The sequence below is a fragment of the Bacillus sp. RK1064 genome, from assembly GCF_051488405.1.
In the GTDB taxonomy this organism is placed as follows: domain Bacteria; phylum Bacillota; class Bacilli; order Bacillales; family Bacillaceae; genus Bacillus.
The window spans coordinates 2,407,818-3,330,563 of the sequence record NZ_JBPSCZ010000001.1 but is presented as its reverse complement, the minus strand read 5'-3'; the positions used below and the strand labels follow the sequence as shown (position 1 = coordinate 3,330,563).

General features: G+C 42.1%; 927 protein-coding genes, 23 tRNA genes, 3 rRNA genes, 1 other RNA gene, 9 pseudogenes, 7 riboswitches and 3 other annotated features (1 of these 973 cut by a window edge). Of the genes and pseudogenes, 259 read left to right on the top strand and 704 right to left on the bottom strand.

From position 1 onward, the window contains the following. Nucleotides 1-305: 305 nt before the first annotated feature. Complete coding sequence (gene tyrS / locus ACSSTM_RS17150) at nucleotides 306-1,574, bottom strand: tyrosine--tRNA ligase (protein ID WP_034665529.1); 1,269 nt, start codon at nucleotides 1,572-1,574, stop codon at nucleotides 306-308. 53 nt (nucleotides 1,575-1,627) lie between these two features. Then, nucleotides 1,628-1,866: a binding site (T-box leader), on the bottom strand. 59 nt (nucleotides 1,867-1,925) lie between these two features. Continuing rightward, nucleotides 1,926-3,650 (bottom strand): acetate--CoA ligase, encoded by a 1,725-nt coding sequence (gene acsA / locus ACSSTM_RS17145; protein ID WP_034665526.1) that lies wholly within the window; start codon nucleotides 3,648-3,650, stop codon nucleotides 1,926-1,928. 155 nt (nucleotides 3,651-3,805) lie between these two features. On the opposite strand from acsA, the gene ACSSTM_RS17140 reads away from it, so the two are divergent. Genes ACSSTM_RS17140 through ACSSTM_RS17130 form a run of 3 tightly spaced genes read left to right on the top strand, consistent with a single transcriptional unit; the run spans nucleotide 3,806 to nucleotide 6,276 of the window. Continuing rightward, the gene (locus ACSSTM_RS17140) at nucleotides 3,806-4,438 is read left to right on the top strand and encodes a GNAT family N-acetyltransferase (protein ID WP_034665523.1); all 633 of its coding nucleotides are present in this window, start codon (nucleotides 3,806-3,808) and stop codon (nucleotides 4,436-4,438) included. A 39-nt stretch (nucleotides 4,439-4,477) separates the two neighbouring features. Further along, nucleotides 4,478-5,119: a CBS and ACT domain-containing protein gene (locus tag ACSSTM_RS17135; RefSeq protein ID WP_034665520.1), complete on the top strand. Its 642-nt coding sequence runs from the start codon at nucleotides 4,478-4,480 to the stop codon at nucleotides 5,117-5,119. After that, nucleotides 5,116-6,276, top strand: coding sequence for an acetoin utilization protein AcuC (locus ACSSTM_RS17130; protein WP_066030541.1), 1,161 nt, complete (start codon nucleotides 5,116-5,118; stop codon nucleotides 6,274-6,276). Before ACSSTM_RS17135 ends, ACSSTM_RS17130 begins: the two co-directional genes overlap by 4 nt. A 42-nt stretch (nucleotides 6,277-6,318) precedes the next feature. Here ACSSTM_RS17130 and ccpA read toward each other — a convergent pair whose 3' ends face one another. From ccpA to ACSSTM_RS17075, 11 genes are all read right to left on the bottom strand, one after another. Continuing rightward, a complete protein-coding gene (ccpA, locus tag ACSSTM_RS17125) occupies nucleotides 6,319-7,320 on the bottom strand; it encodes a catabolite control protein A (RefSeq protein ID WP_034665514.1) in 1,002 nt (333 codons plus the stop codon). Between the two features lie 451 nt (nucleotides 7,321-7,771). Continuing rightward, a complete protein-coding gene (locus ACSSTM_RS17120) occupies nucleotides 7,772-8,848 on the bottom strand; it encodes a bifunctional 3-deoxy-7-phosphoheptulonate synthase/chorismate mutase (protein WP_003217626.1) in 1,077 nt (358 codons plus the stop codon). 217 nt (nucleotides 8,849-9,065) lie between these two features. Beyond that, nucleotides 9,066-9,389 carry a bacillithiol system redox-active protein YtxJ gene (ytxJ, locus tag ACSSTM_RS17115; RefSeq protein WP_034665511.1) on the bottom strand — a complete coding sequence of 108 codons (324 nt, stop codon included), beginning with the start codon at nucleotides 9,387-9,389 and terminating at the stop codon, nucleotides 9,066-9,068. Nucleotides 9,390-9,422: 33 nt separating this feature from the next. Beyond that, nucleotides 9,423-9,893 carry a YtxH domain-containing protein gene (locus tag ACSSTM_RS17110; protein WP_034665507.1) on the bottom strand — a complete coding sequence of 157 codons (471 nt, stop codon included), beginning with the start codon at nucleotides 9,891-9,893 and terminating at the stop codon, nucleotides 9,423-9,425. Nucleotides 9,894-9,919: 26 nt separating this feature from the next. Further along, a complete protein-coding gene (locus tag ACSSTM_RS17105) occupies nucleotides 9,920-10,339 on the bottom strand; it encodes a DUF948 domain-containing protein (protein ID WP_003217556.1) in 420 nt (139 codons plus the stop codon). 225 nt (nucleotides 10,340-10,564) lie between these two features. Beyond that, nucleotides 10,565-11,863 (bottom strand): UDP-N-acetylmuramate--L-alanine ligase, encoded by a 1,299-nt coding sequence (gene murC / locus ACSSTM_RS17100; RefSeq protein WP_437404256.1) that lies wholly within the window; start codon nucleotides 11,861-11,863, stop codon nucleotides 10,565-10,567. Between the two features lie 303 nt (nucleotides 11,864-12,166). Continuing rightward, nucleotides 12,167-14,917, bottom strand: a complete 2,751-nt coding sequence (locus ACSSTM_RS17095; protein ID WP_437404255.1) for a DNA translocase FtsK — start codon at nucleotides 14,915-14,917, stop codon at nucleotides 12,167-12,169. Between the two features lie 196 nt (nucleotides 14,918-15,113). Next, nucleotides 15,114-15,719, bottom strand: a complete 606-nt coding sequence (ytpR, locus tag ACSSTM_RS17090) for a YtpR family tRNA-binding protein (RefSeq protein ID WP_106036974.1) — start codon at nucleotides 15,717-15,719, stop codon at nucleotides 15,114-15,116. Between the two features lie 16 nt (nucleotides 15,720-15,735). Further along, nucleotides 15,736-16,548: a DUF1444 domain-containing protein gene (locus ACSSTM_RS17085; RefSeq protein ID WP_060597025.1), complete on the bottom strand. Its 813-nt coding sequence runs from the start codon at nucleotides 16,546-16,548 to the stop codon at nucleotides 15,736-15,738. Nucleotides 16,549-16,567: 19 nt separating this feature from the next. Further along, nucleotides 16,568-16,888 carry a thioredoxin family protein gene (locus ACSSTM_RS17080; protein ID WP_003217665.1) on the bottom strand — a complete coding sequence of 107 codons (321 nt, stop codon included), beginning with the start codon at nucleotides 16,886-16,888 and terminating at the stop codon, nucleotides 16,568-16,570. Next, entirely contained in the window at nucleotides 16,875-17,903 is a 1,029-nt protein-coding gene (locus ACSSTM_RS17075; RefSeq protein WP_060597026.1) for a PTS transporter subunit IIC, read from the bottom strand. The genes ACSSTM_RS17080 and ACSSTM_RS17075 overlap by 14 nt, the downstream gene beginning before the upstream one ends. 200 nt (nucleotides 17,904-18,103) lie before the next feature. On the opposite strand from ACSSTM_RS17075, the gene ACSSTM_RS17070 reads away from it, so the two are divergent. Further along, nucleotides 18,104-18,550 carry a YtoQ family protein gene (locus ACSSTM_RS17070; protein ID WP_060597027.1) on the top strand — a complete coding sequence of 149 codons (447 nt, stop codon included), beginning with the start codon at nucleotides 18,104-18,106 and terminating at the stop codon, nucleotides 18,548-18,550. Nucleotides 18,551-18,679: 129 nt separating this feature from the next. Here the strand turns inward: ACSSTM_RS17070 and ACSSTM_RS17065 are convergent, their stop codons facing one another. Next, the gene (locus tag ACSSTM_RS17065) at nucleotides 18,680-19,753 is read right to left on the bottom strand and encodes a M42 family metallopeptidase (protein WP_060597028.1); all 1,074 of its coding nucleotides are present in this window, start codon (nucleotides 19,751-19,753) and stop codon (nucleotides 18,680-18,682) included. Nucleotides 19,754-19,952: 199 nt separating this feature from the next. Here ACSSTM_RS17065 and ACSSTM_RS17060 point away from each other — a divergent pair, with 199 nt between their 5' ends. After that, nucleotides 19,953-20,267 carry a PepSY domain-containing protein gene (locus ACSSTM_RS17060; protein ID WP_003217759.1) on the top strand — a complete coding sequence of 105 codons (315 nt, stop codon included), beginning with the start codon at nucleotides 19,953-19,955 and terminating at the stop codon, nucleotides 20,265-20,267. Between the two features lie 43 nt (nucleotides 20,268-20,310). Here ACSSTM_RS17060 and ACSSTM_RS17055 read toward each other — a convergent pair whose 3' ends face one another. The 3 genes from ACSSTM_RS17055 to trmB all read right to left on the bottom strand — a co-directional run bounded on the left by ACSSTM_RS17055 (nucleotide 20,311) and on the right by trmB (nucleotide 23,688). After that, on the bottom strand, nucleotides 20,311-22,008 hold the full coding sequence (locus ACSSTM_RS17055) for an NAD-dependent malic enzyme (RefSeq protein ID WP_106036976.1): 1,698 nt from the start codon (nucleotides 22,006-22,008) through the stop codon (nucleotides 20,311-20,313). 73 nt (nucleotides 22,009-22,081) lie between these two features. Continuing rightward, nucleotides 22,082-22,930 carry a YtnP family quorum-quenching lactonase gene (locus ACSSTM_RS17050; RefSeq protein ID WP_034665483.1) on the bottom strand — a complete coding sequence of 283 codons (849 nt, stop codon included), beginning with the start codon at nucleotides 22,928-22,930 and terminating at the stop codon, nucleotides 22,082-22,084. Between the two features lie 116 nt (nucleotides 22,931-23,046). Then, the gene (gene trmB, locus ACSSTM_RS17045) at nucleotides 23,047-23,688 is read right to left on the bottom strand and encodes a tRNA (guanosine(46)-N7)-methyltransferase TrmB (protein ID WP_060597029.1); all 642 of its coding nucleotides are present in this window, start codon (nucleotides 23,686-23,688) and stop codon (nucleotides 23,047-23,049) included. Nucleotides 23,689-23,876: 188 nt separating this feature from the next. Between trmB and ACSSTM_RS17040 the strand changes: the two genes are divergently transcribed. Next, the gene (locus ACSSTM_RS17040) at nucleotides 23,877-24,152 is read left to right on the top strand and encodes a YtzH-like family protein (protein WP_034665477.1); all 276 of its coding nucleotides are present in this window, start codon (nucleotides 23,877-23,879) and stop codon (nucleotides 24,150-24,152) included. On the opposite strand, the gene ACSSTM_RS17035 is transcribed toward ACSSTM_RS17040, so the two are convergent. From ACSSTM_RS17035 to thpR, 4 genes are all read right to left on the bottom strand, one after another. Next, nucleotides 24,149-24,949 (bottom strand): phosphotransferase family protein, encoded by an 801-nt coding sequence (locus ACSSTM_RS17035; protein WP_268495134.1) that lies wholly within the window; start codon nucleotides 24,947-24,949, stop codon nucleotides 24,149-24,151. The two genes, ACSSTM_RS17040 and ACSSTM_RS17035, sit on opposite strands and share 4 nt — an antisense overlap. A 284-nt stretch (nucleotides 24,950-25,233) precedes the next feature. Continuing rightward, nucleotides 25,234-26,163 (bottom strand): YegS/Rv2252/BmrU family lipid kinase, encoded by a 930-nt coding sequence (locus tag ACSSTM_RS17030; protein ID WP_437404254.1) that lies wholly within the window; start codon nucleotides 26,161-26,163, stop codon nucleotides 25,234-25,236. 48 nt (nucleotides 26,164-26,211) lie between these two features. Continuing rightward, the gene (locus ACSSTM_RS17025) at nucleotides 26,212-27,147 is read right to left on the bottom strand and encodes a hypothetical protein (RefSeq protein ID WP_034665469.1); all 936 of its coding nucleotides are present in this window, start codon (nucleotides 27,145-27,147) and stop codon (nucleotides 26,212-26,214) included. A 25-nt stretch (nucleotides 27,148-27,172) separates the two neighbouring features. Beyond that, nucleotides 27,173-27,724: an RNA 2',3'-cyclic phosphodiesterase gene (thpR, locus tag ACSSTM_RS17020; RefSeq protein WP_437404253.1), complete on the bottom strand. Its 552-nt coding sequence runs from the start codon at nucleotides 27,722-27,724 to the stop codon at nucleotides 27,173-27,175. 94 nt (nucleotides 27,725-27,818) lie between these two features. Here thpR and cysK point away from each other — a divergent pair, with 94 nt between their 5' ends. Beyond that, the gene (gene cysK / locus ACSSTM_RS17015) at nucleotides 27,819-28,748 is read left to right on the top strand and encodes a cysteine synthase A (RefSeq protein WP_425389364.1); all 930 of its coding nucleotides are present in this window, start codon (nucleotides 27,819-27,821) and stop codon (nucleotides 28,746-28,748) included. A 48-nt stretch (nucleotides 28,749-28,796) separates the two neighbouring features. Here cysK and ACSSTM_RS17010 read toward each other — a convergent pair whose 3' ends face one another. Both ACSSTM_RS17010 and pepV read right to left on the bottom strand, forming a co-directional pair. Then, nucleotides 28,797-29,423: a Type 1 glutamine amidotransferase-like domain-containing protein gene (locus ACSSTM_RS17010; protein WP_034665461.1), complete on the bottom strand. Its 627-nt coding sequence runs from the start codon at nucleotides 29,421-29,423 to the stop codon at nucleotides 28,797-28,799. A gap of 23 nt (nucleotides 29,424-29,446) precedes the next feature. Further along, nucleotides 29,447-30,847, bottom strand: a complete 1,401-nt coding sequence (gene pepV / locus ACSSTM_RS17005) for a dipeptidase PepV (protein ID WP_034665458.1) — start codon at nucleotides 30,845-30,847, stop codon at nucleotides 29,447-29,449. Nucleotides 30,848-30,941: 94 nt separating this feature from the next. On the opposite strand from pepV, the gene ACSSTM_RS17000 reads away from it, so the two are divergent. Continuing rightward, nucleotides 30,942-32,240 (top strand): NCS2 family permease, encoded by a 1,299-nt coding sequence (locus tag ACSSTM_RS17000; RefSeq protein WP_034665455.1) that lies wholly within the window; start codon nucleotides 30,942-30,944, stop codon nucleotides 32,238-32,240. A gap of 371 nt (nucleotides 32,241-32,611) precedes the next feature. Further along, the gene (locus ACSSTM_RS16995) at nucleotides 32,612-32,833 is read left to right on the top strand and encodes a DeoR family transcriptional regulator (protein ID WP_008356419.1); all 222 of its coding nucleotides are present in this window, start codon (nucleotides 32,612-32,614) and stop codon (nucleotides 32,831-32,833) included. A gap of 270 nt (nucleotides 32,834-33,103) precedes the next feature. Here the strand turns inward: ACSSTM_RS16995 and ACSSTM_RS16990 are convergent, their stop codons facing one another. Together ACSSTM_RS16990 and ACSSTM_RS16985 are read right to left on the bottom strand one after the other, a co-directional pair. Further along, nucleotides 33,104-33,820, bottom strand: coding sequence for a pseudouridine synthase (locus tag ACSSTM_RS16990; RefSeq protein WP_309416379.1), 717 nt, complete (start codon nucleotides 33,818-33,820; stop codon nucleotides 33,104-33,106). A gap of 16 nt (nucleotides 33,821-33,836) precedes the next feature. Next, nucleotides 33,837-35,459, bottom strand: coding sequence for a putative polysaccharide biosynthesis protein (locus tag ACSSTM_RS16985; RefSeq protein WP_034665449.1), 1,623 nt, complete (start codon nucleotides 35,457-35,459; stop codon nucleotides 33,837-33,839). Nucleotides 35,460-35,634: 175 nt separating this feature from the next. Here ACSSTM_RS16985 and ACSSTM_RS16980 point away from each other — a divergent pair, with 175 nt between their 5' ends. The 4 genes from ACSSTM_RS16980 to ACSSTM_RS16965 all read left to right on the top strand — a co-directional run bounded on the left by ACSSTM_RS16980 (nucleotide 35,635) and on the right by ACSSTM_RS16965 (nucleotide 39,422). After that, on the top strand, nucleotides 35,635-36,906 hold the full coding sequence (locus ACSSTM_RS16980) for an NAD(P)/FAD-dependent oxidoreductase (protein ID WP_034665446.1): 1,272 nt from the start codon (nucleotides 35,635-35,637) through the stop codon (nucleotides 36,904-36,906). Next, a complete protein-coding gene (locus ACSSTM_RS16975; protein WP_034665444.1) occupies nucleotides 36,903-37,100 on the top strand; it encodes a hypothetical protein in 198 nt (65 codons plus the stop codon). Before ACSSTM_RS16980 ends, ACSSTM_RS16975 begins: the two co-directional genes overlap by 4 nt. A 140-nt stretch (nucleotides 37,101-37,240) precedes the next feature. Further along, nucleotides 37,241-38,773, top strand: coding sequence for a glycine betaine transporter OpuD (gene opuD / locus ACSSTM_RS16970; protein WP_034665441.1), 1,533 nt, complete (start codon nucleotides 37,241-37,243; stop codon nucleotides 38,771-38,773). A gap of 124 nt (nucleotides 38,774-38,897) precedes the next feature. Continuing rightward, the gene (locus ACSSTM_RS16965; RefSeq protein WP_106038078.1) at nucleotides 38,898-39,422 is read left to right on the top strand and encodes a CbrC family protein; all 525 of its coding nucleotides are present in this window, start codon (nucleotides 38,898-38,900) and stop codon (nucleotides 39,420-39,422) included. Nucleotides 39,423-39,466: 44 nt separating this feature from the next. On the opposite strand, the gene ACSSTM_RS16960 is transcribed toward ACSSTM_RS16965, so the two are convergent. From ACSSTM_RS16960 to ACSSTM_RS16930, 7 genes are all read right to left on the bottom strand, one after another. Further along, nucleotides 39,467-39,649: a sporulation protein Cse60 gene (locus ACSSTM_RS16960; protein ID WP_034665546.1), complete on the bottom strand. Its 183-nt coding sequence runs from the start codon at nucleotides 39,647-39,649 to the stop codon at nucleotides 39,467-39,469. Nucleotides 39,650-39,752: 103 nt separating this feature from the next. After that, complete coding sequence (locus ACSSTM_RS16955) at nucleotides 39,753-40,064, bottom strand: rhodanese-like domain-containing protein (RefSeq protein WP_003217560.1); 312 nt, start codon at nucleotides 40,062-40,064, stop codon at nucleotides 39,753-39,755. 54 nt (nucleotides 40,065-40,118) lie between these two features. Then, complete coding sequence (locus tag ACSSTM_RS16950; RefSeq protein WP_034665435.1) at nucleotides 40,119-40,802, bottom strand: YesL family protein; 684 nt, start codon at nucleotides 40,800-40,802, stop codon at nucleotides 40,119-40,121. A gap of 21 nt (nucleotides 40,803-40,823) precedes the next feature. Then, entirely contained in the window at nucleotides 40,824-42,116 is a 1,293-nt protein-coding gene (locus ACSSTM_RS16945; RefSeq protein WP_187704029.1) for a Gfo/Idh/MocA family protein, read from the bottom strand. A gap of 17 nt (nucleotides 42,117-42,133) precedes the next feature. Next, a complete protein-coding gene (locus ACSSTM_RS16940) occupies nucleotides 42,134-42,658 on the bottom strand; it encodes a hypothetical protein (RefSeq protein ID WP_034665428.1) in 525 nt (174 codons plus the stop codon). Next, complete coding sequence (locus ACSSTM_RS16935; protein WP_187704031.1) at nucleotides 42,655-43,767, bottom strand: glycoside hydrolase family 88/105 protein; 1,113 nt, start codon at nucleotides 43,765-43,767, stop codon at nucleotides 42,655-42,657. The genes ACSSTM_RS16940 and ACSSTM_RS16935 overlap by 4 nt, the downstream gene beginning before the upstream one ends. 18 nt (nucleotides 43,768-43,785) lie before the next feature. Continuing rightward, nucleotides 43,786-44,751, bottom strand: coding sequence for an ABC transporter permease (locus ACSSTM_RS16930; RefSeq protein ID WP_066030527.1), 966 nt, complete (start codon nucleotides 44,749-44,751; stop codon nucleotides 43,786-43,788). 235 nt (nucleotides 44,752-44,986) lie between these two features. Here ACSSTM_RS16930 and ACSSTM_RS16925 point away from each other — a divergent pair, with 235 nt between their 5' ends. Further along, a complete protein-coding gene (locus ACSSTM_RS16925; RefSeq protein ID WP_034665420.1) occupies nucleotides 44,987-47,287 on the top strand; it encodes a helix-turn-helix domain-containing protein in 2,301 nt (766 codons plus the stop codon). 37 nt (nucleotides 47,288-47,324) lie between these two features. Here the strand turns inward: ACSSTM_RS16925 and ACSSTM_RS16920 are convergent, their stop codons facing one another. Then, entirely contained in the window at nucleotides 47,325-47,696 is a 372-nt protein-coding gene (locus ACSSTM_RS16920) for a winged helix-turn-helix transcriptional regulator (protein WP_003217763.1), read from the bottom strand. 157 nt (nucleotides 47,697-47,853) lie between these two features. Between ACSSTM_RS16920 and ACSSTM_RS16915 the strand changes: the two genes are divergently transcribed. Both ACSSTM_RS16915 and ACSSTM_RS16910 read left to right on the top strand, forming a co-directional pair. Next, nucleotides 47,854-49,041 carry an MFS transporter gene (locus ACSSTM_RS16915; RefSeq protein ID WP_437404252.1) on the top strand — a complete coding sequence of 396 codons (1,188 nt, stop codon included), beginning with the start codon at nucleotides 47,854-47,856 and terminating at the stop codon, nucleotides 49,039-49,041. 13 nt (nucleotides 49,042-49,054) lie between these two features. Continuing rightward, nucleotides 49,055-49,894 (top strand): aldo/keto reductase, encoded by an 840-nt coding sequence (locus ACSSTM_RS16910; RefSeq protein WP_106038082.1) that lies wholly within the window; start codon nucleotides 49,055-49,057, stop codon nucleotides 49,892-49,894. A gap of 45 nt (nucleotides 49,895-49,939) precedes the next feature. Here the strand turns inward: ACSSTM_RS16910 and ACSSTM_RS16905 are convergent, their stop codons facing one another. From ACSSTM_RS16905 to ACSSTM_RS16880, 6 genes are all read right to left on the bottom strand, one after another. After that, nucleotides 49,940-51,439, bottom strand: a complete 1,500-nt coding sequence (locus tag ACSSTM_RS16905) for an extracellular solute-binding protein (protein WP_106031931.1) — start codon at nucleotides 51,437-51,439, stop codon at nucleotides 49,940-49,942. Nucleotides 51,440-51,464: 25 nt separating this feature from the next. Further along, nucleotides 51,465-52,325 (bottom strand): carbohydrate ABC transporter permease, encoded by an 861-nt coding sequence (locus ACSSTM_RS16900; protein WP_087976618.1) that lies wholly within the window; start codon nucleotides 52,323-52,325, stop codon nucleotides 51,465-51,467. A gap of 219 nt (nucleotides 52,326-52,544) precedes the next feature. Beyond that, nucleotides 52,545-53,297, bottom strand: a complete 753-nt coding sequence (locus ACSSTM_RS16895; RefSeq protein ID WP_034665411.1) for an NAD-dependent epimerase/dehydratase family protein — start codon at nucleotides 53,295-53,297, stop codon at nucleotides 52,545-52,547. A 46-nt stretch (nucleotides 53,298-53,343) separates the two neighbouring features. Beyond that, nucleotides 53,344-54,246 carry a dienelactone hydrolase family protein gene (locus ACSSTM_RS16890; protein ID WP_034665408.1) on the bottom strand — a complete coding sequence of 301 codons (903 nt, stop codon included), beginning with the start codon at nucleotides 54,244-54,246 and terminating at the stop codon, nucleotides 53,344-53,346. A gap of 130 nt (nucleotides 54,247-54,376) precedes the next feature. Further along, nucleotides 54,377-56,791: a leucine--tRNA ligase gene (gene leuS / locus ACSSTM_RS16885; protein ID WP_034665405.1), complete on the bottom strand. Its 2,415-nt coding sequence runs from the start codon at nucleotides 56,789-56,791 to the stop codon at nucleotides 54,377-54,379. A 97-nt stretch (nucleotides 56,792-56,888) separates the two neighbouring features. Continuing rightward, nucleotides 56,889-57,110: a binding site (T-box leader), on the bottom strand. A gap of 103 nt (nucleotides 57,111-57,213) precedes the next feature. Further along, the gene (locus tag ACSSTM_RS16880; RefSeq protein ID WP_223249904.1) at nucleotides 57,214-57,543 is read right to left on the bottom strand and encodes a DUF4257 domain-containing protein; all 330 of its coding nucleotides are present in this window, start codon (nucleotides 57,541-57,543) and stop codon (nucleotides 57,214-57,216) included. A 426-nt stretch (nucleotides 57,544-57,969) separates the two neighbouring features. Here ACSSTM_RS16880 and ACSSTM_RS16875 point away from each other — a divergent pair, with 426 nt between their 5' ends. Together ACSSTM_RS16875 and ACSSTM_RS16870 are read left to right on the top strand one after the other, a co-directional pair. Next, a complete protein-coding gene (locus tag ACSSTM_RS16875; RefSeq protein WP_034665400.1) occupies nucleotides 57,970-58,773 on the top strand; it encodes a PAS domain-containing protein in 804 nt (267 codons plus the stop codon). Between the two features lie 84 nt (nucleotides 58,774-58,857). Then, nucleotides 58,858-59,553: a coiled-coil domain-containing protein gene (locus ACSSTM_RS16870; RefSeq protein WP_437404251.1), complete on the top strand. Its 696-nt coding sequence runs from the start codon at nucleotides 58,858-58,860 to the stop codon at nucleotides 59,551-59,553. Nucleotides 59,554-59,614: 61 nt separating this feature from the next. On the opposite strand, the gene ACSSTM_RS16865 is transcribed toward ACSSTM_RS16870, so the two are convergent. The 7 genes from ACSSTM_RS16865 to ACSSTM_RS16835 all read right to left on the bottom strand — a co-directional run bounded on the left by ACSSTM_RS16865 (nucleotide 59,615) and on the right by ACSSTM_RS16835 (nucleotide 64,490). Then, nucleotides 59,615-60,925 (bottom strand): ABC transporter permease, encoded by a 1,311-nt coding sequence (locus ACSSTM_RS16865; RefSeq protein WP_034665395.1) that lies wholly within the window; start codon nucleotides 60,923-60,925, stop codon nucleotides 59,615-59,617. Beyond that, nucleotides 60,915-61,613 (bottom strand): ABC transporter ATP-binding protein, encoded by a 699-nt coding sequence (locus ACSSTM_RS16860; RefSeq protein ID WP_187704036.1) that lies wholly within the window; start codon nucleotides 61,611-61,613, stop codon nucleotides 60,915-60,917. The genes ACSSTM_RS16865 and ACSSTM_RS16860 overlap by 11 nt, the downstream gene beginning before the upstream one ends. Before the next feature lie 21 nt (nucleotides 61,614-61,634). Next, entirely contained in the window at nucleotides 61,635-62,618 is a 984-nt protein-coding gene (locus ACSSTM_RS16855) for an ABC transporter ATP-binding protein (RefSeq protein ID WP_342689166.1), read from the bottom strand. After that, nucleotides 62,612-63,490 (bottom strand): ATP-binding cassette domain-containing protein, encoded by an 879-nt coding sequence (locus ACSSTM_RS16850; protein ID WP_003217564.1) that lies wholly within the window; start codon nucleotides 63,488-63,490, stop codon nucleotides 62,612-62,614. Before ACSSTM_RS16850 ends, ACSSTM_RS16855 begins: the two co-directional genes overlap by 7 nt. Next, on the bottom strand, nucleotides 63,483-63,875 hold the full coding sequence (locus ACSSTM_RS16845; RefSeq protein ID WP_034665384.1) for a GntR family transcriptional regulator: 393 nt from the start codon (nucleotides 63,873-63,875) through the stop codon (nucleotides 63,483-63,485). Before ACSSTM_RS16845 ends, ACSSTM_RS16850 begins: the two co-directional genes overlap by 8 nt. 17 nt (nucleotides 63,876-63,892) lie before the next feature. Continuing rightward, a complete protein-coding gene (locus ACSSTM_RS16840) occupies nucleotides 63,893-64,072 on the bottom strand; it encodes a hypothetical protein (protein ID WP_034665379.1) in 180 nt (59 codons plus the stop codon). Between the two features lie 142 nt (nucleotides 64,073-64,214). After that, a complete protein-coding gene (locus ACSSTM_RS16835) occupies nucleotides 64,215-64,490 on the bottom strand; it encodes a YtzC family protein (protein ID WP_437404250.1) in 276 nt (91 codons plus the stop codon). 152 nt (nucleotides 64,491-64,642) lie between these two features. On the opposite strand from ACSSTM_RS16835, the gene ACSSTM_RS16830 reads away from it, so the two are divergent. Beyond that, nucleotides 64,643-65,608, top strand: coding sequence for a TIGR01212 family radical SAM protein (locus ACSSTM_RS16830; protein WP_003217704.1), 966 nt, complete (start codon nucleotides 64,643-64,645; stop codon nucleotides 65,606-65,608). Next, the gene (locus ACSSTM_RS16825; protein WP_106038085.1) at nucleotides 65,605-66,180 is read left to right on the top strand and encodes a tRNA (mnm(5)s(2)U34)-methyltransferase; all 576 of its coding nucleotides are present in this window, start codon (nucleotides 65,605-65,607) and stop codon (nucleotides 66,178-66,180) included. The genes ACSSTM_RS16830 and ACSSTM_RS16825 overlap by 4 nt, the downstream gene beginning before the upstream one ends. A gap of 215 nt (nucleotides 66,181-66,395) precedes the next feature. Here the strand turns inward: ACSSTM_RS16825 and ACSSTM_RS16820 are convergent, their stop codons facing one another. Both ACSSTM_RS16820 and ACSSTM_RS16815 read right to left on the bottom strand, forming a co-directional pair. Further along, nucleotides 66,396-67,475, bottom strand: coding sequence for a tetraprenyl-beta-curcumene synthase family protein (locus tag ACSSTM_RS16820; RefSeq protein WP_437394693.1), 1,080 nt, complete (start codon nucleotides 67,473-67,475; stop codon nucleotides 66,396-66,398). A gap of 30 nt (nucleotides 67,476-67,505) precedes the next feature. Next, a complete protein-coding gene (locus ACSSTM_RS16815) occupies nucleotides 67,506-68,285 on the bottom strand; it encodes an alpha/beta hydrolase (RefSeq protein ID WP_034665364.1) in 780 nt (259 codons plus the stop codon). A gap of 45 nt (nucleotides 68,286-68,330) precedes the next feature. Between ACSSTM_RS16815 and ACSSTM_RS16810 the strand changes: the two genes are divergently transcribed. Further along, on the top strand, nucleotides 68,331-68,846 hold the full coding sequence (locus tag ACSSTM_RS16810; RefSeq protein ID WP_034665361.1) for a gamma carbonic anhydrase: 516 nt from the start codon (nucleotides 68,331-68,333) through the stop codon (nucleotides 68,844-68,846). 142 nt (nucleotides 68,847-68,988) lie between these two features. On the opposite strand, the gene asnB is transcribed toward ACSSTM_RS16810, so the two are convergent. Then, nucleotides 68,989-70,887, bottom strand: coding sequence for an asparagine synthase (glutamine-hydrolyzing) (asnB, locus tag ACSSTM_RS16805; protein WP_066030514.1), 1,899 nt, complete (start codon nucleotides 70,885-70,887; stop codon nucleotides 68,989-68,991). A gap of 148 nt (nucleotides 70,888-71,035) precedes the next feature. Next, nucleotides 71,036-72,238: a methionine adenosyltransferase gene (gene metK / locus ACSSTM_RS16800; protein ID WP_034665356.1), complete on the bottom strand. Its 1,203-nt coding sequence runs from the start codon at nucleotides 72,236-72,238 to the stop codon at nucleotides 71,036-71,038. Nucleotides 72,239-72,433: 195 nt separating this feature from the next. Then, a riboswitch (SAM riboswitch) is annotated at nucleotides 72,434-72,568 on the bottom strand. 227 nt (nucleotides 72,569-72,795) lie between these two features. On the opposite strand from metK, the gene pckA reads away from it, so the two are divergent. Then, complete coding sequence (gene pckA / locus ACSSTM_RS16795) at nucleotides 72,796-74,382, top strand: phosphoenolpyruvate carboxykinase (ATP) (protein ID WP_437404249.1); 1,587 nt, start codon at nucleotides 72,796-72,798, stop codon at nucleotides 74,380-74,382. A 45-nt stretch (nucleotides 74,383-74,427) separates the two neighbouring features. On the opposite strand, the gene ACSSTM_RS16790 is transcribed toward pckA, so the two are convergent. The 6 genes from ACSSTM_RS16790 to ACSSTM_RS16765 are packed head-to-tail and all read right to left on the bottom strand — an operon-like array spanning nucleotide 74,428 to nucleotide 79,564. After that, nucleotides 74,428-74,670, bottom strand: a complete 243-nt coding sequence (locus tag ACSSTM_RS16790) for a DUF2584 domain-containing protein (protein WP_003217584.1) — start codon at nucleotides 74,668-74,670, stop codon at nucleotides 74,428-74,430. 39 nt (nucleotides 74,671-74,709) lie between these two features. Then, a complete protein-coding gene (locus ACSSTM_RS16785; RefSeq protein WP_034665354.1) occupies nucleotides 74,710-75,504 on the bottom strand; it encodes an alpha/beta hydrolase family protein in 795 nt (264 codons plus the stop codon). A gap of 26 nt (nucleotides 75,505-75,530) precedes the next feature. Continuing rightward, the gene (locus ACSSTM_RS16780; RefSeq protein ID WP_095286125.1) at nucleotides 75,531-77,012 is read right to left on the bottom strand and encodes a phytoene desaturase family protein; all 1,482 of its coding nucleotides are present in this window, start codon (nucleotides 77,010-77,012) and stop codon (nucleotides 75,531-75,533) included. Beyond that, nucleotides 77,009-78,136, bottom strand: coding sequence for a glycosyltransferase (locus tag ACSSTM_RS16775; protein WP_034665351.1), 1,128 nt, complete (start codon nucleotides 78,134-78,136; stop codon nucleotides 77,009-77,011). The genes ACSSTM_RS16780 and ACSSTM_RS16775 overlap by 4 nt, the downstream gene beginning before the upstream one ends. After that, nucleotides 78,121-78,867: a lysophospholipid acyltransferase family protein gene (locus ACSSTM_RS16770; RefSeq protein WP_106038087.1), complete on the bottom strand. Its 747-nt coding sequence runs from the start codon at nucleotides 78,865-78,867 to the stop codon at nucleotides 78,121-78,123. Before ACSSTM_RS16770 ends, ACSSTM_RS16775 begins: the two co-directional genes overlap by 16 nt. Continuing rightward, complete coding sequence (locus tag ACSSTM_RS16765; protein ID WP_095286122.1) at nucleotides 78,836-79,564, bottom strand: carotenoid biosynthesis protein; 729 nt, start codon at nucleotides 79,562-79,564, stop codon at nucleotides 78,836-78,838. Before ACSSTM_RS16765 ends, ACSSTM_RS16770 begins: the two co-directional genes overlap by 32 nt. A 170-nt stretch (nucleotides 79,565-79,734) precedes the next feature. On the opposite strand from ACSSTM_RS16765, the gene ACSSTM_RS16760 reads away from it, so the two are divergent. Genes ACSSTM_RS16760 through ACSSTM_RS16750 form a run of 3 tightly spaced genes read left to right on the top strand, consistent with a single transcriptional unit; the run spans nucleotide 79,735 to nucleotide 82,303 of the window. Further along, complete coding sequence (locus ACSSTM_RS16760; protein ID WP_095286121.1) at nucleotides 79,735-80,736, top strand: ABC transporter substrate-binding protein; 1,002 nt, start codon at nucleotides 79,735-79,737, stop codon at nucleotides 80,734-80,736. A gap of 15 nt (nucleotides 80,737-80,751) precedes the next feature. After that, nucleotides 80,752-81,522 carry an ABC transporter ATP-binding protein gene (locus tag ACSSTM_RS16755; protein WP_420735175.1) on the top strand — a complete coding sequence of 257 codons (771 nt, stop codon included), beginning with the start codon at nucleotides 80,752-80,754 and terminating at the stop codon, nucleotides 81,520-81,522. A 34-nt stretch (nucleotides 81,523-81,556) separates the two neighbouring features. Continuing rightward, a complete protein-coding gene (locus ACSSTM_RS16750; RefSeq protein ID WP_370876318.1) occupies nucleotides 81,557-82,303 on the top strand; it encodes an ABC transporter permease in 747 nt (248 codons plus the stop codon). 33 nt (nucleotides 82,304-82,336) lie between these two features. Here ACSSTM_RS16750 and ytkD read toward each other — a convergent pair whose 3' ends face one another. After that, nucleotides 82,337-82,813, bottom strand: a complete 477-nt coding sequence (gene ytkD / locus ACSSTM_RS16745; protein WP_034665337.1) for an RNA deprotection pyrophosphohydrolase — start codon at nucleotides 82,811-82,813, stop codon at nucleotides 82,337-82,339. A gap of 206 nt (nucleotides 82,814-83,019) precedes the next feature. Here ytkD and ACSSTM_RS16740 point away from each other — a divergent pair, with 206 nt between their 5' ends. Both ACSSTM_RS16740 and ACSSTM_RS16735 read left to right on the top strand, forming a co-directional pair. After that, nucleotides 83,020-83,673 (top strand): TerD family protein, encoded by a 654-nt coding sequence (locus ACSSTM_RS16740; RefSeq protein ID WP_437404248.1) that lies wholly within the window; start codon nucleotides 83,020-83,022, stop codon nucleotides 83,671-83,673. A gap of 22 nt (nucleotides 83,674-83,695) precedes the next feature. Further along, nucleotides 83,696-84,487 (top strand): AIM24 family protein, encoded by a 792-nt coding sequence (locus tag ACSSTM_RS16735; protein WP_034665541.1) that lies wholly within the window; start codon nucleotides 83,696-83,698, stop codon nucleotides 84,485-84,487. A gap of 29 nt (nucleotides 84,488-84,516) precedes the next feature. Here the strand turns inward: ACSSTM_RS16735 and ACSSTM_RS16730 are convergent, their stop codons facing one another. The 4 genes from ACSSTM_RS16730 to ACSSTM_RS16715 form a co-directional block, all read right to left on the bottom strand. Continuing rightward, complete coding sequence (locus ACSSTM_RS16730; RefSeq protein WP_034665329.1) at nucleotides 84,517-84,825, bottom strand: hypothetical protein; 309 nt, start codon at nucleotides 84,823-84,825, stop codon at nucleotides 84,517-84,519. Between the two features lie 43 nt (nucleotides 84,826-84,868). Continuing rightward, nucleotides 84,869-85,273 carry a phage holin family protein gene (locus ACSSTM_RS16725; protein WP_034665325.1) on the bottom strand — a complete coding sequence of 135 codons (405 nt, stop codon included), beginning with the start codon at nucleotides 85,271-85,273 and terminating at the stop codon, nucleotides 84,869-84,871. Nucleotides 85,274-85,429: 156 nt separating this feature from the next. Beyond that, the gene (locus ACSSTM_RS16720; protein WP_034665322.1) at nucleotides 85,430-85,621 is read right to left on the bottom strand and encodes a hypothetical protein; all 192 of its coding nucleotides are present in this window, start codon (nucleotides 85,619-85,621) and stop codon (nucleotides 85,430-85,432) included. A 121-nt stretch (nucleotides 85,622-85,742) separates the two neighbouring features. Continuing rightward, nucleotides 85,743-86,180, bottom strand: coding sequence for a Dps family protein (locus ACSSTM_RS16715; RefSeq protein WP_003217576.1), 438 nt, complete (start codon nucleotides 86,178-86,180; stop codon nucleotides 85,743-85,745). 131 nt (nucleotides 86,181-86,311) lie between these two features. Between ACSSTM_RS16715 and ytzI the strand changes: the two genes are divergently transcribed. Then, a complete protein-coding gene (ytzI, locus tag ACSSTM_RS16710) occupies nucleotides 86,312-86,458 on the top strand; it encodes a YtzI protein (RefSeq protein WP_034665318.1) in 147 nt (48 codons plus the stop codon). Nucleotides 86,459-86,465: 7 nt separating this feature from the next. On the opposite strand, the gene ACSSTM_RS16705 is transcribed toward ytzI, so the two are convergent. Both ACSSTM_RS16705 and ACSSTM_RS16700 read right to left on the bottom strand, forming a co-directional pair. Then, a complete protein-coding gene (locus ACSSTM_RS16705; protein WP_034665315.1) occupies nucleotides 86,466-86,900 on the bottom strand; it encodes a FixH family protein in 435 nt (144 codons plus the stop codon). 114 nt (nucleotides 86,901-87,014) lie between these two features. Continuing rightward, nucleotides 87,015-87,488 carry an S-ribosylhomocysteine lyase gene (locus ACSSTM_RS16700; RefSeq protein ID WP_003217624.1) on the bottom strand — a complete coding sequence of 158 codons (474 nt, stop codon included), beginning with the start codon at nucleotides 87,486-87,488 and terminating at the stop codon, nucleotides 87,015-87,017. Nucleotides 87,489-87,614: 126 nt separating this feature from the next. Here ACSSTM_RS16700 and yidD point away from each other — a divergent pair, with 126 nt between their 5' ends. Next, nucleotides 87,615-87,839 (top strand): membrane protein insertion efficiency factor YidD, encoded by a 225-nt coding sequence (yidD, locus tag ACSSTM_RS16695; protein ID WP_095286120.1) that lies wholly within the window; start codon nucleotides 87,615-87,617, stop codon nucleotides 87,837-87,839. 1 nt (nucleotide 87,840) lies between these two features. On the opposite strand, the gene ACSSTM_RS16690 is transcribed toward yidD, so the two are convergent. Next, complete coding sequence (locus tag ACSSTM_RS16690; RefSeq protein WP_034665310.1) at nucleotides 87,841-88,407, bottom strand: beta-class carbonic anhydrase; 567 nt, start codon at nucleotides 88,405-88,407, stop codon at nucleotides 87,841-87,843. Nucleotides 88,408-88,619: 212 nt separating this feature from the next. Here ACSSTM_RS16690 and ACSSTM_RS16685 point away from each other — a divergent pair, with 212 nt between their 5' ends. Continuing rightward, entirely contained in the window at nucleotides 88,620-89,609 is a 990-nt protein-coding gene (locus ACSSTM_RS16685; protein WP_095286119.1) for a metal ABC transporter solute-binding protein, Zn/Mn family, read from the top strand. A gap of 73 nt (nucleotides 89,610-89,682) precedes the next feature. Here the strand turns inward: ACSSTM_RS16685 and ACSSTM_RS16680 are convergent, their stop codons facing one another. Continuing rightward, nucleotides 89,683-89,925, bottom strand: coding sequence for a type B 50S ribosomal protein L31 (locus ACSSTM_RS16680; RefSeq protein WP_034665302.1), 243 nt, complete (start codon nucleotides 89,923-89,925; stop codon nucleotides 89,683-89,685). A gap of 175 nt (nucleotides 89,926-90,100) precedes the next feature. Between ACSSTM_RS16680 and ACSSTM_RS16675 the strand changes: the two genes are divergently transcribed. From ACSSTM_RS16675 to ACSSTM_RS16660, 4 genes are all read left to right on the top strand, one after another. Then, complete coding sequence (locus ACSSTM_RS16675) at nucleotides 90,101-91,432, top strand: cytochrome ubiquinol oxidase subunit I (RefSeq protein WP_034665295.1); 1,332 nt, start codon at nucleotides 90,101-90,103, stop codon at nucleotides 91,430-91,432. 21 nt (nucleotides 91,433-91,453) lie between these two features. After that, nucleotides 91,454-92,500, top strand: coding sequence for a cytochrome d ubiquinol oxidase subunit II (locus ACSSTM_RS16670; RefSeq protein WP_181185487.1), 1,047 nt, complete (start codon nucleotides 91,454-91,456; stop codon nucleotides 92,498-92,500). A gap of 68 nt (nucleotides 92,501-92,568) precedes the next feature. Then, a complete protein-coding gene (locus tag ACSSTM_RS16665; RefSeq protein WP_008360682.1) occupies nucleotides 92,569-92,727 on the top strand; it encodes a DUF1540 domain-containing protein in 159 nt (52 codons plus the stop codon). A gap of 25 nt (nucleotides 92,728-92,752) precedes the next feature. Beyond that, complete coding sequence (locus ACSSTM_RS16660; protein ID WP_034665287.1) at nucleotides 92,753-92,944, top strand: hypothetical protein; 192 nt, start codon at nucleotides 92,753-92,755, stop codon at nucleotides 92,942-92,944. A gap of 106 nt (nucleotides 92,945-93,050) precedes the next feature. Here the strand turns inward: ACSSTM_RS16660 and menC are convergent, their stop codons facing one another. From menC to ACSSTM_RS16630, 6 genes are all read right to left on the bottom strand, one after another. Beyond that, a complete protein-coding gene (menC, locus tag ACSSTM_RS16655; protein WP_060597104.1) occupies nucleotides 93,051-94,175 on the bottom strand; it encodes an o-succinylbenzoate synthase in 1,125 nt (374 codons plus the stop codon). Next, nucleotides 94,162-95,622, bottom strand: coding sequence for an o-succinylbenzoate--CoA ligase (locus tag ACSSTM_RS16650; protein ID WP_034665278.1), 1,461 nt, complete (start codon nucleotides 95,620-95,622; stop codon nucleotides 94,162-94,164). Before ACSSTM_RS16650 ends, menC begins: the two co-directional genes overlap by 14 nt. Before the next feature lie 71 nt (nucleotides 95,623-95,693). Then, nucleotides 95,694-96,512 carry a 1,4-dihydroxy-2-naphthoyl-CoA synthase gene (gene menB, locus ACSSTM_RS16645; protein ID WP_034665273.1) on the bottom strand — a complete coding sequence of 273 codons (819 nt, stop codon included), beginning with the start codon at nucleotides 96,510-96,512 and terminating at the stop codon, nucleotides 95,694-95,696. Continuing rightward, entirely contained in the window at nucleotides 96,502-97,353 is an 852-nt protein-coding gene (gene menH / locus ACSSTM_RS16640) for a 2-succinyl-6-hydroxy-2,4-cyclohexadiene-1-carboxylate synthase (RefSeq protein ID WP_034665270.1), read from the bottom strand. Before menH ends, menB begins: the two co-directional genes overlap by 11 nt. Beyond that, complete coding sequence (menD, locus tag ACSSTM_RS16635) at nucleotides 97,338-99,080, bottom strand: 2-succinyl-5-enolpyruvyl-6-hydroxy-3-cyclohexene-1-carboxylic-acid synthase (RefSeq protein ID WP_034665266.1); 1,743 nt, start codon at nucleotides 99,078-99,080, stop codon at nucleotides 97,338-97,340. The genes menH and menD overlap by 16 nt, the downstream gene beginning before the upstream one ends. Continuing rightward, nucleotides 99,073-100,491: an isochorismate synthase gene (locus ACSSTM_RS16630; RefSeq protein WP_034665263.1), complete on the bottom strand. Its 1,419-nt coding sequence runs from the start codon at nucleotides 100,489-100,491 to the stop codon at nucleotides 99,073-99,075. Before ACSSTM_RS16630 ends, menD begins: the two co-directional genes overlap by 8 nt. A gap of 383 nt (nucleotides 100,492-100,874) precedes the next feature. Here ACSSTM_RS16630 and ACSSTM_RS16625 point away from each other — a divergent pair, with 383 nt between their 5' ends. The 3 genes from ACSSTM_RS16625 to ACSSTM_RS16615 all read left to right on the top strand — a co-directional run bounded on the left by ACSSTM_RS16625 (nucleotide 100,875) and on the right by ACSSTM_RS16615 (nucleotide 103,228). Next, nucleotides 100,875-101,813, top strand: a complete 939-nt coding sequence (locus tag ACSSTM_RS16625; RefSeq protein WP_034665260.1) for a 1,4-dihydroxy-2-naphthoate polyprenyltransferase — start codon at nucleotides 100,875-100,877, stop codon at nucleotides 101,811-101,813. A gap of 117 nt (nucleotides 101,814-101,930) precedes the next feature. After that, entirely contained in the window at nucleotides 101,931-102,665 is a 735-nt protein-coding gene (locus tag ACSSTM_RS16620) for a TraR/DksA C4-type zinc finger protein (RefSeq protein ID WP_034665257.1), read from the top strand. A gap of 86 nt (nucleotides 102,666-102,751) precedes the next feature. Further along, nucleotides 102,752-103,228: a TspO/MBR family protein gene (locus ACSSTM_RS16615; RefSeq protein ID WP_034665254.1), complete on the top strand. Its 477-nt coding sequence runs from the start codon at nucleotides 102,752-102,754 to the stop codon at nucleotides 103,226-103,228. A 77-nt stretch (nucleotides 103,229-103,305) separates the two neighbouring features. Here ACSSTM_RS16615 and ACSSTM_RS16610 read toward each other — a convergent pair. The 24 genes from ACSSTM_RS16610 to ACSSTM_RS16495 form a co-directional block, all read right to left on the bottom strand. Next, nucleotides 103,306-103,377: transfer RNA gene (locus tag ACSSTM_RS16610), tRNA-Glu, on the bottom strand. A gap of 7 nt (nucleotides 103,378-103,384) precedes the next feature. Then, nucleotides 103,385-103,475 (bottom strand) — tRNA-Ser (locus tag ACSSTM_RS16605). 3 nt (nucleotides 103,476-103,478) lie between these two features. After that, a tRNA-Asn gene (locus ACSSTM_RS16600) sits at nucleotides 103,479-103,553 on the bottom strand. 6 nt (nucleotides 103,554-103,559) lie between these two features. After that, nucleotides 103,560-103,636: transfer RNA gene (locus ACSSTM_RS16595), tRNA-Ile, on the bottom strand. Nucleotides 103,637-103,653: 17 nt separating this feature from the next. Further along, a tRNA-Gly gene (locus tag ACSSTM_RS16590) sits at nucleotides 103,654-103,727 on the bottom strand. Nucleotides 103,728-103,738: 11 nt separating this feature from the next. Beyond that, nucleotides 103,739-103,814 (bottom strand) — tRNA-His (locus ACSSTM_RS16585). Nucleotides 103,815-103,841: 27 nt separating this feature from the next. Continuing rightward, nucleotides 103,842-103,914, bottom strand: a tRNA-Phe gene (locus tag ACSSTM_RS16580). 18 nt (nucleotides 103,915-103,932) lie between these two features. Beyond that, nucleotides 103,933-104,009, bottom strand: a tRNA-Asp gene (locus tag ACSSTM_RS16575). A gap of 4 nt (nucleotides 104,010-104,013) precedes the next feature. Further along, a tRNA-Met gene (locus ACSSTM_RS16570) sits at nucleotides 104,014-104,090 on the bottom strand. Between the two features lie 22 nt (nucleotides 104,091-104,112). Continuing rightward, nucleotides 104,113-104,205, bottom strand: a tRNA-Ser gene (locus ACSSTM_RS16565). 7 nt (nucleotides 104,206-104,212) lie between these two features. Continuing rightward, nucleotides 104,213-104,289: transfer RNA gene (locus ACSSTM_RS16560), tRNA-Ile, on the bottom strand. 4 nt (nucleotides 104,290-104,293) lie between these two features. Next, a tRNA-Met gene (locus tag ACSSTM_RS16555) sits at nucleotides 104,294-104,367 on the bottom strand. Nucleotides 104,368-104,392: 25 nt separating this feature from the next. Further along, nucleotides 104,393-104,465: transfer RNA gene (locus ACSSTM_RS16550), tRNA-Ala, on the bottom strand. 8 nt (nucleotides 104,466-104,473) lie between these two features. After that, a tRNA-Pro gene (locus ACSSTM_RS16545) sits at nucleotides 104,474-104,550 on the bottom strand. Between the two features lie 7 nt (nucleotides 104,551-104,557). Then, nucleotides 104,558-104,634, bottom strand: a tRNA-Arg gene (locus ACSSTM_RS16540). Between the two features lie 12 nt (nucleotides 104,635-104,646). Beyond that, nucleotides 104,647-104,732: transfer RNA gene (locus ACSSTM_RS16535), tRNA-Leu, on the bottom strand. A 12-nt stretch (nucleotides 104,733-104,744) separates the two neighbouring features. Continuing rightward, a tRNA-Gly gene (locus ACSSTM_RS16530) sits at nucleotides 104,745-104,816 on the bottom strand. 30 nt (nucleotides 104,817-104,846) lie between these two features. Beyond that, a tRNA-Leu gene (locus ACSSTM_RS16525) sits at nucleotides 104,847-104,929 on the bottom strand. Between the two features lie 8 nt (nucleotides 104,930-104,937). After that, nucleotides 104,938-105,013, bottom strand: a tRNA-Lys gene (locus tag ACSSTM_RS16520). A gap of 37 nt (nucleotides 105,014-105,050) precedes the next feature. Beyond that, nucleotides 105,051-105,126: transfer RNA gene (locus tag ACSSTM_RS16515), tRNA-Thr, on the bottom strand. A gap of 33 nt (nucleotides 105,127-105,159) precedes the next feature. Next, nucleotides 105,160-105,235: transfer RNA gene (locus ACSSTM_RS16510), tRNA-Val, on the bottom strand. A 542-nt stretch (nucleotides 105,236-105,777) separates the two neighbouring features. Then, a 5S ribosomal RNA gene (rrf, locus tag ACSSTM_RS16505) occupies nucleotides 105,778-105,893 on the bottom strand. Between the two features lie 61 nt (nucleotides 105,894-105,954). Beyond that, nucleotides 105,955-108,885, bottom strand: a 23S ribosomal RNA gene (locus tag ACSSTM_RS16500). Between the two features lie 182 nt (nucleotides 108,886-109,067). Further along, a 16S ribosomal RNA gene (locus ACSSTM_RS16495) occupies nucleotides 109,068-110,616 on the bottom strand. The 16S, 23S and 5S rRNA genes sit together here, the layout of an rRNA operon. Before the next feature lie 434 nt (nucleotides 110,617-111,050). Further along, nucleotides 111,051-111,152, top strand: a riboswitch (TPP riboswitch). A 98-nt stretch (nucleotides 111,153-111,250) separates the two neighbouring features. Here ACSSTM_RS16495 and thiT point away from each other — a divergent pair. Further along, nucleotides 111,251-111,826: an energy-coupled thiamine transporter ThiT gene (thiT, locus tag ACSSTM_RS16490; RefSeq protein ID WP_034659700.1), complete on the top strand. Its 576-nt coding sequence runs from the start codon at nucleotides 111,251-111,253 to the stop codon at nucleotides 111,824-111,826. A gap of 240 nt (nucleotides 111,827-112,066) precedes the next feature. Here the strand turns inward: thiT and ACSSTM_RS16485 are convergent, their stop codons facing one another. Beyond that, complete coding sequence (locus ACSSTM_RS16485) at nucleotides 112,067-112,621, bottom strand: GNAT family N-acetyltransferase (RefSeq protein ID WP_095285875.1); 555 nt, start codon at nucleotides 112,619-112,621, stop codon at nucleotides 112,067-112,069. Nucleotides 112,622-112,792: 171 nt separating this feature from the next. On the opposite strand from ACSSTM_RS16485, the gene ACSSTM_RS16480 reads away from it, so the two are divergent. Genes ACSSTM_RS16480 through ftsW form a run of 3 tightly spaced genes read left to right on the top strand, consistent with a single transcriptional unit; the run spans nucleotide 112,793 to nucleotide 115,736 of the window. Beyond that, nucleotides 112,793-113,428 (top strand): helix-turn-helix domain-containing protein, encoded by a 636-nt coding sequence (locus ACSSTM_RS16480; RefSeq protein ID WP_095285874.1) that lies wholly within the window; start codon nucleotides 112,793-112,795, stop codon nucleotides 113,426-113,428. Nucleotides 113,429-113,442: 14 nt separating this feature from the next. Next, nucleotides 113,443-114,597 (top strand): rod shape-determining protein RodA, encoded by a 1,155-nt coding sequence (rodA, locus tag ACSSTM_RS16475; RefSeq protein WP_187704042.1) that lies wholly within the window; start codon nucleotides 113,443-113,445, stop codon nucleotides 114,595-114,597. Between the two features lie 5 nt (nucleotides 114,598-114,602). Continuing rightward, the gene (gene ftsW / locus ACSSTM_RS16470; protein ID WP_095285876.1) at nucleotides 114,603-115,736 is read left to right on the top strand and encodes a putative lipid II flippase FtsW; all 1,134 of its coding nucleotides are present in this window, start codon (nucleotides 114,603-114,605) and stop codon (nucleotides 115,734-115,736) included. Nucleotides 115,737-115,966: 230 nt separating this feature from the next. Here ftsW and ACSSTM_RS16465 read toward each other — a convergent pair whose 3' ends face one another. Continuing rightward, nucleotides 115,967-117,514, bottom strand: a complete 1,548-nt coding sequence (locus ACSSTM_RS16465) for a flotillin family protein (RefSeq protein WP_034659707.1) — start codon at nucleotides 117,512-117,514, stop codon at nucleotides 115,967-115,969. Between the two features lie 11 nt (nucleotides 117,515-117,525). Next, nucleotides 117,526-118,056 (bottom strand): hypothetical protein, encoded by a 531-nt coding sequence (locus ACSSTM_RS16460; protein ID WP_060597128.1) that lies wholly within the window; start codon nucleotides 118,054-118,056, stop codon nucleotides 117,526-117,528. 204 nt (nucleotides 118,057-118,260) lie between these two features. Here ACSSTM_RS16460 and ACSSTM_RS16455 point away from each other — a divergent pair, with 204 nt between their 5' ends. Further along, nucleotides 118,261-118,740 carry a DinB family protein gene (locus tag ACSSTM_RS16455; protein WP_034660675.1) on the top strand — a complete coding sequence of 160 codons (480 nt, stop codon included), beginning with the start codon at nucleotides 118,261-118,263 and terminating at the stop codon, nucleotides 118,738-118,740. Between the two features lie 40 nt (nucleotides 118,741-118,780). Here the strand turns inward: ACSSTM_RS16455 and ACSSTM_RS16450 are convergent, their stop codons facing one another. Both ACSSTM_RS16450 and betB read right to left on the bottom strand, forming a co-directional pair. Then, nucleotides 118,781-119,989, bottom strand: a complete 1,209-nt coding sequence (locus ACSSTM_RS16450; RefSeq protein ID WP_095285870.1) for an iron-containing alcohol dehydrogenase — start codon at nucleotides 119,987-119,989, stop codon at nucleotides 118,781-118,783. Nucleotides 119,990-120,016: 27 nt separating this feature from the next. Further along, nucleotides 120,017-121,486, bottom strand: coding sequence for a betaine-aldehyde dehydrogenase (betB, locus tag ACSSTM_RS16445; RefSeq protein WP_420735008.1), 1,470 nt, complete (start codon nucleotides 121,484-121,486; stop codon nucleotides 120,017-120,019). Nucleotides 121,487-121,692: 206 nt separating this feature from the next. Between betB and cudC the strand changes: the two genes are divergently transcribed. Next, nucleotides 121,693-122,250, top strand: a complete 558-nt coding sequence (cudC, locus tag ACSSTM_RS16440; protein ID WP_034659712.1) for a choline uptake/conversion transcriptional regulator CudC — start codon at nucleotides 121,693-121,695, stop codon at nucleotides 122,248-122,250. A 288-nt stretch (nucleotides 122,251-122,538) separates the two neighbouring features. Here cudC and ACSSTM_RS16435 read toward each other — a convergent pair whose 3' ends face one another. The 4 genes and pseudogenes from ACSSTM_RS16435 to ACSSTM_RS16420 all read right to left on the bottom strand — a co-directional run bounded on the left by ACSSTM_RS16435 (nucleotide 122,539) and on the right by ACSSTM_RS16420 (nucleotide 124,672). Further along, nucleotides 122,539-122,709: a RapH phosphatase inhibitor gene (locus ACSSTM_RS16435; protein WP_095285867.1), complete on the bottom strand. Its 171-nt coding sequence runs from the start codon at nucleotides 122,707-122,709 to the stop codon at nucleotides 122,539-122,541. Next, nucleotides 122,699-123,815: pseudogene (locus ACSSTM_RS16430) on the bottom strand (tetratricopeptide repeat protein). The gene ACSSTM_RS16435 and the pseudogene ACSSTM_RS16430 overlap by 11 nt, the downstream one beginning before the upstream one ends. A 150-nt stretch (nucleotides 123,816-123,965) precedes the next feature. Further along, complete coding sequence (locus ACSSTM_RS16425) at nucleotides 123,966-124,391, bottom strand: MaoC family dehydratase (RefSeq protein ID WP_034659716.1); 426 nt, start codon at nucleotides 124,389-124,391, stop codon at nucleotides 123,966-123,968. Between the two features lie 17 nt (nucleotides 124,392-124,408). Then, nucleotides 124,409-124,672: a DUF3800 domain-containing protein gene (locus ACSSTM_RS16420; protein ID WP_034659718.1), complete on the bottom strand. Its 264-nt coding sequence runs from the start codon at nucleotides 124,670-124,672 to the stop codon at nucleotides 124,409-124,411. Nucleotides 124,673-125,034: 362 nt separating this feature from the next. Here ACSSTM_RS16420 and ACSSTM_RS16415 point away from each other — a divergent pair, with 362 nt between their 5' ends. Then, a complete protein-coding gene (locus tag ACSSTM_RS16415; RefSeq protein ID WP_034659719.1) occupies nucleotides 125,035-125,313 on the top strand; it encodes a hypothetical protein in 279 nt (92 codons plus the stop codon). Nucleotides 125,314-125,761: 448 nt separating this feature from the next. Here the strand turns inward: ACSSTM_RS16415 and ACSSTM_RS16410 are convergent, their stop codons facing one another. The 3 genes and pseudogenes from ACSSTM_RS16410 to ACSSTM_RS16400 form a co-directional block, all read right to left on the bottom strand. Continuing rightward, nucleotides 125,762-126,484 carry an NPP1 family protein gene (locus tag ACSSTM_RS16410; RefSeq protein WP_034659723.1) on the bottom strand — a complete coding sequence of 241 codons (723 nt, stop codon included), beginning with the start codon at nucleotides 126,482-126,484 and terminating at the stop codon, nucleotides 125,762-125,764. Nucleotides 126,485-127,312: 828 nt separating this feature from the next. Next, nucleotides 127,313-127,570, bottom strand: coding sequence for a hypothetical protein (locus tag ACSSTM_RS16405; RefSeq protein WP_437404247.1), 258 nt, complete (start codon nucleotides 127,568-127,570; stop codon nucleotides 127,313-127,315). Between the two features lie 480 nt (nucleotides 127,571-128,050). Further along, nucleotides 128,051-128,873 (bottom strand): annotated as a pseudogene (locus tag ACSSTM_RS16400) (peptidoglycan recognition protein family protein). A 25-nt stretch (nucleotides 128,874-128,898) separates the two neighbouring features. Here ACSSTM_RS16400 and ACSSTM_RS16395 point away from each other — a divergent pair. From ACSSTM_RS16395 to ACSSTM_RS16385, 3 genes are all read left to right on the top strand, one after another. Then, nucleotides 128,899-129,570 carry a hypothetical protein gene (locus tag ACSSTM_RS16395; protein ID WP_342689175.1) on the top strand — a complete coding sequence of 224 codons (672 nt, stop codon included), beginning with the start codon at nucleotides 128,899-128,901 and terminating at the stop codon, nucleotides 129,568-129,570. Next, nucleotides 129,555-129,797 carry a hypothetical protein gene (locus tag ACSSTM_RS16390; protein ID WP_437404246.1) on the top strand — a complete coding sequence of 81 codons (243 nt, stop codon included), beginning with the start codon at nucleotides 129,555-129,557 and terminating at the stop codon, nucleotides 129,795-129,797. The genes ACSSTM_RS16395 and ACSSTM_RS16390 overlap by 16 nt, the downstream gene beginning before the upstream one ends. Nucleotides 129,798-129,884: 87 nt before the next feature. Then, nucleotides 129,885-129,957 (top strand) — tRNA-Ala (locus ACSSTM_RS16385). A 53-nt stretch (nucleotides 129,958-130,010) separates the two neighbouring features. On the opposite strand, the gene ACSSTM_RS16380 is transcribed toward ACSSTM_RS16385, so the two are convergent. The 20 genes from ACSSTM_RS16380 to ACSSTM_RS16285 form a co-directional block, all read right to left on the bottom strand. Continuing rightward, nucleotides 130,011-130,199, bottom strand: a complete 189-nt coding sequence (locus ACSSTM_RS16380) for a hypothetical protein (protein ID WP_034659727.1) — start codon at nucleotides 130,197-130,199, stop codon at nucleotides 130,011-130,013. Between the two features lie 112 nt (nucleotides 130,200-130,311). Beyond that, entirely contained in the window at nucleotides 130,312-131,115 is an 804-nt protein-coding gene (locus tag ACSSTM_RS16375; RefSeq protein ID WP_437404245.1) for a peptidoglycan recognition protein family protein, read from the bottom strand. 19 nt (nucleotides 131,116-131,134) lie between these two features. After that, entirely contained in the window at nucleotides 131,135-131,398 is a 264-nt protein-coding gene (locus ACSSTM_RS16370) for a phage holin (RefSeq protein WP_034659731.1), read from the bottom strand. A gap of 12 nt (nucleotides 131,399-131,410) precedes the next feature. Beyond that, nucleotides 131,411-131,623, bottom strand: a complete 213-nt coding sequence (locus tag ACSSTM_RS16365; RefSeq protein ID WP_034317366.1) for a BhlA/UviB family holin-like peptide — start codon at nucleotides 131,621-131,623, stop codon at nucleotides 131,411-131,413. A 35-nt stretch (nucleotides 131,624-131,658) separates the two neighbouring features. Continuing rightward, a complete protein-coding gene (locus tag ACSSTM_RS16360; RefSeq protein ID WP_170938425.1) occupies nucleotides 131,659-131,802 on the bottom strand; it encodes an XkdX family protein in 144 nt (47 codons plus the stop codon). Next, nucleotides 131,799-132,119, bottom strand: coding sequence for a hypothetical protein (locus ACSSTM_RS16355; protein ID WP_095285866.1), 321 nt, complete (start codon nucleotides 132,117-132,119; stop codon nucleotides 131,799-131,801). The genes ACSSTM_RS16360 and ACSSTM_RS16355 overlap by 4 nt, the downstream gene beginning before the upstream one ends. 13 nt (nucleotides 132,120-132,132) lie before the next feature. Continuing rightward, nucleotides 132,133-133,518, bottom strand: coding sequence for a hypothetical protein (locus ACSSTM_RS16350; protein ID WP_095285865.1), 1,386 nt, complete (start codon nucleotides 133,516-133,518; stop codon nucleotides 132,133-132,135). 7 nt (nucleotides 133,519-133,525) lie between these two features. Then, on the bottom strand, nucleotides 133,526-133,699 hold the full coding sequence (locus ACSSTM_RS16345; RefSeq protein ID WP_095285864.1) for an XkdX family protein: 174 nt from the start codon (nucleotides 133,697-133,699) through the stop codon (nucleotides 133,526-133,528). Beyond that, nucleotides 133,696-134,025: an XkdW family protein gene (locus tag ACSSTM_RS16340; protein WP_342689179.1), complete on the bottom strand. Its 330-nt coding sequence runs from the start codon at nucleotides 134,023-134,025 to the stop codon at nucleotides 133,696-133,698. The genes ACSSTM_RS16345 and ACSSTM_RS16340 overlap by 4 nt, the downstream gene beginning before the upstream one ends. A 9-nt stretch (nucleotides 134,026-134,034) precedes the next feature. Beyond that, complete coding sequence (locus ACSSTM_RS16335) at nucleotides 134,035-134,913, bottom strand: hypothetical protein (protein ID WP_095285862.1); 879 nt, start codon at nucleotides 134,911-134,913, stop codon at nucleotides 134,035-134,037. Nucleotides 134,914-134,927: 14 nt separating this feature from the next. Next, the gene (locus tag ACSSTM_RS16330) at nucleotides 134,928-135,311 is read right to left on the bottom strand and encodes a phage tail-collar fiber domain-containing protein (RefSeq protein ID WP_289408319.1); all 384 of its coding nucleotides are present in this window, start codon (nucleotides 135,309-135,311) and stop codon (nucleotides 134,928-134,930) included. Nucleotides 135,312-135,322: 11 nt separating this feature from the next. Further along, entirely contained in the window at nucleotides 135,323-136,246 is a 924-nt protein-coding gene (locus ACSSTM_RS16325; protein ID WP_420735010.1) for a YmfQ family protein, read from the bottom strand. Next, nucleotides 136,230-137,279 carry a baseplate J/gp47 family protein gene (locus tag ACSSTM_RS16320; protein WP_187704109.1) on the bottom strand — a complete coding sequence of 350 codons (1,050 nt, stop codon included), beginning with the start codon at nucleotides 137,277-137,279 and terminating at the stop codon, nucleotides 136,230-136,232. The genes ACSSTM_RS16325 and ACSSTM_RS16320 overlap by 17 nt, the downstream gene beginning before the upstream one ends. Then, a complete protein-coding gene (locus ACSSTM_RS16315) occupies nucleotides 137,272-137,691 on the bottom strand; it encodes a DUF2634 domain-containing protein (RefSeq protein WP_420735011.1) in 420 nt (139 codons plus the stop codon). Before ACSSTM_RS16315 ends, ACSSTM_RS16320 begins: the two co-directional genes overlap by 8 nt. 14 nt (nucleotides 137,692-137,705) lie before the next feature. After that, nucleotides 137,706-137,972, bottom strand: coding sequence for a DUF2577 family protein (locus ACSSTM_RS16310; protein ID WP_034659738.1), 267 nt, complete (start codon nucleotides 137,970-137,972; stop codon nucleotides 137,706-137,708). Then, the gene (locus ACSSTM_RS16305; RefSeq protein WP_437404244.1) at nucleotides 137,969-138,979 is read right to left on the bottom strand and encodes an XkdQ/YqbQ family protein; all 1,011 of its coding nucleotides are present in this window, start codon (nucleotides 138,977-138,979) and stop codon (nucleotides 137,969-137,971) included. Before ACSSTM_RS16305 ends, ACSSTM_RS16310 begins: the two co-directional genes overlap by 4 nt. An 11-nt stretch (nucleotides 138,980-138,990) precedes the next feature. Beyond that, on the bottom strand, nucleotides 138,991-139,659 hold the full coding sequence (locus ACSSTM_RS16300) for a LysM peptidoglycan-binding domain-containing protein (RefSeq protein WP_095285860.1): 669 nt from the start codon (nucleotides 139,657-139,659) through the stop codon (nucleotides 138,991-138,993). Next, on the bottom strand, nucleotides 139,652-143,782 hold the full coding sequence (locus tag ACSSTM_RS16295) for a transglycosylase SLT domain-containing protein (protein WP_437404243.1): 4,131 nt from the start codon (nucleotides 143,780-143,782) through the stop codon (nucleotides 139,652-139,654). Before ACSSTM_RS16295 ends, ACSSTM_RS16300 begins: the two co-directional genes overlap by 8 nt. Further along, nucleotides 143,783-143,920, bottom strand: coding sequence for a hypothetical protein (locus ACSSTM_RS16290; RefSeq protein ID WP_095285871.1), 138 nt, complete (start codon nucleotides 143,918-143,920; stop codon nucleotides 143,783-143,785). Between the two features lie 41 nt (nucleotides 143,921-143,961). Beyond that, complete coding sequence (locus ACSSTM_RS16285) at nucleotides 143,962-144,402, bottom strand: phage tail assembly chaperone (protein WP_008344099.1); 441 nt, start codon at nucleotides 144,400-144,402, stop codon at nucleotides 143,962-143,964. A 152-nt stretch (nucleotides 144,403-144,554) separates the two neighbouring features. On the opposite strand from ACSSTM_RS16285, the gene ACSSTM_RS16280 reads away from it, so the two are divergent. Beyond that, nucleotides 144,555-144,644, top strand: coding sequence for a putative holin-like toxin (locus ACSSTM_RS16280; RefSeq protein ID WP_081311383.1), 90 nt, complete (start codon nucleotides 144,555-144,557; stop codon nucleotides 144,642-144,644). 286 nt (nucleotides 144,645-144,930) lie between these two features. On the opposite strand, the gene ACSSTM_RS16275 is transcribed toward ACSSTM_RS16280, so the two are convergent. From ACSSTM_RS16275 to ACSSTM_RS16190, 18 genes are all read right to left on the bottom strand, one after another. Further along, nucleotides 144,931-145,374 (bottom strand): phage tail tube protein, encoded by a 444-nt coding sequence (locus ACSSTM_RS16275; protein ID WP_003213309.1) that lies wholly within the window; start codon nucleotides 145,372-145,374, stop codon nucleotides 144,931-144,933. 1 nt (nucleotide 145,375) lies between these two features. Then, nucleotides 145,376-146,722, bottom strand: coding sequence for a phage tail sheath family protein (locus ACSSTM_RS16270; protein WP_106038240.1), 1,347 nt, complete (start codon nucleotides 146,720-146,722; stop codon nucleotides 145,376-145,378). Nucleotides 146,723-146,725: 3 nt separating this feature from the next. After that, on the bottom strand, nucleotides 146,726-146,938 hold the full coding sequence (locus tag ACSSTM_RS16265; protein ID WP_003212736.1) for a hypothetical protein: 213 nt from the start codon (nucleotides 146,936-146,938) through the stop codon (nucleotides 146,726-146,728). Continuing rightward, nucleotides 146,925-147,380 (bottom strand): phage tail terminator family protein, encoded by a 456-nt coding sequence (locus tag ACSSTM_RS16260; protein ID WP_106038239.1) that lies wholly within the window; start codon nucleotides 147,378-147,380, stop codon nucleotides 146,925-146,927. Before ACSSTM_RS16260 ends, ACSSTM_RS16265 begins: the two co-directional genes overlap by 14 nt. Before the next feature lie 4 nt (nucleotides 147,381-147,384). Beyond that, the gene (locus ACSSTM_RS16255; RefSeq protein WP_034659743.1) at nucleotides 147,385-147,882 is read right to left on the bottom strand and encodes an HK97 gp10 family phage protein; all 498 of its coding nucleotides are present in this window, start codon (nucleotides 147,880-147,882) and stop codon (nucleotides 147,385-147,387) included. Next, nucleotides 147,879-148,235, bottom strand: coding sequence for a YqbH/XkdH family protein (locus tag ACSSTM_RS16250; protein WP_106038238.1), 357 nt, complete (start codon nucleotides 148,233-148,235; stop codon nucleotides 147,879-147,881). Before ACSSTM_RS16250 ends, ACSSTM_RS16255 begins: the two co-directional genes overlap by 4 nt. After that, nucleotides 148,232-148,615, bottom strand: coding sequence for a protein YqbG (yqbG, locus tag ACSSTM_RS16245; RefSeq protein WP_106038237.1), 384 nt, complete (start codon nucleotides 148,613-148,615; stop codon nucleotides 148,232-148,234). Before yqbG ends, ACSSTM_RS16250 begins: the two co-directional genes overlap by 4 nt. A 13-nt stretch (nucleotides 148,616-148,628) precedes the next feature. Then, nucleotides 148,629-149,552, bottom strand: a complete 924-nt coding sequence (locus ACSSTM_RS16240; RefSeq protein WP_034659746.1) for a phage major capsid protein — start codon at nucleotides 149,550-149,552, stop codon at nucleotides 148,629-148,631. A gap of 22 nt (nucleotides 149,553-149,574) precedes the next feature. Next, entirely contained in the window at nucleotides 149,575-150,663 is a 1,089-nt protein-coding gene (locus tag ACSSTM_RS16235; RefSeq protein ID WP_034659747.1) for an XkdF-like putative serine protease domain-containing protein, read from the bottom strand. Between the two features lie 38 nt (nucleotides 150,664-150,701). Then, nucleotides 150,702-152,159, bottom strand: coding sequence for a phage portal protein (locus ACSSTM_RS16230; RefSeq protein ID WP_268496157.1), 1,458 nt, complete (start codon nucleotides 152,157-152,159; stop codon nucleotides 150,702-150,704). Beyond that, nucleotides 152,156-153,457 carry a PBSX family phage terminase large subunit gene (locus ACSSTM_RS16225; protein ID WP_268496162.1) on the bottom strand — a complete coding sequence of 434 codons (1,302 nt, stop codon included), beginning with the start codon at nucleotides 153,455-153,457 and terminating at the stop codon, nucleotides 152,156-152,158. The genes ACSSTM_RS16230 and ACSSTM_RS16225 overlap by 4 nt, the downstream gene beginning before the upstream one ends. Before the next feature lie 8 nt (nucleotides 153,458-153,465). After that, nucleotides 153,466-154,110: a phage terminase small subunit gene (terS, locus tag ACSSTM_RS16220; protein ID WP_420735014.1), complete on the bottom strand. Its 645-nt coding sequence runs from the start codon at nucleotides 154,108-154,110 to the stop codon at nucleotides 153,466-153,468. A 152-nt stretch (nucleotides 154,111-154,262) separates the two neighbouring features. Further along, nucleotides 154,263-154,781, bottom strand: a complete 519-nt coding sequence (locus tag ACSSTM_RS16215) for a sigma-70 family RNA polymerase sigma factor (protein ID WP_095285855.1) — start codon at nucleotides 154,779-154,781, stop codon at nucleotides 154,263-154,265. A 119-nt stretch (nucleotides 154,782-154,900) separates the two neighbouring features. Further along, entirely contained in the window at nucleotides 154,901-155,107 is a 207-nt protein-coding gene (locus ACSSTM_RS16210; RefSeq protein WP_034659753.1) for an XtrA/YqaO family protein, read from the bottom strand. Beyond that, entirely contained in the window at nucleotides 155,104-155,502 is a 399-nt protein-coding gene (locus ACSSTM_RS16205; protein ID WP_034659754.1) for a hypothetical protein, read from the bottom strand. Before ACSSTM_RS16205 ends, ACSSTM_RS16210 begins: the two co-directional genes overlap by 4 nt. Before the next feature lie 50 nt (nucleotides 155,503-155,552). Continuing rightward, nucleotides 155,553-155,795 (bottom strand): hypothetical protein, encoded by a 243-nt coding sequence (locus tag ACSSTM_RS16200; protein WP_309415698.1) that lies wholly within the window; start codon nucleotides 155,793-155,795, stop codon nucleotides 155,553-155,555. Continuing rightward, complete coding sequence (locus ACSSTM_RS16195) at nucleotides 155,773-155,925, bottom strand: hypothetical protein (RefSeq protein WP_164847178.1); 153 nt, start codon at nucleotides 155,923-155,925, stop codon at nucleotides 155,773-155,775. The genes ACSSTM_RS16200 and ACSSTM_RS16195 overlap by 23 nt, the downstream gene beginning before the upstream one ends. 49 nt (nucleotides 155,926-155,974) lie before the next feature. Continuing rightward, nucleotides 155,975-156,184: a helix-turn-helix transcriptional regulator gene (locus ACSSTM_RS16190; RefSeq protein ID WP_223251428.1), complete on the bottom strand. Its 210-nt coding sequence runs from the start codon at nucleotides 156,182-156,184 to the stop codon at nucleotides 155,975-155,977. Between the two features lie 158 nt (nucleotides 156,185-156,342). Between ACSSTM_RS16190 and ACSSTM_RS16185 the strand changes: the two genes are divergently transcribed. The 3 genes from ACSSTM_RS16185 (at nucleotide 156,343) to bioB (ending at nucleotide 158,428) form a co-directional block, all read left to right on the top strand. Next, nucleotides 156,343-156,720: a helix-turn-helix domain-containing protein gene (locus tag ACSSTM_RS16185; protein ID WP_034659756.1), complete on the top strand. Its 378-nt coding sequence runs from the start codon at nucleotides 156,343-156,345 to the stop codon at nucleotides 156,718-156,720. 199 nt (nucleotides 156,721-156,919) lie between these two features. Then, entirely contained in the window at nucleotides 156,920-157,270 is a 351-nt protein-coding gene (locus ACSSTM_RS16180) for a hypothetical protein (RefSeq protein ID WP_034659757.1), read from the top strand. Nucleotides 157,271-157,432: 162 nt separating this feature from the next. Continuing rightward, the gene (gene bioB / locus ACSSTM_RS16175; protein WP_268496156.1) at nucleotides 157,433-158,428 is read left to right on the top strand and encodes a biotin synthase BioB; all 996 of its coding nucleotides are present in this window, start codon (nucleotides 157,433-157,435) and stop codon (nucleotides 158,426-158,428) included. Between the two features lie 41 nt (nucleotides 158,429-158,469). Here bioB and ACSSTM_RS16170 read toward each other — a convergent pair whose 3' ends face one another. From ACSSTM_RS16170 to ACSSTM_RS16155, 4 genes are all read right to left on the bottom strand, one after another. After that, on the bottom strand, nucleotides 158,470-158,943 hold the full coding sequence (locus ACSSTM_RS16170) for a stress protein (protein WP_106030412.1): 474 nt from the start codon (nucleotides 158,941-158,943) through the stop codon (nucleotides 158,470-158,472). A 377-nt stretch (nucleotides 158,944-159,320) separates the two neighbouring features. Then, nucleotides 159,321-160,154: an undecaprenyl-diphosphate phosphatase gene (locus ACSSTM_RS16165; protein ID WP_034660680.1), complete on the bottom strand. Its 834-nt coding sequence runs from the start codon at nucleotides 160,152-160,154 to the stop codon at nucleotides 159,321-159,323. 127 nt (nucleotides 160,155-160,281) lie between these two features. Further along, entirely contained in the window at nucleotides 160,282-161,424 is a 1,143-nt protein-coding gene (locus ACSSTM_RS16160; RefSeq protein WP_034659761.1) for an AI-2E family transporter, read from the bottom strand. Nucleotides 161,425-161,489: 65 nt separating this feature from the next. Further along, nucleotides 161,490-161,882 (bottom strand): DoxX family protein, encoded by a 393-nt coding sequence (locus ACSSTM_RS16155; RefSeq protein ID WP_095285853.1) that lies wholly within the window; start codon nucleotides 161,880-161,882, stop codon nucleotides 161,490-161,492. A gap of 201 nt (nucleotides 161,883-162,083) precedes the next feature. Here ACSSTM_RS16155 and ACSSTM_RS16150 point away from each other — a divergent pair, with 201 nt between their 5' ends. After that, nucleotides 162,084-163,088, top strand: a complete 1,005-nt coding sequence (locus tag ACSSTM_RS16150; protein ID WP_066030481.1) for a Gfo/Idh/MocA family protein — start codon at nucleotides 162,084-162,086, stop codon at nucleotides 163,086-163,088. A gap of 61 nt (nucleotides 163,089-163,149) precedes the next feature. On the opposite strand, the gene ACSSTM_RS16145 is transcribed toward ACSSTM_RS16150, so the two are convergent. The 8 genes and pseudogenes from ACSSTM_RS16145 to ACSSTM_RS16110 all read right to left on the bottom strand — a co-directional run. Further along, on the bottom strand, nucleotides 163,150-163,674 hold the full coding sequence (locus ACSSTM_RS16145) for a type 1 glutamine amidotransferase domain-containing protein (protein WP_060597185.1): 525 nt from the start codon (nucleotides 163,672-163,674) through the stop codon (nucleotides 163,150-163,152). Nucleotides 163,675-163,764: 90 nt separating this feature from the next. Beyond that, nucleotides 163,765-165,753 (bottom strand): methyl-accepting chemotaxis protein TlpB, encoded by a 1,989-nt coding sequence (gene tlpB / locus ACSSTM_RS16140; protein ID WP_095285851.1) that lies wholly within the window; start codon nucleotides 165,751-165,753, stop codon nucleotides 163,765-163,767. 165 nt (nucleotides 165,754-165,918) lie between these two features. Next, on the bottom strand, nucleotides 165,919-166,866 hold the full coding sequence (locus tag ACSSTM_RS16135; RefSeq protein ID WP_411266055.1) for a methyl-accepting chemotaxis protein: 948 nt from the start codon (nucleotides 166,864-166,866) through the stop codon (nucleotides 165,919-165,921). Further along, a pseudogene (locus ACSSTM_RS16130) lies at nucleotides 166,861-167,754 on the bottom strand (HAMP domain-containing protein); the annotation flags it as partial. The gene ACSSTM_RS16135 and the pseudogene ACSSTM_RS16130, both read right to left, overlap by 6 nt. A gap of 317 nt (nucleotides 167,755-168,071) precedes the next feature. Beyond that, entirely contained in the window at nucleotides 168,072-169,022 is a 951-nt protein-coding gene (locus ACSSTM_RS16125) for a methyl-accepting chemotaxis protein (RefSeq protein ID WP_370876320.1), read from the bottom strand. Beyond that, a pseudogene (locus tag ACSSTM_RS16120) lies at nucleotides 169,017-169,907 on the bottom strand (HAMP domain-containing protein); the annotation flags it as partial. The pseudogene ACSSTM_RS16120 and the gene ACSSTM_RS16125, both read right to left, overlap by 6 nt. A 281-nt stretch (nucleotides 169,908-170,188) precedes the next feature. Then, nucleotides 170,189-171,016, bottom strand: coding sequence for a methyl-accepting chemotaxis protein (locus tag ACSSTM_RS16115; RefSeq protein ID WP_407060619.1), 828 nt, complete (start codon nucleotides 171,014-171,016; stop codon nucleotides 170,189-170,191). Nucleotides 171,017-171,130: 114 nt separating this feature from the next. Next, a pseudogene (locus ACSSTM_RS16110) lies at nucleotides 171,131-171,997 on the bottom strand (cache domain-containing protein); the annotation flags it as partial. Nucleotides 171,998-172,336: 339 nt separating this feature from the next. Here ACSSTM_RS16110 and ACSSTM_RS16105 point away from each other — a divergent pair. Continuing rightward, nucleotides 172,337-173,077, top strand: a complete 741-nt coding sequence (locus ACSSTM_RS16105) for a protein-glutamine gamma-glutamyltransferase (protein ID WP_034659769.1) — start codon at nucleotides 172,337-172,339, stop codon at nucleotides 173,075-173,077. A gap of 21 nt (nucleotides 173,078-173,098) precedes the next feature. Here ACSSTM_RS16105 and ACSSTM_RS16100 read toward each other — a convergent pair whose 3' ends face one another. The 6 genes from ACSSTM_RS16100 to ACSSTM_RS16075 all read right to left on the bottom strand — a co-directional run bounded on the left by ACSSTM_RS16100 (nucleotide 173,099) and on the right by ACSSTM_RS16075 (nucleotide 177,278). Further along, nucleotides 173,099-173,347 carry a hypothetical protein gene (locus ACSSTM_RS16100; RefSeq protein ID WP_420735015.1) on the bottom strand — a complete coding sequence of 83 codons (249 nt, stop codon included), beginning with the start codon at nucleotides 173,345-173,347 and terminating at the stop codon, nucleotides 173,099-173,101. A gap of 24 nt (nucleotides 173,348-173,371) precedes the next feature. Then, nucleotides 173,372-174,403 carry a nitronate monooxygenase gene (locus tag ACSSTM_RS16095; protein ID WP_420735016.1) on the bottom strand — a complete coding sequence of 344 codons (1,032 nt, stop codon included), beginning with the start codon at nucleotides 174,401-174,403 and terminating at the stop codon, nucleotides 173,372-173,374. A gap of 16 nt (nucleotides 174,404-174,419) precedes the next feature. Continuing rightward, entirely contained in the window at nucleotides 174,420-174,821 is a 402-nt protein-coding gene (locus ACSSTM_RS16090) for a secondary thiamine-phosphate synthase enzyme YjbQ (RefSeq protein WP_034659774.1), read from the bottom strand. Nucleotides 174,822-174,956: 135 nt separating this feature from the next. Further along, complete coding sequence (locus ACSSTM_RS16085; RefSeq protein ID WP_034659775.1) at nucleotides 174,957-176,249, bottom strand: hemolysin family protein; 1,293 nt, start codon at nucleotides 176,247-176,249, stop codon at nucleotides 174,957-174,959. 48 nt (nucleotides 176,250-176,297) lie between these two features. Further along, the gene (locus tag ACSSTM_RS16080) at nucleotides 176,298-176,972 is read right to left on the bottom strand and encodes a zinc metallopeptidase (protein WP_034660681.1); all 675 of its coding nucleotides are present in this window, start codon (nucleotides 176,970-176,972) and stop codon (nucleotides 176,298-176,300) included. Nucleotides 176,973-177,053: 81 nt separating this feature from the next. Continuing rightward, nucleotides 177,054-177,278, bottom strand: a complete 225-nt coding sequence (locus ACSSTM_RS16075) for a hypothetical protein (protein WP_095285849.1) — start codon at nucleotides 177,276-177,278, stop codon at nucleotides 177,054-177,056. Nucleotides 177,279-177,403: 125 nt separating this feature from the next. Between ACSSTM_RS16075 and ACSSTM_RS16070 the strand changes: the two genes are divergently transcribed. Next, the gene (locus tag ACSSTM_RS16070) at nucleotides 177,404-178,390 is read left to right on the top strand and encodes a potassium channel family protein (RefSeq protein ID WP_095285848.1); all 987 of its coding nucleotides are present in this window, start codon (nucleotides 177,404-177,406) and stop codon (nucleotides 178,388-178,390) included. On the opposite strand, the gene ACSSTM_RS16065 is transcribed toward ACSSTM_RS16070, so the two are convergent. The 5 genes from ACSSTM_RS16065 to ACSSTM_RS16045 all read right to left on the bottom strand — a co-directional run bounded on the left by ACSSTM_RS16065 (nucleotide 178,387) and on the right by ACSSTM_RS16045 (nucleotide 183,091). Further along, nucleotides 178,387-178,788, bottom strand: a complete 402-nt coding sequence (locus ACSSTM_RS16065; RefSeq protein WP_034659780.1) for a YugN-like family protein — start codon at nucleotides 178,786-178,788, stop codon at nucleotides 178,387-178,389. The two genes, ACSSTM_RS16070 and ACSSTM_RS16065, sit on opposite strands and share 4 nt — an antisense overlap. A gap of 46 nt (nucleotides 178,789-178,834) precedes the next feature. After that, nucleotides 178,835-179,038 carry a hypothetical protein gene (locus ACSSTM_RS16060; RefSeq protein WP_252067801.1) on the bottom strand — a complete coding sequence of 68 codons (204 nt, stop codon included), beginning with the start codon at nucleotides 179,036-179,038 and terminating at the stop codon, nucleotides 178,835-178,837. Nucleotides 179,039-179,151: 113 nt separating this feature from the next. Next, nucleotides 179,152-180,507: a glucose-6-phosphate isomerase gene (locus tag ACSSTM_RS16055; RefSeq protein ID WP_034659781.1), complete on the bottom strand. Its 1,356-nt coding sequence runs from the start codon at nucleotides 180,505-180,507 to the stop codon at nucleotides 179,152-179,154. Nucleotides 180,508-180,633: 126 nt separating this feature from the next. After that, entirely contained in the window at nucleotides 180,634-181,806 is a 1,173-nt protein-coding gene (locus tag ACSSTM_RS16050; protein ID WP_034659782.1) for an iron-containing alcohol dehydrogenase, read from the bottom strand. 121 nt (nucleotides 181,807-181,927) lie between these two features. Then, nucleotides 181,928-183,091 (bottom strand): iron-containing alcohol dehydrogenase, encoded by a 1,164-nt coding sequence (locus ACSSTM_RS16045; RefSeq protein WP_420735018.1) that lies wholly within the window; start codon nucleotides 183,089-183,091, stop codon nucleotides 181,928-181,930. 144 nt (nucleotides 183,092-183,235) lie between these two features. Here ACSSTM_RS16045 and ACSSTM_RS16040 point away from each other — a divergent pair, with 144 nt between their 5' ends. Next, nucleotides 183,236-183,472, top strand: coding sequence for a DUF378 domain-containing protein (locus tag ACSSTM_RS16040; protein ID WP_003212952.1), 237 nt, complete (start codon nucleotides 183,236-183,238; stop codon nucleotides 183,470-183,472). Nucleotides 183,473-183,539: 67 nt separating this feature from the next. Here the strand turns inward: ACSSTM_RS16040 and yugI are convergent, their stop codons facing one another. From yugI to ACSSTM_RS16025, 3 genes are all read right to left on the bottom strand, one after another. Next, complete coding sequence (yugI, locus tag ACSSTM_RS16035) at nucleotides 183,540-183,932, bottom strand: S1 domain-containing post-transcriptional regulator GSP13 (RefSeq protein ID WP_034659784.1); 393 nt, start codon at nucleotides 183,930-183,932, stop codon at nucleotides 183,540-183,542. A 198-nt stretch (nucleotides 183,933-184,130) separates the two neighbouring features. Beyond that, nucleotides 184,131-185,324, bottom strand: coding sequence for an aminotransferase (locus ACSSTM_RS16030; protein WP_420735019.1), 1,194 nt, complete (start codon nucleotides 185,322-185,324; stop codon nucleotides 184,131-184,133). Beyond that, entirely contained in the window at nucleotides 185,325-185,825 is a 501-nt protein-coding gene (locus ACSSTM_RS16025) for an Lrp/AsnC family transcriptional regulator (RefSeq protein ID WP_003213765.1), read from the bottom strand. A gap of 176 nt (nucleotides 185,826-186,001) precedes the next feature. Between ACSSTM_RS16025 and ACSSTM_RS16020 the strand changes: the two genes are divergently transcribed. After that, nucleotides 186,002-186,826: an alpha/beta fold hydrolase gene (locus ACSSTM_RS16020; RefSeq protein WP_034659788.1), complete on the top strand. Its 825-nt coding sequence runs from the start codon at nucleotides 186,002-186,004 to the stop codon at nucleotides 186,824-186,826. Here ACSSTM_RS16020 and ACSSTM_RS16015 read toward each other — a convergent pair. Next, nucleotides 186,823-187,083 carry a YugE family protein gene (locus ACSSTM_RS16015; RefSeq protein WP_268496142.1) on the bottom strand — a complete coding sequence of 87 codons (261 nt, stop codon included), beginning with the start codon at nucleotides 187,081-187,083 and terminating at the stop codon, nucleotides 186,823-186,825. The two genes, ACSSTM_RS16020 and ACSSTM_RS16015, sit on opposite strands and share 4 nt — an antisense overlap. A gap of 83 nt (nucleotides 187,084-187,166) precedes the next feature. On the opposite strand from ACSSTM_RS16015, the gene ACSSTM_RS16010 reads away from it, so the two are divergent. Then, a complete protein-coding gene (locus tag ACSSTM_RS16010; RefSeq protein ID WP_268496143.1) occupies nucleotides 187,167-188,342 on the top strand; it encodes a MalY/PatB family protein in 1,176 nt (391 codons plus the stop codon). A gap of 133 nt (nucleotides 188,343-188,475) precedes the next feature. Then, nucleotides 188,476-189,768 (top strand): ATP-binding protein, encoded by a 1,293-nt coding sequence (locus tag ACSSTM_RS16005; RefSeq protein WP_420735020.1) that lies wholly within the window; start codon nucleotides 188,476-188,478, stop codon nucleotides 189,766-189,768. Here ACSSTM_RS16005 and ACSSTM_RS16000 read toward each other — a convergent pair whose 3' ends face one another. Further along, nucleotides 189,769-189,948 carry a hypothetical protein gene (locus tag ACSSTM_RS16000; RefSeq protein ID WP_106038230.1) on the bottom strand — a complete coding sequence of 60 codons (180 nt, stop codon included), beginning with the start codon at nucleotides 189,946-189,948 and terminating at the stop codon, nucleotides 189,769-189,771. A gap of 90 nt (nucleotides 189,949-190,038) precedes the next feature. Between ACSSTM_RS16000 and ACSSTM_RS15995 the strand changes: the two genes are divergently transcribed. Continuing rightward, nucleotides 190,039-190,431, top strand: a complete 393-nt coding sequence (locus tag ACSSTM_RS15995; protein WP_034659797.1) for a kinase-associated lipoprotein B — start codon at nucleotides 190,039-190,041, stop codon at nucleotides 190,429-190,431. On the opposite strand, the gene kapD is transcribed toward ACSSTM_RS15995, so the two are convergent. Further along, complete coding sequence (gene kapD, locus ACSSTM_RS15990; protein ID WP_095285843.1) at nucleotides 190,428-191,045, bottom strand: 3'-5' exonuclease KapD; 618 nt, start codon at nucleotides 191,043-191,045, stop codon at nucleotides 190,428-190,430. The genes ACSSTM_RS15995 and kapD overlap by 4 nt on opposite strands. Before the next feature lie 217 nt (nucleotides 191,046-191,262). On the opposite strand from kapD, the gene ACSSTM_RS15985 reads away from it, so the two are divergent. The 3 genes from ACSSTM_RS15985 to ACSSTM_RS15975 all read left to right on the top strand — a co-directional run bounded on the left by ACSSTM_RS15985 (nucleotide 191,263) and on the right by ACSSTM_RS15975 (nucleotide 194,880). Next, nucleotides 191,263-192,441 carry an MFS transporter gene (locus ACSSTM_RS15985; protein ID WP_249114944.1) on the top strand — a complete coding sequence of 393 codons (1,179 nt, stop codon included), beginning with the start codon at nucleotides 191,263-191,265 and terminating at the stop codon, nucleotides 192,439-192,441. A 108-nt stretch (nucleotides 192,442-192,549) separates the two neighbouring features. Further along, complete coding sequence (locus tag ACSSTM_RS15980) at nucleotides 192,550-194,451, top strand: transglycosylase domain-containing protein (protein ID WP_095285842.1); 1,902 nt, start codon at nucleotides 192,550-192,552, stop codon at nucleotides 194,449-194,451. An 18-nt stretch (nucleotides 194,452-194,469) separates the two neighbouring features. Then, nucleotides 194,470-194,880: a thiol-disulfide oxidoreductase DCC family protein gene (locus ACSSTM_RS15975; protein WP_034659802.1), complete on the top strand. Its 411-nt coding sequence runs from the start codon at nucleotides 194,470-194,472 to the stop codon at nucleotides 194,878-194,880. Nucleotides 194,881-195,123: 243 nt separating this feature from the next. On the opposite strand, the gene ACSSTM_RS15970 is transcribed toward ACSSTM_RS15975, so the two are convergent. Beyond that, entirely contained in the window at nucleotides 195,124-195,681 is a 558-nt protein-coding gene (locus tag ACSSTM_RS15970; RefSeq protein WP_095285841.1) for a DUF5366 family protein, read from the bottom strand. A gap of 185 nt (nucleotides 195,682-195,866) precedes the next feature. Here ACSSTM_RS15970 and malK point away from each other — a divergent pair, with 185 nt between their 5' ends. The 7 genes from malK to ACSSTM_RS15935 all read left to right on the top strand — a co-directional run bounded on the left by malK (nucleotide 195,867) and on the right by ACSSTM_RS15935 (nucleotide 204,852). Further along, nucleotides 195,867-197,468 carry a malate sensor histidine kinase MalK gene (malK, locus tag ACSSTM_RS15965; protein WP_095285840.1) on the top strand — a complete coding sequence of 534 codons (1,602 nt, stop codon included), beginning with the start codon at nucleotides 195,867-195,869 and terminating at the stop codon, nucleotides 197,466-197,468. Beyond that, the gene (locus ACSSTM_RS15960; RefSeq protein WP_034659808.1) at nucleotides 197,461-198,168 is read left to right on the top strand and encodes a response regulator; all 708 of its coding nucleotides are present in this window, start codon (nucleotides 197,461-197,463) and stop codon (nucleotides 198,166-198,168) included. Before malK ends, ACSSTM_RS15960 begins: the two co-directional genes overlap by 8 nt. Nucleotides 198,169-198,562: 394 nt before the next feature. After that, nucleotides 198,563-199,645 (top strand): BMP family lipoprotein, encoded by a 1,083-nt coding sequence (locus tag ACSSTM_RS15955; RefSeq protein ID WP_034659810.1) that lies wholly within the window; start codon nucleotides 198,563-198,565, stop codon nucleotides 199,643-199,645. A 159-nt stretch (nucleotides 199,646-199,804) separates the two neighbouring features. Further along, complete coding sequence (locus ACSSTM_RS15950; RefSeq protein ID WP_437404242.1) at nucleotides 199,805-201,340, top strand: ABC transporter ATP-binding protein; 1,536 nt, start codon at nucleotides 199,805-199,807, stop codon at nucleotides 201,338-201,340. Next, nucleotides 201,333-202,379 (top strand): ABC transporter permease, encoded by a 1,047-nt coding sequence (locus ACSSTM_RS15945; RefSeq protein WP_003212654.1) that lies wholly within the window; start codon nucleotides 201,333-201,335, stop codon nucleotides 202,377-202,379. Before ACSSTM_RS15950 ends, ACSSTM_RS15945 begins: the two co-directional genes overlap by 8 nt. Continuing rightward, nucleotides 202,380-203,339, top strand: a complete 960-nt coding sequence (locus ACSSTM_RS15940; protein WP_060597207.1) for an ABC transporter permease — start codon at nucleotides 202,380-202,382, stop codon at nucleotides 203,337-203,339. A gap of 175 nt (nucleotides 203,340-203,514) precedes the next feature. Beyond that, on the top strand, nucleotides 203,515-204,852 hold the full coding sequence (locus ACSSTM_RS15935) for a 2-hydroxycarboxylate transporter family protein (protein ID WP_003213451.1): 1,338 nt from the start codon (nucleotides 203,515-203,517) through the stop codon (nucleotides 204,850-204,852). Nucleotides 204,853-204,924: 72 nt separating this feature from the next. Here ACSSTM_RS15935 and ACSSTM_RS15930 read toward each other — a convergent pair whose 3' ends face one another. Next, the gene (locus ACSSTM_RS15930) at nucleotides 204,925-205,134 is read right to left on the bottom strand and encodes a hypothetical protein (protein ID WP_012011099.1); all 210 of its coding nucleotides are present in this window, start codon (nucleotides 205,132-205,134) and stop codon (nucleotides 204,925-204,927) included. Nucleotides 205,135-205,353: 219 nt separating this feature from the next. On the opposite strand from ACSSTM_RS15930, the gene ACSSTM_RS15925 reads away from it, so the two are divergent. From ACSSTM_RS15925 to mnhG, 7 genes are read left to right on the top strand one after another with little or no spacing between them, the layout of a single operon-like run. Next, complete coding sequence (locus ACSSTM_RS15925; RefSeq protein ID WP_342689187.1) at nucleotides 205,354-207,759, top strand: Na+/H+ antiporter subunit A; 2,406 nt, start codon at nucleotides 205,354-205,356, stop codon at nucleotides 207,757-207,759. Beyond that, nucleotides 207,756-208,187, top strand: a complete 432-nt coding sequence (locus ACSSTM_RS15920) for a Na(+)/H(+) antiporter subunit B (RefSeq protein ID WP_034317176.1) — start codon at nucleotides 207,756-207,758, stop codon at nucleotides 208,185-208,187. Before ACSSTM_RS15925 ends, ACSSTM_RS15920 begins: the two co-directional genes overlap by 4 nt. Then, nucleotides 208,187-208,528, top strand: coding sequence for a Na(+)/H(+) antiporter subunit C (locus ACSSTM_RS15915; protein WP_003213576.1), 342 nt, complete (start codon nucleotides 208,187-208,189; stop codon nucleotides 208,526-208,528). The genes ACSSTM_RS15920 and ACSSTM_RS15915 overlap by 1 nt, the downstream gene beginning before the upstream one ends. Then, the gene (locus tag ACSSTM_RS15910; protein WP_034659818.1) at nucleotides 208,521-209,999 is read left to right on the top strand and encodes a Na+/H+ antiporter subunit D; all 1,479 of its coding nucleotides are present in this window, start codon (nucleotides 208,521-208,523) and stop codon (nucleotides 209,997-209,999) included. Before ACSSTM_RS15915 ends, ACSSTM_RS15910 begins: the two co-directional genes overlap by 8 nt. Before the next feature lie 6 nt (nucleotides 210,000-210,005). Next, the gene (locus ACSSTM_RS15905) at nucleotides 210,006-210,485 is read left to right on the top strand and encodes a Na+/H+ antiporter subunit E (RefSeq protein WP_034659819.1); all 480 of its coding nucleotides are present in this window, start codon (nucleotides 210,006-210,008) and stop codon (nucleotides 210,483-210,485) included. Next, on the top strand, nucleotides 210,485-210,766 hold the full coding sequence (locus ACSSTM_RS15900; RefSeq protein WP_008345849.1) for a Na(+)/H(+) antiporter subunit F1: 282 nt from the start codon (nucleotides 210,485-210,487) through the stop codon (nucleotides 210,764-210,766). Before ACSSTM_RS15905 ends, ACSSTM_RS15900 begins: the two co-directional genes overlap by 1 nt. Continuing rightward, a complete protein-coding gene (mnhG, locus tag ACSSTM_RS15895) occupies nucleotides 210,750-211,124 on the top strand; it encodes a monovalent cation/H(+) antiporter subunit G (RefSeq protein ID WP_003213369.1) in 375 nt (124 codons plus the stop codon). Before ACSSTM_RS15900 ends, mnhG begins: the two co-directional genes overlap by 17 nt. A gap of 107 nt (nucleotides 211,125-211,231) precedes the next feature. Here mnhG and ACSSTM_RS15890 read toward each other — a convergent pair whose 3' ends face one another. The 6 genes from ACSSTM_RS15890 to degQ all read right to left on the bottom strand — a co-directional run bounded on the left by ACSSTM_RS15890 (nucleotide 211,232) and on the right by degQ (nucleotide 216,106). Beyond that, nucleotides 211,232-211,621, bottom strand: a complete 390-nt coding sequence (locus ACSSTM_RS15890) for a hotdog fold thioesterase (protein ID WP_437404241.1) — start codon at nucleotides 211,619-211,621, stop codon at nucleotides 211,232-211,234. Nucleotides 211,622-211,644: 23 nt separating this feature from the next. Continuing rightward, nucleotides 211,645-212,286: a response regulator transcription factor gene (locus ACSSTM_RS15885; RefSeq protein ID WP_058013793.1), complete on the bottom strand. Its 642-nt coding sequence runs from the start codon at nucleotides 212,284-212,286 to the stop codon at nucleotides 211,645-211,647. Nucleotides 212,287-212,366: 80 nt separating this feature from the next. After that, complete coding sequence (locus ACSSTM_RS15880) at nucleotides 212,367-214,679, bottom strand: ATP-binding protein (RefSeq protein WP_095285837.1); 2,313 nt, start codon at nucleotides 214,677-214,679, stop codon at nucleotides 212,367-212,369. Nucleotides 214,680-214,735: 56 nt separating this feature from the next. Next, entirely contained in the window at nucleotides 214,736-214,903 is a 168-nt protein-coding gene (gene comX / locus ACSSTM_RS15875) for a competence pheromone ComX (protein ID WP_081311380.1), read from the bottom strand. Then, nucleotides 214,900-215,814, bottom strand: coding sequence for a polyprenyl synthetase family protein (locus ACSSTM_RS15870; RefSeq protein WP_034659828.1), 915 nt, complete (start codon nucleotides 215,812-215,814; stop codon nucleotides 214,900-214,902). The genes comX and ACSSTM_RS15870 overlap by 4 nt, the downstream gene beginning before the upstream one ends. A 151-nt stretch (nucleotides 215,815-215,965) precedes the next feature. After that, nucleotides 215,966-216,106, bottom strand: a complete 141-nt coding sequence (gene degQ, locus ACSSTM_RS15865) for a degradation enzyme regulation protein DegQ (protein WP_003213123.1) — start codon at nucleotides 216,104-216,106, stop codon at nucleotides 215,966-215,968. 505 nt (nucleotides 216,107-216,611) lie between these two features. On the opposite strand from degQ, the gene ACSSTM_RS15860 reads away from it, so the two are divergent. After that, a complete protein-coding gene (locus tag ACSSTM_RS15860) occupies nucleotides 216,612-216,965 on the top strand; it encodes an inner spore coat protein (RefSeq protein ID WP_095285836.1) in 354 nt (117 codons plus the stop codon). A gap of 33 nt (nucleotides 216,966-216,998) precedes the next feature. Here ACSSTM_RS15860 and ACSSTM_RS15855 read toward each other — a convergent pair whose 3' ends face one another. The 9 genes from ACSSTM_RS15855 to ACSSTM_RS15815 form a co-directional block, all read right to left on the bottom strand. Continuing rightward, entirely contained in the window at nucleotides 216,999-218,225 is a 1,227-nt protein-coding gene (locus tag ACSSTM_RS15855; protein ID WP_106036552.1) for an EAL and HDOD domain-containing protein, read from the bottom strand. Between the two features lie 138 nt (nucleotides 218,226-218,363). Next, nucleotides 218,364-219,833: a nicotinate phosphoribosyltransferase gene (locus ACSSTM_RS15850; RefSeq protein WP_034659831.1), complete on the bottom strand. Its 1,470-nt coding sequence runs from the start codon at nucleotides 219,831-219,833 to the stop codon at nucleotides 218,364-218,366. Between the two features lie 17 nt (nucleotides 219,834-219,850). After that, complete coding sequence (locus tag ACSSTM_RS15845) at nucleotides 219,851-220,402, bottom strand: cysteine hydrolase family protein (RefSeq protein ID WP_095285834.1); 552 nt, start codon at nucleotides 220,400-220,402, stop codon at nucleotides 219,851-219,853. Between the two features lie 60 nt (nucleotides 220,403-220,462). Continuing rightward, nucleotides 220,463-220,870 (bottom strand): YueI family protein, encoded by a 408-nt coding sequence (locus ACSSTM_RS15840; RefSeq protein ID WP_034659833.1) that lies wholly within the window; start codon nucleotides 220,868-220,870, stop codon nucleotides 220,463-220,465. A 27-nt stretch (nucleotides 220,871-220,897) separates the two neighbouring features. Then, on the bottom strand, nucleotides 220,898-221,146 hold the full coding sequence (locus ACSSTM_RS15835) for a YueH family protein (protein ID WP_034660684.1): 249 nt from the start codon (nucleotides 221,144-221,146) through the stop codon (nucleotides 220,898-220,900). A gap of 96 nt (nucleotides 221,147-221,242) precedes the next feature. Further along, nucleotides 221,243-221,464 carry a spore germination protein gene (locus tag ACSSTM_RS15830; RefSeq protein WP_095285833.1) on the bottom strand — a complete coding sequence of 74 codons (222 nt, stop codon included), beginning with the start codon at nucleotides 221,462-221,464 and terminating at the stop codon, nucleotides 221,243-221,245. 98 nt (nucleotides 221,465-221,562) lie between these two features. Then, nucleotides 221,563-221,784 (bottom strand): spore germination protein, encoded by a 222-nt coding sequence (locus ACSSTM_RS15825; protein WP_034659837.1) that lies wholly within the window; start codon nucleotides 221,782-221,784, stop codon nucleotides 221,563-221,565. Between the two features lie 66 nt (nucleotides 221,785-221,850). After that, nucleotides 221,851-222,954 (bottom strand): AI-2E family transporter, encoded by a 1,104-nt coding sequence (locus ACSSTM_RS15820; protein ID WP_034659839.1) that lies wholly within the window; start codon nucleotides 222,952-222,954, stop codon nucleotides 221,851-221,853. 185 nt (nucleotides 222,955-223,139) lie between these two features. After that, nucleotides 223,140-223,376, bottom strand: coding sequence for a YuzF family protein (locus ACSSTM_RS15815; protein ID WP_003213721.1), 237 nt, complete (start codon nucleotides 223,374-223,376; stop codon nucleotides 223,140-223,142). 182 nt (nucleotides 223,377-223,558) lie between these two features. On the opposite strand from ACSSTM_RS15815, the gene ACSSTM_RS15810 reads away from it, so the two are divergent. Beyond that, nucleotides 223,559-225,043 (top strand): esterase/lipase family protein, encoded by a 1,485-nt coding sequence (locus ACSSTM_RS15810; protein ID WP_066030464.1) that lies wholly within the window; start codon nucleotides 223,559-223,561, stop codon nucleotides 225,041-225,043. Here the strand turns inward: ACSSTM_RS15810 and ACSSTM_RS15805 are convergent. The 8 genes from ACSSTM_RS15805 to ACSSTM_RS15770 form a co-directional block, all read right to left on the bottom strand. Further along, a complete protein-coding gene (locus ACSSTM_RS15805) occupies nucleotides 225,040-225,573 on the bottom strand; it encodes an HD domain-containing protein (RefSeq protein ID WP_060597222.1) in 534 nt (177 codons plus the stop codon). The two genes, ACSSTM_RS15810 and ACSSTM_RS15805, sit on opposite strands and share 4 nt — an antisense overlap. A gap of 287 nt (nucleotides 225,574-225,860) precedes the next feature. Continuing rightward, entirely contained in the window at nucleotides 225,861-226,604 is a 744-nt protein-coding gene (locus tag ACSSTM_RS15800; protein WP_034660685.1) for a (S)-benzoin forming benzil reductase, read from the bottom strand. A 98-nt stretch (nucleotides 226,605-226,702) separates the two neighbouring features. Further along, a complete protein-coding gene (gene essA / locus ACSSTM_RS15795; RefSeq protein WP_106038222.1) occupies nucleotides 226,703-227,188 on the bottom strand; it encodes a type VII secretion protein EssA in 486 nt (161 codons plus the stop codon). Then, nucleotides 227,178-230,075, bottom strand: coding sequence for a type VII secretion protein EsaA (esaA, locus tag ACSSTM_RS15790; RefSeq protein ID WP_437404240.1), 2,898 nt, complete (start codon nucleotides 230,073-230,075; stop codon nucleotides 227,178-227,180). Before esaA ends, essA begins: the two co-directional genes overlap by 11 nt. Continuing rightward, complete coding sequence (gene essC, locus ACSSTM_RS15785; RefSeq protein WP_106038220.1) at nucleotides 230,072-234,547, bottom strand: type VII secretion protein EssC; 4,476 nt, start codon at nucleotides 234,545-234,547, stop codon at nucleotides 230,072-230,074. The genes esaA and essC overlap by 4 nt, the downstream gene beginning before the upstream one ends. Before the next feature lie 51 nt (nucleotides 234,548-234,598). Continuing rightward, on the bottom strand, nucleotides 234,599-235,912 hold the full coding sequence (gene essB / locus ACSSTM_RS15780) for a type VII secretion protein EssB (RefSeq protein WP_034659846.1): 1,314 nt from the start codon (nucleotides 235,910-235,912) through the stop codon (nucleotides 234,599-234,601). A 14-nt stretch (nucleotides 235,913-235,926) separates the two neighbouring features. Beyond that, on the bottom strand, nucleotides 235,927-236,166 hold the full coding sequence (locus tag ACSSTM_RS15775) for an EsaB/YukD family protein (protein WP_003213579.1): 240 nt from the start codon (nucleotides 236,164-236,166) through the stop codon (nucleotides 235,927-235,929). 95 nt (nucleotides 236,167-236,261) lie between these two features. After that, on the bottom strand, nucleotides 236,262-236,555 hold the full coding sequence (locus tag ACSSTM_RS15770) for a WXG100 family type VII secretion target (RefSeq protein ID WP_003213769.1): 294 nt from the start codon (nucleotides 236,553-236,555) through the stop codon (nucleotides 236,262-236,264). A 406-nt stretch (nucleotides 236,556-236,961) separates the two neighbouring features. Here ACSSTM_RS15770 and ACSSTM_RS15765 point away from each other — a divergent pair, with 406 nt between their 5' ends. From ACSSTM_RS15765 to ACSSTM_RS15755, 3 genes are all read left to right on the top strand, one after another. After that, a complete protein-coding gene (locus tag ACSSTM_RS15765; RefSeq protein ID WP_034659848.1) occupies nucleotides 236,962-238,191 on the top strand; it encodes a PucR family transcriptional regulator in 1,230 nt (409 codons plus the stop codon). 110 nt (nucleotides 238,192-238,301) lie between these two features. Then, a complete protein-coding gene (gene ald, locus ACSSTM_RS15760; protein ID WP_034659850.1) occupies nucleotides 238,302-239,438 on the top strand; it encodes an alanine dehydrogenase in 1,137 nt (378 codons plus the stop codon). A gap of 113 nt (nucleotides 239,439-239,551) precedes the next feature. Further along, nucleotides 239,552-240,148 (top strand): biotin transporter BioY, encoded by a 597-nt coding sequence (locus ACSSTM_RS15755; RefSeq protein WP_003212636.1) that lies wholly within the window; start codon nucleotides 239,552-239,554, stop codon nucleotides 240,146-240,148. 69 nt (nucleotides 240,149-240,217) lie between these two features. Here ACSSTM_RS15755 and ACSSTM_RS15750 read toward each other — a convergent pair whose 3' ends face one another. From ACSSTM_RS15750 to ACSSTM_RS15740, 3 genes are all read right to left on the bottom strand, one after another. Continuing rightward, nucleotides 240,218-240,994: a sporulation protein gene (locus tag ACSSTM_RS15750; protein WP_437404239.1), complete on the bottom strand. Its 777-nt coding sequence runs from the start codon at nucleotides 240,992-240,994 to the stop codon at nucleotides 240,218-240,220. Between the two features lie 177 nt (nucleotides 240,995-241,171). Further along, nucleotides 241,172-242,500 carry a Na+/H+ antiporter family protein gene (locus ACSSTM_RS15745; RefSeq protein ID WP_034659853.1) on the bottom strand — a complete coding sequence of 443 codons (1,329 nt, stop codon included), beginning with the start codon at nucleotides 242,498-242,500 and terminating at the stop codon, nucleotides 241,172-241,174. A gap of 141 nt (nucleotides 242,501-242,641) precedes the next feature. Further along, nucleotides 242,642-244,132 carry a leucyl aminopeptidase gene (locus ACSSTM_RS15740; RefSeq protein ID WP_095285826.1) on the bottom strand — a complete coding sequence of 497 codons (1,491 nt, stop codon included), beginning with the start codon at nucleotides 244,130-244,132 and terminating at the stop codon, nucleotides 242,642-242,644. Between the two features lie 327 nt (nucleotides 244,133-244,459). Here ACSSTM_RS15740 and ACSSTM_RS15735 point away from each other — a divergent pair, with 327 nt between their 5' ends. Beyond that, nucleotides 244,460-244,936, top strand: a complete 477-nt coding sequence (locus tag ACSSTM_RS15735) for a divergent PAP2 family protein (protein WP_095285825.1) — start codon at nucleotides 244,460-244,462, stop codon at nucleotides 244,934-244,936. A 42-nt stretch (nucleotides 244,937-244,978) separates the two neighbouring features. Here ACSSTM_RS15735 and ACSSTM_RS15730 read toward each other — a convergent pair whose 3' ends face one another. From ACSSTM_RS15730 to ACSSTM_RS15715, 4 genes are all read right to left on the bottom strand, one after another. Next, nucleotides 244,979-245,623, bottom strand: a complete 645-nt coding sequence (locus tag ACSSTM_RS15730; protein ID WP_034659858.1) for a 3D domain-containing protein — start codon at nucleotides 245,621-245,623, stop codon at nucleotides 244,979-244,981. 99 nt (nucleotides 245,624-245,722) lie between these two features. Beyond that, complete coding sequence (locus ACSSTM_RS15725) at nucleotides 245,723-246,043, bottom strand: YuiB family protein (protein ID WP_034659859.1); 321 nt, start codon at nucleotides 246,041-246,043, stop codon at nucleotides 245,723-245,725. 81 nt (nucleotides 246,044-246,124) lie between these two features. Then, complete coding sequence (locus ACSSTM_RS15720) at nucleotides 246,125-246,250, bottom strand: YuiA family protein (protein ID WP_159049984.1); 126 nt, start codon at nucleotides 246,248-246,250, stop codon at nucleotides 246,125-246,127. Between the two features lie 137 nt (nucleotides 246,251-246,387). After that, entirely contained in the window at nucleotides 246,388-247,605 is a 1,218-nt protein-coding gene (locus tag ACSSTM_RS15715) for an NAD(P)/FAD-dependent oxidoreductase (RefSeq protein ID WP_161937191.1), read from the bottom strand. A 391-nt stretch (nucleotides 247,606-247,996) separates the two neighbouring features. Between ACSSTM_RS15715 and yumC the strand changes: the two genes are divergently transcribed. After that, the gene (gene yumC / locus ACSSTM_RS15710) at nucleotides 247,997-248,995 is read left to right on the top strand and encodes a ferredoxin--NADP reductase 2 (protein WP_034659862.1); all 999 of its coding nucleotides are present in this window, start codon (nucleotides 247,997-247,999) and stop codon (nucleotides 248,993-248,995) included. Between the two features lie 47 nt (nucleotides 248,996-249,042). On the opposite strand, the gene ACSSTM_RS15705 is transcribed toward yumC, so the two are convergent. Next, nucleotides 249,043-249,249 carry a hypothetical protein gene (locus tag ACSSTM_RS15705; RefSeq protein ID WP_012011136.1) on the bottom strand — a complete coding sequence of 69 codons (207 nt, stop codon included), beginning with the start codon at nucleotides 249,247-249,249 and terminating at the stop codon, nucleotides 249,043-249,045. A 203-nt stretch (nucleotides 249,250-249,452) separates the two neighbouring features. Here ACSSTM_RS15705 and ACSSTM_RS15700 point away from each other — a divergent pair, with 203 nt between their 5' ends. Further along, entirely contained in the window at nucleotides 249,453-249,854 is a 402-nt protein-coding gene (locus ACSSTM_RS15700) for a hypothetical protein (protein WP_095285822.1), read from the top strand. Between the two features lie 121 nt (nucleotides 249,855-249,975). Here ACSSTM_RS15700 and erpA read toward each other — a convergent pair whose 3' ends face one another. The 3 genes from erpA to ACSSTM_RS15685 form a co-directional block, all read right to left on the bottom strand. Continuing rightward, a complete protein-coding gene (gene erpA, locus ACSSTM_RS15695) occupies nucleotides 249,976-250,338 on the bottom strand; it encodes an iron-sulfur cluster insertion protein ErpA (protein ID WP_012011138.1) in 363 nt (120 codons plus the stop codon). A 73-nt stretch (nucleotides 250,339-250,411) separates the two neighbouring features. Continuing rightward, a complete protein-coding gene (gene dapF / locus ACSSTM_RS15690) occupies nucleotides 250,412-251,266 on the bottom strand; it encodes a diaminopimelate epimerase (protein ID WP_095285821.1) in 855 nt (284 codons plus the stop codon). A 270-nt stretch (nucleotides 251,267-251,536) separates the two neighbouring features. Beyond that, the gene (locus ACSSTM_RS15685; RefSeq protein ID WP_003213414.1) at nucleotides 251,537-251,773 is read right to left on the bottom strand and encodes a YuzB family protein; all 237 of its coding nucleotides are present in this window, start codon (nucleotides 251,771-251,773) and stop codon (nucleotides 251,537-251,539) included. 255 nt (nucleotides 251,774-252,028) lie between these two features. Here ACSSTM_RS15685 and ACSSTM_RS15680 point away from each other — a divergent pair, with 255 nt between their 5' ends. Then, nucleotides 252,029-253,096: an NAD(P)/FAD-dependent oxidoreductase gene (locus tag ACSSTM_RS15680; protein WP_034659868.1), complete on the top strand. Its 1,068-nt coding sequence runs from the start codon at nucleotides 252,029-252,031 to the stop codon at nucleotides 253,094-253,096. A gap of 51 nt (nucleotides 253,097-253,147) precedes the next feature. On the opposite strand, the gene ACSSTM_RS15675 is transcribed toward ACSSTM_RS15680, so the two are convergent. Continuing rightward, a complete protein-coding gene (locus ACSSTM_RS15675) occupies nucleotides 253,148-253,378 on the bottom strand; it encodes a hypothetical protein (protein WP_034659869.1) in 231 nt (76 codons plus the stop codon). 100 nt (nucleotides 253,379-253,478) lie between these two features. Then, nucleotides 253,479-253,808, bottom strand: a complete 330-nt coding sequence (locus ACSSTM_RS15670; RefSeq protein ID WP_034659870.1) for a YuzD family protein — start codon at nucleotides 253,806-253,808, stop codon at nucleotides 253,479-253,481. A gap of 121 nt (nucleotides 253,809-253,929) precedes the next feature. Between ACSSTM_RS15670 and ACSSTM_RS15665 the strand changes: the two are divergent. Further along, a pseudogene (locus ACSSTM_RS15665) lies at nucleotides 253,930-254,229 on the top strand (NifU family protein). Between the two features lie 49 nt (nucleotides 254,230-254,278). Here ACSSTM_RS15665 and ACSSTM_RS15660 read toward each other — a convergent pair. The 6 genes from ACSSTM_RS15660 to yutH all read right to left on the bottom strand — a co-directional run bounded on the left by ACSSTM_RS15660 (nucleotide 254,279) and on the right by yutH (nucleotide 262,151). Continuing rightward, nucleotides 254,279-256,249, bottom strand: coding sequence for a S9 family peptidase (locus ACSSTM_RS15660; protein ID WP_437404238.1), 1,971 nt, complete (start codon nucleotides 256,247-256,249; stop codon nucleotides 254,279-254,281). 304 nt (nucleotides 256,250-256,553) lie between these two features. Continuing rightward, nucleotides 256,554-257,486 carry a homoserine kinase gene (gene thrB, locus ACSSTM_RS15655; RefSeq protein WP_034659872.1) on the bottom strand — a complete coding sequence of 311 codons (933 nt, stop codon included), beginning with the start codon at nucleotides 257,484-257,486 and terminating at the stop codon, nucleotides 256,554-256,556. Then, complete coding sequence (gene thrC, locus ACSSTM_RS15650; RefSeq protein WP_024423361.1) at nucleotides 257,483-258,544, bottom strand: threonine synthase; 1,062 nt, start codon at nucleotides 258,542-258,544, stop codon at nucleotides 257,483-257,485. The genes thrB and thrC overlap by 4 nt, the downstream gene beginning before the upstream one ends. After that, nucleotides 258,544-259,845 (bottom strand): homoserine dehydrogenase, encoded by a 1,302-nt coding sequence (locus ACSSTM_RS15645; protein WP_034659873.1) that lies wholly within the window; start codon nucleotides 259,843-259,845, stop codon nucleotides 258,544-258,546. The genes thrC and ACSSTM_RS15645 overlap by 1 nt, the downstream gene beginning before the upstream one ends. A gap of 208 nt (nucleotides 259,846-260,053) precedes the next feature. Then, nucleotides 260,054-261,037: a 2-hydroxyacid dehydrogenase gene (locus ACSSTM_RS15640; RefSeq protein WP_187704129.1), complete on the bottom strand. Its 984-nt coding sequence runs from the start codon at nucleotides 261,035-261,037 to the stop codon at nucleotides 260,054-260,056. 85 nt (nucleotides 261,038-261,122) lie between these two features. After that, nucleotides 261,123-262,151: a spore coat putative kinase YutH gene (gene yutH / locus ACSSTM_RS15635; protein WP_034659875.1), complete on the bottom strand. Its 1,029-nt coding sequence runs from the start codon at nucleotides 262,149-262,151 to the stop codon at nucleotides 261,123-261,125. 114 nt (nucleotides 262,152-262,265) lie between these two features. On the opposite strand from yutH, the gene ACSSTM_RS15630 reads away from it, so the two are divergent. Further along, on the top strand, nucleotides 262,266-262,766 hold the full coding sequence (locus ACSSTM_RS15630) for a phosphatidylglycerophosphatase A family protein (protein WP_034659876.1): 501 nt from the start codon (nucleotides 262,266-262,268) through the stop codon (nucleotides 262,764-262,766). A 42-nt stretch (nucleotides 262,767-262,808) separates the two neighbouring features. On the opposite strand, the gene ACSSTM_RS15625 is transcribed toward ACSSTM_RS15630, so the two are convergent. The 3 genes from ACSSTM_RS15625 to ACSSTM_RS15615 are packed head-to-tail and all read right to left on the bottom strand — an operon-like array spanning nucleotide 262,809 to nucleotide 264,330. After that, nucleotides 262,809-263,582 (bottom strand): TIGR01457 family HAD-type hydrolase, encoded by a 774-nt coding sequence (locus tag ACSSTM_RS15625; protein ID WP_095285818.1) that lies wholly within the window; start codon nucleotides 263,580-263,582, stop codon nucleotides 262,809-262,811. An 18-nt stretch (nucleotides 263,583-263,600) separates the two neighbouring features. Beyond that, a complete protein-coding gene (locus ACSSTM_RS15620) occupies nucleotides 263,601-264,035 on the bottom strand; it encodes a DUF86 domain-containing protein (RefSeq protein WP_034659878.1) in 435 nt (144 codons plus the stop codon). Nucleotides 264,036-264,054: 19 nt separating this feature from the next. Further along, complete coding sequence (locus ACSSTM_RS15615) at nucleotides 264,055-264,330, bottom strand: YutD family protein (protein ID WP_003213192.1); 276 nt, start codon at nucleotides 264,328-264,330, stop codon at nucleotides 264,055-264,057. A gap of 120 nt (nucleotides 264,331-264,450) precedes the next feature. Here ACSSTM_RS15615 and ACSSTM_RS15610 point away from each other — a divergent pair, with 120 nt between their 5' ends. Beyond that, nucleotides 264,451-265,086 carry a YhcN/YlaJ family sporulation lipoprotein gene (locus ACSSTM_RS15610; RefSeq protein ID WP_437404237.1) on the top strand — a complete coding sequence of 212 codons (636 nt, stop codon included), beginning with the start codon at nucleotides 264,451-264,453 and terminating at the stop codon, nucleotides 265,084-265,086. Between the two features lie 39 nt (nucleotides 265,087-265,125). On the opposite strand, the gene lipA is transcribed toward ACSSTM_RS15610, so the two are convergent. Further along, on the bottom strand, nucleotides 265,126-266,022 hold the full coding sequence (lipA, locus tag ACSSTM_RS15605) for a lipoyl synthase (RefSeq protein ID WP_034660686.1): 897 nt from the start codon (nucleotides 266,020-266,022) through the stop codon (nucleotides 265,126-265,128). Nucleotides 266,023-266,349: 327 nt separating this feature from the next. Here lipA and ACSSTM_RS15600 point away from each other — a divergent pair, with 327 nt between their 5' ends. Beyond that, complete coding sequence (locus ACSSTM_RS15600) at nucleotides 266,350-267,294, top strand: M23 family metallopeptidase (protein WP_223249920.1); 945 nt, start codon at nucleotides 266,350-266,352, stop codon at nucleotides 267,292-267,294. Between the two features lie 34 nt (nucleotides 267,295-267,328). On the opposite strand, the gene yunB is transcribed toward ACSSTM_RS15600, so the two are convergent. The 4 genes from yunB to ACSSTM_RS15580 form a co-directional block, all read right to left on the bottom strand. Further along, nucleotides 267,329-268,093, bottom strand: coding sequence for a sporulation protein YunB (gene yunB, locus ACSSTM_RS15595; protein ID WP_034282711.1), 765 nt, complete (start codon nucleotides 268,091-268,093; stop codon nucleotides 267,329-267,331). A gap of 75 nt (nucleotides 268,094-268,168) precedes the next feature. Further along, nucleotides 268,169-268,474: a YunC family protein gene (locus ACSSTM_RS15590; protein ID WP_034659881.1), complete on the bottom strand. Its 306-nt coding sequence runs from the start codon at nucleotides 268,472-268,474 to the stop codon at nucleotides 268,169-268,171. 67 nt (nucleotides 268,475-268,541) lie between these two features. Continuing rightward, complete coding sequence (locus ACSSTM_RS15585; RefSeq protein WP_095285813.1) at nucleotides 268,542-269,915, bottom strand: bifunctional metallophosphatase/5'-nucleotidase; 1,374 nt, start codon at nucleotides 269,913-269,915, stop codon at nucleotides 268,542-268,544. Between the two features lie 61 nt (nucleotides 269,916-269,976). After that, nucleotides 269,977-270,828, bottom strand: a complete 852-nt coding sequence (locus tag ACSSTM_RS15580; RefSeq protein WP_034659883.1) for a DUF72 domain-containing protein — start codon at nucleotides 270,826-270,828, stop codon at nucleotides 269,977-269,979. 321 nt (nucleotides 270,829-271,149) lie between these two features. Between ACSSTM_RS15580 and ACSSTM_RS15575 the strand changes: the two genes are divergently transcribed. Together ACSSTM_RS15575 and ACSSTM_RS15570 are read left to right on the top strand one after the other, a co-directional pair. After that, nucleotides 271,150-272,310, top strand: coding sequence for a PucR family transcriptional regulator (locus tag ACSSTM_RS15575; protein ID WP_095285812.1), 1,161 nt, complete (start codon nucleotides 271,150-271,152; stop codon nucleotides 272,308-272,310). Nucleotides 272,311-272,370: 60 nt separating this feature from the next. Beyond that, nucleotides 272,371-272,514: pseudogene (locus ACSSTM_RS15570) on the top strand (oxalate decarboxylase); the annotation flags it as partial. A 54-nt stretch (nucleotides 272,515-272,568) separates the two neighbouring features. Here ACSSTM_RS15570 and ACSSTM_RS15565 read toward each other — a convergent pair. Together ACSSTM_RS15565 and ACSSTM_RS15560 are read right to left on the bottom strand one after the other, a co-directional pair. Then, entirely contained in the window at nucleotides 272,569-273,759 is a 1,191-nt protein-coding gene (locus ACSSTM_RS15565) for an MFS transporter (protein WP_437404236.1), read from the bottom strand. A gap of 157 nt (nucleotides 273,760-273,916) precedes the next feature. Continuing rightward, nucleotides 273,917-275,152, bottom strand: coding sequence for a pyridoxal-phosphate-dependent aminotransferase family protein (locus tag ACSSTM_RS15560; RefSeq protein ID WP_095285817.1), 1,236 nt, complete (start codon nucleotides 275,150-275,152; stop codon nucleotides 273,917-273,919). A 169-nt stretch (nucleotides 275,153-275,321) separates the two neighbouring features. Here ACSSTM_RS15560 and ACSSTM_RS15555 point away from each other — a divergent pair, with 169 nt between their 5' ends. Continuing rightward, nucleotides 275,322-276,200, top strand: a complete 879-nt coding sequence (locus ACSSTM_RS15555; RefSeq protein WP_034659887.1) for an endonuclease I family protein — start codon at nucleotides 275,322-275,324, stop codon at nucleotides 276,198-276,200. A 15-nt stretch (nucleotides 276,201-276,215) separates the two neighbouring features. On the opposite strand, the gene ACSSTM_RS15550 is transcribed toward ACSSTM_RS15555, so the two are convergent. From ACSSTM_RS15550 to ACSSTM_RS15520, 7 genes are all read right to left on the bottom strand, one after another. Beyond that, nucleotides 276,216-276,959: an IucA/IucC family C-terminal-domain containing protein gene (locus ACSSTM_RS15550; RefSeq protein ID WP_437404235.1), complete on the bottom strand. Its 744-nt coding sequence runs from the start codon at nucleotides 276,957-276,959 to the stop codon at nucleotides 276,216-276,218. A gap of 21 nt (nucleotides 276,960-276,980) precedes the next feature. After that, nucleotides 276,981-278,018 (bottom strand): FecCD family ABC transporter permease, encoded by a 1,038-nt coding sequence (locus ACSSTM_RS15545; RefSeq protein WP_034659892.1) that lies wholly within the window; start codon nucleotides 278,016-278,018, stop codon nucleotides 276,981-276,983. Then, complete coding sequence (locus ACSSTM_RS15540) at nucleotides 278,011-279,027, bottom strand: FecCD family ABC transporter permease (protein ID WP_060597251.1); 1,017 nt, start codon at nucleotides 279,025-279,027, stop codon at nucleotides 278,011-278,013. The genes ACSSTM_RS15545 and ACSSTM_RS15540 overlap by 8 nt, the downstream gene beginning before the upstream one ends. A gap of 70 nt (nucleotides 279,028-279,097) precedes the next feature. Next, complete coding sequence (locus tag ACSSTM_RS15535; RefSeq protein WP_437404234.1) at nucleotides 279,098-280,051, bottom strand: ABC transporter substrate-binding protein; 954 nt, start codon at nucleotides 280,049-280,051, stop codon at nucleotides 279,098-279,100. Nucleotides 280,052-280,347: 296 nt separating this feature from the next. Next, the gene (gene psiE / locus ACSSTM_RS15530; protein ID WP_034659895.1) at nucleotides 280,348-280,776 is read right to left on the bottom strand and encodes a phosphate-starvation-inducible protein PsiE; all 429 of its coding nucleotides are present in this window, start codon (nucleotides 280,774-280,776) and stop codon (nucleotides 280,348-280,350) included. A 37-nt stretch (nucleotides 280,777-280,813) separates the two neighbouring features. Then, nucleotides 280,814-282,121 (bottom strand): HAMP domain-containing sensor histidine kinase, encoded by a 1,308-nt coding sequence (locus ACSSTM_RS15525; protein WP_095285809.1) that lies wholly within the window; start codon nucleotides 282,119-282,121, stop codon nucleotides 280,814-280,816. Then, nucleotides 282,108-282,803, bottom strand: a complete 696-nt coding sequence (locus tag ACSSTM_RS15520) for a response regulator transcription factor (RefSeq protein WP_034659899.1) — start codon at nucleotides 282,801-282,803, stop codon at nucleotides 282,108-282,110. Before ACSSTM_RS15520 ends, ACSSTM_RS15525 begins: the two co-directional genes overlap by 14 nt. 252 nt (nucleotides 282,804-283,055) lie before the next feature. Between ACSSTM_RS15520 and ACSSTM_RS15515 the strand changes: the two genes are divergently transcribed. Beyond that, entirely contained in the window at nucleotides 283,056-284,261 is a 1,206-nt protein-coding gene (locus ACSSTM_RS15515) for a DUF418 domain-containing protein (protein WP_309415737.1), read from the top strand. Between the two features lie 78 nt (nucleotides 284,262-284,339). On the opposite strand, the pseudogene ACSSTM_RS15510 reads toward ACSSTM_RS15515, so the two are convergent. Further along, nucleotides 284,340-285,273: pseudogene (locus ACSSTM_RS15510) on the bottom strand (helix-turn-helix transcriptional regulator). An 83-nt stretch (nucleotides 285,274-285,356) separates the two neighbouring features. On the opposite strand from ACSSTM_RS15510, the gene ACSSTM_RS15505 reads away from it, so the two are divergent. Beyond that, entirely contained in the window at nucleotides 285,357-286,007 is a 651-nt protein-coding gene (locus tag ACSSTM_RS15505; protein ID WP_420735027.1) for an FMN-dependent NADH-azoreductase, read from the top strand. Nucleotides 286,008-286,309: 302 nt separating this feature from the next. Here ACSSTM_RS15505 and ACSSTM_RS15500 read toward each other — a convergent pair whose 3' ends face one another. Genes ACSSTM_RS15500 through ACSSTM_RS15490 form a run of 3 tightly spaced genes read right to left on the bottom strand, consistent with a single transcriptional unit; the run spans nucleotide 286,310 to nucleotide 292,198 of the window. Beyond that, nucleotides 286,310-289,360 (bottom strand): type I restriction endonuclease subunit R, encoded by a 3,051-nt coding sequence (locus ACSSTM_RS15500; RefSeq protein ID WP_420735028.1) that lies wholly within the window; start codon nucleotides 289,358-289,360, stop codon nucleotides 286,310-286,312. Between the two features lie 29 nt (nucleotides 289,361-289,389). Then, nucleotides 289,390-290,592 (bottom strand): restriction endonuclease subunit S, encoded by a 1,203-nt coding sequence (locus ACSSTM_RS15495; RefSeq protein ID WP_420735029.1) that lies wholly within the window; start codon nucleotides 290,590-290,592, stop codon nucleotides 289,390-289,392. After that, nucleotides 290,585-292,198, bottom strand: coding sequence for a type I restriction-modification system subunit M (locus ACSSTM_RS15490; RefSeq protein ID WP_420735030.1), 1,614 nt, complete (start codon nucleotides 292,196-292,198; stop codon nucleotides 290,585-290,587). Before ACSSTM_RS15490 ends, ACSSTM_RS15495 begins: the two co-directional genes overlap by 8 nt. A gap of 188 nt (nucleotides 292,199-292,386) precedes the next feature. On the opposite strand from ACSSTM_RS15490, the gene ACSSTM_RS15485 reads away from it, so the two are divergent. Together ACSSTM_RS15485 and ACSSTM_RS15480 are read left to right on the top strand one after the other, a co-directional pair. Continuing rightward, nucleotides 292,387-292,749, top strand: a complete 363-nt coding sequence (locus ACSSTM_RS15485; protein WP_420735031.1) for a tyrosine-type recombinase/integrase — start codon at nucleotides 292,387-292,389, stop codon at nucleotides 292,747-292,749. Nucleotides 292,750-292,787: 38 nt separating this feature from the next. After that, the gene (locus ACSSTM_RS15480) at nucleotides 292,788-293,129 is read left to right on the top strand and encodes a tyrosine-type recombinase/integrase (RefSeq protein ID WP_437404295.1); all 342 of its coding nucleotides are present in this window, start codon (nucleotides 292,788-292,790) and stop codon (nucleotides 293,127-293,129) included. Between the two features lie 59 nt (nucleotides 293,130-293,188). Here ACSSTM_RS15480 and sufB read toward each other — a convergent pair whose 3' ends face one another. The 19 genes from sufB to ACSSTM_RS15385 all read right to left on the bottom strand — a co-directional run bounded on the left by sufB (nucleotide 293,189) and on the right by ACSSTM_RS15385 (nucleotide 310,121). Continuing rightward, entirely contained in the window at nucleotides 293,189-294,586 is a 1,398-nt protein-coding gene (gene sufB, locus ACSSTM_RS15475; protein WP_034659904.1) for a Fe-S cluster assembly protein SufB, read from the bottom strand. 17 nt (nucleotides 294,587-294,603) lie between these two features. Beyond that, nucleotides 294,604-295,050, bottom strand: coding sequence for a Fe-S cluster assembly sulfur transfer protein SufU (gene sufU / locus ACSSTM_RS15470; protein WP_008347017.1), 447 nt, complete (start codon nucleotides 295,048-295,050; stop codon nucleotides 294,604-294,606). Continuing rightward, complete coding sequence (locus ACSSTM_RS15465) at nucleotides 295,040-296,260, bottom strand: cysteine desulfurase (RefSeq protein WP_095285806.1); 1,221 nt, start codon at nucleotides 296,258-296,260, stop codon at nucleotides 295,040-295,042. The genes sufU and ACSSTM_RS15465 overlap by 11 nt, the downstream gene beginning before the upstream one ends. Further along, nucleotides 296,260-297,573, bottom strand: a complete 1,314-nt coding sequence (gene sufD / locus ACSSTM_RS15460; protein ID WP_268495240.1) for a Fe-S cluster assembly protein SufD — start codon at nucleotides 297,571-297,573, stop codon at nucleotides 296,260-296,262. Before sufD ends, ACSSTM_RS15465 begins: the two co-directional genes overlap by 1 nt. A gap of 18 nt (nucleotides 297,574-297,591) precedes the next feature. Then, nucleotides 297,592-298,377: a Fe-S cluster assembly ATPase SufC gene (gene sufC / locus ACSSTM_RS15455; protein WP_003213654.1), complete on the bottom strand. Its 786-nt coding sequence runs from the start codon at nucleotides 298,375-298,377 to the stop codon at nucleotides 297,592-297,594. A 211-nt stretch (nucleotides 298,378-298,588) separates the two neighbouring features. Continuing rightward, nucleotides 298,589-298,726, bottom strand: a complete 138-nt coding sequence (locus ACSSTM_RS15450; RefSeq protein ID WP_162839378.1) for a hypothetical protein — start codon at nucleotides 298,724-298,726, stop codon at nucleotides 298,589-298,591. Nucleotides 298,727-298,941: 215 nt separating this feature from the next. Further along, nucleotides 298,942-299,310 carry a carboxymuconolactone decarboxylase family protein gene (locus ACSSTM_RS15445; RefSeq protein ID WP_003212803.1) on the bottom strand — a complete coding sequence of 123 codons (369 nt, stop codon included), beginning with the start codon at nucleotides 299,308-299,310 and terminating at the stop codon, nucleotides 298,942-298,944. Nucleotides 299,311-299,413: 103 nt separating this feature from the next. Continuing rightward, nucleotides 299,414-300,235, bottom strand: a complete 822-nt coding sequence (gene metQ / locus ACSSTM_RS15440) for a methionine ABC transporter substrate-binding lipoprotein MetQ (RefSeq protein ID WP_106038201.1) — start codon at nucleotides 300,233-300,235, stop codon at nucleotides 299,414-299,416. Nucleotides 300,236-300,249: 14 nt separating this feature from the next. Then, nucleotides 300,250-300,918: a methionine ABC transporter permease gene (locus ACSSTM_RS15435; RefSeq protein ID WP_099727008.1), complete on the bottom strand. Its 669-nt coding sequence runs from the start codon at nucleotides 300,916-300,918 to the stop codon at nucleotides 300,250-300,252. Further along, nucleotides 300,911-301,936 (bottom strand): methionine ABC transporter ATP-binding protein, encoded by a 1,026-nt coding sequence (locus ACSSTM_RS15430; protein WP_268495244.1) that lies wholly within the window; start codon nucleotides 301,934-301,936, stop codon nucleotides 300,911-300,913. Before ACSSTM_RS15430 ends, ACSSTM_RS15435 begins: the two co-directional genes overlap by 8 nt. A gap of 154 nt (nucleotides 301,937-302,090) precedes the next feature. Further along, nucleotides 302,091-302,199, bottom strand: a riboswitch (SAM riboswitch). 102 nt (nucleotides 302,200-302,301) lie between these two features. Further along, a complete protein-coding gene (locus ACSSTM_RS15425) occupies nucleotides 302,302-302,643 on the bottom strand; it encodes an SCP2 sterol-binding domain-containing protein (RefSeq protein WP_034659911.1) in 342 nt (113 codons plus the stop codon). A 120-nt stretch (nucleotides 302,644-302,763) separates the two neighbouring features. Continuing rightward, nucleotides 302,764-303,066 carry a thioredoxin family protein gene (locus ACSSTM_RS15420; RefSeq protein ID WP_034659912.1) on the bottom strand — a complete coding sequence of 101 codons (303 nt, stop codon included), beginning with the start codon at nucleotides 303,064-303,066 and terminating at the stop codon, nucleotides 302,764-302,766. A gap of 12 nt (nucleotides 303,067-303,078) precedes the next feature. Beyond that, nucleotides 303,079-303,423, bottom strand: coding sequence for a toprim domain-containing protein (locus ACSSTM_RS15415; protein WP_034660691.1), 345 nt, complete (start codon nucleotides 303,421-303,423; stop codon nucleotides 303,079-303,081). A gap of 128 nt (nucleotides 303,424-303,551) precedes the next feature. Next, nucleotides 303,552-303,788: a YusG family protein gene (locus ACSSTM_RS15410; RefSeq protein WP_034659913.1), complete on the bottom strand. Its 237-nt coding sequence runs from the start codon at nucleotides 303,786-303,788 to the stop codon at nucleotides 303,552-303,554. Nucleotides 303,789-303,831: 43 nt separating this feature from the next. After that, on the bottom strand, nucleotides 303,832-304,215 hold the full coding sequence (gene gcvH, locus ACSSTM_RS15405) for a glycine cleavage system protein GcvH (protein ID WP_008347039.1): 384 nt from the start codon (nucleotides 304,213-304,215) through the stop codon (nucleotides 303,832-303,834). A 66-nt stretch (nucleotides 304,216-304,281) separates the two neighbouring features. Further along, nucleotides 304,282-304,638, bottom strand: a complete 357-nt coding sequence (locus tag ACSSTM_RS15400) for an arsenate reductase family protein (RefSeq protein WP_034317446.1) — start codon at nucleotides 304,636-304,638, stop codon at nucleotides 304,282-304,284. Nucleotides 304,639-304,749: 111 nt separating this feature from the next. Beyond that, complete coding sequence (locus ACSSTM_RS15395; protein WP_268495246.1) at nucleotides 304,750-306,531, bottom strand: acyl-CoA dehydrogenase family protein; 1,782 nt, start codon at nucleotides 306,529-306,531, stop codon at nucleotides 304,750-304,752. 14 nt (nucleotides 306,532-306,545) lie between these two features. After that, nucleotides 306,546-307,721 carry an acetyl-CoA C-acetyltransferase gene (locus ACSSTM_RS15390; protein ID WP_034659915.1) on the bottom strand — a complete coding sequence of 392 codons (1,176 nt, stop codon included), beginning with the start codon at nucleotides 307,719-307,721 and terminating at the stop codon, nucleotides 306,546-306,548. Between the two features lie 12 nt (nucleotides 307,722-307,733). Beyond that, a complete protein-coding gene (locus tag ACSSTM_RS15385) occupies nucleotides 307,734-310,121 on the bottom strand; it encodes a 3-hydroxyacyl-CoA dehydrogenase NAD-binding domain-containing protein (protein ID WP_437404233.1) in 2,388 nt (795 codons plus the stop codon). Between the two features lie 199 nt (nucleotides 310,122-310,320). Here ACSSTM_RS15385 and ACSSTM_RS15380 point away from each other — a divergent pair, with 199 nt between their 5' ends. From ACSSTM_RS15380 to ACSSTM_RS15370, 3 genes are read left to right on the top strand one after another with little or no spacing between them, the layout of a single operon-like run. Beyond that, the gene (locus ACSSTM_RS15380) at nucleotides 310,321-310,458 is read left to right on the top strand and encodes a YuzL family protein (protein WP_003212904.1); all 138 of its coding nucleotides are present in this window, start codon (nucleotides 310,321-310,323) and stop codon (nucleotides 310,456-310,458) included. 44 nt (nucleotides 310,459-310,502) lie between these two features. Beyond that, nucleotides 310,503-310,736 (top strand): hypothetical protein, encoded by a 234-nt coding sequence (locus ACSSTM_RS15375; protein ID WP_223250686.1) that lies wholly within the window; start codon nucleotides 310,503-310,505, stop codon nucleotides 310,734-310,736. A gap of 11 nt (nucleotides 310,737-310,747) precedes the next feature. Then, a complete protein-coding gene (locus ACSSTM_RS15370) occupies nucleotides 310,748-311,095 on the top strand; it encodes a spore coat protein (protein ID WP_034659918.1) in 348 nt (115 codons plus the stop codon). Between the two features lie 32 nt (nucleotides 311,096-311,127). On the opposite strand, the gene ACSSTM_RS15365 is transcribed toward ACSSTM_RS15370, so the two are convergent. The 3 genes from ACSSTM_RS15365 to ACSSTM_RS15355 form a co-directional block, all read right to left on the bottom strand. Beyond that, on the bottom strand, nucleotides 311,128-311,379 hold the full coding sequence (locus tag ACSSTM_RS15365; RefSeq protein WP_066030425.1) for a YusU family protein: 252 nt from the start codon (nucleotides 311,377-311,379) through the stop codon (nucleotides 311,128-311,130). 72 nt (nucleotides 311,380-311,451) lie between these two features. Further along, nucleotides 311,452-312,282, bottom strand: a complete 831-nt coding sequence (locus ACSSTM_RS15360) for an ABC transporter ATP-binding protein (protein WP_003213584.1) — start codon at nucleotides 312,280-312,282, stop codon at nucleotides 311,452-311,454. A 147-nt stretch (nucleotides 312,283-312,429) separates the two neighbouring features. Continuing rightward, nucleotides 312,430-312,876: a YusW family protein gene (locus ACSSTM_RS15355; RefSeq protein ID WP_170938423.1), complete on the bottom strand. Its 447-nt coding sequence runs from the start codon at nucleotides 312,874-312,876 to the stop codon at nucleotides 312,430-312,432. 113 nt (nucleotides 312,877-312,989) lie between these two features. Here ACSSTM_RS15355 and ACSSTM_RS15350 point away from each other — a divergent pair, with 113 nt between their 5' ends. Beyond that, the gene (locus ACSSTM_RS15350; protein WP_080869544.1) at nucleotides 312,990-313,832 is read left to right on the top strand and encodes an oxidoreductase; all 843 of its coding nucleotides are present in this window, start codon (nucleotides 312,990-312,992) and stop codon (nucleotides 313,830-313,832) included. Between the two features lie 45 nt (nucleotides 313,833-313,877). Here ACSSTM_RS15350 and ACSSTM_RS15345 read toward each other — a convergent pair whose 3' ends face one another. Further along, nucleotides 313,878-315,248: a S1C family serine protease gene (locus ACSSTM_RS15345; protein WP_095285803.1), complete on the bottom strand. Its 1,371-nt coding sequence runs from the start codon at nucleotides 315,246-315,248 to the stop codon at nucleotides 313,878-313,880. A gap of 336 nt (nucleotides 315,249-315,584) precedes the next feature. Here ACSSTM_RS15345 and ACSSTM_RS15340 point away from each other — a divergent pair, with 336 nt between their 5' ends. Continuing rightward, a complete protein-coding gene (locus tag ACSSTM_RS15340) occupies nucleotides 315,585-316,262 on the top strand; it encodes a response regulator transcription factor (protein WP_034659928.1) in 678 nt (225 codons plus the stop codon). Continuing rightward, entirely contained in the window at nucleotides 316,259-317,590 is a 1,332-nt protein-coding gene (locus ACSSTM_RS15335; RefSeq protein WP_034659929.1) for a sensor histidine kinase, read from the top strand. The genes ACSSTM_RS15340 and ACSSTM_RS15335 overlap by 4 nt, the downstream gene beginning before the upstream one ends. 20 nt (nucleotides 317,591-317,610) lie before the next feature. On the opposite strand, the gene spxO is transcribed toward ACSSTM_RS15335, so the two are convergent. Continuing rightward, complete coding sequence (spxO, locus tag ACSSTM_RS15330) at nucleotides 317,611-317,775, bottom strand: anti-adapter protein SpxO (protein WP_095285802.1); 165 nt, start codon at nucleotides 317,773-317,775, stop codon at nucleotides 317,611-317,613. A 192-nt stretch (nucleotides 317,776-317,967) separates the two neighbouring features. Between spxO and ACSSTM_RS15325 the strand changes: the two genes are divergently transcribed. Further along, the gene (locus tag ACSSTM_RS15325; protein WP_095285801.1) at nucleotides 317,968-318,846 is read left to right on the top strand and encodes a TetR/AcrR family transcriptional regulator; all 879 of its coding nucleotides are present in this window, start codon (nucleotides 317,968-317,970) and stop codon (nucleotides 318,844-318,846) included. Nucleotides 318,847-318,927: 81 nt separating this feature from the next. Here ACSSTM_RS15325 and fumC read toward each other — a convergent pair whose 3' ends face one another. After that, entirely contained in the window at nucleotides 318,928-320,322 is a 1,395-nt protein-coding gene (fumC, locus tag ACSSTM_RS15320) for a class II fumarate hydratase (protein WP_034659931.1), read from the bottom strand. A gap of 89 nt (nucleotides 320,323-320,411) precedes the next feature. Next, nucleotides 320,412-320,579 carry a YvzF family protein gene (locus ACSSTM_RS15315; protein ID WP_003213147.1) on the bottom strand — a complete coding sequence of 56 codons (168 nt, stop codon included), beginning with the start codon at nucleotides 320,577-320,579 and terminating at the stop codon, nucleotides 320,412-320,414. A gap of 113 nt (nucleotides 320,580-320,692) precedes the next feature. Here ACSSTM_RS15315 and ACSSTM_RS15310 point away from each other — a divergent pair, with 113 nt between their 5' ends. From ACSSTM_RS15310 to ACSSTM_RS15295, 4 genes are read left to right on the top strand one after another with little or no spacing between them, the layout of a single operon-like run. Next, nucleotides 320,693-322,117 carry a spore germination protein gene (locus ACSSTM_RS15310; RefSeq protein WP_066030421.1) on the top strand — a complete coding sequence of 475 codons (1,425 nt, stop codon included), beginning with the start codon at nucleotides 320,693-320,695 and terminating at the stop codon, nucleotides 322,115-322,117. Beyond that, a complete protein-coding gene (locus ACSSTM_RS15305) occupies nucleotides 322,104-323,198 on the top strand; it encodes a GerAB/ArcD/ProY family transporter (protein ID WP_060597275.1) in 1,095 nt (364 codons plus the stop codon). The genes ACSSTM_RS15310 and ACSSTM_RS15305 overlap by 14 nt, the downstream gene beginning before the upstream one ends. Beyond that, nucleotides 323,195-324,313 carry a Ger(x)C family spore germination protein gene (locus ACSSTM_RS15300; protein ID WP_437404232.1) on the top strand — a complete coding sequence of 373 codons (1,119 nt, stop codon included), beginning with the start codon at nucleotides 323,195-323,197 and terminating at the stop codon, nucleotides 324,311-324,313. The genes ACSSTM_RS15305 and ACSSTM_RS15300 overlap by 4 nt, the downstream gene beginning before the upstream one ends. A 40-nt stretch (nucleotides 324,314-324,353) precedes the next feature. After that, nucleotides 324,354-324,722 carry a hypothetical protein gene (locus tag ACSSTM_RS15295; RefSeq protein ID WP_034659936.1) on the top strand — a complete coding sequence of 123 codons (369 nt, stop codon included), beginning with the start codon at nucleotides 324,354-324,356 and terminating at the stop codon, nucleotides 324,720-324,722. Between the two features lie 47 nt (nucleotides 324,723-324,769). Here ACSSTM_RS15295 and ACSSTM_RS15290 read toward each other — a convergent pair whose 3' ends face one another. The 20 genes from ACSSTM_RS15290 to ACSSTM_RS15195 all read right to left on the bottom strand — a co-directional run bounded on the left by ACSSTM_RS15290 (nucleotide 324,770) and on the right by ACSSTM_RS15195 (nucleotide 346,293). Then, on the bottom strand, nucleotides 324,770-325,405 hold the full coding sequence (locus tag ACSSTM_RS15290) for a response regulator (protein WP_437404231.1): 636 nt from the start codon (nucleotides 325,403-325,405) through the stop codon (nucleotides 324,770-324,772). After that, complete coding sequence (gene liaS / locus ACSSTM_RS15285; RefSeq protein ID WP_437404230.1) at nucleotides 325,402-326,466, bottom strand: two-component system sensor histidine kinase LiaS; 1,065 nt, start codon at nucleotides 326,464-326,466, stop codon at nucleotides 325,402-325,404. Before liaS ends, ACSSTM_RS15290 begins: the two co-directional genes overlap by 4 nt. Further along, nucleotides 326,463-327,254: a cell wall-active antibiotics response protein LiaF gene (gene liaF / locus ACSSTM_RS15280; RefSeq protein ID WP_181185435.1), complete on the bottom strand. Its 792-nt coding sequence runs from the start codon at nucleotides 327,252-327,254 to the stop codon at nucleotides 326,463-326,465. The genes liaS and liaF overlap by 4 nt, the downstream gene beginning before the upstream one ends. 3 nt (nucleotides 327,255-327,257) lie before the next feature. Further along, nucleotides 327,258-328,127, bottom strand: coding sequence for a LiaG family protein (gene liaG, locus ACSSTM_RS15275; RefSeq protein WP_060597277.1), 870 nt, complete (start codon nucleotides 328,125-328,127; stop codon nucleotides 327,258-327,260). Nucleotides 328,128-328,238: 111 nt separating this feature from the next. Next, on the bottom strand, nucleotides 328,239-328,901 hold the full coding sequence (gene liaH, locus ACSSTM_RS15270; protein WP_106043594.1) for a stress responsive protein LiaH: 663 nt from the start codon (nucleotides 328,899-328,901) through the stop codon (nucleotides 328,239-328,241). Nucleotides 328,902-328,916: 15 nt separating this feature from the next. Then, the gene (locus ACSSTM_RS15265) at nucleotides 328,917-329,309 is read right to left on the bottom strand and encodes a hypothetical protein (RefSeq protein WP_106043593.1); all 393 of its coding nucleotides are present in this window, start codon (nucleotides 329,307-329,309) and stop codon (nucleotides 328,917-328,919) included. A gap of 216 nt (nucleotides 329,310-329,525) precedes the next feature. Continuing rightward, complete coding sequence (locus tag ACSSTM_RS15260; RefSeq protein WP_437404229.1) at nucleotides 329,526-330,098, bottom strand: cob(I)yrinic acid a,c-diamide adenosyltransferase; 573 nt, start codon at nucleotides 330,096-330,098, stop codon at nucleotides 329,526-329,528. Between the two features lie 124 nt (nucleotides 330,099-330,222). Then, on the bottom strand, nucleotides 330,223-331,509 hold the full coding sequence (locus ACSSTM_RS15255) for a heme ABC transporter ATP-binding protein (protein WP_187704149.1): 1,287 nt from the start codon (nucleotides 331,507-331,509) through the stop codon (nucleotides 330,223-330,225). Further along, nucleotides 331,506-332,564 carry a FecCD family ABC transporter permease gene (locus tag ACSSTM_RS15250; protein WP_034659946.1) on the bottom strand — a complete coding sequence of 353 codons (1,059 nt, stop codon included), beginning with the start codon at nucleotides 332,562-332,564 and terminating at the stop codon, nucleotides 331,506-331,508. Before ACSSTM_RS15250 ends, ACSSTM_RS15255 begins: the two co-directional genes overlap by 4 nt. Next, entirely contained in the window at nucleotides 332,530-333,480 is a 951-nt protein-coding gene (locus ACSSTM_RS15245; protein ID WP_034659948.1) for an ABC transporter substrate-binding protein, read from the bottom strand. The genes ACSSTM_RS15250 and ACSSTM_RS15245 overlap by 35 nt, the downstream gene beginning before the upstream one ends. Nucleotides 333,481-333,656: 176 nt before the next feature. Next, nucleotides 333,657-335,045, bottom strand: coding sequence for a glycoside hydrolase family 28 protein (locus ACSSTM_RS15240; protein ID WP_034660694.1), 1,389 nt, complete (start codon nucleotides 335,043-335,045; stop codon nucleotides 333,657-333,659). A 20-nt stretch (nucleotides 335,046-335,065) separates the two neighbouring features. Then, nucleotides 335,066-336,559 (bottom strand): UxaA family hydrolase, encoded by a 1,494-nt coding sequence (locus tag ACSSTM_RS15235; RefSeq protein ID WP_095285796.1) that lies wholly within the window; start codon nucleotides 336,557-336,559, stop codon nucleotides 335,066-335,068. Next, entirely contained in the window at nucleotides 336,556-338,013 is a 1,458-nt protein-coding gene (locus tag ACSSTM_RS15230) for a tagaturonate reductase (RefSeq protein WP_437404228.1), read from the bottom strand. The genes ACSSTM_RS15235 and ACSSTM_RS15230 overlap by 4 nt, the downstream gene beginning before the upstream one ends. Before the next feature lie 59 nt (nucleotides 338,014-338,072). Beyond that, complete coding sequence (locus ACSSTM_RS15225) at nucleotides 338,073-339,083, bottom strand: LacI family DNA-binding transcriptional regulator (protein ID WP_034659952.1); 1,011 nt, start codon at nucleotides 339,081-339,083, stop codon at nucleotides 338,073-338,075. Nucleotides 339,084-339,151: 68 nt separating this feature from the next. Then, nucleotides 339,152-340,588 (bottom strand): glucuronate isomerase, encoded by a 1,437-nt coding sequence (uxaC, locus tag ACSSTM_RS15220; protein ID WP_095285793.1) that lies wholly within the window; start codon nucleotides 340,586-340,588, stop codon nucleotides 339,152-339,154. 137 nt (nucleotides 340,589-340,725) lie between these two features. After that, the gene (locus ACSSTM_RS15215) at nucleotides 340,726-342,480 is read right to left on the bottom strand and encodes a HAMP domain-containing sensor histidine kinase (RefSeq protein ID WP_095285792.1); all 1,755 of its coding nucleotides are present in this window, start codon (nucleotides 342,478-342,480) and stop codon (nucleotides 340,726-340,728) included. A 3-nt stretch (nucleotides 342,481-342,483) separates the two neighbouring features. Continuing rightward, on the bottom strand, nucleotides 342,484-343,206 hold the full coding sequence (locus ACSSTM_RS15210; protein WP_034659958.1) for a response regulator transcription factor: 723 nt from the start codon (nucleotides 343,204-343,206) through the stop codon (nucleotides 342,484-342,486). Nucleotides 343,207-343,382: 176 nt separating this feature from the next. Continuing rightward, nucleotides 343,383-344,198, bottom strand: coding sequence for an ABC transporter ATP-binding protein (locus ACSSTM_RS15205; RefSeq protein WP_060597288.1), 816 nt, complete (start codon nucleotides 344,196-344,198; stop codon nucleotides 343,383-343,385). Between the two features lie 19 nt (nucleotides 344,199-344,217). After that, nucleotides 344,218-345,240, bottom strand: coding sequence for a FecCD family ABC transporter permease (locus ACSSTM_RS15200; protein WP_034659961.1), 1,023 nt, complete (start codon nucleotides 345,238-345,240; stop codon nucleotides 344,218-344,220). After that, nucleotides 345,241-346,293, bottom strand: a complete 1,053-nt coding sequence (locus tag ACSSTM_RS15195) for a FecCD family ABC transporter permease (protein WP_212040870.1) — start codon at nucleotides 346,291-346,293, stop codon at nucleotides 345,241-345,243. Between the two features lie 259 nt (nucleotides 346,294-346,552). Between ACSSTM_RS15195 and ACSSTM_RS15190 the strand changes: the two genes are divergently transcribed. Beyond that, nucleotides 346,553-347,491 carry an iron-hydroxamate ABC transporter substrate-binding protein gene (locus ACSSTM_RS15190; protein WP_060597290.1) on the top strand — a complete coding sequence of 313 codons (939 nt, stop codon included), beginning with the start codon at nucleotides 346,553-346,555 and terminating at the stop codon, nucleotides 347,489-347,491. Between the two features lie 35 nt (nucleotides 347,492-347,526). Here the strand turns inward: ACSSTM_RS15190 and ACSSTM_RS15185 are convergent, their stop codons facing one another. The 3 genes from ACSSTM_RS15185 to ACSSTM_RS15175 form a co-directional block, all read right to left on the bottom strand. Beyond that, the gene (locus tag ACSSTM_RS15185) at nucleotides 347,527-348,933 is read right to left on the bottom strand and encodes an amino acid permease (protein ID WP_060597291.1); all 1,407 of its coding nucleotides are present in this window, start codon (nucleotides 348,931-348,933) and stop codon (nucleotides 347,527-347,529) included. A 192-nt stretch (nucleotides 348,934-349,125) separates the two neighbouring features. Then, a riboswitch (Lysine riboswitch) is annotated at nucleotides 349,126-349,304 on the bottom strand. 121 nt (nucleotides 349,305-349,425) lie between these two features. Then, nucleotides 349,426-349,569: a small acid-soluble spore protein SspJ gene (gene sspJ, locus ACSSTM_RS15180; protein WP_034659969.1), complete on the bottom strand. Its 144-nt coding sequence runs from the start codon at nucleotides 349,567-349,569 to the stop codon at nucleotides 349,426-349,428. A gap of 82 nt (nucleotides 349,570-349,651) precedes the next feature. Beyond that, nucleotides 349,652-350,080, bottom strand: a complete 429-nt coding sequence (locus tag ACSSTM_RS15175; RefSeq protein ID WP_034659971.1) for a MarR family winged helix-turn-helix transcriptional regulator — start codon at nucleotides 350,078-350,080, stop codon at nucleotides 349,652-349,654. A 171-nt stretch (nucleotides 350,081-350,251) separates the two neighbouring features. Between ACSSTM_RS15175 and ACSSTM_RS15170 the strand changes: the two genes are divergently transcribed. From ACSSTM_RS15170 to modB, 4 genes are all read left to right on the top strand, one after another. Beyond that, nucleotides 350,252-350,743, top strand: coding sequence for a metal-dependent hydrolase (locus ACSSTM_RS15170; RefSeq protein ID WP_437404227.1), 492 nt, complete (start codon nucleotides 350,252-350,254; stop codon nucleotides 350,741-350,743). A gap of 125 nt (nucleotides 350,744-350,868) precedes the next feature. Beyond that, nucleotides 350,869-352,719: an LTA synthase family protein gene (locus tag ACSSTM_RS15165; RefSeq protein ID WP_066030417.1), complete on the top strand. Its 1,851-nt coding sequence runs from the start codon at nucleotides 350,869-350,871 to the stop codon at nucleotides 352,717-352,719. Between the two features lie 151 nt (nucleotides 352,720-352,870). Beyond that, nucleotides 352,871-353,647: a molybdate ABC transporter substrate-binding protein gene (gene modA, locus ACSSTM_RS15160; RefSeq protein ID WP_260336340.1), complete on the top strand. Its 777-nt coding sequence runs from the start codon at nucleotides 352,871-352,873 to the stop codon at nucleotides 353,645-353,647. Continuing rightward, nucleotides 353,647-354,312: a molybdate ABC transporter permease subunit gene (gene modB, locus ACSSTM_RS15155; protein ID WP_260336341.1), complete on the top strand. Its 666-nt coding sequence runs from the start codon at nucleotides 353,647-353,649 to the stop codon at nucleotides 354,310-354,312. The genes modA and modB overlap by 1 nt, the downstream gene beginning before the upstream one ends. Before the next feature lie 40 nt (nucleotides 354,313-354,352). On the opposite strand, the gene ACSSTM_RS15150 is transcribed toward modB, so the two are convergent. The 7 genes from ACSSTM_RS15150 to ACSSTM_RS15120 form a co-directional block, all read right to left on the bottom strand. Beyond that, nucleotides 354,353-355,198 carry an aldo/keto reductase gene (locus tag ACSSTM_RS15150; RefSeq protein ID WP_034659979.1) on the bottom strand — a complete coding sequence of 282 codons (846 nt, stop codon included), beginning with the start codon at nucleotides 355,196-355,198 and terminating at the stop codon, nucleotides 354,353-354,355. Nucleotides 355,199-355,267: 69 nt separating this feature from the next. After that, complete coding sequence (locus ACSSTM_RS15145; RefSeq protein WP_060597712.1) at nucleotides 355,268-356,137, bottom strand: ROK family protein; 870 nt, start codon at nucleotides 356,135-356,137, stop codon at nucleotides 355,268-355,270. Nucleotides 356,138-356,200: 63 nt separating this feature from the next. Then, nucleotides 356,201-358,216 carry a Na+/H+ antiporter gene (locus ACSSTM_RS15140; protein ID WP_034659982.1) on the bottom strand — a complete coding sequence of 672 codons (2,016 nt, stop codon included), beginning with the start codon at nucleotides 358,214-358,216 and terminating at the stop codon, nucleotides 356,201-356,203. A 321-nt stretch (nucleotides 358,217-358,537) separates the two neighbouring features. After that, nucleotides 358,538-359,149, bottom strand: a complete 612-nt coding sequence (locus ACSSTM_RS15135) for a trimeric intracellular cation channel family protein (protein WP_003212961.1) — start codon at nucleotides 359,147-359,149, stop codon at nucleotides 358,538-358,540. A gap of 146 nt (nucleotides 359,150-359,295) precedes the next feature. Then, a complete protein-coding gene (locus tag ACSSTM_RS15130) occupies nucleotides 359,296-359,709 on the bottom strand; it encodes a disulfide oxidoreductase (RefSeq protein WP_060597297.1) in 414 nt (137 codons plus the stop codon). Then, nucleotides 359,706-360,392 carry a DsbA family protein gene (locus ACSSTM_RS15125; protein WP_060597713.1) on the bottom strand — a complete coding sequence of 229 codons (687 nt, stop codon included), beginning with the start codon at nucleotides 360,390-360,392 and terminating at the stop codon, nucleotides 359,706-359,708. Before ACSSTM_RS15125 ends, ACSSTM_RS15130 begins: the two co-directional genes overlap by 4 nt. 142 nt (nucleotides 360,393-360,534) lie before the next feature. After that, nucleotides 360,535-362,634 (bottom strand): heavy metal translocating P-type ATPase, encoded by a 2,100-nt coding sequence (locus tag ACSSTM_RS15120; RefSeq protein ID WP_060597714.1) that lies wholly within the window; start codon nucleotides 362,632-362,634, stop codon nucleotides 360,535-360,537. 428 nt (nucleotides 362,635-363,062) lie between these two features. Between ACSSTM_RS15120 and ACSSTM_RS15115 the strand changes: the two genes are divergently transcribed. Genes ACSSTM_RS15115 through ACSSTM_RS15105 form a run of 3 tightly spaced genes read left to right on the top strand, consistent with a single transcriptional unit; the run spans nucleotide 363,063 to nucleotide 365,630 of the window. Continuing rightward, a complete protein-coding gene (locus ACSSTM_RS15115) occupies nucleotides 363,063-363,806 on the top strand; it encodes a metal ABC transporter ATP-binding protein (RefSeq protein ID WP_060597298.1) in 744 nt (247 codons plus the stop codon). Further along, nucleotides 363,806-364,678 carry a metal ABC transporter permease gene (locus tag ACSSTM_RS15110; protein ID WP_007500236.1) on the top strand — a complete coding sequence of 291 codons (873 nt, stop codon included), beginning with the start codon at nucleotides 363,806-363,808 and terminating at the stop codon, nucleotides 364,676-364,678. The genes ACSSTM_RS15115 and ACSSTM_RS15110 overlap by 1 nt, the downstream gene beginning before the upstream one ends. A gap of 13 nt (nucleotides 364,679-364,691) precedes the next feature. After that, a complete protein-coding gene (locus ACSSTM_RS15105) occupies nucleotides 364,692-365,630 on the top strand; it encodes a metal ABC transporter substrate-binding protein (protein WP_106048213.1) in 939 nt (312 codons plus the stop codon). 37 nt (nucleotides 365,631-365,667) lie between these two features. Here the strand turns inward: ACSSTM_RS15105 and ACSSTM_RS15100 are convergent, their stop codons facing one another. Then, nucleotides 365,668-366,216, bottom strand: a complete 549-nt coding sequence (locus tag ACSSTM_RS15100) for a hypothetical protein (protein WP_437404226.1) — start codon at nucleotides 366,214-366,216, stop codon at nucleotides 365,668-365,670. An 89-nt stretch (nucleotides 366,217-366,305) separates the two neighbouring features. Between ACSSTM_RS15100 and ACSSTM_RS15095 the strand changes: the two genes are divergently transcribed. Further along, nucleotides 366,306-366,914: a TetR/AcrR family transcriptional regulator gene (locus tag ACSSTM_RS15095; protein WP_060597301.1), complete on the top strand. Its 609-nt coding sequence runs from the start codon at nucleotides 366,306-366,308 to the stop codon at nucleotides 366,912-366,914. Nucleotides 366,915-366,930: 16 nt separating this feature from the next. Here the strand turns inward: ACSSTM_RS15095 and ACSSTM_RS15090 are convergent, their stop codons facing one another. From ACSSTM_RS15090 to ACSSTM_RS15000, 19 genes are all read right to left on the bottom strand, one after another. Continuing rightward, on the bottom strand, nucleotides 366,931-367,863 hold the full coding sequence (locus ACSSTM_RS15090; protein ID WP_437404225.1) for a response regulator: 933 nt from the start codon (nucleotides 367,861-367,863) through the stop codon (nucleotides 366,931-366,933). Further along, nucleotides 367,860-369,176: a sensor histidine kinase gene (locus ACSSTM_RS15085; RefSeq protein WP_437404224.1), complete on the bottom strand. Its 1,317-nt coding sequence runs from the start codon at nucleotides 369,174-369,176 to the stop codon at nucleotides 367,860-367,862. The genes ACSSTM_RS15090 and ACSSTM_RS15085 overlap by 4 nt, the downstream gene beginning before the upstream one ends. A gap of 116 nt (nucleotides 369,177-369,292) precedes the next feature. Next, nucleotides 369,293-370,738, bottom strand: coding sequence for an aspartate ammonia-lyase (aspA, locus tag ACSSTM_RS15080; RefSeq protein WP_060597304.1), 1,446 nt, complete (start codon nucleotides 370,736-370,738; stop codon nucleotides 369,293-369,295). 16 nt (nucleotides 370,739-370,754) lie between these two features. Then, the gene (locus tag ACSSTM_RS15075) at nucleotides 370,755-372,032 is read right to left on the bottom strand and encodes a cation:dicarboxylate symporter family transporter (protein ID WP_003213370.1); all 1,278 of its coding nucleotides are present in this window, start codon (nucleotides 372,030-372,032) and stop codon (nucleotides 370,755-370,757) included. 175 nt (nucleotides 372,033-372,207) lie between these two features. Next, nucleotides 372,208-372,342, bottom strand: a complete 135-nt coding sequence (locus ACSSTM_RS15070) for a hypothetical protein (protein WP_262417031.1) — start codon at nucleotides 372,340-372,342, stop codon at nucleotides 372,208-372,210. Further along, entirely contained in the window at nucleotides 372,339-374,774 is a 2,436-nt protein-coding gene (locus tag ACSSTM_RS15065; RefSeq protein WP_034659996.1) for a heavy metal translocating P-type ATPase, read from the bottom strand. The genes ACSSTM_RS15070 and ACSSTM_RS15065 overlap by 4 nt, the downstream gene beginning before the upstream one ends. An 81-nt stretch (nucleotides 374,775-374,855) precedes the next feature. Then, on the bottom strand, nucleotides 374,856-375,062 hold the full coding sequence (gene copZ, locus ACSSTM_RS15060; RefSeq protein WP_095285778.1) for a copper chaperone CopZ: 207 nt from the start codon (nucleotides 375,060-375,062) through the stop codon (nucleotides 374,856-374,858). An 84-nt stretch (nucleotides 375,063-375,146) separates the two neighbouring features. Further along, nucleotides 375,147-375,452, bottom strand: coding sequence for a metal-sensing transcriptional repressor (locus ACSSTM_RS15055; protein ID WP_034659999.1), 306 nt, complete (start codon nucleotides 375,450-375,452; stop codon nucleotides 375,147-375,149). A 101-nt stretch (nucleotides 375,453-375,553) separates the two neighbouring features. Beyond that, on the bottom strand, nucleotides 375,554-376,009 hold the full coding sequence (locus tag ACSSTM_RS15050; RefSeq protein ID WP_034660001.1) for a DUF6376 family protein: 456 nt from the start codon (nucleotides 376,007-376,009) through the stop codon (nucleotides 375,554-375,556). Between the two features lie 254 nt (nucleotides 376,010-376,263). Continuing rightward, complete coding sequence (locus tag ACSSTM_RS15045; RefSeq protein ID WP_437404223.1) at nucleotides 376,264-377,874, bottom strand: histidine kinase N-terminal 7TM domain-containing diguanylate cyclase; 1,611 nt, start codon at nucleotides 377,872-377,874, stop codon at nucleotides 376,264-376,266. Between the two features lie 1,113 nt (nucleotides 377,875-378,987). Continuing rightward, nucleotides 378,988-379,908 carry a terpene synthase family protein gene (locus ACSSTM_RS15040; RefSeq protein ID WP_034660005.1) on the bottom strand — a complete coding sequence of 307 codons (921 nt, stop codon included), beginning with the start codon at nucleotides 379,906-379,908 and terminating at the stop codon, nucleotides 378,988-378,990. Between the two features lie 257 nt (nucleotides 379,909-380,165). Beyond that, nucleotides 380,166-380,345 carry a tryptophan RNA-binding attenuation protein gene (locus ACSSTM_RS15035; protein WP_080869546.1) on the bottom strand — a complete coding sequence of 60 codons (180 nt, stop codon included), beginning with the start codon at nucleotides 380,343-380,345 and terminating at the stop codon, nucleotides 380,166-380,168. 519 nt (nucleotides 380,346-380,864) lie between these two features. Further along, nucleotides 380,865-381,227: a transfer-messenger RNA gene (gene ssrA / locus ACSSTM_RS15030) on the bottom strand. Between the two features lie 176 nt (nucleotides 381,228-381,403). Next, nucleotides 381,404-381,874 (bottom strand): SsrA-binding protein SmpB, encoded by a 471-nt coding sequence (smpB, locus tag ACSSTM_RS15025; protein WP_012011279.1) that lies wholly within the window; start codon nucleotides 381,872-381,874, stop codon nucleotides 381,404-381,406. A gap of 136 nt (nucleotides 381,875-382,010) precedes the next feature. Next, nucleotides 382,011-384,353 (bottom strand): ribonuclease R, encoded by a 2,343-nt coding sequence (gene rnr / locus ACSSTM_RS15020; RefSeq protein WP_034660007.1) that lies wholly within the window; start codon nucleotides 384,351-384,353, stop codon nucleotides 382,011-382,013. Between the two features lie 19 nt (nucleotides 384,354-384,372). Then, a complete protein-coding gene (locus tag ACSSTM_RS15015) occupies nucleotides 384,373-385,119 on the bottom strand; it encodes an alpha/beta hydrolase (protein WP_034660008.1) in 747 nt (248 codons plus the stop codon). 124 nt (nucleotides 385,120-385,243) lie between these two features. Next, on the bottom strand, nucleotides 385,244-385,477 hold the full coding sequence (secG, locus tag ACSSTM_RS15010) for a preprotein translocase subunit SecG (RefSeq protein ID WP_003212746.1): 234 nt from the start codon (nucleotides 385,475-385,477) through the stop codon (nucleotides 385,244-385,246). 186 nt (nucleotides 385,478-385,663) lie between these two features. Then, on the bottom strand, nucleotides 385,664-385,954 hold the full coding sequence (locus ACSSTM_RS15005; protein ID WP_003213714.1) for an AbrB/MazE/SpoVT family DNA-binding domain-containing protein: 291 nt from the start codon (nucleotides 385,952-385,954) through the stop codon (nucleotides 385,664-385,666). A gap of 26 nt (nucleotides 385,955-385,980) precedes the next feature. Then, nucleotides 385,981-386,214: a helix-turn-helix domain-containing protein gene (locus ACSSTM_RS15000; protein ID WP_024426059.1), complete on the bottom strand. Its 234-nt coding sequence runs from the start codon at nucleotides 386,212-386,214 to the stop codon at nucleotides 385,981-385,983. Nucleotides 386,215-386,366: 152 nt separating this feature from the next. Between ACSSTM_RS15000 and ACSSTM_RS14995 the strand changes: the two genes are divergently transcribed. From ACSSTM_RS14995 to ACSSTM_RS14985, 3 genes are all read left to right on the top strand, one after another. After that, nucleotides 386,367-386,771 carry a helix-turn-helix domain-containing protein gene (locus tag ACSSTM_RS14995; protein WP_034660010.1) on the top strand — a complete coding sequence of 135 codons (405 nt, stop codon included), beginning with the start codon at nucleotides 386,367-386,369 and terminating at the stop codon, nucleotides 386,769-386,771. 130 nt (nucleotides 386,772-386,901) lie between these two features. Continuing rightward, a complete protein-coding gene (locus ACSSTM_RS14990) occupies nucleotides 386,902-387,303 on the top strand; it encodes a helix-turn-helix domain-containing protein (RefSeq protein WP_034660012.1) in 402 nt (133 codons plus the stop codon). Between the two features lie 82 nt (nucleotides 387,304-387,385). Continuing rightward, a complete protein-coding gene (locus tag ACSSTM_RS14985) occupies nucleotides 387,386-387,706 on the top strand; it encodes a winged helix-turn-helix transcriptional regulator (protein WP_034660013.1) in 321 nt (106 codons plus the stop codon). An 81-nt stretch (nucleotides 387,707-387,787) separates the two neighbouring features. On the opposite strand, the gene ACSSTM_RS14980 is transcribed toward ACSSTM_RS14985, so the two are convergent. Genes ACSSTM_RS14980 through ACSSTM_RS14965 form a run of 4 tightly spaced genes read right to left on the bottom strand, consistent with a single transcriptional unit; the run spans nucleotide 387,788 to nucleotide 391,245 of the window. Continuing rightward, the gene (locus tag ACSSTM_RS14980; protein ID WP_034660014.1) at nucleotides 387,788-388,477 is read right to left on the bottom strand and encodes an ABC transporter permease; all 690 of its coding nucleotides are present in this window, start codon (nucleotides 388,475-388,477) and stop codon (nucleotides 387,788-387,790) included. 21 nt (nucleotides 388,478-388,498) lie between these two features. Further along, complete coding sequence (locus ACSSTM_RS14975; protein WP_034660015.1) at nucleotides 388,499-389,416, bottom strand: osmoprotectant ABC transporter substrate-binding protein; 918 nt, start codon at nucleotides 389,414-389,416, stop codon at nucleotides 388,499-388,501. Between the two features lie 13 nt (nucleotides 389,417-389,429). After that, nucleotides 389,430-390,083: an ABC transporter permease gene (locus ACSSTM_RS14970; RefSeq protein ID WP_003213477.1), complete on the bottom strand. Its 654-nt coding sequence runs from the start codon at nucleotides 390,081-390,083 to the stop codon at nucleotides 389,430-389,432. Between the two features lie 13 nt (nucleotides 390,084-390,096). Continuing rightward, a complete protein-coding gene (locus ACSSTM_RS14965) occupies nucleotides 390,097-391,245 on the bottom strand; it encodes a betaine/proline/choline family ABC transporter ATP-binding protein (protein ID WP_034660016.1) in 1,149 nt (382 codons plus the stop codon). A 269-nt stretch (nucleotides 391,246-391,514) separates the two neighbouring features. On the opposite strand from ACSSTM_RS14965, the gene ACSSTM_RS14960 reads away from it, so the two are divergent. Beyond that, entirely contained in the window at nucleotides 391,515-392,051 is a 537-nt protein-coding gene (locus tag ACSSTM_RS14960; protein WP_034660700.1) for a GbsR/MarR family transcriptional regulator, read from the top strand. A gap of 56 nt (nucleotides 392,052-392,107) precedes the next feature. On the opposite strand, the gene ACSSTM_RS14955 is transcribed toward ACSSTM_RS14960, so the two are convergent. Further along, nucleotides 392,108-392,740: a MarC family protein gene (locus tag ACSSTM_RS14955; RefSeq protein ID WP_106036509.1), complete on the bottom strand. Its 633-nt coding sequence runs from the start codon at nucleotides 392,738-392,740 to the stop codon at nucleotides 392,108-392,110. Between the two features lie 154 nt (nucleotides 392,741-392,894). On the opposite strand from ACSSTM_RS14955, the gene ACSSTM_RS14950 reads away from it, so the two are divergent. Together ACSSTM_RS14950 and ACSSTM_RS14945 are read left to right on the top strand one after the other, a co-directional pair. Further along, complete coding sequence (locus ACSSTM_RS14950; RefSeq protein ID WP_254637642.1) at nucleotides 392,895-393,284, top strand: hypothetical protein; 390 nt, start codon at nucleotides 392,895-392,897, stop codon at nucleotides 393,282-393,284. A gap of 49 nt (nucleotides 393,285-393,333) precedes the next feature. After that, the gene (locus tag ACSSTM_RS14945; protein WP_080869547.1) at nucleotides 393,334-393,798 is read left to right on the top strand and encodes a GNAT family N-acetyltransferase; all 465 of its coding nucleotides are present in this window, start codon (nucleotides 393,334-393,336) and stop codon (nucleotides 393,796-393,798) included. A 22-nt stretch (nucleotides 393,799-393,820) separates the two neighbouring features. Here ACSSTM_RS14945 and ACSSTM_RS14940 read toward each other — a convergent pair whose 3' ends face one another. The 13 genes from ACSSTM_RS14940 to ACSSTM_RS14880 all read right to left on the bottom strand — a co-directional run bounded on the left by ACSSTM_RS14940 (nucleotide 393,821) and on the right by ACSSTM_RS14880 (nucleotide 407,335). After that, on the bottom strand, nucleotides 393,821-394,102 hold the full coding sequence (locus tag ACSSTM_RS14940; protein ID WP_034660018.1) for a hypothetical protein: 282 nt from the start codon (nucleotides 394,100-394,102) through the stop codon (nucleotides 393,821-393,823). Further along, the gene (locus ACSSTM_RS14935) at nucleotides 394,099-394,467 is read right to left on the bottom strand and encodes a hypothetical protein (protein WP_309415762.1); all 369 of its coding nucleotides are present in this window, start codon (nucleotides 394,465-394,467) and stop codon (nucleotides 394,099-394,101) included. The genes ACSSTM_RS14940 and ACSSTM_RS14935 overlap by 4 nt, the downstream gene beginning before the upstream one ends. Next, nucleotides 394,464-395,861, bottom strand: a complete 1,398-nt coding sequence (locus ACSSTM_RS14930; RefSeq protein WP_034660020.1) for a hypothetical protein — start codon at nucleotides 395,859-395,861, stop codon at nucleotides 394,464-394,466. The genes ACSSTM_RS14935 and ACSSTM_RS14930 overlap by 4 nt, the downstream gene beginning before the upstream one ends. After that, nucleotides 395,833-396,600 (bottom strand): ATP-binding cassette domain-containing protein, encoded by a 768-nt coding sequence (locus tag ACSSTM_RS14925; protein WP_034660021.1) that lies wholly within the window; start codon nucleotides 396,598-396,600, stop codon nucleotides 395,833-395,835. Before ACSSTM_RS14925 ends, ACSSTM_RS14930 begins: the two co-directional genes overlap by 29 nt. A 58-nt stretch (nucleotides 396,601-396,658) precedes the next feature. Beyond that, nucleotides 396,659-396,928: a hypothetical protein gene (locus tag ACSSTM_RS14920; RefSeq protein ID WP_034660022.1), complete on the bottom strand. Its 270-nt coding sequence runs from the start codon at nucleotides 396,926-396,928 to the stop codon at nucleotides 396,659-396,661. A gap of 257 nt (nucleotides 396,929-397,185) precedes the next feature. After that, nucleotides 397,186-398,478 (bottom strand): phosphopyruvate hydratase, encoded by a 1,293-nt coding sequence (gene eno / locus ACSSTM_RS14915; RefSeq protein ID WP_003212752.1) that lies wholly within the window; start codon nucleotides 398,476-398,478, stop codon nucleotides 397,186-397,188. Nucleotides 398,479-398,507: 29 nt separating this feature from the next. Next, nucleotides 398,508-400,043 (bottom strand): 2,3-bisphosphoglycerate-independent phosphoglycerate mutase, encoded by a 1,536-nt coding sequence (gene gpmI, locus ACSSTM_RS14910; RefSeq protein ID WP_034660023.1) that lies wholly within the window; start codon nucleotides 400,041-400,043, stop codon nucleotides 398,508-398,510. Then, complete coding sequence (tpiA, locus tag ACSSTM_RS14905; RefSeq protein ID WP_034660024.1) at nucleotides 400,036-400,797, bottom strand: triose-phosphate isomerase; 762 nt, start codon at nucleotides 400,795-400,797, stop codon at nucleotides 400,036-400,038. The genes gpmI and tpiA overlap by 8 nt, the downstream gene beginning before the upstream one ends. A 30-nt stretch (nucleotides 400,798-400,827) precedes the next feature. After that, on the bottom strand, nucleotides 400,828-402,012 hold the full coding sequence (locus tag ACSSTM_RS14900; protein WP_034660025.1) for a phosphoglycerate kinase: 1,185 nt from the start codon (nucleotides 402,010-402,012) through the stop codon (nucleotides 400,828-400,830). Between the two features lie 213 nt (nucleotides 402,013-402,225). Further along, nucleotides 402,226-403,233: a type I glyceraldehyde-3-phosphate dehydrogenase gene (gene gap, locus ACSSTM_RS14895; protein ID WP_012011304.1), complete on the bottom strand. Its 1,008-nt coding sequence runs from the start codon at nucleotides 403,231-403,233 to the stop codon at nucleotides 402,226-402,228. A 31-nt stretch (nucleotides 403,234-403,264) separates the two neighbouring features. Then, entirely contained in the window at nucleotides 403,265-404,302 is a 1,038-nt protein-coding gene (locus tag ACSSTM_RS14890; protein ID WP_106036508.1) for a sugar-binding transcriptional regulator, read from the bottom strand. A gap of 314 nt (nucleotides 404,303-404,616) precedes the next feature. Then, the gene (locus ACSSTM_RS14885; protein WP_045210184.1) at nucleotides 404,617-406,002 is read right to left on the bottom strand and encodes an amino acid permease; all 1,386 of its coding nucleotides are present in this window, start codon (nucleotides 406,000-406,002) and stop codon (nucleotides 404,617-404,619) included. A gap of 139 nt (nucleotides 406,003-406,141) precedes the next feature. Next, nucleotides 406,142-407,335 (bottom strand): ornithine--oxo-acid transaminase, encoded by a 1,194-nt coding sequence (locus tag ACSSTM_RS14880; protein ID WP_066030356.1) that lies wholly within the window; start codon nucleotides 407,333-407,335, stop codon nucleotides 406,142-406,144. Between the two features lie 209 nt (nucleotides 407,336-407,544). Here ACSSTM_RS14880 and ACSSTM_RS14875 point away from each other — a divergent pair, with 209 nt between their 5' ends. Beyond that, complete coding sequence (locus ACSSTM_RS14875; RefSeq protein WP_095285772.1) at nucleotides 407,545-408,987, top strand: sigma-54 interaction domain-containing protein; 1,443 nt, start codon at nucleotides 407,545-407,547, stop codon at nucleotides 408,985-408,987. 27 nt (nucleotides 408,988-409,014) lie between these two features. Here ACSSTM_RS14875 and ACSSTM_RS14870 read toward each other — a convergent pair whose 3' ends face one another. Continuing rightward, nucleotides 409,015-409,752: a FadR/GntR family transcriptional regulator gene (locus tag ACSSTM_RS14870; RefSeq protein WP_095285771.1), complete on the bottom strand. Its 738-nt coding sequence runs from the start codon at nucleotides 409,750-409,752 to the stop codon at nucleotides 409,015-409,017. Nucleotides 409,753-409,924: 172 nt separating this feature from the next. After that, nucleotides 409,925-411,223, bottom strand: a complete 1,299-nt coding sequence (rpoN, locus tag ACSSTM_RS14865) for an RNA polymerase factor sigma-54 (protein ID WP_034660029.1) — start codon at nucleotides 411,221-411,223, stop codon at nucleotides 409,925-409,927. A gap of 70 nt (nucleotides 411,224-411,293) precedes the next feature. Here rpoN and yvfG point away from each other — a divergent pair, with 70 nt between their 5' ends. Then, complete coding sequence (gene yvfG, locus ACSSTM_RS14860) at nucleotides 411,294-411,509, top strand: protein YvfG (RefSeq protein WP_003213121.1); 216 nt, start codon at nucleotides 411,294-411,296, stop codon at nucleotides 411,507-411,509. 24 nt (nucleotides 411,510-411,533) lie between these two features. Here the strand turns inward: yvfG and ACSSTM_RS14855 are convergent, their stop codons facing one another. The 19 genes from ACSSTM_RS14855 to ACSSTM_RS14765 form a co-directional block, all read right to left on the bottom strand. After that, entirely contained in the window at nucleotides 411,534-412,859 is a 1,326-nt protein-coding gene (locus ACSSTM_RS14855) for an MATE family efflux transporter (RefSeq protein WP_034660030.1), read from the bottom strand. Between the two features lie 62 nt (nucleotides 412,860-412,921). Continuing rightward, complete coding sequence (gene nikE, locus ACSSTM_RS14850; protein WP_034660031.1) at nucleotides 412,922-413,737, bottom strand: nickel import ATP-binding protein NikE; 816 nt, start codon at nucleotides 413,735-413,737, stop codon at nucleotides 412,922-412,924. A gap of 13 nt (nucleotides 413,738-413,750) precedes the next feature. Beyond that, on the bottom strand, nucleotides 413,751-414,566 hold the full coding sequence (locus ACSSTM_RS14845; RefSeq protein ID WP_170938419.1) for an ABC transporter ATP-binding protein: 816 nt from the start codon (nucleotides 414,564-414,566) through the stop codon (nucleotides 413,751-413,753). Between the two features lie 4 nt (nucleotides 414,567-414,570). After that, nucleotides 414,571-415,404, bottom strand: coding sequence for a nickel ABC transporter permease subunit NikC (nikC, locus tag ACSSTM_RS14840; protein ID WP_034660032.1), 834 nt, complete (start codon nucleotides 415,402-415,404; stop codon nucleotides 414,571-414,573). Beyond that, entirely contained in the window at nucleotides 415,401-416,345 is a 945-nt protein-coding gene (gene nikB, locus ACSSTM_RS14835) for a nickel ABC transporter permease subunit NikB (RefSeq protein WP_095285770.1), read from the bottom strand. The genes nikC and nikB overlap by 4 nt, the downstream gene beginning before the upstream one ends. Nucleotides 416,346-416,363: 18 nt before the next feature. Beyond that, entirely contained in the window at nucleotides 416,364-417,986 is a 1,623-nt protein-coding gene (gene nikA, locus ACSSTM_RS14830) for a nickel ABC transporter substrate-binding protein (RefSeq protein ID WP_437404222.1), read from the bottom strand. Nucleotides 417,987-418,135: 149 nt separating this feature from the next. Further along, a complete protein-coding gene (locus ACSSTM_RS14825) occupies nucleotides 418,136-419,314 on the bottom strand; it encodes a DegT/DnrJ/EryC1/StrS family aminotransferase (RefSeq protein ID WP_095285768.1) in 1,179 nt (392 codons plus the stop codon). Then, nucleotides 419,314-420,000 carry an acetyltransferase gene (locus tag ACSSTM_RS14820; RefSeq protein ID WP_095285767.1) on the bottom strand — a complete coding sequence of 229 codons (687 nt, stop codon included), beginning with the start codon at nucleotides 419,998-420,000 and terminating at the stop codon, nucleotides 419,314-419,316. The genes ACSSTM_RS14825 and ACSSTM_RS14820 overlap by 1 nt, the downstream gene beginning before the upstream one ends. Further along, the gene (locus tag ACSSTM_RS14815) at nucleotides 419,963-420,556 is read right to left on the bottom strand and encodes a sugar transferase (protein WP_034660037.1); all 594 of its coding nucleotides are present in this window, start codon (nucleotides 420,554-420,556) and stop codon (nucleotides 419,963-419,965) included. The genes ACSSTM_RS14820 and ACSSTM_RS14815 overlap by 38 nt, the downstream gene beginning before the upstream one ends. A 20-nt stretch (nucleotides 420,557-420,576) precedes the next feature. After that, on the bottom strand, nucleotides 420,577-422,091 hold the full coding sequence (locus tag ACSSTM_RS14810) for an MATE family efflux transporter (RefSeq protein ID WP_095285766.1): 1,515 nt from the start codon (nucleotides 422,089-422,091) through the stop codon (nucleotides 420,577-420,579). 28 nt (nucleotides 422,092-422,119) lie between these two features. Then, nucleotides 422,120-423,148, bottom strand: a complete 1,029-nt coding sequence (locus ACSSTM_RS14805) for a polysaccharide pyruvyl transferase family protein (protein WP_080869549.1) — start codon at nucleotides 423,146-423,148, stop codon at nucleotides 422,120-422,122. Nucleotides 423,149-423,153: 5 nt separating this feature from the next. After that, entirely contained in the window at nucleotides 423,154-424,176 is a 1,023-nt protein-coding gene (locus ACSSTM_RS14800; RefSeq protein ID WP_095285765.1) for a glycosyltransferase family 2 protein, read from the bottom strand. 27 nt (nucleotides 424,177-424,203) lie between these two features. After that, entirely contained in the window at nucleotides 424,204-425,307 is a 1,104-nt protein-coding gene (locus ACSSTM_RS14795) for an EpsG family protein (protein ID WP_034660042.1), read from the bottom strand. A gap of 14 nt (nucleotides 425,308-425,321) precedes the next feature. Continuing rightward, nucleotides 425,322-426,452 (bottom strand): glycosyltransferase family 1 protein, encoded by a 1,131-nt coding sequence (locus tag ACSSTM_RS14790; protein ID WP_095285764.1) that lies wholly within the window; start codon nucleotides 426,450-426,452, stop codon nucleotides 425,322-425,324. Continuing rightward, nucleotides 426,445-427,284, bottom strand: coding sequence for a glycosyltransferase family 2 protein (locus tag ACSSTM_RS14785; RefSeq protein WP_095285763.1), 840 nt, complete (start codon nucleotides 427,282-427,284; stop codon nucleotides 426,445-426,447). Before ACSSTM_RS14785 ends, ACSSTM_RS14790 begins: the two co-directional genes overlap by 8 nt. Nucleotides 427,285-427,286: 2 nt before the next feature. After that, nucleotides 427,287-428,426, bottom strand: coding sequence for a glycosyltransferase family 4 protein (locus tag ACSSTM_RS14780; RefSeq protein WP_095285762.1), 1,140 nt, complete (start codon nucleotides 428,424-428,426; stop codon nucleotides 427,287-427,289). Continuing rightward, the gene (locus ACSSTM_RS14775) at nucleotides 428,392-430,266 is read right to left on the bottom strand and encodes a polysaccharide biosynthesis protein (protein ID WP_095285761.1); all 1,875 of its coding nucleotides are present in this window, start codon (nucleotides 430,264-430,266) and stop codon (nucleotides 428,392-428,394) included. Before ACSSTM_RS14775 ends, ACSSTM_RS14780 begins: the two co-directional genes overlap by 35 nt. A 164-nt stretch (nucleotides 430,267-430,430) precedes the next feature. Then, nucleotides 430,431-431,114: a CpsD/CapB family tyrosine-protein kinase gene (locus ACSSTM_RS14770; protein WP_034660048.1), complete on the bottom strand. Its 684-nt coding sequence runs from the start codon at nucleotides 431,112-431,114 to the stop codon at nucleotides 430,431-430,433. Beyond that, nucleotides 431,104-431,835 (bottom strand): YveK family protein, encoded by a 732-nt coding sequence (locus ACSSTM_RS14765; RefSeq protein ID WP_034660050.1) that lies wholly within the window; start codon nucleotides 431,833-431,835, stop codon nucleotides 431,104-431,106. The genes ACSSTM_RS14770 and ACSSTM_RS14765 overlap by 11 nt, the downstream gene beginning before the upstream one ends. 258 nt (nucleotides 431,836-432,093) lie before the next feature. On the opposite strand from ACSSTM_RS14765, the gene slrR reads away from it, so the two are divergent. After that, a complete protein-coding gene (gene slrR / locus ACSSTM_RS14760; protein ID WP_034660051.1) occupies nucleotides 432,094-432,564 on the top strand; it encodes an HTH-type transcriptional regulator SlrR in 471 nt (156 codons plus the stop codon). Nucleotides 432,565-432,652: 88 nt separating this feature from the next. Here slrR and ACSSTM_RS14755 read toward each other — a convergent pair whose 3' ends face one another. From ACSSTM_RS14755 to ACSSTM_RS14740, 4 genes are all read right to left on the bottom strand, one after another. Further along, the gene (locus ACSSTM_RS14755) at nucleotides 432,653-432,877 is read right to left on the bottom strand and encodes a phage holin (protein ID WP_034660052.1); all 225 of its coding nucleotides are present in this window, start codon (nucleotides 432,875-432,877) and stop codon (nucleotides 432,653-432,655) included. Between the two features lie 139 nt (nucleotides 432,878-433,016). Next, nucleotides 433,017-433,922, bottom strand: coding sequence for an iron-hydroxamate ABC transporter substrate-binding protein (locus ACSSTM_RS14750; RefSeq protein ID WP_170938421.1), 906 nt, complete (start codon nucleotides 433,920-433,922; stop codon nucleotides 433,017-433,019). Between the two features lie 17 nt (nucleotides 433,923-433,939). Next, complete coding sequence (locus ACSSTM_RS14745) at nucleotides 433,940-434,941, bottom strand: FecCD family ABC transporter permease (protein WP_034660053.1); 1,002 nt, start codon at nucleotides 434,939-434,941, stop codon at nucleotides 433,940-433,942. Beyond that, on the bottom strand, nucleotides 434,938-435,966 hold the full coding sequence (locus ACSSTM_RS14740; RefSeq protein ID WP_170938418.1) for a FecCD family ABC transporter permease: 1,029 nt from the start codon (nucleotides 435,964-435,966) through the stop codon (nucleotides 434,938-434,940). The genes ACSSTM_RS14745 and ACSSTM_RS14740 overlap by 4 nt, the downstream gene beginning before the upstream one ends. A gap of 322 nt (nucleotides 435,967-436,288) precedes the next feature. On the opposite strand from ACSSTM_RS14740, the gene ACSSTM_RS14735 reads away from it, so the two are divergent. Continuing rightward, complete coding sequence (locus ACSSTM_RS14735; protein WP_034660057.1) at nucleotides 436,289-437,698, top strand: polysaccharide deacetylase family protein; 1,410 nt, start codon at nucleotides 436,289-436,291, stop codon at nucleotides 437,696-437,698. 15 nt (nucleotides 437,699-437,713) lie between these two features. Here the strand turns inward: ACSSTM_RS14735 and abc-f are convergent, their stop codons facing one another. The 9 genes from abc-f to ACSSTM_RS14690 form a co-directional block, all read right to left on the bottom strand. Further along, nucleotides 437,714-439,273 carry a ribosomal protection-like ABC-F family protein gene (abc-f, locus tag ACSSTM_RS14730; protein ID WP_212590105.1) on the bottom strand — a complete coding sequence of 520 codons (1,560 nt, stop codon included), beginning with the start codon at nucleotides 439,271-439,273 and terminating at the stop codon, nucleotides 437,714-437,716. 334 nt (nucleotides 439,274-439,607) lie between these two features. Further along, nucleotides 439,608-440,378, bottom strand: a complete 771-nt coding sequence (locus tag ACSSTM_RS14725; RefSeq protein ID WP_034660059.1) for an ABC transporter ATP-binding protein — start codon at nucleotides 440,376-440,378, stop codon at nucleotides 439,608-439,610. Beyond that, on the bottom strand, nucleotides 440,372-441,190 hold the full coding sequence (locus ACSSTM_RS14720; protein WP_034660060.1) for an ABC transporter ATP-binding protein: 819 nt from the start codon (nucleotides 441,188-441,190) through the stop codon (nucleotides 440,372-440,374). Before ACSSTM_RS14720 ends, ACSSTM_RS14725 begins: the two co-directional genes overlap by 7 nt. Beyond that, entirely contained in the window at nucleotides 441,153-442,040 is an 888-nt protein-coding gene (gene opp1C / locus ACSSTM_RS14715; protein ID WP_095285780.1) for a nickel/cobalt ABC transporter permease, read from the bottom strand. Before opp1C ends, ACSSTM_RS14720 begins: the two co-directional genes overlap by 38 nt. A 5-nt stretch (nucleotides 442,041-442,045) precedes the next feature. Further along, complete coding sequence (gene opp1B, locus ACSSTM_RS14710) at nucleotides 442,046-442,975, bottom strand: nickel/cobalt ABC transporter permease (protein ID WP_034660061.1); 930 nt, start codon at nucleotides 442,973-442,975, stop codon at nucleotides 442,046-442,048. Nucleotides 442,976-442,990: 15 nt separating this feature from the next. Beyond that, complete coding sequence (nikA, locus tag ACSSTM_RS14705) at nucleotides 442,991-444,622, bottom strand: nickel ABC transporter substrate-binding protein (RefSeq protein WP_095285759.1); 1,632 nt, start codon at nucleotides 444,620-444,622, stop codon at nucleotides 442,991-442,993. Nucleotides 444,623-444,744: 122 nt separating this feature from the next. Further along, a complete protein-coding gene (locus ACSSTM_RS14700) occupies nucleotides 444,745-445,914 on the bottom strand; it encodes a macrolide family glycosyltransferase (RefSeq protein WP_095285758.1) in 1,170 nt (389 codons plus the stop codon). 168 nt (nucleotides 445,915-446,082) lie between these two features. Continuing rightward, nucleotides 446,083-446,973: an ABC transporter substrate-binding protein gene (locus tag ACSSTM_RS14695; RefSeq protein WP_223249916.1), complete on the bottom strand. Its 891-nt coding sequence runs from the start codon at nucleotides 446,971-446,973 to the stop codon at nucleotides 446,083-446,085. Nucleotides 446,974-447,345: 372 nt separating this feature from the next. After that, nucleotides 447,346-447,421 (bottom strand) — tRNA-Arg (locus ACSSTM_RS14690). A gap of 252 nt (nucleotides 447,422-447,673) precedes the next feature. On the opposite strand from ACSSTM_RS14690, the gene clpP reads away from it, so the two are divergent. After that, nucleotides 447,674-448,270, top strand: coding sequence for an ATP-dependent Clp endopeptidase proteolytic subunit ClpP (clpP, locus tag ACSSTM_RS14685; protein ID WP_034660066.1), 597 nt, complete (start codon nucleotides 447,674-447,676; stop codon nucleotides 448,268-448,270). Between the two features lie 59 nt (nucleotides 448,271-448,329). On the opposite strand, the gene ACSSTM_RS14680 is transcribed toward clpP, so the two are convergent. Beyond that, nucleotides 448,330-448,908, bottom strand: a complete 579-nt coding sequence (locus ACSSTM_RS14680; RefSeq protein WP_034660067.1) for a TIGR00730 family Rossman fold protein — start codon at nucleotides 448,906-448,908, stop codon at nucleotides 448,330-448,332. A 137-nt stretch (nucleotides 448,909-449,045) separates the two neighbouring features. On the opposite strand from ACSSTM_RS14680, the gene ACSSTM_RS14675 reads away from it, so the two are divergent. Further along, complete coding sequence (locus ACSSTM_RS14675; RefSeq protein ID WP_034660068.1) at nucleotides 449,046-449,387, top strand: MazG nucleotide pyrophosphohydrolase domain-containing protein; 342 nt, start codon at nucleotides 449,046-449,048, stop codon at nucleotides 449,385-449,387. A gap of 28 nt (nucleotides 449,388-449,415) precedes the next feature. On the opposite strand, the gene ACSSTM_RS14670 is transcribed toward ACSSTM_RS14675, so the two are convergent. Both ACSSTM_RS14670 and ACSSTM_RS14665 read right to left on the bottom strand, forming a co-directional pair. Next, nucleotides 449,416-451,038, bottom strand: a complete 1,623-nt coding sequence (locus ACSSTM_RS14670; RefSeq protein ID WP_034660070.1) for a SulP family inorganic anion transporter — start codon at nucleotides 451,036-451,038, stop codon at nucleotides 449,416-449,418. Between the two features lie 37 nt (nucleotides 451,039-451,075). Beyond that, the gene (locus ACSSTM_RS14665) at nucleotides 451,076-451,657 is read right to left on the bottom strand and encodes a beta-class carbonic anhydrase (RefSeq protein WP_034660712.1); all 582 of its coding nucleotides are present in this window, start codon (nucleotides 451,655-451,657) and stop codon (nucleotides 451,076-451,078) included. Nucleotides 451,658-452,210: 553 nt separating this feature from the next. Between ACSSTM_RS14665 and ACSSTM_RS14660 the strand changes: the two genes are divergently transcribed. Together ACSSTM_RS14660 and ACSSTM_RS14655 are read left to right on the top strand one after the other, a co-directional pair. Next, nucleotides 452,211-453,188 carry a 2-hydroxyacid dehydrogenase gene (locus tag ACSSTM_RS14660; protein WP_034660071.1) on the top strand — a complete coding sequence of 326 codons (978 nt, stop codon included), beginning with the start codon at nucleotides 452,211-452,213 and terminating at the stop codon, nucleotides 453,186-453,188. Between the two features lie 184 nt (nucleotides 453,189-453,372). Further along, the gene (locus tag ACSSTM_RS14655; RefSeq protein WP_095285756.1) at nucleotides 453,373-453,861 is read left to right on the top strand and encodes a ribonuclease; all 489 of its coding nucleotides are present in this window, start codon (nucleotides 453,373-453,375) and stop codon (nucleotides 453,859-453,861) included. 50 nt (nucleotides 453,862-453,911) lie between these two features. On the opposite strand, the gene ACSSTM_RS14650 is transcribed toward ACSSTM_RS14655, so the two are convergent. From ACSSTM_RS14650 to ACSSTM_RS14570, 17 genes are all read right to left on the bottom strand, one after another. Continuing rightward, nucleotides 453,912-454,655 carry an arylamine N-acetyltransferase family protein gene (locus ACSSTM_RS14650; protein ID WP_095285755.1) on the bottom strand — a complete coding sequence of 248 codons (744 nt, stop codon included), beginning with the start codon at nucleotides 454,653-454,655 and terminating at the stop codon, nucleotides 453,912-453,914. Between the two features lie 39 nt (nucleotides 454,656-454,694). Next, complete coding sequence (locus tag ACSSTM_RS14645) at nucleotides 454,695-454,952, bottom strand: HPr family phosphocarrier protein (protein ID WP_034660075.1); 258 nt, start codon at nucleotides 454,950-454,952, stop codon at nucleotides 454,695-454,697. Between the two features lie 26 nt (nucleotides 454,953-454,978). Next, on the bottom strand, nucleotides 454,979-455,929 hold the full coding sequence (gene whiA, locus ACSSTM_RS14640) for a DNA-binding protein WhiA (protein WP_034660076.1): 951 nt from the start codon (nucleotides 455,927-455,929) through the stop codon (nucleotides 454,979-454,981). A 17-nt stretch (nucleotides 455,930-455,946) separates the two neighbouring features. After that, a complete protein-coding gene (locus tag ACSSTM_RS14635) occupies nucleotides 455,947-456,906 on the bottom strand; it encodes a gluconeogenesis factor YvcK family protein (protein WP_034660077.1) in 960 nt (319 codons plus the stop codon). Beyond that, a complete protein-coding gene (gene rapZ / locus ACSSTM_RS14630; RefSeq protein ID WP_034660713.1) occupies nucleotides 456,907-457,794 on the bottom strand; it encodes an RNase adapter RapZ in 888 nt (295 codons plus the stop codon). It lies immediately after the preceding gene. 39 nt (nucleotides 457,795-457,833) lie between these two features. Beyond that, a complete protein-coding gene (locus tag ACSSTM_RS14625) occupies nucleotides 457,834-458,298 on the bottom strand; it encodes an 8-oxo-dGTP diphosphatase (RefSeq protein ID WP_003213484.1) in 465 nt (154 codons plus the stop codon). A gap of 357 nt (nucleotides 458,299-458,655) precedes the next feature. Then, entirely contained in the window at nucleotides 458,656-459,606 is a 951-nt protein-coding gene (trxB, locus tag ACSSTM_RS14620; RefSeq protein ID WP_034660715.1) for a thioredoxin-disulfide reductase, read from the bottom strand. Nucleotides 459,607-459,839: 233 nt separating this feature from the next. After that, nucleotides 459,840-461,222, bottom strand: coding sequence for an NlpC/P60 family protein (locus tag ACSSTM_RS14615; protein ID WP_034660078.1), 1,383 nt, complete (start codon nucleotides 461,220-461,222; stop codon nucleotides 459,840-459,842). A 363-nt stretch (nucleotides 461,223-461,585) separates the two neighbouring features. Next, a complete protein-coding gene (locus ACSSTM_RS14610; protein ID WP_309415906.1) occupies nucleotides 461,586-463,046 on the bottom strand; it encodes a tetratricopeptide repeat protein in 1,461 nt (486 codons plus the stop codon). A 130-nt stretch (nucleotides 463,047-463,176) separates the two neighbouring features. Next, on the bottom strand, nucleotides 463,177-463,806 hold the full coding sequence (hisIE, locus tag ACSSTM_RS14605; RefSeq protein WP_309415908.1) for a bifunctional phosphoribosyl-AMP cyclohydrolase/phosphoribosyl-ATP diphosphatase HisIE: 630 nt from the start codon (nucleotides 463,804-463,806) through the stop codon (nucleotides 463,177-463,179). Then, nucleotides 463,803-464,561 (bottom strand): imidazole glycerol phosphate synthase subunit HisF, encoded by a 759-nt coding sequence (hisF, locus tag ACSSTM_RS14600; protein WP_106038167.1) that lies wholly within the window; start codon nucleotides 464,559-464,561, stop codon nucleotides 463,803-463,805. The genes hisIE and hisF overlap by 4 nt, the downstream gene beginning before the upstream one ends. Continuing rightward, a complete protein-coding gene (gene hisA / locus ACSSTM_RS14595) occupies nucleotides 464,558-465,295 on the bottom strand; it encodes a 1-(5-phosphoribosyl)-5-[(5-phosphoribosylamino)methylideneamino]imidazole-4-carboxamide isomerase (protein ID WP_095285753.1) in 738 nt (245 codons plus the stop codon). Before hisA ends, hisF begins: the two co-directional genes overlap by 4 nt. Beyond that, entirely contained in the window at nucleotides 465,292-465,930 is a 639-nt protein-coding gene (gene hisH, locus ACSSTM_RS14590; RefSeq protein WP_437404221.1) for an imidazole glycerol phosphate synthase subunit HisH, read from the bottom strand. Before hisH ends, hisA begins: the two co-directional genes overlap by 4 nt. Beyond that, nucleotides 465,930-466,514 (bottom strand): imidazoleglycerol-phosphate dehydratase HisB, encoded by a 585-nt coding sequence (gene hisB, locus ACSSTM_RS14585; RefSeq protein WP_034660084.1) that lies wholly within the window; start codon nucleotides 466,512-466,514, stop codon nucleotides 465,930-465,932. The genes hisH and hisB overlap by 1 nt, the downstream gene beginning before the upstream one ends. Beyond that, nucleotides 466,511-467,800, bottom strand: coding sequence for a histidinol dehydrogenase (hisD, locus tag ACSSTM_RS14580; RefSeq protein ID WP_034660085.1), 1,290 nt, complete (start codon nucleotides 467,798-467,800; stop codon nucleotides 466,511-466,513). Before hisD ends, hisB begins: the two co-directional genes overlap by 4 nt. Then, a complete protein-coding gene (gene hisG / locus ACSSTM_RS14575; RefSeq protein WP_003213329.1) occupies nucleotides 467,797-468,438 on the bottom strand; it encodes an ATP phosphoribosyltransferase in 642 nt (213 codons plus the stop codon). The genes hisD and hisG overlap by 4 nt, the downstream gene beginning before the upstream one ends. Further along, nucleotides 468,431-469,606, bottom strand: a complete 1,176-nt coding sequence (locus ACSSTM_RS14570) for an ATP phosphoribosyltransferase regulatory subunit (protein WP_034660086.1) — start codon at nucleotides 469,604-469,606, stop codon at nucleotides 468,431-468,433. The genes hisG and ACSSTM_RS14570 overlap by 8 nt, the downstream gene beginning before the upstream one ends. A gap of 233 nt (nucleotides 469,607-469,839) precedes the next feature. Here ACSSTM_RS14570 and ACSSTM_RS14565 point away from each other — a divergent pair, with 233 nt between their 5' ends. Next, nucleotides 469,840-470,634 carry a C39 family peptidase gene (locus ACSSTM_RS14565; RefSeq protein WP_095285752.1) on the top strand — a complete coding sequence of 265 codons (795 nt, stop codon included), beginning with the start codon at nucleotides 469,840-469,842 and terminating at the stop codon, nucleotides 470,632-470,634. A gap of 218 nt (nucleotides 470,635-470,852) precedes the next feature. On the opposite strand, the gene ACSSTM_RS14560 is transcribed toward ACSSTM_RS14565, so the two are convergent. The 7 genes from ACSSTM_RS14560 to hprK all read right to left on the bottom strand — a co-directional run bounded on the left by ACSSTM_RS14560 (nucleotide 470,853) and on the right by hprK (nucleotide 475,977). Beyond that, a complete protein-coding gene (locus ACSSTM_RS14560) occupies nucleotides 470,853-471,494 on the bottom strand; it encodes an NAD(P)-dependent oxidoreductase (protein ID WP_095285751.1) in 642 nt (213 codons plus the stop codon). Nucleotides 471,495-471,579: 85 nt separating this feature from the next. Next, complete coding sequence (locus tag ACSSTM_RS14555) at nucleotides 471,580-472,008, bottom strand: Rrf2 family transcriptional regulator (protein WP_003213266.1); 429 nt, start codon at nucleotides 472,006-472,008, stop codon at nucleotides 471,580-471,582. A gap of 69 nt (nucleotides 472,009-472,077) precedes the next feature. Then, on the bottom strand, nucleotides 472,078-472,596 hold the full coding sequence (locus ACSSTM_RS14550) for an acyltransferase (RefSeq protein WP_060597361.1): 519 nt from the start codon (nucleotides 472,594-472,596) through the stop codon (nucleotides 472,078-472,080). Between the two features lies 1 nt (nucleotide 472,597). After that, complete coding sequence (ppaX, locus tag ACSSTM_RS14545) at nucleotides 472,598-473,248, bottom strand: pyrophosphatase PpaX (protein ID WP_437404220.1); 651 nt, start codon at nucleotides 473,246-473,248, stop codon at nucleotides 472,598-472,600. Then, on the bottom strand, nucleotides 473,245-474,189 hold the full coding sequence (locus tag ACSSTM_RS14540) for a nucleoside recognition domain-containing protein (protein WP_437404219.1): 945 nt from the start codon (nucleotides 474,187-474,189) through the stop codon (nucleotides 473,245-473,247). Before ACSSTM_RS14540 ends, ppaX begins: the two co-directional genes overlap by 4 nt. A 19-nt stretch (nucleotides 474,190-474,208) precedes the next feature. Continuing rightward, the gene (gene lgt, locus ACSSTM_RS14535) at nucleotides 474,209-475,033 is read right to left on the bottom strand and encodes a prolipoprotein diacylglyceryl transferase (protein ID WP_437404218.1); all 825 of its coding nucleotides are present in this window, start codon (nucleotides 475,031-475,033) and stop codon (nucleotides 474,209-474,211) included. Between the two features lie 11 nt (nucleotides 475,034-475,044). Then, nucleotides 475,045-475,977: an HPr(Ser) kinase/phosphatase gene (hprK, locus tag ACSSTM_RS14530; protein ID WP_003212943.1), complete on the bottom strand. Its 933-nt coding sequence runs from the start codon at nucleotides 475,975-475,977 to the stop codon at nucleotides 475,045-475,047. A 177-nt stretch (nucleotides 475,978-476,154) separates the two neighbouring features. On the opposite strand from hprK, the gene nagA reads away from it, so the two are divergent. Genes nagA through ACSSTM_RS14515 form a run of 3 tightly spaced genes read left to right on the top strand, consistent with a single transcriptional unit; the run spans nucleotide 476,155 to nucleotide 478,820 of the window. Further along, nucleotides 476,155-477,345: an N-acetylglucosamine-6-phosphate deacetylase gene (gene nagA / locus ACSSTM_RS14525; protein ID WP_034660095.1), complete on the top strand. Its 1,191-nt coding sequence runs from the start codon at nucleotides 476,155-476,157 to the stop codon at nucleotides 477,343-477,345. Further along, nucleotides 477,345-478,070, top strand: a complete 726-nt coding sequence (gene nagB / locus ACSSTM_RS14520; RefSeq protein ID WP_034660097.1) for a glucosamine-6-phosphate deaminase — start codon at nucleotides 477,345-477,347, stop codon at nucleotides 478,068-478,070. The genes nagA and nagB overlap by 1 nt, the downstream gene beginning before the upstream one ends. 24 nt (nucleotides 478,071-478,094) lie before the next feature. Beyond that, nucleotides 478,095-478,820, top strand: a complete 726-nt coding sequence (locus ACSSTM_RS14515) for a GntR family transcriptional regulator (protein WP_187704176.1) — start codon at nucleotides 478,095-478,097, stop codon at nucleotides 478,818-478,820. Nucleotides 478,821-478,853: 33 nt separating this feature from the next. On the opposite strand, the gene ACSSTM_RS14510 is transcribed toward ACSSTM_RS14515, so the two are convergent. From ACSSTM_RS14510 to ACSSTM_RS14490, 5 genes are all read right to left on the bottom strand, one after another. After that, nucleotides 478,854-482,711 carry a metallophosphoesterase gene (locus ACSSTM_RS14510; RefSeq protein ID WP_437404217.1) on the bottom strand — a complete coding sequence of 1,286 codons (3,858 nt, stop codon included), beginning with the start codon at nucleotides 482,709-482,711 and terminating at the stop codon, nucleotides 478,854-478,856. Nucleotides 482,712-482,804: 93 nt separating this feature from the next. Continuing rightward, complete coding sequence (locus ACSSTM_RS14505; protein WP_024423577.1) at nucleotides 482,805-483,191, bottom strand: phage holin family protein; 387 nt, start codon at nucleotides 483,189-483,191, stop codon at nucleotides 482,805-482,807. Next, entirely contained in the window at nucleotides 483,192-483,386 is a 195-nt protein-coding gene (locus ACSSTM_RS14500; protein WP_034660102.1) for a PspC domain-containing protein, read from the bottom strand. 6 nt (nucleotides 483,387-483,392) lie between these two features. Continuing rightward, complete coding sequence (locus tag ACSSTM_RS14495; RefSeq protein ID WP_095285747.1) at nucleotides 483,393-484,484, bottom strand: DUF4097 family beta strand repeat-containing protein; 1,092 nt, start codon at nucleotides 484,482-484,484, stop codon at nucleotides 483,393-483,395. A gap of 11 nt (nucleotides 484,485-484,495) precedes the next feature. Then, entirely contained in the window at nucleotides 484,496-484,831 is a 336-nt protein-coding gene (locus ACSSTM_RS14490) for a DUF4870 domain-containing protein (protein ID WP_034660105.1), read from the bottom strand. A 195-nt stretch (nucleotides 484,832-485,026) separates the two neighbouring features. On the opposite strand from ACSSTM_RS14490, the gene ACSSTM_RS14485 reads away from it, so the two are divergent. After that, nucleotides 485,027-485,257, top strand: coding sequence for a hypothetical protein (locus ACSSTM_RS14485; RefSeq protein ID WP_034660106.1), 231 nt, complete (start codon nucleotides 485,027-485,029; stop codon nucleotides 485,255-485,257). 225 nt (nucleotides 485,258-485,482) lie between these two features. Here the strand turns inward: ACSSTM_RS14485 and uvrA are convergent, their stop codons facing one another. The 3 genes from uvrA to ACSSTM_RS14470 all read right to left on the bottom strand — a co-directional run bounded on the left by uvrA (nucleotide 485,483) and on the right by ACSSTM_RS14470 (nucleotide 490,893). Continuing rightward, entirely contained in the window at nucleotides 485,483-488,359 is a 2,877-nt protein-coding gene (uvrA, locus tag ACSSTM_RS14480) for an excinuclease ABC subunit UvrA (RefSeq protein WP_437404216.1), read from the bottom strand. A 7-nt stretch (nucleotides 488,360-488,366) separates the two neighbouring features. Beyond that, a complete protein-coding gene (gene uvrB / locus ACSSTM_RS14475) occupies nucleotides 488,367-490,352 on the bottom strand; it encodes an excinuclease ABC subunit UvrB (protein WP_034660110.1) in 1,986 nt (661 codons plus the stop codon). A gap of 295 nt (nucleotides 490,353-490,647) precedes the next feature. Further along, entirely contained in the window at nucleotides 490,648-490,893 is a 246-nt protein-coding gene (locus ACSSTM_RS14470) for a CsbA family protein (RefSeq protein ID WP_012011392.1), read from the bottom strand. Nucleotides 490,894-491,177: 284 nt separating this feature from the next. On the opposite strand from ACSSTM_RS14470, the gene ACSSTM_RS14465 reads away from it, so the two are divergent. From ACSSTM_RS14465 to ACSSTM_RS14440, 6 genes are all read left to right on the top strand, one after another. Continuing rightward, nucleotides 491,178-493,709, top strand: a complete 2,532-nt coding sequence (locus ACSSTM_RS14465; protein WP_095285738.1) for a PEP/pyruvate-binding domain-containing protein — start codon at nucleotides 491,178-491,180, stop codon at nucleotides 493,707-493,709. Between the two features lie 90 nt (nucleotides 493,710-493,799). Further along, nucleotides 493,800-494,372 (top strand): TetR/AcrR family transcriptional regulator, encoded by a 573-nt coding sequence (locus ACSSTM_RS14460; RefSeq protein WP_034660115.1) that lies wholly within the window; start codon nucleotides 493,800-493,802, stop codon nucleotides 494,370-494,372. A gap of 40 nt (nucleotides 494,373-494,412) precedes the next feature. Beyond that, nucleotides 494,413-495,747: an MFS transporter gene (locus ACSSTM_RS14455; RefSeq protein ID WP_095285737.1), complete on the top strand. Its 1,335-nt coding sequence runs from the start codon at nucleotides 494,413-494,415 to the stop codon at nucleotides 495,745-495,747. A gap of 277 nt (nucleotides 495,748-496,024) precedes the next feature. After that, nucleotides 496,025-497,008, top strand: a complete 984-nt coding sequence (locus tag ACSSTM_RS14450; protein ID WP_034660118.1) for a YncE family protein — start codon at nucleotides 496,025-496,027, stop codon at nucleotides 497,006-497,008. After that, the gene (locus ACSSTM_RS14445) at nucleotides 497,005-497,691 is read left to right on the top strand and encodes a response regulator transcription factor (RefSeq protein ID WP_034660119.1); all 687 of its coding nucleotides are present in this window, start codon (nucleotides 497,005-497,007) and stop codon (nucleotides 497,689-497,691) included. The genes ACSSTM_RS14450 and ACSSTM_RS14445 overlap by 4 nt, the downstream gene beginning before the upstream one ends. Then, a complete protein-coding gene (locus ACSSTM_RS14440) occupies nucleotides 497,688-499,103 on the top strand; it encodes a HAMP domain-containing sensor histidine kinase (RefSeq protein WP_095285736.1) in 1,416 nt (471 codons plus the stop codon). Before ACSSTM_RS14445 ends, ACSSTM_RS14440 begins: the two co-directional genes overlap by 4 nt. 211 nt (nucleotides 499,104-499,314) lie before the next feature. Here ACSSTM_RS14440 and ACSSTM_RS14435 read toward each other — a convergent pair whose 3' ends face one another. Together ACSSTM_RS14435 and ACSSTM_RS14430 are read right to left on the bottom strand one after the other, a co-directional pair. Next, complete coding sequence (locus ACSSTM_RS14435; RefSeq protein WP_034660121.1) at nucleotides 499,315-500,664, bottom strand: amino acid permease; 1,350 nt, start codon at nucleotides 500,662-500,664, stop codon at nucleotides 499,315-499,317. Nucleotides 500,665-500,739: 75 nt separating this feature from the next. After that, nucleotides 500,740-500,964, bottom strand: a binding site (T-box leader). Between the two features lie 90 nt (nucleotides 500,965-501,054). Continuing rightward, nucleotides 501,055-501,729 (bottom strand): NAD(P)H-dependent oxidoreductase, encoded by a 675-nt coding sequence (locus tag ACSSTM_RS14430; protein ID WP_034660122.1) that lies wholly within the window; start codon nucleotides 501,727-501,729, stop codon nucleotides 501,055-501,057. Nucleotides 501,730-501,958: 229 nt separating this feature from the next. Here ACSSTM_RS14430 and ACSSTM_RS14425 point away from each other — a divergent pair, with 229 nt between their 5' ends. Continuing rightward, nucleotides 501,959-502,324 carry a winged helix-turn-helix transcriptional regulator gene (locus tag ACSSTM_RS14425; RefSeq protein WP_034660123.1) on the top strand — a complete coding sequence of 122 codons (366 nt, stop codon included), beginning with the start codon at nucleotides 501,959-501,961 and terminating at the stop codon, nucleotides 502,322-502,324. Nucleotides 502,325-502,334: 10 nt separating this feature from the next. Here the strand turns inward: ACSSTM_RS14425 and ACSSTM_RS14420 are convergent, their stop codons facing one another. From ACSSTM_RS14420 to ctpB, 3 genes are all read right to left on the bottom strand, one after another. Next, nucleotides 502,335-503,522: a PDZ domain-containing protein gene (locus ACSSTM_RS14420; protein ID WP_034660124.1), complete on the bottom strand. Its 1,188-nt coding sequence runs from the start codon at nucleotides 503,520-503,522 to the stop codon at nucleotides 502,335-502,337. A gap of 68 nt (nucleotides 503,523-503,590) precedes the next feature. Beyond that, nucleotides 503,591-503,944, bottom strand: coding sequence for a swarming motility protein SwrAA (locus ACSSTM_RS14415; RefSeq protein ID WP_007500014.1), 354 nt, complete (start codon nucleotides 503,942-503,944; stop codon nucleotides 503,591-503,593). A 344-nt stretch (nucleotides 503,945-504,288) separates the two neighbouring features. Beyond that, a complete protein-coding gene (gene ctpB / locus ACSSTM_RS14410; RefSeq protein WP_034660125.1) occupies nucleotides 504,289-505,737 on the bottom strand; it encodes a carboxy-terminal processing protease CtpB in 1,449 nt (482 codons plus the stop codon). A gap of 153 nt (nucleotides 505,738-505,890) precedes the next feature. Here ctpB and ACSSTM_RS14405 point away from each other — a divergent pair, with 153 nt between their 5' ends. Then, entirely contained in the window at nucleotides 505,891-506,631 is a 741-nt protein-coding gene (locus tag ACSSTM_RS14405) for a sulfite exporter TauE/SafE family protein (RefSeq protein ID WP_034660126.1), read from the top strand. 50 nt (nucleotides 506,632-506,681) lie between these two features. On the opposite strand, the gene ACSSTM_RS14400 is transcribed toward ACSSTM_RS14405, so the two are convergent. From ACSSTM_RS14400 to ACSSTM_RS14380, 5 genes are all read right to left on the bottom strand, one after another. Further along, nucleotides 506,682-507,947 carry a murein hydrolase activator EnvC family protein gene (locus ACSSTM_RS14400; protein WP_034660127.1) on the bottom strand — a complete coding sequence of 422 codons (1,266 nt, stop codon included), beginning with the start codon at nucleotides 507,945-507,947 and terminating at the stop codon, nucleotides 506,682-506,684. Between the two features lie 111 nt (nucleotides 507,948-508,058). Next, a complete protein-coding gene (gene ftsX, locus ACSSTM_RS14395) occupies nucleotides 508,059-508,949 on the bottom strand; it encodes a permease-like cell division protein FtsX (protein ID WP_034660128.1) in 891 nt (296 codons plus the stop codon). Beyond that, entirely contained in the window at nucleotides 508,942-509,628 is a 687-nt protein-coding gene (gene ftsE, locus ACSSTM_RS14390; protein ID WP_034660129.1) for a cell division ATP-binding protein FtsE, read from the bottom strand. Before ftsE ends, ftsX begins: the two co-directional genes overlap by 8 nt. A gap of 380 nt (nucleotides 509,629-510,008) precedes the next feature. Next, nucleotides 510,009-510,338, bottom strand: coding sequence for a cytochrome c551 (gene cccB, locus ACSSTM_RS14385; protein ID WP_034660130.1), 330 nt, complete (start codon nucleotides 510,336-510,338; stop codon nucleotides 510,009-510,011). 48 nt (nucleotides 510,339-510,386) lie between these two features. Then, nucleotides 510,387-511,235, bottom strand: a complete 849-nt coding sequence (locus tag ACSSTM_RS14380) for a YitT family protein (protein WP_034660131.1) — start codon at nucleotides 511,233-511,235, stop codon at nucleotides 510,387-510,389. Nucleotides 511,236-511,424: 189 nt separating this feature from the next. Here ACSSTM_RS14380 and ACSSTM_RS14375 point away from each other — a divergent pair, with 189 nt between their 5' ends. Further along, nucleotides 511,425-512,159 carry an alpha/beta family hydrolase gene (locus ACSSTM_RS14375; RefSeq protein ID WP_034660132.1) on the top strand — a complete coding sequence of 245 codons (735 nt, stop codon included), beginning with the start codon at nucleotides 511,425-511,427 and terminating at the stop codon, nucleotides 512,157-512,159. A gap of 16 nt (nucleotides 512,160-512,175) precedes the next feature. On the opposite strand, the gene ACSSTM_RS14370 is transcribed toward ACSSTM_RS14375, so the two are convergent. From ACSSTM_RS14370 to ACSSTM_RS14255, 24 genes are all read right to left on the bottom strand, one after another. After that, the gene (locus tag ACSSTM_RS14370) at nucleotides 512,176-513,969 is read right to left on the bottom strand and encodes a M3 family oligoendopeptidase (protein WP_437404215.1); all 1,794 of its coding nucleotides are present in this window, start codon (nucleotides 513,967-513,969) and stop codon (nucleotides 512,176-512,178) included. A gap of 124 nt (nucleotides 513,970-514,093) precedes the next feature. Beyond that, nucleotides 514,094-515,195, bottom strand: a protein-coding gene (gene prfB, locus ACSSTM_RS14365; protein ID WP_106030559.1) for a peptide chain release factor 2 whose coding sequence is annotated in 2 segments (ribosomal slippage) — nucleotides 514,094-515,122 and nucleotides 515,124-515,195 — 1,101 coding nt in all. Because the reading frame shifts where the segments join, the coding sequence is not laid out codon by codon here. Nucleotides 515,196-515,262: 67 nt separating this feature from the next. Beyond that, complete coding sequence (secA, locus tag ACSSTM_RS14360) at nucleotides 515,263-517,788, bottom strand: preprotein translocase subunit SecA (protein WP_034660134.1); 2,526 nt, start codon at nucleotides 517,786-517,788, stop codon at nucleotides 515,263-515,265. Nucleotides 517,789-517,974: 186 nt separating this feature from the next. Continuing rightward, nucleotides 517,975-518,538, bottom strand: a complete 564-nt coding sequence (hpf, locus tag ACSSTM_RS14355; protein ID WP_034660135.1) for a ribosome hibernation-promoting factor, HPF/YfiA family — start codon at nucleotides 518,536-518,538, stop codon at nucleotides 517,975-517,977. 189 nt (nucleotides 518,539-518,727) lie between these two features. Beyond that, nucleotides 518,728-520,413: a methyl-accepting chemotaxis protein gene (locus ACSSTM_RS14350; RefSeq protein WP_437404214.1), complete on the bottom strand. Its 1,686-nt coding sequence runs from the start codon at nucleotides 520,411-520,413 to the stop codon at nucleotides 518,728-518,730. Nucleotides 520,414-520,446: 33 nt separating this feature from the next. Continuing rightward, nucleotides 520,447-520,827, bottom strand: a complete 381-nt coding sequence (locus ACSSTM_RS14345) for a hypothetical protein (RefSeq protein WP_309415916.1) — start codon at nucleotides 520,825-520,827, stop codon at nucleotides 520,447-520,449. Between the two features lie 13 nt (nucleotides 520,828-520,840). Beyond that, nucleotides 520,841-521,182 carry a flagella biosynthesis regulatory protein FliT gene (gene fliT, locus ACSSTM_RS14340; protein WP_034660138.1) on the bottom strand — a complete coding sequence of 114 codons (342 nt, stop codon included), beginning with the start codon at nucleotides 521,180-521,182 and terminating at the stop codon, nucleotides 520,841-520,843. Then, complete coding sequence (fliS, locus tag ACSSTM_RS14335) at nucleotides 521,179-521,583, bottom strand: flagellar export chaperone FliS (RefSeq protein WP_034660139.1); 405 nt, start codon at nucleotides 521,581-521,583, stop codon at nucleotides 521,179-521,181. Before fliS ends, fliT begins: the two co-directional genes overlap by 4 nt. Before the next feature lie 17 nt (nucleotides 521,584-521,600). Then, complete coding sequence (locus ACSSTM_RS14330; RefSeq protein ID WP_034660140.1) at nucleotides 521,601-523,115, bottom strand: flagellar hook-associated protein 2; 1,515 nt, start codon at nucleotides 523,113-523,115, stop codon at nucleotides 521,601-521,603. 20 nt (nucleotides 523,116-523,135) lie between these two features. After that, the gene (flaG, locus tag ACSSTM_RS14325; RefSeq protein ID WP_034660141.1) at nucleotides 523,136-523,477 is read right to left on the bottom strand and encodes a flagellar protein FlaG; all 342 of its coding nucleotides are present in this window, start codon (nucleotides 523,475-523,477) and stop codon (nucleotides 523,136-523,138) included. A gap of 153 nt (nucleotides 523,478-523,630) precedes the next feature. Continuing rightward, the gene (gene csrA / locus ACSSTM_RS14320; protein WP_003212955.1) at nucleotides 523,631-523,855 is read right to left on the bottom strand and encodes a carbon storage regulator CsrA; all 225 of its coding nucleotides are present in this window, start codon (nucleotides 523,853-523,855) and stop codon (nucleotides 523,631-523,633) included. Beyond that, entirely contained in the window at nucleotides 523,849-524,283 is a 435-nt protein-coding gene (gene fliW / locus ACSSTM_RS14315; RefSeq protein WP_034660142.1) for a flagellar assembly protein FliW, read from the bottom strand. The genes csrA and fliW overlap by 7 nt, the downstream gene beginning before the upstream one ends. A gap of 28 nt (nucleotides 524,284-524,311) precedes the next feature. After that, a complete protein-coding gene (locus ACSSTM_RS14310; RefSeq protein WP_034660143.1) occupies nucleotides 524,312-524,890 on the bottom strand; it encodes a DUF6470 family protein in 579 nt (192 codons plus the stop codon). Between the two features lie 48 nt (nucleotides 524,891-524,938). Continuing rightward, nucleotides 524,939-525,850, bottom strand: coding sequence for a flagellar hook-associated protein FlgL (gene flgL, locus ACSSTM_RS14305; protein WP_034660144.1), 912 nt, complete (start codon nucleotides 525,848-525,850; stop codon nucleotides 524,939-524,941). Nucleotides 525,851-525,859: 9 nt separating this feature from the next. Beyond that, complete coding sequence (flgK, locus tag ACSSTM_RS14300) at nucleotides 525,860-527,380, bottom strand: flagellar hook-associated protein FlgK (protein ID WP_095285727.1); 1,521 nt, start codon at nucleotides 527,378-527,380, stop codon at nucleotides 525,860-525,862. Between the two features lie 15 nt (nucleotides 527,381-527,395). Further along, a complete protein-coding gene (locus ACSSTM_RS14295) occupies nucleotides 527,396-527,878 on the bottom strand; it encodes a flagellar protein FlgN (protein WP_034660146.1) in 483 nt (160 codons plus the stop codon). 18 nt (nucleotides 527,879-527,896) lie between these two features. Then, nucleotides 527,897-528,160, bottom strand: a complete 264-nt coding sequence (gene flgM, locus ACSSTM_RS14290) for a flagellar biosynthesis anti-sigma factor FlgM (RefSeq protein WP_003213252.1) — start codon at nucleotides 528,158-528,160, stop codon at nucleotides 527,897-527,899. A gap of 79 nt (nucleotides 528,161-528,239) precedes the next feature. Continuing rightward, nucleotides 528,240-528,659 carry a TIGR03826 family flagellar region protein gene (locus ACSSTM_RS14285; protein WP_034660147.1) on the bottom strand — a complete coding sequence of 140 codons (420 nt, stop codon included), beginning with the start codon at nucleotides 528,657-528,659 and terminating at the stop codon, nucleotides 528,240-528,242. Nucleotides 528,660-528,715: 56 nt separating this feature from the next. Further along, nucleotides 528,716-529,402, bottom strand: coding sequence for a ComF family protein (locus tag ACSSTM_RS14280; RefSeq protein ID WP_170938415.1), 687 nt, complete (start codon nucleotides 529,400-529,402; stop codon nucleotides 528,716-528,718). Continuing rightward, the gene (locus ACSSTM_RS14275; protein ID WP_034660149.1) at nucleotides 529,399-529,692 is read right to left on the bottom strand and encodes a late competence development ComFB family protein; all 294 of its coding nucleotides are present in this window, start codon (nucleotides 529,690-529,692) and stop codon (nucleotides 529,399-529,401) included. The genes ACSSTM_RS14280 and ACSSTM_RS14275 overlap by 4 nt, the downstream gene beginning before the upstream one ends. A gap of 66 nt (nucleotides 529,693-529,758) precedes the next feature. Further along, nucleotides 529,759-531,138 (bottom strand): DEAD/DEAH box helicase, encoded by a 1,380-nt coding sequence (locus ACSSTM_RS14270; RefSeq protein ID WP_141227726.1) that lies wholly within the window; start codon nucleotides 531,136-531,138, stop codon nucleotides 529,759-529,761. A gap of 120 nt (nucleotides 531,139-531,258) precedes the next feature. After that, a complete protein-coding gene (locus ACSSTM_RS14265; protein WP_095285726.1) occupies nucleotides 531,259-532,101 on the bottom strand; it encodes a DegV family protein in 843 nt (280 codons plus the stop codon). A 217-nt stretch (nucleotides 532,102-532,318) separates the two neighbouring features. Continuing rightward, complete coding sequence (gene degU, locus ACSSTM_RS14260) at nucleotides 532,319-533,008, bottom strand: two-component system response regulator DegU (protein ID WP_008348273.1); 690 nt, start codon at nucleotides 533,006-533,008, stop codon at nucleotides 532,319-532,321. Between the two features lie 64 nt (nucleotides 533,009-533,072). Further along, nucleotides 533,073-534,248, bottom strand: a complete 1,176-nt coding sequence (locus tag ACSSTM_RS14255) for a sensor histidine kinase (protein ID WP_003213166.1) — start codon at nucleotides 534,246-534,248, stop codon at nucleotides 533,073-533,075. Nucleotides 534,249-534,469: 221 nt separating this feature from the next. On the opposite strand from ACSSTM_RS14255, the gene ACSSTM_RS14250 reads away from it, so the two are divergent. Together ACSSTM_RS14250 and ACSSTM_RS14245 are read left to right on the top strand one after the other, a co-directional pair. After that, the gene (locus ACSSTM_RS14250; protein WP_012011434.1) at nucleotides 534,470-535,138 is read left to right on the top strand and encodes a YigZ family protein; all 669 of its coding nucleotides are present in this window, start codon (nucleotides 534,470-534,472) and stop codon (nucleotides 535,136-535,138) included. Then, on the top strand, nucleotides 535,123-536,214 hold the full coding sequence (locus ACSSTM_RS14245; protein ID WP_034660153.1) for an LCP family protein: 1,092 nt from the start codon (nucleotides 535,123-535,125) through the stop codon (nucleotides 536,212-536,214). The genes ACSSTM_RS14250 and ACSSTM_RS14245 overlap by 16 nt, the downstream gene beginning before the upstream one ends. A 35-nt stretch (nucleotides 536,215-536,249) precedes the next feature. Here ACSSTM_RS14245 and ACSSTM_RS14240 read toward each other — a convergent pair whose 3' ends face one another. From ACSSTM_RS14240 to ACSSTM_RS14175, 14 genes are all read right to left on the bottom strand, one after another. Continuing rightward, nucleotides 536,250-537,317, bottom strand: a complete 1,068-nt coding sequence (locus ACSSTM_RS14240) for a glycosyltransferase family 4 protein (RefSeq protein ID WP_034660156.1) — start codon at nucleotides 537,315-537,317, stop codon at nucleotides 536,250-536,252. Between the two features lie 134 nt (nucleotides 537,318-537,451). Further along, nucleotides 537,452-538,642, bottom strand: coding sequence for a teichuronic acid biosynthesis protein TuaH (tuaH, locus tag ACSSTM_RS14235; protein ID WP_034660717.1), 1,191 nt, complete (start codon nucleotides 538,640-538,642; stop codon nucleotides 537,452-537,454). Nucleotides 538,643-538,667: 25 nt separating this feature from the next. Further along, on the bottom strand, nucleotides 538,668-539,423 hold the full coding sequence (gene tuaG, locus ACSSTM_RS14230; protein WP_045210160.1) for a teichuronic acid biosynthesis protein TuaG: 756 nt from the start codon (nucleotides 539,421-539,423) through the stop codon (nucleotides 538,668-538,670). Between the two features lie 24 nt (nucleotides 539,424-539,447). Continuing rightward, on the bottom strand, nucleotides 539,448-540,125 hold the full coding sequence (tuaF, locus tag ACSSTM_RS14225) for a teichuronic acid biosynthesis protein TuaF (RefSeq protein WP_095285725.1): 678 nt from the start codon (nucleotides 540,123-540,125) through the stop codon (nucleotides 539,448-539,450). Nucleotides 540,126-540,197: 72 nt separating this feature from the next. After that, nucleotides 540,198-541,655, bottom strand: a complete 1,458-nt coding sequence (tuaE, locus tag ACSSTM_RS14220; protein ID WP_095285724.1) for a teichuronic acid biosynthesis protein TuaE — start codon at nucleotides 541,653-541,655, stop codon at nucleotides 540,198-540,200. A gap of 39 nt (nucleotides 541,656-541,694) precedes the next feature. Continuing rightward, complete coding sequence (locus ACSSTM_RS14215) at nucleotides 541,695-542,624, bottom strand: NAD-dependent epimerase/dehydratase family protein (protein WP_034660160.1); 930 nt, start codon at nucleotides 542,622-542,624, stop codon at nucleotides 541,695-541,697. A gap of 14 nt (nucleotides 542,625-542,638) precedes the next feature. Continuing rightward, a complete protein-coding gene (gene tuaD, locus ACSSTM_RS14210; RefSeq protein WP_034660163.1) occupies nucleotides 542,639-543,976 on the bottom strand; it encodes a UDP-glucose 6-dehydrogenase TuaD in 1,338 nt (445 codons plus the stop codon). Nucleotides 543,977-544,055: 79 nt separating this feature from the next. Further along, nucleotides 544,056-545,240 (bottom strand): teichuronic acid biosynthesis protein TuaC, encoded by a 1,185-nt coding sequence (gene tuaC, locus ACSSTM_RS14205; protein ID WP_437404213.1) that lies wholly within the window; start codon nucleotides 545,238-545,240, stop codon nucleotides 544,056-544,058. After that, complete coding sequence (tuaB, locus tag ACSSTM_RS14200; protein ID WP_034660166.1) at nucleotides 545,237-546,688, bottom strand: teichuronic acid biosynthesis protein TuaB; 1,452 nt, start codon at nucleotides 546,686-546,688, stop codon at nucleotides 545,237-545,239. Before tuaB ends, tuaC begins: the two co-directional genes overlap by 4 nt. An 18-nt stretch (nucleotides 546,689-546,706) precedes the next feature. Beyond that, the gene (locus ACSSTM_RS14195; RefSeq protein WP_034281119.1) at nucleotides 546,707-547,366 is read right to left on the bottom strand and encodes a sugar transferase; all 660 of its coding nucleotides are present in this window, start codon (nucleotides 547,364-547,366) and stop codon (nucleotides 546,707-546,709) included. A gap of 199 nt (nucleotides 547,367-547,565) precedes the next feature. Further along, nucleotides 547,566-548,138, bottom strand: coding sequence for a hypothetical protein (locus ACSSTM_RS14190; protein ID WP_034660168.1), 573 nt, complete (start codon nucleotides 548,136-548,138; stop codon nucleotides 547,566-547,568). Between the two features lie 233 nt (nucleotides 548,139-548,371). After that, nucleotides 548,372-549,862, bottom strand: a complete 1,491-nt coding sequence (locus ACSSTM_RS14185) for an N-acetylmuramoyl-L-alanine amidase (protein WP_034660719.1) — start codon at nucleotides 549,860-549,862, stop codon at nucleotides 548,372-548,374. 23 nt (nucleotides 549,863-549,885) lie between these two features. Beyond that, the gene (locus tag ACSSTM_RS14180) at nucleotides 549,886-551,994 is read right to left on the bottom strand and encodes a SpoIID/LytB domain-containing protein (RefSeq protein WP_106030569.1); all 2,109 of its coding nucleotides are present in this window, start codon (nucleotides 551,992-551,994) and stop codon (nucleotides 549,886-549,888) included. Between the two features lie 24 nt (nucleotides 551,995-552,018). Continuing rightward, nucleotides 552,019-552,342, bottom strand: a complete 324-nt coding sequence (locus ACSSTM_RS14175) for a hypothetical protein (protein WP_024423640.1) — start codon at nucleotides 552,340-552,342, stop codon at nucleotides 552,019-552,021. 182 nt (nucleotides 552,343-552,524) lie between these two features. On the opposite strand from ACSSTM_RS14175, the gene tagU reads away from it, so the two are divergent. Then, nucleotides 552,525-553,445, top strand: coding sequence for a polyisoprenyl-teichoic acid--peptidoglycan teichoic acid transferase TagU (gene tagU, locus ACSSTM_RS14170; RefSeq protein WP_034660171.1), 921 nt, complete (start codon nucleotides 552,525-552,527; stop codon nucleotides 553,443-553,445). Nucleotides 553,446-553,568: 123 nt separating this feature from the next. Here the strand turns inward: tagU and ACSSTM_RS14165 are convergent. Beyond that, nucleotides 553,569-554,920 (bottom strand): IS1182 family transposase gene (locus tag ACSSTM_RS14165; RefSeq protein ID WP_376745198.1). Its coding sequence is split into 2 segments (ribosomal slippage): nucleotides 553,569-554,383 and nucleotides 554,383-554,920, totalling 1,353 coding nucleotides; the frame shifts between segments, so codons are not numbered across the junction. Between the two features lie 131 nt (nucleotides 554,921-555,051). Then, entirely contained in the window at nucleotides 555,052-556,191 is a 1,140-nt protein-coding gene (gene wecB, locus ACSSTM_RS14160; protein ID WP_095285720.1) for a non-hydrolyzing UDP-N-acetylglucosamine 2-epimerase, read from the bottom strand. 269 nt (nucleotides 556,192-556,460) lie between these two features. Between wecB and galU the strand changes: the two genes are divergently transcribed. Next, nucleotides 556,461-557,342, top strand: coding sequence for a UTP--glucose-1-phosphate uridylyltransferase GalU (galU, locus tag ACSSTM_RS14155; protein ID WP_034660174.1), 882 nt, complete (start codon nucleotides 556,461-556,463; stop codon nucleotides 557,340-557,342). Nucleotides 557,343-557,368: 26 nt separating this feature from the next. Here the strand turns inward: galU and tagH are convergent, their stop codons facing one another. From tagH to tagD, 7 genes are all read right to left on the bottom strand, one after another. Then, nucleotides 557,369-558,973, bottom strand: a complete 1,605-nt coding sequence (gene tagH, locus ACSSTM_RS14150) for a teichoic acids export ABC transporter ATP-binding subunit TagH (RefSeq protein ID WP_106038248.1) — start codon at nucleotides 558,971-558,973, stop codon at nucleotides 557,369-557,371. Between the two features lie 19 nt (nucleotides 558,974-558,992). Next, entirely contained in the window at nucleotides 558,993-559,820 is an 828-nt protein-coding gene (locus ACSSTM_RS14145; protein ID WP_060597419.1) for an ABC transporter permease, read from the bottom strand. 172 nt (nucleotides 559,821-559,992) lie between these two features. Further along, entirely contained in the window at nucleotides 559,993-562,359 is a 2,367-nt protein-coding gene (locus ACSSTM_RS14140; RefSeq protein ID WP_095285718.1) for a CDP-glycerol glycerophosphotransferase family protein, read from the bottom strand. Nucleotides 562,360-562,541: 182 nt separating this feature from the next. Then, on the bottom strand, nucleotides 562,542-564,803 hold the full coding sequence (locus tag ACSSTM_RS14135; RefSeq protein ID WP_095285717.1) for a CDP-glycerol glycerophosphotransferase family protein: 2,262 nt from the start codon (nucleotides 564,801-564,803) through the stop codon (nucleotides 562,542-562,544). Nucleotides 564,804-564,851: 48 nt separating this feature from the next. Continuing rightward, nucleotides 564,852-565,583, bottom strand: coding sequence for a hypothetical protein (locus ACSSTM_RS14130; protein WP_437404212.1), 732 nt, complete (start codon nucleotides 565,581-565,583; stop codon nucleotides 564,852-564,854). 41 nt (nucleotides 565,584-565,624) lie between these two features. Further along, complete coding sequence (locus ACSSTM_RS14125) at nucleotides 565,625-566,314, bottom strand: alpha-glucosyltransferase N-terminal domain-containing protein (protein ID WP_437404211.1); 690 nt, start codon at nucleotides 566,312-566,314, stop codon at nucleotides 565,625-565,627. Between the two features lie 97 nt (nucleotides 566,315-566,411). Next, on the bottom strand, nucleotides 566,412-566,801 hold the full coding sequence (gene tagD, locus ACSSTM_RS14120) for a glycerol-3-phosphate cytidylyltransferase (protein ID WP_008343212.1): 390 nt from the start codon (nucleotides 566,799-566,801) through the stop codon (nucleotides 566,412-566,414). 371 nt (nucleotides 566,802-567,172) lie between these two features. On the opposite strand from tagD, the gene ACSSTM_RS14115 reads away from it, so the two are divergent. Further along, the gene (locus ACSSTM_RS14115) at nucleotides 567,173-567,943 is read left to right on the top strand and encodes a WecB/TagA/CpsF family glycosyltransferase (protein WP_095285715.1); all 771 of its coding nucleotides are present in this window, start codon (nucleotides 567,173-567,175) and stop codon (nucleotides 567,941-567,943) included. An 11-nt stretch (nucleotides 567,944-567,954) separates the two neighbouring features. After that, nucleotides 567,955-569,142 (top strand): CDP-glycerol glycerophosphotransferase family protein, encoded by a 1,188-nt coding sequence (locus ACSSTM_RS14110; RefSeq protein ID WP_095285714.1) that lies wholly within the window; start codon nucleotides 567,955-567,957, stop codon nucleotides 569,140-569,142. Between the two features lie 17 nt (nucleotides 569,143-569,159). Here the strand turns inward: ACSSTM_RS14110 and ACSSTM_RS14105 are convergent, their stop codons facing one another. The 12 genes from ACSSTM_RS14105 to ACSSTM_RS14050 form a co-directional block, all read right to left on the bottom strand. Beyond that, nucleotides 569,160-571,790 carry a glucosaminidase domain-containing protein gene (locus ACSSTM_RS14105; protein WP_309416111.1) on the bottom strand — a complete coding sequence of 877 codons (2,631 nt, stop codon included), beginning with the start codon at nucleotides 571,788-571,790 and terminating at the stop codon, nucleotides 569,160-569,162. A 125-nt stretch (nucleotides 571,791-571,915) separates the two neighbouring features. Next, nucleotides 571,916-572,866 (bottom strand): mannose-6-phosphate isomerase, class I, encoded by a 951-nt coding sequence (gene manA / locus ACSSTM_RS14100; protein ID WP_342689856.1) that lies wholly within the window; start codon nucleotides 572,864-572,866, stop codon nucleotides 571,916-571,918. Between the two features lie 146 nt (nucleotides 572,867-573,012). Continuing rightward, nucleotides 573,013-573,834 carry a carbohydrate ABC transporter permease gene (locus ACSSTM_RS14095; RefSeq protein ID WP_106038253.1) on the bottom strand — a complete coding sequence of 274 codons (822 nt, stop codon included), beginning with the start codon at nucleotides 573,832-573,834 and terminating at the stop codon, nucleotides 573,013-573,015. Beyond that, on the bottom strand, nucleotides 573,831-574,802 hold the full coding sequence (locus ACSSTM_RS14090) for a carbohydrate ABC transporter permease (RefSeq protein ID WP_437404210.1): 972 nt from the start codon (nucleotides 574,800-574,802) through the stop codon (nucleotides 573,831-573,833). Before ACSSTM_RS14090 ends, ACSSTM_RS14095 begins: the two co-directional genes overlap by 4 nt. A 55-nt stretch (nucleotides 574,803-574,857) precedes the next feature. Beyond that, nucleotides 574,858-576,123 carry an ABC transporter substrate-binding protein gene (locus ACSSTM_RS14085; RefSeq protein WP_034660188.1) on the bottom strand — a complete coding sequence of 422 codons (1,266 nt, stop codon included), beginning with the start codon at nucleotides 576,121-576,123 and terminating at the stop codon, nucleotides 574,858-574,860. Between the two features lie 101 nt (nucleotides 576,124-576,224). Continuing rightward, complete coding sequence (locus ACSSTM_RS14080; protein ID WP_095285710.1) at nucleotides 576,225-577,643, bottom strand: response regulator transcription factor; 1,419 nt, start codon at nucleotides 577,641-577,643, stop codon at nucleotides 576,225-576,227. Further along, the gene (locus ACSSTM_RS14075) at nucleotides 577,637-579,079 is read right to left on the bottom strand and encodes a sensor histidine kinase (RefSeq protein WP_095285709.1); all 1,443 of its coding nucleotides are present in this window, start codon (nucleotides 579,077-579,079) and stop codon (nucleotides 577,637-577,639) included. Before ACSSTM_RS14075 ends, ACSSTM_RS14080 begins: the two co-directional genes overlap by 7 nt. After that, nucleotides 579,076-580,053, bottom strand: a complete 978-nt coding sequence (locus ACSSTM_RS14070) for a sugar-binding protein (protein WP_095285745.1) — start codon at nucleotides 580,051-580,053, stop codon at nucleotides 579,076-579,078. The genes ACSSTM_RS14075 and ACSSTM_RS14070 overlap by 4 nt, the downstream gene beginning before the upstream one ends. A gap of 91 nt (nucleotides 580,054-580,144) precedes the next feature. After that, nucleotides 580,145-580,600 (bottom strand): GNAT family N-acetyltransferase, encoded by a 456-nt coding sequence (locus tag ACSSTM_RS14065; protein ID WP_034660191.1) that lies wholly within the window; start codon nucleotides 580,598-580,600, stop codon nucleotides 580,145-580,147. A 118-nt stretch (nucleotides 580,601-580,718) separates the two neighbouring features. Next, nucleotides 580,719-581,318 carry a bifunctional 4-hydroxy-2-oxoglutarate aldolase/2-dehydro-3-deoxy-phosphogluconate aldolase gene (locus ACSSTM_RS14060; protein WP_034660192.1) on the bottom strand — a complete coding sequence of 200 codons (600 nt, stop codon included), beginning with the start codon at nucleotides 581,316-581,318 and terminating at the stop codon, nucleotides 580,719-580,721. Further along, on the bottom strand, nucleotides 581,290-582,306 hold the full coding sequence (locus ACSSTM_RS14055) for a sugar kinase (protein ID WP_034660193.1): 1,017 nt from the start codon (nucleotides 582,304-582,306) through the stop codon (nucleotides 581,290-581,292). Before ACSSTM_RS14055 ends, ACSSTM_RS14060 begins: the two co-directional genes overlap by 29 nt. Nucleotides 582,307-582,391: 85 nt before the next feature. Beyond that, the gene (locus ACSSTM_RS14050; protein WP_095285707.1) at nucleotides 582,392-583,402 is read right to left on the bottom strand and encodes a LacI family DNA-binding transcriptional regulator; all 1,011 of its coding nucleotides are present in this window, start codon (nucleotides 583,400-583,402) and stop codon (nucleotides 582,392-582,394) included. Nucleotides 583,403-583,664: 262 nt separating this feature from the next. Here ACSSTM_RS14050 and kduI point away from each other — a divergent pair, with 262 nt between their 5' ends. The 5 genes from kduI to ACSSTM_RS14025 all read left to right on the top strand — a co-directional run bounded on the left by kduI (nucleotide 583,665) and on the right by ACSSTM_RS14025 (nucleotide 589,088). Continuing rightward, nucleotides 583,665-584,492, top strand: coding sequence for a 5-dehydro-4-deoxy-D-glucuronate isomerase (kduI, locus tag ACSSTM_RS14045; RefSeq protein ID WP_066031644.1), 828 nt, complete (start codon nucleotides 583,665-583,667; stop codon nucleotides 584,490-584,492). Between the two features lie 4 nt (nucleotides 584,493-584,496). After that, the gene (kduD, locus tag ACSSTM_RS14040) at nucleotides 584,497-585,270 is read left to right on the top strand and encodes a 2-dehydro-3-deoxy-D-gluconate 5-dehydrogenase KduD (protein ID WP_034660196.1); all 774 of its coding nucleotides are present in this window, start codon (nucleotides 584,497-584,499) and stop codon (nucleotides 585,268-585,270) included. A gap of 105 nt (nucleotides 585,271-585,375) precedes the next feature. Next, the gene (locus tag ACSSTM_RS14035) at nucleotides 585,376-586,842 is read left to right on the top strand and encodes a spore germination protein (protein WP_034660198.1); all 1,467 of its coding nucleotides are present in this window, start codon (nucleotides 585,376-585,378) and stop codon (nucleotides 586,840-586,842) included. Nucleotides 586,843-586,845: 3 nt separating this feature from the next. Beyond that, nucleotides 586,846-587,946 (top strand): GerAB/ArcD/ProY family transporter, encoded by a 1,101-nt coding sequence (locus ACSSTM_RS14030; protein ID WP_034660200.1) that lies wholly within the window; start codon nucleotides 586,846-586,848, stop codon nucleotides 587,944-587,946. Next, on the top strand, nucleotides 587,943-589,088 hold the full coding sequence (locus ACSSTM_RS14025; protein WP_034660201.1) for a Ger(x)C family spore germination protein: 1,146 nt from the start codon (nucleotides 587,943-587,945) through the stop codon (nucleotides 589,086-589,088). Before ACSSTM_RS14030 ends, ACSSTM_RS14025 begins: the two co-directional genes overlap by 4 nt. A 12-nt stretch (nucleotides 589,089-589,100) precedes the next feature. Here ACSSTM_RS14025 and ACSSTM_RS14020 read toward each other — a convergent pair whose 3' ends face one another. Both ACSSTM_RS14020 and ACSSTM_RS14015 read right to left on the bottom strand, forming a co-directional pair. Next, complete coding sequence (locus ACSSTM_RS14020) at nucleotides 589,101-590,498, bottom strand: bifunctional glycosyltransferase family 2 protein/class I SAM-dependent methyltransferase (RefSeq protein ID WP_309416106.1); 1,398 nt, start codon at nucleotides 590,496-590,498, stop codon at nucleotides 589,101-589,103. 137 nt (nucleotides 590,499-590,635) lie between these two features. Next, nucleotides 590,636-592,000, bottom strand: coding sequence for a sugar porter family MFS transporter (locus tag ACSSTM_RS14015; RefSeq protein ID WP_095285705.1), 1,365 nt, complete (start codon nucleotides 591,998-592,000; stop codon nucleotides 590,636-590,638). Between the two features lie 271 nt (nucleotides 592,001-592,271). Between ACSSTM_RS14015 and ACSSTM_RS14010 the strand changes: the two genes are divergently transcribed. Then, nucleotides 592,272-593,237 carry an LCP family protein gene (locus ACSSTM_RS14010; RefSeq protein WP_034660205.1) on the top strand — a complete coding sequence of 322 codons (966 nt, stop codon included), beginning with the start codon at nucleotides 592,272-592,274 and terminating at the stop codon, nucleotides 593,235-593,237. A gap of 256 nt (nucleotides 593,238-593,493) precedes the next feature. Beyond that, nucleotides 593,494-594,375, top strand: coding sequence for a Cof-type HAD-IIB family hydrolase (locus ACSSTM_RS14005; protein ID WP_420734957.1), 882 nt, complete (start codon nucleotides 593,494-593,496; stop codon nucleotides 594,373-594,375). 56 nt (nucleotides 594,376-594,431) lie between these two features. Here the strand turns inward: ACSSTM_RS14005 and ACSSTM_RS14000 are convergent, their stop codons facing one another. The 5 genes from ACSSTM_RS14000 to pgsB form a co-directional block, all read right to left on the bottom strand. Further along, a complete protein-coding gene (locus ACSSTM_RS14000) occupies nucleotides 594,432-595,655 on the bottom strand; it encodes a C40 family peptidase (RefSeq protein ID WP_095285704.1) in 1,224 nt (407 codons plus the stop codon). 106 nt (nucleotides 595,656-595,761) lie between these two features. Continuing rightward, complete coding sequence (locus ACSSTM_RS13995; protein WP_003213661.1) at nucleotides 595,762-595,932, bottom strand: hypothetical protein; 171 nt, start codon at nucleotides 595,930-595,932, stop codon at nucleotides 595,762-595,764. Further along, complete coding sequence (locus ACSSTM_RS13990) at nucleotides 595,929-597,095, bottom strand: CapA family protein (protein ID WP_034660209.1); 1,167 nt, start codon at nucleotides 597,093-597,095, stop codon at nucleotides 595,929-595,931. Before ACSSTM_RS13990 ends, ACSSTM_RS13995 begins: the two co-directional genes overlap by 4 nt. A gap of 18 nt (nucleotides 597,096-597,113) precedes the next feature. After that, entirely contained in the window at nucleotides 597,114-597,563 is a 450-nt protein-coding gene (gene pgsC, locus ACSSTM_RS13985; protein ID WP_012011488.1) for a poly-gamma-glutamate biosynthesis protein PgsC, read from the bottom strand. 15 nt (nucleotides 597,564-597,578) lie between these two features. Beyond that, nucleotides 597,579-598,760, bottom strand: a complete 1,182-nt coding sequence (pgsB, locus tag ACSSTM_RS13980) for a poly-gamma-glutamate synthase PgsB (protein ID WP_034660210.1) — start codon at nucleotides 598,758-598,760, stop codon at nucleotides 597,579-597,581. 747 nt (nucleotides 598,761-599,507) lie between these two features. Between pgsB and ACSSTM_RS13975 the strand changes: the two genes are divergently transcribed. The 9 genes from ACSSTM_RS13975 (at nucleotide 599,508) to rbsB (ending at nucleotide 608,967) form a co-directional block, all read left to right on the top strand. Continuing rightward, nucleotides 599,508-600,989: a spore germination protein gene (locus ACSSTM_RS13975; protein WP_106038259.1), complete on the top strand. Its 1,482-nt coding sequence runs from the start codon at nucleotides 599,508-599,510 to the stop codon at nucleotides 600,987-600,989. Continuing rightward, complete coding sequence (locus tag ACSSTM_RS13970; RefSeq protein ID WP_034660213.1) at nucleotides 600,979-602,076, top strand: GerAB/ArcD/ProY family transporter; 1,098 nt, start codon at nucleotides 600,979-600,981, stop codon at nucleotides 602,074-602,076. The genes ACSSTM_RS13975 and ACSSTM_RS13970 overlap by 11 nt, the downstream gene beginning before the upstream one ends. After that, nucleotides 602,066-603,208: a Ger(x)C family spore germination protein gene (locus ACSSTM_RS13965; protein WP_106038260.1), complete on the top strand. Its 1,143-nt coding sequence runs from the start codon at nucleotides 602,066-602,068 to the stop codon at nucleotides 603,206-603,208. Before ACSSTM_RS13970 ends, ACSSTM_RS13965 begins: the two co-directional genes overlap by 11 nt. 125 nt (nucleotides 603,209-603,333) lie before the next feature. Then, nucleotides 603,334-604,320: a LacI family DNA-binding transcriptional regulator gene (locus ACSSTM_RS13960; protein ID WP_034660215.1), complete on the top strand. Its 987-nt coding sequence runs from the start codon at nucleotides 603,334-603,336 to the stop codon at nucleotides 604,318-604,320. Further along, nucleotides 604,317-605,195, top strand: a complete 879-nt coding sequence (gene rbsK, locus ACSSTM_RS13955) for a ribokinase (protein WP_420734958.1) — start codon at nucleotides 604,317-604,319, stop codon at nucleotides 605,193-605,195. The genes ACSSTM_RS13960 and rbsK overlap by 4 nt, the downstream gene beginning before the upstream one ends. Continuing rightward, entirely contained in the window at nucleotides 605,192-605,584 is a 393-nt protein-coding gene (rbsD, locus tag ACSSTM_RS13950; protein ID WP_034660217.1) for a D-ribose pyranase, read from the top strand. The genes rbsK and rbsD overlap by 4 nt, the downstream gene beginning before the upstream one ends. Nucleotides 605,585-605,599: 15 nt before the next feature. Continuing rightward, nucleotides 605,600-607,081: a sugar ABC transporter ATP-binding protein gene (locus ACSSTM_RS13945; protein WP_187704197.1), complete on the top strand. Its 1,482-nt coding sequence runs from the start codon at nucleotides 605,600-605,602 to the stop codon at nucleotides 607,079-607,081. A gap of 1 nt (nucleotide 607,082) precedes the next feature. After that, nucleotides 607,083-608,036 (top strand): ribose ABC transporter permease RbsC, encoded by a 954-nt coding sequence (gene rbsC, locus ACSSTM_RS13940; protein WP_012011497.1) that lies wholly within the window; start codon nucleotides 607,083-607,085, stop codon nucleotides 608,034-608,036. A gap of 13 nt (nucleotides 608,037-608,049) precedes the next feature. Further along, nucleotides 608,050-608,967, top strand: a complete 918-nt coding sequence (gene rbsB / locus ACSSTM_RS13935; protein ID WP_066031634.1) for a ribose ABC transporter substrate-binding protein RbsB — start codon at nucleotides 608,050-608,052, stop codon at nucleotides 608,965-608,967. Between the two features lie 37 nt (nucleotides 608,968-609,004). On the opposite strand, the gene ACSSTM_RS13930 is transcribed toward rbsB, so the two are convergent. From ACSSTM_RS13930 to alsR, 4 genes are all read right to left on the bottom strand, one after another. Next, complete coding sequence (locus tag ACSSTM_RS13930) at nucleotides 609,005-609,625, bottom strand: VanZ family protein (RefSeq protein WP_307500372.1); 621 nt, start codon at nucleotides 609,623-609,625, stop codon at nucleotides 609,005-609,007. A 62-nt stretch (nucleotides 609,626-609,687) separates the two neighbouring features. Further along, nucleotides 609,688-610,110, bottom strand: a complete 423-nt coding sequence (locus tag ACSSTM_RS13925) for a hypothetical protein (protein ID WP_307500373.1) — start codon at nucleotides 610,108-610,110, stop codon at nucleotides 609,688-609,690. A gap of 421 nt (nucleotides 610,111-610,531) precedes the next feature. Next, complete coding sequence (locus tag ACSSTM_RS13920; RefSeq protein WP_095285699.1) at nucleotides 610,532-611,149, bottom strand: flavin reductase family protein; 618 nt, start codon at nucleotides 611,147-611,149, stop codon at nucleotides 610,532-610,534. A gap of 50 nt (nucleotides 611,150-611,199) precedes the next feature. After that, nucleotides 611,200-612,096 (bottom strand): acetoin biosynthesis transcriptional regulator AlsR, encoded by an 897-nt coding sequence (gene alsR / locus ACSSTM_RS13915; RefSeq protein ID WP_106043167.1) that lies wholly within the window; start codon nucleotides 612,094-612,096, stop codon nucleotides 611,200-611,202. A gap of 150 nt (nucleotides 612,097-612,246) precedes the next feature. On the opposite strand from alsR, the gene alsS reads away from it, so the two are divergent. The 5 genes from alsS (at nucleotide 612,247) to ACSSTM_RS13890 (ending at nucleotide 616,514) form a co-directional block, all read left to right on the top strand. After that, nucleotides 612,247-613,947, top strand: coding sequence for an acetolactate synthase AlsS (alsS, locus tag ACSSTM_RS13910; RefSeq protein WP_420734959.1), 1,701 nt, complete (start codon nucleotides 612,247-612,249; stop codon nucleotides 613,945-613,947). 35 nt (nucleotides 613,948-613,982) lie between these two features. Beyond that, nucleotides 613,983-614,753 (top strand): acetolactate decarboxylase, encoded by a 771-nt coding sequence (budA, locus tag ACSSTM_RS13905; RefSeq protein ID WP_034660225.1) that lies wholly within the window; start codon nucleotides 613,983-613,985, stop codon nucleotides 614,751-614,753. A 153-nt stretch (nucleotides 614,754-614,906) separates the two neighbouring features. Further along, nucleotides 614,907-615,383, top strand: a complete 477-nt coding sequence (locus ACSSTM_RS13900) for an Lrp/AsnC family transcriptional regulator (protein WP_106038264.1) — start codon at nucleotides 614,907-614,909, stop codon at nucleotides 615,381-615,383. 7 nt (nucleotides 615,384-615,390) lie between these two features. After that, nucleotides 615,391-615,981, top strand: a complete 591-nt coding sequence (locus tag ACSSTM_RS13895; RefSeq protein WP_034660228.1) for a chromate transporter — start codon at nucleotides 615,391-615,393, stop codon at nucleotides 615,979-615,981. Beyond that, nucleotides 615,981-616,514 (top strand): chromate transporter, encoded by a 534-nt coding sequence (locus ACSSTM_RS13890; protein WP_060597737.1) that lies wholly within the window; start codon nucleotides 615,981-615,983, stop codon nucleotides 616,512-616,514. Before ACSSTM_RS13895 ends, ACSSTM_RS13890 begins: the two co-directional genes overlap by 1 nt. Nucleotides 616,515-616,549: 35 nt before the next feature. On the opposite strand, the gene ACSSTM_RS13885 is transcribed toward ACSSTM_RS13890, so the two are convergent. Beyond that, on the bottom strand, nucleotides 616,550-617,869 hold the full coding sequence (locus ACSSTM_RS13885) for a UDP-glucose dehydrogenase family protein (RefSeq protein WP_034660229.1): 1,320 nt from the start codon (nucleotides 617,867-617,869) through the stop codon (nucleotides 616,550-616,552). Nucleotides 617,870-617,985: 116 nt separating this feature from the next. Beyond that, complete coding sequence (locus tag ACSSTM_RS13880; protein ID WP_003214884.1) at nucleotides 617,986-618,129, bottom strand: hypothetical protein; 144 nt, start codon at nucleotides 618,127-618,129, stop codon at nucleotides 617,986-617,988. A gap of 186 nt (nucleotides 618,130-618,315) precedes the next feature. Here ACSSTM_RS13880 and ACSSTM_RS13875 point away from each other — a divergent pair, with 186 nt between their 5' ends. Together ACSSTM_RS13875 and ACSSTM_RS13870 are read left to right on the top strand one after the other, a co-directional pair. Continuing rightward, on the top strand, nucleotides 618,316-619,923 hold the full coding sequence (locus ACSSTM_RS13875) for an SWIM zinc finger family protein (RefSeq protein ID WP_309416096.1): 1,608 nt from the start codon (nucleotides 618,316-618,318) through the stop codon (nucleotides 619,921-619,923). Then, nucleotides 619,910-622,687 (top strand): DEAD/DEAH box helicase, encoded by a 2,778-nt coding sequence (locus tag ACSSTM_RS13870; protein ID WP_187704201.1) that lies wholly within the window; start codon nucleotides 619,910-619,912, stop codon nucleotides 622,685-622,687. Before ACSSTM_RS13875 ends, ACSSTM_RS13870 begins: the two co-directional genes overlap by 14 nt. Before the next feature lie 70 nt (nucleotides 622,688-622,757). On the opposite strand, the gene ACSSTM_RS13865 is transcribed toward ACSSTM_RS13870, so the two are convergent. From ACSSTM_RS13865 to ACSSTM_RS13855, 3 genes are all read right to left on the bottom strand, one after another. Beyond that, nucleotides 622,758-623,546, bottom strand: coding sequence for a PAS domain-containing protein (locus tag ACSSTM_RS13865; RefSeq protein WP_034660232.1), 789 nt, complete (start codon nucleotides 623,544-623,546; stop codon nucleotides 622,758-622,760). Nucleotides 623,547-623,698: 152 nt separating this feature from the next. After that, nucleotides 623,699-624,559 carry a Cof-type HAD-IIB family hydrolase gene (locus tag ACSSTM_RS13860; protein ID WP_309416131.1) on the bottom strand — a complete coding sequence of 287 codons (861 nt, stop codon included), beginning with the start codon at nucleotides 624,557-624,559 and terminating at the stop codon, nucleotides 623,699-623,701. Nucleotides 624,560-624,960: 401 nt separating this feature from the next. Beyond that, nucleotides 624,961-625,317: a hypothetical protein gene (locus ACSSTM_RS13855; RefSeq protein ID WP_034660233.1), complete on the bottom strand. Its 357-nt coding sequence runs from the start codon at nucleotides 625,315-625,317 to the stop codon at nucleotides 624,961-624,963. 117 nt (nucleotides 625,318-625,434) lie between these two features. Here ACSSTM_RS13855 and ACSSTM_RS13850 point away from each other — a divergent pair, with 117 nt between their 5' ends. Further along, on the top strand, nucleotides 625,435-625,845 hold the full coding sequence (locus tag ACSSTM_RS13850) for a YwpF-like family protein (protein WP_003215215.1): 411 nt from the start codon (nucleotides 625,435-625,437) through the stop codon (nucleotides 625,843-625,845). 27 nt (nucleotides 625,846-625,872) lie between these two features. Here ACSSTM_RS13850 and mscL read toward each other — a convergent pair whose 3' ends face one another. Together mscL and fabZ are read right to left on the bottom strand one after the other, a co-directional pair. After that, on the bottom strand, nucleotides 625,873-626,268 hold the full coding sequence (gene mscL, locus ACSSTM_RS13845; RefSeq protein ID WP_034660234.1) for a large conductance mechanosensitive channel protein MscL: 396 nt from the start codon (nucleotides 626,266-626,268) through the stop codon (nucleotides 625,873-625,875). 126 nt (nucleotides 626,269-626,394) lie between these two features. Next, on the bottom strand, nucleotides 626,395-626,829 hold the full coding sequence (gene fabZ, locus ACSSTM_RS13840; protein WP_012011512.1) for a 3-hydroxyacyl-ACP dehydratase FabZ: 435 nt from the start codon (nucleotides 626,827-626,829) through the stop codon (nucleotides 626,395-626,397). A gap of 218 nt (nucleotides 626,830-627,047) precedes the next feature. Here fabZ and ACSSTM_RS13835 point away from each other — a divergent pair, with 218 nt between their 5' ends. Next, a complete protein-coding gene (locus ACSSTM_RS13835) occupies nucleotides 627,048-628,103 on the top strand; it encodes a tetratricopeptide repeat protein (protein WP_034660235.1) in 1,056 nt (351 codons plus the stop codon). A gap of 14 nt (nucleotides 628,104-628,117) precedes the next feature. On the opposite strand, the gene ACSSTM_RS13830 is transcribed toward ACSSTM_RS13835, so the two are convergent. The 4 genes from ACSSTM_RS13830 to spoIIID form a co-directional block, all read right to left on the bottom strand. Next, nucleotides 628,118-628,936 carry a flagellar hook-basal body protein gene (locus ACSSTM_RS13830; protein WP_034660236.1) on the bottom strand — a complete coding sequence of 273 codons (819 nt, stop codon included), beginning with the start codon at nucleotides 628,934-628,936 and terminating at the stop codon, nucleotides 628,118-628,120. 30 nt (nucleotides 628,937-628,966) lie between these two features. Further along, a complete protein-coding gene (locus ACSSTM_RS13825) occupies nucleotides 628,967-629,806 on the bottom strand; it encodes a flagellar hook-basal body protein (protein WP_034660237.1) in 840 nt (279 codons plus the stop codon). A gap of 124 nt (nucleotides 629,807-629,930) precedes the next feature. After that, nucleotides 629,931-630,932 carry a cell shape-determining protein Mbl gene (gene mbl, locus ACSSTM_RS13820; RefSeq protein ID WP_012011515.1) on the bottom strand — a complete coding sequence of 334 codons (1,002 nt, stop codon included), beginning with the start codon at nucleotides 630,930-630,932 and terminating at the stop codon, nucleotides 629,931-629,933. 184 nt (nucleotides 630,933-631,116) lie between these two features. After that, complete coding sequence (gene spoIIID, locus ACSSTM_RS13815) at nucleotides 631,117-631,395, bottom strand: sporulation transcriptional regulator SpoIIID (RefSeq protein WP_008343327.1); 279 nt, start codon at nucleotides 631,393-631,395, stop codon at nucleotides 631,117-631,119. A 338-nt stretch (nucleotides 631,396-631,733) separates the two neighbouring features. Between spoIIID and ACSSTM_RS13810 the strand changes: the two genes are divergently transcribed. The 3 genes from ACSSTM_RS13810 (at nucleotide 631,734) to ACSSTM_RS13800 (ending at nucleotide 634,054) form a co-directional block, all read left to right on the top strand. Beyond that, entirely contained in the window at nucleotides 631,734-632,147 is a 414-nt protein-coding gene (locus ACSSTM_RS13810; RefSeq protein WP_034660239.1) for a MarR family winged helix-turn-helix transcriptional regulator, read from the top strand. A gap of 15 nt (nucleotides 632,148-632,162) precedes the next feature. Next, nucleotides 632,163-633,350, top strand: coding sequence for an MFS transporter (locus tag ACSSTM_RS13805; protein WP_034660241.1), 1,188 nt, complete (start codon nucleotides 632,163-632,165; stop codon nucleotides 633,348-633,350). A gap of 104 nt (nucleotides 633,351-633,454) precedes the next feature. Next, nucleotides 633,455-634,054: an undecaprenyl-diphosphatase gene (locus tag ACSSTM_RS13800; RefSeq protein ID WP_034660243.1), complete on the top strand. Its 600-nt coding sequence runs from the start codon at nucleotides 633,455-633,457 to the stop codon at nucleotides 634,052-634,054. A 37-nt stretch (nucleotides 634,055-634,091) separates the two neighbouring features. On the opposite strand, the gene ACSSTM_RS13795 is transcribed toward ACSSTM_RS13800, so the two are convergent. Beyond that, entirely contained in the window at nucleotides 634,092-635,480 is a 1,389-nt protein-coding gene (locus ACSSTM_RS13795) for an MFS transporter (protein ID WP_420734960.1), read from the bottom strand. 177 nt (nucleotides 635,481-635,657) lie between these two features. Here ACSSTM_RS13795 and ACSSTM_RS13790 point away from each other — a divergent pair, with 177 nt between their 5' ends. From ACSSTM_RS13790 to ACSSTM_RS13770, 5 genes are all read left to right on the top strand, one after another. Next, complete coding sequence (locus ACSSTM_RS13790; protein ID WP_282067856.1) at nucleotides 635,658-636,545, top strand: transporter substrate-binding domain-containing protein; 888 nt, start codon at nucleotides 635,658-635,660, stop codon at nucleotides 636,543-636,545. Nucleotides 636,546-636,585: 40 nt separating this feature from the next. Next, nucleotides 636,586-637,263, top strand: a complete 678-nt coding sequence (locus ACSSTM_RS13785; RefSeq protein ID WP_078061638.1) for an amino acid ABC transporter permease — start codon at nucleotides 636,586-636,588, stop codon at nucleotides 637,261-637,263. Nucleotides 637,264-637,273: 10 nt separating this feature from the next. Continuing rightward, nucleotides 637,274-638,014, top strand: a complete 741-nt coding sequence (locus ACSSTM_RS13780; protein ID WP_095285692.1) for an amino acid ABC transporter ATP-binding protein — start codon at nucleotides 637,274-637,276, stop codon at nucleotides 638,012-638,014. A gap of 193 nt (nucleotides 638,015-638,207) precedes the next feature. Continuing rightward, on the top strand, nucleotides 638,208-639,416 hold the full coding sequence (locus tag ACSSTM_RS13775) for an ammonium transporter (RefSeq protein ID WP_060597474.1): 1,209 nt from the start codon (nucleotides 638,208-638,210) through the stop codon (nucleotides 639,414-639,416). An 18-nt stretch (nucleotides 639,417-639,434) separates the two neighbouring features. Further along, nucleotides 639,435-639,782 carry a P-II family nitrogen regulator gene (locus ACSSTM_RS13770; RefSeq protein WP_034660252.1) on the top strand — a complete coding sequence of 116 codons (348 nt, stop codon included), beginning with the start codon at nucleotides 639,435-639,437 and terminating at the stop codon, nucleotides 639,780-639,782. Nucleotides 639,783-639,863: 81 nt separating this feature from the next. Here ACSSTM_RS13770 and ACSSTM_RS13765 read toward each other — a convergent pair whose 3' ends face one another. Next, a complete protein-coding gene (locus ACSSTM_RS13765; protein WP_309416091.1) occupies nucleotides 639,864-640,760 on the bottom strand; it encodes a M23 family metallopeptidase in 897 nt (298 codons plus the stop codon). Nucleotides 640,761-640,876: 116 nt separating this feature from the next. Between ACSSTM_RS13765 and ACSSTM_RS13760 the strand changes: the two genes are divergently transcribed. Then, nucleotides 640,877-641,386, top strand: a complete 510-nt coding sequence (locus ACSSTM_RS13760; protein ID WP_186314900.1) for a GNAT family N-acetyltransferase — start codon at nucleotides 640,877-640,879, stop codon at nucleotides 641,384-641,386. A gap of 32 nt (nucleotides 641,387-641,418) precedes the next feature. On the opposite strand, the gene ACSSTM_RS13755 is transcribed toward ACSSTM_RS13760, so the two are convergent. The 3 genes from ACSSTM_RS13755 to ACSSTM_RS13745 are packed head-to-tail and all read right to left on the bottom strand — an operon-like array spanning nucleotide 641,419 to nucleotide 644,301. Next, a complete protein-coding gene (locus ACSSTM_RS13755; RefSeq protein WP_060597477.1) occupies nucleotides 641,419-641,949 on the bottom strand; it encodes a TlpA family protein disulfide reductase in 531 nt (176 codons plus the stop codon). After that, a complete protein-coding gene (locus ACSSTM_RS13750; RefSeq protein ID WP_106036447.1) occupies nucleotides 641,946-642,500 on the bottom strand; it encodes a MauE/DoxX family redox-associated membrane protein in 555 nt (184 codons plus the stop codon). The genes ACSSTM_RS13755 and ACSSTM_RS13750 overlap by 4 nt, the downstream gene beginning before the upstream one ends. Nucleotide 642,501: 1 nt before the next feature. After that, nucleotides 642,502-644,301, bottom strand: coding sequence for an ABC transporter ATP-binding protein (locus ACSSTM_RS13745; protein ID WP_095285689.1), 1,800 nt, complete (start codon nucleotides 644,299-644,301; stop codon nucleotides 642,502-642,504). Between the two features lie 97 nt (nucleotides 644,302-644,398). Between ACSSTM_RS13745 and ACSSTM_RS13740 the strand changes: the two genes are divergently transcribed. Further along, the gene (locus tag ACSSTM_RS13740; protein ID WP_437404209.1) at nucleotides 644,399-644,908 is read left to right on the top strand and encodes a thiol:disulfide interchange protein; all 510 of its coding nucleotides are present in this window, start codon (nucleotides 644,399-644,401) and stop codon (nucleotides 644,906-644,908) included. A gap of 45 nt (nucleotides 644,909-644,953) precedes the next feature. Here the strand turns inward: ACSSTM_RS13740 and ACSSTM_RS13735 are convergent, their stop codons facing one another. Further along, nucleotides 644,954-645,358, bottom strand: a complete 405-nt coding sequence (locus ACSSTM_RS13735) for a hypothetical protein (protein WP_034660263.1) — start codon at nucleotides 645,356-645,358, stop codon at nucleotides 644,954-644,956. A 527-nt stretch (nucleotides 645,359-645,885) separates the two neighbouring features. Between ACSSTM_RS13735 and ACSSTM_RS13730 the strand changes: the two genes are divergently transcribed. The 4 genes from ACSSTM_RS13730 to rpsN all read left to right on the top strand — a co-directional run bounded on the left by ACSSTM_RS13730 (nucleotide 645,886) and on the right by rpsN (nucleotide 648,165). Beyond that, complete coding sequence (locus ACSSTM_RS13730) at nucleotides 645,886-646,308, top strand: DUF5362 family protein (RefSeq protein WP_034660265.1); 423 nt, start codon at nucleotides 645,886-645,888, stop codon at nucleotides 646,306-646,308. A 143-nt stretch (nucleotides 646,309-646,451) separates the two neighbouring features. After that, nucleotides 646,452-646,601 (top strand): 50S ribosomal protein L33, encoded by a 150-nt coding sequence (gene rpmG, locus ACSSTM_RS13725; RefSeq protein ID WP_003214771.1) that lies wholly within the window; start codon nucleotides 646,452-646,454, stop codon nucleotides 646,599-646,601. 81 nt (nucleotides 646,602-646,682) lie between these two features. Then, nucleotides 646,683-647,879 (top strand): GTP-binding protein, encoded by a 1,197-nt coding sequence (locus tag ACSSTM_RS13720; RefSeq protein ID WP_060597482.1) that lies wholly within the window; start codon nucleotides 646,683-646,685, stop codon nucleotides 647,877-647,879. Between the two features lie 16 nt (nucleotides 647,880-647,895). After that, nucleotides 647,896-648,165, top strand: a complete 270-nt coding sequence (rpsN, locus tag ACSSTM_RS13715; protein ID WP_025093900.1) for a 30S ribosomal protein S14 — start codon at nucleotides 647,896-647,898, stop codon at nucleotides 648,163-648,165. A 253-nt stretch (nucleotides 648,166-648,418) separates the two neighbouring features. Here rpsN and moaA read toward each other — a convergent pair whose 3' ends face one another. Beyond that, a complete protein-coding gene (moaA, locus tag ACSSTM_RS13710; protein ID WP_309416084.1) occupies nucleotides 648,419-649,426 on the bottom strand; it encodes a GTP 3',8-cyclase MoaA in 1,008 nt (335 codons plus the stop codon). 10 nt (nucleotides 649,427-649,436) lie between these two features. Further along, nucleotides 649,437-650,225, bottom strand: a complete 789-nt coding sequence (gene fdhD / locus ACSSTM_RS13705; protein WP_034660270.1) for a formate dehydrogenase accessory sulfurtransferase FdhD — start codon at nucleotides 650,223-650,225, stop codon at nucleotides 649,437-649,439. A gap of 134 nt (nucleotides 650,226-650,359) precedes the next feature. Between fdhD and ACSSTM_RS13700 the strand changes: the two genes are divergently transcribed. Further along, a complete protein-coding gene (locus tag ACSSTM_RS13700; RefSeq protein ID WP_309416082.1) occupies nucleotides 650,360-651,625 on the top strand; it encodes an L-lactate MFS transporter in 1,266 nt (421 codons plus the stop codon). An 82-nt stretch (nucleotides 651,626-651,707) separates the two neighbouring features. Then, a complete protein-coding gene (locus ACSSTM_RS13695; protein ID WP_437404208.1) occupies nucleotides 651,708-654,056 on the top strand; it encodes an FdhF/YdeP family oxidoreductase in 2,349 nt (782 codons plus the stop codon). A gap of 52 nt (nucleotides 654,057-654,108) precedes the next feature. Here the strand turns inward: ACSSTM_RS13695 and ACSSTM_RS13690 are convergent, their stop codons facing one another. The 6 genes from ACSSTM_RS13690 to ACSSTM_RS13665 all read right to left on the bottom strand — a co-directional run bounded on the left by ACSSTM_RS13690 (nucleotide 654,109) and on the right by ACSSTM_RS13665 (nucleotide 659,601). Beyond that, nucleotides 654,109-654,783 (bottom strand): VWA domain-containing protein, encoded by a 675-nt coding sequence (locus tag ACSSTM_RS13690; RefSeq protein ID WP_187704208.1) that lies wholly within the window; start codon nucleotides 654,781-654,783, stop codon nucleotides 654,109-654,111. 82 nt (nucleotides 654,784-654,865) lie between these two features. Beyond that, entirely contained in the window at nucleotides 654,866-655,564 is a 699-nt protein-coding gene (locus ACSSTM_RS13685; protein WP_080869567.1) for a VWA domain-containing protein, read from the bottom strand. Between the two features lie 323 nt (nucleotides 655,565-655,887). Continuing rightward, nucleotides 655,888-656,913, bottom strand: a complete 1,026-nt coding sequence (gene spoIID, locus ACSSTM_RS13680; RefSeq protein ID WP_437404207.1) for a stage II sporulation protein D — start codon at nucleotides 656,911-656,913, stop codon at nucleotides 655,888-655,890. Nucleotides 656,914-657,167: 254 nt separating this feature from the next. After that, the gene (gene murA / locus ACSSTM_RS13675) at nucleotides 657,168-658,475 is read right to left on the bottom strand and encodes a UDP-N-acetylglucosamine 1-carboxyvinyltransferase (RefSeq protein WP_034660278.1); all 1,308 of its coding nucleotides are present in this window, start codon (nucleotides 658,473-658,475) and stop codon (nucleotides 657,168-657,170) included. A 32-nt stretch (nucleotides 658,476-658,507) separates the two neighbouring features. Next, entirely contained in the window at nucleotides 658,508-659,242 is a 735-nt protein-coding gene (locus tag ACSSTM_RS13670) for a YwmB family TATA-box binding protein (protein ID WP_095285682.1), read from the bottom strand. Between the two features lie 128 nt (nucleotides 659,243-659,370). Then, complete coding sequence (locus ACSSTM_RS13665) at nucleotides 659,371-659,601, bottom strand: DUF1146 family protein (RefSeq protein ID WP_034660280.1); 231 nt, start codon at nucleotides 659,599-659,601, stop codon at nucleotides 659,371-659,373. 137 nt (nucleotides 659,602-659,738) lie between these two features. Here ACSSTM_RS13665 and ACSSTM_RS13660 point away from each other — a divergent pair, with 137 nt between their 5' ends. Next, nucleotides 659,739-660,245, top strand: a complete 507-nt coding sequence (locus ACSSTM_RS13660) for a hypothetical protein (RefSeq protein ID WP_374955720.1) — start codon at nucleotides 659,739-659,741, stop codon at nucleotides 660,243-660,245. Between the two features lie 41 nt (nucleotides 660,246-660,286). Here ACSSTM_RS13660 and ACSSTM_RS13655 read toward each other — a convergent pair whose 3' ends face one another. The 21 genes from ACSSTM_RS13655 to prfA form a co-directional block, all read right to left on the bottom strand. Then, the gene (locus ACSSTM_RS13655) at nucleotides 660,287-660,682 is read right to left on the bottom strand and encodes a F0F1 ATP synthase subunit epsilon (RefSeq protein WP_034660282.1); all 396 of its coding nucleotides are present in this window, start codon (nucleotides 660,680-660,682) and stop codon (nucleotides 660,287-660,289) included. Between the two features lie 24 nt (nucleotides 660,683-660,706). After that, a complete protein-coding gene (gene atpD, locus ACSSTM_RS13650) occupies nucleotides 660,707-662,128 on the bottom strand; it encodes a F0F1 ATP synthase subunit beta (RefSeq protein WP_034660283.1) in 1,422 nt (473 codons plus the stop codon). Between the two features lie 24 nt (nucleotides 662,129-662,152). Further along, nucleotides 662,153-663,019: a F0F1 ATP synthase subunit gamma gene (locus ACSSTM_RS13645; protein ID WP_034660284.1), complete on the bottom strand. Its 867-nt coding sequence runs from the start codon at nucleotides 663,017-663,019 to the stop codon at nucleotides 662,153-662,155. Between the two features lie 88 nt (nucleotides 663,020-663,107). Further along, nucleotides 663,108-664,616 (bottom strand): F0F1 ATP synthase subunit alpha, encoded by a 1,509-nt coding sequence (gene atpA / locus ACSSTM_RS13640; protein WP_034660286.1) that lies wholly within the window; start codon nucleotides 664,614-664,616, stop codon nucleotides 663,108-663,110. Between the two features lie 16 nt (nucleotides 664,617-664,632). Further along, nucleotides 664,633-665,178, bottom strand: a complete 546-nt coding sequence (locus ACSSTM_RS13635) for a F0F1 ATP synthase subunit delta (protein WP_034660287.1) — start codon at nucleotides 665,176-665,178, stop codon at nucleotides 664,633-664,635. Beyond that, nucleotides 665,175-665,696: a F0F1 ATP synthase subunit B gene (gene atpF / locus ACSSTM_RS13630; RefSeq protein WP_034660288.1), complete on the bottom strand. Its 522-nt coding sequence runs from the start codon at nucleotides 665,694-665,696 to the stop codon at nucleotides 665,175-665,177. Before atpF ends, ACSSTM_RS13635 begins: the two co-directional genes overlap by 4 nt. A 120-nt stretch (nucleotides 665,697-665,816) precedes the next feature. Beyond that, nucleotides 665,817-666,029 (bottom strand): F0F1 ATP synthase subunit C, encoded by a 213-nt coding sequence (atpE, locus tag ACSSTM_RS13625; protein ID WP_003214968.1) that lies wholly within the window; start codon nucleotides 666,027-666,029, stop codon nucleotides 665,817-665,819. Between the two features lie 48 nt (nucleotides 666,030-666,077). Further along, complete coding sequence (gene atpB / locus ACSSTM_RS13620; RefSeq protein ID WP_003215198.1) at nucleotides 666,078-666,812, bottom strand: F0F1 ATP synthase subunit A; 735 nt, start codon at nucleotides 666,810-666,812, stop codon at nucleotides 666,078-666,080. A 7-nt stretch (nucleotides 666,813-666,819) separates the two neighbouring features. After that, on the bottom strand, nucleotides 666,820-667,203 hold the full coding sequence (locus ACSSTM_RS13615) for an ATP synthase subunit I (protein ID WP_024423731.1): 384 nt from the start codon (nucleotides 667,201-667,203) through the stop codon (nucleotides 666,820-666,822). A 496-nt stretch (nucleotides 667,204-667,699) separates the two neighbouring features. After that, complete coding sequence (gene upp / locus ACSSTM_RS13610) at nucleotides 667,700-668,329, bottom strand: uracil phosphoribosyltransferase (protein ID WP_003214553.1); 630 nt, start codon at nucleotides 668,327-668,329, stop codon at nucleotides 667,700-667,702. A 148-nt stretch (nucleotides 668,330-668,477) separates the two neighbouring features. Further along, on the bottom strand, nucleotides 668,478-669,725 hold the full coding sequence (gene glyA, locus ACSSTM_RS13605) for a serine hydroxymethyltransferase (RefSeq protein ID WP_034660289.1): 1,248 nt from the start codon (nucleotides 669,723-669,725) through the stop codon (nucleotides 668,478-668,480). A gap of 177 nt (nucleotides 669,726-669,902) precedes the next feature. Then, nucleotides 669,903-670,442, bottom strand: coding sequence for a TIGR01440 family protein (locus tag ACSSTM_RS13600; protein WP_034660290.1), 540 nt, complete (start codon nucleotides 670,440-670,442; stop codon nucleotides 669,903-669,905). 12 nt (nucleotides 670,443-670,454) lie between these two features. Then, nucleotides 670,455-670,904 carry a ribose 5-phosphate isomerase B gene (rpiB, locus tag ACSSTM_RS13595; RefSeq protein WP_003214714.1) on the bottom strand — a complete coding sequence of 150 codons (450 nt, stop codon included), beginning with the start codon at nucleotides 670,902-670,904 and terminating at the stop codon, nucleotides 670,455-670,457. Between the two features lie 140 nt (nucleotides 670,905-671,044). Then, nucleotides 671,045-671,503, bottom strand: coding sequence for a low molecular weight protein arginine phosphatase (locus ACSSTM_RS13590; RefSeq protein WP_095285681.1), 459 nt, complete (start codon nucleotides 671,501-671,503; stop codon nucleotides 671,045-671,047). A 63-nt stretch (nucleotides 671,504-671,566) separates the two neighbouring features. Beyond that, nucleotides 671,567-672,121, bottom strand: a complete 555-nt coding sequence (locus tag ACSSTM_RS13585; protein WP_034660292.1) for a manganese efflux pump MntP — start codon at nucleotides 672,119-672,121, stop codon at nucleotides 671,567-671,569. Between the two features lie 60 nt (nucleotides 672,122-672,181). Beyond that, nucleotides 672,182-673,234 (bottom strand): L-threonylcarbamoyladenylate synthase, encoded by a 1,053-nt coding sequence (locus ACSSTM_RS13580; RefSeq protein WP_095285680.1) that lies wholly within the window; start codon nucleotides 673,232-673,234, stop codon nucleotides 672,182-672,184. A gap of 161 nt (nucleotides 673,235-673,395) precedes the next feature. Beyond that, nucleotides 673,396-673,839: a GNAT family N-acetyltransferase gene (locus tag ACSSTM_RS13575; protein WP_034660294.1), complete on the bottom strand. Its 444-nt coding sequence runs from the start codon at nucleotides 673,837-673,839 to the stop codon at nucleotides 673,396-673,398. A 63-nt stretch (nucleotides 673,840-673,902) separates the two neighbouring features. Further along, nucleotides 673,903-674,559 carry a stage II sporulation protein R gene (gene spoIIR, locus ACSSTM_RS13570; protein WP_095285679.1) on the bottom strand — a complete coding sequence of 219 codons (657 nt, stop codon included), beginning with the start codon at nucleotides 674,557-674,559 and terminating at the stop codon, nucleotides 673,903-673,905. 118 nt (nucleotides 674,560-674,677) lie between these two features. Beyond that, a complete protein-coding gene (locus ACSSTM_RS13565; RefSeq protein WP_034660296.1) occupies nucleotides 674,678-675,157 on the bottom strand; it encodes a hypothetical protein in 480 nt (159 codons plus the stop codon). A 142-nt stretch (nucleotides 675,158-675,299) separates the two neighbouring features. Further along, nucleotides 675,300-676,184, bottom strand: coding sequence for a peptide chain release factor N(5)-glutamine methyltransferase (gene prmC / locus ACSSTM_RS13560; RefSeq protein WP_095285678.1), 885 nt, complete (start codon nucleotides 676,182-676,184; stop codon nucleotides 675,300-675,302). Further along, nucleotides 676,174-677,241: a peptide chain release factor 1 gene (gene prfA / locus ACSSTM_RS13555; protein ID WP_095285677.1), complete on the bottom strand. Its 1,068-nt coding sequence runs from the start codon at nucleotides 677,239-677,241 to the stop codon at nucleotides 676,174-676,176. Before prfA ends, prmC begins: the two co-directional genes overlap by 11 nt. Before the next feature lie 210 nt (nucleotides 677,242-677,451). Here prfA and racA point away from each other — a divergent pair, with 210 nt between their 5' ends. After that, nucleotides 677,452-678,000: a chromosome-anchoring protein RacA gene (racA, locus tag ACSSTM_RS13550; protein ID WP_034660299.1), complete on the top strand. Its 549-nt coding sequence runs from the start codon at nucleotides 677,452-677,454 to the stop codon at nucleotides 677,998-678,000. Between the two features lie 34 nt (nucleotides 678,001-678,034). Here racA and ACSSTM_RS13545 read toward each other — a convergent pair whose 3' ends face one another. The 10 genes from ACSSTM_RS13545 to ACSSTM_RS13500 form a co-directional block, all read right to left on the bottom strand. Continuing rightward, entirely contained in the window at nucleotides 678,035-678,991 is a 957-nt protein-coding gene (locus ACSSTM_RS13545; RefSeq protein ID WP_034666496.1) for an AEC family transporter, read from the bottom strand. A gap of 95 nt (nucleotides 678,992-679,086) precedes the next feature. After that, nucleotides 679,087-680,787, bottom strand: a complete 1,701-nt coding sequence (malS, locus tag ACSSTM_RS13540) for an oxaloacetate-decarboxylating malate dehydrogenase (protein WP_106030613.1) — start codon at nucleotides 680,785-680,787, stop codon at nucleotides 679,087-679,089. A 279-nt stretch (nucleotides 680,788-681,066) separates the two neighbouring features. Then, nucleotides 681,067-681,669: a thymidine kinase gene (locus tag ACSSTM_RS13535; RefSeq protein ID WP_003214626.1), complete on the bottom strand. Its 603-nt coding sequence runs from the start codon at nucleotides 681,667-681,669 to the stop codon at nucleotides 681,067-681,069. A gap of 87 nt (nucleotides 681,670-681,756) precedes the next feature. Next, the gene (rpmE, locus tag ACSSTM_RS13530; RefSeq protein ID WP_003215407.1) at nucleotides 681,757-681,957 is read right to left on the bottom strand and encodes a 50S ribosomal protein L31; all 201 of its coding nucleotides are present in this window, start codon (nucleotides 681,955-681,957) and stop codon (nucleotides 681,757-681,759) included. Nucleotides 681,958-682,087: 130 nt separating this feature from the next. After that, entirely contained in the window at nucleotides 682,088-683,371 is a 1,284-nt protein-coding gene (gene rho / locus ACSSTM_RS13525; protein WP_106030614.1) for a transcription termination factor Rho, read from the bottom strand. Between the two features lie 364 nt (nucleotides 683,372-683,735). After that, on the bottom strand, nucleotides 683,736-684,701 hold the full coding sequence (glpX, locus tag ACSSTM_RS13520) for a class II fructose-bisphosphatase (RefSeq protein WP_012011567.1): 966 nt from the start codon (nucleotides 684,699-684,701) through the stop codon (nucleotides 683,736-683,738). A 32-nt stretch (nucleotides 684,702-684,733) separates the two neighbouring features. After that, nucleotides 684,734-686,023 (bottom strand): UDP-N-acetylglucosamine 1-carboxyvinyltransferase, encoded by a 1,290-nt coding sequence (locus tag ACSSTM_RS13515; RefSeq protein ID WP_034660302.1) that lies wholly within the window; start codon nucleotides 686,021-686,023, stop codon nucleotides 684,734-684,736. Nucleotides 686,024-686,270: 247 nt separating this feature from the next. After that, nucleotides 686,271-686,909: a fructose-6-phosphate aldolase gene (gene fsa / locus ACSSTM_RS13510; protein ID WP_034660303.1), complete on the bottom strand. Its 639-nt coding sequence runs from the start codon at nucleotides 686,907-686,909 to the stop codon at nucleotides 686,271-686,273. Between the two features lie 112 nt (nucleotides 686,910-687,021). After that, nucleotides 687,022-687,879, bottom strand: coding sequence for a class II fructose-bisphosphate aldolase (locus ACSSTM_RS13505; protein ID WP_034660304.1), 858 nt, complete (start codon nucleotides 687,877-687,879; stop codon nucleotides 687,022-687,024). 178 nt (nucleotides 687,880-688,057) lie between these two features. Then, a complete protein-coding gene (locus ACSSTM_RS13500; protein ID WP_003214681.1) occupies nucleotides 688,058-688,432 on the bottom strand; it encodes a response regulator in 375 nt (124 codons plus the stop codon). A 180-nt stretch (nucleotides 688,433-688,612) separates the two neighbouring features. On the opposite strand from ACSSTM_RS13500, the gene ACSSTM_RS13495 reads away from it, so the two are divergent. Then, nucleotides 688,613-689,143, top strand: coding sequence for a DUF2529 domain-containing protein (locus ACSSTM_RS13495; RefSeq protein WP_034660305.1), 531 nt, complete (start codon nucleotides 688,613-688,615; stop codon nucleotides 689,141-689,143). Nucleotides 689,144-689,183: 40 nt separating this feature from the next. On the opposite strand, the gene pyrG is transcribed toward ACSSTM_RS13495, so the two are convergent. The 8 genes from pyrG to ACSSTM_RS13455 all read right to left on the bottom strand — a co-directional run bounded on the left by pyrG (nucleotide 689,184) and on the right by ACSSTM_RS13455 (nucleotide 698,708). Continuing rightward, on the bottom strand, nucleotides 689,184-690,791 hold the full coding sequence (gene pyrG / locus ACSSTM_RS13490; RefSeq protein ID WP_034660306.1) for a glutamine hydrolyzing CTP synthase: 1,608 nt from the start codon (nucleotides 690,789-690,791) through the stop codon (nucleotides 689,184-689,186). A 238-nt stretch (nucleotides 690,792-691,029) separates the two neighbouring features. Then, entirely contained in the window at nucleotides 691,030-691,572 is a 543-nt protein-coding gene (gene rpoE / locus ACSSTM_RS13485) for a DNA-directed RNA polymerase subunit delta (protein WP_034660308.1), read from the bottom strand. Nucleotides 691,573-691,809: 237 nt separating this feature from the next. After that, a complete protein-coding gene (locus tag ACSSTM_RS13480; RefSeq protein WP_034660309.1) occupies nucleotides 691,810-692,007 on the bottom strand; it encodes a hypothetical protein in 198 nt (65 codons plus the stop codon). A gap of 145 nt (nucleotides 692,008-692,152) precedes the next feature. Continuing rightward, nucleotides 692,153-693,295 carry an acyl-CoA dehydrogenase gene (locus ACSSTM_RS13475; protein ID WP_034660310.1) on the bottom strand — a complete coding sequence of 381 codons (1,143 nt, stop codon included), beginning with the start codon at nucleotides 693,293-693,295 and terminating at the stop codon, nucleotides 692,153-692,155. A 16-nt stretch (nucleotides 693,296-693,311) separates the two neighbouring features. Beyond that, complete coding sequence (locus ACSSTM_RS13470; RefSeq protein WP_342689274.1) at nucleotides 693,312-694,424, bottom strand: acyl-CoA dehydrogenase family protein; 1,113 nt, start codon at nucleotides 694,422-694,424, stop codon at nucleotides 693,312-693,314. A gap of 11 nt (nucleotides 694,425-694,435) precedes the next feature. Further along, nucleotides 694,436-695,299: a 3-hydroxybutyryl-CoA dehydrogenase gene (locus ACSSTM_RS13465; RefSeq protein ID WP_034660312.1), complete on the bottom strand. Its 864-nt coding sequence runs from the start codon at nucleotides 695,297-695,299 to the stop codon at nucleotides 694,436-694,438. A gap of 19 nt (nucleotides 695,300-695,318) precedes the next feature. Then, the gene (locus tag ACSSTM_RS13460) at nucleotides 695,319-696,494 is read right to left on the bottom strand and encodes an acetyl-CoA C-acetyltransferase (protein ID WP_034660314.1); all 1,176 of its coding nucleotides are present in this window, start codon (nucleotides 696,492-696,494) and stop codon (nucleotides 695,319-695,321) included. A gap of 102 nt (nucleotides 696,495-696,596) precedes the next feature. Continuing rightward, complete coding sequence (locus tag ACSSTM_RS13455) at nucleotides 696,597-698,708, bottom strand: heterodisulfide reductase-related iron-sulfur binding cluster (protein ID WP_034660316.1); 2,112 nt, start codon at nucleotides 698,706-698,708, stop codon at nucleotides 696,597-696,599. A gap of 143 nt (nucleotides 698,709-698,851) precedes the next feature. On the opposite strand from ACSSTM_RS13455, the gene cls (ACSSTM_RS13450) reads away from it, so the two are divergent. The 3 genes from cls (ACSSTM_RS13450) (at nucleotide 698,852) to ACSSTM_RS13440 (ending at nucleotide 701,351) form a co-directional block, all read left to right on the top strand. Further along, nucleotides 698,852-700,048, top strand: a complete 1,197-nt coding sequence (cls, locus tag ACSSTM_RS13450; protein WP_420734964.1) for a cardiolipin synthase — start codon at nucleotides 698,852-698,854, stop codon at nucleotides 700,046-700,048. Between the two features lie 12 nt (nucleotides 700,049-700,060). Then, entirely contained in the window at nucleotides 700,061-701,023 is a 963-nt protein-coding gene (gene uvsE / locus ACSSTM_RS13445; protein WP_095285674.1) for a UV DNA damage repair endonuclease UvsE, read from the top strand. A 73-nt stretch (nucleotides 701,024-701,096) separates the two neighbouring features. After that, nucleotides 701,097-701,351 carry a general stress protein gene (locus ACSSTM_RS13440; protein WP_095285673.1) on the top strand — a complete coding sequence of 85 codons (255 nt, stop codon included), beginning with the start codon at nucleotides 701,097-701,099 and terminating at the stop codon, nucleotides 701,349-701,351. Nucleotides 701,352-701,380: 29 nt separating this feature from the next. On the opposite strand, the gene ACSSTM_RS13435 is transcribed toward ACSSTM_RS13440, so the two are convergent. From ACSSTM_RS13435 to cls (ACSSTM_RS13425), 3 genes are all read right to left on the bottom strand, one after another. Continuing rightward, the gene (locus ACSSTM_RS13435; protein WP_420734965.1) at nucleotides 701,381-702,379 is read right to left on the bottom strand and encodes a S66 family peptidase; all 999 of its coding nucleotides are present in this window, start codon (nucleotides 702,377-702,379) and stop codon (nucleotides 701,381-701,383) included. 276 nt (nucleotides 702,380-702,655) lie between these two features. Next, nucleotides 702,656-704,371 (bottom strand): ABC transporter ATP-binding protein, encoded by a 1,716-nt coding sequence (locus tag ACSSTM_RS13430; RefSeq protein WP_437404206.1) that lies wholly within the window; start codon nucleotides 704,369-704,371, stop codon nucleotides 702,656-702,658. 105 nt (nucleotides 704,372-704,476) lie between these two features. Further along, nucleotides 704,477-705,979, bottom strand: a complete 1,503-nt coding sequence (gene cls / locus ACSSTM_RS13425; RefSeq protein WP_223249923.1) for a cardiolipin synthase — start codon at nucleotides 705,977-705,979, stop codon at nucleotides 704,477-704,479. Nucleotides 705,980-706,136: 157 nt separating this feature from the next. Here cls (ACSSTM_RS13425) and ACSSTM_RS13420 point away from each other — a divergent pair. After that, nucleotides 706,137-706,433, top strand: a pseudogene (locus ACSSTM_RS13420) (LD-carboxypeptidase); the annotation flags it as partial. A 281-nt stretch (nucleotides 706,434-706,714) separates the two neighbouring features. On the opposite strand, the gene argS reads toward ACSSTM_RS13420, so the two are convergent. The 3 genes from argS to ACSSTM_RS13405 form a co-directional block, all read right to left on the bottom strand. Further along, on the bottom strand, nucleotides 706,715-708,388 hold the full coding sequence (gene argS / locus ACSSTM_RS13415) for an arginine--tRNA ligase (protein WP_034660325.1): 1,674 nt from the start codon (nucleotides 708,386-708,388) through the stop codon (nucleotides 706,715-706,717). Continuing rightward, a complete protein-coding gene (locus ACSSTM_RS13410; RefSeq protein WP_034660326.1) occupies nucleotides 708,385-708,807 on the bottom strand; it encodes a DUF1934 domain-containing protein in 423 nt (140 codons plus the stop codon). Before ACSSTM_RS13410 ends, argS begins: the two co-directional genes overlap by 4 nt. A 135-nt stretch (nucleotides 708,808-708,942) precedes the next feature. Beyond that, the gene (locus ACSSTM_RS13405) at nucleotides 708,943-709,290 is read right to left on the bottom strand and encodes a hypothetical protein (protein ID WP_048001122.1); all 348 of its coding nucleotides are present in this window, start codon (nucleotides 709,288-709,290) and stop codon (nucleotides 708,943-708,945) included. An 81-nt stretch (nucleotides 709,291-709,371) separates the two neighbouring features. Between ACSSTM_RS13405 and ACSSTM_RS13400 the strand changes: the two genes are divergently transcribed. Next, entirely contained in the window at nucleotides 709,372-710,286 is a 915-nt protein-coding gene (locus tag ACSSTM_RS13400) for a hypothetical protein (protein WP_187704214.1), read from the top strand. A 47-nt stretch (nucleotides 710,287-710,333) separates the two neighbouring features. Here ACSSTM_RS13400 and speB read toward each other — a convergent pair whose 3' ends face one another. Beyond that, complete coding sequence (speB, locus tag ACSSTM_RS13395) at nucleotides 710,334-711,206, bottom strand: agmatinase (RefSeq protein WP_060597508.1); 873 nt, start codon at nucleotides 711,204-711,206, stop codon at nucleotides 710,334-710,336. A 69-nt stretch (nucleotides 711,207-711,275) separates the two neighbouring features. Beyond that, nucleotides 711,276-712,106: a spermidine synthase gene (gene speE, locus ACSSTM_RS13390; protein WP_012011597.1), complete on the bottom strand. Its 831-nt coding sequence runs from the start codon at nucleotides 712,104-712,106 to the stop codon at nucleotides 711,276-711,278. A 224-nt stretch (nucleotides 712,107-712,330) separates the two neighbouring features. On the opposite strand from speE, the gene ACSSTM_RS13385 reads away from it, so the two are divergent. Next, nucleotides 712,331-714,400: a transglycosylase domain-containing protein gene (locus ACSSTM_RS13385; protein WP_309416059.1), complete on the top strand. Its 2,070-nt coding sequence runs from the start codon at nucleotides 712,331-712,333 to the stop codon at nucleotides 714,398-714,400. Nucleotides 714,401-714,525: 125 nt separating this feature from the next. Here ACSSTM_RS13385 and ACSSTM_RS13380 read toward each other — a convergent pair whose 3' ends face one another. Together ACSSTM_RS13380 and ACSSTM_RS13375 are read right to left on the bottom strand one after the other, a co-directional pair. Continuing rightward, on the bottom strand, nucleotides 714,526-715,044 hold the full coding sequence (locus tag ACSSTM_RS13380) for a YwhD family protein (protein ID WP_034660332.1): 519 nt from the start codon (nucleotides 715,042-715,044) through the stop codon (nucleotides 714,526-714,528). 12 nt (nucleotides 715,045-715,056) lie between these two features. Then, nucleotides 715,057-715,713, bottom strand: a complete 657-nt coding sequence (locus tag ACSSTM_RS13375) for a site-2 protease family protein (protein WP_309416129.1) — start codon at nucleotides 715,711-715,713, stop codon at nucleotides 715,057-715,059. Nucleotides 715,714-715,827: 114 nt separating this feature from the next. Between ACSSTM_RS13375 and ACSSTM_RS13370 the strand changes: the two genes are divergently transcribed. Next, nucleotides 715,828-716,013 (top strand): 2-hydroxymuconate tautomerase, encoded by a 186-nt coding sequence (locus tag ACSSTM_RS13370; protein ID WP_012011601.1) that lies wholly within the window; start codon nucleotides 715,828-715,830, stop codon nucleotides 716,011-716,013. Nucleotides 716,014-716,061: 48 nt separating this feature from the next. Here ACSSTM_RS13370 and ACSSTM_RS13365 read toward each other — a convergent pair whose 3' ends face one another. The 4 genes from ACSSTM_RS13365 to ACSSTM_RS13350 all read right to left on the bottom strand — a co-directional run bounded on the left by ACSSTM_RS13365 (nucleotide 716,062) and on the right by ACSSTM_RS13350 (nucleotide 719,323). Further along, on the bottom strand, nucleotides 716,062-716,874 hold the full coding sequence (locus ACSSTM_RS13365) for a zinc-dependent metalloprotease (protein WP_034660335.1): 813 nt from the start codon (nucleotides 716,872-716,874) through the stop codon (nucleotides 716,062-716,064). A 224-nt stretch (nucleotides 716,875-717,098) separates the two neighbouring features. After that, nucleotides 717,099-717,599: a YwgA family protein gene (locus ACSSTM_RS13360; protein WP_034660337.1), complete on the bottom strand. Its 501-nt coding sequence runs from the start codon at nucleotides 717,597-717,599 to the stop codon at nucleotides 717,099-717,101. 30 nt (nucleotides 717,600-717,629) lie between these two features. Then, nucleotides 717,630-718,931 (bottom strand): HD domain-containing protein, encoded by a 1,302-nt coding sequence (locus tag ACSSTM_RS13355; RefSeq protein WP_007497716.1) that lies wholly within the window; start codon nucleotides 718,929-718,931, stop codon nucleotides 717,630-717,632. Nucleotides 718,932-719,101: 170 nt separating this feature from the next. Then, nucleotides 719,102-719,323 (bottom strand): DUF1450 domain-containing protein, encoded by a 222-nt coding sequence (locus ACSSTM_RS13350; RefSeq protein WP_003215259.1) that lies wholly within the window; start codon nucleotides 719,321-719,323, stop codon nucleotides 719,102-719,104. Between the two features lie 238 nt (nucleotides 719,324-719,561). Between ACSSTM_RS13350 and ACSSTM_RS13345 the strand changes: the two genes are divergently transcribed. Beyond that, nucleotides 719,562-720,362, top strand: a complete 801-nt coding sequence (locus ACSSTM_RS13345) for an RsfA family transcriptional regulator (protein WP_034660339.1) — start codon at nucleotides 719,562-719,564, stop codon at nucleotides 720,360-720,362. Between the two features lie 34 nt (nucleotides 720,363-720,396). Here ACSSTM_RS13345 and ACSSTM_RS13340 read toward each other — a convergent pair whose 3' ends face one another. From ACSSTM_RS13340 to pta, 8 genes are all read right to left on the bottom strand, one after another. After that, on the bottom strand, nucleotides 720,397-720,630 hold the full coding sequence (locus ACSSTM_RS13340) for a DUF5970 family protein (RefSeq protein WP_034660341.1): 234 nt from the start codon (nucleotides 720,628-720,630) through the stop codon (nucleotides 720,397-720,399). 19 nt (nucleotides 720,631-720,649) lie between these two features. Next, on the bottom strand, nucleotides 720,650-721,495 hold the full coding sequence (locus ACSSTM_RS13335) for a lipoate--protein ligase family protein (RefSeq protein WP_437404205.1): 846 nt from the start codon (nucleotides 721,493-721,495) through the stop codon (nucleotides 720,650-720,652). 236 nt (nucleotides 721,496-721,731) lie between these two features. Then, the gene (locus ACSSTM_RS13330; protein WP_095285668.1) at nucleotides 721,732-722,127 is read right to left on the bottom strand and encodes an SMI1/KNR4 family protein; all 396 of its coding nucleotides are present in this window, start codon (nucleotides 722,125-722,127) and stop codon (nucleotides 721,732-721,734) included. A gap of 544 nt (nucleotides 722,128-722,671) precedes the next feature. Next, nucleotides 722,672-723,109, bottom strand: coding sequence for an SMI1/KNR4 family protein (locus ACSSTM_RS13325; RefSeq protein WP_095285667.1), 438 nt, complete (start codon nucleotides 723,107-723,109; stop codon nucleotides 722,672-722,674). Between the two features lie 8 nt (nucleotides 723,110-723,117). Continuing rightward, nucleotides 723,118-724,905 carry a T7SS effector LXG polymorphic toxin gene (locus ACSSTM_RS13320; RefSeq protein ID WP_095285666.1) on the bottom strand — a complete coding sequence of 596 codons (1,788 nt, stop codon included), beginning with the start codon at nucleotides 724,903-724,905 and terminating at the stop codon, nucleotides 723,118-723,120. A gap of 11 nt (nucleotides 724,906-724,916) precedes the next feature. Next, entirely contained in the window at nucleotides 724,917-725,195 is a 279-nt protein-coding gene (locus ACSSTM_RS13315; protein WP_095285665.1) for a YwqI/YxiC family protein, read from the bottom strand. A gap of 1 nt (nucleotide 725,196) precedes the next feature. Beyond that, nucleotides 725,197-725,598: a YwqH-like family protein gene (locus ACSSTM_RS13310; protein ID WP_095285664.1), complete on the bottom strand. Its 402-nt coding sequence runs from the start codon at nucleotides 725,596-725,598 to the stop codon at nucleotides 725,197-725,199. A gap of 186 nt (nucleotides 725,599-725,784) precedes the next feature. Continuing rightward, nucleotides 725,785-726,756, bottom strand: coding sequence for a phosphate acetyltransferase (gene pta / locus ACSSTM_RS13305; protein ID WP_034660357.1), 972 nt, complete (start codon nucleotides 726,754-726,756; stop codon nucleotides 725,785-725,787). Nucleotides 726,757-726,996: 240 nt separating this feature from the next. Here pta and hemQ point away from each other — a divergent pair, with 240 nt between their 5' ends. Both hemQ and ACSSTM_RS13295 read left to right on the top strand, forming a co-directional pair. Further along, entirely contained in the window at nucleotides 726,997-727,767 is a 771-nt protein-coding gene (gene hemQ, locus ACSSTM_RS13300) for a hydrogen peroxide-dependent heme synthase (protein WP_034660358.1), read from the top strand. Nucleotides 727,768-727,836: 69 nt separating this feature from the next. After that, complete coding sequence (locus ACSSTM_RS13295; protein ID WP_309416055.1) at nucleotides 727,837-728,997, top strand: MFS transporter; 1,161 nt, start codon at nucleotides 727,837-727,839, stop codon at nucleotides 728,995-728,997. A 54-nt stretch (nucleotides 728,998-729,051) separates the two neighbouring features. Here ACSSTM_RS13295 and ACSSTM_RS13290 read toward each other — a convergent pair whose 3' ends face one another. Continuing rightward, nucleotides 729,052-729,531, bottom strand: coding sequence for an Lrp/AsnC family transcriptional regulator (locus ACSSTM_RS13290; RefSeq protein WP_034660361.1), 480 nt, complete (start codon nucleotides 729,529-729,531; stop codon nucleotides 729,052-729,054). A 145-nt stretch (nucleotides 729,532-729,676) separates the two neighbouring features. Here ACSSTM_RS13290 and ACSSTM_RS13285 point away from each other — a divergent pair, with 145 nt between their 5' ends. The 6 genes from ACSSTM_RS13285 to ACSSTM_RS13260 all read left to right on the top strand — a co-directional run bounded on the left by ACSSTM_RS13285 (nucleotide 729,677) and on the right by ACSSTM_RS13260 (nucleotide 735,776). Then, nucleotides 729,677-730,909 (top strand): MFS transporter, encoded by a 1,233-nt coding sequence (locus tag ACSSTM_RS13285; RefSeq protein WP_034660363.1) that lies wholly within the window; start codon nucleotides 729,677-729,679, stop codon nucleotides 730,907-730,909. Nucleotides 730,910-731,058: 149 nt separating this feature from the next. Further along, nucleotides 731,059-731,661: a bacilysin biosynthesis protein BacA gene (locus ACSSTM_RS13280; RefSeq protein ID WP_034660365.1), complete on the top strand. Its 603-nt coding sequence runs from the start codon at nucleotides 731,059-731,061 to the stop codon at nucleotides 731,659-731,661. Nucleotide 731,662: 1 nt separating this feature from the next. Beyond that, entirely contained in the window at nucleotides 731,663-732,370 is a 708-nt protein-coding gene (locus ACSSTM_RS13275; RefSeq protein ID WP_060597522.1) for a cupin domain-containing protein, read from the top strand. After that, entirely contained in the window at nucleotides 732,367-733,128 is a 762-nt protein-coding gene (locus ACSSTM_RS13270) for an SDR family NAD(P)-dependent oxidoreductase (protein ID WP_420734966.1), read from the top strand. The genes ACSSTM_RS13275 and ACSSTM_RS13270 overlap by 4 nt, the downstream gene beginning before the upstream one ends. Before the next feature lie 15 nt (nucleotides 733,129-733,143). After that, on the top strand, nucleotides 733,144-734,565 hold the full coding sequence (locus ACSSTM_RS13265; RefSeq protein ID WP_095285661.1) for an ATP-grasp domain-containing protein: 1,422 nt from the start codon (nucleotides 733,144-733,146) through the stop codon (nucleotides 734,563-734,565). A 17-nt stretch (nucleotides 734,566-734,582) separates the two neighbouring features. Continuing rightward, entirely contained in the window at nucleotides 734,583-735,776 is a 1,194-nt protein-coding gene (locus tag ACSSTM_RS13260) for an aminotransferase class I/II-fold pyridoxal phosphate-dependent enzyme (RefSeq protein WP_034660730.1), read from the top strand. Between the two features lie 14 nt (nucleotides 735,777-735,790). Here ACSSTM_RS13260 and ACSSTM_RS13255 read toward each other — a convergent pair whose 3' ends face one another. The 12 genes from ACSSTM_RS13255 to ACSSTM_RS13200 form a co-directional block, all read right to left on the bottom strand. Further along, entirely contained in the window at nucleotides 735,791-736,582 is a 792-nt protein-coding gene (locus ACSSTM_RS13255; protein ID WP_286203252.1) for an SDR family oxidoreductase, read from the bottom strand. Nucleotides 736,583-736,685: 103 nt separating this feature from the next. After that, on the bottom strand, nucleotides 736,686-737,141 hold the full coding sequence (locus ACSSTM_RS13250; protein WP_024423802.1) for a dTDP-4-dehydrorhamnose 3,5-epimerase family protein: 456 nt from the start codon (nucleotides 737,139-737,141) through the stop codon (nucleotides 736,686-736,688). Beyond that, on the bottom strand, nucleotides 737,134-737,988 hold the full coding sequence (gene rfbD, locus ACSSTM_RS13245; RefSeq protein WP_420734967.1) for a dTDP-4-dehydrorhamnose reductase: 855 nt from the start codon (nucleotides 737,986-737,988) through the stop codon (nucleotides 737,134-737,136). The genes ACSSTM_RS13250 and rfbD overlap by 8 nt, the downstream gene beginning before the upstream one ends. A 3-nt stretch (nucleotides 737,989-737,991) precedes the next feature. Next, on the bottom strand, nucleotides 737,992-738,957 hold the full coding sequence (gene rfbB, locus ACSSTM_RS13240) for a dTDP-glucose 4,6-dehydratase (RefSeq protein ID WP_420734968.1): 966 nt from the start codon (nucleotides 738,955-738,957) through the stop codon (nucleotides 737,992-737,994). Next, nucleotides 738,954-739,694 (bottom strand): sugar phosphate nucleotidyltransferase, encoded by a 741-nt coding sequence (locus ACSSTM_RS13235; RefSeq protein WP_309416048.1) that lies wholly within the window; start codon nucleotides 739,692-739,694, stop codon nucleotides 738,954-738,956. The genes rfbB and ACSSTM_RS13235 overlap by 4 nt, the downstream gene beginning before the upstream one ends. Before the next feature lie 2 nt (nucleotides 739,695-739,696). Next, complete coding sequence (locus tag ACSSTM_RS13230; protein ID WP_034660379.1) at nucleotides 739,697-740,725, bottom strand: PseG/SpsG family protein; 1,029 nt, start codon at nucleotides 740,723-740,725, stop codon at nucleotides 739,697-739,699. Beyond that, the gene (locus ACSSTM_RS13225) at nucleotides 740,722-741,462 is read right to left on the bottom strand and encodes a cytidylyltransferase domain-containing protein (RefSeq protein WP_034660381.1); all 741 of its coding nucleotides are present in this window, start codon (nucleotides 741,460-741,462) and stop codon (nucleotides 740,722-740,724) included. Before ACSSTM_RS13225 ends, ACSSTM_RS13230 begins: the two co-directional genes overlap by 4 nt. Continuing rightward, a complete protein-coding gene (locus ACSSTM_RS13220; RefSeq protein WP_034660383.1) occupies nucleotides 741,452-742,576 on the bottom strand; it encodes an N-acetylneuraminate synthase family protein in 1,125 nt (374 codons plus the stop codon). The genes ACSSTM_RS13225 and ACSSTM_RS13220 overlap by 11 nt, the downstream gene beginning before the upstream one ends. 1 nt (nucleotide 742,577) lies before the next feature. Further along, nucleotides 742,578-743,453: a GNAT family N-acetyltransferase gene (locus ACSSTM_RS13215; RefSeq protein ID WP_034660384.1), complete on the bottom strand. Its 876-nt coding sequence runs from the start codon at nucleotides 743,451-743,453 to the stop codon at nucleotides 742,578-742,580. Then, complete coding sequence (locus tag ACSSTM_RS13210; protein ID WP_034660385.1) at nucleotides 743,450-744,628, bottom strand: DegT/DnrJ/EryC1/StrS family aminotransferase; 1,179 nt, start codon at nucleotides 744,626-744,628, stop codon at nucleotides 743,450-743,452. The genes ACSSTM_RS13215 and ACSSTM_RS13210 overlap by 4 nt, the downstream gene beginning before the upstream one ends. A gap of 21 nt (nucleotides 744,629-744,649) precedes the next feature. Next, the gene (locus ACSSTM_RS13205) at nucleotides 744,650-746,062 is read right to left on the bottom strand and encodes a capsular polysaccharide export protein, LipB/KpsS family (RefSeq protein ID WP_034660386.1); all 1,413 of its coding nucleotides are present in this window, start codon (nucleotides 746,060-746,062) and stop codon (nucleotides 744,650-744,652) included. Nucleotides 746,063-746,068: 6 nt separating this feature from the next. Further along, the gene (locus ACSSTM_RS13200; protein ID WP_420734970.1) at nucleotides 746,069-746,839 is read right to left on the bottom strand and encodes a glycosyltransferase family 2 protein; all 771 of its coding nucleotides are present in this window, start codon (nucleotides 746,837-746,839) and stop codon (nucleotides 746,069-746,071) included. Between the two features lie 184 nt (nucleotides 746,840-747,023). On the opposite strand from ACSSTM_RS13200, the gene ACSSTM_RS13195 reads away from it, so the two are divergent. From ACSSTM_RS13195 to ACSSTM_RS13185, 3 genes are all read left to right on the top strand, one after another. Next, nucleotides 747,024-747,689 (top strand): YIP1 family protein, encoded by a 666-nt coding sequence (locus tag ACSSTM_RS13195; RefSeq protein ID WP_223249932.1) that lies wholly within the window; start codon nucleotides 747,024-747,026, stop codon nucleotides 747,687-747,689. Between the two features lie 223 nt (nucleotides 747,690-747,912). Continuing rightward, on the top strand, nucleotides 747,913-748,455 hold the full coding sequence (gene gerQ / locus ACSSTM_RS13190) for a spore coat protein GerQ (RefSeq protein WP_420734971.1): 543 nt from the start codon (nucleotides 747,913-747,915) through the stop codon (nucleotides 748,453-748,455). Nucleotides 748,456-748,585: 130 nt separating this feature from the next. Then, a complete protein-coding gene (locus tag ACSSTM_RS13185; RefSeq protein WP_034660389.1) occupies nucleotides 748,586-749,203 on the top strand; it encodes a cupin domain-containing protein in 618 nt (205 codons plus the stop codon). A 41-nt stretch (nucleotides 749,204-749,244) separates the two neighbouring features. Here the strand turns inward: ACSSTM_RS13185 and ACSSTM_RS13180 are convergent, their stop codons facing one another. The 3 genes from ACSSTM_RS13180 to ACSSTM_RS13170 form a co-directional block, all read right to left on the bottom strand. Then, nucleotides 749,245-749,616: a DUF423 domain-containing protein gene (locus ACSSTM_RS13180; RefSeq protein WP_003215282.1), complete on the bottom strand. Its 372-nt coding sequence runs from the start codon at nucleotides 749,614-749,616 to the stop codon at nucleotides 749,245-749,247. A gap of 70 nt (nucleotides 749,617-749,686) precedes the next feature. Continuing rightward, nucleotides 749,687-750,994, bottom strand: a complete 1,308-nt coding sequence (locus ACSSTM_RS13175; RefSeq protein WP_034660390.1) for a purine/pyrimidine permease — start codon at nucleotides 750,992-750,994, stop codon at nucleotides 749,687-749,689. Nucleotides 750,995-751,027: 33 nt separating this feature from the next. Then, nucleotides 751,028-751,360: a YwdI family protein gene (locus ACSSTM_RS13170; protein ID WP_034660391.1), complete on the bottom strand. Its 333-nt coding sequence runs from the start codon at nucleotides 751,358-751,360 to the stop codon at nucleotides 751,028-751,030. Nucleotides 751,361-751,530: 170 nt separating this feature from the next. Between ACSSTM_RS13170 and ACSSTM_RS13165 the strand changes: the two genes are divergently transcribed. Beyond that, the gene (locus ACSSTM_RS13165; protein WP_437404204.1) at nucleotides 751,531-752,889 is read left to right on the top strand and encodes an aldehyde dehydrogenase; all 1,359 of its coding nucleotides are present in this window, start codon (nucleotides 751,531-751,533) and stop codon (nucleotides 752,887-752,889) included. Between the two features lie 33 nt (nucleotides 752,890-752,922). Here the strand turns inward: ACSSTM_RS13165 and ACSSTM_RS13160 are convergent, their stop codons facing one another. Then, nucleotides 752,923-753,603, bottom strand: a complete 681-nt coding sequence (locus tag ACSSTM_RS13160; RefSeq protein ID WP_420734973.1) for a uracil-DNA glycosylase — start codon at nucleotides 753,601-753,603, stop codon at nucleotides 752,923-752,925. Beyond that, complete coding sequence (locus ACSSTM_RS13155) at nucleotides 753,600-754,427, bottom strand: glycosyltransferase family 2 protein (protein ID WP_034660394.1); 828 nt, start codon at nucleotides 754,425-754,427, stop codon at nucleotides 753,600-753,602. The genes ACSSTM_RS13160 and ACSSTM_RS13155 overlap by 4 nt, the downstream gene beginning before the upstream one ends. Before the next feature lie 128 nt (nucleotides 754,428-754,555). Here ACSSTM_RS13155 and ACSSTM_RS13150 point away from each other — a divergent pair, with 128 nt between their 5' ends. Together ACSSTM_RS13150 and ACSSTM_RS13145 are read left to right on the top strand one after the other, a co-directional pair. Further along, complete coding sequence (locus ACSSTM_RS13150; protein ID WP_034660395.1) at nucleotides 754,556-754,861, top strand: general stress protein; 306 nt, start codon at nucleotides 754,556-754,558, stop codon at nucleotides 754,859-754,861. Nucleotides 754,862-754,987: 126 nt separating this feature from the next. Continuing rightward, nucleotides 754,988-755,797, top strand: a complete 810-nt coding sequence (locus tag ACSSTM_RS13145) for a bifunctional hydroxymethylpyrimidine kinase/phosphomethylpyrimidine kinase (protein WP_034660396.1) — start codon at nucleotides 754,988-754,990, stop codon at nucleotides 755,795-755,797. Between the two features lie 53 nt (nucleotides 755,798-755,850). Here the strand turns inward: ACSSTM_RS13145 and ACSSTM_RS13140 are convergent, their stop codons facing one another. The 6 genes from ACSSTM_RS13140 to ACSSTM_RS13115 all read right to left on the bottom strand — a co-directional run bounded on the left by ACSSTM_RS13140 (nucleotide 755,851) and on the right by ACSSTM_RS13115 (nucleotide 761,143). After that, complete coding sequence (locus ACSSTM_RS13140; protein WP_034660397.1) at nucleotides 755,851-756,342, bottom strand: hypothetical protein; 492 nt, start codon at nucleotides 756,340-756,342, stop codon at nucleotides 755,851-755,853. A gap of 75 nt (nucleotides 756,343-756,417) precedes the next feature. Further along, nucleotides 756,418-756,672: a hypothetical protein gene (locus ACSSTM_RS13135; protein WP_008359596.1), complete on the bottom strand. Its 255-nt coding sequence runs from the start codon at nucleotides 756,670-756,672 to the stop codon at nucleotides 756,418-756,420. Between the two features lie 187 nt (nucleotides 756,673-756,859). Next, on the bottom strand, nucleotides 756,860-758,317 hold the full coding sequence (locus tag ACSSTM_RS13130) for a sucrose-6-phosphate hydrolase (protein ID WP_106038299.1): 1,458 nt from the start codon (nucleotides 758,315-758,317) through the stop codon (nucleotides 756,860-756,862). A gap of 19 nt (nucleotides 758,318-758,336) precedes the next feature. Beyond that, a complete protein-coding gene (locus tag ACSSTM_RS13125; protein WP_095285644.1) occupies nucleotides 758,337-759,725 on the bottom strand; it encodes a sucrose-specific PTS transporter subunit IIBC in 1,389 nt (462 codons plus the stop codon). A gap of 253 nt (nucleotides 759,726-759,978) precedes the next feature. Further along, on the bottom strand, nucleotides 759,979-760,812 hold the full coding sequence (locus tag ACSSTM_RS13120) for a PRD domain-containing protein (RefSeq protein WP_034660400.1): 834 nt from the start codon (nucleotides 760,810-760,812) through the stop codon (nucleotides 759,979-759,981). Between the two features lie 52 nt (nucleotides 760,813-760,864). Further along, on the bottom strand, nucleotides 760,865-761,143 hold the full coding sequence (locus ACSSTM_RS13115; protein WP_034660401.1) for a hypothetical protein: 279 nt from the start codon (nucleotides 761,141-761,143) through the stop codon (nucleotides 760,865-760,867). A 500-nt stretch (nucleotides 761,144-761,643) separates the two neighbouring features. Here ACSSTM_RS13115 and ACSSTM_RS13110 point away from each other — a divergent pair, with 500 nt between their 5' ends. Continuing rightward, the gene (locus tag ACSSTM_RS13110; protein WP_095285643.1) at nucleotides 761,644-764,070 is read left to right on the top strand and encodes a S8 family peptidase; all 2,427 of its coding nucleotides are present in this window, start codon (nucleotides 761,644-761,646) and stop codon (nucleotides 764,068-764,070) included. Nucleotides 764,071-764,380: 310 nt separating this feature from the next. Here ACSSTM_RS13110 and ACSSTM_RS13105 read toward each other — a convergent pair whose 3' ends face one another. The 3 genes from ACSSTM_RS13105 to ACSSTM_RS13095 all read right to left on the bottom strand — a co-directional run bounded on the left by ACSSTM_RS13105 (nucleotide 764,381) and on the right by ACSSTM_RS13095 (nucleotide 767,514). Continuing rightward, nucleotides 764,381-765,385 carry an LLM class flavin-dependent oxidoreductase gene (locus ACSSTM_RS13105; RefSeq protein WP_034660403.1) on the bottom strand — a complete coding sequence of 335 codons (1,005 nt, stop codon included), beginning with the start codon at nucleotides 765,383-765,385 and terminating at the stop codon, nucleotides 764,381-764,383. Between the two features lie 54 nt (nucleotides 765,386-765,439). Continuing rightward, on the bottom strand, nucleotides 765,440-766,189 hold the full coding sequence (nfsA, locus tag ACSSTM_RS13100) for an oxygen-insensitive NADPH nitroreductase (RefSeq protein ID WP_034660404.1): 750 nt from the start codon (nucleotides 766,187-766,189) through the stop codon (nucleotides 765,440-765,442). A gap of 110 nt (nucleotides 766,190-766,299) precedes the next feature. Continuing rightward, the gene (locus ACSSTM_RS13095; protein ID WP_095285642.1) at nucleotides 766,300-767,514 is read right to left on the bottom strand and encodes an FtsW/RodA/SpoVE family cell cycle protein; all 1,215 of its coding nucleotides are present in this window, start codon (nucleotides 767,512-767,514) and stop codon (nucleotides 766,300-766,302) included. A 475-nt stretch (nucleotides 767,515-767,989) separates the two neighbouring features. Here ACSSTM_RS13095 and ACSSTM_RS13090 point away from each other — a divergent pair, with 475 nt between their 5' ends. After that, the gene (locus ACSSTM_RS13090) at nucleotides 767,990-768,256 is read left to right on the top strand and encodes a spore morphogenesis/germination protein YwcE (protein ID WP_003215279.1); all 267 of its coding nucleotides are present in this window, start codon (nucleotides 767,990-767,992) and stop codon (nucleotides 768,254-768,256) included. 77 nt (nucleotides 768,257-768,333) lie between these two features. Here ACSSTM_RS13090 and qoxD read toward each other — a convergent pair whose 3' ends face one another. From qoxD to ACSSTM_RS13050, 8 genes are all read right to left on the bottom strand, one after another. Then, nucleotides 768,334-768,714 carry a cytochrome aa3 quinol oxidase subunit IV gene (qoxD, locus tag ACSSTM_RS13085; RefSeq protein WP_007497818.1) on the bottom strand — a complete coding sequence of 127 codons (381 nt, stop codon included), beginning with the start codon at nucleotides 768,712-768,714 and terminating at the stop codon, nucleotides 768,334-768,336. A 1-nt stretch (nucleotide 768,715) separates the two neighbouring features. Further along, on the bottom strand, nucleotides 768,716-769,333 hold the full coding sequence (gene qoxC / locus ACSSTM_RS13080; RefSeq protein WP_007497820.1) for a cytochrome aa3 quinol oxidase subunit III: 618 nt from the start codon (nucleotides 769,331-769,333) through the stop codon (nucleotides 768,716-768,718). After that, complete coding sequence (gene qoxB, locus ACSSTM_RS13075) at nucleotides 769,333-771,291, bottom strand: cytochrome aa3 quinol oxidase subunit I (RefSeq protein ID WP_034660406.1); 1,959 nt, start codon at nucleotides 771,289-771,291, stop codon at nucleotides 769,333-769,335. Before qoxB ends, qoxC begins: the two co-directional genes overlap by 1 nt. Before the next feature lie 27 nt (nucleotides 771,292-771,318). Beyond that, the gene (qoxA, locus tag ACSSTM_RS13070; RefSeq protein WP_095285740.1) at nucleotides 771,319-772,275 is read right to left on the bottom strand and encodes a cytochrome aa3 quinol oxidase subunit II; all 957 of its coding nucleotides are present in this window, start codon (nucleotides 772,273-772,275) and stop codon (nucleotides 771,319-771,321) included. Between the two features lie 516 nt (nucleotides 772,276-772,791). Continuing rightward, the gene (locus ACSSTM_RS13065; RefSeq protein ID WP_034660408.1) at nucleotides 772,792-773,874 is read right to left on the bottom strand and encodes a M24 family metallopeptidase; all 1,083 of its coding nucleotides are present in this window, start codon (nucleotides 773,872-773,874) and stop codon (nucleotides 772,792-772,794) included. A 4-nt stretch (nucleotides 773,875-773,878) separates the two neighbouring features. Beyond that, entirely contained in the window at nucleotides 773,879-775,399 is a 1,521-nt protein-coding gene (gene galT / locus ACSSTM_RS13060) for a UDP-glucose--hexose-1-phosphate uridylyltransferase (protein ID WP_437404203.1), read from the bottom strand. Nucleotides 775,400-775,430: 31 nt separating this feature from the next. Then, nucleotides 775,431-776,423, bottom strand: a complete 993-nt coding sequence (galE, locus tag ACSSTM_RS13055; protein ID WP_034660410.1) for a UDP-glucose 4-epimerase GalE — start codon at nucleotides 776,421-776,423, stop codon at nucleotides 775,431-775,433. Further along, nucleotides 776,423-777,601, bottom strand: a complete 1,179-nt coding sequence (locus tag ACSSTM_RS13050; protein ID WP_437404202.1) for a galactokinase — start codon at nucleotides 777,599-777,601, stop codon at nucleotides 776,423-776,425. Before ACSSTM_RS13050 ends, galE begins: the two co-directional genes overlap by 1 nt. A 181-nt stretch (nucleotides 777,602-777,782) precedes the next feature. Between ACSSTM_RS13050 and ACSSTM_RS13045 the strand changes: the two genes are divergently transcribed. Next, complete coding sequence (locus ACSSTM_RS13045; protein ID WP_095285638.1) at nucleotides 777,783-778,628, top strand: AraC family transcriptional regulator; 846 nt, start codon at nucleotides 777,783-777,785, stop codon at nucleotides 778,626-778,628. Between the two features lie 35 nt (nucleotides 778,629-778,663). On the opposite strand, the gene ACSSTM_RS13040 is transcribed toward ACSSTM_RS13045, so the two are convergent. Continuing rightward, nucleotides 778,664-778,921, bottom strand: coding sequence for a hypothetical protein (locus tag ACSSTM_RS13040; protein ID WP_003215318.1), 258 nt, complete (start codon nucleotides 778,919-778,921; stop codon nucleotides 778,664-778,666). 27 nt (nucleotides 778,922-778,948) lie between these two features. Next, nucleotides 778,949-779,332, bottom strand: coding sequence for a GtrA family protein (locus ACSSTM_RS13035; RefSeq protein ID WP_012011676.1), 384 nt, complete (start codon nucleotides 779,330-779,332; stop codon nucleotides 778,949-778,951). A gap of 456 nt (nucleotides 779,333-779,788) precedes the next feature. On the opposite strand from ACSSTM_RS13035, the gene ACSSTM_RS13030 reads away from it, so the two are divergent. From ACSSTM_RS13030 to ACSSTM_RS13010, 5 genes are all read left to right on the top strand, one after another. Then, the gene (locus tag ACSSTM_RS13030) at nucleotides 779,789-779,929 is read left to right on the top strand and encodes an anti-repressor SinI family protein (protein WP_008345506.1); all 141 of its coding nucleotides are present in this window, start codon (nucleotides 779,789-779,791) and stop codon (nucleotides 779,927-779,929) included. Nucleotides 779,930-780,230: 301 nt separating this feature from the next. Continuing rightward, nucleotides 780,231-780,920: a class I SAM-dependent methyltransferase gene (locus ACSSTM_RS13025; protein WP_437404201.1), complete on the top strand. Its 690-nt coding sequence runs from the start codon at nucleotides 780,231-780,233 to the stop codon at nucleotides 780,918-780,920. Then, nucleotides 780,913-781,584, top strand: a complete 672-nt coding sequence (locus tag ACSSTM_RS13020; protein WP_034660733.1) for a glycosyltransferase family protein — start codon at nucleotides 780,913-780,915, stop codon at nucleotides 781,582-781,584. Before ACSSTM_RS13025 ends, ACSSTM_RS13020 begins: the two co-directional genes overlap by 8 nt. A 107-nt stretch (nucleotides 781,585-781,691) precedes the next feature. Further along, nucleotides 781,692-782,006 (top strand): DUF485 domain-containing protein, encoded by a 315-nt coding sequence (locus ACSSTM_RS13015; RefSeq protein ID WP_034660734.1) that lies wholly within the window; start codon nucleotides 781,692-781,694, stop codon nucleotides 782,004-782,006. Beyond that, a complete protein-coding gene (locus ACSSTM_RS13010) occupies nucleotides 782,003-783,544 on the top strand; it encodes a solute symporter family protein (protein ID WP_034660414.1) in 1,542 nt (513 codons plus the stop codon). Before ACSSTM_RS13015 ends, ACSSTM_RS13010 begins: the two co-directional genes overlap by 4 nt. Before the next feature lie 27 nt (nucleotides 783,545-783,571). Here ACSSTM_RS13010 and ACSSTM_RS13005 read toward each other — a convergent pair whose 3' ends face one another. The 4 genes from ACSSTM_RS13005 to cidR all read right to left on the bottom strand — a co-directional run bounded on the left by ACSSTM_RS13005 (nucleotide 783,572) and on the right by cidR (nucleotide 786,465). Continuing rightward, nucleotides 783,572-783,946 (bottom strand): nuclear transport factor 2 family protein, encoded by a 375-nt coding sequence (locus ACSSTM_RS13005; protein WP_066031559.1) that lies wholly within the window; start codon nucleotides 783,944-783,946, stop codon nucleotides 783,572-783,574. Between the two features lie 134 nt (nucleotides 783,947-784,080). Beyond that, nucleotides 784,081-784,749 (bottom strand): thiamine phosphate synthase, encoded by a 669-nt coding sequence (gene thiE / locus ACSSTM_RS13000; protein ID WP_187704232.1) that lies wholly within the window; start codon nucleotides 784,747-784,749, stop codon nucleotides 784,081-784,083. Next, a complete protein-coding gene (gene thiM / locus ACSSTM_RS12995; RefSeq protein WP_309416025.1) occupies nucleotides 784,736-785,560 on the bottom strand; it encodes a hydroxyethylthiazole kinase in 825 nt (274 codons plus the stop codon). Before thiM ends, thiE begins: the two co-directional genes overlap by 14 nt. 17 nt (nucleotides 785,561-785,577) lie before the next feature. Then, nucleotides 785,578-786,465, bottom strand: coding sequence for a cidABC operon transcriptional activator CidR (cidR, locus tag ACSSTM_RS12990; RefSeq protein ID WP_309416023.1), 888 nt, complete (start codon nucleotides 786,463-786,465; stop codon nucleotides 785,578-785,580). Between the two features lie 164 nt (nucleotides 786,466-786,629). Between cidR and ACSSTM_RS12985 the strand changes: the two genes are divergently transcribed. Both ACSSTM_RS12985 and ACSSTM_RS12980 read left to right on the top strand, forming a co-directional pair. Further along, nucleotides 786,630-787,013, top strand: coding sequence for a CidA/LrgA family holin-like protein (locus tag ACSSTM_RS12985; RefSeq protein ID WP_268495961.1), 384 nt, complete (start codon nucleotides 786,630-786,632; stop codon nucleotides 787,011-787,013). Then, entirely contained in the window at nucleotides 787,007-787,687 is a 681-nt protein-coding gene (locus ACSSTM_RS12980) for a CidB/LrgB family autolysis modulator (protein ID WP_034660418.1), read from the top strand. The genes ACSSTM_RS12985 and ACSSTM_RS12980 overlap by 7 nt, the downstream gene beginning before the upstream one ends. Before the next feature lie 35 nt (nucleotides 787,688-787,722). Here ACSSTM_RS12980 and ACSSTM_RS12975 read toward each other — a convergent pair whose 3' ends face one another. Beyond that, a complete protein-coding gene (locus ACSSTM_RS12975; protein WP_437404200.1) occupies nucleotides 787,723-788,904 on the bottom strand; it encodes a class I SAM-dependent rRNA methyltransferase in 1,182 nt (393 codons plus the stop codon). A 118-nt stretch (nucleotides 788,905-789,022) separates the two neighbouring features. On the opposite strand from ACSSTM_RS12975, the gene ACSSTM_RS12970 reads away from it, so the two are divergent. Further along, nucleotides 789,023-789,406 (top strand): VOC family protein, encoded by a 384-nt coding sequence (locus ACSSTM_RS12970; RefSeq protein WP_034660421.1) that lies wholly within the window; start codon nucleotides 789,023-789,025, stop codon nucleotides 789,404-789,406. Between the two features lie 110 nt (nucleotides 789,407-789,516). Here the strand turns inward: ACSSTM_RS12970 and ACSSTM_RS12965 are convergent, their stop codons facing one another. From ACSSTM_RS12965 to ACSSTM_RS12955, 3 genes are all read right to left on the bottom strand, one after another. Continuing rightward, a complete protein-coding gene (locus tag ACSSTM_RS12965) occupies nucleotides 789,517-790,245 on the bottom strand; it encodes an amino acid ABC transporter ATP-binding protein (RefSeq protein ID WP_034660423.1) in 729 nt (242 codons plus the stop codon). After that, nucleotides 790,242-790,886: an amino acid ABC transporter permease gene (locus ACSSTM_RS12960; protein ID WP_003215015.1), complete on the bottom strand. Its 645-nt coding sequence runs from the start codon at nucleotides 790,884-790,886 to the stop codon at nucleotides 790,242-790,244. The genes ACSSTM_RS12965 and ACSSTM_RS12960 overlap by 4 nt, the downstream gene beginning before the upstream one ends. A gap of 69 nt (nucleotides 790,887-790,955) precedes the next feature. Continuing rightward, a complete protein-coding gene (locus ACSSTM_RS12955; RefSeq protein ID WP_187704233.1) occupies nucleotides 790,956-791,720 on the bottom strand; it encodes a transporter substrate-binding domain-containing protein in 765 nt (254 codons plus the stop codon). Nucleotides 791,721-792,248: 528 nt separating this feature from the next. Between ACSSTM_RS12955 and ACSSTM_RS12950 the strand changes: the two genes are divergently transcribed. Beyond that, entirely contained in the window at nucleotides 792,249-793,334 is a 1,086-nt protein-coding gene (locus tag ACSSTM_RS12950; RefSeq protein WP_309416021.1) for a Rap family tetratricopeptide repeat protein, read from the top strand. Nucleotides 793,335-793,353: 19 nt separating this feature from the next. Continuing rightward, nucleotides 793,354-793,494 carry a hypothetical protein gene (locus tag ACSSTM_RS12945; protein ID WP_162839379.1) on the top strand — a complete coding sequence of 47 codons (141 nt, stop codon included), beginning with the start codon at nucleotides 793,354-793,356 and terminating at the stop codon, nucleotides 793,492-793,494. A 48-nt stretch (nucleotides 793,495-793,542) separates the two neighbouring features. Here ACSSTM_RS12945 and ACSSTM_RS12940 read toward each other — a convergent pair whose 3' ends face one another. The 5 genes from ACSSTM_RS12940 to ACSSTM_RS12920 all read right to left on the bottom strand — a co-directional run bounded on the left by ACSSTM_RS12940 (nucleotide 793,543) and on the right by ACSSTM_RS12920 (nucleotide 799,787). Then, a complete protein-coding gene (locus ACSSTM_RS12940; RefSeq protein ID WP_003215004.1) occupies nucleotides 793,543-794,175 on the bottom strand; it encodes a GTP pyrophosphokinase in 633 nt (210 codons plus the stop codon). Nucleotides 794,176-794,269: 94 nt separating this feature from the next. Then, nucleotides 794,270-795,283 carry an ABC transporter permease gene (locus ACSSTM_RS12935; RefSeq protein ID WP_034660426.1) on the bottom strand — a complete coding sequence of 338 codons (1,014 nt, stop codon included), beginning with the start codon at nucleotides 795,281-795,283 and terminating at the stop codon, nucleotides 794,270-794,272. Further along, the gene (locus ACSSTM_RS12930) at nucleotides 795,280-796,776 is read right to left on the bottom strand and encodes a sugar ABC transporter ATP-binding protein (protein ID WP_095285634.1); all 1,497 of its coding nucleotides are present in this window, start codon (nucleotides 796,774-796,776) and stop codon (nucleotides 795,280-795,282) included. Before ACSSTM_RS12930 ends, ACSSTM_RS12935 begins: the two co-directional genes overlap by 4 nt. 69 nt (nucleotides 796,777-796,845) lie before the next feature. Beyond that, nucleotides 796,846-797,964, bottom strand: a complete 1,119-nt coding sequence (locus ACSSTM_RS12925) for a substrate-binding domain-containing protein (RefSeq protein ID WP_437404199.1) — start codon at nucleotides 797,962-797,964, stop codon at nucleotides 796,846-796,848. A gap of 169 nt (nucleotides 797,965-798,133) precedes the next feature. Next, a riboswitch (SAM riboswitch) is annotated at nucleotides 798,134-798,243 on the bottom strand. Between the two features lie 116 nt (nucleotides 798,244-798,359). Further along, a complete protein-coding gene (locus ACSSTM_RS12920; RefSeq protein ID WP_420734977.1) occupies nucleotides 798,360-799,787 on the bottom strand; it encodes a DUF1565 domain-containing protein in 1,428 nt (475 codons plus the stop codon). A gap of 368 nt (nucleotides 799,788-800,155) precedes the next feature. Between ACSSTM_RS12920 and ACSSTM_RS12915 the strand changes: the two genes are divergently transcribed. Beyond that, nucleotides 800,156-801,247, top strand: coding sequence for a branched-chain amino acid aminotransferase (locus ACSSTM_RS12915; protein WP_095285632.1), 1,092 nt, complete (start codon nucleotides 800,156-800,158; stop codon nucleotides 801,245-801,247). A 314-nt stretch (nucleotides 801,248-801,561) separates the two neighbouring features. Here ACSSTM_RS12915 and ACSSTM_RS12910 read toward each other — a convergent pair whose 3' ends face one another. The 13 genes from ACSSTM_RS12910 to sigY all read right to left on the bottom strand — a co-directional run bounded on the left by ACSSTM_RS12910 (nucleotide 801,562) and on the right by sigY (nucleotide 812,853). Further along, complete coding sequence (locus ACSSTM_RS12910) at nucleotides 801,562-801,960, bottom strand: hypothetical protein (RefSeq protein WP_034660737.1); 399 nt, start codon at nucleotides 801,958-801,960, stop codon at nucleotides 801,562-801,564. Nucleotides 801,961-802,078: 118 nt separating this feature from the next. Continuing rightward, on the bottom strand, nucleotides 802,079-803,407 hold the full coding sequence (locus ACSSTM_RS12905) for a 6-phospho-beta-glucosidase (protein ID WP_034660430.1): 1,329 nt from the start codon (nucleotides 803,405-803,407) through the stop codon (nucleotides 802,079-802,081). Next, entirely contained in the window at nucleotides 803,404-803,730 is a 327-nt protein-coding gene (locus tag ACSSTM_RS12900) for a PTS lactose/cellobiose transporter subunit IIA (RefSeq protein ID WP_095285631.1), read from the bottom strand. The genes ACSSTM_RS12905 and ACSSTM_RS12900 overlap by 4 nt, the downstream gene beginning before the upstream one ends. A gap of 26 nt (nucleotides 803,731-803,756) precedes the next feature. Further along, a complete protein-coding gene (gene celB, locus ACSSTM_RS12895; protein ID WP_060597567.1) occupies nucleotides 803,757-805,106 on the bottom strand; it encodes a PTS cellobiose transporter subunit IIC in 1,350 nt (449 codons plus the stop codon). 14 nt (nucleotides 805,107-805,120) lie between these two features. Beyond that, entirely contained in the window at nucleotides 805,121-805,426 is a 306-nt protein-coding gene (locus tag ACSSTM_RS12890; protein ID WP_034660433.1) for a PTS sugar transporter subunit IIB, read from the bottom strand. A 122-nt stretch (nucleotides 805,427-805,548) separates the two neighbouring features. Next, a complete protein-coding gene (locus ACSSTM_RS12885) occupies nucleotides 805,549-807,492 on the bottom strand; it encodes a BglG family transcription antiterminator (RefSeq protein WP_095285630.1) in 1,944 nt (647 codons plus the stop codon). A gap of 237 nt (nucleotides 807,493-807,729) precedes the next feature. Then, nucleotides 807,730-808,344, bottom strand: a complete 615-nt coding sequence (locus ACSSTM_RS12880) for a class F sortase (RefSeq protein ID WP_095285629.1) — start codon at nucleotides 808,342-808,344, stop codon at nucleotides 807,730-807,732. Nucleotides 808,345-808,414: 70 nt separating this feature from the next. Further along, entirely contained in the window at nucleotides 808,415-809,797 is a 1,383-nt protein-coding gene (locus ACSSTM_RS12875; RefSeq protein WP_095285628.1) for a copper amine oxidase, read from the bottom strand. A 123-nt stretch (nucleotides 809,798-809,920) separates the two neighbouring features. Then, a complete protein-coding gene (locus ACSSTM_RS12870; RefSeq protein ID WP_008345567.1) occupies nucleotides 809,921-810,034 on the bottom strand; it encodes a hypothetical protein in 114 nt (37 codons plus the stop codon). Between the two features lie 83 nt (nucleotides 810,035-810,117). Beyond that, a complete protein-coding gene (gene gdhA / locus ACSSTM_RS12865) occupies nucleotides 810,118-811,488 on the bottom strand; it encodes an NADP-specific glutamate dehydrogenase (protein ID WP_095285627.1) in 1,371 nt (456 codons plus the stop codon). Nucleotides 811,489-811,802: 314 nt separating this feature from the next. Next, entirely contained in the window at nucleotides 811,803-812,015 is a 213-nt protein-coding gene (locus ACSSTM_RS12860) for a hypothetical protein (protein ID WP_034660437.1), read from the bottom strand. Then, complete coding sequence (locus ACSSTM_RS12855; protein ID WP_034660438.1) at nucleotides 812,012-812,323, bottom strand: YxlC family protein; 312 nt, start codon at nucleotides 812,321-812,323, stop codon at nucleotides 812,012-812,014. The genes ACSSTM_RS12860 and ACSSTM_RS12855 overlap by 4 nt, the downstream gene beginning before the upstream one ends. Further along, nucleotides 812,320-812,853 (bottom strand): RNA polymerase sigma factor SigY, encoded by a 534-nt coding sequence (gene sigY / locus ACSSTM_RS12850; RefSeq protein WP_034660439.1) that lies wholly within the window; start codon nucleotides 812,851-812,853, stop codon nucleotides 812,320-812,322. Before sigY ends, ACSSTM_RS12855 begins: the two co-directional genes overlap by 4 nt. A 510-nt stretch (nucleotides 812,854-813,363) precedes the next feature. Between sigY and ACSSTM_RS12845 the strand changes: the two genes are divergently transcribed. Further along, nucleotides 813,364-814,374, top strand: coding sequence for a pectate lyase family protein (locus tag ACSSTM_RS12845; protein ID WP_429677460.1), 1,011 nt, complete (start codon nucleotides 813,364-813,366; stop codon nucleotides 814,372-814,374). A 57-nt stretch (nucleotides 814,375-814,431) separates the two neighbouring features. Here ACSSTM_RS12845 and cydC read toward each other — a convergent pair whose 3' ends face one another. The 15 genes from cydC to ACSSTM_RS12770 form a co-directional block, all read right to left on the bottom strand. Next, the gene (cydC, locus tag ACSSTM_RS12840; RefSeq protein ID WP_034660440.1) at nucleotides 814,432-816,165 is read right to left on the bottom strand and encodes a thiol reductant ABC exporter subunit CydC; all 1,734 of its coding nucleotides are present in this window, start codon (nucleotides 816,163-816,165) and stop codon (nucleotides 814,432-814,434) included. Further along, a complete protein-coding gene (cydD, locus tag ACSSTM_RS12835) occupies nucleotides 816,155-817,891 on the bottom strand; it encodes a thiol reductant ABC exporter subunit CydD (protein ID WP_034660441.1) in 1,737 nt (578 codons plus the stop codon). The genes cydC and cydD overlap by 11 nt, the downstream gene beginning before the upstream one ends. After that, on the bottom strand, nucleotides 817,891-818,907 hold the full coding sequence (gene cydB / locus ACSSTM_RS12830; RefSeq protein ID WP_012011719.1) for a cytochrome d ubiquinol oxidase subunit II: 1,017 nt from the start codon (nucleotides 818,905-818,907) through the stop codon (nucleotides 817,891-817,893). Before cydB ends, cydD begins: the two co-directional genes overlap by 1 nt. After that, nucleotides 818,894-820,309, bottom strand: coding sequence for a cytochrome ubiquinol oxidase subunit I (locus ACSSTM_RS12825; protein WP_034660442.1), 1,416 nt, complete (start codon nucleotides 820,307-820,309; stop codon nucleotides 818,894-818,896). Before ACSSTM_RS12825 ends, cydB begins: the two co-directional genes overlap by 14 nt. Nucleotides 820,310-820,639: 330 nt before the next feature. Continuing rightward, nucleotides 820,640-821,761, bottom strand: a complete 1,122-nt coding sequence (gene isdG / locus ACSSTM_RS12820) for a heme oxygenase (RefSeq protein ID WP_034660443.1) — start codon at nucleotides 821,759-821,761, stop codon at nucleotides 820,640-820,642. 1 nt (nucleotide 821,762) lies between these two features. Further along, nucleotides 821,763-822,776, bottom strand: coding sequence for a FecCD family ABC transporter permease (locus tag ACSSTM_RS12815; RefSeq protein ID WP_034660444.1), 1,014 nt, complete (start codon nucleotides 822,774-822,776; stop codon nucleotides 821,763-821,765). Continuing rightward, on the bottom strand, nucleotides 822,773-823,711 hold the full coding sequence (locus ACSSTM_RS12810; RefSeq protein WP_034660445.1) for an ABC transporter substrate-binding protein: 939 nt from the start codon (nucleotides 823,709-823,711) through the stop codon (nucleotides 822,773-822,775). Before ACSSTM_RS12810 ends, ACSSTM_RS12815 begins: the two co-directional genes overlap by 4 nt. 18 nt (nucleotides 823,712-823,729) lie before the next feature. Continuing rightward, nucleotides 823,730-824,482: a class B sortase gene (srtB, locus tag ACSSTM_RS12805; RefSeq protein ID WP_437404198.1), complete on the bottom strand. Its 753-nt coding sequence runs from the start codon at nucleotides 824,480-824,482 to the stop codon at nucleotides 823,730-823,732. Nucleotides 824,483-824,498: 16 nt separating this feature from the next. Beyond that, on the bottom strand, nucleotides 824,499-825,269 hold the full coding sequence (locus ACSSTM_RS12800; RefSeq protein WP_437404197.1) for an ABC transporter ATP-binding protein: 771 nt from the start codon (nucleotides 825,267-825,269) through the stop codon (nucleotides 824,499-824,501). Further along, nucleotides 825,256-826,242, bottom strand: coding sequence for a FecCD family ABC transporter permease (locus tag ACSSTM_RS12795; RefSeq protein ID WP_034660449.1), 987 nt, complete (start codon nucleotides 826,240-826,242; stop codon nucleotides 825,256-825,258). Before ACSSTM_RS12795 ends, ACSSTM_RS12800 begins: the two co-directional genes overlap by 14 nt. A gap of 33 nt (nucleotides 826,243-826,275) precedes the next feature. Then, entirely contained in the window at nucleotides 826,276-827,163 is an 888-nt protein-coding gene (gene isdE, locus ACSSTM_RS12790; protein WP_034660451.1) for a heme ABC transporter substrate-binding protein IsdE, read from the bottom strand. Between the two features lie 75 nt (nucleotides 827,164-827,238). Beyond that, on the bottom strand, nucleotides 827,239-829,047 hold the full coding sequence (locus ACSSTM_RS12785) for an NEAT domain-containing protein (RefSeq protein ID WP_034660452.1): 1,809 nt from the start codon (nucleotides 829,045-829,047) through the stop codon (nucleotides 827,239-827,241). Nucleotides 829,048-829,065: 18 nt separating this feature from the next. Beyond that, nucleotides 829,066-829,719 carry a heme uptake protein IsdC gene (isdC, locus tag ACSSTM_RS12780; RefSeq protein WP_437404196.1) on the bottom strand — a complete coding sequence of 218 codons (654 nt, stop codon included), beginning with the start codon at nucleotides 829,717-829,719 and terminating at the stop codon, nucleotides 829,066-829,068. A 20-nt stretch (nucleotides 829,720-829,739) separates the two neighbouring features. Continuing rightward, on the bottom strand, nucleotides 829,740-830,198 hold the full coding sequence (locus ACSSTM_RS12775; RefSeq protein WP_034660453.1) for an NEAT domain-containing protein: 459 nt from the start codon (nucleotides 830,196-830,198) through the stop codon (nucleotides 829,740-829,742). A gap of 370 nt (nucleotides 830,199-830,568) precedes the next feature. After that, nucleotides 830,569-830,901: a winged helix-turn-helix transcriptional regulator gene (locus tag ACSSTM_RS12770; RefSeq protein WP_106036390.1), complete on the bottom strand. Its 333-nt coding sequence runs from the start codon at nucleotides 830,899-830,901 to the stop codon at nucleotides 830,569-830,571. A 177-nt stretch (nucleotides 830,902-831,078) separates the two neighbouring features. Between ACSSTM_RS12770 and ACSSTM_RS12765 the strand changes: the two genes are divergently transcribed. From ACSSTM_RS12765 to fosM, 4 genes are read left to right on the top strand one after another with little or no spacing between them, the layout of a single operon-like run. Then, entirely contained in the window at nucleotides 831,079-831,972 is an 894-nt protein-coding gene (locus ACSSTM_RS12765) for a VOC family protein (RefSeq protein WP_437404195.1), read from the top strand. After that, complete coding sequence (locus tag ACSSTM_RS12760) at nucleotides 831,950-832,711, top strand: GTP cyclohydrolase II (protein WP_106036388.1); 762 nt, start codon at nucleotides 831,950-831,952, stop codon at nucleotides 832,709-832,711. The genes ACSSTM_RS12765 and ACSSTM_RS12760 overlap by 23 nt, the downstream gene beginning before the upstream one ends. Then, complete coding sequence (gene ribD / locus ACSSTM_RS12755) at nucleotides 832,698-833,789, top strand: bifunctional diaminohydroxyphosphoribosylaminopyrimidine deaminase/5-amino-6-(5-phosphoribosylamino)uracil reductase RibD (RefSeq protein ID WP_106036387.1); 1,092 nt, start codon at nucleotides 832,698-832,700, stop codon at nucleotides 833,787-833,789. The genes ACSSTM_RS12760 and ribD overlap by 14 nt, the downstream gene beginning before the upstream one ends. A gap of 58 nt (nucleotides 833,790-833,847) precedes the next feature. Next, the gene (fosM, locus tag ACSSTM_RS12750) at nucleotides 833,848-834,273 is read left to right on the top strand and encodes a FosM family fosfomycin resistance protein (protein WP_034660458.1); all 426 of its coding nucleotides are present in this window, start codon (nucleotides 833,848-833,850) and stop codon (nucleotides 834,271-834,273) included. Nucleotides 834,274-834,388: 115 nt separating this feature from the next. On the opposite strand, the gene ACSSTM_RS12745 is transcribed toward fosM, so the two are convergent. From ACSSTM_RS12745 to ACSSTM_RS12715, 7 genes are all read right to left on the bottom strand, one after another. Continuing rightward, nucleotides 834,389-835,249 carry a polysaccharide deacetylase family protein gene (locus tag ACSSTM_RS12745; RefSeq protein ID WP_437404194.1) on the bottom strand — a complete coding sequence of 287 codons (861 nt, stop codon included), beginning with the start codon at nucleotides 835,247-835,249 and terminating at the stop codon, nucleotides 834,389-834,391. A 65-nt stretch (nucleotides 835,250-835,314) separates the two neighbouring features. Further along, nucleotides 835,315-835,644, bottom strand: a complete 330-nt coding sequence (locus tag ACSSTM_RS12740) for a PTS lactose/cellobiose transporter subunit IIA (RefSeq protein ID WP_034660460.1) — start codon at nucleotides 835,642-835,644, stop codon at nucleotides 835,315-835,317. A 19-nt stretch (nucleotides 835,645-835,663) separates the two neighbouring features. Next, the gene (locus tag ACSSTM_RS12735; protein ID WP_034660461.1) at nucleotides 835,664-835,987 is read right to left on the bottom strand and encodes a PTS sugar transporter subunit IIB; all 324 of its coding nucleotides are present in this window, start codon (nucleotides 835,985-835,987) and stop codon (nucleotides 835,664-835,666) included. Nucleotides 835,988-835,999: 12 nt separating this feature from the next. Beyond that, a complete protein-coding gene (locus ACSSTM_RS12730; RefSeq protein WP_034660462.1) occupies nucleotides 836,000-837,433 on the bottom strand; it encodes a glycoside hydrolase family 1 protein in 1,434 nt (477 codons plus the stop codon). Beyond that, nucleotides 837,430-838,494, bottom strand: a complete 1,065-nt coding sequence (locus tag ACSSTM_RS12725) for a mannonate dehydratase (protein ID WP_187704243.1) — start codon at nucleotides 838,492-838,494, stop codon at nucleotides 837,430-837,432. Before ACSSTM_RS12725 ends, ACSSTM_RS12730 begins: the two co-directional genes overlap by 4 nt. 14 nt (nucleotides 838,495-838,508) lie before the next feature. Continuing rightward, entirely contained in the window at nucleotides 838,509-839,819 is a 1,311-nt protein-coding gene (locus ACSSTM_RS12720) for a PTS sugar transporter subunit IIC (protein WP_034660464.1), read from the bottom strand. A gap of 89 nt (nucleotides 839,820-839,908) precedes the next feature. Continuing rightward, the gene (locus ACSSTM_RS12715) at nucleotides 839,909-841,867 is read right to left on the bottom strand and encodes a BglG family transcription antiterminator (RefSeq protein WP_437404193.1); all 1,959 of its coding nucleotides are present in this window, start codon (nucleotides 841,865-841,867) and stop codon (nucleotides 839,909-839,911) included. Nucleotides 841,868-842,003: 136 nt separating this feature from the next. Between ACSSTM_RS12715 and ACSSTM_RS12710 the strand changes: the two genes are divergently transcribed. Further along, nucleotides 842,004-842,216 carry a hypothetical protein gene (locus ACSSTM_RS12710; RefSeq protein ID WP_223250412.1) on the top strand — a complete coding sequence of 71 codons (213 nt, stop codon included), beginning with the start codon at nucleotides 842,004-842,006 and terminating at the stop codon, nucleotides 842,214-842,216. A 48-nt stretch (nucleotides 842,217-842,264) separates the two neighbouring features. On the opposite strand, the gene ACSSTM_RS12705 is transcribed toward ACSSTM_RS12710, so the two are convergent. The 6 genes from ACSSTM_RS12705 to ACSSTM_RS12680 all read right to left on the bottom strand — a co-directional run bounded on the left by ACSSTM_RS12705 (nucleotide 842,265) and on the right by ACSSTM_RS12680 (nucleotide 847,992). Beyond that, nucleotides 842,265-842,690, bottom strand: coding sequence for a YwqH-like family protein (locus ACSSTM_RS12705; RefSeq protein ID WP_034660466.1), 426 nt, complete (start codon nucleotides 842,688-842,690; stop codon nucleotides 842,265-842,267). 287 nt (nucleotides 842,691-842,977) lie between these two features. Further along, nucleotides 842,978-843,241, bottom strand: a complete 264-nt coding sequence (locus ACSSTM_RS12700) for a YwqI/YxiC family protein (RefSeq protein ID WP_106036383.1) — start codon at nucleotides 843,239-843,241, stop codon at nucleotides 842,978-842,980. Between the two features lie 38 nt (nucleotides 843,242-843,279). After that, nucleotides 843,280-843,705, bottom strand: coding sequence for a YwqH-like family protein (locus ACSSTM_RS12695; RefSeq protein WP_437404192.1), 426 nt, complete (start codon nucleotides 843,703-843,705; stop codon nucleotides 843,280-843,282). A gap of 297 nt (nucleotides 843,706-844,002) precedes the next feature. After that, nucleotides 844,003-845,409 carry a Na+/H+ antiporter NhaC gene (nhaC, locus tag ACSSTM_RS12690; protein WP_095285615.1) on the bottom strand — a complete coding sequence of 469 codons (1,407 nt, stop codon included), beginning with the start codon at nucleotides 845,407-845,409 and terminating at the stop codon, nucleotides 844,003-844,005. Between the two features lie 143 nt (nucleotides 845,410-845,552). Further along, the gene (gene aspA / locus ACSSTM_RS12685; RefSeq protein ID WP_034660470.1) at nucleotides 845,553-846,974 is read right to left on the bottom strand and encodes an aspartate ammonia-lyase; all 1,422 of its coding nucleotides are present in this window, start codon (nucleotides 846,972-846,974) and stop codon (nucleotides 845,553-845,555) included. A gap of 28 nt (nucleotides 846,975-847,002) precedes the next feature. Further along, nucleotides 847,003-847,992: an asparaginase gene (locus ACSSTM_RS12680; protein ID WP_003215391.1), complete on the bottom strand. Its 990-nt coding sequence runs from the start codon at nucleotides 847,990-847,992 to the stop codon at nucleotides 847,003-847,005. A 207-nt stretch (nucleotides 847,993-848,199) separates the two neighbouring features. Between ACSSTM_RS12680 and ACSSTM_RS12675 the strand changes: the two genes are divergently transcribed. Then, a complete protein-coding gene (locus ACSSTM_RS12675) occupies nucleotides 848,200-848,547 on the top strand; it encodes a helix-turn-helix domain-containing protein (protein WP_003214932.1) in 348 nt (115 codons plus the stop codon). Nucleotides 848,548-848,608: 61 nt separating this feature from the next. Here the strand turns inward: ACSSTM_RS12675 and ACSSTM_RS12670 are convergent, their stop codons facing one another. The 5 genes from ACSSTM_RS12670 to ACSSTM_RS12650 all read right to left on the bottom strand — a co-directional run bounded on the left by ACSSTM_RS12670 (nucleotide 848,609) and on the right by ACSSTM_RS12650 (nucleotide 852,018). Further along, nucleotides 848,609-849,076 (bottom strand): helix-turn-helix domain-containing protein, encoded by a 468-nt coding sequence (locus tag ACSSTM_RS12670; protein ID WP_034660471.1) that lies wholly within the window; start codon nucleotides 849,074-849,076, stop codon nucleotides 848,609-848,611. Between the two features lie 97 nt (nucleotides 849,077-849,173). Then, nucleotides 849,174-849,701 carry a YfjD family protein gene (locus ACSSTM_RS12665; RefSeq protein ID WP_034660472.1) on the bottom strand — a complete coding sequence of 176 codons (528 nt, stop codon included), beginning with the start codon at nucleotides 849,699-849,701 and terminating at the stop codon, nucleotides 849,174-849,176. A gap of 21 nt (nucleotides 849,702-849,722) precedes the next feature. Continuing rightward, nucleotides 849,723-850,481, bottom strand: coding sequence for a hypothetical protein (locus ACSSTM_RS12660; protein WP_034660473.1), 759 nt, complete (start codon nucleotides 850,479-850,481; stop codon nucleotides 849,723-849,725). A 12-nt stretch (nucleotides 850,482-850,493) separates the two neighbouring features. Continuing rightward, the gene (locus ACSSTM_RS12655) at nucleotides 850,494-851,690 is read right to left on the bottom strand and encodes a DUF6861 domain-containing protein (RefSeq protein WP_034660741.1); all 1,197 of its coding nucleotides are present in this window, start codon (nucleotides 851,688-851,690) and stop codon (nucleotides 850,494-850,496) included. A 4-nt stretch (nucleotides 851,691-851,694) separates the two neighbouring features. Then, a complete protein-coding gene (locus ACSSTM_RS12650; protein WP_034660474.1) occupies nucleotides 851,695-852,018 on the bottom strand; it encodes a WXG100 family type VII secretion target in 324 nt (107 codons plus the stop codon). A gap of 226 nt (nucleotides 852,019-852,244) precedes the next feature. On the opposite strand from ACSSTM_RS12650, the gene pepT reads away from it, so the two are divergent. Both pepT and ACSSTM_RS12640 read left to right on the top strand, forming a co-directional pair. Then, complete coding sequence (pepT, locus tag ACSSTM_RS12645) at nucleotides 852,245-853,477, top strand: peptidase T (RefSeq protein ID WP_034660475.1); 1,233 nt, start codon at nucleotides 852,245-852,247, stop codon at nucleotides 853,475-853,477. 287 nt (nucleotides 853,478-853,764) lie between these two features. Beyond that, the gene (locus ACSSTM_RS12640; protein WP_003215411.1) at nucleotides 853,765-853,944 is read left to right on the top strand and encodes a hypothetical protein; all 180 of its coding nucleotides are present in this window, start codon (nucleotides 853,765-853,767) and stop codon (nucleotides 853,942-853,944) included. An 83-nt stretch (nucleotides 853,945-854,027) separates the two neighbouring features. On the opposite strand, the gene ACSSTM_RS12635 is transcribed toward ACSSTM_RS12640, so the two are convergent. Then, on the bottom strand, nucleotides 854,028-854,705 hold the full coding sequence (locus tag ACSSTM_RS12635; RefSeq protein WP_034660476.1) for a DUF3298 and DUF4163 domain-containing protein: 678 nt from the start codon (nucleotides 854,703-854,705) through the stop codon (nucleotides 854,028-854,030). 211 nt (nucleotides 854,706-854,916) lie between these two features. After that, nucleotides 854,917-855,029: riboswitch (SAM riboswitch) on the top strand. Nucleotides 855,030-855,116: 87 nt separating this feature from the next. Between ACSSTM_RS12635 and ACSSTM_RS12630 the strand changes: the two genes are divergently transcribed. After that, nucleotides 855,117-856,241 (top strand): 5-methyltetrahydropteroyltriglutamate--homocysteine S-methyltransferase, encoded by a 1,125-nt coding sequence (locus ACSSTM_RS12630; protein WP_034660478.1) that lies wholly within the window; start codon nucleotides 855,117-855,119, stop codon nucleotides 856,239-856,241. 53 nt (nucleotides 856,242-856,294) lie between these two features. Here the strand turns inward: ACSSTM_RS12630 and ACSSTM_RS12625 are convergent, their stop codons facing one another. From ACSSTM_RS12625 to ACSSTM_RS12575, 11 genes are all read right to left on the bottom strand, one after another. Continuing rightward, nucleotides 856,295-857,713: a glycoside hydrolase family 1 protein gene (locus ACSSTM_RS12625; RefSeq protein WP_437404191.1), complete on the bottom strand. Its 1,419-nt coding sequence runs from the start codon at nucleotides 857,711-857,713 to the stop codon at nucleotides 856,295-856,297. Continuing rightward, on the bottom strand, nucleotides 857,685-859,592 hold the full coding sequence (locus ACSSTM_RS12620; RefSeq protein WP_095285609.1) for a beta-glucoside-specific PTS transporter subunit IIABC: 1,908 nt from the start codon (nucleotides 859,590-859,592) through the stop codon (nucleotides 857,685-857,687). The genes ACSSTM_RS12625 and ACSSTM_RS12620 overlap by 29 nt, the downstream gene beginning before the upstream one ends. Before the next feature lie 327 nt (nucleotides 859,593-859,919). Then, nucleotides 859,920-860,753, bottom strand: coding sequence for a BglG family transcription antiterminator LicT (gene licT, locus ACSSTM_RS12615; protein ID WP_034660482.1), 834 nt, complete (start codon nucleotides 860,751-860,753; stop codon nucleotides 859,920-859,922). Between the two features lie 235 nt (nucleotides 860,754-860,988). Further along, nucleotides 860,989-861,804 (bottom strand): YwqG family protein, encoded by an 816-nt coding sequence (locus ACSSTM_RS12610; protein ID WP_034660483.1) that lies wholly within the window; start codon nucleotides 861,802-861,804, stop codon nucleotides 860,989-860,991. Between the two features lie 171 nt (nucleotides 861,805-861,975). After that, a complete protein-coding gene (locus tag ACSSTM_RS12605) occupies nucleotides 861,976-862,431 on the bottom strand; it encodes a methyl-accepting chemotaxis protein (protein WP_258395123.1) in 456 nt (151 codons plus the stop codon). 533 nt (nucleotides 862,432-862,964) lie between these two features. Next, nucleotides 862,965-863,699: an energy-coupling factor transporter transmembrane component T family protein gene (locus ACSSTM_RS12600; RefSeq protein WP_034660485.1), complete on the bottom strand. Its 735-nt coding sequence runs from the start codon at nucleotides 863,697-863,699 to the stop codon at nucleotides 862,965-862,967. Further along, on the bottom strand, nucleotides 863,689-865,287 hold the full coding sequence (locus tag ACSSTM_RS12595) for an ABC transporter ATP-binding protein (protein WP_106036380.1): 1,599 nt from the start codon (nucleotides 865,285-865,287) through the stop codon (nucleotides 863,689-863,691). The genes ACSSTM_RS12600 and ACSSTM_RS12595 overlap by 11 nt, the downstream gene beginning before the upstream one ends. Further along, nucleotides 865,262-865,861 carry an ECF transporter S component gene (locus ACSSTM_RS12590; RefSeq protein ID WP_034660488.1) on the bottom strand — a complete coding sequence of 200 codons (600 nt, stop codon included), beginning with the start codon at nucleotides 865,859-865,861 and terminating at the stop codon, nucleotides 865,262-865,264. The genes ACSSTM_RS12595 and ACSSTM_RS12590 overlap by 26 nt, the downstream gene beginning before the upstream one ends. Beyond that, nucleotides 865,858-866,544 carry a thiaminase II gene (gene tenA, locus ACSSTM_RS12585; RefSeq protein ID WP_034660490.1) on the bottom strand — a complete coding sequence of 229 codons (687 nt, stop codon included), beginning with the start codon at nucleotides 866,542-866,544 and terminating at the stop codon, nucleotides 865,858-865,860. The genes ACSSTM_RS12590 and tenA overlap by 4 nt, the downstream gene beginning before the upstream one ends. 86 nt (nucleotides 866,545-866,630) lie before the next feature. Continuing rightward, a riboswitch (TPP riboswitch) is annotated at nucleotides 866,631-866,734 on the bottom strand. Nucleotides 866,735-866,790: 56 nt separating this feature from the next. Then, nucleotides 866,791-867,918, bottom strand: coding sequence for a hypothetical protein (locus tag ACSSTM_RS12580; RefSeq protein ID WP_342689310.1), 1,128 nt, complete (start codon nucleotides 867,916-867,918; stop codon nucleotides 866,791-866,793). 141 nt (nucleotides 867,919-868,059) lie between these two features. Further along, entirely contained in the window at nucleotides 868,060-868,716 is a 657-nt protein-coding gene (locus ACSSTM_RS12575) for a type 1 glutamine amidotransferase domain-containing protein (RefSeq protein ID WP_034660493.1), read from the bottom strand. A gap of 254 nt (nucleotides 868,717-868,970) precedes the next feature. Between ACSSTM_RS12575 and ACSSTM_RS12570 the strand changes: the two genes are divergently transcribed. After that, a complete protein-coding gene (locus ACSSTM_RS12570; RefSeq protein WP_003214630.1) occupies nucleotides 868,971-869,135 on the top strand; it encodes a hypothetical protein in 165 nt (54 codons plus the stop codon). A 33-nt stretch (nucleotides 869,136-869,168) separates the two neighbouring features. Here ACSSTM_RS12570 and ACSSTM_RS12565 read toward each other — a convergent pair whose 3' ends face one another. The 11 genes from ACSSTM_RS12565 to ACSSTM_RS12515 form a co-directional block, all read right to left on the bottom strand. Then, nucleotides 869,169-869,540, bottom strand: coding sequence for a DUF1304 domain-containing protein (locus ACSSTM_RS12565; protein ID WP_034660494.1), 372 nt, complete (start codon nucleotides 869,538-869,540; stop codon nucleotides 869,169-869,171). 1 nt (nucleotide 869,541) lies between these two features. Further along, nucleotides 869,542-869,799, bottom strand: a complete 258-nt coding sequence (locus ACSSTM_RS12560) for an ORF6C domain-containing protein (protein WP_034660495.1) — start codon at nucleotides 869,797-869,799, stop codon at nucleotides 869,542-869,544. A gap of 208 nt (nucleotides 869,800-870,007) precedes the next feature. Beyond that, nucleotides 870,008-872,389 (bottom strand): immune inhibitor A domain-containing protein, encoded by a 2,382-nt coding sequence (locus ACSSTM_RS12555; protein ID WP_420734984.1) that lies wholly within the window; start codon nucleotides 872,387-872,389, stop codon nucleotides 870,008-870,010. A gap of 189 nt (nucleotides 872,390-872,578) precedes the next feature. Continuing rightward, nucleotides 872,579-872,872, bottom strand: coding sequence for a putative quinol monooxygenase (locus ACSSTM_RS12550; RefSeq protein ID WP_060597613.1), 294 nt, complete (start codon nucleotides 872,870-872,872; stop codon nucleotides 872,579-872,581). A gap of 25 nt (nucleotides 872,873-872,897) precedes the next feature. Further along, complete coding sequence (locus ACSSTM_RS12545) at nucleotides 872,898-873,536, bottom strand: nitroreductase family protein (RefSeq protein ID WP_034660498.1); 639 nt, start codon at nucleotides 873,534-873,536, stop codon at nucleotides 872,898-872,900. Between the two features lie 14 nt (nucleotides 873,537-873,550). Continuing rightward, nucleotides 873,551-873,994, bottom strand: a complete 444-nt coding sequence (locus ACSSTM_RS12540) for a MarR family transcriptional regulator (protein ID WP_106036377.1) — start codon at nucleotides 873,992-873,994, stop codon at nucleotides 873,551-873,553. A gap of 181 nt (nucleotides 873,995-874,175) precedes the next feature. Further along, complete coding sequence (locus tag ACSSTM_RS12535) at nucleotides 874,176-875,477, bottom strand: pyrimidine-nucleoside phosphorylase (protein ID WP_106036376.1); 1,302 nt, start codon at nucleotides 875,475-875,477, stop codon at nucleotides 874,176-874,178. A gap of 25 nt (nucleotides 875,478-875,502) precedes the next feature. After that, the gene (locus ACSSTM_RS12530) at nucleotides 875,503-876,684 is read right to left on the bottom strand and encodes a NupC/NupG family nucleoside CNT transporter (RefSeq protein ID WP_034660501.1); all 1,182 of its coding nucleotides are present in this window, start codon (nucleotides 876,682-876,684) and stop codon (nucleotides 875,503-875,505) included. A gap of 166 nt (nucleotides 876,685-876,850) precedes the next feature. Further along, entirely contained in the window at nucleotides 876,851-877,522 is a 672-nt protein-coding gene (gene deoC, locus ACSSTM_RS12525) for a deoxyribose-phosphate aldolase (protein ID WP_034660502.1), read from the bottom strand. A gap of 83 nt (nucleotides 877,523-877,605) precedes the next feature. Continuing rightward, nucleotides 877,606-878,550, bottom strand: a complete 945-nt coding sequence (locus tag ACSSTM_RS12520) for a sugar-binding transcriptional regulator (RefSeq protein ID WP_095285602.1) — start codon at nucleotides 878,548-878,550, stop codon at nucleotides 877,606-877,608. A gap of 60 nt (nucleotides 878,551-878,610) precedes the next feature. Continuing rightward, nucleotides 878,611-879,486: an aldose 1-epimerase family protein gene (locus ACSSTM_RS12515; RefSeq protein ID WP_034660504.1), complete on the bottom strand. Its 876-nt coding sequence runs from the start codon at nucleotides 879,484-879,486 to the stop codon at nucleotides 878,611-878,613. Nucleotides 879,487-879,726: 240 nt separating this feature from the next. Between ACSSTM_RS12515 and ACSSTM_RS12510 the strand changes: the two genes are divergently transcribed. Continuing rightward, entirely contained in the window at nucleotides 879,727-881,550 is a 1,824-nt protein-coding gene (locus tag ACSSTM_RS12510) for an acyltransferase family protein (protein ID WP_420734986.1), read from the top strand. Between the two features lie 210 nt (nucleotides 881,551-881,760). Here the strand turns inward: ACSSTM_RS12510 and ACSSTM_RS12505 are convergent, their stop codons facing one another. Next, nucleotides 881,761-882,858, bottom strand: a complete 1,098-nt coding sequence (locus tag ACSSTM_RS12505) for a saccharopine dehydrogenase family protein (RefSeq protein ID WP_034660507.1) — start codon at nucleotides 882,856-882,858, stop codon at nucleotides 881,761-881,763. Further along, entirely contained in the window at nucleotides 882,855-883,562 is a 708-nt protein-coding gene (locus ACSSTM_RS12500) for a class I SAM-dependent methyltransferase (RefSeq protein ID WP_034660508.1), read from the bottom strand. Before ACSSTM_RS12500 ends, ACSSTM_RS12505 begins: the two co-directional genes overlap by 4 nt. A 129-nt stretch (nucleotides 883,563-883,691) precedes the next feature. Between ACSSTM_RS12500 and ACSSTM_RS12495 the strand changes: the two genes are divergently transcribed. After that, complete coding sequence (locus tag ACSSTM_RS12495) at nucleotides 883,692-884,699, top strand: helix-turn-helix transcriptional regulator (RefSeq protein ID WP_034660509.1); 1,008 nt, start codon at nucleotides 883,692-883,694, stop codon at nucleotides 884,697-884,699. A 36-nt stretch (nucleotides 884,700-884,735) separates the two neighbouring features. Here ACSSTM_RS12495 and yidA read toward each other — a convergent pair whose 3' ends face one another. Further along, nucleotides 884,736-885,548: a sugar-phosphatase gene (gene yidA / locus ACSSTM_RS12490; protein ID WP_034660510.1), complete on the bottom strand. Its 813-nt coding sequence runs from the start codon at nucleotides 885,546-885,548 to the stop codon at nucleotides 884,736-884,738. Between the two features lie 310 nt (nucleotides 885,549-885,858). Between yidA and ACSSTM_RS12485 the strand changes: the two genes are divergently transcribed. Then, nucleotides 885,859-886,218: a MerR family transcriptional regulator gene (locus ACSSTM_RS12485; protein ID WP_034660511.1), complete on the top strand. Its 360-nt coding sequence runs from the start codon at nucleotides 885,859-885,861 to the stop codon at nucleotides 886,216-886,218. Between the two features lie 144 nt (nucleotides 886,219-886,362). Then, the gene (locus ACSSTM_RS12480; RefSeq protein ID WP_437404190.1) at nucleotides 886,363-887,346 is read left to right on the top strand and encodes a Gfo/Idh/MocA family protein; all 984 of its coding nucleotides are present in this window, start codon (nucleotides 886,363-886,365) and stop codon (nucleotides 887,344-887,346) included. 42 nt (nucleotides 887,347-887,388) lie between these two features. Here the strand turns inward: ACSSTM_RS12480 and ACSSTM_RS12475 are convergent, their stop codons facing one another. Then, the gene (locus ACSSTM_RS12475) at nucleotides 887,389-888,903 is read right to left on the bottom strand and encodes a methyl-accepting chemotaxis protein (protein WP_095285597.1); all 1,515 of its coding nucleotides are present in this window, start codon (nucleotides 888,901-888,903) and stop codon (nucleotides 887,389-887,391) included. 319 nt (nucleotides 888,904-889,222) lie between these two features. On the opposite strand from ACSSTM_RS12475, the gene ACSSTM_RS12470 reads away from it, so the two are divergent. Beyond that, on the top strand, nucleotides 889,223-890,560 hold the full coding sequence (locus ACSSTM_RS12470; RefSeq protein ID WP_034660513.1) for an amino acid permease: 1,338 nt from the start codon (nucleotides 889,223-889,225) through the stop codon (nucleotides 890,558-890,560). A 31-nt stretch (nucleotides 890,561-890,591) separates the two neighbouring features. On the opposite strand, the gene ACSSTM_RS12465 is transcribed toward ACSSTM_RS12470, so the two are convergent. The 5 genes from ACSSTM_RS12465 to ACSSTM_RS12445 all read right to left on the bottom strand — a co-directional run bounded on the left by ACSSTM_RS12465 (nucleotide 890,592) and on the right by ACSSTM_RS12445 (nucleotide 896,230). Then, nucleotides 890,592-891,698 (bottom strand): DNA alkylation repair protein, encoded by a 1,107-nt coding sequence (locus tag ACSSTM_RS12465; protein ID WP_437404189.1) that lies wholly within the window; start codon nucleotides 891,696-891,698, stop codon nucleotides 890,592-890,594. An 89-nt stretch (nucleotides 891,699-891,787) separates the two neighbouring features. Further along, the gene (locus ACSSTM_RS12460; protein ID WP_034660515.1) at nucleotides 891,788-893,116 is read right to left on the bottom strand and encodes a GntP family permease; all 1,329 of its coding nucleotides are present in this window, start codon (nucleotides 893,114-893,116) and stop codon (nucleotides 891,788-891,790) included. Between the two features lie 24 nt (nucleotides 893,117-893,140). After that, nucleotides 893,141-894,685, bottom strand: a complete 1,545-nt coding sequence (gene gntK / locus ACSSTM_RS12455; RefSeq protein ID WP_034660516.1) for a gluconokinase — start codon at nucleotides 894,683-894,685, stop codon at nucleotides 893,141-893,143. Nucleotides 894,686-894,869: 184 nt separating this feature from the next. Further along, nucleotides 894,870-895,727: a MurR/RpiR family transcriptional regulator gene (locus tag ACSSTM_RS12450; protein ID WP_437404188.1), complete on the bottom strand. Its 858-nt coding sequence runs from the start codon at nucleotides 895,725-895,727 to the stop codon at nucleotides 894,870-894,872. Nucleotides 895,728-895,891: 164 nt separating this feature from the next. Continuing rightward, entirely contained in the window at nucleotides 895,892-896,230 is a 339-nt protein-coding gene (locus ACSSTM_RS12445) for a DUF3969 family protein (protein WP_045210169.1), read from the bottom strand. A gap of 542 nt (nucleotides 896,231-896,772) precedes the next feature. Here ACSSTM_RS12445 and ACSSTM_RS12440 point away from each other — a divergent pair. Beyond that, nucleotides 896,773-898,449 carry a hypothetical protein gene (locus ACSSTM_RS12440; RefSeq protein WP_187704250.1) on the top strand — a complete coding sequence of 559 codons (1,677 nt, stop codon included), beginning with the start codon at nucleotides 896,773-896,775 and terminating at the stop codon, nucleotides 898,447-898,449. A 15-nt stretch (nucleotides 898,450-898,464) separates the two neighbouring features. On the opposite strand, the gene ACSSTM_RS12435 is transcribed toward ACSSTM_RS12440, so the two are convergent. Further along, entirely contained in the window at nucleotides 898,465-899,364 is a 900-nt protein-coding gene (locus tag ACSSTM_RS12435) for a LysR family transcriptional regulator (RefSeq protein ID WP_034660520.1), read from the bottom strand. A gap of 172 nt (nucleotides 899,365-899,536) precedes the next feature. Here ACSSTM_RS12435 and ACSSTM_RS12430 point away from each other — a divergent pair, with 172 nt between their 5' ends. The 7 genes from ACSSTM_RS12430 (at nucleotide 899,537) to ACSSTM_RS12400 (ending at nucleotide 909,127) form a co-directional block, all read left to right on the top strand. Then, nucleotides 899,537-900,532, top strand: a complete 996-nt coding sequence (locus tag ACSSTM_RS12430; protein WP_187704251.1) for a LacI family DNA-binding transcriptional regulator — start codon at nucleotides 899,537-899,539, stop codon at nucleotides 900,530-900,532. Between the two features lie 172 nt (nucleotides 900,533-900,704). Continuing rightward, a complete protein-coding gene (locus ACSSTM_RS12425) occupies nucleotides 900,705-901,970 on the top strand; it encodes an extracellular solute-binding protein (protein ID WP_187704252.1) in 1,266 nt (421 codons plus the stop codon). 138 nt (nucleotides 901,971-902,108) lie between these two features. Further along, nucleotides 902,109-903,347: a carbohydrate ABC transporter permease gene (locus ACSSTM_RS12420; protein ID WP_066031516.1), complete on the top strand. Its 1,239-nt coding sequence runs from the start codon at nucleotides 902,109-902,111 to the stop codon at nucleotides 903,345-903,347. A 1-nt stretch (nucleotide 903,348) separates the two neighbouring features. Then, nucleotides 903,349-904,191 carry a sugar ABC transporter permease gene (locus ACSSTM_RS12415; protein WP_034660525.1) on the top strand — a complete coding sequence of 281 codons (843 nt, stop codon included), beginning with the start codon at nucleotides 903,349-903,351 and terminating at the stop codon, nucleotides 904,189-904,191. A gap of 11 nt (nucleotides 904,192-904,202) precedes the next feature. Continuing rightward, nucleotides 904,203-905,411 carry a glycoside hydrolase family 53 protein gene (locus ACSSTM_RS12410; protein ID WP_342689320.1) on the top strand — a complete coding sequence of 403 codons (1,209 nt, stop codon included), beginning with the start codon at nucleotides 904,203-904,205 and terminating at the stop codon, nucleotides 905,409-905,411. 23 nt (nucleotides 905,412-905,434) lie between these two features. Further along, on the top strand, nucleotides 905,435-907,501 hold the full coding sequence (locus ACSSTM_RS12405) for a beta-galactosidase (RefSeq protein WP_034660527.1): 2,067 nt from the start codon (nucleotides 905,435-905,437) through the stop codon (nucleotides 907,499-907,501). 297 nt (nucleotides 907,502-907,798) lie between these two features. Then, nucleotides 907,799-909,127, top strand: coding sequence for a CitMHS family transporter (locus ACSSTM_RS12400; RefSeq protein ID WP_034660528.1), 1,329 nt, complete (start codon nucleotides 907,799-907,801; stop codon nucleotides 909,125-909,127). 45 nt (nucleotides 909,128-909,172) lie between these two features. Here the strand turns inward: ACSSTM_RS12400 and ACSSTM_RS12395 are convergent, their stop codons facing one another. From ACSSTM_RS12395 to ACSSTM_RS12365, 7 genes are all read right to left on the bottom strand, one after another. Next, complete coding sequence (locus tag ACSSTM_RS12395; protein ID WP_034660529.1) at nucleotides 909,173-909,601, bottom strand: DUF4064 domain-containing protein; 429 nt, start codon at nucleotides 909,599-909,601, stop codon at nucleotides 909,173-909,175. A 24-nt stretch (nucleotides 909,602-909,625) separates the two neighbouring features. After that, nucleotides 909,626-910,579, bottom strand: a complete 954-nt coding sequence (locus ACSSTM_RS12390; RefSeq protein ID WP_034660531.1) for an ABC transporter permease — start codon at nucleotides 910,577-910,579, stop codon at nucleotides 909,626-909,628. Then, nucleotides 910,576-911,505: an ABC transporter ATP-binding protein gene (locus tag ACSSTM_RS12385; protein ID WP_034660532.1), complete on the bottom strand. Its 930-nt coding sequence runs from the start codon at nucleotides 911,503-911,505 to the stop codon at nucleotides 910,576-910,578. The genes ACSSTM_RS12390 and ACSSTM_RS12385 overlap by 4 nt, the downstream gene beginning before the upstream one ends. A gap of 327 nt (nucleotides 911,506-911,832) precedes the next feature. After that, nucleotides 911,833-912,171 (bottom strand): zinc ribbon domain-containing protein YjdM, encoded by a 339-nt coding sequence (locus ACSSTM_RS12380; RefSeq protein WP_034660533.1) that lies wholly within the window; start codon nucleotides 912,169-912,171, stop codon nucleotides 911,833-911,835. A 93-nt stretch (nucleotides 912,172-912,264) separates the two neighbouring features. Next, a complete protein-coding gene (locus tag ACSSTM_RS12375; RefSeq protein WP_034660534.1) occupies nucleotides 912,265-913,404 on the bottom strand; it encodes a glycerate kinase in 1,140 nt (379 codons plus the stop codon). Nucleotides 913,405-913,435: 31 nt separating this feature from the next. Further along, on the bottom strand, nucleotides 913,436-914,707 hold the full coding sequence (locus ACSSTM_RS12370) for a GntP family permease (RefSeq protein WP_106038340.1): 1,272 nt from the start codon (nucleotides 914,705-914,707) through the stop codon (nucleotides 913,436-913,438). A gap of 118 nt (nucleotides 914,708-914,825) precedes the next feature. Then, entirely contained in the window at nucleotides 914,826-915,938 is a 1,113-nt protein-coding gene (locus ACSSTM_RS12365) for a CdaR family transcriptional regulator (RefSeq protein WP_106038341.1), read from the bottom strand. A gap of 161 nt (nucleotides 915,939-916,099) precedes the next feature. On the opposite strand from ACSSTM_RS12365, the gene ACSSTM_RS12360 reads away from it, so the two are divergent. The 5 genes from ACSSTM_RS12360 to ACSSTM_RS12340 form a co-directional block, all read left to right on the top strand. Then, nucleotides 916,100-916,750: a TetR/AcrR family transcriptional regulator gene (locus ACSSTM_RS12360; RefSeq protein WP_034660537.1), complete on the top strand. Its 651-nt coding sequence runs from the start codon at nucleotides 916,100-916,102 to the stop codon at nucleotides 916,748-916,750. Between the two features lie 69 nt (nucleotides 916,751-916,819). Next, nucleotides 916,820-918,073, top strand: a complete 1,254-nt coding sequence (locus ACSSTM_RS12355; protein ID WP_034660538.1) for an MFS transporter — start codon at nucleotides 916,820-916,822, stop codon at nucleotides 918,071-918,073. After that, nucleotides 918,070-920,397: an ABC transporter permease gene (locus tag ACSSTM_RS12350; RefSeq protein WP_034660539.1), complete on the top strand. Its 2,328-nt coding sequence runs from the start codon at nucleotides 918,070-918,072 to the stop codon at nucleotides 920,395-920,397. The genes ACSSTM_RS12355 and ACSSTM_RS12350 overlap by 4 nt, the downstream gene beginning before the upstream one ends. 13 nt (nucleotides 920,398-920,410) lie before the next feature. Continuing rightward, entirely contained in the window at nucleotides 920,411-921,172 is a 762-nt protein-coding gene (locus tag ACSSTM_RS12345) for an ABC transporter ATP-binding protein (protein WP_034660541.1), read from the top strand. Between the two features lie 651 nt (nucleotides 921,173-921,823). After that, nucleotides 921,824-922,746: the 5' portion of a Rap family tetratricopeptide repeat protein gene (locus ACSSTM_RS12340; protein WP_095285588.1), read on the top strand. It continues 256 nt past the right edge of the window; only the first 923 of its 1,179 coding nucleotides appear in the window; it begins with the start codon at nucleotides 921,824-921,826; its stop codon lies beyond the right edge, outside the window.

Genomic DNA, 922,746 nt, shown 5'->3' with positions numbered 1-922,746 from the left:
TGCAAGCACAACAAGAATTTGCAAACTCCTTTTCTTAAAACGAATCACTTTCATTCCCCCTTATTCATCTTATTCGACTCTATTTTATACAAGAAAAATATGTAAAAAAAAGTGAACAAGGCACTGTTTGTTCAATCAATTTATAGAAAATAAATAATGAAAAAGCACCTTTGACTCTCTCAACGCCAATGCCAAAAGACTAGACAAAGTCTCTTTGAACAGTCTATTAGACTCTTCAAAGAGCACTCATCTCTCATTTTGCATAAAAAAAGCAGCCGGTTATCGCAGCCGGCTGCACATCGTTCTTATTTGTAATTCACAAGGAAGTATTTCTTTTTCCCTCTTCTTAAGACGGTAAATTGGTTTTCAATTCGATCTTCAGCTGAAAGGACGTAGTCTTTATCGGTTTGTCTCTCTCCGTTGATGGAAACTGCACCATTTGTGATGTCTTCACGTGCTTGACGTTTTGATGGAGACAGCTTTGATTCAACAAGGACATCGACAAGTGTTAATTCTTCTGTGCTGCTTTTCTCCATTGATGGAACATCTTTAAAGCCTACTTTGACTTCTTCGGCTGAAAGAGATTTGATCTCGCCTTTGAATAGCGCATTTGAGATGTTGACAGCCTGTTCTAGTGATTCACGTCCATGTACAAGTGTTGTGACTTCCTCTGCTAGACGGCGCTGTGCTTCACGCTTTTCAGGTGCTGTTTGTACTTTTTCTTCGTACGATGCGATCTCTTCTTTCGATAAGAACGTAAAGTATTTTAAGTATTTCACGACGTCACGGTCATCTGTGTTGATCCAGAATTGGTAGAACTCATATGGAGACGTTTTTTCTTTATCTAACCAGATGGCGCCGCCTTCTGTTTTACCGAACTTCGTGCCATCTGCTTTAGTGACAAGCGGCATCGTTAGACCGAATGCTTTTGCCCCTTCTGCTTCAGACTTACGAATCAGCTCAAGTCCAGATGTGATATTTCCCCACTGGTCACTTCCGCCAATTTGCAGCTTACAGTTTTCATTTCTGTAAAGGTTTAAGAAGTCTAAAGATTGCAGGATGACGTAGCTGAACTCTGTGTACGAAATTCCTGTCTCGATACGCGAGCTGACGATATCTTTTGCCAGCATGAAGTTCACACCGAAGTTCTTTCCAATATCACGAAGGAACGTGATGACATTCATCTGGCTGATCCAGTCGTAGTTATTCACGATTACGGCTGGGTTCTCGTCTGCTTCAAAATCAAGAAATTGCGACAGCTGTCCTTTGATTTTATCTGACCACTGCTCTACGATTTCTGCTGGGTTTAGTGAACGTTCTGCTTTTTTGAAGCTAGGATCGCCGATCAGTCCAGTCGCGCCGCCAACAAGAGCAATCGGGTGATGGCCCGCTTCCTGGAATCTGCGTAATGTTAAAATTGGCAATAGATGACCAATGTGCAAGCTGTCAGCTGTCGGATCAAAGCCGGAGTAAAGCTTGATTTTTTCTTCTGCTAATAATTTTGTTAAACCTTCTTCATCTGTTTGCTGCTGAATTAATCCTCTGAACGATAACTCTTCCATCAATTGACTCATATCCAATTCTCCTTTTTTTACAATTCAACATAAAAAACGCCCCTTCGAATGAACGAAGGGACGATATATATCGCGGTACCACCCTGCTTAAAAGACAACAAATCACGTCTTTTCACTTACACTGATAACGGACAGATCCGTTCTTTCACTAATCAGGGCAGCATGCATGCTCCTTTTCGTAAAAGCGGTTCGTGAGGGTAATTCGAATATCTCTTTGTACCGACTCGCACCAGCCGTCAGCTCTCTTGGACAGGGAAAGATAATTCTACTGAATCTCAGTCAAAACCTTTACATATTCAACTAATGTCATTTTAAACATACTTTTGGTATCAAGTCAACTGATGAAAAAAATTAATCTTCCATTGTCGATAGGTCGCCAGCCGGTAAATTCAGTTCCCACGCCTTTAGCACACGTCTCATAATTTTTCCGCTTCGCGTTTTAGGTAGTTTGTCTTTAAACTCGATTTCTCTCGGTGCCGCATGTGCAGCGAGTCCTTTTTTCACAAACGTACGAATTTCTTCTTTCAGCTCATCTGTCGGCTCATAACCGCTTCTGAGCGCAATGAATGCTTTAATAATTTCACCGCGGACTGGATCTGGTTTTCCAATGACACCAGCCTCTGCAATGGCCGGATGTTCGACCAGCTTACTTTCCACCTCAAAAGGACCAACCCGCTCTCCTGATGTCATGATCACATCATCGACACGTCCCTGGAACCAAAAGTATCCGTCTTCGTCCATATAAGCTGAATCTCCTGAAACATACCAATCTCCCGGCATAAAGTAAGATTCATATTTTTCAGGATTGTTCCAGATCGTATGCATCATAGACGGCCAGCCTTTTTTGATGGCGAGGTTGCCCATCCGGTATGGCGGGAGTTCATTTCCGGCATTATCGACAATCGCAGCTTCTACGCCTGGAATCGGTTTCCCCATTGAACCTGGTTTGATGTCCATGCATGGATAATTACAAATCAGCTGTGCACCGGTTTCAGTCATCCACCAAGTGTCATGAATTCGTTTGCCAAATACAGCGTCTCCCCATCGGATGACTTCTGGATTTAGAGGCTCACCTACACTTAACACATGACGGAGCGAGCTGAGATCATATTTTTGAATAAGGTCATCTCCTGCTCCCATCAGCATTCTAAAGGCAGTCGGAGCACTGTACCAAACGGTCACACCTAGTGATTCAATGGTTTCATACCACGTATCAGGGTTAAACCTGCCGCCTAAAATGACATTCGTCGCCCCATTTAACCACGGTGAAAAAATGCCGTACACTGTGCCTGTTACCCAGCCTGGGTCAGCTGTACACCAGTAGACGTCGTCTTCTTTCAGATCAAGCACCCATTTACCGGTCTGGTCTTGCTGCACCATTGCGCCATGGACATGCAGCACACCTTTTGGCGTACCTGTGGACCCTGACGTGTAATGAAGCAGAAAGCCGTCTTTTTCATCCATCCATTCAATCTCAAGGTCCTTTGCTGCCTGCTCAAACGCCTCTTCGTAATGGATTGTCCGAACGCCATCGACGTCTTCCTTTTCACCGCCGACAATGATGACGGATTCAAGCTTCGGAAGCTCTGCAAACGGAATGCGTTCAAGCAGATCCGGCGTTGTCACAATGACCTTCGCCTCACTATTTTCTAAACGGTCTTTGACCGCTCCTTCCATAAATGCCTCAAATAACGGACCAACGATCGCACCAATTTTGACTGCGCCAAGCAGAAGAAAATAGAGCTCAGGTGATCTTGGCATAAAGATAAATACGCGATCCCCTTTTTGCACATGCGCCTTTTCTCTGAATAGATTTCCCGCTTTATTTGTGTTGATTTTCATATCCCTGAACGTATACTTTTCATCACGCTGTGAATCTTTGTAGTGAAGCGCCACCTTGTTCTTACGAAACGAGTCCGCATGTCTGTCAATCGCTTCATAGGCTGCATTTATGTTTCCTGTTTCATACCACGAGAAGTTTTTTCTTGCTTCCTCCCATGAAAATTCTTTGTATGCCTGCTCATAATCATTTAAATGATAGTCCCCTTTTACTGATGGCAGCGTTTCCAATTTCATCAAACAGTCCCCCTTTGCATACGTTTACAATGACCATTATAGTATAGATGACTTTTTTTCTCAATTTTTAAAAAACTTATGGTGAAACCGTTTTAATTCTTGCAAGTTTTAAGATAAAATAGAGACGACTCACTAGAATTTGAGGCGGTGGATACGTGGAGCATCCTAAAACTTATTATTCAAAAACCATTGAGCAAGAAACAGGTTCCATCCTTATTGAAGGTCCGGTACCTGCACCAGAGCTTGCGAACTATACCTTTCATGAAGGACTGACGGCATTTCGCACGCCTGAGGAACAGAAACAAGCACTTGTTGAAATAGCAGACCTTCCAGAAGGACGTATTATCATTGCAAGAATGGATGAGCTTGTCGTAGGCTATGTCACGTATTTGTATCCTGATCCGCTTGAGCGCTGGTCAGAGGGTAAAATGGACAATTTAATCGAGCTTGGCGCGATTGAGGTCGCTCCTCCATTTAGAGGCTGCTCACTTGGCAAGCATTTACTTGATGTGAGCATGATGGATGAGCAAATGGAGAATTATATCATCATTACAACTGAATATTACTGGCATTGGGATTTAAAGGGGACAAAGAAAAACGTGTGGGAGTACCGCAAAATGATGGAGAAAATGATGAACGCAGGCGGTCTTGTCTGGTTTGCAACAGACGAGCCAGAGATCAGCTCACATCCAGCCAATTGTTTAATGGCCAGAATCGGGAAAAATGTGAATCCTGATTCGATTGAGCGTTTCGATCGTCTTCGCTTCCATCAACGCTTTATGTATTAACGTTCAATTCGTTTTTTTGGCAAAGGGGATTGGTAAACAATGATGATTGAACAAATTATGGAGCGTGATGTGATCACGCTGCGAAAAACCGATACGATTGAAGAAGCCATTCAAAAAATGAGTGCACATCACATTCGGCATATTCCGATCGTATCTGATCAAGGTTCTGTCATTGGGATGGTGACAGACCGGGATATTAAAAATGCCAGTCCAAGTATATTTGAAACAGAAAAAAGGCAGCTCTTTATTCAGCGTCCTGTTGAAGAGATCATGGTATTAGAGACGATCACTGCTCATCCGCTTGATTTCGTTGAAGAGATTTCAAGTGTCTTTTTTGAACACGGAATTGGCTGCCTTCCAGTGGTGAGACGAGGCAAGCTCGTAGGCATTATCACAAAGACTGATTTGCTTCGTACGTTTGTCAGACTGACAGGTGCAGATCAGCCTGGGTCACACTTAGAGGTTGAAGTGGACCAGATGACAGAAGGCCTCGCAGACATTACGGCCATTTTAAAGGAGCAGCATATTCAAATGCTGAGTGTGCTCGTGTATCCGCATGCAAATGAAGCCTCTAAAGTGCTCGTATTCCGCCTTCAAACCATTCATGCAGATCATGTGACGAAGCTGATTCGTGCAAAAGGCTATAAGGTGCTGTGGCCAATGGAGCAGACGATCAAATGAAGGAAGCGACCTTTGTTTTTTCACCCTCTTTTCAAACGTACCAATTTCACCAAGACCATCCCTTCAATCAGCTTCGTGTCTACTTAACATATGATCTTCTTCAAAAAATGAAGGCGTTAACAGATGATGAGATCGTCGCACCGCGTATGGCGACACTGGAGGAATTAAAGCTCGTCCATACAGCCGATTATATTCAAGCTGTGCAGCGGGCTAGTGAAGGAAAGCTCTCTACAGCAGAGGGTGAACGCTACGGCCTTGGCACGGAGGATACACCGATGTTTGCAGGTATGCATGAGGCAGCTTCTCTCCTTGTTGGCGGGACATTAACAGCCGTTGACCAAGTAATGATGGGACACTCGCAGCATGCACTCAATCTTGGCGGCGGACTTCACCACGGGTTTAAAGGACGTGCATCTGGCTTTTGTATATATAATGACAGCTCCGTGGCAATACAATATATTCAAAAGACATATGGTGCAAGAATTTTATATATTGATACAGATGCCCATCATGGAGATGGTGTACAATTCAGCTTCTATGACGACCCAGAGGTCTGTACGGTCTCTATTCATGAAACGGGGCGCTACTTGTTCCCTGGAACTGGACAAGTACAGGAAAGAGGTCACGATAAAGGCTATGGCTACGCCTATAATATTCCGCTTGATGCATTTACAGAAGACGAATCGTTCCTCGAAGCATACCGAACAGCAGTGACTGAAATTGCTGCTTTTTTTAAACCAGATGTGATTTTGACGCAAAACGGCGCGGATGCACACTACTATGATCCGTTAACCCATTTATCTGCCACCATGAAAATATATGAGGAAATTCCTAGACTTGCCCATGAGTTAGCGCATCAATATTGTGATGGCAAATGGATTGCTGTTGGCGGAGGGGGATATGATATTTGGCGTGTCGTTCCAAGGGCATGGAGCCGGATTTGGCTTGAGATGAAAGGCATCACACCGCCGGCTGAACTGCCTCAGGACTGGGTTCAGGCTTGGCATAAACAATCGCCTGTCAGCCTGCCATCGACATGGGGGGACCCTGACGATTTATATCCACCGATCCCAAGAAAAGCAGAAATCACAGAAAAGAATGCTCAAACTGTAGAAAAAGCACTTATGCCTGTAAGAAGAGAAAAGAAAAATGCATAAGAAAAGCAGGCATTCACTAATGTGTAAGCCTGCTTTTTCGTTTTATTTTGTTGATTGTCTTTCTTCAATTCTGTGCGGAAGCTCAACAATTTGATCGTCCACTTGTTCTTTGTTCATCAGCTTTGTCAGCAGTCTCATTGCGACAGCGCCAATATCATAGGTCGGCTGAACAACTGTTGTCAGCTGAGGACGCACCATGAGAGAAAGTCTCGTGTTATCAAAGCCAATCACTTCTAAGTCCTCAGGAATCGATACGCCTCTATCTTGTGCTCCGTGAATGACACCTAGCGCCATTTCATCGGTAGCCGCAATAACAGCTGTCGGCTTGTCAGACTGCTCAAGTAAATGAGCAAGTGATTCAATTCCAGAATCATAGGAGTAATCGCCTTCAGCGACGAGCGCATCGTCAAATGCGATGCCCGCTTCTTCAAGCGCACGCTTATAACCTGCAAGCTTTCTCATAGAGTTAATCGGTTCTGACATTGGGCCAGATACGAAGGCAATTCGCTTATGTCCTTTCTCAACTAAAAGCTGAACTGAATCATAAATCGCTTGCTCGTAGTTGATATTGACAGATGGTGTTTGAGCCTGCTCTTCAACAGATGCTGCAAGAACAATTGGCACAGGAGAGCGCTTAAATTCTTCAACAAGCACATCTGTGATGTTTCCGCCCATAAAGACAATCCCATCTACTTGTTTACCTAGCATTGTATTTAATAGATGAAGCTCTTTATCGGTATTTTGATCTGAGTTGCTTAAAATGATGTTGTACTTATACATCGTGGCGATATCTTCAATTCCGCGAGCAAGCTCCGAATAGAAGATACTAGAAATATCAGGGATGATCACCCCAACTGTTGTAGTTTTTTTACTTGCAAGGCCTCGTGCCACAGCATTCGGACGGTAGCCAAGACGATCAATCGCTTCAAGTACCTTTTTTCTTGTTGTTGGTTTTACATTCGGATTACCATTCACTACGCGTGATACCGTTGCCATACTTACATTTGCTTCTCTTGCTACATCATATATTGTAACATTATTCACATAAATCACTCCTTCAAATACACTTCATATCTATAGCATTCACCAATTGGATAGAGACATGTCAGATACGAGGAAAATAATATCCTATTTGTCATTAAAACGATGAAAAGAGACACATAATTTTTCAATCTACATCAAAATGACATTCTTTTATGAAATTATACACGTTTTTTCACCATATGAAAACGTTCCCTTTCTTTTTATAACTAAATTAAACAAACTTTAATGAGCTTGTTACCTGTAAATTGAATCATATTTCATGAAAAATCGTCGAGAACGTCAGCTATGACAATGATCTTAGCAGATTCTATCGAATTTTAAAAATGAAAACATTGTGAACAAGCACTTTTGAGGCTTGTAATGTGCTCTTTTCCTTTCATTCCCAATCTCCATCATATTTTATCCATAGAAAAACCGCCGGGCAGTTATCCGGCGGCTTTTCTATCTATGATTACGCGTGAATGTTAACAAGTGGTCTTAACGCATCTAACCATTTTTCGAATTGAGGAATGTCCATTTGCTGCGCTGAGTCAGATAGAGCAACAGATGGATCTGGGTGCACTTCTGCCATAACACCGTCTGCTCCAATCGCAAGAGCTGCTTTCGCTGTTGGAAGGAGAAGATCTCTACGTCCAGTTGAGTGCGTCACATCAACGAAGACTGGTAAATGTGTCTCTTGTTTCAAGATTGGCACAGCAGAGATATCTAGTGTATTTCTTGTCGCTGTTTCGTATGTGCGGATACCGCGCTCGCAAAGGATGATTTGGTCATTTCCTTGGGCGATGATGTATTCAGCTGCATTGATGAATTCTGAAATTGTCGCTGCAAGACCACGCTTTAAAAGAACTGGTTTCTTCACAGATCCGGCTGCTTTTAATAGCTCAAAGTTTTGCATGTTTCGTGCACCAATTTGGATGACATCGATATGCTCAATCGCTTCTTCAATATGAGCAGGATTGACGATTTCACTAATGACAGCAAGACCGTATTCATCCGCTACACGCTTTAGAATTTTTAGACCGTCTACACCAAGTCCTTGGAAATCGTATGGACTTGTGCGAGGTTTAAATGCACCTCCGCGAAGTAGTTTTAGTCCTTGCTGTTTCGCTGCTGCCGCAACTTCTGCGACTTGCTCGTAGCTTTCAACAGCACATGGTCCAACGATGAAGCGCTGTTTCCCATCACCGATCGCTTCTCCATTGATGTTCACGATTGTATTTTCCGATTTTTTCTTACGAGAAACAAGAAGTGCTTTGCTGTGGTCATCTTCTTGAAGCTCTAGACCTGCTTTGAAAATCTCTTTGAAAATATGCTGAATCGTTGAGTTTTCGAACGGTCCATCATTTGCTTCAAGAATTTGGTTCAGCATTGTGCGCTCTCTGACAGGATCATAACGGTTGACACCTTGCGCTTCTTTCGCCTTTCCAATTTCTTTTACAATGCTTCCTCTTTCATTGATCAGTTTTAAGATTTGAAGATTTAGTTCATCTGCCTGCTGTCTCAATTGTTCTAGTTCATTGTTGCTCATTTTTGTCATCCTTTCCTCTGCCTGTTCTCGCTTTTTATTTTTTCATTCTCTCATGATAGGGTTTATTATAAACAAAGATTTCGGAATTGTCACGAAAATTTTCTTTATTACCCAAACGCTTTTAAGCGATAAAGTATTATGTGTAAGATTATAGCATACTTTTGGTTGAAGTAAACCTTTTTTTATAAAAAAACGTCAGCAATTGCTGACGTTTCTTCTACAGATTATGTTCAAGCGCTTCTTTTGTAATGCTTGAGTGAGATGCATGCCACTTCACTTTTCCACCGCTAAAGACGAGTGCCTGGGGACTTTCATGCTTTACCCCCGACTTTTCAGTCACATAGGATGAAAGCTCTCTTGTGTTTTGGATTTGCAAGAAATAAGTAGGCACGTCTTCATGTGCAGACGCAAATGCTTCAAACTCTTGAAAAGCCGCTTGACTGATCGGACATGTCAAACTGTGCTTAAAAAAGACAAACGTCCCATCTTGATTCGTTAGTTGATCAAACTGTTCTTCTGTTTCAATGAGTTGTTTTGACATGATGTTCTCCTTCTTCACTCCGAGCAGTGAGAGTTAGCCTTTAGTCGATTGTTCTACTTTTTCTTTGACATCTTTGATGCCATCTTCAATTTCTGATTTCGCTTCTTGTGCTCGTACTTTTGCTTCGTCTGCTACATCTGAAGCTTCATTTGCTAGGTCAGCTGCTGCATCTTCTGCTTCACTTTTTACATGATTAGCTTTTCCAGCTGCACGCTCTTTTATGTCTTTCACTTTGTCTAAAATCTGGTTTGACTGTTCTGCTACCAGTTGGGACAATTCAGACGTTTTATCTTTCGCAATCGTCACATATTCAGTGCCTCTTTCTTTTGCATCTGTTGTGAGGCGATCTGTTTTTTCTTTTAAAACATTCGCTTGGGTGTTCAAATCATCGCGAAGCTCTTTCCCTGACTTCGGTGCTAAAAATAAGGCTGTTGTTGCACCAACAATTCCACCAATAAGTGTTCCGATCAAAAAGTCTTTGCTATTGATTCCGTCTTTGCTCATGATTATTCCTCCTATGCGAAAATGGTTTATTTTTGGTGTTTTCGTTGTTTCCATTTTTTATAAATTTCAAGTGCTGCGTTACTCCAGCTTACCACATCCGTGACTTTTTCTTGATTTCGTTCAACGGATGAAGAAACTGCACCAGCTGCCTGCTTTATGCTTGTATTAAATTGGTTGATCGAGCCGCCAATTCCCTGCACCGCATCCACAACTGTGTTGAGTTTTGCCGATTTGTCTTGAATATCTTCAGCAAGCTGATTCGTCTTATGTAGCAACTGTGTCGTCTCTGTGGTGATCCCTTGCATCTGACCTTCAAGACCTTCTAAAGTTGATGCAACATTCTTTAATGTCAGCTGTAAGGATTTTAATGTTTTGGACAAATAGATGACAAGAATGAGGAAAGCAATTGCGATCAGTGCAACGCTTAGATATAGAATAATAATCATCTGATACCTCCTTTGCTGCGGGCATATGCAATTCATTACCCTCTCGTTGTATCATTCAAACATCGCCTAGAATGACCGATTGAATAATAATTCTACACTTATTCGCTGATTCCTGTCCACAGCGAACGAAAAAAAGCGGCAGATGTTGACACATTTAGCCCCTTTGTCACATTTTATTCAAAATAAAAAAAGTGCCGATCAAAACGGCACTTTCCCTTTAAGCATTTATACAGCGACTTTCTCATAAGCACGCAGATATTTTTGAATGTCTCCTGCTCCCATAAAGATCAGAATCCCATCTTCGTGCGCTTTCAGCACAGATGTATCTTCTTCCACAATCAATTGGGCCTGCGGGATTTTTTCTCGTAAATCTTCGATACTCAGCTTCCCAATGTTTTCACGGGCTGAACCGAAAATATCGCATAGGTATACATAGTCCGCTTTTTTCAGACTGTCAGCAAATTCACTTAAGAATTGCTGTGTACGTGTGAAGGTATGCGGCTGGAAGACAGCGACAATATCACGGTCTGGATATTTTTGACGTGCTGCTTCAATGGTGACTTCAATCTCCGTTGGGTGATGGGCATAGTCGTCAATTAAGACCTGCTCACCGACCACTTTTTCATTAAAGCGGCGTTTCACCCCGCCAAATGTCATTAGTGCCCCTTTGATGAGCTCTACATCAATGGCTTCATAGTGACATAATGCAATCACAGCTAATGAATTGAGGACATTATGATTTCCGTAGGCAGGAATGTAGAAGGTATCATAAAACGTATTGCGTACAAATACATCAAATGTAGTGCCTTCCGTGTTTTTCACAACATTGCGTGCTTGGAAATCATTTTCTTCATTGAAACCGTAGTACACAACAGGTACCTTCGCTTGAATCTTGGGCAGATGCTCATCATCACCGCAAGCGATAATGGCTTTTTTCACTTGAAGCGCCATGTTTTGAAACGCATCAAACACGTCGTCAATGTCCGAGAAATAATCAGGATGATCAAAATCAATATTGGTCATGATCGCATAGTCTGGATGATAGCTGAGGAAGTGTCTGCGGTATTCGCATGCTTCAAATACAAAATACTCGCTGTTTTCTTTCCCCATACCAGATCCATCACCGATTAAGTATGAAGTTGGTTTCGCTGATTGCATCACATGGGCAAGCAGTCCTGTTGTCGACGTTTTACCATGAGCACCAGTAATCGCAACGTTTGTGAATGAATCCATGTATTCTCCAAGGAATTTATGGTAACGAATGACAGGAATCCCTTCAGAAAGGGCACGTTCAATCTCAGGGTGTGTATCAGGAAATGCATTACCTGCAATCACGGTCATCCCTGGCTGAATATTATCTGGGTCAAATGGAAGAATTTTAATATTTCGTTCTTCTAATGCTTTTTGTGTAAAGATATGTTTTTCGATATCCGATCCTTGGACAGTATACCCAGTATCATGAAGAATTTGGGCCAGTGGACTCATACCTGTCCCTTTTATTCCAACAAAATGATAAACAGTCATAATTGTACCTCCAACAAACGTCTATCTGACTTACAGTATATGACGCTCATTTCAATTTGCAACTTGTGATTTTCGCCTCTAGCGGCTCACAGATCGCAGCTCCAAATAAAGATTTTTTTCCGATCTTCCTATTCTAATCAATATTAACTATGATTAGTATCCGACAACTTTCCTATTTCTAACACCTGCTTTCGCTCATTTTATATAAAAAAGCGTTCTGACAGGCATACGAAAAGCGTCCAATTACAAAATTGCACCTATGTGCTATCATACCATGTTTATAAAAAAAATGAAGTGGTTTGTTTAGATCAGCTGTTCTAAGTCACTCAGTGTCATAAGGACTTCCCTTGGCTTACTGCCTTTTGCACCAGAGATCATGCCCTCGCGTTCCATCATGTCGATCAATCTGGCTGCACGATTGTAGCCAATTCTAAATCTTCGCTGCAAACTCGATGTACTAGCGCTATTCTGCTCAATCGCAAAACGGCAGGCATCCATAAACAATTCGTCTTCATCTGTAATCGCAGAGCCTTGGAGCATTAATTCCTCCTGTTCGAAAAGGAACACTGGCTTACGCTGTTTTCTTACATGTGCCACTACTTGATCAATCTCACGGTCTGATACAAAGTTCCCTTGCAGCCTCGTCGGCTTGCCGGAGCCATTTTCTAAGAAAAGCATGTCTCCTTTTCCGAGAAGCTTTTCTGCACCTGCCATGTCAATGATCGTTCTAGAATCTACCTGACTTGAGACAGAGAAAGCAATTCTTGTTGGGATATTGGCTTTAATGAGACCTGTGATGACATCGACAGAAGGTCTTTGTGTCGCAATCAATAAATGAATGCCGCATGCTCTTGCTTTTTGTGCGATTCGGCAAATGCTTTCTTCGACTTCATTTGGTGCGACCATCATTAAATCAGCGAGCTCATCGATCACAACGACAAGATAAGGCAGTTTTTCACCCATTTGTTTTTCTTTGACAAGCTCATTGAATCGTTTAATTTCTCTCACGCCAGAGTGCGCAAACAGTTCGTAGCGCCTTTCCATTTCATCCACTACCCATTTCAGAGCGGCTGTCGCTGTCTTGGCATCGGTGATGACAGGACTCACGAGATGCGGTATGTGATTATATGGCGCTAATTCAACCATTTTAGGGTCGATTAAGAGCATTTTTACTTCATCTGGTGACGCTTTAAACATTAAGCTCACTAAAATGGTATTGATACAGACACTTTTTCCTGACCCTGTTGCTCCAGCAATTAAGCCATGTGGCATTTTTTGCAAATCAACCACAACAGGCTGGCCAGATATATCTAATCCGAGTGCTGCTGTTAAAGGTGATGGATTGTCTCTAAATGCACTGCTTCTGATCATCTCTCGTAAGAAAACCATTTTACTGTGAAGGTTCGGCACTTCGATCCCGATCGTGTTCTTTCCTGGAATCGGTGCTTCGATTCGAATATCTTTTGCGGACAAACTGAGTTTAATATCATCTGATAGGTTCGTGATTTTGTTCACTTTGACACCTGGTTCTGGATGTACTTCAAACCTTGTCACAGAAGGGCCTTGCGTGACATGAACCACACTTGCTCTGACATTGAAATTTTTCAGCGTGGCATTGAGCAGCTCTGCCCGCTCTTTCACCCATGTCCCGTCCTCTTCTTTTTGAGCTGGAGGTACGTCTAAAAGGGCGAGACTTGGGAAAACATACCCTTGTGCATCTGCTGCTTTCTTTTGCCCTTGCACACGCTGATCACTTTTTAACATCATGACGTTAAAAGGAACCGTTGAGGTTTGTCCGCTTGTACGTTGCGTCTGCGGAGCTGCTTGTTTCGGTTTTTCTTCCTTGACTTCATGCACTTGTTCTTGCTTTTCTTGCTGCTCTATGACAGGTTCTGCTGGTTCAGTAGCGGTCTCATCGTCTGCTACTGGTTCTATTGGCATCATTTGATCTTCTACTATTTCAGCTTCTTCCAACAATTGGTCTTCTTGCAGATCATGCTTGGCGACTGGCTCAGCTTCTTCAAATGCTGCCGCTGGCACTTCTTCTTGATGATCTTCTATGGAATCAGCTTCTATTTCCGCGACCGGTTCTGCTGGGATGTCTTCTGTTACCTCAACTTCTTCTGCCGGCATGTCTACTTCCATTTCAATTGCGGGATGTGTGTCTTCTGCTGTTTCGAATGTCAACGGTTCTATTTCCTCCGTATGATCTACAAACTGATGTACCGGCTCGCCTTTTATTTCTTCGTCATCGCTTGAGACATCCTGTTCCGGCTCAGCCTCTACCGGCTGTTCTTGATAAGCTTCGGCCTCCTGATTATGTAAGTCAGCTTCAATATGGTCTTGAGGCTCAGAAAAGGCTTGCTCTTTTTCCTCTGTTTGAATGAAAGGCTCGTCATTTAAACGCTCCATCGTCGATTGAACGTGATCCTGATAAGCGAGTTCCTCTTGCAAAGTAAGCGGGGTCACGTCTGTTTGCATGTCCACTCTTTCTTCTGCTGGGGCTGAAACCGTTTCTTCCATACGATTTTCTTTCCGTATTGACGGAATGTTCATTTGCTGTCTGACATTTCGTACACGCTCTGCCTCTTCTGATAACAGGGTGACACGCTGCGCTGTTTCTGCTGCTTTCATTTGAACAGGAGATGATTCTTCTTTCGCTTCTGTTCGTTTTGGACGCATATCCTGATGATAGCCATAGATCGGTGATGGAATTTGCTCTGTTTTGAATGGCTTTTTATTGATGTCAGGCTGCACCGTTTGTTTTGGCTTATAGGTCTTCTGCTTAGCCTTTGGCTTGCTTGGCTTTGCGCGTCTTCTTTCCTGCTTCACTCCGTCACGCAGAGGTTCATCTGGAACGAGCGGAAAGCGGAAGTTGCCTTTCGGATATTCATAATAGACTTTTGTATCTTCAATTTTTTTATATTCTTTATGCTGTTCAAAAACTGGCTGCGTTCGTGCAGCTGGACCTTCATTAGGTCTCACAGCTTTTTCTTCTTTCTTTTCTTCTTCTCCTAAAAATACACTAAAAAATTTATCTAACCAACTCATCATTTATCACTCACTTTAACTCCCCTTACGTTTTCTTGGGCGATTTTTAGTATACCATTGCTTTTTCATGCAGAAAAGCGAGAAAAGTGCCGCTCTTTGCTATTTGTGCTGTCTGTAGATGAAAAAAAGTCACTAAGTACGTACTTAGTGACTTTTGGTATAACACATTCTTCGCTCCTATGTGCCCGTTTATGGGAGGTTACGCTTTAAAGGGTTCGCCAGCTTGGTGGCTTCCCTCTAGAACAAGAATCCCTTTTTCAGCAGGCGCGTCTGGAAGATCTAGTTCTTTTGCTGAACAAATCATTCCGCTTGATGGAACACCTCTTAGCTCAGCATCTTTAATGACCAAACCGCTTGGCATCACCGCACCAACCTTCGCAACCACGACATATTGCCCTTGATCAACGTTTGGCGCACCGCACACGATTTGTAATGTTTCATCGCCAACATCTACTTGGCAAATGTTTAATTTATCTGCATTCGGATGCTTTTCTTTTTCCTTCACATAACCGACAACAAATTTTGGTGATAGATCTACAGTCAACGTTTCACTTACACCGTTGCGGTTTAAAATTTCGTTGATATCTTGAACAAGTGTTTCAGATAGCGGTACAGATCCGTTTTCTTCAATTTTCATGTAAGTGGATGCGTTGAAGATATTAATACCTGTTGTTTCTTTTGTTTCTTGATTGAAGATTCTTACGACATCTCCAAACCTCTCATGACCTACTTCTTCTCTCGTCACATCTTTCAATGAAATAAGGAGTGTGTCGCCTACACCTTCTGCATTATAAAAAACGTTCATTCTTCAAAATTCCCTTCTACTGCTGTTTTGGTCTGCTTTTAGCAAGAATAAAGATCGGTTCAAGCTTGCCCTCATCATATAAAAATGACAATGCGGTAATCGGAACCGTGCCGCTGGCGAAGAAGCTCATCGACATCTGTCCTAAAATATCATAGCCTGATTCATTGCGAACATCTGCAATGATGAATACATCTTGATGGGGAACAGAAATGGCCATCTGTCCTTCTATTTTTTGCGCGTATTCTTGTAAAATCGATTCATTTAAAAGTCTGCTGGCATCATATCCGTCATTCGCACGGAAGAAATAAAACCGATTGCCTGCGACTTCATCCATTTTCACCACAGTTTCAAGTGAGCGGACATTGAAGCTTGCAGTTTCCCTAATTCGCTCTTTTGTCCAGTTTTCCTTTTGAAGCATTTTCTCATCAATTAATCTGTAGGTGCTTCCAAGGTCAAGTGCATAGAAGATTCTCGTTTCAGCTGTATGCTCATCAAAAACTAGGGGAATGCCATCACTTGATGCCTCAGGAAAGGAAGTGGAACGAATGACAGGATAGATCTGCTTTTCTTTTCCTGAGATGTGCTGCGCTTCGCCTTTCATGGCACTTAGCGCCTCTTTCACATAGTAAACGATCTCATCTAATGTTTCATCAGGCTTTACTTCCCACTTTGCAATGATTGGCGGGAGCTCTAGTGTAATACCTTTACTTGTTTGTTTATCTTCAATACGAAGCGTATCTTTTTCTCGGTCAAACTGGTGTGACCAGCTGTCATTTGTCAGACGGCTTTTGAGTTCGTTCGCAAGCTGTCTTGATGTCATTTTTGCCATGATTTAGACCCTCCTTTCATTATTTAGAAAGAGAATCTGTTAAAAATGCTTCAATCTCTTCCTTCGTCTTACGATCTTTGCTGACAAAGCGGTTAATTTCTTGTCCATTTTTAAAAACTAAAAAGCTTGGAATGCCGTAAATTTCCCACTCTGCGCAAGTGTCAATGAACTGATCTCTATCCACATAGAAGTACTCAAATTCTGGGTAGTTTGCTTCAAGCTCTGGCAAGAATGGTTCGATAAAGGTGCAGTCCGGGCACCAGTCAGCTGAAAATAGCAATACTGTTAAGTCTTCTTGAATCACTTTTTGTAATTCTTCGTTTGATTCAATTTTTTTCATGTTTCATTCCTCCAGTTTGTATGGTTAAATCTCCGAATTGTATATAGCCTTTCTTTCTCATCCATTCTGATACTACCAAACTAATCACTGCCGGGCCAACGATATGCAAAAGAGCGATCGCCAGAAAAACGGATGGATGAAATCCCATAACGGTCAGTGTCATGAGCTGTCCAACAAGGCCGCTCGTTCCCATACCTGCCCCTGCCGCATTATTGACCATCCCAAAGCCAATAATACCAATTGGCGCGAGAATGAGGCCCGCAATCGTCGGCGGAATAAGGATAAGGGGATTTTTCACAATGTTCGGCAGTTGCAATTTTGACGTGCCAATGCCGACAGCAGCAAGACCGCCAAAACGATTTTCTCTAAAGCCTGCAGCGGCAAAGCCGACCATTTGAGCGCAGCAGCCAATCGTTGCAGCACCAGCCGCTGTTCCGCTTAAGTCAAGCATGAGCGCAAGCGCCGCACTTGAAATCGGTGAGCTGAGGGCAAGTCCAACAATGGTCGCTACTAGCATGCCCATGATCAGCGGACTTTGGTCAGTCCCCCACATGATGAGTCTGCCAAGCCCTGTCATCATGGCTTCAATCCCAGGACCGATCAAAGCGGCGGTGAAAAAGCCAGTAATAATGGTGACAAGCGGCGTTAAAATAATATCAATTCTTGTCTCACCACTGACCAGCTTGCCGAGTTCCACACCAATTAATGCTGCGACAAAGCTTCCAGCAGGTCCACCAAGCTCTGCTCCTGCAGCACCTGAGACAACACTTGCAAAAATGATCAAAGGAGATGCATGTAAGCGATACGCAACGGCTACACCGATTGCTGGTCCCATGAGCCCCATCGCAAGTGTTCCCATTTTGATGATGAGCGGAAGTGATAACAGACCGCCTGCTGTTTTTAAAATCAGCCCTACCACTAATGTAGCAAATAGACCTAAAGCCATATAAGAGAGTGCATCAATGAAGTACACTTTTGGCGAAAGGGAGATCCCTTTTCTTTTCAAATAAGTCATCAACGTCGTCTTCCTGCTTTCTCATAGGAAAGACGAAGAGGCCTGTCCTTCCCATTATATGTAGTATTCTTACGATGAAAAATAGTCTCTACCATGAATATCATAATCATATTTTTTTTGCTTTATCAAGCACTTCTTGTGTAACATGAAAAGAAACAGGGCAAACCTTTACTAAGTTTGTACAAAAGGAGGAGATCGTTATGCAATTAACCGTCTATTTAGCAGGAGAAATTCATAGCCAGTGGCGTGATGAAATCAAGGAGAAAAGCCAATCGTTGAAACTGCCGGTGACGTTTGTTGGACCAATGGAGAATCATGACCGCTCAGATCACATTGGTGAGGACATTTTAGGTGAGCAGCCGAATGCCATTTTCAAAGATGATGCGGCTTCTGATTTGAACAATTTCCGTACTGAGATCTTATTAAACAAGGCAGACGTCGTCATTGCCCGCTTTGGTGAGAAATATAAACAGTGGAACACGGCAATGGATGCATCTGCTGCCATCACAAAAGGAAAACCTCTCATTTTGATCCGCCCAAAAGAACTGCACCATCCGTTAAAGGAACTATCAAACAAAGCGAATATCACTGTAGAAACCGTGAACCAAGCGATCAAGGCGTTATCTTACGTGTTTGAACAGCAATAAAAAAGGTGAAACTGCAACCTTTTTTCCTCTTTTCGAAACCTTTGCAGACCTGGCAATGAATGCGAGGTTTTGTCTACATATACACACTAAAGGCTGCTCTCATGAAAGAGGCAGCCTTTTCTATTACATTTACACCTGTTGATAAATAGAATCCACTGTACTTTGATCACAGTTTTTCACCAGGCGGACAATTAATTCTTTTGCCGCTGCGTAATCATCCACATGCAATACTGAATGACTTGTATGAATGTAGCGAGCGCACACCCCAATGACAGCAGAAGGCACACCTTGGTTGGAAATATGCACACGTCCAGCGTCCGTACCACCCGGTGATACGAAGTATTGGTATGGAATGCTGTTTGACTCAGCAGTATCGAGCACAAAGTCTCTCATCCCGCGATGCGTAATCATGGTTCGATCAAAAATACGCAGAAGTGCTCCTTTACCAAGCTGGCCGAATTGGGTTTTGTCACCTGTCACATCGTTTGCAGGGCTTGCATCTAAAGCAAAGAACAGATCTGGCTGAATCATATTCGCAGCTACTTCTGCCCCTCTAAGCCCTACTTCTTCCTGAACCGTTGCACCTGAATACAGATGACATGAAAGGGGTTCGTCTTTTATTTCTTTTAATAATTCAATCGCAAGTCCGCAGCCATAGCGGTTATCCCAAGCCTTCGCTAAAATCTTTTTAGGATTCGCCATAGGGGTAAAGACTGTTGCAGGCACGATTTGCTGTCCTGGGCGAATGCCAAGTTCTTTTGCCTCTTCTTCACTGTCTGCCCCAATATCAATGAGCATGTCTGATGGTTTCACAGGTTTGCTTTTTTGTTCTGGTGTTAGAAGATGAGGCGGTGTACTAGAGACGACACCAGGAATTGGTCCGTGAACGGTATGAACGTCGACACGCTGTGCCAGCATGACTTGACTCCACCAGCCGCCGAGTGTTTGGAAGCGTATCATCCCGTTCTTCGTAATGGATGAAACCATGAATCCCACTTCATCCATATGACCAGCCACCATGATTTTAGGTGCGTTCTCTGGTCCCTTGCGTACCCCAAACACACCGCCAAGACGATCCTGAATGAGTTCGTCAGAATATTTCTCAAGTTCCTTTTTCATAAAAGCACGCACATGGTGCTCATTACCTGGAGTTCCCTGTAATTCTGTTAAATTTCGGAAAAGCGACAATGTTTCTTCATTCATTCTACGGTTTACCTCGTTTCTATGTAATGACCATATATATTCCTATAAAAATAACACTCACTTTATACTATAAGAATTCTTTCGGTTTTCCAAGTATCTCTCCAGAAATTTTGAATATGCTTTCAAGTATTCGGATTCCTTAACATCAATGGACAAGTTTTGTATAATGGAAAAAACAGCAATACGGAGGTGCAGCACGTTGAAGTTAAAACATGTTCTGATTGGTGCGAGTATTGGCGTAGCCGCTGCAATTGTTGCAAAGAAAGTATTTTTCCCTACGTATATCTCGTCTGAAAAAGCATTAAAAATTGTGAAATCTGCTTTTAAACAGCGCGGCCCGATTGATGGCTCTTGGATTTATACTGTACCAGAACCGTATACCGTAAATGGTGAAACGATTGATGTGTACAAATCTGGCATTACTCGCTCAGCCTTTGGCGAGCTTGAACAGTACGAAGTCATGATTGATGCCAAAACAGGCATGATCGTTGATGTCATTGATTCTGTGGCTTGATAAAGAAAGCTTCGCAAAGGCGTGTCCTTGCGAAGCTTCTTTTTTATATGGCTTTGATTTTTTTGTACACAGGATGCCACATGGCGTCCTGTACAGCCTGAATGAGATCCTCAGGCGTTTCCTCTGCAATACCTTCATCGATCGCTGCTTGCGCCACACGGACAGCCACTGTCGCTGAAACAGTTCGAAGCTGATCCACACTTGGCAGCATCGCTGCACCCGGCTTTCCGACATTGACCATGCTGGCAATCGCTTCAGCACTCGCAACAAACATGCTGTCTGTTATAAGGCGGGCTTTAGACACAATCGTTCCAAGACCAAGCCCTGGGAACACAAGGGCATTATTCGCCTGACCAATTTCATATGTCACGCCGCCATATTCGACAGGATCAAATGGGCTTCCCGTTGTCACAAGGGCGCGTCCTTCTGTCCACTCGATGAGATCTTCAGGCTTTGCTTCTGAAAGAGGTGTTGGGTTCGACATCGGTAAAATGGCTGGGCGCTCCACGTGTGACGCCATTTCTTTCACAATTTCCTCTGTAAATGCTCCTCCTACCGTCGAGGTGCCAATTAAGATGGTTGGTTTCGCCTGTTTGACGACCTCTAATAAATCAATGGAATGCTTAGGACCGTTACGGGCATAACCCTTTACTTCGTCAGAACGTCTTGCATATGGCTTTTGAAATGGCTGAATGTCAGGCGAATCATCTGTAAGCAACCCTGTTTTATCAATACACCAGAAATGATCATATGATTCCTCTTCTTTGACACCGTCTCTTACGAGAGCATCACGGATCTGCTCCGCTATGCCAATCCCTGCCGTACCCGCTCCGAAAATGACGATTCGGTGATCTTTCAGCGGAACCTTCGAAGCTTTTGCACATGCCAGAACCGCAGCAAGTGAAACAGCTCCAGTACCTTGAATGTCATCATTAAATGTACAAATACGTTCCTTATATTTTTCCAATATGGCTCGGGCATTTTTTGTCCCAAAGTCTTCCCAGTGAAGGAGTGCATTTGGAAAGGTTGCGCGGGCAAGCTCTACATATTGATCAATGAACCGATCATAACGTTCTCCTCGAACGCGAGAATGCTGATTTCCAACATAAAGCGGATCATTCAAGAGACTTTCCTGGTTCGTCCCGGCATCAAGCACAACGGCCAGCACGCGGCTAGGATCAATGCCTGCTGCGGCTGTATAAACAGCAAGTTTCCCGACTGAAATGGCAATACCGCCAACACCCCAGTCTCCAATACCTAAAATGCCTTCTGCATCTGTCGCAACGATTAAGTCAATTGATTCATCAACACCGTAAGAGGCAAAAATCTCTTCCATGCCTTCCAAATCATCAATCGATAAATAAAGCCCCCTTGGCTTTCGATACTCGTGGCTATAACGCTGAATGGCTGTTCCAACAGTCGGCGTGTAGACAATCGGCAGCATCTCCGCCAAGTGCTCATTTAGTAATTTGTAAAAAAGCACTTCGTTTCTGTCATGAAGTGATGTTAAATACACATTTTTCCCCAGTTCATCCGGCTGTGCCTTGAACTGCTCATATGCACGCTTTGCCTGATCCTCTAATGTTAAAACCTTAGGCGGTAGAAATCCCTTTAAACCAAGCTCTTCCCGCTCTTCCTTAGTAAATGCAACCCCTTTGTTTAAATAAGGGACGGACATGACTTCCATCCCTCTTAATGGTGTTTCAATGACATCACCATGTACACGATAAAATTGGTTCACCTGCACTCTTCCTTTCACAAGTTCATTTTGTCGTTATTTTGTGTGAAAGGCGAAAAAACATGCAGATGATCTTTTATCTTCCTGTTTCTCTTTTAACTTCATGTGTGATTTGCCCGTCTTCATCCCACTTTACAGCGCGGTAAATCGCATCATGATAAAACAAGTACCACGCATTTTTTTCTTCTGCAAATGCCTGCCATTTTTGCTTAGCTGGAATCGAAGTCATTGGGTAATCATCATAAGCCAAGACCCATAATGGATTTTTATGAGCGTGTGTTGGCATGATATCAGCCAAATGAATCGCTGTTTCGCCCTGACTTGTGAGCGTTAAGATGCTATGGCCATTGCTATGACCGCCTGTATGATGCAGCCCAATGCCTTTTGTTACTTCGATGCTTTCTTCAAATGGCACCACTTGATTTGCTATAGGCTCCCAGTTTTCTTTCCAATATGTATTTCTTGAGCGGATGTTAGGCGCCCTCATTTCATCCCATTCGATTTTGGATGTGATGATTTTTGCCTGCGGAAAAACAGACACGAGCTCTTCTCCCTCACGTTTTGTCAGCCCGCTTGCATGATCGAAGTGAAGGTGTGTCATTAAAACGTAATCAATATCAGCTGGTTGCAGGCCGAGTGCCGCTAGCGATTGTTCCAATTTCGTCTCTTCTGTTACGCCGTAATTGCGTTTTTGTTTATCTGTCAGCTTCCCTGATCCGATGCCGGAATCCACTAATAAATGAAGACCATTCCACCGAATGAGGATCGGATCACACCGCAGTTCAATTTGATTGCGATCGTTCACCGGGTATTTTTTTGACCATAACGGCTTTGGCACTACACCGAACATCGCACCGCCGTCCATGTGTGTATCTCCCCCATTTAACCAGAACAGTTCCATGTCACCTATTTTCATTGTCTCCATTGCTGTCATCCCTCCTTTTTCTATCGTAGCAAATACAGCTGAAAATCGCATGCATCAATCTTTTCATGAAAAAAGCTGACTGCAATTTTTCTTTGCAGCCAGCTTGATGTCACTTGTTAATCTGGAAATTTTACTTCTGATCGATAGATGGGTTGTCCCATAGACGAGAATTTTTCTTCGTATTCAGTCATCACATTTCCTTCTAATCCGTCCTTATGCAAATCTAGACTGACATACGTTAAAAGAAGGCCATATGCAGAAAAACTCTTTAAGGAATATTCAAATAATCCGCGGTTATCTGTTTTGAAATGCAATTCACCACCTGGACGGAGAATATGTTCATATCGCTCTAAAAAGGCCTTAAACGTTAATCTGCGCTTTTCATGCCTTGCTTTTGGCCACGGATCAGAGAAATTCAAATACACCCGGTCAATTTCATTTTCCGCAAACACATCTGTCAGCGTTTCAGCATTAATGTTCAAAAGCTTTACATTTTCAACATCTGTCTCTTTGATTTTATCTACTGCTGTCACAATGACACTTTTAAATAATTCAATGCCAATATAGTTGATATCAGGATGAAGCTTGCCCATTCCAGCGATAAAGCTCCCTTTTCCTGTCCCAACTTCGATATGGATTGGATGATCATTTCCAAACAGCTCATGCCATTTCCCTTTATATTGCTCGGGGCTAGCTAAGGCAATATGAGCATTTTCAGCTAAGTAATCATCAGCCCATGGTTTATGTCGCATTCTCAATTTGATACACCTCTATTTTCTTTACATTTTATCAAGATACCATGAAACATAAAGACCCGCAAGACAGCATCTTTATGTACATATGAAAAAGACCAGCCCTTCGCTTGAGCTGGTCTGCCGCATGTATAAATTGGGCGCTGAATGCACAGTTTAACCACATAAATGACACGCAGAAAAGGAGCATACGTATGGGATTAAACCGTCAACATCAGCTTCAATTAATCAAAGATATTTTAACCGATCACCAGTTGGATTGCTGCGGGACTGTTGCAGAATATGAACAGGTGGGACGCGTGATTCAATTAATGCTGGCAAAAGAAGACCTTGATGCCGACATTCGTCAATTATTAACAGATATTTATGATTACAGCCAAAAGGGCACTTCTGTCCATTCAATTGATGCACATATCGAGGAGCATCAATCGCATTTGTCAGAGTGGGTCGAAAATATTCCTATGTCTTAATGGATGTTTAAACGCTTTAAGAGTGAGCTCAGCTCCGCTTGCACTTCTTGCTGCGCTTTTTCATTTCCTTTTCTTTTATGCCACACGACAAACGATACGGTTTCAGCGAGGACGTACCAATCCATGCGTTTTCGCAAATTGTCCGTCAGCGGGGCACCGTACATCGAGAGCCAGCTTTCCCAGTTCTCTTCTTCAATATAATGGTATAAAAGTGGTCCAAGATCAATGGCTGGGTCAGCAATCATCGCCCCATCCCAATCGATCAAGTAAAGCTGATTTTCATCTGTCAGCAGCCAATTATTATGATTGAGGTCACAATGACACACAACCTTGTCCTCAAATTGGACTGCCTCTACATGCTTCTCTAAGTACTGGATGGCACGTGTAATGTCTTGTGAATCGATTTGCTCTTTTAATATGGACTGTTTTAAATGCTTCAGAATGGATTCTGGGTGTAGAGCGTGCTTCTCTAATCTTTTCAGCATATCAAGCAATTCTTTAGATGTATGAATTTTTCTTAGCTGCTCTGCTACAGGACGGTCATTCATGTCCTTTGGCTTCAGCTCTCTGCCGCTCAGCCAGTGCTGCGCAGTGATGACATCCCCATTTTCCATTCGTTTTGTCCAGACAAGCTTCGGCACAATGCCTTCAGCTGACAAAACCGCAAGAAACGGTGACGTATTGCGTTTTAAAAATAGCTTTTGGTCATTGTGTGTTGCGAAGTACGCATCTCCCGTAGCGCCTCCAGCAGGAGAGATGTGCCATTCGCTACCTAATATTTGTCCCAACCAGTTCATATCAATTTTCAACCCATCATTTCTTAAAATATTTTAAATCTTGCTTTTTTAGTCGACAAAATTCAGCCGATTGAAGATCAATTGGCTGTTTCTTTTTTATTTATATGATCATAAAAACAAAAAGGACAGCTATTGAGAATGAGATGCTAAACAATAGCCGTCCTATAGATTTTATCGTTACCTTCTTATACTCGTCAAGCAAAACTAGAAAATCAGGACAAGAACCTTATGAAAAGGAAGGCTTTTTTCATGGTTTTTTGACTAGGGCATTCACGAGAAGCCATTTAAGCACGTAATTTTAAGGAGCGCTCACTCGCCTTCACAAAGACAGGCGTTGCGCCGATCACTTCTCCATCTGCATGAAATAAGATTTTTGCATCTGCCTCCAAGTACGCTTCCTCGTGCTGATACAGGGTAACGCCCTTCATTCCAAGATGCTTTCGAAACACCATCGCACTTAAAAACAAGAGCACTTTGAATGGATTCAAATCTGTGACAACGATCGTTTGAAAGCCTGGCTGCCTCGCGCTCACTTCCGGCGCTGCTTCCAGCCCGCCTCCGTAATAGGGGTGATTGCATACAATCACAAACCACACTTGGCGAAAGACCTTCTTCTCATTTTCAATAAACAGCGCAAGGTCAAACGGCTTAAAAGACCATAAAGAATGGAGAAATGACAGCGGGTAGATGATAAACCCAAGCCCCAGCCGTTTCAGCCACTTTTTTTCTCTAAAATGCACTATTTTCCTTAGCACATGCGCATCAAACCCAGCACCGATATGATTGAGAAAGAGAACGGATTGCGGGCTTTCTGCATGATCTTGAAAGGAGCCGAGAGAAAATGTTTTGGTGAGCATTCTCTTTTGCTTTCTCACTTCTTTTAGGACATCTTGACGATGGATGCCGAGGCCCTTCGCCGCATCATTCCAATGACCGGCGGGAACAAAGCTTAACTGCACATGATCCATTTCCTTTAAGCCATTCAGGACTTCATGAATGGTGCCGTCACCGCCAATGACAATCAGGCGCTTCAGCCTGTCATCTTGCATGGCGCTAATTTGTCTTGCCAATACTTCTGCATGGCCTTCATGCTGGGTGAGAAACGATCGATAAGAGATCTCCACCTTTTGTAATTCTTTCTCTATGCTCCTCCATGTACGAAGTCCTTTTCCATGTCCTGCTGCTGGATTAACGATAAAGTACCATTCATTCATATATTAGCTCCACTCAGGTCTCATTTTTCGTGACCTTCCATTATGCCTTTAATCGAGCCATTCCTGCCTTCTTTTGCTGTCTGATTCACCATAAGCAAGCAATGCCTTTGTCGCCTTAAATTGCTGATGCTTTGTCGGCGCGGTATTTTTCCGCTGCTTTTCAAACCAATCTTCCGCCTTCTTCTTATCGACAACCTCCATCCCGTATGGAACTTCCGGTAAGTCAATATAAGAGGTTCTGCTGATCAGGATTTTTTTCACAGGAAGATCGACACCGCTTTGCTGTAAGATCTTTGACACGACGGTGCCAGAGCGCAGAAGGCTTGCGCAAGGATTCAAAACGGATTGAACAGCTTTCCCATTCGCCCGCTTTTCCCAAAAACGTTCCTTCGTTCCGATATATACGCTGTCAGGCTCTGCCTCTAAGAAGGATAAACAAATCACTTCCAGCGGCGTAATAAGTACTGAACATAATTCCATCTCTGCTTTTTGAATGAGCAGCACCGGCTTATACATCACAAAATATGAATCCGGAAGCTGCCTAGCAAGCATACGCAGCTTTTCATCATACCGAATATGATGGGAGACGGTTGAAATGTGGGAAATCGTCGAGCTCGCCCATTTTAATTGAACATCGTATAGATGATCCTTAAAAAAATGAATGAGCTTCGTTTCATCGGTAGGAACGTTTGTAAAGACACCTTGCTCTATATCTGTCGGCTCGTTAAAAAGACTCAGGTCCCGTTCCTTTTTCATATCGGCTTCTTTTTGCTTTCTTTTTAAGGAGAATTTCTTTCTCTTTTCTTCCTCTTGTTCAGGCACTTGTTCAGAGATTTGGTCAAATGAATGCTGCGCCTCCTGTTTTGAAGCCTTTTTTAACTCGTCCCACCTTTGCTTTTTCAATCGAATGAATTGATTGATGTAGTGATGCGGGTCTTGTTCATATCGTGATATATAATCTTGAATTTTGATAATTTGCGCCATCTGCTGCTCACTCCAACTTTTAGAATCATTTATGTAGTGCAAATTGTTTGATTGCGTGATAACGCGGGGTTTCTTTCGGACGTATTTCAAATAGAGTCATACAAGAAACCTCTATCACGTATGGCTCTTTGCGTAAAGTCGCTTGTTCTGCAAAAGAGTGATCCGCGTTCCATTTTCGCGCAATCGTCATATGCGGATGAAACGGTCTCTTTTCAACAGGATGTCCTGCTGACAATACGGCTTCTTTCACCTTTTCTCTTAATTGCATGAGCGGTTCACTTTCATTAGGTTTTGCAAAAAAGACTCTCGGGCGCTCCTTCATGCCAAACTGTCCTACCTCATTCAGCTCTAGTGAAAATGCAGCGGCTTCATTTGAAAGGATATCAAGCAGCTCGATGATCTTTTTTAAACGCTCATCTGGAATGGCACCTAAAAAGATCAGGGTCACATGATAATCATCTGGTGCTGTCCACTTTTGAAAGGATAGTCCGCTCCTTAGATCCATGTCTTTTTTGATTTGATGCGCAAGTTGTTCAGGGATGTGAATCCCTATAAAATAATGACGGTTTTCTGCCACAATATCACCTGTCCTTTTTTAACAAACTTTACGAATCCCCATTGATGATAGTATAACTAAAGAAATGCAGAATGAGAAGAAAGGGTGTCACATGATGAAGGTTGCACAAAATATAGCTGAGCTGATTGGCGATACACCACTTGTTAAATTACAGCGGCTTCAGCCAGGCAATGCGGCAGCTGTTTATTTAAAGCTGGAATCATTTAATCCTAGCGGCAGTGTGAAGGACCGCGCTGCTTACAATATGATCGTCGAGGCTGAAAGGCAAGGAAAGCTTACAAAAGGAGCGACCATTATTGAACCAACGAGTGGGAATACAGGGATTGGTTTAGCCATGAACGCAGCAGCAAGAGGCTATAAAGCAATCCTTGTCATGCCAGATACGATGACAAAGGAAAGAATCAATATTTTGAAGGCTTATGGGGCGCAGGTCGTTTTAACCCCAGGAGAAGAAAAAATGCCAGGCTGTATTCGCAAGGCAGAGGAACTGGCGTCTCAAATTCCTCATAGCTTTATCCCGATGCAATTTGATAATGGGGCGAACCCAGATGCACATAGAGGCACAACGGCTGTTGAAATCATGGAAGCTGTAAAACAACTTGGAAAGCCCCTTGGAGCCTTTGTCGCAACAGCAGGAACTGGCGGAACCATTACAGGCACCGGAGAGGAATTAAAGAAGGCATTCCCTCATTTGACCATACGTGTGGCAGAGCCAAAGGGATCTCCAGTCTTATCTGGCGGGAAACCTGGCAAACATAAACTTGTTGGCACAAGCCCAGGATTTATTCCCCATATTTTAAACGAGCATGTCTATGATGAGATCGTGCAAGTAAGCGATGAGGATGCGTACACAATCACACGTCAGCTTGCCCGGCTTGAAGGAATTTTAGTTGGTCCATCATCTGGTGCAGCCTGCTATGCTGCGATTGAAACAGCCAAGCAACTGCCGGCAGAACAAATCGTGATCTGTATGACAGCAGATACAGGCGAACGATACTTATCAAGTGATGTTTTTCAAGATTAAAAAAGGAACAGGGTCATGAATCCCTGTTCCTTTTTCTTCGTTTCAAGGTTAGGACGATTTGTCGGACTTCACCTCAGCCTGCTCCCCTGTGATGAGTAAAGCCTGCTCATCAGTAAGCGGGCATAAATCGAGCGTCTGCTCAAACTGTTCCATGATTTGCTGCGCAGCCTCGCCTAAATAGGTATTGTACATATGCGGTACCGGATAGTAGCTTATCTCATTGAATCCTTGACATGATGAAAGTTCTGCTGCCTTCTGCCGATCATCCATCACGGAGATATATTCAATGCTTGGTGCCATGATGATACTCCCTGCGGACTCTCCGATGTACAGCTTGCCTTTATTGATTTCTTCTTTCAGCACGTCATCAAGACGATGCTTTCTTAATTCCTGCAGCAAATAGAAGGTGTTGCCTCCTGATACGTACATCACATCATTTTGTTCAATCATCTTTGTGATTTCTTCAGTAGACTGCTCAGCTATCTGAACGGTCTCTAGATGCATACCTAGTTGATGAAAGGCTTCTTTCGCTGCCTCCACATAGTGCGTGACTTCTTCCACAGCACTGGCTGTTGGAAAAAATGTCACGCGTTTTCCTTTTAATGATTCACCCGCAAAGTCAGATAAGAGAGAATAGCTGTCTTTGAATGAAGAGCATAAGAACATTTTTTTCACTGTGAATCCCCTCTTCTCTTTTTCTATTTTGCCAATTCATACATGGCTTGTGCATATAGAGCGGTTGCTCTTAGTAGATCATCGATTTCGATATATTCATCCTTCTGGTGTGCGCAATCTGGTCTGCCAGGGAATAGAGGACCAAAGGCAACGCCCGCTTCTAAAGATCTCGCATACGTTCCTCCACCAATCGCAATCAGATTAGCTGGATCTCCCGTTTGTTCCTCATATACCCGCTGCAATGTTTTCACAAGCGGATGATCTTTTGAGACGTGATGCGGAGGACTGTCGTCAAATTTCAGAAGGGTGGCCCCTTTGATGCCTTCGATCCCTTTTTTAACGTCCTTGCCGTCTGCTGTCACTGGATAGCGGACATTTAATCCTAGCTTCGCTTCCTCGTTTTGTTTATAGCGGATCGTTCCAACATTTAAAGTCAAATCTCCGCTAATCTCATCTTTACAAGCAATCCCCAGCTTTTTCCCTCTTGTATCCTGATCAAATAAAGCGTTGATTTGGGAGGTAAAAGCAAGCCCGTCTTCATCTAACTCTTGTCCACATAGGAAATTGGCCATATGAATGCCCGCATTGATGCCATGCGCCGGCTCCATGGCATGAACTGATTCACCTTTTAATGTGAGATGCAGTCCGTCCGCTGCATTCTTTACCTCACCTGATAAATGATTGTGAGCAAGATAAGCTTCAAAAGCTGTTTTTAATGATTCATCATCGTGATCTTGTGCAGCTGTCACAGTGGCAGCTGCCTCATCCGGCACCATATTCAGCCGCATACCCGATGTGAATTGCTTGAGCGTATAGCGCTGATGATTTTCTGTATGTTGATATGTAAATGACACGATGGCATCAATGATCCCTTTTTCAGCATGAATAATCGGAAAATCGGCATCTGGCGCAAATCCAATTTGCGGCATCGCCTCATGCTTGAAATAATGGTCCACACAGCGCCAATCACTTTCTTCATCCGTTCCAATGATCATTCGAATCTTTTTTGACAGCTTCATCCCTGTATCTTTTATCATCTTTAGCGCGTAGAAAGCCGCCATGGTTGGACCTTTATCATCAATGGCCCCTCGTGCAAATATTTTATTTTCTCTTATGTCCGCTGAAAATGGCGGGGTTGTCCAGCCGTCACCAGCAGGCACAACGTCCACATGGCATAGCACACCTACAATGTCTTCGCCTTCTCCATATTCAATATGACCTGCATAGCCATCGACATTCTTGACTGTGAATCCTTCGTCTTCCCCTTTTTTCAGCATATACTGAAGGGCCTGATCGACTTTTTCACCAAATGGCTTTCCTTTTTTTCCACCTTCTTCATCAAGGACGCTTTCAATTTGCAAAAAAGATTGTGTGTCCTTAATTAAGTCGTCTTTTTTTCGTATCACTTCAGCTTCCCAATTCATTTTTCCATTCCTCCTTGAAAAAAGGTTGCAATCCATCCTTAAAACGAATATTATATTAATTGTTTTGTAATAATGTTCGTAAATGGAGGATTTTATGTTTCAGTTAAAAGAAAACCAAACCAACATAAAGAGAGAATTAATCGCTGGTATGACGACATTCTTTACCATGGTATATATTGTTGCCGTTAACCCAGGAATTCTTTCAAAAGCAGGCATTCCTTTTGACCAAGTCTTTACTGCAACAATTATCGCTGCTGTCGTCGGTACGCTCTGGATGGCACTATTTGCAAACTATCCGATTGCTATTGCACCAGGCATGGGGCTGAATGTCTATTTCACCTTTACAGTTGTCGGTGGTGGCGGCATCAGCTATCAAACAGCGTTCAGTGCGGTATTTGTTGCTGGTATACTCTTTATTATTTTATCGTTAACATCCCTTAGAAAACAACTGATTCAAGCCATTCCAGATAATTTAAAGTACGGCATTACAGCAGGAATCGGGCTTTTCATTGCATTTATCGGCCTCCGTCAGTCTGGGATTATCGCAGCTGACCCTGAAAATCTAGTGAAGCTTGGCAACTTAAACTCGCCTGTTGTTATATTAACGCTTGTCGGCTTAATGATCTCTGTTATTTTAATGGTTCTTCAAATAAATGGCGCTCTGTTTATCGGCATGTTAGCGACGACACTGATTGCGCTCGTAACAGGCCAGCTTCATTTCCCTAAAATGCTGATGGACATCCCTGCACTACCCGAAGGCATGCTGATTACAAATCCATTCGCTGCTTTTGGCGATGTATTCTCTCATCATTTATATGCTGTCGTCTTCTCCTTCTTACTAGTGACGATTTTTGATACAACGGGCACAATGATCGGAGTGGCTGAACAAGCAGGACTCATGAAAAAAGGCCAGCTGCCAAAGGTACGCAGAGCCCTGCTCGCTGACTCTGCTGCAACGACGATAGGTTCTATGTTTGGGACAAGCCCAACAACAGCTTATATTGAATCATCATCTGGGGTTGCTGCTGGCGGAAGAACTGGACTAACGTCTTTAACGGTCGCTGCACTGTTTATTGTGGCATTGTTTTTCGGCCCGCTCGTTCAAGCCATTTCTTCTTTACCATCCATCACATCACCTGTTCTCATCATTGTCGGGTGCTTGATGATGAACTCAGTGTCACGCATTCGCTGGAACGAGCTAGACGAAGCATTCCCTGCTTTTCTTGTGATCCTTTCCATGCCGCTGACATCTAGTATTTCTACAGGAATTTCACTTGGATTTATCTCATATCCCCTTGTGAAACTGGCAAAAGGGAAATGGAGAGAAGTACATGTACTTGTTCTCATCTTTGCCATTTTATTTTTCATTCAGCTCTTTTTCTTAGAAGGATAACAGAAACAAAAAAGGCACATTCTAACAAGGGATGTGTCTTTTTGAGATGAGTGAATTTTTTATTTTGTAAATTTTCTGTGTTTATTTTTTGGATGTTTAAATGTGACGGTATGCTCCATACCCCCTACGCCTATTGGGTTGTAACCGAATTCAAAACATGGTATATACCATGTTTCGATTCATGAAGACAAGTTAAAAAACACGTAAAGTTGACTTTTTGGTGGAACTAGATGCATAATAACGTGTATAATAGAATAAAACATTAAGAAACACGAACATTTACCATTGTTGCATGTCCTTATTTTGCAGTTTTAGTGTAGTAAGTTGTGGTTAGTCAAGTCCATCCGATCTTATTGATAGGGAGTGGTTTTTTGAAACCTTCAACAAACCGTATGATGACTCGAATTAAATCAGTTTATATGTTCATTCAAGAGAAAGGTCTTGTGACGACACAAGAGCTGGTTGATGAATTCGGGATCACACCTAGAACCATTCAAAGAGACTTAAACGTGCTTGCCTATAACGATCTTGTTCATAGTCCAAGCAGAGGCAAATGGGAAACAACGAGAAAAAAAGTGAAAATATCATCTTAAGCTTATAATGAACTGTCCATATAACAAAAAGAACCGGCGATATGCCGGTTCTTCAGATTGTTGACAAAGGGCTAAAATGATCTTCATTTTAGCCTTTTGTCTTCTTTTCAGCGTGATAGAAAACCTTTGCAGTCTAGGAAGGACGAGTACCGGAGCGGAGCGAATTTGACATTCTTGAGCACCGGAGCGCAGACCTGACACCGAATGCGAGGGTTTGTCTACACGCTGAAAGAACCGGCGATATGCCGGTTCTTTTCTTTTATTCTACATTTATGGTCGATTGATTAAGCTGTCTAATTCTTCATCCGTCAATTCACGGTACTCCCCAGGCGCTAGATCTTCATCTAAAGAGACAGCCCCCATCGAGAGTCTTTTTAAAAAAATGACTTCATTTCCCACTGCTTGCGCCATCAGCTTCACTTGATGGTACTTTCCTTCAGTAATCGTTAAACAGATGCGTGTATCTTCGTTTTCATTCGCATCTACTTCAACCTTCGCCGGCTTCGTGCGGTAATCATCTAAAATGACAACGCCCTCTTCAAGACGCTTGATGTCTTGATCTCCTAATGGGTATTTCAAATGAACTTCGTACGTTTTTGGCACATGCTTTTTTGGAGAAAGTAATTGATGAGCAAGCTGTCCATCATTTGTGAGGAGGAGAAGACCGACTGTATCCTTATCCAGTCTCCCCACAGGAAATGGCTCCCTTGCGATATCCTCCGGCTCTAGTAAATCGACGACCGTTTCATCCCGCAGATCTTCAGTTGCTGAGATGACCCCGTCCGGTTTGTTCATCATTAAGTAAATGAATTCTTTATACTCTACACGCTCTCCGTGTACGAGCACTTCATCATTCGATGGATCAACATGATCTTTCACCTGCTTCGCCACTTCTCCATTCACTGTGACCGCCCGTGCCTTGACCAGCTTCTTCACATCTTTTCTTGAACCAAAGCCGCTGCTAGCAAGCAATTTATCAAGCCTCATGAATATCCACCTCTTCTTAACTCTTTTTTCTTAAAAATTTCGGCATACGGCTGCCGAGTACACGCTCAAGTAATCCTACCTTATAAGACAAGAACAGATACACACCGCCGCCAGTGATCATTGAAATCAAAATGACGATACCCGCTTGTACAATTCCACCCTCATACGAAATCACTTGGCTCACAAGCTGACAAGTCACATACGCCACAACAGCCATAATCGCCGTTAAAATACCAATGAGAATAAATCGTTTGAAAATCCTGCGGAACGAGTAGCCGGCATGGCGCTTAATCATGATAAACATATACAAGATGGACGCGCTATAGCCTAACGCAGTCGCAAGCACAGAACCATTTCCTTGCAGCCAGCTGATTAGCGGAATGTTCAGAACCGTTTTAATAATGATCCCTAACAACAGACTGACAATGGCGAATTTTTGTTTGTTAATTCCCTGCAAAATTGCTGCATTAATGGTGAATAAGGAAAACAATAACGCAACAGGTGCATACCAGAACAAAATTGACATCCCAATCTCAGGATGAACGGACGGATAGAAAAACCAATAAACCGGTCCAGCCAATGCCGAGATACCAAATGAAGCAGGCAGTACGAAAAATAAAATGACCTGCATCGTCTGATCAATTTGTCTATTGAGAAGCTTGTAGTTACGAGCTGTAAATGATTCCGTAATCGTCGGGATTAAGGTTAAGCCAAACGCTGTTGCAAGCGACACAGGAATCATCACGAGCTTCGGTAAATATAACGTCACGATAGACAATACCGCTGTACTAATATCCTGATGTCCTGATGCAATCATAGCTCTGTTAATGGTGTTTGTATCAATATAAGAATAAATTGGAATCGCAAGTCCAACAAACACATACGGTGCCGCATAGCTAAACAGCTCTGTAAACATTTGTTTATAAGATAAGTCAGAGGAAGCACCTGTATTCGGCTGCATAGATAAGAGCCGGTCCTTGCGCTTCAGCCAATATAAATAAAGCGTGAATAAACCCCCAAATGCGCCGATAAGTGCTGCAAATGTGGCATATCCGACAGCGATGACAAGCCCGCCGTCAAGCACTTTTAAAATAATAAACGTTGCAGTTAATAGGAAGATGATTCTGACAAGCTGCTCAATCACTTGGGAAACAGCTGTCGGTCCCATCATGGAATGTCCTTGGAAGAACCCCCGCACAAGACTCATAATAGGTACAACCAAAAGACCTAAACTGACCATCCGAATCACATATACCACTTGATCGACAGTCAAACCGCCTGTTTCATTCGATCCGCCAAGCTGAATCTTGGCAAAAATCGGTGCGGTCAAATATAAAATAGAAAAGGCGATAATCCCGGTGACAAGCATGACCGACATACCCGCCCTGAACATTTTCCTTGTTGTCTCATAATCGCCGATTGCATTATATTTAGAAACAAATTTTGATACCGCTGTTGGAAAACCAAGCGTAGCAATACTTAAAAAGATCGTATACTGATTGTATCCATATTGAAATAGCGCTCCACCAGTAGCTCCAACCATTGCGCTAAATGGAATTAAGTAAATCATACCAAGAATACGAGAGAGATAAGTCCCTATCGTTAAAACCAACGTACCACGAAGCAGTTTATTAGACATGCGCTTAACCACCATTTTTCTAATGAATATTCAACTTAACTATTTTACCACATCATTTCGACGCACAGGTAACAAATCCAATACAGAAGGCACAAAACCAATCAATTCATATTTCAGCCTTCCCCAATTTTCGTTATAATAGAGGAATGACTGAAAGTAGAAAGAGGAATGTAACATGAAACATTATGATGTCATTGTCATTGGCGGTGGACCTTCTGGACTGATGGCCGCGATTGCATCAGCAGAGCACGGAGCGACTGTTCTGTTAATTGACAAAGGAAACAAACTTGGCAGGAAGCTCGCCATTTCTGGCGGTGGACGCTGTAACGTCACCAACCGCCTTCCAGTAGAAGAAATCATCAAGCATATTCCCGGAAACGGCCGTTTTTTATATAGTGCATTTTCTGAGTTCAATAACGAGGATATTATTTCGTTTTTTGAAAACCTCGGCATTGAACTTAAAGAAGAAGACCATGGACGTATGTTCCCTGTCTCAAACAAAGCACAATCTGTTGTGGATGCCCTTTTAGACAGGCTCCGCAACCTCAATGTCACCATTCGAACGAATGAAAAGATTAAAACAGTTCTGTATCAAGACGGACAAGCAGCTGGAATTGTTACAAATAATGATGAAAAAATTTCAAGTAACGCCGTTGTCATTGCTGTTGGCGGAAAAAGTGTGCCGCATACTGGTTCTACTGGTGACGGCTATGCATGGGCAGAAGCCGCTGGTCATACGATTACAGAGCTCTTCCCAACAGAAGTACCGGTCACATCAGATGAGCGCTTTATTAAAGAAAAAGTGCTACAAGGTCTTTCTTTAAGAAGTGTGGCTGTCAGTGTTTTAAATAAAAAGGGGAAACCCGTCGTCACACATGTCATGGATATGATTTTTACTCACTTTGGCTTATCCGGCCCAGCTGTTCTTAGATGCAGCGGATTTGTTGTGAAAGAATTGAAAAAACAGCCGACTGTTCGTCTGCAAATAGACTTATATCCGAAGCTTAATGACGAGGAGCTGTTTCAAAAGCTTCATCGAGACCTAAAAGATGAACCCAAAAAAGCCATAAAAAATGTCCTGAAGTCTTGGATGCAAGAACGCTATTTATTGTTTCTGTTAGAACGGAACGGCATAGATCCGCAAGAAACATTTTCTGGTCTTGCTAAGGACAAACTGCGCGCATTCGTAAATGATTGCAAACACTTTATCGTTCATGCGAACGGCACTCTTTCCTTAGACAAAGCGTTTGTCACAGGAGGCGGCGTTTCTGTGAAAGAAATTGAACCGAAGAAAATGGCGTCTAAAAAAATGCCCGGTCTTTATTTCTGCGGAGAAATTTTAGACATTCACGGTTATACAGGCGGATACAATATCACGTCAGCACTTGTGACAGGCAGGCTTGCCGGTATGAATGCTGCACTCGAAGCAAAGGAGAGATTTTCATGATGAGACGTGCACTTCCAATTATCCTAGCGGTTGTGATTAGTTTGACAGCCGCTGTTTTCTTGAAGCTATCAATTACCCCGTTAAAAGTCGCCATTGTTTTGGCGTTTACCATCTTCGCTGTTTGTTTAAAAGAATACGTCTACCGTCTTCGTAAACGAATTGAAGAAAAATCATCTTCACATATCGATAGTTGATTAATGGAAGCAAAACATGTTACGGTAAAGTAGAGGTCGAGTGAGAAGCTCGCCTCTTTTTGTTTGAAATTAGTTGAGTTAGGGGATATTAAGCAAAATCCTCTGCTTAAACGTGTAGAACAACAGGAGAGTGAGATGGTGTGAAAAACGTATCAAGTGTATTTTGGATTGTGATTGCGATCACATTTGTTGCCGTTATATGGGGAGCTTTTTCTCCAGAAACACTGCAAAATGTCACTGATCAAATTCAAACATACATTACAAATGACTTTGGCTGGTATTACTTGTTAGTGGTGTCACTGCTCGTCGGCTTTTGTCTATTCTTTATCTTTAGCCCAATCGGTAAGATTACACTAGGAAAACCAGGGGAAGAGCCTGAATTCGGCCTATTTTCTTGGTTTGCGATGCTATTTAGTGCCGGTATGGGAATTGGTCTTGTTTTTTACGGAGCAGCTGAACCGATCAGCCACTATGCCATACAGTCACCAACAGGTGAGACTGAAACGGCGCAGGCCTTCCGAGATTCCCTTCGATATACATTTTTCCATTGGGGGCTTCATGCATGGGCTATTTATGCCATTGTTGCACTTTGTATTGCTTACTTTAAATTTAGAAAAGATGCACCTGGCTTAATCAGTGCAACGTTGCAGCCAGTTTTAGGAAATAAAACGAATGGATGGATCGGAAAAACCATCGATTGTATTGCGGTATTTGCAACTGTAGTTGGTGTTGCGACAAGCCTAGGATTAGGTGCGGCACAAATAAACGGTGGATTGAATTACCTGTTTCAAATTCCGAATGCTTTTAGCACACAATTGATCATTATCATGATTGTGACAGTGCTTTTCCTTGCATCTGCTCTAAGCGGGATTGGAAAAGGCATTAAATATTTAAGTAATATCAACATGGTATTGGCAGCTGTTCTGATGTTTTTCTTACTTTTGGTAGGTCCAACTGTTTTTATCTTAAATTCATTTACTGACTCGATTGGGCAATACTTATCTAACATCGTTCAAATGAGCTTCCGTCTATCTCCAAATGATCCTGAGAAGAGAGAATGGATTAATGGATGGACAATCTTTTATTGGGCATGGTGGATATCTTGGGCACCATTTGTCGGAATCTTTATTGCAAGGGTGTCACGCGGACGAACGATTCGAGAATTTTTAGTAGGTGTCTTAGTGGCTCCTTCTATCCTGGTATTCCTATGGTTCTCGATTTTCGGTGTATCTGCGATGGATTTACAGCAAAAGAATATTGTCGATGTTGCAGGTCTTTCAACAGAAACAATGCTTTTCGGTGTACTAAATGAATATCCGCTGGCGATGATCACATCGATTCTAGCACTTATTTTAATCGCTATATTCTTTATTACATCGGCTGATTCAGCTACATTTGTGCTTGGAATGCAGACAACCTACGGATCATTGAACCCTTCTGGCGGTGTCAAAGTTAGCTGGGGTATCATCCAATCTTCTGTTGCTGCCGTGCTTTTATTTTCAGGGGGACTTGAAGCCCTGCAAAATACAGCCAAGCTCGCAGCCTTGCCGTTTTCCGTTGTCATTATTTTGATGATTGTCTCACTGTACAAGTCACTGAATGATGAACGAAGAGCCATCAAGCAAGCCAATAAAGTCAGTAAACCACGAAGTCCAAGAGTAAAAAAAGCATAATCTCAAGCGAAAAAAGCCGTTCCTCATAAGAACGGCTTTTTTCTATATACAATTTAAGATTGTTGCAAGCATGAGGATTCCTGTAAAATAATGATGAAATCATTTCTACATAATGGAGTTTTATATGACGCTGCCTACATTCAAGTACAACCCAGATCCAGTTTCGTTAAACGTGATCAAAAAAGAGCATACGACATGTCCTGTTTGTGAGAAAGAAAGAGATTACGTGTATCATGGTCCATTTTATACTGTTGAAGATGTGAAAGGAATTTGCCCTTGGTGCATTAAAGATGGATCAGCCGCTAAAAAATACGATGGCATCTTTCAAGACGATGTAAGCTGTGATGACGTCGATCAAGAGGAATTTATAGATGAACTGATCTATAGAACACCAGGCTATCGCGGCTGGCAGCAGGAATATTGGTTAAGCCATTGCGGAGATTTTTGCGCAATCGTCCAGTATGTCGGATGGAAAGAGATAGAACATTTAGAGGAAGAACTCACAGAAGATATCGAAGACATTTGCAGCGGCGGGGGATTAACGAAAGAGAACCTAAAACAATGGCTCGTCAACGGAGGAGACTTGCAGGGCTACCTCTTTCAATGTGTTCACTGCAAAAAGCATCGTTTATATATTGACGCTAGCTAATCAAACAAAAAGGGCCCTTCAAACAGGTCCTTTTTTGATGCCGTCTATTTTTTATATAAAATGAGTGCAGAAAAACAGTAGAGCTGTTCTCCTCCCTGCTCACAGATCACCGCTACATCGTACTTGATATCAATAATTTGGTCGTCATCCATTCCTTTTAAAAAAAGATTGATTTCGCTCTGCAAATCTTTTTCGTGTTCTTCATCAAATACAGCTACCTTTAGCACATATGCCACTCTCCCTTCTCTCGCTACTCTATCTTTATGCATATAAGGGCGGGCATATGAACAAAAAAGCCTTTCATCTCAAAGATGAAAGGTCGGACTTCTTTTACAGCTTCGGTTTTGTTTCTCCTGTCCAAGCAAGCATTCCGCCAACGACATTGGTCGCTTGATAGCCTTGGTCTTCTAGGAAATAGCAGACATTTTCACTACGTTTTCCGGAGCGGCAAATAATATAATATTCCTGCGTTTGATCGAATGCATCCAGTTTCTCAGGAATATCTCCCATTCGAATGTGGACAGCTTCTGGAATCATTCCTTCTGCAACTTCCTCGTCCTCACGCACATCAACAAGCTGAATGGCTTCTTCTTGCTCTAGCTTTTGTTTTAATTCTTCTATTGAGATTTCTTTTACTGACACGACGCTCATCTCTCCTTTTAATCACGGTGACACCATTATAGCAAATGATTCACATCACTGTGTATTCAACCGCTTCGATTGAAGGAAAGACGGCAGCTGTTTCTTCACTTCGGCTGTCTGCTGCTCACTTTCAAACTCTACCTTTTTGAATACTTGATAGGCCAGCCACATGTGGCCATAGGCGAGTATGCTCACACTAAAGAACGGCACGATTCCCGGCAAATAAGCAAAGAGAACAAACAGCACAGCCGAGAAAACGAGCATACAGAGTGTATATTGCAAATATGAGATACCAAGCAATAGAGAGAATTTCAGATAGAGACGTTTTTTCCAATCATAATGAGCCAGCAGCGGAAAAATATAAAACAAGCTTACAACAAATAGAAAACCAAAGATATAAATGGCAAAACGAAGCACATGCAAAAACCAGCTCGTTGGATAAATATACGCAAGGTCTACATATATAATCGTCCCTATGATAAATAACGTCACTCCAATCAAGTTAGAGCGTACAAACTCCTCACGGTACACCTTCCAAAAAGTGCGGAAAACGCTGACTTGCTCATGCCCTTGTATCCACTTTCTCATCACCGAAAATAACGCAGTGGTCGCAGGCATCAATCCAAAGATCCCAAGCCCCAGCATGGTGAACAGCAGCCACAGCAAATTCGTATAGGCAAGTCTCATCACCCACTCACACATTCGAAGCATTCTGCTCATTGAACCATCATGATCCATCTCTTTCCCCTCCTCTCTTTCTTATAACACCGTCTCTTTATGAAGCAACTCTTCTATGTCAATTGGACGTTTCTCTGAAACAGACCGCCACATGCCTTCCCCAAGTGCAATCGAATAAGCACCAGCCTCTGCTCCTGCTGATATGTCATAGTGAATTAAAGGATCTTTTCCTATAAATAAATCGGCCAGAAGCAGAGGGTCTCCGCCGCCATGTCCCCCTGGCTGTTTCACGACTTCAATTGTCTCTTTTGCCCCAAACATCGGATAATAAGAAATCGTCTGTTCTGGGAATTGAAAAGGAATTCTTGATGGCACATGAAACTCATTTGTTTCAATACGTCCCTTTGTCCCATTAATGGCAAGCCGGTATCCTTCATATGGCGCTGAGAATTGAATTGAATAGCTGAGCAGAGCCCCTTGGTCATATGCCACTGATGCCACATATGTATCCTCAATGTCAATTTCCTGATCAAAAATACAGGCGTCTGGGCGATAATTTGAGTACTGCTGAGACTGCTCCTTACTAGATTCGATATGGTCGTCCTCGACCTTTGAGCGTTCTACCCGCGGATTCCACCTTGCTTCATAATGACATGTATCCTTCACATGACATGTTCCGCAATATCTGTTTTCTCCCCCCTGCAAGGGATTCCAAGGACTTTCATTTCCGTAATAGTTCAGCGCCCCATAGGCAAATACTTGCTTCGGCTTTTGATTGATCCACCAATTGACCAAATCAAAATGATGCGTCGATTTATGAATGGATAGTCCGCCAGAGAATTGCCTCGTTCGGTTCCACCTTTTGAAGTAACTAGCACCATGATACGTATCAATAAGCCAGCTCAGTTCAACAGATGTGACCCTTCCAATCTTTCCTTCTAAAATGAGTTCTTTGACCTTTCGATGAAATGGATTGTAGCGATAATTAAAAGTGACTGTGACCTTCCCTTTACTTTTCTTTTCTTTTTCCATCACTTTTTTGGCGTCTTTTGCTGTTGTGACCATTGGCTTTTCAGTGATGACATCGAGATCATGGTCAAGTGCTTGCAAAATATATGTGACATGTGTGTCATCCCGGCCTGCCACAATGACGATATCTGGCTTTGCTTCCTTCACCATTTGATCAAATGCCTCTTCATGAAAAAACGAGACGCCTCGCAGTGATGGAAAACGCTCCTGACAAAGTGTATACCGATGATGATCTATATCTAGAAGCCCTGTAATCTTGTAATGCTCATTGAAATCCTCTGTGAGCGGTTTAATAAACATATTGAACGCACGATGACTGAGTCCGCAAACCACGACCCGTTTCACAGGCTCCACCCCTTTTTCTATCGATTTTCACGAAGTTGTTTCATGAGAGACAGCGCCTCATTGGACTTGTCAGCATACACGGGAATAAAAGCGACCATATCTCGGTGTAATTGAAAGGTATAGCCATTTAGCTTTTTCGTGCCTTTATTGACTTGAACCGCATAATCGACCGTTTTCCCTGTCTTTTTGTCCTCGACCGTATATGGCCCTGCCGCTTGATCATCTATGCCCATTTCTTCAAGCAGCTGAAAGCTTTCAGGATCATCATATGTTCTAAACATTTCTTCTGGGACAAGCATGATGTCCCCCTCTTTTGCGGTAATTTCAACAAGAAGCTTTTCAGGAATCGCCGGAAAGATGTGGACGCTATAAGTTTCATGTTCCGTCTGAAAAGCCTTCTCGACTAATTGATCCTTCATCCCCTTTGACATGTCAGAAAAAATCAGAACATCAATACCGTTTGTTTTCCCTTGGCAGGCTGACAAACAAAGGGCAGCGATGAAGCTGAGGAGCCATACCGCACCACTTTTTCGCCTCTTCATGCCTTCTGAAAAACAGACAGCTTCTCTAGCTCAGTTAACGCCATAATAAAAGCGCCTGCCCCGTGCAAGTCATTTGTGCTTCGCTCTCTTTCAACGTAGTAATCATAAAATCCAGCAGATGTTCCGATACAAATATCATTGATGGTAAAATCACCGTTTTCTGTCTCAGCCGTCTTATGATGAATTAAGCCTTGGTATGCTTTCACCACATGATCGACATAACGGAGGCTGACATACCCTTCATTCATGGCTTTTGACATGGCATACATGAATAAACACGATCCTGAGCTTTCAAGCCAATTGTCGCTATGAGTACCTTTATCAATGATTTGATGCCAAAGACCTGTGTCTTGATCCTGGTACTTGGCTACACTTTCCAGCATGTCTGTCAGCGTTTCCTTCCAAACCTTTCGTCCCTCATGCTCTTCTGGCAGATCCTCGATCATATCTGCTAATGCAAGGACATACCAGCCAAACGATCTTGCCCAAAACTCGGGGGAACAGCCTGTTTTTTGATCAGCCCATGGCATCACTTTTCGTTCGTCCCACGCGTGATAGTACAGACCTGTTTTTTCATCTTTTGTATGCTTTCTCATGAGATACTCTTGATGGATCACCATATCCACCAGTTCCTCTTCACCTCTCAGCTTTGCATACTTTAAGGCAAAAGGTCCTCCCATGTAGAGACCATCCAACCACATTTGATAGGCATAATTGTCTTTATGCCAAAACCCGCCCTCAGATGTGCGATTCAATGTACGGTAAAGCCCCCGAAGCTTCTCCGCTGCCAGCACATACCGCTTCTCTCCCGTCCGTTCGTAAAGAGGGAATAAAATGAGCCCTGCTTGGATCGCATCAAGCTCATCTCTGCGAAATAACAGGTTTCCATACTCATCAATGAGCGAATCTGCGTAGCTTTTCACATAATTGAAATACGTCTCGTTCTTCGTTGCCTCATATAGCTTCATCACACCGCAAAGAAAAACGCCTTGATGATAATGCCATCTTCCAGCTGGAGGCAGCTCAATTGGTGTATGCGCTTTCATAATTGTTTGTGCTAATTTCTCTGCATGCTCAAGTGGTGATCCCTTTTCAGTCGATAATGTCATTCTTCTTCATCTCCCTTTTTAGTAAATACCTTCTTCCCCGAATTTCTTCGCTAAACGGTTCGCCAGCATGACCAAAATGAGTCCAACGGCTGCTTTAAATAGACCAACAGCGGTACTATAGCTGAATTGTCCTTGCTTAAGACCAGCTGTATAGACGTACGTATCAAAGATTTCTGCTACTTCCCGGTTCGTTGCATTGAGTAATAAGTAGACATGCTCAAAGCCAAGCTCTAATGTGTCACCAATTTTCAAAATAAGCAGAACGACAATCACACTTTTAATGGCAGGAAGAGTGATGTGCCACATTTGTCTCAGTCTGCCGGCTCCATCCATTTTTGCTGCTTCATATAGCTGCGGATCTACCGCTGTAATCGCCGCAAGGTAAATGATCGTCGACCAGCCTGCTTCCCGCCAGATCACCTGTAAAATGTACATGGGTCTGAACCATTCCTGACTAAGGAGGAAGTTAATCTTTTCCCCTCCAAAGAAAGCAATCAATTCATTGATTAACCCGCCATCTACTGTTAACAAAACAAAAGATAAGGACACGACAATCACCCATGACATGAAGTGAGGAATGTATATCATCGTCTGGACAAATTTCTTAAACAATGCCAATCTGACCTCGTTTAAAAGCAGGGCCAATAAGATCGGAATCGGAAAGAAAATCACGACATTCATGGCAAATAAAATCAGTGTATTTTTTAATAAGATGAAAAATGTTGGTTCTGTAAACAATCGAATAAAGTGTTTGAAGCCAACCCACTCACTCCCAAGAATACCGAGAAACGGCTGGTAATCTTGAAAGGCAATGATAAGCCCCCACATCGGCACATATTTAAAGACAAGAAAATAAATGAGCCCTGGCAAAATCATTACATACAAAAACTTTTGACTAAGCAATTGATTAAGTAAGCGCTTTCTCCTTTCTTTTTTCAAAGCTGCCGCAGGCATACCCTTGGCAGTGACATCCTCTGTTTTCATAGATAAAGCCTCCCCTCATGCTGATTGATGCATGTGTTAACTGTATCTTAAGGATGAAAAATCCGTCTACAATCATATCATCAGATCATATTTACTTAGGGGAAGCTACTCAAAACGTTACATAAAACATAAGAAAATGATCCTAATCTCAGAAAATGATTATTGACAAACCTACCAAATTTTTGGATTAATAAATTAAGGGGAAAAGATTGTTCCGTTTGAAATGGGGGGTTTTATGAAAAGAAGGCAGTATAAATTTTATTACAAGCTTGTGACGTTTTTTTTCATGCTTAGTACAATTCCTGTCATCATTGTCGGTATTTTTTCTTATCAGCATTCGCAAAAAACCGCACTCGAAAATATCTCAAATGAAAAGCTGGACAGCGTCAAACAAACGCAATCCAATATTGAGCATATTTTAAAAACAGTGGATCATTCTCTCACTCACTATGTCAGTTCGCCGCCTCTCCTTCAAACACTGGCAGAACCTTTAAATCCAGACCAATTCCAGCTTTATAATCAAGTACAGCAGGAACTAAACTACCTGCAAACCTTTGACACCGATCTTTCCAATATTACACTCGTGAGTAAAATGGAAGACTGGTACATGAACAATTCGGGACTTTATCATGTCACAAGCGGAGACCAAGAGAAAGCGCTCACCTCTTACCTCAATATACCGAGTCATTCCAGCTGGGCACTTGAAGAGAATAATCCACTTGTTGCGACAAAAGAAGGAAAGGCCTCCTTTTGCAAATACAATGTGAACTTAATCAAACAACTACCTATGAACAGTGTCCAGAAAAAAGGGATCGCTGTCGCCAGCATTCCGAGCTGCACGATTGCTGACAATATGCCTGACTTCTCTCAATCTGACAGTATGTTTGTCATTGATACAAACGGAAAAGTGCTGCTACATAACCGCAAAGAACAAATTGGTGAATCCTTGAAGAATCAAGAGCTCGTCAAGCATGTCCTATCACGTGAAGAACGATCAGGTCAATTTAACATGAAGATCGAGGAACTAGACTATCAAATTACGTTTCAAAAATCAGACTATAACGAATGGACGTACTTATCCTTTGTTTCCATTCCAGAACTCAAGGCACAAACGAAATCAATTGGGTGGATCACTTTTATTATCTGCTTTATTTTGTTAGCGCTTTCATTACTATTTTCATGGTTTGGGTCCAGACATTTTTATAAACCAATCCGCTTGTTATATGAGTCCTTTGCACGCAATGAATCCTTTTTGCAAAAACAGCCTTTTCAAAATGAATTTGAGTTGATTGAGTCGAGTATTAAACAAATGAAGGATCAAAACAATGATTTAGAGGAACGTATTGAGCAGCAAGTCACGCACCTTCAGCAATACTTTATGGTGCGGCTATTGCTCGGAAAGCTGACAGAAGAAGAAATTAACAACCGGTTCCAAAGTTTGGGATTCCCTCAGGGCTGGTCTCATTTATCCATGCTTGTGACCCAAATCGATACGTTAAAAGGAACACCTTATGAAAAAAAGGATGCTGACTTGCTGTTATTTGCCATCAATGGACTGATCGAGCAGATGATTCCGCAAGATGAGCACCTTCAGCCAACGGTTGTCAATCAGCATCAAACGACGATTATCTTGAATCACTCAAAGTCAGATGAAGAGTTTACTGAATATTTAAACCAATTAGCGGAAACTATTCAGCAGCGCATCGAGGAAGAGCTTGGTTTATCGATCAGCATCGGGATCAGCCGCCAGTTTAAGGAGCTCACGATGGCGAAACAGGCTTACATTGAAGGAAAAGAAGCCTTAAAATACAGGCTCAAAGCAGAGAAAAAATCCATTATCTTATATGAACATATTCAGCAAGGAAAAACGTTTAAAACCCATTTTCCAAAACAGCTGCAGCATGATTTATTCGATGCGATGAAAGCAGGTGATCAAGGCAAGGCGGATCATTATTTACATGTGCTCCTGCAATCCATTTTCTCTAAAAATGCTGGACCGCATGAATACCATATCGCTCTCGCCCGTTTTTTAAACAATTTGATTGAGCTGATGCATTTGCTTGGCATTGAATTATTTGAGGTCGAAGACAACAAAATGCTGTATGATACGATTTTTGAATTTAAAACCTTTGAAGATACCGAAGCATGGCTGAAACATGAGATCATTCGGCCGATTATTGACCAGCTAGGTGCACGTGAGGACTCACAATACAAAAACATCTCAGAGAAAATCATTCATATCATTCATCAAGAATTCGACTCAGATCTTACATTGGATGAAATCGCCACACGCCTGCATTACAACCCCAATTATTTAAGCAGTATTTTTAGAAAGGAAATGGATATCTCCTTTAGTGAATATCTCTCGTCCTACAGACACCATGTCGCCAAAAACTGGCTCGTGGAAACCGATATGTCCGTCAAAGAAATTTCGGAAAAACTGAAATATAAAAATCCGCAAAACTTCATCCGTTCCTTCAAAAAACTAGAAGGCACGACCCCTGGCAAATACCGCGACCACAAAAAAGGCACATAAGACAAAAAGTCCCGCTCGCACAGGAAGCGGGACTTTTTTATTTAAATTGTTCATTTAAAATGCTGTCTTCCAGCACTGAAAGCGGCTCTCCGTACACACGTTCAATATGAGCTGCTCCCCAATCACAAAGCGCATTCAGAATTCTTTCGAGCGACTGTCCGTATTCACTTAATTCATATTCCACTTTAGGCGGTACTTGCTCATACACAATTCGGTTAATCACCCCATCACTTTCAAGCTCTCTCAGCTGTTGTGTAAGCATTTTTTGTGTGATGTTTGGCATGAGCCGCTTCAATTCACTCGTGCGTTTTTTTCCATGTGTTAAATGACATAAAATCACGCACTTCCACTTCCCGCCAATGACCTCAAGGGTCGCTTCCACTGAGATATTATATTTTTTCTTTTCCATCAAATCCTCACTCCTCTTTGTGCGAACAGGCACTTTTTAGTACCTATATTACAAAAAAGTACGTACTTTTTTTTTCGTCATCTATGTTAGATAATAACTCTTGCCGATCGGCTTCGTCTATCAAAATGTCATCATAGAAGGATGTGAACACTTATTCATGAAGAAAAAGCAAAACCACTTTGCCCTTCTCGCACTAGCCATTAGTGCTTTTGCTATAGGAACCACTGAGTTCATTAGTGTCGGTCTTTTGCCGATGATTTCAGAGAACTTTGGAGTGAGCGTCAGCCAGGCGGGCTGGACCGTCTCTTTATATGCACTTGGTGTGACATTCGGCGCGCCTATTTTGACTTCTCTGACTTCAACGATGAAAAGAAAGACATTGCTATTGCTCATTATGCTCGTCTTTTTGATTGGAAATACACTAGCCACGATTGCTCCGACTTTTTCAGTGCTATTAATCGGACGGGTCATTTCAGCCTTATCCCATGGAATCTTTATGTCCATCGGCTCTACGATTGCTGCAAGCCTTGTAGTGAAAGAAAAACGGGCAAGTGCGATTGCCTTTATGTTCACTGGATTAACAGTTGCTACTGTGACGGGCGTGCCATTTGGGACATTTCTTGGCCATGAGCTCGGCTGGCGGACGTCATTTGGTGTGATTGTCATCATTGGTCTGATCGCACTGATATCCAACTATTTTCTTGTTCCATCTCAATTAAAGCAAGGCGTGAAAACATCATTTAAGGATCAAGCTGTCTTATTAAAAACAAAAAGAATCTTGCTTCTATTTGTCATTACAGCAACAGGATACGGAGGAACCTTTGTCGTCTTTACGTATTTATCCCCTCTCTTACAGCATGTGACAGGTCTTGCGCCTGGGGCGGTGGCCTTGATCCTGCTTTTATACGGGATCACGATCGCAGCCGGAAATGTCATTGGCGGAAAGGCTGCTAATGAGCAGCCAATGAAAGCACTGATTTACATGTTTATCATCCAAAGCATCATTTTGTTTACCCTTAGTTTGACTGCTGGATTCACGGTGCTAGGCATTGGAACCGTCATGCTGATGGGACTGTTTGCTTTCATGAATGTTCCTGGACTGCAAGTAGCTGTCGTTGACTTTGCAGAAAGATACACACCAGGAGCAGTCGACGTCGCTTCCGCTATGAATATCGCTGCCTTTAATGCCGGTATCGCCATCGGCTCATTTTTAGGCGGCATCGTGACAGATACTCTTGGGCTTGTGCATACAGGCTGGGTCGGCGGCATCATGGTCCTTATCGCAGCAATTCTCACGATGATTAGTTTTCGAATGGAACAACAAGAACAAAATCAAACCATCTAAAGGAGTTTTCAATATGAACCATTTACAAAGTACAAAAACATTAAACAATGGGATCCACATGCCAGGATTTGGTCTTGGTGTATTCAAGGTTGAAGATGGCGCAGAATTAATAGACGCCGTCAAAACAGCCATTCAATTAGGCTATCGCAGTATTGATACAGCGGCTATTTATGGCAATGAGGAAGAGGTTGGACGAGGCATACAAATTAGTCTAGCAGAAACAGGACTTCGCCGCGAAGACCTCTTTGTGACATCAAAAGTGTGGAATGCCGATTTAGGATATGAATCCACCCTACAAGCATATGAGGAAAGCTTGAAAAAACTTCAGCTTGACTACCTTGATCTATATTTAATCCATTGGCCGGTTGAAGGAAAATATAAAGACGCTTGGCGTGCGCTTGAAACCTTGTATCGTGAAGGAAAGGTCAGAGCCATTGGTGTGAGCAACTTCCAGCCGCATCATCTAGACGAACTATTAAAAGATGCAGACATCATACCAGCTATTAATCAAGTGGAGTTTCACCCAAAACTGACGCAGGAAACACTCTTTACGTATTTGAACACACATGGCATTCAAATGGAAGCTTGGTCACCGCTAATGCAGGGGGAACTGCTTCATCATCCGGTGATCAAAGAGCTCTCGGACACATACGGCAAAACACCTGCTCAAATTATTTTGCGCTGGGATGTGCAAAAAGGCGTCATCACCATTCCAAAATCAACGAAAGCCCATCGTTTAAAAGAAAATGCAGACATATTTGATTTTGCCTTATCTGATGAGGATATGAAGCGCCTTTCTGACTTAAATGAAAACAAACGTATCGGTCCAGACCCAGATAACTTTGACTTTTAATAAAAACACCCCCGCTTTTTAACTGTGCGGGGGTGTTTATGTTGATCATTTTGATTTTTTAAAGGAAGCTTCATATTCTTCTATGATTTTATGACCACCGTTTGATTTCCACTTCTCTACATCTTTCTTAAATTGATCTTCACTGATGTCTCCAAGAATGAACTTATAAGTCGCATCATCGATGATTTTTTTCAATTCGTTTCCTCGCTCTGAGGCTGTTTCTGAATACAGGCTTTCAGCAGGATTGGCGACGATGATGTTTTGATTGTCTTCTTCTAGCTCTTCATATTTTGTACGAACCGCATCTCCTTTATTTTTCAAGTAACGTTTATCAATTCCTACTAGACTGACAAGCGGCTGTACGTCTGTCTGCCAGCTTTTCACTTGGCTTTCTTCTCTGACAAATGTATTCCCTTCTTCTTTCTTATAATGCTCGCCATCTATACCGTACGTCATGAGACCATATACATCTTCTTCTGCAATGCGGTCAAAGAAGGCCAAAATCCGTTTTAATTCTGCCTCTGATTTCACGCTTGTTTTAGGGAATGCAAAGATGCCATTATGACCACCTGATGCCCACACACGTTCTTTGCCATCTGGGCCTTTGATTCGGTTGATGATATCTACTTCCATGTTTTTATCTGTCGCGTCATCTCTCAAGTTCACTGCGTCTACCATATTCCCAACATAGATCCCTGCTTTTCCTTGTGAGAATAATTCCTGCTGCTGTGTTTTGCTTGTAACAGGGAAGTCTTTGTTGATATAGCCATTGTCACGCAGTTTCTTCATGTATTTCATTGTATTCATGTACTCATCTGTCATGAAGTCTGGCGTGAATTTGCCATTTTCTTCTTTCCAGTCTGTCGGCATTCCCTCATATGAACCGAGTGTTTTAAATGCCCCATAAATCAAATCGTTCCGATCCGTAAAGCCAATTGTATCCGCTTTTCCGTTTTGATTCGGATCTTTTTCAGTAAAAGCTTTAGCTACCTCATAAAGATCATCCAATGTTTTTGGTGTATCCAAATTTAAATTTTCAAGCCAATCCTTTCGAATGACAATTCCTTGTCTTGAAAGTGGTCTCTCTCTATAAATGCCATAAAGCTTACCGTCTATAGAGGCGTTTTTATTAATCAGTTCGTTCATCTTACTTAAATTTGGATAATCCTTTAAATACGGACCGACTTCCCAGAACATGCCTGATCTGAACGCATTAATAGCAGACGAATTCTTAATGTCTTGAATCGTGACAATCTGCGGCAGATTCCCTGCGGCAAGTGCGGAATTTAAACGGTCTTCCTTCACGGCATCAGGCACCCATGTAATATCAAGCTCTGTATTTGTGAGCTTCTCAATCTCTTTTATGACGGAATCCTTCGGCGGCTGCTGATGATACAAAATAGCCATCCAGGTCAGCTTTACCTTTTTATCTAAATCAACCTTTTCATCTGATGAACTTGTTCCTTTGCTTGAACATGCGGATAGAATACCGCTTGCTGCAAATAACAGGACAAACGCAATCAACCATAATTTCTTTCTCCCCATAAGATCCCTCCGTTGTTCCATCTTTTTAACCTTTTACAGAACCTAGTAATGCCCCTTTGTTAAAATGCTTTTGAATAAATGGATAGACAAGCAGAACTGGAATGGTCGCTACCACAATGACAGCCATTTTAATCGTTTGGTCTGGCGGTGGTGTGGATGATCCCATATCCGACATATCTCCCTGCATTCCGCTTGAGACAATGACAATCTGCCTTAGCAGCACCTGAATCGGCCATTTCACTGAATCATTTAAATACAGGATGGCGGTCATGTACGTATTCCAATACGTCACGGCATAAAAAAGTGAAATGGTCGCAATAGCTGGCAAAGAAAGTGGCAGCACAATTTTAAAGAAAATCCCTAAATCGTTACAGCCATCCATCTTCGCTGATTCCTCAAGGCTTGCCGGGATGTTTTGAAAGAAGTTTTTCAAAATGATCAAATTGAACGCATTGATCGCAACCGGTAGAATAAGTGACCAATAGGTATCAAGCAGACCAAGTGTTTTCACCACAATAAACGTCGGAATCATACCTCCACTAAACAACATCGTGAAGACAACGAGAAACATCAATGTTCTCCGGCCTTTTAGCTCCTGACGAGACAGCCCATATGCCATGAGTGAGGACAAAAACATGCTGACAGCTGTTCCAACGAGCGTCACAAGAATGGACACAATGAGGCTACGATACACAATATCCGTAGAGAAAATATATCGATAGGCCTCTAAAGAAAACGTGGTCGGGAACAAGATAAACTTCTTCGTGATGACCTCTTCTACTGTAGCAAAAGAGGCTGCAATGACATGGATGAACGGAAGCACACATATTAATGCGAACATGAGTAGAAAAGAGTAATTAAATAAGTTGAACAATCGGCCTTTAATAGAACGATCTATGTTCATCACGCCCTTTCTTTGAAAGCGTTATCATTTCGTCCGAAAATAAGCTGCAGCCTGTGACGATATCGTGATTAAAATGTAACAAACGGGGGAAGAAAGCGTCTATAATCATCTTGACAGACCAACTGGATGGATCATGTCAATCGTGCTTTTATGCTCATGAAACAAAAGAATAAGATCATCAGCTAATGACATGATTATGCCCTATGCCTGATCATTTTCTTCTAGGATTTCCGTCGTATTCACATCAGGTCTGTAGCCTAACTCCTGCTTTATTTTTTCCGTAGACCAGGGCTTTTCTTCGTTTTCTGATACGGCATAATATGTCCCAAAGGGGACGGTCGTTTCAATCGCTGCCTTTGTCATCCCTATAAGATCTTCATGTGACAGAAGTGTTCGTTTCGTTCTTCGTTTCTTGTGTAATGCCTCCATCTCATCCGTTACAACCGTTCCAATCCGTAAATTGATAACAGACATCCCCGTTTGATCGTGGAACAAACGGCCTAGCTGTTCTGAAGCAAATTTTAAAATACCATAGACATTTTTAGTCGCTGGCACATCGTCTGTTGTAATATTTCGTCCTAGTAAGGAGCGGCCATCCTCTTCATAACGATCGGTCACATGATTGCTGCTTGCAAAAATGACTTTTCGTATGCCGAGACGTGCAGCTGACCGAAACATATAATAGGAGCTCCTCCAAAAAATATCATTCATTTTTTCAAACTCCTCAAGATTCATCACATCATGCGTCATATCCATGTTTAAAAGGTGCATGATGACATCTGTATCTCTCGGAATCGCCTCATATAATTCCTGTTCATTCGCTGCATCTGCTAAAATGGCTCCTTTTACACAACTCGTTTGATCAATGATGGTGATCTCGTACTCAGAAGAGAGCGCTTTTGTTAATATACGGCCTATCACACCGCATCCGCCAATGATCGTGATCTTTTTCATCTGTTTCCTCCTTTCTATTGACGTAGTATGTCCAAGCCTTTATGGGTTACAGCCATTTTTTCAAAAATCGAGTGGCCTCGTGACGCATAGCGGCTGTTTCAAAATGACCTGCATGAAGACCAACAAGCTGATACCGTTCTTTCAATGAAGCAGTTTGATAGGTTTGGCTCAATCCCTTTTGAATGCGTGCGACGCCTTCAGCAGGCGTGAGTGGATCAAGTTTTCCCACTAAGCTTAAATGCGGCCTTGGAAAAATCATTTCCTGAATTTCAGCTGCTGTAAAGTGCTTTGCTAAGCTTGGTACATAGTAATAATAGCCATGCCTGTCTAAATTGTTCGTTTCAATTAATGTGTGGTGATCGACCTGTGCGCAAAGATCAATACACACACTGACCCTCTCATCAAGCGCAGCAGTCCACCAGGAAAGAAGCCCTCCCATTGACATTCCAAAAACAGCTAACCGGTCCGGCAGCACATCAGATCGAGACAGCACATAATCAATCGCACACATGCTTTCATACAGCATCATGCCCCACATCACTTTTCCTGTTAAAAGCATCTCCTTAAAAATTTCACTTTCTGTTCTTCCTCTTCTCTCACCAAACCCTGCATGATCGATAGCCAGGACACTATAGCCTTTTGATGTGAACTCTTTCGCATATGAAGGCGCTTGCAAATAATGAGCACCTTTGATCAGCTCTTCCTTCCCATCCACGTAGTTCCCGCCATGAGAGTGCTGGAACAGCACAACAGGTCTTTTTTTCACCGTATCCTTTGGCTTTACAAAATAAGCGGGCACTTCCTCTACACCATGAATCGAAAGAATGAGTGTTTCGACTACATACGATTCACGTTCCTCGATCTTTAACGTATATGCCTCCACGCGATGGCGTTCTGGCATTTCTCCTAACAGACTGAGCAGTTGTTCACGTTTGCTTTCCTTTTCCATTGACGTCACTCCTCATTTTCTTGATCACCTGTTAAAATACGAGGTCGATGAAGTAATCACCTTGTTTTCGACAAAATTATGTCCCGGGAAATAAAGAACACCCACCGGTTCATACCGATGGGTGTCATCATTAGTTCGCAACAATATTGACAAGCTTCCCAGGAACCGCAATCACTTTGCGAATGGTTTTCCCTTCAAGCTGTTCTTTTACGCGTGCATCATTTTTCGCAAGCTCTTCTAACTGTTCTTTTGTTGCATCAGCAGGAACGGTTAATTTTGCTTTCACTTTTCCATTCAACTGTACGACAATTTCTACTTCATCGTCGACAAGCTTTGACTCGTCATATTGCGGCCATGCTTCATAAGAAATAGACCCTTCATGACCAAGTTTATTCCAAAGCTCTTCCGCTAAATGCGGTGCAATTGGAGAAAGAAGTTTCACAAAGCCTTCTGCATATTCTTTCGGCAGTGTATCAGCCTTGTAGGCATCATTGATAAACACCATTAATTGTGAGATCCCTGTATTGAAGCGCAGGCCTTCATAATGGTCCGTTACCTTCATCACGGTTTCATGATAGCTGCGTTCTAATGCGCCTCCAGTTTGCTCCGTCACTTTATCACTGATTGTGCCATCTTCATTTGTGAATAGACGCCATACACGATCAAGGAAACGGCGAGCACCATCAAGTCCTGTTTCAGACCAAGCGATTGATGCATCTAAAGGTCCCATGAACATTTCATAAAGTCGTAATGTATCCGCACCATGAGATTCTACGATATCATCTGGATTGACAACGTTCCCTTTTGATTTACTCATTTTTTCATTATTTTCTCCAAGAATCATTCCTTGGTTGAACAATTTCATGAAAGGTTCTTTTGTAGGAACAACACCAATATCATACAAGAACTTATGCCAGAAGCGCGCATATAGAAGATGCAGTACAGCATGTTCTGCTCCGCCGATATATACATCAACAGGAAGCCATTTCTTTAGCTTCTCAGGAGATGCAAGCTTTTCTGAGTTATGCGGGTCAATATAACGTAAGAAATACCAGCAGCTGCCTGCCCATTGCGGCATTGTATTGGTTTCACGGCGTCCTTTTTTACCTGTTACAGGATCTACAACCTCAACCCACTCTTTGATATTGGCTAAAGGTGATTCACCTGTACCACTTGGCTTAATCTCAGTGGTTTTAGGCAAAATCAGTGGAAGCTCTTCCTCTGAAACGGCTGAAGAAGTTCCGTCCTCCCAATGAATAATTGGAATTGGCTCACCCCAGTAACGCTGGCGGCTAAATAGCCAGTCTCTTAAACGATAGGTGACTTTCTTTTCGCCTTTTTGATGTTCTTCAAGCCATGCAATGGCTTTTTCAATCGCTTCTTCTTTTCCTAATCCATTGAGGAAATCAGAGTTAATGTGTTTTCCATCACCTGTGTAAGCTTCTTTTTCAATGTCTCCGCCTTCTACAACTTCCTTGATTGGAAGATCAAATGTTTTGGCGAATTCATAGTCACGCTCATCATGGGCAGGTACCGCCATAATCGCGCCTGTTCCATAAGTAGCCAGCACGTAATCTGCAATCCAGATCGGCATCTTTTCACCATTTAATGGATTGATGGCATAAGCGCCTGTGAAAATACCCGTCTTCGTTTTTGCAAGATCTGTCCGCTCTAAGTCGCTCTTTGATTGAATTTCTTTGATATATGCTTCGACCGCTTCTTTTTGAGCAGCTGTTGTAATTTTTTCAACAAGTGCATGTTCTGGTGCAAGTACCGCATATGTTGCACCAAATAATGTATCCGGACGCGTTGTGAAAACAGTAAACTGTTCGTCATGTCCTTCTACTTCGAAATGAACGTGTGCACCTTCTGAACGTCCGATCCAGTTACGCTGCATATCTTTGATGCTTTCAGGCCAATCAATGTCTTCTAAATCTTCTAACAGCCTGTCCGCATATGCCGTAATCTTCAGCATCCATTGCTTCATCGGACGTCTTTCAACTGGATGCCCTCCGCGTTCACTTTTTCCATCAATGACTTCTTCATTTGCAAGAACTGTACCGAGCGCCGGGCACCAGTTCACTGGTACTTCATCGATATACGCCAATCCCTTTTCGTACAATTTCAAGAAAATCCATTGTGTCCATTTATAATAATTCGGATCAGTCGTGTTGATTTCTCGATCCCAATCATATGAGAATCCTAGTGATTGAATTTGGCGGCGGAAGTTATTGATGTTCTCTTCTGTAAAGACCGCTGGATCATTCCCTGTATCTAGTGCATACTGTTCTGCTGGAAGACCAAATGCGTCCCATCCCATTGGATGAAGAACATCATATCCCTGCATACGTTTCATGCGTGATAAAATATCCGTTGCTGTGTAGCCCTCAGGGTGCCCGACATGAAGCCCTGCTCCTGATGGGTATGGAAACATATCAAGCGCATAGAACTTTGGTTTATCTTCCGAGTCAGATGTGGCGAATGTTTTATGTGTCAGCCAATAATCCTGCCACTTCTTTTCAATTTCCCGATGCTGAAAACTCAATGTGAAAACCTCCTTTAATATGTACGGCTGTATCTGCTCAGATGACCACTGCAAGAATTCAGATTTTTCTAAAATCAACAAAAAACCCTCATCCCTGGAAAGGGACGAGAGATTTTTTGGTTCCCGCGGTACCACCCTTGTTAGCGTCACTTTCTGTTTGTACGCTCACTTAATATCTTTAACGCAGACATGCGACAGAAGCTTTAACGCAACTGCAACTCTGAGGCGAGTTCAGAAGCAGATTTGATTGACTTTCACCAGCCGTCAATTCTCTAAAGACAAATACTGCTTTCCTACTACTCCTCTTCACTGTTCTTATCGTAACCGTCATCTAAGTAGTATTTTATAGAATTATGATCATAAGTGCAAGCAGGTTTGTATACAATGGGAATGTACCCTAGATCAGGGTAAAGTAGAGGATATTATTCGTGTGGAGATCGGTTATGACGGTTGGAGTCTGCATCCTGTGAACGCTGTTCTCTTACAAAATCAAAGCTTCGCAGAACTGCTTCTCCTCCGTAACCTGAAATAATTGATAAGATGACCAAGTGCAGACTAGAATCGGGATTTGAGGATAAGACAAGCAGTGTAGCGGCAATCATCCCAACGAGCCAATCTTCAATAAACCCTAAATAAATAAACTTTTTTGTCATTCTGGGCTTCTCTAGCCTGCCTTTTTTCTTTACGTGACCGAGAATGCCCATGACCCCTCCAATGGCGCAAGCAATAATGACTTGTTGCAGCATTTTCATCACCTTCCTAAAGCCCTTAGAATAGTAAAGCGACTTCAGGCTGTCCAGCCCCCTGTAATGCCATTCTGCTGTTCCGTCATAATCCATGTAAAAGGTCTATTCTCTCTAACGAAGAAAAAAAGCTTGTTTCTTCCATTATATGTGAATGACCCAAAAACAATCTTGATGCATTGGAATCATTTTTGCCTAATCCATATTAACTATTTTTGTCATTTTATGAATTATGAGCAATTGATTCCTTCTTTTTCTAAAGAAAAGTCTCCTTACTTACTATATTCTAATGGAGGACAAACTATGATGACAAATTTAACAAAGCCATTGCAATCATTGAAACAGAACATATGTTATGTTACTTTAGTAAGGAATACCTTTGGTTGAAAAAACAGCCATTTGATATGTCTGCTAGTAGCAGCAAAGGAGGGTAATATGGTCAGCTCGAACATCTTCGGCTTGCAAAAACAGCTTGAACTCATAAAAAAAGCGCTAGATCATGCGCGGATCGGTGTTGTCATTACAGACCCTTCTTTAGAGGATAACCCTATCATTTATGTGAACCATGGCTTTACACACATGACTGGATACAAACCAGATGAGATTCTTGGGCGAAATTGTCGATTCCTTCAAGGAAAAGACACAGATCAAGAGCAGCTTGATTTAATACGTCATGGAATACAGAATAAAATACCTATTACCACACAGCTAAAAAATTATAAAAAAGACGGTACTTTTTTTTGGAATGAACTCAATATAGATCCTCTATACATTGAACAAGATGATAAAACATTTTTCATTGGCTTTCAAAAGGATATTACGAAACAGAAAGAATATGAACAACTCCTAGAAGATTCCTTACAGGAAGTCACCTCTCTTTCGACGCCAATCGTCCCAATCAAAAATGGTGTATCTGCTCTACCACTCATTGGAAAACTATCTGAAGAACGCTTTGATGCCATTGTTGCGAAGTTAACTTGTATATTAGATGATTCAAAGGATGATTATTTAATTGTCGATCTTTCTGGCTTAATCGATGTCGATGATTCCGTTGCAGGACGCATTTTCAAGCTGCATCATCTTCTCAGTTTAACTGGAACCGAACTGATCATCACAGGGATCAAACCGCAGCTTGCGATGAAAATGAAAGACTTGGATACAGATTTCCAGGATACGATCACATATTTGACGGTTAAGGAAGCAATCAAAGGATTAACATTAGCTGAAAACCCTGTGTAAACAGGGTTTTTTTAGTTAAACCGCCCCTAAAAATGGAAAAATGAGGTATGATAGGAGTAAATAAAGATTTAGGGGGGCTTCTAGATGATGATGTTACTCATCATAGGTCTTTTATGTGTTTGTTTCGCCATAGGATATGCCGTCAATTTCTTATTACTCAAACACCAGAACGAGCATATCTTTTCAAAGAAACTATTTTATCCTTTTTTGATCTTCGGTCTCGTCTTTTCCATTATGTCATTACCGTTTGCTGCCACAGATGCACCGAAGGCAGATCCATCTTCAGAACAGCTGTTAAAGGATCAAAAGCAGCTCACATCTGACATAACGCGCTTAAAAGCTGATAAAGAGGAGCTTACCGCCTCTTTAGAGGACGCAACAAAGGATAAAGAAAAACTAGCTAAAAAGCTAGAAACCATCACCTCAGAAAAAGAAACAGTCAAAAAGCAAGAAAAGACCATTCAAGTGCTTGAAGAGAAAATAGACAAGCTTGCCTCGAGCAATGAAACACTCAAAAAAGAGAACAAGAAAAGCAGCAGCGATACGAAGTCTTCCACTGTTCAGCGCTCCGCTCCTAAAGATGAAGGAAAAAGTACAGGCGGTCATGAATCGCAGAAGGAAACAAAAAAAGAATCAGCTGCCTGTAACATCAAAGGAAGTGTCAATGGCATTTATCACACACCGAGCAGCAGATACTACTCTAGAACAAAAAATGTAACCGAACTATTCTGCTCCGTAGAAGAGGCAGAACGTGCAGGGTACCGGGCACCTAAGCAATAGCCATGTGTCACAAAAAAAGAACCTCCTGTCAGCCCAATCGGGTGTCTTAGGAGGTTCTTTTTTAGATTTCTCTTCTTAATGCTGCTAATACATTCGTTTTTGTTGCTTTACGTGCTGGGTTAAGCCCTGAAAGGATCGCTACCCCTGCGCTAATCACTGTTGCTGTGATCACAAGGCTGAGCGGAATATAGGAGAAGGTGATCGAGAATTGATCGCTTGACCCTCCCTCTGACATGGACGACAAAATGGCTGGAATGATTAAATTGACGGCGAAACTAATGATATATGAGATGATAATACCGATGATCGACCCAATCACCCCAATATAAGCACTTTCCATGAGGAACATTCGCTTGATAATCGATGGATTCGCACCAATGGCTTTCATAATCCCAATCTCTTGTGTTCGCTCTGTTACTGCCATTGTCATCGTATTAAAAATACCAATTGCAGAAATAATGACTGCGATACAGCCGACAAAAATGAGTCCAATTTTGAAGACAGTAAAGAACATATCCATACCTTCGAGCTGATTCGTCACAGAGATGACTTGGTAGCCCTCATCTGTCAGCTTATTCGTGAGTGCACCGACATTGTCGAATTTATCTGCATAGACAGAGGTCATTTTCTCGACATTTCCTGCTTCAGGAGATAGATCAAGTATTTGACCAAATTCCTTTTCATACGCATTCGGAATGAGAATTTTATGATCCTGCTGCCACTCCAAATTTGGCTTTTTCATGACTCCTACTACACGGAAATCAAATGTTTTTTCTTTGACGACTTCATTTTCTTCGTTGAGTTTTGGTACCTTGATTTGAATCACTTTATTTAAAATATCTTTCGTGTAGCCTTTTGGCTCTTTTGGTTCTTCTTCACCGTTTGACGTTTGATTTAATTCTTTTTCATAGGCTTTGCGCTCTTTTTTTGTCCACAGTTGTTCTGCCATATGGTACCCAACCACAATTTCGTTTGCTGATGTTGGGACTTTCCCTCTGTCTAGTTCAAGCCCTGCTTCTTTTTCCTCTTTCATATCGGTCAGAGCAGCCTGCGTTTCACTTGAGCGGTCATCGAGCTCGACGTTTACCGATGGAACGAGAGACGTTCTTGAGACGACAGATTTCACATGATCATATTTCTTTAAATCATCTACCTTGACGGCACCTTTTTCCTTGCCTAACACTTTCACTTCTGTGATGATTTGCTGTTTCATGATTTCATCTTGCGCCGATTTTTGCAAACCAAAACCGACAGATGCTAGAACGATTAAGAAAGAGCATGCCATTGTCGTCGCAAGAATGGTCATAAACACACGCAATCTATTTTTCTTCATGTTTCTTCTAATGAATTTGACCTGATCTCTAAATTTCAATGGTCTGTTCCCCTTTCTTTAATACACCATCATGAAGCTGGAACGTTGTATCTGCGATTGAAGCGACTTCATCGTCATGTGTAATGATGACAAACGTGATTCCTTTTTCACGATTGAGCTGCTGGATAAAGGCTAGAATTTCTCCTTCGGTTTCTGAATCTAGACTGCCTGTTGGTTCATCCGCTAATATAATAGATGGATTTAAAATCAAGGCTCTTGCAATACTCACACGCTGCTGCTGCCCGCCGGACAACTCATTCGGGTAATGCCCTGCATGATGTTCGAGACCTACTCGTTTCAGCATTTCATTTACTTTCGTCTTTCGTTCAGACGGCTTCACACCTTTTAAAGTGAGCGGAAGTTCAACATTTTCATACGTCGTTAAGCTCCCGATCAATTGAAAGCTTTGAAAGATAAAACCAAAGTGATCTAAGCGGAAGTCCGCCCATTCTTTTTCATTAAAGCCGGTCACATCGGTACCATCAATGACAATTTGTCCACCCGTTGGCGTAATATATCCTGAAATTAAGTTCAATAGGGTAGATTTCCCCGAGCCACTTCGCCCCACAATACAAGCAATGTCGCCTCTTTTGATAGATAGGTCAATCCCTTTCAGCACAGGAATCTCATTCTCTCTGCCCTTTTTACCAATTTTAAACACATGATCTAACGCTTGAATCTGAATCATCTCTACTCCCCTACTCTCTGTTTATCTTTTTCGATATATTAAGAAATAACTCGTTAGTGCGCCTACAGCACCGCCGATTATCATGCCAGCGATATAACCAAACATGGAATTGTCTGAGGAGAATCCACCCCAGCCAAAACCTAAAACACCAAAAGCAATGACCATAATTTGAATAGGCCGATCCATTTTTGGGTAAAGGAAAAAACGGCCACTTCGTTCAATTGGATGTTTGATGAAGCAAAACAAACCAATGAAATAAAATAAAATCATCATGACAATTGGTACGATGAATTCTTCACCGCTGAACCAAATCGTATATTCATACTGATTAAATTCAGCTATATAAGTGATTGGAGAAATTGCCAAGATAATATGATTAAGCGACTGATCAACCCACTCCCCATTTGTTCTCAATATAAATTCTAAATGAACCAATGGTAGACCAATTAGTAAAAAAGGTAAAATGGCTGTACTGAATGCAACGATTGCTTGGGCAATTGCACTTCCTGTTAAAGTGCCTGCTGCAAAAAACAGGGCATATATCATCAAGGATGACACCAAAGCATATAAATACATACTGTTAAATCCAGGTGTCTCAACAGGTTTGATGCCTAATATAAGTAAGTAAGTTAAGGCATATGAGAATGCATGAATGAGTGCAATGATCCCGGCACCCAAGAAAAATTTTGTCTGATAGATGGTACTTCTACTAAAAGGCAAGGCTAAGGTGAAATCCATTTGCCCTTTATTTCTCTCAAAGCCAAGCTGAATTATGGCAAAAAGGATTCCCATTAACCATGAAAGAGCGAGAAAAGCATCTTTCTTAAAACTATAGGAAAAATGTGATGTATCCAAAATACATGTGGGATCCTTTAAACATGTTTGAAAGGATGAATATCCCATTAGGAGGGATAAGGGCGTCGCAAGCGCCGCAACCAGCATCACTAAAATAAATGTCAGCTCTGATTGCTTCCACTCCTTATATAATAATTGCCGCTTTACCATCTCCGTTTCCCTCCAAACTTTGCAATGAATACTTCTTCTAAATTCACAGGCAGTTCATGCCATACTTTTGGCTGCAGCGACTTCAAGTACTCTTTAGCCTCTACATCGGTTTTAAGAACAAGCGCTGTATAAAAAATGCCCGCTTGATCTAATATAGCAACGCCATTTTTCCGTATACTCAAGTTCATATCTTCTTCAAAAGCCATCTGTATTTTGACATAATCATTCTTTAACTCATCTAGATCCATGACACTTGTAAGCTGATTTCCTTCTAAAAACCCGATTCGGTTACACATACGCTCAATATCCTCTAATCGGTGCGATGTAATGAGAATCGATGTTTCACGTTCCGCTACCTCGTCGATCATGAGCTGAAGAACATCATTTCTTGTGACGGCATCAATTCCATCTGTCGGTTCATCTAACAAAATCACCGCTGGCTTGATCGCAAAGCTTAGAATTAATGACAGCTGTTTTTTTAACCCTGTCGATAGTTCACGATATTTCACTTTTTCCGGAATTTCATAGCGGTTCACAAGCTCATTGGCATATGTCACGTCAAACTTCGGATAAATATGCTTTAACAGCTGGACAAGCTGTCCGTAATTGTATCTGTCAAAGTAGGGATTTACGACTGGCATATACACAATATTTTGCTTCACTAACGGGTGGTCTTTCACAAGCACGTCTTTAAAATAAATCTCTCCTTCATCTGGAAGAAGAATTTGCTGAATCAAGCGGAGAAGTGTTGTTTTTCCTGAGCCATTCCTGCCAAGCAGACCGAAGATCTCACCTTCGCCTATTTTGAAGGAAACGTTACTGAGTACTTCACGTCCATTTAATGTCTTTGATACATTTCTAACCTCAATCAACTTGTTTTCCTCCCTCAAGACTTGAGCCGATCTCTTCTATCCATTCCTTCAGTTGTTGAATATCAATACCGGCATAATGAGCTTCTATGATGAGTTGTTTTAATTGCTCCTTCATCTCCAACACCTTCCCTTCATTCAGCTTTAACTGAGCCCCTTCTGTTACATACGTACCGCGGCCTCTTAGTGTTTCAATAATCCCTTCCCGCTCAAGCTCTTTATATGCTTTACTGACGGTGTTTGGGTTGGCGATGATAATGGTGGCGAGCTCTCTGACAGAGGGCAGTTTGTCACCAGGTTTCATTACACCTTTTAGACATAAAATTTTGAGTTGCTCAATGATTTGTTCATATAATGGCGCAGCGCTTCGTGGATCTATTTGAATCATGATGGCTCCCTCTTTCCTCATTCATGCTTTTGCAGTCCTATCGCTTGTTCATGCCCTTGCATTAAAGGGATTGAATTAGGTATCAAATCTTTTTGAACTTCAAAACCAATGAAAACGAGAACGAAAAAAAATGTACATGCTAACGCAACAGCCAGCACCATCCACTTCAAATTGATTGGTTTTTTTTCTTTTTTCATGGTTGAACACCTTTCTTCACTTTTTAAGTGTCTTTAGTGTATTAGTTGTTGTAGTACACTTAACACAATAAATACACTCAGCCAAAAAGTCAATAGCCTTTTAAAAAATAAAAAACAGATCCTTAAAAAAAGGATCTGTTCATCATTCGTTGTCGTAAGAAATACCTAAAATCATTTGATTTTGCAAGCTTTGAATTTGAACACGCGCCCTGTCTAATCGCTCTCTTTGCTGGTCATTGGCGACATCTTTTAATTTTTCTAATTCGTTCACCGCATCTTCAAGCATAAGCTGCGCCTGAGAAAATTCGTCCTCATTATAATGCTCTTGGCGTAAGTTCAAATCAAATTGCTCATTTGCAAACTCAAGGGTTTCAGTACTTTTTTGGATAAATTCATCGATCGACTGCCTTGTTGCCATCTTGCATTCCCTCCATTTCATCATTGTTCCCGCCTATTTTGCCCACGTAAAGCTTTTTCACTAAAGAAAATGTTGGACAGATTCAATTGTCCTCCTTCATGATTTTTGTTAAACTTTAAGGATGCCTATTATTACGCAAGGAGGTTACTGACTTGGATCAGCATAACCCTTTTTTATATTCAAATAGCGAAAAACGCTATCACACATGGAACTATCATTTGCGAGAGCACTTTGGTCATAAAGTATTTAAAGTGGCCTTAGACGGCGGCTTTGACTGCCCAAACCGTGATGGTACTGTAGCCCACGGAGGCTGTACATTTTGCAGTGCAGCTGGGTCTGGTGATTTTGCAGGAAACCGGGCTGATGATCTCATCACTCAATTTAACGAAATCAAAGACCGGATGCACACAAAATGGAAAGACGGAAAATATATGGCGTATTTTCAAGCGTATACAAACACACACGCCCCGCTTCCTGTTTTAAAGGAAAAATTTGAAACCGTTATGAATTTGGATGGTGTGGTTGGTTTATCTATTGCGACAAGACCTGACTGCCTGCCAGATGACGTGGTGGAGTATTTAGCCGAATTAAATGAGCGCACTTATCTCTGGGTAGAGCTTGGTCTTCAAACGGTTCATGAACGGACAGCAATGCTCATTAACCGTGCCCATGATTATGAATGCTACGTAGAAGGTGTAGAAAAACTGCGAAAACACGGAATTCGTGTCTGCTCGCATATCATCAACGGACTGCCTCTAGAAAACCGGGACATGATGATGGAAACAGCAAAAGCTGTCGCAGATTTAGATGTGCAAGGAATTAAAATTCATTTACTTCACCTTTTAAAAGGAACCCCAATGGTCAAGCAATACGAAAAAGGCAAATTGGAGTTTCTAAGCCAGGAAGAATATGTTCAGCTTGTTTGTGATCAACTGGAGATCCTGCCGCCAGAAATGATTATTCACCGCATTACAGGGGATGGCCCAATTGAATTAATGGTTGGTCCGATGTGGAGTGTAAACAAGTGGGAAGTACTAAATGCCATTAATGCTGAGCTCGAAAGACGTAACAGCTACCAAGGCAAACGTTTCGTCAGATTGGAAGAAGCAGCCAAATGATTTTGAAACGCATGCTCCCTTTTAGTAAAGAGCTGTTAGAACGGGCTTGTCAAAAAGGCGACATCGTCATTGATGCAACGATGGGAAATGGCCACGATACACGCTATTTAGCTGATCTTGTAGGAAATGATGGACAAGTTTTCGCATTCGACGTACAAGAGGAAGCCCTACAGCAGACGAGAAAAAGGCTTGGCGAGGGATATCCTTACGTTCATCTGATCCACGATGGGCATGAAAAACTGGCTCATCACCTGCCAAAGGATGTTTATGGACATATTTCTGGTGCGGTGTTTAACCTTGGGTACCTGCCCGGAGGCGATAAAGCCGTCACCACTCAGTCTCATACAACCATCGAAGCCATCGAGCAGCTCCTCGACTGGCTTAAACCCGGCGGTCTGATCGTCCTTGTGATTTACCATGGACACTCCGAAGGAAAAAGAGAAAAAGAAGTACTTCTCGACTATTGCAGATCACTTCCTCATGAAGAGGTACAAGTTTTATCATATCAATACATGAATATTCAAAACGACCCGCCTTTTGTGGTCGCCATTGAAAAAAAGCTCAAATCCTAATGATCTGAGCTCAGATTATTGACAAAGGGCTAAAATGATTTTTATTTTAGCCCTTTGTCTTCTTTCAGCGTGATAGAAAACCTTTGCAGTCTAGGAAGAACGAGCACCGGAACGGAGCGAATTTGACATTCGTGAGTACCGGCACGCAGGACTGACAAAGAATGCGAGGGTTTGTCTGCGCGCTGAAGCTCAAATCCTAATGGATTTGAGCTTTTTTATGAGGATTTCATCCAAGGCATTTTCTGATAGGTCCGGTAGGCTCTTCCGTTGATATAGAAAAAGAATGATGTTTTCCCGCTTGATTTGATCAGCCGTTTTGCCAGCTTATTCATCTCTTTTTGGGCTGTCACTTTTTCATCGGACAAATAGACTGCCAGTAACCCTCTGTTAATCAATTTGTGAAAGTTTTCGTGTGGAATGCCTTTCAGCTGCTCATCCGCTTTTTCAATAAAGTGCTGAAGTCTATCCATCATCTCATGATGAGAGGCATAGTAGGAGCAAAAGTTCAGATCTCCCCCAAGCCGGTCTTCTTCTTGGTCAATTAAATAATCAAGTAAAATGTGCAGACCTTGGATATAAGGGAAATAGCTTTCGTAAATTTGCTTCGCCTGCTTTTCTGTAAAATCCGGCTGCAGCGCATACGCCACAAGACAGAAAATCCCTAACGTTGATCCTGCACAAGCTGAAAATTCATACCATTCCATCTTAGGCAAATCCTTTTCATATTGGCGAAACCACGATTCTAGACGCGGGACCCGTTCATGAGGAACGACATGTTTATGTACTTGCAAATCACTGTAGTAATCACACAGCGTGTGTAAATATGGCTGAATGATCGGATAATGCTTAAGGTGCGTAAGCACGTCTTGGCATGTGCGGACAAGCGCATGTAAATACCCATGATCCTCTTGATCATCACGGAATTGATAGTAAGGCTTGAGCTCAGCATGAATATCAAGCGCATCTCTCATCGCTTGATGCAGCATATGAAAATCTTTTGGATCCAGCGACGTGCTGCGGTCACATAGGTTATCTAAGTAATCACTGATGGTTTGATACGCCACAATGAATTCAATACACGTTTCTTTCGCCTCACCTGCTAGGAGAGATAAAATGCCTCCGCCTTCACAGTGAAAGGTTTTACTCGATATGCTCGCTAGTGCCTGCGTTCGCAGTTCTTCATTTTCAATCATTTCTGCATGAGCCCGCCACTTTTTCAGCTCCTGATGAACAAGCGGAAAAATATCTTTATACACCTTTGTCATCAGTGCAAAAGGACGCTCTGGTACTGACAAATCAATCCACCCCCAACTTAAAGCTCACCATCAAATATATTGATCTGTAAAGGCTCTTGCTGCCTTAAACACATCTTCTCTTTCCGGTTCATTAAAAATTTCGTGATACAGTTCTTCCCATTCACGGTATGATTTATTGGTTGATTCAATGCCATTGAACCATTTGATCACCCTCGTTTTATCCACGATCTTATCATCGCCCGCCTGCATTAAAAGGAGCGGAATCGATTTAAAGACATTCGTTGGCTGCATGGCCGCATCAATATTTTTGATCAGCTCTCGGTACCAGCGAACCGACACCTTTGTTACGTAAAGAGAATCATTTGAGTCTGCCTCAATCACAGCCTGATTCCGTGTGGCTAGTTCAATCGACAGCCCTGACTCGACTTTAAAGGACGGTGCCAGCACATTTAGACCTTTTGATGCAAAATCCATTAGCTTCTTCGGTTTAAATTGCAGACCTAAACAAGGTGATGATAAAATAAGGCCATCAATCTTCGTATGGGTATACTGCTTGATCCACTCAATTGAAATGAGTCCACCCATACTGTGTCCAAGTAAAAAAGTAGGAAGCCTGAATGATTTCGCATGTTCGATCCATTCATCTATTGTATCAATGTATTCCTGAAACGAGCGAATGTGGCCGCGCGCACGTGTCGATGTCCCTTGCCCAGGGAGGTCACCCATAACGACGTGATAGCCTGCATTTCGCCACATTTCGATCAGCCATTTATATCGGCCGTGATATTCACTCGCACCATGTACAATTACAATTGTACCAACTGGTCTTTCAGCATGCCAAGTCCACAAAGTAAACACCTCACAAATGTTGTATTAAGAAAGGAAGTCGAAAAAGTGATTTATCCATATCATCAGTTTACACCTGAGATTCATGAATCGGTCTTTGTCGCAGATAACGTCACCATTACTGGTAATGTCACGATTGGAGAATATTCGAGCGTGTGGTTTCAAACCGTCATCAGAGGCGATGTCGCTCCTGTGAGAATTGGAAAAAACGTCAATATTCAAGATTTATCCTGTCTGCATCAAAGTCCTGGAAAAACACTTCTTATAGAAGATGGTGCTACCATTGGACACCAAGTCACATTACATAGCTCAATCATTCGAAAAAATGCCCTCATTGGTATGGGGTCCATCATTCTCGATGGTGCAGAAATTGGCGAAGGTGCCTTTATCGGTGCAGGTAGTCTTGTCCCTCAAGGAAAGGTTATTCCAAAAGGATCACTCGCTTTTGGCCGTCCAGCCAAGGTCGTCCGTCAGTTAACAGATGAAGATATCCAAGACATGGACAGAATCCGTAGAGAATATGTAGAAAAAGGACAATACTATCGTTCCCTTTTATCCCGTTAACATCATACGTGTATCTTCACTTTATCATGTTTTTTTCAGGATATTAAGCAATAACTATGAACCGCTTGTTATTTTACCCTTTTCCACTGCTTTCTATCATGACAAAAAAGGTTTTCAGCACAAAGCTGAAAACCTTTTTTCATTAACTAAAGATGACTTCTTTCGGTTGATGATTCAACTGCTCTGGATCAATGCTGCGCTCCACATAAATGCTGTGCCAGATCATAAAGATGAGGACGGTCCAAATCTTACGGCTATGATCTGCTTTGCCAGCACAATGCTCATTTAATAAATCAAGCACATACTCTTTGTTAATGTATTCATCTGTTTGACTGTTTTTGATGATGTCTTTCGCCCAAGCATTCATCTCATTTTTCAGCCAATGACGAATTGGCACAGGGAAACCAAGCTTTTTACGGTTTAACACATGGTCAGGCACAATGCCTTCTGCTGCTTTACGCAATAAATATTTCGTTGTGCCATCTTTTGTTTTCAGCTCTTCTGGAATTTTAGAAGCCGCTTCAAAAACGACCTTATCAAGGAATGGAACACGAAGCTCAAGAGAATTCGCCATCGTCATCTTGTCTGCTTTCAGTAAGATGTCTCCGCGCATCCACGTATGAATATCAACATATTGCATTTTGTTAATATCACTATAGCCTGCGCTTTCCTCGAAGTATGTCTTCGTTACGTCACGATACGTGATGCTTGGATCATAATGTTTTAAGAGGTTTTTCTTCACTGGCTCTTCAAAGATTTTCGCATTACCGATATAACGTTCCTCTAATGGCGTACAGCCGCGAACGATAAAGCTCTTCCCTTTCATTCCTTCTGGCATTAATCGCGCCAGACGAAGAAGAAGCTTTTTCAGCATAGATGGTACAGATTCAAATGGTTTAAGAGAAAGAGGCTCACGGTAAATATTATATCCGCCGAACAGCTCGTCCGCTCCCTCACCTGAAAGAACAACCGTCACTTGTTTCTTCGCTTCTTTTGCCACAAAATACAATGGAATCGCCGCCGGATCAGCTAAAGGATCGTCTAAATGCCAGACAATCTTCGGAAGCTCGTTCATATATTCCTCTGGAGAAATAACGGCACTGAAGTTTTGTAAGCCTAGCTTATCAGCTGTTTCCTTCGCGACATCGACTTCACTAAAGCCATCCTGCTGGAAGCCAACAGAGAATGTCTTCAGCTCAGGGTGTAATTCCTTTGCGACAGACACGATGAAGGAAGAATCAATACCACCTGATAGGAATGAACCAACAGGTACATCACTTCTCATGTGAACTTTCACAGAATCATAGATTGCATCGCGTACTTCTTCTATTAATTTCTGTTCTTGTGTTTGTTCAGGCTTGAATTGAACCTTCCAGTATGTCTTAAATTCGATCTCCTGTCCTGGGCGTAAAATAAACTGATGACCAGGCTCAACTTTGTGCACCTTTTGATCAAGTGTATTTGGCTCAGGAACGAACTGGAACGACATGTACTGCTGCAATGAAGTCTCATCAAATAAAATGTTCTCGTTCACAGCCATCAAGCTTTTGCGTTCAGACGCAAAGTACACTTGCTCATCCATTTGTGTAAAATAAAGCGGTTTGATGCCAAAAGGATCTCTCGCGCCATATAATTGCTGCGCTTCTTTATCCCAAATTAAAAATGCAAACATGCCGCGAAGTTTAGAAGCCGCCTCTTCTTTATAATGACGGTATGTGGCAAGCAGTACTTCCGTATCAGAATCTGTGCTGAACGTATAGCCCTTTTTCACAAGCTCTTCCTTCAGCTCCACATAGTTATAAATTTCTCCGTTGAAAATAATCCAATACTTTTCATCTTCATAAGAAAGCGGCTGCTTTCCGTGCTCAACATCTATAATACTTAAACGTCTAAATCCAAATCCTACATGCTCGTCATGAAAGTAACCCTCATCATCGGGACCACGGTGAACGATGAGACGATTCATTTGTTTAATTAACTCTTCCTGCTCAGTAGTTTCGGACAATGGACGGTGATTAAATACACCAACAAACCCACACATATTATTGCCTCCACGTTATGTTATTTCTTAAAAGTAGACCTATAATTAGACAGTATTTTGTCCGATTTTGTTTCACATTTTTTCACTTTTTGTAGAATTTTTTTTAATCAAAAGGAAAACCGCTTAAAATAAGCGGTTTTCTATGTTGTTATTGTCCTAATGCTTCTTTACGAAGTGTATCGGCTTTATCCGTTTTTTCCCACGGAAGATCTAAATCATGACGGCCGAAATGTCCGTATGCAGCTGTTTGTTTATAGATCGGACGACGCAGGTCAAGCATTTTAATAATGCCAGCTGGGCGAAGATCAAAGTTCGCACGAACCACTTCAATTAATTTTTCTTCAGAAGCTTTTCCTGTTCCGAATGTATCAATTGAAATCGATACAGGCTGCGCAACACCAATTGCATAAGCAAGTTGTACTTCACAAGAATCTGCAAGACCGGCAGCTACAATGTTTTTCGCTACGTAACGAGCAGCGTATGCCGCAGAACGGTCAACCTTTGTTGCGTCCTTCCCAGAGAAAGCACCGCCGCCATGACGAGCGTACCCGCCATACGTATCAACGATGATTTTACGTCCAGTTAAACCAGCATCTCCTTGAGGTCCGCCGATGACGAAACGGCCTGTTGGGTTAATAAAGTATTTTGTCTCTTCGTCAATGAGTTCGCTTGGAACCACAGGGCGGATGACATGCTCTTTTAAGTCGCTTTGAATTTGTTCAAGCGTCACTTCTGGTGCATGCTGCGTAGAAATAACCACTGTGTCAATACGAACAGGTTTATTTTGCTCATCATATTCTACTGTTACTTGTGTTTTTCCGTCTGGACGAAGATAGGCAAGTGTTTGATCCTTGCGCACTTCTGTTAAACGCAGAGATAATTTATGCGCTAGTGAAATCGGCAGCGGCATGAGCTCTTCGGTTTCGTTGTTGGCAAAACCAAACATCAATCCTTGGTCACCTGCACCGATCGCATCAATTTCTTCTTCAGTCATTGTTCCTTCACGTGCTTCAAGCGCTTTGTCTACACCTTGCGCAATATCAGCAGACTGTTCATCAATGGATGTGAGCACTGCACATGTTTCCGCATCAAAACCATATTTCGCACGTGTGTAGCCAATTTCCTTAATCGTGTCACGCACCGTCTTTGGAATATCGACATAAGTAGACGTTGTAATTTCACCGCTTACTAATACGAGACCCGTTGTAACAGAAGTTTCACAGGCAACACGTGCATTTGGATCTTTCTTTAAAATTTCATCCAAAATGCTGTCTGAAATTTGATCACAGATTTTATCCGGATGTCCTTCTGTTACTGATTCTGAAGTAAATAAACGACGATTTTGACTCATAATGGCTATTTCCTCCTGTACAAGACCACATCATCCCAAGATGAGGCCTCCAATATGATACGGAACTCGTTCCCTCTTATATTTGAAAACGTTTCTATTAGAGATGTTATTGGCAATTTGTTCATATGATATCCCAAAAATAAAAAAACCATTTCCTTCATTGCGAGGAAAGGGTCTGAGATCGCATGCCTTTCACTCTTATCGCTCAAGGTGTTCTTGTACCTTGCATCAGGTTAGCACCTTGGTTTCTCAGCATATTCATGCCTTTTTCACAAGAAACCGGTTGCTGGGCTTCATCGGGCCTGTCCCTCCACCAACTCGGGATAAGAGTATCCGTTCAATAAGATATCTTATCTCAAACCCTTGCATCATGTCAATGCTTCATCAGAATTATCTCCCCTCTTTTTTCACCTCACACTTAGCATCACCAAAAAGCATATTTTCATAGCAGAAATGAAAAAACACACACAAAAACATTTAAATAGTATAGACTATTATTATGAATGTGTTATACTAATCAAAACAAACAAATTCAACGGTAAAGGAAGGGTTTTTTTATGAACTCAGTGGATTTAAAAGAAGATTTGCAGTCATTGCTCTCATTAGAAAATACGCATCAAAATTTATCTGTTCCGAAACTTGTTGAAAAGATTTTGGCACGTGATGAAGGCGTTTTAACATCAACAGGAGCTGTCCGTGCAACAACTGGTGCCTACACAGGACGTTCGCCTAAAGATAAATTTATCGTCAAAGAAGAAAGCTCTGAACATAAAATTGATTGGGGTCAAGTCAACCAGCCGATCTCTAAAGAAGCATTTGACCGTTTATATACAAAGGTTGTGTCATACTTAAAAGAACGTGATGAACTATTCGTCTTTGAAGGATTTGCCGGCGCTGATGAAAGATACCGTATGCCAATTACAGTGGTAAACGAATTTGCATGGCACAATCTCTTTGCAAAGCAGCTATTCATCAGACCTGACGGATCAACACCTTCTTCAAACGAAAAACCATTCACCATCTTATCTGCACCGCATTTTAAAGCAGATCCTGAAACAGATGGCACAAACTCTGAAACGTTTATTATCGTTTCTTTTGAAAAACGCACCATTCTGATCGGTGGTACAGAATATGCAGGAGAGATGAAAAAGTCCATTTTCTCTGTCATGAATTACCTGCTTCCTGAGCAAGATATTTTATCCATGCACTGCTCAGCAAACGTCGGTCAAGAAGGCGATGTCGCATTATTCTTCGGCCTTTCAGGTACTGGGAAAACGACGCTTTCTGCAAGTGCAAGCCGCAAGCTGATCGGTGACGATGAACACGGCTGGTCTGGCTCAGGAGTCTTCAATATTGAGGGCGGATGCTATGCGAAATGTGTGAACTTAAGCGAAGAAAAAGAACCGCAAATCTACAAAGCCATCAGCTTCGGATCAGTTCTTGAAAATGTTGTGCTTGATGAAGAAACACGTGAAGCGGATTATGATGACACATTCTTCACTGAAAACACACGCGCTGCTTACCCAATCGAAATGATTGATAACATCGTGAAGCCAAGTATCGCAGGACACCCATCTGCCATTGTCTTCTTAACAGCTGATGCATTTGGCGTTTTACCTCCAATCAGCCGTTTAACAAAAGAACAGGCGATGTACCATTTCTTGAGCGGTTACACAAGTAAATTAGCAGGAACTGAACGCGGTGTCACATCACCAGAAACGACATTCTCTACTTGCTTCGGTTCACCGTTCTTGCCGCTTCCAGCTCACGTCTATGCTGAAATGCTTGGCAAGAAAATTGATGAGCACGGCGCAAAAGTATTCCTTGTGAATACAGGCTGGACTGGCGGAGGCTATGGTACAGGCAAACGCATGAACCTAGCGCATACAAGAGCAATGGTGCAAGCAGCGATCGAAGGCGATCTCGACAACGCCGAAATGATCACTGACGACATCTTTGGATTACACATCCCGCTTCATATTCCTGGCGTACCAGATGAAGTGCTTCAACCTTCTAAAACATGGGATGACCAAGAGGCTTATCAAGAAAAAGCACACTTCCTTGCCAATGAATTTAAAAAGAACTTCCAAAAATTCAGCGACGCAGCAAGTGACATTGAAGCCAAAGGCGGACCACTCGTATAATCAAATGACAAAAGCTGAGGGGAATCATTCCCTCAGCTTTTTTTGTTAGTTCGTTGAATGTAATGACACGAGACGGTAAGTTACCTTTGTCACATTGTCTGTCAGCTCCAGTTTTTCAACGTGTGCTGTCCCTGTTTTTTCTCCGTCTTTCGTTTTACGTACCTCAAGCGGAATATTTAATGGATAAATGCGGTACCCTTCCTTCATGAGCTCAAATACATTCTCTTCAATTCTTGTCTCTTTTCCCTTCGTGACAATCATTGTATTAAATTCAACAGGCATTCCCATATTGAAAATCCCCCTACTTTCTAAATTTCGTTATACTGCTTATTTTACCACATTTCCGCTTTTCCGGCTGTGCATCCACGTCGTCAGCCTTCTGACAATTTCCCGATTATGCTGCGGCGGGAAATAATGGTTGTATCCGTGAAAATACCAAGTCTCCACTGACTTTCCGTGCTGGCGCAGCGCATCTTCTAGTAAATACGCATGCTCAATCGATACATTCTGATCCTCTTCTCCGTGGATGATGAGAACAGGCGCTTCAATTTTGTCCACATCATTTAAAGGCGTTCTGTCCTCATAGGCCTCTGGCACCTTGTGCGGGGGACCGCCAATCACACGCTTCATCATTCTTCTCATATCCACACGCTCTTCGTAGGTGAGCTTCATATCACTGACGCCTCCCCATGTCACAAAGGAAGCCGCCTCTTGTTTCATTTCAACAGCGGTCCAAATGCCCATAATCCCTCCGCGCGAAAAACCAAAGATATGAATACGATCCTGCTTCACCTTTTTGTGGTGCTTTAACAATTGAAAGGCAGCAAAAGCATCTTTCCGGTCCTCTCCGGCAAAATCTTCGTTCCCTTCGCCTCCCTGATTTCCTCGGTAAAAGGGAGCAAATACGACAAAGCCCTGCGCTGCAAATTGCACAATCCGGCCTGGTCTCACCATCCCCACATTTTTAATGCCGCCTCGTAAATACAAAAAGCCGTCATAGAGACCTTCTCCGGCCGGTTCAGCGAGCAGTCCTTTGATCCGAAGCCCATCTGCCTCATAGGTCACTGTAAATAAGTGAATATGCGGATGGGGGGACGGAAACCTTCTTTTTTCCACAATCACTTGATTTCTCTCCTTTTCATCTGTTCTTACATCAAATGCTTCATGATCGCTTCTGCGACGAGCTGGCCTGATTTTGTCACTATCGGCGTGCCGCCGCCTGGATGACTTGTTCCTCCAACAAACCAAAGCCCTTCAATGTCCTTTGACTGATTATTGATTCGGAAGAACGCCTGCTTGAACGAGTTGGAAGACATGCCATAAATGGCGCCATGATATGCTCCTGTTTTCTGCTGCAGATCAAGCGGAGTTTGAACCGCTTCATATTCGGCAACCTCATCCATATCAAAGAGACCCTTTTCCTTTAATTTTGTTTTCAAATGCTGCCGATACGTCTCCTTTAGCATGTCCCAATCTTGCTCTTTTGTCACATAAGGCGCATTCGCCAGTACAAAAAGGTTGCTTCTTCCCGGTCCTCCGCTTAAAGCTGGTTCTGAATGACCTGAATAACATATGTAAAGCGTTGGATCCTGAGACAGTTGTTTTTTCTGAAAAATATCTTTGAATTCTTGCTCATAATTCTCTGGGAAAAACACATTGTGATGGGACAGCTGTTCATAGACTTTAGGTACACCTAATAAGAGAACAAAGCCAGATAATGACGGTTCAATATTAGCCAGCTTTTGATTTAAAAAGCTTGGGCGGTCTTTTTCATCTATGAGATGGCGGTAGACAGTCAGCGCGTCCGCCCCTGCAATGACTTGATCTGCTTCATACATCTGGTGAGCCGTCTCTACTCCTTTGATTCGCCGGTCCTTCACATGAATCTTGTTGACTTGTTCATTGAGGTGAATCTGTACGCCTAATTCCTTTGCCAAAGTCTCAAATGCTTCAACTAAACGATATGTACCGCCCTTTATTCCATAAATCCCTTTCTCCCCTTCTAAATACGCCATCATATTAAATATAGCCGGTGCCTCATAGGGAGAAGAGCCGATGTATGTAGCATACCGTCCAAACATCGCCAATGTATGCGGATGACGGAAATATTGACGCAGCAGGCGTTGAACGGTTGTAAACGGTTTGACAGAGAGAAGTGCTTTCATGAGCTTTACATCCGCCTTATCCTTCCACGTCAATAACAAACGATTTAAAAACTGCTCCTCAGCCTTTTGAAAAAACATCTTTGATTCATGTAAAAATGCACGGTATTGCTTCGCATCTTCAGGACTGAATGCTGCAATTTGAGATTCCATTTGCTCAAAATTGGGCGTAAATTCGACCGTATGTCCATCTGAAAAAACGTTTTTGGTCAGAGGAGAAATCGGATAAAATGTGACATAATCCTCCATCCGTCTATGACAGGAAGCAAACACTTCCTCGAAGTATGACTTCATTGTAATGGTACTCGGTCCTAGATCAAAAGAGTAGCCAGCTCCCTGATGGCGCTGCAATTTCCCGCCTAAAGCCGCTTCTTTTTCTAATATGGTGACCTGAACCCCGCGTGACTGTAAGCGGATCGCTGCTGATAATCCGCCAAGCCCGCCTCCGATGATGATCACTTTTTTCATTCGTACCTTCTCCCTTTCCATTCATACCCTTCTTTTTTCAGCCCGATTTTCATAGAAGCAAAGCCAATGGCGATCAAACTTAATATGCTGACCGGCAATAAAAAGGCCATTGCAGATGTTCTCCCGTTCTCGATATCAATTGCCGCTTTGATCGACACACCCAGCCCGTAGCAAAGAATGGCTAAGCATATACTGAGCACATCCAGCTGCAGCAAAGCCATCATCAAACAAATGACAGGAGCCAAATAAAGCAGAGTGTATAAACAAAAGACACTGCTTAACAAAGCAATGCTTCGATTGACACCTGGGAATAAATTTTTCCGGTAGCCTTTCCAAACCTCTTGTCCACTCTCATACATTCTCATATACACAAATGGATGAATGCTTGCAAGTGTGAACGGAAAGCCTTTTTCCTTCACCCGTCTAGCCAAGGCCATATCATCCACTAGCGAATCCTTAATCGCTTCATGCCCGCCAATGTCGTGGTAGCAATTCTTTTCAATGGCAATAAAGCCTCCATGTGCTGCGGCAAAAGCGGGGTTCCTTGAATTCCTTACCCACTTCACTGGCAGATGACAGCCTATGGTAAACATCATCATGGGAACCACAAGATGCTCAAAGAATGTACCTGTTTTTTGTTCTGGGAAGCCTGACAGCATGCCCGTATTTTGCGTGCATACCTGCTGATACACTGCTTCAATTGCCCCTCTTTTTAACCGGACATCCGCATCTAAAAATAGCAGCCAATCAGAAGCTGCTGCCTCAGCGAGCTGAGAACAGGCAAATGATTTACCTAGCCAGCCTTGCTTTAACGCCTGGCCTGACTGGACACGAATCCACGGATACGCTTCTGCAAAGCGCTCCACAATCGCTCTTGTCTGATCTGTCGAATGATCATCAAGTACAATAAGCTCTTTCGGATAAAGGCGTTGATCAACGATCGACTGAAGACAGGCTTCTATCCGCTTCTCCTCATTTCTAGCCGGAATCAGTATCGATAACGAAATGGGTTCATCTGGCGAAAAAGAAGCGGACTTTATCACGGGAAACTGCTTCATATTCCATATGGTGAACATAAACTGACAAAGCAGCAGCACACTGATCACGGTTAAGAAGAGCGCCATGTTTTCACCCACTTTTTAAAAGAATCAAACGCATCACTTGTTGACTGACTTGTCCTTGTCATCTGTTTAAATTCTTCGTTTAATGAAAAATCAGGATCAGCGATGACCTGCGCTTGATGTCGGTTTAACTGCGTTTCAAGCAGATCTCCAAGCATACGCGTCACGTCCTTGCTTCGTAGTGCCCCGCCAGATACTAAGGCATCTTCGCCGAACACAACAGAAACTGTCGGCTTTTGAAATTGATTAAATGTATACTGCAAGGTCACAGGCTTCACCACGACCTGCTCAAATTGCCTCACTAAAAAAGAAGCTCCTCCTTCCAGTTCAAGCGGCCGCATATCCTGATGCATAATTTCCCCCTGTGGAAAAAGCCATACAGCCCCGCCAGCCTGCATGTTCTCTCTTGCTGTCATCAATGCTTGTTTGACACTTTTCAGGTTCTCTTTATGAACCGGAAACGCTCCAAGCTTACGGAAAAAAGCATATTGCTTCAGCTGCTTCTCTTCCATCATCATGTAGTGATCAAGTTCAGACGCTTTTTCTGTTAAAAGAAAAATGATCAGTCCATCCCACCATGAGCTATGATTGGCGAGATAAAGAACAGGCAGCTTCTCCTTCGGGTCCACCAAGCCTTTCATCATCACACAGCGGAAATGCTTATGGAGTAAATACCGCTCAAGATAAAGTAAAAATATACGTCTAAACGATCGGCTTTTGTCGCTTTCTTTCAAATCGAACCCTTCCTTCACACAAAATGACAATGATCAGTGCTAAATAAAAAATGACATCGAGTCCGCCCTTTAATGCCAAAAGACCAAAAAAGAACACCATCGCCTGATAAATACGGCTCGTCCAGCTGAGTGCCTTTTGATCAATTGAAACAAGCGGGAAAAGAAATGAAAGTCCTGCTCCAATCATACCCCAGCTCACAAAATTCTCAAAAGGAATACCGAAAAACCCACCGCCGTCATACCACACCCAAAACTTCCGCTCAGCTGCTACTGGATCTAATATGAGGTCAAGCAAGACAATCCATATCCCCGTTTCGACGGCTCGTCTCCACTTTGACTGCTGACTGGATAAAAAAAGGCTGTTTAAAAACACGCCAACCCATGCAAACGCAATGGTTAAGGGCACCCCTGCCACTAGAAAACCTAATGTCGGATAATAGTCATAGGCCCCGAATGGAAACCCCGTTGCGATACCTACCCACTCAACCGTAAATGTAAGCACCCCAACAATGGCTGCCCTTTTGATCACAAGCCCCCATGAGCCATAAATATGCCGCCCAATCTCTATGACGCAGCAGGCATACAGCACAAGAAAGATACCATTTGCAAACTGAAGCCATGCTGGCACTTCAAAAAAGACCATTAAGATAAGACCTACTAAATACCATCCAACAAATACCCAACTCACTTTATACACGAAACCGCTCCTTTTCTGCCAAATTCAAGAAAGCATTCATTCCCCTAGTATAGAAAAAAAGACGCGTTCTATAAATAAACAATGCGCTTCTTATTTTCATCTAGGCACTCACCAAAAATCCCTTTTCACATACTTTAATAGTGATCTAGAACAAAGGAGGCGAATTACTCTTGAATCGTTCCATCAAAGTCAGACTGGCATTCATCGTCGTGGTCCTGCTCTTTATTCCATTTGTCGCCTGTAAAAAAGAACAAGAGCAGACCGTACAAGTAGCCGAGGTGACCCATTCGGTCTTTTATGCTCCGCTATATGTCGCCTTATCAGAGGATTTCTTCAAAGAAGAAGGCTTGGAGGTTGAACTGAAAACCACTTGGGGCGGTGATAAAACGATGACAGCTCTCTTATCAGGCGGTGCTGATATCGCCCTGACCGGGTCTGAATCCTCTATCTATGTAGAGGCTCAAGACACAAAGGACTCTGTCATGAACTTTGCACAGCTGACACAAACAGACGGCACATTTCTTGTTTCAAGGGAGGAAATAAACCAATTCTCTTGGGATCAATTAAAAGGGAAAGACTTCTTAGGACAGCGGAAAGGCGGCATGCCGCAAATGGTCGGTGAATATGTCTTGAAAAAGGAAGGCATTGATTTAAAAAAGGATCTTCGCATGATTCAAAATATTGATTTTGCCAACATTTCAGGTGCGTTCTCCTCTGGAACTGGCGATTTTGTGCAGTTATTCGAACCGACCGCTTCCTTACTTGAAAAAGAAGGTAAAGGGTACATTACCGCCTCCTTTGGAGAAGCTTCTGGCAAGGTGCCATATACTACCTTCATGGCAAAGAAGAGTTACTTAGAGGAAAACAAAGAGACAGCTGAAGCCTTCACCCGTGCCATTTACAAAGCGCAGAAATGGGTAAAAGCCAAGCAGCCGGAGGAGACCGCAAAGGCCATTCAATCTCATTTTCCTGATACAGATCTTGATGTCTTATCAACTGCCATCAAACGCTACAAACAGCAAGATTCCTATGCAACAGATCCCCTTCTGAATGAAGAGGAATGGAACAAATTGCAGGAAATCATGAAGGAGAGCGGTGAATTGCCGGAATTTATCCCGTACAAACAACTTGTCGATTCATCCATTGCAAAGAAGGTCACAGATCACAAATAGAATAGGAGGTAGCACATGTCTTTCCTTCAAATTGACCATGTGACCCACACGTACTTCTCTTTAAAAGAAAAAACAACGGCTATACAGCACATCAATATGGAGATAGACCAAGGTGAATTCATCTCATTTATTGGTCCCAGCGGCTGCGGAAAAACCACCTTGCTGTCTATCATCGCAGGCATTACGCCGCCCTCTGAAGGTCGAATTTTAATCGAAGGAAAAGAACCAAATCAAAAGGAGCATCAAATCGGCTATATGCTCCAGCAAGATTATTTGTTTCCTTGGAAAACCATCAAGGAAAATGTGATTCTCGGGTTAAAAATTGCGAAACAAGATTCACATGAGGCCACCTCAGCTGCCCTTGACTTACTGCCAAAGTTTGGACTGCATGAAGTAGAGGAAAAATATCCGAAGGAGCTGTCTGGCGGAATGAGGCAGCGTGCTGCTCTCGCCCGAACGCTTGCAGTTGATCCCGGTCTGCTTTTACTAGATGAGCCATTTTCAGCGCTAGACTACCAAACCAAACTGACATTAGAAGATCTCGTCTTTCACACATTAAAAAACTATCAAAAAACAGCAGTCCTTGTGACACATGACATCGGCGAAGCCATTGCGATGAGTGACCGCATTTTCTTATTCTCAAAGCATCCAGGCTCTATCCAGCGAATCTTTACCATACCAGACGATATAAGAGCTCTCTCTCCTTTCGAAGCGAGACAGACCCCGCGTTTCCAAGAGCTCTTTCAAACGATTTGGAAGGAGCTGAAAACAGTTGAAACACAGTGACCTTTTACATGAAGCCTATCGCAAAAAATACCGAATGGAAAAACGTATCACACGTATCTATCAGTTCATCATATTCGCCAGCTTCTTTTCGCTTTGGGAGCTTGCCAGTCATTTCAGGCTCATCGATCCGCTGATTTTCAGTTCACCATCTGCGGTCTGCCAATTATTTGTGCAAAAAATATCAGATGGTTCTTTAGTAAATCATATGAGTATTACGTTATTTGAAACGGTGCTCGGTTTTCTACTTGGTACCTTTTGCGGCATTTTGCTCGCTGCCGCCTTATGGTGGTCCACCCGATTAGCAAACGTTCTTGATCCTTATTTAGTCATTTTAAATGCCATGCCGAAAGTTGCCCTTGCCCCCATTTTAATTGTTGCCCTTGGGCCTGGTATGATCAGCATCGTTGCGATGGGTGCGATCATTAGTGTGATTATTACAACGATCGTCATTTACACTGCCTTTCAAGAGGTCGATGAGAATTATTTAAAGGTGATGAAAACCTTTGGCGCGAAAAAAGGCGTCGTCTTTCGTGAGGTCATGTTGCCAGCCAGTATTCCAACGATGATTTCTGCCATCAAAGTCAATGTCGGTCTTTCTTGGGTTGGGGTCATTGTAGGGGAATTTCTTGTATCCTCAAAAGGGCTCGGCTACATGATCATTTACGGCTTTCAAGTCTTCAACTTTACACTCGTGTTCTTAAGTCTTTTCATTATTGCTGTGTTTGCTACTATCATGTACCAGCTTGTGGAATGGCTTGAGCGCCGTTTTCTCCAAAAATAAAAAAAGCACAGGGATGATCTCCCTGCGCTTTTTTTAACGAATCAAACCGTTCTTTTCTAAATAAGCAAGACTTTGTCTTAGCACATCATCTTTCATAATAAAACTGAAATTCTTATTTTTTGCGATGGATCTTGGCAAGTCTGCGAAAAGAACAGGTCCTTTCGTTTCAAAATACGTGTCCTGCTTCACTAGCCTTTCAATATCAGCGAAATAAATATTCTTTACGATGACCTTTTCTCTGCCTAGCACCTGATATTGGCCAATATACGTTAATTCACGAACAACAGCACCCGTCTCTTCTTGAATCTCACGTATAGCGGCTTGGTCTGCTTCTTCATTTGGCTCAACTTTCCCTCCTGGAAACTCATAGCCCCGATCCTCATGTTCAGTGAGCAGCCATTTTCCCTGGTAGCGGCAGATGGCCCAAACATGCTTTGGATGACTTGAAAAAGGCTTCTCTTCAAAGGAGAGCTTGACCGTATTATGATAATAGTCTTTAAATACATGCATGTGAAATCCCTCATATCCTGTCCTTGCTTCTTGTAAAACATCATACCACAGATCACATTTCTCTGAAGAATTTTTATCAAAAGTGAAACAAACGAGTGGTTTCATCTCGTCTGTATTTAAAATGAGGTATTGTTGCTAAAACCTTTTATCCCTTGATGACGTAAATCAATTAGTGTTTGTCCTATCACGACGAGGAGGAAAACAGCATGAATATAACAAATGGGTCAAAACAAGAGAAAGATCAAGCGCTACCGCTCAGGAAAAATGAGAAAGAAGACGCACCTCATGAGGTGATCAAGAAACACCTCATCAAAGGACAAAAGCTAGATTTAACAAAAGACAATCCAAATATCGACCAAATTCATATCGGGCTTGGCTGGGATCTGGCTGGCCAGCCAATTGATTTAGATACGCAAGTGTTTCTCTTAAATGAAGAGGACAAGCTGTTGTCTCCAAGCCATCTGATCCATTATCATCAGCAGCAAAGCTTAGACGGGGCTGTTCGTCATCTTGGTGATCATCAATTTGGCGGCGGATATCGAGACAATGAAATGATCATTATGCAATTAAGTAGAGTCTCACCTGATATTCATAAAATCGTCGTAACAGCCACGATACATGATGCACACGAGCGCAAGCATCATTTTGGACAAGTGACCAATGCCTACGTGCATCTTACTGATCAAATCTCGCAACAAGAGATTTGTACCTTTCAATTAACAGAAGATTATTCGTATTGCACATCCATTATTTGCGCTGAACTCATAAGAGATGAGGACGAATGGAAAATCATCGCGACCGGGCAAGGAACTACGCTAGATTTAAACGACTTATGCCTCATCTATGGATTCACAGCTTGACGCAGGAAAGGAGCTGGCACCAATGGGATTTCATTTCAACACGATAGAAGAACTCACTTTACAAGCAGAAGGCAGCGGAATCTTTTTTGCGAAAAAAGGCGCAATGATTGCCGATCAAGGAACGTTTCAATACCGCAAACGACTACTCGGGACAAATAAAGGAAATATGGTCAGTCAAGTATTTAACCATATCAGCAGAAAATTGACAGGTGAAAACCTTGAGGTGATGGAAGTGAGTGGACAAGGTACTTGTTATTTGGCTGATTCCAGCGAGCACGTGACAGTGATTAATCTTGAGCCGAGCGGTCCTTGGCAGCATGTAAGTGTAGAAAGTGAAGATCTACTTGCCTTTACTGAGGAGTGTCATTACGGCGTGACACCAGTAGGCGTTGGTATTTTATCACAGAAAGGACTGTTTACATCAAAGCTCTCCTATCAAGGCCACGGAGCGCAGGTCGCCATTAAAACGAATGGAAACCCGCTCATTTTAAAAGCCCCCTGCCGTGTAGATCCTGACGCCATTGTCGCTTGGACAGGCAAAGCACCGAAGGTCAAATTAGATGTGAACTGGAAAACCTTCATTGGACAAACATCTGGTGAATCCTACTTATTTGAGTTTCAAGAACAAGACCAAATTGTCATTATCCAGCCATCTGAGCGCACATCTGGCTTACGGGTTGGTTTAGATGATAACCGCTACAAGCCTCAAAGCCAGAGCTCTTCTCATGATTTCACTAATTCACAGACATCACAGCAAGAGAATAAAGGCGGGCTTAGTGATCTGATCGGAGGCATCTTACAACCGCGAAAATAAAAGCATGTAGAAAATCTCTACATGCTTTTTCAATTCATTAATCCATTTGTTTCAATAAAGTTCTTTGTCTCTTCATTCCCGAGCTCATAAATCATTGAGTAAATCTCTTGTCTTTTTCGATCCATTTCATCATTCGGACTGTCATAATGATATTCAAGAAACGGAACATGCGCTCGAAAGAAGCCTTTCCAATCTGTCATATACTGTTCATCGAAATAGTCTCTCAGCTGCAAAATTTGATCATCATCTGCTTCTATTTGAAATTGCCAAGCCGCCGCATCTCTATGCTGCGATATCGACCCATCCTGTACAGATACATAATATGTGTGTCTCGCCATCTGATTCATCCTTTTTCCTTTAGTATGACCAGATATGAAAAAATTACGGCTTTTTGCGCAATTTATTTTTCAACATGTCCAACACATCAATAAACAACTGTGGAATGGGAATTCCGAGGGCATTGGCTGTCGAGACGATTTGGTAAGATTCATAAATAATATAAAAGATGATCGCTAAATCCTTAATCATCCCATTTGTCTTCAGCATGACATCGAAGAAATGCGCCATCGATATTAAGGAGACCGTCACAATCTTTCGAACAAGCCGTGTAAAAAAACGTTTCATTGTGAGCTGCCCAGTCAAAGATTCTCTTAGGCTTGAACAAATTAATTCAATGGCCATCAATGTTACTAATATCATCAGTAAATATCCTGCTCCACCAAACAGAAAGCTCATCGCTGACAAACTGACTGTAAACAACGAAAAGATGCCTAAATCCTTGCTCACTTGGCATCAACATCCTTTCATAGTGGAACTCCTTACCTCAATAGTATATGCCGGATCCTCGCAATAGCTTGGACGACAAAAAATAAAGGCGTCGTCTTTTAAATCGGACAGAGTGATGACAAGAAAAAAAGCCGCCTTGTGCGGCGGCTTCCATTCTTAGACTCTGACATCAATAAAGCGAGCGTCTGAATCCTTTGGCTGAACAGCTTGAGGCTGCTGCTGAACTTGATCCAGCATGACCATGGCTTGTGCTGTATTCGTAGCAAGCTGTGAATTCAACAAACTAATATTGAGTGTTCTTTGAATGCTCGCGACTTGCTGACTCATCATTCCTGCAATGGAAGACATCTTCTCCCCTCCCTTCTCTTTTCTCTTCGGCTGAAAGCCCTATGATTTCAATGGGCTGTCTGTCACAAATCCATCAAAAAAGAATGCCGATCTTATGATCGACATTCCTTTCACATTCGTATTATCCTAAAAATGCTTTAAGCATCCAGTTGTGTTTCTCAATAGATTGATGTATCGCAAGCAGCATATCACCTGTTGTTTCATCGCCAACTTCTCCAGCCAGCTCCATTCCTTGCTTTAATTCCTCTGCGATATTGGAGAAATCATCATATAGATTTTTCACCATTTGCTCCGCTGATTCATTGCCTTCAGCTTCTTGAATGCTAGAAATTTCTAAGCATTCTTTCATTGTCGCAACAGGCTGTCCATTTAACGCAAGCATACGCTCAGCCAAATCATCAATGTATGTCGCTGTTTCTGTATAAAGTTCCTCAAATTTCTCATGGAGTGTAAAGAAGTCTTTTCCCTTTACGTACCAATGATAGTTATGTAATTTCACGTAAAGCACAGTCCAATCAGCTACTTGTTTATTGACGACGTTTAATAATTTTTCAGACATGTTCATTCCTCCTTATGTAATTGCGTTTAGTATGAGAATACCCTTTTCCTATTATACTGAAACCTGCCATGAATTTCTTCTATTTTGACTGCATGAAATATATGTTAATATGGAAATAAGGAGGGAGTTAGATGCTGTTACTTGGGATTATCAGCTTTATCATTATCTCAATCGTTGTCTTTTTATCACTGTGGACAACATCGAAGGCTTATGAATATAAGCATAAAATCGATTCACCACAGGATGCTGAACCAAACCAACGTCCTAACCCAAAATAAATCGCACTTAATGATGTGAGGTTTCTGCTTCAGTAGATGAACTCTCTTTTTTCACATCACCTACGTGGATGTTCGTCTTCGGCATATTATGCTGCTGTTTAGCTGTCACATGGACTTGTATGATATAAAGGCCATCTTTTTTAAAGGCTGTATGCAATTCATATACACCTTTGTTCTCTTTCTTTGGCTGAATCATCTTGCTGTTATCTTTGTCACCATCTTTCCACACTTCAAATTGAACATCGTCTGCATCATCAACAGGGGTATCACCATATGTGACAGCTGCTTTTACTATAACGCTTTCATTTTTCTCCACTTGCTCAGGTCCTGTAAGCTTCACTTCTAATAGCTCAGGCACCTCCCCTTTGCCGCTATTTGCTGCAGAGTTCCCACATGCACTTAGTAACATGAGCATCAAAATCATTCCCAACATTTTTCGCATCCCGAGTTTCCCCCTTCTTTTACTGACATGTCCATTTTAACAAATATCCCCTATTTTGACATCTCATGATCGAATTCAAAAAACCGGACATCAACATGTCCGGTTTATGATCTATTAACCAAATACTTTTAGAAGCTCTTCTTGATCTTGAGAAAGCCAGAAACGCATCAAACGTTTTGCCCCTTCAAGGTCATGAAGCTTCGCTTGGCCGCATTGCTCTTCGTTTGCAGCAGGAATCTCTGTTACCTCAACTGCGTCCTTGAATGTTGCATCAAGAAGTTCAACGATCTCTTTTGGAGTAGGTGCACCACTGACCACTAAATAGTAGCCTGTCTGGCAGCCCATTGGAGAAATATCAATGATATCAAAATGATCGTATTTCTCTGAGTGTGTTCTAATGTTAAACGCAAGTAAATGCTCTAATGTATGAATCGTATCAGGTTTCATCGCCTGCTTGTTAGGCTGACAAAAACGAATATCAAATTTATTTACTTCCCCATCTGATCCCACTTTATGAACGCCACAATGACGAACGTATGGCGCTTTTACAGCATTATGATCAAGTTCAAAGCTTTCAACTGAAGGCATAATCACCACTCCTATAATTGCAATTTCCTATATTATAACATATTTCTCCGACCAGCTTAGTTTATAAAACTTTCCTTCCTTGTCCTTTTTTCTTATACTGTGAAAGACAGACAAGGAGGAACCTCTATGAAACAAATTTTTATCGGCATCATACGCTTTTATCAAAAATGTATTTCCCCTCTTACACCGCCTAGCTGCCGGTTTTATCCAACATGCTCAAACTATGGGCTAGAGGCGATCAAAACGCATGGCGCTTTAAAAGGCGGCTGGCTCACCATCAAACGGATTTTAAAATGTCATCCACTCCATCCTGGCGGCATCGATCCTGTCCCGCCGAAAAAGGAAGAATAACTTATTTTTCTTCATATCCGTTAACGACTAAGTCAAGCTTGCCTGTTCCAGGATCAATGACAAGACCGTGCACAGGCACATCTGATGGAAGAAGCGGGTGATTTTTTACAACGGACACACTGTCCTTCACGCTCTCTTCAACAGAACTAAAGCTTTTGAGCCACTGTTTAAAGTCGATTCCTGAGTATTCCAGTACTTCAATACGCTTTTCTGGAATACCACGCTCAATGGCTTTGTTTAAAAGTGTTTGACTGTCTATTTTGCTCATACCGCAATCATGATGCCCAATGACATAAACCTCGTCAGCATTTAATTCGTAAACAGCCACTAAAATGCTTCGCATAATACTTCCAAATGGATGAGAAACAAGAGCACCAGCACTTTTAACGATCTTGATATCTCCATTTTTCATGTTCATTGCACGCGGAAGCAGCTCGACAAGTCTTGTATCCATACATGACAGAATGACAGCTTTTTTCTGTGGAAACTTCGTTGTTGTAAATTCTTCGTATTTCTTCTCTTCAATAAACTGTTGATTATATTCGATGATTTCATCTAAAAGTTTCATACGTTTGCCCATTCCTTTATCTTTTTTAAAAATAAATATAGCACAATGTGAGAAATTTCGTCACGTTTTGCAGCGCATTTTTTTAAAGGAAACATCTGCTGATGAAATTTTTTTATTTTCCTCTTTTCAAATCGTAATTATTACGATACAATAACTCAGGACATTAAATCGTAATCATTTCTATCTAATAGATTGAGAGGAGACATTTCTACATGAAAAAAATCTTTTATATTTTAACAGCTGCTTTATTTGCGATCGGTCTTGCCGCTTGCTCAAGCAGTACGGGGACAAATGCTTCAAAAGGAAAGGCAGACGGGAAACTAACCATTTACACCACGATCTTCCCGATCCAAGATTTCACTGAAAAAATTGGCGGTTCTCACGTTCATGCGCAAAGTGTGTACCCGGCCAATGCAGATGCACACAGCTTTGAACCAAGTTCAAAAACGATGGTTGAAATGGCTGAAGGTGACGCCTTCATCTACAGCGGTACAGGAGCTGAAGCATTCGCTGACAAAACCGCTTCTACGTTAAAAGACCAAGGCGTGAAAACAGTCAAAGCAGCCGAAGGCATCAAATTGTTATCGACAAAAGAAGAGCATGCACATGAAGAAGGCGAAGACCATGATCACGACCATGAAAGTGAAGCTCATGACCATGATGAACACGACCATGGAGATAAAGATCCTCACGCATGGTTAGACCCGGTTTATGCAAAGCAAATGGCGAAAAACATTAAGGACACGCTCGTTTCATTAGATCCAGATCATAAAGACGAATACACAAAAAACTATGAAAAACTAAAAAAGGATTTGCAATCGCTAGATCAAGAGTTCAACACAACGTTATCTAAAGCAAAACATAAAGAAATCCTTGTTTCTCACGCAGCCTACGGTTATTGGGAAAAGCGCTACGGTATTGAGCAAATCAGTGTATTAGGGTTATCCGCTTCTGAAGAGCCTTCACAAAAGCAGCTCGAAAGCATTGTACAAAAAGCTGAAAAGCATCACATTCAATATGTGATTTTTGAAAACAACGTCAGCAGCAAAGTATCAGATACAATCCGCAGTGAAATTGGGGCAAAAAGCCTCACACTTAAAAATCTAGAATCTATTACTGAAGATGATGCCAAAAATGGCGAAAGCTACATCAGCTTAATGAAACAAAATCTAAAGACCTTAAAAACCGCTTTAAATGATTAATTACTAGAACCCCGGGTGATCATCCGGGGTTCTTTGCTGCAAAAAAGCACACCAATTCAGGGTGTGCTTTTTATTACATTTGATATTTTTTCTTAAACAACTCGGCTCTTCCGCCTTTTTCTCCGAATTTTTGTCGTCCTGTATAAAAAGGATGCGTATCAGAGCTTGTTTCTACTTTAATCACAGGATACGTTTTCCCATCTTCCCATTCTACTGTCTCATTGGATGTCTTTGTCGATTTACTCAAGAAGCGGTAACCGCTGTTTACATCCATAAATACAACTTCATGTGAGGTTGGATGAATATCTCTTTTCAATGTCAAAACTCCTTTCGTTATCAAAACGTAATGATTACGCTTTATATTTATATTCTACTCCCTCTTTTACAACTTGTCAAAAATCAAGCTTTCTTAGTCAGGAAGAATAATCTAAAAATGGTGGAGAATAATAACATCATGAAAAAGAGAAGCGATAAGAAAGGCGGAGAAAAAATTGACTGATCTCGTTTTAGCTAGAAGCCTGTTCGGCACAACCATGGGCTTTCATATTATTTATGCCTCGCTTGGCGTCGGCATCCCGCTAATGATTTTGTTAGCTGAACTCATCTTCCAAAAAACGAAGGACCCTCACTATGCTGTCATGGCCAAACGGTGGACGAAAGCGCAGGCTGTCTTGTTAGGTGTCGCCATTCCAACAGGCACGATTGCTGGTACCCAGCTCGCTCTTCTATGGCCAGGTTTTATGGAGGTCATCGGAAAGGTCATGTCACTGCCATTTCAGATTGAAATTTATGCGTTCTTTATTGAAGCATTATTTATGTCTATTTATGTGTACGCAGCGGATCGCCTATCACCTGCTATGCGCATCATTACCGTTATTTTTGTCGTGATTGGCGCAGCCGCTTCAGCGATTCTGATCACAAACGTACATGCGTTTGAAGGAACACCTGCTGGCTTTCAAATGGTCAATGGAGAGATTACAAATATCGAGCCTTGGAAGGCCTTTTTCAATCCAAGCTTTGTGGTGACTGCGACACATGTCGTGCTGTCTGCTTTTACAACAGGTGCTTTTGTGATTGCTTCGGTGGCCGCTTTTAAAATGCTCAAAACAAGAAAGAATGAGAAACTCTATACTTTTCATCGAAAAGCCCTTTTTCTTGGACTTATTGTAGGAGGCCTTTTCTCATTTCTTACGGCCTTAAATGGTCATGAGTCTGCTCAGCTTCTGTATGAATATCAGCCTGAAAAGTTAGCCGGTGCTGAAGGTTTATTTGAAACACAATCACATGCGCCTCTTGCAATAGGTGGTTTTACTGATGCCGATTCACAGGAAATTAAAGGAGCAATTGAAATCCCTTGGGCGCTTAGTTTTCTGGCAGGAAATAGCTTTGATACAGTGGTCAAAGGCTTAAATGATTTCCCTCGTGACGAGTGGCCGCCTTTATTTATTCACACATTATTTAACGGCATGGTTATCATTGGCTCAGTCCTCATTTTGTTTGCAGTGTTAGCACTGCTTTACCGTAAAATTTTAAAACGCGAACATTATCCGAAGTGGCTCCTTTTTCTTTACTTATTCGGCGGGCCCCTTAGTCTTTTGGCCATTGAGTTCGGCTGGATCTTTGCATGTACAGGCCGTCAGCCATGGGTCATTTATCGAATGCTCAAAACCTCAGAGGTCGTCACATCATCCGGTTCAATCGGTACGCTCTTTATCCTTTTTGCCATTGTCTATCTCATCTTAGGCATAGCAACCGTTATTGTACTGACGTACTACTTTAGAAAACATTCGATTGAAGAAGACCTACGGTTAACAGAATCTTAAAAAGGAGCGATCTAGATGCAAATGGATGTTACAACTGATGCGCTCATTGCAATCACCATCTTATGGGGATTCGTTTTTATCTATGCAGTGATGGCATCAATGGATTTCGGCGCAGGATTTTGGTCGATGATTTATATGAATAGAGAACAAACAAAGGCCGCTAATATTGCAAATAAATATCTTTCTCCAACATGGGAAGTAACAAACGTCTTCATTGTGGCGATTGTTGTTGCATTGTTTAGCTTGTTTCCAGGTGCGACCTTTGTACTTGGTACCGTTTTATTAATACCCGGCAGCATCATATTGTTACTACTTGCACTGCGAAGCGGGTTTCTCGTGTTTTCTCATTCACTCCCTAAAAAATACCGAAAAGCGGTTACTTACATTTCAGGGATAAGCGGCTTTATCATTCCGTCCATCCTGATCATGGTTCTTCCGATTACTCATGGTGGATTTATCTTTCAGGAGAACAACGTCTACTCATTAGATCTTGGACTGGTCTTTACGAGTGCAAATGTCTATTCTTTTGTCGGCTTTGCCATTTTCAGCACCCTTTTTCTTTCGTCTTTGCTTTTAGCTGATTTCTCGAATGTGGCTGATGAAGATGAAGCTTACAGCATTTATAGAAGAGGGGCTCTCATTACGGGTCCGCTTTCACTCTTGATGGCCTTTTTTATCATGCTGACATTAAGAAGCGAGGCCAATTGGCTGTTCACAAAAATGATGCAGAACATTCCTATTCTTCTTGTATCACTCCTGATGTTTTTGCTAGCAGGACTGGCTCTATTTTTACCAAACAGCCGGTTTAAGCAGCGGAAAGGCCGGCCCCGTTTAGCTGTCATTGCGATCACCATTCAATATTTTTTAGCAAGCTACGTGTACGGACGTGCCCATTTGCCTTATATGGCCTATCCAGATATTACAATCATGTCTGGATTTACAGACCCTGTCACATTTAGAGCATTGTTTATCACCTATATTGTAGGTTTTATCATCTTATTCCCTGGGTTCTATTTCTTCTGGAAATTGTTTATGAAGGATAAGCGCTATATTCGTCAGGAAGATTAACATGAATGGACGAGGTTCATTTCGGTTACATTATAGAAGAAAGACATACTCAAAAGGAGGTCATCTGTATGAGTCAAAAAATCCTTTGTGAAGTCAATAACTGTTCCTATTGGAATGCTGGAAACCGCTGTGGGGCAGATGCAATCTATGTCGTCAGCCACACAGGAAATACGGCTGAAAAAAGTGAAGAAACGGATTGTAAAACGTTTAAACCACAAGATCTTTAAGTCTCATTAAAGGAGGCGCTTCACATTGAAACACGATCGGCTGCTTCAAACGTTTTTTGACGAAATTCATGACGCGGACGAAGCCGCATTTTATCAGGCTGCTCACTCCTTTTTAAACCTTTGGGATTATGAATATGGCCATGCAGCAGACATGCCCAATGAAATGAATCACTATATCGGACAGCTTGCTTACGACAGCGAGCTTGTAGAAGAGTAAGAAAGAGCGGATCACCGCTCTTTCTTTCTTAATGAGACAGGAAGGAAAAACTTTCTCTCACTATACATAGATTTTATTGGATGTGCAAAAGGTGATTCACTCGTTTTCACATCACAAAATCATGTTTTGTAAACACGTCAATTTTATCTGAAAAAGAACGAAGCGCTTGATAGTCCACTTCTACGCCCATTCCTGGGGAACGAGGTACCTCAATAAAACCATTCTCAACCTTGATTTCAGGAAAAATGATATCTTGCTCCCAATATTTTGATGAAGCTGAAATATCACCTGGGATTGTAAATTGAGGAAGGGAAGCAAGTGCCACGTTCTGCGCGCGGGAAATGCCTGTTTCAATCATCCCTCCGCACCATAATGGAATTTGATGCTCCTTACTGAATGTATGGATTTTAAGGGCTTCTGTCAGCCCCCCAACTCGTGAAGGCTTCACATTAATAATTTGACAGCTGCCAAGCTCTACAGCTTTTCTAGCATCATCTAAAGAACAAATACTTTCATCCAAACATATCGGTGTTTTTAAATGCTTTTGCAAATGGCGATGATCCACGATATCATCTGCAGCTAATGGCTGTTCAATCATTAATAAACGAATGTCATCGAGCTGCTTGAGCTTGCTAATATCCTTTAATTCATAAGCAGAGTTTGCATCCGCCATTAATGGAAGGTTAGGGAAAGACTCTCTAATTTTTTTAAGAAGTCCAATATCCTGTCCCGGCTTAATTTTCACCTTCACACGCTGATAGCCTTGGTCAACATATTGCTGAATTTGCTTCAGCATGTCGTCAATGGGTCCTAACCCCGCCACAACACCAGAAGGTATTCTCTCTTTGGTGCCGCCTAATACATCACGTAATGACTTATTCTCACGCTTCGCATAAATATCCCAAACAGCCGCTTCGATTCCCGCTTTCGCCATCCTATTACCTTTAAATTGGTACAGGCTGTCTGGTATTTCTGAAGGGTGTGTAAAGGTGCGTGTCAGTACATTCGGTATAAAGAAAGCTCTCAGCATATGATAGCAAGTCTCAATGGTTTCTTCTGTATACCATGGAGAAGAAAAGGCTGACACCTCTCCCCATCCAGTCAATCCTGTTTGATCTTTTACCTCGACAATAATAAACTCACGCTCTGAGATGGTTCCAAGACTTGTTGTAAATGGCTGCTTGAGCTTCATCGTGACATGATATAAAATCACTCGTTCAATTTGAATCATCTAAAAACCCCTTTGATTTGAGTCTGTGCCTCTGCAATTTATTCGACGCATTTCTTGGCAGCTCGTCCACAAAGTGAAAAGCGGCGGGCCATTTATATTTTGCTAAATGCGACTCACATAATGCATAGAGCTCATTCTCCGGTATCTTATGGTCTGTGACAAGAAAGGCAGCCGGTACCTCTCCCCATCTATCATCATACATACCCGCCACTCCGGCTTCCTTTACATGCGGATGTGTTAACAGAACCGCTTCAATTTCAGCAGGATAAATATTCTCACCGCCAGAAATAATTAAATCTGAACGGCGGTCAAGCACAAATAAGAACCCTTCCTCATCCACATAGCCAATATCACCCGTTTTCAGCCAGCCTTGATCAAAGGCAGCTGCGGTTGCTTCTTCACGGTAAAGGTACCCTTTCATGACATTTGCCCCTTTCACCATAATTTCGCCATGCTCAAAAGGACGACAAGTGCGTGTACCATCTTGAATTTTCAGCTCACACCCAAAAAGGGGTTTTCCCGCTGATCCAAGCTTCTCTACACTAAATTCAGGCGCAAGGGTCACAATTTGTGAACAGGTTTCCGTCATACCGTACGATTGAAACACAGGGAAGCCTTTCTCTTTGCTTTCTTGAAGCATCGCAAAAGGCGCAGGTCCTCCGCCTAATAAAAGACAGCGCAAAGAAGACGGGCATTCTTCCAGTCTGCTTAATAAACGGGATAACATCGTTTGAACAACAGATATCATCGTCACACGATGCTGTTCAATAGAATCCTTTACTTCATCGACATCAAACTTCTCATGAAGTACGACAGTCATCCCATAGATCACAGACTTAAATAAAGCGGATAACCCGCTAATATGAAAAAGAGGAAGTGCAATAAGCCAGCGGTCATCCTCTCTGATGCCCATATTTAGTGCAGAGGAAACAGCACTATGAAAATGATTGCCAAACGTTTGCTCCACGCCTTTTGGGCGTCCTGTTGTGCCAGATGTATACATGATGGTCGCTGTTTCATTCAAATCAAATTCGCTCTCGATTTTCTTTTCATTATCTTGACCTGCTTCAGGTAAAGTCTCCATTGTATAAACGGGGAGATCACCTTTATGATCACTGGCATAAACAGGTTCAGTTAATAAAGCGGATGCTTTTGCATCTTCAAGCTGATAGCGCCTCTCAGCTTTTGTTAACTTATTGTTCAATAGCACGATTTTTAATCCTAATGAAAAACAAGCATGAACAAGCATCACCATTTGAGGCTGATTGTTCATCAAAAGCCCAACCGTTTCCCCTTTTTTCAATGATGCATCTGCAAGTCTATTAGAAAGCTCATTTACTTCATCAGCTAAATCGCGAAATGTCCACTTTTTATCCTGATAAATGAGCGCGATTCTTTCTGGCGTTAAATAAGCACGGTACAGCAGCCAATTAGGTTGCTTCATCATGACACCTCCTCTTCTTAAAAGAAAACAGCTTAGTCTGATGCACTAAGCTGTTTTTCATCGATATGATTGAATCAAGGGAAACGCGGGAACTGACCGAAGTCCGGCTTGCGTTTTTCCTTAAAGGAATCGCGTCCTTCTTTTGCTTCATCTGTTGTGTAATAAAGAAGTGTCGCATCTCCTGCAAATTGTTGAATTCCAGCTAATCCATCCGTATCTGCATTAAATGCAGCCTTCAAGAATCGTAAAGCAGTCGGGCTCTTTTCTAGCATTTCCTCACACCACTTCACAGTTTCTTCTTCAAGCTGCTCTAATGGTACAACTGTATTGACAAGTCCCATATCAAGCGCTTCTTGTGCATTGTATTGACGGCATAAGTACCAGATTTCTCTCGCTTTCTTATGACCAACAATACGTGCAAGGTAGCCTGAACCATAACCAGCATCAAAGCTGCCTACTTTTGGACCAGTTTGTCCAAAAATTGCATTATCTGCTGCAATTGTCAGGTCACATACAACGTGAAGAACGTGCCCGCCGCCGATTGCATAACCAGCAACCATTGCAATCACCGGTTTTGGAATCACTCGAATCAAACGCTGTAAGTCTAATACATTTAGACGCGGAATTTGATCGTCTCCTACATAGCCGCCATGGCCGCGTACTTTTTGATCTCCACCAGAACAGAATGCTTTGCCGCCAGCTCCTGCAAGTACGATTACACCAACATTTGAATTATCACGAGCACGTGAAAATGCATCAATTAATTCACTCACAGTCTTTGGTGTAAACGCGTTATGTACATGTGGACGATTAATCGTGATCTTTGCGATCCCATTGTACGTTTCATATAAAATTTCGTCATACTGACGCTCAGTTTGCCATTCAATAGCCATCAATAGTTCCTCCTCTAAAATCTTGCGTAATAAACTCACTTACTATTTTACCAAAAAAATGTGGTTGTTCCACATGAACTGTATGCCCAGCCTGCTCAGCCAATATGAATTGACTGCCTTCAAGCTCCTGCTGCATACGTTTGGCGATATTGCAGAACTTTTCATCAAGCGCTCCGCAAATCAACAAAACAGGTAAATTCATATGCTTTAATGCCTTCCAAACAGAGGGCTGCGAACCTGTTCCTAGGCCTTCTAAGCTGCGAGCCAGTCCAAGTGGATTGGCTTTCAGCCTTCCCTCTCTCAGTTGAGCCTGCGTTTCAGCTGATAAAGTTTTCTGCGAAGCAAACAGTGGAATACTCTCCCAAAAATCCACAAACTTCACTAAACCTTCATGTCTAAGTTTCTGAGCGAGCTGATGATCGTGTTTGAGTCTTGCCATCCGCTCTTTAAAAGTGCGAAGCCCTGGAGAGGTACTCTCAAGGATCAATTTGTTGACACGATCTGGATAACGAGAGGCAAATGATAAAGCAATACGTCCTCCCATAGAATATCCGAGAATATTCACTTTGTGAAGCTTTAATTGGTTTAAAATCTCTGCAAGATCTGCCAGCTGATGCGACATCGCATATCTTCTCATACTTTCTGGTGAGTCCGTGCGGCCATGTCCAAGCAAGCTGACTTGAATCAATCTTGTATTCTCCATATAACCATTCAAGAACGTCCAAGAAGCCGCGCTTCCAGTGAAGCCATGTAAGCATAGCGTGGCATTCTCAGCCAATGGATTCTGATCCACCACCTCGTACGCCACACCATCACGCATCCGTATTATGAAAGAAGACATTCTTTTTTCACTTCTTCCAATATGTCATCCATCATTTGACGATGCTTGCTTACACGAGAATGCCGATCAGTTTCAATTTCAATTAAATGAAGCCCAGGCTCTTCTATATGCGCCATGTAGACATCATGTAATTCTTGTTTCGTTGACGGTTTCGAATAGGTTCCCCCATACAGCTTCGAAGCATACTCAAAATTCAGTCCAGTCGGCGTACCGAAGAGTTTTTCATAATACGGTTCATCAGACGCCTGTGGAAGGAAAGAAAAGATGCCTCCCCCATCATTGTTTAACAACACAACCGTCAGCGGAATGTCCAGCAGCTTAGCTGCAAGCAAACCGTTCATATCATGATAAAATGATAAATCTCCAATCACTAAGGTGACTGGCTGCTTCAAAGCCGCATACGTGCCAAGTGCTGTAGACACAACGCCATCAATGCCATTGGCTCCTCGATTCGCCATCATCCGAAAAGGCTTCGATTGCGCTTCAAAAAATGTATCCACATCACGAATCGGCATACTGTTTCCGATAAAAAGGACACTCTCCTTCGGCAAGAGATGCTGAAGCTGACGGTACACATTTCCCTCAAATGACAGATTCTCATCAGAATAATGGGATGCATGCGTTCTGAATGAAGAATTAACATTCTGCCAGCGTTTTAGAAAACTTGTATCCTCACGTTGATCCGCTCTCTTGAATACTTCATCTACAAAAGTTGCCACATCACTTTCAATGACGTATGAAGCACTCAAGCCAGGATCTCGAAAACCTCCGGCAGCATCAACGACAATCTGATTCACTTCCACATGTTTTTCCAGCCACTTGAATAAAGGTTTGGACACAGGCATCGGTCCAAAACGAATGACCATATCCGGCAATAGATGCTGCTGCAATGCTTCATCTTTCAATAATGAATCATACGCATCAATAATAAGATCTGCATGTTCATGACCATTTCGCAAATGAGAAAGCGGGTCCGCTAAAATCGGAATATGCAAGGCTTTCGAAAGACGTAACACTGCCTCTTTCTCTTCCTGCGTATGAAGTTCACCACACACAATCAGTCCCTTTTTGGAATGGTTCATGACCGTCACGATTTCAGACATCACATCATCATTTGGGAAAGCCTGTCCTGCAGCTATGACCTTTTTTCGGCCTGTTTCTTCTCGCTCAAAAGGATCAATAGACAAATCAGGAAGCAATGGTTCTCTCAGAGGGACATTGATCTGAACAGGTCCCTTCGGCTCTTGCATTGACATATGATTTGCTCTTGCCGCAGCCGTCTGAACATAGCGTAACATCGTCTGACTTTCTTCTGGCAATGCTAAGTCTGTGAACCATTTAACAAACTTACCGAATAAGAATTGCTGATCAATCGCTTGAGGTGCCCCAACTTCCCTCAATTCGTGCGGCCGATCAGCAGTTAAAACAATAAGTGGTACACGGGAATAATGTGCCTCTACAATGGCTGGGTAAAAGTTAGCAGCTGCCGTACCTGATGTACAAATAAGCAGCACTGGTGCTTGACTTGCTTTTGCAAGACCAAGCGCATAAAAAGCAGCAGACCGTTCATCCACTAATACATGAACATTGATGTCTTGATGGGCAAGAGCCAGCATCGCAAGCGGGGTTGAACGGGAACCAGGACAGACAACCGCTTCCTTCACACCACCTTGTACAAATTCATCCATCAATCTGCCAATATATGTTGTCATGATTTGATTATTCAATCGGACGACCTCCAAGAGCAGATAGCATTGGTCTTAATTTCACTTGCGTTTCCTCGTACTCCTGCTTTGCAAGGGAATCCTCTACAATGCCGCAGCCAGCGAACAAACGAACATGGTCTTCCTCAATAAGACCTGACCGAATGGCGACAGCAAATTCTCCATTATCCTGAGAGTCAATCCAGCCCACCGGCGCCGCGTACCAGCCACGCTTCAACGGTTCGATTTCACGAATGACCTCAACCGCTTTTTCCTTCGGATATCCGCCTAATGCTGGCGTCGGATGGAGCTGTTCAATTAATGAAAAGAGGGAACAGCTGCTTTTAATTTCTCCCACAATCGGTGTAAACAAATGCTGAATGTTTTTTGTTTTATAAAGACTAGGTTGATTTGGTTTGTGCACGTGAAGGCAATTGGCCTCAAATGCTTGCTGAATCATATTGACGACAATTTGATGTTCAATCAAATTCTTCTCATCATGCAGCAGTTCCTCGCCTAATGCTCGATCTTCCGCTTCATCTTTTCCTCGAACAATCGAACCTGCTAAACAAGATGAAAAGACCTCTCCGCCGCTTTTTTTTACTAAGCGTTCCGGCGTAGCTCCGACAAATGCTTGTCTTCCTTGTTCAACCGCAAATACATAACTCGTTGTTTGATGCTTTAATAATTCTGCTAACAGTGGAGCGAGTTCTATTTGATTTTTATAGTGAAGCAAGACTTCTCTTGCTAAAACAACCTTTTCATATTCGTTTGCACGAATGTGGTCTGTCGCTTCTTGGATCGCCTTCATCCATTCCTTCACATCTAGTTCTTCCATATGAACAAGTTCAGCTTGTCCATCATGTCTGAGCGGTAATGTTTCAAAATGAGAGGCTTTTTGTTCTAATTCTTGAATGAGCTGATGAACATTCCCGTCCACCTGCTTCCATTCATTGATCGTAAGAAACGTGCCTTCTTTCGAGACAGTGAGCATCATCGATGGCACAAAAAAATGAGCCTCGCCAAAAGCTTCCCAGTGACGCGCCTTCTCTTCATACGGATCAAATGAGAATCCTCCAAATAAAAGCGGACCAACAGCCGCTTGCCTTAACTCCTTCTCATCATGAAAATGGAACATGTGCTGCTTCAGCTGTTCCCATTCTTGATGGACTATATCAAATCGTTCCTTGCCTTGCTCAGTTGATTTAATGACGGCCGCTCTGCCAAGTCCAGAAAATATCATTTGGCTTTCTGGATCAGACCAAAAAAACCGCTCGCCTAAAAAATCCGCTTCGCCACTTTGGAAAAAGGCAAGAGGATCCAGATCGTCAACTCTTCTGGAGTAGCTTATCAAAACAGCATGGTTGACGTTATTCGCTTCTTCTAATGTCGCAAGCGCTTCCTGCCGGAAAGTACTTTGCACTGTTGTCACCATGATACATTCCTCCAAAATCCATGAAATAACATAAAAAAATAAAACCATAATGAAAAAATACATGATCATTCGAGTATGTCGAATGACCTGCTTTTCTATTATAAACCTTAACAGATGAACTTAGTAAAGAAAACAGGCTTTTAAAACCTCGAATCCTTATTATATCACGCTTTCTAGATTTTTTCGCTCCTGCTTCTTGAAACGAGAGCATCTAAAGGAAAAATGGCAAGTCCTGTTCTAAGATCAAGCTTTCTCTCGATATGGCAACGATTAGCAAACATCTTTTTCCGGTTTCATCGCATCAATATATTGACACCTTTTTGAACTTTGCTAAACTGGAATTTGGACGTGTACGTATTTTTTTATTTAAAGGAGTATATTTTATGCAGCATCAATCGATATCAGATCAGCTTTCACCGATTAAGCCTGATAAGAACTGGCGGATTTGGTGGAATTTACTACGACCGCATACATTAACAGCGGCATTTATTCCCGTTACTTTAGGAACTGTTCTAGCACTTCCAAGTGGTCAAATACATGTTGGGCTATTTTTAGCTATGCTGTTGGCATCTATGTTTATCCAAATCGCAACGAACATGTTTAATGAGTACTTTGATTATGTTCGCGGATTGGACAACGAGAAATCTGTTGGCATCGGCGGAGCCATTGTAAGAAACGGTGTGAAGCCAAAAACAGTCCTCGGCCTCGCTTATGCACTATTTGCGCTTTCTTTACTACTAGGGGTGTATATTTGCATGATGTCTAGCTGGTGGATTGCACTGATAGGACTCATTTGTATGGCAGCAGGCTATTTCTATACCGGCGGCCCTGTACCCATTGCATATACGCCGTTTGGAGAACTTGTGTCAGGTGCTTTTATGGGACTAGGAATCATCTTGATTAGTTTCTATATCCAAACAGGCACACTGACATCTAAAGCTTTTCTCGTTTCACTACCAATTTCTATTTTAGTTGGTGCCATCTTACTATCGAACAATATCCGCGATTTAGACGGCGATAAAGAAAATGGACGAAAAACACTTGCAATCCTTGCTGGGCGAAAAGCTGCAGTGAACATTTTACTTTCCATGTTTTTGGTCTCATATGTACTTATTTTTGTTTATATCTTCACAGATATTGTCGGCCTTTGGAGTCTTCTTGTTTTACTCAGTGTGCCAAAAGCATATACAGCTATCAAAGAATTTAAGCAAAAAGAAAAACCAATTGAATTAATGAATGCCATGAAATCTACAGCTCAAACCAATACATTTTTCGGTTTCCTGCTGACAATCGCTTTGATCTTACAATACTATATTGCGTAACAAAGAACGCCTGCAGCCGCAGGCGTTTTTTCATGAGGAATTGCTTCAAATTGGAACTAGTCTTACAGACAAAATTGCTCATACTAACATTATGTTTGATATGAAAGGATGATCGCTTTGTTGTCTAAAGACGAATTACATCATTTGAAGCAGCGACTTCTCGATGAAAAACAAGAACTCGAAGCTAAAAGCCATGACGATGAACAAAAAGTATCATTTCCTTATGATTCGCTCGGAGAACTGTCAGCCTATGATAACCACCCAGGTGATCAAGGGACAGAGCTATTCGAACGCGGGAAAGATATTGCGTTAAACAGTTTGGAACATGAACATCTGTTAGACATCAATGAAGCACTTCAAGCCATCACAGACGGCTCTTATGGTCTGTGCAAGGTCTGTAAGGCCCCTATTCCAAAGGAACGCTTAGAAGCCTTGCCTAGTGCCGTCACATGCACAGAGCATTCAAAAGAACAAACCGTTTCACAAAACCGTCCGATTGAAGAGGATTTATTAAGTCCGCCATCAGGTCAATTTGAAAATGAAGAAAGCGCAGCCTACGATGGAGAGGATGCATATCAAGACGTAGAACGCTATGGAAACTCTGATACCCCGTCCGATATGGAATTCCCTCCATTGACATACGATGATGTGTATACGCAATCAGAAGATGAAGATTATGTGGAGGACTATGAAGGATTCGCAGCAGCTGATATTGAGGGCAAAGCAAGCAAGGTATATCCAAATAAAGCCCACGAAGCCTATGAAGAGGCATTAGACGAAGAAGGTGTCATGACGGTATTTGGTGACTTGAAGCCGTACGAAGAAGAACCTTATACAGAAGAAAATCATTAGTCCCCTCATATTGGGGGCTTTATGTTTATATCATGTAATGATTGGGAAATCACTTTAAGAGTGAATTTGATTGGAGGAGATTCTTAATGGCAAGAAAAAGTATCATTTGGGCAGTGGTTGTCTTCTTTATTACATACGCATTATTCTCTATTGCCGGATTCTTGTTTCCGATTGACAGAGAGTGGTATGATGCACTGAATAAACCAGAATGGACACCGAGTGGTGGTGTAATTGGTGCTGTGTGGGCTGTCTTATTTGCTCTGATCTCGTTGTCCGCAGCGATCATTTATGGAAAGTACGGATTTCAAAAAATCACTTTACCATTTTGGATTCTTTTTCTTTTAAATTACGTATTTAATCAAGCCTTTAGTTTTTTTCAATTTACACAAAAAGATTTATTTGCCGCTACGATCGACTGCCTGCTTGTAGCACTGACAGCACTTGCACTTGTCATCGTCTCGCGTAAACTAAGCAAAGTCGTTCCAATTTTACTGGTCCCTTATGTCTTATGGGGCTTCTTTGCGACATACTTGTCTTATACGATCTATTCCATGAATATGTAAAAAAAGACCGCTATGATGGCGGTCTTTCCTTTTGAAGAAAATAAAAAAGAGATCTTTGACAAGACCTCTTTTAAACATGACCCGTACGGGATTCGAACCCGTGTTACCGCCGTGAAAGGGCGGTGTCTTAACCGCTTGACCAACGGGCCAGATAAATGGCGGAGAAGGAGGGATTTGAACCCTCGCGCCGCTTGCGCGACCTACACCCTTAGCAGGGGCGCCTCTTCAGCCACTTGAGTACTTCTCCATTTGGCTCCGCAGGTAGGACTCGAACCTACGACCGATCGGTTAACAGCCGATAGCTCTACCACTGAGCTACTGCGGAATATCATGGTGGGCCTGAGTGGACTCGAACCACCGACCTCACGCTTATCAGGCGTGCGCTCTAACCAGCTGAGCTACAGGCCCATGAACGGATATACAAATGGAGCGGGTGATGGGAATCGAACCCACGACATCAGCTTGGAAGGCTGAGGTTTTACCACTAAACTACACCCGCAAAAATATGTATGGGGCGATTGATGGGAATCGAACCCACGAGTGCCAGAGCCACAATCTGGTGCGTTAACCACTTCGCCACAACCGCCATACTGTCAATATTTTTTTATAAAAGTGGCTCGGGACGGAATCGAACCGCCGACACACGGATTTTCAGTCCGTTGCTCTACCAACTGAGCTACCGAGCCAAGTATTCTTTTTGAAAATGGCGGTCCGGACGGGACTCGAACCCGCGACCTCCTGCGTGACAGGCAGGCATTCTAACCAACTGAACTACCGGACCATTTTGGTTGCGGGGGCAGGATTTGAACCTGCGACCTTCGGGTTATGAGCCCGACGAGCTACCGAACTGCTCCACCCCGCGATGATATGGGTTTTAAAAAATATGGCGGAGGAAGAGGGATTCGAACCCCCGCGGGCTTTGACACCCCTGTCGGTTTTCAAGACCGATCCCTTCAGCCGGACTTGGGTATTCCTCCGTATAGATGGTGGACCTTGTAGGACTCGAACCTACGACCGGACGGTTATGAGCCGTCTGCTCTAACCAACTGAGCTAAAGGTCCTTTATAGCGGCGGAGGGGATCGAACCCCCGACCTCACGGGTATGAACCGTACGCTCTAGCCAGCTGAGCTACACCGCCATGATCAAAATAATCTTTTAAAAAGTGGAGCCTAGCGGGATCGAACCGCTGACCTCCTGCGTGCAAGGCAGGCGCTCTCCCAGCTGAGCTAAGGCCCCATAAAAGATGGTCGGGAAGACAGGATTCGAACCTGCGACCCCTTGGTCCCAAACCAAGTGCTCTACCAAGCTGAGCTACTTCCCGATCTTAATGGCGCGCCCGAGAGGAGTCGAACCCCTAACCTTTTGATCCGTAGTCAAACGCTCTATCCAATTGAGCTACGGGCGCTTATTTTTATAATGCCGAGGGCCGGACTTGAACCGGCACGGTAGTCACCTACCGCAGGATTTTAAGTCCTGTGTGTCTGCCAATTCCACCACCCCGGCGTGGATGGTATAAGCGGAAGACGGGATTCGAACCCGCGACCCCCACCTTGGCAAGGTGGTGTTCTACCACTGAACTACTTCCGCATTACAGGTTTTCTTTATTTTATTTGGCAATGCGGGTGAAGGGACTTGAACCCCCACGTCATAAAGACACTAGATCCTAAGTCTAGCGCGTCTGCCAATTCCGCCACACCCGCATGAAACATGGTGAGCCATGAAGGACTCGAACCTTCGACCCTCTGATTAAAAGTCAGATGCTCTACCAACTGAGCTAATGGCTCTCTTTAAAAGCGACTTGTCTATCTTACCATATGAAAGTGGTGCCGGCAAGAGGACTTGAACCCCCAACCTACTGATTACAAGTCAGTTGCTCTACCAGTTGAGCTACACCGGCTTTATCTATCCTAACATTATGTAAGAATAAATATGGTGGAGGATGACGGGCTCGAACCGCCGACCCTCTGCTTGTAAGGCAGATGCTCTCCCAGCTGAGCTAATCCTCCACTATGTAGGAATCTCTCGATCCGACAAAGATTATTATATACAGGTTTTCATCATTTGTAAAGGCTATATTAAAAAAATTTTATTTCAATTTTCATTGGTATTTCTTTTAGCAAATGATCGTCATTTTCTCCATTCAAACTGCTGTCATTCAACGTTTATCAGCTGAAGTTCTCCTCTCTATATTCTCTTTAAAAACGGTCAATTCCTTCAGAAATATCAGCAGCCTATTATTTTTATGCTTTCATGGTATAGGTATTCCTTGGAATCAAACTTTAGGTACAGTTTTTATAGATATTAGAATAGAGTTAACTATAAAGATTGATACAGTCCCCTTCTATAATCTAATACTCTATCTCTCTACTAGTTTTTTCATAACAAGGATTTATAATATGATGAACGTTCTATCTTTTTCATTTAAAATGTCTCACATACTTGTAAATGAGTTGGAGTGCCGCACGTTCATCAAACAAGTGCAATCAAAAAAATATCCTCTCAAGCAACACAAAAAGACCAGTTCCGTATGGAACTGATCCTTAGAAGAGCTTGGCGGCGTCCTACTCTCACAGGGGGAGACCCCCAACTACCATCGGCGCTGAAGAGCTTAACTTCCGTGTTCGGTATGGGAACGGGTGTGACCTCTTCGCTATCGCCACCAAACCTGATGGAGAGAATGTTCTCTCAAAACTAGATAACAATGTTCATGCTTCACATTAGAATAAAGGTTAAGTCCTCGATCTATTAGTATCTGTCAGCTCCACGTGTCACCACGCTTCCACCTCAGACCTATCAACCTGATCATCTTTCAGGGATCTTACTTCCTTGCGGAATGGGAAATCTCATCTTGAGGGGGGCTTCATGCTTAGATGCTTTCAGCACTTATCCCGTCCGCACATAGCTACCCAGCGATGCCCTTGGCAGAACAACTGGTACACCAGCGGTGCGTCCATCCCGGTCCTCTCGTACTAAGGACAGCTCCTCTCAAATTTCCTGCGCCCGCGACGGATAGGGACCGAACTGTCTCACGACGTTCTGAACCCAGCTCGCGTACCGCTTTAATGGGCGAACAGCCCAACCCTTGGGACCGACTACAGCCCCAGGATGCGATGAGCCGACATCGAGGTGCCAAACCTCCCCGTCGATGTGGACTCTTGGGGGAGATAAGCCTGTTATCCCCGGGGTAGCTTTTATCCGTTGAGCGATGGCCCTTCCATGCGGAACCACCGGATCACTAAGCCCGACTTTCGTCCCTGCTCGACTTGTAGGTCTCGCAGTCAAGCTCCCTTGTGCCTTTACACTCTGCGAATGATTTCCAACCATTCTGAGGGAACCTTTGGGCGCCTCCGTTACATTTTAGGAGGCGACCGCCCCAGTCAAACTGCCCACCTGACACTGTCTCCCTGCCCGATAAGGGCAGCGGGTTAGAAGGTCAATACAGCCAGGGTAGTATCCCACCGATGCCTCCACCGAAGCTAGCGCTCCGGTTTCCAAGGCTCCTACCTATCCTGTACAAGCTGTACCAACATTCAATATCAGGCTGCAGTAAAGCTCCACGGGGTCTTTCCGTCCTGTCGCGGGTAACCTGCATCTTCACAGGTACTATAATTTCACCGAGTCTCTCGTTGAGACAGTGCCCAGATCGTTGCGCCTTTCGTGCGGGTCGGAACTTACCCGACAAGGAATTTCGCTACCTTAGGACCGTTATAGTTACGGCCGCCGTTTACTGGGGCTTCAATTCGCACCTTCGCTTACGCTAAGCGCTCCTCTTAACCTTCCAGCACCGGGCAGGCGTCAGCCCCTATACTTCGCCTTACGGCTTCGCAGAGACCTGTGTTTTTGCTAAACAGTCGCCTGGGCCTATTCACTGCGGCTTCTCGGGGCTTTAACACCCTAAGAAGCACCCCTTCTCCCGAAGTTACGGGGTCATTTTGCCGAGTTCCTTAACGAGAGTTCTCTCGATCACCTTAGGATTCTCTCCTCGCCTACCTGTGTCGGTTTGCGGTACGGGCACCTCTCACCTCGCTAGAGGCTTTTCTTGGCAGTGTGGAATCAGGAACTTCGCTACTAAATTTCGCTCGCCATCACAGCTCAGCCTTTACGGGAAACGGATTTGCCTATTTCCCAGCCTAACTGCTTGGACGCGGATATCCAATACCGCGCTTACCCTATCCTCCTGCGTCCCCCCATTGCTCAAATGGTGAGGAGGTGGTACAGGAATATCAACCTGTTGTCCATCGCCTACGCCTTTCGGCCTCGGCTTAGGTCCCGACTAACCCTGAGCGGACGAGCCTTCCTCAGGAAACCTTAGGCATTCGGTGGACGGGATTCTCACCCGTCTTTCGCTACTCATACCGGCATTCTCACTTCTAAGCGCTCCACCAGTCCTTCCGGTCTGACTTCACAGCACTTAGAACGCTCTCCTACCACTGTTCGTCAGAACAGTCCGCAGCTTCGGTGATACGTTTAGCCCCGGTACATTTTCGGCGCAGAGTCACTCGACCAGTGAGCTATTACGCACTCTTTAAATGGTGGCTGCTTCTAAGCCAACATCCTGGTTGTCTAAGCAACTCCACATCCTTTTCCACTTAACGTATACTTTGGGACCTTAGCTGGCGGTCTGGGCTGTTTCCCTTTCGACTACGGATCTTATCACTCGCAGTCTGACTCCCAAGGATAAGTCATCGGCATTCGGAGTTTGACTGAATTCGGTAACCCGGTAGGGGCCCCTAGTCCAATCAGTGCTCTACCTCCGAGACTCTTACCTTGAGGCTAGCCCTAAAGCTATTTCGGAGAGAACCAGCTATCTCCAGGTTCGATTGGCATTTCACCCCTACCCACACCTCATCCCCGCACTTTTCAACGTGCGTGGGTTCGGGCCTCCATTCAGTGTTACCTGAACTTCACCCTGGACATGGGTAGATCACCTGGTTTCGGGTCTACGACCACGTACTCATGCGCCCTATTCAGACTCGCTTTCGCTGCGGCTCCGCATCTTCTGCTTAACCTTGCACGGGATCGTAACTCGCCGGTTCATTCTACAAAAGGCACGCCATCACCCTTTAACGGGCTCTGACTACTTGTAGGCACACGGTTTCAGGATCTATTTCACTCCCCTTCCGGGGTGCTTTTCACCTTTCCCTCACGGTACTGGTTCACTATCGGTCACTAGGGAGTATTTAGCCTTGGGAGATGGTCCTCCCGGATTCCGACGGAATTTCACGTGTTCCGCCGTACTCAGGATCCACTCTGGAGAGAACAACATTTCAGTTACAGGGCTGTTACCTTCTTTGGCGGGCCTTTCCAGACCTCTTCGCTTATATCATTCCTTTGTAACTCCGTATAGAGTGTCCTACAACCCCAAGAGGCAAGCCTCTTGGTTTGGGCTGTTCCCGTTTCGCTCGCCGCTACTCAGGGAATCGCATTTGCTTTCTCTTCCTCCGGGTACTTAGATGTTTCAGTTCCCCGGGTATGCCTTCTCATACTCTATGTATTCAAGTATGGATACTACTCCATTACGAGCAGTGGGTTTCCCCATTCGGAGATCTCCGGATCAAAGCTTGCTTACAGCTCCCCGAAGCATATCGGTGTTCGTCCCGTCCTTCATCGGCTCCTAGTGCCAAGGCATCCACCGTGCGCCCTTTCTAACTTAACCATTTCTTACTTTAGAAAGAATCACTATGTGTGATGAACTTTGCATTGCATTCAATGTGAATGTATTACTTATTGTTATCTAGTTTTCAAAGAACAATCCTGTCTCGCTAGAGACATATCTTGAAGGAATGATCCTTCAAAACTAAACAAGACGAAAACGCACACTGCTCCATATATCCTTAGAAAGGAGGTGATCCAGCCGCACCTTCCGATACGGCTACCTTGTTACGACTTCACCCCAATCATCTGCCCCACCTTCGGCGGCTGGCTCCATAAAGGTTACCTCACCGACTTCGGGTGTTGCAAACTCTCGTGGTGTGACGGGCGGTGTGTACAAGGCCCGGGAACGTATTCACCGCGGCATGCTGATCCGCGATTACTAGCGATTCCAGCTTCACGCAGTCGAGTTGCAGACTGCGATCCGAACTGAGAACAGATTTATGGGATTGGCTAAACCTTGCGGTCTCGCAGCCCTTTGTTCTGTCCATTGTAGCACGTGTGTAGCCCAGGTCATAAGGGGCATGATGATTTGACGTCATCCCCACCTTCCTCCGGTTTGTCACCGGCAGTCACCTTAGAGTGCCCAACTAAATGCTGGCAACTAAGATCAAGGGTTGCGCTCGTTGCGGGACTTAACCCAACATCTCACGACACGAGCTGACGACAACCATGCACCACCTGTCACTCTGTCCCCGAAGGGAAAGCCCTATCTCTAGGGTTGTCAGAGGATGTCAAGACCTGGTAAGGTTCTTCGCGTTGCTTCGAATTAAACCACATGCTCCACCGCTTGTGCGGGCCCCCGTCAATTCCTTTGAGTTTCAGTCTTGCGACCGTACTCCCCAGGCGGAGTGCTTAATGCGTTAGCTGCAGCACTAAGGGGCGGAAACCCCCTAACACTTAGCACTCATCGTTTACGGCGTGGACTACCAGGGTATCTAATCCTGTTCGCTCCCCACGCTTTCGCTCCTCAGCGTCAGTTACAGACCAGAGAGTCGCCTTCGCCACTGGTGTTCCTCCACATCTCTACGCATTTCACCGCTACACGTGGAATTCCACTCTCCTCTTCTGCACTCAAGTTTCCCAGTTTCCAATGACCCTCCCCGGTTGAGCCGGGGGCTTTCACATCAGACTTAAGAAACCGCCTGCGAGCCCTTTACGCCCAATAATTCCGGACAACGCTTGCCACCTACGTATTACCGCGGCTGCTGGCACGTAGTTAGCCGTGGCTTTCTGGTTAGGTACCGTCAAGGTGCGAGCAGTTACTCTCGCACTTGTTCTTCCCTAACAACAGAGCTTTACGATCCGAAAACCTTCATCACTCACGCGGCGTTGCTCCGTCAGACTTTCGTCCATTGCGGAAGATTCCCTACTGCTGCCTCCCGTAGGAGTCTGGGCCGTGTCTCAGTCCCAGTGTGGCCGATCACCCTCTCAGGTCGGCTACGCATCGTCGCCTTGGTGAGCCATTACCCCACCAACTAGCTAATGCGCCGCGGGTCCATCTGTAAGTGACAGCCGAAACCGTCTTTCATCCTTGAACCATGCGGTTCAAGGAACTATCCGGTATTAGCTCCGGTTTCCCGGAGTTATCCCAGTCTTACAGGCAGGTTACCCACGTGTTACTCACCCGTCCGCCGCTAACATCCGGGAGCAAGCTCCCTTCTGTCCGCTCGACTTGCATGTATTAGGCACGCCGCCAGCGTTCGTCCTGAGCCAGGATCAAACTCTCCGAGGTATGCAGGATGCATATCACACATGCGTTGCTACACGATGTAGCGAACTTAGCATGTAATCATTTCCTGCCTCGCCAGTTTGACTGACTACCTATGATGTATCATAGGATTTTTTATAAAAACTCGAATTAACAGGTACGTTTTGTCTTGTTTAGTTTTCAAAGATCATCTTTATCGTCTCTCAGAGGCGACTTTATTAATATAACATTCTATCAAGATAAAGTCAACAACTTTTTTCTTTATGTTATTTAATAACCGCGCTGTTTTAGCGGCGTATACAAATATAACACCTTTCGAGAGAGGAAACAAGTATTTTTTCTAAATAATTTATTTTTCCTTATCTCTTCCTATATAATCATCCAAAAATTGATTGTCACAGGAATTCTCTATTGTTGATCCTGAAGGTCTTTAGTATATTTATAATAGAAGAAAACTAAATAACCGCAGGGGGAGCTTTGTGCTGAGAGTGAACACTCGTTGTTCTGACCCTTTGAACCTGTCAGTTAATACTGAAGTAGGAATGTGGATTCAATTGAATACATGTGGTGTATTCAACTCGATATGTTTTTCTATGAATAACATACTCATCCTTACACGGTCTCTCCTTGCTCAATTCATGAAAAAGGAGATTTTTTTATGCAGCAATCAAATCAATTGGTACGACTGATGGAAATCGCAATTATGACTTCACTTGCACTTGTATTAGATTACTTATCAGGTCTCTTTTTAAGAATGCCAAATGGCGGATCTCTTGCGCTGATTATGATACCCGTCATTCTTATGTCTATTAGATGGGGAATATCAACCGGGTTTATCATTGGTGTGCTTATTGCAGGCCTTCAGCTGATGAATGGCCCTATTATCGCTACACCTGTTCAAGGATTTCTCGATTATTTCGTCGCATCTGTTGTCATTTCCCTAAGCGGTCTATTTTCTGGGTTGATCAAAAAAGCCATTCAGGATCAAAAGCGAAAGCAGCAATTCTTCTATATTACCTTATCCGTATTTGTTGCAAGTTTCTTTAGACTGTTGACGTTCTTTATCTCTGGTGTTGTTTTCTTTTCTCATTATGCACCAAAAGGAACTCCAGGTTGGGTTTACTCTTTAATTTATAACAGCACATATATGGTTCCTTCATTTATTATTTGCAGTATCGTTCTTTGCATACTCATACCAAGTGCATCTCGTTTGGTTTTTCCTCACAAAAAATAACTGGCTGATTTCAGCTGGTTATTTTTTTATGCATAAATTGCCGCTCTATGGAATCTATTAATAGTAGAAGATTTCATACTGGAGGTACGCCAATGAACCCTTACTCCATTATGCTGTGCTGTTATATTCTCAGTCTTGCTTATTTTTTGGCAGGTTTCTATGAAGCTTTAAAGATAGCAGGAATAAAAGGAAAAGTAGAAGCTTCTCCTCTTATCTCTTATATGCTGCTAGCTGTGCTTTTCACTTTTTTCTCTCATTATTATTGGAAGCTGACGATTTAATTCGGTGTAGATGGTCATTTAATACAGGCAGCTCCCACCCATACCCTATTTCATTATACTTCTCGCCAGCCAGCTCGAACTGGCTGGTAACGACAAAATGAGGTTGAAGCTTTTGATAAAAATGCTTTGCCGAATTTTGTTCAAATACCCACAGCATTATATTCTGATACCCTTTCTCTATTAAATAACTCACTCCTTCTGCAATTAAAGCGATACCTGCTCCTGATTTCTGTTTCTCTTCCAATAAATAGATCGCGTAAAGTTCTCCATCATATGTTGAATAGCGCTCATCACGCTGTTTTCCAAAAGAAGCAAAACCAAATACCCCTTCTTCATCTTCTGCGACAAACGTACCTTCAAGCGACCTTCTTCTCCAGCTCTCTTCTCGATCTTCTATATTTAAACCATTCAAATAATCCTGATTAATAATGCCTTGATAAGTCGTCTGCCAGCTTTTCACATGTATCTCGGCGATTTTAGGTATATCTTGTTGTACAGCATGCCTCACCTTCATCCGCGCCACTCCTTCTCACTGTTTTCACCCTATCTTCATTATGATAAATTCCTATTTCCTAAAATTCAATCAATAAAGGATATGCGTTGACATTTTGTCAACACACCTTTATATTGGGTACGACTTCTTCTATAGAAGAGTTGATACATCATACAAAGGATGGCGTAAAAGATGGATTTTAAGACAACTGAGCTTGGGCCGCTCTTAAAGGAAAAATTGCAACAACGTTCTCTATCTTTAAGAGATCTCAGCACATACACAGGAATTGATAAAGCGACACTGTCTCGAATCATGAATGGAAAAAGAAAACCAACTTTGAATCATCTGCAGCGGCTTTCAGATTCTCTGAACATATCATTAGATCAACTATTGACTGCTGCAGGGTTTCCAGTCAAAAGCGAAAAGGTGCACGGTGATACGTTCATTCAAGCGGCAGAAGAGATCGAAAAAATACTGAAAGATCAGGACGTCTACGACGGTACATTTAGTCAGACCAAATTGAAACAAAAGTTAAACGAATACGAAGCCTATAGCCAAACAAACGAGGGAAAAGAAACGATCTCGGCAAATTTTGAGAAAAAGAAGGAGACGCTAAGCGGCGTCGGGCCGTTCCTTCAACATTTGAAAAACATGTACAGCTTATTTATGACCGGACGGGGTACTTCTCGAGAATTAATGCTGATGGGGGGCGCACTCCTTTATTTCATTATGCCTGTTGACTTAATACCAGATTATATTTTTCCGATCGGTTATATTGATGATGCTGCGGCTGTGAAAATTGTCATAGACCAGCTGACAAATAGGTAGCAGGACAAGAAGCTATGAAAAAACAGTACAGCATTGACTTCGCACTTTTACTCACTGTGATTTGTTTATTTGTCATCAGCCTGATAGCTGTATATAGCGGATCGGGACAGTATGAAACGCAAGATATGTTTTATTTCGTCAAAAGACAAATTTTCTGGTATATCGTCGGTTTCGGCCTCATGGCAGCTGCTGCATACTTTGATTATGAACTGCTTGAGCGTTTATCTTTTCGGTTATTTGCAGGTGGTATTTTCCTCATTATTCTTGTGCATTTTTTCGGAACGAGTCAAAACGGATCCCAAAGGTGGATCAGCTTCGGTTCAATCAAAGTTCAGCCATCAGAGTTCATGAAAATTTTTGTGATCCTGCTGCTTGCGGCTGTCTTGAACCAATACAAGCATCAGCGATTTTCGTTTAAAGAAAGCATCATTCCTACAAGTAAAGTCGTTTGCTGGACCGTTGTCCCTTTTTTCCTCATCTTAATTCAGCCTGATTTAGGGACAGCGCTAGTGATATTATCCATCGCCTTTACACTGATGCTTGTGTCAGGGATTTCTAGCAAGATGATGGCCGCATTAATGGCTACTTTTCTTGCACTTCTTGCATTTTTGGTCTACTTGCACAATGAACACTTTGAGCATTTTACAAAAATCATTAAGCCTCATCAGCTTGATCGCATTTATGGCTGGCTCTCTCCTGATGAATTTGATTCAACATACGGGTATCAGCTGAAACAATCGATGCTCGGCATTGGATCAGGTCAATTATCAGGAAGCGGTTTTACACAGGGGCATCAAGTACAAGGAGGTAATATCCCTGAAGCGCATACGGATTTTATATTTGCCGTCATTGGTGAGGAGTTTGGTTTTATCGGCGCCTCCCTTTTGATGTGTTTGTACTTAATGATGATTTACCGAATCATTCATGTGGCTATGCATGCTAATACGCTTTATGGATTGTACATATGTGCGGGAGTCGTTGGGCTGATCGTGTTTCAAGTTTTCCAAAACGTAGGGATGACAGTCGGTTTAATGCCTGTGACGGGACTCGCGCTTCCTTTTATCAGCTATGGAGGCAGTGCGCTTTTGACCAACATGATCGCCATTGGCCTCGTGTTTAGCGTCAATCTTAGGTCATCATCCTATATGTTTGGGCGCAATTGGAATTGAAGATGATGACATTTCTTCTATCTCATCTCAAAAGAGTCGACCGCATTCTTGTTGGAACGATTGTGTTCCTCTGTTTATTTGGTTTACTGATGGTTTACAGTGCGAGTTATCCTTTAGGAGAAGTGAAGTATGAAAAGGGCAGCTATTTCTTCATCAAACAATGGCAATGGCTCCTGATTGGGGGATTCTTTTTCTTCATTGCCGCTCTGTTCCCTTATCAGATTTATCGTAAATGGATTCGGTGGCTTGTTATGCTGTCATTGTTATGCCTGATCCTAGTCCTGCTTCCTGGAATCGGTGTTGTCAAAAACAATTCCCAGCGCTGGGTTCAGTTGGGCTCTCTCATGCTCCAACCTTCTGAAGCTGTGAAACTAGTGATGGTTATCTATTTTGCCTATGTGTACGCGAAAAAACAGGCGTACATTACATCTTTTAAAAAAGGCGTACTGCCGCCACTCATTCTTTTAGGTCTTGTTTTTTTGTTGATCTTAAAGCAGCCTGATTTAGGCACAGCTGTGTCTATTTTATTAAGCTGCGGCATCATTTTATTATGCGCTGGGCTGAAAACGCACCATCTCATTTTGCTAGGATCGACTGCGGCAGCAGGTATCACTTTTTTTGCAGTGACAGCTCCTTACCGTTTGAAGAGGCTGACTTCTTTTCGTGATCCTTTTCAGTATGAAGATGGAGATGGATATCAGCTGATTCATTCGTATCTCGCGATGGATTCAGGCGGGCTGACAGGGAATGGCTTAGGCGGGAGCATTCAAAAGCTAGGCTTTCTTCCTGAAGCCCATACGGATTTTATCATGGCCATCATCAGTGAAGAGCTGGGAATCATGGGGATTTTGTTTGTGATTGGTGCATATCTACTCATCATGTATCGCGCTATGCGAATTGTGCAGGCTTTACACGACCCTTTTGGAAAGCTGTTAACGATCGGGCTCACGTTTCAAATCATGCTCCAAGCAGTCTTTAATTTAGGCGCTGTCTTTGGCCTTCTTCCGATCACAGGCATTCCGCTTCCCTTTATTAGCTATGGCGGCTCCTCCCTAGTGTTCATGATGATATCTGCTGGTATTCTCGTGAATCTTTCTTCATATGTAAAGAGGAATCCATATCAGGCGCATGCCAAATAAACACCTTCTGATGGAAGGTGTCTCTGGTTGTTGACAAAGGGCTAAAATGGGTTTTATTTTAGCCCTTTGTCTTCTATTCAGCGTGATAGAAAACCTTTGAAGTCTAGGAAGGACGAGTACTGGCGCGGAGCGAATTAGACATTCGTGAGCACCAGCGCGCAGGACTGACAACGAATGCAAGGGTTTGTCTACACGCTGAGACACCTTCTGATGGAAGGTGTCTATTCATTTTATTCTTCTATTTGATGATCAGCGATCTCTTTTTTTCTTGGTTGTTTGATTTCATTCGTTAGTTCCTGAATGCTTTGCTTCACATTGCCTTTGCCGGAAAAGTTCTCAATAATTTCTTTGACATCAATTCCAGAGGATGCTTTCAGGCTTTCTTGCAGACTGGACATGAGGTTTGTAGCATAGCCAGTGACTTTATTGGCACCGCTGCCTTCGCCGTTACCTCCCGTATCCACAACAGTAATTTTATCAATGTTAGAAAGTGGTGCAGATACTTGCTTCGCATATTCAGGAAGCATTTTCACAATCATATCAAGGATTGCTGCCTGACCATACTGTTCGAATGCTTCAGCGATTTTCTCTTTGGCTTCGGCTTCCGCAAGTCCTTTCAGTCTAATGACTTCTGCTTCGGTTTCCCCTTTCGCACGATCAGCTTCCGCTTTGGCAAGCCCGTCAATTCGGACTTTCTCAGCTTCTGCCTTTGCCATTGCTTCAATGCTGTATTTCTTGGCATCTGCTTCAGCGAGGCGTTTCGCTTTTTCCGCCGCAGCTGACTGCTCAACAGCATAACGATCCGCATCTGCTTTCTTTTTCACTTCAGAATCGTATTGACGCTCACGACGCTGGATCTCTTTTTCTTCTAATTCAATTTGCTTCTGACGTTCAATGATTTTCACTTGCATTTCTTGTTCAGTTACGTGCTGACGGTTACGAGCTGTTTCAAGATCGTACGCTTGGTCGGCACTTGCTTTCGCTGTATCCTGTTCACGTCTGAATTCTGCTCTTTTCAGCTCATTGATCTTTTCTGCTTCAGCGATTTCAGTAGCACGCTCAAGCTCAGATTTCTTCGCATCTTTATCTGCTTCGGCACGTTTGATACGTGTTTCTTTATCTGCTTCAGCTGTTGCAATATCTGCATCGCGTTTCACTTGGGCAATTCTAGGTTTACCTAGTGATTCTAAATAGCCATTTTTATCACGGACATCTTTGATCGTGAACGACACAATGACGAGGCCCATTTTCGCTAAATCTTGAGAAGCGACACGCTGTACTTCTTGAGAAAATTTTTCTCTGTTTTTATAAATCTCTTCGACTGTCATTGATCCTAAGATGGAGCGAAGGTGTCCTTCTAGTACTTCTCTCGCTTCGTTTTCGCGGTCTTCTTTTGTTTTACCTAAAAATTGCTCTGCTGCAGTAGCAATTTCTTCAATCGATCCGCCAATTTTAATGATGGCCGTTCCGTCCGCCATGACCGGTACACCTTGTTCGGTATAGACTTCAGGCGTTGAAACATCTAGCTTGCTAGATAGTAAGCTGAGCGGCTCTGCTTGTTGAAAAACAGGTAGCACAAAGGTACCTCCGCCTCTTACAATCTTAATCTTGTTTCCACCTTCATCCACGTGGACATTTTTACTTCCTAGGTAACTTCCTGTGACAATTAACGCTTCATCTGGACCTGCTGTCCGGTATTTCGAAACAAATACACCAATAAGTGCAATAAGAATCACAAGCACAATTCCAATGATAATCAAAATGGTTGTTCCTGGCATAGCATTCCCTCCTAGATTTCTTCATTTGGTATAACTGATAAGACGCCTTTGTTCACTTCGACGACCAGCACCCGGGTTCCATATGGAATCTCCTCTTCGTCGAAACTGACGGCAGGCTTTGAGATTTTCCCGCTATTACTAATTAACAGCACTTCTCCAAACCCGTCTTTTGGAACAGATACAATGATCTCCCCAGTTCTTCCTTTTAAGTCGGCCTCTGTATATGAAAGAGATTCTTCAGCAGAGGAAAGCGGGACTAAGACAAATACATTCAAACAGGTCACAAGGACCACTGCGAGGATGGCAGATAATACTGCGCCAAGTCCACTCCCTACAATTGCTGTTTTTTCAGAGATAAACCCTCCAGCCGAGAAAAAGGTAAGAAATGCGAGGATCAATGTTGGTTGAAGGAATGAAACAGGAATCGCTTCAAACAATCCATCAAATACATCGCCGAAAAAGACGAAAACTAGTGTCAGGATTCCTGATATCATCAATATGTATAAATACAGCGTCTCAAGCGGCAGCCCGAACACATCCATCTTCCTCACCCTTTCTTCATGAAATGAACAGCCTTTGTTTCATTTAGACCATGCTCACCTCCAATGTATTCCTTCTAACAGGTAATACGAACCACTTTTGTAAAGGTTTCAAATTTCCTCACAATTCTTCACAGGAATTCCCCGATAGCTCAAGAATGATTGTCATGTACCACTATGTTAAAATTTGATCTTGAGGTGATGAAAATGAGTTTATTACATGAGGCAAGACAAGAATTGTGGCAAAAGCTGCAAGGTTTGAACGAAGAACAATTGAATCAAAAATTATCTGATGATACTTGGAGTATTCAAGAGGTGGCAGATCACTTAAAGAAGATGGACCTCATGGCAGCCAAACATCTAGCTGCTGAGGGAAAAAAAGCACCGATCAAGGAATATGAGCCAAAGCCGGTGGAAATGGCAGAGGACCGTTCTAGAAAAGCCACTGCGCCTAGTATTGTTGAGCCTGAACGCAAGCATGTGACACCTACACATTTAAAGGATGAGCTCGATACAGCACGTGAACAGCTCAATCAAATTTTATCAACGTTTACTGAGGAAGATTTCAAACGTGTCATTGCGCACCCTGTGTTTGAAGAGTTATCCCTTAAGCAATATCTTGATTTTATCGGCGCACACGAAAAACGTCATATTCATCAAATCAAAGAAATTAAAGAACAGCTATAAGACATAAAGAAGACTCCCTTTTGGGAGCCTTTTTTCATTGTTACACTGTTTTCGGTGTTAGATCAAAACAGCGAGCATAAATCCAGTTGTACGCTTTTTCATTTAGATCTCTTGGGTTTCCAATTGTTTGCGGATCTTTCATTGCTTCTTTAGATAAACGGTCAATCATATCTTTTGATACACCTTGTTCTTCTAATGAAGGAACTTCTAGATCTTCCACTAAATCATACATCCAGTTCACAGCAGCTTTTGCTGCTTCCTCTGTAGACATTCTGCTTGTATCAATGCCGAACGCTTGCGCAATACGAGCGAATTTTTCCGGATACCCTTTCCAGTTATACTCCATCACCGGTCCCATCATTGCTGCTACACACTGGCCATGCGCTACAGGAATAATGCCTCCGAGTGTTTGACTCATCGCATGCGCAGCTCCAGCTGACTCGCTTCCATAAGAAAGCCCGGCAAGCATTGCAGCTTGTGCCATTCCATATCTCGCTTCTAGGTCCGCACCATCAGCAAAAGCACGGCGGATATAATGAGCAGCATATTCAATGGCCATGAGCGCTACCGCATCTGTAATAGGCTGAGCAAATTTCATCGTATAGCATTCGATAGCGTGAGCAAGCGCATCAATTCCAGTCATTGCTGTCACATGAGGAGGCATGGATACATGAAGCTCTGGGTCAATCACTGTGAGGTGAGCTGCAATGAGTGGTCCACCTGTGTTGAATTTAAATTCTCTTTCTTCATCCGTAATTACTGCCCACTGCGTAACTTCTGAACCTGTACCAGCCGTGGTCGGAATGGTGGTTAAAGGTGGGATTCTGTTTTCAAGCGGTTTTTTTCCCTCTGCCGCTTCGTAATCAAGGACTGAGCCTTTATGAGTCACCTCTACTCCGATTGCCTTCGCTGTATCCATTGAGCTTCCGCCGCCTACAGCGACTAATCCATTACAGCCTTCTTTTTCATATAACGCAGATCCTTCATTCACTAAACGAACTGGCGGGTTTGGCTCTACTTTATCAAATAGGATCACATCGATTTGTGCTTCTTTTAATGAAGCAACCACTGGGTCTACTACGCCCGCTTGATAAATACCAGGGTCTGTTACAAGCAATACCTTCGAGACACCGTATGCTTTCACTTCTTCCCCAACATGTTTCACTGCACCGATGCCATGTTTGATGACAGTCGGGATTTCAAATGTGTGGAATTTCTGCATGCTTTCAATTTTCATATTTAATGTCATATAGAATCTCCTCCAAATGTGTGATATTTATTTAAACCAATGAACCGCTTCAGGTCTCGTATTTCGATATACATGCTTCAGTTCCGTATATTCCTCAAGTCCGGTACGCCCTAATTCACGTCCAAGACCTGACTGCTTATATCCACCCCAAGGTGCTTGAGCGAAATAAGGATGGAAATCATTGATCCAAACTGTGCCTAATCTTAATTGACGAGCCACTCTTTCGGCTTTTCCAATATCAGAAGACCACACAGCTCCTGCTAATCCATAAATCGTATCATTTGCCAGCTCGATCACTTCTTCCTCTGTTCGGAAGGATTCGACTGTCAATACTGGGCCAAAGACTTCTTCTTGGACAATCCGCATCTCTGACGTACAGCCTGAGAAAATCGTTGGCAAGTAGAAGAACCCATTTGAAAGCTCCTCTGTGTCAGGTCTTTTTCCGCCTGTTTCTAATCTTGCGCCTTCATCTAACCCAATGCTGACGTATTTCTCTACTTTTTCTCGATGCTCAGCTGAGATGAGCGGCCCGCTTTTGGTTTCTTCATCAAAGCCGTTGCCTAGCTTGATTTTTTTCGTACGCTTCACCAATTCTTCTAAAAATTCATCATGAATGGATTCTTCCACTAGCAAACGTGAACCTGCTGAACATACTTGCCCTGCATGGAAAAACACAGCATTCATTGCCTGGTCAACCGCTACGTCTAAATCAGCATCTTGAAACACAATATTTGGATTTTTCCCGCCGAGCTCAAGGGCGATTTTCTTCACATTCCCACTGGCTCCCTGCATGATTTTCTTGCCTGTTTCAATACCGCCTGTAAATGAAATCAAATCTACATGTTCATTCACAGCAAGCTCATCGCCAACCGTTGCCCCTGGTCCAAGGACTAGGTTTGCAACTCCTGCTGGAATGCCTGCTTCTTCCATGAGTTTGAATATTTTGATCGTGGTGAGTGGTGTAATTTCACTTGGTTTTAAAACGATTGTGTTCCCCGCTGCAAGAGCAGGAGCGATTTTCCAGCTTGCTTGAAGCAATGGATAGTTCCAAGGAGTGATTTGCCCGCATACACCGACTGGCTCTCTGACTAATTCACTTTTTGAGTTCGGGATTGGTGACGCAATGATTTCCCCGCCATCTTTGTCAGCCAGACCTGCGTAATATTGGAACACGTTCGCAATATCGTCCATATCTGCTTTGCTTTCCTCTAATGTTTTACCAGTATCAAGCGATTCCAATTTGGCTAGTTCATCAAGATCACGTCTAATCAACTCAGCAATCTTAAACACCATATTTCCTCTTTCAAATCCAGGCTGGTTTGCCCAGTCCCCTTGATCGAAGGCTTTTCTCGCTGCTTTGATGGCTAGCTGCGCATCATTTCTTGATCCTTCGCTGACTGTCGCGATCACTTCTTGATTAAATGGATTGATGATATCCCGTGTGTCGCCACTTTTGGCGCCAACCCATTGTCCATCTATAAATAGTGTTTGACTCATAGAAGGAACCTCCTCTGATTCTCTTTGGTAAGTTTGTTAAATAAAAATTTAACGTTTTGAACATAATTAACTTATCATGTTCAAATTTTTCTGTCAAAGGGAGATAGGCTTCATTTATTTTGACATTTTGTATTCTTTCGTTAACATATAGTCCATAAAGATTTTTTTGAACGTATTGAATTCTCTTAATAGAAAGCAGGGACAAGATGAAAAAGCAGGAACAGCCACAAGCAGAAGATCGTATTTTAGCTGCTAAAGATCTAGTCATTGACTCCATAGCTGAAACGATGGATCTCTATGGCATTACACGAAGTGCAGGTATTCTCTATGGGACCATGTATTTAAATGAGGAAATGACGCTCGATGAAATGCGTGAAGAGCTGCAAATGAGCAAGCCCAGTATGAGTACGGGTGTGAAAAAACTGCAAGATATGAATATTGTCAAAAAGACGTTTCACCGGGGCCGAAGAAAACACAGCTTTGTTGCTGAAAAAGACTTCTTTAAGTTTTTCACGAACTTCTTTCCGCAAAAATGGGAACGGGAGGTCGAGGTCAATTTAGCGGCGATTGAAGAAGCGCAAGAGCGGCTTCAAGAGGTTGCTAGTGATGATCAGTTGGAGGAACATGTAAGAGAGGAAGCGCAGCAGCTTCTTGAACAGCTTGAAAGCTCGAAAGCCTATTATGACTGGCTGAGACGCTTAGCGGACTCTGTACAATCAGGGGAGATCTTCGACTATATTCCGATTGATCAGAAAGATAAATAGGCGATATGTTTGCGTATTACAGCTTGAATTTTACAGGAGGATTGATTATAATAAAATTATGTCGTCATACTTCGGGGCGTTAGCTCAGCTGGGAGAGCGCTACGCTGGCAGGGTGAACGACATCACCCGAAGCAAACAGACGTTCTCTGAAATAGACTGATATAATAAGGTTCTATGATGAGCCTTTCTGAATAAAAATTTTCATTTCTGAAAAAAACTGAAAGGGTTGGTCCCCAATCCGTCCCCATAAAAAAACAGACCATGCAGGGTCTGTTTTAATTTTGTCTATTAGTTTTTAAATGTTGAATTTGGATCGATCATCGTTGTGTTTCGATCAGTTTTTTGAGGAAATACAGTGGTATTTCGATCAGTTGATTCTTGTGAGTAATTAAGAGAACCCAGACAAGCAGCACCTACCAATAAAGCGGCGCTAATCAATATCTTCATTTTAATATTCATATAAACACTCTCCTTTTTGGATTTCGGTTTGAGCTTCTATGGCGGTTCTATAATAATCTGCTACCCTCTCCGAATCATTCCTTTTCTCATAGAGATTTGCAAGGCTTAAAGCAAACTCTTCAATATAAGGATACAACTTCTTTTCCTCTAACCCTTTAAACATTTTTCGGACATTTTCAAAACCTTCATCGATATAAATCGTCTTTAATGAATTGAGCAATGTTTTATAAAACAGATTGTTTTCGGCTGTTGCACTTTTTATTCCTTTAGCGATATTTTCAAGCGCTTCTCTTGTTTTATCACTTTTAAACAAGGTCCAACTTAAACTAAAAAATAATCTTGGTTTTATATCTTCATTGTTTTCACTCATCTTATCTAGCCCTTTTTTATAGAAGGAAGCAGCCTTACTATAATCCTGTTGCCTGTCATACGTATTTCCAAGATTCAAATAAGTTTTAGCGATTAATCTTTGATCATCAATTTCTTCAGCAAGTTCTAGTGCTTTATGTAAGTGGGGGAGCGACTTCTCATATCGTTTAAAATCATCATAATTTCCTGCGATCACAAATAGACTTTGAATTTTCCTCACCTTATAAAGATCATAACGATCATAAATTTCTAGGGCTTTTATAATATGGTGCATAGAAACGTGGGTCTGTTTCATGATGTAGTATGCTTCTGCAACTTTAAAATGAAATTCTGCTTGTTCAATTTCATCTACAACAAGTGCCAGCTGCCTCTCAGCAATCTTATAATATTGAATGGCCTGTACATATTCTTTCTTACTGAACTCATACATACCTCTAAAAAAGGCATTATAGTATTGTAGCATTCCAGAAAGTTGATGGTTAGAATTCTCAATTTTATCGACTAGGGCGGAAACCGATTGATCAAATGAAGGGTTTATATAATCAAGCATAAGTTGATGGCGAAAGCACATCAATTGATAATAGATAGATTAGAAGATCCTGATCCTCTTCCATTCTATCTATTTCCCATTCAACTTCTGCTTTCAAAATCTCTGCATCTGGAACGCTGAATTGCCGGATCATTTTATACCATTCATTTATTTTCACACCAACATGTGAAGAAAGAACTTTCTCCATCCCTTACTCCCCTTCCACAAATTCACCTTATATTACATATATTATTACATACAGGAATTTACAAAGCACCGAAAAGATACCGCAAATAGAACAAAAAAAGAGCTCCTGCAAAGGAGCCCCATATGACTAATGAATTTAAGATATTAATCCTTATCGTTTTATCAATACAGATAAATCACCCTCAAAAACTTTTTCTTCTTTATCGTTAAATGTAGATAACAATACAGTGAGAATGCCTGTTTTATTTTTCTTTTCTCTTTTATCAATAACCTCAACAATAGTATGTAATTCATCATCTGGATACACTGGTTTGATAAAATTTATATTATTCATCTGTGTTCCAGCAATGACATCATCACCATAGGCTCCTTGTTCAATCCAGAGCTTAAATGAAATAGCTAGCGTTTGTATTCCAGAAGCAATGATTCCATTAAATCTTCCCTGATTTGCTTTTTCCTCATCCAAATGCATATATTGAGGATCAAATTCTCCTGCAAATCTCTTAATATCTTCCTTTGTTAATTTGAATGACTTAGTTTCGAACTTCTGTCCAATTGCAAACTCATTTAACTTCATAAATACTCCTCTATTTATTAATAATTGTACTTAAACTCTTTTAATTTTTTATAAGGAAGATTAAAAGTTTTTCTGGCATCATTAATTATATGCCTTGCTTGAGAGCGGTAGCTCTTCTTTATTAGAACAATTCCATATGCTAAATATTTACTCGATTCCTTATCGAAATTTATACCGGCACATCCTGATTCATCTATGTATGCTATCCACTCTGTGTTCTCAGGTGCGTCCAACACACCCAATGATTTTAGTTTATCTATTTCAAATTTGTATTGGGACACTACCTTAACCTCCGAACCTGTAATCTAATGACAAATATTCTTAATTTTTTATTATACAACATATTTTTAACTTTCAAAGTTATTTCTCAACAAAAAACCTAAAATGGTTAAAGAATTTGAAAAATAAGATGAAGAAAAGAGAGAATAGCCAAGTAAGAATCACTTCACAGTCTCGTCACAATTGGCGAGACTTTTATTTAGTACGTTTTTACCATTTTTATATAAAGTATGGAAAATATCACCTGTTAATTGTTACCATACAGGTGTAGGTCAATACTTTTAGGGGATGATGTATAGTATGAACGGTTTATTGTGTAAGCTCAATGTAAAACTTACACTGGTATTAATACTTATTATGACTCTTGGCATCTCATCTGCTTTTGGTCAGGCTTCAGCAAAAGAACGATGGGACCCGCAGAATTGCACAGGCTATTTTTGAAGCTACTGCATATAATGAAGAAGTTAAATCCTTTTCTTTTGATGAATCTAAAGTTATCAATGCTGGATTACCAAAGGATATTTCATTAGAAATCAAAAATCATTTAGAGTCATTAGATGGTAATGACGCCGAAAAAGTGAATCAAGATCAATTAGCTGCACAACAAAAAGGTAAGTTACAACTATGGTTGCTCCTTTATTGATATGGGCAGCTAAAGTATTGGCTGGTGCGGGTCTAGCTTGGCTAGGCAAAAAGCTCCTAGACATGGGCGGTCACGAATTTTGTAAACGTTACAAAAATGAGAACAAAACAACTAAGTACATTTGTAAATTCCTTTAATTCTTTGAGTTTGAGAGGAAGTGTTGCAGTTGAAAAAGACTAATTGGTTTCTTTACGTTTTTATTACTGCGTTGATTTCATTTGTCATTCAAGCATTTTTAAACAGTGTGGGTGTCATTAATATGGACAATATTTGGGTTGATTTAATCAGTTGGATAGGTATATTCTTTGTCGTCTTTATCGCTGTTGAACTTTCGTTCAATACTATCCATAAAATGAAGCATCGAACTGAATAAAGACAAAAAAAGCCCCTATCCATTAAGGACAGGGGCTTTAACATAATAACTCTGTAAAACAGTATCGAATCCATTCTATCTAAACCATGCTTTTCTTAAATTATTGTTAAAGTTAGCATTATTAAAAGGAACATTCGCTTTACCAAAATTTGTTGTGTTTAATGCATTCCTTGCCGCAGGAGTTAAATCATCCCATCCGATTAACGGTTGAGTTCCGCCTACAACACGGTCGCTCATCATCAATTCATGGTTGATCGGCCACGTGCTGTCATAGGCAATCAAAGGATGAGTGCCATCTTTCATGTTGGTTCCGCTTGGTGCTACATTTGTGAATTTTCCATGTCCAGAATATGCAATTGATAAGACTTTTGGATTTTGATTTGCTGGATTATCAATCCATACAACGATTCCTTCCCAGTCATGTCTGTGACCTAAGCTTGGAGATGCTTCATCTTTAGGAAAATACCAAGAATACATAATTGCCCAAACTCCATTGTACCATGCAGATCGCGAATATACTTGTCCAGTATTTTTGCTGCAACGTCCTTCAGGTGCTCCAGTGGGCTTTAATCCACCATTTGTATTACCTTGCGCATCTACTGCAGGAAAAGGCACACAACCGCTATAGACCTTTAAATATGGTTGAAAACGCTTCGCCGCTTTTTGAGTAACAGTTGTAGGCGTCACCTCACTAAAACCAACAACCTTGTCATGATCGATTACTGCTGCATTTGCTGTTGAAACAATGCTAATAGAAGTAAATACAGATAAAAACAGCGCCAAGAAAAATTTGTTCATTTTTTCATCTCCTTTTAATATAATCTTAATAATAATTAAATACCACAGAATTGGAATAAATATCAATATTTTTCCGCAGTTAACTGAATTTTCGTACTAAATTAGTATTTTATTTTCCTCATGTCTTTAAATTTGGTAAATAGTACCCTCTTCAAAATCAAGAAAAATCCCTCCCTTATAAAAAGAGAGGGTTTTTCTTACTTTAATAGCTTTTCTAGCTTCGCTTTTGTTTTCGTTCTGTAGATACCATCTGCAGAAGGCTCATGCATCAACACGTTGTCTCTATTGTAACTGTAACGGAGGTTGGAATTGTTGGTTTTGTTGACCTTGTTGATTAAATGATTGTTGAGCCTGTTGAAACGCTTGACTCATTTGGTTCATGGCCTGATACCTCGAAGAGCTTGATTAAGCTGTTGGACAGCTTATTGGATATTTTGCTGTATTTGTTGATCTGTTTGGTGCATTTGCTGTTGAGATTGAGAACCTTGCTGAACTTGGCCACTTTGTTGTTGAGGCTATCTTAATTGGGATACATTTTGTTTTAATTTAGCAAGCTGCTGCTGAAGGCTTTCAAGTTCTTGTGAAAGCTCATCCGTAATGTTTTTTCCAAGCAATTCCGTATGTTTTTGTTTTTGCTTCCCTTTTACCGCTGATTATTCTTAGTTATAAAAAAATCCTCCTTCAAAATTAGTTAACATCCTTTATATTTTTAATTTTCATCAAAAAGATGAAAGGTAGTTAATGGAAATGAAGGAGGATTCTAGCAAGAATACGATTTCCAAACAAAACAAAAACCGTTTGAAGCTTTTTTATACACGTGTAGTTTCCTTACTCATCTTTTTTATCTTTATCGGTATCTTCAGGATCCTCAACCGGATCTTCAGGATCGGGATCATTATCTTTTTCATCATCTTTATTGATAGTATCGTTCTCATCAACACCTGGGACGTTGTTATCGTTATTATTTTGATCGTTCTTATCAACATCTGGAGTATTGTTATTATTATCTTGACCGAAATTACAGCCAATTAATATTAAACTGGATAGAAACAACGTAGTTATTATTTGCAGCCATTTTTTATTCATTTCCACCTTCCTCTCTTCTTTTTAATCCCTATAAGTTTGTCCAATATATTCGCTTTAATTCGTTCCGTTTCTGAATGTTTTTATAAACACATCATAAAAATTTCAGCATATCAATTCGGCCTTTGCGAAAACTAAGTATCGAAACAAAATTTTTTTAGGAAGTGTCTAAGGTGAATAATTTAAAGTGGATAACAACTCTTTTACCGCGAGAAAACAACCCCTTCTAACTGGCAAAAAAAATAGAGGGATGATGGGTGTCTCTTTTAGGTTTAGGGGTTAGTCTCGCTACCATTTTTTTGAGAAAAAATAACAACGAAAAAATAACAAAAATTTGAATGCTAATCAAAATAAATAAATGTAATATAAAGGAGCGAAGAAATAGCCCTTCATATCGAGATATCCCCTTTTTTGATAGTGAAACAAACATGCCCAAAATTTTCAGGCTGATAAGGGGATATATTTTGATATGAAGTTTTTTTCTTACGTCAATAATGCCTGGATTTCCGCTCTCGTCTTAGGTCCATAAATATCGTCAGCCACAAGACCATGCATCAACTGGAATCGTTTGACCGCATCGGCAGTTTTTACGCCGTAATAGCCATCAATGCCGTTGTTTTTTGCCCCTTTGTCTGGATAAAAATAGAGTGCCGCTAAAGCTTCTTGAATTCGCTTTACAACATCTCCTTTCATTAATGGTGCTTTTACCTTAAAGATGCCTGTTGGAAGCTTGTCCGCCTTCTTAGAATGCGTTTTTCTTAGGTGTTGTTGGTGATGATGTTTTTTAGCCTTAGAAGCTGAAGTTTTTCCACCTAGCGCTTTCAACTCTTTTTCAATAGCTGCTTTAAATGAGTTCCATCTACCCTCGGATAAAATTCGGTGTGGACAATTCTTTCCATTCCAATCTTGGTGTTTACGTACTCGATCAACACTCCATCCTCGCTCTTTAAGTAACTGCGCCACGAATTTAATGGCCAGCTTTTCCGCAGCCTTGTATCTAGCACCACCGGACTTGCTATAACAAATCTCAACACCAACTTGCGGCTGCCGGGCCGGTTCCGTTTGTGCCATCACCTGAATGCCAAGCATGGCGGTCTAACGGGATCGCTTGGATCACTTCTTTATCATCCACCGCAAAATGATAGCTCGTTGAACTGGTGTTATTGATCATATAGTTAATCTCTCGTTCAGCTGATGCGTCATTAGCTGTGTTGTGGATCGTGATGTATTCTGCGTTCATTTTATTCGGACATTTCAAACTGTATCTGCTGGATGAGACCATTTTCTTTTTCATTTTGATTGTCACGCTCATCTACTTCCTAAATTTGTTTTTGTTATTAAAAAAGCCGCCTAGGGCAGCCGATGGTAAGCCAGGGGGGTTAGGAGAAAGAACAATATTAGATATTTTTAAATTACTACAGGTGGTTTTTAAAACCGCAGGTGAAGAATGGAAGATTATCAAGATTGATCCAATGAAGGGATTGCCCTTGCCAGTCAATGAGAAGAAGGAAATGAACTATTTTGAAGCTGATGAAGCTGCTCAATGTATTAAGATTCTATATGAAGAAGTTGATATTAAATGGAGACTTTATTTTTTAGCAACGATGATAGGAGGATTGAGACGAGGAGAAGGTCTTGCACTTGAATGGCATTTAGATGTTGATTGGGATGCTGGTGGATTTAAAATTAATCGTTCACTTTCAATAACAATTCAAGGTAAACCGCATGTGAAAGACCCTAAGTCTAAAAGTTCAAAACGGTTTGTACAGATGCCGGATTGGTATATGAATGAATTGTCTCTTTATTATCATATGTGGAAAAGAGAAAAGGAAAAGCTAAATGATGCCTGGGAGGGTGGAGATCACCAATACATTTTTCATAGTAGATTTGGAAAGCCTTATTACTTTACAACTCCAACTACCAAATGGAACCGCATTACACAAAAGTATAAAATAAAAAATACCGTTTACATGATCTACGTCACACTATGGTTGCTTTATTGATGGAAGCTGGTGAAAGCATTAGTGCTATACAAAGACGTGCAGGACACGCTAGTGCCAGAACAACATCTGATATATATGGCCATGTAACAGATGAAATGAAAAAGAGTACAGCGAATCACTTTAACAAGTTTGATCCTAAACATCTGAGAAACACAAAATCAGAGATAGGAAATTTCCGTCCCCAAGTCGTCCCCAAGGTTAAAAATAATGGCATAATACAAAATTGAGAGATTTCTCATCAAAAATAAAAAAATAGCCTTCCCCCTTGTATTCTAAGAGGGAATTAAATATAATAATATTTGTTGAAACATCCCGGGGCATTAGCTCAGCTGGGAGAGCGCTACGCTGGCAGCGTAGAGGTCAGCGGTTCGATCCCGCTATGCTCCATACGAAAAACCATTCTTGAGAAATCAAGGATGGTTTTTTTATGTATATATTTCTTACAGTTGTGTTTGTTCTTTGTTTTTTCTTAACCTTAATATCTTTATGATCCGGTACGCGATCACAGAGAGATAAGCCGTGATGAGAATGATTGTGTAAGACACAGGGAAATCGCTCGTCATTCCGTGATAAATGAAATAGATGAGCAGCACTGACAGCATGATGACTTGGAACAGTTCCTTTTTCATTTTACTCTCCCCTTATGATAGATTCGGTCGATTATATCACAAATGATGTCATTTTTTATTAGCTATCAGCAAGGAAAAATCCCTTCACCTGCTGATAGCACTTTATGAATGATCACTTTTTCAGCAATTGTTCCATTTTGTTCTTCGTCTTTGGTCCGCAAATCCCGTCTGCCGCTAAGCCGTTCATGAGCTGGAATCGCTTAACGGCATTCGCTGTTTTCGGTCCATAATAGCCATCAATCCCATTGTTTTTTGCTCCTTTGTCTGGGTAAAAATAGAGGGAAGATAAGGCTTTTTGCACGGCTGTCACTTGAGATCCTTTTGTTAAGGGCTTGGTTATTTTTAAAATGCCAGATGGCAGATTTGACGATTTCTGTTTGGTTACGGGTGCTTTGTGGCTCAAGCTTTCTGTTCGGACTGGCTTTCTTGTGCTTTTGCTGCCGGTATGAGCTGTGGCTATTCCAGCTTTAAATTGATCCCATCGTCCGAGCAGTTTCCTTGGACATTCTTTCCCGCTCCAATGTTTATGGGGCACTACATTTGATAAAGGAATCCCCAAATCGCCCATCAGTTTCCGAATGAGCCATTGAGCATTTTCGACTGCTTGTTCAAAGTTGCCGTCTGTATTTTCACAAATTTCAATTCCGATTGATTTCATATTGCCATCGCCTCTGCCATCCCCTGCGTGCCAGCCGTTTTCGTTTAATGGTAAATGCTGATAAATGACCTGATCGTCGACAGTGTAATGCCAGCTGACCCCAGTACTTGAACGTGCAACAAACGCAGCGTGACTTCCCGCATTTGCACCTTTTGCAGTGTTAGAGGTATTATGCACCGTAATATAGAGAGGCTTCATCCTATTTCTTGGTCTGTTGCGGTTGTGTTTTGGAATGTAGGCTTGAATGATATTGACCATATTGTTTCTCCTTCAACTATTATTTTGTTAGCCCTCTTTGTTTCAGGGTATCTTTTTGTAATTGACCTTTGTAGGTCACATAATTGTTTTTAAACCAAGCGATAACGGCTGTAACCATCGTAAAAATGGTGGAACCTGCTACATATAGTGCCTCACCGGCGGTTTGTACTTGCTCCTCACTAATCGGCAGCACCGTCTGTCCAAACATGACAAGCGTTTGATTGATGAGTGCAATAAAAAGAAGCACTGTGCGAATCACAGTGCCTTTGTCGAATGTTTTCATGATTTTTACCTCCTATTTTAAATTCCGTTCAATTTTGTCGAGTTTATCGATCACGACGTCATACTTCTCACTAAACTTTGCTAACACTTCATTTTGCGCCTCGATTTGCTCATTGAGCTTATTTTCACGTTCTTTTGTTGTATTGAGAACATAAAACAGAATCCAGCAAAAGAGAACGGCAAACGGGCCTTGTGTCATTAAGTTTTGGACGACATCTACTTCAATTGGAATCACCTTCTTTCTGGAAAAAAATAAAGCCATTAGGCTTCGTATTTTTCTCCTGTTATGTCTTGATAGTCATCTGCCGAGATCCAGCCAACGCTTACATAAAATGCAATGTCCTCTGGACCGTAACACTGCCAGTCCCAAAATTGTTTAATATCTGCTACAGTTGGAAAGATCATTCTGAAGCCCCCCCTTTTTGCATAGCCAATAGCTGCGTTAATTGTTTTGATAATAAAGCATTTTGTTTCTTTAAAAGTTCTATATCACTTGGCGGGAGAGGGGCTGGTTTTAGGCTATCTATATACTCCTGTGTCGCTGATTCATACCATTGCTGTTTTTCCACATCAAATGCAGCTTTATAAAAAGAAGGATTATTGGGTGGTGCAATTGTTGTGCATTGATCTGGAATAACATAATTTCCTTCATCATCCCTCTCGAACACTTCTATAGGTCTGACCAATTCATATTTATGGTTGTATTCATAGGCTTGTATCATTTTTATCACTTCCTTAATTTAATGGGATGACTGTGTCTAAATAGTAGCCAGTTACCGCACTGTCATTTGCTGCTAGTAACCCAGTTAACTTTAGCTCTCCTGTCTTATATATAAGTAATTTACTATGACCTGTTGTACCTGATACTGGAACTGATACTACAAGACCTTTCTCCGGTAAACCCGCAGCTGGAATCCATCCACAAATGACTTCTCTATTTGCTTTTAGGTGGCCTCTCAGCAATAATAAATTTCCCCATTTCACATATTCAACTGCTCTATCCCCTATAGATGAACTTTTATCTAAGGTAACACTAAGCCACGTGACATTTTCAAACTCAGCATTTGTCATTAGCTGTTTCCATCCTCTGAAAACCCCATCTGTATGAGTAGTTCCGTACCAATGGCTATTATCGTAGCTTCGACTAACATGAAATGTTTTGCGGTTATTTCCCGTTTCTATAATATCTACATTAAACCACGAAGCATCGGTCGTTGATGGCATATTCACTGCGTTCGTTCCAGAGACATAATAAAAGCCAGATGGCAGCGTTAATATATCTGTACCAGTAGGGATAAGCATTCTATTTCCATTCGCCTTCAATAACGAATGCTCATTCAACCTCTTCCATCCGCTCCATTCTTGCTGAGTACCGGTAACATCTGTCGTGGATCGATTGATGTACACATCACCTGTATTGTTTGCCCCAATAATCCAGCCATAGGTATTTTCACTAAAGACTGATAAAGCTCTCATAGAACTTCTTGTGGGCAAATCAGGATGTGCTTCGTGGATATACCAAGAATGCACGCCCGGTAATTTGATGAGTTTATCTAAAATACTAGGATCGTTTGCATTAATTCTTTCGTATGCTTTTCCATCGTCAGCGGTAATTTTAGATAATTGTCCTGCGTCCCATTTATTTTTTTCATTTTGAGTAGGCATTTGCAGCCAATTGATCGCAATGTCATTCTCATGATAGGAAAAACAAAATACATTGCTTGATGTGTCAATTGCGATTCCTACGCCGATATTATTTTGACCTACTAGCTGAAAGCCTCTTAATGCAGCATTACCTATAGCAGGAGAATCGACTACTCCAGAACCCCCTGGGGCATAGAAAGAGCAGGCACCCAACGATTTAATCCCGTTATAAATGCTGCCGCCAGCTGGGATATTGATTAACTGGGATCCGTTATCATTTGTCAATTTATATAGCTGGGCTTGATTCCATTTCTTCTTTTCTGTATCAGATGCGTGTACTCTCGCATCATTTGTATGTTTCAAGAACTGCTCTATTAATCCATGATCATTTTCAAGAAGTACTTTGACCATGTCATTAAATAAATCGGCATGTGCTTTATCATTTATCTCAAAAGGTTTGGGTTCTTTTATTTCCATTTAGTTTTCACTCCCTTTCTTTGAAGCTTGGTTTAATTTCTTGCAGCTGCTCTAGAGTGAGCATCCTTTGCTCGTATCCTGTATTTAGATCTTCCATTGAACAATCACCTAGTTCCACTGCTTGTTTGACCAATTCAGGGGTCACCCATTGAAAATATAATGCCATTACCCAATAATTCATGATTCACTCTCTCCTTTATATAAAAGGATCTCATTTTTTAACGCTTTTAGTTCGTTTGTTAGATGATCACATTGATGTTCAAGCTGTTTTCTCATTAGCTTTTCTTTGGCTACTTCTTGTGCTAGATAATCTAGCGGAAGAGGTGGTTGATACATTGGATTGATTTGAGATTCCTCCCACCATTCTTTCAATTCTTCTGCCGTTGGCTTTGGCACATCTAAATGCCACTCGTTTATATACGAACCGTCGCCGTCATTTCTAAGTTCAAAATCCTTTTGCGGGTCCGCATCGGGGTATTTATATTTAATAGCTTCATATAAAATCATAGAATCCTCCTATACTCTCGAGAAATTTCTGCCGCCTATTTCTGTGATGTCGAAATAGTTATACCAGCCTGAATTTTCAGATACATAACGGCTAACATCTCCGTCATATCCTACATATAGGTACATTTCTAAATAGTCCCCTTTATTAGCCGGTACATTGGCAGTACCATAAAGTCCCATACTTAAGCTCAACGTATCAGATGGGCTTGTTGGACTTTGTCTTTCATGTGCAATATTTTTATATCTTCTTCCATTTAAGTAGATCGATAATTCAAAGTTTGCGTATCGTTGAAAGCTTTCAATATAAACACCTGCATTCACTGAATACATTCCGCTCTCAGGGCAGATGAAACGATTATTTTTGATATCAAAATTGTTATGACTGTCTTTTATTTTTCGATTAAAAAGGACTTTTTGATACTCTCCTTTGGTTAATAACTGCTTCCCAGTTGTACCTATGTTGGCATGACAGAACCCAGAGATTTTGTGCCATTCAGTCCAGCCAGACCCCGTCCACCAATGACGGCACCATGTACCTGTGCTATCAAAATAACTGCCCGCTTCGTTTCCAGTCCCATAGTAATATTGAACAAATCGAAAGTTACTATATTTTTCATTTTTCACAAAGCCAAATCTCGTAGGATATCCAGTATCATTCGCTTGTCCAATATCCATGAACGAAATGCCAATTGGATATTCCTCACCGCTGACTGATGCATCTTGAATGGCTTGATCGCCTGTTAGTTTAAATAAGCTTTCATTGGTGATTCCCTCTATCTGTTGGCTGAGCGCATTGTCATTCTCTACTAGTGTGTCGACCATCCGGTTAAATAAGTTGGCATGTGCTTTGTCAGAGGTTTCAAACGGTAAAGGTGATTTGATGTCCATTTCATTCCCCTCCTTTAATAAATATCATCAATCTCAAAAACAAATTCGATGTCGCCGTCTTTTTGTTTGTCTGTCATGGTGCGGATGGCGGTGAATTTGCCGGTTTCGTCGACAAGTGCTAGTTCGTTGATGACTTCTCCTGCAAGTTCTCCTTCGGCGATCGTGCAAGTGTAGCGGATTTTTGCTGGTTCCATGAAGGTAAACGAATCAATCTCTTTTTGGACTAGTTCTTTTTTGAGTTTTTGTTCAGTTCCGTCTAGTGAAATTGGTTTCCCATCCTTCGTCCCACCATTTCCAAATGCCATTTTGACGACTTTTGTGAGTTTTGTTCCTTCTGCTCTTGCCTTTGCCATTTGTTGACGTGCATATAGTGTTGTTACGGTTAATTGATCAGCCATTGTGATCCTCCTTATAGCTCTATTTTTTGAGAAGTTGCTGCTAGCATTTTTGATCCGTCCAGCGGAACAGATCCATCGAGAATCCAGTAATGATCCTTAATCAGTAAGCTGCCGCGCTGTTCAGTTTGGACATGTACTGGCAATCGGAACGTCATCTTCTTTTTGGTTTGATGTGACAGCTGGTTCTTTGTGCGTAAAGTCAGTGCCGCTTTTTGCCCTTTTTCATTTAACGCTCCAGTCATGACATAATTCATGCGATATGTGGTTTCTGACTTATGCTGAAGCGGCATTCTCATCTTCAACGAATGCCGGAAACGAGCAGGTACATCGGTTGAACCTCTTGTCCCGCTAAGATAAAACGTACCATTTAATACAAATTCACCATTCAGTAAAATCGGGATATGATCGAAAAAACCCACTCTGCTTCGCAGTGTGAGCCTCCCGTGATGGTCATTTTTTTCATGTACATCGGTATGTTGAAAAGCAGTGAACGTATAAGCCAAATGAGCCGGCTTTAACGTTTCAAGTATTTCTACAATATATCTAGTGTTTTGCAGGTCATCTAGGTTCACACGTAAGGCGAAATGATAGCGATTGGTGGTGAGACGGATGATGGCACTTGGATTTTTGAGAAAGCGATTCACCGATTTCTCTAATGAAAGATACGTGATCGGTGGAATGTTTGACATCATATTGAGTAAGCGTGCCCTGCGAAGTTCAATGGAGTCATCTGATTCTCGCTGCACCTTCAGCATTCTTTCCCATCTATTCAATCCCCATGTCGCAGTTAAAGGGAAGAACTGATCCGTTAAATCGAAAATGGATTCATCCAATTGCTCAAACTCCGGTGCTTCTGTTTTGAGTAGATGATCTACTTCATAAATCGCTGTAAAATATGGCGGCAAGTAGTTTTTCATTTCATCCTGTTTGCTCAATAACCTTCACCTGCCTCAGACGCGGTATCTCAATGTCCTGTAACACTAAGTTTTTCGATTCCCCATTCAATAACACGTTTGCATAATCTGATACACTTTCTGAATGGTACAGAATGTCATTTAAGGCGGACATTCGAATGGTACTCTTTTCAAATGCGATTGATTTCAACAGCGCTTTGACCTTTTCTTCTATTTCTTTCTGCGCTCCTTCAAGGGTCCAGTCCATTTGAAGTTCGACGGCTACTTCTATGTCAATATCCAGCCATTTGGCGCTTTCGACGGTTGCTTTTGAACCGATAGGCGCTTGTCCTTCTCCTTCGCCTGGCACTGGGTCAATATATTCCTGTACTCTTTTAACAAGAAGATCTGATGCAACATCTAGATTGCCGTCTGTGATGACAATTTTGACCGTTCCTTCTCCATTCCAAAGCGGGAATACTTTCGCTCTGCCAACCCCTGTCACTTCCTCAGCCCATTTTTTATAATGCGCCTTGTTGGCACTGACAGCCTCCCGCCTAGCACGTATTAAGTAACGATCGTATAACGAAGCGTCATCTTCTTCCTCTTGTCCGGGTATCACCAAATCTTTCATGATAATCGATTCAAGCCCTGGGATTGTATCAAGTGAAAGCAGCGGCTGATCTGTTAATTGACCATTGCCGATCTTGCCAGGTGTCTCGCATTCTAGCGTGCCTTCTTTCGAATATTGGAAATAGACGTCTTCAATAAAAAACCGTGAACCAGCTGGGATGTTGATATCCTCCGGCTGAATAGCTGCGGACCAAATCGCTTTAGTCGCTGGTTTTCTTTCAATTCCTACTTCAGCAGCCCGCCGATCTAGAAACTCTCCTTGTGCTGTATCTGCAAAGACCAGCTCGAATACTTGATCAAGCCAAATATAGGACTGGGCTAATTCAGCGGCAGCAGGTGCCAAGGCATTCCAAATGACGCTGTTTTCTCTTTTATCTATGTCATCTGGCAATCTGTCCAGCATTCTTTCTATCAATGCTTCATACGTTTGTTCCTCAAACATCGCCCTCCATCACCTCCTCTATTTCTAATGTGCCTTCATCTGTGACAATAGCTAGCTTGACATGAAACGAGTCATTTTGCTTTGTGACCTCTAATTCTTCAATATGATCAATCCGTTCGTCGACAATCAATGCTTCCTCTAGCAGTCTCGGAATCTCCATTTCTTTGTATTCATCCGTGGCTTCTGTATCCGTCAATAGCTCCTGGATTTCAGTGCCAATGTCGTGGCTGTAGATAGGATATGCATACCGCTCTGTCCTGAGTGTCATATAAACGAATTGACGAATTGCTTCAATGCCTGAAATGGTTTCACTCAGTCTGCCAGTTTCAACATCTATTCGATACGTCGTCGAGGTTTCCACCTCTTCGTCTTCTTCTGTTTCCTCGATTTCTTCCTCTGGTGAAAGTGCCACGTTCATCACCTCCCTTACAATTTGTCGATGATGTAGAAGGACTGCCCTCCTGCCATTGCGAGCACCATAATGCTGTCTCCCCTTTTCAGTTCATCATCCTCACCCTTATTTAGGCGCTTTGGCCAAATCAGTAATTCTTCCGGAATGACCAGCTTATGGTTTTCATTTAACCGGATGCTTACAGGAGAAACTGCCGTGACTTCTCCAACCACCAGATCAATTGGAGAGGCGGCATCTACAGCATTCACTGCTAATCGTTTAATCGCTTCACTTAACCTCACGCTTGATCACCCTTTGGGATGGAATTTTTCTCAACGACATCAATTGTCATGGTGTGTTTCACCCCACTGAATTCATGTTTGTCTTGATCGATCCAGTAGGTTTTTTTTACGTTGATTTCAGGGATTTTCAAATAGATTGGAAGACCGCTTTGCAGTTCAGGAATGCCTAGCGCTTGGATGCTTTTGACTTCTTGTTTCACGCCTTTTTTCTCTGCCAGCCGTACTTTGGCTCTTTTTTGCAGCTGCGGCTGGTTGATTTGCCCTGTAACTGTCTCAACATGCTGTAAAATACCGTATTTACTCTGACCTGCTTTATCCTGTTCGACCACCACAATCTCTGATTTGCTGCCTTTTTTCTTATTTTTCCCTTGTTCATCTGCAGACGTACGCAGCTTGACACGAGTCGCTGTTTCTTCAATCGAGGTGCTGTACTGATAGCCAATGAGATTGACACCTGATTCAATGACCCATACGTCCTCTGGATCTGGCCAAGCTCTCAGCCCCATCTTTCCTTTAGCAGAATAGATTTGATAGTTTCTGCCGGTTTGCCGCTTTGTTTCTTTTAATGCTTTCAGAATCATGTCATATAGGCTCGTATCATTTTTAAACACTAGCGATTTTATGACATGACCGGTATGGGCGATGGAGGTCATGGGAATTTGAAAGTCAGCCCCAATCCGTCTCAAGATTTGATCTGCTCTTTGTTTTGAAAAAACATAGACATCTTGGTTTTTCACCAAATATTGAAGCATGTCGTATGCGGTAAAGGTCATTTTCCCTTCAACAGGCGTACGAGAAAACACAATGCCTCTGAACAGCTCTTTTCCTTTCCATTTAAAAAGAACCGTGTCCCCTTCTGAGACACGGTAATATGTTTGACTGCCTTGTTTAGTGATAATATTTGCCTGAATAGAGCGAGGCGCCTGATACCTTTGCCCCTGAAGTGTCACACTCTCTGTGACAAGCTCATACATGGTGCCGCTTCTGATGGCAAAAAGCTCGATCAATGCCAGCCCCCCTATTGTGGTATTTTTAACCTTTGTCCAGGGAAAATCCAATGCCCCGGCTGCTTAATATTGCGTTTGCTACGTTTAATCATCGCTGCTTTATTGGCATTCCAAATACGCCGCCATTTTGTACTGTCGCCATAAAATCTGCCTGAAATGGCCCATAGCGTATCCCCTTTTTTGACGGTGTACATTTTTGGTGGTGTTTTTGATGGTCTTTTCTTTTTTGTTTGTTTTGCTTTTTTCTTTCGTTTGATTTTCCTAGGCGATGCGGTTTTGTATTCCTTTAACTCGATCGTAAATTCACGATCGCCAATATCATATGACCCTTCTTTATGGGTGAAGCTTTCAATGCTGCACGTCATATTGATTTTTGTCCCCGTTACAATCAGCCGCACAGACTTCTTTGAACGCATCATTCGTTCTATTTTCGCTATCGCATTCTCCGGTGATGGAATGCTTTTATATTCAGCAATTGGCGAATATTTCTTAGGAAATAATGAGGTGAATGATACTTGCTTTGCCGATGGGACATCAATAAAGGTCAGTTCTCCAAAAGAAGCAACCTTTACCGTTTCATTTTGTACGTTATTTGTGATTTCAAGTTCGGATGGAAGGACAGGGAATCGCAACTTGTCCTTTCCTTGGGAAATCCACAATTGATACACTGATTTACCCATCGATCACGACCCCCTTCGTTCCTGTATGAAGCTCTACTTCCAGTTCATCTACGAGCATTTGTCTAATTTTTTCGACAAGCGATTGCTGATCTTGTCCATTATGAAAATGCTGATCCCCATTGAATTGAATGGTGATTTGCTTATTACTTGACGATGCTGTATGACTTGAAGACTGAGTTGAGGTGACTTGCTGCATTTGTGATTCTGGTAAAGGTGCAGACGCATTTGCTGGATCATATACTTGCATCCCAAGTGCCTTGGCTGCCTGCGTTAATAAATACCTTCCGCGAATACCTCTTTCTTCAGGAATGATCCATTCGCGTTTGTTTCCTTCACCGACTCTAGCAACCTGCTCCTGAGTAATCAGTCCGCCATTTGCGTAGCCTTTATAAGGCCCGCCTCTTCTCATACTTCGTAATCCCGGTGTATTGAAGACTGTTCCATATCTGCCCTTAATGTAGTTAATGGCTGCTACGGCATTATGAATTGGGTTCCAAATGTCATTCATACCTTTGCCTTTATTGGAGTTAAACGTCGGTCCAATGGTTTGCATTAAGCCTTTAGAAGGCGTTCCCTTTTTAGCGTTGGAATCCCATAAGTTGATTGCTCTCGGATTTCCATTCGATTCATGCTGTGCAATGGTCATAAGACCTGGAAGCCAGTTCATCGATGTGCCAGTTGCCATGAGAGCTGCCATGAGCCATTGCTGAACACTAAGACCTGAAGCCCCCATACCACTGAAAGCTCCGATTAATGAACCAGCCTGATTTTCAGCAAACTTTTTCACATCCACTGAGTCCAGCCCTTTAACGACACCGATCGATGCAAATTTCCCAAGACTCATCATGACGCGTGAAGGGGAATGAATGTCTAATTCCTCTCTAAACGCCTGCTCTACTTTCTTCGCCATTTCTTTGGCAGCTTGTGTGACTTCACTTGCTTTTGAACGCATGCCGCTGTTAAAGGCATCCATCATTCCTGAGCCCCAGCCTGGTGATTCTTGTTTTGCTTGCAGGAATGGTTGTTTGATGTGCTGATCTACGTATTGGCTAGTACCAACTGATGTGGCATTTTGACCTGTGGCAAAACCATTAACTGTTCCAGAACCCCAAGTTGGTGATGCTGTCATCACTTGTTGGTATGGTGCTTTTACACGACTTTGCAAAAAGCTGTCTGTTCCTGTTGGTGTCACCTGCTGACCATTCGCAAAAGCAGCAACTGTTTGCTGACCATACTTACCTGAGTCTGAGGTCAATTGAGCAAAAGGCTGCTGAATATTCTTTTGCTTCCATTGATCAAGTGTAATCACTTTTTGATTTAATCCTTGTTCAAAATCCTTATTAAATTGCTCGCCTATGCTGGAGGCTTGAATGTTCCCATTCATCGAGACCGATCCGTCTATTGAACCGACAGAAGATGATGAAGCTACAGCTGCAGGAGCTGGAGAGTTTGATACTTGATTTCCTGCCGCTCCACTTGGCATAACAGACATTCCAAGATGAGAAGCAGCCTGGGCAAGCAGCATCTTCCCGCGCCCCCGGTTATTTTGAGTTGGAATAACAAATTCGTTACCAGCTTCTCCGACCCATGATAAGGTTGGCTGGGTGATATAACCGCCTGTAGCTTTTTTGTCAGGGTCTCTTCCTAATACCTTATTCACTACTAAATTAACAGCACCGCCACCCATATCAAAAATCTTTTTAACCCAGTCAAAAGCTTTAGAAAAACCCTCACTTATGGCACCTGCTACTTTTACGATCGGTGTCTGAATATTATCTTTAAACCATTTGGATAATCCATCCCATATATCTGTCACGACTTTATAAGCTTCTTCAAACTTTTTACCGAAACTGTCTTTAATGGTTCCTACCGTATCTACAAGTGGGTTCCATACATTTTCCATAAACCAAGACGAGACAGCTCCAAAGATTGATTGTATCTTTTTCCATGCATTTGATAATGCTATCCAAATCCCTGTAGCGACTGTAACGACTGTGCTGCTTAGCGGTGTCCAAACGTTTTCAATAAACCAGCCTGCAACTGCACTAAATGTCTCTTGAATCCATGTCCAGGCATTCACTAAACTTGACCAGATGGTCGTTGCTACCGTAACGACTGTGTCGCTTAGCGGTGTCCAAACGTTTTCGATAAACCAGCCCGCAACTGCACTGAATGTTTCTTGAATCCATGTCCAGGCATTGACTAGACTTGTCCATATGGTCGTTGCTACTGTGACGACTGTATCGCTTAGTGGTGTCCATACATTTTCAATAAACCAACCTGCAACTGCACTAAATGTTTCTTGAATCCATGTCCAGGCATTGACTAGACTTGTCCATATGGTCGTTGCTACTGTGACAACCGTACTGCTTAATGGTGTCCAGACATTTTCTGTGAACCAACCCGCTACTGTTGACCAAACTTCGACAATTTGATTTTTGATTTCAATGGCTTTTTGGCCAATCTTTTCAAATCCGCCGCCATCAAACCATTTTCCAATTGTTTCACCGATAGATTCTCCGCCCATACTTCCAGCGATGCCGCCTACTAGACCGCCGATGGCTGTACCTACCCCTGGAACTACGCTTCCAATAGCTGCACCTGCTGCAGCACCTGCCATCCCGCCAGCGATGCCGCCTCCAGTCGTACCGATCTTTTCACCAGCATTTTCTTTGTTCATACCGATTAGATTTGTTGCACTAAGTACACTTCCTAGAATAGGTACTTTCTTTAATAACTTGCCGCTCCCTTTACCTATATTTTTCACCGCATCCCCTAATCCACTTAACCCCTTGCTACCTTTCACTAAACCCGTAAGTCCGCCAACTGAAGCTGCGATACCCGCACCTTTCTTTAGTCCACTAGGGATTTTTCCAAATAATTTACCTGCATTTGTTTTCAGTTTCCCTAATTTACTTGGAGGTCTTCTATTCATTTCGGTTCTTGTTGTGGCATTTGGGTTTGTAGATTGTCTTGGTGATTGACCATTTCTATTTTTAGTTTTAGTAGATCCTCCCCTGCTTAAACCTCTTGCACAACAGGGGCAACAACTATTGCGAAACAAGCCTTTTCCACCTCGCGGCTGAGGTTTCGTTTTGGGAGCTGGATTTGATGGTGTTGATGTTGGTGCTGTTGTTGGTGCTGTTGTTGGTGCTGTTGTTGGTGCTGTTGTTGGTGCTGGAGTGGCACTTTCACTTGATTGATCACTTGCACCAAAGAGACGATCTAATCCAGTCTTCACCAATTGATCTAGTTTTTCTTCAGGATTAAATTTAATCTTCTCTTTAATTCTTCCGATCACATCTTGTTTGTAATCTTCCATTTTATTTTCAACCCAAGGAAGTGCTTTTTCATCCCAAAACTTTCTAGGACTCAATTTTTCCTTCACTTTGTCTGCAACGTCACCTGCATATTTTTGAATTTCATTTAATCCTTTATTGGCAAGGTTTTGAAGCCAACTCTGTTTAGATTCATCTGTTTTCACTGATGGACTAACAGCCTCAGGCTCTTTTTTTATGTTTTGTTCTTTCACAATCGACTCAGCCTGATCTCGTTTTTTCAACTTACTCTTTGCATTGTCTTGAACAGACACTCTGATTTCGTGTTTAGACATCGTCAAGCTTTTGAGTGTCTTTTTGATTCGTTGAATTGCAGCGGTGGCTTGGTCAACCATGTTTAATCTCATATAATACGTTCTGTTCATGAGCTGAAGGATAGATTTTTTGATCGATGACATTTTACCTGACAATTGATCGTTTAGTTTAAACGTCAGCAGAATGGGGCTTGTTCCCGCTTGTTTTAAACGGTTTATGCTGGATTTAATGACATCTAGTCCCTTCGCTTGAATGGATATGACCAGATGATTTGGGAGCATATTTAACTGATTGTTTAATGCTTTTAAATCACGATAGATTCCCTGGTCCAGCCTCATGGAAAATACTGAAATTTTCCGAAGCGATAAACTGAAGTTTCTTAACTTCTTTTCATCTATTTCCAGGTTTATTTTCACTGGTTTTCTAAATGGTTTTAGCTGCTTCTCAAACGTTTGAAATCGTTTTTGAATGCGCATAAGCTTCTTCGATACTTTGTCTTCTAATTCAAATCGTGCAGTGAGTTTCGCCAATTATTTCCCTCCTTTCTTTGCTTCTTTTTCTAGCATGTCTAGTTTGTAGCTGATGAGTCCGAATAGGAATGCTTTGAACGGTCTTGGTGATTCGTATAAATCTAGGAGTTCAGATGGGGAGTAGTGAAGCTCGTGCATGGCGTAATATAAAAACACGGCTTCTTTATCCCCATCTTTTATTAGTTTTTTGCTGCGTCTTCTAAATCTTCAATTTCGTCTTCGAATCCGTTGATTTCAATGGCTTTGTTTAACCAGTTCGCATATTCACCGCCAACTGACAGGACGCGTTTTGCTACTTCAACTGGATCTTGTGTACTGTAGGCTTCCCTTAATTCCTTTGAGCGGAAATCTGGATAAATGGTCGATTCAATCGCAATTCGTGCGTAGAAGCGCTGACTGTCTAAGTCCTTTACGCGGCCTCTGCCTTTGACATTTTTGAAGGTCGTATTTTCTTTTTCCAGTTCATCAATGCGTTCAGTTGTAATGGCTTTAAAGACAAAAGGAATGACATTCCCTTTTTTATCAACAAAACGCTTAGAAATCGGTACTTTGACCTCTTCTGCTTCTACTGTTTGTCCTGGCATAAAAAATGAAAGATCAAATGTTTGTTTTTCGCTCATGTTTAAAAACTCCCTTTGTTATGTTTTTTTGAATGCAAAAAAGCACATCCATTTTTTGAATGTGCTTTCCAATCTTTTCATGTATAATTTAATTTGTACAATTGAATGGCTTGCTCAAGGGTGTCTGGCTCATCCCCGATAGGAAGGGGGTGATGCTCATGTCAACATTTCAAGCGCTTATGTTAATGCTTGCATTCGGGTCATTTATCGTTGCCCTGTTGACGTATATAGACAAAAAATAGACTCCCCTTGAGCTTTGGACGGTTGAAGGGAAAGTCTATCCTTAAAACTATCTAATTGATTAGCCAGCCCCTTGAGGGCCTCATTGTACATTGCCGGGATGTTGACGCATCCTGGCTTCTTTTTATTTTATGCAAAGTACTTTGCATGTAAACATATTTCTAAGAAACTTTTTGGGGTTACACAGTAACTCTTTTGTAGCTACTCTGTAACTATGAAAAATTATACCATATCGTTGAATAAAATAAAAATAACATATATTTTCGTCATTTGTATGCCTTTTGTTCATTAAAAGGAATTCTTCAGCTTTTCAGGAAGATCAAAGTCCTCGAACGTAAACGGAACTTCTTCTTCAAGCGCTTCTGAATCGACATCCAGTCCAGCAATTTTAGCTGAATCAAAGTTGACATCAAATAATGTCACACGCTCAGTGCCTCGGCCTGATGACTTATCGTCAATTACAGCCTGAAGAGTGAAATATGGGTCTTCCCCTTTTTTCACATAGTTGAGCATTAATTGAACGAAACGTGACGTGACTTTATAGAATGTTGCCGTTCCTGTTCCGTTTGCCCCTGTTGTTTTATGACCAGTCATTCGGCGGCCCATCACATTGACTTCTGATTTGTTTTTCTCCACGTTTGCTTCAAACGTTTTGATAAAGGCAAGCTCCTCACCTTCTAAGAAAAGACGACCTTCTTTACCTGAAATTGTATTTTGCGCTTTAAAAGCCATCTTACTTCACCTCCACATTGAAATAGAATTTTTCTGCTGCATCTACTGGTTGAACCGCTAGATCGATGATAAATCCATCACGATCTTCATTGAGACCGATCACGATATCTGTTTCTGAGTTAAAGCCTGTAATGCCGCTGCCATCTTGAAGCTGTGTGAGATACTGAGTAATCAGTGTTTTCACAAGCTGCACCCCATCATCTGATGCTGGAATGTCATTGCCATTGGCTTTGCGTAATTTAATCAGATTTTTTAATTCGAACGTCAAATCATTGTTGATCGCATCAAGCACACGAATGATTTTGTTTTTCGCCATTTGCTGGTTCTTTTCAGCTGTAAAGCTTGTCAAGGAGTTAATATCTTTTTCAACACTCACGGTACGATCTCTCGCATCAAAGGTGAACAGGAACTCCCCTTGTGATAATCGGTATTCTACTTGATCATTATCAAGGCGTTCTAATGTATCCACTGCTCCTTCGTATTCTACAAAGGTCAGTGACTGATTGAAGTTTGCACCTGCACTTGCACCTGCGACCCATGCTGTTGCTTGAGCAGGCGTTAGTTCTGTTCCATCTTCCAGCACAACACCGCTTGTCACATTGATGATGCCTTCTTGGTCAGCTGCATAGTTGGCCACAACTCCTTGCACCTTACGTCCTTGCTTATCACGTAAACGCTCGATAAATGAAGCGAAGGTCGCTCTTAATTGCTCACTATTATCGATCGGGAGAGCAATAACATCAAAGTATTCTGTTTCTGCTGCTTCTAGGAAAGCTGTATAATCTGCGACACTTGCCACACCATTTTTCCCACCGCTTAGTGCCACACCAGCCGTGATGACGGCTTCACCTTCACCAGAAAATTGAACATATTTGTTTTTCACAAGATCTTTGACATCCGTGACAACCTGCTTATCCACAATATCTGTTCCAAGATAAGTGATGACGTCACGCTTTGTGCTATCAAGTACATTTTCTGCCACTTGTACAGTGATCTCATTTCCTTTTAGACCGCCATAATTGGCTGTGACCACAAAGTTTTCTGCGATTTCAGCTTTGGCTGGCTCCCCTTCGTTTAGGCGGTAAAGCAAGACCGTTTGTGCTTTTTTCTTTGCTTCACGGAAAAGAAGAAGCGACTTGTCATCAATATTGAGTCCAACCTTTTTATTTAAGTCTTCCATATTTGAAACGGAAATAAAGGTTTTTGGTTCTCCCCAGCTCATCACAAGAGGAAGTGCCACCGTACCTCGATCGCCTAAAGTAATTCGCTGCTCTGCTGTTGTTTTAAAATTAAAGTAAATGCCAGGACGCTTTTTCTCTGTACCTGGTGTAAATGTGCCTCCGTTCATCCTTTAAACCTCCTTGGACAAAAAAGCATCAATGTGCTTTTTCGCTTCTGTTTTTGTAATTGGTTGATGTTTGATATAAAAAAGAGCACCTTCAAGGATTTCTGGTTTAACCCCAAAAAGATCCTTACTGTGCTCTTTTAAGGCTTCAAATGAAAAGCCAAATTCTTTTTCTTCGCCAGCTGTTTGAGCGGGCTCTGCTTTTTTAGTCTTGCTCACGTTTGATCACTCCATCTGAAAAGTTGATATCTTCAAGGCTTGCTTGTTTGTCTCGGTTGTACCAATAACTGCTATCCCACGTCAGGACAATCGCTGCTACGCCTTGATCTATCATTCTGGTTTCCACTCTTTTTATGCGGACATAATCATCAAGCACCTCTCCATCTTCACTCATCATCTGAATCATTTGACGATCAGCAAGCAATGCATCAACAATTGTTTCTGCCGCGTCATGCGCTTTTTCTGTATCCATATGAAACACTTTCACTTGCAGCGAATAAGATTTCATAAACGTAGATACCGTATCTGGACCGCTGATGACTGTTACGGGCGGCACATAAACGGATGGCACTTGAAAACGCTCTGGCAAAAGTCGATCATACATTGTCACAGGAAAGTGTGTGTAAATATAATGAATGATTGCCCCGACTTCTTGATTCATTTCATCACCTCCCAAAATGTCGATCGAACCAGCTTTGAAGCTTTCGATCCAGCGACTGTTCAAACATTTGCTCATAGAGCATGACAGCATGATCCCAGTAGCCATTTCCATCTATCCATTGAGAGGCAAGCATCATTCCTGTCTTTGCATTCGGATCATATTCAAAGCGGCTGCCAGCCCATCTGCCAGGCACCCATCTTCGCTCTCCACTTGAAGAAGTAGCATGTCCGTCATTGACATAGGAGGCATATTCAAGCTGCGTTCCCACTTCAAGCGTGAGACCACCTTTTGACATAAGAAAATGATTCTCCTTGTCTCCTTGCGTAAAGGAGCTTAGAAGCCGGCCTGTATCGACAGCATTCTCCTTGATTAGCTCATCCTGAATGATGTCCAAAAGTTCTAGGCCCATGTCTTGTAGCCAATCTTGATATTTTGCCTTTAAGCCGCCGTCACACGCTGTTTGCAGCTGTGAAAGCAGCCGGTCAAGTCCATCAATTTTCATAGATTTTCCTTCCTGACTGCCATCACTTCAATGTGATGATTTTTCACTATTTTGGGCTGCTGCAACTTAAGTGAGACGCCGTTCCACACCATTTTGTCATGCAGGCGAATATCACTTGCTAAAGGGAGATGGACAAGATAGGACTGATAAATAACTGTATTCGGCTCTTCTTGCACAAGGGACTGATTCTTTTCTATGACATAACAAGCCAGATCTGTCAGGCTAGGAGCATCGGGATAGGAAAGAGTCATTTGTAAGTCATCAGCTGGAACCCCGAATTTTCCTCGGGAAGCCTCCTGATGTTCAAGGTGAAAAAGATCACAGCGGTCTGTTAATAAAGAGTGATAACTCATAATGATCTCACCTTTAATTTGGTACTGCCGCCAGTTAATGATGGTTCAATGTAATCGACAAGCAGGGCATATACATAAGGTTTGCCTTTCACTTGATCAGCTGCCTTCGCATATGAGTAATCACCCATTTTTTCTGACGTAAAGCCTTTCATCATAGATTCGTCATCATTCAGCATGGCAAAATATTGGGCCATTTTTAATAATGCGATTCTTGCTTTTTCAGGAAGGGGCTGATATTTTTCGCTTGAGAAATCATGACCTACGATCTGAAATACCGCAGCTTCGGCTTCGATAATATCTGCTGTCAGTCTTTCTACAGATCGATTTTTCACACGCTCAAATACAGAATAGGCTTGTACTTCTTCAGGAGAAATAATCATGGCCTGCCGTCACCTACTCTTTCACTTTCATCACTTTTGCTACAGCATCCTCTTCCTCAAATTTGCTGTCTAGCTTCGCTGTCAGGACAATAATAAATTTACGGCTGCGAATATCTTTTTCTACTTCAATTCGAATATTACGAGAAAAACCTACGATAATATTTTTAGGGTGTGTCAGCAAAATATCTGATACGTCTGTTCCCGCTTCGTCATATGGCTGCATATTGGCAAGACCTTTGACCGGCACACCGAATGCAGAAGAAAGTCCGCCTTGAATGACCGCATCTCCGAGATTTGTCTGACGGTTTGCTACTTGATCCTTCCACTCAACCTCTAAACTTGGGGATGTGTAGAAACGGAAATCCTGAGGTACACGTAAATATTTTGACGGCATCGCTTTATAGGCTTGTTTAAACATTTGGCGGCTAATTTCCGCTCCATTTGCATCAACAATATGAGATACTGCTTGTTTTCTCACGCCATCCATTTGGGCTAAAAATGGATCTGATGAAGTCGTATCCCCATTGACGATAAGCTCTTCAATATCGACCGCCGCTCGTTCAGCCAGCATTTGCATAATCGTCTGCTGGATTCCGTCTTTTTCAATATTGTTTTCAATGCTGTCGTAGGTCATGTGAATCTCTGCAATGACCTCTTTCGCATTTAGCTGGACAGTGCTTGTCGCTGGGACAACACGGTCTTTTGCATCAAGCGCTTGGCCTTCTTCTGCTGGGCGCAAAATACGCTGGCCAAAGCCGATTTTTTCGATTTTTTGTGAATCACTTTCCATCGGAATGATGCGTGCATCATTTAAAACGGTTGGTGTGTTTTGCATCATTCTAATGAATGTGTTGGATTGGGTTGCGTTCATGAGACCGCCGGTTTTTAAGCTGGCAAGTGTCATTTCAGCCTTGCGAATCAACTCTTGATTTCTCACACTGTTTCCTCCTTATTTAGGCTTATAGTAAGCCATCCCATATGGGTGTTGTCGTGTCGTTTTGTGTATCGTGGATTGTTTGTTTTGACATGCCCCGCGCCTTTTCAAGCATGTGAATTCGTTCTGAAATAGGCAAAAGCTGCTGCTCAAGCACTTCCTGCACCGCTGCTTTTTCTCTGCTGGCTGATTTCTCTAAGGAAGAGAGCTGCTGACGAATCGGTGCAACGACTTGCTCGAGCACTTTTTGGACAGGTTCTTCCCCGGTTTGATCTGTTTCTTGTTGTTCAGCCTGCTGTAAGACGTTTTCGATGGCCTTTTTTGCTTTTTCGAGCTCTCGTACTTGATCTGTCGTCAAAGCAGCATCTTCCTTTTGTACGGCGGCTGGCCTTTCACCAATCGTTTGAAGTACATCCTCTGTCTTCAGGATGTCCTGCATGATTGGAATGAGCTGTTCTAAGGCAGCTCTTACATCCGCCTCATCACCATCACTTGACTGTAAGGTTTCCAGCAGATGGTCTAAAACGTTCCAAAATGGTTGTGACATGTTTGCACCTTCCTCTTTTAAAAAGAAATTTTTCAGCAAAGAAAAAAGCCCTCTCTCATTCGTGCCTTGAGATAGAAGCTGATCTTGTTCTTCTATGGCGACGATGTCCGCCGTTCCAGCCATTGAATAGCCTGTAATGTGGCCCTTCTGAATTTGATCCCAAATCTCTTGGGAAGCTTTTGTCACAAGCACCCAAGACCCTTTTCGAATCAGCTCCCCGCCTACCTCTACATCAGCCGGAGCAATATACGATTCAACCACTTCGCCAACACCATCCTGAAAATCATGCTGCTTGTCAATATGACGGGCATCCTTCATAAAGCCGTGTGCCGCTCTTTCAATTTCCTTGGCTGTCATAAAGTCTTGATGTGCATCAGGCGTATTCGGTTCATACACGACACCGTACACGAGGCGATGAGCATCTTCAGCCTTTGTTAGGACACTGACCTCCTTTTGAAAGTCAGGCCGCTTTTTCTTTGCTTTCATCAAAAAGAATTTCTTCTTGTTCGCTGCTTTGTCCACGTAGGAAACATGCGTAATTTTAGCGTTTTTTAGTTCTCTTGGCATATGTTCACCCCCTTTCAAAAAAGTGCACGCGCTTCTGTTTATTTCGTCAGCTGGTCCGGCTCTGGTTGAGGCTTTTCTTCAGCTGATTTCATGCGGCTTTCTAAAGGTCGGTGATATAGTTCCTCAGGCCATTCCTCTAACGTTTTTCCGAGAATTCTTCCTGCTAGATCGCGCAAATCGTTAGGTGACACTGCCCCAGCCTGAATAAATGGCGTCAGTACTTTCGCAATCTCTAATGGGTCTCTAAAATCAGGGCCATTTAATAGAAAACGGACATGCCAAATATCAAGATCCGGCAGGAAAAGAGTATTGAGTTTTCCTGTGATGAGATGCCGTTCCGGCTGAAATACCTGCTCTTCTGTTGTTTTACGCGCCGTATCTGCTGTTGCTTTGTTATAGTCTTGAGACTCACCTGTGTAAATTGGCGGCAGGCGAAACGCAGAGCGGATTTTGTTTCTTGTTTTTTCATCGTATTCTAAAAAGAGCGCATCTTCTTGCAGGATCTCGGCTAGAGATTTGAAGTTTACTTTGACATTTGAGACATCTTCTTCTCCCGTTAACCCTTTTTCTGTCGGCAGACCTTCAACTTCAAGCAATAGAAACTTATGTGCATGATCAGATCCTTCAATATCGTCCATATAATCTTGAAGCTGCTGATAAGAGGATTCTGACAGCATGCCATTTTCGACAATGATGGCACCTGGTACATGCCGCCCTTGTTTAAAATAAAGATAGTTCAGCTCCTCTGCCTTGCGTGCTCCGTACATATTGACGATGTTGCCAATCCAGCGGGGAATCCCATACGTTCCACTGCCAATTTTAAAATGAATCACTTCTGTTGCGCGAAGCGGCTCTGGTGTAGTGTCATCGTACTTGCCTGTTTCACAGTGCAAAATGCGCGGATCACCATACTCCTTGAAGAAGACTTTCTTTTCGTTGATTACCTGTACATATTTACGGAATCGTTTCTTTCGATTCATTGTCTTCATTTCGCCATTTTCGGTGTACCTGAATTCGACGTCGACTGGCTCACTAAGCTTGCAAATGCGGAGATGAAGCGCATCTAAATACTCGATTCCGGCCGGCTTTCCTTGTCCATCTCTCAGCACCTCTAAAAAACCATTGCCCGTTTTCTCTCGGTCTTCGAGGACATAGCCAAGAATCACATCAGCGGACTCATCATAGTTCATGTACTTCGTAAACTCTTCAAGTCTTGTCCATTCCTTTTCTGCAGCCTTCTTTTTTGCCGGTTTTACACCTTCTGCATTAAAGTCAAAGGCGTATTCTACCCCAAACCCAAAACCTAAAATATTGGTTTTGTACGCATCAATACATTGCTGAAGAATGGTTGAATATTCTGCCATACTTTTTAATTCATTGATGTTGTAAGGAGGGGGAACAATGTCATCTTTTTCATAGGAAAATTCATCTGCATACATTTGTTTTGTATGATCAGACATGTTTGCCTTCATAATCGTTGCTTTCAATTGTTTCATTGTATGGACCTCCTCTCTCTGTTTGGGCGGACACGCTCTGAGGCGGTCTGTTTCAAATCCGTCACTTCATAATCATCCAGCGCATACCAGATCGCTGATAATGTGTGCGGATCGATTTGAAATGCATCTTCCTCTAAACGTCCATCCTTATCTGCCTTATAGGTCAGTGATTGAAGTTCATAGATTGTATACGGACAAGCATCAGAGCAAATGATTTTCTTAAACCGTTTGATCTTTTTCGTATACTGCAAACGCGAGCCTTGGAACTTATGTGCTGCCACCATCTGAAATCCACGCTGCCGAAAATAGTGAATGGTTTTAGGCTCTGCTGCATCGGCTTTGATGAGTTCCTTTGATTCAATGAACTCTTTTAGGTCAACAGCTGTTTCATCATCTGTTTTCCCGCGGTCGTAATATTCCCAGTAAATATATAAGTACTTTTTTTCATGGTCGACGGCTAATCGAATGAGCGCATTGTATGATTCAACAAATCCAAAATCCATGCCTGCTCGTTTCAGCGGCCGGTCAATCTGCTGAATTGCTTCTAATACATCAGAATGATTTCTTACCTCAAATTGAGGAAAAACCTTTGTTCCATTGATGCCGAAATAGCCCTTCCTCGCAATTCGATAGAGGTCTGGGTCGTATTCTTTTAGCTCATCCAGCTGCTCCACATAGCTTTTAGGGAGAAATAGGTTATCTTCCGCTGTGGAGTGATGATAGTACGTATCCTTGATCACAACGGTGCGTTTTTTGTATAAGGTTTCGTCATCTAGGACAAATCGCTTCAGCTGTTCATCTCGAAAGAAATGTCTGTACGTCCAATTATCTTGACCAACAGGATTGGTCGATAACATCATATAAAGCGGTAAGGACGGATGCCTCAATCTTCCAAGCAGCTCTTTAAAGCCTTCATAAGAAACCTCTGAACACTCCTCAATCCAAATGATCGAGATGTTGTTGATTGATTTCAATTTCTCAGGCTTGTCCAGCCCTTTGAATAAGATGCTGCTGCCATTTCGAAACGTCAAGGCAAGCGGCGAACTGCGGCACTTCACCACATGATCGATGTCAAGATCGCTGACGATCTCTTGTAATAGAGAAAATGTTGATTCACGGTGCGTATCATATACTTCTCGAATGACAAGTGCTGTCCGTTTTTCTTCCAGCAGCTTTAAAATGAGTTTTAACGCAATGTGATAGCTTTTGGAGGAGCCGTAGCCGCCTACTAAAAATTGAAACTTCTGATTCCAATCGAATAGAAAATGTTCAAAGTGAGGATTGACTTCTTTTTCAATCAATGGCGTCATGAGTTATCCTCTTTTCGCTTGATCATGATGTGAAGATCTTCCTCTTTTTCTTCGCACACTGCTTTTTTTGTTTTTTCGATGGTCAGTTCAATTTGCTTTAGCCTTAATCTTCGTTCATCCTTCGCATGTGCGAGCTCTTCAAACTGTTTAATGAGACGCCTGAGCTCTCCCATTGCACGGGATTGGGCATTTAAAAAGGTGGCATGCCGATCCCATGAAAATTGAAACGAATATTCTTCTGTGCTGATTTCTTGTTCTGGCTGAATGCCTTCTACTGTTTCTTCTAATGAAGAAGGCATGTATGCCGCCTTTTTCAGCTCTTTGATCATGTCATCTTGATCTGACACATACATGATGCGCTGCGCCCGAATAATGGCAGCATATTGAATTTGAATTTGATCCCAGATTAAATCAAGCGATGTACGCCCGCCCATTTTCTCCATGATTTCAATTGTTTCATCTGAAAGAAACTGATTGAAGATCGAGTGTGCCTGCTTTGACGAACCTTTTTGCCTTTGCCATCCGTATCGTCTTTTCCATGATTTCACGGTATGGATCGAGACATTGTAATGATCAGCAATTTGCTGGTACGTCATCCCTTTCATATAATCTTGCTTGGCTCCTATCCGTTTATCTTTCATTTACATTCACCTGCCGCCTCCTTTTAATTCGAACGATTTCCTGTGAAGGAATCATTTGTGTAGGGCTAGCAAACATCCGTTTGGTCTTTCTAACTATAGGTGGCAACTGTAAGACAAGTGCTGCTCCATTTATTTTGTAAAAGAAAAAACGCCTATTCAGCTGCTTCGAATAGGCGTTCTTGTACTTTTTTGGACATCTTTGTCCGAGCTCTCTCCATATGTTTTTGGACAGTTCCTTTTTTCACATCCAGCATAACCGCAATCTCGCTAAACGATAATCCTTGTGTTGTGTGCATGAAGAATACGTCCTTTTCTCGATCCGTTAAAACGGACAAGGCTTCGTCAATTCGTCTTTTGTCCCGCTCGCTGACATCTCTTTCATTCTCTTGGATGAGGGTATATTCATGTGATAAAGCCTCTAACACTTCTGGATTTGCTAGGATGGTGCGCTGATAGACTGAACGTCTATCTAATCCTCTGCGTGCGCCTGGCTGTCTGCCAATTTGAAGCCATTCCACGACGTATTCGAGATCGCTGACCATACTGGCGATAATTTTTTTATCATGCTTCTCTTGATCTGACAGCTGTTTCTCTTCTTTTTCTCTATATGGTTCATATCTTTTTCTAGCATCCTTTAATGCTCGTTTGTATTCGATGAGTAAATCTTGCATATTGGCTCTCTCCCTTTTTTAAGAAAATAAAAAACGGACACCAATCAGTCCCCTTTTCATAGGGTCTTGATCAGTGTCCGCAGGCTTTCCGTCTTGGACGTATTATGTTGTGTTGTGATCTAGCTGATTTTAAAACCAATCTCGTGATCTACTCTTGCAAAGTGACCTTTTGCCGTTTGAATAATGGTTTTTCCATGTTCAGGTACATCCAACTTATAAGCCGTTCCTACATTCCCATCTAATACGATGACTTGAATTTTTCCTGTTTCCATCTCACCGACAAATGTCTGGTTTTCTTGAATGAATAATTGTTTTGGCTCGTTCATATGCTTGTCTCCTTATTTGGTGAGGATTTCGTGCCATCACCTATCGTATTTAAAATGATTTCAATTCTTGGACGCATACTATAAAACTGGGAAACTCTTAAATCGACAATCTGTAGAGGGACCTTATCCGCAATAGAATGAAGTGCTTCTTGAATATGTTGTAGTCTTGGCTGAAAGATGCTGACGTGCACCGGGCGTATCAAACCTTTTTCTGCGTATGTACGCTTGTTTTGACAGTCAGCTATGTCAAGCGGCATGTCGTCAAATAAGCGAATCTCGAGTGATAGTGCGCCTTTTATTTTATGCGGGCATTGTGCTTTTGCAGCTGCTCGTATTCTTTTTATCAATGTATCTTTTGTTAAAAACTCTGCCTCAATGATAAAATGGATGACCATGTTAGGATCTCCCGTCATCCTTTTCAAACTGACGGATGTCTTGTTCGTTTTTACTCGCTTTGAGCAAGCATTTGAGGATTGTTATAATTTGCTTCCATCGTTTCACGTCGCCTTGATTCCTCCTTTTTTGCTTCAGCGACCTTTGCCGCCAAGAGGTTCATGTATGTTTGCTTCTCTTCTACCGTGGCAAAAACAAACACCGGTTTCTGATGATGAAAGGTGATCCAGCCGCCAGCTTGGACTAAACAAAGCTGCGCTTCCTTTCTGGCATCAAACGTCATCTGATGTTTCATCTTCTTCAAATCCCTCCAGACTGTCCTCAATCTCTGTTTGATATCCATAACGTTTCATGTCATATGACCAGTAGCTTTTTGGATATCCAAAGTCATTCATCTGCGCTACCATTGGATGTTCAATATTCATTCTCTCCGTCTCCCCTTTTCTAAGAAATGGTCTTCCTTTAGAGAATTACTCATTTCGTGTAACTTTTGGTCAAAAAAAGCTCTTGAACACCCCTATTCAGCAGATCTGCAATATGCTTTGCGATTTCTAAGCTAGGCTTCGTTCTGCCCATTTCTATATTTGCATAGCCGCTCGTGTACTTATATCCTAATTTTTTCGCCATATAGGTTTGTGTTTTTCCTTGTAAAATGCGTTCTTCTCGTAAATGTTCAAGTTTCATCTTTCCACCTCTTACTCAATATGTGTAAGTTATATTCATTATGATAATATACACGAAACGAGTAAGTCAATCATTTTTTATTCTTTTTGTGTAATTATTTATCTTTTCCGTGTAATTCATGATAAAATTTACTCATAACATGAAAAAAGGTGTTTCCAATGGATAATTTGACTGGAAAGATTTTAACTGAATTAAGAGAGAAGCATGGATGGAGCAAGTCAACGGTTGCTAAAAAACTCGGATTAAAGGCGATGTCCACCTATGCAAATTGGGAATATGGCTTGAGAAAGCCCGACGGTGAGATGATTGTGAAAATCGCCGAGTTATATGGGGTCTCAACGGATTATCTTCTCACAGGTAAGGACAAAGGCGGAACTGATGCCGACCTTGCAGACGATCCTGATTTGCAAATTGCGTTTAAGGCTGCCTCCGATTTTTCCGAAGAAGCACGAAGACAAACCATCGATTTTATTCACTACATTAGAGAAAAAGAGAAGCAAAAAGGCCGTCAGCCAAAACAGCGAGACGACGATTGATGATCTCTTTTCATAAAGCTTTACATTGCTGGGATGAGCCCAGCTTTTTTTTATGCCTCTTTTTCCCCTAAAAAAGAGAAGGCATATGAATAATATATGACAATTTTCACCATAAATACTCTTTTTTCTACATAATTTTATTGACATATAATTCTATTATTATTAATATATGTATATACCAAAAAAAGGAGTGTTACCGATGAAAAAATTAATGAAAGCTTGTACATTGTCTTTAGCTGCTTTAGGTGCTCTTACGTTCTTTCAAACTGAAGGTGCTCATGCAGCTGCACAGCCAAAAGAACCAGTCATAGCAAAAGCTCCTATTATGAATAAAGTAATTACGTTGACCCGTACGCTTCCTGTAGGTTCTTCGATCGCCGTCTCTCTTCCAGCAAGCCAAATTACTGTGACGGGCGCAACTTATGCGATTCAATTAGATCAAACAGCTCCAAACTTCACTTGGATTCGTGCCGTACAACGCGGTTCAGTGACGGTTTCTTACTATAATTCACTTGGAGAACGTGTGATTAACTATATTACTGTTCGATAAGCCATATTGCTTTACATATGAAAAGGCGATGACTTCATGATCATCGCCTTTTTGTGTGTCTACATGTATATTCATAGACTTCATTTATCCAATGCTTGCCAACGACCATCTCTTATGTTAACTTTTAATAAAAATAAGTTAACATAATGAGAGGAGCTTATGATGGGAAAACAAATATCTTTGTCTTGGGAAGCGATGGCGGAGAAAGCGCTGAAAAATGAACGGATCACGCTGCAAGAAGGTCTAGACATTCTTGCAGCTGACGATAAAGAATTATTATCTATGATGCATGCAGCCTATCAAGTACGATTTCATTTTTTTCAAAACAAGGTGAAATTAAATATGATTTTTAACGCAAAAAGCGGTTATTGTCCTGAAAACTGTGGTTATTGTTCACAGTCGATCATTTCAAAAGCACCGGTTGAACGATATACAATGCTTGATCAAAAAACGATTGTGGCTGGCGCGCGTGAGGCGCTCAAGAGAAAAGCGGGGACTTATTGTATTGTCGCAAGCGGCAGAGCACCTTCTCACAGAGAGTTAGATGAGGTGACGGCAGCAGTAAAAGAGATCACTGAGACCATGCCTTTGAAGGTGTGTGCATGTCTTGGGTTATTAAATGAAGACAAAGCGAGGCGGCTGAAGGAATCAGGGGTTCATCGGTATAATCACAATATCAATACACATCAAGATCATCATGCTCACATTACGACAACTCATACATATCATGATCGTTTGTCGACCCTTGAGGAGGTCAAACAGTCCGGCATGTCACCTTGCTCAGGGGTTATTATTGGGATGGGTGAAACCAACCAGCAAATTGTTGAAATGGCTTTTGCGCTCAGAGCCCTTGATGCGGATTCAATTCCAGTCAACTTTCTTCATGCAATCGAGGGAACACCGCTTGAGCATCAAGAACGAACACATCCGATCAAAGCATTGAAAGTGTTGGCGCTCATGAGGTTTGTCAATCCAACCAAGGAAATTCGAGTATCTGGAGGCAGAGAGTTCAATTTACGGACGCTTCAGCCGCTTGCCCTTTATGCGGCAAATTCCATTTTCGTAGGCGATTATTTAACAACAAAAGGCCAGCAAGTCCAAACGGATCATCACATCATTGAAGATTTAGGTTTTGACATAGAAGAATGTGCGTTATAAAAAAAGTCTGCCGGTGAATCGGCAGACTTTTGGCAATAAGATTAGAATCTTTTATGGAAATCGACAGTGCCGCTTCCTTCCTCACGGTCAAAGCTGCCAACAAATGTCCAGTTAATATAGCCGCCGTCACCATTGTTGACGAACGTACCATCTTCAAATACCCAAATACCAAACGTAATACCATCATATTCAACACTATCATAGTAGACAACATTGTTCAGTCCGCTAAAGTCATGATCTTGGCTTAAGTTTTGGACAACTACGTTATAGTTTTGACCTGCTTCATAGAAGGCACTGTACGCCGCATTTTTTACAAATCCATCACGATTTTGTGATGATTTTACTGCTTGTTCAATTTTATCGGCAATGGCTACTGGGTCAATAGAGACACTTCCATCAACACCTGTTGTCGTCGCAGCTTCAGCCGTTTGACCAAAAGTCGTAAGAGATAGAGGGGCAGCAACCATTGACGTAGCAATCATAGAACTAACAACAAATTTGCTTGTTTTTCTCATTATTTCTAACTCCTCCTTTAATTGGTATGTTTATGTACTACCCCTTCCTCTGTCTCTTAAACACTAAATTATGAAAAAACTTCTTTTTCTACCAATTGAGAGGGTGATTTTACTGTTTAAAAGAGCTGAAACAACAAAAAAACTACTCTTTTATAAGAGTAGTTTCAGATTGTTGACAAAGGGCTAAAATGATCTTTATTTTAGCCCTTTGTCTTCTTTTCAGCTCAGCGTGTTTGAAAACCTTTGCAGTCTAGGAAGGACGAGCACCGGAGCGGAGCGAATTTGACATTCGTGAGCACCGGCGCGCAGACCTGACAACGAATGCGAAGGTTTGTCTACACGCTGAAACTACTCTTTTATAAGAGTAGTTTACAGCATTACATGAACAGGATAAATAAAATCACACCTAGGATAATTCGGTATATCGCAAAAGGCACAAGTTTGATTTTATTGATCAGTTTTAGGAAGAATCGAACAACAAAGAGAGCCACAACAAATGCACTCACAAAGCCGACGATAAAGAATGGCAGCATGTCTGTTGTTAAATATTCGGCATTTTTCACAAGTGTTAAGAAGCTTGCGCCTGCCATAATCGGCATCGCCATGATAAATGTAAAATCAGCTGCAGCACGGTGATTCAAACCAAGAATAACCCCGCCTGCAATCGTCGAACCTGAGCGAGAGAAGCCTGGCCATAATGCCAAACATTGAAACAGTCCGATATAAAGCGCCTGTTTGTACGTCATGTTATCGACAGAGCTTGTTTCTGTTTTACGTTTATTGATCCAGTCAGCGACAAGCATCAGCACTGCGCCTAAAATCAAACCGACAGCGACTGTTCTCACGTCAAACAAGTATTTATCAATATAGTCTTCAAATAAGAATCCTAAAATGACGGCTGGGACGAGTCCTACTGCAATTTGAGCAATAGTCAGCTTATGCCCGCTGCGCTTTTGTTCTTCGGTGATATTTTTCTTTAAGCCTAACAAGTTCAAAATACGATCCTTGAACACAATCATGACAGCTAAAATAGAACCTAACTGAATCACGACTTTAAATGTGTTTGCCGCCTCTGGCGTAATGATTTCCTTTGATTTTAACCATAGATCATCGACTATGATCATGTGACCTGTAGATGAGACAGGTGCATACTCTGTTAATCCTTCGACAATTCCTAAAACCAGTGCCACGAATAAATCCCATAGATTCATGATTTTCTTTCCTTTCAATTCTGATCTTTTGAACAGGCCAACCATCTATGTCCACATAAAGACAAGCTTTCTTCATCGAAAGCTCGTCTTTATGATACTATATTTTTTTCAAAAAAAGATTATGACATTAAACCTTTTCTTCTTTGTACAAATTGGATCGCATTTTGAACCAATCAAACAAGTGGGTCGTGATGACCTTCAGGACGGCATATGTTGGAATCGCGACAATGATTCCGACTACGCTGAACAATTTACCTGCTGTTAATAGAACAAAAATAATCGTGATCGGATGGATATGAAGGTTTTTCCCCATGACCTGAGGTGAAATAAATTTCCCTTCAATGAGCTGAACCACTGTCCAGACAATGATGAGTTTTAAAAGCATCACTGGTGATGTCACAAGCGCAATCACAATCGCTGGTGTAATCGCAATCGTTGGACCAAGGTAAGGCACCACACTTGTACATGCCGCAATGATCGCCAGCAGCAACGCATAGTCAAGTCCAATAATCAGATAACCGATTAAAAGAAGAACACCAATACAGAAGCTGACAATGATCTGTCCGAGAATATAAGAGCTCAGGCGATGGTTCATTTCGTGAAGCACGATATGTGTATGATCTCTAAACTTATTCGGAATAAATTTCAGGAAATAGTCAGGCAATTTTTTACCGTCTTTTAATAAATAAAACAGAATGAACGGAACGGTCACGATCGAAATGATGATTTCGGTGAGCGCCCCTAAGAAAGTCCCTACACCGGTAAAGGTGCTTTCCAAAATCTTCGTCGCTTGACTTGACGCTTTACTCACCAATTCAGAGACGTTAAAATTCATCGCTTTCTGCGCTTGATTAATAAAGTTGCTTCCCGTTAGTTGGCGAATCTGTTCTTCTACCGTATCAACATATTTCGGAAGGTTATGAAACAGACTCATCGTTTGTGCTTGTAAAAAAGGAATAATAGACACAATGGTCACTGTAATGATACCAATAATGACAATATATAAAAGCAAAATTGAAAAGATCCGTTTGACTCTAAACCTCTCTAACAAGTTGACAATCGGATTTAATAAATAATACACGACCCCCGTTAAAATAATCGGTAAGGCTATGGTTTTGACGAGTACAATGAGCGGTGTGAAAATAAAAGATGTTTTCATGAAAACAAGGATATTCAATCCGATTAATAGCAGGACGAGTAAAAAGAGAACAAACTTGTTATCAAGAAAAAATTTTCTAAATCGACTGCTCCACATTTGCATAGAATTCATATCGTTCCTCCAAACTCGGGCTATTTTATTAATAAATTGTACACTATCTGATCATGATATGGTGGTCATTGTTTCAGCTTTTTTTCCCATTTCGCAATGGACATCGCCCATATAATGAGAATCGGCTGTCCAATAAGCCTTATCCATAGCAAGGCCTGATCTGTGCTTTTTTGACCTGGAAATGGAATTCCCTCTCGTGCAGCAAATAAGTTTGCAGGGAAAATGAGTACAAGATAGACAGCCATGATTTTTGCTGCTGCAATCCTGACATTTGGCAAAAGCAGCAAGACAGCCAGCAGCCATTCAAGGCATGCAGTCGCATAGACTATCACATATGGAAATGGCCAGCCTGGCATCATACGGGCAAAGCCGCTCGGCTCTATCACATGAAAAATACCGGCTGCTATGAATAAAAGCGCAAAGACGTATGTACTTCCTATATGCAGGGTGCGCTTCATGTTCGTTTCCTCCTCTCCCTTCTATCAGAGTATTACCCGAATGAAGGAAGAAACTACCCACTTTTCGTACATTTATATCCTTTATGTAAGACGCATCAGACTATATAAAGGTTTCATCCGCTCTTCAATAAAAAGAATGTTCTTTCATACAAACGCTTTCAAAGGATGTATAATCAGAGAAAAGCAGAAGGAGGGAATGACATGATTCGATTTGCTGTCATCGGAACGAACTGGATTACAGATCGATTCTTACAGGCCGGTGAAGGAGCAGCTGATTTTACATGTACAGCAGTCTATTCACGGTCCGCTGAAAAAGGCCAGGCATTTGCCGAAAAATACGGGATTGATACAGTTTTTACGAACTTACATCAAATGGCGGAAAGTGATGCGTTTGATGCCGTGTATATTGCAAGTCCAAATGCCCTTCATAAGGAGCAGGCCATGTTGATGATGGAGCACCAAAAGCACGTTTTATGCGAAAAACCATTCGCCTCTCACCGAAAAGAAGTGGAAGAGATGATTGCTGCAGCGAAAAAACATCAAGTGTGTTTAATGGAAGCGATGAAAACGACATTTCTGCCAAACTTTCTGCAAATTAAACAGCATCTTGATCAGCTCGGGCCCATTCGGCAAGTGGTCGCTCATTACTGTAAATATTCCTCAAGATACGATGCTTACCGAAATGGCGAGATTCCAAATGCTTTTAAGCCTGAATTATCGAATGGTTCTTTAATGGATATCGGTGTGTATCTTGTCTACCCGGCGATCTATTTATTTGGTCTGCCGAATCAAATCACCGCGAGAGGCTATAAGCTTTCTTCTGGTGTAGATGGGAGCGGCTCTGTCCTTTTACAATATGACGGGCATCAAGCACTCCTTTTCCATTCTAAAATTTCAACGTCTCATTTATCTGCGGAAATTCAAGGAGAGGACGCCACGATGGTGATTGATCAATTCCACCGTCCTTCGCGTATCACGATCCACGATCGTCAAGGACATCAAACCGATATCTCTCTCAAAGATGATCAGCCAGCCATGTATTATGAAATCTGTCATTTTATTGAGTGTATTCAGCAAGGAATGGGTCAGTCTCCAGTCAATACATTTGCCTTATCTGTTCAAACCATGTCCGTCATGGACGAGGCGAGAAAACAAATGGGCGTGATGTATCCTGCCGATAGACAAAATGAATGGGGCATGAAATGATAAACAAAGGGCGAACATGATGTGTCTGTTCGCCCTTTGTTTTTTGTTTCAGATCCTTTGTTTATGTTGCCGCTAACACATCCGCAAATGCTTTCACATATGGAGGGAGATCCGGCGGACGTCTGCTCGAGACGAGGTGGCCATCTGTGACGACTGCTTCATCAAACCAGTCCGCTCCAGCATTTGTCATATCATCTTTAATACCAGGTGTACTTGTTACTTTTTTGCCTTGCAGGATTCCTGCTGAAATCAGCACCCAGCCAGCGTGGCAAATTTGCCCGATTGGTTTTGCCTTTGCATCAAATGAACGAACGATGTTTAACACTTCTGGATAACGGCGCAGTTTATCTGGTGCCCATCCACCAGGGACAAGCACAGCATCATATTCATCCGCTTGAATGGAATAAAAATCTGCATCAGATACAGCCGGCACACCGTATTTTCCGATGTACTCATGATTTGCTTTTTCTCCTACAAGATGCACAGTTGCCCCTTCTTCTCTTAAACGCAGAACCGGATACCATAGCTCTAAATCTTCAAAATCATCACTGACAAACGCAATGACCTTCTTATCTGATAAACGCATAACATCTCTCCTATTCTTTCGATTTCCTCTATTGTACGAGATGACCTCTTAAAAAGAAAAGCGGTTCCCCTTGAGGAGAACCACTTGATCTTATTCGCTGATCTTGAATTTTTTAATTAAATCACGTAATTCTTCCGCCATTTGGGAAAGAGTCGTAGATGAAGAACTAATCTCTTCCATAGAAGCAAGCTGTTCTTCAGCAGATGCGGCGATATCTTGGATGCTTGCTGAACTCTCTCGTGATACATCTGCAATTTCATTCACCGCTTTAGAAATTTGCTCTGATCCTTTTGAAAGCTCGCGTACTGTTGTATTCATTTCATTGATTCTTGTTGCGATTTCCGCTGTTTGCAGATTAATTTGTGAGAAGCTTTCTTTCGTTTGATCTGTAATGGAAAGACCATTCTTCACTTCTTCATTCACTGATTTGAACATATTTTGAGATGTTTCGATTTCAGATACGATTTCTTTCACAAGCTTTTCAATCTCTTTTGCTGAATCCGATGATTGAACTGCAAGTTTACGCACTTCTTCTGCGACAACAGAGAAGCCTCTGCCTGACTCACCTGCACGTGCTGCTTCAATGGCAGCATTGAGTGCAAGTAAATTCGTTTGATCCGCAATGCCATTAATCACGCCTAGAATGTTTGTGATATCTTTTGATTTATGCTCCAGCCCGTTGATCACCCCTTCAGCTTCTTTCACTGAATGGTCGATCGTCTTCATTTGGCCAACGGTTTGCTCCACAAGCTGTCCGCCTGATTCTGCAACTGTTTTTGATTGAATAGATGACGCTGTGATGACATCAGACGTTTCTGCGACTTCGTTCAGTCCTTCGTTCATTTGTTTTAAATGAGACGCGCTTTGCTCCACCATTTCGCTTTGATTTTCGTTGCCATTTGAGAATGATTCAATAGATGATGTAATATGTTCAGTTGCTTTTGTTGTTTGACCTGCACTTGCCGTCAGTTCTTCAGATGAAGAAGCCACGTTTTCTACAGATGTTTGTACAGCTTGGATGACATCTCTTAATGACTCACTCATTTCATTAAAGCTTGTGCCTAGCTGTCCAATTTCATCTTTTGACCGGACATCAATTTTTTCTGTTAAATCTCCCTCACTGATCTTCCTTGAGGAAGAGACAAGTATAGAAAGTGGTTTTGTAATGGAACGAATGATCAAGAAGATCAGAATCCCGCCAATGATGAGCGCGCCTGCTAAAATGATAGCGGCCATGTTAAAGACTGGCTGTGCAGCTTCTTCTACTTCCGTCACAAACATCGTACCGACAATTTTCCAGCCAGTCGCTTTGTTTGTGGTGAACTCCATTTGCTTTTCTTTTCCTTCAAACATATAACTCATAGAACCTTCATCTTGTGAATAAAGCTTTTCTAGCCATTCACCAGATAATTTGGATCCAGCTTTTTTCGTTGGATGGGCAACAAAGGTACGATCCGGACTTCCGATAAAGGCATAGCCTTGTTTCCCAATGTTTATGCTATTTGATTCTTTTACTAGATTCGCAATGTCTAGGTTCATTGCAATGACGCCTGATCCATCCTCTAACTTTTTAGAGATGGTGACCACAAGCGTACCTGTGGAAGCTGTTGGATACGGTGCTGAAACAGACAGCTCTCCGTTTTTCGCCCAGCCGTCTTTATACCAATCCCGCTCCGTTGCGACATAGTCAGCAGGCATTTTTTTATTAGGATATCTTGAAAACACTTTGCCATCACTTGAAGCGACAAAAATGCCTTCTGTGTCATCATTCATACTCATGAACTGCTCAAAGCGCCCTTGAATATCTGTCGTGCCTTTTTGCTTAAGCTTTTTCTCCGTGATCCATTTGCTAAAGAAATCGGCTGCGTCTGTTTTCACTTTCACAACCTTCGTAATATTTTTATCTAGCTGCTCTACGTTCTCCTTGGCGCTTTGCATGATTTGATCATTTAAAGAGGTGCTCGCCGTATGATATGAAGAGAATGCCAATACAATGATTGGGCATAAGAGAATAAATAAGAAAGAGAATACGAGCTTTTTTGAAATAGATGGCTTCCTGAAATACTGTATGAATTTCATAAAAAAGAAAACTCCTTTTAGTAAGATAGTATATATATCGGAAGTACTACTAGGTTGTTTACTTTTTTAATTTATTAAAGTCTAAATAAGTCCAAAACACCCAAATTATATGCATCGAATGGAAAAACACCTGACGTCAAAACGTCAGGTGCTTCCCTATATCTCTTACATTTTAAATTGTTTAATGAGCTCTCTTAGCTCTTCTGCCATCTGAGATAACGTGGCAGAGGATGAGCTGATCTCTTCCATAGATGCCAGCTGTTCTTCTGCGGATGCTGCGATATCTTGGAAGCCTGCGGAACTTTCTCTTGAAAGCTCTTTGATTTGATTCACCGCATGTGAAATATCATTTGAGCCATGCGAGAGTTCTTTGGCGGTTCCGTTCATTTGTTTCATTTGTTCTGTCATTTCTGATGTTTTATCGGTGATTTTCTCAAAGCTGACTTTCGTTTCATCTGTAATGTTTAATCCAGCTTGTACTTCACCTGCTACTTGTTTAAACATGTTCTGTGACTTTTCAATTTCCTCCACAATCTCGTTCGTCAGGCTTTCAATTTCCTTTGAAGAGCTTCCTGATTGCTCTGCCAGCTTACGAACTTCTTCTGCAACAACAGAGAAACCTCTGCCTGCTTCTCCTGCCCGAGCGGCTTCTATCGCAGCATTTAAAGCAAGGAGATTGGTCTGGTCAGCAATGCCGTTAATGACACCCAGAATGTTAGTAATATCCTTTGATTTCTGCTCTAAGCCTTGAATAACAAGCTCTGCTTCTTTCACTGCCTGCTCGATGGTTTGCATTTGACCTGCTGTTTTTTGAACGAGTTCTCCACCAGCCTGAGCCGTTTTGCTCGAATCAATCGACGATTCCATCATATGTGAGGTCGTATCGACCATATGGGATAAGCTGCGATCCATTTCGTTCAACTGGACTGAGCTTTTTTCGATCATATCATTTTGGTGTTCAGTGCTGTTTGAGAACTGTTCAATAGACGATGTGATATGCTCAGTCGCTTGGGTGGTCTGTCCTGCACTTGCTGTTAATTCTTCAGAAGAGGCGGCCACATTTTCAATGGAATTCTGAACAGCTTGAATGACGTGTTTCAGCTTTGCTGACATCTCGTTAAAGCTCTGCGCAAGCTTCCCGATTTCATCGTGCGTACGAACTTCAATATGCTGGGTCAGATCACCCTGACTGATTTTCTCAGCCGATTCAGAGAGCTCTATCAGTGGCTTTCGAATCGATTTAATAATAAAATAAATCGCGATTCCGCCTATGGCCATCGCAGCTGCCAGTATGATCATTGTTAAGTCGAGAACTGGCTGTGCAGCTTCTTTGACTTCGCCCGTATACATTGTTCCAGCAAGCTTCCAGCCTGTTGCTTCATTTGTGTCAAAAAACATTTGCTTCGGCTGTCCATTGTATTCATATTTGAAGCTGCCTTGTTTTTTATCATACAATTTCGAGATGAAATCACCTGTCAATTTCGCCCCAGGCTTGTCTGTTTTATGGGCAATATAATGCTGATCTGCAGTCGCGACAAACGCATAGCCTTCTTTGCCAATTTTGATGCTGTTTGTATCTTTCACGATCGTGTTCAAGCGCACATTGATCCCAATCACACCAGAACCATCTGCTAATTGTTCTGATATTGTGATGAGCAGGTCATCTGATGACTTGTCGACAAAAGGATCTGAAATGATGAGTTTCTCATCTCCCATCGATTGTTGAAACCACGATTCGTTTTTTGCGCTCGAGGCACTACCTTTGTGAATCTTGGAATATTCAGTTAGTTTACCATTTTGATCTGCAATGAATACTTCCACCACATCTTCATCTGTTTCCGATAATTGCTCTAATTTCACCTTGAGTAAATCCTTGTTTTTAGAAGCCAATTCACTCTTTTTCACCGATTTGGCTAAATAGGAAACGATATCAATTTTAGGCTGTACATCTTTATTAATGAGTTCGTTTAATTGCTGAACACCATTTGCAGCACTAGACATAATCTCATCATTGAGAGACTTTGAGGCCACTTCATAAGAAAATGCTGCCAATACGAGAATTGGCACTAGGAGAATCGCTAAGAATGCAGTAATTAATTTCTTCGACATTGTAAAGTGCTTAAAAAAGTTGATTTTTTTCATGACTCTACTCCTTTTGAATTATGATTTGTGGTCTTTCCCTTCTATTCTTAGGTAATACGAATTATTTTTCAAGACTCAATGTTCTTAAATTAATCAAAATGAGTAAATTCACCTATTTCTTTTGATTTATTTAATGAAAAAAGAGCCCTCTAGCTGAAGGGCTCTTTTCATTATGTCTATTCGACTTTAAATTTGCTGATCAAATCACGCAATTCTTCTGCCATTGATGAGAGCGTAGCAGAGGATGAGCTGATTTCTTCCATTGATGCCAGCTGTTCTTCCGCTGAAGCCGCAATGTCTTGAATGTTTGCGGAGCTTTCACGTGAGACGTCTGCAATCTCACGGACAGCCTCTGACACATGGGCAGAGCCATTTGAAAGCTGGATAACCGTTTGATTCATCGTTTGAAGCTGGTCAGAAATTTCTTTTGTCATTTCGAAAATATTATGGAAGCTGGCTCTTGTTTGTTCAGTGAAGCTTAAGCCTGATTGAACTTCTCGATTCACCGCAGTGAATACTTCCTGTGATACATCGATGTCTTGAACGATCTCTTTAATCAAATTCTCGATTTCTTTCGCCGAATTGGCTGATTGAACAGCCAGTTTTCTTACTTCTTCTGCTACAACAGAGAAGCCTCTGCCAGATTCCCCAGCTCTTGCTGCTTCGATTGCTGCATTTAGCGCAAGTAAATTCGTTTGGTCAGCGATTCCATTGATGACACCTAGAATTTGTGTAATGTCTTTTGATTTACTTTCAAGAGCGCTGATGACATTCTCTGCTTTTTTCACGGATTGATCAATGACATTCATTTGAGAAGCGGTTTTTTCCACAAGCTGTCCGCCTTCCCCTGCGATATCTGTTGATTTGATCGATGAAGCAGTAATGGATTCAGCCGACTCATTCATGTGCTGAAGGCCTCGGTTCATTTCTTCTAACTCGTCTGAGCTGGATTCGACTTTGTCATTTTGACTTTCATTTCCATTGGAGAATTGTTCAATGGCTAGTGTAATATGCTCTGTTGCTTTACTTGTTTGACCTGCGCTGGCGGTCAGTTCTTCTGATGAAGAAGCGACATTTTCGACTGAGGTTTGGACGGCACCAATGAGGGTTCTTAATGAGTCAATCATTGTATTAAAGCCTTTCCCAACTTGGCCAATTTCGTCATCTGATTGAATCTCAAGCTTATCGCGCAAATCACCTTCGCTGACTTTTTTCGAGAAGCGGGCAAGGTTGGATAATCTTTTAGATATAGAGCGGACGATAAAGAAGATGAGGGTACCTGCTACGATAAGTGTCACACTGAACACAATAATGGCTGTATTGAAAACGGGCTTTGCTGCCTCTTCTACTTCTGATACGAGCATCGTTCCACCGATTTTCCAGCCGGTTAATTCATTGGTCACATACGCAACCTTTTTATCTATCCCTTTGAGTGTGTAGCTGCCGCTTCCTTCTTTGTTTTTAAAAATAATATTTGCCAGATTCTCATTGACCTGACTTCCTGGCTTTTGGGTCGGATCTGCTAAAACTGTTTTATCTCTCTCCATGATGAAGGCATAGCCTTTTTGCCCAATTTTGATTTCTTTTAACTTTTGCAGCAGGGTGTCAATTTCCATATCAAGTCCAATAACACCTGAACCATCTTTCATTTTTTGAGTAATGGTGATGACCATTTTGCCTGTGGAGGCTGCTACATATGGTTTTGTGATGACTTGTTTGCCGTTTTCTGCATTGAGCGCTTCTTGATACCATGGACGCTCTCTTGGATCGTAGCCATCAGGCATCTTTTGAACAGGATATTGCATAAACAATCCCTTTTCGGAACCTGCATAGATAGCAGAAACATCTTTTTCATTAATTTTTCCAAATTGCTGCAATTCTTTAATGGTCGCATTTCTATTTTTTTCTTGAAGATTAGACGCTTTGAGTGAGTCTGTAAACAGGGTCACAGCATCTGCTTTGTTTCCTATATTCTCATTGATTAAGGTATCAAATGCATTGACTTGACTCATCGCACTGCCCATAATCTGTTTGTCTAGCTCTGTCTTTGATGTAAAAAATGCACTAATTGTCAGTGCAGTGGTTGGCAGGATAAGGACTACCAAAAAGGCAATAATTAATTTTTTTGAAATGGATGGTTTTTTTAACCATTGGATCATTTTCCCCATTTTCTCTTTCCCCCTTTACTTCTCTAAAGTTATTATCGGATGAAAGGTTTATTTTTACAGGCTGAAAACGATGTTTAAACATAAAAAAAATACCCAGACAATTCTGGGTATTTTTTCATCATTTTTTAATCAATTTTAAATTGACTTGTGAGCTCTTTTAGTTCCTCTGCCATGTTAGCAAGTGTCACAGAAGAAGATGAGATTTCTTCCATAGAGGCCAGCTGCTCTTCAGCAGAAGCCGCAATGTCCTGAATGTTTGCCGCACTTTCTCTAGAGACTTGGCGCATCTCCTGCATAGCTTGTGAGACAAGCTTTGAACCGCTCGATAGATCAATCGCTGTATCGTTTAATTGAGTCAGTTTTTTCGACATTCCTTCTGCCGCCTCATAAATGTTCTGGAAGCTTTCTTTTGCTTCTTCTGTCATACCGAGTCCTGCATGTACTTCTCGATTGACCGTTTTGAACATATCTTGAGATTTAGCAATTTCTAACACAATTTCTTGAATGAGCTTTTCAATTTCTTTCGCTGAATCTGCGGATTGGACAGCTAGTTTTCTCACTTCTTCTGCAACGACGGAGAAGCCGCGTCCTGATTCACCTGCTCTTGCTGCTTCGATGGCTGCATTTAGCGCAAGTAAATTCGTTTGATCTGCAATGCCGTTAATAACATTTAAAATGCTCGTAATATCTTTAGACTTGTATTCTAATTGTTTCATGACTTGTTCTGCTTCTTGTACAGATGTATCAATATGTTTCATTTGGCTCGCTGTGCTTTCAACAATTCGGCCGCCTTGACCAGCCGCCTCTGTCGATTGAAGTGAGACAGCAGCCACTTCTGATGACGTATGTGACATGTCTTGTAATCCTTCATTCATTGCCACAAGCTGGTTCGTACTAGATTCGACTTTCTCGTTTTGTGCTTCATTTCCATTTGAAAATTGTTCAATCGACATCGTGATATGCTCGGTTGCTTGACTTGTTTGGCTGGCACTTGCCGTCAGCTCCTCGGAAGCGGAAGCCACATTGTCGACAGATTGCTGTACCGCTCGAATGACGTCACGGAGGGATTCACTCATTTTGCTAAAGCTTCTTGTCAGCTCTCCTATTTCATCCTTCGATTTGGTTTCAAGGGTTTCGGTTAAATCCCCTTCACTCACTTTGTTTGAGAAATCAACAAGCTTTCGAAGTCCAATTGTGATGGATCGAACGATAAAGAAGATCGCAACGCCGCCAAGGATAAATGAAGAAATTAAAAGAATAATGGCAGAATTCCAAACTGGCTGTGCTGCTTCTTCTGTTTCTGATACAAACATCGTTCCAGCAATTTTCCAACCTGTTAAATCATTTGTCACAAAAACAAGACGCTTTTGTTCTCCTTTATTCTCATAAGTTGACGTTCCTTCTTTTCCGCTGTAAAGGATAGATGAAATATTTTCAGTGACCTTAGATCCTGACTTTTCTTCTGGATGAGCCACAATTTGTTTATTTTTATTCGCAATAATTGGATATCCTTGTCGTCCAATTTTAATCTCTTTTATTTTATCGACAATGTCTTGCACATCAATGTCAATTCCGATCGCTCCCGACCCGTCCTTCAGACGCTGGGCAATCGTGACAACCATGCCGTTTGTTGTGGCCGAGATGTACGGATTGGTAACAACTGGATTACCACTCTCATCCTGCATAGCTAGTTGATACCAATCACGCGTTGTTGGATCATAGCCTTTTGGCATGTCTACTTTAGGAAACTGAATGAAATCACGCTTTTTACTTGCTGCATAAAAGCCAACCACATCATCTTCATTGATTTTACTGTATATCTCGAAATGCTCATACAGTTCGTCCTGGTTGTTCTTCTTAAAGTCTGCAGCAGTAGATGTTTCAGTAAAGAGTTTTACTGCGTTTTCCTTATTGATAAGCTTTTGCTGAATCATGTCATTCAGTTCATTGACTCTTGTGTTTGCTCCGTACATGATTTCATGATCTAATTCTTCTTTGGCAATCTGATATGAAATCGTACTGAGTGTAATAATTGGCAAGACAAGAACGAGCGTGAATGAAATAATCAGTCTCTTAGAAATCGATGGTTTTTTCAACCATTTTATTGCATTTTTCATGTTTTTCCTCCTTTTAAACGATATGTTATATATCGGACATCTTCATATTATTTTCATGTTTTTCAAATAAAAAGGATGCCTTTTTGTTTATTTTCACAAATTGATTCCTTGCCCAAGCACCCTGCATACGCTAATACAAAAGGGGGCGCTTTTCATATGATTATCCTTTCAGGAAAGCCAGTGACAAATGAGCAGCTGGCTTCATTTCAGCTAGAGGGACAAAAGCGGATCATTTTGATGCAGTTACAAGCCTCAAATGATACGTTCCGCTACAGGCAAGCATCTGATTTGTTATTTGAGGTCACATTGAGATCGAACATTATGAATGCTGCAAGAGATTTGCATAAAAGTGGTGCCTCATTTGCCATCTTCCAAAAATCTCGTGCAAATGATGCCTTTTGGCGTGTATCGGAAGCAGGAGCACTAGAGCTGCGCTATCAAGTGGAACCATCTAGAGGAATTAAAGACATTTTTGAAAACGGCTCACAATATGCATTTGAATGTGCCACCGCCATTGTGATCGTGTTTTATATGGGGGTCTTGCAAACGGTAGGAGACGAGAAGTTTAACCGAAGGCTTCGCAGCTTAACCCTGTATGACTGGCATTATGATACATTGTCGATTTATACAGAACGCGGGAATGACTTTATCTATGGGGATTGCTTATATTTTGAAAATCCAGAGTTTAGCTATCAGCAGTCACAGTGGCGCGGGGAAAATGTGATTTACTTAGGAGAAGATCAATATTACGGACATGGACTTGGGATTTTAACAGCAGCAGAAATTATCGACAAATTGAATAAGAGAAGGCGGCCAGGTGCTGTTCAATCTGCTTATCTATTGCCGCAGACCACCCGGATGGATGTGATTTATCTCAGGCAAATGTTTGGCAGCTAAAAAAAGCCTCTTGTCTATTGGTTATGACAAGGGGCTTTTGTATGCCTTGCGTTTACGATAATCTTGCAGCGTGCCAAGCATCGTGTTCACAAGGATCTCCATTTTTTCTAAGTCTTTTCTTGTGACCGGCGGATCGTGCCGGCTCCATTTTACGTAACGAACAAAATAGTAATGACGAATGGGCGTAAGGACGGCAGAAGAGTACGGAAATTCATCAAACCAAAATTCAATTTGTCCTTTTTTTCGGTATAAATGCTTTAAGATGTCCATCCTTTCACACCACCCAACATGAATTTATATGTGCATCAGTTCATGCATGATCTCCTCAACGGTTAAAATCGAGTGAATACGGCTAACGCCCTGTCCTGCCCAAAGAGCCATTTGATCAGGGTTTCCTGCAGCCGCGGCTGCTTTTCGCATCGGTGTCGTCCATACATGCTGAACCGGATAAGGAAGAACCCTATCTTCATTCTGTCTTTCTTCCTCCATCCACTGATTCACAATACCTCTTGCTCTTTTCCCAGAAAAAAGCCTCGTGATCTTTGTTTCACTGCTTTCTGCCTGTAAAATCGCCTTTTTGTATACGTCTGCCGCAGCACTTTCCTGGCTGGCTAAAAATCGTGTGCCGATTTGAACCGCATCCGCTCCAAGCGCTAGAGCGGCTTTCACACCTGCTCGTTCTGTGATCCCGCCTGCGGCGATCAATGGCACATGACAGAGCGGCTTGACGTCAGAGATCAGACTAAAGAGTCCCACCAGGGCATCTCCTTTTGCAGGTAAAAAGGTACCTCGGTGACCCCCTGCTTCACTTCCTTGCAGAACAATGGCATCCATCCCTTTTTCCTCTAAAAGCAGTGCTTCCTCTTTTGTTGTGGCGGTTCCAATTAAAAAGACCCCCTTTTGTTTTAAGCGATGAATCGTTTGTTCATTTGGACAAGCGAAGGTAAAGGAAACGACTGGTACGTCTTCTTCCTGAATAATGTTGATTTTCTGTTCAAAATCATCCCACAATTCCTCTTGGCTCGGCAGCCTATCAGCGGCTGGTCGTGCAGGCAGTCTCTTCTCCCAAAATACCACATCCTCTTTTTTGACTTCAGGAATTGGCTCTGGTACAAATACATTGACCTGAAACAGGCGAGTTGTCAGCTGTTTGACCTGTCTGATCTGCTGCCTCAAATTGTCAGGCTGCACATATCCACTTGCCAAACTGCCAAGTCCCCCGTACTGTGAAACAGCGGCTGCCAGCTGCGATGTCACGGCTCCTCCTGCCATTGGCGCTTGAATAATTCCATATTTGATTTGCAGTAATTTCGTGATATCTCCCATTTATTTCCCCCATCTCTTATTCGTTTGAAGACACCTGTATATAAAAATGGCGATGTCTCGGCCCGTCAAACTCACAGAAATAGATTCCCTGCCATGTGCCAAGTACAAGATCACCATGATTGATGAGAACATGCTGCGTAGCACCCATATAGCTCGCTTTCATATGTGCGGCTGTATTTCCTTCCATATGGCGGTCCTTCGGATGTTCCCACGGAAAGACTTCGTCAAGCCGGCGGAGCATATCTCGTTTCACATCTGGGTCCGCATTTTCATTAATGGTCATCCCTGCTGTCGTGTGAGGACAGTAGATAATGACGGTTCCGTTTTGAATACCTGTTTCCTTGACATATTGATGGATCTCGTTCGTCACGTCGATCATCTCATCGCGTCTGTCTGTTTGTACATTGATTTTTTTCATATGAGCGGCTCCTTTTTGTCATTTCTATAAAACCATACCCTTTTTATGTGAAATAAATCACTGCTTATCGGCAGAAGGCATTCTCTTACCTAAAGTTTACCAACTAAAAAAACCTCGTCAAGTGTTACGAGGTTTTTAGAAAAAGTGAACCTTTTTGATTTCAATGGTCCGAATATGATGGTCTTCTGCATCTATGATGGTAAATTCACAGCCTTCTGCTTCAATCGTATCTCCAATCTCAAAATCAAATTTATGTGTCATCATCCAGCCAGCAATTGTATCAACATCATCATTCTCAATGGCTAAATCCAATAAATCATTTACTTCATCAATCAAGGCTTTCCCATCCATTACATAGTGGAAGTCACCTTTTTTGACGATATGAGGTGTTTCATCTTGATCATATTCATCCCGAATTTCGCCCACGATTTCTTCTAAAATGTCCTCTACTGTGACAAGTCCGGCTGTTCCTCCATATTCGTCTACGAGCACTGACATATGAATTCGTTCCTTTTGCATCAAAATGAGCAATTCTTGAACAGGAGTACTTTCAATCACCCGAATCACCGGACGCATTAAGTCTTCAATCGTCACATCTTGATTCAGGAAGCTCGCCTTAAACACATCTTTGCTATTGATGACACCAATCACATGATCTTTGTCTTCTTTAATAACAGGGTAGCGTGTGTATCTTTCGTTCAGCATATAATGCGTCATGTCTTCAAGCGTCTGTTCAACCTCTATGGCTGAAATTTCTGTACGAGGGATCATGATCTCTCTCGCCACCCGGTTATCAAATTCAAAAATTTTATTCACATATTTGTACTCAGATTGGTTAATTTCGCCCTTCTCATAGCTTTCAGATAAAATGAGACGCAATTCTTCCTCACTGATCGCCACTTCATGTTCTTTGACAGAATGAAAACCGAATAATTTCACAATGCCTCGTGCCGCCCCATTTAATGCTTTAATAAACGGGTACATGACTTTATAGAAAAAGATGAGTGGCTTTGCTGTCACAAGGCTGACGGCCTCTGCCTTTTGAATGGCAATCGTTTTAGGCGCCAGTTCTCCCACAACGACATGTAAAAACGTAATGATCACAAATGCGATGATAAACGATAGGATGTCGGTTAATGCGGAATGAAGCCCTAATTCCTCAAACAGCGGATGCAGAAAATGCTCCACCGTCGGCTCGCCCAGCCACCCTAAGCCTAAAGCGGTGATGGTAATTCCGAGTTGACAGGCGGATAAATATTCGTCGAGATTTGATATGAGCTTTTGTACGTGGATGGCTCTCTTATCACCGCTTTCAATCAGCTGATTGATTTTAGAGCCTCTAATTTTCACAATCGCAAATTCAGTGACAACAAAAAATGCTGTCGCAGCAATGAGTAATATGACTAAAAATACGTTTAAAATATACAAAAAAACCCTTACCTAACAATGGTAAGGGCTCACCTCCTCTGGCATCAATTAATCATTACGGCCATTTAGGAAGATCATTACAAAACGGAGCAATTCAAACAAGGAAACAAGGGCCGCTGCGACGTACGTAAGAGCTGCAGCATTTAACACCTTGTTCACGCCTCTTTCTTCACTGCTTCTAATGATTCCTTCTGAAACAATGATATCTTTTGCACGAGAACTTGCATTAAACTCGACAGGCAATGTCACAAGCTGAAAAAACACAGCCGCTGAGAACAAAATGATCCCAAGCCCGATTAAGTTAAGGCTGCCAAGCAAGATTCCTCCAAGGAAAAGAAGCGGGGCAACACCAGATGCAAAGTTCACGACAGGAAAGATCTTATGTCTCAAAACAAGCGCACCATAGGATTCCTGATGCTGCAAGGCATGTCCAACCTCGTGTGATGCGACTGAAATGGCCGATATGGAATGGCCGTAGTACACAGGTTCAGATAAGCGAACCACACGCTGCGTAGGGTCGTAATGATCAGTCAAAGTTCCTCTTACCGGTTCAACAGGCACGTCGTATAACCCGTTGCGATCTAAAATATATCGAGCGGTTTCCGCACCTGTTTTCATACTGGATGCTTCAACCTTTGAATACTTTTCAAAATTATTCTTTACTTTAAATTGTGCCCAAAATGACAATCCCAATGCGGCAAATGTTAAAAAATAAAAAAACAGCATGCTCATCAGCTTCCTTTTTATTTTATATATTTATTTACAATTTTAATGACTTTTATGTAACGTGTACAGAAAAAAGCACTAGGTCTTTTTAAGGGGAACAACTGCGCCAATAAAAAAGAAGAACACACCTAAGCATGCTGTATAAAAGGTCACCGTTCCGTATAGGTCTTGAAAAAAGTGCAGCCAAGAAAAATCACTCATAAAATGATTCACAGCATTTAAGTCAAACACGAGCAAGATCACAGCTGATGATAAAAAGTGCGCACCGATAAAAAGAAGTACGGTCTTTTGAACGAACGACATTCGCATTCCCTCCTTCTTCTCTCTTATTTTAAGATATGGGATCTGTTTCAATACATGACGAAGATGAAAAAATGTTCCTCAATCGGGCATACTGACATTAGCAGTCTCCTGAAAGGAAGAGTCCGATGAAATCAAATCGTATCTTTATCGCTTGGCTAAGGTGGCCACTCTATCTTCGAATTGCCATCATCATCTGTTTCTTGCTTCTTTTTTTTGGACAATTAATCGTTTTGCTTGAACCGAAGCAGTATCATACGATCTTTGATGGGATCTGGTGGGCGCTCATTACAGTCTCTACGGTAGGCTATGGTGATTTTGTGCCGCAAACCATGCCTGGACAAGTAGCGGGTATGGCTCTGATTTTGATCGGCGCAAGCTTTGTCACAGCTTATTTCGCCACGCTTGCCGCCGCTGTGTTCAGCAAGCAGCACCATTATGTAGAAGGAAAGGTCGCCTTTAAAGGGAAAGGACATCTCATTATCGTCGGCTGGAATGAGAAAACGAACAAACTGCTTCAGTCGTTTCAAACAATTGATCCAACTATGCCGATTGTGCTGATTGATGACTCCTTGAAGGAAGGGCCACTTTTAGAGAATGTTCATTTTATTAAAGGGCATGGCACCGAAGATGTCACACTTCGCAAAGCCAATATTACCGGTGCAGATGCACTGATGATTACCGCAGATCAGCACGAAAATGAAGTGACAGCTGATATGCAGAGTGTTTTAACATTACTTGCAGCAAAAGGATTAAACCCTTCGCTATACTGTTTAATTGAAATCTTAACAGATCGTTACGTAAAAAATGCCGAGCGTGCTGGAGCCAATCAAGTCATTCATACCTCTGACGCAGTCAATCATTTAATGGTCGAACATTTTCTTCTAAAGGAACAGTTCAAAGCCTTAAAGAAAAAAAGACATATGACCTTGCATAAACACGTCACCATCATACCGGTTCCAGCTTCGTTAGCCGGAGAAACATTCTTAACAGTGCTCCATCACTTTTTAGAGCATCATGTGATCATTGTCGGTGTACAAAAAAAAGAAGGACCCATGATGAATCCTCCCTTTGGATATGAGCTTCATCCAGAGGATGAACTGATCAGCCTTTAAAGCAGTGCGTCTTCTAATTCCTTGACGAGTGAAAAGCCAATCTCAGTATAAGCTTTTGATACATCTCCATCTTTCTCTTTTGGTTCTTGGAATTGATTAAAGGATGCCCCCACATTTCCAACCATCGCATGATCATCTAACTTATCTTGATATACATGCTTTAAGAGAAATGGATCTCCCATTTTCACCACAACGCCTGGCTGATCCAGCTGGCCTTTTTCGGCTGTAAAAGGAACTCTGAGAAAAGTATAGCCATCACGGTTATCAATTTTATAATCAAAGTACCCGTGATCATAATCCCAGTTGCCATTAATGACATAACCGAGCGGCTTCATGGTCTCTTCTAAATGGTAAAGTGAAAAGCTTTCACCAGGCAGCCTGGATGGTACATGAATCATACGAAACCCTCCTTTTTGTATAATAGGGTTCGTTAAAGAGAGGAATTCATACATTGCCCCTCGTGATTTGTACATTGTTTGTAAAAGCAGCATCAAATAAGCTTTGATTGGATAATTGATTCGTCTCGTTCACACTGCCAGCACATTCAGTATCTTTGACAGCACTCATAGAACAAATACGTCCGACATTGCCAAAGTTGACGATTGCATGACCAGAAATATCGTGAATGTAAATATGATTCGTTCTCATGTTTCACTCTCCTCTACTCATTATTCTATGTACAGAGCATGAGGAAGCTTGCACAGGAACCATGAGAAAACAAAAAAGGCACACCCCTTATCAAAAGGTGTGCTTTTTCATTCTTACGATTGTTTTAGACGGCTTTCAAGCTCGGCTTTTTTCTCTTCGAAGCCTGGTTTTCCTAATAAAGCAAACATATTCACTTTATAAGCTTCTACTCCAGGCTGGTCGAATGGATTGACGCCTAGTAGATATCCAGACATCGCACATGCTTTCTCAAAGAAGTAAACGAGGTATCCGAATGTATAAGCATCCATCTCAGGAATTGTGACGATAAGATTCGGTACTTTTCCATCTGTATGAGCAAGCATCGTTCCTTCAAATGCTTTTTTATTAACGAAATCAACCGTTTTTCCTGCTAGATAGTTCAAGCCATCAAGGTCTTGTTCTTCTGCTTCAATGACAAGCTCATGGCGAGGTTTGTCTACATTGACGATTGTTTCAAACAAGTCTCTTCTTCCTTCTTGAACATATTGACCAAGTGAATGAAGATCTGTTGAGAAGTTCGCAGATGAAGGATAAATTCCTTTTTCATCTTTTCCTTCACTTTCACCGAATAATTGCTTCCACCATTCTGCAAAGTATTGCAGGCCTGGCTCATAGTTAATCAGCATTTCAATCGTTCTGCCTTTATTGTAAAGGACATTACGGACGACAGCATATTGGTATGCCGCATTCTCAGAAAGCTCAGATGAAGCGAAGTCTTCGCTTGCTTTTGCCGCGCCTTCCATCATCTGATCAATGTCTGCACCGCTCACAGCGATTGGCAATAGACCAACTGCTGTTAATACAGAATAGCGTCCACCTACATCATCAGGGATGATAAATGATTCGTAGCCTTCTTCAGTTGCTAATGTTTTCAGTGCACCGCGTGCCTTGTCAGTTGTCGCATAAATACGTTTTTTCGCTTCTTCAGCACCGTATTTTTCAATGAGGAGCTTTTTAAAGATGCGGAACGCAATCGCTGGCTCTGTTGTTGTTCCAGATTTTGAAATGACGTTAATAGAGAAATCTGCATCTTCCAATAGATCCATCACATCTGTTAAATAAGAAGAACTGATGTTGTTTCCAATAAAGATGATTTGCGGCGTCTTGCGTTTGCCTTTTGGCAGCGTGTTATAGAAAGAGTGGTTCAAAAATTCAATCGCCGCACGTGCGCCGAGATAAGAGCCGCCGATTCCGACAACAAGCAAGACATCAGAGTCAGACTTAATTTTATCTGCACTTTTTTTAATGCGGGCAAATTCTTCGCGATCATATTGCTTCGGTAAGTCAACCCAGCCTAAATAATCATTGCCTGCACCCGTTTGTTCATGAATATTATGATGGGCCACCTTCACAAAATCTTTTAAATATGTAAGCTCATGTTCTTGAAAGAAAGGTAACGCTTTCGAGTAGTCAAATTGAATATGTGTCATCGCTTGTAAGCCCTCCATTACGTTAGTTCTGTCCCTTTCACTTTAGCGGAACTAGCTATTGAAATCAAGTGATCGTCACTGGCATAGCAAAAAGCCGTTTCTCTCTATGAGAAACGGCAAGCAGGATTATAAAGAAGCTTTCAAAATAGAAAGAATGTCATCACGACCAAGTTTCATAAAGTTACCAAAACCACCGTATTCCATTTCTTTCGCCGCAATGTCGGCAATTTTGTCCAGCTGATCTTCACCAATGTCATAATCCGCTAAACGACTTGGTGCACCGAGGCTTGTCCAGAAGGCTGACAGCTTGTCGATGCCTTCTAATGCGATATCACGATCTGATTTTCCTTCTGTCTCGATGTCAAACATGTTCAGCATGAGGTTTTTAAAGCGTTCCACATTGTGATCGAGTGTATGACGCATCCAATTTGGGAAGAGGATGGCAAGTCCGCCTGCATGCGGAATGTCATAGACAGCCGATACCGCATGCTCAATCGTATGGGACGCCCAGTCTCCAAAGTAGCCCATTTGCAGCGTGCCATTTAAAGCGATCGTTCCTGCATAAAGGATCGTTTCACGGTGCTCATAGTTTTGTAAGTCTTCAAGCAGTTTTGGTGCTGTCTCGATGACTGTTTGAAGAACAGCAAAACACATTCGATCCTGTAGCGGCGTGTTTTTTACATTATGGAAGTATTGCTCGAAGACGTGGCTCATCATATCGACCATGCCGTACACCGTCTGGTTTTCTGGCACAGAATATGTATGCTCAGGGTCTAGAATGGAAAAAGCAGGATGAGTGACTGAACTGCCCCACACATATTTTTCATTTGTTTCCCAGTTTGTGATGACAGAGTCTGGATTCATTTCTGAACCGGTTGCTGCAAGTGTCAGTACTGTGCCAAATGGCAATGCTTTTTGAGCGGTTGTTTTCTTAGAGATAATGTCCCACACATCTCCGTCATACTCTGCTCCGGCTGCAATCGCTTTTGTACAGTCAATCACACTGCCGCCGCCAACAGCTAATAAGAAATCAATTTTTTCATTTTGGCAGATGTCGATTCCCTTTTCCACTGTGGTAAGGCGCGGGTTTGGTTCAACACCTGACAGCTCAAATACTTCAGCTTCTGCTTCATTTAACGCGCTGATCACATTGTCATAAAGACCATTTTTCTTAATGCTGCCTCCACCATATACAAGTAACACTCGTTTTCCATAACGAGCGAGTTCGCTCTTTAGTCCTTCTAGTTGTCCTTTTCCAAACATTAATTTCGTTGGATTATAGTAAATAAAATTTTCCATCTGTTAATACATCTCCTTACAGCGTATATATCCAAAAACATGAAAGACTACTTTAACATATGTACACGTCGAACTCAAAAAAAAATAACTGCTCGAAAGCAGCTATCTTTTGGTTGTTCGATTATAAAGAAGCATTCAAAATGGCTAGAACATCTTCTTTGTTTAGCTTTTTAAATTGACCAAATTCACCGCGTGCCATTGCACGGTCTGCAATTAAATCAATTTTCTCATCGTTGATATCATAGTCCGCTAAACGGCTTGGTGCACCAAGACTTGTCCAGAAAGCTGACAATTTGTCGATTCCTTCTAAGCCCACTTCTTCGTCTGTTTTGCCCGCAGGGTCCACATCGAATACACGTACCGCTAATTGTTTAAAGCGGCCTGGGTTTTCCTGAATGACATGCTTCATCCAGTTCGGGAACAAGATCGCAAGTCCGCCGGCATGAGGGATATCATAAACAGCAGATACCGCATGCTCAATGTTATGAGAAGCCCAATCACCGCGTGCCCCCATTGACAGCATACCATTGAGCGCAATGGTGCCAGTGAATAAGATGGTTTCACGCAGCTCATAGTTCTCTAGATCGTTGATCAGCTTCGGTGCTGTTTCAATGACCGTACGAAGAAGCCCTTCACACATACGGTCTTGATAAGGTGTATTTTCCGTGTGATGGAAATATTGCTCTAACACATGTGACATCATGTCAACCATGCCATAAATCGTATGGTTTTTTGGCACAGTGAATGTGTTCACTGGATCAAGAATAGAGAATTTAGGGAAGACTGCTGGACTTCCCCAGCCATATTTCTCATTTGTTTCCCAGTTTGTGATCACTGATCCAGAGTTCATTTCAGAACCTGTTGCAGCAAGTGTTAACACAGTACCGAACGGAATAGCTTCCATTGGGACATGCTTACGCGTCACGATATCCCAAGCATCTCCATCGTACTTCGCTCCAGCTGCGATCGCTTTCGTTGCATCAATGACACTGCCGCCGCCGACTGCCAAAATAAAATCAACGTTGTTCTCTTTGCAAAGCTCAACCCCTTTTCTTACTGTTGTTAAGCGCGGGTTTGGCTCAACACCAGCAAGTTCAGTGATTGCAGCTCCTGATTCTTTTAGGATGCTGACAACTTGGTCATAAAGGCCGTTTCGTTTAATACTGCCTCCACCATATACAAGTAATACGTTTTTTCCGTAGTGTTTGAGTTCATCTGAAAGGGCTGATACTTCTCCCTTTCCAAACATTAATTTCGTTGGGTTCCAATAAGTAAATCGATCCATTTGATCTCCTCCTCGCGCTACATTATGCGCCTCAATCATTCCAAAAGTAAAGTAATTTGCTTTAATCCATTTTCTTACGCATAGTTTGGCTAAAAATCTGCAAAATATAAATGTATTGATGCTGTAGCGAAAGGAGGAATCACGATGAGTGCTATTCAGCGTATTGCCCTCGTGCTCACGATTATCGGTGCTATTAACTGGGGACTAATCGGCTTTTTTCAATTTGACTTAGTAGCAGCGATCTTTGGCGGACAAGGCTCTGCATTATCACGTATTATTTATGGTCTTGTTGGAATTGCAGGTCTTGTTAACCTTGGTCTATTGTTCAAGCCAAGCGAAGAAGCTGTTCGCCGTGACGAGCCAAATCCAGAGGTTCGCTAAACAAAAAGACATAAAAAAGGCCGCCTATACGAGGCAGCCTAAGGCACCGTTTGAAGCGGTGCTTTTTTTATTTCTTGATAAGATCTTTACGGTTAGATTGCTCAATCCACTCTTCAAGTTTATCTTTAAGTGTATTGAAACCTTGTGGTGCAGCAGCTTCTTCTTTCACTTGCTGTGGTCTTTGTTTCTTTGGTTTGCTTTCTTTTCTTTCAGGTGCATCTTGTGTAGCACGGATAGAAAGGCTGATTTTACCTGCTTTTTCATCAACAGAAAGAACTTTTACTTGTACTTCGTCTCCAATTGAAAGGTGCTCGTTGATGTCTTTTACAAAGCCATGTGTTACTTCAGAAATATGCACAAGTCCTTGAGTTTCTTCATCTAATGCAACAAACGCACCATACGCTTGTAATCCTGTTACTTTACCAGTGTAAACACTGCCTACTTCAAACTTTGTCGCCATGATAACAACTCCTAAATAAATGTTTTAATATTCGTTTATACGCAATTAAAAACTATATCATAGAACGGTCAGTTACGCAAAATATTTTTTAATTGGGTTTAGATCAGTTCAAAAGGGGGAATACCTGAAAACAAGAATGCTTTCTAGTATTCCCCCCTAATTTGAGAGGCATGAGTCCTAATGGATTGATGCCTTTTTTTATTTTATGATGACAGGTGCTACTTCTTTCACTTGTCGTTCCTGCAAAAAGCGCTGGATTCTTGAAAGTGATTCCTGAAGATGGTCAAGAGACGAAGCATATGAACAGCGAATATGACCTTCACCACTCGGCCCGAAGACATTACCAGGGACAACGGCTACTTTTTCACTCAGGAGCAGCTCCTCGGCAAATTGTTCTGACGTCATGCCAGTCGTTTTAATGGACGGGAAAGCGTAAAATGCGCCGTTTGGCTGGTGGCATGTCAGCCCCAGTTCATTCAAGGAGCCGACAAACAAATTACGGCGCCTTCTGTAGCTTTTCTTCATTTTCTCTACATCTTCAAGTCCATTTTTCAAAGCTTCTTCTGCTGCATATTGTGCCATAGCGGGCGCACACATCATAGAATATTGGTGTATTTTCAGCATAGCATCGCGCAGTACAGGTGGTGCTGCCACATATCCTAAGCGCCAGCCTGTCATGGCAAACCCTTTTGAAAAGCCTGAAATCAGGATCGTTCTTTCCTTCATATCTTGAATTGCCGCCACGCTTGTAAAAGCTTCATCGTACGTCAGCTCTGCGTAAATCTCATCCGTGATAATGAGAAGGTCATGCTCTTTTGCAAATTGAGCAATATCTTCAAGCTCTTCCTTTGAATAGACAGAGCCAGTTGGATTTGATGGTGAGCAGAGCAGGATCGCTTTTGTCTTAGGCGTCAGCTTCGTGCGCAGATCCGCCGAGTCTGCTTTGAAATCTTTTTCAGCCGAGGTACTTAAATAAACAGGTACTCCGCCTGCAAGTGTCGTAAGGGCCCCATATGCTACGAAACAAGGCTCTGGAATGATCACTTCATCCCCGCTGTTTAAAATCGCACGAAAGGCCAAATCAAGTGCCTGGCTTCCGCCAACTGTGATAATAAGTTCTTCTTCAGGACTGTAGTCAATGTGAAACCGCTTATATAAATAGTGGCTCAGTTCTTTTCGCAAAGATAACAACCCTGCGTTCGCCGTATAAGAAGTAAGCCCTTGTTCTAATGACATAATACTTGCTTCTCTGACATTCCAAGCTGTCACGAAATCTGGCTCGCCGACACCGAGGGAAATGACCCCTTCCATTGTGGCTGCCAAATCAAAGAATTTCCGAATACCTGACGGCTGAATGCTTTGTACCGTTTCAGATAAATAAGACTTTTTCATTTAAGGTGACACCACGATTCTTTTGTCATCGTCTCCTGTTTCAAACACTTTCCCATCATGTTTATATCTCTTTAAAATAAAGTGGGTAGTTGTTGAAACCACGGAATCAAGTGTCGATAATTTTTCAGACACGAAGCGGGCAATATCAGACATAGATCTTCCGCGGATCACAACAGATAGATCATAAACACCTGACATGAGATAGACAGACTCCACTTCCTGAAAGCGATAAATACGTTCAGCAATTTCATCAAATCCGACGCCTCTTTTTGGTGTCACTTTGACATCAATCATTGCTGTGACGCCTTCGTGACCATCTACTTTACGCCAGTCAATCATGGTTGAATAATCAATAATGACTTTTTGATCTTCTAGTTTTTGAATAATCGCTTCTGCTTCTTCTGTTGTCACGCCTGCCATTTTTGCAATTGTATTTAAATCGGCGCGGCTGTTTTCATCTAAAATCTCTAATATTTCAGTTTCTTTTTCTGTTAGTTTCATTTGATTTCACACCTCAGATTGTAAAAAGCTAGTTTTAAAAAATCTTCTGAACATTATAGCACGTTTTTCCCATTATGCTAAGCAGGGAAAAGATGCTAACCATAGCTTAAAATCCACTTTTTAGGGTACAATACAGTCACCTAACAGAGAGAGTATCAAGTATCGGAGTGATGAGTGTGGACTTTGTTCAGCCAGCTTATATGAAAAGTAAATTCGGTTTAGATATCTATTATGAGCACTATCCAAATAAGGGGAAGAAAACATTGATCTTAATTCACGGACTCTTCTCTTCTACCTTCAGCTACCGAAAGCTCATCCCGCTTCTGAAACAAGACTTCAATTTAATTGCAATCGATCTGCCGCCATTTGGACAGTCCGAGAAGTCGAATACGTTTATTTACAGCTATCGCAACATGGGAAAGATCATTATTGAGCTAGCTGGTTACTTGCAGATTCAGCATGCGATCCTAGTGGGTCATTCGATGGGCGGCCAAATTGCTTTATACGCTGCATCTGAACGGCCAGACCTATTTGAAAAGGCGGTACTTTTGTGCAGCTCAGGGTATTTAAATAAATCAAAGAGATCGCTTGTTTACAGCACATATATTCCTTATTTTTATCTCTATCTCAAAAGAAAGCTCTTGAAGCAAGGCATAATGAAAAATTTAACCGCTGTTGTACATGATCATTCCATTATTGATCAAGAGATGGTGGACGGATATTTAAAGCCTTTTTCTGATGATCAAATTTTCCGAGGAATTTTCCGCTTGATTCGGCACCGGGAAGGCGATTTGACCTCGGATGTCCTAAAGAAAATGGAGACACCAGTGCTGCTCATTTGGGGTGAGGAAGATCGGATCGTTCCCATTCAAATAGGAGAAAGACTGCACAAGGATCTGCCAAACTCGACCTTGCATGCATTAAAAAAAACCGGGCACCTCGTTCCTGAGGAAAATCCGGTCTTTGTGTCTGATCAAATCGGACATTTCAGCCTGTCTTAGCGTGTGCAGGAGCTGCTGTCTCGTATGACGAAAAGCTGATTCGCTATATGTTGACAGCTTTCGAAAGGCAGGAGCTGCTCAAATGAGTGATGATAAATGGCTTGAATGTCTTTTGCTAAAGATAAAGAGTCTTCTGCGTCGTATAATGCACTGATGACGTCAGCAGGCTCCGTTTCATAAAAGTCCTCTCCATATTGAAAAGGGTCCCATGTCTTAATAAGTTGAATCATCTCTTCTACAGCTTGACTATCTTTCATCGGTATCACCGCTTATAATAAATTTTGTGATGTTTATTTTAGCACAACCAACAATGGTTGAAAAACGGCTAGAGGTGGGTTTCATGAATTTCGACGAACAGATCATACGTAAAGGTTCAAAATCAGTGAAATGGGACCAAGCAGAGTCTTTGTTCCTGACAACAGATGCACTGCCGATGTGGGTGGCAGATATGGATTTTAAAGCGCCGCAGGTCGTCCTTGATGCATTGAAAGAGCGATTGAATCATGGCGTATTTGGCTATGCCTTTCAAGACCAGGATACGCAGCAGGCAGTAGCCGAATGGCTCAAAAGAAGACACGGGTGGTCGATTCAGACAGAAGCCGTCACCTTCACACCAGGGATTGTCACGGCACTTAGTTTTGCTGTCCAAGCCTTTACAGCACCGAATGACGAAGTGGTCATACAGTCACCAGTGTATACGCCTTTTTATCAAATGATTGAGCGAAATGGACGTACAGTCTCAACCAACCCTTTAAAAATAGAAAACAACCGCTATCTTATGGATTTTGATGATTTAGAGAAAAAACTGAGCAGACCAGAAGCGAAGCTCATGTTCCTTTGTCATCCGCATAATCCGTCCGGAAGAGCGTGGTCAAAAGAGGAATTAAAACGAGTAGGAGACTTATGTGTCAAGCATGGTGTCACAGTCGTTTCAGATGAGATTCATTCTGATTTGATGCTATACGGAAAGCCGCATGTGCCATTTGCTAGTCTTTCTGACGACATAGCACATATCACAGTGACGTGTATTGCACCAAGTAAAACATTTAATTTAGCTGGCCTCCAAGCATCTGCCATTATCATTTCCGATGAAGAAAAAAGAACCCTTTTCACCAATGAATTGCAAAGAAACGGACTAGCCAAACTGAATGCATTTGCGATTCCTGCGATGGAAGCAGCATACCGCCACGGGGATGAGTGGCTCGATGCACTTGTTCTTTATCTCGAAAACAATATAAAAATGGCGATGGACTATATTGACGAACACCTTCCAAATATGCGTTATATGAAACCAGATGCTTCTTATTTATTGTGGCTGGACATTCGGGATTATCAATTCAGTCAAGCGGAATTGAAACGGAATCTGCTGAAAAAGGGCAAAGTGATCCTAGAGCTTGGTCACGTGTACGGACACGAAGGAGACGGCTTTATTCGGATGAATCTAGGCTGTCCTGCTTCAACAGTCAAAGAAGGATTGAAACGCCTTCATCAAGCGTTCACGCAATCAGTCACATAAGCTCTATACGATCGAAAGAACATCCTAACGGGTGTTCTTTTTAAAGAAAAAAACCCTCCTTTTATCATATCTACTTTGTACATGAGATGATATAATGAGAGGAATTACAATTATTTACGAGGAGAGCATTTAAATGGAAATGTTCAAGGATTTTCTGCTCCATGTATCTTTTATTCTATTTCCAATCTTTTTATATCATGCGCTATGGCTAAGCCGGACCCCTGCTCATTTCCCAAAAACGAATAAACTGCTCATCACAGTATTCGCATCCATCTCTTCAGCACTATGTATTATATATCCAGTTGGTTCGATTTTAGATTTGCAGACTGGGCTTCAATCCATCCCTCTTGTACTTGCCATTTTATACGGAGGGTACACTGCTGGGATCATCGCCATCTTGATAAGTTCCATGGTCAAATTCGTGATGTATGGCTCCTTCTTATGGGTTGGACTCATTGTTGTTCCGATTTACTTTTTCATCCCATTTCTGTTCTACCGGAAATGGCGTCAATATTCGAAGCTGAAAAAGCTGATGTATGGAGTGCTTATCGGTTTATCCAAAGGATTCTTTATTTACTTTGGACTGTTTGCGGTCAGCTTAATGGAATACAGCCCAGCCTTTATTATGCAGCAAAAGTTACTTGAGTTATTTTTCTCAACCCTTTACTACATATTCTTTCTTGTGCTAAGTATCTATTCCATTGAATTCGTCAAAGAAAATGCGCAAATGAGAACACAGCTCGTCCAGTCAGAAAAGCTGACCATTGTAAGTGAACTCGCTGCAAGCGTTGCCCATGAAGTACGCAATCCGCTGACAGTGGTGAGAGGCTTTATCCAATTGCTCTTTTCTAGTGACAATACAAAAGAGCCGTCAACCAATAAAGATTATAAAAATCTCGTTCTGTCAGAGTTAGACCGGGCGCAGGATATTATCACGAGTTATCTTGACATTGCGAAACAAAACTATTATCAAATTGAATCTCTCAATCTATCTAAGTTACTAGAGGAATGTGCATCACTGATGACATCCTATGCCAATTTCAAATCAGTCACGATTCATCAATCCATTGAACCAGACTTATACATTCAAGGTGATGAAACGAAGATCAAGCAAGTCATGATTAATTTAATCAAAAATGCGATTGAAGCAGCCCCAGAACACGAAGGGGAAATTGAACTTTTTGCTTCAAAAGAAAATCATAAAATATGCCTTTGTTTCGTGGATAACGGTGTAGGAATGACAGAAAGCCAAATGAAAAAGCTTGGCGAACCATATTACACCCTGAAAAATAAAGGGACTGGACTTGGCCTGACAGTGACATTTTCTATCATTGAAAATCACCATGGAACCATTCGTTTCAAAAGCTCGCTGCAGTCTGGTACAACCGTCACCGTGAAGTTTCCTGAAGATACAAGAAAAAAATGATCAATCCATTTTTTTTGTCCTTTTTTCATCTATCCGCTCCTGCTTCTTAGACGCACGAACGATCAGACGAAAGCAAATAAAAGCAGCAATGAAGAAAATCACCGTGGTGATTGCCGCTGGGATGTACTCCCTTTTATCTTCAGGAAAATACATTAGAAAGAGTGCGATGAACGACAGCATTCGCCATTCCCCCTTTTGCTCGTTTACTTCACTATATTGGCTAAAAGAAATGAAATACCTTCCTGCGAGAAGGAAATGGAGGAATTTCACATGACAGACATTCAAATTGGACAAGTTGTGAAAGGATTTTACAAAACAGGTGTTTACGTTGGGGAAGTGACAGCAGTGAAACCATCGACCTATCTCGTTCAAGTAAAAGCCGTTCTGACACATCCCACTCAAGGCGACCTGCATCACCCAAAAGAAGCAGACGTGCCTTTTTTCCAAGAGAGACGGGCTTTGGCCTATCGTGAACAGACGAATATCCCTCATCATATGGTGAAGCCTTATGATGGCGGTATACCAGATTATCAAGTATCACTAAAAGAAGCTGTAGATAAATTAAAACAAACGCTCCATGCGGATGATTCCAAATGGGCTGAAAAATCAAGAGCGTGCCTATCTTCTCTCGAAAAAGATTATTTTCCAGAAGACGCCCGCTAATCAGCCGAATCAAAAAAGTGTGAGAAATCGATCAGCTCACCAATTTTGGTTGTTTGCGGATTTTCCACATAAGCTCTGTCTTTTTCAAAAAGGGTTAGCAGCTGATAAGTCGTCATAGCATCATCAAGTGCTTTATGATGCTTACCAGCTCCTTCACTGCCGTATTCCTTTGCCGCTTTGCGAAGCCCTGTCAGTGTACGATCACCAAAAAAGGTTTTATACTCAAAGGCAAGGTCCCTCAGCTTCCCCTTAAAAGGAAAGGCAATGTGATTCAGCATACAGTTTTGCTTCAGCACCTTCATGTCCATATTGCCCCATGTAATAATCTCACAATCCTCTCCCCCATCAAGCGACACGAGCTTCTCGATAAACGCCTCAAAGGAAATTCCGCTCTCTACATCCTGCTGCGTAATGCCGAGGAACGATTTACAGCGCTTCGTCAGCTTCGGGAACTTTTTCGGTTTGACGTAGCTAGAGAACGTGTCTATAATCGTTTCACTTGCCGCTTTCACTACCCCAGCTTCAATAATTTCAGGAAAAAAATTTTGTGGATGATACTTTCCATCAGGCATCGTAAATTCAAAATCGACCACAAGCACCGCCTTCTGTTCCACCGGTCTCACCTCACTTTCTCGTCAGTTTTTCATCCTGATATCATTATATTAAGACGGACCTTGAAATCACTTCATTTTCTTGAAAATAATGCAGATTCACTATGCCCAACCTATCATCAGATGAAAGATCGTTTATTTTCCTTTATAATTATTAAGGAACACGAAATAAATAAAGAAGGTGGTCTCTATCACAAACAGGAAGAAAAACTTGTACATCATGTGGTTTGTGAACTTTTTTGTATCTGCCAGCATTACAATGATCGTCCCTTTTTTATCACTTTACATAGAATCTCTTGATAGCAGCTATTCAAATGAATTTGTCCAAAGGTGGAGCGGCTATGTCTTTGGGGTCACGTTTTTAACGGCCTTTCTGATTTCTCCGATTTGGGGACGGATTGGTGACCGTCATGGCTATAAAAAGATTTTGCTCATTAACGGAATTGGGATTGCAACAAGTATTCTATTAATGGGGCTTGTGCAAACCGTTTATCAGCTATTCGCACTGCGGCTCTTCATGGGGCTTGTCACAGGCTTTATCTCGACTTCAATGGCACTGATCTCTGCACAGACGGAAAAGGCAACTGCAGGTAAAACCCTTGGAACGATGCAGATGAGTAATGTCGCCGGGGGGTTGTTTGGTCCATTAATGGGCGGCTTCATGGCAGACAGCGTCGGATTTATTTATACGTTTTTCCTCACAGCGACTGTCATTTATGTGTCAGCTATTGTGATTATTTTCGGAGTGAAAGAACAGCCCATCCGTTCAAAAGAAGCAAAGCGCGTTTCTTACTCACGGAAGGATGTGCTCGTTCATATTTTCAAACAGCCTTTGCTTGTGGTCACGATGCTTTTAACGTTTATTACACAAGTAGGGAACTTTAGCATTCAGCCACTTTTGGCTTTATACATTCATGATTTACACGGTCCTGTTAATCTCGCATTTTATGCGGGTCTTGCGTTCTCTGCAACTGGACTTGGCAATCTGCTCTTTACACGAAAATGGGGAGATCTCGGAGATCGAATTGGTCACGACAAGGTGCTGCTTGCCCTTCTCATCCTCTCCTCTATTTTATTCATCCCGCAAGCGATGGCGGATTCCTATGTGATGTTAGTACTTTTCCGTTTTCTATATGGGATGGCACTTGGCGGGATTATTCCGTGTACGACGGCGTATATTCGGATCAAAGCACCTGCCTCTATGCAAGGGGAAGTGCTCGGATACAATGTCAGCTTCCGCTTTCTTGGGAATGTCGTCGGTCCGGTGATTGGCGGCATTGTGGCGAGTCATTACGGGATTCCAGCTGTCTTTTATGTCACCGCCGGAATTTTTCTGTTTGGCGCGTTATTTTTATGGGCGGTCCGCTCGCATGCGAAGACAAAAGAAAGGAGTGTCTGATCCAGCATCAGGTACTCTTTTTTCTTGTGTAGAAGCCTTATTCACTAGACTTCAAGCCCATTCTTTTCTAAAAATAACCTTCTCGTATTCGCAAAAGAATGGTACGATATGGCTAGAAAATTGAAGAAAGTGAGTGACCTCATGTTTCGTGCAATCATTGGTTGGTTATTACTTGCTGCCCTCATTCCATTATTTGTTCTGACTTTTTATCTATCAAAGGAAGAAGCTGCAAGTGTCAAGCCTGTTAACGAAGTGCTTGATCAAAAAATCAAGCTGGAAAAGATAGATTTTTCCCAAAACAGTTATATGTATGATCGGGATGGTTCTCTCATCTCCGAGATCGTATCAAACGATGAAAACCGAGTGTTCGTGACGTATGATAAAATTCCTGATTCTGTGAAGGAGCTGTTCCTCCGCTCAGAGGACCGGAACTTTTATGACCATAAAGGCATTGACTTTATGGGGGTTGTTCGTGCCCTTGCCTCAAATGTCAAAAACCATGGCATCAGCCAAGGAGCGAGTACGATCACACAGCAATTATCCCGTAACTTATATTTAAGCCATGAACGTTCGTTCACCCGAAAGTTTACAGAGCTTCTCTATTCCTATGAATTAGAGCGGAAATTCTCGAAAGATGAAATTCTCGAAAGCTATTTAAATACGATTTATTTCAGTAATGGTGTTTACGGTGTCGGTTCTGCGGCTAATTACTATTTTGATAAGCCGCTTAGTTCTTTAACGCTTGCACAGATGGCATTTATCTCTGCGATTCCAAACAACCCAACACTGTATGACCCATTGAAACAATTCAAGCACACGAAGAAACGCCAAGAACGACTGCTTGGTATTTTAAAGAAAGACGGTGTCATCACCAAAAAGCAATACAAAAAAGCCGTCAAAGAAAAAATCAGCCTGTCCTTAAGTGAAAAGAAAAACCTTTACCCTGACTATGTGACATATACCAATGAGGAATTCACCGATCTTGTGTCAGATCAGGAAGGCTTTACAAACCGCTTGAAGAAAGCCAAAACAGATGGAGCAAAAAAAGCCATTCAAAAAGAATTATCTGAAAAAGTTAGTGCCCTGCTTCAGGATGGTATCAAAATTTATACGGCACTTGATCCTTCCTTACAGCAACGAGCCGTCTATCAGCTCAATGCGCAACTCCCTTACCAAGGTGTAGAAGGCGGATCAGCGGTCATTAATCATGAAACGCATCAAATTGTCGCACTTGCTGGCGGAAAAAACTATAAGAAGTTTGATTTCAACTACGCCTATCAAGCGCAAAGACAGCCTGGTTCTGCAATTAAGCCGCTTTTAGACTATGGTCCTTACATCGACCAAACCGGTGCAACAGCTTCAAGCAAAATCAGTGCCGGCAAGTTTTGCAGCAGCGGATACTGTCCGCAGAACTATAATCATAAAACGTATGGAACTGTCACACTTGAAACAGCCTTTAAGAACTCTTACAATACACCTGCGATCCGAATGCTGGATACAGTCGGTGTCAAAAAAGGCTTCAGCTATTTAGAGAAATTCTCATTCGAACATATCGTAGCGGATGATTATCGCCTTCCTTCTGCACTTGGCGGATTTACGAAGGGGTTCTCGCCGCTAGAAATAACAGATGCGTATACCGTCTTTGGCAATCAAGGCAGTTACACACAAAGTCATTCGATCACAAAGGTAACAGACTTAAACGGTAAGACCCTTTACAAGTGGAAAGAGTCACCGAAGCAAGTGTATTCTCAGCGTACAAATGACACAATGCGTAAACTGCTTGCCTCCGTTGTAAAAAGCGGAACAGGGAAAAAAGCGAATTTCAGTTCCCCTTACATTGGTGGTAAAACAGGGACATCCAATGACTACAAAGACATTTGGTTTGTTGGACTGACAGATCAATATACAATGGGTGTATGGGTTGGAAGAGATAGAGGAACGGTTGAATCGATTTACAGCTCCAGCCCGCACTTACGTATTTGGAAAAATACGATGCAATACGCCAGATAAACAGGAGGTTTGATTGCGATGCATTCAACACATCCACCCCATTTAATTTTATTTGACGGTGTCTGCAACGTGTGCAGCGGTGCTGTTCAGTTTGTGATTAAGCGTGATCCAGATGAGCGAATGATGTTTGCTTCATTACAATCAGATACAGGGCAGCGCATTTTAAAAGAAAACGGTTTGCCTTTAGATGAGTTCAATTCATTCATTTATATTGAAAAAGGCACCCTTTATACGAAGTCGACAGGCATCTTAAAAGCCACGCGGCATTTAAAAGGGATCTACAAATGGAGTTATTTACTCATTGCCATTCCCCGCCCTATCCGTGATTGGTTTTATGAGCGGATGGCGAAAAATCGCTACAAATGGTTTGGTCAAAAAACATCTTGTATGATGCCTACACCCGATATTCAAAAACGGTTTCTTTCATAAAAAAGCATCCTCCGATGTTGGAGGATGCTCACATTGTTGACAAAGGGCTAAAATGATTTTTATTTTAGCCCTTTGTCTTCTTTTCAGCGTGACCTGAAAACCTTTGCAGTCTAGGAAGGACGAGTACCGGAGCGGAGCGAATTGAACATTCGTGAGCACCGGAACGCAGCCCTGACACCGAATGCGAGGGTTTGTCTACACGCTGAGCATCCTCCGATGGTGGAGGATGCTTTCTTTGTCTGTTTAAGAAGGCAGACTCGCCATAACACTGTTATAAAGCTTAATAAATAAGTACAAAATGCCGATTAAAAACGTTGCCCAAAACAGAAGAATAAAAATCATAAATCCAATTAAATTCAGCATGGAAAGCGATTGATAAATGCGAACCACAACCCAGATAAAATAGACAAGACTTGCTAAAACAAACAGTCCGACAAGCAGAATCAGCTGCTGCGTCAACAGAAATGCAAGCAAGCTGGCAAATAAATAAACAACGGATGCAATCCGAATTTTCTTTAAGTTCTCCCCTTCAGGATCTTTCGCGAAAAAGAGTAGTGCCAGCTCTAACACCGTATCTGCAATCAGTTTCAAGGCAGATAAAATCATAAAATAAACAAGTGCAAAAGCAGCAAAAAGAGCAAGCCTGATGCCCTGTTCCGAGAAAAATTCCAGCATTCCTTTTAAAATACCTGCTTGAGTCAAGAAATCAGTCGTGATACCTACTGTGAAAATCGAAAAAGCAGAGCTGAATAGTAAAATCGAAATCAGCGGAAAATATCCAGTCAAATATGTATTTTTCATAAATAGATCCTTTCTCATAAGCTCACATTTATTATGGCTCACTTAAAACGGATTGACAAGATGCTTTCAAAGTAAACTGGCAGCAAAATCAAATTTGTGATTTTGCACGTACATTCCTTCACAAACTTACATTTTCCCGTTAAAGTATTACTATTACGAAAAAATCGTGCGTTAGGGGTATACTCGTGAAAAAAACATTAAGACTGCAAACACGGCTGACGATTTTTGTTTGTATCGTTGTCCTGATCTCCCTTTGTATCACATTCTTTACGATCTGGTCGGAAACAGCTAAGAACATTCATCAGCAGGAACGTGACATCGCCCTCTCCACTGCCAAAATGGTCGCAGAGGCTCCGATCACAGCGAAATCATTAGAAGAAAATCGATCATATTCAGCATTGCGTCAATATACAACAAGTGTTCAGCGAATCACCAAAACCGAATTCGTTGTCGTGATGGATATGAACGGTATTCGAAAAACCCATCCAAATCCGCAGAAGATCGGGAAGCGGTTTGCTGGCGGTGATGAAAAACCAGCATTACAGGGTAAAGAACATATTAGTACGGCTTCTGGAACACTTGGCAGATCCATGCGTGCTTTTGTTCCTGTTTATGATCAAGATGGAAAGCAGCTCGGGGCTGTGGCAGTAGGGATTACGTTAAAGGAAATTGACTTGATTATTCATCAAAGCTTACTTCCGCTCTACTTCGTCATATCGCTCAGTCTTCTTTCTGGTATCATCGGAGCACTCATTGTGGCACGAAAAGTGAAGAAGATTATGTTTGGACTAGAGCCAGATGAGATCGCCACACTATTAAAAGAACGAAGCGCCATGCTAGAATCAACAAAAGAAGGGATTCTTGCCGTCGATCAGCACGGTAAAATCAAGCTAGCCAATGCTGAAGCCAAACGGCTCTTTCATAATATGGGCATTATGGTTGACCCTAGAGAACAAGATGTTCAGGCTCTCCTCCCTTCAAGCGGTTTAAAGCAAGTCATTGAAACACGCAAGCCGCTGCTTGACCGCGACGTGAGAATGAACGGACTGGAGCTTGTCTTTAACGAGGTCCCGATTACGGTAAAAGGCGAGATTGTCGGGGCAATCGCCACCTTCCGTGACAAAACAGAAGTCAAACACTTGGCTGAGCAGCTGAGCGGGGTCAAAATGTATGCAAATGCCCTCCGTGCCCAGTCACATGAATTTATGAACAAGCTTCATGTCATTTTAGGATTGGTTCAGCTCAAAAACTACGATGACCTTGGCACCTATATCAAAGATATTGCGATATATCAGCAAACGGAAACAAATGAAATCATCAACCATGTGAAAAACTCTGTTTTAGCAGGATTTTTACTAGGAAAACAAAGCTACATCAGGGAACAAGGCGCGACCTTAGAAGTCATATGCAGCACACAAGTCCCAAATTCAGAGGACCCAGCAGTGACGCATGATCTCATTACCGTGATTGGCAACCTGTTAAATAACGCACTCGATGCTGTTTCTCATACTGAGACGAAAAACATCTCAATCTCATTCCGATACGTCCAGGAGCAGCTTCATATTGAGATTACGGACACAGGTGTTGGTCTCACAAAAGATGAACAAGACATCATGTTTGATCAAGGCTTTTCAACTAAAGGAGAAGACAGAGGATTCGGTCTCTACTTTGTTGACCAAAGCATCAAAAAATTGAACGGACACCTGATTGTCACGAGTGAAAAAGGAGAAGGAACGACCTTTAGTCTCCGCATTCCGTATAAACAAAAGGAGGATTCACATGATTAATGTGTTAATAGTAGAAGATGACCCAATGGTTGGGGAGCTGAACAAACGCTACCTGACCCAAATCGACGGCTTTGAATTAAAAGGGATTGCCACCTCTTTTCAGCAGGCACTGGACATCTTAAAAACAGAAGCCATTCACCTTGTACTGCTCGATATTTATATGCCTGGACAAAATGGACTGGTCCTATTATCAGAAATACGCAAGCAAAATCATTCTGTTGATGTCATTGTCATTTCAGCTGCCAATGAAGTCGACGTGATCCAGCAAACGATGCGAAACGGGGCCGTTGATTATTTAATCAAGCCATTTGAGTTTGAACGTTTCCAATCAGCGCTCTCAGAGTATAAACGTAAACACGCCTTGTACCAAACGATGAACAGCATCTCGCAAAATGATTTAGATGCGAAGCTCTTTCATAAAAAAGCAGAGACAGAAAAAGTCCTTCTGCCAAAAGGCCTGACCAAAAGCACACTCAAACTCATCTGGACAAGTATTCAATCATTCGGTCATCAAGCTTTCACGACCGAAGACCTAGCGAATCATACAGAAATCTCTCAAGTCTCCATTAGAAAATACTTGAAATTCCTTGAGGACATCGAAGTAGTTGATGTCGAAATGGCATACGGGACAATTGGACGTCCTGTTTTCCAATATAAACTCAGTACAACAAATATGAATTTGATTCAGCAATATCTATAATTTGACACATCTGACCTTTTACAGAGGCCTGATGTTTTTTTATGGCACACGATGTCACAAACCCCTTGATATCAGCGGTTCCACTGTAGTAGAGCACATCACAAAAGCGGCATTATATCATATTTCAGCAGATAAAAAGACATCGAATTTAGCCTTTTAACATTTTTTTAAAAATAAAACAAATTTCTATTTATTTATTCGATTGGAAATGATAAATTATGATTGATTAGTTCAACGAGATATAAGTCTGATGTCTTACATCTTCTCTCCTTCCCTCCATAAGTTTCAGGAGAAAGCAGGATAAAATACCCTATTCAGAAGGGTGAGAAGAGGTAGAACGGTCTTTTTTCGCGAGACTTTTCTGAAACTTTTAAATTTTATAGGGGGTTATGTTTTGAAGAAGCGCAAAATTGGACTAGCATTGTCCTTAGTCGTAGCAGCAGGAACCATCCTTGGAGCATGCGGCAACTCTGGCTCAAACAGCGGTGAAAGCAAAAAAGATAAAGATCAATTCACTGTTGCAATGGTAACTGATGTCGGTGGTGTCGATGACAAATCGTTTAACCAATCAGCTTGGGAAGGTTTACAAGCTTTTGGGAAAGACAACAATTTAAAAAAAGGTAAAAACGGCTTTGATTACTTACAATCTAAATCAGACGCTGACTATACAACGAACTTAAACACACTTGCTCGTGAGAAATTCGACCTGATTTATGGAATTGGTTTCTTAATGCAAGATTCTATTAGTGAAATCGCAGATCAACGTAAAAATAATCACTTTGGTATTGTTGATGCAGTTGTGAAAAAAGACAACGTAGCCAGCATTATGTTTAACGAAAATGAAGGATCATTCCTTGTAGGTGTTGCGGCTGCTCTTTCTACAAAATCGAACAAAATCGGTTTTGTTGGCGGCGTTGACTCTGAATTAATCAGAAAATTCGAAGTTGGATTCCGCGCAGGCGTTGAAGCAGCTAACCCGAAAGCAAAAGTGGAAGTGAAATATGCTGGTGCATTCGATAAAGCAGACATCGGTAAAGCAACAGCTGAAAGCATGTACAAATCTGGCGTCGACATCATTTATCACGCAGCTGGCGGTACTGGAACTGGTGTCTTCACAGAAGCAAAAAACCTGAAAAAAGCTGATCCTAACCGTAAAGTTTGGGTTATTGGTGTAGATAAAGACCAGTATGACGAAGGAAAAGTACCTGGAACAAAACAAAGTGTCACTCTTACTTCTATGATTAAGAAAGTAGACACAGCGGTACAAGACTTAACGACGAAAGCAAAAGAAGGTAAATTCCCTGGCGGCGAAGTGATCACATACGGTCTGAAAGAAGGCGCTGTTGACATTTCTCCATCTCAGGACAACCTTGACAAAGATGTATTGAAGAAAGTAGAAGAATGGAAACAAAAAATCATCAAGGGTGAAGTCAAAATCCCTGCAACACGTGATGAACTAAAAGATTTTAAAGCTTAATTTGAGCATCGGGATAAGCGCGCCTTATCCCCTTGCCTCTCCTTTACCTCCTCTTTATTCGTAAAAGGTGGTAAAAGAAAAGCTGCAGCCTCGTTTTGCAGCTTTTCTTTTGCTAGTTTTTATCTTCATCAGCACCCTAAAAAAGGAGCGGTTAAACCTGTGGATTATGTCATTGAAATGTTGAATATACGCAAAGAATTCCCTGGCATTGTAGCAAACGACAACATTACGCTGCAGCTGAAAAAGGGCGAAATTCATGCGCTGCTTGGTGAAAACGGCGCTGGAAAATCAACGCTTATGAACGTGCTTTTCGGTCTTTACCAGCCTGAAAAAGGTGAAATCAAGGTTCACGGAAAACCTGTAACCATTTCTAGCCCAAATGATGCAAGTGATTTAGGCATCGGTATGGTGCATCAACACTTTATGCTTGTCGATACATTCACCGTCGCTGAAAACATCATCTTAGGAAAAGAGCCTAAGAAGTTTGGAAAGATCGACAAAGAACAAGCCATACAGCAAGTACAAGAGCTTTCTGACCGCTATGGTTTAAAAATAGACCCTGCCGCAAAAGTATCTGACATCTCTGTCGGCATGCAGCAGCGTGCAGAAATCTTAAAAACACTTTACCGCGGCGCTGACATTTTGATCTTCGACGAACCAACAGCCGTCTTAACACCTCAAGAAATCAAAGAACTCATACAAATTATGAAAAACTTAATCAATGAAGGCAAATCCATTATTTTAATTACCCATAAGCTGAAAGAAATTATGGATGCCTGTCACCGTGTGACCATTATCCGAAAAGGCCAAGGCATTCGTACACTTGATGTGGAAAGCACAAATAAAGATGAACTTGCGAGCCTCATGGTCGGTCGTGAAGTTTCATTTAAAACAGACAAAAAAGACGCCTCCCCTGCTGAGGAAGTGCTTCAAATTCAAGACCTTACGGTAAAAGACGCGCGAGGAATTGAGGCAGTCAAACATCTCAACCTCTCAGTGAAGGCTGGCGAAATTGTCGGAATTGCTGGAGTAGATGGCAATGGTCAATCTGAATTAATTGAAGCCATTACTGGTCTAAAAAAATCAGAGTCTGGCACGATCATGCTAAACGGGAAAGCCATTCAAAACCTTCCGCCTCGGAAGGTGACCGAATCTGGAATTGGACATATTCCTCAAGACCGTCATAAACACGGACTGGTGCTTGATTTTTCAATTGGAGAAAATATTTCCTTACAAACGTATTATCAGCGCCCATACTCAAAATTTGGCTTGATGAATATGAAAAATATTTACCAAAAAGCAAAACGAATCATTGCGGAGTATGACGTAAGAACACCGAGTGAATATACAGAGGCACGCGCCCTGTCAGGCGGGAACCAGCAAAAAGCCATTATTGGCCGAGAAGTTGACCGCAATCCTGATTTATTAATTGCCGCTCAGCCGACACGAGGACTTGATGTTGGTGCAATTGAATTTGTTCATAAGCGTCTGATTGAGCAAAGGGACTCAGGGAAAGCCGTCCTGCTCATCTCCTTTGAGCTTGATGAAATTATCAATGTCAGTGATAAAATCGCTGTTATTTTCGAAGGCAGCATTATTGCCACCGTTGATCCAAAAGAAACAACAGAGCAAGAGCTTGGTCTATTAATGGCTGGAAGTACGCAACAGGAAGTGGGGAACGAAGCAAATGTCTAATCGCTTAACAAATCTGCTAATTCCGCTTATAGCCATTGTACTTGGTCTTTTTGTTGGGGCCATTATTATGCTGGCAAGCGGTTATAGTGTCATCGAAGGCTATGGCGCCCTTTGGAATGGCGTCTTCGGTGAAACCTATTATATGGGAGAAACCATCAGACAAGTTACACCTTACATTTTATCAGGACTTGCTGTTGCTTTTGCATTTCGGACTGGTCTCTTTAATATCGGTGTAGAAGGTCAAATGCTGATTGGCTGGGTAGCTGCTGTATGGATCGGTACAACTGTCCATGCACCTATGTATATCCATCTGCCGCTTGCCCTCATCACCGCAGCTGCTGCTGGTGCATTATGGGGCTTTATTCCTGGGTTTTTAAAGGCTCGTTTTTATGTTCATGAAGTGATTGTCACGATCATGATGAACTACATTGCCCTTCATGTTACAAATTATCTGATCTCAAATGTCTTAACAAATAATAAAGATAAAACAGAAAAAATCGATGCCACTGCCTCGCTTCGCTCTGGTTTCTTTGAACAAATCACCGATTTCTCCCGGATGCATAATGGTATTTTTGTTGCCATTATTGCTGCGGTCGTGATGTGGGTCATTATTCAAAAAACCTCTAAAGGCTTTGAATTGCGGGCTGTTGGAATGAACCAGCAGGCCTCCCATTATGCCGGTATGAACGTTCGCCGCAATATCATTTATGCGATGCTCATTTCAGGTGCTTTTGCAGGTCTTGCAGGCGCAATGGAAGGTCTTGGTACATTTGAATATGCTTCAATTAAAGGCTCTTTTACCGGTGTAGGTTTTGATGGAATCGCCGTCGCTTTATTAGGTGGAAATACTGCTGTTGGTGTTGTTCTTGCTGCGCTGCTGCTTGGTGGATTGAAGGTCGGTGCTTTAAATATGCCGCTTGAATCTGGCGTACCGACTGAGGTCGTTGATATTGTCATAGCGATCATTATTCTTTTCGTCGCCTCAAGCTATATTATCCGTCTTGTGATGAACCAAATGAAGAAAAAGGGGGGAAAATAAGTGGGATTTCTGCAAATTCTTGAAATCATCGTCCCAGCAACACTTGTCTATGCTGCACCACTTATTTTAACCGCTCTTGGAGGCGTCTTTTCAGAAAGATCAGGTGTTGTGAATATCGGTCTTGAAGGTTTGATGGTCGTCGGAGCATTTTCTAGTATTATCTTTAACTTATTTTATGCTGATACGTTTGGGGCCTTGACCCCGTGGCTTGGGCTCCTCGTCGGTATGGCAATTGGCGGATTGTTCTCTTTGATTCATGCAGTTGCGACCATTACATTCCGGGCTGATCAAACGGTCAGTGGTGTTGCTATTAACATGCTGGCACTTGGCGCTACACTGTTTGTCGTGAAACTCATTTACGGGAAAGCACAAACAGATAAAATTACAGAGCCTTTCTATAAAGGTGATATTCCCCTTTTAAGTGACATTCCGATAATTGGCGATATATTCTTTAAAGATGTTTATTATACGTCCATACTGGCATTAGCGCTTGCGGTTGTTGCTTGGTTTGTTTTATTTAAAATGCCGTTTGGTCTTCGTCTTCGTGCAGTCGGAGAACATCCAATGGCTGCTGATACAATGGGAATCAAAGTGTACCGGATGCGCTATATCGGCGTCTTTATTAGTGGACTGTTTGGTGGTCTTGGCGGAGCTGTTTATGCGTCGACCATCGCACTTGATTTCTCACATGCTACCATTACTGGACAAGGCTTCATCGCACTAGCTGCGCTTGTCTTCGGTAAATGGCACCCATTCGGCGCAATGGGCGCTGCTTTATTCTTTGGATTTGCTCAAAGTTTAAGCATCATTGGCTCTCTCCTGCCGCTCTTCCAAGATATACCGAACGTGTATATGCTTATTGCACCATATGTGCTTACCATCCTAGCACTCACTGGCTTCATCGGCCGGGCAGATGCACCGAAAGCACTTGGGACCCCTTATTTAAAAGGAAAACGATAAATACGATGTATGATCAATCCTCTGAAGGACAAACTACCTTCAGGGGATTTTTGTATGATAAAAACATAAAAACTCCTGTTTATTTTACTTTTATTACACTTAATTTAGTTTAATAAATAGATGAGTGTCACAGAATCTTCTACAATTGAGTCAAATAGCATTTGGGGGTGTTTATGTGGCTAATACACAACAATTGAAATCGATTACAGACGATTCTGACAATAATAAAAGCGTTTTCCGTAAGATCATGTCTTGGAAAATTGGTGTTATTGACTTACCTGTGTATTTAGTACTTGCAGCGATTATTTTAACTGCCGCTTATTTTAATAAAATTCCAGCAAATATGCTTGGTGGTTTCGCTGTTATTATGATTTTGGGGATTTTCCTTGGAGATATAGGACAACGTATTCCGATCTTAAAAGATATTGGTGGACCGGCGATTCTTTCTTTATTCGTACCATCGTTCCTGGTCTTTTTTCATGTTCTGAATCCGAACTCGTTGGAAGCGGTTACGTCTCTTATGAAAACGTCGAACTTCCTTTACTTCTATATTTCTGCTCTTGTAGTAGGTAGTATTCTTGGGATGCAGCGAACTGTTTTAGTACAAGGCCTTATTCGTATGTTTGTTCCTCTTGTTGCAGGTACAATTGCAGCTGTGACTGCTGGAATTCTTGTTGGTCTTTTAGTTGGTTACACACCGCATCATTCGTTCTTCTTTATTATTGTTCCGATTATTGCCGGTGGTGTTGGTGAAGGAATTTTGCCATTATCTATTGCTTATTCACAAATTCTTGGTGTATCAGCAGAGTCATTAATTTCTCAATTAATTCCTGCTGCCGTCATTGGGAACGTCATTGCCATTATCTGTGCTGGCGCAATGAAGAAGCTTGGTGAAAAACGTCCTGAACTAAACGGGAATGGCCGTCTTGTAAAATCAAAAGAGGCAAATGAAATTTTTGAACAGCCTGATATGGATCCAAAAGTTGATTTCGGGTTAATGGGTGCTGGTGTACTCGTTGCTTGTACAACGTTCATTTTTGGTGGTTTGTTAGAAAGCTTTGTTCATATTCCAGGTCCAATCTTAATGATTGTTCTTGCCGCTTTAATCAAATACTTAAACGTGATGCCTCAGCATCTGCAAGATGGCTCACAGCAGTTCTACAAGTTTGTATCAAGAAGCTTTACATGGCCGCTTATGGTCGGTCTAGGGATTCTATACATTCCACTTGATGATGTTGCAACAGTGATTTCTATTCCATTTGTTTGTGTATGTATCGCTGTCGTTCTTGGAATGGTTGGTTCAGGTTACTTCGTTGGGAAATTGATGAACATGTACCCAGTAGAATCTGCGATTGTGACAGGCTGTCACAGCGGACTTGGCGGTACTGGTGACGTTGCGATCCTTTCAGCTTCTGGAAGAATGGGTCTGATGCCTTTCGCACAAGTATCTACACGTCTTGGCGGAGCAGCAACTGTGATCTGCGCAACAATCTTACTTAGAATGTTTACTTAATCAAACAATAAAAAGCATGGGCTCTATTACGGGCACATGCTTTTTTTATATTTCTTTTCTCCTATAAGGGTTTTATTCTTCGGCAGAGACCACGCGTATATATTCTCTTGGCTGGAATGGATATTGTCTTGCCTCTTGATAGGTCATATAGAGAAGATGTTCTGAAAACAACGGCCATTCACTTTCCGCCTGCCACCTTTTTTGATCATTTCGTTCTATGAAGAATGCTCCTCCTAAAATCGTGCAGAATATGCTTAAGCTGATGCCCGCTTTTAGTTTCATGTAATCAGCTCCTTTAAGAAAAGCATGTACGAAATACAAAACAATATACAATGAGTTTCATTTTTGATAAAATATTTTTTGTGGTCAAAAGAACTCAAAACAAATACAGTTTACTGTAAATCAGTTCAAACCAATGCACTATGTCTGTATTTACGCTATAATTTTATTTACCAGTTCTTTAGAACGTGAATTTATATTGATTGAAGGAGGTTTATTTTCTTGCAGCTTATTCACTTCGCCATCCTATCGCCTTTTTTGCTTGCGTTTGTTGTGCCTTTTCTTTTTAAATACGTAAAGCGTATACATACAGGGTGGTTTGTTCTTATCTTGCCTATTCTATTATTTAGCTATTTTGTCCAGATGATTACGATGACATCAAATGGACGAACGTTATTTTCACAGGTCGAATGGATTCCTTCTCTAGGAATGAATTTCACTGTGTATGTAGACGGTCTTAGTTTGTTATTTGCGCTATTGATTACAGGTATTGGCGCACTTGTCGTCTTGTACAGTATTTTCTACTTATCAAAAGAAAAAGAACAGCTTGGCTCTTTCTATACGTATTTGTTAATGTTTATGACCGCTATGCTCGGTGTCGTTCTATCTGACAACATGGTGGTTCTTTACTTGTTTTGGGAGCTGACAAGTATTTCTTCCTTCCTCTTAATTGGGTATTGGTATAAGCGGGAACGCTCTAGATATGGAGCAACCAAATCACTGCTTATTACTGTTTTTGGCGGATTAGCTATGCTTGGTGGCTTCATCCTCATCTACCTGATAACTGATTCATTCAGTATTCGTGAAGCAGTCAATCAGCTTCAGCTCATTATGGCATCACCTTACTTTATCCCTGCCATGATTCTGATCTTACTTGGTGCCTTTACGAAATCAGCGCAGTTCCCATTTTATATCTGGCTGCCTGATGCAATGGAAGCACCTACCCCTGTGAGCAGTTATCTGCATTCTGCTACGATGGTGAAAGCTGGTATTTATCTTGTTGCCCGCTTCAGTCCAATCTTTGCTATTTCAGAGGTGTGGTTTTGGACCATATCCATCGTTGGACTTGTGACATTATTTTGGGGATCATTCCACGCCGTTCGTCAAAACGATTTAAAAGCCATTCTTGCCTTTTCTACCGTTAGTCAGCTCGGGATGATTATGCTTATGCTGGGTGTAGGAGCAGCTGCAATCCATGAAAACAACCCCGCCTTTTTCGGCGCGGCCGTTCTCGCTGCGATCTTCCATTTAATTAATCATGCCACGTTTAAAGGCAGTCTCTTTATGGCGGCTGGTATCATTGATCACGAAACAGGCACTCGTGACATTCGGAAATTAGGCGGTTTAATGACCATCATGCCGATTACCTTTACGATTACGTTAATCGGTACATTCTCAATGGCTGGACTCCCGCCATTTAACGGCTTCTTAAGTAAAGAGCTGTTTTTCACAAGTATGCTACGTATTTCTGAGATTAACTTTACAGATATTTCGACATGGGGCGCTATTTTCCCAGCGATTGCTTGGCTCGCTAGTGTCTTTACGTTCATTTACAGTATGATGCTTCTCTTTAAAACATTTAGAGGCAATCTTCAGTTAAATCAATTAGAAAAAAAGCCGCATGAAGCACCGATTGGTATGCTCATCCCGCCAATTATCCTTGCTGCACTTGTGGTCACCTTTTTCTTCTTCCCAAATATTCTAGCTTATTCTGTCATTGAACCTGCGATTGCAGCCATTATTCCCGATGCGATTGATCCAGGAAAACGGTTTGTTGTCAAAATTGAAGCATGGCACGGCTTTCAGCCAGAGCTTTATATGACAATAGGTGTTGTAGCTTTAGGGATTATCGGATATTTGACGTTGTCGAAATGGCGTCCAATGTACAACATATTTAAGGAGAAATGGTCATTTAACTCCTTATATGACCGTTCACTGATCGGCTTAGAAAAAGGCTCCTATCGCCTGACGAACAGTTATATGACCGGTTTCCTTCGTGATTACCTTGTCTATGTGTTTGGGTTCATGATTATCGTGCTTGGGAGTGTCATGTTTTATCAGAATGCCTTCTCATTTAATATGGAGCATGCTGCTCCAATCGGCACGTACGAGGTCATTCTGTCATTAGTGATGATAGCAGCAACCCTCACGACTGTGTTTGCTCGTTCTCGCTTAACAGCCATTATCGGGCTAGGTGTCATGGGGTATACGCTGTCACTATTTTTTGTTATTTTCAGGGCACCTGACCTTGCCCTCACCCAGTTAATTATTGAAACAATTTCTGTGGCACTGTTTTTACTTTGCTTCTATCACTTGCCAAAGCTGAGCATGAAGCAAAAAACAAGGAAATTTAAAATGACCAATCTCATTATTTCAGTAGGTGTTGGTGTCATTGTGACATGCCTTGCTTTCGCTTCAACAAGCAATCAGTCACTTGATACGATTGCGTCTTACTTTATTGAAAACAGCTACAAGCTTGCAGGCGGAGACAACATTGTCAATGTCATCCTTGTTGATTTTAGGGGCTTTGATACACTCTTTGAAATTACCGTACTTGCCATTGCGGCACTCGGTATTTATGGATTATTAAAGGCACAAGGAAAACGGAAGAGAGGCGTGCGGCGATGAGGAAGATTGATACGAATGATATGCTCTTACAAGTCACAACAAAAATCACAGCATTCATCATCCTGCTTTTTTCCCTTCACTTATTTCTTGCGGGACATAACAATCCTGGCGGGGGGTTCATTGGCGGCCTGATGAGTGCTGGGGCTGTCGTTCTTCTGCTTTTAGCCTATGATCTGAAAACAGTGAGACGTATTCTGCCCTTTAACTTTATTTATGTTGCAGCGACCGGGCTGCTCGTCGCGATCCTGACGGGTATGGGATCATTTCTATTCGGTGCACCTTTTCTATCCCATGCATTTGATTATTTCCAACTGCCGTTTTTAGGGAAAACAGAACTGGCGACAGCCGTACTGTTTGATATCGGTGTGTATTTGGTTGTTGTCGGTGTCACCATGACCATTATTCAAACGATTGGAGAGAAGGAATAATGGAATTTCTAATGTCTATTATCGTCGGTATAATTTTTATGGCGGCGACCTATTTAATGCTTTCAAAAAGCCTTCTGCGGGTCATCGTCGGTACTGCTGTTTTGAGTCACGGCGTCCATTTGCTTCTTTTAACAATGGGCGGCTTAAAAAAAGGAGCTCCTCCTATTTTAAAAGAGGGGCTCACATCCTATGTAGATCCATTACCACAAGCATTAATTTTAACAGCCATTGTCATTGCTTTTGGTGTGACATCCTTTTTACTTGTCATGGCCTTCCGTGCCTTCCAAGAGCTGCGAACAGATGACATGGATCAAATGAGAGGAAATGATCAGCATGAATAATCTCGTGATCCTGCCTATTTTAATTCCATTATTAGCTGCTACACTATTGATCTTTATGAATAAGAACATCATGCTGTCAAGAGGCTTTAGTGTGTTTGCTTCGCTCTCAGCCATTGTCTGTAATGTGTATTTAGTCCAAACCATTTTTACAAATGGGATTCAAACCCTCTATTTAGGAGGCTGGAAAGCACCATTTGGGATTGCCCTTGTGGCCGATCAGTTTGCTGCGCTCCTTGTGCTGACCGCTTCCGTCGTTGGGCTAGTGACAGTTCTTTTCTCCTTTCAAACGATTGGGAAGGAAAAGGAGCGGCTGTTCTATTACTCTGGCGTTCAGTTTTTGTTAGCTGGCGTAAGTGGGGCCTTTTTAACAGGCGATATTTTCAACCTGTTTGTATTTTTTGAGTTACTGCTAATGGCGTCTTACATGCTCATTGTGTTAGGCGGTTCAAAGCCTCAGCTTCGTGAATCACTCAAATACATTGTGTTTAACATCATCTCATCGGCTTTATTTATCGTCGGTGTCGCTTGTTTATATGCAGTCACTGGTACACTGAATATGGCTGATTTAAGTGTGAAGATCGCTGAATCAGGGCAAACAGGATTAATCACTGTCATTTCCATTCTGTTCCTCATTGTATTTGGCTTAAAAGCTGGGATCTTCCCGCTTTATTTCTGGCTGCCAGGATCATATCATGCACCGCCAGCGGCTATTTCTGCTCTATTTGGCGCACTGCTGACAAAGGTTGGTTTATATGCGATTGCCAGAGTCTTTACGTTAATTTTTATACATGATACAGGGTTTACACATACACTCATGGCTTGGTTTGCCGCTCTAACAGTGATATTCGGTGTGATTGGCTCTATTGCTTATTCTGATGTGCAAAAGATCGTGATCTATAACATTGTCACAGCCGTGGGGGTCATTTTGTTTGGGATTGCTGCCAATACACCTGCCTCACTCCAAGGGGCCATTTATTATCTCATTCATGACATGGTGATTAAAGGCGCTTTATTTATGCTGGCAGGTGCACTCTTCGTGTACGCTGGCACAAACCACTTGAAAAAGATGGGCGGGCTGATTCAATCTCAGCCTTTACTAGGGTGGATGTTTTTCATTTCGGCTTTATCACTGGCAGGAATTCCGCCGCTGAGTGGCTTTGTTGGAAAGCTAAAGATTGTAGAAGGTGGTTTTTCTGCTGGACACATGACCTTTTCTATCCTTGTCTTACTGTCCAGCCTTCTTGTCCTTTATTCGATTATGAGAATCTTCATGCTCGCATTTTGGGGCGAGGAACAAGATATGCGAAGAAGGAAACCGTCGATTAAAGGAATGGTGTACCCTGGCGTACTGCTTGTGATCTTGTCGCTTGCCATTGGGTTAGGGACAGAGTTCATTGCCCCTTATATCAATCAAGCAGCGGAAATGCTATCAACACCAGAAAAATATATTCAAGCTGTGCTGAAGGAGTAGATAAACATGGCCTTTCAAATATTACTAAACGCTCTCCTCGCCTTTACATGGATGTTTATGAATGATACTTACAGAGCCGCAGACTTTGTATCAGGCTTTGTACTAGGGATGGTCGCCATTTTTATGTTTCGGCGATTTTTCCCGCAGCGTTTTTACGGCTATGCCCTTTTTGCGATTTTCAAGCTCGTATTGATTTTTATTCGGGAGCTGCTTCTTGCCAATTTAAGTGTATTAAAGACCGTATTATCTCCAAAGCTCACAATTAAGCCCGGTATTTTCGCCTTTCGTACGGACTTGAAAACGGATTGGGAAATCACCATACTGGCTAACATGATTACATTGACACCAGGTACACTCGTCATTGATATTTCTGATGATCGTTCAATTTTGTACATTCATGCGATGGATATTGAAGATGCAGAAAAAGCCATTCACGATATCCGGGTTTCATTTGAAAAAGCGATTCAGGAGGTGAGTGGTAAGTAATGGAGCTCATATTACAAATGTCACTTGGCATTCTTGCACTGTCCACCCTTCTTTTTGTTATACGGGTTATCAAAGGTCCCTCTATTCCTGATCGTGTAAGTGCACTTGATGCGATAGGAATCAATTTAATTGGGATGACAGCCATCGTTTCCATTTTGCTGAAAACGACAACGTTCTTTGAAATTATTTTACTGCTCGGTATCCTTGCCTTTATCGGCACTGTCGCTTTTTCCAAATTCCTTGAGAAAGGGGAAGTGATTGAAAATGATCGTCATCGCTAAAGCTATTGTCATTTTCTTTATCCTGCTTGGCGCCATCCTTTGTCTCATTTCAGCCATTGGCGTTCTTCGCCTGCCAGATGTTTATACACGAATGCATGCTGCATCAAAAGCATCGACACTTGGTGTTGTCCTCATATTAGTTGGGGTATTCTTTCACGAATGGTTTCTTGCAGGCATTATTTCTGCGAAGATTCTACTTGGGATTGTCTTTATCTTTTTAACAGCTCCGGTCGGCGCACACTTGATCGGAAGAGCCGCCTACAATACTGGAGTCAAGATGGACAAACGAAGTGTACAAGATGATTATGGTGGTTTTCGTAACTTCGTGATTAAACGAAAAGAAGACTCGTACTTATAAACCGAAAGAAGGACCTCACATGTGAGGTCCTTCTTTTATTTCTATAAAAAAAACATTTTATGGATCAATCCAACCTAAAAAAAGCTTCCGCTGCACCGGGAGCTTTTTTATATGCGATCAATGATAGCAAGTGTGCATCTTGACGTACAGATGTGCCGGTCCCGATCATCTTTAATATCAATTTGAAATACCATTGTACGGCGCCCTACATGTACAGGAACAGCCGTCGCTGTCACTACTCCATCACGTACAGATTTTAAATGGTTGGCATTGATTTCAATCCCTGAGCAAACTTGCTGAGTTAAGTCTAAATGAGCCGCAGCCCCCATGCTTGCCACTGTTTCTGCTAGAGCAGCAGATGCTCCTCCGTGCAGCAGTCCAAATGGCTGTTTTGTTCTGTGATCGACTGGCATTGTCGCCACGCATCGTGACTTATTACACTCTACAATCTCAATCCCAAGTGCCTCAAGCAGTGTATTTGATCCACTCACTTCCATCAGGGTTCTCTCCCTTCACACGTTTACAGCACACTTTCAGATTTTGCAATTAACACCGCTTCGGTTCGAGAGCCAACATTCAGCTTATTAAAGATGGACGTCAAGCTGTATTCAATCGAGCGTTTGCTCAAATGAAGCACATCGGCAATCTCTTGGTTCGTGTATCCTTTTTCCACTTCTCTGAGGATCAAACACTCTCGCTCTGTTAACAGCTCATGATCGGTCTGCTGCGCCTGTTCTGGCTTTTCTTGCTGCTGTGAAATTAATTTCTTTAAATAGGATAGCTGAATGACAACTTCTCCTTGCAATGTGCGGTGTATGTATTCAATAATTTTGTCTTTTGTCTCTGTTTTACTAATTGCCCCGTGCAATCCAGCCCGAATGGCCTCTTCAAAATAATCATCTACTTCATACCCTGTATAAATGATAATTTTCACTTGTTGGTTGGTTTCTAGAATTTGTTTCGCAATGTCCATTCCATTGATATCCCCGAGATTTAAATCCATCAAAATCACATCATAGATGGAAAAGTCATGCGTCTTTAAAAAGGCGGCTTCTGCATCAGGACTTAAACAATCGACTGATAGCTGCTGATCTGATTCTAATATGCTTTTTGTCCCTTCCATGACAGCCGGATGATCATCAATGACCAATATCTTCTTCATGTCTTCCTCCCTTTAAATCACTCACTTCCATTTTATATAAAAGACTTGGCAGATGCCAAGTCTTATTCCTTAATAAATCGTTACAATTCCATTTCAATTTTCACCTTCAGTCCTTTTTCTGGGGCTGTGTGAATGTGAAGCTTCCCATTTAACGCCTTGACTCGTTCTCTGATTCCCGAGAGGCCCATGCTCATGGTGTGCTGATCAAGATGGCTTGCATCAAAACCGACTCCATCATCCTCGTAGTGAAGAACAACCTGATCTTTAATACAAATCAGCATCACTAACACTTGAGTGGCTTGGGAGTGCTTCAGGGCATTGGATAACAGCTCCTGAACAATTCGGTAAATATTCAGCTGTGAATCAATATCAATGTCCAGTTCTTTATCAAAGCGTGTTGTATTCAGCCGGATATGAAACGGTGCTTCCTCCTGAATTTGAGAAGTCAGCTTCGACATCGCCTTGACTAAACCTAAATCGTACAGCAGCTGCGGCCGAAGTTCATGACATGTTTCTCTCGTGGTTTGAATCACCTTAGACATTTGTTCATTCCATGAGATAAGCGATTGTTCAATAGACGTTGGGCATTGATCGTTTTGGAAATTCGTTAAAAACATCTCTGACTGTCTTTTCAGCGATATCAAATCCTGCAGCACGGAATCATGAAGATCCCTCGCTAAATCGGAGCGCTGTTTTTCTTCCATCGCAAACATGACTTTTTTCAGCCAAGCAGGATTCGCTTCACGCTGCTTCAAATCTTCAAGATGCTCCATCAATTCTTCGATCTTGACGACATTTTCTAAACTGACACTTGTATAAAAAGCCAATGTTTTCAGCCAAGAAATCTCATCACGCGTCAATTTCGGTGTCTGTAAATTGGATAAACAGCAAATCATAAACGAGTGACCGCCCCGCTCGCCAATTTTCATCATAAACCCTTTATCAAGCTCAATGATTTTCCCGACTTCCCCTAAAATATCCTGAAATTGATCCACATACTCTTTCCATAGATTGCTATCACCTGAAGATTCATCAATCTCTTCAATCTGTCCATCTGGCTTCACTTCAAGCACAAAGGCTTTATTAACAACAAGCACTTCTAAAATGGTGTATTTCAAATGATACAGCACTTGATGAAGTGATGACGCCTCACGAATAAGCTGCGTAAATTTAAACACGCTGTCCTGGTAATTATGCTTCTCTGAAAAACGCTTCAGACGAAAACGGAAATCTAGAATTTCTTTGAAATAGAAAACAGCCAGCATGAGCGCGTAGGTGATTAATGCGAGCTTCAGTGTGTACTTCAAATCTTCTGGTTTTTGCAGAATATAAAACGTGACAACAACAAAAATGGTCGGTGTGATGGCTAGAAAGCCATAGTACCTCAGTCTGCTAATCAAAAAATCCATATTGTAAAGTTTGTTCGTCATGAATTGGTAGACGAGAGAAAAAGGAATTAACAAAACGATTGATGTCAGAATAAAAGGATCAATCAAATACTTATCAAAAAACACATAGGGAATAACAAAAAAGAGAATGAATGGACTGAACGACAAAACATTCATAATGGCAAAAAACTTTAAAACTGAACCATGTGCTGTTTTTTTATATTTCTTCATTCCTCTGACTATTAAATAAAGAGCTACTAAAACTGTTCCGAAAAAAAACAGCAAACTGATACTAGGAACATATTTTCTCAATTCAGATGACACCGAAACCCCGCTATGTACGGCAAGGTTAAAAATAGGGATCAAATATAAGTACCTGATGAGCTTTGGATTCGTTAAATGCACATCAAATTCCTTGAAATATTGATAGATAAAATGAATATATAAGATAGACACACTTGATAAACACAATAAGAGAACATAATGGCTAAATCTATCACCAATTCCTGACGTACCTGCACTCAGATACCCAATACAAATTGACAATAAGAATAAAATTAATAAAAATGCAGATTTTCGTTGCGGTTCTTTGTTAATTTTAATAATAAAAAAGATACAGAATAAGCATATTGAATATAGAAGAAGAGGGATTAAATAGACAAATAAGCTTTCGCGACCAATCAACGTCTTATTTTTAAGTGATATGATTTGGTTGCCTCTTTGTATATCAATTCTTTGTACATTTCTAAGCTTACCATTGATCATGTGGTCTTGAATTAAATTAGATTGTCCGTTTATCTTTAGTATAATATCTCCTTCTTTTAACCCCGACGAATAAGCTAAAGAAAGATATTCAACGTCAACAACTTCCGTTTGACCGTTTTCATTCTTTTCTACACGTGCACCATTAAAAATATCAAATACATAGATATATGAAATATAGATCACAAATAAAAAAGATAAAAATACAAGAAACGTGGACAATTTTGTATAGGTAAGCTTCATTTTTAAAACATCCTTAAGAAAGATCATTAAATCATCATACAGGTTTGAACTTTAAATTAATACTCCCAGATGTATTTTGCATTCATGTATTCTTTTTTTACCCCCTGTATAATGGCTGCAGTTGTTTGTGCATCAGCATGAATTAAGCTTGCATTTCCAGATATCAATTCATCGACCACACCTGGGTTTTTTATTAGATATGCAATGATATTTTGAATGTTCAATCATTGCCCTCCTTTGTCATAAATGCATACAATTGTTCCTTATTTGTTTTAGGTAAATCAAGTTGTTCAATCCCTTGCCTCATTTTTAACAGCATAATCTCTCTCATTGATACCATGTACTGAGTCAAACCAGCTTCAAGTAATTTCTGCTTCAGCTGAAATGACTTTTGTTCTGACTCATCTAAACGACCGGAAAAGAACGTAAGAAGCTCTTGACTGGCATCGTTAAAACCTCTTTGTAAATAGCTAAATGCCAGCGTTTGTTTTTTTAGAAAATCTCCGTTTGTTTTCGAAAATAACGCAAAAAAATCGTTACTGATCTGTTCAGCAACACCATAACATATTGAATATGATTCCACAGTTGAGTTGATTTTTCTCGTCGCTAAATAAACACCCAGTACACTAGAAAGAGCTGTTAATGATCCTGATTTTTTCCTTAACACCTCTACACACTCTTCTTCTGTTTCATGCATATGACGCAAATCCTCATGTTGTCCTTCCATTGACCATTTGATGAGTTGGAACAGTTTCTCAATTAGTTGAGAATCATTTTCACCTATTGATATGATGAATTGGGTACTCAGCGTATACAAATACGTAGAAGCATTGATGGCCACTCCTTGGTCGACGTTCATCCAAGGATACGAATCATTGTCCTGATCTTCAATATCATCTAATATATCGGCTGATAAGATGAGAAGTTCAATCCCTGCTGACAATTGTGTAATCGCTTGCTTGTCTTGTCCGCCAAATGCCTCATAATGCTTGTAAGCCAATTGCCCAAAGGGAAATTCATTCTTTCTATCTGTAAATTCTAGAAGCAGTTGTTGTAAATCCTTCTGCCTGACTGCATGTTGAATAAAATCAGACATATTCTGCTTGATTTTTGTATTCTCTAGATAGTTTAGCATACTCGCTCTTGTACCTCACCCTTCCGCCTTTTATTTTACTAAAAAGACATGAGCAAATGTCCACTGACATCACTATTTAACAATTATATAATAATATATCCTTTTTTTGTATGTATTTGGATAAAAAAAAGACTTGATGATTATCAAGTCTTTAAGAAATTTTCACATATTCATATTTGTCGTATTGATCAATGCTTTTGTTAATGTTATGAAGAGAAGCCGTTGTTTCTCTAATTTCGTTTTCAAGTTTCCATAATAATTGTTTAAGTTCTTCGATTTCATACTTTTCCATCGATTCCACTCTCCTTTTTTGGAAGATCAATGTATTTGTGTATGGTGATTGGGTCATAAGTATTTGATCTGCTACTAACAGTGTAAATGTAATTGAGTATTTTTTCACCGAAAAGTATGCACAAAATGTGTGCGTGATACCGCAAAATTCAATAGGTCTTTTTTCATCATTTTCTGACTTTTCAAATCATACTTTTATCTCAATTTCAAAGGAACTGCGTCATTTTTGCGACAAGAATAGGCATCATTCGTCACACTTTTCTCACATCAGAACGTATGATCCCTTCCATATCCTCGGTTTTGCGTGTTATAGGTCAGACGACAGACCCTATTGTGGACACCGCAATTTTTTGGCGACATTCACCGAAATTGACCGCAAAAGTACCTATTTTTATGTTGGATTTATAAAGATAGAAAGATCATTTTGATTCTTTATTCTGATTTTCTACATACATTTAAAACAGATATCCGTCCAATTTCACGTCAATGAGAGAAGAGGTGACCATATGTTTTACTATGTTCCTTATCCTGCTTTGCAGGTCCCCGCAATGAGCCATGCATCCCCGCGCACACCTATGACTTTTCCTCCAGTAGATGCCCACTCGTTTCAACGAGCCGCAAAAGAATCAGCCCGACTTGTTGCTGATGCTTCACTCATTACACAGCAGATTTCCAGCTCGCTTTCATTTGCACAGCGCATCATGGAGGCTGCTGAGCGCTCTGATTCGACAAGTGTCATCCGAATGCTGAAGCAAATCGGTGTGAAAAGTGGCATTGACATCCGCTTTAGTCCAGAAGGCATTCGTATCTACTTGTCTCTCGCCTCTAGCAGACTTTTTCTTCTTTTACAGTGGGCATAACAAAAAAAGCCGCTCTGACGTGAGCGGCTTTTCTTAAGATTCAAACATTTTATGACACCATTCAATGGCTTCTATATAACAGCCGTAGGCTTCTTGCTTCGGGAGTTCCCCATTTAACATCTCATCATCCCATTCATTTCGTTCAATCCGTTTGGCTACATCTAGCACAAATGAATAATCATTTTCATAGCCAAGCAGTGCCTCGCCAACTTCATCAGAAAGCGGCAGCTCTTTCACAAGTTCTGTAATATCTGCCCTGACAAGCGTATCAATGAGAGAAAACATACCTGTCAGCATATAAGAGGCTGGGTGCTCTCGTTCAGTACGACTCGCAATCAGTTCACACGTTTTCGCCCGAATGAATGACATTTTGATAATTTCTTTTTGGCTTGAGTTGGCTTGGACATTCAGTTCTTTAAATGAAAGAATAAAGATCCAGCGCCGAATTTCATTAAACCCAAGCAGGATAATCGCCTGCCGGATACTTTTGATTTGATAAAGACGTCTCATGCCGCCTGAATTCAGCATTTTTAATAATTGATATGACAGCGAAAGGTCACTTTCAATAAAATGGGTCACGACCTGGATATTCGGCTGTTCCTTGCTCAGCTCATTTAAGAGCTGGTGGTACGCATGGAAGCTGGTCGATAATGCTCGTCCTGATATGACACGAGGCTCGCTAAAGAAATACCCTTGAAACAAATGGAAGCCGGCTTCTAGCGCTTCTTCATACTCTCTTCGCGTTTCCACCTTTTCTGCAAGGAAGCGAAGTCGATATTTTTTATACGTATGTAGAATATTTCTTCGTTCTTCCGATGTGGTCTTCAGAAAGTCAATTTTTAAAATATCAATGCAATAGAGGAGTTCGTCAAGCAACTTGTCACTAAAATGTGTTCCGCTTAGAAAAAAATCATCAAGTGCAATCGTATATCCCCATTTTTTTAACTGCTTACATCTCATAATAAGTGCCGGGGTAATCGGTACATTTTCTAATATCTCGATCACAAGCTGATGCGGATCAAAATAGGTGAGCAGATCAGACGAAAGTAAGCTTTCGGTGAAATTAATGTAGCATCGTTTGCCCTCTGTCAATGTTTCGATACCGATATTTAAAAAGCTATTTATAATGAGGTCCGTTGTCGCTTGGTCACCGTCTTCAGCGCTATATGTATTGGTTTCACTATCTCTATAAAGCAGCTCATATGATACGACTTGTTCTTTTCTGTTAAAAATAGGCTGTCTCGCAACAAACACCCTCAACTGCTCCAATCCTCCTTTATGCAATGACAAACAAGATGTGCTTTCAGTATACCAAATGATTGTGCTTATGGTTCACTTTGAATCGGTCAAAAAATAAAAAAAGAGATCACCCGGCTTGATGATCTCCTTTTCTTCCAATTAGCTTTCATAAAGCTCTTTTTTAATTTTATTTTTCACGTCATGGATAAACTGCATCTTGTTATCCCAGCATTTTTGACTCAAATCGACTGGATATTCTTCTGGTTTGCTGATTCGTTTATATTCCTCCCAGAAAAGTCCGAGGCTATCCTGCACATAGGCTTGAATCGTTTGAATATCCGGATTGTCATATACAAGTTTTCCTTGTTCGAAAATAGGGACATGAAGATCCTTAGCCACAAAGTTTGTAACAAATTTGCTGATAAATGTATGCACAGGGTGGAACATTTTCAGTTTATCCTCACTATGAACATCTTCCTCTTCGAGCGCAATGTAGTCACCCTCAGAATGATGATTCAATTGATTGATGATGCGGTACACACGTTTACGTCCTGGTGTTGTCACTTTCTCTGGGTTAGACGAAATTTTAATGGTATCGTTCATTTTTCCATTTTCTTCAATAGATACGAGTTTATACACTGCACCAAGAGCTGGCTGATCAAATGCTGTGATCAGCTTTGTCCCAACACCCCACACATCAATTTTGGCACCCTGTGCTTTTAAATTCATGATGGTATGTTCATCAAGATCGCTCGATGCAATGACTTTTGCATCATGGAATCCTGCATCATCCAGCATCGTTCTAGCTTTTTTAGACAAGTATGCAAGGTCACCGCTATCAAGTCTGACACCAATAAAGTTGATTTTGTCTCCGAATTCTTTCGCTACCTTAATGGCATTCGGAATACCGGATCTCACGGTATCATACGTATCGACTAAAAAGACACAGTCTGTATGGGTTTCAGCATATTTTTTAAATGCCGTATATTCATCGCGGTATGCTTGTACAAGCGCATGGGCATGAGTTCCTGACACTGGAATGTTGAAGCGCTTCCCAGCACGAACATTACTTGTCGCCTGGAAGCCGCCGATGAGTGCCGCTCTTGCTCCCCACATCGCTGCATCCATTTCATGCGCACGTCTTGTTCCGAATTCTAGTGCTGTCTCATCTTCAATGATTCCTTTAATCCGAGCCGCCTTTGTTGCGATCAGTGTTTGGAAATTCACGATATTCAGCAAGGCTGTTTCGATTAGCTGCGCTTCTACAAGCGTTGCCTCGATGCGCATAATCGGTTCATTTGCAAAGACAATTTCGCCTTCACGCATTGAATGAAGTGTTCCTGTAAAGGACAACCCGCTTAAATAATCAATGAAATCGCTTTTATAACCGAGTTCATCTTTTAAATACGCTAGATCACTTTCGGTGAAGGAGAAGTCCGATAAATATTCAATCGCTTTCTCTAAACCAGCAAATACAGCGAAGCCATTGTCAAATGGAAGCTTTCTGAAGAAGAGTTCAAAAACTGCCTTCTTCTCATGAATGCCGTCTCTCCAATACGTTTCTGCCATGTTAATTTGATAAAGATCTGTATGTAGTGATAAACTGTCGTCAATAAACCGATGCTCCAACTTCCATTCTCCTTCCCTTACTTAACCACTTTCGCACCAAGCGACTGCTCAAAGTGAGAAAGTGCCCACTCGTGCCCCGCTTCATTAAAACTCGCTACAGCATTCTGGTGAATCACAAGTTCGAAGCCTTTATTGTACGCATCAACAGCTGTATGAAGTACACAAATATCGGTACATACGCCGGCTAAATGAAGTTCAGTGATGCCGCGTTCGCGCAGTTTCATTTCTAATTGAGTGCCTGCAAAAGCAGAGTATCTTGTTTTTTCCATATAGTAGACATGTTTTAAATGTTTTGACGTGTGAAATAGTGAACTTAGTTTGCCATAAAGTTCAATTCCCTTTGTCCCGCGAATATTATGGGGCGGAAATAACTTTGTCTCTGGATGATAAGGGTCTTGCTCTTCATGATGATCGACTGCAAAGACGACAAAGTGTCCTTCATCAATAAACGAAGAAGTGATCTCTGTGATCTTAGGCTCAATCGCCTGTCCAGGCTTTCCGCATGTCAATTTTCCATCGTCTGCAACAAAATCAACGGTATAATCAATACAAACCAATGCTTTGCCCATCCGCATCTCTCCCATATGCTCTTTTGACTCATTATAGCCTATTCATTTCACTAGGGAAACCTATTCAACAGATTCGTGAGAAAAAGCCTTCTGAAACAGCTCATCTTCTATATAGATGTGCTCTTGATTGACCGCATTTGATAGCTCTATCACAAGACCAAAAGGAGAATGCGCCTCATAATGATTCACCACTTTAAAGGAACATCCAGCGGCATTAGCCATTTTCACATATTGAGAATAAGATGCATAGGACAACTCACCATTTAAAAGAACAGTGGCCTGACGGTTGGACTTTAATACTTGTTCGACCTCTTGATACGGTTTATTTCGTAATACCTGTCCCTTTGTCAGGGCGAGAAGCGCTCGTTCCCTTAATGAACCGAGAAACATTCTTCGTTCATCGGGTTTTGTTTCAGCATGTCCAAATATTCCTTGCTGCAAATAAAAGTCTACGGATTCTTCTTTCATCGCTGTTTTCACTCCTGGTTTTAAAATTTACATTTCTGTGACCCAGTGCACAATCTTTAGTGCAAGCTCACGGGCTTCGTCTGTTTCTGCTCTTTCCATTAAGGATTGCTCGAGCGTATGGATCAGCTGCTCTTTTTCGTCCTCGTACGCAATGGATATACTCCATTCAATGTCAGGTACGGCAACAAGCGTTTTATATTCTTTTTTATTTTCATGTAAATATACATTGTAGGTCTTTGGTTGCCGGCTTGTGATGTGTGCTTTTCTAATTTTCATTTGACTCTGTTCACACCTCTTTTTTCTTCTTACATCCATATCCATTGTACCATAAAAAAAGACAGCTTCTGAAAAGGAAATCCCTTTCAAAGCTGGCTACGCATTGAAGCTCTTTTGCTGACTAATAAGATTTAAATCCCAAACAAATGTGACGTTTGGACTGTTAAAAAATTGGACGAGGTCCCCTGCATGATAGGTACCTGAACCACCGGCGGAGTAATCAACACTTTTTGGCGAAATGGGAAAAACACCGCCGAAATGTGCCGCCCCATTTCCGTACACACGATCTATATGAATAGGTCCAACAATCGCTGGCATTGTCCACCACCTTTTCTATCCACATCATTTGCCCAGCTCAACAATACGTGTATCACAAATAAAAAAAGACAGCTGATATTTGATCACCAGCTGTCTTTCTATGCATTAAATGATTGAGGCTGGTCAAACAATGTGAAGTCCCAAAGCATCGTCGCATTAGGATCACTTGTAAGAGACATATAATCACCTGAATTAAAGGCTCCCGCCCCGCCAGTGGAGTGGTTTACAGCCAAAGGGGCAATGGCCAGTACATCACCGAAAGTAGCTGCACCGTTTCCTCCTAATGACTCGATATGAATAGGTCCAACGATTGCAGGCATCAGAATCTCCCCCTATCTGCTTATGTCAACCATCTTATGCAAAAAGGGAAAAGATGTGCATCTGCCCTATACGTTTAAATGCTGTTCTTTACGAGACCGCTGACGCAGCTGAACCAATCTGACAATATTTAGGGTGATCGCTTTGAGCAGTGCATAGACAGGGACTGCAAAGATCATGCCAAGGATTCCCCCAAAGCTTCCTGCACCAATTAACAGCAGGATAATGGTCAAAGGGTGTGTGTTAAGGCGTTTCCCAATGATCAATGGAGAAATGACATTTCCGTCAATTTGCTGAACGACAAGAATCACAATCACTGTCACCACTGCTTTTCCAGGCGAATCAAGAAAGGCAATCAGCACAGCTGGTGCCGCGCCAAGATATGGTCCAAGGTACGGAATCACATTTGTGACCGCAATGATAATGCCAAGAATAAGCGCATATTTCACACCAATTAATAAGTATCCGATAAAACAAGCCACTCCAACAAATAAACAGACAACAATCTGCCCCTGTATGTAAGCCGCAAGTGTGTCGTTTAATTCTTTAAAAATCTTCAATCCTTCCTTACGGTAAGGCATTGGCAAAAATTGAACGAGCTTGTCCGGAAACTTATGCCCGTCTTTCAGCATATAAAACAAAATGAACGGAACTGTGATGACGGCTAAGGCGATATTGGCAATCACGCCAAACACAGCAGACATACTTGAAGCGATATTTTCCGGCAAATCTTTTAATGTCGAAACGATCGTCTGTTCAAATTTTGAGACAGACACATAATCTTGGTTCATCATCCAAGTAAATGTTTTAGAATGCGAAAAGTCATTGATAAACTTCTGCATGTCCGTCACATAACCAGGGAAGCTTTTGACAAGTCCACCGACCTGCGAGACAATCACCGGTCCAGCAGCATTGACGATGAACGTGATGAGTCCAATGAACAGAAGATAAATGATCAGGATAGCGAGTGTCCTAGGAATTTTCTTGGACAAAAATCGAACAATTGGATTAAAGATGAAAAAGAGAATACCCGCCAGTAAGATGGGGACAAACAGAGTTGATGCAAATAAAATAATCGGCTGAAATAAAAACGAAACCTTTGTTGATACATAGACAATGAGTAAAACAAGTAATATTTGGAATGTCCAAAAATGAACTTTAGATTTTAACAAAGATGCTCCTCCTGTTACGTATTGATCTTATTAAAAAACTACTATTCAACCCACCTTCTGTCAACTGCTTCTTGTTTTAGAACCTCATTTTTTGAAAAAAAAAGAACAATTGGTATATCATGCACTTTTTCCAGATATACATTCTATAAGCATGAAAAAAAAGCAGACATCTATGCGTCTGCTTGTTACACTCTTTCACTGTGATCAGGCATCACCGACACGATTTGCTGGATCCGCACATAAAAAACTGATTTCGCCCCCGCTTCAATCACAATATGATCCGGCATAACTTCCTTCAATTTCCCACGCACCGTATCTTTCACTGTTTGCACAATTAATCTCATACCGACCACTTTCTGCAATGTTTGATAAACATATGGATCAACTAATGAAACAAGCTGTGGACTTCCTTGTTGTGCCATCCTACCTGCCCCTTTACTTGTGTATTTACCCACAGCGTATGCATGAACCCATGTGAATGTCACTCAGGGCAAACCCACAACATTAATACCATATTTTTACAAATAGTGCGTTTTTACATTTTTTAGAAGTATAATAGATTGGTGCTGCCAACAATTTAAATCATTCGAAGAGGTGAATTGTCTTGAAAAAACTCATCTGTATTGTTGCTGTCATGCTCTTTCTATCCTCTGCAAGTTATGCGTATGCAGGCACAATTGGAGATCCACCTGGGACGCCGGGGAAGTGGTTTAAAGGAGAAGAGCCCGTTCAAAAAGACGAGTCAAAACCACCACTTGTTTTTGTTCATGGCATTAACAGCTCCTCCTCCACTTGGTCCGATCGAAACGATATGGCAAAGCAGGCTGTTCTGAACGGATACGAAAGCGCATTCATAGATTTGCATCCAGATCAGGACATGAAAAAGAACGGCAAACTATTAGCAGAAAAGCTCAAAGAAATTTATGATGCGTTTGGTAGAAAACTCATTGTGATTGGTCATAGTAAAGGCGGGGTCGATACACAGTCCGCACTGGTGTATTTCAAAGCCCATCCCTATGTGGAAAAGGTCATTACTCTCGGCTCTCCTCATAACGGGACACCGCTTGCGGATCTAGCGTATAGCAAGGGCGGAAGCTGGCTCGCGCAAATTCTTGGACAAAAAAGCGACGCGCTTTATTCTTTGCAAACCGGTCTGATGGCGGCTTTTCGAAGTGAAACCGACCAGCTGGAGGCGTTTCCCAATAAATATGTCACCTACTCTGGCTCGGAATGGGGAACATTTGGCGGTGTGCTGTATTTAGGCGGCATGTATTTAAAGAGCTTTGGTGCAAATGATGGCGCCGTCACGGTAAACAGCACAAGACTATCGTATGCAAACAATATTTTAACAGGAAAATGGGATCATCATTCAATCAAAAACGGCACAAGTATGTTTCCTGTGTTCCAGCATCAGCTTCTGGCAAATGTCGCAAGCGCTGAAAATGAAAATAAAGAGGAACAAGAGCCCGTTTCTGCTGAGCTGAATACAGATGTTTATGTGAAAGGTGGAGAAAGTGAAAAGGATAAAACAGAAGCGTTCTATGTAGAGGAAGGAACGAATGGCTTATCGATTCAGTGGTTAAATGAAAGGCAGGAGACGCGGCCAGAAATCATCGCCCCAAATGGAGACGTCTTAACAAACCTTAAGACATCGGAAGCATCTTTCCCATATGAAGGCGCATATTCACACCATGTGCAAATCAATAAGCCCGTTCCTGGAAAATGGACGATTCGATCGAATTCAGGAAAAAAGGCTCCTTATCTGCTGCTTGTATCCTTTGATTCACCATTAAATGAAGAAATTAAAGCAGCTGCATCGAAGTCAGGGGATGCATCGACCCATTCAAGCGGTCTGATTAAACGGTTAAGCAAATCAGTGGAAACCAATTACTTTAAAGATGCACAAAAGGATCATCCACTGAAAACAAGTACCTCATCAGCCATTCAATTGAAAAAAGAAGGTGCTTATTCCGTCACGGTGCATTACACCGGACTCACTACGTCAGGAACATCTGCGTTTAACCGTACCGTTATTCGCACGTTGTATGTCGATCAGCACGGAACGATTCATGGAGACATTCCATACTAAACAGAGCGTTTCATGGGCTGGAGTGCCTGCTGCACTTTCTGATCCAAATCGGCAATCTTTTTCATTGCCAATGATTCGTCTATTTGTCTGTAATGGTGGTGTCCGCCAGGCTCTTCATCCATTTCATCTGCTTTCTTCACAATTTGCTGGAGTGTGTCCTTATGGAGGTCGCCCTCTGGCAAATATGAATCCGTATGAAGCAGAATCGCAAGTGCAATATCTTTGGCTGCTTTTGGTTCCTCCCCGAGCCGTATGAGCAGTTTGTGTGCCCGCTCTGCACCTTTAATGGCATGAATATCATTTCTTCTATATGTCTCGTAATCCCATTCTCCGCCGGCTGTATACCATTCATAGTGGCCGATATCATGCAAGAGTGCTGCTTTCACAGCCAGATCTGGGTTAATTCCCGCCTGCATCGCCAGCTTGAATGCGTGATAAGCACAAGCAATCGCATGGGCTTTTCCTGAACGATTTAAATACTTTTGAGCAACTGGATGGGTGTAAACATCCATTAATGTAACCTTTCTCATGGAAACCCCTCCTTATCTATATTTTTAGCATCCTAACATATTCTGAAAAGAAACTCAAATGTTCTGTTATATTTTCTATGAGTCTCAAGATTAGCTTATGTCAAATCAACTGGTTTTGCTTGTACAAGACGAAAAAAAGCAGTCGTGATGACTGCTTTTTTCTTCTTTACAGTGTGATATGAAAACCCTTGAAGTCTAGCTGGCGCGGAGCGAATTTGAGATTCGTGAGCACCGGCATGCAGGACTGACACCGAATGCGAGGGTTTGTCTTCACGCTGCTACAGTCGTTATGACTGCTTTTTCACATACTCACGTGCATCGTATACGCATCCGCCAGCTGGATCATCCGCTAAAAGATCGAGCAAAATACCTGCGACTTCATCTGGACTCTTCAGCGTGCCTGTTTCATATAATTGCTGAAAACGGTCAATTTGTTCGAAGTCCTGTTTTGATGACTTCCGAATCTCCCCCTGCATATCTGTATCAATGGTGCCGGGGGAAAATGAAAACGTGTTGATTGGATACGCCTCGTCCTGCTGTTCCTCATGCAAAGTCCTCATAAACATATCAAGTCCTGCCTTTGAGCTGCAATACGCACTCCAGCCTTTATAAGGGTTTTTCGCCGCTCCAGAAGAAAGGTGAACGATCGTTTTCTTTCCGCTATATGATTGAGTCTGCTTGGTAAAAACATGGCTCAGCAAAACAGGGATGACAAGATTCAACGTATAATGCTGATGAAGCGTATCCTGTCCGCCTTGCCCCACACGTTTGATAGGTGTCACCATGCCTGCATTATTGACGAATAAGATGTCATCAGCAGCTGCCAGTGTTTGCGGCGTGAGACTATCTTGAAGCCATTTGGCTGCTGCTTTCTCATCTGTCAGGTCGACCTGTGTATGTGTGAGCTCCGGATGGTAAATCGGCGATGCACTTCTTGCTGCCGTATACACATGGTCCCCGCGTGAAAGCAGCCGGTTCACAAGTGCTAGACCAAATCCTTTTGATCCGCCTGTAACGATTGAAATTCGAATGACAATCTCCTCCCTTGATAACACTATTTTACGTAGTGGAACGGTATGACATCAAGCAATCTGCATAAGAAAAGCCTGCCTCTTTTCAAAGAGACAGGCTATTTCTTTTCAGCCTTCACATTCACCTTAGGAATCAGAATGAACATCACGACAATGCCAAAGACGATTAAGAAACCAAAGATGATCGGAAGCAGTGCTGATGTCTGCTTCTTGTGATCATCGCCAGAAGGTGCTGATACAGCGGCATCACGAAAAGAGATATTCATCTCTTCCATCATGTGAGCTGATGTTTTGGGCGGGTTCTCTTTTAGATCACTGAAAAGCTGCGGAGAAAGAGACCCTCCCGGAGTTTTAGGCGGTTCAGCAAAATGAATGTCTGTTTTGACTGTTGATGTCTTTTTGCTTTGTTCGTATTTCGTTTGATCCCTCAATATACTTGAGTTAATATTGAGTTCTTTTTCCTGATATTCATTCGGCTTGACATTTGTATCCGTATCTTCACCAGCAGCGAAAGCAGCAGGAATGAGGAGAAAAAGGGACATGACACCAAGTGCCCCCCCTTTCACGAACAGATTAAGCCTCATGAGTCACATCACGTTCCTCCGTTTTATCTTTCCATAGCTTTGTCACAAGCGGGATGGCCATGAAGAGGACAGTTAAAATCACTAATCCTATAACACCCATTCCAAAGTGATCTCCATTTCCATATTGGATGGACAGGTACACGTCTGTCACTGGATTTGTGAAATGGAAATTCGGCATCACCAAATCAATTAATGGTGCGACAAAGAAGAAAATAAGCGCCGTTGCTGCCATCCATCCGGCAATAGAGCCGAAAAGGAACGCCGTGCGAATAAAGGCGGAACAAGCCACTAATAGTAAAATCGTGAAAATGGACCACTGAATCGCTTGATCATCTGCAAGCTTGTAAATGTTCAGTCCAAACAAGCTGATCATGAGTCCGACTAATAGATTTAAGATGCCAAACAGTGCACCTTTCACCAGCATCGGAGCTGCCGCATAATACGAGCTGAAAAAGCCAATTAACAAACTGCTGATCATCACAATGACCAAAATGACCACTGGCGGTACCGTCTGCGTTTTTTCTTCCGGCACATCACCGCTGATTTTCAGCGGATTGGCTAAGTGGTTATACACATAGTTGCTGTTGCCTTGATCACTCAATGTGTTTCCTAAAATACCCTTCAAATCTTGCTGAACAAGCTTCGTAGAGTTGACATTCTTGCTCCAGTTTTCATTCAGCGTATCCGCTTTTTCTTGAACTGTTGTCACACTCTCTTCAATGTTATTCGTATAATCCGCCACCCCTTTTTGGCGGTCGGTTAACGAACTCATATTTTCAGAAAGACGAAGCACTTCCTGACCAATTGAATCCTGTGCACTGACAACAATTGAACTGCCTGCAAGGTCTGCCGTATACACTGCATCTCCTTGATCAGCCATTTGCTCCGCAACATTGTCCGCACTTTCAGAGATTGTATTTAATTCCTGTTCCATGCTTGCCTGCTGAGTCGAAATGTATTCTGCATAGCCATCTGAAAACTTCTGCATCTCATCAATAAAAGTAGACACATCATCGTTTGACGTCAGCATTTGTTTTTTGAGCGTATCCCAGTTTTCTGTTTCCTCTTTTTTGATGGAGAGGATGGACTGGATTTTCTCTTCTTTTGTGTCTAGTAGAGAAGAGTTATTTGTTGATTCGTAAAAATCATCAAGCATCATATCTAGTTGGGAGAGTTGATTGGAATACTCCATTAATTTTTTAGTGTCTGTTGATTTTGTATCAAACTTTTCCTCAAAAAGATCATCAGCAAAGGCTCCACCAATTGGTGAGTTTCTGCGCTTCAGCTCTTTTACTTTACTTACAATGGATGATTCTTGATTTTGGATTTCATTCGGAATGACGTTATATCGATCTTGTAACCATAGAAACTTTTTTTCAAGTTTACCTATTTTATCAGAAAGGTCCTTAAGCTCCTTACTCATCTGACTCACTTTGTCTTTCAATTCGTCATTATGAGCGGCAGCTTTTTCTTGAATCTTCTTTTTCACTTCTTCTAAACGAGTAGAGAGTGCTTTAAGGTCATCCTTAGATGAATTCGTGCTGCCGGAATCTGGCTGAACAGGATTTTCGCCCTCTCCACCTTCTTTGCCATTTTCAGTAGTAGGCGGCGTCTCCTGATCTGCTAATTGATCCGCGAGATCGTTCATTTCTGTTGAAATTTGCGAGAGTTCATTTGTCTCTTCATCTAAATTAATCCCAATCTCTTCAGGGTTTTCATTATCTTGATCTGATGGTCCATCCTTACTGGAGTCCTCTGGCTTTTCAGTTTCAGCTAAAATCTGCTCCCTTTTTTCTTTTAAATTATTTTGCAAGGCTTCCATCTTATTTTTATAGTATTCCAGGTACTGCTTTTCATAGTTTTTAATCAGTTCCTTCTGAGACGTCTTCACAAGTTCCGTTAATCCCGTTGATTGCTTAGGAATAGCGTCTTCTCTCAACTTTTGAACAGATTGGATGGCGCTGTCCGTTGTGTTTAGCTGACTTTGTACCCCGTTGATGTCTGTTTTGAGCCCGCCCATTTGATCACTAAAGCTACGGGCATTTTGGTTTTGAATATCAGCGAGCTGTTTAAGCCCTTGCTGGATTTGTTTTTTGCTTGTCGATTGCGCTTTGATCAAGAGGTCCTTTTGTTTGTCTTGATACTGCTGGTATTGATCGACTGCTTTCACAAAGTCCTTTAACTGGTTCTTAGCTTCTTCTGTTGTACTCAAACCGCCTTTATACTGCTTCTGTGAGTCGGTCATCGCATTTTTTAATTCTTCTATTTGTTTCTTCTGCTGCTGAACGGCATCTGATAGTTTGTTTGAGTTCGGCTTATAGAAATTATACATTGTGTTTTGGAATTCGACTTCTTTGCCGACAATATGCTCAAACTCTTCTCTAACATTGCCGATTTCCTGTGATACAAAACTCCAGTATAACGTTGACATCTGTTCATTCATTTTCTTTTGCGCATTTTCCAGCTCTCTTTGCACTTTCTCTTTATTGACTGAATTGAGCTGGTCTTGAATAGAAAATTGAATGGATGCCTTTTCAGGGTGGTCTTTATCATAGCTGAGCACATTTTTAGAGAAATCAGACGGAATATAGAGGACAGCGTCATACTTTCTGTTTTTCAGTCCATTTTCCGCCGCACTGCGATTCACTACGGTCCATGTATAATCTGGACGCTCTGATAATGCTGCCACGACATCCTGTCCGAAACGAGCGGTGTTTTCACTTTCGCTCGCTCCCATATCTTCATTGACCACAGCAATATTACGTGTGGCATTCTTTTTCTGTTTTGCCGGGTCATCTCCAATGAGGTGGAAAAATAAAACCGGCAGAACAAGAATCAATATCATGGTCGATACGATTTTGATGGAGCTTTTTTGCTGCTCTGTCATTGAACACTCTTCCTTTCTACCGCACATAAAGGAACCTGGATTTTCTTCTCTTTCCCGTTTTCAACCAAATACCCGAACCCTGGCTGAATATCTGGTTCTTGTCTTGCATATGGAAGCGGTATGATGTTTTGCTCTGATTTTTTCATGAGTAACATGGCATGACGAACTTGTTTAATTTCGTTTGTGAGTGCATCATAGCCTTTACTGAATTCGGTATGATTCCCTGATGCGATCAGGCTAAAGCCTAGGTGTGCATATGACTTCATGAAATCAGCCAATTGATCTTGAAGACGCGGATCGATCGTCTGCTGAAAACGCGTAATGCCATCAATCACAAGCACAATTTGAGGGAACGACAACTGATCGGTCTCTCCCCTGCGTACAGCTTCGACGTACATCTCTTCCCGCACCTTGAATAAACGGTCTATTTCCTCTGCCCATTCAGTGATATCATCTTTTGTTTCAAGGTAATCGATATTCTCTTCCTTTGCATAATGGGAAAGACCCCGATCAATCGAATCAAACACGGCCAGCTTCTCAGGTCTTGCTGCTAAAAGCTGATCAAGAATCAGTTTTGTCACATTTGTTTTCCCTCGCTGCGTTTGACCGATGATGAGGCAGTGTTTATTCTTTTTCAAGTCAAAGTAAACAGGTGCAACAGATTCCTCATCTAGTCCGACTGGAATGTCATACGGCTGTTTTTGTTCTTCTAAACGACTCTCCAGCTCCCAAATGGTCAGTTTATCAGGAAGCATTGGCACAGGCTTTGGTTTTTCAGCTGATTCAAAGCGATCATGAAGAAGCTGTATCTCTTCTTTCAAATGCTCAAACAGTTCGAGATCGTTCTCTCCTTCAACTGGCAGGAACATTTGCGCAAAGTAAAGCTCTTCTTTATTGATAATGACTCGTCCTGGAATCGGTTCTAAGCTGAATTTCGGTCTGCCAATAATCGAATACGCCTCTCCTTGATCCATTAAGTAATGAACAACCTTTGTTTTCAGGTTATTCATAAGAGATTGGCGGACTGCGTTTACCCGAGTCGCTGTAATCAAGAAGTAAATTCCTAATGATTGTCCATCACGGCTCAGCTGGATAAATTCAGATTCAAGTTCATGCATTTCGTCTTTGACAATGTCAAAGTTGTCGATCACGATGAAAATGAACGGGAGCTTTTTCTCATTTAAGGCGTTGTACATTTTGATATGACTCATTTCTTGCTGCCTGAATAACCGCTTGCGGTATTCAACCTCTTCCCGCAAACGCGTCATTGACTTTTGAATCTTTCTCATTTGATCCATTAAGAAATAATCCGCCGTGTGCGGCAGCTTGGCTAACGGAAGCAATGTCCCGTTTCCGAAGTCATAAATATACGCATGCCATTCTTCAGGTGAATATCTCTCCGCAAAGCTCATGAGCAGTGTTGTCGCAGCAAGTGATTTGCCGTAGCCGGAGGAACCGAAGATGCCAATGTTCCCATCTTCCATCATTTGATAAGAAAGTGGATGCTGGCTTTGCTGATCTGGCTCATCGACAAGCGCAAAATGGAAGACATGCTCTTCACTCGACGCATAACGTGTTTTTGGAATCCGTTCTTCAAGCGGTGGAAGCCATGGACTTGGAAGCTTCTCAATCCCAAGCTCCTGCTGCATACGTTCAATTTCATCCACAACAGCAGAAATCTCCGATACTGTCTCTTTCTTCACTGCCGGCTCTGTACTTACCCCTGATAACGGAATGAGTCCAGTATCTGTCACAATGGCAATGTCATCTTCTGATCCGTAGCCATCTTCCATATATGGCGCACCGCTCCAAGCTGATTGGAACAATTCATAAATTTCATTGTTTCCCACTTGTAAGTAGCCGCGGCCTGTAACGGTAATGGACGCCGCATCACTATTTTTCAATATTTCCTTACTGTCTGACGCATCTTGTACTTTTAGTGCGACCTTAAAGCGGGAGTTACTCCAAATCTGATCATCGATGACCCCGCCTGGCTTTTGGGTAGCCAAAATGAGATGGACCCCGAGGCTTCGGCCGATACGTGCAGCACTGACAAGCTCCCTGATAAAGTCCGGCTCTTCACTTTTTAATTCAGCAAACTCATCAGAGATTAAGAATAAATGAGGCATTGCCTGTTCAGCCTTTTTCTCCTTATAGAGCTTCGTATAATCATTGATGTGATTCACATGATATTGATCAAACAACCGTTGTCTTTTCTTCAATTCACTTTTAATTGAGGCAAGCGCTCTTTCACTAAAGTTTTTGCTGCCTTCAATATTGGTGATGGTGCCAAGTAAATGAGGAATATTTCGGAACGGCTGCGCCATTCCGCCTCCTTTATAGTCAATCAGCAGGAAAGCGACTTCATGCGGGTGAAAGTGTACAGCGAGCGATAAAATGTACGTCTGTAAAAATTCACTTTTCCCTGATCCTGTTGTTCCCGCCAACAGGCCGTGCGGACCGTGTGCTTTTTCATGCAGATTCAGATCCACAATGTCATTTTTCCCTTTATAACCGATTGGCACAGATAGTGATTTGGCCGTTTCTGATGTGAGCCATTTTTCACGAATACCAATCTCGTCTACCTGTTTGGCATGAAAAAGGTCAAGGAAGGAGACCGTTTCAGGAATCGAATTGGTCATGCCAACTTGATGATCTAATGTTCTCAGCGTTCTGGCAAACAGCTCATTGTCCCCGCGCTCATGTGTATCAAGCTGAAATGGAATTCGGACGGCTTTCTTGTGCTGAATGAGAATATCTCCTTCTTCTTCGTTAATATAACGGACAAGCGTCGAGATATTTTCAGCTAAGCTTTCCTTTGTTTCAGCAGCAAAAATAATTGAGATGCCAAGGTCTGTCCGGCTGCCTTCTAAATATTCTAAAATCACATGTTCAGCAATAAGCTCGTGATTTGTCACGATAAACACAAAGTGAGGCGTAAAGATTTTTTTCTCTTTTTCTTCTTCTAAATCACGTTCACGTAAAATTTCATAAATCGAGGACAACAGCTGATCGCGTGTTTGTTCGTTGTAAATAAACCCTTTGCCGTATGTATGAGGCAGCTGGAAATGCGGAAGCCATTTCATCCATTCCCAATTCTCATACTCCTGCTCATGAAAGATAAAGACAAATCTCAAATCGTGATAGCTGTGCGAGAAAGCAAGCTGTCCAACAAGCTGATGAAGCTCCTTTTTCACAATCGCTGGCTTTCCAATCAAGCCTGTTGGGCCATCTGCAAGACCAAATGTAATGGGTACATCCTTCACTTCACGATAGACCTTTTGCATGTGCTGCGTTTGTTCCATTAAGTCATCCATGTCACGATTGGCCATATCGCCGCCGCTCATCGATAATTCATAGCTTGATGGGACTGCACCCGTCCCAAGACGCAGCTGCAAGAAATCGTCACTCACAAGTGTTTTTTCCCAAATTCGGCCGCTAATTTCTGACGTTAAGTACTTCATTTGTTCAAATGACGGATAATGATACGTCAAAATATATTGCTGGCGGTCGTAGAGCTCTTGCAGCTCTTTTCGTTTATTTTCTAAGTATAGAGAATAGACTCGCTGCCGTTTCTCTTCCCGTCTTTTGCGTTGTGATTTCTCTTTAAAGTATTGAACGGACGATGTGATTAATGTCATGATAAACATCGCCATCGACACGACGATAAAGATCCCGCGTGGCTGGACAAGAGCGACAATCCCCATCACAAGAAGCATCACAAGCGGCGGAAGGACAACAAGCCAAAGCCCTCTGCTGTTATTTTCACTCTCCTGCGAAGGAAAGCTAAAGGATACCCGGTCATCTGGCAGGTCATAAATTAAACGAGGTGTTCGTCTATATAAAGGATATTTTTGTTTTGTTTCTGTGCTTGGTGCTCTTGTTTTTTCCAAACGTGTTTGAAATGGTTCATATGCAGTCACCTGCAATAAATCATCATCTTTCAATGTCACCGTTAGAAAGTTCCAGAACAGTTCATCTCCAGTATAAACCTTCTCTGGACCATGGATTTTTTTCCCGTTCACATAAATCGTCTCGTCCTGAGGCATGACATACCAAGTTCCTTCGATCTTCTCCAAAGTAAACTGGCTCGCATCTTGAAACATGGAATGCGCTTGTTCTTTCCACACATCGATCTCATCTTTGTTCTCACGTGAAAAAGACAGCTCGACTCTATTTCCTAGGTAATAAATGTGTTGGTCATGATGTGCTTCCATTAACATAAGTGTAAGTGATCCAAGTTTATATGGTTCATGTAGAAGTAATGTGCCTTTCTTCCCTTCACCCTGATAAATGGAAAAGCCATCATTCGGTTCATCGGGAGATAAACGGATGACCCCTTCATCAAACGAAAGTGTAGGGATTGTCACCGTATGCTCTATTTCAGGTCCAATCACAGCTTCTCGATTGAACTGCTCGTCTAAACGGACGGTTTGATAATCCTCCTCATAAAAAACCCAAAGAAGACTCAAACGCTCCACCTCCTCATGGGACAGCAGCAACTGTCAGTTGTATCGAAAGAATTATTTTTTCTCATCTTTTTTCGTCTGAGAGGTTTTCTTTTTCGCTTCAGATTCTTTCTCTTTTTTCTCTTGATCGGCTTTTGACTGCTCTTTTTGTTCAGCTGTTTCATCTGTTTGGCTTGCGCCCGAGGAGTCGTTGGTGCTTGTCTCCGTTGTTTCTTTTTCTTCATATTTCGCCATTTCCTTAATAATCGGGTCTAGCTGTTTTTGTTTTTCTTCTGCAGTAAGACTGTCATCGTTTTGAATGTCATTGCGGTAGGCGACGAGTGCCGTGAATATGTACCGGTCGTCTCCAAGTACACGTGCAATATCAAGTGCTTCCTTGCTATTGCCTTGTCCAATATGAATCCAGAAAAGGAAATATTGAGGATCAGTCTGTAATGTGTATGTATCTGTGATTTCTTTTTTATGCTGATCGAGTAACAGGTTGCCTTGATTCGTTTGTACATACGAAATGGCCAGTTCATATTGAAGAGAGACCGGCATTTGATTGGCTGAATATTTTTCTAACGTATCCACCACTTGGCTGTACTGTTTGTTGAGATAATATTTGTTTGCCTCGACATACGCTTCGTGTTTCGGCATCGCAAAAAAGAAGGTGTATATGGTGTACACCAAAGCAGGGATTAATAGGACAAGCAGACCTAGCCCGATATATCGTTCGATCTTCCATTTCTTTTTCGGAATGGTTAATAGCGTTTTCTCTTTCGTTTCAATCGCTTCGATTTTTTGCTGAGTGAGGGCAGACAATTCTTCCAGCGACTGCGTTTCAACGATTTCTTTTGCCAGTTCAGATAATTTCAGCGTCTCACTGTATGCCACATATTCCTGAAACTGATATTCATGGTCCACCACTCGAAGAATGACGGCTTTGACTTCTTTTAATAAACGATGGTCATCCGTTTCATATGGCGGGATGCTTTCTTTGACCCCGTAATGCAAAAATGCAGGAGCTAAGCCTTGATGAAAAACAATGTTTTCAGGAGAAACAATAGGATGCAGCCGCTTCACGTCGTGTTTGCAAACTGCATCGACAAGCTGGTATGAAAAAATCCATTTGCTTTTTTCATCCTTTGCATGGATGAAACGAAATTCCTGATAGGCAGGAGGCGGTTGAATAGAAATGATGACCTCATCTTCAGTTAATTGAATCTCTTTTTTGAATGAAGGATTGATGTCTTTGATCGGTGCCGCTTCTAAACCGTCTAAGAGTTTAATTGTCTCTCTTTGAAAAATGAAGCTGTAGGCGCCACCCTCTTTTTTCATAACTGCTTCTAATTGTTCTTCTAAATAGGAACTCTTTTTATCTGCCATTTACAAAAGTCCTTTCATAGTATTTCCAGCCTGTCTCCTGTGGTGATTCCACAGTCTGACAGCTTATATTCGCCTGAAAACACAGCTTTCTTATTGACTACTCGCACCCAGCCGCCTTCTCGCTTAGGAAGTGAGATTTGTTTTGCCTGCCAGGCGATATGGATGACTTGTTTAATATGTAAATAATTTGATAGTCTCAAATCAAACACACTGCCATCATAATTTTTTAAGTCGATGGTAATATCGATATACACAAATTTCCACCTCACAAAATAGAAAGAGCGCCGGCATCCATTGACACACTCGGCGCTTTTTCTGCTTTTCACACTTAGAAAGGAAATCCCTTTGATTAGCCGCGGATTTGGCTTGCGATGTCTTGGTCAGTGCTTTCAAGTGTATTTGCCGTTTGATCAAGCTGATTGCTGACATCTGTTAGTAGATCAGACATTTTGATGAATGAAGGCTTTAACTGCTCGTATTGATCAGCAAATGCTTCACTAGAAGCACCTTCCCACATTCCTTTTAAATCAGAGATCATTCTATTTAGACGATCAACTTGGTTTAACACTTCTTGACTTTCAACACCATATTGCTTAGCGGTCGCTCTTAGTTCTTCTGGGGTTACGCGAATAATTCCTGACATATTCCTCATTACCTCCCGTGCATAGCCGCCATATAATGGGCTAATCCACTTATTTTTTGACGTTATTATTATAAAAACAGAAATGATACACAGTCAAACAAATCTGTTTTTATTTTACAAAATGAGTCTATAGAATTACTGTTTTTTCGCTTTTTATCTAGTATTTAACATTTTTTTGGTCATATATTCTTAATAAGTGTAGACACACTTCACTGAATCTTTCCGCCTATTGATTTTTTACTACGTTATTATTGTACTATTTCTTTTTCGCCTTCATTCAGCATCGATGTGCTTGCTTCTCTGGGCTTTCTCTTTTTTTAAATTTATGGCATTTTGTTATTGATTTACGTACCTCTTTCTCTTCATAATGTAAGTACGTGAAATATTCGAAAAAGCAGGGGTTTTTATGACAAAAAAGACAGATCCATTCAAGTATAGTCTTGATCGTTTAGAGGATGTGGCAGACCAAATTAGTGATGTGCTCAATTGCCCTATTACTATAGAAGATACGCATCATCGATTGTTGGCCTATAGCACTCATAATGATTTTACTGATCCCGCCAGAACTTCAACCATTATCTCCCGCCGTGTACCGGAAAAAGTCATTAATCGGCTTTGGAAGGACGGTATCATTCCTACACTCCTTAAAACAGACGAACCGCTTCGTGTCCCTCAAATTGCAGAGGTGGGTTTATCTAGCAGGGTTGCCATTTCAATCTGGAAGGACAAAGAAGTACTCGGTTTTATCTGGGCGATTGAGTCCACACAGCCTTTTTCAGAAGAAGAAATGGACCTTCTGAAGATGGCAGCACATGCTGTTAAAAACAAATTACTTAACTTACAAATTCGCAAAACGAAAACAGAAGAACGCAATCAGGAGCTTTTCTGGAAGATGCTCACAGGTCATATTCATGAAAAGGATGAGATGCTAGACCTATTTTTAAGACTTGGCATCAGATGTCCAGACACGTATGCCATCATCATCTTCCGCCTTCGTGACGAACTCACAGAAGACACAGAAAAAAAGCTATCTTACCTGCTTGAAACAACGCAGCAAGTCCAAGTGCTGTTAACAACTGTTGATTTTCACGAATTCATTATTCTTGTCTCACCCAAAACGGAACACCCGCTGCACGATATTAAACAATTCACAAGCGGCATGCTGCAGCAGCTGTCTGACCGGTATCATATCCATCACGTTCAAGCAGCGATTGGTGGAATTTACGATAACATCTCTTATATTCAGCCTTCCTATAAAGAAGCACTGGCTGTATTAAAAACAAAAGAGCGCTTTCCTGTTGAAACCGAACGTTTACACAGTTTTTCTGAACTTGGTATTTATCAATATTTAGATGTCCTCGCTGAAAAACGAAGGGGCTCATCTTACTCCAGTTATTCTTTATCAAAGCTGGAAGATTACGACCTGAGGCATCATTCCAACCTAGTCGAAACCCTTGAACGATTTATTGACTGTGACAGCAATGCCAATATTGCCGCAAAGCAATTAAACATCCACATCAATACATTGAATTACAGATTAAAACGTATTACAGACATTGCAGAAATAGATTTAAAAAACATGAATGAGAAAATGACCATATACCTTGATATGAAGCTAAAAAACGTCCATTTGTGAAATTTCACAAAGAGGCGTTTTTTTATTTTTTATTTCAACCGAAGCATTTTTTAAACATTCAGGATACACTAGACATACAATATGAATAGATAAGCATGGGAGGAATAAACATGATCATCGGCATTCCGAAAGAGATTAAGAACAATGAAAACCGAGTGGCATTAACACCAGGAGCAGCTTCTCAATTACTTTCAGCTGGACATCAGATTTTAATTGAAACAAACGCTGGTTTTGGAAGCGGATTCACTGATGACGATTATGTGTCTGTTGGTGCAGAAATTCTTGATCAAGCGAAAGATGTGTGGGCATCTTCTGATATGATCATGAAGGTAAAAGAACCATTACCTGAGGAATATTCATATTTCAGAGAAGGACTCATCTTATTTACGTACCTGCATCTTGCCGCAGAGCCCTCCTTGGCTGAAGCTTTAAAACAAAAAGGCGTCACAGCTATTGCTTATGAAACAGTAACGGACGGAACATCACTCCCTCTCTTAACACCTATGTCTGAAGTGGCGGGCAGAATGTCCGCTCAAATCGGTGCACAATTTTTAGAAAAGCCAAAAGGCGGTAAAGGCATCTTGCTCGCAGGCGTACCAGGGGTATCAAGAGGGAAAGTCACAATTATAGGCGGCGGTGTTGTTGGAACAAACGCAGCGAAAATGGCGATTGGGCTTGGCGCAGATGTCACTCTTATTGACGTAAACGCAGAACGCTTGCGTCAGCTGGACGATCAATTTGGTCATCAAATGAAAACGTTAATGTCTAACCCAGTAAACATTGCTGATTCAGTCAGTGAGGCAGACCTTCTCATTTGTGCGGTGCTGATCCCAGGTGCCAAAGCACCAACGCTTGTGACGGAAGAAATGGTGAAGCAAATGAAGCCTGGTTCCGTCATAGTAGACGTAGCGATTGACCAAGGCGGCATTGTCGAAACAATAGATCATATCACAACACATGATCAGCCTACTTATGAAAAACACGGTATTTTACATTATGCAGTTGCCAATATGCCTGGAGCAGTTCCACGGACATCAACTGTTGCTTTAACGAATGTCACCGTTCCCTACGCACTGCAAATTGCTAATAAAAGCGCTGCAAAAGCCATTCAAGAAAACAAAGCCATCGCAGAAGGTGTCAATGTCATGAACGGACATATCACATATGAAGCCGTCGCTCGTGATCTCGGCTATGATTATGTGCCTGTTCATCAAGCGATCGATGCGTCTTCTATGACAGAAGCTTAATACAGACCCGCCCTTTTCATGGGTGGGTTTTTTGTTAACCAATAATAAAAACAGGTTGACAAATACTTCTCATCCCCTTAATCTATTTGTAAGATAAGACAGGGGGAAACATCATGCAACAGAAAACAAGAACCGCTGATTTTGTGCTAGTCGGAATGTTTGCTGCACTCATGGCTATTGGAGCCAATATCACATCCATTGTGCCGTTTTTGCAGGTCGGCGGAATTCCACTTACAATGCAGCCGTTTTTTTGTGTACTTGCTGGTCTCTTGCTCGGCAGACGGCTTGGCGCATTGGCTATGATTGTATATGCCTTAGTTGGAATTGCTGGTGCACCTGTATTCGCACAGTTCTCAGCGGGCTTTGGGGTTATTTTAGGCAAAAGCGGTGGTTTTGTATTATCGTATATTCCTGCTGCCTGGCTAGCTGGATTCATTTTAGAAAAAAGAAAAAATCCTGGCTTTGGCCGCTTTTTGCTTGCAGCTATTGCAGGTACGACCGTCATGTATGTGATCGGAACGACTTATACGTACCTCGCATTAAATGTGTGGCTGAATGCACCCATTTCCTATCAAACCACATGGTTCTTTATGATCTGGTTTATGGTGAAAGACTACGCATTGACCATATTACTTGCGATGCTGGCACCTAAAATTTATCGCTCTGTATCAAAAGCCACATCCTTTCGAAAACAACAAGCTGCGTCATAAGTGCAGACATCATCTTCAAGTGGATCATAGAAAAAAGAGCCTGTCTTCATTCAAGCTTTTTTTTCATCATTACTCAGCGTATTGATCTATGATTTCTTCTAGCATTCCTTCAAGCGCTTCTACATCTTCAAGATCTGATTGACTGAAGCGGTAGCGTACAAGCTGTTCTCCGTCATTATACATTTCCTCCAGCCACCCTCGCAGGCCTCTTGCTCTGCGGTCGACTTCGAAAATAACGTCTAATCCATTCTCATCTATCAGAAAAATCAGCTCTAACTCATCAAGCATATAGCGATAGTAGTCTGATGTCGGAATAAACTCAAATTCTTGAACAAATGGCAGACGACGCTGGAAGTAAGGTGCTTGTTCACAGACCGCTTCGTTCAAGTGGAAGCCTAGATTTCTAGTGGCTTCCAGTATATTTTTCACCCAAGGATGTGCTTCAACAAAAATACGGTCATAGTCAGATTTATCGATTCCGCCTTGGATATCAAGGTCTGTCATCACTGCAATTTCTACTTTTCCGATAGTCATCGGGGTATCAATAGGAAGAATAAATGAAAACGGAAATTCATGCTTTTCGCCAGGCTGGATGATGAAAGAATCCGTCACCCGTAAAGAATAGATGTTCACATATTTTCTACGCTCTTCATCATCTTGCACAATCACATATTGCGTTTGAATCTTGACATCGATATAGCGGATGTCCTGAGAGATTTTCCCGCCCTTTGCATGGACAGTTCCCCTTACCTCTTGACCTGGATAATAAGCGTTTTTCTCCAAAATGGTATCTACCTTCGCTGCACCAATCCCAGCACTTGCCGCTAGCTTTTTAAAAAATGACATCTCTCATCTTCCCCTTTTCATTTTTATCAGCATATATACGTAAGAAAGAGGAAGAAAGATTCATTTAATTCATACTTTTGTCCTAATTATTTTTTCACCTTTGGACAGCAAAAAAATGGAGAAAACATCACAAAAAAGCTTATAGAAAAAACAACGTTTTTCTACAAGCTTTTTATGTTAAAGAATAATTGCCGCAATCCAGCCGAACAGGACAAGCGGTACATTATAAAATACGAATGTTGGAACACAAGTACCCCAAATGTGGTGATGCTGTCCATCCATATTCAATCCAGATGTCGGTCCAAGCGTACTGTCACTTGCAGGAGAACCTGCATCCCCAACAGCCGCAGCTGAACCGATAATTGCAATTGTCGCCATTGGGCTAAACCCTAGGTGTAAACAAAGTGGAACAAAGATGGTCGTAATAATTGGAATCGTTGCAAATGATGATCCGATCCCCATTGTAACAAGCAGACCCACAAGCAGCATTAAAATTGCCGCGAGGCTCTGGCTGTTGCCGATAAATTGTGAAGATGCTTTAACAAGCGTTTCAATGTCTCCTGTTTTGGTTAAAACGTTGGCAAATCCAGCCGCAACAAGCATGACAAAACCGATAAATGCCATCATATTCATTCCAGATGTAATCAGTTGATCTGCTTCATCGCGTTTCATCATTCCGGTCACAAACAAGACAAGCAGTCCTGCAAGTGCACCGAAGATCATACCTTCCACGCCAAGGCTTTGAGACAGATAAAGCTGGACAATCAATGACACGAGGATGGCAAGACCAGCAAAGAATAGACTTTTTTTCGTATACGCTGATTTCTCTACATCTGTAATGTCGCGATCCTCATATACTTTTGGCTTACGATACACGAAAAGGGAGACGATCAATCCTAGCACCATCCCCCCAACAGGGATCAGCATTGCATATGGAATATCTGCTAAATTCACAGCTAGACCTGCATCCTTCATATTATCACGGAGCATTCCGTGGAAAATCTGTCCAAAACCGACTGGAAGTAAAATATATGGTGCAGTGAGTCCGAAGGTCATGACACACGCTAGCAGTCTGCGGTCAATTTGAAGCTCGTTAAACACTTTTAATAATGGCGGAATTAAGACCGGAATAAAGGCAATGTGAACAGGAACGACGTTTTGTGAAAAACAAGATACGATCAAAATCACAAGAATGATCAGTACTTTTGATAATGTTTTTCTTCTTGAGTCGCCTTCTTTTCCTAGAAGCTTCACCGCTCCTTCAACCATGGCATCTGGAAGACCCGTTTTTGTCAGCGCCGCAGCAAATGCCCCTAAAAGTGCATAGCTAATGGCAACTGTCGCATTTCCTCCGAGCCCGTCAGTAAAGGCTTCCACTGTTCCTCCCAGGCCTAACCCACCTGCAAGTCCGCCAGCTAAAGCACCGAGTGCCAGCGCAATCACGACATTGACCCGCAGCAAGCTTAATATCAACATTAAAACAACCGCTAAAACAACTGCATTCATGGTGAAACCCCCGAAATCCTTTAGTTTACTAATGTAGTAGATAATTAAAGTACCAACGTATGTTACCATAGAAAATTTTCTTCGTCAAATGGCGTATGTCCTACATAAAAAAAGCTCCGCCATTTGGCAGAGCCTGATCCTTTATTTCTTTCCTTCAAATCGTTCCACAAATGTGGCCAATGACCGTACCATCACACCTGTCGCCCCTGTTGGCCCAAAGCATGAAGGCTTTTCTGTTGTTGCTGTTCCTGCAATATCTAAGTGAACCCAAGGCGTATCCTCAGCGAATTCACCAATGAATGCTCCTGCCATGATCGCATGACCATCGCGGCCTGGTGAGTTATTGAGATCCGCCATTTTGCTGTTTCGTACGCGCTTTTTATCTTTTTCAGTGATTGGCAGCTGCCAAATCATTTCACCGCATTCTTCTGATGCCTCTTTAAACTGAGCATATAGTTCATCGTTATTCGTCATGACGCCTGTTGTCTCATTTCCAAGTGCCACAATGACCCCGCCTGTTAATGTCGCCACGTCTACAAGGACAGAGGCACCGTGCTGCTTCGCATATGTCACCCCATCTGCTAAAACAAGACGGCCTTCTGCATCCGTGTTCAGCACTTCGATTGTTTTACCGCTAAGTGACACAATGACGTCATCCGGTTTCATGGCGTCAGCTGAGATCATATTGTCTGTCGAGGCAATGACAGCAATGACATTTTGCTCTGGGCGCAGTTCACCGATGATTTCCATGGCGCCTAAAACAGAGGCTGAACCGCCCATATCTGTTTTCATCCCAACCATACTGGCTCTTGGCTTTAAAGAATAGCCACCAGTATCATACGTGATACCTTTACCGACAAGCCCGATGACGTCTGTCCATTCTTCCTTGCCTTGATATTTCAATACGATGAGCTTTGGCGGTTCGGTTGAGCCTCTATTGACGGCTAAAATACCGCCCATTCCGAGCTCTTCCATCTGTTCTTTATCTAAAATTTCAATCTCAAATTCGTATTTATACGCAAGCTCTGCCGCGTACGAAGCCAGATCAGAGGATGTGAGCATGTTCGGCGGCATATTCACAAGAGTACGAGCCGAATTGACGGACTGTCCGTAGACCTCGCCCACTTTCAGACTCGCCTGAATTTCAGCTGTATCATGCTCCGTCGTCGCATAAACAAACTCGATAAAGCGATCCGGTTCATTTGTTTTATGTTTAAAATCTTGTAATTCATATGTAGCTAAAAGGCAGCTTTCAGAAAGGGCATGGGCTGCATCTTGGGCAGGCAGATCCTTTCCAATAAACGTGTCCAGCAAGACCGAAACCGCTTGCTTTTTATCTTGATGGAGCTTTTTAAATAAATGGGCAAACCCTTCTTTTGCCTCTTCAAACGTGTAATCTGATTCCTTCCCAAGTCCGACAAAATAAATGCGTTTGATGCCTGTCTCAGGGGATGGGAAAAACTTCGAAAGCTGATTTCGTTTAGATGAAATATCGCCTTCTTTTAATAATTCAGTGATTCTTCCTTCAAGTAATTCATCCATTTCTTTTGCTTTTCCTGATAATTGGCTCTTTTGAAAAAGTCCGATCACCAGTGTATCTTTATGCTGCAATTCATTTGTCGAGAAAAACATATTTATCACACGCTCCTTCAATGAACTCCATTTTTCACATTGGAACTTCTATTATATCAAAATTTACTTGCCTATACGATCATTGCCAGTCTGTCTTTACTTAATGAACATTTATATTTTCACACGCGGAAGGGCATCATGAAAAAAGCGATGAAAACTTGTGCAGCCCGCCTGCATTCTCCTCGTTCCACATCTACTTTCTTTAATGTTATAATTGAACATGGACTTGGCAGCATTTGATACTGCTATCATTTTTTCATCTTACTAGGGTACACAGTCCATCATTTCGCACCATATTTTTTCTTACAGAGAGGATGTTTCTTGTTCATGAGCGTACTGACGAATTTTCCGCTGCTTGCCAGCCTTGCAGCCATCTTTTTTGCTCAATTTGTAAAAGTACCGATTCAATTTATCATTTCTAGACGACTAGATTGGTCGCTCATTACAAGCACAGGCGGAATGCCAAGTTCACACTCCGCAGCCGTAACAGCACTCTCAACAGCAGTGGCTTTAGAGCACGGGCTAGATACATCTATCTTTGCCATTTCCGCCATCTTTGCCATTATTACCATGTTCGATGCGACAGGTGTGCGCAGACAGGCAGGAGAACAGGCGACTGTACTTAACAAGCTGGTGACAGATTTTAACCGATTTGTTTCTGAAGCAAAGAATTTCCCGAGTGCGGAAGAAAAAGAAAAGCAAAAGAAATTAAAAGAGCTTCTTGGTCATAAGCCGATTGAAGTCTTCTTTGGCGGCTTAACAGGCATCTTACTGACACTCATCTTAGATTATTACTTCATGTAGAAGCGAAAAAAGCTTTGGACCTAAAACTTGTCCAAAGCTTTTTTATTCTTTATTGGCTTGAAACTGCTGACGGAACACTTGCATTGATTCTGCTTCATTGAGCTGGTTTAAGTCTTTTTCCGTTAACGTCCCTTCGCCCTTTTTGATGATATACACATCAAGCACTTTTTTACCCCATTCTCTATACACATCATCTACGGTTTCATAGTATAAATCAAGCTTATGACCTTTAATGGCTTTTCCCGTATCTGCGACCACTCCGTAGCCATAGTTTGGGATAAACAGCACGGTTCCAATCGGAAAGACTGATGGGTCTGCTGCCACAGTTGAATATAAGTCACGTTTCACTTTGACGCCTGAATATGTAATGCCATATGCATGGTGTTCCTTCGTTTTACCTGTTGATTCCACACCTGCTGTATAACCTGTGGCGACAACCTTTTGCTTCGGGTAATCGTTCCAATTAAACGCTTCTTCGAGAGAAACAGCCCGCAAGTCATCACTTTTGAGTGCCATCGTTTCCCTTTTTTGCTGTTGGAAAAAAGAAGATACTTGCTTAACAGGATCAGTCTCTTTCACCCAGACAGCTAAATCACTTGGTTCAACTCCAGATATGCCCGTAAAGCTTGTCAAGAGAGCAAGCATGAAAAGGGCTGTCATGAACAATCGTTTCATCCATGTTTTCATCTTTATTTGTCACTCCTCTACCCATCTATTTGTTTCCAAACAAAATGGAAACTATGCAAAGGAGAAACAAAAAAACCCACTTGCATGTCTACAAGTGAGTTAAAACATTTGATACCCTCTTTTTCGAAGTGCATTGATGACAAAACCTGATGCAATTGCACCAATCAGACCGCTTAACAAGATAATGATATCTGCCGCAGCGAGAGAGACAATGCGTTCTCCTATCCCTGAAAAAGCAATGCCCGGTTCTCTGACATAAGCGATCATCTTTTGATTATTGATAATGAAAAGGCATACAATTGGATATAAAATAGCCATAATCCATGACATTCTGAGCAGCATATTGAGCAAAAAGCCAATGCCGAAGAATAACACGAAAAATAAAATAACTGAAATGATAACGACTGGTAAACTGATCACTTCATCTCCACCCCCAAATATCCCATCATTAGTTTAACTTGGAAATAGAGATGAAGTCAATCAATGGAAAAAGCAGATGGATTAAAGCTTCTTTCCTGTCCCTTTACATTCCTCACATGTTTCAGATCCGCCGAGCAATAGCTGAAAATACCCTTTCCCCGAACAATATTGACAGGTGGATTTTTTTTCTTTTGTTTGTGCATTCATATTGCTCACTCCCCTAATCTAAATTTTCTGATAATTCATCATAACATACTTTGCTGCCGATGACCAAGTAAGAAAATATGCCATACGTCATAAAAAAAACGTGTATCACGAGGATACACGTTTTTGTCTATTAAGGTTTAGAAGAACTTGAATTTTCCTTTTTTCAGAACAAGTCCTGGGCCGCCAACCATGAATAAAGAACGGTTGTCGATGATTTTCTTCATTGCAGAAGCTTTTGTTCCTTGAAGTTTTTTACCAAACGCAACACCTACAGCGTCGTGTTCACCAAGAGAAGCAACTGTTCCTTTGATGTCTGGCTTAAAGCTTTCAAGAGAACCACCTTTAACTAGTGCTGCAAGGTTTTTCGCTACTGTTTCACCTTGCTGCATCGCGATTTGTGCAGTTGGTGGGTATGGACGGTTGATTTCTTCATTGATGATCAATGAACAGTCACCGATGATGAATACATCATCATTTTCTGGTACACGAAGATCTGGAGACACTTTTACGCGGCCGCGCATGTTTTCAAATCCAGCTTCTTCAACGATTGGGTTACCGCGTACACCAGCAGCCCAAACAACAGTTTCAGCTTTGATTTCTTCTGTATCATCGTCTTTTCCAACAATGATGCCTTCAGGCGTACATTCTTTGATCGCTGTACCAATTTTGAACTCAACACCTTTACCTTGAAGGTAGTTCATTGCATAGTCGATCAATTCAGGATCGAATCCTGGAAGAGCTGTTGGTGCAGCTTCTACACAGATGATACGTACGTCTTTTTGATCAATATCATACTCTTTGCAAAGCTCAGGCACACGGTTTCCAAGCTCACCAAGGAACTCAATACCTGTGAAGCCTGCACCGCCGACAACGATTGTCAAGCGCTCTGGACGTTTTTCTGCTTCCGTATTATACGTCGCAAATTGAAGCTCAATGTGCTCACGAAGCTGACGAGCAGAGTTGATATTAGAGATTGAGAATGCATATTCTTTCAGTCCTGCAATACCAAATGTTTCAGGAACAGCACCAAGTGCAACAACAAGGTAGTCGTAAGAAAGTTCGCCATCTGATGTCACAACTTTCTTTGCTTCCTTATTAATGCTTTCAACTGTTGCTTGTACAAAGTTGACACGGGAACTGTTAATCACATCTTTGATTTGATAACGACAGCGGTCATGATGAAGTGTACCTGCGCTTGCTTCATGTAACCATGTTGTTTCGTAATGATAATTATGCTTGTTCACAAGAGTAATGTCCGCATCATTTGTGCCAAGCTGTTTTGTTAATCTTGTTACAGTCATTAATCCGCCATAACCTGCACCTAATACAACGATTTTCGGTTTATTCACTGGAATCACATCCACCTTTTTTAAATTTGCTGTAAAACGGATAAAGAATTACATATTGCTATTCTCAACCGCTTTCCGGCATTTTATGAAATTTAAACAAAAAAATAAGTATGTGAAAATCTGAACTTTCACCTACATAAAACGAAAGCATTTGACCGTATCCGACAAAAATTCATAAAAAATTAATATTTAGTTCCCTTAACAATAATAGCGAGTTCTGCTCCAATTTTCAAGGCTTTAAACTGAAAATCCTTATGATAAACGGTCTTTCTCGCTTTTTCCTCTTTTTCAAAGCTTCGGCATCAAAAAACGACAAGTTTTTCAAAACAAGTCAAACGACGATATGTGGTATGATATGATATAGTGATAACAATTTTCATTTGGGAGGATTAAAGGAATGCAAGAAGATTCTAAGGTATATGACATTACCGTTATCGGGGGCGGCCCAGTTGGATTGTTTACTGCGTTTTACGGAGGCATGAGACAGGCAAGTGTGAAAATCATTGAAAGCCTTCCTCAGCTCGGCGGTCAACTATCCGCTCTTTACCCTGAAAAATACATTTATGATGTGGCTGGTTTTCCAAAAATCCGCGCACAAGAATTAGTTGATAACTTAAAGGAACAAATGGATAAATTTGATCAAACCATTTGCTTAGAGCAAGCAGTTGAAACAGTTGAAAAGCAGGCAGATGGTATCTTTAAACTTGTGACAAATCAAGAGATTCATTATTCTAAAACGATCATCATTACAGCTGGTAACGGTGCATTCCAACCGAGAAAGCTTGAGCTAGGTGCAGCAGAATCATTTGAAGGAAGCAACCTGCATTACTTCATTAATGATCTGAACCAATTTGCTGGCAGACGTGTGGCCGTTCTTGGCGGCGGAGACTCTGCAGTAGACTGGGCACTAATGCTTGAACCTATCGCAAAAGAAGTATCCATTATTCACCGCCGCGATAAATTCCGCGCCCATGAGCACAGTGTAGAAAACCTGCACAATTCGAAAGTCAATGTAGTGACGCCATTTGTGCCAACTGAGCTCATTGGTGAAGACCGCATTGAACAGATTGTGCTCGAAGAAGTCAAAGGCGACAAAAAACAAGTGCTTGATGTAGACGACGTGATCGTCAACTTCGGTTTTGTTTCCTCCCTTGGTCCAATTAAACAATGGGGTCTTGAAATCGAAAAGAACTCGATCGTCGTGAAATCCACAATGGAAACAAACATTGAAGGCTTCTATGCGGCAGGAGACATCTGTACGTATGAAGGAAAGGTCAAATTGATTGCAAGCGGATTTGGTGAAGCACCAACGGCTGTCAACAATGCGAAAGCCTACATGGACCCGAAAGCCCGTGTACAGCCTCTTCATTCCACAAGCTTATTTGAAAACAAATAAAAGCGGATCAAAAAAAGGAGTTCCCACTAGCGGAACTCCTTTTTCGTTTATTTAAAAACCCCAATATAGGCATTCGCCATTCCAAGTACCATTGCAGCAAGCAGCACCACAACAATCCCTGCCACAACCAAAATCACCCGATCCTTCACACGTTCCTTTTTCGGAAGCGGCTTCTCAATCCCGCAAGCTGGACACGTTTTGGAACGATACGGAATCAGTTCATGACAGTTCCTGCAATTGATTTGTTCACTCAAACCTCAGCAACCTCTTTTCTACCTACAGTTTATGTTTGGTTCTCATGATACTCTTTTCAAGTGGAAATAGCCAGTTGTGAGAGCAAGCTGTAACAAAATTGAGCGATTTATAAATTGTTGAAGAGATAATGGCATCAATGAAGGTTTCATCTGATCAACCGATATAGGAAATAAAGAAGATCATATGAAGGATAGGTAGAAAGATGTTAAAGCGTTTATTGATCAGTTTGAGCTTATTACTGATGATTAGTGGCTCAGTAGAACTGTTTGCAAAAGACTATAACAAACATTATGCTCAGTTCGCAGCAGGATTGAATATTGATGTTGATCAACTAGGACCTTTTTTAAAGCATGTGCCCACTTCAATTTTAGATTCTGGTTTGAGTGATGAAGAAATCAAACAGATACTCTCCAAAGTTCAAAAAATGAATAAAAACAATGAAACGAAAAAAATGGGCACTTTTGAAGTGAGGTACCATGAAAAACTCACAAATATTAAAATTGTGATTGAAGTCCATGTGGAAGATGGCAATAAAGTGTTTAGCACCCAAGAGTTGGTGGATGTCCTGGATAAAGAACTGTTGAAAATAGAAGAAGCAATATGAGAAAGAGACACTGAATGAGTGTCTTTTTTTGGTTGATTTTCCTCATCAAAAAAGCCTCCTCGATCGTGTTGTTTACAAAAACAAACGAACAAGAAGGCTTATCTTAATCCATGATCAGTTGTTAACACTCTTCCGGCGTACCGGTATTCGTTGCTGTTCTGAAAGAAGAACCGCATCCGCATGAAGCAATGGCGTTCGGATTGTCGATGGTGAAACCGCCGCCCATTAGTGATTGTTTGAAATCAATGATGGTGCCGTTCATGATATCAAGGCTTTCGGAGTCGACAAGGACCTGGATGCCTTGCTGTTCGAACTGCGTGTCTTTCTCTGAAACTTCATGGTCAAAGCCCATGCCGTATGAAAGACCGCTGCATCCGCCGCCTTTTACGCCCACTCGCAGGAACGCATTTTCTTCTTCATGTTCTTTCATCATATCTTTAATCTGCAGTGCAGCAGCTTCTGTAATGGTTACTGGTGTACTCATGATCATCCCTCCTTTTGACTGGATGTTTCTTTTCAATTATAAACGTGATGGTGCCTTTTCTCAAATAAATGGTTTACAGATAAAATGTGCCGTCACAAATCGTTTCAGCAGGCCCTGTCATGAGCACATGGTCGTTGTCTTTCCAGCAAATGATGAGATCTCCGCCTGCTAAGTGAACCGTCATGTCCGTTTCTTTTTTCGCCTGTCCATTCACAATCGTGGATACAGCCGCAGCGCAAGCTCCCGTTCCGCAGGCTTGAGTAATGCCAGACCCTCTTTCCCACACACGAAAATGCAGTTCTGTTTCACTGACCACTTCTACAAATTCTACATTGACGCCTTCTGGGAACATGTCGTGTTTTTCGATGATTGGCCCAATTGTATCAAGCGGTGCCTTTTCAATGTCCTCTAAATAAAAAACGATGTGCGGATTTCCCATTGAAAAAGCCGTTCCATTTAAGGTTGTCGTGCCAAAATCAAGCGTTTCATTAATCGTTGTGCTGGCTGGTTCACCAAGCATCGGCATCGCTTCTTTTTCAAAACGAGGTTTTCCCATATCTACTGTCACTAAATGAACGTAATCATCTTGTACATGAACGGTCGCTTCAACAAGTCCTGACAATGTCTCAATCTGGAACGTTGTGTCTGTTACGATTTGATGCTCATACACATACTTTGCGACGCAGCGCAGACCGTTGCCGCAGTTTTTACCCTCTGATCCATCATTGTTGAAAATGCGCATTTTCACAGGTGCAACATCTGATGGGCAAATAAGGATCATTCCGTCTGAACCGATTCCTGTATAAACAGAAGAAACGCGGATCGCTATCTCTGATAGCTGCTCTTCTGGAAGCTGTTCCTTCATCTGATTGACGTATATATAATTATTTCCTAATCCGTGCATTTTCGTGAATTGAAATGATGTCATGAGCTTCCTCCAAAAATGTTGTTTCTTTATAGTATAAAAGGAGTCGATTCAGGAGACAATCTTATCATCCCCCGTTTTTCATACATAGAAGCTCTTTGCTGCCATGGCAAAGGGCTTTTATTATGCATATGCCTCTTTTTCTCTCGTGTGATGCTTCATTTTGATGATATTTTATTAGCATAACATATTGGATGCGCTTTCTATTAATTCTCCTTAAAAATGGAAGCTTAAAGTGTGAAAAAAATGCACCCCATGACCCATGTGGTGCATTTAAAACATCTCATTTTCCTCTATAAAAGCATAAATACGCTCGACTAGCTGCTCTGCATTTTCTCCTGAAACAAATTCTCCATTCACAAGTGCAAATGGGGAGTCCATACATTTGCCGCAATAGCTTAAACAGCCGTATTCCATAACGTCTAGGTTTGGGTCTTTATCAAGCTTCTCTTTTGCTTCTTGAGACCCTTGTGCAAGATTACTTACACAAAATTCGATCAGTGGGAACACTTTGCTTCACCTCACATTGCCTTACCATCCTACCGAAATTCCTTCTATTAGTCAAAACATGAGCTTCATCTGTATCGTTACGCCTATTCCTCGTAAAATGTTTTACTATTTAGGACTAACTAATGAATATGTAGGTTATTTTGAAACAATTATTGTGGTTTCACAGTAAATTCGATATAATTTTATTTGGTATTTTAACTTAAAGTTTTTTAGTATAAGTGTTTTTCAATGTCTACGGGGAAAAGGAGAATCGTCATGAAAAATTTAGTCTTGATCGGCGGAGGTTACGGGAATATGCGGGTTCTCCACCGCTTATTGCCAAATCAATTACCTGATGATGTTACTATCACATTAGTTGATCGAAATCCTTACCACTGTTTAAAAACAGAATATTATGCACTCGCTGCTGGAACAATCTCTGATCATCACATCCGAGTATCTTTTCCAGAGCATCCGAAGCTGGATATTCAATATGGGGAAGTAGAAAAAATTGATATTGAAAACAAACAGATCTTATTCAGCGACCGTGAACCCATTCCTTATGACGACACGGTGATTGGACTCGGCTGTGAGGACAAGTATCATAATGTCCCTGGTGCGAAAGAACATACATACAGTATTCAAACCATTGATCAGTCAAGACATACGTATAACAAATTAAACAATTTGGGTGCAGGTGCAACGGTTGGTATCGTCGGTGCTGGACTTAGCGGGGTAGAGCTAGCCAGTGAATTAAGAGAAAGCCGTGCTGATTTAAACATTATTCTTTTTGACCGAGGAGAGCTGATTCTATCAAGCTTCCCAAAAAGATTAAGTTTATATGTGCAAAAGTGGTTTGAAGAAAATGACGTAAAGATCATTAACTGTGCCAATATTACGAAGGTTGAAGAAAGTGTTGTTTACAACCATGATGACGCCATTGAAGCAGAGGTCATCGTATGGACAGCAGGCATTCAGCCAAGCAAAGTGGTACGGGAGATGGATGTTGAAAAAGACGCACAAGGCCGCGTCGTATTAACACCTCATCACAATCTCCCTGGAAATGAGCATGTCTATGTCGTGGGTGATTGCGCAAGCTTGCCGCATGCCCCAAGTGCACAGCTTGCCGAGGCGCAGGCAGAACAAATTGTCCAATCTCTGCAAAAACGCTGGAAAAACGAGCCGCTTCCTGAGGCTTATCCTCAGTTTAAGCTAAAAGGTGTCTTAGGATCTTTAGGGAAAAAAGCCGGCTTTGGCTTAGTAGCAGATCGTCCACTTATTGGCCGTGTACCAAGACTTCTAAAATCCGGACTCCTTTGGATGTACAAGCATCACAATGGCTAACATCATGTGAATTTTTTCTCAAAGCTCCTTCATGACGAGGGAGCTTTTTTTCTATGAAACGGCATGTGCCGATGAACGGGTCAATTTGATCGGAGCAAGGGCAAGGATGCTGTCTTTACGAAAAGTTCTCATCGTCTTTTTCGATAAACAATACGCTTGGATAAGCTGGTCTGTTTGACGGTGGACAATGATTTTACGCTTCGTGCACTCTCCGTTTTTCTTCATATAAATCATCTCAATTGGTAATTGCTGATGAAGAGATTGTTTCAGTAAATAATTCATAATGCTCACGCTCCTTTCATTTGATTATAATCGAACAAACGTTCTTTTTCAACCTAAAAAGGAACGCTTATTCTGTTTGTTTTCTCAAAAAAAGAACAGTTTATTCACTGCTCTCCTTGTATCCGTATTTCTCCATTTCTTGATAAATGTCTTTTAATTTTGGATTGCCCTCTCCAACAATTTGATTCTCCACTAAAACAAGCGGATAAAAGAATTCATCATCAAGAATTCGTTCAGATAATTCTTTTTGGCGTTCGTTTTCTGGCGGGTGCTCAATATCAATATATGTGATGCGAAACGGCTGATTCGGATATTTTCGTTTTAACGCTGCATCTAACCACTCAAATGTGTCTTTTGAAGAAGGCAGATTCACGCAGCTAGCGCACAGTACATCTCTTCCATATACATAAAGATCAACGGTTTGATTCATTTGGCAAGCCCCCTATTCTTTCTTTATTTTAGCTGAATTTTCTGTATGAAAAAAGTCAAAATCACTTTTTGTTTCAAGATGAGATTGTGCTATAATGAGAAGGAAACTTTGAAACCAATCAATAGATTTTTATCGTCCAGATGAATATAATGGTGATATGTTGTGAAAGGAGCGATTATATCTAATGACTGAAGTCGAAATGAAAGACCAAGTACAGGAAGTACTGGACAAACTTCGTCCATTTCTATTACGTGATGGTGGAGACTGTGAGCTTGTAGACATTGAAGATGGCATTGTGAAATTACGTCTTCTTGGTGCATGCGGCAGCTGCCCAAGTTCAACCATTACATTGAAAGCCGGTATTGAACGCGCATTATTAGAAGAAGTGCCTGGCGTTGTAGAAGTTGAACAGGTTTTCTAATTCATATATGACATGAAAACGACCCGAATTCGGGTCGTTTTTTTCATTATTAACTTAACTTCTCTCTAAACCAGTCCTTCATAAAGGTCAGTCTTTGAATACGCTGCCCCGGATGGCCGCTTCTGGATAAATCATGAGATGCCTTCGGGAATTTGACGAGCCTTGTGTCTTTCCCAAGCTCCTTCAGTGCTACAAAAAGCTGTTCTGCTTGATCAACTGGGCAGCGATAGTCTTCATCGCTGTGCAAGATGAGAAGCGGCGTCTTCACCTGCTTCACATACTTTAGCGGCGAACGATCCCATAGCTTATCGGCCGAATCATAAATATCCCCATCAATCTGCCATCTTGTGAAGTAATAACCGATGTCACTAATGCCATAAAAGCTAATCCAGTTTGAAATGGACCGCTGTGTGACGGCTGCGCGAAAGCGGTCGGTTTGCCCGACAATCCAGTTGGTCATAAAACCTCCATAGCTGCCGCCTGTTACTCCGAGCCTCGTTTCATCAAGTAAATCATAGGCTTTGAGCACATGATCAACAGCCTGTATGACATCCTTATAATCAACGCCACCATAGCTTCCTCTCACACGGTCGCTAAACATCTGTCCGTATCCATGACTGCCATGAGGATTGATATATACGATGGCATAGCCTTCAGCAGCGAGCATTTGAAATTCATGAAAATACGTATAACCATACATCGCATGCGGTCCACCATGAATCTCTAAAATGAGAGGATATTTCTTCCCGTCTTCCATTTGGGAAGGCTTCATAAACCAGCCATGCACCTCATCACCTTCTTTTGACTGAAACGAAAATGGCTCTGGTACCGATAGGACATGCTCCTTAAGAAAGGTGTCATGCTCGAACGTGATTTGCTTTAGATCCGCCTCCCCTAATGTCAGCTCATACAGCTCACTTGGTGAAACGTGCGTAAGCCGGCTGAACAGCAATTTGGATTCATCTGGATGAAGGCTGAAGTTTGTAATATGTTCTGCCTCTAATCGAACTGGATAGGCTAAGCCTTCAACGGAGAAATAATAAATCCCTGTACTGCCTTGATCAGAAACAAGCGCATAAAACCCCTGGCTATCCTTTGTCCACTGCGGAAGCTGATTGGCTTCGCCCATGACGCTATCTCCTGCCATACAGTTGCCCACATACATATCGAGCATTTCTGACAGCTGAACTACTTTTTCTTCCTTCAGATCATACAGCCATAATGCTGGGAAGGTAGCATTTTGAAATTCGCGCTCATGTCCGATATACACGAGGCTCTCTCCATTTGGAGAAAAAGACACGGTGGAATAAGCGCCAGCTGATTGTGTGATTTTCTTTGTCGTACTGTCCTCTAATGACAGGAGGCATACGTCACTTATGTAAGGCGTCTGAGGATTTGATTGAATATAGGCAAGCCATTTCCCGCACGGAGAGACCGTGTGACTCACATGATGATGATGCCCGCTCGTGACAGCCTCTACCTCTCCTGAGTGGGTATCCACTTGAATGATCTGCGTGAAACGCCCATCTAAATAACCTCTGCCATCAGCTTTATAGGTCAAATCATCATATACCGCAGGAGCGAAATCATCTCGCTCTTCCTTTTTTTCATCATGAACAGATTCTGATTGTTTCAGTGACACAGCCGCATAAATGAAAGCTCCATCTGGTGAAAAGACAGGATGAGATACCCCGTATGGAATCGCCGTTAAGGTGCGCACACCGCCTCCCTGGCTCTGAATCAGTGCCAGCTGAGGAACTTCCTTTGGCTTTTGCAAAATAAAAGCAAGCTGCCTGCTGTCTTTTGACCACACTGGCTGATGATGCTTTCCATCCTCAAATGTCCATTGTGACAGCTCCTCTGTCTCTTCATCTCGAACCCATAAATGGATGTTGTAATCATCTTTTTTCTCATTCACCGTGACTTTTGTAAAAACCGCTTTTTTTCCATCTGGTGAATAAACCGGATGAGAAACAGAAACAATCTTCGTTAAATCTTCTGCCGTCATCAATTTCTTCATGAATGTATCTCCCCCTTTTACGCATAAAAAATAGTTCGATCCTCTAAATAATAATCCCTGCTTCTTCCTATAAAAACAAAGATAAAAAAAGAACGTGCAGATTTACAGCACGTTCTCAGATTATTGAAAAAGGGCTAAAATGATCTTTATTTTAGCTCTTTTTCTTCTTTTCAGCGTGATAGAAAACCTTTGCAGTCTAGGAAGGACGAGTACTGGCACGGAGCGAATTTGACATTCGTGAGCACCAGCACGCAGGACTGACACCGAATGCGAGGGTTTGTCTACACGCTGGGAACGTGCATTTTTACAGCACGTTCTTTACTTGATTGACAGGATCATGCTCCACGACAACACCTTCTACCGGTACCGTCAGCAAATCTACTTCGCAATGCGGGAAGTTTTGGGCAAGCTGCTTTTTCAGCGCTTCTCCCTTCCCTTTTTCAACTAAGGTTAAGATCGTCGGTCCAGCACCGCTTAATGCCGTTCCATACGCTCCTTTTAGCGAAGCGACATGCTCTACCTTCGACAGCTCTGGGACGAGCATTGTGCGGTAAGGCTGATGAAATAAATCCTTATTCATCATTTCTCCAACAAGCGGCCAGTTCTGCGTCATTAATGCCGCTACAAGCACGTTGCTCACAGCACTCGCACTGACAGCATGTTTATAGGAAAGATCCTCTGGCAGGACATCACGGGCATCCTTTGTCAGCACTTCATAAAAAGGAATCACGACGACAACATCTATATCCACATGCTGCACTTTGACGGCATGTGTCTTGTCTTCTTCATGAAGACCAATCAGTAAACCGCCGAATAAAGAAGCACCCGCATTATCTGGATGACCTTCTACCTCACTTGCAAAAAAGAGCTTTTGATCATCTGTCATATTTAATTCGAGAAGCTGATTGGCCAGCTCAATGGCTGCCACAATTGCAGCAGCACTGCTTCCCAGCCCCCGTGCCAATGGAATATCACTCCACACTTTGACATAAACAGGCGGGAGTGTTTTTCCAAAGTGATCTGCGACCTTTTTGGCTGTTTGATAAATTAGGTTGTCGGTGCCTGATGGAATCCCGGACACGACATCTGTTTCTGCTTCAAACAGCCAGCTATCATGGTCATAGACCGATAGCTTTAAATAGCGGCTGAGCGCCATTCCAACTGAATCAAAGCCTGGTCCTAAATTGGCAGTGCTTCCCGGTACTGTGATTGTAAAAAGCATGGAGGCTTTACTCATACGCGCGCGGCCTTTTCTAAGTGTTCAAGAATTTGATCTTCATCTGCATCGAGTGTGACCGGCTTGATTTGTGAAATATCAATTGCCGTATTCGGATCTTTCAATCCGTTGCCTGTTAATACCGCAACAACTTTACTGCCTGGCTTGATTTCTCCGGATTTCACCTGCTTTAGCACACCTGCGATAGACGCACAAGAGCCCGGTTCTGCAAACACGCCTTCTTCACGTGCAATCAATTGATATGCATGAAGAATTTCCTCGTCAGTCACTTCATCAATCTTTCCGTTTGATTCATCTGCGGCTGCCACAGCTTGCTTCCAGCTCGCTGGATTTCCGATACGGATGGCAGTTGCCACTGTTTCTGGCTGTTCAATCACTTCATTTCGTACGATTGCTGCTGCACCTTCTGCTTCAAAGCCGCGCATGACTGGCAGTCCAGTTCCTTTTTTCTCATGGTATTCCTTGAAGCCTTTCCAGTAGGCGGTGATGTTCCCTGCATTTCCAACAGGAATCGCCAGTACGTCCGGGGCCGAGCCTAGCTGCTCACAGATTTCAAATGCCGCAGTTTTTTGTCCTTCAATTCGGTACGGATTGACAGAGTTAACAAGAGCAATCGGCGCTTTTTCACAGATGCTGCGGACGATTTTCAGCGCATCATCAAAGTTGCCGTCAATCGCAATGATCTCTGCTCCGTACATCACAGCCTGTGCAAGCTTCCCGAAGGCAATTTTCCCGTCTGGAATGATGACGATACATTTCATATCAGCACGGGCTGCATAAGCCGCTGCCGCCGCAGAGGTATTCCCTGTCGAAGCACACATGATCGTATCATTGCCTTCTTCTTTTGCCTTTGCAACAGCCATGACCATTCCACGATCCTTGAAAGAGCCTGTTGGATTGACGCCTTCTGTTTTCACATGAAGCTCAATCCCCAGCTTTTCCGAAAGTTTGGCAAGGTGGATCAGCGGTGTATTCCCTTCATTTAATGTTAGTTTTGGTGTTGATTCGTTTACTGGTAAGAATTCTTGGAATTCCTCAATAAGTCCATTCCACTTCATCAGCTTAAACCGTTCCCTTCTACTCGGTACGTGCTCTTCACTTGAACCACCACGTCGAGATCGTTTAATTTTTGCAGGATATTTGAGAAATCTTCTTCTGAGGTCCGGTGTGTAATAATCACAATTTCAGCCAGCTCATCATGCCCTTTCACAGGAAGCTGAAGGATCTTTTCAAAGCTGATGCCTCTTTCAGAAAAAATAGATGTAATGCGGGAGAATGCCCCGACTTGATCTCTGACATGAATTCTTAAGAATTGCTGAGCAAATACTTCCGATGGCGATTTGATCTTTTTCTCAAACTGCGGTGCGATAAATCCGCTTCCGTTCACGCCAAGGCGCATGTTTTTCATCACTGCGACTAAGTCTGATACAACAGCTGTTGCCGTTGGGAGACTTCCTGCTCCAGGGCCGTAAAACATCGTTTCTCCTACAGCACTTCCATAGACATACACCGCATTGAATTCATTGTTGACCGATGATAGCGGATGGTGATCAGGGAGTAAGGTTGGCTGGACACTGACTTCCACTTTCTCTCCGTCCCGCTGGGCAATTCCGATCAGCTTCATTGTGTAGCCAAATCGTTTACTGAAATTAATGTCTTCATCAGAAACGTCAGAGATGCCTCTGACCTTCACATCCTCTAATTCCACATTCATGGAAAAACCGAGTCTTGCAAGAATCGCCATTTTCCTTGCTGCATCAAGTCCTTCTACATCAGCTGTCGGGTCTGCTTCTGCAAAGCCAAGATCCTGCGCTTCTTTTAAGACATCTTCATATGCGCTTTTATCGACGTTCATTTTCGTTAAAATAAAATTCGTTGTACCGTTCACAATCCCCATCATCTTCGTAATTCGGTCAGAGGCCAATCCTTCCTCCAGCGTACGCAGAATCGGAATTCCTCCGGCGACACTTGCTTCATAATAAAGATCACAGCCATTTTCTTTCGCAACATGTAAAAGCTCTGTTCCGTAAAGCGCCATTAAATCTTTATTGGCTGTAATGACATGCTTCTTCTCATTTAACGCATCTATTAAATATTGTTTTGTCTCTTCAATGCCGCCCATCACTTCAATAATGACGTCGACCTCTGGATCTCTAATCACATCGTATACTTCAGTTGTGAAGACCTCTCTTGCCACATCCACATCTCTCTTTTTATCGGGATTGCTCACAAGCACTTTTTGTATTAATACCGGACAGCCGATCTGGTGCATTAATTTATCCTGGTGATCTTGGATAATCTTGACGACACCGCTCCCCACTGTTCCTAATCCTAATAGTCCAACTCGAATTGCCTTCACCTGAAATTCCACCTTTCTCCGTCAATGTCCTCTCTAAAAAGACATTTGTTAACCTAACACAGACATTCAATGTACACACATTATAAAGGGGTATCCTCATTTTGACAAGGTAATAAAATAAGAGATTGTCAGAATGAAACCGCTTAACAGCTATTTATATCAAGATTCTATATTTTCAAAATATTTTTGTCAGAAAAGCTCCCGAAACTCAGGGAGCCTTATATGATGAACGAACCGGCGTTTTGGCTTGCTGACCTTGTAAGATAAGCGCAATATTTTCAGCACACAAACGCATCATCGTTTTTCTCGTTTCGACACTTGCACTTCCAATATGAGGGAGAACCGTGACGTTAGATAATGTTGTTAACGGATGAGACGGGCTGACAGGCTCCTGTCTAAATACATCCAGACCGGCTCCGGCAATTTTTCCTGTCGTGACCGCCTCATATAAAGCATCCTCATCCACAGTCTGTCCTCTTGATACATTAATAAAATAGGCTGAGTTCTTCATCAGATCAAATGCTTTTTCATTAAACATGTCTTTTGTTTCCGGGGTTAAAGGGGTCAGACAGACGATGAAATCAGACTGCGTAAGCAGTTCCTCAAATGGCGCATAAGTCACGCCGAGCTGCGCTTCTGCCTCTGGCTTTCTTGACCGGTTATGGTACAGCACCTTCATGTCAAAGCCTGCTGCCCGCTTGGCAAGCGCTGTTCCGATGCTGCCCATGCCAACAATTCCAAGGGTTTTGTGATGAATATCAGCGCCGGCAAGAAGAAGAGGCCCCCAGCCTGTCCAATTTCCTTCCTTAATCCAATCACTCGCCTCGACAATCCGTCTAGCTGACGCCATCAGAAGGGCAAAGGCTAAATCAGCCGTGGATTCTGTTAATACATCCGGTGTATGACAAATAGTGATATTGCGCTTTTCAGCCGCCTCAAGATCAATATTGTCATAGCCAACAGCAAGGTTTGCGATCACCTTAACATTTGGAGTTTTTGATAAAAGGGCTTCATCTACTTGATCTGACAGCATGGTGAGAAGCGCATCCGCTTGAGCTGCTTGTTTTTCTAATTCTTCTCTTGGACATGGCTCATCCTCGCTCGGCCACATCTCAATATGAGCGACTTCTTTTAATGGTGTAAGTGATGCTTCATCCAGCTTTCTTGTGATATAGACATAAGGTTTCGGCAAGAAGAACACTCCTTTGATTGATTTCTTTAAGCATAACGAAAAACGCCTCAAGAGAAAAGAGACGTTTCATCTGTTCACTGAAACTTCAAATCCGTGGACCTGTGATCCAGCCAACTGCCGGTATCGGGCTCTCGCCGCTTCGCATGGCACTCATTTCTTGAAAGACCTTCAGAAAGTATTCATAGCGATTGGCATCATTTAGGACGTAATCTAACCGCTCTTCATAATATGATTTTTCATTTTCTCCTGACATGTAGTAGCCTTCCACAATTTCAAAATAATGAAGCGGGAACAACAAGCGGCTGTATAACAAACGCTTAGAAAAGGAAGAAAGAGGTGTCACCTGCTCATATTGATGAAGAAAGGAGAAGCCTTCTTCAATTAAATCTTCCTTATGCTGCACAAAGGTTTCTCTTAAGTATTCGGCAATATCTCGGGTTGGATGATCAAAGACCCAATCTACAGGTAAACGAAGCGGCTGCTCATGCGGCCAAGTCCTCCGCGAAAAACGCTGGTGGCAGACAGTGCCCGAGTCACATTCCCTCGGTTCATCATCCAGCTCAGTATCCACTAAATATTGAATGGCGTTTTCCGTTAATCCAAGATAATACGGAAAGGATTCGATGAATTTTTTTTCAAATCGTTCCAGTGGTTTTTGGTGCATTTGCTGCATCCAAAAGCCTTCAAGCTGATCTAACCGTTTTGCCCACAATTCCTTCCAGGCTCCCACACGTTTTGTTTCAGATACCTCATATGGAAATCCTCTTCCCCTGACATGAAAGGCCGCCAGCTCTGATGCCTGCTGAAACGATCTGCTTGAGATCGGCGGTGCTGCCTTTAATAAAGCATACAGCTCCTTTCCATGAGTAAAGGTGGGCTTCTCTTCATTTGTTAATTCAAACACAGCGACGTATGGGTCTCCGGCATTCAGTAAATACTGACTGATATGATACAGCTCTGTGAGTTCTTCTTCTCGCAAATGAGACACAGGAACAATGATAAAGAGAGCCTCCGACGTTTGAAAGCTCTGATAACTGCCATATGGCATAAATTGACGCACATCAATACCAAATGTGTGATAAATGGTTTCTTTCATGTTTTCACCTGCGTTCATATGATCGTCTCTTATCATATCGTAGTCGCAGGTTGAGGGATTTATGAATACTATTTACTATCCGAAGCTTTTTACACGTTGTGGACCAAATTACGAGGATTGGGTGAGGAATATATGCCGCATCATCATGAGATGAACGAAGTAGAAAAAACAGCAAGACGCCGTTTACAAGAACGAGGCGTATCCATTCAAGATATAGCAGACCTTGTCTACTTTTTACAGGAAAAATATCATCCTGGCTTAGACATGTCAGAATGCATCCACAATGTGGAGCGTGTCATCGCAAAACGAGAAGTCCAAAATGCGATATTAACAGGCGTCGAACTAGACGTACTAGCCGAGCAAAAAAAGCTAACCGAGCCGCTTCAGTCCATTTTAGAAACAGACGAAAGCCTGTATGGTGTTGATGAAATTCTATCCTTTGCTATCGTCAATATTTATGGTTCGATCGGCTTTACGAATTACGGATATATCGATAAAGAAAAACCAGGGATTCTCGGGAAACTCAATGATAAATCCACAGGCGAGTGCCACACCTTTTTAGATGACATTGTCGGCGCCATTGCTGCTGCAGCATCAAGCAGGCTTGCACATAGTACGAGAAATGCGGAATAAAGCAAAAAAGAGGACGCGCGCGTAACGCTTGTCCTCTTTTTTTTATGATAATCGCTCAATCCACTCGGTTAATGAATCAATAACATAGGTTGGCTGTTTGTCATACTTCTGAAGCAGTTCTTTTGTTGTCACGCCTGTATGAACGAGTAATGTGTCCATTCCTGCATTCATCCCTGCCATAATATCCGTATCATAGTTATCACCCACCATAAGCGTCTCAGACAGATCGGTCCCGAGCACCCTCATCGCTTGTTCCATGATGATGGATTCTGGCTTCCCGATAAACGTTGGCTGGACCGTAGTGGTGACGGTCAGCACAGATGTTAATGAGCCGTTCCCTGGCAGAAGCCCTCTTTCTGTTGGTATGGCGATGTCTCCATTTGTTGAGACAAATTGTGCGCCTTGACGGATGGCAATCGCACCTACTGCGAATTTTTCATATGTAATGTCTCGGTCAATTCCAACAACAACGAAATCAGCGTCTTCCTGACCGAACATTAGCCCTTTTTCTTCAATGGCCTGCTTGATTCCTTCTTCACCGATGACGTAAACAGACGCGTCTTTCTTTTGCTCGGCAATATAATTGGCTGTCGCCATACTTGTTGTAAAGACTTGTTCTTCAGTTGCTGGAATATCGAATGAAACAAGCTTTTCTGCTACCTGCTTCGGCGTGCGTGACGAGTTATTCGTGACAAACAAGTAAGGAATGTTTAGCTCATTTAACTTTTGAACAAATTGACCTGCTTCTTCGATCTTTTCTGTTCCTTTATACATTGTTCCGTCTAAATCAATTAAGTAGCCTTTGTATTTCATGATGCTCACAACTCCAATGGATTATTTAAACGCTGATACTGGGCCAAGCTCCTGCTCCAAGTAGGTACGGATGCGGCTTGGGAAAACCTCTAGCGCATGCTCAACCTCGCTGATCACCTGCAGCAAGTCGTGATGAACCACTTCCTGGTATTGCTGCACAAGTGTTTTGCGGCACGAGACAAGCTTTTTCAGCTGACTGCCTTCCTCTTCGGGTACAACCTTTTCATCAACAAGAATATCCATGATGTCATCATAGCTTCCTGGATCACGCATAATAAAGCCATCAATCATATCATTTCCCGTATCAAGAATACATTCGACAAGCAAATGAACAATTCGTTCCAGCGCTTTTTTCTCTAGTGGACTTGTCCATGTTTGATGACTGCGCATCAACTCATATTGCTCCTCGAAAAAACGCAATGTCTCTTCAATTTTTTTTCTGTCTACGAAATACATCATGACGCTCCCCTTTGCGTTATTTTCTGATTCGTTTTAAGACAAAATAGGCACAGCCAAAATTACAGTATTCATAAATGTATTCATCGAGTGTGCTGATTTTTGTATCAAATGTGGCCTTTTGGTTTTGGTCATCAAAGAACCCCTTCAGTCTCAGCTGATTGTAGCCCCAGTCCCCCACAATATAATCATACTTATTTAAAATATCTGAGTACCTTGCTTTAAACGCTTCTTCATCAAAACCGTCTTTAATATCTCTTACAAGATCAAAAGTAGCATTCTGAATGACGATCATCTTCTCACCTCTTTTTAAACGATCCATCTTTAATGATAATTCATTGGAAGAACTCCATCAATTGCTAAAGCATGTTTTTTCCGTTTTAGCCGAAGCTAAAGAAAAAAGGAGGTCACATTTATGAAGAAACAACTGACAGCCGCGATTCTCCTCAGCATGCTTTTAGGCGGGTGCGGCTTTCAATCAGGTATGAACCGGCAAGTGGATGAAGATTCTTCAAGTAAAACCATCCGTCTATCGGGTCGTCATGAAGGAAATAATTCCAACATGCCAGAAGCAGACACAAACAGAGCAGGATATGTTCGTTATCAGCGACAGCAAGTAACGGATCAGAAAGAAAGAACACCTGCTTTAAATCGCGAGCATCTTGCCCACGTCATTACAAGTTTAACTGTGCAGCTCCCAAACATCAAAGATGCAGCCACACTTGTGACAGATGAGGATGCACTGATTGTATATCGAACAGGAAACAAAAACCGGGATGAATCTGCCGATCAAGTAAAGAAAACGGCGGTTTCTGTACTCCCTCGTTATTATCATGTATACGTCTCTGATAATCCAGAGCACTTTCAATCCATTGCCAATTTTTCACGTCTTCAAACCAATTCACGTGATTTTGATCAAATTTTAACCAAAACGATTCAACAAATGAAATATTCCCCTCAAGGTGGAGATATTTCTACGAAAGAAGATGCAAATGGTATGACGAATTCCGACCGTACCATGAGAAGAAACGCCCCTTACGGCCAAAATTAATATGAGAAAAAACGCCAGAGAGCTCTGGCGTTTTCTTTGTTATGCTTGCGCCTGACGCTTTTTAGACGCTTCGTTTACTTGTTCATCTGCATGGTAGGAAGAGCGCACAAGCGGCCCAGCTTCACAATGGCTAAAGCCTTTTGACATCGCAATTTCCTTCAGCTCTGCAAACTCATCCGGATGGTAGTATTTTTGAACTTTCAAATGCTTTTTCGAAGGTTGTAAATACTGACCAATTGCCATAATATCCACGTTGCTCGCAAGAAGATCATCCATGACTTCAATGATTTCTTCCTTCGTTTCACCTAGTCCAATCATAATGCTTGATTTCGTTGGAATGTCGGGCTGCATTTCTTTTGCGCGGCGCAAGAATTCTAATGAACGATCATATGTAGCACGCGCACGAACCCTTGGCGTTAATCTGCGAACTGTTTCAATATTGTGATTTAAAATGTCAGGACGTGTGTCCATTAACGTCTTCAAATTATCGTAATTGCCGCCCATGTCTGAAGGGAGAACTTCAATTGTCGTAAATGGGCTTTTTCTTCTAATGGCACGAACGGTTTCAGCAAACACACCTGCTCCGCCATCCTTTTGGTCATCCCTTGCAACCGCTGTTATGACAGCATGCTTTAAGTTCATCAAAGCCACTGAATCTGCCACGCGTTCTGGCTCTTGCAGGTCAAGCTCAGTTGGGAGTCCAGTTTTCACCGCACAGAAACGGCATGCGCGCGTACAAACAGATCCAAGAATCATAAATGTAGCCGTTCTTCTCACTGCCCAGCATTCATGAATATTCGGACATTTTGCTTCTTCACAAACGGTATTCAGGTTGTTTTCCCGCATCATTTTTTTCAAACCGGTATAGTTTTCATTCGTATTCAGCTTAATTTTAAGCCAGTCCGGTTTTCTTACGTGCTCTTCCTTCTTTGCCAATTCCATCATCTCCATATGAATTCGTTAAAGGTGCATCTACAAAAATCTTCCTGCTATATACGATGGATGCAGCTAAGAAGCTGCAAAAAATTGAATCTTCGGCCTAAAGCCTTTTCTTTAGACACTTTAACATAGTACAGATTGAACAACAAGGGAATGAGCTGCAAAAATACCCAAAAGCCTCCTAAAAAAATCAGAAGAAAATTACTAACATTTTCTTCTTATGAAATAGGGTGATCTAACCACACTAAACGGTAGAAGACGATGCTTGATGAAAGGAGATGGACGTTTGTGAAAGTGGTTTTAGCCATCATGATCGCTCTTTCAATGCTCCCTTTACCTGTTCATGCACAAGGGGAAGGCAAGCAGCCAGATGTACTGAAGCAGCGAATGGCACTTTACGAAAAAGTCGCCATCACGACACAGGTTCCATGGTATGTACTTGCTGCGGTTGATCAGTATGAGCAGAATATTCGAAAAAGCAGAAGAGATTTACCGAAACAAAAAGGCGTCATTAGTATCTACATTCCCCGGGAAATGTGGATCGGCCCTGAAAACCCGAATCAGCAGGATACCTCTCCTTTAAGCATTAAAGTGTTTGACGGAATTGGACTTGATGGAAACGGGGATGGAAAAGCGAACAGCGATGACGATGAGGATGTATTATTCACGTTTGCTCAATACTTGCTTCACTACGGCAGCAGCATTGATCAATTAAAAATTGCTTTATGGGACTATTATGGACGAGATCAAACCGTTGGAATTATTTCATCTTTTATGAAGCTATTTCAGCACTACGGCCATCTTGACCTCGGAAAGCATGCCTTCCCTCTTCCGGTCGGAGCTGACTACAGCTACCGGAGTACATGGGGAGATGCGAGAGGGTTTGGCGGCAGAAGAATTCATGAGGGCACGGATTTATTTGCCCATTATGGACTTCCCGTTCGTGCGACATCGTATGGCGTGATTGAAATGAAAGGCTGGAACCGCTTTGGCGGCTGGCGGATTGGTATTCGAGATATTCATAATCATTATCATTACTTCGCTCATTTAAATGGCTTTGCAAAAGGACTCAAAACAGGTCAAATTGTTGAACCCGGACAGGTCATTGGATCTGTCGGAAGCTCCGGTTATGGCCCCCCAGGCACAGCAGGAAAATTTCCGCCGCATCTTCACTATGGCATGTATAAAGACAACGGCAGAACTGAATGGTCATTTGATCCATACCCTCATTTAAGGGCGTGGGAAAGAGCTGAGCGGAAACGCAAATAGAAAACAGCCCAATCATTCCTTGGGCTGTTTTTCATTATTCTTTCTTCTCCTTTTTCTCTGGGAGAACAATCGATGGAGCGCCTGAGTTTGTTCCGCTGCCATTGTAATAATCTGGTACGTCCCCTTGAACGGCTTGTATGGAGACGGGAACTGAGTTCTTGACCACGATTGTTTCAGATGCAAACGGGATGATGACTCTCACCTTGACCTCGATCAGAACACTAATATCAATCAAGGCATTGTTGATGCCATAAGGCTTAATGTTTTTTTCAACGTCCGTATGCGGGTCACCAATGACACTAAAGCGTACAGGCACTTTTGGCCCTAGATTGGCGATGAGTGCATTTCCGGACGCTTGCCCAAGCGGAATGTTATATATAATGCCGTCATGTCCATCTGTTTGATCCTTTAACGCTTCTTTTGCCTCTTTTTGAAAGTTCCCCTTTTCAATGTCCTCTAAATTTTTTTGAAGATGACGTGACAGGTCAGCCATTGCTTTCGATGTTGCCTGCGCATTAAAATCGATGGTCGTTACTTTTCCGTTCTCACTTGTATTCATGACCACCATATCCTTCATATTCTCCTGATCGTCTGCAAAGTCTTGAACAGAATATTGGATCAGATGATTGGCGATACGCTCTGTTTCTAGTTCCGCAATGTGAATAAGGGTTGGTTTAATTGAACGGTTAATAAAAAATAGACTAATGACGGTTGAGAGTACAAAGAATAAGATTGCAAGCAGCATGACGTATCGAAATGGCAAAGGGCCCTTTTTATAGGGGCGATAACGGCGGTTCATTCTCAATAAAAAATCCCCCCTTCTCCACTACAAGTGTATGCAGACAGGCGGGGGGATAGGAATCATCTATCCATTTTATTTCACCATTTTTAATAATGCGTCTCTTCCATTGGTTCCAGCTGTAATGCCTAGCGCTTCTGCGGCGTATGTCACAGATTCTAAAGGGGCATCAAGCAATTGCTCAATGGTTCTCACACCAACTGCTCTCCCTGCGATAATTCCTCTATCTGCAAGTTTTTCATTTAAGAGCCCGACATCCAGTGCACCGCACATAATATACCCATGTTCATTTGTTACCGCCATAAAATTCGTCTTCGGCAGTTTGACGGTGACGGCTGTAAAGGAATGTCCATCAATTTTAATAGGTGTTAAATTCACCAAATCCCTTCACTCCTCTCATCACAATCTATGTGACAAGAGGGCGAGTGTTGTTAGGCTAAAGCGGATTTCATGTGGTTTCCTTCAGGCACCAAGTAAGCACATCACGTAGAAATTCCGGCATGAAATATTCAATGTGTTCATGGTCACGGATATGAGGAAATAGAGAGCCTAATGTATACATATCGACTGTGCCAACCGTATAGGAAGCGTCCTTTTTGATCAATTGATCATGTACAAAGACATCCTTTACCCGTTTGGTTTCGCCTTCTTCTACTGTATAGGTGAGGCCGCTATACAGCATTTTCCCCATCAGCTCACCTCTAAAGCCGAAGCCCTTGATGCGCAGCTGTTCCATTTTTTCTTCACAGGCACGCCGAACGGTTTCGATGAGCTGTTGACCGGTAAGCGTCACCCGAATGGGATTAATGGGATGCGGGCAGATTCGGTGGACTTCTTCTCTTGTCACGATTCCTGCCTCTAATGAATCAAGCACCATACCTGCATTCATCATGCCGATATCTGCCCCGCACCAATCTTTAATGGCATCTGTTAAGAGCTGCGGAAGCGGGGATTCATCAAACCACTTCGTTTCTAACCTTGACTCAATCGCTGTTACTTTTTCCTGCATGAGGGCTTTGGCTCTTCTTTCTGCTTGCTGTAAGGTAGTGATGGCTTCATCTGATTCACTGATCAGCTGATCCACTGACTGCACCGTTGCTTTTTTCTCGATCAGCTCTTTGCGCGCTATGTCAATTGTCAGCTCGACACAGCCAATATAGTGCCCATACTTTTCAGCGCATGCAAGCAGCACCCCATTGTCCATTTCACCCTGCTCTAACAAATGATGCGTGTGTGAGCCTAGGATGATGTCGATGTCAGGAAAATCACGGGCGACCTCCCGATCATGGATGATACCAAGATGGGATAAGAGTACAATGACATCTGCCTGTCCCTTCACTTCCTGCAGTATGTCCCGTATGCTGTCAAACGGATCTGTAATGTCCCAGCCCAGCTTTTCATAGACGGGTGTATACGCAATGGTCACGCCTAAGAGACATATTTTCAGTCCGTTTTCCATTTGGATCATATGATAGGGCTTTGCCCACGATGGCCTTTTGCCTTTCTCAAATAAATTAGACAGAACCACTGGAAATTGTGCATGCTCGTACAATTGATCGAGTTGATCATGAGGCAGCGTAATGCCTTCATTATTTCCAATCGTGACCCCATCATAGCCAAGTTGATTGAGAAGCTTGACGTTTACCTTTCCATAATCAGCTTCTGACACAAGGTTCACTCGGTCCATATGGTCGCCAATATCAAACAAGAGCATCTGATCGTGAACTTGACGCTTTTCCTCAATATAAGCTGCGATTTTTGGCCAGTTCTCAAAGTGGCTGTGCAAGTCGTTTGTATGATATAACCATAGCTTCTGCAGCATGTTGATCTCTCCCTCAAGTTGTCACTGAACCGTCATTCAGGTTGAAAGCCGCAGCTCTCAATTAACTAAATAAATCTAACTGCTTCGGAGAAAGGCTTGAATACGTAATATCCAGCAAATCAATCATCTGCTGGCCATTCGCCGCTGCATCTCCGCCGGAGTTATTATTAAACACGACATAGACATCTTTTGATTGCTGATGCAGAATGTCGAGATTCTTTTTCCACTCTTTTAATTCAGCTTCATTATATAAATATAAGTATCGCACTTCACGCCAATTCTCATGGTCTGCTGGGTGAAGCCAGCCCTGTTTATTTCTTCCGTGAAAACGGACCAATGTTTTATCACGGTGCGTAGCTTGTATGACTGGCGGAATGGAGCCTTCTCCAACTTGCGGCTCATCACAAACAGAATGAATCCATCCTTCTTTTTCCATAAAGGACAAGGTCTGCTCATAAAATTCATCTGAGAACCATGTGCGGTTACGGAATTCGAGGGCACATGGAATGTCACCCATCTTCTCTTTACACCATCTTAAATAGTGGACGTGCTCTTTTTTGCAATCAAACCATGGTGGAAATTGAAACAAAACCATGGCAAGTTTCCCTTCTCGAATGAGCGGAGTTAATGAAAGAATAAATGCGTCAAACATCTCTTCCTTCGAAGCAAACGGAATTTCGCCCCTCTGATGCCCGGTCATTCCTTGATATGCTTTCACGACAAATTGAAAGGTATCTGGCGTATCCTTGATCCACTTTTCATGATTACGCTCAGGCTGAACCGCATAAAAGCTGGCATCCAGCTCCACAATGGGAAACGTTGACGAATAGTGAAACAGCTTTTGAGCGCTGCCGATTTTCGGCGGATAAAGACTGTCATGGTCTCCCCAGCCAGTTAATCCGATATAAATCATGTTTCTCACCTCTTGCCACTCTCATGTATAGACGGCTTCCTCACATGAAAGCCTTTTTCTCTTGTGATACCCATATTTCTGAAAGAAATTCTTCTGTCTACAACATATCATATTTGCCCGTAATTCTGAATGAAGATGACTGACGGTACGTGATTTTGTCCTGACGCTCTGTTTGTTTGTGATATTAGTTGACAACTTTCTATCTAAAATGATTTGAGCTGATAACATAAATTGCATATCAGAGAAGTTAACAGTGATTGTCCATTTATTTATTCATCTTCACCAAGAGCTTTAGTTCTCAATAAAGGAGACTTAGTGGATATGAACATAGACGATAACCAGTTTGAAGCATTGCAAAAAATCGCCGAAAGGATTCACAAGCCTGTCTATTTGTGTAACCAGCATGGACGTATTCTCTGCAACTCGCACACCATGATCACGAGCCCAGATTGGATTCGCATTCTCCCCTTTTTCCAAAGAAGGACACCCCATTATTTTTCGATGATATATGCGAAGCAAACCTTTTCCGTCTTTCCGATTGATCTAACCGAACAAACATGTGAGTATGTGGTCATCCCTTCCTTCATTCCTCCGCTGGATGAAACACTGCAAGTCTTCATTGCACAAGCAGTAAACGAAATCTCAATTGCGCGAATGAGACAATATACTGCCCAGCAAACGGCCAAGCGTGCCAGAAATGAAGGGTTTCGCAGATGGATAGAGGGTGCATCGTATTCTCAGCAAGACGCTGCATACATTGCGAAGACGTTTGGATTAAACATAGAAAACAGCTATCTATGTATGATCTGTCAGCTTGATCATTGTCATGAGACCACTCATTTTTTGAACCAGCAACTGATGTTAGATCAAGTCGTTGATCTACTTGACAGCGCACTTCCAAGCTCTCCTTTTCCTTCCTTTCTGTTTGTCAAAGGTGATATGGGCATTGTATTAATGGAAGAGACAGGCAGTTGGTCAAAGATGAGTGGCAGACTCCTCTCTTTTTTGAAACAGTTGCAGATGCTCGTTAGCATACAAGCGAATCACACCATTTCCTTTGGCGTGAGCTTGACTAGTTGTCGCACCACCCATCTGTCTGAGGGCTACAGTGAAGCATTAGAGGCTCTTCAAGCCGGACATCTCTCGTCGCAGGCGGAATATATTCAGTTCTATCAGGCAAAGGATGTGCCAGATTTATTGAAGCTTATTCCAAGAAAGGATTTAGTCACGTTTCACCAGATGCACCTTCACCCGTTATATGAAGCTGGTCAAAACCTCCTCCACACCTTATCTGTCTATTTAGAAACGCATTGCCACATTTCAGAAACAGCGAAACGTTTGTCTATTCATCGCAACACGGTCATTTATCGATTGGAGAAGTGTGAGGAGCTGCTTCGGATCAGCTTAAAAGACCCTGAAGCCACATTAAGGCTGCGCTTAGCATTACGTATTCAGATGCTTCTCTCACCCCATCCTGATTGAATGTTTTCTTCCGAAGCTTCATATAGTTTGGAGGAGAAAAGTGATACACGAGGAGGCAAAAATCGCTTTGCAGATATTTCGTTGAATCAGTGGATGGCCTTATCCCCTCCTCAATTAGTGAAAGAGCATTTACATGTAGATGATGCCATGATTCGTGCGCTTCATAAAGAAAAATCACCTGTCGTTACATATAAAAGGTGGTGACCATTATAAAAAAACCGATCAATCTGTGCTGATCGGTTTTTTTATAAACAAATTTTAAGAAATTGCAGAAGTATGCTGCACTTTTTTCCCCCACACGATGGATGCAATGAAGCTTATGCAAAGCACCAATGTTCCGAGCATAAAAGGAAACTCAATATTCACATCAAATAAAATCCCAGCAAGGCTCGGTCCGACAATATTGGCAAGGCTCATAAAGGATGTATTAAGGCCGCCAGCTACTCCTTGCTGATTACCTGCCATTTTGGACAGCAATGTATTGAGGGCTGGACGAACAAATGATGTAGCCGACAAAAATAAAATAGAGCCTGCAAAGATCAGCCAAAAGGACGGTGCAACACGGCAGACGATGAGCATCAAAGCCGCTCCTAGCAGTGCATAACGCACGACTGGCATTTCACCAAATCGTTTCACACAGGCATTCACCAACGCACCTTGGACAAGCACGCCAGCAAGACCCGCAACCGTAATCACAAACGCAATATCCTTCGGTGTAAATCCATGTTTTTGGTCTACATATAAGCCGAAAATCGATTCAAAGTGAATGATGCCAAAATTGAGGACAAACGCCAATATAAACAAAAAACCGTAGGATGTCTTTAAAGCTTGCATCATTTGTACAAAAGGGTTGAAATGAATGTCTTTGTTTAACCGCGCTTCTTCCTGCTTTTCCTTTGTTAAAGTTTCAGGTAAAAACAGGATGGATAACAGGGTAGAAAGAGCTGCAAAGGAACCTGCGATGAGAAAAGGAAAAGCGATCCCATACTCGACCAAATAGCCGCCTACGCCTGGTCCAATAACAAAGCCTAACGTCATTGCTGCACTAAATAGCCCCATTCCTTTCCCTCGGTCCTTCTCACTTGTGATATCAGCAATGTATGCAAACATGGCTGGCATGAGTAAAGCTCCGGCCGCACCGCCTAAAAAACGTGATACAAACAGCATCCACAGCTGATCAGCAAATGCAAAAATAAACTGGGCAATGGTAAAGCCGGCAATCCCGGCAATGATCAATTTTCTACGTCCAAATCGATCGGTCAGTGCGCCTGCAACCGGCGATAAAGCAAATTGTGTAAGACCTGTTGCAGCGACAAGAAAACCGAGTGTTTTTCCTGTTGCGCCAAAGGCTTCAATATAACTTGGCATGACAGGGACAATGAGGCCAAAGCCAAGCATGGCAATAAAAATATTGAGCATCAAAATGTATAATCTGCCCATTTTCTTCATATCAAAAAACCTCTTTCTGCAAAATAAATGAAAATGATGTCAAAAACTCAGAACTTCTTCAGTATAGCGATATCACTGTCTATAAGTCTAGTTTTTCAAAAATTAGTTTTCTTTTCCAAATAAAAAATACCCGCAAATAGCGAGTATCCGTATGACTTTATTCACCTTGTTCATAGATAGAAAGAGCCGCCTGAAGCCCTGCTCCGCAATGGATGGATGCACCGTGTTTGATTAGAATCGCTTCCAGTCCTGCTAACACAAACAGCACGTTTTCTTTTCTGCAGCTATAGCCCATTGTGCCAATTCTCCATATACGTCCGGCTAGCGGTCCAAAGGAGCTTGCGATTTCAATGCCAAAATGCTTAAGCAGATCAGCACGTACCGCTTCTCCATCAATACCACTTGGAATCTCAATACATGTCACAACTGGCATTTTACAATGTGGATCACCGAACAATTCAAGTCCCATCGCTTCAAGACCTTTCATCAAGGCTTTCTCGTGATATGCGTGCCTTTGAAAACGCTCAGACAGTCCTTCTTCCAGCACAACACGAACCCCTTCACGAAGTGCATAGAGCATCGTTGTCGCTTCTGTATGATGATTTAATCGTCTAGGGCTCCAATAATCCTGGAGCTGGCTGAGATCAAAGTAATTGCTTTTAATTGGAGAAATATCCATTTGCTCCTGCAATTCATCCTGTGTCGCAATTCCCTTTTCCACTTTCTTTCTCGATTCAACGACAGCTGCAACCCGGTCATTATACGTGATAGGTGACATGCCTGATGGAACAGACAAGCACTTCTGCGTACCGCCAATCGCCGCATCAATCTTCCATTCGTCCACTTTCACCTGGGTACCGCCAATGGTTGCTACAGCGTCTACAATGAACAGTGCATCGAGTTCTCGGCACGCTTCACCAATTTGCTCAAGCGGCTGCAACCGCCCCGTGGATGTTTCACCATGGACCATCGCGACGATTCTAGGCTTGACCTGCTTCATTTCCTGAATGATATCGCTAGGATCAAAAACCGTTCCCCATTCACATTCCATTGTATGTACCTCAGCACCATAGCGCTGTCCTATTTCAATGAGCAGATGACCGAAGCGGCCAAAGACAGGCACAAGCATCGAATCTCCCGGCTCAATGACACTGGCAAGCACAGCTTCAAGCCCTGAACGAGACGTGCCGTCAATCGGAAAAGCCCATTCATTTTCTGTTTGGAAAAGCGACCGCAATAAGGTCATCGTTTCATTCATGATATGTGTAAATGCTGGATCAAATTGACCGAGAATTGGGGTACTCATCACACGGAGCACTCTCGGGTCTACTTCAACAGGTCCTGGTGTCATAATCGTTCTTGAAGGTATTTGCAGTTCTTTCACGTTATCCATCCTTTCCCTTGCTGCCATCCTATATGCCCACTTATACAGTAATGCTGTTAAAATAGCAATCTCTTTTCCTACGAATTCATTACATGAAATTTACGATAAATCCATTTATTTCTTTCTGACAATATGATAGAAATAAAGAGAATACATTCCCTATTAAGGAGGAAATCGAATGAAGAGAACCTTATTTGGAACTGTGGCTGCCGGAATCATGATATTCGGCACGTTAGCCGCCCCGCTGCCTCCAGCTGCGAATGCTCAAAGCTTTACTCTGAATGAACCGAGCCAAACCATCACATTTTCCCCGTTACAGCTTCAAAACGAAACATCTGCACAACAAGCGAAAACAGCCGCTACAAGTCAAATCGATTCCTATTATCAATCTGCTAATGGCAAATCAGGACCCGCTCTAAAGAAAGCTTTACACGATATTATTGATGATCATAAGCAGCTATCCTACAGCCAGGTTTGGGATGCCTTAAAGAAAACAGATGAAGACCCAAAGAATCCAAGCAATGTGCTCTTGCTCTATAGCGGTGTCTCTCGCTCAAAGCAAGCGAATGGCGGAAATGTTGGCCAGTGGAACCGGGAGCATGTCTGGGCTAAGTCACACGGCAACTTTGGGACAAGCCAGGGCCCCGGTACAGATCTCCATCATCTGCGGGCAACAGACGTACAAACGAATAGCACACGAGGAAATTTAGATTTTGATCTGGGCGGAAATGAATACAAGGGAGCACCGGGTAATTTCTACGATAGCGACTCATTCGAACCTCATAGCCGGGTGAAAGGGGATGTGGCAAGAATGCTCTTTTATATGGCGGTGCGGTACGAGGGCGATGACCGCTTTCCAGATTTAGAATTAAACGACAAAGTGAATAATGGAAGCGCCCCTCTCCATGGCAAAATGTCCGTACTTCTCAAGTGGCACAAACAAGATCCAGTCGATCAAATCGAACGGAACCGCAACGAGATCATTTATGAAACGTATCAGAACAACCGCAATCCCTTTATCGATCACCCAGAATGGGCAAGTGCGATTTGGGAATAAAAAAGAAAGGCACTGCTATGAACAAGCAGTGCCTTTCTTTTTTTCAAGCGGACAGACAAGACAATAATCGAGACTCTCCGATTTTTTCTCGAGCTTATAATACATACAGCAGGTCTTTCGGTTGGATGTTTCTAGTAAACTGTCATCTAAGTTTAAGCTGTGATGAAATGGATTTTGTTTTGCTCCGAATACATCACCAGCCGCTTGCTTCAGATACAGATAATCCTCCCGCACGCGCTGCTTCACCGCAGACTCTTCGGCTTCCCGCATCATGCTGCGATAAAGAGAATTGATACGAACCGCTACATTTTCCCACAAAATGGAATACGGAAGTCTTGAAGTGCGCTTCAGCACGTCTAAAAGAGGTGTAACACACTCCGTAAACAGCGCATGCACAGCCTGCTCTCTCCATTCATGCCGATCTCCTTCTAGTGGAACAAACGAACATAACGTCTCATCAATTTCAATTTTCCGATCCCCTCTAAAGGCACATGCCTCCGGTGGAAACTGATAGACACCGTCATACAGCGTCATCATGTACAAAGAGGAACTGACGGCTAAGTAGGCATAACGCTTTGAAAACATCGACGCTGCTACCGCCACATTCGGTGCATGCATGGCTTCCTTTTCAGCCTCTAATAAACGCAGGACAGATGCTTCTGAAAAAAGCGCAGCAAGTGTGCGGTCAGATGTCATTGGTCCATTTGTGATGTGTACCCCGAAATCAAGTAATTCTCTCTCAACCCACTCTGGCCTCATATCAAAACCTCCATCTTTCGTTTATCGATTTCGCTGCTGGTATAACAAATAAATAAAGAACGGTGCACCAATTGCAGCCGTGAATACACCTGCTGGTACATCTAACGGTAGAAAAGCCGTTCTAGCTACTAAATCTGCCAGCATCACGAGAATACTCCCAACAAGCGCAGATGCCGGGACCAGCGCAATGAAGGAGCGGCCGATGATCATCCGTGCGACATGCGGCGCCATCAGTCCAACAAATTCAATGCCGCCTGCAAAGGCAACGGCAATCCCCGCTAATGTCACACTCATCAGCAGAAAGAATAACCGTTTTGCCTGCACTTTTACCCCGAGACCTGTTGCGAGATCATCTCCAAGCTCCTTCACATTCATCGTTCTTGCTAACACCATGACAATCGGTAAAATGATCATGACCCAAGGAAGCATCGACGTGACGTCCTTCATCGTAGAACCATATAAACTGCCCGTCAGCCAAATATATGACTTTGTCGTCGTCATCGTATCACTAAGAACAAGAGTAAACGTCACACACGCCTTCATAATGGCAGAAATCCCAATTCCCATTAAGACAAGTGTGATCGGCTTGACTCCTTTTTTCCATGAAAGCAAATAAATCAGGCACGATACGGCAAAAGCCCCTGCAATCGCCCATAAGGATTGATACGCAATAGGCACAGTGCCCATCCAAAAGACAATAAACATAATCGCCCCAAACGAAGCACCACTCGTAATCCCAATGATGTCAGGCGATGCAAGCGGATTGCGGATTAATCCTTGCAAAATAAGCCCTGATACCGCAAGCGCGGCCCCCACTAAGACAGCCAGCAGTGTTCTTGGAATCCTCAGCGTATTGAGCACAAAGGTGTTTCCCTCTCCCTGACCGATTAAATGAAGCAGCACATCCATCGGCTGAATAAACCGGCTGCCCATACAGAGACTGAGAATAAATAATCCAAAAGCAACGGCCGTCAATAAAAGTAAAATCAAAAACGTCCGCTTTGAAAATTGAAATGAAATGCGTCCGCCCTTTGAACGCACTGTATATGTTTTAGCCACCTGTCTTCAACCCCTTGCGCACGAGATAAACAAATAGAGGCGCTCCTGCTACCGCCGTCATGACACCAATCGGCACTTCCTGCGGCATGATCAGAAAACGAGCCGCAAGGTCTGCGACAAGTAAAAGCGACGCCCCCACAACGGCACAATACGGAAGTACCCAGCGGTGGTCAGGTCCGACAAGCTTTTTCACAATATGCGGCACTAGAAAACCAACAAAACCAATCGATCCTGCAACAGCGACGGAACCACCCGCTAAAAAGACGACGAGAACTCCCATCGTGATTTTCAGCACCAGCGTACGCTGGCCAAGTCCCTTCGCAATATCATCTCCTGACAAAAGGACATTGATGGAGCGTCCAAGAAGCAGCGCCACAACTGTTGCCCCTAAAATATAAGGCAAAACAGGCAGCAGCATATCAATGCTTCTTCCAGACACTGAACCCGCCATCCAGAACAGGATGCTTTGAATCGACTGTTCATTCACGATTAAAAGACCTTGTGTAAAGGACGCAAACAGTGCAGATATCGCCGCACCTGCAAGGACAATTTTGACCGGTGTCAATCCATCTCTTCCAATGGAGCCCAAGAGAAAAACGAGCATCCCTGCAATCGCAGCACCTAAAAAGGCTGTCCACATATAGCCTGTTAATGACTCTGTTGAAAAGAAAACAATCGAAATGACGATAAAAAATAGTCCACCTGCATTAATGCCTAACAAATCTGGCGCCGCAAGCGGATTTCTTGTTAATGCCTGCATCAGTGCGCCTGAAATGGCTAGACTTGATCCAACAACCGTTGCGATTAAAGCTCTTGATAATCTGGATGTCATGACAATGACACTGTTTGGATCCGATTCATCAAAATGAAGAAACGCATGGATGGTGGCTTTGAGGGAAATCGAGGTTTGCCCAAGAGAAATGCTGAGCATAAAAAAGACCAACATCAATACGACGAATCCAGCAAACAGCAGCGCCTTGCTCGAATCCTTTTTTAATAAACTTCTCATCTGATTCCCGCTTTCAATCTGTTATGGAAAAAGGAGAAAATGGTTTTTCACATTTTCTCCTCTGCTATCCTTATTTATCAATTCCGAGACGATCATAAATATCATCAAGCATCATGTTTGCAGCAGTGATACCGCCTGCCATGTTCCAAGTGATTTCATCAACTTTATGCACTTGTTTCGCTTTCACTGCGTCAAGCTGCTTCCATAAAGGATGACTTGTCCACTCTTTATATGCTTTTTCAACCGCTTTATCCTGATCATCCATGAAGTAATAGATCACATCTGCATCCATTTGTGGAATGCTCTCTTTGTCTGTAAGTGTAATGATGTCTTGCTTTTTATCTTTGACATTCTTAGGTCCTTCAAAGCCTAGCTCTGTTAAAATCGACCCTGCGAATCCAGTTTGATAGATTCTAGCATGATCTGCACGGAAGTTCACCACAGACACACTCATTGGCCAGTTTTTGATGTCTTTTTTCGCTTTTTCTATGAAGTCAGCGACGCGGTCATCCCACTTCGTCAGCAATTCTTTTGATTTGTCTTGCTGATTTAACGCTTCACCCATTAATTTCACTGTATCTTTAAATGTGAACACTGTTTCTGTTGCAACAGTTGGAGCGATTTCTTGCAGCTGATCAAAAATTTGCTCGTGGCGGATTTTTGATGCAATGATCAAATCTGGGTTAAGCTTTTCAATTTCCTCTAAGTTTGGCTGTGTTTCCTGCCCAACAATTTTAACATCCTTTAAGTCATCTCTTAAATATTTATACGTAGGTGCTTCAAGCCATGATTCAACAACACCCACTGGTTTAATGCCCATAGCGACTGCTGCATCGGTTGCTCCTTGGTACAGCGTCACCACACGTTTAGGCGATCCTTTTATTTCAGTTGAACCGATAGCGCTTTCAACGGTTCTTGTTTCTTCTTTACTAGCTGACTTGCCTTCACTGCTATTGTTCCCGCAAGCTGCAAGTAAAACGATGGAGAGCACAACTAGCAACGACCAAAAAGATTTTTTGAACATGTACCTCACCTATCCATTCTATATGTAGTCATATCGTTTGATAACGATTCTCATTATCACACTATGATTTTATCATAGAAAAGGATGGTGTCAATGTAAATTTTTAAGAAAAAGGGAGAGTGTTGACTAGTTGTTCTCATTATTGGAATGATTGGCCTCTCTTATGTTCCTCTGGATAATCATTTACATTGAATTCCTTTTTCGTACTCTACTCCATTAATGACGACTTATTGTTCATAATCAGACTTTCTCTATCAACCTAAAAAAGACGAACAGCAATCGTTCGTCTTCTTCCCTCACTTCACTTCTTCATGCTCCTGCGCGGTATGTCGTTTATTGGCGATAAAGAGTGCACAAGTCATCGCAAGAATGGCCAGCGCCCACCAGAACGTCGATACAGCCTCTTCATGATCGATGATAATCAATCGGATGACAGCTGTGATGCCGATATAAATAAAGTAGCGAAGCGGAAAATGAAAGTTTGATTTAAAGTATTTAATAATTAAGGCTATAAACTCAAAATACATAAAGAAGATCAGCAGTTCTCCAAGCATCCCATAATAGCTTTCTCCTTTGTTAAACAAAGTCTTGTAGACGAATTGGACAATATACCAAGTTTCACTAATTAAGAGGACGCTTAAAGCAATGGCTAGAAAGAACAGACAGATATTCAGAAGGCCTTGCAAGAGATCGGGTACCTTTTGGAAGTTGTTGAATCGTTTCATTGGGTAGTCTCTCCATTCCATATTATTCATTTGTGGTCTATATTTTGATGTGCCAGAATCGCAGCACGATGTAGTATACAGCGTTCCTTTCCATCCTTTCAAACTGCCCGTGCATGCGGGACATCATTCGTTTTATGCTTCGTTCACCAAGTCTAGTGCTTTCCTGCGTGTCATCTGTCTCTTTTATCGCATTGCTGACGTGAATCTCAAAGATTTCTTGATCGGATAAAAACGTGAGATTGATGTCTTTTTTGGGATCGGCGTATTTAAGTAAGTTGGACATCAAATTATCAAACACTCGGCCAAGCTCCTCGACATTCACGTTGATATAGCTGTCGGGCAGCTCTCCTAACAGGTGTACTTTGAATTTCTCTTGATGCAAGATCGCCACCTGATCTGATAAGAGATCGTAAATGACCTCTTTGACTGCAACGGTCTCAAGCTCAGGTTCATGTTCTTTATCAAGTAGAAAATAGGCAAACAGATTATCAGACAGATTTTTCAATTGCAGTGCTTTCTCATAAGCACTTGCTATATATTGATCTTTGCGGGTATCCGCTCCAGCCTCCTCTTTTTTCGCAAACTCCAAATTCATCATCAGCGACGTCAGCGGTGTCCTCATATCGTGTGACATTTCAGTAACCAGACTGCGGCTCTCTTCTTGCAGCTCGTCGATGGCTTGAAGCTTGTCCAGAAAAGCTTTTCGCAGATCCTCAATACTTTTGGCAATCATGGCTAATTCATCGTGCCCTTTCACCGTCATCTCATGGTCCAGCTCACCGCCTTCAAGAATATGAATCTCTTGGTGAATCGTTTGCAGATAGCATAAACTTTTACGGATGCCAAGAAGAACAATGATGAGAAAAATAAGCGTCGCCCCGAGCAGCTCGAGTGTAAAGGCAAGATCGTGATAACGAAATGAATAGAAACCATCCACCATGACCCGGCCTTTACCGTCGCTAAACTGAACCGGATACGAATGATGCTCAGCGTACTGGGTCACCTTTTCTTTTCCGTACGCCGATTCATCAGCAGCGGAATAGATGGAGTCATATTGAAGCACTTCATCCTTGAAGATGGTCAAATTAATGTAATCCTCTTTTTTCACCCACTCACCAAACGCTTTTCGATCTGTTGAAGACAGCTCATTCTCAGACACATAGCGGCTGAATTTTTGAATATACCTGGCTGACTCCTCCTCGTAATACTCGTCCGAACTCAAGTATCCATCAATCAGGTCATTGGTGATCTTTTGCAGCGTCAAAAAGACAAGTCCGCTCACGACCGCAGCTGTCAAAATCAGCAGTGCCAGCTTTTTGGCTAGTGTATATTTACGATGTGCCAAATCGGTATCCTCTTCCCCATTCCGTTTTGATATATACAGGGCGAGCTGGATCATCTTCAATTTTGGCACGCAGCTTTCGAATATGCACCATCACCGTATTGTTGGAACAATAGAAATAAGGCTGTCCCCACACGCTCTCATAAATATTTTGGGCTGAAAAGATTTTGTTTCGCCTGCTCATGAGCAGCTTCAACATTCGATATTCTAAATCAGACAGCTTGATTTGCTGACTTTCTTTCCACACTTCATTAAATTCTTCGCTCACCCTCAGCTTGCCCCCAACAAGAAAAGTTTCTTCCTGCTCCTTCTTTTCCTGATAGACGGTATACCTGCGTAATTGTGCAATGACTCTAGCATGGAGCTCCTCTTCTGAAAAAGGTTTTGTCATATAATCATCCCCGCCGGCAAGTAAGCCTTCGGTTTTATCGAATGTACTTGATTTGGCTGTCAGAAATAGAATCGGGACGTTAGAAGACGCTCTCATCTGCTGGCACGTTTCGATACCTGATATACCTGGCATCATCACATCCAAAATCACCAAATCGAGCGAATCGTTCACAAGCTTCAATGCTTGCTCGCCATTCATCGCTCTCAGCACCTCATATCCAGCACGTGTAAGGGATTCCTGCAAAAGGTCTCCAATATCCTGATCATCTTCTACGACTAATATTCGATGGTTCATATCTCTCTCACCTCATGATACGTGATGTACTTTCTTTTATGTCTTTACTATATATCATCTAGCTATGTGAAAAGATACAGCATAAATCTTAACAGTTTATGAATTTGACCCTCTGCCATCAATTCGTCACATTTATTTTCAAAAAATTGGATCTTCATAAATTGTTAAGAATTGGGACGTATATTGATTCATTGTAAGGATCGATGAATTGATCCGAATGACATTTATCATAACAAGAAAAGGAGCATGGATATGAATGCAAACAAAGTAGCACACGGACAACCGATGAGTCTGCGGGATCGGGTTCATTTCTTAGACATCGTACGGGGATTTGCCTTAATGGGGATTATTCTGGTCAATTACTTTTTGATCGTGGATTCGGCGAAGGGGTTCGATATGGAAGCAAATGATGTTTTTCACAACTTGGTGAATTGGTTTGCCTCAGGGAAATTCATTACGCTGTTTTCCTTCCTATTCGGGGTTGGTTTTATGATTTTTATGGATCGAGCTGCTCAGAAGGTGGACAGCCCAAACAAGCTGTTTGCACGCAGGTTAACCATTCTCTTAGGAATTGGCCTTCTGCATGTCACCTTTGTTTGGATTGGTGATATTTTAACCCATTATGCTGCCGCTGGCTTTTTGTTACTTTTCTTTTACAAACGTAGAGCTAAAACCATCCTATACTGGCTGATCACACTCTTTGTCATACAATTGCTCACTCCTTTTTTCGCGATGCTGTTCAATATCATTAACACAGTATCATCAGGCAAGCCGGTTTTTGCTGATTTCGAGCTGGCCAGCCACAACAGCCTGACTTATCTAGCATCTATTGGTGACCGGTGGACAGATATGGTCACAATGGCTTCTGGTTCATTTTCTATCATCTATTCTATGTTCCTCATGTTTTTGCTTGGTGTGTATTTTGTGAAAATGGAGTTTTTCAAAAACATGGAGGCAAAAAAAGCGATTTGGAATCGCATTTGGATCATTTTCACTATCGCGTTTATGATTACACAGAGCAGTACGATCATAGCAGCGGTCAATCCTGTTGAAAATACACTGTGGATGGACATGGCCTCTGCCCTTGAACAAAACGGTGGATTAACGGGCAGTATGTTCTATATGAGTACACTTGCGATGCTGTTTCTGCATGTTCCTCAGCTGCGAGGTGCTTTGATGATCTTTACCAAAGTCGGACGGATGTCACTGACCTGTTATTTGCTTCACTCCATCATTGGGACAATGCTGTTTCTGAAATATGGAGCTGGGCTTGTCGATCATCTTCAGCCGGCTGGTACGTTCTTCATGGCTATTGGCGTGTATGCCTTCCTTGTGCTTTTCAGTACATTATGGTTAAAACGGTTTAAGTATGGACCGATGGAATTTATTTGGCGTCAGCTGACGTATGGAAAGGTACATGATCAACCGAAAAACAATACATTTCATGCGGCGAAGTAAAAGAAAAAGGCGAATGGCTACAGTTCGCCTTTTTTAATATGTGAAGTTTTTTGTGATTCAGAGACAATTCGTTCACTTTCAATACTGATCAATCATTTCTTGCAATTGAGTCAAATAACTCTTTTTTAATTCATCTGGGTATTCAATTTTCACATGTTTCCCAAATGAGATCAAATAGTGAGTCATATACGATAATTCTTCTTCGTTGTACCCTCCCATAATATAAGGAGTATCATCAACGATCTCCAATCTCATATTCGGATAATGATTCTTCAAAAACTTTTCTTTTCCTTGTTCCGTTAATCGACATTTAAATGAGATATCATGATAAGTTTTTTCGTACTCGAGCTGCAGTTCTTTTAATTCTTCCTTCGTAAAGGTGTCTCTGATTTCTTCTTCAATCATCACGTCCTTCATAAAGTCACATCTATAGATGCCCCACTTTTTATTTCGAACATCATATGCTTTGGTGAACCAAATCCCATTTCGATAAAACAACTCAAGAAATTGCAGCCTGATCCTTTTATTTTCATTTTGAGTGTAAGTCATCTTCACGATTCGATCTTCCATCAGGGCCTGTAAAATCAATTCCAAATGATTTTGTTCACTAACTGGTGCGACATTATAGTAATGAATCACATCCAAAGTCTCTGAGATCATTTGTTTTCTCTCATCAGACATTGTGGCAAACAGCTTTTGCCGAATTTGTGAGTAGGAATTTTTTAAATGGTGTTGCTGACACCAGGTCTAGCGCTTTAAGCGCGAAAAAAATAGCTTGAACTTCATCGGTATTGAAATAAATAGGAACCAATGGAGATTGATTCACCAGTCGATATCCTCCATGTCTTCCATTTTCAACATAAAAAGCTAAGCCCATGGACTCTAGCTCTTCCATATCTCTCAAAGCCGTACGTTTAGATATGCCAAATTCAGTTTCTAAATCTTTTAATTGAAATGAGTATTTATCACTTAAAAAAATGAGCTCTTGGTTTAATCGTTCTGATTTTTTCATTTGACTTTCCTTTTGAAAAAGGTGACATGTTTTGTCACCTTTATATTTTATACTCAGTTTATCAAAAGAAAAGGAGCATGTATATGCAAACATTAATCATTAACGCGCACCCTGATTTCACTCATCGAGAAAGTTATTCAAACAAACTGCAAACACTATTTTTAGAACAGTTTAAAGAAAGGTTTCCTCATGAGGAACCAACGATTTTACATTTATATGGAACTGAAATTCCTCGTATCGAAAAAGAACAGCTGCTACGTATTTGGGATAAGCAAGCATCTGAACAAACATTAACAGCTACGGAAGAAAAAATTGCTGCTGCTTCTTCTGCTTTATTGGCTCAATTCAAAGCACATCATCGAATTGTGATTGTGTCACCTGTTCATAATTTCAATGTGACTTCACGAATGAAAGATTATATAGATAATATTTTTATTGCTAGAGAAACGTTTAAATATACAGAAGATGGTTCAGTTGGTCTGATGACTGACGATTATCGTGTACTTTTGCTTCAAGCAAGCGGCTCAATTTTCACAAATAACGATCGATATACACCTCTGGAATTTTCACATTACTACCTAAAAGAAATATTCCAAAACTTGATGGGCTTTCAACAATTTCATATTGTCCGAGCACAAGGAACAGCGATTTTAGAGGAAGAAACGATCTTGACATCTGCAGCTGACGATTTGTCTAAAGCCTTTGATGAGTTTTACTCACCTAGCGGGATGTAAGTTGTATTTTTTCAAAAACAAAAAGACCAAAAACGTTTGATATCACGTTTTTGGTCCTTTTTTTATTAACCGATAGAACCTTCCATTTCGAACTTGATTAATGTTGCTCGAAATGGCACGAATTGATTTATAACAATGCCGCTCAAACCTTTGATATAACGCCATTTCTTAAAATGGTTTAAAATGGATTATAATCTCAACTTTGCATGGACTTGGCACGGAAGAATGAGGGTGAAAAGAGAACTTACAATCCTGTGGGTGCTCTTTCATTTGCTCATTTTTTGAATCTAACCTTGTTTTAACTATCTCTTCTGCAATGGTAAAATATCATGTAGCATCATTTCTTCGAAAGCTTGTTTGACAGTTTTCCAATAGGTTAAACGCTTTACGGGATTGTCTGTATGCTCTTTATAACCTTCGTAATCACTTGTTTCTTTTAATTCGGCTTCCCCATTTTGTTTAGTAAGAGCTGGATTATAATTAGCTACCATAAATGCTAATTCATCATTCTGTACCCACCAAGTTTTCGCAAAGTCATCAACGAGTGTCTTAATCGTTTGCTGAATCATTTGTTCTAATAAAGAGGATACATGTTGATCACGATAAGCTTCCGGATTTTCTTGAATGCTCGCCCATAAAGTTTCCATTAATCCAGCAAGTGTTGGATTTCCTTTTTTCAACCTTGCTAGATACTGATTAATTTCTTCCGCTGTCTTTTCGGTGGGCGGTTGTTTCGCTTTTTCATTTTGCGAATTCGGTAAAAAGGATTGGATTAGAAGTAAAATATATTCGTAATTGATTTCTTCTGTTTTTACAGATTCCAGCTCATACTCTATATTAACGTCCACATCGTCTTTATCTTCTTTTTCCTTCCGAAGCTTCTCTAATACATTGACGTACTTGCCATGATACTCTTCTATTTCGTCAAGTTGGATTGGATAGTCTGAACCGAGCTGTGCATCACTATACTCGGTATATACCTGAATATTAGCAAATGCCTTATCTAAAGCTTGATATGCTTTCGCAAATTTCTTTAATTGTGCTGGTTTTAAGCTCTCTATGTCTATTCCTTCGGGCGTTGGGGCTATTTCACGTAATTCCTCAATTGCTGTAAGAAACGCCTCGTGTGCTTCCTCCCACGTTGGAGCAACAACTTCATTTTCGCCACCATTTGAATAAAGGAAAAGCGCTTGCTTCACTTTTTCTTCAAAAATCGTGGGTGTTTGGAATGTCACTACTTGCCCATATTTTTTCGACTTATCGAAAAGACGATTAGTACGTGAAAATGCTTGAATTAAATCATGAGGTTTCATTGCAGGACGGTCAATGAACAATGTCGATAAACAAGGTGCATCAAACCCGGTTAATAAACGATCCACAACAATGATAATATCCAACTGTTCCGATCTAGGTAAGAACTTCTCTTTTTTACGTGCCAAACGGTCATTGACGTTTCGATTGTATGAACGCATCGTTTCCAATGTGTAGCTCGTGTTAAAGGCCTCATTGTACTCAAGAAGGGCTTCCTTCATCTTCTCTTGATTTTCGATAGAGGATTCTTCATTCTCGGAAATCGAATAAGTGATCGCAACTTTCGGGAAGTCAGGTAGAGTACGTTTTGTTTTCTCGCTAATCTGAACGGTTGTTTCGCCTGCTTTTACACGTTTAAACAAGTCATAATAGCGTTGTGCTTGAGCGATTGAAGAAGTCGTTAGAATCGCATTATACGTCTTACCCACACCATTTTGAAAACCGAGTTTGTTGCGGGATTTATTGACGATTGATTGAATGACCTCTAGCATATGGCGTTCATGTTCATAAACTCGTTTTGGTAAACGTGCTTCTTTATCCGCAAGTGTGAGGTCGTCTAATTCAATTTCACTGTCTAACTGAATCAATGCTTCGTCAAGTTCTTCTTCTGAAAAGGTACTCTTGTATTCAATTTGGAATCCTAGCACCGCTTTATCGTAAATGGCTTCTTTGACCGTATATTCATGTAATCGTCGTCCGTATTGCCCCTCTGTTGTGCGAGGGAGGTTGCCTACAGCCTGCTTCGCATTTTCCGCAAAAATAGGTGTACCAGTGAAGCCGTACCATAACGAGCGGAAAAAGAACTCTTTAATTTCTTGCTGTTTTTGAGGTGAAACCGCACGGTGACACTCATCGACTACAAATGCTATTTTCAATTGGCGGAGCATATTCGATTTCTTTGTATCGTCTTTTCCTTCAAATCGCTTCATAACATGATTAAGCTTTTGAATCGTTGTCACAACAACATTTCGATCTTGGGACAGTAACTTCTTAATTAAATCATTCACATTGTCCGTTTCATCGATCTCAATCACATCATGTTCTGCATACGATTCAAATGAACCCGTTGTTTGTTGGTCTAAGTCGACACGATCCACAATAAAGATCGTTTTTTGTAAGGACGGAATTTGCAGTAAATTGCGTGCTACTTTATACGATGTTAATGTTTTTCCTGAACCGGTTGTGTGCCATACATAGCCAGATTCTTGTCTCCTTGAAGCTTCCTTCACTGCTTCTATTGCATGAATTTGATAAGGACGAAGTAAAATCAATGCCTTTTTCGCACTATCAATGACCGTATATTGTGTAACCATTTTATGTGCCTGCGGAATAGAGAGAACATCTTTAGCAAAATCTAAGTAATTATTGACCGGCTGATTTTCACGATCCACCCATTTACTTAAAAACTGTTCGTTCAATTTCTCGTCACGAGCAGTCGCAATATAACGAGTATCTGTTCCATTCGATACAACAAACATTTGTACAGTCGAGAAAACACCTGTAAATTTATCCTCTTTTAAATACTTTTTGATTTGACGAAAACCTTCCATGTACGAGTGCTTTCGATTCTTCAATTCAATATGAATCATCGGCAACCCATTGATTAATAGGGTTACATCAAAGCGACGTTCTTGATCTTCTTTTGTACGTTTATTGCTTTGATATTGATTAATCACTTCATAAGAGGACATACCGCCTGCTATATCAGCACGATTTATTACTTTCAAACGAATCGTACCAAGTGTTGCATCTTCTCGCTGCACTTGGACTTTAGCAATACCATTCTCGCCAGCCAGCCATTTTGCCGCTTCGTAAAAATTCACAAAATGAAGCTGTTCTTTAATTTGCCGGAATTCTTGTTCTGTCAAAGGAACCTCGTTCAGAACATCTTTATTGTTGTTTTCAAGCTTATTTTTAAAGTTTTGCCACAACTCATCTTCCGTGTGTAAATCTTCACGATACGTCCATTGGGATTCACCACGTATTAATTGTTGAATTAAAATATCTTCTAACTCTGATTCAGGTACAAAAGAACGAACCAAACGCTCACCTCATTTTCATATATAAAATGTTAAACGAACATGCGCTGCAATAACGCCTTTTTCAGGTGTTGGTAATCTTCGAGCTTTTTCTCGTGAAGGGTGATTATATCGTCCAGTTGCTTGAAGAATGTGCCGATTTTTTGTTGTTCTTCGAGAGATGGAACAAGGAATTTTAAAGTTGAAAAATCACTATAACTGATACTTCTACCATCACGAATACCATATGTGACCGTCTCTAATCTTTTAATAAATGATCGACTTCGTAAGATTTCTTTCCAAAACATTGGATTGTTTTGATCTTTAGTTTTAAAATCTAAGATTGTATATGCCGGAGATGTTATTCCTTCTTTATCAGAAAAAGCAAACCCGCCTTGAAACGAACGTAAATGAATAACAAATTGATTTGGAATAACTCGTTTATATGATTTTTTACTTTTTTCATCGAATTTAATATCTATTCCAACTTCATCTCGATAAACCATCCCTTTAGTTTGTGTTGCTGATAAAACTGGTAGTTCTTCATGATTTTTGTCTGAAATAGGTTTAAATATATTTTCAGCCCTTCGTTCTTCCCAATCCCCACTAAACCCATCAAAACGAACTTTCGGCACACGTTCGCCTTTTTGTGGGAACATTTTTTGCAACATCGCTTTTTTGTATTGTTGTTGTTGTTCCACTAATTGTCGTTGCAAAGCGATCGTATCGTCTAATTGCTTAAAGAATGTGCCGATTTTTTGTTGTTCTTTATTACTTGGAAAGAAAAATTTCATTTTTTTAAAATTTCCAGTTGTAATTTGATTTATCGTTGCTCCTAGATTTTTATTAATTTCAATAGCAAATTGAGTTGTGTCTAATAAAGCATTCGTAAAATTGGAATTCTCTGATCGAATCCCTATCATGAATGCACCTATTACTGTATTGTCTAAATTTTTCTTTACTGTTGCGTGTTTTCCTATTAATTGTCGAGAACCATTACGAACAACAACAATAACATCTCCTTGCTTTATCTTCTGTGAATTCACCTTAGAAGGATTAACATAAACGTTATCAGCGTCTTTAATTTCCCCATTTTTAACATTGGAGGAACGAAGCACTAATGTTCCATTTTTAGTGACTATATCTTCAGGAGAATAAGTTAAGCCAGAATAAAATTCTACCTCATTACCTAATAATTTTTCTTCCCACTCTCCAATAAATCCATCAAATCTCACTTCTGGAACATTCTTACTCATTCTTTCCACCACCTAATCTAAATGCTTGAATAAAGTGTTGAAGTTCTTTTTGAGCCTCATCGTTCGTACCTTCCAATTCATTCAACTTCGCAAATAGATTTTGTTCGGCTTGTCGGAGTTCTTGCTGTGTTTGGTAAATTGCACCTGATAGCTCGACAAGTGAAATTTCTTCTTCTTCTTCAAATGTGTCCACATAGCGAGGGATATTTAAGTTGTAATCATTTTCAACGATTTCATCGAAAGAAGCGACATGTGCGTATTTTTCAATATTTTTACGTTGAATATATGTTTCAAGTATTTTGTCGATATGCTCATCTGCTAAGATATTTTGATTTTTACCTTTTTCAAAATCGTTTGATGCGTCAATAAACAACACATCTTTTGTTGAACGATTTTTCTTTAAGATGATGACCGTCGTTGGGATAGAAGTATTAAAGAAAATGTTCGATGGTAGTCCAATCACCGTATCAATTGCGCCATTATCTAATAATATTTTACGAATCTTACCTTCTGCACTCCCTCTGAATAAAACGCCATGTGGCAACACAATCGCCATAACACCACTATCTTTCAAGTGATAGAACCCATGTAGTAAGAAAGCAAAGTCTGCTTTCGATTTCGGCGCTAATACACCATACATTGAAAAGCGTGGGTCATCTAAGAAACCCTTGTCTGCAGTCCAGTTAGCCGAATAAGGTGGATTCATTAATACACCATCAAAATTCGTTGGTTCATCAGTAGGCCAGTCTTCATCTAATGTATCTGCATTGTTCAAATGTTGGTTGGCAGTATCTACACCATGCAAAATCATGTTCATACGAGCCAAGTTATATGTAGAAGTATTTAACTCTTGTCCGAAGTATGAAATCGTTCCGGCTTCATTAGAGAATTTTTTAACGTTTAATAGAAGTGAACCCGATCCCATTGTTGGATCATACACTGAAAAACCTTTTTGATTTTCTTTGCTATGTAAGACGATTCTTGTCATAAGCGTTGAAATGGCTTGCGGCGTGTAAAATTCGCCTGCTTTCTTACCTGAATCCGATGCAAACTGACCGATTAAATATTCATAGGCATCACCTAGCATGTCACCGTCATGTCCTGCAACGTTCAATACGGATAATTCTTTCATCACTTCTGCAATCGTTTGATTTTGTTTCTGAGGTGTTGAACCTAGTTTTTTCGAGTATAGATCGACATCTTCAAATAAATTTTCAAATATTTCGCTTGATTGCTCAATATTGCGGAAACCTTGTGCTAAATCTTCTAGTTGGAATCGCCCTTTATGGATCGCTTGAACAAGTGCTGTGAAGGTTAAGTTAGGTTCAAGCGTGTATGAAAAGTCGTATTGTAATTCACCAAGTAAATCATCTTTCACATCTTCATCTTGGTACGCTGCTACGTAGACTTTTTGTGCGACTTCTAGGTCGGTTGTTGGTTCTTCAAGTAATGATGCAGCATGAATAAGCATCTTATCCGATAAATATTTGTAAAAGACTAAGCCCAATAAATAGCTTTTATATTCGCTTGCGTCCATTTTGGAACGTAAAATGTCAGCTGAACTCCATAAAGCTTGATATAAATGTTTTGAATTGATCTCTGCCATGTTTTAATCTCCTATTTCTAAATAGCGTTTATTTCTATTTTACTATAAAGACCAAACTGTTAATAGGTCTTATAATTTAATAAAAAAATGCCCACCCCTATAAGGTTGACTCAATGCATAATCACAATTGTTCAATAAGATAGCTTGCTTTTCTCTTGCTATTACCAAGGTTGAAATACCTTTCAGTTATGAAAAGTATCTTACATTATGCGGTTCATGAACTTGAGGTACTTGAAAAGAACCCTGATGATAAATTAAAGGTTCCTGTTAAAGACTCTGTGGCACTGAAAAAGGAAAAAGTGAAATATTTCAGCCTTGAAGAGTTAAATCAGTTACTGGATTTTATGAAATCATATAAACATCAGCGCTTTCCAGATTATCAGCTTTATTATACGCTCATGCTCTTTTTAAGCAAAACTGGTTTGAGGATAAGTGAAGCATTAGCCTTAAGGTGGGAAGATATTAATGGCAATAAAATAACGATAGACAAACAAACAAGTCGTGATGATAATAACAATGTCAAATTGACAACATTAAAAAATCCCTCATAATATCGTACCATCAAAATTGATAATGATTTAGTACGTGAATTAAAGAAGTTCAAAATGAATTACTTTCAGGCAAACCAAGGTTCCGTAAAAATGAAGATAGTATTATCTTTCAAAATTTCAACGGGCATTATTTAACACCTTCTACTATTCGTGAAACCATGCAAGACTACTGCAAAAAAGCCGGTGTTGATTATAAAGGCATCCACGGCTTTAGACACACCCATGCAGTTCTGCTAATTGAATCCGGTGCAAACTTGAAATATGTATCAAATCGTTTGGGGCATAAGACCATCAAAACAACAGCTGATACTTATGTTGATGTAACCGAGAAAATAGAAGAAGACGAACTTCAAAAGTTCGCCTCCTACACTAAAAGGTAATTTTACTTGGCACCAAGTTGGCATGGTGTAAAACCCCTCAACCCTTTGATATATAAAGGTTATCCAATAGACCCTTCCATCTCAAACTTAATCAAACGGTTCATTTCAACGGCGTATTCCATTGGCAGTTCTTTTGTGAATGGCTCGATGAAGCCCATGACGATCATTTCTGTTGCTTCTTCTTCAGAAATTCCGCGGCTCATCAAGTAGAATAGCTGTTCTTCTGATACTTTTGATACCTTCGCTTCGTGCTCTAATGAAATGTTGTCGTTTAAGATTTCATTGTAAGGGATCGTATCAGATGTTGATTTGTTATCCATGATGAGTGTGTCACACTCGATGTTTGAGCGTGCACCCTCAGCTTTACGTCCGAAGTGAACGATTCCGCGGTATGTGACTTTACCGCCTTGTTTGGAAATCGATTTCGATACGATCGTTGAAGATGTGTTTGGTGCAAGGTGAATCATTTTCGCACCTGCATCTTGGTGCTGACCTTTACCTGCTAGGGCAATACTTAATGTCATACCTCGAGCACCTTCACCTTTTAGGATGACCGCTGGGTATTTCATTGTCAGCTTAGAACCGATGTTTCCATCAATCCATTCCATTGTCGCATTTTCTTCACATACTGTACGTTTCGTCACAAGGTTGAAGACGTTGTTTGCCCAGTTTTGAATCGTTGTATAACGGCAGTAGCCGCCCTTTTTAACGACGATTTCAACAACCGCACTGTGAAGTGAGTTTGTTGTGTAAACTGGTGCTGTACAGCCTTCTACGTAATGCACATGTGCGCCTTCATCAACAATGATCAGTGTACGCTCGAACTGACCCATGTTCTCAGAGTTGATACGGAAGTATGCTTGAAGTGGTGTATCTACTTTTACGCCCTTTGGTACGTAGATAAATGAACCACCAGACCATACAGCCGAGTTAAGCGCAGCAAATTTGTTGTCAGTCGGAGGAATGACTTTTGCCCAGTGCTCACGGAAGATGTCTTCGTTCTCTTTTAATGCGCTGTCTGTATCTTTAAACACAATTCCTAGATCTTCAAGGTCCTGCTTCATATTGTGATACACAACTTCAGATTCATACTGAGCAGATACACCTGCTAAATACTTTTGCTCTGCTTCTGGGATACCAAGCTTATCAAAGGTTTGTTTGATTTCTTCTGGTACTTCATCCCAAGAACGCTCAGAGCGCTCTGATGGCTTTACGTAGTACGTAATTTCATCAAAGTTTAATGCATTTAAATCTCCGCCCCATTGTGGCATCGGCATGTTGTAAAAGTGCTCAAGAGATTTCAAACGGAAGTCGAGCATCCACTGAGGCTCTTCTTTCATACGAGAAATTTCTTCAACGATCTCTTTTGTCAGTCCGCGCTCTGAACGGAAAATGGAAACGTCTTTATCAGAAAAGCCGTATTTATATTCACCAACATCTGGCATTTTTTTAGCCATCCATTTTCACTCCAATCTTATGATTTGCCGTTATCTTCGGCAGATGCGCCTTTTTCAAGCGCCTTCCAGGATAATGTTGCACATTTGATGCGGGCTGGGAATTTTGCCACTCCCTGCAGCGCCTCAATGTCTCCAAGATCAATGGAATCGTCGTATTCTTTTCCTAGCATCATATCGGAGAAAATCTGAGACATTTTCAAAGCTGTTTCAATATCTTTCCCTTTAATCGCCTGCGTCATCATAGAGGCAGATGCCATCGAAATAGAGCATCCTTCTCCTTCAAATTTCGCATCAATGACTTTTTCGTCTTCGATTTTCATCGTGAGACGAATGCGGTCACCACACGTTGGGTTGTTCATATCGACGACAATACTGTCGTTTAACACACCTTTGTTTCTCGGATTTTTATAATGATCCATAATCACTTGTCTGTACAGTGTGTCTAAGTTTACATTAAAAGACATTCGTAAAATACTCCTTTGTCTTACGGAGCGCTGCGATGAGCTCGTCAATCTCTTCTTCTGTATTGTACAGATAGAAGCTTGCTCTTGCAGTCGCTGATACACCAAGCCATTTCATGAGCGGCTGTGCACAGTGGTGTCCAGCACGAATGGCGACACCTTCCGTATCCAGAACAGTAGACGCATCATGCGGATGGACGTCGTCTAAGTTAAACGTCACAAGTCCAGCTCGGTGCTGCGGTCCATAAACAGTCGCACCATCAAACTCCTTAAAGCGCTCAAGCGCATAAGTGGCAAGCTGATGCTCGTAACGGCTGACTTCTTCCATACCAATGTCATTTAAGAAATCAATCGCTTTTCCTAGTCCAACTGCTCCGGCAATAATCGGTGTTCCCGCTTCAAATTTCCACGGCAGCTCTTTCCAAGTAGAATCATACAGATCCACAAAGTCGATCATTTCACCGCCAAACTCAGCAGGCTCCATATTATTCAAAAGGTCCTTCTTCCCGTAAAGTACACCGATGCCAGTCGGTCCACACATTTTATGCCCAGAGAATGCGAAAAAGTCACAATCTAGATCCTGAACATCAATTTGCATGTGCGGCGTGCTTTGCGCACCATCGACGACAATGATTGCCCCATGATCATGGGCAATTTTAGCGATCTCTTTAATCGGGTTGATGGTTCCTAATACGTTTGAGACATGTGTGACAGCGACGATTTTCGTTTGATGTGTGACCGTTTGCTTCACATCTTCAAGCGATAGCGTGCCGTCTTCCTGTAACGGAATGTATTTCAATGTGGCGCCAGTTGCTTTTGCTGCTTGCTGCCAAGGGATGATATTCGCATGATGCTCCATGTGCGTAATGACAATCTCATCGCCTTCTTTGAGGTTTGCTCTTGCATAGCTGATCGCCACTGTGTTTAGTGCAGTTGTTGTGCCTCTAGTAAAAATAATCTCCTGGACAGATGAAGCACGGATGAATGCACGAACTTTCTCTCTCGCACCCTCGTATGCGTCCGTTGCTTTTGTGCCAAGGGTATGAACACCCCTGTGGACGTTCGAGTTGTAAGACCGGTAATACTCATTCATTGCATCAATGACCACTCTTGGTTTTTGAGAAGTCGCTGCACTGTCCAAATACACCAAATCATGTCCGTTCACTTGCTGATGAAGGATTGGAAACTGCTCACGAACGTCTTTGATATTCATTATTTTACTTTCCTTTCAATCACAGAAACGAGCTGCTTTTTAACTCCTTCAATCGGCAGTTCTTTGACGACTGGATTTAAGAAGCCATAAATCACAAGTCTTTCTGCATCTTCTTTGGATATCCCGCGGCTCATGAGGTAATACAATTGAATTGGATCGACACGTCCAACAGAAGCAGCATGCCCTGCTGTGACATCATCTTCATCAATTAATAGAATTGGGTTTGCGTCACCGCGTGCTTTCTCACTCAGCATGAGAACTCGTGATTCCTGCTCTGCATTTGACTTCGTTGCACCATGCTCGATTTTACCAATTCCGTTAAAGATAGAGGATGCTTGATCCTTCATCACACCATGCTTCAAGATATACCCTTCAGAGTTTTTACCGAAGTGGATGATGCTTGTTGTAAAGTTTTCTGTTTGATTGCCCCGGCCGACAACAACTGATTTTGTATCACCGAATGTACCGTCGCCCATGAGCTTTGTGATGTTTTCAGACACGACGTCTCCATCATTCATCAGGCCAAGCGCCCATTCGATTTTACTGTCACGGCCATTTGCCATACCGCGTCTGTTCACATAGACTGTGACGCCCTCTGCAAGGTTATCTACTGCACCGTAAGTGACCCGGGCATTAGCTCCCGTGAACACTTCAGACACGATATTGAAGATCGCTTCTTCCGGCTTTGCCGTACTGATGTAGTTTTCTACATATGTCACAGCACTATGGTCGTCTGCTACGACGATGACATGGTTGAACAAAGTCGTGTCGTCATTTTCATGCAGGTAGACGGCTTGAATTGGTGCTTCAAGTTCTACATTTTTCGGTACATAGAGGAAAGCTCCGCCATTGACTAAAGCAGCATGTAAAGCTGTTAGTTTATGCTCATCTACTTTTACTGCATCTGTCATGAAGTATTTCTGCACTAGATCTCCATGTTCGCGAAGCGCTGTATGAAGGTCAGTGAAGATCACGCCTTTGTCTTTCGCTTCCGTTGAAAGAGACAAGTATGCTGGCGTTTGATCACGCTGAATGTAGACTGTCTTATCCGTGTCCTCTAAATCAATGAGAGATTTCACTTCTTCAGGAAGCTCTTCTAATGATCCAAATGGCGCACTTTCGACTGTATGCTGTTTGAAATTGGTTAAATTCCATTTAGAAATATTCGTTTTGTCAGGCTTTGGCATTGGAAGGTCTTCTGCTTTTTCAAGAGCCTGTAAGCGAAGGGAGCTCATCCATGCCGGTTCCTGATGCTTCTCGGAGAAGCTTTTGACATAATCTTGATCTACTGATAATTTCGTTTCTAATGTCATCAATAATCCTCCTAACGCTTACGCTTCTTGACCAACAGTTTCGTCTTCAATCCCTAACTCTTTTTTAATCCAGTCATAGCCTTCTGCTTCTAAACGCTGCGCGAGCTCTGGTCCGCCAGATTTCACGATACGTCCTTGCATCATGACATGAACGTGATCTGGTGTGATGTAGTTCAGTAGACGCTGATAGTGAGTGATCATTAAGCAGCCGAAGCTTTCGCCGCGCATTCTGTTAATTCCTTTAGAAACCACTTTCAACGCATCGATATCAAGACCAGAATCGATTTCGTCAAGAATCGCAATTTTTGGTTCAATCATCATTAATTGAAGAATTTCATTGCGTTTTTTCTCCCCGCCTGAAAAACCTTCGTTTAGGTAGCGCTGCGCCATGTCTGGGTCCATTTCAAGGAACTCCATGTTTTCGTCCATTTTGCGGATGAATTTCATCAGAGAGATTTCATCGCCTTCTTCTCTGCGAGCGTTAATAGCAGAACGAAGGAAGTCCGCATTTGTGACACCACTAATTTCAGATGGGTATTGCATCGCAAGGAAAAGACCTGCTTGAGCGCGCTCATCTACTTCCATTTCAAGTACATCTTCGCCATCTAGCAAAATGCTGCCTTTTGTTACTTCATATTTAGGGTGTCCCATAATTGCAGCAGATAAAGTTGATTTACCTGTACCGTTTGGTCCCATTACTGCGTGGAATTCTCCACCTTTTATCTCGAGGTTTACACCCTTTAAGATTTCTTTCCCTTCAATCTCAACGTGCAAGTCCTTAATTGTTAATGTCGAAGCAGTCATATATCGATACCTCCAAAATAATCATTATTCTCAATTTATTCTCATTCTAATTTTATAACAAATTAAAAGTGAATACAACACATTCACGATATACGTGAGAGGATGCTCTCAAAATTCTAACAAAAAAAGCCGGTAGATAAAAGGATTTATGTCGAAAAGACTGTTTTCATAAAGAAAGGACGGGAAACTGTTCTCCCCGTCCCTGAGCTATTTAATAGCCTCGTATATTCATTTTTGCGAGCTGTCTTTTCTCATCTCGATAGGACTGCTCTCGTTTATATTCCACTTTCATCCGTAAGTCATGGTCTCTTTCGTACTCTGCATAGCTCATGCCATGAGCTTTATGCATGGCCTTTTCCATCTCGGCGGTATAATCCAATCCCAGTGTACTATGGTCCGAACAAATAATAAACCATTCCCTTCTTTGAGTGTAGCTTTATTATATCAAAGACATGCGGCTTCACTCAAAAGGGATATGACGTTCTATGCTGGCATATTTTCTCTCACAATCGGCTGAGAACGACTCAACTCCCTGATATGGAAAAATACCGTCTTATCCTTCCCTTAATGCGTCTGTCCTCCAAATTCATCTATACATTGCTGAACGACAGTAATCCCTTGACTCAGTGCTGCCCCGCCGCCAAATGCTGCCGCCACGCTGACAACCTCCAGCAAATTCTCTTCTGTCGCGCCTTGATCGAGCGCTCCCTTTGTATGATAAATCATGCAGTATTCATCCTGTGCATGAATACTGATGCCAAGGGCAATCATTTGCTTTTCCTTTTGCGTTAATGAATCGCTCTGAAAGCATTGCTCCGTAAATTCATTGAATTTCTTCCCAAACACCGGCATTTTCTTCTGAAATTCACCCATTGCCGTTTTATAATCCGTCAGTGATTGCTGCATAGATCCGCTCATATGCTGTTCATTCATCTTTATTCCATCCCTTCAGGTCATTTGTTCGTTTTTATTATGAGCGAGATTTGAAAAAATACACAAAAAACCTCGCTTTGATGAAAGCGAGGTTGAATCGTTGTTATTCAGATACCGGTAGAACTGCACCGTCGTATTTTTTGTCGATGAATTCTTTAATTTTATCAGAGTGAAGAACTTCCATTAATGTCTTGATCTTCTCTGATTTTTCTTCACCTTTGCGAACAGCCACGATGTTTGCATACGGGTTGTTCTTTGTTTGCTCAAGTTCAATTGAATCTTTTTTCGGATTCAATTTATTTTGAATCGCATAGTTGACGTTGATAAACACAGCATCACCTTCACTGTTTTCATAAGCTTTCGCTGTTAGTTCAGGAGCGATTTTTTTGAACTTTAGGTTCTTTGGGTTTTCTTTGATGTTCTTGACCGTTGAGTTGATTGTATCAACCTTTGGATCAAGCTTAATGACACCGGCATTTTGTAATAGAGCAAGCATACGTCCTTGCTCAGCTACGTTGTTTGTCATGATGATGGTGCCGCCATTTGGAATATCTTTTACTGATTTGTATTTCTTAGAGTAGATACCGAAAGGCTCAAGGTGAACCGCACCAGCACTTACTAGGTTATAATCTTTGTTTGATTTGTTCTCTTCGTTCAAGTAAGGGATATGTTGGAAAAAGTTTGCATCCACTTCTTTTTCAGCTAACGCTTTGTTGTACATTTTATAATCACTAAGTACTTTCACTTTGAGATCGTAGCCTTTTTCTTTTAGAAGTGGTTTTGCTTCTTCAAGAATCTCGGCATGTGGTGTTTTTGAAGCCGCAACCGTAATGGTTTTGCTATCACTTGCGTTATTAGATGAACCGCATGCAGCTAAAATGCCTGCAAATGCTAGAAATAGTGCACTTAAAATCAATTTCTTCATGAATAAATCCTCCCTTAACGTTTATCAATTTTATTTGTAATCAAATCACCGATTATTTGAATAATAAAGACGATGATGAGAATAAACACAGTGGCAACAAGTGTGACATCTGTATTACCAGATTGGTATCCCTCTACATAAGCAAGGTCACCAAGTCCGCCTGCTCCAATTGCACCTGCAATCGCAGTTGAGCCAATTAGAGCAATCGCTGTTACGGTAATACCTGAAATGAGGGCTGGCAATGATTCTGGTAGCAATACTTTGAAAATGATGGTCGACGTTTTCGCTCCCATTGATCGTGCTGCTTCAATGACTCCTTTGTCTACTTCACGCAGTGCAATTTCGACAAGGCGTGCATAGAATGGAGCTGACCCTATGACAAGGGCAGGGAGGGCTGCATTGGGACCTAGAATTGTGCCCATAATAAGTTTTGTAAACCCTAATAATAGAATGATTAAAATGATAAAAGGAATCGATCTAAAAATGTTGACGACTGCACCGATGACGGTGTTGATCGGTTTATTTTCCCAAAGACCGCCTTTACTAGTCAGAAAGAGCAATAGCCCAAGGATGATACCAATAATAAAAGCAAATGCTAGTGAAATGAGTGTCATGTACACCGTTTCACCCGTTGCATTCCAAATGACATCTAAATCAACGTTCGGAAACCATTTCTCAAACATGTGTCATCACCTCGATTTCAACCTGTTTGCTTTGTATATAGGCGATGGCTTTTTCTACCTCGGTCTCTTCTCCATTAATATGGATAAAGAGTGTTCCAAACGCGCCTTCCTGCGTTTGAGAAATCTTCCCTTGAAGGATGTTCACATCGACCTTGAAGGATCGAATGATTTCAGTGATCAGCGGCTGCTCGGCAGAATCGCCAATAAAGGACAACCGTACGACCTGACCTTCTTTTACTCGCTCTAAGACGTGCTCGATTGTTTCTTTCGCTTCCTCTGGTTCAGCAAGCTGCTTTACAAATCGCTTCGTCATTTCTTCCTTTGGCTGTCTGAAGACACGTAATACTTCGCCTTCTTCGACAATACGTCCATTCTCCATGACCGCCACGCGATGACAAATTTTGCGAATGACGTGCATTTCGTGTGTAATCAGCACAATCGTGAGCCCTAGTCGTTTATTGATATCCGCCAAAAGCTCAAGGATGGAATCGGTTGTTTGCGGATCAAGCGCAGACGTCGCTTCGTCACAAAGAAGAACCTTTGGATCATTTGCTAATGCTCTCGCAATCCCCACACGCTGCTTTTGTCCGCCGCTTAGCTGAGACGGATACGCATTTTCTTTTCCTTCTAAACCGACTAATTTAATCAGTTCATTCGCACGTTCTCTCCGTTTTGATGCCTTTACACCTGCGATCTCAAGCGGGAACATAATATTTTGTCTCACCGTTCTTGACCAAAGTAGGTTGAAGTGCTGGAAGATCATACTGATTTCTTGTCTTGCTTTCCGAAGTTTCGCATTCGATACTTCATTGATCCGGTTGCCTGCCACTTCAACAATTCCTGCTGTTGGCAGCTCCAGACCGTTTAATAGGCGAATAAGCGAGCTTTTTCCGGCACCGCTATACCCGATAATTCCGAATATTTCACCTTTATCGATATCCAAGTTAACTTCTTTCACGGCATCAACATTTCCGCTTTTAGAGTGGTACGTTTTTGATACATTCTGTAAATGGATCACAGTCTGTTCACCTGCTTTCTTGCTGAATCTATAGGTTGCCATCACATACGTTATTTATTCTTCCTGCTGTCATGCCTCTAGCCTGACACCAGGTCAGTAAAAAAGACCTAACTGCAACGCAAGCAGAAAGGCCTTTTATGTTCAATACGCCTTTCTCTCATCTTTCAAAGCATTGCGGCTTTGAGTGAATTGGCACCAATTTCAGCTATGCTGACGGTTGCCGGGTTTCATAGGGCACGTCCCTCCACCTCTCTTAATAAGAGAAAATATGTTGTTTTATGTGATGTTCATGTTTTTACTAACGTAGAATATCATGCTACCCGAGATATGTCAACGCTGTAAATCGCTAATTTCCAAGTAAACGACTACGTTATCATTTTTCGAAAAAAACCGTTCGTCAGCCAAAGCACAGCCTCTAGTCTTAAGAGCGCACGGAATGACCCTTTTACTTTTACTTGTCCTCTGCTAATTAACTGCTGTAAGGACATATCTCCATCTAATAATTGAAGTATTTCTTTTCTCTCACCATAAAAGATGAGATCCGATAACTCAATTGCAGGTAGTTTCTTCACTTCACCACGCTCATCCACAATCAATGTACAAGAGTCAGTTTCCGCCTCAAATGTAATCTTCAAGGATGATGATGAGAGCAGCGGTTTTAATAATAAACGCTGCCCTGTGTTCCCATGGGTTTTCACATTTTCCACATGTATAACCTCCCTGTCATTTGGTTATACATAACATTTCTCTACAAACATTGGCTTGTCCTTTATAAATAACTCGACAAATTTTCAGACGAATTGCTTGAAATATGACAAAAAACCGCTTTATTTAGCGGTTTCAATCATTTCATGAAGATATGGAACGGAGTGAAAGGCATAGCCTTTTTGCACCAGCTCACCTTTTTTAAACAGTAGAAAGCAAGGAACGCTTTCGATCTCAAAAGCTTTTGCAAAGCCTGGTGAGTAGTTTAAATTGTTTTCATAAAATGGTACATCCGGCTGCATGGTGTCTACGACTGTCAGCATTTTCTTTGCCAGCTGACATGTCCCGCAAAACGGTGTATATAAATATAAAAGAAATAAATCGTCCTTTATTTCCTTGAATTCGTGTTCTTCAATCTCTTTCATATACGTCCACCCTCATAAATATTTCGAATGAACATCAATGTTTGCAGCTAATAGGATAGATGCAATGTGGGCTGACGGTGAAGCGGCCACTTCGCGGTATGTTCTGTCGACAAAAAGATGAAGTGCTTCAGGGAATTCTTTTCGAAATTGCTTCCGCAGTTTGTCGCCTGCATCGTCACTGTCTGCTAATATGTAAACGTCTTTCCCCAATAATTCGTCTACGAGCTGATCCAGCTTCGATGTACTGATCGTGCCATTGGTGCAAATGATGGTAACAGGTTCACTTATGACTTCTTTTAGCTTTTGTTTGTCTGTTTTACCTTCTACAATGATGACCTTTTCTACCTCTACATTCAACACGATCACCCGGCCCTTTTGACATTGTTCACTTCTCCCTTAGATTACAATCTTTCATCGAGGTTGTAAAGATTGGGCACTTGCACTAAAAAGACTGCAGCTTATGCTCACTGCAGCCTCATCTGTGATTAGCACCAGCCATTTTCATCATCACAGTCTACATATTTTTCTGTCCCGTGGGTCAATGTATCCGTCAGACGATAAAAACGATTTTGATCATAGGAATAACCTGATTTTAACTCATATTGGTTTTCACTAATCATCGTGCCAATCTCTTCATTTTGATGATACAGCACCATGCCGCTTTCTTTGAATCGTCCAGTGACATGATCTGTTATATCCACCTGTTCTTTTTGAAAAGACAAATTGGACACCCCCATAAAGGTAGAGTGTCCAATTTCACGTGAATTAGTCTTCTTTTGTCATTTCTTCATATTGCTCAGCGGTCATCAAGTTCTCGATTTCAGATGCATCAGCTGGCTCTACCACGATCATCCATGCTTTTTCGTATGGAGAGTCGTTGACGAATTCAGGGCTGTCATCCAGCTCATCGTTCACTTCGACGATTGTGCCATTGATCGGTGCGTAAAGCTCAGAAACTGTTTTCACTGATTCTACACTTCCGAAAGGCTCGTCCGCTGTGATTTTGTCTCCTACTTCAGGAAGCTCAACGAACACGATATCGCCTAGCTCAGATTGAGCAAAATGCGTAATACCGATACGCACCTTATCCCCTTCTACTTTGACCCATTCATGTTCTTCTGAATAACGTAAATCTTTTGGTGTGCTCATTCAATACCCCTCCAGTCTTTTCTTTCAATCTATATTGAAGATACCACAATCTGAATGAAAGTTACATCATTTCCAGACGCTTTTAAATGTATCTTCATTAAATCCAACTGTGACTCGTTTACCGTCTGTTGTAATCGGACGCTTGATCAGCATTCCGTTAGACGCGAGTAATTCTAGCTGCTCGTCCTCTGACATTGCAGGAAGTTGATCTTTCAGCTGTAGCTCCCGGTATTTCTGTCCGCTTGTATTAAAGAACTTCTTCAGCTCTAAGCCGCTTTTTTCGTAAAGGGCTTTTAATGTTTCTTTATCAGGCGTCTCTTCGACGATATGTATGCTGTTGATGTCTTTATTGTGTTCTTCCAGCCATTTTTTTGCTTTTCGGCATGTACCGCAAGATGGGTATTCATAAAAATCTAAAGCCACCATTTTCACCTCCTGCAAATTGTGAGAACATTTTATCACAAAATATTTTAAAAACCTAAATGTATGCTTACAAAAAGGTGCGGATATCACTCCGCACCTTTTAAGCTGTCCTTATACGATATATTTCTCTGCTTCAAAGATTCGTTTCGCCACTTCGCGCTTTTTGGCGATGACATTGATCGGGGTGAATCTTGTCAGTTTGCGAAGAGCTGACAGACTCATGCGGAGTGAATCTCCTTCTTCCATCGCGATCAAGGATTCTTTTGCATGGGCTTCAATTTTTAAGAAGGCTTCCTGCGTGAAAATTTGTGTGTAGGCAAGCTTTTGAGCGTTCTTTTCTAGCCCTGATGAAGCGATTGCCTTTTCGGTACGCAGAATCGCCGATTCAGCAGCAAAAATTTCATTGACGATATCCGCTATGTTCACAAGGATTTCTTGCTCTTTGTCTAAAGCTTTTCCATACTTCATCGCTGCCATACCAGATACCATAAGGGCGGTCTTTTTCGCATGGGCGAGTAAATATTTTTCTTGATCAAGCGGCTGATCACCCGGCTCTTCCGGCATCATCATCATGAGCTCTTCCTGTAAGGTTTGCGCTTTTTGAAGCAGCGGAAGCTCCCCTTTCATCGCTTTCTTCAGGAATGTGCCTGGTACAAGCAGACGGTTGATTTCGTTTGTCCCTTCAAAAATACGGTTAATCCGCGAGTCACGATAGGCTCTTTCGACCTCGTATTCTTGCATGAATCCATATCCGCCGTGAATCTGCACGCCTTCATCTGCAATATAATCTAAAGTTTCAGAGCCAAGCACTTTACAAAGAGAGCATTCAATCGCATATTCTGCAATGGACTGGGCAATTTGTTTGCCGTCCTTTTGCTCTTCCTCACTTAATAGACCCATGCGCTGTTCAAATAATCCGACTGTGCGGTAAACAGCACTTTCCATCGCATAGAGCTTTGCCGACATGTTGGCTGCTTTTTCACCAATTAAGCTGAATCGAGAAATTGGTGTTTGGAACTGCTTACGCTGGTTTGCATATTCTGCCGATAATTGAATGACACGTTTTGACGCACCAATTGTCCCGACAGCCAGCTTGTAGCGTCCGATATTCAAAATGTTAAAGGCAATGACATGACCTCTGCCAGCTTCACCTAGTAAATTCTCCTTCGGCACTTGAGCATCTTCAAGAATTAACGTTCTCGTCGAGGACCCTTTAATGCCCATCTTTTTCTCTTCAGGTCCAGTTTTGACACCTGGAAAATCCTTTTCTACGATAAAAGCAGAGAAGTGTTCACCATCAATCTTCGCATATACGACAAAGACGTCGGCAAATGCGGAGTTTGTAATCCATTGTTTTTCCCCATTAAGCACATAATGGGTTCCAGCTTCATTCAGGACTGCCGTCGTTTTTGCTCCAAGAGCGTCAGAGCCTGATCCTGGCTCAGTTAGGGCGTACGCCGCAATCGTTTCTCCAGAAGCGAGTCCAGGCAGGTATGCTTCCTTTTGCGCTTGATTTCCAAACAGCACGATTGGCAGAGATCCAATGCCTACATGGGCGCCATAGGAAAGTGAGAAACTCCCTGCTCTGGAGAATTTCTCGGTAATGATGGCTGAACTGATTTTATCTAATCCGAGTCCGCCGAATTCTTCAGGCACATCAGCTCCTAGAAGTCCAAGCTCTCCAGCCTTTTTGAGAAGCCTGACGGAATGCTCGAATTCATGATGTTCAATTTGATCTATATACGGAACAACGTCTTGTAAAATATAATCCTCTGTTGTCTTTCCAATCATTTGATGCTCATCAGAGAAATCCTCTGGTGTAAAGATATGCTCATAATTCGTCTCATCAATTAAGAAGCTTCCACCCTTTTTTACATCTTCCATTGCTTTCATCCTGATTTCCCCCTTTAGATCAATTCAAAAATTCCTGCTGCTCCCATGCCCCCGCCGATACACATTGTGACGATGCCAAATTGCTCGTTTCGCCGTTTCATTTCATGAATGAGTGACAGTGTAAGTTTCGTTCCTGTACAGCCGAGCGGATGCCCTAGCGCGATTGCCCCGCCATTGACATTCACTTTCTCTTCATCGATCCCTAAATGACGAATGACTTGAATTGCCTGAGAGGCAAACGCTTCGTTTAATTCAAACAGCCCGATATCCTTCAGCTCAAGTCCAGCGATTTTCAGCGCACGCGGAATGGCTTCAATCGGACCGATTCCCATCACCTCAGGCGGTACACCGCCAACAGCAAACGCCCGGAACTTGGCGAGCGGCTGAAGGGAGAGTGAGGATGCTTTCTCACGGTCCATCATCATCACACACGCAGCGCCGTCACTTGTTTGAGAAGAGTTCCCTGCAGTCACCGTGCCTTTTGTTGAGAAAGCCGGACGCAAAGTGGAAAGAATCTCCTCCGTTGTGCCCGCTCTCACGCCTTCATCCTGTGAGAAGGTGAATGAATGCTCTTCTAATTGATATTGCTCCCCTACCCGCCGCTCTGTTACATCAACGGATACGATTTCATCTGAAAATTTCCCTTCCTGCAATGCTTTGGCTGCCTTTTGATGACTTCTTACCGCAAAGGCGTCCTGATCTTGACGTGTGACCTGATACTTTTGCGCCACTTGCTCTGCCGTGTGGCCCATGCTCATATAATATTCAGGCGCTTGCTCTGCCAATTGAGCATTCGGACGAATGGAATGACCCATCATCGGCACCTGTGACATCGATTCGACTCCTCCGGCTAAGATCGTTTCTGCCTGGCCGAGCATAATCCGTTCACCCGCATAAGCGATTGACTGAAGACCAGATGAGCAGTAGCGGTTGATGGTGATGGCAGGTACTGTATACGGAAGCCCTGCTAACGCCCCAATATTCCGAGCCACATTTAACCCCTGCTCTGCTTCTGGTGTTGCACACCCGATGATCAAATCATCTATCTGTCCGTCGTAATTACCGGCACGCTTTAATGTTTCTTTTACACACAATGCGCCCATATCATCAGGCCGAACATGTTTTAACGATCCTTTTTTCGCCTTCCCTACTGGTGTTCTCGCGCCAGCGACAATGACTGCTTCTCTCATTTTGACTCCCCCTTAGTTACGTAAAGGTTTTCCTTTGACGAGCATGTGCTGCATGCGTGCCTGTGATTTCACTTCTCCTACAAGACTTAAAAAGGCTTCCCTTTCAAGCTCTAATAAGTATTGCTCCTCTACCTCTGTTCCAAATGGCAGTTTCCCGCCGGAAATGACAAGAGCTAATTTTTTGACAATGGTCATGTCATGCTCTGAAATGTATCCAGACAGTCTCATATTTTCAGCAGCCAATATCATTGCTGCATAGCCTGTTTCTCCCATGACGGGCACCTTCTGCTTGAGCGGTGCACGATAACCCGCTTCATCAAGAGAGAGCACGAGTTGTTTCGCATCATAGATCAGGTGGTCCCCGTTCATACTGATTCGGTCACTCACGCGGAGCATGTTCATATCCCGCGCTTCCTCAGCCGAAGTGGATACTTTAGCCATTGCAATCGTTTCAAATGTTTTCAGCGTGGCATCTTGTATAGCGGTCTGCGTCGGCTTAGCTGATCCTTGCAGATGGCGAAGGTATAATTCTTTGTTTCCACCACCGCCCGGAATCAGTCCAACTCCCGCTTCAACAAGACCCATGTATGCTTCACTGGACGCTTGAATAGCTGCTGCCGGCAGACAAACCTCTGTTCCGCCTCCGAGTGTCATGCCAAACGGTGCAGCAACGACTGGACGGTCGCTATATTTCACCTTCATCATTGCCTGCTGGAAGCGGCGGATCACAAAGTCAATTTCAAAGAAATTATCGTCCTGAGCTTCCATTAAAATCAGAGCAAGGTTGGCACCAACACAGAAGTTCTTCCCTTGGTTTCCGATGACAAGCCCTCTATAATTCTGTTCCACCTCATCGACAGCGCGATTGATCATGTCAATGACATCTAGTCCAATGGCATTGCTTTTGGAGTGAAATTCGAGCAAGGCGACATCATCATCGATATCAATTAAGCTCGCACCAGAATTTTTAAAAATCACGCCCTGCTTCTTTTTCAATTTCGCTAAAGAAATATTCTTTTCGTTTCCTTTTTCCTGTTCATAAGCCCCATTGTGATAAAACGCACGCTCTCCATCAGCATTCACTTGATAGAATGTGTCGTGTCCTTCTGACAGCATGTCTTGCACCCACTGCGGGATGCTGTGACCTTCTGCTTCCATGCGCTCAGCTGCTTTTTTCACACCGATTGCATCCCAGAGCTCAAATGGACCGTGCTGCCAGCCAAATCCCCATTTCATTGCGTTATCGATGGACTGAATATCATCCGCAATTTCACCTTTTAACTGAGCTGAATAAAGGAGCACAGGTGCCGTCATGTTCCAAAGCAATTGTCCTGCACGGCCATCTTGATAAATAAGCGCTTTCAATTTCGCTTTCGTCCCTTTTTGCTGCTTCGCCATCTCAATGCCTGGATCTTTAAGCTTCGTTCGTTCTCCATACGTGAGCGTCACAGGATCAAGTTCTAAAATGCCCTTTCCATTTTTTTGATAAAATCCTTGCCCTGCCTTGCTGCCAATCCATCCTTTTTCAAGCATTGTTTCAATAAACTCAGGCAGCTGGAAAATATCTTTTTCCTTTCCTTCTACTTGGTCATATACGTTGCGGGCTACATGGGAAAACGTGTCGAGCCCTACGACATCAAGTGTACGGAAGGTCGCACTTTTCGGTCTTCCAATGAGGGGTCCTGTGACCGAGTCCACCTCTCCAATGGTGTATTTGTTTTCAAGCATTTCACGCACTGTCACAAGGAGTCCATAAGTACCAATACGATTGGCAATAAAGTTCGGCGTATCTTTCGCTTCAACGACGCCTTTGCCAAGTACATCCTCACCAAACGTTTTCATGAATGCAAGTACTTCTGGATCTGTTTCTTGAATAGGAATGATTTCTAAAAGCTTTAAATAACGAGCTGGGTTAAAAAAATGTGTGCCTAAAAAGTGGCGTTTAAAATCATCTGATCGGCCTTCTGCCATTTTTTCAACCGAAATACCGGATGTGTTACTTGATACGATGCTGCCTTCTTTGCGGTGTTCGTCGATGAGAGAGAATACGTGTTGTTTGATGCTGAGTTTTTCAGTGACGACTTCAATGATCCAGTCAGCATCATGTAATAAGGAAAGGTGATCTGTGAGATTTCCCGGTGTGATGTATGATAGGTTTTTTGCTGATGTAAGAGGTGCTGGCTTTTGCTTTAACAATTTTTTCATCGCTTCTTGACTTAATCTATTCCGAACACTAGGGTGATCAAGCGTTCTCTTTTTCGCCGTTTCTTCCTTTGTCAGTTCGTTTGGCACAATATCTAGCAATGTTACTGGTATCCCGATATTGGCTAGATGCGCAGCAATGCCTGAGCCCATGACACCTGAACCAATGACAGCCGCCTTGCGAATATGTTTGCCCATAAATATCCCCCTAAACATTTTGAATGAACAGTCATTCATTTTTTGTCCAAAAAAAAGCAATGCCTCTTTCTTTATCTTAAAAGATTTTCCGAAACAGTTCAAGAGCGGATTTCAAAAATTTACACATTCTCATGTGCCTTACTTTGCGGCGTATGAATTAAAGATGAGAGGGCATTGTAAGAATGGAGGTGATGTCCACATGTCTCGTTTGAAGAAAAACCCATCGAAAGCAGGCGTAAGTGCTGCAAGTGTAAAAGGAAACGCAGGTCCATCACAGGAAGCAGACCTAGGCGGTAAAAAGACCAGTCAAAATCAGCAATATAAAAAGAATCAGTAAGGAAACAAAATCGTAAGGAGGAACACAGCTTGAACAATCAGCAAATGAATATGCCCCCGCAAGTCATTTCAGTGAAGGATTCCTTGTACTTAGAGGATATGCTGAATTGGAACTTGATCGCTATGAAAAAGGCTCACTTTATGGCCGAGCACTGCCAAGACCAGACTTTGAAACAAGAATTAAATCAAGTGGGCCAAATGCATCATCAGCATTACACACAAATTCTTCAGCATTTAGGCAGCTCAGGGCAAGGCCAGTCTACTGGCTTTATGCAATAGGAGGAAAAAACATGGAACAACAAAACCAACAAAAAATCGGGAATCCACAAACTCCGGTTCCCACGACAACAAACATGAATGATCGCGATTTTGTCACAGACCTTTTGTCGACTGAAAAATATATGACAAGCGGTTACAACACAGCGCTCAATGAATTCAGTCATGAATCTCTTTACCAAGATATTCAGCGAATTGCGCTAGAAACTCAGAAAACACAAAGACATTTATATGATGTCATGTTCCGATATGGCTGGTATTCTGTTGAAGCCGCTGAACAGCAAAAGCTCCAGCAGGCACACCAGAAATTCCAGCAAACACTGACAGATCAATCTCCATACGGACCATCACAGATGTCATAAAGAAAAACTGCCAGTGTAGTGCTGGCAGTTTTTTAACGGTCTTGATTGGCTCGATGAGCTTCGTTCATTTGTTTGATCCGCTGAATTGTTTCTTTGATTTCTTCCTTCGCTTCTGGATACGTTTCATTAAAGTGCTTGGCTAGAGGCGGCATGCTTTTTGCAATATGAGAATAGATCACCCACTGTTTCACATCTTGTTTCAGTGCGTCTGTTGATTCACCAAGCAGCAGCTCTGTATATTTATCAAGCAAGCCCTCAAGCTTTTCATCTAATTCATTTCCCATTGAGTTTCCGCTCCCTTTTTAAGAAAAAAGCCTGACTCTGTGCGTAACAGATGTCAGGCTTTTGACATACGATTATCTTGCAGCAAGAAATGTCTCCGCTTGCGCTTGCTGTACAATACAGCGTCCTCTACCGTGCGGAATACATAATGGTGTCCCGAATAAAGGATCTGTCGTCACTTGGCAGTTCATATCAAAGACATTTTTCACAAGATCACAATTAATGACTGTTTCTGGTCTTCCTTCTGCATAAATCGTCTTGTCTTTAATCGCCACAAGGTGATGAGCATATCTGCATGCGAGATTCAGGTCATGAAGAACCATGACAATCGTGCGCTGCTCTTTTTCATTTAAGTCAAACAGAAGGTCTAGAATTTCAATTTGATGCGTCATGTCTAAATACGTCGTCGGCTCATCTAACAAGATAATATCCGTCTCCTGTGCTAACGTCATCGCAATCCATGCACGCTGCCTTTGTCCACCTGATAATGAATCGACCGTTCGATCAGCGAGGTCTTCCATCTTTGTTGACTTCAGTGCGCGATTCACCGCTTCCTCGTCTTGCTTCGACCACTGCTTCAGCCAATTTTGATAAGGATATCTGCCTTGCTTCACTAATTGATGCACCGTCAATCCTTCTGGCGCTTCTGGTCCTTGCGGAAGAATGGCGAGCTGTTTCGCTACTTCCTTTGTTGGTAATTTGGCAATGGAATGACCTTCAAGCAGGACAGAACCACCCATTGGCTTCATGAGACGGGCCAAAGAGCGAAGTAGCGTGGATTTACCGCATCCATTGCTGCCAATAAATACTGTGATTTCACCCTTAGGGATTGATACATTTAGTTCATCTATGATCATTGTTTCTCCGTAGCCTAAGCTTAAACCTTCAGTAGAAATGGCACTCATTCCGCTCAAACGCTCCTTTTCTCATGCAAATTTTTATATGAAATATCGTCTATGTATAGACGGAAAAGATCACTTATCTCAATTTAGTGTATCAGATTTAAGTGATCTTGAAAATCATTTTCAATTAAAAAATGAGAAAGTCTCGTTTTACTTCTTCTTTTGGAATGTACGTTTGGTCCCATCTTCAAGCTTAATATCGACCTGAATCCGCTGATAATCATCGTCTAGATTAAAAGCGGCTAATAGCTCATTTACATACGCATCATTGATCTTCTCACTAGGAATAGACATATCATTTAGCTTCATCTTCATCTCGCGTAATGCTTCTTCACCTTCATAGCGGACACCGTTCATATGATCACGGATAAGTGCTTCTTCTTTGCCTTTCGCCTGACGATAGGTGGCTTCGTATAATTCGCTTTTCTGCCCGTATTGAACATGCAGGTGGAGATGCTCAAATGGAAGTTCCTTCATTTGAACCGCTGAGAGACTCTCTGCTTCTGCTTCCTTTGTTTGCTGCAGCGGTTCGATTGATTGGCAGCCAGACAGCATAAAAAGCAGCACTCCTATTTGTCCCGCCTTCTTCCAACACATCATGTGCTTCCTCCTATTTCTTATCATCGCTTTTTATTCTTCTCCATCCTGCTTTTCGTTATTCAATAAAACAGCGGACTATGGTAGATTGAAACAAAAAGGAGAACGAGATGATGAAAAGAACAGCCATTGTAACTGGCGCCAATAGCGGCTTTGGCAAGCTCATCACGATAGGTCTCGCCAAACAAGGCTATACAGTGATTGCAGGGGTCAGGCAGGAAGCCAATGCGAAAAAGCTTGCCGAAGAGATCAAGCAAGCCTCTTTATCCGAAGCGATACATATTGAAGCATTAGATGTGACAGATACGCAGTCGATTCAAGCATTTCAGAAAAAGCTACATGCTTACGCCCTCATTACCTTGCTTGTCAACAATGCGGGAACAGCATATGCGGGTTTTGCTGAAGAGGTTCCTGTTGACACGTACCGCCAGCAATTTGATGTAAACGTCTTCGGAGTCATGGAAATGACACAAGCCGTCCTTCCGTTTATGACAAATGGTGCAAAGATATTCAATATGAGCAGCATCAGCGGATTAATGGGAATGCCCGCGCTTTCTCCATATGTATCCTCCAAGTTTGCTTTGGAGGGCTATACAGAGAGCTTGCGCATTGAACTGGCCTCGTTCGGTATACAGGCAGCCTTGATCGAGCCAGGCTCTTTCCAAACAAATATTTGGAACACGTCTATGAACGAGCACATGTTGCAGCCAGGGGAAGGATCGAAATACACAAGCATCTATCAAAAGATGATGGTTTATATCAATGCCCAGAAAACCAACTACGGTGACCCGCGTGAAGTCGCAGAGCTTGTGATTCGATTAGCCGAGAAGAAACGGCTGAAAAAGTTGAGATATCCGATTGGGAAAGGGGTGCGACTTTCATTCACAGCAAAGCAGCTCTTGCCTTGGAGCATGTGGGAAAAGATCATATTACGTACACTCTCTTCAAAAAAATAAGCATAAAAAAACAGGTAGACCTTTAACGTCCACCTGTTTTTTTATTTATTCGGTTTCAGACTGTCCAAGGGTAATGTCTAGATTTTTATTTTTCCCTTCACGAATGACAGTCATTGTCGTTTTATCGCCGACTTTTGTTTCTTTGTACAAAATTTCTTTCAGCTGAGAGCTGTTTACCACGTTTTTCCCTTTGAATTTGATGATGACATCTCCAGATTTCAAGCCTGCTTTTTGTGCAGGTGATCCTTTTGATACATCTTTTACATAAATCCCTTTGCCGATTTGTTTATCAAATAAGCCGAGCGTATTTTCTTGATACGTTTCAGGCACTTGCTCAAGGTCAATCATTTGTACGCCAAGGTAAGGACGTTCAACCTTTCCATTTTTCAACAGCTCATCTACAATCGGTTTGACATCGTTACTTGGAATCGCAAAGCCAAGTGATTCCACACCGCTTTCGCTAATTTTTAAACTGTTGATGCCAATCACTTGACCATCTGTATTGATAAGCGGTCCCCCGCTGTTCCCGGGGTTAATCGCTGCATCTGTTTGCAGTACATTCATTTCCACCGTACCAGATGATGTGTTCGCTTCAACTGTACGATCAAGACCACTAATAATCCCTTCTGTCACAGTACCAGAGAACTGTGCACCGAGCGGGTTCCCAATTGCGATCACTTTGTCTCCAGCACGGAGCTTAGAAGAATCACCAAAGCTCGCCACTTTATCAATGCCGTCTGCATTGATTTCAACAACAGCTAAATCTGTCATCACATCATTGCCGACCAGCTTTGCGTCTTTTGTTTTCCCATCATAAAGTGTGACCTTCAGTTTATTGGCACCCTCGACTACGTGGTTATTTGTAATAATGTACGCTTTTTTGCCATCTTTTTTAAAGACGACACCAGAACCCGTTCCAGCTTCAGCTTCTGTTGAGTCACCGCTAAGGCCAAACGAATTTTGTGTAGATTGATAGTTTGAGACTCCTACAATGGTTGGCTCTAAATCTTCTACCATATCAGCGACATTCGTGGCATTGGTGATTTGTTTTGTTGAGAAATTATCAGAAGCTGCCGGCTCACTTGAAGCTGTTTGCGTTTGTGTGTTTGCAGCTGTGTCCTGTGACTGCGGCAAAAGCGGTGTAATGCCAAGCACAAGGCCTCCGCCAATAATCCCTCCAAGGATCGGACTGAGCCATGCCGCTTTCCGCTTTTTCTCCTTTTTCGACGCACGGTCATCCTCCATTTGAGGAGAATGGTTGGTCACACTCTCCTGAGTGGCAGATGCTTCGTTTTCATGAGGTTGATAAACGAGTTCCTTTTCTTTTTCTGGTTCGTCTATTTGTTTCTCATTCTCTTGATGCACATCTTCTTGATGATTCATCTTCTTCTCTTCATCTTCTCTTCGGAAATCCATCGCTTGCACTCCTTTACATCGTGTTCATGACTTGCTTGATTCATATGTTTAGATAGGACTCATGTCCTCTTAATGGCAATATCATTGAAGATACTTCATGACAATATGTCAAATTATATAATACTTATTGATAGAAAAAAAGCAAGGTGCGCACATTCGTGAAAAGCACCTATTTATCTACCTTTTGTCTATGCCCTTTTTTCCCTTGAGCTTATCATAAACAAACATTATGGGATAATGATGAGAAGAATATGTGAAATTGTGAAAAAAGCATGTGATTGTTGACATGCCGCCTTTGTATCCCGTTATAATGACGTTGAGAGGATGTGGAAGACTTTGTCGTACACCATTTATTTAGTGGAAGATGAACAAAACTTAAACGAACTTTTAACCAAATATTTAGAAAGTGAAAATTGGAATGTCTCCTCTTTTTTAACCGGAGAAGCGGCACGCCGGGCAATGAACAAGCCGCCGCATCTATGGATTTTAGATATCATGCTGCCTGATACAGATGGCTACACACTCATTAAAGAAATCAAAGCCGCATCACCTGACATACCGGTCATTTTCATTTCGGCACGCGATGCAGATATCGACCGTGTCCTCGGCTTAGAGCTGGGAAGCAGTGATTATATTGCGAAGCCATTTCTTCCGCGCGAGCTGATCATTCGGGTGCAAAAGCTGCTTGAGCTTGTGTACAAAAATAGCGATACTCCGCAGCAGAAAAGCGTCACACCCGTCTCCTCCTATGTCATTCATGAGGATGTAAGAGAGGTGTATGAAGGAGATCAGCTGATTAACTTAACTTCTAAGGAATTTGACTTGCTGCTTTTATTTACACATCATCAGGGACATGCTTTTTCTCGTGAAGATATCCTCGTCAAAATTTGGGGACACGATTACTTCGGAACAGATCGTGTGGTCGACGACCTTGTCAGACGGCTACGCAAAAAAATGCCCGACTTAAAGGTCGAGACCATCTATGGATTTGGCTATAGGATGCTAAAAGGATGAAGAACAAACCGCTCGCTTTTCAAATTTGGGTCGTCATCTCTGGTATTTTGCTCACGATCTCGATTGTCCTGATCATCCTATTTTCCAATACATTACGAAACTTTTTCACGAATGAAATTTATAAAAATATCGAAAATGAACAGCAGGTGCTCACAGAATATCCGTTGAACCGAGACGGCTCGCCAAAGTCGACACCGGAAAACCGCTCGGTGCAGCACATTCTGATTCCGTCAGATGAATTAAACCAAATGGCGCAGTTTTTCCCGCACGCCTTTATTGAGAAAATCCAAGCCTTTGTGAAAAAACAAAAAAGTGCAACGAAACGCTATTCTGAAGAGGTGAATGGCCAGCACATCTTTTTTGTCATCAAAAAAGTATCAACAGACAATACACAATATATTCTTCTGTCCTATGCACCAGACTCTTATCGAGACGACCTGTCCTTTACGCTGTTTAAACAGCTGATATTTATCCTTGGCACCGTTATTTTATTAAGCTGGATTCCATCGATTTGGCTTGCCCGCTACTTATCCCGTCCAATCGTTGCGTTTGAAAAGCACGTGAAGCGGATTGCGCAAGAGGACTGGGACGACCCTGTCATCGTTGACCGGCAAGATGAGATCGGGAAGCTTGGTCATACCATTGAAGAAATGAGACAAAAGCTCATTCAAAAGGATGAAACAGAACGGACTCTTTTGCAAAATATATCACATGACTTAAAGACGCCTGTCATGGTCATCCGCGGCTATACGCAGTCGATTAAAGATGGTATTTTTCCTAAGGGAGATCTTGAACAAACGGTGGAAGTCATTGAAGGTGAAGCGGAAAAACTTGAGAAGAAAATCAAGGATTTGCTGTACTTAACAAAGCTTGATTATTTATCAAAACAACACCCCGCACATGCTTCCTTCCTACTCAGTAATACGATGCTGGAAGTGGTCGACCGAATACGCTGGTCGAAAAATGAATTGCAGTGGAACGTGGACTTAGATGATGAGGCTGCTCTTGAAGGCGATCCAGAACAATGGAGCAAATTATTTGAGAATGTACTAGAAAATCAACTCCGCTACGCAAAAAGTAAAATTGATATCCAAATGAAACAGGAAGAGGATCAAATACGCATTGTCATTCGTAACGACGGTCCTCCCATTGAAGAACATATGCTATCCAACCTATACGAACCTTTTAGTAAGGGAAAAAAGGGCGAATTCGGTATTGGATTAAGCATTGTCAAAAAAATTCTCTCCATGCATCAAGCGTCTATATCAATTGAAAATGATGATCTAGGTGTACGTTATACGATCACGGTTCCAAAGAAGAGACTGTAGGTTTTTGACCGCAGTCTTTTTTAGATGAATGAATACCCATTGAAATCACGGTATGTGGCTTTGATTTTCTTGCCAGCTTGATACATCCATTTCTTTTCAATGGTTGTCTCTTTCGGCATTTTGACTTTTTCTACTTGTATTCCTTTTGTTCGCAAGCGTCTCATCATATCATCGATTTCTCTCATGGAACATCATCCTTTCACATTTTTTGACCAGTTGGTCACCTTACTTTATAATATAAAGAATTACACTGTAAAAAACAAGTTACAATCTGATTAATTTTTGAAAACTTTCGTCGTTTATGACCGATAAGTCACATCTCTTTGCGCACGTTTCCTAAGACATTTGTCTCTCGGTAAGAAAGGATGACATTCATATTGAAAAAGAAAGAAAAAATGATCATTGAGGCCGGCATGAAATTGTTTGCCAGCAAAGGCTACAATACAACGTCTGTTCAGGAAATTGCGGATGAATGCCACATGTCAAAGGGTGCTTTTTATCTTTATTTCAAATCAAAGGAAGCACTGCTCATTTCAATCTTGCACTACTATTATGATAAGGTATTTACCCGGATTCACGAGGTTCAAACAGAGGGCGGCACACCAAAGGAAGCCTACCGAAAGCAGCTCACTGTCTACTACGATAATATTTTACAGCAAAAGGATTTTATTAAAATGCAGCTGAGCGATCGAGCACTGCCAATGAATGAAGAAACGCAGCTGCTCGCAAAACAAATCAGACTTGCCACCATTCAGCTTCACATTGATAACATTAAGCAGGTATATGGAGATGCAGCGATTCCTTATATGGCTGATCTTTGTTTGACGATTGAGGGCATGAGCCACGTTTATTTCGAGCTTGCGATTTTATATGATTTTCAGCTGGAGGCTGAGGAGCTAGCTGCAACGATGATTCACCGTATCGATGATTTGATGGGCGGTATGATGGAGCGAAATGATTTTCCGCTCATCTCTGTAGATCAAGCGAGCGATTGGTTTGGTCCTATTTACGAACGGTCATTCGACCCGCTGACAGAATCTCTTTTAAAAGAATTAAGAGAGCAGGCTGAAGCACACTATGAAGTGAAAGATGAGCCAGATTTATTTGAAGCGCTTGGCATTTTAGAAAATGAATTAAACAAACAAAAACCAAGACAAGTCATCGTAAAAGGCATGCTGTATCAATTAAAATTATACGCACCGCTCCAAACCAACTCTGAATCACTTTTGCGCATTTTGAAAGAGGATCATTTGTAACACCCAGGGCAGTTCCCTGGGTATTCATTTTGTTCACATCACGTTCAATGAAAAAAACCAGGGGCTGCTGCCCCTGGTTTCTTATTTTGCTTTCGGTGTCACCATTTCTTCTGGTTTCACAAACTCTTCAAACTGCTCTTCTGTTAGCAGCTCTAATTGAAGTGCTGCTTCTTTTAATGTTAAACCTTCTTTGTGAGCAAGCTTTGCAATTTTCGCTGCATTTTCATATCCGATGTGCGGGTTGAGTGCCGTCACAAGCATCAATGAATTGTTCAAGTTTTTCTCGATTGTTTCTAGGTTTGGTTCGATTCCAACTGCACACTTGTCATGGAATGAGTTCATGCCGTCAGCAAGTAATTCAACTGATTGTAAGAAGTTATAAATGATGACCGGCTTAAATACGTTCAGCTCAAAGTTTCCTTGGCTAGCGGCAAAACCGATTGTTGCATCATTCCCCATGATTTGTGCTGCAATCATTGTTAAAGCTTCACTTTGAGTTGGGTTGACTTTACCTGGCATAATGGAGCTTCCTGGTTCATTTTCAGGAATGATCAATTCACCAATTCCGCAGCGCGGACCACTTGCCAGCCATCTCACATCATTGGCAATTTTCATTAAATCAGCTGCAAGTGCTTTTAGGGCACCGTGTGCATACGTAATTTCATCATGGCTTGTCAGCGCATGGAATTTGTTTGGTGAAGAATTGAATGTTTGACCTGTCAGTTGGCTGATTTCCTCAGCGACATATTGTCCGAACTCAGGATGTGCGTTAATCCCTGTACCAACAGCTGTTCCGCCAATCGCAAGCTCTCTCATTTTTTCAGTTGATTCTAGGATCATTTCTTTTGAACGATCCAGCATGTACACCCAGCCGCTAATCTCTTGACCTACTGTCAGTGGTGTTGCGTCTTGCAAGTGCGTACGGCCGATTTTAACAATCTCTTGATACGCTTTTGCTTTCTCATCAAGAGTGGCTCTTAATTGATCAATCGCCGGCAATAATTTTTTATACACAGCTAAAACAGCTGCCACGTGCATAGCAGTTGGGAATGTGTCGTTTGAGCTTTGGCTGCGGTTGACATCATCATTCGGATGAATGCTGAACTCACTATTTTTATCTTTCAAGTAAGCAGTTGCTCTATTTGCAACAACTTCGTTCATATTCATGTTACTTTGTGTTCCACTGCCTGTCTGCCATACAACAAGCGGGAAATGCTCGTCATACTTTCCGCTGATGATGTCATCACATACAGCAGCAATTGCTTCTGCTTTTTCGCTCTCAAGGTTGCCAAGACGTTCGTTGGCAATCGCTGTGCTACGTTTCAAAATTGCAAACGCATTCACAACTTCCTTTGGCATTTTCTCAGAACCGATTTTGAAATTTTCTTTGCTTCGTTGTGTTTGTGCACCCCAGAACTTGTCCTTTGGCACCTTGATTTCGCCCATTGTATCTTTTTCGATTCTAAATTCCGTCATTATGTATCCCTCCATAGCTTCTCATCACTCAACTCTATTCTATACAAAAAACCAAAATCCTTTAAGCGTTTTCAATTAAAATTTTATCTTTATTTTAATTTTAGTTCAATATAAACGCGGACATCTTTCGAATATTTGTATTTTGGGTTCGTTTTTCCGTAATCCTTTGATGTATATGTCACTTCATAATGCTTGTCAAACGACTGTAGAATACGGTCAATCTCCTCTTTTGTTCCTGCTAAACGAATTTGCGCCATCTTGTTTCCTCCAAAACCCTCATTCTTTCTTTTACCACAAAATAATGTAACACAGAATATTGTTTTTTCAAGCAGGTAATGCTAAGAAAAAGTTATTGAGGCGGGTGATCCTTTTGAATCAGACTCCATTGAAAGAGCACTTATACGATAATCTCTCCGTCATTCTCCCGCAATTAAAGGAAATGGACGATTTGGTTCATGAGAAAAAAACGCTGCCTCACGGGCAAGTTGTTTACTATTTATACATAAAAGAAATGAACGAAAAGATGGAGATTCAAACCTTTTTGAAGCTGCTTCTCCAAGATCATACGTCTCTCACAAAAGAGAAGCTGGAATCCAATTTATCGATGATGACTACACGTTCGGTGAAGACCTCTGAACAATTGGTCGATGCGATTTTTGAAGGGCATTGCGTGGTGCTCATTAATGGATTTCAGCATGCGTATATTTTAGAAACGCATGGAACGAAGAAACGCAGTTTAGGGGATGCTACCTCTGAAACAGTCGTGAGAGGACCAAAAATTGGCTTTATTGAAGATTTAAATACGAATTTAGCGCTTGTAAGACAGCGCTTGAAAAATCCTGATCTCAAAACCGTCGATATGAAGATTGGTCTACAGAAATACACTCAGGTGACCATCATGTACATCGACGGTATCGTTCAAGTGCCTGTTTTAAAGGAAGTCAAAAAACGGCTCAAGCAAGTCACCATTGATGATATACAGGACTCTGGTGTTCTTGAGGAGCTCATTGAAGACAATGTGTATTCTCCTTTCCCGCAAATTCAAAACACAGAACGGCCGGATAAAGTGGCATCTGCTTTAAATAATGGCCGGGTCGCCATCTTTGTCGATCATTCACCTTTTGTGTTAATTGTACCTGCATCCCTTGCGACAATTATGCAATCACCCGATGATTATTATGAAAGATGGATCGCCGCCTCTCTTATTCGTTTGCTGCGGTTTACCTCGATCTTTCTGACGTTATTTCTATCAGCCATTTATATTGCGCTTGTGTCGTTTCATCAAGGTCTTTTGCCAACCACTTTGGCTATTACAATCTCGAGCACAAGGGAAAATGTCCCCTTTTCACCCATTGTCGAGGCACTCATCATGGAGATGACCATTGAGCTGCTGCGGGAAGCTGGCTTAAGGCTGCCAAATCCGCTCGGTCAAACGATCGGACTTGTTGGCGGGGTTGTCATTGGACAGGCTGCCGTTCAGGCACATATTGTCAGCTCGATTATGGTGATTATCGTTAGTGTCATTGCACTTGCATCCTTTACTGTTCCTCAATATGGGATGGGCATGTCCTTTCGCGTGCTCCGCTTTGTGTCCATGTTTACTGCGGCTACCTTTGGTTTATATGGGATTGTGCTGTTTATGCTTGTACTCCTTACTCATCTCACGCGGCAAAAAAGTTTTGGCACGCCTTATTTCTCACCAGATTTTGTGTTCAGCTATAAAAACGAAGACAATTCCATTATTCGATTGCCTTTAAAAAATCAACAGAAAGGAGAACGACATGGTCAATCATAAAGAGTCGATTACCAGCTATCAGGCAAGTGCCATTATTGCCAATACAACACTAGGCGCAAGTATGATGATTCTGCCAAGATCAATGGCTCAGGCTGCGGCTACACCTGACGGCTGGATTGCACTCTTACTCATGAGTGTCATTTACATTGTGTTTATTTTTGCAAATGTCCTCATGATGAAAAAAGTCCCCTTCTCCTCTTATTATGATTATACGAACGAGGGGCTTGGAAAATGGATTGGCGCTCTTGCCAACCTCTTGATTATTATTTATTTTCTTGGCGTCGCCAGCTATGAAGTACGAGCGATGTCGGAAATGGTGAAATTCTTTTTGCTTCAAAACACGCCTGTAGCGGTGACAATGATCAGCTTTATTATAGTTGGTTTTTATCTTGTGATTGGCGGGATTGGTGATTTAGCCAGGCTTTTTCCTTTTATTTTGATTGTGACGCTCATCATCTTATTTGTCGCTTACGGACTTAGCTTGCAAGAATTTAAGTTAGATAACCTCCGGCCCGTTTTAGGAGAGGGGTTCTCCCCTGTCTTCAATTCCTTTAATGCATCAGCCATATCGTTTGTCGGCATTGAAATGATGCTGTTTATGCCTGCTTATATGAACACGCAAAAACACACTTTTGCTTATGGAACAGTCGGCTTTTTGATTCCTGCGATTATTTATATTTTCACTTATATTCTTGTGATAGGTGCGCTGACGGTCAAAGAAACGGCGACTTTGACTTGGCCGACCATTGCCTTATTCCAATCGTTTGATATTCAGGGGATTTTTATTGAACGAATTGAATCATTTTTGCTTATCGTTTGGCTGGTTCAGCTGTATACAAGCTTTGTCGGATATACATTTTTTGCCGCAATCGGGGTATCCAGACTGACCAAGTTTCCTAAAAAGGTAGTCGTCGCTCTAATGGGAATTGTCATTTACTTTGCAGCGATTTTCCCAAAGGATGTCGATACAGTGCGAGATTATTTAACCTATGTGAACAACCTCTTTTTCCTGCTGTTCGGCATTCTCCCGTTTCTCTTATTTATAATCGTTTTTTTCAAAAGGAGGCGGAAAACAGCATGAAAAAGAAGGCAGCTTGTGCTCTTTTGATGCTGGTTCTATTAAGTGGTTGCTGGGATAGTACAAATATTGAGGAGCTCAACATGGCGATTGGGTTTGCAGTAGATAAAGGGGACCAAGGACATAAATTAAAGCTGTCTATGCAAGTCCTCGTTCCTCAAAAGATCGATCAGGAAGCAAGCATCAAAGACCCTACGAAAATCATTGAAACAAGCGGGGATTCTATGCATCAAATTTTCCGCACAACGGCGCTGAAAAGCCACCGCATTTTTGCGCAGCAGCTAAGGGTGTATTTATTTTCTGAGGAGCTCATCAATGAGAATAATTTTGACCTCGTCATTAATCAATTCATTCGAGACAATGAAACGCGGAGAGGCAGCCTCGTCTTTATGACCTCTGAGAAACCTGGGGACATGCTGAAAATCAATGACGACGGACAGCCAGCCTCTTCGACCTTATACGATCTTTCAGAAAACAGAAAAACGACCATTTCCATGTTCAAGACGGTCTCATTAGGAGATATTTCTTCTGCCATGCAAAACAATGTATCCTTTGCTCTTCCGAAAGTCAGCGTCGATCAAGGAAAATTAATGATCGACGGTGCCTCTATTATTAAGAATAGACGATTTCTAGCCAATATCTCTCCGTCAGCAGTGGAGTCATACAATTTGTTAACTGGGGACGGAGAAGGCGGAGTCATACAATTTGAATATGATCACAGCCTCTACTCTTTTGAGATTTTCAAAATCAAGCACCATATCAAAACCCATAAATCAGCCAGTGGAAAATATCAATTTGATGTGTCAGTGGATCTTGATGGGCGATTGTCTGAGGATTGGAATGAACGCGAAAACGCTTTTAATGAAAAGTATCTCAGAGAAATTGAAGGCGTTGTCAAGCGTCGATTAGAGAAAAACGTAAAGGATTTCATCGGAGAATTACAGCATGAGATTAAAGCAGATATTTGCGGGTTTTATCAAAAGGCGAGTATTGCCTACCCAAAGGACTTTCGAAAAGAAGCAAAACATTGGGATGAGATTTTTAGTGAATCAGATATTCGTTACAAAGCAAATGTGAAAATCCGTGACTTCGGGACTAAGGGCGCAACACAATCCTGATAGAGTATGTTAAAATGGTAAGAAAAAAAGGGTGTCAATCATGAAACGAGCTTTACTTTCGGCCGGCATTCTATTTTTGATTCTAGGAATACTCCTGTTAGTCGTTGTATTCATGCAATCAAAAGAAGATTTCTTCATTGAAGCCGACAGCTTTTCGAGCACATTTTTGATTGTGATTTATTATGGACAAACCCCTGCGCTCCTTCTTATTGGAGGCGGTTTATTCGTCGGACTTTCACAGATCATTGGTTTGCAGGAGAAAAAAGCAGCAGTGGCAAAGGAGAGCGTACAGCTATTATCCGAGATGAAGAAAGCCCTAGAAGACAAATCGGCCGAGGAGCAGGAGGCTTTTCCAGTTCCTGAGCTCCATCAACTATCCGAACGTCCGATCACAGGACAGAAGGACTAATTTTACGCATGTTCTAGCAGCTTTCATTTGAAAGCTGTTTTTTTATTTTATTGAATCAGCTTATGACGATGCGCATACACAGCCGCTTGCGTCCGGTCTTCTACATCGAGTTTGGAAAGAATGTTGGTAATGTGTGTCTTCACTGTTTTAACTGTAATAAATAGTTCCTCGGCAATGACCTTATTCGACTTTCCATCCGCAATCAGCTTCAAGATTTCCATTTCTCTTGCTGTTAATGCATCATGAAGGATCGATCCATTTGAGGAATGACGGAGTTTATTCATGACCTTTCCAGCCACTTTTGATTCAAGTCTTGGTTCGCCGATACTTGCAGACCGAATGGCATCCGCAATTTCTCCTGCCTTGGATGTTTTTAATAAATAGCTTAAAGCACCTGCCTCAATCACTGGATAGACTTTATCATCGTCAATAAAGCTCGTCAGAACGATAATTCGAGCATCTTCAATTTCCTTACAAATTCTTTTCGTTGCTTCAATGCCATCCATTCCTTCCATGACAAGATCCATTAAAATCACATCTGGCTTTAATTCAACCGCAAGCTCTACACCTTTTTGTCCATCTGACGCTTCACCAATGACTTCAATATCAGCCTGCGCCTCTAAAAAGGCAGCAAGCCCCATTCTCACCATTTCGTGATCGTCGATTAAAAGTACTCGAATCATCGAACGTTCTCTCCTTTTCCTTCATCAAAAATGGGGACCTTCACATCGATTTGAGTTCCTTTTCCCTCAAATGACATAATCTCTGCGACACCGCCTACTTCACTTGTTCTTTCACGAATCGATTCAAGTCCGTAGGAAGCTGTCTTCACATGATCTGTTTGAAAACCGATCCCATTGTCGATAATCTTCAGCTGCACCTGCCGATTTCGAATGAGCAGACGTACCGTCACCTTTGTCGCCTTTGCATGCCTGAACACATTTGACAGGGCTTCCTGTACAATTCGGAAGAGGTGATCCTCTACTCCTTTAGACAGCGGAACATCATCTTCTATTTCCCAATCAATATCAATCGGCTGCTTTGCTTGAAATTCATTTAGGAGTTCAATCAAGCCTTTTTTCAAGTCTTTTCCTTCAAGGGTGATCGGTCTTAGATGAAGCAAAAGCGCACGCATTTCATTTTGTGCATCGCCAGCCATTCGTTCGACTAGGCGCATTTGCTTTAAAATCTTTTCATCCCTTTCCTTCATGCCTTCAAGAATCGCAGAGGTCATCATCGAAATCGCAAACAACTGCTGGCTAACCGCATCATGCAGTTCTCGTGCTAGACGCTGACGTTCTTCTGAAACGACGGATTTCTTCATTTGCACCTGCCATTCAGCCCGTTCATTCGAGAGCTTTTGCAAAGAAGCTACTTGCCCTTCAACTCGTTTCGCCATTTCATTTAATTGATCTGCCGCTAAGCCAATTTCATCGTCGCCAAGAGACGGCAGTCTGTATGCAAAGTTCCCATTTTCAAACTTTAAAATCGACTCTACAAGCTGATCGAGACGCTTCTTATGCTGATAGCCAAATACATGCGAGGCAGAAACCCCAATGACAAGACTAATGATCAGTAAAATACAAAAAAACGGAATGCCGAACCAGCGGGTAGAGAGGAGAATCATCGGATCAAGCTGATAATAAAAAAACATGGGCAGCATCGTCATGATGACAACACCAAGCGAGATCCCTACTCCAAGACGAATAGATTGCCACTGGATACCTAGATGGAGTTTCCTCATAAGTATCTCACATCCACATCTCCAATCAGTAAAGAGATGGAGATTTTCACTTTTCGTTTGCTCTCATCGTAATTGTTGGTCATCACATACACTTTACTGCCGAATCCGCTTCTTTTTTCATCGATAATTTTCATATCACCAATTGCAGCTGAAGCACTCACACATACTTCAATATCCTGCGGTACGTAAATATCCACATCTCCGATGAGCCCGCTAATCACGATCGTGCTCTCTTCTTCTGCGATAATGGCCTTTGATAAGTCGATTTTGACATCCCCGATAAACCCTGAAATCGTCAAATCACTTAATTGAAACGGCTTTTTCATCAGCCTGACCTCACCGATAAAAAAGTCATGCTCTTTGCGCGGCTTTGTCTGGCTCTTTGTTTTCTTTTGGTCGCCCTCTTTTTCAAGATTGACTTTCAGCGAAGGCTTTCCATCGTCCGATGCTTCCTTTTTATCGACATCAAAAACGGGTTTATTCTTCAATAAGCGATAGCCGGCATATATCAAAAAGGCCGCAAATAAATATCCTGTGAGACTAAATGTAATATTGAGCAGAAATTTTAAAAAGAGAAAGCCGGCAAAAATATAGGAAACTGAACCGAGCCAACGTTTGGATCTTGAGTGCAGCCAATAGCCAGCCAGCGCAAAAAACACAGGCCAAAACAAATCGGCTCCGATCCCAATAATTTTGAGAAATAGATTAATACCAAAAATCACGACAATGATGCCTAAAATTTGATTCCTTGAAAAACGCAGTTGACTCGCCTCCTTCCTTTCTTCCATTCATTACCGCAGCTTTAAGTTTCCACTTGTCATTTCAATATCGACTAAGTGTGTTCCTTTTCCCCGCGTGCCTGTAAAGCCTCGTCCTTCACTATCCGCTTGATCAAAGTGATAGGAGTGATCGACACTTCCACTTGTTTTTTTCACCCGGACATTGAAATCTCCTTCATCCGGTAAATTAAATTTGGCACTGCCTGATGTCATATGAAAGGAGACAGGTGACGCAATGGTATCAAAACTTGCCGTTAATCTACCGCTTGTCATGCCTAGTTGCAGCTCCCCTTTGACATCTTTAATATCGGCACGTCCCGAGGTTGCCCCAATATCACTATTTTTCGCATCGATGTGAGACACGGAGAGTCTGCCCGATGTCGCTTTGATTTCTACATTTTTTGCTGAGAAATTCTCGGCTTTGAGGTTTCCGCTTGTTGATTTGAGCGTCACATCTTGAAGAGACAGCTTCCCTTCGCCATCCATCTCGCTGACCCCGCTTCCACCCGTAATCTTCACATTTTTATGATAATCTGTTGGAATTTTGACTAAGAGTTCTCCTTTTTCAAATGAGGAGAAAAACAAGAATCCTTTATTTTCAGCACGGACGTTGAATGTACTGCCTGTTTGGTCCGCATACATTTTCCCTTTCCCATTAACGACAATCACGGAAATATCGGAACGATTTTCAGGCTTTACCTTCACGCGAAACCCAGAAAGAGAGATATCTAATTGATCAATTTCATCTTTTTTCGCTGAAGCTGTTGTGACTGCTTTTTCACGGGAGAAACTCAAATGAAAGAGATCTTCATTTTTGAAAAGCATCCCAATCATTAAAAAGACACCTACAAGTATACAAATTAGACCGATTAACCGCTTCATTCGTACCATCCTTTTATCTTCTGACCTTTTCATTATAAGTAAAAGCGAAACAGAAAGAAATCAAATATCGGAAGAAAAATCCTGCTTTTCTTCCGATCTGACATCGATTCCTTAGTTTGCTTGCTGCTCAGGCTTCTTCTCCAGCTTGAGCTTCTGCCATTCTTTTTCAACCTCATCCGCATAGTCTAGATGAGCATATGCTCCTTGATCGGCAAATTGTGCATAGCTGCCCGCTTTTGTCTCCATTTCTTCGATACGGTTCTCCATTCGAAGAAATTCCTTATATGCACTTTCACTGTCTACTTTGTTCATGGATTCGTTCATATGCTGCTTTGCCTGTGCAGCATTTGCTCTTGCAATCAGAGCCTGCTTCTTGTCTTTAATATCACGCAGCTTCGTTTCTAACTGCTGCAATTGCTCTTTCAGCTCTTTCAATTGTTTCACAGATTGCTGATAAGCTTCCTGATATTCCTGATGCTTTTCTTCAAAATACTTCATTTCTGTGAGCGCTTTTCGTGCAAGTTCCTCTTCTCCTGCATGAAATGCCAGCTCAGCCTGCTTCTTTCTTTTATCAGCAAATGCTTCTGTCTCTTCTGCTTTGTGCAGGAAGCCTTGTTGAATCGTTTGCTGTTTGATGATCGCATGTTTCGCTTTGGCAATATCGTCCTCCATATCACGAACGTACTGATTCAGCATGACACGCGGATTCTCCAATTTATCTAAGCCTTCATTGACCGTTGCAACAAACATATCTCTTACTCTTCTGAATACCATTTGATATTCCTCCTCTTATTTTTTCTTTAAAAAGTCTTCCCATTCTTGATCAAATGACGTGTGAATAGGTTCTTCCATTTTCGGTGCCGTGTTTGGCTCCATATATGATCTGGTTGATGATTCTTTTGCCTGTTCACCATTGATCATCGTCCAGCCGAAGTAGAGAAGCCCCCCAGCCAATGCGATTCCAAGGATAAATGGCAAAGATTGCACAACGAGCAGTACACCAATGACCGCTAGAATGACACCGAACGTTTTACTGCCTTTCTCATATTTCTTTACACCTACATAGATGAGCCACGCCCCAATCAGAATCGGGATCAGCCCTCCTAGTGAACCACCGAAGAAGATGGATAGACCGACAAACATTAAAATCGAACCGATGATGGTTTTACTTGTTATTTTCATCTTCATGCCTCCTTTCTTGCTCCTTGCTTTTACTTTAGTCAAAAAAGAGAGCTGGCAAAACGTGTCGCAGATTGATCTTTCATTGCGACCAGAGTCGTAACTTCGCTCAGACTAAGCGATAGAACCTAATAAAAAAGCACTCTTCTCATTCGAAGAGTGCTTCAGATTGTTGACAAAGGGCTAAAATGATCTTTATTTTAGCCCTTTGTCTTCTTTTCAGCGTGTAGACCGAAACACGTCTGCGCTTCGTTCATATTTAACATCAGCTTCACCGAGCCGATGATTCACGACTCGTGCGGCTGCAAATAAATAGTCGGATAGACGGTTCACATAGGTGAGTGTAACCGCTGGAATCTCCTCCTGCTTCGCAAGCGTCACAATATGCCTCTCTGCTCTTCTGACGACTGTCCGCGCCACATGTAAGAGAGCAGCGCCTTCCTGGCCGCCCGGCAAAATAAACTTTGTGAGAGGCGTGGCTTCTTCTACATAGACATCCATTCTTTGTTCAAGGACTGCTACAGAAGCATCAGTTAATTTGCCTTCTTTCCGTGGTTTGACTGCTGCCAAATCACCGCCGCAGTCAAAGAGCTCGTGCTGTATCACAATCAGCTCTGACAAAATGTCTTGAAACAATTCGCCATGCTGACGTAAATTTGCATGTGCGAGTCCAATGAAGCTATTCGCCTCATCTAACGTGCCGTATGCCTCTACTCTCACATCATCCTTATCGGCTCTCCCGCCGATCAAGCCTGTTTGACCTTGATCCCCTGTTTTTGTATAAAGTTTCATCGGTTTTCCTCCTAGTCTATTGCTTTGTCCTTTTAGTATAACCTGAAGTGGAAATGATGTATTTGTTTAACTAAAGCACTGTGATTTTCATCGCATCATAAACAAAAAAAGCGAACCCCTTGGTTCACTTTTGAATGGCATTCAGTGTATAAAGAAGACGGTGCACTTTCTGCCTTAATCTTTCGTGTAAATGCTTATCATCTTCTGTTTCTTTCATATTGGCAGCAGCGATACAAAGATGATGAATGGACATGCTCGTCTCCTGTTTAATCATGTGGGCAAGCTGCCCCATGAGCTGAACAGACGATCCGTCTGATAAAGATTCTTTCAGTACAAGCCAAATGGTCAGCTCTTCTTGATGACGCATGCCGTAAAGCACCATGTCGTTTTCTGTGTCTTCAGCAGCAAATTGGTTTGGTCCACTCGGTTGGTCGTAAAACAATATTCCTTCACAATCATCCAGCTCGTCACGAAGTATCTCAGTTCCTGTTCTGAGAGATCTTTTCCAAAAGAAGCCGCCCCTTTTCTGATGTGAGGAAAGGACGCGGAGCGGCTGTTTGAGGGAAAACGTCATTCCTTCTGAGCCATACGTTTTCCAGCCATCCGCTAACTTTGTATTTGATGCTATAGAAGCCCCCGCAGGCTCAATGATCAGCTGAGGGTTTGCTCTTCGCGGGTGTTGGAGCGGCGTTACCTCTGTTTCATACACACGGTTGATTCGCTCAGGCGTCAAGACGTGATGCGGCAGTCCTATCATTTCCGTCTTTCCTTCATCAAGCAGCAGCAGCCGGTCACAATATAAACTGGCGATGTTCACATCATGAAACACGCCGATCACCGTCAGCCTAGAGGAAGTGGTCTCTTCTTTAATTAAATCAAGCAAGTCTTTTTGATAGGCCAAATCAAGAAAACTGGTTGGTTCATCCAGCAATAAATATTCAGGCTGCTGGGCTAATGCCTGTGCCAAGTACACACGCTGCTGTTCTCCCCCGCTCAACTCATGAATGGATTGATCCTTAAATTGTGCAACATCCGTTTGTTCCATTACTTTGTTTACGACCTGCATATCTTCTCGCGTAACAGATTGCAGCCATCCTTTTTGATATGGGTAACGACCGAATTGAACCGTTTCTTCCACTGTAAATGAGAAGGCTTGGTCCGTTTTCTGCGGTAGAACAGCCATTTTTTGCGCAAGCGCCTTTGGACGGTAGGATTGAACCAGTTGGCCGCTCAGGCGTACCTCGCCACTGTCAGGTGCCAGCATCCCAGAAATCATTTTAAGCAAGGTCGACTTACCGCTCCCATTTGGACCAAGTATACCGAGAAATTCTCCTTGCTTTACCTCAAGGCTGATGCCACGTATGACCTCTTTCTCTCCATATCCACCTCTGATTTCCTTCACTTGAATCATAGATGCGTCCCTCCTCTATATTTACGGATGAGGATGATGCCGAATACAGGGGCACCAATTAACGCAGTAATGATGCCAATCGGTAATTCAGTCGGTTCAATGATCGTACGGGATAACACATCTGCTAAAACGAGAAAGGAAGCGCCGTTCAGCATAGACAAAGGCAGGAGGTGCCGGTGGTCTGTGATGGCTAAGAGGCGAATAAAATGCGGAATCACAAGTCCCACAAATCCGATCGTCCCTGACACCGCTACCGCACTACCAGTCAGAATCGAGCCAGCAAGCAGCACTATATATTTGCTCCTTCTCACATGAACACCTAATAGCTTTGCCTTCTCCTCGCCATACGTCATGACATTCAAATCTCGTCCCATCAGCATTAATGCAAAGGTCCCGACAAGAAAGAAAGGAAGGAAAAGCGCAATATAGCGCCAGCCCCTCATGGACACACTGCCGAGTAGCCAATGAATAATCTCTTTTAGATCATCACCTGTTAAAGCAATCATCAATGATATAAGCGCACCCAAAAAAGAGCTGAAAATCACCCCTGTTAAAATTAAAGAAGAGATGCTCATCCCCCGATGAACAAGACGCGCAAAAAAGAGGACGAGACATAGGGTCACAAGCGCTGTTGCCATACTGAAAAAAGGCAGTGTGAAACTGCCGAGCAAAGGGAGCTGCAAGCTGAAAAATAGTGTGGCGACGGCTCCAACTGATGCCCCTTGAGATACACCCAGCGTATATGGGTCAGCAAGGGGATTTTTTAATAAACCTTGAAAGGCTGCACCTGATAACGCCAGCGCTGCTCCGACTAGTGCCGCTAATATCACTCTCGGCAGCCGGATATTCATCATAATATTGCGATCAATTGAATCTATTGTGCCAATCTGCACCCCGAATAGTTCATGAACAAATATACGGAGAATAGAAGGAATGGGAATCCCTAAGCTTCCAAAGGAGATTCCCATTCCAATGCTCACCACAAGAAGTAAAACACTTAGTGTGTATGCGATGATGAATTTATTTGAACGTGTCAGGATAGATGCTTTTCGCAAGAGCCTCGACTCCTTCAACCAATCGCGGTCCCGGTCTTGATGCGAGATCCGTATTCAATTGAAAGACTTGTTTTTCCTTCACTGCTTTGATCGCATTCCAGCCGTCTCTCTTTTTCAGATCAGCTAAGCTGGAACCATCAATTGTGACGATCACATCAGGATTTCGTTTGATAATCGCTTCTTCTGTCATTTGCACCCAGCCAGTTTGATCGCCAGCAGCATTTTTCGCATGGATAACAGAAAGCATTTCGTCCATAAATGTATTTGTACCTGTTGTATAGATTTCAGGCGCACCTGATACTTCGACAAAGACTGTTTTTTGTTCGTCTTTGGAGATCGCCTCTGCTTGTTTCTTGATGTCATTCAATTTTGTTTTCATCTCATCTACAAGCTTTGTTGATGCTTCTTTTACACCTGTTGCTTCACCGATCATATTGATCGATTTGTACACATCCTTAAAGGAGGTGGCATCATTTACAGTCAGTACTTGAATTCCTGCATCTTCAAGCTGTTTAAATCCATCTTTTGATCCCATCTGCGATGCATGAGCTAATACTAGATCAGGCTTTAAGGAAATGACCTTCTCGACATTGAATTCAAGTCCGCCAATCTTCTCTACCTTTTCAACTTCCTTTGGATAATTGTCAAAATCCGATCGTCCAACCATTTTATCGCCAAGACCAAGCGCATAGGCAACCTCTGTATTACTTGGAATTAATGAAACAATACGCTTAGGCTGCTCTTTGATTTCGACTGTTTTACCAGCTGCATCTTTAATCGAGACAGGAAATGCCGCAGCCGCTGTTTCGTTATTTTGTGAACTCTTTGCTTTATGATCTGTCTCAGCACCTGCACATCCTGCTAAAACACCCATCACAAGCAATAGCGATAGCCAAATGGCCGTTAACTTTTTCATGAATGAACCCCCTGGTTTATGTACTGCTTGACGTCATCTCTTCCGTCAATTCTTTTCTAATTTCGGGAATATTATACTACAGTGCAGATAGGTTGTATATGTGATTTCTAAAAGCGTCTTTTTCGTTCTTACTAAAAGAAAAACAGCCTCCGAAAAGACTGTTTTTCACTCATCTATCAATTGATTTGTTCCCCATTGATGACGACTTTCTGAAAAGAAGGAGATACTGCATGCTCCAAAGAAAGTGGATACGTCACATGATCTATGACACAATTTTTCATATTGAAGTGTGTAACGGGGGAATGTGAGTAGGCGGCTATTTTCACACCATATCGTCCGCCGCTGCTTTTCAGTCCTTCTACTTCAATATGACGCACAACAGGACGATGTGGACCCGCATCCCCTTCCTCATACATCATGTCGATACAGACCACTTCATGCTTTAAGCTTTTGACTGTGTTGTTTTTAAAGTAAATATGTTCAATGGTACCGCCTCTGACAGAGTTGGTTTTAATACGCAGTGCCCGGTCAAGGTTCGGACTATCCATTACATTATTCTCTGCATATACATACCTGACCCCGCCAGAGATTTCACTCCCGATCGTCACTCCGCCGTGTCCATCACGCATCTCATTTCTACGAATGACAATGTTTTCAGATGAAACCCCTATTCTCCGCCCGTCCTCGTTTCTGCCAGATTTGATGGCAATACAATCGTCTCCATTATCAAAATAACAATCTTCAATGAGCACATTCCGGCAAGACTCCGGATTAACACCATCTGTATTTGGTCCATGCCCGATGATATGGACTCCACGGACGATGACATTTTCACTTAGCACAGGATGAATTTGCCACATCGGTGAATCCTTCACTGTCACTCCTTCAATGAGAACTTGCTGGCATTGGTAGGGCTGGATAAAGCTTGACCTTAAATAATGGCCTTCTCCAAACACTCTTTCTTCTACTGGTATCCTCTTTTCAGCCATTTCAAATAGAAGCTGCCGATCCCGGTCCTGAGACGGCTGGCCATTCGTGCCATACTTCCAAGGCCACCAATGATGTTCATCCCCTCTGCCATCAAGCGTTCCAGCTCCTGTGATGGCGATATTTTCTGCATGGTGTGCATAAATGAGAGGTGAATAATTATAAAGCTCAATCCCTTCATATCTTGTCAGTACAATCGGCAGATAATCCTTTGGATCTTGGCTGAATGCCACATAGGCTTTCTCATGCAAATGCAGCTCTACATGACTCTTCAATTCTAGAGCACCTGTCACAAACGTCCCTTCTGGAATCAGCACACGTCCCCCTTTCAAACGGTGCGCATCATCAATCGCAGACTGGATAGCATCTGTTGAAAGCTCTATCCCTTTCCCATCTGCACCATAATGAACCACATTAAATTCACGATCAGGGAACAGCGGCGCTTTTATCTGCTTTAACACTTGATCGATTCCGTTTGCTTTTTTGTCTTTCTTCTCTTGCCTTGCTAAACGCGTGAGTCCGATTCCTGTGAGTACCGTTCCTGCTGTGATATACATCAAATCCCGCATTTTAAACACGTTCTCATCCCCCAGTCGCCTTAAAGTGTGACACCTGTTTTGAAAATAGCCAGCTCTCTAAAATTGTTTTTTTCATGATTTAATAGCTTTCCGCTCGCCACATCAATGACAGTTGAAATGAATTTTTCTAATACAACATCTTCTGGTACATCTTCAAGCAGTTCTCCCGCATTAAAGTCAATCCAGTGCTTTTTTGTTTCATATAAGGCTGTATTCGTCGAGACTTTCATTGTAGGGACAAACGTACCAAATGGTGTCCCTCTGCCTGTTGTAAAAAGGACCAACTGACAGCCGGAAGCAGCAAGTGCGGATGAAGCAACCAAATCATTACCTGGCGCACTTAATAAATTCAGGCCCTTTCGCTTCAGCAATTCCCCGTATCTCAATACATCTTGAATTTCAGAAGTCCCTGCTTTTTGTGTACAGCCGAGAGATTTATCCTCTAATGTCGAAATTCCACCAGCTTTATTTCCTGGGGAAGGATTTTCATATACTGGCTGTCGATGATCCATGAAGTATTGTTTAAAGTCATTGATCATTTGCACAATATTGTCGAAAGTCGCTTCTGATTCCGCTCTCTCCATTAAAATCGTTTCAGCTCCAAACATCTCGGGCACTTCTGTTAACACTGTCGTGCCGCCTTGAGCAACAATAAAATCGGACAGCCTTCCTAAAAGCGGATTTGCGGTAATGCCGGAGAATCCATCTGATCCTCCGCACTTCAAGCCGATTTTCAGCTCAGATAACGGGATCTCTTCACGGTGATCTTCTTTCGCCGCATCATAAATTTCCTTGAGTAAAGCGACTCCCGTCTCAATCTCATCTCCTACTTCTTGGCTTCTTAAAAATTTCACTCTCTCACGGTCATATTCACCTAATGTGGACTGAAAATCTTCAATATCATTATTTTCACAACCAAGTCCAAGGACGAGCACCCCTCCAGCGTTAGGATGCTTCACGGCATTTTGTAAAATGGTTTTTGTATTTTCATGATCGTCCCCAAGCTGGGAGCATCCATAATTGTGCTTTAATACGAGAGCTGTTTCAAACGGATGGATGTTTCCGCCCATTTCAGCGGTGAATATTTGGATGATTTGATCGGCAATGCCATTCACGCATCCAACGGTTGGGACAATCCAAAGCTCATTGCGAATCCCGCTTTCCCCATTTTTTCGTTTATATCCTTTAAATGTAAGATTCGTTTTTTCATAGGGGTTGTCTGTGAATGAAGGCTCGTATTCGTAATCGAGCTTTCCTGATAGATTGGTTTTGATATTATGCGTATGCACCCATTCTCCAGCAGAAATGGCAGTCGTTGCATGCCCAATGGGGTAGCCATATTTCATGATATTCTCTCTTTGCTTGATATCAGCCAAAGCAAACTTATGACCTTTGGGAACGTTCTCTTTTAAGACAACAGAGTGTCCTTGATGGCGCAGCTCATCCCCTTGCTCAAGCACTTTTAAAGCAATACCGACATTATCTGAAGGGTGAATCACAATAAAATCTTTCATGCCTTCTCCCCCTGACTTTCATATTGATGATGCAGCATTCGTTGAACAGCCGCTCTCATCCCTTGCTCCTGTATGAAGGTAAGCTGATCAGCTACAGCGTGACTCAAATCATCTACATCCGTTAAATTTCTCCCCCATAATGGCTCACATGATAGAATCCTGGCTGCGATCGCTTCATTGGATTGGTTCTCCCCTTCCCAGGCTTCCTTCATGAATGCCATTACAGTCTCATCATCCTTTATCCTTTCTGCATATGCTCTGTAAAAATAAATGAGACTGCTAAGTGAAAACACGAGTTTCATTGGCAGCTGTTTCTTTTGCTCAACATAATCAAGCAATGACGGAAGAACTCGGGTTCGGAACTTGGATATACCATTGAGCGCAATATCGAGCAATTGATGCTTCACAAATGGATTGCAAAAACGATCCCAAACCGATTGTGTATAAAGAAGAAGCTCATCTTGAGAGAGCTCAAGCCCTGGCAGTACTTCCTCCTCCAGCATACGCCGGATGAACGGACCAACATGCTTGTCATCCACAGCTTCTTTTACAGTTTCTATACCACATGAGTAAGCGATTGGCACCATTGCTGTATGTGCACCATTTAAAATTCGTACCTTGCTCATGCGATAAGGCGCAATATCTTCTACAAAAAGGACATTTAATCCTGCTTTTTGAAAGGGAAGCTCTTTTTGTACGAAGGCAGGTGCTTCAATAACAAAGAGGTGATAATATTCTGCCGTGACAAGCAACTCGTCGATATACCCATCTTCCTTTTGGACAATTTCAGCTGCTTCCTTAGAAAACCCAGGAACAATCCGATCCACAAGCGTATTACAAAACGTGTTGGCTTCCTTGATCCATGTGATAAACGCAGGCGGCAGGTTCCACTCAGCTGCCATGTCTATCACATATTCCTTCAAGCGGTCACCGTTATGTTCGACCAGTTCACATGGAAGGATGATCAGCCCTTTTTGTTCATCTCCAGTAAATGCTTTAAACCGGTGATATAAGAACGCCGTCAGCTTTCCTGGAAAACTGGCTTGCGGTCGATCCTCCAAGCGATCCTCCTTTCTGAGCATAAGTCCTGCCTCTGTCGTGTTTGAGAAGACAAAGCGGAGATCGGGGTTTTCAGCTACGTATAAAAAACCATCGTAATCCGTATACGTACTGATTCCTCTGCTGATCGATTGAATGATCATGCGCTCATTCATTTCTTGCTGGTCATGATAGCCCTGTATACATAAAGTATATAAGCCATCTTGTTCATTTAAAGCCGCAACGGATCCTTTTCGCGGAGGAACAACAACAGCTCTTCCTTTAAAATCTGTGCAGTCGTTCAGCTTCTGGATGTGCCAATTAATAAATCCTCGCATAAAATTCCCTTCACCAATCTGTAAAATCGTTTCCGGATATTCAGGCACAGGGTACATGGCTTTTGATAAACGTTTCAAATGGATTCCCCTCTCTTCGTGATATGCACACGTGAACATTTATCTTTAAAAGGTGCTGATTACTGCACCTTTTTGACTGAATCTCTGATCATCAGCTCTGTGTGGACATAGATTTTTTCCATATGATCTTCTTCCTGCTCTTCACCGTTTATGACTGATAGGATGGCTTCTGCTCCAAGTGCACACATTTTTTCGATAGGCTTTTTTACCGTTGTCAGTGCAGGCGTGGTGTAGGATGAGAATGCTATATCATCAAAACCGATAATAGAGATATCACCTGGACACGTCTTGCCTTTTGCATATAAAGCATTCATCGCACCAATGGCCATGTCATCGTTAGAGCAAAAAAGCGCTGTTGGCGGATGATCAAGGGTCAGCAGGGATTCCATTGATTCATAGCCGCTTTTCATGTGGTAGTCACCTGTGATCATATATTCTTTCTTCATAGGAATATGGTGATCAATTAACGCTTGGAGAAAGCCGGCTTTTCTCTCCTGAGTCGATTTAAAGCCTTCTTTTCCTTCAATGATGGCGATTTGATGATGGCCTTGCTGAATGAAATAGTGCGCTGCCTGATATGCTCCTTGACTATCATCTGCTAATATATTCATCACTTCATTACTTTCTACACGGCGATTCAGCACAATGATTGGAATGCCCTGTTTCTTGACATGATGGATAAACGCTTCATCGTGCTCGCTTTGACTCATAAGCAAAATGCCATCGTAGCGCTGTTTATGAATGGTTGTGTAATCGTGAAAGTCGTCAATTCCCCTTACAAACAGATTATAATGCTCAGTCATCACGCTATTGACGCCCTTTAACGCATCTACAAAGAAGCTTGAAGATGTGCCTTCTGTTAAACTCGTAAAAAACAGACCGATTGTAAACGATTTTTGTGATACAAGGCCTCTGGCATGGACATTCGGTGAATAATTCAGCTGTTTTGCAATCGACAAAATCTTTTGTTTTGTCTTCTCTTTAATAAAAGGACTATTATTCAAAGCCCTTGATACCGTAGTATGAGAGACGTTTGCCAATTTTGCTATGTCTTTAATTGTGACTGTCATGCTATTCCGCCTTTTATGATTTTTTTCCATCTTATCATAAAACCGCTTTCATTTTCTTACCTTTTTCCTCATGTGATTTTACTTTGATGCTGGAGCTGCTTTGCCCGGTCAAATTGAAAATATTGCTTGGCATTTTCATAGCTGATTCCTTTCACGATCCCCCCTAACAGCTCAAGGTCATAGGGGACTTCTCCTTTTTCTACCCAATCTCCGATGATATCACAAAGCAGTCTTCGGAAATATTCATGCCTTGTATACGACAAAAAGCTTCGTGAATCAGTCAGCATCCCGATGAAACGGCTGATCAGTCCAATACTGGAAAGAGCCATCATCTGCTCTGTCATTCCTTGCTTCGTATCATTAAACCACCAGGCTGTGCCGTGCTGCATCTTCCCCGGTGTCTTCCCGTCTTGAAAGCTTCCAGCCAATGTTGATATCACCACATTGTCCCTAGGATTCAAGGAATAGAGAATGGTGTTTGGCAAAGCATCTTCTTGTTCTAAACGATCTAATATTCGGCAAAGCGGCTTTGCAATGTCCTCATCATTCATCGCATCATACCCCGTATCTGGTCCGAGCCGCTCAAACATTTTTGTATTGTTGTTTCTAAGCGCATTGATATGAAGCTGCATCGCCCAGCCACGCTCACAGTATGCCTGACCTAGCATAATGAATGTCTCTGTTTTAAACTTGATCTTCTCTTCTTCCGTCAATGGATGACCAGACATTCTTTTATGAAAGATGGTCTCCACTTCTTCTTCTGTCGTTTCTTCATATGTCATTTCATTTATAGCATGATCTGAGATCAAACAGCCGTGTTCATGGAAGAAATCAATTCTTGCACGGAGTGCTTTTAAGAAGTCTTGGTAGGATTGTATTGGAGTAGCTGAAACCTCTGCCAGCTCGTGAACATATTTTGCAAACAGATCATTCGCTATATCGAGTGCTTTATCAGGTCGAAACCCTGGGAGCACTTGTACAGAGAATTCCTCTTCCCGCAGTTTTTGATGATAGTGAAGCGAATCGACCGGATCATCTGTTGTCACAACGGTTTCAACGTTTGATTTCACAATGAAGTCCCTCGCACCAAATCCCTCTCCTTGCAGCTTTTCATTGACTTTCCGCCAAATAATGTCTGCGTTTTTTTCGTTTAATAGGTCTTCGGCTTCAAAATATCGTCTCAGCTCTAGATGAGTCCAGTGATAGAGTGGATTTCCAATGGTCATGGGTACGGTCTTCGCCCACGCCAAAAATTTCTCATGATCTGATGCATCCCCCGTAATGTGCGTTTCAGGGATGCCATTTGCTCTCATGGCACGCCATTTGTAATGATCTCCATAAAGCCATGCTTCGGTGATATTTTGGAAGGTTTTATTTTCATAGATGTCTTTAGGACTTAAATGACAATGGTAATCTATAATTGGAAGGTCCTTTGCAAACTCATGGTATAGCTTTTCCGCCGTTGGACTGTTTAGTAAAAACTGCTCATCTAAAAAGGCTCTCATCAAACTCCCCCATCCCTCTTATCGTATGAAAAATAATTTGTTCACGTTAACAATTTAATTGTAATCGTTTACAAAGTTGATTTCAATCCTAAAACAGGAAAAAACGATCTCCTTAAGAAAGGGAAATCGTTTTTTGCCTATTTTACAGAAGGTGATTTTTTTAGGATAATCGCAATAGTTGTTCCAGCACCTAGTTCGCTTTCCACTTGAATATCACCGTCATGCAGCAAAACAAGCTCTTTTGCTATTGCCAGCCCAAGTCCTGTTCCATTCGTTGGGTCATTTGTATTTGTCCCTCTGTAGTAGCGGTTAAATAAGTGATCTACCGTTTCTTGTGCCATTCCGCATCCGTTGTCTTTCATTTCGATCCGAACTTCTTCATTTGTTTCAGATAAAACAGCTGTAATATGAGTGCCTTTTTGGTTATGCTTGACTGCATTCGCCAGCAGGTTCTCAATCACTCGTCTGAACCAGGCTTTGTCGATCTCAAACATGACACCGTTTGTTTGATCTTCATTAGAGGATGAAAAATCCTCAGAAAAGGAGCTTCTTGAAAACTCGTCCATAATAGAGGCTAAAAATTCACCCAGCTCGACCGGCTTTCGATTAATAGGCAAGGCCCCATTTTTCAATCGGTACGTGAGGTTTAAATCCTCAATCAAGGTCGACATGTATTCTGATTTCTCACGAATCACCTGTCCCATTTCCATGACTTCTTCCTTGGACCATTGATATTGATCAGATTCAAGCATGAGCCCATAACCGTAAATCGTACTAAGAGGTGTTTTCAAATCATGCGACAATCCTGCAATCCATTCTTCCCTTGTGGTTTGAATTTTTCTTCGGTTTGCTTCATTCTCTTTTAATGTAAGCGTGAGCTGATCCATTGTTTTTAGGATATCCTCAAATAATCGGTATTCCCGCTTAATACGACCTTTTTTATTTTTACTGATTGGAATTCCTTTTCTATTTGTTGGTTCCTGCAATTTATTTCTAGATAAGAAAATCAGCCAGCGGATAATGTGATAGATCGGCAGACCATAGCGATACGAGTACCATAATGTCATGACGATAATAATAGTGAGTGCAAGACCTGCAATCAAGATGGTTCTATATTGATTTAAAGCATCTGTCTCTTTATCATACAATTCGTCTGGGCTATATACTTTGTTTGGTACCGAAACGATCAAATATAGACTTTTATTCACTCTGATATAAGATAGGTCACTTCTAAACTCCCAAGGCTTCGATTGGTACTTAAGCAATTCAACATCTGTTACGTTATGTTTCAAATCGTTTTTGGCTCGAATGCCTTTTAAGTATTTTCCTTCTTCATTAAACAGGTGTACCGATCCATTCATTCTTTTCAAGAACTCTATCGTTTCAAGCGAATATTGAGAAAGTGCAGCCAGATTTTTCTCATGCTGCTTAAGATAATTGGCTACCTTTGTGCTGTTCGTTTTGAACCCATATAACACGATAAAGCTTTCTTGATCAATCTCAATTGGCCAGAAGTACATCTTGTAATCTTTAAATTGTCTTTTTTCAAAGATCTTGATCATTTCATCCTTTTGATAGGATGTCGGAATATTTTTAGGAAGGTGATAGCTATATACGTTATGTTTTTTTGAATCAATCACTTGCAGCCAGCCGTCACGTTTTTTCACTGCTTGCTTGAGTTGATCTTCGGCTTCCATTTTGCCATCCTCGTTAAAATAGAGCCAGCTCATGAGTGTGTCCCCATCAGCCTTTGTTAAACCAGTTTCGGTCATATTCTCATAGTATTTTTTATAATATAGATTCTCAGTAAACGTATTCCCGATCAGCAGAATCGCAATGACGATAAACATCTGTCCGACAAAGTGAAAGAAAAGTTTTGTTCGTAAATTCATGAATTAATTAAGAACCTTCACAGGGTGCGGAATAAATTTATATCCCATACCACGGATGGTCACAATATATTCAGGCTGACTCGGATCTAACTCGATCTTTTCTCTCAGCTTTCGAATATGAACCATGACGGTGTTGTTATCACCATACGACGGGACGCCCCATACTTTCTCATAGATTTGATCTTTTGAAAGAACCACATTCGGATGATCACAAAAGTACTTCAGCAAGGATAGAAGCTGAGCTGAGCATGCCGTCATCTCTCCTCTCACTTTCAGTTCGGCTGAATGAGGATGATATGAGAAATGGGCATATTCATATTGGTTTTGAGCCTCTTCTTGCTCTTCCTGTAAGGAGATATATGTTCGGTTTAAGTGAGCCTTAATTCTAGCCACAAGCTCTAGCGGATTAAATGGCTTTGTAATGTAATCATCTGCCCCCTGCGCAAAGCCGGTCAGTTTATCTACATCAGACGTTCTTGCAGTTAAATAGAAAATGGGTGCTTTCGTATATTTTCTCATTTCAGGAAGAACATCAAAGCCAGACTTACCAGGCATCATCACATCTAGAAGTAAGAGGTGGATGTCCTCGTTTTTGACAACATCTAATGCTTCATCTGCATGGTAGGCTTTATAAATATGCTTGAATCCTTCTTTTTTTAATACGCGTTCAACCATTTTTACAATTGCTTCTTCGTCATCTGCAATCAATATTTTTGCTGTTTCCACGCATCTCTTTCCTTTCTAGCTATGATCTCTAACCGTATATTACCATTGTCTAAAGTAAAAAAGTACCTCTTTTCTGCATAAAAGCGAAAAAATATCAACTGGAGAAAATGGCAGTACTAGGAAGTTTCAGAGACGCAAAAAAACTCGGCTATTCCACCGAGTTCCTTTTACTTCTATTATCCATTCACAGCTTCTAGCTTTCTTTCATGATTCATTAAGTCATATGTTAAACAGATCGGCTTATTTGTTCTAGGATCAAGTACAATTTCTGCATCAATGTGGAATACCTGACCAAGCACCTCTTTGGTCATGACCTCATGAGGCGTCCCATCTTTGATGACTTTTCCTTGATTGAGGGCAATCATGTAATGAGAAAAACGTGCCGCATGATTCAAATCATGAATGACCATCAACACAGTTCGTCCCTGCTCTCTGTTTAACCGTTCTAACAGCTGAAGAATCTCGAGCTGATGTGCAAGATCCAAATACGTCGTTGGCTCATCTAATAGAAGCAGTTCTGTTTCCTGGGCAAGTGCCATCGCAATCCATACACGCTGACGCTGTCCACCGGAAAGTGCTTCAATTGGCCGGTCATGAAAAGCGATCATGCCCGTTTCCTCAAGTGCCCATCTGATGATTCGTTTATCTTCATTTGATAAGCGACCAAATCCATTTTGATGCGGGAAACGTCCATATGACACAAGCTCATACACTGTCAGTCCGCTTGGTGCTTCGGGCGTTTGCGGTAAGATCGCCATTTGTTTTGAAATTTCTTTTGTAGGCGTTTGATGAATAGCCTGGCCATTTAAGTAAACAGCGCCTTGATGGGACTTCATGATCCGGGACATTGTTTTTAAAATCGTTGATTTCCCGCATCCATTCGGCCCGATCAGTGTTGTCACCTTGCCTTTTGGGATACTGATATTTAAATCATCTACAATCAAACGGTCCTGATAACCGATACAAAGCTTTTCTGTTTCGAGCGATTTCATATGTTTTTCTCCTTCCTCATTAGTTCGTTTTCATCAATAAGTAAATGAAGTAAGGTGCGCCTAAAGCAGAAACGACAAGGCCAACTGGCACCTCTGATGGTGCAAGTATGACGCGGCCAAGTGTATCTGCCAGTAATAATAACAGTGCGCCAATCAACGCGGAGGCCGGTATCATTCCTTGATGTTTTGGCCCAACAAGCTTTCTCGCCAAGTGCGGTGCGGCTAACCCTAGGAACGAGATACTACCTGCAACAGCGACACTTGCACCTGCTAATGCAACGGCAATCAGCATCAGAAAGCTTCTTTCTTTATGAACCGAAATCCCTAAGCCATAGGACAGCTGGTCACCTAAATTCATGATATTTAAGTAGCGTGCTCTCACAAGCGCTAACACAAGGAAAATGAGCATCCATGGAAGAACAGACAGGACATACGTCCAGCTTGAGCCCCAAATGCTTCCTGATAACCACACGATGGCTTGGTTAAAATCATTTGGGCTCATTTTTAATTGAATGACCACAATTGCTGCTGAAAACGCAGCATTAACGCCAATTCCCGTTAAAATCAATCGAACAGGTGTGATGCCTTTTTTCCACGCTAACACATAGATGAGAAATGCAGCAAAGCCTGCACCTGCAAATGCGAAAAGCGGCAGTACAAAAATCGTCAAATTACCTAAGTTCGACATCGTGCCTTGGAATGCAAAGATAAAGAGCACAACGGCAAATCCTGCGCCCGCATTCACACCAAGAATACCGGGATCAGCCAAGCCGTTTTGAGAAACACCTTGCCAGATAGCTCCTGATACAGCGATGGAAGCACCAACAAGTAAAGCGATGATCATTCTTGGAAGTCTGAATTCGAACAGCACAAGCTCATCCATTTCACTTCCGAATCCAAAAAATGTTTTCAATGTATCTATCGGAGAAATACGAATTTCTCCGGTATTTAAACTAATCAAAAATACCGCGACGATGGCTAAAAAGATCATCAGCATCGTTCGTTTATATTTCTTTTTCTTTGCCTGCTGCACCATTTCCATTTAAATTCCGCTCCTTTCACGTCTAGCTAAATATAAGAAGAAAGGAACGCCTATAATCGCAGTAATGGCACCGACTGGCGTTTCAAATGGAGCATTGACTAGCCTTGCAGCAATGTCTGCATAAATTAACAAAATGGCACCTAAAATAGCTGAGCAAGGGATAATCCATCGATAGTCAACTCCGACCAAGAATCTAGTGACATGGGGAATGACAAGCCCGATAAAACCAATTGAGCCTGCCACCGACACAGCAGCACCGGTTAAAAGAATTACGACCAATATTCCTAGCACCTTGACCGTTTTCGTATACTGCCCGAGCCCTTTAGCCAATTCATCACCTAAGCTCAGTACAGTGATCGAGCGAGCAAGGATCATCGCAATCAAAAGTCCTGCAATAGCGACTGGAATAATGACCTGAATGTTGCTCCAATTCACACCTGCAACGCCGCCCGCATACCAAAAGCTCATGTCCTGAGCGACATCAAACCGGATGGCAATTGCTGAAGAGATGGAGCTTAAAAGTGCTCCAACCGCCGTACCCGCTAGTGCGAGCTTCACTGGGGTCAGTCCTCCTTTAGACAGAGTACCGACACCAAACACAATAGATGCACCGAGTGCGGCTCCAGCAAATGACCAAAGAATTAATGTGAAAGAAGATTGGCCTGGGAAAAATGCAAATGCTATCGCAATCGCAAATGCAGAGCCATTTGTCACACCCATAATTTCAGGAGACGCAAGCGCATTTCTTGTCATCCCTTGCATGATGGCACCAGATACAGCTAAAAAGGCACCGACGAGTGCAGCCCCAACTGTACGCGGCAGCCTCAATTCCCGAATGATTTGATGTGAAGTTTGTTGTGGATCAAATTGAAAAATGGCTTCCCATACCGTGTGAAGATGAATATTTGCTGCTCCTAATGATACCGATAAAAAAAGACCAAATGCTAAAGCGATAATTCCTATGATGACAACAGCTGCTGTTCCAAAGGGTTTCGTGACAATATCCATTACATCGTCCTTGGCTGGCAGCTGTTTATTCGATTGTGAGCCCAAAACCAGTCTCTTCCTTTCCGTTCATATCTATTCCTCATTAGTGATAATGATTATCAATCTCGAAGTCTAGTATATCATTTTCTTTTCTTTTTGAAATCATTGTTCTGAACATTTTCTTTATTTTCATCAAAAAACCGGGAGAAACTTACCATTTTTCTTTAGGTCCTAAAATAGCCGATGCATTTTTCATCCCATCATGTTACGATATAATTGAAATTGAGAATCATTATCAAAAGAAAGTGAATAGGAGAGAATCTTTGTGAAAAAACGATCGGGATTTCTTTTGATTTTCTTAGCCGTTCTTATGCTTTTTACAGCTGCTTGCGGCAGCACTTCAAATAAAAAATCTGGCGCCAACCAGAATGACACAATCACCTATCAGGATGTCAAAGGTGAGGTCAAACTCCCTAAAGATCCGAAACGAATTGTGCTTCTGGCGGAAAGCTACTATGGAGACCTCGTGACACTTGGCAAGACGCCAATTGCTGCAACTGCACCCATCTTTAAAAACCCTTTCTATAAGGGAAAAACGGATGGTGTCAAAAACCTTGGACCAACCCCTTCTGTCGAAAAGGTAGCGGCTTTGAAGCCAGATATGATTATCGCTTGGGGAGAAGACGAGAAATTTGATCAATACAAAAAAATTGCTCCAACCGTTGCAATTAAATACAATCAATATTCCTTTAAAGATCAGCTAAAAGAATTCGGTAAAATGACAGGTACACCGAAAAAAGCAGCAGAATGGATCACAAAATGGGATACAAAAATAGCTGAGGTAAAGCCTAAAGTAACAAAAGCGGTCGGCAGCAAAACCGTTTCAATCGTGTCGCCTTTTGATAAAGGTATTTATATCTTTGGAAACACCTTTGCGCGCGGAGGCGAAATTATTTATGACGAGCTGAAATTACGTGCGCCAAAGGCAGTTAAAAAAGACGCTATCGACAGCGGTGTCGGCTATGCAAACATTTCCCTTGAAAAGCTGCCAGAATACGCAGGCGACTATATTTTCACTAGTCCATGGAGTGGTTCAAAAAGTAAAGGAGACCAAGTGTATGAAAGCAGCATTTGGACATCACTGCCTGCTGTACAAAATAAACACGTATTTGAAATCGATCCTGTCGGGTACTTCTTTAATGACCCAGTGTCACTAGAAGGACAGCTTGAGTTTATTGTGGACCGATTAACATCCGCATCATAAAAAAACGTTTCTCCATTTCTGGAGAAACGTTAAAATTATTCTGTTCCTTTGGCGAATCCTTTTGACATGAATGGATAAAGCAAAATACCTACTAAGAACAGACCGATGCCAAGTCCAAATGTTTTCAAATCAGCTGTGCCTGAAATAATGACCCAAGCGGAATACCCCATCGCAACAAGCGCAATGATTCCGTCTCTTGTTCGCTTCCCTTTTTGAAGATCATACGTGTCACCTTGCATGATGACCTTAAAACTATAGATCGAAGACACAATATACGGAATGAGATACGCAAGTGTCGCTGATGTCGTTAAAAAGGTAAAAGCTTCATTAATCGTACGGGACATCACGGAGAAAATAAACAGTTGTGACATGATATTTGTAACCGTCAAAGCAAAAACAGGACTGCCTTTTTTGTTTGTTTTTGCAAATACTGCTGGGAAATCGCCAGCCTTTGCTGCTTGATACGGTACTTCTGAACCAAGTAAGATCCAGCCAAGCATCGAGCCAAATAAACAAATGATCGCAAGCAGTGCCATGACTATTCCGCCAGCCGGTCCAATAATGAGCTGAAGCACGTCAACGAATGGTTTATCTGAGCCTTGCAACTGATCATGCGGCAGGACGCCCATTGTAATCAATGTAATAATCATGTAGATGGAAAGTGCGATTAAAAGACCTGTAATCGTTGCACGTTTCACATCGCGCTGCGAGGATGCTCTCCCTGATAAAATCACAGCTGATTCGATGCCAATAAATGCCCATAGTGTGGAAATGGCCGCATGATGAATTTGGCCTCCAAGTCCCAGCACTCCTTCGCCTTCTGCTGCAACTGGGAAGTAATAATGTTCAAATAATGCCGTTTGGAATGCAAATAATCCCGCAACAATAAAAAGGACGAATCCAAGTACCTTTGAAAAGGTCGTAATAAAGTTTAACTTACTTGCAGCACTTAAGCTTGTAATTAAGATAGTATGTGTTCCCCAGAGAAGAATGGTACATACAATAAAGGTTGTCAGCTGACCAAGTGTGATCGCTTCTTTTCCAAAGGTGAAAATCTCCGTCTTCACGGTGAGAATAGGGAAAAATGTCGTTAAATAACCGGCAAGACTCGTAATAATTGCGACATTACTAATCCAGCTTGCCACCCAATATCCCCAAACCATTGTAAAACCGGCCGCTTTCCCTTTTTTCGGATCGTTAAAAAGTGCTCTTGCATAACTTTGTGGTCCAGCCGTCAGCTGCGGCTTATGAATGGACAAATGCCCAAAAACAAGTGCAATCATCAGCACACCGCCACCTGTGACAAGCCATGCCATCGTCACACCTAAAGGACTGGCATGCTGGGCAAGTGTACTTGGCAGCATAAAGATGCCTGACCCTACCATATTTCCGACGACAAAAGCCGTCAATAACCAAAAACCCCATTTTTTTGTCTGTTCCATTTCCGTACCTCCGTTATATTCACTTCGGACCAGACCCGGCAGTATCTTCATTGATATATTTGTGAAGCAATGACTTGTATTCTTTATGTTCATCATGGGTCACTTTCTTAACAGCATACCCTTATCTTAGATACTCAGAACATAAAAAAAAGCCTGAACAACAGTCCATGCTTTTCAAAACATACACCTTGATCTCCGGATAGCCCTCCACGCTTCAAAGACGTGGCAGTCCTGCATTTATTCAATGCAGACCCAGCATAAAGAAAGTTGGAGCTCTCTCTACACTTCGGCGCTGATGCCTTTTTTCTCATGATCTTCGATTCCATCTCTCCCATGAGTGACTCATCATCCGCGCAACCTCTACCTCACTGAGACATAGCGTGAGGATTTCTATTCATTTTTACTACACGAAGGTTATCAAACATTCTCACATCTGTCAAAGGGAAAAACATAGAAAAAAGGCAGAGGATCATTACTCTGCCTATTACCTGCTTATTGATCGTTGTTTTTCTTCTTTTGTACAGCTTCCTGAAGCGGATCGCCTGCTAGCTCTTTGCTTGCTTCTTCTAACAGCTGATCAACCTGCTTGTGGTCTTGCTCGCTTTTCGCCTTTTTATCCTTTTGGAAAAATGACATCGCTGTTTCCTCCCTTTTCATAAAATGCGGTTGCCTGTTTAATTTGTGCTACAGTGCGCCTCATTATACAAGGTGGAAAGGCTCAATCATCATGAAAGGTCTGTCTCATTTTTTGCAAATACGTCAAAAAGGTCTTTAAGTCTTCCTTTGTGAAGTCTGACATCATATGCTGAATCACCTTTCCGAAAAGACGTGTATGCTTTTCATAAATCGCTACCCCTTTTTCCGTAGCTTCTAACCGGACTAGCGTGGGGTCGTCTTTGTCACGTTCTCTCTGAATATAGCCCTGCTCACATAATTTATTGAGTGCAATGGAGGCTGCACCTGGGTTTAAGGAGAGTCTTTGTTTCAGCTCTTCGGCATGTGATACTTTGCCTTGTATCAAAATAGAAAGAGCATATATCTGCGGTGGCGTGATGTCTTTTTCTAACTCAAGTAACTTGCGGTTTAATTTACGGCTGACTTCATAATGTACGAGAACAATTTCTTTTAAAATGTCTGCATTACTCATCCGAATCGCATCCTTATCGTTAGTATCAACATGACTTCCCCCTTATTATAGAATGTTTTTCCAATCAGCCAACCCTTTTGTCCTCTTTTTCTTTAGAAATAAGCCTTGCTGAATGAATTCACCCTTGATATAGTGAGTACTTGAACAAAAGATAGAACAGGAGTACGCATCATGACAGGAAAAACACACATTATGGGCGGAATCGCCGCCTCAGCGGCCGTCGCCTACTACTACGGACTCGACCCAGTCATCATGGCTGCAGCTGGATCAGCAGGTGCTCTGATCCCCGATCTTTGCCATACAAAAAGTAAAATCGGCAGAAAATTTCCGCTGCTCTCGACACTAATCAGCAGCGTGTTCGGTCATCGCACGTTTACACACAGTTTATTATTTCTGCTGATCATTTATTTTCTCGCGACAACATACATTCCAAATGACAGCTTAAGTACCGGTTTACTCGTTGGAATGGCGAGCCACCTTATCCTTGATGCAGGAACAGTGAACGGCATTAAATTTTTATTTCCAGCTTCCATTAAAGTGCGTCTCCCCTTCTATGTCAAAACAGGCAGCACAGGAGAACAAGTCGTACTAGCTGCTCTCACCGTCATCACCTGCTATTACATCGCCGTCATCTGCGGCATATCTATCCCAATCCAGTTCTAACAGAATAAAAAAAGAGTTTTGCGAAAAAGACAGGATATGAATTGATCATTCCTCATTTTTTTAGTAGGTTTAAGATAAGTGTTTTTGCCTTGCAGCTGAATACAGAATGGTGAGGAGATACATAAATGAAAGCGTTTTTCAAAAATCACTGGTTTTTAGTGTATTCCATCCTTTTCATGTGGATGAAAACATACATCATTTATCAATTCGGATTTCACATACGAACGGCCAATCTGTTTCATGAATGGCTGCTTTTGATCAATCCACTTAGCTTTTTGCTCCCTTTGTTTGGGATTGCTCTTTTTTTAAATGAAACCAACCAAAAGGTTTTTTTATTGACCGCAAATTTTATTCTAACGGCGATTCTCATCTCGAATACGATCTTTTATGGTTTTTATATTGATTTCATTACCATTCCCGTGTTATTCCAAGCGAAGAACATGGGAGATATGGGCAGCAGTATGACGGAATTATTCCACCCGCTCTTTGTGCTGATGCTCATTGATTTTGTGGTACTGGCATGGCTGCTCAAGCGCAAACCATTAGCCCCAAAAGCGTCATTCAAGACGATCAAAACGTATTATGCGGTCTGCTGCAGCTTCTTATTGTTTCATGTCAGCTCAGCTATGATGGATCACCCTCGATTTCTGACAAGCTCTTATGATCGTGAAGTCATTGTCAGAAACCTCGGGCTTTTCCAATTTCATCTGTATGACGGTGCTGCCCAAACGGCACGCATTGGACAAAAGGCCTTTGCAGATGAAGATACGCTTTCTACTGTAGCAAACTACACAAAGGCTGATTACAGCGCACCAAACGAAGAGTATTTTGGACTTGCTAAAGGCAAGAACGTTGTGTTCATTTCACTTGAATCGACGCAGCAATTTGTCATGAATCAAAAGGTGAATGGACAATCCATCACTCCCTTTTTAAATCAACTGGCTAAAAAGAGTTTTTATTTTGATGAATTTTATCAGCAGACAGAGCAGGGGAAGACGTCGGATTCAGAGTTTATTGTCGCTAATTCCCTCTACCCTTCTAGCAGCGGCGCTGTCTTTTTCACAGCGAGTGACAACGAATATGACACGTTATACAAGCAGTTGAAAAAGGAAAACTATCAATCCGTCCAATTTCATGCGAATAATAAAACGTTTTGGAATCGTGATGTGATGTATGAATCGCTTGGAATTGATCGTTTTTATGATGTCGATTCATATCATGTCAATGAACGGAATTCAACTGGCTGGGGCTTAAAAGATATCGACTTCTTTGATCAATCCATTGATCATTTAAAAAAGTTGAAGCAGCCTTATTACAGCACATTCATTACACTGACCAATCATTTTCCATTTGAAATTGACCCGAAGGATCAGTTTATTGATGAATATGATTCGTCCAGTACCATTTTAAACCGCTATGTGACGACCGTCCGCTATCAAGATGAAGCGGTTAAAATGTTTTTTGACCGTATGAAAGAAGAAGGATTGTATAACAATACGATGTTTGTCCTCATGGGTGACCACTATGGCATCTCAGAGGCACATCATGAGGCAATGGCACAGCTGCTCAATAAAGAGGAAATCACACCGTTTGATGCGGTCAAACTGCAGCGGGTACCCTTTTTGATTTACATTCCAGGTGTCACGGATCAAGCACCGCAGACCATTTCTGAAACAGCTGGTCAAATGGACGTAAAGCCGACACTTCTTCACTTACTTGGGATTGAAACGAAGGATGCCATTCAATTCGGCAATGATTTATTTTCAAATGAACGTACGCCTTTCGCTGTACTGAGAAACGGGAACTTTATTACAGATGATTATCTCTATACAAAGAACACCTGCTATGATCAAAAAACAAAAGAACCTGTTGAACAGGATGAGGTGTGTCAGCCTTATATCGAAAAAGCCAATAAAGAGCTTTCCTTATCAGACAAAGTGATCAATGGGAATTTGCTGCGTTTTTATCAGAAGTAAACAGGATAAAACGATCCCTTTTATCTTCACGCTGAAAGTCGCCATTTGGCGGCTTTTTCTTTTCTCTTTTTACTGAAAGCCTATGAATGCTCAAATAAGTTTGCTTATAATAAAGGGAACCACATGATATTGAATGATAAGAGGTGTGAACATGAAGTATACATTCTTAGCATTCATCTCCATATGTTTGCTCCTGAGTGGATGCCAAACAGAGATGATGCCATCTAATTCGAATAAAAAAACAGAGCTTGTGATTTCAGCAGCGGCAAGTCTTCAGGATGCACTAAAGGAAATTGAAGCCTCCTTTCACAAGCAACATCCGAATGTGTCATTAACGAATAACTTCGGGTCATCCGGCGCATTGAAGCAGCAAATCGCTCAAGGAGCAAAAGCGGATCTTTTTTTCTCAGCAGCTGAGGAGCCCTTCGATGAACTTGTTCAATCTGGAGACATTGATCAAGATTATATCAAGGACGCTATACAAAACGAGCTAGTCCTTATTGTGCCAAAAGATGGCTCTTCCTCTATTAAAAGCTTTCAAGACGTCCGGCACGTAAAAGGAAAGATTGCTCTTGGCACACCTGAATCGGTTCCTGCTGGTACATATGGCAAAGAGATCTTCACACAACTGAACATATGGGACCAAGTGAAAAAGAATGCTGTCTACGGCAAGGATGTGCGGCAAGTCCTAAGCTACGTCGAAACAGGAAATGTAGAAGCAGGTGTTGTGTATAAAACAGACGCCCTCGTTTCCAAAAAAGTAAAGATTGCAGCTGAGGCAAATCCGGACATGCACTCCCCGATTATGTATCCAGTAGGGATTGTAAAAGGGACAGAATATCTAACGGAAGCCAAGGTCTTTTTTCAATTCCTTCAATCTGATAAAGCCAAATCCATTTTTAAGAAATACGGCTTTCAAGTGTCGTAATGGCTATGCTGACTGAAGAATTTCTACCACCCATTTGGCTGTCCATTCAAGTGGCCATCGTCAGCGGACTGTTGGCCACTGTTTTTGGCACAACGGTCGGCTTTTGGATGACGCGAACAACTTTTAAAGGGAAAATGATTGTGGAAACGTTCCTGATGATGCCGCTCGTTCTCCCGCCAACAGTCGTTGGCTTTTTATTGCTCGTCGTATTCGGAAAACATAGTGTAATAGGGGGTGCGATTGAATGGATCTTCCATCAGCCGGTCATTTTCACATGGTGGGCGGCGGTCATTGCTTCGACAGTCGTGGCATTTCCGCTCATGTATCAATCAGCAAAGGCGGGCTTTTCTACAATTGAGTCAGATATTGAAGGGGCTGCAAAAGTTGATGGTGCTCATTCATTCCAAGTCTTTGCCTATATTACGGTACCTCTTGCCCTGCCATCCCTCTTGTCAGGCAGCATCCTTAGCTTTGCAAGAGCCCTTGGAGAATTCGGAGCGACCTTAATGTTTGCCGGCAATATCCCAGGGAAAACCCAAACACTCCCAACCGCTATCTATGTGGCGATTGATTCTGGACGCATGGAGCTTGCTTGGGCCTGGACGATTTGTATTGTGATCTTATCTTTTATTATGCTTTTGGCTGTGCGCAGAAGCAGTACATAAAAAATCCCCTTTCTCATATGAGAAAGAGGATTTTTTTCATTTATTCAAACCCAACCGTCATCGTCTCTGGATTCGAGCCGACGCGCTCGTTATTGTTTAACGCATCGATTTTTTCCATGTCTTCTTTGGATAGTTCGAAATCAAAAATATCTGCATTTTGTTTAATGCGTTCTTCGTTGATTGATTTAGGAATCGTCACGACGCCGCTTTGCAGATCCCAGCGCAAGATGACTTGCGCAACAGATTTGTTGTAGCGTGCAGCAATGTCCTTCAATACGTCATGATCTAATAGCTTTCCTTGCATCAGCGGAGACCACGCTTCAATTTGAATACCTTTTTCTTTTGCGTATTGACGCAGTTCGACAAGTGTCAGTTTCGGATGAAATTCAACTTGGTTCACGGCTGGAACAACCTCAGCATCTTTTAACAGCTCTTCTAAATGCTGAATGTAGAAGTTGCTGACGCCAATGGCTCTCACTTTCCCATCCTTGTAAAGCGTCTCAAGCGCACGCCATGTGTCTTTAAATGTATCTGCATTTGGGCCAGGCCAATGAATCAAATAGAGGTCTAAGTAATCAAGACCTAATCGATTCAAGCTTGCGTCAAACGCAGCCAGCGCTTTGTCATAGCCTTGATCCGTGTTCCATACTTTAGACGTAATGAACAAGTCTTCTCGTTTCACGCCAGATTCTTTAATCGCTTTGCCTACGCCTGTCTCATTTTTATAAACGGCAGCCGTATCAATACTGCGGTATCCGTTTCGTATGGCTGCTTTTACGGCATCTACCACTTGATTGCCGTCCTCCACTTTGAATACACCTAAACCAAACCAAGGCATTTCCACTCCGTTATTCAGTGTTACGGTATCATTCAAGCTTTTGACCATTTTAACAACCACCTTTTTCATAGATTCCATCTTTTTCATTATCTCACGTTGTCCATTAAAACTCTATTATCAGGCGTTTTTCTTCGCTTCGATGGCTAACAGCAAAGCACCTGTCATGCCGGCCTTGTCCTCAAGTCCAGGAGAGACAATGTATGTATCAAGCGGCGGCAGGTCTACATAATCATTGAGATAAGCAGCAAGCTTCTCTCGAATCAGTGGAAACAGCTGCTTTTGCTTCATGACACCCCCGCCCATCATGATGCGCTCTGGGCTTAAAATGAGCGAGTACTGCATCAGCGCCTGAGCCAAATAATCAGCTTCAAGTGCCCAAACTGATTCTTCCTCCGTGAGCTCTTTGGCAGATTTCCCCCACCTTTTCTCAATCGCTGGGCCAGCTGCCAGTCCTTCTAAACACGTCCCATGCGCTGGGCAGACTCCTTCAAACGGGTCTGATTCATGCTGCCTGACAAGGATGTGCCCCATCTCTGGGTGCGAATGACCGTGAAGAAGTTCGTTTTTTACAACAGCGCCAGCACCGATACCCGTACCGACCGTGATATACATACAGCTTTTCAGCCCTTTGGCTGCTCCTTTTGTTAATTCACCTAAGGCTGCCGCATTAACATCTGTTGTAAAGGATACTGGGACCCGTAATTGCTTCTCTAGTTCTGGAATGAACGGGTAATGCTTCCACTCTACTTTCGGCGTGTTCATGATATAACCGTAAGAAGGATCGTCTTTTTGAACACAGATTGGTCCAAAGGAGCCGACCCCTAATGCTTCAATGTCATGCTGCTCGAAAAATGGAATGAGCTTTTGTAATGTTTTTTCTGGGTGCTCTGTTGGAATCGTCATTTCCTCGAGAATGTCCCCATGCTCATTGCCGATTGCACAACAAAACTTTGTACCGCCAGCTTCAATTGCTCCATAATACGCCATCATTGATCTCCCCCTGCTTGTTCTCTTTCTTCATCATAAAACATAGGGGAGAAGATCACAACATTACGTATTGGTCAGGAGAACAGCTTCCATGTCATTGATATACTCCCTTAAATGATGGGCAATGTCACGATTGATTTCACCATCTTCATACAGAGTTTGAATTTCATTTCGTATTGTCTGTACAGCTTGGAAGTTAAGCTCTTTTTTCTTCCGGTCAAATGAACGGTCTTTTTGCTGAAAGAAGCTTGGACCGTGTTCACATCGATAAATGACTTGGTTGTAAAAACCAATCACTTGATGACACGTTTGTTTATTTTCATCGGTCATATGCTGTTTGATCGAGTCCACAGCAGCCTCAGCCGTTTTCTTACGGATTTGTTTGTACGAGCCCTCGTTTTCTAAAATGCCGCTGGAAACGTGCTGATTCGGCCGCCATAATTGGAGCCATTGAAGCAAGCGCAGAAACTTCACTTTTGAAAAACGGATTTTGAAGGAGTTTGAATACAGCATTTCTAGCTCATGAAATCTTTCTTGCAGCTCATAGGCTTCTTCTTTATCGATTTTCTCTTCCTCAATGAGCTGTTGCAGCTTCATCTGCTCAGCTTTGATTCCGTGCAGCCTGATCTTTCTCTCTTGTTTTCTCATCCCGAATTGATACGGTTCACGCTGGATATTGCGCAGCTTCATTCGGTAATCATTGATGAGTGCAAGAGACACTTCCCTATTGTCTTCATTCATTCCTTCTCTTAAGGTTTTAATGGCACTTCTTAGCAGCTTCCGTTTCGCATGCTGAATCTTTGTATCCAAATCCACAGCAATTTGCTTGTCTTTTTTCTCAGATAAAAGAGGCAGTAACACACTAGCTAAAATGAGTGTACATAAGATGACGCCTGCTGCGAGGAAAATAATCAAATGCCGTTCAGGAAACGGTGATCCGTCCGCAAGTGTAAATGGGATGGAGAAGGCACCGGCTAATGTCACAGCCCCACGAACACCAGAGAATGTCATGAGCATCGAGGCGCGAAGCTTCGGTTTTTTCACATTTTGCTTTTTCGTTGCACTCCAATTCCCTGCCCAGAACAGCCATACCCATAAGAACCTCAGGATCATAAGACACAGCGTGATGATTAAGATGTAACTGATGACCTGCATATTATTAAAGGCTTCATCCTGGAAAATGACCGTCGATACATCAGGAATCTGCAATCCAAGGATAACGAAAACAAGTCCGTTTAAAATAAATAAAATAATATTCCATGTGTTTGATGAAGCAATTTGCAGTTTGGCTAAATTTGCTTCCATTCGATCCTGCTCAATGGCATGTGTCACACCACCCGCTACAACCGCTAAAATTCCGGACACACCGATTTCTTCCGCTGCTAAATAGATCACAAATGGTGTAAGGATTTGCAGGATGATGTGCATCGTGACATCGTCCATTCCTAGACGGCGGAGGAAATAGCGGAAACGAATGATAAAAAAGGATAGAATAAATCCAGTCAATAGACCGCCTGCGGCAATCAGGACAAAGCTAAAGGATGCCTCAGCAATCGAAAAAGCGCCAGTCACCGTTGCAGCAATAGCAAATTTAAAAGCGACAAGTCCTGATGCATCGTTCATCAATCCCTCGCCTTCCAGCAGTCTCATGATGCCCTTTGGCATGTTCACACGGCTGGAAAGAGCACTGACTGCTACCACATCTGTCGGTGATAAAATCGCTGCAAGCGCAAATGCGGCTGGAAGCGGAATGCTTGGGATCATCCAATGGATGGTATATCCTGCTACAATGACTGTCGCAAATACTAACCCTAGGGCTAACAGAAGAATCGGCGCTCTTAATTTCCACAGCTCGTCCCTTGGGGTACGCTTCCCGTCATTAAATAACAGCGGCGCAATGAATAAAACGAAGAATAGTTCGGGATTTAAAGAAATATGTAAACCTGAAGGAAAAGCCGCCACCAATATTCCTAAGCCCACTTGAATTAACGGGACTGGAATAAAGGGGACAAAACGATTGATAATATTAGATGATGCGATGAGTGCTAGTAATACGAGCACTGCCAAAAAAATCTCCACTAGTACGTGTCCCTCCTATTTCAATTTTTTCGTCAAGTTTTGCTTACATGCAAAGATGTGTTCATTCCATGTTGATTCATCCGTCCGATCATAGGTGCTTCTTTAGTATTCCGCAAAATGTGAAACCAACACATAACAATCCATCTAGGCAAAAAAAGCTGAATCCAGATATTCAGCCAGCTGACAAAATTTTCATCCCATGTATTGTTCCAATGATGAACAAAAAGACCCTGCTTTTATTTTACACGAAAACTCCATTACCTGCTGACATCCAGCTCGTATCAAACACAAAAAAAAGAGCGAAACCGCTCTTTTCTCGTTTTACCCTTTATTTAGAAAATAAGACCTAGCGGGAAGCCGCCATTTGAATAGGTAGGAACAAACCCTGCATACGACAAGGATGAGAAACAGCAAATACAAAGCAATCTCTCCTTGTGCTAAACCGAGTCCTACGAGTAAGCCGCCAAGTGCTGCCCAAACTGCGTAAATCTCCGCTTTTAGCACAAGCGGCTTTCGCCCTGCCAATAAATCACGCACAATTCCGCCTCCACTTCCAGTCAAAATGGCTGCCACAATGACCGCACTGAGCGGAAGCTCTCTTTGCACAGCAAATAATGCACCTTGAATCGCAAACGCTGCTAAACCAATCGCATCCGAGAAATTCCCCCATGTGCTCCAGTGCTTGAGCAAAAGCTTTGGAAAAAGAAACACAATCGTAATGGATACAAGAGCAATGGTAAACATTTTGCCCTGTGACCATAAAGCAGACACCGGAAGACCGATTAATAGATTTCGAATCGCTCCACCGCCAAATGCTGTCACAATCCCTAAAATGTACACACCAAGAATATCGTACTCTTCCTCCATTGCTACTATCGCACCACTAATGGCGAATGCGATAATACCAATGATACTTAAGACTTCCCATGCCATTTTCCGCTTATCTCCTTACATGATCTGATCATCTAACACTACTCCCTTAATGTATATCTGACATAAGCGAAAAGCAATACAAATTTTCTTTAAATTTTATCTTTTTGCAAAAATAAAAAATAGCCCGCTTAAAAGCAGGCTATCTCTCAATCTTCTTTTGCATTTAACAGCAGCATACTGAGGATGATAAGAATAAATGCAATGAGAGCCAATAGTGGAATGGTAATAAAACCAAACCAGTTCAGATAATCAACGGAACAAGGAATGCCGCTTAAGCAAGGACGAATCGACGCAAAGCCCGGGATCTTTTGTTCCATATAATGATAGATGGAAAAGCCAGCACCGATCACAGCCAAAGGGAGTACGTAATACTTCACTTTGACATCGCCCCGGAACGTAGCAATTCCAAGTAAGAGCACGAGCGGGTACATGAAAATGCGCTGAAACCAGCACATATCGCATGGGATAAACTTCTTTATTTCACTTAAATACAGGCTGCTCATCGTCGCAACGATAGAGACAATCCAAGCACTGTATAAGTAAATGAGCTTATTCTTCATGATTTTTTCCCTTTGAGCTCTTGATCAATTAATTCTTTGATTTCATCATAGTCATAAAAGTTTTGAACTTGTTTATTGTTAATCAAAATCGTTGGTGTTGAATTCACTTTATATTTGTTCACAAGCTGATCGTCTGTGTTCAGCTGCGGCTGATACGTTTTCTTTGATAAGTTATCTTTGAGTTTGTCCGTATCAATTTTTGTTGTCTTTTTCGCTAGTTCAGTCAGCTTAGCAGGCGTAACCCATTCTGCTTCACTATCTGGCTGTGCTTGATAGACAGCTTCATGGAATGCCCAGAAGTTTTTTGGATCTTCTTTCCACACTTCTTCAGAAGCTAGTGCTGCTAACACTGCGCCATCTCCATGAACAGGCAGTGGTAAATTAATAAATGAAAAGGATACATCGCCTTTATCTATGTAGTCTGCTTTCAGCTTTGGGAAAATGTCTGTTTCAAATGATTTACATGACGGACATTTGTAGTCCCCAAACTCAACGACTTGCACCGCTGCGTTTTTGTCCCCTATGACAGGCTGTCCTTTAATCGAAGGCTTACTGTCAACTGTTTGTGCTTCTTGGCTGTTCTTGTTCCCAATCACAACAAATAGACCGATGAGAAGAGCTGCGATGATGGTTAAAATGACAGCAAATTTAATGGATGAAGATTGATTATTTTTCTTACTCACATAAGCACCTACCTTATCTTTTTCATTCCTTAAAAAAGAAAAAGGATAATAGCTTAGAAAAATGCCATTATCCAACTTCTTCTATTTTAACAAGAGGGGGTCGATTATGAAAGATGGTATTCATGAAATTTTCCTTACAATTTTATTTCATGACCCTCATGGCATTTAAAACAGCGAGTACGGTGACACCGACATCCGAGAAGACGGCTTCCCACATGGTCGCAATACCGAATGCACCGAGTAATAGGAAAATGCCTTTGACACCAAGGGCAAATGCGATATTCTGCCATACAATCCTTCTTGTTCGTTTTGCGACAGCGATGGCTTCTGCTACCTTTGATGGCTGGTCCGTCATGATGACGATATCAGCTGCTTCGACAGCTGCATCCGAACCAAGCCCGCCCATTGCAATTCCTATGTCCGCTCTTGCTAATACCGGTGTATCATTAATGCCGTCCCCAACAAATAATAGCTTTTCTTGAGGCGCTTTTTTCTGATCAATTTCTTCTAATTTCGTTACTTTATCCTGCGGCAATAATTCTGCATGTACTTCGTCGATGCCAATTTGCTTGGCGACCGCAGTTCCGACTTGCTTAGCATCACCAGTGAGCATGACGGTTTGAATACCAGACGCTTTTAGAGCAGAAACGGCCTCGATTGCATCATCCTTCAATTCATCTGCAATCAAGATCGATCCGGCAAACTCACCGTTAATCGCCATGTATACAACAGTTCCACTTCTTTTTTCTTTTTCATACGCAATGCCTTCTCGCTCCATCAGGCGGTGATTTCCCGCTAAGACGTGAGAACCGCTGATGGTCGCTTTAATTCCATGTCCCGCGATATCCTCATATGCTTCAATCTGGCTTTCATCAAGCGGTGAGCTGTACGCCGCTTTAATTGATTCTGCAATGGGGTGAGAGGAATGGGCTTCTGCTAGTGCTGCAAAAGAAAGCAGCTCTTCTTCTGACCACTTGTCACTGGCTGTGGCAATATTGGTCACTGTAAAGTTTCCTTTTGTAAGCGTGCCTGTCTTATCAAATACCGCATATTTCACAGAATTCAATGCTTCTAAATAGTTACTGCCTTTGACAAGGATGCCTCGTTTAGACGCTGCCCCAATTCCCCCGAAAAACCCTAATGGAATGGACACAACAAGAGCACAAGGACAAGAGATCACGAGAAAGACAAGTGCCCGGTACACCCAATCAGACAATTGTGCTGATGGAATAAGAAGTGGCGGCACAAAGGCAAGCAATAAGGCGAGCACCACGACAGCCGGTGTATAATATTTTGCAAACTTTGTGATGAAATTTTCTGTCTGTGCTTTTCGGCTGCTTGCATTCTCAACCAAATCTAAAATTTTCGTCACTGCCGATTCGCTTAACTCTTTTTGCACTTCAATTTCAAGTATACCGTTTTGATTCACAAATCCTGCAAGAACTTCTTTTCCCGCTTCTACATCCCGCGGCACCGACTCCCCTGTTAATGCGGATGTATCAACAAGCGAGAAGCCTTCGATAACGAGCCCATCCAGCGGAATTTTTTCACCAGGCTTCACGACAATACGGTCACCGGCTTTTACTTCTTCTGGATTTACTTTTTTCGTTTCATTTCCGACTTTTAGATTCGCGTATTCTGGACGTATATTCATTAATTCACTTATTGAACGTCTTGAACGGTTCACTGCCGCCCCTTGGAAGAGCTCTCCAATTTGGTAAAAGAGCATGACAGCCAGCGCTTCAGGGTATTGCTGAATGACAAAAGCACCAACCGTTGCAATCGTCATTAAAAAGTTCTCATCAAAGACTTGACCTCGCACAATATTTTTCAGCGCTTTAAAAACCACATCACCGCCGACTAGTAAATATGCTGCGAAGAACATAATGAACTTTAATACACCATCTTCAGGTATAAAGTAAGCAGCTGTTCCAATGACTGCACCGCCAATTAATTTCAGCACAATCGTTTTTAAATTTTTCGTCCCGTGATCATGATCGTGATGATGTCCTTCTTCTTTCGGTGATACACTCACATGAGGTTCAATGGACTGAACAGTTTTTTCAATACGCTTTGTCATCGTTTCTTGCTTATCTGCATGCGTAACAGTCAATGTGCCTGTCGCAAAGTTAACAGAGCAAGCTTCCACTCCATCCATTTTGCTGACACCTGTTTCTATTTTACGTGCACAGTTGCCGCAATCAAGACCGCTTAATACGTATTCATCCTTCATCTTTTTCATGTTCTCACCTTTTTCTATATAAGTAGCCTTCCCTGATTCAATCAAACCTATCAGCTGCTGTGGATATTATATATGAGCACATATTCATATATTGAATTATCTTTATTATATGAGGAGTTCTGATCAGCTGTCAATCATTTATAAGCAAATGTTTGGTTTTTTTATGCCCAATACTGCCACATGGATTTTCAATAATCCAAGCTCATGTCCCCCGCTCCCCGCATAACATAAAAACGATCGTTTGACCTCTGACAGAAAAAGTGCAGCTTTTCTCTTTACAAAAGAAGGACATACACTTAGAATGAAATAAAAGTTTCTCTAAGGAAACAAATTAGCATTAGAGAATCATTTCATCCTTTAGTCAAAATTATTTAATGTATGCATATATCTTTAGGAAGTGCAATGATGATTGAAAGGGGCCGCAAGACATGCCAAATGCTTTAACAATCGACCGTCTTCATGTCTCATATCACGGGCAGGATGCATTAGAGAACATCTCTCTTTCCATACAGGAAGGAACGATGACAGGAATCATAGGTCCAAATGGTGCCGGTAAATCGACTTTACTCAAGGCATGTTTGGATTTAATTGAAAAAGACCAAGGGGATATTCGCTTTTTTGAACAGCCCTTTAAACAAGTCAGAAAACAGATCGCCTATGTACCACAGAGAAATGATCTAGACTGGACGTTTCCTATTCATGTGCTGGATACCGTGCTACTTGGAACATATCCGAAGCTTGGCCTGATGAAACGTCCGAAAAAAGAAGACCGGGCATATGCGTACCACTGTTTAGAAAAGGTCGGCATGCAGGACTTTGCCAAAAGACAGATTGGTGAGTTATCCGGCGGTCAGCAGCAGCGTGTCTTCCTTGCAAGAGCACTTGCGCAAAACGCACAGCTCTTCTGTTTGGATGAACCGTTTGTTGGGATTGATATGGCCAGTGAAGAAACGATGGTTCGCATTTTGCAAGAATTACGGGATGAAGGAAAAACCATTTTGGTTGTCCATCATGATTTAAGTAAAGCCGATGATTACTTCAGCCACCTCGTTCTGTTAAATAAAAAACTCATCAAAGCTGGACCTGTACACGACATCCTTCGCCCAGAGGTCATGCTGGAGGCATATGAAACGCAGCTACCATTCTTAAAATCAGCAGGAGGAGACGTGTAATGGAATTTTTAACCGGACTCTTTGAATATGCGTTTTTACAAAAAGCGTTATTTACATCCGTGATGGTAGGCATTATTTGCGGGGTCATTGGCTGCTTTATCATTTTACGGGGCATGGCCCTGATGGGAGACGCCATTTCGCATGCAGTGCTGCCAGGTGTCGCCATCTCTTATATGCTGGGAATTAACTTTTTCTTCGGGGCCGTTTTAACTGGAGTGTTAACAGCAATTGGGATCGGATACGTGAGTCAAAACAGCCGCATTAAAAATGACTCTGCCATCGGCATTGTCTTCACCGCCTTTTTCTCAATCGGGATCATTTTAATCACATTTTTGAAAAGTTCCAGTGATTTATATCATATCTTGTTTGGAAACGTCCTAGCTGTTCGGTCATCTGATATGTGGATTACGCTTGGCATCGGCATTTTTATCCTGCTGGCTGTTATCGTTTTCTACAAAGAACTGCTCATTAGTTCATTTGATCCGGTCATTTCTTCGGTTTACGGTTTACCGAATCGAATGATCCATTATTTTCTCATGACCTTGTTGACCCTTGTGACCGTTGCGTCACTGCAAACTGTTGGGATTATTCTTGTCGTTGCCATGCTTATTACGCCGGCAGCCACTGCTTATCTCTTAACAGACCGGCTATGGATCATGATTTATTTATCTGCATTTTTCGGGGCAGTTTCTGCCGTCGTGGGACTTGGGCTTAGTTTTACGTATAACTTGTCGTCTGGCGCTTCTATCGTGCTGGTCGCGACCATTTTATTCGGGAGTGCCTTTATCTTTTCACCAAAGCAAGGAATTCTATGGAGATCATTAAAATCTAAACGAAAACGAACGCAGCTAAAAAAGGAAGCGTCTATGTAAAAGGAGGACATATATGAAGAAGGTATTTGCAATCCGTTTGATCGCAGTATTCATTGCCCTTATGATCATCGCAGGCTGTTCTACTAAGCAAAATAATTCCGGCAAAGATGACGGCACATTAAAAGTCGTCACGACCTACTCCATTCTTTATGACATTGTGAAGGAAGTAGGCGGAGAGCACGTCTCTATTCACAGCATTGTTCCCATTGGTACAGACCCACATGAATTCGACCCACTGCCAAAGGATGTTCAGCATACAACGGATGCAGACCTTGTTCTATATAATGGCTTAAACCTTGAGACAGGAAACGGCTGGTTTCAAAAGCTGCTCGAATCGAGTGGCAAGGACGGGGATGATGCACCTGTAGCCGAACTAAGTAAAGGCGTCAAAGTAAAGCATTTATCTTCAAAAGGACTCGAAAGCCAGCAGGACCCCCACGCCTGGCTGAATGTCGAAAATGGGATTCTTTATGCTCAAAATGCCCGGGATGCGCTTATTGAAGCGGACCCTGAGCATCAAGAGGATTACGAAAAAAATACAGAAGCCTATATCAAAAAGCTTCAAGCGCTTCACGATGAAGCAAAAGACAAGTTTGATCAGCTGCCAAAAGACAAAAAGCTCCTTGTGACAAGTGAGGGAGCATTCAAGTATTTTGCAGATGCCTATGGACTGAAAGCAGGCTACATTTGGGAGATCAACACAGAAAGTGAAGGAACACCTGGACAAATGAAGCGCATCATTCATTTTGTCAAAGATCATCAAGTTCCTGCGCTCTTTCTTGAAACAAGTGTCGATCAACGCAGCCTTGAAAGCTTATCTGAGGAAACCGGGGTTCCGATTAAAGGAAAAGTATTCACTGACTCTATTGGAAAGAAAGGTGAAGATGGGGACAGCTACTATAAGATGATGAAATGGAATATTGACACCATTTACAAAGGGCTTTCATCATAAGAAAAGACAGGCAGAGTGATTTCGCCTGTCTTTTTTGTTAGCTGGCTATATTTTGAGGATGCTTTTTCGGCCAGATCACATAGCTAATGCTAATGACGAAATCAATGGCTAAGACCATCCCCCACACACCGGCGAGCTGCATCAGTGATTCCGTTCGTTCTGGTGCTTGTATGAGATAGGATAAACCAAATAGCAGACCAGCTCCGATGACATAAGAGACGAAATGCCGCGTCCAGCTGACCATTTCATACACTGACCGTTCCTTCCCGTACTTAGGTCTTCCCTTCGGCTTAGGGCCTCCTGCAAATCGATAAGCAAACCGAGCATCTGCCCATTTCACCATTTGATGTCCAAAGGCGAGACTCACCCCAATATAAACAGCCGCAAGCCCGTGGATGACACTCGCCACAGCCCCTTGCCTTAAATCCATATAAGTAGCCGCAAGAAGGATTAGATCCAAAATCGGCGTACAGACCAGAAAGAAGGCGCCCCACTTTTTCTGTCTAAATACATAACGCAGTGTTAAACCCGCCAGAATAAACAGCCAAAAACCAATTTCACATGCCACAATCAATAACCCGACCAATTTTCACCACATCCTTTTTAACACAATTGTATTAAATGAAAAATAACACAACTGTGTTAAAAAAACAATAGCTGTGCTAAAATCAATGTATGCCAAAAATCGTCGATCACCATAAACAAAAACAAAAAGTCGCTCAAGCTGCCATGAGAGTGATTAAACAGGATGGATTGGAAAACGCTTCTGTACGAAAAGTAGCGGTAGAAGCTGGTATTTCAGCGGGCTCTATGCGTCATTATTTTTCCACACAGCAAGAGTTATTTCTTTTCTCTATGACATTGATTCAGGAAAGAGTCAAAGAGCGTATTACAGGACTTCAGCTTAATGGTTCAACGGAAGAAAATGTCCTCGCGTTATTGGAGCAGGTTCTTCCACTTGATGAAGAACGAAGATTTGAAATGGAGGTGTGGCAGGCTTTTACAGTCAAGTCGCTGACTGAACCAGATTTACAGCCGCTCAATGCAAAGATGTATGACGAGCTTCTCCAAATGACCCAATATTGTTTAATGAAATTAAAAGAGGATGGGCTTTTGCTTGATCATATCGATCTTTTAGTCGAAACTGAGCGGCTTTATGCGGTCATCAACGGGCTTGCCTTGAATGGAATCTTGCAGCCTCATCGTTTACCGCCTGAGCTCTTACGCTCCGTGCTGCAGATGCATCTGCAATCGATCACCAAAAAAGACATGTCTCCCTCATGAGGGAGCATGTCTTTTTTTAATCTTCCATAAAAATACGTTTTGCTTCGTAGTAGAGCACCTGCACAAATTTCTTCACATTGATACGAGTATGTTCTTCTCTACCGCTCGTCTCTTTTGTTAATTCACTCATTTTCTTTCGCACGATGGTGAAATCAAAGAATTTAGATGCGTAATTTTCAAACGTTGGATGAGAAAAATCAGTTAACCCAAGTGATGCGATGTGTTTCAAAGATTGGTTGATCGCACGTCTTACCCGCTGTTCCGCTGCCTTCGCTTCTCTTGCAATGTCTGCTGTTGTGTACGGCTCATTTAATTTATCCTCCGTGATTCCGGTAAAAATGATCTTTAAAGAAGGAAAGGAATCGTGATGATCGGTATGCAGCGCTACATACTGATCTGTGAAGAGAATCATATCTAATAAATCTTTAGACCCCTTCTCACCGACAATCCCAAGCTCCGCCAGCAAGAACTGACCTGCCTCTGCAAGACTTTTCCCCCGCTGCTTCGTTTTCGTCTGACCGCGCTGCTGAAACTGCATGACGGATTTGAGTGAGTGCTGAATGTTTTCAATTGAATGCTCTAAATGAAGACGTTCAATCATGAGATGGAGCACGCTTAAGACCTCTACACGATTGATTGGCTTTGTCACATAATACTCAACACCAAGCGTATACGCCTGGCCGATTAATTCCTTTGTTTCTACCTGCGACAGCATTAAGTATTTCCCATGAAACTCATCCTTAATGGCTCGAATCGTTTCAAGACCGTCTCTTTCCGGCATCAATAGATCAATACATAAGATATCAATGTGCAAATCATTTAAGTAGCTTGCCGTTAACTCTGCGCCATCCTCTGCTTCCCCTGCGACAATGCCAAGCTCTTCATCTTCAATGAGCTGAGCCAGTGAAGAACGCACGGCTTCATCATCATCAACAATAAAAAATCTCATCTCCCAATCCCCTCTTTTCTACTGACTTGATCCACTGGTATCGTTAACGTGAAAATCGTTTGTTTATTTGGGATACTCTTCATCTCAACACTTCCGCCAAGTTTCTCCGCTGTATCCTTCACATAGGAAAGCCCGATACCGCTTGATGGATTCCCAGCCTGGTCGTATTTTAAAGTAAAACCGGGTTTAAAAATCACATGATGATTACGCTCTTTAATGCCAGGCCCGTTGTCACTGATTTGAAAGATCACCTGGTTCTCTTTCTGTGAAATAGTGAGTGACACCTCTCCATCCACTGGAATGGCTTCGACAGCATTGGAAACGATATTATTTAACAAAGATAGAATGGTATACACGTGATAGGCGGGATGCTGCCCATCTTCATCATAATGAAAGACAATGTTTTTTTTAAGAGATTCTGCGTAATTTTCATGGATACGAATCACAAGCCCAGCAATATGGGCAGGACTTGCATAAGCCTGGAAATTTTCTTCATGAATCAGCTTTGATAATGCAGAAAAAATCCGCTGGTTATCCTTTTTGATCTCATGTACCTCTCCTGCAATTTGCAGGGCTGTTTTTCCGAGCTTTTTCAAATCCAATGATTCTGTATCCTTTGCGTGGTGCAGGGATTGATACAATTGATAGGATTTCGCTGTAATGTGCTCAGCATGTGCAAGTGTTTTATGAAAATATGTAGATTCCGTGTAAAGGTTAGACAGAAGCATCAGCAGATGTTCCTTTTCCTTTTTCATTTGACGCTCTCTCGCCTGCTCTTCATATAATCGAATCATTGTATAACAAGCCAACACGAAAAAGCTTCTGAAAATCGCCAAAACAAAAAGTTGAAACAGCGTCCGCATCGTTAAAATTTCATCGATGGTGCCACGAAGTGCAATCATCTCAACAACGCTCGCACACAGTTCCATGATGATGCCTGTCGCACCAATCAGCCAAGGCTGATCGCGGAAACGTCTGACCTGTAATAAATAAAAGAGCGTGCCATAGACGACATAATAAAGCAGGGAAGGAAATCTTAATGAAACCGCCTCTTCCAGCGGAAGATGACCTGTGACGGCTGTATCAAGAAGCACGCGAAACGCAAAAACAGATACCCCTGCAATAATACCGCTTGCCCATGCCGGGAATTTTTTCATTTGAAGCAGGATAAAGAAAAAGACAACGGTTCCAAAGCTGACCCGAAAGCTGTCCTCAAATGGATAAAATTTAAACTCTCCGCCAATCGGTGTCAGTACAATGAGCATCACAATTAAATAAGGCTCTGTATTCAGCCATTTTTTTAGTAGATTCAAACGCAGTCACATCCCTAATAATTGACGATAGTATACTATGTGAGCTTGAGAAAAACAAACATCCATGAAAAAGCGCACACCGGAACTTTGTCGGTGTGCGCTTCTCATGATGCCGCTTAATCTTCTAAACGATCCTTTTCTAAAAGTGATGCGCCAGCAATACCTGGTTTGGTCATTTCAAAAGGATTCAAGATGACGTCAAGCTCTTCTTCTGTTAACACATCATTTTGCAGACAAAGCTCACGTACAGATGCGCCTGTAAGAATCGCTTCTCTTGCAATTCGTGCAGCAGCTTCATAACCAATATGCGGATTCACCGCTGTCATGACACCAGCACTTCTTTCTACATATTCTTTTAATCTTGTTTCATCTGCTTTTAGATCACGCAGGCAGTTGTCCACGAAGGATTCGAATACATTTTTCATCATGCTGAGAGATTGCAGTAAGTTGAATATTAAAACTGGTTCCATGACGTTCAGTTCAAGCTGACCAGCCTCTGATGCAAGACAGATCGTGTGGTCATTTCCGATGACTTGGAATGCCACTTGGTTCATGACCTCAGGCATCACTGGGTTGACTTTCCCTGGCATGATGGATGAACCTGGCTGTCTCGGCGGCAAGTGAAGCTCACCAAAGCCTGCTCTTGGACCTGATGCCATCAAGCGAATATCATTCGCCATTTTGGACATATTCATCATACATACTTTCAGTGCAGCTGATACTTCTGTATAAGCATCCGTATTTTGCGTGGCATCGACTAAGTCTTCTGCTCCAACTAACGGTAATCCGCTAATGTCAGATAGATAGCCAACCACTTGGCGAATATATTTAGGATCAGCATTTAAGCCAGTTCCGACTGCTGTTGCTCCCATATTAACTTCATATAAATGCTGTCTAGACTGCTTGATACGTTTAATATCACGAGCAAGAACCTTTGCATAAGCACTAAACTCTTGACCAAGTCTGATTGGAACAGCGTCCTGAAGATGCGTACGCCCCATTTTAATGACATGATCGAATTCCTGCGCTTTTTCCGTCATGACTTGATGCATGTTTTCCATCGTATAAAGTAGTTTTTCAATCATATTCAATGTTGAAATATGAATCGCTGTTGGGAAAACGTCGTTTGTTGACTGCGACATGTTCACATGCGTGTTTGGACTTAGCTCAGTATAAGCGCCTTTTTCCTTTCCTAGTAGTTCAAGCGCTCTATTTGCAATGACTTCATTGGCATTCATATTCATTGAAGTGCCAGCCCCGCCTTGAATTGGATCGACAATAAATTGGTTGTTCCATTTTCCTTCAATAACCTCATCTGCGGCTTGAACAATTTTTTCTCCAAGACCAGAATATAGTCGCTTTGTATCCATATTTGCAAGTGCGGCTGCCTTTTTGACAATCCCTAATGCTTTGATGAGTTCCTCATGAACATGGTAGCCAGTAATTGGAAAGTTCTCTACTGCACGTAATGTTTGAATTCCATAATACGCTTGAGTGTCTACTTCCTTTTCACCTAGAAAGTCTCGTTCGATTCGAACTTGCTTGTCCTGTAGCTTCGTCATTTGAAAAGATCTCCTTTTACGCTGCTTTTGTTTGTTGTTTTAATTCCTCAATATACTTCTTCGATTTCTCTTGATCAAAAACTTTTTCCCACTTAGACATGACAATGGCTGCAAGTGAGTTACCAAATACGTTAACAGTTGTACGAACCATGTCAAGTATACGGTCGATCCCAACGATGAAGGCAAGTCCTTCAAGCGGCAGTCCCATTGCACCAAGTGTTGTGATGACAACAACGATTGATGCACCTGGTACACCAGCCATTCCTTTAGATGTCAGCATCAAGATTAATAGTAACGTAATTTGCTCATAGATGGAAAGCGGCATGCCGTACATTTGTGCAACAAATATGGCGGCAATGGATTGATAGATGGCACTTCCATCTAGGTTAAAGGTGTAGCCTGTTGGGATAACGAACGACGTGATCGCTTTCGGGCAGCCGAACTTCTCCATTTTATCCATAAGTCTAGGCAGTACAGCTTCTGAACTTGCTGTTGAGAATGCAAGAATGATTTCTTCTTTTAGCACTCTAAATAGTGTAAAGACGCTTGTTCCAGCTAATTTTGCGATAATGCCAAGTACGACAATAACGAAGAATGCCATTGTACCGTAAACGACAAGTACCAGTTTACCTAGCGGGAGAAGCGCTCCGACCCCGAATTTGATCACCGTCACACTGATGAGCGCGAATACACCAAATGGTGCAAACTTCATCACTTTATTGGTCACCCAGAACATGGCTTCGAGTATACCCTCAAAGAATCCTAATACTGGTTTCCCTTTGTCTCCTACTGCCGCAATTCCTAATCCGAATAAGACTGTAAAGAAGATCGTTGGTAATAGATCACCTTCTGCAATGGATTGGAAAACGTTTGTTGGCACTAGATGCACAATGGTTTCAGAGAAACTCGCTTTTTCGGAAGAAGCTTTCGATGTCTCTTCATATTTAGAGATATCGCCTTTTTCCATGTTGCTCATGTCAATTCCTGTACCAGGATGGAAGACGTTTGCTGCAAGCAGTCCCACTGCTAATGCAATCGTTGTCACAATTTCGAAGTAAAGAATGGTTTTTCCGCCGAGTCTTCCGATGGTTTTCATATCCCCTACACCAGCTACTGCTACAATCAACGCAGCAATAACAATTGGAAGAACGATCATTTTAATTAAATGGATGAATATATCGCCAATCGGCGTTAACACATTAATAACGGTTTCATTTTGATAAAACAGCGCTCCCACGATAACACCCAGAACAAGTGCAATGAGTATTTGAGAAGCTAACCCTAACTTTTTCATACGTGAACCCCCTTTTTTTGATAACGCTTTCTTTGTTGCTTAATCGCATCTTAACGATGAACCTACAAAAAACGACAAAAAGGAACAAAAAGAAGTGAATTTTTTATGAAAAATCTTTTAAAAGGTGGGTTTTTCCACAAAATTGTTAAAAAAAGACTTCGCTTTTGGCGAAGTCTCAATGATCTTGCATATGTTCACTTGGCGGTTCTTGCTTTGGATAAAATTCATCATACATAGCATATCCAATAAGAACAAGAGCAACATAGAACAATGCACTAATCGTCCAAATCCATTTGACATTCAGCTTCATTGTGCCACTCCCTCTCTAACCGGTTTCAAACGCTGCAATCTGAGCGCATTCAATACAACCGACACGGAGCTAAAGGCCATTGCTGCTCCTGCAAGCCATGGCGCAAGAAGACCAAAAGCAGCTATCGGTATCCCAATGCAGTTATAAGCAAGCGCCCAAAATAGATTTTGCTTGATGTTTCTCATTGTTTTTTTACTAAATTCAAGCGCATCTGCAATGGCATGGAGGTCTCCTGTCATGAGCGTGATATCTGCTGCTTCCATGGCAACATCTGTCCCTGTTCCAACTGCCATCCCAATATTCGCTGTCGCAAGAGCCGGGGCATCATTGATGCCATCTCCGACCATGGCGACTTTCTTTCCTTGTTCCTGAAGCGCCGCAATGTGAGCAGCCTTTTCCTCAGGCAGGACTTCCGCAATGACATGATCAATGCCCGCCTGTTTCGCAATCGCGTCTGCCGTCAGCTTGTTATCACCTGTCATCATCACAACGTGAATCCCTTGCTCTTTCAGACGCTTGATAGCTTGAGGTGAGGATGATTTGATCGTATCTGCCACTGCGACAATGCCGGCGACTTCGCCGTCAATCGCGACAAGCATAGCTGTTTTCCCTTGCTGCTCCAGTAGTGTGACGGATGCTTCGACTTGATCATATGGGATATGATGTTTCTGTAATAGCTTACGCGTTCCAATCAAAAGCTTGTGTCCTGCGGCCTTTGCTTCAATTCCATGGCCTGGGTCTGCTTGGAAGGCTTCGATCTCGACCGCTTCAAGACCTTGTTCCTTCATTCCGTCTGTGATCGCTCTGGCAAGCGGGTGTTCCGACTGCTGTTCTGCCGATCCTGCTAGCTGAAGCAGCGTATCTTCTGTCCAATTGTCAGATACCATCACATCTGTCAGACTCGGCTCCCCTTTTGTCACAGTCCCTGTTTTATCTAAAACCACTGTGTCAAGTGATTGGGTCACTTCTAAATGCTCCCCGCCTTTAAACAAAATGCCTGATTCAGCTGCACGGCCGCTGCCAGCCATTATAGAGGTTGGTGTGGCAAGACCGAGCGCACACGGACATGCGATGACGATGACTGCGATAAACGTTTCAAGGGCTGACGTCACATTTCCTGGGTCAATAAGGAAAAACCATATCAGGAACGTGAGCACAGCAATTCCTACAACGATAGGAACAAATATCCCTGATATTTGATCTGCCATCCTTTGAATCGGTGCTTTTGAGCCCTGTGCTTGTTCTACGACTCTGATAATCTGTGAAAGGGCGGTCTCTTTCCCAACCTTTGTCGCTTTCACTTTCACAAACCCATTTTTATTGATGGTTGCCCCGATGACCGCATCACCAGCCGTTTTATCAACAGGCAGACTTTCTCCCGTAATCATGGACTCATCAATTGCGGTTGTTCCCTCCACGATCTCTCCATCTACCGGCACTTTCTCACCCGGTTTGACAAACACAAGATCATTCACTTTTACTTCGGAAATAGGCACGGTCATCTCTTTTCCATCTCGCTCGATGACCGCTTCTTTCGCTTGTAGGCCCATCAGCTTTTGAATCGCTTCTGATGATCTCCCTTTTGCTCTTGCTTCCATTAATTTTCCGAGCACGATCAACGTAATAAGCACAGCACTTGTTTCATAATAGAGGGCTGCCTCACGTGTGCCTTGAACCGCTGACTGAATGCTTTCGTATAAACTATAGAAAAACGCAGCTGATGTCCCAAGTGCGACAAGAACATCCATGTTGGCACTTTTATTACGTAAAGCTTTATATGCTCCTACATAGAAGGGCCAGCCGACAATGAACTGAACCGGCGCTGCTAAAGCCAGCTGAACCCATGGATTCATGAACGCTTCTGGCAGCCAAATAAAAGACGTGAAGGAAAAATGGCTGACCATTGCCCAAAGAAGCGGCAGTGACAGGATCATTGAAAATAAAAAGCGTGCCGTCTGCTTCTCTATTGCTGCTTGGCGATGATCTTTCTTTCCTTCTTCTGCTTCGTCTGCAGCTGGTTCAATTAAAGAATATCCAATGGACTGAACCGCCTCCTTTATATCACTTGTAGACGTTTGGCCAGGGTGATACGTGACCTGAAGTGTCTCAAGCGCAAAGTTCACAGATCCGTGATCAACACCATCCATCCGGTTAATTTTTTTCTCGATTCGGTTGGCACAAGCCGCACACGTCATTCCCTCTATATCAAACTCTGCTTGCTCCATCACCACACCGTAGCCAAAGGATTGAATTTTTTGCTTCAGATCATCTGGTGTTAGTTGTTCTGTTTCATACACAATATGAGATGTTTCCAGCGCCAAATTCACATTGGCATCCTCCACACCTTCCAGCCTGTTCAATCCCTTTTCGATGCGGCCTGCACAGGCAGCACAGGTCATCCCCGTAATTTGAAAGTCGATTTCCTTTTTCATTGATCTCACCTCTCCACATACTCCATAGGGGTATCTTTTTTTGAAAAAAATACGCGCTGACACATGCAGCACGTATATCATTTATACGACATCATATCCCTGTTCTTCAATCACATCAGAGATTCGGTGTAACGTGACTTGATCAGGATGAAATGAAACATCCACCTGTCCCTTGTCTAAATGGACTTTCACCGATTCAACACCTGTTAATTCTCCTACATTTCCTTCGACTGCTTTCACGCAATGTCCACAAGACATGCCCTGCACTTGAAGTGTTGCTTGTTCCACTTCTCATCGCCTCCTTCAATCATTTACTACAACTTACTATACCCTAGTAGGGTATCGATGTAAACATAAATAATTCTTAATGTGCTACGATTTTGCCAGTTTCGTAAAGACGTTCATTAACTCTTCAATGGCTTCATCCCCGTTGCCGCTCTTAATGGCATCCGCTACGCAGTGATGTGTATGCTTTTCCATCAATTGAAGACTAACTTTTTTCAAAGCCGCATTGACAGCGGAGATTTGATTGACAACATCTATACAGTAACGATCGTTTTCAATCATTTGCTGAATCCCGCGCACTTGTCCTTCCACTCGTTTCAACCGATTGATCAATTGATCTTTATCCTTCTCGGCTCTAGGCGAAGCCATATGTCTTTCTTCATGTTCTGTCATGTAATCACCTTTTTTCTAATAAGACTTGTTTTTATTTAAATTAAAGCATATCTTCACCGGAAAAGGCAAAGATATGCTGAACACACTCTCTAGTGTTTGCCTTAGTTTGTTAATTGTTCAATGTCCTGCAATAGATTGACGGACTGCTGAAGCTGCTTGATCAACCCTTGCTGGTCCTCAAGCATAGCAGCAACGTCGATGTTGTCCGCTTTCAATTGCTGTAAATACGTTTGAATTTCCTCTGACAGCACCTTATTTTTTTCAATGATCTGCACATGCAGGTCTTCTGCTATTTTTGGTGCTGTCAGTTCATTAAATTCTTGAATGTCTGCTTTCAATGATTCAAGCTGCTGGGTTAATTCTGCTTTTTTGGCGGCGTTTTTTACAGCTTCTTCTGCGAGCTGTGGAAAGTCCTCCGTAAATTGCTGAATGTCCGTCACATACTCATTTGCCTCTGTGACATATGTCGTTGTATCACTTACTTGGTCAAGCAAACCGGAGCATCCACTTAATACAAGCGTGCCCGAAAATAACAAAGAGATCACATATTTTTTCAAGATCGATCATCCTTTCATCTGCGGTATTGAAAACATCATTTGTCCCGCTCCCCCATCACACAGATGCAATAAGACCTTAAAAAAGCCAGACCTTTGCCTCATGTGTGATAGGCAAAGGTCTGGCTAACATGTTCATGCCGGAATGGCCGAGAAACAACGTGAGTTTCTGTAATGACGACCAAACCGTAAAAGCTACTCCCCTTTAGGAAACCGTTCAAATGTTATGTTTATCATATCGAATGTCAGGACAACAGTCAATGAGAAGCTGGCGGTAGATCATGCTCTTCATACAGCATATAGTCCGCTCCAGTTGACGCATAAATCCGGTTGCGCCCTTGGCGTTTTGACATATACAAGGCTTGGTCCGCTTCAAATAGAAGAGTTTCTAATACATTTTGATCATAAGCTGTATGAGCGATTCCAAAGCTCGCTGTCACTCGCACTTTTTCCTCATCAGTCTCAAAGAAACTCGTCTCAAACGAATGTCTCATTCGCTCCGCAATATGACATGCCTCTTCAAATGAATGATGCGGCAGACAAATAGCAAACTCTTCTCCGCCATATCGTCCGAATAAATCGTCCATCTGTAAATGCTGCTGACAAATGGTGACAACATGACGCAGCGCCTCGTCTCCAATATGATGTCCATGCGTGTCATTGATTTGTTTAAAGAAATCAATATCAAACAGCAAGATCGCCGTATCCTGCGCATCCTCTTCCAAGATCATCTGCGTTCGTTCAATAAAAGAAGAACGATTGAAGATATTCGTCAACCCATCAATATACGCACGACGCTCCAGCTCTTCCTGCAGCAAACGCTGCTCTGTTACATCACTGATCACAATTTGCCTGCCCTCGATCTCTCCTCTTCTATTAAATAACGATGAAGCGGTCAGGTGATAATAGCTGGACTGATCTTCTTCCTTTTTCCACATTAAATCATATTGCGAATGATCCTGCGGAGAACGCAGCCACTGAATGAACGCGGTATCTTTGATGATCCCTGAGAAAATATCGTCAATTTTATAGCCAATGCCCTTTTTATTAGAAAGTGCTGGAATGATCGATGCAGCAGCGGGGTTGTAATCTATGAGTGTCCGGTATCGATCTAAAATGAGAACCCCTTCAGACATATGCTCAAACACACGCTCCATTGCAATGGGAGAGAGCTTAAAGAGCTGGAACGACATAATCGCCCATAAGTAGAGTGCATTGGTTAAAAACATCACCACAGGGACCGGGTCAATATGAAGAGGCGTAACGCCTAATAAATAGATAAAAGATGTCGTGATTGGCAGTAACATTCCCACTAGCAAAATGAGGATCTGCTTTAAATATTCTTTTTTTGTGACACGTAAAAACCAAACCAGCATAAAAATAGCGAGCATCGAACAGCCAAATGTATAGACGCCATGAATGATATACCAATAGCCAATCGTAAAATCAGCCAATAAAAAACCGTCTACTGGATTCATCGTGATGCTACGATAAAAGAGTGAATGAAAAGAGTTGGTGAACACCATAATGGTGGTGAGAGTTGGAATCAGTAAGATGAGAAGCACGCGGCGCTTTGTGAAATATTGATGGAATCCCGTAAATTGCAGCACAATCATCAGACTGAATGGTGCGATGAACGGAAGACCTATGTATTGAAAACAAACCCAGAACATGATCTGTCCAGGTGTACTTGCCAATAATTCAAACGTGTGCCCAAAGATATAAATCGCAGTTGCTCCAGACATGTACATAAACAATTGACAGCCAATATACCGGCGGCGGTTCGCATGAGCAATGATTGATAATATCACGGACAGAATGCCAGAAACACTCATGATCACAATAAAATGTAAAACAATCGAATCCATGTAAACGCCCCAATTTCAGTTATTTAGAACTAGTCTAATCTTACTATATATGAGGACGTCGCAAATGGGAAGGTGTGAATTTGATTTGGTTGGAGGTTTTTTGTAAAGTTTCGGTCGTTATCTGTTCGTGATCCCTTATATTTTCACTACTTTTTGCTTAATTTGAGGGAGAAGTATGTTGCGGTAGGTGAAATATCTGTACAATGTGGAAATCGGGGATCAATGACGAGGAGGCTTACAAAGTATATGACTTTTTTGATTATTATGGCGGGGCTATTTATGCTGATTCTCTTAGAGAAGCCATTTGAGAAGAGAAGTTCTGGGTTGATATTTTTGGTGAGTTATTTACTACTGATTGCAGTTTATGTGATTCAAACAACGTTTGTGGAACTCTTATCTAATCAGCTCTTACTCATCATTGCTATTATAGTTGTTTGTCCTTTGTTAATTCGATTTTTACAGTTGTTTCGGGGAACATAAGTTGACCAATACATTAAAAAAAGATGCTGGCTATCGGCATCTTTAAGTTTTCCGAGAAAATCTCGTCAGTCTTATTTTCTTCTTAATTCCATCCATTTTATAATAGAGAAATTTCTCGTTAAAGCAAGGTGTTGTTCTCATATTCCACTCTAGAAATCCTTCTCAACACAAAGCCGATTTTGTATTGCTAGATTATTCCGATTAATGGCTTGAAGAATAATTTCATTGAAAATGTCCTGGAAAATCGTTGTATCTTTAAATCGAGTAAGGCGATGCCAAATGATAAGGAACGGGGTCATTGATGCTCAAACCTAAAAACATCAATATTCTATGCTATGCCAATTGATCTAGTGGTAGAAGCCACGTTCTTTTAAACCGATTCACCCCAACTTAAAGAAATGCAAACAACATCAATAAATATCCACGACCCTGTTCCTTATCATGAAGCATTGGTTCTAAAACGTTTTCATATATTAGTCGTACAAAACCTCCCTCATATTAAACATAATATAACCTCTTTTTATAAAGCGGAGCCACATATATAATGAGGGGTAATAGTCATCATAAATATACAGTATATATTTTTATTTAATAGCACTATAAGGGTAGCAGTTATCATTTAAGAATAATAAATTAGAACCTTTTAGTCTTCATACTCCATTCATAATGTCCTCGAACACCATTCTCCAACCTAGATATGAATTTAATCATACCACTATCAAAAGGCTCATTACTGATAAAGACTTTATTTTTAAGTTCAATGAATGTATTAATTTCTATGTTTAACATTTCCTTTGCTCTATCTAAAGCTGTCTCTATTGAACAATTTTCTTGTTTTTGCAGAATGATAACCAAATTATGAATTTCATCATTCTCAAATTCTTTTTTAAAAGATAATAAATCATTTGTCCAATTTACTATTTTATTGATAGAGTTAATTAAATCTCTCAGTAAAATACTACGACTAGAAGCAGGAATAAAACTTCTACCTCCTCTTTCTATTAGATCAAAACAGACAAAAACACTTCCACTATGCATCCTATGATTGACGTACTCTTCTAGAGTTGGTATGCACTTTTCTTTTTCATTTTTAATTTCCCATTTAATAGAATTAAAACAATTTTGAATACTTTGAATAATTCTTTTTTTCCATTCATCAGGCATTCCTATACTAAGACGTTTCCACCAATCATGCCACGCATATAAAAAAGTATCATCATCATAAAATGCTCTTTCATTAAGAATTTCAATTATCTTTTTAGAATATATATCATATAACTTTTGATTGTTCAAATTGTCGCTATAATCATCCAATATACAAAACAATAAAAGATAATCAGAAGACAATCTTACACTGTCGTAAGAGTCATAAGGTTGAGAACGTCCTGCCAAGTATGAAATTTTTTGTCTTTCATATCTTTTTATGTTTGAATCATTCATTAAATTATTAATTTTAGCCCAATTAACTGTGTCTTCATGTACTTTTTTAACATAAGGATTGATAGAACTTTCGAAACATTCTTCTATTTTCGGTATGTTTTTTACTTCTAACATTTCGTCCTCCTAAAAATTATTTTCTTTTTTATGTATTTACCCTGTTTAAATTTTCAAAAAACGCAGTTAATAATCTTGTTTTTCTGTCTAAAAAAAGGTAAACAGAAAAATGCTTATCTCAACAGAATAATTAACAAAAAAATACCATTTACCTGTTTCCGCAGGGTAAACTATAAAAAGAGACTTGAACAATATTCCATTATTAAACAAACAGTTGGTTCAACTTTGTTCTTGTCTTTGTACAGAATCTCTTTGAATTAATTGCGTATATGCTTCTTCATAAAATGAAGTAATGTTTGGCCTAAAGCAGTTAGGATAACACCTTTCCCATCACATTTTGGGCATATTTTTTCTTCGTTCTTAATAGAAATATGACTTGTCCCATTACAATTAGGACAAACATGCTCTAAATCGTCTGTTGATATAATGACTGACATCTCTTTCACCTCAACTTATAGAATAATGATGTTTCTTGGCCAAACCTTAAATCTAATAAGATCCATAAACATACATTTTGTTAAATAAAATTTCTATTTGGCAATAAAGATATCATATTATACATAATTAAAGTGCTCAATGTTTGAGTGACAAATTAATCTATTAAGGAGGCTTTAAGAGAGCTGCATTGTGCAAACCATTAATTGAGCGACCAACATAAAGCCCTGAACAATTAAGGAATCTCAATACACCACAATGATTAAGGATGTTTTTAGCGAAGTAATTAAATATTTATCATTTTTTGCTCCTCTATAAACTGCACCATTAGATTCTGCTCCGACATACGCTTCACAAAGTCTGTCAAATCAAGTGATGGATCTATTAAAGGGCATAAAAAAAGACGCTCAAAAAATAGCGCCTTTTAAAAATAATGATAGAGTTTTGGAACTTCTAAAATGATGCCAAACCCGTATCAAGGGCTTTCAAACCCTTGATACCCGACTGCATTCTAAAAGTTTTGATGGAGACGGTGGGAGTCGAACCCACGTCCAGAGACATCGATTACTTAAGCGTCTACGAGCGTAGTCAACATATTTCGTGTTCACTCATCCGCATGCCTGCTGACGGGCGCTTGGAGAGCTAGTCTGATGGATCTCTTCTTACGTCCTCAGACGGAAACGTAAGCGTAGCCTACTTCATTGGGCTCCTCACAGACACATAGGCGATGTCAGGAAGAGCTCGCTGCACTTATTAGGCAGCTAGTGCTAAGTTTTGGTTAAAACTTTTAGTTTTGCCAGTTACATTTAAGTGCGTGTTAACGAGATCGCCTCTCGGCTCGCAGCCTAAGCTCGAACCATCCCTGTCGAATCCGTAACGTCCCCTTGTAAAAGGGATATACGGGATGGAAACGTTCAGCTTAACTGCTTCCGTATATAACTATTATAACAATCTCTTCGCTTGAAACAACTGGTGGTTTCTGTAAGAAAAGCAATGATTGTTTACTGCATAACATATTGTAGCATAATGCTTCCGCTCTCAGCAAGCCATCTGCATCAGGCTAGAATTGCTTTTGACGATCACGGAAGGCACGCTCGATTTCACGTTTTGCATCTTTTTTCTTCAGATCTTCACGTTTATCATATTTCTTTTTCCCTTTACCAATTCCGATCAGCACTTTGGCAAAGCCATTTTTTAAATAGAGTTTCAGAGGCACGAGTGAGTAGCCTTCTTCCTTTGTCGCACCAATCAATTTACTGATTTGCTTGCGATGAAGCAGCAGCTTTCTCGTTCTCAGCGGATCATGGTTATAACGGTTCCCCTGCTCGTATGGGCTCACGTGCATGTTGTGAAGAAACACTTCTCCTCGCTCGATTTTGGCAAAGGAATCTTTTAAATTCACTTTTCCTGCACGAATCGATTTGATTTCAGTTCCTTGTAACACAAGGCCGGCTTCATACGTTTCTTCTATAAAATAGTCATGATTTGCTTTTTTGTTTTGGGAAACAACCTTTCCCTCTCCCTTTGGCATTGGCGTACACCCTCCTTTTGCAAACACGGTCCAAATCGTACGGATTATTTTATCAAACAATCCAGCTTTCGACAATGCAGACGCCATATGGTCAAAAAGCAAATAGAGCGTGACGCCCTATTTGCTTTTTGGCACGTTACTTTTTCTTTTTGCGCTTTTGTTTTGGCGCGTTATCAAATACGCGTTTTTTCTTTTTTTTCTTCTTACTGCCTGTGAACCAGTCACTTCCGCCTTTATCTTCCTTTGGTTTATCCCCAGAGGCATTTTGACCTCCGCGTCCTTTTTTCGCTGGTGAATCTGTCCGTTTTTTGAACTTAAAATCTTTTGGCGATTTACGGCGGGTGCCTTTCATGCCAACGATTTCAAAATCAATGGAGTGCTCATCTTTATTGACACTAACCACTTTGACAGTGATTTCGTCACCGATGCGATATACATTTCCTGTCCGCTCACCGATCATGGCAAAGTGCTGTTCATCAAAGCGATAATAGTCGTCTGTCATGTAGCTGACATGGACAAGACCTTCAATTGTATTCGGCAGTTCAACAAATAGTCCGAAGTTCGTCACGGAACTAATCATGCCATCAAACTCTTCACCGATTTTATCAAGCATAAATTCTGCCTTCTTGAGGTCATCTGTTTCACGCTCTGCATCGACTGAACGGCGCTCCATTGTAGACGCATGATCTGCGATTTCAGGCAGCAGCTGGCCCCACTTTTCTAGGGTTGCTTCGTCTGTCTTTTTCTGAATCAAATAGGTTCTGATCAGTCTATGCACGATTAAATCCGGATAACGGCGGATCGGTGATGTAAAGTGCGTATAGAATTCCGTTGATAACCCAAAATGGCCGATGCTTTCTGGATCATACTTCGCCTGTTTCATCGAACGAAGCATCACGGTTTGTATCACAACTTCTTCTGGTTGATCCCTCACAGCATCAAGTACACTTTGAAGTGCACGCGGGTGGATGTTTGTCGACGTTCCTTTCACAATGTAACCAAACGTTGTCACGAACTCTAAAAAGCGCTGAAGCTTCTCAGGATTTGGTTCTTCGTGAATTCGATATATGAAAGGTACATTCAACCAGTGGAAATGCTCTGCAACCGTTTCGTTTGCAACAAGCATGAATTCTTCAATTAATTTCTCTGCGACAGATCGCTCACGAACGACAACGTCTTTCGCCGCTCCTTCATCATCTACAAGCACTTTTGCTTCCTTGAAGTCAAAGTCTACTGCCCCGCGCTCCATTCGTTTGTCGCGAAGAATCTCTGCAAGCTTCTCCATCTCTTGGAACATTGGCACAAGCGGCTCATATTTGTCTAAAAGCTCTTCGTCTTGGTCGACTAAAATCTTATTCACATCAGAATAGGTCATTCTTTCCGTCGTTTTGATCACACTTTGGAAAATCTCATGTTTGACGACCTTCCCATTTCGATCGATGACCATTTCACAAGACAGGGTGAGACGATCGACCTTCGGATTCAATGAGCAAATACCGTTTGACAGGCGGTGCGGGATCATCGGAATGACGCGGTCTACGAGATACACACTCGTTCCACGCTCATAAGCTTCCTGATCAATCGGGGAGTTCTCTGTGACATAATGAGAGACATCTGCAATATGCACCCCTAGCTTATATTTGCCATCACCCAGCTTTTGCACCGTAACGGCATCATCTAAGTCCTTCGCATCTGCTCCGTCAATTGTTACAATCGTTTCGTTGCGCAAGTCACGTCTGCCTTCCAGGTCTTTTTGATCAATCGTTTCAGGTGTGTCTACTGCCTGCTGAAGCGCTTCTTCTGGGAACTCACCTGGCAGGCCGTGTTTATGAATGATCGATAAAATATCAATGCCAGGGTCATTTTTATGACCGAGGATTTCAGTCACTTCGCCCTCTGCACTCATTCTTCCTTCTGGGTAGCTTGTCAGCGTCACGACCACTTTATGCCCTTCGACCGCTCCATTTTTAGCGGATTTCGGGATGAAGATATCGGTTGTGATTTTTTTATCATCAGGAATGACAAAGCCAAAGCTTTTCGTTTCTGTGTAGGTACCGACAACCGTCTGAGTATTACGCTCCAGAATTCGGATGACAGTTCCTTCTTTTTTTGTGCCGTTTGATTTGTGGCTGACACGAACCATGACCGTATCACCATTCATCGCTGTGCCTAGCTCATTAGGCGGAATGAAAATATCATCCTGTCCAAACTCTTCTGGTGTCACAAATGCAAAGCCTTTTGCATGAGCAGACAGCTTTCCTTTTACCAAGTTCATTTTTTCTGGTACACCGTAGCGATCGCTGCGCGTGCGAACGATGAGTCCTTGATCTTCCAGCATCACAAGTGCTTTGACGAGCTCTTTATAATCATCAGGATTGGTAATCTCCATCATCACTTCCAGCTCTTGAACGGTTAACGGTTTATAAGCTTCATCTTTCATAAAAGCGAGTAATTCATCCATAAATTCTTCTTTTTGCACACTCTAACCCCCTATATATTTAAATTGACCAATTAAGTGATTCTAAGAATGCATATACATCCTGATGAACCTTCTCGCGCTCTTTATCAAGCGTGATCACATGGCCTGATTCTTCATACCATTTCAAATGCTTTTGATCTGTCTCTACTTCGTTATAAATGATATTCGCACTGTCTGTATTAATCATATGATCATGACGTGCCTGAACAACAAAAGTAGGTGAATAAATCATGTCGACATTGTTTCTGACATCTGCAATCAGTTCTTGCAGGCTCCTCAGTGTACCCATTGGCGTTTTCTTGAACTCTTCCATTTCCTGTTCAATCTGCTCCTCTGACTTACCCTCGAATTTCTTATAGTTACGGGCATATTCTAGTACACCCTGGTACATGACTTCTTCACTTTTTATGTACATAGGTGCACACATAGGTACAATTCCCTTTACAGGTACAGTGTAACCTAATTTCAATGAAAAAACTCCTCCGAGGGATAGTCCGCAAACCGCAATTTCCTCATAGCCTTCATCTTTTAAGAATTGATAGCCCTCTTCTACATCTTTCCACCAGTCAGCCGGGCCAGATTGGACAAGCTCTTCTGGCGGCACACCGTGTCCTTTATATTGAGGTGCATGGCATGTATACCCTCTTTCGTTCAAATAACGGCCTAGCATTCGAACATCGGCTGTATTCCCAGTAAAACCGTGAAGAAGAAGCACCGCCTTTTCTCCACCTTTAAACGTAAATGGTTTTGGTGTAACAACTTTCATGATGTGACTTCCTTTCCTTCCGATATGGTTTATATTTTCCACTTGTATGTATGAAACAAACACAAAAGAGTGCTGATAATAAAAAAAGGTCTGAAAAAAGATCAGACCTTCTGTTACTCGCGCCTTACACGCCTAGATATGCCAATGCAAGTGTTAAGATGAAGAAAAGCACTGACAAAATAACCGTTAATCGGTGAAGTATCAAGTCAAGGCCTCTCGCTTTTTGCTTACCGAAAAGCTGCTCGGCTCCACCTGAAATAGCGCCTGACAGTCCAGCACTTTTACTTGATTGTAACAATACAACGATGATAAGTGCGATACTGACAATTACGAGTAATGTGATAACAAATGCGTGCATGAAAACACCTCCAGACAAACTGGTACACATAACTTTATTTTACATGAAAACAAGGTGCATGTCACGAAACATCAAAATAAAGATTCCCTCTATATTGTCGACTTTATTCGTTATTTTGATTCAATTTCATTCCAAAGAGTAGTATGCAGCATTTTTTATATGCAATTTTCGGTTAAAAACACGTTTTTAACGGGTTGCTTCTTCTTTCAATAGCTGTTTTAATTCTACTAACAAACGTTCAGCTCCTTCAGGACTCAGCATCACTTTCCCATTTCCATAGCTTTTGTTGTACTTCGTCACTTGTCCAGTTAACAGGCAGCTCTTATCTGCATCATATTTTTTTAGCATAATGGTTTGATCTTCAATGAAAATTTCTAACAGCTGCTCTTCTTTAATATTGAGTACCTTGCGCATTTCTGAAGGCAGAACAATTCTGCCTAGTGAATCAATATGTCTGACCATCCCAGTTCTTTTCAACGACATTGCCTCCTTGATCATTTCATTCATTGACTTTTGTCAATATCTTCATAGTAAAATAGATCTTCAAATTTTTTATCAAAGTAATGAATCATTTTGCCAATGACAAGCTGGCCTGGTTTCCGATGACCATTTAATACCCTGCTGAGTGTGGCAGGAGAAATGCCAATTTCATCAGCGAGCTGATTTAAAGACATATCGTTTTCGATCATATACTGCATGACAAAAGCCCGCCTGATCTGAATCTTTTCGACCATCATTACAACCTCCTATGGAATCAATATGTACAACGTGCAGGTGCTCACTTGAAACAGACCGTTAACTTAAGTCAACACTTTTACCCCTCTGCTATTTCCTTTGGTCAATGATCATACTAAAATAAGTCATATACTGAAATGTGAGGTTCGATGTCATGAATCACTTTGGTGAACAATTACGCATTTTAAGAGAAAATAGAAAAATGTCTGTCAATCAACTCGCCATGTATTCAGGTGTAAGCGCTGCTGGTATTTCTCGTATTGAAAATGGAAAGCGCGGTGTGCCAAAACCTTTGACTATCAAAAAATTAGCACATGCCTTGAAGGTGCCTTATGAGGATTTAATGCTGCTTGCCGGTCATATTGAACAGGAGCAAGTTCATGAAATGAAACCAAAATATGAATCCATGTTGAAAATCTATCAAACGGCGCTTCAAAAGGATGTAGAACATCTTCCCATTTTTGATGGGGACAAATGGGAAAGGCTCTCCGCACAAGACATCAGCCAGCTGAATGAATACTTTCTCACGCTCATCAACCAAAAAAAGGCGAACAAATAGCGGGGCATAAACCTAATGTACATCCACTATTAACTAATGTCAATATTTTCATGGTATACTTGTTGCCAATAGTCAACAAATCAGGTAAAATAGACATATCTAATCTATAACCATGTGAGGTTTTGCCTTGATGAACTTTGGTGCATATTTAAGAGCATTACGTGAGGAAAAGAAGCTGTCAGTGAACCAATTAGCGATGTATTCAGAGGTCAGCGCTGCTGGTATTTCTCGTATTGAAAACGGGAAACGCGGTATTCCAAAGCCTCCTACGATTAAAAAACTAGCCGGTGCATTAAAGGTCCCTTATGAGGAAATGATGCAGGCTGCGGGCTATATTGAGGAAGCCTCTTCTGTCCATCAGTTGAAGGAAGAGGAAATGGCATTATCCAAAATAAAGGAAGCTGCAGCGCAATATGAACTTGGTGATCTCGAAATATTTGATGGAGACATTTGGTCAACTCTTTCGAAAAAAGAAATAGAGGATCTTAACCGCTATCTGTTATTTATGTTAAACAGCCGTTCGTCATCATAGAATGTTTTGAGCATTGACAAGCTTTTCGAGCTGATTTATGACAGATTTACGGTATAATGAGTTCAGATTGGAGTGAAGAAAGATGAATCAATCTGACATGTGCCCGCGGTTTGAAAAAGCAGTTGAGTTATTGAGTAAACGCTGGGTCGCACTGATTGTTTTTCAGCTTCTCTCAGGTCCGCAGCGCTTTAGTGAAATTGAGGCCGCTCTGACAAATTTAAGCGGAAGAGTATTATCTGAGAGATTAAAAGAGCTGGAAGCAGCAGGCATTGTAAAACGGGAGGTTTTTGCTGAAACACCCGTGCGCATTGAGTATTCTTTAACTGATATGGGGCGTTCCCTTGCACCCGTTTTTGAGGAAATTTCGAAGTGGTCCTCTGAATGGATCACGCTTGAATCATAAAATACCTGCATGTGAACCCGCCTGATCATCATAAAACAACCTCCCTTACAGATGTAAGGGAGGTTTTGTCTTTTTAACCGCTTAAGCAGATGTGATGTTTTTTGCAGCTAATGCTTTTCTTTCTTTTTTCTTGTTCGTTGGGCTTAAATAGCGTTCGAGCCAGCCCATGACTAGGTCAGCGATAATGGCCATGAGCGCAGTTGGAATAGCACCTGCTAAAATGATGGCTGTTCCGTTTGTGGCGTTTGATCCTCTGATGATGATATCACCTAGACCTCCCGCACCAACAAATGTCCCAATCGCTGTAATGCCGATGGCGATGACAAGGGCGGTTCTTAAACCAGCCATAATGACCGATAAAGCAAGCGGTAATTCAACCATTCTCAGCACTTGCCATTTCGTCATGCCCATCGCTTTACCCGATTCTAAATAAGCATGTTCAATGCTGACAATCCCTGTATACGTGTTGCGGATGATCGGCAGAAGCGAATACAGAAAGAGTGATAAGATGACTGTATTTGCGCCAAGTCCTAATACAAGCATCAGCACGGAAAGCATCGCTAACGCCGGTATGGTTTGTATAACATTGGTAATGGCGAAGATCCAATTGCTCAGCTTACGGTAATGCGCCACAAAGATGCCTACTGGAATTCCGACAATCGCCGCAAACAGCACCCCATACGCTGACATGAGAAAATGCCGATAAAATTCTTCTAACACATATGAACCGTTCTGCTGATAATACGTCCATAATTGCTGCAGTGTGTCCATCAGCCGTGACAACTCCCCATCTTACTCAAAGTAATTGTGCTTTTTTAGGAAATTTTTCGCAACGGTGGCTGGTTCTTGAAGCTCCCCGTCGACTTGATAGTTAAGCTCTTGCATTTGCTCTGTATCGATTTTTCCGATCAGCCTGTTGATCACCTTATCAAGCCCTGGGTTCTCTTTTAGGACTTTTTCCGGGACAACTGGCGATGCATCATATGGCGGGAAAAACCGCTTATCATCTTTTAAAATTTTGAGGTCATAGGCTTTAATTCGTCCATCTGTTGAATAGGCAAGCACAATATCCATTTTTTCATTTTTTAATGCATCATAGACTAAACCAATCTGCATTGGATACGTGCTTCCAAATTCAATTCCGTATGTTTTCACGAATCCTTCGTAACCGTCGCCTTTCTTTTTGAGCCAAATATTATCGACACCGAACCGGTAATTTTTCGCATTCTTTTTCAAGTCAGAGACGGTTTCTAACTTGTTTTCCTTCGCCATCTTTTGCGTCACGGCAAAGGCATACGTATTATCAAAGCCATAGGAATCAAACCATTTGTAATCATAGCGTTTCTTAAATTCTTTTTGGACGATCTCCATCGCACGCTCCGGGTCTTTTTCCGCATCCATTCCAAGCGTACTTGTCAAATCTGTCCCTGTATACCTTGTGGCAGAAATGTCGATATCTCCGTTTTCCATTGCTTTCTGCTGTACGGTATTAGAGCCTAGGTTTTTCACAATGGTTGTCTTTTTATCTGTGTAATGTTCGATGATATCGCTAACCATGTAGGCCATAATTTCTGATTCGGTAAAGTTTTGTGCTCCAATTCGCAGCGTATTGCCTGAGGAGCCGGCTAGTCCAGGAAGTGAACAGCCGCTTATCAATAGCAAGCATCCGGCAAGCAGTGCACTGATCCATCTTGTTTTTCGATTCTTCACATAAGCCAACTCCTTATGAAACTTCCTTCAATCCTTTTAAGCCTTCTGGTGTTACTTTTTTCTCCAGCTTCATCAATGTAAAGTCAATGATGACCGCTAAAATAGTGACTGGGATGGCACCCGCAATAATGTATTCCGGCTGATATAACTGAAGTCCAATTAAAATGTAGTCACCAAGACCTCCCCCACCGATAAAAGCAGCAAGTGTTGTCCAGCCGATTAAATAAATCGTTGACGTTCGGACGCCTGCCATAATGATCGGTACAGCAAGCGGGAGCTCAACAAGACGAATTTGCTCCCATGTGGTCATACCGATCCCTTTACCGGATTCAAGCAAGTTTTTGTTTACACCTTGGACGCCGGCATACGTATTTCTCAAAATAGGCAATACCGAATAGAAAAAGAGCGCAACGATTGCAGGTATTTTCCCCACCCCCAAAATAGGAATAAAAAATGCAAGAATCGCTAAACTAGGGAGTGTTTGAAAGATATTCACGACACCGATGACAAAACCTGCGCCTCGTTTCATTCGTGTGAGAACGACGCCTAAAGGAACGGCAACGATAATTCCTAGCACGACGGCAATTAAGGAAATATATAAATGCTCCCACATTTTTGTGAGGAGTTCCCCACCATTTTTCTCTAGAAAATCGATGATTTGATCCATGTGTCCACCTCCCTTAGTTCATTTCAATGGCAGACGCCGGCGTATCGTCTCCCCAAATAGAGTCGTACACAACATCTACAAGACTTGCCCGTGTTACAATGCCTTTTAAATGCCCTTTGGCATCCACAACCGGTACATATTTAATACCGCGTATTAAGATTTTCCGAACGGTGTCTCTTAGAAGTGCGCCTTCTTGTACAGTATAGAACTCTGTATTTAAGATCTCACCAACGAAAGCTGCTTTTCTGCGGTTCGCATCGATTGTTTCAATATCGATATAGCCTTTTAGCACATGATGTTCATCTACTACAAGCAAGGAATCGACCCGCTTTTCTCTCATGATGTAGATGGCATCAGTCAACGTTTGTTCGACTGTAATGGTGACTGGTGACGTGTTCATCATTTGTTCTACACGTTCCATATTCGGATTTGATTGAAGCAGGCGTTCTTTTCCGATGAATTCTTCTACGAACTCGTTGGCGGGGTTACGCAAAATATCTTCAGGTGTGCCTACTTGGACAATCTCTCCATCTTTTAAAATCACAATTCGGTCAGCGAGTTTAATGGCTTCATCCATGTCATGTGTGACGAATACGATGGTTTTATTTAACGTTTTTTGCAGTTTCTTAAATTCTTCCTGCAATGTATCTCGTGTAATTGGATCAAGTGCACCAAATGGTTCATCCATGAGGATCAGAGGGGGTTCTGCTGCCAGTGCGCGAAGAACTCCGATGCGCTGCTGCTGTCCTCCACTGAGTTCATGAGGATAGCGCTCTAAAAATTCCGGGCCCATGTCGACGAGCTTCAGCAGTTCGCGAGCTCGTTCCTTCCGTTTTTCTTCCGGCCATTTTAAGAGCTTCGGCACAAGTGAGATGTTTTGCGCGATGGTCATATGGGGGAACAGTCCAATTTGCTGAATCACATAACCGATTTCTCTTCTTAATTGAACTGGATCTTTTTTCATAATATTTTCTCCCTCGATGAAAATGTTTCCTGAGGAAGGTTCAATGAGTCGGTTGATCATCTTCATGGTTGTTGTCTTACCACAGCCACTCGGTCCAATAAAACAAATAAATTCTCCTTTTGCTATTTCTAAATCAATATTTTTGACAGCTTTTTTTCCGCCTTTATACGTCTTAGATACATTCTCTAGTTTCAGCAAATGAGACACCTCCAATTAGTTGGATCTATATATTCAGAAAATTTACACCTTATTCATTATAGTGCAAACTTTATAAAATAAAAAGTTTATGATGTGTTTGTATTGCATAAGATTTATATAAAATTTTCAGTTAACGCTGTAATATCTAGAGATCTCTCCTTTTTCCTTCAAATTACTAGCAATTACTCAATATTTATTGTTTTCATCAACAAACAGGTATATGATATATTGTGTTACAAATTGTCAGTCGTGAAGGGATGAAGCGGGGAGTGGACAAGCAAGCGTTAGGCGCCATTCAAAAAGCACAGGATCATTATATTGAAAAAGCTGCGGAGAACATGAATGCCTTTGGTCTTTCTTCTACAGTGGGTAGAGTGCTTGGTATCATTCACATGAACCGTAAACCAATGACGCTGGAAGAGCTATCAGAGGCGACCGGCATGAGCAAAACGAGGATGAGTCAAGTCGTTCGAGAAATGCTCGATTTGAATATTGCGGAAAAGGTTTATGAAAAAGGAATACGTAAAGATCTTTATGAAGTTGAGCAAGATCAATACCAAACGTTTATTTCATTGTTTGCAGCCAATTGGTCCCGAGTTGTCAGCAAAAACCGTAAAGCACATAAGAAAACGTGCAAGGAATTGCAAGAGCTGCTTGAACAGGACGACTTACCTGAAGAAACAGAGGATAAAATCAATCTGCTTCTTTCAGAAATCAAGGAAAGTCTTGATTACTATGATTGGATTAGCCGCTTAATTGAATTCTTTGAAAGTGAAGAAGTATTTAAGCATGTGCCGAAACCTTAAAAAAAGCTGTTTTATTTTACATCATTGTAGAAAAAAAACAGCTTTTTTATATACACTTATGACATAAACATCGGAAACATCCCTTTTAAGCCTGCGCCGATCATCTCAACTGCCACTACAGCAAGAATTAATCCCATCAAACGCGTCACAACATTCATCTCTGTTTTCCCCATTTTCCGCATAATGAAACTGGAATAATGAAAGGCATAATACGTCATGGCAAGAACAATGATAATGCCGATTAGAATCGAAAACATGTGGAGCATCCCTTGACTTCCCGGGGTTAAACTCATTACTGTAGCGATTGTACCGGGCCCAGCGATGATCGGGATTGCCAGCGGCGTAACGGAGATATCTGCCTTCTCTTTGCTTTCTGCCTTTTCCTCCGAATGAGGATTTTGGACGTGTGATTCTTTTGCATTCAGCAAATTGTAAGCGATACCAAAAATAAAAATACCTCCGGCGATGCGGAGTGCATGAATATCGATCCCAAACAATTTGAATATGAGCCTGCCTGCCAATAGAAAGGCAATCAAAATAATGAAAGAGACCACGATGGCTTTTTTGGCTGTCTGAGCGCGTTCTTTCTCTGTATAGCCTTCTGTTAAGGTGATGAAAAGAGGCACGTTTCCAATGGGGTTTGATACAGCAAATAATGAGACTACAACATGAATCATAAAGGCAATCAACAGACACCCTCCTTTTTTCATAGTGTCTGCCAATCTGATGTGAATATTCCCTTTGATGTTAAAACCTGTTTATCTTTAACCGATGGTAATAGAGGTTTAAAGAAAGGGGTTCACACTTGAAAAAACCATTACGATCATTCTTCTGTCTGTTGCGGTGTTAGGCGCAGCTGGCTGGATTGTTTGGCAGCAGACTAACAAAGCAGCAAAAGAAAAACATCAGCAAGAAAGCAGAACGAACGATCAGCAGCTTTCCCAGTTAAAATCAGATCAAACGGATATGAAACATGAAAACGATGAACAAAAAAAGCAAATAGCCACCGTCACAAAAAAGCTCAAAAAAGAAAAGAAAGCCTATGAAAAAGAGGTCAAACAGCGTAAAGCGCTTGAGGTGAAAGTCGACCAGCTTCAAAAAGAGCTGGCAGCAGCAAAAACTGCTGCTCAAGCGAATAAGCAGACCGCACAGGCTATAAGAAAACCAACTGACAAAAAAGACCCGAATGTCACTCATCACCCTCCCTCTCAGGTGGGTACAGGACCAATATGATTGGGGCGTGAAACAAGGGTATATGAAAGAATAGAAAGGATGAAAAAATGTGATACAAATTCGGCCATTGTCTCGTGATCAATCTCTCCCTATGGATCTTTTACTATTAGCTGACCCTTCAAAGGAAAAGGTTCTCGCTTATGTGCAATCCGGCTCTTGTTATGCCGCCTTTCATGAAGAGGATGTGATTGGTGTTTATGTTCTATCATCGCTATCTCAGCATACAGTCGAAATCATGAATGTTGCTGTGAAGGAGTCATGGCAAGGAAGGGGAATTGGGAAGCAGCTGATCCGCCATGCGATCGCTGAAGCGAAAGCCGCTGGTTTCCATACGATTGAAATCGGCACAGGCAACTCGAGTATTCAGCAGCTCGCACTTTATCAAAAATGCGGCTTCCGCCTGACTTCGATCGATCGCAATTTCTTCCTTAAGCATTATGATGAACCGATTTATGAAAACGGGATTCAATGTATGGATATGGTACGGCTGTCTCTCACTTTTCAAGCAGACTGACTATTTGCTCAGCCTGCTTTTTTTATGCTCTTCGCTTTTTCACAGCTTGAATCACATATTGAATGAAAAAGTAGAGCACAGCGCCAGCTAAAAAGCAGACAACGCATCCAAAAAGCGTCGCCTCTGAGCTGAATTGATACTCTTCAATTTTCATGATATAAAATGGCATGCCAAACAGTGTCGGACTTGATTCAACATGATTGACTTCTAGCAGCATTAAAAAGACAGGGGTCATAAACACAGCAAATATATACAGCATTGCAAGTGTTAAGCCGCTAGAAAACGAATGAAATACTTTGATCATCTTTTTCTCTCCTTCATCTCTTTTAAACTGGCTGTGATATTTTTCCCGTCTGGGCAAGCTGGATGCAGCATCACAGTGTTCAGTAAAGAAAAAAACAGCAGCTGATGACTCACCGGATGCTTCCACATCAAAAAAAGCACACTCGAGCAGAGCACCGGAAACAGCGGACCCGCAAGTGCCACCATCAGATTAAAGCTCGGCCGGTCAAATGTCTCATGGACGATCGCCACTTGCTTCCAATCAATCGTTACCACAAAATCAAAGAGCTGCCTTTTTTCGAGTTTGTTACACACCATGATCATCAGCATATGACCGAGTTCGTGAATTAGCACAACAGCTAGTAAACTAATGACAAGCCCCATCATCGCAATACAGGCCTTTTTAACATCGCAGCATATATACAACTGAAAAAGGCAAGTGAACCAAGCAGATAAGCGGTGGCGAGAAGAGACACATCATATGAAAGCCATTCTAATAAAAGCATATCGATAAAGCTGAATACAGCAATCATCAACACGATCACAAACAGCTTATTAAAATCACTGATTTTCACGACAAACCCTGTACAGGCCGCCATGGCGGTAATCAATAAAATGGACAAACTCGCCAATCCATGACCTTCACTTTCAATACCGATCACCAAATAGGCAAGCCCAATATACACAAAATATGTCAGCAGATTAATGGTGTAATAAAATAACATTCTCGACATTAAATAAGCGCCCTTTGATGTATTTAACATAAAGATGGCCCTTTGATTGATATGATATTCCCTGCCAATCATCAGCGGAAGCATGATCAATATTTCCTTTAACGCAAACTGCACAATAAAGGCATACAGCCAGCCAGTTTCTGCCGGTGTAAAAACAAATGGCAGCCCCACCGTCAAACAAATGAGAAAGAGAAACAAAATGCCTTGCTCTTTAAAAACAGCTGATCGGCTGAAATAGACCAATTCCTGCCGCAGATGTGTCAGAAAGGAAGAGTGCGTTCTGATTTTCTGGTAGGAAAACGACTTCACCTCTGTTTTCAGCTGCAAAAACATCTGATGAACATAGCAAGCTGCTAAACCCTTCACCCATAGCCATCCAGCGCTTAGGATGATGACAAGTAACAACAGATAGACAGCCGGCCATACATGGATCATCTCCACCGCTTTTTGAAAAAGGAGAAATATTAGTACATGAAGCGCCCCAAAGCCGATCGTTTGAAGCAGCAAATGCTCTTTTGTTTTTGATACGAAATGGCTCACACCGATCCGCAGCAGCATCCAAGAAGCGAGCGTATACAGCGCCAATATGCAGCAAGTGATGCAAACAACGATGATCCAATACAGAGATGGGGTGACACCCGTGATCAAAAGACCTAATACAATCGGTAAAAAAAGCAGTCCAGCCATGAGGAAGCAAAAGAGCACTGGAAAGAAATACACGCAAAGGATAAATGGCACACTCTGAATCGCACTGTTTAAAAAGTAGAATTGATATTCTTGGCGCTTCAATTTATTGCGGGATAACACAATACCTGCCCCTAATAGTAAGAGCGACATTTTGACAAATTGGAGGTATAGCGCAGCTGGCTCGTTTTCACCTGCCTGCATGAAAAAGCGCAGGCTAATGACGACGTATATCGCATAGATCAGTAAGAGAAAAACGGCAGCTGCGAGAAGCTGTAAAGGATATTTTTTTCCAAGCTGTTTTCCTTTCGTTGTCAGCATGCCCCATTCTAGTTTATGAAGAACGTGTCGTGTCCAAATCATTGAGTAACCTCTCCACCTGCATATAGTAATCTCGATTCACTTCTTTATAAATCTCTTCAAGTGCCTGATGAGGAAATGTCTGAGTCGTTTCTTGGCGGGACATATTCAGCTTGACGTCACCATTTCTTAAGATCATGAGATGGTCATATAATGTATCACCAAAGCTCAAATGATGAGTTGATATAAGAATGCCAGCGCCTTGATCTCTCAGCTTCATGAGCACCTTTTTTAAGATGATCATCATATCTGGATCAAGTCCGTTTGTTGGCTCGTCGAACACATAATAATCACATGGTCTGAGGAGCTGCGAAATGATCTGTGTTTTCTTTTGATTGCCATGGGACAGCTGAGCGATTGGCTGATCCATATATGGACTCAGCTCAAACAAATCGGTGAATGTCTCTTCTCGTGTGACATCTTGCTCATTTGGCAGCTGAAGTAATTGAAAGTATTCCCTCGGTGTTAAATAATCGAACAACGCATGATCGTCAGGAATATAGGAAACATGTTTTTTCAAAAGGGAAATATGAGCTGAGGATTGAAGGTTCAGCTGTTCGCCATGTAAGGAAACGTACCCAGTAAATGGCGTCAGCCCAAACATGGCTTGGATCATCGTTGTCTTTCCTGCACCATTATGCCCTAAAAGAAGCATCGTCCGGCCTTTCTCCACGTTCATTTGAATATTGCGGAGAGAGAAGGTGCGGCTATACGTTTTTTCTTGTAATTGTAATGTCAGCATCATATCCCTCCGTTTGTTTCAGATGGAACAGATGACCTTGCATCTGTTCTCATCCCTGTTAGAACCCGCATTGGATTTTAACGTACATGCCTAATAATTTGAACTCTCCTAAAAATTTGGAGCCCTTTCCAAAGGTCTTACATGCCCAAATCAATGCTCCAAGTGAAATAATGCCCAATATAGCGGCAAGGACATAAATCCAAAATGCATTTTTCTGTACATTCTTAGAAGTCAGAATTCGTTGCTTCCTTTCATCATATGCCGCCAATAGGTGAAGGACATACATATACACACCTACTGGAAAACGAAGGCTAAAAGGATTCAGCATCTCATCACCCCCTAATATATGTAAAATGATACCACCCCCTTACAGAAAGCATAAGTTCATTTCAGATCATATTTTTAGTCGATTTTTCATGATTTAGTGCTTATAAATGGAGGGGATTTTGACTTCTTCTCTAACTGAAGGAGGATTTTTTACAAAAATAGGATAAGACAAATGAATTAGCTATCGGATTTCGCTCAACAAAAAAAAACGCTGCGTCCCGCTCTCATGAAAGAGCGGGACGCAGCGAGTAGCTGGCATTATTTATTCAAGTTATAGAATGTTGCAATGCCGTGATATTGTGCTGTTTCAGCCAATTGATCTTCGATGCGAAGTAATTGGTTGTATTTCGCCACACGGTCCGTACGAGACGGAGCACCTGTTTTGATTTGTCCAGCGTTTGTTGCAACAGCGATGTCTGCAATTGTGCTGTCTTCTGTTTCACCAGAGCGGTGAGAGATGACTGCTGTGTATCCTGCACGTTTTGCCATTTCGATTGCATCAAATGTTTCAGTTAATGTACCGATTTGGTTTACTTTGATCAGGATAGAGTTACCGACACCATTTTTAATACCTTCAGAAAGCTTCTTCGTGTTTGTAACGAATAAGTCATCTCCTACTAGCTGAACCTTGCTGCCAAGGCGTTCAGTTAATAGTTTGTGACCTTCCCAGTCGTTTTCATCAAGGCCGTCTTCGATAGAGATGATAGGGTATTTCGATACCATATCTTCATACCAGTCAACCATTTCAGCAGATGTTTTCACAACACCTTCGCCTGATAAATGATATTTACCGTCTTCTTTGTTGTAGAACTCAGAAGATGCAGCATCCATTGCAAGTTTCACTTCTTCACCTGGTTTGAAACCAGCTTTTTCAATCGCTTCTACGATTGTTTGAAGTGCTTCTTCGTTAGAACCAAGGTTTGGAGCGAATCCGCCTTCGTCACCTACAGCTGTGTTTAAGCCTTTTGCACTTAATACAGATTTCAGGCTATGGAAGATTTGTGCGCCCATGCGAAGTGCTTCACGGAAGTTCGGTGCACCTACAGGCATAATCATGAATTCTTGAATGTCTACGTTGTTATCCGCATGCTCTCCGCCGTTGACGATGTTCATCATTGGCACTGGAAGCGTTTTGGAGTTGAATCCACCAAGGTATTGGTAAAGTGGAATTTGTAAGAAATCAGCAGCCGCACGTGCTACAGCGATAGATACGCCAAGGATTGCGTTTGCGCCTAATTTCCCTTTGTTTTCTGTTCCATCAAGTTCGATTAACATTTTGTCAATCGCTACTTGTTCTGTTACATCAAAGCCTAAAAGTTCTGGTGCAATGATTTCATTTACGTTGTTTACAGCTGTCAGAACACCTTTTCCAAGGTAACGGTCTTTGTCTCCGTCACGTAGTTCTACTGCTTCATATTCACCAGTAGAAGCACCACTTGGTACTAATGCACGGCCAAAGCCGCCAGATTCTGTGTAAACTTCTACTTCAACTGTTGGATTACCGCGAGAGTCTAATACTTCGCGTGCATATACGTCAACAATGTATGGCATCGTTATTTCTCTCCTTTTGAATCAATTTGTTATTTCTGAATCAATGATGTTCCTGTCATCTCTTTTGGTTTTTCAAGACCAAGTAAGTCTAAAAGCGTTGGAGATAGATCGGCTAGAATGCCGCCTTCTCTAAGCGTTGCATCTTTTTTCGTTACGATGACTGGAACAGGGTTTGTCGTATGTGCAGTATGCGGCTTTCCTTCTTCGGTAATCAGCACGTCTGCGTTACCGTGGTCTGCCGTGATGATGGCATGTCCGCCTTTTGCTAGGATTGCGTCGACAACAGCTCCTAAGCACTCATCTACTGCTTCAATGGCTTTGATTGTTGGCTCGAGCATACCTGAATGACCAACCATATCCGGGTTAGCAAAGTTCAGGATGATCGCATCATGCTTGTCAGCATTGATGTCTGCAACAAGTGCATCCTTTACCTCATAAGCGCTCATTTCTGGCTTGAGGTCATAGGTTGCCACATCTGGCGAATTGATCAAGATGCGGTCTTCACCAGGAAATTCTTCTTCACGTCCACCGCTCATAAAGAACGTCACATGAGGATATTTCTCTGTTTCAGCAATCCGCAGCTGTTTCAATCCATTTTGCGCTAGCACTTCTCCTACTGTGTTATCCAAATTCACTGGTTTGAAGGCAACATAGCCATCAACCGTTTCACTGAAGTGTGTAAAGCAGACGAAGTGTAAATCCTTCGGATGTGCTTCCCCGCGGTCAAATGAGCGGAAATCTTCATTTGTGAAGGTGTTCGAAATTTGGATCGCACGGTCTGGACGGAAGTTATAGAAAATCACAGAGTCTCCGTCGTTTACTTTTGCAACTGGCTCACCATTTTCTCTCGTGATGACAGATGGAATAACGAATTCATCGTAGATTCCATTTTCATAGGAGTCATCAACGACATCATAAATGTTTGGATAACTTGGGCCTTCACCATACGCCATCGCGCGATATGCTTTCTCCACACGATCCCAGCGTTTGTCACGGTCCATTGAGTAATAGCGTCCAGAAAGTGTTGCCACTTCTCCGACACCGATTTCTTTGATTTGTTCTTCAAGCTGTTTTAAGTACACTTTGGCTGTCTTTTGACCAACATCACGTCCGTCTAAGAAGCCATGAATGTATACCTTTGTTAAGCCTTCTTTTTTCGCCAGCTTCAGCAGGGCAAAGAGATGCTGGATGTGGCTGTGCACACCGCCGTCTGACAAGAGACCGAATAAATGAAGGGCCTTGTCGTTCTCTTTTGCATAAGTCATTGCCTCTAGGAACGTTTCGTTTTTCTCAAATTCCCCTTCACGAATGGCAACATTCACTCTTGTTAAGCTTTGATACACAATGCGTCCTGCACCGATGTTCAAATGCCCAACTTCAGAGTTCCCCATTTGACCTTGCGGGAGGCCTACTGCCTCACCTGAAGCCGTTAAGGTTTGATGCGGGAATTCATTCCAGTAGCGGTCGAAGTTCGGTTTCTTTGCTTGGGCAACAGCGTTACCGACTGTTTCGCCTCTTAAACCGAATCCATCTAAGATGATTAATGCAGCTGGTTTCTTACTCATATTGACCTTCCTCCAATAATTGAACGAAAGACTGAGGTTCTAAGCTTGCGCCGCCTACCAAAGCACCGTCAATATCGGATTCTGCCATATATTCTTTAATATTCGCCGGCTTCACGCTTCCGCCATATTGAATGCGAAGGCTGTCTGCCGCTTCTTGACCATATTCGCTTGCAACGGTTTGACGGATATGCGCGCAAACGTCGTTTGCATCTTTCGCTGTAGAAGATTTCCCTGTACCGATCGCCCAGATTGGCTCATATGCAATGACAGATTCAGCGACTTGCTGAGTCGTTAAACCAGCTAGTGCTTTCTTCACTTGATCAGCGACAAGTTCATTTGTTTTGCCAGCTTCACGCTCTTCAAGCGTTTCACCTACGCAGATAATTGGAACGATCCCATGCTTGAATGCAGCATGTGCTTTTTTGTTCACTGTTTCATCTGTTTCAGCGAAGAATTCACGGCGCTCTGAATGACCGATCACTGAGTAGCCGATGCCAAGATCTTTTAGCGCAGCAGGGCTGATTTCACCAGTGAATGCACCATTTTCTTCAAAGTGCATGTTTTGTGCACCAATTTTAAGGTCTGTTCCGTTAGAAAGGCTGTTTAGCTTTTCAAGGAAAAGTGCTGGCGCACAGACAATTGCTTCCACTTTGTCAGGAGATGGAATGGATGACTTGACTTCTTCAACGAAACTAACTGCTTCGCCAAGTGTTTTGTTCATTTTCCAGTTCCCAGCTATAATTGGTTTTCTCATGATTGACACTTCCTTATAGCAGTTTTGGTCTTATTTATCGTTTAATGCAGTAACACCTGGAAGCTCTTTGCCTTCCATAAATTCAAGTGAAGCGCCGCCGCCTGTAGAAATATGGCTCATCTGATCAGCAAGACCAAATTTCTCAACAGCTGCTGCTGAATCTCCACCGCCAATGACAGAATATGTATCTTTTGCTTCTGCCAGTGCTTCTGCGATTGCTTTTGTTCCTTTAGCGAATGCGTCGATTTCAAATACACCCATTGGTCCGTTCCAAACAACAAGTTTGCTGTTTTTAATAACATCAGCGTACTTCTCTCTTGTCTCTGTTCCAATATCAAGTGCTTCTAGATCACTTGGAATTTCAGAGATTGGCACAATGCTTGTATTCGCATCATTTGAAAAGTCGTCGGCTACCAGAACATCTGTTGGAATCAGGAAGTTCACGCCTTTTTCTTTTGCACGGTCCATAAAGGATTTCGCTAAATCGACTTTGTCTTCTTCTAATAAAGATTTTCCTACTTCGTGGCCTAGTGCTTTCACAAATGTGTAAGCAAGTCCGCCGCCGATGATGAGGTTGTCCACTTTATCAAGAAGACTTTCAATCACACCGATTTTATCCTTTACTTTTGCGCCACCAATAATCGCTGTAAATGGGCGATCAGGGTTTGAAATGGCTTTTCCTAGAACCTCAAGCTCTTTTTGCATGAGGAAGCCCGAAACAGCCGGAAGATATGCTGCAATACCAGCAGTGGATGCATGTGCACGGTGTGCAGCACCGAACGCATCATTGACATACACATCGGCTAAATCAGCAAATGCTTTTGATAGTTCAGGATCGTTCTTTTCTTCACCAGGATAGAAACGAACGTTTTCAAGCACTAGCACATCTCCTTCTTTTAAGTCAGAGATTTGCTTTTTCACGTTGTCACCGTAAGCTTCATCCGCTTTTTTCACTTCTTGTCCAAGAAGCTCTTGCAGACGTTTTGCTACAGGTGTCAGACGCAATTCTTCAGTAACTTGACCCTTCGGACGACCCAAATGACTAGCTAGCAGTACCTTTGCGCCTTGTCCTGTTAAATACTCAATCGTTGGTAATGCTGCGCGAATACGAGTATCATCCGTCACTTCTCCGTCTTTCATTGGAACGTTAAAATCTACGCGGCAGAACACAACTTTACCTTTTACGTCAATGTCTTTTACTGATTTCTTATTCATGCTCGTCAGGAGATCCTCCTTTATTCTGGTTTCCTTACGCATTGGACAAGTCTCTCTTTATCCTTTTCCCATTTTGCCCTCATCAAAACGAGAAATCGTGCAGAACGGATAAAAACAGAGAAAAAGGGAAAGGGATGCTTCCCCTTCCCTTGTCCGTCTTCATTATATCGTGTCTCTAGGAAAGAACCAAGTGAGTTCCTTCAGTGTGACAAATTAAAGACCTTGTTTTGCAATGTAAGCTGCAAGGTCAACAACGCGGTGAGAATATCCACTCTCGTTATCGTACCAAGAAATGACTTTCACCATGCTGCCTTCCATCACCATTGTAGAAAGAGCATCGATTGTTGAAGAGTTTGCATTACCATTGTAGTCACCAGATACTAATGGCTCTTCGCTGTAGCCAAGGATTCCATTAAGTTCTCCTTCAGCTGCTTCTTTAAGTGCTGCATTTACATCTTCAGCTGTTACATCTTGGTTTAATTCAGCCACAAGGTCAACTAAAGAAACGTTAGGTGTTGGAACACGCATAGCGCCACCGTTTAATTTACCTTTAAGTTCAGGCAATACAAGTGAAACAGCTTTCGCAGCACCTGTAGAAGTTGGGATGATGTTTTCCGCAGCTGCACGAGCACGACGGTAGTCTTTGTGCGGAAGATCAAGAATTTGTTGGTCATTTGTGTATGAGTGAACAGTTGTCATCATACCGCGTTTGATACCAAATTTATCGTTAAGTACTTTTGCAAATGGAGCTAAGCAGTTTGTTGTACAAGATGCATTAGAGATGACATCGTGGCTAGCTGCATCGTATTTGTCTTCGTTTACACCCATAACGATTGTGATATCTTCTTCGTTAGCAGGAGCAGAGATGATGACTTTTTTAGCGCCAGCTTCTAAGTGTTTTGCAGCGTCTGCACGTTTTGTGAAGAATCCAGTAGATTCAACAACGATTTCTACGCCTTGTTTACCCCAGCTTAATTTCGCAGGGTCACGCTCAGCTGATACTTCGATTGTTTTACCGTTCACTACTAAGTTTGTACCGTCTACAGAAACCTCTGCATCTAGTTTTCCGTGAACAGAGTCATATTGTAAAAGGTGTGCAAGCATGTTAGCGTCTGTTAGATCGTTAACCGCTACTACCTCAACTTCAGGATTGTTTAATGCTGCACGAAATACGTTACGTCCAATACGTCCAAATCCGTTAATACCGACTTTTACTGCCATGATGTTTCCTCCTTTTATAGGTAACAATGTTTTATATTGAGGGATCAATTGACTCCCTTAATAACTCTTTTGCGGCTCCTTCGTCTGTGACGAGAACCGTTCGGCGGGGTTTTTTGAAATAAGCTTCAATGGCCCCTGCCTTTGATGATCCACCTGCAACAGCAATGATGTGTGGAATGCTTTCTAAATCATCTAGCTGCATGCCGACGGAGTGCACTTTGTGGACGACCTCACCATCACGATTAAAGTAATAGCCAAAGGCCTCTGTCACTGCGTCATGCTCATCAATCTTTTTTAAATCTTCAGCTGGTGTATTTCGTCTCATCGCCATTGTTTTTGCTTCACCGATCCCATGAATGAGCATCGTGGATGATTTAATCGTGTGAAGCACTTCTTTGACTGACGGCTCTTCAATAATAGAAGAGTAAGCACCTTCTGACAGCTGCCCTGGAACAAACAGCAGTTTGTAAGTACCGGAAGCTTTTTCAGCCATGTGGGCACAAATGGTGTTTGCCTGATTTTTTACATTCTCCCCAAGACCGCCTCTCGCAGGGACAAACATCATGTCTCTGTTTTTGGCATCAGGGGTCATCATTTCGGCAACGGCTTCCATCGTCGTTCCGCCAGTGACGGCGACGATATTATTTCCAGTAAACCTTTTTTTCATACATTGGACAGCAGCTCTTCCCATTTCTTGCTTCACCCACGGGGATTCGTCACTGTCACCAGAAACGATGATGACTTCTTCTAGGCCTAACTTCCTCTTTAATGTATTTTCCAAAAAGGTTAAACCTAAAACGTCCTTCATCATTCCTTCAAGCATTTCAAGCAAAGCGTGGCCTTCACTCGTCAGCATCATGCCGCTCGTTTTGACATCCAGCAGGTTTTGTTCTTTTAGAAACTGAACTTCAGCTCTTAAGATGCGCTCACTGAGACCTAGGCTCGTCGCAAGGCTTCTGCGGCCGATTGGTTCAGCTAACCTGATGTATTGCAAAATGTCGTAGCGTTTTTGCATAACGATGAGAAGATCTGGCAATAATTTTTTTTGAGCTTCCAATAAACGATTCATGGCTAACGACCCTTTCTTTTCACGCTGGACTAAAAACGTCCCACTGTGACAAAAAACGTCCCGCCACAGCCAAAAAAAATCAATCCCTGCTTTCTTTAATTATTTTAACAGGATAATCTTGCATTTTCAACTCTTACAAACACATTTAGACAAAAAATAGACACATTTTCACCGATAACCTGCTTGTCATCAAGGTTCTTGCTATGATATTTCTTTTCAAAATATTTATTTTCTTCTATATTCAATGAATTCACCATTGAAAATGTGCATGCGTGTGAGATCCGCATGCACATTTTGTTGATATAGTTGGTCTTTTATGTTTTTGGGATGGTTCCTTCCTCTTCGGCGAAACGCTTTGCCTCTTCCTTCGGTTTGATTTTGAAATAATAAATGATGTAGCAGACAGCCATGAACGGAACGCCGCAATAAAGGCCAATCCGCTGATCCTCAATAAAGAATAGGCTGATGAGAACGATGCCAAATGCGATGAAGCCTGCCAATGGCACAAATGGATAGAGCGGTGTACGGAAGACGAGATCCTTTACATCTCCACCCGCTATTATGAATTGTTTTCTAAAGAAATACTGAGACAAACAAATGGACATCCACACCACAACTAGAACCATTCCGGAAATCGAAATGAGCCACACATACACCGTTTTTGGTGCCACAACACTTGTGAGCAGGGATAAAGCGGATACACCCATTGTCACCAATAATGCATTGATCGGGATTTTACGCTTGGACAGCTTTTTCGTAAAGCCAGGTCCTTTCCCGTCCTTTGAAAGCGACCAAAGCATACGTGATGATGCATATAATCCAGAGTTTGCTACAGATAAGACAGCTGTGATGATAATAAAATTCATGATATCTGCAGCATATGGGATGCCGACCTTGTCCAGCACGACCACAAACGGACTGTCAACAGTGCCTGCTGTCTGCCATGGAAGAAGCGCGGCAAGAACCGCAATTGATAAAACGAAAAAGACCATCGTTCTCCAAATAATATTCCGTATCGATCGAGGCAATGTTTTTTCAGGGCTTTCACTCTCACCTGCTGCAATCCCTACAAGTTCTGTTCCTTGAAAGGAGAAATTGACCGTGACCATGGTTAATAAAATAGCAAAAACACCATTAGGAAATAGTCCGCCATGATCCGTCAAATGACGAAATAAAGGGGCTGGTTCTCCGCCTTTTAAATGAATCATTCCGAAAATTGCGCCAATTCCGATGATAATAAACAATAGGATGGCTGCAACCTTAATGGCTGAAAACCAAAATTCTGTTTCAGCGAAGCTGCGAGCTGAGATGGCATTCACGGCAAATAATATCACGCTAAATGCTAGGCACCAGAGCCAAACCGGGATATCTGGGAACCACCTTTGGAGCAATATGCCTGCTGACGTAAACTCCAGTCCAATCGTACACGCCCAGCTAAACCAATACAGCCAGCCGATCATAAAGCCTGTGGATGGACCTATATATTTGGTTGCATACTCCTGAAAGGACCCGGCTGTCGGCATCGCCACTGCTAATTCTCCAAGACACAGCATGACCAAATACATTAACAGTCCGCCAATGATAAACGATAGAATGGCTCCGCCAGGTCCTGCCTGATGGATAATCAATCCTGATCCAAGGAAAAGGCCCGTACCGATGACGCCGCCTAAGGCAATCATAAAGAGATGTCTGCTTTTCATGGAACGCTCTAGTTCATTATGCTGTTCTTGCTTCAAATCCACTTCCCCACTTTCCTTCTTCTATTCATCATCCTTTGACAAAATTCGCTGTTCGTTGAAAAAGAAAGGGAGAAAGTGAAGGTTCCTCCCCCTTTGGCATTTAGGCTTGAAACAGTGCTTCAATATGACCAATTGCCCAGTCTAAATCTTCTTTTGAAATGGTCAGCGGCGGTGCAAAACGGATAACTGTCTCATGTGTTTCTTTACATAACAATCCTGCTTGCTTCAGCTTTTCACAATAAGGTCTAGCTGCCTCTGTCAGCTCCATTCCTATAAATAATCCGCGGCCGCGCACTTCCTTAATCACAGGGCTTTGAATGCGTGATAGTTTGTCTTTGAAGTATTCGCCAAGCTCCATGGAACGTGCTGCAAGCTTTTCGTCGATTAAAACATCCAGTGCAGCAAGCGACACCGCACACGCAAGAGGATTTCCTCCGAAGGTAGACCCATGAGAACCAGGGTTAAACACGCCTAATATATCGCGGTTTGCTACGACACACGAGATTGGAAAGACGCCGCCGCCTAAAGCTTTCCCGAGGATCAGCATATCTGGCTCAATGTCTTCCCAGTCACACGCAAACATCTTACCTGTTCGTGCTAACCCCACTTGAATCTCATCCGCAATGAACAGCACATGTTCTTTCTCACAAAGCGCCTTGGCATCTTTCAAGAAGCCTTCTGGCGGCATGACAATTCCCGCTTCTCCTTGAATCGGTTCTATGAGGAAAGCCGCTGTCTGTGGTGTGATAGCTTCACGTAACGCTTCAATATCTCCGTAAGGAATCAGTTTGATTCCGGGAAGCATTGGACCGAAGCCTCTTTGGTATTCTGCTTCAGAGGAAAGAGACACAGCCGTCATCGTTCTCCCATGGAAATTGCCAACACACGCAATGATTTCTGCACGATTCTCTTCGATTCCCTTAACATCATAGCCCCAGCGTCTTGCTGCTTTTACAGCGGTTTCTACAGCCTCAGCACCAGTATTCATTGGCAGTGCCATGTCTTTATTCGTCAGTTTGCAAATTTTTTCATACCAAGGACCAAGCTGATCATTATGAAAAGCTCTCGAGGTGAGTGTCACACGGTCTGCCTGTTTTTTGAGCGCTTCAATAATGCGGGGATGGCGATGTCCTTGGTTCACTGCGGAATACGCACTGAGCATATCCATATATCGATTGCCTTCAGGGTCTGTCACCCACACTCCCTCAGCCTCTGAAATCACAATTGGCAGCGGATGATAGTTTGCCGCTCCATATTGTTCTGTTTGTTGAATCAATTCATTTGTCTGTGTCATCATCTATTCCTCCTTCTGTAAGGTAGCTTCTTTCAATTGGGTTCATCTTCATCCATATGTTATGCAAGGATCGTGCCAACTTTCTGACCGCTTGATCATGAGGGTCTACCTCATTATTTACGCAAAATTTCTTTGCGCATGCCAAATTTTTTAGAGGAAACCGCAAAATTTTTCATGTAAAATAGAGGTAACGTCAGGAGGTGGCACAAGTGAAAAAAGATCTGCATGCCGCAAAGCTTGAAAATGAGATTGATTTATATAAACAAATGCTCGATTTAATTGATGTCGGGGTTCATGCAATTGACGAGAATGGCCATACGGTTGTTTATAATAAAAAAATGATGGAGATTGAGTCTTTAAAACGCTCTGATGTTCTCCATAAAAATGTACTCGACTTCTTCACCTTTCAAGATGAGATGCACAGTACACTTGTCCAAGCGCTTCGTACCGGGAAACAAACCGTTCATGCCAAGCAGACGTATCATAATTACAACGGAAAAGAAATCACAACGATTAACCATACATACCCGCTCGTTCGAGACGGCCTCATTCAAGGGGCAGTTGAAATTTCAAATGATGTGACCAAGCTGGAACGGCTGATTCATCACAATATGAAGAAAAAAGGAAGCACACGCTTTACCTTTGATTCCATTATTGGACAAAGCCCTGCATTTTTAGAGGTGATTGAACATGCGAAACGAGCGACACGCACCTCTTCCTATGTGCTCATTGTTGGCGAAACAGGGACTGGGAAAGAACTGTTTGCTCAAAGCATTCATAACGGCAGCAGCCGGTCATCTGGACCATTTATTACCCAAAATTGTGCGGCACTGCCTGATAATCTGATTGAAAGTCTGCTCTTTGGTACACAAAAAGGGGCTTTTACGGGAGCAACTGATCAGCCTGGTTTATTTGAACAGGCGCAAGGAGGAACATTGCTTTTAGATGAGATCAACTCATTAAATCCTCCTCTTCAAGCAAAACTGCTGCGCGTCTTACAGGAGAAACGCGTGAGAAGGCTAGGCAGCACAAAAGAAATCGCTGTTGATGTAAGAGTCATTGCCAATATGAATGAGGACCCTGTGGATGCGATCGCAGGTGGACGCATGCGCAAGGATTTATTTTATCGGCTCGGTATTGTCACCTTATTTATCCCGCCGCTTTCTGAGCGAAAAGAGGACATTCCTACGTTTGTGAATCATTTTATTCAAAAATATAATGAGCTGTTTCAAATGAAGGTGAAGACGGCTGACGAAGAGGTACTTGCCCTTTTCCAAGCGTATCATTGGCCAGGCAATGTAAGAGAACTGGAGCATGTGATTGAGGCGGGGATGAATATGATGATGGATGAAGACGACTTAAGCATGCATCACCTACCCTATCATTTTAGATTTAAGCACGGGGAAGGCCCTCCTAAGGCGCAATTGCAAACAAATTCTCTGCAGCAAACCGCAGCTGCTGACACCTTTGTCTATACAAGCCCAGAACAGACGACTGATTTCCAAACCCAAATGGAGCGATTCGAAAAACAATACATCGTCCATTACTTAGAAAAAATGGACGATAATATTTCACAGACTGCAAAGTTATTGGGCATGAGCAGGCAAAGTCTGCAATATCGAATGAAAAAGCTACATATTTCTCGTCAATAATAGAGCTGTGCCATCATTCGGCACAGCTTATTGTGTATCTGACTGTTCTGCTGGTTCTTGCAGCACATCACCCAGCAGATTTTCTACATTTTTCAAATGCGTAAGCATCGCTTTCTCTGCTTCTTCTGGCTGCCTTGCCATGACGGCTTTGTAAATTTGTTCATGTTCTTCGTAAAGCTGCCGAATGGAGGCTTTCGTTGAGAATAATACGACTTTTCTCGTTTCCCGCATCGTTTCTACTAACAAGGTTGAGACTTGATTCACTAACACCTTTAATACATCATTCTTCGAGGCTTTGGCTAAGGCGAGATGGAAGGTGAGATCTGCCTCTTCACCAATTTCTTCATGTGCTTCTGCCAGCTTCATTTGTTCGAGTGCATCACGCAGCTGATGAAGGTCATCGTCCGTCCGAAGCAGCGCCGCCTTTTTAACAGCACCTGTTTCAATGATGGTTCTCACTTCAAGGAGCTGCCTGACATCATGCTGCTTCATTAAAAATGCAGGAGATAAAGAAAATGCGAGCTGTTCAGGATCGAACTGCTTCACATATGTGCCTTCCCCTTGCTTCATCTCTATTAATCCGATCGCTTTGAGAGCAGACAGCGCCTCTCTTACAGCGGAACGGCTGACTTGAAAGCTTTCTGAGAGCGCTTGAACCGAATCTAATTTTTCCCCCGGAAGAAGCTCACCTGTACGAATGAATTCGATTAATGCATCCGCAATTTCTTCATATATTTTTTTGGTTTTGATTTGTTTATATTTCAATTGGTCTCACCTCATCACTGTTGTCTATCCTTATCGGCTCATGCCCTATCTTATACTTTACCCCAAAATTTCCGTTCAGACGTCTCCCCGATTTAATTTCCAAAAAATCTTCTGTGTGCCTTGCTTTCAACAAAAAAGAAGCACCTGCCTTGTTTCTGGCAAGTACTTCTTTTCAATCATAGCGCTTCCGCAGTGTAGATGATGGAAGATTCATTTGTTCACGATATTTCGCAATGGTTCTGCGCGACACACGGATACCAAAGGTTTGCTGAAGCTGCGTCATCATTTGCTGATCCGAATACGGTTTTTTCTTATTTTCCGTTTGGATCAGCTCTGCGATGTGCGTCTTGACTGTGTAGCTGGACGCCTCTTCCAGCGAAGGTCCTTCTAGTTTTGCTTGGAAAAATTGTTTCATTTCCATGAGACCATAAGGGGTTTGCACCATTTTCCCTTTCACCGTTCGGCTGACTGTTGACTCATGCACTTGCAATATATCTGCGATCCGCTTCATCGTAAGCGGTTTCATTTTATGTTTCCCTGTAAGGAAAAAATCTGTCTGATGGAAGATAATCTCACGAACGACATGGGTCATCGTTTGTTTTCTTTGCTTCAGCGCTTGGACAAGCCAATTGTATTGCTGCTCTTTTTCCTTTAGATACACATATGCTTCATGCCGCTTCTGGTCTTGAATCATGGCGAAGTATCCTTCATTCATTTCAACGTCTGGAAAAGCGCGCTGATTCAGCTCAAATGTGATGTGGTCCTGCACGACAGTAATCGTCACATCTGGCTCTATATACACAGGGTCCTCTTCATATGAGAAATGTATGCCCGGTCTTGGTTCCAGCTGCGACACCTCATCTTGTACCGCTTGAAGTGTTTTCATTGAAACGCCTGTTTTCGCCGCGATTTCCTTCCAAGCCTTTCTTGCAAAGAGAAAGAAGTGCTCGTCGATGATCAGCTCGGCTTCATACCAGCGCTCCTTTTTTCTTCTCAGCTGAAGCAGAATGCATTCTTGTAATGATCTTGCGCCAATACCGGCAGGCTCTAGCGATTGAAGCTGATGAAGGACGGCTTCTACTTCTTCAGCTGGCACCTCTAAGACAGCTGCCATCTCGTCAACCGGTTCATTTAAATAGCCATTGGAATCAATGGACTCGATCATAAAGTCAAAGATCCTTTGATTCTTTTCACTTAGATTCAAATCAATAGCTTGTTTCTTTAAATACATTTGCAGGCTTTCTTTTTGATGCGTTCGATACGGCTCTGTCATTCGATCTTGAGATTTTTTATGATAAACTGGTTGATAGCTGTCCGTGTCTTTCCGCTCAATCAGAGGGTTCTCAAGCGCTAACTGGTCAAGATACTCGCCAAGCTCAGCGCTATTCAGCTGGAGCAGCGTAATGGCCTGCCTGAGTTCTTGTGTGAGCACCTGCTTTAATACTTGTTCTTGCTGCAGATTAAGGCTCATTGTCTCCCCTCCCTCTCATCATTTTACATGAAGATTGACGGACCGTATATACGAAATAGGAGTGATTCCCATGTCTGAACTTTTTTCCGTTCCATACTTTGTTGACAACTTGAAACAGCACATCGCCATGAATCAAAATGAAGACAAGATTCATGCCATGAATGCCTATTACCGCTCAGTGGTGTCCACGCTTGTACAAGACCAGCTGACCAAAAACGCTGTGGTCTTGAAGCGTATTCAGCATCTTGATGAAGCATATCAAAAAGTGAAAAAAGAAAGCGAATGAATGAACGAAAAAGAGCACCCTTTGTCATGATGGCAAAGGGTGCTTTTCATTTGCGAAAAGCTTCTGATCCAGCCTTGATTTGTACATCATCAAAAACCCAGACCGTCCGACAGTATAGATGATAAAGGCAAACCATAGTCCGTGATTGTGCCAAATAGGCGTGACCGCTGCTTGAACAACGATAAACAAGATCATCGCAAACAGCATCGAATTTCTGACAGGGGCAATTTCTGTCGCACCTGTAAATACGCCGTATATGACCAAACCGAAACAAGCGGCAAACGGATAGAGAACGAGCCAGTCTGCATAGCCTAATGTCACATCAAGAAGCCGGGGAAGATTTGTAAACAAGCTCAAGATCGGCTCTTTTAAGAGAAAATAAACCGACGCAATGGCGCATGCCATGACAAGTGCCCACTGTCTCGAAAGAGTTAAAGTTCTTTCATAAAGGGTACGGTCATTTGCACCAACTGATCTGCCCACAAGGATGCTGGATGCATTGGCAAAACCATCGAACAAATAAGCCATGATGTAGTGAATTTGAAATAAGATGGCATTGGCCGCCAGCATCTCTGTTCCAAAAGAAGCACCTTTTGCTGTAAACATGTTAATCACCACTAGCAGACAAATCGTCCGAATAAACAAATCTTTATTCACATGAAACATTTTCTGAACTGCCTGTGTATCCATGATTTTCTTAAGAGAAGGCATCTGGAACCCGTTTTTTGAATGCTTCATGATGATCCATGCGCCTAGCACAAAGGCGGTTAATTCAGATATCAATGTCGCAGCCGCCACCCCTTTGACTGCAAACGAAAACACATGAACAAGCAGAAGGGCAAGGACCATATTCATGACATTGATCAAGATTTGTAAAGAGAGGGCTTCTTTCATTTTTGCCATTCCCATCAGCCACCCTAATATCACATAATTCATCAAGGTAAACGGGGCACCCCAAATACGAATATGAAAATAATCTGCTGCAAATTGCCGGACATCCGCAGCGGGAGAAATCACTAGAAAAGCAGATTGAATAATTGGCCATTGCAGGGCAATAAAACAAAGGCCGACAATGATGGCGATTAAAAAAGGTCTTAGAAAAGCAAGTACGCCCTGCTCCTCACTCTGCGCCCCGTTTGCCTGGGCGGCAAAAGCAGATGTACTCACCCGCAAAAAACCAAAGAGCCAATATAGTGTACTGAAAATGAGACTGCCAACCGCGACGCCTCCAATATAAGCGGGATTGGCGAGCTGACCGACAACTGCTGTATCAACAGCTCCAAGTAATGGAGTGGTCATCGTTGAGATGGTTAAAGGAATGGCCAAAGCTAAATACGCTCGATGGTTCACGATGCCACCTGCCTTTCATGAAAAATAGCCTCTTCTAAAAGAGGCGTTGATGAAATGAAGATTTACCGAACCGGTCTGCCAATTGTTCGGGACAAAGGATGGTCTGCGAGCATTGCATCTCTCATTTTCTGCACCGCTGTCTCTTCTGATGAAAAGAAATCATCCTTTGATTGAAATTGAGCAACAAGTTCACCTTGATCCAATATCGCCAATTGATCACTTACATGATAGGCTGCCGTCATATCATGTGTAATAAATAAGTAAGCGACACCCAGTTCCTTCTTTAATTCTACTAATAAATCTAAAATGACAGCCTGTGTAACCATGTCTAAGCTGCTGACGGATTCATCCAGTACGACGAGCTTTGGCTGCAGCAATAAGGCTCTTGCGATGTTGATCCTTTGCAGCTGGCCGCCGCTGAATTGATGCGGATATTTAGACAAGTCCTTTTCACTGAGCCCGACTCTTTCCAGCCAGTGAATCAACACGTTTTTGCGTTCTTGTCGGCTCATAGCTTCATAGTTTTCAAGCGGCTCGGATAAAATTTGTTCGACTGTCCACCTTGGATTCACCGCCGAATATGAATCTTGAAACACCGCTTGCACATGCCGGCGATAATGTTTGCGTGTTCGCTGATCTGCACAATATATATCCTGCCCTTCAAAAAGGACCTGACCGGCTCTTGGTTTCTCTAGACCAAGTATGATGCGGCCTAGTGTACTTTTCCCTGCGCCGCTTTGCCCCAGCAATCCGAGGCATGTGCCTTCTTCAATGATTAAATTGACGCCGCTTAAGACTTGGTCTGCGCCTTTTTTTCTCATCAGAAACGACCGGCTGTTGTATGAATGACTAACTGCTTTCACTTCTAATAAATGCAAGGGCCTTCTCACCTCAAATCGGGCAAACAGCTGGGATGGATGGACGAGCTGCTAATAGTTTCTTTGTATAATCATGCTTGGGGTTTTCAAAAAGCTCAAGCACTTCTGCCTTTTCAACCATTTCTCCTTGTCTCATGACGACAACCTGATCTGCCATTTCTGCAATGACGCCAAGATCGTGAGTAATGAGCAAAATGGCAGTTCCATACTCATGACGAATTTGGTTTAGGTGCTCAAGCACCAGCTTCTGCGTGTGTACATCTAAAGCAGTTGTTGGTTCATCTGCTATGAGAAGAGGCGGGTGCATGCAGGCAGCCATGGCAATCATGACACGCTGCAGCATACCGCCACTTAGTTCAAAGGGATACTTGTTTAACAGCTTATCTGGCTGCGGCAGATTCATCTGCGCTAACGCATCCATTGCCTTCGCTTGTGCCTGCCTTTTACTGACAGCGGTATGCCGGCGGATGGTTTCAATCAGCTGATGACCGATCGACCATACTGGTGTAAAGCTGTTCATTGGATTTTGCATAATATATGAGATGTCTTTGCCCCGAATAGAGCGCATATCCTTTTCACTCATACCGATCAATTCTCGTCCTTGTAATGTGATGCTGCCAGTGACTTCCGTTGTTTTCCGGTCAAGCATATGTAAGATCGACATACTTGTCACCGTTTTCCCGCAGCCGCTCTCACCTATTAATCCAACGATTTGACCACGCCCTACTTCAAACGATACGTCCTGAATAAGAGAGGTTGTCCCATGAGGCGTTTTCGTCTGCACATGCAGGTTCTCTATTTGTAAAATGGACTCTTGCACATCGATCATTCCTTTACACACGGCGTTTGATACCATATTTCTCTGAGAGGGCCTCTCCTAGTAAATTAAAGAGGACCACGACAGCCATGATCACAAGACCTGGGTACAGCATCAACTGAGGATTCGTTTGAATGTACGACTTCCCTTCATGGATCATCGCTCCCCATTCAGGCATAGGAGGCTGAACGCCTAATCCGAGAAAGGACATCGCAGAAATGTCCATAATCGCCCAGCCCATTTCGAGTGTACCTATGACCGCGAGTGGCGGCAGGACATTTGGAATCATATGCTTTCTCATGATGTTCCAGTGGGACGTCCCGCTGATTTTTGCGGCAGCAATAAAGTTCTGTTCTTTTAAACTCAGCACCATTCCTCGAAAGACGCGAGCATAGTATACCCATTGTACCAGCATCAAGGCAAGCACTACTTGAGAAAGTCCAGGACCGAAGATGCCGACTAATCCAAGAATCAGCACCAGGTTCGGGAATGCCATGATCCCGTCACAGATTCTCATCAAGACGTGATCGATCCAGCCGCCTTTATAACCTGACAACAAACCAACGATTAACCCAATCAATAAAGAAGAGAGAAAGATTAATAACGCACAGCCTAGTGAAACACGTGCACCATATAAAATTCGAGATAAATTGCATCGGCCTAATTGATCTGTCCCAAGAGGATACTCCCACGAAGACCCCTTTAGCTTCATCGCTAGATTGACAGCCGCCGGATCATGTGGAGCGATCCACGGTGCACATACTGTCACAATCAGCAATAGACCAAGGAGCACCACACAGATCGAGATCATCTTTTGATGAGAGAAGAGATATTTTCCTTTTGTCATCATGGGTGGCGGCCTTCCTTTCTGGAAATACGGGGGTCAATGATCAGCTGGAGCAAGTCCACAATCAAGCTGCTCAAGATAAAGATACATGCTGCCATGAGGACATAGAATTGAATGACCGGCAGATCCCGGTTAAAGATCGCTTCAATAAAGAAGCGCCCAAACCCCGGCCATGAAAAAACCGCCTCTACGATAATGGTTCCTGTCAGCAGCTTGCCAAGATTCACCCCAAGCCCTGTCAGCATTGGCGATATAGCGATTCTCAATACATGCTTGAACATGATCGACCGTTCCTTTAATCCTCTGATTCTCGCATATTGAACAAAAGGCTCTTGAAGCGCCTCACTCACACTTGATCGTAATAGCCTTGTATACGTAGCAATTAAAGGGACGGCCAGTGTGATCGACGGCAGGATGAGATGCTCCCATGTTCCGACCCCTTCAACTGGTAAAAGATCGAGCTTCACTGAAAAAAAGAAGATGAGCAAATACCCCAAGACAAACGTCGGGATAGATGCTCCTAAAAAAGAAATAAGCCGGCTCATATGATCAACGACGCCATTTTTCCTCATGCCGCTGAAAAAGCCGAGCGGAATGCTGACACAAATAGCTATCAGCAGACTAGTCAGCGCCAATTGAATCGTCGCTGGTATTCTATAGATCACCTCATTGAGCACAGGCTGGTTCGACATATACGACTGGCCAAAATCAAGGTGAATGACTTTTTCAATGGTGTGAAGATACTGCATATAAAACGGTTGGTCTAAACCAAATTCACTTCGTTTTTGCGCTAAAATTTCATCCGTAGGCTGGATATGAGCCGCTGCTAAATATGCCTCAGCCGGGTCAACTGGTGAAAGGTGAATCATACCAGTCGTAAAAAGTGTGGCTAATAAAAATACAGGGATGATTGATAGCATGCGTTTGACGATATAGCGGCCCATTTCCTTACCTTCCTTCTATTACTTCAGCTTAATGCCTGTGAATGGATGTTCATCGCGATTTGCTGGGAACTCAAAGTCCTTCACATTTTTTTGATAAACGGCTGTCTTTTTAAAATAAGAGATTGGCACAATCGCCCCTTGATCCTGTAATGAAGATAACACAGACGAATAAAGTGCTTTTCGTTTGTTTTCATTGGTTGTTGATGGAATTTCGCTCATTTCTTTGATCAGCTTGTCCTTATTTGGATAGGCTGAGATGGCTTCTTTGAATCCAAAACCATCTGATGAGACGACGTTCATAAATGTATGCGGATCATAAGGCGCTCCGTAGTTGCTAAAGAAGTTCATATCAAATTTGTTGGCTTTAAAGCGCTGCACTTGTGTTGCCAGCTCCACACCTTCAAGTTTGACGCCAACGCCAATGGCTCCCCATTCTGCTTGAAGCGTCTCAGCCATCGCTTTTTGAATCGATTCTGCTGAGTCATACATCATACTAAATTCAAGCGCTTTTCCATCTTTTTCACGAACGGTTTTTCCTTTTGGAAGTGTCCAGCCTGCTTCATCCAGCAATGCTTTCGCTTTGTCTACATCATACTGGAAAGACTTCACCTTAATATCAGATGTGTAAGGCATGTTGGTCGGCAATATGTGATCTGCTTCATCCTCTAAGCCAGAGGTGACACCTTCTACCATTGATTTCTTATTAATAGCATATTGAAGGGCATGACGCACTTTCTCATCTGACAGCTGATCCACTTTTGTGTTCATGACAAGCTGTCTCGTTGCTACAGGCTCTGACATTTTTGTTTCATACTTGCCGCTCGCCTCTAGCTGTTTGTAGGCATCAAGGCTAATGGTTCCTTCTCCGTAAAGGACATCTACATTGCCTTTTTCAAATGCCATGACTCTCGTTTCCGCATCTGGGATCACCTTGACTTTGATTTCTTTAACCTTTGGTTTTTCTCCCCAATAATGGTCATTTCGTTCGAAAATGGCATAGTCATCTTTTTGGTATGTTTTTAATACCCAAGGGCCTGTCCCCACTGGTTTTTCAATTCCTTTTGACGTATCTCCGTTTTTAGGGAAGCCTGCTTCGCCTAAGAAACGAACCGGGCGGACAACTGCTAATTCTTGAACAGTTGGATAATATGGCTCTGTTAATGTGAGTTTAAACGTTTTCTTGTCTACTGCTTCTGTCTTTTTGATTTTTTTTATAACACCTAACCAGCTATGTATATCCTTGTTTTTTAAGATGGAATCAAAGTTCTTTTTCACAATGTTTGCATTAAAATCAGATCCATCTGAGAACGTCACATTGTCTCTTAAATGAAAAGTATACACCTTGCCATCCTTTGAAACATCCCATGATTTCGCTAATTCAGGTTTTAGCTTTCCATTCTTTTGATAGCTGACCAATGGCTCATAAATCATTGATTGTGCAAACAATTGTGATGGGTTGTATACGTGCGGATTCATTTCGCCAATATCTCTCGGCCAAGCCATCGTGATCATGTCAGGATGATCCTTGTTTCCACCTGCTCCATTGTTTGCTTGAGAGCAGCCTACTAATAAAAAGATCAGCAGGAAAGGTAATACTGTATTTATTTTAATTTTCGGAAAAAAATGACTCCAAATAGACATAAGATGTTCCTCCTAATTGACGCTGATAATCATTTTCATTTTAAGGAGGAAGGACCCCTTTGTCAATATCATATTTAAAACGAATTGACAATACATATACCTATTTATTCCATTAATTGATGAATTTGATAGAAAGAGAGACAGGCTGCTTACGAATGAGCAGCCTGTGAAGAGGTGAATGTTTTTTCTCGCAGGGCATTACGAAGTGTGTCAATGATACGATCCTGTTCAGCTTCTGTCATACTTGTTCCAGAGGGGAGACAAAGCCCTGTTTCAAATAACAACTCAGATACGGGAGTGCCTTTCGCTGCTGAATAAAAAGGACAATCACGAAAGAGCGGCTGCTGGTGCAGCGGCTTCCATACACGCCTTGCTTCGATCTGTTCTTTTTCTAGTGCAGCAATGATGTCCACTGGATACATTTGCTTATCTCGATCAATGGTCAATGTGGTCAGCCAGCGGTTGGACTTAGTGTCTTGATATTCTGGCATCAAATAAAGACCCTCTACTTCAGATAACGCTTCCTGATAACGCTTGAAAATGCGGCGTTTTTGCTCAACACGCTCATCCAATATTTCCATCTGAGCAATCCCGACACCTGCTAGCAGGTTGCTCATGCGATAGTTGTATCCTATCTCTTGATGCTCATAATGCATGGCGCGTTCTCTAGCCTGTGAAGCGAGAAAGCGGCAGCGTTCGATCGCAGCTTCATCATCACTCACAAGCATACCGCCACCTGATGTTGTAATGATTTTATTTCCATTAAACGAATAGACACCGAACCTGCCCATTGAGCCGCTTTTTTTCCCTTTATATAGAGCACCTAACGATTCAGCCGCATCCTCAATGACTGGTACATCATATGCTTCACACAACGCCAGAATCTCGTCCATTTTTGCGCTTTGTCCATATAAATGCACGACAATAACAGCACGGGGTCTTTTTCCAAGTCGTTTTGATTCCACAAAGGCTTTCTCTAAAGCAAGCGGGCACATATTCCATGTATCTCTTTCAGAATCAATAAAAACGGGCGTCGCTTGTTCATATAAAATCGGATTTGCAGTTGCAACAAATGTGAGGGTTGAACAAAAGACAACGTCCCCTTTTTGAACACCAATAAGCTTTAAGGCGAGGTGAATCGCTGCTGTTCCTGAAGATAAAGCCGCTCCTGTCTTCACTCCTGCATAGCCCGCGACTGCCTGCTCAAATTCATTCACCAGAGGTCCAAGCGGCGCAATCCAGTTGCTCTTGAAGGCTTCCTCTATTTTCAGATACTCTTTTCCGCTCATATGCGGAGGCGATAAGTAAATTCGTTTCCTTTCTTGCATCATTTCCCACCTTCTCTCCGATCTTTGATTTCTATTGCAGGAATGCCTACAGCGACTTTCTGATCGTATATATCTTTTGTTACTGCGGCTCCTGCGCCAATGATTGTCCAGCTTCCGATCGATATCCCGGGTATCACAACAGCACCTGCCCCAATATGGGTACCCATTCGTACAGACACACAGCCAGTTAACACTGCTCCTGGTGATAGGTGCACAAACGATTCGAGTATACAGTCATGCTCTACGATAGATCCTGTGTTGATAATCGCATGTTCACCGATTGCTGCATCTGCTTGAACTACTGCCCTTGCCATCACGACAGTTCCCCCTCCAATGACCGCTGATGGACTTATGACCGCCTCTGGATGGATGAGCGTGGCAAACGCCTTGTTTTCAAATGAGAGGCGTTCCTTTACTAGCTGTCTCATCTCATTTTGCCCAATAGCAATCAGCCATTTCATATGAGGCATTGTCTCTCTCAGCTGTTGACTCATGGAGATCGGTCCATACAAGATGCCGCTTTGAGTGACCTCCTCTTCAAATTGATCATCTAATACGGCACATAATGAGTAATCGGGATGTGCAACAATCATATCCTGAATGACTTTGCTATGCCCGCCAGCCCCAATTAAACCTATGGGCTGCTCTTTACATATCGGTTCCTTTGAATTTTTCAGCTGTGGCATGATGCGGCTGCTGCACCCCCTCTGTTTTGATGACTTTCAGCAAGGTCATCCATAAAATTTTCATATCAAGCCAAAATGATTGATGCTCGACATACCAGAGGTCATAGGTGAATTTCTCCTCCCAGGAGATCGTGTTCCTTCCATTCACCTGTGCCCATCCAGTAATGCCAGGCTTTACAAGATGGCGCCTTGCTTGCTCCTCTGTATACATCGGCAGATACTCCATCAGAAGAGGCCTTGGTCCAACGAGACTGAGCTCTCCTTTTAGGACATTGACTAATTGCGGCAATTCATCAAGACTGAGCTTGCGAATCAAGGCGCCGGTTTTTGTTAATCGAAGATGATCTGGCAGGAGCCCCCCGTGCTCGTCGCGTTCATCGGTCATCGTCCGAAATTTATACAGCATAAATGGCCGGCCATACAGACCAGGCCGCTTCTGCCGAAACAACACAGGCGTCCCAATTTTCCACCGAATCAGTCCATAAATCAGAAGAAAAAGAAGACTGCCTGCGATGAGCAGCGTCAATGCCACCATCACATCTAACATTCTTTTCATCATTAAATCTCCTTATCTCACTAGCGGGAAACAGCTTGTTTTACCTTATGCACCAGCTGCTGCCGCTCTCGTTTTGTTCCTGCAAATTGATACAAGTAGCCCATATAGAGAATGAAACAAAGACCACCAATACAAAACAGCTCCCACCATGAGGTCACGTCATAAATCGCTTGAATCCCTGCACAGACGCCCCAAATCATGAGCGCTCCTGCAAGTGGAACCAATGTATGTTTGTAAAAGATGGTGCGTTTCTGATTCGTGATGCGGGCCGTATAAAATGGCAGAAACACGATATTTTTCATCAATAAAACTATCGCTCCTGCTGATGCAATGCCATATAAGCCAAGCTGAAGCATATGAGTCAATCCATAGGCAAAAAGCACATTGGATACTCCTAATATGAGCGTGACCACAGCTGGAACTTTCAATCGATTAAAAGCGGTCGGCACATATGTCAGCGGTAAAAACATCAAGGTCAAACATAAATAAGCTGCATGTATCATGAGAAGCCATTTCAGCTCTTCAAAGGCAGGTCCAAGCCATAAAAGCATGAGCGGACCGGCGAGCCCTCCTAGTAGAGCGGCTGGGAACGCGACAAATAAGCCGCTCCATTTAATGGCACTGGCTGCATATTGGATGAGACCTTCTTTGTCTTGATTCGAGTAAAATTTCGTGATCGTTGGGGCAAATACAACCGCCAGTGTCCCTGCGAGTGTGCGTAATAATAATGGGAACTGTAAAATCGCCGCATACTGTCCCGTCGCTTCCGCTCCAATGAGCAGGTTGGTCATCAATAAGTCAATTTGTAAAAACAACAAAATTCCCATTTGCTCAAAAGAATGCCAGACCCCTGATCGAACAAGTGTGAGACTAGAAGATAATGAGACGTGCCGCCACTTAAACGAAAACCAAGGAATGAGTTTTTTAAAATAATAGATACCGATTCCCATAGCCGCCAAGCTTCCTATGACGGCCGCAAGCGGAATATGCCAGATGGCTGGTGCCGTCCATGTAAACAGCATCACAATCATAAATGCCCTCAAAAACATCTGAATGGCCTGACCAACACTTGATACATATAACTTATTCGCATAAAACGGCGCAGCCCCAATGCCGGACATGACAAAATTGAGCATAAATAAAAGACCCCCTAATATAAAAGCGGTCTGTGTGTCTTTTGCGAGATAATCAGGCACATGAAGCCACTCTACCAGCTGACGGGACATGAACAGACAAAACAGAAAAAGACTGATCGATAAAAAAATGGAACTAACGAAATAAGATGAGAGATAGCGCTGCGCCTTCTCCATTTCTCCTTTATGAGCCGCCACAGAAAAAAAGCGCACCACAACAGCACTTAATGAAGCCGTAATAACCGATAAATAGTTGATCATATTTTGCGTCAGATGGATTAAGCCGAATGCTTCCACTCCAAGTGTATGAACGATGTACGGTGTTAAACAAACAGACATAAGCATCATCAAGACAAACGTCATGAAGTTTGCACTGGCATTGTAAAGAAACGCTCGATTCATTTTGTTTTCACGCAGCGTTTAAAAGCTTTCATCCAGCTTCCTCTCCCTTTTGTCCGCTCGTTTTCATCAGCTGATGAATCGCCTCTTTCACAGCCGCCTCATTCGGTTCTTTTAATAGCGTCAAAAACGGAAGATGAGCCACCCATTCATACCCTTCCATCACCTTATGATCAAACGACCTGAGGACAACACATGGTGTATGCGTAATCGCACAAAAGATCATGCCATGAAGCCGATCTGTCACGACGACCTGCGCCTTTCTTAACTCTGTCCATAAGGCAGATAATTCATCTAAGCGAGTCGTTCGATCAACTCGTTTGCCAATTGTCGTTGTGATGAAACCGACTTGATCATACGTCTCTTGAATATGCTGCTGCAGCTGCTGCCGGCTCTCCTTGGTGAGATACGCTTCCTTATCCTCACGCAGACAAAGCAGAATCCCTTCACGTTTTTGTTCCTTTGATGTTTCGTCTAATGTCAGCACCATATCAGGCTGTTTCCACACATCTTGATCAGGGAAGTGCTGCTTCATCCAAGTATAGGTTGTTTGATCTCTTGCCATGAGAAGCAGCCTTGGATGATGTTTGTATGTTTGAATGGCGCGGCGTTCCTCTCTTTTTCCTCTCTTTGTTTCTGTAAAATGGGCAGTGGCCGGCAGTTGAATCACCGGATAGGACTTGAAGGTCTTCATGATAAATTGTCTCGTCCATTCTTCATAACGGTATAAGTCCCCCATATTGCCCCCACCGATGATACAGACGATGTCTTCTGGGTGCCGCATACGCTTTAACGGACGGGCGAGGCGATAAATCTCTTTCATGTCCACTTCCATGATGTCGTAGGCGGGAAAGTGCTCTTTTAAAAAACAATAACTCGCATAGGCAATCGCATGATCCCCTAAATTATCATGCCCTGGCAGCAGCGTGAGAATGATTTTCTTCTGATGACTCAGCTCTGGCAGGCTTTGGCGGCTCAGTCGATACTCAAGCGGATATTTAACCTTTAAAAGCAGCCACTCTGCGGCGTGCGCCTTCAATTGCTGCAATGTCAATCTCATCACCCCTATTTCCTTGTTTGATATTCGATCCATTTTTGATAGCTTGAAGCGGCGGCAGAAAGCGGATAAACCAGCCGGCACTTAGCAAGGAATAAAATCATTCGCTTTCGAGCGGTGAGCTTCGATGGTTCCACTTGTTTGACGGCATGCAGAAAGGCCTCGTGTGTCACCATTTCCCGCATGTGATCAAGCTTTTCCCGAATAGAGAGGGCATTTTGGCTCTTCCATTCGTTGAGCATACAATGAAGAGTATGATTGACAATAAAAAAATCAAGTGCCTTCTCATACAGAGAGATGTCATCATATTCTTTCAAAAACAAGCGCTGCGCATGATAAAAGGTCAGTCCATGATGAAAATACTGCTTCTGATATCGCTGCACAATAGATGACAGATGAACCCTGTAGTAATAAAGAGGTTCATGAACAAAGGCGATGCTGCGTGATAAAGAAAAACAGCGCAGCGTCACATATTGATCTTCTATGTTCTCAAGTTCCCCCCGCAGCGGAAATCGAATGTGATGTTCTTCGATAAAGGCACGCCGATACAGCTTATTCCATGAAAACCCCGTGATGTCTCCGTGCAATAACGCTTCAATTAAACTCGTCTTTTCGGCTGATCGCTCGGCTAACAGCGTCGTTGGTATGGTTCGCTTTGACTGTTCAAATTGAATCCAGTACTCACTGACAACAAGATCTGCGCCGGTCATTTCAGCTTTTTCATACAAGGCTTCACAGTAATGAGGCGCGAGAATATCATCTGAATCAATAAAGGCGATATACGTCCCTTTTGCTTCTTCGATGCCCCGGTTCCTCACAGCGCCTAACCCTTGATTGGTTTGATGAATGACCCGAAAGCGCTGATCTTGCGCAGCAAACGCTTCAAGACATTCTCCGCTGTGATCCGTCGATCCATCATTCACGAGAATCACTTCTATATCTGAAAAACTTTGATCTGCAATTGATTGAAGGCATTGCTCCACATATTGACTCGTATTGTAGACTGCGACCAATAGACTGATAGCTGGCATTACAACATGCCCCACCTTTCTCCAAATCTACTTTGTAAATATCGTCCTGTACGGTAAAACAGATGAATCGAACGGCATCAGCATGATGCTGTACAGAATATAGCAAACAGCAATCCCTACATAGATAAAGACATTAGACCGCTGATCAAAAATACGTGTGAAATATGGCAGTAAAATAAGCTGATACAAGCCAAAATAGATATGAAATCTTGCATAAATGACATCCTTTGTAGCAAGGATGCCAAACAAGAAACCGAGCAAACAAAAATTCACAATGTAATCACTCTCAGGCGTCAGCTCACGAAGTCGTTTTCGATAAAGGAAAGCAAGTAAAAGCGGCAAAACCAACACACCAATTTTTGTCACATTCATTCCATTCGTATTCGTTGTGAGCCATTCCTCGTAATGCCCATATGAACTGCCTTGCAGCATCACGACAAACACGGAAACAAAGCGGTCATAAAGAGCAGTTAACCCTAAGAAAATCATGCATAAGACCAACATCATCCAAGACCATGCTTTTGTTCTCACGATAAAATACACAGGAATCATGATGAGAGCCGATGAATGAAACAATGAACATACGAGGACAAGCGGAAAATACAATTTCCACTGACCATTGATCACAAGACGGATAGCATAAAAAAGAACCGCAGCCACCATATACTGACGCATGCCATTAAACGAAGCGTAATAATGAAAAGTGCCGAGAAAAAGCAGCATACTCAGCTCAAAGGGACGGCCATATTGAATGAGCGTCTTGATGATAAAAAAATAGGTGATCGCCCCAACCGAGATATACATGATTTGCGGATCACGGGACAGTTGATTGAGCATCCATAAAATAAACGTAAATCCTGGGTCAGTGGCCGCCTTGTCCACACCAAATCCGAATATATGCCAAGGCTTTTCATAATTGACGGAGAACTCATACATCTGTCCATATGTGACAAAATCGGTTCCTACTTTGTACCGAATACCAGCGACAATACAAAGAAACAAAAACGGAAATAACACCAGAATCTTGTTAGGCCGCCATCCGCTTTGAATGGTATCATCACGCCTGCCGTAAAATGCGGCAAAGCTCGACCATAAATAGACCAAAATCATGTTCACCAAATAAACCGCCATCTGCCATTCCTTCCTTACAGTCCATATCCATTCATCACACGTGTGATGTTCTGTTTGACATCAAATCCTCTTTGTTCAAGCTGGGACGTAATGGTCTCTTGAAGAGGAGGCTCTGCATGATATTCTTCAAGCACCGCCTTCATCCATTCATGCGCAGAATCCCGCAGCGACATTCTTTTCACAAGACCGCAGCCTAAATCCACTTCCTCTGTAATATGATCTGAAATCACACAAGGCAATCCAGATGCCTGTGCTTCCACTAATACAAGCGGAAGTCCTTCAAACAAGGACGGCATCACAAATACATCAAATGCTTTCATATATTGCGGAACATCTGATACGACGCCTGTAAAAATAATGTCGTCTAACAAGCCTGCCTTCTCCGCATATGATTCAACCACCTGTCTCAGCGGTCCATCCCCTATAAGGACAAGTTGAAATGAGACCCCCTGCTTCTTTAAGGTCTGTGCCAGTTCCATAAAAAAAACGTGATTTTTTTGTTCATGAAACCGGCCAATATGACCGATAATCATGCTCTTTTCGTGAAGACCCTGCTGCTTTTTGATCTTCACCTTTTCTTCTGGATCAGGCTGAAAGAAAAGGGATAAATCAATCCCATTCGGCAGCACCTCAACTTGTCCATTCTTCATTTTTTTCTGCCCAAATAAAAAGGAACCGGCATCCTCACCGCATGCAACAAGCTGTGTAGAAAATGCAAAGATCAGCTGGCGAAACCCTTTGAGCATCATATGGTCTACCCAATTTGGCGACTGTTTCCAAGCTGTATTATGAGAATGACAAATACGCACCTTCACACCCGCCAGTTTCGCAGCAAGTGCGGAGAAGCCTGTTTGAAAATCCGTATGGGCATGCACTGCCTGATACGGTCCTGTTCGTTTGATTGTCTTTGTCAATGTTTTCACAAATGCCAAAGGAGAGGATGCCCCGATACTTGGGACGTAGAAGATACGTCCCCCGAGCCTCTGAATTTCCTCATCATAATCACAGACATCCTTTCGGTGGGTAATGAAGTCAAATTGAAGGACATTTCTATCGAGTGCACGATAGATGTTCATGATCATCGTTTCAGCCCCGCCGCGGTTCATCCCGCCCACAATATGGAGTACACGCTTTGGCTCACTCATCCCGAATCGTCCTCCTTTTCAACAAAGACGCCTCCAGCTTCCGCCGGTGATAAAATTTCATGATCTTCGGTGATAAACAGGCGCGAACCACCGGCTTTATTGCAAACAGATAATGAACCGGCGACAATTTTAATAACCAGCATGCTTTTAAAATGAGCCAGGCATTATCCATCGAATATTGAAACTTACGGCGCTGAAAGGCCGCTTCATCCTCTCTCACAAGGTATAACGGCTCTTGTAAATTAAAGCCTTTTCTCCCCGCAGCAAAAAAACGGATCCACAGATCGATATCTTCCATCCGCCTTGTTGTTTTCACAGAGCGATACCCATGTAAAGCCTTGTATGCAGCAGCCCTCATCATAATGGTTCCATGACAAAAAGGAGTCCCTTTTGCCAGCACCTTCCGATCAGGCTCTGAAATAAGTGCACGTACACCTTTTGTACCCGATTCATCAAACACCGTCATCGCCGTACCGACCACATCATATTCAGGATGTGTTTCTAGGAAATGAACCTGTTTTTCTAAACGAACTGATACTGATACATCGTCGCCATCCTGCCGTGCAATCAAGTCTCCCCTTGCTTCAGCTAGACAGCGATTCAGACTGGCAGCAAGCCTTTGATTATGCTCATTGCGGATAAGGCGAATTCTTTCAGGGTCTCGTTTTGTATAAGACAGCACTTTTTCATAGGTGCCGTCTGTTGATGCGTCATCACATATGATGAGCTCCCAATTGTCATATGTTTGATGAAGAATGGATTCAATACTTTCTTCTACTGTGTCTTGGCAATTGTAGACGCCCATGATGATAGACACCTTTGGCTTACGCATGCTCACATCACCTTCTCTGCTTGATCCATATAGGTTGTATAAATTTCTTCCATAGCACTCACCGTCTGCTCCTGTGCAAATGCATGCGCTAAGGAGCGTCCTGCTTTTCCCATGAGGGGCAGCTGATCCCTTTTGTGATAGAGCTGGTGCAAATATTCAGCCAAATCATTCACATCATGCGGTTTGACTAGAAAACCATTGACGCCGTGTCTGATCAGCTCACAGTGTCCTCTATTCTCCGTTGCAATGACTGGTTTTTCCGCAGACATCGCTTCAAGCAGATTCATGCCGAGGCCTTCTCTCAGACTAGTCGACACACATACATCACTCATATGCATCCATTCCTCAATTTGTTTGCAAAAACCAGCAAAGTGGACATGCTTTTCAAGATGGAGCCCGCAAACCAGCTTTTCATACATCGGCCTCATTGTGCCTTCCCCGGCAAACACGATCTTCACATTTGATATTTTCCTATATAGCTGGGCACATGCTTTGATGAGCATCCCTTGGTTTTTATTCGCATTTAATTCACCAGCACACAGCACAATAAAATCTTCTGAAGAAAAGCCATAGACTGCACGAAGACGCTGCTTCTCTTTTTCATCAACTGGGGCAAATCGCTTAATATCCACCCCCATACCGGGAACATAATAGACAGATGCCCGCTCTTTTGATAGACGATCTGCTCTTTTAAAATCCTCTCCATTAATGGTGATCAGAGCGTCTGTATGGCGGGCGAGCCATCGCTCAATTGGATAATAGAGCAGCCAGTTTTGAAGCGGCGCCCCCTGCCAAAAGTGAAAGCCATGTGCTGTGTAAAGAACCTTCGTCCCTTTTTTGCGCGCGCTTTTGGCTGCAAGTCTGCCAATGACACTTCCCATTGGTGTGTGACAATGGATGAAGTCGTAGTGCTCTTTCGCTAACAGCTTCTTCAACTCCACATACGCAAACCGGTTGTGCACATGAAAAGGGGAGCGCTGAATCGGAATTGAGTGCGCTTGATCCACATAGGGCAGCTCCAGCTGACCATTTGCTGCTGTATGCACTTCCCATCCTTGTTCCTGAAACCACCGGAAATATGGAAGGTGAAATGCCTTAAAATGATAATCAACCGTTGCGCAAAACAAGACTTTTTTCTTCATTGGCAAGCGCTTCCTCCCCTCTGGTCATCTGTTCAGACAACAAATCATGCGATTCGATGGCAGCAAACAATGCTTCTCTCATTTGCTCTTCACTCATCATGTCAAATTCATGGATAAAGCGGTTCAGCACATATGGATCACCATCCAGCGCATGGCCGATATGAATTTTCGGAAAAATTTGTTCCTGTGCTTTTTCATGCTGGTTGAGTAATTCTTCATACATTTTCTCCCCAGGACGAATGCCTGTGAACGTGATCGGAATCTGGTCTGTGGTATAGCCTGAGAGGTGAATGAGGTTTTCTGCGAGGTCAACAATTTTCACTGGCTCCCCCATATCTAATACAAAAATCTGTCTTCCTTCTGCCAATGCACCCGCCTGAATGACAAGCCTTGATGCTTCTGGAATGGTCATAAAATACCTTGTCATCGCTGGGTGCGTGACCGTGACCGGCCCGCCTTGTTCGATCTGTTTCTTAAAAATTGGAATGACGCTTCCCCTGCTTCCGAGTACATTTCCAAATCGAACCGCTACAAATTTTGTTTCACTGCCTGCCCCCATTTGCATGATCAGCATTTCAGCAAACCGCTTTGTGGCGCCCATCACATTGGCAGGATTGACCGCTTTGTCAGAGGAAATGAGGACGAATGTTTCAATGCCGTGCTCATGTGCAGCTTCTGCGACATTTTTTGTCCCGATAATATTGTTTTTCACTGCTTCTTTTGGACTGATCTCCATGAGCGGGACATGCTTATGTGCCGCGGCATGATAAATCATATCCGGCTGAAACTGACCAACGATTTCACTCATTTTCTGTTTATCTTGGATATCTGCAATTTGTGGATAGAGACTGATGGTGTCCCCATAAATTTCTTTCAGCTCTAGTAAAATAGAATGAATGCTAAATTCCCCGTGTCCCACAAGCACAATCGCTTGAGGAGCAAACACACAAATTTGACGACAGATTTCTGACCCAATCGATCCGCCTGCCCCTGTGACCATAATCGTTTTCCCCTTTAAATGGACAGATAGACGGCTTGAATCTAATTGAATCGGTTCTCTTCCGAGTAAATCCTCTGGCTGTACATCCCGTAATTGATTCAGCGCATGAGTTCCTTTTAAAATCTGCTCCATCTCTGGCATGATCTGCGTTTTGACCCCAGTCGCTACGCATTCCTTATACAGCCCTTTTAAGGTATGGCTGCTTTTGGACGGAATGGCGATGATGATCTTTTGAATATCCATCATCACAACAGCTGTTTGAATCTGTTCTTTTCCCCCTAGAACAGGCAGTCCCATGATTTCAAGCTTATGCTTCGTCTTGTCATCATCTATGAAGGCGACTGGTTCAATATGTACATCACTCGATTGCTGAAGCTGACGAACGATGATGGTCCCGGCTGATCCGGCGCCAATGATTAAGGCCCGCTCCTTTTCTACCTGCAGCCGCTTTGCACCATCATGAAATAGCCGGGAGGCCATTCGAGATGCACCGATGAATAATACGTGGAAAAGCCACACAATGAACAAAAACCGAAAGGGCCATGTCTGCACGAAAAGGTACAGCATTGCCATTGAAAATAAAAAAGAACACACAAAGGTCTTCATTAAAGAAAATAGCTCTCTTACCCCTGTATAAGCCCATACTTGCTTGTACACGTGAAAAATATACGAAAACAAATGGTGCCCAATGAGCAGACTGAGCGAAGAAATGACGAGCATTTCAAATGTATAAACAGTTAACGCCGCTTCTTGGACAAATTGAAAGCCAAAAAAGACAGCAACTAAGATGAGATATGAATCTAGTGCCACGATGATTGATAATCTTTGGGCGTAAGTCAACGCTCCTCCCCCTTTTTCAACATCACTATTCTTACGTAAAATGGGCATCAAACCCGTCCTCACACCCCACTATTGATGACGAGCATCTAAGGCATTTGTCATGCCCACAGCAGGATCGAGTGCCTCCATTGTTAAAGATTAGGAGACATCACCTATCAATCTTGTTAATACATATACAGCCTTCCCTTTTTCTCTTTCTTGCCATTTAGCATAGCCCCAAGCAGTTTACCTGTTGTTCCTTCTAACACTTCTTTTGATTTCTTCACAGCCGCTATCTTTGTTTTGCCGCTTAAGACAACAAGAATGCTCCCATCGGTCCGGTTCGCCAGGATCTTTGCATCGGCCACTGGCAGAAGCGGCGCGGAATCAACAATCACCATGTCATATTGCTGTTCAATTTCATAAAACAGCTGCTTCATGACAGAAGAGGAGAGCAGCTCAGCTGGATTCGGCGGAATGGTTCCGCTCGGAAGCAGCTCTAAATGCTCAATGGGTGTAGGCAAAATAGCTTCCTCCAAGCTGCAATTATTTAATAGTACATTGGTCAAGCCCGTGTGATGACTCAGGTCAAAATATTCATGAACAGACGGCTTTCGCAAATCAGCATCCATCAGCAGCACCCGCTTTTTCTGCTGTGCAAAAACAGCTGCTAGGTTTGCAGCCGTAAATGATTTCCCTTCCTTCGGCAAGGAGGATGTCACCAATATGGATTTCAGCCTTGTTTGGATTGATGTGAATTCGATGTTAGTTCGGATTGTACGGAATTGTTCTGCAATGACAGAGTGAGGATTTAATACAGAAATACAGGATAAATCTCTCTTTTCTCTTTTCTTCCTCTTAAAGATCAATGTTCTGTCCTCCCGTTATGACGGACTGCTTGTCTTTTTTTGCCCTCCTGTCTGCCTGCATCTGATAGACACTTCCGAGCGACGGCAATCCGATCTCTTCTCTTATTTGATGTGTTCGTTTTACAGTATCATCGAGTAAATTCATTAAGAAAATGAGTGTCATCCCCCCTAATAAAGAGGCACCTAGTGCCAGAACGATATGAACGAATTTTCTGGAATTCATGAGAATCGTATTGGACAGCTTGGCTTCAGACAAAACATTAATGCGATCCATATTCATGGTTTTTTTGATTTCTTCTTGCAGCACCTCTGTTGCGGTATTCGCAATGGCGACTGCCTTTGCGCGATCCTCATCTTGTACAGAAATATTGATGACCTCAGACTCATTTTCTGTACTTGTGGCAATTTTGTGTTTTAATCCTTCAGCTGATTCTGTGAGGTTGAGTGTTTCTTTTACTTTTTCAATGACGATCGGACTTTTTAATAAAACTTGAAAGGTACGTGTATATTGAAGGTTCATCTGAATATCGTTTAAGTTTGCTTGTGCGTCATTGCTGCGTTTATGAACAAGAATTTGAGTGGTTGCCTGATATACAGGAGTCGAGACATAGAACTGATAGTAGGCTGAAGTGCCCGTTACGATCAGGACAATCAGGATCAGAAGGGCCATTTTCTCTTTAATGACAGAAAACAGCTGCTTAAAACCTATATTCTCATTCATAGATACCTCCCGATTTCATCATAAAAAGGTTATATATGGTTTCTTTTTGTTAATGATTGGATTATAAAAGATAATACCCGCAAAGAAAAATGTCATAATAGGTCTTATAGTTCTTTTTAAAGAACGAAATCGTTCGTTTTCTTTTGTTTACTTCCTGTTTCTTACGTTTTTGAATTTTATAAAGAACAATTTATTTCTTATAATGAACGAAAAGGTCGCAGTACGATTCGCCAGGGAGAAGGGAGATCATTGATAAGAATGATAGGAAAGGTGATACGCATTTACCGAAAGAGGAAAGGATACTCCATTCAGCAGCTGGCTGAAGATGCCCATGTCTCTAAGTCGTATTTGAGTAAAATTGAGCGTGGTGTCCACAGAAATCCATCTGTCCAGTTTTTAAAAAAGGTATCCTCTTCACTAGAAATTGATTTACAAGAGCTGTTTGATGCAGAAACGATGATGTTTCATTACTCTGAGGGTGGTGAACACGAATGGCGGGAGCATATCGTCAATGCCGTCCAATCCGGCATGCCGAAAGAAGAACTCTATCAGCTGCTCCAAACGTACCGAAAGGAGCAGGAAGAAAAGACGTTACATGTCACTCATAGAAAGCTGACTGATTCGAATATATCAGAGTGGAAGCGTCTGATGAGTGAGGCGAAAGCTATCGGCTTAAGCATTGAGGAAGTAAAAGCATTCCTCGCCAACATGGGAGAACGACGGGCGTAAGCCTTTCAGGAAGAGTCAAATTGCGGGGAGAGGCGTTTGACGCTTCGCTGAAAAAGAGCCTTTTATCATGAAAAGGCTCTTTTTTCTCTTATTCTTCTTTTTTTGTTCGTGCTTTTTTCGTTATATCATTGTTTTTCCAATAGGCCCATAGTGATGTAATCCCAAGAAAGGCTAACGTGATAAATTGCTGAATACCTTCTTCATCAATAGGAATTGGGCTTTTTCCCGCAGCGGTTAGAGCACTGTTGACAAGCGCGAGCAAAAGCAGCACAAGCCTTGCGATTGTACCTGCACTAATTTTTTGAACCTTCAACTGTATCCCCTCCCTTTCTTCCCCTTCACGGGCGGTACTGCTCGTTCTCTCTCATATGTATGCAAAAACCGAATGAATAGAAGACCAGATCAAAAAAAGAGACATCATTCCCATATAAGGAATGATGCCTGATTTCATTTTATTTTGATGTAGAAAACATCTCTTTTGCTTCATCCAATGCCATTTTATTGCCTAGTGCTGAGTAATCGAGCCATGGCTGATCGGCAATCGGATAGACTTGATTTATCTTCACGGCTTTTAGACCCTTCCAAATCGGAGTCTTTTCTAATTGCTTGAATGCCTGCTGCGCTTTATCATCACGATTCACGACGACAAAGATAGCATCTGCATCATAGTCAGGAAGAACCTCTTGAGAAATCACTTCAAATGGCCGCTTGCTGTCCAGTTTCTTCACACCATCGACAGGTGTCAGACCTAAATCCTCGTATAAAATAGGACCCATTGGGCGCTTCATGCTAAATACTCGAAGCTCCTTTGCCGTCACACGGATCGCCATTACTTTCCCGTTTCCAATCTTTTGTTTGATGAGCGATTTGACTTCTTTTGCTTCTTGATTGTAATCCTGAATATATTGATCGGCTTCTTTTTCTTTATTGACGAGCTTGCCGATTTTTTTCAAATGATCACGCCAAGTGCCGTCATTTAAATTAAACACTTCCGTTTTGGCGATTTTCTTATATTTCGATAAGTCTTGTCCAGCTAGTTCTTCATCGACATAAATGACATCTGGTTGTAATGCAAGCAGTGACTCCATATCGGGATCGGCTGCGATGCCCAGCTTCTTCGTACCACTCAGCTGCTTTTTCGCATGTGGAAGGAAATCTTTTAAGTCCCCTCCTACAACAGATCCTGCCGGCTTGATACCGAGTGCTAATAAGTCATTGGTTAAATGGATAGACAAGGAAGCAATTTTTGGTGTTCCATGATCATTTTGAGTTGTTGTATTCTTTGTTTCCTGTTGACCACAAGCGGCAAGCATAATGAAACAGAACGTTAAAACAAGCACAAGTAATTTTTTCATGATGAGTTCCTCTTTCACGTTTATTTCGTTTTTGTTAATAAATAGAGAAAATAAGGTGCCCCAATAAAAGCCACAACCACACCCGCTGGTATGGAATTTGGGGCAAAGATGGAACGTCCGATTGTATCGGCACTGACCAAAATCAACAAGCCAAGCAGCGCACTAACCGGTAAAAAATACTGATGGAGTGAGCCGACAAGCCGCCTTGCCAAATGCGGGGCGACAAGACCAATAAAACCAATACCGCCTGTCATCGAAACACTTGCACTCGCCAAACCAACAGCCAAGGTCAGCAAAAGGAGACGCTGACGCTGGACACGTACACCTACACTTGAGGCGACAGCATCTCCTAATGTCAATGCATTGAGCGTGCTTGACTGCATCAGCGTAAGCGGCACAAGGCATACAATCCAAGGCAGAAGCGCTAACACATGAATCCAGTCTCTCCCCCAGACATTACCGACAAGCCATCTTGAAGCAAATGTGTAAGTATCTTCATCCAGCTTCAATGACAAATATAACGTCAAAGCACTGAATCCCGCCGCAACCGCAATTCCTACTAGGATCAGCCGGATGGGAACAAGCCCTTCCTGCCGGTCATACGCCAGAAGCACGATGACCGCTGCCGCAAGAAGCCCTCCGCCAAATGTAAAGAGCGGAATAAGAAGAGATGGATTGCCTTCTAGTGCATGGAAATACGTCACAAACACGATTAAGCCAAATGCTGCTCCTGCATTCAGTCCAATAATTCCTGGATCGGCCAGCGGGTTACGAGATAAGCTCTGCAAAATGCCGCCCGCAATGCCAAGACCAATTCCCGCCAGCATCGTCACCACGATTCGAGGCAGACGATAGTCAAACAGCACCGTTTCACTTTGAAAATCCCCAAAGCCGAATAACGTTTTGACGACCACAAGAGGACTTAGTTTCAGCGTGCCGGTATTTAAGCTATACAGCACAACAGCCGCAGTCAAACAAAGCAAAACGACTGTCACGACAAGAGCCCGCTGTTTCTCTCTCATGACAGGTTCCTCCCTTCTTTTCTGGCAATATATAAGAAGAAAGGAACACCGACAAGTGCCACCATCACGCCAATGGCAAGCTCTCGGGGCGGATTAACGGTGCGGCTGGCAAGGTCAGCAAAGACTAGCAGCACCGCGCCTAATATCGCCGACATCGGAATGACGAAACGATAGTTTACACCAACCAGCTTTCTTGCGATATGCGGGATGACAAGACCGACAAATCCAATCGATCCGACTGCTGATACAGAAACCCCTGCTAATAATACGGCAGCTGCCATTCCTAGTATTCGCACTTGTCGTGTTTTCACCCCTAAATTTGCCGCTACATCTTCACCGAGCGACAGCAGCGACAGCGAACGCCCTAATAGCATCGCCCATACGATCACTATCAGAATGACTGGGGCAAGAATCGTCAGCTGCGGCCATTTCACACCAGCCACACCGCCTGCATACCAAAACGCAAGGTCCTGACTCAAGTCAAAATAAATCGCGATCCCAGAGCTAAGCGCATGAAGCAATGCAGCCACAACGGCTCCTGCTACAGTTAAACGCAGCGGTGTCAAAACGCCACCAGCCGCCCCAATCGCAAAGATCAGCAGCGTACTAAGCACTGCACCAATAAAGGAAAAAAACATAAGTGCCGAATAAGGCATTTCTGGGAAAAAGGCAAAACAGAGAGCGACCACAAACATCGCACCGCCATTAATGCCCAGAATCCCCGCATCTGCCAGCGGGTTTCTTGTGATGCCCTGCATGAGCGCACCTGCTACGGCAAATGCCGCTCCGACAAGAGCTGCTCCTAAAACACGAGGAAGTCTTAATTCATGGATGATCTGCTGCTCTGTGACATCTGACTGATAGTCAAATACAGCTGTCCAAACCGTTTGCAGAGACAATGTTTTGGCACCATATGACACAGCCAAAAACATGGCAGCCGCCAAACCAATGACGGCGAGAAAAAATATCAAAAAGAACAGAATATGTGATGATCGTTTTTGTTGAGGTGTTCGCTTATCCTGCAAAATCGGTGTCATCCTTTTCTTCATTAAAAGTCAGTTTGAAAATGAGAATCATAATCATCAAAATTATAGCCGTCTGCCTCTGAAAAATCAATGTACGCCCTATTTTTTAATTAATGAAGGTATGTGCGTGGCAGCAAAATGAGGTGTCTTTTGCTCGTTTGGAATGGCCTATCATTTTTTCTCATAGTTTAATAGGAAAATAGTTGACATTCCGCCTGAACATCCTCTAAAATTACAAAAGTAAGTCAAATATTATAAAAATATTACAAACAGATGTCAAACTGATAAAGAATGGCCCGTCATGAGAGGAGATTTGAACGTTGTGTCATTAAAGGGAAAATGGAGTATCAGCCTATTTGCACTTGCGATCATCATTGGAGTCGTTGCTTTCTTTCAAAATCAACAAGCAAGCGGTACAGAGAAGAAAAATGTAAAGCAGGATACGAACTATAAAAATGTCGAAATCGTTACTCTCGTAAATGACGGGAAATTTATGAGATATGCAGTCAACTATCCTCTTTTTCATCAAAAACAGCTAGATGACAAGATTCAAAGCTACGCCAATTCAGCATTAGAGCATTTCAAAAAGACTTTTAGTGAAGCCAAGGACATCGATGAAAACAAACGCTTTGAACTGAATATTGATTATGATATGGTGCATTATGCGAAGCAGTCTGCTGCTATTCGCTTTACGACTTATACCTATACAGGTCAGCAAAATGGGATCACCAATCATCTCACGATCAACTATGATTTTCAGAAAAAAACCTTTCTTGACACAAAAGATTTATTTCTGCCTAAAACCAACTTTTTGAAGAAATTATCCTACATTACATATTCAGAGCTTCTAAAGGACAAAACCTTATCTAAGGATCAGACTCTCCTTCAGAAAGGAACAGCCCCTACTGCTCAAAACTTCAGTCAATTTGCCTTGAAAGAGAAATATGTAGAATTTTATTTCCCAGCATCTCAAGTAGCCGACAAGGATCTTGGTCCGCAAACACTCGCGATTAAAAAGACGCTGCTGAAAGATATATTAAAGCCAGAATATATGAATAAAACCAATAACCAAAATGAAATGAAAGAACCAAATCCGAAAAGAAAAGCCGTCAAGCTGCCGCAAAAATCAAAGCTTGACCCTAATAAAAAAGCCATCGCCCTCACATTTGATGATGGTCCGAACCCAGCGACAACATCAAAAATTTTAGATGCATTAAAGGCAAATAAAGGACATGCGACCTTTTTCGTATTAGGCAGCAGGGTGCAGTATTATCCTAGTATGCTTGCAGATATTCTAAAAGGCGGGAATGAAATCGGAAACCATTCTTACAGTCATCCTTTATTAACAAGACTGCCTTTAAAGGAGGCGGTGAAACAAGTGAAGGACACCCAGCAGTTGATTGAGAAAGCGAGCGGGTATACACCTACGCACTTTAGACCGCCATATGGTGGAACAAATCAAGACATCAATCAAGCGGTTGGGATGAAGGTCTCTTTATGGGATGTTGATCCAGAGGATTGGAAAATTCGCAACAGTCAGCAGATCACAAACCACGTTCTCTCACATGCAGCAGATGGCAGAACAGTGTTAATGCACGATATTTATGACAGCTCAGCTCAAGCAGCAGTGAAGATCATCCATGAGCTCACCAAACAAGGCTATCAGCTGGTCACGGTAAGTGAACTTGAACAATTAACAAAAGAACGGCATGAACAAGCCCCTGTGCAGTAAACACAGGGGTTTTCTTTATGACTCCAAAGACTTCTTTTGTTTCAATAATGCTTGAAATGTCTCTTCCAGCTCCTGAGACGGCTCAATACTTAAACGGCTGAGCACTTCAGACAGCTGCATATCAATTAAAAGAAGCTCCTCTTCTCTTTGTGTAACAGCTGGTTTGTCGTCCTTTTGTTTATACGCTTCATATGTGCCGTCAAATGCTTCAATTCGTTTTTCGTGAACATGGAAAATACGAGTGGCCACCTTCTCAATCAGTCTGCGATCATGGGATACAAACACAACGGTACCCGGGTAATCCTTCAATAGACCTTCGAGCGCTTCAACTGCCGACAGATCTAGAAAGTTCGTCGGTTCATCCAGCATGAGGACATTGGCATCGCTGACAAGCAAGGACGCAAGCATGGTCTTCACCCGTTCTCCCCCGCTTAACACCCTAACAGGTTTATGCACATCATCCCCTCGAAATCCGAGTCTCGCTAAAACCGTTCGTACCACTGTCTCATCTTGAACAGCCTCTTTCAGCGCATTTTGTAAAATCGATTCATCTACCTTCAATCCTGAAAGATCCTGACGAAAATAGCCGAGCTTGACAGCTTCTGAGCGAGACACTCCGGGATGCCCATTCACCAGCATTCGGAGAAATGTCGTTTTCCCGCTCCCATTCTTGCCGATAATGGCGACTTTGTCCCCGCCTCTCACTTCCACATTTGCCTGCTTCCAAAGCAATTGATCGCCCGCCTTGCCATCTACATTTTTCACTCGCAAAATAGTACGGCTCGCTACTTCCTTCATTGTATGCTGAGTCATTTGAATGGGCTGAATGTCTTTTACTTTCTCAACCTTTTCTAATTTCTCCATCCTTGTCTCAATGGATTTGGCTGTTTTTTGCAGCTTTTTTTGCTTATTTGCATAGTAGGGCTTTGCAATTTTTGGCCCTGAGGATTTCAGCTTTTGGGATGGCTTTGTTGCTTTGTCGGCTTTTTTCTTTTTCTTTTCAAGCGCATGCTCTAACTGTTTTTTCTTTTGTGTATAAGCTTCGTACGCTTCCACCTGCTGACGATGCGCCAGCTCTTTTTGCTGTGCAAATTGCGAGTAGTTGCCTTTGTATTGATTAAGCCGTCCATGATCCAGCTCCCAAATCTCCGTACATACCGCATCTAAAAAAGCACGATCATGTGAAACGACAATGAGGGCCCCTTGATAATGATGCAGCTTCTCTTCCAGCCACTCAATGTGCTCTGTATCTAAATGAGTCGTCGGTTCATCTGCTAATAAAAGGGCAGAAGGACGGTTTAACGCTCTTTCAATATAAGTCTGGGTCATCTCACCACCGCTCTGTGTGCCATCCGCTTGTTTCAGCTGAGGAAGCAGTGTACAAGTTGTTGTGGCAGCAAACGTGCCACTGTCTGGTTTCTCTTGCCCCGCCAGCACATGCAATAAAGTCGTTTTCCCGCTGCCATTTGTTCCAACAAGGCCGATGCGGTCATCTTGATGGATGGCAAGCTCCTCAATATCAAATAACAATCGATCTTTTCGAAAAATCTTTAACTGATTGGCTTTTAATAACATCCAACCCTCTCCTTTCGTATCAGGAGACATGAAAAAGCCTCCCATTCTCAGAATAGGAGGCAAAATGGTGTACAAAAATAAGCAGATCAATCCAGGATGACGTGCCGCGTTCCTATCTGAACACACACATCCCCCGTATCAATCACCTCATTCTTTGATTCCCAAGCTGTACCATCCTATTCCGAAGCTAAAAAATGAAAACGCAGCAAACATGGCAAACCAATCGTTTGCTCACTGCCTTCGTTTTTTCATTTTGCTTACAGGTCATAGGATTAGTACTTCATTGCATTGGGTCACCCTTCCGTCGTTTGTTACGTATACGATAAAAGATTGGTTATTTTTTGTCAAGCTGAAATGGCATAAGTGAGTCCATTAATTTCAGCGTAAATGGGTGGACCGCATCAAGCAGTTCATCCTTTTTGCATTCTTCCACTATGCTTCCTTCATGTAAAAAAAGGAGACGATCACATAGATACACCGCCGCTTCTATATCATGAGTAATCATAAGGATGGTCATGTCTAGCTCTTGTTTTAATGTCTCGAGCAGCTCCAATAGTTGCACCTGAACAGAGACATCCAGTGAGCTCAGGACTTCGTCTAGTATGAGAATGGCTGGATGCGTTGATATGGCTCGTGCAATGCACACTCGCTGGAGCTGACCGCCGCTTAGCTGATGTGCATATTGATACAGCAAAGAAGAGGGTAGTCTGACTTGTTCAAGCAACGATAAAACCTTCTGATCCACATTTTTTTCCTGCTTTAACAATCGCATAGGCTCAGCAACGATTTCTTTCACCGTAAAGGAGGGGTGAACAGAAGATCGATAATCCTGAAAGACAACACTCATTTTTCCTCGGTTCATCTTTCGCCATGTGTCAGCTGGCTTTCCATCAATCTGTACCTTGCCGCCATCTATTTTTTCTAAACCGAGCAGAATTCTTGCCAATGTACTTTTGCCGCTGCCGCTTTCACCGACTAACCCGGCACATTGTCCTTTTTCGATTTCAAACGAGACGTTTGATATGCGTGGTTTTGACTGCATTTGTCGAGAGAAGAAACCTTTCTTCTCTCCATGCTTGATGAGGCTATCAGCTGTAATCAACATGGAAATGCCCTCACTCTCTGCTGCTGCCGCAGTGCTTCAAGAGGCACAGATAATCGGCGCCTCGTCTCAAGTAAATGCTTCGTTTGAGGATGCTCAGGCGATGTGAATACCTTATCAGCTGGGCGATGCTCAAGCATCTCGCCTTGATGCACCACCAACACCTCGTCAGCGATCGCCTGAACGACGCCTAAATCATGCGAAATGATGATCAAGGCCGCGCCTGTTTCTTCTTTCAGCCTCTGTAATTGCATGATGACTTCACGCCGATTATATGCATCAAGCGACGCCGTTGGCTCATCGGCAATGATCACATTAGGAGAAAGCATCATCGTGATCGCAATCATCACTCGCTGAAGCATACCGCCAGATAATTCATAAGGATATTGCTTCAACAATTCATTTGGATTTTTTAAATGAACACGCTCAAGTCCTGCGATAGCATGTGCTTTCCCTTCTTTTCCTTGTAAGCCCAAATGACGCTGGAACGTTTCCATCATTTGATGACCAATGGTTTCGATGGGATTGAACGCATTCATCGCATCTTGTGAGATGAAGCCAATTCGTTTGCCTCGCCACTGCTCAGCTGTCTGAGTTGTCAATGTTTCGCCGTCAAACATGATCGCTCCCTCCACTTCTAGCGAAGAAGGAATCAAGCCAATTAACGCTTTTGCGACGGTTGATTTTCCGCTTCCACTTTCTCCAATAACAGCTAAACAACGTTGTTGCTGTAGGGAGAACGTTATGTTCGCCACTAAATCCTTTTGCTGCACTGGATCATGTACGGACAGATTTTTTACGTCGATGAAAGGCAAATGGTCTCCCTCCCTTTTGATTGTTGTGATGCATGGCAGGGGTCGTGGCCTGCTGAAGGCTGTCTCCTAAAAAGTTCAGCGCCATGACCACAAATAAGATGGCAAGGCCAGGCACAAGCATATGGGCTGGATGTGTCACCATGACATTCTTCGCTTCGTTGAGCATCATCCCCCATTCCGGTGTAGGTGCGCTCACGCCTAACCCAAGAAAAGACAGAGCAGATATATTTAAGATGACCCAGCCCGCATCAAGTGTCGCAAAGACAGCAATTTCTCCTGAAATGCGAGGAAATAAATGCTTCCTCAGTATGTAAAATGGGGAGCCGCCAGACACTTTTACATACTGAACAGATGGTTCATTCGCATACTGCAGAACGGACGAACGAATCATTCTTGTATACCAGGCCCATTTCGCTAGGACATTCGCCAAAATAATATTGAATAATCCAGGCCCCAGTATCCCCACAACAGCTAGAATCATCACTTCTGCTGGGAAGGAGAGCATAACATCACACAGTCTCATCAACACGCCATCCACTTTTCCTCGGAAGAAGCCCGCCATGAGTCCAAGTGTGCTGCCAATGAGCATCGTGATACACATCGTCAGCATGGCCGCAAGCATCGTAGTCCGAATGCCATATAAAAGCCGTGACAATACGCATCTCCCGAGCTGATCCGTTCCGAGCGGATAAGTCAGGCTGATGCCGGCATATTTTTGAAGAATGTTCGTTTCTGTTGGATCATGTGGTGCTAACACTGGTGCAAACAGTCCTGCTAAAGCGACAAGTGCTAACAGCCAGATAGAAACAACCGCCATACGGTCTTTTCTTAATTGATGCCATCCTATCATCATTCTCAGACCTCCTTTCGCAACTGCGGATTCATGGTCATTTGCACAACATCAGCCATGAGGTTACACACAACAAAAAGGAACCCCATCACAAATAAATAGGCTTGAATCATAGGGAAATCGGCATGGAAAATAGCTGTTACACACAACCGGCCAACCCCTGGCCAAGCAAAAAGATTTTCAATAATAACTGTGCCAGCAATGAGTTTTGGGATAGACATGCCAAGTGCTGTCACAGCTAATTGAAGTGCATGTCTCATCACTTTCAGTTGAACAGCCCGTTCCTTTAAACCGCGAGCTCTTGCATAAAAAACAAAGGGCTCGTGCTGAAATTTCAGGATTTGATTGCGGATCAGTCTCACATAGGTTGATAAGTACCCAAGTGATAGTGTGACAGCTGGTAGAAGAATTGATTTGAATCCTTCCATTCCACTCGTATTGACCCAATTGAATTTGACAGAAAAAAGCCAAATAAACAAAATCCCTAACCAAAAACTAGGCATTGAAGCAGCGATAAACACAAAGGCTCTCAGTACTCGGTCTACCCATGTATGAGCAGCATATGCACAGATCACTCCGAATAACAAACTCAATACAATGATGAAAAAGAGCGCTGCTCCTGCAAGCTGCAATGTGGCAGGCAGCGCCTCCATGATGAGATCAAAAACTGGCTCTTGTGTAACATAACTCCTGCCAAAATCACCTGTTAATCCATCTTTAAGCCATGTGGCATATCGTATAAGAAATGGCTGATCTAAGCCTAGCTCCTGCCGCATCGATTCAATCATGTCTTCTGTTGGAGTGACTTGATTCACCCGCAAAGCGACCTCAGCTGGATCACTTGCCCGCATCGTCAGCAGTACAAAAGCAAAGAAGGTGATAAAGATCATGAGTGGGAAAAGCAGTAATATTCGTTTTAAGAGATAGCGTGTCATCTTTCTGCCTCCGCTTTATGAAGAAAAATACATACGGTCAAAGGGAATTTCATACTGTGACACATGAAAACCTATGCCTTTCAGGCGCTTATTATAAACAGCCTTTGTCACAGAATAAGAAATTGGGATGTAGACATTTTCATCATGGATATACATCAAGATGTCTCGATACATTTGTTTCCGCTTTTGCTCATCTGGTTCTACCAATACTTTCGTAATCGTCTCGTCCAGCCACTTTTTCTTCTTCAATCCTAACTGGGCTTGATAATCAGCATGCGATGCTACGCGGAACGAAGAAACATAGGTTTGTGGATCATAAGGAAGTCCCCACGATAGCGAGTACATCAGATCGAATTTCCCTGTTTTTTGGCGATCTAAAAACGCCTGTTTTTCTTCTCCTCTAATATCCAGCTTGATCCCCACTTGCTTGAAATCTTGTTGAATGGATTCACTTATCGTTCTTTCACCTGCATTATCGGAATTATAGTAAATGGCGACACTCAGCCTTTTGCCATTTTGATAGCGGTAGCCGTCTTCTTTCAGCTTCCAGCCTGCCTCATCCAGTAATGCCTCTGCTTTCTCTTTTTGATAGGTTTTCTTTTTCAGCGGGATATCTGCGTAAGGAACGGACGGGGCAAGCAGCGTATGTGCCACCTGTTCCGTTCCATTTAAAATGCCTTTTGTGATCATCTCTTTTTGAATGGCATATTGAAACGCTTCTCTGACTTTCGGATCTTTTGTCATTGGCTGGTTTGAATTGATGACGATCGATCTTGAACCAACAGGAGGACTCACGGTCACACCGTATTGACCTGCTTCCTTTAAAGCCTGGAATGAGTCTCCGTCGATCATGTCGCCATCTGCTCCAAATAAGAGATCAATCTCTCCTTTTTGCAGGGCAAGTAAAATCGTTTGGTGATCCGGCATGACTTTCCACTTTACTGTTGAAATTTTTGGCTTTTTCCCCCAGTAGTGGTCATTCGCTTTAAAAACGGCATATTGATTTTTTTTATGTTCCTTTAGCACATAAGGACCTGTGCCTGCATAGCTTTGAACTCCTTTTGCTGTCGTTCCATCAATGAAGCTTTTTGGAGAAATAAAACGGAAGGGGCGTGTTAAGCCCAGTTCTTCTAACGTAGGGTAATAAGGCTCCTTTAACGTAAGAACAAATGTATCGTCATCCACCGCCTTTGTGGATTTGATTTCGGATACGAGATTAAGCCAAGCGTTCTTTTCAATATTTTTGACGACAGCGTCCATGTTCATTTTCACTGCCTTTGCATTAAAAGGCTCGCCATCTGAAAAAGTCACGCCTTTTCGAAGGTGAAAGGTGTAGGTCCTTCCATCTTTTGAAATATCCCAGCTTTTCGCTAAGGCAGGCTGAACGCCTTTCTCGGTATTGACGACAAGCGATTCAAACACCATATTTTGAGCGGCCATCTCTCCACCATATAAATGGGGATTGATGTCCCTTATATCTTTTGTACTTGCATACACCAGCTCATCTTCTTCTCTGTCATTCATGCTGGAAAATGCTTTATTATCAGAGCATGATGCCAATAAAAAACATGCCATGACTGAAAACAGCATCAAGGTGTATGTTACATAGGATTGCTTTTTCTTTATGTAAACAGGCTGATCACTCATATGTACTTCCCCCAAATTTATATTATCGTAATCATTACGATTATTAATCGAAATGATTACGAATTGAATAATATCATACAGAAATGGGGAATACAATCTCTTTTTTTATCAAAAAAACAGACTCACGATTGAGTCTGTTTCGTTTGCAACAATTGATCGATCACCCGCAATGCTTTTTCTGTTCTACCTGCTGTTTGGAAGCTTTCTTCAATTTTTTCAATCCCAGCACGGTACGTGTCACTTCCCAGAACAGATTCCACGGTTTCTCTTAGCTGCTTTGCTGTCAGCTGATCTTTATCAAGTGCACGGGCAGCAGATAGCTCTGTCAGTCTTTGTGCGACCATCGGCTGATCTTTGTCGACCGGAATGACGACCATCGGAACGTGATAATGAATGCCTTCATTGACACTGTTCATTCCGCCATGGGTCACAAACACATCTGTCAGCTCAAGCACTTCAAGCTGCGGTACATAAGGTTCTATCAGAAAATGAGACGGCGCCTCTTTCAAGAGAGACCGATCCACTTTTTCACCTGTTGCGAGCACCACTTTTCCGTCAAAGTCGGCAAAGGCATCAATACACATATTAAAAAATGCTTCTGTATCCCCAAGTACGGTGCCCATCGAAATAAAGACGACTTTTTCTTGCTCAAGTGCTTCCAGCGGGAAATCATGCTGATCTGCCCTTTTTAGAAAGCTCGGTCCAATGAAAACAAACGAGTCGTTCACTGCATCGACAGACGGCTGGAAATATTCACTTGTATACACGATATTGAGCTCTCCGCGGTTTTTCATGAATTGCATCAAACGCGTTGGCTGAACGCCAAAACGCTCTTGTATGTTTTCTAACAGATGACCGGCTTTCTCATCCTTTCTGTATAGCGGTGTATCAAAATGCGCCTCTTGCAGCACAAAAGATGGGTTTGAGCCGATCCCTGGAATTTGTAAGTAATCTCGAACAAGCTCCCCTGCCCCAAACATATCAAAATAGACAAAATCAAATGAATGCTGCTGAGAAAGTGTTTCCACCACCTCTAAAATATCAAATGATGTTTGCAGCATGGCATGAAAGAACGGCTGCATGGAATCGAGATTTCCTTCATCCACATGTAATGTACGAATATAGTCTGGATGTTTATGTACGTGAGCTCCTAAGCGTTTGATTCGCTGCTCATAATGTACAGTTGTGACCGCATGTACTTCATCTCCTCGATCCGCCCATGCTTTGATGATCCCTAACATAGGGTTCACATGCCCTTCAGCTGGAAATGTAATCAATAAAATCTTCGCCACAAGAAATCCCTCCTCATTGTCAATTCTCTTCCATGTTAATCATATACAGCCAGCAGGCTCAACAAATACGCCTGTAAAGGGAAGAAATGAGTCTTATGGCCAGTATTTTAAGAGATGACAAGAAGAAAAAAGACAAAGCCCCATGTTATGTGCTTTGTCTTTTTTCTATTATTTTTTGAGCAGCATTTGTTTAAACGCAGCAGACTGTTTTTCAATTGAGATCGGATCTGCATAGATAAATTCGTTGATTGAATAATAAAGAACATGTCCCTGCTTCACCGCTCGATTCTTTTTCCATACACCGCTGTTTGTGATATCAAGATTCGGTGCTTTTCCATCCTTTGTGGGGACAAGTAAATAGTCACCTGTATACTGGTTCATCTCTTCTAATGAAATACCAAGATAGCCTTCTTTCGGAAGAGCTTTTTCTGCCTTTTCAGGCAAGCTGAACCCATAGCCTTGATAGATGACTTCCCCGCCGCGGCCAAAGTCTGTACCAAATAAGTAAACTTGCTTTGGCTGCACGTCCATAATGGAGAACGTCTTGTCATCACCAATTTTTGCTTTGACCTCTTTGCCGTCTTTCTTCAGCTGCTCGTCCATTTCTTGTATTTGTTTTTTCGCTAACGCTTCTTTTCCAAGAATCTTTCCGATTTCAATATGCATCTCTTTGAAGCTGTGTTCACTTGTCGTAAACGTGATCGTTTTGGCAATCTTTTTATACTTTTCAATCTGTTCGTTTTGGGAATATGCAATGATCAAATCAGGCTTTAGCTTGGCAATCGCCTCCACATTTTCGATCGGTACACGCTTCACACCTGATTCATCTAAAAACGACGATTCTGGGTAAACATCTGTCATGCCAACAGGTGTCACACCTAACTTTTTAAAATTTCCAAGCTGCGCTGTTAACACAACAACACGCTTCGGCTTGGCGGGAATGGTGATCTTTTCACCCGTTTCAGTTGTATATGTACGTGTACTTGCTGCTTGCTCTTTATTCTCTTTCTGCCCGCATGCCACTAATAATAATGCCAGCAGACTGACCAGCCAAATCATTTTTTTCACTAGTGAAACCACCTTTAATTGAGAATGATTATTAATTATAGCATAAATGGCTAGTCATAAATGAAAAATTTTAAAAGTGAAGGATATATATGTGTAAACGAAAAAACCCTCTCAAAGGAGAGGGTTTCAGCGTGTAGACAAACCCTCGCATTCGGTGTCAGTCCTGTGCGCCGATGCTCACGAATGTTAAATTCGCTCCGCTTCGGTGCTCGTCCTTCCTAGACTTCAAAGGTTTTCTATCATGCTGAAAAGAAGACAAAGGGCTAAAATAAAGATCATTTTAGCCCTTTGTCAACAATCTGAAAACCCTCTCAAAGGAGAGGGTTTCATTGGACCTTTATCGGTCGTGAACAAGATCAAGTACGCGCTCGGAGGGATTCGAACCCCCGGCAGACGTGGTACCGGAAACCACCGCTCTATCCAACTGAGCTACGAGCGCACGATATGTTTTTGAACGTCAGCATATCAAATTATAAGGGAAATGCTGCAAGAAAGCAATGATTAATCATCAGTCCTGAACATGTATTTTCTTCTTTTGGATACATAGACTAATATGATGGTTTGAAGTGGAATGAGTTTGGGGAAAATGGATAGGGGTATTTGAATTTAGGTCAGCGTTTTGTTTGACCTTTATTGACCAAAAATGTATCATTGAATTACATACTTACCTAAAAGGTGAAGGAGGAACATTATGAATTTAATACCTACAGTCATTGAGCAAACAAATCGTGGGGAAAGAGCTTACGACATTTATTCTCGTCTTTTAAAAGACCGTATTATCATGCTTGGTTCTGCGATCGATGACAATGTTGCCAACTCCATCGTGTCACAGCTGCTTTTCTTAGAAGCTGAAGATCCAGAAAAAGATATTTCTATCTACATTAACAGCCCTGGCGGTTCGATCACAGCTGGTATGGCCATTTACGATACGATGCAATTTATTAAACCAAAGGTATCAACCATTTGTATTGGTATGGCTGCATCTATGGGTGCGTTCCTGCTTGCTGCTGGTGAAAAAGGTAAGCGTTATGCCCTTCCAAACAGTGAAGTCATGATTCACCAACCACTAGGTGGTGCCCAAGGTCAAGCAACAGAAATTGAAATTGCGGCAAAACGAATCCTTTCTTTACGCGATAAACTGAACCAAGTACTTGCTGAACGTACTGGTCAGCCAATTGAAGTGATTGAGCGCGATACAGATCGTGACAACTTCAAAACAGCGGAAGAAGCACTTGAATACGGACTTATTGACAAAGTCTTGACCCGTAATTCAGAAGAACAAAAATAATATGACAAAACAAACCGTCTGCTCCTTGAACAGACGGTTTTTTGTGATTCAAAAACGCTTTAAGACAACTCTGTCCATTTCTGCTGAAGAGATGGTGTTTGATAAGAAGCCATCTGCGTGATTAATTCCTCCGGTTCGCTGGAAGCATGTAACAATTGAAGGTGTGATTCATTCGAAAAACCTTCCTGTACACTAAACTTCACCATGTCAATGAGCGGATTGAAATACTCATTCACTTGATACAAGCCGATTGGCTTTTGGTGGATGCCGATTTGTGCCCAGCATAGCACCTCAAATAATTCTTCATATGTACCAAAGCCGCCGGGCATCGCAATAAATCCATCAGCCAGCTCGCTCATTTTCGCTTTTCGTTCATGCATTCCTGTTACCTCGATTAATTCTGTCAGCTCTTGATGCACAACTTCTCCTCTAAAAAGCCCTTTAGGCATGACCCCAATCACTTGCCCGCCTTGTCTTAAAACCTCATCTGCAATGGCACCCATTAATCCAATTCGTGAACCGCCGTATACAAGACGGATGTCTTGCTCTGCCATATAAGTCCCCAGCTCTACAGCCTTTTGTTTGTAGACGTCCTTCACGCCTGGATTCGAACCAGCAAACACACAAATCGTTTTCATCAGAACAGCTCCATCTCTCTCTATGATTTCTTCTCCCCACTCATTCTACTATAATTAATTGTAAAAAAACAGCCGATCTATCTATATATAGTGTAAAATCAAAAGGCAAACACCATATAAGGAGCTGTATAAAGAAAATGCAAACAACGGAGATGGAGAAGTGGATCAAGGATTTTTATGAAATGAGAAATTGGACAAAATACGGGCCGTTTATCCGGTTAGGCTTCCTCATGGAAGAAACGGGAGAACTCGCTCGTGCTGTTAGAGCAATAGAGATCGGACGTGACCGGCCTGATGAGCAAAGACAAAAATCATCCGAGTTGAAGAAAGAACTCGTTGAAGAAATGGGTGATGTGTTAGCGAATCTACTTATTTTAGCCAATCTCTATGATGTCACAGTAGAAGAGGTCTTCTCCTCTCATCAACAGAAACTCACAAAGCGTTTTTCAGAAGAAATAGAGCAAGTGAAAAGCACGTGACCACATTGTCACGTGCTTTTTTTCCACCTTATAACTGCTGTGGCGAGATATCATCTGTTCGTTCAAAGAAATGCTGCTTTCCAATATGATGAAAAAGACCCGTTCGACGCAAAAGCTCTTTAGGCTGTGATTGAAGTCCGACAATCATCAGCTTTCCATTATGATGCTTTAAACGATTGGAGATATTCATCAGAACCGCTTCTGCTGATGTGTCCATATAATTGACTTTATTCATGAGCAGAATGAGCGTTTTCGGCTTTGTCTGAACATGGTCCAAAATCGAATTTTCCAATGAATCTGTTGTTCCGAAAAACAGCGGCCCTTCAATGGAGTACATACTGATACCTCGCTGGTCTGTCTGTTTTTCTAAAGCAGCTGCCGTTTCCATTTGGGGAACCGCAACATTAGTATGAATGCTGGTCGTCTGGCTCATTTTTTTGATAAAAGCGATAAATGCTAAAATGAGACCTGCGGTGACGCCAATAATCAAATCACCGATGACCGTCAGCAGGAAGGTCACAACAAGTACAAGTGAATCCGCATTTTTCACTTTTACAATATTGATAAACTCTTTTTTCTCACTCATATTCCAAGCAACAAACATTAAAATCGGTGCCATCGCAGCAAGTGGAATCATCGACGCATATGGCGCAAATAGCATTAAGATGAGCAGCACGACGACGCCATGTACCACACCAGAAATCGGGCTTGCTCCGCCATTTTTGATGTTTGTTGCCGTACGGGCAATCGCCCCAGTCGCCGGAATTCCTCCGAACAGCGGTGCCGCCATATTGGCGATCCCTTGTCCGACAAGCTCCTTATTGCTGTCATGCTTTGAGCCTTTCATATTATCAGCAACCATAGCTGACAAGATTGACTCCACTCCGCCTAAAAGTGCAATGACAATCGCTGGAGGCAGGAGGTATATCATTTTTTCAATTGTTAATTCAGGAAAAGCGAAGCTTGGCAGCTGACGAGGAATTTCCCCATATGCCGAGCCGATCGTTTCAACTTGTCCTTGGAAAAAGAGAACAGCTAGAAACGTTGAAGCCAATAGACCTAATAGAGCACCAGGTATTTTGGGAATGTATTTTTGAGCCGCCACAATCACGATGAGCCCAATAACGGCTGTGATGATGGCAAGACTGTTTGCGGTACCGAGATGGACCACAATTTCTCTCATATTGAGGAAAAAGCTTTCATGCTTTTCAACACCCTTTAATCCGAGGAAGTTGGCAATCTGCCCTGAAAAAATAATGACAGCAATGCCAGCAGTAAAGCCGATGATAACCGGACGAGGAATAAATTTCATGAGCTTCCCTAGTTTGAATATTCCGAATAATACAAGCATACAGCCTGCCATAAAACCGGCTATGAGTAGGTTTTCGATACCATACTGGCTGACGATACCAAATAAAATCGGAACAAACGCCCCAGTCGGCCCGCCGATCTGATACTTTGAACCACCAAACAATGAAATCAAAATGCCGGCAACGATGACTGTGTATAATCCATATTCTGGTCCGACACCAGATGCAATGGCAAAAGCCATGCCTAAAGGAATTGCCACAACGCCCACGACAAGCCCAGCGATTAAATCGCGTCTAAACTTTGATGAATCATATCCTTCAAATCTTCCATAAAAACGCATGGTATGTGTTGGCCTCCTTCAAGTATGTGTAGATGATTTAGGTATACTGCGCGTCAATCTGTTTATCTTTCACAACAACATCCAGCTTTCCCGTTGCTGGATGAATGACTAGTCCATGAACAGCCACATCACTTGGCATCAATGGATGCTCTTTGACCAATTTCACACTTTGGGACACGCTCTCTTCAACCGAATCAAAGCCTGTCAGCCACCCCTTTAAATCAACTCCTGAGTTTTTCACAATGCTCAAACATTTCTCTTCAATGCCGCGTGCTTTCGCCTTTTCAAGTAAAGGATCTGCCGCAAGACCTGCCATTCCGCATTCATGATGTCCTACAATGCATACCTCTTCTGCCTTTAGCTCATAGATGGCTAGTAGAATACTCCTCATCACACTGCCGAACGGATGAGTTACAATGGCGCCCGCATTTTTAATGATCTTGGCATCACCGTTGCGCAGCCCCATGGATTGCGGCAATAATTCCAAAAGACGTGTATCCATACAAGTTAATATGACCAGTTTCTTTTCGGGAAATTTCCCCGCTTTGTAAGGCTCATAATGTCTCTCTTGTACGAACTCTGAATTGTGCTGAAGAATCTGTTCTAATTTTGATCCCATCTTGCCATCTCCCATCTTTTTTTAAGTCACGTAAGTCCCTGCCTGTCCCCCTTTTCTTTCGTGTGTTCTCAAGCATAGAGAAGAAAAATGATAGAAAAAAAAGAAAAAAATGAGAAAACGATGAGAAAAAAAGTCATCATTTTCTCTATTTTCCGCTTCATCGTAAGAGAGACGCGGTCTTCCTTTCAATCTATCGTTCTCTGATCGCCAAAAGACGATGAAATGGTTTAGTAGAAAACGACCTTCCCGTTTAATACGTTTCAAATATAATCATTTTTCTATCAAAAAATCTCGATCTATTTTCCAGTTTGTCAGATAATCTCTCAAAAAATCAGGCTTTTTCATATGTCACATCACCCATTAGCTGACTCTTATCTTTGTAAAAAATGAATCAGATGGCATATGAATATACTTTTTCACTAAGAAAATGTCTCTCTTTTCCGTTATTTTAGTATATTAAATATTGAGCAGATAACCTTCAAACGTGTTCAGCCGAAATGGTTGCTTTATAATAAAAGGAGCAAGATAATCATGTGAAAGGAGCGAGTAGACTGTGACACCACACATTTTTGTCGCCAAACCATTACCTGCCTCTTTTGAGGAAATACTAAAGGAACATTGTACATACGAGGTGTGGCAATCCAAAGACCCCATTCCAAAAGGTATTTTGTTTCAAAAACTGCAGCATGCTGATGGTCTTTTAACGTCTGGAACGAAAATCGATCAAGAGCTATTAGATCACGCACCAAAACTCAAAGTAGTGAGCAATAACTCTGTTGGCTATGACAACTTCGATATAGAAGCGATGAGGCAAAGAGGCGTAATCGGAACGCACACGCCTTATACACTCGATCATACTGTTGCTGACCTTGCATTTTCACTCATTCTTTCCTCTGCGCGAAGAATTGCCGAGCTTGATCGTTTTATCCGCGAGGGGAAATGGACGAAATTTGTACAGGAAGAAGATATCTTTGGCATCGATGTCCATCATCAAACGCTTGGCATTATTGGCATGGGACGAATCGGAGAGCAAGTAGCCAAACGAGCCGCACATGGTTTTGATATGAATGTCCTGTATCATAACCGCAGCCGGAATGAAAAGGCTGAATCAGCATATGGCGCTTTATATTGCACACTTGATGACCTGCTAAAGCAAGCCGATATCATTGTGTTGATTACACCGCTGACCAATGAAACGTATCATATGATTGGAGAACGGGAATTGAAGTTAATGAAGCAAACGGCTTTATTTGTAAACATCTCACGCGGGAAAACAGTGGATGAAAAAAGCCTCATTCAAGCGCTTCAGGAGGGATGGATCAAAGGCGCAGGTCTTGATGTGTTTGAGCAGGAACCGCTTCAGGAGAATCATCCTTTCAAAGAAATGAACAATGTCACACTTGCTCCTCACATCGGTTCTGCTACTGAAACAACACGGGATCTTATGCTGAAACGAGCCATTCATAATGTGATTCATGGAATTGATGGCAAAGCCCCTGTTGATATTGTGAAGGAGCTTGCTTCATCTTAATCGGAAAAGACGCAGGATTCGGAGCTGCGTCTTTTTATTTATTTCATCAGAAGGTTATCAGGAAAAAAGCCTCATTTTAGCAAAGAACCTGTTTCTTTACATTTCCTTCATGTTCGGGTGCTATAATATGAGGTAGACAAGCATCAAGAGGACAGCATCCGATTTCCTTAATAGGAGGATGAAGATGAAAAAAATCAGTTCGGTTTTTACTATGTTTGCTCTGATCGCTGCTATTCTGTTTTCTGGTTTTATTCCGCAGCAAGCCTATGCCGAAACACCTCTTACACAGACCGTCACAAATGAAACAGCTACTATTCAACTTACATCAGATGTTCATACCCTTGCCGTCATTAATACGTTTGATGGTGTAGCAGATTATTTAATTCGCTACAAACGATTGCCTGATAACTACATCACAAAATCACAAGCAAGTGCTCTTGGATGGGTGGCATCAAAGGGAAATCTAGCAGAGGTTGCCCCAGGTAAAAGCATCGGTGGAGATGTTTTCTCTAACCGGGAGGGACGTCTTCCTTCAGCAAGCGGCCGAACATGGCGTGAGGCAGATATCAACTACGTCTCTGGCTTCCGAAATGCTGACCGCCTCGTGTATTCAAGTGACTGGCTCATTTACAAAACAACAGACCATTATGCAACTTTCACACGTATTCGATAATCAATCAAAAAACAGCCCCATTTGACCTAGGGCTGTTTTTTTGATGCTGCTTACGGCAAAAGAGTTTTCACGTATTCCTCAAAAGGCAGAGGCAGCGGTTTTTTCGACACTTCTTCATGTTCATGTGTGGTGACATGATCCTCGGTGACGACTACACGTCCTGTTGGTGTGAGTTTTGACGCAAGCGGTCTTTTGTTAAAAGGAGAGGCTTCATTTTCATAAATCTCATGTCTCATTTGGACCAAAGTAGGCTCGCTCACCTCTTCCAATGTGAAAGCATAGCCTGTTTCAGCGCCTTCCCCCTTATCTAATTGGAGCAGATGCGTTCCTTTTTCGGTGTCCTCTTCTTTGACTCGAAACCGAATAGACGCTCCTTCCACCCATTCTTCTGTAAAAGGTACAGGCTGAAGAGGTAAATTCACACCAAATCCCGCATCAATAAGGAAGCGTTCGTTGTGATGGTTCAACGTCATGGCTACGTGCGTGCCATCAATTGCCCATGTGCACGCTTCTTTGTTATACACGGTCCCTTGAACGAGCTGTACAGCAAGCCCTGCCTCTTTTAACACATAATATAAGAGAGGATTGAGATCGTAGCAAAGACCTCCTCTTTCTCCTTCAAGAAGATGCTGCTTCAACCCCTCTTGATTCAAGGCATAGGATTGTTTGTTCAGCACAGATCTATTTTCAAATGGAAAGGTGTAGGCCATCTTTTTTAATAATGCAGGCAGGTCACCAAAGGTGATGGACTGGCCTTCGTATCCGATCTTCTGTAAAAATGCTGATTGCATCATATTCATTCCCTTCTAAAAAAACTGAGTCTGTGAAGAGACTCAGTTTTCTTGATTGATAAAATCCGTTAACGCATCAATGGCTTCTTGTTCATCCGCACCATCTGCTATCAGTGTGACAGTGACCCCAGAGCTGATCGCAAGGCTCATGAGACCCATAATGCTCTTCGCATTGACTTTTTTTCCGTCCTTCTCTAGAAAAATTTCAGCCCCAAAGCGATTAGCTTCTTGTACGAACAAAGCAGCGGGACGTGCCTGCAAGCCTGTTTTTAACTGGATGGTGACCGTTTTTTCCACCATATGATCTGCCTCCCTTTTTCATTCTCCTATTTGAGTGTAACAGCTTGTCCGTTTCGTAATTGTTCTGCAATTTGATCTAGCTTTCTTAAGCGGTGGTTAATGCCTGATTTGCTGATCTTGCCGCTTTCCACCATTTCTCCCAGTTCCTTTAGCGTGACCTCTTGATAGTCGACTCGCAGTTTTGCAATTTCACGCAGCTTATCCGGCAGGGCATCAAGTCCAATTTTTTCATCAATGAATTGAATGTTCTCGACCTGGCGCAGTGATGCACCAATCGTTTTATTCAAGTTTGCTGTTTCACAATTGACGAGCCGGTTCACGGAATTTCGCATATCACGGACGATCCGAACGTCTTCGAAGCGAAGAAGTGAATTATGCGCACCTACAACGCTTAAGAATTCGGTAATTTTTTCGGCTTCTTTCATATACGTGATGTATCCTTTTTTACGCTCAAGTGTTTTACTGTTGAGTTGAAATTGATTCATCAGCTCACAAAGGGCATCATTGTGTTCTTTATATAGTGAAAAAATCTCAAGGTGATAGGAAGACGTTTCTGGATTATTCACAGAACCGCCTGCTAAAAAAGCACCTCTCATATAGGAGCGCTTGCAGCATCTTTTCTTTACAAGCTCTTCTGAAATATTGCGCTCAAATACAAATTGCTCACCTAATATTTTCAAATCCTCTAAAATGGTTTTCGCTCGTTCTACCAGTCTGACAATATACACATTATTCTTTTTTAATCTCATTTTCTTACGAACGAGCAGCTCGACTGTGACATCATATTTCTTTTTCAGCAGCGTATAAATCCGTCTTGCGATGGCTGCGTTCTCTGTCTGTATATCTAGAATTAATTTTCGATTAGAGAAAGATAATGAACCGTTCATACGGATGAGGGCAGAAAGCTCTGCTTTTGTGCAGCAGTCCTTCACGTCCAGATTAGTCAGCTCTTTTTTTGTTTCGGATGCAAATGACATCCTTGCCACCCCCATTCCTATTTTTTCTTATGCAGCAGGTCGACAAGCAGCGAGGCTACTTTCAGCGTGTCGTGACGAATCACATGCTGGTCATATGTAATGATTTCCCCAGGGATGACTTCCAGTCCCATTGCCTTGAGTACATCTGTGTCGAACTGTACAGGCTGTGCCTGTTCTTCTGCATATTTTGCTTTGATCTCTTCTGGAATTTCTTTATTGTTCACAAAAATGGTATCGATAAATGGACGAACCATATGATCATTTAATGCCTGCACATGATCAGCTGCACTGTAGGAAAGCGTTTCCCCTGGCTGCGTCATGACATTGCAAATATACACTTTTTTCGCCTTCGAGCGAATCACTTCTTCGCCAATATGCGGTACAAGCAAGTTTGGCAGGATACTCGTATACAAGCTGCCTGGCCCAATGACGATCAAATCAGCTTCACGAATGACTTGAATCGATTCTGGGAGCGGTTCAATCGTATCGGGTGTGAGGAACACTCGTTTAATTCGCTCACCGTAGGTTGGGATTTTTGATTCTCCTGTCACCACTTGCCCGTTTTCTAATTCAGCATGAAGAACAACACTTGAATTCGCTGCTGGCAAGACTTTTCCTCTCACATTTAAGACCTTGCTCATTTCTGTGACGGCATGAAAAAAATCACCGGTTATATTTGTCATGGCCGCAAGAATGAGGTTGCCAAGAGAGTGGCCTGTTAAGTCATTCCCTTTGTTAAAACGGTGCTGAAATAAGTCTTCTACAAGCGGTTCAACATCAGAGAGAGCTGCAAGGACATTTCGAATATCGCCTGGAGGCGGAATATTCAAATCATGCCGCAGTCTGCCTGAGCTGCCTCCGTCATCAGCAACCGTTACAATAGCGGTAATGTCCACTGGCTTTGTTTTTAGCCCTCTGAGCAAAACAGATAAGCCAGTGCCCCCACCAAGAATGACCACCTTTGGAAGTGTCGTCATCTATTTTCTGCTTCTCTTTTCAATGTCCCGGTGAGTGACATGAGTGTAGTAGTCATTTTTAAAATACTCCGATAAGTAGTTAGCTAGCGTCACTGATCGGTGCTGTCCGCCTGTACAGCCAATAGCGATCACAAGCTGGCTTTTTCCTTCTCGTTTATAGGACGGAAGCATAAAGCTGAGAAGGTCAATTAATTTCTCTGTGAATTTTTGTGTCTCGCTCCATTTCATTACATAGGAGCGCACTTCTTCATCGTTTCCAGTCTGTGGACGCATGCTCTCAATATAGTAAGGATTCGGCAGAAATCTCACATCAAATACAAGATCAGCATCAATCGGCAGACCGTATTTAAAACCGAAGGACATCACATTCACTGTAAACACCTGCCCTTGGTTCGTGGCAAAGTGCGCGACAATTTTTTCTCGAAGCTGTTTTGGTTTTAAATCCGATGTATCAAAAATCATTTGTGCCCGGCCTTTTAACTCTTCTAACAGGTCGCGTTCCATTGCGATTCCTTCGAGGGGCAAACCTGTTGTCGCAAGGGGATGCGAACGTCTCGTTTCTTTGTATCTTGAGACAAGCACCTTATCGTTTGAATCTAGAAATAATATTCTTGGTGTGATCCAGCCAAGATCACTCATTTCATCTAAAGCTGCAATTAAGCTGTCAAAGAATTCTCGTCCGCGTAAATCCATCACAAGGGCGACCTTGCTCATCTTAGAATTCGATTCCTTCATGAGCTCTAGGAACTTCGGTAAAAGTGATGGCGGCAAGTTATCTACACAGAAGTAACCTAAGTCTTCAAAGCTTTGAATGGCAACGGTTTTCCCCGCACCTGACATTCCTGTAATAATCACAAGCTGAATATCTTCTTGTTTGTTCGTATTCATGCCTGCTTCCTCTCCTTCTTTATGAAAACGGTTCATGTATTAGTCTCCTTGAGGATCTAACCGATAAGCAATCAATTCAAAATCAGGTGTATACGTAAAAGTACCGTGCAGAAGTCCTTTTCCCTTTAGCATGAAATCAAGAATATGAGAATCTCCTGGTGCCATCGGTAAATGAGGCACATCCTTTACTTCATGCCACTTTAAAATGCCTTCCTCTGACTCTGTCACGTTTTTTCCAGTAAATGAATCTGCCATAAAGGTGAACATCATCCACTCTTGAACGATTTGATCGCCTTCTTTTATGATAAAGGTAAAAACACCTTTTAACTGTGGATTTAAAATATAAATTCCTGTTTCTTCTCTATACTCTCGAACGACTGAATCCTTGACCGATTCTCCGCTTTCCATTTTGCCGCCCGGCGCTACCCACCAGCCCCGTCTTGGCTTTTGCAGCAAGAGAACTTGATCTTCGTGATGCAGCACACAATTGGTTACTCGTTGCATCAGCTGTCACCTACTCTTTTATGTCTTTAACTTATTATACAGGTTCATCCTGACTCTCACAATGAACATGCCCCTTCTTCACCGAAAACAGACCGGATTTCGTCTGAAAGAGGTGGCGGGCAATTTCTCTACTCTTTATTTTACAGCATCTAATGGTTCTCCATGCGTCATTTGTGAACATCTCATGAATTTCTGATTTTAAGCAAAAAAAAGGACACGGATTCTCATCCGTGCCAAACATGTATTCCTTATAAAAGGGGGTCAATTACTAGTTTTATCATAACGGATAATTATTTCACCCGTGTTACATTCCAGTTAAAAGCCCATGACGCTATATTAAGGATTTACGACAGCCATTTATTTCGCTGCTTTCAGCTTTTCAGCAAGCTCTTCTACATAATGCTGTGCGCTTTGTGCGGCAATACTTCCATCACCTGTTGCTGTCACAATTTGACGGAGTGTTTTTTCACGAATGTCACCAGCGGCGAAAATGCCTTCCACTCTTGTTTCCATTCTTTCGTTTGTCTCGATATATCCTTCTTCATTTGTAATGCCGAGATTTTCAAATGGTTTAGATAGTGGGAGCATCCCGATATAGATAAAGACGCCGTCTGTTTTAAAGTCTTCTTCTTCACCAGTCACCGTATCAATCAAGGTCACACTGCCGACTTTACCGTTTTCTTCATTAATTTGTTTAACGGTTTTGTTCCACATGAAGTCGATTTTTTCATTATCAAAAGCACGCGCTTGTAAAATGCTTTGTGCACGAAGTTTATCGCGTCTATGAACGATCGTTACTTTTGACGCAAAGCGTGTGAGGTATACACCCTCTTCTACCGCAGAGTCTCCACCGCCAATGACCACGAGCTCTTTGTTTTTAAAGAAAGCACCGTCACATACTGCACAGTAAGAGACGCCCCGGCCGCCAAGTTCTTTTTCACCTGGTGCACCGATTTTTTTGTATTCAGCACCTGCCGCAATAATGACAGAGCGTCCTTTGTATTCTTTTGAACCGGCTTTGACGATTTTGTACTCTTCACCGTCTACGATTTCTTTGATATCGCCATATGCATACTCAGCACCGAATTTCTTCGCATGCTCAAACATTTTATTTGAAAGTTCTGGCCCTAAAATGCTTTCAAAGCCAGGATAGTTCTCGACATCTTCCGTATTTGCCATTTGACCGCCTGGAATCCCTCTTTCAATCATCAATGTTGAAAGATTTCCCCGTGATGTATAAACAGCGGCTGTCATTCCGGCAGGTCCCGCTCCAATGATGATCGTATCGTAGATTTTTTCTTCTGACACAACTGTCACTCCCTCTTCAATTGCTGCTAGCATTTCTTATTAGAATGCCCTTGGGTGATGCTTCCATTCATGACAGAGAGCATCAATTCCACTCTTACTTTTATTCCTTACCCATATCCTATTAAATCTGCGGATAATAAGCGAATCATTTGCTCATATCTTCAAAAAAAGAAAAAGCTTCCTTAAACTGCTGTTTAAGGAAGCCTGTTTACGGTTATATAGTAAGTAACGATTTATTCAACGACTCTTCTCACAACGCCATTGAATGCTTTTTTCCAGTAAACATTGCTCATAGAGTCAACTGAAACACCGCGAGAGCTGTTATCGTTCAAGAATGTACCGTTTCCTAAGTAAATACCAACGTGTCCATTTACTTTATACGTATCAAAGAACACAAGGTCTCCGCGTTTCATGTCAGATGCACTTACAGCTCTTCCTTTACCTACAAGCGTATCTGTTGTTGTACCGCCAACTGGTCCAAGGTTGATGCCTGCTGATGCGAATGCCCAGCGAACGAATGAAGAACAGTCAAAACGACGTGCATCAATATCGGCTTGTGATCTGCCGCCGCCCCATTTATACGGAGATTGTCCAACGATGGTAGAACCTGTGCTGATTGCACCTTCGATTCCGCCTACGTTACTGCTGACAGGTGATCCACCGCCAGAAGATGGCTTCTTGCTTGGTGAACTGCTGTTGTTATTATTATTTGAAGATCCACTGTTACTGTTATTTGAAGACGGGCTGCTGTCGTTAGTTGAGCTGTTGTCTTCCGCTTGAACACTCGCTTGACGCTGCTGTTGTCTTTGTGCTTTTTCTTCTTTTGCTTTTTGAGCTGCTTCTCTCGCTTCTTTTTCAGCTTGTTTTTGAGCAGCGATTGTTGCGTCTTTTTCAGATGCAATGCTGTTAGCCTCACTGTTTAACTCGCTGATTTCAGAAGATGCACTTCCCTTTTGCTTTTTCACTTGCTTGAATAGCTTGTCTTTTTCATCAAGCTGTTTATTCAAGTCTGTTTGAAGCGTTTCAAGCTTTGCAAGTGTCTTTTGAACATCTTCAAGCTTTGTGTTTAATTCGTTTTCAGACTTTTGAAGCTCAGCTTTGTCTTTTTCTTGCTCTTTAATGATTTCGCTGTCTGCGTTGATGAGTGTAGATACTGCACCTGCACGGCTGATGAAATCGCTAAAGCTTTTCGCTCCTAGTAATACATCTATGTATTTCGTAGAACCGCCGCTTTCTTGAAGCGCACGTACACGCTTTTTCAAGAATTTGTTTCTATCTTCAATACGTTTTTCAGTATCAGCAATTTCTTGTTTCAGTGCTTTGATTTCTTTTTTTGTTTGTTCATTTTCTTTTTGTTTTTCTTCGATTTGATCACTTGTTTTTAAAGCTTTCTCGTCAATTTCTTTTAGCTTTAGTGCAAGTGCCTCTTGTTTTGCTTCAAGCTTTGAAAGCTCATCTTTTTTCTTTTGAAGGTTTTTGTTGACCTCAGATTGCTTGCTGTCCAGCTCTTGTTTCTTTTGTTCAAAGTTCTGTGCGTTTGCTTCATGAGTAAATGGGATAAATAAACCGCTCGCTCCGATGACCGAAGCTAAACCGAAAGTAATAAACTTTTTCACGAATAGTTCCTCCTTTGACAATTTCCAAGCGACATGAGAAAGCAGCAAATTCTCTGCGGCCAATCTGTGCTATCTATGTCTTTCTTCCTGATTGATCAGTCAGATGTTGACCAGATTGTTTCTATCACTAGGTGTTTCATTATGTATAGTAAAATATCTAAATATATGTCTTTGTTTTAATCCACGATTTTCATTATACATGAGACATCGACAAAATGAGCTAATATTTTTATTACATTTATGTTTCAAAAACATGTCGTGATTGTCATACTTCGCCAAATCCTTGCAAATCCCACCTTTTTATCCAAGAAAAAAGCATGACCTTTTCGGCCATGCTGCAATCTGCTGAATCTATTTACCTATTTAATCGATTAACGCACAAATGACTTGTTCATATTTAGACAGTGTTTGAACGCTGATTTGAAAAGAGGCTGCAATCTCTTTTTTGCTCACAGCTGATTCTTCTTGCTCCTTCATCCATAAATAATAAGATGCTGCTGCCCATGCAGGCGCATTTTTCTTATCTACGCCAGAAGCACGTGCCTGCTGAATAATATGGAATAACCAAAAATAAGGCATATGGCTGTCAGGCTGAACAGCTTCTTCCAAGCTGGATGCCGCCTGTTTTGCGAAAACCGCATCTTCTGAAAACGACCGTTCTTCCATTTCATCTTCGTATAAGAGCAGTTCGATGAATTGCTGTTCGAAGGCTGTTTTCGCTGCGTGTGCATCAAGGACAGATTGAAGAACGTCACGTTCCCCTTTTTGTTTGCTCACATAGTACGCAGTCAGCCGCTCCTCAATGGAGACCATTGGCTCAGTCTCCTCGGGTTTATCCTGCCACGGCTTGATTTCATCTGCATCGATATCTTCTTCGACCATCTTATTCCAAACCGTCTGTGCAAGCGTTTTGTGGCCTGTATAATAAGCTGCGCTTGCGAGCCAGTATAAAAATGTACTATCTCCCTGAAAGCCTGTTTTGTACAAAGAATAAAGCCATTTAAAGGCCCATTCAAATTCTCCAACTAGGGCAAATGTTGCGCCAAGCTTATAACGCTGTTCACTTAATATTGGATACACGTGCGTTAATTGCTTCGCTAACGTATTGACCTTTTCTTCTTCTTTTTCATAATGATAGAAGACAAGCTGGTTGCAAAGGGCATGCAGATTACCCGGATTTTCATGAAGAACCCGGTTCAACATCTCTTTCGCCTGATGGATTTGACCAGAATAAAAATAGGCCAAAGCGAGATTATTATACGCTGACCAAAATTCTGGATACTCAACAATCATCTGTTCCAGCATTTCAATGGCTTCATCAAGCCTGCCGCTTTCTAGCAAGTGATTCGCTTGATCCTGCTTGACAATCAGGTCATCCTGATCGTAAGGAAAATCTTCGTCCTCTTCGTCGCTCATATCGAGCAGGTCGAGGAGATCGGCATTTTCATCTGCAAATTCCCCGTTCTCTTCCAATGAAGCATAGGCAGTAGCTGACTTATATGCCTCTTGAAAGAGTCCTAGATTCGCATAATTATTGGCTTTAAAATAGTGACACTCAGACATGTTTTCATCGATATGTTCAAGTATGAAATCAAGCAGTTCATTTGATTGTTGGTAATGACCCATTTCAGTATAAATAATGGCAAGCTGTGATAGCATTTCTACATTTTCAGGCTCAAGTACGATAGCCCGCTGTATCAGCTTACTCGCTTTAGATAGATTTCTTTCTCTATAAGCTTTTAGACCTTTATGAAAAAAGTAATGCCCATCTTGGAATAGCTGGACGACTTGTGTGTGATTATTTTGAGAAGTGTATTTACTCACCGATACCCTCCATTTCGAACAGTGTACCGTGTGTAGTATAACATACTTCACGAGTCGTCACATAGAACAAAAGAAAAGGAAGGATTTGTTTTTCACTCAAAAACAAAAAGCCAGAGGTGCCCCCGGCTTTTCACTCACCTTGATGACGCTTTTTTAATACTTTTAATACCTCATCAAGCGGCAATTGCTGTTCACGTAATAATACAAGCAGATGATACAGGAGATCGGCTGTTTCCCATTTCAATTCTTCTTGATCCCGGTTTTTCGCTGCAATGATGACCTCTGACGCTTCTTCCCCTACCTTTTTTAGGATTTTATCGACCCCTTTTTCAAATAGATAGGTTGTATAAGCGCCTTCTGGCATTTCTGTCTGACGTTTTGCAATCACCTGTTCAAGTTCATTTAAAATCGCAAAACGATCCTGCTCTTCCGTTTGAATCTTCACGCCTTCTTCCGAAAAGCAGCTATAGCTGCCAGTATGGCAGGCTGGTCCACTTGGTGTGACAAGAACAAGCAGAGCATCTTTGTCACAGTCATATCGAATGGATGTGACTCGCTGAGTATGTCCAGATGTGGCGCCTTTGTGCCAAAGCTCGTTTCTCGATCGGCTGTAAAACCATGTTTCCCCTGTCTCCAGTGTTTTTTCATAGGATTCTTGATTCATATACGCCAATGTCAATACTTCCTTACTTTGAGCATCCTGTACAATTGCAGGTATCAGGCCTGCCTCATTAAAGGATAATTCGTTTGCCTGTTTCATCTGACCTTCACCCCGTGTTCTCTCAAGTATGTTTTTACCTCTTGAATTGAAGTCTCTTTATAATGGAAAATGGAGGCTGCTAATGCTGCATCAGCTTCTCCTTTTGTAAATGCCTCCAGCATATGCTGGGCATTGCCAGCGCCTCCCGAGGCAATGACAGGCACGGTGACGGCTTCTGACACAAGCTTTGTTAATCGATGATCAAAGCCTGTTTTCTCACCGTCGGCATCCATACTTGTCAGTAAAATCTCTCCTGCTCCCCTCAGCACGGCTTCTTTTGCCCAATCGCTGACCTCTATATCCGTTTGACGGCGCCCTCCGTGTGTGTAGACCATGTACTCTTTTTTCTCTTCATCGTACTTTGCATCTATTGCGACGACGATGCACTGGGAACCAAAGAAATCGGCGCCTTCTGAAATCAGTTCTGGTCTTAAAACTGCCGCTGTGTTCACAGATACTTTGTCTGCACCCGCTCTTAATAAGCGCTTCATGTCATCAAGGTGGTTAATTCCGCCGCCTACCGTAAAAGGGATGGCAAGAGTGGACGCCACTTGCTTGACCACATCCACCATCGTTTTCCGGCCTTCATGAGAGGCAGAAATATCAAGAAAGACAAGTTCATCCGCACCTTCCTCATCATACATCTGCGCTAATTCTACCGGATCACCAGCATCCTTTAAGCCGAGGAATTGCACCCCTTTGACCACACGCCCTTCCTTCACATCGAGACATGGGATGATTCGTTTTGTCATCATACGCGGTCAAGCCCTTCAATTGCTTCAGCTAAAGTAAACCGCTTCGTGTAAAGGGCCTTTCCAATGATCGCACCAGAAACACCTGACTGTTTTTGTGCTGACAGCTTTTGAAGATCAGCTAGCGCGCTTACACCACCTGAAGCAATGACTTGTTTGCCGGTAGCTTCCGCTAAGCGAACTGTACTTTCCACATTGGGTCCAGACAGCATGCCATCCATTTGAATATCCGTGAAAATAAAGACCTCCGCGCCTTCCTTTGCCAATTCTTTGCCGAGTTCCTCCGCCTTCACTTTCGACGTTTCAAGCCACCCCTCAGTCGATACAAAGCCATTTCGCGCATCGATCCCAATCGCTATTTTCTCCCCATATTGCGCCAGCATTTTTTTCACAAAGGCGGGATTAGAAACAGCGGAGCTGCCAAGGATGACTCTAGCTACACCTTTGTTTATATAAAAGGCAACGTCTTCTTCTGTCCGAATGCCGCCGCCAATTTGTACATTCACATCTAAGGATGAAGCAATCGCCAGTACATGCTCATGATTGACGCGATTCCCTGCTTTCGCACCATCTAAGTCAACGAGATGAATCCACTTTGCTCCTTCATTTGCAAACCGCGCAGCCATATCAAGCGGCGAATCTCCATAAATGGTTTCTTGATCATAATTTCCTTGCACAAGCCGTACACATTTGCCATTTCTCATATCAATCGCTGGATACAATGTAAATTCACTCATTTGTTCACCCTCTGTTCGTTTGCTAATTGAATAAATTGTTTGAGCAGCGCCATTCCCGTTGTACTGCTTTTTTCAGGGTGAAACTGTGCGCCAAGCACATTCCCCTTGCCGACAACTGCTGGTACTTGAACGCCATAATCCGCACTTGCTAATTGCTCTTTTGGATTCATATCACTTACATAATAAGAGTGAACAAAGTACGCAAATCCTTCCGGTACACCATCAAACAATGGGGAGGGCTGATGAAATGTGAGCTCATTCCACCCCAGATGAGGCACCTTCAGCCTTTGCCCATCCTGGTCGCGATCCTTTAAAAGAACGACACGCCCTTTTAACAGCCCCAAACCTTTCGTACGTCCTGCCTCTTCACTTTCTTCAAATAACAGCTGCATCCCAAGACAAATACCAAATAGCAGCTTTCCTTCCTGCACAACTTGGTGGATAAACTCTTCAAGTCCTGTCTGTTTTAACAGCTGCATCGCATCACGAAACGAACCGACCCCAGGCAAAATATAAGCATCTGCCTTTTTGAGCTCCTCCACATCAGAGGAGACGATATAACTGGCACCTGCTCGTTCCAGTGCTTTTGATACGCTGAACAAATTTCCCATTCCGTAATCAATGACTCCGATCATTAGAGCATCCCCTTTGTCGAAGGAATCCCTTTCACACGTGGATCAATGGTTGTTGCCTCATCTAGGGCACGTGCCATCGCTTTAAAAATGGCTTCAATCATATGGTGCGTATTGGTTCCGTAGTGAACAATCACATGAAGATTTATACGAGCTTCTAGCGCAAACTTCCAAAGAAACTCATGCACAAGCTCTGTATCAAAGGTACCGACCTTTTGACTTGGAAAGGCCGCTCTCATTTCCAAATGAGGGCGATTGCTTAAGTCGACCACGACCTGGGCAAGCGTTTCATCCATCGGAACAAAGCTGGAGCCATACCGCTTAATTCCCTTTTTATCACCTAACGCTTCCTTAAACATTTGCCCAAGCACGATGCCGATATCTTCTGTTGTGTGGTGATCATCAACATCCGTATCTCCTTTCGCATCGACGGTCAAATTAAAGTGTCCATGCTTCGTAAATAAATCAAGCATGTGTGTCATAAAAGGGACATCTGTTTGAATATCTGCTTTTCCTTCCCCATCAATCTCTAACGCTAACGAAATATTCGTTTCATTTGTTTGTCTCGCTGTTTCCGCCTGTCTCATGACGATTCCTCCCGCTTTCTCGATTCAATCGACCTTGCATGCGCTTCGAGCCCTTCTAATCTGGCAAAAGCCGCAATGCTATCCCTGTGTGTCTCAAACGCTTCTTGACTATATGAAATAATGCTCGTTTTCTTTTGAAAATCGGTCACACCAAGCGGGCTGGAGAATCTAGACGTTCCGTTGGTTGGCAGCACGTGATTTGGTCCTGCAAAATAATCTCCCACCGGCTCAGGGCTATAACGCCCTAAAAAAATCGCCCCTGCATGCTTGATTTGACCAAGAAGTGATTCTGGATATGCTGTCAGCACTTCTAAATGCTCTGGCGCTAACTGGTTGACGACGTCTACTGCACGATCCATGGAATCTGTCACGTATATACGGCCATGATTTTGTATGGATTGTGCGGCGATTGATTTTCTTGGCAAGGTATCCAGCTGCGTTTTCATCTCAGCCTGCACGTTTTCAGCAAGTGTCTTAGACGGTGTCACCAAAATACTAGATGCCAGTGCATCATGCTCTGCCTGCGAAAGTAAATCGGCCGCCACCTCACGTGCCATTGCTGTATCGTCTGCTAGAACAGCAATTTCACTTGGACCGGCAATCATATCAATGTCTACCTGGCCAAATACTTCCCGCTTTGCCAGCGCTACATATATGTTGCCTGGACCTGTGATTTTATCAACAGACTGGATGCTTTCTGTTCCATAGGCAAGTGCCGCAATCGCCTGCGCACCGCCCATTTTATACATCTCAGAAATACCGAGCTCCTTTGCAGCAGCCAGTACAGCGTCTGAGAGATGGCCATCTTTCCCTGGAGGTGTGACAAGGACAATTCGTTCAACACCAGCGACAAGCGCCGGAATCACATTCATTAAAACAGATGAGGGATAAGCAGCTGTTCCGCCGGGGACATACACACCGACTGCATCGAGCGGTGTCACCTTTTGTCCAAGCATCGAGCCATCCTGCTGGTGATAAAACCAAGAGGATGTCAGCTGACGCTCATGGTATGTGCGAATATGACGGATAGCCGTTTGGATCACCTGAATCATGGCTGGGTCCATGCGTTCGGAGGCTTTTGTCATTTCCTCCTCTGTGACAAGCGGATCTTCAAGCAGCACTCCATCAAATTGCTTTGTAAAAGATTGTACCGCTTGATCACCATTTAGCCTCACTTCTTGTATAATCCGCTGAACAGCCAGGCGCTGCTCTTCCGTGCCTGTATCTAAAGTCCGCTTGAGTGAGAGTGTCTCTGTCTCACCTTCTTGTATGTAGGTGATGTTCATGATGTTTCCTCCCCTTCAATGATTCTTGCAAGGCGCTGCGCCATTTCATCGATCACCGCATCCTTCATCCGATAGCTCACAGGATTGACAATAAACCGTGACGTAATATCACAAATATGCTCCGTTTCAACAAGTCCATTTTCCTTGAGTGTTTGACCTGTAGAGACAATGTCAACAATACGATCGGCGAGTCCGATGAGCGGTGCTAATTCAATGGAACCATTCAGCTTAATGATCTCCACCTGCTCCCCTTGTTCTCTAAAATAGGAAGATGCGACATTTGGGTACTTTGTTGCCACACGCGGCGCGACACCGCCCCAGCTGGCTCCCGGTAATCCGGCAACCGCTAAATGGCATTTGCTGATGTTTAAATCGAGCACTTCGTACACATCACGAGCTTCTTCGAGCATGACATCCTTCCCTGCAATGCCAACATCCGCTACACCGTGCTCGACATAAGTTGTCACATCCATTGGCTTCGCTAAAATAAAGCGGAGGTTTTCTTCCGGTACATCAATGATTAACTTTCTTGAATCCTCGAATTCCTCTGGCAGCTGATATCCCGCCTGTCTCAACAACCCAGCTGCTTCTTCAAATATCCGGCCCTTTGGCATCGCCATCGTCAACACTTTACCCATTTGACTCTCCCTTTCTAGCGCCGATAAAATAAGTCACCTGCTCAAATGCCTTGGTCATCGCGTCAATATTTTCAATCCCTGCTAAGTCTTGCAGGACGATCTTTTTCCCTTTTGACCGCTCCTTTTCTGCAAAAGCAAAAGCCTCCAGCCGTTGTTCTTTACTAAAAATCACTGCCTCCTGCGGCTCATTGATTTCTTTTGCATCAAGCGCTTCAAGCAGACGGTCTAATCGAAGTCCGAATCCTGTAGCTGGTGCAGGTGCATCAAAATGAGCCAGCAATTGGTCATATCTGCCGCCACTTCCGATGACTGACCCAACATGATCTGCAAATACTTCAAACAAAATGCCCGTGTAGTAGCTCATATGACTCACCATGCTTAAATCTAAACGGATATATTCTGTACAGCCGTAATCTTCAAGTGTCTCCCAAAGCGATTTTAACTGTGTGAGCACCTCTTTTCCCTCTTGTGAAACGACGATTTCCTTTGCCCGCTCTGTGACTTCCTGGCCGCCTCTTAACTCTAAAAGCTGTAACAGCCTCGTTTTATCGATGGAGGAGAGTGGCAATTGCTTCACATGCTGGCGGTATCCTACATAATTCTTTTCATATAAGAATCGGCGGAGGACGTTTGCACGCTCTGTATTTCCCAATACATCTACAAATAACGTCTCTGCTAAAGCGACATGCCCGATCGCGATTTTGAAGGACTTTAGCCCGGCATTTTTTAATGCAAATACGACAAGCGCGATCACTTCAGCATCTGCACTAATCGACCCATCACCAATCAACTCAATTCCGACCTGCTCAAATTCTGATGGCCTTCCGCCTTCTCTTTCCTGCGCCCGGAACACATTGGCCGCATACCCAACGCGAAGCGGATACGCCTGTTCATGAAGCTTTGAAGCCGCCACTCTCGCAATAGGTCCCGTCATATCAGGTCTGAGTACAAGGGTTTGCCCGTTCTGATCTAAAAGCTTAAAGAGCTGTGTATCTGTAATCGCCGATTGAACACCGACTGTATCGTAAAATTCAAGCGTTGGTGTCTCCATCAAACGGTAACCCCAGCCATTCATGACCTCTGTTAATGAATGTCTCACTTTTTTCTTCGTCTCATACAATCCTGGTAATGAATCCCGCATACCATATGGTTTCTCAAACATAAACATGCTCTTCTGCACCTCCAACACATTAAAACAAAAAATTCCGAATCCTTTAGTTCGCTAATATGATAATATGCTAACAAAATAAAGTAATTAAATCAATCATTTTTATTTTCTCTCTATTTTCATGAAAAATTTGTGGAATTATTACATTCAAGTGACACCTTTCCCTTTTCTGCATGTTTGATAAAAGAACGTGCTATAATACTTAAAAATATTGAATAACACAGGAGATTACAGTGAAGTTCATCCAGACATTAATCTTAACTTTGTTGTGCGCATGCCTTGTTTATTTCGGCTTTATATACGTGACACAAATCGACCAAGTCAAGAAGGCAGCTTCACCACACGAAGCAGCCAAAGAAAAAGAAAACGATACGGCACTCGCAGCTGAAGAAACACGATCAACAAAAAAAACAGACAACACATATTCTTCTTTAAAAGGAAGTAAAAAAGCCATGGACGTCATCCTCTACAATCAAATGGATGCCCCAAAGCTTTATAATGGATGCGAAGTCACAAGCTTAGCGATGCTTCTTCATTACAGCGGCTATGAGCAAGTGACGAAAGACGCATTGGCAAATGAAATCAAACGTGTTCCGCTCAATTATGAAAATGGCTTAAAAGGAGACCCGCATGACGGGTTTGTAGGCGATATGGAGAATGGACCAGGTCTTGGTGTTTACCATGAGCCTATTTATCAGCTTGCGAAAAAATATGCGGGCACTCAAGTCGTCGACTTAAGCGGAAAACCTGTCAAAAAAGCCATCTATCAATCACTTGAAAAAGGGTATCCTGTTTGGGTGATTACCACATCCACCTTCGACAAAATAGATAACATCGAAACATGGAATACACCAAATGGCAAAATAGATGTGAGCTTTAATATGCATAGCGTGGTCATCACGGGCTATGACAAGGAACATGTCTACCTAAATAACCCATACGGAGAAAAGAATCAAAAAGTCGATCGCGATCAGTTTGAGGATTCTTGGGAACAGATGGGCCGGCAGGCGATTATCATTAAAGCGTAGAACACCTTTCTCATTGAAAACATGAAAAAAACATCCTCTAGCCGTATAGAGGATGTTTTTTCATGATGATCTTTCTAGTATTTCCTTCAGGCGGTCTTCAAGCTTTGCAGCTGTCATTACTCCTCCGCCTACAATGAAGTATTCAACCTTTTTTTAGTAAAAATGAGAGATAATTCGTTAGACTTCTCACTCATGGTTTTTAGCAGCAGTGAAACGACTTATTCTGCTTCAGATACAACGGTAAAACGTTCTCCAACATGGGCAGCCTGCTCAATTTCATCGACAAGGGCAATGGCGTAGTCGGCATAGCTCACATAGCTGTCACCTTTAGAATTGACAATCAGCTGGTCTTTCCCTTTCACATAAGAACCTGTGCGTTTGCCTGCTGGGTCAAAGAATGCAGCAGGGCTGAGGAAAGTCCATTTTAATCCTTCGGTCTGTTGAAGATCTTTTAGGTTTTCACCTTGCTGTGAAGCAGTCGCCACATACTCCTTTGGAAATTCTGGTGTATCAACAAGTCTTGTTGTTTGAGCCTCATCAACAAATAGACTGCCTGCTCCGCCCACAACGATTAAACGCGTATCGGGTACCTCTTTCAAAATATCAATAAGCTTTTTCCCAGCCTCTACGTGAAGGTGCTCTTGTCCAGCAGGTGCACCAAATGCATTGACGATGACATCAAAGCCTTTGATGTCTTCTGCTTGTAAATGAAACACATCCTTCTCGATAACAGCTACGGATGAATCAGTCACCTTTTGTGCATCTCGAACGATGGCTGTCACTTCATGTCCTCTAGATTGAGCCTCTTTTACAATTTCCTGTCCTGCTTTACCTGTAGCGCCAATAATACCAATCTTCATATGAATTCCTCCTGTAAAATGATTTTATTTGATAAATAAAGGTGTAACCAGTATAGTTACAACAGAGGTAAAAAAAATTGAATAATCATCCAATTTTTTTGATTAACACCTGCGTTAGTTCACTTAATTTGATCTCAGCAAGCACTTGCTCCATCGCACTTTGAGCGCGGCACAAGATTAACTCAAGCACAGCCTGGATATTCGCACCGATCGGACAGTCAGGATTTGGGCTTTCATGGATTTGAAACAACTCTCCCTCATCCACCACTTCAACCGCTTTATACACATCAAGCAGCGTGATGTCGTCTTCACTGCGGTTCAGCTGAGAACCACCTTTGCCAAGACTCGTTGAGATTAGGCCTGCTTTTTTTAATTTACTCATAATGCGGCGGATGACCACTGGGTTTGTATTCACACTTCCCGCGATATCCTCCGATGTCTGTAATGATCCTTTTTCAAGTGATAGCAAGGCCAGAATATGGACAGCGACAGTGAATCTGCTGCTGATTTTCATGTTTTCTCACCTCTGTTGTAATCATTATAGTTACACCATAACATATTGTCAACAAAAAAGTCTGCCGAGCTACTCAGCAGACGTAGATTGACGTGCTTTCATTTCTTCTTTCGTATAAATCATGCGCATTGGATTTCCTCCAACAAATGAGCCTGCTGGAACATCCTTATGAACAAGTGTACCAGCCGATACGATCGCCCCATCCCCAATGGTTACACCAGGTAAAATGGTTGAATTGGCTCCAATTAAGACTTCATCACCAATATAGACTTCCCCAAGTCTGTATTCTTTAATCAAATACTCATGGGACAAGATGGTCGTGTTATAGCCAATCACACTATTTCGACCGACCGTGATTTTCTCAGGAAACATGAGATCCACCATGACCATTAAGGCAAACGCTGTATCCTCGCCGACCTTCATACGAAGAAAGGTTCGGTATATCCAATTTTTCATTCCCATAAAAGGCGTGTACCGTGCTATTTGAATGAAAATAAAGTTTTTCACCACTTTGAAAAAGGGAACCGTCCGATAGACTTGTCGTAACGAATTGACCCCTTTTACAGGATAACGATCTGTTTTTCTCAACTCAATCAGCTCCAACAATCGCCAGGAGATCACTCATTTTCTTCAGCATGAAATCAGGGCGATGCTTTAAAAGGGCCTCTTCTCCCTTAATCGTCCAAGCAACACCTGCTGTTTTTGTCCCTGCCGCTTGACCAGACAAAATATCGTGATAATTATCGCCGACCATCACCGCTTCATACGGATCACTGCCAAGCTTGGATAATGCCAGCTGGACAGGTTCTGGAAGCGGCTTCTCATTTTGGACATCATCGAGCGTCACAATCACCTCAAAGAATGGCTCTAAACCTGTCAGCTTCAAACCCATTAAAACCGTATCACGTATCTTTGTTGTGACTATCCCAAGTTTAAATCCTCGATCCTGCAGCTCTTTTAATGTATCTAAAACAGTCTCATATTCAGTCACAAGCAGATCATGCTGTTGATGATTAAACGTTCGATACATCTGAATCATATCATCCGTTAGCTCAGGGTCCATCGCAGAGAATGTATCAAACAATGATGGACCAATGAAATGAAGGATCTCTTCACGGCTGTACTGACCAGGATAATAATGATCAAGCGTATGTTGAAATGAAGCAATAATTAATTCATTCGTATTGATTAATGTGCCATCTAAATCAAATAGCACGGTGTTAATAGTTGATTCGTTCATATGGCTTCCTTTCTAACAGCTGCAAGCTCCCGCTTCCGCCAAATATAGCTAATGGCAGCTGTTAATAAAATAGCAGATATCAGACGGATGACAAGAAGCGGCCACACAGGAATCCCAAGTGGAATAAATATCAGCGTATCTTCGACCACTGCATGGCAGGCAACAAGGAAAATAAAGGCAAGGGTTAAATCCTTTTTACTCACGCCGTCCTCTTCCACTGCCTTCATCATCACGCCGGCTCCGTATGCCAGACCGATGGTTAATCCAGCTACCATTGTCATCGACGTATTTTCTTTCATTCCAAGCATTCTCGTAAATGGAGACAGCCACTTAGACAGCGTATGGAGCCATCCTAAATCTCTCATGAATTGAATGATGATCATGAGAGGGATGACGATACAGGCGAGCTGGAGCACACCGAGTACGGCTTTTTGTAAAGCGAGAAGGACAATCATGTACCAGCTGGAAGGCACATCAGCCGTCTGAGCTGCCGTCAGCAGTCCATATTGTGCCGGCTCCTGGCCTCCCTGCCAAACGAGATGAATGACAATAGCCGAAATAACAGCAAGGCTGATTCTGACCAGCAAAATGACAGACACTCTGAGTCCAACCTTTGCTGCCACTGTCGATTCGATGATCAGGTTATGGCAAAAGGACAGCATCACGGCCAAAATGAACACTTCCTTCACAGGAAGATCTAGTGTCAGAATGGCTGCTATGCCTGCATACAAGTTCAGCACATTTCCTAATACAAGCGGAATGGCCGCTTCTCCTGAAAGACCAAACAACCCCATAAATGGCCGTATGAATTGTATGATCCAATCCATAACAGGCGTATGCTGCAAGATACTGACGAGAATGGTAACCGGAAAGATGACTTTTCCAAGTGTCCAAGTTGTCGATAGCCCTGCTTTTAAGCCGTTTTTCCATGTCTCTCCCATCTCTTCTGATCCCCCCTGCTTAATTCGATGAGTTGTTCTCTTTATACGGAATCGATGCGTATCCTTTCATTCTTCTAAAGAACATCAGCAGAACAGCCACTGCAAAAATGGCAATCGAAATCATTTGAGCGATTCGTAGATGTTCTGTCAGCATCAAGCTGTCCGTTCTCATCCCTTCAATGAAGAAACGACCGATTGAATACCAGATTAAATAAGACAAGAAGATTTCGCCTCTGCGCAGCGATGTTCTGCGTAATAAAATCAAGATCACAACACCGGCAAGATTCCATAATGATTCGTATAAGAACGTTGGGTGATAATAGGTCCCATCAATATACATTTGATTAATGATAAACTCTGGCAGATGCAAATTCTCTAAAAAGGCTCTTGAAACCGCCTCACCATGCGCTTCCTGATTAATAAAGTTCCCCCAGCGACCAATCGCCTGCCCTAGTAAAATACTAGGTGCTGCTACATCGGCTATTTTCCAAAAGGATACCTTTTTCACTTTTGTAAAGACGATCGCTGTCAGCACAGCACCTATCAGCCCGCCGTGAATAGCAATTCCGCCATTCCAAATCTTAATGATTTCATTTGGATGCTGCTGATAGTAATCCCATTCGAAGGATACATAATAAATTCGTGCACTAATAATGGCTATTGGAATGGCAAATAAGATTAAGTCAATAAACGTATCTTTATTGATTCCTCTCTTCTCACATTCTCTCAGTGCAAGCCAGAGTCCCAGCAAGGCTCCGACCCCAATGATCACACCATACCAATGAACCGAAAGAGGTCCGAGCTGAAAAGCAATCGGATCAATTGGCTGAATCGCTTCGTTCATATAGACAACTCCTATTCATCCTGGCCATTGTCTTCAATGACATCGGCAAGTTTACTTGTAAATTGTTCCGCCGCATTATGTCCCATGCGTTTTAACCTGAAGTTCATCGCAGCCACCTCAATGATGACCGCTAAGTTTCTTCCTGGCCGGACAGGGATGGTCAGCTTCGGTACATCTGTATCGATGATTCGCATTTTTTCTTCTTCAAGTCCTAAACGATCGTACTGTTTGCCTTGTTCCCAAAGCTCAAGGTTCATTACAATCGTAATTCTCTTATAGCTTCTGACAGCACCGGCTCCAAATAAGGTCATCACATTAATGATGCCTAATCCACGGATTTCTAAAAGATGTTCAATCAGCTCTGGTGCGCTTCCAACTAACGTATCCTGATCCTCTTGACGGATTTCCACGCAATCGTCTGCGACCAGCCTGTGTCCCCTCTTCACTAGTTCTAAGGCTGTTTCACTTTTTCCTACTCCGCTTTTTCCAATTAACAATACACCTACACCATATACATCTACGAGCACGCCATGAATGGCGGTCGTTGGTGCAAGCTTACTTTCTAAAAAGTTGGTCAACCGACTCGAAAGTCTTGTCGTTTTTAGGCTTGATCGTAACACAGGGACGCCATTTTCATTTGAAGCTTCAATTAATTCCTTCGGCACTTCACGATCTCGTGACAAAATAATTGCAGGGGTAATATCTGTACAAAGAGACATCATTCTCTGCTTTCGTTCGCGTTCTGGGAGTTGTTCAAAAAAAGAAAGCTCTGTTTTCCCTAAAAGTTGAACTCTTTCTTTTGGGTAATATGTAAAATAACCAGCCATTTCAATACCTGGTCTGGAAAGATCACTGATTGTAATGGGACGATTAATCCCTTCTTCCCCACTTACCAGTTCAAGATGAAATTGTTCCATTATGTCCTTCGTACGAACTTTCGGCACGCTTCTTCCTCCTTTTATCACAGGCGATTCAGAAATACAGCTCTATTTTATCACTTTCAATCATGATCCCAAAACAGTATTTTATCCTGATCCTGTTTCATCTGTTTCACTGGTATAGACAACTATACTTAAAAAGGGTAAACTAAGTCAAAGACAATGACTAAAGGGGGCACAATCATGAGCAGCTCTTTATTGCTCTCCAATATTCATATTGTGACAAAGACTGAAATGATTGCAAACAGTTTTGTCGGTTTACGCGACGGCAAGATTGACTATATTTCAACATCACCACCGACAGGAAATTATGAAAAAGTATATATTTCCCGGGAAAACTTTTATTTACTTCCCGGAATGATTGATATTCACATCCATGGCGGATATGGAGCAGACATGATGGATGCGACATCAGAAGCCATGAATACACTCGCTAACAACTTACCATCAGAAGGAACGACAAGTTTTTTAGCAACAACCATCACTCAAAACCATCATGAGATAGAGCAAGCACTCAAAAATGTCTCTCAGTGGAAACATTATAATGAAGAACAAGCAGGAGTTCAGGCACAATGTTTAGGTATCCATCTTGAAGGTCCTTTTATTTCTAAAGATAAAGCAGGGGCACAGCCTGTTCAATGGATAAAGCAGCCCGATCTCCCTCTTTTTGAAAAATGGCTGGATGCTTCTCAACAGCTTATTCGAATTGTCACGTTTGCACCTGAGGAAGACCCTGACTTTGCTTTTCTTTCTCTGTTGCAAGAAAAAAACATCATTCCTTCTATTGGACATACGAATGCTCGTCACGACATGATTGAATTAGCAGCAAAGCATGGTGCACGCCATGTCACGCATCTTTATAATGCACTGAGTTCGTTTCAGCATCGTGAACCAAATGCTGTGGGGGCTGCTCTTACGAACGAGAATCTTCATACCGAGCTGATTACGGATGGAATACACTCCCATCCACTTTCCATTAAGCTTGCATATTTAGCAAAAGGAAGTGATCGTTTGATCATGATTACAGATTCGATGCGCGCAAAAGGACTCGGGAATGGGACGTACGAATTTGGCGGTCAAACAGTCACAGTCAGCGGCGAAAAAGCATTACTCTCAGATGGTACACTTGCAGGATCGATTCTGAGAATGAAAGATGGCGTCAAACGGATGAAACAGATTACACATTGTGAATGGACAGAGATAGCGAAGATGACCTCAACCAATGCAGCCATTCAGCTAGGACTTGACCAGCAGCTCGGTTCTATCGAAGTTGGAAAACAAGCAGACCTTGTGATTTGGGATGAGTCTGGCGAACTAATGATGACGATCTGCCGTGGACAAATCGTCTTTGAGAAAAAGGAGGCCAATCACTAATGAAGATCATCGAATTTGAAGATAAAGAACAATTAGGAAAAGAAGCAGCAGCCCTTATCGCACGCACAATCGCTTCTAAACCAGATGCAGTACTTGGCCTAGCAACGGGCGGTACACCTCTTGATACATATCAAGAGTTAATTCACCTTCATCAAGCACACCAATTGTCTTTCAAACAAACAAAAACAGTCAATTTAGATGAATATGCAGGACTTGATCCAGATCATGAAAATAGTTATATGACCTACATGAAACGTCATTTATTTGATCATATTGATCTCCCTCAGGATCAGTATTTCCTTCCAAATGGCGCTGCACCTGATTTAGAAAAAGAATGCTTAAGATATGATCAGCTCATTCAAGATATAGGCGGCATCGACCTTCAGCTTCTTGGAATCGGTCAAAATGGACATATCGGGTTTAACGAGCCCGGTACCCCGTTTAACTCAAAGACTCATGTCGTGCAACTAGATGAAAACACCCGGCAGGCCAATGCAAGATACTTTTCTTCTATTGATAAGGTGCCTACACATGCCATTACCATGGGCATTGCAAGCATTCTTTCAAGTAAAAAGATTCTCCTTCTTGCATCAGGAAAATCAAAAGCGAAAGTGATACAATATTTAGAACAGACTGAGATACATCCAGACTTCCCAGCATCTGCTCTGAAACTTCATGAAGATGTGACAATTTTGATTGATCGAGAAGCTGGTTCACTACGCTAAAGCTAAACACGAGAGGATTTTCACATGTTTATTGATAAGCAGTCACCTATTCCGATGTACCATCAGATTATGGAGAACTTGAAAAAACAGATTGAGGATGGAACATTAGCACCTGATACACTCATTCCTTCTGAAAGAGAATATGCCGAACGCTTTGGTATAAGTCGAATGACTGTCAGACAAGCCTTATCGAACCTTGTGAACGAAGGATATTTGTATCGACAAAAAGGAAAAGGCACCTTTGTTAGCCGAAAAAAATTTGAACAGCCGCTTCAAGGCTTAACAAGCTTTACAGAGGATATGCGCCAGCGTGGGCTTAAAGCTTCAAGCCAGCTCATTGACTTTAAAAAAACCGTATGTCCAGAGCACTTACTGCCTGTCTTACAACTGTCAAATAGCGATGCTATCTTTGAACTCAAACGGATACGCCTTGCAAATGATGAACCGATGGCGATTGAAACGAGCTATATCCCTGAAGCATTTGCAGGAGATTTAACAAAGGAACATTTAACTGGCTCTATATATGAATATATAGAGACTCAAACAGGCCTTGCAATTGCTCATGCAAAACAAGAGCTTGAAGCGAATGTAGCTTCAAAGGAAGAAGCACACGTGCTGTCTATTTCAACAGGCGATCCCGTGCTCTCAATCGCAAGAACGACTTATTTTCAGAATGACATTCCATTTGAGTATGTTCTCTCCGTGTATAGAGGGGATCGTTACAAGCTCATTCATACAATGGAAAGATAAACAGTGCCCTCATAAAAGGAGGAGCACTGTTTTTTATTTCCTAAGAAATGTTGCTTCACGATCATCTTTTGTATGAATTTTCCATATAGGCGAAATTGCTTTTCCTTGAAAACGATCTTTTGCTACAGTGTACCAATAATAGTCTTCATTTGGCCTTAAGCCTTTCCACTCAAAGCTTGCTTTTTTGCCGCTTTTTACACCGCGTGCCTCTCCTATCAGGACATTTGTGTAGACATTAAGTTCAAAATAATTGGTTTTGACAGATTTCATTTTCGGCGTCAAATCCACATCAATTGAAAATTCATCCTGATCTCCATACGTTTTAGGATCATAGAAATGCTCTTGATTCATATAAGGTGAGTACGTCGTAAAATGAAGCTGGTTTTTTTCTTGATCGGCTGTTATCAGCCTCATAAACCCTTGTCCACCTTCAGGTCCTGACTGATAATCAGCGAGTATTTGATATACTTTCCGGTCTACTTTGCCATCCTGGTCATCGTCAAGCTCATCTACTTTCCTGCTTGCTCCGTGATAATGGCCGCTAAATACTGCCACAATATTGGGATGGCGTTTCACCACCTGATGGAAGATGAGGTCGCCAATCGGGCTGCGGTTGCCACTCACCAACAAATACTCATGGAAATTTAAAATGACGATGCGATCTGGATGCTCAGAAATCACACGGTTTAACCAATCAATTTCATCTTGCTTAATCCCCCAGCCCATGTATACCATCATATAATCATTGCCACCGGCAGAGATGAGATCATAATGACCTCGATTGTTTTGATAGGATTCACCATAGTAAGGTTTATTTGCAAAGCGTTTCTCCCCGAAATATTTCCCATATTCCGCATATAAGCCGTCCTTATGTCGAACATCATGATTTCCTGCTAAAACACCGTATGGAATCTGATGCTCATCTAACACACGCATAAACGTATCGGCACGATGCCATTGTTTATCCTTTGAATCATCCACAATGTCACCTGTATGGAACACATATTGAATGTTTAACTTCTCCCTCTGGTCTCGGATCCACTCGACCATTTGTTTAAAGATATGAGGATAGCTCTTTGCATAATATTGTGTGTCAGACATCCAAACCATCTTATATGGCTTTTGCGCTTTGCTGATTTCATCCTGTACAAGCAAATCAAACGTATGATTCTTCATGTACTGTCTTACTGACAGCAGTCCTTTCAGGTAAAATTCTTTTTGATCTTCAGCAAAATGATGAGTGATTTTATCCCACTTTTCTTGCTGATGATTCCATGCATACATGGTCACCCTTCTCCCTGACAATGAACTCCCTTTCCACATCGCTTCGACGACATCCTTTTCACGTACATCTTGATGAACCTTGATTTGAAAACGATGATAAGGAAAACGATGTAAATCCTTCGTTTCAACTGACTTACCATCAGCAAATGCAATGCGATTCCTTTCTTGATTAGAAAAGATCATTTCTCCTTTTTCGTTAAAGCTTTTTGGCGGTTCTGTCTCCGCTGCATATTTCAAAATCTTCATTGATGGATGCAGCGATGTATATTGATAGGCACGGTAAAAGGAGTAATCCAGCTTATCATTCGTTGGATCCTTGGTGAGCACAGTTTGCTTAGACGATTTCATTTTCGTCTTATCTGCTACTCGTTCTGGTGTCTCAGGGTGTTCATGTACCGTTTTGAATTCTTTTTTCAACGTCGACATGTTCCCTGCGGCATCTTTTGCTTTAATTGTCAACGTGTGCTCACCCGGGTTTAATTCGCTAGAGGACGTCTGATATGGCAAGGAAATTGGCTTGCCATCTACATATGCCTTCATCTCCTCTATGTCACTCCAACGATCCGTTACCTTTGCTTTTAACGTAAAGGCTCCTTTATATGGATCCTTTGTTTGAACATTGGTCTTGATTTTCGGACCTGTGTTATCGACATTCACATGTACAGATGCATGCTCGTCTGAGGTTTTGGCCTCAATCAAATGCGGCCCCTCTTTCAGCCTTCTTGTGTCCCACTTCATATAGGTTGAAACATAAGCTTCTTTTGGAATTTCAAATTGAAATGTTCTTACCTTTTTGGCGTTACCGCTGTCTCCCATTTTCCATTCTTTTTGCGGCTTTGCATTGATTGGAGGAATTTGTGTTCCATTCGACAGGATCATCCGGACGTTTTTTAATTCAAAATCATCGTGATTCTCTCCAGGCAGCCGATCTACTGGAGAAGACTTCGTTCCAGCATGGAAGGAGATCGTTTGGAGACCTGCTTTTTTCATCTCTGCTTCTGGTATTGGCATTGTATAGGTACGATACACTTTTGTCGAATCATCAAAAATAGAAAGTAAGTGCTTACCTATGGACACACCATTTTTAAAATATAAATTTGTCCCTTTGACATCAAATGCGATATATGGATCTGCTTCAAGGGCAGAAAATACTTGCTGATTCCGCTTTCCATCTATCAATAATTCAATGCTTTTTTTCCGATCAGACGTTGCCTTTAATGGAAATAATCCTGAAACCGTATCTCCTTCTTCTACATTGAATCGAAGACCGTGGGCTTTGCTAACCTGCTCCACATCAATCATTTTTTTCATCGTCATTGCTGTATTTTCGCCGTCTGACGCTTCAAGCTGATATTCCAATTGTTCTTTACCAATCAACTCAGGTGAGTAAATAATATGATGAAATAACCGGTCGTTATGATCTTTTTGAAGCAGTATTTCCTTGAAATCATCTTTCCGATTTGTTCGATAGCGAAGCTTGACGGTTTTGACGGCCTGATCATCCTGTACATCCGCTTTAATCTCTATGCTTTCAGTTGGTTTCACTGGTTTCCTCACTGTCATATCTTCAATCACAGGTTTATGGATATCTTGAGACATTTCTTTTTTCTCAGATGGAATTTGTGCTTTTAGCACTTTTCCAGGCGTAGGCTCTTCTTCAATTTTCGAGATCAGCTTCATTTGCGAAGTACCGTCCATTGGATATTTAAACAGCAAAGATTTATGCTCACTAAACCATGATGGCTTCAAACGAAATGCTGCTGAAGAAATCTCCTCCCCTATATTTGTTGTGATTGAAACAAGACGAGATTTAGAGTTGGACAGCCCTTTGCTCTCGATGACAGATACATGCTCTCCCTCTTTTAATAGACTTTTGTACATGGCATTGAAGTCCGCTACAGTTAAATGCTCCTGCCCTTTTTTCCTCAGCCAGAAAACATAAGGTTTTCCAGGTGAAATGGTGACTGGATTTGCGTGAAAGGAATACACATCATCCATTTCAGTTCCTTGTGCAGGATTGCGGTAGCGAAGTTGATAATGTTTAAGAGAGATTGGCTCATGTGTCGTGTTATACACCTCGATAAATTCAAATGCATCTTTGCCTTTGCGATTCTTTGAATTGACGACAATTTCCGTGATGACTAAGTCCGGAATGCGAGAAAGATCCTCTTCAAATCCATTTAAGTGTACAGATTGTTCTGCCGTTTTGATCACGGACTTTTGCGTAAGAAACTCTGTATAGTAACGAACGGTTGAATTCCATAATTGATCTGGCGGAATTTTCGCTGTAAATTCTGGCTTCATACCTGGTAACCGTTCCATTGGAAGCAAACGGTACCCCAGTTCATCACTTTGTTTATAGTACAAGTTCGCAGACAAAATTTGTTCCGGATCCGTAATAGACGCACGAAACTGGAGATCACGGCTTTTTTCCCCTAGAACTGGACGGACATCCACATGAAATCGATCAAAGATAAAAGGAGAAAAAGGCTTGTCCGGTATATTGACTTGTGTTTGAATAAAAGGCCCTGCTGAAGCAGGCTGATTGAAACAAAAAAGAATGATAAAAAAACATAAAAGCATGATTTGTCTGCTCACGTTCACCATCGTGCACCGCCTCCTTCGGATATTGTGTCTCCTGAAGGAAGTTTTTATGTCAGATGAAACGGAGAAACGATACAAAATGGTACAAAAAAACCGTTAGCTTTTTTTCGCTAACGGCTCCACAATTCCTTTTTGTATCAACAGATGGAAAATGGATAAAATGACAGCCATCCAAATGGCCGTTCCAAACCCATCAATGTTAAAACTATCACCCATAAAGCTCGATGTCATCATCAATGTGATGGCATTAATCACAAACAAGAACAATCCTAGTGAAAGGACGGTTACTGGAAGCGTTAAAATGATCAAAAACGGCTTCACTAAAATATTGAGCAAGGATAAAATGATACTTGCGACAATGGCTGCCCCAAACCCTTCAATATATACGCTTCCGAGCCCTGGCAGAATGCCTGAATCAAAATATCCAGCAATGACGATTAAAAGTAATGCATTTACTAAAATACTGACGATCCATCTAAGCATTTATTTAGTGCCTTCTTCCGGAACAACAAAATACCAGATGAAGTAGACCAGGAAGATAGGCATAAATGCTGTCAAAAATCCGATGATGACTGTTAAAATGCGAAGCAGGGATGCATCGACACTTAAGTATTCGGCAAGTCCACCAACAACACCCGCTATTTTTTTATCTGTTGCTGAACGATAAAGCTTCTTCATGTAGAATCACTCCTTGTCTGATTGGTGCTTTACTTGAATTGAACCTGTTTTTGTTTCTGCAAAAATGGATATACTGTTCACTGCCTGTTGATTGGCTTTGATCATTTTCTCTTTTTGTAATGTTTCATTTTTCTCTTTAATCATCTCTGCATCAAGCAAATCATGAGAAATAGACCCAAGATTGCTTTTCAGTTCAGCGGTCACTGCACACGCACGCGGGATCTGGACGTCCACACTGCCTGTTGTCGTTTTCGCATAAATGGAACGGCACTTTTCATCCGACAGCTGAACAGCAATGTTTCCGTTAAAGCTTTGGGCATCAATTGATTCACTTTTCCCGCGCAGGTCAATGAGCCCATTGATGGTTTCTACTTCAATCATACCACACTCGTGATCCGCCAGTTTAATTTGTCCGTTTGCTGTTTCAATTCCGACCTTTTCTGCCTGTAACGAGGCAAAAGAGACAACACCATTGGTGGTTTTCGCAGCAAGTTCTTTTGTCTTTAGCTTTTCCCCGCGAATCGGACCATTAAACAGTTTAACCTTGATTTTATCGTATTGGATACGAGGTACATATAAAGTGACATTGACTTTCATCGTCTTCTTTTCGGTCCGTATAAAAAATTTATCCCCTTCCAGGCCGCAGTCCAATTGATTGAGAAATTGCTGTCTTGCCTGCTCTCCGTCCTCTGCACGGTAGATTTTCGCATGGCACTCTGCACGAATATCCCCATCGTCCCAAGGCATCACATTGAGACTGCCGTTCGACAATTGAATATCTAAATGAGAGAGCGTGGCGTCTTTGAACTGAAAAATGTGCTCAACGTCGACCGACTGTCCAAAGTTTAAATCAAGATCTACGTCTTTCACCTTTTTCACCGCAGAATCTAACCAGCCAAACAGCTTTGCACCAAGATTTTCAGTACCATTTCCTTTGCTCTCTGTGCCAGCTTTTTCTTCATGAAAGGTGTGATCAGCTGTAGACTTTTCTAATGAAACAGACTGACTTTCTTCTAGTTTTTCAAGCAGCGTAATCGCTTCTTTTGCCGATAATGTCCCGTCTTCTACTAATTTTAAAATGCGTTCTTTTTCATTCATACAAAGCCCTCCTACGATTTGATGGATTGAAGTACTTTAATACCTTGAATGATATTCCAAATGACAGAGATCAAAAAGCCAATGGCGACTAAAAAGGACAAGATGAGCATCGTGATCACTGGAATAAGTGAGTCACTTGCCTGTGTCGCCAATAAAAATGGGATAGATCCAAAAACCAGTATCACGCACGCTGCAACTGGCAAAAGGTGTGACCACAATGCCCGCATCGCGTGCCGTTTCGTTTCCTTTTGATCAACTACAAAATATGCCACGATCGGTACAATAAACGGCATAAAAAATACACTAAAATAACAAATAGATGCAATGATCGACTGATCTCTATTCATATATTCGCTCCTTCATGATGAAAATTCCTTTCTAACTCATACGTTTATTGCGTATCAAAAGTTTCAAAATCATTCGAATTACATATGACCTTAGACACAAATTATATCTTTTTGCACCTAAGTATAGATTCTTCACGGATTACCCTTTAAAATATGTTGAAAAGATGGTGATTATCATTATAGGGGGTAATTATTTTGACAGATCATCATAATACTAACCACACGGCTCAAACGCTTTTAGACCTTATACAGAAACAGAAAAGCATGAACAGCGATATGATCAGGGAGCTTGAGACCATTCATCCGTCTCATCCAAAGTATGGTGATATCCGTTATTTAAAAGTACTGCTCGACAGCAGCAGCACACATATTTTAAAGGATTTAACGCAACTCAGTCATTTAATGCCAAAGGAAGATGCGCAATAAAAGAAAACCCCTCTTAACGAGGGGTTTCAGCGTGTAGGCAAACCCTCGCATTCTTTGTCAGGACTGCGCGCTGGTGCTCCCGAATGTCAAATTCGCTCCGCGCCAGTGCTCATCCTTCCTAGACTTCAAAGGTTTTCTATCACACTGAAAAGAAGACAAAGGGCTAAAATAAACATCATTTTAGCCCTTTGTCAACAATCTGAAACCCCTCTTAACGAGGTTTTTTTATGATGAAGTTACACTTTCTGTTTCTTTGACCAACTGTTTCATTCGTTCACGGTCACGTTCTAAAATAGGCTTCAAGTATCGACCAGTGTAAGAAGCTTCTTCTTTTGCAATCTGCTCAGGAGTCCCAGATGCAATGATCGTTCCGCCGCCTGCACCGCCCTCTGGTCCGAGATCAACGAGGTAATCAGCAGCCTTGATAATATCAAGGTTATGCTCAATCACTAGCACCGTATCTCCGTTTTCTACCAAACGCTGAAGCACTTTTAATAAACGGGCAATATCATCCACATGCAGACCTGTTGTCGGCTCGTCTAAAATATAAAGAGACCTTCCGTTTGAACGGCGGTGAAGCTCAGATGCTAATTTCACACGCTGCGCCTCTCCCCCGGACAATGTCGTAGCAGGCTGTCCAAGTGTAATGTATCCTAGCCCAACATCAAAAATCGTTTGAAGCTTCCGCTTAATTTTCGGGATATTCTCGAAAAATTGGAGTGCGTCCTCCACAGTCATTTCAAGGACATCGGCAATGTTTTTCCCTTTATATGTGACCTCAAGTGTCTCGCGGTTATAACGTTTCCCGTGGCACACCTCACAAGGCACATACACATCAGGTAAAAAGTGCATTTCGATTTTAATGATGCCATCTCCACGACACGCCTCACAGCGTCCGCCTTTGACGTTAAAGCTGAATCTGCCTTTTTTATAGCCTCGTACCTTTGCTTCATTGGTTTGTGCAAACACATCCCGCACATCATCAAATACGCCTGTATACGTAGCTGGATTGGATCTCGGCGTACGGCCGATTGGAGATTGATCAATATCAATCACCTTATCTAAGTGATCCATTCCTTTGATCTCTTTGTGCTGTCCTGGCTTCGCCTTCGCTCTGTGCAGTTTTTGCGCAAGTGATTTTAATAGAATTTCATTCACAAGCGTACTTTTCCCTGAGCCGGACACACCGGTCACAGCTGTAAAGACGCCTAGAGGAAACTTCGCATTGACGTTTTTCAGGTTGTTTTCTTTTGCACCTTTGATCTCAATGTAGCGGCCGTCAGGCTTTCTTCTTTCGATCGGCAGCGGAATAAATTTCTCACCCGATAAATATTGTCCTGTTAAAGATTTCTTGTCCTTCATGACTTCTTCCGGCGTCCCAGCTGAAATCACTTCTCCTCCATGAACTCCTGCTCCAGGTCCAATATCAATCAAATAATCAGCGGCCAGCATCGTATCCTCATCATGCTCTACGACAATGAGGGTGTTCCCGATGTCACGCATGTTTTTCAATGTCCCGATCAACCGGTCATTATCACGCTGATGCAGACCAATGGATGGTTCATCTAATATATAAAGAACACCTGTCAGCCTTGACCCGATTTGAGTCGCCAGACGAATCCGCTGCGCCTCTCCGCCGGATAGTGTGCCCGCTGACCGGCTCAATGTGAGGTAATCTAATCCCACATTATTTAAGAAGGACAAGCGCTCTTTGATTTCACGTAAAATGAGCTGGGCAATCTGCAAATCTTTCTCAGACAGCTCAATTTTTCCATATAAATCAAGGGCATCAGAGACAGACAAGTCTGTGATTTCTCCGATATGTTTGCCATTGATCAGAACCGCAAGCGTTTCTTTTTTCAGACGATATCCTTTACATGTCGGACATGGCTGATTAGCCATATATTTTTCCATTTGCTCACGAATATAATCAGAGCTGGTTTCCTTATAGCGTCTCTCAATGTTACGAAGAACGCCTTCAAATTCAATTTCATTTTCACGTACCTGACCAAAATCATTTTCATATTTAAAATAAATCCGTTCAGAGCCGCTGCCATATAAAATTTTATCGAATAAATGCGACGGTATATCCTTCACTGGAATGTCCATGTCGATGCCGTAATGTGTACATACTGCCTCAAGAAGCTGAGGATAGTATTGTGAGCTTTGCGGCTCCCATGGGGCAATAGCATGCTGTCGTAACGTCAAATCCTTATTAGGGATGACGAGCTCAGGGTCAACTTCTAGTTTAGAGCCAAGCCCGTCACAGCTCGGGCAGGCACCGAAAGGACTATTAAATGAAAACATTCTCGGCTCAAGCTCACCAATAGAGAATCCGCAGTGCGGACAAGCATGATGTTCACTGAATAACAGCTCTTCTTGTCCAATCACGTCAATCATCACACGGCCTTCACCTAGTCGCAGCGCCGTTTCAAGGGAGTCAGACAGCCGAGCCGCAACGCCTTCCTTCACCACGATTCGGTCAATCACGACTTCAATGGAATGCTTCTTGTTCTTTTCAAGCTCGATCTCTTCTGACAGATCTTCCATCTCTCCGTCGACTCTTACTCGAACATAGCCCTGCTTTCGAATTTGATCAAGTACTTTGACATGTGTTCCTTTGCGGCCAGATACAACCGGAGCAAGCACTTGCAATTTCGTTCTTTCTGGATATTCTAAAATACGATCTGTCATCTGCTCAATCGTTTGGGACGTAATTTCAATCCCATGTATCGGACAAATAGGTTTCCCGACTCGAGCATACAAGAGACGTAAATAATCATAGATTTCAGTAACGGTTCCAACCGTTGATCTAGGGTTCCGGCTCGTCGTCTTCTGGTCAATACTAATCGCCGGAGAAAGACCTTCAATGGCATCTACATCCGGTTTATCCATTTGACCGAGAAATTGGCGCGCATACGCTGAAAGAGATTCAACGTATCGGCGCTGACCCTCTGCATAAATGGTATCAAAGGCAAGAGACGATTTTCCTGAACCAGATAAACCCGTGATGACCACTAGCTGGTCACGCGGGATATTCACATCAATATTTTTAAGGTTGTGGGCTCTAGCACCTTTCACCTCTATTCGTTCCATAGCCATCAGGCAATCATCCTTCCGCTTTTAGCTCTAGCAATAGATCTCTTAATTCTGCTGCTTTTTCAAAATCAAGCGCTTTTGCTGCATCTTTCATTTCCATCTCGACCTTTTCGATCACTTTTTCTCGTTCTTTTTTGCTCATTTTTGACAGCTTTGGTGCTGCATTTGTTTCATATTCTTCCGATTCCTCATGTATCTTTGTTGCCTTAATGGCATCTCTGATTTTCTTATGGATGGTTTGCGGAGTAATCCCAAATTTCTCATTATACGCCTCTTGCTGCTCTCGTCTGCGCTTCGTTTCTTGAATCGCAATATCCATTGATTTGGTCATTTTATCTGCATACATAATGACCCGGCCTTCTGAATTTCTCGCTGCACGGCCAATCGTCTGGATGAGGGATCTTTCAGAGCGTAAAAAGCCTTCTTTATCCGCATCTAAAATCGTCACGAGCGACACCTCTGGAATATCCAGTCCTTCACGAAGAAGGTTGATTCCCACAAGCACATCATATTTTCCGAGACGTAAATCTCGAATAATCTCAATCCGCTCAAGGGTTTTAATTTCTGAATGCAGATAATTGACCTTGATTCCGATCTCTTTTAAGTAATCTGTGAGATCCTCAGACATTTTCTTCGTCAGCGTAGTCACGAGCACACGCTCATTTTTCTCAATCCGCGCATGAATTTCTCCAATTAAGTCATCAATTTGACCTTCAATCGGACGCACTTCAATGATTGGATCAAGTAAACCTGTTGGACGAATAATTTGTTCTACAACCTCTGGGGTTTTCTCAAGCTCATAAGGACCAGGAGTGGCAGATACATGCACAATATGGTTGATATGCTTTTCAAACTCATCAAAGGTGAGCGGTCTGTTATCAAGTGCTGAAGGCAGACGGAATCCGTGATCAACCAACACTTGCTTTCTTGCTTGGTCCCCGTTGTACATCGCGCGGATTTGCGGGATCGTCACGTGTGACTCATCGACAACAATCATAAAATCATCTGGGAAATAATCAAGCAATGTGTAAGGTGTTGAACCAGGAGGGCGCAAGGTCAGATGCCTTGAGTAGTTCTCGATTCCTGAACAAAAGCCCATTTCTCTCATCATCTCAAGGTCATATCTTGTCCGCTGCTCAAGGCGCTGCGCTTCTAGCAATTTTCCATTATCTCGAAGCTTTTCGAGCTGCTCCTCAAGCTCTTGTTCAATATTAATAATTGCTTTTTCCATTTTTTCTTCTCTTGTGACGAAGTGAGATGCTGGGAAAATAGCCACATGTTCACGATCACCGAGTATTTCTCCAGTCAATGCATCCACTTCACGAATACGTTCAATTTCATCACCGAAAAACTCCACTCTGATACAATGCTCATCACGTGAAGCAGGAAAAATTTCAACGACGTCTCCTCGTACTCTGAAGGTTCCGCGCTGAAAATCTATATCATTACGAGAATACTGAATGTCCACCAGCTTACGAAGAAGCTGATTGCGTTCAATCTCCATTTCAGTACGTAAAGACAGCACAAGCTCTCGGTATTCCTCTGGCGAACCTAAGCCATAAATACAGGACACACTGGCAATGATGATGACATCTCTCCGCTCAAATAACGAGGACGTAGCGGAGTGTCTCAGCTTATCAATCTCATCATTGATGCTGGCATCCTTTTCAATAAATGTATCAGTCTGAGGCACATACGCCTCTGGCTGGTAATAATCATAGTAACTCACAAAATATTCGACAGCATTATTCGGAAAGAATTCCTTGAACTCGCTGTATAGCTGACCGGCAAGTGTCTTGTTATGCGCAATGACAAGTGTCGGTTTGTTCACTTCTTTGATCAGGTTGGATACAGTAAAGGTCTTTCCCGTACCTGTAGCACCTAACAGCGTTTGATGCTGTTTCCCCTGATGGATCCCCTCAACAAGCTTTTCAATCGCCTTCGGCTGATCTCCTTGGGGCTGATAGTTAGAAACTAATTCAAAGCGGTCACTCACATCAAAGCCTCCGTTTCGTTACGAAATCTATCTAATGAATATATTATCATAAAAGAACACAAAAATACGAACTAAAGTTCGGCTCTTGCTTGATTTTTATTTCCAATACAGTCATACCCTCTCTTCAATGGCAAATAACCCTCTTACGAAAACCTTCCTTTCAGTATGGAACATTTTGGTGAGAGATATTCGATGAGCAGAAAAAGAGCACAAAAAGAAAGCTGCACTCACTAGAATTCGTAAGCACAGCTTAAAAAACGTCACCTTTCGGCCTATCACGCTCTTAATGATGACATCAATGATGTTTTTCAGCCTTTTCTCTTTTTTCAATTTCTTTTTTAGCCATATATAATGCCCCAGCTACTAAAGAAATTATATCTAATCCCACAATAAAGTAGGTTTCTGTATAGCCCTTCATGTACGAGGCAAATAAAAGCGCTGCTGTTAATGCAATGCCCACATAATGATTATAAGTAACCTTTGAAAATAAAATAACGAGCAGGAAAGGAAAAACAAGTGCAAATATGGCTTTTGTAATCACAAAAACCCTCCCTCTTCTTGGTCTACTTCCTTGATTATAGTAAAGATTGGCATATTGAACAATTCACAGTTTTCAATTTCACCTATTTTTCTTTCTGTTCGGAGACTTTTGATATAGATATGGAAGGAAATTAGTGAGAATGTCCCCTTTGTAAAGATAGGTCTTTCCGTCTTTGACAGTAACATCCAATAAATCCTATGATTAAAATGATAGTGCGCACTATCATTTTAAAAACTATAGAGAGACATACAAACCATTGGCTATTTGGATAAGGGGGCATTCCCATGTATTCAGTTTTATTTCATGCGGCTGAAGAATCCGCAGCACTCGCAGGGGCAAAAGGCTTGAATTTAATTAAATTAAACAATCACGGACTGCCAGTCCCAGATGGATTTATTATCAAAACCAACAGCTTTTCCAGCTTTCTTTCATATCACAACCTGCATCCAACTGAACAAAACCTTGCTCACAAAATCAAAGAAGCATCGTTTCCTTCTCAAATGGAAGCAGAACTCCTTTCGTCCTTTCAATCATTGCGGAAGACTTATCCCTCAGTTGCAGTTCGATCCTCTTCTGTTGCTGAAGATCTCGAAGGCGCCTCATTTGCAGGACAGTACGAGACCTATTTAAATATCAAAACAAATGAAGAATTCCTACAGGCTGTCAAAGAATGCTGGTCTTCTTATTTTGCAGCGAGAGTGACAGAATATAAGGAAGAGATGGATGAAAACGGGGAAGAGATGCCGCTCATGGCTGTTGTCGTGCAAGGATTGATCCATTCTGACGTCTCCGGAGTCATCTTTAGTGAGAATCCCGTATCGGGAAAAACAAATGAAATGATGCTGACAGCAAGCTACGGACTAGGAGAAGCAATCGTCTCCGGGCTTGTGACACCAGACACATTTATTGTAAACAAAGAGACACTTTCTATTGAAAAATCACTTGGAACGAAAGAGCTGCAAATTGTTCCTTATCAAGAGGGTGTCATAGAACAAGCAGTAACGGAGGAAATGGCTGGGCAATTTTGCCTGAATGATGATCAATTAGAAGAAATGACGCAAATCACCAAACAAGTAGAAGCACTTTATGGACATGGAGTCGATATCGAATTTGGAATAACAAATGGCACATTTTATTTACTTCAAGCCAGGCCGATTACCGCAGCTCTCCCAAAAGCAGCAGATGAAACAGCAGGTGTTTCTTTTCAAATGCAGCCAGATGAGCTGCAGGATTTCTGGATCTCAATGGACGATCATATGCCGGGCCCAACAAGTCCTCTCTTCTCAAGTCTGATCATCCCAGCATTAAAAAGCGGAATGAAGAAAAATGGTGAAAAATATCAAGTACCTGATCTGAATATTAAAAATATCAAGCTTTATAGAGGCCACCTGTACTCAGCACCGTCACTGCCTGAAGCGAGTGCAGAAGCTCCTCCAGTTTTTGATGAGCGCATATTTGAGTTATTTCCGCATTTAAGTGAACGTATGTATGAGATTTTAGAGAAAAATTTCTTTCCCTTTTACGAAAAACTCGATCGCCAAATGAAGGAACCTATGACCATTGAAGAAGCCATCATCGGCTTCGAAGAATTAAAGGCTTTTTATATACAAGCCTACGATGATCATTTTGATATTGTCATACCACAAGTTATTCTATCGGCTATGATCGAAGACATGCTTGTGACATATACTGGTGATCAAACACAAGTGGTCCTGCTGCATGAGATGTTGATAGGCGTGATGAACAAATCTCTTGAAACAGACAAGAAGCTTTCTGATTTTGCAAAGAGTGTCCTTCAAGATCCTGAACTTCATCAAGCATTTATGAACAATGAAAAGAACCCAGAGCTGCTTGATGCACTCAATCACTCGGAAAAAGGCAGACACTTCATTTTGGAATTAGAGGAATTTCTTCAAGTCTATGGCTGGCGATCTGTTAAAAGTCATGACCTTACGGAAGAGACATGGGTGGAAAACCCTGAGTTTATTTTAGATATCATCAGAAACAACATTCAGTCCCAATGTGATTTTGATGAAGAATTTGTACAAGCCGTCATCAAAAGACAAGAGACATATGAACATTTTATGAGCCAAGTGAAGGATGAAGCGTTTAAAACAAAATTTGAGACACTTTATCAATTTGCCCTACAGGCCGCTAATATCCGTGATGATCATCACTTCTACATTGATGCCATGTTAGATGCTAAAGCCAGGGTATATCTATTAAAAATTGGTGAACTTCTTGTACAAAAAGGAGCGATTCCCCATCAAGAAGATCTATGGTATCTCTACGATGAGGAGGTACACACAGCGCTCACAACGTCTACAACATTCGACACGGTCATCGCACAAAGAAAAATTGAAATGAAAGAAAATGAAGCCATTCAACCACCAGCTTATATGGGCACCCCCACTGAAGCTGAATTGCAGCAAGTGGAAAGAATGCTCGGTTCATTAAGAGAAAATGAAAATAACACAAACGATATGATCTATGGAATTGGCGCATCTAGCGGTATTGTTTCTGGAAGAGTAAAAGTCATTACATGTGCTGAGGAATTCTCACAATTTCAAAAGGATGATATTTTAGTTTGCAAAACAACCACACCTTTATGGACGAGCTTATTTAGAGATGCAAAAGCAGTCATAACCGATGCTGGCGGCATTTTGTCTCATTCAGCTATTATCGCTAGAGAGTATATGATGCCAGCTGTCCTAGGTACCCGAATAGCGACTGAAACACTTCAATCCGGTGACCTTGTGACAGTAGATGGTAGCAATGGACGCATTCAGATATTAAAACAGCATTCACGTGTCTAGCTTTATCGTTTTGGGTCATATTGGCGGTCATAGGTTTTATCGGTATACTTACTTTGTTGCAAACACATTCATAACCTGAGGTGAGTATGCTTGTTAAAATCTACAAATCAACGAATCATTCGCGCAACAATGGATTTATTAACTGAAAAGGGCTATCAAAAAACCACAACCAAAGAAATAGCCACAAAAGCGAATGTCAGTGAAGCGACTATTTTCCGCAACTTTAAAAACAAACGCGGCGTCATTACTGCCATTATGAAAATGAAATCGACACCGACGAAAACCTTAGAAGCAGAATTTAAAGGCGATTTATACACCGATTTAAAGTTTCTCGGTTCCTATTTCCTTGAAGATTTAACTTCAAAAAAAGAATTTATTTATATCAGCATGCGAGAACCAGCTATGTTTAAAGATTTGACCAGTCATGAAAAAATTTATCCTCAAGAACTAAGGGAAATGCTGATACAATATTTCAAAAAGATGAGTGCTCAGCATCATGTCTTAAAAGGAAAAGAAGACATTTATGCAGACATTTTCATTAGTACGTATTTCGGTTTTTTTATTCAGCAGCTAGAGCAAGACTTCCAACTCGTTTTAACACAAAAAGATGATTTTATTGAGACATACACACACATTTTCATGAGAGGAATTTCTCCCGTTTAAAGGGTGGAATTCTTCTTTTTTACAAAAGGTGGTATACACATTGAGGTTACAAAAAGAGAGCTTGATCATCTATTCTTTGTTACTTGGAGCTATACTAGTTCCGGTCAACTCAACGATGATCGCAGTCGCTCTATCATCCATATCAACTTATTATGATCAATCCATTTCAAACATTACTTGGGTTGTCACGATTTATCTTATTGTCATGGCGGTCACTCAGCCTATCGCTGGTAAGTTAGGAGATATATACGGACACCGCCGCATGTATTTAACCGGAGTGACACTCTTTTTAATCGGCTCGATTGGCTGTGCTTTAGCACCTAACCTAGCATTTCTCATCATCTTTCGATCCATTCAAGCAGCTGGCGGGGCTATTTTAACACCGAATAGCATTGCATTGATTCGTGCAACAGTATCACCCGAAAAACTGTCTAAAACAATGGGTTACTTTGGATTTGGTGCTGGTATTGGTGCTGCACTTGGGCCTTTTATTGGATCGATTCTCATTCAGAGTTTTGATTGGCATTCCATATTCTTAGTGAATATCCCATTTCTGTTTCTTACACTTGTCACCGGTATTTTACTCATTCCAAACATAAAGCATACACGCCTACAAGCAAGGGTAGATATCATCGGTTCATTTTATTTAACCATCGGAATTGCCACAATCATTCTATGCACAAAAAGCCAGTTACTAAATGAATATTTAATTTATGGCATTTTAGCATTGATTGTGATTCCTTTATTCTTTAAACATGTACGGAAAGTAAAGAATCCGATCATCGATTTGTCCCTATTTAAAAACAGTTCATTTACAAATGCGAATCTGTCGATCATGCTAAGTAATTTTGTCATGTACGCCATCCTTCTTATTATGCCGCTGTTTATGGAACAACAACTTGCCCTTTCTCATACACAAGGCGGTATGATTCTATCGGTATTTTCGCTTTGTATGTCTCTTAGCGGTTTGCTAGGGGCTAGACTTCATCCGAAAAAAGGCGCGAAAAAAATGATTCGCTTTTCATTTCTCTGCCTCACTTTATCAGGCATCATGTTAATTACATTGAGTCAGTACCCCTCCTTACCACTGCTAATCGTGACACTAATCGCAGGTGGAATTTCATCAGGGATTGGTATGACCAGTATGCAGATGGCTTCTTTAACTGCTGTTGATCAAAGCTTATCTGGTTCGGCATCTGGTATTTTCTCTACCTTTCGATACTTTGGCAGTATCATTTCATCGACATTGATTGGTATCATGAGTGGTTTCCAATCTTTATTTATTGTATTAATGGGCGCAGGAATCCTTGGTTTCCTTTTATCTCAACGCGTCAAAACAAGTTCCACCTCTCCATCATCGGGGCATTCCGCCTAATGACTCCCTGCGCTCTATGTTGATTTAGAGCGGGGGAGTTTTCATCATTTGTATCACTGTAAGCTAGAGCGGGTACAGTAATCAAATATTGAAAATCCTTTTTTAAAGATGAAAAAAAGCCATATGACTAGACAAAAAAGGAACTTTCGATCGAAATTGTCCCCGTTCACCCACCTAAAAGCTGTTTTTCATCTCTTCCAGTACTGATAACTTCGATTTTTTTTCACAATTTTTGTGGTATGCTTTTTGAAAATATAGGACGCAAAGGAGCGGAAGAATGGAACGTGCAAAATATGTTTTGATCTGTTTATCAGCTCTAATATTATTCCTGTCAGGCTGTGGCAAAGACCAGCAATTTAATCCACCTGGCAGCTCTCAATCGATCGCGGTCATCTCTCAATTAAAAAAAGCTTCCTTTTCAATAGTTGATTTACAAAAGAATAAAATGATCTCTTCCGTTGATTTAAAACATCCGCTCACTGACCTTATCCAAATCAACAAAGACGTCATCATTGCAACAAGTAAAGAAGGAGAATCGCTTATCGAAATTAATTTAAAAAAAGGTACAGCAACAGATTATATGGATGTGAATAAAGGGCTGACTTCTCTTACATATGATGCAGCTTCTCACACCTTAATTGCAGCGGATACACAGAAAAATGTCGTTTATTTTATTGATACGCAGCGTAAAAAAATAAAAGCAACTGTGAAGACCGGAAAGTTACCTTCTTCTATGACATTTTCTTCTTCAGGTACTTTATTTGTTTTAAATGCAGAAAGTCATACTGTCTCCGTCATAGATATTGAGAAGCAAAAACATATACGTACGTTCTCTGTACTTGAACGGCCTTCTGGTATTCATTTTGATGGAAAGTCCATTTGGGTCGGTGGACACGGTAAACAAGGTACCTTAAATAAAAGCATTTTTTCTTACGACCCAAAAACAGGTAAAAAGCAGCGAGAAATGAAACTAGGCGTTATGCCCGTTGCATTCTTTTCAGAGAAAAATTCTTCTACTTTATATGTACTTTGTCATGGAGATCATACGCTGTACAAAGTAGATACAGAGACAAATAAGCAGCTTGCTTCTGTTGAAACTGGTCAAAACCCGAATTATATCACCGCTGATACCACATCAATATATGTGAGTAACTTAGATGACAATTCAGTATCAATTATCGATAAACATACATTCATGATGAAAAATCGACTGAATGTCCCATCAGGACCTTATGCTATCGTGTTGGAGGAAAAGAAATGAAAGAACAAATGCATATTTTAATCGTAGACGATGAGTTCGATATGCTTGAGTTAATCGGATCCTTTTTAAAGAGACAAGGCTTTCACATCATCACAGCTAATAATGGAATGGATGCCTTACGCCAGCTTGAAAAGGAACCCGTTGACCTTGTTGTACTGGATATCATGATGCCTGATATGGATGGATTTGAAGTCTGCCAGCGTATTCGGCAAACATCTCAAATCCCCATTTTATTCTTAACAGCTAGAAGTAATGAGGAGGATCGAATTAGAGGTCTAGAAATTGGTGCGGATGACTACATCATGAAGCCTTTCAGTCTACGTGAGCTTGCAGCAAGAATTGAAACAACCTTGAGACGAATTAGAGGTCTTTCGCTAAAGCGCAGCCGAATACAGATTGGCAACATGGAGATTGATCAGGATGGCAGACAAGTCTATATCCATCAGGAACCCATTAATTTAACTAGAAGAGAATTCGATTTACTCATGTTTCTTTTACTCAATCAAGGCCAAGTGTTTTCACGAGAACAGCTCTATCAAAAATTGTGGGAATCACATTCCACGAGCGGCTCTTTACGAACAGTCGATACACATATCAAAACGCTGCGACTGAAATTAAAGGGAGCGGAACGGCATATTAAAACCGTTTGGGGTGTCGGCTATAAGTTTGAGGAGGAAGAATGAAGCCTTTATCGATTAAAAAGAAAGTGCTCTTCTTAATCCTTGTAGTGACCGGAATCGTTGCTGCCTCAGCTCTTGCCCTTACCTATTACTTATACCAGCACTTATATATTGATAAACAGATCGATTCCTTAAGTTTACAAGGTAAAAAGCTGGCACAAATCTATCATAAACACGGGAAAGATACGTATTTTACCGATAGAATAAAATGGGCAAACGACTCAAGTCAGGCGAACATTATTTTTACAGATGACCCAATGGAGCTTTCAAGTGGTCTTCCTTTTGATACGAACACAAATGATAATCTCATTACGTTCAAGGAACGCCAAAAGCTCCTTCAAGGGGAAACCGTCGTGCTGATTAGAGAACACTCACAGTTTCATCAAGATATTCTTGGCATCGCCATCCCTGTTTTCTCAAGCAAAGATGAGCTATCGGGGGCAATTTTTCTATCCATGCCCTTATCGGATGTGTATGAACCCTTTGTCCAAATCAGATTGACACTTGGCATATCCATTTTATTGATCCTGCTCCTGATTTTCTTTATCGGATATAAAAGCTCCAATAAAGTCGTGCGGACAATTAATCAAATGAAAGAAATTGCTATGGAAATGGAATCTGGTGATTTTTCAAAACGTATGGCAGTGACCAAAAATGGAGATGAGTTAAACCAGCTGAGCCGCTCCTTTAACAAACTGTCTTCTACCCTTGAAAAAGTTGAGCAGCACCGCAGGGAATTTCTTGCGAATGTCTCTCACGAACTTCGGACTCCGCTAAGTTATATGAAAGGATATGCTGAAGGAATTGAAGAAGGGATCATTGATCAAAAAAAAGGAATGCACATCATCCAGGATGAGGCCGCACGTTTAAGCCGGCTTGTGCACGATCTTTTAGACCTTGCGCAGCTAGAAGGTGATTCTTATCCACTAACGATGGAGCCAATTGTCTTTGCACAGCTGATTCATGACGTTCTTGATCAAATGGCATTTATCGCTAATCAAAAAGGCATTTATCTGAAACGAACACTTGATGAGGATTGTATTGTGTATGGCGATAGCGATCGGCTGCAACAAGTGGTTCGTAATTTACTGGACAATGCCATTCATTACACTCCCTCTGGAAAATCGATCTCGATTGAATTACTAGTTCACCAGCATATGGCTGAATTGAGAGTGACAGATGAGGGCAACGGCATTCCAAAAGAAGACCTTCCACATGTTTCTGAGCGATTTTACCGAGTAAATAAGGCACGTACGAGAAAAGATGGCGGCTCCGGTCTTGGACTAGCCATTGTCTATCAAATCATGAAAAAACATCATGGCACGTTCGATATTCAATCTGAGCCAGGATGCAGTACGACAGCCATCATTCAGCTGCCAAATACTCCGATCGATGAAGACCTGCCTACGACATAACAAATTCGATTTTAAAGGTAGGGTCATTCGCTTGATCCATATATACGCATCAGTCGTCTAAATTCGAACAGCTATTTTCAGCCCCTTTTTGATCATCTACTTTTATGCATCAATTCCTTTCAAAAGGAGAGTCGATTGCTTCAGTTCAAACAATAAAACTACATTAAAAAAGCGTGCCAGACCTTCTTCAAAAGTCCTGCACGCTTTTAAATTAAACAACTGTTTCAAACCGCTTTCTATTGATGAAGAAAGAAAGAGTGATGATGAGATAGATACCCATTGTGACCAAGGTTTGGACGATCGGAGTTGTTGATACTACGCCAATAAAAATGGCAATGATCGCAATGACAGAAAACCATGTCGTGAAAGGATACAGCTTGACGCGATATCCTCCTGGTGCTGTTACGCTTCGAGACTTTAGATGCCCGACAGCAATAATAAACCAGATGAATAAGACTGTGTAGCTTAAAGATCCCATTAAATAATTAAAGGTTTGACTTCCTACAAAAAGAGAGATTAATACGGCTGCATACAAAGTAGATGTACATACTAGAATCGCTCTGACTGGCACCTGCTGTTTCGACAGCTTAGAAAAACCCTTCCATACACGGCCATCCATCGCCTGTGTAAATAGTACCCTTGAAGAAGCATACAGACCAGAGTTCATAGAAGACAAGATCGCTAGTAAAATAATCCCGTTCATGATATCACTTGCATATGGCACACCAATCGTTGCAAACACCGTGACGAATGGACTCACTTGCTCATTGTTTACTTGATTCCAAGGAATCAAGCTGACGATGATGAAGAACGGAAGTACATAAAAACCGATGATTCGTACAAATGTACTTTGAATGGCCTTTGGGATGACTTTTTCAGGGTTTTTTGTTTCTGCTAATGTGACCCCAATCATTTCAGTTCCCCCATATGAATACACGACCACCAGCATTGCCGCAATTAAGCCGCCCGTTCCATTCGGGAAAAATCCCCCGTGGTCGGTTAAGTTGGATAATCCCGGTGCTGCATGCTGTCCGAATGAGACAAACAGCATCGTTAACCCAATGATAATAAATAAAAGAATGACAGCAATTTTTATAGAGGCTAACCAGTATTCTGTCTCAGCAAACATTTTGACTGAACAAACATTGATCAATGTCACAACAAGTGAAATGATTAACACAAGTGTCCATATTGGTACTTGCGGGAACCAGTACTGAATAAAGATTGCAGACACGATCGCTTCTGCTGCAATGTTCAGCACCCACATTTTCCAATAGATCCAGTCTAAGAAATAGGCGGGGTATTTGCCTAACACAGGTTCAATTAAATCACGAAATGTTCTAGCGCCAGGTCGTGCAACCGTCATTTCGGCAAGTCCTTGCATAATAAATAATAAAATAAGACCACCAATCATATATGCCAAAATGACAGCAGGACCAGCGATATCAATGGCAGAACTGCTTCCTTTAAACAGACCAGCACCGATGGCACCGCCAAGTGCGAGCATCATGATATGCCTTGACGTCATTGTTCGTTTTAACTGCACATGTTCCTTTTCCATTTTCTATAGCTCCTTTAAATTTGAATCTTCAGACAAATATAAGATAAAAGCATATAAAAAGGCCAGTCATCTCCTTGAAGAGACGACTGACCTTGCAACCGCGTTACCACTCTTATTGATTCAGACATAGCTGAATCCAACTTGAAACCCGATAACGGAGGTCACACGTAAAGACTTACTATTCATTCAGTCTTGCCGCTCCTTGAGCGAGTTCAATGATTCGTTTTACTGCGTTGCACCACCCCGCAGCTCTCTTAGAAAACGGATATTCATTTACTATTCTCAAGTCAAAGCGTTTTATAGTCAATTTGTCTATTTATCAAAGATTTTATTTTTTAAATATACTGACTAACCACGCAATTGTCAACAGCCTTTTTCAGACATTTTCTTTTAACGAATCCAAACGGCTACTTCATCCATCGGACGACGCGTTTTGCCGCGCTTTGGCTCAATGACTCGATACCCAAAGGCTGCCATGACAGAGATGTCGTACTGACCACCTTCAAGTAATTCTTCTTCCTTAAGAATACGATGAATCTCATCGTAGCTGAATCCCTCAACAGGGCATGAATCAATGCCGATTTGTGCCGCGGCTGTCATCATATTTCCAAGGGCAATATACGTTTGTTTGGAAGCCCAATCGAAGAGCGTACGGTCATTTTCCATCAAATGAAGATCATTCTCTTGGAATTCTTTGTAGCGTTCTTTTACCATTTCAAACGTTTCGTCTGTCATTCCCTTGATTTCCTTGTTGATGTATTCTGCATATGCTGAATCATACCGGGCGTCTGTTCTTGCCAAAATGATCACAAAATGGCTGGCAGTTGGAAGCTGCTTTTGCGCACCCCATGTATATTCTTTTAATTTCTCTCTAAATGCTTCATTTTGAACGACGAGAAATTTCCAAGGCTCAAATCCGACAGAGCTTGGGGAGAGTCTTCCTGTTTCTAAAATGAACGCAAAGTCATCTTCTGGAATCTTTTTCGTCGGGTCAAACTCTTTTGTCGCATGACGGAATTCATACGCCTCAATGATTTCTTTTTTTAATTGCTCTTTGTCTCGCATGGTATTCATCCTTTCTAGTGAACGATTAGGGTGAGAAGTTTCATCAATCCAATTTCTTTCCATTCCCATATAGAAATTGTTATGATAATAAAACAAACAGCCCGAATGTGTGATGTGATATCTCTATGGTAAAAGAAAAGCTTCCATTGATTCAAGTACGCACATTTTTGTTCGTTAGGTACAATCATGTTCGTTTATCACCCATTTCGTCTTAGAAAGGAGTGTAAAGATGAGTGCACCATCCAATCCAGTCAGTATTGTCAATCATGGCTGTCCCGTTTCAACCACAACGAGTGTAATAGGAGGAAAATGGAAAGGAGTGATCCTTTATCATTTGACTTGCGGTCCAAAACGATACAACGAATTACGCCGGCTTCTGCCAAGGATTTCTCAGCGTGTTCTCACGCTGCAATTGCGCGAGCTAGAACAAGACGGCGTTGTTCACAGAAAAGTCTATGAGGAGGTCCCTCCTCGTGTCGAATATTCACTCACTTCTCTTGGAGATACTTTAAAACCCATCATCTTCGCTATGCGTGAATGGGGCGAATCCTATGGAAAAGAAGCTCGCCCAAAAGAAAAAAGCTGCCATCTCTAGCAGCTTTTTTTTATGATGAAATCGCCGTTGATTCTTGCTGTGGATCATCCTTCACAAACAGGATGCCAAGCTGATGATGCTCCCCTTCGTAAGAAGCGCGTTTCTCAAACCTTGTCTGACCATTCAAGCCAATGATCTCAAGCTTTGTCAGAGCACGATTGGTTTGAAGGGCTTCGTAAAATTCCGAAACGGTTTTGACTTCAATTCCATTCACCTTTGTAATGACTTCTCCGATCTCAAGCTTTAAATCAGCTGCAGGTGTATTCGGAATGATTCCCAGCACCATCAGCCCTTGATTACGCTTAGAGAAGTAGAATGGAGCCGCATTGTCATTGACTCTCTGTTTCCATGAGAGGAAAGCTCTTCCGACAATCGCTATCAATACAGCTCCCCATGCAATCGGCTCAAACCAAATACTTGCAGCACCTAGTAAAGCAACAGCGAGTCCAAGCATAAGAATACGCCGTGCCGTAATTTGAATGCTCACAATTGGCAGTGATCCTTGAATCCGCTGCCCGAAACCGATGATGTATGGAATCAAAATAAATGAAAAGCTTTGATCGTGTACTTGAAGCACCGGCCACCATGGCAGAGAAGAAGTAAATTCACCTGCCGGCATCAGCAAAACAAGCGGTAAAAGCCACAGGCGGTTTGCCCGCTGCTGGCCAATCAAAAGTCCTCTCGCACTCATCACCATTGCAGGCGATGTTCGTAAATGTGCCGTTCGATAGGCTAGAATCCCCTCGGTCATTAATAAAAGACCTAGCAAAATAACAACGGCTGATGCATTCATCATTGAGAGCTGCGGCAGCCAAGAATGGCTCACTTGGAAAAACATCAGTCCAAGTGCCGCAATAAAACTGAAACCGAGTGTGTATGCAGACGAAAGCGCACTCGCCTTAAAGAATAAAGAGCAAACGATGGTCATCGCTGCAATCAGCACGATGAATCCAGGCGGGAGGGCAATCCCTAAGCCTACTGAAATGATGGATAGGCAAATCCCTAGAATCCATCCCTTTGAATATGTAAATTTAAGTTCATCGTATACATCTTCTATTCTTGTTTGAAACGCTTTTCTCTCCCGCTTTACGCGGATGTAGCCATGTAACAGGCTGATTAATATCATGAAATAAAAAAGAGGGTGGATTAAAAACAGACCGACCGCTTTTAATCCAGCTCCCATCCACTCCGAGCTCATTATCGTTCACCGCCCAAGTCAAGCATTTTCTCTTATTCTATCAAATAAATCGATGCTTGACACCAGGTTTATTTCTCCTGATTCATCCAAAGTGTGACATTCGACAGTGAAAAATCTTTTAAGTAGTGATTGACATCTACATCTAGTATGCCGCCGAGCAGCTGCATCGACCTCTTGATGTCGGTTAAGTTTATACCAAGTCTCTTATGATTATCCATTAAATAATTGAAGTATATCTCAGCACAGTCTTCATCGATTTCGTCGACTGATTCTACCGTTGTGTAATTGACCAAGTACCTGCTTAACAGCATGAGCAGACTTAATGCCTTTGTAGCGGAAAACGTCACATCTTTCGTACGACTCTTAAGCTCCTCTACCAACTCGTAATATTTTTTCTCTCTCACAATACTTGCCCTTTTCAATTGTGTACCCCCATTTACTAGTTCTTTTAAGAAAAGCGCAAACCTCGGTACAGCTTAATGCTCAAGCTGAATATCCGCAAAAAATAAAATATTTAAAATGAGTGCTACTTTATATTGTAAGAATTATTTATGTAACATACAACTTTCAAAAGTTTCATTTTCATGACATGTTTAAATCAACAGAAAGTCTCTTATATAAATATGTTATCGGGTAAAATCGAAGGAATGTTATGTTTTTTGTAAAATAAATGAATATATTTCTCGATATAATTTATTTTTAAGAATAAACTATTACATGTTCGTGACACTTATGAACCAAAAAAAAGAGGCATTTATTCGCCTCTTTATTTTTTAAGATATAGTGCTTTTAGTGCAGTCTGCAGTTGAAGATCATTTTTCTCATAGGATTTCACTTCATCCACCATTTTGTTCATCATTTTTGCTGTCTTCAGATCAATCACACCTGATTTATCGAGATTGTATGTGCTTTGGAAGGCTAGCACCGCCTTTTTCGTTTCTTCATCAAAGTAGCCGTCTACTCTGCCGGGGTCAAATGACAATCCCTTTAACAGCGTCTGTGCTTGTCTCACTTCTTCATTGTTCATATCCAGCTGAAGCGGTTCTTTCAGTTGAAGTGGGCCTACGGTAAAGTAATCTGGCTGATGAATCGCAATTGTCGGTACGACACCTTTTTTGTGAATCCAATTCCCTTTTGGCGTGAGCCATTTATACAGCGTTAATTTAATGTTACTGCCGTCACCCATTGGAACCGCCTGCTGCACAGTGCCTTTCCCAAAGGAGACATCACCGACGACTTCATATTTTCCGGCTTCTTTCATAGCACCAGCAAGTATTTCAGAAGCGGATGCACTGCCTTTATCGATTAAGACATTAACTGGGTAAGGCTTCTGTTCTTTCCGTTTTGAAAAATATCGTTTCCTGTCGCCGTTCCGTTCTGCAATTTGAATATAAGGCTGATCCTTCGTAATAAAATGCTTCAAAATGTCTTCTACACTTTGCAGATAGCCGCCAGGGTTCCCTCTCACATCCAGCACAAGACCTTCTATGCCCTTTTTCTCGAGCTGTTTCAGGCTTGACGTGAAATCCTTCGCAGTATCTTCAGAAAAGCTAGAGATCGCGATATAGCCCGTTTTATGACCATTTACCTCTTTCACAGAAGAAGTTACGGTTTCAAGCGGAATTTCTTCTCGTTTGATATGGAATGTTAACTCTTTTTCAATCCCGTTTCGTCTGATTTTCAGAGCGACAGATGTTCCCTTTTTTCCTCTGATTTTCAGTACAGCATCGTTTAAGCTTTTATCTTTCATTGGCTCACCATCAATGCTGATGATTTCATCTTTCGGCTTTAGACCTGCTTTTGCCGCAGGGGATTTTTTAAAGGCAGAGACGATAATGATTTTTCCTTCATCCATTCCCACTTCTGCCCCAATTCCCTCAAAAGAAGAATCAAGCGAATCAGAAAATTGCTTGGCGGTTTGCTTGTCCATGTATACTGAATACGGATCATTTAAAGTTGAAAGCATTCCTTGAATGGCGCCTTCAAGCAGCTTTTGGCGATCCACTTCCTCTACATATTCATTCGATATCAGGTCATAGGCTTTCTCGATTTTCTCCATCCCATTCTCTTTCGCCTTATCACTTGATTGAGCTTGTCCAGCCATTGCAGCAGCTGCTTGCGGTGACTCTGCATGAGTTCCTTCTTTATGCGTCATCACCCCTGCACTTATTAATAGAACGACACTTGCCATAATAGATGCGATTTGTTTTTTCATATTTGGCCTCCTTCTTCAACTCTTCCTGATGACCTGAGTTATTATATGCCAGAAGAAGGGATTTCATGTAAAGACATTCTCCCGCGAAGGCTTGACTAATCATTTCATTAGGTGTAATTTTTATTTTGTTATGATCGAGAAGGAGTCTTCGCTATGTATATTATATTGACGATGCTTTTATTAGGAATTTTATTAGGATTTGTAGGAGCAGGCGGGGCTGGTTTTGTCATCGCATTGCTTACGTTAATTTTTGATATCCCTATCCATACCGCACTCGGGACGTCTTTAGCCGCAATGGCATTTACGACGTTATCAGGTGCATACAGCCACTACCGGGAAGGGAATATTCAGCTGAAATCTGGTTTGATTGTCGGAGCTTTGGCTTGTGTTGCTTCTTTTGCAGGAGCTAAGGTTGCTCCTTTTATTCCAGAAGAAAGTCTGCACTATTTAACAGCTGGAATGCTCTTTTTATCCGCTGTGTTTATGATGATCAAATTATTTGTTCTTAAGGAAGACACTGAGCATCAGCCGCTTTCTTCACGTCAGCTGCTCATAAGGGGTATTATTTTAGGACTTGTATCCGGATTGCTGTCAGGTATGTTTGGTATCGGGTCTGCACCATTTATTCAAGTAGGACTTTTGATTTTACTGAGACTTTCCATTCGACAGGCAGTTGGCACGACAATGCTTGTCATTATTCCAATTTCCATCGGTGGTGGAATTGGATACATTACAGAGGGCTATGTTGATTTTATCTTGCTGATTCAAATTTTAATTGGAACAGTATTAGGGGCATTTATTGGCGCAAAATTCACACGCCTTGCACCGAAGCTCTTATTGAAATCGGCTGTACTGTTAACACCTATTATTGCCGGTTTACTGCTGTTATTTTAATTTCATTTAGAATAAAAAAGGCCGATAACATGATGTTATCGGCTTTTTGATTAGCGGATATATTGCGCTGGATTGACTGCATTTGATTTAGCGCCATTCCATAATCCTTTATGAATTTCAAAGTGGAGATGCTGACCATGTGATTGGCCTGTATTCCCCATATATCCAAGGAATTGTCCTTGCTCGACTCTCTGCCCTGTGGACACACTTCTTGTAGACAGGTGGGCATATACCGTTTGATAGGTCTGTCCATTGATATTATGCGTAATGAATATCACATTCCCGTAGCTCGATGAGTAGCTTGAGTTCGTGACTGTTCCAGCTGCAGCTGCGACGACAGATACTGTGCCTTTTGCTGCAATATCTAAACCGTAGTGCTGTCCGCCTGAACGTCCGCCAAAGCCAGATGAGAATCGGCCAGCAGCTGGTTTAATAAAGCCGGAGCTGCTTGCTGGTGTATCAGATACTTGATCCGAGCCGCCGCTTTGAGGTGCAGGTGCACTTTTTTCAGCAGCTGCTTGTTCTGCTCTCTTCGCTTCTTCCTTTTGGCGGCGTGCTTCCTCAGACTTCACAGCCGCTTTTTGGTTCGCTAGAATTTCTTGTTCATTTTCAAGTTTGCCTAATTCATCATGGGCATGGTTCTTTTTATCTGTGACATCCCCTAAGATTTTCTCTTTTTCTTTTTGCTGTTTAGACAAATCCTTTTTCAGCTCTTCTAGCTCTTTCAGAGATGTTTCAAGTCCATTTAGCTGATTATTTAGCTCTGCTTCTTTTTGCTCCACCAGCTTTAAATCATTTTCATGTTCTGTAATCATGTCTTTGTCTGCTTCGACAATGGTTGTGACAGCTCCAACACGACCGACAAAATCACTAAAGCTGCGAGCACCCAGCAGCACATCTAAATAGTTGATCGTACCGCCGCTTTTTTGCATCGAACGAATTCGATCTTTGAATATAGCTTTTCTTTTTTCAATTCGATCATTGATGACTTGAATGTCTTTTTTTAGTTTCTTGATCTCTTGCTTCGTTTGTTTGACTTCTTTTTCTTTTTCAGCGACTTTTTCAGTTGCAGCACTTACCTTGTGGTCAATCTTTTCAATTTCTTTTTTGAGCTTGGATTCTTTCTTTTCAAGCTTAGCCAGCTCTGATTTCTTTTTCTTCAAAGTTGATTCAGTCTTTGATGTTTTCTCTTCGATTTGTTGACGTTTTTGATCTAGGTCTTCGTATGCGAATGCACGATTCTCGTTCCCTGGAATGTATAGCCACGTTGTTCCAATAAACGCTGCCATTCCAGCCATCATCAGCTTTCTTTTCAAAACGATATTCCCCTCCTATGACAACTGCCTGCATAAAGAGTCGACCGGATGAATCGGTTCAACCGGTCACACCTTCTATCAAATTCTCGAGTGCTGCCATCAAAAATAGATTTATACTTTTAAGAATTTACGGATGGACGTCAAGCTTCCCCATACACCAATGATTGCACCGATCAATAGAAGGACCAGTGAAACTTGATAGACAAACGGGTTATATGGAAGCATGGAAATAAATGAGCCTTGTACTCTCGGTGCCACCCAGCCCACTGCATATTGATATGTGCCAAGCAATAGAGCGATTGGTATAATGGAACCAAATACACCAAGCAGTAATCCTTCAATAAAGAATGGCCAGCGGATAAACCAGTTCGTTGCACCTACGAGTTTCATAATCTCGATTTCTTTACGTCTAGCAAAAATCGTAATTTTGATCGTATTAGAGATCAAGAACATGGCTGTAAATAAAAGCCCAATAATGAGCGCAATACCTACATTTCGCGCCACTCCGACCACATTAAAGAGTCGGCTGACTTCTTCTTTTCCATAGGTTACTTTATACGTACCCTTTAAGTTTTCTAATTTCTTCGCTACTTTTGGTGTATCGTGTGGATCTGATGTTTTCACAATAAACGCATCGTTTAATGGGTTTTCTTGATCAACAAGTCCCATGGATTGTCCATTTTCACCAAAGCTTTTAATCAGCGCTTTTAGTTCGTCATCTTTAGATGAGTACTTCACATCACTGATTTCAGGAATCTTCTCAATTTCTGCTTTTAATTCATCCTGCTGCTTTTGATTCGCCGTTAATTCGATTAACACTTTTACTTCTACTTCTTTTTCAGCGTTCGATGCCATGTTATTCAAGTTGAGCATAATCACAAGAAAAACCCCAACTAAAATCAATGTGACAGTGACCGCACTAATTGATGCAAATGTCATCCACGTGTTTCTTCCAAGTGAACGGAAGCTCTCACGTAAATGCCGCGAGAGAGTTTTAATCATAAATGCCGTACTCCCCTCTTGCTTCGTCACGCACAATCATTCCATCTTCGATTGCGATGACACGTTTCTTCATGCTGTTTACAATTTCTTTGTTGTGTGTCGCCATGACGACTGTTGTTCCGCGGTTATTAATCTCTTCGAGTGTCTTCATGATTTCCAAAGATGTGTCTGGATCAAGGTTTCCTGTCGGCTCATCTGCAATGACAACCTCAGGACTATTCACGATCGAGCGAGCGATAGATACACGCTGCTGTTCACCGCCAGACAGCTGGTCAGGAAATTGTCGTGCTTTGTGCTTGAGCTGTACCAAATCAAGTACATCCAGCACCTTTTTCTTAATGATATGAGGCTGTTCCCCAATGACTTCAAGAGCAAATGCCACATTCTCAAACACCGTGAGGGTTGGAAGTAGTTTGAAATCTTGGAATACTACGCCAATTTCTCTTCTTACGTAAGGAATTTCTTTTTCCTTAATTGAGGCTAAATCTCTGCTATTAATTAAGATTTTCCCTTTGGTTGGCTTCTCTTCACGATACATCATTTTGATGAAAGTGGATTTACCAGCACCACTGGGACCAACAACATACACAAACTCTCCTGGGTGGATAGAGACATTGATTCCATTGATCGCCTTTACACCGTTAGGATAGATCTTGTAGACTTCCTTCATTTCAATCATGTAATCACCTAATCTTTTCTTATTGCTGACTAACAGCTTATCATGATGTTTTGACACTTATCGTCAAAAAACGTTATGTATGGTCACGCACATACCCTTCGATACGTACAAGCAATTTATGTCCTTTTCATCCAAAAAGATGAAAAAAATGAATCGTCTAAATTTCAACAACTCCAATTATACGTCATGAATCGACGCAATGGTATTACATTTATATTTCAAAACTTATAGTTAAAAGGTAAAAGGAACAATTAAAACCGATAAACATGTCTTTCTACCCTTATTTTTTTAATAAAATTTAATATAATACGTTTTCATACTATTCAAAAATCTTTTTCTACATATAAAAACAAAAAAACCTTGTCGATTAGACAAAGGTTTTATTTTTTCTCTGCAAGCCATTTTGCCACTTCTTTTGCTTGCTTCTCATCTACCATTCCGCTTGGCATAGAGCCTTTACCATTCTGTGCAATATCTGCGATTTGGCTTTCATTATATTTCTTCCCTACTTCTTTCAGGCTTGGTCCGCCTCCACCAGATAGGTCTTTCCCATGACAGCCAATACAGTTTTGCTGATAAATTTCCTCACCACTGCTCACAGTTGAAGCACTTTTGCTGCCTTCTTTGTCACTGCTGCCTGAATTTCCTCCACAAGCCGCAAGAACAAGAAGCATCACTGCAAACAGCATCATTAATCCGCTTTTTTTCATCAATTTCCCTCCCTTACAATCATTTGGTCAACGCTATTATATCCTTGTTTACGCCCTTTTAAAACCCTCACCAAGCACCTCTTTTGCATCCATTACGATGACAAATGCTGATGCATCGATTGCTTTCACCACTTGTTTCAACTTTGTGAATTGTGACTGCCCAACGACACACATCAGAATTGGACGGTCATGGTCGGTATATCCACCGACTGCTGAGATCTTTGTGACACCACGGTCAATTTGATCAAATACTGCCTGCCTGACCTCATCCTCATGCCCTGTAATGATCATCGCCATTTTCGAATGACTGAAGCCGGCCTGTACAACATCAATCGTTTTACTTGAAATAAACACACCAATGACAGCGTACAGTCCCTCTTCAATCCCAAAAACAGTCATCGCAGCCAGGACAATTAGGCCATCCATCATCGCTAAACAGGTGCCAAGCGTGAGGCCTGTATATTTATTGATGATTTTGGCAGCGAGCGCCGTTCCACCTGTTGATCCATTTCCAAGGAACACGAGCCCTATTCCGATCCCAATCACCACTCCGCCAAAAATGGCTGCTAAGAGCGCTTCATGTGTCACAGGTGCAATATGTCTTGTGACAAACACCATCGAAGGTAAAAAAATAGAGCCAACGAGCGTTTTCACGCCAAATGTCCCGCCTAATAAATAAAAACCAGCGATAAACAGCGGAATATTGAGTCCCCATTGCACATACGCCGCCTCAAAGCCGAATGACTGCATAATCGTACTAATACCGCTCACTCCACCTGCAGCAATCTGATTCGGTAATAATAACGTATTAAATCCAATCGCCACAATGGCTGATCCGATTAAAATGAACAAGTAATTTTTCGCTTCAATCCATAATTGTGAATGTCCCTGCTTCATGTCTTTCTTCCTCCGTTACTTCTGAATGCACACCTATTTTAAGCCCTCCTAAAACGAATGTAAATAACAGCCAAATGCAGTGCTAATGGATTAATACTTTATCACACAAACGGATCAGCGTACTTGCCGTTTGGCATAGGAGCAAATGATGGTATATTTAATATGTACATGAGAAAGAAGGGACATGCGATGAAGAAAATACTGAAGATAACAGGCATGACATTACTTGCACTGATCATCTTGGCTTTTGGTGCTTTCTATACATGGAGCCGCTTTACATACGGACCATCCGCCGCATTAAAAAAGCAAGTGAACATCGAGCAAGTGGAACATAAAAACGATGTGTATACATTTGCATCAGCAAAAAGCGATACTGGTATTATTCTCTATCCCGGGGCAAAGGTAGAACCACTTTCGTACGCCAATATCGGGAATGAACTGATGAAAAAAGGTTATTCTGTCTTTATCCCTGACATGCCATTTTCGTTTGCGATTTTTAATACAAACAAAGCACACGATATTATGAAAGTTCATCAAACGATCAAACACTGGTATATTGGCGGTCATTCACTAGGCGGAACAGCTGCCGCTATGTTTGCAGAAAAAAACCAGCGCAAGCTCGACGGTCTCTTTTTCCTTGCGTCTTATCCAGCATCAGATAACTTGAAATCATCGTCCTTGAACGTACTCTCTATATCAGGTGAAAAGGATGGGCTTGCGACACAAGAGAAAATCAAGAAATCGAAAACAAATCTGCCGTCTCAAACCGTTTACCATGAAATAAAAGGCGGGAACCATGCTCAGTTTGGCATGTACGGCAAACAAAAAGGTGATCAGCCTGCGGACATTCCAGCCCTCACGCAGCAAAAGGATATCATTCAGACCATGCTTGAATGGCTAAAACCAGCAAAAAAGCTCCCGTAATAGGAGCTTTTCATTTTTACTTTTTCGTCGCTTCTAAAAACTCTTCAGCGTCTGCTACAGCTAAACCAATGGCTTCCTCCCAAAAGTCTTTTTGGGTAAGATCGACGCCTAAGTGCTTATAGGCCAAATCTTCTACTGTCATTGAAGCTGTATCCTTTAGTAATGCAATGTACTTCTCTTCAAACGAAGTACCAGCCTGCAAGGCTTTTGAATAAATCCCTAGCGAGAACATGTAGCCAAATGTGTATGGGAAATTATAAAACGGTACACCTGTGATATGGAAATGCAGCTTAGACGCCCAGAAATGTGGATGGTATTCATCTAAAGAGTCACCGAAGGCTTCCTTCTGCGCTTCTACCATCAGCTCATTCAACCGATCCGCCGGCACTTCTCCTTGTTTACGCTCTTCATAAAAACGCTGTTCAAATAAGAAACGAGATTGAATATTCATGAAAAATGCTACACTCCGCTGCAGCTTATCCTCTAACAAGCTGAGACGCTCCTCTTCATTTGCCGCTTCTTTTAATGAAGCATCAGCCACAATCATTTCTGCGAATGTCGACGCCGTTTCAGCTACATTCATCGCATATTTGCGATTAAGAATGCGAACATCCTGCATCACTTCCTGATGGAACGAATGACCAAGCTCATGCGCGAGTGTCGCCACATTGGATGGACTTCCTGAGAAGGTCATAAAAATGCGTGACTCCCCGCTGTCAGGGAAATTTGTACAAAATCCGCCTACTCGTTTGTTTGGACGATCTTCAGCTTCTACCCAGCGTTCATTAAAGGCTTTTTCTGTAAAGGCAGCAAGCTCTTCTCCAAATCCAGCGAAATGTTTCACAATAAAAGCAGCTGCTTCTTGATACGGATAGATCTTGGTCTCACTGCCAATAGGAGCCCCAACATCAAACCAGCTTAGCTTATCCACTCCAAGCATGTCAGCTTTTCGATGTAAGTAGTCAATGAATGGCTGCTTATGTTCATCAATCACAGACCACATTGCATCAAGGGTTTCTTGTTTCATGCGGCAAATATCAAGCGGCTCTTTTAAAATATGATCCCAGCTTCTTGCTTCATATACTTGTAAACGAAAACCTGCCAGATGGTTTAGGGTGCTTGCAAATAGATGTTCATCCTGCGTCCATGCGTGCTCTAAGTTATGATATACGGCCTTTCTGACTTCACGATCTGAATCATCCATCGCATTTTCCGCTTGGCCGACAGAGATCATCTGCGTTACACCATCTTGTTCAAATGGAATCATAATCTTATTCACCAAGCTAGAATAAAGCTCATCCCACGCATGGTAGCCATCTACAGCTAATTTTTGTATCAATGTTTCTTGTTCAACAGGCAATTGATCCTTCACGCGCTCTCTTCGTTCATTTAATATGTAGCGCACATCTGAAAAGGCTTCTGAATTCATGAGATCTTCCCATTTGCTAGGAGAGATGGCAGCAAGCGCTTGATCAAACAGCGCAAGAATGGTACCTAAATCAGCTTCCAGCTTGGCAATCGTACCTCGAAGACTGCCAGCCTTCATATCCTTTGTATTTTGAGATTGAAGACAGGAAACAAATGAACCTGCTTGAGACAGTTTTTTATATGTCGTTTCATACGTGTCAAGGACAGACGTTAACCTGCTTTCAATGTGTGTATCTTCTTTTGAAAAGGCATCGACCTTTTGTCGTAATTCATTTAATAGCTGCTGAATGTGTTGCAGGTATGTTTTAAATTCTGGTGAAGAACTGCCTCCTTTAAAAAAGGCATCTAAATCCCACGTCTCTTGTAATGGTGTTAATCCCAAAATATTTCCCCCTTTATTTGCTAATTTCATCATACAAAGGATATAGAGTCAGTATGGCGTATGTATTCCTTTATATTCATTATATTCTCTCACAATTAAAAAAACCCAGCAAGAAGCCGAGTTTTTATGATAATTTCGAACGTAAGTAAGCATCGATAAATGAATCTAAATCTCCATCCATGACCGCTTGAACATTTCCCATCTCCGTATTGGTTCGATGGTCTTTCACAAGAGAATACGGATGGAATACATAAGAGCGAATTTGGCTTCCCCAGCCAATTTCTTTCTGCTCTCCTCTAATTTCATCCAATTCAGCCTGCTGTTCTTCGATCCGTCTTTGATAAAGTTTCGATTTCAGCATTTTCATCGCACGTTCTCTGTTTTTGATTTGTGACCTTTCTGTTTGGCATGTGACCACAACATTGGTTGGTATGTGTGTGATACGAACGGCAGAGTCAGTCGTATTGACGTGCTGTCCACCTGCGCCGCTTGCACGATACGTATCTACCTTGATATCTTCTGTCCGAATATCAATATCAATTTCTTCATTGAACTCTGGCATGACATCACAGGAAACGAAGGACGTATGCCTGCGGCCAGATGAATCAAAAGGAGAAATACGAACCAAACGATGGACACCTTTTTCTGCTTTTAAGTACCCGTATGCGTTATGCCCTTTGATGAGCAATGTCACAGACTTAATTCCTGCCTCATCGCCTGGAAGATAATCAAGCGTTTCAACCTTAAAGCCTCTGCGCTCTGCCCAGCGAGTATACATTCTCAGAAGCATAGAACCCCAGTCCTGTGATTCAGTACCGCCTGCGCCCGGGTGAAGCTCAAGAATGGCATTGTTTTTATCATATGGTTCACTTAAGAGAAGCTGCAGCTCAAACTCGTTAAACTGCTTGGTTAAGTTCTTCAGCTCTTTTTCAAGCTCTGCATGAAGCTCCTCGTCATAATCTTCCTTTAATAGGTCATGTGTCATTTGCAGCTCTTCATGAGATTCACTGAGCTCATGGTATGCATTCACATTATCCTTTAGTGCATTGGCTTCATTGATGACGCCTTGTGCCTTTTGCTGATCATTCCAAAAATCAGCTTCTGACATTGTCGCTTCAAGTTCTGCAATTTTGGCTTCTTTTGTTTCGAGGTCAAAGAGACCCCCTAAAATCAGCTAGCCTGCTAGCCATATTTTCAAGCTCTTGTCTAATTTCTACTAATTCCATATCCTTCACCTCATAGATGTATGGGGGCTGACGTGAATAGAAAGAGGTTTTCACCTCTTTCCATTACTTATTCTGTCTTCCCATGACAATTTTTATATTTCTTGCCGCTACCGCAGTGACATGGTGAGTTTCGTCCAATGTCTACGACTTTACGTACCGGCTTCTTTTTCACTGTCTTCTCCTCATCACCCTCTTGAGGCTGATGAGCTGTTGTTTGACCTTGAACGACTTCTTCACGTTCTAGGTTGTTTTGAATTTCTGATTTTAAGACATATTTGGCTACATCATCTTCGATTGAAGCAACCATATGCTCAAACATCGCAAATCCTTCCATTTGATACTCACGAAGCGGATTCGTTTGTGCATACGCGCGTAAATGAATCCCTTGGCGCAGCTGATCCATTGCATCGATATGATCCATCCACTTTGAATCCACCGCACGAAGAACGATGACTTTTTCAAATTCTCGCATTTGTTCATCGCCATATGTTTCTTCTTTTGCATCGTATTTTTCTTTAATACGATCCATGATGAAGGAGGTGATTTCATCTGCTTCTTTGCCATAAATATCTTTGACCGAAATAGCTCCTTCATCTAAATAGTTCGTGTTGATTAATTCAACAAGCCCATCTAGTTTCCATTCTTCAGGAAGCTCTTCTTTCGGCGTATAAGAACCAACAGCCCGCTCAATTGAAGATTGAATCATATTGATGACAATCGATTTTAAGTTATCAGAATCGATGACTTCAAAGCGTTGTTTGTAAATCACTTCACGCTGCTGACGAAGTACATCGTCATATTGCAGAAGCTGTTTACGGGAATCAAAGTTGTTCCCCTCGACGCGTTTTTGAGATGATTCAACGGCTTTAGACACCATTTTACTTTGGATAGGTGTAGAGTCATCCATGCCAAAGCGGTCAAGCATCGCCATCGTGCGCTCTGCACCAAATCGGCGCATCAATTCATCTTCCATGGAGAGATAGAATTGAGTAATCCCTGGGTCTCCTTGACGACCAGAACGTCCGCGAAGCTGGTTATCAATACGTCGTGATTCATGACGCTCTGTCCCAATTACAGCTAGACCGCCAAGCTCTTTGACGCCTTCGCCAAGCTTGATGTCCGTACCACGACCTGCCATGTTTGTCGCAATGGTGACGGCTCCTTTTTGACCAGCCTCTTCAATAATTTGTGCCTCACGCTCATGGTTTTTCGCATTTAACACTTGATGAGGAATCCCTTTATTTTTAAGCAGCTTAGAAATAAGCTCAGATGTCTCAACCGCTACTGTTCCGACAAGAACTGGCTGCCCTGTCATATAGCGCTGCGCAACATCCTCAGCCACTGCTTTAAATTTACCTTCCATTGTGCGGTAAATTAAATCAGGTCTGTCATCACGAACCACTGGTTGATTGGTCGGGATTGTCACAACCTGCATGTTGTAAATGTTACGGAATTCTTCTTCTTCCGTTTTCGCTGTACCAGTCATACCAGATAGCTTTTCATACATACGGAAGTAGTTCTGGAACGTAATCGTTGCAAGGGTCATACTTTCGTTCTGCACTTCGAGACCTTCTTTTGCCTCAATAGCTTGATGCAGACCTTCACTATAACGGCGTCCTTTCATTAAACGTCCTGTGAAAGAGTCAACAATAACGACTTGGCCTTCTTCAACGACATAATCCACATCTTTTTGCATCGCAACATGTGCCTTCAGCGCCTGAGCGATGTGATGGTTCAGCGCAACATGCTTAACATCAAATAAGTTCTCGATGCCGAATGCTTTTTCCGCCTTCGTCATTCCGCTTTCTGTCAGCTGTACACTTTTTGTTTTAATATCATATGTGAAATCATCTTCTATTTTTAATGTACGAACAAATGCATTGGCTTGTACGTAAAGCTTTGTAGATTTCGCAGCTTGTCCAGAAATGATAAGAGGTGTTCTCGCTTCATCAATTAAGATGGAGTCAACCTCATCGATCACGGCATAATGAAGCGGTCTTTGAACCATTTGCTCTTTGTAAAGCACCATGTTATCTCGTAAATAGTCAAAGCCCAGTTCATTGTTTGTTGAATACGTGATATCAGCGGCATACGCTTCTCTTTTTTCATCTTTGTCTAAGCTGTTTAAGTTTAAGCCAACCGTTAAGCCAAGAAATTCAAAAATCTTGCCCATTTCCTCTGCATCACGGCTTGCCAAATATTCGTTGACTGTCACAATGTGGACGCCTTTTCCAGAAAGAGCATTTAAATAAACAGGCATTGTTGATGTCAACGTTTTACCTTCACCTGTTTTCATCTCAGAGATGTTGCCTTCATGAAGCGCGATCCCCCCCATGAGCTGCACCTTAAACGGGAACATTCCTGTCACGCGGCGTGATGCCTCGCGAACCGTTGCAAATGCTTCAACCAACAGGTCATCCACGGATTGTCCTTTTTCAAGTTTTTCTTTAAATTCAATCGTTTTATTTCGTAAAGCCTCGTCAGATAATTTCTCGAAATCTTGTGCGAGAGCTTCGATTTCATTTGCTTTTTTTTCATATTTGCTGATCGTACGTTTCGTAGGATCAAACACTTTGTTTAAGATTCCAAGCATATAATAACGCTCCTCTATTTCATGCAATTTTTCGGCATGTCCAAAAGATTGACAGGTCCATATTTACCTGCATTTATCATACCATACCTTCCTTCATTTCCAAAGAATTTGCAATGATTTCGCACAAAAAACCCGTCCCTTATGAAGGGAACGGGTTTACTTTTTTTAGGTTGTTTTTAGATCAGATTAAGCGTTTGGCTCAATGAGTCCATATTTTCCATCATTTCGGCGATAGACCACATTGGTCAAATTTGTCTCAGCATTTGTGAAGACGAAGAAACTATGACCTAACATGTTCATTTGAAGAATGGCCTCTTCGCTATCCATCGGTTTTAAATTGAATCGTTTTTGTCTGACGATTTCTGTTTCATCAATTTCTTCGTCATCTTGAACAGCTACATCAGGCGTCCCATTTCCTCCAGCAAATAAGTGTTTTTTGGCACCTTGCTCGCGGAATTTACGGTTTACTTTTGTTTTGTGCTTTCGAATTTGACGTTCTAATTTACTGGCTGCTAGGTCTACTGCATTGTACATATCTTCATTATGCACCTCAGCTCGAAGTGCTAGATCAGTCATTGGAATGGTAACCTCAACTTTAGATTCTTGATCATTGTAAAACTTCAAGTTCACGTTGACTGAAGCATCTACGTCTGTTTCAAAATAACGCTCCAGCTTTCCAATTTTTTTCTCGACATGATCTCTTAGTGCAGGTGTTACGTCGATGTTTTCTCCTCTGACATTGTAATTCATGTAAAGAACGCCTCCTTTAAAATTAAGGATATGTAAACCTATTTCTACTTTTCCCTCCTTTTCTCCTGCTCAAACGTAAAAAAAATGTGAATATTCATTGAAATTTGTCGAATTTTGCGGTGCTTCAACTGTTGCTTGATAGGTGATGAATATATATTCGGCTCATTCTTGAAAAAGACCAGCTCACGTTTAAATCGTGAAAGATGAAATGGATGTTTTCAGCGAATGAGATAAGGTTTTTAAATCTTCCGCCGCTGCTTTCATCTCTTCATTTGCCGCCAATGATTCTTCAACAGCCGCAGACATGTACTCCGTCTCTTCTGAATTGCGTTTGGCTCCTTCTTCAATGACCCCAACCGTCTGAGATATTTCCTCTGTACTAGCTGAAATTTGCTCTGCAGTGGCTGAAAGTTCCTCTGCTTTCATCGAAATATCACGAATAGATTCCAAGATTTCATGAAAGCTCTGTTCAGACAATTGCGATACTTTCACACCTTCTGCTACATCCTGCTCAACCTTTGTCAATGAGTGTGATGATTTTTCAGTATCTTTGTTCACGTTCGCGAGTAATTGACTAATTTGATCTGTCAGCTGACTAGATTCTTCCGCCAGTTTCCTCACTTCATCTGCTACAACCGCAAAGCCTCTTCCATGTTCTCCTGCTCTTGCCGCTTCAATAGCTGCATTTAAAGCAAGCAAATTCGTTTGGTCAGCAATGGCATGGATATGACCTAACAAATCTTCAATGCCAGTAAACTGGGCTTGTACATGAGCCATTGTGGAATGGTGCTCGTTCACAGACGCTTTGATAGAGCTCATTTGTTTTACGAATTGCTGAATAAGCGCTGCACCCTCTTCAGCCTTTTCAGTCACTGAAATTGAGTGACCCGAAACATCGGATGTGTGTTCAGCTGCATTTTGCATACCAGTCGAGACTTCTTGAATCGCAGAAGCTACTTTTCCGACCGCGTCTGATTGTTCACGTGAAGCTTCACCGACCTGTTCAATCGAACTAGATGTCTGCTCGCTAGCCGATATGGTTTCATGAATGGTTTCCTCAAACTGAGCAGCAGAATCAGCTAATTGTCTTGATCCATTTTGCACCTGTAAAATGAGCTGACGTAAATGAGTCGTCATTTGATTAAAAGCGGTACCAAGTTGGCCAATCTCATTTTTAGAGGTCACTTCAATCTCTTCAAGTGTAAGATCACCATCTGCCATCCTTCTCGCGGCATTTGTGACAGAAACAATCGGCTTTGTCATACGATAAACGAATCTTGTCCCAATCACCAAAAAGCCAACAATAATGACCGCACTAACTAGAATGAGTGTGAATAGTAATTGGTTACTGTCTTGATTGAGCTGATTGATTTTCTGGTCACGTTGCTTCAACTGGGTTTGAGCAAATTCTTTTGTAAAGGTATGTATTTCTTGTTCGATAGGCTGTAATTCTTGACTGAGGCGGGTGTTGAATTCTTTTTGATTTTGCATATTCAATGAATTAAATAGTCGGTTCGTTGAGGTGTAGTAGAGATAATTCTTTTCTGAGATTTGATCTAATAGATTTTTTGCTTGTTTGACAGAGCTCATTTTTGTAGCTTCCGTTGTTTTCTTATTAATCTCTTCATATGTTTGCTCAATTTTCTGTAAATTTTCAGCATCTTGCACGACAACATAGGTTTTGATTTGTGCTTCCTGCTTTTGCAAAAGCGCCTCTAATTCCAGTGAGGTCTGATAAAGCTTCACTTCTTTACTGAGAAGCGTCTTGTAGGATTGATCTGTTTTGTAATAGATAAAGCTTGAGAATCCTAAAATACTGACAAACAATACACATATGACAATAAGCCCAAACAAAAATTGATTTTTTAGTCTCATAATTTCCTCCGAATGGTCTGAATTGAACAAAAATTAATGAATGACATACGGCCTCATACAGGCATGTATTTCATCCATCCACTTTCTATATTCAGGCATAAAATATGATGTAAGGAATGATTGGAAGTGTATTGAAGGGAATGTATAGAAAGCTAGTATATCAAAACTTAAAAAAATTTGATCAAACGAACGAATCGTTTTGGCAAAGTGCTCATTTTCTATAATTGAAAGCAGAAGGGGATGCGTTGTCTCTAAATGAAAGAAGGCATGGATCAGATCATTAAAGATCCGATCCCCTTCAGTTTTAGCAAAATCCTTCTCAATTTCATCTAAATATTTTAGACTCTCTTCTATCGTATATAGAAGTTCATAATATGTGGTTAATAAAATATAGTCATCTGAACGATACGCCACAGGTCTCACCTAATTATTTCCGTTTATCGTAATATACGCCGTCACTCGTCATAGGCTGGTATGGATTTTGATAATTCAGCTGTTTTGTTTTCTTTCTTTGAATGGCTTGAATATCTGCTCTTATCCCATTTTGGATCACAGTTAATTGCTTCGCCATCTGTTGATCTGTTTGGATGATTTCTTTGATTTTCTCTTTTTCTTGATCCGTCAGCTCATGCTGAATATCTCTCATTAATTCGTCTCTCTCAATCAAAAAGGCATCAAAGTCTTCAACCAAGGTGTCACTTTGCGGATTTGCCGCTATTTCGGCTGCCATTTTTAATGTTTGGTCATGCAGCTGGTCCACAATACTCATAGAGATCCCCCGATAGAGTGATGGCGCCCTTTTCGATCGGTTTGAATAACTTCCTTCCATGCATCACGAAAATCAGTTACGTATTGCTCTACTTCATTCAACATCTCTTCGTCATTTTGAAGATTGGCTTCAATCAGTCTGCGATAAATGTAATCATACATACTTGCCATACTCTTTGATACGTCATAAGAACGATTTAAGGTGCCATTTAATTCTTGAATGATGTTTTGAGCCTTTTTCAGGTTCACATTTCTCGTTTCTGCATCCTCTTTTTGAATGGCATACTTCGCTAGTCTAATGAACTTTAAGCAGCCTTCATAAAGCATAAGCGTCAACTCAGCAGGTGTTGCAGTCTCAATAGAATTTTTCTGATAGGCGGCATAAGGGTTCTTTATTGCCATATGTTATAAACCTCCAATTATTGTCCAAGCAGTTGAGAAAGATAGCCAGATTGGTTGTTTAGCTTTTGAATCGCGCTATCCATGGCATTAAACTTTGTATAGTAACGAGCTTCAACAAGTTTCAAACGGTCTTGGAACGTACTCATTCGTTTTGTTAAAGAATCAAGGTCCTTACCAAGTCCGTATTCCTTTAATTCCATCGTTGTGCTGCCAGCCTTTGTTTGAATGCTCTTCGTGAAGGCTGATAAGGAATTTTTGACACGATAAATGATTCCTTGTTCTTGATATTGCTGCTGCGCTTTATCTTGATCTTTTGAATCCACATTTAACGAACCTGAGATAAACATTTGACTGACCTTCTGCGGGTCTTCTTCAATGGCTTTTCTTAGTTTCGGTTCATCAATGACAAGCTTTCCGCCATCTTTATATTTATCTGAAGTGGTAATTCCGATTTGTGTCATGTGAATTCTATTCCCATCACTTGTCGTAATATCAGCATAAAAATCACTTCTTATTTTAGAGGCACCACCTCGTAAAATGGAATCACTTCTCAGCAAGCCAGACTTCGCTGTCGTTTCCCATAGCTCCACTTCTTTGTCAGACATTGCTTTTTTCTCTTCAGCTGTTAAAGGATGATAGTCCCTATTTCTTTTTTCATTGACTTTGCCATTGACCTGCTCAACAAGTTCATTGTATTTATCAACAAATTGTTTAATTTTATCAAAGATTGTATCGACATCTGTTGAAACGTTTAAGCTGACAGGCTTATCGGTTGTCCCTTTAAGCTCGTACGTAATACCAGCTTGCTCAAATGTATTGTTGTTATTTTCCATTTTCAGACCATTAATCTCGTATTGTGCTTTTTGCCCTTGAGTGGTCGCAACTAATTTGTTATCTCCATCCACTTGGAAGCCTAATTGAGTGAAGAATGAAGCTGAATTACCATCAGCTGCTTTAATACTGACACCTTCTCCCGTTGTCCGTGAAGTGAGAGCGACCGTATCGACATAGTTTGATCCGTCAAAGATCTGTCCTTTGTAAGCCGTCACACCTAATTGCGAGTTGTTCAGCTTTTTCACGATGTCATCAATTGTATCGGTATCAGAAGTATTGATCGTCACCGTTTTCGGTTTTGTCGAATCTGGTGTCGTCACTTCGAATGTAAACGTGCCATTTGTTGGTGTAAATCCAGATGTACCAGATGATTTGAAGACGGAAGCTGTCGCTAATTGGGTGACATTGATTGAGCCAGAAGTAGCATTAGTTGAGCCAGTTGCTGTGACAGCAGATTCATTTGAGCTTGTCACCTTTTTTGCGCCATATGTACTTGGACGCGTTAAGTTTAAACTGTTGATCAAATCATCTAATTCTTTGACTTTCGAGTTCACCTCGCGATAGCTGTCTCTTTGCCATTCAAGTGTTTGTTTCTGGCGTGTCATTTTATCAAGTGGTGCTTGCTCAGTTTTCATTAGCTTTGATACGATTTCATCAATATCAAACACATTTGAAAATCCAGTAATTCGATTGACCATTTTTTATGTTCTCCCTTCACTTACATTCTTTTATCTACAAATAAACCGACAATTTCTGTCATTGCCGCATAGAAATCAAGCCATTCCTTGGAAGGAATTTCTCTAATGACTTCTTCTGTTTGGTTATCTACGACTTTGACATAATATTCATTGAGTTTTTCATGTAATTCAAATTGCAGATGAAATTGAGTGGGTTCAATCAGCTTGTTTGCTCCTTGAAGCGTTTTTTCAATTTCTTCTTTTGAAACGACCTTGCCATTTGCTTGTAAATTAGAGTTTACATTGTCATTCTGGTTATTAGAAACACGGGTTTGAAATGCATCGATAATTGGCTCTAGCGATGTCACCTTACCAACAGACATAGTTATTCAGCTCCTGTGCTTTAATCTACCTTTTATATCGGCTTTGAATTTTCAAATTAAATATAGATGGACCGATTTGTTAAAGTTTCATATAGATGGTGAACATCCACACAGAAACGTGGAGAAGGATAGCTGAATCAGATAAAAAAATCCTCACTTTTTTTGTGAGGATAATTGAGAGAGGAGATCTACAGATAAACTCGCAGCACGACTGTTCTCTTCTTGAATAGACAGGTACACTTCTTTTCTATGAATATCAATGTGCTTAGGAGCCTCAATCCCGATTTTCACTTGATCGCCTTCGATTGAAATAATCTTGACTTCAATATCATCGCCAATTTGAATCGACTGGTTTAATTTACGCGAGAGAACTAACATGAGGATGCCACCTCTAACAAATGTTTTGTATGATAGGCTGAATCATGCAAAATCACCTGCTTGGCTTTCATGTTTTTCCGGTTCACAATAATAGGCGCTCTTAAATTGGCTGTCGTTTTTTCAATAGAAGATTCCATTGTTAAGATCACCATGACTTCCACATCATTGGCATCTTCTACTTCTAGAATATCTACGACCGTTTCGTCTAGATCGAATTCATATTGATTGAAGAATAAAAACGGACTGCTGACAATAAAGCCTAACTCTGCGTTTTTCAATGATTGAAGAACTAAAAATGGAGACTCTTCTGATAAAGGTAAAATGACAAACTGTTGTTGATCTAGAAATCCTGGTATTCCATTAGAGAAGTTGATGATTTGCTCCTCTTTGATTGTCATTTCACCATGGTATTTTGTTTGAATGATCATAATTCACGACCTTTTTCATTTTTCTTAACTATACCTTATCACCATTTTGGCCCGTTTCGTCAACTTCTATTTTTAAATCTGGGTATTGTAACATATCAATATTGACCTTACCTGGCTGGTAGTTAACGATTGGTTTATGAGGCGTTGCCTCTATAATAGCTTTTTGAGGCTCCACATCAATTTGAAGCTCAGATGGCTGATAGTGAATTTTGACACTAAAGAATGAAGGGATCACACCAATGGTGAATTGTTTGGCTGGAGGGGTGCCATTGATTTTGGCAAACTCGGCAATTGCATTCCCACCATTCTCGATCTTGATGAGTTCACTGCCTTCTTCCGCTCTTCGGCCCATTCCCTCTCCAACAGCACGTTTCCCCTCAGCTGCCCATTCCTCAGATCGTCTAAAAATCGACTTGATATCCATATCGGCAAATGCTTCGGTTTGATCTATGGTTAATTTTGACGGTGTCCTTGTCATATTCATGACGGCTCTGGGCTGCTGAATCTCAAGGTCTGCTCTTGGCTGCTCTACTTCTTGCCGAGAAGGAGTTGTCGACATTTGCAGCTTTGCATAGGTTTGTTGCATTAACAATCTAGGGATTTGCATATAGGTACACCTCCATGATGCAAAAAAGCACCCAACGGATGCTTTTTATTATCTTAAGAAATCGACAAGGGATGGCTGAATAACTTTAGCCGTCGTTGCTAAAGCAGCTCTATTCACAACCTCTTGTTGAAGAAGATCAATAATTGCTTTTTCACTTTCTACATCTTCATTATCTGATTTGGCATTTTTCAGTACTTCGAATTGTGAAGTCAAGCGACTGCCTACTAAGTCAACACGATTTGAACGGGCTCCTAGGTCCGAGCGCTCAGCACTCATCACTTCTTTAAACTGATCGATACTTCCTAACGCATCATCAGAATTTGCGAACGTTCCATTTTTCAATGAGTTTTCTAAATCCGTCAGCATTTCAATGACATTTTGACCGCTGGCAGACTGTCCACCAAACGCTGAAATTGGATTTGAGTTCACATTTAAAGTGATACCATCAGAAATGTTCGACTTAACAGAATTTGCATCTGTATAGTTTTCAAAGTTAAACGTAAACGTACCATCTGCGTTCTCAACAACTGGTTTGACATTTGTATTTGTTCCATTAAATACGAACTTACCTAACATCTGAGTGTTCATCGCGTCAATGATTTGTTTCTTCATCTGGCCAATTTCTACTCCGACAGCTGCTAAATCTTCTGGCTGCTTTGTTCCATTAGCCGCATCAAGCACTTTATCTCGTACATTTGACATAATATCAATGATTTCAGTGACACTTGTTTCAGATGTATCAATCCAGTTCTGTGCTTCATTTAAGTTTTTTTGATATTGTTCATTTCGAAACATTGCTGTGCTATATTGAAGGCTTTTTACTGCTGCAACGGGATCATCAGACGTTTTTGTGAAACGTCTCCCTGTTTGTGCCTGCTCATTTATTTTAGAAAGTTTTTCATAACTTTTACTAATATTACGAAGTGAGTTTTGAGAAATCATACCTTGTGTGACTCGCATCAGTTATACCTACCTTCCTACGACACCCATGCCGTTTATTACTTTATCCAATATTTCATCCTGTAATGTCACAACTCTCGCAGCTGCATTATATGCATGCTGAAATTGGATCATATTCGTCATTTCTTCATCAATGGAAACAGCACTCGTCGACATCCTACGTTCATTGGCTGAATTGACAAGAGCGGCTGAACTGCTTTCTAGCGTCATGTTCTTTTTCCCTTGGATCCCCATCTCAGCAATGACATTTTGGTAGTAATCCTGGATCGTCGTTGTATTGCCGCCGATTGGTACCTTTAAGTCTTGAATACCAGCTAATTTCGTAGCATTCGAACCGTCACCTTGTGTTTGATTGAGAGATGCTGCAATATTATCTGTTGATGCTAAAATGACATCACTCACTTTGATACGAGCTGCTAAGCCTTTATTCAATTCATTGTTATTCTCAATATCAAAGAAGTCTTGTCCACTTGTGCCATTTAACGTGTACCCCTGCTTATGCACATCGTTAAATGTATCCATAAATACTTGTGCTACTTCATCCAGCTCTGCAAGCATGTCTGGATACATGCCTTTTTCAGCACCATTTGACATGTAGCCATAAGCCTCAACAAGTGCTTTTACTTTACCATTCACTTGAAGCTGATCTGCTGCAATGGTTGTTGTTCCGAATTGAAGTGAGTTAACAAGTCCCGTTGTGTTATCATAGGAGATTTGCAGTTCAGATTTTTCGCTCGTAATGCCATTCAAAATCGTTCCAGCAGATTGTCCATTTGCACCGATAATTTCGATGTTGACAGTTCCTTCAGCAATTTTGAGTGCATTCCCGCCAGATGGATTATAGCTCACTTTAATATCAACAAGTGAGGATAATTGATCTACCAACGCATCACGCGTATCATATAGATCATTTGGAAGATACCCGTTTGGTTCAACTGCTGCAATTTGTTTGTTCACTTCATCTATTTGAGATAAAATCGTGTTCACATTTTTGGCTGTTGAATCGAGTTCTGTTTTTAAATTCTTTTGTATCGTTGTTAAAGACGAATTAAGTAGACGGAATTGATCTACTAAAGCCTGTGCACTTGTTTTAACAACTGTACGCGCAGACGCTGTATCGGCATTTTTTGTTTCAGATAGGACCTGTAATGATTTCCAAAGGTTATCAAAAGCTCTGTTTAAGCCTTCATCCGTCAAATCATTCATAACTCCCTCCATTTGCGAAAGGGCATCAGATTTTGTTGAGTAGTAAGACAAGTTATTGTTATGATCTCTGAATTGCAGATCTAAAAAGCTGTCTCGAATTCTTTCCACGGTTCCAACTTGAACACCTGTCCCCATTTGACCATAATTCTTGCCGTCATAAACAGAAATGACTGGATAAGGATTATCTGCTTTAAAGGTAACTCTTTGTCTTGAGTAGCCATCCGTATTTGCATTGGACACGTTGTTTGATGTGACATAAAGCCCTGCACGCTGGGCTGTGATTCCTCTTTTTGCCGTTTCTAGACCCATGAATGTAGAACCCATTGGTATCCTCCTTGTTTACGCCTTTGAATCAAACAAAGCCCTCTGCTGTTTAGGCTTTGAACTCTCAAGACCATTTTGTCCGTAATTCATATTTTCTTTATTAGGGTTAACGAGATCGAATGTCAGTGAAATAAATTGAAGCGACTGCTGAATGAGCTGTTTGTTCAGTTCATTTACATCTTTCAGTTCCACCATGATGTCATTTAATTTGTCATATAATGAAATGAGCTCTTCTTGATCCGAACCTTCAGCCTTTTCGATACACGCGGTGATGGTTGGCGGTTCATCACTTTGTAAAAATTGAACTGTGGCTTCAATTCGTTTTTCTTCTAATTGAGAAATGGCTTGAATATATTTTTGCTCTAAATTCAGAACCTCTGAAAGAGCATCAATCTCATTGCTTTTCAGCATTTCTGTTTTATCCTTCGACAGCTTCAAAAGCTGTTCATGCAATCCATAGAGACGATGCAGCTCTTCAATGATTATTTTAACTGACATTCACGCTACTCCCTTTTGTTATTGTTGTTTATAAAAATTCAGCATTTTATCAGCAATGCCTTTTGTATCTACTTGATATGTTCCGGCTTCAATGCTTTTTTTAATTTGGTCTATTTTATCTTGGCGTTCTTTCATGATATTCGGCACCTTTTGCATTTCGATTGCCTTTTTAGAAATTTCGACTTTATCAGTTGATTTTGCTTGATTTGATTGCAACGTTTGTTTCTCATATGTTTTCTTGTAAGGATTTACTGGTTGTGTTCCATATCGATTAATTTTCACGGGATTCCTCTCGCTTTCCGTTACAGTCTGTCTTGATTCTATCCATTTTATCGACCAAACTGCAACTTAGTTTAGGGAATCAATCGTTTTTAGGATTAATGGCATAATAGGTGTCTTTTTTCCTAGATTCAATCTCCCTTTTACGCTCTTCTTCTTGATTCATTTGACTCATTTGCGAATGAATATCCTGTTCACATTGGCTGCACAGCTTGTTTTTTCTGATCGGTTGGCCACATCTTTCACAAGGATAGTTGATATTCGGAAATTGACTAATTTGAAGTCTTTTCAAACGGATAAATTTCAAGATTAATTCTTCATCAACTTCTGTTGCATCTACTATTTCAGCAATGGTTGATTGTCTATTACTTTGCTTTCGCAAGAATTTATAAACGATATCAAAAGAACGTTCTTCTTCTTCGAAGCATTTGTTACAAACCGTTTGGATGGTGGTTTTTAAAAACAGCTGATTACATTGTGGACAGTTTGCCAATTGATTCATAACCAAAACCCCTTACGTTATTTTCTCTTCTTATTATCGGTTAATTATCCTGAATTTTAACTACGGATCAACGTAAAAGAGGAAACACTTTTGACACCTGCTTCTTTTAAAATTCTTGCCGCATCATAAATGGTGGCCCCCGTTGTATAGATGTCGTCAATTAAGATAACATCCCTTTGAACGATCGTATCTGTCTGCTTGATTTGAAACATTCTTTTTTGATCTAAACGTTCATTTTTCTTTTTCTTAGACTGCTTGCTTTGATGTATTTTCACAAGCGGCTGCAGGATCGGCTGACCAATCAAGGAAGCAAGTATGACTGACTGATTAAACCCTCTTTCCTTTAGCCTTTCTTTACTTAAAGGAATCGGGATCAGCACAGGTTCTTTAATTGAAAAGGAGCGCTTAAATACTGCTTGGACATCTTGTTTAAAAAGCTCAGCTAAAGCTGTATCACCTCGAAATTTAAAGCGGGAAAGGACATCTTTCATCAAATCGTTGTAAGCATAAACAGACCTATTTTTCACAAGTACTGTAGTAGAATCAGGGCGTTCTTTCCACCTGGAACAGTCTTGACATAATTGATCATTCGACTGTGCTCTCCCACAAGCTGGACAAATCGGGCGTTGAATTTTTTCTAGGTGATGCTTACATGCTATACATAGATGATCATCATTTAATAGAAGTAATGATTTCCATGTAAAAGCAGCGACAAAATGCCCCTCACAAATTAGGCAGATCAATTGTTATCCTTATTTATCGGCAGACGATTTTCGCATCTTGGAAATGTGGTGACCTTTGAAGCAGCTTCTGTCAGAATGACCAGCATGGCCGTATTCTTCTGTTTATCCACCATCTCGGATTTACTGTAAGATATTTTATCGATATCTGTTATATACTGAGGCTTCACTTGATTTAGTGAAATCGCTAATACATCTTCTATACACTTTTCACAGTGACAAATCATGTTTAATTGGTTGAGATATTGATAGAAGATTTCCTTGAGTAGTATTTCTTTTGCATTGAGTAGCATATTTGTCTCTCCTGCCATTTGTGTATTGTGAATATAAATGTACCATGAAATTTAGTTGCACCCACATTATTTTTCAGAAAACTCTTTTGCAGCTGTATCATTCATTTTTACGATATGCTTCTTTGCTTGTTTCATACTTCTCGTTAAACCAAAATGAAAAAAGATAACATCTCCTTTAAAAAAATCGGGATGTCTACCTGCTCTACCAGAAATCTGAACAAGTGCACTCTCTGTAAAGATAGTAGATTCCGCACCTAGTACCCCCACTTGAACATTTGGAATGGTTACGCCTCTTTCTAGAATGGTGGTTGTAACTAGTACATCGTATTTATAATCTCTGAAGTGCTGGACCTTTTGTTTCCTGTCTGGATCATCAGCAGACACCCCTTCTACATTTAAGCGGTGTTCTCTAAGAACCTTCGTTACCTTCTTCATGGTCGAAATAGAAGGAACAAAAAGTAAAATCCTTCTCTTCTTTGTGATATGTTTCTGCATCCAATTCATTACTTTAGGTGGGAGCTGGTTCTTTTTTAATTTCTTCTTCCAATGTCCAATCCATTGAAAGGACGGGACAGGTAACGGTTGTTTGTGAAAGCGCAGAGGAATTTTTATGGCTTCTAGTTGTCCACGAGATACATCTCTTTTCATTTTCTTAGAGGGCGTCGCACTTAAATAAACCCTAACCCCTTTCTTTCTCATTGCCTTTAAAACAGCAAATTGGAGACGTTCATCGATTGAATAAGGAAAGGCGTCGACTTCATCTATAATAAGCACATCAAATGCATGTTTGTATCTCATCAACTGATGAGTTGTGGCGATCACTAGCGGTGCTATTTGGAACCTTTGAGGGCTTCCTCCATAAAGAACAGCTATTTTCATTCCTTGAAATGCTTTTTTAAGCCGCGGCTCTAGTTCAAGGACAACATCTGTTCTAGGTGTCGCAATGCAGACACTCATTCCTTGATGTAAGGCATATTCAATTCCGTAAAAGAGCACCTCTGTTTTCCCTGCCCCGCAAACTGCCCAGATGAGTAGGTCAGATTTGTTTTTTATCGCTTCGATCAATTTTTCGGACGCTCTTTTTTGTCCTTTAGACAGGTTTCCCTGCCATGTTAATTCCGTATGACATGTTTCTTCCATTTGTGGACCCGTCCATTCATAAAGAAAGCCACATTCCGTTGTTTTCCCCATCATGATGCATGATCTACAGTACACACAATCTTTTTGACACATGTCACACGGAGTGTGGGCAAAGTACCGCTTTTTTGATACACCACATCTACAGCAAGTAAGACCATTTGCTTTCCTCTCAATAGCAGGTGTTCGGATGACGAACCCTTTCTCCTCCAGCCAATCCAAATCGGACTGTGAGCATCTTGTTTCAGCGGTAAGCAGGTGGCGTGACTGCAGTTGCTGCCTTAGTTCCATTGCTTTGTCCATGTTCAATTTCACCAAACACCTTTCAACTGATGTTTGCCTATTATGCGCAAAGACATGACCTTTCGTCCAACAGCTAAAATAGAAAAACAAAACCCCTTTTCTATTAGAAAAGAGGTTTTTTAAGATTTATCTAATCACCCAGCCAAGAGCTATAGAGCCTTCGCCTAGATGAGTGCCAATCACGGCACCAAAGTAGCTTTTATAAAATTCAACATGAGGATACTTTTCTGATAAGTGCGCAATTAAGTCGTCTGCTTCTTCTTCTCTATTACCATGTATCAGTGTTGCTCTCATCGGGACACCACGTGATGCATCTTCGTCAAATAATTCAAAAATACGTGAAATGGCTTTTTTCCGTGTACGAATCTTCTCAAAAGGGACAATTAGCTTGTTGTCAAAATGCAGTATAGGCTTTACCTTTAAGAGGCTCCCAATAAAAGCCTGAGCACCATTTAATCTGCCGCCTCTTTGTAAATGAGTTAAATCGTCTACCATAAAATAAGCTCTCTGATTCTCTTTCAGATAATTGAGATGGGCTAACACTTCTTCTAGAGAAGCACCACCTTGGATTTTTTCAGCAGCTTCTATCGCATAAAAACCTTGCGCCATACAGCTAGTTTCTGTATCAAACGGATAAATATCAATCCCGTCAACTAGGTCATTTGCTGAGGCTGCACTATTATATGTTCCACTAATTCCGCTTGAAAGGTGAATACTAATCACGGCATCGTATGTTTCACTTAGTTTTTCATATAATTCTATTAACTCTCCGAAAGCAGGCTGAGAGGTGGTTGGAAGGTCTTTATGCTTTTTGACTTCTTCATAATATGTCTTCCAATCCATTTCTATTTCTTCACGGTATGATTCGCTGCCAAAAATGACATTAAGAGGGATCATATGGATATGATGTTTATCACGCAGCTCTTGTGGTATATAAGCAGTACTGTCTGTTACAACGGCTATTTTCATTCTTAAATACCTTCCTTATCCGTTAAGTTGCTCTTTTTTATTTTCAAAGAATGATCATTGTTATTCATTAGATTTATAATAGTAATCAAAAAAGCCTGCCTAATCAATAGGCAAGCCCGTTATATCCGAAAAAGACTCCTTATCTACCTATCATTTCTCTCCAGTTAACATGTGAGAGAACCAAAAACAGGCGAAAAAGGAGTACTTGTCCGGAACATTATCTCATTTCTACCCAGCCGTTTTTAATTGCTACAACAACAGCTTGTGTACGGTCGTTTACATTCATTTTTTGTAAAATGTTACTCACGTGGTTTTTGACTGTTTTCTCACTAATAAAGAGCGACTCACCAATTCCTCTATTGCTCTTTCCGTCAGCTAACATTTGAAGAACTTCGCACTCACGTCTCGTTAAGATATGAAGTGGTCTGCGAATTTCAGGATATACCTCGTGCTGCGGATGTGCTGAAACGCCACTAGTCGCTAGGCGTCGGAATTCATTTACTAAGTTATGAGTAACTTTCGGATGTAAATAAGATCCTCCGTCAGCTACGACTTTCACTGCTTCAATGAGCGTGTCTGCATCCATTTCTTTTAACAGGTAGCCTCTTGCCCCTGTTTTCAATGCATGTGTCACATAGTTTTCATCGTCATGAATAGATAGAATAATGACTTTTGATTCGGGATAAAGCTCAACTAGCTGCTTTGTAGCCTCTACACCATTTACATTCGGCATATTAATGTCCATAATGACAACATCCGGATGATAGTGTTCTACGATACGTGCAGCTTCGTCACCGTCGTCTCCTTCTGCAACTACTTCAAAAGTAGGTTCAAAATCTAAAATCCGTTTGACACCTTCACGGAATAATTGGTGATCATCAATAATTACAATATTTACTTTAGTCACAAGCTACGCCTCCCCATGTTTATTGTTCTACACCTGAACTTTATGGTCAATATGTCTTTTGTCTCTATTTTACAATTTTATTTTGCAATGTTAATGGCACGCGAATCATGATGAATGTCCCTAGACCTATTTTTGAGTCTATGGTCATTTTACCTTCCAGTAAGTCTACGCGTTCTTTCATGCCAAGTAAACCGAAGGATTTGTTTTTGTTTGTTTTCACATCTTTCATATCAAAGCCTTTTCCATCGTCTTTGATAATTAACGTGACAAAGTCTTTCGTCACTTCTACTTTTACAGAGATTTCTTCAGCTTCGGAATGCTTTAGTGAATTTGTGACAGCTTCTTGGGCTAGTCTAAACAGTGCCACTTCAAATTGAGAAGCAATTCTTTCGCTTTCTGTATCCCCTAGGCATTGGAACGTAATCTTGGTTTTTCCATCATACTCTTCGATTGTGTTTAAATATTTTCTTAGCGTCGGAATGAGACCCAAATCATCTAAAGCCATTGGTCTTAAATCATAAATGATTCTTCTCACTTCGTACAGAGCATTTCGCACATTCTGTCTGAGACTTCTAATTTCTTTAAAGCCTTCTTCTGTCCCACGGTCTCTGAAAATCCGTTCAATTAATTCGGAACGCATCATCACGTTTGCCAGCATCTGGGCCGGACCGTCATGAATTTCCCGGGACACCCTTTTGCGTTCTTCTTCTTGGGCTTCAATAATTCTTAGTCCAAAATCTTGTTTTGCCTGAGCATCTTCAAGTAACACGCCAACTTGGCGTAAGTCCTGATTGAGATAGTTGAGAACAACTGTGATCTGACTCACAAGCGTTTCAGAGCGTTCAATGACGTCTTGCAGGCTTAACAATCGTCTTTCCAGATCGTCTCTTCTTTCTCTCAGCTGCTTTTCGCGCTGCTGGATCATGGTGAGTTCCACTTGCAGATTATGTGCTTTTTCGTAGGCCTCCCGTATTTCTTCTTCGCTAAATTTGTTGAAGTTTCTGCTGACCTCAGATAAGCGATTTCTAGCATGTCTCGTATGGACTTCGAGTTTATCCCCAAAATCAATTACTTCGTTTACTTGCTGCTTGATTTGCTTCAGCTCTTCTACTAGGCTTTCATATTGTTGACGGGACTGTTCGCCTATCCTAAATACTTCGTCCTTGCTGCCATCAACTGTACTTAGCATTTTCATGATGATTGAATCCAATAATTTCGGATCCATTTTAGGTGTTGTCATGGCTTTTCCCTCCCGTAACAGTGATGTCATCTTTTTTTATTATAAATGTCATTGATCTGCATTTTATGTCGAATTATAATGAAAGAATGCGTATAAATCATGAAGTTTTTATGACGACCCTTTTTCCGCCCCTATCATCATAACAAAATACGCTGTAAAATTCTAAAACCAATGCAAATTTTCTCTAGTCTTACAATTTGCTTGTCAGGAGGGTAAGTCTTTTGCTGAATCGCTATCTTACAGTAAAAAGTCGTGGCGAGCATGAGATCGTCATTGAAAAATCACGTTTTATTTGTCATATACAGCGTGCTGTCTCAGAAGAAGAAGCACAAGCATTTATACAATCCATTAAAAAACAACATTGGAATGCCACACATAATTGTTCTGCCTATCTCATTGGAGAACATGACCTGATTCAAAAAGCGAATGATGATGGTGAACCAAGCGGTACAGCAGGTGTGCCAATGCTTGAAGTGTTAAAAAAACGGAAGCTGAAAGATACAGTCGTAGTGGTCACTCGTTATTTCGGCGGTATTAAGCTAGGCGCCGGTGGATTGATTCGTGCCTACGGAAAATCTGTATCAGAAGCCATCAACCATGTTGGTATGGTAGAACGCTGTTTAATGCGTACGATGCACACAACAATAGATTATACATGGCTTGGAAAGGTAGAGAATGAGCTTAGAGCCTCATCTTTTCAGCTAAAAGAAATTCATTATGCAGAAGATGTTATTTTTGAGACGTATGTAGAAGAAACACAAACAGAGCAGTTCATTGAATGGATGACTGAGCTGACAAATGGAAAGAGTGTTACAAAAGAAGGCGAACTGATTTATTTAGAAAAGGACATTGGTCCGATAAAGGAGACAGATGAATGGCACAACGAGTAAGAGTGCGTGTACGAAAGAAAAAGAGTAAGAAGAAGAAAATTTTCAAACGTATCCTGGTCTTATTTTTGCTTCTTATCATCTGCATGGGCGGATTTGCAGTATATAAAATAGTCAATACACTCCAGGCTGCTGACAAAACATATGATGAGCTAGACCGAGGAGAGAAATCGAAGCTTCGTGATGCGGTCATTGATATTAAGAAGAAACCTTTCTCTGTACTATTTGTCGGAATTGAGGATTATGCCACAGATGGTGATCATGGCCGTTCAGATTCACTCATTGTCGCAACGATTAACCCTCAAGACAAAACGATGAAAATGGTTAGTATCCCTCGTGACACACGCGTACAGCTTGCAAGTGACACGACAGGAAATAAAGAAAAGATCAATGCAGCATTTGCTAAAGGTGGAAAAGACGAGACGATTGAAACTGTCGAACAATTCTTGCATATTCCGATTGATAAATATGCAACCGTTGATTTTGACGGATTCAAGGATGTCATTGATGAAGTCGGCGGAATTGATATCGATGTTCCATTTGACTTCAATGAAAAAAGTGATGTGAAAAAATCGAAAAAGATTTACTTCAAAAAAGGCAATATGCATTTAAACGGGGAAGAAGCACTTGCTTACGCTCGAATGAGAAAACAAGATCCACGCGGTGATTTCGGACGTAATGATCGTCAGAAACAAATTTTACGCGCAATGATTGATCAAATGTCGAAGGCAAATAACATTGCGAACGTCGATAATATCGCTAAAGAAGTAAGTGATCACATTACGACCAACTTCCGTATCACAGAAGGTCTTGCACTTCAGCAAATCTACAGCGGATTTAAAGGAAACGACACAGAAACACTTTCTATTAAAGGGTCAGATCTTTATTTAGGACCAAATCGAACGTATTACTTTGAGCCAGATCAAACCAATCTAGCTAACGTACAAAATGAATTACGGACGCATTTAAAGCTTCCTGCTGAATCTTCGACTGAAACAGATTCACAAACCAATCCACCCTCTGGTGAAACAGGGTCAAGTGATACAGCTAATCCTTCGACCAGCACACCAGGACAATAATAAAAACAGCCCAGTTCCTAGGAACGGGCTGTTTTTTATTGTCTTTTGACCATTCGTTTATAGAATTTCGTAAATGGTTTGAACTCTTCGTTGACCAAACCCGTGACTTCCGCAATCACTTGCATAAACATTACCAGTAAAAAGATAATGATGAGCGATAACCAAATGGTCGCGCTTGTCAGCAAAATCGCACTTAAGCTAAAGACTAAGCCAATCATGTAAATGACGATGACCGCCATGCGATGGGACAAGCCAAAGGCCATTAGTCTATGATGAATATGAGATTTGTCTGGCGCTGAAATCGGCTGTTTGTTTAATATGCGTCTAATGATTGCAAAGGTCGTATCAAATATAGGAACACCTAGAATGATCACAGGAACAACAACACTAAACAAAGTGACACTTTTGTATAACCCTAAAAGTGACAGCACCGAGATCATATACCCTAAAAATAGCGAACCGGTATCCCCCATAAAAATCTTCGCCGGATGAAAGTTGTAAAAGAGAAAGCCGATCGTACTGCCAATGACGACAAGAGATAAAGAAAGAATCAGAATCTTATCAGCAGAAAATGCCATCACTGCAATCGTTGATAAACCGATGACAGAAATACCGGCAGCTAGTCCATCAAGGCCGTCAATTAAATTTATGGCATTTGTGATGCCGACAATCCATAGCACGGTGAGGGGATATGCCATCCAGCCTAACTCAATTCGATCTGTTAAAAAAGGAACAGAGAAAAAGTCCATTTTTAAGCCCGTGCTCACAATCAAACAAGCAACAAGAACTTGTACGAGAAATTTAAATTTTGCACTTAAATTATATTTATCATCAAATATACCTAAAATGACGATGAGTACGGCACCAACTGAAATTGCTGTAATTTTATTATGTAGAAACAGCCCGCCTGCTAATGCTCCAGCCGCTACCCCAATAAAAATTGCCAAACCACCCATTCGAGGCATTACTTTATCATGAACTTTTCGTTTATTCGGCTGGTCCACTGCACCAATCTTAATTGCAAACTTTTTGACGATTGGTGTCACAATTAAAACTGTAGCCAGAGAGACAAAAAACGCTAATAAGGCGCGTTCGTAATCCATAGGTCAGTCTCCTTCTAAATTGAAATCTGTATTTTGTATATTGGCCGCTCTTTCCATTATACAATTGAATAGAGGATGATCACAAGCTCCCCCGGTGAAGAAGAAACAAATAAAAACGCACAATCCCGAATGAATTATGCGTTTTCTTTAATATTCGTTAGTTCCACCATGTTTGTGAACAGCGCGTGCCAATCTTTTTTCTTCGCACGGCTTTGTCTTAGATGTCTATAGGTCGTGTCGTCTTTTTTGCTGATCACTTTCAGGCAGGCTTCTACGAAGAGCGCAGGATCATCGCCCTCTAAATATTCATACACATCCTTCTCTTTTAGCCTTTCCGTTGATGGGAGATTTAAACCGACAACCGGTATTCCAGCTGCTAAAAATTCATAGAGCTTGAGAGGGAACACCGCTTGATTGTAAGGGGATTGTTTGTATGGCATCATGCCTACATCAATCAGCTTCATATAAGCAGGTACTTCTTCTGGTGCAACAGCTCCTGTCCAAATCACATTTGGCCGTTTGAGTGCATGCTGAAAAGATGGATCTCCATTCGTTCCATCCGGACCGACAAATAAAAATGTCCAATCAGGCCGCATGCGAGCAGCTTCAGCCATCATGTCAAAATCGAGCTTTGGCTTGATTCCTCCGATAAAACCAAGCACGGTTCCTTCTCTTCCTTCCAGCACATCTTCTTTACACGGAAGATTGCTTTTCGCAAATACATCGTACTCGACGCCATTTTCCACAGTAAACACATCTTTCGGTTCTCCCATAAGACGTTTTTTGATTTGATCGTGTAAATATTGAGAAGAGCATGTAATGCTGTGTGCGTATTTAATGATTCGATTTTCTGCTTTGACAATGACACGCTGCCTCATATAAGAAAGAATGTTGTGTTTGCCGCTTATCGGCTCTCCCCACAGGTCACTGCAATCATAGACAATGTGTTTCCATTCAAATAAGGAAGATAAGAGCGGAAAGCCCGGAAACGTATACCATAAACAAACAGCAATCCCCTTCTTTTCCTCCTGCCGCAAATGTTCAAGAAGAGGGGACAATTTATGAATATAGAACATGTCTTGATATCGGCCAAAGCGAAATAATTTACTCTTGAGCACATCAGGAATGGTCAATTGCTTCATTCGATCTGTTATGGGCTGAAAGGGAGCTGTATGACGAGATGATGACGGGCATACCCAGATGACCTCTTTTGTTTCTGGATCAGATGCTAGAAATTCGGCCAGCCGATGCCGTCTGTACCTCAGTCCGTCCTGTCCCCATTCTCCCGTCGCTACGACAACATGTATGATCGAGTCTGCTTTCACCTTTATCACCTTTTTTCCCTTCTGTTTATAAGCGCTTCTTCACAGCATTTGTCGCATAGTGCATAAAACACCAGGACGCTTTGACAAAATGAAGCTGCTCAATTTCTCTGTAGACAAACCACGTTTTTTTCGCTGCTTTCCACTTGTTACTAGAGATGGAGTTCCCAACGATGCGATATTCACTGAGCGGTTCGCTCATACCATAGGCTGTAAATCCTCTTTTTAATATAGACAGCCATGTAGCTAAATCCTGCCTTGTGCGAATGTTCGGCATTTCCACATGTCCTACCTTTTTAAGATCAAGCATGACCGTTAAACAGCCGATAATGGTATTTTTCAAGGCTTCATTATAATCTAATTTCGCTGGCGCAGTGACGGTTTTTTCTAACGGTTCTCCATTTTCTGCAATGATGTCATATGCCGTAAATGTAAAGGCATAATCATTTGTCAGCATGAAGTCTACCTGTTTTTCAAGCTTCGTCTCTTTCCACTTATCATCGCTGTCTAAAAAAGCAATAAAGCGCCCTTTTGCCTGGTTGATGGCTGCGTTTCTAGCAATGGCGGCTCCCCCATTTTCCTCTAAATAAATGACGTTGATTCTGTCGTCCGCTTGACTTAAATCCCCTAATAGCTTTCTCGTTCCATCTGTAGAACAATCATCTGCAATGATCAGCTCCCAATTGGAATAGGTTTGGGCAAGGACGGAATGAACTGTATCCGTTAAATAACGTTCCGCATTATACGCCGGTGTAATGATGGATACTAACGGTTGATTGTTCACCTAAGACTCATCTCCAGTTCATCATTAAGATTCTTTGAACACTTCGGGTAAGACCACAAACATGAGCGAGATGCTAAAGCCAATGACAAGCCCAAGCAGTGCACGTTTTTTGGCTGACATGCCTTTATTGCCCTCATCAAGTACTTGTGCAGGATCGACAATCTTTGCCTGCTTCATTCCAAGCTTTGTCGACTCCAATTCATATAAGAATCGTTCTTTATCGACTTTGGAATCATTGCTGACAGATTCGTCTTCAAGAGCAGCTAATCTACTTTCAATCACCTGCTGCCTTTTTGTAAATAATGCTTTGTCTTGCTTAAGAAATGTCTCCGACACCTGCTTCACGACAGCCAAAGCGCGATCCTTATCGGCATCTGTGAAAGACAGCTGTAATTGTGTATCTGATTGATTGGTAAGGATGAGACGGGTTTTCACATCCTGCCTTTCTTCTTCTTTGACATCACTGAGTGCTTCGTTTAGAAATGCATCGCTTTTTAATAGAGATGTCACTTCTGCCATATTGTTATACACCCCATCATCATATTTACCAAGAGTGAGGGTAACAGCAGCTGTGTAACTGGACTGCTGCGTAGTTCCTTTAGCAAAAAAGAAACCAAAGGCGCCTAATATGACAGGCAGCAGGATGAGCCATACGATGTACTTTTTGATTCGCTTCCCTATCCTAGATATGAAACCAGACATGTTCATTCTCCCAACATTGACGTATTTGCTCTTTCACTAGTGTAGCCATACACACGTAGCATCACACACGGTTTACCACAGCTTGAGTCGTTGTTTGTTTTTCAACATATTCACCGCTGCGATCACCAGTCCTAAAAATACCCAGTGGAAATATAAATTCGAGACGGAGCTAGGACTGATACTTGAAACGAGAAAGCTCAGCATGGCTGCAAACAACCCTTCAATGATCATTTTTGCAGATCTTGTGTCAGCCCATTGGTATTGTTTGTACAGTGTGAACATGAGATAGGCGTATACTGAGATATAGCCCAGCATGACCGCTAACCCAAAGTTCGTCATCAATTCCAGCAGCCAATTGTGCACTTCTACGACCTGGTCTGTATCAAAGATCGAAAAGTGAGCTAAGTAGTAAGACACATTCCCCGCTCCAACCCCGAATCCGTATGAATTCGTAAAGAAGTGCCAAGCATTTTTGATCAAATTCGCTCTCGCGATGTTAGACGGGAGTGGTTCACTAAAAGAATGCGCGACCTGAGAAGCGAGAAACAAGTCATAAAAGACCGAATAAATCTTGGCTGAAAAGACAGCGATACAGATAACAACAAGTCCGCCTGCTGCAATGATTGACCACTTTTTGAGAAATCGCGGCAGCAGCAGCCACACATAGAGCGCCACTCCTGCAAATATGCCAAGCAGACTGGCTCGGGATTCGGTTAACAATATGAGATACAGTGCGGCGATTGCCCCTAATAATCCAAACGCTTTGATATAACCGTTTTTCATTTGACGCATGCACGCTAGATATAAAAAGAAACTAATCGATAAAAACGTCGCAAAGTCATTTTGATTAAAAAAGACAGATGTAGGATAGTGCTGTTTATACGCTGGTCCTAGATACAATGAGGTATTCGGTAAATGGTTCAATGTAAAGTGATTATAGAACCCAATCCCCATCACAAACACAGTCATGACCAGCCAAATGCTATAAAAGGTCACCACTTGATCCATTCGCTGAATGAACATGACGACAAGAAAGACAAACCCCATCCCCATTGCAAGCAGGGACATATATTTCAGGCCGTCTGTGACCGAATGAGCCCAAAGCAGTGAGATGAGCCCGTAAAGAAACCATGCAGCGAAAAAACCAAGAATTCCTTTGACACGAATCTGCTGCCACTGCGATATGTACGTCCCCTTATCTCTCATCCGCCATATGAATAAAGCAAAGACGGCGATAAGCATAATACGGTAGAGAAAAAGACTAAAGAATCCGGCACTAATAGAAAAGAAAGCGTTGTTGAGAAAAGTCAATGCAATCAAAAGATAGATGGCTGACATGAAGATTTGCTCACCATTCATGTATAGCTTCATCAACACGAGAGCAGCCGACAGGATCAAAAGTATAACCGGAACAGCCACCATCTTCTTTAACCCGACGGGCTGGGCGGTTGCCATTTGTACAAGCCCGATCCCTGCTGCAAACAAAATACATCCAATCATGATTTGCCATGCTGTTTGTTTCACACTCATACCCATTTTCCTCCTAAGCAACCCATCCGATTTGAGGGATTAAGCCTTGACTTCCTGTTCATAGTAGGAAATGGTACGAGCCAAACCTTCCTGTAAACTCACAACAGGCTCCCATGCTAAGACTTGTTTCGTTTCCTCATTTGCCAATGTACTATGCACAATATCTCCTGCACGCTGCGGCTTGTAAATTGGTTCAAGATGCGATCTCGTCACCCGCTTCATCGTTTGAAACAGCTCATTCACAGTGATCGAATCACCACATGAAATATTTAAACAAACGTTTGATTGAGCTGTTAAAGCCGCAACATTCGCTGCTGCTAGATCACCTACATAAATGAAATCTCTTGTTTGTTCCCCGTCTCCGAAAATGAAAGGAGCCTCATCTTTTGCAAACTTATCAGAGAAAATAGAGACAACTCCGCCTTCGCCAAGTGCGTCTTGTCGCGGACCATAAACATTGCTGTACCGAAGAATACAATAGTCCACATCATACAGTGATTTTGCCATTTCTAAGTATCGCTCTACTGTGAGTTTCGATAACCCATAAGGCGAACCAGGCTTTAGCCGGTGAGCGGTGTCTACTGGCAGATACACTGGATCTCCATAGACAGCTGCTGATGAGGCAAATACCACTTTCTTGACACCAGCCTCTGAAGCCGCTTTGATTACATGCAGAGATCCTTTAATATTCACTTCTTCGTCATAAACGAAATTCTGAACGGAAACGGCTACACTCACCTGTGCTGCAAGGTGAATGATATAATCCGGTCTCATTTGTTTGATCAAATCAACCGTTTCTGATTTTGTGACATCTGCCTCAATGCATTGAACGGAAAGATGGGCAATATTTTCCCGAGATCCAGTTGAAAAGTTATCAAGAACGATGGGCTCGTAGCCTTTTTCTAGTAAAGCCTCTACCGTGTGTGATCCAATAAATCCGCTTCCCCCAGTAACCAATACTTTCTTCATCCAAGCTCCCCCTGTTATTGTGCCTTTGATACCAATTCTGCTTCCCATACGCCCGGGCGGCCGATAGACTGGTAAATAAATCCTCTCTCTTTCATTTCTGCTGGATCAAACAAATTCCTTCCATCAATTACAATCGGTGAACGAAGCAGCTGCTTGATCTGATCTTTATCCATCTTCTGTACGTCATCCCATTCTGTTAGGATGAGACAAGCATCCGTATCTTTTACTGTTTCATACAGGTCATTACTGAAGACAGCCTGCGGGCCAAGCTCTCGTTCTGCTTCTACATAAGCAATCGGATCATAGGCCTTCACAAAAGCACCCAGCTCTCTCAGCATGGGGATAATGTCTAATGCAGGCGCAGAACGCATATCATTTGTATTCGGCTTGAATGCGAGACCTAAGACAGAGATGGTTTTTCCTCTAATATCACCGAATACACTCATCAGTTTGCTGACAAGGTGAGCTCTTTGGTGATTGTTCGTTTCAATCACGGACTCGATCAGCTTGAACCGGTAGCCGGCTGTTTCGGCAATTTTGAGAAGAGCCATCGTGTCTTTCGGGAAACAAGAACCCCCAAATCCAATGCCCGCTTTTAAAAATTTATGCCCGATGCGGCTGTCTAATCCAACTCCTTCGCTGACTTTTTCAACATCAGCGCCCACCCGCTCGCAAATATTTGCAATGTCATTGATGAATGAGATTTTTGTGGCAAGCATGGCATTTGCAGCATACTTAATCATTTCAGCACTTTCTAAGTTGGTCTCCACAACCTCTGTTTGAAACGGATCATGCAATCTTTTGATGATGGTTGACGCATGGGTGCTTGTCGAGCCTATTACTGCCCGCTCCATATTCATCGTGTCTTGGATTGCAGAGCCTTCTCTGAGGAACTCTGGATTGGATACGACATCAAAAGGATATTTACTGCGGGATGCTTTTTCGACAATGGCTTGAACGAGCCGGCCTGTTCCAACGGGCACTGTGCTTTTATTGACGATGATTTTATAGCCATTTAGATGTTCACCAATTGTTTGAGCGACGGCTTTCACGAACGTTAAATCTGCTTCCCCCTGTGCTGTCATCGGTGTCCCTACAGCAATATAGATAATCTCTGATTCCCTGATAGCGGCAGGAATATTGGTTGTAAAAAACAGTCTTCCTTCCTCCGTATTCTTTTCAATCAATTCCTTTAAACCCGGTTCATAAATGGGAACGACACCACTTTTTAAGCTGTTGATTTTTGATTCATCGATGTCACAGCAGATGACACGATTTCCGATATCAGCAAAACAAGTACCCGATACTAACCCGACATACCCTGTTCCAATCACAGCAATTTTCTTCAACATTTTTCATCCTCTCAGTAAAAGCATATTGTCCGTTCCAAGCTGTTTATCTATCTATCATTCTTTGCACATTTCATCTTGTTTAAACGATGGATATTGATTGATTAAGCACCTTTTCATATTGCTGTATGAGATGCTTCGCATTATTTGCTGATGAATATTCTGTATGAACGATTTGATGAAGATCGTTCTTCACTTGCTCATTCCATCTGTTTTCATAAAGATAGGCGTGAATGGCCTCTTTTAACTGATTCGTCGAACGCGGATCAACGAGCAGGTGTTGATAGCTAGAAAATAAAGATGGAAGACCACCGACTCGTGTCGCAATGACAGGTACTTTTAAAGCAAGCGCCTCTAGGACGACGGTAGGCATTCCTTCACTATAGGAAGGAAGTGCAAACAGATCAGCTGCCATTAAGTAGTCTTTCACCTGCTCATTCGGCACCTGTCCTGGGAGTACAATGGATGCTCCAGCCCGTTCTTCCACCCCCTTTGCAAGGGGGCCTTTTCCAACAAAGACTGCTTTCACACCCTCCATGCCGCTGACAGCATCAGCTAATTCAAGTAAGCCCTTCTCTTTGACTAATCGCCCGACGAAGACAACGAGCTTGTCGTGAAGGGGTAAGCCTAACTTTTTCCTGATGCCTTGTTGATCTTCTTCCGTTTTAGAAAATGACTGAAGCGGAATACCGAGCGGGAGACATTGCGCTTCCACCTTTGTCATGTCATTTGTCTTTTTAGCAAGCTCCTCGCTCACCGTCAGAACAGCAGATGCCTGTTTCACCGCCGTTTCAAAGGCTGCATGTGCCCCTTTGCTATAGCCTGGATACACGTTCACATCACTGCCATGTAAGGTCAAAAGATAAGGAATTTGCGTTTCTTTCTGAATCACAGCCGCCGCTCCGCCAGACGGCATCGCAAAGTGCGCATGGATAAAATCTGGTGACAGCTGATAACGCTGCATGGCGCCTAGAACAGAAGCCGCTATTCGTTTACTCGGCTGTGCCCATTTCAGCTGTCCAGGGATCGCTGTATAGGGCGGCCTGTATACTGTCACTCCGTTTCTTACTTCCTGTTCGGGCATATCTTTTTTCTGCCGATAGGCCGCCTTCAGCATCCGCAAAACCGGTAAATTTACTGGATTGGGACAAATGACAGTCACTTGTATTCCTTGTTTGAGCAGCTCCTGCACTTGCGTTTCATGGAATACGCCTTCACTTGGATGTTTTTCACTAGGATATACACTTGTCAGCCATAGCACCTTCATGACGAACGACCTCTTCTCAATAATTTACCTGCCACCTGCGGATACATTTTGATGAACAGCAAGCCATACAGTGCAGCACTGACACAAATCGTCAATCCTAATTGAAGTAAAATATCCGCTGACGTCAGCTTCATGCCTTGATGCAAGAAAACCGCACAGGCGGCCATCAACAGCGTCATGACAGCAGGCTTTCCAAGTGATTTTAAATACACCTTCATATCAAGCTGAATGACATACGCCATGAGCCACCTGCCGACAATAAAGTTGAGCAGACTGACACCTGAGTAAACCCAAGCTACTGTGAGCAGACTGCCTGTGCTGACACCTGCATATAAGGCGCATCCATACACGATGAGCATCCCCGTATCCCAATAAAAGGCTAAGTCCGCTCTCCCTTTGGCAAGAAGTATTGAACCGTTTGGATTCATCAGCACACGCAGAAGGCCGACAATGCACAAAATGTTAAGAACCGGAACGGCTACGAGCCATTTCTCTCCAAACACTACTTCTATAAAGCTATCTGATACGGCAGCAAGACCGATTAATAATGGAAAACTAATTAATGCGAGCATATTCGTCATACTGAGGAAGCCCTCTCGCAGCATGGAGTGATCACGCTGACTTTTTGCGAAAACAGGGAAAGCCACTCTCGTCACGATTGGGTTAATCTTCAGCACCGGGATCGTTACAATTTGATACGCCAAGCTGTAAATACCTAATGCTTCTGCTCCAAGAAACCGGCCGATTAAAATCATGTCTATGTTCGATCCTGCTCGATTGACCAGTCTGGATGCGAGCTGGAATGCACCAAATGAGAAAAATTCTTTCACTTCCCCTAATGCAAAAACAGGTGCTGGGCGCCACTTCTTCCAATAAGCTGCGGCATACATAAGCCCTTTTCCTGATTGCAGCAGCACTTGAGAAATGACATAGGCCACAATCGGATTGATGAAAAAGGCCAGAACGAGTAAAACAAACAGCGATATCATGGTTGCAATGGCTTCAATGGTACTTAATGTTTTAAAGGCTAAGTCCTTTTGCATCATGTATTGGTATTGCTGGCCAATTGGTGCAATCAGAAACATGATGGATAATAGTTTGAGCAAACCCTCCAGCTCTGGCCGGTTATAAAAGGCGGCAATCATTGGGCTTACTAGAATGAGTAAACAGAATAAGACAATTCCAGTGAGCAAATTGATCCAATATAATGTAGATAATTGACGTTCTGTTGTTTGTTCCTTTTGGATGATCGCTGCCCCAATCCCTAGATCAAGTAAAATCTGCGTAAATATTGTGACAGTTGTGATCATGCCAACGAGTCCAAACTCCTTCAGTGACATCACGTTCCCTAAAAAAGCGAACTGTGCGATTTGGATAATCGTAATGATGAATGCGGACAAGCTTGTCCATTTTGCCCCGCCTAGTATGCGTTTTTTCATACTTGCCATTTCTCTTCCCTACTTTACTTATCTGGCTCCGTCACCCGTCATGATGACTTTTAACGTTTTTACCATAATCTTCGTGTCGAGAGAAAATGTCAAGTTTTGAATATACTGTAAGTCGTGTGTTAATTTTTCACTCGGACTCATTTCATATCCTCCATTTACTTGAGCAAGACCTGTCAGTCCCGGCTTTACTGCTAATCTTTTCGTAAAACCTGGAATCGTCCGATTAAATTCTGCGGTAAACATCGGTCTTTCCGGCCGCGGACCTACGATACTCATTTCTCCTTTTAACACGTTGATAAATTGCGGGAGTTCATCGATTCTTGTTTTACGAATGAAGGCTCCCACTTTGGTGATACGCGGGTCATTTTTTTGTGCCCATTTCGCTCCTCCGCTTTCAGCGTCGGTTCTCATCGATCTGAGCTTCCATAATTTAAAGTAAACACCGTCTTTCCCTACCCTCTCCTGCATATAAAAGGCTGGTCCCGGTGTTTCCAGCTTAATCAAGAGAGCAAACAGCAAAATGATCGGCGTACTCAACATCAATCCGATGAACGAGAACATTAAATCTATGAAACGTTTTGCAAATAAATAACGAACCATATGTTCTGTTAAGGCAAAAGAGTGGTTTCGTCTCACTTCATATTCTCTATAAAGATTCATCGCTTTCTCTGCACTCACTGACCTGCACCTCACCATCTAAAGTAGTTGTTGTGTAAAGAGATGTTCTATGAAAGTCAGTTTATCAGAGCAACATTAAGCAAATGTAAATGCGCTGTTAAGTCTTGTAAAACTGTGTTAAGAATGTGCACTTATATAAAGTTATGCCCTTTTCAACGTAAAAAAGACCCGCAATTCTGCGGGTCTTTGGGTCTTTTCTTTATTTTGCTTTGACGGATTCGATGGTTTTTAATCGAAGGGTTCCGTTTGCATCTTTTGTATAGGTTACTTTCACTTTTGATTCTTCTTTTAAGCTGTTCACTTGTTTAGAAAACGCATTTCCGAACTGAATAGCTACTTCTTTGCCATCAATGTTCACAGCAATGGTATGTCCATCAGCCAAACCGACATATGTGCCTTCTTTGGTGACTTCATTTTTCTTATTTGTTGTTGATTCTTTCTTTGTTTTAGAATCAGCTTTTGATTGATCCTTAGCAGGTTCTTCTTTTGTGATTTCTTTACTTGAGCTGTCTTTTGCCGCTTCATCAGATTGACCAGCTTGCTCTTCTTTTTGAGCAGCTGTTTCTTTGCTTTGATCATCTGCTTTTTCATTAGATGACTGATCTTCTGTTTTTTCCTCTGAAGCATTTTCTTTCTTTTGATCAGCCGCTTCGGTTGTTTCCTTTTTGCTGTCATCCTTATTGTTGTCGCTTGATTGATTTGTTGTGCCGCATGCTGTAAGTACTACACCTAGAAGCAATACTAGAAACGGCATTGTGATTAATTTTTTCAAGATCGTCACCTCTTCATGATTTGTCGATTTGCTGTCGCTTGAAGATTCATGCGTAAACCATTCACCTTCTATGTTTCAATTATAACAAAGATAACCAAAAATGAAATGTATTTTTAACTTGACACATTATTGATTACCCGATCACTTCATAGACTTTTGAAAAAAGGCTGCCGAGAGACGTTCTCGAGCAGCCTAAGAGGAGTATCTGAGGCACCCCTCATGTTTGTATTTTCTTATCTAAAGTAACCTGACACACCGCTTGAAATGCCTGACGCTAAACGATCTTTATACGTAGCAGATTTCAAGATGTTTGAATCAACTGGACTGGACACAAAACCAGTTTCTAAAAGAACACTCGGCATTTTAGAATATTTAATCACGTAGAATCCAGCTGTTTTCACACCACGGTCTCTTGTACCAAGTGCACTGACCATTTTAGGCTGAATGTTTTGCGCAAGCTTCAAGCTGTTTGCAGACGCATAGGTTTTGTCATAATACGTTTCTGTTCCGTTTGCACTGCTGTTATCATTTGAGTTGGCATGGACACTAATGAAGATATCTGCTTTCGCATTCGCACCTTTGCTCACTCGTGTTTGAAGACTGTCAAATGTGTCTGATGTTCTTGACATGGTAACAAGTGCACCAGCGTTGTTTAATTTCGTATTTAAACGTTTTGCTACATCTAAATTCAAGTTCTTTTCATATAAACCGTAGCCTACAGCTCCTGAATCATGTGCACCATGACCTGGATCAATGAATACTTTTTTCCCGACGACAGGATTTTTTAATTGATTCACAACAGTTGGTGTCACCGTATTTGTACTGCCTACGACAGTAAATTTGGTGATTTTTTTACTGCTGATTGTTGCTCTTGTTACTTTTGGTAATGTCTTTTCATTCGTTAGAAGCAATGCTTTGTTTTGCTTCGCTGCGATCCCTGCAGCAGAAGATGAAGTGGCATAGCCAAATCCTCTTCCTACATAGGTATTATACGTGCTCATATTATACTTTTTCACAATATTAGCGGCAACGTCATAACGAGTGGAGCCTTTGATTCGTGTTGGAGATTTCAATTGATTATAAGCTGCTTTTGTGACGTAATTTTCTCCGCCGACTACAATGGTTTGTTTGACATTGCTTGCTTTTGCAACAGAAGCGATTTCAGAACGAAGTCCCTTTTTATCTGTGTAGAGAATCGGGAATCCTTTTTGTGCTGCTACCGGTGCAATTGCAATCCCATGAGCATAGAAGGAACCTTCAACGACAACGACGCCTGCTGGCTTTTTCATTTTTTTCGCGATATTTGCAGATAGCTCATATCGATTTTTCCCTGAAATACGTTGTGTAGAGATGCCCATTTTCTTCACTTCGTTGACTACGTTGTTTGACACACTTGATGTACTGCCTAAAACGATAACTGTCTTTGTTTTTAAAGCCTTTAGGGCTTTTTTCGTATCACCCGAAAGACTCTTACTGTTTGTATAAAGAACTGGTCCATTTTTTTGGTGTGCAAGTGGAATCCCTGCTGTTGCATCTGCATACGCAGTTTTCCCTACTAAAACGACTGTACTTGCAGTTCCCCATCCCTTTTTCGCTACGTTTGCTGCTACAGCATATCTGCTCCCGCCATCAATTCGTGAGACGGAATTATCTGCTGAAGCTGTCGGAACAATAACGAAAATGGCGATAAGGCTGAGGATGGCTGTTTTCATGATTGAGCGCATCATCTATGTCCTCCTTTAACCCTTTAATAGTTTGTTAGTTTTGTACCTGGATAGTAGAACGAAAGTATGGAAGAATATGAGTTTCCAGATTCTGCTCTAGCTTTGGCTCCGTATTGGCTCATGCCAATGCCGTGACCATATCCTTTTCCTGAAATCGTAAAGTCATTTGTATTGTTTTTGACAGACGCAAATGTGCTTTTCACCTTTGTTGCGCCCATGACGGATCTAAACTCGGTCATCTTCATACTTGCCGTTGTGCTTTTGTTTACTGCATACGTGCCTGTTTTATTTTTCAGATGATATGTCAGCTTGATCGATACCGTCTTCGCACGCTGGCCTTTTGTTTTTCCTGAGAATGTCAGGCTTGAGATGGATGCAATCTTCATATCAGATGCAGCTGTTTCTTTGTTTTTGAGCAGCCATGATTTGAGACCAGCAAGGTCCGCTGCATTTGTCTCTTTTGTCTTAGACCACTGAGATGCTGCTGTGCTAGCAGTCAATGTTGTGCCTAGTTGTTTTTTAGAGAGTTTTAGTGTCCATGCATTGACCGGATCTTTTGTATCCTTTTTGGCCACTAAGTACGGCAGTGCATTTGCCCACACTTCTTCACTTGCCTCTGTATAACCGCCATTACTAGAATAATAGGTTGCTGAAATGAGCTGATTGTTGTATTTCAGTACCTTCCCTTTTGTGGCATCGACAGCTTTTGTCGAATTCGTGTACCAGTTATATCCTCCATATACTTGGAAGGCAGTTGTATCAGGTACGACTTTTCCAATACTTTTCACTGAATACGTTCTAGCGGCAACTGCCTGTGCTTTTAGCGCTTCAACATGCCAGCTTGCAGGCATTTCATTTGGTACTACGCCTTTTAGATAGTCTTCAAATGGAATATTTTCGAGAGTCGGCCTGATATAGCCTGATTCAATTGCAAAGTTGACGCTGCCTAAGTACGGCTTCCCTGCAATTTGAAGGACATTTTTCGTTGAATATTTCTCAGGAACAACTCTTACTGTGTTATACGTCTTTATGCCTTTTAATGAAATTTTTCCGTTAGAAATATTCAATTGGTAGTTTTGATTTTTTTTCAGATAGACTTGTTTAGCTAATGAGTTTTTCAAGCTATCTTTAATCGCACTTGTGCTACCAGCAAGGTGATAAGCATATGTACCCTTTTGTTTCAGCAGTGCTTTTAGTGACGCTGTGACAGAATCTGGTTTCACATACACAACGGTACTGTTAGACTTTGCAGCCAATTGAGACAGCGGCATAGCATAAATATAGCTAGAGGCTTTTGCCAAATAAACTTTATCTGCATTGATATTTAATTTCTTAATAATATTCACAGATAGTTCATAGCGATTGGCACCACTGATTCTTGTCACCTGTGATGTTTTTTTAATTTGATTCTCTACTTTTTGTCCCGTACTTTTCGTACTGCCGATGATGATGACTTTACTTGGCAGCTTGTAAGACGGAATGGAATCTTTTTTTGTTAACAGGATTGGATATCCCTTTCTCGATGCATAGGATGCAATCGCAATCCCATTCATAAATGAGTTTCCGCCGACAACGACAGCTTGCTTATAGTTACCCATTTCTTTAGCGATTTTTTGAGAGATTTCAAACTTGTCTTTTCCACTAATACGTCTGACTTTGCCATACTTTTTAATAGATTTCTCAGCAGCTGTGGAAATACTTTTCGTGTTACCGATGATCAGGATGTTATCCGGCTTCATTTTCTTCAGCTGGTTTTCAGTTGTTTTTGTCAGTCTTTCAATGTTCGTATACAAAATGGGTGCGCCTAGTTTGTAAGCTAACGGTGATACAGAAATGGCGTGATCAAATGCATCACGGCTCACAATGACAACAGTTGATGGATTCTTCCAGCCGGCAGACGCGATGCTATTAGCAACTTCGTATCGATTTTTGCCATCATATCTTTTCGTGACAGCCACATTCGATCCTGACAGCTTGTATTCTCCAGCTGTGGATAGATCCATCGTTTTTTTATTTCCGATATAATTAGACAATTTCACTGAAATTGTCGAGCTAGCCATGGCAGACTGAAAGGGTGCGACTAGTAGAGTCAGTGTCATGAGAACAATAAGTGTAACGCCTGTTTTCTTCAATTTTGTTCATCCCGCCCATCTTTTTTACTTCTGTTTTTCAATCTTTTGAATTTCCTTTTGACCACTGTCATTGATAAAGTAAGAGATTTCTACTGTGTCTCCTGGTTTGAATTCATTTAACACATCTTTAAAATTATCCGTAAATTCATAGCTTAAGGTCGTATTCACTTTTTTCACTTCGACTGTATGTGCATCAGCCATTCCAATAAATTCAGCTTTTTCTTCCAGCACCTGAGGAGTTGAACTGCTTGTCTTGTTTTCTCCCGAGGACTGCTCAGCCGTTCCACATGCTGTGAGCACGATACCAAGTAGTAGTATTAAGAACGGTAAAACGACGATTTTCTTCATTTTTTTCACCTCATGTCTTTGTATCGTCTTATAACTTAATATTTTAAGGTAAATTTAAGGTTTTTTGAAACCTTTTTTTTGTTACAACGTCTATATCTAGGTTCAGAGTAAAAAAATAACTTGTTTATCAAGATTCGTAAACCTATAATCATGGAAGAATCATAGAAAAGGTGAGGGACATTATGAGAGCTGAAAGAAAACGAAAGAAAAAAAAGGTTCTTTGGATTGTTTTATCGATTATTGGCTTATTCGTATTAGCAACTGGCGGATATGCATATCATCTTTGGAATACAGCAGCATCAACCGTGGCAGGCATTCAGGAGAATTTAAAGAAGTCAGATAAGCGTGACAAAGATGTCGATTTAAATAAGAAAGACCCGATTTCTATTTTAGTCATGGGTGTTGACGAAAGAAAAAATGACCGAGGCCGTGCGGATACATTAATATACATGACCGTTAACCCAAAAACCAAAACGACCGAGATGGTGAGTATCCCGCGTGATACGTATACAAAAATTGTCGGAAAAGGCACAATGGATAAAATCAACCACTCCTATGCATTCGGCGGCACACAAATGGCAGCAGATACAGTAGAGGAATTGCTTGATGTACCTGTTGATTACTTTGTGAAAGTCAATATGGAAAGCTTTAAGGATATTGTCGATACACTAGGCGGCATTACAGTTAACAGCACATTTGCTTTCAGCTATGACGGCCATTCATTTGGTACAGGAGAAATTAATCTAAATGGTGATCAAGCCCTTGCCTACACAAGAATGAGAAAGCAAGATCCAAAGGGTGACTTTGGACGTCAGCAAAGGCAGCGCCAAGTCATTGAAGGCATCATTGCAAAAGGGGCAAACATTTCATCTATTACGAAGTTCGGCGATATGTTCAAAGTCGTGGAAAACAATATGAAAACCAACATGTCATTTGATGATATGTGGACGATGATGAATGACTACCGTGATGCAAGACAGCGTGTGGAGCAGCACGAGCTGAAAGGAACAGGTGCACGCATCAATAACATCTATTATTATCAGCTTGATGATAATAGTTTGGCTAAAGTGAAGAAGGAATTGAAGGAAAGTTTGGAGCAGTAAAAAAGAAGACTACATGACTGTAGTCTTCTCAGATTGTAGAGAAACTCATGTTTTTCTACAATCTTTTTTATTTTCATCGTAATTATGATGGATGGGATTTAATGAAAAAGGCCTCCCACACACCTAGCCTAGCTTCGCTAGGTGTGTGGCAATCTTCTTCATGTTCTGGCACGCAGCTGTGAGGAGAACTTGCTCACTCACGTTTTGTTTTCCCCTCAACCGGCAGTAGCGAAGCCCGTGCAGTTGTTTTGAATCTGCAAAGCTTCGCTCTATTTTTTCTTTTCTTTTTTTATATAGCTCTTTTCCAGAGGCAGACAGACGATTTTGTCTGATCTTTTCTTTGTGTTCCTCCCATACATGTCTTGAGATCACTTTTTGATGATTTTTCGATCTTGTACAGCTCTCAAGGAAAGGACACGATACGCATTTTTTAGGGTCTGATTTGTAGAACCTATAACCTTTTCGATCAGTTGTCGTATATAATAGCTTCTCGCCATTTGGGCATATGTAGTGATCAGATTCAGAATCATACTGAAATTTCCACTTCTCAAATAATCCTCTTGTTGGATGAAAGCGTCTATGTGCGATGACACCAAAAATATGGCGATCCGATAAACCTTTACAGATTGAGGTTGTCAAATAACCAGAATCAAGGGCAACAGCTTCTACTTGAAAACCAAATCGGGCGATTTGGTGATCCAATCGATCAAGATACGGAATAGAATCATGGATATTGCCGGACGTGACATGGGCATCCGTGATGATATTGTACTTCATATCCGTTGTACGGTGGTCTAGGTAGAAAAAGCCTTCCGGTTTATTTTCACGATAAAGATAGCCACTCTCAGGGTCAGTCATACTTTGACGAATGTCTTTTTTCGTTTTCACCTCCTCTTTTACCTTTAAGGGCTTTTTTCCGTGTGCCACCCGATCTTCTTGATCGCTTCTTCTAATTCATTTATATAGTTCTGGGTATCTTGTTCAATCGTTTTTCTCGTATATTTATGTTTATTGGCATTGGCTTTAAGATGAGTTGAATCAGTAAAAAGAACGCGGCCTCCTACCATATCATGATTGATGGCTTGAAGCACAATTTCATCAAAAATATCTTGAAAAATCGTTGTATCTTTGAATCGAGTACGACGATTCCAGCTAATGGTCGAGTGATGAGGAACGGGGTCATTGATGTTCAAACCTAAAAACCATCTATACGCCATGTTATAGTAAATTTCTTTTTCAAGTTGTCTTTCAGAACGGATACCGTACAGGTATCCGATAAACATCATTTTGAACAAAATAAGTGGATCAAGAGAAGGGCGACCTTTATTCTCACTATAATACGGTTTTACTTTATCTACGATAAATGAAAAATCAATGTACTGATCAATTTTACGAAGCAGGTGATCCTCTTCGACCAGTTGATCTAGCAATACAAATTCGGCTTCGTGCTGAGAAGAATTTCTAGTGTGGAACATGAGAAAAACACCTTCCTTAAGTGGGTTTTTCTCTATTATAAAATGAGGAGATGGAAAGTTTAAGGAAAAAATAAAGCTGTCGAGATTTTCTCGACAGCCTGAGAAGACTACATGACTGTAGTCTTCTTTTTTTATGATTTGAATGGGGCAGGTTTTTCTTCACTTAATCCAAATCGATGGAGGAGCTCTTCGACAATTCGTCTCGAGGCTTGTCCGTCACCATAAGGGTTAGACGCCTTCGACATATTGTCATACTCTTTCTGATCTACTAGCAGCTCTTTTGCCATTTTGTAAATGGTCTCTTCATCTGTACCTGCAAGCTTAAGCGTGCCGGCTTTCACGCCTTCTGGACGTTCTGTTGTATCACGCAGCACTAATACTGGCTTCCCTAGAGAAGGCGCCTCCTCTTGTACACCGCCAGAATCCGTTAAGATAAAGTGCGAAGCGGCAGCAAAGTTATGGAAATCAACGACTTCAAGCGGTTCAATTAAGTGTACCCGATCGAGACCGCTAAATTCTGTCTGAGCTGCATCACGTACAGCAGGGTTTAAGTGAACAGGATAAACGACCTGAACATCTTCAAACTCTTCTACAACACGTCTAATGGCTCTAAACATGTTTTTCATCGGCTGTCCGAGATTCTCTCTGCGATGGGCCGTTAACAAGATCATTTTATCCGTGCCTATTTTCTCTAAAATAGGGTGCTGATACTGCTCAGTAACCGTTGTTTGCAGGGCGTCAATCGCTGTATTCCCTGTCACACAAATGGTCTCTTCTTTTTTATTTTCAATTAAAAGATTCTGCTTCGCTTCGTCTGTAGGTGCAAAATGAATATCGGCAATAGTGCCTGTCATTTGACGGTTCAATTCCTCTGGGAACGGCGAGTACTTATTGTGTGTTCTCAATCCAGCTTCGACGTGACCGACTGAAATTTGGTGATAAAATGCAGCCAAGCTTCCTGCAAAGGTTGTTGTTGTGTCACCATGGACAAGGACAATATCAGGTTTTTCTTCTAGGAATAATTGATCTAGCTTTAACAGTGCATTTGATGTAATTTCAGATAATGTCTGGCGCTGCTTCATGATGTTTAAATCATGATCTGGCGTAATCGAAAAAGCCTCAAGAACTTGATCAAGCATTTCTCTATGCTGGGCTGTTACAGTGACAATTGAATTTATCTGTGGATGTTTATTTAATTCAAGGACAAGTGGTGCCATTTTGATCGCTTCAGGTCTAGTACCGAAAATAGTCATTACATTTAGTTTTTTCACTTGTTTAATCCTCTTTCCTAGTATAGTACTTTCAATTATACACAATTTGGAGGATAAATTTAATGATATAAAAAAAGAAATTTACATTGAATTAACGTTAAATTTCTCTTTCCTTTACATTTAACATATAAAATATGAATTATCTAAAATTCATTTTAGTGAAATCATTTGTCTTTCCTATGATTTGTAAGTTACACTTTAAACAGACGACCAAGAACAAACATTGAATGATTAAATCGGTTATCTATGTAAGGAAGGTGCAAAGTTCATTGAAAAAAGTACGTAAAGCCATTATACCAGCAGCAGGTCTTGGGACACGTTTCCTCCCTGCAACAAAAGCTATGCCTAAAGAAATGCTGCCAATCGTTGATAAACCAACCATTCAATATATTATTGAAGAAGCTGTTGAATCAGGAATTGAAGACATTATTATCGTCACTGGAAAAGGGAAAAGAGCCATTGAGGATCATTTTGATTTTGCACCAGAGCTAGAGCGCAACCTGGAGGAAAAAGGGAAGAGCGAGCTTTTAGAAAAGGTGAGAAAATCCTCTAACATTGCTGACATTCATTACATACGTCAAAAGGAACCTAAAGGACTTGGACACGCCGTTTGGTGCGCACGCAACTTTATCGGTGATGAACCTTTCGCCGTTTTATTAGGTGATGACATTGTTCAAGCCGAAACACCTGGACTTCGCCAGCTGATGGATGAATACGAAAAAACGCTTTCCTCTGTGATCGGTGTTCAGCAGGTGGCAGACAGCGATACGCATCGCTACGGAATCATCGACCCTCTGACACAAGAAGGACGCCGCTACCAAGTGAAAAACTTTGTTGAAAAGCCGCCGCAAGGAACAGCACCATCCAATCTCGCCATCTTAGGGCGATACATTTTCACACCAGAGATCTTTATGTACCTTGATCAGCAAGAAATTGGTGCAGGCGGAGAAATTCAACTGACAGATGCCATCCAAAAGCTGAATGACATTCAGCGCGTATTCGCCTATGATTTCGAAGGAAAACGATACGATGTCGGTGAAAAGCAAGGCTTCATCGAGACGACTCTAGAGTTCGCCCTTCAAGATGAGGATCTGAAAAAGAAACTCATTCCATTTATGAAACAGCTTCTCGAAAAAGAAGAAGTGAATTAAAAAAAGCTGCCGGGATCGGCAGCTTTTTATTTGATCACTGAAATCGTCAGTGTATGCTGTTCATTATCAATGACAAACAAGTTGTTTTCGCCCTTCACTGCGAATTTCGTTTGTTTCTCATTCATCCAAACGTTCTGTTCTGTCAGCCCAAGTGTTGAAGGAGAGATTGACATGATCTCACGGAATACCATCGTATTCGCTTGACCATTTTGAATGACATAGTCGGCTTTCTCTGTGGTCAATCGTTCAATCATTCCGCCTTGATTACTTTTGATCGAGCTCAGCGTTTGCATTCTTTGCTTAAGCACAGATTCTTCTTTTCCAAGGAAAGAAAGTAAATACTCATACGAGCCTGCAGATGCGGGCGATACATAGGAATTGAACTGACCTGGTCCAATGGATAATGACTTTAATTCTTCTGCATGTTGAAGCCCATCAGCTTTGACAAAATACGTCTCTGATGCTGTTTTGATTTGAACGGTTTGTTTATTTTCAGCGACAGCTTGTACCTCTTGTCCAAATGGCAAAGTGACATCTGCCTTCTTTTTCATGGCTTGATCTTTGTACACCGTGAGTGGATCTGCCGTGACAATTGCCTGTCGATCCACCTTTTTCATATCAGGCGCCCCTTTCGATAGCGGGTTCTTTGACTGAAGCGATTCTGTCTTATCTGATGGGATGGCGCCAAACGTCGCCAGTGTACGAAGCGGGCGATCCGAAAACATCGATAAGGCAAGTAAAATAGTTAAAACAGCTATTATCGTCACTTGAAAGGCTGGTCCAAAAAATGAACGTCGTTTTCCGTTCTCATCATATCGAGACATCTTTTCTGTCTTTTTTTGTACGCCTTTACGCCCTTCTTTGTGTTTCAATTGATATTCTTTTTTTTCTTTTTTAGAAAGCTTGTTAAACCATTCAACAAACTCCTTATACTCTTTCACGACCTTCTTCGTATCATCAAACATACGAAGCTCACCATAATGCATCCAAGCCACCCGGTCACAGATTTTTTGAATTTGGCTAATGGAATGGCTGACAAAAAAGATCGTCTTCCCTTGTTCTTTGAATTCTGTGATTCGATCCACGCATTTTTGATAGAAGGTTTGGTCACCAACAGACAATGCTTCATCAATAATCAAGATATCTGGATCGATATGCGCTGAAATGGCGAAGCCAAGGCGTGATTTCATTCCGCTTGAGTAGCTCTTTACAGGCTGATCAATAAAGTCACCAATATCCGCAAACTCTACGATTTTTTCATAAAGCTCGTCTATCTCTTTATTCGTCAGCCCCATCATTAAGCACTTGAGGCGAATGTTGTCCTTCCCGCTTAATTGGTTGTTCAGCCCTGCCGCAATGGCAATTAACGAAGGCTGTCCGTCCATATCAATTTCACCACTTGTCGGTGGAATGATTTTCGCTAGAAGGTTTGACATCGTTGATTTTCCAGATCCGTTGATCCCTACAAAACCAATCGTCTCGCCTTCATATACATCAAAGGACACATCACGAACAGCAAAGAAACCTTTTTCATTTTTATTAGGAAAAAACAGCCCTTTAATCTTATCTGACTGTTTTTTATATAGGACGTATTGCTTGGATACGTTTCGAAACGAAACTTTTAGTTTCATCGTATAATCTCCTTACTTTTTAAAGAAAATCGACAAATTTATCCCTAAATTTCATATGAAGCAATGAACCGACTGTTAAAAGAAGAAGCGTGATCAGCCAAAAATAAAGCGTATATTTCACATCATGGAAGAACCATTCTCCCTTTAACAAGCTATTTCTAAAACCATCAATAATGTAGAAAAGAGGATTCAATCTTAATATATCCCCGATCCAAGCTTTGTCTCCAGTGAGCTTCTCTGAGATATTCCAAAAAATCGGCAGCAAAAAGAAAAGTAAACGTGTCACTGATTGTAAAAGAAATTGATAGTCTCTCACGAGTACGCTAATCGTGGAATTAAACAAACTAAACGAAAACATAAACGCGATCATACAAATAAGATAGTATATATATTGCAGCCAGTGCGCATCAGGATATATGCCATAGGAAATGAGCACAATCAGATAGACACCCATCATGACAAAGTAGCTGAACAAGTTGGACATTATCACTACAGACGGCAGCGCACTAATCGGAAAGTTCATTTTCGATACCATATTAATGCGTTTAAACACACTGTTTGATCCATCAAGTATCGTCGGACTAATGAAGAACCAAGGGATTAATCCGGCAAGCATCCAGATGATAAATGGAACTTCCATCCCTCCAATGACAATTGGCTGTCCTCCGCGAATTCCCAGACCAAAAACAAACCAGTAAGCCAGCATTTGAATCAATGGATTTAAAAACTGCCATAAAACACCTAAATAATTCATCTGATATTTTGATTTTGTTTCATAAACAGCAAGTCGCATAATCAGCGGAAATGAGCTAATTTGCTCCTTTAATATCGTCAACATTGCGTTCATTCTAATCTTCCTTAGATATAAGTTTTTGGGATTACTTTTTTAAAAAGCACCGCTCATAATTGTAACAGATAACGATGCACATTTCACCTTATAACAAAAGTCATGCACGTCAAACTAGAAGACAAAAAACCCCTGAATCCTTTCAATCGTTGATTCAGGGGGTCCTAACATATTAGATAATTTGATGTTCTTTTAAGAAATCCGTAATTCTTTTCGTATTCTGATTATCGTTAAAGCTGTTGATTTTCAGATATTTTTCTTTATATTCATCTTCCACAACATACTGACGATCGATCGCATGTTTAACAATCCGAATCAGCTCTTGTGTATTATATGCTATCGGTCCTGGTGCATTTTCATCGTTTACAGGAGGAATCGCCTTATACTGTCTAATCAAGTAATCTTTTTCTTCCCAATAAAAAATAGGATAGGCACCTCTATATTGTGCATCATAAATAGCAGAAGAATAATCAGTGATAAACACTTTTGACACTTTTAGCGCTTCCGATGGGTTATCAGAAATAAGATGTTTATACTGAGGCAGGTTTTGATAAACGTACTGCGAAAATTTGTTATGCGGTACAATTAACAGACGATCAAGAAGACCTGCTTCTTCAAAGCTTTTGATGATTTTGATCAGAACTTTATAGTAAGATGTTTCTTCAATTCTATTCGTATAAATAAGACCCTCTTCCCAATATCGGTAAGTTGGCATAAAGGCGATCTTATCTGCACCGTCTACTAATTTGGCATGATCAAAGGTTGCTAGCCCTGTCAAAATCAAATCCTCACGATCATATTTCATTTTGTAGAATTCACCAGCCTCTAGTTCAGAGCTGATGACTGATTTATAAATATTATATTGGTTCTTGTCTTTATGGAATCCAAAGGCCATTGGATTATCAACCGGTTTAGCAAACATAATTCCATGCTGTAAAAAGACGAGTGGAACACTCATGATTCTCTCTCTGAGATGATCAATATATAATCTATCATTCAGAACATGGTTAGATAATTCACTTGATATAAAATAACTGGCATTAAAGATACTTAAATAATGTCTGAGACTATATTTCGGTATGATCCCCTTTCCATATTTCGCTTTCAATGCTGGATATGCGCTTGATTTCTTATTAAGAATAAAGTAATTTTTTGAGCCTGTTTGACAATTGTCTTGTACGTAGTTATACACTCTAATAGCTGATTCATCTGCTTTATCACTCTTTTTCTCAAAAAACAAATTCACACCATAATTTTTGTCTTTATAGAATGATGATAGGATACTCGCTATTTTTATTTTCACTTTACTAAATAAAGAATATTCCTGTGAATAAGGAATAATGGTCGATGTCACATTCCCAAATAGATTTGTTCTTAGTACTTGAAGCTTGTCCCCATTCTTTTTCGTGATATATGTTTTGACCTTTTTATCCTTTTTTTTCAACCTTAAACTATGGATAATTCGGTGATCATTTCCTACGAACAAGTTATTGTGGATTCTGCTGTCTAAATCAAGATCATTTAACGAAATTTTAAAGAAACCGTATCTTTTCAAGAATTTAATCTTCCTAAATGGTCTTATAAATTTCGCCAGCTGGTGCTCAGAATTTCTAATGTAAAGATATTCATATTTTTGATCTGAATTATACGCATAATGCGTCAATCTTCCATAAACATAAAAACTATTAAACAAACTAAAGATGCGTAATCTCGACGTATGTTTTGTAACGAGATATGGGTTTCCTCTTACTAAGTAAACGCCATTCGTTCTGACATAGATGTAATATCTTTGTTTATTAATCACCAAGATATTGAGAATATTGTCATCTTTGAACTGCTCCAAGGTATCTTTACCAAAAACTTTAAGCGGCTGATATCTAGGAACGAGTCTAAAGTTGACGATTTTCTTTTGATCCGTCACTTTATTTAAAATTTTGATTTGATTACGATTATTCACAGTCACTTCAATATCTTTATGTTCCTGCATCACATCAAACAAAATTTTCCTTACATTTAGTTCCTTATTCTGACAATCATAGGTAATAACAAAGTGGAAAGCACTGTATTTAATAAAGGAGATATCCACAAATCGTCTACCTACCTTTTTAATGGGCAAATCTATTTTATAATTCCGATTGATCTCATCTACATTCAGCAGCCCTGAAAATAATAACAGTTCCTCTTCGCCGCTGTATAAGCCATAGCGATCTAACCCTAATTGCTTGACATAGATATCATCAAATTGATTATTAATTTCAATGGGAAGTACTTGATCTGGCTGGATCATGTCTGAGCTTTCTTTGACAATATATAAGTTATGATCCTTAGCATAGAGATAGATCATTTCATTAGAATTGTCTATTGTGGATTCAAAAATCATCTGATCCTTTACATTAATTTCGCAAATCCACTTTGATTCATTTACATTTAGCTCTTTAAATTCATAAGTGCACAATTTCTCTATGTTATCAATATATAAAACTAACTTGTGTTCATCTAAATTAAGAATTTCTAAGAAATTATGATAAAGTTTGTACATTGAAGCACCTCTATATTATTTTCAGCAAATTTACATTACCGGATAATCTTATCTAAATTTAGCATGTTTAATGTTAAATTTCTATGTTTTTTTATTTTTACCATAACTTTTAAATATGTGTACAATGGTATGAAAAACACAAAAAAGTACCGTTCAAAAGGCGAAGAACGGTACTTTTTAAACTATTTTTCAGAAAACACTACTTCCGCCACACGCTTCGAAGACTCCCCGCTCTCTAGATAGCAGAATTTTTCATAAAACGGTGCGAATGAAGCCGGTAGTGTAAAGGTTGGCTGTTCTGTTTCTCTTACCCAGTCAATGACGCTGGCTGTTTCTTTCACAAGAGGTCCAGGTGCTTCTTGTTCAAAGTCGAAGTAGAAGCCTCTCAGCTTGTCACGATATGTTTCGATGTCTGGCACATAGAACAGCATCGGACGTTTAAGGTTTGCATAATCAAAGAACACAGATGAGTAGTCAGTGATGAGCAGATCAGATATCATATACAGGTCTCTAATGTCTTCGTAATGAGAGAAGTCATAGGCAAAGCCTTCATATGGTCCTAAATCAAAGTTTTCAGCGACTAGATAGTGCATACGCAAAATGATGATATATTCGTCTCCGATAGCGGCTCTTAGCTCATGCAGATCAAGGTCTAAATCAAATTTGTACTGCCCTTTTTTATAAAATTGATCGTCTCTCCATGTCGGTGCGTATAAGATCAATTTTTTATCAAGCGGCAAGTTCATTTTTTGTTTGAGTACTCTCATCGTTTCTTCATTGTTTTGATTATGAAGGAAGTCATTTCTCGGATATCCTGACTCAATCATGGTCTTTTGAAATTGGAATGCACGTGTAAAGATTTCAGTCGAGTAAGCATTTGGAGAAATGAGATAGTCCCAATTCGATGCTTCTTTCGTGAAATTCTTTTTGTATTTCTTCGTGTTTGTTCCAGGCATATGCACCTCGTCCATATCCATCGCAAGTCGTTTTAACGGCGTACCGTGCCATGTCTGCAAGTATGTTGTATGCTCTGGTTTTGGAATCCATAGCGGCAAACGGCTGTTGACGACCCAATACTCGGCTCTTGCCATCGCAAAAATCCATTTCAATGATAGACGGTTGATATAGTAGATGTCCTTTTCCTTGAACGGTGCTTCATGCCCTTTTTTCACACTCCAGATCAACGTATATTCAGGATGATTTTCTTTCATATACTCATAGATCCCACGCGGATTACAGCTGAATTGTTTTCCATTAAAGCTTTCAAAAACAACCGTTTTCTTTTTCACAGACAGCTTACTTGCCAGCTGAAAGGTCGTTTGGAAGGTCCTTGTTACAAGGCGGTTACGGACTTTTTTTATTTTGCCGATTTTCTTTTTGAACTTCTTCCACTTGCTTTTGACGTAGTACTTCGCTCGTGTTTTCATTGTATAATCATTAATTCGAATGCCAAGCGTTTGTCTTTTTTTCTTTCGATACACCTCATATCGAATCGGTACATCGTTTCGTTTATGAATTTGAACAAGTCCTTTGAGTTTGTTCGAGCGATCTCCAAGCACTAAAGAAGCGGTCGTTAACGTCTCCTCTACTCCATCTACATCACAAATAAATTCAAGATAGAAGCGATATACAAGGCGGTTGTTTAACGAATAGGTCAATTCCTTTAAAGGAACTTCTGCTAGAAATTGATAAAGCTGTGGTACTTGTTGATCATCACGGTATTTGACCACTTCATCTTTTATTGGGGTCATATTTACCGGAAAGCGATGCTCAATTGGTTCTTCACCATTTCTCTTCAATAGAAGCTTTACTTCTTTGATCTCATAAGGATGCTCTGCACTGAGAACGCCTGTATACCCAGTTAAAGATAACGTACATTCTTTGTTGAGCTCGATATGATTGAACTTCACAACCTTTAGCTCACGCTTGATTTTAAACGATGCATTCCCTTTATCCGTACGATACGGGATGACATACAGCATCGCATCTTTATTTTCTAAAAAAGTCAGCTCTGGCTTGTCTATTTCCATTTTTAAACGACGTTTATAGTATGGCGTCTTCTCTTCTACTTCGGCGTTATCCGTTTCTTTTAATTCGTCTTCCTCTTCTTCTGTATCAGAATCATAGGCTGAGTCCTCAAGCTCGTCTTCATCCTCTTCTTTGTTTGCGCTGAGATAGTCTGTGACATACAGGTTATATGTCTGGCCCTGCTCTAATGCAAGCGGCAGCGATGATTCACTCAATACGAACTTGAATAGATTCTCTTCTTGATGAACAAGCGGAAGGAAAAGCTCTTGTTTTGATACCCTTTCCCTCATAAACAAATAAAATTCTCTATCTTTTAATGGCATGTCATCGTCGATGCGAATAAGCATTTCTAGTTTCTCATGATGATTTTTTAACCCTTCAACGACACTCTTCTTATGAATTCCCTCTTCAATCATTAATCGTTAATCTCCTCTGTTCAGAAATCTTACCGTTGTGTTGTCACGTTATTTCACTTTCCAAGAATAGTTTCCTTGTTTCGTTTGATACGACCACCCATCGATTGACGATGGTTTATTGGTGAGCAGCTCTCCCTCTACTTCTAGACGCTGCAAAACTTCCTGAAGTTCTTCTGTTTTAAAACGAATGTAAAAATCAACGTATTTTGTTTGGTTGGTTTCAATGTTTTTCTTTGTTTGAAAATGACCAATTGGAAAGCTGACTTGATGGTTTTCATCGATTGTTTGAGATATGATTTCAGCTCCATTGCCTCGATCATATCCTGCGAAATCGATTTGCACATGATCCGCATGGCTCATTTCGTCCTTCAACTCAAGCTGAAGATGAAGAACATGATGTTCAGAGCTTAGATCACGCAAAACCCATTTCGTACGGTCCACGATCCTTCTCAGTTCATCTTTTCGCTCACGATTTTCGAGCATATGATGAAGTGCTGTATTCCAAAGAGACATTTCATCAGAAGGCACAAGATAAAAATAGGTTTGTTCTCCCAATACCTTCTCAACATCTACCTTATGCTTAGTATCTCCAAAGAAGACGGCATCCACTTGCTGTTTTCTTATTCGTTTAAATAATTCTCCGTAATGAGAATAGAGTTGATGAGGATCTTCTTCATAATGTGCGTCATGTACAAATGCAGCGTAATACGTTGTTTCAGGCTGATCGATTTTAAACAGGTGGCGGTCCTGATCCCGGTCTTCTGTGATCATTAGTTTCAAACGGTCATTTTGTGTTTGAATACTGGATAACCATAGTTGCTTTATATCCGTTTTCTTTGTAAAAGTTTGAATTCCTGTTTATACCAATTAATATGCCGAACTGGATTCTTTTTTGCATCTCCTGAGTAGATGATCTCCATATAAATGCCGCCATCGTCATTGATTAGTTCCTCCAAGTATAGAGCACCTGTATGAGGAACAAAGCTTTGTACTCTGCACAAAACGCCCTGCCAATTGTATTCTTCCCTCTTCACTAATTGCTGCTCTTCATTATATTGATCAATATAACAAATAGGGGAAGAAGGCAGTTCATATCTCGTCACCTGTATCATTGATTCATCTACTGGCATCACTGCTTCATTGATCGAATGAAATGATGTACCGATGATAAATTCCGAGTAACGTCTTTTACTTCCGCTTTCTGGTAGAATATAGTGTTCAAATACATTCAAGATGTCAACTTGGCGAAGAAAGGTCTCCTCCATGCTATGAATATGTTCTTTCACATTTGCATCATAATTCAAAGTTAAAATGGCATTACGTTTATGTTTGTCAGCCAATGGCTTTAATCTCGCTTTTAAAGACTTCGTTGAGCTCTCATCCTGTTTTGGTACATCACCCATGATAAAGTAGTAGTCCATATCAGGCATGTCAACTGATGTCATTGTTTCATGTTGTTGAGGTTGATCCAATGTGTGTTCAACTTTTTTCTTCATCCAATTTTGAAACAAAGGAAGCTCTCCTTAAAAATAATGATAACTTGCTCATTGTATTTTACATGAAAAAGTACTTCTCACCAAAAGATAAGAAGTACTTTTTTTCGATCTATTAAAGTCCAGCAATTTCTTCCTTAATTTGTGTTGTCGAGATGCCTTCTGTTCTCTTCAAGTACACGACTTCGCAATGCTCTTTTAAGAAATCGAATTTACCTTCCCAGTCATCTCCCATGACAAACACATCAATATCGTGCTCCTGCACGTCACGGACTTTTTGATCCCAGCTGTTTTCTGGAATGACTTCGTCTACATAACGAATCGTTTCAAGAATCAGCTTTCGATGCTCGTAGCTATGATAAGCCTTTTTTGATTTTTGTAAGTTAAACTCATCTGTCGAAATGGCCACCACTAAGTAATCTCCAAGCTGCTTTGCACGTTCGAGCAGCTTAATGTGCCCCCAGTGTAATAAATCAAATGTACCGTAAGTAATAACTTTCTTCATTGCAAACATGAACTCCTTTCTTCATTCCTTATTCAACTGCTTTCATGCAGTAATGTTTATCCGTAATCCTATTATCATCGTTCGTATTTTTTCGCTCTTCGGAACCTCATTATATCACAGCGCCCATCAAACGTTAAGCAGATGTAAAGACAAACTATTTCCAATTTATTGGGCGGAGAAGGGAAAGTCCGAAGAATCAATGTTTCTCGCAGCATCCTCCTTATGAATTGATGAAAATGTCATGAAATTTAAAGGTTTGTAAAGTTATTGTTAATATTTCATGGAGCATCTGTGATAAAATGATGAGTAGACGAAGAATGAATTTACAATGAACGTTCATAGATAACAAGATGAAAAAGGAGGTCTATACAATGCAAACAGAAGTGGTCTCTAACCTTTCTTATGTAAACGGCGACCTAGATGAATTTATCAGCTATATGAATCACCATCATATTTCTCAAAGAAGAGGCGCCATGATTGCGACTGTCAATCCAGAGATTGGCTATGCTGTTATGAAGGATCATGTGTACCATCAAGTCGTCTCTTCTGCGGATTATGTTCTGCCGGATGGTGTAGGCGTCGTCTTGATGTCACGTTTGACACAAAGTCCGCTGAAGTCAAGAATTGCTGGCTTTGATGTCTTCATGTCTATGCTTGATCTAGCAAACAAGCAGTCTAAAAGTATCTTTTTATATGGGGCGAAAAAAGAAGTGCTTGAGGCTGTTAAACAGCGAATTGATACGGAATATCCAAATGTGGTCATCGCGGGCAGCTGTGACGGCTATCAAGCCGATAAACGTTTCGTAGCGAAGCAAATCGCCCGCTCGAAAGCAGATATGGTGTTCGTTGCTTTAGGTTATCCAAATCAGGAGAACTTTATTTATGAATACCGTCATTTATTCCCGCAGGCTGTTTGCATCGGTTTAGGCGGAAGCTTTGATGTATTTAGCGGAACGGTGAAGCGTGCACCACGATGGATGATTAAGACAAATACAGAATGGCTGTACAGACTGATTGTGAATCCGTGGAGATGGAAACGAATGCTGAACATTCCTAAATACGCTTTTGCCGTATTGAAAGAAAACAAAGGGAAAAAACGTTACTATCCTGAGCAAGTAAAGGATCAGACGAAGCAGCTGTGAGAGACTGACCAATGATGAATATACGCTCAATGATCATTTCATGCTATGCAGCTTTCGTTTCTTTAATTGGATGGCTGATGAGCGGCGTGAAACCGCGTGAAAACCAGGTGACGCTGCTTGTTTCATTTCAAGAGAATGCAGCTGCTCTCATTGATACTTATCAACAACAGGCGAACATGACGATGAAGCTTACTGTCCTCTATACGAAGCATGCTTCTGCGATAGAAAAGGACGGGTCTCATCTGTCATTTCGCTATTTTCATGAAAAAAATCCTCTCCATCTCATTCAATGTATTTATACGATGTTTAAAAGCAAGGTTGTCGTGACAGATAATTACTTTCTCATGACAAGTGTACTCAGAAAACGCCCTTCTACCACATGTATTCAAGTATGGCATGCCAATGGGGCGTTGAAAAAATTCGGTCTTGAAGATGCATCAAATTCGGAACGAAGTCCCCGTGATATCAAACGCTTCAAACGAGTCTATGCGTCTTTCGATTATATCGTTACAGGCTCAGATCACATGCGCGAGATTTTTAAGTCTTCGTTTGGGGTCAATGATGAACGTTTTTTACCAACAGGTGTACCGATGACGGATGTGTACTATGATCAGTGCCTGCCTTCCTTGAGGCCGAATGATTTTCCTAAAGGGAAAAAGCTCCTGCTTTATGCACCGACCTATCGAGACTTTGCAATGGACGATCTTGTCCTGCCTTTTTCAAAAGAGCAATTGCAAACAGAGCTAAATGGAGACTATATTCTGCTCGTCAAGCTTCATCCTTCGGTCAAACATTTAGCAAAGGCGGAAACAGACGGTGAATGGATATTTGATGTGTCCGATCAGCCGCTCTATCCATTGCTTTGTACTTGCGATGTACTGATGACAGATTATTCGTCGATTGTGTTTGAATATGCGCTGCTTGAAAAGCCTGTTTTGTTCTTCACTTATGACTTAGACACTTATCGAGCGAAACGCGGCTTAGTCGATCGGTATGAGGACATCATTCCTGGAAAGGCTTGCGTCACTCAAGACATGCTCTTGAAGGAGCTGCTTCATCTAAACGAATCAGATCACAGAGAACGAATCAAAACCTTCGCTGAGGAATGGAACCAATATTCAAAGGGCGAGTCTAGTCAGCAGCTCCTATCATTTATTGAACAGCAGCTCTTACACAAAAAACGTCCGGCTTCTCATTAGGAAGCACGGACGTTTTTTTATTTGTTATAAACCGGGATGTCGTAATACAGCGTATAGTTATCAAGTAAGTTATACAAGCTATACATACGAGTGACTTGCTTATAAGCCCAGCCAATATCTGTTGCATATTGATGAGTCGCTGCACTAGACCAGCGCATTTTATAAATCGTATCTTGCTTGTATGTGGCGTGATTAATATAGCTGTTGCCAATGAATTTTGCCCCGCCAATAATCGCTGCCTCTGGCGTGAACCATTGCTGTTCATACGCATACTTTGCACCGAGGTAATTCGGATTGCTGTCGTATGCGCCAATGCCATACATGTTATATACTTTCTTCCCATTAAACATCGTACCATTCGCTAAAATCGAACTTCCGTTACCCGTTTCAAGCAACGCATGAGAAATGAGATAAATTTCGTTGATATGATACGTTTTCGCTGCCGTAATAAAGGCTTGTCCTTTACCTGCAAGAATCCCTTTGCCTGCTAGAATCTTGGAATTGACTTCTGCCGGATTGAGATTCGCAGCTTCAGAGAGTTTCAGAAATTGAAAATAAGATTGAGTGCCCTCAGCAATATTGGCTGGGTCTACATATTTTTGCACCTCTGCTGAACTTGCATTTCTCCAGCCCAAGCTGATCTTGATCCAGTTTCCTTCTTTCCCAAGCTGTCTTACTTTTGTTCCTTTGTTCAACTGCGCCACGATGTTGCTCGCAGAGCTCGAATCAGGTGTAGAACGAACATTTAAGCCGTCTGTATTCACAGTTGACGTCGCCGGGTCTACATATGCTGCATAGACATAGGCTGCACCGTCTGTCTGTGGTGACACCTTCATTTGCTTGTTCACCATCTCATTGACAGTGAGGTTGTAGTTCGTTTGCATGACCATTGGGCCATTTTTGATTTTTACAGCTGTGGCTGTCCAGCCATATTGGCTTTTCACAAAGGCAATCGCCGCATTTACAGTTGGTAATCCTGTGAATTGCTGCGTAATGTTGATTTTGTAGGTTGGTTTCGTTGTTGTTTTATAAGCAGCTGGTTCATTCCGTTTTTTGAAAAATGCCAGGCCTTGGTTGCGCAATGCAGCTGTGGAAATAACACCAGTTTTAATCTGATATTGACCATAATCAGTTGTACCTGTTTTTTGTGCAGCTGCTTTCATTTTTTGTTTCGTTAAATAGCTTAGCGCTTGATTCAGTTTTGTCTGATTCACCGTCGGCTCTGTCGTGATCCGGTATTGCTTAACCGCTTCTGTCAGCGTTTTTGTACTGCTGGCAACGCCATTTTTCTTGATAATCTCTTGAGCCTGTTTGACTTTACTTTGCTCATATACAGGTGTTGTCTTGAGACTATACGTTTTGCTGACAGCTTGTCCCTTACCTGTTGTGATGCTGCTTGTCACCTTCTGCGTTTTTAAATATGCGGCACCTTTATTCATTTTCGCTTGGTCTGCTGATTGATTGACGACAAGTCGATACGTGCTGTCAGATACCTTACCTGTTTTTTTCGTTGTCGTATATACCTTTTTCTTTTGGAAGAAAGCCGCTGCTTTTTTCGCTTGAACATCTCCTAATAGGTTTCCAGTCACTACTTGATATGGCTGTGTAGAAGAGATCTTTTTGGATGTGTAGCGCCATTTCTTTTTCTTGAAAAAGGCTACCGTTTTTCCGTATGCTGTATCGTTCAGTTGATTGAGTTTCACGATATAATTTTTTGTTTTTCCCACTCGCTGCACAGTCCCTGCAGCGCCGGTTTGTTTCTTGATCTGAGCCGCAGCTGAGGATGCTTGTTTGTTGTCTTTGAAATAGCCTGATTCCAAGCGATAAACATTTTTTAAAGCGCCTGTCTTTTGAATCTTCCCGCTGATCTTTGCTTCTCTTTGCAGCTGGGTAAGGAGCGTCTGTGCTTTTGACTGGCTGGCTTGTGCAGCTGATGTGACGATGTAATATGGCTTGCCTGCTGTCACCGTTTGAAGCACTGCTTTTAAACCAGACTCCTTTTGAAAGCCTTGCAGGATGGTATTCGCTTTACTTTGTCCAACGATACCGCCTGAAATCAGCTGATACACAGTGCCAGCTTTGTTTTCAGTTTGGTATGTACTGGTGACACCGGCCTGCTTTTGTAATTCGGTTTGAATATTTTTGACTTTCGTTTCAGAATCAATGGTTCCTGATATGACCTGATAAAAAGGTCTGCTTTGATTGATAACTTCATAGGTGCTATTGAGCCCTGATGTTTTCGTTAGCTCGAGCGAGAGCTTTTTTGCCTGAGCTTCATCATTGACTGGGTCAGATACGACTTTTTGTAAAGGAAGGCGGTCACCTACTGGAGACACCGTACCGCTCATGCCCGTCTCTTTTTTTAATGCAGCTGCACTTGCACTCGCTGCTGTTTGCGACTCATATCCTGAGGCAGTGAGCTGATAGGTCGACGTGTTTCCTGAGGTTTGATAAGTGGCTGTCCACTTTTTGTCCTTCTTCAATGTTTCCACTGCTTTTTTCACTTCTGATTCTGCTGTAAATACCTTTGAGGTGTTCATCGTATAAATGGATTGATCGACATAGGAGGCTGCTTGCGCTTCTTTGCCCGTCTGTACTGTCATACCAAAGGCAGCTGCGAGTAACATAATCTTGATGGTTTTTTTCACGTTCCCTGTCCCTCTCTTAACTTTGCATAATAGTCTACTAATCTCTTTATCGACAAAAACAAGTACTCTTTCAAGTCATTTATGCAATAGAAAAATAGAGGACCCCTTCGAAGTCCTCTTTTCCTTTATATATGCGACACAATCAGTTCACAAGTTCCTTCAATTGAGAAGCTCCCTGTTTCAGCCGGCAGGATAAAATGAGTTCCTTTAGGCAGTGGATATGTATGTCCATCATGCGTTAAAGACCCTTCTCCATGAATTACACTGCACAGCAAAAACGGATATTCTTGCGAAAGCTCTACTGTTTGATCAATTTCCCATTTATACACAGAGAAATACTCTGCTTCAACAAAAGTTCGAATGGTCAGCCCACGGCGTGTTTCAACTGATTCATCTGTATAACCGTCTACATGAGGAACCGTTGTGACATCAATGGCTTGCACAAAATGAAGTTCACGTTCATTGCCATCCTGATCTTTTCGTTCATAATCATATACCCGATAGGTTGTATCTGAGCTTTGCTGCGTTTCAAGGACAAGCGTTCCTTCGCAGAGCGCATGAATGGTTCCGCTTGGCACATAATAAAAATCACCAGGCTTAATCTTCACACGACGCAAAAGACCTTCCCAATCTCCACTGTTCATCATGGTCACAAGCTCAGTTCTTGTTCTTGCATTGTGCCCATAGATCATTTCTGCTCCTTCTTTGCAGTCAATGATATACCAGCACTCTGTTTTTCCAAGCTCGCCATTTTCATGTCTTTCCGCATAATCATCATCCGGATGAACTTGAACGGACAAGTCTTGGTTTGCATCTAAAATTTTGGTTAACAGCGGGAATCGATCGCCTTCTATTCCCCCGAACAATTCTCTGTGATTGTCCCATAGTTCGATCAGCGTTTTCCCTTTATATGGACCGTCTTGCACGACACTTGGTCCGTTTGGATGAGCAGAAATTGCCCAGCATTCTCCCGTTTGATCAGAAGGAATATCATAGCCAAATTGATCCCTTAAGGCTGTACCTCCCCATATTCTCTCCTTCAATTCAGGCAGTAAAAAAATTGGTGACTGCTTCATTCAGGATGACTCCTCCCTTTGCTACCCTTTGATAATCCTTGCCAAGCTTGATGAAAACTAGCAAGTCTCAACTTTTATTATGACGCTATCTAAAGAGAAGTCAATCCTTTCAGTACACCAAATGAAAACGATAACACAAAAATATTTCATCCTTTGACAGAGCCTGCGAGAAGCCCTTTGACAAAGTATTTTCCGAGCAGAATATAGACCAAAAGTGTCGGCAGTGCGGCCAATATCGCCCCTGCCATTTGGACGTTCCATTGCACAATTTGACTGCCTGATAGATTTTGCAAGGCGACCATCACCGGCTGATGCTCCGCAGTGGTCATCGTGACTGCAAATAAGAACTCATTCCACACATTTGTGAACTGCCAAATGGCGACCACAACAAACCCTGTGATCGAAAGCGGAAGAATCATATGTCTGAAAATCCCGATAAACCCTGCGCCATCCATTTTTGCCGATTCAATCATTTCATCAGGGATGCCCACATAGAAGTTTCGGAACATGAGCGTTGTGATCGGGAGTCCATATACGACATGGACAAGCACCAGACCTGGAATCGAATTATACAATCCGATTTCACGCAAAAATTGAATGAGTGGTATGAGGATACTTTGATATGGAATAAACATCCCAAACAGCATCAGCGTAAAGACCACTTCTGACCCTTTGAAACGCCATTTTGATAGGACATAGCCATTCATCGCTCCTAGTACAGCTGACAATAAGGTAGCCGGAATGACAAGATAAAGTGAATTCATTAAATTGGGCGCTAGCTTTTCAAATGCGATTTGATAGCTTGAAAAATCGAGTGTTGATGGCAGCGCCCACATTTTCTCAAGGGTCACTTCACCTAATGGCTTCAAGCTTGTGACGAGCATGACATAGACTGGCATCAGAAAAAAAAGACTGCACAAAATCAATAAAGCATAAAGGACTGGACGGACAAACCATCTAGCTGTCATGATGACGCCCCCTTCCGGCTCGACAGGAGATACGGCACGATAAAGACCGCAACAGAGATCAGCATAACAATCGCAATGGCGGCACCGCCTGCATAATGGTTTCCTCTAAAGGTCATTTCAAACATGTAAACGCCAGGAACATCTGTGACAAAGTTTGCACCCGGTCCTGTCATCGAGTAAATCAAATCGAAAATCTTTAACGAAATATGAGCCATGATGATAATGACACTTGCAGTAATCGGTTTTAATAGAGGAAAAATAATCTTCCGGTAAATCTGCCATTCAGTTGCGCCATCCATTCTAGCAGCCTCTCTTACTTCCTCTGGAATTCCTCTCAAACCCGCCAAATACATCGCTAGAGAGAAGCCAGTCATCTGCCAAACAGCTGCAATCACGACTGCAATCATTGCGGCAGGGACACCAAACTCAATTTTCCCCCAGACAAATCCGGCTAAAATGTTCGTATCCGTGTACCACTTAGGCTGAATACCAAGCGTTTTTAAAAACAGATTCACCCCAGTGGACGGGTTTAAAACCCATTGCCAGACGACCCCTGTCACAACGAAGGAAAGGGCCATCGGAAAGAAAAATAAATTCCGAAATAGAGATTCACCCTTGATCTTCTGATCTAGTAAAATCGCAAGTGCAAGTCCAGAGGCAATGACGGCTCCAATAAAGAATAGAGTAAAAAAGACCGTATTTCGAAGATCTGACTGAAAGCGGAAATCTTGAAACAGCATGATATAGTTTTGAAGACCTGCAAAAGAGAAATTCGGAACAAGCGAGGTCCATTTTGATAATGACACATACCCTGTCCAGCCAATAAAGCCGTAAACAAAGATGAATAATAAAACAGCCGACGGGGCTAAAAATAGCAGCGCAAGCAGCTGATCCCCATTCCATTTTTTCCGAACACGTTTGACTTTAGGTGTTGCTGCTTTTGTGATCGGCGATGTGTCCATGCGCATGAAGCTACACTCCTTTTCAAAAAAGAGGCGGTGCTTAGCCGCCGCCTCCTCGTCTTTATTTCATTGAATCTTTTAAAGATGAAACAAACTGGCTGCTGTCTTTTTGCGTGACGAAGATATTTACGGCTTGATTCGCTTTTGTCACAAACCCTTCTTCAGCAGCTGAACCATGTGCGAGAGACGGCGCCAGCTTTGATTCTTTAAATGCTTTCATCGCCGATTTTCCGTATTCATCATATTTTGAGACATCTGCATCTACACGTGCCGGTATCGACCCCTTCAGCGGATTAAATGCATCCTGTCCTTCGACAGATCCTAAAACAGATAAGAATTTCTTCACGTTTTCTGGCTGTTTCACGCCCTTTGGCAGTCCGAATGTATCGGTGATCACCATAAAGCTTCCCTCTGTTCCAGGAGTCGCCGCGTATCCAAAGTCTTCATTCACCTTCAGATCGAGATCATTCACAAAGTACCCCTTCGCCCAGTCGCCCATGACATTCATTGCTGCTTCTCCTTTTGCCACGAGCTGCGAGGCATCCTGCCAGTTACGTGAGCTGTGGTCATCATTGACATATTCAAGCATACGTCCAAAGATGTCTGCCGCTTCCTTCACTTTTGCGTCATCCATTTTCATGTCGCCAGCCCAAAGTTTTTGATATCCGTCAGCGCCTAAAACGCCGAGCAGCACACTCTCAAACAAATGCGTCGCTGCCCAAGGCTCTTTATCACCAAGTGCAAGCGGTGTAATGCCTTTTTTCTTTAAGGCATCTGCTGTTTTGAAAAATTCATCAAAGGTCGTTGGCGGCTCTAAGCCTGCATCATCAAATACCTTCTTGTTATACCAAAGCACATTGCCTCGGTGAATATTCACTGGTACTGAATAGATTTTCCCATCTTTGCTGACAAGGTCGATGAGTGATTCCGGAAATTTGTCCTTCCAGCCTTCTTTTTCATATAGATCATCCAGCGGCTCCATTTTGCCTGCTGCGACCCAGCTCTCATTCAGCTCCGCTCCGCCATGTACTTGGAACGTAGCTGGCGGGTCATTCCCTTGCATCCGGCTAGTCAGAACAGCCTTTGCATTTGTACCAGCACCACCTGCGACGGCTGCATTTTCAATTGGGATGTCTTTATTTTTCTCTTCAAACAATTGAATGAGTGCTTTCAGTCCGTCCTCCTCACCTGCTCCAGTCCACCAAGAGAAAATGTCTAGTTTCTCTGCTCCGCCCTCTTTTTTTGCATCTGAGTTGGTCGATGAACTACAGGCAGTGACGATAAGCATACAGAGCGCTAACAGCGTAAAACCTAATTTGAACTTCATGATTGATCCCCCATCCCTATTTTGTAAGCGTTATCAAAATAAGTATAATGGCAGATCCTCGCTTTTTTTCAGCAAACTTCTTCACTTTTTTATGAAATTCTTCACTTTTTTACGGTTTGTTTTCGATATTCCTTCGGTGAACAGCCGACCATCTTCTTAAACACACGGCTGACGTAATTGGGGTCTGTATATCCTGCCTGATAGGTAATTTCTTTTAAACTAAGCGAGCTGTCTTTGAGAAGTTTTTTGATTTTATCCAGCCGGCAGGTTGTCACATACTCTTTAAATGTCAGCCCTGTCTCGTCTTTAAAGCGCTTTGTGAAATAGGTTGGACTTAAATCAACATAGGCGGCAGTCTGCTCAAGCGTGATCTGTTCACAAAAATGCGTTTTGATGTAGCGTTTTGCCCGCTCAATGTCATTCACGGTCTGGGTTCTCGCTTCATACACATCAAATAAATGTTCACAGCACTCACGGCATTCAGCTGCGGTGCTGATCGTTAATATTGGCCAGTCTGCTCGGAGCCGTGATTTAAATAAAATCAGCAGCTCTTTTAGTTGTGAAATGGTCGCTCCCTCCAGTTCAAAGGCATCGAATAAAGCCAGCGCATCCTCTCTTCTCCCTTCTTCCAGTGCCTGCATCATATCGTCTGCAAGCTCCGGCAGATGGATCAATGGATGGGACTGTTCTTCTGTTTGGTAAAAACCATAACGAACAACGCCGGGACTCTTTTTCCGCTGATAATAGGAAAGCTTCGCCTCTGCTGCACTTTTCTGAAGATAAAGCGGGTTTGAGACCGGGTGTCCCATGCCAACGACAGGTGAAGGCTGATCGTTTGTTGTGGCAGTTCGAATCGCATGCAGCACATCTGCCTTTAACTGACCAGGCGCTTGGTGGCGATAAATGAGACATGTAAACAGCTCACCACTCACCTGAATCGGTACCGTATGAAAAAGGGGAGATGTCTGTAAATCAATCAACAGCTGATCCCCGATTGTCCGCTGAACAGCGATGACAAGACCTGCTTCATATTCGTGAAACATTTGTTGAAACTCCATGGAGGTATAAGACTGACCATTTATGACATGAGCTTCGAGCCACTTTGACTGCTGACCGGCCGCCACCGCCTGCCGCTGAGACGCCTCCTGCTGAATCTCTGCCGCAACCGTTCGAATGGCGGCGATGGTTTCATCTTTGTCAGCCGGTTTAACGAGATATTGCTTCACCCCTTCCTGCATCGCTTGCTTGGCATAATCGAACGTATCGTACGCTGTCAGCATAATGAATTTTGTATGAGGACTGCTCGCTTTGATCTGCTTGATCGCTGTCAATCCGTCCATTCCAGGCATCTGAATATCCATGAGCACAAGATGAACGGGCTCAGTTCGCACGAATTCAACCGCCTTCTTTCCATTTTCAGCTTCTCCTGATATATGACACTCTGGAAGCCAATCGGTCATGAATTTCCGCATCGCTAGTCGTTCTATTTTTTCATCATCCACAATCAGCACGTTCAGCATGCCGATCCCTCCTTCATCGGAATAGCCAATTGAATGGTGGTGCCTTCGTTTGGCTTTGAGTCAATTTGCAGGGCATCTTTTACCCCGTAAAACAAATGCAGCCTTGACATCACATTTCGAAGACCGATCCCTGTCGAGTGCCCTTTACTTAAGGTGTTTGGACTTTCCTCTTCTTTTTCTGATAGCAATCTCCTTATCTCTTGTTCATTGATCCCCATCCCATTGTCCCGAATCCGAATCATCACATAGCCGCCTTCTTGATAGATCGAGAGTTCGACAAGCCCGTCTTCCTCCTTTGGTTCAACGCCATGAATAAAGGCATTTTCGACAAGCGGCTGTAAGGTGAGACTTGGGATATGTACAGATAAACATGATTCATCTATGGTCGTTTTGCATGTAATACGATCGGCAAATCTTGTTTCTTGTATATGAAAATATTCTTTGACCACTTTTACTTCTTGCTCCAACGTAACAGATGCACTGAGAGCTGACAGCGAATACCGCATCAACGTGGAAACGGATTGGATCAACCTCGATGTGGCATCCGCTGATTCTAAGTAAGCCATGCGTGAGACGATGTTTAATGTATTAAATAAAAAATGTGGATTCATTTGGTTTTGCAGCGTTTTCAGCTTCATGTCTTTGATTTTTTGATCTAAGGCTGCCTTTTGTTTCATCTCTTCAATCATCATTTTCATCTCTTGACGCATTCGCTGAAAGGCCTCATTTAATACAGAAATTTCATCCTTTGAGGTGACATGCAAGTCCGCTCCATCAAAATTCCCTTCTGATACTTCCTTTACGCTTCGAGACAGATGGACGATCGGCCTTGATATCCCTCCAGCAATCATATACGCCATCCATAATGCGACCCCAATGGACAGCGTAAACAAACATAAGGTAAAGAGTGCATAGGTTTGGTGTCTTTTTTGCAGAGATTGATAGAGTACTTGATACTCAGACAATTCATCATCAAGCAGGGTCATCGTTTGCTCTTGTATGTAGGAGGAGACGGTTCTCACCTCCTTTACACTTGCTGCATATTCTTTGATTTTCCCTTCTTTTACATGTGTCATGGTCGCATCACTTTCATTGATGAGCGTCCGCATCATATATTGGTATTTTTCAATAGAAGGAATCGCCGCATGAAGCCCGGCATCCTTTCGCAATGCCTGATCATAGGATTTCATTTTCTGTTTTGAGGCCAGATATTCTTTGGCAAACTGCCGATCCTTTTCAATCGCATACGCATTGACCTTTTCATACATCGTTTTTGCCTCTGTCGATATATCATTGAGCAGGAGAAAGGAACGAAAGCTTCTGCTATATTCTGATGTGATGTTCGAGCTGCTCCAATAGACGAAAAAAGCGGCCACGTTGCCAAGGAGCACAAGGATTAAAAATGCCAATAACAGCTTACTTCGAATCCTTCTCATGGCTGCACACCCTGCTTTCTGTCTGTTTGCTGCAGAGGCAGATCCTCGCGCCGAATCACACTCGTTCCTGTGTACTGGAGTGGTTCTTCTTTTTCACCTTTCTGCAAACGTACAAGCGATTCCACTGCTTGATAGCCCATTTCATAAGGATGCTGAACAACCACTGCATCAATCTTTCCATCATCGAGCGCCTGAATCGTATCTGGCAATGTGTCAAATGCGAGCACATAAAAATCTGTGGACGATCGATATTGTGCTGTTGCTTGAATGATGCCTGCACCATCTAATGCACTCGTGCCGTAAAATGCGGTGAGCTTCGCATGATCGTTTAATAGTTTATACGCGGCACCGGAGGCCCCTGACTTCGTAATGGCTGATTCTTCTATTCCAGCAATATGAATACGTTTTTCAGCGGCGACGGCATCTCGAAATCCTTTGACACGCTGCTTTTGATGAACGGCATCAAGCCTGCCTGTGACAATTCCTACATACTGTTCGCCTTTTGTATCTGCGATGAGTGCCTGTCCTGCGATAAAGCCTGAATAATAATTGTCCGTGCCTACATACACTTGACGCTTGCTCCCCTCTGCATCCGTATCGACGGTGACAACATCAATGCCTTTTTCCCTCGCCTTCTGAAAAAGCGGTTTGTATTTTTTCGCATCAAGTCCCTGCGTCATAATGCCATCGACATGCCCTGCGATCGCCATATCAATGGTTTTCAGATGATCGTCTATATCTGCTTGCTTCGGACCCAAATATTCTAGATACACGCGATGAACGGCTGCCGCATCAGCAGCTCCCCTTTGTACCAGCTGCCAATATTCATTATCAAGTTCCTCCGGTACAAGGACAAAGTGATATTGATAGGTTGATGACGCTTTTTCGGAAGCGCTTTCAATTTTAAATAAATCTTGACCTAATAATGTTAAAAAAATAACAGATACGACACAAAAAGTGAGAAAGGCGCCCATCCCGATCCACTTTAATCTTTTCACCACATCCTCCCCCTTTCAAATATTGCGCATAAAAAAAGAGCTGCTTATAAGCATACTCTCTCGACCTCTATAATTCCTTTGTCATAAATAAACTGTTTGGATCTTCTTGATATGAATCGAAAGGCGGGCAAATATAAAAACCAACACTCTCATATAGTTTTCTTGCTGGCTCAAAGAAAGACATCGCACCTGTCTCTAAGCTGACACGTGAATATCCGCGCCTTTTCGCCTCTTGGAGAAGATGGTTCAGCATATACCTTGCTACACCTTTTCGCATATGGAGAGCTGCGGTCCTCATTGATTTGATTTCGCCGTGATCACTTGACAGCTCCTTTAACGCTCCGCAGCCAAGAAGCTCCTCTCCTTCCCGCACACTCCACACTGTGACATCTTGCTTTTTCAAATCAGCTAACGGAAGGGCATGAATGCTTTCTGGCGGGGAATGCTCTTTCATTTCTTCTATATGAGCGGTAATCAGCTGCTCTATTTGTCCATCCGTGAGTGTATCTTGTTGAATGTACATGTCTATCACTCCTTCACGATCATTGTACGTGAAGAGTCAGCATTCACCTGCTGTTATGTCAGATAAACGAACAAACAACCGGCATCCAACCGCCAGTTGTTCTTTTGATATCAACTATTTATGAAGAAAGTACCGCTTGTAACTCTTCTGCTGTACTGCTTTCAAGCTGACTTCCGACTCCTACTGCCACTGCGCCTGCTTTCAGCCATTTTGGCACATCGGCTGGATGAATACCGCCCGTTGGAATAAATTCAATCTCTGGAAACGGACCTTGTAAGTTTTTCATATAGGATAAACCGAAGGAACCGCTTGGAAAAAGCTTGAGCAAGCAGTAGCCATCTGCTTTTGCCTGCATGATTTCACTTGGGGTGAGGACACCTGGTACATAGAGTGTGTCGTGAAATGAGAGATGCTCTCCGATCACAGGGAGATATCCTGGACTGACAATAAATTGTGAGCCTGCGTCAATGGCTGATTGTGCCTGCTCAAGGGTTGTGATTGTGCCTGCTCCTACAATCAGATCTTGCTCATGCTGAAAGGACGCGATGATGTGTTCAGCATTAGGCGTGGTATACGTCACTTCAATGGCTCGAACGCCTTTTTTCTTTAAACGCTCAATGGTCTCAATGCCTTCTGCTTCACTCCCCGCTCTCACCACTGCGATCAGCTTACAAGCCGCGAGCTGCTCTTTAACGCTCAAACTTGCTGACTTGCCCATATCCTTCATCTCCCTTCATATATTCTCGTCTGTGATATCGTTTGGCTTCTTTCATAAAAGCCTGAAGCTCTTCCCGAGTAGGCAGTCCGTCTTTATCGCCAGGAGACATCACCGCAAGAGCTCCTACAGCATTGCCTCTTGTCACAGATTTTTCATATGATAAACCGTCCAATAAGCCGCTGATGACCCCCACGGCAAATCCATCACCGGCACCGACTGTATCAACGACATCTGGCACATAAAATCCACTCACAATCCCCTGGCTGGCTGCACTTTTATAAAAGGCACCTTCTGCACCGAGCTTTATGACCACAAGCTTGACGCCTTTTTGCAAATAAACATCGGCAATCTCTTCCGGCTCGTGACAGCCTGTGAGCCTTTGCCCTTCTGCAAGCCCCGGAAAAAACCAATCCACTTGAAAAGCCATTTGATTCACCGTATGGATCATATCTTCCTCCTCTTCCCATAGCTGCAGCCGAAGGTTTGGATCAAATGAAATGGTTTTGCCTGCTTCTTTCATTTTTTGAAGAGCACAAAAAGAAAACGCTCTCATTTCACTGGATAATGCAGGCGGAATGCCTGTCATATGGAGGTGTCCTGCCTGTTTGAAATAGCTGGCGGGAAAGTCGCTTGGACTCATTGTGCTCGCAGCAGAGCCTTTACGATAATACGTGACGTCAGGGTCTCCATCCATCACTTTTGATTTAAGTAAAATCCCTGTTTGAGACCCATCATTTGAACGGATCACTGCACTTGTATCGACCCCTTCTTTTTGAAGCTCTTCTAAAATAAATGTGCCAAGTGAATCTGCTCCGACTTTGCTCATCCATCCCACATCAAAGCCAAGCCTTGCCAAACCGACTGCCACGTTACTTTCGGCACCAGCAAGCGCCTTTTGAAATGTCTGCACTTGATGAAGCTCTCCGGCTTCTTTTGCGTAAAACATCGCCATTGATTCCCCAAATGTGACCGCATCCAATGCTTTCACTCATTTCTCCCCTCTCTTGGTACCGGTTTCAAATCAGCTGAAAAAGAGAGAGCATGCACGTATGTATACTCTTCTCTTCTATCGTTTATAAAGATTTTCTTACGATGATTTCTCCATCAAGCTGAATGGTTTGGGGCGCACTTTCATCCCCTTCAAGCCGTGTCTTGATTTTTTGCATTGCGGCTTTCCCCATTTCATGAGATGGCTGGGCAACCGTTGTAATTCCAGGCCCAATCAGCTTATACCATTCTGTATCATCAAACCCTGCAATGCCTATCTCCTCTGGAATCTTTATCCCAAGCTCTACAAGTTCACTTATCAGCTTCAGCATGAGTAATCCATTGGCTGCTAAAATCGCTTTTTTCTGTTGGTTTAGTTGTACAAAACGGACAAGCTCTTCTCGCAATTGCTCCTTTTTCTTCAAATCAATTTCTGCAATAATGGACGGCTTATGTTTACTCATAGCTGTCTGTTCATATGCTTCTTTTCGTTCTTCACGAGGACTGATTCCATCGACCGGCTCAGTAAAGAAGGCGATGTGCTCATAGCCTTTCTCATACATTTGTTGAAGCAGCCGGATCGTGATATCACGGTTATTCGTTGTCACTGTGTCGACTTTTAGTTCAGGTAACTTCCGGTCAACAAGGACAATCGGTACACCGTTTTTCTTAAAATCCTGCAGAATGTCATTGTTCTGGCCTGTCGTATTGATGATGAGCCCTTCAATATAATGCGCATTCAGCTTGAGGAGCATTTCTCGTTCTTTTTCTGGACGGTTATCTGTGTTGCACACCATGATGCTGTATCCATATTCATCACAAATTTCTTCGACACCGCGAAGTGTCGCTACAGAGAATGGATTCGTAATGTCGGCTACAATAAACCCAATGACCTTGCTTTTTCTTACTTTCAATCCTTGAGCGAGCTGACTCGGACGATAATGGAGTTCCTCAATGGCTTTCTTGATTTTTTTTACCTTATCAGCAGAAATTTCATTTGTTCTGCCATTGATATATCTAGATACAGTTGATTTTGAAACACCTGCATAAGCGGCCACTTCGTTGATGGTGACTTTCGTTTGCTTTTTCTCTTTCATTCAAAAAACTCCCACAATCGATATCTTCTCATTTGTTTCGAAACCGATTTCAAATAACTTAAAAAGAGCATATCATAATTTCATGCATTCCAGAAGATTTTTTTGCATGAAGAGGGCAAAAAATCATCTAAATAAATAAAAAGAAAACGATTTCAAAATAACGGTTGACGGCGTTCTCTTTTTCCTCTAGAATTTTCCTTGAAACCGATACCAAATAAAACATCAATATTTTGTTTCAGATGGAAAGGGAGGCTTATCTCAAATGGAAAATCGTTATGCTGTACACCCTGAGCAGGTCAAACGTTTTACAACAGAGGAACTTCGTCGTCATTTTCATATTCCTACGCTATTCGTCAGTGGTGAATTAAAGCTCTACTATTCGCATGAGGATCGCGTGGTGATTGGCGGAGTCATGCCGGCAGCAGAGCCGCTCAAATTAGATGCCGGAGACTTTTTACGTACGGAATATTTCCTTGAAAGACGAGAGATCGGCATTGTGAATGTCGGCGGACAAGGAACGGTTACTGTCGATGGTGAGGCTTTTGTGCTGGAGCATAAAGATTTCTTATATATTGGGCTTGGACACGAAGATGTACAGTTTGCTAGTTCATCAGGCGAAGAGGCCAAGTTCTATCTTGTATCAGCCACGGCTCATCAAGCGTACCCTACACAAAAAGCAGCCATCGCTGAATTAACACCAAATCACTTAGGGGAAGCGTCTGCTTCAAACGTACGAAACCTGTATCAAGTCATCCACGCAAACGGTATCCAAAGCTGTCAGCTCATGATGGGAATCACTCAGCTGGAAACAAATAACACATGGAACACGATGCCCGCTCATATTCATGATCGGCGTATGGAAGTGTACTTATATCTTGATATCGAAGAGGATGCTCGTGTCTTTCATTTTATGGGAGAGCCATCTGAAACAAGACATCTCGTTGTCGCCAATGAGGAAGCGGTCATTTCTCCTGCCTGGTCCATTCATTCAGGATCAGGTACAGCGAATTATTCATTTATTTGGGCGATGGCAGGCGAGAACTATACGTTCAAAGATATGGACTTTGTCCCAATGGACCAGCTGAGGTAATGTGATGACGTCAGCATCCTATGTAGCGTCCCTCTTTTCTCTTGAAGGCAAAACAGCCCTTGTGACAGGTCCTGGAACCGGCATTGGGCAGGGCATTGCTGTGGCGCTTGCCAGATCAGGCGCAGATATTATCGGCACATACCACCACACACCGCTTGAGGAAACGAAAGCGCTAGTCGAGCAGGCGGGCCGCTCATTTCATGCGGTTCAGGTTGACTTTTCCGACCCTCAAACTGCAAAGCAGGCTGTCGATGCCATGTTACAAAAGCATACGATCGATATTTTAATCAATAATGCTGGCACCATTAAAAGAGAGCAGGCCGCTCATTATTCAGAGGAAGATTGGCATACGGTCATGGATGTGAATATCAATAGTCTCTTTTTCCTCACCCAAAGGGTTGGACAGCAGATGCTGAAAAACAGGCAAGGGAAAATTGTCAATATCGCCTCCCTTCTTTCGTTTCAAGGCGGCGTCTTTGTCCCCGCTTATACAGCAAGTAAACACGCAGTCGCAGGGCTGACGAAGGCCTTTGCAAACGAATGGGCGAACCAGCATATACAAGTGAATGCGATCGCTCCTGGTTACATTGCGACCAATAACACGCAAGCCATTCGAGACGATGGAAATCGAAATGAAGAGATACTCAAACGAATCCCCGCCGGGCGCTGGGGTAAGCCCGAGGATCTAGCCGGCGCTGCTGTTTTCCTTAGCTCACCAGCCTCTGATTATATGAACGGTCATATTTTAGCTGTTGATGGCGGCTGGCTTGCCAGATAAACACACGAGAGAATTCCTATTTGCAGGGATTCTCTTTTTTCTATTTGCATAATTCTCCTCCTATCGAGTCACTCTATAAAAAACATGACATGAGGGTGAGGTATTATGAAAAGTCGTATTGAACAAGATATAGCGTCCGTCATCAAGCGTGTCAAAAGCTTTGCCGGGAAAAGTGATGATATCGTGTTCCACTCATTTTCATTTGGCCCTTCTGCTATCTCTGCATGTCTCATGTACGTTGAAGGACTCACAGAATTTGAGATGCTTTCCAAGCAAATCATTTCACCCATGCAAAAGGAACTGGACATCACCGAGGTTGATTCTACTACGCTTCCGTCCCTGTCTAAAACGTTCTTTGGAATTCAAAATGACGTGCTGGAAGATATGAACCTTGCCATCGAGCAGTTATATAACGGCAGGGCTATTTTATTTGTAAATGGGGCAACACAAGCACTTGCGCTCCAAACGAACCTTTTTCAATTTAGAGAAGTAGAAGAGCCGCAATCGGAAGTCCTTGTAAGAGGGCCGCGGATCGGTTTTATTGAAAATCTTGAAAAAAACACAGCTTTAATCCGTGAGCGGGCAAACGACCCTAACCTTGTCATTCAAAAGATAAATGTAGGTACTCGCAATAAAAAGTCTGCTGCCCTTGTGTACGTTCGTGATATTGTTGATCCCAAATTAGTAGAAGATATTTTATCACGCATGACCGAAATCAAAATGGATGACATCCCTGAAACCGGCTATATTGAACAGCTGATTGAGGACAGCCATATCTCCATTTTTCCGCAGATTCAAAATACAGAACGTCCAGACAGGGTGATCGCATCCGTGCTTGAAGGCAAAGTCTCCATTTTGCTCGACGGCACACCTTTTGCCCTCATCATGCCTATGACACTTACAGCCTTGATGCAATCACCGGAGGATTATTACCAAAGATGGACAAGTGCGACTCTTTTGCGCCTACTCCGTTATTTTGCCGTACTGTTAACGATTTTTTTACCAGGGCTCTACATCGCTCTTGTCTCATATCACCCCGGTTTATTACCAACACGAATGGCACTCACCATTGCAGGCAGCAGGCAGAATGTTCCGTTTCCTCCTGTTGTCGAGGCGATTCTTATGTCTTTTACGATTGAGCTGCTGCGAGAAGCTGGACTTCGGCTTCCTAGAGCCATCGGGCAGACGATTGGGCTCATTGGCGGCGTCATCATTGGTCAGGCGGCTGTCCAAGCCAATATCGTCAGTGCGTTAATGGTGATTATCGTGTCGCTGACCGCATTGGCCGATTTCACTGCCCCTTCGTATGACTTTAGTTTCCCGCTGCGCATCTTGCGCTTTATGGCCATTTTCAGTTCAGCGATGCTTGGGTTATACGGCTTGATCATGTGTTATTTATTTGTGCTTTGTCACCTGATGCAATTAAAGACCTTTGGTTTTGACTATTTCACACCTGTTTTATCTTCACCGTTTTCAGATTTAAAGGATACGTACGTACGTTTACCAATTGGGCTATTTAAATCGAGACCGAAAACAGCAAAAATAAAAAATCTCAAAAGACAAGGAGATTAAACGATGTACAGAGCTGAGAAGCTATCATTGTTACAAGTCACCATTCTGTGCAGCTCTACAATGATAGGCGCTGGAATTTTAACCATTCCACGCAGTTCTGCCAATTCAGGGTTCCCTGATGGCTGGATCATTGTATTAATACAGGGAGTCATCTTTGCTTTCGTTGCTTTTTTGTTAGGATGGATTGCTGAAAAAAATGCGCCGGACACCATTTTTGAGTCAAATAAAAAAGGAGCCGGTGCATTCTTTGGCACGATCTTTAATTTAATGCTGATCGCTTATTTACTAGGCATTGTCGGCTTTGAAGCGCGTGTCCTCGGGGAAGTGGTCCAATTTTTCCTGCTGGAATCGACTCCTATGGCAGTGATTGTGATGATTTTTCTTCTTGTGGCGATCTATCATTTGAAAAGTGGTATCTTTCCAATAGTGAAAATGGTGACATACATATATCCGATGACGATGATCATTTATATTGGGCTCATGCTGTTTAGTTTGAAAATATTCGATTTTGATTACTTACGCCCGGTGATGGCGAACGGGTTTAAAGATTTCAGTAATTTGTTCTCTCAAACATTTATTCAATTTACAGGCTTTGAGGTCATTTTGTTTGTTGTACCACTCATTTATAAAGACAAATGGTCGAAGGCGAAATGGGCCGCTGCGATCGGGGTCGGAATTACCTCACTTATCTATTCTCTCACGCTCTTTATTGTGATTGGTTCCATGACCGTTGGAGAAACGAAATCCCTCACCTGGCCCACTGTCTCCCTCATTCAAGCACTAGAACTTGAAGGGGTCTTCATTGAACGGTTTGATATTTTTTTACTGACGATCTGGACGTGCCAGCAGTTCATTTGCATGCTTGGCTTTTTCCAATTTGCCATTAAAGGGTGCCACACGGTCTTTAAGACGACCAATGTAACGAGACTGCTTTGGCTGCTGTTTTTGATTACCTCTGCCCTCTCTTTATTTCCGAGAAATATCAATGAAGTTTTTTACTACTCTACTTTACTCGGCTACGCATTGTTCGCGGTTTTAGCCATTCCTTTTATTACAGCTGTTCTGCTGATGATACGTAAAAAATGGGGAGGTCGTTCTGCATGAGAGGAAGGCGTGTATTGTTCATCTTTTTATCCTGCTGTCTTATCCTTTTATCATCAGGGTGCTGGGATTTAAAGGATATTGAAAAACTATCGTTTGTACGCGGTGTTGGTATTGATGAGGAAGATGAGAATGGAGTTAAGCTGACCTACCAAAACCTTGTACCGAAAACAGGCGGAACACAAGAAGCCGATTCTCCTGGCTATGTGAATGTCGTCTCAAAAGGGAAAAATGTGCTGGAGGCTGTCAGTAATGTCGCCTTAAAGGACCCGCCGATCTATAGTGATCATCTGAAAATCTTCTTGTTCGGCAAAAATCAGGCAGAGCATCACGATATTCAAGGAACGCTCAATCACTTTATACGAGATGATGAGGTTAGGCGAAGCAGCTATCTTCTCGTGTCACGAAATGATGCGTCAAAAGTGATCAACCAAAAATTGAAATCTCAGCAAAAGGTTCCGGTTGAGAATATCTTTGAAACATCTAAAAACCGAAGCTTTAATGGGAAAATTTTGCTGCCAACACGTATTGGCCGGGCGTCCGATTACTTTCAGATGGGCATTAGCTTCCTTGTACAAAGTGTAGATGCGATAAACGGTGAACTTATTTATGATGGGGCAGGAATTATAGATGGAAAAACACGAAAACTGATTGGCTTCATCCCTTCGAAGGATGTCCAATCTTTAAACTGGGTGATGGACCGAATCTCAGGCGGTGTTGTACCTGCCACCTACAAAGACTTTCCGATCACGTATGAAATTAAGAAATCAAAAACCAAGGTTGAACCCTATCTGAACAATGGGAAAATTTCCTTTAAAATTTGCATACAAACAAATGGAAAATTATCAGAGGATCAATACCCTCCTGAAAATTCATACGATGAGCAGTACATCAAACGATTTGAGCAGATTTTCTCTAAGAAAATTAAAGGACACATTCAAAAAGCAGTGAGTCATATGCAAAATGAAGTAGGCGTTGATCCTATCTTTTTAAGCAAGCATTTCCGTATTAAATACCCTGACTATTGGGAAAAGCATCGAAACGAGTGGGATACGCTCTTTCAAGAAGCGGATATCGAATATGATGTCAAAGTCAGCATTTTAAACTTTGGGGCAGAAGGCGCAACAAAAAGCTTCAAATGGTAATGCAAAAGGCGGTTATCCCGAAGGGGAGCCGCCTTTTTTACGCACGACAATTAAAAGCTGATATAGAGTCACTTGATCAGACAACGCTTTTGTTTGAAAGCCAAGTGACGCTCCTACTCTCGCCACCTCGTCAAAAAACAATTGGACGTTTTGATCAATCTGAACATTGATCCGCTGCTCGATCACCCGTTCAAACAAATAGTCTGGGAAAAGTGCACGCATCGTGTTTAGTGTGAAGAACCTCAGGTGGCCTCGGTCTAAAATCCCTGCATCTTGATACGTAAAATCCCCTGTCATTAACGGGAGAAGCACCTCCGCATGCATCATGTTTGGCAGGCAGCAAATGACCACACCGCCCGGTTTTAAAGATGCGTGCGCTTGTTCAATGATGTGCCAAGGATCTGACACATGCTCTAAAACATCAGAAAAAATAATCGCATCAAAAAAAGCTTTTTTCTCTAACCACGGGTATTCATCTGCTTTTGCCTCGATGACTTCTTCATAATATGCCTTTGCAATGGCTGCTTTTAATGGATCTTTCTCTACCCCGTACATTTCAACAGACTGCCGATTCATTAGTTCAAGCCCTGTGGCCCCTGCACCGCATCCCACATCAAGCACACATACAGCGTCTTCAGGCAGCAAAGCCGCAAAGTACGGATGGGGGGTCATCAGATTGAGATCAATGCCCCATTTATCTAAAAACCGAAGCCTGTTCTCAGCAAACAGTGTAGAGATGTTCGTTTCTTGATTCGCACGAAAGGTTGCATGACCGTGATGATGCACAAATGAATCGTGGACGATTTGCAGCTGATATCCCTTTAGCAAGGATCTCAAACAAAGATCGTCATCCTCAAAAGATCCATACACGAACCGCTCATCAAATAACCCCACCTCTTCAATGAGCTCTCTTTTCACAAGCAGACAAAACCCCACAAGTCGATGTACATAAGTTCTCTGACCTTTTTTCGCAGCCGTATAATTCTTCGCAAATACTGAGAGCTCCTTCACATCTGTATACGATGGCTCGACCATTTGAGGACCGCTCACATAATTGGAGACTGGTCCTACCATCCCAATACGTTCTGATGCAAATAACGCCTCTTTTAATGGAGAAAGCCAGTTTTCCGTTACGATCGTGTCGTTATTTAAAAAGAGAATGCTATCTCCTGTCGCTTTTTTCGCTCCTTGATTACATCCCTTTGCATAGCCTTGATTCTCTGTGTTTTCAATGAAAATCACATCTTTCAGTTCTCTCACATATTCCTTCGTACCGTCGGTTGACGCATTATCAACGATGATGAGTTCATATTGGTCACTTCGGGTATGGTGCTTGATGCTGTCGATACATTTTTTCGTTAAATGCAGTTCATTGTACGTCAGCATGACAATGCTCGTTTTCCCTTTCATCTCATTTCCACCTTTCGCTCGCCTGTTCCATATGTATGTCATATGCAGCACGTTCAGAAGATGAGAGATTGTCCTTTCTTGATTAAACGTTTGTTTAACAAAGAAAAACCAGCTGTATGCGGGCAGCTGGTCGTTGTTCACACCGTTTTTCCTTCCTCACCTGTGACGGCACGGTTCCTCTTTTTTAAATCTTCTTCAATTTCTTCAAGACTTTTCCCTTTCGTTTCAGTCACCATATATTTCACAAACAAGAAGGCGCCTACGCCGATGACCGCGTAAATGAGAAAAAGATTACTGATACCCATCGCGCTTAATAGAGCTGGGAATGTAAGCGAGATGATTAAATTCCCTGTATGAAGGAGGAAAGTAGAGACGCCTGTACCGATTCCTCTTACATGTACCGGGAACAGCTCCGGAAGCATCACCCAAACGACTGGACCCCAGCTGACAGCAAAGATGACGATGAAGAGTCCTAAACAAATAATGGTTGTCCATCCTGCAGCTGTTGACCCCTCGAAAAATCGATTGACCACTGACAGGACAATTAAACTTAGGACCATGCCAGCATTTCCAAATAAGAGCAGCGCTTTACGCCCTACACGGTCAATGATTTTAATCGCCACAAACGTCATGACGACATTCACTGCCCCAATTCCGACGGTTCCTAAAATTGCCGCTGAATTACCAAAGCCAACGCTTGTGAATGTTTTTGGTGCATAGTAAATAATTGTATTGGTTCCGATAAACTGCTGCAGAAAGGCAAGACCGACACCAGCAATTAATGCTGGGCGTACCCATGGCTCAAATAATTCCTTAAAACCGCCTTTTTCTTCACTTTCTGCCTGTTGAATATCTGAAATTTCTTCTTCAACTTCTTGCTTACTCTTTCTGAGTTTAGATAATATCTCTTTCGCACGGTCTGCCTGTCCATGGACAAACAGCCAGCGGGGACTTTCCGGCATAAACAAAATCCCACATAATAAAAGCACAGAAGGCACGACCGCAATTCCAAGCATCAGGCGCCATGCCTCTGCATCCGCTAAAGCGTAGTTCACAATATAGGCGAGAAGAATACCAAATGTGATCATGAGCTGGTTTAATGAGGACAGTGCACCTCGAGATTCCTTTGGAGCAAGTTCAGATAAATATAAGGGAACAATCGTTGTCGAGCAACCGACAGCAAGCCCTAGTACAATTCGGAATAAGACCATCACTTCCGTATTCGGAGCAAGGGCTGTACCAAATCCGCCGATAATAAACAAAATCGCTGCGGCGATGATGGCTTTTTTCCGCCCGAATTGGTCTGTCAGCTTTCCAGAAAGAGAGGAACCGAGCATCGCCCCGATTAAAATCGAGCTGACAACAAGTCCCTCTGTAAACGCGTTTAACCCTAAATCCTCTTTCATAAATAAGATGGCGCCAGAAATGACACCTGTATCATAGCCATATAAGGCGCCGCCAAGTGCGCCGAAGAAATAAAGCCATCCATTCCGATTTTTCATGTTCATAACCCCTCTTTTGTTCTGTATGTACTGGATGTTTCTCTTTGGAAAATCATTTTCCTCACTTCCTGTCATTTCAAACATTTCGATGTTTTATGACAAATATATTTCATTTGCGTATCATTGAAACTTTTTAAGATAAGAAAACGTCAATTAAGCGTTAGTGAAAAAAATGTCGCACTATATCCCGTTTTAAGGTATATTTGTTTTAGTTTGTAAGCAAAAAGAAGGACATCTTTACTATAAAAATCATAGCGAGGGTTTAAAATATATGGATCAATCAAGAAGCAAACGCAAAGGAAAAAAGCGTTTAAAGCCATGGGTGAAAGTCACTCTATTTATAGTCGGTATTCTTTTACTGACAACCGCTTCTGTCACAGGCTATGCCTACTATAAAGTGACAAGCGCTGCCAAAAAAGCGCAAGTATCTTTAGATCGCGGCGCTCAATCTGTCAAAAGGATTGAAGCATTCGATCCTGGGAAAGACAGCTTTTCTGTCTTGCTGCTTGGCATTGACAGCAGACCGGGCGAAACAGTGAAACAGGCACGAAGCGACGCAATGGTCTTAGCAACAGTCAATCGTACAAATAAAACCGTGAAATTATTAAGCATTCCAAGGGACTCATATGTGAATATTCCAGGGCATGGCTATGACAAAATTACACATGCACACGCATTTGGCGGTGCAGATTTAACCTTGAGTACAGTCGAAGATTTACTAGATATTCCGGTTGATTTTGTGATCCAAAGTAATTTCAAAGCATTTAAAGAGATCGTCAATGAACTAAACGGAGTCTCTATTAACGTCAAGGATGAATATGTGGTCAAACAGGTTCTAAAAGATACAAAGGGCAAGGTACAGCTTCAAACAGGAACTCATACACTAGACGGTGATCAAGCTCTCGCATATGTGAGAACAAGAAAAGCAGATAGTGATTTAATGCGCGGGCAGCGTCAAATGGAAGTATTAAAAGCCATTTTTGATAAATCAAAATCGTTAACATCTATTCCATCATATGACAATATCATTGATACACTTGGTGAGAATGTCTCAACCAATCTTTCAATGAAAGAGCTAGTCGGGCTTTTCCCGCTTCTGACGTCATTGAAATCGGTCGATACCATTCAGCTTAAAGGCTCTGATTACCAGCCAAACGGGGTTTATTATTACCAATTGGATCAAAACCAGCTAAACGAAGTGAAGACTGAATTGAAGAAACAGCTTGAATTATCATAAACAGAAAGCGTCCCTAAGGGGGCGCTTTCTGTTTGTTGACAAAGGGCTAAAATGGTTTTTATTTTAGCTCTTTGTCTTCTTTTCAGCGTGTAGACGATGATGTAGATTTTAACCCTTTGGCTTATTCCCTTGATCATTCGATCATTTTTGTTTAGCCTTGATAGAGAGGAACAAGCATCCCATTGCTCATGAGAATGAAGGAAATCGTACATACTTTAAAAAGGCTATTGCATGCATGAAGGAGGATTTGACAGCGATGAAAAAAATGATTGCGATTGATTTAGACGGTACACTTTTAAATACAAAAAGTGAAATATCTGTTCAAAACCGGGAGGCATTGATTCGTGCGAAGGAAGCGGGATATATTGTCACCATCTGTACAGGGCGGGCGACTTTTGATGTAAAGGAACTGCTTGGCGATTTGGACATCCCCATTATTGCAGCAAACGGCGGAACCGTTCATACCGAAGGATACGAACTTTTCAGCCGTATCACACTTGACCAAGAAGCAGGAAAACAAGCGGCTAAGGCATTAGTAGAACGAAACATTTACTTTGAGGTCTATACGGACGATGCGCTCCTCTCTCCTTTTGATGGAAAAGAGAAGCTGAAAGCAGAATTTGATGTCATCAAAAGTGCGAACCCAAATGAGGATGTAGCTGATTTATGGGAAGGAGCGATGACTCAATTCAAACAATTTGGCATCAAACCAGTAGATGATATTCGCCAGATTTTTGAGTCGAATGAAGCGACCTATAAATTACTCTGCTTCTCATTTGATATGAACAAACTACAGGAAGCACGAAATCTTCTAGCGGAAATGCCTGAGCTTTCATTGACCTCTTCTGGAAAACATATCATTGAGGTACTGCCAAAAGAGTCTGGGAAAGGACATGCTCTCAAAAAGCTCGCAGCTCATTATGGCGTAGACCGCTCACATATTTATGCGATTGGCGACAGCCCCAACGATCTATCCATGTTTGAGGAAGCAAGCCACCGCATTGCAATGGGAAATGCCGTAGATGTTATTAAAGAAAAGAGCACCTACATCACAAAAGGCAATCATGAAGACGGTGTTGCTTACTTTATTGATCTGCTTTTACAAAATCAATTACACGAAAAAAAGACGCTAGTCTGATCAGCGCCTAGAGAGAAGTCTAGAAGTCCGATACGAGCGTGGATCGGGCTTTTTCTTTATTTTTTGATTCTAACAGCCGTCTCATACTTATCCTTCCAGTACGTACTTGTTTTCATATTCGTAAGCACGACACCATTTGAGACGGTCACATGAATGACTTGATTTGACCCTGCATAAATCGCCGGCACCAATGACGTTCCACTAAAGAAAACGAGATCTCCTGGCTTCAGCTCCGAACGTTTCACAGGCGTACCTGTCTTGACTTGACCTGACGCATAGCGAGGCAGATCAATACCAAGCACTTCTCGATACACGTATTGTGTGAACCCTGCTGTGTCAAATCCCTCTTCTGGATTCGTCCCGCCTTTGACATAAGGGACTTCCCCAATATACGTTGCCGCTTTTGATACAACCGGATCTTCTTTTGATAATTTCAGGTCCGTTAATCGTTTCGCACCTGTCCATTTCTCGCGCCAATACGATTCAGACAAATAAGAAATCGTGACACTTTCCGAACGGCTCGCATGAATAAAACGATCGCCCCCAATATACATCCCTACATGAGAAATACCTCGCTTATATGTGTTGCTAAAAAAGACAAAATCCCCTGGACGTATATCCGCTAATGCCACTTTTTCTCCAACCATCCACTGCTGTTCAGCACTTCGAGGTAAATAAATCCCTAGTGATTTTTCAAATAAATATTGTAAAAAGCCTGAACAATCAAAGCCAACCTTAGGGTCTGCTGCACCAAATACATAAGGAATACCTAAATATTTCATCGCATCTTTCACAAGACGGTCATCAGAGATTTCCGGTGTACCGGGCAGTCGTTTGACTGCATAAAATCGGTCTGTCCAGTATTTGCTTTTGCTGACATCTGTTTTCACCACACCTTGACTGAGCGTGATGTGGATGATCTGATCGTTACCAGCGTACAACGCCACATGTGTCGGGATATCCTTTGTTTCTTCAAGGCTGCGGAAATATACAAGGTCACCGGGCTGCGCTTTGTCCCATGATACCTTTTCCCCAATCTGATACTGGTCGATCACCTTCCGCGGCAAATCAAATGCTCCTGATGTCTTGTACACATATTGAATCAATCCAGATGCGTCAAAGCCCGTTTTTGGATCGGTTCCTCCTTTATGATAAGGTGTTCCGATCAGCTTTTCCGCTTGCTCCAAAGGAGACGCTGTTTGAGCAGATACTTCTGATTGAGACATGAACATCAGCCCTACGAGCGCACACCCACCAATCAATATTTCTTTCCATTTCATGATCTTTCCCCTCCTTTCTTCTATAGTTTCGGCATGACACCTTTCATTTTACACCTTTTTTCGACAAAAAAGAGCACGCAATGCGCGCCCTCTATGCTCTTTAAAATTATTTACTTGCTTCCGTTTTTGACTGCTTTTGCTGTTCGATTTTCTGCATTTCAACCGAGATCTTTTGTTTTTCATGATCTGTGAGGCTGTCACTAAATTTAAAAGCAGACATAAAGACAAAGACTAAAATTAACGCAACAAACGGCCAGCTTGCTTTTAGGAATTTCATTTCTTCTCTTTCCCTCCGTTTTCTTTTAAGTGTTTAACTTTATCAGCGTGATCTACTTCAAAGAAAATGTGTCCGTCTTTTTCTTTCCAATCCGCATTCGTACCATTTGTCAGCATACGGATAATGGATTTTGATTCAAAAGATCCTGCTTTAACCGGAGCAGGTGTTGCTTCCTTGATGTACATTGGGACAACTTCAAATGTCGCTTTTCCATCTTCATTCAGATGATACTGAACAAGTGCAGAATCACGTGTTCTTGACCAGCCTTGGTCAAAAATAAAGTTCCCTAAGCTATAGAAGATCGCCGTACCGTTATAGACTTCCATTGGCTCAAGAACGTGCGGATGAGCACCGATAATGATATCAGCACCAGCTTTTGACATCGCTCTTGCCAATTCTCTTTGTCTATCGTTTACCTCATTGTTGTACTCCTGTCCCCAGTGAGCATGAACAACGACGATATCTGCCTTTTCAGCAGCCTGCGAGATCATCGGAATAAAGATAGATGGATCGGCTGGCAAGATACCCGCCTGGCGATTCGTTGCTTTAAAATCTTTCCCATACACATCAGTAAAACCAAGTGTAGCGATTTTGACACCATTTACTTCTTTGTACGAAATGTTCTGCTTCGCATCCTGAAGGTTACGGCCTGCGCCTGTATAATCCATGCCAGCATGTTCAAAGGCATCAATCGTGTTGTTCAGCCCTTTTTCACCATAGTCTGCCGCATGGTTATTCGCAAAGTTTAATACAGAGAAATTCAAATCCTTCAATGCTTTGACAGAATCTTCGTCTGTTTTCAAATGAATATTCTTTTGTGCCGCTTGTTCTTTATCTGATGCGACTGGATGCTCAAAGTTACCAGTCACATAATCTGACACATCAAAATATGGCTTGGCGTAACGAAAGAGATGCTGTTTTCCATAACGGTCTGTTACTTTCTCTACGTTTCTTCCGAACATAATGTCACCGACAAACGAAGCGGTCAGGATGTTTTCTGGATTCTTTTGTACAGTTGGCACTTGTGCTTTCCCGATAAACGTAAATAGAAATGTACAAGCAATGACAATCGGTAAAGCAATCAGTACGTGTTTATTCGTCTTTTTCTTTTGGTTCTTTGTGATTTTCAGCAGCTTTTCCTGAAAGCTCAATTTTTTATTCATCATTGGACACACCTTATCTTAAAATAGATAGTAAACATACATGATGGCAAATGTTGCACCACTTAGAAGTAACGTGCTTCCAAGGGTAATCGTAAGACCTTGCTTTTGAATCGTATTTGCAATCAATCCAGGAACGATAATACCGATTCCGCGGAATTCTGCTATTTCAAATGGAACCACTGGATAGAAGAAATCAAATACAAGCTTTAAGGCGATCCCTGTAATTAGCATCGCAGCAAACTTTCTGCGTCCGTATAAAATCATAAATTTCGATAGACCAAAGCGAACGATGACATACGTAAGCAAGCTGACAGATAAGACAACTAAAATAAAGACTGGCTGGTTAAATACAAGCGCCAGATAACCTGGGACAACAAGTCCAGCTGGTACGATTCCTGTTTTTTCTGCAAAGATTAAACTAAGTAGAACACCTAAAATTAACGAGATATAAAGATCTGATCCGAACATTTTCTATATTTCCTCCTAGCTGACAAGCTGCTTAATTTTGTATTCTTGAATTTTTTCGATTAACGGTTCAGCGGCACCATGAATATTGCCGACTCCATAAACCACTCGATTATGAAGCTTTTTCTCAAGCATATTCATAATTTCTTCTGTAGATTGATATTCAAGGTTGTGTAAGTGGTCAGCCGGAATTTTCCCATCCTCATATGCCTTCACAATTGGATCTGTTGTTTCACCAATCAAGACAAGATCACTTGCTTCAATATAAGGAAGTACATCCTCCGCAAACTGGATCGTTCTATCTACACGATCCGCACGGCAGTTCATGATAATAATCGGTTCATCTGTTGGATATCCAATCTCTTTCACACGCTTCCAAATGTTCAATGTAGATGATGCGTCATTTGCCGCAAAACCATTTACAAAGTGTCCAGGTGTTTTCGCGTCCATTAATGGAAGAATTCTCATCGCTCCTGGATCAGGTGGCGCATTTAACATTCCTCTGAATGCCGTATCTTCATCAATTCCTAATGCCTGTGCAACACCAAGTGCAAGTGAGGCATTATCTGGGAAGACCATGTACTCAAATTTCCGTAAATACTCATCAGAAATCTTGGAATTATCTGCAACAATGACTTCTGTGTTGCGTTTTTTCGCAATCTCTTTAAAGAATTCCGTATATTCACTATCCGTAATAACCAAGTGTCCATTGTAAGGAATTGTCGCTGTAAAGGCTTCTGCTATTTCATCAAGTGTCGGCCCCATTACGTCCATATGATCTTCAAGAACGTTTACGATCACGCCAATATTCGCTTGAAGCAGCTCTTCCTGAAAGATAATTTGGTAATCTGGATTTACTGCCATACATTCACTGACGATGGCATTTGCTCCTCTTTCAACGGTTTCTCTCATAACTTCCTTCTGCTCACCGATATTCGGTCCTTGCGGTTTCCTTTTAATCGGTTTCTCCTCTGGCGTATCCCAATAAATCATTCTTGCATCTGTTCCCGTTGTTTTGCCGACAGTTTTATAACCTGCCTCCATTAAGATACCGGTTGTCAATCTTGTAACGGTAGACTTTCCGCGAATACCATTAATATTGACGCGCACCGGCAAGGCATCGATATTTTTCTGGTGACGCTTCTTTTCAATAAAGCCAATCCCTAACATGATGACACAGGCTATAACGATTAACCACATCGCTTATCTACATCTCCTTTTTTTATGAGTGTGATATGTAAATTCAATCAACAGTATATAGGTTCAGCATAAAATCACAATCGGTATTATGTAACATAATCTTTCACTTCCTCGTATGCCAAATTCCTCTAATCAGAAGGCGGATTTGCCTAGCTCTTCTTTAAATGAAAAGGCCAAAAGGCGGACAAAAATCGGTATGAATTTCGGCTTCAATCAAGAGAAAGCGTTACCATCAAGCATCGGAAAATCTTTTGTCCTTTTCTCCCTAAATTTTTTGACAATTATTAAGATGTATTTTGAATCAATGTTTTATAGCCCTTTAAACTCTATAACATCAGTCATATCAGCGCTTTAAATGAATAGTGCGTGTTTTGGAATGTTTTCGATTTTTGAAGGAACAGGTTAGAAAGTCATTCTCATCGGTCAGAATGCTACGCGTTGACCTATGACAAAGGTCACCTCTAAAAAAATCAAGTCATATGCTTATTTATGGGTCACAAAAAATTGGGATAAGATGTAAACTATTGATCATTTCGAAATACCTGCTTTTTACGATATTCGCTCCTTATGACCTAAACAATGAAACATTATTCATTTGTTTTTATCAAGATTCATCATTTCTTAACATTTTTAATATGATTTTAGTTGAAAGTTGTCAATTCATGTCATGCTTTCCCCAAAGATGACGAATAAAATCAGCTTCTCCGCTTACACTATGGTTAAAAAAACTGTGAGAGGAGGCTAAAGATGCCAAACTCCAATGAGCAAACACGCTTGCATTTTTTATCAGGCAGCTTCGAGGAAAAAATCCGGATTCTGAAAAAGACATTTCAGCAAAGCGGGGATTTTGAATACCGAGAGTTAATGGTGAATGAAACGAAATCTGTCCTGTTTTTTATTAAAACAAGAGTAGATGAAGGCAAACTAAATGATTTCATTATCGGCAACTTGTTAGGTCCTCCTGGAAAGCAGGAATATACGAAATCTCTCAGCACACTCGAAACAGGTGACTTGACGCTGATCACTGACAGTATTATTGCTGGAAGCATTGCGTTTCTTGATGAAAATTCCTCACAGATCAAATTGTTTTCTGTCGGTCAGCCGCCGCTGCGCTCTATTTCTGAACCTTCATCTGAAAGTATTATTGCTGGAGCACATGACGGATTTGTTGAAAGTCTTGATACCAACATCTACTTACTGCGTTCGCATTTAAATGATCGAAAGCTCGCCATTCAGTATCATAAGATCGGTACAAAATCAAAAACAAAGCTTGCGACTGTTTATATATCTGATATCGCTAATCAAGAAAAGGTAGAAGAGGTAAACAAACGGATTTCTTCTATTAAAGTAGACACGCTGCTAAGTCCTGGCTCTATTGTTGAGGCGATTGAGGATGATTCATTTTCTATTTTCCCGCAGCTTATTGATACAGAGCGCCCTGATAAGGTGAGATCTGCAATCCTTGAAGGGCGAATTGTGGTGATGATGGATGGCAGTCCGATGGCCATCATTCTTCCTGTCACCTTCTTTAGCTTCTTTCAATCACCAGATGATTATAATAGCCGCTGGATACCAGCAACGTTTATCCGTATGCTTCGATATCTTGCCTGTATCATCGCAGTCATATTGCCATCTTTTTATATTGCTGTTATTGGGTTTCATTATGAGGTTGTCCCAGATGAACTAGCTATTACGATGAAGAACTCTATTATTGGAATTCCCTTTCCTCCATTGATTGAAGCGATGCTGATGGAAATTACCATTGAACTCATTCGTGAGGCAGGGGTGCGTCTGCCTAGACCAATTGGTCAAACCATTGGTATCGTAGGTGGTTTGGTCATTGGGGATGCTGTTGTACAAGCAGGACTCATCTCAAATGTTCTTGTCATTGTAGTCGCTGTGACCGCTGTCGCTTCATTTGTACTTCCGTCATTTGAAATGACGGCCACGATTAGGATGCTGCGTTTCCCGCTCATGTTCATGGCATCAATGTTTGGTTTTATTGGCATTTCATTTGGATTATCCATCATTCTCATGAATTTATGCCGCCTTGAATCACTAGGGGTGCCATACTTATCACCTGTTGCTCCATTTAACTGGCAGGATTTAAAAGATACTGTAATTCGCCTCCCAATGTGGATGTACAAAAATCGCCCTGTTTATTTAAATCCGCAAAAGAAAAAGCAAATTGAACATTTGAGAGGATGGAAAAAGAAAAATGAAAAATAAAATATCTCCACCTCAAGCTGTCTTTTTTCTCATTCAATCTCAAATTGGTGTCGGTATTTTATCGCTCCCCCACTTTTTGATGAAAGACATGGGACACGATGGCTGGATGGCGATCATTGTCGCCTGTTTTTTTATCCAAATCATCAATACCATTTTCATTTACATCATTCATAAATATCCAGAAACATCATTCTTCCAAGCATTAATTGATGTATTTGGTCAATGGATTGGGAAATTACTGATTGCACTGTATATACTGTATTTTGCCTCCGTCTGTATTGTCGTTTTATCCATTTTCACCAGAATTATTGGTATGTGGGTTCTGCCGCTGACGCCAAACTGGGTCATCAATCTATTACTCATTACTTCCATTGTTTATATTGCGAAGGAGCAAATTACAGCTATTGTCAGGTTTAACTTTATCTTAACTCCCCTTCTCCTTTTGCTTTCCTTGCTGATGTTCTATTCATTAAAAGGGACCAATATCGATTATCTGATGCCTTTTTTTCAAACAGACATTTCTCAGTTTCAGCTTGGGCTGAAGGACGTCGTCCTATCGATGAATGGATTTGAGATGATCCTTATTCTTTCTCCCTTTATGAAAGGCACTATTAAGGAACGGTATAAAATCATGACCATTTCAAATATATGCACGACGCTTTACTACCTATTTATTACATTGATTTGTTTTATGTTTTTTAGTCCAATTGAGCTTGATGTGATTCCCAACCCTGTTCTTTACTTATTAAAAACCATTTCCTTCGGTATCATTGAGCGGACAGATTTAATTTTTCTTAGCTTCTGGGTGTTTATAATTCTTGCCACATTGAGTAACTATCTGTACTTTTGTGCAAATGGCATTTCCAGTTTACTGAAGAAAAAGGATCACAAAAAATATGTTTATTGTTTCGCCATTCTGATATATGCGTCTAGCTGTTTTTTGGCAGTCGATAACTTTCGCATTCAGCGTTTCAATGATTTTACAACGATTGCTCAGTATTCGTTCATTTACACACTTCCAGCATTCATGGCGATCATTATCTTTATCAAACAACGTAAAAAGAAGGTGAAATCACATGCGTCATAAATATGTCCTGACTCTCCTCATGTGCGTGTCTCTCACCATGATGCCTGGCTGCTGGGATCAAAACCTATTAAAAAACATCTCCCTTGTCCTTACTTCCGCCATTGATCAAGGGGAAGATGATAACGCAAAAGTATCGATTACCTACCGAAAAGTACAACAGTCTCAAAGTATGCAGCAAGGAAGTTCAAGTACTTATTCAACCACTGTACTGACAACCAATGCTCCAACTTTACGTAAAGCGGGAACAGACTTCGGCCGAATGGTTGACCAAAAGATTGATATGTCAAAAATGAGGATTTTACTGATCGGTGATGAATTCTCTCAAAATCAACTTCTTCCCTACTTAGACATGTTCTATCGCGATCCGAAAAGTCCTTTGCTTGCCAATTTAGCCGTTGTGAAAGGCGGTTCAAGTATTGATGTGATCAACAAATTACTAAAAGAACAGCTCATTGTCAGTGACTATTTAAACAATCTCATTACAACTGCATCAAAAGGTTCACAAGTGACCGCTGGAAATATTCAAAGCATACGCTCAAAGATGCTCCAAACAGGAGAAGACTTTACCCTGCCTTTAATTGTATTTGATCAGTCTAAACAACTAATCAAAGTAGCAGGTGTGGCTTTATTCGATAATGAGAAAAAAACTGGTGAGCTTTATGGTCAAGATGCCATGCTTCTCAATCTCATGAATAATAAAATCGGGAAATATGCAAATTTCACTAAAAAGATCAGAAATGATATGGAGTTGAAGGGAAATAACTATATTACCATCCAAGTCACCGACTTAAAACGAGATATTCGCATTCTCAATTCTGATCATCGAAACGTGACAATTGGGCTAGATTTCGAATTCAAAACAGCTGTCGTTGAATATCCGAAAGACAATTTAGATAGTACGAAAAAGATCGATGAACTAAACAAACGATTATCAGCTATTTTCACAAAGGAAGCAGAAAAAGTAATCTCTGTTTTGCAGAAATCAAACTCCGACGTGTTAAGTCTTGGAAGAAAGTATCGCGTTAAAAATTATGATGAATATGTAAAAATGAATTGGAAAACTGATTATCCAAATGTAAAAATCATCCCAAAAATCAAAGTGAACATTACAGAAACAGGGATTACTAGTTAATAAAAGGAAGATAGCATCTTTCTTTTATTTTTTTATTTTTTTATTTTTTTAAGATTGTCATTTTAATGCTTTCATGATAATCTATCTGTGTAAACGGTTACACATTCACGAAGGGAGGCACTCCATTGGCTACAATTAAAGATGTTGCAAAAGCTGCACAAGTGTCTGTTGCCACTGTTTCACGCGTGCTTAACGATACTGGATATGTCCATACAGATACGAAAACCCGCGTGACACAAGCGATGCAGGAGCTGAACTACTTTCCCAATGAAGTGGCTAGATCCCTTTTCAAAAGAGAATCACGCTTAATCGGTTTGATTTTACCTGATATTACGAATCCCTTCTTCCCTCAGCTCGCTAGAGGCGTTGAGGACGAAATTCATGCGCATGGTTTTCGGTTATTATTCGGAAACAGTGATGAAGATCGAGAGAAGGAAATGGCCTATTTACAAACCTTTAAACAAAATCAAGTGGTCGGTGTCATCGCTGTCACAAACGAACCTGAATCAGATATATACAATGATGAAGAATTACCGGTTGTGTTCTTAGATCGAACCGTTCCACATGCACCTTCTGTGTTTGCAGATGCTGCAGCTGGCGGGAAAATGGCCGCAATGGAATTAATCAGACGCGGCAGCCGGCAGATCACACTGCTAAAAGGACCTGCCCACCTTCAAACAGCGAGGCAGCGATTCAAGGGCGCACTCGATGTACTGACGGAAAAAGGAGTCGACTTTCATGTGATGTCTAATGCTTCATTTTCCTTTCAAGAAGCCCGCAAGAGCGCCAAGGCTCTTTTCCAGCTGTACCCTGAAACAGATGGCATCATTGCCAGCAATGACATCGTCGCAACAGCGGTCATACACGAAGCGCTTCGGATCGGAAAAGCCATTCCAGATGATGTTCAAATCATTGGGTTTGATGATATTCCGCAAAGCGAGCTGCTCTTCCCTTCCTTATCTACGATTAGGCAGCCTGCCTATGAGATGGGGAAAGAAGCGGCACAGCTGTTAATCAAAGCGATTCAGAAACAACCTATAGATCAACCAGTTATCCAAATGCCCGTCTCTTTTATTGAACGAGAGACCACAAGAAAGGTGGATTCACAATGAGTCATATTGTCGTAGTAGGAAGCTGTTCTATGGATTTAGTCGTCACATCGGATAAACGGCCAAATGCCGGTGAAACAGTTTTAGGCGAATCATTTAAAACCGTCCCAGGCGGAAAAGGCGCCAATCAAGCAGTCGCAAGTGCCAGACTCGGTGCAGATGTATACTTGGTCGGCCGGGTCGGTGATGACGCTTATGGTCAGGATATTGTCAGCAATCTACAAGATCAAGGGGTCCGCACCTCATATATGAAACCGGTTACCGAAATGGAAAGCGGCACCGCTCATATCATTTTAGCAGAAGGTGATAACAGCATTGTCGTGGTCAAAGGGGCAAATGACGAGGTCACTCCTGACTATGTTAGAGAGGCACTTTCTACAATAGATGATATTGGGATAGTTCTCATTCAGCAGGAAATACCTGAAGAAACAGTCGAAGCTGTCTGCGCCATTTGCAGCGACAAAGAAATCCCTGTGATTTTAAACCCTGCACCTGCCCGCAAAGTATCGCAGCAGGTTTTAGACCAGGCTGCCTATATTACACCGAATGAGCACGAAGCTGTTCTCATGTTTGATGGACTCCCAATTGAAGACGCCTTGCGTCAATACCCTAACAAATTACTCATCACAGAAGGGAAAAATGGGGTTCGATTTTTTGACGGATTGAAAGAAGTGCTAGTTCCAGGCTTTCCTGTTGAAGCAGTTGATACAACAGGAGCAGGCGATACCTTTAACGGAGCCTTGGCTGTAGCCTTAACAGAGGGCAAATCTCTCTATGACGCACTTGCCTATGCCAACCTTGCAGCATCAATGTCTGTCACAAAGTTCGGTGCACAAGGCGGCATGCCAACAAGAGAAGAACTGGAGAAAAAGAAATGAAAAAAAACGGCATCTTAAACAGTCATATCGCCAAGGTACTTGCTGACCTTGGTCATACAGATACAATCGTCATCGCAGACTGCGGTCTTCCTATTCCAGAAGGTCCAGTCAAAATCGACCTGGCGTTATCAATCGGCACACCGTCCTTTCAGGAGGTCACCTCCCTCCTTCTTCAGGAAATGGCGGTTGAACACATTACTGTGGCTAGTGAAATCAAAGAAGCCAATGAGCGAGATCATCTATTTCTAAAGAGAGCGTTCTCACAGCCATTACATGATGTAGACCACGAGACGTTCAAAAACATGACCAAACAGGCAAAAGCAGTCATTCGCACGGGTGAAGCCACCCCATACGCAAACTGCATTCTTCATGCCGGTGTCATCTTTTAAAAGGAGGAGCCAGATATGAACATTGAGATGCATAACATCCATAAGGCCTTTGGAAAAAACAACGTTCTTTCCGGGGTCTCCTTTGACCTCGTCACAGGTGAGGTCCACGCGCTCATGGGCGAAAATGGCGCAGGAAAATCAACTTTAATGAACCTGCTCACAGGTCTTTATTCATTAGATCAAGGAACGATTCAAATCGATGGAAAAGAAACCGCTTTCAAAAATCCGAAGGAAGCGGAACAACACGGCATCGCCTTTATTCATCAGGAGCTCAACATATGGCCGGATATGACCGTCTTGGAAAACCTATTCATCGGGAAAGAAATCTATACGAAGTTTGGATTGCTAGACACAAAGAAAATGAAGGTTCTTGCCCAAAGCCAGCTGGACCGATTGTCTGTGAACCTCTCGCTTGATCAAGAGGCAGGCAGCTGCTCTGTTGGACAAAAACAGATGATTGAGATTGCAAAGGCATTAATGACTGATGCGAAGGTGATCATCATGGATGAGCCAACAGCAGCTTTAACAGACCGTGAGATTGAAAAGCTCTTTCAGGTCATTGAATCTCTCAAAAAAGAAGGCGTATCCATTGTCTATATTTCTCACCGTATGGAGGAAATCTTTGCGATCTGTGACCGGATTACCATCATGCGCGATGGGAAAACAGTCGATACGAAAGCCATACCTGAAACGAATTTCCATGAGGTCGTCAAAAAAATGGTCGGCCGCGAATTAACAGATCGATACCCTGAGAGATCGCCTTCTCTAGGAGATATTGTCCTTGAGGTGAAGCAAGCGACAAGAAAAGGACAATTTCATGATATCAGTTTCTCAGTCAAAGCTGGAGAAATCGTCGGTGTTGCAGGCTTAATGGGCGCTGGCAGAACCGAAATGATGCGGTCGCTGTTTGGTCTTGATCCTCTTGATCAAGGTGAAATCTGGGTCCATGGGAAAAAGGCTGTCATTAAAAAACCAAGTGATGCCGTCAAGCTCGGCATCGGCTTTATCACAGAGGATCGCAAAGATGAAGGACTCATGCTGGATGCATCCATCCGAGAAAACATTGGTCTGCCAAACTTAGAAAGCTTCTCTCCAAAAGGACTGATTGATAAGAAAAACGAACAGGATTTTGTCGACCTGCTCATCAAAAGACTGACGATTAAAACGGCTTCCTCTGAAATCTCTGCTCGAAATCTCTCTGGTGGAAATCAGCAAAAAGTCGTCATCGCCAAATGGATCGGCATCCAGCCGAAGGTCTTAATTTTAGATGAACCGACAAGAGGTGTCGATGTCGGAGCGAAACGAGAAATCTACCAGTTAATGAATGAACTGACTGATCGAGGTGTTGCCATTTTAATGGTCTCCTCTGAGCTCCCAGAAATTCTAGGGATGAGCGATCGAGTGCTTGTCATTCATGAAGGAACCATCAGCGGAGAATTAAATAAAGCAGACGCAACACAAGAACGAATTATGACACTAGCTACAGGAGGGAAGTAACATGAAACCACTTACTTCAAATGGACGATTTGACAACATCATGCAAAAGCTTGGGCCATTCTTAGGACTCATCATCCTTGTCGCCATTGTTTCTATTTTAAACCCAGCCTTTTTAGAGCCATTAAACATCTTAAACTTACTGAGACAAATCTCCATTAATGCCCTCATTGCCTTTGGAATGACGTTTGTTATTTTAACCGGAGGAATTGATTTGTCTGTCGGTGCCATTTTAGCACTTTCTAGTGCGCTGACTGCCGGATTTATCGTGTCTGGTATGGACCCGATTTTAGCTATTATCGTTGGCAGTATCATCGGCGCTATTCTTGGGATGGTCAACGGTCTTTTAATCACAAAAGGAAAAATGGCTCCTTTTATCGCAACACTTGCCACGATGACCATTTTCAGAGGATTAACACTTGTTTATACAGACGGAAACCCGATTACAGGACTCGGTTCTAACTATGCCTTTCAGTTATTCGGCCGCGGGTATTTCTTAGGCATTCCTGTTCCAGCAATCACGATGCTTCTCACCTTTATCGTACTTTGGGTGCTTCTTCATAAAACACCTTTCGGCAGAAGAACGTATGCCATCGGCGGAAATGAAAAAGCTGCGCTTATTTCAGGAATCAAAGTACCACGCGTAAAAATTATGATCTATTCATTGGCAGGTTTCATGTCTGCTTTAGCGGGTGCCATTTTGACCTCTCGCCTAAACTCAGCTCAGCCAACAGCTGGCACATCCTATGAGCTTGATGCGATTGCTGCTGTTGTACTTGGCGGGACAAGCCTGTCTGGCGGAAGAGGGCGAATTGTCGGCACACTGATCGGGGTGCTCATCATCGGTGTCTTGAACAATGGTATGAACTTACTTGGTGTATCATCATTCTATCAATCTGTTGTGAAAGGGATTGTCATCTTGATTGCAGTCCTACTAGACAGAAAGAAATCTGCTTAAGGAGGCAGCTGCTATGAAAAAATATCTCATTCTCATTCTGACTCTCTCATTATTCATGCTTTCTGCCTGCTCGCTAGAACCGCCAGAGTGGGCCAAATCAACAAAAGATGGAAAGAAAAAAGACATCAAAATCGGGCTCTCGATCTCGACCTTAAATAATCCATTTTTCGTTTCTCTCAAAAATGGTGTGACGAAAGAAGCGAAAAAGCTCGGCATCGAAGTGGTCATTGCAGATGCACAAAATGATTCAGCTAAACAAACCAGTGACGTAGAAGATTTAATTCAGCAAGGAGTCGACGCATTACTCATCAACCCAGCGGATTCATCTGCTATCTCAACCGCTGTCGAATCAGCGAATGCTTCAGATATTCCTGTCATCACATTAGACCGTTCAGCAGAAAGCGGTAAGGTAGAAGCACTGGTCGCCTCAGATAACGTCAAAGGCGGCGAAATGGCAGCTAACTTTATCATCGACAAGGTCGGTAAAGGAGCAAAAGTCGCTGAACTAGAAGGTGTACCAGGCGCTTCGGCTACACGTGAGCGCGGAAAAGGATTCCATCAAATAGCGGATAAAGATCTAAAAGTGACAGCCAAACAAGCGGCTGACTTCGACCGGACAAAAGGACTGAATGTCATGGAAAACCTCCTTCAAGGAAACCCTGACATCAAAGCCGTTTTTGCCCATAATGATGAAATGGCACTTGGCGCTCTAGAGGCGATTCAAAGCTCTGGAAAAGACATTCTCGTCGTTGGCTTTGACGGAAACGAAGATGCACTCAACTCGATCAAAGCAGGAAAACTATCTGCCACAGTCGCCCAGCAGCCAGAGCTGATCGGAAAAATGGCAGTCGGCGCTGCAAACGACGTCCTAAAAGGGAAAAAAGTAGAAAAGAACATCGCAGCTCCACTGAAACTAGAACAGAAAAAATAAACACAAAACCCCCGATAGCTCTCGGGGGGATTTGTGTTTATTTATCTGCAACTTTATTTTTTAATGGCTGGCCTGCATCATAAATATGACTAATAATTGGATTAAAATCTATTTCAAATTTACTCAATATTAGTTTGAAAAACATTATAAATAGTTTAAACACGAATACATATCCAATTAATGTACCTAAAAGATTATAAATTATATCATCAATATCTACCACTCTAAAGGAATAACCCGCATACAACCCAACAATCAATTGAAAACTTTCAAATAGTATGCCAACTAACAAACCTACTGAAAATATCTTTTTAAATGTTGCCTTAATTAAAAATGGTAACCCAAAGCCTAAAGGTATTGTCATGAATACATTATAAAAATTGGCTAAACTAAAACCTTCACTAAAAGGAATTAAATTCATTTCTACTAAAACATTATTTTTTCCACCGAATACTTCTTGAAAGTTTTCTCTTTGAGTATCATCTATAGTAATTGGGAATTGAGTTAAATTTATAACATGATATACATAGAAAGTCATAGTCGAAAAGAACAATAAATATGTATAACTTTTTTTATACTTAAGTTTGAGTAAGACTGCAAAAACCATATATATAAATAAAAAACTATAGAGTATCCAGCCTTCAAAAAATATAATCATAAAGTAGCTCTCCTAGTAAACAAAACAGAAGAGAATTTATAAATAAATTCTCTTCTGTTTTATTAATTGTATACTTTCCCAGAACCTTTTAAATGCCTTCCGTCTATTTCTATTTTATATACAAACAAATAGTATTTATTTCCTCCACCAAGACCTTTAAATGTACCGGAGACGTTATTGCTACTTCCATTCGCATTAGGCCTAGAAGTAACTGTACCAAAACTGTTTCCTGTAGTCTTGTTTCTTAGTTCATAATATACTAAATTAGGTCCCTTTGCATTTGGTAATTTTTTAGATTGCCATTGACTTCCTGAAATTTTAGCTGATCCTTTACTTAAAGTATAATATTTCCCTAAATCAGATCCATTCACAGCTCTCTTTTCCATCGTAAAACTATATGAATTAGTTTTAGCAAATGTCGGGACAACCATTACAAAAGAAAATAATACTAACATCACTACTGAAAATACACTTGATTTTTTCAACTTTTCCAACACCTTTTCTATAAAATTTTGTTTACTATCAATACTAGAATTTATAATACCATATGTGCATATTAAAAAAAACCCTTAATTAACATTATTATCTTTTAAAGTATATATAATCTAAATTAGTAAACCTGGGAATATTGAATATTTGTTGGTCAATAGGATGACAGGTATAAAATTTATTAGTCGGTGTTTTTAAGACCTTTAACAATCAATTGTGCCTTTTATATCCTGCATTTGTTACTGTAAATATTTTCAATGTATCTTCATTGAACTTTTCTAAAGTTGCTTAAGTGTTCAGATAATAACTTCCTTTATTTTCACAGGACTAGACTCTAATTATGTACTTCAATTGCCTATCTGATATTTATTGGAAATAAAACATAAAACCCCCGATTTCCCTCGGGGGTTTTTCCTATTATTCTGGTCTTTTCAGCACAAATGACGTCCCTAAATGGGCATAATCATTTCCCGCTAAACGTGCGATTGGCTTCAATTCATGAGAAGAAACATATCCTTTTTCCGCATCATAAACAGCCTCATCTAAATGCGCACACACAACCCGGCCAATGATATGATCGACTGTGATCTCCCCTTCATCATTTTGAAAGGTCAGATGTTTTTCCAGCTGACATTCAAAGCGAATGCGTGCTTCCTTGATTCCCGGCACTGAGACCACACTGCTCTTCACTTGATGAAGACCGGTGCGATTCAGCTCACTCTCTTCCTCTGGCAAAGTAGCAGCTGTTTCATTAATATCTTCAATCATCGCTTCATCACTCACATGGACAACAAATTCTTCCCTGTCGATGATATGTTTTGCTGTATCTTTCATCTCTCCTTGACGCCGTCCGATGGAAACTGCGATGAGCGGCGGATGTCCGCTGATGACATTAAAGAAACTAAATGGTGCGGCATTGACAACATCGTCTTTAGACAGACTTGTCATAAACGCAATCGGTCTTGGAACTATAGAGCCAGATAATAATTTATATGCTTCTTTTCGTGACAGCTGATCCATTTGCAACGTAATCAATTCAGACACGCCTCCTTTTAGTGTAACGACATCATACCATACCCCTTTTTCTATGCCTCTGATTCCGGCTCGGTGCGATGCAGGATATGGTGGACAAGATGAAATAAAGCAGGATTATGATTCTCTCGTCTATAGGAAATCGTCCATTCCGCCAGAAGCTGTTCACCTTCAATGGACCGATACACAACATCTAGATTAAATAAACGCCGGGCTGATTTTGGAATGACCGCAATACCGATACCAGCTGTGACAAGGCCAATAACCATTTGATATTCCGCTGCTTCCTGCACAATATTCGGAGAAAATCCGTACTTTTCACATAGCAGGACAAAGTGTTGATAAAGGGACGGCCATGATTCCTTTGATAAAGAAATGATCGGTTCATGACGGATATCTTCGATCGTGACCGCCTCTTTTTTCGCCAGCGGATGATTTTTCGGAATCGCAAAAATACATTCACTTTGCTTCATCAAACGGCTGACAAGTTCTTCATGCGGAGATGTAGGATGTAAAAAACCGATATCAATCTCCCCATTTAAAAGCGCCCCTAGCTGCTGCGGAACAGAAAGCTGCTTCAGCTCAATACTGACAGAGGGATACAGCGCTCTGAATTCGCGTACAACTGGCGGCAGAATATCATACGTCGCTGTTCCAACAAACCCTATGATGATTTTCCCCAGCTCTCCTCTTGCTGTATGCCGGGCATGATCAACGGCTTTATCAAGCTGATGCAGCACACCACGCACCTCATGTAAAAAGACCTTTCCAGCAGCTGTTAACTCCACCACTCGCTTCGACCGGTGAAACAAAGGAAACCCCAATTCTTCTTCAAACTGCTTAATTTGCTGACTAAGTGGAGGCTGTGTCATATTCAACCGTGCGGCTGCTCTGCCAAAATGCAGCTCCTCCGCTACTGTGACAAAATACTGCAAATGTCTCAGTTCCATCCTTTCACTCCTCGCACACTTATTCGTGAAACATATTAAAACCGCGTTAAACATATATTGGAAAATTTTCTTTTTGAAATGTATAGTAAATCATATCATGAAAATATATTTTCATAAAAAATTTTACTTGCCGAAAGGAGTGCGGGGTAAATGAATTCTCAAGCACAACCCCTAACAAGACGAGGAGCAGAATTGATTGTCGATACGCTGATTGCTCAAGGTGTGACCCATGTTTTTGCGATTCCAGGTGCAAAAATTGATGCCGTATTTGATGTATTAAAAGACAGAGGTCCAGAACTTGTCCTATGCAGACACGAACAAAATGCAGCCTTTATGGCAGCCGCTGTCGGCCGCTTAACCGGCAAACCAGGTGTTTGTCTTGTCACATCAGGTCCTGGCGCATCTAATTTAGCAACAGGTCTATTAACAGCCAATACAGAAGGTGACCCTGTTGTCGCAATCGCTGGAAACGTCATTCGTGCGGATCGGCTGAAACGAACACATCAATCACTCGACAATGCGGCATTATTCAAACCAGTCACAAAATACAGTGTTGAAGTACAAGACGTTCATAATATACCTGAAGCCTTAACAAATGCTTTTCGCGCGGCACAAAAGGGGCAGGCTGGAGCAGCATTTATCAGCTTTCCACAAGATGTCGTGACAGAACACACCACACAAACACCAGTGTCTGCTCACCCTTCTCCAGAACTAGGTCCTGCACCGGATGCTCTCATCAGTTCGGCCATCGCCAAAATTCAAAATGCACACTTACCTGTTGCGATTGTGGGAATGAAAGCAAGTCGTCCAGCTGCTGCAAACGCCACTAGAACATTATTGAAAACACTTGGGATTCCATTTGTCGAAACGTACCAAGGAGCCGGCGTTCTCTCAAGAGAGCTTGAGTCTCAATATGTAGGCAGAATCGGCTTATTCCGGAATCAGCCGGGGGATCTACTCATTGAACAAGCAGATGTCCTTTTGACCATCGGCTTTGATCCAATCGAATATGATCCGAAGCATTGGAATATTCAGCCGCAGCAGCGCCAGATCATCCATGTGGATGACATGCAGGCAGATATTGATCATTTTTATGAGCCAGCGCTTGAGCTTGTAGGCAATATAGCTGAAACCGTTAAACATCTAGCCCATGACAGTGTTCCACTTTCTCTATGCAAAGAACAAATTGATTTAGTCACTGAATTACAGGAGCTGTTAAGCGACATTGAAAAAGCACCAGAAAGAGACAGTCATCTATCTCACCCGCTGAATGTCATTCATACATTAAGACGCCTGATTCCTGATGACACGAAGGTCACGTGTGATATCGGATCTCACGCGATTTGGATGTCGCGTCACTTCCGCGTCTATGAGCCGAACACATTCCTGGTGAGCAACGGAATGCAAACATTAGGCGTCGCCTTACCATGGGCAATTGCGGCTTCCATACTGAATCCAGATGAAAAGATCATTTCGGTCTCAGGTGATGGCGGTTTTCTCTTCTCTGCAATGGAGCTTGAAACAGCCGTCCGCATGAAAACAAATCTCGTTCACCTTGTTTGGAATGACAGCACATACGACATGGTGGCGTTTCAGCAGAAAATGAAATATGACCGCACATCCTGCGTTGAATTCGGACAGATCGACTTAGTGAAATATGCGGAAAGCTTTGGAGCGACTGGATTACGGGTTAACTCACCTGAAGAGCTTTCAACTGTCCTTCAAAAGGGTATAAACATAGAAGGACCCGTTATTATTGATATTCCGATTGACTATCAAGACAACCCAGACCTCGCCAGTCAAAAATGGCCAGAAGTCTTTCGTGAAAAACACACATTGAACGTCAGATAAGATGTCCATACATTACATCAAAGGAGTGAGCGGATATGGGTATGATGCACCCAATGAATCAACAGAACGACACAAGACAACATGACAAACAGCAAGAGGTTTATCAAGTATCGACGATGACCTCTTTGCTGGAAGCCGTATATGATGGAGATTTCTCCCTTGCACATATTCCCAAGCACGGTGATTTCGGCATTGGTACATTCAATCAATTAGATGGAGAGCTGATCGGCTTTGACGGCGCATTTTATCGACTGCGCTCGGATGGAACAGCGACACCGGTTACCGATCAAGACTATTCACCATTCTGCTCTCTAGCATTCTTTGAAACAGATATCGTTCATCGAATTGATGCAGCCATGACGTCCAAAGAGCTAGAAGAAGAAATTGACCGCATTTTACCTAGTAAGAATGTTTTTTATGCGATCCGCATTGATGGATCATTCAAAAAGGTTCAAACACGTACGGTCGAAAAACAGAAAAAACCTTACGTTCCGATGGTGGAAGCAGTCAAGTCACAGCCCATCTTCGATTTCGAGGATATTCAAGGAACGATCGCTGGTTTCCGTACACCGCAATACGCACATGGTATTGCGGTGAGTGGATATCATCTTCATTTCATTGATGACGATCGGAGTGTCGGCGGACACGTATTTGATTACACCGTTGATCAAGTGACCATCCGCATTTCTCAAAAACGTCATATGAATTTACACTTGCCAAATACGCAGGAATTCTTCCAAGCAGACATTGATCGAGCTGACCTTGCACAACAAATTGCCAGTGCGGAAAGCAGCCCAGATCAATAAAATGAAGACACCCCGTTGATTCCGGGGTGTCTTTTTATGCAAAAAGATTATTTATCACTCCATGATATTTCATTTCGCTAGTAAATTGAAATTCATTCATTCTATTCGTAATGAAATATGATAAAATACCAACAGAAGAAAGGTGGTTATACGGTGTCAAACGACTATAGCATTCCGAACCTAACATTAGATGAAAGGGATAAACAAATTTTATCTCTATTACACGAGGACGGGCGTATGTCCTATACAGATCTCGGGAAACAAGTCGGTCTTTCACGTGTAGCTGTGCAAGCCCGCATTCAGCAGCTGATTGAAACAGGCGTCATTGAACGATTCACCACTGTGATTAACCCTGCTAAGATCGGCATTCACGTCTCTGTCTTCTTTAATGTAGAAGTGGAACCGAAATTTTTAGAAGCAGTAGCCCTTCAGCTTGAGCAGGAAACAGCTGTCACAAGCCTTTATCACATGACAGGGCCAAGCAAGCTGCATATGCATGGCATTTTTCAAAATGAACAGGAAATGGAGGCATTCCTGACAAAAAAGCTATACCCGCTAGGAGGCGTCGTGAGTGTGGACTGCCAAATGCTCATTAAACGATACAAAAGCCGAATGGGCATGAAATTGTAGACAGGAGTTGAAGCACTTGCAATCATATATCGAACTCATCATCGCTATGGTGCGAACCGGTATTCTCGGTTTTGGCGGAGGTCCTTCCGTCATACCGCTCATTCGCCATGAGGCGGTGGTGAAATATCACTGGATCAATGATGACGAGTTTGGAGAAACACTCGCCATTGCCAATGCATTACCAGGTCCGATCGCAACCAAAATGTCGGCATATCTCGGCTATCAATTGAAGGGCGTATCCGGCGCAATTGTCGCAACAGCTGCTCATATTTTACCAACATGTCTCGCCATGGTGGCACTCGTCACACTTGTCAGCGTCTTAAGCTCCTCACAAATCATTCAAAATATGATTGGCGCCGTAACACCAGTTATTGCCGTTCTGCTAGGCATCATGGCATATGAGTTTGGACAAAAAACGCTGAAAGGCTTCGGAACGATCTTCGGTATCGCTCTATTCCTTCTTGCCTTTATCGGACTGCAGGTGCTGTCCATTCATCCAGGAATCATTGTCATCATCTTTTTATTCTATGGCGCCTTTCATTTCAAACTGAAACAACGCTGGAATCGAACAAATAAAGAGAAAGGAGTGTCTTCATGATGCTGATTCTCTTTTTATTCTGGGCATTCTTCTTGTCCAATCTATTAGGATATGGCGGAGGACCTGCATCCATCCCGCTCAATTATGAAGAAATCGTCAATCATTTTCATTGGATGACGAACGAAGGGTTCTCCAATATGCTTGCATTAGCCAATGCACTGCCAGGACCAATTGCTACGAAGATCGCGGCATATGTCGGCTATGACGTCATGGGCTGGCCGGGCTTTATCGTGGCATTGCTTGCAACTGTACTGCCATCAGCCATTGGATTGATTTTATTGCTCAAGCTGATTGACCGCTTTCGCCAATCCCCTGTCGTAAAAGGCATGACCTTATCCGTACAGCCCGTCATTGCGATGATGATGCTTTTATTAACATGGGAAATCGGCGGAGATGCAGTGAAAGCCATCGGCTGGACGCAATCATTCGCCATTGCCGCGATCTCCTTTTTCTTTATGACCAAATTCAAAATGCACCCCGCCTTTCTCATTGTGGCTGCCTTTTTATATGGCGGATTCATTCTGCCGCATTAAAAAAACCGATAACATGACCTGTTATCGGTTTTCTTTTACATATAAATTGGAGAAATTGGTCTGCGCCCAATCGAATGATACTCGACCCCTGCTTGTTCTGCCGCTTCAAGCGTGTGACAGTTTCGCCCATCAAAAATAAGCGGCTGTCTCATCCATTCCTTGTAGGACGTGAGCGGAAACGTCTGAATCTCCGTCCACTCTGTTAATATACAAACTGCATGGACATCCTTTATCGCTTCTTCAATCGTTTGAGCAAACAAGACTTGATCCGGCAGTTCACGAGGGGCATGGCGTGCGGCAACAGGATCATAAGCTACAAGCTCCGCACCTAATTGATGGAGTGCATGAGCAATCGGAACCGACGGCGCCTCCCTCATATCGTCTGTATTCGGTTTAAAGGCAAGGCCAAGAAGTGCAATTCGCTTCCCTTCAAGATTTGCCCCCAGTCTCTCCTGAATACTTTGGATAAAACCGGCTCGCTGCTCATTGTTTACTTTAATCACAGCCTTTAGCAGTTCAAAATCGTGGGACACATGTCCTGCGATTTGGACAAGTGCATTTGTATCTTTTGGAAAACAAGAACCTCCGTAGCCAATTCCCGCCTTGAGAAACGAAGAACCGATCCGCTGATCGAGCCCCATTCCCCGCGCAACCCATTCAACATCAGCACCTGTTTTTTCACAAATGGAAGCAATCTCATTCATAAAGCTGATTTTAGTCGCAAGAAAAGCATTTGATGCATACTTGATCATTTCGGCACTTTTTCGGTCTGTTTTGACCACTGGCAGGTGGAAATCAGCATACATCTCCTCTAGCTGGTCTAATACGGCTTTTGTTTCAGCCCCAATGACAAGCCGATCTGCCCTCAAAGTATCTGAAATGGCAGAGCCTTCCCGTAAAAATTCTGGGTTAGATGCAATAGATAACGGCTCATTCCGTCCTAATTCTTGATGTATCATCTGTTCGATTTGATCACCCGTTCCGACAGGCACCGTACTTTTCACCACAAGAATCGCACCTGATTTCGCTTTTGTGCCCATCTCCTTTGCAGCCTGAAACACATACTGTAAATCAGCTTGGCCGTCTGCCTGCTGCGGGGTGCCGACCGCAATCATTAACACATCAGCCCGCGGGTAGGCTGCCGCTCCATTTATGTAAAATTGAATTCGTCCTTGCTCAAGATTGCGTTTCAGCAGTTCTTTTAATCCTGGCTCATACATTGGTGGATGTCCTTGTTTCAGCTGCATGACCTTTTTCCGGTCAATATCAATACACGCCACATTGTGCCCTGCCTCCGCTAAACACACACCTGTGACCAGCCCCACATATCCACAGCCTGCAATTGCAATATTCATGACACCATCAGCTCCCCATACGCCTTATGCTTGTAATGACATCGTATGCCGAGAGCTTTCGTTCCATTCATAAAAGCATACAAAAACCCCCTGCCATCACTAGCAGGGGGTCACTTTTATGAAACAAGACCATTTCGAATATGAGCAATCAGATTTTCAAGCATTTCTTTTGTGGTGACATCATTTGAATTCTCACCAATATCATGAGCGTACATCAAAATTTTTAAAAACTCTTCTTGATTTAAACCCTTATTGTCCATGTCTGTATCCTTTCGATTCCACTAATTTCATTATTATATGCTGTATGGTTGGTTTATGCAATACTCTAATACATCATTCGACAGCTTTTGAAATTTATGACCATTTTCATGAAAAACTTTTTTATAAATCACCATTGAGCTATAATAAAAGAATTGGAATCTTTTACTTGGTTAGGAGCGGATCAAATGCTTCAGCACAACATCAACGAAGAAGAAATCAAACAAACAGCCGAACAGATCAAAGAACTTCTTCCTGCAACAGATGAAAACAAACAACTCATCAAAAAAGCATTGATTACTTATAGACAGGACAGTGTATATCGTCTCAAGCAAGAATCTGATACGGAATGGTCAGCTTATGTACATGATGTCGTGGCAGCAAGAGTCCACCTTCATGTGCTGTTTCCTGTGAGAAGCAGCTGCTCATGTCCGGCAGATGGACTTTGTAAACACATTCTCGCTGTCTTCTTTTCGCTATACGCTCAAGTAGAGAGTGTGACCGGATTTACAGAAAATTGGTCAGAAAAGGATGAATTACAACGCAGCAAAGAATTGATTCGCCAGCACTTCCAAGTGAAGCGCCCAGACGAACAATCACTCCAAAGCTGGATGAATTTTTTCCAAGAGGAATTTACCCTCTGGCTGAAACGGACACCAAAGCACCAGCAAACACCGCAGCATTTGTATTACGGCTATTTATCAATCCTAAAAAAACACGCACCTCATTCACCTGAATTCAAGAGTTTGTATGCGATTCATACCTCAATCGATGTGTGGTTAAGGATTCATGAATTGATCGACCTCGGCCGGCTTGATGCCGAGAAGGACTTTTATTCCATGAATCCATATGTAGAACAGCTCATGAACACCATTTTCGATTCAGTGGATCACTTGAAGACATACGCTCTTTCCTTTTCCCTCGATCCGTTTCTTGAAAACACACCAACTGCCGTTCGGGCACTTCTTCAAATAAACGGACCTTTCCAGCATGAACGAGTAGCGGTCTTTATGGAGATTTGGGGCACCATATTAAATAGAGGGAAATGGGTTAAAAAAGAAACAGAATTACTGAAGAACGCTCAGCAGCAAGAACAAACGGTTGAACGTACCATCGGGCTGATGCACATGGATTATTTACAGAAAGAAGACGAAAGCCTCTTTCAGCAATTACAGCTGCTCAATGCAGATATGCTGCCAAATGTGCTCAATTGGCTGAAGGATCTCACAAACCGCAAGGACTGGAAGCGGCTCAAGCTCTGGTATCATGAGATTACCTATATTTTAGAGGAATATTGCCAGCTCGACCTTTCCTATAGAGAACTGCGAGGAGCCGTCAGTGATTTCTTCTTTTATTTAGACGCATACTTTAAGCAGACGAAGGATCATCATTTATATGAACGCTACCTCCAAATCTGCATGCCCTATGCGTTTACTGAATATAGTCAGCTATTATATGCACAGCAGCGTTATGCAGAATGGATTGAGATTCACAGCCTTGTTGGTTTCTCCATCAGTGAACTGGAGAAGGATCTGATCAAACAAATTGCAAAAGAGGAGCCTGAAGCGCTCATTCCATCGTACCACCGTGAAATCTCACTGCTTCTCGATCAAAAGAATCGAAGTGCTTATCGAGAATCTGTGAAAATGCTAAAAAAACTGCGCACGCTTTATCATAAAACGAAAAAAACCGCAATTTGGGAAAGATATGTAAAGCAGCTGCAGGATTCAACGAAACGGCTGCGTGCGTTCCAAGAGGAAATGAAGAAAGGAAAATTAATTGATGACACGCCATAAACAAATTGTCATTCATGCAGAACAAACAGAAGATTTCTCTTTCACCATTTCAGCGCAAGCAGAGGACGGACACCCTGTTCCACTTAATGAAATGAAGAGGCAGCTTTTCCAATGGCACGAATCGTCTTTTTACGGAACATTTTTAGAAGATGTGAGCTTTATTGGCACACCTGCCTTCCTGTTAAGCCCTTGGATGACCGTTGAATTGCTAGGAAAAAATTCATTTAATACCTTTAGTCATGTGACATTAACGGATGAAACGGAACCACTGATGAAGACAGCCTCCACCATTTACGAATTCATCGAGGACGAAGATTTCGTTCCCGATTACGAGGCGTGGACAGAAGGTGTGCTTCGGTTTAAAGACAAAGAAGGACTATTAGATGGCTATACGGCTGATTGGTTCTCCTTTGCCGTACAGGATTACATTCAATATGATGATGCCTTGCAGCACAAATGGAACCGCATGACAGCACAATCGCCTGCGCTCTCATCCTTCCAAGGACATTTTTTAGATGAGCAGGATTTCTTGGAGACGATTGGCTGGATTGATGACGAGACGCCTTTCACTGTCGGCTTGCGCTTAAATGAACCGGATTTCGACGGAGATGATTGGAAAATCGAATTGTTTTTGCGTGATAAGAAAAACAGCGACCTTCACTTTTTTGAGGGTATCCGTTCATTGAAAAGGTCTTGGCATCCGTATCAAGATAAAATCTCAAGAGAGCTGGAGCGATTCAGTCAAATTGTACCTTGGCTCTCTTTCACATCTGGCACCACGCTCATGTCAGAAGATGAAGCATGGCTCTTCCTGTCTGAAGCAAGTGAAACACTTGTGAATATGGGCATTGAGATCCTGCTCCCATCGTGGTGGCAAATCGTCAAAGAAAGCACCATGATGCTAAAAGCAAGGATTTCCTCTACCCCGCGAGGCGAGTCGCATGTCGGAATGGATGCCTTGATGGACTTTAATTGGCGCTTTGCTACAAACGGCATCGAGCTGACAGAAGATGAGTTCAACGAGCTTGTCCAAAGTAAACGGCGCCTTGTCAACATTCGAGGGCAATGGATCAAAATCGATCCAACCTTCATCCAGCAAATGAAAAAATGGATGGAGCGCGCCGAAAATGAAGGGCTGCACATGTCTGATATTTTGTCACGCGAGCTGGCAGATCAAGAAGCATCCTCTGAATCGATACCAGAACTGCTAGACAGCTCAGCATTTGCACATATTCAATTTGAACTTTCGTCTCAATTAAGAGGGCTTGTCCATCAGTTAAATGATACGCATGAGCTGCCTTCCTACGAAATGAGTGAGTCCTTCAAAGGCACACTAAGGCCGTATCAGCAGCATGGTGTCAACTGGCTGTTATTTTTAAGATCTCATGGATTCGGGGCTTGTTTAGCAGATGATATGGGCCTTGGAAAAACGATTCAAATGATTGCGTATTTCACATATCTGAAAGAGCAGAAGCAAAATGCCGCTCCATCTCTCATCATTGCGCCGACCTCTGTTTTAGGAAACTGGCAGCGAGAGCTTGAAACCTTCGCACCACATTTGAATGTCGCTCTGCATTACGGGCCATCGCGCCCTCAAGGGGAACACTTTACAAAGGCATACGAGTCAACAGATATTGTCCTGACGTCTTATGGACTCTCACATTCTGATCGTGATGAATTAACGTCAGCAAAGTGGGATACGATTTGTTTAGACGAAGCCCAAAACATCAAAAACGCCCATACGAAACAATCGAGAGCGATCAGACAGCTCAAAGGGCAGCATCATATTGCCCTTAGCGGGACACCTATGGAAAACCGTTTGACAGAGCTTTGGTCCATTTTCGACTTCGTCAACAAAGGATATCTCGGCAGCCTGACGAGCTTTCATAAGAAGTTCGTCCTGCCGATTGAAAAAGACCGCGATGAAAAAAGAATTGAACAGCTGCAGCAGCTGATAAAGCCCTTCCTATTAAGAAGAACAAAGCAAGATGAAGAGGTCGCCCTGAACCTGCCTGAGAAACTCGAAGAAAAAGAATTCATTCCGCTATCCGCTGAGCAGGCTTCTTTATATGAACAGCTCGTGAAGGATACATTCGAACACATGGCTTCGTTAACAGGAATGCAGCGGAAAGCCATTATTTTAAGTATGCTTGGCAGACTCAAACAGATTTGCGATCACCCGGCTCTCTATTTAAAAGAGAGTGGAACAGATGTGAAACTGCTGAAACGTTCATTAAAAATGGATAAACTCGCAGAGCTGTTAAAAGCAATACATGAGCAAGGAGAAAGCTGCCTCATCTTTACGCAGTATATTGGAATGGGGAACATGATCAAGCAGCTGGCGGAAAAGATGTTTGGAGAACCAGTTCAATTTTTAAATGGCAGCCTGTCAAAACAGGAGCGGGATAAAATGGTGGATCGCTTCCAGAAGAAAGAATTCAACATCTTAATTCTCTCTTTAAAAGCAGGAGGAACAGGACTTAACCTAACTGCCGCAAACCATGTCATTCACTACGACAGATGGTGGAATCCTGCTGTGGAAAACCAAGCGACAGACCGTGCTTATCGGATCGGACAAAAACGATTTGTTCACGTCCATAAGATGATCACAACGGGCACGATTGAGGAAAAAATCGATCAAATGCTCGAAACAAAACAAACGTTAAATGATCAAATTATCCAAAGTGAAAGTTGGATTACTGAGCTATCGACGAACGAACTAGAAGATTTATTCACATTAAGTGCGGCCGCTCAATCATCTTAATCCCAGCAAAAAGAGGACTTTTCTCAAACATGATGAAAAGTCCTCTTTTTTCATTTCATATGAACATAGGTTAAATGTGCAGCTTTTTCAATGCAGATTTCACGTTCATATACGTATTCAATTCACGGAAGTCCTCTCTCATTTCTCCCATTTTCATCGCAAGATTCGGTTTAATTCCTGTCACAATGAGTTCAGTACCAGTCATTAAAATTAAATCGTTCAGCTTAAAAATTGCATCTGCCACAAATGAATCCACTTCTAATAAACCAGACAGATCGACAATAAAATAATCGTCCTTGGATTGAGAGATATAGGTGGAGACTGTTGAGATAATTTTATGAAATCTTGGCGCTGTTAACGTACCAATGATCGGTAACACAGAAATACCATCTTTCACAGGAACAATTGGAACAGAAATATTCAGCACTTCATCAATCGATTGCTCAAGAAGCTCCTGCTGTTCCTTCTCTTTCGTGACATCTTTTTGCAGACCAACGAAATAAAGACGTTTTCCTTCATTTTCGTCAATCCAAAGAGGAGCCACACTTAACTCATTCCAAAACATCTGTCCAGATTTTTTATAATTTTTCAGCTGAACAGTGACAGCCTCTTTGTTCTCAATAGCTGTTCTAATTTGATTGAGAGCGATTTGCTCGGTTTCATTTCCTTGAAGGAAACGACAATTCTTCCCCAATACCTCGGGTTCTTGATAGCCTGTCATATCTAAAAAGCCCTTGTTCACATATATTAAAGGATTATCAGGTAAAGACGGGTCCGTCACCGTCAGGCCAACCTGAGTATAATCTAAGGCTTCCTTGATTAAATGCAGATTTTCGGACTTATAAGATTCCAGCGCCATTCGTTTACTCTCCTTAATTTCTTACAAGCGGGTTATGTTCATAATTAAATTATATGATGTTCCACATCAGGTGTAAATAGAAGTAGTTCTGAATTCCTCTTTTGTAGAATGCGCTTTATCCTATGTGATTTATACAACGTCATCCGATTCATCTATTTCAAAAGGTGTCGAATCATATGCGCCACACCATGTTCATCATTTGTTAACGTGACATGATCAGCGATTTCCTTCATATCCTGTCTCGCATTGCCCATCGCAACCCCAACACCAGCTGCTAGAAGCATCGATTCGTCATTTAAACTGTCTCCTACAGCCGCTGTCTGGCTTAAAGGAATACCAAGTCGTTCTGCCAGCCTTGTTAATGCCTGCCCTTTAGATGCTTCCTTTGAACCAATTTCAAAGTTATGATCGGCTGAACTAACCATTGTGACATCTGAATCATCACCAAACATATCCCATCCTGCCTTCAATCTGTCTTCAAAGAAAGAGAAACCTAAGATATTGTAGAATGAAAGCTTTCGATCCTCACGGAACAATTCTTTATATGTATCAATATAAGAAAAACCTGACTGACTGTATTGAACTTCTGCCGCTTGTTTTAAAATATTTCGATCCGTTTTTGGATTAGCACTTTTTAAGCGGTCCATTTCAATCGCAAGAAGCTCTCTGCCGTGATTCGGTGTGAAAATGGCTTCGTTTGTAAAAACTTCATAATAATAGTCACGTTCTTCAAGCCATGACAATATATGTTTGGCCTTTTCTTCGTGTAAAACAGCTGAATGGTACACTTGTCCAGCCGGATCATGAATCACAGCTCCATTGGCACTAATCACCCATGTATTCATACCAAGCTGATCAAAAATAGACCTCACATCAAAATACGCTCTTCCTGTTGAAACGACAACTTCCATTCCATTCGCCGCTGCTTCCTTTAATGCCTGCTCATTTTCCCGACTCACTTTGTGTTCACTGTTCAATAAAGTTCCGTCTAAATCCGTTGCGATCAATTGAATGTTTGTCATCGTTCTCTCCTTTTTGTCTCCATTTTCGGCTATCATACCGCTGATAAAATCCATCATCATTATGAAATGAGTATCCACTATTTGCAAGAGGTGATCGGTTTATCAGTGAATAAAAGGGTACCCGGCCAAGCTACATGACCGGATACACACAAGGGGATTTACAGGGGACACATGACCTATACAAAGAAGCTATGGTTCTATTACGCAGTGTTCTTATGCACAAGGCAGCGTCTATCAGCTTTAGCTAGAGGGGGGCTGTCAGATGCTAGACGTTACCTTTTGTTTCAGACCGTACCTCCTTTCCTTTCAACTGCCCTTAGTCTACTGAGAAAGGTCGTATGTGACAAAACATGAAAATGACAAAATGATCTCTCAAATTCTCTATTTCCTCTTTAATTTCTGTTTTTTACTGCTTGAGTATAAAACATCATCTTGTTTTGTTTGATGAAAAACTTATTTTTCATAAATTGATAAAAAACGTCTGAATGAATCCAATTACTAGAAGGCATGTGAATATAATCAGAACCGTCCCACGCAAACCAATAAAAACAAAGCTGCCCGTCATGAATCGACAATTGAAATTCAAAGCAGTCCATTTGATCCTCGGTGACGTATTGAAACGTGAGTGACTCGCCTTCTTCCATGTACACATCACAAAATGAAAGAATGTCTCCCCACGAATAAACGCGCATTGTGCTCTTTGCCTTCTCCTCGCCAATATGTATGTTTCGCAATTGATAGGACTCCATAAAACATCTCCTTTCACTCATATACAGCTCGTTCTAAGCAGGCAGCGGTTTCATTTATACAGATGTTGTATGCTATAATAATACTTACGAATAATGAACGCTTGTGAGGTGATAAATATGAAAACCTTTAGGCTGATTGATTTAAAAATCGAACTTGATCCAAAGCAAGATAAAATGTCCAGCATTCCCCTTCGTGACGGTTTAATCATTAATAAAGAAGATGGTGAAAATCACTGGATGATCGAGGCACTCATTCCAAAGAAACATAGACAGGTGTTTGAGGTGCTTTTTCAGCAGCACACTGAAGTGAAGATTCTTGTGACGATCACAAAAGAAAACAACCGCCCTGTTCATCTATCTGTCCAAGTCAAAAACATTGTTGCTTTAGAAGAAAACATTTCTGTGCTGCTCGATGGTAAAATGATTACAAACCGTTACAGAACAGAAACCGAAGAAGTACTAAAAGACCTCGTCAAAGAGGGGCTTTCCGGAGAAAAACTGCTGGATGCATTTAAACAAAACACATAAAAAAGAGCGGGATTAGCCGCTCTTTTTCTATTGCACATCTTTCGATTGGCTTTGATTTTTCAATAGATCTCTAATTTCAGTTAGTAAAACTTCCGTTTGATCCGGCGTTTCTACAACCTCTTCTTCCTCTACCTTTTTCCGTTTTAATTTATTCAAATAACGAATAAAGATAAAAATGGAAAACGAGATAATCAAGAAATCAATCACTGTTTGAATGAAGCTCCCATATAAAATTTGAGCAGATCCAATCTTAATAGATAGACTGCTAAAATCATGTCCCCCAATAATAATACCGACGAGCGGCATGATCAAATCATTCACAAGAGAAGTGACAATTTTGCCAAATGCTCCCCCAATGATGACACCTACAGCCAAGTCAATGACATTTCCCTTGACTGCAAATTCTCTAAATTCTTTCAGCATCTTTTATCACCTTCATCTTTTTTTGTCTAATATGACGTTTTTTTGTCAAAAATGCAAGTCCTGATCCGTTCAGGCTGGGCGTTTCCATATAAAAAGCGATTCATCCTTGATGAACCGCCAGGCAAATCATGATACTTTAGGACCGATAGAAAATGTTAGTTCTGCTTCACATGCAACTTCGCCATCTACTGTAGCTACTGCTTTTCCTTTTGCAACCGGACCTCGGAGACGCGTCACTTCTACCTCTAAACGAAGCTGATCGCCAGGCTTCACCTGTCTTTTGAAACGGCAGCCGTCAATTCCTGCAAACAAACCAATTTTTCCTTTGTTTTCTTCTTTACCTAACATAATCACCCCGAACACCTGTGCAAGTGCTTCTACAATAAGCACACCCGGCATGACTGGGTATCCTGGGAAATGACCATTAAAAAATTCTTCGTTCACTGTGACATTTTTAATCCCAACCGCTCTTTTCTCTCCCTCAACCTCTAAAATACGGTCGACCAATAAGAATGGATAACGGTGTGGAATAATGTCTTGAATTTGCTGAGCATCAAGCATATCTTGATCTCTCCTTTTTTCTATATCGATGATCTTCATTTGATTCCTATAGAAGTATATTATGAATGCTCGTATTTTTCAACGTCCGCTCTGCATATATGGTAAAAAATAGAATATATCATTACCTATTGTCATCAAATATAATCCACACTACACTCATTGTTTTTTCACAAATATGGTAATATATATTACATCATTGATTGAATAAGAGGGTAAAAATGAATTTTATGAGTGATAAATCCATTAAAAAACTTCTCCATTCGTGGTATACAATGCTGAAGCATCGACATTTTTCGAAGGCTGAAGAAATCAAAACAACTCTATTAAAGCATAAACGTAAAATATCAAAAAAACAGGAACTCTATTTACATTATCAGCTGATGCTTTTTCGCCATCAGCTCTGGATGAATCAGACAGAGGACCTAGAAAAAATCAAACATGAACTAATGCAGCACAAAGATGATATGAACGAAGAACTGGCCTATTACTTTTACTTCTTTCTAGGGCTCTACGAAGCTTTAAACAGCGATCAAAATGATGCGATCTACTATCTCGAAAAGGCGGAAGAACGCCTGTCATTCCTTAACGATGAGCTGGAGGAAGCAGAGTTCCATTTCCGTACAAGTGGTGTTTATTATAACAACCGCTATTCGTTGTTATCAATTCGTCATATTCAAAAAGCCATGGATATCTTTGCAAAGCATGGGGATGATCATAGCCTCTATCGTTGTAAAATTGTGCTCGGCCTTAATTATAGCGATCAAAAAAAATATGAGGAAGCAGAAGCTATTTTTATTGAGATCATCGAATACGTGAACATCATTGATGATCAAGAATTGCTCGGTATCGTTTATTATGACGCTGGCTTTATTCAGTCGAGACAAAATCGTCACAAGAAAGCGCTGGAATACTTTAAAAAAGCACTTCGTCTCCCAGCATACCGGAAGGCAGCACACTCCTATGTATCGTGCCTCTACGAAACGGTGCGTTCCTGTTATAAAGAAAATTTAACCGATGAAGGAATGAAGTATATTCAAAAAGGATTAAAAGAGGCCGTTGCTTCTCAGTTTGATATTTTAAGAATCAAGTTCCAAATCTTATTTCTTCTCTACAGCCAAACGCCAAAGGCAGATGAGCAGATCGCAAGGCTCGTCACATGTCTTGAACGAAAAGAAGCTTGGATTGATCTTGAGGATCTGCTTGCCGATGTCTCAGATTTTTATAAAAAAAAGGGCGACTTTGAGCGAGCCGCCTTTTTTATCATGAGAGGCTGATGTCAGCCTGCTCATTATCGAATTGTATTCACTAATCCCAGCATCTGATCACCCATTGTAATCGTTCTTGAGTTCATCTGATAGGAGCGCTGTGTTGTCATGAGATCTGTTAATTCTTTAGACATGTCCACATTCGACGTTTCAAGTGCACCTTGCTGAAGCTGAATCGCTTGGCGGTTTGCTCCATTTAGTGCCGTTAATGCGCCTTGATAAGTACCGTCAACTGAGAACAAATTATCTCCTTCAGAGACGAGTGCTGAAGAGTTATTGACTTGTACAACACCTAGATTCACCTGCTGATTCGGTTGATTATCTCTTGAAATAGCCGTAAGACGTCCATTTTTATCAATTGAAATATCACGGAAATTCGCATTTAAGACGATTTCATTTCCGTTTTCATCAAGAATCGGATAGCCTTCGCTAGTGACAAGCTGCACTTGGTTACGATTATTGCCTGGCTGTAAGTAAAGAGAACCATCTCTTGTATAACGGATATTACCGCCGGCGTTGACCTGCATATACTGAGATGGCGCTCCAAATGCAACATCAAGATCACGTCCTGTTTCTTTAATAGAACCTTGCATCGAGTTAATGGACGCATTGACCATAGTACCCGTTCCAAGCCTTAGCCCATCAGGTGTCAGACGACTGTTTGCCACCTGCTCATTTTTTTCATCTACCTGATTGAACTGTTGTCTGATCAGCTCTGAGAAGCGGGTATTTTTCGCGCGGTACCCTGTTGTTTCACTGTTCGCAATGTTATTGCTGATCATATCAAGCTGCTTTTGCACTTCGTTCATCGATACAGCTGCATTGATCATCGTTCTAAGCATGAGAATCCTCCTTTCTTTTTCATTCCTTGATTAGTACACTCTGCCAATTTCATTTACTGCTTTTTCTAAGCTTTTATCATACGCCTGAACCACTTTTTGGTTTGTTTCAAATGCTCGATAGGCAGTTGTCATTTCTGTATATGATTTCGTCACATCCACGTTCGACAGCTCCGATACACCTTGACTTAACGTATAGGACATTTGACCATTATTGACTGCACTTGGCAGTGGCTGGTTATCAGCTGTACGGTATAAATCATTTCCTTCTCTCGCTAAGTTCCTTGTATCCATCGCAACACGTACATCGATTTGCCCGAGATTTTGTCCATTTTCACTCACAGTTCCATCTGCATTCACTTTGAAATTCTCACTCTGAACCGTAATCGGCTGACCTGTCACGGAAAGAAGGGCACGGCCACCAATGGTCAACTGATTTTGTGCATTCAATGTAATGGAGCTGCTTTTCGTATAACGAACGCCTTCTGGTGTATTAACCGCATAAAAGAGCGCTGATTTCTGATTGGTCTCCGGGTTGATCGGCACATTATTTTCGACTAGTGCGACATCCGTTGTTTGATCTGTTGTTTTTAAAGTTCCCTGTGTAAATTGAGGGATCAGTTCCTGCATATATGTCCCCGTATTAATGCCGCCAATCGGCGTTTGCTGCGGAACACTAAAACCTTTGCCTGAGGATGTTTGGAAACGTCCTGATTCCATTCGGCTTAGCAGCATTTCCGGAAATGCCCGCATGGTCCCCTCATCCGCTTTATAACCTGGCGTATTCGCATTTGCGATATTATTTGAAAGCATTTCTGTCCGCCGCTCTTGAGCGATCATGGCAGATGTTGCGGTGTATAGTCCTTTTAACACGTGCTCACCTCATTAAAATTCTTTCACATGACCTAAACACAATCTTCTATGAAATATATCGGCATATTTGCAGGGTTCTTTAATAAAAATCCCCCATTCTTTCGAAAAAGAATGAGGGACATCATTAGCTGAGTTTACGCTTTGGCAGCTTGTCCATATTATCAAGCATGACGCCAGTACCAACAGCTACACAATCCATTGGATTCTCGGCAACGAAAACTGGTACTTTCAGCTCTTCTGCAAGCAATTGATCAAGCCCGTTTAGAAGAGCTCCGCCACCTGTAATAATGACGCCGCGATCAATAATATCAGCTGATAATTCAGGCGGTGTTCTCTCAAGAACTTGCTTCGCAGCCTGAACAATCGCAGATACAGATTCACGCAATGCTTCTTCTACTTCTTTGCTTGTGACGGTAATCGTTCTTGGTAATCCTGTCACCATGTCTCGTCCACGAATTGAAATCTCTTCGTGACGTGCGTCTGGGAATACCGTTGCAACTTGGATCTTAATATCCTCAGCCGTGCGCTCACCGATCAACAGCTTGTACTCTTTTTTAATGTAGTTGAGAATTTCCAGATCAAATTTGTCTCCAGCCATTTTAATAGAAGAGGCGGTTACAATGTCACCCATTGAGATGACAGCGATATCTGTCGTTCCGCCTCCAATATCTACGACCATGTTTCCACTCGGCTGAAAAATATCCATACCAGCACCGATAGCTGCTACTTTTGGCTCTTCTTCAAGAAATACATGCTTACCACCGCTTTTTTCAGCAGCTTCTTTGATCGCCTTCTGCTCAACAGATGTAATGTTTGTCGGGCAGCAGATGAGCATACGCGGCTTAGAGAACAGCCCTTTCACATTTAATGAATTAATAAAATGCTTGAGCATCGCTTCAGTTACTTCAAAATCAGCGATTACGCCATCTTTTAATGGACGAATCGCAACAATATTCCCAGGCGTACGTCCAACCATACGTCTAGCCTCTTCTCCAACAGCCAAAACTTTCCCGCTGTTTTTGTCAAGAGCTACAACAGATGGTTCATTTAACACAATTCCTTTTCCTTTGACATGAATCAGTACATTGGCAGTACCAAGATCAATTCCAATATCCCTAGCAAACATCTATATATATCCTCCTTGAAAATCTGTTTCCATAGCAAATACCACATTCTGCCCTAATTATATATTCTATCATAATTTGCAGAAAAAAAGATATTTCTTTACAAAAGTCTTTACAAAATTTGTGGTTAGAAACTACCGATATGAGGAAGATATATATGTCATGTTTATGAACAAAGAACTAAGCTTACTGTTTCACAGGCTCGCCTTCTAAAATTTCTTCTTTTTTATACTTTAATTTAGTGGCTTCTCCTCCTCGCAAGTGGCGGATTGATTTATGATAATCCAGTATCTCCTTCACTTCATTAGCCAGATCTGGATTAATTTCTGGCAGTCTTTCTGTTAGATCCTTGTGTACAGTACTTTTAGAGACTCCAAATTCTTTCGCAATTACACGAACGGTTTTCTTTGTCTCCACGATATACTTTCCTATCTTGATTGTTCGCTCTTTGATGTAATCGTGCACACCACTCGACCTCCCTAAAATGGATGTGAGAAGTGTGAAATGAGATCCGTATAAATATTATCCATTTTCAGCAGCGCTTGTTCGTCTTAATTTCTCATCCATTAGGTAGTAAATGCCAAACACGATCCCTCACCTCAAACACTCTCTTTGTCAGGTTTGTAACAGTGTATTAGCATTGCATAGGGAATATGCTAAAAATGAAGATGGGACAAGGGATTTATCAGAAAATGCAATCATTTCGAGTGGCGAAAATTTTTACTTTACAAGGATGGGTCAAGCACGTAAAATAGAAAAGGTGATTTTATTTACCTAGCTAAATATTTAATAAAGGTGAGCATATGGATACGTTAAATAGAGAGTGTTTACATCAAATACATCAAGGCGCACGACTGATGTCTAAAAAGGCGAACGAAGCGCTTGCTGCTTATGACTTGTACATGTCCCAATGGACTGTACTTTTTTGTTTGGATACATTCGGCCCGAAAACCCAAAAAGACATTTGGACATATTTGAACGTCGAAGCCCCAACCATTACCCGAACCGTCACCCGTCTAGAAGCAAATGGCTGGGTGAAACGTGTACAAGGAAAAGATAAACGTGAAAATCTGATCGTGATGACAGATGATGCTAAGGCCCGATTTGAAGAAATCAAACGCACGATGGAACAATTTGAAGAAGAATGTCTATCAGATTTCACCTACGAAGAAAAACAACTCCTCCATACACTTTTACACAAATTATCAACTGAATAGGAAGTGACATACATCATGAACGAACGCATTTGGACGAGAGACTTTATCATGATTGTCCTGGTGAATTTATTTACGTTCACCTCTTTTTATGCCCTTTTGACATTGCTGCCCATTTACACAATGGATGAACTAAATGGAACAGAATCACAGGGCGGCCTCCTTGTGACGGTCTTCTTATTGTCTGCTATTGTGACAAGACCGTTTTCTGGAGCCATTATTGAGAAATTCGGCAAAAAACGGATGGCGATTTTCTCATCAACGGCATTTGCCTTACTCACTTATTTATACATTCCGATTGATCAATTCCATACGCTTCTCATGCTGCGTTTCATGCAGGGAATCTTTTTTAGCATTTTGACGACAGTAGCCAGTGCCATTGCGGCGGATATGATCCCGAAACATAAACGCGGGGAAGGACTCGGCTACTTTGTCATGTCGATGAACCTTGCTGTTGTCATCGGTCCATTTATCGCACTGAATCAAGTAGGAAAAGTAGGATTCCATTCTTTATTCCTTCTCTTTTCCATTATCGTTACCATCGGGGCTGCTTTTACGATGCTGATTAGACAGCCGGAGCCTGAAAACGGGGGAAGCGTCGTCTTCCGATTTACTTTTTCTCACCTGTTTGAAAAAGGCGCATTAAAAACAGCGGCAGTCGGCATCATTATTTCCTTCTGTTATTCGCCGATCATTTCATTTATTTCAGTCTATGCCAATTCCCTTCACTTGATGGGTGCAAGCAGTTATTTCTTTATTGTGTTTGCGGCAGCGATGCTTGGATCACGTCCATTTACAGGCAGACTTTTTGACCGAGTAGGACCTCACATTGTGATCTATCCTTCCATTGCTCTTTTTGCGATTGGTTTATGGATGCTGACAGCTACACATTCAGCGACAATGCTTCTTCTATCAGGTGCTGTCATTGGTCTTGGATATGGATCTCTAGTGCCATGTTTACAAACACTTGCCATTCAGCACTCACCAGCTCACCGTACAGGCTACGCGACGGCTACTTTCTTTACCCTATATGATACGGGTATTGCTGCTGGCTCATTTGTATTTGGTCTTCTTGTCAGCTTCACAGACTTTTCAAATGTATATCTCATTGCAGGTATTGTTGTCTTGCTAAGTATGATTGTTTTTTATTGGAGCGAACGAAAGCCACAAGAAGCAAAAGCACAGAAGGTCTCCCTATCAGAATAGGATACTATTTTAAACTTCATCGGAAACATGCTAAAATATAGGATATTTCAAATAGACGATTATTTGAAAAATAGTTGGCATTAAGCAAAGGTATAGGTGATGTTTTGAATTACGAATTGTTTAAAGTCATACACGGGATGGCTCATCATTCTGAGTTTTTAGATCAAGCCATGATTTTCATTACGAAAAAGGCCATTCTTGTGTATGCCCTTGTCTTATTGATTTGCTGGTTTTTAGGTAATCACAAATTTAAGAAGCATGTCTTCTTTTCCGGTGTAACGGGCATCGCGGCACTCATCGTCAATTTTGCGATTACACTGTTTCATTATGAAGAGCGGCCGTTTGTGGCGCATAAAGTCGACACACTCATTCCGCACTCAGCAGACGCTTCCTTCCCAAGTGACCATACAACAGGTGCACTGGCTCTTTCACTTGCCATTAGATCTCGTAATAAAAAGCTTGGCAACATCTTGCTCGTCTTTGGATTACTCACAGGATTCTCCCGCATTTGGGTCGGTCACCATTATCCATTAGATGTCTTAGGCAGCTTAGTCGTATCGATCGTGGTTGTCTTTATCATGAATAAATTATGGAAGTTCTTTGACTCTCCAATTGACCGCATTGTCACTTTCTATGAGACAATTGTAGGGAAAATATTCAGAAGGAAGCAAAAGGATCAGGGCTCTGACCTGTCTAACTCTTAAGCGGCTTGCGATAACGTGATGAAGAATCTTCTTCCACTTATCGCGCCGCTTTTTTTATTGGCTGTCCTCCTCTGACCTTGTTCGAAAAATAAAGACTGACACCGATGCCGGTAAAGGAAATCATGATCAACGTCCAGCCTAACTGCTCAAAATGAGGACCAGCAATTTCATCCCCAAACAGCATACCGAGGACAGCAGACGACAGAATGGAACCAAGGTAACGGCATGTTTGAAAAAGCCCGGAGGACGTGCCAATCATATGCTGAGGACTTGCCTTGAGCATCGCCGCTTGCAGCGCAACATTCCCAATCCCGTAACTCAGTCCAAGCAGCGCTAGAACCACCCCTTTTCCCCATAATGGTGCCGGAATAAAAAAGAAGGTCATCGCAGATGCTCCAGCCAGCATCAATACCGCACTGGCTAATACCGGATGGCGTTCATCCCCGCGGTCCACCCACTTTCCTGTCAGCGGCGACACAATGATGCTCACCCCAGACATGCACAGCATAAAAAGACCCGTCATTTCCACACGCCAGCCTAATTCATCCTGGAAATAGCTCGGCAAACCAAAGAAAAGACAATAGAAAAATATATTTAAAATGATAAATTGCACATACACAAGTGACAGCCGCTGCTCCTGTCTGAACATTCGAATTTGAATAAACGGTTCATCCACCTGATACTCCCACCAGATAAAAGCGCCTGCACTCACGAGACAAAGAATCCCCTGTACATATTGAATCCCATCACCTAGTGATAATAAAAACGAAAGCAGAAGGACAATACAAACTGTAAAAAGAAGCATCCCTGGCAAATCGAGCTTCCGTACCGTTTCACCTATACGAAGCTTTCTCTTTTTCTGCTCCTTTGGAAACAAAGTTAGCCCAAGAAAGAAGCTGATCAAAATAAAAGGCAGGTTCACTAAAAAGATAGCCGGCCAGCCGCCGATTGTCATCAAAAAGCCGCCAAGAGTCGGTCCAAGTGCCGTCATCGCCGAAGCAAAAATGGACAATACCGCTAACGCCGAAGCCTGCTTTTCCTGAATATGATCCCGAATGAGTCCGACACCAGAAGGATAAATGGCACTGCTCCCAATCGCCTGCAGCAGCCGGATCACAATCAGCACTGCAAACGTTGGGGCAAACGGCGCACAGATGGCTGAGACCGCCACAAGACCTAGCCCGAATAAAAATAATGTTCTCCGGCTCATCACATGATCCCCAATCCGGCCGCTCACCGGCTGAGTCACCGCACTGGCTAAATAAAAAGACGAAATAAGCCAAGATACAGTCGTAAATGACAAACCGAATTCATGCTGAATTTGATGCAAGGCCAAAGAAATCATCGAGGAATTCAGCGGATTTAACATCGTTCCAAAGGCAATAGCAGTTAAAAAAACCTTTCGGCTGTCTCTCCATTTGTTCATACACCGACCCCCTTTTTGTGATCTGGCATGTTTTTTGCCAATCCTTCCGTTATTATGAGATTGATTTCCCTTTTTTACCCTAATCAATTCAAGTTCTCTCTCAGAAAAGCAAGACATACATTTTAAAAAGGGCGAGTGTTGGAAAAACACATATAAAATTGAGAATATGAGGAACAAATGGTAAGATGCTACACATATTTAAAAGCCTACTTTCTCCTTATATGGAGAACGGCTGAAAAGGAGGAGAAGCTTATTATTAAAAAAAGACGGTTTTGGGTCCCAGCCCTTTTCTCGGTTGCAGTATTACTTCTGTCTTCGTGTGGTTCAAATGAAACAAATGGGAACGGAGATAAACGTAATTCTACAGCGAAAGGGTCGCCAATTTTGGAGGATGGAAAATTTATATTTGCAGCATCAGGTGAATTTCACCCGTTCAGTTACATGGATGGAAATCAGATGTCAGGCTTTGATATCGATGTAGGCAATGCGATTAGTGACAAACTAGGCCTCGAGCCTATACAGAAAAAATATAAATTCGCAGGCATCGTCGAAGGTGTGAAAGCAGGAAAATTTGATGCGGCAGTTGCAAGTCATACCATCAATGAGGAACGAAAAAAACACGTCCTTTTATCTAAGCCCTATTACTACTCTGGTCCGCAAATTTTCACAAGACCTGGAGCAGACATTCAACATGCTGATGATTTAAAAGACAAAGAAATCGCTGTATCAAAAGGCTCGTCCTACGCTGATATTGCAAAGGAACATAGCGGGCAGGAACCAAAATATTACGACAGTGATGTAGTCGCTTTAGAAGCACTAGCCAATGGAAAACACGATGCAGTCGTGACGGATTTCGCCACAGGTGCAGAAGCCATGAAGAAAAAATTAAAAATCGAAGCACAGGAAAGACTCGGACAAAGTGAGCAGGCAATCGCTGTCTCAAAAGAAAATAAACAGCTCATAGAAGAGATCAACAATGCGATTGACGCACTAAAAAAAGACGGAACATTAAGACAAATTAGCGAGAAATACTTTGACGAAGACATCACGGTCAAACAAAATTAAAACCACGATTGTGCGCCTTTCTTAGGCGCACTTTCTTCAAATGGAGATGATTGTTTTGCCTACTCTATCACATTTTTTTCAGACGCTGATTGATTCTAGAGGTATTTTTTTAGAAGGAATGCTGCTCACCTTACAGCTCACTGTGATCAGCATCTTCATCGGCATGTTCATCGGACTCTTCTTTGCTTTATTGAAAATATCACGCGTGGCTGTCTTCGGTTATATCGCCAACGCCTATATCTTCCTTGTACGCGGAACACCACTGATTGTTCAAATTTTCATCCTATATTTTGGACTGACCGAATTAAATATCCCAGACTTCTGGGCTGCTTCCATTGCGCTCGCCTTTCATAATGGAGCATATATAGCAGAAATTTTCAGAGGCGCCATCCAATCGATCGATCAGGGGCAAAAAGAGGCAGGACGCTCTCTTGGCATGGGACGTTTCCTAACAATGAGACGCATCATTCTCCCGCAAGCAATGCGGCGCGCACTCCCCCCTCTTGGCAACCAGTTCATTATCGGCTTAAAAGATTCATCACTCGCCGCCTTTATTAGCGTCAATGAACTATTTAACGTCGCCACGACCCAAGGCTCCAACAGCTTTGACAATATGACCTATTTACTTGTTGTAGCCGTCTATTACTTAGTTCTTGTCCTGCTGTTAACATTCGCTGTCCAAACCTTTGAGAAGAAACTATCGGTCAGTGACCATTAGGAGGAGAAGCATGACAGAATCAAAGGAACTCATTCGTGTTGAAAAACTCAATAAATACTTCGGAGAGCTGCATGTTTTAAAGGATATCGATCTCACCGTTTATGAAAATGATGTGGTCGTCTTAATTGGTGCCAGTGGCTCTGGAAAAAGCACCCTGCTCCGCTGTATGAACTTTTTAGAAATAAAAAATGATGGCCAGATCATCATTGATGGGAATCCAGTACATCCAAAACGAGATCAATTAAACGTGATGAGGCAAAAAATAGGCATGGTGTTTCAGCATTTTAATCTCTTCCCGCATAAAACTGTGCTTGAAAACATCATCGAAGCGCCTGTCATGGTGAGAAAAACAAAAAAGGCTCAAGCTGTATCAGAAGCCAACGTCCTGTTGGAAAAGGTCGGACTTGCGGATAAGGCCAACGTATATCCTTCTAAATTATCAGGTGGTCAAAAGCAGCGTGTGGCCATTGCAAGAGCTCTCGCCATGAAGCCAGATGTCATGTTATTTGACGAACCTACGTCTGCCCTCGATCCAGAGCTTGTAGGCGAGGTACTGCAAACAATGAAAAGTCTCGCAAAAGAAGGCATGACGATGGTCATTGTCACACATGAAATGGGCTTTGCGAAAGAAGTCGCCGATCGTGTCGTCTATATGCACGAAGGCCGCATCGTCGAAGAAGGCACCCCATCAGAATTGTTCGATTCTCCTCAAGAGGAACGAACCAAGCTGTTTCTCAGCTCCATTTTATAGGTCAAACGCCCTTTATTTTTCGTGCTCAATGCACGTTTTTTCTCTTTTTTTACGAACTTTTCATCCATTTATATTGAATATAACCAAAAACCATGTAAGATTAACTTACATGGTTATGTTATATATGACTTTTCTCTCTATAATGAAGAATTAAGAAATCAATTAATTCTGAATGATTCAGGGGGAATGCAGCATGCAAATGGGTGATACAGTATTTATGTTCTTCTGCGCACTACTCGTGTGGTTAATGACACCGGGTTTAGCCTTATTCTACGGAGGACTCGTGAGAAGTAAAAACGTCTTAAGTACAACCATGCACAGCTTAACTTCACTAGCAATCGTCTCCATCGTATGGATCATGTTTGGCTATTCCTTGGCTTTTGCGCCAGGCAATGCATGGATCGGAGGCTTAGACTGGATTGGACTAAAAGGCGTTGGCTTTGAACCTGGTTCCTACAGTGAGACCATTCCACATTCATTGTTCATGATGTTCCAAATGACCTTTGCCGTCTTAACAACAGCCATCATCTCAGGTGCCTTTGCTGAACGAATTCGCTACTCAGCGGTCGTCGTGTTTACACTCCTTTGGGTCACATTTGTATACGCGCCAGTCGCACACTGGGTATGGGGCGGCGGTTGGATTGGCGAAATGGGTGCACTTGACTTCGCTGGAGGAAACGTGGTTCACATTTCATCTGGTGTTGCGGGTCTAGTCGTGGCGATTGTGCTCGGGAAGCGTAAAGAAGCAGCAAACTCTTCTCCTCATAATTTGATCTACACCCTTCTTGGCGGAGCTGTCATTTGGTTTGGATGGTTTGGCTTTAACGTTGGAAGTGCCCTTACATTAGACAGTGTCGCGATGTATGCCTTTATTAACACCAATACAGCTGCTGCTGCAGGAATCATCGGCTGGCTGTTAGTAGAGTGGATGATCAACAAAAAGCCTACTATGCTCGGCGCGATTTCTGGAGCCATCGCAGGTCTTGTCGCGATTACACCTGCCGCAGGTTTTGTCACTCCATTTGCTTCTATTATCATCGGAATCATCGGCGGGATCGTGTGTTTCTGGGGAGTCTTCTCACTCAAAGCCAAATTTGGCTATGATGATGCACTGGATGCATTCGGGCTTCACGGAATTGGCGGGACTTGGGGAGGTATTGCAACTGGACTTTTCGCAACAACCTCTGTCAATGACGGCGGAGCCAATGGCTTATTTTACGGAGATGCCAGCTTACTTTGGAAGCAAGTAGTCGCTATTGTTGCCACCTACGCCTTTGTAGCCGTTGTGACATACGTGATCATCAAAGTGGTCAATCTCTTCTTCAAGATTCGTGCAACCGAAGAAGAAGAATCAGTGGGCCTTGATTTAACCATGCACGGTGAAAAAGCCTATCAAGATTAAAGAAAAAGGGGTGTCTCGATGAGCAAAATGTATAAAGTGGAGATTGTCACACGTCCAGCCAATTTTGAAACATTAAAGGTGGAGCTTGGAAAGATTGGTGTCACCTCAATTACCTTTTCGAATGTGCACGGCTGCGGCCTACAAAAGGGACATACAGAGCTATACCGCGGCGTCAAAAAGGAAAGCAATGTGTACGAACGATTAAAGATTGAAATCGTCCTAAGCAAAGTACCTGTCGAACTGGTCGTTGAAACAGCTCAAAAGGTACTTCGTACAGGCGAACCAGGGGATGGGAAAATTTTTATATATGAGATAGAAAATACAATCAACATTCGGACAGGTGAAGAAGGGCCTGCCGCCCTATAAACCATCCTCCGCCAAGTGCGGGGGATTTTTTTAAAACAGAAAAAAACCTCTGCATAATTCATACACAGAGGTTGCAAGGCTTTAAGATTGTTTTGTTTCTTCAGATTGACTGCTGTCTTTAGAGGAATCAGAAGACTTTTCTTGATCAGAGGATTTCCCCTTCTCATCAGACTTTTCTTCAGATTTTTCTTCAGCAGGCTCTTTGGCCTTATCTTCAGCAGCAGGTTCCTTCGTTTTTTCATCAGCTTTTGGCTGAGCAGGTTCTTTTGCTTCTTCCGTCACTTCTTGCGCGGCCTTTTCAATAGTCGAAACAGGCTTGTCAATGAAGCTAAGTGGATTAAGCGCTAAACCTTCCATACGAATTTCAAAATGCACATGGTTGCCGCTTTCAGCACCATAAAGATTTTTACCAGAAGCACCGATGACATCATTCTGCTTAACTTCATCGCCTTCTTTGACACTCACTTGTGACAACGATTGATAAACAGTCGATAATCCATCTTCATGTTCAATTTCAACGACGTGACCGAGAACTGGATCTTTTTTCGCTTGAACCACTGTTCCACTAAGAGCAGCTGTGACATCAAACACTTTGCCATCTTTATCTGCAAGATCAATACCTTTGCTCAAGGTATAGGTGTTATTATAGTTTACAAGTGCTGCTTCTTTTTCTTTTTGATCAGCATCTGCTTCATAGAACTTTTTCACGACAGAAACATTATCAGAATTCTGGACCGGCATTGCAACATTTTCAATTGGCTTTCCAACTTCAACGGCATCATCACGCTGTTCTTGCCCTGTTTGATTTCCATCAGATAGTTGGTCTTTCACATCTTTTGATACAGCTTGGTACCAAAGAACAGCTGTTAACACGACCGCTGCGCTGACCAAGTAAATAGCAGGGAATACCCAGCGCTTACGGAAAAATTGCTGAACTTTTGTGATTTTGGAAGTACGTTTCTTTTCTTCCTCTCTCATTTTTCATCACCTCAGCAACATTCTGAACACTTTTCAAAAAATATATACACACGAAATCATTTTTCTTTTTATTTTGCGCAATCGCACCAATAATATGTATGATGCATGAAAAAAAGATGGGGGACTTTATTGTGAAAACTTTCAACCGCATAGCAACAGAAGATGATCTCAAAGCGATCGTTGATATTTACAATTCAACCATTGCTTCAAGAGAAGTAACCGCCGACACAGAACCAGTTTCAGTTGAAGACCGCCGGCAATGGTTTTTGAATCATTCAGAGAAAAGACCTCTCTATGTGAAAACAGATGAGGATGGACATATCTACGGCTGGCTCAGCTTTGAAACGTTTTACGGAAGACCTGCATACAACGGGACCGTTGAAATGAGTATTTACTTAAACCAAGACGATCGAGGGAAAGGCTTAGGGTCACTTTTCTTACAAGAGGCTATTGAGTTGGCACCTTCATTAGGCATTCGAACGTTACTTGCCTTTATTTTCGGGCACAACGAAGCCAGCATTCGATTATTTAAAAAGCACGGCTTTGAGACATGGGGTCACCTGCCACGTATCGCAGAAATGGACGGCAGCAGGTACGATTTAGATATTCTAGGAAAAGAATTATAAAACGAGCGTCTCTCCAACAAAGAGACGCTTTTTTATGAAGCATGTAACAGCTGTTCAAACTGTTTCGCATTTTGAAGAGATTTTCTTTGCAGGATGATGCCATGTTCATCCATCAGAATCGCTTGCGGAACAACAGTTACCCCATACAGCTCCATGATTTGCGAAGAGCGCACATACACAGCTTGATCAGGCAGCAATTGAAGAAGCGATGCATCATCTCCTTGTTCATCTCCATTGATCAAAATGAATTGAGTATCGTCGCTAGAGATGTGCTGCTTCATATCAGACAAAATGCTTTTGCATGTCATACAAGTAGAGTTCACAAATAACAGCATCACGGCTCTTCCGCTCTGCAAATATTCCTTTAAAATGACCTTATCCCCTAAATGTGTATAGCTTCGAAATAACGGCGCCGCATCACCAACATCCGCTTCCTTTAATTCAATCCCATCAAGGGTTTTGATTTTATTCATAAATTTTCCGATAAAGCGGGCAAGCAAAAACACCACAGCCAGCTGAGCAATGACAATGAATAACACAATAATCAGTAGAATATCTGTCATTTCACTTGGTCTCCTTCTATAAATGATTCAAATTGATTCCACTTTCTTTTGAACATCATGATGTCTTTTCCCACCGCTATAATGAAACAGACAGCCACTGCAATCAGAAAACAAATAATGTGAAATTGCCATGGAATTGTTTCTACATAGGAATGCACATAAAACAAGCCAATCACAAGAGCCAGCATTGACACATTACGAATCACAATTCCCCAGTGAAGACGGTCATTTTCAAGTAAACCTCCACAGCCGCATGAAATGTTACGATGTCCTCTCAATAAATTGAAAGTGACCGCTCCAGTATAGGTACATAAAAGTGCTGTAAGACCAATCGCAGGTACAAGAGACATGTTCCATACGAACAATAGACCAGTACAAGCCAATTCAATAGTCAAAAACAAATAAAACATTGGCGCCGTGAGCGCAGAAGGCAGCAGCCGATAAGCATTCATCTGTTGCATATGCGCCGTTTGTTTTCTCACTTTATCAAGCCATGCACCTGCAAAAATGATTCCTAAGAAATAGACACCTATAAAATAAAAGACACTCACCTTACGCCATCTCCTTTTGTTGAAATAGTTGAGATTGTGCCTCATAAAGCCTTTTGTACTCTCCACCTAGCGCCATCAGCTCTTCATGGTTCCCCTCTTCAACGAAAGCACCATCTTTCATCACGATAATGCGGTCTGCTAAGCGGGCCGCTCCCATACGGTGTGTGATAAACAAGACCCCTTGATCTTGCGTATGATCGAATAGCTTTCGAATGAGTGAAATCTCCGATAGCGGATCAAGAGCAGAAGTCGGTTCATCTAAAATGATAAAATCACTTTCTCTAAAGAAGGTTCTCGCCATCGCAAGCTTTTGCCATTGTCCACCAGACAGTTCATGACCTTCTTCAAAAAACCGGCCAAGCTGCGCATCGTATGTTTCTTCCATTTGATGAATTCTTTTCTCTATGCCTGCTTGCCGCGCAGCTGTCACCATGCGCTCTTCCTCATCTATTTCGTCGATACCGCCAAATCCAATGTTTTCTTTCACAGTGAATTCGTACTTCATAAAATCTTGAAAAAGGACAGCCATTCTCGCATGATATGATTTTTTATAAATGGTCGAAATAGACTCACCATTGACCTTTTGCATATTCGGCTTGTCTGGATCATATAAACCGGTCAAACATTTAATCAAGGTCGTCTTACCTGATCCGTTATCCCCCACCAATGCAATGCGTTCACCTTTATTGATATGAAAATGTATATGCTCAATAGCAGGCGTTTTCATATTCGGATAGGTAAAAGAAAGGTTTTCTAGCGTAATGGACCGAATACACTCAATCCTCCGAAGCGATGCCCCTTTCTCTGTCTGTTCATCAATTTCTTCTTCTCTCTTTTGAAAAGTTCTCATTTCATCAATATAGAGACTCGTTTCATATAAACTAGAACATTCCCTCGTTAAGTCTTGAAAACCACTTTGAATATTTTGCACAGCTTGGAGCACAGCGACAAACGTACCCGCTGCTAATTTCTTTTGAAAGATAAGAAAGACAATAAAAAGACCGCAGCACACATAGGCAAATGTCATAAGCAATCCGCCTGCCATCTCCCAGCGAACCTGACGTTTTAGTAATTTATATTTTTCATCAGCACTTTTTACATAATGACCTTTCCATTTTTGAAGAAGATAATGTCCTATTCCATATAAACGGATTTCCTTCAATGAATCTCGCTGTGCAACAAGGTCGGACACATACATTTCTCTTCGATCATTGGCCGTTAACATACGGTTTAATTGATACCGCGCGCCTCCAAAGAAGAGCTCAATCCACAAGACAGGCAGGGTAAATAAGATCAGAATGACCGCCAAACCCCAATGGATACCGATCATATAAATGAGAAGTGATACAACAGTAATCAATGCGCTCATGATTGTAAAAATACTTCTAACCATACTCAGAACATGCTGATGACTGTTCATCACACGTTGACTTTCATTATAAAAAGACGGATGTTCAAATGTAATATATGGCAGCCTGATTGCCTTTTGAAGCAATTCACCCTTCAAATGCAAACCAATCATATTTGTCGCTTTTTGCTGACTAAGTTGAAGAATGAATTGAAGCCCATATCCTAAAACCACAATGACCATTTGCAACCCAAATAACCTTAAGACCTTTTGAATGTCTCCTGAAGAAGTCATGAATAAAATAATTTCATTAATCAATGTTTGAATAATCCAGACACTAGCCAAAGGCATAAAACCAACGATCACTTGGATCAATAGAGTTAACAGCAGATATGATCGACTTCTTTTCCAAGTATAGGAGATTGCATATAAACAATGGTTCACTGTACTCATCAAACGCTCCACCTTACACCATTTAGTATAATTGACATATTTTTGATATTTATATTATGATAGCTCTGCGTAACTTCATTCTGAGAGGACGATAACGATGAATTCAATCTTACTTTTACAGCTCACTCTTATTCTTTGCAGTCTTTTATTGACGATCGGAATCAACATCTATTTAAAACACCAGATGGAATTAATCATCTTACCGATCCAGCATGTCGGACAAAAACTTGTTCATCCGCTAATTGAAAAACCATCACCTATTCAAATGAATGATTTGCTGCAAACCAATCACAAGCAACAGCTGCTTATATTCACTGACACAGCATGTCCGCACTGCATCCCATCACTGGAACAATTCCTAGAAACGAAAAGGCAGCGTCAATTAGACATTTCTTTTAGTATTTTGCTAAAGAATGGGCAAGAAGAGGATCAAGAATTATATCGTGATAACCAAACCAACATGCAAATTATCTCAGTGGACGAACAAATGATAGGCGCCTTTCATATTGAAGAGTTTCCATATTACATCTTGGTAGAAGAAGATGAAACAATCTCATATGCAGCCCCTTTTCCGGATGGTCTTTATTCAAGGATTTCTGCAAAATAAACATAAATGAGGCATGTGAAGACAACAAACACACGCCTCGTTTTTTTATTGGTGTGGATCTGCCTGAACATCCTGATCCTTTTCCCTTGCTGCGATTTCACTCGCTCCACTTGAAGCTGTCGCTTGTTCCTCAGCTTGTTCAAACTCACTGCGAGCCTCATTTGAAATGTCTACTTGGTCACCATGCTGATTCACAGTAACAGACGAAGAAGACGATTCTTTTTGAACCTCTTTCTCTAGTTCCTTTAATTTAGACACATGAAGCTCTAAATCTTTTCCTTGCTGAACTAGAGTCAGTTGTTGAAATAATGCCTTTCTCTCTTCTGGAGAATGGTCGCCTTGAACAATTTTCGCAGCTTGGTTTAAAAAAGAATTTGATGTTTGACCCGCTTGACGACTGTTTGACGTCTGCACAGCATTTGTTAAAAATGAAATTGAAGATATGCTCATGCGTTCACATCCTATTAAATAAAATCCTTGAATTTAGCAGCCACATCTAACGCGTTCTTGGCTAGTACATATCTCACCTGTATCACGATCCACGTAGTAACGGAAAGTTCCAACACCTTGAAGGAAACAAGTTGGCGCTGATTTACATGAAGTGACTAATTTTTGTAAAATACATCTTGAAGCTGCAGGTTGAACATTGGTCATTTTGTTTAAGAAACGATCTAACATATGAATTCCACCTTCCAATTTTTATGGTAATACAACACAATAATAACCAATTAAAAGACAACTAACAACATATTTTGATAAATTTACTAATTATTTTTAACTACTAATCTTATTTATGACATAAACTGTCGTTAAAACTTATAGTAAATGTTACTTTTTTCTTATTTGAAGATAATTTATTTATCCATAAATAGTAAAGTGAAGATAGAAATATTTTTTAATTGCTCTACATTCACTCTTCCTAAAGTACTACTTGCTCAAGTATGATAAAGAGTGAATACATAAAGGAGTGAACACCATTGCAACAAACTGAGAAAATCATTCAATCTCTTCATTCGATCACAAAGTGGGGAAAAGTTGGTAGTATATTTCTCTATATTTCAGGCGGCCTAGCTATTCTTATTGGTTTTTGGCTTGTTCTTCCTGCTGCCCTTGGCGTCTTCCTCATTATGATGGGAATCCATGTACAAAAATCTGTAAACGCAGCTGAACAATTAATTCAAGCTCCTGATACTTCTTATGAAGAGTTATTAGAACAATATGCTAAGATGATGAAAATGCAGACGCTATTTGCCATATCAAGTATTGTCACAGTCATTCTCTCATTCATCGCCATTATCTTGATGCTGATATTAGGTGGCCTAGCCTTTCTTCAAGAAATTCCTAGTGACGTCCAGCAATACGAAGGTGAATACGAACAAGAGCTTGGTGACTTTTATTAATGGAGAGGGGTATCAATGAACATTCGATACCCCTTTTGTTTGATCATTTGGCATTATTCATCCTACTAAGCTTGACATTCCGCCTTGATCATTTTAAAATACAAATCGTAAACATTACGAATTAAAGGAGGATCCTATTACTGATGCGCGTAAAAATTACCTTAGCCTGTACTGAAACGGGTGACAGAAACTATATCACAACAAAGAATAAAAGAACGAACCCGGACCGACTGGAGTTAAAAAAATATTCTCCTCGGCTAAAGAAATATACCCTTCATAGAGAAACAAAATAATTTTTTAGATTTTAAATCGTAATCATTACTTTTTAAGTGAGGCGGAAATCAAAATGAGTATGGTTAAAAGGACAGAAAGAAATGAATAAGCGAATACCTGTTACAGTATTAAGCGGTTTTTTAGGAGCAGGAAAAACAACAATATTAAATCATGTCCTACAAAATCGTAAAGGGTTAAAAGTAGCTGTAATTGTCAATGACATGAGCGAAATTAACATTGATGCAGAACTAGTCAAACAAGGCGGTGAGCTCTCTCGATCAGATGAGAAACTAGTTGAATTGTCTAATGGTTGTATTTGCTGCACATTAAGAGAAGATTTGTTAATCGAAGTAGAGCGCCTGTGTAAAACTGGTCATATTGATTATATTGTCATTGAGTCAACAGGTATTAGTGAACCAATTCCAGTCGCGCAAACTTTCTCTTATATTGATGAAGAAATGGGAATAGATTTGACACGCTTTTGCCGGTTAGACACGATGGTCACTGTTGTAGATGCGAATCGTTTCTGGACCGACTTCCAGTCAGGAGAAAGTTTATTAGACCGTAAACAAGCCGTTTCCGATGATGACGAACGAGAAATTTCCGATTTACTTATTGATCAAATTGAATTTTGTGACGTACTGATTATAAATAAATGTGATCTAGTATCAAACTCAGAATTAGATCGACTTGAGCGCGTGCTGACCACACTTCAACCAGAAGCATCTATCATCAGAACCTCAAAAGGTAAAGTACAGCCAAGTGACATTTTGAATACTGGTTTATTTGACTTTGAAAAATCCAGTGCTTCTGCTGGCTGGATCAAAGAAATCAACGCCGGGCATTCTCAGCATACGCCGGAAACAGAAGAATACCAAATCTCATCTTTTGTTTATGAAAGAAGACTCCCCTTTCATACCGGCAGGTTAAATAATTGGTTAGATCAGATGCCGGAGCAAATAGTTCGCGCTAAAGGATTTACATGGCTTGCCACACATCATGATTTAACCATTTTAATTTCACAGGCCGGAAAATCTGTTGCGATTGAACCAATTGCATACTGGATTGCTGCCTTGCCTGAGCAAGATAAGGCACGGATATTAAAGCAAGAACCAGAGCTTCTTGACGAGTGGGACGCAGAATTTGGTGATCGGCATACAAAACTTGTGTTTATCGGCGTAGATTTGCCTAAAGCAGATATCATTCGCACACTAGATCAATGCTTACTCACACCTGAAGAATTTGATCAAGATTGGACTACATTTGAAGACCCCTTTCAATGGAAAATCCAACACTAAAAAAGGAGGGTTTTAAGTGGCAAAGAAATCTAAGATTGCTAAAGAAAAAAAGCGGCAGCAGCTTGTATTGAAATATGCAGAATTAAGAAAAGAGTTAAAAGAAAAAGGTGACTATGAAGCTTTACGGAAATTACCTAGAGACTCTTCCCCTACCCGCTTAAAAAACCGCTGTGAATTAACCGGCCGCCCTAGAGGTTACTTACGAAAATTTAAAATGTCTAGAATTGCTTTTCGTGAGCTTGCCTATAAGGGCCACATCCCAGGAGTAAAAAAATCGAGCTGGTAAAGATTGAGTTGATCTTATCACAGCTCTCATAAAAGTAAAGTAGCAAAAAATGTTTAAAATTCTATTTTCCAGGCATATCTAAACCTTTTTGAGCTACAAAATAACATTTTAAAAACCAGCAGAGTTTCTGCTGGTTTTTTATAATGACTGGATACATAAGATGAATAGACCTATTTCAAAAAAAGATTGTCAACAATGATTATGACTTTTTCTCTTCTTTTCAAAAATACATGATCATGATACTTTGTTGTCACTACCCACCGATGTATGACATTTCAACTTTTTTCTGATCTTTCTTCTGTTCTCTCTCGGCTGAATATTGATCATGTCTATTCGACCATAGTTCCTTCAATATATTCTTTATATCTTCATTATCTTTAGCCGAGCGAATCATCCGTTTCAGATCAAAACCCGACGAGGCAAAAAGACATGTAAACAATTCACCGCGAGCAGAAAGCCTCGCTCTGTTACATGTTCCACAAAAAGCATCTGAAACAGAAGAAATAATGCCTATCTCTCCTGAACCATCTTTATAAAAGAATCGGTTGGCTACTTCACCTGGATATTGAGGAGGTTCTGGTTTGATAGGAAATGTTGAATCAATTAGACCAATGATCTCTTTCTTTGTCATGACATGCTCTAGATTCCATTTGTTCGTATTTCCAACATCCATAAACTCGATAAATCTGAGAACATGTCCTTCTTTTTTAAAGTAAGCTGCCATTGGTAAAACATCCTGATCATTCACACCTTTTTGAACAACCATATTGATCTTAATAGCAAGTTCAGCTTTTTTTGCAGCCTCAATCCCATCAAACACTTTTTGGATAGAAATATTCCTTCCGTTCATTTGCATAAAACGGTCAGGATTTAATGAATCCATACTAATGGTGACTCTCTGAAGACCTGCTTTCTTTAACTTATCAGCATATAAAGGTAAAAGCGTTCCATTGGTTGTCATAGCAATGTCTTCGATTCCTGGAATTTTTGAGAGCTTTTCTATTAAGATAGGCAAATCTTTTCGCATTAAAGGTTCACCACCCGTGATGCGTATTTTCACCACACCTAAGTCCTTTGCAAAAAGGGTAGCAAGCTGTTCAATTTCTTCGAAACTAAGCAGTTCTTCTTTATTCAAAAAAGGATAATCTGGTCCAAAAATTTCAGCAGGCATACAGTACGTACATCTAAAGTTACAGCGATCTGTTACTGATATTCTTAAATCGCGCAATGGTCGATGTCTCTTATCCAATATACTGTCCATACTTTGCCTCCTATTCTGTAATACGCTGATGGTGAGTGTAGATATTAAAAGATTTTCCTCTGACGAATCCAACTGTCGTGATATTTAATTCTTCTGCCATATTAAGCGCCAGCTCAGTAGGTGCTGATTTTGAGATGACGATCGACACTCCTAGTTTTGCTGCCTTCAATAAAACTTCTGACGATATCCGGCCGCTAAACACAAGGATTTTATCTCTAAGTGGAATTCGATGAAGTAAACAGTATCCATAGATTTTATCTAAAGCATTATGTCTTCCTATATCAGTTCTAGTGATGAATAGCTTCTCTGTGTCACACAGTCCAGCATTATGCACACCACCAGTATGTTGAAATAATTGGCTTTCTTCTTGTAAACACTTCATTAGATGCATACAGGTTTCAGCAGAAATGTTGATTCGATCAATGGCTGTTTTTGCCGTTTTCACATCTTGGAGAAAATAAAAGTGTCTCCCTTTCCCACAACAAGAACCAATCACTCGCTTTGTAAAATCTGATGACTGAAATCCGTTTGGGTGAACTAAATCAACATATGCAAAGCCCATACTTTCATCTATTGTAAACCTTTTAATCTCATTTTCAAATCGAATGACTCCTTCTGAAGCTAAAAAACCGATAACCAATTCTTTCAAATGATCTGGTGAACAAACAAGTGTCACAAATTCCTCTCCATTCACGATCACAGTTAAAGGGAATTCTTCTACAACTTCATCTGTTTTGCAAGTAAATTGGCCTTCACTGTATTGGTGTATGACTCGTTTCTTTTTAACAGAAGGATTCATTGTATGATCTTCCTTTCAGCACAAATTTAGTTATATGATCCAATCAAATTATGATATTATTTTAAAAAGTCATAAAATTGTAACATATTCCTATCTTATCAAACTTTTTGATTGCTTTATATGGGGGGAACAAAATGAACAAATCGAAAAATCGCTGGCTCATTGCAACAAGTGCTGTAGGAATTCATTTATCTATTGGGTCTGTTTATGCTTGGAGTGTTTTTACGAATCCTTTACATCAAGCTTTTCAGTGGTCATTGACAGAAATAAGCTTGACCTTCAGTATTGCTATTTTATTTTTAGGATTATCTGCTGCTTTCATGGGGCATTTCGTTGAAAGGTATGGTCCAAGAGCATCGGGGCTTTTCTCAGCCATTTTCTTCGGTATCGGAATGACAGGATCAGGGTTCGCTGTCCACATGTCCTCACTCCCTCTCCTCTATTTATTTTATGGTGTACTCGCTGGGATAGGATTAGGGGTAGGTTACATTGCACCTGTATCAACTTTAGTGAAATGGTTTCCGGACCGAAGAGGACTTGCAACCGGCTTAGCTATTATGGGTTTTGGATTTGCTTCTCTTATTTGCAGCCCAATTATCCAATATCTCATTGAAAAAGTGGACATCGCAAATACCTTTTACATTCTTGGAATTTCCTATTTTATGATCATGGTGATCTCATCTCTTTATTTATCACCACCAACATCTGAAGACGTCAAACAGTTTGACGTGTTAAAAACAAATCAAAGAAAAATCCCTCAGGATTTATCACAGCTTACAGCAAATGAAGCGATCAAAACAAGACGTTTTTATTATTTGTGGCTCATGCTCTTTATTAATATCACATGCGGAATTGCCATTATTTCAGTTGCATCGCCTCTTGCTCAAGAAAGTGTTGGATTCACTGCAGGTGCTGCAGCTACCCTTGTTGGTATTTTAGGTGCTTTTAATGGTTTAGGGCGGATTGGCTGGGCATCCTTCTCAGATTATATCGGAAGGCCGAATACGTATACAATCTTCTTTAGTATCCAGCTCATTGCCTTTCCTTTACTCCCCTATTTAAAAGAACCGTTCGTCTTTTCAATCGTGATGGCGATCATTTATACGTGCTATGGAGGAGGGTTTGCTTCAATTCCAGCCTATATTGGGGATTTATTTGGCACGAAACAACTTGGTGCCATACACGGTTATATTCTGACTGCCTGGGCCGCTGCTGGTTTAGCTGGACCTTTATTTTCATCCTTTATTCGAGATATAACAGGTAACTACACGCAAAGTCTGATGGTGTTCTCTGGCTTATTTTTCATTGCTTTTATCATATCTCTTCTCATACGGAAAGATATTCAACAGCTTAGAGAAACAAACCTTACTGCTACTTCTTCTGTCTCAGCCCGACCTTAATTTGAATTTGACAGAATCACAATCTAAAGGTAATTTTTAGATATGAAAACGCTTTATAAAGTAATAGGAGGGTGATGATATCATGGGGAGAACAAAACATAAGGGGCCTATTAAGCTTAATAAAAAACCCTCACCAAAGCTATGGGCCTCTTTTGCGCCTATGGGGCTTGGAAAAGTAAAACCGAAACACATTCGAGATACGATGAAAGTGGCATGGGAAAACAAGGATAATCTCCCCTATGCATATCGTATTTTAACGCAGGGCGTGTGTGATGGCTGTGCCCTGGGTGTTTCAGGGTTATATGACCAAACGCTCGCAGGACCTCATATATGCACCACAAGACTAAATGTACTTCGTCTTAATACAATGCCAGCTATTGATCCAAAATGGTTCGAAGATATTCAACAGCTCAAACAAATGGACAGCACCTCTCTTCGCAAACTTGGCCGTATTCCTTATCCACTGATTCGAAAAAAAGGTGACAATGCCTTTACGCGTATTTCCTGGGATGATGCATTAGATCAAATCGCAGCTAAAATCAAATCAATTGATAAACGGCAGCTCGCTTTCTATTTAACGGCTAGAGGAATTACAAATGAAGTCTATTATACCGCTGCGAAGGCAGCTCGCTTTATCGGGACAAATCATATTGATAATGCGTCTCGCATATGTCATTCACCGAGCAAAACCGCTCTTAAACGATCCCTTGGTATAGGAGCCTCCAGCTGTAATTACAACGATTGGATCGGAACGGATGTCTTAATTTTTTGGGGATCTGTCGCAGCAAACAATCAGCCCGTTTCCACTAAATATATGTATGCGGCGAAAAAGAAAGGAACCAAAATTATTGTCATCAATCCGTACAAAGAGCCTGCCATGGAAAAGTACTGGGTTCCCTCTATTCCAGAAAGTGCTCTATTCGGCACAAAAATCGCGGATGATTTCTATCAAGTCAATATAGGCGGCGATATTGCGTTTATGAACGGCGTCATCAAACATTGGTTTGACATGGAGCAGCATGCTCCTCATTCCGCTCTTGATCATGAATTTATTCAAGCCCATACTACCGGCATACAGGATTTAAAGCAGCATGTCGCACAGTTGAAGTGGGAGGACCTAGAAGCATCATCAGGCTTATCAAAAGAAAGAATGAAGGAATTTGCGATCCTCCTTGCCAATGCCAATTCAGGCGTTTTTATTTGGAGTATGGGTCTTACCCAGCACCGCTTTGCAACTGATAATATATCACAGGTCGCCAACCTTGCTATGTTACGTGGATTTATTGGCAGGAAACATTGTGGTGTCATGCCAATTCGGGGGCATAGCGGCGTTCAAGGTTCTGGTGAAATGGGTGCTGATCCATTCGTTTTGCCGGGCAGTGATTTTGATGAAGAGAATATTGAAAGAATCGAAAAAATTTGGGGGTTTGACATTCCGAAATGGCATGGTGACACCATTGGGCAATCCTTTGAGAAAATGGCTCTCCCAAAAGAACATCCGCAAAAACTCAAAATGCTGTTTACGAGCGGCGGAAACTTTTTAGAAACGATGCCAAATCCAGATGCGATCGAAAAAGCTTTATCTGAGCTTGAACTCCGTGTCCATCAAGATATCATTTTGAATACCTCTACACTTGTAGAGGCAGAAGAGACGGTAATTGTTCTGCCTGCTATGACAAGGTATGAACAGCCAGGAGGTGGTACATCAACTAGTACGGAACGCATGGTATATTTCAGTCCAGAAATTGAAGGACCTCGTATTGAGGAAGCCAGAGCAGAATGGGACATTTATATTGATCTTGCAAAAAGAGTCCGGCCAGAAGATGCTGAGCTGATTCATTTCGAAACGGCTGAAGACATTCGCCGTGAGATTGCGGTCGCAAATCGAAACTATGACGGCATACAGCATTTGCGTCATAAAGGAGACGTTTTTCAATGGGGAGGTGCCTGGCTATGTGAAGACGGGGAGTGTCCAACACCGGACGGCAAAGGACATCTTCTTCCTGCCCAGCTGCCTCAATACCGAAAAACCGAGGGACATTTTAATATCACGACAAGAAGAGGAAAGCAATTCAACTCCATGATCTATAGTGAAAAGGATGCGTTTAATGGTGGAAAGCGTCATTCTATCTTGATGAATGACGCAGATGCAAAAGAACTTTATGTCCAAGAAGGTGATCCAGTTGTTTTGTTTAATCAATATGGGTCCTATCAAGGAGTGGCTCAATTCGGGGAGTTGAAACGTGGCAATATCGCTGTTTATTGGCCTGAAGGGAACGTTTTAATTCCAAAGGGTGTGTATGAGAGCTACTCACAGATTCCCGAATATAATACGGCGGCCATATTAGAAAAAGCCGAAACCTTTCATGCAAGAAAAGATCAGCACTACGTGGAGAAACGAATTGATGAATTAGAAACCACTTTGAATTGATCTTCAACTAAAAAACAGCTGGGGAAAACAATCCCCAGCTCCCATTCACATCCTACTGACCAAAAGTGTTCGCTTCATTTTGTAGAATGTGATTCAATTCTTCGGCATTCGCAGCCGGTTGATATTGTCCACCACCCGCTTTGGCAACAGACTTTAGACTTTTTGCTTCTTTTTCATTCACGTCAAAGCCGATGATATTGACGATGGTGTCAATTCCGTCTTCATGTAATTCCTTTGCTGCTTGTGAAGGACTTCCTCCACAAGTTTCTTTACCATCACTGACGACATAGACAATATTTTTTCCTTCAGCCTGGTGATCTTCAAAATCTTGTTTCGTATCTGTTAATGCTTTTGCAAGTGGTGTCCAGCCGGTCGGCTTATACACATTCAGTGCTTGCTGAAATGTTGATGGCTCATATGATCCAAATCCGTAAACGGCTTCAGAGCTTCCACAAGAAACTGCTTTTCCTGCATTTTTATTGGTTCCTTCATGACCAAACACACGTAGCAGGACTTGTGTATCTTCTGATAAAATACTTGCGAAGCTTTGAATAGAACGTTTGGCGATATCGATTTTCTTTTCGCCTTCAACTGATTGTGCCATGCTGCCGCTTAAATCAAGTAATATCACCACATGAGCAGGCTCCTGTTTTGTCACAGCATGAGCTGGTGAAGAAAGAAGCAGGACAAGACTAGCCAAAATGGTTAATACAATATTTCGTTTCATTCATAAAAACCTCCCTTTTTACATTTGTACAGAAAAAGAGAAACGAAAGCATACATCAATCGTTTCCCTTTTGTTCAACAAGTTATTCGTGTAGTTTTAATGATTCTGCCGACAAGATAGAACCCATTTCTTTACCAGTGCTTGCTTGGTAGTATTGGCCTTTACCCGCTTTGGCTACTTGCTTCAATTGACCTTCATAGCCATCGTTAAAGTCTAATCCGATCACATTAACAACAGTCGATCCTTTTGAGTTATGCAATTCTTTTGCTACTTTTACTGGATCTCCGCCACAAGTTTCTTCACCATCAGTGATTAGGTACACAATATGTTTTGTTCCACCATTAAGCTGTTCATCCGTTTGCTTTGCATTTTCAAGAGCACGAGCAATCGGTGTCCAGCCATTTGGTCCAAGTCCGTTTAAAGAGTTTTCAAAGCTTTCTTTTTCGTAAGGCTGTACGCCATAAACGCCTCTAATGACTTCACATGATTGAGCTTTACCTGAATTTTTGTTGTTTCCTTCAGAGCCAAACAAGCTCATACGAATTTTAGCGTCTTTTGGAAGTGACTGAGCAAATTTAAATACCTCTTGTTTTGCGAGGTCAAATTTGCGTTCTCCCTCTACTTTTCTTGCCATGCTTCCACTTGCATCAAGTAAGATAGTAACTCTTACATCTTTGTTATGTTTTTTGACTGTAGATGCTTTTGCAAATACTGGTGAAGAGATTGACATAGATAATGTCAATACAGCTAAGGTTACGAGTGTAAATACTTTTTTCAACATCATTTTTCCTTCCTCCTTATGTATTTAATTGAAACATCTTAATCGTAAAATATTCTGTCTTGGAATGGTATAGGACTCGGTCCCTTTTTCTCTTTCATCAAAATCACTAAAAATCTGTCAGTTGTCTAGATATATTCACCTAACACATCATTTTTTCTTTTGTTTTCTCCTTCTTTCGAGGGGCTTTGTATCGGCCATCGGTTCTTGTCGGGACGTAAATGTTTAAGATTTCCTGAGGTGCGTCTTAAGTCGCAAATTGACACATTCTGTTCAAACCTCTTGGAACACAAAAAAAGATGCCCCATTTCTGAGGCACCTTTGCTTTATTTTTTAGCCATATACGTGTTGAGAAAACGTTCAGCTGATTCAATTTGAACCCCTTTATAATAATGTTTCACGATAGCCTCTACTTTTTTGCCTGACTGTGCCATATAGTGCGCACCATACTGACTCATTCCAACCCCATGGCCATACCCTTTTGTCGTAATGATAATTTGCTGGCCCTGTCGTTCCCATGTAAAGTCCGCTGAATGAAGTCCTAGTGACTCTCGAATGTCTCTGCCTGTCAGTGTTTTACCGTTTATTACGGCTTTCGCTACTTGATTTCCTGGCGTCCGTTCTACTATCTGTCCTACCTGAACCTGCTGAGTGAGCGTCACACCTAATTTTTGCTGAAATTCACTAACTGGGATGGTTTTCTTGTTTTGAAATTTTGGGGATTTTTCGTCCCATTTACTTGAGACACTTTTCAAATATGGGATTTCGTTTTTCCAATAAGCTTCAGCATTTTCCGTTTTTCCGTTACTTGTTGAAAAGAATGAGGCATCAATTGGTTTCTCGTCATAAGTCAGCACTTTTCCTTGTGTGCTGGCGACAGCTTCTGTGACTTTTTTTAACTTCCAATTGTACGCTCTCCCCCAAATTTTCTTGAGTTCCTGCTTGTTTTTATAAACTTGGAACATTTGGGTGTCATCTACAAGAGAGCCCTTTGGTGATTTGACGGTCTTATCGATGATCATTTGTCTGACGATATACGTTCTTGCAGCGAGTGCCTGTGCCTTGAGTGCTTCCATTTCAAAATCAGCTGGCATTTCAGACGCTACGACACCGATCACATACTCTTCTAAGGGGATGTTTTCTACCTGCTGATGAGCTGAACGATAGACGGGGATAGCGACGGGTGATTGCTTCAATTTGACTGTATCCTTCACTTCTTTTTTAACTGATGGCTCCGCTGATACATGCTGGCTTACCTCCGGTTTCCCTTGAAACGTCGGCAACACAAGTAAAGTTGGAATCATTAAAATAATGATGCATATTCCTGCGATTGTCCATATCATTGGTTTCATATTTGGCTGCCCCCATTTGTCATTGAATCTCTTTTATCCTATGGGCGGGGACAAGCTAATATGACAGCTTCTTTCATTCAGTGGACAAGTCTTTTGATGAAGATATGAGGCTGTTTATCAACTGATTTTACTGTTCGTCTTTATGAATAAAATTTAAGATGGTTGGATACACTAATGATAAGCTTTAAAAATAAAGCATTCTATGATTCTAAAAAAAATCAGCATGCCCCATGGACACACTGATTTCTTTATGATTACGCGTTCAGATCTGATACAACTTGTTCTTGTGTCACATCTGCTGTTTCATCGTTTACTCTTTCAATATCTGCACCGATTGCTGCAAGCTTCTGGTGGAAGTTCACATAACCACGATCGATATGCTTCAACTCAGTGACACGTGTATGACCTTCTGCTACTAATCCAGCAAGTACAAGTGCTGCTCCTGCTCTTAAATCAGTCGCTGATACTTCAGCACCTTGAAGTTGAACCGGCCCGTTGATAATCACAGAGCGACCCTCAATTTTAATATCGCCATTCATGCGGCGGAATTCTTCAGCATGCATAAAGCGGTTTTCAAACACCGTTTCTGTAATCATGCTTGTTCCGTTCGCACGAAGCAATAGCGCCATCATCTGAGATTGCATATCCGTTGGGAAACCAGGATGTGGCATTGTTTTTAGATCGATTGGCTTGAGCTCAGATGGTCCAATGACTCTTAAACCTTCTTCTTCTTCAATGATCTGAATACCCATTTCTTCCATTTTTGCTACAAGTGATGTCATGTGCTCTGGCACTGCGCCCTTTACAAGAACATTTCCTTCTGTAATAGCTGCTGCCACCATGAAAGTACCTGCTTCAATTCTGTCAGGGATGATGTTGTGTTTTGCACCGTGAAGTGTTTCCACACCTTCGATTTTGATTGTACCAGTACCAGCTCCGCGAACCTTACCGCCCATGGCATTGATGTAGTTTGCCAAATCAACAATTTCAGGTTCTTTTGCTACGTTTTCTAAAATCGTTGTTCCTTCAGCTAATGCTGCTGCCATGATGATGTTTTCAGTTGCACCGACACTTGGGAAATCCAAATAGATTTTCGCACCTTTTAAACGGCCTTTTACTTCAGCCTCGATGAAACCATTTCCTACTTGAATTTTAGCTCCCATTGCTTCAAAGCCTTTTAAATGCTGGTCAATTGGTCTTGAACCAATCGCACAGCCTCCAGGTAATGCAACTCTTGCATGACCTGTTCTTGCTAAAAGTGGTCCCATGACGAGCACAGACGCTCGCATTTTACGGACATACTCAAACGGAGCCTCAGTTTCTAGTGCATGAGATGCATCCACTGATACTTCGTTATTTTCAAAATGTACTTCTGCTCCTAAATGACGTAACACTTCATTGATTGTATATACATCGGAGAGCGTAGGTACATCACAAATTACGCTTTTTTCTGTACTTGCTAACAAAGATGCAGCGATAACTGGTAAAACGGCATTTTTTGCGCCTTCTACTTTAACTGTGCCGTTTAACTTTTGACCGCCGCGGACGATGATTTTTTCCAAGGTCTTCCCCTCCGCGTCCCAAATTCTCTATATTAATATTCAGTCGTTACGATTGGTGTGCCAACCGTAATCGTATGATTTTCGTTCATTTCCGAACTTCTGATGGCAATTTGAACATTCATTTTATCATTTGAAGTCATAATGAACTGTTCCCACTTATCTGTGTAAGCGGAAAGCGACACAAAATTAGACTCAACGAGATACTCAACTGGTTTTGCTTGAAATTCATTTGCTAACGTTTCAGCTTTTTTTTGCAAAACAACATCCATCATACCATTTACATGACCATCGAGACAAGTAAAAATTACAAATTTCTCTTGTAATATGCTTTTTGCATGACGTACGAACTGATCATATGTATGCTCCCAGGTATTCAGTGGGCGAGCACCTTTTTGCTCATATAATAAATACGACTTTTGATTGGATTTTGTGTCGGTCTTCACGAGTAAAATTTTCGATAAAGTATCATTTTTTTCATCTTTGTAAATTCCTGTGACTTTGGTGACATGTTTCTCTTCTTTTTCGGTCCACTCATACTGTCGTAGTTCGTCTTTCAAACGTTGCACTTTTTTTGAAAATTGTTCGGATGAAATGTCTACATTTGTTTTGGCGTGAAGGGACCATCCATCTACTTCAATTTGCTGGTTTTTCAGACCTTCTGCTATTTGGGCGAGCGGAGAAGATTCTTCCGCACGAACACCTTGAATCATCAGAACAAAAAAAAGAATAAACGCAAATAATGGCCAACCTTTTACATACTTTCTCACTTGTCATTCCCCCTTGCTACAAGTGTTGCCGCAAGGAGGTCTATGCATACGTGGAAAAGTCATCAAAGACCATACTTTTGACGCTTCTTTTTACGTTCCCGCATAAGGCAGTGACCAAACCTTTTATGTTAGAACATATAAGGAATTTGTCTAGAGAAATTTAAGTAATCAAGGAAGAAATTGCTGACTGCAGATGCGATGGCAATGGTAATGAGCATCATCAGCAATCTTGCCTGAACGATTTTCCCTTTTTTAATCAGTGGATCAATATTTACGGCAAGCAATGCCCACCATGTAACCGCAATAAAAAACAGGTGGATCACAATACTCACGATGGCTTGTTGTCCTACGTCTTCCATACAGTTGAATCCTCCTTTTATTTATTTCTGTAAAGGAAAACTCCCTTTCATTATATCCTCGAAAATCGGAAAGATGAATCATTTGGAAAAAAGAGCTACATTTAGAGTAAATCCCCTCTTATCCTGGTGCCAAGGAGATGATATACTGCGTGTGGAAGGAGCTGAACACATTGAAAGATTCTTTTCCTGACTTTGTTGATTTGTACGGAGAACTGGTTCCCTCATTTGATCATGAATGGGAGGCCATTGCTTTCTACTTTGATTATAGACAGACACAGCTAGAAGAATTAGCGCAATTGTGTCATTTTCATAACATTTCTTTGGATTATTCTGAGGAAAGCCTGTATCAGTTAGAATCACTATACTTTGATGCATTTACCAAGCAGCTGTTTGCTGAGTGGAAAATGCCAATAGATGCATTAGAAGCGATGATGAGTGTGTATATGGGAGAGGTTGTCCTCCGTCATCATTCAGATGCTGACTGGGTCGTGCGGCCTTATATGGACTCTCCGCATCAATATACGCTTGGTTTGCGCCGGCACAATAAAACGTGGCATAGTACGCAGTTTTGCGAGCACTTATATCTTGAAAAACAGGATTCTCACCCGTATGTGTCGATGTACCAATCTCTCATGTCATTCTAAAAAAATCCTTCTTATCACAATGATAAGAAGGATTTTCTGTTTTATTTCCCTGCTACATTTAAACGGTTTAACGCCCGTTTTAATGCGAGTTCCGCCCGGCGTACATCACTTTCATTCGGGTGGTTCAAATGCTCTTCAGCACGCTGTTTCGCTGATTTAGCACGATCGACATCAACTTTATCTGATGTTTCAGCGGCCTGAGCAAGAATGGTTACTTGTTCAGGGCGAACTTCAACAAATCCGCCACTTACTGCAACCAATTCAGTTGATCCACTATGTTTTAAGCGAACTGCACCGATTTTTAGCGGAGCAACCATTGGAACGTGGCCAGCTAAAATACCAAGCTCACCGCTTTCTGCTCTGACACTGACCATTTCCACATCCGCTTCATACACTGGGCCGTCGGGAGTAACGATATTGACTTGAACGGTCTTCATGCTTTTACCCTCCTAAGGACCAGATTAGGCCTCTACACCCATCTCTTTGGCTTTTTCAACCACTTCTTCAATGCGTCCAACTAAGCGGAATGCATCTTCTGGAAGGTGATCGTATTTACCAGATAAGATTTCCTTGAAGCCTTTAACAGTTTCTTTCAATGGCACATAAGAACCCTTTTGGCCAGTGAACTGCTCTGCTACGTGGAAGTTTTGAGATAGGAAGAATTGAACACGACGTGCTCTGTGTACCACAAGCTTATCGTCCTCAGATAATTCATCCATACCTAAAATGGCAATGATATCTTGTAGTTCTTTATAACGCTGCAATGTTTGCTGCACTTCACGCGCAATAGCATAGTGCTCTTCACCAACGATCTCAGGTGCAAGTGCACGAGATGTTGAAGCAAGAGGATCAACCGCTGGGTAAATACCCATTTCAGTCAGCTTACGCTCAAGGTTTGTCGTTGCATCAAGGTGAGCGAACGTTGTTGCTGGAGCTGGATCCGTATAGTCATCCGCAGGTACATAGATCGCTTGAATCGATGTAACCGATCCTACGTTTGTAGACGTGATACGCTCTTGCAGCTGACCCATTTCTGTTGCAAGTGTCGGCTGATAACCTACCGCTGAAGGCATACGTCCAAGAAGGGCTGATACTTCAGAACCTGCTTGGGTAAAACGATAGATGTTATCGATGAAGAACAATACGTCTTGACCTAGTTCATCACGGAAATGCTCTGCCATTGTCAAACCAGTTAGGGCAACACGCATACGTGCACCTGGTGGCTCGTTCATTTGGCCGAAGACCATGGCTGTTTTTTCGATAACGCCAGAATCTTTCATTTCGTAGTAAAGGTCGTTTCCTTCACGTGTACGCTCTCCAACACCAGCGAATACAGAAATACCGCCGTGTTCTTGTGCGATGTTGTTGATCAATTCTTGAATCAGAACGGTTTTACCTACACCGGCTCCACCGAATAGACCGATCTTTCCACCCTTGATGTAAGGAGCAAGAAGGTCAACAACTTTAATACCCGTTTCAAGAATTTCAACTTCTGTAGAAAGTTGATCAAAAGAAGGCGCTTGTCTGTGGATTGGATCTCTTTGGGCTTCCACACCAAGTGGCTCATCTAAGTCAATGTTATCTCCCAGTACGTTGAATACACGTCCAAGTGTTACGTTACCAACTGGTACTGAAATTGGTTTTCCAAGGTCTACAGCTTCCATACCGCGCTTCACACCGTCTGTTGATGCCATTGCGATGGTTCTGACTGTATTATCACCTAAATGTAGTGCTACTTCTAAAGTTAAGTCGATAGTAACTTCACTTTCGCTTTCCGCTTTATGCGAAACTCTGATCGCATTATAAATCTCAGGCAAGTGACCGTCTTCAAAATGAACGTCTACGACTGGTCCCATGATCTGACTGATGCGTCCTGTTTTCATTGCATTCCCTCCTGACAATTATTTCTATTCTAAGGCAGCTGCTCCGCCGACAATTTCTGTAATCTCTTGTGTAATCGCTGCTTGACGAGCACGGTTATAAGAGAGTGTCAGGTTGTCGATCAATTCTTTTGCGTTGTCTGTTGCACTCTTCATTGCTGTCATCCTTGCAGCATGTTCACTTGCTTTGCTGTCAAGAAGCGCACCGAAAATCAAACTCTCTGCATATTGAGGAAGGAGAACTTCAAGAATTTCTTCTTCAGAAGGCTCAAACTCATAAGATGCGGAACGTTTATTTGGTGTCGCTGCGGCCGAAAGGTCCGTTAGCGGCAATAATTTCTTCTCTGTTACTTCTTGTGAAATGGCACTGACAAAGTGGTTGTAGAACATGTAAAGTTCGTCAAACGCTTCATCAGAGAACATTTGAACTGTACTGCTTGCTAATTCTTTAATATCAGCAAACGCTACTTCGTCTCCAAGCCCTGTTACTTCAGAAATAACTGGAATACCGCGCTTTTTGAAGAAGTCGCGTCCGATTTTACCAATCACAATCACCGCATATTCATCAGCGGATTGATGACGAGATTGAATGGTTTGGTAAGCGGCACGCAAAATCGAGCTGTTAAAAGGTCCTGCAAGCCCCCGATCAGATGTAATGACGAGATACCCTGTTTTCTTGACAGGTCTTGAAAGAAGCATTGGGTGCTTAGCACTTGTTCCAGTTGCGATTGCAGCAACCACTTCCTGGATTTTCTCCATGTAAGGAACAAAAGACTTCGCATTGTTTTCAGCACGATTCAGTTTCGCAGCTGATACCATTTGCATCGCTTTTGTGATCTGACTCGATTTTTTCGTTGACGTGATCCTTGACTTTATATCGCGTAATGAGGCCAAAGATTTCACCACCTTTTTTCAGGAATCCGTGTTCATTTACGTGAAAAGAGAGAAAAAGAGAATCTTTTTCTCTCGGAAAGATTACTAATTAGTTGCTTGGTGCAAACGTACGTTTAAAGCCTTCGATTGCTGTATTCCACTCTTCATCAGCAGGCATGTTTCCTGTTTGAGAGATGGTGTCAAACAAGTCTTTATGGTTTTCTTCAATGTACATGAATAACTCAGCTTCAAAACGTTTGACATCAGCAATCGCGACATCGTCTAAGTATCCTCTTGTAAGTGCATAAAGAATCGCTACTTGTTTTTCAACTTTAAGCGGTTTGTTCAAGTCTTGTTTTAAGACTTCAACTGTTCTAGCACCACGGTTTAATTTTGCTTGAGTCGCTTGGTCTAGATCAGATCCAAACTGAGCGAATGCTTCAAGCTCACGATAAGAAGCAAGATCCAGACGAAGTGTACCTGCTACCTTTTTCATCGCTTTGATTTGTGCAGAACCACCTACACGAGATACAGACAATCCTGCGTTTACTGCTGGACGTACGCCTGAGAAGAAGAGATCAGATTGTAAGAAAATCTGTCCATCTGTGATTGAAATAACGTTTGTTGGGATATATGCAGAGATATCGCCAGCTTGCGTTTCTACGAAAGGCAATGCTGTGATAGAACCGCCACCCTTTTCGTCACTAAGCTTCGCTGCACGCTCTAATAAACGAGAGTGAAGATAGAAAACATCACCAGGGAATGCCTCACGACCTGGAGGACGGCGAAGCAATAATGAAAGCTCACGGTAAGCTGCCGCTTGTTTAGAAAGGTCATCATATACAACAAGTACGTGCTTGCCGTTATACATGAATTCCTCACCCATCGTTACACCTGCATAAGGAGCAAGGTAAAGAAGCGGGGCTGGCTGTGATGCAGAAGCTGTGACTACGATTGTGTAATCAAGCGCACCATGCTTACGAAGTGTTTCAACAACACCACGAACCGTTGATTCTTTTTGTCCGATCGCTACATAAATACAGATCATGTCTTGATCTTTTTGGTTTAGGATCGTATCAATTGCAACAGATGTTTTACCTGTTTGACGGTCACCAATGATCAATTCACGCTGTCCGCGTCCGATTGGAATCAAGGCATCAATTGCTTTAATCCCTGTTTGAAGCGGCTCATGTACAGATTTACGATCCATAACGCCTGGTGCTTCACTTTCGATTGGACGAGTTTTGCTCGTTAAGATTGGACCTAGTCCATCAACAGGCTGACCAAGTGGGTTCACAATACGTCCGATTAATTCTTCACCTACTGGAACCTCCATGATACGACCTGTACGTTTTACATCGTCACCTTCACGGATATCTTTGTAAGGTCCTAAAATCACGATACCTACGTTAGACTCCTCAAGGTTTTGAGCCATACCCATTACACCATTAGAGAACTCAACCAGCTCTCCTGCCATAATGTTGTCAAGGCCATGTACACGCGCGATACCGTCCCCTACTTGAATGACTGTACCGACATCTTTTACTTCAATTTCAGATTGATAGTTTTGGATTTGCTGCTTTATCAGCGCGCTAATCTCTTCAGCTTTGATACTCACTAAGGTTTCACCCCTTCTAACGATTTTCGCCTGCAAGCTGACGTTCAATGCGGGAAAGCTTTCCGCTGACACTGCCGTCATAAATGCGGTTTCCGATACGGATTTTCACTCCGCCTATTAGATCCTTGTCAATCACATTTTCAACACGCAGTGATGTGACTCCGGCTTTTTTGGCAAATACTTCAGATAAAGATTGAATTTCAGCGCCGCTCAGCGGTTTCACTGAATACACGACCGCATCGTCTATTTGTTTCGTGCGGTTTGCAAGTTTCACAAACTCAGACGTCATTTCAGAGAAAATATTCGTGCGTCCGCGGTCAATCAATAAATACATTGTGTGCAATACATGTGTCGAAACACCTTTGAAAGCTTCTGCAATCAAATGTTTCTTTTTATCTGCCGTAATCTTTGGATGAACAAGAAAGTCATTCAATTCTTGGTCAGCCTTTAGAACTTTTTTGATCTCATTCAGCTCTTTTTCAGTTTCGTCTACTGCCGAAGAAGCAAGAACGATGTCAAAAAGAGCAGAAGCGTAACGCTTAGAGACAATAGTCACGCTCATCGGCTTTCGCCTGCCTCTTTAAGATACTCTTGAATCAATTTCTCTTGTGCTTGCTCATCAAGTTCTCTTTCAATCACTTTAGATGCAATGAGTACAGATAGTGATGCAACCTGCTCGCGCAGTGCAGCCACAGCTTGTTCTTTTTCTTTCACGATTTCAGTTCTAGCAGACTCTTTCAAGCGCTCTGACTCTTGACGTGCTGCTTGAATGATCTCTTCTTTTTGTTTCTCACCAATCTTTTTCGCATTTTCGATGAGTGTATGTGATTCTTCGCGTGCTTCTTTCAATAAGACACGTTGTTCTTCAAGAAGCTTTTCAGCTTGAACGTGCTTTTGTTCAGCACTTGAAATTTCATTTCCTATATAATCTTCACGCTGCTTCATAATACCTAATAAAGGTTTAAGCGCAAATTTCTTTAAAAGTGCAAGCAGGATGAGCATAGCGATAAGCTGGAATAACATATCCCCGGCGTTGAAACTTAAGCCACCTGCTCCTAAAACCACTGGTAACTGAGACATTTAGTACGGCAACTCCCTTCTTTAAATAATATGTTAAGAAACAAAACATAAAGGAATGGCGAAGTTTCGAACTAATCTGATCTTCGCCATTAAAATTCATATTAGAACGCTTCTCACATATTAACCAAAGAATGCCAAGAATGCGATAACGACAGCGATAATTGGAAGTGCCTCAACTAAAGCGACCCCGATGAACATAAGTGTTCTTAGTTCTCTACCAGCTTCTGGCTGACGAGCGATTCCTTCAACTGTTTTAGATACGATTAGACCGTTACCAATACCTGCTCCTAGTGCTCCCAAACCGATTGCAATTGCTGCTGCTATTAAATTCATTAAAAAGCTCCTCCTTTAAAATAACGTCCTTTTTGGACTCTCAATTTTTTAGTGTTCATCGCTGACTTTATGGGAAATGTACACCATTGTCAGCATGGTGAAGATAAATGCTTGGATTGTTCCGACAAACAAACTGAATGCCTGCCATACAATCATCGGCACGATGGCACCTAATGTACCAACGATACCAAGTGCAATGTTTTGCGTGTAGAAATTGGTCGCAAGTCCTGCAAGCAAACCAAGAAGAATCTCTCCAGCAAAAATGTTTCCATAAAGACGCAAACCAAGTGTTAGCGTGTTTGCAAATTCTTCAATAAGTTTCAATGGTACTAAAAGCGGAATTGGTCTAAAGTAGTCTTTCGTATATTCCTTGACTCCTTTTGCCTTGACACCGTAGTAATGTGTCAATCCCATGACCATAATCGCTAGTGTCATTGTGATTGCAGGGTCTGCTGTTGGTGATTTCCACCACAAGTTGTGATCGACCGTAATCGAGAATGGCAGTCCAAGCATGTTTGAAACAAATATGTACATGAGTAATGTAACGCCAAGCGCTAGAAATGGGGCTCCTGTTTTCATGTCCATCGAACTACCTATGATATTTCGAACAAAATCAACAATCCATTCCATGAAGTTCTGCGCCTTTGTCGGACGAATAGACAGAACACGAGTAGTCAGCACCGCTATGAGAAGAACGATGATACTAGCAATCGTAATCATGAGAACATTGGATAAGTTGAACGTTAACCCTAAAAATTCTGTAGTTTTTGAACTGTGACCCAAAGAGTATTCACCTCTCTTCCATAGTAGAACGTTTAAGTTGAATGAAGGAATCTATCATAATGACAGGATATATTGTCATTAATCCTATAACAACACCTGCCAGATGAACTTCATTAGGGTAACGCCAAGCAATCGCTACTGCGAGAATTGCGTTGGCCCACCTAGCTGTACTTCCCATTGAACGAATGGATTTTCCTTTTTTAACCGCTCGATCAAAAGCGTGCATTCTCCGTATAAGTAGGAATAAATTAAAGAAAGCAAAAATTGTGCCGATAATGAAACCAAGAAACAGTGGTTTAAAACCAGGCATGGCATAGCCAAACACAAAAATTGCCAATAGATAGAACATATATTTACTCTGTCTGCGGAAAATCGCGTTTGGATCGTTCATTCATCTGACTCCCGATGAAAAATATTGTAAAAAAGGTGATAAATGGTGATGAAAACTGCGTAGAAGACGCTTATGATAAGCAGTCCTGTTCGAAAAAAATCAATCACCCATCTGTCTAATTGCACAATCAGACTTGAAATCTAAAGATCTATGGGATGCTGCTTCATTCGCTGATACAAACCCTGATAATTAAAGGGTTCACAATGAGGATTAGTAGAGTGCTATAGGCTATGAAAACCTTACCATAATACCCTCGTTTAGCATACAATAGCGTCTATGATGTGTCAATCCGTTGAAAGTTAAAAAACTTTTCTATAGTGATAGAGCACACAAAATGTTCACAATTTCATCAAACTTTAGGAGACACGTGACATTCATTCAAAAAAACAGCTAATGTTCAGTATACATTGATTTTTCTAAGAACGATATCAACCGTTTGTCATATATTTCAAAAAGCCCACATGCACGTTTGCATGTGGGCTTTTATTAAAACATGTTATTTCGTTCCATACATACGGTCACCAGCATCACCAAGGCCTGGGATAATGTAGCCTTTTTCGTTCAATTTCTCATCTAATGCTGCAATGTAGATATCAACGTCAGGATGATGCTTTTGCATTTCTTCTACACCTTCAGGGGCAGCAATCAGACACATGAAGCGAATGTTTTTCGCCCCGCGTTTTTTCAAGCTGTTCAATGCTTCGACTGCTGAACCGCCAGTTGCAAGCATTGGATCTACTACGATAAATTCACGCTCTTCCACATCAGATGGAAGCTTCACATAATATTCAACAGGCTTTAATGTTTTCGGATCACGGTATAAACCGACATGTCCCACTTTAGCAGCTGGAATGAGTTTCAAAATCCCGTCCACCATTCCAAGACCTGCTCTTAAAATTGGCACAACACCGAGTTTCTTCCCAGAGATCACGTTTGATTTCGCTACTTGTACAGGTGTTTCTACATCCACCTCTTCAAGCGGTAAGTCTCTTGTGATTTCAAATGCCATTAATGTTGCGACTTCATCCACTAGCTCTCTAAATTCTTTTGTTCCTGTATGAACGTCACGAATATATGTAAGTTTGTGCTGAATAAGCGGGTGATCAAATACATAAACCTTTGCCATTGCTTGCTACAACTCCTTTTCTGTCATCTTCCGGTGAACTTTGCACACTTCCTACAATTCTACATAAAAAGACGTCATCTTTCAATATGATTCGCAAATCCTACAAAAAAAAACCCACATGCCAATAATAGGCAAATGGGTCTGCTTTTTAATAATCTAATTCGTTATATAGAGGGAAGCGGGCAGTTAGATCAGATACACGCTTTTTCGCTTCTTCTAATTTCGCTTCATCTTCATGATGTTTTAGAGCAAGCGCAATAATGGAACCGACTTCTTTCATCGCCTCTTGATCGAAACCGCGGCTTGTCACTGCTGCTGTACCAACACGTACACCACTTGTGACAAAAGGTTTTTCTGGATCATAAGGAATCGCATTTTTGTTCACTGTAATACCGATTTCATCAAGAACATTTTCTGCAATTTTTCCTGTGATGCCAAGAGAACGCAAGTCGATGAGAACAAGATGGTTATCCGTTCCACCAGATACAAGCTGAATATTTTCAGATAACAGAGTTTCAGCTAGCTGCTTTGCATTATCAATAACGTTTTGTGCATAAGTTTTGAAATCTCCGTTCAATACTTCACCGAAAGAAACAGCTTTTGCAGAGATGACATGCATCAGTGGTCCACCTTGAATACCAGGGAAGATCGATTTGTCGATCTTTTTACCAAACTCTTCACGGCATAGGATCATTCCGCCGCGAGGTCCACGCAATGTTTTGTGAGTTGTCGTTGTCACAAAATCTGCATAAGGAACTGGATTTGGATGAAGACCTACTGCAACAAGACCCGCAATGTGAGCCATGTCGACCATAAAGTAAGCACCGACTTCATCCGCAATCTCACGGAACTTTTTGAAATCAATTTGACGTGGGTATGCACTTGCACCCGCTACAATTAGCTTTGGCTTATGTTCACGTGCTTTTTCAAGTACATCTTGGTAGTCGATATGCTGCGTTTCTTTATCGACACCATATTCTACAAAGTTGTACTGTACACCACTAAAGTTGACAGGGCTTCCATGCGTTAAATGCCCGCCATGTGATAAGTTCATGCCTAGCACTGTATCGCCATGCTCAAGAATGGTAAAGTATACGGCCATATTCGCTTGAGCACCTGAGTGAGGCTGTACGTTCACATACTCAGCGCCAAAAATTTCTTTTGCGCGGTCACGTGCGATATCTTCTACAACGTCTACATGTTCACAGCCGCCATAGTAGCGTTTACCAGGGTAGCCCTCTGCATATTTGTTTGTTAATACAGAGCCCTGTGCTTCCATGACTGCTTCGCTTACAAAGTTTTCTGATGCAATTAATTCGATTTTGTCCTGCTGGCGTTTCCGCTCTAGTTGAATTGCCTTGAATACTTGTGCGTCTTGCTCAGGTAAATGTTTCATCAGCGAAATCCTCTCCAATCTATTTCCATTCGATGTTTTCACCATCTCATTGTACACGGTTTTTGAGTGAAATGTAAAAGTTTTTTTGGAAAATCGCCTTCTTTTTTTGCGAAAAACCGAATATTCAAGTGGTGAAGCGTCTTCATCATTCAACATTATATTAGAAATATGTCTAAGCTATGATCTTGTATAAACCGCTCGTTCTCCGCCAATCAGCTTCGGACGCGTTTTCGCAAAAGTCACATGTGCATGTCCTAATTGATGACGACTGAGGCGAACAGGTACAGCGACTCTCTTTAGATGCATCCCAATTAATGTATCACCGATATCGATTCCAGCATGCGCCTTGATGGATTCAACTAACACAGGATGTTCCATGTGCTGATACGCATGAGCCGCCATCGAACCACCCGCCTTTCGGACAGGTACTGCCGCTACAATCTCTAGGTTAAGCCGGAAAGCCACTTCTTCTTCCACAACAAGAGCACGATTCAGATGCTCACAGCACTGGAAAGCGAGCTCAATGCCAGTCTCTCGTCTTAGCTGATCCAATTCTTGATAGATAGACGCAGCTATTTGCTCACTTCCTGCTGTCCCAATATGCTCACCAGCCACTTCTGATGTACTGCAGCCGATCACTAAGATTTGCCCAGCACGCAGTTCGACCATTTGATGAAACTCTTTTAACATTTCAAGCCAATCTTGACCAATGTTCATGTTAAGCGCTCCTTATAGGTGCTTTTCTTCGTAATCAGCGATCTTACCAATCCGTACAGCATGTCGTCCTGCCGTAAATTCTGTTGTCAGCCAAATGTGCGCAATCTCACGTGCTAATCCAGGTCCAATGACTCGCTCTCCCATCGCAAGGACGTTTGTATCATTATGTTCTCTAGTCGCTTTCGCACTAAATGTATCATGCGCCAGCGCACAGCGAATTCCTTTCACTTTGTTTGCTGAGATGCTCATACCGATGCCTGTCCCGCAAATTAAAATGCCGCGGTCGACTTCTCCGTTTGCCACCATATTAGCTACAGGAAAAGCATAATCTGGGTAGTCTACAGAACCTGATCCACATTCACAACCCATATCAATGTATTCAATCTTCAATTCATCCATCAGTTGTTTGATTTCTTCACGAATATTCGTTCCGCCGTGATCGGATGCAATGGCTACTTTCATCGGGCAATTCCTCCTAAGGGTGAGTTGATCTGTCATGCCTTACATTTATTTTTTATTTACAGTTATATTTTAACCTCTGCCTAGTCATTTGCAAACAAAAGCAGAAAAACCGTTGACGCAACGGTTTTACAGGTTGTCCATTATGAGGATGTCTGATCTTTTTTCAATTTCTCAGCCAGTTGATAGAGCAATGCTTCAAGTTCATCACGTGTTTCCTGATAAACAGACAGACTTCCTCCAAACGGATCGGATACATCGCCTTCTGTTCCTGTCGCAAATTCCTTTAGAGTGAAGACCTTGTCTTTTGCATGCGCATATTGCTCCACAATCAACTGTTTATGCTGCATGGTCATGGTGAAGACGTAATCTGCTTCTCGCAGAAGATCCTCTGTCAGTTTTGATGAAGAGTGATTCAGTGGAATGCTTTTCTCAAATAATGCTTCGACCGCTTGAGGAGAAGCCTTCCCAGCATCTGAGGCAAAAATGCCCGCTGATTTAACAGTGACCTCTAAACCTTTATCATATGCAATTGAAGCAAAAAGGGCTTGAGCCATCGGACTTCTGCATGTATTTCCCGTACAAACAAATAAGATTTTCATCTTTCGCCCTCCTTTTCTTCTATTATATAGCATTTCATTCTACATGTTATGTAAGGAGACTGACTAGAGCGGAAATAATAATTTGATACCAAAGGCTAGTAAAATGATTCCGCCAAGCGCCCCGCTATATGATCCAACCCATGATCGAACCTGTTTACCGAGTAATAATCCAAGCCATGTGAGGATCATACTAAAAAAACCAAACAATAAAATGGTCATCCACACGTGAGAACCGTAAATTCCGAGACTTAAACCAACGGAAAAACTGTCTAAGCTGACACTTGTTGCAAAAAGAACGAGACCAGCCCCAACAGGTGCGATAAATGGTTTATCCTCTTTGCGAATAGACGCAACGATCATTTGCAGCCCGAGCACCAAAAGCAGCGCTCCGCCGATATAGGTGGCAAGGAGACCGAGCCAGCCTGATAGGAGCTGACCTGTCAGCATACCAAAAAGCGGCATAAACATATGAAATATCCCAATGACAAGTCCAATATAAATGATCTGGCGGAACCTCAGCTGAACCATCCCCATGCCAAGTCCAACCGAAAAAGCATCCATTCCCAGTGCAAAAGCCATGATGCTGAGCGTCAGCAATTCGCCAGCTAGTTCGTACATGTAAATCCCCCTTGGACACGCATTCTCCTTTAACCTATGTTTGTCCAAGAAGGGTTAGAACTATTTGAATGAAGAGAGGGTACGCCCTCCTGCCGCTTTTTGCAGACGGTTCATGATCGCTGAACCCACTCCCTGCTCTGAAAAGGCTTCTGAAATAATGACATCTACATCTGTCTCATCAAATTGTCTCAGTACACGATATAAGTTTGCCGCAATCGTTTCAGGTTTCCCTCTCCATCCACAGCTGAAAACAACATCTGCCGCAAACAACGATTTCTTTTCTTCTGTTGTCAGCACGCCCACTTTTAGACCTTCTGCCTGGTATGTTTGAATGTGATGCTGCATCTCTTCATCACTTCCAGAAAAAAGATACATTTGAGCTTCAGGTGCATAGTGTGTGTATTTCATTCCTGGCGATACAGGCGCTTCGTCCTTTTTTGTCAGCCCCGGGTCGATACTGACCGCTCCAACTACCTCTTCTAAAGCTTCTTTTGTAATCCCGCCAGGCCTTAAGATCACTGGAATCTCGTCGACACAGGATACAACCGTTGACTCAACGCCAATTCCAGTTGAACCGCCATCGACAATCCCAGCGATTCTTCCATCGAGATCACTCGCTACATGGTCAGCTTGTGTCGGTGAAGGTTTGCCTGAACGGTTGGCACTTGGTGCGGCAATCGGCAGACCAGCTGCTCGGATGAGCTCAAGCGCAATCGGATGGTCAGGCATTCTCACACCGACCGTGGATAAACCTGCTGTGACCTGCTTTGATAAAGCACCCGGCTTACATGGAAGAACAATGGTTAAAGCGCCCGGCCAAAAGGCTTCCATCAGCGCCTTTGCTTTTTCACTTTCTATTTGCGCAAATTCGTGAAGCTGCTGAACCTCCGCAATGTGGACAATCAATGGATTATCACTTGGACGCCCTTTCGCTTCATATATTTTCATGACAGCTTCTGTCTCTTTCGCATTTGCCCCTAGTCCGTAAACAGTCTCAGTCGGAAAAGCGACCACTTCGTTTTGCTGCAATAACACAGCTGCCTGTTCAATTTGTGGATAGTATGTGGATAAACTCTTTTCTAAATCCACAGACCACCTTTTTGTATTTAACATCATACAAACTCCTTTTAAAAAAGATAAAACTGTTGATATATCTCAATTATCCTTTTGAAAGTATAAAAGATGATGATCAATAAAACAAGCGTTGTCCACAATTTGTGGATAACGCTTGTTTAACAGTGGATAAGTATGTGTATAAGTCCAGTATGTTGTGATTAACTTCCTTTTTTATGAAGAACCACAGCTTGTTCTTTCGCCAATATCTCTTTTGCATGTGCAGATACCCACATGCTTTCTGGAATGTCCTCTAATGGCGTGAAGCCCATCAATGCCAAAAAGTCATGTGAGGAGGAGTGGTTTGCGACGACATAAAAAGTATCCACACCTATTTTTCCTCCGAGCGTTTGAACACTTTGGAACAAAGACACGATGTGTCCCTGACCTAGTTTATCTGATATGACAAGGGACCGCAGCAAGCCCTCTTGTTCACTAAGCTGTTCAAGACCTAAACACCCCGCCAGCTGACCGTCCGCATCTTCCATGACAACAAATGTCGTACGCTCTGCAAGCGTGACGCCGCCTTTCGCTTGTCCCTTTTCAAGAAAAGCATTGATCGCTGGGGCATCTTCTTCTGTGGCTATTCTTAATTGATAATACATGCTTTCACCTCTTTTTGATCTCTTACTTCAACTCTATGAGGCAAAAACAGATTTATACCTTTTTTAGGAGAAAAGACTAGAGACCCATTCGAATAAAAAGAATTTCACTTCACCGGTCTCTTCTTTCTCTTCTTTCACCACTTCATTAACAGACTCATCTGTTTGCTGCGCTGTCACTTGGTTATCCTCATCCCCCTCTGGCGATGCGATGGCTTCTCCATTTGAAAAATCGATAAAGCAGAGCGGCGGGAATAACACACACCACCAATTGGCTCCATCCCCTTCTCCAAGTGTAATTAAAATGGCTTCATATTCCCCTGCAGGATAGACGAAATTCCCATATAGCTTTGTTGGAAATGAGGCTTTTTGAAAGCTGACTGAGACGGATTGATCAATGTGCTGTTCCTTCAATTTCGCTTTGGCAATACGATTGATTTCTGGCAGCTTGGTCCGAATTACACGTCTTGCTTCTTCAATGGATGTGAGGTCTTTAACCCACTCTGTCATATTGGCATTGACCTCGTCACGAATGCTTCTTTTCACATCCTGATCCGCTGAACGATCACTATTTGCTAAAATGCGTAAACGGATCGCTTCGTCTGGTATTACAACAGGCTGATTTGCAGAAGCAGCCGCTGTCTCCTCCCTTCCAAGGTTTGCAAAAGCACCGCATAATAATAGAAACATATAAAGAAAAATCATCATTTTACTTTTAAACATGATGTGTTCCCCCCACTTTTTCTCTTCGCTACAAACATTGTGTCCAGGAAACCCATCTCATAAACAGACAAAATGATTTTTTTAATAGATTATAAGTCAAATCAAAAAAGCCGTCTCATTAAGAACGGCTTTGGAGTGAGGATTGGTAATCGGAAGGGTACAGTCTCCCATCCCAATCTCGGCTGATTTTTAACCCTGATTCTGTTTTGATGACAGTCATTGCTCCTTTTTTCTTGATTTCTTTTTTAACCTTTCCTTTTTGATCAATAAATTGAATCATCATTTCATAGTCAAATTCAATTCTGTCATCGCTTTCATCTGAAGGCGTAAACGTAATTTTCTTCAGCTTAATTTGACAATCTTGATCCTTTGCTGCTTCTAACACGCTCGGGAACATGCTGTCTTGTGTATATTCTTGATATTCATGCTCAGTTAAATAAAACTTCAGCTTCTCCTTCATGTCAGTTAGGTCATCTGTTCGATTCACTGTGTATTGTGCTTTTTTATAGCTTTCTCCAAATGCTGCTGCTTCTTTTTTAAAGCTCGGTTTACCACAAGCACTCACAATCAATAGTACACTGACGATGACCAACACCATCGCATACCTTCTGTTCACACCATTCGCTCCTTCAAAACAAATTTATGTAAAAAAATCATGATCAGAATGTTCATTCTTCTATATATACGTTTCTCTTTTACCATAAGTTTCATCTTTACATAATAAAATAGTCCGACTTTTTTCAGCCGGACTTTCCGTTTTGAATGTGTGCGCAAACAGCTCGGTCTTTCCCGTTTATGTCCTTGACGATGCGGACATCTGCCGCGGGAAATGACTGCAAGAGATGTGCTTTTACATCTTGCCCTTGCGTATGTCCAATTTCAAAGACAACGACCGCCTGCTCATGAAGTACACAGTGAAGATCACGAATGAGACGCTTGTAAAACCACAGACCATCACGTCCATCTGTCAGCGCATTCACTGGCTCATGCTTCGTAACCACCTCTGACAAACTGTCCATTTCTTCTGCTGCAATATAAGGTGGATTGGAAATAAACAGATCCACTTTGATGCCTTGATCCATGACTGGTTCAAGTAAATCTCCTTGTAAAAAATCAACGTCTGCACCAAGCGCTTGTTGATTCCGCTTTGCTACGGCAAGTGCTTCATGTGAAATATCCGTTGCTGTGACAGATAATGTTTCTTTTTCAAGAGCCAGCGTAATCGCAATTGCCCCGCTTCCTGTGCCAACGTCCACTGCTTTGAGCGGCTGATCGTGCGGGAAGACGTCACTCACCAGATTCAGCGCCGCCAAAACGACCTCTTCCGTTTCAGGACGAGGAATGAGAACATGTTTGTTCACCTCGAAGGGACGGCCGTAAAAGAATTCAATACCCGTTAGATGCTGAACAGGCACGCCTTTCTTATGCTGCGTGACAAACTCGCTGAACAACCGATCTTGCTCCTCTGGCAGCAGATCATGAAAACGTGCAAGAAGTTCACTTCTGCTTAGGCCCATTACATGCATCAAAAGGAGCTCTGCTGCGTTTTGGTCTCTACCGGCTTCCGTTAACAAAGAAGAAGCCCATTTAAGGGCTTCAAAGATGGTTCGCTGATTATTTTGCATTTTGAAGCTTTCTTGCTTGGTCTTCCATAATTAATGCATCTATGACCTCGTCAAGTTTTCCTTCTAAAATTTGATCAAGCTTTTGAATCGTCAATCCGATGCGGTGGTCCGTTACACGGTTTTGCGGGAAATTGTACGTACGGATACGCTCTGAACGATCCCCTGTTCCAACAGCAGATTTACGCGTTTGATCATATTCAGCCTGTGCTTCACGCTGGAATTTATCATAAATTCTCGCACGTAACACTTTCATGGCTTTTTCTTTGTTTTTGATTTGCGACTTCTCATCCTGACAGGATACAACCACACCTGTTGGAAGGTGAGTTAATCGAACAGCAGACATGGTCGTATTGACACTTTGTCCGCCAGGTCCGCTTGATGTGAAAGTATCTACACGGATGTCTTTTTCATGGATATCAATTTCAACTTCTTCAGCCTCAGGCAAGACAGCAACTGTCGCTGTTGATGTATGAATCCGTCCGCCTGATTCCGTTTCCGGAACACGCTGCACGCGGTGTGCGCCGTTTTCAAACTTTAGTTTGGAGTATGCGCCTTTCCCGCTGATCATAAAGATAATCTCCTTATAACCGCCTGTGCCAGTGACACTCGCTTCCATCACTTCCGTTTTCCAGCCTTGCATTTCAGCATAACGGCTGTACATACGGTAAAGATTTCCAGCAAAAAGCGCGGCCTCTTCTCCTCCCGCTGCACCACGAACCTCCACAATAACGTTTTTGTTGTCATTCGGATCTTTCGGGATCAGCAAGATTTTCAGCTCGTCTTCTAAACGTTCCGTTTCCTCTGTGAGCTCTGAAATTTCTTCTTTGACCATGTCGCGCATCTCGGCATCCAGCTTATCTTCCAGCATTGCTTTCGCTTCGCTCAACTGGTCGTATGCCGCACGATATTGTCTATATACCTCAACAGTTTCTTGAATATCAGATTGTTCCTTCGAATATTCACGAAGCTTCTTAGGGTCATTCACCACTTCAGGGTCACTTAAATATTCATTTAGCTTTTCATAGCGTTCTTCAATTGATTTTAAACGGTCTAACATGGTCTTCACCTCTGTTTTGTGCGTAACAGTCTAATTATAGTATAGCGGGGTATGACAGTCAAAAAAATTTCCAAAACAATTGATTTTCTGCAATTTTTCGCTAGAAAACACGATCTTTGGCGATTGGTTACTTGTTTTGTCTAACGTGAAGGAACAGTTCCTCCTTGAAGAGAATGGTACTTATAATTGAAAAAAGGGAGGGCATTTGGTTTGAATACAAATGAGGTTGCAAAAGAAATTGGCGTTTCTTCAAAAACGATTCAGCGTTGGGTCAAACAGCTCAACATCCCTGTCGCCCGGAATGAACTTGGACATTATGAATTTCATGAAGATATTGTACAGCTGCTCAAAGAAGTCAAACACCAAATGAGTGAGGGTGTGATTCTTCAAGACATTCGACTGCCAATCCACACAGAAACCGTTCAACAGTTATCACCTGCTGTAGAATCAGATGCCTCCACAAAGCGGATTGAAGCATTAGAAAAGCAAGTGAATCAGCTCATTCAGCAGCAATTGCGCAGCACTGATGTAGAAAAACGACTGCAAGAACTCGAACGGAAACTGGCTAAAAAAGCGGATGAAGGTGTATCATACCAGCTGCTCCAGCACCGGAGAGAAATTGAAGATCTGACCACTAAACTTGAGCTTCTTACCGAAAGATTAAAACAACCCTCTCAAATAGAAGAAAAAAAGGAAATCACGCACCCTGACATCAAAAAAAAGCGTGTGCTCTTCCCTCTGTTTCATTCATTTCGCTAAGAAAGGCTGCCTCAAGAGGCAGCCTTCTACTATATTATACGGTAAGTGCAATAATGATCGGTAATGTAATGAGTGACATGATGGCACTGATCACAAATGCGGATGCAGTTTCTGCCTCTTGTTTCTCAAATCGTGTGGCGATCATCGCTGCAACAGCTGAACCTGGGAAGGCAACAAGCAATACAGCTTTTGTAATTTCATCCGCCGAAAGGCCCATAAGAATGGCGATAAGATACATAAGAAGCGGTTGTACAGCTACTTTTAATAGTGCAATACTAAATGCTGGTAAGCTCAGTTTAATTTTTCGAATACCTACAGTGACACCGACTGCGAATAGTGCAACCCCTGATGTCACACTTCCGATTTCCTCTAACATTTCATGTCCGATTTCAGGAAGTTTAAATCCTAAAAGTACAAGAATGATACTTGCTAGCGGTGCAAGTGCAAGCGGCTCTGATAAACCGTGCAAAATCGCTTTTGTTGTCATTTTTAGGAAACTTTCGCCGTCTTTGGCTTTTCCTTTTGTTTTTTCACCGACAGTTGACACAATAATGGCAATTGGATCAAGCAATGCATTTACAACTATTCCGGTAATAGCAATCGGAATTGCAACTTCTTGAGCCCCAAATAAACTGCCCAAGACCGGAATCCCCATAAATGCAAAGGTCGGTTGTGCTGAGTTTAACGAGAAAACAGATGAATCTGTTAAATCATATTTAAAAGCAAATTTCGTAACTAAAAGGATAATGATATAAAAACCAACGATTCCGAAAATCAATGCAATGAAAAATGGAATTTGACTATAGAATTTATCTTTTGGTGTTGACAGAATGCTGGCGATAAAGTGCGCTGGCAAAGCATACTTTGTAACAAGTGTACTTACACCTTTTGCAGATTTAGCGTCATAGCTGCCGAAGTTCCCTGCGAACCAACCCAGCGCGATAACGAAAAAAATCGGTGCTAGGAGGATCAAAATATTTAAAAAGTCCATCTTACTATTCCTCCTTGAATCTTTTACATGTCTCTTATTTTATTTATTGCGGCATTGCTTAGATTACTCGAAACAATGCCGCGTTACACTTTTTATTATGCTCTTACAATTTTTTTATATTCAGGAATCCACATTGCATCTTTCACAGCTTGTTCGATGTTGTCAGGCGTTTTTCTTGCGACACCATCTTCAATAGCTGCTTTCGCTACTTCAACAGCCACATGGATTGACACTTCTTGCAATTTATCAATGCTTGGCAGTAGACCAGCACCTGGTTTCTCATGATCAACCATTTCAGCAATTGCATTCGCAGAAGCGACGAACATGGCTTTTGTGATGATTTTTGATTCTGTTACGATCGAACCAAGACCAAGTCCAGGGAAAACGAACGCATTGTTTGATTGTCCGATTTCATATTCGATTCCGTTATACTCAACGTTTTCGAACGGGCTTCCTGTCGCAATCAGTGCACGGCCGTCTGTCCATTTGAATAGATCCTCTGGCACTGCTTCAGCAAGTGGTGTTGGATTAGACATTGGCATGATCACTGGACGCTCTGTATGAGCTGCCATTTCTTTAATGATTTGTTCAGTGAATGCACCGCCTTGACCTGATGTACCGATAAGGATTGTTGGCTTCGCTTGGCGAACAGTTTCAGCAAATGAGATTTGTCCTTTTTCATCGCGTGCCCAGCCTTCTACTTCAGCAGAAGAACGAAGGTATGGTTTTTGGAAATCAAGCACTTCATCTTCAAATTGATCTGTTAGCAAACCTCTGTAGTCTAATGTCCAGAATGCATTGTTTGCTTCTTCTTCCGTTAGACCTTCAAGGACCATTGCGTCACGAACTTGATCTGCGATTCCGATACCAGCTGATCCAGCTCCGAAAATGACAACACGGTGATCTTTCAATTGAGTACCAGTTTTCTTGACAGCTGCAAGAACACCCGCTAAAGTAATGGCACCAGTACCTTGAATATCATCATTGAACGTTAAGATGTTATCATTGTATTTTTTCATGATGTTACGCGCATTTTTGTTTCCAAGGTCTTCCCAGTGAAGTAAGGCTTTCGGGAAGAATTTAAGCGCTGCTTTTACATAAGCATCAATGAATTCTTCGTATTTTTCACCTTGTACACGTTTGTGATGGTTTCCGATGTATAATGGATCATTCAATAATTTTTCATTGTTTGTGCCAACATCTAATACGACTGGAATCACGCGGCTTGGATCAATACCTGCTGCAGCCGTGTAAACAGCTAATTTACCGATTGCGATGTTGATACCACCAACACCCCAGTCACCAATTCCAAGAATGCTCTCAGAGTCAGTTGCAACGATAAGGTCAATATCTCCTGCTGTTGCATGTAAGTTTTCAAATGCTTTCTCAATGCCGTCAATGTTGTCGATTGAAAGATAGACACCATGAGGTCTTCTGTATTCATGGCTGTATTCTTGAATCGCTTCACCAACAGTTGGTGTGTACACAACAGGAAGCATTTCACGAAGCTTGTCTGTTAGAAGCTTATAGAACAATACTTCGTTACGGTTTTGCAAATCACTTAAGTATACGTTTTGACGAAGACGATCTGGTTGTGCCAGAAATTGCTTGTACGCTCTCTCCGCTTGTTGTTCTAAAGTGAGAACAGTTGGAGGAAGTAAGCCTTCTAGACCAAGCTCTTGTCTTTCTTCTTCAGAGAAAGCAACGCCTTTGTTCAACGTTGGAATCGATAATACATCTTTACCTGTCAAAGTGGTTTCGAGGTACCCTTCTTTTGTTTTCTTCACGTTGTTCATCAAAAACTACCCTCTTTCTAAAATATAAATAAAGTGAACTATTAATTTAAAGAACGATTAAGGAGAAAAATCCTTAATCAAAAAAATTATGACAAGAAATCGAACTTTTCGTTAAAATGCTTTACACTACAGTTAGTCATTTTATGCCTGCTTATGCTAAAACGCAAGCGTTGAAAATTAGATAATTTTTTCGTAGCGTTATTTAATTTATTTAAGTACAAATGATGGGTGTTCAGCCAAAATCTCGAAAAACGAAACACAGCGGCATTTGCTATTTTTTTAATTGTCAAGTGTTGTACCAACGTCAAGTCTTGGTACTTCATGGTGATGTCTGCATCGTGCTTCGTATGATTCCTGCGCACCTACTAAAATAATGGGATCATCATAGGATGCGGGTTTACCGTCGATCAAGCGTTGTGTTCTACTCGCTGGGGAGCCGCATACCGAACAAACTGCTTGAAGTTTTGTTACAAGCTCTGCACATGCCATTAAATGCGGAACAACACCAAATGGCTCTCCTCTGAAATCTTGATCAAGGCCTGCAACAATGACTCGGTAACCTTTATCAGCCAATTGAGTGACAATGTCAATGATTGTCTCATCAAAAAATTGCACCTCATCAATGCCAATGACATCGGTTCTTTCTGATATGTGCGTTATTATGTCTTTTGGTGAGGCTACTGCAATCCCATCGACTGATGAACCGTTATGTGAGACAACTGAGCTTGTACTATATCGGTTATCAATCGCTGGTTTGAATATTTTTACTTCTTGTTTGGCAAAGGTGGCTCTTTTGGCTCTCCGAATCAATTCTTCCGACTTTCCAGAAAACATACTTCCGCAGATGACTTCAAGCCAACCGCTTTGTTTCATCACATACATAAGGTCTTCTCCCCCGTTTTAAAGTTCCATCAATCCACGTAAAAAAACAGGCAAGAACGGATTCCTGCCTGTTTATTGTATCTATTATTACTTAAGACCGTATTTTTTGTTAAAGCGGTCAACACGTCCATCAGCAGAAGCGAATTTTTGACGGCCTGTATAGAAAGGATGGCACTCAGAGCAAATCTCGATGCGTACCTCTTCTTTTACTGATCCAGTTTCAAACTCATTTCCACAAGCGCATTTGACTGTAGCTTTTTTGTAGTTAGGATGAATTCCTGTTTTCATCTACTGTCATCTCCTTCCGCCCTGAATCCAATTCGGAAACAGAGTTAATATCTCAGAATAAATTCTGAAACGCACATGATGAAATTATAACAGTGTGAGTCTATGATTGCAAATGTATTTTTTCAACAAGCTATCTTCTTGATGCAGACATGTTCGCTTGTTTCCATTCTTGCGTTAAAATATCGAAAAATTCTTGGTTTGTCTTTGTTTTTCTCATTTTGCGCATGAACTTCTCAGCAAAGTCAGGTGTATCTGACATTGATTTTCTCATCGCCCATAGACGGTCAAGATGCTCTTTTGGTACAAGCAGTTCTTCTTTTCTCGTACCAGAACGACGAATGTCGATCGCTGGGAAAATTCTTCTTTCTGCAAGAGATCGGTCCAAATGAAGCTCCATGTTCCCCGTTCCCTTAAACTCCTCATAAATCACATCATCCATACGTGATCCCGTATCCACAAGCGCAGTGGCTAAAATCGTCAAGCTTCCTCCTTCTTCAATGTTACGCGCAGCACCAAAGAAGCGTTTTGGACGGTGGAAAGCCGCTGGATCAATACCGCCGGAAAGCGTTCGGCCGCTTGGCGGGATGACAAGGTTGTATGCACGAGCAAGCCTTGTGATGCTGTCCATTAAGATGATGACATCTTTCTTATGTTCAACAAGACGCATGGCACGCTCTAATACAAGCTCTGCTACTTTAATGTGGTTTTCCGGTACTTCGTCAAAGGTTGAACTAACAACATCCCCTGCAACAGAACGTTCGATATCTGTTACTTCCTCCGGGCGTTCGTCAATCAAAAGGACAATCAGCTCTGACTCTGGGTGATTTACAGAAATGCTGTTGGCAATTTCTTTGAGCAAAATGGTTTTCCCAGCCTTAGGCGGTGCAACAATTAAACCACGCTGCCCAAATCCAACTGGCGCCATCATATCCATAATTCTAGTAGACAGGTGATTAGGCTGTGTTTCAAGAATCATTTGACGATCAGGGAATAGCGGCGTGAGTGCAGGAAAGTGAACACGTTCCTTAGCTGATTCTGGGTCGTCCCCATTTACCGCTTCTACATGAAGGAGGCCATAGTAGCGTTCATTCTCTTTTGGAGGTCGTACCTTTCCAGACACCTTATCTCCGTTTCGTAAATCAAAGCGTCTGATTTGTGAAGCTGAAATATAAATGTCTTCAGAACTTGGAGAGTAGTTAATTGGTCTTAAGAAACCAAATCCCTCAGACTGAATAATTTCAAGAACCCCTTCCATAAATAAGAGATCCTCTTGCTCAGCGTTCGCCTTTAAGATGGCAAAAATTAATTCTTTTTTTGTTAGTTTGCTGTAATAAGAGATTTTGTATTTTTTTGCTAACTCATACAGCTCTTTTAATTTCATATTTTCCAAAGATGAAATCGAAACATCTTTCAATATGGACACCACACTTTTCTAGTCAATGTATTTCATTACAAATGCATGACCAATGTATTTGATTAGCTTTTAATTCCGTTTTTGTTGGAATGACCTCGCTCTCATGGTAACGCTCCCACTCGTTTTATCTTAAAAGATAGGAACAATGTGAAATTGAGCTTTGTCAACATAGAGAAGGATAATGAGTATATCGTCATGATGCGGCAGTTTTAAACTTGTTGAAGCTTAAAAGAAGTAAATTCGCAGAAAATTTCGCAGCACTCTTTAGTTTTACCTCATTTGCAGAGAATATTCAACTTTAAAAAGAAAATGATATACATTTGACACCTATATGAAAAGCGGGTAATGAATACCCGCTTTCAGATTACGGACGAATGACAAGATTCGGTTTTTTCTTTAAGCTGTGTCTGCCGTCTACGAAACGAACTGTACCCGATTTCGCACGCATAACAACACTATGTGTTGTTCCAACAGAGCCTTTGAATTGAACACCTTTTAATAGCTCGCCGTCTGTTACACCAGTCGCTGCAAAAATGGCATCATCACCTTTTACAAGGTCTTCCATTCTTAGGACTTTGCCAACATCCAGCCCCATTTTCTCACAGCGTCTTAGTTCTTCTTCACTTTGAGGAAGAAGCTTTCCGTGGATTTCACCACCAAGTGCCTTTAACGCAACAGCAGAAAGGACACCTTCTGGCGCTCCGCCTGAACCAAATAGAATATCAACACCTGTGTGATCAAATGCTGTATTAATAGCTCCTGCAACGTCACCATCATCGATCAGTTTAATTCTTGCTCCTGCTTCTCTCAGTTCAGCAATAATTTTCTCATGTCGATCTCTGTTTAAAATCGTTGCAACGACATCTTCAATATCTTTGTTTTTTGCTTTTGCCACAGCGCGAAGATTATCAATGACAGGCGCTTCGATGTCGATGCAGCCTACCGCTTCTGGACCTACTGCGATCTTATCCATGTACATATCAGGTGCATTCAGCAGGTTGCCATGATCTGCAACCGCAATAACAGCTAAGGCATTCCAGCCGCCGCTTGCCACAATATTTGTTCCTTCTAACGGATCAACAGCAACATCCACGCGGGGTCCGTATCCGTTCCCAAGCTTTTCCCCAATATAAAGCATTGGTGCTTCGTCCATTTCTCCCTCGCCAATGACCACTGTTCCTTTCATCGGAATGGTATCAAATACATCACGCATTGCACTTGTTGCAGCATCATCTGCTTCGTCTTTTAATCCTCTTCCCATCCAACGGGCAGATTTTAATGCGGCTGCTTCTGTCACCCGTACTAGTTCCATCGATAAACTTCTTTCCATTTTTGTCCAAATCTCCTCTCACAGTCAAAGCCTTACGAATTTTGAAGTTCTTCTATTTCTTGGTCATTCAGCTTTTCACGCCAGATGGTTGCACCCAAGCCTTCAAGCTTCTTCTCAAGCAAACTATATCCTCTGTCTATATGTTCAAGCCCTGTGATTTCGGTCACACCGTCTGCCATTAACCCTGCAACGACGAGACAAGCACCTGCACGAAGGTCACTTGCTTTGACCTTTGCTCCTTGAAGCTGCGTTTGCCCAGTTATAATGGCAGATCTACCTTCGACCTTCATGTTTGCACCCATTCGACGCAATTCGTCAATGTGCTTAAAGCGGGCTGAGTAGATCGTATCTGTGACCACACTCGTGCCTTTCGCCTTTGTTAAGAGCGCCGTCATCGGCTGCTGAAGGTCAGTCGGAAAGCCCGGATACACAAGGGTTTTGATATCGACAGGCTTGAGTCCTTCGTTTCTGCCAACGATCAGCATCTGATCGTTGCTCGTTTCAATGGTGAACCCCATTTCTCTAAGTTTCGCCGTAATTGATTCTAAATGAGTTGGGATCACATTATCAAGAACAACTTCATCTCCCATCGCAGCACCAGCAATTAAAAATGTGCCTGCTTCTATGCGGTCAGGGATGATGGAATGCTTACAGCCATGAAGAGATTCTACACCTTCGATTCGAATCACATCAGTACCCGCACCTTTGATTTTGGCTCCCATGCTTGCAAGCAGTGTCGCTACATCAATAATTTCGGGTTCTTTTGCGGCATTTTCAATCACCGTTTTTCCTTCAGCCAGTACGGCTGCCAGCATGATATTGATGGTCGCACCTACACTGACAACATCAAGGTAAATACGAGCTCCGACTAATTTTTCAGCGCGCAAATAAATCGCACCCTGCTCGTTTGTCACCTCGGCACCAAGTGCTTCAAAGCCTTTGATATGCTGATCGATCGGCCTAGGTCCTAAGTGACATCCTCCTGGCAGTCCGATGACAGCCTGCTTGAACCTGCCGAGCATGGCTCCCATTAAATAATAGGATGCACGCAGTTTCTTCACCTTTCCATTAGGAAGCGGCATACTGATCATGGAAGAAGGATTGACGATCATTTCACCTTTTTCAAACGTAACCTTTCCGCCAATCTCTTCTAACAGATCTCGTAATGTGTCAATATCTGAAATATGCGGAAGGCCCTCAATGGTTACTGGAGAATCAGCGAGAATCGTGGCAGGAATCAGTGCCACTGCACTATTTTTCGCACCACTAATATGTACGGTCCCGCGCAAAGGGTCACCGCCGGCAATGTTTAACTTTTCCATATTTGTCTCCCTTCTTAAAGAAGATCACTGTTGGAGTTATACTGTTTGTGGATGTCGCGCTTTAAAAGGTCTTGTCCAAAATTTAGCCAATATCAAGAGAAAGAATACAGGTTAAACGAAATTTGTCGGAAGAAAAATAATCGAAGCTTTGCGAGGCTGTGATGTTCTCTTCTTTGCACAAAACATTTCTTAGCGTTTTTAAGGAAAACTGCGGCAAACGGGAGACAATCCCGCATGCCACAATCACTTATTTATTCCAGTCTGCTAAAAATTGCTCAATGCCTGCATCCGTTAACGGGTGTTTTGTCAGCTGCTTGATGACTTTCAGCGGCATTGTGCCGATATGAGCACCTCTAAGCGCAGCTTCTGTCACGTGCTGCGGGTGACGAATGGATGCAGCAATGATTTGTGTATCTAATCCGTGAACATCAAAAATGGTTTTCACTTCGCTGATGAGATCGAGACCATTTTGGCCAATGTCATCTAAGCGGCCGAGGAATGGAGAGACATACGTTGCACCAGCTCTAGCTGCAAGCAATGCCTGGTTTGCACTAAAAATCAAAGTGACGTTTGTTTTAATACCAAGGTCTGTTAACGCTTTGACAGCTTTAAGGCCATCTGTTGTCATCGGTACTTTGACCGTGATATTTGGTGCGATGGCAGCAAGCTCTTTTCCTTCTTCAATCATTTCCTCTGCTTTAAGGGAAATCACTTCTGCACTGACAGAACCTGATACGACGTCAGTGATTTCGCGAAGACGGTCGTGGAATGATACGTCCTTTTCTTTCGCTACTAAACTAGGGTTTGTTGTGACGCCTGCTAAAATGCCAAGCTCGTGCGCCTCTTTGATGTCTGCGATATTCGCTGTATCTACGAAAAATAACATAACCGTGCCACTCTCCTATCAATAAATTGTCTGAAATGTAAATTTTGATTGCGCTTTCTCAAGATATGGAGAAAACCGCCTGTGACTCAGGCGGCTTTCGGTTCTCATCAAATTATGCTTGGTTAGAAGAACCAAATTCGCGCATTTTGCCGATAACAGTCGCTTTAATTGCGTCACGAGCTGGTCCAAGATATTTACGTGGATCATACTCTTCTGTTTTTGCAGCAAGTGTTTCGCGTACTGCTTTCGCAGAAGCAATTTGGTTTTCAGTGTTTACATTTATTTTTGCTGTACCAAGTGAAATTGAACGCTTGATGTCAGCAGTTGGGATACCTGTTCCGCCATGAAGAACAAGTGGAAGGCCTGTCATTTTACCAATTTCTTCCATTTCAGCGAAACCAAGGTTTGGTTCACCTTTGTATGGACCATGAACTGAACCTAGTGCAGGTGCAAGGCAGTCAATGCCAGTGCGTTCTACAAGCTCTTGGCATTCTTTTGGATCAGCATAAATAACGCCCTCAGCGATGACGTCGTCTTCTTGTCCGCCAACAGTTCCAAGCTCAGCTTCTACAGATACACCGTGGAAATGTGCAAGCTCAACTACTTTCGCAGTTGTTGCTACGTTCTCATCGAATGGGTGGTGAGAAGCGTCGATCATGACAGAAGTAAATCCTGCATGGATTGCTTTTGCACAAGATTCAAAGCTTGAACCGTGATCTAAATGAATCGCAACAGGAACTGTTACATTATATTCTTCGATTAACGCTTTAACCATTGCGACAACTGTTTTGAAGCCGCCCATGTAGCGTCCTGCTCCTTCAGATACTCCTAAGATAACTGGAGATTTCTCTTCTTCAGCAGCTTGTAAAATCGCTTGCGTGAATTCTAAATTATTTAAGTTAAACTGTCCAACAGCGTAACCTTTTTCCTTTGCGTCTTTCAACATTTCTGTCATTGAAACTAAAGGCATGATGAAAAATCCTCCCTATGTAGCTAATTTGCTTACTAAAAAAAGCTCTCCACCCTAGCATGACCAGAATTTCTCGCCATATGTAAACTTTCAAAGTCAGATCGCTTTCTTCTTCTTATCTAGGATACCAATTATTCGACAAATCGGCAACAGAATGACTCGATTCAATCATTTCCATCTAACCATTTGTTTCGAGCGGCAAGTATTCTTTGACAGCATCTCGGATTTCATCAATATCAAATGGTTTCGCAAAGTGAGTCAATGCACCGAGTTCTTTTGATTCTTGGATCATGTCTAATTCGCCATAGGCTGTCATAATGATGACACGGATGTCTTCATCAATTAATTTCATGCGTTTTAAAATTTCAATACCATCCATTCCGGGAATCTTCATATCAAGCAGGACAAGGTTTGGTCTATGATTTTTCACAATATCTAACGCCTGAAGTCCATTGGCTGCTTGGAAGGTTTGATAGCCTTCTTTATGAAACACTTCATTCAATAATATTCTAATACCGTATTGATCATCGACAATTAAAATTTTCTCATTCATCTGTTACACCCCATTGCTTTCATTTTTCGCCATAAAAAGAGCTGTTGTTAAATAATTCTGTTTGATTTTCACATTTCCTTTATTTATAATAGTTTACTTTACGACATTTTCTGAGCATTTTTCCTAATATTCTCTTTATATTCTATTATAAAATGATCTGACCGAAGGAGGAAATCAGTCTTGTTAAAAATTTTCACGACCCAGTTATCAGGTATTTTTTCACGTATTGGAGAAAAGCAGGCTGAAGCGATCGAGGATGGTGCACGCCTTCTTGCACAAGCCGTTGTCAGTGGACATGCTGTTTATTTTCACGGAAAGAATGAACTGGCTGCTGTAGCCCTAGAGGCAACTGAAAGCAAGGAGCCATTTCCAGGTGCGAAAGTACTGCCGCTTGATCAAACGGAGCTCAGCTTGCTTCATCCAAGTGACAGGGTGCTGCTATTTTATTCAGACCCAGAAGACGAGGAGATTCAATCTCTTGTAAAAGAGCTGCACGCTCAAGGTACGCCCATTGTTGGTGTCGGTCCAGCACAAAAGGAGCCGTCCATGATTGAAGAGCATTGTGATGTCCACATTGATTTTCAGCTCAAGAAACCGCTTGTGCCCGCTGATGACGGAACAAGGTTCGGTTATCCTGCTTTAATGACATGCTTATACGTCTACCACGCTCTATCGTTTACTGTGAAAGAAATCGTTGAGGAATATGAATAAAAAAACTGCCGAGAAGATCATATTCTCGGCAGTTTTTAATTTATTTTGATTCAGATGCTTGCAGTGAAGCACCAACGAAATCTCTAAATAATGGCTGTGGTCTTGTCGGTCTTGAGACGAATTCTGGGTGGAACTGAGAAGCAAGGAACCAAGGATGATCCTTCAGCTCGATAATTTCAACAAGACGTCCGTCTGGGCTTGTACCAGAGAAGACAAAGCCTGCGGCTTCCATTTGCTGTCTGAATTCATTATTAAACTCATAGCGATGACGGTGGCGTTCGTAGACCACTTCGTCATTGTATGCAGCAAATGCTTTTGAGTCTTCATTTAATTTACATGGATACAGACCAAGACGAAGTGTTCCGCCTAGATCATCTACATCCTTCTGTTCTGGGAGAAGGTCAATGATTGGGAATGCTGTTTCAGGATCAATTTCCGCTGAATGAGCTCCCTCAAGGCCTAGTACGTTTCTCGCATATTCGATCGACGCAACTTGCATTCCTAAGCAGATTCCGAAGAATGGCACTTTGTTTTCACGGGCATATTGTGTAGCAATGATTTTCCCTTCCACTCCGCGGTCTCCGAAGCCTCCAGGAACGATGATGCCGTCTACATCTTGCGCGAAATCAGCCATATTTTTTGCTGTCACTTCTTCTGCATTGATCCATTTGATTTGAACGTCTGCATCAAATGCATAACCAGCATGGCGAAGTGATTCAACGACAGAAATGTATGCATCTTGCAGTTCAACATATTTTCCTACTAGACCAATTGTGACTTGTTTTGAGAGATTTTGTACTTTATCGACTAGCGCTGTCCACTCCGTCATGTCTGCATCTTGGCAGTCAAGTTTCATATGTTCACATACAAGCTTGTCTAGTCCTTGTTTTTGTAAATCAAGCGGAATAGAGTACAGCGTGTCTGCATCCTGACATTCGATAACAGCTTTTGTATCAATATCACAGAATAACGCAATTTTGTCCTTCATGTCTTGGGTCATTGGCATTTCAGTTCTGACCACAATAACGTTTGGCTGGATACCAAGGCTGCGGAGTTCTTTTACACTATGCTGTGTTGGTTTTGTTTTCAGTTCACCTGCTGCTCGGATGTAAGGAACAAGGGTACAATGAATGTACATCACGTTTTCACGGCCAATGTCACTCTTCATTTGACGAATCGCTTCAAGGAAAGGAAGGGATTCGATGTCTCCTACTGTTCCGCCGATTTCTGTAATGACCACATCTGCACCTGTTTCTTTTCCGGCACGGTACACGCGATCTTTGATTTCATTTGTAATATGGGGAATAACCTGTACGGTTCCGCCTAAATAGTCGCCTCGGCGCTCTTTCTTCAGAACAGTAGAGTAGATTTTACCCGTTGTGACGTTGCTGTACTTATTTAAGTTAATATCAATGAAGCGCTCGTAGTGACCTAAGTCAAGGTCTGTTTCAGCACCGTCATCTGTGACGAAGACCTCACCGTGCTGATATGGACTCATCGTCCCTGGGTCTACGTTGATATATGGATCGAATTTTTGAATGGTGACATCCATCCCTCTATTTTTCAGAAGGCGGCCTAACGATGCAGCCGTGATCCCTTTTCCAAGTGAGGAAACAACTCCTCCTGTTACAAAAATATACTTTGTCATTTCGTATGCTCCTCTCTTTTTTACCCTTGCATGACTAGACATGCACAGCTTCATCCTTTTTAGAGTGTATCCCTAAATCTCTTGAAAAATAAGAAAGCTCCCTTTCAAATAAATGAAAGGGAGCGTAAATGAACGTATCTTTACGTACTCTTTTTAGAGAGCCCAAAATACATACTACATAGTTCGCTCTCGAAAGTCAAGACGGTTTTGTCCTGTTTTGAGGACCGGTTTGTGAGGGTTATTTTTCTTCCTTATTATCGTCTAAATCGTCTTCGTCAATTTCTGTTAAGCCGTCATCATCTTCGTCGTCATCGTCTTCGTCGAAGTCTTCTATATCTTCGTCAATTTCCTCATCATCGTCTAGGTCGAGATCATCGTCGTCTTCAACAAGATCAAGATCTTCTTCAAGCTCTTCGATTTCTTCTTCCTCTTCAATTTCATCGAAGTCTTCTTCAACGACAGCTGCTTTTGTTTTTTTCTTTTTCGCTTTTGTTTTCACAGCTGGCTGAACTTCTTCTTCGATTTGATCAACTGGATACCAGCTGCGAAGTCCCCATCTCTGATCACCTAACGAAATAAAGCGGCCATCTATATTTAAGTCTGTATAAAATTGAGCAAGTCGATCATCAAGATCAGATTTTTGTATCCCTTGTAAACGGACCATTTCATCTATTAACTCGGAAAACGTAATCGGTGTTTTGCTGTCTCTGAAAATTTCATATGCAAGTTCAACTAAAGACATGTGCTTGAGCTGCTCCTGTGAGTATTCTTTCAAACTCAAGGTCAGACACTCCCTTTCTATTACATGTATGTATCCATTTATCAGTGAAATAATAAGTGTTTATCCCTTATTTTTACGACAAACCATACCTCTCATTATAAACAAATTAGAGGAGTTTATGCCACCTTTAATCATGTTAATTTTTGATTTTTTCTCATGGGGCGCACCATCTGCGTGAAATTGGTCTGGCTTTTGTGTACGGTATGCTTTTTGTCTTTTAGTTTGTCCATCTCTATTTTAAAACTGGATTCTCTGAATGAATAAGATAACGATAGCAATCGTACATACCATTCCCGCAGGCATGAGGACAAATAGTTTTCTGCGGCTGTTTTCTTTTTCTTCCTTCTTTTTTGGAGACTTTGAAAGCTCTGTGGAGACCATAATCCATATGATCATCGTGACTAATCCTAAAATACCCATAAATGTTGTGTTCATTATGATAACCTCCATATTGATACTTTTGCACATTTTATCATATTGATAAGGTAGCATGGGACAATATTGGAAATGATTTCACATTTAAGAACTGATTATCGCACCAAAACAGACCACCTCACGTCAGGTGGTCTTTGCTTGGTTTCTACATATCTAGCAGTTTGCGCGAGATGACTAGGCGCTGGATTTCTTGTGTGCCTTCATAAATTTGAGTGATTTTCGCATCTCGCATGTATCGTTCGACTGGGTAATCCTTTGTATAACCGTAGCCGCCGAAGATTTGAACGGCTTCTGTTGTTACTTTCATGGCTGTATCTCCAGCAAAGAGCTTTGACATAGCTGATTCCTTTCCATACGGAAACCCTTTCGTTTCAAGCCATGCTGCCTGATAAGTAAGCAGCCTGGAGGCTTCAATTGCAGTTGCCATATCTGCCAGCTTAAAAGCGATCCCTTGCTGCTGTATGATTGGTTTGCCAAATTGCTTGCGCTCCTTCGCATAATGGACCGCCGCATCAAGAGCGCCTTGTGCAATCCCAACAGCCTGAGCAGCAATACCGTTTCTACCGCCATCGAGCGTCATCATGGCTATTTTGAATCCTTCTCCTTCTTGTCCGAGCCGGTTCCTTTCATGAATCCGGCAATCTTCAAATCGAATTTCAGTCGTTGGCGATGAGCGGATGCCCAGTTTGCTTTCCTTTTTGCCAACCGAGAACCCGGGGGTCTCTTTTTCTACAATAAAGGCGGTTGTATTTCGAGATGCAGCTTCTTGGTCTGTCACGGCAAACACAATATAATAATCCGCAATGCCGCCATTTGTAATAAAGATTTTCGCACCGTTCAGGACGTATTCACTGCCTGCCTTTACTGCCGTTGTCTTCATTCCACCGGCATCTGAACCTGAACCGCTCTCAGTGAGTGCATATGCCCCTACCTTCTGTCCTTCTGCAAGCGGCTTTAAATAGGTCTCCTTTTGTTCATCTGTTCCGAAAGTATAGATGGGCCACGAGGCGAGAGAGGTGTGAGCGGAGAGGGTGACACCTGTAGAGGCGCACACTCTTGAAAGCTCCTCAACTGCGATGACGTATGCTAAATAGTCACTGCCGATCCCGCCTACCTCTTCCGGCCAAGGGATACCCGTTAAACCGAGCTCCGCCATCTGGCGAAAAATAGCTGGATCATACGTTTCTGTCTCGTCCCGCTCTGCTGCTGTTGGCTCTACTTCATTTTTCGCAAAATCTCTCACCATTTTTCGGATCATTTCATGTTCATCACTTAATTGAAACTGCATCATGAGCCACCTCGTTTCATATTAGCTGTTTACAAATGACCAGCCTTTGAATTTCACTTGTTCCTTCGTAGATTTCACAAACTTTCGCATCACGAAAGTAACGTTCTGTTTGATAGCGATTCGTATAACCGTCCATGCCGAGCAATTGGATCGCTTCTGTACTGATCTCAACTGCCGTTTTAGACGCAAATAGCTTTGCCATTGATGCTTCCTTTGTGACCGGACGATTCGCCTCTTTATAAGAAGCCGCTTGATAAACGAGCAGCTTGGCTGCTTCAAGCTTCGCCGCCAAATCACCCAGCCGAATGGTCGTTTCTAGACCTGCTGGGTGCTGCTTTAAATACGTCACTGCTTCAGTTAAAGCGGCTTCTGCAATGCCGAGGCTTTGAGCCGAGATACCGATTCTCCCCGCATTTAAACTAGACATGGCTATGTGAAAGCCCTCTCCTTCTGCACCGAGCAGCTGCTGCTTTGGAATCCGCACACCATCAAAATGAAGCGTGACTGTTTTTGACCCGTGCAGTCCCATCTTTTTCTCATCTTTTCCGATCGTAAATCCTGGTGTATCTTTTTCGACAATGAACGCCGATATATTTTTTTTCGCAGAGGCAGGGTCTGTCACTGCAAAGACAAGATACAGTTCTGCTTCCCCGCCGCTTGTAATAAACATTTTCGTACCATTTAACACATAGTGGTCATCTGCCCGCTCCGCTCTTAACTGAATACTGGAGGCATCTGAGCCAGCCTTGGGTTCAGTCAGGCAAAATGCCCCCAGTTTCTGCCCGGATGCAAGCAGCGGAACATAGGATTTTTTTTGCTCATTCGTTCCAAAAACCAAAATAGGCATCGTCACAACAGATGTATGAACGGACACAATGACACCGATAGTCGCACTCACTTTGGATAATTCATGAATCGCAATGATATATGTTGTAAAATCTGCTCCTAAGCCTTGATACGAAGCTGGTATTGGAATTCCTAGAAAGCCTTGGCGTCCCATTTCAGCTAAAAGTGTTCTTGGGAACTGACCTTGTTCCATGGCTTCCACTTCAGGGAATACACGCTGTCTTGCAAATTCTGCTGCCTGTTCTCTCCAGAGACGCTGTTGATCCGTAAGCAAAACATCCATCTTGACTCCCCCTATGAGTGGTCGTGGTATGTGTAAAAACCTCTCATTGTCTTTTTGCCCAGCCAGCCTGCATTTACGTATTTTTTCAAAAGAGGACAAGGTCGGTATTTGCTATCCCCAAGTCCTTCATGAAGGGTATTCATAATAAATAAACATGTATCTAGTCCGATGAAATCAGCGAGACGAAGCGGCCCCATTGGGTGATTCATTCCAAGCGTCATGACCCCGTCAATGCTCTCTGCATCTGCCACGCCTTCATAAAGGGTGTAAATGGCTTCATTGATCATTGGCATCAATATGCGATTTGATACAAACCCTGGGAAGTCTTCCACTTCAATTGGGGTTTTATTTAATGTCTTTGCTGTTTCATAAACGATTTGATACGTGTCGTCACTTGTTTGCAGCGCTCGAATGACCTCAACCAGTTTCATGACAGGCACCGGATTCATAAAATGCATGCCAATCACTTGCTCCGGTCTCCCCGTAACAGCTGCTAATTCTGTGATTGACAAGGAAGATGTGTTTGTTGCAAATATCGTCTTCGCCTCTGCAAATTGATCAAGTGTTTCAAAGATTTGTTTCTTCACACTCATTTGTTCAGATACAGCTTCAATCACTAAATGAGCCTGCTGCACGTCCTTTAAATCTGTGGAAACGGCAAGCCGCTGCGTAATATCTCGGACTGCCTGATGGGCCAGCTTTCCTTTTTCTGCTCGTTTCGTCAGTTGTTTGGTCATGGAGGAAATGGCTCGATGAATCTGCTTTTCAGATGCATCATGCAGCAGGACTGTGTAGCCTGACTGAGCAAAAACTTGGGCAATGCCTGATCCCATTTGACCTGCTCCAACGACCATGACGGTCTCTTCTGTACTCATGACGATGAACGCCTCCCTTTTAATCTACCTTTATCATGATGGCATCTCCTTGACCGCCTCCACTGCAAATCGCCGCGATGCCAATGCCTCCGCCTCTTTGTTTCAATGCATGAATCAAGGTCAAGATGATACGTGTTCCGCTTGCCCCAATGGGATGACCAAGCGCAACTGCACCACCGTTGATATTCATTTTCCGCCGGTCCAGCCCGGTTATTTTTTCACATGCCAGCGCAACTGCTGAGAAGGCTTCATTGATTTCAAATAGATCGATATCTTCTAGACGCTTGCCTGTTTTCTGTAAAATTTTCTCGATGGCAAAGGCTGGTGTTTTCGGAAAATCCTTTGCCTCTACGGCTACCTGCGTATGCCCAAGCACGACTGCCATTGGCTTTACGTCATGCTGCTCCGCATATGTGTCTTTCATTAAAAGAAGCGTACTTGCTCCATCATTGACACCTGGTGCATTTCCAGCGGTAATGGTACCCGTTTGATCAAAAACAGGCATGAGCTTTGACAGTCGTTCATATGACGTATCACGCCGCGGGGATTCATCTTCTGTGATCAGCCGCTCTCCCGTTTTCGTCTTGACGGTGACTGGGGTGATTTCCTGTTGAAAAAAGCCGTTTTTCTGCGCTTCGATGGCCCGTTCATGACTTCTTAGTGCCCAAAGGTCTTGCTCTTCCCGCGTGATACCAAGCTCCTTTGCAGCCATGCTCCCATACTCACCCATATGAACGCCTGTAAATGAACAGGTTAATCCATCTAAAATCATCGCATCTTGTACCGCACCATCTCCCATTTTGTAGCCCCATCGCGCTTTTTTTAGCAAATAAGGTGCGTGTGACATGGACTCCATACCGCCTGCTACGATGACCTCAGCATCTCCAGCTCGAATGATTTGATCTGCTGTGCTCACACTGCGCATTCCTGATGCACAGACTTTATTGATAGTTTGCGTCGGAACGGACCATGGAAGATCAGCATTTCTTGCTGCTTGCCTTGAAGGAATCTGACCTTGTCCTCCCTGCAAAACACTTCCCATGATGACCTCATCCACAAAATGTGAATCCCGTACTCTTTCCAGCGCAGCTTTGATCGCTATTCCGCCTAGTTCTGCGGCAGTCAACCCACTGAAAGCACCGCCTAGTTTTCCAAATGGTGTTCTTGCTCCAGATACAATGACCGTCTTACTCATGTATGTCCCCTCCCGTTTGTTACCGCTTACATATTATCTAGGCAGCTGATGTACAGCGCCATGTATAAGCCGATGAATATCCTATTCATCGGCCTGTTTTGTTTACGAAACCTGCTTTCCAGCCTCACCAAACACTGATTTTTCAAGAAGTTCTGCGACATCAAATGTGCCTACCTGCTCCTCTACTTCCTTCGCCTTCGTGCCATCTCCCAGCATGGTGAGGCAATAAGGGCATCCTGAGCTGATGATGGACGGCTGCACCTGTAACGCCTGCTCCGTTCGGGCAGTGTTAATCCGGGTACCTGTCTCTTCTTCCATCCACATTAAGCCCCCGCCTGCACCGCAGCACATACCGGTTTCACGATGACGCTTCATTTCTCTCAGCGTCACACCAGGGATGGCTTTTAAAATGTCTCTCGGCGGATCATACACTTCGTTATATCTGCCTAGGTAGCAAGAGTCGTGGAAGGTAATCACTTCGTTCACTTCATGTACAGGCGTTATTTTCCCTTCTTTCACTAGCTCTGCCAGTAATTCTGTATGATGGTACACTTCTGCCTCAAGTCCGAAGTCTGGATACTCATTTTTAAATAAATTGTAGGCGTGCGGATCAATCGTGACGATCTTTGTGACCCCGTTTTTCTGGAATTCTTCAATATTTTTTGCAGCAAGCTCTTGGAATAAAAATTCGTTTCCAAGTCTTCTTGGTGTATCGCCTGAGTTTTTCTCTTTATTGCCTAGGATGGCAAAGGAGACCCCTGCTTCGTTGAGGAGCTTTGCAAAGGCAAGCGCAATTTTTTGGCTTCGATTGTCATATGCCCCCATTGAACCAACCCAGAATAAATAATCGAAGGTTTGATCTGCTTTTTTCAGCTCTTTTACTGTCGGCACATGCACATCTTCTCTCAGTTCACGCCAATTTTCTCTTTCTTTCCGGTTCAATCCCCACGGGTTCCCTTGGCGCTCAATGCTTGTCATGGCACGCTGTGCATCTGCATCCATTTTCCCTTCGGTCAGCACAAGATATCTGCGCATATCAATAATCTTGTCGACGTGTTCATTCATGACAGGGCATTGGTCTTCACAGTTTCGGCACGTCGTACATGCCCAAATTTCTTCTTCTGTAATGACCTCACCAATGAGAGAAGGATGATACATTGAGCTGGCCGCCGATTCCTCTGCACCTGCTCCTCTCGCCTGCAGCGCCAGCTGATTTCCTGTTGTCTGCCTGAAGGCAAGCTGCGGGACCCATGGTGTCTTCGATGTAATGGCGGCCCCTTTATTTGTTAAATGATCTCTTAACCTTAAAATTAAATCCATTGGAGACAGCATCTTCCCTGTTCCTGTTGCCGGGCACATATTTGTGCAGCGCCCGCATTCCACACAGGCGTAAAGGTCGATCAGCTGTGACTGACGGAAGTCTTCAATTTTTCCCACACCGAAGGTCTCTTGTGTCTCATCTTCAAAATCAATTTTTTGCAGCTTGCCTGGCGGGTCTAATCTGCTGGCAAATACATTCACCGGTCCTGCAATGAGGTGAGCGTGCTTTGACTGCGGGACATATACTAAGAATGTCAGCAAAATAAGGAGATGCACCCACCATGCGACATAAAAAACGACCGTTGCTGCAAGAGGTGAAATTCCGCCCAGCAAGAAAGCAATACTGGAGGCGATTGGCTCAGTTGGTGATAGAGAGTGTCCATGCCAAATGATGTTCATCCCGTTCCCCAGTAAGACTGTCAGCATCAAGCCGCCAATAAATAAAAGCACTAGACCTGATTTAAAGCCTCGTTTTAAACGGACAAGCTTCTCCACATACCTTCTATGGAATGCCCAAACAACAGCTACTAAAATGAGAAGTGTGACCACCTCTTGGAAAAAGGTAAAGACACCGTAAAGCGGACCTAAAGGGAGTCCGCTGCCCGGAACGAGTCCCTTCATAATAAAATCAAGGGCTCCGAACTGTACAAGAATAAACCCGTAGAAAAACAGCACATGAATGATGCCGCTCTTCTTGTCCTTTAACAGCTTCTTTTGCCCAAACACATTGACCCAAACACGCTCTAAGCGTCTCTTCATGTCTTGTTGAAATTCTTCTTTTTTACCAAGACGAATATACGCCGCTCGTGTTCGAATGAGATAAATAAACAAATACACAGCGTAAGCGGTCACCGCCGCAAATGCGATCAAGTTCATTATTAAAAGGCTATTCATCTTGCTCCCCCTTTCATTCCCCAAAAACCACTTTGTTCCGTTTCTATGTTGTACCTCTATCATAAATAATGAATGAGCATTCAGTCAATATTTTTTACACGTTTGGGTACACTATTGAAATATGCAAAAAAGGAGGAAGCTTCATGATCGCATTGATCATCCTACTCGTACTCATTGCCATCGGTTTTCTCGTGATGGTAGACCTTTATATGGGAAAGAAATATTTTTCTACCCGCGCTTTTGAACGGTCTTTTGATAAAACAAGCGGTGATGCAGCTTTTTATCATGATGGCGAACCATTTTTTGATCAGCTGCTCGCGGATATTCAACAGGCCTCTTCTTCTATTCATATGATGTTCTTTATTGTAAAGAACGACAAGATTGGCCAAAGGGTCTTACAAGCACTGAAAGCCAAAGCGGAACAAGGGGTTTCAGTCTTTTTGCTGACCGATCGACTAGGGTCCTATCCGTTTGATCAAAAGTCCATTGATATGCTAGAAAAAAGCGGCATCCAATTTTACTTTTTAAATAAGCCTCGTTTCCCTTTTTTGATTTATCGGTTAAACATGAGAAATCATCGTAAAATTACGGTGATTGATGGAAAGATTGGCTATATTGGCGGGTTTAATATTGGCGATGAATATGTTGGAAAAAATGGCCAGTTTGGCATTTGGAAAGATTATCATTTGCGCATGACAGGGCAAGTTGTCGCAGATCTCCAGCATGTGTTTTTGAATGATTTATACCGGTCATCTGGCATTCATCAGCTGCAATATGAGGTTTTTCCTGCTTTGGAACCGGGAACACTACAATGCACAACACGCGCGACTGCTGGTTTTTCTTTAGAAGCTTTGTTTCTCAAAGATATTCAGCAGGCGAGAAAGCAGATCATCATCTGTACGCCTTACTTTATTCCATCTGCCCCTCTTCTGAGTGCACTGCTTGATGCACGAGAGCGAGGTGTCACGGTTGAAATCATCATCCCAATGAAAGCGGATCATCCACTTGTCAAAGAGGCTGGATTTCATTATTTGAAGGACCTCATTGCCTCTGGCTGCCTTGTGTATCGTTTTTATAAAGGATTTTATCATGCGAAAGCCATTCTAATTGACCAGAGACGCTGTATGATTAGCACGGCAAATTTTGATAAACGCAGCTTGTTTCTAAATGAGGAAGTAGACGTGGCCATTGATGATGCCGGCTTTACTGCACACGTAGAGGAAAAAATTCGAGAGCACATGGAAGTGTCTGAGCTTATGACAGAGGAGAAATTGACCCAGCGTCCGCTTTTGTCACGTCCGCTGGAATGGGTTGGCGCCATGTTCTCGTACTTTTTATAAAGGAGATGACCTATGCGTTATCGATTTGGTTATGTATCCAATGCCGTCACCTTGTGGGAAGCTTCTCCTGCCAAGTCGCTGACCTTTGCAAGATACAGTAAGCTCTCAAAGGAAGAGAGAGAAGAGGCTTTATTGCGAATAACGAAAGCCAATCTCGTGAATACATTAAGAACGCTCTATTTCGCCATTGCCCATGATATCCCGCTTTACCGTTTTTCAAGTTCGATCGTCCCGCTCGCGACCCATCCCGATGTGCGCTGGGACTTTGTGACACCTTTTCAAAAGGAGTTTCTTGAAATTGGCGAGTTGGTGAAACGGCATGGGCTACGTGTGAGCTTTCACCCTAATCAATTTACCTTGTTTACTAGCCCAAAGCCTTCAATCACAGAAAATGCCGTGATCGATATGGCGTACCATTATCAAATGCTTGAAGCGATGAAGCTCGAAAAGGAAGGCTATATGAACATTCATGTGGGCGGTGCGTACGGTGATAAAGAATCGGCGCTTCAACGTTTTGATGACAATATCCAAAAGCTTCCGGCGCATATCAAGGCGAGAATGACGCTTGAGAATGATGACAAAACGTATACGTCGTTAGAAACCCTTGGTGTATGTGAAAAGCACGGTATTCCATTTGTTTTTGATTACCATCATCACGTGGCCAATAAAGATGACGATGCCGCGCTTGAAGACATCCTGCCAAGAATGTTCGACACTTGGACGAGCACTGGCATTCCGCCTAAAATCCATTTATCCTCACCTAAATCAGAAAAAGCCATACGCAGTCATGCAGATGGTGTAGATATGTCCTTTGTCTTACCGCTTTTTCATGCATTAAAACCGTATGGGCGTGATGTAGATTTTATGATTGAGGCGAAGTTAAAGGATCAGGCACTGCTCCGACTTGTCGAAGAGCTGTCTGCGATAAGAGGCAATAAGCGAACGGGCGGAGGAACCTTTGAGTGGAAATCATAGAGAAAGGTTTATCCCTGTGCAAACAGGGGTAACAAAGCTATTGTGAGAAAGTAATTAACAGGAGGATATGAAGATGTCTCAAATCTATTCAATCCAAATCGCTGCGAAAGCATTGAATTTACATAAGCTTATTTCTCTTTATCAAAAATGCCACCAGGCTCAACATCGTCTATATGTGTATTCTAAAAAAACAATGTGCAACATCAAGAACATCGTAGAGCTTGAAACCTTCAGGCTCACTCATTTAGAGTCTGACTACTTAATTGTCGTAGAGGGAAAAAAAGCGCAAGATCTCTTGCAGCCATTTGAAAAAGAGCAGGTTTCATAAAAAAGAGCAGCCCTCAGGCCGCTCTTTTGTTATATCCACTCTTTTGTCAACCAAACTTGTTTTGAAGCTGCATCCATTTTCACTTGTGCCCCGATTGGCATCGTAAGCATCGGGTGTGTATGGGCACAGTCAAAATCTGCGATGAGCGGTCTCTTTGTCTCTCCAAGCACCTCAAGTAAAATCTCGTAAGGTTCTTTTCCCGTTCCCTCATCATCAAACAGCTCATGTTTTCCCAAAAGAATACCTGATACCCGCTCAAACACTCCATTTACTTTCAATAAAGAGAAGTTTTTTTCTACAACCGAAGCGGTTTTCATGCAATCTTCAATAAGGAGGACGTCTCCGTTTTGAATGGCTGGCATGAACTCACTTCCCCATATGCCGTACATGGCATTCAGATTCCCGCCGATCAATCTGCCTTCTGCCTGTCCCTCTATGACGCACAGCCAATCGTTTGGACGCTGCTTTTTATCACGCGTCTTTTCTTCCCAATTGATTCGTTCATCCGTCCAAAAAGGTGGTTTTTTGACCTGATAAGGAATGGTTTGAGGCTGCATCAGGATGTCTTCGAACGACTGATATGTATAAGCGGCGAACGGTTCAAACTCTCCAAAAGATGGGACAAGCGCCGGTCCGTAGAATACAGGCAGTCCCGTTTTTTCGTAGGCGGCTAAAAGAATCGCTGTCGCATCTGAATAACCGATCATGATTTTCGGATGTTGATTCAGCAGCTCAAAATCAAGATAAGGCAGCAAACTATTTGAATTTGTCCCGCCAATCATTGACATGACACACGCCAAGTCCTCTCTAGCCATTAGCTCATTCAGCTCATCGGCTCGTTCTTGAATTGTACCTGAACGGTAGTGATCCTCTTTCCCTGTTAATGATCCTGGTACCACAATGAATCCTTTTTGCTCAAGCCACTTCTTCGCCCGCTGATACCTAAGAGGCGAGGTCGCTGATGCAGGACTTGAAGGTGAAAAAATACCGATCTTATCTCCCTTTTGTAATCGCCGAAGCCCCTTCATTCCATCAGATCCTTCCTACACGAGTTTTTTCTATCCTAACAAAAAAAGCCCTTTATCAAAAGGGCTTTCAGATTTTTGACAAAGGGCTATAATGATCTTTATTTTAGTCCTTTATCTTTTTTCAGCGTGATAGAAAACCTTTGCAGTCTAGGAAGGACGAGCACTGGAGCGGAGCGAATTGAACATTCGTGAGCACCAGAGCGCAGGATTGACAACGAATGCGAGGGTTTGTCTACACGCTGAAAGCCCTTTATCAAAAGGGCTTTCTCTTTCTTCTTAATGACCAAACTGCGCTTCGTGCAGTCTGCTGTATACGCCGCCCATTTGGATTAAGTCTTGGTGGCGGCCTTGTTCTTGAATGCCTTCCTCTGTCACGACGATGATACGGTCGGCGTGTTTAATTGTCGCAAGGCGGTGGGCAATGACGAGCGTTGTCCGTCCGACAGCCAGTTCGCTCAGTGCATCCTGTATGGCTTTTTCTGTTTCTGTATCAAGTGCTGATGTGGCTTCATCTAGAATGAGAATGGACGGGTTTTTCAGGAACATCCGCGCAATCGACAGACGCGGCTTTTGACCACCTGACAGTTTGACGCCGCGCTCACCTATCACGGTATTTAACCCTTCTGGGAAACGCTGAACGAGTTCCTCTAAATGCGCACTTCTTACAGCCTCCCAAATCTCTGCATCACTGGCTTCTAGGTTGCCGTACGCAATGTTTTCACGAATGGTGCCCGAGAATAAAAAGACATCCTGCTGCACAATACCGATCTGCTGCCTTAAAGAAGACAATGTCATAGACTTTGTGCTTACACCATCAATCGTGATCTCCCCTTCATCCACATCATAAAAACGAGGCAGCAGACTGCAAATGGTCGATTTCCCCGCTCCTGAAGGCCCGACAAACGCAACCGTTTCTCCTTGTTTGATCTTTAAATCGATATCCTTTAGCACATGGCTGTGTTCATCGTAGCCAAATGTCACGTTTCGATATTCAATTTCACCTTTCAGTCCGTATACATCACGTGCTCCCTCTGTATCCTTCACATCCGGCTCTGTTTCTAGTAAATCGACATAGCTTTTAAAGCCCGCAATGCCTTTTGGATACATTTCAATGACCGTGTTGATTTTATCAATCGGTCTAAATAAAACATTTGTGATCAGAACAAACGCGATAAAGCCACCTGCCGTTAATTGACCTTGCAGGACAAACCATGTACCTGCGAGAAGGACAAACAGTGTCACAAGACGTGTGAGAATGTAACTGATCGATCCATTGACCGACATAATTTTATAAGAAAGAAGCTTCGCTTTCCGAAAACGGTTGTTGTTTTCAGCAAAACGCTTTTTCTCGAAATGTTCATTGGCAAAGGCTTGAACAAGTCGAATGCCCCCGATATTGTTTTCAACCCTTGCATGAAAGTCTCCAATGTCATTATTGAGCTGTGTAATCGCCTTCGTCATCTTCTTATTAAAATGAAGGGCGAGCCAAATGATGACAGGCATGATGAGAAAGGTTAAAATGGCCAGCTGCCAGTTAATCATCAGCATGACTGCAAAGGCACCGAGAATCGTCATAATCGCTATAAACAAATCTTCAGGACCATGATGCGCCACTTCTCCAATGTACATGAGGTCGTTTGTCATCCGTGACATGAGCTTACCTGTTTTGTTGTTGTCAAAGAATTTAAAGGATAGGCGCTGGAAGTGATCAAACAGCTTCTTCCTCATATCTGTTTCAATATTAATGCCAAGCATATGCCCCCAATACGACACAATAAATTGCATAACTGAGCTGAGGGCATAAATGACAAACAGTGCAAGTGCCGTCCAGACAATGACTGTCCAGTTCCCTGTTGGCAACAAAGTATCAATGAAGTAGTTCACGATAAGCGGGAATCCCAGTTCCATCAATCCAACGGCAACAGCGCAAAAGAAATCTAAAAAGAACAGACCTCGATAGGGCCTGTAATAGGCGAAAAAGCGTTTTAGCATATGTAAAAGAACCTCATTTCCTCTATAATTGATAACCATTTTCAATTATAGAGGAATCCTCTTCAAAATACTAGATTAGGAAATGATTTCTTCGACTGGAAAGCCTCATAGCACACCAGAAAACAACCGAGCAAATGATTCCTTTAATCGCTCTTTTAAGCCTCTTTTATAAAAATGAACAGGCCCCATTTGCTCACATTCTTTCATATCTTCTTCATAATGGGCCATCAGCTGCTCAATGGGCTTTTTCGCGGCTGTAAAGACATTGACCTCAAAATTGAGCTGAAAGCTTCTCATATCCACATTTGCGGTACCGACAGAGGCAAGTTCTCCATCTGCGATCATCACTTTTTGATGCATGAAGCCCTTTTGATAGTGATACACTTTGATGCCCTCTTTTAGGAGCTCAGAAAAATAGGATCGTGTGGCGTATTGTGTGAGAAAGCCGTCATTGATCTCCGGAACCATCACCCGGACATCCACTCCTCTTGTCGCAGCAATTTTTAATGCTGTACGAAGGGATTCATTTGGGACAAAATAAGGTGTCGCAATCCAGACAAATTGTTTCGCATTTGAGATGAGTGCATCATATAAATCACTCATACTTTCTTTCATATCGGGTCCAGTCGGTACAACCTGAATGACATCCTCTCCCGTCACAGAGTGCGGCGTATGATACTTCGGATCATCAATTAATACTTCATCTGATACATACTCCCAGTCGAGCATAAAAACAGAGTGAAGGGTTTGAACAGCCTCACCCTTTAACATGGTATGCGTATCACGCCAAAAACCGATATTTTCATCACGTCCGACATATTCTTTTCCGACATTTAACCCGCCGACAAACCCTGTCTTCCCATCAATGATCACGATTTTGCGGTGATTTCGGAAATTGAATTTTTGATTAAAAAAACCATATTTTAAAGGCAGAAAAGGAGCGACCTTTACTCCTTCCTGCTTCAAGCGTTTAATATCTTTTCGGGAGAAGCGAATGCTGCCAGCCGCATCATAGATGAAGCGAACCTCTACCCCTTCTTTCGCTTTTTCTATCAGAATCTCCATCATCCGGTGCCCGAGGAAATCTGATTTGAACATGTAGTATTCTATATGGATGAACGATTTTGCCTTTTTTAATTCTTCAAATATACGGGGAAAAGTCTCCTCCCCATTCTTTAAAATGTCCATATCACTATTTGTGTTCACATGCATGCCTGTTGCTTTTTCTGTGTAATGAAAAAAAGTCCGCTGATTTTCGGTTAGACGCGATTCATCCGGCTTGCTCTCAAGCTCAGATATTCTGCGTAACTTTTCACGGTTGTACATTCTCTTTGATTTGAATAAATGACCTTTCACATAGAGCTGTCCTGAGAACAAATAAAACATATAGCCAATGATCGGGAAAAAGATCAGCACATACATCCATAACAACGTGTGCTGTGATGTACGGTTTTCTAGCATGAGTGAGATGATACTAAATAAAATAATGGCGATATAAACTGCCGCGTACAGCTGAATGCTCCACGCTGGCACAGGCCACCAATATACCACATATGCCCCGAATATCATAAAATATAAAAATAAAAATTCCAGTCTCCTCTTTTTCACATTCTCCGCCCTCATTCGTTTCTGTCTTTTTCTCTTCCATACCCTTTGCACAGCTTGTATGAAACGCACGGCCTATGCCTTTCTCCTAGCTTTTACAGACTTGGACCATTTGATCCGATATAATGGAGAAATATGTGATGGAAAGGAAGATTTGTTTATGCATACACCCTCTCCTTTAAAAAAGGGCGATCATATTCGTGTCATTGCTCCAAGCCGAAGTGCCAGCATTTTATCAGAAGATGGAATCTCTCAATCAAAAAAACGTTTAGAGACCTTAGGTTTCACTGTCTCTTTTGGAAAACACGCGTTTGAATGTGATCTTCATTCCTCGTTATCCATTGAACACCGCTTGTCTGATCTGCATGAGGCGTTCACAGATGATGAAGTCGACGGTATTTTGACAGCCATCGGAGGCTTCAATTGCAATGAACTCTTGCCTTACATTGATTACGAAAAAGCACCCAAATAAACGGTGCTTTTTTCTATGCCACGATCTTTTATAAAATTTTTTCAGAAAAAAGTGATCCAACCCTCCATCCCCTTCGTTAAGTAGATGTAAAAAGAAAAGAGAGGAGGCAAAAACATGTTTTCTGATGTACTTAGTCAATTATTCGATTCTATTTCTAACATTATTAATACGCTTGGGTAATGTTCAACACCTGCTGTCCTTAGAAGATAGCGGGTGTTTTCTTATAAAAAAGCCCCACTCCTATAGTAGAGCGGGGCTTTTTTGTATTACATCTTTTCCGGTGCAGATACGCCAATTAGTTTTAATGCATTAGCAAGCGTGATTTGTGTTGCTTTCATGAGTGAAAGACGTGCTGTTGTTTTTGTTTCGTTTTCTACATCAATAACCTTCTCGGCATTGTAGAAGCTGTGAAGGGCTGATGCAAGGTCATAAATATAGTTCGTCACGCGGTGCGGAATGCGCTTTTCAGCTGCTTCTGCTACAACTTCTGGGAAGCTGCCAATGATTTTGAGAAGATCGTATTCTTTTTCCGATTGAATGTGAGAGAAATCTGCTTTTTCAAGGCTCGGCTTGTAGCCTTTTTCTTCACCTTGACGCAGCATGCTGCAAATTCTCGCATGCGCATATTGTGCGTAGTACACAGGGTTTTCGTTAGACGTAGAAATCGCTAAGTCTAGGTCAAAGTCCATGTGTGTCGCCGCACTTCTCATCGCAAAGAAATAACGAGTGGCATCTAGGCCTACTTCTTCAATCAGGTCACGCATGGTGACAGCTTTTCCTGTACGCTTACTCATTTTCATCTTTTCACCGTTTTTGTAAAGGTGAACGAGTTGAATGATTTCTACTTCGAGCTTGCCAGCTGGATATCCAAGTGCTTGAATCGCCGCTTTCATTCGGGGGATATAGCCGTGATGGTCCGCTCCCCAAATGTTAATGAGCTGGTCAAAGCCTCTGTCTAGTTTGTCTTTATGGTATGCGATGTCTGGAAGCAGGTAAGTGAAGCTGCCGTCTTTTTTAATCAGCACACGGTCCTTGTCATCACCAAAATCAGTTGAACGCAGCCATGTTGCACCGTCTTCTTCAAAGACATAGCCTTTTTCACGAAGTGTTTCCAGCGCTGGTTCGATTTTTCCGTTTTCATATAAAGAGGTTTCTGAATACCATACATCAAATGGAACACGGAAATTCTCAAGGTCTACACGCAATTTCTCTAATTCGTATTTTAATCCGTATTCACGGAAGAACTTCATCCGCTCTTCTTCTGGCTCATGCACGAAACGGTCACCAAATTCATACGCAAGCTTTTGCCCGATGCCTTTGATGTCTTCTCCTCTGTAGCCGTCTTCAGGCATCTCTTTTTCAAGACCGAGTGCCTCAAAGTAACGTACTTCTACAGATAAAGCGAGATTATTGATTTGATTCCCTGCATCGTTGATATAGTATTCACGGCTCACATCGAACCCTGCTTTATCAAGGATGTTGCAAAGGGAATCACCTACAGCTGCTCCGCGGGCATGTCCAAGGTGAAGGTCACCTGTTGGGTTGGCTGAGACGAATTCGACTTGCACCTTTTGACCGCCGCCTGTATTCGTTTCGCCATATGCCTCTTTTGCTTCAAGGACAGCTGGGATGAGCTTTGTTAAATACTGATTGTTCATATAAAAGTTAATGAATCCTGGACCTGCGATATCCACTTTTTCAATAGAAGCTTTCCCTTTATCAAACGCTTTGACAATGTCCTCTGCGATTTGGCGAGGTGCTTTTTTCGCAATGCGGGCAAGCTGCATCGCCATGTTGGTGGAGTAATCACCGTGAGTTTTGTCTTTCGGCACTTCTAAAAGGACATCTGGTACCTGGCTTTCATCAGCAAGTCCTGCTTTGACGACTGCCGCAATGATTTCTTCTTTTAACGCATCTTTGACCTGTTCTGCGATATTCATGAACGTAAATCCTCCTTATACGAAATCGATAATGTATGTAAATGCTTTTGATCTTCCCCTGTCAGCATATCGTACGTAATGTGCAGCAGTCCCTTGTCCACATCTAGATCAATGCCATGTGTGTGTACATCAAGCTGTAGTGTACCGAAGGGCATCGTGTAATGTGTGACGGTCGTTTCTCCGATGAGAAAGCGCTGCTTCATTTGAATGGCACCTGATCTCATGACAAAAATTTCTTTTTCACTCATTTTCACAACGGTTTTTACTTGACCCATTTCATGTTCTTCATGGTAAGTGAGATACGTTTTGTCATCCTTCTCTTGATACGTTCCAGTCGTGCGGAATTCGATCGTTTCAGCCGGCTCCGTCTCTGGTTTCATCACTGACTTGACATGAATTGAAATTTGGTTTTGTGTCATTTTGCACTTCCTTTGCTAAGACCCGTTTAACTAAAATAGTATACCATATTCATGATCGCCTATCATCCCATCATTTCTCTTCTTCACGGCGATTAAACTTTTTCTAACATAAAAAAAGAGCAGATAAACTGCTCTTTAGAAAAATAGGAAGATAAAACTGACTAACACAACAAGTACTGCCTTTAACCCCAAATCTTTTCTTTTAATTAAATAAAAAAGAGCTTGTATTCCCGAACTCGCCAAAAACACTTGAAAAAAATCAAATGGAACGATTTGTCCCTTTTTAAATACCACCTGCATAAATAACGCAATGGCCGTAAGATAGAAAAAACCTCGATCCTGAAACAAACCAACTAACTCCTCCTTTGCTTCCTTTTTAGAAGCAAAAACTGGTGGATCAGTTGCCAACTCTTTTTTCAGTGTAATAAAGCCTGCCGCTAAAACACATAAAGCGAGTAACACCATGAATATAGAAGATAACATTTTATTCCTCCATTTACTTATAATAGAATTTATGTTAAATATTATATACGGAATATACTAATTTAAGAAAGAGGAGTTTTTATGAAAAGAAAATTGTACTCATCAATCCCTATTCTAATCACGTTAGCTCTAATTGGAACGATTATTAACCCTAAAATAACGCATGCAAAGGAAGAAATGAACCCCGCTAGTGATATAGAAAATATTACAGGAATAAACGGGATATTGAAATCAATCAAAAGTAATAATACTTACAAGTATGGAAATACTACAAAAGGATATGAAGTGCCAAAAGATCCTAATTCACCTATTCAACTTGATGTCTCAACTAATATATCTTTGCCTTCCGAAAATATCAAAAAAGGTGTAATTTCTCCAAATGGAACTGTAGTTTATAATAATAATGATAAGGAAAATGTAATTTACGCTGTTCAACCGACAAATGACGGTCTAAAGAGTTTAATACAGATTAATGATCAAAAAGCTCCTAAAGAATATCGATTTAAAATGAATTTGCCTAGGGGTAGTAAATTGGTAACTGCAGCGGAGTATTTGGGTAGTGAATTCGACACAGGAGAAGTTTATGTAGTTAACAAAGAAAATATGATCACTTCTATATTTAGTCCAGCTTGGGCAAAGGATGCCAATACTCAAGATGTCCCTACTTATTATAAAACTGATGGAAATACACTAATACAAGTTGTAGATTTTAATAGCAAAACTGCTTTCCCAATTATTGCTGATCCAGATTGGTCTAAGATCGCTGCGTGTTCAGCAGCAATAGCTTGGTTTATAGGTTCTAACTTGTTTGCTGCAGCTAAAATTATAAAAGTAAAAAAATACGTAAAAGAATTAGGTGGAATAAAAGAGACTGCAAAACTATTAGCTGGTGCTACATCATGGGAGGAAAAGTTGAAAATTGGCGGCGAAGCTTTTAAAGGACTTGCTGCCGAAATTACAGGTGTTGGCGGCCTAGCCGTTTGTATAAATTGGTAGATATTACTTTTGAAAAACCTGTCCAATTAGAAATTGGACAGGTTTTTTTATTTCACAAATCCAAGCAGCATTTCGCGTAAAAGCTTGCTCGCTGTATTCGCTGTTTGGTCAGAATGATCATATACAGGTGCTACCTCAACAAGGTCTGCACCGACTACTTGGACATCAGATCCTGCAATCGCATGAATAGATGCAAGCAGCTCTTTTGATGTAATACCGCCAGCATCCACCGTGCCTGTACCAGGTGCATGAGCCGGGTCTAATACATCAATGTCGATCGTCACATAAACTGGACGCCCCTTCAGCTTTGGCAATACTTGCTTCAATGGCTCCAGCACTTCAAATTTAGAAATGTGCATGCCCGCTTCTTTTGCCCATTTGAATTCTTCTTTCATTCCAGAACGAATCCCGAAAGAGAACACATTTTCAGGTCCAATGAGTCCTGCTACTTTACGAATCGGTGTTGAATGAGACAGCGGCTCACCCTCGTATTCCTCACGAAGATCCGTATGTGCGTCCATATGGATGATCGCCAAATCAGGGTATTTCTTATGCATCGCACGGAAAACCGGCCAAGATACAAGATGCTCGCCGCCCATTCCTAATGGAAACTTCCCTTTTTCTAAAATGCTGTCGACATACTCTTCAATTAAATCTAAGCTTTTCTGTGCATTTCCAAAAGGAAGCGGAATGTCACCGGCATCAAAGAATGGCACCTCGTGCAGCTCACGATCTAAATAAGGGCTGTATTCCTCTAAACCAATCGAAACTTCACGAATACGGTTTGGGCCAAAACGTGAGCCTGGCCGGTAACTGACGGTCCAGTCCATCGGCATACCGTATAAAATGACTTTTGCATCTTCCCATGTCGGATGACTTCCAATAAACACTTTTCCTGAATAAGCCTCGTCGAATCTCAAACAAGATTCCTCCTTTTACGCTTCAAAAAATGCGCAAACCGTCATTTGCGCATTTCCACTTCGCTTGATTTATTTGATTAAGTCACTCACAAATTTCGGCAGAACGAATGCCGCTTTGTGCAATTCTTTTGTGTAATATTTAGTCTCAATATCAAAGAAACGGCTGTCTTCTACAGCAAGTGGATCATATTTTTTTGAACCGATGGTAAATGTCCAAAGACCACTTGGATACGTTGGAATATTCGCTGTGTAAAGCTTCGTGATTGGGAAAATTTCTTTCACATCACGCTGTACATTTGTAATCAGCTCAGGTGTGAACCAAGGGTTGTCCGTTTGTGCCACGAAAATACCGTCTTCTTTAAGTGCTTTTGAGATTCCTGCGTAAAATCCTTTAGAGAACAGATTCACAGCTGGACCAACTGGTTCAGTTGAGTCCACCATGATGACATCATATTCGTTGTCAGCTTCGGCAATGTGCATAAAGCCGTCTCCGACTTTGACATCCACACGAGGATCGTCTAGTTTTCCAGCAATAGAAGGAAGGAATTTCTTCGAGTATTCGATGACTTTTCCATCAATATCAACAAGTGTCGCTTTCTTCACACTTGGGTGTTTGAGGATTTCACGAATGACACCGCCGTCTCCTCCGCCTACGACAAGAACATTTTCCGGGTTTGGATGAGTGAAAAGAGGAACATGTGCCACCATTTCGTGGTATACAAACTCATCTTTCTCAGATGTCATCACCATACCGTCTAAAAACAGCATATTGCCAAACTCTTCTGTTTCCACCATTTCTAAATGCTGAAAATCTGTTTGTTCTGTGTGAAGGGTTTTGTTCACCTTCAATGTAATACCAAAATTCTTCGTTTGCTTCTCTGTATACCAAAGTTCGCTCATTGTCCATCTTCCTCTCATCCAATAATAAACAAACATCTATTGTTAGCGCCTTTATCGGCTATGACTATATCGATTGTCCAAGAAAAAAGTATAGTGGATTCATATCAAATTGTAAAGAACCGCATGAGTTCTCTTCAATTTTAATGCACGCTCTTGCAATCATTTGTTTAAAACGGTTTTCTTTGTTCCATACTGATAAAAAACCGTCAAAATGGGGGCTTTGCATGGACACAATCATGAGTAATAAAAAAATCCGCATGACCGTGAAAACGATTCGAGCCTGTTTTTTTATCGGCTTGCTCGCTTTTCTATTTGCAGGCACTGTCTTTTTGACGATTCTTTTACTTGCCAAATGGCAAGGTGCCCCTTCCGTTCAAGTTCCCCAATCCACGACCATTTATGCAGCCGATGGTTCAAAGCTTGGAGAATCCAGCTTTGGAGAAAAGAGATATTGGGTGCCATTAAAGGACATGTCCCCTCATATCAGGCAGGCAGCTGTAGCTGTAGAGGATAAAACCTTTTATGAGCATCATGGTTTTGATGTGAAACGGATGGCGGGTGCTGCAGTGGCTGATATTCGTGCCATGGCTAAGGTACAAGGAGCCAGCACGATCACCCAGCAATATGCACGAAACCTGTATTTAGATCATGATAAAACGTGGAAGCGGAAGTGGAATGAAGCCTTTTACACGATCCGCTTAGAGCAAAACTATACAAAAGATGAGATTTTAGAAGGATACTTGAACACCATTTATTATGGTCACGGAGCGTATGGCGTGGAAGCGGCGTCCCGTCTGTATTTCGGGAAAAAAGCGAAGAATTTGACCCTCGCCGAATCTGCCTTACTTGCCGGTATCCCAAAGGGCCCTTCTCTCTATTCGCCTTATGTGAATGAAGAGAAAGCCGGTGCAAGAAAGAATATGATTCTGAGGCAAATGCAAGATGACGGCATGATTACGAAAAAGGCAGCCGCTGAAGCTTCGAAAGAAAAACTGTCCTATCGCCCTTTGCAGCAGAAGCAGCTGCAAGCAAAGCAAGCCCCGTATTTTTATGATGATGTGATTCGTGAGTTGAAACAAAGCTTGGGGTTAACTGAGGAACAGATTGAAACCTATGGACTTCATATCCAAACGACTTTAAATCCAGAGTTACAGAAAATCGCAGAGAAGACGTTAAAAAACACGATGTATTCGAAATCAGACATCCAAATCGGCTTTACCGCTATCCATCCCCAAACAGGTCATGTACTCGCCCTCATCGGGGGAAGAGATTATGAGAAAAGTCCATTCAATCGGGTGACACAAGCGAAAAGACAGCCCGGTTCAACAATGAAACCTCTCCTCTATTACATTGCCTTGCAGAATGGGTTTACACCAGCAACCGTCATGCGCAGTGAAGAAACGGTTTTTGAGCTCGATGATCAAGGAAGCGGTGCTGCTTATTCACCAAGCAATTATCATGGCTATTACGCCAATGACGGCATTACCATGCTTCAAGCCTTGGCGCTGTCTGATAATATTTATGCCGTGAAAACCCATCTATTTTTAGGAATGGAGCAGCTTGTACGTGCTGGCAAAACATTTGGAATCAACGAAAAACTAGATCAAGTGCCATCACTTGCCCTTGGCACGTCCCCTGTCAAACCAATTGAAATGACCAATGCTTACGCCATGCTGGTCAACGGCGGAAAACGCGTCAAACCAACCTTTATTACGAAAGTAACGGACGCAAAAGGCAACGTGCTTTATGAAGAAAAACAAAAACGAGAGCAAGTCCTAGATGAAAAAGCAGCATTTATTACCACCGATATGATGTCAGGAATGTTCAATGATCAGTTAAACGGCTATACGAGTGTCACTGGCCGCACCATTATGAAGGATCTAACGCGAACATACGGAGGAAAATCGGGAACGACAGGAGCCGACAGCTGGATGATCGGCTTCTCTCCCCAGCTCGTCGCGGGTGTGTGGACGGGCTATGATAAAGGGCGCACCATTGACTCGGTCGAAGAAACAGCCTATGCAAAAAAGATATGGGCATCCTTTATGGAATCAGCCCTCTCGAAGCAGCCAGCCTCCTCCTTCATGCCGCCAGACGGTGTAAAAGGTGTGTATATCAATCCAAAAACCGGCGATCTCGCAGGCCCAGGATGTGAATCAAAGGTATTCACCTATTTTATAGAAGGAACGGAGCCGACAGGTGTCTGCTACGGTGCTGAGGACAAAGCCTCTGAACAAGATCCGGTTCAAGATCAAAAACCAAAGAAATGGTGGGAAAAGTGGCTGAAACGTTAAAAAAGGACATGAAAAACCCCGAGATCTGCATCTCGGGATTCTCCATGTCCTAGCTTTAACACCAGTTTACTCAAAAAACAGCTGGAATTGGTAGCGATCCGCCATTCTTCACAAAAATTTCACAATTATTCAGAGACAGACAATCCTTCTTTTAATTCATCTGTGGATGCTTCCCATAGTGCTTTATTATGACTCTTCAAGAAATCAGCCAGCACCTTTTTCGATACGTCATCCATATGACTGACGACGATTTTTCGCTTCATCGATTTATCCATTAAATTCACATGCTCTGGAAGCGACTTATACCCGCGGCGGATTGAACGGTCGACGGTCATTTCACAAGCCGTCACACCCGCATAATAAGGGCCATCTTCTCTGCGGTCAATGGTCACCCATACGAGCCAATACGGCTTTCCGTTCGGCACCTCTTCTTTGCTTTTCAAGAATTTAATTCCTTTTTCCACGGCACTTCTTGCATGCATCGCACCAATATCAATGACAGCTTCCTTTTCCTCTACGTCAATGATCACTGGCGAAATGTTATCAAGGCTGAGCGCACCCGCTCCAAAGCCCCCGTGTCCGTCGGTTGCATCTGTTTTTTTAATGATGTTAAAACCAATTGGTTTCTTTTTTTTACCTTCCATTCATTAGACCTCCTAAAGCAGCGGTTTCAAAATAAGATTAAACCAGTATATGATTTGATCCCGCATTCCGATCAATGGACCAAAAACAAACTGTCCTAGCGGCGTAATCACGAATATGAGAAAAATAATGATCCCATATTGTTCGAATTGCGTCATTTTCGCCCGGATACGGGGACTGACGACGTCCTCAATAATACGATACCCATCCAGCGGCGGAAGTGGCAATAGGTTAAATAGGAACAAAATGACATTCAAGTTAATAAAGATTAAGAAAAAATTATCGACGCCCGGCTCAAAGCGCATGAGCGACTCCCCGCCAAATTTCTGAAGAAGCACGTACACGAAAAAGCCTAGAAACGCCAACACCAAGTTACTTAATGGGCCAGCAATCGAGACGCAGATTCCTGCTAAGCGCGGTTTTCTAAAATGGTATCGATTCACCGGCACAGGTTTCGCCCAGCCAAACCCAGCGACAAAGATTAAAATCGTCCCGAATATATCGAGATGCTTCAGTGGATTTAGCGTGAGTCTCCCTTGGTTCTTAGCTGTCGGGTCTCCGAAACGATACGCAACATATGCATGCGCCAGCTCGTGCATCGTAAATGCAACAACAAGCGTAATAGCGACATATGGAATAAGTTCTAATGGATACACAAGAAATTGGTCCAAAGGCATGAATCCCTCTTTCTTTCTATACAATGATTTACTCCATTCAGTATACTATAAGAAGTCCCTTAAACTAAAGGGAAGCGTAGCACGAAAAGGAAAAAGGAGGTTTTCGCATTGCCGATTGTCACCGTTCAAATGCTAGAAGGAAGAACAGACGAGCAGAAAAGAGCTCTTGTGGAGAAAGTCACTGATGCTGTTGTTGAAACAACAGGCGCAGGTGCAGAAAAAGTCTCTGTCATTATTGAAGAAATGAAAAAAGAACACTATGCCGTAGCAGGAAAACGCATCAGCGACCTGTAAGCATAAAAAAGGACAAGCACATAGGTGTTTGTCCTTTTGTCTCTTATTTTATCTGTACCACGCTTTGTTACGGTTCACTTGATTTTTATGAGCCGCATCAAAGAAATCGACTGTGTAGGAATAATCATAGTTCATTAAGCAGACAATGCCGCTGCCTTGAGGGTCATGCGGTAAGCCAAAGTTATGACCGTATTCATGCGTAGCCGCTTTTGCGGTGTTCGCTGTTCCTTGATCAAGGTTAACGGCGAATGCACTTCCGCTCGGTGCACTATTGTATACATAAGCGATTCCGCCCGCATCAAAGTTTGGATTTGCTGTAAATCCAGTGACAAAATCGTATCCTCTGCCATCAAAGCTGCGCGAAAGGTTAGATAAAATTTGCTCTGCATTTGATCCTGAAGACGTCCAAGATCCTACGGCTTGTACGACAAAGTCCACATCATGATCACGGTTAAAGGTCACGTCCGCTTGCTCAATGATGCTGACAATCCGCGTCTGCCAGTCACTATATTTCGCACGATACTGCGCATCTGCTACAGCATAGACCGTTACTTTCTGACTGCCTGTACTTGCCTTTGTTGAAATAGAATCTCCTGTATTCGCCTTAAAGGTTCTAGAGCCTACCTGCTTACCAGACTCATCTAATACCTTTGTTTTCACATCTCGTTCAATTGGAGGTGCTTTCGTCAAATCTTTAAAATCGTTTGCCTTTGGCAACCCCTCACTAATATGTGTTTCGAACGGCGCATGACCATGATCATGCCCATGACCAGCACTCGCGACTGGTGCTGAAGCTGAACTTACTCCCGGTAACAAACTACCTACCAATAAAAATGACAAAAAGACTGAACGCTTTTTCATTCCTATCCCTCCTTTGATTTTCACAAGGTTATATATTCACTGAAAATTCACCATTTTCCTTCTATTCAGTTAAAAACAGGGAATTGGATACACAAAAAAAAAGTCGAAATACGTCATATTCACTAATTTTTCGGATATTTCAGCACACATTTCATCGGAAAATAGCGCTTTTGGTCTGGGTCTTACAAAACAAAAAAAGCCCTAAATGCTGGGCTTTTGCGAAACTAGTTCAATTCCTTCAATTGTTCAATATAAGCAAGAGCATCCTCAAATTCTTCGTCCGTATAGCGCTGCTTGCTTTTAATAGTGAAGACCTTTTCCTTTACCTCATCTTCTGGCAGGTCATCAAAGTATAAAATTGTGGAGACGAGCTCTAGGAAACGAGACGACTGCTCGTTCATCTGCTGCGTCAGTACTTTGAGGTCAGGCATGTCCACTTCACACTGATCGAGAAACTCTTTCCCATTGTCCGTCAGCGAATAGCGATATTGATAGTATCCGCCCTTTTTTTCCTTCATTTCGTCCAAGAATCCAAGGTTGCACAGCTCTTCAATTCTGAGTGTCAACTCCTCTGAATAGGGGCCATAAAAATGAAAATCGTATTTCTCATAAAAAGGCAAATCTAGCTTTTTTGCTATGTAAATCATCTTTTGCAGCTTCTTCCGTCCAACGATTTCCCCTGATTCAGAGAATACCTTCATCAACTTTGCATGCTCTTTCAACAAATTCCCGACATCTCCTTTTTCAGTACTTCCTTATCCCAATCCAAGCAGCTTCATGATCGCCTTCTTTTCTTCAGCTTTTTCCGACATATCTACAATTAAGTCCATCGGGAAATAAAGTTTATGATCGGTTCTTCGTTTACCGGAAATGGCGTCAACAATATCTGACTGTCTCGACAGCTCTTTAATATGACCACTTTGCGTCAAAAGGTGGATCGGCAGTCTCTCTTCTTCCTCCCCTGGTCTGTAGAAGTCGTAGGGCAAGTCAGAGGAAGAGTCGACGACTAAATAATAGTCAGGATCAATGCCTGCCTCCTTGAACAAGGCGGTCAGCTTGAAATATTTCGTCATTTCTTCATTCGGATTAAACTCTGTATATTGGAACAATCGGCGGTTCATAAAACGGCGGCACAAATCAGCCAGCACGTGATCTTCTTCGTCTTCCCACGCCTGAAAATAAAATAAGACAATGGATTCATCCAGCTTAATATAGTCCTCTGTGGTGACATTCCCCTCAAAGATCGAATAAAAATGAACAGGGGCATGTGTGAAAATATAGCCCGTTTCATGCAGCTCTTTTGCACGATGGAGAATTTTCGTTAAAATGACTTCCGCACTGCGTGTCACTGGGTGGAAATAAACTTGCCAGTACATTTGATAGCGGCTCATAATATAATCCTCGACCGCATGCATCCCGCTCTGCTTCATCACAATCTGATCTTCTCTCGGACGCATCACGCGCAAAATACGTTCCATATCAAAATGGCCGTAGCTGACGCCTGTATAGTAGGCATCACGCTGCAAATAGTCCATACGGTCGGCATCAATTTGACTTGAGATCAAACTGACCACCTGCTTGTTTTGATACGTTTTGGCAATCACTTCTGCCACATGCTTCGGGAAATCATCACTAACCCGGCGAAGCACTTCATTGACTTCGGTTTGCCCTAAAATAATATCTCTTGTAAACGATTCATGGTCTAAGTGGAAGACCTTTTCAAAGGAATGAGAAAATGGACCATGTCCGAGGTCATGAAGCAAGGCTGCACTCAGTACCAGCTCGCGTTCTCCCTCATCCCATTCCGGCCGACCTTTGAATACATCATCCACAATCCGTCTCACAATCTCGTATACACCGAGTGAATGATTGAAACGGCTGTGTTCTGCACCATGAAACGTCAAGTAAGTGGTTCCTAGCTGTTTAATTCGTCGCAGGCGCTGAAATTCTCTTGTTCCTATTAAATCCCATATTAATGCGTCCCGTACGTGAACATAACGGTGCACAGGATCTTTAAATACCTTTTCCTCAGATAATTTCCCTTTTGGATACGCCATCGTTTCGTCCCTCTTTTTTTAAGACGTGTTTCTATTATATCGGGTAACTTTCCCCGAAAACATCCTTGAATTTGCTGGTGAATGTGTTCTCAAAGATTGCACGGACGTAAAAAGCCCGACCTGACAGGGACGGACCTCTTTTTAGGTCGACTGAACACATTCAGTGACATTTATTTGACTTTTTTTTGAACCTTTTCGAGTAACTCATCTTCTGTTGGTGCGGATAATGGGCGATTGTTTACAAACGCAAAAGCCTTTTTTCGTCCTGGACCACAATAGGATTGACAGCCAATCTCAATTTTTGCATCAGGGTCAACCGATTTGAGTCGAGGCAGCAACGTCTTTAGGTTCGTCGCATCACAATCGTCACATACGCGAAACTCATTAGCCATGGTCTTACGCTTCCTTTCAATGATGAACTTCATTCTATATGAAACAGTTGGACAACCAAGAGTCATAATATACCACCCAACATTGTACATCGAAGCGGCTGGACTTGCAAGACGCATTGTAACCGCCGATACGCGCTTACATAAAAGCTAGTATTTTCCACTATCCTTTTAGCAAACTTGTATAAACTTTCTTGAACTTGGCTAATCTAATACCATCAAATCATATGGGGGTTTAAACATGTCAAAACAAAGACAAGATGCTTGGTCAGAGGAAGATGATCTCCTTTTGGCAGAAACCGTCTTACGTCACGTCAGAGAGGGCAGCACACAGCTGAATGCGTTTGAAGAAGTAGGAGACAAGCTGAACCGTACCTCAGCGGCATGCGGTTTTAGATGGAATGCTGTTGTGAGGCATCAATATGAAAAAGCGTTAGCCCTTGCCAAAAAGCAGCGAAAACAACGGATGCGCGCACTCGGCAATGGCCAGCCTGCAAAGAAACGATTACTCTATCAGCCGCAAGTAGAAGAAACGGTCACGCAAGAGGAATTCTCACAGGAGCTGGAACCAGCGCAGGAAGAAACGTTTGCACCAGCATCTGAAACAGCCGAGCAGCTCCAGTTTGTGGATCAAAGCTACAATGAAGAGTTAGCTAGTTTATCACATTTATTGTCACAGGCTTCTCATGTCGTAGAGAAAAAGCCAGAAGCCAACCCTTTTAGGCAGCAACAGGATTTAACCATCGAAGATGTCATTGATTTCTTGCGCCGCTATGAAGGCGATGGACAGCAATCATCTGCCTTACGCATGGAAAACAGCCGGTTAAAACGAGAAAATAACGAACTTTCACATAAAGTCACGCAGCTAGAAGCGGAAGTGAAAAAGCTTGAAAAGGATCAGCTCACCATTCAAGAAGATTATGAAACACTTGTCAAAATCATGAACCGTGCAAGAAAACTAGTTTTGTTTGAAGAGGACGACACTGCCGCTCCAACCTTTAAAATGGACCGGAACGGCAACCTCGAAAAAATGGCAGAATAACAAAAAGTGCTCCCCATCTGCGGGAAGCACTTTTTTAAATGCCCAAAAATAGCATCACACTAAAAAGGACATTAATCAAAAAGACGAACATAAAAATATACCTGACTTGTCTCACCTGAAAATCACCAAATATAAAAAGATAAAGACCTGCGATGCCAAGTGTCAGTACAGGCTGAAGAAACGGCACCAAAAGCGAAATGCCGTAGCCGGCTCCCATGATGACAGGAAGCCATAGTAAATAGAGGTAACCGCCGTTTTTGGATTTCACCAGAACCCTTCCTTTCTTTTTACGAAAACACCTTTTCATTCCGCTCAATCATCCGCGTCATGTTTTTCTCAAATTCCAGTTGTTCTTCTGCGTTCAGTCCTGACGCTGCCAGCTGATCACTGAGCTTTTGAAGCTCTTCTAGTAAAAGACGCATAAGAAGCGCGCAATCAATTGGTTCTCCAGTTAATTCTGATAAAGACGCCATCGTATCTGGCTGTATATCAGGAAATACGGCCTTCACTTCTTCTCGTTTGTCTTTTAAGGCGGCGTCATAAAAACGGCGGATCAAGTCGGCACGTTCCCGCCCGCTTCCATCTGCACACAAATAAATTTGCACAGCGACTCCACCGCGTAATCTACGCTGAGAAATGCCTGCAAATTTCTTTCCATTGATGCTTAGATCGTAGCTGCCCGGACAATAAGAGCCGACAATCTCATAAGCTTCAATGTTCACCTCATACTTAGACAGCATCCGGCGGACCAATTCCACCATCGCATCATACCCGCGGTCAATATCAATGCCCTTCTTTTGTTCTGCAAAGATTAATGACACATTCAAGACACCTTCATCCAGCACCACAGCAAGGCCGCCTGAATTGCGTACAATGACGCGATAGCCCTCTTCCTCAAGCAGTTTCACGCCATCTTGCAGAAATGGAAGTCTTGTATCCTGAATCCCAAGCACAATCGTATTGTGATGTACCCAAGAACGCGCTGTCGCTGGTGAGAGACCCTTCCCAACCGACGCACAAAGCGTATCATCCATCGCAAAGGATTGCTTCGGGTCCACATAAAGACCGAGGCTCGATTGATCTATGATTCGCCATTTCGGCTGTGTCAGTAACTCAATAGGTTCATTTTTCATGTCCTGCATATCCTCTCGTTCATAAACTGTGTTTATTATAACATGGGGGGAGAATGAGAGAGAAAAAAGCTCTATGACAAGGAACGTCACAGAGTTTTTCAACTGGATGCTTTGGTTTTCTTGTTCTTCCTTTTTGCGATGAAATAAACAGCTGCAATCAAAACGACAGGAATCCCAACCACGAGGCATGCAGCGATCAATGTGTTCCACGGCAAATCGATCATCTCCTTAATAGACTAAACTTCTATGTAACAGCCCTCACTGACCCAACTCAACAAGTCTTCAGCCACCAATTCCGCATGCTGAGGGTCTATCACACCAGCATCGACAATCCACACTGTTTTCTCCTCTTCTTCCTGCCGCATAAGAAATACTTGCCCGCCGCCATCGTCACCAATGGCTACATAGCAGCTGGCATAATGATGAACTTCCCACGTTGCATTGCGTTCCACTATGTCCTCAGTTCCGTATAGAAGCAGGTCGCCTCCAATGGAACATCCATTTGATTGTTTTAGTAAGGTCTTATAGACATAGGGGAAAATCAAATTTAGTTCAGCTTCTGCCTCTTTGATATGTATCTCACTTGCTGGCTCTTTCATGTTCAGATTTTGGATTTGAAATAGATTGATCATTTTTGAAAGCCTCCTATATTTTAAGCAGCTAATTTTTTCATGACACTTTTATACATCCGAAGGAGCAACTTTAATATGAAATAGAAAATAGCCACATCGAGTATAAAACCTAACCACAGAAATTCAAAGGCATGATGTGAGTGTAGAACTAGCCAATCAATGGGGAAACCTCGATATTCGGCATCTGAGAATGAAACTCCTCTCATCAAAGCTGTCCCAATGACAAGAAGAAAACCTGATACTTAATAGCCAGTTAAATGTTTTTTTGTTTTTGTGTTGTTTATGTTCCATATGCATTCCTTTCCCTGTTTTACTACCTACTACAAAACTTGATATTTCCTTATTCCTCTAGATATCAGACCTATTTTACCTTTTTCTAGAACAATAGACAGCAGTTCTATCTATGACAACAGTTCTTTATTTATTGCCATGCAAAATGATATTATTCGCGTAAAGTAGTTGATTAAAATAAAGTAAAAAACCTTGAAAAGCAAGTCATAGCCATTCAAGGTCAATTGATTTTCACTATTTATTCCGATTAAGTCTAATCCTCAATTAAATCTAGATAATATTCATTATTATTGAGAAACTTTTTGAAAAAATCCTCTAACGATTCAGCTATTTGAGTATCAAAATAATATACTGGATTATTAACTAATTTTAAATCTAATGAAATATAAATACCTTCGTTTACTTCAAAAAAAATAAGTTTATTTTCATCATCAAAAAGTCCATCTAAATCTGGATCAAATTCAAAAACACCTTCTCTTAATCTAATATCTGCTACTGTCCCTGGTCCCATAATTCTATTTATTGAGTTAGCACTTTGACCTTTAATAAAACCATAGCCAATTTCTAAATATAATTGTCTTAAATCATTTGGAAAACTTATGTCCATTCTTTGTTCAGCTTTTAAAATGTCATCTTCAGATACCTTATAAGTTTTATTTTCTAGTTCATTAATAAATTTAAAATTAGCCATATGCTATTTTACCTCCTTGGAAATAGTTTACCTGATGGAGCTCCCTTTCCATGTATCCCTGATTGATGTTCGTTAGGATATTTAGCCGGATGAATATTCCACCACTCATGGGCGCCACCAAAGTTGTTCTCTATGATATGATGAGCATCATACGGTTGACCAACCCTCCGAGCAACCTCTCCATTCTTATCAAGTACTTCTTCTGTATATCTTGGCCACTTTTGTTTGGTTTTTTCTTCCCACTCTGCAATTAATTTATCTTTCAAGCTCGATGTAAATTTGCTTCTATGCTTAGCAGTCTCTTTTGGTGTCAATTTTTCATAGTTTTTGTTTCTTAAGGCTTCTTTAATAAGATGAATTTGATCTTTATTAACCTTACGTCCAGTTTTAGCCTCTATATCCCTAAGATAAGCTTTTGCTAAATCCTTATTAAGTTCACCCGCACCTTTAGCAGTCTTCTCAACCCTCTTTACCACATTCTTCCCTTGATCAATCTTAAAGACATATTTCCCGCCTTTAATGATTTTCATAAATGGGATGATAGAGGCTGCGGATAGGGCTTGATCTGTGCTACTAATATTTTCGCTAGTTTCTGGGTCTTTACCAATAACCGCTCGGTATCCGTCATAGATGCCGCTGTATTCTAAAATGATGTTTTCGGCGGTTGAGACGACTTCACCGTCTAGTATGCGTTTGGCATTTCCGTGGCTGCGGCTTTCTGGGATGTTGTCGACTTCTTCTATTCTTACTTCGTCGTTTGCGATATACGTTCGAATGATTTGTTTATTGGCATAAACGGTGTATCTCCCGCCTATAAAATCAATGTCCGACGGATCTGTGATTACTTCATCAGCGATGTCGAATTCTTTTAGCTTTTTGATGCCTTTTACGTTATATAGTTTACCATTTACAACCCTGATGTCTCTAAGAATCTTACTTTTCCCGCTCACAACTTCTTTTTGTAATGTCGTAAGCCATGGATCGTTTGCTTTGACTTGCTTGTTGACGTTTCGGAGGGTGTCTCTATGAACCACCGTCCTCACATTTGCCTGTTCTTTCTCACCCAATTTCTTCAGCATGATCATCATCGGATTGTCTTTCGGGTTGTCTATTTTGTCATTCAATCCACTGATCGTGCTTCTTACTTTTTCTTCTTTTGTGTCTTTGAAAATAGATCCCTTTTGATAGCTGGTGATCTCGATTTTTGGGCCGGTGAACATGGTGCTTAAGGTGTTTATGTATTGTTTCATTGTTTGCAATGCACTTGTTGTTTCATTCATAGCACTTGTTTGTTCTCTGTCAAAGGCATGGAGCAGTCCAATGGTTCTGGATGTCTCAAGCCACGCTTTTTGAGAGCTCTGTTGAAACGCAGACTCGTCTACATGAGGCAAGTGAACGATATGACTGACCCTGCCGATCGCCTGGCTTACATCTGATACGATGTCAGAAATCGCTCGCTCCGCTTTTTTTAAACCTGAATCAAGTTCGTGTTCAATAAATGTTTGTGAAATAAAACCGTGTTGATTTGATTCAAGGGCATGAAGTGCCTGCTTTGTTTTTTTGAGCGCAGAACTGTATTCCTCAATGACAACCTGAAAGAATTGCAAGAAAGGAATATGGCATTCTGTATAAAATGCTCGAATGGCTTGCCCTGCCTCTCCCTTTAGTGCATCATCAAGTGAGATGATGTGGTCGATTTGTTTTTCTAGTGAGCTGATGTTTTGTGATTGCTGCTTTAACGAATTCAGTGTTTGGTCAATTCCATTGATTAGCGCAAAGGCGTCAAGGGTTTTCATTCCGTTCTCCTTTATTTTCTTTTATGACTAGAAGCAAGCGATTTGTCCGTTTCAATCATGGTGCTAACGGCTTGTTCTGTTTGTACAAGCTGTTTCTGAAGTATCTCTATATAGGATGTACTTAGTTCATTCAATTGCTGGTTGATCTTTTCTATCTGTTCTGTGGTGGAGAGCTCATTTTTCCCTTTGATAGTTTTTGGAAGTGTTGAATGGACATGAGCGCCTGCTTGTTTTACATTTTTTAATGCTTTTTTCGCCTCACTGGCATCTATTTTAATTTCTTTGCTCATTTTATTTTCCTCGTTTTTCTTCCAGTTGTTTTTGCTTCTCTTTTTCTATCTTTCTTTCAACTGTATGAATATCACGTTCTAATGAATGGATATCTGCTGTCAAGTCATTGATTTTTTCATCAATTCGATTCAATAGATTGGTGAGCTGTGCATCCTTTATCTCTTGACTAACCGATTTCATCTCTTCCCTAAGGCTATCAAACGTATCTGCCAAGTGGCCAAACCATGTATGTGAAGTAAGGTCTGGACGCGTGATGTTCTTGCTCGCATCTGACAAGGCCATTTTTGCCTCTTTCACTTCTTTTCGACATATGCTCAGTTCTATGATTTGTTCTTTTTTTATGGATATGTCTGCCTTTAACGAATACAAGGTTGTTGTATAACCGATGATAGCTCCAGACACCGTCAAACACCTCTATTCCTCAAATAGTCCTCCGTTATGTTACCATTTCCTAGCACAAGAGGCATATGATTGAAAACGAATTCACTAAAAAATGAATCATAGGTATTGGGTTTTTATACCTATTTCACACGCGCAAAAAAAGCTAGCTTCGTGTGAAAACGAAACTAGCTTTTTTGATCGTTACTATTATCGTGCTTGAGCTGCTGTGATAAGCGCAAGGTTGTAAACGTCTTCGGCATTACAGCCTCTTGAAAGATCGTTTACTGGCTGGTTTAAGCCTTGTAAGATTGGACCTACAGCTTCAAAGTTACCTAAGCGCTGTGCAATTTTGTAGCCGATGTTTCCAGCTTCTAGGCTAGGAAAAACAAATACGCTCGCATCACCTTTGATGACGGAATCTGGCGCTTTTTTCGCTGCTACTGAAGGAACGAAAGCTGCATCGAATTGAAATTCTCCATCAAGTACAAGCTCAGGTGCCTTTTCTTTTGCAATGCGAACTGCTTCAGATACTTTTTCTGTTTCGTCTGATTTTGCTGAGCCTTTTGTAGAGAAGCTAAGCATTGCCACACGTGGTTCGATGTCAAACATTTTGGCTGTGTTTGCACTTTCGATCGCAATTTCAGCTAGATCTTGGCTGTCTGGTGCAATGTTGATCGCACAATCAGCAAACACATATTGCTCTTCGCCGCGAGCCATGATGAAGACGCCAGATGTTTTCTTTACGCCTTCTTTTGTTTTAATGATTTGAAGTGCTGGGCGCACTGTGTCAGCAGTTGAGTGTGCTGCACCGCTCACAAGTCCGTCTGCAAGACCTTTGTACACAAGCATTGTACCGAAGTAGTTTTCATCTAGTAATGCTTTTCTTGCCTGCTCTTCTGTTGCTTTGCCTTTACGTCTTTCTACGAAAGCTTGTACAAGCTCTTCAAAACCTTCATATGTATGAGGATCATACACGTCAACACCATCAAGTGTAAGACCTAATTCTTTTGCTTTTGCTTCAACTTCTTGTTTTTTACCTACAACAATTGGCTGCAATACTTTGCCATCTGCTAGTTTTTGAACGGCTGTTAGAATGCGTTCGTCCATTCCCTCAGGAAAAACGATCTTTACTCCTTTACCTGCAACCTTTTCCTGAACTGTTGAAAAAATATCTGCCACTTATATACCCTCCTTGATTTTACAAAAAAAGCGTTCTCTTTTAAGCATACTCTTCTTCTACATAAATTCAAACTACCAACTTACATTATAGCGCTTACAAATTAAATTCTTATTTTTCAAACTAATTTAATCAATTTCCATAAAAGCTGTTTTCGTCGTTCAAGTTTTGATCACATCTTCATTTGGACAAACTATGTTATAGTTGGAACAGATGGAAAACTGTAAATAGGAGTGAAATAAATGAGCGAACAACATACAACCAATGAAGCAGCTCAAACACTAGACGGCTGGTATGCACTGCATGATTTTAGAACCTTTGACTGGACAGCTTGGAAGCTGCTGACAAGTGATGAGCGCCAAGCGATTCTTCATGAGTTCACAGGTCTATTAGAAAAATGGAAAACAGCTGAGCACGATAAGGCTGGAAGCCAAACAATCTATAGTATTGTCGGCCAAAAAGCAGATATTATGCTCATGATTTTGCGTCCAACCATGGAAGAACTGGGTGAAATTGAACTTGAATTCAATAAAACACGACTAGCAGAGTTTACAATCCCAGCTTATTCGTACGTTTCAGTTGTGGAACTCAGCAACTACTTAGCTGGAGGCGGAGATGGCGGAGATCCTTACGAGAACCCGCATGTACGTGCGCGTCTATACCCAGAGCTCCCTTCTTCTCAATACGTGTGCTTCTATCCAATGGATAAAAGACGTTCTGGCAATGACAACTGGTACATGCTCTCCATGGATGAGCGTAAATCACTCATGAGAAGCCACGGCTTAATTGGCCGGAGCTATGCTGGGAAAGTAAAGCAGATCATTACAGGCTCCGTCGGTTTTGATGATTATGAGTGGGGCGTCACTCTTTTCGCTGACGATGTGCTTCAATTTAAAAAATTGGTTTATGAAATGCGCTTTGATGAAGTCAGTGCACGCTACGGCGAATTTGGTTCCTTCTTTGTCGGAAACCGATTAGCAAACGAGCAGCTGGCGTCTTATTTTCATGTATGATAAACTCTTAAGGCTTCGGATCTTTCCGAAGCCTTTTTATGTATTTTTTTTTAGAAAGGTGATCACATCATGAAAAACTTCCCCATCGCTATTTTCGCTTTAACGCTCGGTGCGTTTTCGATTGGCATGACTGAATTTGTCATTATGGGACTTTTGCCAAACGTCGCAAATGATCTCCATGTATCTATTTCTGCTTCAGGGCAGCTGATTACTGGATATGCACTTGGTGTCGCAGTTGGCGGACCTATTATAACATTATCAACTGGGAAAATGTCGAGGAAACGTCTTCTCATTCTATTAATGATCCTGTTCGTGGCGGGAAATGCTGTTGCCGCTGTATCGACCACTTACGGTCTATTAATGGCCTCACGTATTTTGACGTCATTTGCTCATGGAACCTTCTTTGGCGTCGGAGCCATAATGGCTGCGCGGCTTGTGCCTAAGGAGAAAAGTGCAAGTGCGATCAGCTTCATGTTTACAGGACTGACGGTCGCCAATGTACTGGGTGTGCCGTTTGGTACCTTCATCGGAAATCAATTTGGCTGGCGTATGTCGTTTCTTGTCATTGCCGTCATTGGTCTCATTTCCTTAATCGGTATCATCAGCTTAGTACCCAATCAATCGAAGGAAGAAGTACTGGATATTCGAAATGAAGTGTCTGTTTTGAAAAAGCCACAGGTACTCGTTTCTTTTGCAATGACGATCTTTGGTTTTGCAGGTGTGTTTACCGCCTTTACGTATATCAGCCCGATCCTGCTGCAAGTGACTGGTTTTCAGGAAAATGGGGTGACGCTCATCCTTGTTCTCTTCGGGCTTGGGGTCACTATTGGAAATTTAGTTGGCGGAAAGCTTGCCGATTGGAAGCTGATGCCGAGTATTATGGTGACACTGATCCTGCTGATGGCTGTCCTGTTATTGTTTACAATCACTTCCGAATTCAAAGTACCTGCTGTGCTGACCATTTTTGTTTGGGGAATCATTTCATTTATTCTTGTTCCTACCTTGCAATACCGCACGATGAACATGGCACATGAAGCACCGACACTCGCATCGACGCTTAGTCATTCTGCCTTTAATATTGGGAATGCTGGCGGTGCAGCGCTTGGCGGTCTCGCCATCGAACTTACACATTTACAGCTTGTACCGTTATTTGCTGCAGCTGTAACCTTCATTGGGCTCATCATCACGATCATGAGCTATCAGTCAGATAGACGAACAAAAAGGACCTGAGTTAGGTCCTTTTAGCGTGCAGACAAATCCTCACATTCGTTGTCAGGTCCTTTTTTATTTCATCACGGTCATTTCTGGCTCTTCTATTTGTTTCACACGTTCCTGTACTGGATGAGAAAAGGCGTGCTCGGACAAGACGATATGAGATACGGTTTTTGTAAACCCAGACACTGCCTGAATAAAGGCTTCAATTTCTTCAAGAGAAGCGACTGACAGCTTAATGAAAAAGCATGACTGTCCTGCCACTCGATAAGCAAAAAAAGCGCGTGGGTGCTGATTCATAAAAGCCACAAAACGTTGATACTCCCCGTTTAGCACTGTGACTTCCAGCAGGCAGTCAATCATAAGCCCTAATTTTTTATAATTGACCTGAACCGAATACCCTTCGATAATCCCTGCATCCTCTAATTTACGCACTCTTTCTGCTACCGCAGGTGCGGATAAATTGACTCGTTTGGACAATTCCCTCATAGACAAGCGGGCATCTTCTTTCAATTCATTTAAAATATGCACATCAACATCGGTGATTTTCATTCGTACCTCTCCTATCCGAAAGTCGTTCCATTTGAAAAGTATTTTATGATAATACTTATGATTCGAAATGTAAAATAAAACTAAATAATGGTAGAATTTATTTTAACGGAATTGAATGAAAAAGCAAGTATGGAGGGATCACCTGATGAAAGAATCTTTAGACAGCAAGGCTTCTAAAACGTTTCCCATCACACTTGCCATCGCGCTCACACTTGGCGTCTTTGCGGCGGGATCGGAAGAACTGGTGATTTCACCACTGCTGCCTGATTTATCAAACTCCTTTCAGCACTCTCTTGATATTCTCGCCCTTTCCATCAGCATTTATGGGTTAGCTGTGCTGGTTGGAGCCCCGCTGCTCGTTCCTTTAGGGGACCGGTATTCAAGGGAACTGTGTTTGATCATCGGGCTTTCTTTCTTTTTGATTGGAACCGTGATGTGTGCGGCTGCCCCGAATTTGGCAGTGTTTTTTGCTGGCCGTGCCATTTCTGGGCTGGCGACCGGTGTATTTGTGCCAACAGCCTATGCTCTTGTAGGCGACCGGGTTCCTTACGAATATCGAGGCAAGGTGATGGGACTCATTGTGTCGAGCTGGTCTCTTTCTCTTGTCCTTGGTGTACCAATTGGCGCCTTTATCGGTCAGAGTTTGAACTGGCGCTGGACATTTTGGATCTTCGCCATCATGAGTCTCGTTGTCCTGCTGCTCGTCATCCTTGAATCACGCAAACAAACCGCCACAGCGAATACAGGAACACCTCAAGCTAGGGAGAAAACTGGCTCTTTATGGGGAGCTTTGAAAATTGATCGTGTCCCCGCCTATTTGACCGTGACATTTTGTAATATGCTTGGATTTTATGGCATGTACTCGTTCTTAGGAGCTTATCTGCAAAGTTTGTTTTCTGGAGGACAATCGACGGCAGGACTTCTGATCATGGCTTACGGCGTCGGTTTTTCCATGAGTGTATTTACAGGAAAATTAGCTGACTGGTTTGGCAAAACTCGTTCTCTTTTCTTAGTGCTGGGCGGCATTACGCTCGTTCTCGCCTTACTTCCTTATGCTCCTTTCTCATGGACATTGCTGATTTTTGCCCTATTTATTTGGGGTGCCATGCAAAGTTTATCCGTCACGCTTTTGAGCACTGTTCTAAGTGACTGCTCCCAAACCCACCGAGGCAAAGTGATGGCTTTTTACAGTCTTGCGTCCAACCTTGCCGTTATGCTTGGTTCCGCTCTTATGGGACCTGTCTATGTCCATTTCGGCTATCATACGGTAGGGCTTGTATGTGCACTCATTACGCTTGTTGGTTTTCTCATTAGCTTCGCCAGCTATAAACGTGAACGAACCTTACAGCAGAAACATAAAAACACATTTGAAACGTAAGCTCAATTCACTGCACATCTAGGTATGTGCAGTTTTTTAGATCAATTTTTAATATCATCATAAAATACATTTTTTATAAATTTTGTTGACAATTGCCAATTTTATTTTTTATAATCTAGTAAAAATTTGAAAAAGATTGGATGGTAAACATGATCTTAAAGAATGATGTTTTTCATTTCAAAGAAGAGCCCATCGTTTCACCTAAGATGTTTACAGTCAATACACTAGGCCCTGAGGGGACAAGCAGTGAATATGCAGCAAAACATTTCATCTCTCATTCCACCACTACACTCGGCACTCATACGAAACTATCCCTTTACGACACGTTCGAAACTTGCATTGAACATACTCTCTCTAACGCACTCCAATACACTCTCGTTCCACACGCATACGAAGGAATCAAACACTTCTACATGAGACCTGACCTGCAGCTTTTACAAATTTTCAGATGTGACACACCCATGTATGGTTTGGCTGTCAGACCAGATTTCCCATTTCAAGAACAAATGCTCCACCATTTAAAAATTGTCTCTCACCCTGCACCTGTCAATTTGATTCAATATTTCATTCACCAAAATGCTGAATTTGAGCTGGTCAATTCTACAAGTACTGCCGCACAAAAAGTAAGAGACGGCGAATTTGATTTCGCTTTAACTAATGAGGTAGCCAGAGCCACATACGGCCTCACCTTCATTCGAACGTTTAAAAGCATCCCAATGAGCTGGTCCATATTCGGAAAAGGAGAGATATAATATGCAAACTGAACAAAAGACGCAAGAACGATATTTTCCTCAAGCCAAAAAAGTAGAATGGGAGAATGGTGTCACACAATATTCCACGGTCAGAGGTGATACGGAAGTGTTAATTTCATACGTCCCTCCTCACACGATCATAGAACCTCACGAGCATCCCGAAGCACAAATCGGCATCGTATTAAAAGGCGAGCTTCAAATGACGGTCGGCCCATCGACCCAATTGCTCACCCCTTTAGAATCAGCCTATATCGCACCACCTTTTGTCCCTCACGGCGCATCTAACCTGACAGATGAGGAAGCGATCGCCATTGATATTAAGAGATTAAAAGATGGTGAGGAATATACGGCCCCTCCTACTTATTTCTTAGATATTTTCAAAACACGGGATTTACTCCCTGGCATGGAAGTCACCTTTTTTGTTGAGGATTGGATGGAGCTCATGATTGCCAACATTCCTGGAAATGGCGGTGAAATGCCTTTTCATAAACACCGCAATGAACAAATCGGCATTTGCATCAGCGGAGGTTATGATATGACCATTGAAGGCTTTACAGAGAAAATGGAATTTGGCACCACTTATTTCTGTGATCCAAAGGAAGATCATGGTGCGATAAATCCAAAGCCGGAAGCATCAAAGTCTATTAATCTCTTCTTCCCTCCCCGCTATAATCGGTTGAAGCCAAAAGCGTCTAAGGTGAAGAAATGAACCTCGACGGAAAAGTCGTCCTGATTACAGGAGGTGCATCAGGGATTGGGCTTGCCGCAGTCAAGCTTTTCCTTGAGCATGGAGCAAAAGTAGCAGTGGCTGATATCAATGAACAGAGCGGCAAACAATTCGTCGAATCATTGCCGCACGAGCATCTTGCGTTTTTCAAAACAGATATTACGAATGAGTCTGACTGTCAAAAAACCGTTCAGTTCGTGCTGAACCGTTTTGGAACAATTGATGTTTTGATTAACAATGCAGGCATCGAAATTGTCTCCCCCGTTCACGAGATGACGCTGGAGGATTGGAACCACATTGTACAGGTCAACCTGACGGGTGTATTTCTTATGAGTAAGCATGCATTGCCGCATATGCTTGAAAAGAAAAGCGGAAGTATTATCAATACAGGATCTGTCGGGGGTCTTGTCGGCTGGCCTGACATCCCTGCCTATAACGCAACAAAGGGCGGTGTCATCCAGCTAACCAAATCCATGGCGGTCGACTATGCCGCCCATCAAATCAGGGTGAACTGTATCGCCCCGGGCATTATTGATACGCCATTAAATGAAAAATCCTTTTTAGACAATCATTCAGAAAGTCTTGAGGTTGTCAAAAAAGAAAAAGCAAAGGTGAACCCATTACTTCGTCTCGGAAAACCCGAAGAAATTGCGGGCGTCATGCTGTTTCTCGCCTCTGATCTATCCAGTTATATGACTGGAAGTGTTGTCACAGCAGATGGCGGTTACACCGCTAGATAAAAAGGAGTGCTTTCATTGAGTAAAAAAACCGTACTTGTCATTGCTGATCTGGGAGGATGCCCGCCCCATATGTTTTACGAAAGCGTGGCTGCATCGTATCATATCGTTTCTTATATCCCGAGACCCTTTGCTATTACAAAGGGACACGCTGAGCTAATCGAAAAATACTCCATTGCCGTCATCAAAGATCGAGATTATTTTGACACAAACCCTTCTTTTGAACACCCAGATTCTATTTACTGGGCACATGACGATTATCTGAAATCCGAGGAAGAGGTGGTGGACGACCTAGTTCGTGTGGCTTCCTTTTTCAAAGCGGATGCGATCACCACCAATAATGAATTATTCATTGCACCAATGGCAAAAGCCGCTGAGCGTCTTGGACTGCGCGGCGCTGGGGTAAAGGCAGCTGAATTAGCGCGTGATAAAAGTCAAATGAGGGCTGCATTCAACGCGGCTGGGGTCAAAGCAGTAAAAACTCAGCCTGTCACTACTTTAGCTGATTTCCAGCAAGCCATTGAACATATCGGGACACCGCTTATTTTAAAGCCTACATATTTAGCAAGCTCCATTGGCGTGACCCTTTTTCATGACCGAGCCGGCAGTGATGATCTCTTTTTAAACGTACAATCCTATTTGCAAACCATTCCCGTTCCAAACGCTGTGACGTATGAAGCTCCGTTTGTCGCTGAAACATACTTAGAGGGTGCTTACGAGGATTGGTATCAAGAGGACGGCTACGCTGATTATGTCAGTGTTGAAGGGTTAGTCGTTGAGGGTGAATATATCCCTTTTGTCATTCATGATAAGACCCCTCAAATCGGTTTTACAGAAACGGCTCATATTACTCCGTCGATCCTAGACAATGAAGCCCAGCAACTCATCATTGAGGCAGCAAAGAAGGCAAATGAAGGGCTAGGTCTTGAAAACTGTGCCACTCATACAGAAATCAAGCTCATGAAAAATCGAGAAACCGGATTAATCGAATCAGCAGCTAGATTTGCTGGCTGGAATATGATTCCGAATATCAAAAAGGTCTTTGGGGTAGATATGGCCAAGCTGCTGATTGATGTATTGGTCGATGGAAAAAAGGCTGATTTGCCAAAAGAACTGCTTTCTGGACATACGCATTATTTAGCAGACTGTCATTTATACCCTCAGCATTTCAAAGAGAGCGGACACATTCCGCCTGAGGTCACACACATCACCATTGATCATGTGCATATTCAGCAGGACACTTTGGTTGGAGATACTGTCATCATCAGTGAATCCGTCCCACCTAAAGGGACCTTTGTGGACCTATCTTTATTTGAAGCATTTAATGGCATCGTGTCTCTTGAATTAAAAGGCTCGTCTTCTCAGGATGTTGCCGCATCCATCCGTAACATTCAGAAGCAGGCAGCCATTCAGTTAATGGATGAACTAGTGAAGGGATAGAAAGAGAGGGTAACGTGGTGAAGATCTTACCATCTAACATGATTGAACGGCTGCCAGAACAAAAATTTGGAACCGTATTTGAGAAAATTGCACATAAAACACAAAACGGAGCGAACATTGTGAACCTTGGTCAGGGAAATCCCGATCTTCCTACTCCTGCCCATATTGTGAGCGCCCTTCAAGAGGCAGCAGGCACTTTGCAATTTCAGCAATATGCTCCTTTTAGAGGCTTTGACTTTTTCAAGCAAGCCATTGCAGATTTCTACAGAAAGGAATTCGGCATTGAGGTTGACCCGCAGAAGGAGATTGCCCTTTTCAATGGGGGAAAAACAGGCCTTTATGTGATGAGTCAGTGCCTGCTTGATCCAGGGGACATTGCCCTTGTCCCCGATCCTGGATACCCAGAATATCATTCAGGCATCTTGATGGCGGACGCAAAGCCATACTGCATCCGACTGGAAGAGGAAAATGGCTATTTGCCGAATTTCCCGTCAATTGATCCAGACGTGTTAAAAAAGGCAAAGGTTCTTTTCTTAAATTATCCGAATAACCCTACAGGTGCTGTGGCAAGTGAAGCATTTTTTGAAGAGGCTGCGGAATTTGCCTCAGCTCACGGTCTGCATGTGATTCATGATTTTGCCTATGGTTCATTTCATTATGAGCAAAAACCAGTAAGCTTTCTAAAGGCACCTCTTGGAAAAAAAGTAGGCGTGGAATTATATTCTTTATCCAAAACATTCAATATGGCAGGATGGAGAGTCGCTTTTGCTGTAGGGAATGAGGACATCATTCATGCCATAAACGCCTTCCAAGATCATGTGTTTGTCAGTATGTATGGCGGATTTCAACAAGCCGCCACCATTGCCTTACAAAGTGATGACTGTCATATTCAATCCTTGAAAGAAGTCTACCTTGAACGAATGAATTTCTTCATCCGTCAAGCGGAGAAGCAGCTTGGATGGACCATTGAACGTCCAGCCGGCGCCTTTTATTTATGGGCTTCGATCCCTGATGATTTCGAGGATTCTCATGCTTTTGCCGACTATTTACTCGAGCATGCAGATGTCGTCGTGACGCCTGGGGGTGTATTTGGAGCACATGGAAGACGTCATGTCCGCATCTCAATGGTGGCGCCAATTGAACAGCTTGCCCTTTTTATCAATCGGCTCCATATACTGCCGATTCGCTTTCATCAAAAAACCCGCATATAGCGGGTTTTTCATATTTATATACTTTTCATCGAACCACCATCGACAGATATTTGCTGTCCGGTGACATAGGAGGCTTCCTCTGATGCGATAAAAGCGGCTAATGAAGCCATTTCACTCGCTGAACCTACTCTTTGCATCGGGATTCCTGACGCAACAGCTTTTACAGCTTCTTCGCGTGATAATGACTGTTGACGCATCATGTTTCCGATAAATTGTTCATACCGATCTGTAGCAATAAATCCTGGGTTTAAACAATTCACTGTGATTCCTGAGGGCGCAAGCTGTGTGGCTGCATTTTTACTAGCATTGATAATCGCTGCATTCATCATACTGTTCGTAAACATTTGGTCACCAGGTTCCTTCCAGAGGTTCCCGACAATTTGAATGATCCGGCCGTATTCATGTCTTTTCATCATCGCTGCCGCACGTTTCATCGTATCAATGTACGCAATGGCTTTCTGAGAAAATGCTGCCAGCATCTGCTCACTTTCACATGAATCAAAAGTATCTGGCTTCCCTCCTGGAATGTTATTAATCAACACATCCAGTCTGCCAAACTCGTTTTCTATTGCCGCAAAGGCCTCAGCCCGCACTCCTTCATGGGACATATCTCCACAGAAAAGAGACACCGGCTCTTTTGTTTCTGCCATACGCCCAATGTGCTGCTGCGCATCTTCTAGTGAGGATTGATTTCTAGAATTGATGATGACTTTTACATGGTCCTGGGCGGCAAGCTTTATGGCGATTGCCTTTCCAATCCCTGTACTTGCCCCTGTGACAAATGCAATTCTTTTAGACAAACTCATCCACATCCCTTTTCTACTCAACTTAGTAAACATACATAAAATGACACATATAGAATGTATTTCAACAAAAAAAGACCTTTCTCCTGCGAAAGGCCTCTGTTCTTTATTTAAATGTCGTTTCCCAATTAAATCCGATCGTCTCGTCATTCCATGCGATTCTCTTTTCATCTGGGTTTTTCGGGTCATAAGACTCTGTCGTGAAATACACAATTTGCAGCGGCGTCTCGCCTAGTACCCGGTAGCCATGTGCGACACCCTTTGGGATGAGGAGCAGCATTGGATTGTCTTCCCCCATATAATACACGTCGGTTTGACCCTTTGTAGGAGAATCCTCACGCAAATCGTATAAAACGACTTGGGCATGACCTGCTGGGAAAAACCAAACATCGTCTTGCTTTTCATGATAATGAAAGGCTTTGATCACTCCTGGAAAGCTTTTCGACCACGATGCCTGCCCAAAGCGTTTCAGCATCGGCTCATCATCTCGAATGAGCTCTGCAAAAAAGCCGCGATCATCACAATGTTTCATGAGTTTTTTCGTTTGTACACCATCAATCATGCTGATGCCATCTCCCTTCTTTCTGCAAATATTCGTGAAGTGCATCCTTCCAATGTCTTGGTTGCCAGCCTGTGGCTTCAATCGCTTGAAGGTCTAACACAGAATAGGCTGGACGAGGCGTTTGGAAGCCGTACTCTTCCGTGGAAATTGGCTCAATGGTTGTAGACAGGCCGCTTTTTGCGACAATTTCTGACGCAAAGTCAAACCAGGAACAGCTGTCTCGGTTACTGACATGATAAATCCCTGCTTTTTGATCAAACAAATGAATGATCGCCTCTGCGACATCCTTTGTATAAGTAGGTGATCCTACTTGATCGTTCACGATGCGCAAATGATCCTTTGTTTCTGCGAGCCTAAGAATGGTATTCACAAAGTTATGTCCCTCATGTCCGTATAGCCACGATGTACGGATGATTTTCACTTCGTCTGACACGAGATGAATCAATTCCTCACCAAGCTTTTTACTTTTTCCATAAATGGTTTGAGGATCTGCTTGTGCATCGACTTGGTAAGGGCTGTCTGTTTGCCCGTCAAATACATAATCTGTACTGACATGTAACACATCAGCCCCCACGTTCTTTGCCTCCAGCGCTGTATAATAGGCGCCAATGCCATTGACAAGATACGCCTTTTCCGTTTCTGTTTCACATTGATCAACAGATGTATATGCTGCTGCACTGACAACAATATCAGGCTGAAAGTGTCTCATTGCGTGTCTGACTGCTTGCTGGTCTGCGATATTGAGCATACTCCTCGTTAAGGCAATGACGGTGATATCTTTTTCCTTGAGCTGTCTGCTCAATTCTTTCCCTAGTTGCCCGCCTGCACCGGTGATTAAAACTTTCATCCGTCACCCTTCTTCGCCCTGATCAAATTTGGCACAATACCAATTGATCGTTTTTTCAATACCTGCTTCAAATGACGTCTCCTGCGTCCAGCCGAGCTCCCGTTTCAGCTTACTGGCATTAATGGCATACCGTCTGTCATGCCCTTTTCGATCTTGAACAAACGCAATACGGTCATGACTGATCCCGAGCTGCGTCAGAATGGTCTGGGTCAAATCGAGATTCGTTTTCTCGTTGCCGCCGCCAATATTGTACACCTGCCCAGCTGTTCCGTTTTCAAGGACCCGCTTTACAGCTCTCGCATGATCCTCTACATACAGCCAATCGCGAATCTGCTGGCCGTCTCCATAAATCGGGATCTTTTCACCATTGATCGCTTTTCTAATAATAGTCGGTATTAATTTTTCTTCATGCTGATACGGTCCGTAGTTGTTGCTGCATCGTGTGATCATCGCGGGTAATTGGTGAGTGTGGATATAAGATTTCACAAGCAGATCTGAACTCGCCTTGCTTGCTGAATAAGGATTATTCGGTGAAAGTGGTGTTAGTTCTGTGAAAGCAGGATCATCCAGCTCCAAATCTCCATATACTTCGTCTGTTGAAATATGAATGAGTTTTTTCGCCTTTCCTTTTAAGACTGCCTCCAGCATACGATAGGTGCCGAGCACATTGGTTTGAATAAAGGGCTCAGCCGATTCAATACTGCGATCAACATGGGATTCCGCTGCAAAATGAATGATGGCATCATAGACTTCATCAAATGCTTGATCCAACTCATGCTGAAGGGTGATATCCCCTTGAATAAAACGAAAATGAGACAGCTTTAATAATTCATCCATCTCCTCTGGATGACTGGCATATGTTAACTTGTCAAAAACAGTGAGCCGGACATCGGTTTCCTGAAGCAGCAGCTTCACAAAATTTAGTCCAATAAATCCCGCTCCGCCTGTAATTAAATAAGACTTCGTCATTCGTATCCCTCTTTTTTCTTCATCGTTTCAAACATTTTCGTAGATGCTTGGTGGAGAGATTCATGTGTTCCTGCATCAATCCACCACCCTTTTAACATATCATAGGTCAGCTGGCTATTTGAGATATAGAGATTGTTTACATCTGTAATCTCTAATTCGCCTCGATCTGACGGCGAGATTTTCTCTATATATTGAAAGACTTCTTGATCATAAAAATAGATGCCTGTGACGCAGTAAGATGAACGCGGATGCTCCGGTTTTTCCTCAATTGATAAAATCCGGTGGTGAGCGGCATCAATTTCTGCAATGCCAAACCGCTTTGGATCTGCCACTTCTTTCAACAGAACCTTCGCTCCGCTTTCTTGCTGCTGAAAGACTTCAACAAAAGGGCTTAGCGAATCCTCAAATACATTATCACCTAGCATCAGCACAAATTTCTCCTCTTCTACAAAGGGCTTTGCATAGGATAAACCGTCCGAAATTCCAGAAGCTTCAGGCTGTACCTGATAGACAATGTTCATCCCGAGTTCCTGATCGCCTTCAAGTAGCTTTTGAAACAGCGGGATTTGTTCTTCTTGTGATATGACCATCACATCTAAAATCCCTGCTTCTTTCAGTTTGAACAAAGACCAATAAATCATTGGATATGGACCAACCGGCAATAAATGTTTATTGAAAATCTTCGTTAAAGGTGCCAGTCGTGATCCCTTTCCTCCTGCTAAAATAACTCCCTTCACATCTACACATCCTTATGTTCTTTTTGGTGATGATTCATGAGGTGTATAAGAATGTTTTTCACTCGTTCGGTTCCTTTTCCATCAATGAGTGACCGTCCATTGAGATGAATGCTCCTGCGGAGAAAGTAACTGGCGGATAGTCTTCGAGCAGCACGCCATATATCCTTTTCATCCACAAGGTCACCTAATCCAAGATGGTGGCAGGCTCCCTTTTGCGCAAAACGAGTGGCTGTCACTGCTTGGTGGTCTACTTGCGAAAGGACAATGCTGGGCACCCCGATACAAACTGCCTCATATAACGTCATCCCGCCAGCAACAATCGCCAGATCGGCTTCTGCAAGACGGGCAGGTAATTGATCCGTATGGCGAATGAATTGAATATGCGCAGCCTCGATTTGTTCTTCGATGCGAGAGGCTTTTCCTGTAACCGCTAGAATGTGTAAATGGCCAGCTTCGAAGAGTGCTGATACAGCCTTTGATAACAATCCGCCTGGATCACTGCCTCCAAGGCTGATAACCACCTTTTTGCATTCTTTTCGAACCTCATATGTGTCTTTTAATCTGCTGATCTCGTGATCTAACAATAAATAAGGTGTTCCATAAAAATAGTCCGTTCCATTTACTTGCAGACGCTTTTCGTCCAGACCACCATAAATGCCGTTCACGACAGCATCAGCAAGCTGACAGGCTTCTGCTCTTTCTTCTTCAAATAAGACCAGCCTTGCAGAGCCGGAGGACGCTTTGATCGATCGAAGAAACTGGAGGTCACAATCAAGCACATCAATCAGCAGAAGATCAGGATTCAGCTCTTTTATGTCCTGCTCCATTTGAAGGAATACGTTTGGTTCCTGCACTAAATGAACGTGCCAAGCTGGATGCGAGAGCATTTCTACACAAATCTGTTCATTTGTATAGAAATATAAGTCGTTTCCTTCTTGAAACAATTCTTTTGCCAGCCGTCTCATTCTGGCGACATGCCCCATCCCTCTTAAAAAACCACCGTACACAACAATCATGATTTTTTTATTCATTCAGCATCCTTCTGTCTCACAAATTGATTCAACCGAACAATATCAGGATCTTGTTCACAAATGGAGATAAGCTCAGCCGTAGGCACAGCAATAGATCCACCAGCTTTCTCAAGTAAACGGGTGGCAAATACATAATCTTCTTCTGTATCAATCGTGAATCGATAAGCAGGATATGCGAGTTCTTTGGGCGGTGTGAATAATTGCAGTTGAAATCGCTCAGGATGCTTTCGGATATACAGAGTGACATGCTCACGCTCCGGCTGCGTAAGGGGAAAATTGTCGATTTCACGTAAAATTGATGCGTCGATCATTTCCCCGGAAATACCGAGTGGCGTTCCAGTCGTATACGTGTAATCAGCCTTCTTCTGTCTATGTTCTTCAACCATTTTCGACAAAAGCGCTGGATCTATAAATGGATTATCTCCCGTTAAACGGACAATGGTTTGCGGTTCAAAATGACGGACAATCTGCGCAAATCGCTGCAGTACATCTATCTCACTACCGCGAAATACCTTATAGCCCTTTGATAAACAATATTGAGCCAACAGATCATCCTCTGCCTCGACTGTTGTGGCAATCATGAGGTTCTGGGTTTTGTGATTGTAATGATCTGATTGCTTTACCCGTTCAACAATGAAATCGATCAGTGCCATACCGCCGATCGGTTTCATCACCTTTTTTGGCAGCCTTGTTGAGCCCATTCTAGCTTGTATGACAAAGAGCACATCATTGATCATGCTCGGACTCCTGCATGAGCACATCTTTCCACGAAACGCCTGTATGGGCTGGGATGTCTCTCACAGCCTTGGCACCAAGTAAAATCTCCATGTACCGCGGATGCAGACCTTGGCTTTTTTGTCCTGGACGTAATACGGCTATGTTTTGTGCTGTCAAAGTCTCGCCCTTTGCAATACCTTTTGTTGTAAAAATCCCTCGATACGCAAATTTACGAATCTGCCCTTCAATGGCTGCTGTCGTTTTATAAGAACTGCCAAGGAGCTCCTCTGACACAGAATGAGTGTCTGCTTCTGATTGATTTCGTTCCTTTTCCGCCGCTCGAATATGCTGAACCATTTCCTTTAATTCCTCTGGATCGAGCGCAAAGGAATGATCGGCCCCAGGCAGCGTCTTATCTACCGTGAAATGCTTTTCAATCATGGCTGCCCCAAGCTTCACAGCGGCAACAGGGGCTTCAGTTGGATGCTCACTATGATCAGAAAAGCCAATGACTGCCTCAGGAAAAGCCGAGGCTAAGGTTTGAAGCACACGAAGATTCGTATAAGCTCTAGGTGCTGGATACTTTGCTACGCAATGCATAATGGCGACTTGATGGTTTTGCTCGCTTGTAATCGCCTCATATGCTTCATGAACATCTGCAATAGTGGCTCCGGCTGTTGAGAAAATGATGGGCTTTTGAAAAGAAGCCGTGTGACGCAAAAGAGGCAAATGATTGATTTCATAGGATGCCAGTTTGAAAGCCGGCGGATCGGTTTGATTCAATAGATCCGCAGATTCTTCGTCACACACTGTGCTTAAAAACATCAGCCCTTTTTCCTCGCAGCGCGTCAATAAAGCTGGCAGCCATTCTGGCGGCAGCTCCATTTGTTCGACTAAAGAAAAAATGGATACCTCTTCTCCCTTGGCTGTTTCGTATAAACCCGGTTCCTTTTGATACATCCGATCAGCTTGAAACATTTGAAACTTCACTGCATCGGCACCTGCTTCTTTTGCCACATCAATTAAAGCAAGCGCCTGATCCAGCTTTCCATCATGGTTAATGCCTGCCTCTGCAATGATAAAAACAGGCTCACCATCCCCCACTTTGCGATCTCCAATATAGAAATGCGCCATCTTATCTCTCTCCTTTTTTCGGCCATACATGGTAATACAAGAAGGCATTTGTTGTTCTAAAGCCCATCTTTTCGTAAAGCTGAATGGCGGTTGTGTTATGCAGCTGTGTTCCGGCAGAAATAAAACGATGCCCTCTCTCATAAGAGACCTTCATCATCTCGATAAACAGTTTTTTCCCAATCCCTTTTCCTTGTACATCCGGTCTAATCGCAAACAGCTCAAGCGCCATCTCATCGCCCTTGGTCATCCCTTGTATCAAGCCCACGACTTCATCGTTCACCTTTGCCACGAGATTGATATCTGCACGTCCGAGCAAATTGTTTCTCATCCATTCTTGATAGAAATGCTGGACGACATTCTGGTCTAAAAATGGATCGAGTGCATACCGGCTTTTCACAAAAGCCTGATGACCAAGTGAAACCGCCTCATCGTATTCCTTTTCATCCGGCAGACTTATCACCACATCTTCACCTGTTAATGGCACCTCCATGTGAACCGGCGGCGCCTCAAGCCGAGTGAGACCGCCCACATAGTACACATGTAACAGCCTTTGGACGATGCGGTTTTTTTCAAGATCAGCCGCTTCAAGACGTAAAAAGAAAAAATCGCATTTTTCTGTTCTCATCCAATTGATGAAGCGCTCCATCAATTCTTGAAAAGCAGATGATGACTCAGCTTCCGCAAACTTCACATGAAAAATATGCTGATCAAATATGCCGCTTTCCCATTTTGACCAGTCGAATAACAGCACCGCTTTGAGCTGGGCGCCACTGACAAGACCAAACTGCTTGAAGCCTTTCATTTGTTCAGCTTGTTGGCCGTATTTCTCCAGCCAAGCGGACAGCACCTGATCGTCTATTGCATGAACGGCCTTCATGAAGATGCCTTCTGATCTTTTAAAATAGACAACACCGCAGTGATGACATCCTGCACATCTTCATCGGTCATACTTGGATAAAGAGGCAGTGAGAGTGTCCGCTTGTAGTAAGCGAGTGACTCAGGGAAATCCTCTGGTGAATAGTGGTAGGTTTGTTGATAGTATGGATGCAAATGAACAGGGATAAAGTGAACACTCGTGCCGATTTTATACTCCTTTTGCAGCTGATCAATCAGCTCATCGCGTGTGATGAATGCTTCTTTTGGATCCACTTGCAGTACATACAAATGCCATGCATGTCTTCCCTCATGATGGACAGGCGGCAGGATCAGCCCTGCTTCTTTTTGAAATGCCTGATTGTATGTTTTCGCAATTTGTTCTCTCCGTGCCTGCATATCATCCAGACGACTTAGCTGGACAAGCCCTAATGATGCCTGCACATCAAACATGTTCATTTTATAGCCAGGTTCCTCGACCTCGTAGTACCACGTTCCTTTTTCTCCATAACGATTCCACGCTCCCTTGCTCATCCCATGGAGTGCTAGTCTTCTGATTCGTGCGGCAAGTGCATCATCATTTGTCGTCAGCATGCCGCCTTCTCCAGTCGCTATGTTTTTCGTCGCATAAAAACTAAAGGCAGTCGCATCACCAATCGCTCCAATGGGCTGGCCATGGTACGTTGTATACAGAGCATGAGCGGCATCCTCGAGCACAAATAGATCGTACTTTTTGGCAATGGCTAAAATCCGGTCCATATCGCACGATTGACCAGCAAAATGAACAGGGACAATCGCTTTTGTATGTGGTGTAATCGCCGCTTCTAGTTTCTCTGCATCGAGATTGAGAGTCGCTGGGTCAATATCGACAAATACAGGTGCTGCCCCTGTATGAATGATCGTATTGGCTGTTGCGCAGAATGTCAGAGGCGTTGTAATCACCTCATCCCCATTCCCAACCCCTCTAGCCTTTAAGGCTAAAAATAAAGCAGCCGTACATGAATTGACAGCGATCGCATGTTTTGCACCGGTCAGCTGCCGAAACTCTTCTTCAAACTGTCTTACTTTTGGTCCGGTTGACAGCCAGCCGGATTTTAATGTTCCAATGACTTCGTCAATTTCTTCCTGCTCAATCAACGGCAGGGCATAAGGAAGAAATTGCGCTCTCTTTTTTTCCATATCGCTTGCACACCCCTATCTTCATCTCTGAAAATCCACACCTGTTTTTGTTTTAAGCAGAGAAAGCAGAACATCGGTCGATCGCGCATGCGGATAATGTTGTTTAATGAATTGAGCTCCTTGCTGCTTTGCCAGCTTCATCTCTTGATCATCCGACAAAATACGAATGGCTTTCTCAGCCAGTTCAACAGGGTTTTCCATATGATAGCTGCCAAGCGACTCGTAATAAGGGTATCTTCTGCCTTCTGTCATTTTCCCGATCAGCACACTCTTTTCAAAGAGCATTGCTTCAAGACCGACGGTTGATGTGAGCGTAATGACCATATCCATATATGGCAGCAGGTCATATAAGTCGATATCTTTTTTAATCAATCTCACATGATTTCCAGCTCGTTCAATGGACACATACTCATTTAATCGGTTTCGGGCAATTTCCCACGGATGCGGCTTCATGATCAACTGAATGTCTTTCCGTTTTGCAATCGTTTTAAGAACATCACCATAGAAGGCTTCTGAGAACGGCTGCGTTGCCACAAGCACGGTCTTTTTGGCAGGATTGAAGTTCAATTTACGAAAGATGAGTTCCTGTTGAAGCGGCGTTCGATCCTTCACCAAATCAAACCTCGGATGACCTGTGATCTCCACCTGTTCCGGCTGACAGCCTTTGTCTACATACCAGTCCTTTTCATACTTTCCAAACACCCCATGACACGTCGTGAAAATCGGCAAAAAGGCTTCGTCTCCCATAAGTGCGCCGTGCTGAAGACAGATGCTCGTGAGCTGGCGTTTCACTGTTTGCAGTGCCAGTACGCGGCTGTAAGCATCCTCCGTCGTCCCCACAATGACGGCTGCAATTGGCTCCATCTGAAATAGAACTTCTGTCTGGTCAATCACATCAATAAATTGCACAATGTCCTTCCGAAGCTTTTCTCTAAAAAAGACATTGCCAAAGACGGGGTGCTTTGCGTAAGGTTTAAGGAGAGCATTTGCTTTTTCAATATATTCAGCATGGGCTTCTTTATTAACCTCTCCGGCTAATTCCGGCTTGCTGATGACGGGTAAACCGAAATAATCTGCCTTCTTCCAGCGAGCGAGCACCACCGTTTGACTCGTATGGAACCGCGTGTAATTTTGTTCAGTAAAACGCAGATGTTCAAAGTGAAGCAATACCTTTCCATTCGCCGGACGATAAGCAATTCGCTTGATCTGCTGCTTATGTTGATCAAAAAATGGCTGAATCTCTTCCGGCAATGGACAATCGGTTGTCAATTCTTGACCGAATGCTTCCTCCTCCATGCGTTCCCTCACTTCAGGACTGATATATTGATAGAAATTGCTGATCAACCCAAGAGGAATTTGTTTATAGGACAAATCCTTCATGAGATTCACATACTCAAAGTACACCTGCCAATAATGATGAATATAGTGCGACACTTCAGGTCACCTCCCATGTCTTTGTTTTAATATGTGGCGGAGCTCCCAGCAGGTAGACTGCTCAGGAAGTGCTTGAATAAAGGCACTTTTCTCTTCTTCTGCCAGCTGATAGTGAATCGACTGTTCTGTGATGTAATTTATATCTAAAACTTCATCAAAGGGATAGAACGGATAAAAATGATTTAATCGAAAAAAGAACCGGGCATCTCCTATTCGATAAAAATGCGGACTCTCGTCCCAGTAAGACCCAAATTCAGCTTGAATCTTTGATAAAATAGAAGCACGATGAACGACTGAGCAATGATCAATGGCACAGGGTGCATTCCATTGCACCGTTTGCGCAGGTCGAATCGTTTCCTTTACTGGCTCTTTTTTGCTATTTAAATAGATTACTTTCGATGCAGAATAGACAATATCCTCACCTGGTCGTGCATCTAGATAATGAGTGAGCTTCTCTAAACGGTCCGGGGCATAGACATTGTCATCTGTGGCATAGGAAATATACTCGCCCTTTGCCAGTTCTAATGCTTGATTAATCAGGACGGCGTATCGGGTTTTCACTGTTCTCTCCTCCAGCGATTTGACACCGCTTTGGATAAAATGAACACGGGGATCTTTGCGAAAGGGCTCAATCGCAGCAAGGGTTTTTTCGTTTGAACCATCATCCATGATAAATAGTTCAAAGTCTGACAGCGTCTGCTGCAGGACCGCTTCAATCGATTTGCCGACGTAAGCCGCCTTGTTGTAGCTCGTCATAATGACAGTTACTTTTGTCAAAGTTTTCACCTCGGTCTCTTTCAAACTATGTTTATCATATGTGTCTCCTCTCAAAGAGACTGTAGAATGACCTATTTTTTATAAAATTGTATTTTTTTATCGATCTACCTTTGAAAATTGCAAACTTTTTGGTAATATAAGTAATCATTTATGTGTATTAAAGGAGTAAAGAACATTGGAAGCTATGAAGAATGATCACTCCCAAGAAGAGGAAGCAAAAGGTTTTTTTCGATTTTTTAAAATTTTCGTCGCAACAAAAACGATTATTCGCTCATATCAACGTTCCTCTATTCCAATTTGGCTGATGATGCTCCTTGCAAGTATCGCTGGTACAGGCTGGGTCTACGAAGGTTATTTTAGCGAGTATATGGGCAATCATATTCCGTTCCCTTTTATTCTGTTACAAGGAGCGGGATATGGTATTCTTGCAGGCAATCTGGTTCTATTTTTCGGTGTACTCATCCTAAAGTGGTTAGGGCGTCTTTTTTTCGGCAGTCAACCGGCGTATCGAGATGTGCTCAAAGCCTGCACGCTGACGATCTTTTTCCCTTCCGCTTTATTTTCACTCAGTTGGATTTTCACTATTGGAATGCTTGGTCCGTATACGTTTGTCAAAATCTCACCTTATTTAGATCAGCATTATGAAGTTTGGTATTATCTCGATCTTTTGACACTGATTGATGCTTATGCAAAGACGTGGATATTTGGAATGACTGTTTTAGGCATTGCCGCTGTGATGAAGCTCAGATTATGGCAAGCCTTTTTCATTGTGATCACACCGCTTGCGGTATGTTTTGTCATCATCACACTTTTATTTGATGTCCAGCACGCTGTAAATTGGATGATGTAAGGAAGGTTGAGCATCATATTCGTGAGCAACGAAACGCAGACCTGACAAAGAACGCGAGGGTTTGCCCACGCCTAAGGAACTGCACCGCAGTTCCTTTTTTTCGTTCAATGTACATATTCCATCCTCCTGTCTCATAGTGTGAAAGAGAGAAAGAATGCTATGGAAACAACAGGTGCTTAAGCGCCTTCTGTTTAGAACACCATGAGGAAAGAGGAGGAACGTTATGAAATTGAAAAATCAATTTGGGCAAGGTTCGGGTTTCGAAGGTCAAGATTTTCGCCAGCAGCAATATGGAGCAAATCCGTATCCTGCGCAGCAGATGGGTTATTCAGTCCCTCCCCAAATGCAGGGTCAAATGCAAGGACAAATGCAGCAGGGGTTTTCGCCAATGCCATCTACCGGCACTTCACAAGGAGGCCAAGGAACGCAGGGCGGCGGGCAGCCATATCAAATTCCTTCTGGACCGATTTATCAGCAGAATGTCACCGGACAGCTGCCTATTGAGCAGTCCTATATTGAAAATATTTTACGATTGAACCGCGGCAAGGTAGCCACGATTTATATGACATTTGAGGCAAGTAAGGAATGGAACTCGAAGATTTTTAGAGGCGTCATTGAAGCTGCAGGACGTGACCACATTATCATTAGTGATAACAAGACAGGAACACGATACTTACTATTAACGATCTACCTTGATTACATTACATTTGATGGGGAAATTCAATACGACTATCCATACTCCATGTCCACGTATTCTCCGAGATAGATAACGCCACATATAGCAAAAGCAAGGAGCAGGCGCCCTTGCTTTTTTTTGACTAGGTTTTTGACACACCTCTAGGGCGCTGGTCATAAGATGCCTAGTAGTTTTTATCAAACGCCTAGAGGTGACATCAATGACTGTTGAGCTGGATTATACATCACCGAATGTTAAATATTCATACGATCTGAATCAAAGCCCACTTGTGAAATACGATCAGCATAACCTGATTAATGTTTTAGGAAAAAAACAATTAAACTCGTTGGATCAAGTATCCCTGCTGGATATATATTTGAGTAAAAGCAAAGTCGTAGAGCCTCATTATCATCAAAATGCCGCAGAGCTTGTTTATTGTATAGCCGGTTCTGCTGCTGTCTCGATGCTGAATCCTTTTACAAAAAAACTGCACACCTATACCATCACCCCTGGACAGGTGGCAAACGTACCTCAAGGCTGGTGGCACTACGAAGTTTCCCTTCAAGACAGAACTCATTTGTTAGCCATTTTTAACGCATCTACGCCAGAAGTGATCCTAGGCTCAGACCTTCTCACCCTCACCCCTGCTCACATCATGGCACATACGTATTGCATGAACGAAACACAGTGGAAACAGGCGACGCAGCCTGTGAAGCCGAGTGTGTTTATCGGACCATTTTGCCACAGAGAAGAGGAGGCACAAACGCATCCTGTCCCTCCGTCTCACTACATCCCTTATTATCAAGCCCCGCCAAACTATGCCCCTTACTGGAATTAAGAAAAAAACCGGTGCCCCTCTCAGAGCATCGGTTTTTTGGCTTATAAATTTTTTGCTGCTGCAATGACAAGCATGATCCAAGAAGCGATAAACGCCACTCCGCCAATTGGGGTAATGGCACCTAGAATCTTCACCTGTGTCAATGCCAGCACGTAAAGGCTTCCTGAGAAGAAAAGGATGCCTGCAAGCATCACCCAGCCAGCGGTTGGAACTAGAGAAACACCTGACAGCTTATCTGCAAGAAAGGCGACAATAAATAATCCAATCGCATGGAACATCTGATATTGAACTCCTTTGTTCCATATCTCTATATACTTTTCAGGGATTTTCCCTTCCAGACCGTGCGCACCGAAGGCTCCGAGTCCAACAGCTAGCATGGCATTAATCGCACCTAAAATGAAAAATAGTTTCATTCGTCATTCTCCTTATCTCGTCAATTATGTTTATCATAGCGCGGGTGACAGACGACAATCAACTTTCCCTTTACGTTGACACGAGATTGTCGGATTTCTTTTTCTTTCGTAACAGGACTTGATCGACCGCGATCGCAATGAGTGTACCTAGAACAAGACCATTGCTTAATAATGAAATGAGCACAGGATGCATGCCTTTCAAGGCTCCCTGCGGTACAAACATCGCCCCTACACCTGCTAAAACGGCAATCCCTAGGACAAAGCGAATCCGCGGAATTTCTTCTTTCTCATACTGATCAAACTCTGACATCGCAATCCCAATCATCGAGGAGAACACCACAAAGTTTACAGCAAGCCCCACAGGTGATGGCAGTGCGGAGAAAAAGCTCATGAGCAGCGGGAACAAACTAATGAGTACAATGAGCAGACTTCCTATGAAAAATGGCTTTCTCGATGGAATTTTCGTTGTCTGGATAAATCCTGCTGCTCCGGAAATAGGTACAGGCGCAATGGCACCGATCAATCCGCTCAGTAAGTGACCAAATGCTGCGACAAAACCAGCCGGCCGAGCTCTCTTCCGCTCACGCAGTTCACCAAATGCCTTCACTGAACTTTCCACAATTCGAATACTTGCCAGCATGTTCACAATGAGTAAGATCGTAATGAAAAAGGACGTGACAAGCAATCCACTGTCAAAGACTGGCATGCCGAATGGGAACAGCTTCGGAAACTCGATGATTTTTTCTGGAATTCGAACCGGCTTTGCCAACCCGAGTAGAGCGAATAACAGCCAGCCTCCTGCAAGGGCAAATAACACAGAAAACTGCCTTAAGTAATGCCATTTTGAGCGGCTGATCATGAAGGTAAGGATAATAATCAAGATCGATAAGCAAAAGACAAGCCCGTCCACCTGATTTCCTCGATAGCCGATGCCCATCAGCCCTTTCATGATCGGCTGACTTAACTGCACAACTAGCAGCAGCAAGTAAATGCCTGTGACGACTGGCGTAAATAAAGACGCGAGCCAATTAATGATTTTAAATAAACTAAAAATAAAAAAGAAAGCGGCACTAAAAATTAAAGCCCCCTGTAAGGCTTGCAGGGTTTCAGGATACGTCGCAAAAATTGTTCCTGTCATGCCTGCATAAAGGGTATACACACCCCACCAAAGCCCTGCTGGACTTTCATTGATCGGCAGCATATGGCCGCATAAACACTGCACCATCGCCACAAGACCAAGTGAAAAGAATGTACTTTGAATCAGCTCCGCTGACTGCACTTGGTTCAATTCAAACGCTTGTGCAATCGCAATAGGTACGGCAATAGAAGCTGCGATAAAAAATGCCATCCACTGAATGGCGCCCAAAAATAGTTTCAAACCGATCACCTTCCCTTTGTCGTGACAAGACCATTAAAAATCAAAAATAGAGTCGCCGTTCCCATCCTTCTCTTTTTGCCCCTCTTCTTGATGCTGAAATTTCTTCGCACCACTCGCACCCATCAGTTTCTCAAGCATGGCTTGATCTGAGGATACGGGCGGCGCGGACGGTGTCTGTATCGAAGAAGGTGGCGAGATAACCGGCGACTGCGGCATTTGCACTTGTGATGGTGCATCGAGAATGACCTCACATAGTGAAGAAATCGCTGCCACATGACGTTTCACCTCTTCATCATTTCCACTTTGTTTCGCCTTTTGAACCGCTTCCTCCATTTTTTGAAGCAGGCTTGATATATGAATATTCAAGGGTAGACCCTCCAATCTAAAAAAGTCTCTTTTCAACATTATTTTACCAAATGAACAAACCAAATGGGTTCATTTTTTCAAAGCAGTGCGCTCCCGCCTCTCTTATTTGACCCGTCATAGCCCTTCACACATAATAAAAGGAACAAAATCGTCTATGAAAGGATTGAATAATGGACAAACTCACTTCTCTTTTTCAGAAACAAAAAGTCTTTCAAAAGCCGCCGGTTCAAGAACGCATCCGCCTCCTTAAAGACTTAAAAGCAGAAATCAAACAGCATGAAAAGGATATTTTACAAGCCTTAGCCCATGATTTACATAAATCCGAACAAGAAGCCTATACAACAGAGATTGGGATGGTATATGAAGAAATCAATCATACCATCAAGCACCTTCACAAATGGGCAAAGCCAACACGCGCGCGAACACCTCTGACTCATATCGGATCGAAAAGCATGATCATCAAAGAACCTTACGGCAGTGTGCTCATCATTGCTCCTTGGAACTATCCTTTCCAATTGGCTCTTTCTCCATTAGTCGGAGCTATTGCTGCGGGTAATGCCGTCATCTTAAAACCGTCTGAGCTGACGCCGCAAGTCTCACAAATAATCAGCGCAATGGTGGAACGTGTATTTCAAGAAGACCATGCAGCTGTCGTAGAAGGCGGTGTAGATGTCAGTACAGAGCTGCTGAAACTGCCCTTTGATTATATCTTCTTTACAGGAAGTGTGGCAGTCGGCAAAATCGTCATGGAAGCCGCCGCAAAGCATTTGACACCTGTCACACTTGAGCTTGGCGGAAAAAGCCCTTGCATCGTCATGCCTGATGCAGACATCAAACTAGCGGCGAAGCGAATCACTTTCGGCAAATTCACCAATGCAGGGCAAACATGCATTGCGCCAGACTATTTGCTCGTTCATGAGTCCATTAAAGAGGACCTTTTGCGGGAAATGACAGCTTGTATCCGGGACTTTTATGGTGAACACCCTGAAACACATCCGCACTTTGGGAAAAATGTCAGCCAGCGTCATTTTGACAGACTCTCACAATTCCTCTCAAATGGAACGATTGTCACGGGTGGACAGCGCAATGAACACGAGCTCAAAATCGCTCCGACCATTTTAGACCACATCACATGGGAAGATCCCGTCATGCAGCAGGAAATTTTCGGACCGATTCTGCCTGTCATGACCTTTGATTCTCTGCATGAGGCAGCGCATATGATCAAAACAAGGCCGAAGCCGCTTGCTCTTTACTTATTTACAACAAGTAAAGAAACAGAAGCCTATATCCTAGACCATCTCTCATTTGGCGGAGGATGTATCAATGACACGCTCATGCATGTCGCTACTCCTTACCTGCCATTCGGAGGCGTGGGCGAAAGCGGCATGGGACGATATCACGGGAAAGAAAGCTTCTTTACTTTTACACATGAAAAAAGCGTCCTGCGCCAAACCTATCGCTTCGATTTTTCCTTCCGTTATCCAAATGCGAAAAACGGACTCGACTTGGTTCGTAAATTTTTAAAATAAACAAGACGAAGGGGCTCTCCCCTCGTCCTCTTTTCACTCAATACCTTGGATACACCAGTTGATTTCTTCGATCTCCATTTGCTTTAAATACGCGTTTACCTTTGAAAACGGACGACTGCCAAAAAAGCCGTTTCTTGCAGAAAAAGGACTTGGATGAGGTGACTCAATGATGTAATGCTTGTTTTGATCAATGCGTTCTTTCTTATTTTGAGCATGTCTTCCCCATAACACAAAAACGACGGGCTGATCACGTTCATTCAGCACATCAATGACACGGTCTGTCACACGTTCCCAGCCCTTGCCTTTATGCGAGTTCGCCTCGCCCTTTCTCACGGTCAGCACAGTGTTTAAGAGCAGCACACCCTGCTCTGCCCAGCTCACAAGTGAGCCATGATTTGGAACAGGACAGCCAAGATCATCCTTTAGCTCCTGAAAAATATTTCTCAATGAGGGCGGATGCTTCACGCCAGGCTGAACAGAAAAGCTTAATCCATGTGCCTGACCTGGGCCATGATAAGGGTCTTGTCCCAAAATCACCACTTTGACCTCTTCATAAGACGTCAAATGAAGCGCACGATAAACGTCATCCGGTTTCGGAAAAACGGTCTGCGTGCGATATTCTTCCTTCATCCATTCACGTAATTCCTGATAATACGGCTGTTCAAATTCACTTTTCATCACAGCCCACCAGCTATCATTTAAAAATGGCTTCATTGGGGTTCTCCTCCTTCTATCTGCTGCGTTAGTCTGGAGATCATCGGTTTTCCGTCCCACACAATATCACTCTCTGATTCTCGTTTTTTCATCGCTGGTTCTTCTAATAAGACAGCAAAGTTAGCTGTCGGCAGGTCACCCAGCTCATGCTTTTCACTTAGATCATCTAAGTAGTTCTTCCTTGTTTCACCAAGATCACTAGACTGATTCCCACCGCCGTCAAAAAACGCATAGATCACGCTGGCAGCTGGCACTCGTTTGACACGGGCATGCTGTGATACACGCAAAAAGAAGTCCCAGTCCCAATAATGATGCATCGCTGGATCAAAGTAGCCAATCTCATCGTGTATACAGCGTTTGTACATACTGCCGGAAGGAACATAGGTAGAAAAAACACGCATATCCTCAATAGCTGCTGTATAAGCAAATAAACGTCTCGACACCGGGAAACGGGTCGCGCCTTTTTCTTCAAATGACACAATTTCTGCATCAGAAAAGACAAAATCGGCGTCCTCCAGCGCCTTACTCATACGTTCAATATGACAAGGTGTAAAATAATCATCGTCGTCACTCAGCATGATGACATCGCCTGTCAGCTCCCGCACCCCCACGTTTCTAGCATTCACATGCTGGACATTCTCATCTAAATGGATCAAGCGGATCGGAAGTTCAGAGTAGAGTTCCTGGATGATGTCGACTCGCTCTCCTGCATCATTCACAACCACAATTTCAAAAGGCTGTACAGTTTGTCTCGTAATGGATTCAAGCAGCTCACACAGTGCGCTGAGCCGGTTATGTGTCACAATTAATAAGGAAATCTTCATATTCAGCTTACTCCTTTAATAAATTCGTCTTTTTCCATTAAAACATAAAATGACGTTCTTCTCATGATATAAAAGGCGGTTTGATGTGACGGGAAAATGGGAATTTTTGATGAAAAGGAGTGATCACGATGGAATACTTCACAGTAGAAAATAGCAAAGAAGCCAAACAGACCATTGAACAAATACATTCAGCAAAGGATGATATTTTCGTTTTTGCGTACGATCCAGAACGCTCTGATACCGTCACAGAGCATACGAATGCCAAAAGCATGACAGCGGTCGATCAAGGGATTTTAGATCAAATCGCCAATGTCATCCGCACCCGGGATGACGAGCTCATGGCCAAAATGATGTCGGTTGGCGCGGATCAGGAATTAGCCTTAACACTTTTAGACGAACTGAAAAAAGGAAAATTGGTGATTTGTAAAAGGTAAGGGGAAAGGCGTTCTTCCTAGGGTGGAACGCTTTTTTATGTCGTTTCATTGTGATAAACGGAAAAGCTGATTATAATAAGGGATAGAACAGTAACTGTTACACATCACATTGGAGGTTCAGCAACTATGTCTATGAATAAAGCACTCACCATCGCAGGGTCGGATTCAAGCGGCGGTGCAGGTATCCAAGCAGATTTAAAAACGTTTCAAGAAAAAAACGTCTACGGGATGACAGCTTTAACCGTTGTCGTTGCAATGGACCCTCATAACCATTGGGATCATCAGGTGTTTCCAATTGATACGGCGACGATTCGTGCGCAGCTCTCTACCATTGTAGAAGGCATTGGGGTAGATGCACTGAAAACGGGTATGCTCCCAACAGTCGACGTGATCGAACTTGCAGCTGACACTATCAAAACATACGACCTAAAAAATGTCGTCATTGATCCTGTTATGGTTTGTAAGGGTGCGAACGAAGTCCTTTACCCAGAGCACGCTGAAGCACTGCGCGAAAAACTCACACCACTGGCAACCGTCATCACGCCTAACCTTTTCGAAGCAGGTCAATTAAGCGGAATCGGTGAGATCAAAACGATTGAACAAATGGAAGAAGCGGCAAAACGCATTCACGAACTTGGTGCCAAGTATGTGGTCATCACGGGAGGCGGTAAGCTAAGCCAAGATAAAGCGATCGATTTGCTTTATGATGGACAAACCTTCGAACGCCTTGAAACAGATAAGATCGACACAGAATACACACACGGCGCAGGCTGCACATTCTCAGCAGCAGTCACAGCTGAACTGGCAAACGGCTCAGACGTGAAAGAAGCCATTTATGCAGCAAAAGAATTCATCACAGCTGCCATCAAAGGCTCTTTCCAGCTAAATGAATACATCGGACCAACAAAGCATTCTGCTCATCGTGTTGACAAATAGAACAGAAAAACCCGATTCGCCTTGTTAATGGGCGAATCGGGTTTTGTTTGTACTTACAAGCTCTTGTATACCTTCTCTATTCTCTCAAATTCATCACGTAAATCACTATCATCAGGTCTTCCCGTAATCACTTTTAAAAACTCGATAAATTGACGACCTGATTCAATGAGTTGATATACAAACTCTTTAAAGTCGGCCACCAATATCTGATTTTCAAGTGATAACATAATTTCTCGATCGGATTTTCTCTCCAACTGTATTTCTAGGGGTAAACTTGGATAATAAATTTTTCCGTACCCTTCTTCCATGTAATCTACTAATACATTTTTATAATAATGCCACAACTCTTCAATAGAATCTGGATTTTCGAAATCCTCTATTTTCCCCTTTTTCCCATGATCGAACGTAATTGTTCCTTCAAGGTTTGTAAACCCCTGTTCCATAAAATCTCCTTTCGTAGCAACGAATGTTTTGATCTTTTCAATATCATCAATGGGTACAAACTTCTTCTTGTCCTCCAAATAAATATACGTTTCTATCTTCAATTGACGTCACCCTTTCATTTCATGAAAAAAAGCATACCCGCGTCTGGGTACACTCTTTTATCCATACAGGAATACCTACTTTTGCTGATCAGATTCTTTCGCCATTTTTCGAATAAAGGCTTCAATGGATTCAACAAATAAGGCATATTCTTTCATTTGTTTATACGTATCTGACAGCTTCTCTTTTAATTCTTCCTGCTCTAGAGAAGGTTCACCGAGAATAGATTGGACTTGAATGAGCAATTCTTTATATTCTTCACGTTTATCTTCAACATGATCTGCCATTGTCTCCAAGCGTTTTCTAGTCGTCGGCTGCTGTTTTGAATTCAAGTAAACAACCCCTTTTTGTCCTACCGCATTTGGATAAACGTCAGCCTCAGCTGTATATATTTTAAAATGATACCATAATTCCACTTGTTATCATATATGTAAAACGTCATCGAACCGCTTCATGCCACCCTTGTATATACACGTTATAGGCTCTAAGATACGGGCGGATTTCACTAGAAAAAGCAGATCATTGATCTGCTTTTCTTTGTAAATGCCATGTTTTCAGTTTCAGCTTTGTTTCATTTCTGCCACTGATCGAGATTGATTTATTTCCCGGGGAAGGAAAGTAACGTGCAGTAAATACTTCTCGGCCTCCGTTTACAAAAATCTCAATCGACGATGCATCGATAAAGATGTGAAGATCGTGTAATTCCTCTATTGCTACTTCACGAACTTCTTTTGATCGATCTTCAAATCGATCTCGCTCTAATGTCAGTTTCCCTTCATCTTTATCATAAATAATACGGGCTGCCGCTCGAATACAGCATTCAAACCCTTTTTGTGTGTCAATTTGATCAATGAATACCTCTGCGCTTGTAATATCATCTACAGGAATCGATTGGACGGAGCGTTTGATATGAAAAACATTCTCTTGTTCATTGGTTCTCATCGCCTGGAGTTCAGTGACTGGTTTTTGAATCAGATGTCCGTTATCATCTAAACGCAGCTCTCTCGGGATCGTGAGGCAGTGTATCCATTGATACGAAATCGTTGGATGATGCTCTTCTCCTTGATCAGGCACCCCCATCCATCCGATTAAAAGACGTCTGCCTGATTCGTCTAGAAAGGTTTGCTGCGCATAGAAGTCAAAGCCGCGGTCCAGCTCCTCAAACGCTCCGTGCGTATATTGATAGGTATGATCATCCAATCTCCCAACAAAATAGCCTGATTGATGTGTATTATGATATTTTAAGCCATCCGGCTTGAGCCCTTGCGGCGACACAATCAATACATCCCGGCCATCTAATTCAAATAGATCTGGACATTCCCACATATAACCGAAATCCTCTAATCCATTTTTTCCACTGCCAGCAATCATGCCTTGAAACGTCCAATTGTCTAAAGTATCAGAGGTAAACAAGACGAGATTCCCTTTCAGGTCCAGGCTTTGTGCACCAAGAACCATGTACCACTGGCCATTTCGCTTCCATACTTTCGGATCACGAAAATGGGCGGTGAATCCTTCTGGCAGCGTCGCCACGACACCTTTTTTCTGAAAATGAATGCCATCTTCTGAAACAGCTAAACATTGATATGTCTCACGGTTTCCTTGTTCATCGCGAACGTTTCCAGTGTACATCACATACATCTGTCCATCGTCAATGACTGCGCTGCCAGAATAACAGCCGTTTTGATCAAACCAATCACTTGGGGCAAGGGCGGCTTCCTCGTGCTGCCAATTCACTAGATCTGTCGATGTGTAATGGCCCCAAAATTTTGCGCCGTGTCCCGTTTTGAATGGCTGCCACTGATAAAAAACGTGGTAAACCCCTTTCCACTGAATCAACCCATTCGGGTCATTTAAAAGACCAACTGGCGGCATTAAATGAAAATGCTGACGGTACACATCTTTTTTCACCAAATGCTCATAGTTTCGAATACGGTCTGCTACCTTTTGACGAAGTGCTGCGTCAGTTGTTGTCATGACTGTGACCACTCCTTGATTATTTTTCTACTTCTTTTACTTTAAAGATGATGGTGAGAGTAAATGAAACAGCAACAGCGATTAACATACCAATCACATAATTCACCACATTCTGCACACCGTATGGCGCGGCAATCGCAATCATCGGAATACCCGTTAAACCATAGGCGTTGGCTGCAACCTTCGTGAAGACAACAAATGCCCCGCCTAATGCGCCTCCAATCATCGCGGCAATAAACGGCTTACGATAGCGGAGGTTGACACCGAATATGACAGGCTCGGTAATACCTAGGAAAGCTGAGAAAGCTGCAGGAAGTGCGATTTCTTTTGTTTTCGCGCGTTTCGCTAAGAAAAAGACAGCCAATCCCGCCCCGCCTTGAGCTACGTTGGACATGGCCCAAATTGGCAGCAAATAGTTACGCCCAATATCATTCAGCAGTCCTGCTTCAATCGCATGGAAGCTATGATGAACCCCTGTGAGCACAATGAGAGAGTAGGCTCCTCCGAAAATGAGTCCTGCTAAGAACCCTGCATGATCATAAATAAATGTCAGTGCATTCGAAATCCCTGTACCGAGCATTCTTCCAAGCGGTCCAACTGCAATAAACGTCACAAATCCAGTCACAATCACCGTCACAAACGGGGTCACAAGTAAATCAATACTGTTCGGAACCACTTTTCTTAAATTCTTTTCTACAATGCACATGATGTACACAGTCAATAATACTGGAATGACTGTTCCTTGGTAACCAAGAAGAGCAATATCAAAATTGAATAAATGCATATACTCTGGTTTCGCATCCGTCAGCCCCCACGGGTTGAGCAGGTTCGGGTGAATCATAATCCCCCCAATAACGGCTCCTAAATACGAATTTCCACCAAACTCTTTCGCTGCACTGACCCCAATTAAAATCGGCAAAATGATAAAGGCTGCACTTGAGAACATATCAAGCATTTGGAAGATCGCAGAGCTTGGGTCAGCCCATTTGAAGGCTTTCATCATGCCTAATAGGCCCATTAATAAACCGCTTGCAACAATTGCTGGAATGATCGGTACAAAAATATTTGATAACGTCTTTGCAAAACGTGCAAGTGGATTCATTTTTTGTTTCACTGCTTCATCATGGCTGACAGGCTTTTGTTTCTCGTCTCCTGTCTCAAGACCAGTCTCACGAGCAAATGGTTCATATACTTTGTTGACTGCCCCCGTTCCAAAAATGATTTGGAATTGTCCCGAGCTTGAGAAAGCCCCCTTCACCCCTTCAAGTTCCTCAATGGCTTCTTTGTCAATCAGTTCCTCATCTTTTATCACCAATCTGAGTCTTGTTGCACAATGCGTGGCACTGATGACATTTTCTTTGCCGCCTAATCGTTTTGTTAATTCTTTGGCTGTTTTTTGATAATCCATGTTGTCTCCTCCTTTTTTAAAGCAAAAAAGACCTAAAATTCACCAACGATAAAAGGACATACACGTCCCCTCGTTACGCAAATTTTAGGTCTTGCCTGCCTGGCAGTCACAATCCCACGATATCAAATTTTGATTACGCTTTCATCATAGTATAAGAGTGAGACGTGCGTCAACCTCTTTTTTCGAATCAATTGACCCATATACACTAATAAGAGTAGTGTGCATAAAAAAAGCCTGCATGCAGGCACATCCACTAAACCAATTCGGCATCCTGCAGACGCTGGACATGCAGCGTGATGTAGCCGATCTCCGATTCAGGGAGATGAAGTTCATATTCATTTTTTAACAAATCAGCGAGTCCACGTGCACACTGGTAAGCCAAATCATACTTTGTTTGGATAAAACTCAGCATGTCATCGTCCATGATTTGAAATGCCTCATTTGATTCCAACCTGCCTAATGCATACCTCAAATGTGTCACAAGCCGCTGATAGGAAATACTATCCTCATCAATTGAATGCTGAAAATAGCTTTCTATATGCTCGATCATTTCTTTGATCATCGTTGTATATTTCACGGTCTTTTTCATAGACTCCGTATTCATTTTGGCCGTATGAATATGGAGTGCCACATACCCTGCCTCATCGTCCGGCAGTTCAACCCCAAGCCGATCCTTTACATAACGAATGGCATACTTTCCAATATCATATTCCTGCTTATATAAGACTTTGATCTCACCAAGCAATTTATTATATAGCACAATGCCCTTTTGAATGCGCTCTATAGCAAAGGATAAATGGTCAGTCAGTGATATATGGATATGATCACTAAGCGGCATCATCAGTTTACCCTCTGCATAACTGATGATATGCTCTGCCACCTCAATATGCGCTTCGGGCAATGTCGCAAGAATTTGTTTGAATTTCTCATTTTCTTCACGCACAACAAAGATTTTCTCTATTTTTTGAACGGGAACGACGTCATTTTTCCCCTTCTGAAAAGCAATTCCAGGCCCCATCACAATTTTCTCCTGATCACCTTCCTTTACAACCACTGCATTGTTATTCAATATTTTATATATCTTCAAGGGGTATCCTCTCCCACCAGATAACGTTTCTTATGTGGGATTTTACCCTGTTTCATCTCCCATGTAAAGGTAAGAGCGGGCCAGCACGCGCCTCTCTCGTCGTCTTCTCATCAAGCATCATCAGACTTTGCTTAAACGGTTTCTCTGACCTGCGCTTCTTGTTCTTTTCTTCTGCCAGCTTCTCTAGCTCTCTCTCGTTCACAACTTGAAAGAAACGATTATCCACCGCAGCCGCCTGAAACCGTTGCTGCTTCATCATCACACCAGGATTCACAAGCACATTCATCATGAAACCAAACCATACACTCAACCAGTTTTTGAATTTCTTCACTGAACATCCCTCCGCTTTTCTTAGAATCTAGCAGTTCTAGCAAAACAACTGCTCCTATCATATCCCGAGAAAAAAGAGAGGTTTGTCACAATCTGGGTGAAAAAACAAACTAGTTTTCAGAAGTTTTGTTGAAAAGTGGAGAAGATGATCATGTATGAGGGTGTTTGAATAAAAATTTTATACACACTATATCCAAAAGATAAGCACACCTTATCAACAGGGTTTATCCACATATCAACACCCCATTACTAGATTTTGTGTATGAGATTTTTTTATTTTCCATATATATATCTAAATAAATGAGTTATCAACAGGAGTTTGTGCATAAGTGAGACTTTATAAACAAAATAGTTCTTTATAACTATGTAAAATAAGACCATTTTAGTAAAGGAATTGTTTTCATCGTATTGAATACTTAATAACGGGCAGTGAATCTTTCCTATTTATCCACAAAAAGAAAGGCTATCTCCCTAAAAACACAGCTAGAAAGGGGAAAATTAATGAAAAAGGTCATCTCTCGTTCTTCTGTTCTATTGTTCTCCACTATTTTTATTTTATCCACATTCTTTACAGGTCAACAGGCTGCTGCCGCTCCATCGAACAAACAGGTGGAACTGGAAAAAGCAGAAATCTTCGGTGAAATCAATGTCAACTCTAGAAAACACACCACTGTCATTGTTGAATTAAAGGAAAAATCCTTGGTTGAAGCAAAGCAAGAAGGCAAAGCTCAAACAAAGGCCTCCCTCAAAAAATCTCGAACAAAAGTAAAAAATGCAGCACTCAAAGAAATTGATAAAGCGAGTGTTCGTCAAGAATATGAAAAAGTCTTCTCTGGTTTCTCTATGAAACTTCCTGCAAACGAAATTCCGAAGCTGCTCGCAGTGGACGGAGTAAAAGCCGTTTATCCGGATGTTACATATCAAACAGATGAAGTGAAAAAAGAAAGCATTCAGCTTCCAAATGAAGATGTCTCCCCTCTTATGGATAAAAGCGCTCCATTTATCGGTGCACCAAAAGCTTGGGATGCCGGCTACTCTGGAAAAGGGGTAAAAGTCGCTGTCATTGATACTGGAGTAGACTATACCCACCCTGATTTAAAAGGAAACTTTGGTTTATACAAAGGCTATGATTTTGTTGATAACGATTATTCTCCGCAAGAGACGCCTAAAGGAGACCCTAGAGGCGAATCGACAGACCACGGCACACACGTCGCAGGGACAATTGCTGCCAATGGACAAATTAAAGGTGTCGCAAAGGATGCCGCACTTCTTGCGTACCGTGTACTTGGACCAGGCGGGTCTGGGACAACTGAGAACGTTCTTGCAGGCATCGACCGCGCTGTTACTGATGGAGCAGATGTCATGAACCTCTCTCTCGGAAACAGTGTGAATAACCCTGATTATGCCACAAGCATCGCACTCGACTGGGCCATGTCTGAAGGAGTTGTCGCTGTCACATCGAATGGAAACAGTGGTCCGAACAGCTGGACAGTCGGTTCTCCCGGCACGTCAAGAGATGCCATTTCTGTCGGAGCAACTCAGCTTCCGTACAGCCTTTACAATGTAAAATTCCCGAACTATTCTACTGCAAAAGTGATGGGCTACTACCAAGAGAGTGATTTAAAAGCACTTGACCAAAAACAAATCACACTCGTCCATGCAGGTATCGGTGACGAAAAAGCATTTGAAGACATCGATGTGAAAGGAAAGGTTGCTGTGATCGAACGAGGAGCCATTGCCTTTGTTGATAAAGTCGACAATGCAAAAGCTGCTGGTGCAATCGGCGTTGTGATGTATAACAACACCGATGGAGAAATTCCAGTCGATGTACCGGGACTTGCTCTTCCAACGATTAAGCTTTCAAAAGCTGAAGGAGCGGCGCTTGTCAAAGCCATTGAGGCTGGAAACAATACAACGACTTTCTCCATTCAATTTGTCAAAGAACTTAGTGAGCAAGTCGCTGACTTCTCATCTCGCGGACCAGTTGTGGATACGTGGATGATTAAGCCTGATTTATCAGCACCTGGCGTCAGCATTGTGAGTACGATTCCAACGCATAACCCTTCTCAGCCTTACGGATATGGCTCAAAGCAAGGAACAAGCATGGCTTCACCGCATGTGGCAGGGGTCGCAGCGATCATCAAGCAAGCAAAACCATCGTACACAACTGAACAGATCAAAGCACTGATGATGAATACAGCAGAAAAACTATTTGACGCAAATGGCAGCCCATTCCCTCATAACACACAAGGGACAGGCAGTGTTCGAATCATCGAATCACTCCAAGCGTCATCTATCGTTTCTGATGCCAGCTATTCTTACGGCACTTTCTTGAAAGAAAAAGGCGTTCAAATCAAAACGAAGAAATTCAAGGTAGAAAACCTTTCAAAAGCACCGAAAACGTATACCATTGATTACAAATTTAATGGCAGCGGCATCAGCACAAACGGAACGAAAAAAATCACTGTCAAAGGGAATTCCACTGGGTCCTTTACTTCCGCGGTACAAGTGAAATACGGTAAAACCAAAAAAGGAACGTACCAAGGCAGCATTACCCTTCGTGAAAATGGCAGAAAGGTCACAGAGATTCCTACTTTATTGATTGTAAAAGAGCCTGATTATCCGCGCGTCACTTCGGTTTCCGTCGAGCCGGATAACCGTGCTGGAAGCTATGTTATTAGCAGCTATCTGCCTGGCGGCGCTGAGAACCTTGCATTTCTCGTCTACTCGACAGATGGAGAGTATTTAGGTGAAGCAGGTGTTTATCAACATGTTGATAAAGGAGAACACCGCGTAAAATGGAATGGCACGATCAATCAAGGTCAAAAGCTGGAACCTGGTGAGTATACAATGCTTGCGTATGCAAGTTTGAAAGGGAAATCAGACACTGTTCAAACGAAGGAACCCTTCGATATTTATCCTGAATAAACGTGAATCACAAGAAAAGCCTTGTATGAGCGGATTAGCTCATCAAGGCTTTTCGATTATATATAGAGGAAAGAGAGACTGATGTTGATATTGCTATGGATCGTTTCTTTTTTGACTGCTTTTTTTCTAACGATCACTTTGGTGTATTTTCACCCTTTTACACGCGAAACATCCTCGTCCTTTTCATCAAGCATGCGAGCTGACGGTCTATGTGTCCTTCATTTACCCGCTTAGTTTGGCGTTTATTTTCATCATGATGCTCCTTTTCCCCCTCTATTGGCTGCGTGGACGGTTAACAGAATTACATATGTTATGCATCAAAGACTTCTTTTAATAAACGATACGATGTGAGCCGGTCTTGCATGTGGTGAGTGATCGTCACAGCGATTACTTCATTTGTACGATACGCTTTCGCTAGTGCCGTCAGCTGCTTTTTCACAGAAGATGGCGTTCCAACCACCATCCTTTGACGATTGGCAGCCACTCGTTTTTGTTCATATGGACTGTAGGAATAAGCTTGTGCCTTTTCATATGAAGGAAAGCCCCCGAGGTTTTGCCCCTGTTCATTGGCGAGTAAGGATAAATCTAAGCTGACTGCCAGTTTTTCTGCCTGTTCCTCTGTTTCAGCACATAAAACGAAGACCGCAAGACTGACGCGCGGCTCATCACCGAATGCTGAAGGTTCGAACCGGTTGATGTATTGCTCCACAGAATCTTCTCCGCCTTCGCCATTGATAAATAGAGCAAACGTATAGCCTGCACCTGCTTTCGCCGCAAGTCTTGCACTCCCTCCAGAGGAACCAAGCATCCATACCTCTGGTGCAGTCTCTACCTTCGGAGAAGCGGTTAAATGGGGCAGCGGGTAAAATTCATCCGCTAGGTCGTGTAAATAGACCTTCAATTCTTCTACCTGCTCAGGATATTGATCACCTAGTCGTTTTCGTTCACCATGATGAAGGGCAATGGAGGAAATGGGCATACCACCAGGAGCACGTCCAATCCCAAGATCAATTCTCCCAGGAGCCAGTGCTTCGAGAACCCTGAAGTTCTCTGCTACTTTATAGGCACTATAGTGAGGCAGCATCACACCGCCTGAGCCAATACGTATATGTGACGTAACGGCTGATAAATGACCGAGAAGCACCTCTGGACTCGACCCTGCAAGCCGGTTTGAAAAGTGATGCTCTGATACCCAAAAACGGTGATAGCCCCACTTCTCTGCCTGCTTTGCCAATTCAACCGTTTGCTTCAATGCTTCAGCAGGTGTTGCATCTCCGATCAAAGGAGATTGATCCAGTATACTTAATTTCATCATGCTGCACCTCTTACAGAAATCCCCCTCTCTCAATCGAAAGGGGGGATGTCTTATTTATTTTCGATTAAAGCCCTTCTCTTTAACAAATTCTCCAAGGAAGGCACGCTTTGGCTGACTAAAGCCGCGAAGCATCTGCTTAGACCAAGTATCTTTTCTCTCTCCGTTTGTTCGTTCTTCATAATATGATGAAATACGGTCATCGTATTCTTTTAAATAACGATCCACATGCGCTTCATCTTGCTGATATGCATTTTCATGATAAATGAGTTCAACTGGCAGCCGTTCCTTTTGTGACGATTGACTCGCTGGATGTCCGACAGCCAGACCAAATAACGGCAGCACATAAGATGGCGTTTCAAGTAATTCAGACACTTCTTTCAGTTGATTACGCAGACCGCCAATATAGCAGATCCCAAGTCCCATTGATTCTGCGGCTACACTCATATTTTGCGCAGCGAGCGCCGTATCAATGACGCTAATGAGAAAGGCTTCCGTATTCTCAAGCGCCTCTTGATGATTTTCCCCTGCTTTTTTTGCAATATCATCATGGCGTTTCAAGTCTGCACAGAAGACAAAGAAATGCCCATTCTTCTCAACGTATGGCTGATTCCCAGCCAGTTCAGCAAGCTTGGCCTTCTTCTCTTGATCTGTCACACCAATAATACTGTACGCCTGTACATAGCTTGATGTCGAAGCAGCCTGTGCACTTTTAATGAGTGTCAGCACCTCTTCTTCGGACAAACGCTCGTCTGTAAACGAACGGATGGACCGATGATTTAATATCGTTTCTATCGTTTTGTTCAATTCGAAGACCTCCTTCACTTGTACTATCATATGACAAAGACATATGGCTTTTCAAAAATTAAAACTCGCATGAAAAAAGACAGTCTATACTTAGACTGCCCTTACCCGTTTTATTTAAATAAATAACTTTGGTATTTCGTTAATTGAACACTTGCGTTATAAGCAATCCCGAATCCAATAAGGACAGATAAGACAGAGCTTCCTCCGAAGCTGATAAATAGGAGCGGAATCCCTGTTACAGGCATCACGCCTATATTCATCCCAATGTTCTGGAACGTATGGATCACAATCAGTGCTGTATATCCTACACAGAAGAATGACGCAAACCGGCTATATGGATGGATACGGTCGATCAGCACGACAAGCCGGTAGATCAAGAAGAAGAACATGATCACAACAAACGCACATCCGACAAAGCCAAAGGCTTCTCCTATAATGGAGAAAATCATATCTGTTTGTGCTTCTGGGACATAGACTTTTAAGTTTTTAACCCCATTCCCAAAAATCTGTCCAGCACCGATGGCCATTATGGCCCTATCAACCTGAAACTTGTCACTACTTGTAGCATCTTGTATTTTAGTATCTTCAGAGTTCGCAGAACTATCTGGAATCCAAGCAGTAATCCTATTGATTTGATATTGTTTAACACCAAGACTTTCTTTAGCGAAATCCGGAAATAATAAAACTACAGATAGAACCGTGATTATTAAGAGTACAACAACAGAACCAATCAACGAGATTATCTTCCAATTAACTCCAGATAAAAATACCATTACCATTACAATAAACATACAAACAGCAGCAGTACCAGCATCCTGCAAGAAAATTAAACCTACTGGGACTATGGAAACTCCAGCAATTTTTAATAGTAGATAAATGTCATCTTCTAATCGTCGTCTTCCTTTAGGTGTTGCTTTGCCAATCACTGAAGCCAACATCATGATCAGACCTATTTTCATAAACTCTGAAGGCTGAAATGTTCCAACACCCGGCAGAACAAACCAACTTTTTGCACCATTTATAGTAGGAGCAAAATCATGACCTCCGATTTGTGCAGGAGCGATTTTCAGAAAAATTAACAGCATAATGCCGCCTATAAAAATATAGAGGCTTAGCTTTTCTAATTGCTCCAAGTCAAAGTAATTTATGGCTACAATACATATAACTCCGACCATATAGTAAATGATCTGTCTGGTCCATGCATTAGATCCATACTGCCCAAATTGACCCGCAGCATAAATCGCAATGACACTGATGGCAAAGAAGGCTAAAAATATAAAAATTAAATCCCCTTGATAGTACGGAGATGTATTCTGCTTGTTCATGAACTAACCACCCTTATTACAAAACATAAAAGCCCTTATTTATATTAGATTGAAATTTTCACAAAAGCAACTCACCTTAAATATGACGGAAGATACATCCGAAAGGTTCCAATCATTTTTCAAAAAATGAAATACTTTTCATTCTAACAATAGGGAAAAATTCCTCTATACTTTTTCCATTCAACCGATCATGAGTCCTTTAAAAAGATTATTTTACAGATTTTAAGGGGAAAATTCAATGACCTATGTGGCGATATGACAAGCAATTATCATGCCAGCATAAGCTGTACGGAGAGAAAAGGAAAAACCACTTTCTACGGAATAAGGCCCATTTTCCAATTATTGAGTTTACTTCAAAGTCAATTGTGGTATAATACTTGTAACAAAATGTTCACAATATCTCCTAAAAACAGACACAATTGCATCCTGACCTCTTATTTGATTTGGATATCAACTTACAAAGGAGTTGGATACGATGGATATGTTCTTTGCGTACCTATGTATTGCAACGGCTACACCCCTGTTTTTATGGCTTGAAAACAGAAAAATTGCACTAGCTTCTATTCCACCCATTATGATTATGTGGATTTTCTTCGGTCTTTACATGACGAGCAGTTTATCTCCAGCAGGACATACCTTCATGATCGCATTCTTTGCCATTAACGTCATTTTGGCACACATTGCAGCGTTTCTCATTTATGGACTTCCATTCATTCGCAAAAGATTCAGCAGCACCAGATAAATCACGCACCACCTATTGGAGGCGTAATCAACATCATGATAAAAACCACTCACCTTTGAGGGATGAGTGGTTTTTTATTATTTCTCTGAATGCTCAGACTGCTTTGGCGCAGAAGGCGAATAACCGTCTTTGCTGTTCTCTCCGTGGCTGTAGTGAGCCGCAAAGATCCAAACAGATCCGATAACGAAGATAATCGCACAAAACAGACCAAACAATGTATTTCCGACTTGAACAGTTCCGTTCTCGCTTTCTGTCATGTGCATAAACATGAATAGCTGCAAGAACGCTTGAATGAAGGCAAAACCAAAGATAATCCATAGTTTTGCAGAACTGCCAATTTCAGCTCCAATGGCAATCCAGAATGCTAAGATTGTTAGCACAATGGATAGGATGAAGCCAACTACGTGTTTCCAAGGGAAGTGTTCGTGCTCTGCTGAGGAATGTGTTTTTCCAGCCATATCACAAAAGCCCCCCTAATCCGATCAAGTAAACAGCTGTGAAGATGAAAATCCATACAACATCAAGGAAATGCCAGTATAGACTTGAGATAAAAATCTTCGCTGCTGTTTGTGGAGTTAATCCACGTTTTTTAATTTGGAACAAGACCCCGGTAATCCAGAAGATACCGATGGATACGTGTAGTCCGTGAGTTCCTAAGAGTACAAAGAATGCAGACCAATACGCACTTGTATGGATGCTCGCACCCTCATGTACATAATGGAAGAACTCGAAAATCTCAAAGCCAACGAAGCCTGCACCTAGAAGCAGTGTCAGAATCGTCCAAATGACAACCCCTTTGGTACTTCCACGGCGCATTTCATGAACAGCAATCCCGCATGTAAATGAACTAACCAATAGCAGGAATGTCATGATCAATACAAGCTTCATATCAAACAGTTCAGCTGGTAAAACGCCGCCAGCTGTTCTGCCATGAAGAACAAAGTAGGTCGCAAAAAGTGTTGAGAATAACACGATTTCCGCGCCAAGGAATATCCAGAAACCAAGGATGTTTAAACGTCCTGTTTCAGACTGATATTCAAGCGGTGCATTTGCATAGCTGCTATCATTATGTCCCATTACTTCTGCGCCTCCTTATTCTTTTTCTCTGTTTCAATCACTTCTTCAACAGGAATATAATAGCCATCGTCATATTCAAATGAGCGTAAAATCATTGTTGCGAATACACCGATTAAGCCAATAACGCCAATCCAGTACCATTCAAATACAAGACCGAATGCACCAAGTCCGAAGAATGCAGACATGATGAGTGGTCTGCCTGAATTGTGCGGCATGTGAATTTTCTTGAATTCTTTTTCAGGATGAACGTCTACGTTGTTTTGCTTCCAATGATGGAATGCATCTGGTGTTGTCACTTCTGGAAGTGCTGCAAAGTTATAATGCGGCGGAATTGCAGAAGATGTCGCCCAGTCAAGAGTACGTCCATCTCCCCAGCTGTCTCCAGACACTTCACGTTTCGCGTGTCTCCAGCTGTAGTAGATGTTGTAGCAAAGGATGATGAATCCGATACCCATCATAAATGCACCAATTGTTGAAATAAAGTTTAGTGCAGTCCAGCCATCTTCTGGTCCATACGTATAAATACGTCTTGGCATTCCTTGCAGTCCTAAGAAGTACTGCGGGAAGAAACAGATGTTAAATCCGATCATGAATACCCAGAAGAACCATTTGCCGATTCTTTCGTTTAACTTGTAACCAAACATTTTTGGATACCAGAAAACAAGGCCAGCAAAACAAGCAAAAACAGTACCTGCGATTAATACATAGTGGAAGTGGGATACAAGGAAGTACGTGTTATGGTACTGGTAATCCGCAGCTGCCATCGCAAGCATAACCCCAGTGACACCACCGATAACGAAGTTCGGGATGAAACCAAGTGCCCAAAGCATTGGTGAAGTAAAGCTGATACGGCCTCGATACATCGTAAAGAGCCAGTTAAAGATTTTCACACCTGTTGGTACAGAAATCGCCATTGTTGTAATCGAGAAGAATGAGTTAACCGCTGCACTGTTCCCCATTGTAAAGAAGTGGTGAACCCACACAAGGAAACTAAGAACAGAGATTGCCACAATCGATACAACCATCGCTTTGTAACCAAACAGCTGTTTTCTTGAGAACGTCGCAAAGATTTCTGAGAAAATACCGAAAGCCGGCAGGATGACGATATATACCTCAGGATGTCCCCAAATCCAGAAAAGGTTCGCCCAAAGCATTGGCATACCGCCTGCTTCGAGTGTAAAGAATGCAGAACCGAATAAACGATCAAATGTCATAAGTGCTAAAGCAACTGTTAATACAGGGAATGCGAATACGATGATGACAGACGTAATCAATGTTGTCCATGTAAACATTGGCATACGCATAAGCGTCATACCTTTTGTACGCATTTTTAAGATGGTCACCATGAAGTTAATACCTGTCATAAGTGTACCAATACCTGCAATTTGGAGCCCGAGCAAGTAATAGTTCTGTCCAGGTCCTGGTGAGAAATCATTTCCGGCGAGCGGCATGTAACTCGTCCAGCCTGCACTTGGTGATCCTCCAATGACGAAGGAAATGTTGAACAGCATCGCTCCAACCATGAATGTCCAGAAGCTAAGGTTGTTCAAATAAGGGAATGCAACGTCACGTGCACCAATTTGAAGAGGCACAACGACGTTGATTAAACCAATTAAAAATGGCATCGCCATGAATAGAATCATGATCGTACCATGCGTTGTGAAAATTTCATTATAGTGGTTGGAATCTAAAAACGTATTATTAGGAAGCGCCAGCTGCGCGCGCATCATCAGTCCGTCTACCCCACCGCGGAAGAACATAATCACAGCAGCAAGGATATACATGATCCCAAGCTTTTTATGATCAACTGATGTTAGCCATTCTTTCCAGAGCCATTTCCACTTTTTAAAGTAGGTTAAAACAAACACGATGGCAATGGAAGTAAGAGCGATAGAAATTTGCGCACCAAGAATTAATGGGTCTCCAGTTACAAAAAACTCATCCCATTTCAAATGCATAACGGCCTCCTCCTTTCCTTAGTCAGTTTATTCATTATCTAGTTTTCTTTTATAGTTCTTCACATTCTCGAAAGGATCTGTTTTGGAATGCGGAGAAACTGATTGGTAACCTAAACGTTTGCGTGCTTGGAGTGCGTATTCAGAATCCTCTCCATGCTTCGCAAAGGATAAATGTGTTGATGAGAATGTCTGCACATCTGCAGCATCCGGAAGCATCAAGTAGTCATACGTTTTCTTCGTTAACTTTGGTGCTTCTTTCTTCGTTTTGCTTACCCATTTATCATAGTCAGACTGCGTCATCGCATTGACTTTGAATTTTTGCTGAGCAAAGCCCTCGCCTGTGAAGTTGGCATTTCTTCCTTCATATGTGCCAACTTGATCAGCTTGAAGATATTGTTCCATCTCCATTCCAGCCATCGCATACTTCTCCCCGCCTAGCTGAGGAATCCATAGTGATGCCATTGTATCAGCGGAAGTGATTTTGAATAAAACCGGCTGATCTTTTGGAATGTTTAAGTAGTTCACTGTCTCAATATTTTCCTCTGGATAACTAAAGATCCATTTCCAATCAACAGCTGTAGCATAAACGACAAGTGGATCTTTATGGCTTGTTGCTTGAGGTGCCTCTTCCAAAGAGTAAATTGTTTTTACAGTTGGAACTGAAAGGGCAGCAACGATTAATATTGGGATCACTGTCCAGATAACTTCTAGAAGCGTATTCCCGTGTAGTTCTGGGTTATAAGAGGCGTTTCCAACGTCCTTACGCTCACGGTATTTAACCAAAATGATGGTAAACAGTACAAATACCGCACCAACGATAAAGAGCATGAATCCGATGGATAAAAGGATCAAGTCTTTTTGTTGTGCTGCGACAGGTCCTTTAGGATCTAAAACAGCGATATTGCTGCAACCTCCTAATAAAAAAACACTCACGAGCATCGCTAATAAAAGCATAGGTTTAATGGCTCTGAACAAGAAGATCACCATCCTTCCTTAAGATAATATATAAATTGCTGAATAATTGTGAAAAGCCATCTGCCTTCGAAAACTTTTCTTCCCTTTGTAATGCTATCAAAATCTGTTAGAGTTAGCTTCCCTTTTTTCAAAAGTTCATTTATTTTTCAACAGATTTCTATTAAAATGTCATAAATTCGACATAAATTTATATTATTGCACACACAATAAATTTCTAGGATTTTGAAAAGTTGAGAGTTGAAGGCAAAGGACAAACAATCAAGAACTTTGTCAAATTTAGGTTTACCACAATAAAAAAGTTTGGTCAAATTTCAATTTAACTTAATGAAATTTTATCTAGGTAAACAATTTCAAAATAGGTATCCCCACATTTAACAAAAACCTTACTCATTTTAACGCAAGTTCACAAGAAAAGAAAGTATCGATTCTCTGCGATACGCTGTAAGAATTGGTAATGATGCTGAATTAGTGGAATCTCGCTAAAGACTTCCAGCAAAAAACCGGCTCAGCGCCGGCACTCTGCATTTATTCATCTCTCACTAAGATGTCAGGTCGTCTATAGATCTCCCCTTCATGTTCAATGTCCATGTACGTCCACTTGCCTGTATAGGTTAAAAAGCGGTTGCCCTCTTTTTCTACTACTATCGTATCCTCTGATTTCAGTCCAGGCAATGAAGGATTCCACGTAAACACTTGATGCAGCTGAATTTCTTCCTTCGATGAGGGAACGGCAATGATTTCCCTAGATACAAATCCCGTCTTTCCCCCTTGATGAAGCTTTTTCCAGCTATCAGGGAAGCCCTCTTTTTCATACTGAGCAATACCTGCTTTCAGTACATCTCCTAATGTTTTACCAGGACGTGTGGCGGCATTCATGACTGTATCAATTCGTGCAAGCCGCTCTTTGTTCTCTTCAAGCTCCTTTGGAAGCTGACCAAAGTAAACAGACCTTGTGACATTCGCTACGAGCCCGTGCCGTTCTGCACAGAGGACAACAAGCGCGTGCTTTTGAAGTGCTTTCTCTGTTGGAATCGGGTGACGGTATTGATGGATCCGGTCATCCGTTGCCACAAGCAGGACTTCTATCGTCATCCCTTGTGCAATGGCTCTTTGAGCAACAAGCGAAGCAATTTCGTGTTCGGTCTGCCCTGGCACGATTTCTTGACAGACACTTTCTACAATGACCGCTGTTTCATGACAAAGGATTTCATATTGACTGAGCTGCGAGGCGGTAAGGATCGATCGAACATGTGACAAATCCGGCTCGATCCATTCGAATCCATCCATTTGAATGTCCGCCCCAATTCGTTTACCTTTTGTGAGTTCTTGAATGTAGGGGGTCTCATCCTCATACCAATCCATTGTGACCACCTGAAAGGGATGATCGACATACGCCATTTCCTCTTCAATGATCCGCTTTTCTTCCATTTGATTCACAATGAGGACGAGGTCGTCTTTTAAGACGAGCAGCTGGCACACGCCCTCTGGCGTATTTAACACAATGTGATTCCTTCTTCCGCCTGTCAGCCAGGAGAAGTTATTTCGCTTTTGAATCAAGACACCATCAAGCTGCTTTTCTTCCATTAGCTCTCTTACTTGTTCAATCATCTAATCACCTGCCTGTATGAAGTGTTTGAATGAAACGGTTAAAAGCTGTTTTCCCTTGCTCAGTTCTTTTAAACACACCCGCCTGTGAGAGAATTCGAGAAAAAATAGAGCCAATTTCTTGTTGTAAAATGGTTTCGGTATTGTCCTCTGTAAAGGTGTTCTCTTCAAGCAGTCGCTTTGCCCATGTTTCGTGTTTCATGATAGCAGGACGGGCTTTGATTTCTTCAAGAGGACTTTCGGATAGCAATGCCTCTTTTAATTGGCTTAACTCCTCTGCTAATCTGCCAGGAAGGACAGCAAGGCCCATGACTTCAATTAATCCGATATTCTCTTTTTTAATATGGTGGACTTCTTCGTGCGGATGGAAAATGCCGTCTGGGTGCCGCTTGTCTGTACGGTTATTACGCAGCACTAAATCTAATTCATAGTCATCCCCGTGGCGCCGTGCAATAGGTGTAATGGTATTGTGCGGAGTCTCTCCTGTATGAGCGATCAGCCCCACCTCTTCATCTGAATACAATTTCCACTCATGTAAGATAAAGTCTGCTGCGTCCGCGAGCGGCTGCCGCTCGCTGCTTCGAAGGCGGATCACAGACATCGGCCATTTCACAATGCCAGCTCGCACATCCGGAAAGGCTTTGAGAGAAAAGACTTCTTCCATCTCTGCTTTCGCCATCGGAAATTCATGTGCACCGCCCTGAAAATGGTCATGACTTAATATACTGCCTCCGACAATCGGAAGGTCGGCGTTCGACCCGATAAAATAGTGCGGGAATATAGATATGAAGGAAAGCAGTCGTTCAAAGGTTTTTTTGGTGATGCTCATTGGCTCATGTTTACCTTTGAACACTATGCAGTGCTCGTTGTAATACACATAAGGTGAAAATTGCAGAAACCACGATTCACCTGAGAGTGTCACAGGAATAATCCGGTGATTCTGTCTCGCTGGATGGTTGATCCGCCCCTCGAAGCCAACGTTTTCTTTACAAAGGAGACAAAGAGGATATTGCTTTTGACTGAGCTTCTTGGCTTCAGCGATGGCTTTGGGGTCCTTTTCCGGTTTTGATAGATTAATGGTGATCTCCAGCACACCATCGTCTGTTGGTGTAAACCACTGTACATTTTTGGCGATCCTGCCTGTATGAATATAGTGGGCATGCTGCTGCATCGCATAGAACCAGCTTGTAGCTGCCTCTGGTCCCTCATGTTGGCGTTTTTCTTCAAACTTCGCATAGATGACACTTGGAGGTGCCACCAAGCAGCCCATGATTTTCGCATCTAGTAAATCACGATACGTATCCGTCCCCTCAGGAATAAGGCCTGTTTCTACTGCCCAATCCAGCATCGGCATTAAAATGTCTTCAAGGTCTCCTTCTCCTGAGACTGTTCTTGCTTCAGCGTCATCGAGCCCGAACACCTCAAGCAGCCGATTTCTCGTATAATCGATATCTAGTGATGTCATCAGCTCTTTATTGATCCCGTATTGAATCAGCTGTTCCAATTTTTCAAAAATATCAATCGCCATTCCCTCTGTCCCCTCTCTTGCCTGTTACGCTTTATTCACTTCGGTAGCCATCTGGATGCTTCTGAAACCAATCCCACGCGCTCTGAATGATCGTGTGAAGGTCAGCATATTGAGGTGTCCATCCCAATTCTTGCAGCGCTTTTTCAGAAGAAGCAATCAGCTTTGCTGGATCTCCCGCGCGTCTTTTTGCCACTTGTGCCGGGATGGCATGCCCCGTGACTTTTCTGACAGCTTCTACGACCTGCTTCACGGAGAAACCTGTTCCATTCCCTAAGTTGTAGGTAGCACTGCCTTTTCCAGCACGCAGCCGATCAACGGCTAAGATGTGTGCCTCTACTAAGTCCATCACATGAATGTAATCTCTAATACACGTGCCGTCCTCTGTCTCATAATCATCACCGTAAATCATGATCTGATCCCGTTTTCCTAAAGCAACTTGCAGAATAATTGGAATGAGATGTGTCTCAGGCTGATGATCCTCTCCGACAAGTCCTTCTGTATGGGCACCAGCTACATTAAAGTACCGAAGCACCACGTATTCTATTCCATACGCTTGCTCAGACCACTTCAGCATTTTTTCAATCGCTAATTTTGTTTCTCCATAAGGATTCGTTGGGTTCGTTTCATCCGTTTCAACAATCGGCACGCGCTTCGGTTCACCGTATGCAGCAGCAGTTGAAGAAAAGACGATGTGTTTCACATCAAATTCATTCATTATTTGTAGTAAAGCGGTTGCTCCTCCGACGTTGTTGTCATAGTACTTAAGCGGGTCTGTCACACTCTCCCCGACAAGTGAATCTGCCGCAAAGTGCATGACCGCTTCTATTTGATGCGTTTTGAAAACCTGTCTTAAAAAGACGTGATCCCGTAAATCTCCCTCTTCTAAGACAGCTCCTTCCAAAACAGCTTCTTTGTGGCCTGTCTGCAAATTATCCACTACCACTACTCGTTCGCCTTTCGCTAGAAGAGCCGCCACCGCATGACTGCCTATGTACCCTGCTCCTCCACAAACTAAAATTGTCATCAACCTTCCCCCTTTGTGAGTTCTCTTGCGCCGCCTCCAATTCCAGCTGTGTAAAAAGAGGCTTGAATGCCTGTTTTCTCTTGATATATCGCACCAGTTTCTTCTATAAATGAACTCAGCAGCTCTTCTTTCACAATGCTGATCGTGCATCCGCCAAAGCCTGCACCTGTCATACGGGAGCCAATCGTCCCCGGGTGCCCCCAAGCTGCTTCAGCCAGTGCATCTAGTTCAAGTCCTGTTACTTCATAATCATTCTTTAAAGAAAGATGAGAAGCCTTCATGAGCCCACCTAGTTCTTCCATTTTATCATCTTTCAGAAAATTTACTGCTTTCATCGTCCGCTCGTTTTCCGTCACGACATGTCTTGCCCGTTTGCGGCATATGTCATCTTCAATCAAGTGGGCATGTGCTGCAAATTCATCCGCAGTGAGCTCACATAAGTGGGTGATGTCGATTTTTTTCCGAAAATCATTTAAAGCTGATTGACACTCTGCCCGGCGCTCATTGTATTTGGAATCAGCCAGTGTCCGCTTTTTATTTGTATTGGCGATGACAAGCGCCAGTCCCTCTTGCCGAAACGGACTGTATTCAAAGGCAAGGGTGTCACAATTGAGCAAAATGGCGTGATCTTCTTTTCCAAGGGAAATCGAAAACTGATCCATGATCCCGCAATTGACGCCAATAAATTCATTTTCTGCACGCTGTGAAAGGAGGGCAAGACGGGCATTTGAAACGCTGAATGAATGCCATTCGTTGATGAGAACAGCGGTGACAAGCTCAATGGAGGCAGAGGAAGACAGACCTGCGCCATTTGGAATATTGCCGCTGTACACAATGTCAAAGCCTTCTTCTATCTTCATCCCTGCTTCTATAAACTGATTGAACACACCCTTCGGATAATTCGCCCAGCCGTCCGATTCCACGTAAGCGATTTCATAAAGGTTGAATTCTTTCACACCATCGCTATCAAAGTTCAAGGAATACATTCTCACGCGGCCATCTGAACGCTTTGCACAAGCAGCATACGTTCCGAGAGTAAGTGCGCATGGAAACACATGGCCTCCATTGTAATCTGTATGTTCACCAATCAAGTTCACTCTTCCTGGGGCAAAAAAATAGCGAAGTTCTTCTCCATCTCCAAATTGCTGGTGAAATGCCGCGCGTAACGTCTCGATCATATCCATCCCCCTTTTCTCTTCTGATACTTTTATTTTAGTTGTCCCAGCAGCATCAGTTCAATGGTAAAAAAACCGTTAAAAAATACCCTTTTTTTGCTGTGAATGGTACGATGTGATATGAGGTGTAACATGATTCTAAATAGAAAAAGGTTGTTTTTTGCTGTGAAGGAGGGTTTCCAATTTGAAGAAGGAAGCATTTGCATTTCGTTTTCACCATTCTGATGTGACATTGCCGGCGCAAATATGGTCTGTTGGCTGGGAAGTACAATCATCTTCGTTATATAGCTGGAATGGCGTGGAGCGGAAAGATCAGAGCAAGTGCATCTTTCAGCTCACACTGTCTGGACATGGCATGATTGAAATCGGAGAGAAACGTTTCAAAGTGTTGCCGGGTCAGGCCTTTCTCGTGAAAAGCCCAAGTGCCTATCAATATTATTTTCCAGAGGACAGTGAGCATTGGGAATTCCTTTATTTAACGCTTTACGGGGAAGCCTGCGATCTTTGCTTTGACCAATTTATTGACCAAGGAAAGCAGGTCATGCGTTTTCATCCAAATTCCAGACCGATCCGCCTGCTCAAGAACATTTATGATGAAGCCAGTGAAAGACGGATTACCAATCCATTTGAGGGGTCTAGCCTTGCTTATCAATTTGTCATGGAACTATATTCATATTTGCCAAAGCTTGAGGGACAAATGGAGAAATGGCCCGAGCCCATCGTTCAAGCTGCCTTGTTTGCCAGCCATCATTTTCACGAGGAAATTGGCCCGGACGATATGGCAGCTGCGGCACGTTTATCCAAAAGTCATTTTACGAGGGAATTCAAAAAGGCCACTGGCTTCACACCTATTCACTATCTAACCAATATCCGGTTAGAAAAGGCGGAAACGTTACTGAAAACAACAAAATACTCGATTGAAGAAATCGCCATACAGTGCGGCTACCGAAATGCGAATTACTTGAATAAAGTCTTTCGAAAGAAAATCGGCATGTCTCCAAAGCAACTGCGGGAAACAAGCGATGCATAATAAAAAGCAGCCGCTTTCTCAATTGGCTGCTTCTTTTACGCTTTCGTCAGGTCAACATGAATTCTCCCTTGTCTTAAAACAATGGTCATTTGCGTGTCAGGTGTCATTAAGTTTTCTAAAATGTCCGTTGCCGTTTGAAGCGCAATGTCCATTCGGTTGATCTTTTCCTTTTCTTGTTCCGAAAACGCTTCTGGATGTGCGGTCATTTCTTTGACTAGCCTCAGCACTTGTTCATGCTGCTTTTCTGTTTGCTGATATATGACATCATATAATTCGTCTGGCCTGCTGCTCATTTCACATCACCTATCTTTTTTCATGTGTTAAATCGCATCTTCTTTTGTTTTCTTGAAGACGAACCATTTACTGGCGACATAATTCACGACCACAATCACAAAGTTGACAAGAATTTTTGCGACAGTTTCATTGAGCGCCATTTGGCTCACAAATAAAATCATCAGCCCCAGATCTACACCTAGAGACATGAGACGAACACTAAAAAATGAAGAAAGCTCACGCATAAGGCTTTTCGTATCACGAGCCTTTTGCTTGAAGACATACTTCTTATTGGTGATATAAGCAAAGAGAACAGCAAATACCCATGAAACAACTGTAGCTGTTTTATAATCCATGGAAAACATCTCAACGAATAAGTAGAAGCTGACTATGTTGACAATGGTTGTACACACACCCATCACAAGATACATGACAACTTCTTGATACTTTTGAAAAAGGCTATACATGTCTTTCTTCATTCCTTCTTGGTGGTTTCTGTTTCTTTTAGAATACCATCTTGAGAAGAACTTCCCAAACGAACAATATGTACGTCCTGCACAGATGAAATTTGTTCTACTTGATGGCAAATGTCAACCTAATTGGTTTATATAAGCCAAATGATTTAGGTCTTTTTCATTATTTTAATTTATAATCTTTTAACTGACTTTACAATTGTTTATTATTAGAAGTAAGAAATCAATATTTATGGGTTTTTTAGTCATTTTTTTAGGAACGTGGTAGGTGATAGATTTTACAAAATAGGTTAAATGTCATCATTTTTCGACAAAATCTATTTTGCGCTGTTTTCATCCACACGTACAGTTACTAGACGGTTTGTTCAAGTCATTGGTTGCAGATGAATATGTCTTATTGAACTGGAGGATATTATGGATACGCAAGTGAAAAGAAGAGTTGACGAAGAGTGGGTTTATTTGATTCAGGAAGCGAAAAAAATTGGACTAGGCATCGAAGAAATACAAGCTTTTTTAACATCCAACGGTGATCAGAAGATGATAAACAAACCGTAAATCAACGCCGTTATCCTTTGTCTTTCAGACTGCTTTGGCTAAAAGTTCTGACTTGTCAATTGACCTTTTGAAAATCCTTTCATGACGATACGCTACAGTAATTGAACACCCCTTCATACCAATCCCTTCCACTCATGGGGTTCTGTCTTTCTATATTAGGAGGACAGTCCGTTTCCCGTTCTTTATATGATCCCTTTATAGCCGCTATTCATGAAAATTGTCATTCTCACGTTATAAAACCAAGCTCCCCACCCATATATTAAGCATGAAAACAATGAGAAAGCAGAAAGGTGGGTAGAGCGTGAGTTCAGATTCCCTTTCCTATTATCACCAAAAAAAGGATCAGTATTATCATGGCGTGAACCCGGTCATTGTCAGCCGTATTCGTGAGGAATGGACGTCTTTATTGGATATCGGATGCGGCACAGGCAAACTTGGAAAAGTCCTGAAACAAAAGGGCCGGACCATTTATGGAATTGAATCGTTTGAGGATGCAGCAAAAGAAGCTGAGCAAGAGCTAGATCATGTGCTATGCGGAAATATTGAACAGATGACTCTCCCTTACGAACATGAACACTTTGACTGCATCATTTTCGGAGATGTCCTTGAACATTTATTGGATCCGTGGGCCGTTTTAAAGAAGGTCAAACCCTTCCTTAAAAAAGAAGGAGTCATCCTGTCATCCATTCCGAATATCGGTCACATATCAACAGTTTTAGAATTACTAGCCGGCAGATTCACTTATACAGATGCAGGATTAATGGATCAAACACATTTACGTTTCTTCACCCTTCACGAAATTCATGCACTCTTTCATTCAGCAGGCTTTCGTATTCGCGAACTCGAAACCATTCGCGTACAGCATCCTTCCTATGCAAGCGTGATGAGTGATTTACATGAATTACTCATGAAGCATGGCATTCGTTCAGATTTTCACGAGGCCGCTACCGCCTATCAGTATGTGGTTGAGGCGGTTCAGTTTCATGAGTAACCCCACCATCCTGTTTGTTTTATGTGTAAATGATGAATCGATGTTTCAGGCTTGCTTTCGGCAGCTCGCTTCACTTCCTGCTCCCCATGGATATCATGTAGAGGTTTTGCCGATTAGACATGCATCCAGTATGACCTCTGCTTATAATGAAGCGATCACCCATCCAGCTCAGTTTAAAATTTATCTTCATCAAGATACCTTGATTGTCAAACAGCATATGCTGCTTGAGTTGATCCCGCTTTTTTTACAGCATCCATCACTTGGGATGGTTGGGGTCATAGGTGCAGAAAGCGTGCCTGACAATGGGATTTGGTGGGAGAGTTCTCATTGCAGGGGGAAAGTCATTGAATATCGTCACGACACCTATCAGCTGCTTTCGTTTGAAAGAGGTCGTCAACAACAGGCGGAAACACAAGATTATATCAACGCTTCGGCGATTGATGGTCTTTTCATGGCGACGCAGTATGATGTGAAGTGGCGTGAGGATCTCTTTGATGGCTTTCATTTTTATGATGTTTCGCAGTCCTTTGAATTCGTCCAGCAGGGCTATGAGGTTGGAATTGCGAGGCAAGAAGAGCCTTGGTGTATCCACAAATGCGGAGATCATTTTGATGCAGAAACATATGAAAAAGCGAGACAAACATTTCTTGCGAATTATCGGTAGAAAGCACCCTTTTCGGGTGCCTTTTTTATGATATACTGTCATAAACAACCAGATCGTCTCATATGCATTGGAGTACCTTGTCCCTAATTCGTACAAAGGAGGAAACAATGGCAGACAAAAAAGTTCATTATAAGAAGGTTGCCGCTTCAGAGGATTTTCGAAAACTTCTCGAGGAAAAACGCAGATTTATCGTACCGATGACGATTTTCTTTTTTCTCTTTTACTTTTCACTTCCGGTTGCTACATCCTACTTCACCTTTTTGAACACGCCGGCAATTGGCGCGATCTCATGGGCTTGGTTATTCGCCCTCACACAATTTGTCATGACTTGGGTATTATGTGGACTTTATGCGAGAAAAGCAGCACAGTTTGACAAATATGTAAGCGCTTTAAAAACTGAATCAAGAGGTGATGACGAATGAGCATGACCGCTTTTATTTTATTCATAGCGATCGTAGGGCTCACATTGGTCATCACATATTTTGCTGCGAAAAAAACGAGCAATGCGAGCGATTTTTACACGGCAGGCGGAGGTTTGACTGGGTTTCAGAACGGCCTTGCCATCGCCGGGGACTATATGTCTGCCGCATCATTTTTAGGGATCGCTGGAATGATCGCGTTAAATGGATTTGACGGATTTTTCTATAGCATTGGCTTTCTAGTGGCGTATCTTGTCGTTCTTTACGTTGTGGCCGAACCGCTTCGAAATCTAGGGAAATATACGATGGCCGATATGATTGCTGCACGATTTAAGCGTCCTGCCATTCGAGGGGTTGCCGCGTTTAACACAATCACAGTCTCTACTTTTTATATGATTGCACAGCTTGTTGGGGCAGGTGCATTAATCAAACTGCTTCTTGGCATTGATTACTGGATTGCTGTGCTGGTCGTAGGTGTCTTGATGACCATTTATGTCGTGTTTGGCGGCATGATCGCTACCAGCTGGGTACAGATCACAAAGGCTGTGCTTCTCATGCTTGGGACCCTGATTATTTCACTGCTTGTATTTGCAAAGTTTGATTTTAGTCTGCTGAAGATGTTTGAGGAGATGAAAACAGCGACCCCGCTTGGTGGGGCATTTCTTCACCCGGGAAATAAATATGATGTGCCTTTAGAGACCCTGTCTTTGAACCTTGCTTTAGTGCTTGGGACAGCAGGTTTGCCGCACATTTTGATTCGGTTTTATACGGTAAAGGATGCCATTTCTGCGCGTAAATCTGTTCTATCCGCTACGTGGATCATCGGTATTTTTTATTTAATGACGGTTTTCCTTGGCTTCGGTGCTGCTGCCTTTGTTGGAACAGAAGCGATCACAGCAGCAGATGCAGCAGGAAATATGGCCGCTCCTCTGCTCGCACAAGCCCTTGGAGGTGATTTATTATTTGCCTTTGTTTCCGCTATTGCCTTTGCGACCATTTTGGCAGTGGTAACTGGTCTCGTCTTATCCGCAGCGTCTGCCTTTGCCCATGACTTTTATAGTCAGATCATCCGCAAAGGGAAAGCGAGTGAACGGGAACAGGTGAAGGCGGCACGCTTTGCTTCCATCGGCGTGGCCATTCTTTCCATCATTCTTGCATTATTTGCCCAATCCTTAAACGTCGCTTTTCTTGTGTCACTTGCCTTCGCCGTGGCAGCAAGTGCAAATTTACCATTGATTATCTTCACTGTCTTTTGGAAACGATTTAATTCTACGGGTGCCATTGCAGGGAGCTTAGTAGGACTGCTGAGCGCACTGATCATCGTCTCGCTCAGTCCAAGCGTCTGGGACCCATCGGGAGCAGCCATCTTTACAGGAGATCCGCTCATCCCGCTGTCGAACCCTGGAATTATCTCGATCCCACTCGGATTCCTTGCCGCTTACTTAGGCACGATATTCTCCTCTGAAAAAGCAGATGAAGATACCTTTACGGAAATTCAAGTAAAGGCACATACAGGCATGCATATGGATACTGATTCATAAGGAAAAGCCGGCTGCTCTGCCGGCTTTTTAATAGCGCTGAAATAACTCTGGATTTTTCGGTACGTTTTCTAAATAAACGATCTTTCCTTTGTCGTCCAGTTCTGCAATGTCAATTCCTTCAGCTGTATAGACACGGCCATCCGAAAGTTTCCCGCAAACGGCCCAGTTCGTTTCATATTTTCCGTCTTCTCTTTTTTTCCATCCATCCCACATATGCTTGATGTCTTCATGCACGTGGAAAAATGTGTTTAAAAACTGTGTAAACGCTTGGATGCCAGGCTTCTCGGCACCATTTAAGACAATCATCACATCGTCAGAAAACAATGCCAGCAATTCATTCAGTTGCTCCTGTCCTTTTCCTGCTTCATCGTAGCGGCGAAAATACGTATCGAGCACTTCCATTGTTCATTCTCCTTTATTTACCTGTCATTTCGAAAATAATCGAACAATTTAATTGTACACAATTGTTTCTCACCTGTCTATTTTCCCTGAAATCAGAAAAGACATGAATTGAGTCAATCCATGTCTCCTACAGGTTAAAGAGATGCTTTTTCTGATGCAACAAGTGCTTTCAATTCTTCTGCTGCTTTTTTTGGATCAGTGCTCTGGCTAATGGCGCTAATGATGCTAATACCATCTGCCCCTGCTTGGATGACTGGTGCAGCATTGTCGTATGTGATACCCCCGATGCCAACAATTGGAATATGAAGACCATGACGACGTACTTCAGTGATCAAAGATACTCCTTGGACACTGCGTGTATCCTTTTTCGTTTCTGTTGGATAAACTGGGCCCATGCCGACATAATCTGCGCCGTCCTTCATGGCTTGTTTCACTTCATCAAGGTTATGCGTAGACACACCTAATATTTTATTCCCGATTTTTTGTCTGACGTCTTCTGCATTTGTGTCTTCCTGTCCAACATGAACGCCGTCTGCATCAAGATCCATCGCTAGCTGTACATCATCATTCACAATAAAAGGAACATTTGCTTCTTGGCAAAGCACTTGAAGTTGACGAGCCAATTGTTTCTTCTCTTCTCCTTGCAAAGCTCCATCACCCTTTTCACGGAATTGGAACATGGTGATCCCGCCTTGAATGGCTTCCTTTACGACATCAAGCGGCTGCCTGCTTGTATTCGCTGTTCCCATAATAAAATAAACCGATAATTGCTGTTTGATTTGCTGTTGATCAGCCTTTGTCATGTGAAATTCCCCCTATTCTCCCCATAGTCACCACATCATCGCCAGTTGTGTGTGTGAGTGCATTTAACAATTCCATTTGAAACGTCCCTGGCCCTTTATCCTGAGTGTAATGAGCTGCCCTTTCAGCTGCGACGCCATAAAACAGTAATGCAGCTGCTGACGCATGAATAGGCCGTTCACCCACTGCACAAAATGCCCCGATGACAGACGTCAGTAAACAGCCGGTTCCCGTCACCTTGGTGAGCCATTCATGTCCATTATGAATAGACAACACGTCCTCTCCATCTGACACCACATCGACTTTTCCTGTGATCACCACAACAGTCTGAAGTGTCCTTGCCGCTTGTTTGGCTAGTGCCGATACATCTCCGTTCGCTGCTTTCGCATCAACGCCTTTTGACTCCCAGCCATCCACTCCAAGTAAATGAGCCATTTCTGCAGCATTTCCTCTGACAACGGTCATGTTCACTTGCTCTAACAGCTGTTTTGCCGCTTTCGTTCGAAACGTTGTCGCACCGACGCCGACAGGATCTAATAGAACAGGTACACCATTTTCATTGGCAGCTTGTCCAGCCAGAACCATGGCCTCCACCGTGTCCTTTGTCAATGTGCCGATATTGAGCACAAGTGTATCCGCCAACTGCGCCATTTCAGCCACTTCTTCTTTGGCATTTGCCATGACTGGCGAAGCGCCTAAAGCAAGCAGACCATTCGCTGTAAAATTCGTCACGACTTGATTGGTGATATTATGAACGAGTGGATTTTCCGCTCGAACCCTCTCCAATAAATGAGACACGCAGCTTGTTTTCATCCGTATCGTCCTCCCTTTTACTCTGCTCCCCACACATAGGATTTAGTATGCTTTAACCATTCTCTTGCCGCAAACGACAAATAGCGATCCTTTCGCCAAATGACTCCTAAATGCCACGGGATCGACGTGTTTAAGGAAATGACTTTCACCTTTTCAGGATCAAGATCACGGCAGATCCGCTCAGGCAGAAGACCAATTCCCAAGTTCTCGGCTACCATCTCACTAATGAAATCCCATTGAGACGTTTCATAAATGACATTGGGCCGGAAGCCCGCATTCATACATTCATTCAATATCCGGCTATGCAGAACAAAATCTTCTCGAAAGAAAATAAAAGACTCTTCCTTTAAATCAGCTAAATAGACCTTATCACGACCTGCCATCGGATGTGATGGATGCGTCACGAGCTTCATGTCTTCTTTAATAATGGTGTACGTATGAAAAATTTTATCATTTGCAGGCAGAACAATGACACCAATATCTAACGAACCATCTTCGACCCCTTCCTCTACTTTAATAGAGCCGTGCTCCACCAATTGAAATGTGACATCTGGATACTGCTGGCGGAATTCTCCCATGACATTCGGGAAAAAACTCGATCCAATCATCGGCGGCAGCCCGATGCGAATATGTCCTTTTTTGACATTCATTAAATCATTTAGCTCGCTCGTTAAATTCTGAAATGATTGTGTGATTTCACTCGCCTGTATATACATCGTTTGTCCAGCATCTGTCATTTCAACCTGCCGGCCATTTCGATAAAACAACTGCACCCCCAGCTCATCCTCGAGATTTTTGACCATCTTGGAAATGGTAGGCTGCGACACATAAAGAGATTGTGATGCTTTTGTGAAGCTTTTTAACCTCGCCACTTCTAAGAAATATGTTAAATGTCTAATGTCCACATGACTCACCCTTCCTATAGACAAAAGGAATACTAACTATTCGATATATGTATTTTACCTATAACTGAACGTGCTGTACACTTTAAAGTAAGCTAATCAATTGGAACGTTGTCATGTTTTTGTGAAACAGTGAACAATTTATATAGAAAAGGAGTGAACAGAAAGTGAAATTGCTCAAAACGCCGCTGATTGCTGTCCTTCAGATTATGGCTTTGTTTGTTTTTGCGAAATTGATGAATGTGCTCACGGCCTTTTTGCATTTAAGAATTCCGGGCACGATTTTAGGCATTCTGGTCATTTTCTTATTACTTCATTTTAAGATTATTCAATTAAAATGGATTGAACTTGGCGCCGTATGGCTGCTTGGAGAACTGCTGCTATTCTTTATCCCGTCAGCAGTTGGTGTCATTGATTATGGAACATTGCTTTCTCAATCTGGCACAAGTATTGTCCTTGTCGTCTTACTTAGTACCTTTGTCGTCATGCTCTCGACTGGTATCATGACGCAAATGATTGCGAAAAGAAAGGAGCGAAAAAAGCTATGTTAGTTGGCGCACTATTTCTGATCTTAACGGTTCTTTTATATCTCGGATCAAAAGCGGTGTATAAACGGCATCCGAAGGTCTATGTCTCCCCATTACTTGTAACGCCGCTTGTCCTTGTCGTCTTGCTGTTAATCGTCAACATTCCTTACGATGCATACAATCAAGGCGGTAAATGGCTCACGAATATGCTTCAGCCTGCGACTGTTGCTTTTGCCATTCCTTTATATAAGTATTTTCACATTCTGAAGAAGCATGCAGTGGAAATTATTTTGAATGTGGCTTGCGGTTCTGTCATTGCGATCCTATCAACAGCATTTATCGCCAAGTTGTTTCATTTGGATACAGGACTTATTGAAAGTCTTGTCCCAAGGTCGGTCACAACACCAGTGGCGATGAGTGTGTCAGAAATGATTGGCGGCATGCCGTCCGTTACGGCTGTATTCGTCATTTTAACCGCACTGTTTGGGTCAATCATCGGTCCAATGGTCATTCGTTATTTCCGTATTGATAATGACATTGCCATGGGCGTCCTGCTTGGAACAGGTGCACACGGGGCAGGAACATCGAAGGCATTTGAAATGAGCTCCGTCTCAGGGACGATCTCAAGTGTGTCGATGATTCTTTCAGCTATTATTACATTATGTGCAGCGCCTCTCCTCATGTCGTTTGCCTTATAAAAAAGCCATTTCCTTTATCGGAAAATGGCTTTTTCTTATGCTTGTATAAAGACAACCTTTAAATAATTTCCTTCAGGATAATTCTTCGTTGTACGGAAATCCTCAGGAAGTGTATATTCTTCAAGGATACGATAGGTTTGCCCTGTTTCTTTAAAGGCCTGCGCAATAAATCCTTTGAATTTCTTCATACCAAATGCACTGCTATTCGTTGATGCCACAATGACGCCGTTCTCAGCTGTGATTTGGATGGCTTCTTTTAATAGCTTCTTATAATCCTTCGCCGCACTGAATGTGTGCTTTTTCGTGCGTGCAAAGGATGGCGGGTCTAAGATGACAAGATCATAAGTCCATCCTTTTTTCGCTGCAAACGGAAAATATTTAAAGACGTCCATGACTTTCATATCCTGCCCGTCCACATCTATATCGTTGATTTCAAACTGTTCAGCTGTTTTTTTCAAACTGCGGTTTGCGACATCTACACTTGTCGTCCGGCTCGCTCCGCCAAGCGCTGCTGCCACTGAGAATGCGCCTGTGTAAGAAAATGTATTAAGCACGGTCTTTCCTTTTGCATAACGATCTCGAATCGCTTTTCTCACATGACGTTGATCAAGAAAAATGCCTGTCATCGCACCATCATTTAAGTAAACCGCTACGTTCATGCCATTTTCTTTCACGATGAGAGGAAATTCACCTTTCTCTCCCTTCACAAAATCATCATCTTCTATATACTGTCCAGACGTATCAAATCGTTTCTTTTCATAAATGCCTTTATAGTCTGGATATACGTGCTCAAGTGCAGCCAATACTTCCGCCTTGAATGTATAAACTCCTTCGCTATACCATTGGATGAGATAGAAACCGTCATAATGATCAATCGTGAAGCCGCCAATGCCATCTCCCTCTCCGTTGAACACACGGAAAGCAGTCGTCTGCGCATCACGAAATAAATGCGTTCTGCTTTTCGCTGCCTGCTCAAGCTTGGAGACAAAAAAGGCTTGGTCTATTTTTTCGTTGGCATCAAATGTGAGTACCCAGCCGATTCCTTTATTTTGTATACCATAATATCCTTTTCCTAAAAAGGCGCCTCGCTCATCCACCCATTCAATCAGCTCGCCTTCTTTCACACCGCTTACATGAGATACAGCATCTTTGGAAATGAGCGGATATCCCTTTTTCACTTGTTCTGCAAATGTTTGTTTTAATGAGATTTTTTTCATTTGTGTCATCCTTATCCTAAATTGACTCTCTCTATCCTATCATATGAATGTATACGTTACTTCTATTATGATAAGATGAGGAGAAAAATATCAACACACCATAGAGGAGGCTCTTTTTTTGACGACATTACGATTAGATCATACAGGTATTATGGTCACAAATATTGATCAGTCCATTGATTTTTATGAAAAGGTCGTGGGCATGAAATTAAAGGATCGCATCACTCATACAAACGGAGTCATTGAACTTGCATTTCTCGGCTTTAAAGATGAGACAGAAACGGAAATTGAGCTCATCCAAGGGTACAGCAGCGACCTGCCATCTGAAGGAAAGGTCCATCATCTTGCCTTTACAACAGACAATATTCATGCTGAATTCAATCGTATTCAAAAGCTGCAAATTGAATTAATTGATGAAGAAATTACGACGTTACCAAATGGATACTGCTACTTCTTTTTCAGAGGCCCAGACCAAGAATGGATCGAATTCTTCCAGCGCTAATATTTCCTAGGAAATGGGGCCAGTTACCTTTATCATCATATAAACTGCGATATTTCTTAGGCTCCATAAAAGAAAAAGAGTAAGAGCATCCATATGCCCTTACTCTTTTTTTATAACACCTTACTAAGAAATGATTTTGTCCGCTCATGCTGCGGGTTTCCAAAGAGAGTCTCCGGTTTGTCTTCTTCGACAATATATCCGCCATCCATAAAGATCACGCGGTCTCCTACCTCTCTCGCAAAACCCATTTCATGTGTGACCACAATCATTGTCATGCCTTCGACGGCTAATTGTTTCATAACTGCTAATACATCCCCGACGACTTCAGGGTCAAGAGCAGAGGTCGGTTCATCGAATAATAACACTTTCGGGTCCATTGCCAAGGCTCTTGCAATGGCGACACGCTGTTTTTGTCCACCAGATAATTGGTTAGGGTAGCTTTTGGCTTTGTCTTTTAAGCCGACCTTTTCAAGCAGGTCTATTGCTTTATCGACTGCCGCCTTCTTGTCGGCGCCTTTTACCTTCATCGGTGCAATCGTGATGTTTTCTAAAACGGTTTTATGAGGAAATAAATTAAAGTGCTGAAACACCATCCCCACTTCTTGTCGTACTTTATTGATATTCACCTTTGGATCTGTAATCGTATGTCCGTGGACAACGACTTCACCAGCCGTAATATCTTCTAATTTATTGAGACATCTTAGAAACGTGCTTTTGCCTGATCCAGAAGGACCAATCACACACACTACTTCCTTTTCTTCGATAACTGCATTAATGTCCTTTAACACTTCGTGATCGCCAAAGGATTTCTTTAAATTTTTCACCGTAATCATACTCATTTGATATCAAATCTCCTTTCTGCATAGCTAGCCAGTAGAGAAAGTAAATAAATGATCACGAAATAAATAATACCGACAATGAGCCAGACATTCAAAGGATCAAATGTTGCCGATGCCTGTACTTGTCCCCGCTGCATAATATCGGCGATTCCGATAATCGATAAGAGAGACGTGTCCTTCAAGCTGATGATGGCTTGGTTTGTAATCGCTGGAAGCATGCGGCGGAATGCCTGCGGAAGGACGATAAAGCGCATGTTTTGTCCCCCTGTAAAGCCTAAAGAGCGCGCAGCTTCTGTTTGTCCTTTATCAATGGACTGAATCCCTGCACGAATAATTTCTGAGAAATAAGCCCCTGCATTAATCGCTACTGTAATAATCCCTGCCGGCACTCGATCAAGCGATATGAATTCAAGTGTATTCAAACCAAAGTAAATGAAGAATAGCTGTACGATAAATGGTGTGCCTCGAATGGCATTGACAAAGACAAGTGCGATGAAATTTAAGATTTTAAAAGGTGACAGACGGAATAATGCCACTATTAAACCGATGATAAATCCTAAAATGATGGCAACAACAAAGATATATAAAGTGGTTTGCAAACCATCCATTAAATATGGAAATGCATTAATAATCGTGTCCATGTTTCTCCCTCCCTAATTCACATACGGTGCCACATAAAGAAAGCGCGCTCGGAGCGCGCCTCGCTTGTGTTATGACTTCAAATATTTATCAATAATTTTGTCATATTCACCGTTTTTCTTTAGGTTCTCTAGACCTTTATTGATCTTCTTCAATAGGTCTTGGTTTTTCCCCTTCATCACAGAAATACCATACTGGTCTCCATTCAATCGGTCTCCAACTGTTTTCAATTTTAAATCTTGTTGTGCGATTGCATACGTAATGACAGGATAATCCTCAATTAAGGCATCTGCATTTCCGTTTGAAACTTCCTGGAACATCGATGGGCTGTCATTAAATTGAACAACTTCATACCCATATTTATCTGCGTTATCTGATGCAAATTTTGCACCTGTCGTCCCATTTTTAACAGCTAGCTTTTTCCCCTTTAAATCATCAATTGATTTGATGCTGCTGTCCTTTTTCACAACAACTGTCAGTCCAGCGTCGAAGTATGGATCTGAGAAATCTACCTTCTTCTTACGTTCATCTGTAATACTCATCCCGCCCATTCCTACATCAAGCTGGCCTGCCTGCATTGCTGGAATAATGCCTGAGAAGTCCATAGCTTCAAGTTTCACTTTGAAGTCTTGGTCTTTCGCGATTGCGTTAATCAGATCAACGTCTATTCCTTCATATTTACCGCCCTTTTCAAATTCAAACGGCGGATATGTTGTATCTATCCCTATTTTATATGTGCCTTTGCCTTCTCCCGAACCGCTGTCCGATTTTGATCCACAGGCTGCCATGACGAGCACAACAATGAGTACCATGATCAGTAACATCGATTTTTTCATAAAACACGACCCCCTATTGTCAGTTTTGTCTAAATATTCGCAATACCAATAATACTATACCACGCTAAATCTATAGCGTGTGATATTTTTTATCAATACCAAAGATCCATACTATACTAGATCAATAGTCTCTTTAAATTTTACTTTTTTGCGAATAACTCATTTTATTCTAAAAGAAGAGTGATTCACAATTATGATGTGAGATAATCTTACAAAAAAACGAGACATCACCTTGAAAATCTCCGTTTTTTCTAACATACGAAAACAGACTCTTGAATTACCTTCTTCTCTCTATTGATATCGTAATATATTTTTTCCAAAACCCTCTTTTTACCTAAAAATATGTAAAAGCATACAAAAAGGTGGATGGTCCCTATTTCTTTCACAACTGGTTGAATTTACATCAAAAAACATGTTTTACAAATTGCAAGAGAGCGCTTAAAATATAAGAAGATACTGAATATGGAAAGTGAATTCAGATGAATGGAAATCGAACTAGATGGATAGATGAAGAAAGGAGGATATAAATTGGCCGAAACAGGTGTTTTGTCGTCCGTTGATGTAGCGAATATGTTAAATGACTGGTATGTCATGATGAAAAAAAGAGAAATACAAGGTGCGATCCAGCTAAAAGAAGAGATTCTTCAAGCGTTTGATCGAATGGAAGAGAATCAAGACGTCTTACTTTACTATCAATTGCTAGAGTACCGTTTTAAGGATCTCATCGAAGATACAGCTTCGTTGGATCATAGTCTTTTTGTTGATGAAAATGCGATCCGTACAGATGACATGCTCAGTTACTATTTCTATTTCTTTAAAGGAATGTATGAAATGCGCAGAGGCAATCAGGATACGGCATTTCACCTTTTAAAATTGGCCGAGGATAAATTAGATCTCGTGCACGATGACATTGAAAAAGCAGAATTTCATTATAAAACAGGGTGTCTTTACTATAATATAAGGTCCACGCTTCTCTCCATACACCACTTAAAGATGGCTTCATCTATTTATGACGCAGATCCATGTTATGTGAAAAAATCAATCAGCTGTCAAATGATGCTCGCTTTGAATTATGCTGATCAATCGAAATATGATGAGGCAGAGTCATTATTTGAAGAAGTGATTCATTCACTAGAACAAATGGAAGACCCAGATTTACTTGGTCACGCGTATTGCAATGCAGCTTTTATTAAAAGTCTTAGAAATGAATACAGTGAAGCTGTGCCGCTCCTAGAAAAAGCTTTATTGATCGAGACATTTGAAACGTCTTCTCCAGGCGGCTACTTACTTGCCATGTATGCCTATACAAAAGCACTATTCAAGCTGAAAAAGCCTGGTTTATTCCACTATTATGTACAGCTTTCACTACAAAAAGCAGAAAATTTAAAACAACGAAACATTTCACTTAAATTATCCATTTTAGAAACACTTATGCTTCAGCCAGACAACATGATGGAGCAAATCAAATCTTATTGTGATCAATTAGAATCTATGAATTTCCTTGTCGATCTTGAAGCCATCTGTCAGGATGCAGCTGCTTACTTAACGGATCTTGGACTTCAAGAAGAATCCACTTATTTCTGGAACAAGGCGTTGTCCTTAAAAACTTGTTAAGAATATGGAGTGATGTATGATGAAAAAATGGTTTATCACAACTGCGATTTTGACACTCTTGATAACAGGTGTTTCCATTGGCGCTTCTATCCAAAAAGACAGCCAATCTGCACAATCTCAAGATATCATTCAAAAGAGAGACCGCGGCACCAATCCTTAAAAATGAAAAAGAGCAGCTGTGAATATAACAGCTGCTCTTTTCTATGCGCTAATCAATTTCTCGTTTAATATTTTGCATTTTTTCATCTAAGTAATGGGCGATATCTGCCGCTTCCTTCAATTCATCGGTCAGCTGATGAGGGACATCGTTTTGCAGTTTATAATAGATTTTATGTTCAAGACTCGCCCAAAAATCCATCGCTATGGTCCGTACCTGAATCTCAACCTTCACATGCTCCACACGATTCGTTAAGTACACAGGGATTTCCACAATTAAATGAAGACTTCTGTAGCCATTTGGTTTTGGATGTTGAATGTAATCCTTCACTTCAAGGATTTTTAGATCCTCTCTTTGCCTCAATACATCCATAATATTATAGATATCTTGAATAAAGGAGCAGATGATACGGACACCTGCGATATCATGGATATACTCCTTGGCACATTGTGTTGTGATGTCGCATCCTTTTCTTGCTAATTTATTTACAATGCTTTCAAAGGATTTGATTCGTGATTTTGTATGCTCTATTGGATTGTGTCCATGGATTAAATTATATTCCTGGCTGATAATTGAAAACTTTGTATCCATTTCATCTAATGCAAATTTATATACTAATAATTCATTTTTCCAGTCTTCCATGACGTTTTTCAAATCTTCTACATGAGTTGCTGACATATTCATTTCTTTTTGTCATCTCCTTTTGGGAAACGGCGGCTGCACCGCTTTCCGTTTACTAGACGGAGAAAGGACTCAAAAGGTTTTAAAAAATACGTCGTCAGCCTCGCTGTTTGTAATACGTTAACGCCAGCGCAAGCGCGAGTACAGAGCCTTTCACAATATCCATCGCGTAATAAGGGACAGACATCATCACAAGTCCATTTTGCAAAATACCGATGAGCACAGCCCCAATAAACGTACCAAATGCATTTGGCTTTCCTGCTCCCATGACGGAAAAACCGATAAAAGCTGCCGCTACGCCATCCATTAAATAAGGTGCGCCAGCATTTATTTCCGCTGTCATCACCCTTGATGCCAGCACAATACCACCGATTGCTGCAAATAAAGCCGAGAGCAGATATGCTGCGATTTTATATTTGTTTACATGAATACCGGACAATCGAGCCGCTTCCTTATTCCCTCCAATAATGTACATAAATCGGCCGTGCTTTGTGTAGGTCATGAAAACATGTGCAAATAGCACAATGGCTGCCATTAAGAGAATGATATATGGCACCTGGCCGATTTTGCTGAAAAAGGCGGGGATTGTGCCCGTTGAGAATGTACCGTCAGGCAGCACCATGTTTTCAGAAATGGTCGCCCCTTTCGTATACGTTTGAGCCAGTCCTTGAATGATAAACATCATAGCTAATGTCATGAGCATATCTGGAATTTTCATTTTGACAATCATCAAGGCATTGAGTAAACCAACAATAAGGGCAGCCGCTAGCGCAGAGAGGATCGCAATCAGCGGGTTTTGCGAAAACCACACGAACATAGAAATCACAATTGCATTCGATAACGTTGCGACTGATCCGACTGATAAATCAAAGCCGTTTACTGCCAATGAGATGGTAAGGCCCACCGCAATAATGGTCACAATGGAGATAGACCGTAAAATATTGATGATATTCCCTGATTGCAAAAACGCTGGATTCGCTGCCGCAAATACCACAATCAATACGACAATGGTTAAGATCGTGCCATATCGATAAAAGAAATCAAATAGATGAAAGGATGGCCGCTGTTTTTTCATTTGCTGCACAGGGGCTGGAATTTGTCGTTCACTCATGATTGTCCTCCTGTTGAATGATATAAAAGCTCTTCCTCAGTCGTTGGCGCAGTCATTTCCCGGGCAATGCTGCCATCATACAGCACGTAGACTCGGTCTGCGATACCTGCAATCTCCGACAGCTCACTTGACGCATAAATCACAGATTTCCCGCGGGCGGCAAGCTCTGCAATCAGGGTGAAAATATCTTTTTTCGCTCCAACGTCAACGCCTTTTGTTGGTTCATCAAAGAGATAGACATCCGCCTCAGCCAGCAGCCATTTTCCAATGGCAATCTTCTGTTGATTTCCACCGGATAGATGCTTCACCTTTGCTTCAAGAGAAGGCGTTTTGACACCAAGCCGTTTGACGATTACGTCTGCTTCCCGCTTTTCCTTCGAACGATGTAAGAAGCTGAACACCCGTGAGAATGAACGAAGACTTGCAGCCGTTAAGTTCCACCCCACGCTCTCTTCTGTTAGAACTCCTTCCTTCCTCCGCTCTTCCGGCACAAGGGCCATTCCAGCTCTCACGGCTTGATAAGGCGATGTGATGCGAACGGTTTGACCATGAAGCTGCACAGTTCCCGTCTTTTTTTCTGAGGCGCCGAAAAGGGCTTTACACAATTCCGTTTTTCCAGCACCGACAAGGCCAGCAATTCCGAGAATTTCTCCCTTTTTCACATGAAGATGAATGTTGCGTAATTTATGCTGGTCGTTTAGCTGCTTCACTTCAAGCACAATGGGTGCATCCTTCAAAGGTGTACGGAGCGGGAATTGCTCCTCTAATGGCGCACCTAGCATTTCTTCAATGATCTGCTGCGGATTTGTATCTTGAACGAGGTGAGCTGCGACATCGGTTCCATTTCGCATCACTGTCAGTTCATCACAGATGGTGAAAATTTCAGGCATGCGATGGGAGATAAACACAATGCCCGTTCCATTCTGTTTCAGCCGATCAATCATTGAGAATAACTTGCTTGTTTCTGTATGACTAAGAGGAGCCGTTGGTTCATCTAAGATTAAAATGCTGCATTTAATCGAAACGGCCTTGGCAATGAGCACCATCTGTTTTTCTGCAAGGGTCAGATCACTCACAAGGCGTTTTGTGGAGATGTCGATGTCCATTTCTTTTAATAGTTGAGCTGCCTTACGGTGCAGCTCTTTCCAGCCGACAAATGTTTTTTTCTCAATCTGATGCATCATCATATTCTCACCAACACTTAAGTAGGGAACTAGCGCCGTATCCACTTCTTGATGGACCGTCTGCACACCATATGAGGCCGCATTCTTTGGGGTTTGAATGGATGCCGCCTGACCATTGATATGGATGCTTCCTTCATAGTGCGAATGAGCGCCAGAAAGAACTTTCATTAACGTGGACTTCCCAGCACCATTCGCTCCAATCAGCGCATGAACCGTCCCTTTTTTTAATGTAAAATTCACTTGATCTAACGCTTTTACTCCTGGGAATTCAATCGAAATATGTTTCATACAAACAAGCGGCGAAGTCATAGGTGTCCTCCTTCTCATGATCATCATCTGAAAAACGAAACACCCTCTATGGAAGAGAGTGCACGGTGTTTATTTTGTATAATGCTTCTTCAAGGTCTTCATCCAATCTTCTTCAAAAGCAGTCGATGAGCCGAATCCCTTCACTTCGTCTGCAAGATTGACCATATTGATGGCTTTTCCTGCTTGTTGAAGCTGATTTTGCGAGATGAGAGAGGCCTCAAGGTCATAGGAAGATGGTGTTTTCTCGCCCGCTATTTTCTTCGCAAGAATTCTCACGTCAACAGCGCCGATGAGCTTCGGATCAACCGCTGCTGTGTACTTCCATGGACTTTCTTTCGCTGTCATTTCTTGAAGATCAGCATTTGACACATCAATCCCGTAAATCTTCACCTCTGTTCTTCCTGCTTCCTTTAGCGCTCTTGCTGCGCCAATGGCAAAGGCATCCCACGTGGCAAAAATAGCGTCAAGTTTACCCTTTGGATATTTATTCAGCATCGCTGCCACTGCATTTTGCGTCTGAACAGACGTATCAGAGGAAGCAATGCCAAAGCGGTCAAGTTCCTTGATCCCTGAATGTTGGTTGAGCGTTTCTTGATAGACCTTGTTTCGTCTCACCATTGGCGGGAACCCATCTACCCAGAGGTATGCAATATTTGCTTTTCCTTTAAAATCAGACACGAGTGCGTCTAGTGATTTTTTCGCTAATTGTTCGTCATCTTGAGACGTCACTGTGACCCCTTCGATGTCCTTCAGCTTAGGATTCGAATCAAACGCTACGACTGGAATGCCCTTCGCTGTGATCTTTTTCACGTCAGCGACGGTCGCCTCGTCGTCCCCATGAGAGATGATAAAGCCATCATAATTTTCTTCCAGCGCCTGAGAGATCGCATCATGGAATTTCGCTGTATCCCCGTTTGCGGTGTAGACATCTACCGTAAAGCCAAGCGCTTCACCTTCTGCCTTCGTCCCAGCTAAAAACTGCGCTGTATGATCATCTCCTCCGATTTTACGGATGACTTTAATTTTTGCTCCCTGTCCCTTTGCAAATCGCTTCGGTACATTGTCAAAGGAGACCTTTTCGTTCGCATTTGCCTTTGAGCCTGCACTTGATCCAGTGCCGCAGCCCGTTAATAGGATCGTCAATACCATTAATAATATAAGACATGATGTAAAATGCTTACGCTTCATTACTGTTCCTCCTCAAGTTGTTTTTATTTTTCTCATCGGAAAACTAGGTAAAATAGTAGGAAAACGCCAGTAAACTTTTCTTTCATTTGAAAAAGAGACGAAAAAAAGCCTCTCCTGGAAAGAGAGGCTTGATCACCGTTGCATGAAACATGTATCGGGAAGTCTTCCTCTCTTATCTGTCAAAGCTGTAACAGCTTTGCAGGAATTAGCACCAATTTCTATAGTAGAAACGGTTGCCGGGCGTCATAGGGCCAGTCCCTCTGCCTCTCTTGATAAGAGATCCGTTATGAAATTTTGTTTTAGTTAAAATGTCTTCTTTACTTTAATGTGATGTGACAACAATGTCAATGATTTTTTTGAAAATTTAAAACAATACATTTGTGGTTCATACATGCTTAACTTCCGATGATTTTCTTAGCAGGTGATGATTTCTTCAGGCGAAAGTCATATTTTTTCTCATTCACAAATTGTGGATTGAGGTGTGCTGATCCTTTATCTTGGCCGCTTTTCAAGAGATACGTTTTGTAGCCTTCCATCCATTTCCCGCGCCATACCCACTGTGATGCCTTCGCACCTTTTCGGTCGTCATACACGTTCTTCTGGAAGGTATTCTTTTGATTCACTCCATAAAGATTCACGACTAAGTAATGCGACGCACTCGCTGTCATAATATTATTCGTGATTCGATTGTTCACGGCTTGATATTGCATCAACAATTGACCGCCTTCTAAGCCGGCTGTGTCATTTTTGTACAAAATATTATGTGAGATCGTCGTATTTGTTGTTCCGCCTCGCTTTTTATCATAGCCGCCAATTGAAATACCTGTATAACGGTTCAAATACACTTGATTGTGTTCGATGCGAATGCGATCTGCCATTTTTCCTTTATGTTCACTTGTGACTTCAATCCCCAGGTCATTGTGATGTGTGATGTTATGATCAATCACAATGTCCTTCCCGCCATCAACATAAATTCCGCCAGCGGAGATGTCTTTGCCATAGGCTGGATTCCCTGCACTCGTAATCTCATATACTTTGTTTTTAGATACGACACCATTTCTGACTTGATCGTACTTTTTAGAAGGTGCTACGTTCTCAAAACCAATTAAATCAATGCCTATATTATCTGTGTGGCGAACCGTGTTATGTGTCACACGGAACTTGTTGACGTTCCCATTTAGCACAAGCGCTTCACTGAAGCCAAGCTTTAATTTTTCAACAGTGTTTCCTTTGATTTCAATGTCTTCAATGGCCGCAGGAGCTTTTGTTCCATAGACCGCAATACCGTGCGCATTCCCATTTTTGTGTTTCGTCTGAATGTCATACACTCGGTTGTTGAGCAGTTTGACGCCTTTGCCGCTTCCTTTGATGAAAATACCGACTGGTGTCACATCTTCCTTATTCGTCTTGAGATGTCCCACCGTCAGACCTTTGAGGGTGATGTAGCTTTTTTGATCGATCGTGACAAGACCGCCATCTGCTTGATTTCCTTTAAGAGAAGCCCCGCTAATGACAGGTTTTTCTTTTCCGTAAGCTTGAAAGATAACGGGTGCTTTCTTTGTACCTGAATGGCGGACAATCAATTTCTCTTTGTATGTGCCGCCTCTCATGTAAATGGTTGCCCCGGCTTTCGCCATACTTGCCGCTTTTTTCAGCGTGCGAAAAGGTTTTTGCTTCATTCCCGGGTTTTTGTCGTTTCCGTTTGGCGCCACGTAATAGGCTGTGCTTTGCTTAGCGCCAGCCTCCTCTGTCATCGCTTGACAGCCGAAGCTGATCACGGTCATGAATAAAATAAGTAAAATGCCTAGTATCGCTCGTTTCATCTTGTTGTTTGCTCCTTTCACTTCTCTTCTTCCTTTATCGGTTAAAAAAAAGAGGATTAAAATATGAGAATGCCCCTTGCAATGTACTAGTCAAAAGGTGTATGGTTGAAAGAATATCTTACAGGAAAATCATCCGCTTTTAAATTGTCAGATTAATCAGTTAATAATGCATTTGGATTTTATTTCTTTATTAAAAAGGGGTGACATGAGGCAGACTGATGGCAGAGAGAAGGAAAGCGCTTTAACAGATTTTTCTTATCTGAATTCCAGAAAAGCTATTGCTAATATTTTGTGAAGGTATAGAATAGAATCATAATTATTTCATATTATTAGAATTTTCAAATAATCAAACAGCAAGGAGATTTACGATGCCAAAACAACCCATCCGCGTTGAACTTAGTTCAACAAAAAAACCAAAACCTCAATCTGATCAACTTGAATTCGGAAAAATCTTCACAGATCACATGTTTGTGATGGATTATTCCATTGATCAAGGCTGGTACGATCCCAGAATTATACCTTATCAGGCCATTCCAATGGACCCAGCTTCGATGGTCTACCATTATGGGCAATCTGTTTTTGAAGGCTTAAAAGCTTATGTTTCTAAGGATCAGAAAATTCTCTTATTCCGTCCGGAAAAGAACATGGAACGCTTAAACAGATCCAATGACCGCCTGTGTATCCCGCAAATTGATACAGAAACGGTTTTAGAGGGCTTAAATGAACTCATTCGCATTGATAAGGATTGGGTACCTGATGCAGAGGGCACTTCCTTGTATATCCGTCCATTCATTATTTCCACTGAGCCGTATTTAGGCGTTGCGCCGTCAAGCACGTATAAGCTGCTGATTATCTTATCTCCAGTGGGATCTTACTATAAAGAAGGCATCCACCCGGTCAAAATTGCAGTTGAAAACGAATTTGTCCGTGCCGTTAAGGGCGGGACAGGAAATGCCAAAACAGCTGGAAACTACGCCTCAAGCCTCAAGGCACAGCAAGTCGCTGAAACCAAAGGCTTTTCACAGGTTCTTTGGCTTGATGGAGTCGAGAAAAAGTACATTGAAGAAGTCGGGAGTATGAATATCTTCTTTAAAATCAATGGAGAAATCGTGACGCCTGAATTGAACGGCAGCATTTTAGAAGGCATCACCCGTAACTCTGTACTTGAGCTGTTAAAACATTGGGGTATTCCAGTGACAGAGCGTAAAATTTCGATTGATGAGTTAATTGAAGCACATCAATCAGGTGAGCTTGAAGAAATTTTTGGAACTGGAACGGCGGCCGTCATCTCTCCTGTCGGGGAATTAATTTATCACGATCAGCCATATGTGATTCAAGATGGTCAAACAGGTGAAGTATCGAAGAAATTGTATGAGGCCATTACCGGTATTCAAAAAGGAACACAGCCAGATATCTTCGGCTGGACAGTAGAAGTCGACTCGGTCGTTAAGCAGACATAAGCATGTAAAAGAACCTTTCAGTCATGAAGGGTTCTTTTTTTGTTTATTTACCCCTCCAATATACCTTATAATGGTAATCATACGTATAAGGAGTGATGGTATGTTTTTTACTTATTTACTAGCGTTCTTAGGTATTTGCATCGGATCGATGATCATAGCTACAGGTTTCGACGATTCACCGTTCCTCACCCGGTTTCTATTTAAGGTTCTCGGGATTTTTATCCTTGTTCTTTCCATTACTTTTGTAAAGGTTAGACGAAAGAGGCTACACAACAAAAAGGCGAAATAGACTTAGATGTCCAGTCAGCCGCCCATCAAATCGTGCACCAAAACAAGACCGATACCCCCACAATCGCCCCTGCATATATCCACTGTTTCCTTTTTATGCTCCGCTTTCTTTCGATCAGTAAAAAGATCTCTGGTAAAAAGACGATGATGATTTCTAGGATAAAGACAAGATAATAAACAAGCGGCATGGGCTGGAAATCAAAGTCTCTTTCATCTCCACCAATCGTTGCGAAATACATCAACAGGTTGGTCACTGGAATGGTAAAACAAACGAGCAGGCGGAGAACATAAATCCACACATACTGTCTATGACGAATAAGACCAATAAATGAAGCAATGATGCCATACAAAAACAAGACCACTGTGCCGTAACTCATCAGTGGTTGAACGATAAAGCCGTAAAGCATTAAACCAATTGCAACCATATTCAAACCGTCCTTTCTTTGAAGCCATACATGCTGTTTTTTTCTATCATACACTTCTTTCTCGAATTTCCATATGGGGCAATGATAAAAAACGACCCCATAAAGGGGCCATTTTGTTTTACGCTTTGACTGATTTGAAGAATTGCGGTAAATATTCACGATGCGCTTCGAGCATTTCATCTAAAATTTGCTTTGCAATTTCATCAGATGGGACAAGCGGATTAATCGTCATCGCCACAAGAGCCGTCTCGTAATCTCCTGTTACAGCCGCTTCTGCTGCCACACGCTCGAATGATTTGATTTGTTGAACGAGCCCTCTCACAGCTACAGGCAGATCGCCCGTCGCAATTGGTTTTGGTCCGTCCTTCGTAATGATACAGTTCACTTCAACCGCTGATTCAGCCGGAATGCTGGCAATCGCCCCTCTGTTCACTGTATTGACAGGTTGGATGTCATGCTTATCATTATAGATGGAGCTGATTAAGTTACATGCCGCATCACTGTAATACGCCCCGCCTCTTTTTTCGAGCTGCGGTGGTTTAATCGATAAATCAGGATTTTTATAGAGCTCAAATAATTCTTGCTCGACTTGCTGTACAACCTCTGCTCTTGTTCCTTTTTCTTGGGCCGCTTTTTGCTCTTCTTCCAGCATATCTTTCGTTTTATAGTAATAGCGATGATACGGACATGGGATCACCCCTAAGCCTTTCACAAAAGAAGGTTCCCAGTTTTTCGCTTCAATGTTCTTCATAGACCACTGACTATTCGGATTTCCCAATTCATCGAGCACTTGATCCATGATGCTGACCCCGTCTAAATACACGTCTAACCCATAGACCATGTGATTGAGGCCCGCAAACTGTACCTCGATTCGCTCAACATCCACATCAAGCGCCTTGGCAATCCCCATTTTGATCCCAATTGGTACATTGCATAGACCGACTACTTTTTTTAGATTTGTGTAGCGCAGCACAGCTTCTGTGACCATGCCTGCCGGATTTGTAAAGTTCACAAGCCATGCATCTGGACAAAGTTCTTCCATATCCTTCACGATGTCTAGAATGACCGGGATGGTCCGAAGACCTTTAAATAAACCGCCTGGTCCGTTCGTTTCCTGACCGATGACGCCGTATTTAAGCGGGATTCTCTCATCTTTTGCCCGTGCTTCCAGCAGTCCTACACGAAATTGTGTCGTCACGAAATCTGCGTCCTTCAGGGCTTCCCGGCGGTCAAGCGTCAGGTGTACCTCAATCGGCAGACCGGCTTTTTCAACCATGCGTTTCGCGAGAGCGCCCACGATGTTTAACTTTTCCTGACCCGCTTCAATATCCACTAGCCATAATTCCTTTACAGGCAATTCATGATATCGTTTGATAAACCCTTCGACAAGCTCAGGCGTATAGCTCGATCCTCCGCCTATTGTGACAATTTTGATTCCATCTTTCATGAATTGACACCTCCGAGTTGCTTCATTTTTTCATGGATCTCGATGATTTCCGCCGCGAGTTCCTTGACGGTCATTGCGTTCATGAGATGATCCTGTGCATGGATCATTAAGAGACTGATGTCGGTCTTTTCTCCTCTAATTTCTCCTTGGATCAGCTCTGTCTGTGCGTGATGCGCCTCATTTAACGCGTCTTGTGCTTCCTGCAATTTTTGCTTCGCCTCATCAAAGTTTCCTTGCTTTGCACTTGTAATGGCCTCCATCGCAGAGCTTCTGCCATTCCCGCCATGTAAGATGAGTTGAAACACAATTTGTTCCATTTCCATCGGCCGCATCCCCCTTGTTTCCTCTATTACATGCTGACGACATTTTCATCAGTTGATGCTTTTGTTTCTAGCTCACTTTCTTCTTTTAATTTCTGCTTATCCCACATTCTAAAGAATGGGTAGTATAAAGCGAATGACAACGCCAGGTTAATCAGCTGCATGACAGCACCAGAGATTTTGCCTCCTGTGGCGAGATAGCCTGAAATGATGGGCGGCATCGTCCATGGAACAGCAATCCCCGCTGGTTTTGCTACAAGTCCTGTGCTCATTCCGATATATGTGGTGATGATCATCATGATTGGCGTAAGGATAAACGGAATGAGAAGCATTGGGTTCATGACAATCGGCATTCCAAAAATGATCGGTTCGTTGATGTTAAAGATGGCTGGCCCAATGGCAAGTCGGCCAAGCTGTTTCATTTGTTTACTTCTGGCACGTAAGATCATCGTCAGCACTAAAGCAAGCGTTGCACCGCTTCCGCCGACATTGATGAAGATTTCAAAGAACTGCGCTGTGAAGATATTTGGCAGCACTTCTCCTGCTTGGAATGCGAGACGGTTCTCATCCATCGCACCGAGCCAAATTGGGCCCATGACGCCGCCGACAATGGTTGCTCCGTGAATACCACATGCCCAGAGGAGCATTTGCACACCAATGGCGACAATACTTCCGCCTAAGCTTCCACCAAGAATGGAAAGCGGTGTGCCAATTAAGACCGTGATGATATTATGAATACTCTCAAATGGTGTCATCTCAATCACAAGTCTAACGACCCAGATCAGCGTGATGACCACAAAACCTGGAATAAGTGCGATAAACGATTTACTCACTGCTGGCGGTACACCATCAGGCATCCTAATGACGATATTCCGCTGGACAATGAATCGGTAAATTTCAGTTGAAAGCATGGCAATAATCATGGCAACGAATAACCCTTTACTGCCCATCAATGTGACTGGAATTCCCCCACCTACTAGGATGGCTTCTGTTGAGCCTTCAGGTGTGAAAGGAACTTGATATGGTGTCGCCAAAAGGAAAGCTGCAACAGCGATCGCACCAGATGATAGGGCATCCACTGCATACTTTTCAGCAAGCCTGTAGGCAATCCCGAAGGTGGCAACAAGTGCCATAATGTCAAAGGTTGCATTAACAGGATAGGATAGTTTCGTGGCCCATTCAGCTCCGAAGATACTTGCCATAAAATCGCTGTATCCTGGGATCGGAAGGTTGGCTAAAATGAGAAACAGTGAACCGACAATAATGAGAGGCATGGTTAAAACAATTCCGTCACGCAATGCTTGTAAATGTCTTTGAGCGGCAATCTTCCCTGCAAACGGCATGACCTTCTCTTCTAGAAATCGGTTGAATCCATTCATCCCTTCCGCCTCCTTTATCCGTTCACTAACTGTTCAGCAGATTTTAAAACCTCAGCCCCATTACATACGCCATAATGCACGGTATTAATGACGTCGACTGGAATTCCTTTTTCTTCTCCGAGCTTTTTCATTTGTGGTAATAAATATCGAACCTGTGGTCCTAATAAAAGCACATCGGCTTGATCAATATGACTTTTTGCTGAATCTCCAGATACTGCCCAAATACGATAGTCTTTTCCTTGTTCTTGTGCGCTTTTCTCCATTTTTGTTACTAGTAAGCTTGTTGACATACCTGCTGCACAAACCAATAAGATGTTCATGTGTAAACGCCCCCTTTTGAAAGTGTGAAGCTTTTCTTTACACATTCATCATATTATGAAACCGCTTTCATAAACACCTATACTTTTTCCTTTAGGAAGCGGAAAAAGTTAAGATCACACTGTTAGTTCTTGTACGAAGGGACCTTTTTATACATGGTATCCAGCATGTCTTCAAATGTATCACAGGCGATGAGATGCTGAATGAATTTCACATTATGCACAAGCTCGCCCAGCAGACGGTACATCCCTTTTAAATCTTTGGCATTCTCTTTTTCGACACAAAGCAAGCAGACAAATTGAACTTTTTTCTCTCCCCATATGATCGGTTTTTCTAATGTACATATCGCCCAAAACGTCTCTTCTGTCAGCGGCGTCATAGGGTGCGGAATGGCTGTATAATGCCCGAAGGATGTAGGAGCAGCCTCTTCTCTTTCCATCACAGAAGGTGTAAGCTCTGCTGGTGCTAAACCCATATCGATGATTTTTTCCGTGAGAAAGGTGATGACCTCTTCCTTTGTTTGAAAGGCGCATTTTGTAAAGACCAATTCCTTTTTCATATATTGAGAGGCCAATGTCACCCTTGTTTCACTCGTCAGGGCTTCTTCAATTTTTAAAAAGTCGCCGCCTCCTAAAATGGTGTTTACTTGTATGACTGGAATCGGTAAATCCATCTGAATCGGGACCGTTGTAATAATCAAATCCAGGGCATGTAAAGACACATGCGGAAACGAATAAAGCTCTGCTGTTCCTAAAATGGTCAGTTTTGACCCAAATTGTGACCGCAAACGATCCTGAAGCAGCCTTGCACTCCCTGCACCAGATGCACAGACAATGAGACATCGCTTCGGCGGAATCTCCATTTTCCTCCGCTCTAAAGCCGCACCAAAATGAAGCGCCATATATCCGATTTCATTCTCATGAATACTCAGCCCCTCCTCTTCTTCTAGGACCCTGCTGGCGATAATACCTGCTTCAAAAGCAAGTGGATACCCCGCCTTTATTTCATCAAGCATCGGATTTCTTAAGTTCATTCCATATTTACACCGGGTCATGGCTGGCTTTAAGTGCAGACTCAGTCCAATCATTAATTCCGCATCGCCGGCTAAATCAAGCTGCAGTTTTTGATCAATGGCTTGGAGCATAAGCTGAACAAGACGGCTCGTGTCATCATCCACAATTTGTTTTTGACCACTCGATGAAAAGGACTGTACCATTTTGGCTGTTCCTAATAAATGAATGGCGATATAGACGATCTCCTCTTGTGGAAAAGAGACGTCCAGCAGTCCTTCAAGGCATTCCACCATTTTTTTAGCGACCTTATATTCCTTTGCCTGTGGTATCTCATTGATTTCCTCTGGCAAAACAGATACATAGTTTCCGTGTCTAATCCGTTTGCAGGCAATCGCAACATGAACGATTAAATTATTCATGCAAATGTCTGATAGATTCATTCTTTCTTCATTGATATAATCAATCATTGTTTTCTGAATCAATTCCAATTCATGTTTTGGCAAAATGGTGACTGCTGTGTTCAGCATCGTTTGGCAGGAACGGCGTTCATTGAATAAATATTCTGACATACAATAACGAATTTTCATCTCCGATCCTTTGATTCGGCAGCCTTTATTCGGCTTCGCATCCAGCTTCAGATCAAATGGCTCAAGCTTGCGTTTGACCCATTTCATATCGTTACTCATCGTCGATTTACTAATAAACAGCTGGCCCTGTAAGTCTTCCAGTTTCACATAAGACTCTGCGAGAAGCAGCTTCTTTAAAATAAACCGAACGCGCTCCTCCGGCAGAACAGCCAGTGGCTCTTCCTGTTCGACCTCCTCTTTCATAAAACGGCGAAAGGCATTCTCATCGTTGATCAACAGCTCATAGCCAGCTCCTCGAACAGCTGATACAGCCGCTTGATAAGGAGCGAGACGGTCGTTCAGTTCCTTGATGTCTGTACGAATGGTGCGGCTTGTCACTTGTAAGCTGACAGAAAGCGCAGCGCTTGTGAGCGGGGTCTCCGCTGCCATGAGCTGACTTAAGATGTGCGCCAGTCTTTTACTCAGCATCAGATCGGCCTCCTTATGTAAGGGTGGAGAATCTGCCTTGTCTGGACAGGGTGTATACGCTTGCAGTTCTCTTCATTACTCATATTCTACTGAAAAGAAATAAAAATTGCCAACTCATTTATATGACAAACGCCCCTATTTATACAACAAACCATACCTAATGACCTATGAATCTTTTTGTAGGACTCTGGCAGAAACCATCAAAAAAGGCGCTACACCTCCGTGTCATCGCCTTTTTTATGAAGGGATCAGCTGGGTAAAGACAACCAGTCTCTTTTCATGAGTCCCTGCTGCATGATCAAATGTCCCTGTACACGTAATGAAATTGAGATTCCGTGTAAAAGCGTACCCGAAAAACGCATTCGGCTTTTCTTCACGCGGATAGCTTTGCACTTTGATCACTTCAAAAGTTCGCTTTTTTCCTGACGAGGACGTCACGATTACCTTGTTTCCCTTTTTTAGCTCCTTTAATCGATAAAAAACAGAAGGTCCCCATTTATTATCAACATGGCCATTCATGACGGCATTTCCTTTATCTACTGGCTTTGGACCATCTTTAAACCAAGCTGTGTTGTCCGTATTTTTTGGGACGCCCATACTGCCATCCTTTGATAAAGTTGTTTTCTCCACTTTTGCTTTGACATCAATCGCCGGAATCGCAATTTCAGCCGGGACAATACCAGACGGTTCGTCTTTTAACATGTCTTGTGAATGAGACTGTTTTGCGGCTTGGTTTGTTGTCATTTTTTCAGGAGATGAGGTTGTTTTAGAGGATGACGAATCATCCATAGATTGTGATGCGCAGCCCGTGATGATGAGAAGCATCAGAAGACCAAACAACCACCTTATCAAGTCAGTCTGCCTCCTTTTAAAGAAAGGAACGGCACGATTGTGCACGTTCCCCTTTCCTTTTTATACGAGCTTAATTTGATGTCTTACGGCGAGTAAGGAAGAACGCACCCGCTGCACCGCCGGCTAGGATCAAACTTGCGATCATTCCCGCAAATGCTTCATATGACATACCTAAAGGACCGGCTGTACCTCCCATACCTGTTTTAGGCATTTCATTAGGCATCTTGGATTTGAACATTTCAGGATGCTGATCAACAATTGCTGCTGTGACATCTTGACCGACCATGAACATATGACCGTACGCTTCTCTCACTGTTGGATAAAGCTGATCATATTCGCCATTATGGTAAGACGTATATGTTTTGATCAGCTCATCAATATGCATTTTCAAGCCAGCCTCTAAATCTGCTGCCTTCAAACGTCCATTTGTCGCTTGATCTAGAAATTCCGCTTGCTTCATTCGATACGCATCTAAGTTTTTCACCGCTTTTTCTTTCGCTTCTTTGTCTCCTGATGCATCCGCTTTGACATAATCAACTAAGTAACCGATATGGCTTGACCAAATGTCTTTGAATTGTTTTCCTGCATCCTTGCCATAAACAGAGGCAAGCGCATCTGATAAATCATTTGTGTTTTCGTTCAAAGCTGCCGCTGCTTGATCAAAGTCCTTGCTGCCATCATTTCCTTTTTGCATAGCAACGACCGCAAGCGCCAAATGCTCTGAGAACAAGTAGTTTAAATCTTCACGAAGGTCTGCTGCTGGTGTGTCGACTGATTTGTGATCAAATTTCCCAGGAAATTGATCTGTGATCGCCCACGATACGCCTTTACCGACTTCAAACATATGATGAATGGATTTTCTAACCGTTTCATAGGTCGTATCAAAATCCTTTTCAGTGTAGCTATCAAACGCTTTTAACAGTTCATTGACATGCATTTTTAAGCCTTCTTCTAGTTCGCTAGCTTTCAATCTGCCGTCTGTTGCTTGATCGAGCATATCAGCTTGTTTCATGCGATATTGGTCAAGCTGCTTAACTGCTTTCTTTTTACCTGCTTCATCTTTCTTTGCCGTTGCTTGTACATAATCAACAAAGTAGCCGATATGACTTGACCAAATGTCTTTGAATTGTTTCCCTGCTTTTTTTCCGTACACAGAAGCGATGGCTTCCGATAAGTCATTTGTGTTGTCATTTAGCGCTGCCGCTGCTTGTTTAAAATCTTTGCTACCGTCAATTCCCTTTTGCATTGTGATGACTGCTAAGTAGGCATGCTCCGAAAATAACTGGTCTAGTGCTGCTCGAAGATCGGTTGCTTTGTTTGACACCTCTTGTGACGAAGATGTCTTCTTTGCCTCTCCATGCATATGTCCTTCGTGTGCACTTGCGCTATGAGCTGCCGGAAATAGTAATGCTGCGCTAAGTGGAATGGTTAAAATCGCTTTTTTCATGTTCATCTGTTTTTCTTCCTCTTTCCGTTTGTTATGTACTTAACGGAGTGAGGCATGACTTGGATCATTCAAATCTATTATTTTTTCGTTCAGGACACAATCGGTAATGCTTGCATAAAAAAAGCCGGATTATCCGGCTGATACGTTACGACTTTTAGATGCTTTTCGCTCTTTATATATTTTCCTCACCACTGGATAAATCACTGGTGCCCATTTGACAATTTGTTTCAGCCATTTTTTCATTTCTCCCGCGCCTCCTTATTGTCATTCTTACAAGGACGATTCCCCATCTTGTCATGAAATAAACAGGTGCGGGAGAGCAGGAGTTAAATCACGCCTTGTGCGATCATCGCATCTGCCACTTTGCGAAATCCTGCAATATTTGCTCCTACGATTAAGTTTCCAGAGTGTCCATATTCGTCTGCTGTCTCTGTACACCGACGATAAATCGTCTGCATCATTTGTTTCAGCTGATCATCTACTTCTTCAAATGTCCAAGACATTCTTGCACTATTTTGTGCCATTTCCAGTGCTGAGACACCTACCCCGCCAGCATTCGCCGCTTTTGCCGGCGCAAATAGAATATCATTCTGTTCAAACACTTTGACTGCCTGAAGAGTAGAGGGCATATTAGCTCCTTCTCCTACCGCAATGACACCATTTTCCACGAGCTGCTGCGCTTGCATCTCAGATATTTCATTTTGCGTTGCACATGGAAGCGCAATATCACAAGGAACAGACCAAATTTGTTCACAATCTTCAATCAATTCGGCATGCGGGTGAATGTCTATGTATGCCCCAATCCGTTGATTGCTCACTTCCTTTAGCTGCTTCACGGTCTCAAGTGAAATGCCTTGAGGATCATAAATCGCTCCGCTTGAATCACTGCAAGCAACGACCTTACCGCCTAGCTCCATGACCTTTTCCATCGCATAAATAGACACATTCCCTGATCCAGACACAACAACTGAATGCCCTTCAAATTGCAGTCCATGCGCTTTTAACATTTCTTCCATAAAGTACACCAGTCCATAGCCTGTCGCTTCTTTTCTCGCTAAGCTGCCTCCAAATCCAGGACTTTTCCCTGTGAGCACACCCGCCTCATAAGCACCGCGCATTTTCTTGTACTGTCCGAACATATAGCCAATTTCGCGTGCCCCTACGCCAATATCACCTGCTGGTACATCTTGATCAGGTCCAATATATCGGCTGAGTTCACTCATAAAGCTTTGGACGAAACGCATGATTTCTCCATCAGATTTCCCTTTAGGGTCAAAATCTGATCCACCTTTTCCCCCGCCGATCGGCATACCAGTCAGTGCGTTTTTAAAGATTTGTTCAAATCCTAAAAACTTAATAATGCTTGCATTGACAGATGGGTGGAATCGAATGCCTCCTTTATAAGGACCGATGGCACTATTGAATTGAACCCTGAACCCCCGATTGACTTGTACTTTCCCCTCATCATCTACCCAAGGTACACGAAATACCACAAGCCGCTCAGGCTCAATGAGTCGTTCTAAAATGCCCTGTTTTTCATACTCTGGGTGTTTTGCAAAAACAGGAACGAGTGATTCTAGAATTTCTTTTACGGCTTGCTGAAATTCCTCCTCACCAGGATTTCGTTTTTCCACCTCCTCTAACACACGGTCGATGTAGCTTTGTGCTGTTTGTGCTGCTCGATCTAAGGTCAACATGTCTCTTCTGCCTCCTTTGTATATCTTCACACATTTATCCTGTTAGATTTTCTAACGCATATTGAGATTAATTTAACACCATTTGTAAAATCTGATCAATACTGATAACAGATGAAAATGATGCCGATTTGAGATGGATCAAGCAGCTGCAGCAATCGTTTTTAGAAAGTATCTCTTGCAGAATGACTATTGTGCTAGAAATGATGATTTAGACGTTATATATCCCGCACTCTTTAACAAATAGATGAATCATGAATGATTTCTAGTTGATCTTCAACCCGAAAAAAAGGCCTAAAGTTTTATAGGCCGTCCGCTCAATCTTTTCGGATCTTCTCATCTTTCTTTCGATCAGGGTACACGACACAAAGCCAATATAAAATAGAAGACGATGGGAAATTAATTAAACCGACAATGCCCCAAAACCACTTATAGCGCCCTCTTTTCTTTGCATCCATAAATAAAAGAAACCCCTGCGCAAACAATAACGGCAATGCGCACAATAAGATGATCATCTCCGTCTGACTCATAAGGAAGACCCTCCTTTAATGTGTTGATATTCCTTGATGCCGACAACGACGCAGAGCGGCACACTCACTACTTGAAGAAGAATGAAGATGATAGGCAAATGGGTGATGGCAGCGACAAATAGTGCCAGAATGGTCAGACTGATGAGAACGTACGCCAGTACTTCTTGTTTAAAACGCCTTTTCTCTTGTTCCTTTGCCTGCTTCAGCATCATCATGACAGCCTGCTCACTTGGCTCTTTCACTTCAATTTGTTCATCTAGCTGCTGTAACTCTTCCTTTAAACGTTCGGTGAACTGATCTTCCTTCATTGAGACCACTCCTTTCGAATTTTCTTTAATCCATGATGAACCCTCGACTTCACAGTGCCTTCTCTCATACCGAGCATTGAAGCAATCTCTGGATAAGTAAAGCCATAATAATAGTGCAAAATAATCGGTGCTCTCTCCTGTGCCTTCAATTCGTTTAGAGCATCCCACATCTCATGCCATGTGCGGCCCTTTTGCTGAATGTCCCATTTGAAGCGGCGTATGGTCTCTTGATTCGCCTTCCCTTCTCTTAATTGTTCACGTTTTCTTTTCTTCTGGTGATCTAAAAATTGTCTAGATGCAATGGAAATGAGCCATGTTGAAAATAAGGAATCTCCTCTAAATGAAGAAAGTTTCATGTACGCTTTCAGCATCGTTTCTTGCATGATTTCTTCTGCCAGCTCTTCTTGAAGGGTGAGCTTCATTATATAACGGTAAAGAAAGGAATAATGATGACGATAAAGGGCTGTAAATGCAGCATCGTCTCCCTGTTTTGCCCGCTGAATCAATAATGTCTCTTCTGTCTGCTCCAAACACACCCCTCCTTCCTTTTCTTCTCTTATTCATGTGACGACACGGATGACGACATCGTTCAAAATAGACTTAATTTTTTTAACTTGGCTCCTTTTCTCCCTGTTGATCCAGTATTTGATTCATTTTATATCCAATTTTTTCTTATGTAATGATTATGACATTCTTTCGTCCCTAACAAAATGGTGCGTTCGTAATCATCTTGATTTTCTATCAAGCGAAGAGCCTCTCCCTCATAATCACTAGGTCATCCCAATACCTATCGTCAATGATCCTTGTCTCATTTAGATGAAAATAAAATAATCATGGCCTTAGTTTCCTAGAAAATCATGGAATACACAGCGCCAATTCTTAGCCGATGATACCTTTTTGCGTGCTATGCTCTTCCTACATTCCGAAAAAGGCGATACTGGCGAAGAAAGGGGGAGCAGTTGAATTGCAGCTTATTTTTGGAAACGTTTACATTAAAACGAAATAGAATGGAGATGTTGACTTTGAAGAAAAAAGTTCCAATGTTAGCTGGTGTGTTAGCGGTTGGTCTCGTGACTTCATTATTTGCACCTAATGGGGAGGCAAAAGCGGCAGCCAAGTATCCAGAAAGCCCTTCTATTATGGCCAATTTTAATCAACAAGGATTCTCCACATTAAATGGCGGTACAACAGGCGGTGAAGGCGGTAAAACCGTCACAGTCAAAACTGGAAATGAACTATTGGCTGCCCTCAAAAGTAAAGGAACAAACGAAAAATTAAAAATTGTTGTCGACGGGACGATTGCCCCTTCTAATACATCTGCCAATAAAATCGATGTGAAAGATACAAACAATGTCTCGATCGTCGGCAAAGGCACGAAAGGTGAATTTAATGGAATTGGTATCAAAGTATGGCGTTCCAATAACGTCATTATCCGCAACCTGAAAATCCATCACAGTAACATCGGTGACAAGGATGCCATCGGAATCGAAGGCGCTTCTAAAAACGTATGGGTCGATCATAATGAGCTGTACAACACATTAAACTCTGGGAAAGATGATTATGATGGATTATTTGATGTGAAAAAAGACTCCGACTATATTACCTTCTCATGGAACTATGTACATGACAGCTGGAAAACGATGCTCATGGGCAGCTCTGATAACGACAACTACAACCGAAAAATCACGTTCCATAACAACCGTTTTGAAAACCTGAATTCTCGTGTACCTTCTATGCGCTACGGGGAAGGTCATGTGTATAACAACTACTATAAAGGCATTCATACCACAGCGATCAACTCTCGTATGGGCGCGAAGATGAGAATTGAGCACAACGTATTTGAAAATACAAATAATGCGATCGGCAGCTGGGACAGCCGTCAAGTCGGTACATGGCATGTCATCAACAACTCATTTATTAACAGCACAGGCAGTCTGCCAACGTCTTCAACAGGTACGTACAACCCTCCTTATAACTACTCTTTGCTTAACGTAAACAATGTCAAATCAGAAGTGGTATCAAATGCTGGTGTTGGAAAGGTAAACCCTTAAAACCACAAAACGTTCGGGCAGAGATCTCTGTCCGAACGTTCTTGTTATTTCGTTTATTTATATTTTAGAAAATGGACGATCCATCTCATACAATTTTTGATAGCGCAGGTTTTCTCTCAGTAAATCCTGATGCTCCCCCTGCATCTCAATTTGTCCATCTTCAATAAACATAATGCGGTCACATGCCTCACAGCCAGTGAGATGATGGGTAATCCAAATGACCGTTTTTCCTTTTAACACACGAAAGATGGTTTCAAGCAGCTCACGCTCTGTGCGCGGATCAAGTCCGACGGTGGGCTCATCTAATACAACAATCGGGGTGTTTTGCAGCAAAATCCGGGCTAATGCCATCCGTTGTCTTTCTCCACCTGAGAAACGAACCCCTGTCTCCTGCACACCGGTGTGATAACCTTCTGGCAAGGATTCGATGGTATCGTGCAGCTGCACTTGTCTCGCCGCTTCTTTTACTTGCTCTTCTGTCGCATCTGGAGAGCCTAAGCGAATATTGTTTAAAACAGAGGTATCGAATAAATACGGCTGTTGATTGAGCACTGACACATAGGTGGACACGGTTTCTCGAAGGCTTTCTACCGGTTTTCCCTGGATACTGACAGCTCCTTGATTTGGCACGACAGCTCCTTCTAACAATTTCAAAATAGTCGATTTTCCTGCACCACTTTTTCCTAAGAGAGCAAGTGATTCCCCTTGCTTCAGTGAAAATGAGAGGTGCTTTAGCACGTATTGGTGCGAATCATACCGAAAGGACACTTGATCAAAACAGACAGCTTCACCTTGAGAAATAGCTGAATGATCCACTGTCTTGCGCTCTGATTCTCCTTCATACGAAAGCTTTTCATAATGATTTAATCTGCTGACAGCATGCTGATAGACTGGAATATCACCTGCTGCATCTGAGAGTGGAAGAAAGGCTTCTGTTAACGGAAACAGCACAAGCACGAAGGCTGCAATTAGTGTGTGTGACATCGAGCCTGACTGAACGACCGAACCGCTCCAATACACGACAAACACGACAGCTCCTCCAATCATAAGCTGGGCAAAAAACTGGCGCAGACGGATAAACCGGTGCTTGGCTGCTTCAAGCGCTAACAGCTGCGCTTCTTTCTGTTCATATTCATCAACAAAATCTTTCTGCCTGCCGCTAAACAGCCAGTCACTAACGCCCATGACTGCATCTGTTAAATGGCTGTACAGTTCATTTCTGCCTTTTTTCATTTGAATTTGTCTCGCCCGGTTCACTAGCACTGTGACGTATGGAAAAACGAATACGAGAAGTGCCATATAAAGCAGCATCAGTCCAGCAAAGGGCCACGAGAATAGACCAAGTGCCCCAATCGATGCGGCATATAAAAGCAGCGCACCGATGGATGGAAAGATGGTTTTTAAATAGGCGTCCTGCAGTCTCTCGACATCATCTGACAAGAGTCCAAGCATTTCACCTGTACCCAGCTTTGTCTGTTTCGCACTTCGTTCAGCCATGTCATACAGACGCACACGCATTTTTTCAATCATTGTCAAAATGAGCTGGTGGCTCGCCAGTCTTTCTGCATAGCGGGCAGCTGAGCGTGAAATACCAAAGGTCCGTACAGCTACAATTGGGACGTAGACCATGAGTATATTCTCAGGTCTTGTGGCAGCTTTTGAAATGAGAAATCCTGACGTAAACATCAGCATAGAAGCAGAGAATACTGCAATTGCCCCTAGAAATAAAACCAGCGCAAACAGCTTTTGATTCTCCTTGATATAAGGTATAAACCAGCCCTTACTGACCATGTGTGACCGCCCCCATCTGCTCCTGTACTAATTGATAATACACGCCTTTTCTTTGCATCAATGATTCATGTGTACCCATTTCTGCAATCGTTCCTTGATCCATGACAATGATCTCATCCATGTCTGGCATCCAATGAAGCCTATGTGTCGCTAAGAACACAAGTTTATCTTCAAACAGCGGAAGCATTGTTTTCTTCAATTCATGCTCTGTCTCAATATCGAGATGCGCCGTTGGTTCATCTAACAGCATAATTGACCGCTGGCCCAGCACCGTTCGCGCAAGCGCAATTCTTTGCGCCTGTCCGCCGCTTAGTCCTCTTCCCTGTTCTCCAATGACCTCATCGAGACCATTTGGCAGCTGCGCTACGAGCTGAGATAAGCCAGCTTCACAGACAGCTCTTTCCACTTCTTCATCTGTGGCATGCGGTTCATAAAAACGAATGTTTTCTCTCAATGTCATGTGAAATAAATAAGGGTGCTGCGGCATATAGACGACTTCCTTTTGCCATTCCTTCATCTGTAAATGAACAAGCGGCTTGCCGTTTAACGTGATTTGACCTGAGGTCGGTTCAACAAAGCCGCCGAGCACATCGGTTAACGTCGATTTCCCTGAACCACTGGCACCAATGATTCCGATTTTTTTCTTCCCTTTGACAGTGAGGTCTACATCCTGAATCGAATAAGGGGCATGTTCGTCATGCTGGACACTAACATCTTGCAGGGTGAGCGCAGACTGTTCATTCCACTCATCTAGTTGCACTGATTGTGTCTCCTGCGCGCGGAAGCCCTTTTCTTCTAAAATGACCTGCATCGCCTCATACGCTTCTTTTCCATTTAGCGTCGCATGATAATCATTTCCCACTTCACGTACTGGCAGGAAATATTCCGGTGCCAGCATGAGCGCGGTCAGAGCCGGCAATAACAGAAGCTCTCCATCAATTAATCGCAAGCCAAGAAAGACAGCGACAGTTGCAATCGACAGCATGGAAAAGAAATCAAGCGCAAATGATGAAAGAAATGCAACCTTCAGCGTACTCATGGTCGCCTTTCGATATCGCTTTGACACTTCCCCGATATTGCGGGAATGTTTTTTGCTAATGCCTAAGTAACGAAGCGTTTCAAGGCCGCGGAGAGAATCAGTAAAATGATTGGATAATTTCTCATACGATCTCCATTGTTTGGCCGCTTTACGCTGAGCGACAAGGCCTAGCAAAATCATAAAAATAATTAAAATCGGCAGCGTCACGATTAAAATGACAGCAGATGTTTCGTCTAACGTCCAAACATAGATGAGGACCATTGCCGGTATCACTGCCATGTTCACCATTTTCGGTAAAAATAGCTGTAAATACTGACGATATTGAGCAATCCCCTCCATCGCTAATGTGACAAGCTTTCCTGTACCTTTTTTCTTTGTGAAAGCTGGACCTAAACGAAAGAGTTGGTCTAACAGCTGTTTTCTGACGTCTGCTCCAATTCGGGAAGAGTAGGTAAACATGACCTTCTCCCGAATCAAGGTGAGACCGTGCCGCACCAGAAAGGCAGCAAGAAACAGCAGGACATAAGGCGCTGCCTGCGAAAGGCTTTTCCCGTCAAACAGCGTAGTAATGGCATGTGCCAGCCACTGTGCTTGGAAAATAATACTTGCTCCTTGGATGAGTGACACAATACCTAAGAGGGCGAGAAGCCCCCTCATTCCTTTTAATTGAAGCAAACGTTTATCCATTAGTAGGTCATTGGCTCCTTACCGCTTACACGTTTACGGAAGACGTAATAGCTCCAAATTTGATACCCAAGCACAAAGGGCAGCAAAGAAATGGCAACAATCGTCATCACCGTCAGTGAATATGATCCGGATGCAGCGTTTTGAATGGTAAGATCAAACGTATGGTTGATTGAGCTAATCATGACGCGCGGGAACAATGCAGTGAAAAGCATCGTCACTGTCACCATGATGCCTGCACCTGTGAATAAGAATGTCCAGCCATCACGTTCTTTTTTCATAAAGAATAGAGCCGCGACGTAACAAACCACAATCAGGACAGTTAACGGAATGGTGATGATCGGGCGTACCGTATAAATGTCTGTTTCCATGATAGATACACCGACAAATAGGACAAGAACTGGCAGCGCAATAAGCAGGACACGCTTGCCAAGCTTTCTTGCACGATCTCTTAAATCACCCTCTGTACGTAGTGTGACGAAAATCAATCCGTGCAGAAGGCAAAGAACCGTCACAGCTAACCCGCCAATCACTGAATAAAGGTTCACAAAATCCGTAAAACCAGCATACATATTCATGTCTTGATCAATTGGCATCCCGCGTAAAATACTTGTGAATAGCACACCGAGTAAAAACGGCGGCAGCAGACTGCCAAAGAAGATGACCCAGTCCCATGCTTTGATCCAAGAGGCTTTCTCAACCTTCCCTCGGAATTCAAAGGCGACTCCGCGCCCAATGAGCGCTAAGAGGAGAACCGCAAATGGTATATAGTATCCACTGAACATCGTGGCATACCAGTGAGGGAATGCAGCGAAAATAGCGCCCCCAGCTGTAATCAGCCAGACCTCATTCGCATCCCAGAAAGGGCCAATCGTATTAATTAAAATGCGGCGCTCGTGCGCATCCTTTCCAAGCAGCTGCATGGACATCCCAACACCAAAATCAAATCCCTCTAAGAAGAAAAATCCAACAAACAATACTGCGACAAGAATAAACCAAATCTCGTTAAGATATGCCATGATATGCGCCTCCATCAAATGGATCTGTAGACAGGTCCGTTTCATCCTTTTGATCTGTATCCTCTTCCGAATGTGCACCTTTTTTAATTTCTCGAATGAATAGGTAGGCAAGCAAGATGGCAAGGATCAGATAAATCGTCGTAAAGCTAATGACTGAGAATAACAGCATGCCATACGATACGTTTGGCGAAATCGATTGAGCCGTCGTCATCATACCAAAGACAGTCCACGGCTGACGCCCAATTTCAGTCATGATCCAGCCAGCTGAGTTCGCAATAAACGGGAACGCAATCATCCCTACCATGAAGCGTAAAAACCATTTGTTCGTTTCGAGTTTCTTTCTAAAGCTCAAGTACAAGCCAATCATACTGGCAAAAATCATCAGCATTCCGGCACCAACCATGATTCTAAAGCTCCAGAAGGTTGTTTTCACTGGCGGAATGTAGTCTCCAGGGCCAAACTTTGCTTCATATTCTTTTTGAAGTGTCAGCATGCCTGGCACATCTCCACTGAACTTCTGATAAGCCAAGTAACTTAAAGCAAACGGAATATTGATCTCCGAAGAGTTTTCTTTTTTATCTGTGTCAATATTGGCAAATAGTGTCCAAGCCGCTGGATCTCCACTATCCTTCCAAAGGGCTTCACTTGCTGCCATCTTCATCGGCTGTGATTTCATTAAGTGCTTCGCTTGATCATGTCCAGAGAACGCCACACCTAAGCCAGAAATTAAAGCGAGGACCATGGCAATCTGGAATGATTTTTTGAAAAAGGCGATTTCTTGTTTTTTGATCATTTTATAGGCACTAACTCCTGCAATAAAGAATGCACCTGTAGCCAGCGCACCAAACAGAACGTGCGGGAATTCAACCCAAAGCTGCGGATTCGTTACAAGAGCGCCAAAATCATTCATTTCTGCGCGGCCATTTTTAATGACAAATCCAACTGGCTCTTGCATAAATGAGTTGGCGAGTAGAATCCAAAACGCCGAAAAGATCGTACCAAGAGAAACAAGCCAAATACACAATAAATGAATCTTCTTCGGCAGACGATCCCAGCCGAATATCCAAAGTCCAATAAATGTAGATTCAAGGAAAAAGGCCAACAGCGCTTCAATGGCAAGCGGTGCACCAAACACATCACCGACAAACCTTGAATAATCTGACCAGTTCATCCCAAACTGGAATTCCTGCAAAATCCCTGTCACCACACCTACTGCAAAATTGAGTAAGAATAGATGACCCCAAAACTTCGCCATTTTTTTATAAATCTCTTTTTTCTTGACGACATAAAGGGTCTGCATCAAGGCGACGATAAACACCAAACCTATTGACATAGGTACAAAAATAAAATGAAATAATGTCGTTGAAGCAAATTGAAATCTTGCTAAAAACAGCTCACTCACAGCCTTACATCCTCCCTTACTTTCACATGCCGAATGATTCGAAACATCTATGCTCACCACTTCACAAAATATTCACTATTTGTTCAATGATTCACAAATAATAGCCTGTTTGAAATGGTTTACTCGGTGAAATTTTACTCTTGCTTTTCATTCGGTTAGTTATTTATACCTGTACTTTACACCCATGCGCTTCAAAAATAAAGTAAATTTTACCTAAAAATTGGATGGTATTGTGTCAGTTGTTTGAATACTTTGTCAAAGATATGTGACAGAAAGTAAAAAACGCAAAAACATAGCGCTGCACATGAACCGCAGCGCTATGTTTCTTTTTTAGGCTTTTTTCTGTAAAGCTGGTCTAGTGACTTGCACTTCGTAGTACGTAATTTTGTTTTTTAATAGTCCTTCAGGTTTCGCTTTCCCATGAGCGTGCGCATCACCAAATGCCTGAGATTTTGTCCAGTTCACAAAGTCTTCTTTTCGATTCCAGCGGGTATGAATGGTCACTTCATCGTAATCGGTTGTCTGCTGTGTGACCCATACTTCCATGCCTAAAAATCCTTCCATGAATTCTACTTGTCCCTGCTTGTTAAAACGCTTGACGAGGTGGTCAGCACTGCCTTTTTCTACTCTTACCTGGTTGTTGACAATGATCATTTTCTGTTCATCTCCCTTTTGTTGTTGGATTGAAGCGATTGGGATAATGAGCGGATGCTCACCGTCTAAGTGAACCTCAGCCTGAATCCCAAAGACCTCTTTGAAAAAGCTTTCTGTTAATACTTCGTTTGGTGTCCCTATTTGATAAACCTGACCACCCTTCATCGCAATGAGGCGGTCACAATATTTTGCTGCCTGCTGCAGGTCGTGAAGAACCATTAAAATGGTGATTCCATGCGTCTTATTCAGCTGTTTGAGCAGCTCTAGTAAATCAAGCTGATGTGCAATATCTAGGTAAGTCGTCGGCTCATCCAGAATCAAGGTCTCTGTCTTCTGAGCGAGCGCCATCGCAATATACGCCTTTTGTCTTTCTCCGCCTGACAATGTATGCAGCATTCTGTTTTCATTGATGCGGCTATTGGTCACATCAAGCGCCCACTCAATCGCTTCTTGATCTGTCTTCGAGCTCTTTTTCCAGATCGAACGATGCGGACTGCGTCCAAGTGCGACCAGCTCCCGCACGGTCATAGAAGGGATGGCTGTTCTCGTCTGCATGAGAACGGCGATTTCCTTTGCAATCTCCTGAGCTGTCATCTCTTTTTGCGGTATATCGTGAATGTATATCATGCCGCTTTCGATCGATGTAAGACGTGCGGCTGCTTTAATAAAAGTCGACTTCCCTGATCCATTTGGTCCAATAATTCCTGTCACACTTCCTTTAGGAACAGCTGCTGAAATAGACGACATCCGAAAGCCTCCTTGACTGAGACTCACGTCATCCATAGCTATCACTTCCAACTTAACCCCTCCCTTTCTTTTTTAATAAATAGAGGAAGAAAGGTGCACCGATGCAGGCAAGCAGGATACCGACAGGCAGTTCAACCGGTGTAAACCATACCCGTGCCGCTGTATCTGCAAAAACCACAAGTACGCCTCCGCCCAGCATTGAGATCGGCAGCAGGTACCGGTAGTCATCTCCAATTAAAAGACGGATAAAATGAGGAACGACCAGGCCGACAAATCCAATTAAGCCGCTCACACTTACAGCTGCACCAGCTAAAAGCGCCGCCAGCGCAATTAAGAAAAACCGGGTGCGCTCTACTCTAAGGCCGAGTAACTGCGCCGATTCATCACCAAGCAAAAGAAGGTTTGCCGGCTTGATGGCAAAAAAACAAAGGCACAACCCAGCGAGTGCATATGGCGACACGAAGCTTAGATGATGCCAGCTCCGTCCATTTAATCCTCCGGATAAAAAAGGCAGAACAGCCTGCACACGCTCACTATAAAGCACCATAAACCCATTCATAACCGCCCCAAGGAGGGCATTGACTGCCACTCCCGCCAAAATCAATTTCAGCGGTGAAACACCTTGATCAAATGAGAGCATATACACCACGAGTGCCGCTAATAAAGCGCCAAGGAAAGCAGCAGCTGGCAGCAAATACGTGAATTGCGGAAACACAATCATGCTGAGCACAGCAGCCAATCCGCCGCCAGCAGTCACACCGATGATGCCAGGGTCAGCGAGTGGATTTCGGACGACTCCTTGTAAAATCGCCCCTGATGCTGCGAGACAGGCTCCGACAATAAAACCGATCAAAACACGCGGCAGACGTAAATCCATCACAATTTTCTCATGGACAGGCTGGCCTGATCCCGTCAAAGCGGCGAGTAGGTCTTGCAGCGATAATTGAACGGAACCTAATGCAAGCCCTAAGCATGCGCCTACAACTAACGAGATGAATAGTCCGGGTATCAGCCATTTTCGTCTCGACTGTCTTTTTTGAAAATCTAACTCTGCATTCATTTTCATGATGACAATCGCTTCAATCTTTTCTCTAGCTCATCAATCGCTCTCATCACTTCCGCGCCTGGGTTCGTCCCAAATAGATCACTAGGCAGAATCTCGACGTGTCCATTTTTCACAGCTGACACATCGTGCCAAGCGGCATTCTGTTTCATTTCACTCATAAAGCCCGCTTTCACATCTTCAGGATTGCTGTGAGTCATAAGCAGAATAAGATCAGGATCGGCTTCGATGACCTTTTCTGCATTGATTTGAGCGTATTGAGGGAATTTCTCGAGTGCCGGTTCATTTTCAGCGATGTTCGTCCCTCCTGCGATGTGCAGTAAATCTCCGCTTAAGGATTGAGGAAGTGCCGCCATATATGTGCCAGGTGCCCCGTATACAACGAGTGTCTTCACTTTTTTCTGAGGCTGCTTGACCTGCTTTTTCCTCTGATCGATTTGCTCATTGAGGGCTTTGGCCTTTTGCTGCTTTCCGAGCAAATCCCCGAATAACGTTATTTGACGCTGAATATCCTTCACTGAATTGGCACTTGTCAAAAGAAGCTGTGAACCAATTCCTTCTATTGTAGAGATGTCCTTGCTGTTTAATTGTTCATTCCCAAGCACAACATCGGGCTTTAAGCTTGTGATGAGCTCTACATCAAATTGATGCGTTGTGCCAATTGTTTGGACGGACTTTGCCTGTTGTAAGCTGTCTGGTAATTCGGCGGCCGGACGGCCAACTACCTCACCGCCTAATGCATACAGGATGCTCATGTCTCCAGTCGATAATGCGACGATACGCTGAGGGGATTCTTCAAATGACAGCGTTCTGCCAGTAAAATCCTTTATCTTCAGCGCACCTTGCCCGCTTCCTTTCTCTACAGGTGCTGCCTGACTGCATCCGCCGAGGAGAAGCATCAAGACGAGTCCAGCTAAGATCACATGTGAAAATTTCAACCGTCTGTCTCTCCTTTTCTAGTAAACTTTCTTTAGCTTTGCCTGTACGACGAGACGCCCATTTTTAGGTGCAAGCACATGATCACAGGTCGATAGAGTGAGGATGAGGTCATCTGTGGACACGTCTGTCTTCGTTTGATAGATTGATTTTTTCCGCACAGCTTGCAAGTAGTGCGCATATTCGCCAAGATCTTGAAAATCGGTTTGAATATAATCGAAATCCACCGTTGTTTCATACACGGCAAAAATCTCCGCCTCATAGCTTTGATACAGCGTATCGTACTGAAATGTCCGGTGCTCATGGAAAAAATCCCTTTTTAAATAGTTTGTGAGTCCAGCGAACATGGATCCGTCTCTCATCCGATGCCCGTACACCACAGTATTCGGGCTCTCGTGCAAGACGTCATTGCGATAATCCATAAAGATACTGCCTGCCCGGGTGTCGTTTTTTAAGTAATTACGGGTTAAGTAGAATGCATTATCACGAGATTGAACGATTGGGTACTGAATCATCGTGTCTTTCATATTGATCCAGCCGACAATGTCGTTGTTCACCTTCCGCAGCTCATCAAATGACGTACGGGTGGTTCCCGGTTCCCGGCTTTCAGTCATTCCTTGCTCTTGACCATACATCGTCTGAGCCTTTGCAAGCACCTGACGATTTTGATAATAGCCGAACAGTTCTAAGCCAATGGCTGTACCGCTATAAATGAATACTCCTAAACAGACGATCGTCAGCATACGCTGCCAGACCCGTTTTCCTCTTTTCACACTGTCTCACCTGCTTTTATATGCCAACAGGCACGATGTACATTCCTGTTTCTGCATCCTGTCTAATCGTGACGGACACATCATAAATGTGCCGCACATTCTCTTCTGTTAACACATCGTTTGGCTGTCCTTCACTGATAATTCGTCCATCCTTCATCGCAATGATGACGTCACTGTAGCGGACAGCCTGATTCATGTCGTGCAGCACCATGACAATCGTGAGTCCATGCACGTCATTGAGCTCACGGATCAGCTCAAGAATGTCAAATTGATAGTAGATATCCAAATAGGTTGTCGGTTCATCTAAGAAAAGGATCGGTGTTTTTTGCGCAAGTGCCATCGCAATCCATACACGCTGACGCTCACCACCTGACAGTGAGGCGAGCGGCACCTTTCGTTTTTCCGTTAGTTTTGTACTGGACAGTGCCCACTCTATCGCTCTCTCATCCTCTTCCTTGTCACCCCCGCGTATCGTCTGGTACGGCGTTCTACCGAATGCCACGACCCGTTCGATCGTTAAATCAAGCGGCGCTTCATTTTGCTGATGGACGACAGCCAGCTTTTTTGCCAGCTCCTTTGGCTTAAATGCATTCAGCGCTTGTCCGTCTAAGTGAATTTGCCCTTTGTTTGGACAATGATTATTCGCCATCAAGGAAAGCAGTGTGGATTTCCCCGAGCCATTTGGACCGATAATGGTTGTGATTTTCCCCTTTTCAATCTGTGTTGTGACCGATTGAACGATGTCCTTCTGCTGGTCATATGAGAATGACACCTCACGAATGTCCATGGAGACGGTCCCCCCTTCTTAATAAAAAGATCAGAAACGGCCCGCCAATCACGGCCATGATCGTAGAAGCAGGAATCTCATTTGGCGCGACAAGCGTCCTGCCGAGCGTATCAGCCGTCAAAATCAGCAAAGCCCCGCTTAACGCAGAAAATGGAATGAGTACCCGATGATCCGAGCCAACAAGCCTTCTTGAAATGTGCGGAATGAGCAAACCGACAAAGGCAATCACGCCCGCTACCGCAGCTGTCACCGCCGCGAGTAATACCGCTGTGATGGAAATCAAAAGGCGCATTCTGGTCACACGCAACCCTAAATTTTTCGCTGTCTTGTCCTGAAGAGCCAAGAGGTTACACCATCTGCTGAAGAAAAGTGCTACGACAAGACCGGCGACGCCATAGACTCCGATTAAACGGACATCTCCCCACGTTTTCATCGTGAGATTTGACTGTCCTGACTGATTGATCGTGATATTGAAATAGCTGCAAATGGTCACAAATGCTTCAGCCATTCCAGTAAACATGGCATTGATGGCGATCCCAACCAAAATCATACGGATTGGGCTTAAACCGCCCTTCCAAGACAGAACGTACACGAGGAAACATGCAATGGCTCCGCCAAACACCGAAAATAAAGGAGAGTAGAAATAAAATTGAGGAAGCGCTGTAATCGCCATTAAAGAAAAGAAGCTGGCTCCTGATGAAATTCCAATGACGCCGGCATCAGCTAATGGATTTCTCATGACCGACTGCAGCAGTACACCGGAGACAGATAAGGCGGCCCCTGTAAACATTGCGATGAGCATGCGGGGAATTCTCAAATCTTTAATGATGTCTACCTGTGCATGTTGACCGGTGATGAGCCCTTCCAATAATTCAATCGGGGTGACATGAATACTCCCAGTAATGGCGGAATAAATAAACACGCACACCAGTAAGAGACTAACTATCAGAAATAAAATCCCTGTTTTTTTCATCTTGAACGTCCTTTTATCATTAAGATTCGCCGCTTATGACGGGTAGAGCATACGCGTTAGTTCATCTAATGCTTCTGCTGCCTTTAAATTGCCCGTTGTCCCGAATAAGCTTTCTTCGAGGTCATACACCCGGTCTTGCTTGACCGCATGAAAATGCTTCCAGATGTCATTTGTTTTAAATTCTTGATCAAACATGCGGACAACTTCATCTGGCATCCCATGTGCGGCCCGGAGTATGATATCTGGATTGGCTTTTTGTAAATACTCCGTATTAGATGCCAAATACTCCATTTTCTCACCTTTGACAATGTTCTTTCCGCCTGCGATACGTACAAGATCACCAATATATGAATTCTCTGTTGCCACCAAATAACTGCCCGGTACACCAAGCAAAATCAGAACGGACGGCTTGCGCTTTCCCTTCGTCTTCTCTTGTATGTCTTTCTTTTTTTGTTCAAAGTCAGACACGATGCGCTCGGCTTGTTTCTTTCTGTCATACTGAGCTCCGAGCTTCGTGATCGCCTTCTCCATGCTACCAAGGCTCTCGAGATTTAAGTATGTCGCAGGGACACCTGCTTGCTGAAAGGGTGTCTCTAAATCATATTGAAGGGTTGTGACAGACAGGACATCTGTCGGTTGAAGTGATTGGATGATTTCCATGTCCGGGCTCATTGGATTACCGACTTCCGGCAGTCCTTTATAACGAGCTGGCAAGGATTTTTGACTTGTTGGCACCCCGACAAGATCCACCTCTAAAGCATCCATAATCTCCACAGCAGCTACAGTCGTTGCCACAATGCGCGCACTTGATTCTGCGCTTTTTTTGCCTTTCGCTGAACTTTCGGCTGACTGTGAGCAGCCCGATAAGATCACGCACACACTAAGAGCAGCGATCAGGGTACATAACATTCGATGCTTCAAAAACAGAAGCCTCCTTTCGAAAAAAGAGAGTGGATGCGCCGAGAGAAATTGCGCATCTCACTTAAACTAATCCATCTACCTTGTTCTTGTTTGATACTTTCTTACGAGTACGAATAATGACCCGCCGAATAAAAGAATATACACCCAAAGAAGAGAGGTATCTCCTGTTTTCGGATTCAACTGTCCAGTCTCAGACTTGGTTTGGTCATCTGATGGAGTAAATGTCATCTGCTCTGCGCCTGTTTCCTCTGGCGCTAGATTTTCAAGCTGATTTGTTTGAGAATCGCGATCATTTGGATTTTTGACAAAGCCGATACTCTCATCGTTTCCGATTACCGTAGCAATGCCGCTTCCTTCACCAAGAGTGATTCCTTTTGTGTCATAGACAAGTTTGACATCGTACTGCTCATGATAATTCGCAGCCGGAATATCAATTTTTACGCGTGCTGCTTGAGCTGTGCTTAAACTTTTGGCTTCATATTGAATCACTCGTGTGTCTGCTTTTTGATCTGTTTTTGCGACAAGAGTCTCTTCATATTTCCCGCCTGTCCCTACTTGGAAGGATGTGATGGCTGAGCTGTTCTTCACTGTATATGAAACGAAATGGCGGCCATTTTTCACGACCAATGTCGCAGGGCTCACGACGTAATCGTTCATACGAGAAGGCTCATCCTTGTCTGCTTTCTTCATTGAGAAAGGCAGCTTGTATACACCATCTTTAAGCTTAGCCGTCTCTTGAGCAGCTCCGCCGTTATTTGTTTCTGGTGATGGTGTGTTTGGTTTTGGTGTTTCTGGTGCAGCCGGTGTTTCTTCCTCTACCTGCCCGTTCTTAAGTGGAGCGATACTCTTTGCATCGAATTGAAAACGAATATCGTAGGTTTGGTCATAGTTAGCAGCTGCTACCACGATGTGTACTTTTCCTTTGACCGCTTTTTTCAGATCAGCGACATCAAATGACACCACTCTTGTGTTCTTTGCTTTATCTGTGCTGACAGTCTTCACTTCTTGATAAGATCCGTTTTTCTCTGTTTTCAAGGAAGCGACAGACGTATGATCCTTCACCGTAAAGGAAATGGTTTGTTTTCCATTTTTGATGGTTAAGGATGCAGGATGTGAGAAGTATTGGTTCATCCGAGATGCCTCGTTCTCATCCCCTTTTAGTACACTGTAATTGATGCGGTACTCGCCATCTTTTAAGTGATTTTGCGCAGAATCATCTGGTTTTGATCCATTGTTATTGCCAGGTGTTGCCTGATGATCATCTGGTTTTGTCCCATTTTGATCATCCGGCTTTGTTTCATTATCGTCTGGCTTTGTGCCATTTTGGTCATCCGGTTTTGTTTCGTTATCGTCTGGCTTTGTGCCATTTTGGTCATCCGGTTTTGTTTCGTTATCGTCTGGCTTTGCAGGTGTAACGAGTGTTAGGCTGCTTTGATCGAATGCAAGCTGTACGTCATACGCTTCGTCATAAATAAAGCCGCCTAAATCCCAGTAAATTTTCACCCAGCCGTTTAATTTGGCTGATAAGTCGGCTACATCAAATTTGATCACACGTGTATTGGCTGTTTCATCCTCACTGACGGTTTCAGTGGTGACAAGAGCACCATTTTGTTCAACCTTGAAATCTGTAATCTCTTTGCTTTGCTTCAGCGTGACATAGGCTGTTGTCTTGCCATTTTCCACAATCAGCTTAGCTGGCTTTTCTGTATAGGTATCCATCATGGACGCCTCTGTGCTGCCATTCTTTAAAATGGTGAATCCGGCCGTGTATTCACCATCAACAAATGATGCCGCTTGAGCCGTTCCTTGAGGAATCTGAAACGCAGTCAATAAACTGAATAAAACGAGCAGAATAGCTGCCTTTAGATGAAAAAGACGTTTCAAATGGTGACACTTCCTTCCTTAATGCTTGATGATCCACTTTCTTGCTAAAAACCCGCCTGAGCATAGAGCAAGCACAAGGAGCCACCCTGTCTGGTTTGTATCACCAGTTTGAGGATTCTCTTCTTGTTTTGTCGTGGATGAATCAGATGTTTTAGTTGACTCTTTTGATGGCTGCTGATCTTCTGCTGCACCCGCTGATTTGTTTGTGCTCTTAGACGAAAGCGATTTCATGCTGCTCTCATCGAATTTCAGCTGAATGGTATAATCATGATCATAATCAGCAGATTTAACAGTGACATGAATTTTTGACTTGATTGGCTTAGACAAGCTCTGAGCTTGGAACTGAACAAGCCTTGTGTTGGCTTTTTTATTGGTTGAGAGAACCGTTGTATCGACATAGCTGCCATTTCCCGGCACTTTAAATTCCGTTACCCAGCTGCTATTTTTAATGGTCATTTGTACAGTCAGCTTCCCATTTTTTGCAATCACTTTTGCTGGCTTCAGCCAGTAATCATTTGCCATGGAGACCGCATTTCCTTCAGCCTTCAGCACAGTATAGTTGACGGAGTATGTACCATCCTTTAACGTGGCAGCCTGTGCGTTTGAAAAAGGCAGCATGAGTGCCAATAATAAAGCGGCCATGAAGACTGATAGCCTCATCATTTTTTTCATCAAGCGAATTTCCTCCCTTTCTATTGAACAGATGCTGCATCAAACTTGAGACGGATGTCGTAATTGCCTGTATATCCGATGACCGGTACAGTCACGCTCACTTTTGCTGGTACGACTTCTGTCAGGCTGTTCATGTTGAATTCAACCGTTCTCTTATTTGCAGCTGTATTTGTACTGATCACCTTCGCATCTTTGTAGACACCTTGATCAAGTGTTTTAAAGCTTGTGATCCAAGAGCTATTCGTTAACGTGACTTGTGCTTTTATTTTTCCATTCTTCACGACAAGCTTGGCTGGTTTTTCAAAATACGTATTCGCTGTTGAAGTCGAATCGCTATCTGCCTTCCATACCACATATTGTGCTGAATATTGACCATCTGCTAAGCCTGCTGCTGAGGCTGAGCTAACCGGAGCTAGAGCAAATAATAGAACAAAACTAAAGAACAATAATACGTGTGATGTTGAACGAATGACTTTCATGTGAACCCTCCTAAATGATATTGATAATTATTCTCAATAGATAATAAAAAAAATAACCTTCATAAGCGCTGGATCACACTTATAGATGATTATGATAATCATTATCAATTGAGTTGAAAAAATAAATCTTTGCTTCCTAAAAGCCAAAGATGTCTGTTTCTAAATGATGGTTTGAAACGTGTTTTAGGTAATCTGTCCCATTCATGATACCATGGCATAACCTCCATTCCATTACAGGGAAAAGAACCCTCTTCTCCTTGATATTATATGATGAATGAATTTATTGTCAACATCATTTTTCATACTATTGACTTAGATTTCTGGAAAATCGCACAAAAAAATTTCGATCAGACAGACTGATCGAAATCGTTTAGGAAGAGACTTGTTCCCCTTTTTTGCTGTTATTACGTTCTAAAGACCAAGCATACATTTCACGAATAATCGGCTCAATTTTCTTCCCTTGCGCTGTTAATTCGTATTCAATCCGTACTGGAATGTCAGGGTATACGTTTTTCTCAACGAGTCCTTCAGCCTCTAAATCCTTCAGCCTTTCTGATAATAATCGTCCGCTGATGTCCATTTCATTTTCAAGCTGACAGAAACGCTTAGGGCCTGTCAGAAGCTGATTGATGATGAGAATGACCCACTTCTTGCCTAGAATCTCCATGGCATCTGTGATTGGACAGCCATCTACTTGAGCCATACCTTACTCCCTCCCGCTTTTCTCTCTTTTTTTTCATTATAGCACAATTAATTACTTGAAATAAGTCACTAACTATTATATAGTTTAGTTACTTTAAGTAACAAGGTATTCATTTTTATAGATTTTCAAAAACATTTGAACATGCCGATGCATATATCATGAAGGAGCTGACCGAGCTTGAAGACAATTGAGGAGCTAAGATTGGGTGTAACAGAGTTACATGTGTCCAGCTTTGAGCGTTCTTTACCTTTTTATACAGACATTTTAGGATTTACAATAGTAGAACAGACGGATTCCACCATCACTCTTGGAAGCAATGCAAAGGAACCCATTCTTTTGTTAAAAGAGGATGCACAGCTCATGGAGAAGCCTGATCATGAGCCAGGACTTTATCATTTTGCTGTTTTATTACCTACCAGAAAAAACCTGGGCACATGGCTGGCACATGTGATCAAAAAAGGCTATCCTTTAATTGGAGCAAGCGATCACTTTTTCAGTGAAGCCATTTATTTAAGTGACCCTGACGGCATTGGCGTAGAAATATATGCTGATCGCCCTGAGGACGTTTGGGTAGGTGAGCATGGAGAACTGAAAGGTGGCGGAAATGCACCTCTTGATGGAGATGGTCTCCTGCAAGAAGCCGCTGATACAACTTGGGAAGGACTTCCCGCTGGTACAGTGATGGGACACTTACATTTCCATCTTAACCCAGAAGAAGCTGATTCCTTTTATGTCAATACGCTCGGTTTTCACATCAGAATGGCTCCACCAGCAAGCCTGTTTATCGCCGCTGGTGTGTACCACCATCACCTTGCCTTTAATGCATGGGGACGGGGACGAAAAGGAGCCATTGATCCACGTTTTTCAGGAATTAGAAGCTATACACTGGTATTCCCACAAGAAGCAGACAGACAGTCCGTCGTCGAGCGTATGACAAAAGCAGGCACTCAAGTGAAAACAACAGGGAAAAGTAACGAATTTGTTGATCCATTTGGCGTTCTCGTTCGTTTACAGATTGAAGAAACAGACAAAAAAGAAGGTGCAGAATATGGACAAACACACAGATCTTAAAACAGCCATTTTAAAAGATAAAATCAAACGAGTACAGCAAGAAGACGGGTATATATATATCACTGGACCCATTAAATTGCCAGTGAATTTAGACGGCAGAACCGTGATGTTCAACTGGTATTCATGGTTAAAAGACGATGGAAAAGAGCCATTGTCAGATGAAGCTTTAATTGAAAGCCTCTCGTCCCGCCAGCTTGCCGATCAACAGCAGTCAAGCGTTCTAGTGTATGGGGAGTTCGAGCACGCTGACGAAGCCCTTATCCGCATGCATTCCATTTGCCACACTGGTGATATTTTCGGAAGCAAGCGCTGCGACTGCGGGTTCCAATTGAAGCAGTCCATGCGGATGATTGAAGACAATGGTGCAGGTGCACTGTTCTATTTAGCCAATCATGAAGGCCGCGGTATTGGACTTTTCAGTAAAGCCATGGCTTATATTCTTCAAGAAAACGGCTACGATACAGTAGAAGCGAACGAAGCACTCGGCTTTGAAGATGACACGCGTCAATATGAAGAAGCCATCGCCGTTCTTCAAACACTTCGTACAAAGCCGGTCAGACTCATTACCAATAATCCGAAAAAGACAGATGCCATCAGCCATGCAGGTCTATCTCTTTCTGGACGCATTCCGCTTTGGGGTGATGTCTCGGAGTTTAACGAAAAATACTTGCAGACAAAAATCAACCGCTCAGGTCACATGAAGGCGGAGCAAGAGGTGCGTACGATTGCCACATCATGAGCGATATATGAATCTAGCCCTTGAAAATGCACGGGCAATGAAAGGTCAGACCTCTCCAAACCCGCTCGTCGGGGCTGTGATTGTGCGAGAGAATGAAATTGTTGGTGTCGGTGCTCACATGAAAGCCGGTGAACCGCATGCTGAAATTCATGCACTTAAAATGGCTGGAGACAAGGCAAAAGGAGCCACCATTTATGTGACCCTCGAGCCTTGTTCTCACCATGGCCGTACAGGTCCTTGTGCGGAGGCACTTGTGAAAGCAGGCGTCGAAACCGTTGTTGTGGCGGCTCTTGACCCGAACCCACTTGTCGCTGGCCGCGGCATCGCCATTTTACAAGATGCTGGCATCCAAGTGATTACAGGCGTACTTGAACAGGAATCCATTCTCATGAATGAAGTGTTTAATCATTTTATTACGAAAAAAACACCTTTCGTGACGCTCAAGGCAGGTATTACCTTAGACGGAAAAATTGCGTCTGCTACGTCTGACAGCAAATGGATTACATCTGAGACATCCCGTTATGATGCTCATCATATCCGCAGTATCAATGATGCGATTTTGGTCGGTGCTCAAACGGTTATTCATGACGACCCTTCACTAACTGCACGGATTCCAAATGGGAATCATCCGATTCGAATTGTTTTAGACTCTAAGCTCTCAACACCGCTGACAGCAAAGATCGTCACTGATCAGACGGCACCTACATGGATCTTTACAACAAAGCAAGCCGATGAGGAAAAACGAGCCGCTTTAGAAGCAGCCGGCGTCAGCGTCTTTGTAACAGATAGCGAGACGCGGGTGCCCCTGCAAGAAGTACTTCAAATGCTGGGAGAAAGAAATGTCTCCTCCCTCATGATTGAAGGCGGCGGCCAGATCAATGCCTCATTTTTAGAACAGCAGCTTGTAGATAAATTGGTCATCTATATGGCACCTAAACTCATTGGCGGTCGGCTGTCCCCTTCCTTTTTTGGAGGCGAAGGCATACGCCTCATGAGTGATGCCATCGAATTGGATCAACTCTCAGTAGAACCACTAGGGAAAGATATCAAAATAACGGGCTATCCTGTTTATCAATAAACAAGCTTGTAGACCCCATCTACAGGCTTTTTTTCAAATATGTTTTGAGGTGAATGTGATGTCGATAAAAGGAATCAATCATTTGTTATTTTCTGTTTCTGATTTAGAAACCTCTATTGATTTTTACACAAACGTATTTGACGCCACTTTATTAGTAAAAGGAAAAAAGACAGCTTACTTTGATTTGAACGGGCTATGGCTTGCCCTGAATGTGGAAAAAGACATTCCTCGTCAAGACATTCAGCACTCTTACACGCACATCGCTTTTTCAATTGATGAAGAGGATGTAGATCACATGTACAACAAGCTAAAACATTTGAACGTCAACATCTTGCCAGGCCGTCCGAGAGATGAAAAAGATCATCAGTCGATCTACTTTACGGACCCTGATGGACATAAATTTGAGTTTCATACCGGGACCATGAAAGATCGAATCGATTATTACAAGCAAGAAAAAGCTCATATGGAATTTTTTGATGAATGATAAAAAAACAGAACTTCCATCTTCATGAAAGTTCTGTTTCGCCTTTGAACCACCCAAATGTCGATTCACCAATCATCACCGTGAAACTTGTCGTAAAATGTTTCATGTGAAACATTTATCGTTCATTCCCTTCTACTAGCCTCCCAAAGCTTTCGGGTGAAAGTCCCGGTGACACGCGAACACGGTGCAAGGACATCATGCCCTGTTCCTTCTTCGCATGTCCTGGTTCAGTGGTGACAGCCATTTGATAACCGGCTTGCTTCGCCAGCTTTAGCGTGTCTTCGTTATAGCGCCCAACAGGATAACTGACCATTCTCGTATGCTGAGAAAATCGTTGATCAAAGAATGCCTTTGATCCTTTTAATTCCTCTTTCTGCTGCTCCTTTGATAAACGATTGAGCTCTAAATGATGAATTGTATGACTCTCAATCGAAAGCCCATTTGCTATCATTTCATCCATCTGTTCATCCGTTAAGTGGTTCGGGCGGCCAATGGATTGCGCAATCATGAAAATCGTTGCCTTCATTCTATACTGCTTTAAAATCGGGAATGCCTTTGTATAGTTATCGGTATATCCATCATCGAATGTAATGAGGACACACTTTTCACTTGGCTTCGTATTTGTTGTGAAGACGCGGTACGCTTCTTCTGGCGACAGCGTGACATAGCCGTTGCCCTTCAGCCATTTCATATGAGCCGCAAACTCGCTCTTTGGTACACGCAGCGAGCTGCCGCTGGAGATGCTGTGATACATCAAAATCGGAAGCTCTACCGGCTCCTTTTGCTCAATCCAGCTTTGTGTATCAATCTCTGCTGCTTTTGTCTGCTGAATCTCTTCTGTTTCTTTTGCTAGTAATGGACCCTTTTCCTCTTTGACTACTTGCTGGTTTCCTATCGTTTGCTCCTTCGTTCCCATACAGCCCGAAATGAGCAGCACCAAAAGACCAACCGCAATCAACATACATGTTTTTTTCATTCACCAATCCTGCTTTCTCTCTATCTACCGAATGATTATAACAGAAATTGGTTAATAGCTGATATCTATTTTGACAGGGCGTTCATTTTTTTACACATTTCGATCATTTCGATGGCGAGCAGATGAATGGTCTCTGTTGTGAGCATTTGATCTTCTGCGTGTATCAGCAGTAAAGAAAAGGGAAGCTGCTCACCTGCCGCCTCTTTTTGGATCAGCGACAAGTGCAGGTTGTGGATGCTTCGAAACGCTTCCTCCCCTTTTTCAATCAACTGCTGTGCTTTTTCAAAATCATCTGCTCTTGCTAGACGAATCGCTTCGACATAATGACTTCTTGCCTCGCCTGCATGAGCAATGATTTGAAAGGCTGCTCCCTGCATTTCCTCTAATACCGTCATCTGCTTCTCCTCCAATTACTTAAGATTCATTTGCTAGTTTCAGAGCATGCTCTAGTATTTTTTCCCCGTTCGCTGTTCCGTATAATCTCACATTGATGACATCGACAGGTATTTGATAAGGTGCCGCTGTTTTTTCTGCTGCCTTTTTCATAAAGCTTACTTGCGGTCCAAGTAAAATCACCTGCACATCTTCTCCATGCTCTTCTAATTCATCCGCAATGGCCCCTTCAGGTATGGCGTAGATATCATAATCCAGCTCTTTAGCTTCTGCAGCAGCCTTCATTTTGGACACTACAATGGACGTCGACATTCCTGCGGCACAAGCGAGAATGATTCGTTTCATATTCCATCACTCCTATCGATAGATGACTTCTGTTTCAACCTTCAGTTCCCTTGTTTTGATTAATGTCTGGTACCAATACGCTGATGATTTCAACTGGCGATTCCGTTCATTTTCCAGCTGGATTTCGACTAATCCGTAGCGGTTTTTAAAGGCATTCATCGGTGAGACATTATCCGTAAAAGCCCACAGCATATAGCCCGTGCAATTTGATCCTTCTGCTTTCGCTTGAAGTGCCCGCTTCAAATGCTGGCTGATAAATGAAATGCGATACTGATCATCAATGATACCGTCTTCATTTTTAAACCGTTCTTCCTTTTCTACACCCATCCCGTTTTCGGCTACAAACCACTCGATATTTCCGTATTCTTCTTTTATTCTCATCCCCATATCATAGACAATGTTTGGGTAGATTTCCCAGCCTCTGAATGGATTCATTTTTCTCCCTGGCAGCTCAAACATATCGTAATAATAAGACGGATGAAATGGCGTCCCTTCGTTCCACGCCTTACTCGGTGCCTTGACACGATGCGGATAGTATAAGTTGAGCCCGACGACATCGACCGTATGATTCTTGATGACCTGAAGCTCTTCCTCTGTCGAATCAAAAAGAATATCATGCTTTTTCAACACATCGAGCAATTCCTCTGGATACTCCCCTTTGATGGAGGGATCTAAGAACATTCGATTGAAAAACAAATCATACATCCGTGCCGCTTCTTGATCATGCGGGGCAGAGGATCTTGCATACGTCACTTCTGGATTGAGAATCACCCCGATTTTTGCACCTGTCGATTCCTTCAATCCCATCTCCCGAAACAGCTTCACCACTTTTGCTGTTGCCAGCGCTTTATGATAGTTCCACTGCATCCATTTTTTCGTATTTTGCTCAAAGGGATAACGGATGGCATCTAGATAAACACGTGTTTGGACAACAATTGGTTCATTAAAGCTAAACCAATGTTTGACCCTGTCCCCGTAGCGCTCAAACACTTTTTCCGCATAGAGAACAAACAGCTCGACGACATGCTTTGATGACCATCCGCCATACTTCTCAAGCAAAACGGCAGGAAGCTCATAATGCTCTAAGCAAAACATTGGCTCTACACCTGCTGCAATTAATCCATTGATCAAGTCATCAATGTAACGGGCATAGGTCTCATCCACAATCCCCTTCTCGTAATCTATGAGAAACCTCGACCAATTGATCGATGTCCTATAATGTGTCAGTCCAATCTCTCTCATTAAGGCCACATCTTCAGGATAGCGCTCGTAAAAGTTCGTCGCACCAGCCGGACCATATCCTTCGTGCCACACGTGATATCCTTCCTTATACCATGAATCAATGTACGAATCCTGATGCACCTGCTTTCCCTTCCATCCCTCTGTTTGCCAAGCAGAAGCCGCTGCACCTAGGATAAAATCACTTGGAATCTCGATTCTGTTCATGTCGCCACCTTCCCTTTCCTCGATTGAACGTGAAGTCCTTCCCAAATTCCTTGCAAATACATAGCCCCAAGCGCTCGATCATATAAACCGTAGCCAGGTCTGCCTGTCTCGCCAAAAATCATACGCCCATGATCCGGACGGACATAACCAGCAAATCCCTCTTCATACAAAGCCTTCATAATTGCCCCCATATCGAGACTACCTGCTGATGAAAGGTGTGCTGACTCTTCAAAATCACCGTTTTCATGCACGAGAACATTGCGCAAATGAGCAAAGTGGATACGTCCTTTTTTCGCATATTTACGCGCAAGTGACGGTATATCGTTCTGCGCATGACAGCCGAGTGAACCAGAGCAAAAGGTAAGACCGTGTTGAGAGCGTCCATCGATTTGAAGAATACGATCCAACTGCTTTTCATTACTGACAATACGAGGCAGTCCGAATATATCCCAAGGAGGGTCATCTGGATGGAGTGCCATGTTGATCTTTTCTTCCGCTGCCACCGGAATGATATGTTGTAGAAAATAAGACAGGTTCTCGAATAGCCTTTCTGCCCCAAGCTTCCTGTAATCAGTCATCAATTGTTTCATTTCCTCCTGTGTATAAGAGATATCCCATCCTGGCAGCGAAAATGGATCTGTCTCTATATCCATGTGTTCTAGTTGATGCTGAAAATAGGCAAGGGTCGTGGATTGATCAGCTAATGGAAGGTCTAGCTGCGTTCGTGTCCAATCGAGGACAGGCATGAAGTTATAACAAATGACCTTCACACCGTGCTTCGCTAATCGTCGGATATTTTCTTGATAATGCTTGATATAGACGTCTCTGCTCGGCTTTCCAAGTTTAATATCTTCATGGACAGGAAGACTTTCCACGACCTCAAAGGAAAGTTCATGTCTCTCAATCTGTGCTTTTACATGAGCAATCCTTTCCTCAGGCCACAGGTCACCAGCTGGGACATCATAGACGGCACTCACAATGCCTTTCATGCCTGGAATTTGACGTATATGTGCGAGTGAAACAGGATCGTCCTCTCCGTACCACCTAAATTGCATGTTCATTCATGCCCCTCCTTTTATTCTGAATCTGGTGCCGCTTCTGGTTTGCGGTTAGACAAGAGAACAAATGGCAAATAGATGAAGACTGCTACTACAATACAGATGAGCTGTGTAATGACAGCTCCCATGCTGCCAGCGGTTGACAGCCATGCATTCACAATCGGCGGTGTCGTCCACGGCACCATCACGACTGCTTTTCCAGCAAACCCTGTAGCTGTCGCAATGTAACCAATCGTCCCTGTCACAAGCGGTGTGACGATAAATGGGATTGCCATCACAGGGTTTAACATAACGGGTAATCCAAAAATAACGGGTTCATTGATGTTGAAGAGGCCCGGCCCAGATGAGAGCTTGGCAATGCTTCGCATCTCTTCCCTTCTTCCAGCAATAAAAATCGCAATCAAAAGCCCAATGGTCACACCTGAACCACCAATACTCATATACACATCCCAAAATGGCATCGTGATGATATTCGGAATCTCTTTTCCCTCTTGAAATGCTGTCATATTCACTGCAATCGACCCTAATAAGAGCGGCTCCCGGATCGGTTTGATCATCTGGTTGCCATGGATGCCGATCACCCAGAAAAATTGCGCCACAAACATCAACGTTAAAATCCCCGGCAGACCCTGTACAACACTTTCTAGCGGGCGCTGCACCACGTTATACACTGCTTCATGCAAATAAATGCCTGTCAAACGGTGAAATGCAAAGCCGAATGAACTAATGATCGTAATCGTAATGATCGAAGGAAAAAGTGACGAAAAAGATGTCGCAACATTCGATGGAACAGAATCTGGCATCTTGATTTGAAGCCATTTCACCTCGGTCAGCTTACAAAAGATTTCCACAGATATGATCGCAATGATCATCCCTAAAAATAAGCTTTTTGGATCAGAAAATTGCCTTGCCAGTACATCTACAACCTCACGCATCGATCCATCAACTTCAAGAAGAAGTGTCGTTGGAATAACAGATATAAATGAAATCAATGCCATCAGCCCTGGGAACAGGGACTTGTGCCCGTTGATTTTCCCAAGCTCTATCCCGATGAGGAACACAGCCCCAATCGTTAAAAAGTTCAGCGTGGCATAATTGATTGCCTTCATAATTGGCTGAAGCTCCGCTAAAAATCTGAATATCTCAAAATGAGCAAGCCCTGTTTCCGGGCTCATGATCATATTTGCCACCAATACAGCAAAAGCGCCTGTAATGATGATTGGCATCAATGTGACAAATGCCTGTTTAATCGCCATAATATACTTCTGATTCGTGATGCGATAAGCCACATTCCCCATGACGTCTGCCGCTTTCTCCTTGAAGCTCATGATCCGTCTCCCCCTTTGCAAAAACTCGTGATCATCCTCCTTTTTGATGTTATTTTAAAAGCGCTTTCATTAACATCTAATCTTTTTCCTCACAGATGCGGAAATGGGTGTCCCGTTTTTTCATTCGGATGCTCCAATACTTGAAGCGCCGCCGTCAGTTCCTCAAATGAAGCGGCCTTGATGAGTTGTTCCACCACTTCCTTCCGCTCTGTCAGCCGCACAAGAAATTGATAAAGCGACTGTAATTCTTTTTGATACGTCTTCTGGATACTCAACAAACAAACGACTTGTACTCGATCTTCACCCCACAGCACCGGTTTTTTCAACGTGCAGATCGCACAAAACGTGTCATCTGTTGCCGGCTTCATCGGATGAGGAATCGCGACCAAATGACCGAACGATGTCGGGGACACTTGCTCTCTTTCCAGCAATAATTGTTCAAACTCGTCCGGGATGCGATGTTGTTCCTTTAGCACGTTCACAAAAAATTGAAGAACCTCTTCTCTTGATTGAAGGTCTTGCTGATAAAATGCCAGCGCCGGACTGACATACCGCAAAACCCCTGTATCCTGTGGATCCTGCACAAAACGTTTCAGCCGTACAATATCATCGTCACTTAAAATCGTATGTACATCAATCACTGGCACCGGCAATGTGTTCTGAAGCGGAATGGTACTAATAATAAAATCAATGCTTCTCAAATCATACGAAGGAAGATCCCCAACACTTGCAGTTCCAGCGATCTCCAGCCTTCCGCTAAAAGCCGCCGTCAGCTTATGAAGAAGGAGCTGACTGCTGGCGACACCCGTTGCACACACAATAAGACATCTCTTTCTCACATGCTGTGATTTTGTCCGCTCGATTGCAGCACCGATATGGAGCGCCAAATACCCAATCTCATCCTCATGGATCTCGACCCCCTCTTTTTCCTTCAGCCATCTCCCCATATAGACACCCGCTTCAAATGCAATGGGATAATGCCTTTTAATGTCCGGTAAATAGGGGTTACGAATGTTCATATCGTACTTAAAACGATGAATAGCGGAACGCAAATGAAGACTTAATCCAACGATCAACTCCTTATCAAATTGAATATCAAGTGACATGTGCTCCTCTACATAAGCAAGTAATTGGTGAGTGAAGCGAAAGTGATCTTCGTCTAGAAGGTGAAATAGCGTATGGCCGTCATCTCCATATGCCATCATCTTGGCTCCCATCAAGTGAATCGCAATGTACGCCATTTCAGATAACGGAAAATCAATAGCTAATACATGCCGAATATCTTCTGCCATTTGTTGAGCCACTTGAAAAACAGGCTGCACTTGAATGTCTTTCAATTCCGCTTCTGGCATCATGACTAGTTTTTTCTCTTCAATTCGTTTGCATGCAATGGCGATGTGGGTGACTAAATTACTTAAACCGATCTCTGACAGATGAAGTCCGCTTGCTTTTGTACGTGAACGCACAATGTCCTGAACCAATTGATACGTTTCTTCAGGTAACAGCGCAGAGTTCGCATGCTCTTGCTGAAACACATGCTCAGCCATACAATATCTTAATTTCATTTCATCCCCTGTCAGCCGCAATCCATATTTAGGGCGATGTGCTACAGAAAGTCCATGTAATGAAAACAAATGTCTGACCGCTTTCAAATCATTCTTCACTGTCGATTCACTCACAAATAGTTCCTCTGCCAACCCATCTAATTTGATATAGTCTTCAGACAGAAGCAGCCTTTTCAATAGATACGCCACACGGTCTTTAGGCTGATTGGGAATGACCTGTTCCTTTTTTTCGTTTCTTTCTCTCAGCGACTTTTTCAAAAATGTACGAAATGCCCCATAATCCTCGACGGTCAATGTATACCCTGCCCCGCGTTTGATATGTAGTGCGGCTCCATGTTCATCTATTATAGATTTAAGCGCTTTCATATCTGTTCGGATGGTTCGTGATGTGACGCCAATCATGCGGGCAATTTCTTCACTTGTCAGTTCCTGCTCCGCTTGCATCAAGCGTTTCAGGAGCTCCTCCTGACGTAAAGATAGCATGGGCTCTCCTCCCTTGGCATTTACTTTTGCCTATCATCATAAACGAAAATAGAACTCTTTGCCCAGTTTTTCTTACAAATCGGGAACCTCAATATGGCTCAATCGTACGATGATGAAACAAGAGGAGGGATGCATCATGGGTTCTTTTATGTTTGTTGTTATGATCATATTGGCTTCTTTAGGAGCAATCATTGCCCACCTGTTCACATCAAAGGATAAACGTACATCTGCTAAGCGTTCTTCACATCACAGTTCAACGACAAGTACCTATACTGATTCATATACTCATCACGCTTCTGATGCCTCCTGCGGGGGAGATTCAGGCGATAGCGGTGGTGGATGTGACTAAACAAAAAAACAGCCGCTCGCTTATGAGACGGCTGTTTTATATTTTATTTTAAAGAGCTTTCCAGCCCCGTTCAATCAAATGTTTAACATCCTTTGCAAAATCCTCGCCCTTTTCCATCACGTCCTGGGCTCTTCCGGCAAAATTACTGGCAACAGCCAGCTCCATTTTTTTTAATTCAAAGTGCAAGATTTTTTGATCAAGCTCGGTTATATATTTTTCATACTCATTGTTCACGATGTCGTGCATTACATGGTAGGCGTCTTTTCGGTGGCGATGAAAGTCGGTTCCTCTCTCACCTTTCCATGACGAATCTAGAGCAGGCTTCTTAATTTCCTTTATGTCAGACTGCGCAAGATCTTGTTCTGTTCGAATATTGCTTTTGGCTGTCTTTAACCGAGAGATCATTTCATCAAATTCTGCACGTCTGTTTTCAATTCCCATATGCAGATGGTGTAGCATCTCGGATAAACTCATGTCATCCACCTCTATCGGACCTCATACGAAAGCACAGCGTCAGAGCCTTGGAAGCTATCGACTCACTTGATTTTTCCAATCCTGACATTTCTATCGTTTCGCTTTCATTAAGTATAGTATAAGGTGAAAAGCCTCAGTCTTAAATAGGGAAAAGGTGTCCTTTTAGTGACGCGTTTGGAAGAAAAACGGAATAATACAAGGTCGTACATCCTGAATTTTATATGATTCCATTGAACTATATTTCTTATCATGCAAATGTAATCCATAAATAAAAGCGATTGTGCTGATTATTTTACAGCAATCGCTTCGTCCTGTTCTTTTAAGGTTTTCACATTCGAGCGCGTGTCCTGGACATTTTTAATTAAGGCTTCTTTAAAGTTTGAGACCATTTCGTTCACCTCTGCCTCACGTGCCGTCCATTTGGTCACAAATTCAAGGCTGTTTTCACCCGCTTTATCTGCTGCTTTTTTCATCATTAAAGCTTCGACTGCTTGGGAGACTTCATCTAGTTGATTCATAACTGTTTGGTAGTTTAACTTAATTTGTCCCATCGTGATATCCTCCAGATTTGTTCAGCATGAAAGCAGCTTTACAAGCTGCTCCATGCTTTTGAGATCAAGCGTTTGGCGTCCTCTACTGCGTCTTCTCCTTTTTCAGCAAGACGTGCGGCGTCTCCAGCTAAAGAACTGGCAAAAGATAACGCAGCCTGTTCAGCTTCTAATGTACTGATTTTGAATTCGATGTGGCTCACGTAGCGTGGGTATTTGTCGTTCACAATCGTTTGCAGCGCATCATGTGCTTCATTCCGCTCTGATTTGAAATCCTTGCTTCGCTCACCATTCCAAGAGGTCCCAAGCTTTGGCTGCTTGATTTGCTTCAGATCTGTTTCTGCCGCATCTTGTTCACGTTCGACCTTACTTTTCGCCTTCTTCAGTCGAGCGATTTTCTCTTCGATTTCTGCTTTTTTACTTGTAATGCCACCGTTTAGGGCAGACAGCATATCCGATAAGCTCATTATGGGTTCCTCCTCCTGACAAAAAATAAAAACGCTGCTTAGAGTTCCTCTAAACGAGCGTAAGGTGAATAGCACTTTTTCCATTATTGTTATTATAAGGTTCAAAGACTCACGTTTGAATAGGTATTTGTGCCCCTTTTATGGGATAAATATGCTTTCATTCTGCTTCTCATCACCCCTTAAGACCTCTTTTATAGGGGGTCTTAAATCCTGATTATTTGTTACATGTCACATATAGCCATAAAGACCTAGGACAAACAAAAGCCGCCCGGTTGAGGGGCGGCTTTTGTAAACGGCTTATGAAGCCGATTCTTCTGATTCTTGTGGATTCTTAACGTACCAGATGAATTTCCCTGTATATCCATAAATAATAGCAAGACCAATGGCAACAAAGCTCAACCACATAAATGGTAAATAAGAGAATGTGGATACGCCTAGAATTCCCGCCATATAAATCCCGTTATCTGACCAAGGGACCATACCAGACGTCATTGTTCCACCGACCTCAGCGTTTCTAGATAGAACGCGTCTGTCTATTTTCAATTTATCGTAGCTTTTTTCCATAATTTTCGGTGTAAGAATTAATGAAACGTACATTGCACATCCAAAAATATTTGCAAAGAATGCTACAACAAGTGTAGATAGGGTTACATTTCCTGCATTATATAATTTCTTCTCGAAAGTAGCGACAATCACTTTTAGAACGCCTAGATATTCAAGCACGCCACCAAACCCAAGCCCGAGAATAATGACCACTAAAGATCCAAGCATATTCACAATGCCACCACGATTTAACAGCGTATTTAAGAAATCTACATCTGAATTAATAGAGAAGCCATTGTATGCTGAACCAATCGCATCTGCCGGATTCATTCCTTGGAAAGCCATCGCCCAAATAGATCCTAAAAGAGCACCAATGGCAATAACAGGCATTGAAGGTTTCTTAAATACGAGCAGTAATACAACCACTACTGCTGGGATGACCATCCAAATGTTAATGGTAAATGTATCATGCAGGGCATTTTTCAAAAATTCTACCTTATTTTGATCAATGTTGCGTCCACCATACATAAAGCCTGTAACCGTAAACATAATGGCCGTAATGACAAAGGCTGGTATGGATAAAACCATCATCGCTCGAACATGTGCCAGCACGTCCACTTTTGAAAGAGAGGAAGCGAGCACTGTACTATCTGATAATGGGGATAATTTATCTCCAAAATAAGCACCAGATAAGACGGCACCTGCCACGATCGGAAGTGGAATACCTAGCCCTTCACCAATTGCGATCATCGCAATCCCTGCCGTTCCAACCGTCCCCCAAGAGGTTCCTGTTGCAATGGACATGAGTGCACAGATGACAAGTGTAGCTAATAAGAAGATATTAGGATGAATAAACTCTAGACCGTAGTAGATTAACGTAGGTACAACCCCACCTGCAATCCATGTACCAACAAGTGCACCTACTGCAATTAAGATTAAAATGGCTTCTAAACCATTCGATATCCCTTTTGTGATCGCATTTTGAAGATCCTTATAGGAGTGCCCCAATCGAATACCTAATGCGATAACCATAAACCATGAGATAAACAATGCTAGTTGAATATCCAATTTGAAATAAAGAGTAAAAGATAAAACAATTGCTAAAAACAAGCCAAGTACAGACACGACTTCTAACATAGACGGCAGACGTGGTGATTTCATTGTGTTTCCTCCCTTTGTGTACGCGTTAAGCGTTTTCAAAATATTGTGAAAAAAGTGTGTCAATTCGAAAGAAAGTGAATTGCCTGTTTTTCTCTATTTCACAGGCAATTCGACATATTAATAAAATAAAATTTTTGATATTATTATCGCTCTAGGAGCTCTGCACCCGCAATACCAGGCTTTGTCATCTCATATGGATTCAAAATAATATCAAGTTCTTCTTCTGTTAACACATCATTTTGCAAGCAAAGATCTCTGATCGATTGTCCTGTCAAAATGGCTTCCCTTGCGATTCTAGCCGCTGCTTCATAGCCTAAATGAGGATTCACGGCAGTGATCACGCCTGCGCTTTTTTCTACATATTCTTTCAAACGTTTTTCATTTGCTTCAATGTCCACTAAGCAATGATCTGTGAATGAACGGAATCCGTTATTCATTATACTAATAGATTGAAGTAAGTTAAAGACCAAAACAGGCTCCATCACATTTAACTCAAGCTGGCCTGCTTCAGAGGCAAGACAGATGGTGTGGTCATTCCCAATGACCTGGAATGCGATTTGGTTAATGAGCTCTGCCATGACTGGATTGACTTTCCCTGGCATAATGGATGAACCCGGCTGACGAGCTGGCAATGCAATTTCAGCAAGACCTGCACGCGGACCAGAAGCCATTAGGCGAAGGTCATTGGCAATCTTAGACATGTTCATCATGCATACTTTTAATGCGGCGGACACTTCTGTGTAAGCATCTGTATTTTGCGTAGCATCAACGAGATGCTCTGCGCCTACAAGCGGAAGACCAGAAATATCTGCTAGCTTCTTCACCACGATTTCAATATAACGAGGATCTGCGTTTAGGCCTGTCCCAACAGCTGTTGCACCCATATTCACTTCATATAAATGCTGCTTTGATTGGTTGATCCGTTTAATGTCACGGCTGAGCACGCGGCTGTATGCCTCAAATTCCTGTCCTAAACGAATTGGAACAGCATCCTGCAGGTGCGTACGTCCCATTTTGATCACATGATCAAATTCTTTCGCTTTCTTTTGGAATACGTCCTGCATCGTTTGCATTGTCTCAAGCAGAATGTCTAACTGCTTCAATACAGCAATGTGGATCGCTGTTGGAAACGAGTCATTCGTTGATTGTGACATGTTTACATGTGTGTTTGGGCTTAAATGGATGTATTCACCCTTTTGATGTCCCATGATTTCTAATGCTCTGTTTCCAATCACTTCATTGGCATTCATATTCATCGACGTTCCTGCGCCGCCTTGGATTGGGTCTACAATAAAGTACTCATGCAGCTTGCCTTCAATGACCTCATCAGAGGCTTGTACGATGGCATTGCCAATTCCTTCATATAAACGTCCAACTTCCATATTGGCTTGAGCTGCTGCTTTTTTCACGATGGCAAAGGCTCTGATCAGTTCCTCATGCATGCGATATCCTGTAATTGGAAAATTTTCTTTTGCACGAAGGGTTTGAACCCCATAATACACGTCTGCCGGAATTTCTTTTTCACCAAGAAAATCCTTCTCATAGCGATAAGTTGCTTGAACCATCTGATATGACCTGCTTTCTATAGAATAGTTAAATCACTAAATCTTCTGCGATTGGCGTTTCCATAATCTTTTTCACTTCTCTTGGGTCTGTTGTTTTACCTAGTGCCCACATGAGTTTCGGCACGATAGCCTCTGTGTTCATGTTTCGTGAACGTGCCACCAGTTCTTGATTGATTTTGCGTCCTACTTCATACACGCTCATGTCTTCTCCTTCTTCAAGACACTGAGTTGTGATGACAACAGAAATGCCTTCTTCGAGCAATTCGTTGATTTTCTCTAAAAGGTTTCTTCCTTCGAAAGGAATACCGCCGCTGCCGTAGCTTTCGATCACGACTCCTTTGTACACACCTTTGATTGCATCTAAGAACTCAGGCTTTAGACCTGGGTGCAATTTCAAGAGACAAACGTCGGTGTTTAAGGATGCGTCTAATTTAAGCGGTTTCATTGACGATCTTTTTACTTTGCTATTGTATTCAATTTGATGGTTTTCAATCGATGCAATATATGGGTAGTTAATACTTTCAAATGCATCGTAGCTTTTCGTTCTTAGTTTGATTGCGCGTGTTCCTTGAATGACTCTGCCATCAAAGACAACATACACGCCGCCTACGCCGTCACATGCAAAGCGAATCGCATCGGTGATGTTTTTCTTCGCATCTGTTTTCTTAAACGTAATCGGGATTTGTGAGCCTGTAATGACAATTGGCTTATCCGGATTTTGCAGCATATAAGAAAGAGCTGCTGATGTATAGGCCATCGTGTCTGTACCATGCGTGACAACAAAACCGTCATATTGATCATAATTTTCATAAATGGCTGTTGCAATATCCACCCAGTATTCAGGCTGCATATTTGTACTATCTATACTCATTAGGGACTTTGTGTCCATTGTATACTCTGCATTAATTTCGTTTAAATAGCTTAAAAGGTCCTCAGCTTTAACACCTGGAGCCAAACCGTTTTCACTCTCTACAGATGCAATCGTCCCACCAGTGGTTAAAAGCAATAATTTCTTCAACAGGTCCACCTCTTTCAATAAAATTACTTCGTTTGTCACACATATTATAAGCTAGCTTGTGCTATTCTATAATATACGCTTTACGCGTACCTTCATTGCCATTATAGTCACATAACGCGAATTAATCAAGAAATTATTACGCATAACGCGTACATTCCATGTCAAAATATGATATACTGTTGTTGTATATAAAGGAGCGTTCATGTAATGATACTCGATCGTTTAACCACCCTTAGAAAAAAGAAAAAATGGTCTCTCCAGCATACGGCAGATCGCCTAGGTATCGCCAAAAGCACCTATGCCGGTTACGAATCTGGGTACCGACGACCTTCGCTTGAAGCAGTGAAGCGGCTGGCTGATTTGTATGATACGTCCATTGATTTTTTACTTGGTAGAACGGACGAGCCAGAGATACAACGCAAAATCTCTGATATCAAAATTGAACTGACGGAAGCAAAAGAAGGAACCATCCTTGTCGACGGCGTTCCCCTAAATGATGAAGAAATCAAACAGCTTGTTGCCTTTATTCGGGCGAAAAACACTCTAAAAGTATAAACACAGAAAAGAGAGGCCCCTATCAATCGGGTGCCTCTCTTTCCTTTTTCCTATCAGCTGCTTATGAATAAGGAGAAGACAGCTGACTTAATTCCTCTAACCGCCGCTTCGCTTCATCTTTATTAAACGAACTATAATAGCGATAATTCTCATCATCTAAGATGCGGTAATGCTGACTAAGCACATTTTGCTGAAGACGAAATGTGCCTTTTTTGATAGACGTCCGCCACCAAACCTTTCCGCCAATCGTACGTTCCACCGATAGATGCAATTCATCATGTGCCACGACTTCCAGAATCTCAAGCGGATCATCCCCAAGTGTCCCTTTTAAAATGTCACTATCCCTGAATAATGCACATACGGCCGCAGTTTGCGTCCAGTTGAGGCGCAGCCTATTTTTTTCAACCTGCTGCAAATGCCGTTTCGATAGACCAAGTACCTCAGCCATGCGGTCCTGCGTATAATTCTTTTCTTTTCGAATCCGTGCCATTTGTTCTGTGACGAGGTCGATTACCATCTCTTTATCCATCTCTCATCACCTCTCCGAGTGTTCAGTCTTTACTGACATCATACACGATTTCTTCGAAAAAGTGGCACCTCATCCTTCGGAATCATGGAAAAACATCCTAGTCGATCTGCTCTTCGACCTGACCATGCTGCTGTCTCCAGTTCTCTTGAGCTGACTGATTTAAATATGGGTAGATCTCTTGTTTGACGGCTTGCTCGAATACTTCTTCATCTAAAATACTGTACGCTGGAATCTTGATCAATTTCCCGTCTATTTTCCGAATCAACACATCCATGAAGAGAAAACCCCGTACACTGTACCGATGCCTGCGCATATCGATGGATTGAATGTCTTGAAAAGGGATCGCTTGCCCGCGATGTAAAACCGCGCCATTCTTCCCGCGCTGAATGCGAAAAATCACATTTCCTCTCTTCGTAAAAGCCGGTAAAATCATCAAGAAAGAGATCCAGCCATAAACAATGCCTAGTAGTCCGCCTAAAAATAAAAACAATGTATAATTCGATTCAAATGTAAGAGCTTCTGAAAACAACCAAATACCGATGATACCGAAGCCGCCTGTTGCTAAGAATGCCCATACCCTTAAAAAGGTCCTGCTCCTCACTTCTATTACTTCACTTGGATTCAAGCGTCATTCTCCTTTTCTCCATTAGAATATAGAACGTAATCCGTCTCTATGAGCCGTCTCAATGCGAAATTCATTTTCTTTTATTCCCGACACAAGCCACGACTGTTCCTCACCTGGAATGACAAATAACATGGACTCCACATCAGGCGTATTGTTTTTGTCGTAGACGACCTTCATCAGGGAGTCCATCTTTCCTTTTCTCGCCTTTACATCAGAAACAAATGCCTGCACGAGTTCTTCGTTCTCTGCTCGATGAAGGAAGGAAGGCCACTCATTCTTCGCCTCACTTGCTTGCTCTAATAGCATTTCAAATTCCTCTGCTTGCAGGGTGATGACAGGTGCAGGGTGATCACTCATCTGTATGTTGAAAAAGGCAGTCACTTGTTCCTCTGCCTGCTGATCGTCTTTCAGTTTTTGAATCTGATGGACTTGTTGATCATAAAGCGTGTGGTGCGCATATACGCCCGTCTGTGTCGTATGAAAGGAGGTACTGACTTCTTCATCTACATCCCCAAATCGAGACGCTTTGACGGTGTGAGATGCATCATTCATCGCCTGGATGAAATGACGGTATTCCCCTTTATAACGGTATTGTCTGTTTCGAAATTCAAGTACACCTTTTGCGAGCAAAGAGCGGCACGCAATTTCAAATAAAAACCCAAGGCGTTCGTCCTCTACATCAGGATAATAGGCTTCCTTTAAGGACATGCCCTGTTCAAAATAGCCTTCACTGTAAAAACTAAAGATGAGTTCCTCAATACTTAGACTTAGCTGATCCAACTTGATCTCTCCTTATCCAAAAGAAAATGCACCCTTAAAGAAATCGCCAGCACCTTTTATGAGCGAATCAGCGGTTTCTTTTGTTTTTTCTATCCCTTTATGTATCACCTGATTTGCCTGATCAATGGTGTCATTGACTGCTTTCACACCTTGACCCGCCAGCTCGAATGCTTGTTTCCCTTTATCCACGACCGCATGAATAGGGTCCTTTAATTTCACTGCAACCTGTTCAGCAAAGCCTGATGTCAGCTTGGCGACTTTTTCTCCTATAAATCCACCGACTGCGGAACCAATGGCTCCTCCAACGACGGTTCCAATCGGTCCTGCAAAACTTCCAAGAGCTCCTCCGACAACGGCACCTGCGACAGACCCGCCAGCGATAAAGACCGTATTGTTCACTGCATTTCCAACAGCCTTCGCATTTTCACGCTTAAGGACTTCTGGCTGATCACCGAATTCTGCATAGTTCTCGGCAATTTTCAATCCACAGCCGACCGTTTCCGTTGCACCAGTGACAACCGTTGCAATGATGGCATTTCCTTTCGCGAATCTTGATCCATTTTTCAGAACAGACTTGATAGCAGCCGTGTCCTTCCAATTGATACTTCCTTTTGTAAAATCACGAACGCTATTCGTAAAGGCAACCGTATCGTCAGGATAAAATTTTGTGAATTTCTTATGGACCAAGTCAGCCATCGACCAGTTTGATCGTTTTAATAATTCTTTTTTACTCAGCCAAATCCTTGCTAGCCGGTCAAATCTCGTTCCTTCTACCCGGCTGGTCAGATCAAGCAGCAGCTTTGAATGCTGCGCTGCATACCGGCCATTGTCTTTAATGAAGGTCGTCATCCCAAGCCCATAGTATTTCGCCTGCATCATCACAATTCCAGCTAAGCTCGTGAGTGTACCATATTGATCATAGATGCTGTACATTTTCCGTAAAATATCGTCTGCTTCGACCATTTTATCTTTTGCATGACGAATCGCAATATCATCACTGCTCAATTTACTGATCAATGCTTGTCCTGCTCCCCATGCATCCCCGACACCTGAAAAACAGCTTCTATACCGAGGATCACAGCCTAAAATGAGACCATCCAGTTCACTATGTAAATCGCGGTGCTTCGTTTCAATGACAGACAGTTCGCCTACAACATCATTCGCCAGTCCTGTCAGCTGATCTGGATCAACCACAATGTCACGTGCCATCACATCATCTCCCTTCTCGATTTCTTTCTCTCCGTTCTTCTCTTCTCTTTCGCTCAAGCTCTTCCATTCTGGCAATTTCAGCTTTCCGTTCCTCGATTTTGACCGCTGCGTCGCGCAGTTCCTGACTTGTTTCAAGCAAGTCCTTTTCAAATTGATCATAGCGTGACGTTGTTTCCTCAAAGCTTTGATCAAATTTATTCCTTGCTTCTCCCTGCCAGCCTGATCCTACTGCCTTCAGCCGATTCTCCAGCAGCTGCTTTGACTGCCGAATCTCATCAGCTGCTTCCTGAAACTTTTGAGCGAGTGCCAGCGTTTGACTAGAATCCAACTTTCGCACCCCTTTCTCCCAATTTAACGTACAAATGGATGATTTTATATGTCCTCATTATAAATAAAAAGACACCCAAAAAAATCACCCTAAAGAACCATTCAACACACCACCTAATGAAAGTAGGTCTTTTTACTCTCTAATTGCCAGAGAAAACCTTTCTTGTTATGAAGCGCATTCAAGACGTGATAAAATGGACGTATTCTACAAAAGGAGTGACGTATAGATGAAAAAGGAAATGATTCAGCGTTTCACAAATTATGTGAAGGTAGATACGCAGTCAGATGCAGAAAAGGAAAGCTGCCCATCTACTGAAGGACAGTTGAACCTAGCGAGACAGCTAGTTGAAGAGATGAAGTCCATCGGGATTCAAGAAGTGACAATGGATGAAAACGGCTATGTCATGGGAACGATCCCGTCTAACACTGACAAAGACGTGCCGACCATTGGCTTCCTGGCTCATATCGACACAGCCACTGACTTCACCGGCAAGAATGTGAAACCGCAGCTTCATGAAAACTATCAAGGCGGCGACATCACCTTAAATGAAAATCTACATATCGTTTTATCTCCAGCACAGTTTCCAAATTTACAAAAATATCAAGGACATACGCTGATCACAACAGATGGCACGACCCTGCTTGGTGCAGATAACAAAGCAGGTATCGCAGAAATTATGACCGCTATGCATTACTTGATTGAGCATCCAGAAATCAAGCATGGAAAAATTCGCGTCGCCTTTACACCAGATGAAGAAATTGGCAGAGGGCCGCACAAATTTGATGTTGATGCCTTTGGCGCTTCCTATGCTTATACAATTGACGGAGGACCGCTCGGGGAGCTGCAATATGAAAGCTTCAACGCAGCAGGTGCGAAAGTATCAATTAAAGGAAACAACGTCCACCCAGGGACAGCAAAAGACAAAATGGTCAGCGCTGCGAAGATTGGGATGCTCTTCCACAACAAGCTTCCTTCTGATGAATCTCCGGAATATACAGAAGGCTACGAAGGATTTTTCCATCTCACGAAGTTTGTAGGAGAAGTCGAAGAAGCAGAGCTGCAATATATTATTCGTGATTTTGATAAAGACAAATTTAACGATCGCAAAGCACTATTTGAAAAAATAGCAAATGACTTAAAAGCAATCTACGGAGAAAACAGCATAAATCTCAGCATTCAAGATCAATATTATAATATGAGAGAAAAAATTGAGCCGGTGAAACATATTGTGGATATTGCCCATGAAGCAATGGAAAACCGCTCAGTGACACCTGTGATCGAACCCATCCGCGGCGGTACAGATGGCTCCCAGCTTTCATATAAAGGTCTTCCAACGCCAAACATCTTTACTGGCGGGGAAAACTTCCACGGTAAATATGAATTTATTTCTGTCGAGAACATGGTGAAAGCAACAGAAGTCATCGTTGAAATCGCACGTTTATTTGAAGAAAAAGCATAGATATGTTTAAAACCGTTCCTGTTCGGGAACGGTTTTTTAATAAAAGTTTACAATTTTCTGAAACTTTTATGACACTTTTTCGTACTAATAGAGACAACACCAGAAAAATTCTTCTTGACGAGTGCAATAACTGGAAATATAATAGTTAAAAACAACCAGTATTTTAGACCTAAATTAGCAGATCGACTAAACCTTAAGAACTAAACCGATTCTGCTGCTTATTTTCAGTTATAAACATCACTCACCCTGTCTACACTAAAGAATAGGATGAATTGGAGGAATGTCATATGATGATTTTATTGATTATCGCTTCACTTTGCTGCTACTTACTATTCTCTTTCAAAAAAGATAACCGCACACCAAAACGAAAAAGCGCAGAGCTTTCGGAGTTTGAAATCTTTCGTATGCGCCGCCACTACAACGGAAAACGCCGTCATCCACTAAATGATGCACCTAAACAAGTATAAATCTAAAGAGAGAGCCTCATGAGGGGCTCTTTTTGTTTGAGTAAATAACAAAAAACGACCAGATTCATTGGCCGTTTTTCTTTTTATTTATATACCTTCGCAGGAACTTGAATCATAGGAATTCCTACATAATAAGGTGAAATTTCATATGGCTGGAAGACAACAGCAATTCCCTTTTTCGTGAAGTAATACTGCGTGTTGTAGTTGATTTCAATGTCACTTTTTTTCAGGTTCGCATAGAATTTGCTTTTATGTTTCTTTGTGTAGTTATAAATATAATCTCTTACTTTCGTACGTTTTTTCTTTGTTTTCACAACGTCTGTCAAGAACAGCTGCTTTGTCTTTTTCTTTGTTAACACATAGTTCATGCTGGAAACCATCGTATCCCCATGCATTCCACCATCATTCATGTAGTCATAGTTTAAGATACTGAGCTTCTTCCCATTGTTAAATTTCGTTTTAAACGATCTTTCGTACGTGATCTTCCCAAAGCCTTCCTTTTTCGCTTCCTCCTTTAAGAACAAGTACGTAGAATAGGAGAAGGAAATATCTTCTTTCAAATCACGATTGATGGTTTTCATATGCGCCTTGCTTAGGTTTTTCACCTGTGCATATTTGAACGTTTTTTTCTTTTTATAATAGTGTGTGCTTACTTTTGCTTTTTTTGCTTGTTTGGCATCCGCCGATCCAACTGGCGCAAACAACGAAACAATCAGCGAAAAAATGAGCAGACTGATCGTTAGGCCTTTTTTCATCGTCATAGTAAAAACCCCCATTTTTGTCTATTACCAATTGAGTATACCATGACAAAAGAACCAAAAGAAGCGCTATTTCCATATTATTCTTCATTTTTCCACATCGGGTTTGTTTACCGTTATTTGTTTATGTAGAAAATTAAACAGTAAAAACCATTGACTTTTTCTCGAAAAGGTTGAATAATTGTGTATATTAAGAAAATTGAATCAAAAGGTAACCTTATTAAGAGTGGTGGAGGGACTGGCCCTGTGAAACCCGGCAACCGCTGTTCCTAGGAACAGAATGGTGCTAATTCCTTAGGCAAGCAGATGCTTGTTTGAAGATAAGGCAGAGTTCTCTCAGTATATGATGCTCTTCCTTATCCAAGGAAGAGCTTTTTTATTTGATTTTTAACCTGTAGAAAGAAGGGATTCAGCATGACACAAGTACAAACCATTGGAAAGAAAACAACGAAACCGCCATTTCGCGCAGATCAAGTAGGCAGCTTACTTCGTTCAGAACGTATCAAGGAAGCACGCAAGCAAAAAGCAGACGGCACACTGACAGCAGAGCAGCTCCGACAAATTGAAAATGAAGAAATTACACGCATTGTGGAGAAGCAAAAAGAAATTGGATTAGAGGTTGTCACAGATGGAGAATTCAGACGTGCATGGTGGCATTTTGACTTTCTTGAGGGATTAGATGGAGTCGAAGGATTTGAAGCGGATCAAGGTATTCAATTCCACAATACGACGACAAAAGCGCGTGGCATCAAGGTAACAGGCAAGATTGATTTTACAGATCATCCAATGCTGGAGGATTATCGATTCCTTCACAGCATCGCTGGTGATCATACAGCTAAAATGACGATTCCAAGTCCGAATATGCTCTTTTTCCGTGGAAAGCTTGAAGAAGGAGTATACGACAGCCTAGAGGCATTCCACCATGATGTGGCACAGGCGTATAAGAAAGCCATCCGTGCTTTTTATGATGCAGGCTGCCGTTATCTACAGCTCGATGATACCGCATGGGCCGTGTTCTTTTCTGAAAAAGGTCATGAACAAATCAAAGCCTTTGGCCGAGAAGAAGATGAACTTCGTGAGTCATTTGCGAAAACAATTAATGAAGCGGTTGCCGATCGTCCAGAGGATTTGGTGATCACCATGCACATTTGCCGTGGTAACTTTAAATCGACGTGGGCAGCTGAAGGCGGTTATGAAGCAGCGGCAGAAACGATTTTTGCCGGCTTAGATCTGGATGGTCTCTTTTTAGAGTTCGACGACGATCGTTCTGGCGGTTTTGAACCCCTTCGCTATGTGAAGAACCCTAACCTACAAATCGTACTAGGCCTTGTCACTTCAAAATACGGTGAGCTTGAGCCTGTTGAACAGATTAAAAAGCGGATCGAGGAAGCGGCTCAATACGTGGACATTAATCAAATTTGTTTGAGTCCACAATGCGGGTTCGCCTCAACGGAGGAAGGCAATCTGTTAACAGAAGAGCAGCAATGGGAAAAGCTTCGTCATGTAATTGAGATTGCGGATCAAGTGTGGACTTCGTAGTCTCTTTGACGAAAAAAAGACAAACCGTAGATTGAGCGGTTTGTCTTTTTCTTTTAAGCATATAAATGCTCACCATTCGTAGCAATCACTTGTTTATACCAATCAAAGCTTTTCTTTTTCTTTCTATCTAATGTACCGTTTCCTTCATTATCACGGTCGACATAAATGAAGCCGTAGCGTTTTTTCATTTCAGCTGTTGATGCGCTGACAAGGTCAATTGGGCCCCAGCTTGTATAACCAATCAGGTCTACTCCGTCTGCGATGGCTTCTTTCGCCTCTAGCAAATGGCTTCTGAGGTAATCAATTCGGTAATCGTCTTGAATGGACCCGTCTTCTTCTACTTGATCGACAGCTCCCAGTCCATTTTCTACGATAAACAATGGTTTTTGGTAACGGTCATATAGCTGGTTTAGTGTTGTACGAAGTCCTTTTGGATCAATTTGCCAGCCCCAATCACTTGCTTCTAGATAAGGGTTTTTCACGCCTTCAAATAGGTTACCACCAATCACTTGTCCAAGAATCTCTGGATCTGTACTTGTCACAAAGCTCATGTAATAGCTGAAGCCAATATAGTCCACTGTATGGTTTCTTAGGATGTCTTCATCACCATCTTGGATCTCAATATGAATTCCATTTTCGCGGAAGTATCGTTTCATGTAACCTGGGTAGTAGCCTCTTGCCTGTACATCTGAGAAGAACAATGTTTTACGATCCTGATCCATTGCAGCAAACATATCTTCTGGTCTTGAGCTGTACGGATAAGTCGTCATCGCTGCAATCATACAGCCGATTTTCGCATCAGGAATGATTTCGTGTCCTGCTTTGACAGCTAAAGCACTTGCAACAAATTGGTGATGCGCTGCTTGATATTGAATGCTTTTCTCGTCATCACCCTCTTCAAATACAAGTCCGCCGCCAGTGAAAGGCGCATGTAACACGACGTTGATTTCATTAAAGGTCATCCAATATTTCACTTTGTCTTTATAGCGAGTAAACAACGTTTTCGCATATGTTTCATAAAGATCGACAAGCTTACGGTTTCTCCAACCGCCGTAGTTTTTCACAAGTGCAAGCGGCATTTCATAATGAGAAATCGTGACAACTGGTTCAATTCCATGTTTATGCAGTTCATCAAATACTCTGTCATAAAAAGCAAGGCCTGCTTCATTTGGTTCAGCATCGTCGCCATTTGGGAAAATACGCGGCCAAGAAATGGATAGTCTGAAGCACTTGAATCCCATTTCTGCAAAGAGTGCAATATCTTCTTTATAGCGATGATAGAAGTCGATTGCATCATGATATAAATTAAGATCTTTCATTGATTCATCAAATGGATGCATAATACCATGCGGTGATACATCAGCTGTCGATAAGCCTTTTCCATCTTTATTATAAGCACCTTCAATTTGGTTGCCTGCAACAGCGCCGCCCCATAAGAAACCTTTAGGAAATGTTTTTTCTAACTTGTTCATGTTGAATGCCCTCCTCATTTTCTTCTACACTGACTGTGAGCAGTGTCTCTTTCACTGTAATCGTGCCATCTGTTTTCGCATCAACCTGTGCGAAATCATTTGTATTGGTGACGATAATTGGTGTCGTGACATCATAGCCTTCTTGCTGAATGCCCTCGATATCAAATTCAACGAGCACATCTCCTGCTTGAACAAGATCACCTGACTGCACATGACTTGTGAAATGCTTTCCGCCAAGCTTCACTGTATCAATTCCAACATGGATGAGAAGCTCTGTGCCTTGGTCACTCTTTAAGCCAATGGCATGTTTCGTTTGAAAAATGGTTTCAACCTTACCGTTGAACGGTGCTACAACACGTCCAACTGTTGGGACAATGGCTGCACCTTTACCCATGATTTCATTAGAGAATGTTGCATCATTCACTTGATTTAGCGGCTTTAGTTGACCTTCAAGCGGGCTTTGTACCACTTCATTTTGAAGTGCTGCTGTATCTTTCTTTTCTTCTGGTTTGTCTGCCTTTGTATCATCTTTCACTGGTACATCTTTGAACCCTAGAACAAGTGTCATGATGGTTGCTACGACAAAGCCGATCACTAAACCGATGATTGAGTAGACAAATGTTGGGCCAACGAATGTTGGGATTCCTGGAATACCTGCTGATCCCGACACAACATATGATTTTACTTTAAAGATCGACATGAACACGCCGCCTGCTGCTGCACCAATGAGGGCTGCAAAGAACGGTTTTTTCAATCGCATGTTCACACCATACATAGCAGGTTCAGTAATACCCATTAATGCTGTGATACTTGTAGACATCGCTAATGATTTGAATGTTTTGTTTTTTGATCTTAAGAAGACACCGAATGCTGCGCCTGCTTGGGCCATATTCGCTACAAACATCATTGGGAGAATGTAGTCAAAACCGTTTAACGTAATGTTGTTGATCATGATTGGAAGTAGTGCATAGTGCATACCCGTAATGATCAATGGTGACATGAAGCCGCCGATCAAGAGTCCGGCCAAAATACCTGCATGTTTAAACAATAAATCAATTCCACCTGAAAGACCATTTCCGATAATCCCACCAAGCGGTCCAACAGCGATGAGCATAATTGGTACAACGACAAGAAGTGTGACCGTTGGAACAAGGATGATCTTTAATGATTTCGGACTATATTTTTCTGCAAATCTTTCAACATATGAGCCGAGCCAGATGGTAAGTAGAATTGGAATCACCGATGAAGAGTACACAACAGAAACCACTGGCAAGCCTAGAAATTCTGTATTTCCCGCGCCCAGTAAAGCAGTTAACTGCGGGTGCAGTGCTGCTGCTGCAATGGCAGCGGCAATATACTGATTTGTGCCAAGTTTTTTGGCTACGCTTACAGCTAGTAGAATCGGTAAGAAGTAAAAGGCTCCGTCTCCGATGGCTGTTAAAATTGCATACGTACTGCTTTTATCTGATATCCACTGGAACGTAAGCATGAGTGCCAATATTCCTTTGATCATACCGGCTCCAGCGATGGCTGGAAGAATCGGCGTGAAGACACCAGAGATAAAATCGAAAAGCTTTGATATCACATTTTGTTTTGATGCTTCTTCTGTACCGCCTGACTTTACATCTGTTGACAGTCCTGAGTCAGCAATCATCGCTTGATAGACATTTGAAACATCATTGCCAATAATGACATGATATTGGCCTCCGCTTTGATTCACACCCATGACGCCGTCTGTTGATTGCAGCTTCTCTTTATCCGCTTTGCCTTCATCGTATAAGTTGAAGCGAAGTCTTGTCATACAATGCGTGACGTGCTTGACGTTCTTTTCACCGCCGACAAGCTCTAGAACTTCTTTTGCTGTTTGTTTGTGGTTCATTGTATTACCCTCCAATCGTTGATTAAATCATGATATAGAAAAAACCTAAACATCCATTAATGTCCGAGAAATAACAATTCAGACATTAATCGATATTTAGGTTTTGCCTGCTTAACCAGTAACAATCCTTCATAGCGATTGATCGTTATTTAATTTTTATAAGTCTTTAGATATAAAAAAACCTAAATCACGCCTTATCAAAGATAGGGGCAATGATTTAGGTTTTGCCTGCTTGACCAGTAACAATCCTAAAAGATTGTGGGTTATTTCGTTTATAGTTATAAATTATCATGTTAATTTTATGATGTCAACGCTTTCTTTTTGAATTTATTTTCTTTTTACCACTCTGTCGATATGCAAAGTTAAATATAGCATCTCATCTTCTATGAGACTTCGGTTGTATTCTTTTTGAACATAATCATTAATTTTCTCAGCACATTGAAAAGCCGCGGTGTTTTTCTCTTTTACTACTTCATACAGGAATTCATTTTGATTTTCCATTTGTGTTTCGTTAAACAGACGCTGTCCAAAAAACTTCAAATGCGTGACAAAACGGAAATAATTTAATGATTCCTCGTCTAAATCAATTTGAAAGTGATACTTGACGATATTTAAAATATCTTGAATGAGTTTGGTAATTTGAATCACGTTCGGCATTTCTTCATTGAGCTCTGCATTGACAATATGCATCGCAATAAAACCGGCTTCATCCTCAGGAAGATGAATGTTAAGCTTGTCCTGAATAATCCGGATCGCTTCTACACCACACATGAACTCTTCTTTGTACAACCGTTTGATTTCCCAGAGCAAAGCATTTTTGATGTCCATTCCTTTTTGATGACGTTCAATAGCAAAGGTAATATGATCCGTCAGTGTCACATAGATGCTGTCATTCAAATTTTTATTAAGGGTTGTTCTCGCATGATCAATAATCGCCTCACACACTTGCATATACTCGATCGGAATATCATAAAGCAGGGTTTTGAATTTTTCTGATATATCTTTATTTTGAATGGAAAATACTTTTTCAATACGTTCTTCGTCAATCGGATCTCCACTTTTCTTTTGAAAAGCGATCCCTCTGCCCATAATGACCAGCTCATGCTGCTCGTCATCATACGCACTGACCACATTATTATTGATTACTTTCGAAATGATCAATTGATACCCCCCAGTACATTCCGCTTTTTCGAGCATCTCATTGTAGATTGATATGTCATTTTATTATTATCTTCAAAAAAGAGGACTTTAAGATGATTTTACATTTTTTTTTGATACGGTCAACTAGAAAGAATGACATATTACCTCTCAAAAATGACGAAATAGGGGCAAAAAAGTCTAAAAACATACATAAAAACACTCTAAAAAGAGTGCTTAAAGAGTGTTTTTTACAAAATTAGGAGCAATCCCAATTATAGACGACATTCTCGAAATTTTTTCGTTTGAGGTCTTCTGGTTTGATAAAAAAGTTGGCGATTCCGCAATCTCCCCACAACAGATCTACTTCATCATCTGAGTCGATTTGTAATAACAGAACGGTATGTTCCTGGTCTTCATAGGTACGCGGGTCCTCTTGTGTAAAGCCTGGATATCCGCCCAATTTGTGACCAAAGCCACTCGCTGCATCATGAAATTCATCTAGCAGGGCATCAGCTTCATCTCCATCAATGCCTTTTACATCTTCGAATAGGTCCCAGCTTCGCTTACCTGTGACTTTTTCAAAGCGAAAATCTCCTACACTGACCGTTTCGCTTGCCAGTTCACCTGTAATTGCGCCTTCCTTCGTCACAGGAAAATAAAAGTCGTCTGGAATTTTCACAAAAGAAAAATCAGTCAACAGCTCTTCTTCTGCCAAGAAAGGTTCCTCAATAAATTTGATCCGAAAATCTTTTTGCTCTGTTTTATGGTCAATATTCATCCCATAAAGATCATCATGCACAGAAATAAAGACTTGCAAAAGTCCTGTTTCTGGATAATCCTTCAGCTTCGGCAGCTGTCCAAAATTTATTTGTGCCAAAAGCTTCATAGGGTGTCCTTCACCATCAACTGGATATTCGTCGTTTTTTGGGAAGTAAGGATCGCCTGCAATTTTGCTGTCGTATGGTCCTGTTTTTCCTTGTTTCATCTGTAATTGAATCATTGGTTGTTCAGTTTGATCTAACATTGTACGGTAAGGTGCTATTATTTCTTGCAGCTTCGCTGATTGTGTCACGATGGTCTTCCTCCTTATGAATAGGTCTACTGACCAGACTAGTATCTCTTTTTCTATCATACAGAAGTGTACCCTGCCTGTCAGCGATAAATCGGTCATTATCCGAACAACTTGCCCACCTTAAAACGTAAAAAAACCTCCGATTCATCTGGAGGTTTTGGTCGGTATTTTTTATTTCACTTGATAGTTCACTAAGTCTTCTGCCAGTGATTTCATCGTTTCATTTGTTTCATGAAGACCTTCAATAATTTTTGTGAACGTGCCTACAAGCTCTGCTTGATGCTCAGAGGAAGCGACAATTTGTGCTATTTCTTCTTCCATTCCTTTAATCGATCCCTGCACATCTTTTAGCGCTGTTTCAATATCCGTCGTCGCTTGTTTGGCGTGAGTTGACAGCTTTCTTACTTCCGTTGCGACCACTCCGAAGCCTGCTCCTGCTTCACCTACTCTTGCAGCTTCAATTGATGCGTTGAGTCCAAGTAAGTTCGTTTGATCAGAGATACCTTTTATAAGATTGGACACTTGATTGATTTTAGAGGAATTTTCTACAGTGGTTTTCGTGTTTTGTAGAATTTGTTCACTTGTCGCTTGTAGTTCCTCTGAATGTGCGGCAACTTGCTGTACCATTGCGACTAGTTTTTCGGAAGCTTGGTTGCTCTCCGTCATGATGTGATCTAATCGTTGTTGATTGGTCTGGTCATAGGCCACGCAGAAAGCAGCGACTACTTGACCCGTCTCATCTTTAATTGGAACGGCTACAATATCCATTGGAATCCCGTATACCTCTTTCGGAATTTGGATAAACGATGGCTCTCTCCCATTTTTCAACATAGAAAAGTTTTCGAACCCTGGAGCTACTATGTCCCCAGCTTTAAACCCTAAGTCAATGTTCCCATGTTGCTGATAATAAAGAACCTTCTCTTTCCCTAAAACAGAAAAGGTTAGTTGCTCTCTCATAGCTAGTCCAATGATTGGTAAAGCGTCTATTATGTTATCAATTCTCTGTGACATTCGCTCACGTTCATCCTCTCTTTTTCTCAGTACATCCTCTTTATCGGTTCGTTATAAGGTCTATTACAGCCTGTAATGTGCACTAATATCAATCAAATGACCTAAGACATATAAAAAGCCCACATTCTATCAAGAGAATGTGGGTATTTTTAAAAAAAGGACATGCACATCAAGACACTGATACCGATGAGCAAAAGATACATATAGTCGATCCACGAAGTGCTGATGACATGATAATACGTCCGCTCCCTCGCCCCCGTGAAACCTCGTGCTTCCATCGCAATCGCTAAGCGCTCTGATTTTCGTACGCCCTGCGTAAAAAGAGGAAGTGCATAACGCATAAAGGCTTTCCAGCTGTTTTTTTGCTTATAGCCTCTGATTTTATGTGCTGCCTTCATTTGCTTTAATTCACTTTGAAATAACGGGATAAACCGGAAGCCAGCAAGCATCCCATATGCCCATTTTGGGGACATTCGGCATTGATGTATTAAGCTCATCATAAAGGCCGTCAAATCTGTTGTGGACGTAAAAAGGAGACCGAATGTCACAAAGCCAAGCATTCTGAAAGAAATGGTAAGGCCATTTTTCAAACTCTCCTCTGTGATATGAAACCATGCCCACTTCCAAACAGTATGATCCCCCTTGCCAAAGGCCGCCATCATCCAAAATACGAGAATAAAAAAGAGCAGATAAGGGACAAGTCTTGTGAAAAGATACTTCATATTCCATCCGCCTAAGACAAGTCCAATACCAAGTGCAAACAGCCAGATGATGAAGGTTGTTTTAGGGTCAGATATCGCCATGAGACAACACATCGCGAGCAGATGAGCGAGTAATTTGATGACTGGATTCACAGTGGAAAGAAAGGAGTGATTACTTTGCAATCGTCAGCACGTCCTTTCTTTCAGCCACATAGCGATAATGCAAAGGGGCTCTCAGCTGATAAGCATCGACAAGTTCCTGATTTGAAAATAAATCATAAGGCGTGCCATCATACACATGCTTTCCTTGGTGAAAAAGAAGCACTTGATCGGCACACTTATCGACGAGGTCCATATCATGTGTGACCATCAAAATGGTGGTGCCTTGGCATTGACGCTCTTTCAAACGCCTCATTAATTCCTTCGCCGTTCTTTCATCCTGCCCGAAAGTCGGTTCGTCTAACAATAGTACATCCTGATCAAAAAGGAGCATTGTGGCCACACTCAATCTTCTTTTTTGACCTAAGCTTAAGGTGAAAGGATGCGCTTTTGCATGCTTCTCTAAACCGAACTCTTCCAATAGCTGAACTGTTTTTTCTTGCACAACGGATTCTGGCCAATTTCGCTGTCTTCCACCAAATGCGATTTCATCGAACACTGTATCTTGTATGAATTGAAGCTCCGGATTTTGAAACACAAAGCCTGCTTTTTCATATAGTCGTCGGTCAGACCACTTTTTGAGGGGTGTCTCTTTTAAGAAAATGCTGCCTTTTTTCGTTGGCTCTAAACGGACTAAATGTTTGAGACATGTGCTTTTCCCGCTTCCATTTTCCCCAATTATCGCCACCCAATCCCCTGCTTTGATATCCAGCTGAAGGTCACTCATAATCCTTTTTTTCCCGTAGCTTAATTGAAGATCTTCTGTGCGAATGATGGTCTCTCGCTCAGTCGACGGCACTTTTTTACGCTGCTCTTTTCTTGTTTCAAAGGTTTGCATAAGCGTTTGACTCATTGGATGAAATGGGTCTTGAATAATTGCGGACCATTTCTCGGGAAATAATTTAGGCCGCCAAATCCCTGCCTCTTTCATTTCTTCTTCATATGTCGCGAGCACATCTTTTGGAGGCCCCTCTGCTAAAATGCTGCCTTGATCGTCTAATAAAATCACCCGGTCCATCCATTCGATGACACCATCTAGCACATGCTCTACAAAAATCATGGTTTGTCGCTGCTCACCTGCAAGCTGCTGTAGCAGCTGGAAAACCTCCATTCTGCCTGCTGGGTCAAGCTGTGCGGTCGGTTCATCAAAGAACAGCACATCTGGCTCTAACGCTAGTAAACAAGCAAGTGCCAATCGCTGCTTCATGCCGCCAGATAATGTATGAATGTCTGTATTCGGATCGACATCGAGTTGGACTTTTTGCATGAGCTGCTGAATGATGTCATCCATCTCTTCACGAGGGACGGAACGGTTCTCTAAGCTAAAGGCAATTTCTTCATTGACGCGGTGCATACAAAACTGGGAATCAGGATCTTGAAACATGACGCCTGTATGTCTTTGCAATATCACTTCGCCCTGCATGTCAGCTTCCATATGTTCTGGAATAATCCCAGCCAGAACTGAAATGAGTGTGGATTTACCGCTTCCGCTTGGTCCTAAAATAAGCACCTTTTCTCCTTTTTGAATGGAAAGAGAGATTTGATGCAAAACAGGCTGAGGCTGTTCATAAAAACGGACAGTGAGATTATTGCACGCGAGAAATGAATCCATGCTGTTCACCTTTGTTTCGTTTTTCTTTCATGATGGCATATTGATTCAGTACACCGGTTTTGGATAATGCGTCCACCACAACTTTCGCTAAGCATCCGCCCAGTATCATCCCGCTGATGATTTGAGTCATCAGTGTGATGAGTAAAACTTGAGGCGTGTAATAACCAAAGCCATTTGCAACGAGGCTATATGCCATTGCTCCAACAGCTGCAAAGGCACCTGACAGCATCAGTGTCCACATGCGATAACGTTTATAACCAAAAAGAGCAAAGGCGATTTCTGCCCCAAGCCCTTGGCATACACCAATCAGCAGGGCTGAAAGACCAAAGTGGCTGCCTGTCAGTAATTCCACAGCGGCAGCGGCTGTTTCTGCAATCAGGGCAGCTCCCGGCTTTTGGATGATATACGCGACGATTGGACTGGCAATCACCCAAATGCCAAACATGATGTTGCCTCCTGCTGGGCCAACTAATGCTGTAATTGGTAAGTAAAGTGTGGACCATCCTAAATAGATGACACCGCACGCAACGGATAAAATGACAGCAAGGACGACTTCTTTCATCTTCCATGTCATGATGAATGCACCTGCAATGGAACTGGCCACTCTTCCACCGTAAACGCCATTTCCCAAAACTTGTACTCAAGCTGACAGCTTAAGATAAAGTGCTGTTTCATTTTTTCCTTTTCCTTCTCACTTGCTCCTTCCGCCAGCTGATCGAGCCGCTTGCAAAGCTCCACTGTAATAGAGTCGGTTAACCCTCCATAAAACGTGATCCACTCATAAAACGGATGTGACGGGTCAGGCTGCACGTCTGAGAGCATTCGTTTTCCAATTTCCCAATATGTCCAAGGACATGGAAGCAGGACAGCAATGATTTCCCCAAGCGTGCCTTCCTGGGCGACTTGCAGCATGTGATGAATATAGTGATGAGCACTCGGAGCCAATGAAGCACCTTGTAGCTCATCATACGATACACCTGCCACTCGGCAAAGATTTTGATGAGGGTGCGTCTCACTATCTAGTACAAACGCAATTTGTTGATGGAAAAAGGCAATATCTTCTTTGTCTGTACATCTGCTTAGAGCCGCTGCATAAATTTTAATAAATGCATGTAAGTATTCTGCATCTTGTTTGACGTAATGAATGATCTGTTCCTTTTCCAGCTTTCCTGCTGCCAGCCCTCTGACAAACGGATGCTGATAAATGGCTTCAAATAATGGTTCTGTTTCTTTTCTTAATTGCGCTGAAAATGTCATAAAAAAGCCTCCTCTTCTTCAGTTGAATAAATGAAAAAGCCACCCCAAATGGAGCGGCCTTCTTATCGATTCAATTATGAATAAGACAAGGTCCAGCTCCACTTCCCTCCGCTAGTACGAACTAGATCAGGTTCAAAGGGTCCAAGATTTCCTCTTGTCTCAGTCATACATGACTCCCCTAGTGGACTTTTATCATTTAATTATCTTTACTCTACACATGTGGTGATTTGATGTCAACCGCCTTTCTTAATTCAATGTTTTGATCGTTGGCAGCTTCTCGATCCCTGTGGCATAGTAAAAATTAAGGACACTGAAGAAATCAATTGGCTTTCCTGTTTTCAAATCAACAGCTAAAATATGATCACCGTAATTTGTCATATCATCAATATCTAAATACCTTGGCGTTTTCTTGCCAAGTGTATCTACAAAGGTATCGTGGTAATATTGACCGCTTGCATATGAAGATTGATGGTACATAAACAATGTCTCAACATCTAAGTAGACGAGAATGGCCTCTGAGGAGCTTGCATAAGGCGCTGAGTACGACACTGGAGCGGAAATGCTTTTCACTTTTACACTTGAAATTGAGTGGGTTCTTTGTTCGTATTTACCATCATAAGAGAAATAAAATACACGCTCCCATTCATAATCTGCTGTCTTCGATTGCTTGTTGTATACTTTTGCGCCATTTGCAAATACATCCCCATTTGCATACTCAGCTACAAAGTATTGTAAGGTTGACGATAGGGACACAGCCCCTGTGAAATTGGGCGGGTTTTTTGCATTCACCTGTAACGTGTAAGAGTCTCCGAAATCTCCACCGCTTGTGATACCGAATGCGTAGTCACCTGCTGGTAAGTTGGTCAAACCAAGGAGACTGCCTGCGGGCTGAATCAGGTCTGTCGGGTACGCTTGTCCTGTTTCATAATCAACAACAAATAATTGAACGAAATAATCGGGATTTGAAGAGGTAATCCGGCTGATGAGTGCCTGAGGTGAAGATGTGCTTAAAAACCATAAATCAACTGGGTCGTCCTCTGATAAGACAACAGATTGGTTGATTGCTAGTCCATCAATGGAGCGAATGGCAGATGTACGCATCTTGCCATCTTTAGCGGCTTTTCGTTTGATACTGATTCCATTTTTCTTATCTACTTTAAAAGATTTTTTCAGTTGCTTCTGTTGGATAGCGGTTCCTTCATCCTGCTTCAAAAACGACTCTTGCACTTGCTGAATAGCTTTTTCCGTCAGTGGTGACAATTTCCCATCTGATTTCGGTGCTTCTTCTGCTTTTAATGCTGGTGAAAATAAACCTGTTGTGACAAGTAAAATAGACAATAAAGCTGCAGTGATTTTCACATAAAATGCTCTCACAGGAACATCCCCTTTTTCCTTAATTGGGTTTTTTGCCCTGTTAATATTTTACCATTATTCTATTCATTGTTTTGGTCTTTTTTAGGACATCTTTATGACAAAAAAACCAGCCGCATATATTACGACTGGTTTTTGATCATTTTATGAAATGGTTTTAACAAACAGGCGTGCTGTTTCTGCGCTGGAACCTGGGTTTTGTCCAGTAATGATTTGCCCGTCAACTACAGCGAATGGTGCAAAGGCATCTCCTTTTTCAAACGCTGCCCCTTGCTCACGAAGTTTTGTTTCCAATAAAAATGGAACCTTTGATGTCAGCTGAACAGCTTCCTCTTCTTCGTTTGTGAAGCCTGTGATTTTTTTGCCTTCGATAAAAGATTTGCCATTTTGATCCTTCACATCAACGAATGCTGAAACGCCGTGACAAACAGCTCCGACTGCACCATTTTTGTCTGAAATGGCTAAGATTGCATCGGCTACCAGTTGATTAGATGCAAAGTCGATCATTGGGCCGTGTCCTCCCGCAAAGAAGATGCCATCATAATCGGCTGGGTTCACATCTGTAAGCGCCTTTGTGTCTTGAAGTAATTCATATACATCTTCATATTGCGCTGGAACACCTTCTGGAATGGAATTTTTATCAATAGGCACAGTGCCTCCTTGAATAGAGACAATTTGGACATCTAGTTCATTTTCTTTAAAAATATGAAATGGCTCTGCCAATTCTTCTAGCCATAAGCCTGTTGGATGTCCGTTCATTTCCGAACTGCTTGTCGATACTAATAACACTTTCTTACTCATCTTGATCATCCTTTCGATATATCATATGGTTATTTTATATTTTGCACAATTAAATATCAAGCAATTAAACTTCAATGCAGCTCTTTATGGTATACCCGATTTTCTAAAAAATATGGCATGACATCAAATCTAATCAATATGTCACATTCTATTGGTAGGGAATTTCATGTAAAATTGTCATTGAGTGATATCATATGAGGTAAGATGGATAGACCTCTCGGATGTGAGGGGACTTTAAAAGGAGTGGAAAAGAGATGAAAACCTATTCGATTGTGATGATCATCATCACGCTCTGTATCATATTGGCCGTCTTTTTGATGAACCTAACAGGGGTCATGTATGGAAAAATTATTTTGGCTGTTGCCGTTGCTCTTTGTCTGACATCCATTATTCGTCTGATGGGTCTTCGAAAAAGATAAAAGCCGCCCTCACTAGGGCGGCTTTATTTATGGTTAAATTGCCAGGATAAGCGCAATTAATGCAAGCAGCGCTGGTACTCCTTGCTTGATGATGATTGATTTATTAGAGGTCACACCGCCAAATACCGCAGCGATGATCACACAAAGAATGAAAAATAGCTGAATCATATATCCAACAGTATTCGATCCGAGAATGAGCCCCCAAATGAGTCCTGCAGCTAAAAACCCGTTATAAAGCCCCTGATTGGCAAACATCACTTTTACATTTGGATCCTTTTGCAAGTGTTCTGGCAGCTTAAAGGATCTCTTTGCCATCTTTGATTCCATAAAAAACATTTCTAATAACATAATGACAATGTGTTCTAATGCGACAATTCCTACTAATATCATTGCTAAAATATTCAATTTAGTTATTCCTTTCTGATAGACGATCACGAATCTCTATTTTATCCGTGTATAAATCAAAGTCTTGTATTAATTCAAGCGCTTCAGTAAACCGGCTTTGTGGAATGTCTTTCATTTTTCTCACACCGAATTCCTTTTTAATAAAAGCCATGATGGTATTGATATGAAGCTTACCGTGACCATCATACTCCAAATGGCTGCAAAAAGTCTGCATCGTCCCTCTAATCACCTTTAATTGCTTAGCAGTGACACAACTCATTGGTAACGCTCATCCTTTCCTTTGTTTTAACAGCTAAAAAAGAACCATGAATGAAAGAAAAACCTTCCAGTCTCTATTATATAATGGTTTCATTCGGATATCAAAATAAAAAAGAACAGACATTCGACCAAAAAGCCGTCCTTTTCATCAAAAACAGTTTATTACCATATCAAAAAGCCGGATTCAATGGTAAAATCCGGCTTTCTGTTTAGTTACTTTTAGAAATTAATACCTTTCCAACAGAACGATCCTTACTTTGTCCAACGACTTTAAAGGATAGACCATATGTTGGTACATCACGTCCTGCATCTGGGTTATTTGGATTCACATAATTCTTTTTATCACTAAATGTACGAGTCGGGCGAATATAGCGATCTGCCAACGTTAAGCCTGTTGTCGCTGTATAATCAATATTCAGCTTCGTACTTGGATTCAAAGAAAATGCTGCATCATGTACTTGGAAGCCTGTGGCAGCAATGGAGCCGTCACTCCATTTCAATACTTGCTGATCTGCATCTACTACCCCAAGGAAACCGTTCCCTGGGTGATTTCCTACCCAGTTATCACTATAGGATTGATCGACATACCACACGACCAAACCGTTATTATAGCTCATGAGGCTTGCCCCACGTTTGATATGCTTTAAGCCTTTATCAACGTCAGCATAAGAGCGCCACTCTATCAAATAATATTGGGGTGCATATTGTTTTCCATTAGATTTTGAGAATCCGTTAAAGGTGAACTTAGACGTGCCCTCGGCATCATCTGACCACACTTTCGTCCCATCTGCTGTGATGTTTAAATCATCTACAAATAAGCCTGGCAGTGAATAGCCTGCATCGGTTGTATAGCGGAATTGCAGGTCGATTTTCTTCCCTTCATAAGCAGAAAGATCAAAGGCTGCATCTACCCATCCGTCCGATTTTCCGTCAATTCCATTGCCTTCGTTCGCACCTGCTTCATTTCGATCATTCGTGATGTTACCAGAAATGGTCTTCCACTGATCAGTTCCTGTTTCACGTACTTCTACATACGCATAATCATAATCTTCTTCGATATCGTACCATGCTTTAAATGTAAGCTCTGCTTTGCTCCCCTTCGACAAATCGATACCTGTTGTCGTCATGGTCGCATTCAAATTGTCACCTGTTCCGCTGAAGTACGAATATTGTCCTTGAGCAGGTTTTGTGACCACAATCTCTTTATCTGGTAAATCCACTCGAACCGCATCATGGTTCGTTCCTTTTGTTGCTGCTTCATCAATTAGCACTGTTTTGCTTTTCTTTAATGTTTTACCATCAATGGTTTGTCCAGTAAGCCAGTTACCGCCATGCAAGTTTTGAAGCATTTCTTTCGCATATGGACTAAAGCCTGTTGGTTCCGTTCCAGGGACTTTACCTGCCCAGCTTCCGCTTGACATGATCGACCAGTATGAAACAGGCTCGCCTCCGCCTGTGTACTGTGTATCGTACTCATCAGGAAGACCAAGATCATGTCCGAATTCATGTGTGAACACGCCTGCCGCGCCATCTTCAGGCTCGATAGTGTAATCTAACGCACCTAATTTTCCGCCTTGCCCGACTTCAGATTCAGTGTTTGGAATTTCAAATACATCACCAAGTGACCAGCGGTGCGACCAAATCGCATTAGAGCCAAGTTGTCCGCCGCCAGCTTCTTCACCTACGCCAGCATGAACGACCATCAGATGGTCAATGATGCCGTCTGGTTCGTTATAAACGCCGTCTCCATCTATATCATAGCGGTCCCATTGATCATATTCACCGAGATCAATGTTCGGGTCTTTTGCTGCTGCTTCGAGTGCTTCTTTCACCAATTCACGCGGTTTGCCGTCACTGCCTGATTCGTCTGGTACGTTTCCACCGTAATAGGCTGCTTCATGCTTAGCTGTATACCATCCTGCAACTGTTCCACTGATTGTGTAACTACCGCCGGACTGCTTTTCATAATATTGCTTCATGGATACTTTGCGTTTACCATCTGGACCGATGTAGCCATTTTTTCCGAAAAGCATATCTTGATAGTGCTGTTGATTGTACTTGTCATAGTACATATCAGTCTCTTCTTTTTTAATACTATTATGCTTATAATCTTTAAAATCTACTAATAAAACCAATACCTTATCATTGCGAACATCGCCTTTATACTTTTCCCTTTTGACCGGTTTTACATGATTCCCTTCTTTTCCTTTATGCTTCTTTAACTTTTTCTTGTTGGCTAATTTGTTATGTACCTCTTGTTTGTATTCTTTCAGAAATTCAGGCTCTTCTGTTAAGGTGCTTGCACTTTGTTTCATGGCAGATTCTTCTTTTTTCTTTAGATATTTCTTTAATGCTTTTTGAGTTTCTGCCTCATTGGCATTCTTTTTGATCTTTCCTTGTTTTTTCAAGGCTTTGATGAGACGGTCTTCATTCACGACACTTGCGTCAAATGGAATACCTGAATAATGACCGCCATCTGAGGATGTTGATTTCTCTGTGGTGTGGGCAGATAGAGGGGTGCTGAAAGCTGCCAATGTGCCTAAACTGAGGACAGCCGTTAGTGCAATGCTCGTCCATTTCCCTTTTTTCATATTAGTTCCTCCCTAATTTGGTAATAAATAATATCTCATTCTAGCATATTCCAATATACTTAAGTCGAAAAACATTTTATTTTCAGAAACTTTGTGGAAAATGCACAATACGGGAATGAAATGGGTGGAACAAGGTGTCGAAAATAAAAGAACCCTAGACGATAACCGCCTAGGGTGTTTGTTGTTTTACTATGAAAGCTGCTGGCCTTGAAATGCAACAACATCAAGTGGAGCGGCTAAGAATTCTTTTGCCTTCGCTACGAAAGCTTGGAAATGTGCACTTGCATTATGGCTCTGAACCGCAGCGTCATCTTTCCACACTTCTACCATTAAAAAGGTATTTTCCTTTTCTGTATCCTTGAACAGCTTGTAGGATACATTGCCTTCTTCCGCTTGTGAAGCTTTCATTAATGCGTTGATTTCTTCTAGAAATACGTTTTCTTTTTCTGGATGAATGGTCATCCCTGCATGAATAATAATCATATGATCGTCTCCTTTTGAAAAGATATTATTTCCACTCTGTAATGCGTTCAATCGGTAAGCGGTAAGATGCATAACCTTCGTCAGCAGCTTTCCCAATTGATAACAGCATCACTGGTACATAACGTTCTTTATCCCAGCCAAATGTTTCAGCGATGACTTCTTTATCAAATCCGCCGATTGGATTTGTATCATAGCCGTGTGCACGTGCTGCAAGCATAAGCTGCATAGACACAATTCCACCGTCAATTAAGATTGTTTCGCGATTGACTTGCTCTGGAAGAACCTCAAAGTGTGCAGTTAGTGCAGCAATTTGTCTTTCTTTCACTTCTTGCGGCATGTAGCCATGCTCTACTGCTTTTGAATAAATTTCATCTAAGTATTCATTGCTTTTCATATCTGCAAATACTGCAATGACAGCTGCTGATGTTGACACTTGTGTTTGGTTAAATTTTGCAAGTGGTGCAAGCTTTTCTTTTCCTTCTGGGCTGTCAATGACCATAAAGCGCCAAGGCTGTGCATTCACTGATGATGGTGCCGTTGTTGCTTCTTCTAAAATCTCTGCCATTTCTTCTTTGCTGATTTTCACAGCTGGGTCATAGTTACGAATGGAGCGGCGCCCTTTCATAATTTCCATAAAATCGTTTGTTTTTAATGTTGCAGCCATGTTGAAACACTCCTTTAGGTTGTTTGAATCTTTTCGATGTTTTGTTGTATTCGCATGAGCACATCAGTGAGAAGCTTTCGTTCTTCGTCACTTACGTTTTCAAGCATTTCTGAGATAAATCGTTCTTTTTCTTTTTTAGAAGCTTCGATTCTCGTTCTGCCTTCTTCTGTCAGACGAACAAGTGTGACTCGATTATCTTCTGGCTTTCTTCTGCGCGTAACCATTCCTTTTGTTTCTAACTGTTTTAAGTGACGCGTCACAGCCGCACTGTCAATATTCACTTTTTTCTGCAAATCTGACTGGCTGATTTCGTCGGCTTGGAATAACAGTGATAGCAACTCTAGTCTTGATTGGCTGATGCCCGTGCATGCTTCGAACTTCACACCCATCATACGGTTCACGCACTGCAAACGGTATAATACCTCTGCTTTTTCAGAGCAAAATGCAGTCAATGCCATCCCCTCTTTTCTATTCAGATCAATTAGTTGATATATCAATCATTGACTCGTCAACTAATATACACCCATTATTTGATGATTGCAAGTGGTTTGTTTCATAAAGTGAAATTTTTTATCTCAATAGAAAAAGAAATGAACAAAAAAAGGACAAAAGCGACGAAGCACTTTTGTCCTTTTTCCTTTATTCTGTGATCACAGTGTGAATGAGAGTTGGTGCATCAGCATGATCTGCGATGCGGATGTTGTTATAAATTTTTTCCATGACATTCGCAACATCTTCACGATTTGCATGAAGTGTCACGAGTGAATCTCCTTTTTCAACACGATCGCCGACTTTTTTGTTCAGCATGATACCGACAGATAGGTCGATCTCGTCCTCTTTTGTTGCACGTCCTGCTCCAAGAATCATCGCTGCAACACCGATTTCGTCTGCGACGATTTCAGCAACCACACCTGATTCCTTTGCAGGAACTTCGATTTGGTAAGGGGCTTGCGGCAGTTTTTCCGGCTGATCCACAATCGAGCCGTCTCCACCTTGATTTTCTAAGAATTCCTTGAATTTCTCAAGTGCTTTGCCGTTTTTCATGACTTCAATTAGCTTTTCTCTTGCTTCATCAAGTGTCTCTGCTTTTTTCGCAAGAACAACCATTTGACTTCCTAATGTGAGCACAAGCTCGTTTAAGTCTTCAGGACCTTCGCCTCGGAGTGTATCAATCGCTTCTTTCACTTCAAGGGAATTTCCAATCGCTAATCCTAGCGGCTGAGACATATCAGAGATGACAGCCATCGTTTGTCTGCCTACGTTGTTTCCGATGCGAACCATTGCTTTTGCAAGTTTCTCAGAGTCTTCAGGGGTTTTCATGAAAGCACCTGCGCCTGTTTTCACATCTAGTACGATTGCATCTGCACCAGCAGCAATCTTCTTACTCATAATAGAGCTTGCAATGAGCGGGATCGAGTTAACGGTACCTGTCACATCACGAAGGGCATAAAGCTTTTTATCCGCTGGTGTCAGGTTGCCTGATTGCCCAATGACCGCTACTTTATGACGGTTCACGAGCTCGATGAATTCGTCTTTTGTAATTTCTACGTGGAAGCCTTTTACCGCTTCAAGCTTGTCCACTGTACCGCCTGTATGTCCAAGGCCGCGGCCAGACATTTTCGCAACAGGTACATCAAGTGCAGCCACAAGAGGAGCGAGTACAAGCGTTGTTGTATCACCTACACCGCCTGTTGAGTGCTTGTCTACTTTAATGCCCTCAATGGCAGACAGGTCAATCGTGTCTCCTGAGTTCGCCATAGCGAGCGTTAAGTCTGCACGTTCTTGATCCGTCATATCTTGGAAGAAAATTGCCATAGCCAAGGCACTTGCTTGGTAGTCAGGAATTGTTCCGTCCGTATATTCTTTGACAAAGAAAGAAATTTCCTCTGAAGATAATTCTTTTCCGTCACGTTTTTTCGCAATGATATCTACCATTCTCATTGTTTTCACCATTCCTTTTTTTAAATTAGTAAATCAAACCGACAACGCCTGCTGTTAAGAAGCTGACAAGTGTTGCACCGAATAACAGCTTTAATCCAAAGCGTGCGACAACGTTCCCTTGTTTTTCGTTTAAGCCTTTGACTGCTCCAGCAATGATACCGATAGATGAGAAGTTCGCAAATGACACAAGGAATACAGAAATGATTGCTTCTGTACGAGCTGTGAAATGCAAGCCATCTCCAGTTAGAGCCAGCATCGCCACAAATTCGTTGGATACCATTTTCGTTGCCATAATACTTCCTGCCTGTACCGCCTCACTCCAAGGAACACCGACAAGGAAAGCAAATGGGGCAAAGACATATCCAAGTACATCTTGGAAAGAAACACCGATGACAGCTGTAAAGATTCCATTAATCATCGCAATTAATGCAACGAATCCAATCAACATCGCAGCGACAACAATCGCTACTTTGAAACCATCCATAATATATTCGCCAAGCATTTCAAAGAAGGATTGCTTTTCTTCTTCAACGACTTCGAGCATGTCTTCGTCCTTAGCCACTTCATATGGATTGATAATAGACGCGATAATAAATCCACCAAATAGGTTCAGCACAAGTGCTGTGACCACGTACTCTGGTTTAATCATTTGCATGTACGCACCGACAATAGACATCGATACTGTCGACATCGCAGATGCACATAATGTATAAAGACGCTGCTGAGGTAACAATCCAAGCTGCTTTTTAATAGAAATAAACACTTCTGATTGTCCTAAAATCGCAGACGCTACTGCGTTGTAAGATTCTAGTTTCCCCATACCGTTTACTTTGCTAAGCAAATAACCGATTCCGCGTACGATAAGCGGAAGGATACGCCAATGCTGCAAGATACCGATCAATGCCGAAATAAAGACGATCGGCAGTAAGACGTTGATGAAGAAAGTTGACGCATTATCATTCATTAACCCGCCAAATACGAAGTTGATTCCTTCACCGGCATAGCCTAGAAGCATTTGGAATCCTTTTGCAAAGCCTCCGACTAGGAAGTTCCCAACACCTGTATTGAGCAGAATATAACCTAAAATAAATTGCAGTACAATCATGACAATTACTGGACGGAATTTTACTCGTTTTTTCCCGTTACTAGCCAGCCATGCAATGGCGAGAATCACCAGCAAACCGATGATACCAATCACGTATTTCATGTTTTTCCTCCTCGAATGAATTCGTTTACATTAATGCGCTTGTATGGAACAAACCATATTTCGCAAACAAAGAGCGGAAGAAATTCCCAGAAGTGAGATCCTTCCGCTTATGACTTTTTCATCATTTATGAGTCACGAATGTTATCCTACCATAGGATCGTATGAATTAATAGTCTTTCGAAGGAGCTGATTGATCCCCATTGATAATGGAAACGCCTGCACTGGCACCAATGCGGGTAGCGCCTGCAGCTGTCATGGCTTCAACGTCTTCTTTTGTTCTCACGCCGCCTGATGCTTTTACACCAATGTCAGGTCCAACTGTTTTACGCATTAATGCGATATCCTCAACTGTTGCACCGCCTGTACTAAATCCAGTCGATGTTTTCACAAAATCAGCGCCAGCTTTTACTGAAAGCTCACAAGCTTTGACTTTCTCTTCATCTGTTAATAAACAAGTTTCAATGATGACTTTCACTAAGGCTTTGCCTTTTGCTGCGTCTACAACTGCACGAATATCTTGTTCAACTGCATCATATTCGCCGTCTTTCAATGCCGCGATATTGATGACCATGTCCACTTCAGTTGCACCGTTTTCAATTGCATCATTTGTTTCGAATGCTTTCACTGCTGTTGTGTTTGCGCCTAACGGGAAACCGATGACTGTACATACATCAACGCCTGTTCCTGCTAGTTCCTTCGCTGCAAGAGATACCCAAGTTGGATTCACACAAACGGATGCAAATTGATGAGTTTTTGCTTCTTCAAGTAACTGCATAATGGCAGCTCTAGATGTATCTGGTTTTAGTGCTGTATGATCAATGAGCTTTGCTATCGTCATGCTTACACTTCCTTTTAATTATGATACTTTCATCATATATGACCGATGAACATTTGTAAACATAGTTATGAAATTTTGTTCATCTATTTTGTGACATTTAAAAGAGCCTTTGCTGTATGCTGATCAATAATCAATACGTTCGCATATTTTCCTCTTAGTGCCCCGTGGATAGAAGCAACCTTGCGATGTCCACCAGCGACAAGAATGGAGCGTTCTTTAGTCCTTAAATCATCAAGCTCCACACCAATAGTGCGGTTGTTAATCGCTTCACTGCAAACGCGCCCTTCCTGATCATAAAAGCGCGAACAGATGTCTCCGACGCTGGATGCTTTGAGCAGCGCTTTTTCTTCTTCACAGAAATAACCAAGTCTAAACAAAAGTGCTTCATCTCTTACCGTTCCAACAGTAAACACAGCAATATTCGCCTGTTTCCCCATTTCAATGATGCGCTGAATATGTCTGTCCTGCTCAACCATCTCCTTGACGGCAGCACTGTCAAATACAACAGGAAGCGGTAAATAGCGCGGTGCTGTTTGAAAGGCCTCAGCAAACAGCTGGATGGTTTCCGCAGAATATGTATTCACATGGGAGTGGCTGATCCCACCCTTCAGCTGGACAACCTCCACACCTTTGACCTGTTTAGGTTGCATCTTTTGGGCAATTTGATACATGGTGGTTCCCCAGCTCACACCAACGATATCACCGTCTTTCACTGTGTCTTGCAAGTACTCGGCACCAAATTGGCTCAAGTATTCGGTAATCGTTGGATAATCATCTTTGGGCGAAAACACCACATGAGCTTCGAGCAGGTCATATTTTTCCTTGAGCAATGAAGATAGCTCATTTAAGTCTTCAAATGGGTCCATTACCGTTATCTGGACGTACCCCTTCTCCTTCGCATATTGAAGCAGCCGAGACACAGTTGGTCTCGACAGGTCGAGTTGTTTGGCAATTTCCTGCTGGCTGTAATCCGATAAATAATAAAGCCTTGCCGCTTCAATACTCAGTTGTTGTTTCTCCCGATCCATTCGTACGCCTCCTTTTTTCTTCTATCATAACAAAATGTTCATCTTATCATGCACAAATGTTCATTTGAAGAAAATCGTATAGGCGGCTTGGAAGGTTTCATTCTTCTCTAAAGTTTGAATACCGAACTTTTCCTTGTACTGGCCATTCGCCCCTTCAACATCGGCAATACCGTACCAAGGCTCAATACATACAAATGGAGCCATTGTGCCTTTTTCTTTATTATAAGGTGACCAAATACCAACAAACGGAAAACCAGTGAGATCAACCTCAACCCCGTGACCTGCCTGAGAAATCAATGACACTCGATTGATATGACTATAGATCATCGCATCATGCTGAAAAAGCTCTGGTCGAAGCTGAATCGGTTCAAGTTGAATGCCTTTTTCTTTCTCCCTGACAAGTGAATTTTTTAGTTCATATTGGACAGGAAGATACTCATTGGAAGGGGTCAATGTCAGGTAGTAATCTGCTGTGCGCTCACCTTCAACAAGCGGGACATGAAATGCGGGGTGCCCTCCAATGGAGAAATACATCGTGTCATCTCCGTCATGATCAATTTCCCAGGAAATCGTCAGACCATTTTCCGACAGCTCGTATCGAATACGGGCGGTAAATTCATAAGGATACTGCTCGATGTGGCGGCCTTTTGATTCATATTGAAAGGTCACCGTATGTTTCGTTTCTTCATATAAATCAAAATCAACATCCCGCAAAAATCCATGCTGCGCGAGCTCATAGGTTTGATCACCTATCTTGTATTGGTCATTCTTTAATCGTCCGACAATTGGAAATAAGACTGGCGACACCCTGCCCCAATAAGCAGGATCGCCAGACCACATATAGTGACGTCCGCTTTCCTTGTGAAGCACCTCTGTGACCTCGGCACCTCTCTCATTGACCTGAATCAATAACTGATCATTTTCAATCGTTCTCATTCCACACATCCCCTTTCCTTCTCTTTTATTATGACAGGGATTTTGGTTTTGAGTATAAAAATAAGGCAGCCTTCCAGGCCATCAATTCTTTCTTTATATAAAAATTTTAAAAAAAGACAGAAATTCGCCAACAAAATGTGATGCTGATCCGTCTAATCTTATATAAAATAAAAGAATCGTTGTTCTTTTGGAATGACAACAAAAAAGAAGCGTTTTGACATAAATGGGGGATTCATTTTCATGAACAGCAAGGAAAATCGTTTACGTTATATATTAGGATTAGATGGGCTGAGGGCTGTGGCTGTATTGGCAGTCATTGCTTATCACTTACATATCGGACCTGCAAGCGGCGGGTTTCTTGGCGTTGATTTGTTTTTTGTGATTTCTGGGTACTTGATTACGACGATCTTGTTACATAAGCAGGATCTGGGCTATCAAGAGCTTTTACCATTTTGGATGGGCCGGATCAGAAGGCTTCTTCCAGCTGCTTACGTGATGATTTTTTTAACCGTCAGCTGGTGTGCGATTGCGGGTTCGAATGCACTATTGTCCATTCGTGGCGATGCCTTATCGTCCTTTTTTTATGTCAGTAACTGGTGGTACATCTTCCATCAGCTGTCTTATTTTGATAGCTTCAACGCTGTATCTCCACTGAAAAATTTGTGGTCTTTGGCGATAGAAGAGCAATTTTATATCATTTGGCCGGTACTATTGATTGCAGGACTAAAATGGGTGAAAAATAGATCCCATCTGCCAATGATCACCTTTGGCCTTGCACTTGTCTCCGCCTTATGGATGGCGATTCTTTATTCACCAGATACCGATCCAAGCAGAGTTTATTACGGAACAGATACTCGTGCATTTGCGCTTCTGATCGGGTGCAGCCTGGCATTTGTATGGCCCATGCAAAGACTGTCCAGCAAAAAGTTACTTCCTGTTGGCAGACGTATTTTACATATCGCTGGTTTTGGTTCGTTTGCGGTTTTTCTTCTATGTGTTTATGCAGTGGACGAATTTGACGGCTTCCTCTATCAGGGAGGCATGCTTTTATTCTGTCTTAATGCAGCGATTTTAATTGCGTGCATCTGCCACCCTGCAAGTCTTTTAGGGAAATGGCTCTCCTATCAGCCGCTCGTCTGGCTCGGAAAGCGTTCTTATAGTATTTATCTGTGGCATTATCCCATCATCGTGCTGACCACCCCTGTCATTGAAATTGGACAGCCTTCTATGGGGCGTGTCGCATTGCAGATCATGGCCATTTTACTCATTGCAGAGGCCTCTTACCGCTTCATCGAACAACCAATTCGCCGGCTTGGCTTCAGACAATATTTTGCCTCTTGGTCTATTTGGAAAAAGGGATTCAAACAATGGTCTACGTCTCATAAAGTGTTCCTTGGAATCGCAGCAGCTCTTTTGATCTTATTTACCATTGGCATGTCCAGTTCGTCCCATACGTCCCCACATGCCAAGGAAGTGACACAAATTAAGACGGCACCGAAAAAAGCAGGAGACTCTGCGGAACCAAAAGCTAAGAAAAAGAAAGAAAAACACGAGAAGAAAGCAGCAGATCAGAAACAGTTTCACCAAATTCTTGCTATTGGTGATTCCGTCATGCTGGACATTGCGCCGAATCTTGAAAAAGCATATGCACAAATCACCATCGATGCAAAGGTTGGCAGACAAATGAACGAAGCCGTCAGCATCGCTCCTCAATATGCTTCATTTAATCAATCTGATGTCGCTGTTATTATTGAGCTTGGCACGAATGGCTATTTTACTGAGGGCACATTGACAGCATTCATTCAACAATTTTCAAAGGCGCACATTTTCCTTGTGAACACGAGAGTCCCAAGGTCTTGGGAAAATGATGTGAATGCAGTCATTCAGCGAGTGGCCGATCAATATTCCAATGTGACCCTTGTCGATTGGCATTCAGCCGCTACTGGACAGCCCTCTTATTTTCAGCCGGATGGTGTTCACCTTTCAACAAAAGGCTCTGACACATTGACACAGCTCATTACAGCGAGCATCAAGAAAAAAGGAGATGTGTCATCTTCATCATAAAAAGACTAGCATCCTGCTAGTCTTCTCAGATTGTTGACAAAGGGCTAAAATGATCTTCTTTTCAGCGTGATAGAAAACCTTTGCAGTCTAGGAAGGACGAGTACCGGAGCGGAGCGAATTTAACATTCGTGAGCACCGGCACGCAGGACTGACACCGAATGCGAGGGTTTGTCTACACGCTGAGAAGACTAGCATTCTGCTAGTCTTCTTTTATTCCGTCAAAAGGATGGCTCTAACCGCTAACACTCGCTTTTCCTTCGTTGTTTGATCCACCAAAGCAAAATCACCGTTCTCATACGCTAGAGAAAATACTTCTTCGATATGAAAAACACCTGTCTGAAACCGCCTGTTCAATAAATGCAGAGCCGCTGCAATGGCGACTTGAGCTGTTGCTTGAGACTCATCGCGTCCTTTTATTCCAAGCGCTGCTTGATGAATCTTGTTCCCATCCATTCCTGTAGCCTCCACTTTCACTGCATATTGATCTGTTCCCATTTGAGCAGATTGAATCATGGAAATGGCTCGTTTCTTGATTTTCGGCACAGTGAGAAGGGACGTCATTCCGAGACTCCTTGTGAAGGCAAATGCACGCGTTGCCGCGCGGGAATCAAAACAGAGCCTTGTCGTCACAGAAGGCACGCGGAGCGTCGAAGGCAATGTCTGCTGATCAGAGAAGGGGAACTGATAGGCATGCCGCTTTCCAAGACTTCCACCAAAGTCTATCCGTTTACCTCCAGTAAAGCTTTTGACTCTTTTACGCTGATGATGCTTAGTAAGCACATAGTCAGTATGGACATGATCAAGCGTCCATTCAATAGCGGCTTTTCCATGCTGATCACCCAACCCAAGCATAATCCCTATATCTATTTGATTCACTGATGAGAGCATAGATGCTGCTTTCGCTGCCAATAAATTCGTAAGGCCAGGCGCAAGCCCGACACTGAGCAAAGCCGTTGCACCGATGTGCCGCTGATCCAGCTTTGCCACCTGTTCCATGTACGTTCCCTTTGCGGAGATATCTATATAATCAATGCCTGACCGCAGAACTGCTTCAGCAAATGACGGTTCTTCTTGATCAAGGCACATGATCACCAGCTTTGTTTTATCCATCCAGTCCGAAAATAACGGCTCACTGACATCTAGTTGATAAGGACGAACCTTCCCTTTTGTGTGGCGTGAAAATTTCTCTGCCTTCTCATAGCTTCTGCCTGCCGCAACAATTTGCCCGGGATACACTTCGCTTAACTGTAGACATATTTGCTGTCCAACATGTCCATAGCCGCCAATCACCATCACCTGTGATCTCATTTCTCATCCGCCTCTCTTCGACCTCGCTTGCAAACAAGCCCTTTGATCATTCCTGCCTGAAAATAAGGTCTGATGTCTTCAAATCCCGCTTTGATTAAATGCTCTCTTATCTCTTCCTCAGGAACAGGGTGTGTCGCGTGTCCCAGCCTGTTTTTAAAGGATGTAAACACTTCTTTTTCTAGACCCTGCCGCTGCATGAAAAGAGAAAGCATGAAAAGCTCCTGTTGAAATGTATGGGACTTCATCTCTCCCTGTATAAATGCCAACACAAGCGGTGCATCTGGTTGAAGCCTGCGGGCAATCTCCTCTAAAAAGGGCTGGCGCTTTTCTATAAAATGAATCACAAGCAAACTCATCGCTGCATCGTAAACAGGTTCAGCAGAAACCTTATCTAATACGGTCTCATGCCATGTAACACGCGCCTCCATCTGAAGCTGTCCAACTCGCTGTTTCGCCATATCCAGCATAGAAGGTGACGGATCGATTCCTGTGATGAGCCAGTCTTCTTTTCTTTGAAGCATGTTGATGATCTCTTCGCCCCCGCCCGCTCCAACAGTCAAAATGCGAGAAGCCGCTCCCTTTACTTCAGTTTCTAATACGTCTATTGTCAACTCATGCAATAGCTGATAGCCGGGTACTTTATGAGCAATCGTGGCTGCGTATGATTCAGCTACGGGATCGTGCCAATGCTGGTTTCCTTTCATGTCCTTCTCCTCCAGTTCCTTTCCGCTTTACATCGTTTCCTGTACACTAACGGTATGACATCTTTATTGTAAAAAGAGACATCAAAAAACACGATCCCTAAAAGTGGGGATTTTTGAGGAGTAGATCATGTGACCAATCCAGCCACTCATTTTCAGCAGCTGAGACAACACATTCGGGACGAGCTTGCTGCCGTCCTTGATTTTGATGCCGCCTGTATCACGACCATTGATCCAGCCACTCTCCTCTCGACAGGTTCCTTCACAGATGAACCGATTGAAGAAATTCATGATCAGCTGTTTCAAAATGAGTTCTTAAAAAAGGACGTGCATCAACATGAGTCTCTAGCCAAAGGCCCTATTCATGCTGCGAGCTTAGTCCAAAGCGGGGAATATCTCAACAGTGATCGCTACAGAGACATTTTGTTGCCTAAAGGATGGTCTGATGAATTGCGGGCAGCCCTTGTGATTCAAGGAGAATGCTGGGGTATTGCCAGCCTATATCGTCTAAAGGACAAGGAACCTTTTCAAGAACAAGATATCCGAGCGGTCTTCGAACAAACGCCCAGACTCGCAGCCAAGCTAAGAGATGAACTTTTCAAGAAAAGAGATACTGAAGAGGATGACGCAGCGGAGCAGCAAGGTTTCCTCATTCTCTCACACGATTACAATCTTCTTTATGGAAATGAGACAGGGCTTCATTGGCTTCATACATTTCAAGCCTTTGAACAAATCCATGACAAGGCGACCATGCCGCGCCCGTTCAGAGCATTAGGGGCTAAACTTTTATACGGAGGTATCGACCAAACAGCGGCAAGCATGACGAGAATGCCTACGGGGCTGTTTCTCTCTCTTCAAGCATTTCGATTAGCGCAGGCAGCCGGGCAGGAAGAGGCTGTCATGATTCACATCAAGAGAGCCCAAACAAATGATATTCTTCCTTATGCGGCAAAAACGTACCGGCTGACAGAAAGAGAGATGAACGTCCTCGACTGCTTATTAAAGGGACAGTCTACAAAGGAAATCGCCAGTACTTTATTTATTTCAACCCATACCGTCCATGATCATGTGAAGGCGATGCTGCAAAAGACAAATTTGAGCAGCAGACGGATGCTTGTTTACTTTTTCTCTCACATATAAAAAAGCGGCTACCTCACTGGTAGACCGCTTTTTTGTTTATTTTCCTAAAACTAACTCATGCAGGACATGTGCTACTCCGGCTTCATTATTGGATTTTGTCACAACATCCGCTACTGCTTTGACATCATCAATGGCATTTCCCATGGCAACGCCGCAGCCCGCAAATTCCAGCATCGATACGTCGTTCCCATTGTCACCAATGGCCATGACCTCTTCACGAGCAATTCCCAGCTCTTTCGCTAGAAGCTTCACGGCGTTTCCTTTGCTGACTTCAGGATGCAGTATTTCAAGGAAGAAATCTGTGCTTTTCACCATCATGTACTTGTCTTTTACTTCAGATGGAATGGCTTGTATCGTCTTTTCCAACCGTTCTGGCTGATCAATATACATCATCTTCGGAAGTCTCATTGAAGGATCTGCCTCTTCAACAGGTAAATATTTAAGCGGCAGCTTTGTTAAATAAGATTCAAGTACTGTGTATTCACTAATATCACGATTCGGTGTGTACAAATGAGCGGAATCGAAATAATGCATCGGTGTATCGAGCTCACGGCTCAGCTCATATAAAGAAGTCAAATCATCATAGGATAATGTCAGTTCTGACACCACTTCATTTGTATGGCTGTTTTGGACAAGCGCCCCATTGTAGGCAATCACATAGTCTCCTTCTTGATTGAGCTGAAGATCATCTAGATAGCGATTCACTCCACCAATAGGTCGTCCTGTACATAATACAATCTTAACTCCCTCTGCCTTCGCCTGTTGAATGGCCTCAAACACCTCAGCTGTCACCATATGTTGATCATTTAATAACGTACCATCCATATCAATTGCAACTAATTTATACATTCACTGGTCCCCTTTTCTCAGCAAAAAACGTGCTGTCACTATTTTGAGCCATCATCTATATGATGACAGGCTATATCATTACTATTTACCTAATTTAGCCTATCGTTTTTTCATCACGCTGTCTACTTGTTCTCACCTGTAACAAAATTGTCATCTGCCTACTCTATTATATCGTATTCTATTCATCCTGCTTTAAACAGAGTTTGTGCCCTTTTCCAATGGGAAAATGAAAACAAATGTTCACGACTGAACATTTTGAAACTAGCAAATCTAATTGTATGATGGATAGCAAAGAAAGGAGGTGCAGGGAATGATTACGTTTACTAGAGGTAAATTGTCAAAACTGTCTGGTGTGCATATTGAAACCATTCGTTTTTACGAAAATGAGGGTGTGCTCCCCGAACCAAAGAGAGCACATAACGGCTATCGTTTATATGATAAAAAATATGTACTCATGCTTTCCTTTATCACAGAAGCAAGAAAGCTAGATTTCTCACTCAAAGAAATTCGCGAAATTATCAAATCACTATTTGAAAAACAATCAAAAACAGAAGCTGAACAGCTGCTCGAACAAAAAGTTGAGGATATTCAACACTCCATTCAAGAGTTAAAGAAGAGGAAGGCTGCCATTCAATTGTTAACAAAACAAACATTAGCGGACATCAGCTAATTGTAAGGGCTGCCAAAAATGTGCCGGTGTTTGCCACTGGCACCCCTCTCCGCCCAGGCCTCAAGTGCACGTGTAATTCAAACATCAGTTATACTAGAGACAGCTTTACTTGATATCAAACGAGTGGAAGGGGTTTTGAGTAGAATGAACATTGCAACCATTGGAACAGGTGTGATTGTGGAAAGCTTCTTGCAAGCGATTGAACAGCTTGAAGGCGCTTCTTGTCATGCCGTCTATTCAAGAAAGGAAGCAACGGCAAAGAAGCTCGCAGACCAATTTGGTGTGAAAACAACTTATACGGACTTAACGGCTATGCTAGAAGATCAGAACATTGAAGCCGTTTATATTGCATCACCGAATCGTTTACATAGCGAGCATGCCGCAGCTGCATTGGAACACGGAAAACATGTGATTTGCGAAAAGCCTTTCACCTCTAATGTCAAAGAGCTGGAAGCCTTAATCGCACTCGCAAAGGAAAAGCAGCTTCTCTTATTTGAAGCCATTACGACCGTTCATATGCCAAACTATCATTTGATTAAAAAGCACCTTCATCAATTAGGTAAAATCAAACTGGTTCAATGCAACTATAGTCAATATTCAAGCAAATATAATCAGCTGCTAGCCGGCGAAACGCCAAATGTCTTTAACCCTGAATTCTCCGGAGGAGCGTTGATGGATATTAATATCTATAATGTCCATTTCATCATGAACCTCTTCGGATCACCAGAACAGGTCCGCTACCAGGCAAACCGTCACCCAAATGGCATCGATACATCTGGTGTTTTGACTTTCACCTACAATGATTTCATTGCGACAAGTGTCGGCAGTAAGGATACAAGCAGCATGAATTTTGCCTTGATTCAAGGAGAAAAAGGCTTCATTCATGTGAAAAATGGGGCGAATGGCTGCGAGGAAGTGTTACTTCATGTGAATGATCAGGTGACCTCACTCAATGCACAAACAAATTCAAACCGCCTGTTTTATGAAACAGAAGCTTTTCAGCACATCATTGAAACAAAAAATTATGAACAGTGCTATGCATGGCTTGATGAAAGTCTCTCCGTAATGAAAGTCCTTGAAGCTGCAAGAAAAGATGCAGGTATTGTTTTCCCAGCAGATCAATTTTAATCAAAAAAACCGCCTTCTATGCGAGAGGGCGGTTTTTGATGATTAAATACTCTTTGAATAGGCCACAAGGCGCTGAGACATGTGGTTCACTTCATCGACTGAAGCATTTACTTGCTCTGTTAAAGCAGCCTGTGTTTGCGTAAGAGCTGTCATGTTCGAAATATTTTCAAGAATTTCATCAATTTGCGTTTTCATTTCCGTTAAACTAGATTCGATATTCTCCGTTGCATTGGCACTATGAAGCGCCAGCTTACGCACTTCATCTGCAACGACTGAGAATCCTCTTCCTTGCTCACCAGCTCTCGCTGCCTCGATCGCAGCATTTAAACCAAGCAGGTTCGTTTGGTTCGCTACTTCTTTGATCAAGTCAGAAATATTTTTCGTCTCATCTGCACTATTTTTTGCTAGATTGGCAGCAGATGTTGACTGCTCTTGTGCGACAGCAAGCTCTTGCGCTTGGTTTGTCACAGAGCTGATGCCTGATACCATCTCGCTGATCGAACTTGAAAGCTGTTCTACTTGTGAAGCCATTTCATTCGCTGTTTTCTCTTTGTTTTTCTCTAACGTGATGTCACGAATGGTTCCAGCCACACGAAGAGGAACACCTTTTTCATCACGAATGGTTTCACCACCTGCATGATACCAGCGATACTCGCCATTTTTGCTCTGCAATCTGTAATCAATGTCAAATGGTGTGCGTCCAGAGTGATCATTTAAATGATCTGCAAAAGCTTGGAGAGCCTTTTCTTGATCCTCAGGATGCAGGCGATCGCTCCAGCTGCTTAACACGTTCGGGAAATCCTTTTCATCCGTAAAACCAAGCGTTTTTCTGAACTGCGGGGACCACCAGAACTCGTTATTCGGATTGACTGGATCGCCGGCCTCTACGACCATGTCCCAAGGAGCTTCCACAAGCGCACGGTTGATCAAGTCATATCTCGTCACGAATGCTTGCAGCTCTTCTTCTTTCAATTTCTGATCATGAATATCAAAAAGAGCTCCCGCTACACGAAGAGGGACACCATTTCGATCACGAATGGTCGTGCCAGTTGCTTTGAACCAGCGATAATCTCCGTTTTTCAACTTCAAGCGATATTCGATATCATATGGTGTACGTCCCGAATGATCCAATAAATGCGAAGAGAATGCATTTAAGGTATATTCTTGTTCATCCGGATGGATTCGAGATGCCCAGCTGTCTAAAACATTTGGAAAATCGTGCTCATTTTGAAAGCCGATCATTTTGCGGAAATCATCCGTCCATGTGAACTCATTTTTTGGATTGACCGGATCTCCAGCGACAACGATCATATCCCATAAACCAACTTGAATTGCTTTTGTCACTAAATTCATCCGCATTTGAATATCTTCATTTACTTCCTGCATCTTTTGCAAAGCTTCATTTATTTGGGCTACTGCTTCAATCGTTTGACTTGAAGAGAATGCAGCAGTATCTATTCTTGCTGAAAGGTCTCCCTTCTCAATTCGTTCTACTAATTGACTGCTTTCATTTAAAAGGGTTCCCGACGATGAATCATTCGCTTTTCTCATAAACATCTTTCATAACTCCTTTCACTTCTTCATACATTTTTGAAATATTTTACAGTTATAAACAATTCTTTATTAGGACTTTAGTATTACAAAAGATATATCGACAAAAACTGAAAATTGTTTATGTCATAATTAAGGCAAATGTTCATTTTTTCACGAAGTTTCAGATTTTGGTGATGGATGATGGAAAGGATTTATGGAAAAAAACGGCTCATTTGAAAGAAACAACCGCCTTTTTTGTCTGAAAAATCTCTTTTTTTATATTGACACTGACGTCCCGAAAAAAGAAAATGGAACATAAGCATTTTTAAAAAAGGAGAACGTCATGAGCGCGAATCAGGAACAACAAGAATTAAAAAAGCTTTTATCACCGCGTCACATTCGCATGATTGCATTGGGCGGGGTCATTGGTACAGGAATTTTTAAAGGAAGTGCCGATACAATCGGTTTAGCAGGTCCAGGGGTCATCTTTTCCTATGTATTTGCCGGATTATTATTGCTCATCGTGATGGCAGCCTTAGCTGAAATGGCGATTGTCTATCCGGGAAATAACCTTCGCGACCTGATACAGATTGCGCTTGGTCAACGTTTTTCATTTGTCGTCGGCTGGGTTTACTGTTTCATGTGGCTCACTGTGTGTGTCATTGAGATTATCGCGGCAGGCAGTTTGCTTCAATACTGGATGCCGAACGTGCCGCTATGGTCACTATGTTTACTCTGCTCACTCTTAGTCATCGGAATTAACTTAAATAATGTAAAATACTTTGGTGAAATTGAGTTTTGGTTCGCTGGAATGAAGATTTTCGTTATTATTGTGTTTATTATTCTTGGTGCAGCCCTATTATTTGGGATCATTCCGAACGAACAAAGCACACCTGCACTCACCAACTATCAAAACTTCGTCCCGAACGGATGGGGTGCGATCTTTGCATCTTTATTAGTCGTTATCTTCTCTTACGGGGGCTCTGAATTGATCGGGCTGACCATTACAGAAACAAAGGATGCCGAGAAGGTCTTGCCTGGTGTTGTTAAAAGTATGATGTGGCGTATTATCTTATTTTACACTTTGCCGATTTTGATCATCTGCGGACTCATTCCTTGGAATCAAATTGATCCAAATAACAGCCCATTTGTTCAAGTCTTTTCAGCAGCCGGTATGCAAGGCGCCTCTCACTTCATTAATTTTGTATTAATTACAGCCGTTTTATCTGCGGCCAATTCTGGCATTTATGGAACGACGAGAATGATGCATTCTCTCTCTAAATCAGATGGCGGTCCGAAAAAGCTGGCACAGGTCAATAAAAGAGGCGTACCCATTTTGAGTTTATGGGTGACCGTTCTGTTTCTTCTCATCGGAACATTCTTTGCTTACTTATATCCAGAGCAAATTTTCAGCTATATGCTGGCTATTCCTGGTTTTGCTGTTTCACTCATTTGGATTAGCATTTGCATGGCACATCTGAAACTTCGCCCGAAATATCCACAGGAGCCGTATTTTAAGGTGTGGCTGTTTCCGTATTTGACTTTATTTGCAGGTCTTGTACTAAGTGTGAGTTTTGTGATGTTTCTATTCAGACCAGAAAACTTGCCTAGCTCGATTATCAGCATCGGTTTCTTAGTCGCAGCCATCATTGCTTCATTCTTAATGAAAAAGAAGGCTTAAACGCCAAAACCCGCCTAATGGCGGGTTTTTTTCATGAGCTGCTGGCTTCTGTTACTTCAAAATCAACCGACGCTTTTCGGATACCGTTGATGATAATCGATAAAGTATGGGTTCCCTCATAATGTTTTCTCGTCGTCATATTTTGAAAAGACTGTGACCTGACGAATTCTCTATGTAATGCTGAGCCTGTTTCAAACTCTGTAATTTTAAATACCTTCTGATTGCGGGTCCCCCGAGCTTTGACGTAGTCTATGGCATACTCTACACGCAGCTTTAGCGGCTTATCGGCCTGAAGTGTAAAATGAAAAGTCATTTTCTCACCGATCCGAATAGGGTCTTGTACTATCTTCAAATCCGTTACCTGAACGGATGGATCGTCTCCATAGCCAAACAAAGCCATGATATCTGGGTCTCCTTTTTTGAGTAAAGTACGGGATGCATGTTTGACAATCCAGTTCGTATGTTTGTTAGTTCCATACCAGTTTTGAACTGTCTGCTTCATTAGATCAGGCTGAATTGCTGAGATATCATTTAGATGGTTCGCTACACTTTTTTGCACATACCGCGCCGAGTCAGACTTCAAATTTTCCAAAATCGGCAGTGTGACCGAAGGATTTTTTTTAAGCGAAGGAACAGATAAGCCCCATGGCAGACGCGGTCTGCAGCCTTCACTAGCAAGCCTCCGTATATGCTCATTTTGATCCTGAGACCATACGAGCATTTGCGCCAGCATTTTTTCTTGATCTTGAATCAGAAATGGCCGAACGGCAAATTCAGAAGTGGAAAAAGGCGTGAAGAATTCGAGCGCCTTGATCGAGAGATCCCAATGTGCAAGGCCATATGTCTCGACATAGTCTGGAAATACGAGCGCACTAAGCCCTGAAAAATGCGGGGCTGCCTGACGCAGTACCTCAATTGCCTGCTTATAATCCTCAGGCAGACAGGCATGCATCGATTCAGTGACTCTTCTCATCCGTCCTTTTAACTCAAGCTGCTGCCAATCCTCTTGAAGCACGAGCCGCTGGAATTGCTCAGCATCAAATACAGTCGAAGCCTGTACAAGTTTCTCCGCTAATTCTTGAATAAATAATTCATGGTACACATGTTTTAATGGTTCGATCGTGTCCGCCTCCCACATCTCAATATCATTATTTTACCCCAATCTGAAGAAAGTGGTATCACAACAAGCAAAAACAGCCCAATTCCAAAGAACCAGGCTGTTGTTCGCTATATAAACATATTAATGATCATAATAAATGCAATAGCACTAACGGAAATGATCGTCTCCATAGCCGTCCATGTCAAAAACGTCTCTTTAATGGTCATACCAAAATACTCCTTGATCAGCCAAAAACCAGAGTCATTGACGTGAGATAAAATTAACGAACCCGCTCCTGTGGCTAACACAAGCAGCTCTCTGCTCACATCCGGCATAGTTGCAGCAATTGGGGCTACAATACCTGCTGCCGTCATCATAGAGACCGTCGCAGATCCTGTTGCTACACGAATCACCGCAGCAATTAGCCAGCTTAGCAAAATCGGTGAAATCGGCGAGTGTTTGGCTACATCTGCAATATAATCACCAACGCCCGAATCAATGAGCACATTATTGAAAGCCCCGCCTGCTCCAATGACAAGCAAAATGGAAGCGATTGGTCCTAAGCACTCGTTGCTAAATGAAAGCACTCGGTCACGGCTCATTCCTTGCATAAAGCCAAGACTGAAGAAAGAATACACCGTTGCAATCAGCAGTGCTGTAATTGGATCCCCGATGTACTTGAATACCTGGAACCACATATTGTCCTCTGGTAAGATAATGTCCGCCAATGTGGCAAGAAGCATCAGAATCACCGGCACCAATATGGTAAACATCGTATTCGCAAAGCCGGGGAGCCTTCGATCTTCATTTCGTTCAGTGAATTGCTTCCTCAGCATCTCCGGAACTGGTTTATGTATCCGTTTTCCAATCCACTTACCATACAGCGGTCCAGCAATAATCGCTGTCGGCAATCCGACAATTATAGAAAAGAAAATGGTTTTCCCCACGTTGGCATGATAGATGCCAACGGCTGCCATTGCCGCTGGATGAGGCGGCACTAGTCCATGCACGACAGACAAGCCAGCAATTAACGAGAGCCCAATTGTCACGAGCGAGATGCCTGTTTCAATGGCAATTGTAAAAAGTAAAGGAATGAGAAGAACGAAACCGACCTGGAAAAAGACAGGTATCCCCACGATAAAGGCAACAAACATCATTGCCCAATGCACATTTTTCGTCCCAAACCGGCCGATTAAAGTTTGAGCTATCCGCTCTGCTCCCCCTGATTCAGCCATCATTTTCCCAAGCATTGTACCAAGCGCTAGAACAATGGCCAGCAATGATAACGTATTGCCTAATCCCGTTTTAATCGATTGAATGATTTCCTGCAAATCCATTCCAGTAGCAAAGCCCACTAGCATAGAAGTAATAATTAAACTCACAAATGGATTCAGCTTAGCGATTGTAATGAGAATGAGTAAAAGGACAATCGCCGCAATCACGATGAATAAAAGCATGTTCTCCCACCTTTTCCCTGATGTTTAACGATTTTGTTTTAATTGCAGCGCACTAATGACATCAAATTCATCCTTCAGTTTATCGTAGAGACGCTCATATAAATAAAACAGCTCTATGTAAGTTTCATTGTTCTTCATATTAGGTTCATGACGGGCAGAGATTCGAATCCACTCTTGAACCTCTTCTATCTCTTCCATATGACCTAAACTATGAAGTGCGAGGACAGCCGCCCCAAGTGCTGACGCTTCATAACTTTCTGGAACAAGTACTTCTCTGCCCATCGTATCCGCTAAAATTTGCCGCCACAGCGGAGATCGTGCAAATCCGCCCGAAGCTCTGACATCCTTTGCAGAACCGGTTAAATCTCTTAAGGCAACACCGATCGAGAAAACACTCATAATGACGCCTTCTAACACAGCTCTAATAAAATGCTCCCGCTTATGCTGGAGACCGATCCCAAAGAAGGTGCCTCTCGCATTTGGATTCCAATAAGGTGCACGCTCACCCGATAAAAATGGCAGAAACAGCAGTCCCTCTGAGCCTGCTGGAATCTTTTCCGCAATATCCATCATTAAATCGTAAGGGTCCACACCAAGGCGCTTTGCTACCTCCACCTCTGAAGATCCAAATTCATCCTTCAGCCATCTCAGCATGATCCCGCCATTATTGGTCGGTCCTCCCACAACCCAATGTTTATCTGTCAGCGCATAGCAGAACGTTCTTGATTGCTCATCTGTGATTGGTTTGTCTACAACCGTACGGACCGCACCGCTTGTCCCAATCGTAACAGCCACCTCTCCTTTTCCAATCGCGCCAACACCTAAATTCGCTAGAACGCCATCATTCGCACCAATCACAAATGGTGTATCTTCTTTAATGCCCATGCGCAGTGCAATCTCAGGCTGAAGTCCTCTCAGCTGATACGTCGTTGGGACAAGTTCAGACAGTTGACTGGCTTCAATTCCAGCAATACGAAGCGCCTGTTCATCCCATTGAAGCGTTTCCAAATGGAACAGACCTGTTGCTGAAGCGATTGAATAATCGACGACATACTGACCGAAGAAATGATAAAGAATATATTCTTTGATAGAAATAAATTTCGCTGCCTTCTTGAAGAGATCAGGTGTCATTTCCTTGATCCAACGTATTTTTGAAAGCGGTGACATTGGATGGATCGGTGTACCTGTCCTTTTATAAATGTGGAAGCCATCCATATCTGATAAGATTCGTTTCGCTTGTTCTGCACTTCTGTTATCTGCCCAAATGATACTGTTCGTTAACGCCTTGCCATCCTCATCCATCACAATTAAGGAATGCATCGCAGTACTAATCCCGATGCCGATGAGATTTGCTACATCAAATGCTGCTGTCGTCAATGCACCTCTTACACTCGCAATGACGGCTTCTAATATCTTTTCAGGGTCCTGCTCAACCCATGCTGGCTGGGGCTGAATGAGATCATAAGGTACTGAATGCTTCGTTATTACTTTCCCCTGTGGTCCAAACAGAACCGCCTTTGTACTTGTTGTTCCAATATCCAAACCAATTACCGCCTGGTTTCCCTTCATCTGTATCACGCCCAATCATTGATTTGAAATCACATATGTAGTTTTTGATATACCTGTAAATCCCATTATAAAAATATTTTTTTCGACATTCAACGACCGTAAAGAAAATTATTTTCATCCAAAAGCTCACAATCGTTACCATGGCAGCATTTTTCATCATCAGAAAAATTTATTTTTGGAATCATTACATCCTTTTTTGTGATATGGTTTCTCGCATTTGCTTTAAATTTGTTATTGTTTCCTGCTGCCTTAAGTGAGCAAGTGCAAAATATAGAACGTCAATGACAGTCAGCTGAGCAAGTCTTGCAGACATCGCTTCTGTTCGAAAAGCCGTTTCTTGCGTCGCTGTATACAACGTGACATCTGCAAGCTGACTCAATGGAGAGCGCTGATAGCTTGTAATGCCGATGGTTTTGGCTCCTTTTCCATTTGCTGTTTTCATCGCATCGAGTAAATCTTTATTACGTCCAGAATGAGATATACCGATCACTGTACTGTGCTGGTCAAGGAGACCAGCAGACATCGCTTGAAAGTGAGAATCTGTGTGAACAATACAGTTGATACCTGTCCTCATAAATTTATGAAAAGCGTCTGTTGCAATGAGTCCAGACCCACCACTCCCATAAAACTCTAAGCGTTTCGCTTCATGTATGATTTGTATGGCCTTTTCTACATCCTCTGGATTCAACAATTGAAAGCTATCCTTTAAAGCGGATATATTCGCCTGAAAAACCTTTTGCATAAAAATCGCTGTATCATCATCAAGACTCATTTCTTCATCTACATAATTAGGCTTTGTTTGGTCTATTTCCTGGGCAATAGCAATCTTCAAATCTTGAAAGCCCTCAAATCCAAGCCTTTTACAAAGACGAAAAATCGTTGCCTCTGAGCTCGCTGTCTTTTTCGCAAGTTCTACAATAGACAAATGGATGATGTCGCGGGGCTCACTCGTAATATGTTCTGCAATTCCTTTCAGCTTTGGCGGCAATCCCCTGCTTGCTGCTCGTATTTTTTCAATACTACTTAAACTAACAGAAGCCAAATGACTTCACTCCTCCCTTATTGATGTGAACGCATACATTTCCTCATGTTCCCATCTTATAAAAAAGAAGCCTGTTTGCACAGACTTCTCTTTTTATGAATTCATCGTTTTGATCAATAAATCAAAAAAGATTTACTCAAAATTTTATAATATACACTTTTAGCTCAACAATCTACCACATTATTTTCAACTTCATTTTCTATATTTCTTTCCAAAAATCTTAAGCATTTTACCCTTATTTCTTCTAAACTATCACTTAATTCATGTGGTATTAAACTTTCTACATCTTCAAGTTCTGTTCCCAAATGAAGTATATTTATCAGTTCTTCATTTATCCCTTTCTTTTTTAAAACATCGATTGTTCGTGGACTGAACATGAGCTTTTCCGCTTCTTCTATAGTGATTAAACCTTCTTTTAGCGATATGATTATACCAATGATATTTATAACAATAATCCTATCTAAATCTTCATGTGAAGAATATCTTAGTTCTATTTTATTCATAAATCATTTCACAGTCCAACCTTTTCACATCATACACCAAACCAGATTTACTTTGAAAATAATGCACAGAAACCTTTTTTCCGTCTTTATATCCATCTTTATATACTTTTTTCCAAGTCCCTCCTTCAATCTGTTTTAACTCCGATAACAATTTTTTATTATTTACTGTAACTTTTTTAGTCTACAAAAATAGTACGGATGACAAGACCCCATACAGCATCGGCTCCTTTATAACCAATTTGTACACTTTTGTCTTTTGAAGAAGCCTCTCGATTAATATGGAATGTTACAGACGGTGAGAATAACGATACAATTAAAGTAAAAATAATTAGAAAAGGAAAATGATATATTTGAATGACATAACAAAATATTCACTATAATCTAATCATATAGCGCAAGGAAAACTTCACCTAACCTTCCGATATATAAGTGTCTTTTAAACTCATTTTTTTATAAACCTTATCTGTATGATTCTTCTGAATCTTTTCCCCGTCTCACTCGTATATACTAAAAGAGTGATTGATTTGAAAGGAGATCTGTTTGTGGGATATATTTTGTTATTTTCGGTTGTGATCGGTCTTGTCTTGACCCTTTTGCTCACACCGCTCAGATTGATCGTTAGAAAGAAAGGAACAGAACAGCAGGTTCCGCTTATGTGGATTGCAGGCCTTGCTTTGCTGTTCATGGTCGGTATTTTTGTTTTCTATTACATCTCCAATTTAGATCGCAACCCTTCATCCCTATGGTTGATTGGACTTGTTGTGACAGCAGCAGGTGCCTTTTTGTCAGTTGGATTGGAGCGTAAGATCAAAGGCGTGCTGTTTCTTATTCTATTACTGCTCGGTGTTTATATGGCGACAGCTTTTCTATTCAATGCGAATGAGAAATTTGATGTCTCTAAAATGGAACAAAAAGTGGAAATCAAAGCGTTTGATGAGACGGAAACACCTGCAAGTGTACCGCCTCAATTCGCTCGGAACAAAATGAAGAAATCGTTTGGACAGGTTCCGAACACAAGCTACTATGAGCTTGGCAGCCTGCAAATCCAGAAGGTCAACGGTGAGTATGTGTACATCGCCCCAGTGGAATTCTCGGACTTCTTTAAATGGATTCGTTCGGGCAGTACGCCGGGTTACTTTACACTAAGTGCGACCGACTCATCTGCTAATCCAAAGTTTGTAAAAACAGAGATGGTTTATACGCCTTCCTCTTATTTCAACAAAGAAATTGAGCGGCATATCCGGCTTCAGTACCCTGATTTGATTTTCTACGGCGACACCCAGCTGGAAATCAATGATGATGGTAAGCCTTATTACATTCGCACGTATGGCGATTTTATCTCTGCCCGAAACGGCTTTAAAGCTTCCGGCGTAGTCGTTGTTGATGCCAAAACAGGCGCAACGAAGAAATATGCTCTAGATCAAGTACCTGCTTTTATTGATGGTGCTGTTTCACCAGAATCGGTCAGTCTGCAAAACAGTTATTTCGGAAACTATATTCACGGGTTCTGGAACAGTATGTTTGGAAAATCAGATGTGAAGCTGCCTTCAGATGAAGGAACAGAAGCCAATGTAAGTCCAGTGTTTGATTCAAAAGGAGATATGTATTACTTCACAGATTTCACAAGTCCGAAAGAGGGCGTTGATTCGATGCTTGGGTATGCCCTGACAAATGCCCGGACAGGAAAAGCGACTTACTATACCGGTAATCTTGAAGAGTCCTACATGGATTCTCAAGGTGCTCTGCAAATTATTGAAAAACGATTCATCGAGAAGAAATGGAAAGGGCGCATGCCCATTCTCTATAATTTCTATGGAGAAGCCAGCTGGCTCACACCGGTTCTCGATTCAAATGGATTCCTGCAAAACTACTTTATCGTTTCTGCAGCCAATCCTGAAATCGCTGCGTACGCTTCAACACCAAACGAAGCATTGAGAGCCTATAAGACAGCTCTTCAAAAAGGCGGCGGCACCGTCAACAGTTCATCTAAGCAGGAAAAGAAAGAAGCTACAGGAAAAGTCAAACGAGTCTATAAAGAAAAGACCGGTGATTATACAACCGTCACCTTCCTGCTAGACGATGGGAAAAGCTACACCATGTCATCTGAAAAAGAACCTCTTGTCATTTATTTAAAAGAAGGCGATCAGGTCACCATGAAATACACAGATACAGGTGAAATCTTCCTTCCAGTTGATGAAATCAAAATCAAAGGATTATAAAAAAAGACGTTTCTCCTACTGAGGAGAAGCGTCTTTTCTCTCTTTCCTTAACAATTCAACGAGCAATTCTTTATTTTTATTTCCCCCTGTCATTGGTGACTCGACATAGGAGAATTTTCGTTTGAAATCCATTCCTCTCACAGAAATGACAGCCAATTCACCGCCAATGCTGCCTCGCTGGAGGACATATTTAGATAAAACGGAAAGCCCCATTCCGTGGATCACAGCTTCTTTAATCGCTTGATTGCTGCTAAATGTCACAAAGGTCCGTGCTTTCAGTCCATTTGATTTCAGGACGTGCTGTAAGTATTCTCCGGTACCTGATCCCTCTTCTCTTGTGATCCATGTTTCGTTTTGCAATTGATCAATCGTGACATCCTTTTTCTTAGCAAAGGGGTGATCTAATGGCGCCACGATATAGAGCTCGTCTTCTAGAAAAGTTTCGACAGTTAGTTCTTTGTCATTGGTCTGTCCTTCGATCAAACCGATGTCGACATGGAATAAGCGGACATGTCTGGCGATCGCCTCTGTGTTATCAATGACCACCTCAATATCAACATGCGGATAGAGCTGATGAAACTCTGCCAATATTTGCGGCAGCACGTACTCTCCAATGGTGAAACTCGCCCCGATTGTCAGCTTCCCTCTTGCCAGATGATGATGCTCATAAATATCCTGCTTCGCCTGTTCATATAAACGAATGATTTGTTTTGATCGATGGTACAGCATATCCCCAGTTGGTGTAACCGTTAATTGCTTTGGCGAACGATTCAGCAGAACGGTCTGGAATTCCTGCTCCAAGTTCTTAATATGAAGACTGACACTCGGCTGAGAAATCCGCAGCTTTTGGGCTGCTTTTGTAAAGTTTTTCTCTTCCACAACTGTCACAAATGTCTTCAGTGCATCGTAATACATCGGTCCCTCTCCTATCAGAAATCTTAATCCAAAACCTTTCATATATATATCTTACTAATTCCTTCCCAGTGCGTAAAGAAGCGCTTAACTGAAAACAATTTAATAAAAATATTTACTAATTTTTTTAAAGACTCTATACTAGGAGGAGATATTTTCTATAGGAGGTGCTGATTTGGCAGCTAAAATAAAGGACATTGCTGAAAAAGCTGGATTATCCATTGCGACTGTATCTCGTGTACTAAACCAAGATCCCAACCTATCTGTCACGGATCAAACACGCGAAAAAGTATACGCCGCCGCAGAAGCTTTGTCCTATCAAAAGAAAACATTCAAACATTCATTAAAAAAAATCGCCTTTCTCTATTGGATGACCGAAAAGGAAGAGCTTGAAGATATTTATTTTAAATCCATTCGACTGGGCATTGAGGAACTGACCAATACTCGGAGTTTAAATGTCACCGCTTACAATCCATCTGATGGGCTTCATTCCATTGATCCTTCTACAGAAGGGATCATCGCCATCGGCCGATTTAAAACGTCAGAGCTTGATCAATTATATGCAATCACCCAGCATATCGTTTTTATTGATACGTCACCGGATGAAGACCGTTTTGATTCTGTAAAGCCAAACCTGAAACGAATTGTTGAAAAGATCATCGATTCTTTTATTGAAAAAGAGCACACATCTATTGGATTCATTGGCGGCACAGACCTTGATCTGAATACGAATGTACATATTCCAGATATTCGCGAAACGACTTTCCGTGAATATCTGATGGCTCACAATGTCCTTGATGAGCGATTGGTCTATGTCGGTCACCATTTCTCAGTAGATGAAGGCTATTCGCTGATGATGAAGGCAATTGATGAGCTTGGTGATGACCTGCCCACCGCTTTTTGTGTCGCTAGTGATCCTCTTGCCATCGGCTGCTTACAAGCATTAAACGAGCGCGGATTTTCTCTGCCGAACCGCGTGAGCGTCTTTAGTATCAACGATATTCATGTGTCTCAATATGTGTCACCACCGCTCACCACGTATCATATCCACACGTCTTTACTTTGTGAAACAGCTGTCGATTTACTGTTAGAAAGACTTGTGGACGGCAGAACATTACCTAAAACTGTTCTGATTGCTTCAGAACCTGTCTTTCGAAAAAGTACGATATAAACAACTAGAAGCCCCGTCCAATGTGGAGGGCTTCTTTTCTCTCTATATGAGTAAAAAATTTTACTTAATAAATTTAATGAAATATGTTTACTTTTTTTACTTAAGTTGATATTCTCACATTAAGAAAGCGTTTTCTTATTATCTGTAAAAATAGAACGAGAGGGGATTACCAATGAAAAAGGGAAAATGGGCGACATTATTAGCAGTCGTTGGTACTGCTGTGCTTCTGCTTTCAGCTTGCGGACCGGGAGATGACAATTCAAGCGGTACACAGCCGGCATCTACAGGTACAAAGACCTTGCTAGTGTGGGAGGATGTCAAAAAGTCTGATGGGCTTCAAGACGCTGTAAAAGAATTCGAAAAACAAAATGATGTGAAAATCAAAGTGGTCGAAAAAGCTTATGCCGACCAAGTTGAAGCTCTCCGTCTAGATGGTGCAGCCGGGACAGGTCCAGACGTCATCACGATGCCTCACGATCAAATTGGATCAGCTGTCACTGAGGGGCTATTACAGGAAATCAAGCCAGATCAAAAAGTGATTGACTCCTTCACAGACGAATCCATTCAATCACAAACGGTAAACGGCAAGCTGTATGGCCTTCCTAAATCCGTTGAAACGACGGTGCTTTTCTATAACAAAGATCTTGTCAAAAAGGCACCAACGACACTTGATGGCTGGTATGATCTTTCGAAAAAGCTGACAAAAGACGGGAAATACGGTTTTGTTGCGAAATGGGATGAAATTTACTATGCACAAAGTGTGTTAGGCGGATCAGGGGGCTATATTTTCAAGCAGAAAAGCGACGGCTCTTATGATGTCAATGATATTGGTCTGAACAACGATGGCGCCATCCAAGGCGGAGAATACATTCAAAAATTCTTTAGCGAAGGGCTTTTCCCGAAAGGCATCATTGGTGAACAAGGAATCAATGTCCTCAACTCCTTATTCACAGAGAAAAAGGCGGCAGCTGTCATTTCTGGTCCATGGTCATTTGGTCCATATAAAGAGGCGGGTATTGACTATGGCGTGGCCGAGCTGCCAACACTCCCTAACGGAAAACATATGAGCTCATTCTTAGGTGTAAAGAGCTACAACGTCTCCTCTTATTCTAAAAATAAAGAACTTGCTGAGAAATTTGTTGAGTTTATCACGAACGAAAAAAATTCGAAGAAGCGCTTTGAATTGACAGAGGAAATTCCACCAGTGAAAAAACTGATGAAAGATCCAATCATTACGGAAAACGCTAATGCGGATGCTGTTTCAAAACAAACGAAATATGCCACGCTGACACCGAACAATCCTGAAATGGCAGAGGTATGGAAGCCGATTGACAGCGCATTAGGGCTGATTGCAACTGGGCGTACAGATGTGAAAAAGGCATTTGATGATGCGGTCAATCAAATCGACTCTCAAATTAAAGCAAATCACTCCAAATAACCATCAAATGCGGGTAGTCTATCAAGCTGCCCGTAGTTGATCTAATTTCATATGAAGTAGGTGTTAGACTTGACGGGTAACCTTGAACTAGACCGCACACACACAGTGGAATCAAAGACACACCGGAGACGGGCGCTAATGTTCTCCTTTATACCCGGGATGGGGCAGATATACAACAAACAATACGGCAAAGGGGCACTCTTTTTCCTGTTTGGCGTCTCTTTTTTGATTGTATTTTATGATTTATTCAATATTGGCTTCTGGGGGCTGTTCACACTTGGGACGATGCTGCCTCGTGACAACTCTGTTTTTCTTTTAGCAAAGGGGATTATTGCGCTGTTAACAGCTGGTTTTGGTATCGGCTTTTATGTACTCATGATGCGTGATGCTTTTATGAATGGAAAGAAACGGGATCAAGGGGTTCCGCTTCATTCCATCCGTGCTCAATATCATCAGCTCATCGATCAAGGCTTCCCTTACTTAATGAGCACTCCTGCTTTCTTTTTACTTCTATTTTCTGTTGTCTTTCCTATTATGTTCAGCTTTGCGCTAGCCTTTACGAACTACGATTTATACCACTCGCCTCCTGCCAACCTGATCGACTGGGTAGGAATCAAGAACTTTCAAAATATCTTTTCCATTGATATTTGGAGAGACACCTTCATTGATGTACTTGGCTGGACCGTCGTATGGACTTTGGCTGCGTCGACCCTTCAATGTGCCATCGGCATCTTTTTAGCGGTTCTGCTCAATCAGAAGGATTTAAAGGGAAAACGGTTTTTTAGAACCATTTTGATTCTCCCTTGGGCTGTTCCGGGCTTTGTGACCATTTTGGTGTTTGCTGGACTGTTCAATGATACCTTTGGTGCCATTAACAATACACTTTTTGCATCGATAGGGATTGATCCAAAACCATGGCTGACAGATCCATTTTGGAGCAAAATTGCCCTCATTGCGATGCAGACTTGGCTTGGATTTCCTTTTGTTTTCATTATGACAACAGGCGTTTTGCAGGCGATTCCCGAGGATTTATATGAGGCTGCGACCATCGATGGAGCCAATTTTTTTCAGAAATTCCGGTCCATCACGTTACCGCTTGTTCTCTATTCCATTGCACCCATCCTTATCACACAATATACGTTTAACTTTAACAACTTTAATATTATCTACTTATTTAATGGCGGGGGACCGCCTGTTGCGGGGTCAACCGCTGGAGGAACGGACATCTTGGTTTCTTGGATTTATAAACTTACGATGCAGTCTTCTCAATATGCGCTCGCTGCGGCTGTCACGATTTTACTTTCAATCTTTGTCATCGCCATTGCACTCTGGCAGTTTAAGAGAACGAATTCATTCAAAGAGGAGGACATGATGTGATATGGGATCAAAACAAAACAAGCTCATTCGCCTGAGCATTACTTATTTTATCCTTTTCATTGCCTCCATTTGTATTCTATATCCACTGCTTTGGACAATCGGTGCTTCCTTTAATCCTGGAAACAGCCTCATGAGTACAAGTATGTTTCCGATGAATCCAACGTTCAGCCACTTTACCGAGCTCTTCTTCGGTCAGGGGGCACTTTATGCAAAATGGTATTGGAATTCAATGAAGATCAGTATTGCGACTATGCTCTTAACGTTAATTCTTGTCAGTTTTACAGGCTATGCCTTTTCCAGATTCCGTTTCAAAGGACGGAAAAATGGGCTGATGCTCTTTTTGCTGCTGCAAATGATTCCGCAATTTTCAGCGCTGATTGCGATTTTTGTTTTGGCTCAAATGCTTGGACTGATTAACAGCCACCTTGCACTGATTTTGATTTATGCAGGCGGGCAAATTCCGATGAATACGTATTTAATGAAAGGCTATCTTGATGCGATTCCGAAGGATCTCGATGAATCAGCCAGAATGGACGGCGCAGGGCATTTCCGGATTTTCATCCAAATTATTATGCCGCTTGCTAAGCCGATTTTGGCGGTTGTCGCCATCAACTCTTTTACAGGACCACTGGGTGATTTCATCATCTCCAGTGTCATTGTCCGCTCACCCGAAATGTATACGCTCCCGATCGGTCTGTACAATCTTGTGTCAGACAAAATGGGGGCCAGCTACACGACCTTTGCAGCCGGGGCTTTACTCATTGCGATTCCAGTCGCTTTATTGTTTCTTGTTTTACAAAAACAATTTGTATCCGGCCTCACACAAGGCGGGACAAAAGGATAAGGGGAGATTTGATGAAAAAGTGGATGCTCGTCACGGTTGCCGTTTTCTTTTTTATGGGGTTAGGTATTTTGCCTGAAGCAAAAGCCGATACGATTTCTGTTCAGCCGATCAATGGACTGCAAGGTGATTTCATCAAAGGAGCCGATATCTCTATGCTTGCAGAAGTAGAGAGAAGCGGCGGCAGATACTTCGACCAGAACGGAAAACAGGTGGACCCGCTCAAGCTATTAAAGGAAAAAGGCGTCAACTATGTGCGCATTAGACTGTGGAACCATCCATACGACAACCAAGGCCGTGCCTATAACGGCGGGACAAATGATTTAAACACAGCCATCGCTCTATCGAAACGTGCAAAAGCACAAAATATGAAAGTGCTGCTTGATTTTCACTACAGTGATTTCTGGACTGATCCTGGTAAACAGTTCAAACCGAAAGCTTGGGCATCTCTTTCACAAAGCGATTTAGAAAAAGCGGTCGGCACTTACACAGGGGATGTACTCAAAGCGATGAGAGCACAAAATGCCCTTCCGAACATGGTTCAGGTTGGGAATGAACTGAACTCAGGCATGCTGTGGCCAAATGGAAAGAGCTGGGGTGAAGGCGGCGGGGAATTTGACCGGCTCGCCGCTTTGCTAAAGGCTGGCACAAATGCTGTCCGCTCTGTCGATTCTAACATCAAAATCATGCTTCACCTTGCACACGGAGGGGACAATGGTGCGTCCCGCTGGTGGTTTGATGAAATCACAAAACGAGGCATCTCATTCGATACGATCGGTCTATCTTATTACCCGTATTGGGACGGTGGATTTAATGGTCTGACGTCTAATATGAATGATATTAGTGCCCGCTATCACAAAGACGTGATTGTTGTGGAAACCGCCTATGGGTTTACGACAGCAAATGGCGACAACCTAGAGAATTCATTTAATCAAGACTCTGTCAAAACAGCCGGCTACCCGGCTTCACCTCAAGGTCAGGCATCTTTTATACGAGATCTATCAGAGAAAATTTCACAAGTAAAAAACAATTGCGGAAAAGGGTTCTTTTATTGGGAGCCGCTTTGGATTCCAGCGAAAGGCGCTCCGTGGTCTAGTCAATACGGGCTGGCTTATATCCAAACAACCGGTACAGTCGGAAATGCTTGGGAAAATCAAGCGATGTTTGATTTCAACGGAAAAGCACTGCCTTCTCTTGATGTATTTAAACAAATGACACCGTAATTAAAAGGATAGGACGTGACAAAATGGGAAAGCGTTACCCACTCGTTCACCCAAATGTGAAAGGCTTTTTGCATGGTGGCGATTATAATCCAGATCAATGGCTCCATATGCCGGAGATCATTGACGAAGATTTTCGATTAATGAAGCTTGCACACTGTCAAACATTCTCCATCAACATTTTCGCATGGAGTAAGCTAGAGCCAAAAGAAGGGCAGTATGATTTTGCATGGCTGGATGACATCATGGACCGCTTGGCAGCTCAGGGGGCTCACGCCATTCTCGCAACGCCAAGCGGGGCAAGACCTGCTTGGCTGTCACAAGCATATCCAGAGGTATTGCGCGTCGAAGCGAACCGTCAGCGTAATTTACATGGACTGCGCCATAATCATTGCTTCACCTCTCCGGTTTATCGAGAAAAAACGAATACACTCAACCGGCTGCTGGCTGAACGCTACAAGGATCATCCAGCACTGATTATGTGGCACATTTCGAATGAGTACGGCGGCGAATGTCATTGTGATCTTTGCCAGGAAGCATTTCGGGACTATTTGAAAGACAAATACAATCATGACCTTGAAGTTTTGAATCAAGCATGGTGGACGGGTTTTTGGAGCCACACGTATAGTGACTGGTCACAAATCGAATCACCTGCACCGCACGGGGAGCACATGATTCACGGGATGAACCTAGACTGGAAACGCTTTGTCACAGCGCAAACGATCAATTTTTATCAAAATGAAATTGAACCGCTGCGGGAATTGACGCCTCATATCCCAGTGACCACCAACTTTATGGGCGACTACCCGCATATGCGCCCATTCCTTGGGCTGGATTATCATCAATTTGCAAAAGAGGTCGACGTGATTTCATGGGATAGCTATCCAGCATGGCATAGCGGCAGGGAAACAACCTCCGAATTAGCGTCAAACGTCGCCTTCGTTCACGATTTATATCGTTCATTAAAGGACGGTCAGCCATTTCTCGTTATGGAGAGTACACCGAGCCTTGTGAACTGGCATGAAGTGAATAAGGTCAAACACAAAGGAATGGCACACCTTTCTGCCATACAGGCGATTGCCCACGGATCAGACTCCGTGCTTTACTTCCAGTGGCGCCAAGGCCGAGGTGCCTCCGAGAAATTCCATGGCGCCGTAGTCGATCATTCCGGGCACGAACATACGCGCGTGTTTCAAGAAGTCGCTGATCTAGGGAAACAATTGGAGCAGCTGCAGCCCATTGCGGGCACGTCCGTACAACCAGAAGTCGCCATCATATACGATTGGGAAAACCACTGGGCCATTGATGATGCACAAGGCTTAAATAATACAAACAAACGCTATGTAGAGGCTTGTCAAACTCACTATCGAAGCTTTTGGAAAAAAGGCATCCCTGTTGACATTGTCGGCATGGAAAAGGATTTCTCATCCTATCGTGTGCTGGTTGCTCCAATGCTCTACATGATCAAACCAGGCGTCGCAGAAAAAATCGAAGCCTTTGTCAAAAAGGGCGGTATTTTTATCGCGACATATTGGAGCGGCATGGTCGACGAAAATGACCTATGTTTCCTCGGTGGTTTCCCCGGCCCTCTCCGTCATGTACTTGGCATATGGGCTGAGGAAATCAACACATTGATGCCAGATGAACATGTGTTAATAACCACAGGGAATGGACGCACCTACCATGTCGGGCAATATTGCGAATCCATTCATCCTGAAACGGCCTCTGTGTTAGGGCATTTTGAGAATGGCTGCTACGAAGGACAGCCAGCCCTTACTGTCCATCCTTTTGGAGATGGAAAAGCATACTATATGGCTTCCGAAAATGAGCAGATTTTTTATGATGAGTTCTACGAGGATCTCATCGCAGGAATGGGTATACAGCCCGTCCTATCATCTGTGATTCCAGAGGGAGTTAGTGTACAAAAACGAACAGATGGCACGCAAGACTATGTATTTATGATGAATTTTACAGAAGAGCAGCAGAACATATCACTAGATTCAGCGGAAAGCTATGAAAATATGCTGTCTGAAGAGCAGGTGCCAGACCAGCTTCAGCTTGACCCTTACGAGTACGTCATCTTGAAAAAATAATTTGAAAGAAGCGTTCATTCATTGGACGCTTCTTTTATTTTAACGATTCCAAATACCTATATAAATATATTTGCTTGTAGAAATGCCCTTGAATCGTTATATTTTATCTAAATTTTTTGACATGTTTGATACCGCGCCGTGAATGGATTCACCATCCTTTTTTACCATTGTATAGGTATGAAAGCGGTTGCCTAATACTCATATTTTTGATACCCTTTTTTTCAATGCAGATATGGGACTGCATTGTCATAAAAAGAGCAAGAAAATGTAAACGGTTTATTGTAGGGGGAGGGACTTATGTTAACGTTTGTTGGATTATTGATTATTTTAACGATTGTTGTATTGCTGATTTGGGGGAAAGCAAGTCCAATTGTTGCCATGGTCATGGTGCCTTTAATCGGGGCATTCATCGCAGGATTTGGAATCAATGACATTCAATCTTTCTTTGAAGAGGGGATTATCAAAGTACTGCCAGTGGCGACCATGTTCATCTTCGCCATTTTATTTTTTGGTATTTTACAAGATACAGGGTTCTTTGAACCTGTAATAAAAACACTGATTAAACTGACAAAGGGAAATGTTGTCACGGTTGCGATGGGAACAGCTCTAATAGGAGTCATCGCTCATTTAGACGGAGCAGGAGCGACTACATTTTTATTAACTGTACCTGCACTGCTTCCACTTTATAAAAAATTACATATGAGTCCGTACTTATTGCTGTTATTGATCGGGACAAGTGCCGGCTTAACGAATATGGTGCCGTGGGCTGGCCCCACAGGACGGGCAGCGAGTGTCCTTAATATGGACCCATCTGAACTTTGGGTGCCGCTCATTCCCATTCAGCTCATTGGGGTCGTTCTCGTATTAGGAATGGCATTTATTTTAGGAAAAAGAGAAGAAAAACGCATTCGGGTCAAAATCGCCGCAAATGAAATCGCTGCTGTTCAATTAGAAGGCGCAGATTGGGACCGGGCTATTCAATCCATTAGCGAGACAGGTGATGCCGCTTTAAAACGTTATCACTTGATTTGGGTGAATTTCATTCTGTTTGTAGCCGTTGTTGTCCTTCTTGTGCTCAACGTGATTCCGGCTAGTTATATGTTTATGATTGGTCTTTCTCTCGCACTATTAATTAACTATCCGAAAGTGGATGTACAAATGGAGAGAATCAAGGCGCATGCACCTAGTGCACTCATGATGGCTGCCGTTATTTTCTCCGCAGGTTCATTTTTAGGAATTCTCGAAGGAACGGGCATGCTAAAAGCTATTGCTGTGGACAGCATTCAGATTCTACCTGCTTTCCTGCTTCCATTTTTACATATCATTGTTGGGATGTTTGGGGTACCGCTGGATATGCTGACAAGCACAGACGCCTATTATTATGCTCTACTTCCAATTGTCGAATCGATTACATCTGAGGTTGGCGTGTCGGGCACTTCCGCTGCGTATGCCATGATGATTGGAAACATCATCGGAACCTTTGTCAGTCCACTCGCTCCAGCCGTTTGGCTTGCGATAGGTCTTGCGGGAGTCGATATGGGGAAACATATCCGCTACTCCTTCTTTTGGATGTGGGGATTCAGTATTATCCTTCTGTTCGTGGCGATGCTGATCGGTATCATTTAAAAAAGAAAGACATGCGTACAACGACGCATGTCTTTTTCTTTGTATTTATGAAGGATATTCACTCGTGTGAATGTCTGTTTTCGGCTTTCTAATAAGAGACATCAATCCAATGATAAACAATAGAACCATTGGAGCAAATGCAAGGCCGACTGTTCCAATCAAAAGAGTCACAGCAGACACCAAGAAAAGAATACCTGAAAGCACGGCACGGCGGTCTGTTTTCAAGAAAATCACACCGACAATCGATAGCACAGCCGCAATTGCGGAAACGACCATGAACTGAGTACCAAATGCATTAACCGAAGCCTGAAGCGTTTCAATCGGCAATGTTTCTCCTTCCTCTTGTAACACTTCATTGATTTGATCATAAAATGATGGACCTAAGGAGAGAATTAATGCTCCAAATCCAACACCAATGGCATTGAGGACAATACTAATAATCCCCATAATTTTTTCACCTTTCCGTCTAATCATGTGTAAACCTCCTAAAAAGTTAAATTAACTGCCTGTTTTCACTTCTCGCTTTTGGAAGACAATTAAGGCAATCGCCAAGAAAATAGCCCAATAGATGACTAGGACTGTTAATGAGAATCCTAGAGACATACCTTCGATAAGAGTAACCTCTTCCATAAAATATTGAGATGGATCATTTGCAAATAACAAATATTTTGCCCAATCAAAGAAGAGCATTAAAATACCTGTAATTGATCCACCCACAATATAAGCTAACACACTAATAGCGATGGAGATAGCTTCACTTCTAAATACTGTAGAAATGGCGAACGAAAGTGTTCCCAGTACGACAAACATTGCACAATGAGCAAGATAATAAAAGACCATATTTGCAAACTGCGAACGTTCAATCACTTCACCATTTTGATAGACCAAATTCACATAATCAGTGTTGAGGCCGAAGAAAATGGCACCCAATATAAATGACAAGATAAACAGTACCACAACAAGTAAAAGAGCATATAGCTGCACCGTAATATATTTAGATATTAGGATCTTTAGCCTTGATGGTGGGCGAATCAATAATAATTTAATTGTACCATGCTTGTATTCAGCCGAGACAATGGTGGAAGCAATAATGATCACAAACACACCTACAAGCTGAAGTAAATTGGCGTTTGTTTTCACATAATCCCATACACTGTCACTAAACTGATTAGCTGGCGGTAAGTTATGCTTGATTCGATAATCATTAATAGCGATCTCTTTTTCAAGGCTTCTTTTAAAGAAACCATTTTCTGTTTCTTTGAGTTCCTTCTTGTTCTCAGTATTCATCATTTCTAGTTGGTCTTTCCAAGCTCCGGATGATTGATCTTCGTCATTTGTTTTAAGTGCAAAGATCAGTGTAGCAATCATACCTAAAACAAGAAGTCCAACCATAATCCAAGTTCCAACACGATAACTGATCTTCATCCACTCGTTTTGAATGAGGCGAATCATACGTCTGCCTCCTTTTTACCTGTTAAGCTTAAGAACTTATCTTCTAAGGTTTGTTTTTCTATTTTGATTTCGTACAAATGAATGGACGCGTCACTCAAATGACGAATCAATTCCGGCATTTTCTCTTCTGGCAAGGAGAAGAATAAATACTGCTCCTCTTCTCTTACAGTCGTGCCTTCCTCAAATACACCAATGAGCTTCTGCGCTTCTTCCAGCTCACCGGATGCGACCTTCATTCGATAATTGACCAGTTCGTCTTGATTCGTCTCTGTACGCTGATCCTCAATCGCAATCAGCTTTCCTTTTTGGATAATCGCAAAACGATCACACATCAATTCCATTTCTGACATGAGGTGACTTGAAACAATAACAGCCAGCCCTTCTTCCTTTGCCAGCCTTCTCAAGTAATCTCGTATCATGCGAATTCCCTCTGGATCAAGTCCATTGGTCGGCTCATCTAATATCAGCAGTTTCGGTCTATGTATAAGAGCCTGCGCAATGCCTAAACGCTGCTTCATTCCTAATGAAAACGTACGGACACGCTTATGTTTCACGTGCTGTAAGCTGACCAGCTCTAGCAGCTCATCAATTCGCCCTTCATCCACTTTCCCATTCATTCTGGCAAAGTGAACAAGATTTTGTCTGGCTGTTAAGTGATTATACATTTCTGGGTTTTCAATAATGGCACCAACATCTTGGATGGCATGTTGATATGAGGATTGAATACTATGACCATTAATCAGAATGTCGCCAGATGTAATTGGAGAAAGACCGACCATCATGCGAATGGTTGTTGTTTTCCCTGCGCCGTTTGGTCCTAAGAAGCCAAAGACTTCGCCCGCTTGGACAGAAAAGCTCAAGTCTTGAACGATCTTTTTCCCGTGAATATGCCTAGATACATTATGCAGTTCTAAAACGTTCGTCACGTTACCTCTCCTTCTTTGTCTAAGTATCATCTATCATCTATTTCCTGATAAACACCATGATCCGTTAAAAATAGAAGAACACTTCCATATGGTACAGCAATGCCCAAAAGTTGTGAAGGGGATTAGGCAAAATTTAGCGAATCATCTGCCTTTTTTAAGGTAGGGTTAAGAAAACAGCAATTTTTTATGTGAAAAGAGGCTTGATTTTTTTAAAAAATGAACCTTTTTCAACAGGTATATATGTATGGAATTCTGTTTAAGATTATTCCTTTCACCTATAAATAAAGAAATAAAAAGAGGCCTCTTACTGACAGCCTCCTTTCGTTATTATACTTTTTTCACAAACTCTGATTTTAACTTCATTGCGCCAAAGCTAGGAATTTTACAATCAATGTTATGATCGCCTTCCACTAAACGAATGCCTTTGACCTTCGTCCCTATTTTTAAAACGGAAGAAGAACCTTTTACTTTTAAATCTTTAATGACAGAGACCGTGTCCCCGTCACTTAACAGATTTCCATTTGCATCTTTGACAACAAGCTGCTCCTCTGCCGCTTCTTCTTGTTCTAGCGACCATTCATGCGCACATTCAGGACAAACCAGCAGACTGCCATCCTCATAAGTATACGTTGAACTGCATGTAGGACAATTCGGTAGATTAGACATTTGTGTTTCCTCCAACTTTCTATTTTATTTCATACAATTTTACCACATTTCTATAGAAAGGATTGTGATAGAAAAGGAAACATTTTTCAACGTTTACTTATTTCTTCCAATTGATATAGCAGCCGCAATATTCCGAGCGGTTCTCTCTACATGAAGAGCCCCATCTCTCATCGCCTCAGAAAGAGAAGTTACACCTGGAACGATACTAAAAAGTGCATCAATTCCATGCTCATGTACAACTGCACTGTCTTTTGAGAGGGAGCCCGCAATACCGATCACAGGCAGGTTATACTGCTTTGCTGCTTTGGCTACACCAATTGGCGTTTTTCCATAAATGGTCTGCTGGTCAATCCGGCCTTCCCCAGTAATGACAAGGTCTGCCTCCTTGATGACATCATCAAAATGAACTGCCTTCAGCACAATATCAATTCCTCTTTGCAAATCGGCGTGTAAAAAGCCTAATAAACTCGCACCAAGTCCTCCTGCCGCTCCTGCCCCTGCTACACCTTCAAAAAATACATTGAACTGTTTTTCTGCTACTTGTGCAAAATGAGCTAAGTTTTTATCTAACACTTGAACCGTTTCTTTATCAGCACCCTTTTGAGGACCAAATACAGCAGATGCTCCTCTTTCACCCGTTAAAGGATTGTCCACATCACAAGCTGCCTCCAGCCGAACGGATTGCAGTCTTGGGTCAAGTCCAGATAGATCAATAGAAGCTAATTGATGAAGGGCTCCACCGCCTGGCGACAGATCCTGTCCTGCATTATCAAGAAAAGCCGCACCTAATCCTTGCATCATCCCAACGCCGCCATCATTTGTTGCACTTCCGCCAAGCCCAATGATGACATGCTTCGCTCCTTGATCCAGTGCCGCAAGCATTAATTCCCCTGTTCCTCTCGATGTCGTGAATAAGGGATTGCGTTTTTCTTGCGGAACAAGGTGTAACCCAGAGGCTGCGGCCATCTCTATGACGGCAGTCTGACCGTCCCCTAACATGCCAAAAAAGGCATCAACAGGCTCCCCAAGCGGGCCTGTGACCACTTGATTGACAATGTGCCCGCCCGTCGCATCAACTAGCGATTGAACAGTTCCCTCTCCTCCATCTGCCATTGGAAGTTTGATATATTCAGCGTTTGGCAAAATCGCATGAAATCCTCGTTCAATGGCACATGCTGTCTCATATGCAGATAAACTTTCTTTAAATGAATCTGGTGCAATCACAATTTTCATCCTAAAGCCCCTCGTTTCTTATCAAATGTCATCAGCCAAACAACTGGAAAACGCCGAATATAATGGTTGATACGACGGTTAATGTCAAACCAATTAACGATTCAAAAGGCATGAGTTTCAACCGCTCTTTGATGTCCATTTGAACACTTCCTGCTGTGGCATGGAAAAAGCTCCCGTGCGGCATATGATCTAGCACTGTTGCCCCAGCATGAATCATGGCTGCTCCTGAAAGAGCAGATACGCCAAGGCCAATTAATGTACCGCTAAATACGCCACTCGCTACCGCCGTTCCTGCTGTTGTCGAAGCGGTGGCGGCTGACATAAATATCCCTGAAGCTGGTGCAAGTAAATACGGAGGTAATCCCGATGCTTCGAGTGCTTGAATAAACACATCTTTTAAGGAAGAATTCGATACAATTCCTGCTAGTGTGCCTGTCCCCAATAACATAATCGCTACACCCGACATTTTATGAAGCCCCGACATCGCATAATCATTGAGAAACTTCCCTTTTTTCATGAAAAGAGCGCCTACAATGCCTCCGATCGGTAAGGCGATCATTGGGTCTATATTGATTTGAAAAAGCGGTCTTAAAGCCAACAATAAAATGGTGACAAGCGGACCCGCAAGTGCTTGAAAAAAAGCTGGCACTTGAACTTTGCTTTGCGCAGTTTCCTCTTCAAGAACAGGTGTCCCTTTTTTTGCAAGCTTTTTGGCTAACACATATGTAACAGCCAATCCAAACACAGCCGGGATGACACCCGCAGCCATCATTGAAGTAAGCGGTACACCAAAAGCATCAGAAGCGGCAATGGCATTCGGATTCGGTGACATGATATTCCCTGCCTTCCCGCCTCCAATCATGGCAAGTAGAATCCCCGTTTTCGACAGCTTTGCCCGTTTGGCAATGGCAAGTGCAATGGGTGCTACCGTGATAACAGCTACATCTACAAAAACGCCCACTGTTGTTAAAATCATGGTTGCCAGTGCGAGTGCTAATAACGCCCTCGCCTCTCCAAGCTTTTTCACGATAGCCTCGGCGATAGTTAAAGCTGCACCCGACTCAATCAAAACGCCAGCTAGTACACCTGCCGCCATAATTCTGAGGACAGCCGGAATCATATCCTTAGCGCCTTCCATCATGACGTTGACGGTCTGAACAATATCTACACCGCCTACCAAGCCGCCTATGAAGGCACCTGCCAGCATGCCATATGCAGGTGATACTTTTTTTAGAATAAGAACAATCGCTATCACAAGCGCCGTCACGGCTCCCAGTGTACTTACTGTCACATCTCCACTCATCCTCGATCTCCCCCAAAATGTCTTTCTCCAATTGTAAGCGTTTACTAGTGGGAATCGGGTTGTGAATCTAGATGAATTTTTTTAATTTATCCCTTCATTCCATTGTGCATATGCACAATCAAGATAGTTGACTCATCAACTGCGCCATATAAAGCTCCATCAACTGTTTCACATGACGGGGATTTTTTCCGGTCAATGCTTGAATTTTATCTAAACGATATCGCAAAGTATTCCGGTGAATAAATAAACGATCAACAATTCTTTGTAAATCACCGCCCTCTTCAATGTAAATCCTTAATGTTTGGGCGAGCTCCGCTTCCTGTGTTAATGGGTTGTAAAAGTCAGTCCATCTAATCTCCTCTTCAACAGCTCCTGCAGTGAGGAATAGCCTTTCCAACTGATAAGATTTAAAAAAATAAATACTTTCCTCCGGATGAAGAGCCTTCCCCAACCGCAAGGAATCTCTTGCGTGCTCAAAGGACAATGGCAGTCGGCTTATGTCGTCGGCGACAGTCCCTATCCCCACCAGCACCTGACCTCCTACTGCTTTTTCCATTGTTCTTTGCAGCTGCCCTGCCACATGCTTTAAACGATGATCAGGGATTGGCTGCCTTAAAAGAACCAATTCATGACGAAAGGTCATGCCAAGCAAATCATCCGCATTCTTATCGTATTGAATCGCATGCATCATTTTATGCACAGCGTCTTCCGAGGATGGAACTGGCTGAAAAACGATGACCATTCGGCGCTTATCTAAATCCATTCCCAGCCATGCAGCTCGGTTCTTTAGCTGATGATCACCAACGTCCGAATCAGAAATTAACTGATTGACAATTTCACTCTCTATTCTTTGCCGCCACTGAATTCGTTCAAGCAGAAAAGACTGCTCTAACACAAGCTCAGCTGCCATTTTCACCAGCTCGGCATGATGCCGAATGTCCTCTGGCTCACCAGTAATTCCAATCACACCAACTACTTGTTCACGAAAGCAAATAGGCAAATTGATTCCAGGTCTCACTCCTTCTAAGCGTAAGGACGCCTCATGGTCAATTTCCATACTGTTTCCGCTTGTCAGCACAAGTCGTGCACCATCATGTTTCTGACCAATCCTGTTTCGTTCACCAGAACCAATTATGACACCATCCGCATTCATCACATTGATGTTTTTATCTAAAATACGCATCGTACGTTCAACCATTTCTTGTGCCAATTCAGTGGTTAAAAATTGCATGAGGCATCTCTCCTGAAAGTGTTTTCATTCAATGTATCATAGTGTCATTGCACAATAAATGCAATATGTTTAAAAATGAGGCATTGACAAAGGTACATTGAAAAGTGTTTAATCAAATCAAGAGACCGACCGATAGTCTAGTCAAAAGAAAGGATGGTTTTATGAGAACCGTTAAACATCCTGAAGAACGTAAAAATGACATCTTAAATGCAGCAGAAGAGCTTTTTTCTACCAAAGGCTATCAGCAAACAACGATTATCGACATTCTGAGAGCTGTTGGCATTGCAAAAGGCACTTTTTATTATTACTTTTCATCCAAAGAAGAAGTGATGGATGCCATTATTGACAGGATCATCAAAGCAGATATCATCGTGGCAAAGCGTATTGCGGCTGAGCCAGACCTTCCAGTCGTCGACAAACTATTTCGTATCATCATGGCACAATCGCCTCAGCAAGGAAGCAATAAACAGGGGATGATTGAACAATTCCATCAGCCTTCTAATGCGGAGATGCACCAAAAAAGCTTAATCAAAGCGATTAAAGAACTATCACCCGTATTGGCAGACGTCATTCAGCAAGGGGTGGAAGAAGGAACATTCAAAACAAAGTTCCCGCAAGAAACGGTTGAATTCCTTCTTGCTTCTGCACAGGTCATATTTGATGAGGGCCTTTTTCAATGGACAGCCGAAGAAAGTATACGACGCGCTTTAGCTTTTATCGATATCCTCGAATCCTCATTACATGCAGAAAAGGGAAGCTTCTCCTTTCTTCTAAAGCGATTAACTGGAGAGCTGGATGAAAAGAATCAGTGATTGGTCACTTCAATACCAATCCTGCATACATTATAGACTGACGGTCGGTCTAAAAGGAGAGTGATACTCATGTCTTTGTTATCCAAAAGAGGTTCATCCCACTTTATGTACCTCGTTCTCGGACAAATTATTTCCGTTTTTGGTTCTTCCTTAATTCGGTTTGTTCTATCTTTACACGTGCTGGATATGACCCAGCGTGTTGACTTATATGCCTTACTATTCGCTTTATCCAATGTCCCACTCCTTCTTTCTCCCTTAGCAGGCGCAATCGCTGACCGGTTTAACAGAAGGAACTTGATGATTTTATTTGATGTTCTCACCGGCATCATGATTCTGGCTTTTTATTTTTGGTTATTCTCAGGAAATGATTCACTCTATATGATCGGAGCAGTCATGGTGCTTCTTGGTGTGATGAGTACGTTCTATGCTCCTGCTGTGATGTCCAGCATTCCACAGTTAGTAAAACAGGAACAATTAGAACAAGCAAACGGAATCGTCAATGGCGTGCAGGCACTTTCAGGTGTTCTCGCTCCTATTATCGGCGGGGTTCTGTACGGACTGATTGGAAGTCAATCCATCATAGGTGCCAGTGCTATCGTGTTTTTTCTATCAGCATGCATGCTTTTACGGTTAAACATATCCTTCTCACCTAGCCCGCTAACGGAAACTATGGGCAAAGTGCTCGTAAAAGATATGAAACAAGGATTTTCCTATATTGGCAGTCAGCCATTTTTAAAAAGAGCCATGCTGCTTGCTGCAATGTTAAATTTCATCCTCACGCCATTTTTTATCGTGGGTGGTCCAATCATTTTAAGGGTCACAATGAAAAGCAGTGACATCATGTATGGAATAGGCATGGGCTTGATTGAGTTCGCTGTGATCGCAGGGGCTCTGCTAGTTGGACTTGTAGCAAAGCATTGGCAGATACCTATTTTATATCGCTGGCTGATCGTCATCGCGATCATCTTGCTACCTGTCGCATTCTCAACATCCAACACAGCTCTTCAATTTGGCACTTATCCAGCTTATTTTCTCTTTCTAGCAGGATGTCTTCCAATTGCTATGCTGCTTACAATGATCTCAATCGTTGTGATTTCACATGTTCAAAAGAAAACGCCAAATAGTCAATTAGGAAAAGTGATGGCAAACCTGACAATGGTTTCTCAATGTGCTGCCCCGCTTGGTCAAATGATGTATGGATTCTTGTTCAATACGTTTTCAGCCAACATGTATGTGACGGTGCTAATAGTCAGCACTTTCATGTTTGCCCTTGCCTACTTAACAAAAAATATGCTTCAACATGAAGGAGAATCAGCCTCATGAGACTGACGTTTATAAAGAAAGACTTAACCCGCCACCGTCTCATTTCCATCGGTTTAACCATTTGTATTATGTTGACATCATTTCTCGCAACAAACGCCGCTCAAATGACAGTACAGCTGAATGGTTCCATTTCTAATCTGCTCCATTCAGCCAAGGCACCAGATTTTGTCCAAATGCATGACGGCAGCCTAAATGAAAAAGACATTGAAGCATTTTCAAACAAGCAGTCCATGGTAAAAGCACATCAAATCGTTCCAATGATTCCAATTGAACATGCAAACATCAAGTTCGGAAACAAACCCGCCAAAGCAGGTGTGATGGATCATTTATTTGTAAAACAAAATCGTCATTTTGATTTTCTTTTAAATGAACAAAATGAAAAGCTCACTGTCAATAAAGGTGAAGTGGCTATCCCTATCTATTTTCAACAAAAGTATCATCTCAAGATAGGAGAAACGTTACTGATTGGGAAAGGGTCTAATCAATTCTCTTTCCGCATCAAAGCGTTCTTGCGAGATGCACAAATGAACCCCAGTCTTGTTAGTTCGAAAAGATTCCTTCTTCATCACAAGGATTGGGACGCAATGAATCAAGTGTTTCATAAAAAGGAATATTTAATTGAATTTTTACTGCATGATGCCGTGAAGGCAGATGCCTTTCAAGCAATCTACCAGTCATCACAGCTTCCACAACAAGGTCCAGCTGTCACATTACCTTTGCTGCGTATGCTGAATGCATTGACAGATGGAATGGTGATTGCCATTCTCCTGCTTGTTTGCATGCTGCTCATCGGTATAGCCCTTCTCTCTCTCCATCTTGCTATGACGGCTTCTATAGAAGAGGACGAACGTGAAATTGGAATACTGAAGGTGCTTGGGATTCCTTTAACAAGAATCAAGCAATTATACATTGGAAAGTATGCCGTGCTTGCTTGTGTAGGGTGTATAGCAGGATATGGGTTAACGCTTATATTTGGTGATATGTTTACGGCCAATATTCAGCGATACATGGGGAATCAGCCTTCTTTTACTTCTTGGTTCATCCCGCTTTGTGTTTCTATAGTGATAGCAATGATCGTCATTTCTTGCAGCAATGCTGTCCTAAGAAAGTTTGGCCGAGTATCAGCCGCTCAAGCACTTCAAGGCGGCGCCATTTCAACGAATGATAAAAAACAAATACCCCTACATCTCAAGAAAAACAGGTTCATACCGGTCAATATTTGGCTTGGTTTAAAAGATCTGTTATCACGAAAGAAGTTGTACACAACGATTACTTGTATTATCGCGCTTTGTACATTTTTGATGCTGCTGCCTATTCAGCTATGGCACACCTTACAATCGCCGGATTTCATCACATATCTTGGCTCTGGTCAAAGTGACCTTCGAATTGATATACGACAAGGAAATCATCTAGAGGAAAATACAAATGAAATAGAATCAATGATTCGTGAAGATCCGGACATTCATACATCAGCTATATATGAAACAACTTCTCTTCAGGCAAAATCAAAGGATAATACATTAGAAACACTCTATTTAGAAACAGGTGATCTCTCAGCATTTCCTCTCACCTATTTACAAGGGCGACAGCCTTTAAAGAATAAAGAAATTGCCTTATCAGTGCTCAGTTCAGATTCACTCCAGAAAAAGGTAGGAGAAAAAATCACTCTCGTAACAAACGGGCATGAAATTCAAAAAACAGTGACTGGCATTTATCAGGATGTCACCAACGGCGGCAAAACAGCAAAAGCAATATCACAGCCATTTTCTCAATCAGCCCTTTGGAAAACCATTCAAATCCAACTAAAACAAGGAGTAGAAATTGCGGAGAAAAAGACAGTATTTGAAAAAGGGATATCTCCTGCAAAAGTGACAGATATGAAAGAATACGTTCATCAAACAATCGGCAGCACAGCCTCTTTAGTAAAAATCGTTGCATTTTTGTCTACATTAGCTGCTTTTGGAACCGCCAGTTTGATGCTATTCATGTTTCTGCACATGTTAAAAACGAAAGATTCAAGTCGAAACCACATGTTAAGAATGATTGGATTTTCTAAAAAAGATGTAACAGCACAATATATCACAAGTTTTATCGTCGTTATCTCTTTGGGCACCTTTATTGGTACGATCGCTGCCCATACGATTGGACCAGCTTTGATGAGTGTAGGTGGAGCATCCTTAGGGGCATCAAGCCTGCAGTGGCTGGCACCACAATGGGTGTCAGTTGTGTACCCAATCACACTGTTGATTGTCAGCTTAGCTTTAACCGCTTCGTTATTGAAGACGTTTTTTACTAATCAAACTACACGTCATACACTTTCATAAGGAGATGTTTCACATGGAACACTTGATTGAAACAACGCGATTGTCTTTGCAAATCGATTCTTTAAAAGGACAGAAACAAATCATTCTTAAAGATATCCATTTATCGATAAAGCCTGGGGAATTTGTGACCATTATGGGGCCTTCCGGATGCGGGAAAACTTCCTTGCTTTATCAGCTTAGCGGGATAGAGACAGCCTCAACAGGAGAGATCAAATATAAAGGCCGTTTACTATCAGAAATGACAGACAAACAGTTAACTGCTCTGCGCTTAACAGATATGGGATTTGTCTTTCAACACAGCCACTTACTAAAAAATCTTAATCTATTTGACAACATCATTGCTGCCGCTTACTTAACAAAGAAAAAGCCGAGAAAAGAAATGAATGAACGAGCTAAATATTTAATGGAAAAACTTGATATTGATCATTTAGCAGATCGATATTTGTCAGAAGTATCAGGAGGTCAGCTTCAGAGAGCCTCTATCTGTCGAGCGCTTATGAATGAACCAGACATTCTTTTCGCTGATGAACCAACAGGTGCTCTTAACTCTAATGCAACGAAGGAAGTGATGAATATATTTTCGGAAATCCATTCTGAAGGAGCAACACTACTGCTTGTCACACATGACCCAAAGGTTGCTCTTCGTTCTGAAAGAATCATGTTTATGAATGACGGAGAAATAACAGCCAGCTTACATTTAGGGAGATATGATGGCTCAACTGCCGAGAATCGAGAATTTAGATTAAATCAATGGCTGCAAAATTTAGGTTTTTAATTGGAGTAAAAACAGGCAGAAAGCTGCCTGTTCTATTTTTTCTGGCACTCAAACGAATAATCCATCGAAAAACGAGTTGTTTCTAATATGATTTTGCCGCCTACTTGTTGACAAGATTCTGTCAGCAACTCTATTTCTTTGCTATCTCTTTGACATATACAGAGTCACTAAAACGAGTAACAGCGTCGTCATGATCACTGTGATTTGCCAGTTTAAGATTTGAAATCTTTTTTTCATATCAACGTCCTTTCTAATAGACTAGTGTTTGTGATTGGCATTTATTTTTGTCTGCTTCTATCAGTTTCTATTCCAAATTTGATCTAGCATCATCATAACTGATTTTCTTTAACAGATCGACCTTCCAAATTACAAATATATTACATAAAATAACTTTATTCGGAATATATCAGTGATATTTTCGAACATAATCATAAAACCCAATGTATATATCCCTTTTTTAGACGACTAAAAAAAGATTTTAATCATTTGTAAAAACATTCAATCACCATTACAATTTCGTACATCACATGACCTTAGGTCCTTTTTATTACCTCTTGGCAATCACCTCGCAGAAATGATTATATTCTTCCAAAAATTGTGATATCGTTTTTTAGTGAAACAGGTGAAAGGATCTTAAAGAGGTGAAATTTCATGGCTATCATTTCTGCTGAACAGGTGGGGAACCGTTTAAATGATTGGCGAATTGCGATTCGCAAGCATGATGTACACAGTGCTAACGCAATGTACACAGAATTAAAGCAATTACTTCAAGAAATGGAAGAGAATCAGGAGGTCTTGACTTATTATTCATTGCTAGAAGGCAAGTATAAACTCATGTTATATGAACGGAGAGGTAAAAAACTGAATGAACAGACAGAGCTAGATTGCCCCTCTAAAACAAACGATTTAATTGAATACTATTTTTACCTATACAAAGCCCTTTACGCTTCATATAACAGGGACTATGCATCAGCCATTGGACTGTTTAAAATTGCCGAGAAAAAACTGCAAAACATTCCGGATGAAATAGAAGTAGCAGAATTTCATACGAAAATCGCAAACTTATATATGCTACTTCGTCAAAGCCTAATTTCTCTTCACTATATTCAGAATGCTATAGATATTTTCAAAAGTCATGAAGGATATGAAAGAAGACTAGCGACAGCCTTTGTCATCGCCGCTGCTAATTATATGGACATTGGCGACTTCATAAGAGCAGAAAACTACTACAAAAAAGCAATACACATCGCTGACAGTCTAAATGATCATTTTCTAACTTCACAGCTTTTTCATAATATCAGTATTCTGTATGCCGAAGCTGGAGAATCGAAAAAATGTATCGATGCCCTAGAAAAGGCTCTAAGTGATGAAAACTACCTCTCATCGTGCTATTTCCATCACTCCATGTTTATGTTAATCAAAGAGCTGCTCTCTATTGATGAAAGAACACAAGCTCTCTATTACTTCGAATTGGTCAACCAAAAACATGAATCAGAGAAATGCCCCATCTATACAGCAAAAATGAATTTGCTTTACCATCTATATTTTACTGAAGATATGGCTCAAAAAGCTCA

What these genes read in the sequence shown, in the direction of transcription:
- esaA (WP_437404240.1), bottom strand. Translation starts at nt 230,075, where the DNA reads ATGACAGAGCAGCAAAAAAGCTCCATCAAAATCGTATCGACCATGATA.
- modB (WP_260336341.1), top strand. Translation starts at nt 353,647, where the DNA reads ATGGCTATGCTGACTGAAGAATTTCTACCACCCATTTGGCTGTCCATT.
- ACSSTM_RS12885 (WP_095285630.1), bottom strand. Translation starts at nt 807,492, where the DNA reads ATGCTGAGTAAAAGACTGGCGCACATCTTAAGTCAGCTCATGGCAGCG.
- ACSSTM_RS14680 (WP_034660067.1), bottom strand. Translation starts at nt 448,908, where the DNA reads ATGAAAACGATTTGTGTGTTTGCTGGTTCGAATCCAGGCGTGAAGGAC.
- ACSSTM_RS13315 (WP_095285665.1), bottom strand. Translation starts at nt 725,195, where the DNA reads ATGAGCAAAGAAATTAAAATAGATGCCAGTGAGGCGAAAAAAGCATTA.
- ACSSTM_RS12710 (WP_223250412.1), top strand. Translation starts at nt 842,004, where the DNA reads ATGGGTTCTTTTATGTTTGTTGTTATGATCATATTGGCTTCTTTAGGA.
- ACSSTM_RS13110 (WP_095285643.1), top strand. Translation starts at nt 761,644, where the DNA reads ATGAAAAAGGTCATCTCTCGTTCTTCTGTTCTATTGTTCTCCACTATT.
- ACSSTM_RS14245 (WP_034660153.1), top strand. Translation starts at nt 535,123, where the DNA reads ATGGCACAACGAGTAAGAGTGCGTGTACGAAAGAAAAAGAGTAAGAAG.
- ACSSTM_RS16270 (WP_106038240.1), bottom strand. Translation starts at nt 146,722, where the DNA reads ATGAACGGAGGCACATTTACACCAGGTACAGAGAAAAAGCGTCCTGGC.
- ACSSTM_RS12640 (WP_003215411.1), top strand. Translation starts at nt 853,765, where the DNA reads ATGATGATTTTATTGATTATCGCTTCACTTTGCTGCTACTTACTATTC.
- gerQ (WP_420734971.1), top strand. Translation starts at nt 747,913, where the DNA reads ATGAAATTGAAAAATCAATTTGGGCAAGGTTCGGGTTTCGAAGGTCAA.
- ACSSTM_RS12505 (WP_034660507.1), bottom strand. Translation starts at nt 882,858, where the DNA reads ATGAGATCACAGGTGATGGTGATTGGCGGCTATGGACATGTTGGACAG.
- ACSSTM_RS16065 (WP_034659780.1), bottom strand. Translation starts at nt 178,788, where the DNA reads ATGATTCATGTACCATCCAGGCTGCCTGGTGAAAGCTTTTCACTTTAC.
- ACSSTM_RS16050 (WP_034659782.1), bottom strand. Translation starts at nt 181,806, where the DNA reads ATGGAAAATTTTATTTACTATAATCCAACGAAATTAATGTTTGGAAAA.
- cydD (WP_034660441.1), bottom strand. Translation starts at nt 817,891, where the DNA reads ATGGATAAACGTTTGCTTCAATTAAAAGGAATGAGGGGGCTTCTCGCC.
- ACSSTM_RS14025 (WP_034660201.1), top strand. Translation starts at nt 587,943, where the DNA reads ATGAGAGGAAGGCGTGTATTGTTCATCTTTTTATCCTGCTGTCTTATC.
- dapF (WP_095285821.1), bottom strand. Translation starts at nt 251,266, where the DNA reads ATGACATCATTTCAATTCACGAAAATGCACGGATTAGGAAATAATTAT.
- ACSSTM_RS15720 (WP_159049984.1), bottom strand. Translation starts at nt 246,250, where the DNA reads ATGAATGCACAAACAAAAGAAAAAAAATCCACCTGTCAATATTGTTCG.
- ACSSTM_RS13790 (WP_282067856.1), top strand. Translation starts at nt 635,658, where the DNA reads ATGGTAAGATGCTACACATATTTAAAAGCCTACTTTCTCCTTATATGG.
- ACSSTM_RS12590 (WP_034660488.1), bottom strand. Translation starts at nt 865,861, where the DNA reads ATGACATGGAAGATGAAAGAAGTCGTCCTTGCTGTCATTTTATCCGTT.
- ACSSTM_RS16230 (WP_268496157.1), bottom strand. Translation starts at nt 152,159, where the DNA reads ATGAAACAATTGAAAGCAACGATTATGAAGGCAAACATGTCTGATCAT.
- rfbD (WP_420734967.1), bottom strand. Translation starts at nt 737,988, where the DNA reads ATGAAAGTTTTAATCACCGGTGCAGGCGGGCAACTAGGGAAAGAATTG.
- ACSSTM_RS13030 (WP_008345506.1), top strand. Translation starts at nt 779,789, where the DNA reads ATGGATACGCAAGTGAAAAGAAGAGTTGACGAAGAGTGGGTTTATTTG.
- uxaC (WP_095285793.1), bottom strand. Translation starts at nt 340,588, where the DNA reads ATGAGAGCCTTTTTAGATGAGCAGTTTTTACTAAACAGTCCAACGGCG.
- hisB (WP_034660084.1), bottom strand. Translation starts at nt 466,514, where the DNA reads ATGAGACAGGCGGAAACAGCGAGACAAACAAATGAAACGAATATTTCG.
- ACSSTM_RS13325 (WP_095285667.1), bottom strand. Translation starts at nt 723,109, where the DNA reads ATGGCTAATTTTAAATTTATTAATGAACTAGAAAATAAAACTTATAAG.
- nagA (WP_034660095.1), top strand. Translation starts at nt 476,155, where the DNA reads ATGAGCAGCTCTTTATTGCTCTCCAATATTCATATTGTGACAAAGACT.
- ACSSTM_RS12925 (WP_437404199.1), bottom strand. Translation starts at nt 797,964, where the DNA reads ATGAAGCGTAAGCATTTTACATCATGTCTTATATTATTAATGGTATTG.
- ACSSTM_RS12365 (WP_106038341.1), bottom strand. Translation starts at nt 915,938, where the DNA reads ATGCAATTTTTAACCACTGAATTGGCACAAGAAATGGTTGAACGTACG.
- hisH (WP_437404221.1), bottom strand. Translation starts at nt 465,930, where the DNA reads ATGATCGGAGTCATTGATTACGGAATGGGAAATTTGTTCAGCGTATCA.
- mnhG (WP_003213369.1), top strand. Translation starts at nt 210,750, where the DNA reads ATGATCGTCATCGCTAAAGCTATTGTCATTTTCTTTATCCTGCTTGGC.
- ACSSTM_RS14090 (WP_437404210.1), bottom strand. Translation starts at nt 574,802, where the DNA reads ATGCGCATGGACACATCGCCGATCACAAAAGCAGCAACACCTAAAGTC.
- isdC (WP_437404196.1), bottom strand. Translation starts at nt 829,719, where the DNA reads ATGAAAAAAATGATGAGGCTATCAGTCTTCATGGCCGCTTTATTATTG.
- ACSSTM_RS16180 (WP_034659757.1), top strand. Translation starts at nt 156,920, where the DNA reads ATGAAAAAATTAATGAAAGCTTGTACATTGTCTTTAGCTGCTTTAGGT.
- ACSSTM_RS15610 (WP_437404237.1), top strand. Translation starts at nt 264,451, where the DNA reads ATGAAGAAACAACTGACAGCCGCGATTCTCCTCAGCATGCTTTTAGGC.
- ACSSTM_RS13405 (WP_048001122.1), bottom strand. Translation starts at nt 709,290, where the DNA reads ATGTTATCTTCTATATTCATGGTGTTACTCGCTTTATGTGTTTTAGCG.
- ACSSTM_RS16485 (WP_095285875.1), bottom strand. Translation starts at nt 112,621, where the DNA reads ATGAAGGTGAGGCATGCTGTACAACAAGATATACCTAAAATCGCCGAG.
- ACSSTM_RS17075 (WP_060597026.1), bottom strand. Translation starts at nt 17,903, where the DNA reads ATGACTTATTTGAAAAGAAAAGGGATCTCCCTTTCGCCAAAAGTGTAC.
- ACSSTM_RS13020 (WP_034660733.1), top strand. Translation starts at nt 780,913, where the DNA reads ATGAGTAACCCCACCATCCTGTTTGTTTTATGTGTAAATGATGAATCG.
- ppaX (WP_437404220.1), bottom strand. Translation starts at nt 473,248, where the DNA reads ATGAACGAATCAACTATTAACACCGTGCTATTTGATTTAGATGGCACA.
- ACSSTM_RS12570 (WP_003214630.1), top strand. Translation starts at nt 868,971, where the DNA reads ATGAAAACCTATTCGATTGTGATGATCATCATCACGCTCTGTATCATA.
- ACSSTM_RS14420 (WP_034660124.1), bottom strand. Translation starts at nt 503,522, where the DNA reads ATGAGCTCGGAGTGGATGGGAGCTGGATTAAAAGCGGTCGGTCTGTTT.
- ACSSTM_RS14030 (WP_034660200.1), top strand. Translation starts at nt 586,846, where the DNA reads ATGTACAGAGCTGAGAAGCTATCATTGTTACAAGTCACCATTCTGTGC.
- rpoN (WP_034660029.1), bottom strand. Translation starts at nt 411,223, where the DNA reads ATGAGCCTTAATCTGCAGCAAGAACAAGTATTAAAGCAGGTGCTCACA.
- spxO (WP_095285802.1), bottom strand. Translation starts at nt 317,775, where the DNA reads ATGAGAGAAATCGATGATATGATGAGACGCTTGCGAACAAAAGGAATA.
- ACSSTM_RS15040 (WP_034660005.1), bottom strand. Translation starts at nt 379,908, where the DNA reads ATGTTAGAAGTAAAAAACATACCGAAAATAGAAGAATGTTTCGAAAGT.
- atpD (WP_034660283.1), bottom strand. Translation starts at nt 662,128, where the DNA reads ATGAAAACAGGACGCATCAGTCAGATCATGGGACCAGTCGTAGACGTT.
- fliS (WP_034660139.1), bottom strand. Translation starts at nt 521,583, where the DNA reads ATGGCAATAAAGAACCCTTATGCCGCCTATCAGAAAAATTCTATTGAG.
- rodA (WP_187704042.1), top strand. Translation starts at nt 113,443, where the DNA reads ATGAAAAAACAGTACAGCATTGACTTCGCACTTTTACTCACTGTGATT.
- ACSSTM_RS15740 (WP_095285826.1), bottom strand. Translation starts at nt 244,132, where the DNA reads ATGTTTTTCTCGACAAATGAATTGCAGCATAAAGATACACTGGTGATC.
- ACSSTM_RS13010 (WP_034660414.1), top strand. Translation starts at nt 782,003, where the DNA reads ATGAGCATGACCGCTTTTATTTTATTCATAGCGATCGTAGGGCTCACA.
- ACSSTM_RS15930 (WP_012011099.1), bottom strand. Translation starts at nt 205,134, where the DNA reads ATGAAACTAAAAGCGGGCATCAGCTTAAGCATATTCTGCACGATTTTA.
- ACSSTM_RS13665 (WP_034660280.1), bottom strand. Translation starts at nt 659,601, where the DNA reads ATGGAAGACGTAGGACAACAAGCCATCGTGAGTATTGTGATCCACCTG.
- ACSSTM_RS14435 (WP_034660121.1), bottom strand. Translation starts at nt 500,664, where the DNA reads ATGGAAAAGGAACATGTGCAGTTAAAACGAACAATGACGTCAAGGCAT.
- ACSSTM_RS13320 (WP_095285666.1), bottom strand. Translation starts at nt 724,905, where the DNA reads ATGAAAACCCTTGACGCCTTTGCGCTAATCAATGGAATTGACCAAACA.
- ACSSTM_RS13855 (WP_034660233.1), bottom strand. Translation starts at nt 625,317, where the DNA reads ATGGAGTCCTATCAATTGCGAAACATACATATTGGCGAGGAGAAGGCA.
- ftsE (WP_034660129.1), bottom strand. Translation starts at nt 509,628, where the DNA reads ATGATTGAAATGAAGGAAGTCTACAAGATCTATCCTAACGGTGTAAAG.
- ACSSTM_RS16015 (WP_268496142.1), bottom strand. Translation starts at nt 187,083, where the DNA reads ATGAAAGATAGTCAAGCTGTAGAAGAGATGATTCAACTTATTAAGACA.
- ACSSTM_RS13740 (WP_437404209.1), top strand. Translation starts at nt 644,399, where the DNA reads ATGAATTCAATCTTACTTTTACAGCTCACTCTTATTCTTTGCAGTCTT.
- cccB (WP_034660130.1), bottom strand. Translation starts at nt 510,338, where the DNA reads ATGAAAAAAAGCGGATTAATGATGCTGTTTGCAGTGATGCTTCTTGTT.
- ACSSTM_RS16685 (WP_095286119.1), top strand. Translation starts at nt 88,620, where the DNA reads ATGAAAAAAATCTTTTATATTTTAACAGCTGCTTTATTTGCGATCGGT.
- ACSSTM_RS13290 (WP_034660361.1), bottom strand. Translation starts at nt 729,531, where the DNA reads ATGAAAATCACCGATGTTGATGTGCATATTTTAAATGAATTGAAAGAA.
- ACSSTM_RS17095 (WP_437404255.1), bottom strand. Translation starts at nt 14,917, where the DNA reads ATGATGAGTTGGTTAGATAAATTTTTTAGTGTATTTTTAGGAGAAGAA.
- pyrG (WP_034660306.1), bottom strand. Translation starts at nt 690,791, where the DNA reads ATGACAAAGTATATTTTTGTAACAGGAGGAGTTGTTTCCTCACTTGGA.
- ACSSTM_RS13805 (WP_034660241.1), top strand. Translation starts at nt 632,163, where the DNA reads ATGAACGAACGCATTTGGACGAGAGACTTTATCATGATTGTCCTGGTG.
- ACSSTM_RS16155 (WP_095285853.1), bottom strand. Translation starts at nt 161,882, where the DNA reads ATGAAGCGCACCCTGCATATAGGAAGTACATACGTCTTTGCGCTTTTA.
- ACSSTM_RS12485 (WP_034660511.1), top strand. Translation starts at nt 885,859, where the DNA reads ATGATTACGTTTACTAGAGGTAAATTGTCAAAACTGTCTGGTGTGCAT.
- tlpB (WP_095285851.1), bottom strand. Translation starts at nt 165,753, where the DNA reads ATGAAATTCATACAGTATTTCAGGAAGCCATCTATTTCAAAAAAGCTC.
- ACSSTM_RS16715 (WP_003217576.1), bottom strand. Translation starts at nt 86,180, where the DNA reads ATGTCTGAAAAATTATTAAACGTCGTCAATAAACAAGTAGCTGATTGG.
- ACSSTM_RS14765 (WP_034660050.1), bottom strand. Translation starts at nt 431,835, where the DNA reads ATGAATGAGAATATAGGTTTTAAGCAGCTGTTTTCTGTCATTAAAGAG.
- ACSSTM_RS14925 (WP_034660021.1), bottom strand. Translation starts at nt 396,600, where the DNA reads ATGCTGACATTACAATTACAAGAAAAAACGTATAGCCGCACCTTCTCT.
- ACSSTM_RS16860 (WP_187704036.1), bottom strand. Translation starts at nt 61,613, where the DNA reads ATGATTCAGATTCAAGCGTTAGATCATGTGTTTAAAATTGGTAAAAAG.
- ACSSTM_RS15490 (WP_420735030.1), bottom strand. Translation starts at nt 292,198, where the DNA reads ATGGCAGAGATCAATTCAAAACATTTATATCAAGCTTTATGGAGTTCA.
- ACSSTM_RS16185 (WP_034659756.1), top strand. Translation starts at nt 156,343, where the DNA reads ATGGATAATTTGACTGGAAAGATTTTAACTGAATTAAGAGAGAAGCAT.
- ytpR (WP_106036974.1), bottom strand. Translation starts at nt 15,719, where the DNA reads ATGAACGTTTTTTATAATGCAGAAGGTGTAGGCGACACACTCCTTATT.
- ACSSTM_RS15980 (WP_095285842.1), top strand. Translation starts at nt 192,550, where the DNA reads ATGGCTAGAAAATTGAAGAAAGTGAGTGACCTCATGTTTCGTGCAATC.
- ACSSTM_RS12445 (WP_045210169.1), bottom strand. Translation starts at nt 896,230, where the DNA reads ATGAATAAAATAGAACTAAGATATTCTTCACATGAAGATTTAGATAGG.
- psiE (WP_034659895.1), bottom strand. Translation starts at nt 280,776, where the DNA reads ATGAAACGATTCAACAACTTCCAAAAGGTACCCGATCTCTTGCAAGGC.
- smpB (WP_012011279.1), bottom strand. Translation starts at nt 381,874, where the DNA reads ATGCCAAAGGGAGAGGGAAAGGTTGTTTCCCAAAACAAAAAAGCAAAT.
- ACSSTM_RS14970 (WP_003213477.1), bottom strand. Translation starts at nt 390,083, where the DNA reads ATGGATCAAATCATCGATTTTCTAGAGAAAAATGGTGGGGAACTCCTC.
- essB (WP_034659846.1), bottom strand. Translation starts at nt 235,912, where the DNA reads ATGGCAGATAAAAAGAGTTCCTATTTAGAAGAACAATTAGAAGCAGTT.
- fosM (WP_034660458.1), top strand. Translation starts at nt 833,848, where the DNA reads ATGTCGATAAAAGGAATCAATCATTTGTTATTTTCTGTTTCTGATTTA.
- ACSSTM_RS14145 (WP_060597419.1), bottom strand. Translation starts at nt 559,820, where the DNA reads ATGAACGCAATGTTGACGATATTAAAGGAGCAAATTAGCTCATTTCCG.
- ACSSTM_RS13770 (WP_034660252.1), top strand. Translation starts at nt 639,435, where the DNA reads ATGAGCAAAATGTATAAAGTGGAGATTGTCACACGTCCAGCCAATTTT.
- ACSSTM_RS12695 (WP_437404192.1), bottom strand. Translation starts at nt 843,705, where the DNA reads ATGAGCTTATCGGATATGCTGTCTGCCCTAAACGGTGGCATTACAAGT.
- ACSSTM_RS12800 (WP_437404197.1), bottom strand. Translation starts at nt 825,269, where the DNA reads ATGGACATTCGTGAGGTGTCATTCTCATATGACCAGCAGAAGGACATC.
- ACSSTM_RS14670 (WP_034660070.1), bottom strand. Translation starts at nt 451,038, where the DNA reads ATGCGTTTTTATGGAAGATTTGAAGGATATGATTCATCAAAGTTTAGA.
- ACSSTM_RS13480 (WP_034660309.1), bottom strand. Translation starts at nt 692,007, where the DNA reads ATGAACACAACATTTATGGGTATTTTAGGATTAGTCACGATGATCATA.
- ACSSTM_RS16355 (WP_095285866.1), bottom strand. Translation starts at nt 132,119, where the DNA reads ATGATACAAGCCTATGAATACAACCATAAATATGAATTGGTCAGACCT.
- ACSSTM_RS12655 (WP_034660741.1), bottom strand. Translation starts at nt 851,690, where the DNA reads ATGGCACGTGACATTGTGGTTGATCCAGATCAGCTGACAGGACTGGCG.
- menC (WP_060597104.1), bottom strand. Translation starts at nt 94,175, where the DNA reads ATGATTCAAATTGAACGAGTGATTTTATATCATGTCACGATGAAGCTC.
- ACSSTM_RS12870 (WP_008345567.1), bottom strand. Translation starts at nt 810,034, where the DNA reads ATGAAAAAATGGCTGAAACAAATTGTCAAATGGGCACCAGTGATTTAT.
- ACSSTM_RS14095 (WP_106038253.1), bottom strand. Translation starts at nt 573,834, where the DNA reads ATGACAGCTAGATGGTTTGTCCGTCCAGTCCTTTATGCTTTATTGATT.
- ACSSTM_RS16890 (WP_034665408.1), bottom strand. Translation starts at nt 54,246, where the DNA reads ATGGAAAAGGAAAGCAAACGTGAACAACTGCTCAGTCTGTTAGGAGAA.
- ACSSTM_RS15495 (WP_420735029.1), bottom strand. Translation starts at nt 290,592, where the DNA reads ATGAGTAAGAATGTTCCAGAAGTGAGATTTGATGGATTTATTGGAGAG.
- ACSSTM_RS16095 (WP_420735016.1), bottom strand. Translation starts at nt 174,403, where the DNA reads ATGGGAGATATCACGAAATTACTGCAAATCAAATATGGAATTATTCAA.
- ACSSTM_RS14650 (WP_095285755.1), bottom strand. Translation starts at nt 454,655, where the DNA reads ATGATGCAATCAGCATTTTTACAGAAGATCGGATACGAAGGCCAGTCC.
- ACSSTM_RS16190 (WP_223251428.1), bottom strand. Translation starts at nt 156,184, where the DNA reads ATGAAACTTGAACATTTACGAGAAGAACGCATTTTACAAGGAAAAACA.
- ACSSTM_RS16825 (WP_106038085.1), top strand. Translation starts at nt 65,605, where the DNA reads ATGATTTTGAAACGCATGCTCCCTTTTAGTAAAGAGCTGTTAGAACGG.
- ACSSTM_RS16895 (WP_034665411.1), bottom strand. Translation starts at nt 53,297, where the DNA reads ATGAAAAAGATCACGATCATTGGCGGATGCGGTGTGATAGGCCGTATA.
- ACSSTM_RS14505 (WP_024423577.1), bottom strand. Translation starts at nt 483,191, where the DNA reads ATGCTTAGATGGATCGTCAGTATTTTAGTAAATGCATTACTTTTAATC.
- rpiB (WP_003214714.1), bottom strand. Translation starts at nt 670,904, where the DNA reads ATGAAAGTAGCCATTGCATCCGATCACGGCGGAACGAATATTCGTGAA.
- yugI (WP_034659784.1), bottom strand. Translation starts at nt 183,932, where the DNA reads ATGGCGACAAAGTTTGAAGTAGGCAGTGTTTACACTGGTAAAGTAACA.
- ACSSTM_RS13865 (WP_034660232.1), bottom strand. Translation starts at nt 623,546, where the DNA reads ATGGCGCTGGAATCTTATAAGTCCGAAAATCTGCATTTAATCAAGGAA.
- celB (WP_060597567.1), bottom strand. Translation starts at nt 805,106, where the DNA reads ATGAATGGATTCAACCGATTTCTAGAAGAGAAGGTCATGCCGTTTGCA.
- ACSSTM_RS12715 (WP_437404193.1), bottom strand. Translation starts at nt 841,867, where the DNA reads ATGCTATCTTTACGTCAGGAGGAGCTCCTGAAACGCTTGATGCAAGCG.
- ACSSTM_RS15860 (WP_095285836.1), top strand. Translation starts at nt 216,612, where the DNA reads ATGTTTTACTATGTTCCTTATCCTGCTTTGCAGGTCCCCGCAATGAGC.
- fdhD (WP_034660270.1), bottom strand. Translation starts at nt 650,225, where the DNA reads ATGAATCCTTCTGTTAAAAAGAAACGAGTCATACACCAATACAGTGAA.
- ACSSTM_RS13040 (WP_003215318.1), bottom strand. Translation starts at nt 778,921, where the DNA reads ATGAGCAGCAGGCCAGACGAATTATATGATGTCATATATCAGCAAACA.
- ACSSTM_RS13230 (WP_034660379.1), bottom strand. Translation starts at nt 740,725, where the DNA reads ATGAATAAAAAAATCATGATTGTTGTGTACGGTGGTTTTTTAAGAGGG.
- gdhA (WP_095285627.1), bottom strand. Translation starts at nt 811,488, where the DNA reads ATGTTGACCTTAGATCGAGCAGCACAAACAGCACAAAGCTACATCGAC.
- ACSSTM_RS13735 (WP_034660263.1), bottom strand. Translation starts at nt 645,358, where the DNA reads ATGAGCATATCTTCAATTTCATTTTTAACAAATGCTGTGCAGACGTCA.
- ACSSTM_RS15805 (WP_060597222.1), bottom strand. Translation starts at nt 225,573, where the DNA reads ATGAGAAAGGTTACATTAATGGATGTTTACACCCATCCAGTTGCTCAA.
- thrB (WP_034659872.1), bottom strand. Translation starts at nt 257,486, where the DNA reads ATGAGTAAAGCCTCCATGCTTTTTACAATCACAGTACCGGGAAGCACT.
- ACSSTM_RS12815 (WP_034660444.1), bottom strand. Translation starts at nt 822,776, where the DNA reads ATGAAAATGAATGCAGAGTTAGATTTTCAAAAAAGACAGTCGAGACGA.
- ACSSTM_RS15015 (WP_034660008.1), bottom strand. Translation starts at nt 385,119, where the DNA reads ATGAAAGTTGTTACACCAAAACCATTTACGTTTAAAGGTGGAGAAAAG.
- ACSSTM_RS12845 (WP_429677460.1), top strand. Translation starts at nt 813,364, where the DNA reads ATGTTAGCTGGTGTGTTAGCGGTTGGTCTCGTGACTTCATTATTTGCA.
- ACSSTM_RS13515 (WP_034660302.1), bottom strand. Translation starts at nt 686,023, where the DNA reads ATGGAAAAGTTAAACATTGCCGGCGGTGACCCTTTGCGCGGGACCGTA.
- flgK (WP_095285727.1), bottom strand. Translation starts at nt 527,380, where the DNA reads ATGGGTTCTACATTCATGGGTCTAGAAACGGCAAAAAGAGGAATCACA.
- ACSSTM_RS12540 (WP_106036377.1), bottom strand. Translation starts at nt 873,994, where the DNA reads ATGGCATTGACTGCATTTTGCTCTGAAAAAGCAGAGGTATTATACCGT.
- speE (WP_012011597.1), bottom strand. Translation starts at nt 712,106, where the DNA reads ATGAGCGAACTTTGGTATACAGAGAAGCAAACGAAGAATTTTGGTATT.
- ACSSTM_RS13575 (WP_034660294.1), bottom strand. Translation starts at nt 673,839, where the DNA reads ATGTATTATCAATTAAGAATAGCCACAGAAGAAGATGCCCCAGCGATC.
- ACSSTM_RS15960 (WP_034659808.1), top strand. Translation starts at nt 197,461, where the DNA reads ATGATTAATGTGTTAATAGTAGAAGATGACCCAATGGTTGGGGAGCTG.
- ACSSTM_RS13130 (WP_106038299.1), bottom strand. Translation starts at nt 758,317, where the DNA reads ATGACAACAACTGACGCAGCACTTCGTCAAAAGGTAGCAGACCGTATT.
- glyA (WP_034660289.1), bottom strand. Translation starts at nt 669,725, where the DNA reads ATGAAACATTTACCTGAGCAAGACGCACAAGTATTCAAGGCAATTCAA.
- flaG (WP_034660141.1), bottom strand. Translation starts at nt 523,477, where the DNA reads ATGTCTGTTGGTAAGGTGACATCGCTAGAGCCAATTATCGATGCATTT.
- ACSSTM_RS12550 (WP_060597613.1), bottom strand. Translation starts at nt 872,872, where the DNA reads ATGATTATTATTCATGCAGGGATGACCATTCATCCAGAAAAAGAAAAC.
- ACSSTM_RS14625 (WP_003213484.1), bottom strand. Translation starts at nt 458,298, where the DNA reads ATGCAACGAGTAACCAATTGTGTGCTGCATCACGAAGATCAAGTTCTC.
- ACSSTM_RS14175 (WP_024423640.1), bottom strand. Translation starts at nt 552,342, where the DNA reads ATGAAGAAAATCGTCGTTTTACCGTTCTTAATACTACTACTTGGTATC.
- ACSSTM_RS17135 (WP_034665520.1), top strand. Translation starts at nt 4,478, where the DNA reads ATGATGATTGAACAAATTATGGAGCGTGATGTGATCACGCTGCGAAAA.
- tuaD (WP_034660163.1), bottom strand. Translation starts at nt 543,976, where the DNA reads ATGTTGAAGAAAATTGCTGTGATTGGAACAGGGTATGTCGGGTTAGTA.
- ACSSTM_RS14080 (WP_095285710.1), bottom strand. Translation starts at nt 577,643, where the DNA reads ATGCTGAACGTGCTGATTGTGGATGATGAAAAAATAGAACGACTAGCG.
- ACSSTM_RS12395 (WP_034660529.1), bottom strand. Translation starts at nt 909,601, where the DNA reads ATGATTAGACGGAAAGGTGAAAAAATTATGGGGATTATTAGTATTGTC.
- sufC (WP_003213654.1), bottom strand. Translation starts at nt 298,377, where the DNA reads ATGACTGCTTCGACATTAACAATTAAGGACTTGCACGTTGAGATTGAA.
- ACSSTM_RS15135 (WP_003212961.1), bottom strand. Translation starts at nt 359,149, where the DNA reads ATGGCATGGGAAGTCTTAAGTATCATTGGTATTATCGCATTCGCCATT.
- ACSSTM_RS15170 (WP_437404227.1), top strand. Translation starts at nt 350,252, where the DNA reads ATGACAGGAAAAACACACATTATGGGCGGAATCGCCGCCTCAGCGGCC.
- ACSSTM_RS13870 (WP_187704201.1), top strand. Translation starts at nt 619,910, where the DNA reads ATGACACGCCATAAACAAATTGTCATTCATGCAGAACAAACAGAAGAT.
- ACSSTM_RS13720 (WP_060597482.1), top strand. Translation starts at nt 646,683, where the DNA reads ATGAATAAGCGAATACCTGTTACAGTATTAAGCGGTTTTTTAGGAGCA.
- ACSSTM_RS12855 (WP_034660438.1), bottom strand. Translation starts at nt 812,323, where the DNA reads ATGAAGGAAGATCAGTTCACCGAACGTTTAAAGGAAGAGTTACAGCAG.
- thrC (WP_024423361.1), bottom strand. Translation starts at nt 258,544, where the DNA reads ATGAAGTGGAATGGACTTATTGAGGAATTCCAAGAATTCTTACCAGTA.
- ACSSTM_RS13195 (WP_223249932.1), top strand. Translation starts at nt 747,024, where the DNA reads ATGAAGAATGATCACTCCCAAGAAGAGGAAGCAAAAGGTTTTTTTCGA.
- ACSSTM_RS16235 (WP_034659747.1), bottom strand. Translation starts at nt 150,663, where the DNA reads ATGCCAAGAGAACTAAAAAACGCTAAAATTACGCATGTTTCCTACGTG.
- ACSSTM_RS12575 (WP_034660493.1), bottom strand. Translation starts at nt 868,716, where the DNA reads ATGAGTAAGAAAGTGTTATTAGTATCGACAAGCAGTTCGGAAATGAAC.
- ACSSTM_RS12470 (WP_034660513.1), top strand. Translation starts at nt 889,223, where the DNA reads ATGAGCGCGAATCAGGAACAACAAGAATTAAAAAAGCTTTTATCACCG.
- ACSSTM_RS12965 (WP_034660423.1), bottom strand. Translation starts at nt 790,245, where the DNA reads ATGAGTATGATTACGGTGAAAAATTTAAAGAAATCCTTTGGCGATCAC.
- ACSSTM_RS13015 (WP_034660734.1), top strand. Translation starts at nt 781,692, where the DNA reads ATGGCAGACAAAAAAGTTCATTATAAGAAGGTTGCCGCTTCAGAGGAT.
- hisD (WP_034660085.1), bottom strand. Translation starts at nt 467,800, where the DNA reads ATGAACATCACCTACATACAAGAAGGTGAGACAGAGACACTCTCACTC.
- bioB (WP_268496156.1), top strand. Translation starts at nt 157,433, where the DNA reads ATGGGAAAACAAATATCTTTGTCTTGGGAAGCGATGGCGGAGAAAGCG.
- ACSSTM_RS16460 (WP_060597128.1), bottom strand. Translation starts at nt 118,056, where the DNA reads ATGGATGTGTTCGGGCTGCCGCTTGAGACGCTGTATTTATACATATTG.
- ACSSTM_RS14820 (WP_095285767.1), bottom strand. Translation starts at nt 420,000, where the DNA reads ATGCCACAGCTGAAAAATTCAAAGGAACCGATATGTAAAGAGCAGCCC.
- ACSSTM_RS16880 (WP_223249904.1), bottom strand. Translation starts at nt 57,543, where the DNA reads ATGAAAATGCTGCAACAAGTCATTATTGCTTGCGCCATTGGAGGGGTC.
- fumC (WP_034659931.1), bottom strand. Translation starts at nt 320,322, where the DNA reads ATGACGGAATTTAGAATCGAAAAAGATACAATGGGCGAAATCAAGGTG.
- ACSSTM_RS13400 (WP_187704214.1), top strand. Translation starts at nt 709,372, where the DNA reads ATGAAAAGAAAATTGTACTCATCAATCCCTATTCTAATCACGTTAGCT.
- hisA (WP_095285753.1), bottom strand. Translation starts at nt 465,295, where the DNA reads ATGAGTGAATTTACATTGTATCCAGCGATTGATATGAGAAATGGCAAA.
- ACSSTM_RS16170 (WP_106030412.1), bottom strand. Translation starts at nt 158,943, where the DNA reads ATGAGAAAAACAAGCAAATTTGTTGTTAGTTCTATGATTGCTACGTCA.
- ACSSTM_RS15115 (WP_060597298.1), top strand. Translation starts at nt 363,063, where the DNA reads ATGCCAAATGCTTTAACAATCGACCGTCTTCATGTCTCATATCACGGG.
- ACSSTM_RS14800 (WP_095285765.1), bottom strand. Translation starts at nt 424,176, where the DNA reads ATGCCAGCTATCAGTCTATTGGTCGCAGTCTACAATACGAGTCAATAT.
- ACSSTM_RS15370 (WP_034659918.1), top strand. Translation starts at nt 310,748, where the DNA reads ATGGAACAACAAAACCAACAAAAAATCGGGAATCCACAAACTCCGGTT.
- prmC (WP_095285678.1), bottom strand. Translation starts at nt 676,184, where the DNA reads ATGCAAAATAATCAGCGAACCATCTTTGAAGCCCTTAAATGGGCTTCT.
- ACSSTM_RS12930 (WP_095285634.1), bottom strand. Translation starts at nt 796,776, where the DNA reads ATGACTTCGCCGCTTGTTTGTATGAAACATATTTCGATTGAATTCCCA.
- uvsE (WP_095285674.1), top strand. Translation starts at nt 700,061, where the DNA reads ATGCGTTATCGATTTGGTTATGTATCCAATGCCGTCACCTTGTGGGAA.
- ACSSTM_RS15365 (WP_066030425.1), bottom strand. Translation starts at nt 311,379, where the DNA reads ATGGGAAATGAATTAGATGAAAAGCTTGAGGGCTTGCTTGATAAATAT.
- ACSSTM_RS16625 (WP_034665260.1), top strand. Translation starts at nt 100,875, where the DNA reads ATGCAGCATCAATCGATATCAGATCAGCTTTCACCGATTAAGCCTGAT.
- ACSSTM_RS15385 (WP_437404233.1), bottom strand. Translation starts at nt 310,121, where the DNA reads ATGGGCAAACATATTCGCAAGGCGGCTGTCATTGGTTCAGGTGTCATG.
- ACSSTM_RS15420 (WP_034659912.1), bottom strand. Translation starts at nt 303,066, where the DNA reads ATGAAAGAGATTGAAGAACACGAATTCAAGGAAATAAAGGACGATTTA.
- ACSSTM_RS12670 (WP_034660471.1), bottom strand. Translation starts at nt 849,076, where the DNA reads ATGGATAAAGAGATGGTAATCGACCTCGTCACAGAACAAATGGCACGG.
- ACSSTM_RS15560 (WP_095285817.1), bottom strand. Translation starts at nt 275,152, where the DNA reads ATGGATAACGTGAAAGAACTGCAAATACCTTCAAGAACGATTATGACA.
- nhaC (WP_095285615.1), bottom strand. Translation starts at nt 845,409, where the DNA reads ATGAAATCACCACGTCTGCCGTCTATGTTAGAAGTCGTGTCTGTACTT.
- ACSSTM_RS13215 (WP_034660384.1), bottom strand. Translation starts at nt 743,453, where the DNA reads ATGAAGGCCGTTCATGCAATAGACGATCAGGTGCTGTCCGCTTGGCTG.
- ACSSTM_RS16780 (WP_095286125.1), bottom strand. Translation starts at nt 77,012, where the DNA reads ATGAAAAAAGTGATCATCATCGGAGGCGGGCTTGGCGGATTATCAGCA.
- ACSSTM_RS12460 (WP_034660515.1), bottom strand. Translation starts at nt 893,116, where the DNA reads ATGCTTTTATTCATCGTGATTGCGGCGATTGTCCTTTTACTCATTCTC.
- ACSSTM_RS14985 (WP_034660013.1), top strand. Translation starts at nt 387,386, where the DNA reads ATGAATCAATCTGACATGTGCCCGCGGTTTGAAAAAGCAGTTGAGTTA.
- ACSSTM_RS15465 (WP_095285806.1), bottom strand. Translation starts at nt 296,260, where the DNA reads ATGAATATCAAAGACGTTCGTGAGCAGTTTCCAATCCTTCATCAGCAA.
- ACSSTM_RS13585 (WP_034660292.1), bottom strand. Translation starts at nt 672,121, where the DNA reads ATGTACGAACTAGCTGGCGAATTGCTGACGCTCAGCATCATGGCTTTT.
- ACSSTM_RS13350 (WP_003215259.1), bottom strand. Translation starts at nt 719,323, where the DNA reads ATGGCTAATGAGTTTCGCGTATGTGACGATTGTGATGCGACGAACCTA.
- ACSSTM_RS15105 (WP_106048213.1), top strand. Translation starts at nt 364,692, where the DNA reads ATGAAGAAGGTATTTGCAATCCGTTTGATCGCAGTATTCATTGCCCTT.
- ACSSTM_RS14450 (WP_034660118.1), top strand. Translation starts at nt 496,025, where the DNA reads ATGGAACGTGCAAAATATGTTTTGATCTGTTTATCAGCTCTAATATTA.
- ACSSTM_RS14115 (WP_095285715.1), top strand. Translation starts at nt 567,173, where the DNA reads ATGCAAACAGAAGTGGTCTCTAACCTTTCTTATGTAAACGGCGACCTA.
- ACSSTM_RS16200 (WP_309415698.1), bottom strand. Translation starts at nt 155,795, where the DNA reads ATGAAACATCAGATGACGTTTGATGCCAGAAAGGAAGCGCAGCTTTGT.
- manA (WP_342689856.1), bottom strand. Translation starts at nt 572,866, where the DNA reads ATGAAGCAGTCACCAATTTTTTTACTGCCTGAATTGAAGGAGAGAATA.
- ACSSTM_RS15165 (WP_066030417.1), top strand. Translation starts at nt 350,869, where the DNA reads ATGAAAGCGTTTTTCAAAAATCACTGGTTTTTAGTGTATTCCATCCTT.
- ACSSTM_RS15150 (WP_034659979.1), bottom strand. Translation starts at nt 355,198, where the DNA reads ATGGTCAAAAGCTTGAATGATACCGTAACACTGAATAACGGAGTGGAA.
- fliW (WP_034660142.1), bottom strand. Translation starts at nt 524,283, where the DNA reads ATGATCATTCAAACAAAATACCATGGTGAAATGACAATCAAAGAGGAG.
- ACSSTM_RS16615 (WP_034665254.1), top strand. Translation starts at nt 102,752, where the DNA reads ATGGCAAGAAAAAGTATCATTTGGGCAGTGGTTGTCTTCTTTATTACA.
- ACSSTM_RS12420 (WP_066031516.1), top strand. Translation starts at nt 902,109, where the DNA reads ATGTTCTCCTTTATACCCGGGATGGGGCAGATATACAACAAACAATAC.
- ACSSTM_RS14330 (WP_034660140.1), bottom strand. Translation starts at nt 523,115, where the DNA reads ATGGTCAATCGAATTACTGGATTTTCAAATGTGTTTGATATTGATGAA.
- ACSSTM_RS15485 (WP_420735031.1), top strand. Translation starts at nt 292,387, where the DNA reads ATGAAAAGTATCTTACATTATGCGGTTCATGAACTTGAGGTACTTGAA.
- ACSSTM_RS13430 (WP_437404206.1), bottom strand. Translation starts at nt 704,371, where the DNA reads ATGCTAAAACGCTTTTTCGCCTATTACAGGCCCTATCGAGGTCTGTTC.
- ACSSTM_RS15830 (WP_095285833.1), bottom strand. Translation starts at nt 221,464, where the DNA reads ATGCCAGCGATTGTTGGACCTATTCATATAGATCGTGTGTACGGAAAT.
- ACSSTM_RS15550 (WP_437404235.1), bottom strand. Translation starts at nt 276,959, where the DNA reads ATGAGGCCAGAGTGGGTTGAGAGAGAATTACTTGATTTCGGGGTACAC.
- ACSSTM_RS16650 (WP_034665278.1), bottom strand. Translation starts at nt 95,622, where the DNA reads ATGATGAAGCAACCTAATTGGCTGCTGTACCGTGCTTATTTAACGCCA.
- ACSSTM_RS15255 (WP_187704149.1), bottom strand. Translation starts at nt 331,509, where the DNA reads ATGATTCAAGTGAAGGAAATCAGAGGTGGATATGGAGAGAAAGAGGTC.
- ACSSTM_RS17000 (WP_034665455.1), top strand. Translation starts at nt 30,942, where the DNA reads ATGTTTCAGTTAAAAGAAAACCAAACCAACATAAAGAGAGAATTAATC.
- yutH (WP_034659875.1), bottom strand. Translation starts at nt 262,151, where the DNA reads ATGAACGCAGGTGAAAACATGAAAGAAACCATTTATCACACATTTGGT.
- ACSSTM_RS17025 (WP_034665469.1), bottom strand. Translation starts at nt 27,147, where the DNA reads ATGGCGCAAATTATCAAAATTCAAGATTATATATCACGATATGAACAA.
- ACSSTM_RS12915 (WP_095285632.1), top strand. Translation starts at nt 800,156, where the DNA reads ATGCCAAAACAACCCATCCGCGTTGAACTTAGTTCAACAAAAAAACCA.
- ACSSTM_RS13995 (WP_003213661.1), bottom strand. Translation starts at nt 595,932, where the DNA reads ATGAAATTCCTAAAAGCAAGCTGGCCGTTTGTTGCGTTAATTTTAGTC.
- malS (WP_106030613.1), bottom strand. Translation starts at nt 680,787, where the DNA reads ATGAACAACGTGAAGAAAACAAAAGAAGGGTACCTCGAAACCACTTTG.
- ACSSTM_RS15145 (WP_060597712.1), bottom strand. Translation starts at nt 356,137, where the DNA reads ATGGCGTATTATGGAGCAATTGAAGCTGGCGGTACAAAGTTTTGTTGT.
- ACSSTM_RS15445 (WP_003212803.1), bottom strand. Translation starts at nt 299,310, where the DNA reads ATGAATGAACAGCATATGAGCGGATCTATGCAGCAATCACTGACGGAT.
- ACSSTM_RS14515 (WP_187704176.1), top strand. Translation starts at nt 478,095, where the DNA reads ATGTTTATTGATAAGCAGTCACCTATTCCGATGTACCATCAGATTATG.
- pepT (WP_034660475.1), top strand. Translation starts at nt 852,245, where the DNA reads ATGAAAAAGGAAATGATTCAGCGTTTCACAAATTATGTGAAGGTAGAT.
- ACSSTM_RS15700 (WP_095285822.1), top strand. Translation starts at nt 249,453, where the DNA reads ATGTTAAAGCGTTTATTGATCAGTTTGAGCTTATTACTGATGATTAGT.
- ACSSTM_RS13185 (WP_034660389.1), top strand. Translation starts at nt 748,586, where the DNA reads ATGACTGTTGAGCTGGATTATACATCACCGAATGTTAAATATTCATAC.
- ACSSTM_RS15515 (WP_309415737.1), top strand. Translation starts at nt 283,056, where the DNA reads ATGAATGCAAACAAAGTAGCACACGGACAACCGATGAGTCTGCGGGAT.
- ACSSTM_RS15235 (WP_095285796.1), bottom strand. Translation starts at nt 336,559, where the DNA reads ATGAAAGATTTTATTGTGATTCACCCTTCAGATAATGTCGGTATTGCT.
- ACSSTM_RS17050 (WP_034665483.1), bottom strand. Translation starts at nt 22,930, where the DNA reads ATGGAGACAATGAAAATAGGTGACATGGAACTGTTCTGGTTAAATGGG.
- ACSSTM_RS12620 (WP_095285609.1), bottom strand. Translation starts at nt 859,592, where the DNA reads ATGAACCACAAACAAACAGCAAAAGAAGTTCTAGAGCTTGTCGGCGGT.
- ACSSTM_RS14445 (WP_034660119.1), top strand. Translation starts at nt 497,005, where the DNA reads ATGAAAGAACAAATGCATATTTTAATCGTAGACGATGAGTTCGATATG.
- ACSSTM_RS12675 (WP_003214932.1), top strand. Translation starts at nt 848,200, where the DNA reads ATGATACTCGATCGTTTAACCACCCTTAGAAAAAAGAAAAAATGGTCT.
- ACSSTM_RS12410 (WP_342689320.1), top strand. Translation starts at nt 904,203, where the DNA reads ATGAAAAAGTGGATGCTCGTCACGGTTGCCGTTTTCTTTTTTATGGGG.
- ACSSTM_RS14465 (WP_095285738.1), top strand. Translation starts at nt 491,178, where the DNA reads ATGTATTCAGTTTTATTTCATGCGGCTGAAGAATCCGCAGCACTCGCA.
- ACSSTM_RS13660 (WP_374955720.1), top strand. Translation starts at nt 659,739, where the DNA reads ATGATATACTGCGTGTGGAAGGAGCTGAACACATTGAAAGATTCTTTT.
- ACSSTM_RS14790 (WP_095285764.1), bottom strand. Translation starts at nt 426,452, where the DNA reads ATGAGTGAGCCAAAGCGTGTACTCCATATTGTGGGCGGGATGAACCGC.
- ACSSTM_RS12980 (WP_034660418.1), top strand. Translation starts at nt 787,007, where the DNA reads ATGTTAGTTGGCGCACTATTTCTGATCTTAACGGTTCTTTTATATCTC.
- mbl (WP_012011515.1), bottom strand. Translation starts at nt 630,932, where the DNA reads ATGTTTGCTAGGGATATTGGAATTGATCTTGGTACTGCCAATGTACTG.
- ACSSTM_RS16670 (WP_181185487.1), top strand. Translation starts at nt 91,454, where the DNA reads ATGGATGTTACAACTGATGCGCTCATTGCAATCACCATCTTATGGGGA.
- ACSSTM_RS13500 (WP_003214681.1), bottom strand. Translation starts at nt 688,432, where the DNA reads ATGAATGAGAAAATTTTAATTGTCGATGATCAATACGGTATTAGAATA.
- terS (WP_420735014.1), bottom strand. Translation starts at nt 154,110, where the DNA reads ATGAAAGATAAACGGATAGGAGCCAAGCAAGATTATATGAAAGGGATG.
- ACSSTM_RS13685 (WP_080869567.1), bottom strand. Translation starts at nt 655,564, where the DNA reads ATGTTGAAAAAAGTATTTACACTCGTAACCTTAGCTGTATTGACATTA.
- ACSSTM_RS12390 (WP_034660531.1), bottom strand. Translation starts at nt 910,579, where the DNA reads ATGATTCGCCTCATTCAAAACGAGTGGATGAAGATCAGTTATCGTGTT.
- ACSSTM_RS15075 (WP_003213370.1), bottom strand. Translation starts at nt 372,032, where the DNA reads ATGAAAAAGTTAGGGTTAGCTTCTCAAATACTCATTGCACTTGTTCTG.
- ACSSTM_RS16925 (WP_034665420.1), top strand. Translation starts at nt 44,987, where the DNA reads ATGAAAAGAAGGCAGTATAAATTTTATTACAAGCTTGTGACGTTTTTT.
- nikC (WP_034660032.1), bottom strand. Translation starts at nt 415,404, where the DNA reads ATGATGACAAAAGGAAAATATCTCTTCTCTCATCAAAAGATGATCTCG.
- ACSSTM_RS14215 (WP_034660160.1), bottom strand. Translation starts at nt 542,624, where the DNA reads ATGAAGAAAGTATTGGTTACTGGGGGAAGCGGATTTATTGGATCACAC.
- gpmI (WP_034660023.1), bottom strand. Translation starts at nt 400,043, where the DNA reads ATGAGTAAGAAACCAGCTGCATTAATCATCTTAGATGGATTCGGTTTA.
- aspA (WP_060597304.1), bottom strand. Translation starts at nt 370,738, where the DNA reads ATGACGAAGCTACAGGACAAGCAAGTTCGAATCGAACGAGACTTTCTA.
- ACSSTM_RS12720 (WP_034660464.1), bottom strand. Translation starts at nt 839,819, where the DNA reads ATGAGCTTCAAGGAGAAAGCGGCAGACGTCATGGGGAATGTGGCTTAT.
- ACSSTM_RS16450 (WP_095285870.1), bottom strand. Translation starts at nt 119,989, where the DNA reads ATGACATTAAATATGAAAATTGAAAGCATGCAGAAATTCCACACATTT.
- rapZ (WP_034660713.1), bottom strand. Translation starts at nt 457,794, where the DNA reads ATGAATACGAACAAACAAGAAGATATTCAGCTTGTGATTATTACAGGA.
- ACSSTM_RS16735 (WP_034665541.1), top strand. Translation starts at nt 83,696, where the DNA reads ATGGGATTTCATTTCAACACGATAGAAGAACTCACTTTACAAGCAGAA.
- ACSSTM_RS16300 (WP_095285860.1), bottom strand. Translation starts at nt 139,659, where the DNA reads ATGGGTAAATCAGTGTATCAATTGTGGATTTCCCAAGGAAAGGACAAG.
- ACSSTM_RS12705 (WP_034660466.1), bottom strand. Translation starts at nt 842,690, where the DNA reads ATGAGTTTATCCGAGATGCTACACCATCTGCATATGGGAATTGAAAAC.
- ACSSTM_RS13780 (WP_095285692.1), top strand. Translation starts at nt 637,274, where the DNA reads ATGACAGAATCAAAGGAACTCATTCGTGTTGAAAAACTCAATAAATAC.
- ACSSTM_RS15090 (WP_437404225.1), bottom strand. Translation starts at nt 367,863, where the DNA reads ATGAGATTTTTTATTGTTGATGATGATGAAGCCGTGCGTTCTTCACTG.
- ACSSTM_RS13615 (WP_024423731.1), bottom strand. Translation starts at nt 667,203, where the DNA reads ATGAACGATCCAAACGCGATTTTCCGCAGACAGAGTAAATATATGTTC.
- ACSSTM_RS16665 (WP_008360682.1), top strand. Translation starts at nt 92,569, where the DNA reads ATGAGTCAAAAAATCCTTTGTGAAGTCAATAACTGTTCCTATTGGAAT.
- ACSSTM_RS14375 (WP_034660132.1), top strand. Translation starts at nt 511,425, where the DNA reads ATGAAGAAAATACTGAAGATAACAGGCATGACATTACTTGCACTGATC.
- tagD (WP_008343212.1), bottom strand. Translation starts at nt 566,801, where the DNA reads ATGAAGAAAGTTATTACTTACGGTACATTTGATTTATTACACTGGGGG.
- ACSSTM_RS17080 (WP_003217665.1), bottom strand. Translation starts at nt 16,888, where the DNA reads ATGAAAAAAATTGAATCAAACGAAGAATTACAAAAAGTGATTCAAGAA.
- ACSSTM_RS16480 (WP_095285874.1), top strand. Translation starts at nt 112,793, where the DNA reads ATGGATTTTAAGACAACTGAGCTTGGGCCGCTCTTAAAGGAAAAATTG.
- ACSSTM_RS16160 (WP_034659761.1), bottom strand. Translation starts at nt 161,424, where the DNA reads ATGAATTCTATGCAAATGTGGAGCAGTCGATTTAGAAAATTTTTTCTT.
- ACSSTM_RS14255 (WP_003213166.1), bottom strand. Translation starts at nt 534,248, where the DNA reads ATGACAACACCTAAAATGGATCCGAAATTATTGGATTCAATCATCATG.
- ACSSTM_RS12955 (WP_187704233.1), bottom strand. Translation starts at nt 791,720, where the DNA reads ATGAAAAAATCGATGTTACTGATCATGGTACTCATTGTTGTGCTCGTC.
- ACSSTM_RS13850 (WP_003215215.1), top strand. Translation starts at nt 625,435, where the DNA reads ATGAAAACCTTTAGGCTGATTGATTTAAAAATCGAACTTGATCCAAAG.
- ACSSTM_RS13535 (WP_003214626.1), bottom strand. Translation starts at nt 681,669, where the DNA reads ATGTATGTGATGAAACAAAGCGGTTGGCTTGAAGTCATCTGCGGAAGT.
- ACSSTM_RS12770 (WP_106036390.1), bottom strand. Translation starts at nt 830,901, where the DNA reads ATGGCTCAAGTAGATGGCTGTCCAATCACAGATGCCATGGAGATTCTA.
- ACSSTM_RS14060 (WP_034660192.1), bottom strand. Translation starts at nt 581,318, where the DNA reads ATGGGCAAGTCAGCAAGTTTGAGCGTTAAAGAGCAGCTCGCGGCTTGT.
- ACSSTM_RS15225 (WP_034659952.1), bottom strand. Translation starts at nt 339,083, where the DNA reads ATGACAGTCACAATTAAAGACATAGCAAAATTGGCAAACGTCTCTCAT.
- ACSSTM_RS15975 (WP_034659802.1), top strand. Translation starts at nt 194,470, where the DNA reads ATGCATTCAACACATCCACCCCATTTAATTTTATTTGACGGTGTCTGC.
- ACSSTM_RS17030 (WP_437404254.1), bottom strand. Translation starts at nt 26,163, where the DNA reads ATGAATGAATGGTACTTTATCGTTAATCCAGCAGCAGGACATGGAAAA.
- ACSSTM_RS16870 (WP_437404251.1), top strand. Translation starts at nt 58,858, where the DNA reads ATGATGATGTTACTCATCATAGGTCTTTTATGTGTTTGTTTCGCCATA.
- ACSSTM_RS14075 (WP_095285709.1), bottom strand. Translation starts at nt 579,079, where the DNA reads ATGAGAAGGATTCGAAGTAAGCTGTTATTGGCATTTTTAATCCTTGTG.
- ACSSTM_RS12370 (WP_106038340.1), bottom strand. Translation starts at nt 914,707, where the DNA reads ATGAGTGGAGATGTGACAGTAAGTACACTGGGAGCCGTGACGGCGCTT.
- ACSSTM_RS12355 (WP_034660538.1), top strand. Translation starts at nt 916,820, where the DNA reads ATGTCTTTGTTATCCAAAAGAGGTTCATCCCACTTTATGTACCTCGTT.
- atpE (WP_003214968.1), bottom strand. Translation starts at nt 666,029, where the DNA reads ATGAATTTAATAGCAGCAGCAATTGCAATCGGTTTGGGAGCACTAGGA.
- tagU (WP_034660171.1), top strand. Translation starts at nt 552,525, where the DNA reads ATGAGAGCTGAAAGAAAACGAAAGAAAAAAAAGGTTCTTTGGATTGTT.
- ACSSTM_RS16965 (WP_106038078.1), top strand. Translation starts at nt 38,898, where the DNA reads ATGACGCTGCCTACATTCAAGTACAACCCAGATCCAGTTTCGTTAAAC.
- ACSSTM_RS14990 (WP_034660012.1), top strand. Translation starts at nt 386,902, where the DNA reads ATGAACTTTGGTGCATATTTAAGAGCATTACGTGAGGAAAAGAAGCTG.
- ACSSTM_RS15890 (WP_437404241.1), bottom strand. Translation starts at nt 211,621, where the DNA reads ATGGAAGTGAGTGGATCAAATACACTGCTTGAGGCACTTGGGATTGAG.
- ACSSTM_RS16455 (WP_034660675.1), top strand. Translation starts at nt 118,261, where the DNA reads ATGAGTTTATTACATGAGGCAAGACAAGAATTGTGGCAAAAGCTGCAA.
- ACSSTM_RS15815 (WP_003213721.1), bottom strand. Translation starts at nt 223,376, where the DNA reads ATGGCACAACAAGGAAGTCCACAGCTTGTTTCATTAGTTGATCCATAT.
- ACSSTM_RS15315 (WP_003213147.1), bottom strand. Translation starts at nt 320,579, where the DNA reads ATGGCGCAAATTCGTTTAGCAGGAACAAAAGAGGAGATTGACCGTATT.
- ACSSTM_RS15375 (WP_223250686.1), top strand. Translation starts at nt 310,503, where the DNA reads ATGAATATGCCCCCGCAAGTCATTTCAGTGAAGGATTCCTTGTACTTA.
- thiT (WP_034659700.1), top strand. Translation starts at nt 111,251, where the DNA reads ATGCAGCAATCAAATCAATTGGTACGACTGATGGAAATCGCAATTATG.
- ACSSTM_RS15770 (WP_003213769.1), bottom strand. Translation starts at nt 236,555, where the DNA reads ATGTCAGGAATTATTCGCGTAACCCCAGAAGAACTAAGAGCGACCGCT.
- ACSSTM_RS15985 (WP_249114944.1), top strand. Translation starts at nt 191,263, where the DNA reads ATGTGGTTTGTGAACTTTTTTGTATCTGCCAGCATTACAATGATCGTC.
- ACSSTM_RS16000 (WP_106038230.1), bottom strand. Translation starts at nt 189,948, where the DNA reads ATGCTGTCGTTCATCGCACTCTTTCTAATGTATTTTCCTGAAGATAAA.
- fliT (WP_034660138.1), bottom strand. Translation starts at nt 521,182, where the DNA reads ATGAGTATTGTGGACCAGCTGCATGACCAAACATTAAAAATGGCAGCC.
- ACSSTM_RS16840 (WP_034665379.1), bottom strand. Translation starts at nt 64,072, where the DNA reads ATGAAAAAAGAAAAAAAACCAATCAATTTGAAGTGGATGGTGCTGGCT.
- ACSSTM_RS14785 (WP_095285763.1), bottom strand. Translation starts at nt 427,284, where the DNA reads ATGCGTAAGCCAAAGGTGTCTATCATCATGGGCGTCTACAATTGCCAA.
- ACSSTM_RS15245 (WP_034659948.1), bottom strand. Translation starts at nt 333,480, where the DNA reads ATGAAAAAGTTAACGGCCATTTGGCTATCGCTATTGCTTGTGATGGGT.
- ACSSTM_RS16165 (WP_034660680.1), bottom strand. Translation starts at nt 160,154, where the DNA reads ATGAATCTATGGGATTTATTCGTGGCACTGGTTTTAGGAATTGTCGAA.
- menH (WP_034665270.1), bottom strand. Translation starts at nt 97,353, where the DNA reads ATGTCTTCTTTCATAATACGGATGCGTGATGGTGTGGCGTACGAGGTG.
- hisIE (WP_309415908.1), bottom strand. Translation starts at nt 463,806, where the DNA reads ATGAAACAGGCAAACGAATTATCCTTTAATGAGGCAGGCCTGATACCT.
- ACSSTM_RS15900 (WP_008345849.1), top strand. Translation starts at nt 210,485, where the DNA reads ATGGAGCTCATATTACAAATGTCACTTGGCATTCTTGCACTGTCCACC.
- secG (WP_003212746.1), bottom strand. Translation starts at nt 385,477, where the DNA reads ATGCACGCATTTGTTATCACATTACTCGTAATTGTCAGTATCGCACTT.
- degQ (WP_003213123.1), bottom strand. Translation starts at nt 216,106, where the DNA reads ATGGAAAAGTATGAAATCGAAGAACTTAAACAATTATTATGGAAACTT.
- ACSSTM_RS13150 (WP_034660395.1), top strand. Translation starts at nt 754,556, where the DNA reads ATGGAATACTTCACAGTAGAAAATAGCAAAGAAGCCAAACAGACCATT.
- ACSSTM_RS14020 (WP_309416106.1), bottom strand. Translation starts at nt 590,498, where the DNA reads ATGAAAGGGAAAACGAGCATTGTCATGCTGACGTACAATGAACTGCAT.
- ACSSTM_RS16060 (WP_252067801.1), bottom strand. Translation starts at nt 179,038, where the DNA reads ATGAGAACGAATCATATTTACATTCACGATATTTCTGGTCATGCAATC.
- ACSSTM_RS16755 (WP_420735175.1), top strand. Translation starts at nt 80,752, where the DNA reads ATGTCTTTCCTTCAAATTGACCATGTGACCCACACGTACTTCTCTTTA.
- ACSSTM_RS12435 (WP_034660520.1), bottom strand. Translation starts at nt 899,364, where the DNA reads ATGTATTACGATGCACTGAAGACATTTGTGACAGTTGTGGAAGAGAAA.
- rfbB (WP_420734968.1), bottom strand. Translation starts at nt 738,957, where the DNA reads ATGACGAAGTCTTATTTAATTACAGGCGGAGCGGGATTTATTGGACTA.
- ACSSTM_RS13545 (WP_034666496.1), bottom strand. Translation starts at nt 678,991, where the DNA reads ATGGACTTTTTAAATATTTTGATCCTCCTAGCACCGATTTTTTTCGTT.
- ACSSTM_RS15565 (WP_437404236.1), bottom strand. Translation starts at nt 273,759, where the DNA reads ATGAAGAAAATGGGCAGATTATACATTTTGATGCTCAATATTTTTATT.
- ACSSTM_RS16250 (WP_106038238.1), bottom strand. Translation starts at nt 148,235, where the DNA reads ATGAGTTATCACTCTTTATTAACAGACCGCTGTGATCTTTTTCACCTT.
- spoIID (WP_437404207.1), bottom strand. Translation starts at nt 656,913, where the DNA reads ATGAAACCAATGATATGGACAATCGCAGGAATATGCATCATTATTTTA.
- ACSSTM_RS14440 (WP_095285736.1), top strand. Translation starts at nt 497,688, where the DNA reads ATGAAGCCTTTATCGATTAAAAAGAAAGTGCTCTTCTTAATCCTTGTA.
- ACSSTM_RS15580 (WP_034659883.1), bottom strand. Translation starts at nt 270,828, where the DNA reads ATGATTTATATCGGATTAACTGGCTGGGGAGACCATGACAGTCTTTAT.
- ACSSTM_RS12605 (WP_258395123.1), bottom strand. Translation starts at nt 862,431, where the DNA reads ATGGTACAGCAAGTTGCCGCACATTCAGAGGAACTACAAGCGACAAGT.
- ACSSTM_RS14085 (WP_034660188.1), bottom strand. Translation starts at nt 576,123, where the DNA reads ATGAAGTTCAAATTAGGTTTTACGCTGTTAGCGCTCTGTATGCTTATC.
- ACSSTM_RS15450 (WP_162839378.1), bottom strand. Translation starts at nt 298,726, where the DNA reads ATGCATAAAGCTCATGGCATGAGCTATGCAGAGTACGAAAGAGACCAT.
- erpA (WP_012011138.1), bottom strand. Translation starts at nt 250,338, where the DNA reads ATGAGTACACCAGTAACCATTACAGAAGCTGCTGCACTGCAGATTAAA.
- moaA (WP_309416084.1), bottom strand. Translation starts at nt 649,426, where the DNA reads ATGGACAGTATATTGGATAAGAGACATCGACCATTGCGCGATTTAAGA.
- ACSSTM_RS16750 (WP_370876318.1), top strand. Translation starts at nt 81,557, where the DNA reads ATGGAAAAACGTATCACACGTATCTATCAGTTCATCATATTCGCCAGC.
- ACSSTM_RS15120 (WP_060597714.1), bottom strand. Translation starts at nt 362,634, where the DNA reads ATGAAAAAGATGAAGGATGAATACGTATTAAGCGGTCTTGATTGCGGC.
- ACSSTM_RS14555 (WP_003213266.1), bottom strand. Translation starts at nt 472,008, where the DNA reads ATGAAAATCAGCAGCAGATTCACTGTCGCTGTCCATATTCTGGCCTTG.
- ACSSTM_RS14675 (WP_034660068.1), top strand. Translation starts at nt 449,046, where the DNA reads ATGCAAACAACGGAGATGGAGAAGTGGATCAAGGATTTTTATGAAATG.
- ACSSTM_RS15540 (WP_060597251.1), bottom strand. Translation starts at nt 279,027, where the DNA reads ATGAGAAGTTTATTAAAAAAGGATTCGAGCAAGGCGCTGCTGTTTGCT.
- ACSSTM_RS16855 (WP_342689166.1), bottom strand. Translation starts at nt 62,618, where the DNA reads ATGGTAAAGCGGCAATTATTATATAAGGAGTGGAAGCAATCAGAGCTG.
- ACSSTM_RS15880 (WP_095285837.1), bottom strand. Translation starts at nt 214,679, where the DNA reads ATGAAGCTTACCTATACAAAATTGTCCACGTTTCTTGTATTTTTATCT.
- csrA (WP_003212955.1), bottom strand. Translation starts at nt 523,855, where the DNA reads ATGTTAGTTCTCTCGCGTAAATTAAACCAGTCGATTCAAATTGGCGAT.
- rpmE (WP_003215407.1), bottom strand. Translation starts at nt 681,957, where the DNA reads ATGAAAACAGGAATTCATCCTAACTACAAAAAAGCTACAGTCAAATGC.
- ACSSTM_RS16125 (WP_370876320.1), bottom strand. Translation starts at nt 169,022, where the DNA reads ATGATTGACTCATTAAGAACCCTCATTGGTGCCGTCCAAACCTCAGTC.
- ACSSTM_RS12920 (WP_420734977.1), bottom strand. Translation starts at nt 799,787, where the DNA reads ATGAAACGAGCGATACTAGGCATTTTACTTATTTTATTCATGACCGTG.
- ACSSTM_RS16205 (WP_034659754.1), bottom strand. Translation starts at nt 155,502, where the DNA reads ATGGTCATCCATTTTATCATTGAGGCAGAGTTTTTAACAAAAGATACA.
- upp (WP_003214553.1), bottom strand. Translation starts at nt 668,329, where the DNA reads ATGGCAAAGGTTTATGTATTTGATCACCCGCTTATTCAGCACAAACTT.
- ACSSTM_RS13385 (WP_309416059.1), top strand. Translation starts at nt 712,331, where the DNA reads ATGGACACAATCATGAGTAATAAAAAAATCCGCATGACCGTGAAAACG.
- ftsW (WP_095285876.1), top strand. Translation starts at nt 114,603, where the DNA reads ATGACATTTCTTCTATCTCATCTCAAAAGAGTCGACCGCATTCTTGTT.
- ACSSTM_RS16040 (WP_003212952.1), top strand. Translation starts at nt 183,236, where the DNA reads ATGAGTGCTATTCAGCGTATTGCCCTCGTGCTCACGATTATCGGTGCT.
- ACSSTM_RS16720 (WP_034665322.1), bottom strand. Translation starts at nt 85,621, where the DNA reads ATGTCTTCCATTGCAGGAATGATGAGTCAGCAAGTCGCGAGCATTCAA.
- cydC (WP_034660440.1), bottom strand. Translation starts at nt 816,165, where the DNA reads ATGGTCAGTAAGGGCTGGTTTATACCTTATATCAAGGAGAATCAAAAG.
- menB (WP_034665273.1), bottom strand. Translation starts at nt 96,512, where the DNA reads ATGGCTATTGAATGGCAAACTGAGCGTCAGTATGACGAAATTTTATAT.
- ACSSTM_RS12905 (WP_034660430.1), bottom strand. Translation starts at nt 803,407, where the DNA reads ATGAAAGATGGAATCAAAATTGTCACAATAGGCGGAGGATCGAGCTAT.
- tuaE (WP_095285724.1), bottom strand. Translation starts at nt 541,655, where the DNA reads ATGAGTGTGAAACAAACAGCATGGCAAATCATGATTGGATGTATTTTG.
- ACSSTM_RS12515 (WP_034660504.1), bottom strand. Translation starts at nt 879,486, where the DNA reads ATGAGAACGATTGAAAATGATCAGTTATTGATTCAGGTCAATGAGAGA.
- yqbG (WP_106038237.1), bottom strand. Translation starts at nt 148,615, where the DNA reads ATGATTATTTCTCCTGAAGAAGTACAAGCCTATTCTGTATTTGAGCGT.
- yunB (WP_034282711.1), bottom strand. Translation starts at nt 268,093, where the DNA reads ATGAACCGCCGTTATCGCCCCTATAAAAAGGGCCCTTTGCCATTTCGA.
- ACSSTM_RS16690 (WP_034665310.1), bottom strand. Translation starts at nt 88,407, where the DNA reads ATGAAACTTTTAGATGAAATCATCGAATATAATCAACAGTTTATTGAA.
- ACSSTM_RS15920 (WP_034317176.1), top strand. Translation starts at nt 207,756, where the DNA reads ATGAGGAAGATTGATACGAATGATATGCTCTTACAAGTCACAACAAAA.
- ACSSTM_RS13410 (WP_034660326.1), bottom strand. Translation starts at nt 708,807, where the DNA reads ATGACACAAAACCAAATTTCAATTCATGTCAAGTCAGTGATGAAACCA.
- hisF (WP_106038167.1), bottom strand. Translation starts at nt 464,561, where the DNA reads ATGATGACAAAACGAATCATCCCATGTCTCGATGTGAAGGAAGGGCGT.
- thiM (WP_309416025.1), bottom strand. Translation starts at nt 785,560, where the DNA reads ATGAAAACAAGCTGCGTGTCTCATTTATTGGAGAGGGTTCGAGCGGAA.
- ytzI (WP_034665318.1), top strand. Translation starts at nt 86,312, where the DNA reads ATGCTGTTACTTGGGATTATCAGCTTTATCATTATCTCAATCGTTGTC.
- ACSSTM_RS13125 (WP_095285644.1), bottom strand. Translation starts at nt 759,725, where the DNA reads ATGGATTATCAAAAAACAGCCAAAGAATTAACAAAACGATTAGGCGGC.
- ACSSTM_RS16025 (WP_003213765.1), bottom strand. Translation starts at nt 185,825, where the DNA reads ATGAAACTAACAGAAAAAGAAACTGAAATATTAGAGATTTTAGATGAA.
- ACSSTM_RS16350 (WP_095285865.1), bottom strand. Translation starts at nt 133,518, where the DNA reads ATGGAAATAAAAGAACCCAAACCTTTTGAGATAAATGATAAAGCACAT.
- ACSSTM_RS14005 (WP_420734957.1), top strand. Translation starts at nt 593,494, where the DNA reads ATGAAAAAAATGATTGCGATTGATTTAGACGGTACACTTTTAAATACA.
- ACSSTM_RS15755 (WP_003212636.1), top strand. Translation starts at nt 239,552, where the DNA reads ATGCAACAGAAAACAAGAACCGCTGATTTTGTGCTAGTCGGAATGTTT.
- ACSSTM_RS13460 (WP_034660314.1), bottom strand. Translation starts at nt 696,494, where the DNA reads ATGAGTAAGACGGTCATTGTATCTGGAGCAAGAACACCATTTGGAAAA.
- ACSSTM_RS16360 (WP_170938425.1), bottom strand. Translation starts at nt 131,802, where the DNA reads ATGATCTTTCCAACTGTAGCAGATATTAAACAATTTTGGGACTGGCAG.
- ACSSTM_RS13465 (WP_034660312.1), bottom strand. Translation starts at nt 695,299, where the DNA reads ATGAGTACAGAAGAGACCGTCATGGTCGTTGGAGCAGGTCAAATGGGA.
- lgt (WP_437404218.1), bottom strand. Translation starts at nt 475,033, where the DNA reads ATGAACGAAGCGATTCAGCCAATTGATCCGATTGCTTTTCAGCTCGGA.
- whiA (WP_034660076.1), bottom strand. Translation starts at nt 455,929, where the DNA reads ATGTCATTTGCATCCGAAACAAAAAAAGAGCTGACTAATCTGGACGTG.
- prfA (WP_095285677.1), bottom strand. Translation starts at nt 677,241, where the DNA reads ATGTTAGACCGTTTAAAATCAATTGAAGAACGCTATGAAAAGCTAAAT.
- ACSSTM_RS16335 (WP_095285862.1), bottom strand. Translation starts at nt 134,913, where the DNA reads ATGGACATCAAATCACCTTTACCGTTTGAAACCTCTGACAAAGCACAT.
- alsR (WP_106043167.1), bottom strand. Translation starts at nt 612,096, where the DNA reads ATGGAACTGAGACATTTGCAGTATTTTGTCACAGTAGCGGAGGAGCTG.
- ACSSTM_RS14815 (WP_034660037.1), bottom strand. Translation starts at nt 420,556, where the DNA reads ATGAAAAGAATGTTAGATGTGATGGTGGCATTGACGCTGCTCATCGCA.
- ACSSTM_RS13835 (WP_034660235.1), top strand. Translation starts at nt 627,048, where the DNA reads ATGAATTTTATGAGTGATAAATCCATTAAAAAACTTCTCCATTCGTGG.
- ACSSTM_RS16105 (WP_034659769.1), top strand. Translation starts at nt 172,337, where the DNA reads ATGATTATCCTTTCAGGAAAGCCAGTGACAAATGAGCAGCTGGCTTCA.
- ACSSTM_RS14135 (WP_095285717.1), bottom strand. Translation starts at nt 564,803, where the DNA reads ATGATTGAAGAGGGAATTCATAAGAAGAGTGTCGTTGAAGGGTTAAAA.
- ACSSTM_RS12730 (WP_034660462.1), bottom strand. Translation starts at nt 837,433, where the DNA reads ATGAACAGAATCGAGATTCCAAGTGATTTTATCCTAGGTGCAGCGGCT.
- ACSSTM_RS13380 (WP_034660332.1), bottom strand. Translation starts at nt 715,044, where the DNA reads ATGGAAGGTAAAAAAAAGAAACCAATTGGTTTTAACATCATTAAAAAA.
- ACSSTM_RS13435 (WP_420734965.1), bottom strand. Translation starts at nt 702,379, where the DNA reads ATGAAGGGGCTTCGGCGATTACAAAAGGGAGATAAGATCGGTATTTTT.
- cls (WP_420734964.1), top strand. Translation starts at nt 698,852, where the DNA reads ATGATCGCATTGATCATCCTACTCGTACTCATTGCCATCGGTTTTCTC.
- pepV (WP_034665458.1), bottom strand. Translation starts at nt 30,847, where the DNA reads ATGAATTGGGAAGCTGAAGTGATACGAAAAAAAGACGACTTAATTAAG.
- cydB (WP_012011719.1), bottom strand. Translation starts at nt 818,907, where the DNA reads ATGGCATATCTTAACGAGATTTGGTTTATTCTTGTCGCAGTATTGTTT.
- ACSSTM_RS16410 (WP_034659723.1), bottom strand. Translation starts at nt 126,484, where the DNA reads ATGAACAAATTTTTCTTGGCGCTGTTTTTATCTGTATTTACTTCTATT.
- ACSSTM_RS15305 (WP_060597275.1), top strand. Translation starts at nt 322,104, where the DNA reads ATGGTCAATCATAAAGAGTCGATTACCAGCTATCAGGCAAGTGCCATT.
- ACSSTM_RS13295 (WP_309416055.1), top strand. Translation starts at nt 727,837, where the DNA reads ATGAAAAACTTCCCCATCGCTATTTTCGCTTTAACGCTCGGTGCGTTT.
- ACSSTM_RS16100 (WP_420735015.1), bottom strand. Translation starts at nt 173,347, where the DNA reads ATGGACATCTTAAAGCATTTATACCGAAAAAAAGGACAAATTGAATTT.
- ACSSTM_RS15175 (WP_034659971.1), bottom strand. Translation starts at nt 350,080, where the DNA reads ATGAGTAATGCAGACATTTTAAAAGAAATTGTTCTCGTACATTATGAA.
- ACSSTM_RS12415 (WP_034660525.1), top strand. Translation starts at nt 903,349, where the DNA reads ATGGGATCAAAACAAAACAAGCTCATTCGCCTGAGCATTACTTATTTT.
- ACSSTM_RS16075 (WP_095285849.1), bottom strand. Translation starts at nt 177,278, where the DNA reads ATGTCGTTCGTTCAAAAGACCGTACTTCTTTTTATCGGTGCGCACTTT.
- ACSSTM_RS15945 (WP_003212654.1), top strand. Translation starts at nt 201,333, where the DNA reads ATGTCTAATCGCTTAACAAATCTGCTAATTCCGCTTATAGCCATTGTA.
- ctpB (WP_034660125.1), bottom strand. Translation starts at nt 505,737, where the DNA reads ATGAAAAAACAAATCGCATCTATTATGGCAAGTGTCGTTCTATTAATA.
- tuaB (WP_034660166.1), bottom strand. Translation starts at nt 546,688, where the DNA reads ATGGCAAGTATGAAAAAACGCATACTAGGCGGGGCAAAATGGACAAGC.
- ACSSTM_RS14350 (WP_437404214.1), bottom strand. Translation starts at nt 520,413, where the DNA reads ATGAGACTAAAAAATCAATTTTTGTTTGGGCTTATTGTCATATGTGTA.
- ACSSTM_RS14935 (WP_309415762.1), bottom strand. Translation starts at nt 394,467, where the DNA reads ATGATGGGGCTTGTCATTAGTTTACTAGCTGTTGTGCTAATTCACGAA.
- ACSSTM_RS12725 (WP_187704243.1), bottom strand. Translation starts at nt 838,494, where the DNA reads ATGAACATGCAATTTAGGTGGTACGGAGAGGACGATCCTGTTTCACTC.
- ACSSTM_RS15290 (WP_437404231.1), bottom strand. Translation starts at nt 325,405, where the DNA reads ATGATTCGAGTACTTTTAATCGACGATCACGAAATGGTGAGAATGGGG.
- ACSSTM_RS15070 (WP_262417031.1), bottom strand. Translation starts at nt 372,342, where the DNA reads ATGAAGCTGAATGTCAAATGGATTTGGACGATTAGTGCATTGTTCTAT.
- ACSSTM_RS14285 (WP_034660147.1), bottom strand. Translation starts at nt 528,659, where the DNA reads ATGAATCAATTGGCAAACTGTCCACAATGTAATCAGCTGTTTTTAAAA.
- ACSSTM_RS15825 (WP_034659837.1), bottom strand. Translation starts at nt 221,784, where the DNA reads ATGCCTGCAATCGTTGGACCTATTCATATCGAGTCATTAGGAGGAAAC.
- ACSSTM_RS15845 (WP_095285834.1), bottom strand. Translation starts at nt 220,402, where the DNA reads ATGGGCAAAGCATTGGTTTGTATTGATTATACCGTTGATTTTGTTGCA.
- ACSSTM_RS17040 (WP_034665477.1), top strand. Translation starts at nt 23,877, where the DNA reads ATGGGATTAAACCGTCAACATCAGCTTCAATTAATCAAAGATATTTTA.
- tagH (WP_106038248.1), bottom strand. Translation starts at nt 558,973, where the DNA reads ATGAAACTAAAAGTTTCGTTTCGAAACGTATCCAAGCAATACGTCCTA.
- ACSSTM_RS16285 (WP_008344099.1), bottom strand. Translation starts at nt 144,402, where the DNA reads ATGAGCGAAAAACAAACATTTGATCTTTCATTTTTTATGCCAGGACAA.
- ACSSTM_RS14035 (WP_034660198.1), top strand. Translation starts at nt 585,376, where the DNA reads ATGAAAAGTCGTATTGAACAAGATATAGCGTCCGTCATCAAGCGTGTC.
- ACSSTM_RS13475 (WP_034660310.1), bottom strand. Translation starts at nt 693,295, where the DNA reads ATGCAGTTTCAATTAAGTGATGAACATGAAATGATCCGAAAAATGGTG.
- ACSSTM_RS16290 (WP_095285871.1), bottom strand. Translation starts at nt 143,920, where the DNA reads ATGCACGAGCTTCACTACTCCCCATCTGAACTCCTAGATTTATACGAA.
- ACSSTM_RS15730 (WP_034659858.1), bottom strand. Translation starts at nt 245,623, where the DNA reads ATGAAAACATGGATGAAACGATTGTTCATGACAGCCCTTTTCATGCTT.
- ACSSTM_RS14655 (WP_095285756.1), top strand. Translation starts at nt 453,373, where the DNA reads ATGAAAAAAATCAGTTCGGTTTTTACTATGTTTGCTCTGATCGCTGCT.
- ACSSTM_RS13285 (WP_034660363.1), top strand. Translation starts at nt 729,677, where the DNA reads ATGAAAGAATCTTTAGACAGCAAGGCTTCTAAAACGTTTCCCATCACA.
- ACSSTM_RS15360 (WP_003213584.1), bottom strand. Translation starts at nt 312,282, where the DNA reads ATGAGTGCCATTTCTACTGAAGGTTTAAGCTTAGGCTACGGAGAAACA.
- ACSSTM_RS14825 (WP_095285768.1), bottom strand. Translation starts at nt 419,314, where the DNA reads ATGCAAGAAAGGAAACGAATTTACTTATCGCCTCCGCATATGAGCGGA.
- ACSSTM_RS12475 (WP_095285597.1), bottom strand. Translation starts at nt 888,903, where the DNA reads ATGTTTATGAGAAAAGCGAATGATTCATCGTCGGGAACCCTTTTAAAT.
- pgsB (WP_034660210.1), bottom strand. Translation starts at nt 598,760, where the DNA reads ATGTGGTTAATCGTTATAGCCTGTGTCATCATGTTAGGGATTGGCTTT.
- ACSSTM_RS12630 (WP_034660478.1), top strand. Translation starts at nt 855,117, where the DNA reads ATGACACAAGTACAAACCATTGGAAAGAAAACAACGAAACCGCCATTT.
- ACSSTM_RS16135 (WP_411266055.1), bottom strand. Translation starts at nt 166,866, where the DNA reads ATGTCAGCAAAGCTGAAACACGTCATTCAAGCTGTTCAGAATTCCATT.
- ACSSTM_RS15535 (WP_437404234.1), bottom strand. Translation starts at nt 280,051, where the DNA reads ATGTTCAAAAAATCTTTTTGGTCGTTGCTAGTTGTGCTCTCCATCGTT.
- ACSSTM_RS15055 (WP_034659999.1), bottom strand. Translation starts at nt 375,452, where the DNA reads ATGACAGAACATGAAGAAAGACATATGGCTTCGCCTAGAGCCGAGAAG.
- ACSSTM_RS13180 (WP_003215282.1), bottom strand. Translation starts at nt 749,616, where the DNA reads ATGAAACTATTTTTCATTTTAGGTGCGATTAATGCCATGCTAGCTGTT.
- ACSSTM_RS13880 (WP_003214884.1), bottom strand. Translation starts at nt 618,129, where the DNA reads ATGGACAATAAGGGTTTAAATCAAGAAGAGTTTTTAAAAATTTTGATG.
- qoxC (WP_007497820.1), bottom strand. Translation starts at nt 769,333, where the DNA reads ATGGGACATAATGATAGCAGCTATGCAAATGCACCGCTTGAATATCAG.
- ACSSTM_RS14805 (WP_080869549.1), bottom strand. Translation starts at nt 423,148, where the DNA reads ATGAGATTGACATTGCAGCAATTGAAGGCGCACGCCGCAGAGTGGCTG.
- ACSSTM_RS15680 (WP_034659868.1), top strand. Translation starts at nt 252,029, where the DNA reads ATGAAAAATTTAGTCTTGATCGGCGGAGGTTACGGGAATATGCGGGTT.
- ACSSTM_RS15350 (WP_080869544.1), top strand. Translation starts at nt 312,990, where the DNA reads ATGAAAAGAACAGCCATTGTAACTGGCGCCAATAGCGGCTTTGGCAAG.
- uvrA (WP_437404216.1), bottom strand. Translation starts at nt 488,359, where the DNA reads ATGGCTATGGAACGAATAGAGGTGAAAGGTGCTAGAGCCCACAACCTT.
- ACSSTM_RS14635 (WP_034660077.1), bottom strand. Translation starts at nt 456,906, where the DNA reads ATGACGACACTTCCAAAGGTGGTCATTCTTGGTGGGGGCACTGGCTTA.
- ACSSTM_RS16775 (WP_034665351.1), bottom strand. Translation starts at nt 78,136, where the DNA reads ATGGCGCTCTTCTTAACCGTGATCAGTGTGCTGCTGCTTTGTCAGTTT.
- ACSSTM_RS15910 (WP_034659818.1), top strand. Translation starts at nt 208,521, where the DNA reads ATGAATAATCTCGTGATCCTGCCTATTTTAATTCCATTATTAGCTGCT.
- qoxD (WP_007497818.1), bottom strand. Translation starts at nt 768,714, where the DNA reads ATGGCTGGAAAAACACATTCCTCAGCAGAGCACGAACACTTCCCTTGG.
- rbsB (WP_066031634.1), top strand. Translation starts at nt 608,050, where the DNA reads ATGAAAAAATATCTCATTCTCATTCTGACTCTCTCATTATTCATGCTT.
- ald (WP_034659850.1), top strand. Translation starts at nt 238,302, where the DNA reads ATGATCATCGGCATTCCGAAAGAGATTAAGAACAATGAAAACCGAGTG.
- ACSSTM_RS13250 (WP_024423802.1), bottom strand. Translation starts at nt 737,141, where the DNA reads ATGATTGATGGTGTACAAACGAAAAAACTCATGAAACATTGTGATGAT.
- ACSSTM_RS14050 (WP_095285707.1), bottom strand. Translation starts at nt 583,402, where the DNA reads ATGAAAGAGAAAAAGCAAACGAAAGTCACCATCAACGAAGTGGCCGCT.
- ACSSTM_RS12625 (WP_437404191.1), bottom strand. Translation starts at nt 857,713, where the DNA reads ATGAACAAGTTAGAAAAAACATTTCCTAAAGGTTTCTTATGGGGCGGC.
- ACSSTM_RS15735 (WP_095285825.1), top strand. Translation starts at nt 244,460, where the DNA reads ATGAGCGTACTGACGAATTTTCCGCTGCTTGCCAGCCTTGCAGCCATC.
- ACSSTM_RS13220 (WP_034660383.1), bottom strand. Translation starts at nt 742,576, where the DNA reads ATGGCGCATTTCTATATTGGAGATCGCAAAGTGGGGGATGGTGAGCCT.
- ACSSTM_RS13255 (WP_286203252.1), bottom strand. Translation starts at nt 736,582, where the DNA reads ATGAGTTTGTCTAAAAGAATTGCATTTGTCACAGGGGCAAGTACAGGG.
- ACSSTM_RS16875 (WP_034665400.1), top strand. Translation starts at nt 57,970, where the DNA reads ATGGTCAGCTCGAACATCTTCGGCTTGCAAAAACAGCTTGAACTCATA.
- ACSSTM_RS15215 (WP_095285792.1), bottom strand. Translation starts at nt 342,480, where the DNA reads ATGAATTTACGAACAAAACTTTTCTTTCACTTTGTCGGACAGATGTTT.
- ACSSTM_RS16070 (WP_095285848.1), top strand. Translation starts at nt 177,404, where the DNA reads ATGAAATCAAATCGTATCTTTATCGCTTGGCTAAGGTGGCCACTCTAT.
- ACSSTM_RS16950 (WP_034665435.1), bottom strand. Translation starts at nt 40,802, where the DNA reads ATGGATCATGATGGTTCAATGAGCAGAATGCTTCGAATGTGTGAGTGG.
- ACSSTM_RS13745 (WP_095285689.1), bottom strand. Translation starts at nt 644,301, where the DNA reads ATGAGTACAGTGAACCATTGTTTATATGCAATCTCCTATACTTGGAAA.
- tenA (WP_034660490.1), bottom strand. Translation starts at nt 866,544, where the DNA reads ATGACATTTTCAGCGCAATTAAGAAAAGAAACAGAACCATTATTTGAA.
- ACSSTM_RS16905 (WP_106031931.1), bottom strand. Translation starts at nt 51,439, where the DNA reads ATGGGGAGAAAGAAATTATGGTTGATTGCGTTTGTCCTGTTATTTGCA.
- ACSSTM_RS15840 (WP_034659833.1), bottom strand. Translation starts at nt 220,870, where the DNA reads ATGAAAGAAGAATCCGTAGACTTTTATTTGCAGCAAGGAATATTTGGA.
- ACSSTM_RS14780 (WP_095285762.1), bottom strand. Translation starts at nt 428,426, where the DNA reads ATGAAGAAAAAAGTCTTGTTTTGCGCAACGGTTGATTATCATTTTAAG.
- fsa (WP_034660303.1), bottom strand. Translation starts at nt 686,909, where the DNA reads ATGTTATTTTTCGTAGATACAGCGAATATCGCAGACATCAAAGAGGCG.
- betB (WP_420735008.1), bottom strand. Translation starts at nt 121,486, where the DNA reads ATGAGTCAAACACTATTTATAGATGGACAATGGGTTGGCGCCAAAAGT.
- ACSSTM_RS12745 (WP_437404194.1), bottom strand. Translation starts at nt 835,249, where the DNA reads ATGAAAAAAACATGTATGTTGATTGCGGTTGGTCTTTTGGTGCTGCTC.
- tuaF (WP_095285725.1), bottom strand. Translation starts at nt 540,125, where the DNA reads ATGTCTGGTTTCATATCTAGGATAGGGAAGCGAATCAAAAAGTACATC.
- ACSSTM_RS12595 (WP_106036380.1), bottom strand. Translation starts at nt 865,287, where the DNA reads ATGGATTCATTTCTCGCGTGCAATAATCTCACTGTCCGTTTTTATGAA.
- ACSSTM_RS12400 (WP_034660528.1), top strand. Translation starts at nt 907,799, where the DNA reads ATGTTAACGTTTGTTGGATTATTGATTATTTTAACGATTGTTGTATTG.
- aspA (WP_034660470.1), bottom strand. Translation starts at nt 846,974, where the DNA reads ATGGTTCAAGCAACTTATCGCTATGAGAAGGATTTTCTTGGTGAAAAA.
- ACSSTM_RS17070 (WP_060597027.1), top strand. Translation starts at nt 18,104, where the DNA reads ATGCAATTAACCGTCTATTTAGCAGGAGAAATTCATAGCCAGTGGCGT.
- ACSSTM_RS13050 (WP_437404202.1), bottom strand. Translation starts at nt 777,601, where the DNA reads ATGATCGAGACGTTACGCGCGGCATTTCACCAGCAATTTGGAGATGGA.
- ACSSTM_RS12535 (WP_106036376.1), bottom strand. Translation starts at nt 875,477, where the DNA reads ATGAGAATGGTAGATATCATTGCGAAAAAACGTGACGGAAAAGAATTA.
- rpmG (WP_003214771.1), top strand. Translation starts at nt 646,452, where the DNA reads ATGCGCGTAAAAATTACCTTAGCCTGTACTGAAACGGGTGACAGAAAC.
- ACSSTM_RS17110 (WP_034665507.1), bottom strand. Translation starts at nt 9,893, where the DNA reads ATGAGCAAAGACGGAATCAATAGCAAAGACTTTTTGATCGGAACACTT.
- ytkD (WP_034665337.1), bottom strand. Translation starts at nt 82,813, where the DNA reads ATGCATGTATTTAAAGACTATTATCATAATACGGTCAAGCTCTCCTTT.
- spoIIR (WP_095285679.1), bottom strand. Translation starts at nt 674,559, where the DNA reads ATGTTTAAAAGTAAAATGATGATTTTTCTTTATATGTTTCTATTATTA.
- ACSSTM_RS12545 (WP_034660498.1), bottom strand. Translation starts at nt 873,536, where the DNA reads ATGGCTGCAACATTAAAAACAAACGATTTTATGGAAATTATGAAAGGG.
- ACSSTM_RS15620 (WP_034659878.1), bottom strand. Translation starts at nt 264,035, where the DNA reads ATGTATTTCGTAGACAGAAAAAAAATTGAAGAGACATTGCGTTTTTTC.
- eno (WP_003212752.1), bottom strand. Translation starts at nt 398,478, where the DNA reads ATGCCATACATTGTTGACGTATATGCACGCGAAGTATTAGACTCTCGC.
- ACSSTM_RS14845 (WP_170938419.1), bottom strand. Translation starts at nt 414,566, where the DNA reads ATGATCGATGTGCAAGAGTCCATTTTACAAATAGAGAACCTGCATGTG.
- ACSSTM_RS13065 (WP_034660408.1), bottom strand. Translation starts at nt 773,874, where the DNA reads ATGATTGAACAAGTAAGAGAGCTAATGGAAGAAAAGCAGCTTGATGGT.
- budA (WP_034660225.1), top strand. Translation starts at nt 613,983, where the DNA reads ATGGGTATGATGCACCCAATGAATCAACAGAACGACACAAGACAACAT.
- ACSSTM_RS14920 (WP_034660022.1), bottom strand. Translation starts at nt 396,928, where the DNA reads ATGCTGAATCCTTTTAGCCTTCGTTTTCCAGTAGGTGTGTATATGTAT.
- nagB (WP_034660097.1), top strand. Translation starts at nt 477,345, where the DNA reads ATGAAGATCATCGAATTTGAAGATAAAGAACAATTAGGAAAAGAAGCA.
- ACSSTM_RS14890 (WP_106036508.1), bottom strand. Translation starts at nt 404,302, where the DNA reads ATGAATCGTTTATTGGAAGCTCAAAAAAAATTATTGCCAGATCTTCTC.
- ACSSTM_RS13890 (WP_060597737.1), top strand. Translation starts at nt 615,981, where the DNA reads ATGCTGATTCTCTTTTTATTCTGGGCATTCTTCTTGTCCAATCTATTA.
- ACSSTM_RS14570 (WP_034660086.1), bottom strand. Translation starts at nt 469,606, where the DNA reads ATGTTTATGTTTGAGAAACCATATGGTATGCGGGATTCATTACCAGGA.
- ACSSTM_RS12425 (WP_187704252.1), top strand. Translation starts at nt 900,705, where the DNA reads ATGAAAAAGGGAAAATGGGCGACATTATTAGCAGTCGTTGGTACTGCT.
- secA (WP_034660134.1), bottom strand. Translation starts at nt 517,788, where the DNA reads ATGCTTGGAATCTTAAACAAAGTGTTTGATCCTACGAAACGTACGATC.
- gntK (WP_034660516.1), bottom strand. Translation starts at nt 894,685, where the DNA reads ATGAAGGGAAACCAGGCGGTAATTGGTTTGGATATTGGAACAACAAGT.
- deoC (WP_034660502.1), bottom strand. Translation starts at nt 877,522, where the DNA reads ATGACGATAGCAAAGCTCATTGATCATACAGCACTAAAACCAGATACA.
- pgsC (WP_012011488.1), bottom strand. Translation starts at nt 597,563, where the DNA reads ATGTTCGGATCAGATCTTTATATCTCGTTAATTTTAGGTGTTCTACTT.
- ACSSTM_RS15670 (WP_034659870.1), bottom strand. Translation starts at nt 253,808, where the DNA reads ATGAATCAAACCGTTGATCTTTATGTATATGGAAGAGATGTACTGTGC.
- ACSSTM_RS16990 (WP_309416379.1), bottom strand. Translation starts at nt 33,820, where the DNA reads ATGAGGCTTGATAAATTGCTTGCTAGCAGCGGCTTTGGTTCAAGAAAA.
- ACSSTM_RS12795 (WP_034660449.1), bottom strand. Translation starts at nt 826,242, where the DNA reads ATGAAAAAAACAGGGATTTTATTTCTGATAGTTAGTCTCTTACTGGTG.
- clpP (WP_034660066.1), top strand. Translation starts at nt 447,674, where the DNA reads ATGAATTTAATACCTACAGTCATTGAGCAAACAAATCGTGGGGAAAGA.
- ACSSTM_RS14000 (WP_095285704.1), bottom strand. Translation starts at nt 595,655, where the DNA reads ATGAAATGGAAAGAAATATTGATTGGTGGGTGTGCGCTCGTAGGGCTG.
- acsA (WP_034665526.1), bottom strand. Translation starts at nt 3,650, where the DNA reads ATGAAATTGGAAACGCTGCCATCAGTAAAAGGGGACTATCATTTAAAT.
- ACSSTM_RS17120 (WP_003217626.1), bottom strand. Translation starts at nt 8,848, where the DNA reads ATGAGCAACAATGAACTAGAACAATTGAGACAGCAGGCAGATGAACTA.
- ACSSTM_RS13275 (WP_060597522.1), top strand. Translation starts at nt 731,663, where the DNA reads ATGCAAACTGAACAAAAGACGCAAGAACGATATTTTCCTCAAGCCAAA.
- kduD (WP_034660196.1), top strand. Translation starts at nt 584,497, where the DNA reads ATGACGTCAGCATCCTATGTAGCGTCCCTCTTTTCTCTTGAAGGCAAA.
- ACSSTM_RS12740 (WP_034660460.1), bottom strand. Translation starts at nt 835,644, where the DNA reads ATGACGGTATTAGAGGAAATGCAGGGAGCAGCCTTTCAAATCATTGCT.
- ACSSTM_RS13765 (WP_309416091.1), bottom strand. Translation starts at nt 640,760, where the DNA reads ATGAGAGAGGAAGAAAAGAAACGTACTTCCAAAATCACAAAAGTTCAG.
- ACSSTM_RS13760 (WP_186314900.1), top strand. Translation starts at nt 640,877, where the DNA reads ATGGGGGACTTTATTGTGAAAACTTTCAACCGCATAGCAACAGAAGAT.
- ACSSTM_RS15035 (WP_080869546.1), bottom strand. Translation starts at nt 380,345, where the DNA reads ATGTCAGTCATTATATCAACAGACGATTTAGAGCATGTTTGTCCTAAT.
- ACSSTM_RS12735 (WP_034660461.1), bottom strand. Translation starts at nt 835,987, where the DNA reads ATGAAACGAATCATTCTCGCTTGTGCCGCAGGAATGTCGACGTCCATT.
- ACSSTM_RS15095 (WP_060597301.1), top strand. Translation starts at nt 366,306, where the DNA reads ATGCCAAAAATCGTCGATCACCATAAACAAAAACAAAAAGTCGCTCAA.
- ACSSTM_RS16150 (WP_066030481.1), top strand. Translation starts at nt 162,084, where the DNA reads ATGATTCGATTTGCTGTCATCGGAACGAACTGGATTACAGATCGATTC.
- modA (WP_260336340.1), top strand. Translation starts at nt 352,871, where the DNA reads ATGAAGTATACATTCTTAGCATTCATCTCCATATGTTTGCTCCTGAGT.
- ACSSTM_RS16195 (WP_164847178.1), bottom strand. Translation starts at nt 155,925, where the DNA reads ATGAATATTGAACATCCAATGGTAGCGCAGATGAATGACTTTGGATAT.
- ACSSTM_RS12560 (WP_034660495.1), bottom strand. Translation starts at nt 869,799, where the DNA reads ATGAGTTGTGTCACTGCTAAGCAATTAAAGGTGATTAGAGGGACGATG.
- hisG (WP_003213329.1), bottom strand. Translation starts at nt 468,438, where the DNA reads ATGGGTAAAGTGTTGACGATGGCGATGCCAAAGGGCCGGATATTTGAA.
- ACSSTM_RS12465 (WP_437404189.1), bottom strand. Translation starts at nt 891,698, where the DNA reads ATGTGGGAGGCGGACACGATCGAACCATTAAAACATGTGTACCATGAA.
- ACSSTM_RS16345 (WP_095285864.1), bottom strand. Translation starts at nt 133,699, where the DNA reads ATGAATTATTGGGTAATGGCATTATATTTTCAATGGGTGACCCCTGAA.
- ACSSTM_RS15885 (WP_058013793.1), bottom strand. Translation starts at nt 212,286, where the DNA reads ATGAAGAAGATATTGGTCATTGATGATCATCCGGCTGTCATGGAAGGG.
- murC (WP_437404256.1), bottom strand. Translation starts at nt 11,863, where the DNA reads ATGACTGTTTATCATTTTGTTGGAATAAAAGGGACAGGTATGAGTCCA.
- ACSSTM_RS16425 (WP_034659716.1), bottom strand. Translation starts at nt 124,391, where the DNA reads ATGAAGTTAAATGAGTTTGCAATTGGACAGAAGTTCGAAACTAAGTCA.
- ACSSTM_RS16790 (WP_003217584.1), bottom strand. Translation starts at nt 74,670, where the DNA reads ATGGGAATGCCTGTTGAATTTAATACAATGATTGTCACGAAGGGAAAA.
- gcvH (WP_008347039.1), bottom strand. Translation starts at nt 304,215, where the DNA reads ATGAGCACACCAAAAGATTTACGTTATTCAGAAGAACATGAATGGGTC.
- ACSSTM_RS12875 (WP_095285628.1), bottom strand. Translation starts at nt 809,797, where the DNA reads ATGAACATGAAAAAAGCGATTTTAACCATTCCACTTAGCGCAGCATTA.
- ACSSTM_RS16910 (WP_106038082.1), top strand. Translation starts at nt 49,055, where the DNA reads ATGAACCATTTACAAAGTACAAAAACATTAAACAATGGGATCCACATG.
- ACSSTM_RS16215 (WP_095285855.1), bottom strand. Translation starts at nt 154,781, where the DNA reads ATGCAAGATTTACTCATCGAATACAAACGAGCATTAAAGGATGCTAGA.
- metK (WP_034665356.1), bottom strand. Translation starts at nt 72,238, where the DNA reads ATGAGTCAAAATCGTCGTTTATTTACTTCAGAATCAGTAACAGAAGGA.
- ACSSTM_RS14940 (WP_034660018.1), bottom strand. Translation starts at nt 394,102, where the DNA reads ATGATCAAAGTATTTCATTCGTTTTCTAGCGGCTTAACACTTGCAATG.
- ACSSTM_RS16630 (WP_034665263.1), bottom strand. Translation starts at nt 100,491, where the DNA reads ATGGTGACAACAGTGCAAAGTACTTTCCGGCAGGAAGCGCTTGCGACA.
- ACSSTM_RS16375 (WP_437404245.1), bottom strand. Translation starts at nt 131,115, where the DNA reads ATGGTCAATATCATTCAAGCCTACATTCCAAAACACAACCGCAACAGA.
- ACSSTM_RS15870 (WP_034659828.1), bottom strand. Translation starts at nt 215,814, where the DNA reads ATGCTAAACTATCTAGAGAATACAAAAATCAAGCAGAATATGTCTGAT.
- metQ (WP_106038201.1), bottom strand. Translation starts at nt 300,235, where the DNA reads ATGAAGAAATTGATTTTAAGTGCACTATTTCTAGCATTTGCAGGCATT.
- ACSSTM_RS14995 (WP_034660010.1), top strand. Translation starts at nt 386,367, where the DNA reads ATGAATCACTTTGGTGAACAATTACGCATTTTAAGAGAAAATAGAAAA.
- ACSSTM_RS13270 (WP_420734966.1), top strand. Translation starts at nt 732,367, where the DNA reads ATGAACCTCGACGGAAAAGTCGTCCTGATTACAGGAGGTGCATCAGGG.
- ACSSTM_RS13885 (WP_034660229.1), bottom strand. Translation starts at nt 617,869, where the DNA reads ATGAATATTGCAATTGCAGGCTGTGGATATGTGGGGCTGGTCACAGGT.
- ACSSTM_RS15265 (WP_106043593.1), bottom strand. Translation starts at nt 329,309, where the DNA reads ATGAAAATAACAAGTAAAACCATCATCGGTTCGATTTTAATGTTTGTC.
- ACSSTM_RS13355 (WP_007497716.1), bottom strand. Translation starts at nt 718,931, where the DNA reads ATGGCGTATCCAAAAGGGAAATTATCTGAGGAAAAGGTATTTAAAGAT.
- ACSSTM_RS12975 (WP_437404200.1), bottom strand. Translation starts at nt 788,904, where the DNA reads ATGAAAAAAATCTCATTAAAACAAACATTTGCAGAACAAGTGAAAAAG.
- ACSSTM_RS13035 (WP_012011676.1), bottom strand. Translation starts at nt 779,332, where the DNA reads ATGTATCTTGTGATGGGTGTGTGTACAACCATTGTCAACATAGTCAGC.
- ACSSTM_RS16340 (WP_342689179.1), bottom strand. Translation starts at nt 134,025, where the DNA reads ATGATTTTATATGAAGCTATTAAATATAAATACCCCGATGCGGACCCG.
- ACSSTM_RS14185 (WP_034660719.1), bottom strand. Translation starts at nt 549,862, where the DNA reads ATGCGCTCAATCATGAAAACAGCCATCCTCAGCCTTATCGCCATTTTC.
- ACSSTM_RS16930 (WP_066030527.1), bottom strand. Translation starts at nt 44,751, where the DNA reads ATGAAAACAGAGGATGTCACTGCCAAGGGTATGCCTGCGGCAGCTTTG.
- ACSSTM_RS16975 (WP_034665444.1), top strand. Translation starts at nt 36,903, where the DNA reads ATGATGAGACGTGCACTTCCAATTATCCTAGCGGTTGTGATTAGTTTG.
- abc-f (WP_212590105.1), bottom strand. Translation starts at nt 439,273, where the DNA reads ATGTTATTAAAAGCCAATCAGTTAAAGATTTTTCGAAAAGATCGATTG.
- ACSSTM_RS13455 (WP_034660316.1), bottom strand. Translation starts at nt 698,708, where the DNA reads ATGAATAGCCTTTTAATAATGAACTTGATCGCATTTGCGGCGGTGACC.
- ACSSTM_RS15110 (WP_007500236.1), top strand. Translation starts at nt 363,806, where the DNA reads ATGGAATTTTTAACCGGACTCTTTGAATATGCGTTTTTACAAAAAGCG.
- ACSSTM_RS16940 (WP_034665428.1), bottom strand. Translation starts at nt 42,658, where the DNA reads ATGAAGAGGCGAAAAAGTGGTGCGGTATGGCTCCTCAGCTTCATCGCT.
- mscL (WP_034660234.1), bottom strand. Translation starts at nt 626,268, where the DNA reads ATGCTGAAAGAATTTAGAGAATTTGCAGTCAAGGGAAATGTCATTGAC.
- ACSSTM_RS15520 (WP_034659899.1), bottom strand. Translation starts at nt 282,803, where the DNA reads ATGAACCATCGAATATTAGTCGTAGAAGATGATCAGGATATTGGAGAC.
- ACSSTM_RS14240 (WP_034660156.1), bottom strand. Translation starts at nt 537,317, where the DNA reads ATGGATTACGAACGCGCCTTATTAGCGTTTTTTGTCTCTCTGGCTACA.
- ACSSTM_RS13600 (WP_034660290.1), bottom strand. Translation starts at nt 670,442, where the DNA reads ATGAACATTGGTCAAGATTGGCTTGAAATGTTAAAAGAGTTTCATCAA.
- ACSSTM_RS15260 (WP_437404229.1), bottom strand. Translation starts at nt 330,098, where the DNA reads ATGAAACTTTATACAAAAACAGGGGATCAAGGTCAAACAGGCTTGATC.
- ACSSTM_RS13590 (WP_095285681.1), bottom strand. Translation starts at nt 671,503, where the DNA reads ATGAAAATCTTATTTGTTTGTACGGGAAATACATGCAGAAGTCCGATG.
- ACSSTM_RS15130 (WP_060597297.1), bottom strand. Translation starts at nt 359,709, where the DNA reads ATGAAGAATAAGCTCATTTACTTATACAGTGCTTGGATTGTCTCTATC.
- yumC (WP_034659862.1), top strand. Translation starts at nt 247,997, where the DNA reads ATGCAAGAAGATTCTAAGGTATATGACATTACCGTTATCGGGGGCGGC.
- ACSSTM_RS15200 (WP_034659961.1), bottom strand. Translation starts at nt 345,240, where the DNA reads ATGGAAATGGTGCAGCAGGCAAAGAAAAAGAAATATAAACGAACGATG.
- ACSSTM_RS16730 (WP_034665329.1), bottom strand. Translation starts at nt 84,825, where the DNA reads ATGGCGAGACACACATATTATGTATCTGTACAGGATGGGTCGATATCG.
- cudC (WP_034659712.1), top strand. Translation starts at nt 121,693, where the DNA reads ATGAAAAAGCAGGAACAGCCACAAGCAGAAGATCGTATTTTAGCTGCT.
- ACSSTM_RS13810 (WP_034660239.1), top strand. Translation starts at nt 631,734, where the DNA reads ATGGATACGTTAAATAGAGAGTGTTTACATCAAATACATCAAGGCGCA.
- yidD (WP_095286120.1), top strand. Translation starts at nt 87,615, where the DNA reads ATGAAACAAATTTTTATCGGCATCATACGCTTTTATCAAAAATGTATT.
- ACSSTM_RS16380 (WP_034659727.1), bottom strand. Translation starts at nt 130,199, where the DNA reads ATGAAAAAGGAACTGTTCCAAGTCATCATGCTGTCAGTGCTGCTCATC.
- hemQ (WP_034660358.1), top strand. Translation starts at nt 726,997, where the DNA reads ATGAGCGAACAACATACAACCAATGAAGCAGCTCAAACACTAGACGGC.
- galE (WP_034660410.1), bottom strand. Translation starts at nt 776,423, where the DNA reads ATGACAATTTTAGTTTGTGGAGGAGCAGGGTACATAGGCAGTCATGCG.
- tuaC (WP_437404213.1), bottom strand. Translation starts at nt 545,240, where the DNA reads ATGAAGGTGCTATGGCTGACAAGTGTATATCCTAGTGAAAAACATCCA.
- ACSSTM_RS14795 (WP_034660042.1), bottom strand. Translation starts at nt 425,307, where the DNA reads ATGGCGGTTTATTTGGTGAACATGATTTTGGTCTATTTATGGTCGAGC.
- ACSSTM_RS16390 (WP_437404246.1), top strand. Translation starts at nt 129,555, where the DNA reads ATGGTTGCTTTATTGATGGAAGCTGGTGAAAGCATTAGTGCTATACAA.
- gap (WP_012011304.1), bottom strand. Translation starts at nt 403,233, where the DNA reads ATGGCAGTAAAAGTCGGTATTAACGGATTTGGACGTATTGGACGTAAC.
- ACSSTM_RS13345 (WP_034660339.1), top strand. Translation starts at nt 719,562, where the DNA reads ATGTCAAAACAAAGACAAGATGCTTGGTCAGAGGAAGATGATCTCCTT.
- ACSSTM_RS16330 (WP_289408319.1), bottom strand. Translation starts at nt 135,311, where the DNA reads ATGGCTGATCAATTAACCGTAACAACACTATATGCACGTCAACAAATG.
- ACSSTM_RS15915 (WP_003213576.1), top strand. Translation starts at nt 208,187, where the DNA reads ATGGAATTTCTAATGTCTATTATCGTCGGTATAATTTTTATGGCGGCG.
- ACSSTM_RS15205 (WP_060597288.1), bottom strand. Translation starts at nt 344,198, where the DNA reads ATGAAATCGCTCGAAACAGAAAAGCTTTGTATCGGTTATCAGGACCGT.
- ACSSTM_RS12500 (WP_034660508.1), bottom strand. Translation starts at nt 883,562, where the DNA reads ATGAAAGGAAACCAGCATTGGCACGATCCCGTAGCTGAATCATACGCA.
- ACSSTM_RS13830 (WP_034660236.1), bottom strand. Translation starts at nt 628,936, where the DNA reads ATGCTTAGAACGATGATCAATGCAGCTGTATCGATGAACGAAGTGCAA.
- ACSSTM_RS16320 (WP_187704109.1), bottom strand. Translation starts at nt 137,279, where the DNA reads ATGTTTGAGGAACAAACGTATGAAGCATTGATAGAAAGAATGCTGGAC.
- kduI (WP_066031644.1), top strand. Translation starts at nt 583,665, where the DNA reads ATGGAAAATCGTTATGCTGTACACCCTGAGCAGGTCAAACGTTTTACA.
- ACSSTM_RS15630 (WP_034659876.1), top strand. Translation starts at nt 262,266, where the DNA reads ATGCCGCATCATCATGAGATGAACGAAGTAGAAAAAACAGCAAGACGC.
- ACSSTM_RS14430 (WP_034660122.1), bottom strand. Translation starts at nt 501,729, where the DNA reads ATGCGAGACAAAGAGCAATTAAAAAAAGAAATCATTGAGGCGTATGAA.
- qoxB (WP_034660406.1), bottom strand. Translation starts at nt 771,291, where the DNA reads ATGCATTTGAAATGGGATGAGTTTTTTGTAACTGGAGACCCATTAATT.
- ACSSTM_RS12510 (WP_420734986.1), top strand. Translation starts at nt 879,727, where the DNA reads ATGAACAGCAAGGAAAATCGTTTACGTTATATATTAGGATTAGATGGG.
- ACSSTM_RS17105 (WP_003217556.1), bottom strand. Translation starts at nt 10,339, where the DNA reads ATGATTATTATTCTATATCTAAGCGTTGCACTGATCGCAATTGCTTTC.
- ACSSTM_RS15600 (WP_223249920.1), top strand. Translation starts at nt 266,350, where the DNA reads ATGCTCCCTTTACCTGTTCATGCACAAGGGGAAGGCAAGCAGCCAGAT.
- ACSSTM_RS14560 (WP_095285751.1), bottom strand. Translation starts at nt 471,494, where the DNA reads ATGAAGATTGGTATTATTGGCGCTACAGGTAAAGCAGGACAGGAAATT.
- ACSSTM_RS13945 (WP_187704197.1), top strand. Translation starts at nt 605,600, where the DNA reads ATGAACATTGAGATGCATAACATCCATAAGGCCTTTGGAAAAAACAAC.
- argS (WP_034660325.1), bottom strand. Translation starts at nt 708,388, where the DNA reads ATGAATATCGCAGAACAGGTCAAAGATGCGTTAAAAGAAGAAATCATT.
- hpf (WP_034660135.1), bottom strand. Translation starts at nt 518,538, where the DNA reads ATGAATTACAATGTCAGAGGAGAAAACATCGACGTAACACCTGCACTA.
- ACSSTM_RS14500 (WP_034660102.1), bottom strand. Translation starts at nt 483,386, where the DNA reads ATGAAGAAGCTTTATCGTTCAGCAACAGATAAAAAAATAGCGGGTGTT.
- ACSSTM_RS14745 (WP_034660053.1), bottom strand. Translation starts at nt 434,941, where the DNA reads ATGAGAGAGAAACAGCGGGCTCTTGTCGTGACAGTCGTTTTGCTTTGT.
- ACSSTM_RS14110 (WP_095285714.1), top strand. Translation starts at nt 567,955, where the DNA reads ATGATGAATATACGCTCAATGATCATTTCATGCTATGCAGCTTTCGTT.
- tyrS (WP_034665529.1), bottom strand. Translation starts at nt 1,574, where the DNA reads ATGAGTCAATTGATGGAAGAGTTATCGTTCAGAGGATTAATTCAGCAG.
- ACSSTM_RS12900 (WP_095285631.1), bottom strand. Translation starts at nt 803,730, where the DNA reads ATGGAAATGGAACAAATTGTGTTTCAACTCATCTTACATGGCGGGAAT.
- ACSSTM_RS13975 (WP_106038259.1), top strand. Translation starts at nt 599,508, where the DNA reads ATGCCAAACTCCAATGAGCAAACACGCTTGCATTTTTTATCAGGCAGC.
- ACSSTM_RS15000 (WP_024426059.1), bottom strand. Translation starts at nt 386,214, where the DNA reads ATGATGGTCGAAAAGATTCAGATCAGGCGGGCTTTTGTCATGCAGTAT.
- ACSSTM_RS16055 (WP_034659781.1), bottom strand. Translation starts at nt 180,507, where the DNA reads ATGACACATATTCAATTTGACTACTCGAAAGCGTTACCTTTCTTTCAA.
- ACSSTM_RS15435 (WP_099727008.1), bottom strand. Translation starts at nt 300,918, where the DNA reads ATGTTTGAGAAATGGTTTCCGAACGTTGATTTAGATGTCATTTGGAAT.
- ytxJ (WP_034665511.1), bottom strand. Translation starts at nt 9,389, where the DNA reads ATGTCAAAACAACTCATTGAAACAGAAGAACAGTTTGATCAACTAACG.
- liaF (WP_181185435.1), bottom strand. Translation starts at nt 327,254, where the DNA reads ATGGAAGAAAGGAAGGAGGCGAGTCAACTGCGTTTTTCAAGGAATCAA.
- rbsC (WP_012011497.1), top strand. Translation starts at nt 607,083, where the DNA reads ATGAAACCACTTACTTCAAATGGACGATTTGACAACATCATGCAAAAG.
- liaS (WP_437404230.1), bottom strand. Translation starts at nt 326,466, where the DNA reads ATGAGGAAACTCCATCTAGGTATCCAGTGGCAATCTATTCGTCTTGGA.
- alsS (WP_420734959.1), top strand. Translation starts at nt 612,247, where the DNA reads ATGAATTCTCAAGCACAACCCCTAACAAGACGAGGAGCAGAATTGATT.
- ACSSTM_RS14810 (WP_095285766.1), bottom strand. Translation starts at nt 422,091, where the DNA reads ATGAATCGAGCGTTTCTTTACAATGCCAGTGCAAACTTCATGACGTTT.
- ACSSTM_RS13580 (WP_095285680.1), bottom strand. Translation starts at nt 673,234, where the DNA reads ATGTTAAATACAAAAAGGTGGTCTGTGGATTTAGAAAAGAGTTTATCC.
- ACSSTM_RS15045 (WP_437404223.1), bottom strand. Translation starts at nt 377,874, where the DNA reads ATGGATTCGATTGTTTTACATTTTATTGTGATCATGAGTGTTTCTGGC.
- ACSSTM_RS13785 (WP_078061638.1), top strand. Translation starts at nt 636,586, where the DNA reads ATGGAGATGATTGTTTTGCCTACTCTATCACATTTTTTTCAGACGCTG.
- ACSSTM_RS16210 (WP_034659753.1), bottom strand. Translation starts at nt 155,107, where the DNA reads ATGAACGAGCCAAAACAATTATTCATTCAAGAAAACCAGACATTTGTC.
- ACSSTM_RS12480 (WP_437404190.1), top strand. Translation starts at nt 886,363, where the DNA reads ATGAACATTGCAACCATTGGAACAGGTGTGATTGTGGAAAGCTTCTTG.
- ACSSTM_RS16700 (WP_003217624.1), bottom strand. Translation starts at nt 87,488, where the DNA reads ATGCCTTCAGTTGAAAGCTTTGAACTTGATCATAATGCTGTAAAAGCG.
- sufU (WP_008347017.1), bottom strand. Translation starts at nt 295,050, where the DNA reads ATGTCTTTTAATGTAAACTTAGACACACTGTACAGACAAGTGATTATG.
- ACSSTM_RS12860 (WP_034660437.1), bottom strand. Translation starts at nt 812,015, where the DNA reads ATGAGTCAGACGGAGATGATCATCTTATTGTGCGCATTGCCGTTATTG.
- ACSSTM_RS16835 (WP_437404250.1), bottom strand. Translation starts at nt 64,490, where the DNA reads ATGGCAACAAGGCAGTCGATCGATGAATTTATCCAAAAAAGTACTGAA.
- ACSSTM_RS15065 (WP_034659996.1), bottom strand. Translation starts at nt 374,774, where the DNA reads ATGAAAAAGGAAATCGACTTTCAAATTACGGGGATGACCTGTGCTGCC.
- ACSSTM_RS15615 (WP_003213192.1), bottom strand. Translation starts at nt 264,330, where the DNA reads ATGATCGTCATTCAGAATGCTACTTTTGATCTTGTAAGAGATATTAAA.
- ACSSTM_RS14695 (WP_223249916.1), bottom strand. Translation starts at nt 446,973, where the DNA reads ATGATTTGGCTGGTCAGTCTGCTGGCATTATTATTAGTGGCATGCGGG.
- nikA (WP_437404222.1), bottom strand. Translation starts at nt 417,986, where the DNA reads ATGTCTATTTGGAGTCATTTTTTTCCGAAAATTAAAATAAATACAGTA.
- ACSSTM_RS16935 (WP_187704031.1), bottom strand. Translation starts at nt 43,767, where the DNA reads ATGACATTATCGACTGAAAAGGGATCACCACTTGAGCATGCAGAGAAA.
- ACSSTM_RS15380 (WP_003212904.1), top strand. Translation starts at nt 310,321, where the DNA reads ATGTCTCGTTTGAAGAAAAACCCATCGAAAGCAGGCGTAAGTGCTGCA.
- ACSSTM_RS15905 (WP_034659819.1), top strand. Translation starts at nt 210,006, where the DNA reads ATGGCCTTTCAAATATTACTAAACGCTCTCCTCGCCTTTACATGGATG.
- ACSSTM_RS16090 (WP_034659774.1), bottom strand. Translation starts at nt 174,821, where the DNA reads ATGAAAAAAATCAATGTACAAACAGACAGACGCGATGAGATGATCGAC.
- ACSSTM_RS13160 (WP_420734973.1), bottom strand. Translation starts at nt 753,603, where the DNA reads ATGAAGCCATTTTTAAATGATAGCTGGTGGGCTGTGATGAAAAGTGAA.
- atpF (WP_034660288.1), bottom strand. Translation starts at nt 665,696, where the DNA reads ATGTCTCAGTTACCAGTGGTTTTAGGAGCAGGTGGCTTAAGTTTCAAC.
- asnB (WP_066030514.1), bottom strand. Translation starts at nt 70,887, where the DNA reads ATGTGTGGGTTTGTTGGTGTATTTAATCACCGTCCATTGTCCGAAACT.
- ACSSTM_RS16435 (WP_095285867.1), bottom strand. Translation starts at nt 122,709, where the DNA reads ATGAATATTAAAATGAAGATATTGATTAGCGCCGCTTTATTGGTAGGT.
- ACSSTM_RS16275 (WP_003213309.1), bottom strand. Translation starts at nt 145,374, where the DNA reads ATGGCTTTTAAAGCGCAAAATACAATTTCAGGTAAAGAAGGTCGTCTT.
- ACSSTM_RS14725 (WP_034660059.1), bottom strand. Translation starts at nt 440,378, where the DNA reads ATGTTGATTACAGCTGATAGCCTCATCAAGCATGGAGAGAAGAAAGGT.
- ACSSTM_RS15585 (WP_095285813.1), bottom strand. Translation starts at nt 269,915, where the DNA reads ATGCTGCAGAAGCTATGGTTATATCATACAAACGACTTGCACAGCCAC.
- ACSSTM_RS13965 (WP_106038260.1), top strand. Translation starts at nt 602,066, where the DNA reads ATGCGTCATAAATATGTCCTGACTCTCCTCATGTGCGTGTCTCTCACC.
- ACSSTM_RS14665 (WP_034660712.1), bottom strand. Translation starts at nt 451,657, where the DNA reads ATGGGATCAAAATTAGAACAGATTCTTCAGCACAATTCAGAGTTCGTA.
- ACSSTM_RS12760 (WP_106036388.1), top strand. Translation starts at nt 831,950, where the DNA reads ATGGACAAACACACAGATCTTAAAACAGCCATTTTAAAAGATAAAATC.
- ACSSTM_RS12380 (WP_034660533.1), bottom strand. Translation starts at nt 912,171, where the DNA reads ATGTCTAATCTACCGAATTGTCCTACATGCAGTTCAACGTATACTTAT.
- ACSSTM_RS12405 (WP_034660527.1), top strand. Translation starts at nt 905,435, where the DNA reads ATGGGAAAGCGTTACCCACTCGTTCACCCAAATGTGAAAGGCTTTTTG.
- ACSSTM_RS14980 (WP_034660014.1), bottom strand. Translation starts at nt 388,477, where the DNA reads ATGGACACACTGCAGCAATTATGGACGTATTATCAGCAGAACGGTTCA.
- ACSSTM_RS16465 (WP_034659707.1), bottom strand. Translation starts at nt 117,514, where the DNA reads ATGCCAGGAACAACCATTTTGATTATCATTGGAATTGTGCTTGTGATT.
- ACSSTM_RS13655 (WP_034660282.1), bottom strand. Translation starts at nt 660,682, where the DNA reads ATGAAGACCGTTCAAGTCAATATCGTTACTCCCGACGGCCCAGTGTAT.
- ACSSTM_RS14070 (WP_095285745.1), bottom strand. Translation starts at nt 580,053, where the DNA reads ATGGGCGCCTTTCTCACTTTTTGTGTCGTATCTGTTATTTTTTTAACA.
- ACSSTM_RS13005 (WP_066031559.1), bottom strand. Translation starts at nt 783,946, where the DNA reads ATGGAAGTGCTCGATACGTATTTTCGCCGCTACGATGAAGCAGGAAAA.
- ACSSTM_RS16280 (WP_081311383.1), top strand. Translation starts at nt 144,555, where the DNA reads ATGCTCATGTCAACATTTCAAGCGCTTATGTTAATGCTTGCATTCGGG.
- sufD (WP_268495240.1), bottom strand. Translation starts at nt 297,573, where the DNA reads ATGACATTAGAAACGAAATTATCAGTAGATCAAGATTATGTCAAAAGC.
- flgL (WP_034660144.1), bottom strand. Translation starts at nt 525,850, where the DNA reads ATGCGAGTCACACAAGGTATGATTTCTCAAAACTCACTTCGTAATATT.
- ACSSTM_RS16985 (WP_034665449.1), bottom strand. Translation starts at nt 35,459, where the DNA reads ATGTCTAATAAACTGCTTCGTGGTACGTTGGTTTTAACGATAGGGACT.
- ACSSTM_RS13145 (WP_034660396.1), top strand. Translation starts at nt 754,988, where the DNA reads ATGTCTATGAATAAAGCACTCACCATCGCAGGGTCGGATTCAAGCGGC.
- ACSSTM_RS12360 (WP_034660537.1), top strand. Translation starts at nt 916,100, where the DNA reads ATGAGAACCGTTAAACATCCTGAAGAACGTAAAAATGACATCTTAAAT.
- ACSSTM_RS13695 (WP_437404208.1), top strand. Translation starts at nt 651,708, where the DNA reads ATGGGGAGAACAAAACATAAGGGGCCTATTAAGCTTAATAAAAAACCC.
- ACSSTM_RS13795 (WP_420734960.1), bottom strand. Translation starts at nt 635,480, where the DNA reads ATGAACAAATGGAGAGACAGCCGAAAGGTTTTTTTAACTGCTATTGCC.
- thiE (WP_187704232.1), bottom strand. Translation starts at nt 784,749, where the DNA reads ATGACAAAGGCTGATCAACAGCAAATCAAACAGCAATTATCGGTTTAT.
- ACSSTM_RS17085 (WP_060597025.1), bottom strand. Translation starts at nt 16,548, where the DNA reads ATGGCAAAAATGACATCAAGACAGCTTGCGAACGAACTCAAAAGCCGT.
- ACSSTM_RS13165 (WP_437404204.1), top strand. Translation starts at nt 751,531, where the DNA reads ATGGACAAACTCACTTCTCTTTTTCAGAAACAAAAAGTCTTTCAAAAG.
- ACSSTM_RS12345 (WP_034660541.1), top strand. Translation starts at nt 920,411, where the DNA reads ATGGAACACTTGATTGAAACAACGCGATTGTCTTTGCAAATCGATTCT.
- ACSSTM_RS13155 (WP_034660394.1), bottom strand. Translation starts at nt 754,427, where the DNA reads ATGAAGATTTCCTTATTAATTGTGACACATAACCGGCTCAGCGCACTG.
- ACSSTM_RS17130 (WP_066030541.1), top strand. Translation starts at nt 5,116, where the DNA reads ATGAAGGAAGCGACCTTTGTTTTTTCACCCTCTTTTCAAACGTACCAA.
- ACSSTM_RS13330 (WP_095285668.1), bottom strand. Translation starts at nt 722,127, where the DNA reads ATGATCAATCTATTTCAAATCCAAAATCTGAACATGAAAGAGCCAGCA.
- ACSSTM_RS15390 (WP_034659915.1), bottom strand. Translation starts at nt 307,721, where the DNA reads ATGAGAGAAGCAGTCATTGTCGCTGGCGCGAGAACACCAGTAGGGAAG.
- ACSSTM_RS16010 (WP_268496143.1), top strand. Translation starts at nt 187,167, where the DNA reads ATGAATTTCGACGAACAGATCATACGTAAAGGTTCAAAATCAGTGAAA.
- yidA (WP_034660510.1), bottom strand. Translation starts at nt 885,548, where the DNA reads ATGTATAAATTAGTTGCAATTGATATGGATGGTACGTTATTAAATGAT.
- ACSSTM_RS15745 (WP_034659853.1), bottom strand. Translation starts at nt 242,500, where the DNA reads ATGAATGCAGTTGTTTTAGCGGTTGTTTTAATGTTGATATTAAGCTTG.
- ACSSTM_RS13700 (WP_309416082.1), top strand. Translation starts at nt 650,360, where the DNA reads ATGAACAAATCGAAAAATCGCTGGCTCATTGCAACAAGTGCTGTAGGA.
- ACSSTM_RS15295 (WP_034659936.1), top strand. Translation starts at nt 324,354, where the DNA reads ATGAAACGAGCTTTACTTTCGGCCGGCATTCTATTTTTGATTCTAGGA.
- ACSSTM_RS14140 (WP_095285718.1), bottom strand. Translation starts at nt 562,359, where the DNA reads ATGTACAAACTTTATCATAATTTCTTAGAAATTCTTAATTTAGATGAA.
- ACSSTM_RS13440 (WP_095285673.1), top strand. Translation starts at nt 701,097, where the DNA reads ATGTCTCAAATCTATTCAATCCAAATCGCTGCGAAAGCATTGAATTTA.
- ACSSTM_RS13365 (WP_034660335.1), bottom strand. Translation starts at nt 716,874, where the DNA reads ATGAAAAAGCGTTCAGTCTTTTTGTCATTTTTATTGGTAGGTAGTTTG.
- ACSSTM_RS12775 (WP_034660453.1), bottom strand. Translation starts at nt 830,198, where the DNA reads ATGAAAGTCATTCGTTCAACATCACACGTATTATTGTTCTTTAGTTTT.
- ACSSTM_RS12940 (WP_003215004.1), bottom strand. Translation starts at nt 794,175, where the DNA reads ATGAATATGTCAGCAACTCATGTAGAAGATTTGAAAAACGTCATGGAA.
- ACSSTM_RS14880 (WP_066030356.1), bottom strand. Translation starts at nt 407,335, where the DNA reads ATGACACAGACAAATGAATTGATTCAACAAACAGAACAATATGGAGCG.
- ACSSTM_RS16030 (WP_420735019.1), bottom strand. Translation starts at nt 185,324, where the DNA reads ATGAAAAAGTCTTATTTATCTGAAACGGTACAAAGCATTCAGCCGTCA.
- ACSSTM_RS13970 (WP_034660213.1), top strand. Translation starts at nt 600,979, where the DNA reads ATGAAAAATAAAATATCTCCACCTCAAGCTGTCTTTTTTCTCATTCAA.
- pckA (WP_437404249.1), top strand. Translation starts at nt 72,796, where the DNA reads ATGAACTCAGTGGATTTAAAAGAAGATTTGCAGTCATTGCTCTCATTA.
- ACSSTM_RS13690 (WP_187704208.1), bottom strand. Translation starts at nt 654,783, where the DNA reads ATGAAACGAAATATTGTATTAACCATTTTGGCTAGTCTTGTCCTGCTT.
- slrR (WP_034660051.1), top strand. Translation starts at nt 432,094, where the DNA reads ATGATAGGAAAGGTGATACGCATTTACCGAAAGAGGAAAGGATACTCC.
- ACSSTM_RS15970 (WP_095285841.1), bottom strand. Translation starts at nt 195,681, where the DNA reads ATGAAAAATACATATTTGACTGGATATTTTCCGCTGATTTCGATTTTA.
- essA (WP_106038222.1), bottom strand. Translation starts at nt 227,188, where the DNA reads ATGAGGCTTAATCTGTTCGTGAAAGGGGGGGCACTTGGTGTCATGTCC.
- ACSSTM_RS13635 (WP_034660287.1), bottom strand. Translation starts at nt 665,178, where the DNA reads ATGAGCGTGACTATTGTCTCTAAGCGTTACGCTTCTGCTCTTTTTGAC.
- ACSSTM_RS17065 (WP_060597028.1), bottom strand. Translation starts at nt 19,753, where the DNA reads ATGAATGAAGAAACATTGTCGCTTTTCCGAAATTTAACAGAATTACAG.
- ACSSTM_RS14065 (WP_034660191.1), bottom strand. Translation starts at nt 580,600, where the DNA reads ATGTACATTCAACAAGATACACTCACGGATGGACAAATAGAGCAGCTG.
- ACSSTM_RS14900 (WP_034660025.1), bottom strand. Translation starts at nt 402,012, where the DNA reads ATGAATAAGAAATCAGTAAAAGACATTGACGTAAAAGGTAAAGTTGTG.
- ACSSTM_RS15300 (WP_437404232.1), top strand. Translation starts at nt 323,195, where the DNA reads ATGAAAAAGAAGGCAGCTTGTGCTCTTTTGATGCTGGTTCTATTAAGT.
- ACSSTM_RS15575 (WP_095285812.1), top strand. Translation starts at nt 271,150, where the DNA reads ATGAACATAGACGATAACCAGTTTGAAGCATTGCAAAAAATCGCCGAA.
- ACSSTM_RS14405 (WP_034660126.1), top strand. Translation starts at nt 505,891, where the DNA reads ATGTATATTATATTGACGATGCTTTTATTAGGAATTTTATTAGGATTT.
- glpX (WP_012011567.1), bottom strand. Translation starts at nt 684,701, where the DNA reads ATGGAAAGAAGTTTATCGATGGAACTAGTACGGGTGACAGAAGCAGCC.
- ACSSTM_RS12945 (WP_162839379.1), top strand. Translation starts at nt 793,354, where the DNA reads ATGAAAAAATGGTTTATCACAACTGCGATTTTGACACTCTTGATAACA.
- ACSSTM_RS12635 (WP_034660476.1), bottom strand. Translation starts at nt 854,705, where the DNA reads ATGACGATGAAAAAAGGCCTAACGATCAGTCTGCTCATTTTTTCGCTG.
- ACSSTM_RS13875 (WP_309416096.1), top strand. Translation starts at nt 618,316, where the DNA reads ATGCTTCAGCACAACATCAACGAAGAAGAAATCAAACAAACAGCCGAA.
- ACSSTM_RS14495 (WP_095285747.1), bottom strand. Translation starts at nt 484,484, where the DNA reads ATGAATGAAAAAGAACGCATTTTAAAATTAGTAGAAGACGGGACATTA.
- ACSSTM_RS16045 (WP_420735018.1), bottom strand. Translation starts at nt 183,091, where the DNA reads ATGGATCGATTTACTTATTGGAACCCAACGAAATTAATGTTTGGAAAG.
- fabZ (WP_012011512.1), bottom strand. Translation starts at nt 626,829, where the DNA reads ATGCTTGATGCTCAGCAAATTCAAGACATTATTCCACACCGTTATCCA.
- ACSSTM_RS15185 (WP_060597291.1), bottom strand. Translation starts at nt 348,933, where the DNA reads ATGGAACAGACAAAAAAATGGGGTTTTTGGTTATTGACGGCTTTTGTC.
- ACSSTM_RS16845 (WP_034665384.1), bottom strand. Translation starts at nt 63,875, where the DNA reads ATGATTCAAATAGATCCACGAAGCGCTGCGCCATTATATGAACAAATC.
- galT (WP_437404203.1), bottom strand. Translation starts at nt 775,399, where the DNA reads ATGGCGATTGATATTTTTGAAAAATTGGAACAGCTGATTCAATACGGG.
- ACSSTM_RS13280 (WP_034660365.1), top strand. Translation starts at nt 731,059, where the DNA reads ATGATCTTAAAGAATGATGTTTTTCATTTCAAAGAAGAGCCCATCGTT.
- rbsK (WP_420734958.1), top strand. Translation starts at nt 604,317, where the DNA reads ATGAGTCATATTGTCGTAGTAGGAAGCTGTTCTATGGATTTAGTCGTC.
- ACSSTM_RS17035 (WP_268495134.1), bottom strand. Translation starts at nt 24,949, where the DNA reads ATGAACTGGTTGGGACAAATATTAGGTAGCGAATGGCACATCTCTCCT.
- rbsD (WP_034660217.1), top strand. Translation starts at nt 605,192, where the DNA reads ATGAAAAAAAACGGCATCTTAAACAGTCATATCGCCAAGGTACTTGCT.
- ACSSTM_RS12530 (WP_034660501.1), bottom strand. Translation starts at nt 876,684, where the DNA reads ATGAAATACGTGATTGGTATCATCGGTTTGCTGGTGATTCTCGCCATT.
- ACSSTM_RS13090 (WP_003215279.1), top strand. Translation starts at nt 767,990, where the DNA reads ATGGATATGTTCTTTGCGTACCTATGTATTGCAACGGCTACACCCCTG.
- ACSSTM_RS16405 (WP_437404247.1), bottom strand. Translation starts at nt 127,570, where the DNA reads ATGAATAAAAAATGGCTGCAAATAATAACTACGTTGTTTCTATCCAGT.
- nikA (WP_095285759.1), bottom strand. Translation starts at nt 444,622, where the DNA reads ATGAGTGATCAGCCTGTTTACATAAAGAAAAAGCAATCCTATGTAACA.
- ACSSTM_RS14295 (WP_034660146.1), bottom strand. Translation starts at nt 527,878, where the DNA reads ATGTCAGTTAAAATAATCATTGAAGAGCTGCATCGTCTCTATGGATTG.
- ACSSTM_RS13565 (WP_034660296.1), bottom strand. Translation starts at nt 675,157, where the DNA reads ATGGTGTTGGTCATCGTCAGTGTACTATTGATTGTGAGTGCTTGTGGT.
- ACSSTM_RS14885 (WP_045210184.1), bottom strand. Translation starts at nt 406,002, where the DNA reads ATGAAAAGCAGACATCTCTTTATGATTGCCTTAGGCGGCGTCATCGGT.
- ACSSTM_RS16980 (WP_034665446.1), top strand. Translation starts at nt 35,635, where the DNA reads ATGAAACATTATGATGTCATTGTCATTGGCGGTGGACCTTCTGGACTG.
- ACSSTM_RS13775 (WP_060597474.1), top strand. Translation starts at nt 638,208, where the DNA reads ATGCAAATGGGTGATACAGTATTTATGTTCTTCTGCGCACTACTCGTG.
- ACSSTM_RS14015 (WP_095285705.1), bottom strand. Translation starts at nt 592,000, where the DNA reads ATGAAAAATCGGAATGGATGGCTTTATTTCTTCGGCGCACTTGGCGGC.
- ACSSTM_RS16705 (WP_034665315.1), bottom strand. Translation starts at nt 86,900, where the DNA reads ATGCGAAAAATGTTGGGAATGATTTTGATGCTCATGTTACTAAGTGCA.
- ACSSTM_RS16920 (WP_003217763.1), bottom strand. Translation starts at nt 47,696, where the DNA reads ATGGAAAAGAAAAAATATAATATCTCAGTGGAAGCGACCCTTGAGGTC.
- yvfG (WP_003213121.1), top strand. Translation starts at nt 411,294, where the DNA reads ATGTCTGAACTTTTTTCCGTTCCATACTTTGTTGACAACTTGAAACAG.
- ACSSTM_RS14540 (WP_437404219.1), bottom strand. Translation starts at nt 474,189, where the DNA reads ATGGGAGAGACATGGAAAAACGGCTTAAAAGCAGGGCTATCGACAACT.
- ACSSTM_RS14490 (WP_034660105.1), bottom strand. Translation starts at nt 484,831, where the DNA reads ATGAATAGAGATCAGTCGATCATTGCATCTATTTGTTATTTTAGTGTA.
- sufB (WP_034659904.1), bottom strand. Translation starts at nt 294,586, where the DNA reads ATGGCTAAAAAAATGCCAGATGTTGGTGAATATAAATACGGCTTTTCT.
- ACSSTM_RS15395 (WP_268495246.1), bottom strand. Translation starts at nt 306,531, where the DNA reads ATGAAAGCAATGGAAGATGTAAAAAAGGGTGGAAGCTTCTTAATTGAT.
- ACSSTM_RS14425 (WP_034660123.1), top strand. Translation starts at nt 501,959, where the DNA reads ATGAGTGCACCATCCAATCCAGTCAGTATTGTCAATCATGGCTGTCCC.
- ACSSTM_RS12890 (WP_034660433.1), bottom strand. Translation starts at nt 805,426, where the DNA reads ATGAACATCTTATTGGTTTGTGCAGCAGGTATGTCAACAAGCTTACTA.
- ACSSTM_RS15765 (WP_034659848.1), top strand. Translation starts at nt 236,962, where the DNA reads ATGACAAAAAAGACAGATCCATTCAAGTATAGTCTTGATCGTTTAGAG.
- ACSSTM_RS14930 (WP_034660020.1), bottom strand. Translation starts at nt 395,861, where the DNA reads ATGATTTGGACACGACACGTTCTTCATAAACTAGAATGGGGCATGCTG.
- opp1B (WP_034660061.1), bottom strand. Translation starts at nt 442,975, where the DNA reads ATGACACGCTATCTCTTAAAACGAATATTACTGCTTTTCCCACTCATG.
- ACSSTM_RS13755 (WP_060597477.1), bottom strand. Translation starts at nt 641,949, where the DNA reads ATGACAGATATTCTACTGATTATTGTGTTATTCATTGTCATTGCTCAG.
- ACSSTM_RS12910 (WP_034660737.1), bottom strand. Translation starts at nt 801,960, where the DNA reads ATGGTTGCAATTGGTTTAATGCTTTACGGCTTTATCGTTCAACCACTG.
- ACSSTM_RS16255 (WP_034659743.1), bottom strand. Translation starts at nt 147,882, where the DNA reads ATGAAAATTGATGGACTTGACCGGCTGCTTTCACAGCTGCAAACAGCG.
- ACSSTM_RS12520 (WP_095285602.1), bottom strand. Translation starts at nt 878,550, where the DNA reads ATGGATCGGGAGAAACAACAACTGAGTATTGAAGCGGCAAGGCTTTAT.
- ACSSTM_RS12935 (WP_034660426.1), bottom strand. Translation starts at nt 795,283, where the DNA reads ATGAGTGAACGACAAATTCCAGCCCCTGTGCAGCAAATGAAAAAACAG.
- ACSSTM_RS14645 (WP_034660075.1), bottom strand. Translation starts at nt 454,952, where the DNA reads ATGGTGGAAAAAACGGTCACCATCCAGTTAAAAACAGGCTTGCAGGCA.
- cysK (WP_425389364.1), top strand. Translation starts at nt 27,819, where the DNA reads ATGAAGGTTGCACAAAATATAGCTGAGCTGATTGGCGATACACCACTT.
- ACSSTM_RS16260 (WP_106038239.1), bottom strand. Translation starts at nt 147,380, where the DNA reads ATGAATCAAGAAGTCGGGGCAATCATTCATTATATTTACACACACTTT.
- ACSSTM_RS13990 (WP_034660209.1), bottom strand. Translation starts at nt 597,095, where the DNA reads ATGAATAAAAAATTGAGCTTTCAGGAAAAGCTGCTGAAAATCACAAAG.
- ACSSTM_RS14265 (WP_095285726.1), bottom strand. Translation starts at nt 532,101, where the DNA reads ATGAAAATAGCCGTTGTAACAGACAGTACTGCTTATATACCACAAGAG.
- ACSSTM_RS12960 (WP_003215015.1), bottom strand. Translation starts at nt 790,886, where the DNA reads ATGGACACGATTATTAATGCATTTCCATATTTAATGGATGGTTTGCAA.
- ACSSTM_RS15355 (WP_170938423.1), bottom strand. Translation starts at nt 312,876, where the DNA reads ATGTGTTGGAAGAAGGCGGGACAAATAGGAGTGCTGCTTTTTATGCTG.
- sspJ (WP_034659969.1), bottom strand. Translation starts at nt 349,569, where the DNA reads ATGTCATTTTTCCAAAAGGATAAAAAGGCGAAAAGCGAGCAAGACCAC.
- ACSSTM_RS13505 (WP_034660304.1), bottom strand. Translation starts at nt 687,879, where the DNA reads ATGCCTTTAGTTTCAATGACAGAAATGTTGAAAGACGCAAAGGAAAAA.
- ACSSTM_RS15505 (WP_420735027.1), top strand. Translation starts at nt 285,357, where the DNA reads ATGCAAACATTAATCATTAACGCGCACCCTGATTTCACTCATCGAGAA.
- ACSSTM_RS16740 (WP_437404248.1), top strand. Translation starts at nt 83,020, where the DNA reads ATGAATATAACAAATGGGTCAAAACAAGAGAAAGATCAAGCGCTACCG.
- tpiA (WP_034660024.1), bottom strand. Translation starts at nt 400,797, where the DNA reads ATGAGAAAACCAATTATAGCTGGGAACTGGAAAATGAACAAAACACTT.
- ACSSTM_RS12350 (WP_034660539.1), top strand. Translation starts at nt 918,070, where the DNA reads ATGAGACTGACGTTTATAAAGAAAGACTTAACCCGCCACCGTCTCATT.
- ACSSTM_RS16370 (WP_034659731.1), bottom strand. Translation starts at nt 131,398, where the DNA reads ATGAAAACATTCGACAAAGGCACTGTGATTCGCACAGTGCTTCTTTTT.
- ACSSTM_RS15335 (WP_034659929.1), top strand. Translation starts at nt 316,259, where the DNA reads ATGAAGAACAAACCGCTCGCTTTTCAAATTTGGGTCGTCATCTCTGGT.
- ACSSTM_RS14010 (WP_034660205.1), top strand. Translation starts at nt 592,272, where the DNA reads ATGGATCAATCAAGAAGCAAACGCAAAGGAAAAAAGCGTTTAAAGCCA.
- ACSSTM_RS15675 (WP_034659869.1), bottom strand. Translation starts at nt 253,378, where the DNA reads ATGAATTATTTACTGAAACAATCTCTTCATCAGCAATTACCAATTGAG.
- ACSSTM_RS14380 (WP_034660131.1), bottom strand. Translation starts at nt 511,235, where the DNA reads ATGAAGCAGGGACATTCACAATTATGGATTGAAGCGAAAAATTACTTG.
- ACSSTM_RS15750 (WP_437404239.1), bottom strand. Translation starts at nt 240,994, where the DNA reads ATGTCATTTTTTAAAAAGCTAGCGGCAAGTGCTGGGATTGGTGCAGCG.
- ACSSTM_RS13225 (WP_034660381.1), bottom strand. Translation starts at nt 741,462, where the DNA reads ATGATCAATGATGTGCTCTTTGTCATACAAGCTAGAATGGGCTCAACA.
- ACSSTM_RS13930 (WP_307500372.1), bottom strand. Translation starts at nt 609,625, where the DNA reads ATGATTATATTTTTTGAAGGCTGGATACTCTATAGTTTTTTATTTATA.
- ACSSTM_RS16115 (WP_407060619.1), bottom strand. Translation starts at nt 171,016, where the DNA reads ATGTCGATTGAACAATTTTCAAATGGAAATGAAGCACAAAACGAGAAA.
- ACSSTM_RS12375 (WP_034660534.1), bottom strand. Translation starts at nt 913,404, where the DNA reads ATGAAAATTGTGATTGCACCAGATTCATTTAAAGAAAGTTTATCTGCA.
- ACSSTM_RS16145 (WP_060597185.1), bottom strand. Translation starts at nt 163,674, where the DNA reads ATGCGTTTATCAGATAAGAAGGTCATTGCGTTTGTCAGTGATGATTTT.
- ACSSTM_RS12700 (WP_106036383.1), bottom strand. Translation starts at nt 843,241, where the DNA reads ATGGGACAAATTAAGTTAAACTACCAAACAGTTATGAATCAACTAGAT.
- ACSSTM_RS15345 (WP_095285803.1), bottom strand. Translation starts at nt 315,248, where the DNA reads ATGGATTTCCGAAGAGAAGATGAAGAGAAGAAGATGAATCATCAAGAA.
- ACSSTM_RS13335 (WP_437404205.1), bottom strand. Translation starts at nt 721,495, where the DNA reads ATGAAAAATGAACCTATTGAGTTACTGACACAGCCGAAATGGCGAATC.
- ACSSTM_RS14275 (WP_034660149.1), bottom strand. Translation starts at nt 529,692, where the DNA reads ATGCTACTCAATGCAAAAGAAATACTACTCAAGGAAATCTTCTATCAA.
- ACSSTM_RS13105 (WP_034660403.1), bottom strand. Translation starts at nt 765,385, where the DNA reads ATGATGAAATTAAGTATACTGGATCAATCTCCTTTGATCGGAGATGCA.
- ftsX (WP_034660128.1), bottom strand. Translation starts at nt 508,949, where the DNA reads ATGATTAAAACTCTCTCGCGGCATTTACGTGAGAGCTTCCGTTCACTT.
- opp1C (WP_095285780.1), bottom strand. Translation starts at nt 442,040, where the DNA reads ATGATAGGATGGCATCAATTAAGAAAAGACCGTATGGCGGTTGTTTCT.
- ACSSTM_RS13470 (WP_342689274.1), bottom strand. Translation starts at nt 694,424, where the DNA reads ATGGATGTTTTGCTTACGGATCAACAGCGTCTCTGGAGAGAACAGGCA.
- liaH (WP_106043594.1), bottom strand. Translation starts at nt 328,901, where the DNA reads ATGGTATTCAGAAGAGTAAGAGATATGTTTGTTGCAACGGTCAATGAA.
- ACSSTM_RS14510 (WP_437404217.1), bottom strand. Translation starts at nt 482,711, where the DNA reads ATGGTGAACGTGAGCAGACAAATCATGCTTTTATGTTTTTTTATCATT.
- ACSSTM_RS13210 (WP_034660385.1), bottom strand. Translation starts at nt 744,628, where the DNA reads ATGGAAAAAAAGAGAGCGCAATTTCTTCCTTATGCCCTGCCGTTGATT.
- ACSSTM_RS15555 (WP_034659887.1), top strand. Translation starts at nt 275,322, where the DNA reads ATGAAGAGAACCTTATTTGGAACTGTGGCTGCCGGAATCATGATATTC.
- ACSSTM_RS16005 (WP_420735020.1), top strand. Translation starts at nt 188,476, where the DNA reads ATGGAAATGTTCAAGGATTTTCTGCTCCATGTATCTTTTATTCTATTT.
- ACSSTM_RS13095 (WP_095285642.1), bottom strand. Translation starts at nt 767,514, where the DNA reads ATGAACAAGCAGAATACATCTCCGTACTATCAAGGGGATTTAATTTTT.
- liaG (WP_060597277.1), bottom strand. Translation starts at nt 328,127, where the DNA reads ATGAAGCGGTTAATCGGTCTAATTTGTATACTTGTAGGTGTCTTTTTA.
- ACSSTM_RS15660 (WP_437404238.1), bottom strand. Translation starts at nt 256,249, where the DNA reads ATGAAGAAATTGATGACGGCAGAAGATTTAACGAAGATTGTTTCTGTT.
- nikB (WP_095285770.1), bottom strand. Translation starts at nt 416,345, where the DNA reads ATGGGCCGCTATATCGTCAAACGCATGCTATCAATCATCCCTGTATTT.
- ACSSTM_RS12555 (WP_420734984.1), bottom strand. Translation starts at nt 872,389, where the DNA reads ATGAAAAAAGGGAAATGGACGAGCATTGCACTAACGGCTGTCCTCAGT.
- ACSSTM_RS16915 (WP_437404252.1), top strand. Translation starts at nt 47,854, where the DNA reads ATGAAGAAAAAGCAAAACCACTTTGCCCTTCTCGCACTAGCCATTAGT.
- ACSSTM_RS15835 (WP_034660684.1), bottom strand. Translation starts at nt 221,146, where the DNA reads ATGAAAATTAGAAAAGCACACATCACAAGCCGGCAACCAAAGACCTAC.
- ACSSTM_RS14310 (WP_034660143.1), bottom strand. Translation starts at nt 524,890, where the DNA reads ATGCAAATCCCTAGATTGTTAATGCAACAAACCTATGCAAAGCTGCAA.
- ACSSTM_RS15995 (WP_034659797.1), top strand. Translation starts at nt 190,039, where the DNA reads ATGACAGACATTCAAATTGGACAAGTTGTGAAAGGATTTTACAAAACA.